At 70.9% G+C, this 780,028-nt stretch carries 733 protein-coding genes, 16 tRNA genes, 1 other RNA gene, 8 pseudogenes, 1 CRISPR repeat array and 2 riboswitches; of the genes and pseudogenes, 444 read left to right on the forward strand and 314 right to left on the reverse strand.

Annotated elements, in window-relative coordinates; translation table 11 throughout:
* Window positions 1–142: 142 nt before the first annotated feature.
* The 3 genes from FHX53_RS00535 (at window position 143) to FHX53_RS00545 (ending at window position 4,808) form a co-directional block, all read left to right on the forward strand.
* Complete coding sequence (locus FHX53_RS00535; protein WP_220476066.1) at window positions 143–1,957, forward strand: ABC transporter family substrate-binding protein; 1,815 nt, start codon at window positions 143–145, stop codon at window positions 1,955–1,957.
* Window positions 1,958–2,085: 128 nt separating this feature from the next.
* Window positions 2,086–3,609 (forward strand): ABC transporter permease, encoded by a 1,524-nt coding sequence (locus FHX53_RS00540; protein WP_182489210.1) that lies wholly within the window; start codon window positions 2,086–2,088, stop codon window positions 3,607–3,609.
* Window positions 3,609–4,808, forward strand: a complete 1,200-nt coding sequence (locus FHX53_RS00545) for an ABC transporter permease (protein WP_182489212.1) — start codon at window positions 3,609–3,611, stop codon at window positions 4,806–4,808. The genes FHX53_RS00540 and FHX53_RS00545 overlap by 1 nt, the downstream gene beginning before the upstream one ends.
* A gap of 23 nt (window positions 4,809–4,831) precedes the next feature.
* Here FHX53_RS00545 and FHX53_RS00550 read toward each other — a convergent pair whose 3' ends face one another.
* Window positions 4,832–5,437 carry a PH domain-containing protein gene (locus FHX53_RS00550; protein ID WP_182489214.1) on the reverse strand — a complete coding sequence of 202 codons (606 nt, stop codon included), beginning with the start codon at window positions 5,435–5,437 and terminating at the stop codon, window positions 4,832–4,834.
* 50 nt (window positions 5,438–5,487) lie between these two features.
* Between FHX53_RS00550 and FHX53_RS00555 the strand changes: the two genes are divergently transcribed.
* The 7 genes and pseudogenes from FHX53_RS00555 (at window position 5,488) to gltX (ending at window position 14,725) form a co-directional block, all read left to right on the forward strand.
* Complete coding sequence (locus FHX53_RS00555; protein ID WP_343050710.1) at window positions 5,488–7,161, forward strand: dipeptide ABC transporter ATP-binding protein; 1,674 nt, start codon at window positions 5,488–5,490, stop codon at window positions 7,159–7,161.
* Window positions 7,162–7,291: 130 nt separating this feature from the next.
* A complete protein-coding gene (gene typA, locus FHX53_RS00560; RefSeq protein WP_182489216.1) occupies window positions 7,292–9,199 on the forward strand; it encodes a translational GTPase TypA in 1,908 nt (635 codons plus the stop codon).
* A gap of 14 nt (window positions 9,200–9,213) precedes the next feature.
* Window positions 9,214–9,723: a hypothetical protein gene (locus tag FHX53_RS00565; RefSeq protein ID WP_182489218.1), complete on the forward strand. Its 510-nt coding sequence runs from the start codon at window positions 9,214–9,216 to the stop codon at window positions 9,721–9,723.
* 100 nt (window positions 9,724–9,823) lie between these two features.
* Entirely contained in the window at window positions 9,824–10,603 is a 780-nt protein-coding gene (locus FHX53_RS00570; protein ID WP_182489220.1) for a fumarylacetoacetate hydrolase family protein, read from the forward strand.
* A gap of 60 nt (window positions 10,604–10,663) precedes the next feature.
* Window positions 10,664–11,953 (forward strand): MFS transporter, encoded by a 1,290-nt coding sequence (locus FHX53_RS00575; protein WP_246335370.1) that lies wholly within the window; start codon window positions 10,664–10,666, stop codon window positions 11,951–11,953.
* 163 nt (window positions 11,954–12,116) lie between these two features.
* Window positions 12,117–12,893, forward strand: a pseudogene (locus tag FHX53_RS14125) (CAP domain-containing protein); the annotation flags it as partial.
* A gap of 332 nt (window positions 12,894–13,225) precedes the next feature.
* Window positions 13,226–14,725, forward strand: coding sequence for a glutamate--tRNA ligase (gene gltX / locus FHX53_RS00585; protein WP_182489224.1), 1,500 nt, complete (start codon window positions 13,226–13,228; stop codon window positions 14,723–14,725).
* Between the two features lie 160 nt (window positions 14,726–14,885).
* Here gltX and FHX53_RS00590 read toward each other — a convergent pair whose 3' ends face one another.
* Window positions 14,886–15,842: a cytochrome b/b6 domain-containing protein gene (locus FHX53_RS00590; RefSeq protein WP_182489226.1), complete on the reverse strand. Its 957-nt coding sequence runs from the start codon at window positions 15,840–15,842 to the stop codon at window positions 14,886–14,888.
* 85 nt (window positions 15,843–15,927) lie between these two features.
* On the opposite strand from FHX53_RS00590, the gene FHX53_RS00595 reads away from it, so the two are divergent.
* The 5 genes from FHX53_RS00595 (at window position 15,928) to FHX53_RS00615 (ending at window position 19,675) form a co-directional block, all read left to right on the forward strand.
* On the forward strand, window positions 15,928–16,599 hold the full coding sequence (locus tag FHX53_RS00595; protein ID WP_182489228.1) for a hypothetical protein: 672 nt from the start codon (window positions 15,928–15,930) through the stop codon (window positions 16,597–16,599).
* A 133-nt stretch (window positions 16,600–16,732) separates the two neighbouring features.
* Window positions 16,733–16,804, forward strand: a tRNA-Gln gene (locus FHX53_RS00600).
* Between the two features lie 92 nt (window positions 16,805–16,896).
* On the forward strand, window positions 16,897–17,853 hold the full coding sequence (locus tag FHX53_RS00605) for a Ppx/GppA phosphatase family protein (protein WP_182489230.1): 957 nt from the start codon (window positions 16,897–16,899) through the stop codon (window positions 17,851–17,853).
* A gap of 56 nt (window positions 17,854–17,909) precedes the next feature.
* Complete coding sequence (locus tag FHX53_RS00610; protein ID WP_246335371.1) at window positions 17,910–18,611, forward strand: MerR family transcriptional regulator; 702 nt, start codon at window positions 17,910–17,912, stop codon at window positions 18,609–18,611.
* Entirely contained in the window at window positions 18,605–19,675 is a 1,071-nt protein-coding gene (locus FHX53_RS00615) for a hypothetical protein (protein ID WP_220476067.1), read from the forward strand. Before FHX53_RS00610 ends, FHX53_RS00615 begins: the two co-directional genes overlap by 7 nt.
* On the opposite strand, the gene FHX53_RS00620 is transcribed toward FHX53_RS00615, so the two are convergent.
* Entirely contained in the window at window positions 19,672–20,304 is a 633-nt protein-coding gene (locus FHX53_RS00620) for an MBL fold metallo-hydrolase (RefSeq protein WP_182489234.1), read from the reverse strand. The two genes, FHX53_RS00615 and FHX53_RS00620, sit on opposite strands and share 4 nt — an antisense overlap.
* Window positions 20,305–20,388: 84 nt before the next feature.
* On the opposite strand from FHX53_RS00620, the gene FHX53_RS00625 reads away from it, so the two are divergent.
* The 20 genes from FHX53_RS00625 (at window position 20,389) to FHX53_RS00720 (ending at window position 39,252) form a co-directional block, all read left to right on the forward strand.
* The gene (locus FHX53_RS00625; RefSeq protein ID WP_182489235.1) at window positions 20,389–20,670 is read left to right on the forward strand and encodes a metal-sensitive transcriptional regulator; all 282 of its coding nucleotides are present in this window, start codon (window positions 20,389–20,391) and stop codon (window positions 20,668–20,670) included.
* Between the two features lie 385 nt (window positions 20,671–21,055).
* Window positions 21,056–21,976: a diacylglycerol/lipid kinase family protein gene (locus FHX53_RS00630; protein WP_182490081.1), complete on the forward strand. Its 921-nt coding sequence runs from the start codon at window positions 21,056–21,058 to the stop codon at window positions 21,974–21,976.
* Window positions 21,977–22,071: 95 nt separating this feature from the next.
* Window positions 22,072–22,144 (forward strand) — tRNA-Glu (locus FHX53_RS00635).
* Window positions 22,145–22,375: 231 nt separating this feature from the next.
* Window positions 22,376–23,458, forward strand: coding sequence for a TerC family protein (locus FHX53_RS00640; RefSeq protein ID WP_343050711.1), 1,083 nt, complete (start codon window positions 22,376–22,378; stop codon window positions 23,456–23,458).
* 137 nt (window positions 23,459–23,595) lie between these two features.
* Window positions 23,596–24,477, forward strand: coding sequence for a protein phosphatase 2C domain-containing protein (locus FHX53_RS00645; protein ID WP_182489237.1), 882 nt, complete (start codon window positions 23,596–23,598; stop codon window positions 24,475–24,477).
* A gap of 553 nt (window positions 24,478–25,030) precedes the next feature.
* Window positions 25,031–25,495 carry an FHA domain-containing protein gene (locus tag FHX53_RS00650; RefSeq protein WP_182489239.1) on the forward strand — a complete coding sequence of 155 codons (465 nt, stop codon included), beginning with the start codon at window positions 25,031–25,033 and terminating at the stop codon, window positions 25,493–25,495.
* Window positions 25,495–25,875, forward strand: coding sequence for a protein kinase domain-containing protein (locus FHX53_RS00655; protein WP_182489241.1), 381 nt, complete (start codon window positions 25,495–25,497; stop codon window positions 25,873–25,875). The genes FHX53_RS00650 and FHX53_RS00655 overlap by 1 nt, the downstream gene beginning before the upstream one ends.
* A 14-nt stretch (window positions 25,876–25,889) precedes the next feature.
* A complete protein-coding gene (locus FHX53_RS00660) occupies window positions 25,890–26,096 on the forward strand; it encodes a hypothetical protein (protein WP_343050712.1) in 207 nt (68 codons plus the stop codon).
* A gap of 68 nt (window positions 26,097–26,164) precedes the next feature.
* Window positions 26,165–26,989, forward strand: a complete 825-nt coding sequence (locus FHX53_RS00665; RefSeq protein WP_182489243.1) for a DUF58 domain-containing protein — start codon at window positions 26,165–26,167, stop codon at window positions 26,987–26,989.
* Entirely contained in the window at window positions 26,883–28,667 is a 1,785-nt protein-coding gene (locus tag FHX53_RS13945; RefSeq protein WP_182489245.1) for a transglutaminase domain-containing protein, read from the forward strand. Before FHX53_RS00665 ends, FHX53_RS13945 begins: the two co-directional genes overlap by 107 nt.
* Window positions 28,600–29,397 (forward strand): hypothetical protein, encoded by a 798-nt coding sequence (locus FHX53_RS00675; RefSeq protein WP_182489247.1) that lies wholly within the window; start codon window positions 28,600–28,602, stop codon window positions 29,395–29,397. The genes FHX53_RS13945 and FHX53_RS00675 overlap by 68 nt, the downstream gene beginning before the upstream one ends.
* A gap of 28 nt (window positions 29,398–29,425) precedes the next feature.
* The gene (locus FHX53_RS00680) at window positions 29,426–30,076 is read left to right on the forward strand and encodes an FHA domain-containing protein (protein WP_182489249.1); all 651 of its coding nucleotides are present in this window, start codon (window positions 29,426–29,428) and stop codon (window positions 30,074–30,076) included.
* 153 nt (window positions 30,077–30,229) lie between these two features.
* Window positions 30,230–31,729: a 3-isopropylmalate dehydratase large subunit gene (gene leuC, locus FHX53_RS00685; RefSeq protein WP_182489251.1), complete on the forward strand. Its 1,500-nt coding sequence runs from the start codon at window positions 30,230–30,232 to the stop codon at window positions 31,727–31,729.
* Window positions 31,729–32,325 (forward strand): 3-isopropylmalate dehydratase small subunit, encoded by a 597-nt coding sequence (gene leuD, locus FHX53_RS00690; protein ID WP_182489253.1) that lies wholly within the window; start codon window positions 31,729–31,731, stop codon window positions 32,323–32,325. Before leuC ends, leuD begins: the two co-directional genes overlap by 1 nt.
* A 26-nt stretch (window positions 32,326–32,351) precedes the next feature.
* A complete protein-coding gene (murA, locus tag FHX53_RS00695; RefSeq protein WP_425488288.1) occupies window positions 32,352–33,719 on the forward strand; it encodes a UDP-N-acetylglucosamine 1-carboxyvinyltransferase in 1,368 nt (455 codons plus the stop codon).
* A 44-nt stretch (window positions 33,720–33,763) separates the two neighbouring features.
* Window positions 33,764–34,558, forward strand: coding sequence for a lysophospholipid acyltransferase family protein (locus FHX53_RS00700; protein ID WP_343050714.1), 795 nt, complete (start codon window positions 33,764–33,766; stop codon window positions 34,556–34,558).
* Between the two features lie 46 nt (window positions 34,559–34,604).
* A complete protein-coding gene (locus tag FHX53_RS00705; protein ID WP_182490084.1) occupies window positions 34,605–35,633 on the forward strand; it encodes an NAD(P)H-dependent glycerol-3-phosphate dehydrogenase in 1,029 nt (342 codons plus the stop codon).
* Between the two features lie 79 nt (window positions 35,634–35,712).
* Window positions 35,713–36,453: an alpha/beta fold hydrolase gene (locus tag FHX53_RS00710; protein ID WP_182489257.1), complete on the forward strand. Its 741-nt coding sequence runs from the start codon at window positions 35,713–35,715 to the stop codon at window positions 36,451–36,453.
* The gene (locus FHX53_RS00715) at window positions 36,450–38,042 is read left to right on the forward strand and encodes a Mur ligase family protein (protein ID WP_182489259.1); all 1,593 of its coding nucleotides are present in this window, start codon (window positions 36,450–36,452) and stop codon (window positions 38,040–38,042) included. The genes FHX53_RS00710 and FHX53_RS00715 overlap by 4 nt, the downstream gene beginning before the upstream one ends.
* A gap of 52 nt (window positions 38,043–38,094) precedes the next feature.
* A complete protein-coding gene (locus FHX53_RS00720; RefSeq protein ID WP_182489261.1) occupies window positions 38,095–39,252 on the forward strand; it encodes a D-alanine--D-alanine ligase family protein in 1,158 nt (385 codons plus the stop codon).
* Window positions 39,253–39,421: 169 nt separating this feature from the next.
* On the opposite strand, the gene FHX53_RS00725 is transcribed toward FHX53_RS00720, so the two are convergent.
* Both FHX53_RS00725 and FHX53_RS00730 read right to left on the reverse strand, forming a co-directional pair.
* Window positions 39,422–39,958 carry a DUF3515 family protein gene (locus tag FHX53_RS00725; RefSeq protein WP_182489263.1) on the reverse strand — a complete coding sequence of 179 codons (537 nt, stop codon included), beginning with the start codon at window positions 39,956–39,958 and terminating at the stop codon, window positions 39,422–39,424.
* Window positions 39,959–40,253: 295 nt separating this feature from the next.
* Window positions 40,254–40,625 carry a hypothetical protein gene (locus FHX53_RS00730; protein WP_182489265.1) on the reverse strand — a complete coding sequence of 124 codons (372 nt, stop codon included), beginning with the start codon at window positions 40,623–40,625 and terminating at the stop codon, window positions 40,254–40,256.
* A gap of 80 nt (window positions 40,626–40,705) precedes the next feature.
* On the opposite strand from FHX53_RS00730, the gene thiL reads away from it, so the two are divergent.
* Both thiL and FHX53_RS00740 read left to right on the forward strand, forming a co-directional pair.
* A complete protein-coding gene (thiL, locus tag FHX53_RS00735; RefSeq protein ID WP_182489267.1) occupies window positions 40,706–41,749 on the forward strand; it encodes a thiamine-phosphate kinase in 1,044 nt (347 codons plus the stop codon).
* 101 nt (window positions 41,750–41,850) lie between these two features.
* Window positions 41,851–42,276: a putative immunity protein gene (locus tag FHX53_RS00740; protein ID WP_182489269.1), complete on the forward strand. Its 426-nt coding sequence runs from the start codon at window positions 41,851–41,853 to the stop codon at window positions 42,274–42,276.
* Here FHX53_RS00740 and rsmD read toward each other — a convergent pair.
* Window positions 42,273–42,932 (reverse strand): 16S rRNA (guanine(966)-N(2))-methyltransferase RsmD, encoded by a 660-nt coding sequence (gene rsmD, locus FHX53_RS00745; RefSeq protein ID WP_182489271.1) that lies wholly within the window; start codon window positions 42,930–42,932, stop codon window positions 42,273–42,275. The genes FHX53_RS00740 and rsmD overlap by 4 nt on opposite strands.
* Window positions 42,933–42,998: 66 nt before the next feature.
* On the opposite strand from rsmD, the gene FHX53_RS00750 reads away from it, so the two are divergent.
* From FHX53_RS00750 to coaD, 3 genes are all read left to right on the forward strand, one after another.
* Complete coding sequence (locus FHX53_RS00750; protein ID WP_182489273.1) at window positions 42,999–45,206, forward strand: DEAD/DEAH box helicase; 2,208 nt, start codon at window positions 42,999–43,001, stop codon at window positions 45,204–45,206.
* A 112-nt stretch (window positions 45,207–45,318) separates the two neighbouring features.
* A complete protein-coding gene (locus FHX53_RS00755; protein WP_182489275.1) occupies window positions 45,319–46,008 on the forward strand; it encodes an endonuclease/exonuclease/phosphatase family protein in 690 nt (229 codons plus the stop codon).
* Window positions 46,009–46,042: 34 nt separating this feature from the next.
* Window positions 46,043–46,531, forward strand: coding sequence for a pantetheine-phosphate adenylyltransferase (gene coaD / locus FHX53_RS00760; protein WP_182489277.1), 489 nt, complete (start codon window positions 46,043–46,045; stop codon window positions 46,529–46,531).
* A 131-nt stretch (window positions 46,532–46,662) separates the two neighbouring features.
* Here the strand turns inward: coaD and FHX53_RS00765 are convergent, their stop codons facing one another.
* Together FHX53_RS00765 and FHX53_RS00770 are read right to left on the reverse strand one after the other, a co-directional pair.
* Window positions 46,663–46,926, reverse strand: a complete 264-nt coding sequence (locus FHX53_RS00765; RefSeq protein ID WP_182489279.1) for a hypothetical protein — start codon at window positions 46,924–46,926, stop codon at window positions 46,663–46,665.
* Between the two features lie 404 nt (window positions 46,927–47,330).
* Window positions 47,331–48,110, reverse strand: coding sequence for a TetR/AcrR family transcriptional regulator (locus FHX53_RS00770; protein ID WP_182489281.1), 780 nt, complete (start codon window positions 48,108–48,110; stop codon window positions 47,331–47,333).
* 103 nt (window positions 48,111–48,213) lie between these two features.
* Here FHX53_RS00770 and FHX53_RS00775 point away from each other — a divergent pair, with 103 nt between their 5' ends.
* From FHX53_RS00775 to FHX53_RS00790, 4 genes are all read left to right on the forward strand, one after another.
* A complete protein-coding gene (locus tag FHX53_RS00775; RefSeq protein ID WP_182489283.1) occupies window positions 48,214–49,182 on the forward strand; it encodes an NAD(P)-dependent alcohol dehydrogenase in 969 nt (322 codons plus the stop codon).
* Between the two features lie 251 nt (window positions 49,183–49,433).
* Window positions 49,434–50,435, forward strand: a complete 1,002-nt coding sequence (locus FHX53_RS00780; RefSeq protein WP_182489285.1) for a TIGR03557 family F420-dependent LLM class oxidoreductase — start codon at window positions 49,434–49,436, stop codon at window positions 50,433–50,435.
* A 10-nt stretch (window positions 50,436–50,445) separates the two neighbouring features.
* Window positions 50,446–50,748 carry a DUF4287 domain-containing protein gene (locus FHX53_RS00785; protein WP_182489287.1) on the forward strand — a complete coding sequence of 101 codons (303 nt, stop codon included), beginning with the start codon at window positions 50,446–50,448 and terminating at the stop codon, window positions 50,746–50,748.
* Entirely contained in the window at window positions 50,745–51,173 is a 429-nt protein-coding gene (locus FHX53_RS00790; RefSeq protein WP_182489289.1) for a toxin-antitoxin system YwqK family antitoxin, read from the forward strand. Before FHX53_RS00785 ends, FHX53_RS00790 begins: the two co-directional genes overlap by 4 nt.
* A gap of 17 nt (window positions 51,174–51,190) precedes the next feature.
* On the opposite strand, the gene FHX53_RS00795 is transcribed toward FHX53_RS00790, so the two are convergent.
* Window positions 51,191–51,910 (reverse strand): hypothetical protein, encoded by a 720-nt coding sequence (locus tag FHX53_RS00795; RefSeq protein WP_182489291.1) that lies wholly within the window; start codon window positions 51,908–51,910, stop codon window positions 51,191–51,193.
* A 159-nt stretch (window positions 51,911–52,069) separates the two neighbouring features.
* Here FHX53_RS00795 and FHX53_RS00800 point away from each other — a divergent pair, with 159 nt between their 5' ends.
* The 5 genes from FHX53_RS00800 (at window position 52,070) to FHX53_RS00820 (ending at window position 58,265) form a co-directional block, all read left to right on the forward strand.
* Complete coding sequence (locus FHX53_RS00800; RefSeq protein ID WP_343050716.1) at window positions 52,070–52,543, forward strand: PLDc N-terminal domain-containing protein; 474 nt, start codon at window positions 52,070–52,072, stop codon at window positions 52,541–52,543.
* Between the two features lie 44 nt (window positions 52,544–52,587).
* Window positions 52,588–53,421, forward strand: coding sequence for a coenzyme F420-0:L-glutamate ligase (cofE, locus tag FHX53_RS00805; protein WP_182489293.1), 834 nt, complete (start codon window positions 52,588–52,590; stop codon window positions 53,419–53,421).
* A gap of 72 nt (window positions 53,422–53,493) precedes the next feature.
* Window positions 53,494–54,525 carry an AAA family ATPase gene (locus tag FHX53_RS00810; protein ID WP_182490086.1) on the forward strand — a complete coding sequence of 344 codons (1,032 nt, stop codon included), beginning with the start codon at window positions 53,494–53,496 and terminating at the stop codon, window positions 54,523–54,525.
* Between the two features lie 10 nt (window positions 54,526–54,535).
* On the forward strand, window positions 54,536–55,897 hold the full coding sequence (locus tag FHX53_RS00815; RefSeq protein WP_182489295.1) for a DUF58 domain-containing protein: 1,362 nt from the start codon (window positions 54,536–54,538) through the stop codon (window positions 55,895–55,897).
* Window positions 55,890–58,265, forward strand: coding sequence for a transglutaminaseTgpA domain-containing protein (locus FHX53_RS00820; RefSeq protein ID WP_182489297.1), 2,376 nt, complete (start codon window positions 55,890–55,892; stop codon window positions 58,263–58,265). The genes FHX53_RS00815 and FHX53_RS00820 overlap by 8 nt, the downstream gene beginning before the upstream one ends.
* Window positions 58,266–58,453: 188 nt before the next feature.
* On the opposite strand, the gene FHX53_RS14130 is transcribed toward FHX53_RS00820, so the two are convergent.
* The 3 genes from FHX53_RS14130 to glgX all read right to left on the reverse strand — a co-directional run bounded on the left by FHX53_RS14130 (window position 58,454) and on the right by glgX (window position 62,089).
* Window positions 58,454–59,092: an endonuclease domain-containing protein gene (locus tag FHX53_RS14130; RefSeq protein ID WP_425488289.1), complete on the reverse strand. Its 639-nt coding sequence runs from the start codon at window positions 59,090–59,092 to the stop codon at window positions 58,454–58,456.
* A gap of 362 nt (window positions 59,093–59,454) precedes the next feature.
* A complete protein-coding gene (gene ybaK / locus FHX53_RS00830; protein ID WP_182489301.1) occupies window positions 59,455–59,949 on the reverse strand; it encodes a Cys-tRNA(Pro) deacylase in 495 nt (164 codons plus the stop codon).
* On the reverse strand, window positions 59,942–62,089 hold the full coding sequence (gene glgX, locus FHX53_RS00835) for a glycogen debranching protein GlgX (RefSeq protein WP_182489303.1): 2,148 nt from the start codon (window positions 62,087–62,089) through the stop codon (window positions 59,942–59,944). Before glgX ends, ybaK begins: the two co-directional genes overlap by 8 nt.
* 111 nt (window positions 62,090–62,200) lie before the next feature.
* On the opposite strand from glgX, the gene FHX53_RS00840 reads away from it, so the two are divergent.
* The 5 genes from FHX53_RS00840 to FHX53_RS00860 all read left to right on the forward strand — a co-directional run bounded on the left by FHX53_RS00840 (window position 62,201) and on the right by FHX53_RS00860 (window position 69,571).
* On the forward strand, window positions 62,201–63,496 hold the full coding sequence (locus tag FHX53_RS00840) for an aminotransferase class V-fold PLP-dependent enzyme (protein ID WP_182489305.1): 1,296 nt from the start codon (window positions 62,201–62,203) through the stop codon (window positions 63,494–63,496).
* A gap of 193 nt (window positions 63,497–63,689) precedes the next feature.
* Window positions 63,690–64,886 carry a tRNA 2-thiouridine(34) synthase MnmA gene (mnmA, locus tag FHX53_RS00845; RefSeq protein WP_343050718.1) on the forward strand — a complete coding sequence of 399 codons (1,197 nt, stop codon included), beginning with the start codon at window positions 63,690–63,692 and terminating at the stop codon, window positions 64,884–64,886.
* Between the two features lie 105 nt (window positions 64,887–64,991).
* Entirely contained in the window at window positions 64,992–67,292 is a 2,301-nt protein-coding gene (gene ligA, locus FHX53_RS00850; RefSeq protein ID WP_182489307.1) for an NAD-dependent DNA ligase LigA, read from the forward strand.
* Between the two features lie 315 nt (window positions 67,293–67,607).
* Window positions 67,608–68,990, forward strand: a complete 1,383-nt coding sequence (locus FHX53_RS00855; protein ID WP_182489309.1) for an alpha/beta hydrolase — start codon at window positions 67,608–67,610, stop codon at window positions 68,988–68,990.
* A gap of 137 nt (window positions 68,991–69,127) precedes the next feature.
* Window positions 69,128–69,571: a hypothetical protein gene (locus tag FHX53_RS00860; RefSeq protein WP_182489311.1), complete on the forward strand. Its 444-nt coding sequence runs from the start codon at window positions 69,128–69,130 to the stop codon at window positions 69,569–69,571.
* 48 nt (window positions 69,572–69,619) lie between these two features.
* Here FHX53_RS00860 and FHX53_RS00865 read toward each other — a convergent pair whose 3' ends face one another.
* On the reverse strand, window positions 69,620–70,051 hold the full coding sequence (locus FHX53_RS00865; RefSeq protein ID WP_182489313.1) for an META domain-containing protein: 432 nt from the start codon (window positions 70,049–70,051) through the stop codon (window positions 69,620–69,622).
* Between the two features lie 133 nt (window positions 70,052–70,184).
* Here FHX53_RS00865 and gatC point away from each other — a divergent pair, with 133 nt between their 5' ends.
* Both gatC and gatA read left to right on the forward strand, forming a co-directional pair.
* On the forward strand, window positions 70,185–70,484 hold the full coding sequence (gene gatC, locus FHX53_RS00870) for an Asp-tRNA(Asn)/Glu-tRNA(Gln) amidotransferase subunit GatC (protein ID WP_182489315.1): 300 nt from the start codon (window positions 70,185–70,187) through the stop codon (window positions 70,482–70,484).
* Window positions 70,481–72,001: an Asp-tRNA(Asn)/Glu-tRNA(Gln) amidotransferase subunit GatA gene (gatA, locus tag FHX53_RS00875; protein ID WP_182489317.1), complete on the forward strand. Its 1,521-nt coding sequence runs from the start codon at window positions 70,481–70,483 to the stop codon at window positions 71,999–72,001. Before gatC ends, gatA begins: the two co-directional genes overlap by 4 nt.
* Before the next feature lie 294 nt (window positions 72,002–72,295).
* Here gatA and FHX53_RS00880 read toward each other — a convergent pair whose 3' ends face one another.
* Window positions 72,296–73,753 (reverse strand): HNH endonuclease signature motif containing protein, encoded by a 1,458-nt coding sequence (locus FHX53_RS00880; RefSeq protein WP_182489320.1) that lies wholly within the window; start codon window positions 73,751–73,753, stop codon window positions 72,296–72,298.
* A 197-nt stretch (window positions 73,754–73,950) separates the two neighbouring features.
* Here FHX53_RS00880 and FHX53_RS00885 point away from each other — a divergent pair, with 197 nt between their 5' ends.
* The 4 genes from FHX53_RS00885 (at window position 73,951) to FHX53_RS13950 (ending at window position 77,805) form a co-directional block, all read left to right on the forward strand.
* Window positions 73,951–74,610: a DUF6498-containing protein gene (locus FHX53_RS00885; protein WP_182489322.1), complete on the forward strand. Its 660-nt coding sequence runs from the start codon at window positions 73,951–73,953 to the stop codon at window positions 74,608–74,610.
* A 9-nt stretch (window positions 74,611–74,619) separates the two neighbouring features.
* On the forward strand, window positions 74,620–76,134 hold the full coding sequence (gene gatB / locus FHX53_RS00890) for an Asp-tRNA(Asn)/Glu-tRNA(Gln) amidotransferase subunit GatB (protein ID WP_182489324.1): 1,515 nt from the start codon (window positions 74,620–74,622) through the stop codon (window positions 76,132–76,134).
* A gap of 180 nt (window positions 76,135–76,314) precedes the next feature.
* A complete protein-coding gene (locus FHX53_RS00895; protein ID WP_182489326.1) occupies window positions 76,315–76,701 on the forward strand; it encodes a helix-turn-helix domain-containing protein in 387 nt (128 codons plus the stop codon).
* Between the two features lie 30 nt (window positions 76,702–76,731).
* Entirely contained in the window at window positions 76,732–77,805 is a 1,074-nt protein-coding gene (locus FHX53_RS13950) for a DUF3039 domain-containing protein (RefSeq protein ID WP_182489329.1), read from the forward strand.
* A 25-nt stretch (window positions 77,806–77,830) separates the two neighbouring features.
* Here FHX53_RS13950 and FHX53_RS00905 read toward each other — a convergent pair whose 3' ends face one another.
* Window positions 77,831–79,171: an MFS transporter gene (locus tag FHX53_RS00905; RefSeq protein ID WP_343050720.1), complete on the reverse strand. Its 1,341-nt coding sequence runs from the start codon at window positions 79,169–79,171 to the stop codon at window positions 77,831–77,833.
* Window positions 79,172–79,271: 100 nt separating this feature from the next.
* Between FHX53_RS00905 and FHX53_RS00910 the strand changes: the two genes are divergently transcribed.
* Complete coding sequence (locus tag FHX53_RS00910; protein WP_182489331.1) at window positions 79,272–79,580, forward strand: DUF1905 domain-containing protein; 309 nt, start codon at window positions 79,272–79,274, stop codon at window positions 79,578–79,580.
* Between the two features lie 3 nt (window positions 79,581–79,583).
* On the opposite strand, the gene FHX53_RS00915 is transcribed toward FHX53_RS00910, so the two are convergent.
* The 5 genes from FHX53_RS00915 to FHX53_RS00935 all read right to left on the reverse strand — a co-directional run bounded on the left by FHX53_RS00915 (window position 79,584) and on the right by FHX53_RS00935 (window position 84,366).
* Window positions 79,584–80,513 (reverse strand): SDR family oxidoreductase, encoded by a 930-nt coding sequence (locus tag FHX53_RS00915; protein ID WP_182489333.1) that lies wholly within the window; start codon window positions 80,511–80,513, stop codon window positions 79,584–79,586.
* A 50-nt stretch (window positions 80,514–80,563) separates the two neighbouring features.
* On the reverse strand, window positions 80,564–81,685 hold the full coding sequence (locus FHX53_RS00920; protein ID WP_182489335.1) for an AI-2E family transporter: 1,122 nt from the start codon (window positions 81,683–81,685) through the stop codon (window positions 80,564–80,566).
* A gap of 150 nt (window positions 81,686–81,835) precedes the next feature.
* Window positions 81,836–82,384: a type 1 glutamine amidotransferase domain-containing protein gene (locus FHX53_RS00925; RefSeq protein ID WP_182489337.1), complete on the reverse strand. Its 549-nt coding sequence runs from the start codon at window positions 82,382–82,384 to the stop codon at window positions 81,836–81,838.
* Between the two features lie 270 nt (window positions 82,385–82,654).
* On the reverse strand, window positions 82,655–83,614 hold the full coding sequence (locus FHX53_RS00930; RefSeq protein WP_182489339.1) for an NYN domain-containing protein: 960 nt from the start codon (window positions 83,612–83,614) through the stop codon (window positions 82,655–82,657).
* A 74-nt stretch (window positions 83,615–83,688) separates the two neighbouring features.
* Window positions 83,689–84,366, reverse strand: coding sequence for a DUF1294 domain-containing protein (locus tag FHX53_RS00935; protein ID WP_182489341.1), 678 nt, complete (start codon window positions 84,364–84,366; stop codon window positions 83,689–83,691).
* Between the two features lie 130 nt (window positions 84,367–84,496).
* On the opposite strand from FHX53_RS00935, the gene FHX53_RS00940 reads away from it, so the two are divergent.
* Complete coding sequence (locus FHX53_RS00940) at window positions 84,497–85,039, forward strand: hypothetical protein (RefSeq protein WP_182489343.1); 543 nt, start codon at window positions 84,497–84,499, stop codon at window positions 85,037–85,039.
* A complete protein-coding gene (locus FHX53_RS00945) occupies window positions 85,039–85,647 on the forward strand; it encodes a luciferase domain-containing protein (protein ID WP_484502638.1) in 609 nt (202 codons plus the stop codon). The genes FHX53_RS00940 and FHX53_RS00945 overlap by 1 nt, the downstream gene beginning before the upstream one ends.
* A gap of 6 nt (window positions 85,648–85,653) precedes the next feature.
* Here FHX53_RS00945 and FHX53_RS00950 read toward each other — a convergent pair whose 3' ends face one another.
* The gene (locus FHX53_RS00950; protein WP_182489347.1) at window positions 85,654–86,685 is read right to left on the reverse strand and encodes an NAD-dependent epimerase/dehydratase family protein; all 1,032 of its coding nucleotides are present in this window, start codon (window positions 86,683–86,685) and stop codon (window positions 85,654–85,656) included.
* A gap of 161 nt (window positions 86,686–86,846) precedes the next feature.
* Here FHX53_RS00950 and FHX53_RS00955 point away from each other — a divergent pair, with 161 nt between their 5' ends.
* Complete coding sequence (locus FHX53_RS00955) at window positions 86,847–87,371, forward strand: SRPBCC family protein (protein WP_182489349.1); 525 nt, start codon at window positions 86,847–86,849, stop codon at window positions 87,369–87,371.
* A gap of 76 nt (window positions 87,372–87,447) precedes the next feature.
* Here FHX53_RS00955 and FHX53_RS00960 read toward each other — a convergent pair.
* Both FHX53_RS00960 and FHX53_RS00965 read right to left on the reverse strand, forming a co-directional pair.
* Window positions 87,448–88,345 (reverse strand): IS5 family transposase gene (locus FHX53_RS00960; protein WP_425488290.1). Its coding sequence is split into 2 segments (ribosomal slippage): window positions 87,448–88,009 and window positions 88,008–88,345, totalling 900 coding nucleotides; the frame shifts between segments, so codons are not numbered across the junction.
* A gap of 45 nt (window positions 88,346–88,390) precedes the next feature.
* The gene (locus FHX53_RS00965) at window positions 88,391–88,753 is read right to left on the reverse strand and encodes a DUF7882 family protein (protein WP_246335373.1); all 363 of its coding nucleotides are present in this window, start codon (window positions 88,751–88,753) and stop codon (window positions 88,391–88,393) included.
* 194 nt (window positions 88,754–88,947) lie between these two features.
* Between FHX53_RS00965 and FHX53_RS00970 the strand changes: the two genes are divergently transcribed.
* Complete coding sequence (locus FHX53_RS00970; RefSeq protein ID WP_182489353.1) at window positions 88,948–89,121, forward strand: hypothetical protein; 174 nt, start codon at window positions 88,948–88,950, stop codon at window positions 89,119–89,121.
* 48 nt (window positions 89,122–89,169) lie between these two features.
* Here the strand turns inward: FHX53_RS00970 and FHX53_RS00975 are convergent, their stop codons facing one another.
* Complete coding sequence (locus tag FHX53_RS00975) at window positions 89,170–89,664, reverse strand: FBP domain-containing protein (RefSeq protein ID WP_182489355.1); 495 nt, start codon at window positions 89,662–89,664, stop codon at window positions 89,170–89,172.
* Between the two features lie 236 nt (window positions 89,665–89,900).
* On the opposite strand from FHX53_RS00975, the gene FHX53_RS00980 reads away from it, so the two are divergent.
* Window positions 89,901–90,299, forward strand: coding sequence for a fasciclin domain-containing protein (locus FHX53_RS00980; RefSeq protein ID WP_182489357.1), 399 nt, complete (start codon window positions 89,901–89,903; stop codon window positions 90,297–90,299).
* A gap of 73 nt (window positions 90,300–90,372) precedes the next feature.
* On the opposite strand, the gene FHX53_RS00985 is transcribed toward FHX53_RS00980, so the two are convergent.
* Window positions 90,373–90,930, reverse strand: coding sequence for a YceI family protein (locus FHX53_RS00985; RefSeq protein ID WP_182489359.1), 558 nt, complete (start codon window positions 90,928–90,930; stop codon window positions 90,373–90,375).
* A gap of 128 nt (window positions 90,931–91,058) precedes the next feature.
* On the opposite strand from FHX53_RS00985, the gene FHX53_RS00990 reads away from it, so the two are divergent.
* On the forward strand, window positions 91,059–92,609 hold the full coding sequence (locus FHX53_RS00990; RefSeq protein WP_343050723.1) for a DUF7059 domain-containing protein: 1,551 nt from the start codon (window positions 91,059–91,061) through the stop codon (window positions 92,607–92,609).
* On the opposite strand, the gene FHX53_RS00995 is transcribed toward FHX53_RS00990, so the two are convergent.
* A complete protein-coding gene (locus tag FHX53_RS00995; protein WP_182489363.1) occupies window positions 92,581–93,450 on the reverse strand; it encodes a hypothetical protein in 870 nt (289 codons plus the stop codon). The two genes, FHX53_RS00990 and FHX53_RS00995, sit on opposite strands and share 29 nt — an antisense overlap.
* Before the next feature lie 255 nt (window positions 93,451–93,705).
* Here FHX53_RS00995 and FHX53_RS01000 point away from each other — a divergent pair, with 255 nt between their 5' ends.
* Both FHX53_RS01000 and FHX53_RS01005 read left to right on the forward strand, forming a co-directional pair.
* Complete coding sequence (locus FHX53_RS01000; protein WP_182489365.1) at window positions 93,706–94,725, forward strand: aldo/keto reductase; 1,020 nt, start codon at window positions 93,706–93,708, stop codon at window positions 94,723–94,725.
* A gap of 16 nt (window positions 94,726–94,741) precedes the next feature.
* Window positions 94,742–95,620: a DUF3097 domain-containing protein gene (locus FHX53_RS01005; RefSeq protein WP_343050724.1), complete on the forward strand. Its 879-nt coding sequence runs from the start codon at window positions 94,742–94,744 to the stop codon at window positions 95,618–95,620.
* 112 nt (window positions 95,621–95,732) lie between these two features.
* Here the strand turns inward: FHX53_RS01005 and cspE are convergent, their stop codons facing one another.
* Entirely contained in the window at window positions 95,733–95,936 is a 204-nt protein-coding gene (gene cspE, locus FHX53_RS01010; protein WP_055860048.1) for a transcription antiterminator/RNA stability regulator CspE, read from the reverse strand.
* A gap of 283 nt (window positions 95,937–96,219) precedes the next feature.
* Here cspE and FHX53_RS01015 point away from each other — a divergent pair, with 283 nt between their 5' ends.
* From FHX53_RS01015 to FHX53_RS01035, 5 genes are all read left to right on the forward strand, one after another.
* Window positions 96,220–96,810 (forward strand): hypothetical protein, encoded by a 591-nt coding sequence (locus tag FHX53_RS01015; protein WP_182489367.1) that lies wholly within the window; start codon window positions 96,220–96,222, stop codon window positions 96,808–96,810.
* 1 nt (window position 96,811) lies between these two features.
* Window positions 96,812–97,324 (forward strand): DUF427 domain-containing protein, encoded by a 513-nt coding sequence (locus FHX53_RS01020; protein ID WP_343050726.1) that lies wholly within the window; start codon window positions 96,812–96,814, stop codon window positions 97,322–97,324.
* Window positions 97,325–97,448: 124 nt separating this feature from the next.
* Window positions 97,449–98,513 (forward strand): VIT1/CCC1 transporter family protein, encoded by a 1,065-nt coding sequence (locus FHX53_RS01025; RefSeq protein ID WP_182490090.1) that lies wholly within the window; start codon window positions 97,449–97,451, stop codon window positions 98,511–98,513.
* A 253-nt stretch (window positions 98,514–98,766) separates the two neighbouring features.
* Window positions 98,767–99,480: a M23 family metallopeptidase gene (locus tag FHX53_RS01030; protein WP_182489371.1), complete on the forward strand. Its 714-nt coding sequence runs from the start codon at window positions 98,767–98,769 to the stop codon at window positions 99,478–99,480.
* 108 nt (window positions 99,481–99,588) lie between these two features.
* The gene (locus tag FHX53_RS01035) at window positions 99,589–101,052 is read left to right on the forward strand and encodes a radical SAM domain-containing protein (RefSeq protein WP_182489373.1); all 1,464 of its coding nucleotides are present in this window, start codon (window positions 99,589–99,591) and stop codon (window positions 101,050–101,052) included.
* Between the two features lie 143 nt (window positions 101,053–101,195).
* Here FHX53_RS01035 and FHX53_RS01040 read toward each other — a convergent pair whose 3' ends face one another.
* The 4 genes from FHX53_RS01040 to FHX53_RS01055 are packed head-to-tail and all read right to left on the reverse strand — an operon-like array spanning window position 101,196 to window position 105,376.
* Window positions 101,196–102,290, reverse strand: a complete 1,095-nt coding sequence (locus FHX53_RS01040; protein ID WP_182489375.1) for an ABC transporter ATP-binding protein — start codon at window positions 102,288–102,290, stop codon at window positions 101,196–101,198.
* Entirely contained in the window at window positions 102,287–103,186 is a 900-nt protein-coding gene (locus FHX53_RS01045; protein ID WP_220476108.1) for an ABC transporter permease, read from the reverse strand. Before FHX53_RS01045 ends, FHX53_RS01040 begins: the two co-directional genes overlap by 4 nt.
* A gap of 28 nt (window positions 103,187–103,214) precedes the next feature.
* Window positions 103,215–104,114 (reverse strand): ABC transporter permease, encoded by a 900-nt coding sequence (locus FHX53_RS01050; RefSeq protein WP_246335374.1) that lies wholly within the window; start codon window positions 104,112–104,114, stop codon window positions 103,215–103,217.
* A 14-nt stretch (window positions 104,115–104,128) separates the two neighbouring features.
* A complete protein-coding gene (locus FHX53_RS01055) occupies window positions 104,129–105,376 on the reverse strand; it encodes an ABC transporter substrate-binding protein (RefSeq protein ID WP_182489377.1) in 1,248 nt (415 codons plus the stop codon).
* 161 nt (window positions 105,377–105,537) lie between these two features.
* Here FHX53_RS01055 and FHX53_RS01060 point away from each other — a divergent pair, with 161 nt between their 5' ends.
* Window positions 105,538–106,254, forward strand: a complete 717-nt coding sequence (locus FHX53_RS01060; protein WP_182489379.1) for a TVP38/TMEM64 family protein — start codon at window positions 105,538–105,540, stop codon at window positions 106,252–106,254.
* The gene (locus tag FHX53_RS01065) at window positions 106,254–106,883 is read left to right on the forward strand and encodes a CDP-alcohol phosphatidyltransferase family protein (protein ID WP_182489381.1); all 630 of its coding nucleotides are present in this window, start codon (window positions 106,254–106,256) and stop codon (window positions 106,881–106,883) included. Before FHX53_RS01060 ends, FHX53_RS01065 begins: the two co-directional genes overlap by 1 nt.
* Before the next feature lie 53 nt (window positions 106,884–106,936).
* Here the strand turns inward: FHX53_RS01065 and FHX53_RS01070 are convergent, their stop codons facing one another.
* Window positions 106,937–108,385: a dihydrolipoyl dehydrogenase family protein gene (locus tag FHX53_RS01070; protein WP_182489383.1), complete on the reverse strand. Its 1,449-nt coding sequence runs from the start codon at window positions 108,383–108,385 to the stop codon at window positions 106,937–106,939.
* 42 nt (window positions 108,386–108,427) lie between these two features.
* Between FHX53_RS01070 and FHX53_RS01075 the strand changes: the two genes are divergently transcribed.
* A complete protein-coding gene (locus FHX53_RS01075) occupies window positions 108,428–109,087 on the forward strand; it encodes a methyltransferase domain-containing protein (protein ID WP_182489385.1) in 660 nt (219 codons plus the stop codon).
* The gene (locus tag FHX53_RS01080) at window positions 109,084–109,587 is read left to right on the forward strand and encodes a GNAT family N-acetyltransferase (protein WP_343050727.1); all 504 of its coding nucleotides are present in this window, start codon (window positions 109,084–109,086) and stop codon (window positions 109,585–109,587) included. The genes FHX53_RS01075 and FHX53_RS01080 overlap by 4 nt, the downstream gene beginning before the upstream one ends.
* A 4-nt stretch (window positions 109,588–109,591) precedes the next feature.
* Here FHX53_RS01080 and FHX53_RS01085 read toward each other — a convergent pair whose 3' ends face one another.
* From FHX53_RS01085 to FHX53_RS01100, 4 genes are read right to left on the reverse strand one after another with little or no spacing between them, the layout of a single operon-like run.
* Window positions 109,592–110,245 (reverse strand): LuxR C-terminal-related transcriptional regulator, encoded by a 654-nt coding sequence (locus FHX53_RS01085; RefSeq protein ID WP_182489387.1) that lies wholly within the window; start codon window positions 110,243–110,245, stop codon window positions 109,592–109,594.
* Window positions 110,242–111,792 carry a GAF domain-containing protein gene (locus tag FHX53_RS01090; RefSeq protein WP_182489389.1) on the reverse strand — a complete coding sequence of 517 codons (1,551 nt, stop codon included), beginning with the start codon at window positions 111,790–111,792 and terminating at the stop codon, window positions 110,242–110,244. Before FHX53_RS01090 ends, FHX53_RS01085 begins: the two co-directional genes overlap by 4 nt.
* A 3-nt stretch (window positions 111,793–111,795) precedes the next feature.
* Window positions 111,796–112,596 carry a TerC family protein gene (locus tag FHX53_RS01095; RefSeq protein ID WP_182489391.1) on the reverse strand — a complete coding sequence of 267 codons (801 nt, stop codon included), beginning with the start codon at window positions 112,594–112,596 and terminating at the stop codon, window positions 111,796–111,798.
* Window positions 112,597–112,632: 36 nt separating this feature from the next.
* A complete protein-coding gene (locus FHX53_RS01100; protein ID WP_182489393.1) occupies window positions 112,633–113,436 on the reverse strand; it encodes a hypothetical protein in 804 nt (267 codons plus the stop codon).
* Window positions 113,437–113,471: 35 nt separating this feature from the next.
* Window positions 113,472–113,582, forward strand: a riboswitch (TPP riboswitch).
* Window positions 113,583–113,632: 50 nt separating this feature from the next.
* Between FHX53_RS01100 and FHX53_RS01105 the strand changes: the two genes are divergently transcribed.
* The 3 genes from FHX53_RS01105 to FHX53_RS01115 are packed head-to-tail and all read left to right on the forward strand — an operon-like array spanning window position 113,633 to window position 117,168.
* Window positions 113,633–114,268, forward strand: coding sequence for an ECF transporter S component (locus FHX53_RS01105; protein ID WP_182489395.1), 636 nt, complete (start codon window positions 113,633–113,635; stop codon window positions 114,266–114,268).
* Window positions 114,255–116,645 carry an ATP-binding cassette domain-containing protein gene (locus FHX53_RS13955; RefSeq protein ID WP_182489397.1) on the forward strand — a complete coding sequence of 797 codons (2,391 nt, stop codon included), beginning with the start codon at window positions 114,255–114,257 and terminating at the stop codon, window positions 116,643–116,645. The genes FHX53_RS01105 and FHX53_RS13955 overlap by 14 nt, the downstream gene beginning before the upstream one ends.
* 10 nt (window positions 116,646–116,655) lie before the next feature.
* The gene (locus FHX53_RS01115; protein WP_182489399.1) at window positions 116,656–117,168 is read left to right on the forward strand and encodes a nucleoside/nucleotide kinase family protein; all 513 of its coding nucleotides are present in this window, start codon (window positions 116,656–116,658) and stop codon (window positions 117,166–117,168) included.
* Here the strand turns inward: FHX53_RS01115 and FHX53_RS01120 are convergent.
* The 5 genes from FHX53_RS01120 to ku are packed head-to-tail and all read right to left on the reverse strand — an operon-like array spanning window position 117,165 to window position 120,644.
* Complete coding sequence (locus tag FHX53_RS01120; RefSeq protein ID WP_182489401.1) at window positions 117,165–118,379, reverse strand: serine hydrolase; 1,215 nt, start codon at window positions 118,377–118,379, stop codon at window positions 117,165–117,167. The genes FHX53_RS01115 and FHX53_RS01120 overlap by 4 nt on opposite strands.
* 58 nt (window positions 118,380–118,437) lie before the next feature.
* The gene (locus tag FHX53_RS01125; protein WP_425488291.1) at window positions 118,438–118,827 is read right to left on the reverse strand and encodes a metallopeptidase family protein; all 390 of its coding nucleotides are present in this window, start codon (window positions 118,825–118,827) and stop codon (window positions 118,438–118,440) included.
* On the reverse strand, window positions 118,824–119,315 hold the full coding sequence (locus FHX53_RS01130) for a DUF2017 family protein (RefSeq protein WP_182489403.1): 492 nt from the start codon (window positions 119,313–119,315) through the stop codon (window positions 118,824–118,826). Before FHX53_RS01130 ends, FHX53_RS01125 begins: the two co-directional genes overlap by 4 nt.
* Window positions 119,312–119,620: an ATP-dependent Clp protease adapter ClpS gene (gene clpS, locus FHX53_RS01135; protein ID WP_182489405.1), complete on the reverse strand. Its 309-nt coding sequence runs from the start codon at window positions 119,618–119,620 to the stop codon at window positions 119,312–119,314. Before clpS ends, FHX53_RS01130 begins: the two co-directional genes overlap by 4 nt.
* A 52-nt stretch (window positions 119,621–119,672) precedes the next feature.
* Window positions 119,673–120,644 carry a non-homologous end joining protein Ku gene (gene ku, locus FHX53_RS01140; protein WP_182489407.1) on the reverse strand — a complete coding sequence of 324 codons (972 nt, stop codon included), beginning with the start codon at window positions 120,642–120,644 and terminating at the stop codon, window positions 119,673–119,675.
* Window positions 120,645–120,733: 89 nt separating this feature from the next.
* On the opposite strand from ku, the gene FHX53_RS01145 reads away from it, so the two are divergent.
* Complete coding sequence (locus tag FHX53_RS01145; protein ID WP_182489410.1) at window positions 120,734–123,214, forward strand: ATP-dependent DNA ligase; 2,481 nt, start codon at window positions 120,734–120,736, stop codon at window positions 123,212–123,214.
* Between the two features lie 50 nt (window positions 123,215–123,264).
* On the opposite strand, the gene FHX53_RS01150 is transcribed toward FHX53_RS01145, so the two are convergent.
* Together FHX53_RS01150 and orn are read right to left on the reverse strand one after the other, a co-directional pair.
* Window positions 123,265–123,340 (reverse strand) — tRNA-His (locus FHX53_RS01150).
* 62 nt (window positions 123,341–123,402) lie between these two features.
* Window positions 123,403–124,026 carry an oligoribonuclease gene (gene orn / locus FHX53_RS01155; protein ID WP_182489412.1) on the reverse strand — a complete coding sequence of 208 codons (624 nt, stop codon included), beginning with the start codon at window positions 124,024–124,026 and terminating at the stop codon, window positions 123,403–123,405.
* Window positions 124,027–124,069: 43 nt separating this feature from the next.
* Between orn and FHX53_RS01160 the strand changes: the two genes are divergently transcribed.
* The 3 genes from FHX53_RS01160 (at window position 124,070) to FHX53_RS01170 (ending at window position 125,984) form a co-directional block, all read left to right on the forward strand.
* Complete coding sequence (locus FHX53_RS01160) at window positions 124,070–124,333, forward strand: glutaredoxin domain-containing protein (protein ID WP_182489414.1); 264 nt, start codon at window positions 124,070–124,072, stop codon at window positions 124,331–124,333.
* A gap of 31 nt (window positions 124,334–124,364) precedes the next feature.
* Window positions 124,365–124,437: transfer RNA gene (locus FHX53_RS01165), tRNA-Arg, on the forward strand.
* A gap of 110 nt (window positions 124,438–124,547) precedes the next feature.
* Window positions 124,548–125,984 carry an aminotransferase class V-fold PLP-dependent enzyme gene (locus FHX53_RS01170; RefSeq protein WP_182489416.1) on the forward strand — a complete coding sequence of 479 codons (1,437 nt, stop codon included), beginning with the start codon at window positions 124,548–124,550 and terminating at the stop codon, window positions 125,982–125,984.
* A gap of 31 nt (window positions 125,985–126,015) precedes the next feature.
* Here FHX53_RS01170 and FHX53_RS01175 read toward each other — a convergent pair whose 3' ends face one another.
* The 3 genes from FHX53_RS01175 to FHX53_RS01185 all read right to left on the reverse strand — a co-directional run bounded on the left by FHX53_RS01175 (window position 126,016) and on the right by FHX53_RS01185 (window position 128,952).
* Window positions 126,016–126,924, reverse strand: coding sequence for a hypothetical protein (locus FHX53_RS01175; RefSeq protein ID WP_182489417.1), 909 nt, complete (start codon window positions 126,922–126,924; stop codon window positions 126,016–126,018).
* 69 nt (window positions 126,925–126,993) lie between these two features.
* A complete protein-coding gene (locus FHX53_RS13960) occupies window positions 126,994–127,944 on the reverse strand; it encodes an EamA family transporter (protein WP_182489418.1) in 951 nt (316 codons plus the stop codon).
* Entirely contained in the window at window positions 127,945–128,952 is a 1,008-nt protein-coding gene (locus FHX53_RS01185) for an aldo/keto reductase (RefSeq protein WP_182489420.1), read from the reverse strand.
* Window positions 128,953–129,046: 94 nt separating this feature from the next.
* On the opposite strand from FHX53_RS01185, the gene msrA reads away from it, so the two are divergent.
* The 3 genes from msrA to FHX53_RS01200 all read left to right on the forward strand — a co-directional run bounded on the left by msrA (window position 129,047) and on the right by FHX53_RS01200 (window position 130,565).
* Window positions 129,047–129,574 (forward strand): peptide-methionine (S)-S-oxide reductase MsrA, encoded by a 528-nt coding sequence (gene msrA / locus FHX53_RS01190; RefSeq protein ID WP_182489422.1) that lies wholly within the window; start codon window positions 129,047–129,049, stop codon window positions 129,572–129,574.
* Between the two features lie 91 nt (window positions 129,575–129,665).
* Window positions 129,666–129,875: a methyltransferase gene (locus FHX53_RS01195; protein ID WP_246335376.1), complete on the forward strand. Its 210-nt coding sequence runs from the start codon at window positions 129,666–129,668 to the stop codon at window positions 129,873–129,875.
* A 213-nt stretch (window positions 129,876–130,088) separates the two neighbouring features.
* Window positions 130,089–130,565: a single-stranded DNA-binding protein gene (locus FHX53_RS01200; protein ID WP_182489424.1), complete on the forward strand. Its 477-nt coding sequence runs from the start codon at window positions 130,089–130,091 to the stop codon at window positions 130,563–130,565.
* Window positions 130,566–130,630: 65 nt separating this feature from the next.
* Here FHX53_RS01200 and FHX53_RS01205 read toward each other — a convergent pair whose 3' ends face one another.
* Genes FHX53_RS01205 through FHX53_RS01220 form a run of 4 tightly spaced genes read right to left on the reverse strand, consistent with a single transcriptional unit; the run spans window position 130,631 to window position 135,771 of the window.
* Entirely contained in the window at window positions 130,631–131,275 is a 645-nt protein-coding gene (locus tag FHX53_RS01205) for a response regulator (RefSeq protein ID WP_182489426.1), read from the reverse strand.
* On the reverse strand, window positions 131,272–133,974 hold the full coding sequence (locus tag FHX53_RS13965; protein ID WP_182489428.1) for a PAS domain-containing protein: 2,703 nt from the start codon (window positions 133,972–133,974) through the stop codon (window positions 131,272–131,274). Before FHX53_RS13965 ends, FHX53_RS01205 begins: the two co-directional genes overlap by 4 nt.
* Window positions 133,964–134,359: a response regulator gene (locus tag FHX53_RS01215; protein ID WP_182489430.1), complete on the reverse strand. Its 396-nt coding sequence runs from the start codon at window positions 134,357–134,359 to the stop codon at window positions 133,964–133,966. Before FHX53_RS01215 ends, FHX53_RS13965 begins: the two co-directional genes overlap by 11 nt.
* Before the next feature lie 29 nt (window positions 134,360–134,388).
* Window positions 134,389–135,771: a sensor histidine kinase gene (locus tag FHX53_RS01220; protein ID WP_182489432.1), complete on the reverse strand. Its 1,383-nt coding sequence runs from the start codon at window positions 135,769–135,771 to the stop codon at window positions 134,389–134,391.
* 379 nt (window positions 135,772–136,150) lie between these two features.
* On the opposite strand from FHX53_RS01220, the gene FHX53_RS01225 reads away from it, so the two are divergent.
* Genes FHX53_RS01225 through FHX53_RS01235 form a run of 3 tightly spaced genes read left to right on the forward strand, consistent with a single transcriptional unit; the run spans window position 136,151 to window position 138,826 of the window.
* Window positions 136,151–136,654 (forward strand): DUF6993 domain-containing protein, encoded by a 504-nt coding sequence (locus FHX53_RS01225; protein WP_182489434.1) that lies wholly within the window; start codon window positions 136,151–136,153, stop codon window positions 136,652–136,654.
* Window positions 136,655–136,658: 4 nt separating this feature from the next.
* Entirely contained in the window at window positions 136,659–138,341 is a 1,683-nt protein-coding gene (gene ettA, locus FHX53_RS01230; protein WP_182489436.1) for an energy-dependent translational throttle protein EttA, read from the forward strand.
* Between the two features lie 20 nt (window positions 138,342–138,361).
* Window positions 138,362–138,826, forward strand: coding sequence for an acyl-CoA thioesterase (locus tag FHX53_RS01235; protein ID WP_182489438.1), 465 nt, complete (start codon window positions 138,362–138,364; stop codon window positions 138,824–138,826).
* A 24-nt stretch (window positions 138,827–138,850) separates the two neighbouring features.
* Here the strand turns inward: FHX53_RS01235 and FHX53_RS01240 are convergent, their stop codons facing one another.
* Together FHX53_RS01240 and FHX53_RS01245 are read right to left on the reverse strand one after the other, a co-directional pair.
* Window positions 138,851–139,399 carry a helix-turn-helix domain-containing protein gene (locus FHX53_RS01240; protein ID WP_220476071.1) on the reverse strand — a complete coding sequence of 183 codons (549 nt, stop codon included), beginning with the start codon at window positions 139,397–139,399 and terminating at the stop codon, window positions 138,851–138,853.
* A 41-nt stretch (window positions 139,400–139,440) separates the two neighbouring features.
* Window positions 139,441–140,106 carry a cyclase family protein gene (locus tag FHX53_RS01245; RefSeq protein WP_182489442.1) on the reverse strand — a complete coding sequence of 222 codons (666 nt, stop codon included), beginning with the start codon at window positions 140,104–140,106 and terminating at the stop codon, window positions 139,441–139,443.
* A gap of 84 nt (window positions 140,107–140,190) precedes the next feature.
* Here FHX53_RS01245 and FHX53_RS01250 point away from each other — a divergent pair, with 84 nt between their 5' ends.
* From FHX53_RS01250 to FHX53_RS01260, 3 genes are all read left to right on the forward strand, one after another.
* Window positions 140,191–141,753 carry a purine-cytosine permease family protein gene (locus FHX53_RS01250; RefSeq protein ID WP_182489444.1) on the forward strand — a complete coding sequence of 521 codons (1,563 nt, stop codon included), beginning with the start codon at window positions 140,191–140,193 and terminating at the stop codon, window positions 141,751–141,753.
* Between the two features lie 90 nt (window positions 141,754–141,843).
* On the forward strand, window positions 141,844–142,821 hold the full coding sequence (gene speB, locus FHX53_RS01255) for an agmatinase (RefSeq protein WP_182489446.1): 978 nt from the start codon (window positions 141,844–141,846) through the stop codon (window positions 142,819–142,821).
* Window positions 142,818–143,228 (forward strand): nuclear transport factor 2 family protein, encoded by a 411-nt coding sequence (locus tag FHX53_RS01260; RefSeq protein WP_182489448.1) that lies wholly within the window; start codon window positions 142,818–142,820, stop codon window positions 143,226–143,228. Before speB ends, FHX53_RS01260 begins: the two co-directional genes overlap by 4 nt.
* Window positions 143,229–143,245: 17 nt before the next feature.
* On the opposite strand, the gene FHX53_RS01265 is transcribed toward FHX53_RS01260, so the two are convergent.
* Window positions 143,246–144,094, reverse strand: coding sequence for an acyl-CoA thioesterase (locus tag FHX53_RS01265; RefSeq protein ID WP_182490096.1), 849 nt, complete (start codon window positions 144,092–144,094; stop codon window positions 143,246–143,248).
* Between the two features lie 85 nt (window positions 144,095–144,179).
* Between FHX53_RS01265 and FHX53_RS01270 the strand changes: the two genes are divergently transcribed.
* From FHX53_RS01270 to FHX53_RS01285, 4 genes are all read left to right on the forward strand, one after another.
* Window positions 144,180–144,848 (forward strand): DUF8185 domain-containing protein, encoded by a 669-nt coding sequence (locus FHX53_RS01270; RefSeq protein WP_182489450.1) that lies wholly within the window; start codon window positions 144,180–144,182, stop codon window positions 144,846–144,848.
* A 171-nt stretch (window positions 144,849–145,019) separates the two neighbouring features.
* Window positions 145,020–146,156, forward strand: a complete 1,137-nt coding sequence (gene pdhA, locus FHX53_RS01275) for a pyruvate dehydrogenase (acetyl-transferring) E1 component subunit alpha (protein ID WP_182489452.1) — start codon at window positions 145,020–145,022, stop codon at window positions 146,154–146,156.
* Window positions 146,153–147,154, forward strand: a complete 1,002-nt coding sequence (locus tag FHX53_RS01280; RefSeq protein ID WP_182489454.1) for an alpha-ketoacid dehydrogenase subunit beta — start codon at window positions 146,153–146,155, stop codon at window positions 147,152–147,154. The genes pdhA and FHX53_RS01280 overlap by 4 nt, the downstream gene beginning before the upstream one ends.
* Window positions 147,151–148,584, forward strand: a complete 1,434-nt coding sequence (locus FHX53_RS01285; RefSeq protein ID WP_182489455.1) for a dihydrolipoamide acetyltransferase family protein — start codon at window positions 147,151–147,153, stop codon at window positions 148,582–148,584. The genes FHX53_RS01280 and FHX53_RS01285 overlap by 4 nt, the downstream gene beginning before the upstream one ends.
* A gap of 173 nt (window positions 148,585–148,757) precedes the next feature.
* Here the strand turns inward: FHX53_RS01285 and FHX53_RS01290 are convergent, their stop codons facing one another.
* Window positions 148,758–149,372, reverse strand: coding sequence for a TetR/AcrR family transcriptional regulator (locus FHX53_RS01290; protein WP_182489457.1), 615 nt, complete (start codon window positions 149,370–149,372; stop codon window positions 148,758–148,760).
* A gap of 197 nt (window positions 149,373–149,569) precedes the next feature.
* On the opposite strand from FHX53_RS01290, the gene FHX53_RS01295 reads away from it, so the two are divergent.
* From FHX53_RS01295 to FHX53_RS01315, 5 genes are read left to right on the forward strand one after another with little or no spacing between them, the layout of a single operon-like run.
* Window positions 149,570–151,108: a carboxyl transferase domain-containing protein gene (locus FHX53_RS01295; protein WP_246335420.1), complete on the forward strand. Its 1,539-nt coding sequence runs from the start codon at window positions 149,570–149,572 to the stop codon at window positions 151,106–151,108.
* A gap of 5 nt (window positions 151,109–151,113) precedes the next feature.
* On the forward strand, window positions 151,114–153,318 hold the full coding sequence (locus tag FHX53_RS01300) for an ATP-binding protein (RefSeq protein ID WP_182489461.1): 2,205 nt from the start codon (window positions 151,114–151,116) through the stop codon (window positions 153,316–153,318).
* Window positions 153,315–154,463 carry an acyl-CoA dehydrogenase family protein gene (locus FHX53_RS01305; protein ID WP_182489463.1) on the forward strand — a complete coding sequence of 383 codons (1,149 nt, stop codon included), beginning with the start codon at window positions 153,315–153,317 and terminating at the stop codon, window positions 154,461–154,463. The genes FHX53_RS01300 and FHX53_RS01305 overlap by 4 nt, the downstream gene beginning before the upstream one ends.
* Window positions 154,460–154,969: a MaoC/PaaZ C-terminal domain-containing protein gene (locus tag FHX53_RS01310; RefSeq protein WP_182489465.1), complete on the forward strand. Its 510-nt coding sequence runs from the start codon at window positions 154,460–154,462 to the stop codon at window positions 154,967–154,969. The genes FHX53_RS01305 and FHX53_RS01310 overlap by 4 nt, the downstream gene beginning before the upstream one ends.
* Window positions 154,970–154,971: 2 nt before the next feature.
* The gene (locus tag FHX53_RS01315; RefSeq protein ID WP_182490097.1) at window positions 154,972–155,805 is read left to right on the forward strand and encodes an HpcH/HpaI aldolase/citrate lyase family protein; all 834 of its coding nucleotides are present in this window, start codon (window positions 154,972–154,974) and stop codon (window positions 155,803–155,805) included.
* Between the two features lie 2 nt (window positions 155,806–155,807).
* Here FHX53_RS01315 and FHX53_RS01320 read toward each other — a convergent pair whose 3' ends face one another.
* From FHX53_RS01320 to FHX53_RS01345, 6 genes are all read right to left on the reverse strand, one after another.
* On the reverse strand, window positions 155,808–156,221 hold the full coding sequence (locus FHX53_RS01320) for a globin (RefSeq protein WP_182489467.1): 414 nt from the start codon (window positions 156,219–156,221) through the stop codon (window positions 155,808–155,810).
* On the reverse strand, window positions 156,221–157,228 hold the full coding sequence (locus tag FHX53_RS01325; RefSeq protein ID WP_182489469.1) for a mechanosensitive ion channel family protein: 1,008 nt from the start codon (window positions 157,226–157,228) through the stop codon (window positions 156,221–156,223). The genes FHX53_RS01320 and FHX53_RS01325 overlap by 1 nt, the downstream gene beginning before the upstream one ends.
* Before the next feature lie 115 nt (window positions 157,229–157,343).
* The gene (gene pepN / locus FHX53_RS01330) at window positions 157,344–159,887 is read right to left on the reverse strand and encodes an aminopeptidase N (RefSeq protein WP_182489471.1); all 2,544 of its coding nucleotides are present in this window, start codon (window positions 159,885–159,887) and stop codon (window positions 157,344–157,346) included.
* 104 nt (window positions 159,888–159,991) lie between these two features.
* Window positions 159,992–160,381: a type II toxin-antitoxin system VapC family toxin gene (locus FHX53_RS01335; RefSeq protein WP_182489473.1), complete on the reverse strand. Its 390-nt coding sequence runs from the start codon at window positions 160,379–160,381 to the stop codon at window positions 159,992–159,994.
* On the reverse strand, window positions 160,378–160,626 hold the full coding sequence (locus FHX53_RS01340; RefSeq protein ID WP_182489475.1) for a type II toxin-antitoxin system Phd/YefM family antitoxin: 249 nt from the start codon (window positions 160,624–160,626) through the stop codon (window positions 160,378–160,380). Before FHX53_RS01340 ends, FHX53_RS01335 begins: the two co-directional genes overlap by 4 nt.
* A gap of 48 nt (window positions 160,627–160,674) precedes the next feature.
* Window positions 160,675–162,573: an alpha-amylase family protein gene (locus FHX53_RS01345; protein WP_182489477.1), complete on the reverse strand. Its 1,899-nt coding sequence runs from the start codon at window positions 162,571–162,573 to the stop codon at window positions 160,675–160,677.
* Between the two features lie 77 nt (window positions 162,574–162,650).
* Here FHX53_RS01345 and FHX53_RS01350 point away from each other — a divergent pair, with 77 nt between their 5' ends.
* Both FHX53_RS01350 and FHX53_RS13970 read left to right on the forward strand, forming a co-directional pair.
* Window positions 162,651–164,072 (forward strand): NAD(P)/FAD-dependent oxidoreductase, encoded by a 1,422-nt coding sequence (locus tag FHX53_RS01350; RefSeq protein WP_182489479.1) that lies wholly within the window; start codon window positions 162,651–162,653, stop codon window positions 164,070–164,072.
* Window positions 164,069–164,416, forward strand: a complete 348-nt coding sequence (locus tag FHX53_RS13970; RefSeq protein ID WP_182489481.1) for a cupin domain-containing protein — start codon at window positions 164,069–164,071, stop codon at window positions 164,414–164,416. Before FHX53_RS01350 ends, FHX53_RS13970 begins: the two co-directional genes overlap by 4 nt.
* A 36-nt stretch (window positions 164,417–164,452) precedes the next feature.
* Here the strand turns inward: FHX53_RS13970 and FHX53_RS01360 are convergent, their stop codons facing one another.
* Entirely contained in the window at window positions 164,453–165,229 is a 777-nt protein-coding gene (locus FHX53_RS01360) for an SDR family NAD(P)-dependent oxidoreductase (RefSeq protein WP_182489483.1), read from the reverse strand.
* Window positions 165,230–165,333: 104 nt separating this feature from the next.
* On the opposite strand from FHX53_RS01360, the gene FHX53_RS01365 reads away from it, so the two are divergent.
* From FHX53_RS01365 to FHX53_RS01380, 4 genes are read left to right on the forward strand one after another with little or no spacing between them, the layout of a single operon-like run.
* Window positions 165,334–165,819 carry a ribose-5-phosphate isomerase gene (locus tag FHX53_RS01365; protein ID WP_182489485.1) on the forward strand — a complete coding sequence of 162 codons (486 nt, stop codon included), beginning with the start codon at window positions 165,334–165,336 and terminating at the stop codon, window positions 165,817–165,819.
* A 2-nt stretch (window positions 165,820–165,821) separates the two neighbouring features.
* Window positions 165,822–166,838 carry a DNA-formamidopyrimidine glycosylase family protein gene (locus FHX53_RS01370; protein ID WP_182489487.1) on the forward strand — a complete coding sequence of 339 codons (1,017 nt, stop codon included), beginning with the start codon at window positions 165,822–165,824 and terminating at the stop codon, window positions 166,836–166,838.
* An 8-nt stretch (window positions 166,839–166,846) separates the two neighbouring features.
* The gene (locus FHX53_RS01375) at window positions 166,847–167,482 is read left to right on the forward strand and encodes an FMN-binding negative transcriptional regulator (RefSeq protein WP_182489489.1); all 636 of its coding nucleotides are present in this window, start codon (window positions 166,847–166,849) and stop codon (window positions 167,480–167,482) included.
* A complete protein-coding gene (locus FHX53_RS01380) occupies window positions 167,463–168,950 on the forward strand; it encodes an amidohydrolase (protein ID WP_182489491.1) in 1,488 nt (495 codons plus the stop codon). The genes FHX53_RS01375 and FHX53_RS01380 overlap by 20 nt, the downstream gene beginning before the upstream one ends.
* A 68-nt stretch (window positions 168,951–169,018) precedes the next feature.
* Here the strand turns inward: FHX53_RS01380 and FHX53_RS01385 are convergent, their stop codons facing one another.
* Together FHX53_RS01385 and FHX53_RS01390 are read right to left on the reverse strand one after the other, a co-directional pair.
* Window positions 169,019–169,507, reverse strand: coding sequence for a Dps family protein (locus tag FHX53_RS01385; RefSeq protein WP_182489493.1), 489 nt, complete (start codon window positions 169,505–169,507; stop codon window positions 169,019–169,021).
* Window positions 169,508–169,646: 139 nt separating this feature from the next.
* Window positions 169,647–173,342 (reverse strand): SCO7613 C-terminal domain-containing membrane protein, encoded by a 3,696-nt coding sequence (locus FHX53_RS01390; RefSeq protein WP_182489494.1) that lies wholly within the window; start codon window positions 173,340–173,342, stop codon window positions 169,647–169,649.
* A gap of 114 nt (window positions 173,343–173,456) precedes the next feature.
* On the opposite strand from FHX53_RS01390, the gene FHX53_RS01395 reads away from it, so the two are divergent.
* Complete coding sequence (locus tag FHX53_RS01395) at window positions 173,457–173,984, forward strand: RNA polymerase sigma factor (RefSeq protein ID WP_182489496.1); 528 nt, start codon at window positions 173,457–173,459, stop codon at window positions 173,982–173,984.
* A gap of 76 nt (window positions 173,985–174,060) precedes the next feature.
* Window positions 174,061–175,629: a hypothetical protein gene (locus FHX53_RS01400; protein ID WP_182489498.1), complete on the forward strand. Its 1,569-nt coding sequence runs from the start codon at window positions 174,061–174,063 to the stop codon at window positions 175,627–175,629.
* Window positions 175,630–175,723: 94 nt separating this feature from the next.
* Here FHX53_RS01400 and FHX53_RS01405 read toward each other — a convergent pair.
* Window positions 175,724–175,794 (reverse strand) — tRNA-Gly (locus FHX53_RS01405).
* Window positions 175,795–175,943: 149 nt separating this feature from the next.
* On the opposite strand from FHX53_RS01405, the gene FHX53_RS01410 reads away from it, so the two are divergent.
* Window positions 175,944–176,021, forward strand: a tRNA-Pro gene (locus FHX53_RS01410).
* A gap of 37 nt (window positions 176,022–176,058) precedes the next feature.
* Window positions 176,059–177,417 (forward strand): trigger factor, encoded by a 1,359-nt coding sequence (gene tig, locus FHX53_RS01415; protein WP_182489500.1) that lies wholly within the window; start codon window positions 176,059–176,061, stop codon window positions 177,415–177,417.
* Window positions 177,418–177,476: 59 nt separating this feature from the next.
* Here tig and FHX53_RS01420 read toward each other — a convergent pair whose 3' ends face one another.
* Window positions 177,477–178,073, reverse strand: coding sequence for a GNAT family N-acetyltransferase (locus tag FHX53_RS01420; RefSeq protein WP_246335423.1), 597 nt, complete (start codon window positions 178,071–178,073; stop codon window positions 177,477–177,479).
* Window positions 178,074–178,188: 115 nt separating this feature from the next.
* On the opposite strand from FHX53_RS01420, the gene FHX53_RS01425 reads away from it, so the two are divergent.
* Together FHX53_RS01425 and FHX53_RS01430 are read left to right on the forward strand one after the other, a co-directional pair.
* Window positions 178,189–178,773, forward strand: a complete 585-nt coding sequence (locus tag FHX53_RS01425) for an ATP-dependent Clp protease proteolytic subunit (RefSeq protein ID WP_182489503.1) — start codon at window positions 178,189–178,191, stop codon at window positions 178,771–178,773.
* Window positions 178,774–178,802: 29 nt separating this feature from the next.
* Complete coding sequence (locus FHX53_RS01430) at window positions 178,803–179,465, forward strand: ATP-dependent Clp protease proteolytic subunit (protein WP_182489505.1); 663 nt, start codon at window positions 178,803–178,805, stop codon at window positions 179,463–179,465.
* Window positions 179,466–179,547: 82 nt separating this feature from the next.
* Here FHX53_RS01430 and FHX53_RS01435 read toward each other — a convergent pair whose 3' ends face one another.
* The 3 genes from FHX53_RS01435 to FHX53_RS01445 all read right to left on the reverse strand — a co-directional run bounded on the left by FHX53_RS01435 (window position 179,548) and on the right by FHX53_RS01445 (window position 181,659).
* The gene (locus tag FHX53_RS01435) at window positions 179,548–180,165 is read right to left on the reverse strand and encodes a copper resistance protein CopC (protein WP_182489507.1); all 618 of its coding nucleotides are present in this window, start codon (window positions 180,163–180,165) and stop codon (window positions 179,548–179,550) included.
* On the reverse strand, window positions 180,162–180,896 hold the full coding sequence (locus tag FHX53_RS01440; protein ID WP_182489509.1) for a DUF1775 domain-containing protein: 735 nt from the start codon (window positions 180,894–180,896) through the stop codon (window positions 180,162–180,164). Before FHX53_RS01440 ends, FHX53_RS01435 begins: the two co-directional genes overlap by 4 nt.
* An 88-nt stretch (window positions 180,897–180,984) precedes the next feature.
* Window positions 180,985–181,659 (reverse strand): hypothetical protein, encoded by a 675-nt coding sequence (locus FHX53_RS01445; protein WP_182489511.1) that lies wholly within the window; start codon window positions 181,657–181,659, stop codon window positions 180,985–180,987.
* A gap of 134 nt (window positions 181,660–181,793) precedes the next feature.
* Between FHX53_RS01445 and clpX the strand changes: the two genes are divergently transcribed.
* The 3 genes from clpX (at window position 181,794) to FHX53_RS01460 (ending at window position 185,103) form a co-directional block, all read left to right on the forward strand.
* Window positions 181,794–183,071: an ATP-dependent Clp protease ATP-binding subunit ClpX gene (gene clpX, locus FHX53_RS01450; protein WP_182489514.1), complete on the forward strand. Its 1,278-nt coding sequence runs from the start codon at window positions 181,794–181,796 to the stop codon at window positions 183,069–183,071.
* A 92-nt stretch (window positions 183,072–183,163) separates the two neighbouring features.
* On the forward strand, window positions 183,164–183,688 hold the full coding sequence (locus tag FHX53_RS01455; protein WP_182489515.1) for a pyridoxine/pyridoxamine 5'-phosphate oxidase: 525 nt from the start codon (window positions 183,164–183,166) through the stop codon (window positions 183,686–183,688).
* Window positions 183,689–183,921: 233 nt separating this feature from the next.
* Window positions 183,922–185,103 carry an MFS transporter gene (locus FHX53_RS01460; protein WP_343050804.1) on the forward strand — a complete coding sequence of 394 codons (1,182 nt, stop codon included), beginning with the start codon at window positions 183,922–183,924 and terminating at the stop codon, window positions 185,101–185,103.
* A gap of 25 nt (window positions 185,104–185,128) precedes the next feature.
* Here FHX53_RS01460 and FHX53_RS01465 read toward each other — a convergent pair whose 3' ends face one another.
* From FHX53_RS01465 to FHX53_RS01495, 7 genes are all read right to left on the reverse strand, one after another.
* Window positions 185,129–185,800, reverse strand: a complete 672-nt coding sequence (locus FHX53_RS01465; protein WP_182489517.1) for a response regulator — start codon at window positions 185,798–185,800, stop codon at window positions 185,129–185,131.
* Between the two features lie 85 nt (window positions 185,801–185,885).
* Complete coding sequence (locus FHX53_RS01470) at window positions 185,886–187,157, reverse strand: hypothetical protein (protein ID WP_182489519.1); 1,272 nt, start codon at window positions 187,155–187,157, stop codon at window positions 185,886–185,888.
* Window positions 187,154–188,320, reverse strand: coding sequence for a sensor histidine kinase (locus FHX53_RS01475; RefSeq protein WP_182489521.1), 1,167 nt, complete (start codon window positions 188,318–188,320; stop codon window positions 187,154–187,156). The genes FHX53_RS01470 and FHX53_RS01475 overlap by 4 nt, the downstream gene beginning before the upstream one ends.
* 59 nt (window positions 188,321–188,379) lie before the next feature.
* A complete protein-coding gene (locus tag FHX53_RS01480) occupies window positions 188,380–189,360 on the reverse strand; it encodes a hypothetical protein (protein ID WP_182489523.1) in 981 nt (326 codons plus the stop codon).
* A gap of 1 nt (window position 189,361) precedes the next feature.
* A complete protein-coding gene (gene metX / locus FHX53_RS01485; protein WP_182489525.1) occupies window positions 189,362–190,561 on the reverse strand; it encodes a homoserine O-acetyltransferase MetX in 1,200 nt (399 codons plus the stop codon).
* A gap of 81 nt (window positions 190,562–190,642) precedes the next feature.
* Entirely contained in the window at window positions 190,643–191,959 is a 1,317-nt protein-coding gene (locus FHX53_RS01490; RefSeq protein ID WP_182489527.1) for a bifunctional o-acetylhomoserine/o-acetylserine sulfhydrylase, read from the reverse strand.
* A gap of 111 nt (window positions 191,960–192,070) precedes the next feature.
* Window positions 192,071–193,204 (reverse strand): acyltransferase family protein, encoded by a 1,134-nt coding sequence (locus tag FHX53_RS01495; protein ID WP_182489529.1) that lies wholly within the window; start codon window positions 193,202–193,204, stop codon window positions 192,071–192,073.
* Window positions 193,205–193,251: 47 nt separating this feature from the next.
* On the opposite strand from FHX53_RS01495, the gene FHX53_RS01500 reads away from it, so the two are divergent.
* The 3 genes from FHX53_RS01500 to FHX53_RS01510 are packed head-to-tail and all read left to right on the forward strand — an operon-like array spanning window position 193,252 to window position 195,344.
* Entirely contained in the window at window positions 193,252–194,049 is a 798-nt protein-coding gene (locus tag FHX53_RS01500; protein ID WP_182489531.1) for an SDR family oxidoreductase, read from the forward strand.
* A gap of 5 nt (window positions 194,050–194,054) precedes the next feature.
* On the forward strand, window positions 194,055–194,750 hold the full coding sequence (locus tag FHX53_RS01505; protein WP_182489533.1) for a uracil-DNA glycosylase: 696 nt from the start codon (window positions 194,055–194,057) through the stop codon (window positions 194,748–194,750).
* A gap of 9 nt (window positions 194,751–194,759) precedes the next feature.
* Window positions 194,760–195,344: a GNAT family N-acetyltransferase gene (locus FHX53_RS01510; RefSeq protein ID WP_182489535.1), complete on the forward strand. Its 585-nt coding sequence runs from the start codon at window positions 194,760–194,762 to the stop codon at window positions 195,342–195,344.
* Between the two features lie 13 nt (window positions 195,345–195,357).
* Here the strand turns inward: FHX53_RS01510 and FHX53_RS01515 are convergent, their stop codons facing one another.
* Entirely contained in the window at window positions 195,358–195,984 is a 627-nt protein-coding gene (locus FHX53_RS01515; protein WP_182489536.1) for a hypothetical protein, read from the reverse strand.
* 140 nt (window positions 195,985–196,124) lie between these two features.
* Between FHX53_RS01515 and FHX53_RS01520 the strand changes: the two genes are divergently transcribed.
* Complete coding sequence (locus FHX53_RS01520) at window positions 196,125–197,555, forward strand: amidase family protein (RefSeq protein ID WP_182489538.1); 1,431 nt, start codon at window positions 196,125–196,127, stop codon at window positions 197,553–197,555.
* Window positions 197,556–197,591: 36 nt separating this feature from the next.
* Here FHX53_RS01520 and FHX53_RS01525 read toward each other — a convergent pair whose 3' ends face one another.
* The 9 genes from FHX53_RS01525 to FHX53_RS01565 form a co-directional block, all read right to left on the reverse strand.
* A complete protein-coding gene (locus FHX53_RS01525; RefSeq protein WP_182489539.1) occupies window positions 197,592–198,419 on the reverse strand; it encodes an SDR family NAD(P)-dependent oxidoreductase in 828 nt (275 codons plus the stop codon).
* The gene (locus tag FHX53_RS01530) at window positions 198,419–198,853 is read right to left on the reverse strand and encodes a hypothetical protein (RefSeq protein ID WP_246335378.1); all 435 of its coding nucleotides are present in this window, start codon (window positions 198,851–198,853) and stop codon (window positions 198,419–198,421) included. Before FHX53_RS01530 ends, FHX53_RS01525 begins: the two co-directional genes overlap by 1 nt.
* Before the next feature lie 50 nt (window positions 198,854–198,903).
* Window positions 198,904–200,385 (reverse strand): FAD-dependent oxidoreductase, encoded by a 1,482-nt coding sequence (locus FHX53_RS01535; RefSeq protein ID WP_182489541.1) that lies wholly within the window; start codon window positions 200,383–200,385, stop codon window positions 198,904–198,906.
* A gap of 10 nt (window positions 200,386–200,395) precedes the next feature.
* A complete protein-coding gene (locus FHX53_RS01540; RefSeq protein WP_182489543.1) occupies window positions 200,396–201,223 on the reverse strand; it encodes a crotonase/enoyl-CoA hydratase family protein in 828 nt (275 codons plus the stop codon).
* Window positions 201,224–201,280: 57 nt separating this feature from the next.
* Complete coding sequence (locus FHX53_RS01545; RefSeq protein WP_182489545.1) at window positions 201,281–202,132, reverse strand: arginase family protein; 852 nt, start codon at window positions 202,130–202,132, stop codon at window positions 201,281–201,283.
* Window positions 202,133–202,136: 4 nt separating this feature from the next.
* Window positions 202,137–203,279, reverse strand: coding sequence for a heparan-alpha-glucosaminide N-acetyltransferase domain-containing protein (locus tag FHX53_RS01550; RefSeq protein WP_343050805.1), 1,143 nt, complete (start codon window positions 203,277–203,279; stop codon window positions 202,137–202,139).
* A complete protein-coding gene (locus tag FHX53_RS01555) occupies window positions 203,249–203,998 on the reverse strand; it encodes a PspA/IM30 family protein (RefSeq protein WP_182489549.1) in 750 nt (249 codons plus the stop codon). Before FHX53_RS01555 ends, FHX53_RS01550 begins: the two co-directional genes overlap by 31 nt.
* 73 nt (window positions 203,999–204,071) lie before the next feature.
* Entirely contained in the window at window positions 204,072–206,168 is a 2,097-nt protein-coding gene (locus FHX53_RS01560; RefSeq protein ID WP_182489551.1) for a TPM domain-containing protein, read from the reverse strand.
* Between the two features lie 112 nt (window positions 206,169–206,280).
* The gene (locus tag FHX53_RS01565; RefSeq protein WP_182489552.1) at window positions 206,281–208,140 is read right to left on the reverse strand and encodes a phosphoenolpyruvate carboxykinase (GTP); all 1,860 of its coding nucleotides are present in this window, start codon (window positions 208,138–208,140) and stop codon (window positions 206,281–206,283) included.
* A gap of 116 nt (window positions 208,141–208,256) precedes the next feature.
* Here FHX53_RS01565 and FHX53_RS01570 point away from each other — a divergent pair, with 116 nt between their 5' ends.
* Window positions 208,257–209,696, forward strand: a complete 1,440-nt coding sequence (locus tag FHX53_RS01570) for an XRE family transcriptional regulator (RefSeq protein WP_182489554.1) — start codon at window positions 208,257–208,259, stop codon at window positions 209,694–209,696.
* A gap of 21 nt (window positions 209,697–209,717) precedes the next feature.
* On the opposite strand, the gene rimK is transcribed toward FHX53_RS01570, so the two are convergent.
* A complete protein-coding gene (gene rimK / locus FHX53_RS01575) occupies window positions 209,718–210,938 on the reverse strand; it encodes a 30S ribosomal protein S6--L-glutamate ligase (protein WP_182489556.1) in 1,221 nt (406 codons plus the stop codon).
* 25 nt (window positions 210,939–210,963) lie between these two features.
* Between rimK and FHX53_RS01580 the strand changes: the two genes are divergently transcribed.
* Window positions 210,964–211,440, forward strand: coding sequence for a putative ATP-dependent zinc protease (locus tag FHX53_RS01580; RefSeq protein ID WP_182489558.1), 477 nt, complete (start codon window positions 210,964–210,966; stop codon window positions 211,438–211,440).
* Between the two features lie 24 nt (window positions 211,441–211,464).
* Here the strand turns inward: FHX53_RS01580 and FHX53_RS01585 are convergent.
* A tRNA-Arg gene (locus FHX53_RS01585) sits at window positions 211,465–211,537 on the reverse strand.
* Window positions 211,538–211,591: 54 nt separating this feature from the next.
* Between FHX53_RS01585 and FHX53_RS01590 the strand changes: the two genes are divergently transcribed.
* Window positions 211,592–212,428, forward strand: coding sequence for a transglutaminase-like domain-containing protein (locus FHX53_RS01590; protein ID WP_182489560.1), 837 nt, complete (start codon window positions 211,592–211,594; stop codon window positions 212,426–212,428).
* 95 nt (window positions 212,429–212,523) lie between these two features.
* On the opposite strand, the pseudogene FHX53_RS01595 reads toward FHX53_RS01590, so the two are convergent.
* Window positions 212,524–212,664: pseudogene (locus FHX53_RS01595) on the reverse strand (helix-turn-helix domain-containing protein); the annotation flags it as partial.
* 148 nt (window positions 212,665–212,812) lie between these two features.
* Window positions 212,813–213,436 (reverse strand): hypothetical protein, encoded by a 624-nt coding sequence (locus tag FHX53_RS01600; RefSeq protein WP_182489562.1) that lies wholly within the window; start codon window positions 213,434–213,436, stop codon window positions 212,813–212,815.
* Window positions 213,437–213,500: 64 nt separating this feature from the next.
* On the opposite strand from FHX53_RS01600, the gene argS reads away from it, so the two are divergent.
* Window positions 213,501–215,162 (forward strand): arginine--tRNA ligase, encoded by a 1,662-nt coding sequence (argS, locus tag FHX53_RS01605; RefSeq protein WP_182489564.1) that lies wholly within the window; start codon window positions 213,501–213,503, stop codon window positions 215,160–215,162.
* A gap of 2 nt (window positions 215,163–215,164) precedes the next feature.
* On the forward strand, window positions 215,165–216,037 hold the full coding sequence (locus tag FHX53_RS01610; RefSeq protein ID WP_182489567.1) for an LmeA family phospholipid-binding protein: 873 nt from the start codon (window positions 215,165–215,167) through the stop codon (window positions 216,035–216,037).
* 4 nt (window positions 216,038–216,041) lie between these two features.
* Here the strand turns inward: FHX53_RS01610 and FHX53_RS01615 are convergent, their stop codons facing one another.
* The gene (locus FHX53_RS01615) at window positions 216,042–217,418 is read right to left on the reverse strand and encodes an MBL fold metallo-hydrolase RNA specificity domain-containing protein (RefSeq protein ID WP_182489568.1); all 1,377 of its coding nucleotides are present in this window, start codon (window positions 217,416–217,418) and stop codon (window positions 216,042–216,044) included.
* 192 nt (window positions 217,419–217,610) lie between these two features.
* On the opposite strand from FHX53_RS01615, the gene lysA reads away from it, so the two are divergent.
* The 7 genes from lysA (at window position 217,611) to prmC (ending at window position 226,725) form a co-directional block, all read left to right on the forward strand.
* Window positions 217,611–219,065, forward strand: a complete 1,455-nt coding sequence (gene lysA / locus FHX53_RS01620) for a diaminopimelate decarboxylase (RefSeq protein WP_182489570.1) — start codon at window positions 217,611–217,613, stop codon at window positions 219,063–219,065.
* Window positions 219,062–220,390: a homoserine dehydrogenase gene (locus FHX53_RS01625; RefSeq protein WP_182489572.1), complete on the forward strand. Its 1,329-nt coding sequence runs from the start codon at window positions 219,062–219,064 to the stop codon at window positions 220,388–220,390. The genes lysA and FHX53_RS01625 overlap by 4 nt, the downstream gene beginning before the upstream one ends.
* Window positions 220,391–221,473 (forward strand): threonine synthase, encoded by a 1,083-nt coding sequence (gene thrC, locus FHX53_RS01630; RefSeq protein ID WP_182489574.1) that lies wholly within the window; start codon window positions 220,391–220,393, stop codon window positions 221,471–221,473.
* Window positions 221,473–222,423 carry a homoserine kinase gene (gene thrB / locus FHX53_RS01635; RefSeq protein ID WP_182489576.1) on the forward strand — a complete coding sequence of 317 codons (951 nt, stop codon included), beginning with the start codon at window positions 221,473–221,475 and terminating at the stop codon, window positions 222,421–222,423. Before thrC ends, thrB begins: the two co-directional genes overlap by 1 nt.
* 170 nt (window positions 222,424–222,593) lie before the next feature.
* The gene (gene rho, locus FHX53_RS01640) at window positions 222,594–224,717 is read left to right on the forward strand and encodes a transcription termination factor Rho (RefSeq protein ID WP_182489578.1); all 2,124 of its coding nucleotides are present in this window, start codon (window positions 222,594–222,596) and stop codon (window positions 224,715–224,717) included.
* Between the two features lie 39 nt (window positions 224,718–224,756).
* On the forward strand, window positions 224,757–225,839 hold the full coding sequence (prfA, locus tag FHX53_RS01645) for a peptide chain release factor 1 (RefSeq protein ID WP_182489580.1): 1,083 nt from the start codon (window positions 224,757–224,759) through the stop codon (window positions 225,837–225,839).
* A gap of 22 nt (window positions 225,840–225,861) precedes the next feature.
* Window positions 225,862–226,725: a peptide chain release factor N(5)-glutamine methyltransferase gene (gene prmC, locus FHX53_RS01650; protein ID WP_182489582.1), complete on the forward strand. Its 864-nt coding sequence runs from the start codon at window positions 225,862–225,864 to the stop codon at window positions 226,723–226,725.
* Window positions 226,726–226,729: 4 nt separating this feature from the next.
* Here the strand turns inward: prmC and FHX53_RS01655 are convergent, their stop codons facing one another.
* Together FHX53_RS01655 and FHX53_RS01660 are read right to left on the reverse strand one after the other, a co-directional pair.
* The gene (locus FHX53_RS01655; RefSeq protein WP_182489584.1) at window positions 226,730–227,893 is read right to left on the reverse strand and encodes a N(5)-(carboxyethyl)ornithine synthase; all 1,164 of its coding nucleotides are present in this window, start codon (window positions 227,891–227,893) and stop codon (window positions 226,730–226,732) included.
* A 41-nt stretch (window positions 227,894–227,934) separates the two neighbouring features.
* On the reverse strand, window positions 227,935–228,558 hold the full coding sequence (locus FHX53_RS01660) for an HAD family hydrolase (protein ID WP_182489586.1): 624 nt from the start codon (window positions 228,556–228,558) through the stop codon (window positions 227,935–227,937).
* Window positions 228,559–228,645: 87 nt separating this feature from the next.
* Between FHX53_RS01660 and FHX53_RS01665 the strand changes: the two genes are divergently transcribed.
* The 12 genes from FHX53_RS01665 (at window position 228,646) to FHX53_RS01720 (ending at window position 238,895) form a co-directional block, all read left to right on the forward strand.
* Window positions 228,646–229,323, forward strand: a complete 678-nt coding sequence (locus FHX53_RS01665; protein WP_182489588.1) for an L-threonylcarbamoyladenylate synthase — start codon at window positions 228,646–228,648, stop codon at window positions 229,321–229,323.
* A complete protein-coding gene (locus FHX53_RS01670; protein ID WP_182489590.1) occupies window positions 229,320–230,576 on the forward strand; it encodes an MraY family glycosyltransferase in 1,257 nt (418 codons plus the stop codon). Before FHX53_RS01665 ends, FHX53_RS01670 begins: the two co-directional genes overlap by 4 nt.
* Window positions 230,573–231,031 (forward strand): Cg1360 family ATP-synthase-associated protein, encoded by a 459-nt coding sequence (locus FHX53_RS01675; RefSeq protein WP_182489592.1) that lies wholly within the window; start codon window positions 230,573–230,575, stop codon window positions 231,029–231,031. The genes FHX53_RS01670 and FHX53_RS01675 overlap by 4 nt, the downstream gene beginning before the upstream one ends.
* Before the next feature lie 160 nt (window positions 231,032–231,191).
* Window positions 231,192–231,998, forward strand: coding sequence for a F0F1 ATP synthase subunit A (atpB, locus tag FHX53_RS01680; RefSeq protein ID WP_182490100.1), 807 nt, complete (start codon window positions 231,192–231,194; stop codon window positions 231,996–231,998).
* A 46-nt stretch (window positions 231,999–232,044) separates the two neighbouring features.
* A complete protein-coding gene (gene atpE, locus FHX53_RS01685; RefSeq protein WP_182489594.1) occupies window positions 232,045–232,278 on the forward strand; it encodes an ATP synthase F0 subunit C in 234 nt (77 codons plus the stop codon).
* Window positions 232,279–232,288: 10 nt separating this feature from the next.
* A complete protein-coding gene (locus FHX53_RS01690) occupies window positions 232,289–232,834 on the forward strand; it encodes a F0F1 ATP synthase subunit B (RefSeq protein WP_182489596.1) in 546 nt (181 codons plus the stop codon).
* A 2-nt stretch (window positions 232,835–232,836) separates the two neighbouring features.
* Window positions 232,837–233,628, forward strand: coding sequence for a F0F1 ATP synthase subunit delta (locus FHX53_RS01695; RefSeq protein WP_182489598.1), 792 nt, complete (start codon window positions 232,837–232,839; stop codon window positions 233,626–233,628).
* Between the two features lie 57 nt (window positions 233,629–233,685).
* Window positions 233,686–235,320, forward strand: a complete 1,635-nt coding sequence (gene atpA / locus FHX53_RS01700; RefSeq protein ID WP_182489600.1) for a F0F1 ATP synthase subunit alpha — start codon at window positions 233,686–233,688, stop codon at window positions 235,318–235,320.
* A gap of 87 nt (window positions 235,321–235,407) precedes the next feature.
* Window positions 235,408–236,307 carry a F0F1 ATP synthase subunit gamma gene (locus FHX53_RS01705; protein WP_182489602.1) on the forward strand — a complete coding sequence of 300 codons (900 nt, stop codon included), beginning with the start codon at window positions 235,408–235,410 and terminating at the stop codon, window positions 236,305–236,307.
* Between the two features lie 24 nt (window positions 236,308–236,331).
* Complete coding sequence (atpD, locus tag FHX53_RS01710) at window positions 236,332–237,792, forward strand: F0F1 ATP synthase subunit beta (protein ID WP_182489604.1); 1,461 nt, start codon at window positions 236,332–236,334, stop codon at window positions 237,790–237,792.
* A gap of 2 nt (window positions 237,793–237,794) precedes the next feature.
* A complete protein-coding gene (locus FHX53_RS01715) occupies window positions 237,795–238,058 on the forward strand; it encodes a F0F1 ATP synthase subunit epsilon (protein WP_182489606.1) in 264 nt (87 codons plus the stop codon).
* A gap of 51 nt (window positions 238,059–238,109) precedes the next feature.
* Entirely contained in the window at window positions 238,110–238,895 is a 786-nt protein-coding gene (locus FHX53_RS01720; RefSeq protein ID WP_182489609.1) for a peroxide stress protein YaaA, read from the forward strand.
* 42 nt (window positions 238,896–238,937) lie between these two features.
* Here FHX53_RS01720 and FHX53_RS01725 read toward each other — a convergent pair whose 3' ends face one another.
* Together FHX53_RS01725 and FHX53_RS01730 are read right to left on the reverse strand one after the other, a co-directional pair.
* Window positions 238,938–239,531: a DNA-3-methyladenine glycosylase I gene (locus FHX53_RS01725; RefSeq protein ID WP_182489611.1), complete on the reverse strand. Its 594-nt coding sequence runs from the start codon at window positions 239,529–239,531 to the stop codon at window positions 238,938–238,940.
* Entirely contained in the window at window positions 239,531–240,118 is a 588-nt protein-coding gene (locus tag FHX53_RS01730) for a methylated-DNA--[protein]-cysteine S-methyltransferase (RefSeq protein WP_182489613.1), read from the reverse strand. The genes FHX53_RS01725 and FHX53_RS01730 overlap by 1 nt, the downstream gene beginning before the upstream one ends.
* Window positions 240,119–240,248: 130 nt before the next feature.
* Here FHX53_RS01730 and FHX53_RS01735 point away from each other — a divergent pair, with 130 nt between their 5' ends.
* The gene (locus FHX53_RS01735; protein WP_182489615.1) at window positions 240,249–241,235 is read left to right on the forward strand and encodes an aldo/keto reductase; all 987 of its coding nucleotides are present in this window, start codon (window positions 240,249–240,251) and stop codon (window positions 241,233–241,235) included.
* Between the two features lie 29 nt (window positions 241,236–241,264).
* Here the strand turns inward: FHX53_RS01735 and FHX53_RS01740 are convergent, their stop codons facing one another.
* From FHX53_RS01740 to FHX53_RS01755, 4 genes are all read right to left on the reverse strand, one after another.
* Window positions 241,265–242,341: a hypothetical protein gene (locus FHX53_RS01740; RefSeq protein ID WP_182489617.1), complete on the reverse strand. Its 1,077-nt coding sequence runs from the start codon at window positions 242,339–242,341 to the stop codon at window positions 241,265–241,267.
* Window positions 242,342–242,368: 27 nt separating this feature from the next.
* Complete coding sequence (locus FHX53_RS01745; RefSeq protein ID WP_220476072.1) at window positions 242,369–242,908, reverse strand: TspO/MBR family protein; 540 nt, start codon at window positions 242,906–242,908, stop codon at window positions 242,369–242,371.
* Between the two features lie 104 nt (window positions 242,909–243,012).
* Window positions 243,013–244,800, reverse strand: a complete 1,788-nt coding sequence (locus FHX53_RS01750) for a glycoside hydrolase family 2 protein (RefSeq protein ID WP_246335380.1) — start codon at window positions 244,798–244,800, stop codon at window positions 243,013–243,015.
* Window positions 244,801–244,840: 40 nt separating this feature from the next.
* Entirely contained in the window at window positions 244,841–245,872 is a 1,032-nt protein-coding gene (locus FHX53_RS01755) for a LacI family DNA-binding transcriptional regulator (protein WP_182489621.1), read from the reverse strand.
* A 165-nt stretch (window positions 245,873–246,037) separates the two neighbouring features.
* On the opposite strand from FHX53_RS01755, the gene FHX53_RS01760 reads away from it, so the two are divergent.
* The 4 genes from FHX53_RS01760 to FHX53_RS01775 all read left to right on the forward strand — a co-directional run bounded on the left by FHX53_RS01760 (window position 246,038) and on the right by FHX53_RS01775 (window position 250,333).
* The gene (locus tag FHX53_RS01760) at window positions 246,038–247,354 is read left to right on the forward strand and encodes an ABC transporter substrate-binding protein (RefSeq protein WP_182489623.1); all 1,317 of its coding nucleotides are present in this window, start codon (window positions 246,038–246,040) and stop codon (window positions 247,352–247,354) included.
* A 203-nt stretch (window positions 247,355–247,557) separates the two neighbouring features.
* Complete coding sequence (locus FHX53_RS01765; RefSeq protein ID WP_343050733.1) at window positions 247,558–248,457, forward strand: carbohydrate ABC transporter permease; 900 nt, start codon at window positions 247,558–247,560, stop codon at window positions 248,455–248,457.
* Window positions 248,454–249,368, forward strand: coding sequence for a carbohydrate ABC transporter permease (locus FHX53_RS01770; protein ID WP_182489626.1), 915 nt, complete (start codon window positions 248,454–248,456; stop codon window positions 249,366–249,368). Before FHX53_RS01765 ends, FHX53_RS01770 begins: the two co-directional genes overlap by 4 nt.
* Window positions 249,365–250,333 carry a family 43 glycosylhydrolase gene (locus FHX53_RS01775; protein WP_182489628.1) on the forward strand — a complete coding sequence of 323 codons (969 nt, stop codon included), beginning with the start codon at window positions 249,365–249,367 and terminating at the stop codon, window positions 250,331–250,333. Before FHX53_RS01770 ends, FHX53_RS01775 begins: the two co-directional genes overlap by 4 nt.
* Before the next feature lie 31 nt (window positions 250,334–250,364).
* On the opposite strand, the gene FHX53_RS01780 is transcribed toward FHX53_RS01775, so the two are convergent.
* The 3 genes from FHX53_RS01780 to FHX53_RS01790 all read right to left on the reverse strand — a co-directional run bounded on the left by FHX53_RS01780 (window position 250,365) and on the right by FHX53_RS01790 (window position 253,719).
* Complete coding sequence (locus FHX53_RS01780; protein WP_343050734.1) at window positions 250,365–251,774, reverse strand: NAD(P)/FAD-dependent oxidoreductase; 1,410 nt, start codon at window positions 251,772–251,774, stop codon at window positions 250,365–250,367.
* Window positions 251,759–253,108, reverse strand: coding sequence for an aspartate aminotransferase family protein (locus tag FHX53_RS01785; RefSeq protein WP_246335429.1), 1,350 nt, complete (start codon window positions 253,106–253,108; stop codon window positions 251,759–251,761). The genes FHX53_RS01780 and FHX53_RS01785 overlap by 16 nt, the downstream gene beginning before the upstream one ends.
* A gap of 143 nt (window positions 253,109–253,251) precedes the next feature.
* Window positions 253,252–253,719 (reverse strand): Lrp/AsnC family transcriptional regulator, encoded by a 468-nt coding sequence (locus FHX53_RS01790; protein WP_182489631.1) that lies wholly within the window; start codon window positions 253,717–253,719, stop codon window positions 253,252–253,254.
* A 122-nt stretch (window positions 253,720–253,841) separates the two neighbouring features.
* Here FHX53_RS01790 and FHX53_RS01795 point away from each other — a divergent pair, with 122 nt between their 5' ends.
* The 10 genes from FHX53_RS01795 (at window position 253,842) to FHX53_RS01840 (ending at window position 272,706) form a co-directional block, all read left to right on the forward strand.
* Window positions 253,842–255,278, forward strand: coding sequence for a gamma-aminobutyraldehyde dehydrogenase (locus FHX53_RS01795; protein ID WP_182489633.1), 1,437 nt, complete (start codon window positions 253,842–253,844; stop codon window positions 255,276–255,278).
* Between the two features lie 56 nt (window positions 255,279–255,334).
* Window positions 255,335–255,985, forward strand: coding sequence for an FHA domain-containing protein (locus FHX53_RS01800; protein ID WP_182489636.1), 651 nt, complete (start codon window positions 255,335–255,337; stop codon window positions 255,983–255,985).
* Entirely contained in the window at window positions 255,982–256,773 is a 792-nt protein-coding gene (locus FHX53_RS01805) for a protein phosphatase 2C domain-containing protein (protein WP_182489638.1), read from the forward strand. Before FHX53_RS01800 ends, FHX53_RS01805 begins: the two co-directional genes overlap by 4 nt.
* Before the next feature lie 100 nt (window positions 256,774–256,873).
* Window positions 256,874–258,283, forward strand: coding sequence for a protein kinase domain-containing protein (locus tag FHX53_RS01810; RefSeq protein ID WP_182489640.1), 1,410 nt, complete (start codon window positions 256,874–256,876; stop codon window positions 258,281–258,283).
* Window positions 258,284–258,290: 7 nt separating this feature from the next.
* Window positions 258,291–264,197, forward strand: a complete 5,907-nt coding sequence (locus FHX53_RS01815) for an Ig-like domain-containing protein (RefSeq protein ID WP_182489642.1) — start codon at window positions 258,291–258,293, stop codon at window positions 264,195–264,197.
* Window positions 264,198–264,246: 49 nt separating this feature from the next.
* Complete coding sequence (locus FHX53_RS01820; RefSeq protein ID WP_182489644.1) at window positions 264,247–265,215, forward strand: AAA family ATPase; 969 nt, start codon at window positions 264,247–264,249, stop codon at window positions 265,213–265,215.
* The gene (locus FHX53_RS01825; protein ID WP_343050735.1) at window positions 265,212–266,624 is read left to right on the forward strand and encodes a DUF58 domain-containing protein; all 1,413 of its coding nucleotides are present in this window, start codon (window positions 265,212–265,214) and stop codon (window positions 266,622–266,624) included. The genes FHX53_RS01820 and FHX53_RS01825 overlap by 4 nt, the downstream gene beginning before the upstream one ends.
* Window positions 266,618–268,981: a transglutaminaseTgpA domain-containing protein gene (locus FHX53_RS01830; RefSeq protein ID WP_182489646.1), complete on the forward strand. Its 2,364-nt coding sequence runs from the start codon at window positions 266,618–266,620 to the stop codon at window positions 268,979–268,981. The genes FHX53_RS01825 and FHX53_RS01830 overlap by 7 nt, the downstream gene beginning before the upstream one ends.
* Window positions 268,978–269,862: a zinc-ribbon domain-containing protein gene (locus tag FHX53_RS13975; RefSeq protein WP_182489647.1), complete on the forward strand. Its 885-nt coding sequence runs from the start codon at window positions 268,978–268,980 to the stop codon at window positions 269,860–269,862. The genes FHX53_RS01830 and FHX53_RS13975 overlap by 4 nt, the downstream gene beginning before the upstream one ends.
* A gap of 96 nt (window positions 269,863–269,958) precedes the next feature.
* Window positions 269,959–272,706 carry an FtsK/SpoIIIE domain-containing protein gene (locus FHX53_RS01840; protein WP_182489648.1) on the forward strand — a complete coding sequence of 916 codons (2,748 nt, stop codon included), beginning with the start codon at window positions 269,959–269,961 and terminating at the stop codon, window positions 272,704–272,706.
* Between the two features lie 23 nt (window positions 272,707–272,729).
* Here the strand turns inward: FHX53_RS01840 and ald are convergent, their stop codons facing one another.
* Window positions 272,730–273,845: an alanine dehydrogenase gene (ald, locus tag FHX53_RS01845; RefSeq protein ID WP_182489649.1), complete on the reverse strand. Its 1,116-nt coding sequence runs from the start codon at window positions 273,843–273,845 to the stop codon at window positions 272,730–272,732.
* Window positions 273,846–274,100: 255 nt separating this feature from the next.
* On the opposite strand from ald, the gene FHX53_RS01850 reads away from it, so the two are divergent.
* The 4 genes from FHX53_RS01850 to FHX53_RS01865 are packed head-to-tail and all read left to right on the forward strand — an operon-like array spanning window position 274,101 to window position 278,276.
* Entirely contained in the window at window positions 274,101–275,306 is a 1,206-nt protein-coding gene (locus FHX53_RS01850; RefSeq protein WP_182489650.1) for an ABC transporter substrate-binding protein, read from the forward strand.
* A gap of 46 nt (window positions 275,307–275,352) precedes the next feature.
* The gene (locus FHX53_RS01855) at window positions 275,353–276,567 is read left to right on the forward strand and encodes an ABC transporter ATP-binding protein (protein ID WP_182489651.1); all 1,215 of its coding nucleotides are present in this window, start codon (window positions 275,353–275,355) and stop codon (window positions 276,565–276,567) included.
* Window positions 276,568–276,570: 3 nt separating this feature from the next.
* A complete protein-coding gene (locus FHX53_RS01860) occupies window positions 276,571–277,482 on the forward strand; it encodes an ABC transporter permease (RefSeq protein WP_182489652.1) in 912 nt (303 codons plus the stop codon).
* Between the two features lie 38 nt (window positions 277,483–277,520).
* Window positions 277,521–278,276, forward strand: coding sequence for an ABC transporter permease (locus FHX53_RS01865; RefSeq protein WP_246335432.1), 756 nt, complete (start codon window positions 277,521–277,523; stop codon window positions 278,274–278,276).
* On the opposite strand, the gene FHX53_RS01870 is transcribed toward FHX53_RS01865, so the two are convergent.
* Together FHX53_RS01870 and gabT are read right to left on the reverse strand one after the other, a co-directional pair.
* On the reverse strand, window positions 278,273–279,274 hold the full coding sequence (locus tag FHX53_RS01870; RefSeq protein WP_343050738.1) for an asparaginase: 1,002 nt from the start codon (window positions 279,272–279,274) through the stop codon (window positions 278,273–278,275). The genes FHX53_RS01865 and FHX53_RS01870 overlap by 4 nt on opposite strands.
* Window positions 279,271–280,632: a 4-aminobutyrate--2-oxoglutarate transaminase gene (gene gabT / locus FHX53_RS01875; RefSeq protein WP_182489653.1), complete on the reverse strand. Its 1,362-nt coding sequence runs from the start codon at window positions 280,630–280,632 to the stop codon at window positions 279,271–279,273. Before gabT ends, FHX53_RS01870 begins: the two co-directional genes overlap by 4 nt.
* A 51-nt stretch (window positions 280,633–280,683) precedes the next feature.
* Between gabT and FHX53_RS01880 the strand changes: the two genes are divergently transcribed.
* From FHX53_RS01880 to dxr, 3 genes are read left to right on the forward strand one after another with little or no spacing between them, the layout of a single operon-like run.
* Window positions 280,684–281,169 (forward strand): OsmC family protein, encoded by a 486-nt coding sequence (locus tag FHX53_RS01880; RefSeq protein WP_182489654.1) that lies wholly within the window; start codon window positions 280,684–280,686, stop codon window positions 281,167–281,169.
* Between the two features lie 51 nt (window positions 281,170–281,220).
* Window positions 281,221–282,225 carry an FKBP-type peptidyl-prolyl cis-trans isomerase gene (locus tag FHX53_RS01885; RefSeq protein ID WP_343050739.1) on the forward strand — a complete coding sequence of 335 codons (1,005 nt, stop codon included), beginning with the start codon at window positions 281,221–281,223 and terminating at the stop codon, window positions 282,223–282,225.
* 40 nt (window positions 282,226–282,265) lie between these two features.
* Window positions 282,266–283,357, forward strand: a complete 1,092-nt coding sequence (dxr, locus tag FHX53_RS01890; RefSeq protein WP_182489655.1) for a 1-deoxy-D-xylulose-5-phosphate reductoisomerase — start codon at window positions 282,266–282,268, stop codon at window positions 283,355–283,357.
* Window positions 283,358–283,377: 20 nt separating this feature from the next.
* On the opposite strand, the gene FHX53_RS01895 is transcribed toward dxr, so the two are convergent.
* The 4 genes from FHX53_RS01895 to FHX53_RS01910 form a co-directional block, all read right to left on the reverse strand.
* Window positions 283,378–283,896, reverse strand: coding sequence for a hypothetical protein (locus tag FHX53_RS01895; protein ID WP_182489656.1), 519 nt, complete (start codon window positions 283,894–283,896; stop codon window positions 283,378–283,380).
* Entirely contained in the window at window positions 283,893–285,122 is a 1,230-nt protein-coding gene (locus tag FHX53_RS01900; RefSeq protein ID WP_182489657.1) for a serine/threonine-protein kinase, read from the reverse strand. Before FHX53_RS01900 ends, FHX53_RS01895 begins: the two co-directional genes overlap by 4 nt.
* Window positions 285,123–285,243: 121 nt before the next feature.
* Entirely contained in the window at window positions 285,244–285,645 is a 402-nt protein-coding gene (locus FHX53_RS01905; protein WP_182489658.1) for a mucin-associated surface protein, read from the reverse strand.
* Window positions 285,642–286,910, reverse strand: a complete 1,269-nt coding sequence (locus tag FHX53_RS01910) for a serine/threonine-protein kinase (protein ID WP_343050741.1) — start codon at window positions 286,908–286,910, stop codon at window positions 285,642–285,644. Before FHX53_RS01910 ends, FHX53_RS01905 begins: the two co-directional genes overlap by 4 nt.
* A 95-nt stretch (window positions 286,911–287,005) precedes the next feature.
* On the opposite strand from FHX53_RS01910, the gene FHX53_RS01915 reads away from it, so the two are divergent.
* Window positions 287,006–288,334 carry a site-2 protease family protein gene (locus tag FHX53_RS01915; protein WP_182489660.1) on the forward strand — a complete coding sequence of 443 codons (1,329 nt, stop codon included), beginning with the start codon at window positions 287,006–287,008 and terminating at the stop codon, window positions 288,332–288,334.
* A 28-nt stretch (window positions 288,335–288,362) separates the two neighbouring features.
* Here FHX53_RS01915 and FHX53_RS01920 read toward each other — a convergent pair whose 3' ends face one another.
* Window positions 288,363–289,544, reverse strand: a complete 1,182-nt coding sequence (locus tag FHX53_RS01920; protein ID WP_182489661.1) for an acetyl-CoA C-acyltransferase — start codon at window positions 289,542–289,544, stop codon at window positions 288,363–288,365.
* A 156-nt stretch (window positions 289,545–289,700) separates the two neighbouring features.
* Here FHX53_RS01920 and FHX53_RS01925 point away from each other — a divergent pair, with 156 nt between their 5' ends.
* The 8 genes from FHX53_RS01925 (at window position 289,701) to rbfA (ending at window position 299,194) form a co-directional block, all read left to right on the forward strand.
* On the forward strand, window positions 289,701–290,489 hold the full coding sequence (locus FHX53_RS01925) for a 3-oxoacid CoA-transferase subunit A (protein ID WP_182489662.1): 789 nt from the start codon (window positions 289,701–289,703) through the stop codon (window positions 290,487–290,489).
* A 1-nt stretch (window position 290,490) separates the two neighbouring features.
* On the forward strand, window positions 290,491–291,132 hold the full coding sequence (locus FHX53_RS01930) for a CoA transferase subunit B (RefSeq protein ID WP_182489663.1): 642 nt from the start codon (window positions 290,491–290,493) through the stop codon (window positions 291,130–291,132).
* 62 nt (window positions 291,133–291,194) lie between these two features.
* Window positions 291,195–292,343: a flavodoxin-dependent (E)-4-hydroxy-3-methylbut-2-enyl-diphosphate synthase gene (ispG, locus tag FHX53_RS01935; protein WP_182489664.1), complete on the forward strand. Its 1,149-nt coding sequence runs from the start codon at window positions 291,195–291,197 to the stop codon at window positions 292,341–292,343.
* A gap of 330 nt (window positions 292,344–292,673) precedes the next feature.
* The gene (locus FHX53_RS01940) at window positions 292,674–294,443 is read left to right on the forward strand and encodes a proline--tRNA ligase (RefSeq protein WP_182489665.1); all 1,770 of its coding nucleotides are present in this window, start codon (window positions 292,674–292,676) and stop codon (window positions 294,441–294,443) included.
* An 85-nt stretch (window positions 294,444–294,528) separates the two neighbouring features.
* Entirely contained in the window at window positions 294,529–295,524 is a 996-nt protein-coding gene (gene nusA / locus FHX53_RS01945) for a transcription termination factor NusA (RefSeq protein WP_182489666.1), read from the forward strand.
* A 51-nt stretch (window positions 295,525–295,575) separates the two neighbouring features.
* Entirely contained in the window at window positions 295,576–295,863 is a 288-nt protein-coding gene (locus tag FHX53_RS01950; protein ID WP_182489667.1) for a YlxR family protein, read from the forward strand.
* A gap of 76 nt (window positions 295,864–295,939) precedes the next feature.
* A complete protein-coding gene (infB, locus tag FHX53_RS01955) occupies window positions 295,940–298,657 on the forward strand; it encodes a translation initiation factor IF-2 (RefSeq protein WP_343050742.1) in 2,718 nt (905 codons plus the stop codon).
* Window positions 298,658–298,738: 81 nt separating this feature from the next.
* Complete coding sequence (gene rbfA / locus FHX53_RS01960) at window positions 298,739–299,194, forward strand: 30S ribosome-binding factor RbfA (protein WP_182489668.1); 456 nt, start codon at window positions 298,739–298,741, stop codon at window positions 299,192–299,194.
* 6 nt (window positions 299,195–299,200) lie between these two features.
* Here rbfA and FHX53_RS01965 read toward each other — a convergent pair whose 3' ends face one another.
* Both FHX53_RS01965 and FHX53_RS01970 read right to left on the reverse strand, forming a co-directional pair.
* Complete coding sequence (locus FHX53_RS01965) at window positions 299,201–299,470, reverse strand: hypothetical protein (RefSeq protein ID WP_182489669.1); 270 nt, start codon at window positions 299,468–299,470, stop codon at window positions 299,201–299,203.
* 32 nt (window positions 299,471–299,502) lie between these two features.
* Window positions 299,503–300,795, reverse strand: coding sequence for an MFS transporter (locus FHX53_RS01970; protein WP_182489670.1), 1,293 nt, complete (start codon window positions 300,793–300,795; stop codon window positions 299,503–299,505).
* Window positions 300,796–300,875: 80 nt separating this feature from the next.
* On the opposite strand from FHX53_RS01970, the gene FHX53_RS01975 reads away from it, so the two are divergent.
* Entirely contained in the window at window positions 300,876–301,406 is a 531-nt protein-coding gene (locus FHX53_RS01975) for an ArsR/SmtB family transcription factor (protein WP_182489671.1), read from the forward strand.
* 115 nt (window positions 301,407–301,521) lie between these two features.
* Here FHX53_RS01975 and FHX53_RS13505 read toward each other — a convergent pair.
* The 12 genes and pseudogenes from FHX53_RS13505 to FHX53_RS02035 all read right to left on the reverse strand — a co-directional run.
* Window positions 301,522–302,253: pseudogene (locus tag FHX53_RS13505) on the reverse strand (IS256 family transposase); the annotation flags it as partial.
* A 9-nt stretch (window positions 302,254–302,262) separates the two neighbouring features.
* Window positions 302,263–303,192 carry an integrase core domain-containing protein gene (locus FHX53_RS01985; RefSeq protein WP_220476075.1) on the reverse strand — a complete coding sequence of 310 codons (930 nt, stop codon included), beginning with the start codon at window positions 303,190–303,192 and terminating at the stop codon, window positions 302,263–302,265.
* A 17-nt stretch (window positions 303,193–303,209) separates the two neighbouring features.
* On the reverse strand, window positions 303,210–303,527 hold the full coding sequence (locus tag FHX53_RS01990; RefSeq protein WP_159502532.1) for a transposase: 318 nt from the start codon (window positions 303,525–303,527) through the stop codon (window positions 303,210–303,212).
* Window positions 303,528–303,639: 112 nt separating this feature from the next.
* Window positions 303,640–304,217: a CRISPR direct-repeat array (repeat unit 29 nt; unit sequence GGGATCACCCCCGCACGAGCGGGGAGCAC).
* Window positions 304,218–304,261: 44 nt separating this feature from the next.
* On the reverse strand, window positions 304,262–304,636 hold the full coding sequence (cas2e, locus tag FHX53_RS01995; RefSeq protein ID WP_182489673.1) for a type I-E CRISPR-associated endoribonuclease Cas2e: 375 nt from the start codon (window positions 304,634–304,636) through the stop codon (window positions 304,262–304,264).
* A 9-nt stretch (window positions 304,637–304,645) separates the two neighbouring features.
* A complete protein-coding gene (gene cas1e, locus FHX53_RS02000; protein WP_220476076.1) occupies window positions 304,646–305,536 on the reverse strand; it encodes a type I-E CRISPR-associated endonuclease Cas1e in 891 nt (296 codons plus the stop codon).
* 45 nt (window positions 305,537–305,581) lie between these two features.
* Entirely contained in the window at window positions 305,582–306,235 is a 654-nt protein-coding gene (gene cas6e / locus FHX53_RS02005; protein ID WP_182489675.1) for a type I-E CRISPR-associated protein Cas6/Cse3/CasE, read from the reverse strand.
* Entirely contained in the window at window positions 306,235–306,951 is a 717-nt protein-coding gene (cas5e, locus tag FHX53_RS02010; RefSeq protein WP_182489676.1) for a type I-E CRISPR-associated protein Cas5/CasD, read from the reverse strand. The genes cas6e and cas5e overlap by 1 nt, the downstream gene beginning before the upstream one ends.
* Window positions 306,948–308,078 carry a type I-E CRISPR-associated protein Cas7/Cse4/CasC gene (gene cas7e / locus FHX53_RS02015; RefSeq protein ID WP_182489677.1) on the reverse strand — a complete coding sequence of 377 codons (1,131 nt, stop codon included), beginning with the start codon at window positions 308,076–308,078 and terminating at the stop codon, window positions 306,948–306,950. Before cas7e ends, cas5e begins: the two co-directional genes overlap by 4 nt.
* The gene (gene casB / locus FHX53_RS02020; RefSeq protein ID WP_182489678.1) at window positions 308,075–308,701 is read right to left on the reverse strand and encodes a type I-E CRISPR-associated protein Cse2/CasB; all 627 of its coding nucleotides are present in this window, start codon (window positions 308,699–308,701) and stop codon (window positions 308,075–308,077) included. Before casB ends, cas7e begins: the two co-directional genes overlap by 4 nt.
* Before the next feature lie 35 nt (window positions 308,702–308,736).
* On the reverse strand, window positions 308,737–310,395 hold the full coding sequence (gene casA / locus FHX53_RS02025; protein WP_182489679.1) for a type I-E CRISPR-associated protein Cse1/CasA: 1,659 nt from the start codon (window positions 310,393–310,395) through the stop codon (window positions 308,737–308,739).
* Complete coding sequence (gene cas3, locus FHX53_RS02030; RefSeq protein ID WP_182489680.1) at window positions 310,395–313,334, reverse strand: CRISPR-associated helicase Cas3'; 2,940 nt, start codon at window positions 313,332–313,334, stop codon at window positions 310,395–310,397. Before cas3 ends, casA begins: the two co-directional genes overlap by 1 nt.
* Window positions 313,335–313,473: 139 nt before the next feature.
* Window positions 313,474–314,361 carry an HhH-GPD family protein gene (locus tag FHX53_RS02035; protein WP_343050745.1) on the reverse strand — a complete coding sequence of 296 codons (888 nt, stop codon included), beginning with the start codon at window positions 314,359–314,361 and terminating at the stop codon, window positions 313,474–313,476.
* A gap of 89 nt (window positions 314,362–314,450) precedes the next feature.
* On the opposite strand from FHX53_RS02035, the gene FHX53_RS02040 reads away from it, so the two are divergent.
* From FHX53_RS02040 to FHX53_RS02070, 7 genes are all read left to right on the forward strand, one after another.
* Window positions 314,451–315,920: an SDR family oxidoreductase gene (locus FHX53_RS02040; RefSeq protein ID WP_182489681.1), complete on the forward strand. Its 1,470-nt coding sequence runs from the start codon at window positions 314,451–314,453 to the stop codon at window positions 315,918–315,920.
* A gap of 22 nt (window positions 315,921–315,942) precedes the next feature.
* A complete protein-coding gene (locus FHX53_RS02045; protein WP_182489682.1) occupies window positions 315,943–316,542 on the forward strand; it encodes a hypothetical protein in 600 nt (199 codons plus the stop codon).
* Between the two features lie 121 nt (window positions 316,543–316,663).
* Window positions 316,664–317,038 (forward strand): hypothetical protein, encoded by a 375-nt coding sequence (locus FHX53_RS02050; protein ID WP_182489683.1) that lies wholly within the window; start codon window positions 316,664–316,666, stop codon window positions 317,036–317,038.
* A 176-nt stretch (window positions 317,039–317,214) separates the two neighbouring features.
* On the forward strand, window positions 317,215–318,123 hold the full coding sequence (locus tag FHX53_RS02055; RefSeq protein WP_182489684.1) for a glycerophosphodiester phosphodiesterase: 909 nt from the start codon (window positions 317,215–317,217) through the stop codon (window positions 318,121–318,123).
* Between the two features lie 119 nt (window positions 318,124–318,242).
* A complete protein-coding gene (locus tag FHX53_RS02060) occupies window positions 318,243–318,665 on the forward strand; it encodes a hypothetical protein (RefSeq protein WP_182489685.1) in 423 nt (140 codons plus the stop codon).
* Between the two features lie 117 nt (window positions 318,666–318,782).
* Entirely contained in the window at window positions 318,783–320,018 is a 1,236-nt protein-coding gene (locus FHX53_RS02065) for an IS256 family transposase (RefSeq protein ID WP_182489686.1), read from the forward strand.
* A 342-nt stretch (window positions 320,019–320,360) separates the two neighbouring features.
* Window positions 320,361–322,493 (forward strand): DEAD/DEAH box helicase, encoded by a 2,133-nt coding sequence (locus FHX53_RS02070; protein WP_182489687.1) that lies wholly within the window; start codon window positions 320,361–320,363, stop codon window positions 322,491–322,493.
* Here the strand turns inward: FHX53_RS02070 and FHX53_RS02075 are convergent.
* The 4 genes from FHX53_RS02075 to FHX53_RS02090 all read right to left on the reverse strand — a co-directional run bounded on the left by FHX53_RS02075 (window position 322,490) and on the right by FHX53_RS02090 (window position 326,335).
* Window positions 322,490–323,140 (reverse strand): type IV toxin-antitoxin system AbiEi family antitoxin domain-containing protein, encoded by a 651-nt coding sequence (locus FHX53_RS02075; protein ID WP_182489688.1) that lies wholly within the window; start codon window positions 323,138–323,140, stop codon window positions 322,490–322,492. The genes FHX53_RS02070 and FHX53_RS02075 overlap by 4 nt on opposite strands.
* Before the next feature lie 178 nt (window positions 323,141–323,318).
* On the reverse strand, window positions 323,319–324,644 hold the full coding sequence (locus FHX53_RS02080; protein ID WP_182489689.1) for a maltokinase N-terminal cap-like domain-containing protein: 1,326 nt from the start codon (window positions 324,642–324,644) through the stop codon (window positions 323,319–323,321).
* 70 nt (window positions 324,645–324,714) lie between these two features.
* Complete coding sequence (locus tag FHX53_RS02085; protein ID WP_182489690.1) at window positions 324,715–325,590, reverse strand: aminotransferase class IV; 876 nt, start codon at window positions 325,588–325,590, stop codon at window positions 324,715–324,717.
* Between the two features lies 1 nt (window position 325,591).
* On the reverse strand, window positions 325,592–326,335 hold the full coding sequence (locus FHX53_RS02090) for a Pr6Pr family membrane protein (RefSeq protein ID WP_182489691.1): 744 nt from the start codon (window positions 326,333–326,335) through the stop codon (window positions 325,592–325,594).
* A gap of 49 nt (window positions 326,336–326,384) precedes the next feature.
* Here FHX53_RS02090 and FHX53_RS02095 point away from each other — a divergent pair, with 49 nt between their 5' ends.
* Window positions 326,385–326,879: an 8-oxo-dGTP diphosphatase gene (locus FHX53_RS02095; protein ID WP_246335440.1), complete on the forward strand. Its 495-nt coding sequence runs from the start codon at window positions 326,385–326,387 to the stop codon at window positions 326,877–326,879.
* Window positions 326,880–326,929: 50 nt separating this feature from the next.
* A complete protein-coding gene (locus FHX53_RS02100) occupies window positions 326,930–327,856 on the forward strand; it encodes an aldo/keto reductase (protein WP_182489693.1) in 927 nt (308 codons plus the stop codon).
* Window positions 327,857–327,900: 44 nt separating this feature from the next.
* Here FHX53_RS02100 and FHX53_RS02105 read toward each other — a convergent pair whose 3' ends face one another.
* Window positions 327,901–330,171: a S9 family peptidase gene (locus FHX53_RS02105; RefSeq protein WP_425488292.1), complete on the reverse strand. Its 2,271-nt coding sequence runs from the start codon at window positions 330,169–330,171 to the stop codon at window positions 327,901–327,903.
* A 447-nt stretch (window positions 330,172–330,618) separates the two neighbouring features.
* Here FHX53_RS02105 and FHX53_RS02110 point away from each other — a divergent pair, with 447 nt between their 5' ends.
* The 3 genes from FHX53_RS02110 to FHX53_RS02120 all read left to right on the forward strand — a co-directional run bounded on the left by FHX53_RS02110 (window position 330,619) and on the right by FHX53_RS02120 (window position 332,662).
* The gene (locus FHX53_RS02110; RefSeq protein ID WP_182489694.1) at window positions 330,619–331,551 is read left to right on the forward strand and encodes a DnaJ domain-containing protein; all 933 of its coding nucleotides are present in this window, start codon (window positions 330,619–330,621) and stop codon (window positions 331,549–331,551) included.
* A 167-nt stretch (window positions 331,552–331,718) separates the two neighbouring features.
* A complete protein-coding gene (locus FHX53_RS02115) occupies window positions 331,719–332,156 on the forward strand; it encodes a hypothetical protein (RefSeq protein ID WP_182489695.1) in 438 nt (145 codons plus the stop codon).
* A 56-nt stretch (window positions 332,157–332,212) separates the two neighbouring features.
* Window positions 332,213–332,662 carry a hypothetical protein gene (locus FHX53_RS02120; protein WP_182489696.1) on the forward strand — a complete coding sequence of 150 codons (450 nt, stop codon included), beginning with the start codon at window positions 332,213–332,215 and terminating at the stop codon, window positions 332,660–332,662.
* Here the strand turns inward: FHX53_RS02120 and FHX53_RS02125 are convergent.
* The 4 genes from FHX53_RS02125 to FHX53_RS02140 form a co-directional block, all read right to left on the reverse strand.
* Window positions 332,575–333,540 carry a DUF429 domain-containing protein gene (locus FHX53_RS02125; protein ID WP_343050746.1) on the reverse strand — a complete coding sequence of 322 codons (966 nt, stop codon included), beginning with the start codon at window positions 333,538–333,540 and terminating at the stop codon, window positions 332,575–332,577. The genes FHX53_RS02120 and FHX53_RS02125 overlap by 88 nt on opposite strands.
* A 50-nt stretch (window positions 333,541–333,590) precedes the next feature.
* Window positions 333,591–334,586, reverse strand: coding sequence for a carbohydrate kinase family protein (locus FHX53_RS02130; RefSeq protein WP_182489697.1), 996 nt, complete (start codon window positions 334,584–334,586; stop codon window positions 333,591–333,593).
* Window positions 334,587–334,742: 156 nt separating this feature from the next.
* Window positions 334,743–335,468 (reverse strand): PKD domain-containing protein, encoded by a 726-nt coding sequence (locus FHX53_RS02135; RefSeq protein ID WP_182489698.1) that lies wholly within the window; start codon window positions 335,466–335,468, stop codon window positions 334,743–334,745.
* Window positions 335,469–335,566: 98 nt separating this feature from the next.
* The gene (locus tag FHX53_RS02140) at window positions 335,567–336,133 is read right to left on the reverse strand and encodes a hypothetical protein (RefSeq protein WP_182489699.1); all 567 of its coding nucleotides are present in this window, start codon (window positions 336,131–336,133) and stop codon (window positions 335,567–335,569) included.
* Between the two features lie 174 nt (window positions 336,134–336,307).
* Between FHX53_RS02140 and FHX53_RS02145 the strand changes: the two genes are divergently transcribed.
* Window positions 336,308–337,084 (forward strand): DarT ssDNA thymidine ADP-ribosyltransferase family protein, encoded by a 777-nt coding sequence (locus tag FHX53_RS02145; protein ID WP_182489700.1) that lies wholly within the window; start codon window positions 336,308–336,310, stop codon window positions 337,082–337,084.
* 213 nt (window positions 337,085–337,297) lie between these two features.
* Complete coding sequence (locus FHX53_RS02150; RefSeq protein ID WP_182489701.1) at window positions 337,298–338,119, forward strand: ParB N-terminal domain-containing protein; 822 nt, start codon at window positions 337,298–337,300, stop codon at window positions 338,117–338,119.
* Window positions 338,120–338,219: 100 nt separating this feature from the next.
* On the opposite strand, the gene FHX53_RS02155 is transcribed toward FHX53_RS02150, so the two are convergent.
* The 4 genes from FHX53_RS02155 to FHX53_RS02170 all read right to left on the reverse strand — a co-directional run bounded on the left by FHX53_RS02155 (window position 338,220) and on the right by FHX53_RS02170 (window position 340,506).
* A complete protein-coding gene (locus tag FHX53_RS02155; RefSeq protein ID WP_182489702.1) occupies window positions 338,220–338,426 on the reverse strand; it encodes a dodecin family protein in 207 nt (68 codons plus the stop codon).
* A 79-nt stretch (window positions 338,427–338,505) separates the two neighbouring features.
* Window positions 338,506–338,916: a DUF2510 domain-containing protein gene (locus FHX53_RS02160; RefSeq protein WP_182489703.1), complete on the reverse strand. Its 411-nt coding sequence runs from the start codon at window positions 338,914–338,916 to the stop codon at window positions 338,506–338,508.
* 106 nt (window positions 338,917–339,022) lie between these two features.
* Window positions 339,023–339,505 (reverse strand): DUF2510 domain-containing protein, encoded by a 483-nt coding sequence (locus tag FHX53_RS02165; protein ID WP_182489704.1) that lies wholly within the window; start codon window positions 339,503–339,505, stop codon window positions 339,023–339,025.
* A 104-nt stretch (window positions 339,506–339,609) separates the two neighbouring features.
* Entirely contained in the window at window positions 339,610–340,506 is an 897-nt protein-coding gene (locus FHX53_RS02170) for an HNH endonuclease (protein ID WP_182489705.1), read from the reverse strand.
* Window positions 340,507–340,620: 114 nt separating this feature from the next.
* Here FHX53_RS02170 and FHX53_RS02175 point away from each other — a divergent pair, with 114 nt between their 5' ends.
* From FHX53_RS02175 to FHX53_RS13980, 13 genes are all read left to right on the forward strand, one after another.
* Window positions 340,621–342,345, forward strand: coding sequence for a nuclease-related domain-containing DEAD/DEAH box helicase (locus FHX53_RS02175; RefSeq protein WP_182489706.1), 1,725 nt, complete (start codon window positions 340,621–340,623; stop codon window positions 342,343–342,345).
* Between the two features lie 541 nt (window positions 342,346–342,886).
* Window positions 342,887–343,204, forward strand: a complete 318-nt coding sequence (locus tag FHX53_RS02180; RefSeq protein ID WP_159502532.1) for a transposase — start codon at window positions 342,887–342,889, stop codon at window positions 343,202–343,204.
* A 50-nt stretch (window positions 343,205–343,254) separates the two neighbouring features.
* On the forward strand, window positions 343,255–344,151 hold the full coding sequence (locus tag FHX53_RS02185; RefSeq protein ID WP_246335436.1) for an integrase core domain-containing protein: 897 nt from the start codon (window positions 343,255–343,257) through the stop codon (window positions 344,149–344,151).
* Between the two features lie 8 nt (window positions 344,152–344,159).
* Window positions 344,160–345,680 (forward strand): PD-(D/E)XK nuclease family protein, encoded by a 1,521-nt coding sequence (locus FHX53_RS02190; protein ID WP_182489707.1) that lies wholly within the window; start codon window positions 344,160–344,162, stop codon window positions 345,678–345,680.
* A 287-nt stretch (window positions 345,681–345,967) separates the two neighbouring features.
* Window positions 345,968–347,089: a reverse transcriptase family protein gene (locus tag FHX53_RS02195; RefSeq protein WP_182489708.1), complete on the forward strand. Its 1,122-nt coding sequence runs from the start codon at window positions 345,968–345,970 to the stop codon at window positions 347,087–347,089.
* A gap of 155 nt (window positions 347,090–347,244) precedes the next feature.
* Window positions 347,245–347,535, forward strand: a complete 291-nt coding sequence (locus FHX53_RS02200; RefSeq protein ID WP_246335381.1) for a hypothetical protein — start codon at window positions 347,245–347,247, stop codon at window positions 347,533–347,535.
* Between the two features lie 66 nt (window positions 347,536–347,601).
* Window positions 347,602–348,648, forward strand: a complete 1,047-nt coding sequence (locus FHX53_RS02205) for a transposase (RefSeq protein WP_182489709.1) — start codon at window positions 347,602–347,604, stop codon at window positions 348,646–348,648.
* 29 nt (window positions 348,649–348,677) lie between these two features.
* Window positions 348,678–349,223 carry a DUF3800 domain-containing protein gene (locus tag FHX53_RS02210; RefSeq protein ID WP_425488293.1) on the forward strand — a complete coding sequence of 182 codons (546 nt, stop codon included), beginning with the start codon at window positions 348,678–348,680 and terminating at the stop codon, window positions 349,221–349,223.
* Window positions 349,224–349,403: 180 nt separating this feature from the next.
* A complete protein-coding gene (locus FHX53_RS02215; protein WP_182489711.1) occupies window positions 349,404–349,703 on the forward strand; it encodes a helix-turn-helix domain-containing protein in 300 nt (99 codons plus the stop codon).
* On the forward strand, window positions 349,700–350,974 hold the full coding sequence (locus tag FHX53_RS02220; RefSeq protein WP_182489712.1) for a HipA domain-containing protein: 1,275 nt from the start codon (window positions 349,700–349,702) through the stop codon (window positions 350,972–350,974). Before FHX53_RS02215 ends, FHX53_RS02220 begins: the two co-directional genes overlap by 4 nt.
* Window positions 350,975–351,034: 60 nt before the next feature.
* Window positions 351,035–352,363 (forward strand): plasmid pRiA4b ORF-3 family protein, encoded by a 1,329-nt coding sequence (locus tag FHX53_RS02225; protein WP_182489713.1) that lies wholly within the window; start codon window positions 351,035–351,037, stop codon window positions 352,361–352,363.
* A 51-nt stretch (window positions 352,364–352,414) separates the two neighbouring features.
* Window positions 352,415–352,723 (forward strand): helix-turn-helix domain-containing protein, encoded by a 309-nt coding sequence (locus tag FHX53_RS02230; protein ID WP_182489714.1) that lies wholly within the window; start codon window positions 352,415–352,417, stop codon window positions 352,721–352,723.
* A complete protein-coding gene (locus tag FHX53_RS13980; protein WP_182489715.1) occupies window positions 352,720–353,955 on the forward strand; it encodes a HipA domain-containing protein in 1,236 nt (411 codons plus the stop codon). Before FHX53_RS02230 ends, FHX53_RS13980 begins: the two co-directional genes overlap by 4 nt.
* On the opposite strand, the gene FHX53_RS02240 is transcribed toward FHX53_RS13980, so the two are convergent.
* The 4 genes from FHX53_RS02240 to FHX53_RS02255 all read right to left on the reverse strand — a co-directional run bounded on the left by FHX53_RS02240 (window position 353,952) and on the right by FHX53_RS02255 (window position 355,849).
* Entirely contained in the window at window positions 353,952–354,329 is a 378-nt protein-coding gene (locus tag FHX53_RS02240; RefSeq protein ID WP_182489716.1) for a M48 family metallopeptidase, read from the reverse strand. The two genes, FHX53_RS13980 and FHX53_RS02240, sit on opposite strands and share 4 nt — an antisense overlap.
* Before the next feature lie 73 nt (window positions 354,330–354,402).
* The gene (locus tag FHX53_RS02245; protein WP_182489717.1) at window positions 354,403–354,690 is read right to left on the reverse strand and encodes a nucleotidyltransferase domain-containing protein; all 288 of its coding nucleotides are present in this window, start codon (window positions 354,688–354,690) and stop codon (window positions 354,403–354,405) included.
* Window positions 354,687–355,247, reverse strand: a complete 561-nt coding sequence (locus FHX53_RS02250; RefSeq protein WP_182489718.1) for a DUF6036 family nucleotidyltransferase — start codon at window positions 355,245–355,247, stop codon at window positions 354,687–354,689. The genes FHX53_RS02245 and FHX53_RS02250 overlap by 4 nt, the downstream gene beginning before the upstream one ends.
* A complete protein-coding gene (locus tag FHX53_RS02255; RefSeq protein WP_182489719.1) occupies window positions 355,244–355,849 on the reverse strand; it encodes a helix-turn-helix domain-containing protein in 606 nt (201 codons plus the stop codon). Before FHX53_RS02255 ends, FHX53_RS02250 begins: the two co-directional genes overlap by 4 nt.
* 130 nt (window positions 355,850–355,979) lie before the next feature.
* Here FHX53_RS02255 and FHX53_RS02260 point away from each other — a divergent pair, with 130 nt between their 5' ends.
* Together FHX53_RS02260 and FHX53_RS02265 are read left to right on the forward strand one after the other, a co-directional pair.
* Window positions 355,980–359,678 (forward strand): TM0106 family RecB-like putative nuclease, encoded by a 3,699-nt coding sequence (locus FHX53_RS02260; protein WP_182489720.1) that lies wholly within the window; start codon window positions 355,980–355,982, stop codon window positions 359,676–359,678.
* A gap of 90 nt (window positions 359,679–359,768) precedes the next feature.
* Window positions 359,769–360,026, forward strand: a complete 258-nt coding sequence (locus tag FHX53_RS02265; protein ID WP_182489721.1) for a hypothetical protein — start codon at window positions 359,769–359,771, stop codon at window positions 360,024–360,026.
* Here the strand turns inward: FHX53_RS02265 and FHX53_RS02270 are convergent.
* Window positions 360,023–360,556, reverse strand: a complete 534-nt coding sequence (locus FHX53_RS02270; protein ID WP_343050751.1) for an SRPBCC family protein — start codon at window positions 360,554–360,556, stop codon at window positions 360,023–360,025. The genes FHX53_RS02265 and FHX53_RS02270 overlap by 4 nt on opposite strands.
* 20 nt (window positions 360,557–360,576) lie before the next feature.
* Window positions 360,577–362,088, reverse strand: coding sequence for a phytoene desaturase family protein (locus FHX53_RS02275; RefSeq protein ID WP_182489722.1), 1,512 nt, complete (start codon window positions 362,086–362,088; stop codon window positions 360,577–360,579).
* A gap of 78 nt (window positions 362,089–362,166) precedes the next feature.
* On the opposite strand from FHX53_RS02275, the gene FHX53_RS02280 reads away from it, so the two are divergent.
* The gene (locus FHX53_RS02280; protein ID WP_182489723.1) at window positions 362,167–362,835 is read left to right on the forward strand and encodes an esterase/lipase family protein; all 669 of its coding nucleotides are present in this window, start codon (window positions 362,167–362,169) and stop codon (window positions 362,833–362,835) included.
* Window positions 362,836–362,887: 52 nt separating this feature from the next.
* Here FHX53_RS02280 and FHX53_RS02285 read toward each other — a convergent pair whose 3' ends face one another.
* Window positions 362,888–364,936 carry a DUF2510 domain-containing protein gene (locus tag FHX53_RS02285; RefSeq protein WP_182489724.1) on the reverse strand — a complete coding sequence of 683 codons (2,049 nt, stop codon included), beginning with the start codon at window positions 364,934–364,936 and terminating at the stop codon, window positions 362,888–362,890.
* A gap of 165 nt (window positions 364,937–365,101) precedes the next feature.
* Here FHX53_RS02285 and FHX53_RS02290 point away from each other — a divergent pair, with 165 nt between their 5' ends.
* The gene (locus tag FHX53_RS02290) at window positions 365,102–365,596 is read left to right on the forward strand and encodes a GNAT family N-acetyltransferase (protein ID WP_182489725.1); all 495 of its coding nucleotides are present in this window, start codon (window positions 365,102–365,104) and stop codon (window positions 365,594–365,596) included.
* On the opposite strand, the gene FHX53_RS02295 is transcribed toward FHX53_RS02290, so the two are convergent.
* The 3 genes from FHX53_RS02295 to FHX53_RS02305 form a co-directional block, all read right to left on the reverse strand.
* Complete coding sequence (locus FHX53_RS02295) at window positions 365,593–366,021, reverse strand: hypothetical protein (protein WP_182489726.1); 429 nt, start codon at window positions 366,019–366,021, stop codon at window positions 365,593–365,595. The two genes, FHX53_RS02290 and FHX53_RS02295, sit on opposite strands and share 4 nt — an antisense overlap.
* 259 nt (window positions 366,022–366,280) lie before the next feature.
* Entirely contained in the window at window positions 366,281–366,649 is a 369-nt protein-coding gene (locus FHX53_RS02300) for a hypothetical protein (RefSeq protein WP_182489727.1), read from the reverse strand.
* Complete coding sequence (locus FHX53_RS02305; RefSeq protein ID WP_182489728.1) at window positions 366,646–367,026, reverse strand: hypothetical protein; 381 nt, start codon at window positions 367,024–367,026, stop codon at window positions 366,646–366,648. The genes FHX53_RS02300 and FHX53_RS02305 overlap by 4 nt, the downstream gene beginning before the upstream one ends.
* A 122-nt stretch (window positions 367,027–367,148) precedes the next feature.
* Here FHX53_RS02305 and FHX53_RS02310 point away from each other — a divergent pair, with 122 nt between their 5' ends.
* Together FHX53_RS02310 and FHX53_RS02315 are read left to right on the forward strand one after the other, a co-directional pair.
* A complete protein-coding gene (locus tag FHX53_RS02310) occupies window positions 367,149–367,991 on the forward strand; it encodes a CPBP family intramembrane glutamic endopeptidase (RefSeq protein WP_182489729.1) in 843 nt (280 codons plus the stop codon).
* 36 nt (window positions 367,992–368,027) lie between these two features.
* Window positions 368,028–370,658, forward strand: a complete 2,631-nt coding sequence (locus tag FHX53_RS02315; protein WP_182489730.1) for a DEAD/DEAH box helicase — start codon at window positions 368,028–368,030, stop codon at window positions 370,656–370,658.
* A 24-nt stretch (window positions 370,659–370,682) separates the two neighbouring features.
* On the opposite strand, the gene FHX53_RS02320 is transcribed toward FHX53_RS02315, so the two are convergent.
* The 4 genes from FHX53_RS02320 to FHX53_RS02335 all read right to left on the reverse strand — a co-directional run bounded on the left by FHX53_RS02320 (window position 370,683) and on the right by FHX53_RS02335 (window position 374,786).
* Complete coding sequence (locus FHX53_RS02320) at window positions 370,683–371,012, reverse strand: tryptophan synthase subunit alpha (protein WP_182489731.1); 330 nt, start codon at window positions 371,010–371,012, stop codon at window positions 370,683–370,685.
* A gap of 130 nt (window positions 371,013–371,142) precedes the next feature.
* Window positions 371,143–372,246: a DUF2510 domain-containing protein gene (locus FHX53_RS02325; protein ID WP_343050753.1), complete on the reverse strand. Its 1,104-nt coding sequence runs from the start codon at window positions 372,244–372,246 to the stop codon at window positions 371,143–371,145.
* A complete protein-coding gene (locus tag FHX53_RS13425) occupies window positions 372,149–373,741 on the reverse strand; it encodes a DUF2510 domain-containing protein (protein WP_343050754.1) in 1,593 nt (530 codons plus the stop codon). The genes FHX53_RS02325 and FHX53_RS13425 overlap by 98 nt, the downstream gene beginning before the upstream one ends.
* A gap of 136 nt (window positions 373,742–373,877) precedes the next feature.
* The gene (locus FHX53_RS02335; protein WP_182489733.1) at window positions 373,878–374,786 is read right to left on the reverse strand and encodes an aminotransferase class IV; all 909 of its coding nucleotides are present in this window, start codon (window positions 374,784–374,786) and stop codon (window positions 373,878–373,880) included.
* Between the two features lie 11 nt (window positions 374,787–374,797).
* Between FHX53_RS02335 and FHX53_RS02340 the strand changes: the two genes are divergently transcribed.
* The 5 genes from FHX53_RS02340 to holA all read left to right on the forward strand — a co-directional run bounded on the left by FHX53_RS02340 (window position 374,798) and on the right by holA (window position 383,273).
* The gene (locus FHX53_RS02340; RefSeq protein ID WP_182489734.1) at window positions 374,798–376,234 is read left to right on the forward strand and encodes an anthranilate synthase component I family protein; all 1,437 of its coding nucleotides are present in this window, start codon (window positions 374,798–374,800) and stop codon (window positions 376,232–376,234) included.
* Entirely contained in the window at window positions 376,200–378,890 is a 2,691-nt protein-coding gene (gene leuS, locus FHX53_RS02345; RefSeq protein WP_425488294.1) for a leucine--tRNA ligase, read from the forward strand. The genes FHX53_RS02340 and leuS overlap by 35 nt, the downstream gene beginning before the upstream one ends.
* Window positions 378,891–378,951: 61 nt before the next feature.
* Complete coding sequence (locus FHX53_RS02350; protein ID WP_182489736.1) at window positions 378,952–379,683, forward strand: helix-hairpin-helix domain-containing protein; 732 nt, start codon at window positions 378,952–378,954, stop codon at window positions 379,681–379,683.
* Window positions 379,680–382,127, forward strand: coding sequence for a ComEC/Rec2 family competence protein (locus FHX53_RS02355; protein WP_182489737.1), 2,448 nt, complete (start codon window positions 379,680–379,682; stop codon window positions 382,125–382,127). Before FHX53_RS02350 ends, FHX53_RS02355 begins: the two co-directional genes overlap by 4 nt.
* Window positions 382,128–382,220: 93 nt before the next feature.
* The gene (gene holA, locus FHX53_RS02360; RefSeq protein WP_182489738.1) at window positions 382,221–383,273 is read left to right on the forward strand and encodes a DNA polymerase III subunit delta; all 1,053 of its coding nucleotides are present in this window, start codon (window positions 382,221–382,223) and stop codon (window positions 383,271–383,273) included.
* A gap of 487 nt (window positions 383,274–383,760) precedes the next feature.
* Here the strand turns inward: holA and rpsT are convergent, their stop codons facing one another.
* Window positions 383,761–384,021, reverse strand: coding sequence for a 30S ribosomal protein S20 (gene rpsT, locus FHX53_RS02365; RefSeq protein WP_182489739.1), 261 nt, complete (start codon window positions 384,019–384,021; stop codon window positions 383,761–383,763).
* A 299-nt stretch (window positions 384,022–384,320) separates the two neighbouring features.
* Here rpsT and lepA point away from each other — a divergent pair, with 299 nt between their 5' ends.
* From lepA to FHX53_RS02390, 5 genes are read left to right on the forward strand one after another with little or no spacing between them, the layout of a single operon-like run.
* Complete coding sequence (gene lepA / locus FHX53_RS02370) at window positions 384,321–386,192, forward strand: translation elongation factor 4 (RefSeq protein ID WP_182489740.1); 1,872 nt, start codon at window positions 384,321–384,323, stop codon at window positions 386,190–386,192.
* 2 nt (window positions 386,193–386,194) lie between these two features.
* Window positions 386,195–387,025, forward strand: coding sequence for a DUF1990 family protein (locus tag FHX53_RS02375; RefSeq protein WP_182489741.1), 831 nt, complete (start codon window positions 386,195–386,197; stop codon window positions 387,023–387,025).
* A 14-nt stretch (window positions 387,026–387,039) separates the two neighbouring features.
* The gene (locus tag FHX53_RS02380; protein ID WP_182489742.1) at window positions 387,040–387,480 is read left to right on the forward strand and encodes a hypothetical protein; all 441 of its coding nucleotides are present in this window, start codon (window positions 387,040–387,042) and stop codon (window positions 387,478–387,480) included.
* Complete coding sequence (locus tag FHX53_RS02385) at window positions 387,477–388,460, forward strand: bifunctional riboflavin kinase/FAD synthetase (protein ID WP_343050757.1); 984 nt, start codon at window positions 387,477–387,479, stop codon at window positions 388,458–388,460. Before FHX53_RS02380 ends, FHX53_RS02385 begins: the two co-directional genes overlap by 4 nt.
* A gap of 30 nt (window positions 388,461–388,490) precedes the next feature.
* A complete protein-coding gene (locus FHX53_RS02390; RefSeq protein ID WP_182489743.1) occupies window positions 388,491–389,771 on the forward strand; it encodes an MFS transporter in 1,281 nt (426 codons plus the stop codon).
* Window positions 389,772–389,807: 36 nt separating this feature from the next.
* On the opposite strand, the gene FHX53_RS02395 is transcribed toward FHX53_RS02390, so the two are convergent.
* On the reverse strand, window positions 389,808–390,743 hold the full coding sequence (locus FHX53_RS02395) for an ROK family protein (RefSeq protein ID WP_182489744.1): 936 nt from the start codon (window positions 390,741–390,743) through the stop codon (window positions 389,808–389,810).
* 207 nt (window positions 390,744–390,950) lie between these two features.
* Between FHX53_RS02395 and FHX53_RS02400 the strand changes: the two genes are divergently transcribed.
* The 4 genes from FHX53_RS02400 to FHX53_RS02415 are packed head-to-tail and all read left to right on the forward strand — an operon-like array spanning window position 390,951 to window position 395,355.
* On the forward strand, window positions 390,951–391,961 hold the full coding sequence (locus tag FHX53_RS02400) for a sugar-binding transcriptional regulator (protein WP_182489745.1): 1,011 nt from the start codon (window positions 390,951–390,953) through the stop codon (window positions 391,959–391,961).
* The gene (gene deoC / locus FHX53_RS02405) at window positions 391,958–392,971 is read left to right on the forward strand and encodes a deoxyribose-phosphate aldolase (protein WP_182489746.1); all 1,014 of its coding nucleotides are present in this window, start codon (window positions 391,958–391,960) and stop codon (window positions 392,969–392,971) included. Before FHX53_RS02400 ends, deoC begins: the two co-directional genes overlap by 4 nt.
* A 3-nt stretch (window positions 392,972–392,974) precedes the next feature.
* Window positions 392,975–394,486: an aldehyde dehydrogenase family protein gene (locus FHX53_RS02410; protein ID WP_182489747.1), complete on the forward strand. Its 1,512-nt coding sequence runs from the start codon at window positions 392,975–392,977 to the stop codon at window positions 394,484–394,486.
* Window positions 394,483–395,355, forward strand: a complete 873-nt coding sequence (locus FHX53_RS02415) for an aldehyde dehydrogenase family protein (RefSeq protein WP_182489748.1) — start codon at window positions 394,483–394,485, stop codon at window positions 395,353–395,355. The genes FHX53_RS02410 and FHX53_RS02415 overlap by 4 nt, the downstream gene beginning before the upstream one ends.
* 64 nt (window positions 395,356–395,419) lie before the next feature.
* Here the strand turns inward: FHX53_RS02415 and FHX53_RS02420 are convergent, their stop codons facing one another.
* Complete coding sequence (locus FHX53_RS02420) at window positions 395,420–396,430, reverse strand: 2-dehydropantoate 2-reductase (protein ID WP_182489749.1); 1,011 nt, start codon at window positions 396,428–396,430, stop codon at window positions 395,420–395,422.
* 33 nt (window positions 396,431–396,463) lie between these two features.
* Here FHX53_RS02420 and truB point away from each other — a divergent pair, with 33 nt between their 5' ends.
* Together truB and FHX53_RS02430 are read left to right on the forward strand one after the other, a co-directional pair.
* Window positions 396,464–397,381: a tRNA pseudouridine(55) synthase TruB gene (gene truB, locus FHX53_RS02425; protein WP_182489750.1), complete on the forward strand. Its 918-nt coding sequence runs from the start codon at window positions 396,464–396,466 to the stop codon at window positions 397,379–397,381.
* A 64-nt stretch (window positions 397,382–397,445) separates the two neighbouring features.
* Window positions 397,446–397,814 carry a hypothetical protein gene (locus FHX53_RS02430; RefSeq protein ID WP_182489751.1) on the forward strand — a complete coding sequence of 123 codons (369 nt, stop codon included), beginning with the start codon at window positions 397,446–397,448 and terminating at the stop codon, window positions 397,812–397,814.
* A gap of 43 nt (window positions 397,815–397,857) precedes the next feature.
* Here FHX53_RS02430 and FHX53_RS02435 read toward each other — a convergent pair whose 3' ends face one another.
* On the reverse strand, window positions 397,858–398,547 hold the full coding sequence (locus FHX53_RS02435) for an HAD family hydrolase (RefSeq protein ID WP_343050758.1): 690 nt from the start codon (window positions 398,545–398,547) through the stop codon (window positions 397,858–397,860).
* Between the two features lie 272 nt (window positions 398,548–398,819).
* On the opposite strand from FHX53_RS02435, the gene hemW reads away from it, so the two are divergent.
* Window positions 398,820–400,058, forward strand: a complete 1,239-nt coding sequence (hemW, locus tag FHX53_RS02440; RefSeq protein WP_182489753.1) for a radical SAM family heme chaperone HemW — start codon at window positions 398,820–398,822, stop codon at window positions 400,056–400,058.
* Between the two features lie 13 nt (window positions 400,059–400,071).
* Here hemW and FHX53_RS02445 read toward each other — a convergent pair whose 3' ends face one another.
* Together FHX53_RS02445 and FHX53_RS02450 are read right to left on the reverse strand one after the other, a co-directional pair.
* Window positions 400,072–400,443 carry a DUF4870 domain-containing protein gene (locus FHX53_RS02445; protein WP_246335382.1) on the reverse strand — a complete coding sequence of 124 codons (372 nt, stop codon included), beginning with the start codon at window positions 400,441–400,443 and terminating at the stop codon, window positions 400,072–400,074.
* Window positions 400,444–400,530: 87 nt separating this feature from the next.
* Complete coding sequence (locus FHX53_RS02450; RefSeq protein WP_182489754.1) at window positions 400,531–400,923, reverse strand: DUF4870 domain-containing protein; 393 nt, start codon at window positions 400,921–400,923, stop codon at window positions 400,531–400,533.
* Window positions 400,924–401,133: 210 nt separating this feature from the next.
* On the opposite strand from FHX53_RS02450, the gene hrcA reads away from it, so the two are divergent.
* From hrcA to leuA, 10 genes are all read left to right on the forward strand, one after another.
* On the forward strand, window positions 401,134–402,153 hold the full coding sequence (gene hrcA / locus FHX53_RS02455) for a heat-inducible transcriptional repressor HrcA (RefSeq protein ID WP_182489755.1): 1,020 nt from the start codon (window positions 401,134–401,136) through the stop codon (window positions 402,151–402,153).
* Window positions 402,154–403,257 carry a molecular chaperone DnaJ gene (dnaJ, locus tag FHX53_RS02460; protein WP_182489756.1) on the forward strand — a complete coding sequence of 368 codons (1,104 nt, stop codon included), beginning with the start codon at window positions 402,154–402,156 and terminating at the stop codon, window positions 403,255–403,257. It abuts the gene before it with no gap.
* 8 nt (window positions 403,258–403,265) lie between these two features.
* Window positions 403,266–404,021: a 16S rRNA (uracil(1498)-N(3))-methyltransferase gene (locus FHX53_RS02465; protein ID WP_182489757.1), complete on the forward strand. Its 756-nt coding sequence runs from the start codon at window positions 403,266–403,268 to the stop codon at window positions 404,019–404,021.
* Window positions 404,018–404,884, forward strand: a complete 867-nt coding sequence (locus FHX53_RS02470; RefSeq protein ID WP_220476077.1) for a phosphotransferase — start codon at window positions 404,018–404,020, stop codon at window positions 404,882–404,884. Before FHX53_RS02465 ends, FHX53_RS02470 begins: the two co-directional genes overlap by 4 nt.
* Window positions 404,881–405,246 (forward strand): histidine triad nucleotide-binding protein, encoded by a 366-nt coding sequence (locus FHX53_RS02475; RefSeq protein WP_182489758.1) that lies wholly within the window; start codon window positions 404,881–404,883, stop codon window positions 405,244–405,246. The genes FHX53_RS02470 and FHX53_RS02475 overlap by 4 nt, the downstream gene beginning before the upstream one ends.
* Window positions 405,236–406,351 carry a PhoH family protein gene (locus FHX53_RS02480; RefSeq protein ID WP_425488295.1) on the forward strand — a complete coding sequence of 372 codons (1,116 nt, stop codon included), beginning with the start codon at window positions 405,236–405,238 and terminating at the stop codon, window positions 406,349–406,351. Before FHX53_RS02475 ends, FHX53_RS02480 begins: the two co-directional genes overlap by 11 nt.
* Before the next feature lie 2 nt (window positions 406,352–406,353).
* Entirely contained in the window at window positions 406,354–406,821 is a 468-nt protein-coding gene (ybeY, locus tag FHX53_RS02485) for an rRNA maturation RNase YbeY (protein WP_182489759.1), read from the forward strand.
* A complete protein-coding gene (locus tag FHX53_RS02490; protein ID WP_182489760.1) occupies window positions 406,818–408,149 on the forward strand; it encodes a hemolysin family protein in 1,332 nt (443 codons plus the stop codon). Before ybeY ends, FHX53_RS02490 begins: the two co-directional genes overlap by 4 nt.
* A gap of 13 nt (window positions 408,150–408,162) precedes the next feature.
* A complete protein-coding gene (gene era, locus FHX53_RS02495; protein ID WP_182489761.1) occupies window positions 408,163–409,104 on the forward strand; it encodes a GTPase Era in 942 nt (313 codons plus the stop codon).
* Window positions 409,105–409,326: 222 nt separating this feature from the next.
* Entirely contained in the window at window positions 409,327–411,090 is a 1,764-nt protein-coding gene (gene leuA / locus FHX53_RS02500) for a 2-isopropylmalate synthase (RefSeq protein ID WP_182489762.1), read from the forward strand.
* Between the two features lie 190 nt (window positions 411,091–411,280).
* On the opposite strand, the gene FHX53_RS02505 is transcribed toward leuA, so the two are convergent.
* From FHX53_RS02505 to FHX53_RS02520, 5 genes and pseudogenes are all read right to left on the reverse strand, one after another.
* Window positions 411,281–412,178, reverse strand: a protein-coding gene (locus FHX53_RS02505) for an IS5 family transposase (protein WP_425488290.1) whose coding sequence is annotated in 2 segments (ribosomal slippage) — window positions 411,281–411,842 and window positions 411,841–412,178 — 900 coding nt in all. Because the reading frame shifts where the segments join, the coding sequence is not laid out codon by codon here.
* Window positions 412,179–412,326: 148 nt separating this feature from the next.
* Complete coding sequence (locus FHX53_RS02510) at window positions 412,327–412,950, reverse strand: SDR family oxidoreductase (RefSeq protein ID WP_182489763.1); 624 nt, start codon at window positions 412,948–412,950, stop codon at window positions 412,327–412,329.
* A 526-nt stretch (window positions 412,951–413,476) separates the two neighbouring features.
* Window positions 413,477–413,524 (reverse strand): annotated as a pseudogene (locus tag FHX53_RS13985) (hypothetical protein); the annotation flags it as partial.
* A 20-nt stretch (window positions 413,525–413,544) separates the two neighbouring features.
* Window positions 413,545–413,907 (reverse strand): sigma factor, encoded by a 363-nt coding sequence (locus FHX53_RS13520; RefSeq protein ID WP_343050759.1) that lies wholly within the window; start codon window positions 413,905–413,907, stop codon window positions 413,545–413,547.
* Window positions 413,904–414,590, reverse strand: coding sequence for a trimeric intracellular cation channel family protein (locus FHX53_RS02520; RefSeq protein ID WP_182489764.1), 687 nt, complete (start codon window positions 414,588–414,590; stop codon window positions 413,904–413,906). The genes FHX53_RS13520 and FHX53_RS02520 overlap by 4 nt, the downstream gene beginning before the upstream one ends.
* 170 nt (window positions 414,591–414,760) lie before the next feature.
* On the opposite strand from FHX53_RS02520, the gene FHX53_RS02525 reads away from it, so the two are divergent.
* From FHX53_RS02525 to FHX53_RS02570, 10 genes and pseudogenes are all read left to right on the forward strand, one after another.
* Window positions 414,761–415,519: an NUDIX hydrolase gene (locus tag FHX53_RS02525; protein ID WP_182489765.1), complete on the forward strand. Its 759-nt coding sequence runs from the start codon at window positions 414,761–414,763 to the stop codon at window positions 415,517–415,519.
* On the forward strand, window positions 415,516–416,787 hold the full coding sequence (nadA, locus tag FHX53_RS02530) for a quinolinate synthase NadA (RefSeq protein ID WP_182489766.1): 1,272 nt from the start codon (window positions 415,516–415,518) through the stop codon (window positions 416,785–416,787). The genes FHX53_RS02525 and nadA overlap by 4 nt, the downstream gene beginning before the upstream one ends.
* Before the next feature lie 15 nt (window positions 416,788–416,802).
* The gene (locus FHX53_RS02535) at window positions 416,803–418,437 is read left to right on the forward strand and encodes an L-aspartate oxidase (protein WP_182489767.1); all 1,635 of its coding nucleotides are present in this window, start codon (window positions 416,803–416,805) and stop codon (window positions 418,435–418,437) included.
* On the forward strand, window positions 418,434–419,294 hold the full coding sequence (gene nadC / locus FHX53_RS02540; RefSeq protein WP_182489768.1) for a carboxylating nicotinate-nucleotide diphosphorylase: 861 nt from the start codon (window positions 418,434–418,436) through the stop codon (window positions 419,292–419,294). The genes FHX53_RS02535 and nadC overlap by 4 nt, the downstream gene beginning before the upstream one ends.
* Window positions 419,295–419,300: 6 nt before the next feature.
* On the forward strand, window positions 419,301–420,482 hold the full coding sequence (locus FHX53_RS02545; RefSeq protein WP_220476078.1) for a cysteine desulfurase family protein: 1,182 nt from the start codon (window positions 419,301–419,303) through the stop codon (window positions 420,480–420,482).
* A 110-nt stretch (window positions 420,483–420,592) separates the two neighbouring features.
* Window positions 420,593–421,312: pseudogene (gene recO / locus FHX53_RS02550) on the forward strand (DNA repair protein RecO); the annotation flags it as partial.
* A gap of 197 nt (window positions 421,313–421,509) precedes the next feature.
* A complete protein-coding gene (locus FHX53_RS02555; protein ID WP_182490117.1) occupies window positions 421,510–422,325 on the forward strand; it encodes an isoprenyl transferase in 816 nt (271 codons plus the stop codon).
* Window positions 422,326–422,390: 65 nt separating this feature from the next.
* The gene (locus FHX53_RS02560; protein WP_182489770.1) at window positions 422,391–423,776 is read left to right on the forward strand and encodes a glycine--tRNA ligase; all 1,386 of its coding nucleotides are present in this window, start codon (window positions 422,391–422,393) and stop codon (window positions 423,774–423,776) included.
* A gap of 215 nt (window positions 423,777–423,991) precedes the next feature.
* A complete protein-coding gene (locus tag FHX53_RS02565; RefSeq protein ID WP_182489771.1) occupies window positions 423,992–425,011 on the forward strand; it encodes a glycyl-tRNA synthetase in 1,020 nt (339 codons plus the stop codon).
* Window positions 425,012–425,076: 65 nt separating this feature from the next.
* Window positions 425,077–425,748 carry a DsbA family oxidoreductase gene (locus tag FHX53_RS02570; RefSeq protein ID WP_182489772.1) on the forward strand — a complete coding sequence of 224 codons (672 nt, stop codon included), beginning with the start codon at window positions 425,077–425,079 and terminating at the stop codon, window positions 425,746–425,748.
* 213 nt (window positions 425,749–425,961) lie between these two features.
* Here FHX53_RS02570 and FHX53_RS02575 read toward each other — a convergent pair whose 3' ends face one another.
* A complete protein-coding gene (locus FHX53_RS02575) occupies window positions 425,962–426,468 on the reverse strand; it encodes an aminoacyl-tRNA deacylase (RefSeq protein WP_182489773.1) in 507 nt (168 codons plus the stop codon).
* 96 nt (window positions 426,469–426,564) lie between these two features.
* Here FHX53_RS02575 and FHX53_RS02580 point away from each other — a divergent pair, with 96 nt between their 5' ends.
* The 10 genes from FHX53_RS02580 to FHX53_RS02625 all read left to right on the forward strand — a co-directional run bounded on the left by FHX53_RS02580 (window position 426,565) and on the right by FHX53_RS02625 (window position 436,500).
* Window positions 426,565–427,662 (forward strand): Gfo/Idh/MocA family protein, encoded by a 1,098-nt coding sequence (locus FHX53_RS02580; protein WP_182489774.1) that lies wholly within the window; start codon window positions 426,565–426,567, stop codon window positions 427,660–427,662.
* A gap of 38 nt (window positions 427,663–427,700) precedes the next feature.
* Window positions 427,701–428,921, forward strand: coding sequence for a tRNA dihydrouridine synthase DusB (dusB, locus tag FHX53_RS02585; RefSeq protein ID WP_182489775.1), 1,221 nt, complete (start codon window positions 427,701–427,703; stop codon window positions 428,919–428,921).
* A 6-nt stretch (window positions 428,922–428,927) separates the two neighbouring features.
* Window positions 428,928–430,199, forward strand: a complete 1,272-nt coding sequence (locus FHX53_RS02590; RefSeq protein WP_182489776.1) for a deoxyguanosinetriphosphate triphosphohydrolase — start codon at window positions 428,928–428,930, stop codon at window positions 430,197–430,199.
* A gap of 10 nt (window positions 430,200–430,209) precedes the next feature.
* Window positions 430,210–432,156, forward strand: a complete 1,947-nt coding sequence (gene dnaG / locus FHX53_RS02595; protein WP_182489777.1) for a DNA primase — start codon at window positions 430,210–430,212, stop codon at window positions 432,154–432,156.
* Between the two features lie 159 nt (window positions 432,157–432,315).
* Complete coding sequence (locus tag FHX53_RS02600; RefSeq protein WP_182489778.1) at window positions 432,316–433,149, forward strand: ATP-binding cassette domain-containing protein; 834 nt, start codon at window positions 432,316–432,318, stop codon at window positions 433,147–433,149.
* 45 nt (window positions 433,150–433,194) lie between these two features.
* On the forward strand, window positions 433,195–434,256 hold the full coding sequence (locus FHX53_RS02605; RefSeq protein ID WP_182489779.1) for a D-isomer specific 2-hydroxyacid dehydrogenase family protein: 1,062 nt from the start codon (window positions 433,195–433,197) through the stop codon (window positions 434,254–434,256).
* A gap of 74 nt (window positions 434,257–434,330) precedes the next feature.
* Window positions 434,331–434,406 (forward strand) — tRNA-Asn (locus tag FHX53_RS02610).
* A 107-nt stretch (window positions 434,407–434,513) separates the two neighbouring features.
* Window positions 434,514–435,437 carry a histidine kinase gene (locus FHX53_RS02615; RefSeq protein WP_182489780.1) on the forward strand — a complete coding sequence of 308 codons (924 nt, stop codon included), beginning with the start codon at window positions 434,514–434,516 and terminating at the stop codon, window positions 435,435–435,437.
* On the forward strand, window positions 435,434–436,189 hold the full coding sequence (locus FHX53_RS02620; RefSeq protein WP_182489781.1) for an AzlC family ABC transporter permease: 756 nt from the start codon (window positions 435,434–435,436) through the stop codon (window positions 436,187–436,189). The genes FHX53_RS02615 and FHX53_RS02620 overlap by 4 nt, the downstream gene beginning before the upstream one ends.
* A complete protein-coding gene (locus FHX53_RS02625; protein ID WP_182489782.1) occupies window positions 436,186–436,500 on the forward strand; it encodes an AzlD domain-containing protein in 315 nt (104 codons plus the stop codon). Before FHX53_RS02620 ends, FHX53_RS02625 begins: the two co-directional genes overlap by 4 nt.
* 30 nt (window positions 436,501–436,530) lie before the next feature.
* Here FHX53_RS02625 and def read toward each other — a convergent pair whose 3' ends face one another.
* Complete coding sequence (gene def, locus FHX53_RS02630; protein ID WP_182489783.1) at window positions 436,531–437,097, reverse strand: peptide deformylase; 567 nt, start codon at window positions 437,095–437,097, stop codon at window positions 436,531–436,533.
* Window positions 437,098–437,137: 40 nt separating this feature from the next.
* Between def and FHX53_RS02635 the strand changes: the two genes are divergently transcribed.
* The 3 genes from FHX53_RS02635 to FHX53_RS02645 all read left to right on the forward strand — a co-directional run bounded on the left by FHX53_RS02635 (window position 437,138) and on the right by FHX53_RS02645 (window position 439,491).
* Window positions 437,138–438,058: a DMT family transporter gene (locus tag FHX53_RS02635; RefSeq protein WP_343050760.1), complete on the forward strand. Its 921-nt coding sequence runs from the start codon at window positions 437,138–437,140 to the stop codon at window positions 438,056–438,058.
* Between the two features lie 83 nt (window positions 438,059–438,141).
* On the forward strand, window positions 438,142–439,377 hold the full coding sequence (locus FHX53_RS02640; protein ID WP_343050761.1) for a glycosyltransferase: 1,236 nt from the start codon (window positions 438,142–438,144) through the stop codon (window positions 439,375–439,377).
* A 40-nt stretch (window positions 439,378–439,417) separates the two neighbouring features.
* Window positions 439,418–439,491: transfer RNA gene (locus tag FHX53_RS02645), tRNA-Ile, on the forward strand.
* 6 nt (window positions 439,492–439,497) lie between these two features.
* Here the strand turns inward: FHX53_RS02645 and FHX53_RS02650 are convergent.
* The gene (locus tag FHX53_RS02650) at window positions 439,498–439,821 is read right to left on the reverse strand and encodes a DMT family transporter (RefSeq protein ID WP_182489785.1); all 324 of its coding nucleotides are present in this window, start codon (window positions 439,819–439,821) and stop codon (window positions 439,498–439,500) included.
* 9 nt (window positions 439,822–439,830) lie between these two features.
* Window positions 439,831–439,896: riboswitch (guanidine-III (ykkC-III) riboswitch) on the reverse strand.
* Window positions 439,897–439,999: 103 nt separating this feature from the next.
* Between FHX53_RS02650 and FHX53_RS02655 the strand changes: the two genes are divergently transcribed.
* The 3 genes from FHX53_RS02655 to FHX53_RS02665 all read left to right on the forward strand — a co-directional run bounded on the left by FHX53_RS02655 (window position 440,000) and on the right by FHX53_RS02665 (window position 443,452).
* Window positions 440,000–440,737 (forward strand): hypothetical protein, encoded by a 738-nt coding sequence (locus FHX53_RS02655; RefSeq protein WP_182489786.1) that lies wholly within the window; start codon window positions 440,000–440,002, stop codon window positions 440,735–440,737.
* An 84-nt stretch (window positions 440,738–440,821) separates the two neighbouring features.
* Window positions 440,822–441,661: a DUF1684 domain-containing protein gene (locus FHX53_RS02660; RefSeq protein ID WP_182489787.1), complete on the forward strand. Its 840-nt coding sequence runs from the start codon at window positions 440,822–440,824 to the stop codon at window positions 441,659–441,661.
* A gap of 111 nt (window positions 441,662–441,772) precedes the next feature.
* A complete protein-coding gene (locus FHX53_RS02665) occupies window positions 441,773–443,452 on the forward strand; it encodes a bifunctional 3'-5' exonuclease/DNA polymerase (protein WP_182490119.1) in 1,680 nt (559 codons plus the stop codon).
* Between the two features lie 13 nt (window positions 443,453–443,465).
* Here the strand turns inward: FHX53_RS02665 and FHX53_RS02670 are convergent, their stop codons facing one another.
* Window positions 443,466–444,032 (reverse strand): PadR family transcriptional regulator, encoded by a 567-nt coding sequence (locus FHX53_RS02670; RefSeq protein ID WP_182489788.1) that lies wholly within the window; start codon window positions 444,030–444,032, stop codon window positions 443,466–443,468.
* Window positions 444,033–444,249: 217 nt separating this feature from the next.
* On the opposite strand from FHX53_RS02670, the gene FHX53_RS02675 reads away from it, so the two are divergent.
* Window positions 444,250–444,753, forward strand: coding sequence for a DUF3145 domain-containing protein (locus FHX53_RS02675; RefSeq protein WP_343050763.1), 504 nt, complete (start codon window positions 444,250–444,252; stop codon window positions 444,751–444,753).
* Between the two features lie 160 nt (window positions 444,754–444,913).
* On the opposite strand, the gene FHX53_RS02680 is transcribed toward FHX53_RS02675, so the two are convergent.
* From FHX53_RS02680 to aceE, 6 genes are all read right to left on the reverse strand, one after another.
* On the reverse strand, window positions 444,914–446,152 hold the full coding sequence (locus FHX53_RS02680; RefSeq protein WP_182489789.1) for a beta-ketoacyl-[acyl-carrier-protein] synthase family protein: 1,239 nt from the start codon (window positions 446,150–446,152) through the stop codon (window positions 444,914–444,916).
* A gap of 83 nt (window positions 446,153–446,235) precedes the next feature.
* Window positions 446,236–446,484 carry an acyl carrier protein gene (locus FHX53_RS02685; RefSeq protein WP_182489790.1) on the reverse strand — a complete coding sequence of 83 codons (249 nt, stop codon included), beginning with the start codon at window positions 446,482–446,484 and terminating at the stop codon, window positions 446,236–446,238.
* A 93-nt stretch (window positions 446,485–446,577) separates the two neighbouring features.
* Complete coding sequence (locus tag FHX53_RS02690) at window positions 446,578–447,582, reverse strand: beta-ketoacyl-ACP synthase III (RefSeq protein ID WP_182489791.1); 1,005 nt, start codon at window positions 447,580–447,582, stop codon at window positions 446,578–446,580.
* Complete coding sequence (locus tag FHX53_RS02695) at window positions 447,579–448,493, reverse strand: ACP S-malonyltransferase (protein WP_182489792.1); 915 nt, start codon at window positions 448,491–448,493, stop codon at window positions 447,579–447,581. The genes FHX53_RS02690 and FHX53_RS02695 overlap by 4 nt, the downstream gene beginning before the upstream one ends.
* A 120-nt stretch (window positions 448,494–448,613) precedes the next feature.
* Window positions 448,614–449,783 carry a PucR family transcriptional regulator gene (locus FHX53_RS02700; RefSeq protein ID WP_182490121.1) on the reverse strand — a complete coding sequence of 390 codons (1,170 nt, stop codon included), beginning with the start codon at window positions 449,781–449,783 and terminating at the stop codon, window positions 448,614–448,616.
* Between the two features lie 78 nt (window positions 449,784–449,861).
* A complete protein-coding gene (aceE, locus tag FHX53_RS02705; RefSeq protein ID WP_182489793.1) occupies window positions 449,862–452,588 on the reverse strand; it encodes a pyruvate dehydrogenase (acetyl-transferring), homodimeric type in 2,727 nt (908 codons plus the stop codon).
* A 136-nt stretch (window positions 452,589–452,724) separates the two neighbouring features.
* On the opposite strand from aceE, the gene FHX53_RS02710 reads away from it, so the two are divergent.
* The 3 genes from FHX53_RS02710 (at window position 452,725) to FHX53_RS02720 (ending at window position 454,304) form a co-directional block, all read left to right on the forward strand.
* Window positions 452,725–453,216: a redoxin domain-containing protein gene (locus FHX53_RS02710; protein WP_182489794.1), complete on the forward strand. Its 492-nt coding sequence runs from the start codon at window positions 452,725–452,727 to the stop codon at window positions 453,214–453,216.
* 11 nt (window positions 453,217–453,227) lie between these two features.
* A tRNA-Val gene (locus tag FHX53_RS02715) sits at window positions 453,228–453,300 on the forward strand.
* 107 nt (window positions 453,301–453,407) lie between these two features.
* Window positions 453,408–454,304, forward strand: coding sequence for a zinc-ribbon domain-containing protein (locus FHX53_RS02720; RefSeq protein ID WP_182489795.1), 897 nt, complete (start codon window positions 453,408–453,410; stop codon window positions 454,302–454,304).
* Between the two features lie 28 nt (window positions 454,305–454,332).
* Here FHX53_RS02720 and FHX53_RS02725 read toward each other — a convergent pair whose 3' ends face one another.
* The gene (locus FHX53_RS02725; RefSeq protein WP_182489796.1) at window positions 454,333–454,704 is read right to left on the reverse strand and encodes a hypothetical protein; all 372 of its coding nucleotides are present in this window, start codon (window positions 454,702–454,704) and stop codon (window positions 454,333–454,335) included.
* 97 nt (window positions 454,705–454,801) lie between these two features.
* Here FHX53_RS02725 and FHX53_RS02730 point away from each other — a divergent pair, with 97 nt between their 5' ends.
* The 6 genes from FHX53_RS02730 (at window position 454,802) to rnpB (ending at window position 460,928) form a co-directional block, all read left to right on the forward strand.
* The gene (locus tag FHX53_RS02730) at window positions 454,802–455,692 is read left to right on the forward strand and encodes a DMT family transporter (RefSeq protein ID WP_343050765.1); all 891 of its coding nucleotides are present in this window, start codon (window positions 454,802–454,804) and stop codon (window positions 455,690–455,692) included.
* 18 nt (window positions 455,693–455,710) lie between these two features.
* Window positions 455,711–458,491, forward strand: coding sequence for a cytosine permease (locus tag FHX53_RS02735; protein WP_182489798.1), 2,781 nt, complete (start codon window positions 455,711–455,713; stop codon window positions 458,489–458,491).
* Between the two features lie 9 nt (window positions 458,492–458,500).
* A complete protein-coding gene (locus FHX53_RS02740) occupies window positions 458,501–459,358 on the forward strand; it encodes a Nif3-like dinuclear metal center hexameric protein (RefSeq protein ID WP_182489799.1) in 858 nt (285 codons plus the stop codon).
* Complete coding sequence (locus FHX53_RS02745) at window positions 459,358–460,098, forward strand: zinc ribbon domain-containing protein (protein WP_182489800.1); 741 nt, start codon at window positions 459,358–459,360, stop codon at window positions 460,096–460,098. The genes FHX53_RS02740 and FHX53_RS02745 overlap by 1 nt, the downstream gene beginning before the upstream one ends.
* Entirely contained in the window at window positions 460,095–460,520 is a 426-nt protein-coding gene (locus FHX53_RS02750) for a reverse transcriptase-like protein (protein ID WP_182489801.1), read from the forward strand. Before FHX53_RS02745 ends, FHX53_RS02750 begins: the two co-directional genes overlap by 4 nt.
* Before the next feature lie 24 nt (window positions 460,521–460,544).
* Window positions 460,545–460,928: RNase P RNA component class A (gene rnpB, locus FHX53_RS02755), an RNA gene on the forward strand.
* Between the two features lie 8 nt (window positions 460,929–460,936).
* Here rnpB and FHX53_RS02760 read toward each other — a convergent pair.
* Complete coding sequence (locus tag FHX53_RS02760; RefSeq protein ID WP_182489802.1) at window positions 460,937–462,403, reverse strand: SDR family NAD(P)-dependent oxidoreductase; 1,467 nt, start codon at window positions 462,401–462,403, stop codon at window positions 460,937–460,939.
* Between the two features lie 110 nt (window positions 462,404–462,513).
* Entirely contained in the window at window positions 462,514–463,242 is a 729-nt protein-coding gene (locus FHX53_RS02765) for a VIT1/CCC1 transporter family protein (protein ID WP_182489803.1), read from the reverse strand.
* Between the two features lie 192 nt (window positions 463,243–463,434).
* On the opposite strand from FHX53_RS02765, the gene FHX53_RS02770 reads away from it, so the two are divergent.
* Window positions 463,435–464,538 (forward strand): fatty acid desaturase family protein, encoded by a 1,104-nt coding sequence (locus FHX53_RS02770; protein WP_182489804.1) that lies wholly within the window; start codon window positions 463,435–463,437, stop codon window positions 464,536–464,538.
* On the opposite strand, the gene ppgK is transcribed toward FHX53_RS02770, so the two are convergent.
* Together ppgK and map are read right to left on the reverse strand one after the other, a co-directional pair.
* Complete coding sequence (gene ppgK / locus FHX53_RS02775) at window positions 464,535–465,287, reverse strand: polyphosphate--glucose phosphotransferase (protein ID WP_182489805.1); 753 nt, start codon at window positions 465,285–465,287, stop codon at window positions 464,535–464,537. The genes FHX53_RS02770 and ppgK overlap by 4 nt on opposite strands.
* Before the next feature lie 34 nt (window positions 465,288–465,321).
* The gene (gene map, locus FHX53_RS02780) at window positions 465,322–466,188 is read right to left on the reverse strand and encodes a type I methionyl aminopeptidase (RefSeq protein WP_182489806.1); all 867 of its coding nucleotides are present in this window, start codon (window positions 466,186–466,188) and stop codon (window positions 465,322–465,324) included.
* 33 nt (window positions 466,189–466,221) lie between these two features.
* Between map and FHX53_RS02785 the strand changes: the two genes are divergently transcribed.
* Window positions 466,222–466,407, forward strand: coding sequence for a methionine aminopeptidase (locus FHX53_RS02785; protein ID WP_182489807.1), 186 nt, complete (start codon window positions 466,222–466,224; stop codon window positions 466,405–466,407).
* Window positions 466,408–466,426: 19 nt separating this feature from the next.
* Here the strand turns inward: FHX53_RS02785 and panB are convergent, their stop codons facing one another.
* Both panB and FHX53_RS02795 read right to left on the reverse strand, forming a co-directional pair.
* Window positions 466,427–467,278, reverse strand: coding sequence for a 3-methyl-2-oxobutanoate hydroxymethyltransferase (panB, locus tag FHX53_RS02790; protein ID WP_182489808.1), 852 nt, complete (start codon window positions 467,276–467,278; stop codon window positions 466,427–466,429).
* A 38-nt stretch (window positions 467,279–467,316) separates the two neighbouring features.
* Window positions 467,317–469,047: an NAD+ synthase gene (locus FHX53_RS02795; protein WP_182489809.1), complete on the reverse strand. Its 1,731-nt coding sequence runs from the start codon at window positions 469,045–469,047 to the stop codon at window positions 467,317–467,319.
* Window positions 469,048–469,103: 56 nt separating this feature from the next.
* On the opposite strand from FHX53_RS02795, the gene FHX53_RS02800 reads away from it, so the two are divergent.
* Together FHX53_RS02800 and FHX53_RS02805 are read left to right on the forward strand one after the other, a co-directional pair.
* Entirely contained in the window at window positions 469,104–470,441 is a 1,338-nt protein-coding gene (locus FHX53_RS02800) for a glutamine synthetase family protein (protein ID WP_182489810.1), read from the forward strand.
* A 30-nt stretch (window positions 470,442–470,471) separates the two neighbouring features.
* Entirely contained in the window at window positions 470,472–473,390 is a 2,919-nt protein-coding gene (locus tag FHX53_RS02805; protein WP_182489811.1) for a bifunctional [glutamine synthetase] adenylyltransferase/[glutamine synthetase]-adenylyl-L-tyrosine phosphorylase, read from the forward strand.
* 93 nt (window positions 473,391–473,483) lie between these two features.
* Here FHX53_RS02805 and glnA read toward each other — a convergent pair whose 3' ends face one another.
* The 3 genes from glnA to lipB all read right to left on the reverse strand — a co-directional run bounded on the left by glnA (window position 473,484) and on the right by lipB (window position 476,726).
* Entirely contained in the window at window positions 473,484–474,908 is a 1,425-nt protein-coding gene (gene glnA / locus FHX53_RS02810) for a type I glutamate--ammonia ligase (RefSeq protein ID WP_182489812.1), read from the reverse strand.
* 139 nt (window positions 474,909–475,047) lie between these two features.
* Window positions 475,048–476,064 (reverse strand): lipoyl synthase, encoded by a 1,017-nt coding sequence (lipA, locus tag FHX53_RS02815; protein WP_182489813.1) that lies wholly within the window; start codon window positions 476,062–476,064, stop codon window positions 475,048–475,050.
* Entirely contained in the window at window positions 476,061–476,726 is a 666-nt protein-coding gene (gene lipB, locus FHX53_RS02820) for a lipoyl(octanoyl) transferase LipB (RefSeq protein ID WP_182489814.1), read from the reverse strand. The genes lipA and lipB overlap by 4 nt, the downstream gene beginning before the upstream one ends.
* A gap of 99 nt (window positions 476,727–476,825) precedes the next feature.
* Here lipB and FHX53_RS02825 point away from each other — a divergent pair, with 99 nt between their 5' ends.
* Window positions 476,826–477,230, forward strand: a complete 405-nt coding sequence (locus FHX53_RS02825) for an RDD family protein (RefSeq protein ID WP_343050766.1) — start codon at window positions 476,826–476,828, stop codon at window positions 477,228–477,230.
* Between the two features lie 32 nt (window positions 477,231–477,262).
* Here the strand turns inward: FHX53_RS02825 and FHX53_RS02830 are convergent, their stop codons facing one another.
* Window positions 477,263–477,970, reverse strand: a complete 708-nt coding sequence (locus FHX53_RS02830; RefSeq protein WP_182489816.1) for a DUF4191 domain-containing protein — start codon at window positions 477,968–477,970, stop codon at window positions 477,263–477,265.
* 113 nt (window positions 477,971–478,083) lie between these two features.
* On the opposite strand from FHX53_RS02830, the gene FHX53_RS02835 reads away from it, so the two are divergent.
* Entirely contained in the window at window positions 478,084–479,661 is a 1,578-nt protein-coding gene (locus tag FHX53_RS02835; RefSeq protein ID WP_182489817.1) for a serine/threonine-protein kinase, read from the forward strand.
* Window positions 479,662–479,677: 16 nt separating this feature from the next.
* Here FHX53_RS02835 and sucB read toward each other — a convergent pair whose 3' ends face one another.
* The 3 genes from sucB to FHX53_RS02850 all read right to left on the reverse strand — a co-directional run bounded on the left by sucB (window position 479,678) and on the right by FHX53_RS02850 (window position 484,256).
* Complete coding sequence (gene sucB, locus FHX53_RS02840; protein WP_182489818.1) at window positions 479,678–481,246, reverse strand: 2-oxoglutarate dehydrogenase, E2 component, dihydrolipoamide succinyltransferase; 1,569 nt, start codon at window positions 481,244–481,246, stop codon at window positions 479,678–479,680.
* A gap of 47 nt (window positions 481,247–481,293) precedes the next feature.
* Window positions 481,294–482,667, reverse strand: a complete 1,374-nt coding sequence (gene lpdA / locus FHX53_RS02845) for a dihydrolipoyl dehydrogenase (RefSeq protein WP_182489819.1) — start codon at window positions 482,665–482,667, stop codon at window positions 481,294–481,296.
* A 95-nt stretch (window positions 482,668–482,762) separates the two neighbouring features.
* Window positions 482,763–484,256, reverse strand: a complete 1,494-nt coding sequence (locus tag FHX53_RS02850) for a leucyl aminopeptidase (protein ID WP_182489820.1) — start codon at window positions 484,254–484,256, stop codon at window positions 482,763–482,765.
* 113 nt (window positions 484,257–484,369) lie between these two features.
* Between FHX53_RS02850 and FHX53_RS02855 the strand changes: the two genes are divergently transcribed.
* From FHX53_RS02855 to FHX53_RS02870, 4 genes are all read left to right on the forward strand, one after another.
* Window positions 484,370–485,296, forward strand: a complete 927-nt coding sequence (locus FHX53_RS02855; protein ID WP_182489821.1) for a proteasome assembly chaperone family protein — start codon at window positions 484,370–484,372, stop codon at window positions 485,294–485,296.
* A 27-nt stretch (window positions 485,297–485,323) separates the two neighbouring features.
* A complete protein-coding gene (locus FHX53_RS02860) occupies window positions 485,324–486,649 on the forward strand; it encodes an MFS transporter (protein ID WP_182489822.1) in 1,326 nt (441 codons plus the stop codon).
* 120 nt (window positions 486,650–486,769) lie between these two features.
* Window positions 486,770–488,230, forward strand: a complete 1,461-nt coding sequence (locus FHX53_RS02865) for an RNA polymerase sigma factor (protein WP_182489823.1) — start codon at window positions 486,770–486,772, stop codon at window positions 488,228–488,230.
* A gap of 51 nt (window positions 488,231–488,281) precedes the next feature.
* Window positions 488,282–488,983 (forward strand): coenzyme F420-0:L-glutamate ligase, encoded by a 702-nt coding sequence (locus FHX53_RS02870; protein ID WP_182489824.1) that lies wholly within the window; start codon window positions 488,282–488,284, stop codon window positions 488,981–488,983.
* 24 nt (window positions 488,984–489,007) lie between these two features.
* On the opposite strand, the gene FHX53_RS02875 is transcribed toward FHX53_RS02870, so the two are convergent.
* The gene (locus FHX53_RS02875) at window positions 489,008–490,027 is read right to left on the reverse strand and encodes a sugar-transfer associated ATP-grasp domain-containing protein (RefSeq protein ID WP_182489825.1); all 1,020 of its coding nucleotides are present in this window, start codon (window positions 490,025–490,027) and stop codon (window positions 489,008–489,010) included.
* 6 nt (window positions 490,028–490,033) lie between these two features.
* Complete coding sequence (locus tag FHX53_RS02880; RefSeq protein WP_182489826.1) at window positions 490,034–490,255, reverse strand: DUF7455 domain-containing protein; 222 nt, start codon at window positions 490,253–490,255, stop codon at window positions 490,034–490,036.
* Window positions 490,256–490,508: 253 nt separating this feature from the next.
* Here FHX53_RS02880 and FHX53_RS02885 point away from each other — a divergent pair, with 253 nt between their 5' ends.
* Window positions 490,509–492,590, forward strand: a complete 2,082-nt coding sequence (locus FHX53_RS02885; protein WP_182489827.1) for a DNA gyrase subunit B — start codon at window positions 490,509–490,511, stop codon at window positions 492,588–492,590.
* Between the two features lie 65 nt (window positions 492,591–492,655).
* Here the strand turns inward: FHX53_RS02885 and FHX53_RS02890 are convergent, their stop codons facing one another.
* Entirely contained in the window at window positions 492,656–495,121 is a 2,466-nt protein-coding gene (locus FHX53_RS02890) for a DNA gyrase/topoisomerase IV subunit A (protein WP_182489828.1), read from the reverse strand.
* A 12-nt stretch (window positions 495,122–495,133) separates the two neighbouring features.
* Here FHX53_RS02890 and FHX53_RS02895 point away from each other — a divergent pair, with 12 nt between their 5' ends.
* Window positions 495,134–496,264, forward strand: coding sequence for an alkaline phosphatase family protein (locus FHX53_RS02895; protein ID WP_246335384.1), 1,131 nt, complete (start codon window positions 495,134–495,136; stop codon window positions 496,262–496,264).
* Between the two features lie 31 nt (window positions 496,265–496,295).
* On the opposite strand, the gene sepH is transcribed toward FHX53_RS02895, so the two are convergent.
* Window positions 496,296–497,396, reverse strand: a complete 1,101-nt coding sequence (sepH, locus tag FHX53_RS02900; protein ID WP_182489830.1) for a septation protein SepH — start codon at window positions 497,394–497,396, stop codon at window positions 496,296–496,298.
* 205 nt (window positions 497,397–497,601) lie between these two features.
* Between sepH and FHX53_RS02905 the strand changes: the two genes are divergently transcribed.
* Window positions 497,602–497,892 (forward strand): DUF4193 domain-containing protein, encoded by a 291-nt coding sequence (locus FHX53_RS02905; RefSeq protein ID WP_182489831.1) that lies wholly within the window; start codon window positions 497,602–497,604, stop codon window positions 497,890–497,892.
* A 92-nt stretch (window positions 497,893–497,984) separates the two neighbouring features.
* Here FHX53_RS02905 and FHX53_RS02910 read toward each other — a convergent pair whose 3' ends face one another.
* Window positions 497,985–498,443: a DUF3093 domain-containing protein gene (locus tag FHX53_RS02910; RefSeq protein WP_182489832.1), complete on the reverse strand. Its 459-nt coding sequence runs from the start codon at window positions 498,441–498,443 to the stop codon at window positions 497,985–497,987.
* A gap of 32 nt (window positions 498,444–498,475) precedes the next feature.
* On the opposite strand from FHX53_RS02910, the gene dut reads away from it, so the two are divergent.
* From dut to dxs, 5 genes are all read left to right on the forward strand, one after another.
* Window positions 498,476–498,943, forward strand: coding sequence for a dUTP diphosphatase (gene dut, locus FHX53_RS02915; protein WP_182489833.1), 468 nt, complete (start codon window positions 498,476–498,478; stop codon window positions 498,941–498,943).
* On the forward strand, window positions 498,940–499,575 hold the full coding sequence (locus FHX53_RS02920; protein WP_182489834.1) for a DUF3710 domain-containing protein: 636 nt from the start codon (window positions 498,940–498,942) through the stop codon (window positions 499,573–499,575). Before dut ends, FHX53_RS02920 begins: the two co-directional genes overlap by 4 nt.
* Window positions 499,572–500,312, forward strand: a complete 741-nt coding sequence (locus FHX53_RS02925; protein ID WP_182489835.1) for a DUF3159 domain-containing protein — start codon at window positions 499,572–499,574, stop codon at window positions 500,310–500,312. Before FHX53_RS02920 ends, FHX53_RS02925 begins: the two co-directional genes overlap by 4 nt.
* A 179-nt stretch (window positions 500,313–500,491) precedes the next feature.
* Window positions 500,492–503,305, forward strand: a complete 2,814-nt coding sequence (gene acnA, locus FHX53_RS02930; protein WP_343050769.1) for an aconitate hydratase AcnA — start codon at window positions 500,492–500,494, stop codon at window positions 503,303–503,305.
* 162 nt (window positions 503,306–503,467) lie between these two features.
* Complete coding sequence (dxs, locus tag FHX53_RS02935) at window positions 503,468–505,423, forward strand: 1-deoxy-D-xylulose-5-phosphate synthase (RefSeq protein WP_182489837.1); 1,956 nt, start codon at window positions 503,468–503,470, stop codon at window positions 505,421–505,423.
* Here dxs and FHX53_RS02940 read toward each other — a convergent pair.
* From FHX53_RS02940 to FHX53_RS02960, 5 genes are all read right to left on the reverse strand, one after another.
* The gene (locus FHX53_RS02940) at window positions 505,399–505,863 is read right to left on the reverse strand and encodes a dihydrofolate reductase family protein (protein ID WP_182489838.1); all 465 of its coding nucleotides are present in this window, start codon (window positions 505,861–505,863) and stop codon (window positions 505,399–505,401) included. The two genes, dxs and FHX53_RS02940, sit on opposite strands and share 25 nt — an antisense overlap.
* A gap of 180 nt (window positions 505,864–506,043) precedes the next feature.
* Complete coding sequence (locus tag FHX53_RS02945; RefSeq protein ID WP_182489839.1) at window positions 506,044–508,203, reverse strand: 3-hydroxyacyl-CoA dehydrogenase NAD-binding domain-containing protein; 2,160 nt, start codon at window positions 508,201–508,203, stop codon at window positions 506,044–506,046.
* A complete protein-coding gene (locus FHX53_RS02950; protein ID WP_425488298.1) occupies window positions 508,204–509,388 on the reverse strand; it encodes a thiolase family protein in 1,185 nt (394 codons plus the stop codon).
* Between the two features lie 97 nt (window positions 509,389–509,485).
* Window positions 509,486–510,667: an HRDC domain-containing protein gene (locus FHX53_RS02955; RefSeq protein WP_182490123.1), complete on the reverse strand. Its 1,182-nt coding sequence runs from the start codon at window positions 510,665–510,667 to the stop codon at window positions 509,486–509,488.
* 112 nt (window positions 510,668–510,779) lie between these two features.
* Window positions 510,780–511,370, reverse strand: coding sequence for a DUF3000 family protein (locus tag FHX53_RS02960; protein ID WP_182489840.1), 591 nt, complete (start codon window positions 511,368–511,370; stop codon window positions 510,780–510,782).
* Between the two features lie 35 nt (window positions 511,371–511,405).
* Here FHX53_RS02960 and FHX53_RS02965 point away from each other — a divergent pair, with 35 nt between their 5' ends.
* Entirely contained in the window at window positions 511,406–512,695 is a 1,290-nt protein-coding gene (locus tag FHX53_RS02965; RefSeq protein WP_343050771.1) for an alpha/beta hydrolase family protein, read from the forward strand.
* Here FHX53_RS02965 and FHX53_RS02970 read toward each other — a convergent pair.
* From FHX53_RS02970 to FHX53_RS02980, 3 genes are read right to left on the reverse strand one after another with little or no spacing between them, the layout of a single operon-like run.
* Entirely contained in the window at window positions 512,616–513,347 is a 732-nt protein-coding gene (locus tag FHX53_RS02970; protein WP_182489842.1) for a dihydrofolate reductase family protein, read from the reverse strand. The two genes, FHX53_RS02965 and FHX53_RS02970, sit on opposite strands and share 80 nt — an antisense overlap.
* Window positions 513,344–513,790, reverse strand: a complete 447-nt coding sequence (locus tag FHX53_RS02975; RefSeq protein ID WP_182489843.1) for a SufE family protein — start codon at window positions 513,788–513,790, stop codon at window positions 513,344–513,346. The genes FHX53_RS02970 and FHX53_RS02975 overlap by 4 nt, the downstream gene beginning before the upstream one ends.
* A gap of 10 nt (window positions 513,791–513,800) precedes the next feature.
* Window positions 513,801–514,700, reverse strand: coding sequence for a sulfurtransferase (locus tag FHX53_RS02980; protein WP_182489844.1), 900 nt, complete (start codon window positions 514,698–514,700; stop codon window positions 513,801–513,803).
* Window positions 514,701–514,911: 211 nt separating this feature from the next.
* Here FHX53_RS02980 and zapE point away from each other — a divergent pair, with 211 nt between their 5' ends.
* The 4 genes from zapE (at window position 514,912) to FHX53_RS03000 (ending at window position 520,038) form a co-directional block, all read left to right on the forward strand.
* On the forward strand, window positions 514,912–515,940 hold the full coding sequence (gene zapE, locus FHX53_RS02985; RefSeq protein WP_343050772.1) for a cell division protein ZapE: 1,029 nt from the start codon (window positions 514,912–514,914) through the stop codon (window positions 515,938–515,940).
* Window positions 515,941–516,048: 108 nt separating this feature from the next.
* Window positions 516,049–517,401, forward strand: a complete 1,353-nt coding sequence (gene nhaA / locus FHX53_RS02990; protein ID WP_182489846.1) for a Na+/H+ antiporter NhaA — start codon at window positions 516,049–516,051, stop codon at window positions 517,399–517,401.
* Between the two features lie 200 nt (window positions 517,402–517,601).
* Window positions 517,602–518,870: an ammonium transporter gene (locus FHX53_RS02995; protein ID WP_182489847.1), complete on the forward strand. Its 1,269-nt coding sequence runs from the start codon at window positions 517,602–517,604 to the stop codon at window positions 518,868–518,870.
* 103 nt (window positions 518,871–518,973) lie between these two features.
* On the forward strand, window positions 518,974–520,038 hold the full coding sequence (locus tag FHX53_RS03000) for a hypothetical protein (protein WP_182489848.1): 1,065 nt from the start codon (window positions 518,974–518,976) through the stop codon (window positions 520,036–520,038).
* A 10-nt stretch (window positions 520,039–520,048) separates the two neighbouring features.
* Here the strand turns inward: FHX53_RS03000 and FHX53_RS03005 are convergent.
* Window positions 520,049–520,124 (reverse strand) — tRNA-Val (locus FHX53_RS03005).
* A gap of 152 nt (window positions 520,125–520,276) precedes the next feature.
* On the opposite strand from FHX53_RS03005, the gene FHX53_RS03010 reads away from it, so the two are divergent.
* The 4 genes from FHX53_RS03010 to FHX53_RS03025 all read left to right on the forward strand — a co-directional run bounded on the left by FHX53_RS03010 (window position 520,277) and on the right by FHX53_RS03025 (window position 521,550).
* Window positions 520,277–520,348 (forward strand) — tRNA-Gly (locus tag FHX53_RS03010).
* Window positions 520,349–520,384: 36 nt separating this feature from the next.
* Window positions 520,385–520,455: transfer RNA gene (locus tag FHX53_RS03015), tRNA-Cys, on the forward strand.
* A gap of 52 nt (window positions 520,456–520,507) precedes the next feature.
* Window positions 520,508–520,579: transfer RNA gene (locus FHX53_RS03020), tRNA-Val, on the forward strand.
* Window positions 520,580–520,965: 386 nt separating this feature from the next.
* A complete protein-coding gene (locus FHX53_RS03025) occupies window positions 520,966–521,550 on the forward strand; it encodes a hypothetical protein (RefSeq protein WP_182489849.1) in 585 nt (194 codons plus the stop codon).
* Between the two features lie 112 nt (window positions 521,551–521,662).
* Here the strand turns inward: FHX53_RS03025 and FHX53_RS03030 are convergent, their stop codons facing one another.
* Window positions 521,663–522,121, reverse strand: a complete 459-nt coding sequence (locus FHX53_RS03030) for an SHOCT domain-containing protein (RefSeq protein ID WP_343050774.1) — start codon at window positions 522,119–522,121, stop codon at window positions 521,663–521,665.
* 43 nt (window positions 522,122–522,164) lie between these two features.
* Here FHX53_RS03030 and FHX53_RS13990 point away from each other — a divergent pair, with 43 nt between their 5' ends.
* The 4 genes from FHX53_RS13990 to FHX53_RS03050 are packed head-to-tail and all read left to right on the forward strand — an operon-like array spanning window position 522,165 to window position 523,816.
* Window positions 522,165–522,290, forward strand: a complete 126-nt coding sequence (locus FHX53_RS13990; RefSeq protein WP_425488299.1) for a hypothetical protein — start codon at window positions 522,165–522,167, stop codon at window positions 522,288–522,290.
* Between the two features lie 42 nt (window positions 522,291–522,332).
* Window positions 522,333–522,650 carry a transposase gene (locus FHX53_RS03040; protein ID WP_159502532.1) on the forward strand — a complete coding sequence of 106 codons (318 nt, stop codon included), beginning with the start codon at window positions 522,333–522,335 and terminating at the stop codon, window positions 522,648–522,650.
* A gap of 50 nt (window positions 522,651–522,700) precedes the next feature.
* Window positions 522,701–523,597 carry an integrase core domain-containing protein gene (locus FHX53_RS03045; protein ID WP_246335436.1) on the forward strand — a complete coding sequence of 299 codons (897 nt, stop codon included), beginning with the start codon at window positions 522,701–522,703 and terminating at the stop codon, window positions 523,595–523,597.
* Between the two features lie 27 nt (window positions 523,598–523,624).
* Window positions 523,625–523,816: a hypothetical protein gene (locus FHX53_RS03050; protein WP_182489850.1), complete on the forward strand. Its 192-nt coding sequence runs from the start codon at window positions 523,625–523,627 to the stop codon at window positions 523,814–523,816.
* Here the strand turns inward: FHX53_RS03050 and FHX53_RS03055 are convergent.
* The 10 genes from FHX53_RS03055 to FHX53_RS03100 all read right to left on the reverse strand — a co-directional run bounded on the left by FHX53_RS03055 (window position 523,801) and on the right by FHX53_RS03100 (window position 529,866).
* On the reverse strand, window positions 523,801–524,343 hold the full coding sequence (locus FHX53_RS03055) for a hypothetical protein (protein ID WP_182489851.1): 543 nt from the start codon (window positions 524,341–524,343) through the stop codon (window positions 523,801–523,803). The two genes, FHX53_RS03050 and FHX53_RS03055, sit on opposite strands and share 16 nt — an antisense overlap.
* Before the next feature lies 1 nt (window position 524,344).
* Window positions 524,345–524,743, reverse strand: a complete 399-nt coding sequence (locus FHX53_RS03060) for a helix-turn-helix domain-containing protein (RefSeq protein WP_182489852.1) — start codon at window positions 524,741–524,743, stop codon at window positions 524,345–524,347.
* Between the two features lie 314 nt (window positions 524,744–525,057).
* On the reverse strand, window positions 525,058–525,414 hold the full coding sequence (locus FHX53_RS03065; RefSeq protein WP_182489853.1) for a hypothetical protein: 357 nt from the start codon (window positions 525,412–525,414) through the stop codon (window positions 525,058–525,060).
* Window positions 525,401–525,607 (reverse strand): WhiB family transcriptional regulator, encoded by a 207-nt coding sequence (locus FHX53_RS14135; protein ID WP_425488300.1) that lies wholly within the window; start codon window positions 525,605–525,607, stop codon window positions 525,401–525,403. Before FHX53_RS14135 ends, FHX53_RS03065 begins: the two co-directional genes overlap by 14 nt.
* Window positions 525,608–525,642: 35 nt before the next feature.
* Entirely contained in the window at window positions 525,643–526,830 is a 1,188-nt protein-coding gene (locus FHX53_RS03075; RefSeq protein WP_182489855.1) for an AAA family ATPase, read from the reverse strand.
* An 11-nt stretch (window positions 526,831–526,841) separates the two neighbouring features.
* Complete coding sequence (locus tag FHX53_RS03080) at window positions 526,842–527,201, reverse strand: hypothetical protein (RefSeq protein ID WP_182489856.1); 360 nt, start codon at window positions 527,199–527,201, stop codon at window positions 526,842–526,844.
* Entirely contained in the window at window positions 527,198–527,515 is a 318-nt protein-coding gene (locus tag FHX53_RS03085; protein ID WP_182489857.1) for an NADPH-dependent FMN reductase family protein, read from the reverse strand. Before FHX53_RS03085 ends, FHX53_RS03080 begins: the two co-directional genes overlap by 4 nt.
* Window positions 527,512–527,724, reverse strand: coding sequence for a helix-turn-helix domain-containing protein (locus FHX53_RS03090; RefSeq protein ID WP_182490148.1), 213 nt, complete (start codon window positions 527,722–527,724; stop codon window positions 527,512–527,514). Before FHX53_RS03090 ends, FHX53_RS03085 begins: the two co-directional genes overlap by 4 nt.
* A gap of 341 nt (window positions 527,725–528,065) precedes the next feature.
* Complete coding sequence (locus tag FHX53_RS03095) at window positions 528,066–528,632, reverse strand: hypothetical protein (RefSeq protein ID WP_182489858.1); 567 nt, start codon at window positions 528,630–528,632, stop codon at window positions 528,066–528,068.
* A gap of 82 nt (window positions 528,633–528,714) precedes the next feature.
* Window positions 528,715–529,866 carry a tyrosine-type recombinase/integrase gene (locus FHX53_RS03100; RefSeq protein ID WP_182489859.1) on the reverse strand — a complete coding sequence of 384 codons (1,152 nt, stop codon included), beginning with the start codon at window positions 529,864–529,866 and terminating at the stop codon, window positions 528,715–528,717.
* A 406-nt stretch (window positions 529,867–530,272) separates the two neighbouring features.
* Between FHX53_RS03100 and thrS the strand changes: the two genes are divergently transcribed.
* The 13 genes from thrS (at window position 530,273) to FHX53_RS03165 (ending at window position 543,603) form a co-directional block, all read left to right on the forward strand.
* A complete protein-coding gene (thrS, locus tag FHX53_RS03105) occupies window positions 530,273–532,180 on the forward strand; it encodes a threonine--tRNA ligase (protein WP_220476160.1) in 1,908 nt (635 codons plus the stop codon).
* 14 nt (window positions 532,181–532,194) lie between these two features.
* Window positions 532,195–532,782 (forward strand): HIT family protein, encoded by a 588-nt coding sequence (locus FHX53_RS03110; protein WP_182489861.1) that lies wholly within the window; start codon window positions 532,195–532,197, stop codon window positions 532,780–532,782.
* A gap of 78 nt (window positions 532,783–532,860) precedes the next feature.
* On the forward strand, window positions 532,861–533,763 hold the full coding sequence (gene pdxS / locus FHX53_RS03115) for a pyridoxal 5'-phosphate synthase lyase subunit PdxS (protein ID WP_182489862.1): 903 nt from the start codon (window positions 532,861–532,863) through the stop codon (window positions 533,761–533,763).
* Window positions 533,753–534,367, forward strand: coding sequence for a pyridoxal 5'-phosphate synthase glutaminase subunit PdxT (pdxT, locus tag FHX53_RS03120; RefSeq protein WP_182489863.1), 615 nt, complete (start codon window positions 533,753–533,755; stop codon window positions 534,365–534,367). The genes pdxS and pdxT overlap by 11 nt, the downstream gene beginning before the upstream one ends.
* A 25-nt stretch (window positions 534,368–534,392) precedes the next feature.
* A complete protein-coding gene (locus FHX53_RS03125) occupies window positions 534,393–535,016 on the forward strand; it encodes a hypothetical protein (protein ID WP_182489864.1) in 624 nt (207 codons plus the stop codon).
* A gap of 36 nt (window positions 535,017–535,052) precedes the next feature.
* The gene (locus FHX53_RS03130; protein WP_182489865.1) at window positions 535,053–535,817 is read left to right on the forward strand and encodes a YebC/PmpR family DNA-binding transcriptional regulator; all 765 of its coding nucleotides are present in this window, start codon (window positions 535,053–535,055) and stop codon (window positions 535,815–535,817) included.
* 9 nt (window positions 535,818–535,826) lie between these two features.
* Complete coding sequence (gene ruvC / locus FHX53_RS03135) at window positions 535,827–536,405, forward strand: crossover junction endodeoxyribonuclease RuvC (RefSeq protein WP_182489866.1); 579 nt, start codon at window positions 535,827–535,829, stop codon at window positions 536,403–536,405.
* A complete protein-coding gene (gene ruvA / locus FHX53_RS03140; protein WP_182489867.1) occupies window positions 536,402–537,046 on the forward strand; it encodes a Holliday junction branch migration protein RuvA in 645 nt (214 codons plus the stop codon). The genes ruvC and ruvA overlap by 4 nt, the downstream gene beginning before the upstream one ends.
* The gene (ruvB, locus tag FHX53_RS03145) at window positions 537,043–538,059 is read left to right on the forward strand and encodes a Holliday junction branch migration DNA helicase RuvB (RefSeq protein WP_182489868.1); all 1,017 of its coding nucleotides are present in this window, start codon (window positions 537,043–537,045) and stop codon (window positions 538,057–538,059) included. The genes ruvA and ruvB overlap by 4 nt, the downstream gene beginning before the upstream one ends.
* Before the next feature lie 88 nt (window positions 538,060–538,147).
* Window positions 538,148–538,504, forward strand: a complete 357-nt coding sequence (yajC, locus tag FHX53_RS03150) for a preprotein translocase subunit YajC (RefSeq protein ID WP_182489869.1) — start codon at window positions 538,148–538,150, stop codon at window positions 538,502–538,504.
* 77 nt (window positions 538,505–538,581) lie between these two features.
* The gene (gene secD, locus FHX53_RS03155; RefSeq protein WP_182489870.1) at window positions 538,582–540,309 is read left to right on the forward strand and encodes a protein translocase subunit SecD; all 1,728 of its coding nucleotides are present in this window, start codon (window positions 538,582–538,584) and stop codon (window positions 540,307–540,309) included.
* Entirely contained in the window at window positions 540,306–541,316 is a 1,011-nt protein-coding gene (gene secF, locus FHX53_RS03160; RefSeq protein ID WP_182489871.1) for a protein translocase subunit SecF, read from the forward strand. Before secD ends, secF begins: the two co-directional genes overlap by 4 nt.
* 37 nt (window positions 541,317–541,353) lie before the next feature.
* On the forward strand, window positions 541,354–543,603 hold the full coding sequence (locus FHX53_RS03165) for a RelA/SpoT family protein (RefSeq protein ID WP_182489872.1): 2,250 nt from the start codon (window positions 541,354–541,356) through the stop codon (window positions 543,601–543,603).
* Here the strand turns inward: FHX53_RS03165 and FHX53_RS03170 are convergent.
* The 3 genes from FHX53_RS03170 to FHX53_RS03180 form a co-directional block, all read right to left on the reverse strand.
* Window positions 543,590–544,174, reverse strand: coding sequence for a hypothetical protein (locus tag FHX53_RS03170; protein ID WP_182489873.1), 585 nt, complete (start codon window positions 544,172–544,174; stop codon window positions 543,590–543,592). The two genes, FHX53_RS03165 and FHX53_RS03170, sit on opposite strands and share 14 nt — an antisense overlap.
* Window positions 544,175–544,264: 90 nt before the next feature.
* Window positions 544,265–545,500 (reverse strand): DUF349 domain-containing protein, encoded by a 1,236-nt coding sequence (locus FHX53_RS03175; RefSeq protein ID WP_182489874.1) that lies wholly within the window; start codon window positions 545,498–545,500, stop codon window positions 544,265–544,267.
* A gap of 111 nt (window positions 545,501–545,611) precedes the next feature.
* Window positions 545,612–546,397 (reverse strand): peptidylprolyl isomerase, encoded by a 786-nt coding sequence (locus FHX53_RS03180; RefSeq protein ID WP_343050776.1) that lies wholly within the window; start codon window positions 546,395–546,397, stop codon window positions 545,612–545,614.
* A gap of 97 nt (window positions 546,398–546,494) precedes the next feature.
* Between FHX53_RS03180 and FHX53_RS03185 the strand changes: the two genes are divergently transcribed.
* The 46 genes from FHX53_RS03185 (at window position 546,495) to pyk (ending at window position 596,340) form a co-directional block, all read left to right on the forward strand.
* Window positions 546,495–547,859, forward strand: coding sequence for a replication-associated recombination protein A (locus tag FHX53_RS03185; protein ID WP_182489876.1), 1,365 nt, complete (start codon window positions 546,495–546,497; stop codon window positions 547,857–547,859).
* A gap of 152 nt (window positions 547,860–548,011) precedes the next feature.
* The gene (gene rpsD / locus FHX53_RS03190) at window positions 548,012–548,641 is read left to right on the forward strand and encodes a 30S ribosomal protein S4 (protein WP_182489877.1); all 630 of its coding nucleotides are present in this window, start codon (window positions 548,012–548,014) and stop codon (window positions 548,639–548,641) included.
* Window positions 548,642–548,781: 140 nt separating this feature from the next.
* Window positions 548,782–549,009, forward strand: coding sequence for a hypothetical protein (locus FHX53_RS03195; protein WP_182489878.1), 228 nt, complete (start codon window positions 548,782–548,784; stop codon window positions 549,007–549,009).
* Between the two features lie 93 nt (window positions 549,010–549,102).
* On the forward strand, window positions 549,103–551,760 hold the full coding sequence (gene alaS / locus FHX53_RS03200; protein WP_182489879.1) for an alanine--tRNA ligase: 2,658 nt from the start codon (window positions 549,103–549,105) through the stop codon (window positions 551,758–551,760).
* A 2-nt stretch (window positions 551,761–551,762) separates the two neighbouring features.
* Window positions 551,763–552,236, forward strand: coding sequence for a Holliday junction resolvase RuvX (gene ruvX, locus FHX53_RS03205; protein WP_182489880.1), 474 nt, complete (start codon window positions 551,763–551,765; stop codon window positions 552,234–552,236).
* Entirely contained in the window at window positions 552,233–553,465 is a 1,233-nt protein-coding gene (mltG, locus tag FHX53_RS03210; protein WP_182489881.1) for an endolytic transglycosylase MltG, read from the forward strand. Before ruvX ends, mltG begins: the two co-directional genes overlap by 4 nt.
* Window positions 553,466–553,467: 2 nt before the next feature.
* Window positions 553,468–554,301, forward strand: a complete 834-nt coding sequence (locus tag FHX53_RS03215) for a shikimate dehydrogenase (RefSeq protein WP_182489882.1) — start codon at window positions 553,468–553,470, stop codon at window positions 554,299–554,301.
* 34 nt (window positions 554,302–554,335) lie between these two features.
* Entirely contained in the window at window positions 554,336–555,538 is a 1,203-nt protein-coding gene (aroC, locus tag FHX53_RS03220) for a chorismate synthase (RefSeq protein WP_182489883.1), read from the forward strand.
* Window positions 555,539–555,544: 6 nt separating this feature from the next.
* On the forward strand, window positions 555,545–556,099 hold the full coding sequence (locus tag FHX53_RS03225; RefSeq protein ID WP_343050778.1) for a shikimate kinase: 555 nt from the start codon (window positions 555,545–555,547) through the stop codon (window positions 556,097–556,099).
* Window positions 556,096–557,181 (forward strand): 3-dehydroquinate synthase, encoded by a 1,086-nt coding sequence (gene aroB / locus FHX53_RS03230; protein WP_182489884.1) that lies wholly within the window; start codon window positions 556,096–556,098, stop codon window positions 557,179–557,181. Before FHX53_RS03225 ends, aroB begins: the two co-directional genes overlap by 4 nt.
* A gap of 40 nt (window positions 557,182–557,221) precedes the next feature.
* The gene (locus FHX53_RS03235; RefSeq protein ID WP_182489885.1) at window positions 557,222–557,680 is read left to right on the forward strand and encodes a type II 3-dehydroquinate dehydratase; all 459 of its coding nucleotides are present in this window, start codon (window positions 557,222–557,224) and stop codon (window positions 557,678–557,680) included.
* Window positions 557,681–557,751: 71 nt separating this feature from the next.
* Complete coding sequence (gene efp / locus FHX53_RS03240) at window positions 557,752–558,315, forward strand: elongation factor P (protein ID WP_182489886.1); 564 nt, start codon at window positions 557,752–557,754, stop codon at window positions 558,313–558,315.
* Complete coding sequence (nusB, locus tag FHX53_RS03245) at window positions 558,316–558,741, forward strand: transcription antitermination factor NusB (protein ID WP_182489887.1); 426 nt, start codon at window positions 558,316–558,318, stop codon at window positions 558,739–558,741.
* 140 nt (window positions 558,742–558,881) lie between these two features.
* Window positions 558,882–559,697, forward strand: coding sequence for an ABC transporter ATP-binding protein (locus tag FHX53_RS03250; protein WP_182489888.1), 816 nt, complete (start codon window positions 558,882–558,884; stop codon window positions 559,695–559,697).
* An 84-nt stretch (window positions 559,698–559,781) separates the two neighbouring features.
* Window positions 559,782–560,810 (forward strand): aliphatic sulfonate ABC transporter substrate-binding protein, encoded by a 1,029-nt coding sequence (locus FHX53_RS03255; RefSeq protein WP_182489889.1) that lies wholly within the window; start codon window positions 559,782–559,784, stop codon window positions 560,808–560,810.
* Window positions 560,811–560,812: 2 nt separating this feature from the next.
* Window positions 560,813–561,694 carry an ABC transporter permease gene (locus FHX53_RS03260; RefSeq protein WP_182489890.1) on the forward strand — a complete coding sequence of 294 codons (882 nt, stop codon included), beginning with the start codon at window positions 560,813–560,815 and terminating at the stop codon, window positions 561,692–561,694.
* Between the two features lie 67 nt (window positions 561,695–561,761).
* Window positions 561,762–562,292, forward strand: coding sequence for a bifunctional pyr operon transcriptional regulator/uracil phosphoribosyltransferase PyrR (gene pyrR, locus FHX53_RS03265; RefSeq protein ID WP_182489891.1), 531 nt, complete (start codon window positions 561,762–561,764; stop codon window positions 562,290–562,292).
* Entirely contained in the window at window positions 562,289–563,242 is a 954-nt protein-coding gene (locus FHX53_RS03270; protein ID WP_182489892.1) for an aspartate carbamoyltransferase catalytic subunit, read from the forward strand. Before pyrR ends, FHX53_RS03270 begins: the two co-directional genes overlap by 4 nt.
* Complete coding sequence (locus FHX53_RS03275; RefSeq protein WP_182489893.1) at window positions 563,239–564,579, forward strand: dihydroorotase; 1,341 nt, start codon at window positions 563,239–563,241, stop codon at window positions 564,577–564,579. Before FHX53_RS03270 ends, FHX53_RS03275 begins: the two co-directional genes overlap by 4 nt.
* Entirely contained in the window at window positions 564,572–565,123 is a 552-nt protein-coding gene (locus tag FHX53_RS03280) for a PH-like domain-containing protein (protein ID WP_182489894.1), read from the forward strand. The genes FHX53_RS03275 and FHX53_RS03280 overlap by 8 nt, the downstream gene beginning before the upstream one ends.
* Window positions 565,120–566,283 carry a glutamine-hydrolyzing carbamoyl-phosphate synthase small subunit gene (gene carA / locus FHX53_RS03285; RefSeq protein WP_182489895.1) on the forward strand — a complete coding sequence of 388 codons (1,164 nt, stop codon included), beginning with the start codon at window positions 565,120–565,122 and terminating at the stop codon, window positions 566,281–566,283. Before FHX53_RS03280 ends, carA begins: the two co-directional genes overlap by 4 nt.
* Before the next feature lie 3 nt (window positions 566,284–566,286).
* The gene (gene carB, locus FHX53_RS03290; protein ID WP_182489896.1) at window positions 566,287–569,583 is read left to right on the forward strand and encodes a carbamoyl-phosphate synthase large subunit; all 3,297 of its coding nucleotides are present in this window, start codon (window positions 566,287–566,289) and stop codon (window positions 569,581–569,583) included.
* On the forward strand, window positions 569,580–570,413 hold the full coding sequence (pyrF, locus tag FHX53_RS03295; protein ID WP_182489897.1) for an orotidine-5'-phosphate decarboxylase: 834 nt from the start codon (window positions 569,580–569,582) through the stop codon (window positions 570,411–570,413). Before carB ends, pyrF begins: the two co-directional genes overlap by 4 nt.
* Window positions 570,410–571,315, forward strand: coding sequence for a guanylate kinase (gmk, locus tag FHX53_RS03300; protein WP_182489898.1), 906 nt, complete (start codon window positions 570,410–570,412; stop codon window positions 571,313–571,315). Before pyrF ends, gmk begins: the two co-directional genes overlap by 4 nt.
* A gap of 85 nt (window positions 571,316–571,400) precedes the next feature.
* Window positions 571,401–571,658 carry a DNA-directed RNA polymerase subunit omega gene (gene rpoZ / locus FHX53_RS03305; protein WP_182489899.1) on the forward strand — a complete coding sequence of 86 codons (258 nt, stop codon included), beginning with the start codon at window positions 571,401–571,403 and terminating at the stop codon, window positions 571,656–571,658.
* Between the two features lie 10 nt (window positions 571,659–571,668).
* The gene (gene coaBC, locus FHX53_RS03310; protein WP_182489900.1) at window positions 571,669–572,877 is read left to right on the forward strand and encodes a bifunctional phosphopantothenoylcysteine decarboxylase/phosphopantothenate--cysteine ligase CoaBC; all 1,209 of its coding nucleotides are present in this window, start codon (window positions 571,669–571,671) and stop codon (window positions 572,875–572,877) included.
* A 63-nt stretch (window positions 572,878–572,940) separates the two neighbouring features.
* Window positions 572,941–574,134 carry a methionine adenosyltransferase gene (gene metK, locus FHX53_RS03315; RefSeq protein WP_182489901.1) on the forward strand — a complete coding sequence of 398 codons (1,194 nt, stop codon included), beginning with the start codon at window positions 572,941–572,943 and terminating at the stop codon, window positions 574,132–574,134.
* A 46-nt stretch (window positions 574,135–574,180) separates the two neighbouring features.
* Window positions 574,181–576,340, forward strand: a complete 2,160-nt coding sequence (locus tag FHX53_RS03320; protein ID WP_182489902.1) for a primosomal protein N' family DNA-binding protein — start codon at window positions 574,181–574,183, stop codon at window positions 576,338–576,340.
* A 5-nt stretch (window positions 576,341–576,345) separates the two neighbouring features.
* A complete protein-coding gene (locus FHX53_RS03325; RefSeq protein ID WP_182490126.1) occupies window positions 576,346–577,266 on the forward strand; it encodes a methionyl-tRNA formyltransferase in 921 nt (306 codons plus the stop codon).
* 30 nt (window positions 577,267–577,296) lie between these two features.
* Entirely contained in the window at window positions 577,297–578,844 is a 1,548-nt protein-coding gene (locus FHX53_RS03330) for an RsmB/NOP family class I SAM-dependent RNA methyltransferase (protein ID WP_343050779.1), read from the forward strand.
* The gene (gene rpe, locus FHX53_RS03335) at window positions 578,841–579,503 is read left to right on the forward strand and encodes a ribulose-phosphate 3-epimerase (protein ID WP_182489903.1); all 663 of its coding nucleotides are present in this window, start codon (window positions 578,841–578,843) and stop codon (window positions 579,501–579,503) included. Before FHX53_RS03330 ends, rpe begins: the two co-directional genes overlap by 4 nt.
* A 46-nt stretch (window positions 579,504–579,549) precedes the next feature.
* Window positions 579,550–579,918, forward strand: a complete 369-nt coding sequence (locus FHX53_RS03340; RefSeq protein WP_182489904.1) for an FKBP-type peptidyl-prolyl cis-trans isomerase — start codon at window positions 579,550–579,552, stop codon at window positions 579,916–579,918.
* A gap of 52 nt (window positions 579,919–579,970) precedes the next feature.
* Window positions 579,971–580,234 (forward strand): phosphoribosyl-ATP diphosphatase, encoded by a 264-nt coding sequence (locus FHX53_RS03345; protein WP_182489905.1) that lies wholly within the window; start codon window positions 579,971–579,973, stop codon window positions 580,232–580,234.
* A gap of 82 nt (window positions 580,235–580,316) precedes the next feature.
* Window positions 580,317–581,156, forward strand: a complete 840-nt coding sequence (gene hisG / locus FHX53_RS03350; RefSeq protein WP_182489906.1) for an ATP phosphoribosyltransferase — start codon at window positions 580,317–580,319, stop codon at window positions 581,154–581,156.
* Window positions 581,156–581,917 carry an imidazole glycerol phosphate synthase subunit HisF gene (gene hisF, locus FHX53_RS03355; RefSeq protein ID WP_182489907.1) on the forward strand — a complete coding sequence of 254 codons (762 nt, stop codon included), beginning with the start codon at window positions 581,156–581,158 and terminating at the stop codon, window positions 581,915–581,917. The genes hisG and hisF overlap by 1 nt, the downstream gene beginning before the upstream one ends.
* Window positions 581,914–582,351 carry a phosphoribosyl-AMP cyclohydrolase gene (hisI, locus tag FHX53_RS03360; RefSeq protein WP_182489908.1) on the forward strand — a complete coding sequence of 146 codons (438 nt, stop codon included), beginning with the start codon at window positions 581,914–581,916 and terminating at the stop codon, window positions 582,349–582,351. Before hisF ends, hisI begins: the two co-directional genes overlap by 4 nt.
* Complete coding sequence (locus FHX53_RS03365; RefSeq protein ID WP_182489909.1) at window positions 582,348–583,868, forward strand: anthranilate synthase component I; 1,521 nt, start codon at window positions 582,348–582,350, stop codon at window positions 583,866–583,868. The genes hisI and FHX53_RS03365 overlap by 4 nt, the downstream gene beginning before the upstream one ends.
* Window positions 583,865–584,458, forward strand: coding sequence for a Trp biosynthesis-associated membrane protein (locus FHX53_RS03370; RefSeq protein WP_182489910.1), 594 nt, complete (start codon window positions 583,865–583,867; stop codon window positions 584,456–584,458). Before FHX53_RS03365 ends, FHX53_RS03370 begins: the two co-directional genes overlap by 4 nt.
* A 70-nt stretch (window positions 584,459–584,528) precedes the next feature.
* The gene (locus tag FHX53_RS03375) at window positions 584,529–584,759 is read left to right on the forward strand and encodes a DUF6704 family protein (protein WP_182489911.1); all 231 of its coding nucleotides are present in this window, start codon (window positions 584,529–584,531) and stop codon (window positions 584,757–584,759) included.
* A gap of 1 nt (window position 584,760) precedes the next feature.
* A complete protein-coding gene (gene trpC, locus FHX53_RS03380) occupies window positions 584,761–585,537 on the forward strand; it encodes an indole-3-glycerol phosphate synthase TrpC (RefSeq protein ID WP_182489912.1) in 777 nt (258 codons plus the stop codon).
* Window positions 585,534–586,793, forward strand: coding sequence for a tryptophan synthase subunit beta (gene trpB, locus FHX53_RS03385; RefSeq protein WP_182489913.1), 1,260 nt, complete (start codon window positions 585,534–585,536; stop codon window positions 586,791–586,793). The genes trpC and trpB overlap by 4 nt, the downstream gene beginning before the upstream one ends.
* Before the next feature lie 2 nt (window positions 586,794–586,795).
* Window positions 586,796–587,575, forward strand: coding sequence for a tryptophan synthase subunit alpha (gene trpA, locus FHX53_RS03390; RefSeq protein ID WP_182490128.1), 780 nt, complete (start codon window positions 586,796–586,798; stop codon window positions 587,573–587,575).
* 78 nt (window positions 587,576–587,653) lie between these two features.
* Complete coding sequence (gene lgt / locus FHX53_RS03395) at window positions 587,654–588,673, forward strand: prolipoprotein diacylglyceryl transferase (RefSeq protein ID WP_425488296.1); 1,020 nt, start codon at window positions 587,654–587,656, stop codon at window positions 588,671–588,673.
* A gap of 115 nt (window positions 588,674–588,788) precedes the next feature.
* The gene (gene gltB / locus FHX53_RS03400; RefSeq protein WP_182489914.1) at window positions 588,789–593,372 is read left to right on the forward strand and encodes a glutamate synthase large subunit; all 4,584 of its coding nucleotides are present in this window, start codon (window positions 588,789–588,791) and stop codon (window positions 593,370–593,372) included.
* Entirely contained in the window at window positions 593,365–594,822 is a 1,458-nt protein-coding gene (locus tag FHX53_RS03405) for a glutamate synthase small subunit (protein ID WP_182489915.1), read from the forward strand. The genes gltB and FHX53_RS03405 overlap by 8 nt, the downstream gene beginning before the upstream one ends.
* A gap of 60 nt (window positions 594,823–594,882) precedes the next feature.
* Window positions 594,883–596,340 carry a pyruvate kinase gene (gene pyk / locus FHX53_RS03410; protein ID WP_182489916.1) on the forward strand — a complete coding sequence of 486 codons (1,458 nt, stop codon included), beginning with the start codon at window positions 594,883–594,885 and terminating at the stop codon, window positions 596,338–596,340.
* A gap of 87 nt (window positions 596,341–596,427) precedes the next feature.
* Here the strand turns inward: pyk and FHX53_RS03415 are convergent, their stop codons facing one another.
* Window positions 596,428–597,249: a hypothetical protein gene (locus tag FHX53_RS03415; RefSeq protein WP_182489917.1), complete on the reverse strand. Its 822-nt coding sequence runs from the start codon at window positions 597,247–597,249 to the stop codon at window positions 596,428–596,430.
* A gap of 130 nt (window positions 597,250–597,379) precedes the next feature.
* A tRNA-Leu gene (locus FHX53_RS03420) sits at window positions 597,380–597,462 on the reverse strand.
* A gap of 46 nt (window positions 597,463–597,508) precedes the next feature.
* Here FHX53_RS03420 and FHX53_RS03425 point away from each other — a divergent pair.
* On the forward strand, window positions 597,509–598,144 hold the full coding sequence (locus tag FHX53_RS03425) for a response regulator (RefSeq protein WP_182489918.1): 636 nt from the start codon (window positions 597,509–597,511) through the stop codon (window positions 598,142–598,144).
* 44 nt (window positions 598,145–598,188) lie between these two features.
* Here FHX53_RS03425 and FHX53_RS03430 read toward each other — a convergent pair whose 3' ends face one another.
* The gene (locus tag FHX53_RS03430) at window positions 598,189–598,614 is read right to left on the reverse strand and encodes a hotdog fold thioesterase (RefSeq protein WP_182489919.1); all 426 of its coding nucleotides are present in this window, start codon (window positions 598,612–598,614) and stop codon (window positions 598,189–598,191) included.
* A 54-nt stretch (window positions 598,615–598,668) separates the two neighbouring features.
* Here FHX53_RS03430 and polA point away from each other — a divergent pair, with 54 nt between their 5' ends.
* From polA to rpsA, 3 genes are all read left to right on the forward strand, one after another.
* Window positions 598,669–601,332 carry a DNA polymerase I gene (polA, locus tag FHX53_RS03435; RefSeq protein ID WP_182489920.1) on the forward strand — a complete coding sequence of 888 codons (2,664 nt, stop codon included), beginning with the start codon at window positions 598,669–598,671 and terminating at the stop codon, window positions 601,330–601,332.
* Between the two features lie 10 nt (window positions 601,333–601,342).
* Window positions 601,343–603,007 carry a DUF885 domain-containing protein gene (locus FHX53_RS03440; RefSeq protein WP_182489921.1) on the forward strand — a complete coding sequence of 555 codons (1,665 nt, stop codon included), beginning with the start codon at window positions 601,343–601,345 and terminating at the stop codon, window positions 603,005–603,007.
* A gap of 189 nt (window positions 603,008–603,196) precedes the next feature.
* Window positions 603,197–604,639 carry a 30S ribosomal protein S1 gene (gene rpsA / locus FHX53_RS03445; RefSeq protein WP_182489922.1) on the forward strand — a complete coding sequence of 481 codons (1,443 nt, stop codon included), beginning with the start codon at window positions 603,197–603,199 and terminating at the stop codon, window positions 604,637–604,639.
* 90 nt (window positions 604,640–604,729) lie between these two features.
* On the opposite strand, the gene FHX53_RS03450 is transcribed toward rpsA, so the two are convergent.
* A complete protein-coding gene (locus FHX53_RS03450) occupies window positions 604,730–605,326 on the reverse strand; it encodes a DUF4126 family protein (protein WP_182489923.1) in 597 nt (198 codons plus the stop codon).
* Between the two features lie 90 nt (window positions 605,327–605,416).
* Between FHX53_RS03450 and coaE the strand changes: the two genes are divergently transcribed.
* The 18 genes from coaE to FHX53_RS03540 all read left to right on the forward strand — a co-directional run bounded on the left by coaE (window position 605,417) and on the right by FHX53_RS03540 (window position 627,388).
* Window positions 605,417–606,037, forward strand: coding sequence for a dephospho-CoA kinase (gene coaE, locus FHX53_RS03455; RefSeq protein ID WP_182489924.1), 621 nt, complete (start codon window positions 605,417–605,419; stop codon window positions 606,035–606,037).
* A gap of 9 nt (window positions 606,038–606,046) precedes the next feature.
* A complete protein-coding gene (gene uvrB, locus FHX53_RS03460) occupies window positions 606,047–608,119 on the forward strand; it encodes an excinuclease ABC subunit UvrB (RefSeq protein ID WP_182489925.1) in 2,073 nt (690 codons plus the stop codon).
* A gap of 65 nt (window positions 608,120–608,184) precedes the next feature.
* Entirely contained in the window at window positions 608,185–611,079 is a 2,895-nt protein-coding gene (gene uvrA, locus FHX53_RS03465; protein WP_182489926.1) for an excinuclease ABC subunit UvrA, read from the forward strand.
* Between the two features lie 14 nt (window positions 611,080–611,093).
* Window positions 611,094–613,091 (forward strand): excinuclease ABC subunit UvrC, encoded by a 1,998-nt coding sequence (uvrC, locus tag FHX53_RS03470; protein ID WP_182489927.1) that lies wholly within the window; start codon window positions 611,094–611,096, stop codon window positions 613,089–613,091.
* On the forward strand, window positions 613,088–613,960 hold the full coding sequence (gene rapZ, locus FHX53_RS03475; RefSeq protein WP_182489928.1) for an RNase adapter RapZ: 873 nt from the start codon (window positions 613,088–613,090) through the stop codon (window positions 613,958–613,960). The genes uvrC and rapZ overlap by 4 nt, the downstream gene beginning before the upstream one ends.
* Before the next feature lie 59 nt (window positions 613,961–614,019).
* A complete protein-coding gene (gene whiA / locus FHX53_RS03480) occupies window positions 614,020–614,997 on the forward strand; it encodes a DNA-binding protein WhiA (RefSeq protein WP_182489929.1) in 978 nt (325 codons plus the stop codon).
* 142 nt (window positions 614,998–615,139) lie between these two features.
* Entirely contained in the window at window positions 615,140–615,766 is a 627-nt protein-coding gene (locus FHX53_RS03485; RefSeq protein ID WP_182489930.1) for a superoxide dismutase, read from the forward strand.
* A gap of 126 nt (window positions 615,767–615,892) precedes the next feature.
* On the forward strand, window positions 615,893–616,903 hold the full coding sequence (gap, locus tag FHX53_RS03490) for a type I glyceraldehyde-3-phosphate dehydrogenase (protein WP_182489931.1): 1,011 nt from the start codon (window positions 615,893–615,895) through the stop codon (window positions 616,901–616,903).
* Between the two features lie 20 nt (window positions 616,904–616,923).
* Complete coding sequence (locus FHX53_RS03495) at window positions 616,924–618,138, forward strand: phosphoglycerate kinase (RefSeq protein WP_182489932.1); 1,215 nt, start codon at window positions 616,924–616,926, stop codon at window positions 618,136–618,138.
* Window positions 618,129–618,920 (forward strand): triose-phosphate isomerase, encoded by a 792-nt coding sequence (gene tpiA, locus FHX53_RS03500; protein ID WP_182489933.1) that lies wholly within the window; start codon window positions 618,129–618,131, stop codon window positions 618,918–618,920. The genes FHX53_RS03495 and tpiA overlap by 10 nt, the downstream gene beginning before the upstream one ends.
* A gap of 66 nt (window positions 618,921–618,986) precedes the next feature.
* Window positions 618,987–619,235 carry a preprotein translocase subunit SecG gene (gene secG, locus FHX53_RS03505; RefSeq protein WP_182489934.1) on the forward strand — a complete coding sequence of 83 codons (249 nt, stop codon included), beginning with the start codon at window positions 618,987–618,989 and terminating at the stop codon, window positions 619,233–619,235.
* 12 nt (window positions 619,236–619,247) lie between these two features.
* Window positions 619,248–619,607 (forward strand): RNA polymerase-binding protein RbpA, encoded by a 360-nt coding sequence (locus tag FHX53_RS03510; protein WP_182489935.1) that lies wholly within the window; start codon window positions 619,248–619,250, stop codon window positions 619,605–619,607.
* A gap of 235 nt (window positions 619,608–619,842) precedes the next feature.
* Window positions 619,843–621,198 carry an MFS transporter gene (locus FHX53_RS03515; RefSeq protein WP_182489936.1) on the forward strand — a complete coding sequence of 452 codons (1,356 nt, stop codon included), beginning with the start codon at window positions 619,843–619,845 and terminating at the stop codon, window positions 621,196–621,198.
* 72 nt (window positions 621,199–621,270) lie between these two features.
* Window positions 621,271–623,859, forward strand: coding sequence for a nitrite reductase large subunit NirB (gene nirB / locus FHX53_RS03520; RefSeq protein ID WP_182489937.1), 2,589 nt, complete (start codon window positions 621,271–621,273; stop codon window positions 623,857–623,859).
* A gap of 2 nt (window positions 623,860–623,861) precedes the next feature.
* Complete coding sequence (gene nirD / locus FHX53_RS03525) at window positions 623,862–624,257, forward strand: nitrite reductase small subunit NirD (protein ID WP_182489938.1); 396 nt, start codon at window positions 623,862–623,864, stop codon at window positions 624,255–624,257.
* A gap of 5 nt (window positions 624,258–624,262) precedes the next feature.
* Entirely contained in the window at window positions 624,263–625,510 is a 1,248-nt protein-coding gene (gene cobA, locus FHX53_RS03530) for a uroporphyrinogen-III C-methyltransferase (protein WP_220476178.1), read from the forward strand.
* Window positions 625,511–625,524: 14 nt separating this feature from the next.
* Window positions 625,525–626,652 (forward strand): uroporphyrinogen-III synthase, encoded by a 1,128-nt coding sequence (locus tag FHX53_RS03535; protein WP_246335385.1) that lies wholly within the window; start codon window positions 625,525–625,527, stop codon window positions 626,650–626,652.
* Complete coding sequence (locus FHX53_RS03540) at window positions 626,645–627,388, forward strand: sirohydrochlorin chelatase (protein ID WP_182489940.1); 744 nt, start codon at window positions 626,645–626,647, stop codon at window positions 627,386–627,388. Before FHX53_RS03535 ends, FHX53_RS03540 begins: the two co-directional genes overlap by 8 nt.
* A 28-nt stretch (window positions 627,389–627,416) precedes the next feature.
* Here the strand turns inward: FHX53_RS03540 and pgl are convergent, their stop codons facing one another.
* The 6 genes from pgl to tkt form a co-directional block, all read right to left on the reverse strand.
* On the reverse strand, window positions 627,417–628,235 hold the full coding sequence (pgl, locus tag FHX53_RS03545; RefSeq protein WP_182489941.1) for a 6-phosphogluconolactonase: 819 nt from the start codon (window positions 628,233–628,235) through the stop codon (window positions 627,417–627,419).
* Window positions 628,236–628,276: 41 nt separating this feature from the next.
* Window positions 628,277–629,200, reverse strand: coding sequence for a glucose-6-phosphate dehydrogenase assembly protein OpcA (locus tag FHX53_RS03550; protein WP_182489942.1), 924 nt, complete (start codon window positions 629,198–629,200; stop codon window positions 628,277–628,279).
* Window positions 629,197–630,738, reverse strand: coding sequence for a glucose-6-phosphate dehydrogenase (zwf, locus tag FHX53_RS03555; RefSeq protein ID WP_182489943.1), 1,542 nt, complete (start codon window positions 630,736–630,738; stop codon window positions 629,197–629,199). The genes FHX53_RS03550 and zwf overlap by 4 nt, the downstream gene beginning before the upstream one ends.
* Before the next feature lie 24 nt (window positions 630,739–630,762).
* Window positions 630,763–632,358 (reverse strand): glucose-6-phosphate isomerase, encoded by a 1,596-nt coding sequence (locus tag FHX53_RS03560; protein ID WP_182489944.1) that lies wholly within the window; start codon window positions 632,356–632,358, stop codon window positions 630,763–630,765.
* The gene (gene tal / locus FHX53_RS03565; protein ID WP_182489945.1) at window positions 632,355–633,470 is read right to left on the reverse strand and encodes a transaldolase; all 1,116 of its coding nucleotides are present in this window, start codon (window positions 633,468–633,470) and stop codon (window positions 632,355–632,357) included. The genes FHX53_RS03560 and tal overlap by 4 nt, the downstream gene beginning before the upstream one ends.
* Before the next feature lie 80 nt (window positions 633,471–633,550).
* Window positions 633,551–635,641: a transketolase gene (gene tkt / locus FHX53_RS03570; RefSeq protein ID WP_182489946.1), complete on the reverse strand. Its 2,091-nt coding sequence runs from the start codon at window positions 635,639–635,641 to the stop codon at window positions 633,551–633,553.
* A gap of 267 nt (window positions 635,642–635,908) precedes the next feature.
* Here tkt and FHX53_RS03575 point away from each other — a divergent pair, with 267 nt between their 5' ends.
* A complete protein-coding gene (locus FHX53_RS03575; RefSeq protein ID WP_182489947.1) occupies window positions 635,909–636,829 on the forward strand; it encodes a heme o synthase in 921 nt (306 codons plus the stop codon).
* A 15-nt stretch (window positions 636,830–636,844) separates the two neighbouring features.
* On the opposite strand, the gene FHX53_RS03580 is transcribed toward FHX53_RS03575, so the two are convergent.
* Window positions 636,845–637,813, reverse strand: coding sequence for a COX15/CtaA family protein (locus FHX53_RS03580; protein WP_246335386.1), 969 nt, complete (start codon window positions 637,811–637,813; stop codon window positions 636,845–636,847).
* 229 nt (window positions 637,814–638,042) lie between these two features.
* On the opposite strand from FHX53_RS03580, the gene sufB reads away from it, so the two are divergent.
* From sufB to FHX53_RS03605, 5 genes are read left to right on the forward strand one after another with little or no spacing between them, the layout of a single operon-like run.
* Window positions 638,043–639,461, forward strand: a complete 1,419-nt coding sequence (sufB, locus tag FHX53_RS03585) for a Fe-S cluster assembly protein SufB (RefSeq protein WP_182489949.1) — start codon at window positions 638,043–638,045, stop codon at window positions 639,459–639,461.
* A gap of 2 nt (window positions 639,462–639,463) precedes the next feature.
* Window positions 639,464–640,663: a Fe-S cluster assembly protein SufD gene (gene sufD, locus FHX53_RS03590; RefSeq protein WP_182489950.1), complete on the forward strand. Its 1,200-nt coding sequence runs from the start codon at window positions 639,464–639,466 to the stop codon at window positions 640,661–640,663.
* 2 nt (window positions 640,664–640,665) lie between these two features.
* Complete coding sequence (locus FHX53_RS03595) at window positions 640,666–640,992, forward strand: non-heme iron oxygenase ferredoxin subunit (protein ID WP_182489951.1); 327 nt, start codon at window positions 640,666–640,668, stop codon at window positions 640,990–640,992.
* 14 nt (window positions 640,993–641,006) lie between these two features.
* Complete coding sequence (gene sufC / locus FHX53_RS03600; protein WP_182489952.1) at window positions 641,007–641,771, forward strand: Fe-S cluster assembly ATPase SufC; 765 nt, start codon at window positions 641,007–641,009, stop codon at window positions 641,769–641,771.
* Between the two features lie 4 nt (window positions 641,772–641,775).
* Window positions 641,776–642,105, forward strand: coding sequence for a metal-sulfur cluster assembly factor (locus FHX53_RS03605; RefSeq protein ID WP_182489953.1), 330 nt, complete (start codon window positions 641,776–641,778; stop codon window positions 642,103–642,105).
* Between the two features lie 64 nt (window positions 642,106–642,169).
* On the opposite strand, the gene FHX53_RS03610 is transcribed toward FHX53_RS03605, so the two are convergent.
* On the reverse strand, window positions 642,170–642,784 hold the full coding sequence (locus FHX53_RS03610) for a biotin transporter BioY (RefSeq protein WP_182489954.1): 615 nt from the start codon (window positions 642,782–642,784) through the stop codon (window positions 642,170–642,172).
* Window positions 642,785–642,894: 110 nt separating this feature from the next.
* On the opposite strand from FHX53_RS03610, the gene FHX53_RS03615 reads away from it, so the two are divergent.
* Window positions 642,895–644,493 (forward strand): ATP-binding cassette domain-containing protein, encoded by a 1,599-nt coding sequence (locus tag FHX53_RS03615; protein WP_182489955.1) that lies wholly within the window; start codon window positions 642,895–642,897, stop codon window positions 644,491–644,493.
* Between the two features lie 15 nt (window positions 644,494–644,508).
* On the opposite strand, the gene FHX53_RS03620 is transcribed toward FHX53_RS03615, so the two are convergent.
* The 3 genes from FHX53_RS03620 to FHX53_RS03630 are packed head-to-tail and all read right to left on the reverse strand — an operon-like array spanning window position 644,509 to window position 645,862.
* On the reverse strand, window positions 644,509–645,333 hold the full coding sequence (locus FHX53_RS03620; protein WP_182489956.1) for an SURF1 family cytochrome oxidase biogenesis protein: 825 nt from the start codon (window positions 645,331–645,333) through the stop codon (window positions 644,509–644,511).
* Window positions 645,330–645,581, reverse strand: a complete 252-nt coding sequence (locus FHX53_RS03625; RefSeq protein WP_343050782.1) for a hypothetical protein — start codon at window positions 645,579–645,581, stop codon at window positions 645,330–645,332. The genes FHX53_RS03620 and FHX53_RS03625 overlap by 4 nt, the downstream gene beginning before the upstream one ends.
* A complete protein-coding gene (locus FHX53_RS03630) occupies window positions 645,578–645,862 on the reverse strand; it encodes a DUF3099 domain-containing protein (RefSeq protein ID WP_182489957.1) in 285 nt (94 codons plus the stop codon). Before FHX53_RS03630 ends, FHX53_RS03625 begins: the two co-directional genes overlap by 4 nt.
* A 68-nt stretch (window positions 645,863–645,930) precedes the next feature.
* Here FHX53_RS03630 and FHX53_RS03635 point away from each other — a divergent pair, with 68 nt between their 5' ends.
* A complete protein-coding gene (locus tag FHX53_RS03635) occupies window positions 645,931–646,641 on the forward strand; it encodes a beta-ketoacyl-ACP reductase (RefSeq protein ID WP_182489958.1) in 711 nt (236 codons plus the stop codon).
* Between the two features lie 26 nt (window positions 646,642–646,667).
* On the opposite strand, the gene serB is transcribed toward FHX53_RS03635, so the two are convergent.
* Window positions 646,668–647,306 carry a phosphoserine phosphatase SerB gene (gene serB / locus FHX53_RS03640; protein WP_182489959.1) on the reverse strand — a complete coding sequence of 213 codons (639 nt, stop codon included), beginning with the start codon at window positions 647,304–647,306 and terminating at the stop codon, window positions 646,668–646,670.
* A gap of 37 nt (window positions 647,307–647,343) precedes the next feature.
* Window positions 647,344–648,579, reverse strand: coding sequence for a glucose-1-phosphate adenylyltransferase (gene glgC, locus FHX53_RS03645; protein WP_182489960.1), 1,236 nt, complete (start codon window positions 648,577–648,579; stop codon window positions 647,344–647,346).
* 46 nt (window positions 648,580–648,625) lie between these two features.
* Between glgC and glgA the strand changes: the two genes are divergently transcribed.
* From glgA to FHX53_RS03660, 3 genes are all read left to right on the forward strand, one after another.
* Entirely contained in the window at window positions 648,626–649,813 is a 1,188-nt protein-coding gene (gene glgA / locus FHX53_RS03650) for a glycogen synthase (protein WP_182489961.1), read from the forward strand.
* 12 nt (window positions 649,814–649,825) lie between these two features.
* A complete protein-coding gene (locus FHX53_RS03655) occupies window positions 649,826–650,608 on the forward strand; it encodes an ABC transporter ATP-binding protein (protein WP_182489962.1) in 783 nt (260 codons plus the stop codon).
* A 128-nt stretch (window positions 650,609–650,736) separates the two neighbouring features.
* Window positions 650,737–650,985 (forward strand): type B 50S ribosomal protein L31, encoded by a 249-nt coding sequence (locus FHX53_RS03660; protein WP_182489963.1) that lies wholly within the window; start codon window positions 650,737–650,739, stop codon window positions 650,983–650,985.
* Window positions 650,986–651,055: 70 nt separating this feature from the next.
* Here the strand turns inward: FHX53_RS03660 and FHX53_RS03665 are convergent, their stop codons facing one another.
* Window positions 651,056–651,760 carry an exonuclease domain-containing protein gene (locus tag FHX53_RS03665; protein WP_182489964.1) on the reverse strand — a complete coding sequence of 235 codons (705 nt, stop codon included), beginning with the start codon at window positions 651,758–651,760 and terminating at the stop codon, window positions 651,056–651,058.
* 9 nt (window positions 651,761–651,769) lie between these two features.
* On the reverse strand, window positions 651,770–653,518 hold the full coding sequence (gene treS / locus FHX53_RS03670) for a maltose alpha-D-glucosyltransferase (protein ID WP_182489965.1): 1,749 nt from the start codon (window positions 653,516–653,518) through the stop codon (window positions 651,770–651,772).
* Window positions 653,519–653,635: 117 nt separating this feature from the next.
* Between treS and FHX53_RS03675 the strand changes: the two genes are divergently transcribed.
* Window positions 653,636–654,520 (forward strand): alpha/beta fold hydrolase, encoded by an 885-nt coding sequence (locus tag FHX53_RS03675; protein WP_182489966.1) that lies wholly within the window; start codon window positions 653,636–653,638, stop codon window positions 654,518–654,520.
* A 25-nt stretch (window positions 654,521–654,545) separates the two neighbouring features.
* Window positions 654,546–655,631: a glycosyltransferase family 4 protein gene (locus FHX53_RS03680; RefSeq protein WP_182489967.1), complete on the forward strand. Its 1,086-nt coding sequence runs from the start codon at window positions 654,546–654,548 to the stop codon at window positions 655,629–655,631.
* A gap of 4 nt (window positions 655,632–655,635) precedes the next feature.
* Here FHX53_RS03680 and FHX53_RS03685 read toward each other — a convergent pair whose 3' ends face one another.
* The 4 genes from FHX53_RS03685 to FHX53_RS03700 are packed head-to-tail and all read right to left on the reverse strand — an operon-like array spanning window position 655,636 to window position 658,196.
* Window positions 655,636–656,106, reverse strand: a complete 471-nt coding sequence (locus tag FHX53_RS03685; protein WP_182489968.1) for a hypothetical protein — start codon at window positions 656,104–656,106, stop codon at window positions 655,636–655,638.
* 49 nt (window positions 656,107–656,155) lie between these two features.
* Window positions 656,156–656,632, reverse strand: coding sequence for a YbaK/EbsC family protein (locus tag FHX53_RS03690; protein WP_182489969.1), 477 nt, complete (start codon window positions 656,630–656,632; stop codon window positions 656,156–656,158).
* Window positions 656,632–657,276: a histidine phosphatase family protein gene (locus FHX53_RS03695; protein WP_182489970.1), complete on the reverse strand. Its 645-nt coding sequence runs from the start codon at window positions 657,274–657,276 to the stop codon at window positions 656,632–656,634. Before FHX53_RS03695 ends, FHX53_RS03690 begins: the two co-directional genes overlap by 1 nt.
* Window positions 657,277–657,329: 53 nt before the next feature.
* Entirely contained in the window at window positions 657,330–658,196 is an 867-nt protein-coding gene (locus tag FHX53_RS03700; protein ID WP_182489971.1) for a Sir2 family NAD-dependent protein deacetylase, read from the reverse strand.
* A 118-nt stretch (window positions 658,197–658,314) separates the two neighbouring features.
* On the opposite strand from FHX53_RS03700, the gene FHX53_RS03705 reads away from it, so the two are divergent.
* Complete coding sequence (locus tag FHX53_RS03705; RefSeq protein ID WP_182489972.1) at window positions 658,315–659,115, forward strand: TrmH family RNA methyltransferase; 801 nt, start codon at window positions 658,315–658,317, stop codon at window positions 659,113–659,115.
* Window positions 659,116–659,119: 4 nt separating this feature from the next.
* Here FHX53_RS03705 and FHX53_RS03710 read toward each other — a convergent pair whose 3' ends face one another.
* The 6 genes from FHX53_RS03710 to FHX53_RS03735 form a co-directional block, all read right to left on the reverse strand.
* A complete protein-coding gene (locus tag FHX53_RS03710) occupies window positions 659,120–661,198 on the reverse strand; it encodes an alpha-galactosidase (RefSeq protein ID WP_343050783.1) in 2,079 nt (692 codons plus the stop codon).
* Between the two features lie 41 nt (window positions 661,199–661,239).
* A complete protein-coding gene (locus FHX53_RS03715; protein ID WP_182489973.1) occupies window positions 661,240–662,577 on the reverse strand; it encodes an ABC transporter substrate-binding protein in 1,338 nt (445 codons plus the stop codon).
* 92 nt (window positions 662,578–662,669) lie between these two features.
* A protein-coding gene (locus tag FHX53_RS03720) for an IS5 family transposase (RefSeq protein ID WP_425488297.1) occupies window positions 662,670–663,567 on the reverse strand; the annotation gives its coding sequence in 2 pieces (ribosomal slippage) (window positions 662,670–663,230 and window positions 663,232–663,567; 897 coding nt in all).
* A 59-nt stretch (window positions 663,568–663,626) separates the two neighbouring features.
* Window positions 663,627–664,550, reverse strand: a complete 924-nt coding sequence (locus tag FHX53_RS03725; RefSeq protein WP_220476081.1) for a carbohydrate ABC transporter permease — start codon at window positions 664,548–664,550, stop codon at window positions 663,627–663,629.
* Entirely contained in the window at window positions 664,547–665,440 is an 894-nt protein-coding gene (locus FHX53_RS03730; protein WP_343050785.1) for a carbohydrate ABC transporter permease, read from the reverse strand. Before FHX53_RS03730 ends, FHX53_RS03725 begins: the two co-directional genes overlap by 4 nt.
* Complete coding sequence (locus FHX53_RS03735) at window positions 665,437–667,485, reverse strand: beta-galactosidase (RefSeq protein ID WP_343050786.1); 2,049 nt, start codon at window positions 667,483–667,485, stop codon at window positions 665,437–665,439. Before FHX53_RS03735 ends, FHX53_RS03730 begins: the two co-directional genes overlap by 4 nt.
* Window positions 667,486–667,671: 186 nt before the next feature.
* On the opposite strand from FHX53_RS03735, the gene FHX53_RS03740 reads away from it, so the two are divergent.
* Both FHX53_RS03740 and FHX53_RS03745 read left to right on the forward strand, forming a co-directional pair.
* Window positions 667,672–668,697 (forward strand): LacI family DNA-binding transcriptional regulator, encoded by a 1,026-nt coding sequence (locus FHX53_RS03740; RefSeq protein ID WP_182489974.1) that lies wholly within the window; start codon window positions 667,672–667,674, stop codon window positions 668,695–668,697.
* A gap of 35 nt (window positions 668,698–668,732) precedes the next feature.
* Window positions 668,733–670,034, forward strand: coding sequence for a D-alanyl-D-alanine carboxypeptidase (locus FHX53_RS03745; protein ID WP_182489975.1), 1,302 nt, complete (start codon window positions 668,733–668,735; stop codon window positions 670,032–670,034).
* Here the strand turns inward: FHX53_RS03745 and FHX53_RS03750 are convergent.
* Window positions 669,994–670,770 (reverse strand): SGNH/GDSL hydrolase family protein, encoded by a 777-nt coding sequence (locus FHX53_RS03750; protein WP_182489976.1) that lies wholly within the window; start codon window positions 670,768–670,770, stop codon window positions 669,994–669,996. The genes FHX53_RS03745 and FHX53_RS03750 overlap by 41 nt on opposite strands.
* A gap of 213 nt (window positions 670,771–670,983) precedes the next feature.
* Between FHX53_RS03750 and FHX53_RS03755 the strand changes: the two genes are divergently transcribed.
* The 4 genes from FHX53_RS03755 (at window position 670,984) to FHX53_RS03770 (ending at window position 675,572) form a co-directional block, all read left to right on the forward strand.
* Window positions 670,984–671,253, forward strand: coding sequence for a GlsB/YeaQ/YmgE family stress response membrane protein (locus tag FHX53_RS03755; RefSeq protein WP_182489977.1), 270 nt, complete (start codon window positions 670,984–670,986; stop codon window positions 671,251–671,253).
* A 124-nt stretch (window positions 671,254–671,377) separates the two neighbouring features.
* On the forward strand, window positions 671,378–672,643 hold the full coding sequence (locus FHX53_RS03760; RefSeq protein WP_182489978.1) for a DNA polymerase IV: 1,266 nt from the start codon (window positions 671,378–671,380) through the stop codon (window positions 672,641–672,643).
* A gap of 11 nt (window positions 672,644–672,654) precedes the next feature.
* Window positions 672,655–674,436, forward strand: coding sequence for a DEAD/DEAH box helicase family protein (locus tag FHX53_RS03765; RefSeq protein WP_182490149.1), 1,782 nt, complete (start codon window positions 672,655–672,657; stop codon window positions 674,434–674,436).
* 35 nt (window positions 674,437–674,471) lie between these two features.
* Window positions 674,472–675,572 carry an alanine racemase gene (locus FHX53_RS03770; RefSeq protein WP_182489979.1) on the forward strand — a complete coding sequence of 367 codons (1,101 nt, stop codon included), beginning with the start codon at window positions 674,472–674,474 and terminating at the stop codon, window positions 675,570–675,572.
* 6 nt (window positions 675,573–675,578) lie between these two features.
* On the opposite strand, the gene FHX53_RS03775 is transcribed toward FHX53_RS03770, so the two are convergent.
* The 7 genes from FHX53_RS03775 to FHX53_RS03805 all read right to left on the reverse strand — a co-directional run bounded on the left by FHX53_RS03775 (window position 675,579) and on the right by FHX53_RS03805 (window position 684,669).
* The gene (locus tag FHX53_RS03775) at window positions 675,579–676,373 is read right to left on the reverse strand and encodes a DUF1206 domain-containing protein (protein WP_182489980.1); all 795 of its coding nucleotides are present in this window, start codon (window positions 676,371–676,373) and stop codon (window positions 675,579–675,581) included.
* Complete coding sequence (locus FHX53_RS03780; RefSeq protein WP_343050788.1) at window positions 676,370–677,167, reverse strand: DUF1206 domain-containing protein; 798 nt, start codon at window positions 677,165–677,167, stop codon at window positions 676,370–676,372. Before FHX53_RS03780 ends, FHX53_RS03775 begins: the two co-directional genes overlap by 4 nt.
* Window positions 677,164–677,976 carry a DUF1206 domain-containing protein gene (locus tag FHX53_RS03785; RefSeq protein WP_182489981.1) on the reverse strand — a complete coding sequence of 271 codons (813 nt, stop codon included), beginning with the start codon at window positions 677,974–677,976 and terminating at the stop codon, window positions 677,164–677,166. Before FHX53_RS03785 ends, FHX53_RS03780 begins: the two co-directional genes overlap by 4 nt.
* An 85-nt stretch (window positions 677,977–678,061) precedes the next feature.
* A complete protein-coding gene (locus FHX53_RS03790; RefSeq protein ID WP_182489982.1) occupies window positions 678,062–681,538 on the reverse strand; it encodes an error-prone DNA polymerase in 3,477 nt (1,158 codons plus the stop codon).
* A 45-nt stretch (window positions 681,539–681,583) separates the two neighbouring features.
* Window positions 681,584–683,152, reverse strand: coding sequence for a DNA polymerase Y family protein (locus tag FHX53_RS03795; RefSeq protein ID WP_182489983.1), 1,569 nt, complete (start codon window positions 683,150–683,152; stop codon window positions 681,584–681,586).
* Entirely contained in the window at window positions 683,152–683,943 is a 792-nt protein-coding gene (locus tag FHX53_RS03800) for a hypothetical protein (RefSeq protein WP_182489984.1), read from the reverse strand. The genes FHX53_RS03795 and FHX53_RS03800 overlap by 1 nt, the downstream gene beginning before the upstream one ends.
* 78 nt (window positions 683,944–684,021) lie before the next feature.
* On the reverse strand, window positions 684,022–684,669 hold the full coding sequence (locus FHX53_RS03805) for a TetR family transcriptional regulator C-terminal domain-containing protein (RefSeq protein WP_182489985.1): 648 nt from the start codon (window positions 684,667–684,669) through the stop codon (window positions 684,022–684,024).
* Here FHX53_RS03805 and FHX53_RS14140 point away from each other — a divergent pair.
* Window positions 684,638–685,138, forward strand: a pseudogene (locus tag FHX53_RS14140) (alpha/beta hydrolase); the annotation flags it as partial. The gene FHX53_RS03805 and the pseudogene FHX53_RS14140 overlap by 32 nt on opposite strands.
* The gene (locus FHX53_RS13525) at window positions 685,048–685,464 is read left to right on the forward strand and encodes a hypothetical protein (RefSeq protein ID WP_246335387.1); all 417 of its coding nucleotides are present in this window, start codon (window positions 685,048–685,050) and stop codon (window positions 685,462–685,464) included. The pseudogene FHX53_RS14140 and the gene FHX53_RS13525, both read left to right, overlap by 91 nt.
* Before the next feature lie 10 nt (window positions 685,465–685,474).
* On the opposite strand, the gene FHX53_RS03815 is transcribed toward FHX53_RS13525, so the two are convergent.
* From FHX53_RS03815 to FHX53_RS03825, 3 genes are all read right to left on the reverse strand, one after another.
* Window positions 685,475–685,750 carry a hypothetical protein gene (locus FHX53_RS03815; protein ID WP_182489986.1) on the reverse strand — a complete coding sequence of 92 codons (276 nt, stop codon included), beginning with the start codon at window positions 685,748–685,750 and terminating at the stop codon, window positions 685,475–685,477.
* Window positions 685,747–686,139: a DUF7882 family protein gene (locus tag FHX53_RS03820; RefSeq protein ID WP_343050789.1), complete on the reverse strand. Its 393-nt coding sequence runs from the start codon at window positions 686,137–686,139 to the stop codon at window positions 685,747–685,749. The genes FHX53_RS03815 and FHX53_RS03820 overlap by 4 nt, the downstream gene beginning before the upstream one ends.
* 78 nt (window positions 686,140–686,217) lie before the next feature.
* Window positions 686,218–687,123, reverse strand: coding sequence for a Cof-type HAD-IIB family hydrolase (locus FHX53_RS03825; protein ID WP_220476083.1), 906 nt, complete (start codon window positions 687,121–687,123; stop codon window positions 686,218–686,220).
* Here FHX53_RS03825 and FHX53_RS03830 point away from each other — a divergent pair.
* A complete protein-coding gene (locus tag FHX53_RS03830) occupies window positions 687,085–687,474 on the forward strand; it encodes a DUF2834 domain-containing protein (protein WP_182489987.1) in 390 nt (129 codons plus the stop codon). The two genes, FHX53_RS03825 and FHX53_RS03830, sit on opposite strands and share 39 nt — an antisense overlap.
* 2 nt (window positions 687,475–687,476) lie before the next feature.
* Window positions 687,477–688,184, forward strand: coding sequence for a Pr6Pr family membrane protein (locus tag FHX53_RS03835; protein WP_182489988.1), 708 nt, complete (start codon window positions 687,477–687,479; stop codon window positions 688,182–688,184).
* Here the strand turns inward: FHX53_RS03835 and FHX53_RS03840 are convergent.
* Window positions 688,123–689,559, reverse strand: coding sequence for an FAD-dependent oxidoreductase (locus FHX53_RS03840; protein WP_182489989.1), 1,437 nt, complete (start codon window positions 689,557–689,559; stop codon window positions 688,123–688,125). The genes FHX53_RS03835 and FHX53_RS03840 overlap by 62 nt on opposite strands.
* A 149-nt stretch (window positions 689,560–689,708) precedes the next feature.
* A tRNA-Leu gene (locus tag FHX53_RS03845) sits at window positions 689,709–689,792 on the reverse strand.
* Window positions 689,793–689,882: 90 nt separating this feature from the next.
* On the opposite strand from FHX53_RS03845, the gene FHX53_RS03850 reads away from it, so the two are divergent.
* Window positions 689,883–691,226, forward strand: a complete 1,344-nt coding sequence (locus FHX53_RS03850; protein ID WP_182489990.1) for a M20/M25/M40 family metallo-hydrolase — start codon at window positions 689,883–689,885, stop codon at window positions 691,224–691,226.
* A 7-nt stretch (window positions 691,227–691,233) separates the two neighbouring features.
* Complete coding sequence (locus tag FHX53_RS03855; RefSeq protein ID WP_182489991.1) at window positions 691,234–692,073, forward strand: undecaprenyl-diphosphate phosphatase; 840 nt, start codon at window positions 691,234–691,236, stop codon at window positions 692,071–692,073.
* Between the two features lie 238 nt (window positions 692,074–692,311).
* On the opposite strand, the gene FHX53_RS03860 is transcribed toward FHX53_RS03855, so the two are convergent.
* Window positions 692,312–693,250: a PAC2 family protein gene (locus FHX53_RS03860; protein WP_182489992.1), complete on the reverse strand. Its 939-nt coding sequence runs from the start codon at window positions 693,248–693,250 to the stop codon at window positions 692,312–692,314.
* An 81-nt stretch (window positions 693,251–693,331) separates the two neighbouring features.
* On the opposite strand from FHX53_RS03860, the gene FHX53_RS03865 reads away from it, so the two are divergent.
* The 10 genes from FHX53_RS03865 (at window position 693,332) to FHX53_RS03910 (ending at window position 704,054) form a co-directional block, all read left to right on the forward strand.
* On the forward strand, window positions 693,332–694,039 hold the full coding sequence (locus FHX53_RS03865; RefSeq protein ID WP_343050790.1) for an HAD family hydrolase: 708 nt from the start codon (window positions 693,332–693,334) through the stop codon (window positions 694,037–694,039).
* Window positions 694,036–695,037: a tRNA (adenine-N1)-methyltransferase gene (locus tag FHX53_RS03870; RefSeq protein ID WP_182489993.1), complete on the forward strand. Its 1,002-nt coding sequence runs from the start codon at window positions 694,036–694,038 to the stop codon at window positions 695,035–695,037. Before FHX53_RS03865 ends, FHX53_RS03870 begins: the two co-directional genes overlap by 4 nt.
* Before the next feature lie 29 nt (window positions 695,038–695,066).
* Window positions 695,067–696,035, forward strand: a complete 969-nt coding sequence (locus tag FHX53_RS03875) for an FKBP-type peptidyl-prolyl cis-trans isomerase (RefSeq protein WP_182489994.1) — start codon at window positions 695,067–695,069, stop codon at window positions 696,033–696,035.
* Between the two features lie 7 nt (window positions 696,036–696,042).
* Complete coding sequence (locus FHX53_RS03880) at window positions 696,043–697,059, forward strand: helix-turn-helix transcriptional regulator (RefSeq protein WP_182489995.1); 1,017 nt, start codon at window positions 696,043–696,045, stop codon at window positions 697,057–697,059.
* The gene (locus FHX53_RS03885) at window positions 697,052–698,044 is read left to right on the forward strand and encodes a helix-turn-helix transcriptional regulator (protein WP_182489996.1); all 993 of its coding nucleotides are present in this window, start codon (window positions 697,052–697,054) and stop codon (window positions 698,042–698,044) included. The genes FHX53_RS03880 and FHX53_RS03885 overlap by 8 nt, the downstream gene beginning before the upstream one ends.
* A gap of 74 nt (window positions 698,045–698,118) precedes the next feature.
* The gene (gene tatA, locus FHX53_RS03890) at window positions 698,119–698,331 is read left to right on the forward strand and encodes a twin-arginine translocase TatA/TatE family subunit (RefSeq protein ID WP_182489997.1); all 213 of its coding nucleotides are present in this window, start codon (window positions 698,119–698,121) and stop codon (window positions 698,329–698,331) included.
* A gap of 3 nt (window positions 698,332–698,334) precedes the next feature.
* Entirely contained in the window at window positions 698,335–699,144 is an 810-nt protein-coding gene (gene tatC / locus FHX53_RS03895) for a twin-arginine translocase subunit TatC (protein ID WP_343050791.1), read from the forward strand.
* Window positions 699,141–701,606 carry a DEAD/DEAH box helicase gene (locus FHX53_RS03900; RefSeq protein ID WP_182489998.1) on the forward strand — a complete coding sequence of 822 codons (2,466 nt, stop codon included), beginning with the start codon at window positions 699,141–699,143 and terminating at the stop codon, window positions 701,604–701,606. Before tatC ends, FHX53_RS03900 begins: the two co-directional genes overlap by 4 nt.
* Window positions 701,607–701,643: 37 nt before the next feature.
* The gene (gene lnt / locus FHX53_RS03905) at window positions 701,644–703,266 is read left to right on the forward strand and encodes an apolipoprotein N-acyltransferase (RefSeq protein WP_182490139.1); all 1,623 of its coding nucleotides are present in this window, start codon (window positions 701,644–701,646) and stop codon (window positions 703,264–703,266) included.
* The gene (locus FHX53_RS03910) at window positions 703,263–704,054 is read left to right on the forward strand and encodes a polyprenol monophosphomannose synthase (RefSeq protein ID WP_343050792.1); all 792 of its coding nucleotides are present in this window, start codon (window positions 703,263–703,265) and stop codon (window positions 704,052–704,054) included. Before lnt ends, FHX53_RS03910 begins: the two co-directional genes overlap by 4 nt.
* 36 nt (window positions 704,055–704,090) lie before the next feature.
* On the opposite strand, the gene FHX53_RS03915 is transcribed toward FHX53_RS03910, so the two are convergent.
* From FHX53_RS03915 to FHX53_RS03935, 5 genes are all read right to left on the reverse strand, one after another.
* Window positions 704,091–704,960, reverse strand: a complete 870-nt coding sequence (locus FHX53_RS03915) for an alanyl-tRNA editing protein (RefSeq protein ID WP_182489999.1) — start codon at window positions 704,958–704,960, stop codon at window positions 704,091–704,093.
* A gap of 54 nt (window positions 704,961–705,014) precedes the next feature.
* Window positions 705,015–705,383: an RNA polymerase-binding protein RbpA gene (locus tag FHX53_RS03920; protein ID WP_182490000.1), complete on the reverse strand. Its 369-nt coding sequence runs from the start codon at window positions 705,381–705,383 to the stop codon at window positions 705,015–705,017.
* 140 nt (window positions 705,384–705,523) lie between these two features.
* A complete protein-coding gene (locus FHX53_RS13995) occupies window positions 705,524–706,300 on the reverse strand; it encodes a glycerophosphodiester phosphodiesterase family protein (RefSeq protein ID WP_182490001.1) in 777 nt (258 codons plus the stop codon).
* Complete coding sequence (locus FHX53_RS03930) at window positions 706,301–707,257, reverse strand: SPFH domain-containing protein (RefSeq protein WP_182490002.1); 957 nt, start codon at window positions 707,255–707,257, stop codon at window positions 706,301–706,303.
* Window positions 707,254–707,736, reverse strand: coding sequence for an NfeD family protein (locus FHX53_RS03935; RefSeq protein WP_182490003.1), 483 nt, complete (start codon window positions 707,734–707,736; stop codon window positions 707,254–707,256). Before FHX53_RS03935 ends, FHX53_RS03930 begins: the two co-directional genes overlap by 4 nt.
* 135 nt (window positions 707,737–707,871) lie before the next feature.
* Between FHX53_RS03935 and FHX53_RS03940 the strand changes: the two genes are divergently transcribed.
* Window positions 707,872–708,618 (forward strand): SDR family oxidoreductase, encoded by a 747-nt coding sequence (locus FHX53_RS03940; RefSeq protein ID WP_220476190.1) that lies wholly within the window; start codon window positions 707,872–707,874, stop codon window positions 708,616–708,618.
* A gap of 12 nt (window positions 708,619–708,630) precedes the next feature.
* Window positions 708,631–709,077: an NUDIX hydrolase gene (locus tag FHX53_RS03945; RefSeq protein ID WP_182490141.1), complete on the forward strand. Its 447-nt coding sequence runs from the start codon at window positions 708,631–708,633 to the stop codon at window positions 709,075–709,077.
* On the opposite strand, the gene FHX53_RS03950 is transcribed toward FHX53_RS03945, so the two are convergent.
* Entirely contained in the window at window positions 709,035–710,090 is a 1,056-nt protein-coding gene (locus FHX53_RS03950) for a TerC family protein (RefSeq protein WP_182490005.1), read from the reverse strand. The two genes, FHX53_RS03945 and FHX53_RS03950, sit on opposite strands and share 43 nt — an antisense overlap.
* Window positions 710,091–710,373: 283 nt before the next feature.
* Here FHX53_RS03950 and FHX53_RS03955 point away from each other — a divergent pair, with 283 nt between their 5' ends.
* Window positions 710,374–710,676: a hypothetical protein gene (locus FHX53_RS03955; protein WP_182490006.1), complete on the forward strand. Its 303-nt coding sequence runs from the start codon at window positions 710,374–710,376 to the stop codon at window positions 710,674–710,676.
* 39 nt (window positions 710,677–710,715) lie between these two features.
* On the opposite strand, the gene FHX53_RS03960 is transcribed toward FHX53_RS03955, so the two are convergent.
* The 4 genes from FHX53_RS03960 to FHX53_RS03975 are packed head-to-tail and all read right to left on the reverse strand — an operon-like array spanning window position 710,716 to window position 712,009.
* On the reverse strand, window positions 710,716–711,045 hold the full coding sequence (locus FHX53_RS03960; protein ID WP_182490007.1) for a hypothetical protein: 330 nt from the start codon (window positions 711,043–711,045) through the stop codon (window positions 710,716–710,718).
* Window positions 711,046–711,057: 12 nt separating this feature from the next.
* Window positions 711,058–711,393 (reverse strand): YciI family protein, encoded by a 336-nt coding sequence (locus FHX53_RS03965; RefSeq protein ID WP_182490008.1) that lies wholly within the window; start codon window positions 711,391–711,393, stop codon window positions 711,058–711,060.
* 39 nt (window positions 711,394–711,432) lie between these two features.
* Window positions 711,433–711,759, reverse strand: coding sequence for a YciI family protein (locus tag FHX53_RS03970; RefSeq protein WP_182490142.1), 327 nt, complete (start codon window positions 711,757–711,759; stop codon window positions 711,433–711,435).
* Between the two features lie 10 nt (window positions 711,760–711,769).
* Window positions 711,770–712,009, reverse strand: a complete 240-nt coding sequence (locus FHX53_RS03975; RefSeq protein WP_182490009.1) for a helix-turn-helix domain-containing protein — start codon at window positions 712,007–712,009, stop codon at window positions 711,770–711,772.
* A gap of 162 nt (window positions 712,010–712,171) precedes the next feature.
* Here FHX53_RS03975 and FHX53_RS03980 point away from each other — a divergent pair, with 162 nt between their 5' ends.
* Together FHX53_RS03980 and FHX53_RS03985 are read left to right on the forward strand one after the other, a co-directional pair.
* The gene (locus tag FHX53_RS03980) at window positions 712,172–712,564 is read left to right on the forward strand and encodes a YchJ family metal-binding protein (RefSeq protein ID WP_182490010.1); all 393 of its coding nucleotides are present in this window, start codon (window positions 712,172–712,174) and stop codon (window positions 712,562–712,564) included.
* 74 nt (window positions 712,565–712,638) lie between these two features.
* On the forward strand, window positions 712,639–712,896 hold the full coding sequence (locus FHX53_RS03985; RefSeq protein WP_182490011.1) for a hypothetical protein: 258 nt from the start codon (window positions 712,639–712,641) through the stop codon (window positions 712,894–712,896).
* 121 nt (window positions 712,897–713,017) lie between these two features.
* Here the strand turns inward: FHX53_RS03985 and FHX53_RS03990 are convergent, their stop codons facing one another.
* Window positions 713,018–714,253 carry a trans-sulfuration enzyme family protein gene (locus FHX53_RS03990; RefSeq protein ID WP_182490012.1) on the reverse strand — a complete coding sequence of 412 codons (1,236 nt, stop codon included), beginning with the start codon at window positions 714,251–714,253 and terminating at the stop codon, window positions 713,018–713,020.
* Window positions 714,254–714,348: 95 nt separating this feature from the next.
* On the opposite strand from FHX53_RS03990, the gene FHX53_RS03995 reads away from it, so the two are divergent.
* Entirely contained in the window at window positions 714,349–714,846 is a 498-nt protein-coding gene (locus FHX53_RS03995) for an Lrp/AsnC family transcriptional regulator (RefSeq protein ID WP_182490013.1), read from the forward strand.
* A 17-nt stretch (window positions 714,847–714,863) separates the two neighbouring features.
* Here FHX53_RS03995 and FHX53_RS04000 read toward each other — a convergent pair whose 3' ends face one another.
* Window positions 714,864–715,076, reverse strand: a complete 213-nt coding sequence (locus tag FHX53_RS04000; RefSeq protein WP_182490014.1) for a hypervirulence associated TUDOR domain-containing protein — start codon at window positions 715,074–715,076, stop codon at window positions 714,864–714,866.
* 122 nt (window positions 715,077–715,198) lie between these two features.
* Between FHX53_RS04000 and FHX53_RS04005 the strand changes: the two genes are divergently transcribed.
* Window positions 715,199–715,531: a DUF3140 domain-containing protein gene (locus FHX53_RS04005; protein ID WP_182490015.1), complete on the forward strand. Its 333-nt coding sequence runs from the start codon at window positions 715,199–715,201 to the stop codon at window positions 715,529–715,531.
* 22 nt (window positions 715,532–715,553) lie between these two features.
* On the opposite strand, the gene trpD is transcribed toward FHX53_RS04005, so the two are convergent.
* Window positions 715,554–716,627 carry an anthranilate phosphoribosyltransferase gene (gene trpD / locus FHX53_RS04010; RefSeq protein ID WP_182490016.1) on the reverse strand — a complete coding sequence of 358 codons (1,074 nt, stop codon included), beginning with the start codon at window positions 716,625–716,627 and terminating at the stop codon, window positions 715,554–715,556.
* A gap of 78 nt (window positions 716,628–716,705) precedes the next feature.
* On the opposite strand from trpD, the gene ctaE reads away from it, so the two are divergent.
* The 5 genes from ctaE (at window position 716,706) to FHX53_RS04035 (ending at window position 721,657) form a co-directional block, all read left to right on the forward strand.
* A complete protein-coding gene (gene ctaE / locus FHX53_RS04015) occupies window positions 716,706–717,335 on the forward strand; it encodes an aa3-type cytochrome oxidase subunit III (protein ID WP_182490017.1) in 630 nt (209 codons plus the stop codon).
* Between the two features lie 26 nt (window positions 717,336–717,361).
* Window positions 717,362–718,162 (forward strand): cytochrome bc1 complex diheme cytochrome c subunit, encoded by an 801-nt coding sequence (gene qcrC / locus FHX53_RS04020; protein ID WP_182490018.1) that lies wholly within the window; start codon window positions 717,362–717,364, stop codon window positions 718,160–718,162.
* A gap of 32 nt (window positions 718,163–718,194) precedes the next feature.
* Window positions 718,195–719,271, forward strand: coding sequence for a cytochrome bc1 complex Rieske iron-sulfur subunit (gene qcrA, locus FHX53_RS04025; RefSeq protein WP_182490019.1), 1,077 nt, complete (start codon window positions 718,195–718,197; stop codon window positions 719,269–719,271).
* Between the two features lie 56 nt (window positions 719,272–719,327).
* Window positions 719,328–720,890 (forward strand): cytochrome bc1 complex cytochrome b subunit, encoded by a 1,563-nt coding sequence (gene qcrB, locus FHX53_RS04030; protein ID WP_182490143.1) that lies wholly within the window; start codon window positions 719,328–719,330, stop codon window positions 720,888–720,890.
* An 83-nt stretch (window positions 720,891–720,973) separates the two neighbouring features.
* Window positions 720,974–721,657: an HAD family hydrolase gene (locus FHX53_RS04035; RefSeq protein WP_182490020.1), complete on the forward strand. Its 684-nt coding sequence runs from the start codon at window positions 720,974–720,976 to the stop codon at window positions 721,655–721,657.
* A 6-nt stretch (window positions 721,658–721,663) separates the two neighbouring features.
* Here FHX53_RS04035 and FHX53_RS04040 read toward each other — a convergent pair whose 3' ends face one another.
* The 7 genes from FHX53_RS04040 to FHX53_RS04070 form a co-directional block, all read right to left on the reverse strand.
* On the reverse strand, window positions 721,664–721,837 hold the full coding sequence (locus FHX53_RS04040; RefSeq protein ID WP_182490021.1) for a GNAT family protein: 174 nt from the start codon (window positions 721,835–721,837) through the stop codon (window positions 721,664–721,666).
* A gap of 346 nt (window positions 721,838–722,183) precedes the next feature.
* The gene (locus FHX53_RS04045) at window positions 722,184–722,612 is read right to left on the reverse strand and encodes a GNAT family N-acetyltransferase (protein WP_182490022.1); all 429 of its coding nucleotides are present in this window, start codon (window positions 722,610–722,612) and stop codon (window positions 722,184–722,186) included.
* 1 nt (window position 722,613) lies between these two features.
* A complete protein-coding gene (locus FHX53_RS04050) occupies window positions 722,614–723,030 on the reverse strand; it encodes a cytochrome c oxidase subunit 4 (RefSeq protein WP_182490023.1) in 417 nt (138 codons plus the stop codon).
* Between the two features lie 7 nt (window positions 723,031–723,037).
* Window positions 723,038–724,774: an aa3-type cytochrome oxidase subunit I gene (gene ctaD / locus FHX53_RS04055; RefSeq protein WP_182490024.1), complete on the reverse strand. Its 1,737-nt coding sequence runs from the start codon at window positions 724,772–724,774 to the stop codon at window positions 723,038–723,040.
* An 8-nt stretch (window positions 724,775–724,782) separates the two neighbouring features.
* Entirely contained in the window at window positions 724,783–725,643 is an 861-nt protein-coding gene (ctaC, locus tag FHX53_RS04060) for an aa3-type cytochrome oxidase subunit II (RefSeq protein ID WP_182490025.1), read from the reverse strand.
* A 245-nt stretch (window positions 725,644–725,888) separates the two neighbouring features.
* Entirely contained in the window at window positions 725,889–726,236 is a 348-nt protein-coding gene (locus tag FHX53_RS04065; protein WP_182490026.1) for a HesB/IscA family protein, read from the reverse strand.
* Between the two features lie 94 nt (window positions 726,237–726,330).
* Window positions 726,331–727,764, reverse strand: coding sequence for a dipeptidase (locus tag FHX53_RS04070; protein ID WP_182490027.1), 1,434 nt, complete (start codon window positions 727,762–727,764; stop codon window positions 726,331–726,333).
* Between the two features lie 42 nt (window positions 727,765–727,806).
* Between FHX53_RS04070 and FHX53_RS04075 the strand changes: the two genes are divergently transcribed.
* Window positions 727,807–728,394 carry a DUF3043 domain-containing protein gene (locus FHX53_RS04075; protein ID WP_343050794.1) on the forward strand — a complete coding sequence of 196 codons (588 nt, stop codon included), beginning with the start codon at window positions 727,807–727,809 and terminating at the stop codon, window positions 728,392–728,394.
* Between the two features lie 12 nt (window positions 728,395–728,406).
* Here the strand turns inward: FHX53_RS04075 and FHX53_RS04080 are convergent, their stop codons facing one another.
* The 3 genes from FHX53_RS04080 to hisD are packed head-to-tail and all read right to left on the reverse strand — an operon-like array spanning window position 728,407 to window position 731,254.
* Complete coding sequence (locus FHX53_RS04080) at window positions 728,407–729,456, reverse strand: quinone-dependent dihydroorotate dehydrogenase (protein WP_182490029.1); 1,050 nt, start codon at window positions 729,454–729,456, stop codon at window positions 728,407–728,409.
* A gap of 2 nt (window positions 729,457–729,458) precedes the next feature.
* Window positions 729,459–729,926 carry a transcriptional regulator NrdR gene (gene nrdR / locus FHX53_RS04085; RefSeq protein WP_055861533.1) on the reverse strand — a complete coding sequence of 156 codons (468 nt, stop codon included), beginning with the start codon at window positions 729,924–729,926 and terminating at the stop codon, window positions 729,459–729,461.
* An 11-nt stretch (window positions 729,927–729,937) separates the two neighbouring features.
* Window positions 729,938–731,254 (reverse strand): histidinol dehydrogenase, encoded by a 1,317-nt coding sequence (hisD, locus tag FHX53_RS04090; RefSeq protein ID WP_182490030.1) that lies wholly within the window; start codon window positions 731,252–731,254, stop codon window positions 729,938–729,940.
* 68 nt (window positions 731,255–731,322) lie between these two features.
* Here hisD and FHX53_RS04095 point away from each other — a divergent pair, with 68 nt between their 5' ends.
* Entirely contained in the window at window positions 731,323–731,823 is a 501-nt protein-coding gene (locus tag FHX53_RS04095; protein ID WP_182490031.1) for a flavin reductase family protein, read from the forward strand.
* Between the two features lie 34 nt (window positions 731,824–731,857).
* Here FHX53_RS04095 and FHX53_RS04100 read toward each other — a convergent pair whose 3' ends face one another.
* The 21 genes from FHX53_RS04100 to FHX53_RS04200 form a co-directional block, all read right to left on the reverse strand.
* Window positions 731,858–732,073, reverse strand: coding sequence for an antitoxin (locus tag FHX53_RS04100; RefSeq protein ID WP_182490032.1), 216 nt, complete (start codon window positions 732,071–732,073; stop codon window positions 731,858–731,860).
* Window positions 732,074–732,183: 110 nt separating this feature from the next.
* Window positions 732,184–735,642, reverse strand: a complete 3,459-nt coding sequence (gene dnaE / locus FHX53_RS04105) for a DNA polymerase III subunit alpha (protein ID WP_220476195.1) — start codon at window positions 735,640–735,642, stop codon at window positions 732,184–732,186.
* Window positions 735,643–735,822: 180 nt separating this feature from the next.
* Window positions 735,823–736,746, reverse strand: a complete 924-nt coding sequence (locus FHX53_RS04110; protein ID WP_182490034.1) for an RluA family pseudouridine synthase — start codon at window positions 736,744–736,746, stop codon at window positions 735,823–735,825.
* Between the two features lie 34 nt (window positions 736,747–736,780).
* Entirely contained in the window at window positions 736,781–737,563 is a 783-nt protein-coding gene (locus FHX53_RS04115; RefSeq protein ID WP_182490035.1) for a DivIVA domain-containing protein, read from the reverse strand.
* 144 nt (window positions 737,564–737,707) lie between these two features.
* Window positions 737,708–738,004: a YggT family protein gene (locus tag FHX53_RS04120; protein ID WP_343050796.1), complete on the reverse strand. Its 297-nt coding sequence runs from the start codon at window positions 738,002–738,004 to the stop codon at window positions 737,708–737,710.
* 42 nt (window positions 738,005–738,046) lie between these two features.
* Entirely contained in the window at window positions 738,047–738,535 is a 489-nt protein-coding gene (locus FHX53_RS04125) for a cell division protein SepF (RefSeq protein ID WP_182490036.1), read from the reverse strand.
* A gap of 33 nt (window positions 738,536–738,568) precedes the next feature.
* Window positions 738,569–739,249: a YggS family pyridoxal phosphate-dependent enzyme gene (locus tag FHX53_RS04130; protein ID WP_182490037.1), complete on the reverse strand. Its 681-nt coding sequence runs from the start codon at window positions 739,247–739,249 to the stop codon at window positions 738,569–738,571.
* A gap of 4 nt (window positions 739,250–739,253) precedes the next feature.
* Window positions 739,254–740,396 carry a cell division protein FtsZ gene (ftsZ, locus tag FHX53_RS04135; RefSeq protein ID WP_182490038.1) on the reverse strand — a complete coding sequence of 381 codons (1,143 nt, stop codon included), beginning with the start codon at window positions 740,394–740,396 and terminating at the stop codon, window positions 739,254–739,256.
* Window positions 740,397–740,564: 168 nt separating this feature from the next.
* Entirely contained in the window at window positions 740,565–741,437 is an 873-nt protein-coding gene (locus tag FHX53_RS04140) for an FtsQ-type POTRA domain-containing protein (RefSeq protein ID WP_182490039.1), read from the reverse strand.
* Between the two features lie 206 nt (window positions 741,438–741,643).
* Window positions 741,644–743,101: a UDP-N-acetylmuramate--L-alanine ligase gene (gene murC, locus FHX53_RS04145; protein ID WP_182490040.1), complete on the reverse strand. Its 1,458-nt coding sequence runs from the start codon at window positions 743,099–743,101 to the stop codon at window positions 741,644–741,646.
* 13 nt (window positions 743,102–743,114) lie between these two features.
* Window positions 743,115–744,197, reverse strand: coding sequence for a glycosyltransferase (locus FHX53_RS04150; RefSeq protein WP_182490041.1), 1,083 nt, complete (start codon window positions 744,195–744,197; stop codon window positions 743,115–743,117).
* Entirely contained in the window at window positions 744,194–745,399 is a 1,206-nt protein-coding gene (gene ftsW / locus FHX53_RS04155; RefSeq protein WP_343050798.1) for a putative lipid II flippase FtsW, read from the reverse strand. Before ftsW ends, FHX53_RS04150 begins: the two co-directional genes overlap by 4 nt.
* A gap of 37 nt (window positions 745,400–745,436) precedes the next feature.
* Entirely contained in the window at window positions 745,437–746,939 is a 1,503-nt protein-coding gene (gene murD, locus FHX53_RS04160; RefSeq protein ID WP_182490043.1) for a UDP-N-acetylmuramoyl-L-alanine--D-glutamate ligase, read from the reverse strand.
* Window positions 746,924–748,021 carry a phospho-N-acetylmuramoyl-pentapeptide-transferase gene (gene mraY, locus FHX53_RS04165; RefSeq protein ID WP_182490044.1) on the reverse strand — a complete coding sequence of 366 codons (1,098 nt, stop codon included), beginning with the start codon at window positions 748,019–748,021 and terminating at the stop codon, window positions 746,924–746,926. The genes murD and mraY overlap by 16 nt, the downstream gene beginning before the upstream one ends.
* Window positions 748,018–748,668 (reverse strand): glutamate ligase domain-containing protein, encoded by a 651-nt coding sequence (locus FHX53_RS04170; protein ID WP_182490045.1) that lies wholly within the window; start codon window positions 748,666–748,668, stop codon window positions 748,018–748,020. Before FHX53_RS04170 ends, mraY begins: the two co-directional genes overlap by 4 nt.
* Entirely contained in the window at window positions 748,665–750,212 is a 1,548-nt protein-coding gene (locus FHX53_RS04175; RefSeq protein WP_182490145.1) for a Mur ligase family protein, read from the reverse strand. Before FHX53_RS04175 ends, FHX53_RS04170 begins: the two co-directional genes overlap by 4 nt.
* Window positions 750,213–750,235: 23 nt before the next feature.
* Window positions 750,236–752,008: a penicillin-binding transpeptidase domain-containing protein gene (locus tag FHX53_RS04180; RefSeq protein WP_182490046.1), complete on the reverse strand. Its 1,773-nt coding sequence runs from the start codon at window positions 752,006–752,008 to the stop codon at window positions 750,236–750,238.
* Between the two features lie 29 nt (window positions 752,009–752,037).
* Entirely contained in the window at window positions 752,038–752,685 is a 648-nt protein-coding gene (gene ftsL / locus FHX53_RS04185) for a cell division protein FtsL (RefSeq protein WP_182490047.1), read from the reverse strand.
* A complete protein-coding gene (gene rsmH, locus FHX53_RS04190) occupies window positions 752,682–753,632 on the reverse strand; it encodes a 16S rRNA (cytosine(1402)-N(4))-methyltransferase RsmH (protein ID WP_182490048.1) in 951 nt (316 codons plus the stop codon). The genes ftsL and rsmH overlap by 4 nt, the downstream gene beginning before the upstream one ends.
* Before the next feature lie 102 nt (window positions 753,633–753,734).
* Entirely contained in the window at window positions 753,735–754,166 is a 432-nt protein-coding gene (gene mraZ / locus FHX53_RS04195; RefSeq protein ID WP_182490049.1) for a division/cell wall cluster transcriptional repressor MraZ, read from the reverse strand.
* 385 nt (window positions 754,167–754,551) lie between these two features.
* Window positions 754,552–754,938 (reverse strand): DUF3040 domain-containing protein, encoded by a 387-nt coding sequence (locus tag FHX53_RS04200; RefSeq protein ID WP_182490050.1) that lies wholly within the window; start codon window positions 754,936–754,938, stop codon window positions 754,552–754,554.
* An 86-nt stretch (window positions 754,939–755,024) separates the two neighbouring features.
* On the opposite strand from FHX53_RS04200, the gene FHX53_RS04205 reads away from it, so the two are divergent.
* Window positions 755,025–756,146 (forward strand): polyprenyl synthetase family protein, encoded by a 1,122-nt coding sequence (locus FHX53_RS04205; RefSeq protein WP_182490051.1) that lies wholly within the window; start codon window positions 755,025–755,027, stop codon window positions 756,144–756,146.
* Window positions 756,147–756,198: 52 nt separating this feature from the next.
* On the opposite strand, the gene FHX53_RS04210 is transcribed toward FHX53_RS04205, so the two are convergent.
* Complete coding sequence (locus FHX53_RS04210) at window positions 756,199–756,537, reverse strand: Rv2175c family DNA-binding protein (protein WP_343050801.1); 339 nt, start codon at window positions 756,535–756,537, stop codon at window positions 756,199–756,201.
* A 380-nt stretch (window positions 756,538–756,917) separates the two neighbouring features.
* Between FHX53_RS04210 and FHX53_RS04215 the strand changes: the two genes are divergently transcribed.
* Window positions 756,918–758,036 (forward strand): LysM peptidoglycan-binding domain-containing protein, encoded by a 1,119-nt coding sequence (locus FHX53_RS04215; RefSeq protein ID WP_182490147.1) that lies wholly within the window; start codon window positions 756,918–756,920, stop codon window positions 758,034–758,036.
* Window positions 758,037–758,039: 3 nt separating this feature from the next.
* Here FHX53_RS04215 and FHX53_RS04220 read toward each other — a convergent pair whose 3' ends face one another.
* Window positions 758,040–759,383 (reverse strand): GNAT family N-acetyltransferase, encoded by a 1,344-nt coding sequence (locus tag FHX53_RS04220; RefSeq protein WP_182490052.1) that lies wholly within the window; start codon window positions 759,381–759,383, stop codon window positions 758,040–758,042.
* A gap of 98 nt (window positions 759,384–759,481) precedes the next feature.
* On the opposite strand from FHX53_RS04220, the gene pknB reads away from it, so the two are divergent.
* Window positions 759,482–761,449, forward strand: coding sequence for a Stk1 family PASTA domain-containing Ser/Thr kinase (pknB, locus tag FHX53_RS04225; RefSeq protein WP_182490053.1), 1,968 nt, complete (start codon window positions 759,482–759,484; stop codon window positions 761,447–761,449).
* Window positions 761,450–761,491: 42 nt separating this feature from the next.
* On the opposite strand, the gene FHX53_RS04230 is transcribed toward pknB, so the two are convergent.
* The 3 genes from FHX53_RS04230 to FHX53_RS04240 all read right to left on the reverse strand — a co-directional run bounded on the left by FHX53_RS04230 (window position 761,492) and on the right by FHX53_RS04240 (window position 764,691).
* On the reverse strand, window positions 761,492–762,871 hold the full coding sequence (locus tag FHX53_RS04230; RefSeq protein ID WP_182490054.1) for a class II 3-deoxy-7-phosphoheptulonate synthase: 1,380 nt from the start codon (window positions 762,869–762,871) through the stop codon (window positions 761,492–761,494).
* 121 nt (window positions 762,872–762,992) lie between these two features.
* A complete protein-coding gene (locus FHX53_RS04235; RefSeq protein ID WP_182490055.1) occupies window positions 762,993–763,682 on the reverse strand; it encodes a lysophospholipid acyltransferase family protein in 690 nt (229 codons plus the stop codon).
* Between the two features lie 43 nt (window positions 763,683–763,725).
* The gene (locus tag FHX53_RS04240; RefSeq protein WP_182490056.1) at window positions 763,726–764,691 is read right to left on the reverse strand and encodes an ROK family glucokinase; all 966 of its coding nucleotides are present in this window, start codon (window positions 764,689–764,691) and stop codon (window positions 763,726–763,728) included.
* A 103-nt stretch (window positions 764,692–764,794) separates the two neighbouring features.
* On the opposite strand from FHX53_RS04240, the gene FHX53_RS04245 reads away from it, so the two are divergent.
* A complete protein-coding gene (locus FHX53_RS04245) occupies window positions 764,795–766,621 on the forward strand; it encodes an AMP-binding protein (RefSeq protein WP_182490057.1) in 1,827 nt (608 codons plus the stop codon).
* Window positions 766,622–766,675: 54 nt separating this feature from the next.
* Here the strand turns inward: FHX53_RS04245 and FHX53_RS04250 are convergent, their stop codons facing one another.
* From FHX53_RS04250 to FHX53_RS04260, 3 genes are all read right to left on the reverse strand, one after another.
* Window positions 766,676–767,176, reverse strand: coding sequence for a peptide deformylase (locus tag FHX53_RS04250; RefSeq protein ID WP_182490058.1), 501 nt, complete (start codon window positions 767,174–767,176; stop codon window positions 766,676–766,678).
* Window positions 767,177–767,186: 10 nt separating this feature from the next.
* Entirely contained in the window at window positions 767,187–768,494 is a 1,308-nt protein-coding gene (locus FHX53_RS04255) for a MinD/ParA family ATP-binding protein (RefSeq protein ID WP_182490059.1), read from the reverse strand.
* Between the two features lie 80 nt (window positions 768,495–768,574).
* Window positions 768,575–771,973 carry a pyruvate carboxylase gene (locus tag FHX53_RS04260; protein ID WP_182490060.1) on the reverse strand — a complete coding sequence of 1,133 codons (3,399 nt, stop codon included), beginning with the start codon at window positions 771,971–771,973 and terminating at the stop codon, window positions 768,575–768,577.
* 119 nt (window positions 771,974–772,092) lie between these two features.
* On the opposite strand from FHX53_RS04260, the gene FHX53_RS04265 reads away from it, so the two are divergent.
* Window positions 772,093–772,896 (forward strand): AAA family ATPase, encoded by an 804-nt coding sequence (locus FHX53_RS04265; RefSeq protein WP_182490061.1) that lies wholly within the window; start codon window positions 772,093–772,095, stop codon window positions 772,894–772,896.
* 73 nt (window positions 772,897–772,969) lie between these two features.
* Here FHX53_RS04265 and FHX53_RS04270 read toward each other — a convergent pair whose 3' ends face one another.
* The 4 genes from FHX53_RS04270 to FHX53_RS04285 form a co-directional block, all read right to left on the reverse strand.
* Window positions 772,970–773,512, reverse strand: coding sequence for a MerR family transcriptional regulator (locus tag FHX53_RS04270; RefSeq protein WP_182490062.1), 543 nt, complete (start codon window positions 773,510–773,512; stop codon window positions 772,970–772,972).
* 117 nt (window positions 773,513–773,629) lie between these two features.
* Window positions 773,630–774,340: a transcriptional regulator FtsR gene (gene ftsR, locus FHX53_RS04275; RefSeq protein ID WP_182490063.1), complete on the reverse strand. Its 711-nt coding sequence runs from the start codon at window positions 774,338–774,340 to the stop codon at window positions 773,630–773,632.
* Complete coding sequence (locus FHX53_RS04280; protein WP_182490064.1) at window positions 774,340–774,831, reverse strand: FHA domain-containing protein; 492 nt, start codon at window positions 774,829–774,831, stop codon at window positions 774,340–774,342. The genes ftsR and FHX53_RS04280 overlap by 1 nt, the downstream gene beginning before the upstream one ends.
* Window positions 774,824–775,480 (reverse strand): CDP-alcohol phosphatidyltransferase family protein, encoded by a 657-nt coding sequence (locus FHX53_RS04285; protein WP_343050802.1) that lies wholly within the window; start codon window positions 775,478–775,480, stop codon window positions 774,824–774,826. The genes FHX53_RS04280 and FHX53_RS04285 overlap by 8 nt, the downstream gene beginning before the upstream one ends.
* Window positions 775,481–775,550: 70 nt before the next feature.
* Here FHX53_RS04285 and FHX53_RS04290 point away from each other — a divergent pair, with 70 nt between their 5' ends.
* On the forward strand, window positions 775,551–776,024 hold the full coding sequence (locus tag FHX53_RS04290) for a hypothetical protein (RefSeq protein ID WP_182490066.1): 474 nt from the start codon (window positions 775,551–775,553) through the stop codon (window positions 776,022–776,024).
* Here the strand turns inward: FHX53_RS04290 and FHX53_RS04295 are convergent.
* The gene (locus FHX53_RS04295) at window positions 776,021–776,797 is read right to left on the reverse strand and encodes an SDR family NAD(P)-dependent oxidoreductase (RefSeq protein ID WP_182490067.1); all 777 of its coding nucleotides are present in this window, start codon (window positions 776,795–776,797) and stop codon (window positions 776,021–776,023) included. The two genes, FHX53_RS04290 and FHX53_RS04295, sit on opposite strands and share 4 nt — an antisense overlap.
* A gap of 4 nt (window positions 776,798–776,801) precedes the next feature.
* On the reverse strand, window positions 776,802–778,175 hold the full coding sequence (locus FHX53_RS04300) for a glucose-6-phosphate dehydrogenase (RefSeq protein ID WP_246335391.1): 1,374 nt from the start codon (window positions 778,173–778,175) through the stop codon (window positions 776,802–776,804).
* A 79-nt stretch (window positions 778,176–778,254) separates the two neighbouring features.
* On the opposite strand from FHX53_RS04300, the pseudogene FHX53_RS14145 reads away from it, so the two are divergent.
* Window positions 778,255–778,572, forward strand: a pseudogene (locus FHX53_RS14145) (trehalase-like domain-containing protein); the annotation flags it as partial.
* A gap of 69 nt (window positions 778,573–778,641) precedes the next feature.
* Window positions 778,642–780,028: pseudogene (locus FHX53_RS04305) on the forward strand (glycoside hydrolase family 15 protein); the annotation flags it as partial.

Genomic DNA, 780,028 nt, shown 5'->3' on the forward strand with positions numbered 1-780,028 from the left:
TGCTCGAATGTCGTTACTGGTGTGTAACGAATGCGCCTATGGTTTGGCGGGGATGTGACCCTCTCTCTAGGGTCATACCCAATAGGCGTGACGGCGCGCTCAACCTGCGGCCGACGCGTGTCCATCTTGCACAGGAGGAAAATTGCGAATCAGCAGAATCGGGGCAGCTAGCGCAGCCACGGTCGCGGCGAGCGCCCTCGTCCTCTCGGCTTGCGCTGCACCGCAGCAGGAGTCCGAGGTCGTCGAAGGAAGCTCCATCACGGTCGCGTGGAACCAGCCGTTCTACTCGTACAACAGCAACACGTCGTTCGGCAACGCCACCGCGAACGCGAACATCGTCTACATGACGAGCGGCGGGTTCAACTACTACGACAACACGCCCGAGCTTCAGCAGGACGAGTCGTTCGGCTCCTACGAGGTCGTCTCCGAGGACCCGCTGGTCGTGGAGTACACGATCGCCGATGGCGTGCAGTGGTCCGACGGCACTCCCGTCGACGCCGCCGACATGCTCCTCGCGTGGGCCGCCAACTCGGGCGTGCCCAACACGCCCGACTTCGACCCCGGCGAGTTCACGGACCCGGAGACCGGTGAGTTCACCGAGGACTACCCGACCGACGTCGTCTTCTTCGATGGCTCGCTCGGTAGCGGCCTCGAGAACGTCTCCGAGGTTCCCGAGATCGATGGCAGCACCATCACGCTCTCCTACGACAACATCTTCGTCGACTGGGAGCTCGTGTTCGGCGTCGGCCTTCCCGCCCACGTCGTCGCGCAGCGCGCGCTCGGAATCGAGGACGCCCAAGAGGCGAAGGATGCCCTCGTCGAGGCCATCCAGAACAACGACGAGGAGGCGCTCGCCTCGATCTCGTCCGTCTGGAACTCCGACTGGAACTTCTCGGAGATGCCCTCCGAGGAGGACGCCAACCTGCTCGTCGTCAACGGGCCGTACGTGATCTCGGACTTCGTGGCCGACCAGTACATCACGCTGACCGCCAACGAGAACTACACCGGCCAGAACACCCCTCAGATCGAAGAGGTCACGGTCCGCTTCATCACCGACCCGCTCGCGGCCGTCCAGGCGCTCGCGAACGGCGAGGTCGACGTCATCAGCCCCCAGGCCACGGCCGATGTGGCTGACGCGCTGACCGAGCTCGACGGCGTGACCGTCCTGAGCGGTGTCGAGGCCGTCTACGAGCACATCGACCTTCAGTTCGACCAGTCGAAGAGCGGCACGTTCAACGACCCGATCGTCCGCGAGGCCTTCCTCAAGACGATCCCGCGCCAGCAGATCGTCGACACGCTCATCAAGCCGCTCAACCCTGAGGCCGAGGTGCGCAACTCGCAGCTCTTCGTCCCGGGCGCGCCGGGCTACGACGAGACCGTCGCGGGCAACGGCATGGCCGAGAAATACGGCGAGGTCGACATCGAGGGCGCCGCGGCGCTCCTCGCCGAGGCCGGCGTCACGAGCCCCGAGGTCTGCATCCTCTACGCCACGAACAACCCTCGCCGCGTGAACGAGTTCGCTCTCATCCAGGAGTCGGCCAACCAGGCAGGCTTCAACGTGACCGACTGCGGCAGCGACGACTGGGGTGGCCTCCTCGGCACCCCCGGTGCGTACGACGCCACGTTCTTCGGATGGCAGTCGACGAGCCTCGGTGTCACCAACAGCTCGGCGACCTTCCGCACCGGCGGCATCAACAACCTCAACTTCTACTCGAACACCGAGGTTGACGACCTGCTGACCGAGCTCGACACCGAGATCGACCCGGAGCGCCAGATCGAGATCCAGCTCGAGATCGACCGTCTTCTCATGGACGACGCCTACGGCCTCACGATCTTCCAGTTCCCCGGCGTCACGGCGTACAGCGACCGTGTGGAGGGTGTCGACCCCGGCCCCCTCTCGCCGACGATCTTCTGGAACATCTGGGACTGGACGCCTCTCGGCAGCGACAGCGAGTAGGTCCGAGGCTCTCGGGCTGAACACGTCAGTCAGCTGACCCAGCACCAGGGGCGCTGGAGCCGCCACCGCGGCTCCAGCGCCCCACCGCTGGGCGCTCCAGGATTCAGTTAGGTAGGGTGCCATTTCCGATGGCCACATTCGTTATCCGGCGACTCATCGCCTCCGTCTTCGTCCTCCTCGCCGCGACGTACATCATGTACAACCTCGTGGCGCTCTCGGGTGATCCCCTCGAGGACCTCCGTCAGAGCAGCGCTCCCAACAAGGAGCAGCTCATCGAGTCACGAATACGACTCCTCAACCTCGATGTCGCACCGCCGCTGCGGTACTTCATCTGGTTCGCCAACGTCATCACCGGCAATTTCGGCGTCACCGTCGAGGGCCGCAGCGTCAATGCACTTCTCGAGCAGGCGCTCGGGTCGACCGTCCAGCTCGTGACGATCTCGACGATCGTCGCGATCTTCCTCGGACTGATCGTCGGCATCACGACCGCCCTGCGCCAGTACTCGGGATACGACTACAGCGTCACCTTCATCTCGTTCCTCTTCTTCTCGCTCCCGATCTTCTGGGTCGCCGTGCTCCTCAAGCAGTTCGTGGCCATCGGCTTCAACGACTTCCTCGAAGACGACCCCCAGCTGCCGGTGCCCGCTGTCGTGATCATGGCTCTGATCTCCGGAGCTCTATGGGCCTCGATCATCCCCGGCAACCCCCGGCGCAAGGCGATCACCTTCGGGATCGCCGCCCTCGCCACGGCCGCCGTGCTGACCCTGATGAACGCCACCGACTGGTTCAGCTACCCGGCGCTCACGATCGCCGGGGTCGCGGTCATGGGCATCGGCGCCGCGTTCGGCTTCACCGCCATGATCACGGGACTCCAGAATCGCCGTGCGCTCGTCGCCGCCCTCATCGTCGCGGGCCTCGGGATCGCGCTCTACTACCCGTTCCAGTTCAACCTCTCATTCTACGTGACCGAGTGGTGGATGCTTCTGGCGCTCGCCGTGCTCACGGTGATCGTCAGCGGAACGATCGGGTACTTCGCCGGCGGTCACGACCGTGGGCCGGTCATCCGGATCGCGATCTTCACCGGCGTCACGACCGCGTTCGTGATCGCGCTCGACCGCTTCATGCTCGTGTGGGACGACTACGCCCAGTCCGGGAGGATCCGTGGTCGCCCGATCGCGACCATCGGCGCATCGACGCCGAATCTCGAGGGCTCCCTGTGGGTGCAGGGCGTCGACATCTACACGCACCTCCTTCTGCCGACCATGGCGCTGATCCTGATCTCGTTCGCGACCTACACGCGGTACTCCCGAGCGAGCCTCCTCGAAGTGCTCAACCAGGACTACATCCGCACCGCGCGCGCGAAGGGGCTCTCCGAGCGCACGGTCGTCGTCCGTCACGCCTTCCGCAACGCACTCATCCCGATCGCGACGATCGTGGCCTTCGACATCGGCGGCCTCATCGGCGGCGCGATCATCACTGAGCGCGTGTTCGGATGGACGGGAATGGGGTCGCTGTTCCAGAACGGCCTCCAGCGCGTCGATCCGAACCCCGTCATGGCCTTCTTCGTCATCGTCGGCGGGCTCGCGATTCTGTTCAACCTGATCGCCGACCTCGTCTACGCCGCCCTCGACCCGCGAATCCGAGTGAACTGATGACCAACGCACCCCTCCCCGAGCCCGGGCACACCGCGGGCAGCGTGACCGACGCGGAGAACAACCTCGAGCTCAAGGAGATCGAGGGCCTCAGCCAGGGTCAGATCGTCCGCCGGCGCTTCTTCCGCCACCGCGGCGCGCTCGTCTCGATGGTTGCGCTCGCGCTCATCATCATCACGGCGTTCTCCTCCGTCGGTCTCGCCTTCAGCTTCTTCGGGATCGACATCCGCACCCCCGGCTGGTGGCAGTGGACGTGGACGCAGATCCCGACCCCGCAGAACGGCGGCGCGCCGACGCTGAGGCTCGTCCCCGAGTTCCTCGGCGGCGACGGCATCCGATTCGGTGACCACCCGTTCGGTCAGGACGAGGTCGGCCGCGACATCTTCGCCGTCGTCATGCGCGGAACCCAGCAGTCGATCGTCATCATGTTCGTCGTCGGCATCATCGGCGTCACGATCGGCACCGTCATCGGCGCGATCTCCGGCTTCTTCCGCGGCTGGCGCGACTCGGTCCTCATGCGCTTCACCGACATCATCATCACGATCCCCGTGATCGTCGTCGGTGCGGTCGTCGGTCGAGCCGTCGGCAACCAGGGGGCGTTCGCTCTGGCGATCGTGCTCGGACTGTTCGCCTGGACGGGACTTGCCCGTCTCGTGCGCGCCGAGGTGCTGAGCCTGCGCGAGCGCGAGTTCGTCGACGCAGCCCGGGTCGCGGGCGCGAGCAACCGCCGGATCATCTTCAAGCACGTGCTGCCGAATGCGATCGGCGTGATCATCGTCAACGCGACGCTGCTCATGGCCGCGGCGATCCTGCTCGAGACGGCCCTGAGCTTCCTCGGCTTCGGCGTGCAGGCGCCCGACACCTCGCTCGGGAAAATCATCAGCGACAATCAGGCGGCCTTCGGAACGCGGCCGTGGCTGTTCTGGTGGCCCGGTGCGTTCATCATCGCGATCGCGCTGTGCATCAACTTCATCGGCGACGGCCTCCGCGACGCGTTCGACCCTCGCCAGAAGCGACTGCCCAGCTCGCGAGCCCTCGCCCGCGCGACGGCCAACCGCAACGACCTCGCGCGCGCCGAGGCACTCGTGGGAACGCGCGGTGCCGACAACCAGGTCGACGGATCGCGCGCACCCCGCAGTACGACGACCCTCGACGAGGGCGACGAGCGGCCGACGCACGGCTCGCGAGGCGACGCCTGATGCTCGTCCTGGCTATCGCCGGATCAGAGCACGAGGCCCGCGAGGCACAGCGCCACGAGGCCCACGACGACGCCGATCTCGAGAACGTGCACGGTGCGTCGTGGCTGCGCCTCCGGCGCCTCGGGGCGCAGCAGACCGTCGTCGCGGAGCTCCTCCCAGTGGCGCCGGATCACGTTCGCAGCGGCGCCGCTGTCCGTGTTGAGCGCGTCGCCGGGGCGGATCGACCCGGCCACGTGCGCCGACTCCGAGACGCGAAGGTCGTCGCGACCGAGCGTCATGGGCGTCCAGCGCGAGCCGGCGGGCGCCGCCCAGGCCTCGATGCGCCGGCCGCCCGCGCGCAGGGTGAGCGCCCACTTCGTGTCGATGAGCTGGATGCCCTCCCAGGGCAGGTGCCAGGACACGAAGGGGTTCCGCACCACCACGCCGTCCTCGCGGACATCGACCTTCGGCAGCCAGAAGAGCAGCGCAGTGCCGTAGGCCATCAGGCCGAGCCACCAGCCGTAGCGCACGAGGCCGTCGATGTCGCCCGTCACCACGAACCCACCGAGACCCGCGAACGCGAGAGCCGTCATGACGACGGTGAGCACGCGGCCGAAGAGCGGACGGAAGACGACGGGCTGGAATCGCATGATGCCAGCCTGTCAGACCGCCGCGAACTGAACGCAGGGAAGGACCTCCCGTGAGCACCACCACCCCCACCGCCGTCGAGACCGTGCTCGAGGTCGAGAACCTCGGCGTCGACTTCTGGGTCGACGGCGAGTACTACCCGGCCGCCGTCGGCCTCGACTACCGCGTCAAGCGCGGCGAGGTCCTCGCGATCGTCGGCGAGTCCGGCTCGGGCAAGAGCTCGAGCTCGATGGCCCTCCTCGGGCTGCTCCCGCCCACCGCGCGCGTCACCGGCTCCATCAAGCTCCTCGGGCGTGAGATCGCCGGCCTCGACAACCGCGAGCTGCGGAAGGTGCGCGGCAACCAGATCGCCGTGATCTTCCAGGAGCCCATGACGGCCCTCAACCCCGTCTACACGATCGGATTCCAGATCGTCGAGACGCTCCGCACGCACTACGACCTCACGCCCGCCGCGGCGAAGGAGCGCGCGATCGAGCTGCTCGAGAAGGTCGAGATGCCCGACCCGCAGACGGCGTTCAACAAGTACCCTCACCAGCTCTCCGGCGGCCAGCGCCAGCGCGCGATGATCGCCCAGTCGATCTCGTGCGACCCTGTGCTGCTCATCGCCGACGAGCCCACGACCGCCTTGGACGTGACCGTCCAGGCCGAGATCCTCGAGCTGCTGCGCAGCCTGCGCACGCGGCTCGACTCCGCGATCGTGCTCATCACGCACGACATGGGCGTGGTCGCCGACCTCGCGGACTCGATCATGGTCATGAAGAACGGCGAGGCCGTGGAGCAGGGTACGGCGCTGGACATCTTCCAGCGCCCGCAGCATCCCTACACGCAGTCGCTGCTCGCCTCGGTGCCGCACCTCGGCCTCGAGATCTCGGAGACCGGCACCTCGCGGGAGTCGCCGTCGACGACGGCGACTCCCGTGCTGTCATTCCAGGATGTCGCGATCGAGTACCCCAAGCGCGGTCGCGTGCCCGCGTTCCTCGCGGCGGACGAGATCAATCTCAATGTGTACCCCGGTGAGATCGTCGGCCTCGTCGGCGAGTCGGGGTCGGGCAAGACGACGCTCGGTCGCGCTGCGGTCGGCCTCCTCCCCATCAAGAGCGGCTCGCTCATCTCGGCCGGCGTCGACATCTCCCGCGGCGGCGTGAAGGAGCTCAAGTCGCTGCGCCGCAAGGCCGGCATCGTCTTCCAGGACCCGGGGTCGAGCCTCAACCCCCGCATGCCGATCGGCGAGTCGATCGGCGAGCCGCTGTTCCTCGCCGGCGAGGCGGAGGGGAAAGATCTCGACAAGCGCGTCCAGGAGCTCCTGAGCTCGGTCGAGCTGCCGACGAGTTACCGCAACCGCTACCCGCACGAGCTGTCGGGCGGGCAGCGTCAGCGCGTCGGCATCGCCCGCGCCCTCGCGCTGACGCCAGAACTGCTCATCGCGGATGAGCCGACGAGCGCGCTCGACGTCTCGGTGCAGGCCCGCTTCCTCGACCTGCTCCAGGATCTGCAGCAGAAGCTGCACTTCGCATGCCTGTTCATCAGCCACGACCTCGCCGTCGTCGACATCCTCGCTCACCGCATCGCGGTCATGCACCGCGGGCGGCTGGTCGAGCAGGGAACTCGCGACGAGATCCTCCGCAGCCCCAAGGAGTCGTACACACAGCGCCTCATCTCTGCCGTACCGCTGCCTGACCCGGTAGCGCAGCGCGAGCGCCGCGAGAGCCGCCGCGCCGGGCTGTAGCGCACCGCGCAGAGGGCCGAGCGAGGCCAGGCCCCTCGCCGAGAGGGCGGTGGGTAGACTGGTCGCATCGCTCGGCCCTTTCTGCGTGCCCTGAGCCCCGAAGCCTCCCCGAACTGAAAGCTGTTTCCGTATGGCGCTCGCCACCCGCTCCGACCTGCGCAACGTGGCGATCGTCGCCCATGTCGACCACGGCAAGACCACTCTCGTCGACGCCATGCTGCGCCAGACCGACTCCTTCGCCGCGCACGCCCACCTCGAGGACCGCGCGATGGACTCGAACGACCTCGAGCGCGAGAAGGGCATCACGATCCTCGCCAAGAACACGGCGGTGACCTACAAGGGCAAGCACGCCGGCGGGCAGGAGATCACGATCAACGTGATCGACACCCCCGGTCACGCCGACTTCGGCGGCGAGGTCGAGCGCGGCCTGAGCATGGTCGACGGCGTCGTCCTGCTCGTCGACGCGAGCGAGGGCCCGCTGCCCCAGACGCGATTCGTGCTGCGCAAGGCGCTCGCGGCGAAGCTCCCGGTCATCCTGCTCGTCAACAAGACCGACCGGCCGGATGCCCGCATCGAGGCCGTCGAGGAGGAGACCCATGACCTCCTCCTGGGTCTCGCGAGCGACCTGCAGGACGAGGTGCCCGACCTCGACGTGGACGCCATCCTCGACCTCCCCGTCATTTACGCCTCCGGCCGCGCCGGCGCTGCCAGCCGCACGCGCCCCGCCGACGGCGAGCTGCCCGACAACGACGACCTCGAGCCGCTGTTCGAGGCGATCCTGCAGCACATCCCGGCGCCGACCTACGACGACGAGCACCCGCTGCAGGCGCATGTCACCAACCTCGACGCGAGCCCCTTCCTCGGCCGCATCGCGCTGCTTCGCATCTTCAACGGCACGCTCAAGAAGGGCCAGACCGTCGCCTGGGTGCGCCACGACGGCACGCACACCAACATGCGCATCACCGAGCTGCTGAAGACCCGCGCGCTCGAGCGCTACCCGGCCGAGTCGGGCACCGCGGGCGACATCGTCGCGATCGCCGGCATCGAGGACATCACGATCGGCGAGACGATCGCCGACCCGGAGGACATCCGCCCGCTCCCGGCCATCACGGTCGACGAGCCCGCGATCTCGATGACGATCGGCACCAACACATCCCCGCTCGTCGGCAAGGTCAAGGGTCACAAGCTCACGGCGCGCATGGTCAAGGACCGCCTCGATCGCGAGCTCATCGGAAACGTCTCGATCCGCGTCGTCGACATCGGCCGCCCCGACGCGTGGGAGGTGCAGGGCCGCGGCGAGCTCGCGCTCGCGATCCTCGTCGAGAACATGCGCCGTGAGGGCTTCGAGCTCACGGTCGGCAAGCCGCAGGTCGTCACGAAGACGATCGACGGCAAGCTCCACGAGCCGTTCGAGCAGCTCACGATCGACGCGCCGGAGGAGTACTTGGGAGCGATCACGCAGCTGCTCGCCGCGCGCCGCGGGCGCATGGAGGGCATGTCGAACCACGGCACCGGCTGGGTGCGCATGGAGTTCCTGGTCCCGAGCCGCGGCCTCATCGGATTCCGCACCGAGTTCCTCACCACGACCCGAGGCACCGGCATCGCGAACGCCATCTCGCATGGCTACGAGCCGTGGGCCGGGTCCATTCAGTCGCGCAACAACGGCTCGATCGTTGCCGACCGCGCGGGCGTCGTCACAAGCAACGCGATGATGACCTTGCAGGAGCGCATGTCGTTCTTCGTGAACCCCACCGAGGAGGTCTACGAGGGCATGGTCGTCGGCGAGAACTCGCGGGCCGACGACATGGACGTCAACATCACCAAGGAGAAGAAGCTCAACAACATCCGCTCCTCCACCGCGGAGGAGCTGGAGCGACTCACACCTCCCCGTCAGCTCACGCTGGAGGAATGCCTCGAGTTCGCCCGCGAGGACGAGTGCGTCGAGGTCACGCCCGAGAAGGTGCGTATCCGCAAGGTCGAGCTCGACCAGACCCTGCGCGCCCGCGCGACCTCCCGCCTCAAGAAGCAGAACGCCTGACCCGAGGAGCACCCATGCGCCGACCTCCCCACCGTCTCGCCGCCACTCTCGCCGCCGCTCTCGTCGGTGCGCTCGCCCTCGGGGCGAGCGGCTGCGCGACGGGCACGCCGCTCGACGACATCGTCGAGGGGCTCGTCGACCAGGGCGTCGAGCAGATCACCTCCGGCATCGACGAGTCCGTCCGCGGTCTCGTCGATGACGTGCTCGGCGGCGTCGAGTTGTCGACCGACGGCGAGCCGCCCGCGAGCTTCCCGCGCGAGGTGCCGCTCGTCGGCGACGTCCTCGGCGGAGGAGCGGGCCCCGACAGCACCGGCTGGGTCGTCCGCACGCGCATCGACGACGCGGGCGCGTTCGCCGCGGCCGCCGCGGCCCTCGAGGGAGCGGGATTCGCCGCGAGCGGCGTCTCGAGCGACACCGATAGCGGGTACGGCGCGTTCACGTCGAGCGCGTACCGCGTCGACCTGTCGGTCGCGACGGATGCCCAGGGCGAGGTCACGGCGACGTACGTCGTCACGCCGGCCTGAGCATCCGCCCGATGGTCGGCGATCGCCGGTGCTCGCGTCCCCGACCGCGCACTCGATGCATTCGCATGAAGCTGGACTGCACAGAAGGTAGGCTCTCGCCGTGAAGATCGCCCGATTCAGCACCGACGGATCCCCCCGGTACGGCATCGTCGACGACGATGAGCTCGTCGTGCTCACGGGCGACCCGATGTACCACGGCTACGACACGTCGGGCGAGCGCGTGCCGCTGTCGGATGCGAGAATCCTCGCACCGGTCATCCCGCGCTCGAAGGTGGTGTGCGTGGGCATGAACTACGCGGCGCACCGACGCGAGATGGGCCACGAGGGCCCGGAGACCCCGCTCATCTTCCTCAAGCCCAACACCGCGGTCGTCGGCCCCGGCGACCCGATCGTCATTCCGCCCGTCGAGGGGCGCATCGTGCACGAGGGCGAGCTGGCGCTCGTGATCGGCTCGGTCGCCAAGCGGGTGAAGGCCGAGAACTGGCGCGACGTCGTCTTCGGAGTGACGATCGCCAACGACGTCTCGGCGCGTGACGTCATGTTCGCCGACGGCCAGTGGGCGCGCGCGAAGGGCTACGACACGTTCTGCCCGCTCGGCCCGTTCATCGACACCGAGCTCGACCCCACGAACCTCGAGATAGAGACGTTCGTCGACGGCGAGCTTCGCCGCAAGGGCAACACGGGCGACCTCCTTCACACCATTCCTCAGCTCATCGAGTTCATCAGCGACGTGTGGACCCTCCTGCCCGGCGACCTCATCCTCACGGGAACCCCCGACGGGCTCGGCGGCTTCGTCGACGGTCAGACGATCGACATCACGATCGAGGGTCTCGGCACGCTCAGCAACCCCGCGAAGAACCGCGACGACCGCGACTACTGATCGGGGCCTCCGGCCCATGCGGCCCATACGGCGGATGCGCGGCAGGAGCATGATGGAGCCATGAGCTCCGTCCCCCCGGTAACGGCGGACGCGCCCGCCGTCGCTCCAGTGATGGATGTCGCGGCCGTCCAGCGCCGGGTCCGCTCGACGCTCATGGTCGGGCAGGTGCTCGCCGGCCTCGGCATGGGATCGACGCTGAGCATCGGAGCGATCCTCGCCGCCGAGGTATCCGGGTCGCCCGCCTACAGCGGGCTCGCGGCGACCGCGGTCACCCTCGGCGCCGCGCTCGCGGCGATCCCGCTCGCCCGACTCGCCGGCCGGTTCGGCCGCGCGCCCGCGCTCGCCGTCGGCGCCCTCGCGGCCGCGACCGGCGCCGTGCTCGCGATCGTCGCTGCGGGCCTGCCGAGCTTCCCGCTGCTGCTCGGGGCGATCGTGCTCATCGGCGTCGGCACGGCCGTGAACCTGCAGTCGCGGTTCGCCGCCGCCGACCTCGCGGCTCCTGCGACGCGGGGCCGCGACCTCTCGCTCGTCGTGTGGGCGACTACCGTCGGCGCGGTGAGCGGCCCCAACCTCATCGGCCCGGGCGAGCAGCTCGGCGCCGCGATCGGGCTACCGCCGCTCTCGGGGCCGTTCCTCTTCACCGTCGTCGCCCAGGCGCTCGCTGCGGCCCTCTACCTCGTCGCGCTCCGCCCCGACCCCCTGCGGCTCGCGCTTCGACTCGCACGCGATGCCGCCGCCGCGGCGACAGCGGCGGGGGAGTCGGCAACGGGAGCGGCGCGCAGCGACCGCGCGGGCATCCGGCTCGCCCTCATCGCGCTCGCCCTCAGCCACGCGACGATGGTGAGCGTCATGGCGATGACGCCCGTGCACCTCACCGACCACGGGGCGAGCCTCGTAGTCGTCGGCTTCACGATCAGCCTTCACATCGCGGGCATGTACGCCCTCTCGCCCGTGTTCGGCATCCTCGCCGACCGGCTCGGCCGGTGGTGGACGATCCTCGTCGGGCAGGCGCTCCTCGTCGCGAGCCTGCTCTTCACTGCGCTCGGCGCCGAGAGCGAGGTAGCCGTCGTTACGGGGCTGATCCTCCTCGGCCTCGGCTGGAGCGCCGCGACCGTCGCGGGCAGCGCGTTGCTCACCGAGTCGACCGCGCCCCAGCGGCGCACGGTCATCCAGGGTCGCAGCGACCTGTTCATGAGCGGCAGCGGTGCGGTCGGGGGCCTGCTCGCCGGGCCGGTGCTCGCCACGTCGGGGTACGCGGGGCTGTCGCTCGCGGCGATGGCGCTCGTGGCGGCGGTCGTGGCGACGCTGGTCGCGAATCGCCGAGGCCGCGCTGGGCCGACCACCTCCTAGGTCAGCGCGCCGACGACCACGGGGGCCACGTTCGGGGGCGTGCCCGTCGCGCGGCGTCGACGCAGGCTGATCGCATGTCGCGACAGGGGGTCGCGGCGTGCAGCCAGGCTCGGGGGATCCCGTGAGACAGCAGTTCGGCCTTGCCACCGTCGGAGTGGTGCTCATGTCGGCGCTGGTCTCGACTCCGTCGGGGAGCGCGCAACCGGGCGGCGCGGCTGCCGAGGCGAGCCAGACGCGGTCGGTGCCTGCGGCTGTCGGCAGTGCGCTCGAGTCGACTGCGGCGTCCCTGCCGAGTGCCGGCATAGCTCTCAGCGAGCGAGCGCTGATCCTGCGGAATACGAACGAGCTCCGGGCCGCGAACGGGCTCTCACCCCTGCGCCTCAACCATGCGCTCAACGACGTCGCGCAGGATTGGGCCGAGAAGCAGGCGGCGAGCGGGGTCATGAAACATCGCGTCGGCCTCGCATCGCTGTACCCCGCCGGGTGGTCGCGGGCGGCCGAGAACGTGGCGATGGGCTACCAGCCCGGCTCTGTCCTGGATGCCTGGGCGGCATCGACCGGGCACCGCGCCAATCTTCTCTCCTCGAACACGGACACCGGCATCGGCGCGGCTAGAGACGCTCGGGGCCGCTGGTTCTACACGCAGAACTTCGGTCGATACGCCAGCGCGCCGCCGCCGGTGCCCGGGTCGATGAACCGGATCGCCGGTCCGGACCGATACGCCGTCTCCGCGCAGACGTCGGCTCGAACCTTTCCGGCAGGAGCGTCCACCGTGTATGTGGCCTCCGGTGCGAACTTCCCGGATGCGCTGAGCGCCTCGGCCCTCGCGGGAGCCGCACGCGGCCCGCTCCTCCTGGTCGCCCCGGATTCCGTCCCCCAGGCAGTGCTCACAGAGCTGCGGCGCCTGTCCCCTGCCCGGGTCGTCGTTGCCGGCGGACCGGGCTCGGTCAAGCGACTCCGTGGTCGCCGTCCTCCGAACGGTCGTCGCCCGCGTCGACCGCATCTCCGGAGCCGACCGCTACGAGGTCTCGCGCCGTCTCGCCGTCGATGCCTACGGCGTCACCGGGGCGCCGACGGTGTTCGTGGCGACCGGGTCGGGATTCGCCGACGCTCTCGTCGCGCTGCATCCCGGCGTCCGTGCACAGCGCGATCAGCGCGCAAGCACCGGCCGACATCGTGCTGCTCGGCGGGCATGCGACGCTCGCCCCGACGGTGGCCGGCTTCTACCGCTGCTGAGCGCCGGCTGCCTGCCCGCCGGTAGGATCGCAGGCGATGACCTCCCCCGCCTTCTCCACCGCCACGGGCAGCGATGTCCGCGTGCGCTTCTGCCCTTCCCCGACCGGGACGCCCCACGTCGGCCTCGTGCGCACCGCCCTGTTCAACTGGGCGTACGCGCGCCACACGGGCGGGAAGCTCATCTTCCGCATCGAGGACACCGACACGGCCCGCGACAGCGAGGAGAGTTATCACCAGCTCCTCGACGCCCTGCGATGGCTGGGCATCGACTGGGACGAGGGCGTCGAGGTCGGCGGACCGCACGCTCCTTATCGCCAATCGCAGCGCGGCGAGATCTATGGCGAAGTCATCGAGCGGCTGACGGATGCCGGGCACCTGTACGAGTCGTACCTCACGCCCGATGAGATCGAGGCCCGCAACATCGCCGCGGGCCGCGACCCGAAGATGGGCTACGACAACGCCGAGCGCGAGCTCACCGACGAGCAGCGCGAGGCGTACCGTTCCGAGGGTCGTCAGCCCGCGCTGCGCCTCCGCGTGCCGGACACGGCGCTGAGCTTCACCGATCTGGTGCGCGGCGACATCACCTTCCCCGAGGGCAGCTTCGTCGACTTCGTCGTCGTGCGGCCGAACGGCGCCCCGCTCTACACGTTCGTGAATCCCGTCGACGACGCGCTCATGGGTGTGACGCACGTCCTCCGCGGCGAGGATCTGCTGTCGTCCACACCGCGGCAGATCGCGCTCTACCACGCGCTCATCGACATCGGCGTTGCCGAGGCCATCCCGCAGTTCGGACACCTGCCCTTCGTCATGGGGGAGGGCAACAAGAAGCTCAGCAAGCGCGACCCGGAGTCGAACCTCTTCCACCACCGCGACCGCGGGTTCATCCCCGAGGGCCTGCTCAACTACCTGTCGCTCCTGGGCTGGTCGCTCAGCCACGACCGCGACGTCTTCACCCTCGAGGAGCTCATCGCCGCCTTCGACGTGCGCGACGTCAACCCGAACCCCGCGCGGTTCGACCAGAAGAAGGCCGAGGCCATCAACGGAGACCACGTGCGGCGGCTGCCCCTCGACGAGTTCGTCGAGCGGAGCATCCCCTACTGCAGCGGCGCCGGCCTGTTCAACGACGTCCCGCGCCCGAAGGAGCGCGACCTGCTCGCGAAGGCCGCGCCCCTCGTGCAGGAGCGCGTCGGACTTCTGGGCGAGGTGCCGAGAATGGTCGGCTTCCTGTTCACCGACGATGACGAACTCGAGATCGAGGCGGATGCTCGAGCCTCGCTCGATGCCGACGCGGCCGCCGTGCTCGACGCCGGCATCGGCGCGCTCGAGTGGCTCGAGGAGTTCACGCCGGAGGGCATCGAGGCCGCCCTGCGCGAGGCGCTCATCGACGGCCTCGGCCTCAAGCCGCGACTCGCGTTCGGCCCGCTGCGCGTCGCCGTCTCGGGTCGACGGGTGAGCCCGCCGCTGTTCGAGTCGATGGAGCTCCTCGGGCGCGACTCGACCCTCGCCCGCCTGAGGGCGCTCCGCGCGACGCTCTAGCCCGGCCATCCCGGCGCCCCCGGATCGAGCCGCGTCGACCAAATGAAGGGAGCGGCGGCCCTGGCGACGGCGTGTCGTGTGCGACACGCCGCTGCGCAGGGTGTCCCGCCCTTCATGTGGGACGACCCCGTCGCGTTGCGGCCGGAACGCCCGAGGTCGGCTACGGCCGGTGCGCCTCCTTCGGCGCGGCAGGGGGCGCGGGCATGACCCGCACGTCGGCGACCCTCTGCGCGATCGCGATCTGTGCGGGGGGCCGCAGGAGCACCCAGGCCGCCGCCATGACGCCGGTGGAGAGAGCGAAGAGCCCGACGCCGAGCCAGCTCTCGGCGTCGTCGATCCCTGCGTAGATGGCGTTGAGGTTGCCGCGCGCGCCCGTGAGGAGGACGAGCGCGACGTGCGCGACGGTGAACGCCAGGAAGTACCAGAGCACCAGGCCGTGGGTGCGCCGAGCCGCCCGGTCGGAGAGCGGCCCGCGGGCGCGCATCCACCGATCCGGCCACACGGGTGAGAGCCGCAGCCCGGTGAGAGTCGCGAGCGGTGCGGCGATGACGACCGTCGCGGCGTAGAAGAGCTGCTGCAGGCTGTTGTACCGGGCCCAGCTGTCGTGGGCGGGCCAGTCGAGGGCGAGGTACTGTACGGCCGCCGAGACCGCGTGGGGGATGACTGCGAGGTCGGTGGGAATGAGACGCTGCCAGTGTCCGCTGGCGAACAGGGCGACGAGGTAGATGAGTCCCGTGATCACCCACAGGGTGTCGACGACGAGATGCCACCACGTGTGGAGGCCGAGGCGCGATGGGCTCTTCGCCGCGAGTGGGCCCGTCGTGCGCCTCGTGACGAACGCGGGCGGTCGCCGACCGGTGCGCAGGTGCAGACCGGAGCTCACGATGAACAGCAGGAGGAAGGCACTGAGCCAGTGCGTCCAGCGCAGCCACGCGGGGAATCCGTCGGGTGTGCCGGGCGGCGGGTCGTACGAGCCGGGGTAGTCGGCGACGAAGGATGCCCCGCTAGGGCTCTCGAGGAACGCGCGCGCCGCGATCATCGCGGCCGCGAGCACGACCAGAGCCGCGACGACCGCGAGCACGACCGCACGGCGGCGGAGGGCGGTCGGGCGCGGCACGTGCTCCACCGTATCGCCCTGTCGGGGGGCAGGCGCTGGGGGAGGGGTGGGCGGGGGCTCGGCGCGACGCGGCTAGGGTGGTCCGGTGTCTGACTTCCCCTCGAGAGTGCCCGAGTGGGTGCGATGGATCCCCGCAGTCGTCCTGAGCGCGATCATCATCGCTGCGGTGGCCTTCGCCGCCTCGCAGGGGCCGCGCCTCGCGGCGGGACCGGGGCCCGCCGAGACGAACGAGGTCGACGACCTCAACTTCTCGGTGTTCACCGACGAGGGCCTCGCGTTCATCGAGGAGCAGCGCATCCCGCGCATCGATCTGCGCGAGATCCCCATCGAGGCGGAGTCGCTCGGGCTGCCCGCCAGCGGCGAGGTCGTCATCGGCCCCCACGAGCAGGATCTCGACTACCGGCTCGTGCTGCTCGCCTCCGGCGGCGACGGCGGCGCGCGATTCACGACGTGGACGTTCACGATCGCGACGGAGGCGGGGGAGGTGCGCGAGCTGCGCGTGGCGCCGCCCCGGGAGATCACGTTCGGCACTTTCCGCGACGTCGAGGCGTTCGCGGTCGAGTCGGCCGAGCGCTTCGGCTATGCACCGATCGCCGACGGCACGCTCCTCGAGCTCGTGCTCGCGGCGCAGGAGAGCGGCCAGCCCGAGACGACACGGACGGAGTCCGGCGATCGGATCGGGCTTCCGACGCACCTGGAGATCACGTGCACGGGCGAGGCGTTCTGCGAGTCGGTCTTCGTCATCGCCGTCGAATGAGCCGGTCGGGGCGGAGCGCGCGCCCGGTCGCAGGGCGCGTTCGTGCCCGCCCGACCGGTAGGGTAAACTCGCATCTCGGCCCGCCTAGCGGTGTCACGGAGTCACTGCAAGGCGCGAGCCCGCAGTACCCCGGTGGGGTATGGTGTAATTGGCAACACGGCTGATTCTGGTTCAGTTGTTCTTGGTTCGAGTCCAGGTACCCCAGCGCTCTGAAGCCCCCGGTGATCCCGGGGGTTTCGTCGTCTCAGTGGACGTCGGGCGCCCGCGGAGCGGAGGCGGCGCGCGTACGCTCGACCCATGCGATTAGGGGTCATCGACGTCGGCTCGAACACCGTTCACCTGCTCGTCGTCGACGCGCACCCCGGCGCGAGCCCGGTGCCGTACCACTCCGAGCGGTCGACGCTGAGGCTCATGCGCTTCATCGACGACGACGGCGCGATCGTCGAGGAAGGGCAGCGGCTCCTCATCGAGGCGATCGTCAGCGCCGCCGCCACGGTCGCCGAGATCGGCGTCGACGACGTCATCTCGACCGCGACCTCGGCCATCCGCGAGGCGGCCAACGGCGAGGACGTCCTCGCCCGCATCGTCCGCGAGACCGGCGTCGAGCTCCAGGTGCTCTCGGGCGACGATGAGGCCCGCATCACGATGCTCGCCGTGCGGCGCTGGTTCGGCTGGTCGGCCGGCGAGATCCTGCTCTTCGACATCGGGGGCGGCTCGTTCGAGATCGCCCAGGGCGCCGACGAGTATCCGGATGCGCAGGTCTCCCTGCCGCTCGGGGCCGCGAGAGCGACCGTGCGCTTCCTCCGGGGCGACCCCCCGAATCGCGACGCGGTCTCGGCGCTGCGCGCGCACGCCCGCGCCGCCTTCACCGAGGCGCGCGACACTCTCTTCGCCGACCGGCCGAAGCCCACGCGCGTCGTCGGCACCTCGAAGACCATCCGCTCGCTCGGGCGACTGGTCGGCGGTCCGGCCGACCCTGTCACGGGCGCCCCGGCTCCGATCTACTACACGGGCCTCCGCGAGTGGGAGCCGACGCTGCGCGAGATGCCCTCCGACGTCCGGCAGTACCTTCCCGGCATCACGCCCGAGCGGGGCCCGCAGATCCTCGCTGGCGCCATCCTGCTGCGCACGGCGATGAAGGTCTTCGACGTGCCGACCCTCATCGTGTCGCCGTGGGCGCTGCGCGAGGGCATCGTCCTGCGCTACATCGACGCCCTCGATGCGCCGGGTCGGGTGCTGCCCGCGACGCCCTGACCTCCGTGCCGATATGGACAACGGCGATATAGATAGTTACGCTATCCATCATGCGGATGAGCGAGTTGAGCACGACCACGGGCGTTCCCGTGCCGACGCTCAAGTACTACCTGCGTGAGGGCCTGCTGCACGGAGGTGAGCGGACGAGCCCCAACCAGGCTCGCTACGACTCCAGTCACGTCGCGCGTGTTCGCCTGATCCGTGCGCTCATCGACGTCGGCGACCTGCCCGTGGCACGCGCCGCCGAGGTGCTCGCCGCGATGGAGCGCCCCGAGCTCGAGCTCAGCCACATCTTCGGCATCGCGCAGCGCTCCGTGACTGAGCGGCCCGGTGCCGACCTCCCCACGACGCCGACCGAGGAGTCACGCGAGCCATCCCGCGGCGAGCGGCGCATCGCCGAGCTCTGCGCGCGCCGCGGCTGGCGGGTGCACGGCGACAACCCCGGCCTCGCGATGGCGACGCGCGTGCTCGATGCCTACGAGGCCCTTGACCAGCCGCACCTCATCGCCGCACTCGACGACTACGCCGAGGCTGCCGAGCGCATCGCCGCAGCCGACCTCGCGACCGTCGCGGCGGCGGGCGAGCGCACGAGGGGCGATCGTGCCGCCATGGCGAACGTCGTCGTCATCGGCACGGTGCTCGGCGACACGCTCGCGGCGGGCCTGCGCCGAATCGCCCAGGAGGTCGAGTCGTACCGGCTCTTTCCGGACGGCGGCACCGAGACCCGACGCGCCGACCGACAGGATCCCTCATGCTGACCGACCCCCGCGCATCCCACGCCCCGTCGTCGGCCGCGGCCAGCGGCTCCGACGGCCGGGCCATGACCCGCCCCGACATCGCCCCAGGGTGGAGACTCGACCTGCCTCGGCAGCACTGGCACCGGCCGCTGCTCGGTCTCGCGATCGCGCTCGCCGCCCTCACCTTCGTTGCACTCGTCGGCTTCGTCGTCGACGACCGCGAGCTGCTCGGCCGACCGCTGTGGGAGAAGCCGCTGAAGTTCGCGATCTCCGGCTCGATCTACGCGCTCACCTGGTCGTGGCTGCTCGGGCACGTCCTGGCGCCGCGCGGCCGCCGGATCGCCTGGTGGGCCGGCACCGTCATCACGGTCACGCTGGCGATCGAGCTCGTCGTCATCGTCGGCTTCGCCGCCGTCGGACTCCGCAGCCACTTCATGGTCGACACGCCTCTGGCGGTGACCGCGTGGTCGATCATGGCGGGCGCGATCACGACGCTCTGGGTCGCCACGATCGTCGCGGGGCTCGCGATGTGGTCCCTCCCCGGTGCCGACCCGGCCCGGCGCGCCGCGCTTCGGGCGGGCATCCTGATATCGCTCGTCGGTCTCGCCCTCGGTTTCCTGATGACAGGCTCGACGAGCGGTCAGCTCGCCGACTTCCAGGGCGTCGCGGGCGCCCACACCGTCGGCCTTCCCGACGGCGGCTCTGGCCTGCCGCTCGTCGGCTGGAGCACCGAGGCCGGCGACCTGCGCATCCCCCACTTCATCGGCATGCACGCGCTGCAGGCGCTGCCCTTGCTAGCGCTCCTGCTCGAGCTCGCGGCCCGCCGGATCGGCGCGCTGCGCGCCTCTTCGATCCGCCGTCGGCTTGTGCTCGTGGGCGCGGGCGCCTTCGCGGCGGTCGTCGCGATAGTCACGCAGCAGGCACTGCGCGGGCAATCGATCGTGGCCCCGGATGCTCTCACGCTGTCATTCGCGGCCGTCGTCGCCGTTCTCGTCGCGGTGGCGGCCATCGCCGTGCTCGCCGTTGCTCGGCGCCCGACTAGGAGCCCTGGCGCTCGTCCAGACTCGCGCGCGCTGCGCCACTAGATCTCGAGCGTGTCGCCCGCCACGAGCGCGAAGAATCGGCCGCCGTTCGACTCGACGACGTGCTTGATGCGACCGTTCGCCATCGCGTTGCCGGCGTCGGAGTTCGCGCGCTCGTGCGTCGGGAACGCCCGACGCGGCCGCACGGCGTCGAGGTAGTCCATGACCTCGCCGATCTTGAGCCACGGCGCGCTCGCGGGCACCGCGAGCACGCCGACGGGCACGCCGGGGTCGGTGTACGAGTCTCCGGGGTAGTAGAGAGTGCCGTCGACCATGACCCCGAGGTTGTCGACCACCGGGATGCTCGCGTGGATGACAGCGTGCCGACCGCCCGAGAAGGCGAGCGTGAACGGCGCGGCCTCGCGGACATCCCCTGCCGCGACGATCTGCCAGTCGTAGCCCGGGTGGGCAGCGGCGACGCCGGCCGGGGCGAACAGCCGCGCCTCGGGGGAGGAGGCGAGCAGGCGGTCGAGGTGCTCGGGGGCGGCGTGGTCGGCGTGCTCGTGCGTGACGACGATGGCGACGAGACCCGGGGCGTCGAAGGGGGCGGTGAAGCTACCAGGATCGATGACGAGGCTCGCGCCGTCGCGCTCGATGACCAGGCAGGCGTGCTCGCGCTTGGTGAGGATCATGCGGCCACTGTAGTCACCGACCTGGCTTGACGCGCCACCCGGGCACGGCTCGCCAATGGTACCCCTGGGGGGTACTATCGAACAATGATCGACGACATCAAGAAGCGCTCACTCCACCGCGCGCGCATTCTGCAGGGCCAGATGCGCGGAATCGAGCGCATGATCGAGGCGGACGAGTACTGCGTCGACATCATCACGCAGTCGCTCGCCATTCAGAAGAGCCTTCGCAGCCTCAACAAGCTACTCGTCGAGAACCACCTGCGCACGCACGTGACCGACATGTTCGACGCGGGCGGCGATGAGCGCGAGAAGGCCGTCGCCGAGCTGCTCTCGGTGTTCGAGCTGCAGAACAACCGCGGCAGCTGAGGCGCGCTGCGCCGGAGAGCGTCGGGTGCGTTGCGCCGTCAGCTCGTCTAGCGGTCAGTTGTTGCGGGGTCGGCCGAGCCGAGCCGCAATCGAGTGACCGATAGGCGCGCGTACCGTGCGAGGACGAGGGTCGACATCCGCTCCTGGGGCAACGCCCCGCGCGCCCGTGGCGGTGCACGCCGAGTCCGTTCATCGGTCAGCTGTCGGGTGTTCGGAGTGGTCGTCCCGTAACTGCTGACCGATAGACGCGATCGCGCCCCGCAGGCCGCGCCCCGCGTCGCGCGGGCCGCGCAGCGCAGGCGGCGGGCGGATCCCCGGCGCGCCGCACCCCGCCCGCCCCGCGAGCACGATCGTTCCGCCCCCATAATCAGCAACTGTGACGACGATGCGCACGTTCGCGGTGGCGATCAACCCGACCGCCTCCTTCGGGAAGGGCCGCGACGTGGGACCGCGAGTCGTCGCCCTCCTGCGCGAGCGGGGTCACCTCGTGCACGAACTGGTCGCTGAGAGTCTCGTCGTGCTCCGCGCCGAGGCGGCCGCGCGGCTCGACTCGGGCGTCGACGCCCTGGTCGTGGTCGGGGGCGACGGGATGGTCAACCTGGGCGTCGAGCTCACGGCCAGCACGGGCATCCCCCTCGGAATCATCCCGAGCGGGACGGGCAATGACATGGCGCGCGGCCTCGGCATCGCTTTCGACGACCCCGACGCGGCGGTGCAGGGGATGCTCGCCGCCCTCGAGCGCGGACCTCGCGTCATCGACGCGGCCCGCATCGATCACGGCGCCGCATCGGCGGCAGGCGCGGCGCTGCATCCCGGCTCTCGCCGCTTCGCCTGCGTGCTCTCGGCGGGCTTCGACGCGATCGTCAACGAGCGGGCGAACCGCATGAGCAGGCCGCGCGGGCGCAGCCGATACACGATCGCGCTGCTCGTCGAGCTCGCGCGACTTCGGCCGATCGACTACCGGCTCGTCGTCGACGGCGTCGAGCACCGCGAGCGGGCCCTGCTCGTCTCGGTCGGCAACAACACCTCACTCGGAGGCGGCATGAAGGTCACGCCCGCGGCGCTGCTCGATGACGGCCTGCTCGATGTAATGATCGTGCGGCCGCTCTCGCGGCTGGCGTTCCTGCGCATCTTCCCGCGCGTATTCGCGGGCACGCATGTGACCGACGCGCGCGTCGTTACGATGTGCGGGCGCCGCATCCGCATCGAGGCCGAGGGCATCGTCGCCTACGCCGACGGCGAGCGCATCGCCCCTCTCCCGATCGATGTGGAGGTCGAGCCGGGCGCGCTTCGCGTGCTCGCCTGACGCCCCTCGAATGCCCGCGCTCGCGCGGATCGGAAGCGGCCGCGGCCGGTTTGGATTCCGCCTCGGACGTATGCCATACTCGTCCAGTCGCAAACGGCCCCATCGTATAGCGGCCTAGTACGCCGCCCTCTCACGGCGGTAACGCGGGTTCGAATCCCGCTGGGGTCACACTTCACGAAACCCCCGGTCATGCCGGGGGTTTCGTCGTCTCAGCCGTCGCGGTCGGATGCTCTGCGAGCCCCCGCCGCGAGCGGCGCTAGACTCACCCGAGCGAAGGGGAGTATCCCGATTCGCCTGATCCGTCACCACGGGCTCCGTTGTCGAGGCCCCGGGCCAGGCGCCGCGATCCGCGGGGGAGAGACTTTCGTCCCTCACCGCACCCCTGAACGGAAGGTCCCCGTGGACTACGTCATTCCCGCCTGGTTCGAGATCGGTTCGTTCGTCGTCCTGACGCTAATCCTGATCGCCGACCTCCTGCTCGTCGTCCGTCGCCCTCACGTGCCCAGCCCGAAGGAGTCGGGGCTGTGGGTGGCGTTCTACGTGACGCTGGCGCTGATCTTCGCCGGGCTCATGTTCACGATCGTCGGGCCGGACGCGGGCGGCGAGTTCGTCGCCGGCTGGCTGACGGAGTACAGCCTCTCGATCGACAACCTCTTCGTGTTCGTCCTCATCATGGCCCAGTTCTCGGTGCCCAAGAAGATGCAGCAGGAGGTGCTCATGGTGGGCATCATCCTCGCGCTGCTGTTCCGCGGCGTCTTCATCCTGCTCGGCGCGACGCTCATCGAGAATTTCAGCTGGATCTTCTACATCTTCGGCGCGTTCCTGCTCATCACGGCGGCGCAGCAGGCCCTCTCGGGCCGCGAGGACGACGAGGAGCGCGAGTCGAAGCTCATCGGCTTCCTGCGCAAGCGCATCTCGATCACCGACGAGTTCCACGGCATGAAGATCCGCACGCGCGTGCACGGCAAGACCTCCTTCACGCCGCTGCTCATCGTCTTCATCGCGATCGGCACGACCGACCTCATCTTCGCGCTCGACTCGATCCCCGCGATCTTCGGCATCACGCAGAGCCCGTTCATCGTGTTCACGGCGAACGTCTTCGCCCTCATGGGGCTCCGCCAGCTCTACTTCCTGCTCGGCCACCTCGTCGACAAGCTCGAGTACCTCAAGTACGGCATCGCGTTCATCCTCGCCTTCATCGGCGTGAAGCTCGTCCTGCACGCCCTGCACGAGAACGAGGTGCCCTTCATCAACGGCGGTGAGCCGCTCGCCGTACCGGAGATCGACACGTGGACGTCGCTCATCGTGATCGTCCTCGCGATGGCCGTGTCGGTCGCCGCGAGCCTGCTGAAGCTGCGCCGCGAGAACCGGTACATCCCGAGCCTCACGGGCCCGAGCGACGATGACGAGCCGGCCGTCGTCGAGGCGACTGCGGAGAGCGAAGCGACCGTCCGCGGGGCGCGCGACGCCCGCGAGGGCTGACCCGGCCCGCCACTGGGCGCTCCGCTCCGAACATCGCAGGGGCGGATGCTCGACCGGAGTGAATCCGGCACTGAGTGCTCCTCAACCAGTCGCTAGGGTTGTGCACCGACAGGTCGGTGAGCGAAGGGGCGTTGTTCGTGCGCGATGAGACGGTCGTTCCCGTCGGTTCCGGGATCACCCGCATCGCCGTCTCAGCGCAGACCTCGGCGGGCGCTGTGCGCCCGCTCAACGAGGACAGCTTCCGCGCCGAGGTACCCCTCTTCGTCGTCGCCGACGGGATGGGCGGGCACGAGCGCGGAGACGTCGCGAGCCGGACTGCCATCGCCGCGCTCGCCGAGCGCGTCGCAGCCGACGCGGTGCCGACGGTCGATGAGCTCATCGAGGCCATCGCAGCAGCGAACGACGCGGTCCGCGCGCAGTCGGAGCGCGACGGGGTCGACGGAGTCTCCGGAACGACGCTCGTCGTCCTCTCCCTCGTGCGGGGCGGCGGGGATGCCGCCTACTGGCTCGCGGCGAACATCGGAGACTCGCGCCTCTACGAGTGGACGGGCAGAGAGCTGAAGCAGCTCACGGTGGACCACTCGTTCGTGCAGGAGCTGGTCGACACCGGGCGACTCACCGCGGAGGAGGCCCTGGTGCACCCCGAGCGCAACGTCATCACGCGCGCCGTGGGCGTCAGGCCCGATGTCGTCGCCGACGTGTGGCTGCTGCCGGTCTCGGGCGAGCAGGTGTTCCTGCTGTGCTCCGACGGCCTCACTCGTGAACTCAGCGACGACGCGATCGCCGAGGTGCTCATGCGGCACGGTGCTGCCGGCGAGCCGTGCTCCATCGCGGATGCTCTCGTGGCAGCCGCGGTCGACGCGGGCGGCTCCGACAACGTCACGGTGATCGTCGTCGAGTCCTCCAGCGCGACTGCGCTCGTCGACGCGGGCGCGCACGACCGGATCGCCTCGACGCGCGACCGCGTCGGCGCCGAGCTGGAGGACACCCTGCCCCGATCGGGCGGCGGAGCGGCATGAGCGTGGTGTACCGGCCCGGGGTCAGCGCGCTGCTCGCCGTCCGCGACGGCGTGACCGTCGTCATCCTCGATGCGAATGCTCCACCCGAACTGACGCCCGCCTCGCTGTGGGATGCGCTCGCGCTCGCCGAGCCCGTGACGCACGTCCTCGAGGTGCTCTCCGCCGATGGGCTATCCGCAATGCCGCCGTTCGCGATCATCGACACGCGCGGGGCCGTCGCCCGCGCCTTCGTCCGGGGCGTCGTCACGATCTCCGTCGAGTCGAGCGGCGCGCGCGGCACGCTCGACGGCGCTGATGTGTCGACGTGGCGCGAGTCGGTCGTGCCCTCTTTCGATCGGATCCGCGTCGAGGCCGGAACGAGCCGCGTCGACGACGGCCAGGCTCTCCCTCTCGTGTCCGGAGTGGTTCGAGCCGCCGCCGTCGAGATCGGCTCCGCCAGCGCGGCGGTCCAGGCGGAGCCGGCCCCGCAGCTCGCGGCGGTCGCCGAGCAGACTCTCACCGAGCCGTTCGACTCCGAGCCCTGGCGAGCGGCGACGGCCTCTTCGAGGAGACCGTGGTGCGCACGCCCGCGGAGGCGGCCCTCATCGGCGACCATGACGGCCTCACCGTCGTCAGCCGGGACATCGCCGGCTTCGCCGAGCGCGAGCGGGTCATCCCTCCCGTCGCGTCGACGGAGCCCGCCCCGCCCTCCTACGTCGTGGAGGTCGATTCCGGGCGGATCGAGCCGCTCTCCGGCGTGATCGTCGTCGGACGCGCGCCGACGGCGTCGAAGGTGTCGAGCGGGGCGGTGCCGCGCCTCATCGTCATCCCCGACAACCCCGACATGTCGAGGACGCACGTTCGCGTGGCGCTCGAGGGCGACACCGTCGTCGTGACCGACCTCAACTCGCGCAACGGCACGACCGTCCGCATGCCGGGCGCGGCCCCGCAGCTGCTGAGGGCGGGGGAGGCTACGCCCGTTCTCGACGGCACCGTCATCGATCTCGGCGGGACGACGCTCGCCGTCAGGAGCCGCTGATGCGGCGCGCTCCCAGCACCCCGCCCGAGCTACCGGTCTACGAGCACGTCCGACTGCTCGGCGCCGGCGGGTTCAGCGACGTCTTCCTGTATCAGCAGCTCCTGCCGCGCCGCCTCGTGGCCGTGAAGGTGCTCATCGCTGACGGGCTCGACTCGGGAGCGCGGGCCGCGTTCGTCGAGGAGGCGAACCTCATGGCGCGCCTGAGCGCGCATCCCTCGATCGTCACGATCTTCCACGCCGACATCGCCGTCGACGACCGCCCCTACTTCGTCATGGAGTACTGCGCGGGCCCGAGCCTCAGCGAGCTGGCCAAGGGCGCGCCCTTCACCGTCGTCGATGCGCTGCGACGCGCGAGCACAAGGACGTCGTGCTCGGCGTGAGCATACGCGGTGCGATGGCGCTCGCCCGTGCGATCAAGACGTGGGCGATCGCCTCGGGCCGCACCTACGCGACCCCCGACGACGTGCGGGCGCTCGCCGTGCCCGTCCTCGCGCACCGCCTCATCGTCGATCCCGAGAGCGACTTCGAGGGCGTCACGCCCGAGCAGATCGTCGAAGGCATCCTCGCCGACATCGAACCCCCGGTCTACCGCGCCGCATGACGTCGGTCATCCAGCCCGAAGCGCGACGGGCGCGGCGATCGCGGCCCCGCCGTCCTATCGGGGCGTGGATGCCCCGCCGACGCCGAGCTCAGCCGACGGTTCGGGGCCCGGGGCCCATCGCCGCGGCGCTCCTGCTCGTCGGGCGGGCGACGCGAGGCGCGCTCGCCCCCATCGTCGGCGTCGTCTCACCGCTCGGCTGGATCGTGCTCGGGGCGGCCGTCGTCAGCCTGCTCGTCGGAGCCCTGCTCGGCTGGCTCGAATTCGTCGCCCTCGGCGCGGTCCTGCTCGCCGCTCCTGTGGTCTCGATCGCCTTCCACGCGCTCCGCGCCTACGAGCCGGGCGACGACCGCCGATACGTTCACTGGCGCACCTCCGCGCGCACGGGGCAGCTCATGGTGCGGCGGTTCGAGGAGACCAGGCGCTCGCAGCTCGTGATCCTCTTCGACGCCGACCGCGACAAATACGCGAGCGACGACGAGTTCGAGCTCGCCGTCTCGATCGTCGCCTCGCTCGGCGTGCAGGTCATCCGCGACGGCACGCTGGTCGCCGTGGTGAGCGAGGCGACCGCGCTGCGCACGGGGACCGCCTCCACGCTCCTCGACGACTCGTGCCGCCTCGAGCCCGTCACGACGAGGCATGCGAGCGCGCGCGAGTTCCCCAGGGCGGCGACGCTGCGGCTACCGCCGCCGAGCCTCGTCGTCCTCGTCGGAGGCTCCGGGCTCGCCGTCACCGATGCGCGCGCGGTGCAGACGCTCTTCGGTCGCGATGCCGTCACGATCGGTCTGCGTGCGGACTCCGCCGCCTCGAGCCGGATCGCGACCGTCGATCGGCTCCGGGTCGCGACCGTCGGCTCGCTCGCCGACCTCCCGCGACTCGTGCGGGGGATGTCGTGACGCCCCGTACTATCGCCGACGTGCTCGTCCCGGTCGTGCTCACCCGGCGATCGGGCTCATCGGCTTCGCCGCCGCCTTCGACTCCAGCGCCTATGCGCTCGCCGGTGCCGGAGGGCTCCTCGTCGGCACGGCGACCGCTCTGCTCGCGGCGCGACTGCGTCTCGGGATCCTCCCGACCGCGGGCCTCGTGCTCGCCGCCTGTTTCCTGCTCGGGACGCCCTTCGTCGCGCCGTCGGACGGCATCCTCCTGCCGTCGATCGCATCCCTGGCAGCGCTCGCGATCGGCGCTGTGTACGGATGGGCCGACATCCTCACGCTGCAGGCACCGCTGAGCCTTCCCGATTACGTCATCGCCGTCCCGTACGCCGCCGCGCTGCTCGTGGCCTTCACCTCGACGACCCTGGCCGTGCGCTGGTTGCATCGTCGGCGCACGGCGCCGCGCGCAGCGCTCCTGCTCATCGGGCCCGCGGCCGTCTACGCGACGGGTGTGCTCCTCGGCACCGACGAACCCGTGCTCGCCGTCGCCCGCGGTGCGGCGTTCGCCGGCATCGCCCTCGTCTGGCTGGGTTGGCGGCGTCGGGCCACGGCGACGACCTCGAGCGAGGCCGCACAGCAGCTTCTGCGTCGCAAGCTCGCCGGCACGGCGATCGTCGTCGTCGCGGCCATCGGGCTGGGCTCGGCCGCGGCGGGGCTGCTCGCCCCGCAGCCCGACAACCGATTCGTTCTCCGCGAGGAGATCGAGCCGCCGTTCGAGCCCCTCGAGTACCCGAGCCCTCTCGCCGGCTTCCGCGAGTACACCAAGGATCTCGTCGACACCGAGCTGCTCGTCGTCGAGGGGCTCCAGCCGGGCGACCGCGTCCGGCTCACGGCGATGGACGTCTACGACGGGGTCACCTGGAACGTCGCGGGCGCGAGCGAGGCGCTCGAGGGCTCGGGGCGTTTCCGACTCGTCGGCCGCACGATCCCCGAGCCGCCGCTCGCGCGCACCGATGGGCCCGAGCCCGTCACCGTCGACGTCGCCGGCTACTCTGACGTCTGGCTGCCGAGTGCGGGCTACGCCGCCGACATCGCCTTCCTCGACGGCGCCGAGGAGGGCGACGGAAGCCCCGAGCGCGTCGACGTCCGCTACAACGCCGCGACAGGCGCGACGCTCGTGACCTCCGGAGCGGGCGAGGGGCTCCGCTACCGGATCGCGACCGAGCGCCAGGTGATCCCCGAGGACGCCGCGCTCCGGGATGCCCCGGTCGCGCCGTTCGCGCCGGCCCCTGTCGTCGGGGTCCCCGACACGGTCGTCGCGCTCGCGACCGAGCTCACCGCGACCGCTGAGTCGCCCGTGGAGAAGCTCCGAGCACTCGAGCAGCACCTCGCCACGATCGGCTACTACAGCCGCGGAACGGCGTCGGATCAGGTTCCGTCGCGCGCCGGTCACGCCGCCGACCGCATGAACGACATGGTGACGCTGCCCAGCATGGTCGGCGACGAGGAGCAGTACGCCTCGCTCTTCGCGCTGATGGCCCGCAGTCTCGATTACCCCACTCGCGTCGTCATGGGGTTTCGCACCCCAGGTCTCCGAGGACGGGGGACCCGTGGTGGTGGTGATGGGGGACGACGTGACGGCCTGGGTCGAGGTCGCGTTCGAGGGAGTCGGCTGGGTGCCGTTCTTCCCCGTCCCCGATGAGACCGACGTGCCGCAGGACCAGATCCCGGAGCCGCGAACCGAGCCGCAGCCGCAGGTGCGGCAGCCGCCGCGCACCGACTCCGAGCAGGACGACCTCGTGACGGCGGTCGAGATCGAGGACACGGACGACGAGGAGCGCGACGACGCCGGTCTGCCCGGCTGGCTGCTGGGCGCGCTGCTCGAGCTGAGCCTCGTGCTCGTGCTCGCTCCGATGCTCGTCATCGCCCTCCTCAAGCGCCGACGGGCCGATCGGCGCCGTCGCGCGGCGGAGGGTCACCGCGCCGTCGCGGGGGCGTGGGGCGAGCTCGTCGACCGGTATCCAGAACTCGGCGCGGACATCCCGCAGCGCACGACGCGCGTGCACGTCGCGGCCGGCCTCACCGCGGGGGCTGCGGGGTCGGACGACGGGGCGGGCGCGGAGGGAGCAGCCCAGTCGCTGCACGCCATCGCCGTGCGCACGGACGAGGCCGTGTTCTCGGGGCGCGACATCGATGCGGGCGAGGCGGACGACCTGTGGGCGGAGGCGCTCGCGGCCGCGGCCGCCGCGCACGAGAGCGCATCGCGCTCGGCGAGGCTCCGCAGCCGCTTCCGGCTCGGGAGCGTCCGCGCGGCGGGCCGTCGACTCGTCGCCAGAGCGGAGACGGCGAGCCCTCTCCATCGACCTCCGGCCTCGCCCCCGATCCCGCCGATCGCCACAACCCCCTCGGCAATGGGCCCGCGCGAAGACTAGGATCTCTCGCGACCCTCGAGGGAGCTCGATGACCGAACACGACGACGCCCGGCCCGCCCGGCCGCTCATCACCCCGCCGCCCGGTCTCGTGCCCGACGCCGAGCGGGCTCCGCGCACGCCCGTCGTCCAGTGCGCGACCGGCGGCCCGCTCATCGAGATGCCGCCCGGTCTCGCCGATTCCGGCACGGTGCGGATGCCCGCCCCTCGTCCCGCGGGCGTCGTCGCGCCCGCCGCGCCGCCGACACCGCCGGCTCCCGCCGCCCTCGCGCCGGCACCGGCGACCGAGCGGCCTCCGACCCCCCACCCGACCTCGGTCACCGAGCCGCCGGTCGTGTCACCCGATTCGGCATCGCTCGCGATCGAGCTGCCCGACGGTCGCCGTCTTCCCGTGACCGGGCGCATGCTCCTCGGTCGCGACCCCGCCGAGCTCGACGGCTGGAGGGGCGCGGAGCTCGTGCGCCTGGCCGACCCGCAGCGTTCGGTCTCGAAGACGCACGCGGCGATCGAACCCGATCAGGGCGCTCTGCTCGTCCACGACCTGGCCTCGACGAACGGCACCGAGCGCGCGACGCCGCGCGGTCAGGTGCTGCCCGTGGCTCCGGGCCACCCGCTGCGCGTCGAGGCGGGCGACGCCCTCCACCTCGGCTCGTTCACGATCCGCCTCCTCGAGGGCCCGTAGGCGGTCGGCCCGGGCGCCGATGGTAGTCTGGGCGGATGCTTCTCGGTCGACTCCTCCTTCGTCGCCGCGGCGAGTCCTGATCCTCCAGGCCACTCTCGTCGCGGAGTCCGCCGTCGGCCGGAACCCCTGAACGAAGAAGGACACGAACGCGTCATGACCGATCCCTCCGCAGACACCGTCCGTCCGCGCACGCTCGCCGAGAAGGTCTGGGAATCGCATCTCGTCGCCAAGGGCGAGAACGGCGAGCCCGACCTGCTCTACATCGACCTGCACCTCGTCCATGAGGTCACCAGCCCGCAGGCCTTCGACGGCCTCCGCATGGCGGGTCGACCCGTCCGCCGACCCGATCTGACGATTGCCACGGAGGACCACAACACTCCGACCCTCGCGATCGACAAGCCCATCGCCGAGCCCACGAGCCGCATCCAGATCGAGACGCTGCGCAAGAACTGCGCCGAGTTCGGGGTCCGTCTGCACTCGCTCGGCGACGTCGAGCAGGGCATCGTCCACGTCGTCGGCCCCCAGCTCGGGCTCACCATGCCGGGCATCACGGTCGTCTGCGGCGACTCCCACACCTCTACGCACGGCGCGTTCGGCGCGCTCGCGATGGGAATCGGCACCAGCGAGGTCGAGCACGTGCTCGCGACGCAGACGCTTCCCCTCACGCCGTTCAGGACGATGGCCATCACGGTCGAGGGGTCGCTCCGTCCCGGCGTCACCGCGAAGGACATCATCCTGGCCGTCATCGCGAAGATCGGCACCGGCGGCGGTCAGGGCTACGTGCTCGAGTACCGGGGCTCCGCGATCCGGGCGCTGTCGATGGATGGTCGCATGACGATCTGCAACATGTCGATCGAGGCGGGCGCGCGAGCCGGGATGGTCGCTCCCGACGAGACGACCTACGCCTATCTGAACGGGCGCCCGCACGCCCCAGAGGGCGCCGACTGGGATGCCGCCGTCGAGTACTGGTCGACGCTCCGCACCGACGACGACGCCGTGTTCGACGCCGAGGTCTTCATCGACGCCGACGAGCTCGAGCCCTTCGTCACGTGGGGCACGAACCCCGGTCAGGGCGTCAATCTCAACGACTCCGTGCCCGACCCCGCGACGATCATCGACCCGAGCGAGCGCGCCGCGGCCGAGCGCGCGCTCGAGTACATGGACCTGCGGGCGGGCACGCCGATGAAGCAGATCCCCGTCGACGCGGTCTTCATGGGCTCGTGCACCAACAGCCGGCTCGACGATCTGCGCGCGTTCACCTCGATCATCAAGGGCCAGAAGAAGGCCGACGGCGTCCGCGTCATGGTCGTGCCCGGCTCGGCGCGCGTGCGCCTCGAGGCCGAGGCCGAGGGCCTCGACCGCATCGTCACCGAGTTCGGCGGCGAGTGGCGCTTCGCCGGCTGCTCGATGTGCCTCGGCATGAATCCCGATCAGCTCGCGCCGGGCGAGCGCTGCGCCTCCACTTCTAACCGCAACTTCGAGGGGCGTCAGGGCAAGGGCGGGCGCACGCACCTCGTGAGCCCTCTCGTGGCCGCGGCCACGGCCATCCGCGGCACGCTCTCGAGCCCCGCCGACCTCGTCGCCGACGGCATCCCGGTCGACCCGGCGCTGCTGGACGCGAGCGCGACCGACGCGACGAAGGCGGGTGTGTGATGGAGAAGATCACGACGATCACCGGGGTCGCGGTGCCGCTGCGTCGCTCCAACGTCGACACCGACCAGATAATCCCCGCTGTGTACCTCAAGCGCGTGACGAAGACCGGCTACGACGACGGGCTGTTCTCGGCCTGGAGGCAGGATCCCGATTTCGTGCTCAACAAGCCGGCGTACGCGAACCCGCGCGTCCTCATCGCCGGCCCCGACTTCGGAACCGGATCGAGTCGCGAGCACGCCGTCTGGGCGCTGCGCGATTTCGGGTTCCGCGCCGTGATCAGTCCGCGCTTCGGCGACATCTTCCGCGGCAACGCCGGAAAACAGGGTCTGCTCGCCGGTACGGTCGACGAGTCGACGATCGAGCGGATGTGGGCGGCGATCGAGGCGGAGCCCGGCCTTCAGGCCACAGTCGATCTCGAGGCGAGGAATGTCCGGATCGGCGATATCGTTGCACCCTTCAACATCGATGACTACACGAGGTGGCGTCTGCTGGAGGGGCTCGACGACATCGGGCTCACCCTCCGGGATGAGCAGGCGATCACCGATTTCGAGGCCCGCCGCGAGGCATGGCGACCCCGCACGCTCCCCGCCCGGTGACCCCGGGCAGAACGGAAGAGGCTTCAGTGACCAGCACCCTCGACATCGACTCGCAGAAGGCTGCAGAACGCGTCGGGCTCACCTCCGACACCATCGTGATCCGCGGCGGCAAGCCGCTCACCGGTCGCATCGAGGTCCGCGGTGCGAAGAACCTCGTCACGAAGGCGATGGTCGCCGCACTCCTCGCCGACGACCCCAGCACGCTGAAGTCGGTTCCCGAGATCAGCGACGTCCACGTCGTCCGAGGCCTTCTCGAGGCGCACGGCGTCGTCGTGACCGAGCAGGCGCCCGGCGAGCTGCTGCTCGACACGACGAACGTCCAGAGCGCCCACATCGCCGAGATCAACGCGCACGCCGGATCGAGCCGCATCCCCATCCTGTTCTGCGGCCCTCTGCTGCACCAGCTCGGCGAAGCCTTCATCCCCGACCTCGGCGGGTGCAAGATCGGCGATCGCCCGATCGACTTCCACCTCAACGCTCTGCGCGCCCTCGGCGCGACCGTCGAGAAGCTCGCCGACGGCATCCGCCTCACCGCCCCGAACGGGCTGAGCGGCGCACGCATCGAGCTGCCGTACCCGAGCGTCGGTGCGACCGAGCAGGTTCTGCTCTCCGCCGTGCGCGCGACGGGCACGACCGAGCTCAAGAACGCCGCGATCGAACCCGAGATCATGGATCTCATCGCCATCCTGCAGAAGATGGGCGCGATCATCTCGGTCGAGCCCAACCGCGTCATCGTCATCGAGGGCGTCGAGAAGCTGCACGGGTACCTGCACTCGGCGATCTTCGACCGCAACGAGGCCGCGAGCTGGGCGTCCGCCGCGCTCGCGACCCGCGGCGACATCGTCGTCGGAGGAGCGCAGCAGCAGGAGCTCATGACCTTCCTCAACGTCTATCGCAAGGCCGGCGGCCTGTTCGACGTGCTGGAGGACGGCATCCGGTTCTGGCATCCGGGCACGCCGTTGCGGCCGGTCATGGTCGAGACCGACGTGCACCCCGGCTTCATGACCGACTGGCAGCAGCCGCTCATCGTCGCCCTCACGCAGGCCGAGGGCCAGTCGGTCGTGCACGAGACCGTCTACGAGAACCGCTTCGGCTTCACCGAGGCGCTCAACGAGATGGGTGCCGACATCGTCGTCTACAAGAGCGGCATCGCGTCGATCACCCGCCGAGTGCCCCGCCGACCGCTGGAGCAGGCAGCCGTCATCACCGGCCCGACGCCGCTCCACGGCGCCGACGTCCGGGTCCCCGACCTCCGCGGCGGCTTCAGCCACCTCATCGCGGCGCTCGCCGCCGAGGGCACCTCGACGATCAGCAACGTCGGCATCATCAGCCGCGGCTACGAGCTCTTCATCGACAAGCTCGATCAGCTCGGCGCCGACTTCGAGCTCGCCTGAGCGGGCATCCCGGCCGCGCTCGCAGCACCGACTAGCCTGGTGCCGTGAGCGACGACACCCCCTCGAGCACGACTGCGGCTCCGCCCCCCGGCGGCCGGCCCGCGAAGCAGCGGAGCGAGAAGACGGCGATCTGGTACTTCCTCGCGGCGCTGCTTCTGCCGATCCTCACGGTGATGGCGAAGTACGTCACGATCGACGGACACAAGCTGCCGAAGCGCGGCGCGTTCATCCTCTCGCCGAACCACTACAGCGAGTTCGACCCGGTCGTCATGGGCCGATTCGTCTGGGGGCTCGGGCGCGTGCCGCGCTTCCTCGCGAAGTCGAGCGTCTTCAAGAATCCCATCGTCGGCGCGATCCTGCGCGCCTCCGGGCAGATCCCCGTCGAGCGCGAGGGCGGCGGCCGCTCCGCCGACCCGCTCAAGGCCGCGAAGCAGCTCGTCGACAAGGAGCTCGCCGTGATCATCTACCCGGAGGGAACGCTCACGCGCGATCCCGACCTGTGGCCGATGCGCGGCAAGACGGGCGCGGTGCGGATGGCGCTCACCGCGGGCGTCCCCATCATCCCCGCCGCCCACTGGGGTACGCAGCAGATCATGGCCCGCTACTCGAAGAAGATCAGCTTCGTCCCGCGCAAGCGCATCGTGTGCAAGATCGGCGACCCCGTCGACCTGAGCGACCTCATGGGCCGCCCGATCGACCAGGCAGTCCTCGCCGAGGGCACCGAGCGCGTCATGAGCGCGATCGCCGCCCTCCTCGGCGATCTGCGCGGCGAGACGCCGCCGGCTGAGCGGTGGGATCCAGTGAAGAACAATCAGAAGGAGACCGGCCGTTTTGAGTGACGTGACGCCCGCGCGCGAGCATCCGCCGCTGACCGAGGCGCTGCGCCTGCCGCTCGCCCAGATCGAGCCGGATGCCCTCCGCATCGCCGTCCTCGGCGCCGGTTCCTGGGGCACGACGTTCGCGAAGCTGCTCGCCGACGGCGGCAGCGACGTCGTCCTGTGGGCCCGCCGACGCGAGGTCGCCCAGGAGATCACTGAGACGCACCGCAACAGCGACTACCTGCCCGGCATCAATCTGCCGCCGAACCTGCGCGCGCACGACTCGCTCGAGCGCGTGCTCGCCGGCGCCCAGCAGGTCTACCTTTCGGTGCCGAGCCAGTCCCTGCGCTCGAACCTGCACTCGATCCGCGACATCGTGCCGCCCGATGTGCCGATCGTGAGTCTCATGAAGGGCGTCGAGAGAGGCACGGGCCGTCGCATGAGCGAGGTCATCGCCTCCGAGCTTCAGGTCGACCCCGATCGCATCGCCGTCGTCAGCGGACCGAACCTCGCGCTCGAGATCGCGAAGAGGCAGCCGACTGCGGCCGTGGTCGCGAGCTCGAGTCGGGAGACGGCGGTCGCCGTGGCCGCCGCGTCGACCAACGAGTACTTCGCCTCGTTCGTCAACACCGACGTCATCGGCACCGAGTTCGGCGGTGTGCTGAAGAACCTCATCGCCGTCGCGGTGGGCATCGCCGACGGCGTGGGATACGGCGAGAACACGAAGGCGTCGATCATCACGCGCGGCCTCGTCGAGCTCACGCACTTCGCCGTCGCCTACGGCGCGCGGCCGGAGACGATGTCGGGGCTCGCGGGGCTCGGCGACCTCATCGCGACGTGCGAGTCGAAGCTCTCTCGTAACAACACCGCCGGCCGGCTGCTCGGCCAGGGCTACGCCTTCACCGAGGTGATCGCGCAGATGAACCAGACGGCCGAGGGTCTGTCGTCTGTCGGTCCGATTCTCGAGCTCGCCTGTCAGCGCGGCGTGCACATGCCGATCGTCGCGCAGGTGGCGCGGGTGCTCGACGGGACGCTTGACCCGCGCGAGCTGGCCCCGCATCTGGCGACCGACAGCGACGAGCCGCAGGGCGAGTGAGGCCCGTGGAACCGGACGGTGCGCGAGCGCGCCGCATCCTGACCCCTGTTCGGGGGATGCCTGACGGTAGGCTGAACGCGTGATCACCTCGCTGGCTGGCGGCCGCGTCCTCGCCGAGAAGACAGGAGCGACGCCTCCGCGCGTCGTCGCCCTCCACGGCTGGGGGCGCGACGGCACCGACTTCCAGACGATCGTCTCCGGTCTCGACGCCGTGAGCCTGCACCTGCCGGGCTTCGGCCCGGCCCCGGCACCTGACGAGGTGTGGGGAACCGAGGAGTACGCCGAACTCGTCGCCGAGGCGATCGCCGCGTATGCGCCCGTCGTGATCGTCGGCCACTCGTTCGGCGGCCGAGTGGCCGTGCGCCTCGCCGCGCGGCGCCCCGAGCTCGTGCGCGGGCTCCTGCTCACGGGCGCCCCGCTCGTCCGGCTCGCCGCGCCCGCAGCCCCGCCGCTCTCGTACCGCATCGCTCGCTGGGCCAACGGTGCCGGCCTCCTGAGCGACGAGCGCATGGATGCCCTGCGCAATCGGCGCGGATCCGCCGACTACCGCGCCGCCCAGGGCGTCATGCGCGGCGTCCTCGTGAAGACCGTCGGCGAGAACTACGACGACGACCTCGCCGCGGTGACGTGCCCCGTGCGCATGGTGTGGGGCGAGAACGACACCGCCGCCCCGACCGACGCCGGTCGCGTCGCCGCCCAGCGCTGCGACGCGAGCTTCCGGGTCGTCAGCGGCACCGAGCACCTGCTCACGGGCGACCTCGAGCTCGCCGTGCGCGAGGAGCTCCTGACCTTCCTCGACGAACTGGATCGCACCGCATGACCCTGCTGACCTCGCCGTTCACACTCGTGGCGCTCGGCCTGGCGGTCGTCGCCGCCGTGCCCGTCGCCGCCCGCTGGCTGCGCGTCGCGCAGCGCGAGCACTACGTGCCGACCTGGGTGTCGCGCATGGCCGGGCTGTGGCTCAGCCGAGAGCCGGTTACGCTGCTCGGCGCGGCCGTCGCAACCCTTCTGGTCGTCGTCGCCGCGATCGGCATCGCCTCGACCGGAGCCGGCTCGTCCTTCGCGATCGCGGCCCTCGTCGCGATCGTGCTGATCGCCCTCCTGCCGGTCGGTCTGAAGCCGCGCGGCACCTCCGCGAAGTTCGTGCTCACCGATCGGGTCAAGCGGCTTCTCGCCGCGTGGGTCGCCGTGCACCTCGTGCTCGCGATCGCCCTCGCCGCGCTCCTCGGCGCCGCGGGGCCCGCGCTCGTCCTGCTCCTGAGCGCCCCCCTCACCGATCTGGCGCTCGCGATCACGGCCCCGATCGAGAAGGCCGGCTCGAAGCGGTTCGTCGAGCAGGCGCGCAAGCGCCTCGATCAGGTCAAGCCGCGCGTGGTCGCGATCACCGGGTCGTACGGCAAGACGAGCACGAAGAACTACGTCGCCCACCTGCTGTCGGCCACGTACACGACCGTCGCGAGCCCGGCATCCTTCAACAACCGCCTGGGCCTCTCGCGCGCCGTCAACGACAAGCTCGTTCCCGGCACCGAGATCTTCGTCGCCGAGATGGGCATCTTCGGTGCGGGAGAGATCCGCCAGCTGTCGACGCACTTCCCGCCCGACATCGCCGCGATCACCGTCATCGGCGAGGCGCACCTGCAGCGGATGCGCTCGACCGACGTGATCTTCCGCGCCAAGGCAGAGATCACCGAGCGCGCGCGGACGGTCGTGCTCCCGATCGACGACCCGCGCCTCGCCCGCCTCGCCGAGGAGTGCGCGGCCGCCGGCAAGCGCGTCGTGACCGTGTCGCTGCTGCCCGGGGCCGACGCCGACGTCGTGCTCGACGCGACGGGAGCCGACGAGGCCTCCGCGAGCGGCGCGGCGACCATCCGCATCGGGCGCGACGCCGCGCCCGCGCCCGTCACGATCTCGAGCACCGGCCACGCGATCAACATCGCGGTCGCGGCGGGCATCGCCCTCGCGGCGGATGTCCCCGTCGCGACGATCGCCGGCCGACTTTCCGATCTTCCCGGCTCGCAGCACCGCGCCGAGGTGCAGCAGGCTCCGAGCGGCGCGCTCATCGTCGACGACACTTACAATTCCAACCCCGTCGGGGCGCATCGCGCTCTCGAGGGCGCTGCGGTCCTCGCCGCCGAGCGGGGCGGCGGACTCGTCGTCGTGACGCCCGGCATGGTCGAGCTCGGGCCCGTCCAGGCCGAGCGCAACCGCGCGTTCGGCGCGGCGATCAAGGCCGCAGGCGCGACGCTCTACGCCGTCGGCCGCACCAACCGCGCCGCCCTCCTCGAGGGCTACGGCGAGGGTGCCCACGCGGTCGACTCGCGCGACGCCGCGGTCGCCGACGCCGTCCGAGCCGCCGCCGACCGGGGCGTTATCCTCTACGAGAACGACCTCCCCGACCACTACCCGTGAGTCGCCGCCCGGGGAGGGGCCACGCCGCGGCGCACGACATGACAGGGGAATCATGAGCGCTGCCGCGCAGTCCGCACCGTGGGCCGTCGTCTTCGGAGGGCCCAGCCCCGAGCACGAGATCTCCATCCTCACCGGCCTGCAGGCCGAGCGCGTGCTCACCGCCGCGGGCCACGCCGTCGTGCCGATCTACTGGTCGCCCACGGGCGAGTGGTTCCGGGTGCCCGTCGCGACAGAGGCGAAGGACTATCTCGAGGGCGCGCCGCGCGACTCGGTCGCGCTCGAGGTGAGGCTCTCCGGCGAGCCTGGTCTGTACCGCCGCAAGAAGTTCGGCGCCGAGAGGCTCGAGCTCGAGGCGTCCCTCCTGTGCCTGCACGGCGGTGTCGGCGAGGGCGGCGGGGCCGCAGCGGTCTTCTCGCTGCTGGGCATCCCCGCCACCGGGTCGACGCTCTTCGCCGGGGCCGTGGGCATGGACAAGCTCGCGTTCGGGGGCCTCATGACGGCCGCGGGCATCCCCTCGCTGCCGCGCGAGGCCGTATCGACTCTGCGCGAGCCCGGCTTCGGCGGGCCGTACATCGTCAAGCCGCGTTTCGGCGGCTCGTCGATCGGCATCGAGATCGCCGACGACATCGAGGCCGCGCGCGCACTCGCTGGCGCGAGCGTCCACTTGCGCAACGGCGCCGTGCTCGAGCCCTATCGGCCCGAGCTCGTCGACCTCAACATCTCGTTCCGCACGCACCCCGAGCTCGAGATCACGCAGCTCGAGAAGCCGTTGCGCGGCGAGCGCCAGAGCGCGCTCTACTCGTACGCCGAGAAGTACCTCGCCGGCGGCACCGGAGCCGAGGCCGGCCTGTCGAGCGCACCGCGCGAGTTTCCCGCCGAGGTCGCGGAGAGCGTGCACGAGACGGCGCGCGACCTCGCGGCCCGCGTCGCCGACGTCACGCGCCTCACGGGCGTCGTGCGCGTCGACCTCCTGCTCGACGAGGCGACGGGCGAGCTGTTCGTGAACGAGGTGAACTCGATCCCCGGCGCGCTGTCTCTCTACCTGTGGGCGCCGCAGCGGCCGGCGGCCGAGGTGCTCGTCGACGCGATCGTCGAAGCGCGCGACAAGCGCGTCGTCTTCCCGCAGGCCGGCTTCGGCGGCGGGGCCGCGCTGCGTGCCGCGGGCGGCATCGCGGGCAAGCTCGTCGGGCTCGACGGGCCGCGCGCGTAGCGCCCGAGCCGAGGCCGGACGCGCCCTGCGCGGCGTGTCGTCGCGGGGGAGCAGTCCGCCAGACCGACAGGCCGGCACGACCCCCCGATGGTGGGCCGCACTTCGCCGCGTGTCGTCGACGGCAGTCGGTCGGGCAGACGCGCGACGGCACTCGCGCGCGTCGCCGGCGCTACTCGTCCGCGGGGTCGTCGGCGCCGTCGTCAGGAGCGACGGTGCCGCCGCCGAACACGTCGGTCGCGGCGAGGCACCGCGTGGTCGGCTCGGTCGACGCGACGGCGGTGCTCACCGGGCGCAGGGCATCCGGGCCCCTGACCACGTCGTTGTCGACGATGACCTCGGTCGCCGGCTCGCGGCCGTAGGTCGTGAAGACGTACCGGGGGGCGTCGGACTCGTCGAGCAGCCAGTCGACGCCGTCGACGGTGAAGCACGGCAGCTCGCTCGGGCCGGGCGCCGGCAGCCCGCAGCGGTAGATGACGGCCGCCGGGTCTCCCCACGCGGCGGTCGCCTGCGCGTTGGTGGCGCGGCGGTCGAGCCCGGCGATCTCGTCGGGCAGGCGCACCGAGATCTCGGCGCACCCGTAGGCGTTCGACTCCGGGGCCGCATCGAGGTTGACGGTTCCCGCGCACGCCGCGAGCACGAGCGGAGCGCTCGCGATCAGGGCGACGGATGCCCGCCTCGCGCGGGCAGGACGGCTGCGGGTCGACATCGGTCACCACGCTACCGCGGCGCGCCTCCGCGGCGGCCGCGAGCCGCGCGGCCGGTCCCGCGCCCGTGGGTCGCCGCCGCGTGCACCGTCGCCCGGACGCGGAGCGGCGACGCGCTGTCGGCGCGGGCGACACGCCGGATTGCACACGTCCGACTCCGAATGAGCGAACAGGGGCGGGCGCGCGGCGCGGGCGGCGCAGCGCGGGCGGCGCGGGCGGCACGGGCGGCATGGCGCGGCACGGCGCGGGCCGCACGGGCGGCATGGCGCGGGCCGCACGGCCCGGCGGCGCGCGCGACTACGGCAGGAGCGCCCCGGCCCTCAGCACGAGCGAGCTCCACAGGGCGCTCAGCACGCCGAGCCCCATGAGCACGAGAGCCGCCGCGATCAGCCCGCGGAAGATCACGTCGGCCCGCTCCCGCTCGGGAGCCGCTGCGCCGCCGCCGGTGCGGGCGCGGCGCTCGAGTCGGCGCGCCCGCAGCAGCGCGAGCAGTCCGAGCATGAGCGCGAGGGGCGGCCCGACGAACCGCACGCCGTCGATCGCGGTGCGCACGGGGGCGGTCACCGCAAGCGGGGGAGCCACGAGCTGCGCCCCGATCACGAGCACCGCGCCGATCGCGGCGAGGGTCAGCAGCACGCGCGCCGCCGATCGCAGACGCTCGGGGGTCACGGCAGGCGCTCCGTCGTCATGGGGTCCTCTCCCGCGCCGGCTCCGCTCCGACGCGCGCGGGCCAGGCTAGCGTGGACGCCATGCCCTCCGCCGAGCCTGCGCCCGACCCGCACGGTGGCGCCTCCGACACCCTCGGCTCCATCGGCGAGCTCGCCGCGCTCGCCCGCATCATCCCGCGCCTGCCCGCGAGCGCGGTCACCGAGCTCGGCCCGGGCGACGACGCCGCCGTTCTGAGGGCCCCCGACGGCCGCGTCGTGGTGACGACCGACATGATGATCCACGGCCCCGACTTCCGGCTCGCCTGGTCGTCGATGCACGACCTGGGCTGGAAGGCCGCCGCCACCAACCTGAGCGATGTCGCCGCCATGGGAGCCCGACCCACCGGCCTCGTCGTCGCCCTCGCCGCGCCCGCCGAGACGCCGGTCGCCGACCTCGAGGCCTTCGCCGGCGGGCTCGCCGAGGCGTGCGCGGCGCTCGCACCCGGCTGCGGCGTCGTCGGCGGCGACTTGAGCGTCTCGCACACCCTCACGATCGCGGTGACGGCGTTCGGCGACCTCGAGGGGCGCCCGCCCGTGCGGCGAGACGGCGCGCGGCCGGGTGACGTCGTCGCGGTCTCCGGCCCCCTGGGGCTCGCCGCTCAGGGTCTCGCGCTGCTGTTCGAGCGCGGCGTCGACGAGACGGGGGCGCCGGATGCCGCGGCGGCCGCTCGACTGCGCTCCGAGCATCCCGTGCCCATCGCCGCCCAGCTCGCGCCGCACCCGCCGATCGCGGACGGCGCCGCCGCCGCGATCGCGGGCGCGACCGCGATGCTCGACCTGAGCGACGGGCTCGCGCTCGACGCCCGACGCGTGGCGCGCGCGAGCGGTGTCGTGATCGACCTCGACGGTCGGGCGCTCGCCGCCCACGGCACGGGCGTGCTCGCGCTGACCGGCGGGGAGGACCACTCCCTGCTCGCGACCTTCCCGCCGAGCGTGACGCTGCCCGCGGGATTCTCGGCTGTCGGCATCGTCGTCGCGCTCGACGAGCACGCGGGTGGGCGACCGGCGGTGCTCGTCGACGGTCACGTGGTCGACGAGCGCGGCGGATGGGATCCGTTCACGGAGTGGAGCGGCGAGGCGGACTGAGGCGAATCGCCGCTCCGATGTAAGAACGGGCCGCGTTCCGACATAGACCAGGTGATGAGGCGCTCGCCACCGGGGGCGGAGCCGGAGCAGGGGGTCGAACCGTGATCAGTCCGCACGAGCACCGCGAGCTCGCTCGGTGGGCCGCCGCGTGCGCCGAGCGCGCTCTCCCCCTCTTCGAGGCCGAGCATCCCGACGACCCGCGGCCGCGTGCGGCGATCGCCGCCGCTCGCGCCTGGGCGAACGGGGCGATCACGGTGCAGGCGGCGCGCGAGATCTCGTTCCTCGCCCATGCCGCTGCCCGCGAGTCGGCGTGCGCGGCCGCGGCCGATGCCGCCGCGCGCGCCGCCGGGCACGCCGCGGCGACCGCCCACCTGCCGACGCACGCTCCGCACGCCGCCGACTACGCGGCGCGCGCGGCTGCGGACCCGTCCGATGAGCGGTGCTGGCAGCGCGCGGCGATCGAGGCCGAGCTGCTCGCCGCCGTCACGCGGCAGTCGCAGCGCGAGCTCGACCGGCAGACGGCCTAGGGTTCTACCCGGGCGTCGCGCTCGCCGTCGCCCGCGACCGTGCCGACGCCCTCGTGGGCGACCTCGGCCTCGCCCCCGCCGGCGACCTCCCTGGTCGCCGCGAGCCAGAAGATCGCGGTCTCGCCGTAGTCGGAGCGCCGCTCCAGCTCGAGCCCCGACGGCCAGGCCGGCACGGCAGTCCGCGACGAGCGTTCGAGGACGACCACGGCATCCGCCGCCAATCGGGGCACGAGCGCGGCGAGCACGTGGTCGAGCTCGAGCCCGCCGAGCTCGTACGGCGGGTCGATGAAGACGAGATCCCACTCGCCGGGCGTGGAGGTCAGGTACGACTGCACCGGCTTCCCGCTGACCTGGATGCTCGGGCTCGACCCGCGCGGAGCCCGCTGCTCCACGAGCGCGGCGTTGCGCCGACAGACCTGCACCGCTGCGTAGCTGCGCTCGACGAGCAGCACCGACGCGGCCCCGCGCGACGCGGCCTCGAGCCCGAGCGCCCCCGACCCGGCGTAGAGGTCGAGCACGCGCGACCCGTCGATGAGGTCGCGCGCCTGCAGCGAGCTGAAGATCGCCTCGCGCACGCGATCGGAGGTGGGGCGCGTGCCGGCGCTCGGCACCTTCAGGGTGAGAGACCCGGCGAACCCGGCGATGATGCGCGTCACGGCTCCACGGTAGCCTCCAGCACGGCGCGATCGGTGCCGTCGGCGCGCGCGGCTAGCGTAGTGACCGTGACCGGCCCCCTCGACGCGAAGCTCGTCTCGGTGCTGGGCGACCGCAGCGCGAAGTCGCTGAGCAAGGCGTTCGGCATGTCGACGGTCGGCGATCTGCTCGCGCACGTCCCGCGCCGCTACGCCCGGCGCGGCGAGCTCACCGCCCTGAGCGAGCTGCAGGTGAACGAGTCGGTGACGATCGTCGCCGAGATCCTGAGCGTCACCGAGCGGATGATGCGGGCGCGCCGGGGGAGCATTCTGGAGGTGACGATCGGCGACGGCCGGGGCATCCTCGCCCTGACGTTCTTCAACCAGGCCTGGCGCAAGGCCGACCTCGTGAAGGGCCGTCGCGGCATCTTCGCGGGAAAGGTCGGCGAGTACCGCGGCATCCGGCAGCTCGCCCACCCCGACTATGAGCTGTTCGAGGCGGGCGACGAGCGCGACTCCGGACCGACCGTGCAGAAGTGGGCGATGCAGCCGATCCCGATCTACCCGGCGACGTCGACCGTCGCGAGCTGGCAGCTGCAGAAGGCGATCGCCGTCGCGCTCGACACGCTCGGGCCGCTCGACGACCCCATCCCCGCCGAGGTGCGCGCCGAGCGCGAGCTGCTCGACCACGCGACCGCCCTCGAGTGGATCCACCGGCCGGAGGACGACCGGCAGTGGCGCCGCGCCCGCGACACCCTGCGCTTCCACGAGGCGTTCCTGCTGCAGGTGGCTCTCCTGCAGCGTCGCGCCCTGCTGCGGGAGCAGCCCGCGACGCCGCGCATCCCGGGCGCCGAGCTCGCCGAGTTCGACGCCGGGCTGCCGTTCACCCTCACCGCCGACCAGGAGCTCGTCGGCCAGGAGGTCGAGCGGGACCTCGCCTCGCCCGTGCCGATGAACCGGCTCGTGCAGGGAGAGGTGGGCTCGGGCAAGACGCTCGTCGCCGTGCGGGCGATGCTCACCGTCGCGGAGGATGGCGGGCAGAGCGCGCTGCTCGCCCCGACGGAGGTGCTCGCGGCCCAGCACCTGCGCTCCATCGTGAGCGTGCTCGGCCCCGACCGCGCGGCCAGGATGCGCCCGGTGCTCTTGACGGGGCAGCTGAGCGCAGGGGAGCGCCGCGCGACGCTCCTCGCGATCGCGAGCGGGGCATCCCGCATCGTCGTCGGCACGCACGCGCTCTTGGGCGACAAGGTCCAGTTCGCCGACCTCGGCCTCGTCGTCGTCGACGAGCAGCACCGCTTCGGAGTCGAGCAGCGCGAGACCCTGCGCCGCAAGGGCAGCGTGCCGCCGCACGTGCTCGTGCTCACCGCGACGCCGATTCCGCGCACGGTCGCGATGACAGTCTTCGGCGACCTCGACGTCTCGACGATCGCGACGCTGCCGGCCGGGCGCATCCCGATCGTGAGTCACGTCGTGCCGCTCGCCGAGCGCCGCGAGCTGTGGCACCGCGTCTGGCAACGACTCGGCGAGGAGCTCGCGCAGGGCCGCCAGGGCTTCGTCGTCGTGCCCGCGATCGACCCGACGACCCCGGAGGACGACCCCGACGCGCTCGAGCCCGACGCCGAGGCGGCCGGTTCGCGCGGCGCCGACGGCGACCCGGCGGCTGGGGCGGATGCCCCGCCCCGCCCGCCCGCATCGGTCGCCGAGCTGACGCCCCTGCTGCGATCACATCCCGCGCTCGCGGGGCGACGGGTCGAGCCCCTCCACGGCCGCATGTCGACCGACGAGAAGGATGCGACGATGCGCGCCTTCGCCGCCGGCGAGATCGACGTGCTCGTCGCGACGACCGTCATCGAGGTCGGCGTCGACGTGCCGAACGCCTCGACGATGGTCGTCGTCGAGGCCGACCGCTTCGGCGTGAGCCAGCTGCACCAGCTGCGCGGTCGCGTCGGCCGCGGCGGCGTGCCTGGCCTGTGCCTGTTCGTCACCGCCGCCGAGCAGGGCAGCCTCGCCCGCGAGCGCGTCGAGGCGGTCGCGTCGACCCTCGACGGGTTCGAGCTCGCCTCGATCGACCTCGAGCTACGCCGCGAGGGCGACGTGCTCGGCGCGACGCAGAGCGGCGGCCGGTCGAGCCTGCGGCTGCTTCGGGTGGCGAAGGACGGCGATGTGATCGGGGATGCGCGCGAGGCCGCGGCGCTCCTGCTCGAGCACGATCCGCAGCTGGTGAGCATGCCCGCGCTGCGCGACGCGCTCGACCGCCGGCTCGACGACGAGGCGCGCGCGTACCTCGAGAAGAACTGACGCGGCCGACTCGCGGCAAGAGCTGGGCATCCGCCGTCGTCGACGTCAAGGCGCTCATCAGGTTCGCGCGGTCGACTAGCGTTACCCACGGGGTTCCACTGGGGGAGGACGCATGAAGGTCATCAGCTACAACCTCCGCAAGCACGCGGCCATCGGCGAGCTCGTCGACCTCGTCGACGCGCACTCGCCGCACCTGGTGTGCCTGCAGGAGATCGACACCGCGCAACTACCCGCCGAGCTTGGCCCCCTCCACCTCGCCGACGCGACCAAGCGCAACCGCCTCGGCCTCGCCGTCTACTACGACCGCGAGCGCTTCGAATCGACCGCGACAGCCGCCTTCGCGCTCAAGAAGTCGCTGCACGACCGCATCGCCGCCCCGGCTCACGAGCGCGTGCTCGGAACGCATCTGCTCGACCACGAGACCGGGCGCGAGCTCGTCGTGGCCTCCTTCCACGCCGCGCCGCTCACGGCGCTCAACTCGCTGCGGCGCAAGCAGATCCACGCCGCTCACGAGGCGCTCCGCGGCTTCGGAGCCGACCTGCCGACCCTCATGGTGGGCGACTTCAACTACCCCGTGTTCAAGGACTTCCTCGGCGCCGACGTCCGCGGCACCGGCTACGACCTGACGCTGAGCGACGCGCGCACCTACACCCGCTACAAGTTCTTCCGCGGTCACTTCGACTTCGCGACATCCATGGGGCTCGAGATCGACTCGGTTCGCACCCTCCGGCAGGGCGAGAGCGATCACCTGCCGATCCTCGTCGCCGCCGACTACCGCGAGCGGGCGGAGGCGGCCGCTTAGCATCCGCCCGGTGCGGCCCCGGTAGGCTGGGTCCGTGAGCAGAGTCGCCGTCATCCCCGGGTCGTACGATCCCGTCACCCTGGGGCATCTCGACGTCATCGAGCGGGCTGCGCGCATCTTCGACGAGGTCCACGTCGTCGTCGTGCACAACCCCGGCAAGACGGCCATGCTGCCGATCGCCCAGCGGGTCTCGCTCATCGAGCAGGCGATCGCCGATCGGGCGCTCCCCTCGGGCATCGTCGTGACGGGCTGGAGCGTCGGCCTACTCGTCGACTACTGCACCGACGTCGGCGCGACCGTGCTCGTGAAGGGCATCCGCAGCCAGATCGACGTCGCGTACGAGACCCCCATGGCGATCGTGAACCGCAATCTCGCGGGTGTCGAGACGATCTTCATGCTCCCCGACCCCGCGCACGCCCACGTGTCGAGCTCACTCGTGCGACAGGTCGCCTCGCTCGGCGGCGACGTCGCGCCGTACGTGCCGCGCGCGGTCGCGGAGTTCCTGCACTCCTTCGACGACTGACCGGGCCCCTTTTCGCCCGCTCGCCCTGACCCCGCAACGCGGAAGGCCGCCACCGGGGCGAGCCTCCGGTGACGGCCTTCTGATCGAGCCCTCCGAGACGGGGGGCGGGGATGCGCGGCGCACGAGCGCGCTCAGCGCGGGATGAGCGTCAGCAGCATCGTGCGCTGCATCGCTCGCTCACGCTGCTCGCGGGCGAGCTCCTGGCTGACGCGCGTCGCGCGGCGGTCGTGCTGCACGGCGACGGTCGATCGGCGGCTCCACTGCACGAGGGCGACGCCGACGTGCAGGGCGATCCGGTCGATCGGGCTGATCCGGCGCGCGGGAACGCTCCGGCCGCGTGGGTGCGACGGACGCACCGACTGCGAGTGACTCGGGCGAGTCGTGGTGGTGTTCATGAGTGGTGGTGATCCTTCACTGCGCGTGGGTAGCCGCCCGAGCGCGCGGTCGCGCCCAGGCGGAGGCCCGAGGGCGCCGCTCGTGGCGGCGGATGGGGAGCGGCGGCGTCGGCGCATCCTCACCATGGAGGAGCGGAGCGACTCGCCGTAAACGGGGCGGTGACCCGCAGGTGCACATCGGTCGACGAGCGGCGGCGAGAGCCGACGACCGCGAGCGCGCGGTGCCCGGGTCGGGCTTCTTCAGCGCCGCCACCGTCGAACCGGCGGCGTTCTGACCGACGCGGTTAGGCGGTGACGACGCCGACGAAGCCGGCGCGGATACGGGAGATTCCCGTGAGAGTGGTGATCAACATGCTGGCCTCCTTTCGGCGTCTCGTGGGCCCTCGTGCAGGGCCCCGAGAAACCTAGCGGCCCTCGCGCGCTGAGCGCAAGCATTTCGGGGAGATCGGCGCGTCCGCCCCTGCGGCTCGTCGCGGATCAGTCGACCGGGCGGTCGCTTCCCGGCGGCGCATGCTCTCGAGTCCATCGACGACGAGATCGGTCATGAGGGCGAATTCGGCCGCGTGATCGTGGTCGGCGTCGGCGATCACGGCGGTGATCGCGGGGTACTCGTCCCGCCGCTCCCCGCGGGCGACGGCAGCGACCTCCTCGCCCATCTGCGTGAGCGTCGCCCGGCGAAGCTCCTGCAGCGTGAAGCCCGTGATCGTGCCGTCGATGATGTGGAGAGAATGGCGGGCCAGCTGCGGCGAGAAGCCCGCGCCGAGCATCCTGGCCTGCAGCGATTCGGCGAAGCGCAGGCGGTTGCGGCCGACGGCGGGCCGCGCGGCAATGAGCTCGCAGGCCCAGGGCCGCGCGAGCAGCACTTCGTGGGCGACCGACATCGTCGCGCGCACCACTGCCGCCCAGTCGTCGCTTCCCGGCAGGGGATCCGCCCAGTCTCCGACGACGACGTCCACGAGCCCGTCGAGCACGTCGTCCTTGCCCCGGACATGCCCGTACAGCGACATCGCCTCGACGCCCAGCTCGGCTCCGAGCCGGCGCATCGTGAGCGCAGCCAGGCCCTCGCGGTCGGCGAGGTCGCGAGCGGCGAGCAGGATGCGCTCGCGGGTCAGCGGCGGGCGGGATGCGCGGGTCGCGCCCGCGCGCTCGTCGCGCTCGGGGGTCGCCTCCGTCGATCTCGCCATCCTGCCTCCTCCGCAGTCGCAGGGGACGCCGCCGAACCGATCCTTGACACGCGACCGTCGCCACGGCACCCTTACGTCGTAAGCATACAACGTAAGGAACACGATGAGAGCGTTCACCGTTCGCGGGTACGGCGGGCCCGAGGTCCTGCGCGTCGACGACGTTCCCGATCTCGTCCCCGGCGAGGGCGAGGTCGTCGTGCGCCAGCAGGCGAGCTCGGTGAACCCGCTCGACTGGCACACCATGCGCGGCACGCCGTACATCGTTCGCGTCGGCCGCGGCCTGCGCCGCCCCGCGAAGCCGGTGCTCGGCAGCGACATCTCCGGCGTGGTCGACGCCGTCGGACCGGGCGTCACCCGGTGGAGCGTCGGCGACGCCGTGCTCGGCTTCGCGGCCGCTGCATGGGCCGAGCGCGTCCTCGTGAAGGCGGAGGTCGTCGTCGCGCGACCCGCCGGTCTCGACCCGATCGACGCGGGCGGCGTCGGCGTCGCCGGCATCACCGCGTTGCAGGCGCTCACGCGCGCCGGCGTCGAGCGGGGCCATCGCGTGCTCATCAACGGCGGCTCCGGCGGCGTCGGAACGTTCGCCGTGCAGATCGCGAAGCTCCTCGGCGCGCACGTCACCGCGACGACGAGCAACCGGAATCTCGCCCTCGTCGCGCGCATCGGCGCCGACGATGTGATCGACTACGCCGTCGACGATGTCGTGCGGGGGATCCCGCGCTTCGATGCCGTGATCGACTTCGTCGGAGACCGCGGCATCGGCGAACTGCGCCGCGTGCTCACGCCCGAGGGCGCGCTCGTTCTCTGCGGCGATCCGGGCGGGCTCTGGATCAGGCCCATCGCGACGATGGCCGGCGCGCTCGTCACCGACCGGCTCGTTGAGCACCGCGTCATCCCGCTGCTCGCGACGCGCGATCAGGCCGACCTGCAGCGACTCGCCGACTGGCTCGGGACGACGGCGCTGCGCGTCGTGGTCGACCGCGTCGTCCCGCTCGCCGACGTCGCCGAGGCGGTCGCTCACGTGGAGTCCCGCCGCGCGCGGGGGAAGGTGCTGCTCGCGGTCGAGCAGTAGATACCCCCGGGGGTATGCTGGGGTCGTCCGATCGACCGAAGGAGACCCCTCGATGTGCCAGCAGACCACGTGCCGAAAGTGCGGCAGGAAGACCTGGACCGGCTGCGGCCAGCACGTGACTAAGGTGATGCGCGGCGTCCCGCAGTCGCAGCGCTGCCAGGGCCACGAAGCCGAGCCCGGCTTCTTCGCACGGCTCTTCCGACGCTGATCCGGGCCGCACGCGCTCGCACCGCGTGCGCCAGACTGGGGGCATGACCGCCCCGCAGATCGGCTACGCCGCCGCGCTCGAGCAGTTCGCGCCGCTCGAGGCGATCGAGCTCGCGGCGCTCGCCGAGCAGCACGGCTTCGCCGGAACCGTCGCGACGGAGGGCTTCCAGCCCTGGACGCCGCAGCAGGGGCACTCGAGCTTCGTCTGGAACGTCGTCTCCGCGCTGGGAGCACGGACGAGCGGGGCGCTGGGAGTCGGGCCGGTGTCGCCGACCTTCCGGTGGCATCCCGCGATGGTGGCCCAGGCATCCGCGACGCTCGCCGCGATGTACCCGGGGCGGCACTGGCTCGCGCTCGGCAGCGGCGAGGCGATGAGCGACCACATCGTCGGCGAGCGCTGGCCCGAGCCCGCCGAGCGCATCGCGCGCATGTTCGAGGCGCTGTCGATCATCAAGAAGCTCTTCGCGGCCTCGCTCGCCGGCCGCGACACCAAGCACGACGGCGACTTCGTGCGCCTCGAGACCGCGCGGCTCTGGACGATGCCCGAGGTCGCGCCCGACATCCTCATCCAGACCGCCGGCCCCCTGACGGCCAAGCGGGCCGGGCGCAGCGCCGACGGTCTTCTCATCGAGGCCGCGCCGATCGACCGCATCGGGATGCTCTTCCAGCGCTTCGAGGAGGGCGCGCGCGAGGCGGGCCGCGACCTCGCCACCACGACCCGGGTTCTGCGCCTGCACCTGTCGTGGGCTCCGACCGACGAGGAGGCGATGGCGAACGCGCTCGCCGAGTGGCCCAACGGCGGCATGCGGTTCGCGAAGAGCGACATCCGCTCGCCGTTCGACCTCGAGCAGATCGCCAAGCTCGTGCGACCGGAGGACTTCGCCCGGCGCGTCGTCGTCTCGGCCGATCCCGACGTGCACCGCGCGAACATCCAGGCGCACCTCGACCTCGGCTTCGACGCGGTCTACCTTCACAATGTGGGGCGGAACCAGCGCGAGTTCCTCGACGTGTTCGGCCGCGAGGTTCTTCCGAAGCTCACGCGATAGGAGAGACGTCGTGTCGTTCCAGGCCTACCTCGACTCGGTCGAGAAGAAGACCGGCCGCACGCCGCGGCAGCTCCTCGACGAGGCGATCGACCGCGGCTACGACGATCCGGCGGTGAAGGCGAGCGTGATCGTCGAGTGGCTCGCCGACGGTTACGGGCTCGGCCGCGGGCACGCCATGGCGATGGTGCACGTCATCAAGAAGGGCCCGCGGATCTCGATCACGCACGTCGAAACCGACGGCGTGCACCGCGACGAGACCGACGTGCTCTGGCTCGACGGAGCGGCGACGAGGCCGTCGAGCACCGCGTCGTGAGCGGCGAGGCGACCGCGGCGCCGAACCCCGGCGAGGGCGACCTCGACGCCGAGGGCCGACGTCACGGCCCGTGGCGCGAGCCCGACCCGCACGGCGGCACGATCGCGGGCGAATACGTCCACGGCGAGCGGCAGGGCCCGTGGACGCACTTCTTCGCCGATGGCCGCGTGCGCGGCGAGATGACCTACGAGAACGGCGAGCTCGTCGGCCCCAGCACCTGGTACCGCGCAACCGGCGGACTGCTGCAGCGCGGCGGCTTCCTCGACGGCGAGAAGCACGGTGGCTGGACGCGCTGGGACAGCGCTGGCCGTCTCATCGACCAGGGCGAGTTCGACCGCGGCGCCAAAACGGGGGAGTGGAGGCAGTACGCGCCCGACGGCTCGGTGCGGAAGGTGACCCAGCATCGCAGCCGACCCGACCCCTGAGCGAGGGGGTGCGGCCCTCAGTCGGTCGTGCCCGCCTCCTCGAGCGCCGCGAGCCACTCGGCCCAGAACGCCTTCCAGTGGTCGCCCTCCTCGAGGGTCGGCAGCTTCGCGTGCGCGACCGTGAGCGTCGTGCGGCCTCCCGGCGCGGGGTCGAACGCGAACGTGACGCGACCGAGAAGCTCGCCGTCGCGGCGCAGCTCGAACCCGGGCGACCGCACGCCGGGCCTTGAGCGGAGCACCGTCTCGAACCCCGGAAGCAGCGCGGCTCGGGCGTCGTCGTCGTGGATCATCGCGCGCGCCTCCTCCGGCGCCATGGCGACGATGCGCGAGCGCGAGACCGTGAACGTCCCGTCGGGCATCTGGCCGGGCAGCCGCAGCCCCGTGATCCGCTCGTACCCGACGGTCACGCCCTGCGCCCACCAGTCGTCGACGCCCTGCGCGACGAGCCAGGCCGCGATCGCGGGGTGACCGGCAGCGCGACCGGGCCCGGCGTCGATCGCGTCGACCCAGGCATCCCACCCGCGACCCGTCTTCTCGCGCACGAGCTCATCGGAGTGCTGCGGCTGCGCGACCCAGACGCGGGCTGGGGATGCCGTGGTCGCGCCGTCCGCGGCGCTCGCGGCAGCGTCGCGCGCCCTCGCCGCCTCGATCAGGGCTCGGCGGGCGGCTCCGTAGCGCTCGCCGGTCTTCTGCATGCGCTCGCGCACGCGCTTCTTGAAGGCTTCCTGCGTGGTCATCTCGACCCTCTCGTGCTCGCTCGACGCGCTGCCTCCGGCTCGCGCCCGGCGACCCGCGTCGGAACACGACGGTCGTCCTCGTCGAGCGCTCACGGCCCCCTCTGCCTCCTGCCGCGGGCGCGGCGGCCGGCAGCGCGAGCGCCGGCGGGGAGGTCGGGCGTGACGAACCGCCCGCGCCCACGGTACCGCCGCCGTCGTCGCGGGGGCAAGAAGCCCTTCTGGCGCAACCTGCGGAACCCTCACTATGGTGAGCGCGTGTACATCCTGCTGAGCGCGATCCCCGTCCTCGTGATGATCGCGTCGCTCGCCGACATCATCACGCGAGGCGAGCACGAGGTGAAGAACCTCAACCGCACCCTCTTGATCATCATCGTGATCCTCCTGCCGCTCGTCGGCAGCCTGCTGTGGTGGGCGGTCGGCCGCGAGTACCGGCGCAGCGAGCCGGCCGTCGGGTTCGGCGATCCGCTGCGCACCGAGGCGATCGAGCGGCGCCTCGCCGACCGCGCGACCTCGAGCACGGAGGCGGAGCTCGCTCGCCTCGAGGCCGAGATCGCGCAGGCCGAGAGCGAGGCGCGCATCCGTCGCCTGGAGGACGAGCTGCGGCAACGTCGAGGCGAGCCGACGCCCTCCTGAGACCGACCCGCCGCCGCCCCCGCTGCCCCTGCGATGATGGGCCCGTGACCTCTCCGCCCCTCGTCGTCTTCGGCATCCCCGGCCTGCCCGAGATCGCGGCAGGCGACGACTTGCCGCGCCTCATCGCCGACGCCGCGCGCCGGGCCGACGTGCAGCCCGGCGACATCCTCGCCGTCACGAGCAAGATCGTGAGCAAGGCCGAGGGGCGCATCGCCGCCGCCGAGACTCGAGAGCAGGCGATCACCGACGAGACCGTTCGCATCGTCGCGACCCGCGAGCACCCGGGCGGCGTCACGCGCATCGTCGAGAACCGCCTCGGACTCGTCATGGCCGCCGCGGGCGTCGACGCGAGCAACACCGCCGACGGCACCGTCCTCCTCCTGCCGCTCGACCCGGACGAGAGCGCGCGCCGCATCCGCGTCGCCGTCGAGGGGCGCGTCGGCGCCCCGATCGGCGTCGTCATCACCGACACCGCGGGCCGCGCCTGGCGCGAGGGCCAGACGGACATCACGATCGGCGCGAGCGGCGTTCGCCTGCTCGACGACCTCCGCGGAGCCCACGACGCGAGCGGCAAGCTGCTCGCCGTCACCGCTCCCGCCGTGGGCGACGAGATCGCCGCCGCCGCCGACCTCGTCAAGGGCAAGACGAGCGGGATGCCCGTGGCCGTCGTCCGCGGACTCGACCGCCATCTCGACCCGGCCGCGCCCGGCGGCCGCAGCCTCGTCCGCCCCGCAGCCGACGACATGTTCTACATCGGGCACCGCGAGGCTCACGAGGCCGGTCGGGCCGAGGGCCGGGAGGCGGGCTTCGCGCAGGGCTACGCCGAGGGGTTCGCCGAGGGGCAGGCGGAGGAGCGCGGCGCGAGCGGAGCATCCTGACGATTCATCACTCGAAACGGTTCTCTCGGCCGCTTTCCCGCGTCGGCGTGGAAGAGTGAGCGAGTGAGCACGATGACGAGCCCGATCCCCGATTCGCACCCGCACGCCGATCAGCCCCGAACCGCCCAGCCACTCGACGCGGATGCGTTCGCCGGGTACGGCGACGCGATCCGCCGCGCGATGAACGGCGTGCTCGACGGCAAGCCCGAGGCCGTCGACACTGCGCTCACCGTGCTGCTCGCCGAGGGCCACCTGCTCATCGAGGACGTCCCCGGCGTCGGCAAGACCGTGCTCGCTCGCGCGCTCGCGCGCTGCATCGCCGGCAGCGTCAGCCGCATCCAGTTCACTCCCGACCTGCTGCCCGCCGACATCACGGGCGTGAGCGTCTACCGCCAGCAGCAGGGCGTCTTCGAGTTCACGCCCGGCCCCGTCTTCGCCCACATCGTCATCGGCGACGAGATCAACCGCGCGAGCCCGAAGACCCAGTCGGCGCTACTCGAGTGCATGGAGGAGGGGCAGGTCACCGTCGACGGCCGCACCCACCGCCTCGAGGCGCCGTTCCTCGTCGTCGCGACGCAGAACCCCGTCGAGATGGAGGGCACCTATCCGCTCCCCGAGGCGCAGCGCGACCGCTTCATGGCCCGCATCTCGATCGGGTACCCGGATGCCGAGAGCGAGCAGCGCATGCTGCGCGACCGCGAGCACGGGTCGCCCCTCGATCGCCTCGACCCGATCGTCGACGTGGCGGGCCTGCGCCGCATGATCGCGACGGTCCGCGAGGTCTACGTGAGCCCCTCGGTCGAGGCGTACGCCGTGGCGATCGTGCAGGCCACGCGCGACGACACCGCGCTGCGCCTCGGGGCGAGCCCGCGCTCGACCCTGCAGCTCGTGCGCGCCGCCCGAGCCCGGGCCGCCCTCGACGGCCGCGACTTCGTCGTGCCCGACGACGTGGACGCGCTCGCGACGACGGTGCTCGCGCACCGGATGATCCTCGTGCCCCGGGCGCAGCATCCCGACGGCCGGCCCGTGCGCGGCGTCGAGGAGGTCGTCCAGCGCATCGTCGCCGCGACCCCCGTGCCGGTGCCGCAGGCGCCCCGCGCGTAGGGCGCGGCTCATGCGGGCACGGCGCGAGCGCGCGAGCGGAGGCCTCCCGAGGCTCACCGGACGCGGCTGGGGCTTCCTCGTCGTCGCCGCGAACCTGTTCGCGCTCGCGTACGGGCTGCAGCGCCCCGAGCTCGTGCCCGCCGCCGTCATCGCCGCCGCCGCGCCGCTCATCGCCCTGCTCGTCGTCGGCGCCTCCCGCCCGCGGGTGCGCGTCACCCGCCACCTCGACCCGGTCGTCGCGACCGAGGGCGAGCCCGTGCGCGTCGGCGTGCAGGTCTCCGGCCGCGCCCGCTCGGCCGAGTGGATCGAGCGCGTCCCCATGCGCCCCGGCTACGCCGGCCCCGGCCAGCTGCTCGAGGTGCGCGCCGGCCGCCCGCGCTCGCTCGGCTACCGCTACTGGCCAGCGCATCGCGGCCTCGTGAGCGTCGGGCCGCTGCTCATCGAGGATCGCGACCCGTTCGCCCTCGCGGTGCGCGTCACCGACACGATCGCCGTCGCGACGCAGCTCGTCGTGCCCGAGGTCGTGCCGCTCTCGCCCGGACCGGTCCCGGATCCCTCCGCCGAGAGCGGCCCGCGCACGACGCGCTCGCGCGAGCGAACCGCCGACGACGTCGTGACGCGCGAGTACCGGCAGGGCGACGCGCTGCGCCGCGTCCACTGGAGGGTCTCGGCGCGCCAGGGCGAGCTCATGGTGCGGCAGGACGAGCCGCAGGCCGGGCCGCGAGCGCGCGTGCTCCTCGATTCGCAGCGGGCCGGGCATCCCGATCTCGCCCGCGTCGCGGCGGCCCCGCCGACCGGGTCGCGCACCTTCGAGTGGAGCGTGCGCATGACCGCCGCCGTTGCCTCGCACCTCGCCGAGCGCGGGTACGCCGTCGACCTGCAGACCCCGGCGGCGCGACCGGCGGAGGCTCCGCGCGGCGACGGACCGATCGGCGAGCTTCTCGGCGAGCTCGCCATCCTCCCGCTCGCCGACCGCGGGCCGCTGCCGCCCGCGACGGCCGCGCCCGGCTCGGTGCCGATCGTCGCGATCGCGAGCAGCCCCGACGATGCGACGCTGCGGTGGATGCTCGCCCAGCGCTCCGCGGGAGCCCTCGGCGTCGCCCTGCTCGTGCGATCGGCGTCGACCGCGGCCGACGACCCGGGCGCTCTCGCGATCGAGGCCGCCTTCGCCGCCGCCGACTGGAACGTCGTGACGGTGCCGGTGGGGACGCCGCCCGATGCCGCGTGGCTCGCGCTCGTCGGGCAGCAGCCCGAGCTCACGGGGGCCGAGGCGCTCGCGGCGCGGGTCGCGGGGTCGGGCGGCGGGGCCGCTATGTCGGCCTCGGTCGCCTCGTCTTCCGCCGCCGGGGCTTCAGGGGGCGCGCGTGGCTGAGACCGAGGGCCCGGGCCTGCGCCGGGCGGGGGCGCGCGCCGGCCGTGCGGCCCTCCTCGTCGCCCTCGCCGCCCTGCTCATGCTCGCCGCAGCGCTCACCGCCTTCACGGTCGTGCTCGACGAGGGGCCGTGGTTCGCGACCACGATGGTCGTCGTCGCGGTCGTCGTCGGGGCCGGGCTGATCGCACGCCTGCGCGTGCGGCGCTGGCGTCCTCTGTGGTCGGTCGTCGTGTCGAGCGCCGCGCTCGTCGTCGCGCTCACCGCCGTGTTCGCGGCAGAGGTGTCGTTTGCCGTGGTGATCCCTACCCGCGAGACGTTCGAGCGCTTCGCCGAGCTCGTGGCGCTCGGGGAGCAGTCGATCGCGGAGCAGTCGATTCCCGCGGAGGCCGACACGGGCATCCGCTTTCTGCTCGCCCTCGGCGTCGGAGCGATCGCGATCGCGACCGACGCGCTCGCCGCGCTCAGCCGACGGCCGGCGCTCGCCGCCGTGCCGGCGACGGGGATCCTCGCCGTGCCCGTCGTGCTCGACCCCGGGGCTCTGCCGCTGGCGACCGTCGCCGGGACGGCAGCCGCGTACCTCCTGCTGCTCGCGCTGCATCGTCCCGCCGCGAGCGGCGGCGGCCGCGGACTCACGCGCGCCGTCGCCGCGACCGCGGCCGTGATCGTCGCCGCGCTCGTCGTGCCGCCCGCCCTGCCGTCGGTGCTCGCCGGCGACCGGCTGCCCGGCTCGGGTCCTGCGGGGCTCGTCACAGGCATCAACCCCGTCGTCGAGCTCGGCAACGACCTGCGCAGGCAGAACCCGATCACGGTGCTCACCTACACGACCGCTCTCGCGGGCGGGCAGTACCTGACGCTGTCGCACCTCGCCGAGTTCTCCGGCCAAGAGGTGTTGCCGGTGCTGTTCGACGCGCCCGTCGAGGACGCCGGAACGATCGGCCCTCCCGCCTGGTTCGACGACGACGTCGCGTTCACGAGCGTCGAGACGACCATCACGCTGCGCAGCGTGCGTTCGCGCTGGGTGCCGCTGCCGTCGGCGCCCGTGCAGGCCGACGGGCTCTCGGGCGGGTGGGTCATCGACCCCGACGGCGTCACGATGCGCACTGCCGAGGGGTCGATCCGGAACGGGACGTACACGGTCGAGAACCGGGTAGCGCGGCCGGCGCCCGAGCAGCTGCGTGCGACGACCGTGGACGCGGACGGGCTCGAACAGTACCGGGCGCTGCCAGAGGACCTCGACCCGGTCGTCGAGGCCACGGCGCGCGAGGTCGTCGCGGGAATCTCGAATCCGTACGAGCAGGCCGTCGCGCTGCAGCGCTTCTTCACCGACGGCGGCTTCACCTACTCGGAGGACGCCCCCGTCGCGGGCGGGTTCGACGGATCCGGTGCGGCGATCGTCGCGGCGTTCCTCGAGGCGCGGGCCGGGTACTGCGTGCACTTCGGCTCGGCGATGACGCTCATGGCGCGCACGCTCGGCATCCCCACGCGCATGGCCGTGGGATTCCTGCCGGGGTCGCGGAATCCGGTGATCCCGAGCGAGTACACCGTGTCGTCGGACGACCTGCACACATGGCCCGAGCTGCACTTCGACGGCATCGGGTGGGTGCGCTTCGAGCCGACCCCCTCGCGCGGCGTGACCCCCGACTACGCGACCGAGGAGGCCCTCACCCCCAGCGGCGCGCCCTCGCCCGACCCGTTCAGCCCGGAGCCGACCGAGCCGACCGCGACGGCCGCGCCGGGCGCGCCCTCGCCGGGGTCGTCCGGCGGGCCCGACCTCCCCGACGAGGAGATCGACGCGGGCGGGACCGGTTCGGGCGGCCTGCTCGGGGGTCGTTCGACGATCGGCGGCGTGGATGCCCGGCTCGTGCTCGGCCTCGCGCTCCTGCTGCTCGTCGCGCTACTCGCCGCGCCCGGAGTCTGGCGCGCCGTGCTGCGCGCGCGTCGACTGCGCTCGCCGGATCCGCTCGACGCCTGGCGCGAGCTGCGCGACACGGCCCGCGACCTGGGGCTCCCCGCCGAGGCGACCCGCACGCCGCGCGAGCTCGCCCGCGCATGGGCTGCGGCCGGCGGCGCCGCCAGCGGTGCGACGGGCGCTGGCGCCGCTCGAGCCCCCATCGCGGAGGCCCCCGTCGTCCCAGGCCCGACGGCCGAGGAGCTCGAGGTCTTCGAGGCCGTGCGCCGCGCACTGGAGGCGCGGGCCTACGGAGCGCCGGCGCCGGTGTCGGGCGCCTCGGACATCCGCCCCGCCCTGCGCGCCCTGCGCGCGCGGACGCCGTGGTGGCGTCAGGTGCTCGCGACAGCCTGGCCGCGCTCGCTCGCGTCGCTCGAGCCGCGCGACCCCGCCCTCGAGCTTCCCGCCACCCCCGCCTGACGCCCGGCCTGCTGCCCGTCAACCTCGCTAGGACCCCTTGCCAATTGCAGGCACAACTGCACGCTGCCACCACGGCCGCCCGGCAGCGGGGGCCCCGGCCCTGGTTTGTGCCTGCACCTGGCAATGACAGTCGCACGACGAACAGTCGACCGGAGGTACGGATCAGGCGGTCCCCGCCGAAAGGCGACTCAGCGGTGATGATCGCCGCGACTGATCGCCGCGAGCACAGCGGCTTCGACAGCCGGCCAGTCGTGCATGACCTGCGCGTAGCTGAACCTGAGAACGCGATACCCGCGACGCGAGAGCTCGGCATCGCGGCGTCGATCGTTCTCGAAAGCGCTCGCCGTGTCGTGGAACTCTCGCCGATCGACTTCCACGACGAGCGCCGCCCCGATCAGGAAGTCGACCCGGCCAACGCCGGCGATGAGCACCTGGCACTGCAGCTTCGGCGTTCGACCCGCCATGCGCAACCGGAAGAGCGTTTCTGTTCCTGACTCGCAAACGCCGTCGATGCCATCGCGCCCGACTGGGTGTCCTCGGGCCGCCAGTTCCACGTGAAGTGAGGGCGCGACATGAAGGGCCGAGTCGAGCGACGCGAGATACAACTCGCGCGGCTGGCATTCACGCAGAGCAGTCAGAGCGTCGACCGGCGCCGCGCATCGCCGGGGGTTCGGAGTCGGGATGCTCCGTGCCCGACGAGGACATGGAGTCGGTGATCGTCGACGGCCCAGATCCCGTGAGTGCGAAGCGCCGTCGCGCAACTGATGACGCCGCCGATACGCGTCGCGTGCACCGCCTCCCTCGCGAGGTCGGGCCGGGCGAACCATCCCTGGCGAACGCGTCTGAGCACCCCGCGCCGCACCAAAGCGGCCACTCCGCCTCGGGTGAACCCGTGCGCATACAGCTCGTGCGTTGCCAGGAGACCGCCATGTTCCTCGAGAAGTCGGTGAAGATCGAGCACGGTGTCACCGTGCGCCACCGCCACCGTCGACTGTCGCGCGATCGGAACTCTGGTGGTGGCGACGGCGGCCCGGAGAGCTGTGGAGGGACTGCGTTGCCAGATGCAGGCGCAGCAGGCGGATCCGCGGGCACAGGCCTGAGCCATCGTGAACAAACGGTGACGGTGCCTGCATTTGGCAACGACACCACGGGCTGGGAGCTCCGAGGGGGACGGCCGTCGGGTCGGCCGCTACTGCGCGATGTCGCCGAGCACCCCGCCGGTCGCGCGCAGCAGGTCGGCGGGCGCGAGCTCGAGGTCGAAGCCGCGCCGACCCCCCGACACGAGCACGGTCTCCCACAGTGCCGCGCTCTCGTCGATGACCGTCGGCAGAGCCGTCTTCTGCCCGATGGGCGAGATGCCGCCGACGACGTACCCGGTCTTGCGCTCGGCGAGCTCGGGCGCCGCCATTGCCGCCCGCTTCGCTCCGACGGCCGATGCGAGCGCCTTCAGGTCGAGCTTCGCGCTCACCGGCACGACTCCGACCACGAGCCGCCCGTCGGCTTCAGCGAGCAGCGTCTTGAACACGCGCACCGGCTCGACGCCGAGCGCCGCCGCCGCTTCGAGCCCGTACGCGGTGACCGATGCGTCGTGCGCGTACGCCCGCGGCGTGAACGGGATGCCCGCGGCCGTCAGCGCGACCGTCGCCGGAGTCCCCGGCGCGGCCTGCGATCGCGGCCTAGCCATCCCCGTGGTCCGAGTACTCGGGGCCGTCCGCCGACACGACCCCCGGCCCACCGCTGCCCGGCCCCGCGACGGGCCCGCCGTGCGCCCGGAACAGCAGCATCGACGCCGGTTCGACGCACAGCCGCTCGCCCGGAACATGCGACGGCTGGAGCCCGGAGATGTCGTCGTGCGAGCTGTCCCACAGCAGCGTGTACCCGGTGACGCCGACGTGCGAGGGCAGCGTGACCTCGACCGATTCCTCGAGCCCGTGCACGATGAGCAGCACGCGGTTGAACGCCTCGAACTCGGGGGTCGAGGCGGCGAGGTACTGCAGGGTGCGCTCCTGCGGAGAGTCCCAGTCGAGCATCGTCATCGACCGGCCCTCCTTGTTGTACCAGTCCATCTGGGTGGCGCTCGGCACGGTCTCGCCCCACTTGCCGTACCGCACGGGTCGCAGCGCGGGGTTCTCCCGCCGCAGCGCGAGCAGTCGCGCCGTCACGCGCTGCAGGTCCTCCTGCCACCCGGCGCGATCCCACGAGTGCCAGGTGAGCTCGCTGTCGTGACAGTAGGCGTTGTTGTTGCCGCGCTGGCTGCGGCCCCATTCGTCTCCCGCGGTGATCATGGGGATGCCCGCGCTGAGCAGCAGGGTCCCCATGAGGTTCCGCATGGCCTTGCGCCGGTCGGCGATCACGCGCTGATCGTCGGTGGGGCCTTCGATGCCGAAGCTGTACGACCGGTTGCTGTCGGTGCCGTCGCGGTTGCCCTCACCGTTGCCGAGGTTGTGCTTGCGGTCGTAGGCGGTCAGGTCAGCGAGGGTGAATCCGTCGTGGGCGGTGATGAAGTTGACGCTCGCGAGGGGCCCGCGCTCGGCGGCGAACACGTGGGCGGAGCCGGTCATGCGTCGGGCGAGCGAGCCGATTCCTTCGGGCGCGGAGCCGGCGTGACGGGCGGCCGCGGCATCCGTCAGCCAGAAGTTGCGGGCGCGGTCGCGGAATCCGTCGTTCCACTCCGAGTACCCGGCGGGGAAGTTGCCGACCTGCCAGCCGCCGAGCCCGACATCCCACGGCTCGGCGATCATCTTGACGCCCTGCAGCGTCGGGTCGTCGAGGATCGCTCTCAGCAGAGGGTGGTCGGGGTCGTAGTGGGCGCGCCGGTCGCGGCCGAGGGTGGCCATGAGGTCGAAGCGGAACCCGTCGACCTGCACCTCGTCGGCCCAGTACCGCAGCGAGTCGAGGACGAGCCGCTGCGCGGCGGGGAGGGAGAAGTCGACGGTGTTGCCGCACCCGGTCGTGTCGATGTACGCGCCGTCGGGGGTGTGCCGGTAGTAGGAGGCGTTGTCGATGCCGCGGAGGCTCGAGGTGGGGCCATCGAGTCCCTCCTCGGAGGTGTGGTTGTAGACGACGTCGAGGACGACTTCGAGCCCGGCCTCGTGCAGCAGGCGCACCATGCCCTTGAACTCGCGGAGGACGGCTCCGGTGCCGCCGAACTGCGCCTGTCGGGTGGCGTACGCGGCGTGCGGGGTGAAGAAGTTGAGGGTGTTGTAGCCCCAGTAGTTGGTGAGGCCCTGCTTGATGAGGCGCTGCTCGCTGATGCTCTGGTGCACGGGCAGCAGCTGCACGGTCGTGACGCCGAGGTCTTTCAGGTACGCGATCGTCGTGGGATGGGCGAGGCCGGCGTAGGTGCCGCGCAGCTCCTCGGGCATGGCCGGGTTGAGCTTCGTGAGTCCTCTGACGTGCGTCTCGTAGAGCACCGTGTGGTCGAGGGGGATGCCCGGCTTGACCACTCCGCCCCAGTCGAAGTCGTCGTCCTGCACGTACGAGCGCCACTCACCGCTCGTCGTGCGGGCGAGGCCGCGCGCGTACGGGTCGATGAGGTGCCGGTGCGGGCCGAAGTCGTGGATCGGCCCGTCCGGCCCGTCGACGCGGATCGAGTAACGCGCGCCGACCCGCAGGTCGGGGTGCTCGGCGCTCCAGACGTGGTGGCGGTTGGGCCGCATCTCGACGGTCTGGGCGACCCAGTTGGCGTCGTCGGGGTCGAAGAGGCAGAGCTCCATGCGGGTGGCGTGTCGGCTGTAGACCCGCAGTCGGCCGCCGTGGGCCGTGGGGGTCACGCCGAGGTGGCCCAGGTGGCCGTGGGGGCCCGGGGCGTCGGCGCGAATCATGGACTTAGGCTAGGCGACAGCAGCCCGCGCACCCTGCCCGCACGCCGTGCGACGGGTGCGGGCGACGCGCCGTCGCCGCCGTCGCCGTCGTCGCAGCAGAGAGGGGATGCCGTGGTCGTCTATCTCGATCACGCCGCCGGTTCTCCGATGCCGGCCTCCATCCGCGGCGCTTACCTGTCGGCGCTCGAGCACGTCGGCAACCCGTCGTCGATCCACTCGGCGGGGCAGGCCGCGCGCGGCATGCTCGAGGATGCCCGCGAGCGCCTCGCCGCGACCCTCGGCGTCGACGCGGTCGAGGTGGTGCTCACGGGCGGCGGCACCGAGGCCGTGAACCTCGGGGTGAAGGGGCTGTTCTGGCAGCGGCAGGGCGGGGCGCTGACCGGCCTCGCCGCGTCACCCGCCGCTGGCGCCGCGCCCGACCGCGACGCCCGCCCACGCCCGCGCATCCTCGTCCCGCGCGCCGAGCACCACGCGACGCTCGACGCCGTCGAGTGGCTCGCCGCCCACGAGGGCGCCGAGCTGCGCTGGCTCGAGGTCGACGAGGTCGGCGCGCTGCGGCTCGACGACCTCGAAGCGGCACTGGGGGAGGCCGACAACGTCGCCCTCCTCACGATGCTCGCCGCCAACAACGAGGTCGGAACCCTCCAGCCCGTCGCGGAGGCCGCGGCGCTCGCCGCCGTCCACGGCATTCCCGTGCACGTCGACGCGATCGCCGCCTACGGGCAGATCCCGCTCGAACCGCTGCCACCGGGGGTGTCGGCCGTGTCGCTCTCGGCCCACAAGATCGGCGGACCCGTCGGCGTCGGGGCTCTCGTGCTGCGCCGCGGCGCCGACGTCGTTCCGCTGCTGCACGGCGGCTCGCAGCAGCGCGGCCGCTCCGGAACGATGGATGCCGCGGGAGCGGCCGTCTTCGCCGCAGCCTCCGATGAGGCCCACGCCGCGATCGCGGAGCGCGCCGCCCGCAAGGCGCAGCTGCGCGACCGCCTGGCGGCGGGCATCCTGGCTGCTCTGCCGCAGGTCGGGCTGCGCGGCGCCGCGGGCCGCGCAGCCGCTGCGCGCGCGGCCGGCCGCGATGCCGAGGCCGCGCCGTGGGCCGCGCGCGCCCTGCCCGGAACGCTGCACCTGACCGTGCCGGGGGCCGAGGGCGACTCACTGCTGATGCTGCTCGACCTCGCGGGATTCGCGGTCTCCACGGGCTCGGCGTGCCAGGCCGGGGTGCCGGAGCCGAGCCACGTGCTGCTCGCGATGGGCCTCGACGAGCAGACCGCGCGCGGTGCGCTGCGCGTGTCGCTCGGGCCCGAGACGACCGAGGTGGAGGTCGATGCTCTGCTCGCGGCCCTCCCGGCGGCGGTCGAGCGCGCCACGTCGGCGGGTCTTGCGGCGCGCATGCCGACCCTCGGGCGCTAGTCACGCGGCGGCGCCCGCACCGCCGATCTCCCGCTGCCCGGTTCTGCGTCGACACCATTGCCAAATGCAGGCACCGGCCGCGGCGTCGCCCGGATTCGCGCGGGACGACCCTTTGTCTATGCGTCCACTGCCTGCATTTGGCATCGACCCTGCGCGACCAGTCAGCCCCGACGACCGCGCGTACCCTTGACGGGTGCGAGTTCTGGCAGCGATGAGCGGTGGCGTCGACAGCGCCGTCGCCGCGGCGCGCGCGGTCGACGCGGGCCACGACGTCGTCGGCGTGCACCTCGCGCTGAGCCGCATGCCCGGCACGCTGCGCACTGGCAGCCGCGGCTGCTGCACGATCGAGGACAGCCTCGATGCCCGTCGCGCGGCTGATCTGCTGGGCATCCCGTTCTACGTGTGGGATTTCTCCGAGCGCTTCCGCGCCGACGTCGTCGACGACTTCATCGCCGAGTACGCCGCCGGCCGCACCCCGAACCCGTGCATGCGCTGCAACGAGCGCATCAAGTTCGCCGCCGTGCTCGAGAAGGCCCTCGCCCTCGGCTTCGACGCCGTGGCGACGGGCCACTACGCGCACATCGTCACCGACGAGCAGGGCAATCGCGAGCTCCACCGCGCGAGTGACGAGGCCAAGGACCAGTCGTACGTCCTCGGCGTCCTCACGACCGAGCAGCTCGCGCACGCGATGTTCCCGCTCGGCACGACCCCGTCGAAGGCGGTCGTGCGCGCCGAGGCGGCCGCGCGCGGGCTCACGGTCGCCCAGAAGCCCGACAGCCACGACATCTGCTTCATCCCCGACGGCGACACGCGCGGCTGGCTCGCCGGCCGCATCGAGCCGCAGCACGGCAGCATCGTCGACCGCGCCGGCATCCCCGTCGGCGAGCACGACGGAGCCACGAGCTTCACGGTCGGCCAGCGCCGCGGCCTCAACCTCGGAGTCCCCGCCCCCGACGGACGCCCGCGCTTCGTCCTCGAGGTGCGCCCGCGCACGAACGAGGTCGTCGTCGGGCCGAAGGAAGCCCTCGCGATCCGCGAGCTCGCCGGCGCCCGCGTCTCGTGGGCGGGCCTCGACCCGGTCGCGAGCGGGCTCACCCGCGTGACCGCTGAGGGGGATGCCTGGGCCCCGTTCCCGTGCGAGGTGCAGGTGCGCGCGCACGCCGACCCGGTCGCGGCGACGGCCCGGCTGGCGCCGAGCGCCCCGCCCGCCCCCGGGGCCGCCCCGGGCGCCGCCGGAGCAGCGGGCGCCGCCGAGCTCGTCGTCGAGGTCGACGAGCCCCTGTTCGGGGTGGCTCCCGGGCAGACCGCCGTGCTCTACTCGGGAACGCGCGTGCTGGGTCAGTGCACGATCGACCGCACCGTGAGCGCCGTCCCGGCCACAGCATCCTGACCGGACCTGTCCGGACCGGACCGGACCTGTCCGGAGCGGACCGCGCCCGAGCCCCGCGCCGCAACCCCCGGTCGCCCGTCAGTGGTCGCTCCTAGACTCTGAGCCGTGACTGACGCGCAGCCTGACGAGCACACTGCCGAGCACCCCGTTGAGCACCCTGCCGAGCACCCCGTCGACGAGCTCACCCGCGATGCGGCGCGCGCCGAGGTCGAGGCGCTCACGACGCGCATCCTCGAGCTGCGCGACGCGTACTACGCGCGCGACGAGCTGCTCGAGGACGACGCCACGTACGACGCGCTCGTGCGCCGCCTCGAGCTCATCGAGCACGCCTTCCCCGAGCTGCAGAGCCAGGATTCCCCGACCCAGACGGTCGGCGGCCGCGCCGAGACGACCCTCTTCGCCCCGGTCGAGCACGCCGAGCGCATGCTGAGCCTCGACAACGTCTTCAGCGCCGACGAGTTCGCCGAGTGGGCGGCGAAGGTCGAGCGCGACGCGAACCGCCCGGTCGCCTACCTGTGCGAGCTCAAGATCGACGGCCTCGCCCTCAACCTCCGCTACGAGCGCGGCGTGCTCGTGACGGCGGCGACGCGCGGCGACGGCCGCGTGGGGGAGGACGTGACGCAGAACGTCCTGCAGGTCGCGGGCATCCCGACCCGGCTCGCGGCCGATGCGGTCGAGTTGCCCGAGCTCGTCGAGGTGCGCGGCGAGGTGTTCATCCCGAAGGCGGCGTTCGATGAGCTCAACGCCCTGCAGCGCGAGGCGGGTGAGCGCGAGTTCGCGAACCCGCGCAACGCCGCGAGCGGCAGCCTGCGTCAGAAGAGCGAGGGCAAGAACGCCGCGCAGCTCGCGCGCATGCAGGACCGTCTGAGCCGGTTGCGGATGCTCGTCCACGGCATCGGCGCCTGGCCGAACCCGCCCGTCGCAGCCCAGAGCGAGGTCTACGGCCTCCTCGAGCGCTGGGGCCTGCCGACGAGCCCGTACGTCGAGGTGCACGACTCGGTGGAGGGCGCCGCGGGCTTCATCGCCCGGTACGGTGCCGATCGGCACAGCGTCGAGCACGAGATCGACGGCGTGGTCGTCAAGGTCGACGAGCTCGAGCTGCACGACGAGCTCGGTGCGACGAGCCGCGCACCCCGCTGGGCGATCGCCTACAAGTACCCTCCCGAGCAGGTCAACACCAAGCTGCTCGACATCGTCGTGAGCGTCGGCCGCACGGGCCGCGCGACGCCGTTCGCGGTCATGGAGAAGGTGCGCGTCGCGGGCAGCGAGGTGCGGCAGGCGACACTCCACAATCAGGATGTCGTGAAGCTCAAGGGCGTTCTCATCGGCGACACCGTCGTCCTGCGCAAGGCCGGCGACGTCATCCCCGAGGTGCTCGGGCCGGTCGTCGAGCTGCGAGACGGCTCCGAGCGCGAGTTCGTCATGCCGACGAACTGCCCCGAGTGCGGCACCCCGCTCGCCCCGGCGAAGGAGGGCGACATCGACCTGCGCTGCCCGAACGCGCGCAGTTGCCCCGCCCAGGTGCGCGGCCGGGTCGAGCACATCGGCAGCCGCGGAGCCCTCGACATCGAGGCCCTGGGCGAGGTGAGCGCGGCCGCTCTCACGCAGCCCCTCGTGCCGAGCATCCCGCCTCTTGAGACCGAGGCGGGCCTGTTCGCGCTGACCATCGAGCAGCTGCTGCCGATCGAGGTCGTGGTGACGGATGCCGAGACCGGGCTCCCCAAGCTCGAAGCCGACGGCTCCGCTCGTCGCCGCTCGCCGTTCCGTCGCAACACCACGGGCGCCGAGAAGAAGCGGGGGCTGGAGGGCCCGCAGCCGAGCTCGGCCGCCCTCACCCTGCTGGCTGAGCTCGAGAAGGCGAAGTCGAAGCCGCTGTGGCGACTGCTCGTGAGCCTCAACATCCGCCACGTCGGGCCGGTCGCGGCGCGAGCGCTCGCCGACTGGTTCGGCTCGCTCGATGCGATCCGCGCCGCGAGCGCGGAGGAGCTCGCGGCCGTCGACGGCGTCGGCGCGATCATCGCCGAAGCAGTGCAGGACTGGTTCGCAATCGACTGGCACGTCGAGATCGTCGACCGCTGGGCCGACGCGGGCGTGCAGTTCTCGACCCCCGGCCACCCCGGCCCGGGCGCGGCCGACGCTGCCGGGGGAGTCCTCGCCGGGCTCACGGTCGTCGCGACGGGCACGCTCGAGGGCTTCACGCGCGAGGGGGCGCAGGAGGCGATCATCGCCGCCGGCGGGAAGGCCGCGTCGGGCGTCAGCAGGAAGACGGACTTCGTCGCGGCGGGCCCAGGCGCGGGGTCGAAACTCGCGAAGGCCGAGCAGCTCGGGGTGCGCATCATCGACGCCGCGCAGTTCGCGATTCTGGTCTCCGAGGGCCCCGACGCGCTCCCCGCACCGACCGAATAGGCGCGCGGCGTCGTAGAACGTTCTGTTTCGGCACCAACTCCGACCCTCGCGAACCCCTTTGACCACTCCAGTCACACGGGCAACAACCCTGGATTTCCGCGGATTCTCGGCCCGCGTGTCCTCCTTTTTGTGGACACGCATACGGCACAGGTGGTGAACATTGCGGACGAATCCCAATGAGACCCCCCGATCAGAGGGCATTTCCCCTAGCATGAAAACGCGTCAGTCGACCCCGGTTCGGGGTTGTCCCCCACTGATGCCCTAGAGGGGAACCCGACCTTGCTGCTTGAGGCAACGGCAGTTCTGCTGGCCTCGTTGACCGTCGCGACGGTCACGGGGCCCGCCAGCATGCCCCGCTCGAGCGCCGTCCCGCACTCCGTCACGATCGAGGCGCCCAACTCGATGCGCGTCGTCGACACCGTGATCGGAGGCGTCGATCCCTCGTCCCCGCAGATCGTCGACGCCGCAGCTGTGAGCGTTCCCGCACTGCGCACGGCCCGCCCGCTCGCCGAGCTGGCCTCCCTCGGCGGCACGAGCCTCCTGCGCGAGCTCGCCGCGACCTCGCCCGCGACCGTCGCGACGCTCGCCGACCGCCACCCCGATACCGTTCGGCAACTGCTCTCGTCGCCGCCTGCACCGAGACTCGTCGAGAGCTGGTGGCGCAACCTCGATTCGCGCGCGCAGCTCTCGCTCGCAGCATCCGCACCGGAGCTCGTCGGCAACCTCGACGGCGTTCCCTTCGCCACCCGTAACCACGCGAACCGCAGCGTGCTGCGCGACACCATCCGCGATCTGGAGCTGAGCCTCGTCGGCGAGACGAGCCGCGCGCTCGCGACGCAGAGCAACGAGCGCCTGCAGATGCTCTACTCCGTCGCCGACGCGCTCGGCCCGTCGACCGCGAACCCGCAGCGCCAGCTCATCACCCTCGACACCGAGGGGGCGGGCAAGGCCGCGATCGTGCTCGGCGACCTGCAGACCGCCGACTACGTCAGCTACCTCGTCCCCGGGATGTTCATCAGCGTCGGCGGCAACATCGTCGAGTGGACGGACACCGCCGCCCGCCTCTACGACGAGCAGGTGGCCTGGCTCAACCTCCTCGCCGACGTCGGCGCCGAGCCCGAGACCCGGACCGTCGCGACCGTGGCGTGGATCGGCTACCAGACCCCGCACCTTCTCAACGTCGGCAGCCTCGACCTCGCCTACGAGGGCCGCGACGCGATCAGCGACGCCCTCATCGGACTCGAGACGCTGCGCCGCAACGACCAGCCGCACGTGAGCCTGCTCGCCCACTCGTACGGCTCCACCGCGGCGATGCTAGCCCTGACCGAGACCGAGGCCTCGGTCGACTCGCTCGCGATGATCGGCTCGCCCGGCTCGCCCGTCACGACGGCCGAGGAGCTGCACGTGCGCGGCGCGGTCTTCGTCGGCGAGGCGGCGTGGGATCCGATCTCGAACAGCTCCTTCTTCGGCGGCGACCCCGGATCGAGCGACTTCGGCGCGGCCGCGATGAGCGTGCGCGGCGGCATCGACGTCGTCACCAACCAGGTCCTCGTCGGCTCGACCGGCCACAACGAGTACTTCAGCCCCGGCACCGAGGCGATGCGCAACATGGCGCTCGTCGGCATCGACAAGGCCGAACTCGTCACCGACGGCACCGAGCGCGACAGCGGTCGCACCCTCGCCCTCGCGCTCGACTGAGCCACGACCACCGCCGTCAGCGGCGCCTCGACCGCCGCCGACCGCCGACGCGCAGAACGATCCGTGCACGCTCCGCACGGCGGGCGCGTCCGAGCGCGGTGCTACTGTGCCCTGGCACCCCGCGCGAACGGATGAGAATGCTGAGACCGTCGTTCCTCGGGCCCGTGGCGGCGATGATGCTCCTGGGCCTCAGCGGGTGCGCCCTCGAGAGCGCGAGCGAGGTCTCCGACACCGAGGCCCGCGACCGCTTCATCGCGGTCATCGACGACACGCAGCGCACGGTCGGCGGCGACTGGCAGGTCGACGACGACCCCACCTCGCGCGAGTGCACCATTCCGCTGTGGGTGAGCGGCCATCGCTACCCGGCCCTCCGCATCGGCGAGGCCCCGGCCTCGGTCGAGCGCACCGCCGACGCCGTCGAGCAGGCGTGGCGCGACGACGGGATGTCCGTGGAGCGCCAGCTCGTCGGCGACGTCGTCGAGGTCTCCGCGACGAGCGAGTTCGGCGAACTGTTCATCCTCCGGGTCAGCGAGAGCGCCGCGACGCTCCAGGGCGAGAGCGAGTGCCGCCCGGCGGCCTGAGCCCCCGGCCGCCCGTCCGCGACGCAGCCCGCCCGCCCCGCAGCCCGCTCAGTCGGCCGCGAACACGAGCTCGACGCCCGGGCCGGTGAGCACGAGCTCGCCCGCGCTGCGCTCCGCCCGCTCGACTTCGCCGAGGGCGGCGTAGTAGCGGCCCTCGAGCTCCATCTGCTCCGGGTCGGCGCACGCCGCCTCGGTCGTCGCGAATGAGCCGAGCCCGAGGCCGCCCATCGACGGGTCGAGGGTGCCGCTGTAGCTGTTGCACGTGCTGCGGCCCGAGAAGTCGCGGCCCTCGACCTCGAGGGTGATGGGGCTCGCCGCGTCGATGAACGCGCCTCGAGCATCCGCCCCGCTCGTGAGCACCCACGCGCCCTGCAGGGGCTCCGCGGCGACGGTCGCGTCGGCGCAGCCGGTCAGGAGCGCCGCGAGCGCGAGCGGAGCGAGCAGCGCGAGGGCGCGCATCCGTCGTCTGATCGTGGTCATCGTCGACCGCCTCTCGGGAGGTTCCGCAGCGGATCAGGGTCGTGCTGCGCCCAGTATGGCCGCCCGCGGAACGCCCCGCGAGCCCTCACTAGACTGGGGGAATCCCCCCACTGACGGCCCTCGAGGGAGCTGCATGTCTGAGATCACGCCCGAGCGCGTCGCCCATCTGGCGATGCTCGCGCGCATCGCCCTGACCGACGACGAGATCGGGAAGCTCACGGGTGAGCTCGGCGCGATCGTCGACTCCGTGGCGAAGGTGCAGGAGGTCGCGACGCCCGAGGTCGCCGCGACGAGCCACCCGATCCCGCTCACGGGCGGCATGCGCCCCGACGTGCCCGGCCAGACGCTCACCACCGAGCAGGCTCTCGCGGGCGCGCCCGACCACGACGGCAGCCGCTTCCGCGTCACCGCGATCCTGGGGGAGGAGCAGTGAGCGACCACAGCGCCGATCAGATCATTCGCTCCACCGCCGCCGACCTCGCGCACCGCCTCAGCACGGGCGAGGTCTCGAGCGTCGAGGTCACGCAGGCCCACCTCGACCGCATCGCCGCCGTCGACGGCGACGTGCACGCCTTCCTCCACGTCTCCGAGAGCGCGCTCGAGACCGCCCGCCAGGTCGACGCCGACCGCGCCGCCGGTGTCGCGCTGCCCGAGCTCGCGGGCGTGCCGATCGCCATCAAGGACGTGCTCTGCACGCTCGACATGCCGTCGACGTCAGGGTCGAAGATCCTCGAGGGGTGGGTGCCGCCGTACGACGCGACCGTTGTCGCGCGCCTCCGCGCCGCCCGCATGGTGCCGCTCGGCAAGACCAACATGGACGAGTTCGCGATGGGCTCCTCCACCGAGCACTCGGCCTACGGCCCGACGAAGAACCCGTGGGATCTCGAGCGGATCCCCGGCGGCTCGGGCGGCGGCTCGGCCGCGGCCGTCGCCGCATTCGAGGCGCCCGTCGCGCTCGGCTCCGACACGGGCGGCTCGATCCGCCAGCCCGGCGCCGTCACCGGGACGGTCGGCGTCAAGCCGACCTACGGCGGCGTGAGCCGCTACGGCGCGATCGCCCTTGCGAGCAGCCTCGACCAGGTGGGCCCCGTGTCGCGCACGGTGCTGGATGCTGCGCTCGTGCACGACGTCATCGGCGGGCACGACCCCCGTGACGCGACGAGCATCCCCGACCAGTGGCCCTCGATGGCGGCGGCCGCGCGGCGCGGGCTGACGGGCGACGTGCTGAAGGGCATCCGCGTCGGGGTCGTGACGGAGCTCGAGGGCGAGGGCTTCCAGTCCGGTGTGAAGCAGCGGTACCACGAGACCCTCGACCTGCTGGCCGCGGCCGGCGCCGAGATCGTCGAGGTGAGCTGCCCGCACTTCGAGTACGCGGTCGCCGCCTACTACCTGATCCTTCCGGCGGAGGCGTCGAGCAACCTCGCGAAGTTCGACTCGGTGCGCTTCGGCATGCGCGCGGACGTCACCGGAACGGTCGAGGACGTCATGGCAGCGACCCGCGAGGCGGGCTTCGGGCCGGAGGTGAAGCGTCGCATCATCCTCGGCACCTATGCGCTGAGCGCCGGCTACTACGACGCCTACTACGGCAGCGCGCAGAAGGTGCGCACGCTCATCCAGCAGGATTTCGACGCCGCGTTCGAGAAGGCGGACATCCTCGTCTCGCCCTCGGCGCCGACGACGGCGTTCAGGTTCGGCGAGAAGCTCGCCGACCCGCTCGCCATGTACCTCAACGACGTCACGACGATTCCCGCGAACCTCGCCGGGGTGCCCGGCATGGGCCTGCCGATGGGCCTCGCGCCCGAAGACGGCCTGCCGACGGGTCTGCAGCTCATGGCGCCCGCGCGCCACGATGCGCGTCTCTACGAGGCCGGTGCAGCGATCGAGCGGTTGCTCGAGGTGCAGTGGGGCGGCCCGCTGTGGGCGATGGCCCCGGAGCTGCGGCAGGCGTAGCGCGTTCGGCCCGCTTCGGGCGCGACCGGGGCTCGGTTCCGGCGCGACTGCGGCGAGGTTCAAGCGCGATTGCGGCGAGGTTCAATCGCGATTGCGGCGCGATTCAAGCGCGACTGCAGCGAGGTTCGGGCGCGGTTTGAGCATGGTTGGGAACGCTGTTCAGCCTCGGCCCGCGCAGCCTGGCACCTGCGGCCGCACACCCACCGCGAGGCCGACCCGTTGTGGTTCACGCGGCCAGGTCGACGCTGGTTATCCCGAACCCGCTTGAGCGTGCGCGTGCGCGTACGCGTACTCTCATGCGGGCTGTCGGTCGCGTTCGCGCGGGCGCTCGCGGTCGCGTTCGAGTTCTATGATGGGGTTCTTGCTCCTGGCGGGCATCGGTCTCTGCTCGGAATCGACCGATCTGGGCGGGATCAGTACGAGCTCTCCGCTCGATCGTTCGAGTCGCCAGCCGTTGTTGTGAAGCAGTAGGTGATGGTGACGGCAGAGCAGCACGCCGTGAGCGAGGTCGGTCGTTCCGCCTTCGGACCAGGGCACGATGTGGTGCGCCTCCGTCCACGATGGCGGGCGGTCGCATCCGGGGAACCGGCAACCGCCATCTCGAGCGGCGAGGGCGATGCGCTGGCGGCGCGTGTACAGCCGCGTCTCGCGGCCGAGAGCGACGACGTCGCCCCGCGCATCGATGACGATCGGCACGGCACCGGACGAGCAGCGGTGCCGGTCAGCAGTCTCGATGCTCACGGGCTCGGACTGGCCCTCGATGCGAGCAATGCCGCGCCCGGCGCGGAGGTCCCGCTCGGCGACGATGACCTGCACGGCGGGGGAGCGGGTTCCGATGATCTCGGTGGGCGCCACGTCGCCGCCGAGGCGCACGAGGTCGACCAGCGCATCGAGGGCGAGCTGCTCGGTCGTGCGGAGGTCTGCTGCGATTCGCTCCGCACGGTCACGCTCGCCGGGGCTGACGAACCGCGGACCGCCGCGTCGCGGCGAGGTCGCGCCGTCGACCGCGTCGCGCACGAGTGCGGCCGACTCGGGGTCGAGCAGCCCGTTCAGGCGGGTCATTCCGTCGGGTTGGCGGCTCAGGAAGAGGTATCGGCGATCACGCATCGCCTGCTCGCGCTCGGCGACCTGCTCGGGCTGGCCTTCGAGGTCAAGAAGTGCGCGGGCGTCTCGCGCGTGCACGGCGAGCTGCTCGAGCGTGAGCAGTGCGGCCTGCGCGACGAGCTGCCGAGCTGCGGCGGCCAGCTGGAGGGCTGTCACGTGGTCGTCGGGCTGGCCGAGCGCGCGAGCGATCGCGTCGCCCGCCTCGACGCTCACCCGGGCCTCCGCGACCGCAGCGGCGACCGGCGCGAGCCACGCCTGCGTGCGAGCAGAGATGTCGGCTGCGGAGTGCGGATCGGCTGCGATCGCTGTCCGCTCGAGGAGCGACCCCATGCGCACGAGGGCGGCGGCGTCGCGGGCGCTGGTCGCGGTCAGCTGCTGGATGAGGTGCTGCGGGGTGCGACTGCCGAGCCGTTGCGCCAGGCCGTCGTGGCCGAGGGAGTGGTGCGAACGTCGGGCGATCTCATCCGCGAGGATCGCCAGATTGGTCTCGGTGCGGCGACGCAACTCAGCCAGCCGTGACTGCACCGCGAGCAGGGCATCGTCGGTGAGCTGCCCCACGGCCGACCCCGCGAAGAGCATGAGCGACGGCACGTCGAAGGTCGCGTCGGCAGCCGGGAGGCCGCTCGTCACGATGTTCGAGTAGGGCATGGCAAATTCTCTCGCAGTCTCGAACTGATGTACAGCCGCTGAGCCGACCTCGTGGACAAGATGCCAGCTTGCTCGCTGTGGAGGAGCGGCAGAGTCGAGTGGGCTGGTGAAAGTGGCTCCACCTCGCCCCGAAACCGCCCCTACCCCCGCCCACCGCACTCCCCAGCATCCCGCTTCGCCTGCAAGAATCGCCCCCGATGACCACTCGCCTCGCCAGCCTCGCCGCCTATACGGTGCTGCCGCTCGTCGGCGTGCTGCTGCTCGGCTGGGACTGGCGCGAGATCGTGCTGCTGTACTGGCTCGAGAACGTGAGCCTCGGCATCGCGATGCTCGTGAAGCTCATCAGGTCGGCTGACGCGCCGGGAGGCCACGACCCCGAGGTCGTCGGCACCCTGACCGTCAACGGCAATCGCGTGACGGGCCCCGTGTCAGGCCTCATCCTGGCCGGATTCTTCGCCCTGCACTACGGCATCTTCACCCTCGTGCACGGCGTCTTCGTGCTCCTCCTCATCAGCGGAATGTTCTTGCCCGGCGGCACCCCCGACGGCCCCATGAACGGGGGTGGCGCGCTCCTCGTCTGGGTCATCGCCGGCGCGATTCAGGTGATGGCGGCAATCATCGGCCCGCTACCCGCCCGACGCGGCTCGGCCCTCATGTTCAGCGCCTACCCGCGCATCATCGTGCTGCATGTCTCGGTCATCCTGGGCATCTTCGCCATCAGTGCGCTCGATTGGGATGCCGCGGCCGCCCTCCTCCTCATCGCCCTTCATGGGCTCGTCGACGGTGCGGGGTGGATGCTCTCCGCCGCCCGCGACCGCCGTGCGAGCAGCACGGTCGCATCCCCGCCCCCCGCCTAGGATTGGGGCATGGCGCGCGCAGAACTCATGGATTTCGACCAGGCCCTCGAACTGTTCGAGCCCGTGCTCGGCTTCGAGGTGCACGTCGAGCTGTCGACGCAGACGAAGATGTTCTCCGACGCCCCGAACCCGGCGTTCGGCGGCCACGAGATCACCGAGCCGAACACGGCGATCACGCCCGTCTGCCTCGGGCTTCCTGGCTCGCTGCCGGTCGTGAACGAGACGGCAGTGCGCTACTCGATCTCGCTCGGGCTCGCGCTCGGCTGCCAGATCGCGCCGACGAGCCGCTTCGCGCGCAAGAACTACTTCTACCCCGACCTCGCGAAGAACTATCAGATCAGCCAGTACGACGAGCCGATCGCCTTCGAGGGGATGCTCGAGGTCGAACTCGAGGACGGCACGCTCGTGCAGGTTCCCATCGAGCGCGCCCACATGGAGGAGGACGCCGGCAAGCTCACGCACGTCGGCGGCTCGACCGGCCGCATCCAGGGCGCCGAGTACTCGCTCGTCGACTACAACCGCGCCGGTGTGCCGCTCGTCGAGATCGTGACGAAGCCGATCTACGGCGCCGAGCACCGCGCGCCGGAGCTCGCGAAGGCCTACGTGTCGACGATCCGCGACATCGTGCGCGCGCTCGGCATCTCGGAGGCCCGCATGGAGCGCGGCAACCTGCGCTGCGACGCGAACGTCTCGCTGCGCCCGCGCGGGCAGGCTGCGCTCGGCACCCGCACCGAGACGAAGAACGTCAACTCGCTGCGGAGCGTCGAGCGGGCCGTGCGGTACGAGATCCAGCGCCAGGCGGCGATCCTCGCTGCAGGGGGGACCATCACGCAGGAGACCCGTCACTGGCACGAGGACACCGGCGCGACCTCGCCCGGCCGCCCCAAGAGCGACGCCGACGACTACCGCTACTTCCCCGAGCCCGACCTGCTGCCCGTCGCGCCGACGCCGCAGCTGATCGCCGAGCTGCGCGCCGCGCTCCCCGAGGCGCCGGCCGCTCGCCGTCGTCGCCTGAAGGAGGAGTGGGGATTCAGCGACCTGGAGTTCCGCGACGTCGTGAACTCGGGCCTGCTCGTCGAGGTGACCGACACGGTCGCCGCGGGCGCCTCACCCCAGCAGGCGCGCAAGTGGTGGACGGGCGAGATCGCCCGCATCGCCAACGCGCAGAACGCCGAGCCGGCCGCGCTCATCTCGCCGCAGCATGTGGCCGAGATCGTGGCGCTCGTCGAGTCGGGTGCCCTGACCGACCGCCTTGCTCGTCAGGTCGTCGAGGGCGTCATCGCGGGGGAGGGTTCACCCGCTGTTGTCGTGTCGGCTCGTGGGCTCGAGGTCGTCTCGGACGACGGCGCGCTCATCGCCGCGGTCGACGCGGCGCTCGCGCAGCAGCCCGACGTGCTCGAGAAAATCCGCGACGGCAAGGTGCAGGCCGCCGGAGCGGTGATTGGCGCCGTCATGAAGGCGATGGGCGGCAAGGCTGACGCGGCTCGTGTGCGCGAGCTGGTGCTGGAGCGCGCTGCGCAGTAACGAGACTCAGCGCCGGCCGGCGTCGAGACTTGTACACACTTCGTCAACTCAAGTTGACATCACAGGAGTCACCGTTACACTTGTGACACTTACCGACGCGACGTCAACGCTAGACGGCGCTAACGTCAATCAACGCTCAGACCATTGATGTCAACTCTTTGAGCCCAAGACAGGTCTATTATGCCCACCCTGAATCACTCCGATTTTGATACCGAATCTTTGCGCATCCTCGAGGCGGCCGAAAGTGCCCTTCCGGAGGGCAAAGTCCGAGATGCAATTTCCGCCATCAGAGAGGCTTCTAACGGCTCCACTGCCGTGGTTCTCGCCGCGACTGAGGAGTTCAGCACCACCGAGGCTGCATCCATTCTTGGAATCAGTAGACCTCATCTCTACAAAATTCTTGACTCTGGAGCGCTTCCATTTAAGACTGTTGGAAAGAACACTCGACGCGTGAGCGGTGAAGACCTTTATCGATATCTCGATCAATTCGCAGCAGCGCGTAAGTTTGCAGCTCAGGCTGTATTTGATGGCCAGCGCCTTGAGGACCGAGCTCTCAACGACATGTAGCCTTGCGGTTCGGCAGGTAAGGTTGGACTCGTGGTCTTTCATCGACGAGTCACTTTCCGTTGTCTACTGGAAGATCTCACGGGTTGGAGCGACGCCAGCCACGCTAGTTTTGCAACTCGCCTGGCTGGCGTCACGCGCGATTGCGCTGCCGGTCGTCAACCGCGAGATGTTGTCGCCCAGACGCTGAGGTCGGGCCCTCATCTGTCCAAGCTGGACCATTCGGTCATTCGCTACTTCGACCGGATCTTCGCAGTTGATGAGCCTGAAATAAAGCGCGAATCAATCAGCGCTGTGACGGACCGTCTTTGGTGGAAGTTGAAAACGGCGCGCTGGCGTGGGGCGGCGCTTCCTGACCTGAACTCTGAAGTGGTCTGGTTGTGCGTTGCAGGACTGAGGTCTGCCGGATCAAGGGAGGACTTTTACGAGCGATTCGAACGTGAATGCTCGACAGATTCAAGTATGTTCCTTCCCGAAGAAGCTGATGAGCTACTGCGAGAAATCGAACAGGACCAAGTCAGACTTAGTGCGTGGCGGCTACAGCTTCAAGTGTCGATTCTGGTGATGATTGGTCATGCTGTGGCGGGCGCTCCACCGTCCGCGGCGTTGTCGGTGCGTCACCCGAAGAGAGATGACACACTTGCAAGTGTCTCCGTCTCGATTGACGAGTTGACAATCGACGGGGACACATTGACCGAGGCGCTAGTCGTGCTGGAGATAGCTCCGGGTGCTGACGAAGCTTGGCGGCCGCTTCTCTCGCAAATCGTGGTGGGCACGCTATCGTCCACGGTCGAGGACGTCAGGATTGCGCCCCTCGGTAGTCCGGGTGAGTTTGCGTTGTCGTACGGCGTCTACGTCGATCAGGAATTAAGCGACGAGGTCGAGCGCGCGCTAGAAAATCGGCGTCCATTGCGTCTGTCTGGGGACATCCATCAGGGAGCCATTGCACATTTCTCGCCACGCGAACACTTGACTGAGGCCACCGTCGAAGGTTTCCCAGTGGAGGCGCTGTGCGGGCACTGGTTCGTGCCATCTGCGGACTTCCTCGGGAAGCCAACATGCTCGGTGTGCAGCGAAAGGTACGACAGCCTGACGCCTGAGGCCTGACGGTGCATTAACCGCTACCGATGACCTAAGGCCGCGGGTCCTCCGCGTCGTACTCGCGCAGCGTCCGCTGCACGCGCAGGATGACCGCCGCAGCGACCACGATCACGAGCCCGCCCAGCAGCGGCGGGAACCACAGCAGCGCCGTGATGCTCAGCACCCCCACGTAGAGGTCGCCGACGCGCGGCCCTCCCGTGACGACGACGGTGAAGAGGCCCTGCAGGCGCCCGCGCATCGCATCCGGAACCGACGCCTGCAGCATCGTGTTCCGGTAGATCATGCTCACGCTGTCGGCCGCGCCCGAGAGCGCGAGCAGCACACTCGCCGCGATGAGCGCCGGCCAGTTCACCGACGACCAGGACTCCGATACCGGCTCACCGGAGAGCGCCGCGAGCAGCAACACGACCCCGAACCCGATGATCGTCGCCCCGTAGGCCACGACTCCCGCGATCACGCCGAGCCCCTGCCGACGCACCGCGCCGAGCCGGCCCGACAGCAGTCCGAGCCCGAGCACCCCGACCGCGATCGCCGACGTCAGCACGCCGACCGTGATCGCCCCGCCGCCGATGAGCAGCGCCCCGATCGCCGGAAACAGTACGCGCGGGTTGCCGAACGTCATGGCGAAGATGTCGAGCAGGAACGACGCGCGAATGTTCGGCGCCACCCGCATGAACCGGATCCCCTCCACGACCGACCGCAGCCCCGGCTTGAGCACCTCGCCCTCCGGCTTCACCGACGGCAGCGTGTAGAGGCCGAAGAAGGCTGCGATGAACAAGAACGTGTCGATCGTGTACGTCCACGAGATGCCCACCGACGCCACGAGCACGCCCGCGAGCGCCGGACCGACCGTCAGCATGAGACCGCCGCTGATCCCGCCGAGCGCCCCCGCCGCCGGCAGCAGCTCGCGCCGGATCAGCCGCGGCACGATCGCCTGCCTCGCCACCCCCACCATCGTCGCCGCGACCGTGTTGACCGTGATGAGCAGATACAGCGGCAGGACCGGTTCCGCCCCCGACCACGAGTACACCGCGAGCCCCGCCGTCGACCCCCACGCGACGATCGCCGACAGCAGCGCGACGATGCGCCGATCGAACGAGTCGGCCAGCACGCCGCCGTAGAGCCCGAACACGACCATCGGAACGAGGGCGAACGCCGCCACGTACGAGACGGCCAACGTCGACTGCGTGCGGTCGTAGACATCCAGGCCCACCGCCAGGATCGTCATCTGGCTGCCGATGCCCGTGATCGTGCCGCCCACCCACATGCGGGCGAACGCGGGGCTCTCCCGCAGCGGAGCGAGGTCGACGAGATGGCCGCGGGTGAGCGACGCGCGAGGAGCGGTGATGGTGGCCTCCGAAGAAAAACGCACCGGCGAGGGATGTCCGCGGTGCGACCCTCCATGCAATCACGACCGCGCCGCCCGCATTCCCCGCGCGGCCCCCGTCGCCCGTCGGTGCAACACTGTCGGAATGCCCGTCGCCTTCGACTTCGACGCCGCCCTCTTCGAGTGGAGCGGCAACGCCGCCTGGCACTTCGTCGCCGTGCCCGAGCCGATCAGCGACGAGATCGCCGCCCGCATGGAGGGCTTCACCCGCGGGTTCGGGAGCGTGCGCGTGAAGGTGCGCATCGGCGGAACCGAGTGGGCGACGAGCGTCTTCCCCGACTCCACGACGGGCTGCTACCTCCTGCCCGTGAAGAAGGCCGTCCGCCAGGCCGAGGGGCTCGCCGCCGGCTCGACCGCGCGCGTGCACCTCGAGCTCGCCGACATGCGCCCGTAAGCCTTAGGCGTACGTGACGCCCGTCATGCGCTCCGACTCGCTCCACAGCAGCTCGCCGATGCCCGGCTCGAGCGCCCCATCCGGTACCGCCGCGTGCGTCGTGCCGCCGCGCAGCTCGCGGCGCCCGTTCGGGCCGTAGTAGCCGCCCGGCTCGACGTCGGGGGCGGTCGCGACATAGATGGAGGGGCGCGCTCCGGCGGCTCCCGACTGACCGACGAGCAGCGACAGCGTCATCGCCCACTTCGGGATCGGCTTCTTGCCGAAGCGCGGCCCGTTCGAGGCGAGGTTCGTCGTGCTGAAGCCGGGGTGCGCGGTGACCGACGTGAGTCCCCAGCCCGTGGCGTCCGACCGCGCCTGCAGCTCGCGGCCGAACACGAGGTTCGCGAGCTTCGTCATCGCGTACACGCGCCACGCGTCGTACGCAGCCTCGCCGACGAGCGCCTCGCGCGTGATGCGCCCGGGCCGCGCGGCGATGCTCGCGGTCGACACCACGCGCGGAGCTTCCGCCGCCCGCAGCGCCGGCAGCAGCAGCCCCGTGAGGGCGAACGGCCCGAGGTGGTTCGTGCCGAACTGGAGCTCGAACCCGTCGGCGGTCTCGAGGCGCTCGGGCACCGCCATGACTCCGGCATTGTTGACGAGGATGTCGAGGGGGCGCGACTCCGCCACGACCTGCGCCGCGAAGGCGCGCACGCTGTCGAGCGACGCGAGATCGAGCGACCGCACCTCGAGCGAGCCGCGAGGCGAGCGGGCGAGGAGCTCGCGGCGAGCATCCGCCCCCTTCGACGCGTCGCGCGAGGTCATGATCACGTCAGCGCCGGCGGCGGCGAGAGCGCCGGAGATATCCAGGCCGAGACCGCTGTTCGCCCCCGTCACGATGGCGAGACGACCCGTCAGGTCGGGCAGCGGGCGGTCGAGGGCGGGTCGGCGAGGCATGCGTCATTCCTATTCGACGGCCGCTGGGAGAAGGTCGGCGCCGGCGGGGCTCACTCCGTCAACGGAGGCGCGGCGGGGTCTGCGGCGTGGTCGGGCACCCGGTCCGGCTCATTCCACGACCGGACGACGCCCCACGCGACGGCCGCGATCGGCACCGCGAGGATCGCCCCGATCACCCCGCCGAGGATGGTGCCGACGGCGAGGGCGAGGAGGATCACGAGCGGGTGCAGCTTGACCGCCTGCGACAGGACGATCGGCTGCAGGAAGTCGCCCTCGAGCTGGTTGACGGCGATCACCACGATCACCACGATGAGCGCGATGATCGGGCCGTTCGCGACCAGTGCGACGAGCGCGGCGAGGATGCCCGCCGCCGTCGCGCCCACGATCGGGATGAAGGCGGCCAGGAACACGATCGCGGCCAGAGGCAGCGCGAGCGGGACACCCAGCAGAGCCAGCGCGGCGCCGATCGCGACCGCGTCGACGAGCGCGACGATCGCCGTGCCGCGCACGTAGCCGCCGAGCGTCGTCACCGTCATGCGGCCCAGGCGCCGGCCGCGGGTGCGCGAGCTCGGCGAGACGGGCTTCAGCAGGAACTCCCACATGCGATCGCCGTCCTTCAGGAAGAAGAACAGAATCACGAGCAGCAGCGCGAACCCGGCGAGGAGCTCGCCCGCGAAGCTGACGCCCGCGAGCGCGCCCGAGCCGAACTGGCTGCTGCTGACGAAGTCGGTGACCTGCTCGCCGATCGAGTCGGGGTCGACGTCGTCGATGAGATCGCCGATCGGCAGCGGTCCCGTGCGGATGAGCTCGAGCAGCTCGTCGAAGCCCTGCGACGCCGACTCGACGAGTTCGGGCCACTGGCGGCGCACCGCGAAGGTGATGAGCGTGATGACTCCGGCGAGCAGCGACAGCGCCAGCAGCAGCACGAGCCACGCCGCCGCGAGCGCGGGCACTCCGCGCCGCCTCGCCCACCCGACGAGCGGCGCGAACGCCGACCCGAGCACGAGCGCCAGCAGCAGCGGGATCACCACGAGCCGCAGCTGCACGAGCCCGTAGATCACGGCGATCGCGGCGATGCCGATCACGATGATCTGCGCGCTCCGCACGGCGACGCGCCCGAGGCGGTCGGTCATCAGGGCGCTCAGAGCGGGGCGGGGTCTGATCTCCGTCATCGCCCCAGCCTGGCACGCCGGTCGATTCGAGGCAGGGGATGCGCACTGCCTGCGTTCAGATCCCGTCCCCACGCAGCGCGAAGGGCCCGGCGCCACCGCACCGAGCCCTCCGCCGTCTGTGCCCCGACTGCCGCGCCGGGGGAGCAGCGTCTACGCGTGCTGGCCCGCGTGGACGCCCTCGCTGATCTCCTCCAGGACCTTCGCGCAGAACGCAGGCAGATCGGCCGGCGTGCGGCTCGAGACGAGACCCTGATCGGTCACGACCTCCTCGTCGACCCAACGCGCGCCAGCGTTGACGAGGTCGGTGCGCAGGGACGGGTAGCTCGTGTTCTCGCGGTCGCGCACGACGTCCGCCTCGGTGAGGATCCACGCACCGTGGCAGATGACACCGACGGGCTTGCCCTGCTCGAAGAAGCGCTTCGTGAAGGCGACGGAGTCGGCGTCCATGCGCAGGTGGTCGGCGTTGACGACGCCGCCGGGGAGCACGAGCGCGTCGAAGTCGTCGGCCGAGACGTTCGCGACGGCCGCGTCGACCGCCTGCGAGTGGCCCTTCTTGCCCTCGACCGAGCCGTCCTTCGGCGATACGAGCGTCGGCGTCGCGCCGGCGTCGCTCACGGCATCCCACGGCGCCGTGAGCTCGCTGTCCTCGTATCCGTCGGTGAGCAGGAAGGCGACGGTGCGTCCGGTTATGTCTGCCATCAGATCTTCTCCTTCGGTTCGATGCGTCGGCCACGCTAACGACGTCGACGATCCACCGGGGCGCATTGCCAGGTGGCACCAAGCCGGCGGACACGCGGCGTCCAGGCGCGGTTTTTCGTAAGGTGGTGCACATGTCGGCGGCCCTGGTGCCATCAGACTGACGCGCTGCTGCTGACCGCGCGCGTCACGGGCGGTCCGTCTCGATTCGGGTTCGAGGCGGGCCGCTCTGCTTCATGCTGGAGGGCGGCACCGGCTCGCCTCCCGACCCGGCTACCGCTGCCGCAGCCGGATCAGCCGCGTCTGCGTCGACTCGTCGAGCGCCGCGATCGAGTTGCGCGACTTCACGAACTCCGAGAACGACCCGAAGCCGAGCGCCTTCTCGTTGAACGAGGGGTCGAGCCGCACCATGAGGTTCTTGACCTCCGAGGCGTGCACCCACTCGCTGTCGACCTCGCGCTCGTGCGCCTGCTGCAGGGCCCGCATGAGCAGCTTCGTCCACGTCTTCTGCGATGCGCTCGAGACCGACGCGCTCGCGGCCGACCCGCCTGACGACGCACGCCGCGCGGTCGACTTCTTCGGGGCATCCTTCGTCGGGGTCTCGGTCGCCGCGGGCACCTCGACGGCGTCGTCGAGCTCGGCGGCGATGTGCTTCGCGGGGCGGATGCCCGGCATCGAGTCGTAGTCGGCGAACTCGTTGCACGCAGCGGCGAGCGACTTGCTCGTGCCGCCGGCGACGCCGACGCCGACGACGTACCGCCCGAGCCGCTTGGCGCGCTGGGCGAGCGGGATGTAGTCGCTGTCGCCCGCCGCGATCACGACGTGCGTGATGTCGGGCAGGCGGAAGAGGTCCTCGATGACGTCGACGGCGAGGCGGATGTCCGCCCCGTTCTTCATCTGCGCCGTGGCGGGGAAGAGCTGGGTGAGGTCGACGGCGCGCTCCATGAGCTGCCCCTGGTAGCTCGCGTTGACCCCGACGGACCAGTCGGCGTACGCGCGGCTCACGACGACGTCGCCGAAGGAGGTCGCGTAGTCGAGGATGGCGCTGATGTCGACGGTCGCGGCGCGGATCTTCGCGAGCTGCTCCTCGCTCGCGCCCGTGAGGCCGGGGCCGAGGCGGTAGACGTTGTCCTTGCGCCACGCGCCGCGGCCGTGCACCTGGTCGTAGCGCGAGATGACGATGTTGTCGAAGTCGATGTAGACCGCGACGCGGTTCTCCGGATTCCCGGCCATGCGGCTCCCTCTCGATGGGGTCGGTGGAGCCGACCCGCTGCCCTCATCCTGTCAGTCGGCGGTGCCGCAGGCGCTCAGAACGGCGCCGGAAGGTCGAGCAGGGGCACGCCGTCGAGCGGCACGACGAGCACGGCGAGGGCGAGCAGGTTGAGCGCGACGATGCTCCAGAACACGGCGCGGAAGCCGGGCTTGACGGTCTTGTGCCGCCAGATGTTCTGCGCGACGATCGCGCCGGGCCAGCCGCCCGCGAACGCGACGAGGTGCAGGGTCGACTCGGGGGTGCGCCAGCCGCCCGTCGCGGCGTTGCGCTTGTCGCTCCAGTACAGGAGCGCCGAGGCGAGGCTCAGGCCGCCGTAGAGCGCGACGACCCAGGCGGGCATTTCCCACACGAGGAGCCCGAGCGCGAGCACGGTCACGAGCGTGCCGACGCTCAGCACGTCGACGAAGACGCGGGCCGCGGAGGCGGCGCCCCGCTGTCGCCCGCGGGCGAGGCCGTCGCTGCGCGGCATCGCGACCGCGCGGGCCACGCCCTCGATGCCGGCGTCGACGGCCTGCGCCCGCCCCGTCGCATCGACCTCGATGACGAAGTGCACCCGATCGCCGTTCGCGGGCCTGCGCTCGAGGGGGCCGAACGCCGAGACGTGAACGAAGACCTTCGGGCCGAGCACGTCTCGGCGGATGAACCCGAAGCCCCGGTCGTCGTTCCAGCGCGTGAGGACGCCGGAGTGCCTGGCGGTCGACGGCGGAGTCATGCGGCCACCTTCCCACACCTGAGGCACACCCCGCCCTGCGGAGCAAGCCTCTCCCCGTGCTGATCGATCCTCTGTACAGTGAGGCCATCGACGTTCCGTGAGCGATCGTCACACACAGCGCGGGGGCACCATGCACGGCACGGTACGGCACGGCTCGGCACGACACGACGGCACGCGCGACCACGGGGTGACGGATGCCCGCGAGCGCTCCCGGCATCGCGAACGCCCGATCGCCGCTGCGCTCGCCGTCGCGGGGCTGGCGATGCTCGCCGGCTGCGCCCCGAGCGTCGCGGACCAGCAGGCTCCCGTGTTCGCCTCGACCGAGTCCCGCTCGGACGAGGCCGTCACCGCGGCGTGCTGGCGCGTCGCCAACGCCATGAGCCTCGCCACCAACGCTCAGCGCGGTGCGGCGGAGGGGCGCTGGGCCGAGGCGGAGGCCGACGGCGCCTATCGCGCCGCCGCGCGCATCCTCAACTACATCCCCGTCCCGTCGAGCTCGCCCGTCGCACTGCCGCTCATCGTGCTGCAGGAGCTCGTAGACGCGCCCGCGGCCGGCGAGAGCGACCCCGGCCTAGACCCCGCCGACCCCGTGTGGCAGCGCACCGTCGACCGGGTCATGACGACGTGCATCGACGAGGGCGTCCCCGTCGTGATCGACGAGTGGACGTCGTGATGGGCGCCCTGCTCGTCCAGCGCACCGGTCGACCGCCGATGATGGCCCTCGACGGCCCCGCGTGGCAGCTCGATCAGCGCTCCGTGCCGACCACGTGGGTCGCCGTGTGGGATGCCCTGCGCTCCGGTCCCGGCGTCATCGCCGGCCCGTCCGCGCTCGGGGCGCCCGGCTCGCGCGCGGTGCTCGTCCCCTCGGTCATCAACCCCGAGCCCGGCACCTCGCTCGCCCCCGGCGGTCACGCCCTCGAGCCGGCGCACCTGCACAGCCCCGCCGACACGAGCATGCACGTCGTGCTGCCCGCCGAGCGCGCCGCTCTCGTCGTCGCGCAGGGCTGGGGCATCGCGTGCCCGCGGGCGGTCCACGGCACGGAGGTCATCCTGTTCGGCCCGCGCGACGAGGCCGAGCTCGACGTCGTGAGCGCGCTCGCGCGCGAGAGCGTGCGCTGGTCGCTCGCCCGCAACGGCGTGACGGTCTTCCAGCGCCGCGCGCCCGCGCCCGACGGGAGCGTCGCCGAGGTGGGCGCCGCCGTCCTCGCGACGGCAGCGCTGCTCGCGGCCTCGGTCGTCGGCGACGAGCTCGCCGACGCGGAGGAGCAGCGCGCGGGCTGACCGGCGTCAGCGCGCGAGGAGTCGATCCTCGGCGTCGTAGTCGAACCAGCACGCGGCGCCGTAGCGGGTGGCGAGGGCCGGGAACCGCTCGCGCCAGTCGGCGTCGCGGACGGCGTCGAGCATCCAGTCGACGGCGGAGCCGATCGTCGCGCGGTGCGAACCCACCGGCTCGTAGCCGAGCTCGACGCGCGCTGCCTCCATCGACAGCACGACGGGCCTCGGCACCGCCCACGGGTGCGCCCCGACGCCGTCGACGGGGCCGCCGTCGAGAAGGACGAACTCGGCGGTCCGGCCGAGGTGGGCGAGCACCGCGTGGCCGATCTCGAGCGCCGTCGGCGCCGGATCGTCGACGGCGTTGAGCACGCGCCGACCCGGCCGCTCGCCCGCGAGCCGCACGAGCTCGGCGACGTTGACGCTCGCGCTCGTGCTGAAGCGGCTCTCGCCGCGGTGCGCGAGCGGGATGCGCTCGCGGCCGTCGAGCGCGCGCTTGATGAAGAACCACTCCCGCAGCGCGGGGGAGTGCGGGCCGTGGATGGCCCCCGGCCGCAGGATCGTGACGGGAAGCCCGTCGATCGCGAGAAGGGCGCGCTCGAGCGCGGCCTTCTGCGCCGAGTAGCCCGGGTCGCCATCCGCGTCGACCGTCGCGTGCGACTCGGCGACCGGCACGGGAAGGACGGGGAAGTCGTCCTCGCCCGTCGCCGTGTCGAGCCAGGTCCCGCTCTCTCCGCGATAGACGGATGCCGTGGAGACTACGACGACGGAGCCCACGTCTCCGACGAGGCGGCCGTGCACCGCGGCATCGTCCGGCGCGAAGGCGAGGCAGTCCAGCACGAGGTCGGCGCCGCGGCAGAGGTCGACGAGCGCGTCGACGTCGGACCGCTCGACGAGCAACGTGCGGGCCTCCTGGAGGGCGCCGGCGGGAGTCGTGCGCTCACCGCGGTGCGCGAGCGTGACCGACCAGCCGTCGTCGAGGAGGGTGCGCGCGGTCGCGACCCCGAGTTGACCGGTACCTCCCAGGATCACCGCTCGTCGGCTCATGGTCCCGAGCCTATGGGGAAGTCGGGCCTCCTTCGCGGCTTCGCGCGCCGCTCGTGGGCTGTCAACCCCCTTCTCGTGGGTCGGGGCCGTGCCTACCGTGGCTGGCGCATCACACGACCCGAACGGCGCGACCGCGCCACCCGGGCATGAGGGAGGTCATCATGACGAGCACCATCCATGCAGATGTCGTTGTCGACGTTCCCGTCGGCGTCGCGTACGACCAGTGGACCCAGTTCGAGTCCTTCCCGGACTTCCTGAGCGGCGTCGACAGCGTCACCCAGCTGGACGATACGAAGCTCCACTGGGTCGTCTCGGTCGGCGGCGTCGAGCGCGAGTTCGATGCGGAGATCACCGAGCAGCGCCCCGACGAGGTCATCGCCTGGCGCAGCACGGAGGGCGAGCTCCACTCCGGTCGCGTCGTCTTCACGCCGGAGAGCGCGGAGTCGACCCGCATCGACGTCGAGATGGCCTGGGAGCCGAGCGGCTTCGTCGAGAAGGTCGGAGCGGCCCTCAACATCGACCAGGCGCAGGTCAGCAGCGACCTCCGCGACTTCAAGCGCCTGATCGAGGAGCTCGGAACGCCCGAGGGCGCCTGGCGCGGCGAGGTTCACGGCGGGACGGTCACCGACCGCGACAGCGACCTCGCGCGCGAGACGGGCTTCGACGAGCGCCCCAGCATGCTCTAGGGATCGCACGATAAAGCCCCCGGGCATGACGAAGGGCCCCGCCTAGGCGGGGCCCTTCGTGGTTCGTGCTCGACGACTAGGGCGTGTCTCCTAAGCGTTTGAGCCAGAGTGTAATGGCTCGCAGGACCGCGCCGCCGCGGTAGGTGAGCGCGAGTTTGTCGTATCTGGTGGCGAGCCCACGCCATTGCTTGTCTTCGTTGAAGCCGCGTTCGACAACGTTGCGACCCTTGTAGTCCTCGACGTCGTAGCTGACTGGTCGCCCGCCACGGGAGCCGCGACGCTGCCGGTGTCCCTGCTGGTCGGAGGGCTCGGGGATCACGGCGACGATCCCGCGTTCGCGCAGGCGGGTGCGGATGGCACGCGAGGAATACGCCTTGTCGCCGCGGACGCGGTCCGGTCTCGAGCGGGGCCTGCCCGGGCCACGCCGGCCAACTTTGAGGTGGTCCATGAGCACGGGGAACATCGGGGCATCGCCGGCCTGCCCGGGGCCGACCAGCACGACCAGCGGTAGCCCGCGGCCGTCGACGAGGTGGTGGATCTTCGTGCTCAACCCTCCGCGTGACCTGCCAATCGCGTGGTCAGGCGGCTCCTCCCGCAAATTCTTGTAACTCGATAGAGCCCCCTGTGTCGCGCGGGAGGTTCGTTGCGTGCTGATGCGCACGGTTGATGGTGGAGTCCACGCTGACGGCCCATTCGATCTCGCCCGCTGCGTCCGCGTCAGCGAGGATCTCGGCGTAGATACGATCCCAAGTGCCGTCTCCGCTGAACCGGCGATGACGCTTCCACGCGGTCTGCCACGGCCCGAACTCGGCGGGCAGATCACGCCACGGCGAACCCGTCCGATACCGCCACACGATCCCCTCCAGCACCCGACGATGCTCCTGAAACGGTCGCCCGCCCTTGCGGGAAGCGATCGGCATCAAAGGCTCGATCCGAGCCCAAGCAGAATCCGACAAAGTACGAGTACGCGTCACGCTCCCAGCCTGCCGCAACATCCCGCAGAGGTTACGAGACACGCCCTAGTCGTCGAGCGGGCGGTCCTTGCGCTTCACGCTCGAGTGGCGGGCGTGGTGCATGCCCGCGAGCCGCGAGTCCTCCGTGAGGTCGAGACCGTGGGTGCTCGCCGCGGCGATCGCCATCTGCTCGAGCCACTCGCGATCGATCTCGGGGTGGCGGCTTCCGCTGTAGCGGAAGTACATGGGGATGGAGGCGTCGATCCAGATGGCGCTGCGGCCATCGCCGACGGCGGGGGAGTCGCGCCAGCTGAAGAAGAAGTTCTCTCCGCGGCGAAGCTTCGCTGACATGACGATCTGCACGTGTGCGAGGACGCGGTCGTCGAACTGGATCTCCATCGAAGGCGATCCGTAAATGAGTGCACCCATGATGGTGCTCCTTCCGCTGCGCGGTGTGGTCGTGCGCAAGAAGTGAAAACCTGCCGCCGCTCGTTCGCAAGGGTAACGACCCGCGACCCCCTTGTGGGGGGTGGAACGGCTTTATTGCACCGATGAGACAGATCGGAACGTTCCGTCAACCCTGAGCAGGGGATCCGGCGGCGACCTGGCACAATGGGAGCACCATGAAGATCTTCGCCGTCGTCATCGCGCTCGTACTCTTCCTCGCGTCGTTCCCGCTGTTCGCGTACGCCTTCTGGGTTCCGGAGGAGTGGGCGGCGCTGACGTTCTTCCTCGGCATCATGTCGGTGACGCTGTCGCTCGCGATCCCGTTCAACCTCCTCGGTCGCCGCGACTGACCCCGGCGCCTCGCCACCGAGCGGCGAGCAGCGGTCGATCCGGGCGGCTCAGACGGTCTCGAGGATGCGCGCGGTGAACGCCCCGACCCGCTGAGCGAGCCCCGCGCTGCGCCGCGCGATGAGCTCGTCGCGCATGAGCCGCATCTCGCTCATGCCGGGAAAGATCCGGATCATGATCGAGCACGCGAGATCGGCGCAGATGTAGGTTCCGATCGAATTGCCGTCGCGACCGGCGCGACCGCCGCGGCGGGCGCTGAACATGAGCACCTGCGTCGCCGGCTGCGGCGTGTGGCACAGCGAGCACATCGCGCCGATCCCGGGACGCAGGGTGCTCGAGGCCGCACGGAGCACGACGCCGACCGGGCGGTCGTCCACCCAGTGCACGAGGTAGCCTCGCAGCGATCCCTGCGGGTCTCGCCAGCCGAGGAACTCGCGATCCTCCCAGACGACCTCGTGCAGACCGGGGAGCTCCATGCGGTCGATCTCGGCCGGGTCGGCATTGATGATCGAGGCGGCGATCTGATCGGCGGTGAGCGGCTTCATCCCCGCCAGGGTACGACAGCCGCCTGCGCCGGAGCGCATGATCACGCGGTCAGGTGTCCGCACGGAGAACTCCCGCTGTGAATGCGTCGGTGCCGGGCGCATGCGCGGCCAGTGGTCGGATGATGCGCGGCCCCCGCACAGCGGCGCGCCACTCGTGCGGCATAGCGTCAGCGGAGCACGGTCAATCGACCGCCGCGGGCGCCTCGGCGCCGCCAGCCCCGTCCAAGGAGTGCCTCATGGCCACTATCGTCGAAACCGCCGTCTCGGCCGGCTCGTTCACCACACTCGTCGCCGCCGTCACCGCGGCCGACCTCGTCGACACCCTCAACGGCGAGGGCCCGTTCACGGTCTTCGCCCCGACCGACGACGCCTTCGCCGCGCTGCCCGAGGGCACCGTCGAGGCGCTCCTCGCGGACATCCCGAAGCTCACCGAAATCCTCACCTTCCACTTGGTGCCCGGCGCGGTCCACGCCGCCGACGTCGCCGACGGCCTCGCCGCAGCGACCGTCAACGGCGCCGAGCTCCACTTCTCGACGACCGACGGCGTCACCGTCAACGGCGCGAAGGTCGTCACGGCCGACATCGTCTGCGACAACGGCGTCATCCACGTCATCGACGCGGTGCTGCTGCCGTAGGACTGCAGGAACGACGAAGGGGGCGGCTCCGAGATCATCGGAGCCGCCCCCTTCGGTGCGTCGTGCGGCGTCGTTACGCCTGCAGCGCGAACTGCGCGTCGATCGTGATCGTGACCTGGTCGCCCAGCAGGAAGCCGCCGGCCTCGAGCGGAGCGTTCCAGCTCACGCCGAAGTCGTGGCGGTTGATGGCGGTCGAGCCGCTCGCGGCCGCCTTGAGGTTGCCCCACGGGTCCTTCGCGATGCCGCCGAACTCGCCCGTGATCGTCACGGGCTTGGTGACTCCGCGGAGGGTCAGCTCGCCGTCGAGGAGGACGGCCTCGCCCTCGGCACGGATGCCCGTCGACCGGAAGGTCATCGTCGGGAACTGCTCGGGCGCGAAGAAGTCGTTGGTGCGCAGGTGCGCGTCGCGGTCGGCGTTGTTGGTGTTGATCGACGCGACGTCGACCGAGACCTCGAGGGTCGAATCGAGCGGGTTCTGCGCGGCGTGCACGGTGGCGTCGAAGGTCTCGAAGGTGCCGCGGACCTTGCTGATGGCGAGGTGGCGCACCGAGAATCCGATGACGGTGTGGGTGGGGTCGACGACCCAGGTGCCGGCGACGTAGCCGGGAACGCTCTCAGCGGTGATGGTCATATCTGTCTCCTCAGTTATGCAGTGACGGCGCGGTGGCGCACAGGTCAATGCAACTGAATGGAGTGATCGATCTATTCCCCGGCTCGGTGAATTTTTCGGGAACCGCCGCCGCATGCTCGAATAGGGCCGTGCTCGAAGCCTCTCGCGACCGACTCGTCGGCGCTCTCCGCGCCGATCTGGCCGCCGCCGACTACACGGTCGACGCCGTCCGCCGACTCTGGGGCGACGAGGCCGACGCCGCCCTGCTCCGCGCTGACCGCGTCGTCGCGCGCCGCGCGCTGCGAACCGCGCCTCGGTCGCCGCTCGCGACGCTCGCCCGCGCCTTCCTGCTGGCCGACCCCGTCGACTCCAACGCGCTCGCCGAGGCGCTGCCCTCTCTCGGCCTCGGCGGAGCCCGAGAGCTCGGCATCGCCGGGCCACATGCGGAGGGCGCGTGGCGCGCGCTTCTCGACCTGCGCCCGTATTCCGCGATCGACGCCACGGGCGCCGTGTCGTGGTGGATCGTCTCCGACCTCGGCGAGCTCGCGACGGGGGGTGCGCTCGACGCGGGCCACGTGCTCGGCGTGGGCGGAGCATCCACGACCCTCTCCTCGCTCATCCCCACGAGCCCGGGGCGACGCGTCCTCGATCTCGGCACGGGATGCGGCATCCAGTCCCTGCACGCATTCCGCCATGCGGGCGCGATCGTCGCGACCGACATCTCGCGCCGCGCGCTCGAGCTCGCCGCCCTCACCCTCCGGCTCAACGGCATCCCGCTCGGCGCGGAGGGCGTCGACCTGCGGCTCGGCGACCTCTTCGCGCCCGTCGCGGGGGAGCGCTTCGACCGCATCGTCTCCAACCCGCCGTTCGTCATCACGCCGCGCCGCGCCGGGGTGCCGCTCTACGAGTACCGCGACGGCGGTCGCGTCGGAGACGGAATCGTCGAGGAGGTCGTGCGCGGCGTCGTCGAGCACCTCGAGCCGGGCGGCACCGCCCACCTGCTCGGCAACTGGGAGTACCGCGACGCGATGGGCGGCGACGGACTCGCACGCGTGCGCCGCTGGGTCGAGGAGGCCGGGCTCGACGCGTGGATCATCGAGCGCGAGCGGCAGAGCCCCGCGCAGTACGCCGAGACCTGGATCCGCGACGGAGGAACGCGCGTCGGCTCGCCCGAGTTCGAGGCGCTCGCCGAGGAGTGGCTCGCCGACTTCGAGGCCAGAGGCGTCACCGGCGTCGGCTTCGGCTACATGGTGCTGCGCCGGCCGAGCGACCCCGCCGCACCGCGCCTCGTACGCACCGAGCGCCTGCTCGAAGAGCTCGGAAGCACGCCGACCGGCATCGGCGACCACCTCATGGCCGGGTTCGCCGCCCACGACGCCATCGCGCGCCTCGACGACGTCGCTCTCGCCGGCCTGCGCCTGCGTGTGGCGCCCGACATCACGGAGGAGCGCCACCAGTGGCCGGGCGCCGACGGACCGACCGTCATACGGCTGCGGCAGGGCGGCGGCTTCGCGCGCAGCATCGACGCGGATGCTGCGCTCGCCGGCCTCGTGGGCGCGAGCGACGGCGAGCTCTCGGTCGCTCAGCTGATCGGGGCGCTCGCGCAGCTTCTCGAGATCGACGAGGCCGCGCTCGCCGACGACCTACTGCCGCGCGTGCGCGAGCTCGTGCTCACGGGTTACCTGACACTCGACGTCTGAGGGCGCCCGACCAACGGGGCACCGTCGCGAGGATCGCGAGCGTGCTGAAGGCGGTGCCCCACTGCGCGACGTGCCAGCTGCCCGCGCTCCAGCCGCCGCTGAGCGGCTCACCCGTCGCGGCCGCGAGGTCATCGACGAGTCCGATCCCCAGCGTGAGCAGCGCGGGCTGCGCCGCGACCGCCAGCGCGCTCGCGAGGATGGCCGTGAGCGCGACGAAGCGCTGAGGAGCCAGCACGCGGTCGAGACCTGCGCGGGGCATCCGGCCCAGGAGGAAGACGGCGACGGCCGCGGCGACCGCGAGCACCGCCCACACCACTACGGCGACGACGAACCCGGCGAGGCCGGCGGGCTCCCACGCGTCGTAGACGGCGCCGAGGGGCAGCGCGCCGCCAGCGAGTGCGAGCGGGTGCTCGACCGTCAGGACCCACGCGATGACGGCCGCCCAGGCGAGCAGCGCGCCGGAGAGCAGCGTGCCGAGCGTGCGCCGCGAGACTCGGCGGCGCGACGCGGGGGTGGGGTGCTCCGACTCCCAGCCCTCGGGGAGGATGATGCGGGGCCCGCCGGGCAGGCGCGGGGCATCCCAATCGCCGCTCGCCAGCCGGTCGACGCCGCGAACCCCGCGACGGATCGCGAGCACGTTGAGAACCGCGCCGGTGACCACGAGCAGGAGCGCCACGATCGGCGCGAGCACGCCCCACGCGGTCGCCACCGCGACGACGACGTCGGGGGTCGCCGGCAGGAGGCGCACGAGCGCGCCGGGCGACAGCAGCCACGACAGGAACGCGAGCGGCGCGAGCAGGAAGCACGTGATGCCCCAGCGGGCGAGGGCGGTGGCGCGCATGCGACTCCTCGAGTGATCGGCTGCGGCCACCCTAGCGAGGCCCGCCCTGACCGGGGAGGCCGCCGCGGCCGGGTTCGCTGACGGCGTGCGGCGCTCTCCGTACTGATTCGGTCAACGTGGACGCCCGGGGGCGCGCGACGTGTCCGGACGAGGACGATGTGCAGGCTTCGGGCGAGCAAGTGGCGCCCGTCGGTCGATCCCGTCTCTGTCGAATCGATTCGACGGCGAGCGCGAGGCGCGGCTACAGTGGCGCGCATGAAGCTGCGCACCCTCGGGAACTCCGGAACCGCCGTCAGCGCCGTCGCGCTCGGCACCATGACCTTCGGCGCCGAGGCGGACGAGTCGGCGAGCCACGAGATGCTCGACGCGTTCGCCGAAGCCGGCGGCACGCTCATCGACGCCGCCGACGTCTACGCCGGCGGGCTCAGCGAGGAGATCATCGGGCGCTGGATGGCGGGCAACCCCACGACGGCCCAGCGCATGGTCATCGCGACGAAGGGCCGCTTCCCCATGGGGCCCGACGCGAACGACCACGGCACTTCGCGCCGCCACCTCCGCCGGGCGCTCGAGGCCTCGCTGCGTCGACTGGGCGTCGACCACGTCGACCTCTATCAGCTGCACGCGTGGGATCCGATCACGCCGCTCGACGAGACGCTCGGGTTCCTGGACGACGCCGTGCGCTCGGGTCTCATCTCGTACTGGGGTCTGTCGAACTTCACGGGCTGGCAACTCACCAAGGCCGTCCATCGCGCGGCCGCGGTCGGGATGTCGGCGCCCGTCACCCTGCAGCCGCAGTACAGCCTGCTCTCTCGGGAGATCGAGTTCGAGATCGTGCCGGCGGCGCTCGATGCGGGCCTCGGCCTTCTGCCGTGGGGGCCGCTCGCCGGCGGCTGGCTCACCGGCAAGTACCGCCGAGACACCGCCCCAACCGGCGCGACTCGGCTCGGGGAGGACCCGAACCGCGGAGTGGAGGCGTACGACCGCCGCTCGGCGGAGGAGCGCACGTGGGTGGTGCTGGATGTTCTGCACGCGATCGCCGACGACAACGGCGTGCCGCCCTCGCGCGTCGCGCTCGCCTGGCTGCAGTCACGCCCCGGCATGACGAGCGTCATACTGGGCGCGCGCACGGTCGACCAGCTGCGCGACAACCTCGCCGCGGGTGACCTCGAGCTCAGCGCGGAGCAGCTCGGCCGACTCGACGCCGCGAGCGCCCCGCGCGTGCCCGACTACCCGTACGGCGTGCTCGGCGTGGAGCAGCGGGCCCGTCGACTCTGACCGGTACCGTCGCCGGGTGACCGCCTCACCCCTCGGCCCCGGCTCCTCCGATTCCTTCGTCGACCCGTACGGCGGCGACGTGCTCGGCGGGGACTGGCGGGCGCGCGGGCGCGTCGTGGTGCCCGAGGTGCCGGCTGAGCGCGACCTCGTCGTCGAGCTGCCCGACTCCGGATTCGTCGGGGCGGTCCTGCGCGTCGAGCTCGGTACCGTGCACCTCGAGGATCGCGTCGGGAGGGTCAGGGTCTTCCCGCTGGGGGCCGGGTTCCTCGTCGAGGGCGCGCCGGTCATCCTCACCGCCCCCGCCGCGGCGAAGCCGGAGGGTCGCCAGCGCACCGCGAGCGGCTCGTTCGCCGTCGAGCAGCAGCGCGCGCGTGTGGCGCGCGGCAGCCGCATCTGGGTCGAGGGCAGCCACGACGCCGAGCTCGTCGAGCAGGTGTGGGGCGACGACCTCCGGGTCGAGGGCGTCGTCGTCGAGTACCTCGAGGGCGTCGACGACCTCGCCGAGCGGCTGCGCGAGTTCTCGCCGGGCCCCGGTCGCCGCGTCGGCGTGCTGGTCGACCACCTGGTCGCCGGCTCGAAGGAGGAGCGCATCGCGCGCGAGGCGCTGCGGGGCGCGGATGCCGGGCACGTGCTCATCGTCGGCCACCCGTTCATCGACATCTGGCAGGCAGTGAAGCCCGCGCGCGTCGGCATCGCGGCCTGGCCCGACGTGCCGCGCGGGGAGGACTGGAAGACCGGGGTGCTGCGTCGTATCGGCTGGCCGCACGGCTCGCAGGCGGAGACCGCGGCGGCCTGGCGCAGAATCCGCGGCTCGGTGCGCAGCTACGCCGACCTCGACCCCGTGCTGCTCGGGCGGGTGGAGGAGCTCATCGATTTCGTGACGGCCGATGGCTGACGATTGGCGCGCGAACGCGCCCTGACATGACGAAAGCCGCCCCACATCATCGGGGGGCGGCTGTCGTGAGGTTCGCGCGATCTCTCACGCGAAGCGCTTCAGTCGGTGAGGACTAGAGCGGGCGGATGTTCTCGGCCTGGAGGCCCTTGGGGCCCTGGGCCACGTCGAACTCGACCTTCTGGTTCTCATCGAGCGAACGGTAGCCGTTGCTCTGGATGGCCGAGAAGTGCGCGAACACGTCGGCGCTTCCGTCATCGGGGGTGATGAATCCGAAGCCCTTTTCGGCGTTGAACCACTTAACGGTGCCTGTCGTCATTTCTGACTCCCTTGTTTCCTACTTCACGGAGTTTCGACTGTCGAAACCACCAGTCGAACCAACTCGTGAACCGTATCCATCGGGGAGTAGCGACCTGCTTGGTGTTCCAGGACGCCCGGCGCAGCGAGGCGTATCAACTTCTCTGCTCACAGTAGTGCACACCCCGGCATCCAGCACCATCGTCACCGAGTTGTTACCGACGATGCACACAGCCCGCTGCGAGGAGAACGGCATAGCGTCGGGCGCGACCGACACTCTTGCTCCCGATCCAGGAGACGAAACCATGAGCCTCTTCGACCGAATCTTCGGCAGCCGCACCCCCGAGCCCGACGCCGCCCCGCCGCCCCGCGCCCCGCGCGGAGACGACGAGCGAGCCGTCGAGCGCTACCGCTACCTGCTCGAGACCGCGCCGCCGGAGGCGATCGAGCGCGTTCACGCGGAGGCCTTCGCGAAGCTCACCCCGGAGCAGCGCCGCATGGTGTTCGACCGGCTGTCCGAGTCCGCGCCCGAGGGCGAGGCGCCCCGCGACGACCAGCCGGCGACGCTCGCGCAGGCGGCGACCCGCTCCGAGCTGCGGCAGCCCGGCACGATGGAGCGCTCGTTCGCCGGGCCCTCCTTCGGCAGCATGATGGGCGCGTCCCTTCTCGGAACTGTTGCGGGCTACGTGGTGGCCTCCGCTCTCGTCAGCGCCTTCCTCCCGCCGATGGAGGGCGGCGGAGCGGAGGCCGACGGCGGTGGCGACGGCGATGCCGGCGAGGCCGGCGCCGGTGACGCGGTCTCGGGCGACGCGGGCATGGACGGCGGCGACGGCGGCGGCTTCTTCGATGCCGGCGGATTCGACGACGGCGGCGGCTTCGGCGACTTCGGGTTCTGAGGTGCCCCGCGCGCGCGACCCCCGGGCCGGACGCATCGAGCCCGGCCCCGGCCAGGAGTCGGTGTGGGACTATCCGCGCCCGCCCCGCGTCGAGCCCGTGGCCGCGCGAGTGACGATCGAGCTCGGCGGCACTGTGATCGCCGACACGACGCGCGCCATGCGGGTGCTCGAGACGAGCCACCCGCCCGCCTATTACCTGCCGCCTGATGACTTCGCGCCCGGCGCGTTGCGCTCAGCTGACGGGTCGAGCTTCTGCGAGTTCAAGGGTCGGGCGGCCTACGCGGACGTGCTCGGCGGCGACCGGCTCGCCCCGCGGGCGGCCTGGTTCTACCCCGAGCCGAGCAGGGGCTTCGAGCAGATCGCGGGCTGCGTCTCCGTCTACCCCGGGCGCATGGATCGGTGCACGGTCGACGGCGAGGTCGTGACGCCGCAGGAGGGAGACTTCTACGGCGGCTGGATCACCGCCAACGTCGTCGGCCCCTTCAAGGGCGCAGCGGGCACCCGGGGCTGGTGACGGCGAGCGGGTGACGCGCGGCCGCTGATCGTTTCGGGCGGCCGAACTGCGGCCCGGGCATCCGCCCTGGCACACTGACCGCGTGAGCCAGGCGACGCGCCCCGATGAGCCGAGCCGCGCCGAGATGCGGCGCTGGCGGCGCTACCTCGCCGACGAGCGCGCCGAGGCCGCCGTCTACCGCGACCTCGCCCGTCGGCGCACGGGCGAGGAGCGCGCGATCCTGCTCGCCCTCGCCGACGCCGAGGGCCGTCATGAGGCGCACTGGATGTCGCTCCTGGGGGAGCACGCGGCGCGCGTTCCCGCCGTCTCGCTCCGCACGCGCATCCTGGGCTTCTTCGCCAGGCGCTTCGGAAGCGTCTTCGTTCTCGCCCTCGCGCAGCGAGCCGAGTCCCGCTCGCCGTACGAGTCGGACGCGCACGCGACGCCCGCGATGGCCGCCGACGAGCGGATCCACCAGGAGGTGGTCCGCGGGCTCGCCGCGCGGGGTCGCGTGCGGCTGGCGGGCACGTTCCGGGCCGCGGTGTTCGGCGCGAACGATGGGCTCGTCTCGAACCTCGCCCTCGTGCTCGGGATCGGCGCGACCGGCGTCTCGGCGACGACCGTGCTGTTCACCGGGATCGCGGGCCTTCTCGCGGGCGCCCTGTCGATGGGAGCGGGGGAGTACGTGTCGGTGCGCTCGCAGCGGGAGCTGCTCGCCGCATCCTCGCCCGACCCCGATGCGCACACGGCTGTGCCGCACCTCGACGTCGATGCCAACGAGCTCGCTCTCGTCTATAGGGCGAGGGGGATGACCGAGGAGGAGGCGCTCGATCACGCGCGCGCGGTCGTCGCCGAGTACGATCCCGCCGTAGCGTCTGCGCGCGCCGCCGAGCTCCGCGAGCTCGGGGCCGCGGCCGAGGGCCACGAGGAGATCGGCTCGGCGTGGGGGGCAGCGGCGTCGAGCTTCAGCTTCTTCGCCAGCGGCGCGATCATCCCCGTCATCCCTTACCTGCTGGGGCTCACGGGGCTTGCGGCGGTCGTGACTGCGGCGGTTCTGGTCGGCATCGCGCTGCTCGTGACCGGCACGATCGTGGGCGTGCTCTCGGGCGCCTCGCCGTGGCGGAGGGCTTTCCGTCAACTCGCGATCGGCTACGGAGCCGCTGCCGCGACCTACGCTCTGGGCCTCGCCTTCGGAACGACTATCGCCTGATCAGGGCCGGTTTCGGGTCACAGCTAGCCACGCGGCTCCCAGGGGTTCTCCAGGTTCGCACGCGCACTCTGGTATAGCGGCTCCGACAGCCGTAGGGGAGAGCATCCCCGGTCCGATGACATCGACCGGGTGCGGTGCGATGACCTCCTGCCGCCGGCTCAACTGATCTGGTGCGAATGCGCAACGACGTGCACAGCCCGTATTCGATCAGCGCCACCTTCCGGCCGCTGCCACGAGAAAAGCCCCACGCTCCATGCCCCCTTCGTTCCACCGTTCCCGCCTGCGCGCCGTCGTGCGCCCCTCGCCCTTCCTCCCCGCTCGCGCGATCGATCCCGTCCACCTGCGCGAGCAGGTGCTCGCGATCGCCGTCGCGGTCGCCGCCGCGTCTGTGCTCGCCGGCAACGGCGTCGCCGCCATCGGCTCGACGCTCGACGAGGAGCAGCGCACCGCTGCACTCCCGCGCCCGCAGTCGTATTCCGTGAGCGCTGCCGCGCCGATCGCCCCAGCCCTGCGCGAGGACTTCACCGTCACGTGGACGCCCCCCGTCGTCTACCCGCTCGGCCCCGGGGCGGAGCAGACGGACGGCTTCGGCCACCGCATCGCCCCCTGCCCCGGATGCTCGACCGACCACAAGGGCGTCGACTGGACCCCGGGCGAAGGCACGCCCGTCGGCAGCATCGCCGACGGCGTCGTCACCGCGGTCGGCTACGACGGCACCTTCGGGCTCCGGGTCGAGATCGAGCACGTCATCGATGGGCAGGCCGTGACCACGCTCTCCGCCCACCTGCAGGACGGCTCGGTCCCGGTTTCCGTCGATCAGACGGTCGAGGTCGGTCAGCTCATCGGTGCGGTGGGGTCCACCGGCCAGAGCACGGGGCCCCACCTGCACTTCGAGATTCACGTGGGCGGGGCGCCGATCAACCCGGTGCCGTGGCTTGCGGAGAACGTTCGCACCGAGCCCCGCTGAGGCGACGACCGAACCGAAGTACGGTCGACTCCGAATCTCAGGTGCTTAGACTGACGCTCAGCCGCGATGCCGCGGCGCGCGTCAACCGGATCACCGAGGAGACAACCAGTGTCGATCGCCGCTTTCGCCCGACGGATCGAGCTGCAGACGCGGCCCATCCACCCCGAGACGCAGGCCGCGCTCGACAAGCGCTGGGCCGAGCTCCCCGAGCACGCGAAGACGCCCGAGCAGCTGCTCGGCAAGTGCGCCGTCGGCTGCGAGGGCACGCATGGCGTGTTCCCGAAGTGCAACCTGACGTGCTCACCCTGCTACCACTCGGCCGACGCCAACAAGGTGCGCATCGACGGCGACCACACCGTGACCGAGGTCACCAAGCAGATGGCCCTGCTGCGGCAGGTCCGCGGCCCGCGCGCGCACGCCCAGCTCATCGGCGGCGAGGTCAGCCTCCTGCCGCCCAAGGCGCACCGCGACACGCTCAAGGCCATGCGCGCGGTCGGCCGCGAGCCGATGTCGATGACGCACGGCGACTTCGACTACGACTACCTGCTGGATGTCGTGCTCGACGACGACGGGAAGCCTGCTTTCCAGAAGGTGTCGTTCGCCGCGCACTTCGACTCGCTCATGCGCGGTCGTCGCGGCGCCGTCCGCCCCCGCAGCGAGGCCGAGCTCAACCCGTTCCGCGAGAAGTTCGTCGACATGTTCATCGACCTCGAGAAGCAGACGGGCGTGAAGTCGTACCTCGCGCACAACATGACTGTGACGCCGACCAACCTCGACGAGGTCGAGCAGGTGACGCGCGACGTGCTCGGCATGCGCTACGACATGATGTCGTTCCAGCCTGCGGCCTTCATCGGCGACGACCGCCGCTGGAAGGAGAACTTCGAAGAGGTCACGATCGACGCGGTGTGGGATCGCATCGAAGCCGGCGCGGGGCAGACGCTCCCGCATAAGGCCGTGCAGTTCGGTGACCCGCGCTGCAATCGTCACACGGTCGGCGTCATGGTCGACGGTCGCTTCGCTTCGGTGCTCGATGCCGACGAGCCGAAGGACATCGCGGCCCGCGACCGCTTCCTCAAGCACTACGGCGGCATGATCTTCGGCGACATCCCGCGGTGGGCGCTCACCGTGAAGGTCATCCGAGCGATCCTCAGCCACCCGCAGGACCTCCCGCCGCTCATCGGACTCATGAGCCGCATCGTCAAGCGCGGCGGCGGCGTGCGCCAGGTCATCCGGGCCGCCCGCACGGGCAAGGTGAGCTTCAAGACCTTCGTCGTGCACAACTTCATGGACGCCGAGCAGGTCAAGCCCGCGTGGGACATGATGAAGAAGGGCATCGTCGCCGGTGACCCGAAGCTCAAGGAGACCCAGGAGCGCCTCGGGGCATGCATGTACGCGATGAGCCACCCGGAGACGGGCGAGCTCGTCCCGGCGTGCGCTCAGCACTCCGTGCTCGACCCGATCGAGAACATCGGCCTGCGCACGCTGCTTCCGCTCGAGCCGAAGAGCGAGCGCCGCACGGGCATCTCGAACGGCAAGGCCGACGAGCTCGTCTCCGACGGCTCGCGCTGGTAGGTCGCTCGTCGCTGCCCCGCGCGACGCCCGCGGCCCCGCACCGCAGCGCCGAGGCGCCGCACGAATGCACGGGTTTGTGGCGAGTGTTCGGAAAAGTTCGGGCTCACCCGCCACAAACCCGCGCACTCGCGAGGGGAGCAGGGTCAGCCTGCGACGACCGTGCAGGCCGACCGCGGGATGAGCGCCGTCGCGCGCTCGCCGATCGCAAGCGGACGGCTCGCAGGAACCTCGGCGGTCAAGCGGGGGCCGTCGACTGACCCGGCCGGAGCATCCGCTGCCTGATCGGTGAGCGCGAGCGCGAGCTCGGCCCGCGGTCCGCGCGCGCGTCGTTCAGCGACCACGACGTCGACCGCGACGAACCCCTCGGGGGCGGATGCTCCCGCCGCGGCCACCTGGACGGCCTCCTGCCGGACGACGAGCACGCCCGCACCATCGGCCCACGTCTCGCCCGCGGGAGCAGCGACCCGGCCGATCGCGGACTCGTGCACCCCGTCGCGGACGACCCCGGCGAGCTCGATGCGCCCGCCCATGAGGCGCGACACGTCTAGCGACACGGGCCGCGTGTAGAGCCGCTCGACGACATCGTGCTGCAGCAGGCGCCCGCGCTTCAGCAGCGCGACGCGATCGGCGACGATCGCCGCCTCGTCGCGGTCGTGCGTGACCATGACGACGGTCGGGGCGACCTGGGCGCGGATGGCCGCGAGCAGCGCGTGCATGTCGGAGCGCAGCTCCGGGTCGAGGGCGCTGAACGGCTCGTCGAGCAGCAGCACGCGGGGCCGGGCAGCGAGGGCCCGCGCGAGCGCGACACGCTGCTCCTGCCCGCCCGAGAGGGCGGTGACGGGGCGCGACCCGAAGCCCGCGAGCTGCACGAGCTCGAGGAACTGGGTCGCATCCGCCCGCGCCTCGCGCTTGGACTGCCCGGCGACGGTCGCGGCGAACGCGACGTTGTCGAGCACGCTCAGGTGCGGGAAGAGCAGGGGCCGCTGGAAGACCATCGCCATGCCGCGGCGCTCGGGGGCGAGGCCGGCGACGTCGGCTCCGTCGACGAGGATGCGGCCCGAGCTCGGAACGTCGAGCCCCGCGATCGAGCGCAGCACGGTCGACTTGCCCGAGCCGGACGGCCCGAGGATGGCGAGGCACTCGCCGGGCGCGACGGAGAAGGAGACGGCGTCGACTGCGGCGTGATCCGCCCCGTCGAAGGTCTTCGTCAGGGCGTCGAGGGCGAGGGAGGCGCTCATGGCGAGCCTTTCGGGGATCGGCTGGGCGTCGGAGCGGCGAGGCGCCCGCCCGCGTAGCGGCGGCCGAATCGGCCGAGGGCGAGCAGGAGCAGCAGGGGCGGGATGATCGCGCTCACCGAGAGCACCGCGACGACGGCGTCGTTGCCGACTCCCGCCGCGAACGCGCCCACGAGCAGCGGCAGCGTGACGAGCGTGCCGCCGCCGACGAGGACGGTAACGACGTAGTCGCTCCAGCCGACGAGGAAGGCGAGGAATGCGGCGCGCGCGAGCCCTGGGGCGACGAGCGGCAGGTGCACGCGAGCGAGCACGTGAGCGCGCGAGGCGCCGAGCGTGCGGGCCTCCTCCTCGAAGGCGATGTCGTGGGCGGCGTAGGCGACGCGCATCGTGTAGACGGTGTACGGCAGCGCGGCCGCGACGAGCAGCAGGAGCACCGCGATCGTCGCCGGCACGCGCGCCCGCAGCAGCACGATCGTGAGCCCCATCACGGCGACGAAGGCGGGGAGGGCGAGCGGTGCCAGCAGGATGCCGCTCACGAGCCGCGGCGCGGGCACGCGTCCGAACGTCAGTGCGCGCGCCGCGAGGGCCCCGAGAGGCGTCGCGATGGCCGCGACAGCGAGCCCGAGCAGGATCGACCGGCCGAACGCCGGTACGCCGCCCTGAGCGAGGGCCTGGGCGAGCCCGTCGAATCCCCACTCGGTCGGCAGCGGCGAGGGGAAGGACCACCGGTTCGCGACCGACCAGATGAGCAGCGGCACGACCGGGAGCGCGAACCACAGCGCGAGCAGCGCCGCGACGCCGATGCGCACGATCCGCCCGACCGGGCGCGGGCGCATGAGTCCGCGCGAGCGCGTCGTGCGGGGATCGGGCGTGATCCGCTGCCCGTACGGGATCATCATCGCCACGGGCAGCTCACCACCACGGTGATCACTTCCACAGCGGCGTGCGCCGCAGCATGGCCATGCCGATCGCGACGACGAGCAGCGAGACGAGCGTCGTCACGACCGCGACCGCGGCCGCTTCGGGCCGCGAGGTGAGCGTGATCGAGGTGAACAGCCGGAAGGCGAGCACGGGAAGCGGCTCGGGGTACGGCCGGCCGAGCAGCCAGGCGACCTCGTACGAGCCGAGCGTGTAGACGAAGATGATGATCGCGCTGACGATGACCGCGGGCGTCGCGAGTGGGATGACGACGTGCCGCAGGCGGCGGGCGCGGGATGCGCCGAGCAGGGCCGCGGTCTCGTCGTAGCGGGCGACGCGCGTGGCGAGCACGCCGGCGACGACGAGCGCGACGAACGCCGATTCCTTCCACGTGTACTCGAGGACGACCGCGACCCACCACGGCCCGCCCACGAGGTCGGGCCACACCGCGGACGGAATGCCGAACAGTCGCGGGATGAGCCCAGAGTCGGCGATGAGCAACCCGATCGACGCCGCCCCCACGAGGTGCGGAATGGGGATCGTCAGCGCGCTCAGCGCCGCGACCACGCGACCCGTCGTGCGCCCCTGCGTGATGATGATCGCCGCCGCGAGCCCGATGACGCACGACAGCACGGTCGACGCCGTCGCGATGCCGAGGGACAGCGCGAGGCCCGTGAGCAGCTCGTCGCCGTTGGCGACGTAGGCGTCGAGAGAGAATTCGGCCTCGCCGACCAGCGGAAGCAGGCCGACGCTCTGGATCACGGACATCCCGATGCCGCCGACGACGACGAACCCCGCGATCAGGAGGGCGGGCGCGACGAAGGCGAGCGCCATCCAGCGGTCACGAGCGGCGGATGCCCGGGGCCGGGCGCGCGCGATCGCGGCGCCCGGCCCCGGGATCGGCAGCATTCTTCCCGGCTCGCCTACTGCGTGAGCACGAGTCGGCGCCACTCCTCGTCGATCGGCGTCACCCACGCCGATGCGAGCTCGGGGTTGGCGTTCTCGCTCAGCACGTCGTACGTCGGGACGACCGGCGACTCGGGCAGCGCGTCGAACAGCGCGCGGTCGTCGGCCTCGAGGCGGTCGAGGTCGAGCACCGTGAACTGGCCCCACACGTCGGGCTCGGCCTTCGCCGCCTGCTGCTCGGGCGAGAGCGACAGGTTCGCGACGACCATCGCGCCGGCCTTGCTGCCGGAGGTCGAGGCGAGACCGAGGAAGCTCGCGTTGCCGACCGTGCCCTCGTCGAGCGTCAGCACCTTCGTGCCTGCGGGGTAGGTGCCGTCCGCGACGAGCTGCGTGAGCGTCGCGGGGCCGTAGGTCATCGTGAAGTCGACCTCGCCGTTCGCGAACAGCTCGTTGAGCTCGTTCGAGTTCTGCGGGTAGGTCGTGCCCTCGCGCCAGAGGAACGGCCCGAGATCCTGCAGCTCCTCGAAGAGGGCCGGGGTCAGCTCGGCGAAGTCGTCCTCGCTGTAGGCGAGAGGAACGTTCTCGTAGCCGCCGTTGACGCTGTAGAGCACCTCGCGCACGAAGACGGAGCCCGTGAAGTCCGGCGGTGCCGGGTAGGTGAATCGGCCCGGGTTCGCGCGCGCCCAGTCGAGCAGCTCGTCGAGGCTCGACGGCACGTCGGTCACGGTGTCGCTGTTGTATACGAACGTGAACTGAGCCTTGTGCCAGGGGGCCTCGCAGCCGTCGACGGGCGTGCCGAAGTCGTCCAGGAGCAGCGGGTCGTCGGGGTCGGTGAGCTCCATGTTGGGCAGCAGGTCCGTCCAGCCGCACTCCCACGCGCCGGCCTCCTTGCCGGTGCCGAAGTTGTTGCCGTTGACCCAGACGAGGTCGACCTCGCCGTCGGTCTCGCCGGCCTGCACCTCGCTGAGGATGCGGTTGAGGGCGTCGGGCGTGTCGACGATCGGGACCTGCTCGAGCGTGACGCCGAGCTCGGCGGCGGCCGGGATGAGCACGGTGTTGACGTAGTCGTTGCCCTGCTCGTCGCCGCCGTACATCCAGAGCTTGACGGTCTGGCCCTCAGCGGCCTCCAGCACCTCCTCCCACGAGTCGTACTGCTGGTCGTCGCTGCCGGCGGCGGGCTCGGCCGAGCAGGCGGCGAGCGAGGCGACGAGGCCGAGCGCGAGGGCGCCGGCGACGGCTCCTCGACGCAGGGGGATGCGGTGCATGGGAACTCCAGGAGGCTCGGGACCCCGACCGCGGCGGCGGGGTCGTCTGCGTGAGTGACGCGGTGGTGGGTGGTGGTGCGGTGGATGCAGCGATGATCGGCCCCGCGGCCGTGATGCCGTTGCCGGGGTAGTCGCCTACGGCCGACTCTAGACTGACCGCGATGACACCCCGCTCAGGCTTCCCCGCCGCGAGTCGAGCCCGGCCCGCTCGCCGCGGTGTCGTGGTGCGCGCCGTCGCTCTCGGGTTATTCGTCGCCGTCGCCGTCGCGGTTGGGGTGCTCGTGCCGCTTCCCTCGGTCGACGAGATCAGAGAGGCAGTCGCCGAGCTCGGCGCATGGGGCGGCTTCGCCCTGGCGCTCGCCTACGCGCTCGTGACCCTCACACCGGCTCCGAAGAACGTCTTCTCGATCGCGGCCGGCCTCGCCTTCGGATTCTGGACGGCGCTGCTCTGGGTCTACCTGGGCGCGCTGCTCGGCGCGGCGGTCGCCTTCGCGCTCGGACGCGCGCTCGGCCGCGACGCCGTGGAGCGCTTCACCGGCGCTCGCGTCGCCCGCCTCGACGATCTTCTCGCCCGCCGCGGACTGCTCGCCGTCCTCGGCGCTCGCCTCGTCCCCGTCGTTCCGTTCACGGTGATCAACTACACCGCGGGTCTCACAGCCGTCCGTCGTCGCGACTACGCGCTCGGCACGGCGCTCGGCATCATCCCGGGAACGGTCGCCTACGTCGCCCTCGGAGCCTTCGGCCTCGAGCTCGGCTGGCCAGTATGGGCTGCGCTCGGCGTGCTCGGCGCGCTCACGCTCGCGGGCGCCGTCGTCGCGTGGCGCGGTCGCGGCGGCGGCATGGATGCCCGTCGCGCCACCCGCGAGGAGCGCGCCTGATGCTCGACCGCCCCGTCCGCGCCCTGCTCGAGCGGCCCGTCGGTGCCCTCGCCGCGGCGCTCGACCGCCCCGGCATCACGCCCGACGGCCTCACCCTCGTCGGCCTCGCGCTCGGTGTCGCCTCCGCCGTCGCCGCGGCCACCCAGCTCTGGGCGCTCGCGCTCGTGCTGTGGCTCGTATCGCGCGTGCTCGACGGCCTCGACGGAGCGCTCGCGCGACGGCGCCGGGCCGACGGGCGGGTCTCCGGCGACAGCCAGGCAGGCGGATTCCTCGACATCACGGCCGACTTCCTCGTGTACGGCGCGACCGTGCTCGGAGTCGCCCTCGGCGCGACGGCGGCGTTCGACGCGCCGTGGCAGCCCTTCGCTGCCGTCCTGCTCGCCTACTACGTCAACGGTGCGGCGTTCCTCGCGTTCAGCTCGATCGCCGAGCGCACCGGGCGCCAGCTCGACGACGGGCGCTCGCTGTCGTTCCTCGGGCGGCTCGCCGAGGGCACCGAGACGATCGTCGTGCACAGCCTCTGGCTCATCCTCCCGTTCTGGTCATGGCAGCTCGCCACGGCGTGGGCGGTCTTCGTCGGCATCAGCGCCGTGCAGCGCATGGTGGCCGGGTACCGCGCGCTGCGCTGACCCGCGCGCGGGCTCGTGCGCTCGACCGCGCGGGGCGCTCGGGGCTAGCGGGGCTAGCGCATCCGCCAGGCGGTGATGCGCGCGAGCACGGCGATCGCGCGGGCGAGCGCGCCGGAGCGCAGTCGGCCTCGGACATCCGCCACCGCCGCGTTCCACAGCGCGTCGCTGTAGGTCGGGTAGGCGTGGGTCGTGCTCGCGATGTCGCTCGTGCGGAGGCCCTGGCGAACGGCGAGGGAGGCCTCGCCGAGCGATTCGCCGGCGCGGGGCCCGACGATCGTCGCCCCGAGCACGCGCCCGCGGCCGTCGATGACGAGCCGCGTGAATCCTGAAGTGCGGCCGTCGGCGATCGCGCGATCGGTGTGGCGGTGGCGCACCTCGCTCACGGTGCACCCGTTCTCCTCCGCCTCGGACGGCAGCAGCCCGACTGCGCCGACCTCGGGGTGAGTGAAGGTCACCCGGGGCACGGCGTCGCGATCGATGCGTCGGCGCAGGCCGAGGATGGCGTTCGTCGCGGCGATGCTGCCGTTGACGCCCGCCGTGTGCGTGAACTGCGGCAGCCCGCTCACGTCGCCCGCGGCGAGGATGCGGCGGTTGCTCGTGCGCAGCGATTCGTCGACGGTCACGTGGCCGCGCTCGTCGGTGCGCACGCCGGCGGCGTCGAGCCCGAGGCCGGCCGTGCGGGGGCGGCGTCCGAGCGCCACGAGGAGGCGATCGAAGGGCACGCGGTCGCCTGTCGACAGGTGCAGGATGCCCGAGAGGCGGTCATCCGCCCCCTCGACCCGCTCCACCGTCGTCGCGACCCGCACGTCGACGCCGTCGGCGACGAGCGCCTCGGCCACGATCGCGCTCGCGTCCGGATCCTCCTTGGGCAGCAGGCGCGCGTTCCGCTGCACGAGGGTCACCTGCGCGCCGAGACGCGCGAACGCCTGCCCGAGCTCGCACCCGATCGCGCCGCCGCCGAGGACCACGAGCCGCTCGGGGCGCGAGGTCAGCTCCCACACCGAGTCGCTCGTGAGCACCTCGACGCCCTCGATCCCGGGGAGGTCGGGCACGTCGGGGGAGGAGCCGGTCGCGATCACGGCCTGCCGGAAGGCGATCGCGCGACCGTCGATCTCGGCGGCGCGGGGGCCGGTGAAGCGCGCGCGGCCCATGACGACGAGCGCCCCGGCGGCCTCCGTGGCCTCGACCGAGTCGACCGGCTCGATCTCGTGGATCGCGCCGTGCACGTGGGCGAGAACGGCCGCGAAGTCGACGTCGACGGCCCCGGTGGCGACGCCGAGCGCGCGGGGATCGACCGCCGAGTGGGCGGCCTCCGCGGCGGCGATGAGCGACTTCGAGGGCACGCACCCCGTCCAGAGGCAGTCGCCGCCCATGCGGTGCGCCTCGACCAGCAGGGCCGTCGCGCCGAAGCCCGCGGCGGTCTTCGCGGCGACCAGTCCGGCGGTTCCGCCGCCGATCACGAGGAGGTCGACGTCGGCGGGCAGGTCGGCGAGCGCGGTCATGGCCCGAGGCTACTTCGGGCGAGGGCGGGTTATGCTCCAAACGTGGCGCGCGAACGATATTCCTCCGGCGCGCGCCTGTACGACGCGCTGTCGGCCGAGTGGCCGGTGTACCGCGTCGGCAGGACGACCGCGATCGCGCAGCTCGATCCGCGGCCGGGCGAGCGCGTGCTCGATCTCGGGTGCGGAACGGGCCTCAACCACGCGCTCCTCGACGCGGCCGTCGGGCCGGACGGCGCCGTGCTCGGCGTCGACCGAAGCGCTCAGATGCTCGCGGCCGCCCGCCGCAGAGCCGAACGGTACGGCCTGCGCACCGTGCGCCTGCTCGAGGCCGATGCGACCGAGCTCGACGTCGATGCCGCGCGCGAGGCCCTCGGCGGGCCCGCCGACGTGGTCATCGCGACCTACACCCTGTCGATCATGAGCGACCCGGCCGAGGCGTGGCGCCGCGCTCTCGCCGTCGCCCGCCCCGGCGCGCGCGTCGCGATCGTCGACATGCAGGAGCCCCACGGATCCGCGCGGATCGTCTCCCCGCTCGCGCGCGCCTTCGCCGGCTTCGGCGGAGCCGATCTGAACGCGCGGACCTGGCGGATGATCGAGACCGGAGCGCGCGGAGTGAGCGCGCGCGGTCTGCGCGGCGGCCACATCCAGGTGCGCGTCGGCACCCTGCCCGACACCAGCCCGACCCAGGAGGCTCGCCCGTGACCGACCGCGCCGCCCTGCGCCACCTCGAGAGTGCGGATGCGCCCGCCCTCGTGACGCTCAACGATGCGGCGCATCCGGCCGTCCCGATCACGAGCGCCGACGAAATGCGCGCGCTGCTCGAGCTCGCGGGCCTAGCCCTGGGGCTGGAGCGCGACGGCGCGCTCGTCGGCTTCGTCATCGCGATGCACCCTGGGGCCGCGTACGCGAGCGAGAACTTCCGCTGGTTCGAGGCGCGCGGCACGGGCCATGTCTACGTCGACCGCATCGTCGTCGCCGAGAGCGAGCGAGGCAGGGGCCTCGGACCGGTGCTCTACGACGCGGTGTTCACCGAGGCGCGCAGGCTGGGCCACCCGGAGGTCACCTGCGAGGTCAACCTCGACCCGCCGAACCCGGGCAGTCTGGCCTTCCACTCGCGGCTCGGTTTCGTGCAGGTCGGCACGCAGGCGACGAAGGGCGGCAGCATCACGGTCGCGCTCATGGCGGCGCCCGTCGAGCGCTGATCGGCTACGGCCTGCGCATCCACTCGGTCGCGAGCACGGCGGCCTGGGTGCGGCGCTGCAGCCCCAGCTTCGACAGGATGCCGCTGACGTAGTTCTTCACCGTCTTCTCGGCGAGGAACAGCCGCCCGGCGATCTCGCGGTTCGAGAGCCCCTCGGCGATGAGCGCGATGATCTCGCGCTCGCGGGGTGTGAGGTCGGCGAGCGGCGAGCCCGCTCGGGTGTCGGCGCTCGCCGCGGTCATGCGCGAGCGCACGCGCGCGACGACCTCGGGGTCGAGCAGCGACTCGCCTCGGGCGACCCGGCGGATCCCCTCCACGAGCCGCGTCGCCCGCACCTCCTTCAGGAGGTACCCGTCCGCGCCCGCGAGCACGGCGCCGAGCACGGCCTCGTCGTCGTCGTACGAGGTGAGGATGACGCACCCGATGGACGGGTCGGCCGACTTCACGTCGCGGCAGACGTCGATGCCGCTGCCGTCGGGCAGCCGCCCGTCGAGAACCGCGACCGTGGTGCCCGCCGCGATGATGGCCTCGGCGGCGCCGGCGACCTCGCCGGCCTCGCCCACGACGACGATGCCGTCCTCTTCCGCGAGGAGGTCGGCGAGGCCTCGACGCACGATCTCGTGATCGTCGAGGAGGAAGACGCGCACCGGGTCGCTCATGACGCCTTCCAGGGTACGACCCAGCGAAGCTGCGTGCCGCGCGGAGATGCGGGGCCGATCGCGAAGGTGCCGCCGAGCTCGACGGCGCGAGCGCGCAGGTTCTCGAGCCCGCTGCGCCTGCCCGAGACGGGCATCCCGATGCCGTCATCGGTGATCGTGATGACCACCTGGGCGCCCCGCACCGCCATGCTGACGGTGACGGCGCGCGCGCGGGCGTGGCGGACGGCGTTCGACAGCGCCTCCCGGACGACGGCCGCGACCTCGTCTCCGAGAGAGGTGTCGACGAGAGTGTCGACGGGGCCGCTGAACTCCAGTCGCGAATCGAGGTCCTCGCCCTCGAGGGTCTGGCGCACGAGGGTGTTTATGCGAGCGCGCAGGCTGTACGCCTCGGCGGCAGGGGCAGCGGAGAGCCGGTAGATCGCCTGCCGGATCTGGCGGATCGTCGCGTCGATCGCGTCGACCTGAGCGGCGATCTTCGCACCCATCGGGGAGGTCGGGTCGCCCACGGTGCTCTGCAGAGTGAGCCCGATCGCGAACAGCGACTGGATGACGTGGTCGTGCAGGTCGCGCGCGATCCGCTCGCGCTCGTCGGCGAGGGCGAGGCGCTGCTCGTCGATCCGCGACAGGGCGAGCTCGCGGGCGATCGCGACGGACCGGGCGAATCGCTCGGCCGTCTCGCGCTCGCCCTCCTCGAAGGGATGCCCGTCGGGCCCTCTGACGATCTCGAGCGTCCCGAGGCGTCGCTCCTCCGCTCCCAGCAGGGGCACGTCGAGGCGCGGGCCGTCGCCGAGCGCGTCGCCAGCCGTCGCCGCGAGCTCCGCGTCGCCCTCGCCGATGCGGAGGACGACGCCGCGCGCCTCGGACACCGCGAGGACCGTCTCGGCGACCTCGGCGGCGTCGTCGGGACTCAGCTGACCCGCGAGGAGCCGCTGGATGACGCGCTCGGAGGCCTCGAGCCAGCGACGCTCGGCCTGCGCGCGCTCGTAGAGCCGGGAGTTCGCGATCGCCGTTCCCGCCATGGCGGCGAGGGTCGTGATGAGCGCCTCATCGACCTCGTCGAATGGATCGCCCCCCGCTCGCTCGGTCAGGTAGAGGTTGCCGAACACGGCGCCGCCGACGCGAATGGGGACGCCGAGGAAGGAGCCCATGGGCGGGTGGTGCGCGGGGAATCCGGCCGAGCGTGGATCGTCGGCGAGCCGATCGAGCCGGATAGTGCGGGCGTCCGTCACGACGGCGCCGAGGATCCCGTGCCCGGTGGGGAGGCTGCCGATCCGCTCCGCCCGCTCGACCGTCAGACCGGAGTGCAGGAACCGCTCGAGACTGCCGTCGGGGGCGATGACGCCGAGGGCGCCGTAGCGCGCGCCGACGAGCTCGCGCCCCACCTCGACGATCCGCTGCAGCGCGTGCGTGAGGTCCAGCTCGCGCGTGACGGTCTGCGCGGCGGAGACCAGCAGCGCGAGGCGGTCGCGACCCGCCGCCGAGTCGTCGGTGCGGTCGAGGATCCGCGAGACGAGGGCGGTGAGGTCGCCGTGCCCCTCGATCTCCACGCGCTAGGGCTTCGTCGGAGTGGAGGCCGTCTCGATGGTCTCCTTCACCATGAACGGGCGCAGCTGCACGGGCTCGATCTTCTTCTCGTGCTTCTTCGCCGCACGACCGCGGGCGATCAGGTTGAGAACCTCGACGCCGATCGCGAACGCGATCGGGCCGTAGATGAGCGCCTTGTCGACCTTGACATCGAAGCCCTCGGCGATCAGCATCGCGCCGATGAGCACGAGGAATGCCAGCGCGAGCATCTTGACCGTGGGGTGGCGGTTGACGAAGTCGCTCACGGCCTTGGCGGTGAAGAGCATGATCAGCACGGCGATGACGACGGCGGAGACCATGACCCAGAGCTCATCGACCATGCCGACGGCGGTGATCACCGAGTCGATCGAGAAGACCATGTCGATGAGGATGATCTGAACGATCACGGCGCCGAAGGTTGCGGCCTTGCCGCCGCCTGCGGCGTGCGCCTCCTCGCCCTCCAGCCGCTCGTGGATCTCGGTCGTCGCCTTGTAGAGCAGGAAGAGGCCGCCGACGATGAGGATCAGGTCCTTGCCGGAGAAGCCCATGCCGAACAGCTCGAAGAGGTCGGCGGTGAGGGTGATGACCCATGAAGCCGCGAAGAGAAGCGCGATCCGCATGAACATCGCGAGCGTGAGGCCGATGATGCGGGCCTTGTTCTGCTGCTCGGGCGGGAGCTTCGCGGCGAGGATCGAGATGAATACGACGTTGTCGATGCCGAGCACGATCTCGAGCAGGAGGAGCGAGGCGAAGGCGATGAGCAGCTCTGGCGTGAAGACGATGTCCATGCCGAGGATCCTAGTGAGCCGCTCGGTCGGCGGGGCTCAGGGCGTCGCGTCCTCCCAGCCGAGCCTCCTCTTGACGACCGCTGCCGCCTCGGCCGGCCAGTCGCTCCAGCGAGCGATCGCGGTCGCCTCGGCGACGTAGAGGAGGCCGCGCGCGGCGGTCTCCGGGTCGCGCTCGAGGGCGCGCTCGATGACGGCGGAGAGATCGGGATGCACCTGCTCGAGCCGCCGATAGACGTCCAGATCGTCGAGCCGCGGGTCGTTGGCCCCCGGGACGACGCGCCGATGGAGCGCGAGGAGGTGGGCGAGTGCGTGCGTGCGTATGAACTGGCCGGCCGTCAGGGTCTCCCCGCGGCGCGACCGGCCGACCCCGATGAGCAGAAGCGAGAGGAACAGCTGGGCGTGCTCGAGCGGTGAGCGCTCGGAGCCCGGCTTCGGCTTCGCCGCGACATCCTTCATCGTCGCGTAGACGCCGCCGCGGTCGAGCGGGACCTCGAAGGCGTTCGCGTGGGCCAGCGTCAGCTCGTCGGGGGCGAACACGGCGAACTCGAGAACGTGGCCGTCTCGGTAGACGCACTTGAGGCCGTGCGCGGTCTCGCGCGCGGCGATCACGAGCTGGTCGTGGTCGGGCAGCCATCGCAGATCGGTGCGCATCGCCTCGGCGTCGTGGTGGCTGGAGCACACGACGAGGAAGTCGTGGTCGCTCCACTCGTCGACGCGCGAGCGGTCGGCGGTCGATCCGGCGAGGACGAGGCCCGTGACCTCGGGGCGGGATTCGAGGGATTCGATGAGCCGGTCGAGGTAGGCGGAAAACGCGCGGCGGACGCCGCTGATGTCGAGCATGCGCACCACCCTAGGGGCGGAAGAGGCGTACACTGAGCGCTGTACACGGGAGTCCGGTGAGCCGGGCTGAGAGGAAGCTTCTCCAAGCTTCGACCGTCGAACCTGATCCGGATCATGCCGGCGAAGGGAGGACTTCTCGCACCCGTGCCGAACCGTTCGGCGTCCTCCGACGCCCTTCTAGAAAGGCACGAACATCATGGTCTCGACCGCACCCTCGACCACTTCCGCGGCCCGCGCGCCGCGCCCCTCGATGCGGTGGCGCGTCGTCGACATCGTCATCGCGAGCGTCCTCGGCGTCGCGGGCGGCCTCGTCATGGTGGTGTGGAACCTCACCTACCAGCCGATCACGGCCCCGATCGAGGCGGCGCTGCCCGGCCTGCAGGCGCTGCTCTACGGCGTCTGGCTCTTTCCCGCGGTGCTCGTCGGACTCGTCGTGCGGAAGCCCGGCGCTGCTCTCTACGGCGAGCTCGTGGCGGCGGCCACCTCGGCGCTGCTCGGCGGGTTCTGGGGCTGGACGGCGATCCAGTGGGGTCTCGTGCAGGGCCTGGGCGCCGAGCTCGTCTTCGCGCTCCTGCTCTACCGCGCGTGGGGTCTCGTCCCCGCGATCCTCGCCGGCCTCGGCGCGGGGGTCGGCATGGCGATCATGGACCTCACGTTCTACTACGCCGACTCGCGCCCCGAGTTCGTCGTGATCTACGCCGCGAGCGCGATGACCTCCGGCGCCATCCTCGCGGGCGGCGGGTCGTGGCTGCTGACGCGCGCCCTCGCGCGCACGGGCGCTCTCAGCCGGTTCGCGGCAGGTCGCGAGCACGCGGCGCGTGCCGATTCCTGACACCGGTCGGCCTCCAGGCGGGGATGAAGCTCTCGCGCCGACCACGGGCGCGGCATCCCTCGCCGCCGAGGCCTGGAGCTGGACCCCCGCGGGCCGCGCCGCGCCCGTGCTCGCCGGCCTCGACCTCGCGATCGAGCCCGGCGAGCGCGTGCTGCTCCTCGGCGCCTCCGGCAGCGGTAAGTCGACGCTGCTGCAGGCCTTCGCCGGCGTGCTCGGCGGAGACGACGAGGGCGAGCGCGCGGGAGTTCTGACGGTCGACGGCCGCGACCCCGCGCACGCGCGCGGCCGCATCGGCCTGCTCCTGCAGGATCCGGACGCCCAGCTCGTCCTGGCTCGCGCGGGAGACGACATCGCGTTCGGCCCGGAGAACCTCGGCGTTCCCGCGGACGAGATCCGCCGGCGCGTGCCGCTCGCGCTCGCTGCGGTCGGGCTCGACCTCCCGCTCGACGCCGATACGACTCGCCTGTCGGGAGGGCAGAAGCAACGGCTCGCACTCGCGGGCGTGCTCGCACTGCGACCGGGGGCGGTCCTGCTCGACGAGCCGACCGCGCAGCTCGACCCGGCGGGCGTCCGCGAGGTCGCCGCGGCGGTCGCCGCGCTCATCGCCGACCGCTCGATGACCCTTCTCGTCGTCGAGCACCGCGTCGACGTGTGGGCGCCGCTCGTCGATCGCGTCATCGTGCTCGAGCAGGGGCGGGTCGCGGCCGACGGACCGGTCGCCGACGTCATGCGCGCGCAGGGCGAGGAGCTCGCCGCGCGCGGGGTGTGGGTTCCCGGGCGCGCGCCGGAGCATCCGGCGCCGGCGTCGCGCGCTCCGGGCGAGACTCTGCTGAGAGCGCGGGGCCTCGCAGTGCGACCGCGCGGCGGAGCGGTCGTGCAGGTCGGCATCGACCTCGACGTGCGCGCGGGCGAGGTCATCGCGCTCACCGGCGTGAACGGGGCGGGCAAGACGACGCTCGCCCTCACGCTCGCGGGCCTTCTCGATCCGGCCTCCGGCGATGTCGTGGCCGGGGATGCCCTGCGCGCCGTCGATCCTCCCGTCGAGGAGCCCTCGCCCTCGCGGTGGAGCTCGCGCGCCCTCGTCGCGCGCCTCGGCGTCGTGTTCCAGAACCCCGAGCACCAGTTCGTCGCGCCGACCGTCCGCGAGGAGCTCGCGGTCGGCCCGCGCGCGCTCGGCCGCACCGAGGAGGAGGCCGCGGCGATCGTGGAGCCGCTGCTCGACCGGCTGCGGCTGCGCGCGCTCGCCGGATCGAGCCCGTTCACGCTCAGCGGTGGCGAGCAGCGGCGGCTCTCCGTCGCGACGGCCCTCGCGACGGCGCCGCCCGTGCTCGTGCTCGACGAGCCGAGCTTCGGGCAGGATTCCCGCACGTGGGCCGAGCTCGCGGCGCTGCTCGCCGCGCATCGAGACGCCGGCGGCGCGATCGTCATGGCGACGCACGATCGCGAGCTCGTCGCGGCGCTCGGCGCGCGCGAAGTGGTGCTGCCCGCCGCCGGTGTCGCTTCACCCCTCACCGCCACCCGCGGCGTCTATCGCTCAGTCGTTGCGGACGACCTCTCGGACGCCCGCAGCGAGCGACCGATAAACGGTGGGGAAGCATCACGCGCACCGCGCCCGCGGCGCACCGCGCTCGTCGAGCGCCTCAACCCCGTCGCCGCGATCGCCGCGAGCCTCATCCCGGCCCTCATCCTCATCGTGACGCTCGACATCGTCTCGGCCGGCGTCGCCCTCGCGCTCCAGCTCGCGCTCCTGCCGCTGCTCGGAGCACCGCCGCGCCTGCTCCTCCTGCGGCTGTCTCCCGTGCTCATCGCGGCGCCGCTCACCGCGTTCACCCTCCTGCTCTACGGCGAGGAGGGCGGCCGCGTCTACGCGGAGTTCCTGCTCGTGCGCATCAGCGACAACTCGATCGAGCTCGCCGGCGCGACCTTCCTGCGGGTGCTCGCCATCGGCATCCCCGCGATCGCGCTCTTCGCCCGCCCCGACGCGACGCGCCTGGGCGACGCGCTCGGGCAGAATCTGCGCCTCCCCGCACGGTTCGTGCTGGGCGCGGTCGCGGCGCTGCGGCTCGTGAGCCTCATGCGGGATGACGCTCGCATGCTCGAGCGCGCCCGACGCGCCCGCGGCGTCGGCGACCGCGGCGCCGCCCGCCGGGTCGCCGGACTCGTGCTGTCGCTGCTCGTGCTCGCCGTCCGGCGCGGGTCGAGCCTCGCGATCGCGATGGAGGCGCGCGGGTTCGGCGCGCCCCTTCCCCGCACGTGGCTGCGACCCTCGCCGTGGCGAGGCATCGACTCCGCGGCCGTCCTCATCGGCATCCTGATCTCCGCCGCCGCTCTTGCCGCGGCGCTGCTGACGGGCGAGTTCAATGCGATCCTCGACTGAGCGCCCGCGTGTGACACTCGTCGACGGGCGATCGGGTTCGGGGAAGACGACGTGGGCGACGGCTCTCGCGCGCCGCTCGGGTGCGCGGCTCCTGAGCCTCGACGAGGTGTACCCGGGGTGGGACGGCCTCGAGGCGGCCGAGGCGCACGTCATCGCGCACGTTCTGGTCCCGTTCGCCGAGGGTCGCCACGGTCGTTACCGCACGTGGGACTGGGCGCGCGCCCGCCCGGGCGAGTGGCGAACGGTGGATTCCCGACTCCCGCTCGTCGTCGAGGGCTGCGGCGCGCTGAGTCCCGCCTCGCGATCGCTCGCCGATCACGGCGTTTGGATCGAGCTCGACGACGCTGCGCGGCGCGAGCGAGCCGTCGCCCGCGATGGCGAGAGCTTCGCGCGCGAGTGGGAGCGCTGGGCGCGCCAGGAGGAGTGGCACGCGCGGCTGCACGACCCGCGCGGGTGCGCCGACGAGATCGTCTTCGGGGCACGTCCCCCTGAGCTCGACAGCTCGAGCAGCGAGCAGCGCTAGTCGAGCCAGCGGTCGAGCACCGTCAGCGGGTCGGCGAAGCGCCAGGCGATGCCCGGCTCGGTGATCGCGCCCGCCGTCTCGACGCGCACCGACTGCGTGCGCCCCGGGGTCTCGATCTCGAGCCGCCCGACGCTCTGCCCGCGCAGCACGGTCCGCCGCTCATCCAGCACGAGCCGAGACTCGACCTCGCCGGCGTCGAAGGCGAGCACGCTCGCAGGCTCGACCGCGACGAGGTCGACCGTGCGCCCCCAGTCGGAGGTCAGCTCACCCACGATGTCGCCCACCTCGACGACGGCGAGCGGCCTCACGCCCGATTGTATGGAGGGCACGAGCGTCTGCAGGGCAGAGTTCGCCGCCTCGTAGCCGGGCTGGCCGATCATGACGGCCCCGACGAGCTCCTCGCCGACCGGCACGAGCATCACGAAGCAGACGCCCGCGGCGTCGGTGTAGCTGTTCGCGGCACCGAGAACGCCGAGCGAGGGCGCGACCGCGGCGTTGTCGTTGAAGCCGGCCGTGTTGGCGCGCAGCGGCCGCTCGCGCAGGAGATCCACGAGCACCGGGTCGGCCGCTGCGAGCTGGGCCAGTACCCCGAGATCGCGGACGGGGGCGACGGAGGCGCGATTGAGGCCGGTGGCGTCGACGACGACGGTGTCGGGCATCCCGTTCTCGGTCAGCCAGTCGGATGCCCGCTCGAGGTACGCGTCCGTGCTGCCGAACACCGCGTCGGCGAGGAGCTCGGCGGTGTTGTTGCCCGAGCCGATGACCGTCGCGATGAGGAGATCGCGCACCGTCCAGCTCTCGGAGATGCCGACGGGGACGATGCGGATGCCTCCGGCCTGCAGACCGCGCTGCCGTTGCAGGTCCGCCTGGTCGATGACGATCGTGGTTCCGGTTCGGCCGGCCTCGAGCTCCGCTTCGTCGATCGCGACGAGGGCCAGCACGAGCTTGGCGATGCCCGCGATCGGCAGCTGCTCGGCCGAGCCTCCCGTGATCGGCTCGCCCTCCGGCAGCGCGACGGCCGTCGCCCCGCCCTCCGGGAGGACGATCGAGGCGGCGCCGGCGTCGAGCGCGGCCGTGTCGAGCTCGCGCTCGACGGGAGTGAGCGACGGGATGGGGCTCAGCAGGGCGCCGGCGGCGTACACCGTCGCGAGGACGAGCAGGAGCGCGAAGAGGCTGCTGATGGTGCGCGCGACGCGCCTCGCCGGTTCCATGCGGTCAGGGTAGGCGGCTCTGCGCCGCGCCGTGCGAGGGGCGCGCCGGGCTCAGGGATCAGCCCCAGCCGAGGCGGTGCAGCTCGTCGTCGTCGATTCCGTAGAAGTGCGCGATCTCGTGCACGAGCGTGATGTGGATCTGGTCCTTCAGCTCCTCCAGGTCGCCGTCGGCCACGGCGAGCAGAGGCTCGCGGAACAGGACGATGCGGTCGGGCAGCTCGCCGAAGCCGTACTGCCCTCGGTCGGTGAGCGCGACGCCCTGGTACTCGCCGAGGAGGTCGAGCGAGCCGTCCTCCGGGCGGTCCTCGACGACGAAGACGAGGTTCTCAAGGCCGTCGACCATATCGTCAGGCAGGTCGTCGAGCTCATCGACGACGAGGGCCTCGAACGCTTCCACGTCCAGGTCGAGCGGGGGGAGGTCGAGCGGCGGGCGGTCGTCGTCGCTCACGCGCGCCGCTCCTCGGCGAGATCGAGGACGCGCACGAGGTCGTCCTGCATCCAGGCGAGCCAGTCGTAGAGGTCGCGCATGCCCTCGCGGTCGTCGCCGACCTCCATGCGCTCGGCGAGCACGAGGCGCAGGTCGCCGATCGCTCGCACCCAGTCGAGCGCACCGGCCTCATCGAGGCGGATGCGTGTCGACTCCGACGCGGCCGACGCGTCGGCGAGAGCCGCCGCGAACCGCGAGGCGAAGGAGCCCTTGCGCTCGGCGAGCGCGCGGCGGCTCAGGCGGCGCCACTCGGCGGCGGCCTCCTCATCGTCGCGGTAGGCGTCGGGCAGCAGACGGGCGACTGCCGGGTCCGAGCCGGAGAGCGACTCGTCGTCGGCGGCCTCGCCAAGCAGCGCGGACAGCTGCGCGGCGAGCGAGGCGAGGATGCGCGCCTCCTCCGGCTCCACGACGGCCTCGAAGCCGCCGTCGACGAGCACGAAGCCCCTCATCGGGGCGCCCTCTCGAGCGTCGCCCAGAGCCCGTACTCGTGCATCGCCTCGACGTGCCGCTCCATCGCCTCGCGATTGCCCTCGGCGACGATCGCCCGACCCTCGGTGTGCACCTGCATCATCCGCTGCTCGGCGGTCGGGGCATCCATGCCGAAGTGACGGCGGAAGACCCACGCGACGTAGCTCATGAGGTTGACCGGGTCGTTCCAAACCACCGTGCTCCATGGCACCTCGCTCGCGTGGAGCTCGCGCCGCTCGACGTCGACGACCTCGTCGATGAGGGGAACAGCGGGGAGGGCGACCATGCGTCCATTCTCCCGCACCGCTCCGACGGGCCTCGACGCGGTTCGCTGCGGATCAGGCCGACTTCTTCGCCGGGGAGGCCTTCGTGCTCGCGGTGCTCTTCTTCGCCGAAGCGTTCTTCACCGGCGCCTTCGCGGCCGAAGCAGCCTCCTTCGGAGCCGCTGTCTTCGGAGCAGCCTTCTTCGGAGCAGCCTTCTTCGAAGCAGTCTTCTTCGACGTCCCGCCGCCCTTCTTCTTCGCCCGGTTCGCGTCGATGCTGCGCTGCAGCGCATCCATGAGGCTCAGCACCTCGCCGCCCGAGTCCTCATCGTCCTCGGTCTCGCCGAACGTCTCCTCCGTCGACATCGCATCGCCCTGCGCGAGCTTCGCCTCGACGAGCTTCCGCAGCTCGTCCTGGTACTCGTCGCTGAACTGCTCGGGCGCGAAGTCGGAGGCGAACGATTCGACGAGCGACCGGCTCATCCGCAGCTCCTTCGCGCCGATCCGCACTGCGGCGTCGAGGGAGGGGAACCGCGCCTCGCGCACCTCGTCGTCCCACAGCAGCGTCTGCAGCATGAGCACGTCGCCGCGGACGCGCAGCGCCGCGAGCCGCGTCTTCTGCCGCAGCGAGAACAGCACGATCGCCGTCCGATCGGCCTCCTCGAGCGTGCGCCGCAGCAGCACGTACGCCTTGGGGGAGGAGCCGTCGGGCTCGAGGAAGTAGCTGCGGTCGAACATGATCGGATCGATCTGCTCGGTCGGCACGAACTCGACGACGTCGATCTCCTTGCTGCGCTCGCTCGGCAGCGTCGCGAGATCGTCGTCGGTGAGCACGACCGTGCGCTCGCCGTCGTCGTAGGCCTTGTCGATGTCGCCGTACGAGACGATCCTCCCGCACACCTCGCATCGACGCTGATACCGGATGCGCCCGCCGTCGGCGTCGTGCACCTGATGCAGCGGCAGGTCGTGGTCCTCGGTGGCGCTGTAGACCTTGACGGGGACGTTGACGAGCCCGAACGTGATCGCGCCCTTCCAGATCGATCGCATGCTCCCAGCGTGCGCGCGGTGCGAGCACACGCCAACCCCCTTGCGCAAAGGGGTGGCGAGCGCGGATGCCTCGGCGCGAGCATGGCGGAATGGCGAGCTCAGACACCCGGGTGACCATCGAGGGCCGCGAGCTCAAGCTCACGAGCCTGGACAAGGTCATGTACCCCGAGACCGGCACGACCAAGGCCGACGTGCTCGCGTACTACGCGACCGTCGCGCCCGCCCTGCTGCCGCACGTGCGGAACCGCCCGGCGACGCGCAAGCGCTGGGTCGACGGCGTGGGAACGACGGAGAAGCCCGGTCAGGTGTTCTTCCAGAAGAACCTCGACGCATCCACGCCGCAGTGGGTCGAGCGGGCCGAGATCCAGCACTCCGACCACGTCAACGAGTACCCGCTCGTCAACGACGCCGCGACGCTCGCCTGGCTCGCGCAGATCGGCTCGCTCGAGATCCACGTTCCGCAGTGGCGCATCGGCAGGGCCGGGAAGCCCAAGAGGCCCGACCGGCTCGTGCTCGACCTCGACCCGGGGCCCGGCGTCGGACTGCTCGAGTGCGCCGAGGTCGCGCGGCTCGCACGGAGCATCCTGAAGGACATCGGGCTCGACCCGCTGCCGGTGACCAGCGGGAGCAAGGGCATCCACCTCTACAGCGCGCTCGACGGTGCGCAGACCTCCGACGAGGTACGAGCGGTAGCGCGAGAACTGGCGCTTGCCCTCGAGGCCGATCACCCCGACCTCATCGTCAGCGACATGAAGAAGAGCAAGCGCGAGGGGCGCGTGCTCCTCGACTGGAGCCAGAACAGCGGCGCGAAGACGACCGTCGCGCCGTACTCGCTGCGCGGGCGCTCGCGGCCCATGGTCGCCGCCCCGCGCACGTGGCGCGAGCTGTCGTCGCCGACCCTCGCCCACCTCGACCATCAGGAGGTCATGCGGCGCGTCCGCAAGCGCGGCGACCTGCTCGCGCCGCTCGAGGAGGCCTACACCGACGACGACGAGGAGGACGACCGCCTCGCGACCTATCGCTCGATGCGGGATGCCCGGCGCACGCCCGAGCCCGTGCCCGAATCGGTGCCGCCCCCGACCGACGGCCGCCGCTTCGTCATCCAGGAGCACCACGCGCGGCGCCTGCACTTCGACGTGCGGCTCGAGCGCGACGGCGTGCTCGTCAGCTGGGCCGTGCCGAAGGGGCCACCCGACGACCCGGCCGTGAACCGCCTCGCGGTGCCGACCGAGGACCACCCCATCGAGTACCTCGACTTCGAGGGCACGATCCCCGCCGGCGAGTACGGCGCGGGCGAGATGACGATCTGGGACTCCGGAACGTACGACCTCGAGAAGTGGCGCGACGGCGAGGAGGTCATCGCGACGCTCCACGGGCTGCGCGGCTCGCACCGCTACGCGCTCATCCGCACGGGAGAGAGAGCGCCGGCGGGCGTCGCGGGGCCCGGCCGGGCGCAGTGGATCATGCACCTCATGGATGACGCGCGCGGGAAGGCGTCGTCGCCGACCGCTCCCGCCGCCCCCTCCCGGCTCGCCGAGCGCACCGGAAGGCGCGTGCTCCGCGGCAGCGCCCGAGCCGCCCCTGCGGGCGACTCGGCGGGCGCCGCTCTCGCCCCCATGCTCGCCACGGCGGGCGACGTCGCCGACATCGCCGAGCCCGAGGAGTGGGCATTCGAGATGAAATGGGACGGCATCCGCGCCCTCGCAGCCTTGGACGACGGCGCGCTCGGGCTGCGCAGCCGCAACGGCGTCGACCTCACCGCCGCCTACCCCGAGCTCGCGGCGCTCGCCGACCTCATCGAGACCTCGGTGCGCAGCGCGGGCCCCGTCGTCCTCGACGGCGAGATCGTCGTCCTCGACGACCGCGGGCGACCCGATTTCGGTCTCCTGCAGCGCCGCATGGGCCTCACGAAGCCGCGGGAGATCGCCGCGCTCGCCTCGGCTGTGCCCGTGCGGGTCATGCTCTTCGACGTCCTCATCGCCGGCGGGGCGGATGCCACAGGGCTCGACTATGACGCCCGCCGCGAGCTCCTCGCCTCCGTCGTAACCGAGCAGGGCCCGGTGCTCGCCCCTCCCGCATTCGCCGGCGACCTCGACGACGCCCTCACCACGAGCCGCGAGCTCGACCTCGAGGGCATAATGGCCAAGCGCCGCGACAGCGTCTACCGCCCCGGCAGGCGGTCGAGCGCGTGGATCAAGCTCAAGCACGTCCGCACGCAGTCGGTCGTCGTCGGCGGCTGGCGGCCGGGGTCCGGCCGGCGGGCCGACGGCGTCGGGTCGCTGCTCGTCGGGGTTCCGGAGGGGCGCGGGCTCGCGTACGCGGGCCGGGTCGGCTCGGGGTTCGGCGAGCGCGAGCTCGGAGGGCTGCGCGACCGCCTGCAGGCGCTGGAGACCTCGCGGTGCCCATTCGCGGGCATCCCGAGCGCGGAAGCCGCCGACGCCGTGTGGGTGCGCCCCGAGCTCGTGGGGGAGGTCGCGTTCACCGAGTGGACGGCGACCGGGCGCCTGCGGCACCCCGTGTGGCGCGGCTGGCGGAGCGACGTCGCGCCCGACGACGTGACGCGCGAGTGAGGGCGGAACGACGAAGCCCCGGTCCGCAGTGCGGAACCGGGGCTTCGAGCTGGGGTGAGTAACGGGACTTGAACCCGCGGCCCCCTGGACCACAACCAGGTGCTCTACCGACTGAGCTATACCCACCAGGCGTCGGCGCCGAGGCGCGACCGCTCAATGGTAGTACAGCCGAGCGGGTGCTCGCGCACTCAGCCGATGCGCGGTGCCCAGTGCTCGACGACGCTCGCGGCGACCGCCTGGGCCTCCTCGCTCGTGGGACCGGGCTCGGCGATGAAGCCGACGCGGCGGTAGTACTCCAGCTCGCGGATCGACTCGAGAATGTCGGCGAGCGCGCGGTGCCCGCCGTTCTTCGCGGGGGAGTTGAAGTAAACGCGCGGGAACCAGCGGCGCACGAGCTCCTTGATGCTCGAGACGTCGACCGAGCGGTAGTGCAGGTGCGCGTCGACGCGGGGCATGTCGCGGGCGAGGAAGGCGCGGTCGGTGCCGATCGTATTGCCCGCGAGCGGTGCCTGCCCGGCGGTCGGCACGTGCTCGGAGATGTAGGCGAGGACGGCCTCCTCGGCCTCCTCGAGCTTCGCGCCGTGCTCGAGCTCGGTCAGCAGCCCCGACGACTCGTGCATCTGGCGCACGAAGTCGCCCATGCTGACGAGCGCGCTCTCCGAGGGCCTGATGACGACCGCGAAGCCCGGATGCACGGGCTCGAGGTCGTAGTCGGTGATGACGACGGCGACCTCCACGAGCTCGTCCCTCGACATATCGAGACCCGTCATCTCGCAGTCGATCCAGACGAGACGATCGGTCGCAGCACTCACCCCGGGAGTCTAACCGTCAGCTCCGACGGCCTACGCTGGGCGGGTGCTGCTCGAGCTCTACACCTCCGCCTTCTGCGACCCGTGCCACCGGGCGCGCGAGGTCGTCGCCGAGGCGCAGCGGCTCGTGCCCGCGCTCGTCGTGGACGAACGGGATGTCGCGGCCCATGCCGAGCGAGCCGAGGAGCTCGGGATCACGACGACGCCGACGACGATCATCCGTCGCACGGACGGCACCGAGGTCGTGCGCGCCGCCGGAGCGCCAACGCTCGCGCGACTGCTGACGGCTCTCGCGCAGGCCGCCGAGTGAACGAGGCCCTCCGCTACCCTGGAGACCGCCAGCCCTCGTAGCTCAATGGATAGAGCATCGGCCTTCTAATCCGGTGGTTGCAGGTTCGAGTCCTGCCGGGGGCACACCCTATTGTTCGCTACCGAACGGCCGTTCCTCCGTAGACTCGCAATCACCTATCCGGGGAGGCCCACCAGGCCGAGCCGGTAACCCATCCACACGAAGGAGTGCGGTCGTGAGCGCCAAGCGTCCCGTCGAGCTGAACGAGCTGCTGCCGCAGGTGATGGCCGGCATCGAAGGTCTGAAGGCGACGTACGGGTCATGGGATCAGCATCCCTCGCTGCACGCCGACCCGGACGAGGTGCACGCCGTCCTGGGGGAGCTCATCGAGCGGCTCGATGACAACTATCCGTACTTCCACCCGCAGTACGCGGGCCAGATGCTCAAGCCGCCGCACCCCGTCGCGACCGCCGCGTACCTCGCGACGATGCAGCTCAACCCCAACAACCACTCGATCGACGCGAGCCGCGCGACGACCGCGATGGAGCACGAGGTGCTCGACCAGCTCGCGGCGATGTTCGACTACCCGAGCGACTTCATGGGCCACCTCACCTGGAGCGGCACGACCGCGAACCTCGAGGCGCTCTGGATCAGCCGCGAGATCGCGCCCGGCAAGGCGATCGCCCACAGCGCGGATGCTCACTACACGCACTCCCGCATGGGCGAGGTCCTCGGCATCGACACGGTGGGCATCCCGACCGACGCGATCGGGCGCATGGAGCTCGAGGAGCTCGAACGCGAACTCGCCACCGGGCGCATCGGCGTCGTCGTCGCGACCCTCGGCACGACGGGCCTCGGCGCGGTCGACCCGCTCGCCGACATCATCCCGCTCGCGCGGCGGTACGGCGCGCGCATCCACGTCGACACCGCCTACGGCGGGTTCTTCGCGATCATCGCCGACGAGCTCGATCCCGAGACCGCCCGTCACTTCCGGGCCGTCAAGGACGCCGACTCGGTCGTCGTCGACCCGCACAAGCACGGCCTGCAGCCCTACGGGTGCGGAGCGGTGCTCTTCAACGACCAGTCGATCCTGCGGTACTACCACCACGAGTCGCCGTACACGTACTTCGCGAGCACCGAGAGGCACTTCGGAGAGATCCAGCTCGAGTGCTCGCGCGCGGGAGCGAGCGCGGCGGCGCTGTGGGCGACTCTGCGGGTCTTCCCGCTCACGAAGGAGGGGCTCGGCGGCGTCGTGCTGCCCGGCTATCGCGCGGCGCAGCAGTGGCACTCCCTCATCAGCGAGTCGGACATCCTGCAGCCCTACCAGCGGCCCGAGATCGACATCATCACCTACCTGCCGCGCGTGCGCACGATGACCGAGCTCGACCGCACGAGCCACGCGATATTCGAGATGGCCGCCGACACGGCGCGACCGCAGCAGACGCATCTCGCCACGTACGTCGTGAAGCCCGACCAGCTGCGCGTGCGCGGCATCGACCTCGTCGAGGATGCCCCGACCGGGCGCATCATGCGCAGCGTGCTCATGAAGCCCGAGCATGAGCCGCTCATCCCCGAGATGCACTATCACGTGTCGATGTGGTCGCGGCGCGCGTACGCCGCGACGCACGACGGCGCGGTGCCCGCCGAGAGCGCCGAGGCGCCCGTCGGCTGAGCCGGCGGACGCCTCGAGGAGCCGCTGAGCGCTAGTTCTCGTCCTGCGGGTTGATGCGATCGCGGACGTTCTGCGCGGGCATGGGCGGCGGCGCGCTGTCGTCGCCCGGCGTCGACGGGCTCTCACCCCGGTGCTCGACCACGAACGCCTGCGTCGGCACGGGGTCGCTCTCGCGCGCGTCGATCTCGCCTCCGGGGCTCGACGTCGACGTCGTGAGCTGCGGGGCGAACGGCGTCGAGACCACGAGGGGCGTTCCGGCGTTCGGGGGAGTCACGGGGGGCTCGTCGCTCGACATCGGGCCGACGGCCGAGCGACTCGGGGTCTCGGCTCGGGCGACGGTCGCCGTCGTCGAGGTCGCGGGGGTCACGGCGGCCGACTCGCGCTCGGGCGTGCGCTCGGCCTCCCAGTGGGCCTGCTCGGCTACGAGCTGCTGCTCGGCCGGGTCGGCCTCGTACTTCCAGCGCTCGAGGTCGGCGCCGAAGAGCTTCTTCGCGTGGCGGGGCTTCTCGCTCCAGGCGATCAGGCGATCGCGGTACTCGGCGAGGGTCTGCTGCGCCTGGAAGGAGAAGCCGGCGGAATTACGCTTCATGTCCTCCAGCTGGTGCGCCGCCCAGTTCGCCGCGAGAGCGGCACCGGGCACGGGCAGCAGGCGGATGCGCGTCTCGGCCTCGCCGATGAGGTGGTCGACCTGCACGCGCTCGATCGTCCCGATCGCGTTCCAGCCGGCGGCCTTGCGGCCGGCGAGGACGAGCGCCTGCACGGCGGCGGTGAGGGCGTCGCGGTTGTACTGAGCGATCACCCGCTTGGTCGAGCCTCGCCCGATGAGCCCGGCGATGATGCCGGAGACGATGATCGCGATCGCCGGGATGATCGTGCTCGCGGTCACGCGCCGGCCCTCCGGCGAGCCGAGCCAGTCGAGGATGCCGTTAACCCATTCCATGTTCGCAGGCTACTCCCGGGGCGGTGCGGGCCCCGGATACGCCACACCTGAGCCGAGCATCCGGACCATTCAGCGAACGGTCGTGATGGGTCCCGTCGTCAGAGCGAGATCGGCGTCCACGACCTTACCGACGCGAGCGGTCTGGGCGAGGATGATTCCCGCGAGCACGACGGCCGCCCCGACGATCTGGACGAGGTCGAGGGTCTCGCCGAGCCACGCCCAGGCGACGGCGAAGGCGAAGATGACCTCGGAGGAGGCGACGATGCCCGCCGCGGTCGCCGGAAGGTGACGGAGCGCGGCGAGGCTCAGCAGGAACGGCGCGAAGGTGCCGAGGACGACGTTCCACAGCAGCGGCAGCCACATCGGGACCTCGAGCGAGCCGTGGACACCGCCGAGGTCGACGGGCGTCGTGAAGACGCCGCTGTCGAGCTCCCACCAGCCGCTCACGAACGACCAGAAGACCGTCGCGATGAGCATCGTCCAGAACGACACCGCGAGGGCCGACGTCTTCGCGACCTGTCGTTCGCCGATCAGGAAGTACAGGGCTAGGCAGATCGCGGCGGCGATCGCGAGCAGCACCCCGAGGGCGTCGAGGGTGCTCGCCCACACGCGCGCGACGACGGCGAGGCCCGCGAGCACGAGGACGATCGCGATCCACAGCCGCGTCTTCACCTGCTCCTTGAAGAAGAAGTAGGCCACGAGCGCGACCATGAGCACGGCCGTGTACTCGAGCAGCAGGGCGATGCCGACGGGCAGGCGCTGGACTGCGGCGGCGTAGGTCGCCTGCAGCAGTGCGACGCCGACGATGCCGAGCACGATCATGATCGGCCACTGACGGCGGGGGAGGCGGAAGGCGGCCCGGTCGATCGCGAGCAGTACGAGGCCGGCGACGATCGCCGTCCCGAGAAGTCGGAACTGCGTGACCTGGGCGGGGCTGAGCCCGGCCTCCATGGTGATCTTGGTGACGCTCCCGTTCGCGCCGAACAGCACGGCCGCCGCGAGGGCGAGGATGTAGCCCACTCAGCTCCTCGAACCCGTGCCGTGCACGGCGTGCGGCTCGATCGCGGCGATCTCGTCGGCGGTCAGGGCGGCGCCGTTCAGCGCGTCGAGGCTGTCGTCGAGCTGACGCACGCTGCTGGCGCCGATGAGGGCGCTCGTGACCTGGGGGTGGCGCAGCACCCAGAGCAGGGCGAGCTGCGCGAGCGACTGCCCGCGCGTCTCCGCGATCGCGTTGAGGGCGCGCGCCCGACCGAGGTAGGCGTCATCGATGTTGTCCTCGCTGATCCAGCGCCCTTCCGACGCGCGAGAACCCGCGGGCACGCCGTCGAGGTACCGGTTCGTCAGCAGGCCCTGGGCGAGCGGCGAGAAGACGATGCTGCCGATGCCGGTCTCGGTGAGGGCGTCCAGCAGACCCTCCTCCATACGGCGGTCGAACATGTTGTAGCGGGGCTGGTGGATGAGCAGCGGCACGCCGAGCTCCCCGAGGATCCGCTGCGCCTCGCGGGTCTGCGCCGCGTCGTAGTTCGAGATGCCCGCATAGAGCGCCTTGCCGCTCTGCACCGCGGTCGCGAGCGCGCCCATGGTCTCCTCGAGCGGCGTCTCGGGGTCCGGGCGGTGGCTGTAGAAGATGTCGACGTAGTCGAGCCCCGTGCGCGTCAGACTCTGATCGAGCGAGCTCAGCAGGTACTTGCGCGAGCCCCACTCGCCGTAGGGGCCGGGCCACATGTGGTACCCGGCCTTGGTCGAGATGACGAGCTCGTCGCGGTAGGGCAGGAAGTCGTCGTGCAGGATGCGCCCGAAGTTCGTCTCGGCGGCGCCGTCGGGCGGGCCGTAGTTGTTGGCGAGGTCGAAGTGCGTGACGCCGCGATCGAACGCGCGGCGCAGGATGGCGCGCTGCGTCTCGATCGGACGGTCGTCGCCGAAGTTGTTCCAGAGCCCGAGCGAGATGCGGGGCAGCTTCAGCCCGCTGCGGCCCACGCGGGCGTACTCGAGCTGCTCGTAGCGGTCGTCGGCGGCGATGTGCGGCATGCGGCCAGCCTATCCGCCGAGTGCGAAGCATCGAACCGATTCGATCGGGGCGGATGCTCGGCTCGCGCCCCGCGCGCCCGCCTACGATGGCGGCATGCGAACCTTCCATCTCGCCGGCGGATGCTTCTGGTGCCTCGACGCCGTCTACCGCGTCCTCGACGGCGTTCATGACGTCGTCTCCGGCTACACCGGCGGCACCGTCGCGAACCCGTCCTATGAGGCGGTCTGCACGGGGACGACCGGTCATGCCGAGGCCGTCAAGGTCGTCTTCGATCCCGAGGTCATCCCCGCCGACGTCATCCTCGACGTCTTCTTCACCCTGCACGACCCGCGACAGCTCAACCGGCAGGGCGCCGATGTCGGCACCCAGTACCGCTCGGCGATGTTCTACGCGGTCGACGAGGAGAAGGCCATCTTCGAGGCCGCCCGCGACCGCGCCGGCGGCTACTGGGAGGGCGGCATCGTCACAGAGATCACGCCCCTGCCCGAGTGGTACGACGCCGAGGAGTACCACCAGGACTTCTTCGCGAAGAACCCTGGCCAGGGGTACTGCCTCGCCGTCGCGCTGCCGAAGGTCAACAAGATCCGCTCGTCGTACGCGCCGTACATCCGGGCCTCCTGAGAGCTCGCCCACGAGGGCTCGACACCGGCCCTCGCGAGGCGTAGCGTCGGCGGCGCACGGCGCGAGCGCGCCGCTCGGAAGGAGCTCGACGATGAGCATGACCACCGGAACGCAGACCTGGGTCGCCGCGGGCCCCGCCGGCACCGTCGGATCGATCCACCGCGACGGGGAAGGCTTCCTCGTGCGGGTGCGAGTGCAGAGCGAGGCCCGCGGGCCGTACCCCACGCTCGAGGCTGCCAAGCGCGCGCTGCACGCGGCGCTCGGCCCCGGTGCGGAGCGGCCCGACTTCCGCGAGCACTGACCGGCAGCGCCCACCGCCACCGCGCCCGCCGCCACCGCGCACGCGCTCGCTGACCTCCGCTCGTCCACACGACGGGCGGTGAACCCGGTCATGCACCGGTAGCGCCCTCCGCCGGTCGGCCGACCTCCTGTCGCGCATCCTCGTCGCGGGCGCCGGCGTTCTCCGGCACGAACCGCCGGCGCCCACCCGACACCGATACGTCTGGAGGACGCCATGACCGACACCATCACCCTCACGGGGCTCGTCGCCACGACCCCCCGCCACATCGTCACGAGCGACGGGCTCGCGATCACCTCGTTCCGGCTCGCGAGCAATCAGCGCCGCTACGACCGAGCGAAAGCCGCCTGGGTCGACGGCGACACCAACTGGTACACCGTGACGAGCTTCCGCCAGCTTGGAACCCACGTCGCGAGCTCGGTGCACAAGGGCGAGCGCGTGATCGTCTCCGGGCGCGTTCGTATCCGGGACTGGGAGAGCGGGGAGCGGAACGGCACGACCATCGAGATCGACGCCGATGCCGTCGGCCACGACCTGACGTGGGGCCGCTCGAGCTTCACGCGCAGCATCATCGTCGGGCGGGGCGGCGAGGATCGGGCGGCGGATGCTCAGCACGAGCAGCCCGATCCCGTCGAGGTGCCCGACGACGCGTCGTCGCTCGAGCCGCGCGAGTCGGCCGACGTTCCCTTCTGACGCTCGGAGTCGCGCCTCGGTTCTCGGGCAGAACGCTCGCGCCCACCCTCGGGCGGTGCGGCGGCTCAGCGGACCCGGATGCCGCCGCGCTGCCAGAGAGTGACCGCGGCGACGCGGGGGTTCGCGTTCTCGCTCGTGTCGAGACCGAGAGCGGTGAAGAGCCGCGCGAGCATCGTCTCGACGGCGCGCACGGTCGTTCCGCGGTGCTCTGCGAGCGCGCGCGTGGACGCCCCCTCGGCCAGCAGCCGGAGCACATCGGCCTGCGCGGCCGTCACCGTGGGCACATCGTCGTCGCCGATGCGCACGTCGTCGTCCGGCTGTCCGCTGATCGAGCGGTGCACCGCGTCGATGAGGTCGTCGATCGCGCCGAGCTGCGACTTCACGAGGTAGACCACGCCGGGCGGGATGCGCCCGGGGTTCGGCACCGCGAGTTCCGGTGAGCGGTGCGAGGTGAGCACCACGAGGCCGACCCACGGGTAGTCCTCGGAGACGGCGCTCAGAAGGTCGGCGCCGGACTCGGCTGAGCCGAAGTTCAGGTCAGTGATGAGCGCGTGCGGATCGGTGTCGCCGACGGCCGTGAGCGCGTCAGCGACCGAGGTGGCCGTCGCGACCGCGAAGCCGCGCGCACTCATCCCCCCTGACACCAGCGAGACAGTGAAGGCGTCATCGTCGGCGACGACGATACGCATCGCTCGTGTCTCGGTCGTCATCGCGACTCCTCGCTCGGGTGGGACGAACCGTTCTGTCCATCGTGCTCGTGGCCGCCGACGCCGTCAAGCACATCGCGGATCGTGGTCAGCAGCAGGCTCGTCGTGTACGGCTTCGGCAGGAAGGCGGCGACTCCCATTCCCGCGCTCCGGGCGGCGCCGCCTGCGGACGTTAATCCGCTCGCCGCGATCACCGGGATGTCCGGGTGATGCTCCTCGAGATAGGCAGTCGTGGCCGCCCCGTCCATGAGGGGCATCATCATGTCGGTCAGCACGAGGTCCACGGCGGTGCCCGGCGCCTCGACGAGATCGATCGCGTCACGCCCGTTCTCCGCCACCAGCGTCCGGTAGTCGTAGCGCTGGAGCGTGCGCGAGGTGATGAGGCGGATGGTGGGGTCGTCGTCGACCACGACGATGAGCTCGCCTCGTCCGCGGGGCAGCGCGCGCGTCGGTATGCGGGGTTCCGACGACGCTCGGGCGTCACCGCTCGCCGTGGGCAGGATCACGGAGAAGCGCGTGCCGCGCTCGGGCTCGCTGTACACCCGGATGGTGCCGCCGTGGCTCTGCGCGATCGCGAGCGAGCTCGCGAGCCCGAGCCCCGTCCCCTTGCCCATCGACTTCGTCGTGTAGAACGGCTCGAAGATCTTCTCCGTCATCTCGAGGGTCATGCCGTGCCCGGTGTCGACGACATCGATGATGATGTGCGCTCCCGGCTCGACCTGGAACGCCTCGGTCGAGAAGGAGTCCTCGAGGACGATCGTCGATGCCGTCACCCTCAGCTCGCCGCCGTCGGGCATGGCATCGCGGGCGTTCGTGACGAGGTTCATGAGCACCTGGATGAGCTGCGTCGGGTCGCCGAGAGCACAGGGCAGGCCGTCGTCGATCTCCGCGGTGAAGCGGATCGCCGCGGGAAGAGCGTCCGCGGCGAAGCGCTGCAGTTCGACGAGAAGCGAGTCGATGGCCACGCGATCGCGTCGGCCCTCGACGCCGCGGGCGAAGGCGAGCACCTGGCGGATCATGTCCGCGCCGCGCTTGGACGCGGACTCCATCGTGCTCAGCAGCTCCAGCCGGTCCGGATCCGTCTCCGTGGACTCCAGCAGCTGGATGGACATGAGGATGGGCGTGAGCACGTTGTTCAGGTCGTGAGCGATGCCGCCGGCGAAAGTCCCGAGGCTCTCCATCCGCCTGGCGCGCGTGCGGAGGTTCTCCTCGCGCCGCCATGCCGTCACGTCGGTGTCGACGGAGAAGATCCGGTCGGGCGCCCCGTCGTCTCCTCGAAGGAGCTGCCAACGGCTGTCGATGATGAGCGACCGGCCGTCGCGCGTCGTGCACGGCAGCTCGTCCGACCAATACCCCTCGCGCAGCGTCACCTCGAGCGCCTCGTCGAAGACGTCGTCGGCGACGCAGATCAGCTCGCGCAGCGGGCGTCCGACCGCGTCGTCGGCGGCGGCCCCGTAGAGCGACTCGGCGGAGCTGTTCCAGTAGTGGACGACGCCGTCGAGGGCCCGCACGACGATCGCATCACGCGTGGCATCGATGAGCTCGGCCTGGTCCGCGATCCGCCGTTGAGCCTTCACCATCTCGTGGCTCGCCCGCTCGTCCTCGGTGACGTCGCGGATGTAGAGGGCGATCCCGGTCGCGGTGGGGTACGCGGTCACGTCGAACCAGCGCCCGAAGGCGTCAGGAGTCCTGACCGTCGTCCTGATCTGCTCGCGCGCCGTTCGCTGGTAGGCGACCTCGAGCTCGGTGTCGGCGAGCTCAGGGAAGCTCTCCCAGAGACTGTGGCCCTCGATCTCCGAGAAGGTGCGGCCAACGAGTTCCTCGGCCCGATCATTGGCGTACAAGAGACGCCACTCGTCGTCCAGGAAGATCAGCCCGTCGCTGAGCGAGTTGAGCGTGAGGTCCAGCCGCTGCTGGAGGATCGCCGCTCGCTCGTGGGCCGCTGTCGCCTCCGTGACATCCCAGATCGCCCCGTGCGCAGCGACGACGACGCCGTCCGGGCCCGTCGTCGGTCGCCCGAGGACCTTGACGATCCGCGACCGGCCGTCGGTGGTCGTGACGATGAGCTCGAGGTCGATCGTCTCGCCCTGCTCGAAGCACGCGCCCACCGTGCGCGCGATCGCCTCGGCGTTCGCAGGGGCGAAGAGCTGCGCCGCACGATCGAGGGGGAGGACGGACTCGTCCTCTGATCCGAGGATGCGCTCCGCCTCAGGGCTCAGCGTGAGCAGGGTCGTCTCTCGATCGAGGGACCACCCGCCGAACGCGGCGAGCTCGCCGGCGATCCGCAGCAGTTCGTCCGCCCGCGCCTTCGCGCGCTCCCGTTCCTCGACCTCCGCGATCGCGGAGGCGTGGACGAGGACGGCGATGACCTCGCCGTCGACGGTGACCGGACTGTACGTCACCTCGGCGTGACCCGCTCCGTCCGGTCGTCCGACCGTCCGGAAGCGGCAGGTCTCCCCCTCGAGAGCGCGCGCGAAGCGATCGTCGATGATCGCGCGATCCGCCTCCGCCGCCCACTGCGTGTGGAGGGAGCCGATGAACGCGCTGCGGGGGATCGCTCCGCGCGCCTCGAGCGCCGCGGTCGCCCCGAGCACCGTCCCGGAGGGGCCGACGAGGAGGATGGGATCCGGATACCCGGCAGCGAGGGTCTCGAGAGCTGTCGCGAGACCGAGCGCCCGGTCGTCGATGTGGTCATCCCGCACGATCGGAGCTCCCGCCTGAGCCGTCGGGGAGCAGCGAGCGGACGATGCGGGTGAAGTCCGCGAGCTCGATCGGCTTGCGTGCGAACCCGTCGACGCGGTCGAGCAGGGCGGGGGCATCCTCGTCGCTCAGAAGCAGGACGCGGGGGGCGGACACGCGCGCGGACAGCGCGTCGAGGCTCTCGACGGCGGTGCCACCCGGCATGTTCAGGTCGAGGATGACGAGATCCACGGAGACCGCGGGATCCAGATGGATGACCTCGCTCGTCGTGCGCGCATCGATGACGGCGCACCCCATGCCCGTGAGCGCCATGCGCAGCACGGTCCGGACGAGAGGATCGTCATCGGCGACGAGGACCGTGGCAGTGGAACCTCCGGGGGCTGCCATGTGCTCAGTGTATGGCGAGGGCTCTTCGCCTAGGCCCCTCCGTCCGGGGGACGGCCCTCGGCGAGAAGAGACAGATCGTGCGACGCGGCGGCCAGATGGTCGAGGACCTGATCGGTGACGGAGGCGAGCGCGCCCGGCGCCGCGTCGGCGTCGGAGAAGAAGGTCAGGGCCATGACGCACGCGGCGATCCGCCCCTGAACGGGGCCGTGCATGAGTTCGCTCAATCGGTGTCTCTCGCGCTCGACGGCGGCCTCGTGCTCCTCCTCGAGCCGATCGACCTCGCTCCGAATCCGCCTGAGCTCCCGCTCGTCGTCCTCGTTCGCGCGGACGATGACGAGACACGCGACCACGGTGGCGCACGACCCGATCAGCGTGCCTCCCAGGCTGGGGAGGATCGCCGCTCCTTGCCAGGTGATGGGGTCGATACCGCTGTGCAGCATCACCCAGGAGGAGACCAGGACGGCCGCGCCGATCGCGGCGAGGGTGACGTGCAGGGCGCGAGCCCGTCGCAGGGCGGGCGATCGTCGAGACACTTGAATCGTCGCCGCGAGCGCGACGCCGCCGCCGAGCGCGGCGATGACGATCTCCGTCGCGGCCAGAGGGCCGAACAGACGGGCTCCGTCGGGAAGCACGATGGCGACCGTCTGCCCTGAGACGCCCGCGGCCAGCAGCCAGGGACGGCCGACGGGGAAGTCGAACGCTTCACGGAGCGATGCGCGCCGCGATCTCGACTCGCCCGGGCCGTGCGCGGGCTTCGCCGAATCGACAAGGTCTGCCGTCTCGTCGTGGAGTCGGGAGAGCCTCAGGCTGATCTCGAGGAACGCGTCGCGGTCGAGACTCTGCTGCACCGTCAGGAGCCGACCCTGGAGGTCATCGAGAACCGGAGCGACGGTGCGACGGATGGTCTGCGCGAGTTGCCTCCGCATCTGCATGCCCGATTCCGCGGTGTGGGCGGTCGCCTCCTCCAGAGCGCGGCGCGCGGCCTCCAGCTCGCCGATCACGGACTGTCGGCGCCCGATCTGGGCGAACCCGTACACGATCGCCGGCCCCCAGGCCGCGGTCATCACGATCCAGGCGGCTGCTCGGAACAGGAGCTCGCCGGGAACGCCGGCCACGACCTCCGCGATGGCACTGCCCACGACGGCCCGGACGAGGCAGGACAAGACCCAGAGGGCGGCCACCGTCCAGATCGACAGGATCGCTCGGCGTCGTCGAGCGAGATGACCGCCGCCGACGAGGATCACCCCGGCGACAAGATGTTGAACGACGCCCGACAGCAGCGGCCACCACCACTGCGGGTACGGCGTGGCGGACTCGCGCAGCAGCACGATCGACAGGGTGCCGGGGAATAACGCGAGCCAGAGCATCCAGTGGGTGGCCCAGGGGCCGCCGAGCGCCTCCCGCAGAGTCACGCGGTCTCCGATTCGTCGGGTACTCAGCGCAACGGCCACGTTGCCATCCTGCACCAGTCGTAGAGATGAGAAGCGGCCGCCCCAGCTCAACCCGAATGAGCCGGGGACGGCCGCAGTGTCACTCGGCTCTCTCACCCGACCCGAACGGGCGAGTGAACCGGTTGCGGTCGGCGGCCCCGGGAGTCCCCCGACTCCCAACCGCTGTCCTTGCACTGATAGTGCTCCGTCCTCGACGGGGGCGCAAACATGGCGATCGCGCGGTGTTCGGATTTCGAACGCTCGGTCTACCGTGGCCGGATCCGACTGCGAGCCGGTCACCGCGGCAGCCCACGTAGACTCGTCGCGGTCGGCCGTCTGGCCGCCGGGAAGGGCGGTTCGGATGCGAGCGAGCGCGAGGCGGGCATCCGCCCTCATCGTCGCAGCCGCTGCGATCTCTGCGATCGTCGTGGGCTGCACCGCGGCCCCCGAGCCTCCCGTCGCGACGCCCTCGGGCGCGGCACTCACCCCCTCGTCATCCGCCTCCGCGTCGCCCGAACCCGAGCCAGTGGAGCCGGAGGTCCCTCCGTTCGACCCCGCGGCGGAGGCTGAGGCGAACCTCCCAGTCGTCGAACAGGCGCTCGCGCCAGTTGCGTCGGCAGGGGGGATCCCGGCCGGCCGCAGTGTCGTCGAGGCGCTCACCGCCGCAGGGATCCCGCTCGACGCGATCCAGATCACGCCCGACCGCACCGCGATCGGCCTCCCGGTCGACGCGCTGCTGCTCTCGGTGCGCTCGGGGGGATCGTGCGTGCTCGGGCAGTTCGACGGCGACGCTCTCACGACGACGACGGAGCCCGCGCTGGCCTCCGGGGCGTGCCTGTTGGGGGCGACGGCCTCTCTAGACTGAGAGCATGGCCGAATTCATCTACTCCATGGTCCGCGCCCGCAAGGCGGTCGGTGACAAGCTCATCCTCGATGACGTCACGATGTCGTTCTTCCCGGGCGCGAAGATCGGCATGGTCGGCCCGAACGGCGCCGGCAAGTCGACGATCATCAAGATCATGGCCGGCCTCGACCAGCCCTCCAACGGCGAGGCCCGCCTGAGCCCCGGCTACACGGTCGGCATCCTCATGCAGGAGCCCGAGCTCGACGAGTCGAAGACCGTTCTCGAGAACGTCCAGGACGGGGTGCGCGAGCTGCACGACAAGATCACGCGCTTCAACGAGATCTCCCTCGCCATGGCCGATCCCGACGCCGATTTCGATGCGCTGCTCGCCGAGATGGGAACGCTGCAGGAGGACATCGACGCCGCGAACGGGTGGGATCTCGACTCGCAGCTCGAGCAGGCGATGGATGCCCTGCGCTGCCCGCCGGGCGACGAGGTGATCACCCACCTCTCCGGAGGCGAGAAGCGCCGCGTCGCGCTCTGCAAGCTCCTTCTCGAGAAGCCGGACCTGCTGCTCCTCGACGAGCCCACGAACCACCTCGACGCCGAGAGCGTGCAGTGGCTCGAGCAGCACCTCCAGAAGTATCCGGGCGCCGTCATCGCCATCACGCACGACCGGTACTTCCTCGACCACGTCGCCGAATGGATCGCCGAGGTGGACCGCGGTCGCCTGTACCCGTACGAGGGCAACTACTCCACGTACCTCGAGAAGAAGGCCGCGCGCCTCCAGGTGCAGGGCAAGAAGGATGCCAAGCTCGCCAAGCGCCTCGAGAGCGAGCTCGAGTGGGTGCGCAGCAACGCCAAGGGCCGCCAGGCCAAATCGAAGGCCCGCCTCGCCCGCTACGAGGAGATGGCGGCGGAGGCGGAGAAGACGCGGAAGCTCGACTTCGAGGAGATCGTCATCCCCGTCGGCCCGCGTCTCGGCGCCCAGGTCATCGAGGCCTCGAAGCTCACGAAGGGCTTCGGCGACCGCGTGCTCATCGACGGGTTGAGCTTCACGCTGCCGCGAAACGGCATCGTCGGCATCATCGGCCCCAACGGCGTCGGCAAGACCACGTTGTTCAAGACCATCGTGGGCCTCGAGCCGCTGGACGGCGGCACGCTCAAGATCGGTGAGACGGTCGACATCTCGTACGTCGATCAGAGCCGCGGCGGCATCGACCCGAACAAGACGCTGTGGGAGGTCGTGAGCGACGGCCTCGACTACATCCAGGTCGGCAGGACCGAAATTCCCTCGCGCGCCTACGTCTCGCAGTTCGGCTTCAAGGGCCCCGACCAGCAGAAGAAGGCCGGGGTTCTGTCTGGCGGCGAGCGCAACCGCCTCAACCTCGCGCTCACGCTCAAGCAGGGCGGCAATCTGCTGCTGCTCGACGAGCCCACGAACGACCTCGACGTCGAGACGCTCGGCAGCCTCGAGAACGCGCTGCTGGAGTTCCCCGGCTGCGCCGTGGTCATCACCCACGACCGGTGGTTCCTCGACCGCATCGCCACGCACATCCTCGCCTGGGAGGGCACGGACGAGGACCCGAGCTACTGGCACTGGTTCGAGGGCAACTTCGAGTCGTACGAGGAGAATAAGATCGAGCGCCTCGGCCCGGACGCGGCCAAGCCGCACCGCTCGACGTACCGCAAGCTCACGCGCGACTAGGGCGGGGCGGCGACCAGCGCATGACGCGCATCCACGTTCCCATCGCTCTGCGCTGGAGCGACCTCGACGCCTACGGGCACGTCAACAACGCCCGCATGCTGACGCTCCTCGAGGAGGCGCGCATCGAGGTGTTCTGGCGCGGGCGCGGTGCCTCGGCGACGCCGTTGCCCGAGCTGCACATCGACGAGGGCGCGCAGAGCCTCATCGCGCGGCAGGAGGTCGAGTACCTCGCGCAGATCCCGCATCTGCGCGACCCGCTCGACGTGCAGCTCTGGATCGGCGCCCTCGGGGGAGCGAGCCTCGACGTCTGCTACGAGGTGTGCTCGCCCGAGGGGGCGGAGCCGCACGTCGTCTTCGCCCGCGCGATGTCGACGCTCGTCCTCGTCGACGAGCAGACCGGGCGGCCGCGTCGCATCAGCGACCGCGAGCGCGCGCTGTGGGGGCCGTACCTCGAGGAGCCCGTCGCCTTCCGGCGCCGGAGCTGACGCCGCGCCAGGCGCGCAGCGCCGCTAGGTCGCCGGCGCGAGCACCCAGAGCACCTCGCACCCCTCGGTCGTCGAGGCGTTCCGCCAGGTGTGCGGGTCGCGGCCGCGGAAGGTCATCGAGTCGCCCGTGCCGAGCTCGTGCTCGTCGTCCCCGAGAACGATCGTGAGCCGACCCGCGAGCACGTACACGAACTCGACGTCGCAGTCGAGGCTGTAGAGGTCGTCGCCGGCCGTGCCACCCGGTTCGATGATCGACCGGATCACCTCGACATCGGTCTGCGTGCCGGGCGTGAGGAGGACCTCCTGTGCCCCCTCGCCGCCGAAGTTGATGGGCGCGCCGTGGCCGGCGCGCACGATCTGCGAGGGCGGCGGCTCGAACAGCTCGCCGACCTTGAGGCCGACGGCCTCGCAGATGGCGACGAGTGAAGCCACGGAGGGCGAGACCTGGTCGCGCTCGAGCTTGCTCACGAACCCCTGGCTGATGCCGGCCGCCGTGGCCACCGCGTCGAGGGTGAGTCCGCGCGCGAGGCGAGCGGCTCGCAGGCGGGCGCCGATCTTCACGTCGCTCGTCATGTCTCTATCCTGGGCCATTTCCCCCTCGTCCGCCGTCGGTCTCAGTCGTGCTCGATCGCGACCGCCCGCACGGGAGCCCCGTCAGCGGCCTCGAGCTTGAGCGGCAGGACCGAGATCAGGGGATGCCCGCTCGCGATCGCGCCGAGATTGGTCAGGTTCTCGATGATGACGCCTCCGACCTCGGCGATGAGGTGATGGCAGGGGAACCCGACGCCCGGGTGCTCGGCGTCGGGCGTCTCGTCGAGGTTGACGGCGTCGATCCCGATCGTTCGGATGCCGCGCTCGAGCAGCAGCGCGCACGCCTCGGCGTCGAGGTAGGGGTGGTCGAAGTAGGCGGCCGTGCCATAGTGGTCGCTCCATCCTGTGCGGAGGAGCACGATGCGTCCGGGCTGCAGGCGCTCGACGACCGGAGCGATGTGCGCGGGGGTGATGCGTCCGCGGGGGCCCGCGTCCCGGGCATCCACGATCACGCCCTCGCCGACGAAGCGGTCGAGGGGCAGCTCGTCGATGCGGGGGGTGGCGTCGTCGAAGTGGAAGGGCGCGTCGACGTGCGTCCCGCTCTGCGACCCCATTGTGACGGCGAGCAGGTTGAAGCCGTCGCGCGCGATCGTGCTGTGCGGAGTGAGCGAGACGACGGGGTCGCCGGGGTACACCTGCGTCGCGCTCGACAGCGCGACCGAGAGATCAACGACACGATTTATCTTCATAGGCAAGAACTTTTGCACATCAGGCATATCCGGGTCTATATTCGGGCCAACCCCGCACGTCCACCCCGATGAGAAGGAACCTTCATGACGGACAACAGAGTCGTTGTCGATCATTCCGACGTCGCCCTCAACGCCCGACCGCGCGCGACCGAGATCGAGCAGCGCGGCATCGACACCGTTCCCGATGCCGATCGCACTTCGACGTGGGTCGACCTCATGCGCATCCAGTTCGGCGGCGCGAACACCTTCGCCACGGTCCTGCTCGGCACCTTCCCGATCGTGCTCGGCCTGTCGTTCTGGGAGGCGGTCGGCGCGACCGTGCTCGGCCTCGCCGTCGGCATCCTCGTCCTCATGCCGATGGGCCTCTTCGGCCCGAAGACGGGCACCAACAACGCCGTGTCCTCCGGCGCGTTCTTCGGGGTCCGGGGCCGCGTCGTCGGCTCGTTCCTCTCGCTCCTCACGGCCGTCGCGTTCTACTCGATCTCGGTGTGGGTCGGCGGCGACGCCCTCGTCGGCGCGCTCAACCGACTGCTCGGCGTGCCCGACTCGGTCGGCCTGCGCACGCTCATCTACGGCGTCATCGGGCTGATCGTGATCATCGTCGTCGTGTACGGCTACCAGTTCATGCTGCTCATCAACAAGACCGCGGTCATCGCGAACTCGGTGCTCTTCCTGCTCGCGATCGTCGCGTTCTCGGGCACGTTCGACGCCGGCTACGACCCGGGCCCCGAGGCTTACGCGCTCGGCAGCTTCTGGCCGACGTTCGTGCTCTCGGCGCTCATCGTCATGTCGAACCCCGTGTCGTTCGGCGCGTTCCTCGGTGACTGGTCGCGGTACATCCCCGCCACGACGCCCGCGCGCAAGCTCTTCGGCGCGACTGCGCTCGGGCAGGGCCTCACGATCATCCCGTTCCTGTTCGGCGTCGCGACCGCGACCCTCGTCGCCGGCGAGGCCGACTACGTCTTCGCGCTCATCCAGGAGTCGCCTCTCTGGTACGCCGTGCTGCTCATGGTCGTCGCCTTCATCGGCGGTCTCTCCACGGGCTCGACCTCGCTCTACGGCACGGGCCTGGACTTCTCGTCGGTCTTCCCGCGCTTCAGCCGCGTGCAGGCGACGATCTTCATCGGCGTCATCGCGTTCCTGTTCATCCTGCTCGGTCGCCTCTTCTTCGACCTGCTGGGCGCCGTCAACGCGTTCGTCGGCGCCATCATCGTCACCACGGTTCCGTGGATGATCATCATGGCGATCGGCTACTTCGTCCGTCGCGGATCGTTCGACCGCTCCGACCTCCAGGTCTTCAACCGCGGCGAGACCGGCGGCCGGTACTGGTTCTCGAACGGCGTCAACTGGCGCGGCATGGTCGCGTGGGTCGTCTCCGCCGTGCTCGGCCTGCTCTTCGCGTACTTCCCGCCCGTCATCGAGGGCCCGCTGAGCGGGGTCGCCGGCGGCGTCGACCTGAGCCTCATCGTCGCGATCGTCTCGGCGGCGGTGCTCTACATCGGCGCCCTCATGCTCTTCCCGGAGCCGACGTACGTGTTCCCGCCCGACGGGCCGCGCGTCGTCCGCGAGCAGAGCGCGCCGCTCACGCCCATCGAGACCGACCACCGGTCGGGGGCGGCGAAGGCCGCGGCGCGCCGCGCCGGCTGAGCGGATGCCCGGGGCGGCCCCGCAGACCGCTCCGGGCTCCCCGCCCGCTCGCCCCGGGCATCCCGACCCGACGCATACCAGGAGGACCCCGTGGAGCAGCGCACGCCCCGCGTCACCGAGAACGGCAACATCGGCCAGGTAGACGCGACCCAGGTGCCCCGCTACGGCGGCGCCGCTACGTTCGCGCGGTTGCCGAGGTGGGACGAGGTCGACCGCGCCGACGTCGTCGTGCTCGGCGTGCCCTTCGACACCGGGGTGAGCTACCGGCCGGGGGCGCGCTTCGGGCCGTCGCACATCCGCGAGTCGTCGCGCCTGCTGCGGCCCTACAACCCTGCGCAGGATGCGAAGCCGTTCGCGATGCAGCAGGTCGTCGACGCCGGCGATATCGGCGTGAACCCCTTCGACATCGCCGAAGCGCTCGCGACGATCGAGGCCGAGGCGACGCGCGTGCTCGACTCGGGAGCGCAGCTGCTCACTCTCGGAGGCGACCACACGATCGCGCTGCCGCTGCTGCGCGCGATGCACGCGAAGCACGGGCCCATCGCGGTCGTGCACTTCGACGCCCACCTCGATACGTGGGACACCTACTTCGGCGCCGACTACACGCACGGCACGCCGTTCCGCCGCGCGTCGGAGGAGGGGCTGCTCGCGCACGACTCCTGCCTGCACGTCGGGATCCGCGGGCCGCTGTACACGGCCGACGACCTCACGGAGGACGGCGACCTGGGCTTCCAGATCGTGCACTCGACCGAGATGGATGCCCTCGGGGCTCCCGGCGTCATCGAGCGCATGAGGGCGCGCGTCGGCGATCGCCCCGTCTACGTCTCGATCGACATCGACGTGCTCGACCCCGCGTTCGCGCCCGGGACCGGCACGCCCGAGGCGGGCGGATTCACGAGCCGGGAGCTGCTCGCGATGCTGCGGGGCTTCGCCGACGTGAACCTCGTCGGCGCCGACATCGTCGAGGTCGCGCCCGCCTACGACCACGCGCAGATCACGGGCATCGCCGCAGCGCACGTCGCGTACGAGCTGCTCACCGTCATGGCGCGACGCCGGAGCGCGTCGTGAGCGCGGCGGCTGCGCCCGACGCGTCCGTCGTCGCGGCCGTGCTCGCGGCCGCCGACGCGATCGTCGACGACTTCGCCCACCACCGCACCGAGGCGTACTTCGCCGGCTTCGCCGAGGACGCGACCTTCGTCTTCCACACTGCCGACCGCCGGCTCCAGAGCCGGGCGGAGTACGAGGCGCTGTGGGCGCAGTGGGAGCGCGAGGACGGCTTCCGCGTGCACGCCTGCCGATCGAGCGACCGCTGCGTGCAGCTGCTCGGCGACATCGCGATCTTCACGCACTCCGTCGATTCGCGCATCGAGCTCGGTGGCTCGGTCGACGACGTGACCGAGCGCGAGACGATCGTCTTCGCGCTGCGCGACGGCCGGTGGGTCGCCGTGCACGAGCATCTCTCGCCGCGCGCCTAGCGCTCCACGGCGCACGATCACTCCTGCGGAATGCGGACCATGCCCTCTTGCGCGACGCTCGCGACGAGCACGCCCTCGCGCGTGAAGATGCGGCCCATCGACAGCCCGCGGCCGCCGATCGCGTTCGGCGACTCCTGCACGTAGCAGAGCCACTCGTCGACGCGCGCGGGGCGGTGCCACCACATCGCGTGGTCGAGGCTCGCCATCTTCAGACCCGGCGTCGCCCACGACTGGCCGTGGCGGCGGAGGATCGGTTCGAGGATGGAGTAGTCGCTCGCGTAGGCGAGCGCGGCGCGATGCAGGTTCTCGTCCTCGGGCAACGGGCTCAGGGCGCGCAGCCACACCGCCTGGTGCGCCACTCGTTCGCTGCCACCACCGAAGTAGAGGTGGCCGGGCGCGTGCCGCAGGTCGAAGGGTCGCGCCGTCGCCCAGAAGCGCGCGACGGGGTGGTCGAACTGCTCGAGCACCTCCCGCGTGCTCGGGAGATCCTCCGGCTGCGGGATCCCCTCGGGCATCGCCGCCTGGTGCTCGAGCCCGGGGTCGTCGTCCTGGAAGGAGGCGATCATCGACAGGATCGGCACGCCCTTCTGGAACGCCTGGGTGCGCCGCGTCGAGAACGAGCGGCCGTCGTGGATGCGGTCGACGGAGAACGTGATCGGCTCGTTCACGTCGCCCGGGCGCAGGAAGTAGCCGTGCATCGAGTGGATGAGCCGGTCGCCCTCCACGGTTCGCGTCGCTGCGAGCACCGACTGCGCCATCACCTGCCCGCCGAAGACGCGGCCCTGCGGCATCCACTGGCTGGGGGCGGTGAAGATGTCCTCCGTGGTGCGCGCGCCGGTGTCGGCGAGGTCGAGCGCCTTCAGCATCGCGGCGACGGGGTCGGGGGCGGCGTCGGCGTAGGGGGAGGTGTCGGGGGGCGGGGCGTCGGTCACGCCCGTAGTCTAGGGAGCGATGTCGAGCATCCTCTCCCTCCCCGACGCGGCTGCGGCGCACGATCTGCAGGTGCTCCTCGGGCGCGCGGCGAGGCTTGACGAGAACGCCGCCGTGCGGCTCATCCTCGACTCGGGCGTGCTCGCCGTGTACGTCGCGGTGCTCGCCCCCCGCGGCCTGCTCGATCGCGGACCGACCGTGCTCGGGCTGCGCACGCTCGACGCCGAGGGAGAGCCGTTCGACGAGGTCGTCCCGATCCGGTCCCTTCTGGCGAAGACGGATGCGGCGGTCGCCTCTGCGACGGACGGCCCCGTCGCGCTGACCCTGCCCACGAGCGTCAACACGGTGGTCTGGGCGGCGATCTCGCCGCCCCGCGGCGGGTGGCAGCGCATGCAGCCGATCGAGGCATCCGTCTTCGATGGCGCGGCCCGCGCGGGTATCGACGAGGTCGCGGCGGCGGTGCCGGACGCGCTCGGCTCTGATCTCGTGCATCGCGTTCGCACCGAGGTGTGGGGGAGGCCGATCGAGGGCCTCGACCACGTGCCGGCGGGCGCGGCGTTCGCGGCGTTCTCTCTCGGATTCCTCGGCGAGGACGCCGTCGAGCAGTTCGCGTCGGGCTCGTGGCTGCGGTTCTCGACGCAGCGCGGGCATGTGCTCGTCAAGCAGGCCGGCTGGACGCTCGGGCGCTGAGGCCCGCCCGCTCATCGGCGGGTCGCCCTTGTCTTCCCAGCCCGGTCTGGCTACGGTCGAGGCAACTCGGGGCAACGGTGCCCCGGTCAGTCATGCGGCCCACCGGCCGACGGCTGTGAGGATCGACCGCCCTCGGCTCACCCGCACGAGGAGCGGCGGATCGGAGATGCGATGCGAACCACTGTGCCCGAAACGCGAATCGAGGCGGAGCTTCCGAGCCCGCCCGAGGAGCTCGTGCAGCTGCTCGACCACGAGGGTCGGCGCGTGGGGGATCCGCTCTACGATCCGTACGTCTCCGACGTCTCGGGCGAGGCTCTCGTCCGCCTCTACGAGGATCTCGTCGTCGTGCGCCGCATCGACGTCGAGGCGACGGCCCTCCAGCGCCAGGGTCAGCTCGGGCTCTGGCCGCCGCTGCTCGGGCAGGAGGCCGCCCAGGTCGGCTCGGCCCGGGCCCTTCGCGCCGACGACTTCGTCTTCTCGAGCTACCGCGAGAACGCCGTCGCCTACTGCCGGGGCGTCGAGCTGCCGCAGCTCGTCGAGGTCTGGCGCGGCACCGCCCAGTCGGGCTGGAACCCGTTCGCCGTCAACATGGCGACGCCGCAGATCGTCATCGGCGCGCAGACCCTCCACGCCGTGGGCTACGCGGTCGGCTGCCGGCACGACGGCGTCGACACCGCGACCATCACCTACTTCGGCGACGGCGCCACGACGCAGGGCGACGTCAACGAGGCCATGGTCTTCGCCGCGTCCTTCGGCGCGCCAGTCGTGTTCTTCTGCCAGAACAACCAGTGGGCGATCTCCGAGCCGGTCGGGCTGCAGGCCAAGCGCCCGATCGCCGAGCGCGCTCCCGGCTTCGGCATCCCGAGCATCCGCGTCGACGGCAACGACGTCCTCGCCGTGCTCGCCGCGACGCGCCGCGCCCTCGAGCGGGCCCACCGCGGGGATGGCCCCACCTTCATCGAGGCCGTGACGTACCGCATGGGACCGCACACGACCTCGGACGACCCGAGCCGCTACGTCGATCCGCTGCAGCGCGAGGAGTGGGCGGCGAAGGACCCGATCGCGCGGGTGGAGGCGCACCTGCGCGAGTCGGGCATCCTGACCGACGCGGTCGCCGCATCCGTCGCCGCGACGGCCGACGAGGTAGCCGCCGCCTTCCGAGCCGGCTGCCTCACCCTGCCGAACCCCGCGCCGCTGTCGGTGTTCGACCACGTGTACGCCGAGCCGCATGCGGGGCTCGCGCGCCAGCGCTCGCAGCAGGAGGCCTACCTTCGCAGCGTCGGCGAGCTCGAGGGAGGCGCGGAATGACCGAGCTCACTCTCGCGAAGGCCGTCAACTCGGGCCTGCGCCGCGCGCTCTCGGACGACGACCGCGTCGTGCTGCTGGGTGAGGACATCGGCCAGCTGGGCGGCGTCTTCCGCGTGACCGACGGCCTCCAGCGCGACTTCGGCACAGATCGCGTGATGGATATGCCGCTCGCGGAATCCGGCATCATCGGCATGGCCATCGGTCTCGCCTACCGCGGCTTCCGGCCCGTGTGCGAGATCCAGTTCGACGGCTTCATCTACCCGGCGTTCGACCAGATCGTCGCGCAGGTGGCGAAGCTGCACTACCGGACGCGCGGCGCCGTGCGCATGCCGATCACGATCCGCGTGCCGTTCGGCGGCGGCATCGGCGCGGTCGAGCACCACTCCGAGTCGCCGGAGGCGTACTTCGCGCACACCGCGGGGCTGCGCGTCGTGACGTGCTCGACGCCGCAGGACGCGCACACGATGATCCGCCAGGCGATCGCGTGCGACGACCCCGTGCTGTTCTTCGAGCCCAAGCGCCGCTACTGGACGAAGGGCGAGGTCGAAGAGGACGCCGAGTTCCCGTTCGACCGGGCGCGCGTCGTGCTCGAGGGCGCCGACGTCACGATCGTCGCCTACGGGCCGCTCGTCGCGACCGCGATCGACGCCGCGATCGCCGCGAGCGACGACGGCATCTCGATCGAGGTCATCGACCTCCGCTCGCTCTCCCCGCTCGATCTCGACACGGTCGAGGCGAGCGTGCGGAAGACCGGGCGGCTCGTCATCACCCACGAGGCCGCGCAGTTCGGCGGGCTCGGCGCGGAGATCGCCGCGAGCATCACCGACCGCTGCTTCCTGCACCTCGAGGCGGCGCCCGCGCGCGTCACGGGCTTCGACACTCCCTACCCCAGCGCCAGGGCGGAAGAGCACTTCCTGCCCGATCTCGACCGCATCCTCGACGGCGTCGACCGCGTGCTCGGCCGCCAGAACGCCCTCACCGGCTGGAGCGCCTCATGACCGTCCACGACTTCCGCCTCCCCGACCTCGGCGAGGGCCTCACCGAGAGCGAGATCGTCGAGTGGCACGTCGCGGTCGGCGACCGCGTGACGCTCAACCAGACGCTCGCCGACGTCGAGACGGCGAAGGCGATCGTGCAGCTGCCGTCGCCGTTCGCGGGCATCGTCGCGGCCATCCACGCCGAGCCGGGAACGACCGTCCAGGTGGGCGCTCCGATCGTCTCGATCGAGGTCGCGGCGGATGTTGCGCTCGCGTCGAGCGCCGGCGACGCGTCGCCCGCCGCCGAGGTGCCCCCGGCGTGGGCGGGATCCGCGCCCCCCGTCTCGACCCTCGCGGCCCCCGAGTCGGAGGCGCCCTCCGCTGCCGAGGTCGCCGAGCCCGCCGCCGAGCGGCAGTCGGTACTCGTCGGCTACGGCCCCGCCGTCGAGACCGGCCGGCGCCCCAGGCGCAAGGCTCGCAGCCTGCCCGAGCGATCGGCTGACCGGTCGACCGTCGGCGGCCCGGCCGGCAGCGGCGGGGGAGCGGGCCGCGGCCCGAACGCGCCCCGGGGCGCCGCGCTCGCCACCCCGCCCGTGCGGAAGCTCGCGCACGACCTCGGCGTCGACCTCTCCGAGGTCGATGGAACGGGCGACAGCGGCCAGGTCACGCGCGCCGATGTGACCCGCTTCGCCGGGAGCGGTCGAGCCGCGGCATCCGCCCCGTCGACGACCGGGGCGCCCGGCGCTCGCGCTGACGGCCGCCCCGCCGAGGTGCGCCACCCGATCAAGGGCGTGCGCAAGGCGACGGCCGAGGCGATGGTGCGCAGCGCGTTCACGGCGCCGCACGTGACCGAGTTCCTCACGGTCGACGTCACGGCGTCGAGCGAGCTCCTCGCGCGGCTCAAGGCGCGCGGGAAGAGCGCGTCGATGCTCGCGCTCGTGAGCAAGGCGTTGTGCATCGCCGTCGAGCGGAATCCGAGCCTCAACGCGCGCTGGGACGAGTCGAGCAACGAGATCGTCGAGCTGCGCGACGTCGGCCTCGGGATCGCCGTCGCGACGCCGCGCGGGCTGCTCGTGCCGAGCATCCCCGACGCGGGGTCGATGACGGTGCCGCAGCTGGCCGACGCGATCCGCGAGCTCGCGGCGACCGCGCGCGACGGCCGCACTCCGCCGTCGTCGCTCAGCGGCGGCACGATCACGATCACCAACATCGGCGTCTTCGGCGTTGACGCGGGAACGCCGATCATCGTGCCCGGCGAGGCGGCGATCCTCGCGATGGGCGCCGTGCGGCGCACGCCCTGGGAGTTCGAGGGGGGCATCGCGCTGCGCGACGTCATGACGCTGAGCGTGTCGTTCGACCACCGCATGGTCGACGGCGAGCAGGGGTCGCGGTTCCTTACCGACATCGGCGGGATCCTGAACGACCCGGCGAGCGTGCTCGCGCTCGTCTGAGCCTCGCGCGGGGCGTGGCGCCGCCCCGCGCCGCCCGCTCGCCTCGCGGCAGCGATCTCGCCCGGGTGAGCCCGAAAGTTGCAACTGAGCCCGAACTTTCGCACTCATGTGCGACTTTCGGGCACAAGAGGAGCGGATGTGGAGGGGCCGACTCGCCGCTGGTCGCGGCGCGGCTACGCAGCCAGCGCCGCGAGCGCCATGCTCTCGAGGATGCTCCGCGCCGCCCGCGCCCCGCCGCGCGAGCTGTGCGGTGTCGAGTTGATGAGCCCGAAGCACGCGTGCGCACGGGTGCGCAGTGCGACCCGCGCGTCCGCCGGACGCAGCCGCGCCAGCACGTCGACCCACAGCTCGACGTACTCCCGCTGCAGCGTGCGCACGGTGTGCCGATCGTCGCCGGCGAGCGAGTCGAGGTCGTGATCCTGCACGCGGATGATGTCGGCGTTCGCGAGGGCGAAGTCGACGTGGAAGGCGACGAGGCCGGCGAGCGCGGCGGCATCCGACGTCGCGCCGGCCACGACGGCCCGCCCGCCCTCGAGCAGCCCCTCGCTCGCGCCGACGAGGATCGCCGCGAGCACCGCCTGCTTGCTCGCGAAGTGCTTGTAGACGGCGGGCCCGCTGACCCCCGCCGCGGCGCCGAGCTCGTCGAGCGAGACGCGCGGGAATCCGCGCTCGGCGAAGAGCTGCGCGGCCGCCCGCAGCAGGGCCGCCCGCCGCTCGGCCTTGGCCCTGTCGCGCGCCGTCGCGAGGCCGGGGGAGGCCCCGGCACGCGCATCCGTCGTCGCCGTCATGCGGCCAGTGTAGACATCCCGGTGAACGATGACTAACCTGAACTGGTGAGCGACCGTTAACCGAACGGTCGCCCGGCACCCAGATCGCAGCAGGGCCAGAAGCCCTCGACGAGAAGGAGCGGTCGATGGCGACCCTCGGCACGAGCATCCCCGCCGCATCGGCGGCGGGCGGCGCGTCGAGTGCGAACGCCGCCGCCATGCACGCCCTCGTCGACGACCTCAGGGCACGCCTCGCCGCCGCGGCCCTCGGCGGCCCCGAGCGCAGCCGCGAGCGGCACGTCGCGCGTGGCAAGCTCCTCCCGCGCGACCGCATCGACGCGCTGCTCGACGACGGCAGCCCCTTCCTCGAGCTCGCCCCGCTCGCCGCGCACGGACTCTACGACGACGAGGCGCCCGGTGCGGGCGTCATCGCGGGCGTCGGGCTCGTGCACGGCCGCCACGTGCTCGTCATCAGCAACGACGCGACCGTCAAGGGCGGCACCTACTTCCCCATGACGGTCAAGAAGCACCTGCGGGCGCAGGAGGTCGCGCTCGAGAACCGGCTGCCGTGCGTGTACCTCGTCGACTCGGGCGGCGCGTTCCTGCCGCTGCAGGCCGAGGTCTTCCCCGACCGCGACCACTTCGGGCGCATCTTCTTCAACCAGGCGCGGATGTCCGCGGCCGGCATCCCGCAGATCGCCTCCGTCATGGGGTCGTGCACCGCGGGCGGCGCGTACGTGCCCGCGATGAGCGACGAGACCGTCATCGTGCGCAACCAGGGCACGATCTTCCTCGGCGGGCCGCCGCTCGTGAAGGCCGCGATCGGCGAGGTCGTGAGCGCCGAGGAGCTCGGCGGCGGCGACACGCACGCGCGCATCTCGGGCGTCGTCGACCACCTCGCCGATGACGACCGGCACGCCCTCGACATCGTCCGCGACATCATCGCGACCGTGCCGCCGCCCGCCGCGCCCGCGTGGGAGGTCGGCGAGAGCATCCCGCCCGCGGTCGACGAGAGCACTCTCTACGACGTCATCCCGCCCGACGTGCAGTCGCCGTACGACGTGCGCGAGGTCATCGCGCGGCTCGTCGACGGCGGAGGCACCTGGCACGAGTTCAAGCGCGAGTACGGCGAGACCCTCGTGACGGGCTTCGCGCGCATCCACGGCCACCCCGTCGGCATCGTCGCCAACAACGGCGTGCTGTTCAGCGAGTCGGCGGCGAAGGGCGCGCACTTCATCGAGCTGTGCGACCAGCGCGGCGTGCCGCTGCTGTTCCTGCAGAACATCTCGGGCTTCATGGTCGGGCGCGACGCGGAGGCGGGCGGCATCGCCAAGCACGGCGCGAAGATGGTGACGGCGGTCGCGACGACGCGCGTGCCGAAGCTCACGGTCGTCATCGGCGGCTCATTCGGCGCCGGCAACTACTCGATGTGCGGCCGGGCCTACTCGCCGCGCTTCCTCTGGATGTGGCCGAACGCGCGCATCTCGGTCATGGGCGGGCAGCAGGCCGCCGCCGTACTCGGCACCGTAAGGCGCGACCAGCTCGGCGACGCGTGGAGCGCCGACGAGCAGGAGGAGTTCGAGCGCCCCATCCGCGAGCTCTACGAGAGCCAAGGCAGCCCCTACTTCTCGACCGGTCGCCTGTGGGACGACGGCATCATCGACCCCGCCGACACCCGCACCGTGCTCGGTCTCGCCCTCGACGTCTGCAGCCGCGCCCCGCTGCCCGACCCGGCCTTCGGCCTCTTCCGGATGTGACGGCGATGACCAGCCACGACCTGCCACGCCCCTTCGGCTCCGTGCTCGTCGCGAATCGCGGCGAGATCGCGTGCCGCATCATCCGCACGCTGCGCGAGCTGGGCATCCGCTCGATCGCGGTCTGCAGCGACGCCGATGCGGATGCCCGCCACGTCGCGCTCGCGGATCTCGCCCTGCGCATCGGCCCGGCCTCCGCCGCCGAGAGCTACTTGAGCGTCGAGGCCGTCGTCGACGCCGCCCGCCGCAGCGGTGCCGAGGCGATCCATCCGGGCTACGGGTTCCTCAGCGAGAACGCCGAGCTCGCCGCCGCGTGCGCCGAGGCCGGCATCGTGTTCGTCGGGCCGAGCCCGCGCGCGCTCGAGGTCATGGGCGACAAGATCCGCGCGAAGGCGCACGTCGCCGAGCGCGGCGTCCCGACCATCCCCGGTTTCGGGGAGGTGGGGACGACTGACGCCGACCTCGTCGCGGCGGCCGACCGCGTCGGCTTCCCGCTCATCATCAAGCCGTCGGCGGGCGGCGGCGGCAAGGGCATGACGGTCGTGCACAAGGCGGATGCCCTGCCCGACGCGCTCGCCGGTGCGCGCCGCGTCGCCCTCAAGGCCTTCGGCGACGACACGCTCCTGCTCGAGCGCTTCATCGCAGCCCCCCGCCACATCGAGGTGCAGGTGCTCGCCGACACGCACGGCACGACCGTGCACCTGGGCGAGCGCGAGTGCTCGCTGCAGCGCCGCCACCAGAAGATCATCGAAGAGGCTCCCTCTCCCTTGCTCGACGAGGCGACGCGCGCCGCGATCGGCGAGGCCGCGTGCGAGGTCGCCCGCAGCGTCGACTACGCGGGAGCCGGCACCGTCGAATTCCTCGTCGCCGATGCCCGCCGCGACGAGTTCTTCTTCATGGAGATGAACACGCGCCTCCAGGTCGAGCACCCCGTGACCGAGCTCGTCACGGGCGTCGACCTCGTCGAGCAGCAGCTGCGCATCGCCGCGGGGCACCGACTCGACCTTCCGCCGCTGCGACTCGACGGCCATGCGATCGAGGCGCGGCTCTACGCGGAGGACCCGGCGAGCGGGTTCCTGCCCTCGACCGGCACCGTGCGGGGGCTCGCCGAGGCGAGCGGGCCCGGCGTGCGCGTCGACTCGGCGCTCGTCGAGGGGCTCGTCGTCGGCGCCGACTACGACCCCATGCTCGCCAAGGTCATCGCGCACGGTCCTGATCGCGCGACGGCTCTCGCTCGACTGGATGCCGCTCTCGCGTCGACGCGCGTGCTCGGCCTGCGCACCAACCGCGCCTACCTGCGGCAGGTGCTCGCCGACCCCGACGTGCAGGCAGGTCGCCTCGAGACCTCGCTCATCGAGCGCATCGTGCCCGCGTCGGCCTCGTTCGACCCCGCGTCATCGGCGACGGATGCCGCGGCCGCCGCGGCCGCGGCCCTGCTCGAGCACGCGCGTCGGCTCGAGCGGGCCGCCGTGGGCCCGGCAGCCCGAGCCGCGAGCGCTGCCCGCGCGGCGAGCCCGCTCTGGCGCGCGCCGAGCGGCTTTCGTCTGGGCGAGCACCGCCCGGCCCGGTATGAGCTCGTCGACGTCGCTGCAGGCCCCGAGGCCGAGCCCGTGATCGTGCTCGTCAGCGGCTCGCCCGAGGATGCGACCGTGCGTCTCGGCGCGTCCGAGCCCGCTGCGGCCCGGGTCTCCGAGCGCGACGGTCTCGTGACCGTGCACCTCGACGGCACCGCGCAGACCTTCGCCGCGGCCCGCGACGGCGACGTGCTGTGGTTGCAGCCGACCGCCGCGGATGCCGGCGCCGCGATCGCGTTGCGCGTGCTCGACCGCGCCGCTCGCGCCGCCGCGCACGCCGACCGCCGCCGTGCCAGCGGCTCGGGCATCGCGCCCGGCGCCGCGAGCCCCGAGCTGCGCGCGACGATGCCCGGCGCGGTCGTCGCGCTCGGCGCCGCCGACGGCGACCGCGTCGAGGCCGGCCAGCCGATTGTGACCGTCGAGGCGATGAAGATGGAGCACGCCGTGCTCGCTCCGCACGCCGGCGTCCTCCGGCTCGGCGCCGCCGTCGGCGACCAGGTGCGGCAGGGCCAGGTCGTCGCGCGCATCGAGCCCGACGCCGAGCCCGAGTCCGCAGTCGCGGGCCCGCACGAGACCACCGCGGCCGGCGAACCCGACGCGACCGCCGCATCCGCCCCCCACGAAGGAGCCCCCGCATGATCGAGTTCACCGAGGAGCAGCTCGAGCTGCAGAGCATGGTGCGCGAGTTCGCGAACGAGGTCGTCGACCCCGCCGCGTACGAGGCCGACCGCACGAAGACGCTGCCGATGGCGGTCGTGAAGCAGATGGGCGAGATGGGGCTGTTCGGGCTGCCGTTCCCCGAGGAGTACGGCGGTCAGGGCGGCACCTACGTCGAGCTGTGCCTCGCGATCGAGGAGCTCGCGCGCGTCGATCAGTCGATCGCCGTGACCCTCGAGGCCGGGGTCGGGCTCGGGGCGATGCCGATCTTCCGCAGCGGGACGGAGGAGCAGAAGCAGCACTGGCTGCCGCGGCTCACCTCGGGCGAGGCCCTCGCGGGCTTCGGACTCACCGAGGCCGAGGCCGGCTCCGACGCGGGCGCGACCCGCACGACCGCGCGGCTCGAGGGCGGCGAGTGGGTCATCGACGGGTCGAAGCAGTTCATCACCAACTCGGGCACGCCCATCACCGAGCTCGTCACGGTCACGGCGGTCACGGGGCGCGATGACAGCAACAAGGCCGAGCTCAGCGCGATCCTCGTGCCGTCCGGAACGCCGGGCTTCACCGTCGAGCCCGCCTACGACAAGGTGGGCTGGCACGCCTCCGACACCCACCCACTGACCTTCCAGGGCGCGCGCGTGCCCGAGGAGAACCTGCTCGGGGAGCGCGGGCGCGGGTTCGCCAACTTCATCCAGACGCTCGACGAGGGCCGCGTCGCGTTCGCCGCCCTCGGCACGGGAGCCGCGCAGGGCTGCCTCGACGAGGCGATCGCCTACGCGAAGAGCCGCAAGGTCTTCGGCCGCCCGATCGGCGCGAACCAGCACATCGCCTTCACGCTCGCGCGCATGGAGGCGCGCGTGCACCAGGCGCGGCTCGCGACCTACGACGCGGCGTTCCGGCTCGTGTCGGGCCAGCCTTTCAAGAAGCAGGCGAGCATCGCCAAGATGGTGGCGAGCGAGGCGGCGATGGACAACGCCCGCGACGCGACCCAGATCTTCGGAGGCTACGGATTCATGAACGAGTACCGCGTCGCCCGGCACTACCGCGACTCGAAGGTGATCGAGATCGGCGAGGGAACGACCGAGGTGCAGCTGATGATCATCGCGCGCGAGCTGGGGTTCTCGTGAGCACCGATGCGCCCGCCGCGGGCGAGGGCGAGGGCCGCCGCATCGTGCAGCGCGGCCTCTGGTTCGAGGAGTTCGACGTCGGCACGACGTACGTCCACGCCCCGGGCCGCACGCTCACCGAGGCCGACAACGTGCTCTTCACGACCCTGACGATGAACACGCAGTCACTGCACCTCGACGCGGCGTGGTCGGCCGCGCAGCCGTTCGGCGAGCGCCTGGTGAACTCGATGCTCACGCTCTCGACCCTCGTCGGGGCATCCGTCGCCCAGCTCACGCAGGGCACGATCGTCGCGAACCTCGGATTCACCGAGGCCTCCTTCCCGCACCCGATGCGCCACGGCGACACCCTCTACAGCGAGACGCTCGTCGAGGCGAAGCGTCTCTCAGGCTCGCGGCCGGGGCAGGGGATCGTGACGCTGCGCCACACGGGCCGCAATCACGACGGCGTCGTCGTCGCGACCGCGACGCGCTCGACGCTCGTCTGGTGCGAAGGCGCGGCGCCGTGAACATGCCCGGTGCCGCGGGCTTCGCGCTCGGCCCGGCGATCCTGTTCGTCCCGGCGGACCGCCCCGAGCGCTTCGCAAAGGCCGCCGAGCGCGCCGACGCGGTCATCATCGATCTCGAGGATGCCGTGGCGCCGGCCGGCAAGCAGCGCGCGCGCGAGGCGCTGCGGGCCTCCGATCTGGACCCGACCCGCACGATCGTGCGCGTGAACGCGCGCGGCACGGCCGACCACGCGCTCGACGTAGCCGCCGTGGCGGACACCGAGTACCGCATCCTCATGCTGCCGAAGGCGGAGCGGTCGGCGGATGCCGCCGCGCTCGCCGCGGAGACGGGGTGCGCGATCGTCGCGCTCGTCGAGACCGCCGCGGGGGTGCTCGCGGCCGAGGAGCTCGCCGCGGAGCCCTCGGTCGTCGCGCTCATGTGGGGCGCGGAGGACCTCGTCGCCTCGCTCGGCGGATCTTCGAGCCGCGGCCCCGACAGCCGCTATCGCGACGTCGCGCGCCACGCCCGAGCGCGCGTCCTGCTCGTAGCGGGCGGGCACGGGAAGGCAGCGATCGACGCCGTGCACCTCGACATCGCCGACCTCGCTGGCCTCGAGGAGGAGGCCCGCGACGCGGTGGCCCAGGGATTCGCGGCGACCGCGTGCATCCACCCCGGGCAAGTCGAGACGATCAGGGCCGCATACAGGCCCAGCGCCGACGAGATCGCCTGGGCGCATCGAGTGCTCGAGGCGGCGTCGGCCGCGGGTGCCTATGGCGTCTTCGCGCACGAGGGCCGGATGGTCGACGAGCCGGTGCTGCGTCACGCGCGTCGGGTGGTGCAGCGCGCGGGGGAGTAGCCCTACTCCTCGAACGTGTTCACCATCGCGTGCGCCGCGCGCAGCATGTGATCCCAGATCGCTTCCTCGTGCAGGGGCGGCAGCGCCAGTGAGTCGAGCGCCGCGCGCATGTGCGTGAGCCAGCGGTCGCGCGCATCCGGGCTGACCTTGAAGGGCATGTGCCGCATGCGCAGTCGCGGGTGCCCGCGCTGCTCGCTGTAGGTCGTCGGGCCGCCCCAGTACTGCTCGAGGAAGGCGGTCAGCCGCCAGACGGCGCCCTCCATGTCGTCGTCGGGGTACATCGGGCGCAGCACGGGGTCCGACTCGATGCCCTCGTAGAACTTCCGCACGAGGCGCTCGAAGGTCGCGTGCCCGCCGACCTGCGCGAACATCGGGTCGGTCGGTCCGCCCGTGGGGCCGAGCGTGAGGTCGGCCATCAGTCGCGACCCGTCGCGGCGTCGTCGTCGGCCGCGCGCGCGACCGGCTTTGCCGACGTCGCCGGCTTCCGCCCCGCGCCGGCCTTCGCGTCGAGCCCGTCGAGCACGAGGCGGTTGAGCGCCGGAAGGGCGACGCCGAGCTCGTCGAGGGCGTCCTTCATGCGTCGGCGGAGCTCGCGCGCGATGTCGAACTGGTCGCCCGAGCGCACCTTCACCACCAGCCGGATGACGAGCGCCTCGGCCGAGATCGACTCGATGCCCCACACCTCCGGCTTCTCGAGGATCTTCCGCTTCCAGGTCGGGTCGTCGGCCATCGCCTGCGCCGTGTCGAGCATCGTCCTCTCGACGGAGTCGATGTCGGCCGTGTACGGAGCGGGGATGTCCAGGATGACCCGCGCCCAGCCCTGCGACTTGTTGCCGACGTTCGTGATCTCGCCGTTGCGCACGTACCAGAGGGTGCCGTTGACGTCGCGAACCTGTGACACGCGCACGCCCACCGTCTCCACGACGCCCGAGACTGCTCCCTGGGTCGTGACGAGATCGACGATGTCCCCGACGCCGAGCTGGTCCTCGAAGACCATGAACAGGCCGTTGAGCATGTCCTTGACGACGTTCTGCGCGCCGAAGCCGAGGGCGGCGCCGAGGATGCCCGCCGAGGCGATGAGCGCGGTGACCGAGAACTGCAGCTCGCTCAGCACGAGCACGATCGTGACCGACACGATCGCCCAGGTCACGAGGTTGTTGAGCACCGAGCCGATCGTGCGGGTGCGCTGCACGACGCGCACCGCCATGAGCGGCGAGGCGCTCAGCTCGACCGTGTGCTCGACGGCCTGCGCCCTCTTCACGCCGTTGACGACGCGATCGACGACGCGCCGGATCGACACCCGCAGCAGCGCCCGCAGCACGATCGCGCCGACGACGACGCCGAGGATGCGCAGCGGAACGCGCCACGCCAGGTACCAGGCGTAGACGCCGTCGCCGAGGGCCGACCAGTCGAAGGTGTCCATCGCCTTCAGCTTAGTGACGGGCGCGCCGGAGAACGGCCCGAGGGCCCCGTCGTTCGACGAGGCCCTCGGGGTGCTCCGGCCGAGCATCCGCCGCAGGATGCCCGGGGCGATTCGTCTACGCGCGGTCGCGATCCTGAGCGGCGAGCGCCCGCTCGACGCCCGCGAGGTTCTCCGAGACCATCCGACGCAGCGCGGCCGGCTGGTCGGGGTTCGCGTCGAGCCAGGCGCGCGTCGCGTCGACGAGCCGCAGCGACGCGAGGGGCGCCGGGTAGAGGCCGAGGATGAGGTACTCGGCGATCTTGTAGCTGCGGCTCTCCCACACCTCGACGAGCGCGTCGAAGTAGCGGCCGACGAGACCCTCGAGCCCAGCGGGGTCGTTGACGTGCTGGAAGCCCATCGTCGTCATCCGCACGATCGCGTTCGGCACCGAGTCGTCGGTGAGCAGGTGCTCCATGACGGCGGCCTTTCTCGCCGCGTCCGGGAAGGCCGCGTTGGCGCGCGACGCCGCCTGCTGCCCGTTCGATGTGTTGTCCTTCGCGAGGGCCGCGTCGATGTCGCCCGGCGTGATCGCGCCGACGAGGGCGAGGCCCTCCAGGAGCTCCCACTCGAGGTCGGTGTCGACGCCGAGCCCATCGAGCGCGATCGAGCCATCGCGGAGGCCTGCGAGGATCTCGCCGTGGGCGGGCGTCGCGACCATGTTCGCGAAGAACTTCACGAACTGGAACTGCGCGTCGCTGCCGGCCTCCGCGCTCTGCGCGAGTGCCCACAGCGCGTCGGCGACCTCGGCGATCGTCGCGTCGCGCCGCGAGGGGTCGACGTAGAGGCGGGCGACGGTCGTGAGCTGCGTGAGCGTCGTGCGGATCGTCGTCGACTCGGTCTCGGTCGCGATGTTGTTGAGCACGAGCCGCACGTAGTCGCGCGGTGCCGCTTCGGCGTCGCGCGTGGCGTCCCACACGGCGCCCCACACGATCGCGCGGGCCAGCGGGCTCTCGATCGCCGCGAGGTGCTCGATCGCGACGGCGAGCGAGGCCTCGTCGAGGCGGATCTTGGCGTACGCGAGGTCGTCGTCGTTCAGCAGGATGAGCGCGGGGCGGCTCCGGCCCACGAGCTCGGGCACGTCGGTGCGCTCGCCGTCGACGTCGAGCTCGAGGCGGTGGGTGCGCGTGAGCGCGCCATCCACGAGGTCGTAGAAGCCGATCGCCATGCGGTGCGGGCGGATCGTCGGGTAGTCGGGCGCCGCGCTCTGCAGCACCGCGAACGCGGTGATCGTGCCCGACTCGTCGACCGAGAGCTCGGGGCGCAGCGTGTTGACGCCCGCCGTCTCGAGCCACTTCTCGCTCCACGAGGTGAGCTCGCGTCCGCTTGCGGCCTCGAGCTCGACGAGCAGGTCGCGCAGCTCGGTGTTGCCCCACGCGTGCTTGCGGAAGTAGGCGGAGACCCCCGCGAAGAACGCCTCCTGGCCGACCCACGCGACGAGCTGCTTGAGCACGCTGCCGCCCTTGGCGTACGTGATGCCGTCGAAGTTGACCTGCACGTCCTCCAGGTCGTTGATCGTCGCGACGACGGGGTGGGTCGACGGCAGCTGGTCCTGGCGGTACGCCCAGCTCTTCTCCATCGCCTGGAAGGTCGTCCACGCCTCGTGCCACTCGGTGGCCTCGGCGGTGGCGATCGTCGACGCCCACTCGGCGAACGACTCGTTGAGCCACAGGTCGTTCCACCACTTCATGGTCACGAGGTCGCCGAACCACATGTGGGCGAGCTCGTGCAGGATCGTGACGACGCGGCGCTCCTTGATCGCGTCGGTGACTTTCGAGCGGAAGACGTAGGTCTCGGTGAACGTCACCGCTCCCGCGTTCTCCATGGCGCCGGCGTTGAACTCGGGCACGAAGAGCTGGTCGTACTTCTCGAACGGGTACGCGACGCCGAACCTCGACTCGAAGTACTCGAAGCCCTTGCGGGTGATGTCGAAGATGTAGTCGGCGTCGAGGTACTCGAACAGCGAGGCGCGCGCGAAGATCCCGAGCGGGATCGTGCGGCCGTCGGAGCTCGTCAACTCGCTCGTGACGCTCTGGTACGGGCCCGCGATGATCGCCGTGATGTAGCTCGAGATGCGCTTGGTCGTCGCGAAGACGGACGTGGCGCTGTCGCCCGACTCCTCGCGCGACTCGGCCGGCGCGTTCGAGACGACGACCCACGACTGGGGCGCGGTCACCGTGAAGCGGAACGTCGCCTTGAGGTCGGGCTGCTCGAAGACCGCGAAGACGCGGCGGCTGTCGGGCACCTCGAACTGCGAGTACAGGTAGACCTCGCCGTCGACCGGGTCGACGAAGCGGTGCAGGCCCTCACCGGTGTTGGTGTACTGGTGGTCGGCGACGACCGTGAGCTCGTTGCGCTCGGCGAGGCTCTCGAGGCGGATGCGCGTGCCGTCGGCGATGGCGGCCGCGTCGAGCTCGACGCCGTTGAGCGTGACGCTGTGCACCGTGCGGGTGATCGCGTCGATGAACGTGCTCGCGCCGGGGATCGCGGTGAAGACGACGGTCGACGTCGACCGGAACACCTCGGCTCCCGTGGTCAGGTCGAGCGCGATGTCGTAGCTCTCGGTCTGGACGAGCGACGCGCGCTCCTGGGCTTCGGCGCGGGTCAGATTCTCTCCGGGCACAGCGGGGCCTCCTTCGGCACACAGGGGAAATGCTCGGCTCGTGGCGGAGCGCCTCCACCTTATTCGGCGAGACAGGGCAGAGGGGGGGAACGCGGCCCGTGCGCTCAGGCGGGGGAGCCGGTCGCGAGGCCCAGGGCCTGCGCCGCGTCGAGCAGACGGGTGTCGTAGGCGACCAGAACATCGGCCTCGGTGCGAAGTGCCGTGGCCAGATGCAGGGCGTCGAGGCTGCGAAGGTTCGGGCCGGGAAGCACACCTGCCTCATGGAAGATCGACCGCGTCGGTTCGACCAGATCGATGCGTGCGAGGAGCTCGGAGACCGACGACTGCGCAAGATCCACGCGAGCAGCGAGTCGACGCAGCTCGGTCTCGAGCAGGGCGCTCGACACGATCTCGCGACCGGGGTCGGCGCGATCGAGATACGCAGTCAATGCATCCGATTCGCTCTCGTCGACCAGCACCTTGGCGGCGGCCGACGTGTCGAGGTAGATCCTCATCGCTCGTCGCGGAGAGCCTCGAGTGCAGATGCCGTGCTCTCGCTCGTGCGTGAGCGCGAGATCTCGGCGAAGGGGCGTGCGCTGGTCGCGCGGCGGATGCGCAGAGATCCGTCGGGCGCCGGGGGGCTCAGTAGCGCGACCACTTTGCCGTGGTTCGTGATCTCGTAGGTGCCCCCTGCGGAGACATTGCGGAGGATCTCTGAACTGCGATTGCGCAGATCGCGGTGTGCAAGTCGTTCAGCCATGTCGCCTCCCTCAGTGTAGCAACTGTAGCATTTTGGTGGATCCGAGCTCTATGCGGCCACGCGCATCCACACGATGCCGTGCGCGGGGATCACGAGGTCGCGCCGCAGGTCGATCGTGCCGCCGACGATCAGGTCCTGTCCGGTCGCGGGCAGCCCCGAGAGCGTGAGCGCGGTGACGGTCTGCGGGTCGTCAGCGACGTTGGCGAAGCAGACCACGCGCGTGCCGGCCCCCGGCCGCTGGTACCCGATGACGTGCGGGTTGCGGGCGTCGAAGGCGATGAGGGTGCCGCCGGCGAACTCCGGCGTCGTGCGACGCACGGCCAGCAGGCGCGTGAGGCGCGAGTAGAGCATCCCCGCCGCCGTCGTCACGTCGTGGCGCTGCGCGTACAGGTCGGCCGGGTACGGCGGCCGGTTGACCCAGCGGCTGTCGTCGCGGTGGGCGGGGTCGGCGATGTACGTGTAGTCGTTCAGCTGGCCGACCTCGTCGCCGAGGTACAGCAGCGGCACCCCGCCGGTCGAGAGGGGGATGCTGTGCGCGAGCACGATGCGATCGATCGCCCCCGCATCGCCCGCTTCGAGCCCGGCCAGAGACGCGGTCGTGCCCGAGATGCGGCAGTCGCCCGTCTTCGGGTTGTCCTGGAAGGGCACGCCGCGCGCGAACGAGCCGGGGAACCGGTCGACGAAGAAGCTGTTCAGGAAGCGTCGGTGGCTGTAGCCGTCGATGCCGAGCTCGGCGGCGTCCTCGTCGGCGAAGGTCCATCCGATGTCGTCGTGGCTGCGCACGTAGTTGACCCACGCCGTGCCGGCCGGCAGCGCGTGGCGGCGCTCGAGGGCCTGCTGCAGCAGGCGGCCATCGCGCGTCGCGAGCGAGTTCCAGATGAGCGCCATCTGGAGCGGGTTGTAGCTGAGCTGGCACTCCTCGGGCGAGATGTACTGGATGACCTCGTCGGGGTGCACGATCGCCTCCGACTTGAACAGCACGGCCGGGGCGGCGATGCGCAGGGCCGCGTTGAAGGCCCTGATCAGAAGGTGCGCCTCGGGCAGCGACTCGCACTGCGTGCCGAGCTGCTTCCAGATGAACGCGACGGCGTCCATGCGCAGGATGTCGACGCCCTGGTTGGCGAGGAACAGCATCTCGCCGGCCATCGCGCGGAAGACCGCGGGGTTGGAGTAGTTGAGATCCCACTGGAAGGTGTGGAACGTCGCCCAGATCCAGCGCCCCGTGCGCGTGCCGTCGGGGGAGTCGGGCATCGGCACGAACGAGCGGGGGTGGTCGTCGGGGAAGATCTCGCGCACCGTGCGCTCGAAGGCGTCGGGCATCTCCCGGTCATCGAAAACCCAGTAGTAGTCCTCGAACTCGCGCTCGCCGTTCAGGGCCCGCTGCGCCCACTCGTGCTCGTTCGAGGTGTGGTTGAAGATGAAGTCGACGACGAGCGCGATGCCCGCCTCGCGCAGCTCGGCCGCGAGCGCCGTGAGCTGGGCCATGTCGCCGAGCGCGGGGCTCACCTCGCGGTAGCTCGACACGGCGTAGCCGCCGTCGCTGTTCTCCTCCGGGGCGAGGAAGAGCGGCATGAGGTGCAGGTACGTGAGCCCGAGCTCCTGGAAGTAGGGGATGCGCGGGCTCACGCCGCGCAGATCGGTCGCGTACCGGTCGACGTAGATGACGCCGCCGAGCATCCGGTTCGAGGTGAACCAGTCGGGGTCGGCCTCACGGGCGGCGTCGAGCGCCCGCAGCTCGGCGGGGCGGGTCTGCCAGCTCGTCGCGAGCTGAGCCACGAGCAGCTCGAGCTCGCGGTCGGTGCGCTCGCTGTCTCCGTACACCGCCCGGAAGAGGTCGGTGAGTCGGGGCAGCTCGCGCGCGGCGCGCTCGTGCAGTCGGGCCCAGTCGTCATCGGTCGTGCTCGAGAGCCGAGCGCCCTCGATCGCGGCCTGCAGCGCCTGCTCCATCGCGGCATCCCTTCGTCGGTGCTCGTGCCTCGCGCGAGACTGTTGTCCAGATGGACAACGTGTGCCATCCTTGCGTTATGGCGTCCACCGTATTCGAACGCGACCGTCCTGACCTGCGTGTCGTCGAGGCGTCGCTCGCCGACACGCGCCTCTCGGTCTTCTGGCTCGACGACCTGCCTGCCCGCGCGCCGCATCCGGCGCTCACGACCCGCGAGCGCGCCGATCTCGCGGTCGTCGGCGGCGGCTACGCCGGGCTCTGGACGGCGCTGCTCGCGAAGGAGCGCGACCCCGGCGCGCGCGTCATCCTGCTCGAGGCCAAGCGCATCGGGTGGGCGGCCTCCGGTCGCAACGGCGGGTTCGTCGAGGCCACCCTGACCCACGGCGCGAAGAACGGTGAGCAGCGCTTCGTCGACGAGCTCGAGACGCTCGATCGGCTCGGCATGCAGAACCTCGACGACATCGAGGCGACCGTGCGCGATCGCGACTGGAGCTGCGACTTCGAGCGCGTCGGCTCGTTCGCCGTAGCGACCGAGCAGTACCAGGTGCGCGAACTCGCCGAGGCGCACGACGGTCGCACCGAGCACTTCTACGACGACGCCGCGATGCAGCGCGAGATCGCCTCGCCCACCTACCAGGGCGGGCTGCTCTCGACGCGCGACACCGCCCTCGCGCACCCCGGCAAGCTCGGGCGCGACCTGCTGCGGGCGTGCCTCGAGGCCGGCGTCGAGGTGTTCGAGCACGCGCCCGTGACCGCGCTGCGCGCCGAGACGGATGCCGTGGAGCTGTCGACGAAGGCCGGCGGCGTCGTGCGCGCCGATCGCGTCGCCCTCGCGACCAACGCCTTCCCGTCGCTTCTCAAGCGCTACCGCCTGCACACCGTGCCGGTATACGACTACGTGCTCATGACCGAGCCGCTGTCGACCGATCAGCTCGCCTCGATCGGCTGGAGCGGCCGCCAGGGCGTCGCCGACTCGGCCAATCAGTTCCACTACTACCGACTGAGCGCCGACAACCGCATCCTGTGGGGCGGGTACGACGCGATCTACCACTACGGCGGGCGCATCCGCGCCGAGTACGACGACCGCCGCGAGAGCTTCGAGACGCTCGCGAGCCACTTCCTCACGACCTTCCCGCAGCTCGAGGGCATCCGGTTCACGCACCGCTGGGCGGGCGTCATCGACACATCGAGCCGCTTCTGCGCCTTCCACGCGACCGCGCACGGCGGTCGCGTCGCCTACTCGGCCGGTTTTACCGGGCTCGGCGTCGCCGCGACCCGCTTCGCCGCGAACGTCATGCTCGACCAGCTCGCGGGGCTCGAGAGCGAGCGCACGGCCCTGGCGATGGTGAACCAGCTCCCGCTGCCGTTCCCGCCCGAACCGGCCACGTATCCGGCCGTGCAGTCGGTGCGCAGGGCGCTGGATCGCGCCGACCACCGCGAGGGCCGTCGCAATCTGTTCCTTCGCACGCTCGACGCGGTGGGGCTAGGGTTCGACTCGTGACCTCTCTTCCGCTCGACGCGCCCACGATCGTCCAGGCCCTCGAGCTCGAGCTCGAGCTCGAGCGGGTCGACCCCGAGCAGGTCGTCGACGGCGACCCGCACGTCGGGTCGGTGGCCCTCACCGAGCTCGACGACTGGGAGGTCGGCGTCTGGGAGATCACACCTGGCATCGTCACCGATGTCGAGGTCGAGGAGGTCTTCATCGTGCTGCGCGGCCGGGCGATCCTTCGCCGCGAGGACGGCTCCGAGACCGAGCTCGTCCCCGGCTCGGTCGGTCGTCTCGAGGACGGCGAGGAGACCGAGTGGGAAGTGCTCGAGACGCTGCGGAAGATCTACATCGCCTGAGCCCCGCCCGCGCGGCGCATCCGGCCGTAGCGATCGCTACCAGGTCGATTCGCCGCGGATGACGACGTCGCTGCCGCCGTCGATGAAGACGACCTGACCGCACAGGTGGGTGTTCTCGACGCTCGTGAGGTAGGCGATGAGGTGCGCGACGGTCTCGGCCTCGGCGATGCCGTTGAGCGGCATCGGCACCATGTCGAGGACGGCCTTCCTGGACTCCTCCGTCGCCGTGTACGTCGCCGTCATGGGCGTGCGGATGATGCCGGGGGCGACGCCGTTGAGAGGGATGCCCGAACCGGCCCATTCGTCGGTCGCCGCGCTGCGGCGGATCCACCGCACGAGGGCCCGCTTCGTCGAGCTGTAGATGAGCCCGCCGGCGCCCTCGTCGAGGAGCTCCTTCGCACGGTGGAGCGCCGCCGGTTCGTCGTGGGCGAGGCACGCGTCGACGAGCTCGTCGTCGACGGGGAAGAGCGACGCCATCGACGCCGTCGCGACCGCGCGCGGGGCCGACGACCCGGCGAGGAGCGGGCGGAGGCAGTCGAGGGTCGCGAGCGCGCCGAAGTAGTTCACCGCGACGGTCGCCGTCGACTCGGTCGCGAGGCCGGCGTTCGCGATGACCGCGTCGATCGTGCCGCCGCTGAGGTCGCGGGCGTGCTCGACGAGGGCGGCGCGGCCCTCGTGCGTCGTGAGGTCGGCGACGATGTCGGCGTCGTGCATGTCGACGCCGATGACGCGGTGGCCCTGGGCGGCGAGCAGGTCGGCGGTCGCGGCGCCGATGCCGCTCGCCGAGCCCGTGACGAGGTAGGTGCGGGTCATGGTGACGACTCCTTCGTCGATCGGATGCAGCCTCAGCTTTCCACCGGGCGCGAGCCGTCGCCAGGGACCTTTGACCCGCATCCCGCGGCCCTAGAATCGAGGTCATGCGCATCCACGTGGCCACCGATCACGCCGGTCTCGACTTCAGCCGCACGGTGCGCGAGCACGTCGCGAGCCTCGGTCACGAGGTCCACGATCACGGGCCCGTCGACTACGACCCGCTCGACGACTACCCGGCGTTCTGCATCAATGCCGCTCGCGCCGTCGCTTGCGACCTCGAGCAGGGCGTCGAGGCGCTCGGCATCGTGTTCGGCGGCTCGGGCAACGGCGAGCAGATCGCCGCCAACAAGGTCCGCGGCATTCGCGCCGCCCTCGTCTGGAGCGACGCGACCGCGATCCTCGCCCGCGAGCACAACGACGCGAACGTCATCGCGATCGGCGCCCGCCAGCACTCCGTCGAGGAGGTGCTGCGGTTCATCGACGTCTTCGTCTCCACGCCGTTCCCCGGCGACGAGAGGCACGCGCGCCGCATCGCGCAGGTCGGCGAGTACGAGTCGACGGGCGCCATCGTCGGCCACGGCATCGTCTGATCGTGCCCGAGGGTCACTCCGTCCATCGCATCGCCCGCCAGTTCGGGCGCCACTTCGTCGGCCGCCACGTCAGCGCGAGCTCGCCGCAGGGGCGATTCGCCGACGGGGCCGCGATCCTCGACGGCCGGACGATGAGCGATGCGCGCGCCGTCGGCAAGCAGATGTTCCTCGAGTTCGACGATGCGGTGTGGCTTCGCGTCCACCTCGGCATCTACGGCGCGTGGGACTTCGCCGGCGACGTGCGGGGCGATCCGACCACGCGGGCGGCGAACGGCCGCATGGGGCAGACGGGGATGCGCGGAGCATCCGACGACGACGCCGCAGCGGCCCCGACCACGGTCGTCGGCGCGCACGAGGAGTCGCTCGCCTCGATCGGCGCCCCGCGCCGCACCCGACTGCGGATGGCCGAGCAGGAGACCGAGAGCGCCGTCGACGACCTCGCGCTCGAGGGCTTCCCGCCCGACCCGATCGGCGCGGTGAGGGTGCGCCTCCTCACTGACTCGGCCGTCGCCGACCTGAGGGGCCCGACCGCGTGCGAGGTGCTCGACGCGGCCGGTGTGCAGCAGGTGATCGACAGGCTCGGGCCCGATCCGCTCATCGACGACGCCGAGGCGGGGGAGGATCGCATGCTCGCGCGCATCCGCCGCCGTCGTGTGCCGATCGGGCTGCTGCTCATGGACCAGTCGGTGGTGAGCGGCATCGGCAACGTCTACCGGGCGGAGATCCTCTTCCGCGCACGGCTCGACCCGCACGCGCTCGGTGCGGACCTGCCTGAGGAGGTGATCCGCGGCCTGTGGCGCGACTGGCGCTACCTTCTCGGCGTGGGCGTCGACACCGGGCAGATGCTGACGATGGACGGCCTCGACGAGGAGGCCCGTCGCCTCGCCCTGCGCAACCGCGCCGACCGGCACTGGGTCTACAAGCGGGAGGGCCTGCCATGCCGCTTGTGCGGAACGCACATCGTCATGGAGCTCGCCGCCGCTCGCAAGCTCTACCACTGCCCGAGCTGTCAGGTCTGAGGCCCGCCATGCGACACACCCCCCACTTCCTGCTGACCGACACCGCCGAGGTGCGCCGCCTCGTGCGCGACAACCCGTGGGCGACGATCGTGTCGCACGTGCCCGAGCGCGGCATCGTCGCCTCGCACTACCCGTTCCTCCTCGATGAGCAGGCCTCGACGGGCGACGACATCGTGCTCGTGAGCCACGTCGGTCGCCCCGACGAGCAGCTGCACGGGCTCGGCGAGCGCGAGGTGCTCGTCATCGTGCAGGGTCCGCACGGCTACATCTCGTCGTCCTGGTACGCGGAGGGCGACATCGTCCCGACCTGGAACCACGTGACCGCGCACCTCTACGGCACGCCGGAGATCCTCAGCGACGAGGAGAACCTGCGCGTTCTCGCGCACCTGACCGACCACTTCGAGAGGGAGGTCGCCGAGCCGCGCGGCCTCCACCTCGACCCCGAGAAGAGCGCGCGCATCGCGAAGGGCACGGTGGGCATCCGCCTGCGCGTCACCCGCTTCGACGCGCGCGCGAAGCTCAGCCAGAACAAGACCCCCGAGGTCATCGACCGCATCCTCGGCGAGCTCGAGGGCGACGGCCCGTACGCCAGCACGGGCCTCGCCCGCGAGATGAGGAGACTCCATGATCCGCGCCATCCGTGACGCTCGACCGCTCGGAGGCCACGCGCCGATCGACGTGACGATCGCCGACGGCGTCATCACGGGCATCCACCCCGCCGGCACGATCGCCGCGGGCGAGGGCGTCGTCGATCTCGACGGTCGCTTCCTGCTGCCGGGGCTGTGGGACGAGCACGTGCACCTCACCCAGTGGGCGCAGCACCGCCGCCGGCTCGATGTGTCGGGCGCGTCGAGCGCGCGCGACGTCGCCGATCGGGTCGCGGATGCTCGTGCGCACGCGGCGCCGGGCGACACGATCGTGGGCGGAGGCTTCCGCGACGCGCTCTGGCCCGATGCGCCGAGCGCCGCCCTGCTCGACGCCGCTGCGCCGGATCACCCGGTCGTGCTCGTGAGCGCCGATGTACACTGCGCCTGGCTGAACTCCGCGGCCCTCGACCGATTCGGAGCCGAGCTCCCGGTCGCCGAGCTCGCGGCGGCGCGCGCGACGGGGCTGCTGCGCGAGGAGGCCGCGTTCGCGGTGACCCGCCAGCTCGACGCGGCGCCGGATGACGTCCTGGACGAGTGGGTCACCGAGGCGGCGCGCGAAGCGGCCGCGCGCGGCGTGGTCGGGGTCGTCGACCTCGAGATGCGCTGGAGCCTCGACGACTGGCGCCGCCGCACCGCCGCCGGATTCGACGGCCTCCGGGTCGAGTTCGGCGTCTACCCCCAGCACCTCGACCGCGCGATCGAGGCGGGCCTGCGCTCGGGCGCCGTCATAAGCGAGACGGTCTCGGTCGGCCCGCTCAAGGTCATCACCGACGGCTCGCTCAACACGCGCACCGCCTACTGCTGCGACCCGTACCCCGAGGAGGCCGAGCACCCCTACGGCCTGCTCACGGTGCCGCCGTGCGACCTGCACCCGCTCCTCGCGCGCGCCTCGGAGGCGGGCTTCGCGCTCGCCGTGCACGCGATCGGCGACGGCGCGAACAGGGTCGCCCTCGACGTCTTCCACAAGCTCGGTCGCGGCGGCCGCATCGAGCACGCCCAGCTGCTGCACGACTCGGATCTCGCCCGCTTCGCCGCTCTCGGCGTGATCGCGAGCGTCCAGCCCGAGCACGCGATGGACGACCGCGACGTCGCGGAGCGCTTCTGGCCGGGCAGGACACGCCGCGCGTTCGCGCTGCGGTCGCTGCTGGATGCGGGAGCGACGATCGTGCTCGGCTCGGATGCTCCCGTGGCGCCGCTCGACCCGTGGGTCGCGATCGCGGCCGCGACGACGCGATCGCGCGACGGGCGTGATCCGTTCCACGGGGAGCAGGCGATCACGCCCGCCGAGGCTCTCGCGGCGTCGACCCGATCACTCGTCGCGGTGGGCGAGCGCGCGGATCTGGTCGCGGTCGAGACCGATCCGCTGACGGCATCGGGAGATGCTCTGCGCACGATGCCCGTCGCCCTCACGCTGCTGGGCGGGCGCGTGACGCACGCCGCGCTGCCGCAGCTCGCGCGCTCCTAGTCGCGGCGACGGCCGCGACCCCGAGGGGGCCGCGGCCGTCGCACGCGCAGGTCGGGGGTGGATCTGCCTCAGGCCTCGGCGATGTGCGAGAACAGGAACCAGCGATCCTTCTCGAGGTCGGCGGTGATCGCGATCGCCAGATCCTGGCTCACGGGGTCGATCTCCTCGAGACCCTCGATCGCGGCGCGGAGGCTCACGAGCGCAGCGTCGATGCCGGCGATGACGTCGGCGATGAACTCGTCGCTCTGCGCGAAGCCGGCGCGCACGGGCGGCACCGACGTCTTCTTCGCGATCGTCTCGGTGCGCGCGTCGAGCGGGAGGCCCAGCGCGACGATCCGTTCGGCGGCGGTGTCGCCGTACTCGCGGGCGTGCTCCACGAGCGTGTCGAGAAGCTCGTGGACGCCGATGAAGTTGCGGCCGCGCACGTGCCAGTGCGCCTGCTTGCCCTCCAGGGCGAGGGCGTTGAGGTCGATGACGACGGGCTCGAGGTACTGGGAGACGCCCGAGATCATGTCGGCATCGGTCGTCGCTTCGGGGGCGGAGGTCACATCCGTCATGGCGTGGTCCTTTCAAGTCGTCGATCGTGGGCGAGCGGCGCTCGTGGCGCGCGCTCCTCGTCCACGCTAGATCGGGCAGGCACCCCGTGGAGCCGACTCCCACCCCGCTCCCAGGGCGGGCGCGAGTCGTCGGGCGGAGTCAGCGCAGGTCGCGGATGCGTCGCGCGAGGTCGCGCGCGTTCTGCAGACGCCGCTCGTACCGGGCGGCGATCGCGACGACGATGACGCCGGCGAGCCCGAGCCACAGCCACCACTCGACGGAGCGGCCGATGTCCTCCAGGAGCGGCCAGCTCTGCACGATCAGGTGGACGAGCAGGACGATCGCGCCTATGAGCAGGGGCGCCTGCAGGCGGCGGATCGCGCCCCCGACGGCGACGGCGGTGGCGACGACACCCAAGGCGACGACGCGCCAGAGAGCGGGGTCCTGATCGACGGCGACGAGCGAGGGCACGAGGAGGAGGACGAGACCGGGGGTGAGCCACACGGCGCTGCGGGCGGGCTCGTCCCGCTCGAGGCGGAGCGTGCCGATCGCGAGGAGCGCGAGCGCGATCGGGAGGCTCACGAGCTCCACGGGGTCGACCGCGCCGCCCGCACCGAGGATGCCCGCCGCGAGCGCTCCGAGACCCGTTGACCCCGCCGACACCATGTCGCGCTCACGCCGCTCCGGCGCGAGCCAGGCTCCGACGGCGACGGCCGCGAGCACGATCACGAGGAGGATCCCGCGCATCTGCTCCGCGATCGGAAGGCCGCCCGCGCCGGCTGAGGCGGCCAGGTCGACGGACTGGACCACGGCGAGCACCCCCAGCACGACGAGCGCGGCCGACGAGAGGCTCGAGGCCAGCCCGGGAATGCGCGCGTCGAACTCACGGGCGCGCCACGAGACGGCAAGGGCGACGACGCTCGCGATCACGCCGACCGCGAGGGCTCGAAGGAGCGAGTCCTCCGCGCTCGCCAGCGCGAGGGGAGCGCCGGCGAGCAGCGCGGCGAGGGCGATGAGCGGTGCGACCGCACGGCTCGGCGCCCTCTCGTCGCCGCGTCGGACGACGGCGAGACGCGCCGCGACCAGGAGCACGATGCCGGCGACGGGCAGGACGAACGGCTCCGGTGCGGTCTCTCCGGTGGCCTCCAGCTGGGTCCAGAGCGCGAGCGAACCGAGCGCCAGAGCGCCCCAGCCCAGGTGGCGGCGGCGCGAGCGCGACCCGACGAGCCCATCCCGGTCGATCGCCAGTAGCAGGAGGAGCATCGCGCCCGCCAGCAGCAGGAGCGCCCCGTCGCCACCGGCGAGCGCTGCCGTCGAGCCGCTCGCGGCCGAGCCGAGCACCACGATCGCGCCGAGAGCCGAGGTGACGGAGTCCGTCACCGCTCGACGCCGGGAGTCGGGCGCCCGGAGCGCGTGCGCGGCGAGGCTCGTCGTCGCGACGACGATGAGCGCGAGCAGCGCGACGGCTCCGCTCACGTCGGATGGCACCGAGCTCGGGGTCGCGTCGAGCAGCGTCGCGCCGGCGAGGACGACCGCGAGGCCGGGGATCAGCCCCGCGGAGATGAGCCCCTCCAGGTGACGGTCGTCGGGAGAGGCCGCCGAGTCGTGGGCGCCGCGCCGCGATCGGACGAGGACGATCACGAGAGCGCCGAGGCCGATGGTGGCCGCGAGCGCCGCACCGAGGGCAGGGGCGCGCAGGTCGAGCGCGGCGAGCGCGCCCAGCAGGACGGCGACCGCGGAGGCAGCCCGACGCTCCGTGCGGTGCATCCGACCGAGCTGGGCCGCCAGGAGGACGATGCCCGACAGGGCGAGGGCGAGGGCGGAGGGCGCGATCGTCGGCGACGATCCATCGCCGACGGTCGTGCCGTCGAGGAGCCCCGCTCGTGCGACGTCGTCGGCGAGTGGGATGCTCGCGAGGATGACGATCGCCGAGGCGGTCGCGACGGCGATCGCGGTGACGACCGGATGAGCCGGGAGCGACCGGCAGATGGCGACTGCGGTGACGGCGACCGCCGTGCCGATGATCCATCCGCCTGTGACGGCGGGCGCGACCAGCAGCACGAGCACGGCGGAGCCCACGGCGAGCGGCGCCAGGAGCGCCTGCACGGCGCGGCGATCGTCGGGAGAGTCGATCCGCCCGGAGGCGTGGAGGAGCAGGCTCGCGCCGATCGCGAGAACGGAGAGGACGACGACGATCGCGATCCACGTCCCGAGCAGCGGCACGGCGGCGACCGCGAGGACGCCGACGACGGCCGTCAGCGCGCGTGCCCGCGCGCGGAGGACGCCGCGCGCCGCCCAGCCGGCGACGACGAAGCCGAGTGCCAGGAGCAGGCCCGCGAGCGCGGCCGGGATGACCGGCTCGGGGTCGACGATCGTGCTCGTGGTCAGCGTGCCGAGCGACGACGTCGGGGCGAGCGCCGCCTCCGCCGCGGCGCCGAGACCGACGATCGCCGCGACTCCCGCGAGTGCGGCGGCGAGCGCGGCGGCCGTGATCAGAGCGGTGCGCAGCGCGACGGTGCCGGGGGAGGGCTCTCGTCGCGCGACGCCGAGCTCCAGGACGACGGCGATGGCCGTCGCGACCAGGAGCGGCAGCCACACGGCCGTATCACCCGCGGGGAGTCGTGCGGCGCCGATCGCCGACCCCGCAACCGCGGCGAGGACCGCGAGCGCGCCCGTGGCCGCGGCGAGCCACCGCTCGAGCGCGTGCCCGGCGTCGGCGACTCGGGCGACCAGTGCCGCGTGGGCCAGGGCGACGAGGGCGAGCGCGATGCTCAGCACGAGCGTCGCGGTCGCATCGTCGAGCCCGAGAGTGATCGCGCTCCCCGCGACCGTGCCGAGGCCGATCGCCGTCAGCACGGCGATGAGCCGCGCGCCGCGGGCGATCCCGGGCGTCTCGCGGCTCGTCAGCACCGGGTGCGCGAGCGCGGCCGCCGCTCCGACGATGCCGCCGACGGCGGTGCTCGCCCCGGCGAGGATCGTCGACCCCCACTGCGCGTCGAGTGGCGCGGCGAGGTGGGTCGCGAGCATGGCCGCGCCGAGCGGCACGAGCAGTGCGGCGCCGAGGGCAGGAGAGTGCAGGCGCCCGAGCCGCGACCACGCGACGCACACGAGCCCGACGACGACGAGCGCCGCCCCCCAGTAGGCGAGCTCCGGCTGCGCACCGATGCCGAGCGGTTCATTCTCGCGCAGGGCCCACGCGTCGAGGACGAGCACGACGGTCCCGAGAGTTGCGAGACCCTCGGCGGTGGCGCTGAGCCCGCGCCGCGAGAGGGCGGCCGCGGCCGCGAGGGTCGCGAGGGTCCCCGCGGCGACGATGAGCATCCGCACCGTCTGGCCGTAGGTGAGGAACGCGTACACGAGCCCGAAGACCGCGAAGACCGACAGGAGGCTGATGCCGATGATGATGAGCGCGATCTGGATGCTCGAGCGCCCCGATCGCGGAGAGGCAGGGGATGACGCGGCGGGCAGCGCGGACTGCGAGGGCGGCGCGGCGGCGGTCGCCGCGTGAGCGAGCGTCGCGGCTGCGACGCCCACCGGCGCGCTGGCGGCGGTCGCGGCGGCCGCGCCCTCGCGCCGGATGCGCCCGATGAGGGCGACCCGGGCATCCAGGAGATCGGCGGCCTGCTGCGAGACGCGCGCGAGCTCGATCGCGGACGGCTGAGTGAGGTCGAGTCCGCAGCGGGCGCAGCGTGCTGCGCGCAGGGGCGTGAGGCAGACGGGGCACACCGAGGTCGAGCGCAGCTCGAGCGGCGACCGAGGGAAGGCCACGGGGCCGGCGAGGGCGACGTCGGCGGCGGTCGAGGCGCCACTGCTCTCGGGGTCGGCGGGCGGGCTGAGGGGCGGCACGACGCTCATGCGGCACAACCTATCGGCCGGTGCTCGCCGCAGCGCGTCTCCGCGCGCGTCAGGTGTGCGAACACGCGCCGCCGGGTGCGGTGAGGACGAGCCGCGGCGCGGCAGACTGTCGCCATGCCGCCCGTGACGCCCGACGAGTTCGCGGCCGTCTACGCCCGGCACCTGCCCGCCGTGAGCGCGTACCTCGCCCGACGCGTCGAGCGCGACGCCGTCGACGACCTCGCCGCGGACGTTTTCGCAGTCGCCTGGCGCAAGCGCGAGACGGTCACCGAGGGCGAGGAGCTCCCGTGGCTCTACCGGATCGCCTCGTACATGGTCGCGAATCACCGCCGTCGCCACGTCGCCCGCGCGAACGCTCTCGCGATCCTGGCGGCCCCCGACTCCGCGCCGAGCACGGAGGACATCGTCCTCGGCGACCTCGCCCTCGCCCGCGCGTGGGAGGAGCTCCGCCCGCGCGACCGCGAGGTGCTCGCCCTCGCCGTGCTGGAGGACATCCCGGTGAGCGCGATCGCCGTCGCCCTGGCGATCACGCCCAACGCGGTGAGCGTGCGCCTGCACCGAGCGAAGAAGGCGCTCGCCGAAGCGCTCGAGCGCGCCAGGGCGCGCGACGCGGGGGATGCCCCCGCCGCCGGCCGCGACTGATCGCCCCGACCGGCCCTGCGCGAACCGATCCACGATCGCGCTGAAAGATCCGCCCGCGCGCCGACATATACCGGGTATGAGCAGCGAACAGCACGACGACGCAGCCGCCCGCCTCCGCCGGGCGATCGACCACGGCGACGTCCCGGTCCTCTCCTCCGACATCGTCACGGGAGCCCCGGGCCGCCGCGCCCCTCGCCTCATCAACCACGGCCGGGTCAGTCGCGCCGCCGGTGGCGCCGTTCTCGCGGTCGCCGCCGTCACGGCCGGGTCGCTCGTGATCGCCCAGCCGTTCACGTCGCGCGCTCCCCTCTTCACGGCCGCAGCCGGTTCTGCCGAGCAGTCGGCGTTCGGCGCCGCCGCCGAGTCGAGCGACATGCGCATCGGCATCTGGAAGCAGTACGAGTACGTCGCCGGCGACGGTCTCTCGACCGCCGGCGGATCGGGCGCCGTCTACGCCCTCGAACGCAGCGGCACGCCCGAGGCGACGCTCGACGACCTCGCCGGCGTCTTCGACCTCGTGGGCGACGCGATGCGCTCGAGCTACTACGACGACAGCTACCCCTCGTACGTCGTCGGCCCGGAGGATGGCTCGGCGCCTGCGCTCACGATCACGTGGGCGGGCACGGCGAGCTGGTGGTACAGCGACCCGTCAGGGAGCGGGTGGACGACGTGCGCGTCGCCGGGCGACGCCGGCTCGTCCGACTCCTCCGACGGCGGCGCCGCCGAGGCTCCCGCCGATGAACCGCTGCCCGAGATCGCGCCCGACGTCTGCGAGCCTGTGCCGCCCGCCGATGGCGACATGCCGAGCGAGGCCGAGGCGCGCGACGAGGCCGCCGCGATCCTGACCGCGACCGGCCTCGATGTCGACGCGGCGGACATCCGTATCACCGCCGACGCGTGGCAGACCGTCGCGAGCGCCAACCTCGTGGTCGACGGCGTCGCCACCGCGCTCGACTGGGCTGTCGCGTGGGGGCCCGGCGGCGAGATCGCGTGGGCCTACGGGCACGCGGCGGACGTCGTGAGCAAGGGGACCTTCGGCACGGTGTCGGAGCGCGACGCCGTCCCGCGCCTCGCCGACGGCCGCTGGTTCGGAGCCGCCGGCCCCGAGTTCCAGGGCGCAGTCCGCATCGCCGAGATGTCGGCCGACGGCGTCATCGAGCAGCGGATGTCCGGCACCGACGGCGATGGAGCCACCGGATCGAGCGGCACGGCCGTCGACCCCGGCATCGAGCCCGCGCCGGCTCCGACCCAGCCCGCGCCGGCTCCGACCGACCCCGCCGCGCCCGCCGAGCCCGAGCCCATCCAGCCGAGCCCGATCGATCCGATCGCGCCCGAGCCGACCGAGCCGACCGAGCCCGCCCCCGTCGAGCCGTCCCCGGTCGACCCGAGCGAGCCCCCCGTCGTGGAGCCCGAGCCGCTGCCCGAGCCGACCCCGGAGATCGAGGTCGTCACTCTCGACGAGGCTCGGTCGACGCTCCTGCTCATGTGGGACTCCGAGGGCGACGCCTGGCTCGTGCCCGGCTACGCCTTCCAGCAGTCCGAGGGCTGGTGGAGCTCGGTCGCCTCGCTCGTGGACGGCGTGATCGCCCTTCCCGAGCCGGTCGAGTACCGCATCGAGCCGATGCCGCTCCCCGCGGAGGAGTAGCGGTTCGCGGTGCCTCCGGCGGCGTGGGCGCAGCTCGCCCGGCGGGCGAGCCCGCGCGTCAGCTGCGAGCGATGCGGCGCAACCAGCGATACAGAGGGGATGACGGGAATCGAACCCGCACCATCAGTTTGGAAGACTGAGGCTCTACCATTGAGCTACATCCCCACGAGGCCGAACGGGCCGCGTGCGAGAGCCAGCGTAACGCATCATCACGAGCGCTCGGCGGCAGTGCCGCAAGGCTCGGCTAGACTTACCGAGGCCGTTTTGCAGAGACCTCGTGTCTTCCGCCCAACTGGTCGATGGTCGCCAGTCATCGGGGCGTAGCTCAGCTTGGCTAGAGCGCCCGCTTTGGGAGCGGGAGGCCGCAGGTTCAAATCCTGTCGCCCCGACCAGACCCATCAGCCCCGAAAACCTCAGGAGAATCCCCAATTGGTCCAGTCCACGGTTGAGAAGCTCAGCGCCACGCGCGTCAAGATCGCCATCACGGTGACGCCCGACGAGCTCAAGCCCAGCATCGATCACGCGTACAAGCACATCGCCCAGTCGGTGAACATCCCGGGCTTCCGCAAGGGCAAGGTGCCTCCGCCCATCATCGACCAGCGCGTCGGCCGCGGCGAGGTCATCAACCACGCGGTGAGCGAGGGCCTCGACAAGTTCTTCAGAGACGCGGTGCAGGAGCAGAAGCTCCGCACGCTCGGACGCCCGTCGGCCGACGTCACCGAGTGGCCGAGCGAGAAGGACTTCTCCGGCGACCTCAAGGTCGAGATCGAGGTGGATGTCCGTCCCGAGTTCGAGATCCCGGCGTACGAGGGCGTCGAGATCACGGTCGACGCGGCCGAGGTCTCCGATGAGGAGGTCCAGTCGGAGCTCCAAAGCCTGCGCGGCCGCTTCGGCACGCTCGTGACCGTCGACCGCCCCGCGACGACGGGCGACTTCGTGCAGATCGACCTCGTCGCGACCGTCGGCGGCTCGACCGTCGACACCGCGACCTCGATCTCCTACGAGGTCGGCTCGGGCGAGCTCATCGAGGGCATCGACGAGGCGCTCGACTCGCTCAGCGCGGGCGAGACCACGACCTTCGAGTCGGTGCTGCTCGGCGGAGACCACGAGGGCGAGACGGCCCACATCGAGGTCACCCTCCAGTCGGTGAAGGAGCGCGAGCTCCCCGAGGCCGACGACGACTTCGCGCAGATCGCGAGCCAGTTCGACACGATCGGCGAGCTGACCGACGACATCCGCGAGCAGGTCAAGCGTCAGAAGGCGTTCGGCCAGGGCGCTCAGGCCCGCGACCTTCTCCTCGAGAAGCTGCTCGAGCAGGTCGAGATCCCTGTGCCCGAGGCTCTCGTCGAGACCGAGGTGCGCCGCCACCTCGAGAACGAGAACCGCCTCGAGGACGACGAGCACCGCGCCGAGGTCACCGAGTCGACCGAGAAGACGTTCACGAGCCAGATCTTCCTCGACGCCCTCGCAGAGAAGGAGGAGGTCAAGGTCAGCCAGCAGGAGCTCACTCAGTACCTCATCCAGGGCGCCGCGCAGTACAACATGGAGCCGGGCGAGTTCATCAAGGTCCTCGACCAGAACGGCCAGATCCCGCAGATGGTCGGTGAGGTTGCCCGCTCGAAGGCGCTCTCGATCGCCCTCAGCAAGGCGAAGGTCGTCGACAGCAGCGGCGAGACCGTCGACCTGTCGGCGTTCACGGCCGCCGCGACGGCTCCCGTCGCCGACTCGGTCGTCACCGACGACGAGGACGACCACGAGGGTCACGACCACGAGGGCCGCGACCACTAGTCGAACCCGCAGTCACGCCGACGGGCCCGGAGCATCTCGCTCCGGGCCCGTCGTCCGTCTCACCCGAGCCGCTGGCCGAGGATGAGCCCGCCGTCGTCCTCGACGGCGACCTCCGTCAATCCGAGGTGCCGGTAGAACCCCATCGCCCGGGCGTTCGATGCGTCAACCCCGAGGTGTACGCCGGTCGCGCCGCGCTGCTCGAGGCGCTCGAGGAGCCGCTCGATGAGCATCCGCCCGATGCCCTGCCCCTGCGTGCGGGGCTGGAGGTTCACGTGGAAGTGGGCGGGGAACGGCCCGGTGATCGTCGGCGGCGTGCGATCGGGGCGGTGGATGCTCCGCACGAGCTCCGCGTCGGCCTCCCGCCGCTCCACCCCGAGCCGGTACCGCTCGCGCCGCGCGGGCCACCACTCGCCCTCGCACCACTCCTCGAAGTCGGATGTCGACGCGACCCCCACGAGGTAGCCGACGACCCCCGCGTCGTCCTCGTCGACCTCGCGCATGGCCGGGTCGTGCACGGCCTGCGGCCCCGCCCAGTGGTGCCCGAGGAGGTCCGGGTCGTCGTGCCGCGCCGTGGCATCCGAGCCCGCGTCGCCGGTCTGCAGGCACACGCGGTAGAGGGCCGGGAGGTCGGCGGGGGAGGGCTGCCGGAATCGCATCACGGGGCCACGGTAGCGACCCGCGCGACGCGTGCTCTGCCCACGGCGAACACGGCCGGGCTCGCGGGTTGGCTTCTGTAGATTCGAACCACGAGACGAACAGGAGCTCAACCCCATGGCCGAACCGGCAATGCCCACCAGCGTTTTCGATCGACTCCTCAAAGACCGGATCATCTGGCTCGGTTCCGAGGTGCGCGACGACAACGCCAACGAGATCGCGGCGAAGCTGCTGCTCCTCGCTGCGGAGGACCCGCACAAGGACATCTACCTGTACATCAACTCGCCTGGCGGCTCGATCACGGCGGGCATGGCGATCTACGACACCATGCAGTTCGTGCCGAACGACATCGTCACGGTCGGCATCGGTATGGCGGCCTCGATGGGCCAGCTTCTGCTGACGGCCGGGACGAAGGGCAAGCGCTACATCACGCCCAACGCGCGCGTGCTGCTGCACCAGCCCCACGGCGGCTTCGGCGGCACGGCGAGCGACATCCAGACGCAGGCCCAGCTGATCTCCGACATGAAGCAGCGTCTCGCGGCCATCACCGCCGAGGCGACGGGCAAGTCAGTCGAGCAGGTCAACGCCGACGGCGACCGTGACCGCTGGTTCAACGCCGAGGAGGCCCTCGCGTACGGCTTCGTCGACCACATCCGCTCCTCGGCCACCGACATCGTCGGCGGCGGCGGAACCCAGGCCTAGGCATCCGCGAGTACGAGAGAGAGACCCCAATGGAGACCCCGAACCTCGGCGGCACCCCGCTCGCGATGCCGAGCAGCCGCTACATCCTGCCCAGCTTCGAGGAGCGCACGGCCTACGGCTACAAGCGCCAGGATCCGTATGCGAAGCTCTTCGAGGACCGCATCATCTTCCTCGGCGTGCAGGTCGACGACGCGTCGGCAGACGATGTCATGGCCCAGCTGCTCGTACTCGAGTCGCAGGACCCAGACCGCGACGTCGTCATGTACATCAACAGCCCCGGCGGCTCGTTCACGGCCATGACGGCGATCTACGACACCATGCAGTACATCCGCCCGCAGATCCAGACGGTCGTGCTCGGCCAGGCAGCCTCGGCCGCGGCGGTGTTGCTCGCGGCGGGCTCGCCCGGCAAGCGCCTCGCGCTGCCGAACGCGCGCGTGCTCATCCACCAGCCGGCGACGGGCGACGCGGGCCGCGGGCAGGCGTCCGACATCGAGATCCAGGCGAAGGAGATCGCCCGCCTGCGCGAGTGGCTCGAGCACACGCTGTCGAGGCACTCGAACCGCACCGTTGAGCAGGTCAACAAGGACATCGATCGCGACAAGATCCTCATCGCCTCCGAGGCCCTCGAGTACGGCCTCATCGACCAGGTCCTCACGAGCCGCAAGACGATCCCGGCGCTCACCGCGAGTTGATGACCGCCGTGCCGACAGGCGAACGGCCGCGGGCCCCGCATCCGATCACCGGATGCGGGGCCCGCGGTCGTCTCCGTGCGCGTCAGTCGCCGGCCGGGCGGCGTCGATTCGCGAGCACGATGATCGTCGTGATGGCGGCCGCGGCAAGCAGCCCGCCGCCGATCCATGCCACGGCGGCGAGCACCGCGCCGGTCTCGTCGGGCACCGCACCGTCGCCGGCGGCGCCGTCAGCGCCGTCAGCGGCCGGGGTCTCTCCGCCGCACGCGGGTGCCGCGGTGGATCCCTCGGTGACGGGCTCCTCCGCCTCGGGAGCGTAGGTGAACGCGTACGTCTCCGACAGCGTGTGGCCGTCGCTCGAGACGTACTGGAACGTCATCGCGTACTCGCCGGGTTCGCCGGCCGCGGCCGGAGCCGTCATCGACGCTCCCGACACCTCGACGCATCCGTCGCCGTAGTAGAGCCCGTCGGCGTCGGTGACGACGATGGCGAAGGCGTTCCCGTTTCCCTCGAGCGTGAGAAGAGGAGCGTTCGCCGTGATCATCCAGTTCTCGGGCAGCTCGGTGAGCGTGGCACCTTCGGAGGGGGTCGACTCGACGACGTAATCGTGCGCCGCGGCCGGGGCCACGAGCCCGCAGACGACCATCACGGCGCCGGCGAGACTTGCACTGGCCAGTCGCGCCGCCCGTCTCGCCGCGCTCACGAGGACGCACCTCGGCGGCGGATGAGCGCGAGCGCGAGTGCGACGGCTCCCGCGACGAGGCCGAGAGCGCCGAGGATGCGCGCGATCACGTCGCCCCCGACGATGGCAGCGGACCCGCTGGTGAGCTCGGTCGAGCCGGCCTCGTCTGAGGGCTCCTCGCCGTGCTCGGAACCCTCCTCGTCTCCGTGCTCATCGCTCTCGTCCGAGGCACCTGCGGCGCCGTGACCGCCCCCGTGTCCGTCGCCGCCCTCGATGGCTTCCGTGGTCGTGAACGCCGGCACAAGATCGCCGTCCCAGGTGACATCGCCGACGGTGCAGTCCTGTCGGACGGGGAACTCGAGAGTCTCGCCCTCCGTCTCGGGCAGGGTCATGGTCAGGTCGAAGGAGTCGCGGACCTCGCTCGGCAGCGGCTCGTCCTTCGCCGTGTAGACCACTTGCGCGACCCGCTCGGCGCCGCTGTCGCCAGCCTCGAGCACGCGCTCGACAGTCCAGTTGGCGTTAGCGGAAGGAGTGACGGTCGGGATGCTCTGCGGGATCGTGATGGTGACGATCTCGGTCGGGGAGGCCTCGCAGCCGTGCGGGATCGTGAATGTCACGGTCGCGCGAGAACCGGCGGCGCTGGAGTCGGGCTTCGCCGTCGCGTCCGCGTGGGCGGGAGCGGCGATGACGAGAGGAAGCAGGAGGCCGGCGGCGAGAGCGGCGGCGGCGGTGGTGCGGGTGCGTGCAGTCATGGGAGTGTCCTTCAACGTTCGAGTGCGCGGGGCGCTCAGGGGCGCCGCGATTCGCGCGGATGGCTGTGTGGTCGTGGGATTGGCGCGATCAGCGCGCGCGAGCGACGACCGGCGGCCCGCGCCGGCCCGACCCGCCGAGGACCAGGACGGAGTGGAGGGCGGACCGTTCGACGCTGCGCTCACCGGCGCGACCCGCGAAGACAACCTGCGGGGTGAGAAGCGGCTCGAGCAGTCGAGCCAGGGCGAGCCCGAGAGCGTCGAGCGCAGTGGCAACGGCCGACGATCCCCGGCGGAGGAGGACGTACGAGGCGACGGCCGCGACGGCGTGATGCAGCCCCATGAGCGCGGTCGCTCCCGCGAGGGGTGCGGCCGCCTCGATCGGGATGCCCGCGGGCGCGATCGCGGCGCTCGCCGCGTCGAGCCCGCCGTGCGTCGCGTGGCCGACCGGGGCATCCCCGCCTGTCGCGACGGCGGATCCGCCCGCCGGGCCCAGCAGCGAGAAGACGAGGTGGAAGACGGCCTGGTCGAGAGCGACGACGCCCGCGAGGCCGAACCGGGACAGGCGGCCGGTGCGGAGCGCGGAGAGCGCAGCCATGCCGACGAAGCCGGAGACGCCGACGCCGACGATCAGGGAGAGGGGGTGGGGCGCCGCGCCGCCCGCGAGAGTGTGGGCGGAGGCCGCGATGGCCGTGGCGACGAGGGCGACGATCCACGACGCTGCGACGCGCGAGCGTCGGGCGGCTAGGTCGGCGTGCATCCTCATGTCCCTTCCAGGGTACGCCCGCGGAGGCGGGTCGAGCTGTGTTCGGAGCGGAGCCCGCAGCCGACGGGCGCGCGGCGCGTCACGAACGTCGGCTGGTCGGGCTAGGCTCGGGGGCAACCAGGGAGGAGGGCGCCATGGCCCGCATCGGAGAAAGCGCCGACCTGCTCAAGTGCTCGTTCTGCGGCAAGAGCCAGAAGCAGGTCCAGCAGCTCATCGCCGGCCCCGGCGTCTACATCTGCGACGAGTGCGTCGAGCTCTGCAATGAGATCATCGAGGAGCGCCTGGCCGAGTCGAACGAGCAGGCCACGGCCGAGTTCGACCTTCCGAAGCCGAAGGAGATCTACGCCTTCCTGGAGGAGTACGTCATCGGTCAGGTCGCGGCGAAGAAGTCGCTCTCCGTCGCCGTCTACAACCACTACAAGCGCATCCGCGCCCGACAGACCCTCACCGCGGCCGATCAGCTCGCCGACGATGTCGAGATCGCCAAGAGCAACATCCTCCTGATCGGCCCGACCGGCTGCGGCAAGACCTATCTCGCTCAGACCCTCGCGAAGCGCCTCAACGTGCCCTTCGCGGTCGCCGACGCGACCGCCCTCACCGAGGCGGGCTACGTGGGGGAGGACGTCGAGAACATCCTCCTCAAGCTCATCCAGGCCGCAGACTACGACGTCAAGCGCGCCGAGACGGGCATCATCTACATCGATGAGGTCGACAAGATCGCCCGCAAGGCAGAGAACCCGTCGATCACGCGCGACGTCTCGGGAGAGGGGGTTCAGCAGGCCCTCCTGAAGATCCTCGAGGGCACCGTCGCGAGCGTGCCTCCGCAGGGCGGCCGCAAGCACCCGCACCAGGAGTTCATTCAGATCGACACGACGAACGTCCTGTTCATCGTCGCCGGCGCCTTCGCGGGCCTGGAGGACATCATCAGCCAGCGTGCGGGCAAGCGCGGCATCGGCTTCGGCGCCCCCTTGCACGACAAGACTCAGGAGCTCGACATCTTCAGCGAGGTCCTCCCCGAGGATCTCCACAAGTTCGGGCTCATCCCCGAGTTCATCGGCCGCCTGCCCGTCGTCACGACCGTTTCGCCGCTCGACCGCTCGGCGCTCATCGACATCCTCACGACGCCGCGCAATGCGCTCGTGCGCCAGTACCAGCGCATGTTCGAGATCGACGGCGTCGAGCTGGAGTTCGAGCAGGACGCCCTCGACTCGATCGCCGACCTCGCGGTGCTGCGCCAGACCGGCGCTCGCGGCCTGCGCGCGATCCTGGAGGAGGTGCTCGGGCCCATCATGTTCGAGGTGCCCTCGAACGATCAGGTCGCGCGGGTCGTCGTGACGCGCGCCGCGGTTCTCGAGAACGCCGCGCCCACGATCGTTCCGCGCCGCCCTGTGCGCCGCGAGAAGAGCGCGTAGCCCAGCGACGTCCCTCCGCGGCGCGTCCTCGACCGGCTCGGGGCGGACATCCGCTCTCGCCGAGCACCGGATGCCCGGTCTACGCTGACGCCATGATCGAGTCCCAGCGCGACCGCCTGCGAGCACTGCCCGACTTCCCCGCCGAGCTCCCGTCCTTCGACCCGGATTCCGCGCACGCCGACCCGCAGCAGCTCTTCGTCGGCTGGCTCGACGACGCCCTCGCGCACGGCGTCCTCCAGCCGCACGCCTTCACGCTCTCCACCGCGGGCCCGACCGGCCACGTCACCGCACGAACGCTCATCCTCAAGGATCTCGTCGACGGCCTCTGGGTCTTCGCGGGCGCGCGCTCGACCCGCAAAGGCGTCGACCTCGCCGCGAACCCCTTCGCGTCGATGACGTTCTACTGGCCGGCTCGCGGCCGCCAGGTGCGGGTCACGGGCGAGGTGGAGGAGCTCTCGAGCGAGGTCGCCGCCGCTGACTGGCGCGCCCGCCCGGCGAGCACGGGCGACTCGAACCCCGACTGGGCGGCGTGGGCGCTGAGCCCGACCGAGGTCGAGTTCTGGCAGGCGCGCCACGACCGCGACCACGTGCGCCACTGGTACCGCTTCGGCTCCTGACGCACGCGCCCGACGCGCGCACTTAGCCTGCGCAACCGGCGCGCGCGCCTGATGCCGCTGCCCGGCGCTCGGGAATGACCGAGCAGGTCGAATCGTTTCGATAGGATGTCCGCGTCCCCGATCGTCGAAGAGGTCCCGTGAGCTTCCCCACCGCGCCCGTGCCCGTTCTCGACCCCGAGGAGGGATTCGTCGCCCGCGACCGGCACGGCAGTCCGCTGAGCCGGCGCCGCGTCATCGCGGCCCTGCTCGCCCTGAGTCTCGGTGGGTTCGGCATCGGCTCGACCGAGTTCGTGGCGATGGGCCTGCTGCCCGAGCTCGCGATCGACCTCCTGCCGGGCATCCACGCTCAGAACACCGACGTGGCGATCGCGCAGGCCGGCTGGCTCATCACCGCGTACGCGCTCGGCGTCGTCGTGGGCGCGCCCACGATCGCGGCGTTCGCGGCGCGCGTGCCGCGCCGCACCCTGCTGCTGTGGCTCGCCGCCGCGTTCACCCTCGGCACGATCGCCTCGGCGACCCTCCCGACCTTCGAGACGGTCCTCGCGGCGCGGTTCGTCGCGGCCCTGCCGCACGGCGCTTACTTCGGCGTCGCCGCGCTCGTCGCCGCCGACCTCATGGGCCCGGGGAAGCGCGGTCAGGGCGTCGCGCTCGTGCTCTCGGGACTCACTGTCGCGGCCGTCATCGGCGTGCCGGTCATCACCTGGGTGGGACAGAACCACGGATGGCGCCCCGCGTACCTGCTCGTCGCCGCGCTCTTCGCCGCGACGTTCGTCGCCATCCGCGTGCTCGTGCCCTGGCAGGCGGGCGACCCGACCTCGACCGTGCGCTCCGAGCTGAGCGCCTTCGCCAGGCCCCAGGTGTGGATCTCGCTCGGCGTCGGGGCGATCGGCTTCGGCGGCTTCTTCGCCATGTACACCTACATCGCGCCCATGGTGACCGAGCTCAACGGGCTCGCAGCCGGCGTCGTGCCGATCATCCTCATCACGACGGGTGTTGCGATGACGATCGGCAACCTCGTCGGCGGCCGCCTCGCCGATGGCGGAACGGTGCGGGCGATCTTCCAGGGCTTCGCCGCCCTCATCGGGTCGCTCCTGCTCCTCGCGCTCGTCGGCGGCACGGTCGCCGGGCTGTTCGTCGCGACGTTCATCGTCGGCTTCGCCGCCGCCACCGTGAGCCCGATCATCCAGACCCGGCTGATGGATGTCGCCGGCCGCTCGCAGACGCTCGCAGCGGCCCTCAACCACTCGGCCCTCAATCTCGGCAACGCGATCGGCGCGTTCCTCGGCGGGCTCGTCGTGGCAGCGGGCTGGGGCTATCTCGCGCCCGCCTGGGTCGGACTCGCGCTCGCGCTCGGCGGAGCGGCGCTGGCGGTCGTGAGCGTCGCCATGGAGGGCAGAGGCGTCACGACGACCTGAGTCGGCGCAGGCGGCCGGCAGGCTCCTAGGCGGTGAAGGTGCCCGGCGCGTCGACGAGGATGCCGTCGGTGATCGCCTGCTTGCGCAGACCCACCTTTGTGCCGACGTCGATGCCCGCGATGCGGTACTTCTCACGGATGCGCTTGAGGTAGCTCTTCGCAGTCTCCTCGGAGATGCCGAGCTGGTAGGCGACGGCCTTGACGGGCTCGCCCGCGCCGTAGAGGGCCATCACGCGGCGCTCCTGGGCGCTCAGTCGCGGTGATCCGCCCACGTCGGCGGCGTTGAGGGCGAGGTCGAGCTCGGCCGAGATGAACGACTCTCCGGCCTTCGCGGCGCGGATCGCCTCGACGATCATGCCCGCGTCCTCGCTCTTGACGAGGTAGCCGAGCGCGCCGGCGTTGAGCGCCTCGCGCACGACGTTCGGCTCGGAGTACGTACTCATGAGCACGACCGCGACGCCCGTGGCGCGCAGGGTCTGGATCTTGAGCGAGACGGGGATGTTGTCCTTGAGGTCGAGATCGAGCAGCACGACCTCGACGGGGAACTCGGGGTGCGCGAGCAGCTCGGGCCAGCTCGCGACCGCGGCGACCATCGAGATGTCGTCGGCCGCCTGCCTGATCCACTCGGTGAGGGCCCCGAGGAGCATGCGGTGATCGTCGACGAGGGCTAGACGGATGGGGTCGCTTCCTGGTGCCATGTTTCCAGTCCTCCGACTTGGTGAGCAGGTGCTCCGGTGCTTCTGCTGCTGGCTCGCGCGCTTCGGGTGCGCGGCTCGCCCTGGATCAGGTCGTGCGGCCCGCGTCGACGGGGTTCTCGACGGGGCAGTCGATCTCGATGCGGACGATGCTCGATGCCGTGCTGTCACTGTAGCGGCCGACCCGGTCCAGAGCCTCCCACACACCCGGGTCGACACGATTCCGTCGGAGTCCCGCGATCTCGAGGCGGATGGGGATGATCGAGCGGCCGTCGGAGTCGACGCGTCCGCTCGACATCGGGCCGAGCTCGACTGTGACGGACTCGGCCGGCGTGGATCCGAGCGGATCGGCGCCGAGCATCCACAGCGCCGCGAGCAGGGCGTCGCGCTGGACGTCGTCGAGGAGGCCCGCGAGCGTTCCCGGGTCGCTGATCGTGACGCGGCGGCCGAGCTGCTCCGACTCGGCGACGGCGTGGAAGAGCCAAGTCTCGCGGCGGCCCTCGAGCAGGTGCAGGCGCAGCTCGGTCGCGAGCGTCGCGGCGCGCGACGAGTACTCCGGCGGCAGCGGGAGGGGAGTGCCGCCGACCGCGACCGCGTCGAGGAGCTCCTCCGCGGCGAGGTCGAGCCGCGCGAGCTCCTCGGAGGCGAGCATGCCCACGGCGAGGCGCGGCGCGGTGACGGTCGACTGGACGAGGACGCGGTCGAGCTCGCGCTTGAGCATCCTCTCGAAGCCCGCGACGAGGAGGACGCCCGTGATGCCGGGAGCGACCGCGAGGGCGAGCGTGACGAGCTGGTGGGGGATCGTGACGGGCGTGAGCGGGGTCGTGAGCATGATCGCGACGACGAACGCGAGGCCGAGGGCACCCGTCGCCACGAGGACCTCCCAGCCCGCCCGGAGCGTCACGACGATGAGCAGCACGAAGCCAGCGCTCACCGAGGCCGTCGCGTAGCGGCCGATGTCGCCGAGCGGGGCGATCGTCATGAAGTCGAGCCAGACCACGGCGGCGAGCGCGGCGAGGAAGAAGGCGTAGAGCCAGTCGGGCAGGCGCTCGCCCGTCGCAGAGATCGTGACGATGAGACCCAGGAAGGTCACGAGCAGCAGGAGCCACGCGCCGAGTCCGGGCAGCAGGCTCGGGTACTCCTCGGCGCGGAGGAAGAACAGGCCCACGCCGATGATCGACTGCAGGGCCGCGATGATCGCCATGCCGATCCCGAGGAAGCCGGAGCCGAGCGCAGAGGCGTGCGTCGAGGTCGCCGTGCCGCGGCGCACCGATGAGCGCGCGCCCGCGCGGCGGAGGCTCCCGCCGAGGGTGCTCTCCTCCGGGATGGTGTAGCGCATTCCGGTGCGCGAGCTGCTCATCGGCGCGGCACCTCCAGCATCACGGTCGTGCCGGCGCCGGGCGTCGAGAAGACGCGCGCGCTGCCGCCGACGTTGCCGAGCCGCCCGACGACGGACTCGCGGAAGCCGAGCCGGTCGGAGCTGATCGACTCGGGCGAGAACCCGACGCCGGCGTCGGTGACGACGGCGCGGACGATGTCGGCGCTCTCGGTGATCGTCACGTCGGCCTCCTCGACGCCCGCGTGCCTTCGGACATTCTCGAGGCACTCGGCGAGGGCGAGCAGGAACGCGTCGAGCACGTCGTTCGGCAGGAGCACGTGGCCCGTGCCGTGCCAGCGGACCGTGAGCCCCATGCGGAGGAATCGCTGCTTGACCGACTCGAGCGTCGTGCCGAGCGTCGTCTCGCCGACGGGCTCGAGACTGTACGAGCCCGAGAAGCGCGGCATGGGCGTCGAGCCGAGCCGCAGCTGCCGCAGCAGCCGGGCGTCCTCCTCCGCCTGCTGACGCAGGGCGTCCTCACTCACCCCCACGCCGGAGTGGGCGAGAAGGGTGAGGGTCGCGAGCACCGTGTCGTGCAGGAGGCGGGCACCCTGGCGGCGCTGGGCCTCGAGCTCGCTCGCCTGGCGCTCGGCCTGATGCGAGCGCCCGATCTGCTCGATGCGCCGCAGCGCGCGCTGCACGCCGGCCGTGACCCAGATGCCGATGATGAGGGTGATGACCCAGCCGGCGAGCGTCGCGATGGCCGGGACGGAGATGAGCCCGCGCGTGGGCCCCGCGGTGGCGACGAGGATGCTCGAGCCGAGCGCCCCGAGCGCCCAGACGATCCAGCGACCGGTGCGCTCGCTCAGCACCATGCCGACGGCGCCGAGACCCGCGGCGCCGAGCGGCGCGAGCGAGATGGGCAGCGCGACGTTCGCCGATTCCCCCCACGGCAGCTGCGCGAGGGCGAGCGCCCCGCAGCCGAGCACGATCGACAGGATGACCCAGCCGAGGTTGCCCGATCGCCCCACCATGACGAGCGCTGCGGCCTGGCCGGCGAGCACGATGATCACGGACGGCAGCACGTCGGGGTCGACGATGCCGGGGAGGGCGACGCAGATCGCGGTCACGGCGACGCCCGCGAGCCCGAAGGCTCGAGCGGCGCGCTGGAGGAGCGCGCGGCGCTCCTTCGCGATCAGGTCCATGCTTCTCCGTCGGGGAGCGTCGGGTCGCTCCAGTGTCAGTCTGTCACTTGCACTGCGCTTCAGTCATCAGCAGCGCAGGCCGCGGTGATCGCCGCGTAGACGGCCTCCTTCGTCGCCTCGTCGGAGACGACCGTGACGATTCCCCTCCGCTCGCCGATCGCGGCGCCGACGCGGAAGAGCGTGCCCTGCTTGTCGTCGGCGATCGCGTGGGCGTCGCAGCGATTGGGCGAGAACCGCAGGGGCACGACGATCGGGGCGTTCGGAGGGTCGGACGTGTCGATGGCGATCGAGAGCGGGATGCCCTCCGCGCGATCGCCGTCCGCATCGAGCGCCCCGAGAAGAACGGTGCCGCCCACGCTCTCGAGGCGCACGACGTCGGCGCCGCCGTCGTCGCCGACCGGACCAGGCAGGGCCGTCACGATCAGCTCGACCGCGATCGTCCCGTCGGCGCCTCCTGCACCCGTGCCGACGGCGCTCACCGTCAGCCCGACGCGCTCGCCGAAGGCCTCCGCGAAGCACGCCGACTCGACCCACGCCGCCCACTGGCCGATCCGGTCGGTCGTCGGCACGCGCAGCTCGGCGGTCGACCCGTCGGCGAGCGGCACGAGGAGAACGGCCTCGGGAGAGGGGGCGGTGGCGGCCGGTGCGGCCCGCGCGTCGAATCCCGGGCACCGCGGGTCGACGAGCGTCATCGGGAGATCCAGGGTCGCGCCGGCCGGGATGAGCACCTCGTCGCGGCGCTCGAGAGGCGCGCTCAGGAGGGGCGAGTCGAGTCGGGCTCCGTCGAGGGCGAGCGGGGCATCCCCCTGGTTCGTCACCGAGAGCTGGATACCCCCGCGAGCAGGGTCCACCCGCGTCCTGTAGACGTCGGCGACGACCCCGATCGCATCGGTCGAGGAGGGGAGGCTCGATGAGGGCGTCGGGCGCGGTCCGCCGTCGTCCGCGGAGGACGCGGCGCATCCGGCGAGCACGAGTCCGACCGTCGCGAGCGCCGCGAGCCCGACCGCGCGCACGGTGCGACGGAGCGGGCGCGCGCGCACGTCAGCTCGCGAGCAGTGCGGCCAGCTGGGGCCCGACGAGGTCGTTCTCGATGAGGAACGCGTCGTGACCGAACGGGGAGGAGACCACGACGGCCTCCCTGCCGTGGATGGTCGAGGGGAGCGCCGCGGCGATCGCCTGCTGCTGCTCGACCGGGAAGAGACGGTCGGTGTCGATCCCGAGGACGAGCGAGCGCGCGGTCACCGCAGCCAGCGCCTCGGCGAGCGAGCCCCGCCCGCGCGTGACGTCGTGCGAGTTCATCGCCTCGACCAGGCGCACGTAGCTGTTGGCGTCGAAGCGGCGCGTGAACTTGTTGCCGTGGAAGTCGAGGTAGCTCTCGACGGCGAATCGCCCGCCGCCGCCGAGCGGGTCGAGCACACCCTGCCACGACCGCTCGAAGCGCTCGTTGAGCTCGTCCGGCGAGCGGTAGTTGAGCAGCGCCATGCGCCGCGCGAGCGCGAGCCCGCGATACGGGCCCTCGGCCTCGTCGTAGTAGTCGCCGCCGCGGAAGGCCGGGTCCATCCGGATCGCCTCGAGCTGCACCGAGTTGAGTGCGATCTGGTCGGCGCTCGAGATCGCGGGAGCAGCGAGCACCGCGAGGCGCTCGACGCGCTCGGGGTGTGTGACGGCCCACTCGATCGCGTGCATCCCGCCCATCGAGCCGCCCACGACGGCGAAGAAGCGCTCGAGGCCGAGCCGATCGGCGAGCAGCCGCTGCGCCCCGACCTGGTCGCGGATCGTCACGTACGGGAACCGCGACCCCCACTCCGCGCCCTCGGGCGAGAACGAGGCGGGTCCTGTCGAGCCCTGGCAGCCGCCGAGCATGTTGGGGGCGATGACGAAGAATCGCTCGGTGTCGATCGCGAGACCGGGGCCGACGACGCCGCTCCACCAGCCTGAGGTCGGATGCCCGGGGCCGGGCTTGCCGGCGAGGTGGCTGTCGCCCGTGAGCGCGTGGCAGACGAGCACGGCGTTGCTCGCTTCGGCGTTCAGCTCGCCCCACGTCTCGTACGCGAGGCGCACGTGCGGCAGCCGAGCGCCTGATTCGAGCTCGAGGGGCCCGAGGTTCGCGAAGAGGCGGTCGCCCGCCTCGTCGCCCTCGCGCCAGGCGCCCGTGACGGGCGGCGTGCCGCGCAGGGCGCGACGGTTCGCCTCAGTGATGAACGCCGAGGGGACGGTGTCTTCGGAGGTCTGCCAGTCCATGTCGACTCTCATTCTGACGCAGACGACGACGGGCCCTCGCCAGCGGCTGGCGAGGGCCCGTCGTGGGAGCGGATTCCGGTGTCAGTCCTCGCGGTTCGCCGCCACGACAGCGCGGGCGGCCGCGAACCCCGCCTCGAGATCGGCGATGATGTCGTCGACGTGCTCGAGCCCGACCGAGAGCCGCACGAGACCCGGCGTGACACCCGCCGTGAGCTGCTGCTCGGGGGTCAGCTGCGAGTGCGTGGTGGACGCCGGGTGGATGATGAGGCTGCGCACGTCGCCGATGTTCGCGACGTGGCTGAACAGCTCGACCGAGTCCACGAGCGTGCGGCCGGCGTCGACACCGCCTTTGAGCTCGAACGACAGCACGGCGCCGACGCCGCGGGGTGCGTACTTCTGGGCCGCCGCATGCCACGGGCTCGAGTCGAGCCCGGAGTAGTCGACTGTCGCGACGTCCGGATGCGCCTCGAGCCAGCGGGCGACCGAGAGCGCGTTCTGCACGTGGCGCTCAATGCGCAGGCTGAGGGTCTCGATGCCCTGGATGAGGGCGAACGCGTTGTCGGGCGAGACGGCGGCGCCGATGTCGCGGAGCAGCTGCACACGCGCCTTGATGATGTAGGCGATGCCGTCGCCGAGCACGCCCGTGTAGCTCGCGCCGTGATACGACGGGTCGGGCTCGGTGAGGCCGGGGAACGTCGAGGCGTGCTGTGACCACGCGAACTTCCCTCCGTCGACGATGACGCCGCCGAGAACCGTGCCGTGACCGCCGAGGAACTTCGTCGCTGAGTGGACGACGATGTCCGCTCCGTGCTCGAAGGGGCGAATGAGGTACGGGGTCGCGATCGTGTTGTCGACGATGAGCGGCAGGCCGTGCTCGTGAGCGACCGCAGCGACGATCTCGATGTCGAGGATGTTGACCTTCGGGTTTCCGACCGTCTCGCCGAAGAACAGCTTCGTGTTCGGGCGGACGGCGGCGGCCCACGCGGCCGGGTCGTCCTGGTCCTCGACGAAGGTGGTCTCGATGCCGAGCTTCGCGAGCGTGTACTTGAAGAGGTTGTAGGTGCCGCCGTAGATGCTCGACGACGACACGATGTGGTCGCCCGCTTGGGCGATGTTGAGCACGGCGTACGTGGTGGCCGCCTGCCCGGAGGCGAGGAGCAGGGCGGCGGTGCCGCCCTCGAGCGCCGCGACTCGCTGCTCGACGACATCCTGCGTGGGGTTCTGGATGCGCGTGTAGATGTTTCCGAACTCGGCGAGCGCGAACAGGTTCTTGGCGTGCTGCGCGTCGTTGAACACGTACGCCGTCGAGCGGTAGATCGGCGTCGCGCGCGCGTTGGTGGCGGGGTCGGGCTGGGCGCCTGCGTGGATCTGCAGCGTCTCGAACTGGTAGTCGCTCATCGGGAAGGCTCCTCGTGGGGTCGCTGGCCGGGCGGTCGACGGCCGGCGCACGCCCACGCTACGGAGGCGGGCATCCGGCGGTCAATGGCGCCGACACACGCCGTAACGCGCTCAGCGCCTGCGCGCGCCCGTCGGGTCGGTGCGCGACGGCCCGATGCGCAGTGGACCGGTCTTCGTCTCCTGCGCCGGTCGGAAGATCCACGACGGCTTCGGCTCGATGAGCGGGCGCGTGACGCGGCGCACCACCGGGCTCGCGAGCAGGACGGTGATCGCGACGCTCGCGAACAGCAGACCGAGCAGCCACGTGAACGACGAGTTGTCGCCGCCGATCACGCCGGACTCGCGGATCGGCCACAGGACGAAGGAGTGCAGCAGGTAGACGTACATCGTCGACTGGCCGAACGCGGTCATCCACGTCTCGTGGCGAGGGACGAGGACGAAGACCGCGGCGGTCAGGAGGATGGCGAGGGCGATGAGGAGCAGCCGCACGGCGCCCGCCCACCACTGATCCTCTCCGAGCCCCTCGTAGGAGTCGTCGTAGAAGAACCAGAAGCGCAGATCCATCTCGCGCCACACGTCGATGAACGCGACGAGCACGGAGCCCCAGCCGACGAGCACCGCGGCGCCCGCAGCCCGCACCGGCACGGTCTGCCGGTCGACGAGGCGCCAGCGATCGACGATTCCCCACTCCTTGAGCTTCCAGCCGAGGACGAAGAATGGCAGGATGCCGATCGCGCGCGACAGCGAGAAGGTCGAGTCGACGTTCGAGAGGTATCCCACGCCGACCGAGAAGACGATCGCCCACAGGAGCGGCCAGCGCACGAGCGCCAGGTAGGGCAGCACGAGCCGGAAGATCCCTAGCGCGAGCAGGAACCACAGCGTCCACGACGGCGTCGTCGGATTCACGGCGAGCGTGCCGGAGGCGGCGAACTGCAGGAGCGTCCAGATCGTCTCCATGATCACGTACGGCAGCAGGATGTCGGTGATCACGCGCTGCATCTGCCGTGCGGTGGGGGGCCCCGACTTGGAGAAGTACCCGCTGATGATCGCGAACGCCGGCATGTGAAAGGCGTAGATGAACAGGTAGACCACGAGCGCGTTGTCGCTCTCGTACGTCAGGCGCTGGATGGCATGGCCCGCGACGACGAGTGCGATGCAGACGAACCGGGCGTTGTCCCAGAACGGCACGCGCTCGCGCTGCGGTCGCGTTCGGCTCGGCGAGGTCGGGGTCGCGGTCGTGCTCATCCGCCCAGGCTAGGCCAGGGTCCCGAGTGCCGGAGTAGCGTTGCCCCATGGCCGACTCGACTGCTGCCCCGACCCTGCGCGCCGTCGTGACGGGCGCGAGCTCCGGCATCGGCGCCGCCACCGTGCGCCTGTTGCGCGCGCACGGCTGGCAGGTGACCGCCGTGGCCAGACGCGCCGACCGGCTCGCGGCGCTCGCCGACGAGACCGGGTGCGCCGTCGTCGTCGCCGACCTGACGAGCGCCGATGATGTGGATGCTCTGGCCGAGCGGGTGCGCGCCGCCGGCCCCCTGCACGCCCTCGTCGCCAATGCCGGCGGAGCCATCGGCACCGACCCGGTCGCGACCGTCGCGGCCGACACCCTCGCGGGGATGTTCGAGCTGAACGTGCTCACGGCCCAGCGCGCGATCGCCGCCCTGCTGCCGTCGCTGCGGCTCGGTGCCGTCGATCGCGGGTCGGGCGACATCGTCGCCGTCACCTCCACCGCCGGGCAGGTCGCGTACGAGGGCGGAGGCGGCTACAACGCCGCGAAGTTCGCCCTCCGCGGGCTCCTCGGGGCGCTGCGCCTGGAGCTCGCCGGCGAGCCGCTGCGCGTCGTGCAGATCGCCCCTGGCATGGTGCGCACGGAGGAGTTCGCCGCGAAGCGGTTCGGGGGCGACCAGGAGAAGGTCGACGCCCTCTACGCGGGAGTCGAGCATCCTCTGCTCGCGGAGGACGTCGCCGAGGCGATCGTGCACGCGATCGAGCTTCCGAGTCACGTGAACCTCGACGAGGTGATCATCCGGCCGGTCGCCCAGGCTGCGCAGCACAAGCTCGTGCGCGAGCCGCTGCGCGTGCGCGAGAGCTGACCGGCGTGGCAGGAGCACCAGGGCCGGCCGACGGGCTCGACGGGCTCGTCGCTGCGGACTGGGCGGCCGCCCTCGCACCCGTCGCCGACCAGACCATCGGGCTCCTCGCCGCACTCGAGGCGGAGGCCTCGTCGGGATCGCCATTCCTGCCGGAGGCCTCGCTCGTGCTGCGCGCTTTCCGCACGCCGCTCGCGGACGTCCGCGTGCTCATCCTCGGCCAGGACCCGTACCCCACGCCCGGTCATCCCGTCGGCCTGAGCTTCGCCGTCGACCCGGGCGTGCGCCCGCTGCCGCGGAGCCTCGCCAACATCCATCGCGAGCTGCGCGACGACCTCGGCGTCGAGTCGCCGCCGCATGGCGACCTGTCGGCCTGGGAACGCCAGGGAGTGCTGCTGCTCAACCGCGTCCTCACCGTGCGGCCCGGTGCGCCCGGCTCGCATCGGGGGAGGGGCTGGGAGGAGGTGACGGGATGCGCGGTGCGCGCGCTCGCGGAGCGGGGCGGCCCGCTCGTGGCCATCCTGTGGGGCCGCGTCGCGCAGTCGGCGCAGCCCTTGCTCGGCGAGGTCCCCGTCGTCGCGAGTGCTCATCCCAGCCCCCTGTCGGCTCGCTCGGGCTTCTTCGGCTCGCGCGTGTTCTCGCGGGCGAACGCGCTCCTGGAGCGACAGGGCGGCACCGCCGTCGACTGGTCGCTGCCCGCCTAGACTGGGCGCGTGCTGGAGGAGGAGTACCAACCGCGACGCGTGCTGCCGCCGCACCTGCGCAAGCATCCGGAGCCGGAGGCGCCGTTCGCGTACACGATCCGCGACGCGACCGAGGCGGATCTGCCGTGGGTGCGCGAGATCTACAACCACTATGTCGCCAACTCAACCGTCACCTTCGACGAGAAGCCATGGACCCTCCGGGCGCTCAAGACGAAGTTCGCCAAGGTCCGCGCGCTCGGCCACCCCTTCCTCGTGGCCGAGTCGCCCACCGGCGTGATCCTCGGCTTCGCGTACGTGTACCCGTGGAAGGAGAAGGCGGCCTACCGGTTCACGGTCGAGAACTCGATCTACCTGGGGCCCGCGTCGACGGGGAAGGGCCTCGGGCGGGCGCTCCTCGGCGAGCTCCTCGAGCGATCGCGCGTCGCGGGGATCAAGGAGGTCATCGCGATCATCGCCGATCGCGGAGCGGAGGCCTCGATCGCCCTGCACGAGCAGTTCGGCTTCCGGAAGACGGGCGAGATGGCCCGCGTCGGCTTCAAGTTCGAGCGCTGGCTCGGCATCGTCATGCTGCAGAAGTCGCTCAAGAAGCGCTGACGCGCCGAGGCACTCAGTTGTAGACGACGTCGAGGATGTCCGCGGCGATCACGACGGCCTCCTCGTAGAAGACCTCGCCGCCGAGCAGCGTGACGACCGAGACCCACGCGTCATCGGTGATGACGTGGTGCACGGCGCCCGGCCCCTCCTCGTCGCCGAGGACCCAGAACGTCGCGTCGCCGTTCACCGTCTCACCGGTGTTGAGCCCCTGCGCGGCCAGGTCGGTGACGATCTGCGCACGGTTCGCCGTCGACACCGGGGCGACGCTGAGCGTGAACGCGGCGATGTTCGGCCGGGCGGAGTCCTCGTAGAAGCAGCTGATGCCGCCGGCCGCCTCCTCGCGCGTCGGCTCGGGCAGGTAGGTCGCTCCGATGTCGGTTCCCGGGCCGCCCACGAGCGAGATCCCCTGGGCCAGGAAGAACTCGACGCGCGCCTCGGGGATGATGACGGTGCAGTCGGCCGGCATCGCGAAGGTCTGCTCGACCGGCGCCGGCTCGGTTGTCTCGACCGGAGTCGGCTCGGTCGGAGCCGGCTCGACCGTGTCGACCGCTGCGGGCTCCTCCGGCTCGCTCGCGCAGCCGGCGAGGCCAAGGGCGAGCATGAGGGCCGTGGCGCTCGAGAGCAGACGGATCGGGGTCATGTCACTCCTAGGCTGCGAGATCGTCGGCGCGAATCTAACAGCCGTCGAGACGCCGTCACTCCGCTCAGAGACCCGGGGGCCGCCCGGCCGGGCCTTCGTTGCGGAATCGTTGCACGGGGCCGGTCGCTAGGCTCGCGAGAGTGTTCGAACTCCACCACCTGAGCGCCCTCGAGCAGTGGGAATGGCTGCACTCGAAGCGGATCTCGCCGAGCGAGCTCCTCGAGCACTACCTGACGCGCATCGATCGGATCAACAGCGAGGTCGGCGCTCTCACGGTCGTCGACGCCGATCGGGCGCGGCGTCGCGCCCGCGAGGTCGAGACGTCGGTTCCGCGCACGGCGCCGCTGTGGGGAATCCCCGTCGCCGACAAGGAGCTCGTGCCACGCGTCGGCCAGCGGACGACGTTCGGCTCTCGACTGCACGCGGACGCCGTCGCGACCGAGTCGCACGAGCTCGTCCGACAGCTCGACGCGGCCGGCGCCATGAGCGTCGGTGCGACCGCCGCCCCGGAATACGGGCTCGCGTCGTACACCGAGTCGCTCGTCGCGCCGCCAGCGAGGAACCCCTACGACCTCGCGCGAGGCGCGGGAGGCTCGAGCGGCGGGGCGGCCGCGGCCGTCGCCGCCGGTCTGCTTCCGCTCGCGCCCGGGAGTGACGGGGGTGGGAGCATCCGCATCCCCGCCGCCGCATGCGGGCTCGTGGGGCTCAAGCCGTCCCGCGGTCGTATTCCGGGCGGCAGCGGGCTCGACCGTCTTGCGGGGCTCGTCGTCCCCGGTCCGATCGCGAGAACCGTGGCGGATGCTGCGCTCATGCTCGATGCCCTCGTGGCCGCCGCGCCCTGGGAGTTCGCGACCCGCGCCCCCAGTCCCCACGACGGGCCGTTCCTCGGCGCGGCGGTGCGGGGCGAGGGCCGATTCCAGCTCGGCGTGATGACCGCATCCCCGTGGGACGAGTGGACGGACATCCGCATCGCCCCCGAGGCTCGCGCGGCGCTCGACGAGGCGATCGCCGAGTTCGCGGCGATGGGTCACTGCATCGGGGAGGTCGCGCTCGACGCGGAGCCCGACTACGGCACGCACTTCCGCACCGTGTGGATGGCGGGTGCCGCGGGGATCCCCGCGCGGACGCAAGCCGAGCTCGCGCTGCTCGAGCCGCTCACCGCGTGGCTCGTCGCGCAGGGGAGAGCCATGCCCGCCGAGCGGCTCGTCGAGGCTCTCGCGTGGCTCACGGGCTTCGAGCGCCGCGTCATCCGTCGGTTCTCGAGCGTCGACGTCGTCGTCACGCCCGCGGTGGCGATGACTCCGCGGCCGCTCGGCTGGTACGACCAGTCGGATGCGGAGCGGAACTTCGACCAGCAGGTCCGGTACACGCCGTGGACGAGCTTCGTGAACGTCAGCGGGCTCCCCGCCCTGACCCTGCCCGTCGGACTCACGCCCCCTGACTCGGCCGAGCCGGGGCTCCCGATGGGCGTCCAGCTTATCGGCCGGCCCGGCGGCGAGGCCGACCTGCTCGCGCTCGGCGCGCAGTGGGAGCGGCGCCGTCGCGCGCGGCTCCACCCGCCCCAGTGGTGACGTCGGGCGCGCTCCGTCGCGGGTGATCGGCGCGCGTCAGCGCTCGACGGCGGTCGGCACGCCGATGCGCTGCGCGACCGCCTGCCACAGCTCGTCGGCCAGACGCGCGTCGCTCGCGCTCGGATGCGTCGCGCCGAGCGGGTCGAGCCCGTCGAAGTACGTTCCGTTCGGCACGCCCAGCTCAGGGGTGTCGACGAGGTGGACGAGCGGCGCGGCGCCGGCCTCCGGCGAGATCTGCATCGATCCCGCCACCAGCTGGATCAGCCGCGCGGTTCGCGACTCAGCGCCGAAGCCGCTGCGCACGTACCCGGGATGGAAGGGGTAGGCCTCGAGCCCGGTGCGCGCTGCGAGCGATCGCGCGTAGAGGATCGTCGCGAGCTTGCTCGCTCCGTAGGCGCGCCATCCCGCACCGTAGCGGCGATCGGCGAAGTCGAGATCGTCGAGGCGCAGGCCGCCGAGCCGGTTCAGCACGCTCGACGTGAGCACCACGCGCCCGGTGTCGCGAGCCGCTCGCAGTCGTGGCACGAGCAGCTCGGTGAGCAGGGCGGGTGCGAGCACATTGCGCTGGAGCGTCGCCTCGTTGCCGTCCGGGGTCGTTGTCCGTCGGCTCACGATGCCCCCGGCGTTGTTGACGAGCGCGTCGATCCGCGGGAAGCGCGAGAGCAGCTCGCTCGCGAGAGCGCGCACCTGGTCGAGCTCGTCGAAGTCGGCGGTCAAGGGGATGCCTCCCGCTCGCGCGGCGACGGCGGCCGTCCGGTCCGCGTCCCGACCGACGACCGCGACCTGCCACTCGCGCCGTGCGAGCTCGACCACCGCAGCGGCGCCGAGGCCCGAGCTCGCTCCCGTGACGACGACCGTGCGCATCAGAGGTAGCCGCCCGATTCCAGGCCAGCGGCGATCTCGAAGCGGTTGCGCAGCGGATCCCGGCCCGCCGCGAGGTACAGGGGGATCATCGCGAGGCCGTACCGGCGCCACTGCGCGCGGTGCGCGGCCTCGTGCGCCAGCACGCGAGGGCTGAGAGCATCATGGGTCAGGTAGACGGCTCCGAGGGTCGTCCCCCCGCGGCCGAACGCCCAGCGCGGCATCCCCGCGCAGACGATGACCCCGCCGCGACGGGAGACGCGGAATCCGCTGAGCACGGCGCCCCATGCGAGAGCGAGCGCGGTGACCAGCGCGTACCCGGGCAGGGCGACCACCGGATGCAGCCCGAGCCGGCGCAGCCACCGCACGCGCGCCAGCGCGCCGACCGCTCGCGCCGCGCGCGCGGTGGCGGCGGGTCGAGAGCGGACCGCGGTCATGCCCCATTCCTAGCAGTTGTGCGCGACGCGGGTGGGAGGCCGTCCCGGGCTCAGGCGCGACGCTGCGCGCGATCCGTCTCCAGCAGCCGCAACCAGATCTCGCTCATCGTGGGATACGAGGGGACCGCGTGCTGCAGCCGGGCGATCGGGACCTCGCCCACGATCGCGATCGTGGCGGCGTGCACGAGCTCGGCGACGTCGTCTCCGACGGCGGTGAACCCGATCACGACATCGCGCGCGTCGTCGATGACGAGGCGCGCCCGGCCTCGATAGCCCTCCGCGTGCAGGCTCGCGCCCGCGACGTGCCCGATCTCGTAGTCGGAGACGCGGATCGCGAGCCCTCGCCCCGCGGCGCCTGCGGCGGTCATCCCGACGGAGGCGACCTCGGGCGAGGTGAACGCGACCGACGGGACGGCGTCGTGGTCGGCGGTCGCGGAGTGGGCGCCCCAGCGGCTCGCGTCGACCTCCTCGCCGCGAGCTCGTGCGGCGATGACGTCGCCCGCGGCGCGCGCCTGATACTTGCCCTGATGCGTGAGCAGTGCCCGGTGGTTGACGTCGCCGACGGCGTAGAGCCAGTCGTGCCCGTCGACGCGCAGCGAGTCGTCCACGTGCAGCCACGCGCCGGGTTCGAGACCGATCGTCTCGAGACCGAGACGATCGGTGCGAGGCCGCCGGCCGGTCGCGACGAGCACCTCGTCCGCCTCCACGCTCGCGGCGCCGCCCTCGAGCCCGATCATCACTGTGCCGTCGGCGCGGCGGTCGACGCGCGTCGGCGAGGCGCCCGTGAACACCGTGACGCCCTCGTCGCGGAGCCGCCGGCTCACGAGCTCGCTCGCGAACTCCTCGAGGTTCGACAGCAGTCGGCCTCGGCTGATGAGCGTCACCGTCGAGCCCAGGCCGGCGAACGCGGTCGCCATCTCGCAGCCGACCACGCCTCCGCCGATGATGGCGAGCCGCTCGGAGACGCGCTCCGCACTCGTCGCCTCGCGCGATGTCCACGGGGCGGCCTCCGCGAGGCCGGGGATGCCCGGGATCGCCGCGTCGGAGCCGGTGCAGATCGCGACGGCGCTGCGCGCGATGATCACGCGCTCTTCCCCGTCGGGCGTCGTCACGACGACCCGCCTCGCGCCGTCCAGCCGCGCCTCGCCGCGCACTAGCGCGATACCGGCGCTGTCGAGCCAGCGCACCTGCCCCGAGTCGTCCCAGTGGCTTGCGACCGCGTCGCGGCGCGCGAGCACCGCCTCGACATCGAGCCGACCGGTCGCAGCCTCGCGCGAGCCGGGGAGGGCGCGGGCGGCGCGCAGGGCGGACACCGATCGGACGAGCGCCTTCGACGGCATGCAGGCCCAGTACGAGCATTCGCCGCCGACGAGCTCGCTCTCGATGACGACCGCCGTGAGGCCGCCCTGCACGGCGCGGTCGGCTACGTTCTCGCCAACGGCGCCCGCGCCGATGACGACGAGGTCGTACGCCTCCTCGAGCGGGGCGGTCGTCGCCGCGGTGGCGCGGAGCGGGCGGGGCGGCTGGGTCACGGCGCGGCTCCTATCGGCTCACGAAGCGGGGAGTCTCGCGACGGAGGAAGGCCTCCATGCCGATGCGGGCATCCTCGGTCTGCATGAGCCGCACGAGCTCGCCCTGCAGGCGGGCGGCCGCCGCCGCGGGGCCCTCCGCGACGGCGAGGCGGGCGTTCTCGAGGGTCGCCTGCACGGCGAGCGGCGCCTGCACCGAGATGCGGTGGGCGAGCTCGACGGCGCGCGCGAGCTGCTCGCCCGGCTCGACGATCTCGGAGACGATACCCATGCGGGCGGCCTCGACGGCGTCGAAGCGGTCGCCGGTGAGCATCCACCGCATTGCGCTGCTCCACCCGGCCACCGCGGGGAAGCGGAGGGTCGCGCCGCCGAACGGCAGAATCGCGCGGGCCACCTCGAGCTGCGAGAACGAGGTGTCGCTCGCGGCGACCACGACGTCGCTCGCGAGCGCGAGCTCGATGCCGAGCGTCAGGCACGTTCCCTGCACGGCGAGCACGACGGGCTTTCTCACGCGCGGCCCCTGCACGCCCCAGGGGTCGATGCCGCCCTCGGGAACCATCGCGAGCCCCTCGGGGCCCACGCGAGGAGCGATGTCGCCGAGATCCAGGCCGCCCGTGAAGTGGTCGCCGTGGGCGAAGACGACGCCGACGCGGGCCTCCTCGGCGCGGTCGAGCTCGCCGTACGCGAGCGCGAGCTGCTGGAGCATCGCGAGGTCGGCGGCGTTGCGCTTGTCGACGCGATCGAGGCCGATGAGCAGAAGATGGCCGTCGCGCTCGACGGTGACGCGGCGCGGAGCGGCGACGGCGGTCGGGGCGGCGGGGGCAGCGGGGGAGTCGGACATGCGCGCCACTCTAGCCACCGCCGTCGGCGACCAGCCGATGCGGTCGACAGAGCGTCGTCAGGCCGCGGGAGGGGCCTCGGGTGCGCTCCAGCCGGCCGAGGCCGACACCGCCCCGGGAACGGGGCGCGTGAGCGCGGAGATGATGCGGAGGATGCTCGGCAGGTCGTCGCCCGCAGCCTCCGCGCTCGCCGGGGCGAACTCGGTGACGCCCGCGCCGGAGAGCGGGAGGGCGGCGCGCGCCGCGCCGATCGCGGCGACCAGCTCGGAGACCGTCGTGCCGAACGGCGTGGGGAAGCCCACGCCGCCGAACTCGGCCGGGTCGATGACGTCGAGGTCGACGTGGATGTAGAGCTCGGTCGCGCCCTCGGACGCTCGTTCGGCGACGGCGGCTCCGACATCGACGACCGCGACATGGGCGATCCCGAGGCTCTCAGCGGCGTGCTCCTCGGCCGGGTCGAGGTCGCGGGCGCCGACGAGCAGCACATCGGCGGGGGCCACGAGTCCCTGGTCGATGATCGACCGCAGCACCATGCCGTGGAAGGCGCCGGAGGGCGAGCTCGTCGGCGTGTTGAGGTCGGCGTGCGCGTCCGCCCAGACGAGCGCGGTGCGGCCTCGCCTGGCGACATGCTCGATGGCGGCGAGCTCGACTCCGCAATCCCCGCCGATGGTGATCGCGGGCCCGTCGATCTCGGCGAGAGCCGTCGCCTGCCGTTCGCGCACGATGCGCAGCGAGCTCCAGCGGTGGATGCCGGTCTGCTCGGCGTCTCCGGCCTCGAGAGGCACCTCGATCACCGTCGTGGCGCTCGTCGGCAGGTCGCCGCGGATCGCCTCCGCCCCGTCGACGAGCCGCATCGCGCGCTCTGCTCCCGAGCCCTGCCATTGGGGTACCACGACGAAGTGCGCTGCCATGGGGTCAGTCTCGCACCCGTGCCGGGCGGAAGGGGAGGACCGAGAGTCCCGAGAGCGCCGCCTCGAGCGGCCCGCGTCGCCCGAGCGCCTCGCACGCGAGACCCACGGCGACCCCCGCGACCGAGAGCACGATGAGGATGCCCCAGCCGACTGCGCCCTCGAACCTGCCTGCGCCGCCGAGCGGCGCGAGCGCGGCGACGACGAGCACGTGCCCGACGTACACCGTGAGCGCGACGCGACCGAGGGCGCGCAGCGGTTCGAGGACGAGCCGCGCGGTTCGCGGGGCGGCGGCGGCCTGGCTCTCCGGAGTCGCGGGGTCGAGAAGGACGAGCAGGAGCCCGAGAGCGGCCGCGGCGAGGCCTCCCGAGCCGAGCAACTCGGCGATCGTGCCGGAGTGCGCCTCCGCCGTGATTTCCTCGATCCCGAGCGATGCGCCGCCGGTGATCTGCGGCAGCAGCATCGCGGCCCCGTAGCCGACGATGCTCGCCGAGGCCCCGCCGAGCACGAGCGCCAGCCGCACGCGCCGCCGTCCGAGGCCCGAGCGGGCGGCGAGAAGGCCAGCCGCGAGCACCGGAACCCAGAGCAGCGCCGGGTACCAGCCGGTGAGCAGGTATTCAACCGCCGTCGCGGCCGGCTCCTGCTCGGGAACGCCCGCGCGCTCGACGGCGTCGCGGAGCGCGGGCCCGATGACGAGCACGGCAGCGCCCACCGCGGCGAGGGCCAAGCGCGGGAGGAACAGGAGCGGCACCATGAGCAGGAACATCACGCCGTAGTAGTCCAGGATCACCGCAATCCCGTGGGGCAGAAGCCACAGGAGCACGCCGGCGAGCACGAGCGCGAGAGCGCGGATGAGGAGGCGCAGCTGCCGCTCGGAGCGCTCGCCGGCGGGAGAGGGAGCATCCTGCCCCGTCATCAGACCGAGCGAGACGCCCGCGACGAGCGCGAACAGCAGGGATGGGCGGCCGTCGACGACGAGCTCCGTCGCCCCCAGCCCGCCCGAGCGAGGGACGGTGTGCGCCGCGATCATGCCGAGCACCGCCAGCCCGCGCGCGGCATCGACCCCCGCCCAGCGCGGACGGGGGTCGATGGCGGTGCGATCGGCAGCGGCCAGGCGCGTCAGCCCTGGATTGCCGAGGGAGGCGTCGATCCGGAGGACGAGCCGAGCTTGAGCGCGGCGAGGCGCGCCTCGATCTCCGCGGACTCGCTCGCGTCCTCCAGGCTCTCGAACTGAGCGTCGAGGCTCGAGGAGGCGAGCTCCTGCTGGCCCATGACCCGAGCCTCCTCGCGGCGCACCTTCTCCTCGAAGCGGCCGAGCTCGCTCGTTGGGTCGAGGATGTCGATGCTCTTCACGGCGTCGAGCACCTGCGACTGCGCGTCGGCGATCTTCGAGCGGGCGACGAGCTCGTCGCGCTTCGCCCCCAGCTCGCCCAGCTTGCCGCGCATCTGCTCGAGGCCCGTCTTGAGCTTCGCGACGATCTCGGTCTGCGCCTCGATCGTGGGCTCGGCGCCCTTCGCCTCGTTCTCGGCGCCGAGCTGACGGCCGAGCGCGACCTTCGCGAGAGTGTCGAACCTGTCGGCGTCGGCGGCGTTGCCGCTCGCGCGCAGCTCATCGGCCTTCGCACTCGCGGCCGCGGCCTTGCGACCCCAGTCCTGCGCCGCTGCGACGTCCTCCGCGTGATCCTGCTCGAGCAGCCGCAGGTTGCCGATCGTCTGGGCGATCGCGGCCTCCGCCTCCTGGATGCTCGCGGAGTAGTCGCGCACCATCTGGTCGAGCATCTTCTGCGGGTCCTCCGCCGAATCGAGCAGAGCGTTGATGTTCGCTCGGGCGAGCTGGGCGATGCGTCCGAAGATCGATTGCTTCGTCATGTGCGTGCTGCCTTTCTGTCGGGGATGCCCGTGATCGTGCGATCGGGGCGGGGGATGCCGTGAGGGGAGCGGGTCAGAAGCGACCGCCTCCGCTGCGTCGCCCGCCCGAGCGCACACCGCCGAAGCTGCCGCCTCCCGAGCGCCGGGACGAGCCGAACGTCGGGGAGCCGCCGCCGAATCCACCGGGGAACCCGCCGCGGGAGGGCCCGCCGAAGCCGCCGCGCGAGACGCCTCCGCTGAGGAGTCCGCCCAGGAGCCCGCCGATGATCGCCTCCCCGAGGCCGCCCCCCGATCGTCCTCCGCCCAGCAGCCCGCCAGGGAAGCCGGGAAGGCCGACGGGCGCACCGCCGGTCATGGTGGACGAGACGTCGGCCTCGGCCTGGCGCAGCGCCTGCGCCGCGAGCTCCGCCGCGCGCTGCGCGGCCTGCAGCGACTGCTCCGGCTGGTCGGCGGGAGAGCGCACCGCGGCATCGAGCTGCGCCTGCGCCTCCGCAAGGGCGGAGCGCGCGCTCGCGCCGACACCGCCGCGATGCGCTGTGATGTACTCGGCCGCGCTCAGGATGCGGCTGCGGGCGGCGGCTAGGGTTCGGTCGAGGGCCCCGGCCGCGGCCTGACGGCGCTCGCCGATCTCCCGCGCCGATGCGAGCGCCTCATCGAGTCGGCGGTCGGCGACGACGAGGGCCTGAAGAGCGTCGACGGGGTCGGACTCGCCGCCTTCGCTGGCGGCCAGTGCCGCCTCGGCGCTCGACGCGGCCGAGCGCACCGTCGGGTCGTCGGGCAGAGCGGAAGCCGCCTGGAGTCCGGAGCGCAGGTCGTCGCGCTGGGCCTGGAGATCCGTGCGCGCCTCGACGAGCTCGGCAGCGAGGCGGTCGATCGCGTCGAGGGAGCCGCGCAGCTGCGCGACGGCGAGCTGGCCGGCGCGGACGGCGACCGCGGCCTCGCCCGTCGCGCCGGCTGTCGACTTCGCCTCGGCGTCCAGGATTTCCTCGCGGATGAGGGCGAGCAGTCGGGCGGTCTGCGCAGGAGTGTCGGCGATCGCCGCGATGGCGTCGCGCGCGTACTCGTCCTGCAGTCGGCCCACCGTCGTGGTCGCCATCGCTGCGCGCGCCTCGAGCTCTTCCTCGGTCGCGGTGAGCGCGGCGAGCGCGTCGGGCAGCGACTGCTCGACATCGCGAAGGGCGTCGAAAGCCTCCTCCTGCTCCTCGAGCAGGTCGTCTGCCTCGTCCAGGAGCGCACCGATCTGCTCGAGTGCGGCACGGCGATCGGGCTCGGCGTCGGGCTGGGCATCGCCCAGAGTGCGTCGAAGGCGGAATGCCTCGGCGACGCGTTCCCGAGCGGCGTCGAGCGCGGCACGGAAGCCCGCAACCGTCTCGCCCCCGAACTGGGCCTCGGCGAACCCGAGCTCCTGCTCGCTCGTCGTGAGCGCGTCGTCGAGCTGCACGAGCCGGCGAGCGGCATCGCGATCGAGCTCGTCGATCGAGGGCTCGGGCGGGCCCGCGATATCGGGGCGCTCGCCGCCGCCGCCGCTGCGGGAGCCGCGTCGCGCTCGCATCACGATCCACACGAGGAGCGCGATGACGGCCAGTCCCGCGATGATCGCGATGAACGGGATGCCGCCGCTCGAGGCGTCCTCGCCTCCCGCGCTCTCGCCGCCGGAGCCGCCGCCCGCCGGGCTCTCGCCGCCGAGAGCGTCGGCGTAGGCGACGATCGCGTCGGCGAATCGGTCGTCGCGAAGAGCCGGGATGAGTCGATCGACCTCGGCGCGCTCGGCGACCGAGGGGTCGACCGGCCAGTCGGGCCCGTAGGAGAACGCGTAGGCGCGTTCGTCGACCGAGATCGCGAGCAGGGTGTCGCGGTCGCCGAGGGAGGAGAGCACGGCCGACTGCTCCGCCCAGTCGAAGCTGTCGGCAGCGCCGTCGAACCGGTCGGTGACGACGACGAAGAGACCGGCGCCGGTCTGATCGAATAGCTCGTCGAGCGCGCGCTCGACCCGGGCGGTGTCGCCGCTCAGAGCGCCCGCCGCGTCAAGCACGTAGGCGCCGTCGAGATCGAGGGGCTCGGATGCCGCCGCCGGCACCGCGACGCCGATCGCCACGGCGATGCCGGCGGTCGCGATCGCGGCTCCCGTCACGAGCCGTGCACGCCTGAGCGACCGGCCGATCGCACTCATGGTTCTCCTCCGACTCGCCCTCGCGGCCCCGTTCCTCCGGGGCGCCGATGGTGCCGGAGAGTCTAGCGATGCTCGACGTCGCGGCGTCGAGAGCGCTCAGCGTCCTGACGGCTCAGTCGGCGAGTCGGCGGCGCAGCAGGTCCAGCTGTCGGTCGAGCTCCGCGGGCAGCCGGTCGCCGAAGGTCGCGAAGAACCCCTCGATGTCGTCGGCCTCTGCGAGCAGGGCGCCCTTGTCCTGGGCGAAGAGCTCGCGCACGCGGTCCTCGCTCAGGTCGAGGCCGTCGAGGTTGAGTCCGTCGGCGGTCGGGATGGATCCGAGCGGGGAGTCCTCGGCGCACGCGGTGCCGTCGAGCCGTTCGACCATCCACTGGAGGACGCGCGCGTTCTCGCCGAAGCCCGGCCAGAGGAAGGAGCCGTCGGCTCCCTTGCGGAACCAGTTGACCTGGAATACGCGCGGCACGCGGGCGGAGCGGCGCAGGCGACGACCGAAGTCGAGCCAGTGAGCGAAGTAGTCGCCCATGTTGTAGCCGCAGAAGGGCAGCATCGCGAACGGGTCGCGACGCAGCTCGCCCACAGTGCCTTCGGCGGCCGCCGTCTGCTCGGATGCGATCGTGGCGCCCAGGAAAACGCCATGATCCCAGTCGCGCGCCTCTACCACCAAGGGCACGTTCGTCGCTCGGCGGCCGCCGAAGATGATGGCGTCGATGACGACGCCCTCCGGGTCCTCCCATGTGCTCGCGATGGACGGGCACTGACGGGCGGACACGGTGAATCGGGAGTTGGGGTGCGCGGCCGGGACACCGGACTCGGGGGTCCAGGCGTTGCCGCGCCAGTCGATCAGGCGCGCGGGCGGCGCGGAGGTCATGCCCTCCCACCACACATCGCCGTCCTCGGTCTTGGCGACGTTCGTGAAGACGGTGTTCCCCCAGAGGGTGTCCATCGCCGTCGGGTTGGTCGTCGCACTCGTGCCGGGCGCGACGCCGAAGAAGCCCGCCTCCGGGTTGATCGCGCGCAGGCGGCCATCGGCACCGATGCGCAGCCAGGCGATGTCATCGCCGATCGTCTCGACGGTCCAGCCCGGGATGCTCGGCGAGAGCATCGCGAGGTTGGTCTTGCCGCACGCGCTCGGGAAGGCGGCGGCCAGGTGGTAGGCGCGGCCGGTGGGCGCGGTCACCTTGATGATCAGCATGTGCTCGGCGAGCCAGCCCTCGTCGCGCGCCTGGACGGAGGCGATGCGGAGCGCGAAGGCCTTCTTGGCGAGGATCGCATTGCCGCCGTAGGCCGAGCCGTAGGAGAAGATCTCGCGCGTCTCGGGGAAGTGCACGATGTACTTCGTGTCGTTGCAGGGCCAGGCGGCGTCCTTCTCGCCCGGGGCGAGCGGGGCGCCCACGCTGTGGATCGCGGGTACCCACTCGGCTCCCGCCGCGATCGCGTCAAGGGCCGCGGTGCCCATCCGGGTCATCGTCCCGGTGCTGACGACGACGTAGGGGGAGTCGGTGACCTGCACGCCGAGCTTCGCCATGGGCGAGCCGATCGGGCCCATCGAGAAGGGCATGACGTACATCGTGCGCCCGCGCATCGAGCCGCGGAGGAGGTCGGTGACCTCGGCGCGCATGCGCACCGGGTCCGCCCAGTTGTTGGTCGGGCCGGCGTCGATCTGCTCCGCCGAGCAGATGAAGGTGCGCGACTCGAGACGGGCGACGTCCGCCTCGTGCGAGCGGGCGAGGAAGGAGTAGGGGCGCAGTTCGGGGTTCAGCTGCTCGATCGTGCCGTTGGAGACGAGGAGCTGCAGAAGCTCGTGGCGCTCGCGCGTCGACCCGTCGCACCAGTGGATGTCCGCGGGCTGCATCAGCTCCGCGAGCTCGGCGACCCAGGCGGAGACGTCGGCGGGGCGCTCGGCGTCGGCGCCGGGGGAGACTGACTGAGCCGCCTCGAGGGTTGAATCGGTGCGCGGGTGGTCGAGCAGCGTCATGATCGTCTCTCCGTCCTGGGAAGAAATCCCTGTTACGCCAATGATGTCGCTCCGTAGACGGCGATTATCCGAAGCCCTGCGTTAAAGAACCGCCGATCTTTCGCTATTGTCAAGGCATGAGCGACCTTGTCACCCTCGGCCAGCGCATCCGTCACTTCCGCTCGGCCACCGGGCTCACCCTCGACCAGCTGGGCGAGCTCGTTGGCGTCGCAGGTAGCCAGCTCTCCCTCATGGAGAACGGTCGCCGCGAGCCGCGCATCACCCTGCTCACGGCGATCGCCGACGCGCTCGGCGTCGCGCTCTCGGATCTCCTGGAGGAGACGCCGCCCTCCCATCGCGCGGCGCTCGAGATCGAGCTCGAGCGGGCGCAGCGCTCGGCCCTCTACGCATCGCTCGGCCTTCCCGCCGTGCGCGCATCACGGTCGATGAGCGATGAGGTGCTCGAGGCGCTCGTCGGCCTGCATCGCGAGCTCGTCGAGCGCGAGCGCCAGACGATCGCGACGCCGGAGGAGGCCCGCCGCGCCAACACCGAGCTGAGGCACCGCATGCGCACGCTCGACAACTACCTGCCGGACATCGAGGAGCTCGCGGAGCGCACGGTGCGCGACACGGGCCACACCACCGGAGCGCTCACGCACCGCGAGGTCGGCCTCATGGCGAAGAAGCTCGGCTTCGAGCTCGTGCACGTCGGCGACCTCCCGCATTCGGCGCGCTCGGTCATCGACCTCGAGAACGGCCGCATCTACCTCCCTCCCGCCTCCATCCCCGGCGGCCACGGCCTCCGCTCGATGGCCCTGCAGGCGATCGCGCACCGGCTCCTCAGCCACGAGGTGCCGAGCACCTATGCCGAGTTCCTCCGCCAGAGGCTCGAGATCAACTACTTCGCCGCAGCGTGCCTCATGCCCCGCGAGCAGTCGGTGGCCTTCCTCGCGCAGGCCAAGGCCGACCGCAACATCGCGGTCGAGGACTTCCGGGACGCCTTTGGCGTGACGCACGAGGCGGCCGCGCTGCGGCTGACGAATCTCGCTACCTCGCACCTCGATCTCACGCTGCACTTCCTGCGCGTGGGCGACGACGGCGCCGTCTACAAGGCCTACGAGAACGATGGGCTCCGCCTGCCCGTCGACGTCACCGGCTCGGTCGAGGGTCAGCTCGTGTGCCGGCACTGGAGCGCCCGCGTCGCCTTCACGCGGACCAACAGGACGACCGAGTTCTACCAGTACACAGACACTCCCGAGGGCACGTACTGGGAGTCGACGCAGACCGGCACGAGCGCGAGCGACGAGTTCTCGATAACCGTCGGCGTGCCGTTCGCGCAGTCGAAGTGGTTCCGCGGACGGGAGACGACCAACCGCAGCGTGTCGACCTGCCCCGACCCTGCCTGCTGCAGGCGGCCCTCCGGCGACCTCGCGAGCCGGTGGCGGGGCAAGGCGTGGACGAGCGCGAAGCTCCACGCGCACATCCTCTCGCCTCTGCCCAGCGGCACCTTCCCCGGCGTCGACGATCAGGAGCTCTACCGCTTCCTCGAGACGCACGCCGAGCGCGTCGACGACTGAGCTCAGAGTCGGCGGGCGCCGTCAGCGCTCGAGAGTCGGGGCGGACGTCACGCCCTGCGCCGCGTCGGCGGCGCCCTTGGGAAGACGGCGGACGGACGCGCGCCGACGGCGCCGCAGCGTCATCGAGCGCATCTCGTCCATCTTCCCGAAGCACAGGAGGCGGTCCTCCGCCTGCAGATCCTGCCGAGCGCGAGGGTTGGGGATGACGGTCGTTCCGCGATTCAGGGTCAGCACCGTGATGTCGCGATCGAGGATGCCCGACTCGCCGAGGGTCTTGCCGACGATGTCAGCACCGGCGTGCACGACGAGCTCCGCGACGCCGTAGCCCGTCGACACGGCGAGCCTCTGGCGCACGTCGATGTCCGGGAACGCGACCTCGTGCGCGATGTAGTCGATGATCGCGCCGGCGACGTCGAGCGTCGTCGCCCGTTCGATGCCCTCGAGGCCGGGGGAGGAGTTGACTTCCATGACGAGGGGTCCGTCGTTGCCCTCCAGCATGTCGACGCCCGCGACGCGCAGCCCCATGATCTGCGCGGATCGAACGGCCGCGCGCTCGTACTCCGGAGTCAGCGACACCGCCTCGACCGACCCGCCGCGGTGGACGTTCGATCGGAACTCGTCGCCCTCGGCCGTGCGTCGCATGGCCGCGACGACGCGGTCACCGACGACGAGGGCGCGGATGTCGCGCCCTCGGCTCTCGGAGATGAACTGCTGGATGAGGACGTTCTGGTTCGTCGAGTGCAGCGTCTCGATGATGGCCTCGGCGACCTTCGCCTGGGGGGCGAGGATCACGCCGATGCCCTGCGTGCCCTCGAGGAGCTTGATGACGACGGGAGCACCACCGACGCGCTCGATCGCGGGGCGCACGTCGGCGCGGTTGCGCACGAACGCGGTCGCGGGCATCCCGATGCCGTGTCGGCTGAGGATCTGCGTGGCCCGCAGCTTGTCGCGGGCGTTGCTGATTCCGTTGGAGGTGTTGGGCGTGAAGACGTCCATCTGCTCGAACTGGCGCACGACGGCCGTGCCGAAGTAGGTGATCGAATTGCCGATGCGCGGCAGAATCGCGTCGTACGTCGACAGCGGGCGGCCGCGGTAGTTCAGGTCGGGCTCCGGCCCCGTGAGGTCGACGGCGAAGCGGAGAGTGTTGAGGACCTTCACGCGGTGGCCGCGCTGCTCGGCGGCGGCGCGGAGCCGCTGCGTCGAATACGAGTGCGGGGCACGCGAGAGGATGGCGATTTTCATGGAGCGCCCCTGACAAGATGAGGGTGTGACGGAGTCCGCCCATTCAATCACCATCGTCGGATGGCGAGAGTGGATCGCCCTGCCCGGCGCCGGCATCCCCTGGATCAAGGCGAAGCTCGATACGGGAGCCCGCACGTCCTCGGTGCACGCCTACGACGTCGAGCTCGTCGGCGAGGGCGATGACGAGCGGGTGCGATTCCGGATCCGCCCCTGGCAGGAGTCCGCCGACGACGCCGTGGTCGTCGAGTGCCCCGTGCACGATCGGCGGAGCGTGCGCAGCTCCTCCGGGCACGTGGAGGAGCGGCTCGTCGTCCTCATGGACATCGCGATCATGGGCCGGCCCGTGACGACCGAGGTCACGCTCAGCAATCGCGACACGATGGGATTCAGGATGCTCATCGGCCGTCAGGCGCTGCGCCACGGCTTCGTGGTCGACTCGGCCCGGTCGTTCCTCGGCGGCCGCGCGCCCAGAGAGGTGCGCCGCGCCAACCGCGGTCGCTGACCGCCGAACAGAAGAGATTGCTCGCGCCCCCGACAGGATTCGAACCTGCGGCCCTCAGTACCGGAAACTGATGCTCTATCCCCTGAGCTACGGAGGCGAGAGTCAGCCTAGCGGGTTCCCCGCGGTGGTCGCGCCGTGCCAGCATGTGCCCATGACGCCGGTGACGGTCCGCACCGCGCTCGTCCGCGAGGTCGGATGCGCGGTCGACGGGGTGCTCGGAGAGCCCGCGGCGCTCGTGCTGGCGATCGCCGTCGCCGACGGGGAGGGGCTGTCGCGATCGGAGCGCCTCCGCGTCGCGGTCGATGGCCGCGCGCTCGACGTGGCCGAGCATCCCGGGCCCGTCGGGACCCGATGGCACACGGTCGACGCGCCCGCGGGGGTGCTCCGAGTCGAGTACGAGGCGATGGTTCGCGGGCGTGCTCGGCCGGCGACCGTGACGCCGCTCGAGCGGATACTCGACGTGCGCCCGAGCCGCTTCGTGCAGAGCGACATCCTTCCCGCGCTCGTTGACAGCGAGGTCGTGCGGGCCTTCGCCGATCTTCCGCCGCTCGACCGCCTCGGAGCGGTCAGGGAGGCGGTGAGCGGCGCTCTGGAGTACTCCTGGGGCTCCACGCGGCCGACCGACGGCCTCGCCGAGCCGCTCGAGGCGGGGGCGGGCGTGTGCCGTGACTTCGCGCATGTCGTCGCGGGTCTGCTGCGCGCGACCGACCTGCCGGCGCGCGTCGTGTCCGTCTACGCGCCCGGCCTCGATCCCATGGACTTCCACGCAGCCGTCGAGGTCGCGGTCGGCGATGAGTGGCTGCTCGTGGATGCGACCGGCCGAGCGCCGAGGAGGACGATGGTTCGCATCGCGACGGGGCGGGATGCCGCGGACACCGCGTTCCTCGCGAGCGACGGCTCGGCACTCGCCTTGACCGCTGTGCGGGTGCGGGCCGAGGCGAACGACCCGTCGCCGGAGCGGCCCTCCGAGCTCGTCGCGCTCGGCTAGGTGTTCTTCCTCGTGAGGTTGTGAACGCGATCCGAGGGCACGAGCCCGCCCAGGCCGCTGTGGGGTCGGTGGTGATTGTAGTGATGCAACCATCCCGGCGACGATGCCGGCCGTGAACTGCGGTCCGTCAACGCCAGCCCGGCCCGATATCGACGCGACCAGCGCGACGCCGTCGCCGGCGAGCACTGGAAGTGTTCCGCAGCGACCCGAACGGGCCAGCCGTCATCAACGATCAACTACGCCAGTCGGCGGCGTCCCTCCGGCGTCAAGGGAGCATTAGCGTGAGTCACGAAGACCTCCGGTGATGATGCGAGTGCGGTTACCCACGTCGTCCCGGAGGTCTTCGCCTACCCCAGACGTTCGCAACGGGCCGGGGAAGAACAGCTAGGAGAGCGCCGCTCGCATCGGCTCGGCGAACGAGCTCGCCTCGCCGGGGTCGGTGAGCACCGGGGAATCGATGACGATCCAGTAGTCCTCGCCGGTGATCTCCGTGTGCCCGCTTCCGCCACTCACCCGGAAGAACCCGTCGGGGATCACCGGACTCGGCTCCGCGCGGTCGGGAGCTGTCGACCGGACGGCGGCGAGCGAGTCGGGGGTGAGCCGGATGACGCCGGCCGAGATGCGTGCTCCGCTCGTCTGGTTGAGCCAGCCGCAGGCGATCCCGCCGGAGGCGACGATCGTCTCGACGAGCTCGCTGTGCCGGGGCGCGGGGTCGGAGCCGATGTTGGGGTTGAATTCGTAGAGCGCGTCCGGGGTCATGAGCTCGTCGCAGGAGATGCCGAGGGGGAGCGCCTCGAGACCGCTCGCAGGAGGCGTCGCGGATGCCGAGGGCTGCGGGGTCGGCTCCGACGGGCTCGGACTGGGCGCGCTCGAAGGCGACGCGGTCGCGCTCGGCTCGGAGGTCGCCGAGGGCGTCGGGGCCTCAGCCTCGGTCGACGGAGCGCATCCGGCCGCCAGTGCGGCGAGGACGACGGCGAGAGCGGTGGCGACGACGCGGGACGGAGTCATGCCGACAGTGTGACGCGCCCCCGGCCGGATCGGCCGGAGCGACTGACAGTTAGGATCAGACTTCGTGAATCCCGACCTCCTCGCCTCGTCTCTGCTCGCCGCCGTCACCGCCGCGGTCCAGGGACGCGACGGCGAGGCGGCGGACTCGCTCTCGGTCGGCGACATCGCGCTCGAGCGTCCTCGCAATCGCGATCACGGCGACTGGGCGACGAGCGTCGCCCTCAAGCTCGCCAAGCGCATCGGGCTCACTCCTCGCGCTCTCGCCGAAGAGCTCGCGACCGCGTTCGGCGCGATCGAGGGAGTCGCGAGCGTCGAGGTCGCGGGGCCCGGCTTCCTCAACATCCGCCTCGAGGCGGGAGCGGCCGGCGCACTCGCAGCGGCCATCGTCGCCATGGGTGGCGCGTACGGCGGCAACGACGCGCTCGCCGGCCAGTCGATCAACCTCGAGTTCGTCTCCGCGAACCCGACCGGGCCCATCCACCTCGGCGGAACGCGGTGGGCGGCAGTGGGGGACTCACTAGCGCGTCTGCTCTCGATCAGCGGTGCCGCGGTGATCCGCGAGTACTACTTCAACGATCACGGAGTCCAGATCGATCGCTTCGCGCGGAGCCTCGTCGCCGCCTATCGGGGCGAGCCCACTCCGGAGGACGGCTACGGCGGGCAGTACATCTCCGACATCGCCGACCGGGTGGTGGCGACCCGCTCCAACCTCGGAAGCCTCGACGGCGCCGAGCTCCAGGAGGCATTCCGGGCGAGCGGCGTCAACCTCATGTTCGACGACATCAAGAAGAGCCTGTCCGATTTCGGAGTGCACTTCGACGTCTACTTCCACGAGAACAACCTGCACGAGAGCGGCGCGGTCGACCGAGCGATCAGCCGCCTTCGCGAGCTCGGCCACATCTTCGAAGAGGATGGCGCCGTCTGGCTGCGGACGACGGCGTTCGGAGACGACAAGGATCGCGTCGTCGTCAAGTCGAACGGCGAGGCCGCGTACATCTCCGGCGATCTCGCGTACTACCTCGACAAGCGCGAACGCGGATTCGACCGCTGCATCATCATGCTCGGGGCCGACCATCACGGATACGTCCAGCGGATGATGGCGATGTGCGCCGCGTTCGGCGACACTCCGAACGAGAACCTGCAGATCCTCATCGGGCAGATGGTCAATCTCGTCCAGAGCGGCAAGCCGGTGCGCATGTCGAAGCGTGCGGGCACGGTCGTGACGATGGAGGACCTGGTCGACGCGGTGGGGGTGGACGCCGCCAGGTACGCGCTCGTGCGCAGTTCGAGCGACTCCAACCTCGACATCGACCTGGACGTGCTGCAGAAGCGCAGCAACGACAACCCCGTCTTCTACGTGCAGTACGCCCACGCGCGCACCCACCAGGTGGCGCGGAACGCGGACGCGGCCGGAGTGGACGGCTCGCAGTTCGCCGCCGAGCTGCTGACCGACGAGACCGAGAGCATCCTGCTCGGTGCCCTGGCCGAGTTCCCGCGCATCGTCGCCCAGGCCGCGAGCCTGCGCGAGCCGCATCGGGTCGCGCGCTTCCTCGAGGAGCTCGCCGCCGCCTTCCATCGCTGGTACGACGCGTGCCGCGTCACCCCCGTCGGGGACGACCCGGTCCAGCCCGTCCACCACTCCCGCCGGGTGCTCGCCGATGCGACGGGACAGGTGCTCCGCAACGGGCTCGACCTCCTCGGCGTGTCCGCACCCGAGAGGATGTGACGATGTCCTCCGCGAGCACGCCCGACCGTCGCTCCGATCGCGTCGACCCTGCCGTCGCCGCGACCCTCTCCGACGCGCGCGCCTCCGACGCGGCGTCGCCGCCCGCCTCCGCGCGACGCCGGGGCGGGCGCCGCGCCGCGATCGTCCTCGGGGTGACCGCGGCCGTCCTCGGCGTCCTCGTGATCGGGGCGGCGGTCGCCGACGGCGCCGTGCGCGGTGCGATCCGCGACGAGGTGGCCGATCGGGTTCGCGCCTCCCTCGAGCTCGACCCCGAGCATCCCGTCGAGGTCGACATCGCGGGACGATCGGTGCTCTGGCAGATCGTGACGGGGCGATTCGAGCGCGTCGACGTCGACGCGGGCGAGATCTCGGCCGGAGACCTGGCCGGGGCGCTGACGATGTCGGCCACGGGCATCCCGACCGACAGCACGCAGCCCACCGACCGCGTCGACGCGCAGTTCGTCGTCGCCGAGGGAGACATCGCCGCGATCGCGGGAGCCCTGTCCGGCGCCTCGATCGACGAGGTCGCGCTCGACGACGGCCAGATCCGGTTCCGGTCGACGCTCGACCTGCTGGGGTTCCAGCTCGAGGTCGGCGTCGGGCTCCTTCCCGCGGCGGTCGACGGAGCGCTCAGCTTCACTCCCGCCTCGCTCGTCGTCGGCGAGGAGGAGATCGATCTCGAGAGCTTCGCCGAGCAGTTCGGCGGCCTCGGCGGCGGGCTGCTCACGGCGCAGTCGGTGTGCGTCGCCGAGCACCTCCCGAGCGGTCTGCTGCTCGAGGAGGTCGTCGTGGAGGACGACGCTCTCGTCATCGCCCTCGGCGCGGACGACGTGGCTCTCGACGGCCCTGCGCTGTCGCAGCGCGGAACCTGCTGACGATCTAGACCTCCACCTGCTCGCCCTGCTCCGGCACTCGAGCGCGAACACCGAGCTCGCGCTCGATGCGGCCCCGCAGCACGTCGGCGGCATCCGGCTCGCCGTGCACGATGTAGGCGCGCTCGACGCTCGCGCCGCGCATCCAGTCGAGGATCTGCTCGGCATCGGCGTGCGCGGACATGCTCTGCAGCTGGACGACCTCGGCGGCGATCGGCACCTCCCGACCGAAGATCCGCACCGAGTCCGCCCCCGCGGCCAGCGCGGCCCCTCGCGTGCCGCCCGCCTGGTACCCGGTGAGCACGATCGCGTTGCGGGGGTCGCCCCCGTACGCGGCGAGGTGGTGGAGGATCCGTCCGCCGGTGAGCATGCCGCTCGCGGCGACGATGACCATGGGCCCGCCCCGCAGGTTGAGCAGCTTGGAGTCATCGACGGAGTGCACCATCGTGGCGAGCTCGTACAGGTCGGCCAGATCGTCACCGGCCACGCGGTGCTCGTCAGGGTGCGCGCGGTACATGGCCGTCGCATCCACCGCCATGGGGCTGTTGAGGTAGATCGGCACCCGGGGGATCCTGCCTGCGCGGCGCAGTCTTGACAGGTGCAGCAGGAGCGCCTGGGCGCGGCCGACGGCGAACGCCGGGATCATGACGACGCCGCCACGGCCGAGAACGCGCTCGAGAACAGGAGCGAGCTCCTCCGCCGGGTCCGTGACGGGGTGCGCACGATTGCCGTAGGTTGACTCGACGAGCAGCGCGTTCGTCGGGGGCAGCGCGGCGAGCGGCTCCGGCGGGATCATGAGCGCGTCGTCCGCCCGCCCGAGGTCGCCGCTCACGTGCAGGGAGCGCCCTGCCGACCGGAGGCGGATGTGCGCTGCGCCGAGGATGTGCCCGGCGTGGTGGAGCTCGGCCTCGACGCGACCGGGGAGCGCGATCGTCTCGCCGAACCGGCGCACGCTCACGCGCTCGAGCGCTCGTTCGGCATCGGCCGTGGTGTAGAGCGGCGCCGGCGCGGCGTGCTTGGAGTAGCCCTTCCTGGCCGCGAACCTCGCCTCCTCCTCCAGCAGGTACGCCGAATCCGGCCACAGCAGCCCGACGAGGGAGGCCGTTCCGGCCGAGCACACGATCGGCCCGGCGAAGCCGTCGCGGACGAGGGCGGGGAGGTACCCGGAATGGTCGAGATGCGCGTGCGTGAGCACGACGGCGTCGATGGACGACGGCGGAATGGGGAACGGGGCGCGATTTCGCAGACGAAGCTGCTTGTAGCCCTGGAACAGCCCGCAGTCGATCAGGATCCGTGATCCGCCGGCTTCCAGCAGGAACCGCGATCCGGTGACGGTTCCCGTCCCTCCGAGGAACCGCAGAGTCGGGCGGTCGTCGTCGGCCATCGTCGCTCCTTCCGCGACGGATGACGTCGTCTCGTCGCACGCCCAGTGTGCTCTCGTACTCGCGCGTCGCCCAGGGGCGAAAGGCCCAGGTCCGTGCACGATAGAATTTCCCTGGCTTCAGGGACCAATCCGGGTTCGCTCGCCTCACTCCCGTGCAGAGACTTCCGTGCAGATCCCCGTGAGGTGCGTTCCGTGTCCGTCAACCCGCTCGCTCCGTCGTGGCTCCGCCACCCCGATGACGCGAACGCGCTGCCCGCGCACGTCTGGCCGTCCTCGGCCGCGCGCGGCGCCGACGGCTCCCTCGTGATCGGCGGCGTCCGCACCCCGGCGCTCGCCGCCGAGTTCGGCACGCCCCTGTACGTGATCGACGAGGCGGATGCGCGTGCGCGCGCCGCTCGGACGCTCGAAGCGTTCCGCACCGCCTTCGCAGGCCTCGGCGCCGAAGCCGTCGTGTACTACGCCGGGAAGGCGTTCCTCTGCACGGAGGTCGTGCGCTGGATGCTCGACGCCGGCCTCAACATCGACGTCGCGAGCGGTGGCGAGCTCGCGGTCGCGCTCGCGGCGGGAGCCGACCCGACCAGACTCGGCCTGCACGGCAACAACAAGTCGCTCGCCGAGATCGACCGCGCCGTCGGCGTCGGCCTCGGGGCGGTCGTCATCGACTCGCTCGTGGAGGTCGAGCGCGTCGCCGAGGCGGCCGCGCGGCACGGTCGCACGCAGGCGGTGCGCGTCCGCATCAACTCCGGCGTCCACGCCCACACGCACGAGTACCTCGCGACGGCCAGGGAGGACCAGAAGTTCGGCATCCCGCTCTCCGAGGCCGCTGAGGCCGTGCAGCGGATCCGCGCGCACGAGCCGCACCTGCGCTTCCTGGGCCTCCACTCCCACATCGGCTCGCAGATCTTCGTCGTGGACGGCTTCCTCGAGGCCGCGCGCCGCCTTCTCGCCGTCCACGCTGAGCTTCTCGCCGACGGCGATGTCCCCGAGCTCAACCTCGGCGGGGGCTTCGGCATCGCCTACCTCGACGGAGACGAGGCGCCCGTCATCGAGAGCATCGCTTCCGGCCTCGCCGAGGCGATCGGGTCCGTGTGTGCCGAGCTGGGCATCCCGGTGCCGCGCATCGCGGTCGAGCCGGGCCGCACGATCATCGGCCCGGCGGGCGTGACGCTCTACGAGGTCGGCACCACGAAGGACGTCGTCGTGCCGACCGACGGCGGCACGACGGCTGTCCGGCGCTACGTCAGCGTCGACGGCGGCATGAGCGACAACGCCCGCCCCGCGCTCTACGGCGCCGACTACGGCGTGCGCCTCGCCGGGCGCGCGTCGGGCGCCGACCCCGCTCTCGTGCGCGTCGCCGGCAAGCACTGCGAGAGCGGCGACATCGTCGTGCAGGCCGACTACCTGCCGGGCGACGTCGCCCCCGGAGACCTCGTCGCCGTGCCCGCGACCGGGGCCTACTGCTTCTCGCTCGCGAGCAACTACAACTACCTCGCCCGCCCTGCCGTCGTCGCGGTGCGCGACGGCTCCGCGCGGGTCATCGTGCGCGGCGAGACCGAGACCGACCTCCTGCGCCGCGATGCCGGAATCGCCGACCCCGCCGACCCGACGCACCCCGCTGCCCGACCCGAGAGGATCACCCAGCCGTGATCGAGTACCGCAACCTCCGCATCGCCCTGCTGGGGGCCGGCAGCGTCGGCGCCCAGGTCGCCGACCAGCTGCTGACCCACGCCGACGAGCTCGCCGCGCGCGTGGGCGCGCGCCTGGAGCTCGTCGGCGTCGCGGTGCGCGATGTGGATGCTCAGCGCACGACCGACATCCCGCGCGAGCTGCTCACGGCGGATGCCGAGTCGCTCATCCTGGGGTCCGACATCGTCGTGGAGCTCATGGGCGGCCTGGAGCCCGCGCGCACGCTCATCCTCCAGGCCCTGACCTCGGGCGCCGACGTCATCACCGCCAACAAGGCGCTGCTCGCCACGCACGGCCCCGAGCTGTTCGAGACGGCCGAGCAGGTCGGCGCGCAGCTCTACTACGAGGCCGCGGTCGGAGGGGCGATCCCGATCATCCGCCCGCTGCGCGATTCGCTCGCGGGCGATCGCGTCACGCGCATCCTCGGGATCGTCAACGGCACGACCAACTTCATCCTCGACCGCATGGACAAGCACGGCGAGACCATGGAGCAGGCGCTCGCCACCGCGACGGAGCTCGGGTACGCCGAGGCAGACCCGACCGCCGACATCGGCGGATACGACGCGGCGCAGAAGGCGGGGATCCTCGCGAGCCTCGCCTTCCACACCCTCGTGCCCGCCGAGGCCGTCTACCGCGAGGGCATCACCGAGGTCTCGCTCGACGACGTGCGCGCCGCGCGCAAGGCAGGCTACGTCGTCAAGCTGCTCGCGATCTGCGAGAAGATCGTCGACCCCCTCACGCTCGAGGCGGGCGTCTCGGCGCGGGTCTACCCCGCGCTCATCCCCGACGAGCACCCGCTCGCCGCGGTGCACGGCGCCAACAATGCCGTCTTCGTCGAGGCGGAGGCCGCCGGACCGCTCATGTTCTACGGCGCGGGCGCCGGCGGCATCCAGACCGCCTCGGCCGTCCTCGGTGACGTCGTCTCCGCTGCGCGCCGCCATGTCGTCGGCGGCCCCGGCGTCGCGGAGTCGACGCACGCGAATCTTCCGGTGCTGCCCATCAGCGCCGTCACCACCCGCTACCAGATCACCCTTCGGGTGGCGGACCAGCCCGGCGTGCTCGCGACGATCGCGACCCTGTTCAGCGAGCACGGGGTCTCCGTCGAGACGGTCGAGCAGTCCGTCGTGTCGATCAGCGAGCGCGAGGGAGCAGCCGAGCCCGCCGCTACTCTGGTGATCGGCACCCATGAGGCCTCGGATGCCGATCTCGCCGCAACGGTCGCGGCACTGACCACCAGCACGGTCGTTCACAGCGTGACCGGCGTGCTGCGAGTAGAAGGACTGTAGATGGCGAAGCAGTGGCGCGGTGTTCTGCACGAGTACGCCGACCGACTGGACATCAGCGACGCGACCCCGATCGTCACGCTCGGCGAGGGCGGCACGCCGCTCATCCCCGCGCGCTACCTCTCGGAGCGCACCGGCGCCGAGGTGTGGGTCAAGTACGAGGGCATGAACCCCACGGGCTCGTTCAAGGACCGCGGCATGACGATGGCGATCTCCAAAGCCGTGGAGCACGGCGCGAAGGCCGTCATCTGCGCCTCGACGGGCAACACCTCGGCGTCCGCCGCCGCCTATGCCACGCACGCCGGCATCACCGCGGCCGTGCTCGTGCCCGAGGGCAAGATCGCGATGGGGAAGCTCAGCCAGGCCGTCGCGCACAAGGCCGAGATCATCCAGATCCAGGGCAACTTCGACGACTGCCTCGACATCGCTCGCGAGCTCGCCGCGAACTACCCCGTCCACCTCGTCAACTCGGTCAATCCCGACCGGATCGAGGGCCAGAAGACCGCGGCGTACGAGGTCGTCGAGGTGCTCGGCGACGCGCCGGACTTCCACATCCTGCCCGTCGGCAACGCCGGAAACTACACGGCGTATCACCGCGGCTACCGCGAAGAGCTCGCGCGCGGCGCGGCCACCACGCTTCCCCGCATGTTCGGCTTCCAGGCCGCCGGCTCGGCGCCGCTCGTGACGGGGGCCGTCGTCCGCAAGCCCGACACGATCGCGAGCGCGATCCGCATCGGCAACCCGGCCTCGTGGGAGCTCGCGCTCGCCGCGCACGCCGACAGCGATGGCTACTTCGGGGCCATCGACGACGCCGGAATCCTCGAGGCGCACCGCCTCCTGTCGCAGGAGGTCGGGGTCTTCGTCGAGCCGGCCTCGGCGATCTCGGTCGCGGGTCTGCTCGAGCGAGCCGCGGTCGGGGCCATCCCGCGCGGCGCGCGCGTCGTGCTCACCGTCACCGGCCACGGCCTGAAGGACCCGCAGTGGGCGCTCAAGCGCGCCGACGGCAGCGAGGTCGCCCCGACCGTCGTGCCCGTCGACACCGCTGAAGTCGCCGACGTGCTCGGCCTCGTCCGGGGCGGGCACTGATGGCAGTCGACCCCCGCCTCGCCGGCCGCCGCGTGCACGTGAAGGTGCCCGCGACGACGGCGAACCTCGGCCCCGGCTTCGACACGCTCGGGCTCGCTCTCTCCGTCTACGACGAGCTCGACGTGGCGGTGCGCGAGGCGCCCGGCGCGACGGTGCGCGTCGAGGGCGTGGGGGAGGGGGAGGTCCCGACCGACGAGTCGAACCTCATCGTGCGGTCGATCAGGCACACCTTCGATCACTACGGGATCGAGATGCCGGGCCTCGAGCTCGTCGCGCACAACGTCATCCCTCACGGCCGAGGCATGGGCTCGTCGGGCGCGGCCATCGTCGGCGGCATCGTGGCGGCGAAGGGCCTGCTCGAGGGCATCGTGGACATCGACGCCGATGGGCTCCTCGCTAGGGCGACGGAGCTCGAGGGTCACCCCGACAACGTCGCACCGGCGCTCTTCGGCGGCCTCACGATCGCGTGGATGACGCCGCAGGGCCCGCAGCACAAGCGGCTCACCGTGCATCGCGGCGTCTCGCTGCTCGTGTGCGTTCCCGAGTCGACGACGATGTCCACCGCGCTCGCGCGGTCGCTGCAGCCGGCGTCCGTCCCGCACGAGGACGCGATCTTCAACGTCTCGCGGTCCGCTCTGCTGATCGCCGCACTGATCCAGAGCCCCGAGCTGCTGTTCGCCGCGACGGAGGACAAGCTGCACCAGAACTATCGCGCGAGCGCGATGCCCGAGACGGATGCCCTGATCCAGGCGCTCCGCGCGAAGGGTTTCGCGGCCGTCGTCTCGGGCGCCGGCCCGTCCATCCTCGTGCTCTGCGGCGATCCCGCGCAGCGCCTCGCCGCCGCGGAGATCGTGGCGGAGAACGCCGCCACACCGTGGCAGTCGCACATGCTCGCGGTCGATTTCAAGGGTGCTACAGTGGTGGCGCATCCGGTCGAGGCCGCGGCTTAGGCCCACCTCCCCGGGCATCCCCAAGCAGCTATCGCTTTTTCACCGGCTCGTACCGCGGCATCGCGTTGCGCCCGTTTCCCGGTTCATCATCACCGCCTCCCGTGCGGTCGGTCCGAAGCGATCAGCATCCTCCGCGGCACCATGCCCGGAGTCGAAAGGACACCACCTCCGTGACTGACATCACCGACCGCGACTCGAGCGCGGCCGCAATCGACCTGACCACCCTGAAGCTCCCGCAGCTGCAGCAGCTCGCCACCGAGCTCGGCATCACGGGGGTCTCCAAGCTCCGCAAGGGCGACCTGCTCGCGGCGATCGTCGCCGTGCAGGGAGGCGGGAGCGTCGGCGCCGACACCGACCTGTCGACCGACGCCGTGCCTGCCGTCGACGAGGCACCTGCCGAGGCCACGGGCGATGCGCCCGCCGCCTCGGCCGACGCGCCCGCCGCCGGTGCCGGAGCGCCCGCCCGTCGCGGCTCCCGCCGCGTCACGAGCGGCACAGTGACGGCCGCTCCGACGCAGGCCCCCGACGCCGCTGAGCCCACTGAGCTCTCCACTGACGCAGACGCCGCGACCGACGCCGCAGCCGAGACCGCCGACGAGGGCGACCGTTCGCCCGCCGAGCGCCGCGCGGGCCGCCGTTCCGCCCGCGAGCATGCGGCCGGCGCCTCCGCGGGCGTCGCCGTCACCCCGGCCGAGGACGCCTCCACGATCGACTCCGAGCGCTCGGCGGACGCCGAGGCGTCCGACGACGACTCCGAGAGCGGAGGCGGCCGCGGCCGCAACCGCAACCGCAACCGTCGCAACCGCGACCGCAGCCAGAACGGCCAGAACGGCCAGAACGCCGAGCAGGGCGACGCCGCCCCGAGCGGTCGACAGGGCGCGCGCGGTCAGGACGCGCAGCAGGCGCAGTCCGGTCAGCAGGCGCAGTCCGGTCAGCAGCCCCAGTCCGGCCAGCAGGCGCAGTCCGGCCAGCAGCCGCAGGGCGGCCAGCGCGGCCAGCAGAATCAGAACGGCCCGCAGAGCGAGCGCGCCGATCAGGACGCCGACGGCCGTGGCCGCGGTCGCGGTCGTGACCGCAAGCGCGGGCGCGGCCCCGCGGGCGACGACTTCGAGCCCGAGGTCGGCGAGGACGACGTCCTCATCCCCGTCGCGGGCATCCTCGACGTGCTCGACAACTACGCGTTCGTGCGCACGACCGGCTACCTCCCCGGCCCGAGCGACGTCTACGTCTCGCTCGGCCAGGTGAAGAAGTACCACCTGCGCAAGGGCGACGCCGTCGTCGGCGCCATCCGCCAGCCCCGCGAGGGCGAGAGCCAGGGCCGCCAGAAGTACAACGCGCTCGTCTCGATCGACTCGATCAACGGCCAGACGATCGAGGAGGCCGCCGCGCGCGTCGAGTTCGGCAAGCTCACGCCGCTCTACCCGCAGGAGCGCCTGCGCCTCGAGACCGAGCCGCAGAAGCTCTCGACCCGGATCATCGATCTCGTCGCCCCGATCGGCAAGGGCCAGCGCGGCCTCATCGTCTCGCCCCCCAAAGCGGGCAAGACCCTCGTGCTCCAGGCGATCGCCAACGCGATCGCCAAGAACAACCCCGAGGTCCACCTCATGGTCGTGCTCGTCGACGAGCGACCTGAAGAGGTCACCGACATGCAGCGCTCGGTCAAGGGCGAGGTCATCGCCTCGACCTTCGACCGCCCGGCCGAGGACCACACGACGGTCGCCGAGCTCGCCATCGAGCGCGCGAAGCGCCTCGTCGAACTCGGCCACGACGTCGTCGTGCTCCTCGACTCGATCACCCGCCTCGGCCGCGCGTACAACGTCACCGCGCCCACCAGCGGGCGCATCCTCTCGGGCGGCGTCGACTCGGCCGCTCTCTACCCGCCGAAGCGCTTCTTCGGCGCCGCGCGCAACATCGAGGACGGCGGCTCCCTCACCATCCTCGCCACCGCGCTCGTGGAGACCGGCTCGAAGATGGACGAGGTGATCTTCGAGGAGTTCAAGGGCACCGGCAACATGGAGCTCCGACTCTCGCGCCAGCTCGCCGACAAGCGCATCTTCCCCGCCGTCGACATCTCCGCCTCCGGCACCCGCCGGGAGGAGATGCTGCTCGGCTCGGAGGAGGTCAAGGTCACGTGGCGCCTGCGCCGCGCCCTCGCCGGCCACGACACGCAGCAGTCGCTCGAGGTCGTACTCGGCAAGCTCAAGGAGACGCAGTCGAACGTCGAGTTCCTCGTGCAGATCCAGAAGGCGCTGCCTCAGGCCGACCGCAGCCAGCCCGCCCACAAGGAGGACTGATCGCGGGGGCCGAGCGCCCCCGCCCACGAGGGAGTACCCATGTTCGACTCGGTCACCGCACTCATCGCCGAGCACGAGGCGCTGCAGGAGCAGCTCGCCGACCCCGCGGTGCACGCCGATGCGGCCCGCTCCAAGAAGCTCAACCGCCGCTACGCGGAGCTCAGCCGCATCGTTCACGCTCACGAGCTGTGGGTGCAGGCGCAGGATGACCTGGTCGCCGCGCGCGAGCTCGCCAAGGAGGACGAGGCCTTCGCCGAGGAGGTCCCGAGCCTCGAGGAGCGCGTCGCGACGACGCAGGAGAAGCTGCGTCGACTGCTGATCCCGCGCGACCCCGACGACGGGCGCGACGTGATCATGGAGATCAAGGGCGGCGAGGGCGGCGAGGAGTCGGCGCTCTTCGCGGCCGACCTGCTGCGCATGTACTCCTACTACGCCGAGTCGCGCGGCTGGAAGGTCGAGGTCCTCGACTCCACGCAGAGCGACATGGGCGGCTTCAAGAACGTCCAGGTGGCGATCAAGTCGAACGCGACCGACCCATCGCAGGGCGTCTGGGCGAGCATGAAATACGAGGGCGGCGTGCACCGCGTCCAGCGCGTGCCGGCCACCGAGTCGCAGGGGCGCATCCACACCTCGACGACCGGCGTCCTCGTCTTCCCCGAGGTGGACGAGCCGGAGGAGGTCGAGATCAGCCAGAACGACCTCAAGATCGACGTATTCCGCTCCTCCGGTCCGGGCGGTCAGAGCGTCAACACGACCGACTCGGCCGTGCGCATCACGCACCTGCCGACCGGCATCGTCGTGTCGATGCAGAACGAGAAGAGCCAGATCCAGAACCGGGAGGCCGCCATGCGCGTCCTCCGCGCGCGCATCCTCGCCAAGCAGCAGGAGGAGATCGACGCCGCGGCGAGCGACGCGCGCAAGAGTCAGATCCGCGGCATGGACCGCTCCGAGCGCATCCGCACCTACAACTTCCCCGAGAACCGCATCGCCGACCACCGGACCGGCTACAAGGCCTACAACCTCGACGCCGTCATGAACGGCGCGATCGGGCCGGTCATCGAGTCGTGCATCCAGGCCGACGAGGAGGCGCGACTCGCCTCCCTCGGCGAGACCGCGTCCTGACCTCGCGCAGGCGCGCTCCCGCATGACCTCCTCCGATCTCGAGTCGCTGCGACGCGACGCGATCGATGCGCTCGCCGTCGCGGGCATCCCCGCGCCGGAGGTCGACGCCGACCTCCTCATCGGGCACGTCCTCGGTCTGTCGCGCGGCGCGGTTCAGGCCCGCGCGCTCACCCGCAGCCCCATCGACGAGCAGGATGCGCGGGTCATCCGCGCCGCGATCGTCCGCCGCGCGACGCGCGAGCCGCTCCAGCACATCACGGGTCTCGCGCCCTTCCGCTCCCTCGAGCTCGCCGTCGGCCCCGGCGTGTTCACGCCCCGCGCCGAGACCGAGTTCGTCGTGCAGTTCGCGATCGACGCCCTCGCCCTCGTGCCGAACCCTGAGCCGCTCGCGGTCGATCTGGGCTCCGGCTCCGGCGCGATCGCCCTGGCGATGGCGACCGAGGTGCAGCACGCGCGCGTCGTTGCGGTCGAGAAGTCACCGGAGGCCCTTCCCTGGACGGCCCGCAACATCGAGCGCCACGGCGACGGCCGCGTGCGCCTCGTGGCGGGCGACCTCGCCGATGCGCTGCCCGAGCTCGACGGCCTCGTGGACGTCGTCGCCTCGAACCCTCCGTACATCCCGCTCGGCGCGGTGCCGCGCGACCCGGAGGTGCGCCTGTTCGATCCGGCCGCGGCGCTCTACTCCGGCGAGGACGGTCTGGATGCCGTGCGCGCCCTCTCGCGGACGGCCCGCCGCCTGCTCCGCCCCGGCGGCGCCCTCGTCATCGAGCACGGCGAGCTTCAGGCCGCCGAGCTCGCCGCGATCCTCCGCGCCGACGGCTTCTCAGCCGTCGCCTGCCACCGCGACCTGCTCGGCCGCGACCGCGCGACGACCGCGCGCCGCTGAGGGATCACACGACGGCGTGCGGGTACTCCGCCGACCGCCCCTGGAACGCCAGGATCGCTGCATTGCGCACGCGGCCATCCTCGATCTCGATCGCACGGCTGATGGTGTCGGAGCCGGCCCAGGATGATGGGCCCTCCATGACGGTGCGGAGGAACGGCATGAGCGCCTCGCTGATCTCCCACGTCGTCGAGTTCCAGAGTAGCGACGGGCTGTGGTCGACGGCGTAGTAGTTCGTGGAGTCGCCGACCGTGAACATCGGATCGGCGAACGAGGTCGGCCGCGCCCAGCTGAAGCCCATGCCCTCGTCGATCGAGACGTCGACGATGAGGCTGCCGGGGCGGAACGCGCCGAGGTCGTCCTCCCGCAGGTACGTCAGTGGGGCATTCGGGTCCTGCAGCGTGCAGTTGACGACGATGTCGTTCGCGGCGAGGAACTCCGGCAGGGCGACCGGGCCGTCATCGGTGTTGACGGTGCTCGCGAACGGCGACTCGGCATCGTGTTCGAACTGCACGATGTCGACCGAGGGGATGGGCGAGCCGACGGCCGCGATGTCGCGGTTCGTGAGCACGCGCACATCGTGGATGCCGTGCGCGTTGAGCGCGGTCACGGCCCCGCGCGCGGTCGCTCCGAACCCGATCACGACCGCGCTGAGGCGGCGGCCGTAGTCGCCCGTCGAGCCGCACAGCTCGAGCGCATGGATCACCGAGCAGTACCCGGCGAGCTCGTTGTTCTTGTGGAACACGTGCAGCCCGAACCCGCCGTCGGAGCGCCAGTGGTTCATCGCCTCCCACGCGATGAGGGTCAGGCGCTTGTCGATCGCGAGCTGGGTGATCGCGCGGTCCTGGACGCAGTGGGGCCAGCCCCAGAGCGTCTGGCCGTCGCGCAGCTCCTCGAGGTCGGCGGTCTGCGGCTTCGGCAGCAGGACGACGTCGGCGAGAGCGATGACCCCGGCGCGCTCGGCCATGCCGCCCACGAGAGGTTCGAGCTCCGCATCCGCGATGCCGAACCGCGACCCGTACCCGCGCTCGAGCGTCATGCGTGCGCGCAGATCGGCGTCGATGCGCTCGAGGTGCCCCGGGTGGATGGGCAGGCGTCGCTCGTCGGGCTTGCGAGAGGTCGCGATGACGCCGAGGCGCAGCGGGCCGGACGCGGGGGAGGGGGAGGTCATACCCCACTGTAGAGCGGGGCCCCGGGCGGCCCCGGGCGCGACTACGCGGCGCGAGCCTCCGCCGCGAACTCCTCGATCGCCGCGCGCAGCCCGGCCGCATCGCGGTAGAGGTGCGCGCTGATGCCGATCGACGCGGCGCCCTCGATGTTCTCGGGCCGGTCATCCGTGAAGAAGGCGCTGCCGGCGGTGACGCCGTAGTGCTCCAGGACGCGCGAGTACACGAGCGGGTCGGGCTTCCGCGCTCCGAAGGCCGCGCTCGCGTGCATGTGCTCGCGGCCCATGATCTCCACGAGCTCGGGCGCGACGACGTGCAGGTGCTCGTGGATGAGAATGCCGTTGTTCGTCAGCAGCGCGACGCGGCCGAGCTCGCTCGCGCGCCGCACCGCCTCGAGCGCAGCGGGCCGGGGCCGCGTCGCCTCCGAGCGGATCCGCACCCACTCCTCGACGGGGATGTCCGCCCCGATCGCGTCGTTCACCGCGGCCAGGTAAGCATCGGGCGTCGCGGGCGTGCCTGCCTCCGCCTGCCACTCCAGCCCGGAGATCCACCACCGGCGCCGCAGCTCGTGCAGGTCGTGCCCGGTGATCTCCGTGAGGTCGGCCATGCGCGTGCGCCAGTCGTAGTCGTAGAGGACGTCGTCCATGTCGAAGAGGAACAGCAGGCTCATGCGCGTAGGTATCCCGTTCGGTCGACCAGGGGGAGGAGGCCGCTCGGCGGCGGCCCGTCAAGCATGCCCCACTACGATGAACGCATCATGACCACCGTGTTCGACTGCTCCGTCGAGGCCGAGCTGCTGGCCGGTCTGCGCGCGGCTCGGGGCGCCATCGGGCGCGGCGAGCTCGTCGTCCTCCCGACCGACACCGTGTACGGCGTCGCCGCCGACGCCTTCCGTCCCGAGGCCGTCCAGCGGCTGCTCGAGGCCAAGGAGCGCGGGCGCGACGCCCCGCCTCCCGTGCTCATCCCGGGCATCCCGACGCTCGCCGCTCTCGCCGAGACGGTGCCGCCGGAGGTCGAGGCCCTCGTCGCCGAGTTCTGGCCGGGCGGGCTCACCGTGATCGTCGAGGCGCGCGAGTCGCTCGTGTGGGATCTCGGCGAGACCCGCGGCACGGTCGCACTGCGCATGCCGGACAACCGTCACGCGCTGCACCTTCTCGCCGACACCGGCCCCCTCGCCGTCTCGAGCGCCAATATCAGCGGGATGCCCGCCGCGCGCACCGCGCAGGAGGCCATCGACATGCTCGGCGACCGCATCGCCGTCTACCTGGACGGCGGCCCTGTGGGGGAGGGGAGCGACCCTGCGCGCGACCCCGGGTCGACGATCGTCGACGCGACGAGCCTCCACCTTCCCGAGGGGCGGCTGCGCATCGTCCGCCACGGCGTCATCCCCGACGACGAGATCGCCCGCGTCGTCGGAGCGGAGCGCCTCGCGTGACCTTCTACGCGCTCGTCGCGCTCATCGCCGCGATCGCGAGCTTCGCGGTCGGCGCGACGGTGCTCGCGCTGAGCCACCGCTTCAAGCTGTACCCGGGCATCCGCGACCGCGACGTGCACACGCGCCCGACTCCGCGACTGGGAGGCATCGGGATCGTGCTCGGCGTCGCGATCGCGCTCGCCGTGGCGTCGCAGATCAGCTGGTTCGAGCGGGTGTACTCCGACCCGTTCCCGATCCTCGCGATCGTAGCGGCCGCGGTCGTCATGCTCGTCGTGGGCGTCGCCGACGATCTGTGGGATCTCGACTGGATGACGAAGCTCGCCAGCCAGATCCTCATCGCGGGTTTCCTGGCGTGGGCGAGCCTGCAGATCGTCTCCCTGCCGATCGGCCCGGAGAACGGCATCACCGTCCTCTCGCCGACCCTCTCGCTCATCGTCACAGTGCTCGCGATCGTGCTCGTGATGAACGCCGTCAACTTCATCGACGGCCTCGACGGCCTCGTCGCCGGCGTCACCCTCATCGCGGGCGGCGTGTTCTTCATCTACAGCTACATCCTGTCGATCACGACGAACCAGTCGGCGTTCAACCTCGCCTCGCTCACCATGGCGGTGCTGCTGGGCGCGACCGCAGGCTTCCTGCCGCTGAACTGGCACCCGGCGAGGATGTTCATGGGCGATGGCGGAGCCCTCGTGGTCGGGATGCTCATGGCCATCTCGACGATCACCGTCACCTCGCAGATCAACCCCAGCTCGATCGATCGCAGTCAGCTCCTGCCGGCGTTCATCCCGCTTCTGCTGCCATTCGCGGTGCTCGTCGTCCCGCTGCTGGACTTCGGCCTCGCGGTGCTCCGCCGGCTGCGCGCGGGCAAGTCGCCGTTCAGCGCTGACCGCCTGCATCTGCACCACCGCCTGCTCGACATGGGGCACAGCCACTTCCATGCGGTGCTGATCTTCTACGCGTGGACCGCGGTCATCGCGGTCGGAACCCTGCTGTTCATGTTCGTGCCGTGGGAGTGGGCGCTCACGGCGGTCATCCTCGGGCTCATCGCATGCACGGTCGTCACGCTCGCCCCCCTCAGCGCGCGGAAGCGCGCGGAGGCCGCGGCGCAGTCGAGCCACGATGCCCACGGTCCTCTCGCGCGATTCGACCCGCTCGACGCCGCCGCACCGCCCATCGACACCGAGTTCGACGAGAACGACCCCGTGTTCGACACCCTGACCCGATCCCGTCGCCAGCCGGAGGAGACCCGATGACCGCCGCCGACCGCCCCCGCACCTCTGCGGCTCCCGCTCTGCGGCTGTCGCTGATCTACGGCGCCTCGCTGAGCGTCGCGATCGCCGTCGTCGGCAGCGTCGTCGGCGCTCTCGTCGCCGAGCTGCCCGGGCTTCTGAGCGGTCTCATCGGCGCCGGCATGGGGTTCGTGTTCCTCGCCGTGACCGCGGGCAGCATCCTGCTCGCCGACCGCGTGACGAAGGGAGATCTCCTGTCGCCCGCGTACTTCGGCATCGTGCTGGGCGCCTGGCTGCTCAAGTTCGCCTTGTTCCTCGCCCTCGTGTTCACGCTCCGCGACGCGACCTTCGTGGAGCCGACGGTCCTCTTCGTCACCCTCGTGATCGCCGTGCTCGGCGGTCTCGTCGTCGACCTGATCGCCGTCTCGCGGGCGCGCATCCCGTACGTCAGCGACGCCCGCCCGATCGCCCCCCAATAGCACGCCGAGCGGCCTCGTCGAGGTCGCCGCGCGGGCATCCGCGCACCCGATGCCGATTCGGTCGAGGCCCTTTTCCTTGATAGGGTGAGGTCAACTGCCGATCGCCGCGGCACACCTGTGTGCCGCCCCGATTCTGGAGACTCCCCTGAGCGCTGCCGCCCTGATCCCCCTGCTCCCGTTCGCGACCGAAGATGGTTCCGAGGGAGGCTTCTCGGGTCCGTCGATCCTCGATTTCTTCCCTCCCGCGGTGCTCTTCGAGGGCACGCCCTTCGAGCTCAACCGCATCATGATCCTGCGCCTCGTCGTGGTCGCGCTGCTGATCCTCCTGTTCTGGCTCGGCACCCGGAAGATGCAGCTCGTCCCCGGCCGCTTCCAGGGCACCGTCGAGATGGGTCTCGACCTCGTGCGCGTCAACATCGCGGAGGACCTGCTCGGCAAGAAGGACGGCCGCCGCTTCCTTCCCCTGCTGACGACGATCTTCTTCCTCGTGCTATTCATGAACCTCACGGGCATCATCCCGGGCATCAACATCGCGGGAACCTCGGTCATCGGCCTCCCGCTCGTGCTCGCGGTGGCCTCGTACGTCGCGTTCATCTACGCGGGTCTGCGCAAGCACCCCGGCGCGTTCCTCCGCAACGCGCTGTTCCCGCCCGGTGTGCCGTGGCCGCTCTACATCATCGTGACGCCGATCGAGTTCGTCTCGATGTTCATCCTGCGTCCGATCACCCTCACGCTCCGACTCCTCATGAACATGGTCGTCGGCCATCTGCTGCTCGTGCTGTTCTTCTCCGCCTCGGCCTTCTTCATGACCGACCTCGGCGGCGGCTGGATCCTCGCGGGCGTCGGCACGCAGCTCTTCGGCGTGGCCTTCACCTTCTTCGAGATTCTCGTCTCGGTTCTGCAGGCCTACGTCTTCACCCTCTTGACCGCTGTCTACCTCCAGCTCGCGCTGGCGGAAGAGCACTAGGCCGGGCTCCCGCCCGGTTCATCCAACACGGAAGGAAACACCCCTCGTGGACGCAAACACTGTTCTCGCTGAGCTCGAAGGCAACATCGCGACGGTCGGCTACGGCCTCGCCGCGATCGGCCCGGCCATCGGCGTGGGCATCGTTGTCGGCAAGACGATCGAGTCGGTCGCTCGCCAGCCCGAGCTCCAGGGCCGTCTGACGGTCCTCATGTACATCGGTATCGCGTTCACCGAGGCGCTCGCCTTCATCGGTATCGCGACCTACTTCATCTTCGTCTAAGGGATCGCTCGTGCTTGAGGCACTCACCATCGCGGCGGAGGAGACGGTCAACCCGCTCCTTCCGGCGTGGTACGACATCGTCTACTCGATCATCCCGTTCCTGCTGGTCCTGTTCGTGTTCTGGAAGGTCGTTCTTCCGCGCATGCAGGCGACGCTCGACGAGCGCAGCGCCAAGATCGAGGGCGGCATCAAGCAGGCCGAGTCGGCGCAGGCCGAGGCGAAGGCCGCGCTCGAGGAGTACAACAAGCTCCTCGCCGAGGCCCGCGCCGAGGCGTCGAAGATCCGCGAGCAGGCCCGCGTCGATGGCGGAGCCATCCTCGCCGACCTCAAGGAGCAGGCGAGCGCCGAGGCTGCGCGCATCACCGCCACGGCTCAGCAGCAGATCGAGGCCGAGCGTCAGGCGGCTCTCGTCTCGCTCCGCGCCGAGGTCGGCACGCTCGCTCTCGATCTCGCGAGCGGCGTCATCGGCGAGTCGCTCACCGACGACAAGAAGGCCACGGCCATCGTCGACCGCTTCCTCGCCGACCTCGAGGCCTCCGAGAAGGCGGCCAAGTAGGCATGGGCTCAGCTACGAGAAGCGCCCTCGAGTCGGCCCGCGCGCAGCTGGCCGCCTCGACGGGCATCGATCTCGCCGCCGGAGAGCAGCTGCTCGTCGCGGCTCGCACGATCGGCTCCTCGACCCAGCTCACGAGCGCTCTGACCGATTGTTCGGTCGAGCCCGAGGCGAAGGCCGAGCTCATCGGCTCGATCTTCGGCGGGTTCACGGCTCCGGCCCGCGCTCTGCTCGAGGGCATGGTCGCGAACCGCTGGTCGAGCGGCGACGAGCTGCTCGCCGGCATCGAGGAGATCGGTATCCGGGCCGTCGCCCAGTCGGCTCCGGCGTCGGTCGAGGTCGAGAGCGAGCTGTTCGCGTTCGGTCGCGCCGTCGCATCGGATGCTGAGCTCGAGCTCGCGATCGGCAGCAAGCGCGGCGAGGCCGAGGGCAAGCTGTCGCTCGTGCAGAGCCTGCTCGGCCGCGCGGCGAGCCCGCAGACCATCGCGATCGCCGGACATCTCGTCCAGCAGCCGCGCGGTCGTCGCATCGGCGCCCTCGTGCGCCACGGCGCCGCGCTCGTCGCCGATGTCGCCGGGAAGGGCGTCGCGACCGTCACGGTCGCGCAGCCGCTCACCGACGCTCAGCGCGACGCGATCAGCGCGAGCCTCGAGCGCCGCTACGGCCGCGCGTTCACGCTCGACCAGGTTATCGATCCCGCCGTCATCGGCGGCGCTCGCGTCCAGGTCGGCGATGAGGTCATCGACGGCAGCGTCGCGGCCCGACTGACCGAACTCAAGCTCCGGCTGGCCGGCTAGGCCTTCGCCGTCACACCAGAACGGGCCCTCGCCGGGCTCGAACGAAAAGGGAAGAACATGGCAGAACTGACGATCAGCCCGGACGAGATCCGCGACGCGCTGAAGAACTTCGCCAAGGGCTACGCTCCCGGCGCAGCGGTCGCGACCGAGGTCGGCCGCGTCACCGACGCCGGTGACGGCGTCGCGCACGTCGAGGGCCTCCCGGGCGTCATGGCGAACGAGCTCATCCGCTTCGCCGACGGCACCCTGGGCCTGGCGCAGAACCTCGACGAGAACGAGATCGGCGTCGTCATCCTCGGCGAGTTCACCGGCATCGTCGAGGGCATGGAGGTGACCCGCACCGGCGAGGTCCTCTCCGTCCCCGTGGGCGACGGCTACCTCGGCCGCGTGGTCGACCCGCTCGGCGCGCCCATCGACGGCCTCGGCGACATCGCGTCGGAGGGCCGCCGCGCTCTCGAGCTCCAGGCCCCCGGCGTCATGCAGCGCAAGAGCGTGCACGAGCCCCTTCAGACCGGCATCAAGGCGATCGACGCCATGATCCCCGTCGGGCGCGGCCAGCGTCAGCTCATCATCGGCGACCGCCAGACCGGCAAGACGGCGATCGCGATCGACACGATCATCAACCAGAAGTCCAACTGGGAGTCGGGCGACGTCTCGAAGCAGGTTCGCTGCATCTACGTCGCCATCGGCCAGAAGGGCTCGACGATCGCCGCGGTCAAGGGCGCGCTCGAAGAGGCCGGCGCGATGGAGTACACGACGATCGTCGCCGCTCCCGCGTCCGACCCCGCGGGCTTCAAGTACCTCGCCCCCTACACCGGTTCGGCCATCGGCCAGCACTGGATGTACGGCGGCAAGCACGTCCTCATCATCTTCGACGACCTGTCGAAGCAGGCCGAGGCCTACCGCGCCGTGTCGCTCATCCTCCGTCGTCCCCCGGGGCGCGAGGCCTACCCCGGCGACGTCTTCTACCTGCACTCCCGTCTGCTCGAGCGCTGCGCGAAGCTCTCGGACGAGCTCGGCGCGGGATCGATGACGGGCCTCCCGATCATCGAGACCAAGGCCAACGACGTCTCCGCGTACATCCCGACGAACGTGATCTCGATCACCGACGGCCAGATCTTCCTGCAGTCCGACCTCTTCAACGCCAACCAGCGCCCCGCGGTCGACGTCGGAATCTCGGTCTCGCGCGTCGGTGGTGACGCCCAGGTGAAGAGCATCAAGAAGGTCTCGGGAACGCTCAAGCTCGAGCTCGCGCAGTACCGCTCGCTCGAGGCGTTCGCGATGTTTGCCTCCGACCTCGACGCGGCCAGCCGTCGTCAGCTCGCTCGCGGCGCTCGCCTCACGGAGCTCCTGCGCCAGCCGCAGTACTCGCCCTACCCCGTCGAGGAGCAGGTCGTCTCGATCTGGGCAGGCACGAAGGGCAAGCTCGACAACCTCGAGGTCTCCGACGTGCTCCGCTTCGAGCGCGAGCTGCTCGACCACCTCCACCGCAACACCTCGATCCTCACGACGCTGCGCGACAGCAACGTGCTCGATGGCGACACCGAGGCCGAGCTCGAGAAGGCCGTCGACGCCTTCGTGCTCGAGTTCCAGGGCGGCGCGAACGGCGGCGTGCACGCGGGCCACGAGGAGTTCGACGAGACCGAGGCGGAAGACATCAACCAGGAGAAGATCGTCCGCCGCAAGCGCTAGGTCGCGACGGCGGGCCCGCACCGACACGGAGCAGGGCCCGCCGCCCACCGGCACCGAACATCCTCACCCCCCGACAGAAAGAGAGACATGGGAGCGCAGCTTCGGGTCTACCGGCAGAAGATCAGGTCTGCCCAGACGACCAAGAAGATCACGCGTGCGATGGAGCTCATCTCCGCCTCGCGGATCCAGAAGGCTCAGGCGCGCATGGCCGCGTCGGCGCCCTACGCACGTGCGGTGACCCGCGCCGTCTCGGCCGTGGCCACGTACTCGAACGTCGACCACGTCCTCACGACCGAGCGCGAGAACCCGCGCCGGGCGGCCGTCGTCGTGTTCTCCTCCGACCGCGGTCTCGCGGGCGGCTTCAGCTCGCAGGTCATCCGTGAGGCGAACGAGCTGCGCACGCGGCTCGAGGGCGAGGGCCTCGAGGTCGTCAACTACCTCGTCGGCCGCAAGGCCGTCCAGTACTACGCATTCCGTCGCCGCACTGCGGCGAAGGAGTGGATGGGCGGAACCGACCAGCCGACGTTCGAGACCGCGAAGGACATCGCCGACACTCTCGTCGACGCCTTCATCGCCAGCGGCGAGAACGAGGGCGTGGACGAGATCCACATCGTCTACAACCGCTTCGTGAGCCTCGTGACGCAGACGCCCGAGATCGTGCGCGTGCTGCCTCTCGAGATCGTCGATGGGGTCGAGGAGCCGGGCGAGAGCGACGTCCTGCCGCTGTACGAGTTCGAGCCGGAGGTCGACGATGTCCTCGGCGCCCTCCTGCCCGTCTACATCGAGAGCCGCATCTTCAACGCGATGCTGCAGTCGGCGGCATCCGAGCACGCCGCACGTCAGAAGGCCATGAAGTCGGCCACCGACAACGCGGACAAGCTCATCCGCGAGTACACCCGACTGGCGAACAACGCTCGCCAGGCCGAGATCACCCAGCAGATTTCCGAGATCGTGGGCGGCGCAGACGCCCTCGTCTCGGCGAAGTAAGCACCGAGAAAAAGGGACGAACCCATGACCACGACTGCTCCGGCCGAGAAGGCCCCCACCACGAGCGCCGGCGTCGGCCGCATCGCTCGCGTGACGGGCCCCGTTGTCGACATCGAGTTCCCGCACGACGCTATCCCGGGCATCTACAACGCCCTGCAGACGACGATCACGATCGGTGACGAGTCGACCGTGCTCACGCTCGAGGTCGCTCAGCACCTCGGCGATGACCTCGTCCGCGCGATCGCGCTCAAGCCGACCGACGGACTCGTCCGCGGCCAGGAGGTGCGCGACACGGGCGAGGCGATCACCGTCCCCGTTGGCGACGTCACCAAGGGCAAGGTCTTCAACGTCCTCGGCGAGGTCCTCAACGGCGAGCCCGGTGCGGCCGTCGAGGTCTCGGAGCGTTGGCCGATCCACCGCAAGCCGCCGTCGTTCGATCAGCTCGAGTCGAAGACGCAGCTCTTCGAGACCGGCATCAAGGTCATCGACCTCCTCACCCCGTACGTGCAGGGTGGCAAGATCGGCCTCTTCGGCGGTGCCGGTGTCGGCAAGACCGTCCTGATCCAGGAGATGATCCAGCGTGTCGCGCAGGATCACGGCGGTGTTTCGGTGTTCGCCGGTGTCGGCGAGCGCACCCGTGAGGGAAACGACCTCATCCACGAGATGGAGGAGGCGGGCGTCTTCGACAAGACCGCACTCGTCTTCGGCCAGATGGACGAGCCGCCGGGAACGCGTCTCCGCGTCGCCCTCTCGGCGCTCACGATGGCCGAGTACTTCCGCGACGTGCAGAAGCAGGACGTCCTGCTCTTCATCGACAACATCTTCCGCTTCACGCAGGCCGGCTCGGAGGTCTCGACCCTCCTCGGCCGCATGCCCTCCGCGGTGGGCTACCAGCCAAACCTCGCCGACGAGATGGGCATCCTGCAGGAGCGCATCACCTCCACGCGCGGTCACTCGATCACCTCGCTGCAGGCGATCTACGTCCCCGCCGACGACTACACCGACCCGGCCCCGGCCACGACGTTCGCGCACCTCGACGCCACGACCGAGCTCAGCCGCGAGATCGCGTCGAAGGGTCTGTACCCGGCCGTCGACCCGCTCACCTCGACGTCGCGCATCCTCGACCCCCGCTACTTGGGCGAGGACCACTACCGCGTCGCCACGACGGTAAAGGCGATCCTGCAGAAGAACAAGGAGCTGCAGGAGATCATCGCCATCCTCGGTGTCGACGAGCTCAGCGAGGAGGACAAGATCACGGTGTCGCGTGCGCGCCGGATCCAGCAGTTCCTCTCGCAGAACACCTACATGGCCAAGAAGTTCACGGGTGTGGAGGGCTCGACCGTTCCGCTCAAGGAGACGATCGAGTCGTTCGACGCGATCGCCAAGGGCGAGTTCGACCACGTGGCCGAGCAGGCCTTCTTCAACGTCGGCGCGATCAGCGACGTCGAGGAGAAGTGGGCTCAGATTCAGAAGGAGAACGGCTGATCATGGCCGAGCTCACCGTGAGCGTCGTCTCGGCTGACCGCGAGGTCTGGTCGGGGACCGCGAAGCAGATCGTCGCCCGTACGACCGAGGGTGAGATCGGCATCCTGCCCGGCCACGAGCCGATCCTCGGCATCCTGAGCGCGGGCGAGGTGCGGATCACGCCGGTGAGCGGCGCGCCGCTCACCGCGCGCGCGGAGGACGGCTTCCTCTCGGTCGAGAACGACACCGTGACGATCGTCGCGGGCCAGGCCGAGCTCGTCTCCTGACGTGTCGAGCTCCGGAGCCCCTCGGGGCGCCGGGCAGCGGGCGGACGCGTCGTGACGACGCTCATCCTCCCGCCCTCCGAGACCAAGCGTGACGGCGGAGCCGCGGGGTCGTGCTTGGATCTCACGGCTCTGTCGTTCCCTGATCTGACGGATGCCCGGCGCGACGTCCTCGACGCGCTCGCATCGCTTCTCTCCGACGATGAGGCCGCCGCGCGCGCTCTGAAGCTCTCGGCGCGAGCGGCCGACCGAGAGCTCGCTCGCGACCGGGCGGTTCGAGCGACCCCGACCATGGCCGCCATGGACCGCTACACGGGTGTCCTGTACGACGCTCTCGGCGCCTCGGTTCTGTCGCCCTCAGCACGAGCTCGCGCCCACCGGCACGTGCTCGTGCACTCGGCGCTGCTGGGTCTCGTCGGCGCAGGCGACCTGCTCCCCGCCTATCGGCTCTCCCACGACTCCCGTCTGCCGGGCCTGGCGCTCAAGCGGCATTGGAGCGCCGCGAACGCTGCGGTCCTCGCCTCTCTCGACGGGCCGATCCTCGATCTCCGGTCGGAGGGCTACGCCGCTCTGGGCCCGCTGCCCGAACGGGACGACGCGCTCTTCGTCCGTGTCGTCTCGATCGGGGAGGACGGGGCCGCCAGAGCGCTAAACCATTTCAACAAGAAGGGCAAGGGAGCCTTCGTGCGCGATCTGCTCGAGCACGGACCTCTGCCGGAGACGATCACGGACGTCATCGCGGCGGCAGGGGAGTGCGGGTGGCCGCTGCGTCCTGGTGCTCCCGGCGAGCTCGAGCTCGTCGTTCCCGCGACCCTGGAGGGATTCGCCGCCGCGAGCTGATGGCAGAGCCTTCGGGCGGCTGCCGCGCGGGCGCCGGCCGACTCATCCGCTGACGCGCCAGCAACCGGCGAGGTGATCGTCGACGAGACCCGACGACTGCATGAGCGCGTAGGCGGTCGTCGGGCCCACGAACCGGAGACCTCGTGCCTTGAGCACTCGGGCCAGCGCGATCGATTCGGGCGTGGTCGCCGGGATCTCGGAGAGTGATCGCGGTCGTGCGCGGCGGGAGGCGGGCGCATGCGACCAGATGAGCGCATCGAGAGCACCCGGCTCCTCGCGCACCCACGGCGCGATGACTCGAGCGTTGGCGATCGTGGCGGCGATCTTCGCGCGATTGCGGATGATGCCCGCGTCGGCCGTGAGTCGCTCGACGTCGCTCTCATCGAAGGAGGCGACGACCTCCGGATCGAAGCCGGCGAATGCAGAGCGGAAGGCGGCGCGGCGCTTCAGGATCGTGATCCAGGACAGCCCGGACTGGAAGGCCTCGAGGCTGAGCTTCTCGAACAGGGCGCGGTCGCCGCGGAGCTCGCGGCCCCACTCCTCATCGTGGTACCTCCGGTACTCGACATCATTGCCGACCCAGCCGCAGCGCTCGCGGCCGTCGTCGGCGGCGAAGAGGTCGGTTCGGATCGGCATCAGCGGTGCGCGATGCCCTCGTGATCGAGCAGCCACGCCTTCGTGGGGACCCCGCGGCCAGCGCTGTAGCCCGTGATGCGTCGGTCGCCGGCGAGGACCCGGTGGCAGGGGACGAGCAGCGGGACGGGGTTGGCTCCGACAGCTCCGCCGACGGCGCGACCTGCGGTCGCTCGGCCGGTCGCGCGGCCGAGCTCACCGTAGCTGCGCACCTCGCCGAACGGGATGGCGTCGAGCTCGGCCCAGATCGCGCGCTGAAAGGCGGTGCCGCCGAGTCGAATCGGCACGTCGAAGTCGTGACGATCTCCGGCGAAGTACTCGCGCAGCTGGGAGGCCGCGCGCTCCAGGACGGCCGTCGGCGCATCGGGCGCCTCGCCGCCGCGGAACCCCTGGGCCGTCTCGATCTCGAGCCGGGTGACCGCCTCGTCATCGCCGAGGAGGAGGATGCGGCCGAGCGGCGAGTCGACGACGAGTCGACCGGTCGTGGGCGGCGCCACCGCGGGCGCCACCGCGGGCGCTGCGGCGGCGGACTCCGGCGCGGTCGAGTCGGTGAGCGGGGCGGGGACGGCGGGGGCGGTGGTGCTCGTCATGTCCACAGGCTAATCGCCCCGTGGCATCCCCGACCGGCGGGAATCGGACGCGGGGGACGGACGCGCGGAGGAGCACAGCTCGGGAGGAGCGGCGCAGCCGGCTCCCGCTCGACTGCGCCAGGATGGAGGGATGAGCGAGATGACCCACCGCACCCTCGGCCGCTCCGGGCTCCGCGTGTCGACGATCGGCCTCGGCTGCAACAACTTCGGTCGCCCGGGCAGCGCGACCGAGACTCAGGAGGGCACGGCGCGCGTGCTGCACGCCGCCCTCGACGCGGGGATCACCCTCCTCGACGGCGCCGACATCTACGGCTACGCCTACGGCCGCAGCGAGACGATGATGGGCGAAGCGCTGAAGGGTCACCGCGACGAGGTCGTGCTCGCGACGAAGTTCGGTCACGCCGACTACGAGAGCCCGATCCCGCACTGGGGCGCGAAGGGCTCGCGCCGCTACATCCGCCTCGCCGTCGAGGGCAGCCTGCGGCGTCTGCAGACCGACTGGATCGACCTGTACCAGTTCCACACTCCCGACCCCGCGACGCCGATCGAGGAGACCATCGCCGCGCTCGACGAGCTCGTCGACGAGGGCAAGATCCGCTACTTCGGGCATTCCAACTTCGCCGCCTGGCAGCTCGTCGAGGCCGACCTCGTCGCCGAGTTGCACGGCCATGAACGCTTCATCTCCGCCCAGAACGAATACAGCCTGCTCACGCGCGGCGCCGACCGCGAGCTCCTGCCGGCCGCCGCGGCTCGCGGCGTCGGAGTCCTGCCCTACTTCCCGCTCTACAACGGCCTGTTCACGGGGAAGTTCACGCGCGACGGCGGGCCGGCCGACTCGCGCATCATGCGGCAGCGCCCGCATCTGGTCGAGAACGCGCCGTGGGACCGCGTCGAGGCCTACGCGGCCTTCTGCGAGAGCAGAGGGGTCGGGATGCTCGAGGCGACGGTCGGCTGGCTGCTGAGCCGCCCTGCCATCGCGAGCGTCATCGCGGGTGCCACGACGCCCGAGCAGGTCACGCAGAACGCGGCGGCAGCGGATGCGTGGACGCCCACGCCCGACGATCTTGCGGCCATCGACGAGATCCTGCCCACGAACGACGTGCTGACGAGCTACTGACGTGACGACGCGGCGGCGTCTCGGCGCTCTCAGCCGCCCGTCGGCTCGTCCACTGCGTCGCGCTCCTCGATGGGCACGAGCTCGACGTTGATCGAGCGGTTGAGCTCGTCGGCCTCGGCGTTGAGCGCCTCGAGCTGCTCGAGCAGGGCGTTGTACTCCGCGACGAGAGCGTTCGTTGCCTGCAGGCGCGCGTTGAGATCCTGCTGCCGCGCGACGAGCGCGTCGCGATCGCGGAGGAACACCGACTGGCTCGTGTAGCCGCCCGGCTCTGCTGCGCGCTGGTTGAACGCGGTGATCTCCGCCTCGAGCGCTGCGGCGTCCACGTCGTAGGCGGCCTGCTCAGCGTCGATCCGGGCGCCGAGCGCCTCGAGCTCGTCGCTCAGAGCCGTGAGCCGTGCTTCGAGATCGGCGAAGAGTGCCGTGATGCGCTCGCTGAGTGCGACCGACGCCGCTCGGTCGTCGAAGTAGCGCGCGTAGTGCACCTCGAGCGCTGCGGGCACGGCGGCGATCTCGCTGCCGATGATGGCGTAGAGCTCGGGGATCCGGGAGCTCGGATCCTGCGCCTCGTACGCGGCGATGCGCTCGACGAGCTCGTGATCGGGGCCGAGGGCGGCGAACGCCTCCTCGAGGAGGGGAGCGAGAGCATCCTGCTCGTCGGCCGTCAGGCGATCCCACGCGGCGTGCAGCATCTCGTGGGCGGCGACGATGGGCTCGAGCGCCGCGAGGTCGGGATTCTCGACGTCGTAGAGGTAGATGCGGCCGTCGTCGAGCGTGTAGCAGCCGAGCACCCCGATGCCGGGCTCGTCGGTCGAGCAGTAGTCGTCGAAGTCGTCGCCGGGCACGATTGCCGTGAGGCTCGCGTGCAGGAGGTCGACCCCCTCCTCGCTCATCCCTGCACTGACCGCGTACTCGGCGACGACCGGGTCGAGGTCGGTCGTCAGCACGGTCACGCGATCGGCGACGATGCGCGGGTTCGCGGCCGCCCACGCGGCTCCCGCGATGACGGCACCCTGGGCGCCGATCGCGAGCACGGCGAGCCCGATCAGGATGCCTCTTCCGCCGCGCGATCGCGCCCGGCGGCGATGCGCGGGCGGGGTCGGGGTCACGCCCCCACGCTACCGGCGCCTCCGAGCTCAGCCGGCGAGGACAGCGATCGCGGCGTTGAGTGTCGTGGCGTAGAGCACCCAGAGCCAGTACGGAACCATGAGTACGGCGGCGGTCCTGCTCACGTCGCCGAAGCGGATGATCGATGCGAGCACCGCGAAGTCGAGGGCGACGATGATCGCGAGCGCGATCCACAGGCCGGGGCCCCCGATGAGCGAGCCGAGGCCGAAGAATGCCGGGGTCCAGATGGCGTTGAGGGCCAGCTGCACGCCGTACACGGTGAGAGCGCGGGTCCGCTCCGGCGAGGCGGGCCGTCGCCAGACGAGCCACGCGGCGATCGACATCGCGCCGTACAGGACGGTCCACACCGGACCGAACACGGCGTTCGGGGGAGTCCACATGGGCTTGGCGGCGTCGGCGTACCAGCCGTCGATCGCGGGCTGCGAGATGAGCGAGCCCACGAGGCCGATGAGAAGAGAGAGGGAGAGGAATCCGAGGAGCGCGAGCCCGGAGCGGAGCCCGGAGCGGTCGGCGATGTGCGTCGTCGTCGCGGTGCGCATGTCGGTCATCCGGCCCTCCTTCCGCATCGCAGAGTAGGGGGGCTTGCTCCGAGCCTCCTGCGCGTGCGCTGGGCGGGAGCGGGTCAGCGACCGACGAGGGGCGCCATCGCGCGCTACCGTTCCTGCGCGATGATCCGGCGGAGCGTCTCCATCGGCAGCTTCGGCCGGCGCTGCTCATCGAGGAGTCCGTTCGCCTCCTGCATCGTGTCGGTCAGCTGCGTGTAGCACCAGCCCGCGAGATGCTCGCTCGAGTCGAGCGCCTGGATGAGCGCCGTCAGATGCCGTTCGAACTCCTCGGTCGAGTGCGCGACCGCATAGCCCCACGTGCCGTCTCCTTCGGCGCTGCCGGGAGCCCAGGTGACCCCGCCGAACTCCGAGACGATGATCGGGGCACCGGGCACCGGTGAGCTGCCGGGCGCGATGACCCGTCGGCCGGCCGGGCCGACTCCGACGACGGCCGCCTCGATGGCCGCGCTCGTTGCGTAGCTCTGAGCCAGGCGCTCCGGATCCATCGTGTAGTCGTGCAGAGTGAGCAGGTCGGAGGTCGCGTGCTCCCAGCCGTCGTTGGAGATGACGGGGCGAGTGGCGTCGAGGGCCTTGGTGAGCCGGTAGAGCGCCTCCGCGAAGTCGCGCTGGCGCTCGTCGTGCGCGATGTGCTGGATGCCCCAGCTCTCGTTGAGCGGCACCCACGCGACGACGCACGGGTGCGATCGGTCTCGTGCAACGGCTTCGATCCATTCCCGCGTGCTTCGGGCGACGGCGGTCGGACTGAAGTCGTAGGCGCTCGGCGCCTCCGCCCAGACCATGAGCCCGAGCCGGTCGGCCCAGTACAGGAACCGCGGGTCCTCGATCTTCTGGTGCACGCGCGCGGTCGTGAACCCGAGCTCGCGGATGAGCTCGACCTCGCGGCGGAGCGCCTCAGCGCTCGGAGCCGCGAGGTGGGACTCGGGCCAGTAGTTCTGGGCGAGCACGGCCCGCACGCGGTGAGGACGATCGTTGAGGAGGAATCGCCCGCCGTGCCAGCCGATGCGCCGCAGCCCGACGTACGAGAGCACGGCATCCGCTGCGCCGTCGGCGCGGAGCGTCACGGCCGCGTCGATCAGGCGCGGATGCTCGGGCGACCACAGGAGCGACTCGTAGGCCTGCCCGTTGCGCATCGCCGGGAGCTCGAGCGTCATCCGGATCTCGTCGCGGTCGGCTCGCACGCTCCCGCTCGCGAGAACGACGTCATCGTGTCGCAGCTCGATCGCGAGCTCGCCGGTCGACGCCGGTGTCCGGGTGAGACGGACGACGGCGGTGATGGTTCCCGCGCCGAGGTCCGAGTCGAGGTCGACCGACGCGATCGCGGTGCGCGGCGTGCGCTCGAGCCACACCGGCTGCCAGATGCCGGACGTCCTGCTGTACCAGATGACGTGCGCCTCGTCCTCCCAGTCCTGCTTGCCGCGGGGCTGCGCCGTGTCGCGCGCGTCGTCCTCGGCGCGCACGACGATCGCCGCGCCTGCGGCCAGCTCGGGGAGGCACCGGCTCAGATCGGCCGAGAACGGAGTGTGGCCCCCCTCGTGCTCGGCGACGAGCTGACCCTCGACCCACACGCTCGCCCGGTAGTCGACCGCGCCGAAGTGCAGCACGAGCCGCTCGCCCGCCCCGGCCAGGTCGTCGGACGTGAGCAGGCGGCGGTACCAGAGAACCCGATGGGGTCCGAGATCGCCGATGCCGGATGCTGGGCTCTCCGGCGGGAACGGCACGGTGATGCGGCCCTCCAGAGACACATCGCCACGCCACCAGCCGCCCTCGAGGCCGTCACCGCCGGGGTCGAGGGCGAACTCCCACTCGCCATCGAGCGAGACCCAGCGGGAGCGGATCAGGCGCGGTCGTGGGTGCGAATCTCGGGCGGACGTCATCGGCGACTCGGCGTGCATCCCGCCATCATGACGCACTATTTCAGCGCTGTAAAGCCGATATCCCTTCACGCGGGGCGGTGTCGCGCACGGCGAGCCGGTGCGGAGCGATGCGGTGCCGGCCCGGCCCGGCGAGCCCGTCGATGCGCTCGACGAGCATCGCGAGGGCGATCTCGGCGATCGCGCGCTTGTCGGGGGAGACGCTCGTGATCTGAGGGAACGAGTAGCGCGAGAGCGCCGTGTCGTCCCACCCGACGATCGCGATGCGCTCGGGCGTCTCGACTCCGCGCTCGTGGAGCGCGCGCAGCGCGCCCACCGCGAACTGGTCGTCGCGACAGACGATGCCGTCGATGCGGTCGCCCGCATCGAGTGCGGCGTGCACGGCGGCGGCACCGGCTTCCGGCGAGAAGTCGTCGGCCGTCAGAACGCGGTCGGCTCCCGGTCGGATCCCAGCCTCCTCGAGCGCGAGCTGGAAGCCTTCGAGGCGGCGATCGGTCGTGACCGTCACGTCCCCCCGGACGGCGCCGAGGAAGACGAGCTCCCGCCGACCGAGGAGCAGCAGGTGCCGCGTAGCCTCCGCCGCCGCCACGACGTTGTCGATCATCACGTGGTCGGTCGTGAGAGGAACAGCGGCCTCGCCGATGAGGACGAGCGGAGTGTCGCGATGGAAGCGCGAGATCTCGAGGCTCGTCATGCTCACCGGGTGGAAGATGACGCCGTCGACGAGTCCCGCCTCACGGTCGCGGAGGACGGCGTGCTCGCCCTCGGACGTCGAGAGAGTCTGCTCGAGGATCACGCGGAGGCCGCGCTCGAGCGCGACCTCCGCGACGTGGCGGGAGAGCTCGGAGAAGTAGGGGTGATCGATCTCCGGTACGGCGAGGGCGATCATCCCCGTTCGGCCCGTGGCGAGACGGCGCGCGGTGAGATTGGGGCGATAGCCGAGCTGATCGATCGCGTCCTGGACGCGCTTGCGCATCTCGGGCGTCACGTGGGGGTAGTCCCGCACTACGTTCGACACGGTCTTCATCGACACGCCTGCGAGGGCGGCGACATCGGCCAGTCGTACGCGTGCCATGTGGTGATCCTCTCCTCGTGCGTGGCCAGGATATGCGCGCAGGGTGGTTGACATCGCATTTACAGCGCTGTAAGTTGTGGCGCGTCGCGAGATTCCGCCGCCGCTGTCGGCGCGGGCGCTCGCAACCGGCCCGCACGCGGGCTCCCCAACGAAGAGGAGAATCCCATGACGCACCACCGTCCCCGCGGCCCCCGCCGCCCCATCGCGGCGCTGGGCGTCGCCACGGCATCGGCACTGGTCCTCGCGGCCTGCGCCGGCGGAGGCGCTGCCGAGGACTCGGCAACCGAGTACTCCGGCGAGTACACGGGCCCCGCCGTCGAACTGTCCTTCTGGAACGGCTTCACCGGCGGTGACGGCCCGTTCATGGAGCAGATGGTCGCCGACTTCAACGCCGAGCACGAGAACATCGAGGTCGTCTCCAACACGCAGCCGTGGGGCGACCTGTACCAGCGCATGCCCGCGGCCCTGACCGCGGGAGAGGGCCCGGACGTCGCGGTCATCCACCTCGATCAGATGGCGACCTTCGCCGCGCGCAACCTCCTGACTCCGCTCGACGGCCTCGCCGACGGCGTCGGACTCAGTGCCGACGACTTCACGGACGAGGTCTGGACGGCCGGAGAGTTCGGCGACGCACGGTACGGCATCCCGCTCGACGTCCACTCCCTCGCCATGTACTACAACACCGATCACTTCGAGCAGGCGGGGATCACGGAGGCGCCGACGGACGAGGCGTCTCTCATGGCCGCCCTCGACGCACTCCAGGAGGCCGGATTCGAGACCCCGTTCTGGATGCCCAACCGCTGGCCGGCGCACCTCATGAACCTCTCGCTCCAGTGGCAGTTCGGCGGCGAGCCGTACGCGGGCGACGGCAGCGCGGTCGAATTCGCCGAGGAGGCCGGAATCAGGGCTCTCGAGTGGCAGCGCGGGATCGTCGAGGCGGGCTACAGCCCCGCGGAGGTCGCCATCGACGCCCAGTACCTCGCGTTCAAGAACGGCGAGACGTCGATCACCTGGGACGGCATCTGGCAGATCAACGACCTCGAGGCGTCCGGCCTGCCGTACGCGGCCGCGCCGATCCCCGTGATCGGCGAGAACGCCGCCGTCTGGGCCAACTCGCACAACTTCGTGATCCCCCGGCAGTCGGGGGCGGACGACAACACCGTGGCTGCGGCGCAGGTCTTCGTGGCGTGGATGAGCGAGCAGTCGGGCACCTGGGCGGGCTCCGGGATGATCCCGGCGCGCCAGTCCGTCCGCGACAGCGGCGTTCTGGACGGCACCGCTCAGGGCATCGTCGCCGAGCAGATCGACGCGATGCGCTTCCTCCCGCCGGTCCCCGGCATCGGAACCGTGCAGGCGGAGACCCTCGAAGTCGCCGTCTCCGAGGGCATCCTCGGAACTGCGAGCCCCGAGGACGCCATGACGGCCGCCGCGAGCGACGCGGAGAAGCTCCTCGAGGAGAATCGCGCGGCGTTCGGCGACTGAGCCGACCGGGCCGGGGGCGCTGCGTCCCCGGCCCGGCGCTCCGCCACCGAGCGCGCGGGAACCCGTGCGCTCGAACCTCCCGATCCGTCTCATCCAGGAAGGCCCTCATGGCCGTCGTCGCCCCAAAAGAGTCCGCGAGCCCCCGCGCCGCAGGTGCGCGAATCGCTCCAGCCCGATCCGAGAGGAGCAGGGCCGCTCGGTCAGTGGCCGGCCGTCAGCAGGCGCCGTGGACGCCCTGGGCGTTCATGGCGCCCTATCTCGTCCTCTTCGGCGTCTTCGTGCTGGTCCCCGTGGTCCTCGGCGGCTGGATGAGCCTCCACCGGTGGGACTACACGCTGCCGAACAAGCCGTTCGTCGGCCTGGAGAATTACCGGCAGCTCTTCGATCCCACCAGCTCGTCGTCGCAGGTCTTCTGGGGTGCGATGCAGGCGACCGGCATCTTCACCGTCGCGAGTGTTCCGCTCCTGCTGGTCCTCCCGCTCCTCGTCGCGCTCCTCATGCGGCGGTCGTTCCCCGGCAGGAACCTCATGCGCGCGATCTACTTCGCCCCGTACGTCCTCGGCGTCGCCGTCGTCGCCGTGCTGTGGAGGTACCTGCTCGACAACAACATCGGCGTGGTGAACCAGACGCTCGGCGCACTCGGCCTGCCGGGCGATGTCGCCTGGACGACGTCCGTCCCGGCGGCGTGGGTGGCCCTCGTCGGCGTCACCGTGTGGTGGACCCTCGGATTCAACGCCGTCATCTATCTGGCCGCCCTGCAGGACATCCCCGGGGAGCTGTACGAGGCGGCGCGCGTCGACGGCGCGAGCCCATGGCAGCAGTTCCTCAACGTCACGCTCCCCGGTCTGCGGCCGATCTTCGCCTTCATCGTCGTCATCACTCTCATCGCCTCGGCGAACATGTTCGGGCAGTCATACCTCATGACGCAGGGCGGGCCCGGGCGCGAGACGCGCACGGCCATCTACCAGATCACCGAGACGGGGCTTCGCGGTTTCCGCATGGGGGAGGCGTCGGCGATGAGCTACGTGCTGACCGCCGTGCTGCTCCTGGCGAGCGCCGTCGTCTTCGCTCTCCTCCGCGAGAAGAAGGGAGCCGGCCGATGACCGCCGTGCGCACGACCGAGCAGTCGCCCACCAATGGGCAACGGCCCGCCGCTCCCGCGCGGCGACGAGCCCGGCGGTCGGCGGGCTCCCGCATCGGCGGGATCCTCCGGGGCATCGTCCTCGTCGCTCTCGCCCTCGCCTACATCAGCCCGCTCGTGTTCATGCTTGTCACGTCGTTCAAGACCCAGGGCGACGCGACCGCGGTGCCGCCGAGCCTCATCCCCGACCCCTTCACGCTCCAGGCGTACGAGGAGATCCTCGCCACGGGCGGCGGGACCCCGGTGCTCCGCTGGTTCGGAAACAGCATGCTCGCCGCCGCCGCGCACGCGCTGCTGGTGGTCGTGGTGTCCTCGCTCGCCGCGTACCCGCTCGCCCGCATGAGCTTCCGAGGCCGCGGGGCGGTGCTCACGATGATCGTCGTGACCCTCCTGGTGCCGCCGACGATCCTCATCATCCCGAGCTTCCTCATCGTGAGCGAGCTGGGCTGGCTGAACACGCTCTGGGCGATCGTCATCCCGACGGCAGCGGGCGCCTTCGGCGTCTTCTTCATGCGCCAGTTCTTCGTCTCGCTGCCCATCGAGCTCGAGGATGCCGCCGCGATCGACGGCGCCAACCGCTGGCAGGTCTTCACTCGGATCATCCTGCCGCTCGCGAGACCTGCTCTCGCCACGCTCGCGATGCTCGCCTTCCTCACCAACTGGAACGACTTCCTCTGGCCGGTGTATGTGCTCTTCAGCCCCGACCTCCAGACGCTGCCCGCCGGGCTTGCCACGCTGCAGTCCTCCAACGCGGTCCGATACGACCTGCTGATGGCGGGTGCCACGCTCGCGAGCATCCCCGTTCTCATCCTGTTCGTGTTCCTCCAACGATTCATCATCGAGGGCGTCGCCCGCTCGGGAGTGAAGGGGTGAGCCGGAGACGCCTCGCGACCGCGATCGCCGGAGCGCTCATTCTGAGCGGATGCGCGGTGGATTCGCCGGGCGAGCAGAGCACGCCGCCCGCGGCCGAGGCGGTCGAGCCCGCGATCGCCCGCGACTTCCCCGACCCCGACGTCCTGCGCGACGGAGACCGGTACTTCGCCTACGCGACGAACGCGAACCTGCGCAACGTCCAGGTCGCGATCTCGGACGACCTCGAGCAGTGGGAGCTCCAGAGCGAGGACGCCCTGCCGGAGCTGCCGACGTGGGTGATCCCCGGCAAGACCTGGGCGCCCGAGGTCACGTCGTTCGCGCCGGGGGAGTACACGATGTACTTCACCGCGACCGACGCCGAGAGCGGCCGGCAGTGCATCGGCCGCGCGGTCGCGACCGACCCGCTGGGGCCGTTCGCGAGCCCGGACACCGGCATGCTCGTCTGCCCGGTCGATGAGGGCGGCGCGATCGATGCGGGCGTCGCCGAGGTCGATGGCGCTCCTTACCTGCTGTGGAAGAACGACGGAAACTGCTGCGGACAGGACACGTGGCTGTACGCGTCGCCGCTCTCGCCGGACGGCTCGACCATCACCGGCGAGAGGATTCCGCTCATCAAGCAGACGGAGGACTGGGAGGGCGACCTCGTCGAGGCGCCCACGCTCGTCGAGCGAGGCGACTCGCTCGTGCTGCTGTACTCGGCGAACGGCTACGGAGGCGACGAGTATGCCGTCGGCCTGGCAACGGCCCCCGCCCTCGTGGGTCCGTGGACGAAGAACCCTGAGCCGCTCCTCGAGACCGATGGCTCGCCGTTCCGCGGACCGGGAGGGCAGGACCTCGTCAACGCACCGGACGGATCGCCTCACCTCGTCATCCACAGCTGGAATCGCTCGTACAGCGCCCGCGAGATGCACGTCGTTCCGGCGGAGTGGAGGAGTGACACGGAGCTGGTGCTGACCCTGCCCTGATCGGCATGCGCGCGTGCCGGGCAGGAGCGACTCAGTGCCCGATGAGCGACGCCATCGCACGCGCGATGAGCGAGGGGCGACGCGTGAGCCGCTCTTCCAGATCTGCGCCCGTCATGGCGAGGAGGCCGGCGTTCGCGCCGAGGAACCGCAGCGGCTCCGGCTCCCACGACGGCGAGCGGTGCCCGACCCACGGCAGGCGAGTCAGCTCGGTGTCTGCGCCCGTGACGAGGTCGGCGAGCGTCCGGCCCGCGATGTTCGTCGTCGACAGCCCGTCGCCGACGTAGCCGCCTGCCGAGCCGAGCCCCGTGCGCCGGTCGTAGATGACGCTCGCGTGCCAGTCGCGGGGAACCCCGAGCGGGCCGCCCCACGTGCTGCTGATCTCGAGCGGCGGCAACTGGGGGAACAGCTCGTGCAGAGTGCGCCGAAGGTGGTCGAAGACGCCGCTCACCCGGTCGTACTCCGGCCGAATGGCGCTGCCGAAGTGGTACCGCGCTCCGCGGCCGCCGAAGGCGATGCGGTCATCCGCGGTGCGCTGTCCGTAAATGACGAGGTGACGGCCGTCGGAGAAGGTCTGCCCGTGCGCGATCCCGATCTCGTCCCACGCCGTGGCCGGAAGGGGCTCGGTCGCGATCATGAGCGAGTAGAGCGGCAGGATGCGGCGGCGCGACTGCGCGACCGTCGCCCCGTATCCCTCCAGCGCCGCGATCACGTGCCGAGCGCGCACGCGCCCCCGAGTCGTCTCGACGGCACCCGGCGCCCACGAGGTGACCTCGGTGCCCTCGAAGATCGTGGCGCCGCGCCGCTCGACGATGCGGGCGAGCGAGCGCGTGAGCCGTGCAGGGTGCACGCGCGCGCACGCGGGGTCGTAGACGGCGCCGCGCGAGTTTGAGGCGCGCACGCGCTCGGGGCCCCAGAGCTCGAGGGCGTCGGCGCCGAAGGCGCGCGCCTGCTCGACCTCGGCCCGGGCATCCGCCCACTGGGTGTCGGAGCGCGCGAAGACGACGGTGCCGCCTTTGACGTAGTGCGCGTCGATGCCCTCGGCCGCGATGACGCGACCGACCTCGTCGACCGTGTCGATCATCGCGCGGCGCATCGCGATCGCTGCGGTGCGACCGTGGGCCTGGGCGAGCGACGCGGCCGACCGCGGGAAGAGCGCCGAGACCCAGCCGCCGTTGCGGCCGGAGGCGCCGAAGCCCGCGATGCGCTTCTCGAGCAGCGCGATCCGCAGCGTGGGGTCGCGCCTCTGCAGCTCGTACGCCGTCCAGAGGCCCGTGAGGCCTGCGCCGATGATCGCGACGTCGCTGTCGAGGTCGCCGGGCAGCGCCGGGCGCGGCGACAGGTCGTCGCCGGCCGTCGCGTGCCAGTGGCTCAGGCCCGCGTAGTGATGAGCCGAGTGCGCCGCCGAGTGCACGAGGGAGGCGCCGTCTAGAGCCGCGTCCACGCCTCGGTGAGCACCTTCCGCAGGATGCCCTCGATCTCGTCGAACTCGGCGGGGCCGATCGTGAGCGGGGGAGCGAGCTGGATGACGGGGTCGCCGCGGTCGTCGGCGCGGCAGTAGAGCCCGGCGTCGAACAGGGCCTTGGAGAGGAAGCCGCGCAGCAGGCGCTCGGCCTCGTCGTCGGAGAAGGTCTCCTTCGTCTCCTTGTTCTTCACGAGCTCGATGCCGAAGAAGTAGCCCTCGCCGCGCACGTCCCCGACGATCGGGAGGTCCTTGAGGCGCTCGAGCGCCGCGCGGAACTTCGGCGAGTTCTCGCGCACGTGCTCGAGGATTCCCTCCTCCTCCATGATGTTGAGGTTCTCGAGGGCGACGGCGGCTGAGACCGGATGCCCGGCGAAGGTGTAGCCGTGGTAGAACGCCGTCTGCCCGTGCGTGAAGGGCTCGTAGAGGCGATCGCTGACGATCATCGCGCCGAGGGGCGAGTAGCCGCTCGTGAGGCCCTTCGCGCTCGTGATGATGTCGGGGACGTAGCCGAGCGCGGTGCAGGCGAACATCTCGCCGATGCGGCCGTAGGCGCAGATGACCTCGTCGCTCACGAGCAGCACGTCGTACTTGTCGCAGATCTCGCGCACGCGGGTGAAGTAGCCGGGGGGCGGCGGGAAGCAGCCGCCGGAGTTCTGCACGGGCTCGAGGAACACAGCGGCGACGGTGTCGGGGCCCTCGAAGAGGATGGCCTCCTCGATGCGGTTGGCGGCCCACTGGCCGAACTCCTCGAGAGAGCCGTGGAAGCCCATCTCCTCCGCGCGGTAGTAGTTCGTGTTCGGCACGCGGAAGCCACCGGGGGTGAGGGGCTCGAACATCTCCTTCATGCCGGGGATGCCCGTGATCGCGAGCGCGCCCTGCGGCGTGCCGTGGTAGGCGATCGCCCGCGAGATGACCTTGTGCTTCATGGGCTTGCCGGTGAGCTTGAAGTACTGCTTCGCGAGCTTCCAGGCCGACTCGACGGCCTCGCCGCCGCCGGTGGTGAAGAACACGCGATTGAGGTCGCCCGGCGCGTAGTCGGCGAGGCGGTCGGCGAGCTCGATCGCCGTCGGGTGCGCGTACGACCACAGCGGGAAGAACGCGAGCTCCTCGGCTTGCTTGCGGGCCGCCTCGGCCAGGCGCTCGCGGCCGTGGCCGACCTGCACGACGAAGAGGCCCGAAAGGCCGTCGATGTACTTCCTGCCGTGCGAGTCGTAGACGTGGTGGCCCTCGCCGCGGACGATGATCGGCACGCCGGCGCCGGACTCCATGCCCGACTGGCGGGCGAAGTGCATCCAGAGGTGGTCGCGCGCCATCGTCTGCAGCTCGGCCTCGCGCGCGCCGCCGATCGAGCCGGGCAGCTCGACGCCCGGCAGCTCGCCGCCGGGCGTCGCTCCGTGCGCGCTGTGAGTGTCGTGGGCCGTCTCGGCCTTCTTCTTCTTGCTTCGAGTGAAGAGTGTCATCGTGTTCCCCAGTTGTAGAACTGCTTGAGCAGTCGCAGATAGACGAACGTCTCGGTCGTCTGAACGCCGTCGATGCCGCGGATCTGCTTGTTGAGCAGATCGATGAGGTCGTCGTCGTTCTCGCAGACGACCTCGGCCATGATGTCGAAGCTCCCCGCAGTCAGCACGACGTAGTCGACGGCCGGGATGCGCGCGAGCGCCTCCGCGACCGAGGTCGTGTCGCCGGCCACGCGGATGCCGATCATCGCCTGACGGTAGAAGCCCAGCTGCATGGGATCGGTGACGGCGACGACCTGCATGACGCCGGACTCGGTGAGCCTTTGGACCCGCTGGCGGACGGCCGCCTCGCTCAGGCCGACCGCCTTGCCGATCTCGGCGTAGGAGCGCCGACCGTCGTCCTGAAGCTGCTCGATGATCGCCTTCGAGACGTCGTCGAGCTGAACGGGCTTTGAGCGGGCTGCCATGAGCCGATTCTGTCAGTGGTTGCCGGCGAACTCAAGTGAATCCGCACCAGGAGCCGGATTCGCGCGACGGAATCCGTCGAATTCGCCTGGAATCCGCGCGAGTCGAGCGCTACAGTTCCCGCATGAGCGTTCCCACTCTGAGCAACATCGTCGACGGCCGCGCCGTCGCAAGCCGCGCCGACACCGGCATCGACCTCATCGACCCCGCGACGGAGGAGGTGTACGCGCGCGCCCCGATCAGCGCGCCGGAGGAGATCGACGAGGCGTACCGCGCCGCCGAGCGCGCGTTCGCGCACTGGGGGCGCACGACGCCGGCCGAGCGGCAGCTTGCGCTGTTCCGGCTCGCCGACGCCGTCGCCGAGCACGCGGAGGAGTTCGCCGATCTCGAGTCGCAGGACACCGGAAAGCCCCGCGCGACGCTCGTCGCCGACGAGATCGACCAGTCGGTCGACCAGCTGCGCTTCTTCGCCGGGGCCGCCCGCGACCTCGACGGCCGCTCGGCGGGCGAGTACCTCGCCGGTCACACCTCCTCCGTGCGCCGGGAACCCATCGGCGTCATCGGCCAGGTGACGCCGTGGAACTACCCGCTCAACATGGCGGTGTGGAAGATCGCGCCCGCCATCGCGGCCGGAAACACGGTCGTGCTCAAGCCGAGCGACACGACTCCGCTCTCGACGCTCAGGCTCGCCGAGCTCGCAGCCGAGCATCTGCCCGCTGGCGTGCTCAACGTCGTGCTGGGCGACCGGAGCACGGGCACGGCCCTGCTGCAGCATCCCACCCCCCAGATGGTCGCGATCACCGGCTCGGTGCGCGCCGGGATGGAGGTCGCGAAGTCGGCGGCGAGCGATCTCAAGCGCGTGCACCTCGAGCTCGGGGGCAAGGCTCCCGCGATCGTGTTCGCCGATGCCGACCCCGAGCGGGTCGCCGAGGGGCTCGTGCTCGCCGGCTACGTCAACGGCGGGCAGGACTGCACCGCCGCGACGCGCGTCATCGTCCACGAGTCCGTGCACGACGCGGTCGTCGAGGCCCTCGCCGCCCGAGCCCGCAGCCACGGCCGCACCGGCGGGCCGCGCGAGGAGGGCATCCTCTACGGAGCCCTCAACAGCGCCGCGCAGCTCGAGCGCGTCAGCGGCATCGTCGAGCGGCTGCCAGCGCACGCCGACATCGTCGCGGGAGGGCGCCGCCAGGGCGACCGGGGCTACTTCTACGAGGCGACGATCGTCACGGGCGTGCGGCAGGACGACGAAGCGGTGCAGGAGGAGATCTTCGGCCCGGTGCTCACCGTGCAGACGTTCCGGGACGAGGCCGAGGCGCTCGCTCTCGCCAACGGAGTGCGGTACGCGCTCGCGGCCTCGGTGTGGACGAACGACCACGCGCGCGCGATGCGCCTGAGCCGTGACCTCGACTTCGGCTGCGTGTGGATCAACACGCACATCCCGTTCGTCTCCGACATGCCCCACGGCGGGTTCAAGCACTCCGACTACGGCAAGGATCTGTCGCACTACGGCTTCGAGGACTACACGCGCATCAAGCACGTCATGACCTACCTCGGCGAGTGACGCGCGGTCGGGAGGCGCACCGGCCGCTCCCTCTCGAGAGCGGTAGCGTGGTGGCCATGGGGGAGATCGAGGGGGATGCCGCCGACACCGTGATCCGGCGCCGGGCTTCCGGCGAACCGCTTCAGGATGCCGCTCAGGTATCCGCCGCCCCGCAGCCGCACGGGGACGAGCCTCCGGGCGACGACACGGTCATCCGACTCGTCGAACCGTTTCTGCCGTCGCGCAGCCGGGCCGCGGACCGGCCGGTCCTGCTGCTCGACTCGCTCCTGCCGAAGCGACCGGGTGCCGGGCCGGACGGCGACGGCACCGGGGAGTCGCATCCGCTCGGCGAGCAGGCCGACTTCGCCCTCCGCGTGCCGGGGCTGGAGCATCCCGTGCTTCTCGACCTCCCCGTCGTGATCGGTCGGCGCCCCGGGGCGAGTCGCGTCCCCGAGGTGCCCGCTCCGCGCCGCATCGTGGTCCCGCCGGAGCGTCAGGGGGTCTCGGGCCGGCATGCGAGGATCGAGCAGCTCGGCGAATCGGTCGTCGTGACCGATCTAGGCTCCAGCAACGGGACCGTCGTACACTTGCCCACGGGTCCGCAGCTGCGGCTCCGACCGGGTGAGTCGTGCGTCGTGCTCCCCGACTCGATCATCGCCCTCGGCGACGAGATCGACATCGTCGTCATGGCGGTCGACCGTCCTCAGTCATCCCGGAGAACCACGTGACCGCGCTCGGCCGCAGCACCGTCCGCCATGTCGTCGGCTTGCCGCACCGCGGCGAGGTCATCGAGCTGTCGTGGCACGGCGTGACGCACACCGGCTACCGGCGCGCGGCGAACGAGGACAGCTACCTCGCCGACGTCCCGCTGTTCGCCGTGGCCGACGGCATGGGTGGTCACGCTAACGGCGATCGGGCCTCCGACTCGGTCGTCCGACGGTTGCAGGCTGCTGTCGACGGCGATTTCGTCACGAGCGACGCGATCGCCGAGGCCCTCCGGCTGGCGACGTGGGACATCCACGAGATCGACGAGGAGGATCGCGGCATCGGCACGACCGTGACCGGAGTGGCCCTCACGATGCACGGCGGTCGGCCCGTCCTCACCGTCTTCAACGTCGGTGATTCGCGCGTCTACAGTTTCATCGGCAACGAGCTGCGGCAGGTCACGACAGATCACTCGATGGTCCAGGAGCTCGTGGACTCCGGTCAGCTGGCGGCGGCAGAGGCAGACAACCACCCCGAGGCCAACGTGATCACGCGCGCGGTCGGTTTCTCGACCGAGCCGGAGATCGACTTCGCGAGGATCCCGCTCGAGCCGGGGATGCGTCTGCTCCTCTGCTCGGACGGGCTGACGAAGGAGGTGCCGCCCGAACGGCTGCGCCTGCACCTCGCCGCTCGGCTCAGCGCACGCGAGACGGCGAACGCCCTCGTCGACGCCGCGCTCGCCGAGGGCGGCCGCGACAACATCACGATCATCGTCGTCGACGTCGTGCGCGCCCCCGATTCGATCGACTGATCCCGGACGTTCTGAAGTCGCCACGCCCCGGTGCCGCGGAGACCCGGAGAGGCGGCCTCCTCGTACACTGAGGGTGACTCGAGCGGGGAGGGGGGATTCCGTGGCACGCCGCCGACCGTCAGAGCCGCCGATCCTTCCCGGATTCACGCATATCCGCCTGCTGGGCTCGGGCGGCTTCGCCGACGTCTTCCTCTACGAGCAGAACATGCCAAGGCGCCAGGTCGCCGTGAAGGTCATGCTCGCCGACGTCGTCACCGAGAACGTGCGGCAGATGTTCCAGGTCGAGGCGAACCTCATGGCCCAGCTCTCGGCACACCCCGGCATCCTCACCGTGTACCAAGCGAGCATCTCGGCGGACGGCAGGCCCTACCTCGTGATGGAGCTGTGCTCCGCACGACTGGCGGACCGCTACCGAAAGGAGCGTCTCCCGGTGGCGGAGGTGCTCCGAATCGCGGTGCAGATCGGCAGCGCGATCGAGACGGCCCACCGCGCCGGCGTGCTGCACCGCGACATCAAGCCATCGAACATTCTCACGACCGCGTACGGCCACCCCGTGCTCTCCGATTTCGGAATCGCTGCGACGCTGAGCGCGGCCGCGAGCCACGACACCGTCGGGATGTCCATCCCGTGGTCCGCGCCCGAGGTCCTCCTCGACCACACGCCGGGAACGGTGCAGAGCGAGGTCTGGTCGCTCGCGGCGACCACCTACTCACTTCTCGCGGGGCGCTCGCCCTTCGAGGTGGTCGACGCCCCGAACACCTCCGACGAGCTCATTGGCAGGATCGTGAAGGCGCGAGTTCCCGCGATCGGGCGTGACGACGTCCCCGAGGCTCTTGAAGCGGTCCTCCGACGCGCGATGTCGCGCGACACGGCTCGTCGGCAGCAGAGCGCGATGGAGCTCGTGCGCGAACTGCAGCGGGTCGAGCTCGAGATGGGGCTCGTCCCGACCCAGGCCGACGTGTCGGTCGAGGAATGGGCACTCGCGACCGTGTCCGACCCGGGCGACCGGACGATCGTCAAGGCCGTCGCCCACTCGACCTCCGACGGACGGCCCTCGCGTCGCCGCCGTCGTGCGACCGCGGTCGCCGTCACCGGCGCGGCGGAGTCCGCAGAAAGTTCCACTCAGGGCCGCGGCGGGCGCTCGAACAAGCGCGCCGCGGGGTCGCGCGCGACGGCCGCCGTCCTCGTGCTCGCGTCGCTCGTCGTGATCGGGCTCGGAGCGGTGGCGACGATGCTCGCCCTGCGCGGCGACGATGCGATCCCGCGCGTGACGGGAGTCCAGGCCGCCCAGGACGGCGGGACGATCGTGTTCACGTGGGACGACCCCGAGCTGGTCGAGGGCGACACTTTCCGCGTGCAGGTCACCGGTGGATCACCGACGGTGCAGCGTGCCGCCGAGTTCGTCGTCGCTGCGGCGCCCGGCGACAGGGTCTGCGTCACGGTGAGCGTCGTGCGAGAAGGGCGCGTCGGCGATGCGAGCGGCGAGAAATGCGCGAAGGCGGGGGAGTGAGGTTCTGATGCGCCGATTCCTCCGCGCTCGACGGTCGAGCGTCATCACCGGCACCAGCTCGGCCCTCGTGGCCGCAGTGATCGCGACGATCGCGATCGTGTCGCCGGGGTTCGAGGTCCAGCGTCTCGACCTCAACGACGGCTCCGTCTGGGTCGCCAATGGCGATCAGCGCTCGATCGGTCGCGCCAACCTGCAGATCTCGGCGCTCGACACCGTGATCGAGGCAGAGGGCTCTGACCTACGCATCATCCAGTCGGCGAACGACATCGTCGTCGTGGACAGCGTCAACGCAACCGCCGAGATCATCGACGCCGCTCGCTCGGAAGTGGTCGAGAGCGTCCCGCTGCCCCCTGACGAGCCGTCTCTCGACGTCGATGACGAGACCGCCGTCGTCCACAGTGCAGGTTCGGGGGAGACCTGGATCGTGCCGCGCCTGCTGCTCGGCGACTTCGACGCGGCGTCATCCGCGCCCCTGGTGTTCGGAGAGGGATCGGCGATCGCGCTCGACGCGCAGTTCGGAGTCGTCGCTGTGTCGCCCGCGGGCGGAGAGGTTCTGAAGATCGATCCCGAACGACCGGACGTCGTCGAGGCGCGATGGGCGATCCCGATCGAGTCGGATGACGCCGTCCAGATCTCCATCGCCTCCGACCGCTGGGTCGTCCTGGAGACCTCAGGCAGACAGGTGCACACGCCGAGCGGCGTCATCGACCTGAGCGAGCTGCTTCCGAACGGCTCGACGCCTGTCCTCGGAGCAGCCGACGCGGCATCGCCCACCGCGCTCGTCGCGCACCGCGGAGGCCTGCTCGCGGTCCCGCTCGACGGAGGCGAGCCGCGAGCCCTCGTCGAGGGGCGCGACGGTGTCCCGGCCCGGCCGGTCATCGTCGACGGCTGCGTCATCGCGGCGTGGAGCGACGGGTCGGCGTGGAAGGACTGCGCCGGGTCGTCCGACTTGCTCGCGCTGTCGGGCGTCGCACCCGGCGCTGACCTCGTGCTGGCCGTGCGTGACGATCGGGTCCTGCTCAATGACCGTCTCTCCGGTGCCGCATGGGCCGTGCAGTCCGACGGTGCGCTCATCGACAACTGGGACGAGCTCCTCCGCGAGGAGGAGGACGAGCAGGAGGCCGAGCTCGACCGTCTGGACACGCCGCCCGAGCTCGAGCTCGCGCAGCAGCCGCCCATCGCCGTCGACGACGAACTCGGCGCCCGCCCGGGCCGGTCGACTTCGCTGCCGGTTCTGCTCAACGACTCCGACCCGAACGGCGACGCGCTGCTCGTGAGTCAGGTCGAGGCGATCGACCCCGAGGTGGGCCGCCTCGACATCGTCGGGGAGGGGCAGTTCATCCAGCTCGCCCTGGAGCCGGAGGCGCGTGGTGAGCTCGAGTTCGCGTACTCCATAACCGACGGACGCGGCGGCACCGCGACGGCGATGGTGCGGGTGGATATCCGCGAACCCTTCGAGAACGGCGCTCCCGTGCAGGCTCGGCCATCGAAGACCCTCGTGTCGGAGGGCGGCAGCGTCACCGCAGGCGTCCTGGGCGACTGGGTCGACCCGGACGGCGATCCGCTCTACCTCGCCGACGCGACCATAGCGTCGCCGGATCGCGCGAGCTTCCGACCGGACGGCCGAGTCACCGTGCAGGAGCTCGGCGGGGTCGGTGGGCTGCGGCCGGTGGCTCTGACGGTCTCCGACGGCACCGCGACCGGGGCTGGAACCCTGTCGGTGACGGTCCAGCCGAGTGGCCAGACCCCGATCATCGCCGACCCCTTCGTCGTTCTCGCCTACGCGGGTCAGGAGGTGAGGATCGAACCGCTCGTGCACGTGAGAGGAGGCACCGGACCGATCCGGCTCAGCGCCGTCCCCGCGAAGCCGGGAGCGACGATCACCTCGAGCCTGGATCGCGGCATCGTCCGCTTCGTGAGCGACGAGGTCCGCACGCACTACCTCGAGTACGTCGTCACCGATGGCGAGCAGACCGCGACCGGCCTCATCCGGGTCGAGGTCGCATCGCCGCCCGCAGCCGGTACGGCGCCGATCGCCATCCCCAAGACGGCGTTCGTGCGCACGCTCAGCAGCGCGACCATCGCGGTGGCGACGACCGACATCGACCCGGGAGGCGGAGTCCTCGTCGTCACGGGCGTCACCGATGTGCCGAGCGAGAGCGGCATCCGAGCCGAGATCCTCGAGCAGCGCGACGTCCGCGTGACTCTGACGCGTCCGCTCGCGGGCCCGACCGAGATCGCGTACGTCATCAGCAACGGCGCAGCGCAGGCGACCGGCACCATCACCGTCATCGAGATCCCACCGCTCGATCGGATCCAGCCGCCCATCGCGCGCGACGATTCGATCATCGTGCGGGTCGGCGACGCCGTGACGATCCCCGTCCTCGACAACGACGAGCACCCGGACGACGAGCCCATCACGCTCGGCCAGGAGCTGCCGCTCGGGCTCGAGGGGGAGTCGGGGCTGCTGTTCGTCTCCGGGGACGCCCTTCGCTACCTCGCGCCCGACGCACCCGGCGAGTTCACCGCGGTCTACGAGGTCCTCGGGCCGCTGGGGCTCGAGCGCGCCCAGGCGACCGTGCGCATCAGCGTCCGCGAGGTCGACGAGTCCACCAACACCCCGCCGGTGCCGAGGACGCTCACGGCCCGAGTCATCGCGGGAGAGACCGTCCGCATCCGGATCCCAGTCGAGGGGATGGATCCCGACGGCGACAGCGTGCAGCTCATCGGCCAGGAGACCGCGCCGGAGAAGGGCACGGTCGTCGAGACGGGGCAGGACTACCTCGAGTACGAGGCCGGCGTCTACAGCTCCGGCACCGACACCTTCCTCTACACCGTGGTCGACGCGATCGGCGCGCGAGCGACGGGAGTCATCCGCGTCGGAATCAGCCAGCGTCTCGAGGGCGCCCGGAACCCCGTCGCCAACGACGACCAGGTCACCGTGCGCACCGGTGTGAGCGTGCTCGTTCCGGTGCTGGAGAACGACACAGACCCGGACGGCTCACCGCTGCAGGTCGTGGCCGTGGAGTCGACCGACGCGGAAGCCGAGGCCGAGGTCGTCGACGGCCAGTACGTCCGGATCACGCCGCCCGAAATGGAGGGCCGCTACGGATTCGTCTACGCGATCGAGAACGGGCTGGGCGGGGCATCCCAGGCGTTCGTCTCGGTCGTCGTACTGGAGGACGCTCCGCTCACGCCGCCGGTCGCCCGCGACACGGTTCTCGAGCTCTCCGACATCCTGGGCGTCGACTCCGTCGACGTCGACGTGCTCGCCCGGGTGTTCTTCGCCGAGGGCGAGGTCGACGAGCTCGGGCTCGAGCTCGTCGACGGGTACGAGGGAGGGGCGCGCATACTCGCCGACGGCAGGGTGCGCGTCGATGTGGCCGAGCAGCGCCAGATCATCCCCTTCGTCGTGCGCCACCCCGTCGACCCCTCGGTGCGCGCCTACGCCTTCATCTGGGTCCCCGGAACCGACGACGCATTCCCCCAGCTGGACCGACGCGCTCCGCGGATCGAGGTCGAGAGCGAGGAGACGGTCACGATCGACATCAACGACTACGTCCTCGCGGTCGGCGACCACGGGGTCCGCATCACCGACAGCGCCACCGTCCAGGCCACCAACGCGAACGGGGACGAACTGGTCGTCGACGACGACACGCTGCGGTTCACCTCGGCCGACCTGTACTTCGGGCCGGCGTCGGTCTCGTTCGAGGTGACGGACGGCACGAGCGCGGACGATCCCGAGGGTCGCGTCTCCACGATCGTCCTTCCCATCACCGTGACGCCGCGCGAGAACCAGCCGCCCGCCCTCCTGGGCGCCTCGCTCGAGCTCGAGCCCGGACAGCAGCGCGAGTTGGATCTCGTTCGGATCACCTCATACCCGTACCCGGACGACCTCGACGAGCTCGCGTACGCGATCACCGGCGGCCCCGGCGACGGCCTGGCCGCGCGCGTCGAGGGACAGCGTCTCATCATTCGCGTCGACGACGACGCGATCAAGGGCACCACGAGCTCGGTCTCGCTGTCCGTGCGCGACGACGCGGTCGAGGGGACGGGCGGACGCATCCAGGTACTCGTCGTCCCATCGACCCGACCGCTCGCCCGGCCGGCGGATGACGTCGCAATCGTGCCCCGCGGCAAGACCACCATCGTCGATGTGCTCGCGAACGACCTCGCCGGCAATCCCTTCCCCGATGAGCCGTTGCGTGTCGTCGCGATCCGCGGGATCGATGGCGCTGATCTTCCCGCGGGGGTCTCCGTCGCCCCGACGAACGGAGGGCAGAGCCTGGGCGTCACGGTGACGGTGGACGCCGCACCCGCAGACGCCTCGATCCAGTACCAGGTCGCCGACGCGACGGACGACCCCGACCGCTACGTCTTCGCGAGCGTCCGGATCTCGGTCCAGGACGTCCCTGACCCGGTCACCGATGTGCGCGTGCAGTCGTACGGCGACCGCTCGCTCGACATCGCATGGGCGCCCGGCAGCGCGAACAATTCGCCGATCGAGGGCTTCGAGGCGATCGTGACGCGCGCCGACAATGGCTCGGTGTTCACGACCGTCGATTGCGCCTTCTCACCGTGCTCCGTCCCGACGCCGGGCAACGGACCGGACAACCGCGTGCGCATCGCTGTCGTCGCGATCAACGCGCAGGGCGCCTCCGATCCGGCGTCGCTGCCGGAAGCGGTCTGGTCGGATCTCGTTCCCCCCGCACCCCCGATCGTCGGGATCGAGCCGCTCGATCGCGGGCTCCGGGTCGGCTGGAGCAAGCCGGCGCAGGGTGCTGACGCCTCGCCGATCCGCTCCTACCGCGTCGTCGTGGGCACCGTCGTGCGCCAGCTGCCCGTCGGGGCGGGCGATGCGGCGGGAACCGTGTACTGGCTCAACGTCCTCGACGCCTCGCTCGAGAACGGCACCTCCTACGCGGTCTCTGTCAGCGCGCGCAACGATTCCTTCGACCCCCTGACCGTCTGGAACAGCTCGACCGGTTCGGGGACGCCGGCGGGGCCGCCTCTGCTCGTCGGCGCTCCCAGCGCGAGCGGATCGACGACGGGGACGGGCGCTGCCGACCACAGCGTGAGCGTGTCATGGGCTGGCGTCTTCAGCCCCAACGGCCGCTCCGTCCAGAACCACTACGTGTGGATCAGCGACTCGGGGTCGGCGCCGGACTGCACGGTCACCGGTGTCGACGTCGGCGATCGTTCGCACTCGCCCCCGTCCGGCACGCGAACGGTGAGCGGGGAGACGACTGCGCTCACGATCGACGGGCTGTCCGCTGACGTGCAGTACCGCGTCGTGGTCTACGCATACAACGGCCAGGGCTGCGCTGCGAGCGCCGAGGTGCGCGCGACCCCGCGCGCGACGCCGGGAACCGTCACGAGCATCGTCGCGAGCGCGCCGCAGGCGAACGGGGACGGCCGCTGGGATGTCGTGCTGCAATCCGCCGCGACATCGACAGGCGCCGCCAAGCTCGTCCGCTACCGTCTCGTCGTCGACGGCACGGCCGTCGCGGACTCCTCCGTGGTGTCGATGCCGACGGTGCTCACGACGCCCGACGGCGCTCACTACGGCCGCGGCCTGCAGGTGCAGGTGCAGGCGTGCGAGCAGAACGAGACGCTGCTGTGCGGCGGGTGGTCGGGGCTGTTCCCGATCGACACGGCGATCAGGATCGATGCCAAGCCGGCCTTCACCGAGAGCGCCCCGGCCCCTGCGGAGCGGGAGGTCACGATCAACTGGACTCCGGTGACGGGCACCGCCTACGACGCGGTCGAGACACGATGCCTCGGCGGCGAGGTCGTCGCGGAGGACCAGGTCGCCGGCACGTGCACGCTCCGGATGCCGCCCGCCGGGAGGCCGCAGCTGAGCATCAGGGTGACCGACGCCGGGGTCGCCTACACGAGAACCTACGAGCCGTGAGGCAGGGTGGGAGCCGAACGGGCATCCGTCGACGAGAGGCAGCATCGCAATGACCATGACCCCCGACCAGGCGCGCTGGTTCGCCGACATCGCCGGCCGCATCGTCGCCAACGTCGAGCAGGTCCTCCTCGGCAAGAGCTACGTGATTCGCCTGAGCCTCGCGGCGATGCTGAGCGAGGGGCATCTGCTGCTCGAAGACGTGCCGGGCACGGGCAAGACCTCACTCGCTCGCGCGCTCGCGCAGAGCATCCGCGGCACCACGACTCGCGTGCAGTTCACGCCCGACTTGCTTCCGGGCGATATCACAGGGATCACGGTCTACGACCAGCGCTCGGGGGAGTTCTCGTTCCACAAAGGGCCGGTATTCGCGACCATCGTTCTCGCCGACGAGATCAACCGCGCCTCGCCGAAGACGCAGTCAGCGCTCCTCGAGGTCATGGAGGAGGGGCACGTCACGATCGACGGCGTCGAGCACGAGGTCGAGGCGCCGTTCCTCGTCATCGCGACGCAGAACCCGATCGAGCAGGCCGGAACGTACCGGCTCCCCGAGGCGCAGCTCGACCGCTTCCTGATGAAGACGGCGATCGGATACCCGGATCACGCCGCCACCGTCCGCATCCTCGACGGCGCGGGCGGACCCCGAGCCTCCAAGCTCGAGCCCGTGGTCGGCCTGGACGTCGTCCGTGATCTCATCGGCGCGGCCCGCACGGTGCACGTCGACCCGGTCATCACCGACTACGTCGCGCGGCTCGTCGAGGCGACGCGCACGCACGAGGATGTCCGGCTCGGCGCCAGCGTGCGCGGCGCGCTCGCCCTCGTGCGCTGCGCGAAGACCTACGCCGCCCTCGAGGGCAGGCACTACGTGATCCCCGACGACGTCAAGGCTCTCGTCGAGCCCGTGCTCGGCCACCGGCTCATCCTCGACCCCGAGTCGGAGTTCGACGGCGTGACCGCGTCCTCCGTGATGGGCCAGGTGCTGCTCGAGACCCCGCCGCCGAGCGATCGGGTCGCCGTGTGAGCTCGCGCACCGTCGAGGGTTCCAAGCGAACCGCCACGCGCGGCCGCACTGAGGAGCGCGCTCATCGTGGCGTCGATGAGAGCACGCTCGCGTCGACCGTGACGACGGCGAGGACGCGGATCGTCGGCACCCGGACGGGGCTGACGGCGGATGCCCTCGTCACCGTCGTCCGCGTCGGCCGTGCCCTCGGGGCGGGGCTCGATCACGCCAGACGCGCCGCGTCGTCGGTCGTCACCCCCGTGGGCTGGACCCTCGCTGCCGTGGCCCCGCTGTCGCTCCTCGCCGGCTACCTGTGGGGGTGGAGCGAGCTCGTCGTCGTCGGCACCGCTGCCGCGACGCTCGCCCTCGTTGCGCTCCTGTACCTGATCGGCCGCACGCCCCTGTCGGTCGAGCTCGTCACGCCGCCGAGCCGCGTCGCGGTCGGCGACCCGGCGGTCGCGCGGCTCGCGGTCGCGAACTCGTCGCGCCGCCGCGCTTTCGGCGTCTCACTGGACGTGCCGGTCGGGCAGGGCATCGTGCCCGTGGCCCTGCCCGGCCTGGCGCACGGCGCGCGAGTCGACCGCGACATCCCCGTGCCGACGACGCGGCGCGGCCGGCTCGTGCTCGGCCCGGTGCGGACCGTGCGCGCCGATCCGATCGGGCTCGTGCGCCGCGAGGTGACCTTCACGGAGGCAGTGGAGATCATCGTGCACCCACGGACGACCGACATCCCCTCGACCTCGAGCGGGCTCGTGCGCGATCTCGAAGGGCAGGCGACCCGCGACCTGACTCCGAGCGATCTAGCCTTCCATGCGCTACGCGAGTACACTCCCGGCGACGACCGGCGTCACATCCACTGGAAGTCGACCGCCAAGACCGGCACCTTCATGGTGCGACAGTTCGAGGAGACCAGGCGCAGCCACCTCGTCGTGGCTCTGAGCATCGCGAGCATCGACTTCGCCTCGGACGCGGAGTTCGAGCTGGCCGTGAGCGCCGCGGGCAGCCTCGGTGCGCGCGCGATCCGCGACGCGCGCGAAGTCTCCGTCCTCGTCTCGGCTCTCACGCCCGAGTTCGCCAAGCGCACCGTCGTGGCCACGCGCGACCTGTCGACCATCGCACCGGGGCGCCTCCTCGACGACCTCGCACTCGTCGAGCTGAGCCCTTCGGCGCTGGGCGTCGTGGACGTCAGCAGGCTCGCCGGCGGCGGCGCTCGCGGCGTGTCCGTCGCCTTCCTCGTGATCGGCTCGAGCGTCAGGCCCTCGCGACTGCGCACGGCGGCTGCCGCTTTCCCCCCGTCCGTCGAGGTCGTCGCGATCCAGTGCGACCCCGAGCACGTTCCCGGTCGCCGACGGCTGAGCGGTCTGAGCGTCATCACGATCGGCTCGCTGTCGGACCTACGACGTGCGATGAGGGGCGCCGAGCAGTGGTGAACGCGGCTCCCGGCGGCCGCGTCAACCCTGGGCGACCGTCGGCCCGGCGATCGGCGCGGCGCCCTGCCGCGCTCGCGGCCCCGCCGCGGCCGGCGGTCCTCGCATCATCGCTCGCATTCACCCTCCTGTCGTGGGCGTTCGTCTCTGCGGCGCTCTGGCCCGTCTACCGCGCGGTTCCCTTCGTGGTGCTCGCCGTCGTGGCCATCGCCGCAGGCACGGCGATCGCGGCTGCCGGGGCCCTGCTGCGTTGGCCGGCATGGGGCGGGATCCTCGCATCGGTCGCCGTCCTGACAATCATCGGCGTGCCCCTCGCCGTGCCTGAGCGGACGGTCTACGGCATCCTCCCCGAGCCGGCCGGTCTGCTCGAGCTCACCTCCGGCATCGTCCTCGGGTGGCGGCAGTTGCTCACGATCGACCTCCCGGTTGGGTCCTATCAGGCCCTGCTCGTCCCGGCGCTCGTCCTGCTGTACGTCGGATCTCTTCTGACGGCCTCGATCGCTCTGCGTACCAGAAGGCCCGCCCTCGCCGGCGCGGTTCCCGGGCTCGGATTCCTGCTGGCGGTCGCCCTCGGTCGCGACGATCGTGCGGTCCCCCTCGTCACGGCCGTCGCGCTCGTCGTCGTCCTCATGCTGTGGGTCGCCGTGCTTCGACGTCACCGCCGGACCGACTCTCTCCGCGCGGGCGGCGCCGACAACCCGCTGGATGCGCGTGGCGCCGTCGTACGCTCATTCGCCTCGGCGACGGCACTCCTCCTCGTCGCGGGCGGGGCGGGTGTCGCCGCAGGGGTCACCGCGTCACCCTCGACGGACCGCGTGGTGTTGCGCTCGATCGTCGAGAGGCCATTCGACCCGCGCGAGCTGCCGAGCCCGCTGGCCGCGTTCCGTGCCGCGTTCGACCCCCCTCGGGCATCCGAGATCGCCCTGCGGGTCTCCGGCGCTCCCGAGGGTTCGCGCGTGCGCATCGCGACCCTCGACAGCTATGACGGCGTGGTTTTCGCCGTCGGCAGCGCCGAGGTCTCCGCCGCGTCGGGGAGCTTCGTGCGGATCGCCACCGAGCGGGAGGTTGAGTCTCCCGGTGAGCGCGCCGCGATCGAGATCGAGGTGGTCGAGGGCACAGGCAGCTGGCTGCCGACCGTCGGCGAGTTCCGCGGAGTGCGCTTCGCGGGCGACGACGCCGCTGATCTGCGAGATCGGGTGAGGCTCAACGCCACGACGGGGACGGCGGCTCTCATCGGTGGAACGGAGGCAGGAACCACCTACGTCCTCGACGCCGTCGTCCCGGAGGAGCCTGGCGTCCGGCTCGCAGAGAGCTCGCCTGGCGCCACCGCCGTCCCGGGGATCGCTGCGGCCTCCGACGAGCTGCGCGCCTGGCTCGACGGGGTCACGGCCGGCGTCGACGGCGCAGGACCAGGTCTGGCCGCTGCTCTCGAGGCCATCAGGGAGCAGGGGTACGTCTCCCACGGGGTCGACCCGGCGCAGCCGGCGAGCCGGTCCGGCCACTCGCTCGACAGGATCGGGGAGCTGCTCACGCGCCGCCCGATGGTCGGCGACGCCGAGCAGTACTCGGTGCTCGCCGCTCTCATCGCGCGCGAGCTCGGGTTCCCCTCCCGCATCGTCCTCGGGTACGGCCCGATCGCCGGCGCGCAGGAGTCGCTGCGATCGGACGACCTGACAGCCTGGATCGAGGTCGATGTGGCGGGGGAGGGCTGGGTGCCCGTCGATGTCATGCCGCCGGAGCGGGAGATCCCTCCGGCCGAGCCCCAGGAGCCGGTCCCGGTGTCGCGGCCGCAGAACGCGGTTCAGCCACCGGCGGAGGTTCCGCCCGTCGCCGACGAGCAGTCCCCGCCCGAGATCGAGCCGGGCGAGCGTCCCGAGCAGGACGACCTGCTCACCCTCCTGCTCACGATCGCGAGGTTCGTCGGCATCGTCCTCGCCGTCGCTGCACTCATCGCCGCGCCGTTCGTCGGCGTGGTGGCGGCGAAGGCGCGGCGTCGTCGGCGGCGTCGTCGCGCCGCCGACCCGACCACGCGCATCCTCGGTGGGTGGCGCGAGGTCACCGACGCGGCCGCCGATCACGGGCTCGAGATCCCGGTGGGCGCGACTCGGCGCGAGGTGGCCAGGATCATCGGTCAACCGCAGGCCGGCGTTCTCGCGCGCGTCGCGGACCGCGTCGACTACGCACCCGAGCCCCCGCAAGCCGGCGAGGCCGATCGCGTCTGGACGGCCGTCGACGCCGTGCGCGCAGCGCTCGTCGCCGGCAGGCGCCGGCGCGAGCGGTGGCGCGCCGCGCTCTCGGTGCGCTCCCTGCGCCGGTATCCTGGCCGCTCCAGGACCGAGCGGGGGAGGCGAGCACCGTGATCTGCCAGCACTGCGGTGCCACCCTGCCGCCCATCGCCATGTTCTGCGGCGAGTGCGGTCGATCGGTCGCAGCCCGCAGCCCGGTCGTCCCCCCTGTGCCCCTGACTTCGGCGGCGATGCCGTTCTCCGCCAGCGATCCGCTCTCCATCACGCCCGCGACTCCGCCGGAGCCCGACGACCCGCCCCTGGCGCAGCCCGCCGCGCCGATCTCGCCGCCCGCGCCCGCCGCCGCACCGCGACCTGCGGAGCGAGGCTGCCCGCGCTGCGCGGCATCGCCCGAGCCCGAGGACGTCTACTGCGGGACGTGCGGGGAGCAACTCGATCGACCCGCCGTCGAGGAGACCGTCGCGAGCCCGGCGTCCTCCGTGTCCAGCCCGATCCCCGAGTCCGCCCCGGCTCCGACGGCGATCGTCGCGCCGAGGCCGGCGCTCGCTCCGGGATCGGTTCCCGCGGTCGCTCTCGCGCCGGCGCCGTCTGCGGTCGCCTCGACTCCGCCCGAGCCGACTCTCGAGCCGGACACCGAGAACACCCGGCTGGTCCCGCGCGGGTCACCGGGCGCGCGCTTCGTCCTGCAGTTCTCGACAGGCGAGAGCTACACCGTCCTCGGCTCCGGGATCATCGGCCGGAACCCCAGCCCCGAGCCGGGAGAGGCCGTCGACCACATCGTCACGATCGTGGATCCGGGCCGCTCCGTCTCGAAGTCGCACCTGGAGTTCGGGCAGGACAACGGCGTCTTCTGGGTCAGCGACCGACATTCCGGCAACGGCTCCGTCATCCGCGAGCCGGGCTCTGAGGCCCGCTACTGCGAGCCGGGTCGCCGCTACCGCGTCGTGCGAGGGACGCGCATCGACATCGGCGAGCAGTTCGTCGTCGTCAGCTAGGACGGCTTCTCCTCCTCAGGGTCGCTGGCAAGCTCGCGATCCACGAGCGAGCGGGCACGGCACCGGCCTGCGAGATCCGCGCGGTTGACTGCCCGCATGACCGCGCTCGTCATGCCGCCTCTCCCGACTCCGCCCACGCCTCCTCCGCACACGCCGTTCCCCGTCATCGCCGTCATCGCCCCCGCGGTCGGCGCCGTCGTCATCCTCCTGATCACCGGCTCGGTGTTCGTGCTGGTCTTTGCCGCGCTCACGCCGCTCATCGCCATCGCGACGACTCTGGATGCGCGCCGCACCGCCCGCCGCCACGTGCGCGAGGAGGCGGCGCGCTTCGATCGCGACTGCGCCGCGTGGCTCGCCCGAGTGCCCGAGCTACACGCGCTCGAGCGCGCGCGAGCCGACGCGGCGCGACCGCCGCTGCACGAGCTGCTGCGCGCCGGTGACCCGCAGTGCCCTGCTGATGCACCCGTCCGCGTCGGCGTCGCGCCCGGTCCGAGCGCGATCGCCCCTGAGCGACCGGCGGTTCTGGACGACGGACCGGTCGCGCGACGTCTCGCCGAGCTCGTCTCCCGCGCGTCGCTGCACCCCGCGCTGCCCGTGGCCGTCCCCGCGGGCCCGATCCGGATCGTCGGGCGAGGGCGCGCCGCCGACTCGGTCGCCCGTCTGGTGGGCCTCCATCCCGCGTGCGTGGTCGATCGGGTGCGCACGGCGCGCGTCCCGCACGGAGATGCCGGTGCTGCGCTCGTTCCGGTCGAGCTCGTCGTGGAGTCGCCGACGCGCATGCGCGTGCGGCTGCCGGACGGCGTCGAGCACTTCGTGCAGCCGGAAGGGGCGACGCTGCGGGAGCAGGAGCTCGTACTGCGGCGTCGTTCGCCCGGCGTGGCAGCGCTTCCGCCGTCGGTCGCGTGGTCCACGATCCGAGCGGAAGCGATCGCGGGTTCCGTCGGAAGCGAAGCGGCTCCCGGCGTCATCGGCGTCGATGCGGCCGGTCCGGTCGGGATCGACCTCCTCGGCGACGCTCCGCACGCCCTCGTCGGCGGTACGACAGGAAGCGGCAAGAGCGAGTTCCTCCGGACGGTCGCCCTCGCGTGGGTCGAAGGAGCATCCCCCGCTGATCGATCGATCCTCCTCGTCGACTTCAAGGGCGGTTCGGCGTTCGCCGAGCTCGCGATCCTCCCGCACGTCGCCGGCCTCCTGACGGATCTCGATGCGGTGGCCGCAGAACGCGCGCTGCGGAGCCTGCGTGCTGAGATTCGACGCCGCGAGCGCGTCCTCCTGACGAACGGCGCCAGGGAGATCGGCGACATGCCATCAGGGGTTCTGGCACGGCTGCTGATCCTCGTCGACGAGTACGCCGTGCTCGTCGAGAGCTTCCCCGAGCTACAGCCGCTCATCGCCGACATCGCGGCGAGGGGGCGCTCGCTGGGCATGCACCTCGTGCTGTGCACGCAGAGACCCGCGGGGGTGGTGCGCGACGCGGTCGCCGCCAACTGCGGCATCCGTGTCGCATTCCGGATGGCGAGCACCGCGGAGTCGAAGGGTTTCCTCCCCGGCCCGCCCCCGCCGGATGACTCACCGGCGGGGCGTGCCGCGCTCGCCGTCGCTGGCCGCTCGAGCAGCGTGCAGATCGCGACGATCGGGATGAGCGACATCCGCGCCGTCGCCGATCGGTGGAGGGCGGCGGAGCCTGCGCCGCGACCATGGCTTCCGCCGCTACCCGACCACGTGAGGCGAGCGCACACTGCCGCGATGGAGGCCGAGCCCGAGAGCGAGAGCGAGACCGCGAGCGGCCCCGCGGACGGTCTCCGCCTGACGATCGGCATCGTCGATGATCCAGATCGACAGCGTCGACTCCGCGGCGAGTGGTCGCCGCAGCGGGATGGCGCTCTGCTCATCGTCGGCGGCCGGGGGAGCGGAGCGGAGGACGCCCTCGCCGTGCTCGGCGAGAGCGCCGTCGCCGCGGGATGCGATGCGGTGGTGCTCCCGCGGCGGCCGGCGGACGCCGTCGGCGCGCTCCTGGAACTGCGCGAGGAGCTCGAGAGCGGTCCGCGCGCACCGGACGGTCCGCGCCGACTGCTCCTCCTGCTGATCCCGGAGATCGATGTCCTCGTCGCAGAAGCCGGCGATCGGGCCATCGACGTGCTCGAGGCGCTCGACGCTGCTGACCGCCGGATCCGCCGCCGAGGCGGAGCCATCGCCGCGAGCTGCTCCTCGGTGCTCCGTGCCCGGGCGGGGGTCGTGGGCCGCTTCGACTCCGTGCTCCTGCTGCGCGCGGCGTCGCTCGATGATCATCGGGCCGCGGGCGGGTCACCGGCCGGTTTCGACCCGTCCGCCCCTCGCGGGCGCGGCCTATGGCGCGGCCGGGCGATCCAGGTGCTCGAGCGGGAGCAGGAGCCGATCGCTGCGCGCATACCCGTCATCCCCGTCTGGAGCCCTCCCGCCGGGCTTCCCATCGCTGTCGTGTCGCCTCGACCCACGGTGACAGCGGACCGGCTGCGACGCCGAGGCATCGAGGTCGGGAGCGACCCGATGGTGCTCGCCGGTGTCGGTGCGATCGTCGCGGACGGCTTGCGCGGCGGACCCGCGCACGGTGTCGTCGTCGCCGACGCCGAGACGTGGCAGGCGACGTGGTCCGCCCTCGCACTCGCCCGCCGCGAGGGAGTCGTGGTGCTCGTGGACGCGAGCGAGAGCGACGCGCGCGCGGTGCTCGGCGCGCGCGCGAGGATCCCTCTTCGCGACGACGACGCACCCGACGAGGTCATCGTCGTCGACTCGCGCGGGCCGTTCCGAGCCCGGTGGGCAGAGCTCGAACCCGACCTAGGCAGCGCCGCGGACCGCATCGGATGATGAGGCCCGCGGCGATCGGGGGATCAGCTGATCGCGCTCGCGAGATCGATCGAGCTCAGCCCGTGGGCCGCACCGACGGGCTCGTTGGTGACGTTCCCGTCGTGAGTGTTGAGTCCGAGCGCGAGAGCAGCGTCGGCCCGGAGCGCGTCGCGCCAGCCTCGGTTCGCGATCGCGCGAACGTAGGGCATCGTCGCGTTCGTGAGGGCGTGGGTCGAGGTCGACGGTACAGCGCCCGGCATGTTGGCGACGCAGTAGAAGATGCTGTCGTGCACCGAGAAGGTCGGCTCGGCGTGCGTGGTCGGCCGCGAATCGGCGAAGCACCCGCCCTGGTCGACCGCGATGTCCACGAGAACGCTGCCCGGCTTCATGCGTGAGACGAGCTCGTTGCTCACGAGCTTGGGGGCTCTGGCGCCGGGGATCAGGACCGAGCCGATGAGCATGTCGGCTCGCACGGCCGCCCGCTCGATCTCGTAGCCGTTCGACGCGATCGTCTGGACCCGCCCGGCGTACAGCGCGTCGAGTTCGCGCAGACGCTGGATGTTGGTGTCCAGAACGGTCACGCGGGCCCCGAGGCCCACGGCCATCGCGACCGCGTTCGTGCCGGCGACGCCGCCTCCGAGCACCACGACATCGGCCGGGTGCGTGCCGGGGACGCCGGGGACGAGGAGTCCCGGACCGCCGTTGGGTCGCATCATCGCGTTGGCGCCGACGATCGGCGCGAGCCGCCCGGCCACCTCGCTCATGGGGGCGAGGAGGGGGAGAGCGCGGGAGGGGAGCTGCACCGTCTCGTAGGCGATCGCCGTCACGCGAGCGTCGAGGAGGGCCTGGGTAAGCTCCTTCTCGGCGGCGAGGTGCAGGTAGGTGAACATCACCATGCCTGGCCGGAAGTGGGCGTACTCAGAGGCGATCGGCTCCTTGACCTTGAGCAGGAGCTCTGCCTCGCCCCACACCTCTCCGGCATCGTCGACGATGCGCGCGCCCTGACCGGCGTACTCGTCGTCCGTGATCGACGAGCCGAGGCCTGCGCCCGCCTGCACGATGACCTCGTGCCCGTTGGCGACGAGATCGTGCACGCCGGCAGGCGTGATCGCCACCCGGTACTCGTTGTTCTTGACCTCCGCGGGGACCGCGATTCTCATGTTGTCTCTCCTGTGTCGGCGCGCGTCAACCCGGGTGCCATCGCCACGGTGCGCTGCGGCATCAGCGTAGCGCTCCACAGCGATGGAATCCGCACCTTTTCTCGCCCGGATGTGCTGATTTCGTGAAGATTGTGTTTCAGAATGGACGAATCGGGCCGCACATGGTGCGATGCCTGGGGCGGTGTGCCAGTATCGAGCCACCGTCACAGCACCCGCGTACACCGTCGTACCTGATTCGCGTTAGGAGCAGCGCCCATGCACCGTCCGCTTCCCGAAGACCCGATGATCCGCAGCCTGATCGCCCAGGCCAAGCGAGCCCAGATCAGCCGCCGTGCCATGCTCGCCGGAACCGGCGCCGGCGCTACGGCTCTCGCGCTCGCCGCGTGCTCCACCGGCTCCGAGGAGCTCTCGCCCGCTGAGGACCAGTCCGAGAGCGACAAGACGCTCAACTGGGCGAACTGGCCCTTGTACATCGACGAGGACGAAGAGGGCAACTACCCGACCCTGGAGCGCTTCCAGGAGGAGCTCGGCATCGAGGTCAACTACCTCATCGACGTTGACGACAACAACTCCTACTTCGCGAAGGTCCGCGACCAGCTCGCTCTCGGCCAGGACATCGGGGCCGACACCGTCTGCCTCACCGACTGGATGGTCAACCGCTGGATCCAGCTCGGGTACACGCAGGAGCTCAACAAGGACAACATCCCCAACGCGTCGAACCTCGTCGCAAGCCTCCAGGACCCGGCGTTCGACCCCGGTCGCGCGCACTCGCTGCCCTGGCAGGGCGGATTCGCCGGCATCGCCTACAACGTCGAGGAGACCGGCGAGGTGCGCTCCGTGAGCGACCTCTGGCGCTCCGACCTCTCCGGTCGCGTCGGAGTGCTCTCGGAGATGCGCGACACCATCGGCGTCATCATGCTCGAGAACGGGGTCGACATCTCGGGCGACTTCAGCGCCGACGAGTTCAACGCCGCGCTCGACGTCTTCCGCGAGCAGGTCGAGTCCGGCCAGATCCGCAACGTCCGCGGCAACGCGTACACCGAGGATCTCGTCAACGGCGACACGCTCGCCGCGATCTGCTGGTCGGGCGACATCACGCTGCTCAACTTCGAGGCCGGCTACGAGAAGTGGAAGTTCGTGCTCCCCGAGGGCGGCGCGACGCTCTGGAACGACAACTTCCTGATCCCGATCGGCTCGCCGCGCAAGACGAACGCCGAGACGCTCATCAACTACTACTACGAGCCCGAGGTGGCTGCCGAGGTGGCCGCCTGGGTGAACTACATCACCCCCGTCGAGGGCGCCTACGAGGCCGCCATCGCGATCGACCCCGAGCTCGCCGAGAACCAGCTCATCTTCCCCAACGCCGACACCCTGGCCCAGGCGAAGATCTTCCGCGGGCTCACCGCCCAGGAGGAGAACGAGTTCCAGTCGGCGTTCCAGAGCATCCTGCTCGGCTCGTAGTCCGATCTCCATCCCTCTCATCCGAAGGAGCGACACCGAGGTGTCCATGAGCGCTGTCCCGCACTCGGGCTTCGCCGAAGCGGGTGCCGACCTCGAACTGGTCGGCATCACGAAGCGGTTCCCCGGCTTCACCGCCATCGAGGATCTCGACCTGCGGATCCCCGCAGGGTCGTTCTTCGCGCTGCTCGGCCCGTCCGGCTGCGGCAAGACGACGACCCTGCGGCTCATCGCAGGCCTCGAGGAGCCCACGGCGGGCCGCATCCTCATCGGCGGCAAGGACGTCACGGCGACCAAGGCCTTCCAGCGCCCCGTCAACACGGTGTTCCAGAGCTACGCGCTCTTCCCGCACATGACGATCATCGAGAACGTCGCGTTCGGCCTGAAGAGACGCAAGATGGACAACGCGGATGCTCTGGCTCACGAGGCGCTGCGTCTCGTCGAGCTCGACCACGTGTCGTCCCGAAAGCCCTCCCAGCTCTCCGGCGGGCAGCAGCAGCGCGTGGCGCTCGCGCGAGCGATCGTGAACCGACCGGCGCTCCTGCTGCTGGATGAGCCGCTCGGCGCGCTCGACCTCAAGCTGCGGCGGCAGATGCAGATCGAGCTCAAGGCCATCCAGGACACCGTCGGGCTGACGTTCCTCCACGTGACGCACGACCAGGAGGAGGCCATGACCATGGCCGACACGGTCGCGGTCATGAACAAGGGCGTCATCGAGCAGATGGGTCCGCCGCAGGAGCTGTACGAGCTCCCGCACACCGCGTTCGTGGCGACCTTCCTCGGCCAGTCCAACCTGATGACCGGTCACGTCGTCAGCTCGAGCGGGAACTCGATGGTCGTCGACGTCGCGGGCAACCGCGTCGAGGTCCCGCGAGAGCGGGCTCAGCGGCACGCCGGCGAGGTCGTGGTCGGCGTCCGACCCGAGAAGGTGACCCTGCACGGTAGCGATCCCGCACGGCAGTCCGGGCGGAATCTCGTGGGCCCTGGTCGGATCACCGATGTCTCCTTCAGCGGCGTGAGCACGCAATACGAGGTGACCTCCCCTGACTTCGGAGTGTTCACCGTCTTCGCGCAGAACACGAGCATCTCTCGCATGCATCGCGACGGCGACGAGGTCTGGATGAGCTGGGACGTCGGGCACACCTTCGGCCTCGCCGACGAGCCCTCGATGGTTCCCGTCAACCGGTTCGACGAGGACACCGACACGAGCATGATCGCGACGCAGCGCCGCGAGCAGCTCGAGGCGGAGCTGGAGGGGGCCTGACCCATGGCCTTCGGCGCCTTTGCGACCTCCACGACGGCGGCTGAGCCGGCAGCCCGCAGGAAGAGCCCCATCGCTCTGCTCCTGTTGCTGCCCGGACTCCTCTACCTCGGGCTCTTCTTCCTCGTCCCACTCGTCTCCCTCGTGATCACGAGCCTCCAACAGCCGGACCCGGTCGTCTTCGGCCAGTACGAGAACGCATTCCGATGGGAGAACTACGTCACGGTGCTGCAGCAGTACTGGCCGCAGACTCTGCGCGCGTTCGGCTACGCGGCGCTCGCGACGCTCTTCGCCCTGCTGATCGGGTTCCCTCTGGCGTACTTCATCGGCATCACGCTTCGGCGCTGGCCCCTCCTTCAGGCGCTCGCGCTCGTCCTCGTCATCGCGCCCTTCTTCATCTCCTTCCTCCTGCGCACGATCGCGTGGAAGCAGCTGTTCTCAGACGAGGGCCCTATCGTCGGCTTCCTGCAGGCTCTCGCGATCCTGCCGGGGGATGCGGCGATCACCGGGTCGGCATTCGCCGTCGTCTTCGGACTCACCTACAACTTCATCCCCTTCATGACCCTGCCGATCTACACTTCGCTCGAACGCCTCGATCTGCGCTACGTCGAGGCGGGTGGCGATCTCTACGCGAGTCCGCCCTCGACGTTCCTCCGCGTGACGCTGCCGCTCGCCGCTCCCGGCATCATGGCGGGCACGCTGCTGACCTTCATCCCCGCTGCGGGCGACTACGTGAACGCGAGCCGTGAGTTCCTCGGCTCGACCGACACCGCCATGATCGGCAACGTGATCGAGGCCAACTTCCTCGTGCTGCAGAACTTCCCCGCGGCCGCCGCGCTCTCGCTCGTGCTCATGGCGGCGATCTTGATCCTGGTCAGCGTCTACGTGAAGCGCAGTGGAACGGAGGATCTGCTGTGAGAGGCTTCGGCAAGTACGCCATCTGGGTGTACTCGGGCATGGCGCTCGTGTTCCTGATGGTTCCGATCATCTACACGATCGTGTTCTCCTTCAACGACTCCCGTCGCACGAACATCGTCTGGCGCGGCTTCACGTTCGACAACTGGCTCAACGTCTGCAGCGCGCAGGGTGTCTGCCAGGCGTTCGCGAACAGCATCCTCATCGGTCTCGTCGCGACGGTTCTCGCGACGACGCTCGGGACGATGATCGCGATCGCGCTCGTGCGCTACCGCTTCCGCTTCCGCTCGGCGACGACGCTCCTGCTCTTCCTGCCCATGGCCACTCCCGAGGTCGTCCTGGGCGCGGGCCTTGCCGCTCAGTTCCTGCAGGCGGGCGTCGGCAAGGGAATCGGCACGATCATCCTCGCTCATACGATGTTCTGCATCAGCTTCGTCGTTGTGACCGTCCGAGCGCGCGTCGCGAGCCTCGACCCCGCTCTCGAGGAGGCGGGTCGAGACCTCTACGCGTCGCCGCGCGAGGTCTTCTGGCGCATCACGTTCCCCCTCCTGCTGCCGGGCATCACGGCGGCCGCGCTCCTGTCCTTCGCCTTGAGCTTCGACGACTTCATCATCACGAACTTCAACCGCGGTGCCGACGTCACGTTCCCGTCGTACATCTACACGGCGGCCGCACGGGGGATCCCCGCGGAGGCGAACGTCATCGCCTCCGGCGTCTTCCTGCTCGCGATCGCACTCGTGCTCATCTCGCAGTTCTCGGCCGCCGCCCGGCGCCGGAAGCTCGCCTTGACGCCCTAGCCGAGAGTCACGCGGAGAGCCCCGACCGGCTCTTCGCCGCCGAGAACGGGTTCGGCGATGTCGTCGAGGAGTTCAGCGACGGCATCGGGGTCTACGAGCCCCTCCGCGAGGAGCAGCGCGAGGGCGACGGGAGTCGTCGCGCGCATGGAGCCGTCCAGCACCTTCACGGCGACTGCCGCGCCCGAGGGCGAACCGATGACGACGAGACCCTCCGCACCGATCTTCGCCAGGACACCGAGGCGCTCGATCGCGAGGGTGTTGGCGCGGCCGTGTCCGTCGATCGCCCACGGCTCGGCGGCGACGGCCTGCATGAGCCGGGCCGCGTCCGGGGTGCGGCCGCTCGCAACTCGGGCGATGCCGCGCGCGAGGGCAGCGAGCGAGGTCGCGTGCAGCGGGGCCCCGCACCCGTCGATGCTCGTGCGTCGACCGGCATCCCCCGTCCATTCCTCGATCGTCGACCTGATGCGCTGCTGCACGGGATGCTCGGGATCCAGGTACGTCGCCGGGTCCGCGCCCAGCGCGTCGCTCGCGCGGAGGAACCCCGCGTGCTTGCCCGAGCAGTTCATGGCTTCGCGCGCTGGGCCGAGATCGGAGGCGAGTCGTTCAGCCCGTTCGCGGGTGCCGAGGGGCCACTGGGCCGGGCACTGCAGGGCGGAGGCATCGCGCCCGTCGGCTGCGAGCATCCGCTCGACGACCGCGATGTGCGCGAGCGAGCCGCAGTGCGAAGCGGTCGCGAGCGCGAGCTCGTCATCGGCGAAGAGGGCTCCGGTGCCCAGCACGGCGATCGACTGGAGGGGCTTGAGGGTCGAGCGGGGATAGATCGTCGCGTGCACGTCGCCGATCGCTCGCAGCACGCGACCGTCGGCATTCACAACCGCCGCGGCACCGAGGTGTCGCGACTCGATGAGCCCTGACCGCTCGATGACCGCGAGCTCGACAGAGCCCGCTGCGGTCAGCGGGCCATCGCCGCGAACGCCTCGGTCGCTGTGAGCGCTCACGCCTCCGAGAGCACGGTGTCGAGCACGGCGACCGCCTCGCGGAGGAGCTCGTCGGTGATGACGAGCGGAGGCAGGAAGCGGATGACATTGCCGTAGGTGCCCGCGGTGAGCACGAGCACGCCGTGCTGTGCCGCGGCCGCTGCCACGCGCGAGACCGTCGCCGCGTCGGGCTCGTGGGTCTCCGGGTCGACGAACTCGATCGCGATCATCGCGCCGATGCCGCGCACGTCTCCGATGGCGGGGTGCTTGGCCTGCAGCTCGCGCAGCAGGGGCACGAGCGTGCCCTCGATCCGAGCGGCCTCGTGAAGAAGCCCGCGCTGCTCGATCTGCTCGAACACGGCGATCGCAGCGGCGCACGCGACAGGGTTGCCTCCGTAGGTGCCGCCGAGTCCGCCGGCGTGTGCGGAGTCCATGATCTCCGCGCGGCCGACGACGCCGGCGAGCACCATGCCGCCTGCGATGCCCTTGGCGGTCGTGATCATGTCGGGCACGAGGCCGAAGTGCTCGCTCGCGTACCAGGCCCCAGTGCGGGCGACGCCCGACTGCACCTCGTCCGCGACGAACACGATGCCGTTCGCGGTGCACCACTCCTGCAGCGCGAGGAGGTAGCCCTCCGCGGGAACGATGAACCCGCCCTCGCCCTGGATCGGCTCGGCGACGAGGCACGCGAGATCCTGCGCGCCGACGCGCTTCTCGAGGTAGGAGATCGTCCGCTTGGCCGCCTCGGCCCCCGTGAGGCCGTCATGGAAGGGGTACGAGTTCGGTGCGTGGTAGACGTCGCCCGCGAAGGGACCGAAGCCGAGGTTGTACGGCATGGCCTTGAAGTTCATCGCCATGGTCAGGTTCGTGCGGCCGTGGTAGCCGTGGTCGAGAACGGCCACGCCGTTGCGGCCCGTGTGCTTGCGCGCGATCTTGACGGCGTTCTCGAGCGCCTCGGCGCCGGAGTTGACCAGCACGACCTTCTTCGCGTGATCGCCGGGCGTGTGCTTCACGAGCAGCTCGGCGACGCGCACGTACGGCTCGTACGGGGTCACGGTGAAAAGGGTGTGGGTGACCTTCGCCACCTGCTCCTGAACCGCGGCGACGACGGCGTCGTTGGTGTGGCCGACGCCCATGACGCCGATTCCGCCGCCGAGATCGATGAACTGATTGCCGTCGACGTCGACGACGATCGCGTCGTGCGCGCGGTCGATGTAGATGGGCAGGGTCGTGCCGACGCCGCCCGAGACGACCTCGAGGCGGCGAGCGTGCAGAGCCTCGGACTTCGGGCCGGGCACGGCGGTGACGATGCGGCGCTCCTGGGCGATCTCGTGGTCGCCGACAGCGCTCGGGACGGAGGCGGAGAGGGTGTCAGTCATGGTGGGATTAGTCTACTCCCGGGTGCTCCGCCCGGGCCGGGAAGGAGCACCGTGAGCGCGCACCACAGCTACGCCATCCGGATCGAGTGGACGGGCGACCGGGGCGAGGGCACTGCGTCGTACCGTGCGTACGGTCGCGACCATCGCATCCTCGCCGACGGCAAGAGCCACGCCATCGACGGGTCGAGCGATCGGACCTTCCACGGCGACGCCGAGCGCTGGAATCCCGAGGAGCTCGTGATCTCCGCGCTCGCCCAGTGCCACATGCTGAGCTACCTGCACATCGCCTCGACGAACGGACTCGTCGTCGTCGACTACACGGACGACGCGACCGGCACGCTCGAGACCGTCGGCGACGGCGGTCGGCTCACCGAGGCCACGCTGCGGCCGATCGTCACGCTCGCGGCGCATCACACGGCGGAGGATGCGGACCGGGCCGGCGAGCTCCATGAGCGGGCGAGCGAGCTGTGCTTCATCGCCAACTCGGTGAGCTTCCCGGTGCACCATGAGGTGCGCATCGTCATCGCGCGAGTGTAGGGATCCGCTCGGAGCCGCCGTCAAGGCGGAGCGTGGGAGAATGGGGATTTCGTGCCCGCTGACGCAAAGGACTCTCTCGTGCGCCGCACCTCCGCTCTTCTGCTCTCGCTCGGCCTCGTGGCGACGCTCGCCGCCTGCTCGCCCGGAACGGAGGACAACGCCGCCGACGGCGCGAACGACGCCTGCCCGCTCACGGGTTCGGGAGGGTCGTCCGAGGCCGTCACGGTCGGCGGCGACATCGATGCACAGCCTGAGATCTCGTTCGTGGGCCCTCTCGAGCCGGAGGAGACCGAGCGCACGGTCGTCATCGAGGGCGAGGGAGCCGCCGTCGCCGAGGGCGACACGGTCAATGTGGACTACACGATCCTGAACGGCGGCACCGCCGAGCAGATCGAGTCCACGTACGAGGCAGGCCCGACCGTGCAGGTGCTGATCGACAGCGAGTCGCAGCTTCTCTCGGGCCTGTCGAAGTCGCTCGTCTGCGCGACCGAGGGCTCACGCGTTGTGGGCGTCATCCCGCCCGCCGAGGCGTTCGGTGCGGAGGGGCAGCCGCAGTTCGGGCTCGAGGCCGAGCAGTCGCTCGTGTTCGTCGCCGACGTCGTGTCGATCGCAGCGCAGCCGCTCGAGCGGGCTGAGGGCACCGAGGAGGACGCGCCGGAGGACTTCCCGGCGGTCGAGCTGGCGGAGGACGGCGCGCCGACGGTCACGATCCCGGACGAGGAGCCGCCGGCGGACTTCCAGCTCGCGACGCTCATCCAGGGCGATGGCGAGGAGGTCGGCGCCGACGACACCGTGACCGTCCACTACACCGGCATCAACTGGAACACCGGCGAGATCTTCGACTCCAGCTGGGAGCGCGGCCAGCCCGCGTCGTTCCCGACCGGCGGCGTCATCCCCGGCTTCCGCGACGCGCTCGTCGGCCAGCTCGTCGGGTCGCAGGTCATCGCGATCATCCCGCCCGAGTTGGGCTACGGCCCCCAGGGCGGCACCCCCGACGGCTCGATCGGCGCGGAGGACACGATCGTCTTCGTCGTCGACATCCTCGCCACGAGCTAGGGTCGGGGATGCCCGGCGCGCGTCGGGCAGGATGGTGAGCATGCGCGATGTCATCATCCTCGGCTCCACCGGCTCGATCGGCGTCCAGGCGCTCGAGGTGATCGCCGCCAACCCCGACCGCTTCCGCGTGGTCGGGCTCGCGGCCGGTCGCAACCGCGAGCTCGTCGAAGCTCAGGCGCGCGCCCATTCCGTGGAGCACATCGCCCTCGGCGCCGACGCGGCGGCCGAGCTGGTGCGGGATGTCGCCTGCGACGTCGTGCTGAACGGCATCACGGGCTCGGTCGGTCTCGCGCCCACGCTCGCGGCGCTGCGCGCGGGGCGCATCCTGGCGCTCGCCAACAAGGAGAGCCTGATCGTCGGTGGGTCCCTGGTGACGGGTCTCGCCGCCCCCGGGCAGATCGTGCCGGTCGACAGCGAACACTCCGCGATCGCCCAGGCGCTGCTCGCGGGAGACCGCCACGAGGTGCGGCGGCTCGTGCTCACGGCCAGCGGTGGGCCCTTTCGCGGACGCTCCCGCGCCGAGCTCGCCGAGGTCACGCCGGCCGATGCGCTGGCGCACCCGACCTGGGACATGGGAAAGGTCATCACGACCAACTCGGCCACGCTCGTGAACAAGGGGCTCGAGGTCATCGAGGCGCACCTGCTCTTCGATGTGCCGTACGACCGCATCGATGTGACCGTGCACCCGCAGTCGATCGTGCACTCGATGGCGGAGTTCGTCGACGGCTCGACCATCGCGCAGTGCTCGCCGCCCGACATGCGCCTCCCGATCTCGCTCGGGCTCGACTGGCCGCATCGGGTGGCCGGCGTCGGCGTGCCGCTCGACTGGACGTCGGCCAGCACATGGGAGTTCGCGCCGCTCGACGAGGAGGCCTTCCCCGCGGTCGCCCTCGCGAAGAGTGTGGGCGTCGCCGGGGCCACGTTCCCCGCGGTGTTCAACGCGGCGAACGAGCAGGCGGTGATCGCCTTCCACGATCGCGCCGTGAGCTACCTCGGAATCCTCGACGTCGTGCGCGCGGTCGTCGACCGTCACGACGCCCTGCCGATGACGCTCGACGGCGTGCTGGAGGCCGAACGCTGGGCGCGCGCGGAGGCCGATGCCCTCATCGGGAGCGGGGCTTTCGCAGGCTAGTGACTGCGGACCTCGGGGGCTCAGCCGCCCGGCTTGCCGCGATCGTCTGGGGGTCCGGGCTCACCGCCGTTGCCTCGGCCGTTGCCGTTGCCCGGCTCGGCCTCGCCGCCGGATGAGCCGCTCGTCCCTGTCGAACCGCCCGTCGAGCCGCCTGTGCCGGTCGAGCCGCTGCTCGTGCCCGCACCGCTGTCGGTCGGGCTCGGGCTCGGTGCCGGCTCGCGCGTCGCTTCCGCCTCCCGGGCGAGAGCCGTCTCGAGGTCGTCGCGCACGAGCGCGATGGCGGCCATGATCGCGTCGAAGCGAGCGTCGCTGAGCTCGCCGCGCGAGAACGCGGCGATCGTCGCGGCCTCGAGCTGGTCGAGCGAGCCTGCGGCGGCCGCATGATCGCCCACGCTCGCCGCCTCCGAGAGGGAGAGCACGACCGACTGGAGCTCGCTGGCGGCCGTCGGCGAATAGGTGCGGGCGGGCGAGCTCGGCGCGCACCCGGCGAGGGTCAGCGCGAACGCTAGAACAAGACCAGACGTCAGCCGTGCGATCATGGCGCGACCAGTCGCTGCAGCAGTTCGAGGTGGTAGCCGAGGATGCCGTCCACGACCGGATAATCGGGGACCACGGCCTCGACGGGGGCGGTCGGCTGCGCGGTCAGCAGGAGCGGGAGCCCGACCGAGAGCGCGGCTACCATCACTCCGACCGCTGTGTACAGCGCGAGCGCACGTCTGCCGCGGCGAGGGGTTCCCCGATACTCGTCGCGGCCGCGGAGACGCACGCGACGCGATTCCGCCGTCGAGACGACGGGATCGACGGCGATGGCTCGCTCGATGGTGAGGCTGGGCTCGACGGGGGAGGCGGCCATGGCGGCAGCGGCCTCGCAGGCGGAGCTCGTCACCGATTCCGCGGTCGGTGCCGAGCTCCCAGCGGTCACCCGTCCCAGACGGCGGAGCCGGCGGAGGAGGTCATCGGCCGCCGGGCGGTCGCCGGGCTCTCGTGCGACGCAATCGGCGATGATGTCGCGCCACGCATCCGGAATGCTGTCGGGGATGGCGGGAGGTCGATGCAATCGGGCGGCGAGGGCCTCGATCCCCGTGCCGGGGAACGCCCGCTCGCCGGTCATCGACTCGAGCATGACGAGCCCGAGCGAGTACACGTCGCTCGCCGGTCCGACGTCTGCCCCGATTGCCTGCTCGGGGCTGAGGTAGTGCGCCGTGCCGATGACCGAGCCCTCGCTCGTCTGCCGCGTGCTGTCGATGATCCGGGCGATTCCGAAGTCGGTGAGCTTCGCGACGGGCAGGCTCCCGTGCGTCCGCTCGCCGGGGAGGAGGATGTTGGCCGGTGTGACGTCACGGTGCACGATCCCGAGGGCGTGCACGTAGGCCAGGGCGTCGGCGATCGATCGGCCCATCAGCCGCACGGCCGCCGGTGCGAGGGGGCCCTGGCGCAGGCGCTGGCGGAGATCCGGGCCGTCGACGTACTCGAGCACGATGACGCCCTCGCCATCCTCGCTCTCGAACGCGTCGTACAGCGTGACCAGACCGGGGTGGCTCAGGCCGGCGAGCACGCCGATCTCGGCACTCTGCCGATCGAAGTCCCCGCGGTTGGTCCCGGAGAAGAGCTTGAGTGCGACGGAGCGCCCGAGAGCGGTGTCGGTCGCGGCGAACACCGTCGACATGCCGCCGCGGCCGATGAGTCGCTCGATGCGGTAGCGCTCGCCGATGAAGCGCCCGACCCGGGGGTTGAGCGCACCGCCGTGGACCGCCTCGATCGTCATCGCCCTCACGGTATCCCCGGATGAGCGCGAGGCCTCATCTCGGAGTGGGGGTTGCGATGGGGGTCAAAGACGGGTAAAAGGGCTCCCGCCCACATCTTGGTGGGTCAGAGCCGACGCGCGCTCAGTCGTCGTCGTCGTCGTCCTCGTCGCGATCCCGCTTGTCCTCTGCCGCTCGCCGTGCGGCTTCCTCGGCGGCGGCCTGCTCAGCCGCGGCCTGCTCCGCAGCGGCGATGGCGGCATCGACGTCGGCCCGGACGAGCGCGAGAGCGGACATGATCGCGTCGAACCGCTGCTGCGTGATCTCACCGCGCGCGAGCGCGGTCGACGCCGACGCCTCCAGCTCGAGAAGCCGCGTCCGCGTCGTCGCCCAGTCGCCGGCCGCCGAGGCGTCACTCACGGCCAGGACGTGCTGCTGCAGTTGCGCCGCGGTGTCCGCGTCGTAGCTCGAGCCGGGCACGCAGCCCGCAAGAAGACCGACGACGAGAGCACCGCCCGTCAACGCCGCGCTGATCCTGCGCGTCACGGCGCCACGCTCCGCTGAAGCTGCTCGAGGTGCTCGCCGAGGACGCCCTCGACCGCAGGGTACGCGGGCTCAGCCGGAGGGGCATCCGCGAAGACGAGCGAGGCAATCGCCGTGGACGCTCCGTAGCCGACGAGTACGAGGGCGATGGCCGCGAGGATCGTGACCGCGACAGCGATCGGCCTTGTCTTGAGCACCTCAATGCGAGCGTCGATCCGGCTTCGGCGGTCCGACGGGATGCCCGCGGCTCGATCCGGGGCGCGCGTCGCGTCGCCCGCGCCGGGCCTCGACATCGCAGCCGTGGGTTCGTCGGCATTCATGACCTCGGTCGCCGCGGTCGCCAGAGCGGGGAGGACGCGCGTCGCGTCGAGCGACTCGTCAACGGGTCGGAAGGCCGGGATGCTCGCGATGGACCGCAGCCGCTCGGCCGCCTCCCGCGCCGTCGGGCGGTCTCCCGGTTCCCGAGCCGTCAGCGCGCGGATGAGGCCGTTCCACTCCGGGCTCATGTCGGGAGGCAGGAAAGGATCGCGGGCAAGGCGGGCGGCTGCCGACTCCACGCCCGTACCGGGGAATGTGCGCTCGCCGGTGAGGGCCTCCAGCAGGACGAGGCCGAGGGAGTACATGTCACTCGCGGCGCCGACCTCGCCTCCCACAGCCTGCTCGGGGCTCAAGTAGTGGGCGGTGCCGAGAACGGCGCCCGTCGCAGTGACGCGCGTCTCGTCAACGAGACGCGCGATGCCGAAGTCGGCGAGCTTCGCCCGCGGAGCGGTGTCGGTGCCGTCGTGCGCGGGGACGAGGATGTTGCCTGGCTTGACGTCGCGGTGCACGATGCCGCGATCGTGGCTGTAGGAGAGCGCGTCGGCGACGGCGGCGCCGATGACGGCGACCTCCTCGCCGGGCAAAGGCCTGTCGTCCATCGTCTGCCGGAGGTCATCCCCCTGGACGAGCTCGAGGATGAGGACCGCGCCGCCGTCCTCCGTCGTCGACGCGTCGTACAGCGTCACGAGCCCGGGGTGGTTGAGCGAGGCGAGAAGGGCGACCTCCGCCTCGTGGCGGCGCATGTCGTCGCCGTCCGCGAGCTCCGGCTTGAAGATCTTCAACGCGACGCGGCGCGGGAGCTGCTGGTCGGCGGCCTCGTAGACGGTCGCCATGCCGCCTCGGCCGATGAGCCGCTCGACGAGGTAGCGGCCGGCGACGAGGCTGCCGACGCGCTCGTCGACGGGCTGCACCCTCTGCTCGGCCTGCGCGGCCTGTTCTACCCCCGTCACGGGGACTGATCGTACCCTGCGCATCGGGCACCCGTCAGGCCCCCGCTCAGCCGCGGCTCAGGGCCGCCGTCGGGCGACGGCGATACAGTGGCGCCGTGGAGCCCGTTCTGCTGTACATCCTCGGCGTGCTCGTCGTCGTCGTCGGGCTCGTCGTCTCGATCGCGCTGCACGAGCTCGGTCACTTCGTTCCCGCCAAGCTCTTCGGCGTGCGCGTCGGCCAGTTCATGATCGGCTTCGGTCGCACGATCGTCTCCTGGCGACGCGGAGAGACCGAGTACGGGTTCAAGTGGATCCCTCTCGGCGGCTACATCTCGATGGCGGGGATGTACCCGCCGGTCGAGTCGGGAGGCCGCGCGCGCACCGCCTCCACGGGTTTCTTCCAGACCCTCGTGCAGGACGCCCGATCCGCTTCGGCCGACACGATCGTCGACGGCGAAGAGCACCGCACCTTCTACCGCCTCCCCGTCTGGCAGCGTGTCATCGTCATGCTCGGCGGGCCGCTCATGAATCTCGTCATCGCGATCGTGCTCTACGCGGTCCTGCTCATCGGCTTCGGCCTCCCGCAGCCTTCCACGACCCTCGGCAGCGTGTCCGAGTGCGTGCTGCCGGCTACAAGCGAACGGCAGGAGTGCGAGCCTGGCGACCCCGCAGCCCCCGGCGCGGAGGCGGGGCTGCTGCCGGGGGACCGCATCATCGCGATCGACGGGACGAGCATCCGCGAGTGGGGCGATGTGACGGGCGTCGTCCGCCCCTCCGCCGGCCGCTCCCTCCCGGTGATCGTAGAGCGCGACGGTGCTGCGCGCACCCTCACGATCATCCCGCTGCAGATCGAGCGCTACGCGATCGACGCCGAGGGCGAGCCCGTCGAGGGTCCCGACGGCGAGCTCCTGACGGAGGAGGTCGGCTTCGTCGGTATCGCGCCGGCCTTCGAGACGGTGCAGCAGCCCGTCGGCGAGGTGCTTCCGGCCGTCGGCGACAACGTCGACGCCGTCGTCGGCATCATCCTGAATCTCCCGCAGCGCATGATCGACGTCGCCGAGGCCGCTTTCGGCCCGGACGAGCGCGATCCGAACGGCCCCATCAGCGTCGTCGGCGTCGGACGCATCGCGGGTGAGATAGCGAGCCTCGACTCGGCGCCCGTCGCCGACCGCGTCGCGAGCCTCGTGGGCCTGCTCGCCTCGCTCAACGTCGCGCTGTTCGTGTTCAACCTCATCCCGCTCATGCCCCTCGACGGCGGCCACATCGCGGGGGCCCTCTGGGAGGGGCTGCGGCGCGCTGTCGCCAAGCTCACCCGTCGCGCCGATCCCGGGCCGATCGACACGGCGAAGCTCGTGCCGTTCACTCTCGCGGTGGTCGTCGTGCTCGGAGCGATGAGCGCTCTGCTCATCTACGCCGACATCGTGAAGCCCGTCTCGCTCTTCTAGACCCGGCGTCGGATGCTCGCCCCCGGGCTCACGCCCGCTCGAGCAGGATCGCCTCGCCCTGACCGCCCCCGCCGCACAGGGCGATCGCGGCCCGGCGGGCCCGCCCCGCCGCGACCGAGTGCGCGGCGTGAACGGTCAGTCGAGCCCCGGACGCTCCGATCGGGTGCCCCAGGGCGATCGCCCCGCCGTCGGGGTTCACGTGCGCGAGGTCGAGGTCGAGATCGCGCGCCGACTGCAGCGACACGGCGGCGAAGGCCTCGTTGATCTCGACGTGGTCGAGCTCGTCGGCTCGCCATCCGGCGCGCTCGAGCGCGCGCGCGATGGCGCGGGCGGGCTGCCCGTGCAGCGAGTTGTCCGGCCCCGCGACCTGCCCGTAGTCCACGACGCGCGCGAGGACGGTCGCCCCCTGCTCGCGCGCCCACGACTCGCGGGCGAGCACGAGCGCGGCGGCGCCGTCGCTGAGCGGGGACGCGTTGCCCGCGGTGATGGTGCCGTCGGCGGCGAAGGCGGGCCGCAGGCGGGCGAGCGAGTCGACCGTGCTGTCCGCCCGCACGCCCTCGTCGTCGATGACGGTCGTCGACCCGCCCCGAGCGGGCACCTCGACCGGAGCGAGCTCGGCGGCGAACCGGCCCGCCTCGTGCGCCGCCGCGGCGCGCTGATGCGACGCGGCCGCGACCTCGTCCTGCTCGACGCGCGTGATGCTGAGCGAGCTCACGTGACGCTCGGTGCTCTCGCCCATCGAGATGCCGTCCGTCGTGTCGGTGAGCCCGTCATGCGCGACCGAGTCGAGAGCGCTCACCGTCCCGTACGCCCAGCCCAGGCGGCTGCCGGGCAGCAGGTGAGGCGCGTTGGTCATCGACTCCTGGCCGCCGGCGACGACGACGTCCGCGTCGCCGAGGCGGAGCATCCGCACCGCGTCGACGACGGCGACCGCGCCCGACAGACAGACCTTGTTGAGCGTCATGGCGGGGACGGACCTCGGGATGCCCGCCGCGCGCGCCGCCTGGTGAGCCGGGTTCTGACCCGACCCGGCCTGCAGCACCTGCCCCATGAGCACGTGGCTGACCGCCTCGGGCGAGAGACCGGACTCGGCGAGTGCAGCGGCGATCGCGGTCGTTCCGAGCTGCACGGCCGTGAGCGGGGCGAGGGCGCCGCGCGCGCGACCCTGGGGGGTGCGGGCGGCGCCGATGATGACGATGTCGTCGGACATGGGAGGGCTCCTTCGCGCTCGTCCGCGCGCGTCGTGAGCGCTCGTGCGGATACGAACGACAGTACCCCCGTCGGGTCGGTAGGGTGCAGGTGCCGAGTCGACCTGTGAGCGGCAACGGGGCCGCACCGTCCGTCGACTCGGGAAGGGACGAAGGTCGTGTCCATCGACAAGACGGTCGGCTCGGCTCACGAGGCCGTCGCCGACATTCCGAGCGGGGCCAGCATCGCCGTCGGCGGGTTCGGACTCTGCGGCATCCCGATGGTGCTCATCAAGGCGCTGCTCGACCAGGGCGCCGACGAGCTCAGCATCGTGAGCAACAACTGCGGCGTCGACGACTGGGGGCTCGGGGTGCTGCTCGCGGCGCGCCGCATCCGGAAGATGACATCGTCGTACGTGGGCGAGAACAAGGAGTTCGAGCGTCAGTTCCTCTCCGGTGAGCTCGAGGTCGAGCTCACCCCGCAGGGCACGCTCGCCGAGAAGCTCCGCGCCGGAGGCTCGGGCGTCGCGGCGTTCTTCACCCAGACCGGCGTGGGCACTCCCGTCGCCGAGGGCGGCCTGCCGCAGCGCTACGCGGCCGACGGCGGCGTCGCTCTCGCCTCCGCGCCGAAGGAGGTCCGGCGCATGACCTATCGCGGCGCCGAGCGCGAGTTCGTGCTCGAGCCGGCGATCACGACCGACTTCGCCCTCGTCCACGCCGCCGTCGCCGACCGCCACGGCAACCTCGTCTTCGAGAAGTCCGCGCGCAACTTCTCGCCGCTCGCCGCGATGGCTGGCGGCATCTGCATCGCGCAGGTCGAGCGGCTCGTGGAGCCCGGCGATCTCGACCCCGACGCCGTGCACCTGCCCGGCGTCTTCGTCGACCGCGTCATCGTCGTCGGCCTCGACATCGAGAAGCGCATCGAGCGCCGCACCGTGCGAGCGACGGCCGCGACGGAGGGGGAGTGACATGGTGCTCACGAGAGAGCAGATGGCCGCGCGCGCCGCGCGAGAGCTCGCCGACGGCTCGTACGTCAACCTCGGCATCGGCCTGCCGACGCTCATCCCGAACGTCATGCCGGAGGGCGTGAGCGTCGTCCTGCAGTCGGAGAACGGCATCCTCGGCGTCGGCCCGTACCCGGCCGAGGACGCCGTGGATCCGGACCTCATCAACGCCGGGAAGGAGACGGTCACGATCGATCCCGGAGCGGCGTTCTTCGACTCGGCGCTGAGCTTCGGGATGATCCGCAGCGGCAAGATCGACGCGGCCGTGCTCGGCGCCATGCAGGTCTCGCAGTCGGGCGACCTCGCGAACTGGATGATCCCCGGGAAGATGGTCAAGGGCCCGGGCGGCGCGATGGATCTCGTCCACGGCGCTCGCCGCGTGATCGTCCTGATGGAGCACGTCGCGAAGGACGGCTCGGCGAAGATCGTGCGCGAGTGCTCGCTCCCGCTCACCGGGCGGGGAGTGGTCGACCGGATCATCACCGACCTCGCCGTGATCGACGTCACGCCCGACGGTCTCGTGCTCGTGGAGTGCGCGCCGGGCGTGAGCGTCGAGGAGGTGCGCGCCGCGACCGAGCCCGGGCTCCTGCTCAGCCCGGTGCTCTAGTCTGGGCTAGTCCCTGAGGGGCGCTCGCCGCGCCCGTGCTCCGCCCGAAAGTCGAGTCGTAAGTGCCTGCTGTCAATCTCGGAATGCCCAAGGTGCCCGAGGTGCTTGCTCCTCGCCGCAAGACCCGCCAGATCAGGGTCGGCAAGGTCATGGTGGGCAGCGAGCACCAGGTGAGCGTGCAGTCGATGACGACGACGCCGACGACCGACATCAACGGCACCCTGCAGCAGATCGCCGAGCTGACCGCGACGGGCTGCGACATCGTGCGCGTTGCCGTGCCCAGCCAGGACGACGCGGATGTCCTGCACATCATCGCGAAGAAGAGCCAGATCCCGGTCATCGCCGACATCCATTTCCAGCCGAAGTACGTCTACCAGGCGATCGACGCCGGCTGCGCCGCGGTGCGTGTGAACCCCGGCAACATCCGCAAGTTCGACGATCAGGTCGCCGAGATCGCGAAGCGGGCGAAGGACGCCGGGGTGAGCATCCGCATCGGCGTGAACGCCGGCTCGCTCGACCCGCGCCTGCTGCAGAAGTACGGCAAGCCGACCGCCGAGGCCCTCGTCGAGAGCGCCGTGTGGGAGGCCGGTCTGTTCGAGGAGCACGACTTCCACGACTTCAAGATCTCGGTCAAGCACAACGACCCGATCGTCATGGTCAAGGCCTACCGTCAGCTCGCCGAGCGCGGCGACTGGCCGCTGCACCTGGGCGTCACGGAGGCCGGCCCCGCCTTCCAGGGCACGATCAAGAGCGCGACGGCTTTCGGCATCCTGCTCGGCGAGGGCATCGGCGACACGATCCGCGTCTCGCTCTCCGCCCCGCCGGCGGAGGAGGTCAAGGTCGGGCTCAAGATCCTCGAGAGCCTGAACCTGCGCGAGCGGAAGCTCGAGATCGTCTCCTGCCCGTCGTGCGGCCGAGCGCAGGTCGACGTCTACACGCTCGCGGAGGACGTCACGAAGGGCCTCGAGGGCATGACCGTGCCGTTGCGCGTTGCCGTCATGGGCTGCGTCGTGAACGGCCCGGGCGAGGCCCGTGAGGCCGACCTCGGCGTCGCCTCGGGCAACGGCAAGGGTCAGATCTTCGTCAAGGGCGAGGTCATCAAGACCGTCCCCGAGTCGGAGATCGTCGCGACGCTCATCGAGGAGGCCAATCGCCTCGCCGCATCGATGCCGGCGGGTGCCGTCGGCGAGCCCGAGGTCGTGACCGTCTAGCGACTGCCGCGTCGCGGCGCGCTGTCCCCTCGATGGGGGACTGAACCGCGCACCCGACGAGTCACTACAGTGGGGGCATCGGCAGGGGGCCGTTCTGACTACTTCGCCGGGGGGCGGCGGTAGGACTCGCGAGGGTCATCAGGGGGATCCTCCGTCGTGCAGGTTTCCCGCTGCGCGCACTCTCGCGCGACGGGAAGGGCCTGCGAGCGACCCAAGCCCCCCTTGCCGTCGCTCGCAGGCCTGTTTCATTGTGCACTGCGATCGCGGGATCCCCTCGAACGGGGGGTGCCGTGTCGGATGCCGCTCTCCGCCACGAACTAGGCTGAACGGGTGCCCACCCGCCTCTCCCAGCTCTTCGTCCGCACGCTCCGCGACGACCCCTCCGACGCCGAGGTCGCGAGCCACCGGCTTCTCGTCCGCGCCGGGTACATCCGCCGTCAGGCGCCCGGCGTCTTCGCCTGGCTGCCGCTCGGCCTGAGGGTCCGGCGCAAGATCGAGGAGGTCATCCGCGAGGAGATGGCCGCGATCGGCGCGCAGGAGGTCCTGTTCCCCGCGCTGCTGCCCCGTGAGCCCTACGAGAGGACGGGACGATGGACGGCCTACGGCGACGGCATCTTCCGACTGCAGGATCGCCGAGGGGCCGATTACCTTCTCGCGCCCACGCATGAGGAGGCCTTCACCCTGCTGGTGAAGGACCTGTACTCGAGCTACAAGGATCTGCCTCTGTCGATCTACCAGATCCAGGACAAGTACCGCGACGAGGCGCGGCCCCGCGCCGGCCTCCTGCGCGGCCGCGAGTTCTCGATGAAGGACGCCTACTCGTTCGACTACACCGACGCGGGGCTCGACGCCTCGTACCAGGCCCAGCGCGACGCCTACGAGCGCATCTTCACCCGGCTGGGAATGGAGTACGTCATCGTCGCGGCCGACAACGGTCTCATGGGCGGGGCGCGCAGCGAGGAGTTCCTGCATCCCACGCCCATCGGCGAGGACACCTACGTGCGCTCGGCGGACGGGTACGCCGCGAACGTCGAGGCCTACCGCTCCGCCTCGCCGGAGCCGCGTCCGATCGAGGGCCAGCCCGCCGCGCTCGTGTTCGACTCGCCCGGCACGCCCACGATCGCCACGCTCGTCGCGCTCCTGGAGGAGCGCCACGCCCGTGCGGAGGAGCCCTGGACCGCCGCTGACACCCTCAAGAACGTCGTCCTGCGCCTCACGCACCTCTCGGGCGAGACCGAGCTCGTCATCGTCGGGCTGCCCGGCGATCGCGAGGTCGACATGAAGCGCGCCGAGGTGGCCTTCGCCCCCGCGGCCGCCGATGCGGCGACCGATGAGGACTTCGCGAAGCACCCCGGGCTCGTGAAGGGCTACATCGGCCCGTGGTCGGCGGAGGGGCCGGTGCTCGGCGAGGCCTCGAGCACGGGCATCCGGTACCTGGTCGACCCGCGCGTCGTCGACGGCACGGCGTGGGTGACGGGCGCGAACGAGCCGGAGAAGCACGTGCTCTCGCTCGTCGCGGGTCGTGACTTCGTCGCCGACGGCATCGCCGACATCGCCGAGGTGCGCGAGGGCGACCCCGCGCCCGACGGTTCGGGGCCTGTCGAGCTCGCGCGGGGCATGGAGATCGGTCATGTGTTCCAGCTCGGTCGGTACTTCGCCGAGATCCTCGACCTCACGGTGCTCGACGAGAACGGCAAGCGCGTGACCGTCACGATGGGCTCTTACGGCATCGGCGTGACGCGCATCCTCGCCGCGATCGCCGAGGCCAATCATGACGAGCGCGGTCTCATCTGGCCCCGCGAGGTCGCGCCGTTCGACGTGCACGTCGTCGCGACGGGCAAGGACCCGGTGGTCTTCGAGATCGCGGAGACGCTCACGAGCGAGCTCGAGGGGCAGGGCGTCGACGTGCTGCTGGATGACCGCCCGAAGGTCTCGCCCGGCGTCAAGTTCGGCGATGCCGAGCTGCTCGGCGTGCCGCTCGTCGTCATCGTCGGCCGGACGGCCGCCGAGGGCACCGTCGAGTTCTGGGACCGCCGCTCGGGCGAGCGCCGCGACCTCGCGATCGCCGAGGTGCCCGAGGCCATCCGCTCCGCCGGGTGACGCCCGTCCGGTACCGTGGGAGCACCGACCCCGCTCGAGGAACGCGCGCGGGGAGTCGACCAATCGAATAGCGGAGGTACCCCACGTGGACATCGACCTGGCAGTCCTGAGGATGATGGAGCGCGAGCGGGAGATCCCGTTCGACGAGCTCGTCCAGATCATCGAGCAGGCGATCCTCACGGCCTACCTCAAGCACACCGAGCAGCCGGACCAGCGCGGCTCCGACCAGCCGCAGCCGCGCGTCGAGCTCGACCGCAAGACCGGCCACGTCACGGTGTACGCCCCCGAGTTGGACGAGGAGGGCGCGCTCGTCGGCGAGGCGCCGGACAGCCCGGACGACTTCGGCCGCATCGCTGCGTTCGCCGCCAAGCAGGTCATCAACCAGCGCCTGCGCGACATCGGCGACGACAAGGTGCTCGGCGAATTCAAGGGCCGCGAAGGCGACATCATCGCGGGCGTCATCCAGCAGGGCCCGAACCCCCGCATGGTGCACATCGATCTCGGAGCGATCGAGGCGATCCTCCCGCCCGAGGAGCAGGTTCCCGGCGAGGAGTACCCGCATGGCCAGCGCATCCGCGTCTACGTCACGAGCGTCTCGCGCGGCCTCAAGGGCCCGTCGATCACCGTGAGCCGCACGCACCCCTCCCTCGTGCGCCGCCTGTTCGCGCTCGAGGTGCCGGAGATCGCGAGCGGTGTCGTGGAGATCACGGCGCTCGCGCGCGAAGCGGGCCACCGCACGAAGATCGCCGTCCGTGCGACCGAGCCCGGCGTGAACGCCAAGGGCGCATGCATCGGCGAGCTCGGTCAGCGCGTCCGGGCCGTGACCGCCGAGCTCGGGAACGAGAAGATCGACATCGTCGACCACTCCGACGACCTCGCGACGTTCGTGAAGAACGCGCTGTCGCCCGCGAAGGTCACCGACGCCTTCGTCATCGACCCGGCGACGAAGGCCGTGCGGGCGCTGGTTCCCGACTACCAGCTCTCTCTCGCTATCGGCAAGGAGGGCCAGAACGCGCGCCTCGCCGCGAAGCTCACGGGCGCCAAGATCGACATCCAGCCCGACTCGGTGATGGAGGACTGATCCTTCCGCACGACACGCCCGGCTCGGGCGATGGGGAGGGGAGGGGGTAGTATGGAACCCGTCAGAACGTGCATCGGCTGCCGTCGGCGCGCCTCCCGCTCCTCGCTACTGAGGGTGGTGGCTCGCGATGGAGCGGTCGAGCCGGATGTCCTGAGCCGCTTGCCGGGTCGGGGCGCGTGGGTGCATCGCACCCGCGACTGCGTCGAAACCGCGACTGCGCGGCGAGCATGGGCTCGCGCGCTCCGTGTCGCTGGTCCGCTCGACGCGGGGCCGGTTCTGACGCACATCGGATCCGACGGATCCACGAGAGAACAGGCTGATCGGCTCTTGGACAACTAATGAGCGACTCGAAATGAGTTTCGTCAACCCCTAACGGTCCGCCCCTGCCTGGGAGCGGACCCCAGACAGGAGAATTGTGGCTGGAAAACCACGCGTGCACGAGATCGCGAGCGAACTCGGCATCGAAAGCAAGGTCGCCCTCGAGAAGCTCAAGGAGCTCGGCGAATTCGTCAAGGGACCGTCGTCGACGATCGAGCCTCCTGTGGCGCGCAAGCTGCGCCAGGCGCTCGAAGCGGCCGGCGTGACCGCGACCAAGGCGGCCGCAGCGCCGGCCCCGAAGGCCGCGCCCCCGGCCAGGCCGGCGGCGCCCGCCGCGCCGAAGGCCCCCGAGGCCGAGGCGCCGGTAGCGCCCGCCCCCGCCGCCCCCGCCGCCCCCGCCGCCCCCGCCGCTCCTGCGGCTCCTGCGCCGCAGGCTGACGCGGCACCGACGGAGCAGAAGCCCGCCGAGTCGAAGCCCGCAGACGGCAAGCACCCCGGCCCCGCCGCCCCCGGCGCGCCGCGACCCGGCAACAATCCCTTCGCCTCGCAGCAGGGAATGGCCCGCCCCGGCCAGCCCCGCCCGGGGAACAACCCCTTCTCCTCGACGCAGGGCATGCCGCGTCCCGGCGGCGGGGCGATTCCGCGCCCGACCGCTCCGCGTCCGGGCGCCCCGCGTCCCGGCGCTCCTCGACCCGGTTCGCCGCGTCCCGGCGCTCCGCGCACCAACGCGCCGTTCCAGGCCCGCACCGGCGGCCCCGGTCGTCCCGGCGGAGCCGGCGGCGCTGGGTTCCAGCGTCCCGGCGGCGCTCCCGGTGGTGGCTTCAGCGGTCCGCGCCCCGGCGGTGGCGGTCGCGGTCGCGGCCCCGGCGGCGGCACGGCTGGTGCGTTCGGCCGCGGCGGCGGCAAGAGCAAGGCGCGCAAGTCGAAGCGGACGAAGCGGCAGGAGTTCGAGATGCGGGAGGCTCCGTCGGTCGGCGGAGTCAGCGTTCCCCGCGGCGACGGCAAGACGGTCGTCCGTCTGCGCCAGGGTGCTTCGATCACCGACTTCGCCGACAAGCTCGAGACGATCAGCGGCATGAACTGCCCTCCCGGCAACCTCGTGACCGTGCTGTTCCACCTCGGTGAGATGGCCACGGCGACCGAGTCGCTGGACGGCGCGACCTTCGAGGTCCTCGGTGCCGAGCTCGGCTGGCGCATCGAGATCGTGTCGCCCGAGGACGAGGACAAGGAGCTCCTGGAGGGCTTCGACATCGACCTCGACGAGGTCGACGACGAGGAGGACCTCGTCATCCGCCCGCCCGTCGTCACGGTCATGGGTCACGTCGACCACGGAAAGACCAAGCTGCTCGACGCGATCCGCGAGGCGAACGTCGTCGCGGGCGAGGCCGGCGGCATCACCCAGCACATCGGCGCGTACCAGGTCTGGACGGAGCATGAGGAGATCGAGCGCGCGATCACCTTCATCGACACCCCGGGTCACGAGGCGTTCACGGCCATGCGCGCCCGTGGTGCGCAGGTGACCGACGTCGCGATCCTCGTGGTCGCGGCCGACGACGGCATCATGCCGCAGACGGTCGAGGCGCTCAACCACGCCCAGGCCGCCGGTGTGCCGATCGTCGTCGCGGTCAACAAGGTCGACAAGGAGGGGGCCAACCCCGCCAAGGTGCGCCAGCAGCTCACCGAGTTCGGTCTCGTGGCCGAGGAGTACGGCGGCGACACGATGTTCGTCGACGTCTCGGCGCTGCAGAAGAAGGGCATCACCGAGCTTCTCGATGCCGTTCTGCTGACGGCGGATGCTGGACTCGACCTGCGCGCCAACCCGAACCGCGACGCCCGCGGTGTCGCGATCGAAGCGCGCCTCGACAAGGGCCGCGGCTCGGTCGCCACGGTGCTCATCCAGGCGGGAACGCTGCGCGTCGGCGACCCGATCGTCGCGGGCACGGCCTACGGCCGCGTGCGTGCGATGACCGACGAGAACGGCGAGAAGGTCGAAGAGGCCTACCCGTCGCGTCCCGTGCAGGTGCAGGGTCTGTCGAGCGTCCCGCGCGCCGGTGACACGTTCATCGTCACCGACGACGACCGCACCGCCCGCCAGATCGCCGAGAAGCGCGAGGCCGCTGAGCGCAATGCGTCGCTCGCGAAGGCGCGCAAGCGCATCAGCCTCGAGGACTTCACGAAGGCCCTGGAGGATGGCAAGGTCGAGTCGCTCAACCTCATCATCAAGGGCGACGTGTCGGGTGCCGTCGAGGCGCTCGAGGAGTCGCTCATGAAGATCGAGGTCGACGACAGCGTGCAGCTGCGCATCATCCACCGCGGCGTGGGCGCCGTCACCGAGAGCGACGTCAACCTCGCGACGATCGACAACGCGATCATCGTCGGGTTCAACGTGCGCCCCGACACGAAGGCGCGCGAGCGCGCTCAGCGCGAGGGCGTCGACATCCGCTTCTACTCGGTGATCTACGCCGCGCTGGAGGAGATCGAGAGCTCGCTCAAGGGCATGCTCAAGCCGGAGTTCGAAGAGGTCCAGTCGGGCGTCGCCGAGATCCGCGAGATCTTCCGCTCGTCGAAGTTCGGCAACATCGCCGGTGTCATCGTCCGCTCCGGCACGATCACGCGCAACGCCAAGGCGCGCGTCATCCGTGACGGCGTCGTGGTCGGCGACAGCCTGGCGATCGAGTCGCTGCGACGGTTCAAGGACGACGTCACCGAGGTCCGCACGGACTTCGAGGCGGGCATCGGCCTGGGCAAGTTCAACGACATCCAGATCGGCGACGAGATCGAGACGATCGAGATGAAGGAGAAGCCGCGCGTCTGATGACGCCGGCCACGGGCCCCCGCCTCCTCACGAGGCGGGGGCCCGTCCCACTACCCGCACCACCAGCAAGGGGAAGAAGTCATGGGTGAGAGCCCCCGCGTCCGCAAGGTCGCCGATCGCATTCACGAGGTCATCGCCAAGCGGCTCGAGCGCGGCATCCGCGACCCCCGCATGGGCTTCGCGACCATCACGGCCGTGCAGGTGACGGGCGACCTCCAGCATGCGAGCGTCTTCTACACCGTGTACGGCACCGACGAGGAGCGCGCCGACACGGCCGCGGCCCTCAAGGCGGCGACGGGGATGCTCCGCACCGAGGTCGGGCGCAACCTCAACACGCGGCTCACGCCGTCGCTCGAGTTCATCCTCGACGGGGTCCCCGAGAACGCCGCCGCCATCGAGGCGCTGCTGCGCGAGGCGCGGGAGCGGGATGCCCGCACCGAGGCGGAGGCCGCCTCTGCCGAGTACGCCGGCGACCCGGACCCCTACGTCAAGCCGCGCGAGTTCGACGAGGACGAGGACGAGCCCAGCGAGCGCTGAACGCGTCTACTCGGGAAGAGCCAGAGCGTTCCCGCCCAGCAGGACCATGGCGGCCATCACCACGAGCGAGCCGCCGACGATGAGTGCTCCCATGACGCCGAGCACGCCGAGCAGAGCGCCCTCGAGCTTGCCGAGCTTCTCCGTCGACTCGGACGGGGTGGGGTTGCCGGGCAGCGTCATCGCGGGCTCCTCGTGCGGTGCGGCCCTCGAGCGCGAGGGCGGGGTGGTCGGGGGAGCGGCGAGCCGCTCACGAGCATCCTGATCATTGTCGCTCATGATCCCCTGCGCGCGGTGCGCAGGGCGCGCCCTCAGCGGGCGATGGTCGTGCACTCGTCGGCCGAGTCGGGGAGTCGGCGCATCCGCAGGAGCGGCGAGAGGACGACGAAGCCCGAGCCCAGGAGCATGCCGACGAGCGCGATCTGCAGCGTCGTCGCGATGCCGAGCTGCGCGGCGAGAAGCCCGGAGAGCACTCCCGCGATCGGCATGACGCCCCACACGACGAAGCGGATCGACGCGTTCATGCGCCCGAGCAGCGGCAGCGGGCAGATGCGCTGCCGGAAGCTCACCTGCGCGATGTTGTAGACGAGCACGGCGATCGCGCTGAGCGCCTGCCCGAGCATGAGGAGCGGGATCGCCGCGGCCGGCAGGAGCGGCATGAGCACGATCGGGATGAGCCCGACGACGCCGAGGAGGGCCGCGACGGGGATGATCGTGCCCTCGCCGACGATCGCGCTCAGCCGCGCAGCGACGATCGCGCCGACGATGCCGCCGATCGCGCCGACCGCCGTGGCGATGCCGAAGATCTCCGGGCCGAGACCGAGGTCGCGCAGCACGAGCAGCGGCAGCATCGTGAGCCCGATCGTGGCGAAGAAATTGGTCGAGGCGGTGCAGAGCGTGATGGCGCGCAGCAGCCGGTTGCCGAACACGAAGCGCAGGCCCTCGGCGATCTCGACGCGCAGCGGTCGGCGATCCTCCTTGGGGCGGGCGACCTCGTCGTCGCGCACGGTCGCGAGCATGACGAACGAGCCGAGGTACGTCGCGGCGGTGGCGACGAGCAGTACGGGCGCCTGCACGATCGTGAGCAGCAGGCCGCCCAGTGCGGGGCCGCCGACGCCCGCGAGCTGCGCGGTGGACTCGAGCTTGCCGTTGGCGTCGGCGATGCGGGCGCGCGGAACGAGCACCGGGATGTAGCTCTGGTAGGCGACGTCGAAGAAGACCGTCGCGACGCCGACGACGACGGCGAAGAGGATGAGGTGCCAGACCTCGAGCACGCCCGCCCACCACAGCAGCGGAACGGCGGCGAGGGCGAGAACGCGCACGGCGTTCGCCCGCATCATGATGGGACGCTTGCGGGCGCGGTCGATCCACGCGCCGGCGGGCAGTCCGACGATGAGGAAGGCGAGCGTGCCGGCGGCGCCGAGCAGCCCGACCTCGATCTCATCGGCGCCGAGGAGGATGATCGCGAGCACGGGCATCGCGAGGAACCCGAGCTCGCTGCCGAGCTGCGCGCCCGCCTCGCCGCCCCAGAAGCGCAGGAAGTTCGGGCGGCGCCACAGCGATGGGCCCGAGGAGGGGGCGGCGGCGGTCGGCTCGGTGGTCACGGCTGCCAGTCTGCCGTCACCGATTGAGAAGTGTCAATCGCTTCTTCCGGCGCGCTCTCACAGCGACTACGGTGGTCGGCATGAGCAGCGAGGATGCCCGCGAGCGTGCGGCGAGGCGCGCCCTGTCATCGCCGCTGCGGCTGCGAATCCTCCGCTACTGCCTGTACGAGTCCCACTCGAACCGCGAGATCGCCGTGCAGTTCGGCCTCAATCCCGGCACGAGCCTCCATCACGTGCGCACGCTCGTCGACACGGGCTTCCTCTCGGCGGAGGATGCGCGCCCCGGGCGGCGCGGGAGCGTGGAGATCCCGTACCGCGCGACGGGCAAGTCGTGGGACTCGCCCACGGAGGGCGGGGGAGACCTGCTGATCCGCACCTTCCTGGAGGAGATCGAGGGGCGCGACCTCGACGAGCTCTTCATGGTCCGCATGGGCTTCAAGCTTCGCCCCGACAGGCTCGAGGAGCTTCAGCGCAGGCTCGTCGACCTCGTGCTCGAGTTCCACGGGTCGCCCGACGACGACGGCGAGCTGTCGAGCCTGTTCATCGCCGGGCACCCGGAGGATCGGCCCGAAGCGCGGCCCGCGCCCCGTCAGGGGCCGGGCAGCTCGTAGCCCTGCTCGTGCGGCGGTGATCCCTGGGCGAGCGGGGAGCACATGACCTCGCGGCCGGTGTCGTCCCGCTGAGTGGTGGAGTTTCTCAACACCGTGCGGGATCAGCTTCTGGTGATCATGCCGCAGTGAGGTCGGGGATGGCTTCCTCCTCGGTTTCAGCGTCGAGGAGTTTCATGGAGTGCTCGGAGAAGTAGCGGCGGTCGGCGCCGTCCCATTCGTCGTGCTGCTCGATCAGGACGTGCCCAGCCAGGCGCAGCAGCGCGGCCGGGTTCGGGAACGTGCCCACCACATCGGTGCGACGTTTGATCTCCTTGTTGACCCGCTTCAGCGGGTTCGTCGACCGAATCTGCCGCCAACGCGCAGGCGGGAACCCGGTGAACGCGAGTAAGTCGTTGCGGGCTGATCCGAGCATGTCAGCGACCTTCGGATGCGAGCGGCTGAGCATGCGAACCACTTCGTCGAACTGGGTGCTCACATGCTCGGCGTCGGGTTAGGCGAAGATCGTGCGGATGATCGAGGCGACCATCGGGCCGGCGGTCTTCTGCACGTTCGCGAGCACGTTGCGCATGAAGTGAACTCGACATCGTTGCCAGCTGGAGCCTTGGAAGACGGTGTCGATAGCGGCGATCAGACCGACGTGAGCGTCGGAGATCACCAGTTTCACCCCGGTAAGCCCGCGGGCCTTCACAGAGCGCAGGAACGTGGTCCAGAAAGGCTGCGATTCGGTGTCTCCCACCTCGAAGCCGAGCACTTCCCTGCGGCCGACCGCGGCGACACCGACCGCGAACACGACCGCTTGTGAAACCACCCGTCGACCGACCCGGGCTTTGCAATAGGTCGCGTCGAGTGTCCCGCGTCAAGTAGTTGGCAGGGTTTCTTCGATTTCGAAGTTGGGGATGGTGGGGTCGGCCAGGCCGAGGTGCACGTCGATCGGCCGGTTCCAGGCGATCGCTTCGTGAGGACGTTCGGTGTTGTACTCGATGCGGTAGTCCTCTGCGCGTTCGACGAGGGTGAGCGCGTCGGGGATGTCGTCGAGGAACAGCCGCTCGTATTTCAATGTTCCGAATCCGCGTTCGCGTGACCCGTTCTGACCCGGTGATCTCACTCGGGTGCGGACGTGACGTAGCTCGGGGTGGCGCATGATGAACAGCTCGAAATTCAGCGACCGGAACGGGCCGCCGTTGTCCGTCACGATCGTCACCACCGGCAGCAGCTCACCGGTCTCGGGATCGATAGGGCAGGTGTCGACGAGCGGGTGCCCGAACATCGCTTCGTAATCGACCAAGGCGAGCTCTATCGCCGCGATCGCGTCGTGCTGATTCGCTGTCGGCGACACGTGGAACGGATGCTCGACCTTGGAGAACCAGTCCCGGCACCCGGCGATCCGCCAGGTGCCACCGGTCGTGGTCTCGAACTCGCTGAAGTCCAGCTGCCACACCTGATTGGGCCCCGTCGGGTTCCTCGCGAACGCGGCCTTGCGATCCGCCGCGAGCTGGCGGCGCTGCCTCTGGTACTCGGACGGCAGGATCAGCCCGTCATCGCGCAGCAGCCGCAGCACAGTCGCCTGCGACACCTTATGACCGTCATGCCGCGTCATCGCCCAGATCTTCCGATGACCCCACGCCGGATGCGCCAAGGCGTGTTTCGTGGCGAGCTCGCGGGCCGCCTCCCTCGCCGGCTGCGGCCACGGGCCCTTCGGCGGTCGGGACTGCTTCGCTTTGGCCTGCCAGCGCCGCCAGGTGCGTTCGGGCATGTCGATCAGCTGGCAGAACCTCGAAGTCGACATGCCCGCCTCGACGCGGATCACCTCGAGGTCCTCGAAGGGCCCAAGCGGCCCTCGGCGCTCTTCTTCCAGACGCGGATCTCAACCGCTGCCTCACCCAGAGCCTGGGTGAGCTCGGCGACCTCGTCCTCGAGTTGCTGCTCCCGGGTCGAGGGCTTGGACTTGCCCGCCTCGATCCCAGCCTTGCCGCCCTCGAGGAACTGGCGCTTCCAGTTCCCGATCGCTTGCTCGGAGACCTTCTCACGGCGGGCTGCCTCGGCGATCGTGATCTCGCCCTGCAGCACGGACAACACGATGCGGAGCTTCTTCTCCGCGGGGATCGTGGGGGGACGACTCATGACATTCAGACCTTTCAGCTGGGGCGTTGCATCAGCAACTAACTACCCCTGCCAAACATTCTGACGCGCGACAGGAGCACAACTCGGCCTCCGCACGAATCGCCACAAGGTTGGGATCACCCCCGCACGAGCGGGGAGCACGCGCCACCCTCTGCGGCGAGCTTCCGCGCTCTGGGATCACCCCCGCACGAGCGGGGAGCACACATGCGACTCATTGTGCATCTCGGTACTGGGGGGATCACCCCCGCACGAGCGGGGAGCACTCGTCGATCAGCTGCTGCCATTCCGGCCAGTCGGGATCACCCCCGCACGAGCGGGGAGCACGCCCACTATTCGGGGCCGGACGCTACTCGCCAGGGATCACCCCCGCACGAGCGGGGAGCACGACATCATCCACAGCTGGCCCTGACTGCCACCAGGATCACCCCCGCACGAGCGGGGAGCACGACATCATCCACAGCTGGCCCTGACTGCCACCAGGATCACCCCCGCACGAGCGGGGAGCACCCTTGGCTGAGCGGATTGCTGCGCGGCCAATTGGGATCACCCCCGCACGAGCGGGGAGCACGATCTTGCTTCGGTGGGGCAGCGGTTGCGGGAGGGATCACCCCCGCACGAGCGGGGAGCACGTCCGGGTGACAACACAACATACGAGTCGCCAGGGATCACCCCCGCACGAGCGGGGAGCACTCTACCTGATCAGCGATTTTACCAACGAGTGCGTGTTTGCCGTTTCATTTCTCGTGTGACTCAGGTTTCGCGTGGCGAGCCAGCATTCTGCTCTTGCTCGCGTTGCTCCAGCCGGGCCTGAGCTGTGGTGGTGGGTTCCGATGCCCTGCCGCGGGCCGAAGTATGAGTTGTATTCCGTCCAGGTCGACGGGTATCCAATCGTGCCGATGGACCGTGAACGCGAGCCGCTGCTCACCCCGAACCGAGTGAATCATGATCGCTCTGCCGTCCTTGGCCAGTTCGACTACGCGTTCCCACAGGAGATCGCGCACTCGCGCCGTCACATGACCGACGAATACGCCTGCACTGATCTCAAGTAGCCACCGTGTCAGGTGCCCGCGCAGTCCTGCGGGGCACGCGGTAACGACGATCACGACCATGGCACCCCCCTATCCATAGTCCACTCCGGCAGCAACACTGCGTTCCGCGCCGTCCCACAGCCTCACGACGTTGAGTTCGCTCATCTCGTCGTCACGATCGTCGGGGAGAAGAAGTGTGTGGAGGTCGCGAGTGCACTGCTTCAGGATTGAACCGTCGAACACCGCGTCTCGCACCGCGTGGCGGGTTTCCGCGGCGATGTCGACGGGGCCGGCAGCGACGACATTGAAGGCGGCGGGGATGCTCACCTCCGCCTTGTAGAGGTCGGCAATGTCGTATACGAAAGACCTGATGTGCCCAGTGTGCACGAACCCGAGCCCGGGTGAGCAACCGAGCGCAACGATGACGGCATGCACGATGCCATAGAGGCAGGTGTGGGCGGCTGACAGTGCCATGTTGATTGCGTCGGAGGCCTCAAACTCGTCGGGATCGTAATCCCGCCGATCCCACTTGACACCGGTTCGTCGCGCTTCTTGACGATAAACCTGGCGCACGCGTGCACCTTCGCGACCACGAAGCTGCTGCATCGTGAAAGTACGGACATCCTCATCCGGAAACCTCATGCAGTACATCGCCCGTGCTACTCGAAGTCTGCTCGACTGATTGGCGAAGGCGCGTGCCTGAGCTTCGAGTAGACGTGAACTTCGAGCGAGCGAGCGACCGTGCGCGTAGTACCGCACGCCCCGCTCTCCGACCCAAACAACCGTGGAACCGCACTCGGCGAGTACCACCATGGCCTGGTGGCTGACGGTCGTACCGGGGCCGAGCAGCAGCGCACCGAGAGATGCGGCAGGGATGTGGATGGTGCCGCGCTCGTCTGTCGCCGTGACGGCGTTGTGCTCCCGATGGATCACCGCTCGTTCGACGTAGACGAATGAGAGGCGGTCCTCCGCGCGGACCAACTCGGGAAGGTCGGGCGGTGGAGAGCCAGGTATCTTCGCCACGGGCTATCTCGCCGCCACCGTAAGAAGTCCGCAGCCATAGCCCTTGGCGCGGCCGACGCCGTGCGTAAGCGCGTGACGGAACCGGTCCGCGTCGGTCACTTCGAGGCGCCCGTCGTAACGAGCCGTCACAAGGGTGACGGTGTTACCGTTTCGACGGAAGCTCCGCTTGATTCTCTCACTGACGATAACGTTCGGTTCGCCCGAGGTTGGCTCAGGTATGCGAAAGCCATGGTTATCAGTCCGGCCAAGCAACCAATCTCGCTGCTGATCGGCCGTGACGTGCCCGAGTCGTTTGCCTGCGTGATCCGGTTCGCGGCTCTGCTTCACCGGGTTCGCGGTCAGGCGGAACGCATAATGCTGGCCGGCCGCGACTCGCCCCAGGAGTGGCGTGTAGTCGCGGGTGTCCCAGGTGGCGGTTGTCGGCCATCCTGCCTGTTCTATGAGGTGGGTGAGGTCAGGGCGTTCGGGGCTGACGACATAGAGCCACAGGTGCGGATGCTCACGATCGATTCTCCAGAGGACGCGTCCGTCGGTCGTCGGGCCGCTGGAGTCCGGCGGGAAACCCGCGAGCACAGCGGCATGGAGGGCTTGCGGAGAGGCGAGCAGACGTCCGGTCCCGCGCCGCGCCGGGTTCAGTGCCGCCTGGGTCAGGAACACTATCGAGCCTCCAGCAGCGTCATCGGTTCGTGCGCCGAACCCGGTGGAGGAGCGTCGGTCACGCCGAAAGGATTGTCGACCACGACCGCGGGTTCGTGCACCATGGTCCGCCAGTCGTACTCTCGTCGTTCCGGGTCGAAGCTGAGCGGCAGGTCGCGGATGATGTCGCCGCGTTCGCCAGCATTAACGGCGTCGCGCACGAACGGCAACTCGACGCGCTTGACCCGTGTCCGTCTCTGGTGGTGCTCGGAAGCATGCCATTTCTCCTGTCGCAGAACATCCGCGAGCGTGCCAGGTCGGATGCCGAGCGAGACGATCCCGGTCGGCGGGCACGAGCGCCGTCCGAGATAGAGCGGGAACGCCGGGCTGTTCACGGCCTCGTGGATGCCGTCCAGCAGGGTGGCGTCCGCTTCGAGCCCGGCAACGAACACCGCGTCGGCGAGGTAGTAGCGGTAGGACAACGCCGAGTGCTTCCAACTAGGGTGGCGTGCAGTCTGGAAGTCGCGGATCAGGCGACCGGGTTGCTCGGTTCGCACCCCGTATAGGAGGTGCGTGAGATCCTCGATCGGATCGGTGCGTCTGCGCCCCTGAGCCGCAGCGATGAGCCCGATGACTCCGCTCTTGGTCGGTTCGGTTCCGGTCTGCCGACGCGTGAAGCGGCTCGAGTCGCCCCAGGACTGCAGCGGGCCGGCGAGCCGGAGAAGTAGCACGGTCACCGTGTCGCCCCGAGCCGCTCCGCGACCGCGCTCTCGACCGCCTTCACGAGCTCGTCGAGGGTGACGGGGTTGCCCAACCCGCTCAGCGGCTCTGTCTGGGTTCCGGTGCGCAGCACGAAACTAGCCACCGGCTTCTGCGAGTAGGCCGTGTCGACCTCGCGAGCGTAGTCGGCGAGCCGGGTGCTCGCCCGATGCAGGCGGGTTTCGTCTTCGTTCGCGACGACGGCATCCTCGAACGCCCCCGCCAGGTTGACCGGTTGCCGATCGCGTATGGTGACCAGAGCCGCCTCGGGCAGGCTGCGGTTGGCGAAGGTGTTCTGCTTGCCGGTGGGCATGCTCGTGATGAAGGCGCGGAGGAATGCTCCGACAGCTGCTGCACTCGCCCCGGGCGAGCCGAGTGTGGTGTCGAGGGCGTTGCTGTCAACCGTGGCGTAGCGGTAGAGCGTGGACGAGTTGAACTCGACGGTACCGATCATCCCGGCTCCGGCGTTGTCCTCTGGCGACTTGTCATCGACGGCGGTGAAGTAGTCGTATTCGTTGTCGACGGCGTGCACACTGATGGCGTGGGAGACTTGCGCTGCAGCATCCACATTGATGTCAGGGGCATCGGCCACCATCCGCCCGAAGAGCGCCATGTCGATGCTGTGGTCGCGATTGGCTGCCTCCTTCACGGCTTTCTTGTCGAGAACGGTGCCGCTTCGTTCGGACTGGACGGCGAGGGTGGCGAGGTGGCCGAGTTGGCGGGCGCTGAGGAAAATCAAGTAGCTGACCTCGGCGGTCGGCTCAGCCTCCTCGTTCTTGCCCTTCTTCGGCTTTTCGACCTTGATGCCCGCCGTCGTGAGCACTTTCTCCGCGAGAGACTCGGATTGCTCCGCGAGCTCGGGGGCTTGCTCGGCGATCCGTTGTGCGATCAGTTCGACGACCTTCTTGGTGCGGACTCCGAGCTCGGCCGGATCGAGCGTTTCGTTGAAGGCGGTCCGCGTAGCGCGTTTCCACGCCTGGCTGGAGACCCGGGCGCGGCGAGTCCCGCCATAGATCGCGGTCTTGGGGCTGCCCGTGTCGTCGCGGTTGAGGTTGCTCGGCGGCACGGTGTGGAGGATGTGGATGTCGACGATAGTACGGCTCATGATTGCTCCCTCTGAGGATCGGTGTTCTGTGCAGTGGTTTCATCGGTTGCCGTGGTGGTTTTGGGTTCTGCCCGGTAATAGTCCCGCCCCCAACGCAGGCGTACACCGTTGCGATGGGCGGGACTCTGGAGGTCGAAAAGGTCCGCGGCGAACTGCCCATAATCGAGCGGGATTCGTGCCGCGCGGAATTGCGTGACCAGCCCACGGGCGTGCACGAGTGCTTCTTCGAGAGCCTCCGCTGTGGCAAGGGCCTGGAACCGTCGGAGCACGGCCTGCTCGCTCGATGTCTCCCGTCGGCTCAGCTGGCGGGCTGCCGTGCCGAATCCCACTCCGGACCGATGCATGGACTCGCTCACCGACTGCTGGTGGGCGGCGAAGAGTGAAAGGGCAATGTGGACGGAGCGTTCGGCCGCGGTGGGTTTGTCATCGCGACCGCTGTACTGCGCGGGGAGGCCGAGGGTCTCCTCCCAGAGCAGAGGATTGCTCCCTGGCTCCGCCCCACTTCCTCGCCTCAGCCTCGCCAGGGTCGCGGTAGCTTCTCCCCGACCGCCTTCGGAGCTGCGATGCAGGTCGATGACTCGTTTTCTCACGAACTCCTTCAGGTCGTCGGTGTGGGCGCTCATCGGGGTCCTCCTTCCGTGCTTGCTGTTCCGGTCGGTTAGGTGTTTTCGGCCGAGGTCGACAGCGCCCTGGCGAGCGCTCCCAAGAACCAGCCGTGTGCTTCAGATGCGTTGATGTGCTTGCCGTCCTTCTCGCGCCCAATCCACGACGCGGGTCCGGCATCCTCCACCCTCTGGTCACCGAGCTCGCGCAGGACTCGGTACGCCTCCGCATACCAGTCCTCGCGGGCCTCCGTGGGAGAAGTGCCCGCGGCGAGTTCGCTGAGCCATCGGCGGAACGGGGCGTCGAGGGCGAAATAGCCGAGTTCTCGGGCACGGTCGCGGGCGCCCTCCGCCTCGCCGCCCGCGGCGACCGCGAGATTGCCGGCGAGGTTGACGAGGGCGGTGACGGCGCTGTCGGTGTTCTCGACAGCGGTCACCGCGGCGGCGGCGAGCGCGGTGCCCCGCTCGGCGAGCAGCACCGAATGGATGGTCAGGGCATCGTCGATGAGTTCGTCAACGACGGAGCTATTCGAGCCGTACGCGACGCCGATTGCTCGTGTGCGCAGCACATAATCCTCATCGAGGATCCCTTCGACCTGCAATTTTGCGATCCAGGAGAGGTTTCCCGGAGGTAGTGAACGCGATCCTTCGGTGCCGAGCTTGTCCTGGGTGGCTTGCGGAAGTAGAGCAGCAAGGCCTCGCCACAACGCGCGTTCCGGGGCGTGAGTGCGCGCCATGTAGACGCGTGGCAGGCCCAGCTTCTTCTCCTGTGGCTCGCTGCGCCGCCAGGCTGTCATATTTTCGGCCGGGTGCCGGTTCTGCGACCAAAGCTGATCCCCGTTGGAAAGCAGGACACCGGTGACCTCGTCACCCTCGGCTGCGAGCTGGATTCTGCGACTCTGCCATGTCAACAGGTCGAGTTGGCCGGTCGGGAGCCAGTCCTCGCCATCGTCGCCGGTCCTAACACCGGCGCCAGGCAGGTTCTCACGTTCCCAGATCGGGACGTCGTTGGGCGAGTCCACCCGTGCTCCAGTGCTGATGTCGCCGAGCACGAGATTGAGGAGCAGGGTTTCGCGCAGCGTGGCACCCTCGATCACCAGGCCGCCGATCGATCCGGCCCAGGCTGTTCCGATGGGGTAACCCTTGCCTCCCTTCACGCGATCGTCACCCACAACTCCAGACTTGATTCCGGACGGGTCGAAAGCCTGTGCGTGGATCAGCCAGCGCGCAGCCTCGGCGAGGCCGATCCGTTCGACCCCTCGTCCGCGCCGAGTGGTGAAGTATGGCTCGCCGTTGGGAACATCCGCGATGATCCGTTCGAGTCCGGTGACCTCGCCCGTCGCGGTGTGCAGCCCGGCCACCTGGTAGAACGGTTCGCTCGGGTGCAGCAGGTCGAAACGATGCCGCCACTGGTCGAGGTAGCCGTCGGTCACTTCGCTCAAGGGTTCGGGGCTCGACCAGAGACGGCCCCAGAGCTCGACGGGGGTCATCCCGCCTGAGTCGATGATCGGGCGAACCGCGGAATGCAGGATCGCGAGTAGCAGCCTCACGAGCGCGAACGTTTGTGTGGGCAGCTCACCGACGACCGAGCGGATGTCATGCGCTTGCGCGAAGGCCTCGCGCAGCGACACCTCGCGCACGCCGCCGTCGAAGCGCACGAGTAGCCACGGCTCGCGGGTGAGGTCGAAGGTCGGAGGAGACACGTCGGGAGACATCAGGGGGCTTCCTTTTTGGCTGCGGCGGAATCCGTCACTTCGAGGCCGCGCTCGCGGCTGTATTGCAAGTCCCACTTGCCGACTCGCCCACGCAGTTGGTCGTCGAGAACGACGACCAACTGTCCGCTGAGCCAGCGGGACTGCTGCCAACCGGGGTAGGCGTTGCGCTCGAGTTCCCGGATGACCGCGTCGATGTTCCACGGCTTGCTCATGATCCCGGGCAGCCGGGTGCTCGAGTTCGCGGCGGCGACGGCTGAGGCGTAAGGCGGTTCCGTATCTATGGGCAGGCTGCGCCCGCCGCCTTCGGGCAGGCTGTCCAGCGTCCGGAGTTCTTCCTCGTTGCCCTGCACGAGGATCACCTCGAGGGTGTCTTCGCTGTCGCGGACCTGGGCACGCCCTCGTTCCTCGTTGGCATCGCCGATGCCGCGGTCCAGCCATCCGAGTAGTGAGCCGTTCTGGGTCTCGATGTCCCGAAGGAGAAACGTCTTCGCACGCTCCTCTTTCTCGGCGCGCTCAATCTTCCATATCCGGCGGGCCGCATCCATCGCCTCCGACCACGCGGCTGGGGTCGCGGCGCGCTTCTCGAAGGCGGCTTCCACGAGGCGGGGAATGTCACTGGGGAGCGCAATGGGTTGCCCGGCGAGGTGACTGTCGAGGGCGACCAGACTGCGGAGCAGGGTGTAGTCGCCATACACGAAAGCGGAGCGCTTCTCCAGTTCGGGTGGCGCCGTAGCCCAGTTCTCGACGCCGGTGATGAGACAGCGTGGTTCGGCGACCGCGGCAGGGCGGTGAGATCGGGGATGCCGATGCAACCGCCCGATCCGCTGCAGCAGGAGGTCTGTGGGGGCGAGGTCGGTGACCATAAGGTCGAAGTCGATGTCGAGAGACTGTTCGACGACCTGGGTCGCGACGATCACCGCGCGGTGCGGCCGGCGTTCGCCGAACTGTTCCGGCAACCCCGGTGGCCCAAAGTGCGTGCGCAACCATTCGTCGTTGCGGGCACGGTCGGCGGCGACGAACCGCGAGTGCATGAGACGCAAGTCGACCTCGAGATCCAATTCGTTCTCCAGCAGTCGCATGGTTTCCTGCGCCCGTCCCACCGTGTTGCGGATCACAACAGCGCACCCACCGTCGGCGAGGCGTTCGCGCAGCAGCACCAGCAGGCTCGCATCGTCATCAGCGAGGCGTTCGAGGGTCACGTTCGTGGCACGCCCGGACGCCGGAACGGCGTGGACGAGCGGATCAGGATCCCTGGTGGCGGTGATGAGCGGGTAGCCGGCGAGTTCTAACGGGCTCGCGGAGTCCTCGACCGGCTGCACCGAGCTGGGTGACTGGCTGGCCTTGAGCAATGCGGCGAGGCTCGAACCATCCGCCTCCTGAACCCTGGGCAAGGAAGCCGCTTTCTCGCGTACTCGTTCAGCAGCCGAGGTGCCACCGCGATAAGCCTCGAGAAGAGCCTTCCGTTGCGCCGACGGGAGCGTCGCCGACAGCAGGACGGTCGGCACGCCGTAGGCTCCGAGCCAGTGCAGCACCCGCTCCAGATAGGTGCTCATGTAGACATCGACGGCGTGGACCTCGTCGATGATGACGACCTTGCCGACGAGGGCGAGGTGGCGCAGCATGAGGTGTCGCGTCCTTAGTGCGGCGAACAGGATCTGGTCGATCGTGCCGACGACGAAGTTCGACAGCGGGCCCTTCTTGCGGCCCGACAGCCACTGGTGCGCGATCACCACTTCGGATGGCATCGATCGGTTGCGCCTTGGTTCGTAGGCATCGTCCCCGATCGCTCCAAGCCGACTGTCACGGCGAAGCTCGGTGAACTCCTTGTTGAGTGAAGCCTTGCTATGGGCGAGGAAGAGGCTGCGGGCATCTCCCTGCGCCGGCAGGTGGTCGATCCAGGCGCGGACACGAGAGAACATGGCATCGCTCGTGGCCATCGTCGGCAGGGCGACGAAGCATCCGCCCGCCCCGCTGCGCTCGGCGAAGATCTCGGCGGCGGCAAGGGCTGCTTCGGTTTTCCCCTCGCCCATGGGCGCCTCGATGATCATGAGCCCCGGCCGGTCGACCGCCCACGCGACCTCGACCGCGGCGAGTTGCACCGGCCGCGGTGTGGCGCCCGCGGGCAGGTCGAACCGTTCGGCATACAGGGTGGCGGCATCCTGGGGTGGCGCGAGCGGATGCCAGGCCGGGGTGAGCATGACGTCCTGCCAGGCGTCGGCGGCACGATCCAGCGAATCGCGATGGTCGTCATAGCGGAATCGTTCGGAATCACTCGCCAGCCAGTCCGCGACGATCACTGTCGCGGTGATCAAGATCTGGGCGTCCAGGCCCAGCGGCTTCCGGGACCAGTCGGCAAAATCAGCCGAGGTCACCCCGGCGAGAGCCGCAGCAAAGCCGGCCAAGCCGTCCTGCGCCAGGCGCCAGGTCGGCGCCTCACCAATAAGCGTCGGGCGCCAAGGAACACCCAGGAGTTCGCCGTTGGTCGGCGTGACTCCGTGGTGACTCCCCGGCACGACGGCGTAGCTTCGGGCGACTTCCCTGTTCCAGCCGTGGCACTCCTCGAGCCAGCGGCCGAGCAGGTGCATGCTCGCAAGCGAGTGGGGAAGGAGCGCACGTTCGCTGGCGAAGGCGTGGAAATCGAATCCGGCACCCCGCATCCCTTCGCAGAGTTCGGGCACCTGCATCTGGAACGCAGCGGTGGCCTTTCCGAGGTCGTGGGAGGCGGCCAGCCAGACCAATCGACGCCGGGCCTGCGCTTCATCGTGGAGATCGGCACTCAGGCGTCGGATGACGCCGCGTGGCAGCCACTCGTCCCAGAGCAGTCCGGCGACCGCTGCACTGTCCGCCATATGCCGCCAGAGCAGGAGAGACGAATTGGTGGTGCGATCGGATTTCGCCCACGGCAAAGCGGCGGGACCAACCGGACGCGTCGCCGCCACATCCCCTCCTTTCGTCAGTGTTTCCTGCTCAACACCCCAACCATTTCGGAGGGATCGTCAGGGTCAGGGTAGGGGCACGCGCCGACATTGGGTAGGCTGACGAGCCTCACTTCCCCTCTGCGGAGCGGCCCGCGCCCCGTCAGGGGCCGGGCAGCTCGTAGCCCGACTCGCGCGAGCCGGTTGCGAGGCCGTCAGCCAGAAGGCCGGCCAGGGCGCGCTCGCGCTGCACGGCATCCGCCCACAGGCCGTCGATGATCTCGGCGGGGACCGGCCCCTCCGCGTGGCGCAGCTCGCGCATGATGAGGCCGCGCACCTGCCGGTCGCTGCCCTCGAAGCGCGCCTGACGCGGGGCGCGGGGGCCGTCGTAGTCGGGGTAGCCCGCGGCGCGCCAGGCGCACAGCGCGGCGAGCGGGCACGCGTCGCAACGGGGGGTGCGGGCGTCGCACACGACCTGGCCGAGCTCCATGAGCCCCGCGTTCATCAGGCGGGCATCCGCAGCATCGTCAGGGAGGAGCGCTTCCATGTCCGCGAGATCCGCGCGCGTGCGGGCCGGGCCCGCCGCCCCGCGGCCATGGATCGCGCGCGCGATCACGCGGCGCGTGTTGACGTCGACGACCGGCGCGCGCACGCCGAACGCGAAGCTCGCGACCGCGCGCGCGGTGTAGTCGCCGATGCCGGGGAGGGCGAGCAGGGCATCCACGTCGCTCGGCACCTCGCCGCCGTGCCGCTCGCTGATCGCGACCGCCGCGGCGTGCAGGTTGAGCGCGCGACGCGGGTAGCCCAGGCTATCCCACGCGCGCACCGCCTCGGCGGGGGAGTCGGCGGCGAGCGCTTCGGGCGACGGCCAGCGCGCGAGCCACTGCTCGAGCCGCGGGATCACCCGGGCGACCGGGGTCTGCTGCAGCATGATCTCGCTCACGAGCACGCCCCACGGAGAGAACCCCGGTGCGCGCCACGGCAGCGGCCGTGCGTTCGCGAGGAACCAGGGGATGACGCGCCCGCTGGGGGAGGACTCGGCGGCCGTCACGCCGCAAGCCTAGGCTGGCGCGATGAGCGTTGTCCGCTGAGGGCTCGTACGGGCCCGAAGCACTCAGCCTCGCCGCCTAGCGTTGCGGCATGCGCGTACTCGTCACCGGAGCGACCGGCTACATCGGCGGGCGGCTCGTGCCCCGACTGCTGGAGGCCGGCCACGACGTTCGCGTCTTCGTCCGCGACCCCGAGCGGCTGCGCGAGGTGCCGTGGGGCGACGAGGTCGAGGTCGCCTCGGGCGACCTGCAGCACGCTGCAGACGTGCGCGCGGCCGCTCAGGGCGTCGACGTCCTCTACTACCTCGTGCACTCGATGGCGAGCTCGGGCGACTTCGAGGAGACCGAGAAGCGCATCGCCCGAACCGTCGCGACCGAGGCGAGGGCCGCGGGCGTCGGGCGCATCGTCTATCTGGGCGGCCTGCACCCCGACGGCCCGCTCTCACGGCACCTGCGCAGCCGCAAGGAGGTCGGCGACATCCTGCTCGCGAGCGGCGTGCCGACGATCGCACTGCAGGCCGGCGTCGTCATCGGGTCGGGGTCGGCGAGCTTCGAGATGATCCGCCACCTCACCGAGGTGCTGCCGTACATGCCGGCGCCGAAGTGGGTGCGCAACTTCATCCAGCCGATCGCCGTGCGCGACGTGCTGCACTACCTGATCGAGTCGGCGACGCTGCCGGCGAGCGTGAACCGCGCCTTCGACATCGGCGGGCCCGACGTGCTGCGCTACGGCCAGATGATGAACGGCTACGCGGTCGAGGCGGGCCTCAAGCAGCGGCCGATCGCGAGCCTGCCCGTGCTTACGCCGTACCTCGCGAGTCAGTGGGTCAACCTCGTCACGCCCATCCCGCGATCGCTCGCCGTGCCGATCATCTCGAGCCTGCAGTACGACGCGGTCATGCGCGAGCACGACATTGACGGCGTCATCCCGCCGCCGCCCGGCGGGCTCACGGGGTACCGCCTCGCCGTGCGCTACGCGCTCGCGAAGATGCGCGAGGGTGAGGTCGAGACGAGCTGGCGCAACTCGGCGGTGCAGGGCGCCCCGAGCGATCTGCTGCCGAGCGACCCCGACTGGAGCGGCCACACCGTCTACACCGACCTGCGCGAGCTCGACACGCTCGCACCGCCGGAGGCTCTCTGGGCTGTCGTCGAGGGCATCGGCGGCGACAACGGCTGGTACTCGCTGCCCGTCGCGTGGGCCGCGCGCGGCTGGCTCGACAAGCTCGTTGGAGGAGTGGGGCTGCGTCGTGGGCGCCGCGACCCCGATCGTCTCGCCCCGGGCGATGCGCTCGACTTCTGGCGCGTGGAGCAGATCGACCGCGGCCGATTCCTCCGGTTGCGCGCCGAGATGAAGGTGCCGGGGAGGGCCTGGCTCGAGTTCACCGTCCTCCCGCGTCCGGGCGGAGGTTCGACGCTGCGTCAGCGGGCGATCTTCTTCCCCTCGGGCCTCGGTGGGCGCCTGTACTGGTTCGCGATCGCGCCGTTCCACGACGTGATCTTCGCCGGCATGGCATCCTCGATGGCGAAGACCGCCGTCTCGGGCCGCCCGGTTCGACGCTGAGGCGATCGCGAGGGGGCTCGCTGTGCGGCATGCGACGGTCTCGAGGGCGGATGCGGCGCGCACGCGCCTCGTCGCGCTCGTCGCACTCGCCCTGCTGCTGGGCCTGCTCGGCTCGGTGATCTCGGCGCCGCAGCCCGCTCGCGCCGACGAGAGCGAGGGGCTCTTCTCGCTTCTGGATCAGGCGCGCAACGGCGAGGGCCGATCCTCGTTCGAGCGAGTGGCCGCGCTCGACGCCGTCGCTCTCGAGTGGGCTGCCTCGATGGCCGCGTCGGGGGCGAACGGCTCGACCTGGGGGGTGCAGCCGCCAGAATCCGTCGCCGCGCAGCCCGCCCCGGCACCCGAGGCCGCGACGTCGCCCGACCCCCAGCCCAGCGTGATCGACCGGGAGCCCTCACGCGCACCGACGCCGCTCCCCTCGCCGAGCGCGACCCCGAGCCTGTCGGCGACCGTCGAGCCGAGCGCCTCCGCGACACCCGACCCCGCTCCCTCGCCGTCCGACCCGGCCTCCGTTGTGTCCGGGTCGACGGCAGGCGCTCTCGTCGCGCTCGCGGTGCTCGCCGCCCTCGTCGCGGTCGCCGGGGCGCTCGTGCTTCGCCGTCGGGGCAGTCGCGCACGGCACTAGCGGCGCCGTTCAGCGCTGTCAACCGTGTTCCCGACGGGGCGTCCGTGCGCGAGCATCACTCGCAGGCCGCCCTACCGGAGCGGCTCTCGATCCGGAGACGACGGCGTCCAAGGAGGACGACATGATGCGCACCGTTTCACACCGAGAACTGTCCACCGGCGTTCGCGCCCTGATCCTCGCCGGCCTGCTCGGGCTGCTCCTCGCCTTCGCGAGTATCGTCGCGAGCGGGGCCGCGGCAGCCGCCGCGAGCGGCTCGCCCGCCGGGGTCGCTCCGCTGTCGGCCACCGCAGAGCCGACCGAGGAGCCGACCGAGGAGGAGCCACCCGCAGAAGAGGCCCCCGACGAGCCCGTCGAGCAGGACAACGACATCGTCGTGACCGACGACGACGGCTTCCCGCTGTGGGCGACCGTGCTGCTCGTGGTGCTGGGCATCGCCCTCGTCGCCGCGATCGCGTACGCCGCGACGCGCGACCGCGACCGACGCGATCGCATCTAGCGAGCATCCGGCACCGAACCGACGCGGCCCGCTGCACCTCCCACAGGGTGCGGCGGGCCCCGTCATGTCCGGGCGGATGAGACGGCCCCGATTCAGGTCACGAAACGGTAACGCGATGGGATAGGGTGGCGGAACCCTGCACCGAGGCAGGCTCCCCGACCCACGGAGCGACGTCGATGGCGACAGCGCGAAGGCACGAGAGCGGCGCCCCGCGTCCGTACTCGGTGCGACGGATGTCCGTCTCGGCCGCCGCCTGCATCGCGCTCGTGCTCGTCATGGTCGTCGACCACGACGCGGCCACCGTCCACGCCGCGAACATGTGGGGCACCTTGCGCGAGCCGGGTCAGCCCGCGTTCATCGCCGGCCACCGAGGCGACCGCGCCACCGCGCCGGAGAACACCATCCCGGCCATCCAGGCCGCGCTGGACTCGAGCATGGAGTTCGTCGAGATCGACGTGCGCACGACACTCGACGGCGAGCCCGTGCTGATCCACGACGAGACCCTCGAGCGCACGACGACCGGCACGGGGCTCGTCGAGGAACGCCTCTGGGCGGAGCTGCGGGAGCTCGACGCGGGCACCTGGTACGCGCCGGAGTGGGCCGGCACGCGCATCCCGCACTTCGACGACTTCATCGACGTCTTCACGATCTCGCGAAAGAAAGCACTCGTCGAGCTCAAGGACATCTGGAGCGAGGACGAGCTCGAGTCCATCGTGAGCGCGATCTACGTCGCGGGCGTGCAGGACAGGATCGTGTTCGCGAGCTTCGAGATCGGCACCCTCCACAACCTCGCACGGGCGGCACCGAATCTGCCGCGGGTCGTCCTGAGGCGGACGCTCCCGGCTGATCCGGTGCGGCTCGCCCAGTACTACGGGGCCGCGGCCGTCATGACGCGGCTCGCGGAGGTGCGCGCTCGTCCGGAGGTCGTCGGCGCGATGCACGAGGCGGGCCTCGGCATCATGCTGTACACGCTGAACTCCGAGGAGAGCTGGAGCGAGGCGCTCGCCTACGGTGTCGATGGCGTCGTCACCGACGAGCCGAGCGCGCTCGACGACTGGCTCGCCGCCACCGCACCGGGTACGTGAGGCCCCGACGGCGCTCGAACCGCGTGGGTCCAGCTCGCCGCTCTGCTCGTCGCGCTCGTGGCCGCGATGCGCGCGGTGATGCTCCGAGCGACGCGCACCGTCGCGGCTGGCGCACGGCGGTGCCCGCTCGGCATTCGGTCGGCCTGCCCGCCCTCACGCTGCTCGCGGTGGTCACGGTGTTCGTCACGGGGATCATCGTGAGCGAGGAGGGGCGAGGCGGAGCCCTTCCCGGCATCCTCATCCCGGTCGCGATCGCTCTGCTCATCCGCATCGGCATCTGCGTGTGGAGGTCGCCGCTCACGGTGGAGGGCTCCGAGCTGCCGGACCACATCCGCGGTCTCGAGCAGTACATCGAGCTCGCCGAGGCAGAGCGGATGCGCGTGCTGCAGTTGCCGCAGGGCGCACTGCGCGACCAGGCGGAGGTGGAGGATCGCGACGAGGCGCTGCGCGTCACCGAGCGCCTCCTGCCGCGGGTCATCCGGCGGGGGCGGGGGAGGCGGAGGCGGCGGAGGGGTCTGAGCGCGGCCATCTCGGCCGGGTGACGTCCCCTGGGTTGGTGTAGTTTCCCGGCTCGAGTGTCACGTCAACGACGTGGTGAGCCATCGTGCGATGGTCAGTGAGAACTGTCTAGGAATCTCACGGAAGGACACACACGCACGATGGCTCTTGACCAGTCTGCCCTCCTGGAGCTGCTCGGGGAACTGAAACTCACCGATGTCACCGACCGGATCCGCATCGCGACCGAGACGCTCTACCAGGAACTGATCGACGCGGAAGCGACCGCGGTGATCGGCGCGAACCCGTTCGAGCGATCCGCGGCCCGAACCACGCAGAGGAACGGCTCCCGGCCGAGGACGCTCTCCACGACCGCCGGGGATCTGGAGTTGCGGATCCCGGAGCTGCGGCAGGGATCGTTCTTCCCGTCGCTGCTGGAGCGGCGCCGCCGGGTCGATCAGGCACTGTTCGCGGTGGTGATGGAGGCCTACCTGCACGGCGTCTCCACCCGCAAGGTCGATGATCTGGTCAAGGCGCTGGGCGCTGACACCGGGATCTCGAAGTCCGAGGTGTCCAGGATCTGCACCGACCTGGACGCTGAGGTCGCAGCGTTCCGCGACCGCGATCTCGCGGCGATGCCCTACCCGTATGTGTTCCTCGACGCGACCTACTGCAAAGCCCGGGTGAACCACCGGGTCGTGTCGCAGGCGATCGTCGTGGCCGTCGGTGTTGCCGCTGACGGACGTCGCGAAGTCCTCGGCTTCGACGTCGGCGACACCGAGAACGAAGCGTTCTGGACCAGCTTCCTCCGCTCACTCAAGGCCCGCGGACTCGGCGGGGTGAAGCTGGTGATCTCCGACGCCCACACTGGGCTGAAGAAGGCGATCAGCACCGTCCTGCAGGGTGCTGCCTGGCAACGCTGCCGGGTGCATTTCATGCGCAACGTGCTGTCCATCGTCCCCAAAGCCAGCAGTGAAATGGTCGCCTCGATCATCCGCACGATCTTCGCCCAACCCGACAAGGAGCATGTTCAGGCCCAGTTCGACGAGGTCGTGCGCATGCTCGAGCGTTCCCACCCGAAGGTCGCCGGCATGCTCTCCGACGCCCGAGACGACCTGCTTGCCTTCACCGGGTTCCCGCAGAAGCACTGGCGGCAGATCTGGTCCACCAACCCGCTCGAGCGGGTGAACAAGGAGATCAAGCGCCGCACCGACGTCGTCGGCGTGTTCCCCAACCCGGCCGCGCTCCTGCGGCTGGCCGGCGCCGTGCTGGTCGAGCAGCACGACGAGTGGGAAGCCGGCGACCGCCGCTACTTCTCCGAGCACTCCATGCGGCAACTCGAAGCCCATAAACCCACCCAAGTCGAGGAGGTGGTCATCCCCGAAATCGCTGCGGCATAATCAAACCCAGCTGACCGCACGGTATCGAGAAACTCCACCACTCAGCGGGACGTCACCCTCGGCCGAATCCCGATCTTCCACTGCGGATTTCTCGGGTCGCGCCACCAACGGGACCGAAGGAGGCGTAGACTGCTGTCAGCTTCCCGAGCCCACCGCGTCGTTCTCGACCGGGTCAGGGCGCGGAGGCACCGACTCCGAGCACACCGGCGGGGTCACTGCACACCGGTTCATCACGGGTGCCGATGGCGGTTCCGCAGACGGATGCTCCTTCGAGGTCCGGATGCCCCGCCCACGCACCACAGCATTCCCGCGGTCATCGGCCGCGCGTTCCCGAGGAGGGGCATGGCCCAGTCCGGCCAGCGTGTCAAGTCGTCCCAGCGCAAGGGCGGTTCGCCGACCCGTCGTCGTCGCCCGCTCGACGAGCAGGGGATCATCCCGATCCTCGCCCGCGCGGTGCGCGAGGTGGAGAACGCCGCCGAGCGAGGCGGCAAGGTGAGCCCGTCGAACCGCACCAAGTTCCAGGTCGCCGCGCTGCTCGTGCGCGAGGAGCGCGCGCGCGTGAAGGAGGACCGCGAGGTTCCCGAGGGCGAGCGCGCCGAAGTGCTCAAGCGCCTCGACGGCCTCGCCGGCATCATGGCGAAGACCGCTGCGCGCGACACGACGCTCATCCAGCTGCTCGCCCCCGATGCGAAGGTGTCGGATGCGGCGAAGCTCATGCGCCGCGACATGCTGCTGGCGTCGGGCGCCGAGCTCGAGCCGGACGACCTCATCATCGTCACCGAGCCCGCGCCCGTGAAACCGGAGGTCGCGAAGCAGGTGATGCCGACGTCGGTGAAGCGCGCGCAGCTCGCGAACCCGTTCCTCGCGCCCGACTTCTCGGCCCTCGCTTCGCTGCCGAAGCCGCAGACGGCACGCCTGTCGAACTGGGAGCTCATCGAACCGCTCTTCCGCTCGTTCGAGTACGGGGCAGGTGGCCAGGCGGCGTCGATGGATCTTCCGGAGGCGGGCTCGCTCGTGACCCCCGGCGGCATGGAGCTCATGCGCCACCAGGCGCGACTCATCGAGGCGGTGCGCGCGGGGCATCGCTCGTTCCTGCTCGCCGACGAGCCGGGCCTCGGCAAGACGGCGCAAGCGCTCATGGCGGCGAACGTCGCGCAGGCGTTCCCGCTGCTGGTCGTGGTGCCCAATGTCGTGAAGACGAACTGGGCGCGCGAGGTGCAGCGGTGGATCCCGCAGCGCTCGTCGACGGTCGTGCACGGGGATGGCGACGACCTCGACGCCTTCGCCGACGTGATCATCGTCAACTACGAGATCCTCGACCGCCACGTCGGCTGGCTCGGCCGCTTCGGTTTCAAGGGCGTGGTCGTCGACGAGGCGCACTTCATCAAGAACGCCACCTCGCAGCGTTCGCGCCATGTGCAGGCGCTCGCCACGAGCATTCGTGCGGTGACGCCGAAGGCGCTCATGATGGCGCTCACGGGTACGCCGCTCATCAACCAGATCGAGGACTTCCGGATGATCTGGAAGTTCCTCGGCTGGATCGACGACAAGAAGCCGCTGGGCGAGCTCATGGTGAAGCTCGAGGAGACGGGTCTCACGCCCGTCGACCCCGGCTTCTTCGCCGAGGCGCGTCGCTGCGTGATCGACATGGGCATCGTTAGGCGCAAGAAGGTGGATGTCGCTGCCGACATTCCCGCCCGTCGCATCGCCGACATCCCGGTCGAGCTCGACGACGAGTACGGTCGCTCGATCCGCGACTCGGAGCGCGCCCTCATCTCGCGTCTCGTGGAGCGCTACCGCCGCGTGGCGGCGGCGCGCGAGGTGCCGCCGGTCGGAGTGGACGCCGAGCTCGTGCGCCTCGTCGCGCAGTCGGAGCTCGAGGAGTCGAAGGGCTCGACGAACGGCGACAACGTGTTCACGCTCGTGCGCCGCATCGGCACGGCGAAGGCCGTGCTCGCGGCGGACTACACGACGCAGCTGGCGCGCAACGTCGGCAAGGTCGTCTTCTTCGCCAAGCACATCGACGTCATGGATGCTGCGGAAGCGCACTTCGCCGCAGCGGGCCTGAAGTCGGTGAGCGTGCGCGGGGACCAGTCGACGAAGACGCGCCAGGAGGCGATCGACGCGTTCACGAACGATGAGGATGTCGCGGTCATCGTGTGCTCGTTGTCTGCTGCCGGCGTGGGCCTGAATCTGCAGGCGGCGTCCAACGTCGTCCTGGCTGAGCTGTCGTGGACGTCGGCGGAGCAGACGCAGGCGATCGATCGCGTGCACCGCATCGGTCAGGAGCTTCCGGTCACCGCGTGGCGCATCCTCGCGGCGCAGACGATCGACGCGCGCATCGCCGACCTCATCGACTCGAAGGCGGGCCTCGCGGCGCGCGCTCTCGACGGATCGGACGAGGTGCTCTCGCAGGAGGGCACGGTGCAGCTGCAGGCGCTCGTGGCGATGCTGACGGAGGCGCTCGGCCGCTAGGGCGTCGTCGCCGTTCGCTGCTGGTGCTCGCGACGCGATCCCGCTCGCGCAGCGAGAAGTGGGCGGCAGTGCCGGGCCTGCTCGAGCGCGACCTCGACGCTCACCGCGATCCGCGTGCCGCTGCGGATGTCGCGCGAGCTCCAGTGGAGCACGGGCGGTGGGGACGTTTCGTCCTCGAAGGGCCACGTCGCGATCGTGAGCTCGCTCGGTCGACGCGAGGTGTTCTGGCGCACGACGACATGCAGGCCGTCGTCGACCCGAAGAGCCGCGCGGTCGACGATGTCGTGATGCACGAGGGCGCTCACGCAACCGAGCGGACCACCGATCCGCCACGCCCGGGCGCCGTCCCGCGGGAGGTCGGGCCGGCCGTACCAGCCCTTGCGCAGCCTCACTAGTCGCTTCCTGCGGAGGAGGAACCGGATGCTCATCTCATCCACGCCGGCACTCAGCAGCTCCGCCGTCGCGACGATCCCACCGTGGTCGTCGAGCACCCGCTCGTGGGGGAGTCGCGCGTCGCGGGGAGCCGCCATCCCCTCGAATGGCGAGAAGTCGAGTAGGCAATCCTCCTCGATGACAGATACGGCGGCGAACCAGTCGGCCATCACGCTGCGAACGCCCGGGGGCGCGACCCAGTGGGTGGGATCCATGACCGGCACAATGGCCCAGCCGCCGGCGCGTTGACGCGAGCGCCTGCGAAAACAGCAATCCCGTGGGCTTCACTCACGATGTGGAGGAGTGACGAAAACGGATTACGTCACTCCTCCACATCGTGAGGGTGCCGAAGTCGACGGCGAGGTGCGGCCGCGCAGGTGGGCGCAGGCGCGCTCAGGCGGGGCGGGCGCTCGCGCGGTCCGAGCTGACCAGGTGCTCGACCGCCGCGAGGGGGATCGGCAGCCACGTCGGGCGGTTGCGTGCCTCGTACATCGCCTCGTAGACGGCCTTGTCGAGCTCGAAGGCGTCGAGGAGGGCGCGGTGGGCTCGGAGATCCGTGCCGGACTGGGCGATGTACCCGTCGAGGAAGGCGCGGCGGCAGCGGTGCGCCCACTCGGGGTCGACCGCGTCGCGAGCCGCGGCATCCGCCGCCGTGTTGCGACGCGCGCCGACGACGTAGTCGAACGACCGCAGCATCCCGGCGACGTCGCGCAGCGGCGAGTCGACGCGGTTGCGCTCATCGAGCGGGCGCAGCGGCTCGCCCTCGAAGTCGACGAGCACCCACTCGCCCGTCGATCGGCGCAGCACTTGCCCGAGATGGAAATCGCCGTGGATGCGTTGCAGCTGCGGCCACGGAGCATCCTGCGCCGCGTCGTACACCGCCTCGATCGCCGGGCGCAGCGCGCGCAGCGCCGGCACGTCGGAGGTCGCGACCGACAGGCGGTGGTGCCAGTTCGCGACGAACCCCACGATGTCGCCGAGCGTCGCGTCGCGCGTCGGCATGGCCTGCGCGAGACCCGTGTGCACCTCGGCGGTCGTTCGGCCCAGACGCTCGGCCTCGGCGCTGAAGTCCTCGTTGGCCGCCGCGGACGCGAGCGCGAGCTCCCACCCGTCGGTCGCATCCGTCACGAACTCCTGCGCGAACGCCAGATGACCCATCGCCGTGCGGTCGCCGTGGTAGGGGTCGTTCCAGTAGCCCGTGACTGAGCCCAGCATGCGCGGCACCTGCCGGTACCCTCGCGAGGTGAGCGCCGAGGGCAGCGTCACATCCGGGTTCTCGCCCGTGTGCACGAGCCGGAAGACCTTCGCCACGAGCGGCGCCTCGCCGCCTTCGTCGAAGATGACCGACGTGTTCGACTGCTCGCCCCCGTGCACCCGCGCGCGCCGGTCGCTGCGATGGATGTGCATGCGCTTCAGCAGCGCCGAGGTGTATGCGGGGTCGTGCGCGCCGTCGAAAAGGTAGTCGTCGTCGGAGTTGCGGCCGATCAGGTGCGGCCCCGCACCCTTCGGGATGGTGCGGCGGGCGACGAGAGGCACGTGGTAGAGCGAGGGCGGGTTGTTCGCGAGATCACGCAGGATCAGCACCACGACGCGGGCGTCGGGTTCCTCCGTCGGCCACTCCTCGCGCGTCACCTCGAGAAGGTTCGGAACGCGGCCCTTGCCGGCGTACCAGCGCTGCCGGCTCATCCAGTCGGTCAGGCACTCCAGACTGCTGCTCATGTCTGCCACCCTACGCGCGTGCGTTCCGGGCTGCCGAGGAACGTCCCGAGGACTCCCAGGCCCAGCCTGATCAGCGGAGCCGCCGGCGCAGGAAACCGTTCATCGCGGCGCTCAGTTCCGAGTCGATCGATCGCTCCGCTCCATCGACCGATCGGACGGGTGCAGCGTGCCGCACGCTCGACACGAGCCACGCCGCATCCGCCTCCTCCAGATCGGCAGGGCGCAGGGTCGCGACGCGACCCTGCAGCCCCCAGTCGGGCGCCGCGGCGAAGAGATCCACCTGCGTCGTGCCGGGGAGGATGCCGAGGTCCGTCGGCGGTGTGAGCAGTTCGGCGCCGCGACGAAGGACGAGTGTCGACGTCGGCCCCTCCAGCAGCAGCCCGTCGCTGGAGACGAAGAGCGCGTCGTCCGCGCCGCGCCGTGCAGCCTCGCGGACCGCCGCGCGATTGACCGCGTACGACAGCGACTTCGCGCCGGCGAGCAGCCAGGGGGATGTCGCGGCCGCGTCGCTGCGCAGCCCCCGATCGAGCAGCACGACGTCGATCCCCTCCGTCCGCTCGCGTCGGAAATCGCCGGAGACCGTCCCGTACGCCCAGCCGGTCGGCATCGATTGCCCCTCGACGCCGCGGGTGAGCACGGTCTTGACCCAGGCCTCCTCATGATCGGCGAGGAGCTCAGCGAGGGCGCGCACCGCATCCGCCCACAGTGACGGGTCGGGCTCGGGCAGGTCGAGCATGCGCGCCGACCGTGCGAAGCGCTCCAGGTGCGCGTCCAGGGCCTGCGGGTGACCGCTCCCGATGCTGATCGTCTCGAAGACGCCGTCGCCACGAGTCGCCGCGACGTCGGTCACGCGCAGCTGCGAACTCTGCGGGTCGGCGTCGACCCAGCCGGTCGCGTGCCCCTCGACATCGTGCTCGACGAGGAGAAGATGCTCGGGCGCCGACATGTCAGCGCCTCGCCACGCGGTGGTGGAGGCGCGTGATCGCGACGGCGAGCGCCGCGAGGGCGATGATGAGCACGGCGATGCCGACGACGTACAGGACGACGCCCGGCACGCCCGCCGGGCCGAACGGCTCGAGGAACGGGTACGGGTACCAGCCGGTGAGGGCGCCGTGCACCATCGTCACACCGACCCAGATGAGCGGGAAGCTCACCGCGAGCCCCATCGTGCTCCAGCGCAGGCGCGGCCTCGTGGGGTTGAGCAGCCAGTCGAGGGCGATGTAGATCGGGATCCACACGTGCAGGTTCTCGTTCGGCCACGGCGGTGCGACGTAGCCGTCGTCGTTCGGGATGCCGCGCAGCAGCAGGTTGTAGACGACCCCCGTCACGACCGCGTAGGCGAAGACGCTCGCGCGGATCGCCCCGTACAGGGGCGGGTCGATCGGCGTGCGGAAGGCGAGGATGCCGCCGACGATGAGGACGACGATGTCGATGAGCGCCGTCTGGATCGTGAAGTACGCGAAGTACTCGGTCGGCTCGAAGCGGCCGACGGCGACCTGGTCGCTCACCTGCCAGACGATGCTCGCGAGCACGCTCACCCCCGCGACGAGGCTCAGGATGCCCGCCGTGCGCCGCAGACGCAGGATCACCACGCTCGGTGTGGGCTCGGCGATTCCGAGCTGCGGTTCGCGGGAGGCCGTCCCGTCGGCGGGCGGCTGGGCGGAGGGCGCGGAGGAAGACGTCGTCGTCACGCCGACACGCTATCAACCCGCACCGCCCGCCTAGGCTGGCGCCGTGCCGATGTTCGAGGTCGCCGCCGTCTACCTGACGCGCGAGCGGTCGACCCCGGACGGGCCGCGCACCGAGGTGCTCCTCGGTCGCAAGCGCACGGGGCTCGGGCTCGGTCGGCTCGTCGCGCCCGGAGGCAAGCTCGAACCGGGCGAGACCGCGGTGGATGCCGCCGTCCGCGAGGTGCGCGAGGAGGTCGGTCTCGACGTTGCGGCCGGCGACCTCGTGCCGATCGCCGAGATCGCGTACCCGTTCCTCGACCGGCCGCACCTCTCGCAGTTCCATCGCGTGTTCACCGCGAGCGTCGTCACGGGGGAGGCCGCCGCGAGCGCCGAGCTCGAGCCCGCGTGGTACCCGCTCGCGGGCATCCCCTTCGATCGGATGTGGGCCGACGCGGGCCGGTGGGTCGCGCGCGCGATCGCGGGGGAGTACGTCGCCGCGACCCTGACCTTCGCCGAGGGTGACGCGCTCGTGGCGGAGGACTGGACGGCCGCTCGCCGCTCGTGAGCGCTCGAGCCTGAGCGGCGTCGCCAGGTGCGCTGGGTAGCGTCGAGCGCATGACTGCACACGACTTCGGGCCGCTCGTCCTCGGCGGCAACACCTTCGGCTGGACCAGCTCGCGCGACGAGAGCTTCGCGGTGCTCGACGCGTTCGTCGCCGCCGGCGGTCGCGCGATCGACACCGCCGACGTCTACTCGTCGTGGGTGCCGGGGAACTCCGGCGGCGAGTCGGAGACCGTGCTCGGCGAGTGGCTCGCCCGCCGCGGGCGCCGCGACGACGTCGAGATACACACCAAGGTCTTCGCGCTCGATGCCCGCCCCGGCCTCTCGGCCGTGAACCTGCGCGCGGCCGTCGACGACTCGCTGCGCCGCCTGCAGACCGATCACCTCGACCTCTACTACGCGCACCGCGACGACGACGCCGTTTCCCAGGAGGAGTACGTCGCCGCATTCGGCGAGCTCGTGGCCGCGGGCAAGATCCGAGCGGTCGGCGCCTCGAACTTCACCGCAGAGCGCCTCCGCAGCGCCGTGTCGATCGCCGCCGACCTCGGCGTGACGGCTTTCACCGTCGCGCAGGACGGCTACAGCCTCGTTCGACGCGACTATGAGACGACGCTGCGCGACACGATCGCCGAGCTCGGCCTCGTCGAGCTGCCGTACGGAGCGCTGCAGGGCGGGTTCCTCACCGGCAAGTACCGCCCGGGCGTCGAGGTCGACTCGGCCCGCGCCGGCAACGCGACGAAGCTGCTCGACGACCCGCGCACCCTCGCCCTCCTCGACGCCCTCGACCGGGTGGCGGATGCCCGCGGCGTCTCGGTCGCGGCCGTCGCGCTCGCGTGGCTCCGCCAGCAGCCCACCATCGGGGCGCCGATCGCGTCGGCGCGCACGGTCGAGCAGCTGTCGCACCTGATCGAGTCATTCACGCTCGAGCTGTCGGCCGAGGAGCTCGCGCTGGTCGGCTCGCCGACCGCGCCCTCCGCGTAGCGGTCGGCGCAGCGCGGGAGCCGCGATCGCGGGCCGGCCGCGCCCTACGGGGCCGTGTCGGCCCGCCCGAGGACGTCGAGCATCCACGCGAGCTCGATCGCGCGCTGATTCCAGGCCGAGTACCGGCCCGAGACCCCGCCGTGGCCGGCCTCCATCTCGCAGCGCAGCAGCACGTCGGCGCCGACCTCGCGCAGCCGTGCGACCCACTTCGCGGGCTCGACGTAGAGCACGCGCGTGTCGTTGAGCGAGGTGACGGCGAGGATGCGCGGGTAGGGCTGCTCGGTCACGTTCTCGTACGGCGCGTACTGCTTCATGTATGCGTACACGGCCGGGTCGTGCAGGGGGTCGCCCCACTCGTCCCACTCGATGACGGTGAGCGGCAGCTCGGGCTTGAGGATCGACGTGAGCGGGTCGACGAACGGCACGTCGGCGAGGATGCCCGCGAAGAGCTCCGGGGCGATGTTCGCGACGGCGCCCATGAGCAACCCGCCCGCGCTGCCGCCCTCGGCGACGAGGCGGTCGGGCGCCGTGACGCCGGAGTCGACGAGGTGCCGGGCGGTCGCGACGAAGTCGGCGAACGTGGTGGTCTTCGACAGCGTCTTCCCGTTCTCGTACCAGGCGCGGCCGAGCTCGCCGCCGCCGCGCACGTGCGCGATCGCGAACACGACGCCGCGATCGAGCAGCGATAGGCGGGGGATCGAGAAGCCCGGATCCATGCTCGCCTCGTACGAGCCGTAGCCGTAGAGCAGCAGCGGGCTCGGCTCGGTGGTCTCGGCCGCACTGCTGCCGTTCTCGCCGCGATCGCCGTCGAGGGAGGGCACGAGCCCGCGCTTCCACACGAGAGAGACGGGGATGCGCGTGCCGTCGGCCGCGACCGCCCAGTCGCGCCGCTCGCCGTAGTCGGCCGAGTCGTACCCGCCGAGGACGGGCTGGCGCTTGAGGATGATCCACTCGCCGGTCGCGACTACGTGGTTGGCGACGGTCGCGGGCTCGATGAAGCTCGTGTACCCGACGCGCAGCATCGGCTGACCCCACTCGGGGTTGCCGCTCGCGCCGATCGAGACGAGCCCGTCGCCGACCGTCAGGTCGACGAAGTCGAGCTCCTGCTCGCGGATGCCCGGCGCGAGGGTCGCGACGCCCGTGCGCGGCAGGCCGTCGCGACGCGAGTCGAGCACGAGGAAGCCCGCGAAGGCGTCGACGCCTTCGACCCGCCGGCCGGGGATGTGCGGCACGAGCGCCACGATCGGGTCGAGCCCAGCATCCGCCGCCGCATCGCCCGTCACCGCATGGCCCGTCGCGATCGGGACGGAGTCGACCTGGAAGTCGGGAGCTCCGTCGTTGTGGGTGATGAGCCAGCGATCGCGGCCGTCGATGATCGCGTGCTCGACGTCGTACTCGACGCCGTCGACGCGGGGGCGGATGACCGCGAATTCCCCTTCCGGGGTCGCGGCGTCGAGGTAGCGCACCTCGCTCGTGATCGAGCTCGAGGCCTCGATGAGCAGGAAGCGCTGCGAGCGGGTGAGGCCCGCGCCGACCCAGTAGGCGTCGTCGGGCTCGTGGAAGACCGGCACGTCGCCGCTCGCCTCGCCGCCGACGGTGCCGACGGCGTGCCGCCAGACGGTGTCCGGGCGCCAGCTGTCGTCGACGGTGCAGTAGAAGACGAAGCGGCCGTCGGGGGTGAAGAACGCGCCCGCCGCCGTGTGGGCGATCTCGTCGGGGAGGTTCTCGCCGGTCTCGAGGTCGCGGATCCGCAGCGTGTATCGCTCGTCGCCCTCGGTGTCGGTCGCGTAGAGCATGAACCGGCCGTCGAGTGTGATGTCGAGCGAGCCGAGACTGAAGAACTCGTGCCCTTCGGCCTCGGCGTTGGCGTCGAGGATGACCTGCTCGCCTTCGCGCGGCTGCGAGGGGTCGTCGAGCGGGGGCGGGGGCGTCCACGCCGCCGGGTCGAATGGGTTCGACGGGTCGATCGGCGCGGCTGGCACGCGGCACTGGATCGCGTACTGCAGCCCTTCGACCGTGCGCCCGTAGTACCACCAGTCGCCCTCGCGGACGGGGATGCCCATGTCGGTCTCGCGGACGCGATTCTTGATCTCAGCGACGATGCGCTCGCGCAGCGGTTCGAGGTGCGCCATGCGGGCCTCGCTGTAGGCGTTCTCGGCGCGCAGGTGGTCGAGCACCGTCGGGCTCTCCTTGTCGCGCAGCCACTCGTAGTGGTCGACGACGACGTCGCCGTGGTGCTCGCGGTGCTGGGGGATTCGCTCGGCGATCGGGGGGGTCGGGATGCTCGGGACGGGCTGCGCGGTCGACTCAGTCACCTCGCCAGCGTAGGTGGCGCCGCTGGGTGGGGGTCGACTTCGGCGCGCGGGCGCGGGCGCGGGGGCGCTGTGCGCGGTGTGCTGTCGCTGGGGTGCGGCTCTCTCTTTTTTGAATGTGCCTCCAGCAGCACATGCCTCCCGTGGCAGGTGATCGTCCCGAATCCGCAACTCGGCTGCGCTCGGCCGCGCTCGACGGCACGTGCCGCGAGAGGCACACTCGCCCAGCAGAAAATCTCTTCCTGCTCCGAGCCGATGCCGTCGCGCCGCCGCGGACGGGCAGGACTCACGAGGTCCGTCCCGCCGACCCCAGACCCGCCGACCCCAGACCCGCCGACCCCAGACCCGCCGACCCCAGACCCGCCGACCCCAGACCCGCCGCACCCTTCCTCAGTCCGACCCGATCCACCTGGTCCTCTCGCAGGGCGCGCTCGCTAGGCTCAGAGCACCATGTCCGAGTCACCCCTCGCCGCGAACCCGTACGAGGTTCTCGGCGTCGCCCCGACCGCGAGCGAGGACGACCTCAAGCGGGCCTACCGCCGCCGCCTCCGTCAGGCGCACCCCGACACGGGCGGGTCGAGCGCCGAGTTCGATCGCGTGCAGCAGGCGTGGCAGCGCGTCGGCACGCCGTCGGCGCGCTACGCCTACGACTCGGGCGCCGACGTCGGCGCGGGCGGCTCCGCGGCCTGGACGTCGGGGAGCGCCGGCGGAGCAGGAGGCGCGCGTCGCGGCGACTCGCGCCCGAACGCGAAGTCGCACGGGCATCCCGGCGGCATGTACCGCGAGCGGTACCTTGCGATGATGCGCGAGTGGGTGGGGCGGGGGGCCGCGCTCGACGACCCGTACGACCCGCAGCTCGTGCGGAGCGCGCCGCGCGAGATCCGGCACACGCTCGCCGCGGCGGTCGCCGAGGAGAAGACCGCGACGGCGCTCGCGACGCTCGGCATCGGCTTCACGATCTGGCACGACGTCGTCGCCGGCCCCGGCCCCGACGACAAGGTCGACCACGTCGTGCTCGGCCCGACCGGCCTCTGGGCGGTGCTCAGCGAGGACTGGGGCGGCCCCGTCAAAGTGAAGCGGGGCGACCTCATCGGCGAGGGCCTCGCGGCGGCGGAGAAGCCCCTGCACCAGCTCGGCATGCGTGCGAAGACGATCGCGCGGTCGGCGAGAGTCAAGTTCTCGGGCCTCGTCATCGTCGTGGAGGACTCGCAGGCGCCCGCGTCGCTCACCGAACTCGGCAGCGTGCGCGGCGCCCAGGGGATGCTCGTGGAGCGCTCGCGCCTCGTCAACCTGCTCCGCACGGGGCTGCCGGGCGTCGGCGTCGGCGGCACCGACCTGTTCGAAGTCCGCACGCGCCTGCAGGCGAGCATCCGCTTCGTCTGACGAACGCGTCGCCGACGCGCACGGCGTATTCGCCACCCACTGACAGAGAACACGCGGTCTCGCTCCAGCGTCCTCCCCGTCTCGCGGCGCACTATTGCCCGCACGCGCAGTCCGCCGTCTGCATGATCGGGTGGCCGGCGGGCTGCGCGCTGACGAAAGGGACGACGATGACCTGGAAGTCGAAGTCGAGCGGGCCGGTGCGCCGGCTGTGGGCGACGGATGCTCCGCGCGAGCCGCAGTTCGCCACGAAGTCGCTCAAGCAGGGGCCGTGGGCCTTGCAGCCGAAGCCGAAGCGCGAGCCCACGACGCAGGAGATCCCGGTTCTCGACGGCGCCCTCGGCGCGCGCGAGCGCGACAAGCTCGCCGGCCTCATGGATCAGATGCGGTTCGACCTCGGTCGCGGGCACCACCTCGAGGCGGATGCTCTGCTGCGTGAGCGGCTCAAGGCGAGCCGCATGTCGCTCAGCGACGGGGAGATCGACGATCTCATCGAGTCGCTCAGGGACGTCGACCGAGCGCGGCGCCTCCGCGAAGAGCGCGAGGAGCGGGAAGCGGCGGAGGAGGCCGAGGCGGCCGCGTCGGCCGGCCCGGCCCCCGCGGCCTGAGAGTTCGCCGAGCAGGCGTTCAGGTAACGTCCCGGTAGCGGGGCCAGGGTCGTCGCATGACTTGGCAGCCGAACGAGAACTCCCCGTCCCGCCTCGACCCGCGCGATGTCGAAGGCACGCCCCCTCCCGGAAGCGGCTCCGGCGAGCTCGTCGAGAACGGCGAAGCCGACCGCTCCGTGCAGGACGGCGGCCCCGTCGTCGCCGCCGACCACCCTGGTCGCCTCACCGAGTCCGCGAGCGGTGCCGAGCGCGACGCGGCCGTCCGCTACCCCTCCGACCCCGACACCCCGCAGCAGAGCGGACCGATCGAGGATGGCGCGCTCGACGCGACCGACGAGCAGAAGATCGACGGCATCCTCGCCCAGACGCGGCAGGATCTCGAGCAGGGCCACGGCCGATCCGCTCACGAGCTCCTCGCTCAGCGGTTCGAGCAGTCGCGCATCCCCGTGTCGGAGGAGCGCCTCGCCGAGCTCGCGGCCTCGCTGCAGCAGCATGAGAAGCACTGACCGCTGATCGAGGGCGCCCCGGTCTGCCGCGAATCCGCGGTCGGGCCGCGCTGCTCGGGGCGCGCGGGGGCGACGATCGTCGCCCGACGGCCCCGGGCATCCACCTCGCCCGTCTCGGCCCCGAGCACCTGCGTGCGCTCGGGGCCGTTCGCGTGCCAGAGGGCGGCCGTCCAGGCGCAGATCGCCGCATCGAGGAGGTCCTCCCGATGCTTGTAGGCGCGGTCGACGAGCGGCGAGGGCTCGTCGACGAGTGCGCGTGTCGCGGGGTGGCTGCGCAGGTCGAGTGGCGGCGAGCTCGAGGCGAGGCGTGCGAGCCGCGCGATGAGGTCATCGCACGCGTCTGCGCGGAGGCGGCGGGCATCCGCCCGGTCGATTCCGGGGATGAGCCGCTTGTAGCGCGGACGCTCGATGTCGTAGCCGAGCTCGGCGACGCCGACGAGCGTCGTGTACGGGTAGCACTCGAAGGCGACGGTCGTGCCGGCGGGCGGCGGCCATGTGCCGTCGGTGTAGCGGATGCCGCGGGGCTCGAGGGCGGCGAGGAGCAGCTCCCCGGCGCGTGCCGCCGCGCCCGCGTTCGACGCGTTCGCGGCGACCTTCCATCGGCCGTAGCGGGAGGAGACCTCGCGCTCCGCGGCGCGCATGCCGGTGGGGTTGGGCACGATCAGGGGCGCGTCGATCGCGATGACGTCGCCCCGCTGCTCGTGCGCGGCGATGAAGTCGTGGACGGCGTCGACTCCGCGGGCCCAGCCGGCGTCGAGGATGGCGCCATCGTCGTCGAGGAGGCAGAGGCCGGTCTCGTTGGGCGGGCGGACGCGGCCGGTGCGCGGGTCGGGCCTGCGGAGACCCCAGGCGAGGTCGATGCCGAAGTAGCGCGCCACGCGGCGAGCCTAGGCGGACGTGCTGGACGCGGTCGGCGCGCTGGTCGTCGTCAGGCGGCGACGGTGCGGGCGACGTGGCGGAGGATCGCGTCGCGGGTCTCGGCGGAGGTGGGCGGTTCGGCGCCGGGGCGCGCGATCGTCAGGGCCGCGGTCTGCTGGGCCCATTCGCCGACGGCGCGCAGGGTGCGCTCGTCGATGCGACGCAGCTGTTCGCGGCGGTCGGCTCCGAGGAGGCCGACGATACCGAGGCCGGCGATGAGGCCCGCGGTCATCGCGTCGCCGGCGCCGATCGTGTCTTCGACGGCGCCGTCGTAGCCGGGCAGGTCGATGATGTGCTCGGCGGTGACGAGCAGGGCTCCGTCGGCGGCGCGGGTGATGATCGCGAGGCAGGCGCCGCGTCGGATCCAGCGCTGGGCGATGGCGATGTGCGTCTCGTCGCCGTAGAGGTAGGCGACGTCCTCGTCGCTGGCCTTGACGATGTCGCTCAGGCCGGCCTGGCGCTCGACGCGGATGCGGGCGGTGACGGGGTCGGTGTCGTGGGCGGGGCGGATGTTGGGGTCGTAGCTGATCGTCGCGGTCGCGCGGGCGTCGCGGACGGTGTTCTCCAGGTCGTCGCAGCACGTGTGCATGGCGGCGGCGAGTGAGCCGAAGTGGAGAACGTCGACAGGGCGGTGGTCGGGCATGCCGCAGCCGAGGCTCCAGTCGAGGTCGAAGGAGTACTCGGCGGAGCCGTCGGCGCGCAAGTGGGCGATCGCGGTGGAGGTCGTGCCGGCGCGCATGGGCACCAGCAGGTCCACGCCTTCGCGGACGAGTCGCTCCTCGAGGAGGTCGCCGCGCTGGTCGGCCCCGAGCTCGGTGACGAACTGAACGTCGATCCCCTGGCGGGCGAGGCCGATGCTGGCGTTCATCGGGCTTCCGCCGGGATGCTCGCGCGTCTGCGGCTGGTCGCCGTCTCGGTCGTCGTGGACGATGTCGATCAGCGATTCGCCGATCACGAGTGCTCGTGTGCGCGTCGGTGGCGTCGTGAGACGTCGGGTGTCCACCATTGCACCTCCCCTTGGATGTGCCGACCACCCCCAGTGGTCGTTCTAGTGCGACGTTATCTCGTGAACAGCAGGTAAACGAGAGGTTGAGACCATTTCACCCTCGCTTTGGGGGTGTCCACCTTAAGGGGGACACTCTGGGGGACTTCATGTTGTCGGTCAGCAGCCGGGGCCGCGTGGGTTGGAGACGCAGTCTCGGTCGACGAGGGCGGTAGCGGCGCTGTCAGCGACGACGATCTCGATCGGGGGGGAGGGGATGGCGAGGGTGCCGGGTATGGCGGTGAAGGGGCCGGAGCCGCCGACGCGGTACTCGGCGGCGTAGTCGACGAGGAGGGTGATGGTGTAGGTGCCGGAGGCGGTGTAGACGTGGCTCGTGGGGGTGGGGTCGAACTCGTCGAGGCCGAGAGCTTCCCACGTGGCGCCGGGGGTGGAGGTGCTGAGCGGGGCGGATCCGTCGCCGTAGTCGAAGAGGTAGGCGACGGGGGTGAAGCGCACCTCGGCGACGGTGCCGAAGAGCTCGCCGGTGCGGACGCTGCTGCCGCCGGTGGCAAGGATGTTCGCGTCTAGCCCCCGGACGGCCCAGCCGCTCGGCTCGGAGGTGAGGGTCGCGAGCTCGGGTCGGAAGGAGGCGACGTCGCGGATCGTGATGCCGGGGGTGCCCGGCGCGGCGTCAGCGGGCGGGGGAGCGGTGTGGGCGCCGGGGCGGGCGGCGCTGCAGTCGGCGGCGACGTCGCCCTGCGCGACGCACCGCTCGACGGGGACGACCCAGGGCGGGATGCCGGGGGGCGGGGTCCATGCCGACGCTGACTGCTGCCCGCGCGCGTCGTTTCCGGCCGACCTTGACTCAGTCCCGTCGCTTCCTTGCCGCTCTTGTGAACCGGTCAACGTAGCGGTGTCACCATCTGTCGTTGAGTCGAGCTGGTTCTCCCATACGTTCGCCGATGCCGGAACTGAAAACCCCACTGCGAGAGCGAGTGCGACTACTAGGACTGCCAGGCAGCGCACGACTCAACCTCCTCGACCTCCGAGTACTCCTCCAGCGTCCAGTCCTCTGGAGCAGTGAAAGACACAACGGACTCGATGACGTACGCCGTGGGGCGATCGGCACTTACGACAGACTCGCCGGCCTCGTTCAAGACATCAACGCCTGTGTTGCTTAGGCAGTTGTAGGTGACGACTTCGGTCGACGACTCCGTCGAGATGACCTGCTGCAGGACGGACTTTTCGAGCCTGGTCTCACCGATGGAGATGAGACCTTCTTGCTGCCAGCGCTCGGCTCCCTGTAGGTCGTCGGTCCAAACCTCGTTGGAGACCAGGGGTCGAATGCGCTCTGGATCAGTTCCGCCCTCCTGAAGCACCGTGTTCACAACGGCCAGGTACTCGGCATAAGCCGCCTCGGCGGCCGCGAGCGCTTCCTCGTCGCTCGCGAACAACGGCTCGGCCTCGGCCGCGGGCGGCGCGCTGGGCACGGCGGCTTCGGGCGAGCATCCGGCGAGAGCGAATGCGGATGCGGCGATCAAGAGCGCGAGGGGCAGGCGAGGCGACGTCACCCGCACAGGGTAGACAGAGCATTCGTCGCCCTCGGACGTTCTCCACACTCTCGAAGTACCGCTCAAGAACTGACGATTGGGGAGGAGCGGCACCGCGGTCAGCGTTCCCGTGAAACCCGCGTACCGTTAACTGGTGGGCCACGAGCCCGCAACGGAGTGAGGGAGCAGCAGTACATGGACGAGTGCATTCACGGTTTCGAGCCCGGCATGTGCGCGTCGTGCTTCCCTCCGCCCGAGCCGGAGAAGGTCGCGATCCGTCGTGCGCCGAAGGCTCCGAAGACGAATCTGCGCACTCCCGCCCCCGGAACGACGGCCGCGAAGGCTCCTGAGCCGCGCGCGAGCAACCTCCCGAAGCGCATCTTCCACGTCACGCACGTGCGCAATCTGCCCGCGATCATCGCGAGCGGCGAGCTGAAGCCGAGCTCCCTGAGCGCCGAGCAGGCCGAGGTCGTGCTTGCGAGCCCGATCACGCACGAGCTGCGGGCGACCGCGCAGGCGACGGCAGACGCATCCGTGCTCGAGTGCATCGCGTTCTCGCTCACGCCGCGCGCGACCTGGTGGTCGCTCGTGCAGGACGGCGCCGCCGGCCCCACCTGGAGCGACGACGCCCGCCGCGCCCTCGCCGTCGACTTCATCGTGCTCGGCGTCGACATTCCGGCCGTCGCCGACCGCCTCATCGTCACCGACGGCGACGCGGCCGCGATGACGACCGCCGTCGGCAGCACCCCCGACGCGGCGAAGCGGATGCTCGCCCGCGCCGCCATGGACGAGGCCGTCATGCAGGCTGCCGAGGCCCTCGTTCCCGGCACGGTGCCGCTCGCGAGTGTCGCGCTCGTCGCCGTCGCCAACGACAAGCGCCGCGATGAGGTCAAGCGCGCGCTCGCCGACGCGGGCCTCAAGGCGAAGGTCGCGGTCTACCCGCCGTGGTTCGTGCCGACGCCGATCGCCTAGCGCGAGCGCACACCACGTCACGAGAACAGTGAATCCGTTTCGGCGTGTCCCCCGCATGCGGGGTCCCGTTCGGCGTGCCCAGGGTGCACAATGACGAGAAGCCTTCGTGTCCCCGCACGACCGGCCGTTCACCCGAACACCCGCACCCAGTCCCGCGCGTGGCACCCGAACCACCCATCCTCGCGCTCGACGGACCCCCCGATGGGATGCATCATGACCGATATCGCCCCCGCGCGCTCGAGCTTCGCCTACGCGGGCCTCGCCCGCCCGAACCTCCCCGCCGCCGGAGCCCCCGCCTCCGTGCCGCCTCTCTTCAGCGTCGTGACGGTCGAACCGCGACCGGATGACGCCGAGCTGCTCCACGACTCCAACGGCCGCGCCGAGTGGATCGCCGCCGAGCTCGTGAAGGCCGGCGCCGTGTTCGACGGCAAAGTGCACGTGCCGCAGGCGAAGAAGCTCGCCAAGAATGCCGGAGCCGTCGAGCCCATCACCCTCAGCGCCCTGAAGGCGATCGTCTCGATCACGCTGCGCGAGATGCCGCGCGTCGAGGCGCAGTGCTTCCCGCCGGGGGTCGTGCTCGCCGCGATCGAGTGCGGCCCGCACTCGGCGTCGCAGCTGCAGCTCGAGCAGGGCGCCCGCCTGATCACGCGCATGGTCTCGTACTACTGGTCGGCCGTCGCGAAGGCCTACCCCGAGGCATGGGATGACCGGCACGGGTTCATCCTGTGGCAGAGCTTCGGCCTGACCGCCCTGAGCAAGTTCGGCGGACGCATCATCCAGGAGCGCGTCGACGAGCGCGAGATCATGCAGCAGTACTTCGACACGGCCCTCGCCGCGGTCGCCGCGCGCATGCCGCTCGACGTCGCCGACTTCGCGGGCGTCAGCTCGCAGGCCGGAGCCAAACAGGTCTACTCGATGCTGCTCGAGGCCAACAGCGAGCACGGTGCGGCGTTCACCAAGCTCGTCGACTCGCTCGCGCAGACCATCGACTGGGGCAAGGCGGCGTCGGCGCGGTCGCCGTTGCCGTTCGGCTAGGTCCTCCACAGCTCGAGAGCCCGGCGGTGTCGTACGCACCCGCCGGGCTCTCGTCTGCGCTCGGGAGCCCTCACGGGCATCCGGTGCGGTGTTTTCGTTTCTAGTCGTCGAGGACGAACGTGACCTCGAGCGTCACGTGCCACGTGCGCACCGTGCCGTTGTCGACGTCGACCTTCTGCTCTTTGACCCAGGCTCCTTCGACGTTGCGCAGCGTGGCGCTCGCGCGCTCGATGCCGGTGCGGATCGCGTCCTCGAAGCTCGTCTCGGATCGTGCGGTGATGGTGGTGACGCGGGCGACTGATGACATGGCGTTCCTCCTTCGTGCGGTTGCGGGTGAAGGGGCCAGTCAAGGTGCGCGGCCGTTGCGCCGCAAGGGGGTGCGCCTGCTAGAAGGGAAGCGCTACTGTGCCCGACTGCACGAGGCCGGTGGTGATCACGGCGGTGGCGGCGATGAGGGCCGAGCCGAGCATCCCGACGGCGATCGCGGCGGCGTAGCCGGCTCGCGCCGACGGCTGTCGGGCGGCGTCGGCGAGCTCGGCGGCGTCGACGCGGGTGACGAGGCGGTCGTCGATGCGCGGGGGAGCGAGGCCGACGAGCTCGGTATAGGCCTCGGCGCTCTCGATCGCGGTCTCGATCTGGTCGGGGCTCGCGGGCTGCTCGGGGCCGACGGGGGCGGTGCGGGCGGCGGGGCGGGTGCGGCTGGTCCACTCGGCGCCATCCCACCAGCGCTCCTGGCCGGGGATGGTGGGGTCGGCGAACCATCCCTCGCGCGGCTGGATGATCACGATGTCAGTCACGTGAGAATGCTCCGGGATGCCCCTGGCATTTTTCGGAGCGCCCCCCGAATGGGGGGTGTGAATCTGCGATCGCGGCTCGGGTTGCTAGTTGGTGCTCGTTCGGAGGTCAGCGGCGCGTGCGGATCGCCCCGACGAGGATGCCGGCGAAGAAGACGACGGCTCCGGCGACGGCGAGCAGGATCGCCGCGGTGGTCTGCAGTGCAAGCACGCCGACGAGGCCGTACACACCCACGATGACGGCGATGACTCCGGCGAAGACGAGCAGCAGTGATAACCCGCCGACGAGTCGGCGCGTCTTGCGGTCGCGCTTGGGTGCGGTGGCGACCGACAGCAGCGGCACGGATGCGGGCGACGTCGGGGGAGCGAGGTCGACGAGCTCGCTGTAGGCCTCGGCGCTGAGGATGGCGGCGTTGAGCTGGTCGGGGCTTGCGAGCGCGGTCGGCTCGACGAGCTGTGACTTGGCGGATTCGCGCGTCTCGTTCGTCCAGGACGTGCCGTCCCAGCGGCGCTCATGGCCGGGGGAGGTCGGGTCGGGGAACCAGCCCTCGGCGGGCGGTGCCTGGCCGTAGTCGGCGGGGTTAAGGGTCATGGCGGGTTCCTCGGGGCTCGGGTGGGCGCGCGTGGGTGAGGCGCGCGGTGAGGTGAGTTCATTATGCGGCGCGGTGGGCGCCGTGGCGAGCAGGTGGGCTCGCGCTACGAGGTGAATGTCGCGAACCGCTCGGCGAGGAAGTCGCGATCGGGGCGGTCGTCGCGACGGGCCGGCAGCTCGAGCGGCTTGCCGTTCATCGCCTGGAGGCCGTACTGCAGCATGGGCCCGTCACGATCGGCGAGCAGACGTTCGTTGATATGCACGACGTAGTCGGGGCTGACCCCGAGGAAGTTCTGGTCGTAGGCGGCGTGATGAATCTTGCACATCGCCATGCCGTTCGTAACGACGGGCAACCCCCGCTCGTCGGTGTCGGCGATGATGTGCGCGGCGTCGAGGAGCTCGGCGTACTTCAGAGTGCAGACCGCACACCGCTTGTTGTAAGCGCTGAGCACGCGCGCCCGAAACACAGGCTGGTGCACGCGCTGTTTGACGAGGCGTTCGACGTAACGCTTGTCGAGCGTGGTCGCCGTGGTGGCGCGCACGCCGCTCTCGTCGATGTCGATGACGAACTGGCGGCGCTCGGGCAACACGTCGATGACGCGCACCGGAAAGACGGGAACGTAGAGGTTCGGCAGCGGCTTCTCGAACAGGATGATCGGCACCTGCTGCTCGAACGCGACGTGCAGCTTGCGGTTGTCGCCGGCGTTGAGGGGGCCCTGCGCCCACGAGTAATAGAGCAACCCACTCGAGCGGTCGATGGCGTCGTCATAGACGTTGTAGCGGCCTTTATCGCCGGCCGAGACGATCGCCAGGGTGGCATCGAACTCGGCCGGGTTGCGGATGCCCTTGTTGCGGTCGATGAGCGGGATGCGCAGGCCGCCTCGCAGCGTGAACGCGGTCAGCTCGTCCCGGCTGGCAAAGCCACCTCGCGCGTCGATGAAGAGCTCAAGCTCGGCGAAGATCTCCAACCGCAGACGTGCCTGTTCCTCGCTCGACAGCATCCGCACTCCTTGCCCTATTTCACCGCAGCCTATTGGTAAGCCCAGACTTTGCCACCGATTCGGGGGTGTCGACTGCGATAACCAATCGACCTACGCTCAACTCCAATGGCACGGATGATCCCTCCGACGATCGGCGATGACGCCCCACCGGGGGAGCACGCCGTCTTCGCGGCGCTCCGCGACGCGCCTCGCACCGACGACTGGGTCGTCTTCCACTCGCTCGAGATCGCGCGGCACGTCAGTCAGGTGCAGGGCGAAGCCGACTTTGTGGTCGTGGCGCCAGGGCAGGGCATCCTGGTCATCGAAGTGAAGTCGCACGAGAGCATCGAGGCTGACGGCGAAGGGCGCTGGCGCTACGGCAGCCGCGACTGGGTCACACGCAGCCCCTTCGAACAGGCCTCGGGCGCGCAGCACTCCATCATCGAATACCTGCAGTCGAAAGGATCTGGACCCGTCGGCTACCCGGTCTTTCACGCCGCGTGGCTCACGCAGCTGAGCAAGACCAAGATCGCCCACAGCATCAGCTGGCACGACTGGCAATTGCTGGATGCCGCAGACCTCGCGAATGGCAACGCCGCCGCCGCGGTGATCCGCACGCTGACCCACGCGAACACACACCTCGCCGAGAACGTCAGCGGATACCGCCGCGTCGCGGGACAACCCGACGCTGCGCACACCGCCAGAATCACAGAACTCCTCATCCCACGATTCGTCGCCGAGCTCAGCGCGAAAGAGCTCGCGCGGCGCCGCGAGGCCGAGCAAGCCCAGTTCACGGCCGAGCAAGTGAAGGTGCTCGACGTGGTCGGAACCAACCCGCGGCTGCTGGTCGAGGGGCCCGCCGGCTCGGGAAAGACGTGGGTTGCGGCGGAGGCCGCGCGCCGAGCCTGCGTTGCCGGAAAGCGCACCCTCGTCGTCGTCTTCAACCGCCTCATCGAAGCCCGGCTCGCCGAGCTGTGCGGTGAGGGGGTGGAGGTGCGGCGCATCCACTCGCTGATGGCGCAGGTCGTCGACCGGCATGCAGGGCGCAACGAGGCGCGGCGCAAACTCGAGAGCGGGCGCGTCGAGCCGGAGTGGTACGACCAGACCCTGCCCGAGCAGGCGCTCGAGGCGGCGCTCGAGCTGGGTCCGCAGTTCGATTACCTCGTCGTCGACGAGGCGCAAGATGTGGCGCTCGAGCAGTACCTCGACGTGCTCGACGCGCTGCTCGTGGGCGGGCTCGAGCGCGCCTCGGTCTTCATCACCGGAGACTTCGACCACCAGGTCATCTACCGCCGGCACGCTGAGGACGGCACCGACGATGCACCGGATGCCCGCGCCACCGTGCTGCGCCGCATCCCGGGTCTCGTGACGCTGCAGCTGCGGTCGAACGTGCGCATGACCCCCGAGGTGGCGCGCTTCGTGGCCGAGCTCATCGGCGAGCCGACCCTGTACAGCAACCACCGCCGCAGTGACGACGACCAGGTCGCCGTCGAGCGCCACCCCTTCACCACCATGGATGAGCAGCAGCACCTGCTCGCTGACGCCATCGAGCGAATCCTGTCGGAGCCGTTCACGGTTCGCGAGCTGGTCATTCTGTCGCCCTACGCACGCGACCGGTCGGCTGCAGGCCATGCTCGGGCAGGTCAGGCCATCGATAATCACCTCACCTCACGGCTCGGCATGAATATCCAAGACCCGATGCTCATCAGGTGGGGGAGCATCCACGAGTTCAAAGGTCTGGAAGCAGCCGCGGTGATCTTAACCGATGTCAACCTGTCGAAGGGCTACCACCGCGACCTGCTTTACGTGGGGGCGTCCCGCGCGACCGACCGGCTTGTGGTCCTGGAGCAAATCAGCTGAACAGATTGTCTGGACGCTTTACCCTCGGAGTGCCATTCGACTGACGGTCCCCACCCCGGCATTACCGTTGTCCCTCCAATTGGGGCCATCGACCGTTCCGACACGCCCGTTGCCGCGCTTCCCAAGTTGACGACCCCTCGATAACGTCGAGGGGTGTCGCCAGCTCACCTCACCCGTTCCGAAGCCGGGTCGCGCGGCAACATCCAACCTTCCGTGAGGCGCCACAACTTTTCAGCGACCGCTACGGGCCCAGTAATTGTCGACGTTTGCGGGCCGGCTTGAGGGCGCCCCGCTACATACGCTGCCCGGTGTGCGGTCAGCGGGCCGCGCTCAAAGGAGGTTCGATCATTGGTGCCCACGCAAGCGCAAAGCACGAGAGCTGTGCAGGCCCACGCGAACTTCGCCACGAAGTAGGGGACCCGACTCGTCGCGACCAGTTTGTGCTCGTCCATCGACTTGAGGAGTTTTTGTCGCGCGTCAGAATGTTTGGCAGGGGTAGTTAGTTGCTGATGCAACGCCCCAGCTGAAAGGTCTGAATGTCATGAGTCGTCCCCCCACGATCCCCGCGGAGAAGAAGCTCCGCATCGTGTTGTCCGTGCTGCAGGGCGAGATCACGATCGCCGAGGCAGCCCGCCGCGAGAAGGTCTCCGAGCAAGCGATCGGGAACTGGAAGCGCCAGTTCCTCGAGGGCGGCAAGGCTGGGATCGAGGCGGGCAAGTCCAAGCCCTCGACCCGGGAGCAGCAACTCGAGGACGAGGTCGCCGAGCTCACCCAGGCTCTGGGTGAGGCAGCGGTTGAGATCCGCGTCTGGAAGAAGAGCGCCGAGGGCCGCTTGGGCCCTTCGAGGACCTCGAGGTGATCCGCGTCGAGGCGGGCATGTCGACTTCGAGGTTCTGCCAGCTGATCGACATGCCCGAACGCACCTGGCGGCGCTGGCAGGCCAAAGCGAAGCAGTCCCGACCGCCGAAGGGCCCGTGGCCGCAGCCGGCGAGGGAGGCGGCCCGCGAGCTCGCCACGAAACACGCCTTGGCGCATCCGGCGTGGGGTCATCGGAAGATCTGGGCGATGACGCGGCATGACGGTCATAAGGTGTCGCAGGCGACTGTGCTGCGGCTGCTGCGCGATGACGGGCTGATCCTGCCGTCCGAGTACCAGAGGCAGCGCCGCCAGCTCGCGGCGGATCGCAAGGCCGCGTTCGCGAGAAACCCGACGGGGCCCAATCAGGTGTGGCAGCTGGACTTCAGCGAGTTCGAGACCACGACCGGTGGCACCTGGCGGATCGCCGGGTGCCGGGACTGGTTCTCCAAGGTCGAGCATCCGTTCCACGTGTCGCCGACAGCGAATCAGCACGACGCGATCGCGGCGATAGAGCTCGCCTTGGTCGATTACGAAGCGATGTTCGGGCACCCGCTCGTCGACACCTGCCCTATCGATCCCGAGACCGGTGAGCTGCTGCCGGTGGTGACGATCGTGACGGACAACGGCGGCCCGTTCCGGTCGCTGAATTTCGAGCTGTTCATCATGCGCCACCCCGAGCTACGTCACGTCCGCACCCGAGTGAGATCACCGGGTCAGAACGGGTCACGCGAACGCGGATTCGGAACATTGAAATACGAGCGGCTGTTCCTCGACGACATCCCCGACGCGCTCACCCTCGTCGAACGCGCAGAGGACTACCGCATCGAGTACAACACCGAACGTCCTCACGAAGCGATCGCCTGGAACCGGCCGATCGACGTGCACCTCGGCCTGGCCGACCCCACCATCCCCAACTTCGAAATCGAAGAAACCCTGCCAACTACTTGACGCGGGACATGTTCCGCTTCATGGTGGGCGAGGTCGACGCGGGGGAGTTGCGCAGCCTTTTCGTGGCCGCCGATCTGCTCGCGCGCCCCGAGTTGATCGAGCGCGGCATTCGCGTACTCGAAGAGGGTGCCGACTTCGAGCGGGGCGAGCGGTGGGGCGTGTACAACATCCAGCGTCTCTACCTGACCGTGTTGGAGGCGCTCGATATTCGCGAGAGCACCATCCCTGGAACCCCCGCGCGAGCAGAGCTCGTCATGTACCAGCTCGGCAAGTTCTCGCAGGTAATCTCAGACTTCGAGGCCATCAACTTCGCCTCAGACCCTGAGCGCAAGTACCAGGGCTTCGTGCGCTTTCTCACCGACGACCGCCAAGCGCCGAGCTACTACGAAGAGAGTGACGGCGACGCCGGATACGCGACCCCCGACGCGGTCACCATCACGACGGTGCACCGCGCGAAGGGCATGCAGTGGCCGGCTGTCTTCGTGCCGTGCCTGCGCAAGAACCGCTTTCCGATCCGATCCTCCGGCGGAATCAACCTCTTCCACGTCATCCCCGTCGAGGCAGTGCCCAACGGAGCCCGCTACCGCGGCGGTCGCTCAGAAGAGACGCGCCTGTTCTACGTCGCCGTGACGCGAGCGCAAAAGTACCTCTACCTGACCTGGGCCCCCATCGCGAGCAACCAACAGGCTCGCGCCCGCTCTGACTTCTTCCGAGACGCGGCCGCCTCCGACTGGATGCTCACCGCCGACCCCGGCTTGCCCGACGTGCCCCGGCTCACCCCGACCCCCAAGGTCGAGACGCCGGCCGTCACCATCTCGTTCTCAGAGCTCAAGTATCTGCTCGAGTGCCCGTACCAGTTCAAGCTGCGCTTCATGTACGGCTTCAACCCGCCGATTCACGAGGCGCTCGGTTACGGTAAGGGCCTGCACAACGCATTGGCCGAGATGCACAAGCGCGCGTTGGCGGGCGATGTGCCATCGCGTGACGAGACGAAGAACCTCGTCGACCGGCACCTCCTGACGCCCTACGCTTACCCGACGCTGCGCGAGAACCTGCGGGCAGCCGCGATTCGGGCGCTCGAGCACTACTTCGACGCTCACGGAGACGATCTCACCCGAACCGAGCACAGCGAGAAGCAGATCGAAGTGGTCGTGTCGCCCGGCGTCACGGTGAACGGCCGCATCGACCTCATCAAGCGACTCGAGAGCGACGAGGTCGCGATCGTCGACTTCAAGTCGACCGAAGATGCCCAGGACTCCGACATGACGCGCGACCAGCTCAGCGTTTACGCGCTCGGGTACCGCGAGTTGACCGGGGCCTCCGCTGACCGCATCCAGGTGTTGAACCTCGACGAGCGCGGCGACCCGTTCAACGTTCCGATCGATGACGCGCTGCTCGCCGACATCCGAACAAAGATCGAGGCGGTGGCCAAGGACATTCGCTCCGAGTGGTTCCCGTGCGGGCACGACCACAGTGCTGACACTGCGTTCAACGACTTGGCGTGGTTGGCGGAGGGATCACCCGGATAGTCCAGATCGTGTCTGCAAAGCGGCACAGCCTCGCCAGGTGTCGGAGATCCGAATTACGACCCTTTTGCGCCGTCGTCGGTCGCCTGTACTCTCTGATGAGCGAAGGTCGGTGATCTAGTAGTCGCTGAGGAATCATCCTCGGCCTCGTCGAAGCGCTGCAGAGCTGAGGCGCGGACGGCCCAGTGTCGTCTGCGGCAGGTCGATTGCGACCCGCCGTGAATCACCGTGAAGAACCCAATAGCAACAAAGGTAGACGCCGACCTTCGCTTCACCAAGGAGTCACTTAGATGGTCGAACGGCTTGATCCGAACCTTCGATCGTACTTCGACCTGTCCAGCTTGGTGCAAGTCTCCGGAGCTGACTCGGGCTTCATCGAAGATGTGGTTGACCGTCGACTAAGTCCGTACTACGTGAGTGCAGTCCCTAAGCGCACTGGTGGGAAGCGCCACATCGAAAAGCCCAACGCCGAGATCCTCGCGATTCAGCAGCCGATCCTGCGTGACATATTGATGACCAGATCGCCGAGCGAAAAGGTCTTCTCGTATGTGAAGGGTCGTTCGCCGGTTCAATGCGCGCGTCAGCATCTCGGTGCTCGGTGGCTCCTGAGGGTAGACCTGAAGGCATTCTTCTACTCCATCTCAGAAGTGGACATTTATTACCTGTTCCTCAAAGAGTTCGGCTTCAAACAGCTCACTGCCTTTCAGCTCGCGAGACTGGTTACTGTCGTGTCTGACGACTCACTCGAAGTGAGCGAAGTCGACCTACTGAAGGCGCACCCCCACGTGTCCAAGTACCGTTCCCGCTATGTTGCCGGTTACACGCCGCAGGTGCTCGGCCATCTGCCTCATGGCGCCCCGACCTCTGGGGCTTTGTCCAATCTCGTATCGCGTCAGCTGGATCACGCCATCGCAGCTCTTGCCGTCCAACACGAACTGGTGTTCGCACGGTACTCCGACGACATCTATCTCTCGGCGCGGCGGCCGATCACTCGAACTCAATCCACCAAGGTGCTCTCCGATCTCTCAGGCGTCATTCGCGGCAACGGCTTCGTCGTGAACCAAACGAAGACGCGCATGTCATTCGAAGATGACAAGAAGCTTGTCCTCGGAATCCACGTTGACGGTGATCGGCTGCGACTTCGGCGAGAGTACCGAGACCGAATCGACTACGAACTCCACATGATCGAAACACACGGAGCGGAATCTCATGCTCAGAAACGGGGCGATAAGGGGGTCGCATTCCTGCTCGGCCGAGTCTCTGGGCTGATCGCCCATGCCCAAGATGTCGACCCCGAATGGGGCCGCGGGAGAAGAGCACGTTTCCGCGCGATCCTGATGGACGGCAAGAGCACTGAGGCGCTGCTGCACAAGCATTTGACTGAGCGACGAGAACGCCTGAGATCCACCTAAATCGTACTCTTGGATCGCGGTTGCCGCTGATCGGGGTGAAGTTCCTTTTCATCGTCGACCACCTGCTCAGGCAATCGCGAATCCCCTCCGAGTCGGTGCGCTCGCGACCATGTGTTGCCGTAACCCGGCACAGGGCTTTAAAAAGGTTCAACCACGTGAAAGAGATCATCTGCCCCAACTGTGGCAAGGCCTTCACGATCGACGAAGCCGGATACGCCGACATCCTCAAGCAGGTGCGCGACACCGACTTCGAGAAGCAGCTGCACGAGCGGCTCGAGCTTGCCGACCAGGAGAAGCAGCGGGCGATCGAACTCGCCGAGACGAAAGCTGCCGGCGAGCTGCAGAAGGCTGCGGCCGCGAAAGACTCCGAGATTCAGGCGCTGAAGGCCAAGCTCGACGCGGGGGAGAGCGCCAACAAGGTCGCCGTCGAGTGGAGTCCCGCATAGTGGATGCTCCTATTGCTGTCAAGCGGCTCGCGTTGGGCGGAGCCGAGCCAGCGCGAGGGTGGCACGTTGCTCGAGTTCGGGGTCGGCGCGGGTGCCGATCTCGAGTCGGCGGAGCCGCTGGTAGGGGACTCCGAGAGGCAGGATCGGCGAGCTCGCAGGCTCCGGGGCAAGTCCGACCCTTTGGACGCGCACCAGGCAGCAGTGACGGTTTTGGCCGACACGAACACTGCGATTCCGAAGACCGGTGATGGCGCTGTCGAGTCCATACGGATCCTTCTCGGGGAGCGGCGCTCCGCGGCAAAGGCGCGGGCGCAGGCGATGAACCAGATCCACGCGCTGCTGATCACCGCACCCGAGCTGGTCCGGCAGGCGTTCCGCGCCCTCAGCGGGCAACGGCTCATCCGCGCGCTCGCAAAGACCCGCCCCGGCACGAGCGCGTCGGCTGCTGCGGAAGTCGTTGCCCGTCAGACGTTGCGGAGGCTGGCCGTCCGTCACCTCACTATGCAGGCGGAGATCGACCTGATCGAGCAACAACTGGATGCCCTGATTCGGCAGGTGAACCCCGCTCTGCTGTCGCTCAGCGGGGTCGGCCCGGTCACCGCCGCGACGTTGCTGGTCGCCGCTGGCGACAACCCCGAACGTCTCGCCACCCGGGCCAGCTTCGCCGCTCTGGCCGGCGTCGCCCCGATCCCCGCCTCGTCCGGGCAACGCACCCGGCACCGACTCTCGCGGGGCGGGAATCGGCACGCGAACGCAGCACTGCACCGGATCGTGCTGCTGCGCATGCGCCACCGGGAGCCGCGCACCATGGCCTACTTCGAACGGCGCCGCGCCGAGGGCCTCACCGACCGGGACATCATGCGCTGCCTGAAACGCCACATCGCGAACCAGATCTACGCAATCCTGCTCCACCCCGCCACCGACAATCCGGTCGGAAGCGAACTGCGAGCCAGACGACAGCAGATCGGCGTTTCGATCAGCGTGCTCGCCGCCTCTCTCGGAGTCCCCTACCAGCGGCTCCGCCGACTCGAGATCGGCACCCGCGCCGACCCCGAACTCGAGCAACGTGCCACCCTCGCGCTGGCTCGGCTCCGCCCAACGCGAGCCGCTTGACAGCAATAGGAGCATCCACTTCCAGGGACTTGACCCTCAACACAGTAGAACGAGAGTCCGCAGCTATGAAGGAGAGCCTGAACCGCCTCGCCCGCCACGCGAAGACTCGCGAGAGTCATCTGCTTGTTCTCATGGACCAAGTGAATGAGAAGCAACGCGTCGATCGCATGCCGAGGCTCTATGCCCACATGTTCAGCCGCTCGAGCGAGTTCGAAGAGATGAAGCGCCTCGTCGAACCACCCATGCACATCGACAGTGCGGTCAGCGCGAACATTCAGTTTGCTGACTGGGTTGCTGCCTGCGTTTCGCGGGCTGTCGATTACCAGCTCGTCGAGCGTTCCGAACATGCCTGGGCCACCGGTGGGGTCTTCGATGCGGTGCGCGGTGCATTCACCCACAAGTCGAAAGTGCATCTCTGGAATCGGAGCGTGAACGACATTTTCCACTCGAATGTCTTCCTCCGTGAGCGCGCTCTGTATCCGAGCGTGAAAGGGCATCGAGTGTCGGCGGGCATGCCGGAAGAGGCGCTGCGGAAGCTTCGAGCTGCAGCCGAGAAAAGTCAACGCCGCAAGTGACCCCTCTCCTCGTCGCGAACGATGACTTCGTGAGGTGCTCACAGTGCAGGCAATCGGGGTCGCGCTGGCGTGCACTGATCCCCATGGAGCGTCGAGAGAGATGCAAAACACTGATTCAATGGTGATCGCTAAACCTGCCATAAGCGGATATAATGGCAGGTATACCTGTCAGGGGGCGTCATGGTTCAGCGAGCATCCGCACGGCAGCAGCGCCTGCTGCGCGAGTTCGGGGCGCATATCCGAACGTGGCGGAAGCTCAACGGGGTGTCGGCCACCGACCTCGCCGCGCGTGCCTTCGTCACGCGCGAGACCCTTCGGCACATCGAGAACGGCACCGGCTCACCGCGGCTCGACTCGGTGGTCGCCGTTCTGACGGCGCTGGGCATCGCCGACACGGTCGTGACGGCGGCTGACCCGTATCGGTCAGAGGCAGCGCGCGCTCGACTCGACGCCATCATCGGTGCAGGCGGCACGCCGTGAACCGAGTCGAGGTCTATCTCGACGGCCTTGAGGCAGGGCCTGTGCACGTCGGAGCGCTCGAGGCCTCATTCACTGGCGGTCGCGCACTCGCGTCATCGTCGTTTCAGTACGCGCCGAGCTATCTGGCGCATCCGGGCCGATACGCCCTCTCGCCCGACCTCCCGCTCGCGACCGGGCGCCTCTACACCGACGAGACTCGGCCGCAGTTCGGGGCGTTCGCCGACGCGGCGCCCGACGAGTGGGGCCGCAAGATCGTCGAGGCCGACCACGCCCGGCGCCGCACGCTCGACCCGACGATGCCCGCGCAGCTGGGGCCGTTCGACCTGCTTCTCGGGGTCGCCGACCGCACGCGCATGGGGGCGTTGAGGTTTCGCGCGGGCGACTCGAGCGAGCATCCATGGCTCTCGGAGGACAGCGGCGTCGCGCGCCTGCACGAGCTCGACCACGTCGTCGAGGTGGCGCGTCGCTACGACGCCAACGAGGCAACCGATGACGACCTTGCCTATCTGTCTGACATCGCCACGAGCGCCGGCGGCGCACGCTCCAAAGCGAACGTGCTGATCGCCAACGGCCAGCTCGCCATCGCGAAACTGCCTCACTCGAAAGACGGCGTCTTCGACGTCGAAGCCTGGGAGGCCCTCGCGCTCACCATCGCCGGCCGCGCGGGGCTGGCGGTGCCGCGCTTCAACCGGGTGCCGGCCGGGGCGTCGACGTCGGTGCTCCTCGCTCACCGCTTCGACAGAACGATCGACGGCTCGCGCATCGGCTACATCTCGGCCGCGACGGCCATGAGCATCGGCGAGCACGAGGGTCGCAGCGTGACCTACGTCGATTTCGCGGATGCTCTCGCCGAGCTCAGCGAGAACCCTGCGGCCGACCTGCGCGAGCTGTACGGCCGCGTCGCCCTCACCGTGCTCATCAACAACGTCGACGACCACTGGCGCAATCACGGGCTGCTGCGAGGGCGCACCGGCTGGCGACTTGCTCCCGTGTTCGACCTGAACCCGTCGCGCTCGCGCGGAGTCATCACCTCGCGGCCCATCAGCGCCGACGACGACCCGCGCCGCCGTGATCTGCGCAGCCTCATCGCGGTGGCCGACGCCTTTGGCCTGTCTGGCGCGTCGGCAGCTGCAGTCGTTCGGGGAGTCGGCGAGCAGGTGGCGCACTGGCGCGACGTCGCCCGCGAACGGCAGATCGACTCAGGCCAGATCGAGGCGATGGCTGTCGCGTTCGACGAGCAGCAGCTCGACTACGCGCTCGGGCTCGTCTAGAGCCCCCACCGGACGTGCCGCAGCCGCTCGACCCGCTCCACCTCAACTACCGTGGTCGCCATGCACGTGCGCCTCTCGCTGATCGACTCGGTGCCACCCGTCACTCGCGACATCGCGATCGACCCCGGCACGACGCTCGACGTCGTGCACCTCGTCATTCAGCGGCTGTTCGACTGGCAGAACGTGCACCTGCACCGCTTCGACTCGGTCGACACGTACGAGCGGTGGCGCGCGGATGTGCCTGAACCCCGCTCGTGGCTGTTGCCGTCACTACTCGACGAGTTCGACGGCGAGCCTGACGCTGACGCCACACTCGCCGAGGCCCTCACGGTGGGCGGCGGCACGCTCTGGTACGAATACGACTTCGGCGACAGTTGGCGGCTCACGATCACCGCGATCGACGGCGACGACACCCCGCGGTGCGTGCTCGCGGCGGTCGGGCAGCCGCCGCACGACGACTCCGGCGGAGTCCACACCTTCAACGAGCGCCGCGCGAAACGGGTCACCGCCTCCGAGCCGGTCGACATTGCCGCGCTCGACACTGTCGCGCTCAACATTGCCGCGCTCGACGCGAGCGTGCAGACCTTGCTCGCCACCACGCGCACCCTGCCGCTTGTGCGCCCCCTGCTCACACGCGTCACGACCGACGTCGGCTCAGACTGGTGCGCGCGCATCGCGGCCGCGGCGGAGCATCCGCCGATCGTCGACGACGCAGCGATCGCCGCCAGCATCAGACCCATCGAATGGATGCTCCGCCGCATCGGCCCCGACGGCACAGCTCTCACGGCCGCGGGCTGGCTGCCGCCCGCGATCGTGCGCGACGCCATGCGCGAGCTCGACTGGGAGCATCGCGACGTCGGCATGATGAATCGCGAGGACCGCACCTTCGCCATCGCCGACCTACGGGCGCTCATGCGGCAGCTCGGGCTGCTGCGCGTCGCGAAGGGTCGCATCGTGCCGACCGCGGTCGCGCGGCGTCTGCTCGATGACTCGCGGGCGCTGTGGGGTCACGTCGCCGAGCAACTCGTCGAGCGCCAGCCGAAGCCGGTCGGTCGCGACCTCATGCTGATGCTCGCGCTGCAGCTGGTCTCGGGGGAGGCGCTCGACGAGCAACCGCTCGCTGACCGCATGGCGCGCGACCTCACCGAGCTGGGATGGCGAGACCCGCGCGGCAGTCGGCTCGAAGAGCTGCTCGACGGCCGCGTGACGCCGGCGACGGCGGCGAGCATGCTGTCGTGGGCGCAGCAGCCGCTGCGCGACCTCGGCGCCTACCCCGAGAGCGGGCGGCGGCGGTGGGAGTGGGGCAGCGAGCCGACCGAGATCGGTCGGGCGCTGGGGTGGGCGATGCTCGGCGGCACGCTGGTGCAAGGTCAAGACCAGATTACTTAACGTATGTATTCATGGACATTAAAGTGGTTTAGGTCTACTATTAGCTACATTATGAGCAACTCAGGGCGTCCCGTTCCCTACGCTGTCGACTCCGCAGCGCGGGAGATCGGCGCCCATCTCGCCACCTGGCGCAAGCTCCAGCGGCTCACCGCGCAGCAGCTCGCCGAGCGCGCCGGAATCGCACGTTCGACGCTCTCCAAACTCGAGAACGGCGACAGCAGCGTCGGGTTCGACGTGGTCCTCCGCGTCGCCCGGGCGCTCGGTGTGCTGCAGCAGTTGGAGGACGCGCTCGATCCGCTCGAGACCGACCTGGGTCGCGCGCGAGCCGACGAGCGCTTGCCGCAACGGGTGCGCTCGTGACGTCGATCACCGCCGCGCTGCAGCTGGATGAGAGCGCGCCGCCTATCGACGTCGCAACCCTGTACTCGCAGGTTCGTCGACGCACGGTCACGTCGACGCTGGCCTACACCGCCCCATTCGTCGAAGCGAGCGAGGCCTACGCGCTCGAGCCCGCACTTCCCCTGACGCTCGCCGCGCAGCCCATCGACGGGGTGCTGCCGCGCAGTTGGGCCGACGCGGCTCCCGACCGGTGGGGGCGAACCCTGATCGAGCGCCGATGGCGGGGCGGGGCATCCGCTGCGGGCGATCGCGCGCACGATGACCGCGACTACCTGCTGGCCGTCTCAGATCTCACGCGGCAGGGGGCGCTGAGGTTCCGCCGCGACGGTGAGGCGGAGTTCGCGGCCGCGACGACCGAGGTCCCGCCGCTCGTCGAGCTGCCCCGACTGCTGCGGGCTTCCGACGCCGTCGTGCGCGACAACGACGACTTCGCCGCGGTGAAGGCTCTGCTGGATGCGGGCACGGCGTCGCTCGGCGGTGCCCGACCCAAAGCATCGGTGCGCGACGGCGTCACGCTGCACATCGCGAAGTTTCCGAGGCCGGGCGACGAGTGGAACGTCATGCTGTGGGAATCAGTGGCGCTTGAGCTCGCCTCGCGATGCGGCGTGCACGTGCCGGCGTGGAAGGTGCTGCCGATCGACGGACGGCAGGTGCTCGTGCTGCAGCGATTCGATCGAATGGGCTCCCGGCGCATCAACTACATCAGCGCCCTCACGCTGACGCAGGGTCGTGACGGCGACCTCGGCGACTACCTCACCATCGCCGACGAGCTCGCCGCACACGGGGCGCGGGTGGCGAGCGATCTGCGTCAGCTCTGGCTGCGCATCGCCGTCGGGGTCGCCCTGCACAACACCGATGACCACTTGCGCAACCACGGCTTCGTGCGCGCACGGTCCGGGTGGGCTCTCGCCCCCGCGTTCGACATCAACCCCGAGCCCCTCGCGGCGAACCGGCACGCCACGGCGCTGGCCGGTCGCGACGACGCGAAGGGAATGGCTCAGGCGCTGGTCGAGCACGCGGCGATGTTCGGCCTCGCACCCGACGAGGCTCGTGCGGGCTGCAGCCGCGTTGTCGGCCAGGTGAGCCAGTGGCGCGAGGTCGCCCGGGCGGCTGGCGCGCCGGCGCGCGAGATCGAGCGGTTTGCTGACGCGATCAACGCAGGGCTCGAGTCGCTGCGAGCGGCGGCGAGCTAGAACTCGCGCGTCACGGCGAGCACCGCGTCGCCCGGCTTCAGCGAGGCGGCGAACGCGTTGGGGGCATCCTCATCGATGACGCCGATGCGGGGCGTCGGGATGCCGGCACGGATCGCCGTCGTCTCGACGATGCGGTGCAGGCACCGCTCCTCCTCGGCGGTCACCGTGCGCAGGCCCGCCGTCTCGGCCGCGGACTTGGTCGCGTTGGTGAGCGCCTGCCACACGTAGAGCGGGCACGCGATCACGATCAGCACCAGTGGCCACAGCTCGGCGAACACCCACGACGCGAAAAGGCCCAGGCCGATCACCGCGAGGCAGAACAGGGCGATGAGCAGGATGCTCCACCGCTTGTTGCGGGCGATCTGCCGGTACACGGGGTGAATCTACTGCCGCGCGGGGCGGAGTGGCACGCGGTGCCGAAGTGAGTTGCGGCTGGGAAGGGCAGGCTCAGAGCTCGACTGCCCCAACCAGGAATGAGCGGTCGCGGTCGTTATCAAGAGCACGAACGCTGAGAGCGGTGACCCGTACCCCGAGAAGCTCCTCGAGGCAGGCTTCGAACGCACCGAGGCTGAGCAGCGCGGCCGACGGAAGTGGGTTTACGAGAAGGTCAAGGTCGCTGGACTCGCTTGCCGTCCCGCGAGCCACGGAGCCGATGACGGTGACCGCATCGAAACCGTGCTCTCCGGCGAGACGGAGAATCTCGCGACGATGCGCAAGCACGTCGTCGAGTGTCACTGCAGGCGACCCGCCCGGCGCAGTGCCTCGAAGGCCAGGAGCTCAAGATCCTCCCGCCCGTCGACGAGCGCGGGGGAGTCCTCGCCCAGCACCTCAACGGTCAGTTCGACGATCTCCGACGGCGCCGCGAGATCCAGATGGCGGATCAACGCGGTGATGTCTGCGTAGTCCTTGCGCGCGTATCTCGCCATCTTCATCGCCAGGAGCGCCCGGGGCGATGCGAGCCGAAGCGCGCGGCCCCTGAGCGCGACGGTGACGAAGTGGCGCGGGTCGTCGGTGTCGAAAGCGATGAAGGGGCGAGCGTTCTCGTTGATCCACTGCGGACTCAGCCCGTGCTCGTCCGCCATCGCCTGCGCGATCGCTTGGATCCGGTCGAATGGGCGGAAGAGCCCGTCGACGTCGGGAGTGAGCTGATCACGGCCCAGCTGCAGCGCCATGGCGGCCCCGCCCACGACGAAGATGTCGGCGTCGACACCTGCATCGTCGGCACGCTCCAGCAGTTCGGCGAGGAGGCCCTCGATCTCCTCGCCAGTGAGCTGGCGGTAGCCGTCGTTCACGCGATCCTCCAGTCTTCAGCGCGCGACAAGAGGTTCTTCTGACGGAACACCTCCGGCGTGCGCGCGCGAAGCCACTCGCGGAATCGTTCACTGGGTTCGTCGCCCAGAGCGGTCTCGTCAGGCAGCGCGGGCACGGCGAGCATCCACGGAGAAACCGCGCGCCCGGTGCTCTGAAGCGCGTACGCGAACGCCGTGGCCAGGAACGTCGACCACATCATCGGGAGGTCCGCCGTCTTCGGAGCGGCGACCGCCCACGCCGGCGGCTCCACGCCCGGATGCTCGTCGAGGTAGCGGATCAGTCGACCCACCGATTCGGTGAGGTCTCGGGCCGCGGCATCAATGTTGCCGTGACCGAGCTGCGTCGCGATCGAGCGGGCCGCAGTCTCTGGCGCTATCAGGTCAGACTCGGGCCCGGCGGCGGCGTTCACCTCCCAGCCCGTCGCCTCGAGAAGTGCTTGCATCGTCGACCACGTCGGGTCGAGTGCTCCGCTCTCGATCCGGCTGATCGTCGACTGCGCGATGGCGGAACGCCGGGCGAGGGCGGCCTGGCTGAGCCCGGCGGATCGTCGAGCGCGAAGAAGCGTCCGTGCGGGCTGAATCATCGGGACCTCCTATGCGTATACGCATAACAGTCTAGGCGGGTCCCAGGACTGAGGCAATGCCGCGCTCATCATGCACTCGTCGCGGACGCGCTGACCGGTTATTGTCGGTGGTCGCCGTTAGCGTGAGCCCATGTTCCTCCTCGACAGGCCCGATGGTGGGCGGATGCTCGTCACCTCGGCGAGCGACCTGACGAGCGCCGCGGGCTGCGAGTTCGGGTTCGGCCGCACGGTCGACGCGCTGCTCGGCCGCATCGCGAAGGTCGAGGAGGCCACCGACGCGATGATGCAGCGCACGATCGAGATGGGCCACGCCCACGAGGCGCGGCTCGTCGATCGCTACCGGGAATCGGGCACGCTCGTCGACATCCCGCGCACCGACGCCCCGAGCGTCGAGGCGTACCTCGACCTTCAGGCCGAGACCGCCGCCGCCCTCCGCGCGCGCACCGACATGGTCACGCAGGGCACCTTCTTCGACCCCGAGCACGGCCCCGACCTCGCCGACGGCCTCGGGCTCGCCTTCATCGGGTTCGCCGACTTCCTCGAGCACCGCGGCGGCGGCGTCTACCGCGTGCTCGACAGCAAGCTCGCCCGCAAGGCGAAGGTCACCGCCCTGCTGCAGCTCGCCGCCTACGCCGACCAGCTGCAGCGGCTCGGCGTGCCCGTCGACGACGAGACCGGGCTGATCCTCGGAACCGGCGCCACGAGCATCCACCGCCTCGTCGACATCGCCCCCGTGCACCGCCGCCAGCGCGCCCGCATGCACGCCCTGCTGCGCGAGCGCATGAGTGCCAGCTCGGTGCTGCCGTGGCGGGCCGACAGCGTCGCCCACTGCGGGAAGTGCGCATGGTGCGAAGCCGCGATCGTCGAGCACGACGACGTCTGGCAGGTCGCCGGCCTGCGCGGCCAGCAGTGGAGCCGCCTCGGCGCCGCCGGCATCACGACGGTGCGCGGGTTGGCCGACTCGACCGGCCCCATCGACGGGATGCCCGCTCGCACGCTCGAAGGCCTCCGACTCCAGGCGCGCCTGCAGGCCGCCGCAGCCGCGAAGGGCGCAGGCGCCCCGCCCCCCGTCGAGCTCGTGGACGCCGCCGCTCTCGCCGCGCTGCCCCCGCCGAGCGCCGGCGACCTCTACTTCGACTTCGAAGGCGACCCGCTCTACACCGAGGGCGACCCCGCGCGCTGGAACCTCGACTACCTCTTCGGCATGGTCGACGCTGACGATGAGTTCACCGCCTACTGGGCGCACAGCTTCGCAGAAGAGCGGGATGCCCTCATCGCCTTCCTCGACGACGTGCAGCAGCGACGCGCCGCCCACCCCGACCTGCACATCTACCACTACGCCGCCTACGAGCGCACCCACCTGCGCCAGCTCGCCGCCCGCCACGGAGTCGGCGAGCTGATCGTCGACGAGCTCCTCCGCGACGGCGTGCTCGTCGACCTGTACATGGTCGTCAAGCGCGCCTTCCGCATCGGGTCGGCCAGCTACTCGATCAAGAAGCTCGAGCCGCTCTACTGGCCCGAGTCGCGCGTGGGTGCAGCAGTCGCCGCCGGAGGAGACTCGGTCGCCGAGTACGTGCGCGCCCGCGAGCTGCGCGAGAACGGCGACCACGTCGCCGCCCAGCAGATCATCGACGACATCGCCGACTACAACCGCGTCGACTGCGTCAGCACGCGCAAGCTCGCCGACTGGCTGCGTGCGTACCCGCGCGGAAGCGGAGGGGAAGGCGACGACCGCGGCGGAGACGGCGACGGCGACGGTGACGGACCGGGCGACGGCGACGGACCCGGCGACGGTGGCCTCGGCGGCGGCGACTCGGCGCTCGACGACGCATCGCCCGAGCGCGAGATCGAGGCCTCGCCGCTCCACGACGACCTCATCGCCCTCGCCGCCCGCCCCGACGGCACGCACGGCGTCGAGCCCGACCGCACCCCCGAAGAGCGGCTCTACCACTACGCCGCCGCCGCGATCGACTACCACCGGCGCGAGCACAAGACCTTCTGGTGGGAGCACTACGACCGCCTCGCCAGCGCCGTTGACGAATGGGCCGACACGCGCGACGTCTTCCTCGTCGACCCCGACGGCACCCACACCCAGACCGACTGGGGAAAGAGCGGCAAGCAGCGCTCCCTCCGCCGGCACGTGCGGCTCGTCGGCGAGTGGGCGCCCGGCTCGCGCGTGAGCGTCAGCACGCGCACCGGCCCGTACGCCGTGTATGAGCATCCCGCCCCGCTGCCGCCCAACCGACGCGACCCGCGATCGCGCCCCGCCCGCCGCATCGCCCTCACCGGCGCCGACGACGACAGCATCGCCCTCACCGGCGCCGACGACGACAGCATCGTCATCACCGAGACCCTCCCGACCGACCCCGCCACCGGCGGGCCCGTCAGCCCGTACGACGACCTGCCCATCGCCCTCACACCCGGCCCGCCCCCCGACCCGGGCAAGCAGAGGCCCGCCATCGAAGAATGGGGCGCCGAACTCGTCACCGCCGCACCCGCGCTGCCGCGCGACGCCGTCGTCGACCTGCTCCTGCGCCGCCCGCCCGTCACCGTCAGCGGCGGGCCGCTCGCTGTCGTCGAGAACGACGCCGACGGCGAACCCGACCGCATCAGCGCCGTCATCGCGAGCCTGCTCGACCTCCACGACTCCTACCTCGCCGTGCAAGGACCGCCCGGCACCGGCAAGACCTACCTCGGCTCGCGCGTCATCGCCCGACTCGCCGCCGACCACGGCTGGCGCATCGGCGTCGTCGCGCAAGGCCACGCCACCGTCGAGCACATGCTCGACACCGTCGTCGCTGCCGGGCTCCCGCCCGCGCAGGTCGCCAAAGCCGCGCGCGCCGGCGACGACCACGCCGAGAGCACCGCGCTACGGCGCTACACCGTGCTGCCCAACGGCACCCGCTCGCTCGGCACCTACGCCGCCGGCCAGACCGGCGGCTACGTCATCGGCGGGACGGCGTGGGACTTCAGCGACCCGGGCCGTGTCGGCCGCCGCGAGCTCGACCTCCTCGTCGTCGACGAAGCCGGCCAGTACTCCCTCGCCGCCACCATCGCCGCCTCCATGAGCGCCCGCCGCCTGCTCCTCCTCGGCGACCCCCAGCAGCTGCCCCAGGTCAGCCAGGGCACCCACCCCGAACCCATCGACGGCAGCGCCCTCGGCTACCTCAGCGACGGCCACGACGTCCTCCCTCCCGAACTCGGCTACTTCCTCGCCGAGACCCGCCGCGTCCACCCCGCCCTCGCCGCCGTCGTCAGCGACCTCTCCTACGAAGGCCGCCTCCACGCCCACCCCGCCGCCTCCCGACGCCACCTCGGCGGCGTCCCGCCCGGCCTCCACCCCGTGCCCGTCGAGCACCGCGGCAACGACACAGAATCGGTCGAAGAAGCCGTCGCCGTCGTCGACATCATCGACCGGCTGCTCGGCACCGCGTGGAGCCCCGACGACCACGACACCCCCGCCGGCAAGAGCCGCCCGCTCGACGCCCGCGACGTCATCGTCGTCACCCCCTACAACGCGCACGTCCACACCCTGCGGCTCGCGCTCGACGCCGCCGGGCACCGCGAGACGCGCGTCGGGACCGTCGACAAGTTCCAGGGCCAGGAAGCCGCCATCGCCATCGTCAGCCTCGCCGCCTCCAACCCCGGCGACGCGCCGCGCGGCATGGAGTTCCTCCTCAACCGCAACCGGCTCAACGTCGCCATCTCACGCGCCCAGTGGGCCGCCTACGTCGTCCACTCGCCCGCCCTCACCGAGCACCTGCCGCACACTCCCGCCGGGGTCGCCGAGCTCAGCGCCTTCCTCCGCGTCCTCGACGCCGGCAGCTGACGCACCCGGCACGCTCCCGCTGACACCGACCGAACCGCACAGCCCGCGCGCCTCCACGCCCGCACCACACAGGCGACAGAGAATCACCCCATGTACAGCCCCGACTTCGGACTCATGACCGGCCTGCTCCTGCCCGTCATCCTCGTCGCCGTCGGCACCGCCACCACGCTCCTGCTGCTCTACGGCATCATCCGCGTCGGCGTCTCCCGCGGCATGCGCGACTACCACCGCTGGGCCCAGAACCAGCCGCCCCGCGGCGGCGCCACCGGCTACTACGGCCCCATCACCCCGCAGCCCCCCGACTCCCCGCGTTCAGCACCGCAGCCCCCCGTCGGCTCCGCCGGCTAACGCGCCGGGCCCGAACCCGGTCCCGACGCCGTCGCGTCGACCTCCGCCCCGCCCTCGCCGTCGACCTGCTCCGGCAGGGCCTCCTCGCCCTGACCCGTGATGAGCGCCTCATGGTTGCCCTCGCGACCCTCCGCGATGTGGGCGAGGCGGCTCAGGGTCTCCCGATTGCGCACCGAGAGCAGAGCATCCGCCACCGGAGACGGCACCAGCCGCCCCGGCCCGCGCACCGCGAACTCCACCAGCCGCACCACGCAGCCCGAGCCGCGCGGCTTCACATCGATCTCGACCCGCGCCTCGCCGAGCGGCCACCCCGCCGGCTGCATGACCGCGCGCCGCGGGGGATCCCACTCGACCATGAGCGTGCGGTCATCGATCACGAGCGGCCACAGCCCGAACGAGTGATGCAGCGTCGCGCCCGCCTCCGGCCAGTCGCCGTCGACATCGCGCATCCGCGACGCGCCGACCACCCAGGTCGGGAACACCCACGCATCCGCGAGCACCGCGAACACCGCCTCCGGCGTGCAGTCCATCTCCCGCACGTTCACCGACATCACGCACCCCCCGTCGCTGGCGCCGCCGCACCCGGCTCGCCCGTGCCCAGATACGGGTGCATCCGGTAGCCGAACTCGTGCTTGAGCGCCGAGCGCGCCGCGTAGTAGCCCGCGAGCCCGTGCACGCCCGGCCCCGGCGGCGTCGCCGACGAGCACAGGTAGACGCCCTTCGCCGGAGTGCGCCACGGGTCGGTCGAGAGCACCGGCCGGGCGACGAGCTGCGCGAGCGTCGGCTCGCCGACCGCGATGTCGCCGCCGAGGTAGTTCGCGTTCTGCTGCTGCATCTGCGCGGCCGTCCGGCTCGAGGATGCCCGGATCAACTCCCTGAACCCCGGCGCGAACCGCTCGATCTGGGCGATGATCGCCTCCTCGCGGTCGACCGTCGACCCGTGCGGCACGTGCGTGTACGCCCACAGGGTGTGCTGACCCTCCGGGGCGCGGCTCGAGTCGATGACGCTCGGCTGCGCGACGAGAACGTACGGGCTCTCGGGGTGGCCGCCCGCCGCGACCTCCGCCTCGCCCGCCGCGATCTCCTCGCGCGAGCCGCCCACGTGCAGGGTCGGGGTGGTGCGCAGCTCCTCGTTCGTCCACGGCACGGGCCCGCTGAGCGCGAAGTCGACCTTCGCGACGCCGTTGCCGTACTCGTAGCCCTCGAGCCGCTCGCGGTACCGCGCAGGCAGCCGCTCGCCGACGATGCGCGAGAGGGCGCGCGGGCTCGTGTCGAACAGCACCGCGCGGGCGGCGGGCAGCTCGCGGATGTCGCCGACCTCCGCACCCGTGACGATCGAGCCGCCGTGCGCGCGCAGATCGTCGGCGAGGGCATCCGTGATCGCCTGCGACCCGCCCGCTGGGATCGGCCAGCCGCGCGCGTGCGCCGTCGTGCCGAGCGACAGGGCCGCGGCGGCCGTCGACAGGCTCGGCATCGGCTGGATCGAGTGCGCCGCGAGACCCGAGAGCATCGCCGGGGCGAGATCCTCCGAGAAGCGCAGGTTCCACGACGGCAGCCCCTGCTCGAGAGCGCGCAGCCCGAACCGCAGCGTCGTGAGCGGGTGGCGGGGCAGCTGCAGCAGCGGCGAGCCGGTCAGCTGCGCGATGCGGTGGGCGTTCTCCACGAGCGGGCCGAACAGCTGCCGCCACGCGGGGCCGTCGGCGCCGAGCGCTTCGGCGGTGCGCTCGAGGTCGCGGTAGGCGAGCCCCGCGGCTCCGCCGTCGAGCGGATGCCCGTACGAGATCGCGGGAACGAGCATCCGGATGCGCTTGGCGAGCTCGAACCGCCGGAAGAAGCCCGACGACAGCGCGAGCGGATGCACCGCCGAACCGAGGTCGTGCGTGAAGCCGGGGATGGTCAGCGCGCCGCTGCGGGCGCCGCCGCCGATCGTCGACGAGCGCTCGAGCACCATCACCTCGAGACCCGCTCGCGCGAGGGTCACCGCCGCGGCGAGACCGTTCGGCCCCGAGCCGACGACGATCGCGTCAGGAGTGCCGGGGCCGGTCGCGCGCGCTTCTTCCATGCATCGACCCTAGGGCGGGCCGGGAGGTGCGGCGCAAGCCCCTGCACGGCTGTCAGGGGTTCGGGCCAGAATGTCGGGATGCTCGAGAGAACCGGTGGGGTGATCCGCGACTACGGGTTCGTCGCGCGCAGCCGCTGGCGCTCGATCCGTATCGGGTCGACGCCGCCCGACCCGGGCACGGGCGTCGCCGCGCCCGTGCTGCTGATCCCGGGCGTGTTCGAGACCTGGCACTACCTCGAGGCGATCGGCGACCGGCTCACCGCCGAGGGCCACCCCGTGCATTTCATCCAGAGGCTCGGCCTCAACCGGCACCCGATCGAGGAGACCGCGGCGCTCGTGCGCGAGCACCTGGAGGAGCTCGACCTGCGCGATGTCGTCGTGGTCGGGCACTCCAAGGGCGGGCTCGTCGGCAAGCAGCTGCTCACGGTGGAGGATCGCGCCGAGCGCATCTCGCGGCTCGTCGCGATCAACACGCCCTTCCCGGGCGCCCCGCTCGCACGCTTCGCGGTCTCGGCGTGGCGTGAATTCGCCCCTGATCGGCCGGTGATCCGCTCGCTCGCGCAGGCGACCGAGGTGAACGGGCGCATCGTGTCGATCTTCAGCGCGTTCGACCAGTACATCCCCGGCTCGAGCCGACTCGAGGGCGCGACGAACGTGCAGCTACCGGTCGTCGGTCACTTTCGCGTGCTCGAGCACCCGCTCGTGCTCGACGAGGTCGCGCGCTGGGCGGCCGAGCCGCGGCACTGAGCCGTGCGCCGCGCCGCGCGCCGCGCCCCGGCACCGAGCCGCGCGCCGCGCCCTACTCGGTCGGAGCGGCGGCGAGCTGCGTCGTCCACTCCACCGTCGCCGGGCCCGTCACCATCACCGTCGCCAGGCCGACGACGCCGAGGTCGTCGCGCGCCTCGCACGTGAACGACTGGCCGGGGCCGAAGAGGACCCCGTCGGGGCACGCAACCGTTGCGGCGACGCCGCGCGCTGCGAGATCCTCAGCGATGAGCGCCTCGACCGTGCGCAGCTGGTCGCCGGTGGCGACCGAGGGCAGCAGCACGACGGCCGCGGCGGTGGCGGTTCCGACGACGATCGAGAGCGCGAGATTGACCCAGGCGGGAGCCGCGGCTCCCGGTGCACGACGCAGCACGATCGCGCGCGCTGCGAGGTAGACGAGCGGGCCGAGCAGCGCCCATACCGGCGAGGGGGGCTTCGCGTGCCCGGCGGCCGAGAGGGCGCGCGAGTCGGCGATCGCGAGGGGGAGCGTCAGCAGCACGCCCGCGACGCCGAGCGCGAGCGGCGCCAACGGGGCGACGACGGCGGGCAGCAGCGCGAGCGCTTGGGCGATGAGGCCGCCGACGGGTGCGAGCACGGGAGCGAGAACGGGCACCGCGAGCGCGATCGAGTCGGCGAGCACGAGGGCGGTGACGACGAGGCCGACGAGCGGCAGGAGCGCGAGCATCCACGCAGCCCCCGACGAGGCGCGCGCTGCGCGCTGCGGAGGGGTCGCGACCGAACCGGGCCAGGAGCGACCCATGGGGCCGAAGTCGGCGGACCCGGGCTCGCCCGAGGCGGGCTGGGCGAACGAGCGGCCGCGCGCAGGAGCACTGACGTCGGATGCGGGACCTGCGAACGGCGGAGCGACGCGCGAACCCGCCGTCACGGGAGCGGCGGAGGTTCCGGGCTCGGGCGGCGGAGCCATCGCGAGCAGCGAGTCGAAGCCGGTCGCGCCGACCGTCGTGGATGCGGAGATCGGAGCGGGCGCAGCGGGCGATGCGTCGACCCCGGCAGCGGACGCGGCGAGCTCGGGATGCCCCGGTGCGGCCGAGCGCGCGGCCTGCGGCGCGATGCGCTGCGGCCCGGTGAGGCCGGCCAGAGGCGAGCGGGCGGGCTCGACGAACCCGGCCGTGCTCGGCGCCGAGGACGCGAGCGCGTCGAGCTCTGGCGCGACGGTCGGAGCGGAGGGGGTCGAGACTGAGAGCTCGATCTGCAGGACGGTGGCCGACATCGGGTAGTCGGCGGGCACGCGAAGGGGCGCCGCGTCAGCGGGGTCGCCCGCGAGCGAGGTCTGGGCGGTCGACGTGCCGAACGCGCTCGACGGCGTCGTGACGACGACGGGCGGCTGCGCGGCGACGGCGGCGGCGACGAGCGGAGCGACGACGGGCGCCGGCGTTGCAGTCGCCGTCGCCGCGCGGGCGATCGCGCGCGCGCCACGCGGGCGGGCCGCGATGGCTGCGGCGAGCTCCTCGGCGGCGGCGGCGGCGGTCTCGGCTCCGGGCGGCGGGATCGTCGGCGCTGGCGACGGCGGGACGACGGAAGCGCGCGGCGCGGCGGCGGCGGACCCGGACTCGGCGAGACGCTCGGCGACGGTCGCTTCGGGTGCGACCGTGGCCGGCTCGACGAGCACGGTGCCGGCGGCTTCGAGCTCGCGGCGCTGACGGCGACTGAGGACGAGCTCGCCGCCGGAGGAGCCTCCCGAACCGGCCGACGAGCCGGCCGACGAGCCGCCGAAGCCGGAGGGCCGAGAGCCGCTGGGCCCCCCATCGAGGAAGACCGAGGTCGAATGCTGTCCGGTGACGAAGTCGACCGGGGAGACGGGGGCGGGCTCGTCCGCATCCTGAAGGCGCCGGACGATGTCGACCGGATCCATGCCCACGCCGATCGGGCCGCGCTGGCCGAGCGAGACGGGCGTCACAGGGCGCGACATGTCCTGAGCGGCGGGTTCGGCGTGGGCAGGGCCGAGCGCCTGGACGTGCTCCGTCCACGATGCGCCGTCCCACCAGCGAGCGAACCCGGGGCCCCCGGCGTCCGGATACCACCCGGCGGGCGGCAGACCGCTCCCCGTCGTCGACTCAGTCATCGTGTTCCCCCCGGGATCACCTGCGCGCGAAGCACAGCTTCTGTTGAGTTTAGATCGGCGATTTCGCTGGTCAAACCCCCGTAAGCGGGGGGCAGAGCGGCCCTAAGCTCGAACCCGTCGAGCGAGGCGATCAGCCCTCGACGCACCTCGGAAACGGAGTCGGCCATGTCGGAGGAACTGCAGCTCGAGCACCACCCGGATGTCGCCCTCATCGGGCGGCGCCCGACCGTCGCCGAGCTGGAGGAGCTCGCGCGCGCGGTCGACTGGATCGACCACTACGACTGGTCGAGCATCGGTGCCGCCCTCGACGGAACGCTGCACGGCGTCGTCGCCGTCCGCGACGGCGCGGTCGTCGGCGCGGCGCGACTGCTGGGAGACGGCGTGAAGTATTTCACCATCCACGACGTGATCGTTCACCCCGACCACCAGGGCGACGGGCTCGCGAGCCGGATCATCGACCACCTTCTCGCTCACATCGCCGGGGTCGCACCCGCGCGGGCCTGGGTCGGCCTCTTCGCGAGCCCCGATGCAGAGAGCCTGTACAACGCGCACGGCTTCGGCTCGGAGGAGATGCGCGGGATGTGGCGGTGGGTGCAGCCGAGCGGCTCCGCACCGGAATCGATGCGGGGCCGTTCCGCGACGGGGGATCGGGGGGACTAGCCCGGCGGCTCCTGCGCGGGGGGCGCGGCAGGGTCGGTGCGCTCGTCGGCGCCGTCGCGGCGCTCCTCGGTGGATTCGGGCTCGCCCTCCGGCGCGCCCTCGATGGGGCCGCCATCGCCCGAACCGAGACCGCCGTCCGGCGTGTTCGTCGGCACGGAGGCCGCCTCGCGGTCCACGGCGAGGTCGGTGTCCTCGCGTGACTGCACGACGCCGCCAGCGCCGACGTCGAAGCGTGTCACCTCGGGGTCGTTGGTCTCGGTGAACTGCTGCTCGTCCTCCGCGCGCTCGGCGTCCTGATCGGGCGCGATGTGTCCCTCGTCGAGCACCTGCTCACCGGCGACGATGTCGCCGCTGTCGGGGTTGCGGCTCTCGATGTCGTGGGCGACGGGGTCGTCGCCGTCGTGGTCGTCGTTCTGAGCATCCATGTCAGGCACCTTCTTCTGGCTCGTAGGAATGGGATGGGCGGGGAACGAGACGTGGGCGCCCCTCGCCGATCGGAGGAAGGGGCGCCCACAGCCGCAACGCTGTCAGCCCTGATGTCGTCGCGGCTCGTCGACCCGGCGGGCCATCAGCCTCCGCCGAGCCGGGTCGTTGATCGCCGACCGCGCATCCGTCACAGATGTGCGCCTGTCGGATGGGGATGCACCGCCCCCACCGCCCGCCTCACGGCCGGCGATCGTCTCCTCAACGGTCGGCGTTGCCGCCGTCGAGATCGTTCGCGTCCTCGCCCGGGTCGCGGTCATCGGCCGTGACCGTGCCGTCGGCGCTACCCGCCTGATCGGAGAGACCGGTGGATTCGTCGCCGTAACCGCCCGTCGCATTCGAGCCGTCGAGCGGGTCGGCGGAGACGCCGCCGTCGCTCAACACCTGGTCGGCAGGGACGCTCTCCTCGGCCGTCTGCGAACGCTCGTCGGTGTGCAGCTCGTCGCCGACGACCTGCTCGGGCATCCCGTAGCCCTCGGTGCCGGTCGAGCCGAGCGTGCCGCCGACGGGCTCGTCCGGGCTCGGGTGCTGCGCGTTCTCGTGCTCGGCCTCGTTCCCGTGGTGCGTCATGAGCGCACTCCCTCGTGTCCATCGTGGTCGGGGCTGTTTCCGGGGACCCCGCCGCCGGCCTGGCCTTCGTCGAAGTTGTTCTCGATGCCGTCGTCGGCCTGACCGGTGAGTGTCTGGCCCTCGTCGTAGTCATTGGGCGTCGAGAGCAGGCCGGCCTGCGACGAGTCGTCGATGCCCGGGATGGGCTCGTCCTCGCCCGCGGCGTCCATGTCGTCCTCGATCACCTCGTCGGCACGGGGCTGATCGGTGCCGGTCGGATGCCCGGTCGCGAAGTCGGCGGACTGGCCCTCGTGGCCCTGCCCTGCGCCGAAGTCGCCCTCCGCACCCGGGTTCTGGCCCATCGTCGTGTCGTCCTGGTTGATGTCGTGCTCGCTCATAGCGGTCTCCTTACATCTCGGTGGAACGTCCCCACTCAACCCCTCAGGAGCCTCACGGGTAAGGGGGTAGACATCGGCCGAGGAAGCGCTCTACGGCCGAGCGCGTGAGAGAGGATGGAGGCATGCCCGCTCCCGTCGCCGCCCCCGCCGATCTCGATCCGCCCAGCGGGGTGGTGAGCGCGAAGCTCCCTCCCGCGCTCGGCGTCGCGATCTCCGCCGTCGTGCTCTACGGATTCTTCGACGCACCGTTCCGCCCGCTCGGCTACGTCGTGCTCGTCGTCTCGCTCGTCGCGGCGTTCTTCGTCGACCGGCCGCTCTTCAAGGACCTGCTGCTCATAGGCATCGGAATCACGATCGTGAGCCTCGTGAGCGTCGAGGCCGATATCAGCTGGCTGAACATCCTCGTGCTCGGAACCGTCTTCACCGCCGCGGTGCTCGTTCCGTTCCTCATCGACCGGTTCGTCTACAAGCGGAAGGCGATTCGATTCCCGTGGCGCAGCGGGCGGAAGTGGACGCGCGGCGAGAAGGTGTACCTCTTCGCGACGCCCGCGCTCGGCTGGCTAATCCTGCCCTTCTACTTCATCACGAGCGGCGTGTACCTCAACTGGCCGGACGTCGAGACGCCGAGCGAGATCGGCCGCCTCTTCGTCGGCGTGAACGCCGTCGGCACGTGGGACGAGCTGTTCTTCATCTGCACCTGCTACGCCCTGCTGCTCCGCCACTTCCGGCCGTGGCTCGCGAACATCCTCCAGGCGATCATCTTCGTCAGCTTCCTCTGGGAGCTCGGCTACCAGGCCTGGGGCCCGCTTCTGACGATCCCCTTCGCGCTCGTGCAGGGCATGCTGTTCCACCGCACCAAGAGCCTCACCTTCGTGCTCATCGTGCATCTGCTGTTCGACCTCGTCGTGTTCCTCGTGATCGTCCACGCCCACGACCCCGCGGCGCTGCCGATCTTCCTGTACTGACCGGGCGGCTCGCGACCGCCTGACAGACTGGGGGCGATGACCTCCCTGATGGATGCGATGCCCCGACCCTTCGAGGCGGGCGCCGCGTTCGACGCGATCGCCGCATGGTCGGCCGAGGGCGGGCGACCGCTCTACGAGGCGCAGGAGGAGGCGATCTTCGAGCTCGTCGCCGGAGCCCACGTCATCCTCGCCACCCCCACCGGGTCGGGCAAGAGCCTCGTCGCGGTCGCTGCCCACGCGATCGCGCTAGCGCAGGGGCACAGATCGTACTACACGGCGCCGATCAAGGCGCTCGTGAGCGAGAAGTTCTTCCAGCTCGTGGAGATCTTCGGCGCCGAGAACGTCGGCATGGTCACGGGCGACTCGGCGGTCAACGGCGATGCGCTGATCATCTGCTGCACCGCCGAGATCGTCGCGAACCTCACCCTGCGCCAGGGCGCTGAGCTCGAGGCGGGCGTCGTCATCATGGACGAGTTCCACTTCTACGCCGAGCCCGAGCGCGGGTGGGCGTGGCAGGTGCCGCTGCTCACGCTCACGGGCGCGCAGTTCCTGCTCATGAGCGCCACGCTCGGCGACATGAGCGCGATCGCCGCGGACCTGCAGCGGCGCACCGAGCGTCCCGTGAGCGAGGTGACGCACACCGAGCGACCCATCCCGCTGACCTTCGAGTACGTGCGCACCCCCGTGCACGAGACCGTCGAGCGGCTGCTCGACGAGAAGCAGGCGCCGGTGTACGTGGTCCACTTCAGCCAGGCCGCCGCGATGGAGCGCGCTCAGGCTCTGTCGAGCATCCGCATCGTCAGTCGGGAGCAGCGGGAGGAGATCGCCGCCGCGATCGGCGACTTCCGGTTCTCGACGGGCTTCGGCTCGACGCTCAGCCGCCTCGTGCGCTCAGGGATCGGCGTGCACCACGCCGGCATGCTGCCGAAGTACCGGCGGCTCGTCGAGGTGCTCGCCCAGCGCGGGCTGCTGCGCGTGATCTGCGGCACCGACACGCTCGGGGTCGGCATCAACGTGCCCATCCGCACCGTGCTCATCACCGCGCTCAGCAAGTACGACGGCGTCAAGATGCGGCAGCTGAGCGCGCGGGAGTTCCACCAGATCGCCGGGCGCGCGGGTAGGGCGGGCTACGACACGGCCGGGCTCGTCGTCGTGCAGGCGCCCGACCACGAGGTCGAGAATCACCTCGCCACGACGAAGGCGGGCGACGACCCCAAGAAGAGGAAGAAGATCGTGCGGAAGTCGGCCCCCGCCGGCTTCGTCACGTGGAGCGAGACGAGCTTCGAGCGCCTCGTCGGCGGCGCGCCCGAACCGCTCGAGAGCCGAATGCAGGTGAGCGCCGCGATGCTCATCAACCTCATCGCGCGCGGCGGAGACGTCTTCGGGAACGCCCGGGCGCTGCTGACCGACAACCACGAGCCGCCGCATCGCCAGCGGCAGCTCGTGAAGCGCGCGCTCGGCATCGCGAAGACCCTGGTGCGCGCGGCCGTCGTGGTCGTCGACCGCGCGCCTGTCAACAACTCAGGACAAACGGGCGCGCAGACCCCCGCCGGCGCTCGTGAGGGTGCGCCGCGGAGCGGTAGTCCTGAATTGTTGACGCCGCGCATCCGGCTCACCGTCGATCTGCAGCCCAACTTCGCGCTCAACCAGCCGCTCAGCCCGTTCGCGCTCGCCGTCATCGAGCTGCTCGACCCCGACGAGACGCAGTCCGCGGGCCGCGACGGCACGGGCTCGCACACGGGCGGCGTCGGCACGGGCCACTACGCCCTCGACGTCGTGAGCGTCATCGAGTCGACGCTCGAGAACCCGCGGCCGGTGCTCAGCCAGCAGCAGTTCAGGGCCCGCGGCGAGGCGATCGCGGGCATGAAGGTCGAGGGCATCGAGTATGACGAGCGTATGGAGCTCCTCGATCAGGTCGAGCACCCGCAGCCCCTCGGCGAGCTGCTGCGCGAGGCGTTCGAGACTTTCGCGGCGAGCCAGCCGTGGATCCGCGATGTCGAGCTCAAGCCCAAGAGCGTCGTGCGCGACATGTTCGAGCGTGCCATGACGTTCAGCGAGTACGTGTCGTTCTACGGCATCGCCCGCAGCGAGGGCCTGCTGCTGCGCTACCTCTCCGACGCCGATAGGGCCATCCGCCAGACGGTGCCCGATGAGGCGAAGACGGAGGAGCTGCGCGACATCATCGCCTGGCTCGGCGAGCTCGTCCGGCAGGTCGACTCGAGCCTGCTCGACGAGTGGGAGGCGCTGTCGAACCCGCAGCCCGACGACGGCGAGCCGGTCATCCCGCCCCCGCCGCCCTCGGTGCTCACCAATCGCCGCGCGTTCATGGTGCTCGTGCGCAACGAGCTCTTCCGCCGCGTGCAGCTCGCCGCGCTCGAGCGGGATGAGGAGCTCGAGAACCTCGATCCGCAGGCAGGCTGGCCGGACGCGCTCGACGCCTACTACGCCGATCACGAGTCGATCGGCGCGGGCGGGGCGGCGCGGAGCCCGTCACTGCTTCAGATCGACGAGAGTCCGGCGGATGCTCCGGGCACGTGGCGCGTGCGTCAGGTCATCGACGACCCGGCCGGCGATCACGACTGGGGCATCGACGCGATCGTGCACCTCGGCGAGAGCGCGGAGCAGGGAGTCGCGGTCGTGCGCGTGGAGGGGCTGAACCGGCTCTAGTGGGCGCCAGCGCCCGGGCCGGCTCTAGCCGGCCTCTGCCTCGAGGCGCCCGAGCATCGTCCAGACGGTGCTCGTGAGCGGCGGATGGTCGAGTGCGATCTGGCGCAGCATGCGGTAGTCGCGGGCGGCGCTCGGGCGGCGCTCGTCGTCCTCGCGGATGAGCTCGGCGCGGAGCATCCACACCACGAGCTCGTCGACCGTCGGGAGCTCCTCCATGAAGTCCCACGGGTCCTCGCCGTCGCGCAGTCGCTCCATGACGACGGTCTGCAGCTCGTCGTGGGCCTCCGCGCGCAGGACCTCGAGGCTCGCGCCGCGACGGCGCTCGTGCCGGGAGGGCCAGGAGGAACGACTCACCCCTCGAGCCTAAGACGGCTCGAGGGGTGAGTTCGAAGCGGGGGATGCGCCGGGCGCGTCGGGGGGACGCGCGCTTGCGCGTTCGTTGGGGGAGTGGTCGGGCGCGTCGGGGGTCGGCGCGCCCGGGGCTTCAGCCGAGCAGACTCGGCAGCGAGATGAGGGCTGGGAGGGCGGCGAGGGTCTCGGGCGTGACGAGCCACCACGTGCCGACCACGGCGGCCTGCACGAGCACCCAGCTGAAGAGCGGCCACGGTGCGGAGCCCGTCGCGCGCGACACCTGCACGCCGCGGACGGCGAGATACACGGGGGGAGCGATGAGAGCGAGTCCCCACGGCGCAGTCGAGAGGTGCCCGTCGTCGCCGAGCGCCCGCGCGTCGCGCGCGGCGAGTGCCGCGTACAGCACGAAGGGCAGAGCGAGGAGCATGAGCATGCTCGCGAGCGGCGCATCCTGCGGCAGACCCGTCACGGCGTAGTAGAGCGATGCGGCGTGCATGACCGGCAGCAGGACGAACAGCCACACGGCGCTCGTGTTGACGCGCGAGGCGAAGGTGTCGGCCATGCGCGGGCGGGCGACCGGCGCGACATAGGCGTCCTGGAACGCGGCGGGCACGACGTCGGAGAGCACGATGTCGGGCGAGAACACGGTGGCGGCCGAGACGCGGGGCAGATCGTCCCAGGTGGGGCTCGAGGCCGTCACGATCGTGTGCAGCGGCATCGACTCGGCGATGCGCGCCGACTCGCGAGCGGTGGGCGTCGCGGCGGAGCCGTGGATCGTGACCGGGCCGGTCGGCGACTGCACGACGGTCTCGAAGGCCTCAGCGGTCTCGCTGAGAACGGCGACGGGCGCGGTGTACTCGGTCCACTTCTCGCCGTCCCACCAGCGACGCTCTGCGCCGGTGCGGCTCAACGGATCCGGATACCAGCCCGCGGGTACTCGGGACGGTGCTGTGATGCTCATGACTTCCCCCAGGTGTCTCCCGGTCCCCCGACCGGTGTGGAACCCGTCCAAGCACGGGTGTGCGAGGCGCTGTCGCGATGTTTCGGGTCCCACGCGACGTGTGCTGCAGTTGTTCGGTTGTGGGCTGCGGTTGCGGTGGGCCTCGGATGCGTCTGCAGCGGAACGCGGCCCGGTCTCATCAATCGGTGAGGCTGTACACGCCCCAGTCGTCGATCTGCCAGGTGATCCAGCCGTTGGCGCGCTGGAGGCTGACGGTGACCACGAAGGTCGTCCCATCGGAGTTGACCGCGGGGCAGCGGTACTGCTGACCGATGAAGAGCGGCGGAGTGCCCGAGCAGGTGACCTCGGCGGCTGTGCCGATGCTGCGGGCGCTGAGCTCGATCGAGTTGGCTGCCTCAGCGGCGAACAACTGGGGCACGGCCGAGATGAGCAGACCGGGCACGGCGATGACCGCGCCGACCTGAAGGCCGACGAGCAGGAGGAAGACGGCGGCAGGTGCGAAGCCCGCGCCGGAGTACCGGGCGAGGCTCACGGCGCGCATCACGAGGTACACCGGAGCGCCGAGGATCGACCACCACCAGCCGGCGGGCCGGTCGATGCCGCGCCGCTTGAGGGCGCGCTGGTCGAAGTAGGCGAGCGCGACGACGACGGGGATCGGCGCGAGCCAGATGGCCGTGATGATGGGCAGATCGAGTCCGCTCGTGAACGCGGCGACGACGAGGAGGCTGAGAAGCAGCTGCACCATCGGCAGCAGCGCGATCGCCCACGCGGCCCCCGTGTGCACGTGCGGCACGGGGCCGGCGGCGCCGGGCATCATCGCCCCGCGCCGCATCGCGGCGACGGGCGACTCGGGCACGTAGGGCACGTACTGCGGCGCACCAGGGGCCGAGCCCCAGCCGGCGGCGCTGCCGGCGCCGGGCGCCGAGCCGTAGCGGGCGGCCGAGGGATGCTGCGGTGCGGAATCCTGGAAGAGCGCGTGCTGCGCGTAGTACGAGCTCGCACCCCACTGCTCCTGCGGGTGCGGCGCGGAGTTTTGCGCGGCCGAGTAGTGGCCGGCGGACTCAGCGGAGCGCGGGTCGGCGCCGTACGGCTGCCATCCACCGTGCATGGGAGCGCCGGGGACGGATCCGGGCGTGGAGTGGTTGGCGGCGCTCGCGGTCGGGACCGGCCCTGGCGCGTTCGCGGGCTGCTGCTCTCGAGCCTCCTGCATCGGGATCCACTGCGCGTCGCGCATCGCCGACTCGCTCGTCGGGATGTCGAAGCCGGGGTTCGCGGCGGCCCGCGGGGCCTCGGGGGCGGCGGTGCGAGGCACCACCTGCTCCGGAGCCGCCTGCTGCGCCGCCGCCTGCGCCGCCTCGGTCTGCTCCGTCGCGAAGGGCGGAGGCGTCGTCGCGGCGGGCTGCGGAGTGAACGGAGCGGGGTCGGGCGCAGCGACGGGCTCGGCGGTGAACGAGGGCGCCGCCGCCTCGGGCTCGATGAGCGCGGGCATCGACTCGGTCGTGGGCGCCGGCAGCGCCTTGAGGACGTGGGCCAGCGGTCGGTCGGTGGCAGTGTCACCGGCGTCGGTGGCCGATTCGGCGCTGCGGCGCGCGCGGCGCGTGGGCAGCTCGTCGTCGGCGAAGGTCGTCGGTGCGGGCTTGGCCACCATGGGCTGACGTGCATCGGAGACGTGCTCGGTCCAGGCGTGGTTGTCCCACCACCGCAGCTGCGGCAGACCGAGCGGGTCGGGGTACCACCCCGCGGGCACCCGCCCGTATTCGTCCTCCGACACCGTTCTGCCCCCTCATCAGGCCGGGCCCCTCGACCGGCTGGGTTCAGTGTATGGGTGCGTCGTGCTGGAAAGGGAGTGCCAGTCAGCCCCCAGAGTGGGTGTACCCCTGTTGGGGGACACCCGGTGTCAGCACTGTTTACGGCACTGCGGGCAGCTCTACGAGCGCTTCGGTGAGCCAACGGCGCGCTCCCTCGGCGCGGCCCGGCTCGTGCACGAGCCGCGGTCCGTCGACCCAGGCAGTCGCCACGCGGAGCCCGTGCAGAGCGCTGAGCACCCACAGCTCGCAGCCGTCGAGGTCGTCCGGTCGGGCATCCGACGCCTCGATCGCGACCCCGTGCGCGGCCGCCGCCTTGAGCAGGACGCTCACGGTGACGCTCGGGATCCGCGCGCGACCGTCGTCCGGATGCACCATGGCGTCGTCGCTCCGCACCCAGACGAGACCCGAGTACGCGCCCTCGACGACGAGCCCATCGGGCGACAGGATGATCGCCTCGCCGGCGCCGAGCGGCTGCACAGCCGTTCTCAGCCGCTGCAGCGCCTCGAGGTCGGGCCCCTTCGTGAGCGGATGCGCGCGCGGATCGTACGGCGCGGTCGCGACGACGACCTCCTCCGTCGTCGTCGGGGTGGGCCGCAATCGCAGGCTGAGGACGGTGCCGGTTCCGGTGCCGGCACCGGCGGCGGACGGCCCATCGCCGACCGCGGGGACGGGGATGCCGCGAGCGCGCAGCTCGACCCGGGGGAACCAGTCGCCCGCGCGTGGAAGAGCCGCGACGACCTCGTCGAAGAACGCCCCGCCGTCGTCGCGGAACGGTGCGACCGCGGAGAGGAACCGCGCACGGTGCTGATCGAGCCCGCGCACCCGTCCGTCGACGACGCGCCAGGAGTCAGCGGCGAGCAGCGCGCCCGCGTGCGCGTCGCACCAGTCGACGCTCGTCCAGGGCTCATCGGCGTCGGAGCTGCGCCAGTGCCGCAACCCCTCACGGTGAGCGTCGCCCGAGCCCCCGAGCGGGGCCATCCCGCTCGGGGGCTCGTCGCTCGCGCTCATAGGATCAGGGTATGCGTCTCGGGCTCCTGCGGCACCGGCTCGCGCCCGCGACCGACGCCGCGACGGCGCCCGAGCTCGCCGAGCGCATCGTCGTGGCGCTCGTCGCCACGCACCCCGACGCCGACCTCGTCTGGCTCGACTCGGGCGTCGGAGCCCGCACCGGTCGCTCCTTCCTCTCCGTGGACGGAGCGCGCGTCCCGCTCGACGCCGCCGCGCCGGTGCTGCCGCAGCTGCGCGCCGCGCTCTCGGCGATGCCGGCGCTCCGCCCCGTCGCCGACTCGGCCGATCCCGCGCCGCCGCTCGGTCTCGTCGGCTGGTTCGGGTACGAGCTGCGGGACGAGACGATGGGGATGCCCGCCCCGGCGACGCCGCCCGCGCACCGCGCGTCGTGGCTGGCCGTCGATCGCGGACTCGTGCTCGACCACGAGTCGGGTTCGCTCGAGCTCGTCGCCCTCGACGCCGCGGGCAGCGGCTGGAGCGGCGAGCTCGACGGGTGGCGGCAGCGCATGCTCGCGCTCGTCGAGGGCGCGCGCCGGGCATCCCCCCCGCCGCCCGCCGACCCGGCGCCCCGCACCGCCCGCTGGCGCGACGACGACGCGCGCTACGCCGCCCTCGTGCGGCGGTGCCAGGAGGCGATCCGCGAGGGGGAGGCCTACCAGCTGTGTTTGACCTCGGCCGCGACGGTCGACGCACCGGGCGACGCGATCGCGCTCTACCGCCGTGTCCGCCGATCGAGCCCCGCTCATCACGGCGCGCTGCTGCGCATCGGTGGGGCGACCCTCGTGAGCGCGAGCCCCGAGACCTTCCTTCGCGTCGAGCCCGAGCCGGGCGGTGGCCTGCGAGTGCGCACCCGCCCCATCAAGGGAACCCGTCCGCGAGGAGCCGACCTCGACGCCGACGCCGCGCTCGTCGCCGAGCTCGAGGCGAGCGACAAGGAACGCGCCGAGAACCTCATGATCGTCGACCTCATGCGCAATGACCTCTCGCGCGTGAGCGAGCTCGGCACGGTCGTCGTCACGGGGCTCCTGGAGGTCGAGTCGTACGCCCAGGTGCACCAGCTCGTCTCGACGGTCGAGGGGCGGCTCCGGGGCGCGCTCGACGCGATCGACGCCGTCGCCGCGTGCTTCCCCGCCGGATCGATGACCGGCGCGCCGAAGCGCCGCGCGATCGAGCTGCTCGCCGTGTGGGAGGGGGCGCCGCGCGGGGTGTACTCGGGCGCGTTCGGGTACCTCGCCGTCGACGGCTCGGCCGACCTCGCGATGGTGATCCGCAGCATCCTCGTCGCCGACGGCGTCGCGACGATCGGCGCTGGCGGTGGCGTCACCGCGCTGAGCGACCCCGAGGCGGAGGTCGCCGAGATGCGACTCAAGGCGCGGTCGTTGCTGACCGCGCTCGGCGTGCGCGATGAGGCGGATGCCCGACCGGACCTCCCCGCCGAGCCCCAGTAAGCTCGGACGAGTGACCGAGAATCGCCCGAACGACGACCGCGCCGACAACGGCTACGACTTCCGGCGCATCGAGGCGCACTGGACGCCCATCTGGGACGACCTCGAGCCCTTCTCGGTGAACGACCCGAGCGACGCGCGGCCGCGCAAGTACGTGCTCGACATGTTCCCGTATCCCTCGGGCGACCTGCACATGGGCCACGCGGAGGTTTACGCGCTCGGCGACGTCGTCGCTCGGTACTGGCGCCAGCAGGGCTTCCAGGTGCTGCACCCCATCGGGTGGGACAGCTTCGGTCTTCCCGCCGAGAACGCCGCCATCAAGCGCGGCGCGGACCCCCGCATCTGGACCTACGAGAACATCGCGCAGCAGCGGGCATCGATGAAGCGATACGCGGCGAGCTTCGACTGGACCCGCGTGCTGCACACGAGCGACCCGAACTTCTACCGCTGGAACCAGTGGCTGTTCCTGAAGATGTACGAGAAGGGCCTCGCGTACCGCAAGGACAGCTGGGTCAACTGGGATCCGGTCGACCAGACCGTGCTCGCCAACGAGCAGGTGCTGCCCGACGGCACCTCCGAGCGCTCGGGCGCCGTCGTGGTGAAGAAGAAGCTCACCCAGTGGTACTTCAAGATCACCGACTACGCCGACCGCCTGCTCGACGACCTCAATCAGCTCGAGGGCTCGTGGCCCGCGAAGGTCCTCACGATGCAGCGAAACTGGATCGGCCGCTCGACGGGCGCCGACGTCGACTTCGTGATCGAGGGCCACCACAGCCCCGTCACGGTGTTCACCACGCGCCCCGACACGCTCTTCGGTGCGACCTTCATGGTCGTCGCCCCCGACAGCGACCTCGCCGCCGAGCTCGCCGCGGGTTCGAGCCCCGAGGTTCGGATGCGGTTCCAGGACTACCTGGAGCAGGTGCAGAAGAAGTCGGAGATCGACCGGCAGGACGCGACTCGCGAGAAGACCGGGATCCCGCTCGACCGCTGGGCGATCAACCCCGTGAGCGGCGAGCGAATCCCCGTCTGGACGGCCGACTACGTGCTCGCCGACTACGGCCACGGAGCCGTGATGGGCGTTCCCGCGCACGATCAGCGCGACCTCGACTTCGCGCGGCGCTTCGCCCTGCCCGTTCGCGTGGTCGTCGACACCCTCGCGCCCGTCACGGGCGCCATCCCCGTCATCACACCGGAGATGCTGGAATCCGGCGACATCCCCGAGCTCGACCCCTCGGTGACGGGCGAGGCCCTGACGGGCGACGGCCGCATGATCAACTCGGGGCCGCTGGATGGGCTGTCGAAGTCCAACGCCATCCGGCGCGCGATCGAGCTGCTCGAGGAGCGCGGCACCGGCCGCGCCGCGAAGACCTATCGACTGCGCGACTGGCTCATCAGCCGCCAACGGTACTGGGGGACGCCCATCCCCATCATGTACACGGAGGACGGCACCGAGGTGCCGATGGGGCTCGATGAGCTGCCGTTGCTCCTGCCGTACGAGGAGGGCATGGATCTCAAGCCGAAGGGCACCTCCCCGCTCGGCGGCCTCGACGGCTGGGTGTCGACGACGACGCCCGACGGTCGGCCCGCCCGCCGCGACACCGACACGATGGACACCTTCGTGGACTCGTCGTGGTACTTCCTCCGCTTCCTCTCGCCGACTGACGACACGCAGGCCTTCGACCCGCGCGAGGCCGAGAAGTGGGCGCCCGTCGACCAGTACGTCGGCGGCATCGAGCACGCGATCCTGCATCTGCTCTACGCGCGTTTCATCACCAAGGTGCTCTTCGACATGGGATACGTGAGCTTCACCGAGCCCTTCAGCGCACTGCTGAACCAGGGCATGGTCATCCTCGACGGCGCCAAGATGTCGAAGTCGAAGGGGAACCTCGTCTACTTCACCGAGGAGCTCGACAGCTTCGGCGTCGACGCCGTGCGCCTCACGATGGCGTTCGCCGGCCCGCCGGAGGACGACATCGACTGGCGCGATGTGTCGGTCACAGGGTCGCAGAAGTTCCTCGCCCGGGCCTGGCGTCTTGCCGGCGAGGTCACTGCGCCCGTCGGAGTCGACTTCGCACTCGGCAACGTCGCGCTGCGCCGCGTCACGCACCGCTTCCTCGCCGAGGTGCCGCCGCTCGTCGAGGCGTTCAAGTTCAACGTCGCCGTCGCGCGCACGATGGAGCTCGTCAACGCGATCCGCAAGGCCGTCGACTCGGGGCCCGGAGCCGGCGACCCCGCCGTTCGCGAGGCCGTCGAAGCGGTCGCGATCGCGCTGTCTCTCTTCGCGCCGTACACGGCGGAGGACATGTGGGCCCGGCTCGGGCACGGCGTCGCTCCGGCGGCCGACGGCACCGGCGGGCGCGCGCGCTCGGGCTCGAGCCTCGGCTCCACCTTGGGCTCGGCGTCGCGCGACGACCTCGTGGCCTTCGCCGGCTGGCGCAGGCCCGACCCGCTGCTGCTCGTCGCCGACTCGGTGACGGCGGTCGTGCAGGTCGACGGGAAGGTGCGGGATCGCCTGGAGGTGTCGCCGCACATCGGCGGCGCCGAGCTCGAGGCGCTCGCGCGCGCGTCCGAGGCCGTGGTCCGCTCGATCGGCGATCGCGAGATCGTCAAGGTCATCGTCCGCGCCCCGCGCGTCGTCAACATCGCCACGCGCGGCTGACGACTCCCCGGAAGCCGGTCGATCGCCGCCACCGGCATCGGAGGGTCCTTAGCCTTCCCGCGTGAGCGGACACCGCGAGGCGCCAGAGCATCCCTCCTCCGGCCCGCCGAGGCGCAGTCCGCGCGTGCGGGCGGCGGTGGGCGCGATCGTCGTGCTCGCGCTCGTCGGCGTCGGAGCCTCGGTGGTCGGAGCTCTACTCGTGCCCGGCGGGTCGATGAGCGTCGTCGGCGGCGCGGATGCGTCGGACGGCGGGGACGGGACAGGGTCTGTGCCCGGCGACGCCGCGCCCGGTGACGCCCGGAGCGGCGATGACGGCGCGGATGCCCCGCTCGCTCCGTCAGAGGCGTCCGTCATCGTCCACGTGCTGGGCTCCGTGCGTGAGCCGGGCATCGTCGAGGTGCGACTCGGCGACCGCGTCGTCGACGCGATCGCCGCGGCCGGCGGCGCGACCGACGCCGCCGACCTCGGCGGAGTCAATCTCGCTCGCGAGCTCGTGGACGGCGAGCAGGTCTACGTGCCGGCCATCGGCGAGGTGCCGCCGGGAGGGCCTGCGCCGCCCGGTGGGGCGACGGGAGCAGGAGGCTCAGGGGGAGCGCCCGGTGCGCTCGTCGACCTCAACACCGCAGACGCGGCCGCGCTCGACGCGCTCCCGGGCATCGGGCCGGCGATCGCCGGCCGCATCATCGAATGGCGCGAGCAGAACGGGCCGTTCCGCGCGGTCGACGAGCTGCTCGCGGTCTCGGGCATCGGCGAGAAGACCCTCTCCGAGTTCCGCGACCGTGTGACCGTGTGACCGGCGCCGACCTGCGGCTCGCACTGCCCGCCGCCTGCGCGTGGCTCGCCGCGATCATGCTCGTCGGCCTTCCCTGGGCCTCCGGGCTCGCCGCGGGCACGGCCCTCGCCGCCGCGGTCGGCGGGCTGGTGGTGGTGCGGCGCGCGGCCGGGGAACGAGGCGATGGCCGGCCGGGCTCGGGCGGGCGGGTGCTCGAGGCGAGCATCCTGCCCCTCGTCGCGATCGGGGTGGTCGCGCTCGCGATCGCGCTGCAGCAGCCCGTCCGCGAGCCGCCGGCCCTGCGAGCCGCTCTCGACTCGGGAGCGCCGGTCGAGGTGCTGCTCGCACTCGATGAGACCATCGGGACGACGGAGGGCGGGTCGGACGCGCTCGGAACCGGCGGCGGCGCCGTCGACGCGACGATCGTCGCCCTTCGGCCGAGGATCGCCCCCGGCGAGGCGCCGGAGGCCGCGAGGAGCGACGGTGCCGAGCTGGTCGAGCTGCGCGCGCCCGTCGTGCTGCTCGCGTTCGAGACCGACGCGCGCTCACCGCTCGGCTCGCGGTGGCACGGGCTCGTGCGCCTCGCGCCGCTCGAGCCGGGCGACGACCGCGTCGCACTCGCACGCCCGCTCGGCGATCTGGACGCCGTCGGGCGTCCGCCGCCGATGATCGAGGGGGCGGATGCTCTGCGCGAGCGCTTCCTCGACGTCGCGGTCGCCTTTCCCGGCCCGGGGGCCGCGCTCCTCCCGGGCCTGGCGATCGGCGACACCTCCGCCGTCGATGCAGAGCTCGACGAGGCGATGAAGCGCTCGTCGCTCAGCCACCTCACGGCGGTCTCGGGAGCCAACTGCGCGATCGTCGTCGGGCTCGTCCTCGGACTGGGCGCGCTCGCGCGCTGGCCCCGCGGAGTGCGGATCGGAATCGCCCTCGCCGCCCTCGGCGGATTCGTCGTGCTCGTCACCCCGCAGGCGAGCGTGGTGCGGGCATCCGTCATGGCCGCCGTCGTGCTCCTCGCCCTTGCGAGCGGTCGGTCCGGCCGCGGCCTTCCCGTGCTCGGCGCCGCCGTGCTGGGAATCCTCGCGCTCGATCCGTGGATCGCGCGCGACTACGGCTTCGCGCTGTCGGTGCTCGCGACCGGCGCGCTGCTCGTCCTGGCCGGGCCGCTCGCCGGGCGGCTCGCGATCGTCATGCCGCGGGCGATCGCCCTGTGGGTCGCCGTTCCGCTCGCCGCGCAGCTCGCATGCCAGCCGGTGCTCATCCTCCTCGCCCCCGAGCTGCCGCTCATCGGCGTCGTCGCCAACATCTTGGCCGCGCCGGCCGCCCCCGTCGCGACGATCGTCGGCATGGCGGCGTGCCTCGCCGCACCAGTGCTGCCGTGGCTCGCGACGGCCCTCGCGGCCGTTGCATGGGTGCCGGCGAGCTGGATCGCCGGGATCGCCGTCGTGACGAGCGGGCTCCCAGGCTCGACGGCGCCGTGGCCCGAGGGCGCGATCGGAGCCCTCCTCCTCGCGGGGCTCACGGTGGGCGCGCTCGTGGCCGCGGGCATCCCGGCCCTCGACGGCGGCAGGCGACTCCGCGCGCGGGCGGCGCTCGCGACCGCGAGCGCGCTGCTCGCCGTCATCGGAGCGACCGCCGGCGCCGACGCGCTCGGCCGGCTCGGACGCCCCGCGGACTGGATCATCGCGCAGTGCGACGTGGGCCAGGGCGACGCGGTGATCGTGCGATCGGAGGGGCGCATCGCCCTGACCGACACCGGAATTGAGCCCGAGCTGCTGGCAGAGTGCCTCGACGATCTCGGCATCGATCGCATCGACCTGCTCGTGCTCACGCACTTCGACGCCGACCATGTCGGCGGGGTCGATGCCATCGTGGGTCGGGTGGACGCCGTGATCGCCGGCCCCGCCGATGCTGCTCGCGACCGCGACGTGCTCGAGTCGCTCGCCGCGGGCGGCGCGACCGTCGATCACGTGTCGGCGGGAGAGGCGGGTCGCCACGGCGAGTATCGGTGGCGCGCGCTGTGGCCCCCCGACCACCGAGGAGTCCCACCCGGCAACGATGCGAGCCTCGTGCTCGAGTGGCGCGGCGCGGAAGGGTGCCGATGCCCGAGCCTTCTCGCACTCGGCGACCTCGGGCGCGGCGCCCAGGAGTCGCTGCGCGAGGCGGTGCGACTCGCGCCGGTCGACGTCGTCAAGGTCGGGCACCACGGCTCGGCCGATCAGGATCCCGCCGTCTACTCGACAGCGCACGCCGCGCTCGGACTCATCGGAGTGGGGGAGGAGAACACCTACGGGCACCCCGCGGCCGAGGCGCTCGCGATGCTCGCCGACAGCGGGGGAGCCGCGCTGCGCAGCGACCTGCACGGTCTCGTGCTCGTCGCCCCGGCGAACGGACGGGGCGACGGGTGGCGGGTGTGGACGGAGCGGGGAGCCCTCGCCGGCCCCGAGGAGGTCGGTGCTGACGACTAGGCTGAGGAGCGCTGCTGACGGGGCCGACCGCCCGGCCGGATGGCCGCGGGGGGCGCACCCGCGGCATCCGCCCACCCGCCCTCGAGGAGGATCATGCCCGCACCTCGCCCGCGCGGCGCCTCGAGCGCGAAGGCGCCTTCGGCGAAGGCGAAAGCGTCGATCCCGCAGCTCGCGTGGCACGAGATCCGGCCGGCGCCGGTCATCCTCGTCACAGGCCCCGAGGCGTTCCTCGCCGACCGGGCGAGCCGCGTGCTGCGGGATGCCCTGCGCGAGCGGGACGCGAGCCTCGAGGTGCACGACCTGCGCGCCGACGGCTACGCGCCCGGCGAGCTGCTGACCCTCGCGAGCCCGTCGCTCTTCGGCGAGCCGCGGCTCATCCGCGTCGAGAACGTCGAAAAGTGCAGCGACGCGTTCCTGGAGGACGTTCTCGACTACCTCGCGTCGCCCGCGGACGACACGGTCGTGCTGCTGCGGCACGGCGGGGGGATGCGCGGCAAGAAGATGCTCGACGCCATCAGGTCGGGCCAGGGTTCGGGCATCGAGATCGTCTGCACCGAGCTCAAGCGCGACTCAGACCGGGCCGACTTCGCGGCAGCCGAGTTTCGGCACGCCGGTCGCGCGATCGCGCCGTCGGCCCTGCGCGCGCTCGTCAACGCATTCTCAGACGACCTCGCCGAGCTCGCGAGCGCCTGTCAGCAGCTCGTCGCCGACACCGACGGCGACATCACGCCGCAGACGGTCGAGAAGTACTACGGCGGGCGCGTCGAGACGAACGCGTTCGCCGTCGCCGACGCCGCGATCGCAGGGCAGCACGGTCAGGCGCTCGGGCTCCTGCGGCATGCGATCGCGACGGGAGCCGACCCCGTTCCGATGGTCGCCGCGTTCGCCATGAAGCTGCGCACCATGGCGAAGGTCGGCGGCTCGCGCGGATCGGGCGGGCAGCTCGCCGGGCAGCTCGGGCTCGCGCCCTGGCAGATCGATCGCGCGCGCCGCGACCTGCAGGGCTGGACGGAGGAGGGGCTCGGCCGTGCCATTCTCGCAGTCGCCGACGCTGACGCTCAGGTGAAGGGCGCGGCCCGCGACCCGATCTACTCGCTCGAGACCCTCGTGCGCACGGTCGCGGCGCGGGGCCTCCCGCCCGCCTGACGCGCGGCGCCTCTGCCCGCCATCCGTCCCGCGCGCCCGCCTCGCGTCACCCGTACCGCCCCCCGCGCCCGCCGGGAGTCACCCGTACCGCGCCGCCCCGCCCGCGTCACCCGTCCACCCTGCGCGTCAACAACTCAGGACTAGCGAGTCCCCTGTCTTCTCCCTGTCCCCGGAGCCGTGCGGTTCTGCGCTGCTGCCGAGTCGTGTCGTCCTGAGTTGTTGACGCGGGCCGCGCGAGACCTGCGCCCGTCAACAATTCAGGACGAGCGCGCGAGCGGGGGAGCGCATCCCGCTCCCGTTCGTGGCAGCTCTCGTGCCGGGGTGCGCTTGTCCTGAATCGTTGACGGACACGCGGCATCGACTCCGGCAGCGCTTGTCCTGAATTGTTGACGCACCGGCCGCGCACGACGAAGCCCCGCTCGCCGGGAGGCGGAGCGGGGCTTCGAGCGGGGCGCGCGCGGCGCCCGACGTGCGGGAGCGGGTGCGGCTAGAGCGCGCCGACCTGCTTGGCGATGGCCGACTTGCGGTTCGCCGCCTGGTTCTTGTGGATGACGCCCTTGCTCGCGGCCTTGTCGAGCTTCTTCGTCGCGACGACGAGAGCCTCGGCAGCGGCTGCCTTGTCGCCCGCGGCGACGGCCTCGCGCGTGCGACGCACGGCGGTCTTGAGCTCGCTCTTGACCGCCTTGTTGCGCTCCTGCGCCTTGAGGTTGGTCTTGATGCGCTTGATCTGCGACTTGATGTTCGCCATGACTGTCTTTCTCGAGTTGAACGGTGTGTGTGAAGCGGCCGGGGGTGGGGTGCCGTGAGCGCGTGCTCTGTGACGAGCGCTGTCTCGGTGGCGAAATCCCAGCCGCAATCCGTGTCGGAAGAGAGAGGGCTTCCTGACACGCAAGCCAACAGGCGACATTACCAGCAGGCGAGCGCCCGCGACAATCGCGAGCGGGGCGCGTCGCGCGGGGCGCGCGCAGAGCGAGTGGCGCGGATGCTCGGCCCCGGGCATCCCGTGCGTGACCGCGCCGAGCGACGAGCGTGGGAGAATGGCGCGACATGTCTCCTCGCGCCCTCACGCCGCTCGCCCCCGCGGCCACCGACCCGACGCTGATCCGCAACTTCTGCATCATCGCGCACATCGACCACGGCAAGTCGACGCTCGCCGACCGCATGCTGCAGATCACCGGGGTCGTGAGCGACCGCGACATGCGCGCGCAGTACCTCGATCGCATGGACATCGAGCGCGAGCGCGGCATCACGATCAAGAGCCAGGCGGTGCGGATGCCCTGGGCACTGCCTCAGGAGGGCGGCAAGCCGCAGACCTACGCCCTGAACATGATCGACACCCCCGGGCACGTCGACTTCACGTACGAGGTGAGCCGCAGCCTCGCCGCGTGCGAGGGCGCGATCCTGCTCGTCGACGCCGCGCAGGGCATCGAGGCCCAGACGCTCGCGAACCTGTACCTCGCGCTCGAGAACGACCTCACGATCATCCCGGTGCTCAACAAGATCGACCTGCCGGCCGCCGACCCGGAGAAGTACTCGCGCGAGCTCGCCCAGCTCATCGGCGGCGACCCGGCCGACGTCCTGCGCGTGAGCGGCAAGACGGGCGAGGGAGTCGAGGCGCTGCTCGACCGCGTCGTCGAGCTCATCCCCGCCCCCGTCGGCGACCCGACGGCGCCGGCGCGCGCCATGATCTTCGACTCCGTCTACGACGCCTACCGCGGCGTCGTGACCTACGTCCGCATGATCGACGGCTCGCTGAGCCCGCGCGAGCGCATCCAGATGATGTCGACGCGCGCGACGCACGAGCTGCTCGAGATCGGCGTCTCGAGCCCCGAGCCGAGTCCGAGCAAGGGCCTCGGGGTCGGCGAGGTCGGCTACCTCATCACCGGCGTGAAGGATGTCCGCCAGTCGAAGGTCGGCGACACCGTCACCAACGCTCAGAAGCCTGCTGCGAAGGCCCTCCCGGGCTACACCGACCCCAAGCCGATGGTGTTCTCCGGGCTGTACCCGATCGACGGCAGCGACTACCCCGTCCTGCGCGAGGCGCTCGACAAGCTCAAGCTCTCCGACGCCGCGCTCAACTACGAGCCCGAGACCTCGGTCGCGCTCGGCTTCGGATTCCGCTGCGGGTTCCTCGGCCTTCTGCACCTCGAGATCGTCACCGAGCGCCTCGAGCGCGAGTTCGGCCTCGACCTCATCTCGACCGCGCCGAGCGTGACGTACGAGGTCACGACCGACGACAAGAAGCACTTCACCGTCACGAACCCGAGCGAGTTCCCGACGGGCGCGAAGATCGCGAGCGTGAGCGAGCCCATGGTGAAAGCCGCCATCCTCGCCCCGAAGGACTACGTCGGCACGATCATGGAGCTGTGCCAGAGCCGCCGCGGCAGCCTCATCGGCATGGACTACCTCGGCGAGGACCGCGTCGAGATCAAGTACACGATCCCGCTCGGCGAGATCGTCTTCGACTTCTTCGACCATCTGAAGAGCAAGACGGCCGGGTACGCGAGCCTCGACTACGAGCCGACCGGCGATCAGGAGGCCGACCTCGTGAAGGTCGACATCCTCCTGCAGGGCGAGGCGGTCGACGCGTTCAGCGCGATCGTGCACCGTGAGAAGGCCTACGCGTACGGCGTGCTCATGACCGAGCGCCTCAAGAAGCTCATCCCGCGCCAGCAGTTCGAGGTGCCCATCCAGGCCGCGATCGGCGCCCGCATCATCGCTCGCGAGTCGATCAGCGCGATGCGCAAGGACGTCCTCGCGAAGTGCTACGGCGGTGACATCACCCGCAAGCGCAAGCTCCTCGAGAAGCAGAAGGAGGGCAAGAAGCGCATGAAGATGGTGGGTCGCGTCGAGGTTCCGCAAGAGGCCTTCATCGCCGCGCTCTCAGGCGACGTCGAGAAGGCCAAGGAGAAGAAGTAGCCGTGGCCCGCCGACCGCTCGAGCAGCGCGCCGTCACCTACGGGTCGGTGGGCGGCACGCAGGCCGTCGACCTGCTGCAGTACCCGCCGAAGGGCTACCGCCCGCTCGAGGTGCGCGGCCGCGTCGGCCACGGCGACGCCCGCTGGGAGCACGCCGTCGAGCAGCTCCTCACCGGCGGCGTCTACCGCGGTGCGGGTCTCGCGGTCCGCATCATCCCCGCATCCGGCGAGCAGGATGCCGCTCACTACCTCCCCGTGAGCTATGACGAATCCGGCCAGCCCGTGAGCGCCGCGACGCTCGAGGTTCCCGACGACGAGTTCTCGGCGTCCGGCGAGCGGTACGTGCGCCCCGGCGACACCGTCATCGTCGGCCCGTCGGTCGGCGGACGCATGCTCTATCCGCTCCCGGGTCGCGTGGTGCTGCGCGAGGAGAGCGACGACCGCGTCCTGTACGCCGTCGGGACTCTGCCGGGGCATCCGCTCTCGGGTGAGGAGTCCTTCCTCCTCGAGCGCGTCGCCGACGGCGGCATCTGGCTCACCGTCCGCAGCTTCGCGCGCGCCGCCGGCCCCGGCTGGGCGCTCGCGAATCCCGCGCTCGGGGTGGCGCGGCGCCGGATCGCGCAGCGCTTCCTCCGCGCGCTGTCGGCGCCCATCCCCGGCGCAGGGCCGCTGCCGTCGCAGCGGCTCGCCGTCGAGGGCGCGCCGAGCGGCTCGAGCCCCGAGCCGAGCCCCGATGAGCCGGTCGAGTCGAGGGCGGCACGGGAGGTCGCCGCGACCGACGACGCCCCTGCGATCGAGCGCGGCGAGCGCGACGTCGACCCACAGGATTCCTGACCTACGCTGAACCCGTGAGCGAGGATCCCCGCCCGACCGCGTCCGGCATCGGCCGCGTTCTCGTCGTCGTCTACGCCGTGCTCGCGCTCGCCGCGACCGGCCGCTCCGGCTACCAGATCGCGACGAAGTTCGCCGAGGCCCCGGTCGCGTACTCGCTCTCCGCGATCGCTGCGATCGTCTACGTCGTGGCGACCGTCGCGCTCGTCGCCCGCGGCACCGCCGCCTTACGCGTCGCCGTCGTCGCGATCGTCTTCGAGCTCGTCGGGGTACTCGCCGTCGGCGCCGCGAGCCTACTCGATCCCGCGCTCTTCCCCGATGAAACGGTGTGGTCGCGCTTCGGGCAGGGGTACCTGTTCATCCCCCTCGTGCTGCCCGTCCTCGGGCTCCTGTGGCTGCGCCGCGTGCATCGCGCCCGCCGCGCCTCGACCGTCGCCGCGACCGAGGCGCCGTCGTGACCGACGCGCGCATCCTCGACGGCCTCGACGGGGTCCCCGTCGACGACCGGCGCGCGATCGTGACGATCGGGAAGTTCGACGGCGTCCATCGCGGTCACCGCGCCGTGATCGCGGGCATGCGCGAGCGCGCGGGCGAGGCCCGTGTCGCGGTCGTGACGTTCGACCGGCACCCCGCCTCCGTGCTCGCGCCCGATCGAGCGCCCTCTCCGCTGCTGAGCGTGGCCCAGAAGACCGAGGCGCTCGTCGAGGCCGGCGCCGACCTCGTCGTCGTGCTGCCGTTCACGCGCGAGCTCGCGAGCTGGGGCCCGGATGAATTCGTTCAGCGCGTGCTCGTCGATGCTCTGCGCGCGAGCGAGGTCGTCGTCGGCTCCGACTTCCGGTACGGCGCGCGCGGTGCGGGCTCGGTCGAGACGCTCCGCGAGGAGGGGGAGCGCTTCGGCTTCACCGTCTCGCTCATCGACGACGTGTGCGAGCAGGACGGGCGGCGCGTGTCGTCGACGGGCATCCGCGAGGCGCTCGATGCCGGCCGCCTGGAGGACGCGACGGAGGCCCTCGGCCGCTATCCGCGCATCCGCTCGCTCGTCGTGCCCGGCCACCAGCGAGGGCGCGAACTCGGCTACCCGACCGCGAACCTCGGCCACAACGCCGAGGGGTACATCCCCGCCGACGGCGTGTACGCGACCTGGCTGCACGTCGAGGGCGAGCGCTACCCGGCGGCGACGAGCGTCGGCAACAATCCGACCTTCGGCGACGTCGCCGACAAGACCGTCGAGGCGCACGCGATGGATGTCGCGCTCGACCTGTACGGCAAGACGGTCGAGCTCGAGTTCGTGCGGTGGATGCGCGGCATGAGGAAGTTCGAGTCCGCCCGAGCCCTCGCGATCCAAATGGGGCGCGACGAGGAGGAGATCCGCGGCGTACTCGGCATCGGAGGCGCCACCGGGCCCGCGGGCGCGGCCGACGCCGCCGTCTCGGGCTGAGCGCGGCTCGCGCCGCACTAGAGTCTGATCGTGCCCGACCGCCTGCTCTCGCCGCGCGGGGGCAGGCTCCTCGGCGTGCTGGGCATCGTGCTCATCGCCCTCAACATCCGCACCGCGGTCGCGGGCCTCGCGCCGCTCGCGGGCCTCATCGACGCCGAGATCCCCCTCGACGCGACCGCGATCGGCCTGCTCGGCGTGGTGCCGCCCGTCGCGTTCGCCGTCTCCGGGCTCCTCGCGCCCTGGGTCGCGCACCGCATCGGCCTCGAGCGGGCGCTCCTCTTCGCGGTCGTCACCATGATCGCCGGTCATCTGCTGCGCGGCGCCGCGCTCGACTACCCCGGGCTCCTCGCGAGCACGCTCGTCGTGCTCATGGGCGCCGGCTTCGGCAACATACTGCTGCCGCCGGCGGTCAAACGGTACGCGCCCGGGCGCATCGGCGCGGTCACCGCCGCCTACGCGACCATGATGTCGATCTCGACCGCGCTGCCCCCGCTCATCGCCGTGCCGATCGCCGATGCGGCGAGCTGGCGACTGTCGCTCGCGGTGTGGGGCGCGGTCGGGGTTCTCGCGCTCATCCCGTGGGTCGTCCTCGCGGCGCGACCGCCGCATCCCGTCGTCACCGAGCCGGTGACCGTCATCGAGGTCGATGCTCCCTCGACGAGCGCGGACGCGGACGTCGCCGACCCGGTCGACGAGCCCGACACGCGCCAGTTCGGCCGCCTCGCTCGCTCGCGCGTCGTGTGGGGCATCACGATCCCCTTCGCGGTCTCGGGCGTCACGGCCTACTCGACCTTCGCCCTCATGCCGCTGCTGCTCGAGGATCTCGCGGGCGTCGATGCGGCCCGTGCCGGCGCGCTCGTCGGCCTGTTCGCGATCGTGGGTCTTCCGCTCTCGCTCGCGACCCCGGTGATCACTGCACGGCTGCGATCGCCCGCGCCGATCATGATCGTCTCTGTCGTGGCGTTCTCCGTCGGGTTCCTCGGGCTCCTGCTCGCGCCGACGCTCGCGACGCCGCTGTGGATGATCGCGCTCGGCGCGGGCCAGGTGCTCTTCCCGATGTGCCTCGCCCTCATCGGGCTCCGCAGTCGCACCTCGCACCGCGCCGTCACGGTCAGCGGATTCGTCCAGGCCATCGGCTACGGCGTCGCCGCCGTCGCCCCGCTCGCTCTCGGCGTGCTGCGCTCGGTCACGGGCAGCTGGATGCCCGCGATCGTGATCCTGCTACTCGCGGCGCTCTCGACGCTCGTCGCGATCCCGCTCCTGCGCTCGGGCGAGATGATCGACGACGAGCTGGAGCGGCGCAGGCTCTGATCGCGCTCGAGCGCCGCGGCTCGGGCCGCGACCGGCTCAGGCGACGCGTTCGGCCTGATGGATGAGCGCCGCGGCGCCGATGAGCGGCCCCTCTCCGCTCAGCGCCGATGCGACGACGCGCGTGCTGGTGACGAACGCGAAGTCGCTGTGGTGCGCGACGGCGGCCTGCACGAGGTCGATGTAGTCGTCGGCGACGTGGCTGAAGCCGCCGCCGATCGCGACGAGGTCGAGGTCGACGAGGGCGCTGGCCGAGGCGATCGCCGCGCCCACGGCGCCGGCCGAGCGCTCGATGGCGGCGCGCGCCGTCGCATCCCCCTGCCCGGCTGAGGCGGCGAGCTCCTCCCCGGTCGTGCCCGTCCAGCCCTGCGTGCGCGCCCAGGCGACGGTGCGCGGGCCCGAGGCGACCGCCTCGAGGCAGCCTCGCGCACCGCACGCGCACACGTCGTCGAAGCCGGCGACCTGCAGGTGGCCGATGTGCCCGGCGTTGCCGCTGCGCCCGGTGATGACGCGACCGTCGAGGATGACGCCGCCGCCGACTCCGGTCGACACGATCATGCCCATGACGCTCGACTCGGTCTGCGCGGCGCCGACCCACACCTCGGCGAGGGCGATGCAGATGCCGTCCATGCGCAGCGTGACCGGCAGTGCCGCGGGCAGGAGATCGCCGACGAGCTCGCCGAGCGGGTAATCGCGCCACGCGGCCAGGTTGAGAGGTGAGACGTTGCCGGTGCGACCTGCGATCGGTCCGGCCGATCCGATGCCCGCGCCGATCAGCTCGATCTCCGGTTCGGTCGCCGACTCGAGCGCGCTCTCGACCGCTTCGGTCACGGATGCCGCGAGCGCCTCGGCTGTGGACGTCGCGCCCGTGGTGCGGCGGTGCCGCGATCCCGGCAGGACCCGGCCCGTGACGTCGACGAGAGCGGCCTCGACCTTGGTGCCTCCGAGGTCGACGGCGAGGGCGTAGTCGGTCACGGGGAGTCCTCTCTGCGGTGCCGCATCGCGCGGGCCGTCGATGGACAGCGTAACGAGCGGGGGTCGCCGGCTCGAACGCCCCTCTGCTCATCTGAGCAGGCTCGCACCATATGTTGGTGGGCGACCCCCCGGCCCGCCTAGCCTGGAGCGGGGCCGCCGACGCGACGGCCCCGCCCGAACGAGGCCTCGAATCGACGACGGAGAACCATGGTGTCCACGGAGAGCGCGTCAGCCAACGAGCTGCTCGCCGTCCGAGCTGCCGAGCTCTACTACGAGGAGAACAAGACGCAGGACGAGATCGGGGCGATCCTTCGCGTCACGCGCTGGAAGGTCGGCCGACTCCTCGCCCAGGCCCGTGAGCGCGGCATCATCCGCATCGAGATCGTGCACCCGCGCGCTCGGCGGCTCGCGCTCGAGCGCGAGCTCGGCGCTCGGTTCGGGCTGCGCGACGCGATCGTCGTGCCCGCTCCGGTCGACGAGGTCGAGCTGCAGGCCCGCGTAGCCGAGGCCGCTGCCGACTATCTCGTGAGCGTGCGGCCCGTACCGCGACTGCTCGGCGTGAGCTGGGGCCGGACTCTGCACCAGGTCGCCGAGTCGCTGCCCGTGGGCTGGTCGACGGGCGTCAACGTCGTTCAGATCAACGGCGGCGTGAGCCTCTCCAAGCGCCCGGGTACGGCCGCGAGCACCGCGGTGATGATCGCGCAGAAGGCCGGAGGGCAGGCGACTCTGCTGCCGAGCCCCGCCATCCTCGAGCGACTCGAGACGAAGAGGGCGATCGAGGGCGATCGCACCGTCGGCGGCGTGGTGCAGATGGCGCGCGGCGCGGCCGCCTACCTCTTCAGCGCCGGAGTCGCCGACACATCCTCGGTGCATGTCGACAGCGGCTACCTGACGGCCGACGACATCGCCGAGCTGCGGGAGCGCGGCGCGGTCGGCGATGTGATCGGCCGCTACATCACCGCCGATGGCACGATCGCCGATCCGGAGCTCGACGCCCGCACCCTCGGTCTCGGGCTCGAAGAGCTGCGCGGCGCGACGACCGCCGTCCTCGTCATCGGCGGCGAGGCCAAGCACCCGATCGCTCGCGCGATCGTCACGCACGGGCTGTGCTCGGTGATCGTCACCGATGAGCACACCGCCCACGCGCTCCTCGACGACATCGATGAGCCCATCGCCGCCCGCCACCACGACTCGATCTCCGAAGGAACCTCGTCATGACCATCGAGCATCCGGTCGCTCTCGCTCCCGCCGATCGTGCCGTGCGCCTTCTCGGCAGCGACCTCACCGAGAAGGCCCTCCGACTGCACCTGGAGGGGCTCTCCGGCGTCGACGCCGTCGGGCTCGAGGCCCGCGCGGCCGGCCTCTCGACGCGCTCGATCAAGGCGAGCTCGAAGGCCTGGGCGCTCGACACCATCATCCGCACGTGCGACCTCACGACTCTCGAGGGCGCCGACACCCCCGGCAAGGTGCGCTCGCTCGTCGCCAAGGCCGTCACGCCCGACGCGACCGACCCGTCGACGCCCCGCGTCGCGGCGGTCTGTGTCTACGGCGACATGGTGCCGTACGCCGTCGAGGCGCTCGGCGCGCTGCACGGCGACCCCGAGCTCGGCCTCGTGTCGATCGCGGCCGTCGCGACCGCGTTCCCTTCGGGGCGCGCGAGCCTCGCGATCAAGCTCGCCGACACGCGTGAGGCGGTCGCCGCCGGCGCCGACGAGATCGACATGGTCATCGACCGCGGCGCATTCCTCTCCGGTCGCTTCGGGCTCGTCTTCGATCAGATCGTCGCCGTCAAGGAGGCCTGCCGGCGCGCCGACGGCAGCTTCGCCCAGCTCAAGGTCATCCTCGAGACCGGCGAGCTCGCCACGTACGACAACGTGCGCCGGGCATCCTGGCTCGCGATCCTCGCCGGGGCCGACTTCATCAAGACATCGACGGGCAAGGTGAGCCCCGCGGCCACGCTGCCCGTCACGCTGCTCATGCTCGAGGTGATCCGCGACTGGCACCGCCTCACGGGCGAGAGGGTCGGCATGAAGCCGGCCGGCGGCATCCGCGCCTCGAAGGATGCCGTGCGCTACCTCGTCACCGTGGCCGAGACCGTGGGCGAGGAGTGGCTGACGCCGCACCTGTGGCGCTTCGGCGCCTCGAGCCTCGTCAACGACGTGCTGCTGCAGCGACAGAAACTGCGAACCGGTCACTACAGTGGCCCCGACTACGTGACGGTGGACTGACCCATGAGCTTCCTCGAGTACGCCCCCGCGCCGGAATCGACGGCGATCCTGAACCTCAAGGCGCAGTACGGCCTCTTCATCGACGGCGAGTTCGTCGACGGCTCCGGCGAGGTGTTCGACACGATCTCGCCCGCGACGGAGGAGGTCATCGCGCGGATCGCGCAGGCCGACGCCTCAGACGTCGACCGCGCCGTCGCGGCCGCGCGCCGCTCGTACGAGAAGGTCTGGTCGCGCATGTCGGGAAGCGACCGCGGCAAGTACCTCTTCCGCATCGCCCGCCTGGTGCAGGAGCGCGCGCGCGAGCTCGCCGTCGCCGAGAGCCTCGACAACGGCAAGCCCATCCGCGAGACGCGCGACGTCGACGTGCCGCTCGTCGCCGCGTGGTTCTTCTACTACGCCGGCTGGGCGGACAAGCTCGAGTACGCGGGCCTCGGCCCTAAACCGCGCTCGCTCGGCGTCGCCGCGCAGGTGATCCCGTGGAACTTCCCGCTGCTCATGCTCGCGTGGAAGATCGCCCCCGCCCTCGCGGCCGGCAACACCGTCGTCATCAAGCCCGCTGAGACCACGTCGCTCACGGCGATGCTCTTCGCCGAGATCCTGCAGCAGGCAGACCTGCCGCCCGGCGTCGTGAACATCGTCACGGGCCCCGGCGCGACCGGTCAGGCGCTCGTCACGCACGCCGACGTCAACAAGGTCGCCTTCACGGGCTCGACCGATGTGGGCCGAACGATCGCCCGTCAGGTCGCCGGCACCTCCAAGAAGCTGACCCTCGAGCTCGGCGGCAAGGCGGCGAACATCGTCTTCGACGACGCCGCGATCGACCAGGCCGTCGAGGGCGTCGTCAACGGCATCTTCTTCAACCAGGGCCACGTCTGCTGCGCCGGTTCGCGCCTGCTCGTGCAGGAGAACGTGCACGACGAGGTCGTCGACCGCCTCAAGCAGCGCCTGTCGACGCTGCGCCTGGGCGACCCGCTCGACAAGAACACCGACATCGGTGCGATCAACTCGGCCGCTCAGCTCGAGCGCATCCGCACGCTCAGCGACACGGGCGAGAACGAGGGCGCCGAGCGCTGGCAGCTCGACTGCACGGTGCCCGACAAGGGGTTCTGGTTCCGACCGACGATCTTCACGCGCGTCTCGGCCGCGCACTCGATCGCGCGCGAGGAGATCTTCGGCCCCGTCCTGTCGGTGCTGACCTTCCGCACGCCGGAGGAGGCCGTCGCGAAGGCGAACAACACCCCGTACGGCCTCTCGGCCGGCATCTGGACGGAGAAGGCGTCGCGCATGCTCGCCCTCGCCGACCGTCTGCGCGCCGGCGTCATCTGGGCCAACACCTTCAACAAGTTCGACCCGGCGTCGCCGTTCGGCGGGTACAAGGAGTCGGGCTACGGCCGCGAGGGTGGCCGCCAAGGGCTCACCGCGTACCTCGAGTCGAGCGGCTGGCAGGCTCCGATCGAGTCGAGCGCGGCATCCTCTCGATCTGGCCGCAAGGCCCGGAAGGCGGTGGCCAAGTGAGCCGGCTCAGCGTGCCTAAGACCTACAAGCTCGCGATCGGCGGCGCGTTCCCGCGCAGCGAGAGCGGCCGCACCTACGTCGTGACGGCGCCCTCGGGCGAATTCATCGCGAACGCCTCGCTCGCCTCGCGGAAGGACGCGCGGGATGCCGTCGTCGCGGCCCGCGGCGCGCAGCCCAAGTGGGCGGGCGCGACGGCCTACAACCGCGGCCAGGTGCTCTACCGCATCGCCGAGCTGCTCGAGGGGCGTCGCGCGCAGTTCGTCGACGAGATCGTGCAGTCGGAGGGCGTCACGGCCACCGCCGCGGGCGCCCAGGTCGACGCGACGATCGACCTCTGGGTCTGGTACGCCGGCTGGGCCGACAAGTACGCGCAGCTCGCGGGCAACGGCAACCCCGTCTCCGGCCCGTACTTCAACCTCTCGGTGCCCGACGCGACGGGCGTCGTCGCGGCGATCGCGCCGCAGGATTCCACCGGCGTCTCGCTGCTCGGCCTCGCGGCGGTCGTCGCACCCATCGTGCTCTCGGGCAACACGGTCGTCGTCGTCGCGAACGAGGCGGCGCCCCTCTCGGCCATCTCGCTCGCGGAAGTGCTTGCGACGTCGGACGTGCCGGGCGGAGTCGTCAACGTGCTCACCGGCTCGCCCGCCGAGCTCGCGCCGTGGCTCGCGTCGCACGCTGACGTCAACGCGCTCGACCTCGCCGGGGCCGGCTCGCTCGCCGACGGCGCGTGGGTCGACCTGCAGATCTCTGCGGCCGAGACGCTCAAGCGCGTCCTCCCGCCCGTCGAGGGGGCCCCGGCGCCCTCCCTCGAGCGGATCACCGCCTTCGTCGAGACGAAGACGGTCTGGCACACGAAGGCGATGCTCTAGCGCTCGCCCTCGTGCCCGGCGGGCCGGTCCTTGTGGTGGGGGCCGGCCCGCCCTTCCTCGCGCGTCAGTCGGTGCGAGCCGGGTCGTTCCCGCGCGGCACGCGCACGAGCACCTCGGCCGGGGGGAGGAACTCGCCCGTGCGCTCGACCTCGTGGACGAGCGCGACCATCGCGGCGTTCACCGGCGTGGGGATGTGCAGTCGAGCCGCGGCATCCGCGACCGCCCCGTTGAGGGCGTCGATCTCGGTGCTCCGACCCCGACGGATGCTTTGCAGCGTCGACGCGGGGTTCGGCACGTCTCCCATGCGCGCGGCGAGCGATCGCGGCAGCCGCTCGGCGTGCGCCGAGTCGTCCGCGAGCAGCTCCTCGACCTGCGCGGCGCCCACGGAGCCCAGCTGCGCCCACTTCACCCCGAGCGCCCGGCCGACGACCGCCGTCTCGACCATGCCGCGCGCGAGGACGCGCCGGAGCCCGTCGTGGGCGACGACCTGCTGCACGCTGAGCCCGGTGATCGCGGGGAGAGCGTTGACCTGGTTGACGAGCAGCTTCGTCCACTGGGCCCCGCGCACGTCGTCGGTCACCGTCACCTCCTCGGGAAGCGCGGCGCGCAGGGCGGGCAGGGCAACGGCGATGGCGGCCGCGTCGCCGGCGAGCGTGAGAGGCGCGGGCCCCGTCACCGACACATGCCCCGGCACGACGAGGCTCGCGGCGAAGAGCGCGAAACCGATGGCGACGGGGGAGTGCGGCAGGGCATCGCGCGCCGCGTCGGCGCCGCCGAGGCCGTTCTGCACGACGAGCACCGGGGTTCCGTCGCAGCCCGTGATCGCGCTCAGCGCCGCCGCCGAGTCGTGCGCCTTCGTCGCGAGCACGATGAGATCGACGGGCGGCTCGACGCGCTCGACGACCGGCACGCGGGCGAGGAACGAGCCCCAGCCGCCGGAGAGCTCCAGTCCGTCGCGCGCGATCGCTGCGCCGTGCTCGCCCCGGGCGGTCACGACGACGTCGTCGCCCGCGCGCGACAGGAGCGCGGCGAGCACGCCGCCGATAGCCCCCGCCCCTACGACCGCGATCCGCACCTGGGCATCCTACGACCGCGCTAGCGTGGGGCGGTGCCCACCGGACTCCTCCTCGTCGACAAGCCCGCCGGACTCACGAGCCACGACGTCGTCGCCCGCGCCCGTCGTGCGCTCGGCACTCGCAAGGTCGGCCACGCCGGCACGCTCGACCCGCTCGCGACGGGGCTCCTGACGCTCGGCGTCGGGTCGGCGACGCGCCTGCTCACCTACCTCGTCGGGCTCGACAAGACGTACGAGACGACGATCGTGCTGGGGCGCGCGACGACGACCGACGACTCGGAGGGCGAGTTCGTCGGCGAGCAGGCGGCTGCTGGCGCGCTCGACGCCCTCACCGACGAGCGCTTCGCCGCCGCGGTCTCCGCGCTCACGGGCCTGATCGAGCAGGTGCCGAGCGCCGTGAGCGCGATCAAGGTCGACGGTCGCCGCGCCTACGATCGCGTCCGCGCCGGCGAACAGGTCGAACTGAAGGCCCGCGCCGTCACGATCGCAGCCTTCGACGTGCTCGCCGTGCGCCGCCTGCCCGGTCGCGTGGACGAGGCGCCGACGATTGAGGTGGATGCCCGCATCGACTGCTCGTCCGGCACCTACATCCGAGCGCTGGCCCGCGATCTCGGCGCGGGCCTCGGCGTCGGCGGCCACCTGCGCGCCCTGCGGCGCACGCGCGTCGGACCGTTCGACGTCGCCCATGCCGTGAGCCTCGAGCAGCTCGCCGAGAACGGACCGGCGGGCCTGACGTCGTCGGCCACGGTCGCCGAGCGGCTCTTCCCCGTCCTGCACGTCACCGACGAGCAGGCGCGCGATCTCGGCCACGGCAAGAAGCTCGCCCTGCCCGAGCTCGACGACACGGAGACGCTCGCCGCGATCGACGGCGCGGGCCGGCTCGTCGGGCTCGTGAGCGCGCGTGCGGGCGTCGGCCGTACGCTGGTGGGGTTCCCGATCGACGCGGAGTGAGCATCCGCCACTCTCGTCGCGACGCACCGGCACGCGCGACGCGTCCGTCACCCAGGAGTCAGCAGTGATCGAGTGGTTCACGACCGCGCAGGTCGCCGTCGCCGTCGTCGTCGGCATCGTGTGCCTCATCGCCGGCGGAATCGGCCGGGCGCCGAGCGACCTCACCCACGGGCTCACCGCGTTCGTCGCCGTCCTGCTGCTCGCGCAGATCGTCGTGTCTATCGTCGCGCCGTTCGTCGGCAATGATCCGACCGGCGACCCCGTCGAGTACTGGGTGTACCTGATCTCGGCGCTGCTGCTTCCGCTGCTCGCGATCGTGTGGGGGCTCGTCGACCGCTCGCGCTGGTCGACCATCGTGCTCGGCGTCGTGAGCCTCGCCGTCGCCGTCATGGTCTACCGCATGGGGCAGATCTGGTTCGTGCAGGTCGCGTAGCGCCTGGCTCTCGCGCGGTTCGCGCTCGCGCCCGCAATGCCTGTCAGGCCGCCGCGACCCCCGGCAGTGACTCGATGACGTCGAGCACCGCGTCGAGCCCCTCGGCGATCGTGGGCACGACGATGAGAGCGCCCGTCTGGCGCAGAGCATCCACCGTGTAGACGCCCGTGGCGACCGCGATGAAGGGGATGCCCGCCGCGACCGCCGCGATGTCGTCGCGCGGGGTGTCGCCGATGATGACGAGCCTCTCGTCGGGCAGGGCCGAGCGGGCGGCGAGGGTGATGTCGCGGCGCTCGCGGGAGCGGTCGCCGAAGAACGAGCGGCTCCAGTCGAAGAGATCGGGCTCGAGGCCGGCCCCGGCGAGCTTCACGCGCGAGCGCGTGGCCGAGTTGCCCGTGAGGAGGGCGTTGATCCAGCCGCGGTCGGCGGCTGCGGCGATCGCCTGGGGGATGCCCGGGGCGATCGCGCGACGATCGCCCGCCTTCGCGCGTTCGACCGAGAGCGCATCGAGCGCCGCGACGGCGTCGTCGTGCAGCTCGGCGTCGAGGTCGAACGCCTCGAGGATCTCGAACAGGATCTGCCCGTCCGTCTTGCCGTGCGCCCGAGGGAGCGGCGGATGAAGCGCGCGGCCCGCCGCGGCCTCGACGGCGGCGTGGTACAGCTCGCCGCCGCCCGACGCCGCGTTGAACAGGAGGGTGCCGTCGACATCCCAGAGGATCGTGGTGGTGGTCACCTCCCCATCCAACCAGCACGGGCCGCGCGCCCCGCCCGCGCGAGTGTCGACAACTCAGGACTAGTCCGCGCGCGGCTCGCGTCGACAACTCAGGACTAGCGGTGCTCGCGCCTCGATCTGCCGCGGCCGAGCATCCCGCGCCGCATGCTGCAGGGCGATAGTCCTGAGTTCTCGACGGGCTCCTTGTCCTGAGTTCTGCACGCGCCGGTAGTCCTGAGTTTTCGACGGCCGCGGCGGGCGGGCGCCCTGCTGCGCCCTGCGAGAATCGAGTCGTGCCCAGCGCTCTGCCCCTCGCCGACCCGGCTCCCGCCGACGGGTCGCTCCCGGCGACGGTGCGCGACGGCGCCGAGCAGCGCGACTTCGGCGTGTACCTGCACGTACCGTTCTGCCGGGTGCGGTGCGGATACTGCGACTTCAACACGTACACCGCGAGCGAGATCCGCGGCGTGAAGCAGAGCGACTTCGCCGATCAGGCGATCGCCGAGCTCGAGCTGGCCGCGCGCGTCCTCGATGACGCGGGCTTCCCGCCGCGCCCCGCGAGCACGGTGTTCTTCGGCGGCGGCACTCCGACGCTTCTGCCCGCGACCGACCTCGCCCGCATGCTCGCCGCCGTCGAGCGGCTCTTCACCCTCGCACCCGGCGCCGAGATCACGACCGAGGCCAACCCCGACTCGATCGACGCCGCGGGCCTGCAGACCCTCACCGAGGCCGGCTTCACGCGCGTGAGCATCGGCATGCAGTCCGCGGTCCCGCGCGTGCTCGCGACGCTCGAGCGCACGCACGACCCCGCGAACGTGACCCGCCGCGTCGCAGAGGCGCGCGCCGCAGGCCTCGCCGTGAGCCTCGACCTCATCTACGGAACTCCCGGCGAATCCGAGTCTGACTGGCACGCGAGCCTCGACGCCGCGCTCGAGCAGCGCCCCGACCACATCAGCGCCTACGCACTCATCGTCGAGGAGGGAACGAAGCTCGCCCGTCAGATCGCCCGCGGCGAGGTGCCGCCCGTCGACGACGACCTGCACGCGACGATGTACGAGGCGGCGGATGCCCGGCTGAGTCAGGCGGGCTACTCCTGGTACGAGGTCAGCAACTGGGCGCTCGCGACCACCGATGGCGGAGCGAGCCGTCGCTCGCGCCACAACCGCGCCTACTGGACGGGGCAGGACTGGTGGGGAGTAGGCCCAGGGGCGCACAGCCACATCGGCGGCGTGCGGTTCTGGAACGTCAAGCACCCCGCCGCGTACGCCCAGCGCCTCACCGCGGGGGAGTCACCGGCTGCCGGTCGGGAGACCCTCGACGACGAGACCCGCCGCATCGAGCGCGTGCTGCTCGAGACGCGCCTCGCCAGGGGGCTGCCGGCGAGCCTGCTCGAGCCCGCGGGCCGCCGCGAGGTCGCCGGGCTCATCGCGGACGGCCTGGTCGACCCGGCCGCCGCGCTCGCGGGCCGCGTCGTGCTCACCCTCCGAGGGCGGCTGCTCGCCGACGCGGTCGTGCGTCGGCTGCTCGACTGACGACGCCGGTCGGCTACCGCAGGAAGGCGATGGTCAGCGGGTAGCTGTAGAACTCCCCGCGCCCGGCGGAGATCGCAGCCATGATGCTGAGCACGAAGAAGACGATGGCCACGGCGGCCATGATGAAGAAGCCGACGATGAGCCAGGAGGTCGCGAGACCCACGAGGTAGGCGATCGTGACCGTGAGGTGGAAGTTGAGTGCCGTCGCGCTGTGGTGCCGGATGAACGGCCCGCGGTCGCGCAGGACGAGGTAGATCACGAGCGGTGCGATGACCGGGATGAACAGCCCGCCGACGTGCGTCAGGATCGCCCACGTCTTCTCGTCCTCGGGGCGCATCGGGTTCGGCGTCGAGGCGTGGGGGCTGGCGGGCGGCTGCTGGGTCATGCTCGACACTATGCCCCTGCGGGCCTGCGCTCGAACGAGGAACGGGGCCAGGCCTCCGGCCGGACCCCGTTCACGATCGCCGTGCGCCTACTTGATGAAGCGCACCGAGACCGGGTAGCGGTAGTGGTTGCCGTCCTTGGCCTGAACGAAACCGAGGATCGAGAAGATCACCGAGGCGATCCAGATGAGCGGGGCGAGGAAGCCGAGCAGCCCGCCGAGTCCGAAGGTCACCGCAGCGAGGATCGCGGCGACGATCTGCAGCGCGATGTACGCGATGCCGACGGTGATCTGGAAGTTCAGGGCCTCCTTGGACTCCACTCGCGTGAAGCTCCCGCGGTCCTTGAAGACGAGGTAGATGATGAGAGACGGCAGGATCCAGAGGATGCCGCCGAGGTGGGCGAAGGACGCCCACTGGCGGTCCTCCGCCTCGCTGAGCGGAGCCGCGGATGCCGCGGCGGGGGGTGTCGTGGAATCGGTCATGGGCGTGCTGCCTTTCGATGCGTCCGATTGAGTGGGTGGAACTCAGGCACAAAATAGCGCTCGACCGCCGCGCGGGCAATCACCGCCGCTCGGTGCGCCGGGGTAGAATTGGCAGTCAGCCGAGGCGAGTGCTAGCACTAGCCATCCGCCCCGCCCTCCCGCGGCGCGAACGGCTGGATGCCCGGACGGGCCGAGCGGAGAGGAGCGCACATGGTCTCGGAGCGCGCTCTCCACGTCCTGCGGGCGATCGTGCAGGACTACGTCGCCTCCCGTGAGCCCGTGGGCTCGAAGGCGATCGTCGAGCGCCACCAGTTCGGCGTGAGCGCCGCGACGATCCGCAACGACATGGCGCAGCTCGAGGAGGAGGAGCTCATCGCGGCTCCCCACACCTCCTCCGGCCGCGTGCCGACCGACAAGGGCTACCGGCTCTTCGTCGACCAGCTGCAGGATCTCCGGCCGCTGAGCGCCGGCCAGCGCCAAGCGATCGCCGCCTTCCTCGACCAGTCGGTCGACCTCGACGACGTCTTCGCCCGCACGGTGCGACTGCTCGCGAGCCTCACGAACCAGGTCGCCCTCGTTCAGTACCCGACCCTCGGGCATGCGCGGGTTCGGCACGTCGAGCTCGTGCCCCTGTCGACCACCCGCGTCATGACCGTCTTCATCACGGATGGCGGACGCGTCGACCAGCGCATCATCGAGCTGCCCGCCGAGGCCGACGAGGTCTTCCTCGGCGAGCTGCGCGCGAAGATCAACTCGGCTCTCGCCGGTCGGTCGCTCAGCGACGTCACAGATCTCGCCCCGAAGCTCGACGAGCAGTTCGCCCCCGATCGCCGCCCGGCCGTCTCAGTCGTCGCCGAGGCCCTGCTCGGGCACGTGGATGCGCATCGCAGCGACCGCCTCGTCATGGCCGGGGCGGCGAACCTGGTGCGCACGGAGTCCGACTTCGCCGGCAGCGTCTACCCGGTGCTCGAGGCCATCGAGGAGCAGGTGACCCTCCTGAAGCTCTTCCGCGAGATGGAGCTCGACCAGCACGGTCTCTCGGCCCGCATCGGCCGCGAGAACGACGACGTGCTGCGCGAGACGGCCGTCGTCACGAGCGCGTATCGAGTCGGATCAGATCTCTCGGCCAAACTCGGGGTCCTCGGCCCCACCCGGATGGACTACTCGAACAACATGGCAGCCGTTCGCGCCGTCGCGCGCTACGTGTCCCGGCTGCTCGGTGAGGAATAAGTGGCAGATCATTACGAGGTTCTCGGCATCGCCCGCGACGCGAGCGCCGATGACATCAAGAAGGCGTATCGGAGGCTCGCGCGCGAGCTGCACCCCGACGTCAACCCGAGCGGAGAGGCGGCCGAGCGCTTCAAGCTCGTGACACACGCCTACGACGTTCTGAGCGACCCGACCCAGCGCCAGCAGTACGACCTGGGAGGCTCCGGAGGCTTCGGCGGCGGCGCGGGGTTCAACGGCTTCGGTGACATCTTCGAGACCTTCTTCGGCGGGTCGCAGCAGCAGCGCGGCCCCCGCTCCCGGCGCGAGCGCGGCCAGGATGCCCTGCTGCGCGTCGAGGTGGAGCTCGAGGAGATCGTCTTCGGCACGACCCGCCAGCTAGAGGTCGACACGGCCGTGCTCTGCGAGACCTGCGCGGGTTCGTGCTGCTCGCCGGGCACGAGCCCGCAGACGTGCGACATCTGCCGCGGCTCCGGGCAGATCCAGCGCACCGTCCGCAGCCTGCTCGGCAATGTCATGACGTCTAGCCCCTGCGGCTCGTGCCGCGGCTTCGGCACGGTGATCCCGAGCCCGTGCCCGACGTGCGCCGGCCAGGGGCGCGTCCGGGCCCGCCGCACGATGCCCGTCGACATCCCCGCGGGCGTCGATACGGGCCTGCGCATCCAGCTCCCCGGCCAGGGCGAGGTCGGTCCCGCCGGCGGCCCCAATGGCGATCTGTACCTCGAGATCAAGGTCAAGACGCACGAGACCTTCAGCCGCTCGGGCGACGACCTCCTGGCGACGCTCGAGGTGCAGATGACCGACGCCATCCTCGGCACGACGGCGACGCTGCGCTCTCTCGACGGCGACGTGCGCATCGACATCAAGCCGGGCACGCAGAGCGCCGAGGTCATCACGATCAAAGAGCGCGGCATCACGCGCCTGCGCGGCGCCGGTCGCGGCGACCTCAAGATCGGCATCCAGGTCGTCACCCCCGTGCGCCTGAACAGCAAGGAGACCAAGCTCATCCAGGAGTTCGCGGGCTCCCGCCGCCCCCTGCCCCCCGAGTTCTCGACCTTCCAGCAGGGCATCTTCTCCAAGCTCCGCGACCGGTTCCTCAACCTGTAGGCCCGCGCGTGGCGCACTTCTACCTCGACGACTCGCTCGCGGCGCAGCTCGCGGGGGCGGATGCCCCGCTCGGCGCGATCGTGCGGCTGACGGGCCCCGACGCCCGGCACGCGAGCACGGTCTCGCGCGTGCGGCCAGGCGAGCACCTGCGCCTCGGCGACGGGGCAGGGACGATCGTCGAGGGAGAGGTCGTCGAGGCGAGCCCGCAGGAGGTCGCCGTTCGCGTCGAGCACGTCGAGCGCGCGCCCGAGCCCCGCCCGCGCATCGTCCTCGTGCAGGCGCTCGCGAAGGGGGATCGCGACGAGCTCGCGATCCAGGCGGCGACCGAGCTCGGGGTCGACGCGATCGTGCCGTGGCAGGCGGCGCGGAGCATCTCGCGGTGGGACGCGGCGAAGGCCGAGAAGGGTCGCGCGCGCTGGGCGACGATCGTGCGCGAGGCGAGCAAGCAGGCGATCCGGCCATGGGTGCCCGAGGTCGCGCCGCTCGCGACGACGGCCGCGATCGCGGGGCTCGCAACCTCGGCGACCGTCTTCGTCCTCGATCCGCTCGCCGAGCATCCGCTCACCGCTCTCGATCGGGACGCGCTCGGCGACCGCGATGTCGTCCTCGTCGTCGGGCCCGAGGGCGGGATCGCGCCGGAGGAGCTCGCCGCGCTCGCGGCAGCGGGCGCGCGCGGCGTGCGCCTCGGGCAGACGGTGCTGCGCACCTCGACCGCGGGCCCCGCCGCGATCGCCGTGCTCTCCGCCGCGCTCGGCCGCTGGTGACGGCACCCGACCTCGACCGCCAGCTCGCGCCCGACGTGCGCGAGAGCCCCGAGTCGCTGCTCGCTCTCGCCGCCCGACTGCGACCGGGAGCGACACCGCGGCCGCTCTGGCGCAACGACCTCGGCGGATGGACGGTTCGGCTCCGCGCCAGCGATGGCGCCGCCGTCGCGCGCAGCGCGGACGACGCGGTGCTGAAGCGGGTGCCCGCCGCGACCCTCGCCGCGCACCCGCTCGAGCCGACTCCGCACGCGGAGTCGGATCGACTCCGGTGGCTCGCCGGGCGGCATCCCGCGCCCGAGGCGCTCGATGCAGGCGACGACGACGGAGGCCAGTGGCTGCTGACGCGCACGATCACCGCCGAGACCGCCGTCTCCCGGCGGTGGTGCGGGGAGCCGGAGACGGCCGTCCGGGCGCTCGGGGAGGGACTGCGGACTCTCCACGACTCGCTCGACGTCGCCGCGTGCCCGTGGCGCTACGAGGGCGCATCGCCCGCACCCGTCCCGGCGGAGCTGCGCGAGCCGTTCGCCGTCGACCGCGTCGTGGTGCACGGCGACGCGTGCGCGCCGAACACTCTGCTGGATGCCTGCGGCCGGTGGGTCGCGCACGTCGACCCGGGCGCGCTCGGGATCGGCGATCGCTCGCTCGACCTCGCGGTCGGCGCCCAGTCGCTGAGCTGGAACTACGGCCCGGGCTGGGAGGCCGAGAACTTCGCCGCCTACGGCGTGCGGCCCGACGACGGGCGACTCCGCGCGTGGCGCGACTGGTGGAACGCCGAGTCACGCACGCTGGGAGCGAACCCGGCGGCGAACCGGCGCGCAACCCCGTCCCGGGTGCCGAGCGGCGCTCTAGAATGGTCGTCATGACCCCGACCGAGCCGGCCTCCGAGCCCACGATCTTCGAGCGCATCATCGCGCGCGAGATCCCGGCCGACATCCTGCTCGAGAACGAGCGGCTCATCGCGATCCGCGACATCGCCCCGCAGGCCCCCGTGCACCTGCTCGTGATCCCGAAGACCGCGCAGCACCGCACCGTCGCCGAGCTCGCCGCCGCCGACCCCGAGCTCCTCACCGAGCTCGTCGCCACGGCGCAGCGGCTCGCCGACGAGTACGCCGACGGCGACTTCCGGCTCGTCTTCAACTCGGGAGCCGGTGCCGGGCAGACCGTCTTCCACGTGCACGCGCACGTCCTCGCCGGCTCGCTCGCCGAGGGGTCACTTGCCCACTGACGATTCCACCCCTGCCGTGCCCGGGCACGTCGAGATCGAGGTCGACGGGGTCGCCATGGTTCGGCTCCTCGGCCCGCAGGACCGCCTGCTGCGCACGCTCGAGCAGCAGTACGCGAACGTCGACGTGCACGTGCGCGGCAATCAGATCACCCTCGACGGAGACCCCGCCGAGGTACAAGCGGCCAGCGCGCTGGTCGGGGAGCTCATCACCATGACCCGTAACGGACACGACCTCGGCGAAGTCGACGTGGCCAGTTCGGCACGCATTCTCGAGCAGGGCGCCGGGAGCCCCGCCGACGTGCTCAGCCAGGCCATCCTCACGAGCCGCGGCAAGAGCATCCGCCCGAAGACCCTCGGGCAGAAGGCCTACGTCGACGCGATCGACCTGAACACGATCGTCTTCGGCATCGGCCCCGCAGGCACAGGCAAGACGTACCTCGCGATGGCGAAGGCCGTGCAGGCCCTCCAGCGCAAAGAGGTCGACCGGATCATCCTCACGCGGCCCGCCGTTGAGGCGGGGGAGCGACTGGGCTTCCTGCCCGGCACCCTCACCGACAAGATCGACCCGTACCTCCGGCCGCTCTACGATGCGCTCAACGAGATGATGGATCCGGAGCTCGTGCCGAAGCTCCTCGCGACCGGTGTCGTCGAGGTCGCTCCGCTCGCCTACATGCGCGGGCGCACGCTCAACAGCTCGTTCATCGTGCTCGACGAGGCGCAGAACACGAGCCCCGAGCAGATGAAGATGTTCCTCACGCGCCTCGGCTTCGGCTCGAAGATGGTCATCACGGGCGACATCACGCAGGTCGATCTCCCGATGGGCGCGAGCGGACTCCAGCTCGTGACGCGCGTGCTCGACGACATCGACGACATCCACTTCGCCCGCCTCACGAGCGACGACGTCGTGCGCCACACCCTCGTCGGCCGCATCGTCGATGCGTACACGACCTACGACGCCGAGCGGATGGCGCAGAAGCACGAGCGGGAGAGCGCGCGCGAGGGCGAGCCCGGTGCCGAGGGCGAGAATCGGGCGGCGCGCCGATCGGGGCTGCAGCGTGATCGCAGCACGGGCCTCCGTCGCAACCCCCGACGAGGGAGCTGGTAGTCGTGGCCGTCGAGATCAACAACGAATCCGGCGTGGAGGTCGACGACGAGGCGCTGCAGCGTCTCGCCCTCCACGCCTTCGACTTCCTCAACGTGCACCGCGACGCCGAGCTCGCGATCGTGCTCGTCGACGAGGGTGCGATGGAGCAGCTGCACCTGCAGTGGATGGACGAGCCCGGCCCCACCGACGTGCTGAGCTTCCCGATGGACGAGCTGCGGCCCGGCTCGGACGACGAGCCCACCCCGCCCGGCCTCCTCGGCGACATCGTGCTGTGCCCGCAGGTCGCGATCGCCCAGGCCGAGGCCGCCGGCCACTCGACGCTCGACGAGCTGCTGCTGCTCACCACGCACGGGCTCCTGCATCTGCTCGGCTTCGACCACGCCGAGCCCGAGGACGAGAAGGAGATGTTCGGCGTGCAGCGCGATGTCCTCGTGGGCTTCGCGCTCGCCGAACGCAAGCGCACCACATGATCACCGTCGTCTTCTTCGTCGTCGCCGGCATCCTCGTCGCCTTCGGCGGGCTCCTCGCCGCGATCGACGCGGCGCTCGGAGTCGTCAGCCGCACCGACCTCATCGATCTCGCCTCCCGCAAGAAGAGCCCGCGGACCCTCCTCGCGGTCTCCTCCGACGTCGGCGCGCACGTCAACGCCGTCAACTTCCTCCGCATCGTCGCCGAGACGATCGCCGCGGTGCTCATCACGCTCGCCTTCGCCGCGATCCTCGACGAGTGGTGGCTCGTCCTCACGGTGAGCGCGCTCATCATGATCGGGGTCTCGTTCGTGCTCGTCGGCTCGAGCCCGCGCAGCGTCGGGCGCGCGCACCCGCGCGAGCTCCTGGGTCTCACCGGCGGCCTCGTACGGGGAGTGCGCGTCATGCTCGGCCCACTCGCCGACCTCCTCGTCTACCTCGGCAATCGCGTGACGCCCGGCCGACCGCGCAGCGCGACCTTCTCGAGCGAGGAGCAGCTGCTCAGCATGGTCGACGAGGCCACCGACCTCGACGTGCTCGAGGTCGAGGACCGCGAGCTCATCCACTCGATCTTCGAGTTCAACGACACGATCGTGCGCGAGGTGATGGTGCCGCGCACCGACATGGTCACGCTGGAGCGCGAGCTCACCGTCACCGACGCCATGAGCCTCTTCCTCGCGCGGGGGGTCTCGCGCATCCCCGTCGTCGGCGAGGACTCGGACGACGTCCTCGGCGTCGTGTACCTGCGCGACGCTGCGCGCATGGCCTACGAGACGCCCGAGGCGTGCGCGACCACGACCGTCGAGGAGCTCGCGAAGACCGCTCTCTTCCTGCCCGAGTCGAAGAAGGCCGACGACGCCCTGCGCCAGATGCAGGTCGAGTCGAACCACCTCGCCCTCGTCGTCGACGAGTACGGCGGAATCGCCGGGCTCGTGACGATGGAGGACCTCATCGAGGAGCTCGTCGGCGAGATCAGCGACGAGTACGACCGCGAGATCTCGACCTCCGAGCAGCTGGATGAGGACCGTTTCCGAGTGAGCGCGCGCATGCCCGTCGACGAGCTCGGCGACCTCTTCGGCATCGAGCTCGACGACGATGACGTCGACTCCGTCGGCGGCCTGCTGACGAAGCACCTCGGCCGGCTGCCCGTCGCCGGGTCGACCACGATCGTCGATGGGATCATCCTCACCGCCGAGCGCACAGAGGGGCGCCGCAAGCGTGTCGTGACCGTCCTCGTCGAGGCCGGTGAGGCCCTCAAGGATGCCCGCCGCGCCTTCTCGGCCGCGTCACCGCCGTCTCCGGCTTCCGCCCCCGCTCCCGACCTCGGCTGAGCGAGGCCCCGACATGACCGATCGCCCCCGCAAGCCCCGCTCCGGCGGCGCCGACTCCGATCCGCTGCCCGAGCACCGCGCCGGATTCGTGACCTTCGTCGGCCGGCCCAACGTCGGCAAGTCGACCCTCACGAACGCGCTCGTCGGCGAGAAGGTCGCGATCACCAGCTCGAAGCCGCAGACCACCAGGCGAGCGATCCGGGGGATCGTGCATCGGGCATCCGGCCAGTTGATCGTCGTGGACACGCCCGGCATGCACCGTCCGCGCACGCTGCTCGGCGAGCGCCTCAACGCCGTCGTGCAGGACACGCTCGGCGACGTCGACGTCATCGGCTTCTGCGTGCCCGCGAACGAGCCCATCGGGCCGGGCGACCGCTACATCAACGAGCAGCTCGACTCCTTCCCGCGCACGCGCAAGGTCGCGATCGTCACCAAGACCGACGTCGCGGGCCCGACGAGGGTCGCCGAGCAGCTGCACGCCGTGTCGCAGCTGCGCGAGTGGGACGAGATCATCCCGCTCTCGGCGCTCACGGGCGACCAGGTCGAGCTCCTCGCCGATGAGCTCATCGGTCTCATGCCCGTGTCCCCGCCGCTGTACGGCGAGGAGGCCGTCACGGACGAGACCGAGGACGACCGGGTCGCCGAGCTCATCCGCGAGGCCGCGCTCGAAGGGGTGAGCGACGAGCTGCCGCACTCTCTCGCCGTCACGATCGACGAGATGGCCGAGCGCGCGCCGGGCGGCGTCATCGACATCTACGCCAACGTCTGGGTCGAGCGCGACAGCCAGAAGGGCATCATCATCGGGCACAAGGGCTCGCGCCTGACCGAGGTCGGCACGCGCGCGCGGCTCGAGATCGAGAAGATGCTCGGCCGGCGCGTGTTCCTCAAGCTGCACGTCAAGGTCGCCAAGGAATGGCAGCGCGACCCGAAGCAGCTCGGGCGACTCGGGTTCTGACACCCGTTGTTGCGGGCGGCGGATGCTCTGCGCCCGCCGGGCGTGGCTCGAGCATCCCGCCCTCTGCTCGTTCGCGCACCCGCGCGGCCCGGGTGTACCCTGAGACCGTGTTCGGCCAGCTCCTTCTTCGCTGCCGCGACGAGGCTTAGACCCTTAGCCTCCCTCGTCGCGGAGTTCGTCGTCGGCTGAAACCCCAGACCTACGAACCGCCAGGAGCACTTCATGCAGAACCGTCAGCAGCCCTCGGGCATGCCGATCCACAAGTACGAGCCGTACCAGTCGGCCCTCCCCGTCTCATTGCCCGATCGCACGTGGCCGAGCGCGACGATCACGCAGGCGCCGCGCTGGTGCGCCGTCGACCTCCGCGACGGCAACCAGGCCCTCATCGACCCGATGAGCCCCGAGCGCAAGCGCATCATGTTCGACCTGCTCGTGCGGATGGGCTTCAAGGAGATCGAGGTCGGGTTCCCGTCGGCGAGCCAGACCGACTTCGACTTCGTGCGCCACCTCATCGAGGACGACCTGATCCCCGACGACGTCACGATCCAGGTGCTGACGCAGTCGCGCGAGCACCTCATCGCCCGCACCTACGAGTCGATCCGGGGCGCCAAGCGCGCGATCGTGCACTTCTACAACTCGACCTCGGCGCTGCAGCGCGAGGTCGTCTTCCGCACCGACGTCGAGGGCGTGAGAGAGATCGCGCTGCAGGGCGCCCGCTGGTGCCAGCAGTACGAGTCGACCGTGCCCGGCACCGAGGTCTTCTACGAGTACAGCCCCGAGAGCTACACGGGCACCGAGCTCGAGACCGCGCTCGAGATCTGCAACGCCGTCATCGAGCAGCTGCAGCCGACGCCCGAGCGCCAGCTGATCATCAACCTGCCGGCCACGGTCGAGATGGCGACGCCGAACGTGTACGCCGACTCCATCGAGTGGATGCACCGGCGCCTCGCGCGGCGCGACTCGATCATCCTGAGCCTGCACCCGCACAACGACCGCGGCACGGCCGTCGCAGCCGCCGAACTCGGCTACATGGCCGGCGCCGACCGCATCGAGGGGTGCCTGTTCGGCAACGGTGAGCGCACCGGCAACGTCGACCTCGTCGCTCTCGGCATCAACCTGTTCACGCAGGGCATCGACCCGCAGCTCGACTTCAGCGACCTCGACGAGATCAAGCGCACCGCCGAGTACTGCAACCAGCTCAAGGTGCACGAGCGCAGCCCCTGGGCCGGCGACCTCGTCTACACGGCCTTCAGCGGATCGCACCAGGACGCCATCAAGAAGGGCTTCGAGGCGATGGATGCTCGTGCCGCCGCCTCGGGGGTGAGCGTCGACGACCTCATCTGGGGTGTTCCCTACCTGCCCGTCGACCCGAAGGACCTCGGCCGCACCTACGAGGCTGTCATCCGCGTCAACTCGCAGTCGGGCAAGGGCGGCGTCGCCTACCTGCTCAAGGCCGACCACAAACTCGACCTGCCGCGCAAGCTGCAGATCGAGTTCAGCGGGGTCGTGCAGGCGAAGACCGACGCCGAGGGCGGCGAGGTCACGTCGGAGCAGATCTGGGAGATCTTCCAGGACGAGTACCTGCCAGCCGCTGTCGCCGACGAGAAGTGGGGCCGGTTCGAGCTGCTCTCGACCCGCACGGCCTCGGACATGACCGGCGAGGTGCGCCTCGACGCGACGCTGCGCGACGGCCAGGCGATCGACGGCGTCTCGGCGACGGGCAACGGGCCGATCGCTGCGTTCCTGTCGATCATGGAGTCGGAGGGCATCGCGATCCGCCTGTTCGACTACGTCGAGCACGCGCTCTCGGCCGGCGGGGATGCCCTCGCCGCCGCCTACGTCGAGCTCGAGGTGAACGGACGCACGCTCTGGGGCGTGGGCATCGACGCCGACATCTCCACCGCCTCACTCAAGGCGGTCGTCTCGGCGGTCAACCGCGCGATCCGGCTCGAGTCGCCCGATCGCGAGCTCGTCGGCGCCTCCTAGCCGCCCCCGCGCGAGTCAACAACTCAGGACTAACGAGAGCCGCGCGTGCGCGGGCGCCCGAGTTAGCGCTCGCTGGACGAGAACCTCACGCTCGTGGTCCTGAGTTGTCGACGCGCGCCGCCGCTCGGCGCGCGCTGGCGTGCGACTCCCTCCCGTGTCGCGCTGAGCCCCGGGTGTCAACAACTCAGGACTAGGGCGTGTCTCCTAAGCGTTTGAGCCAGAGTGTGATGGCTCGCAGGACCGCGCCGCCGCGGTAGGTGAGCGCGAGTTTGTCGTATCTGGTGGCGAGCCCACGCCATTGCTTGTCTTCGTTGAAGCCGCGTTCGACAACGTTGCGACCCTTGTAGTCCTCGACGTCGTAGCTGACTGGTCGCCCGCCACGGGAGCCGCGACGCTGCCGGTGTCCCTGCTGGTCGGAGGGCTCGGGGATCACGGCGACGATCCCGCGTTCGCGCAGGCGGGTGCGGATGGCACGCGAGGAATACGCCTTGTCGCCGCGGACGCGGTCCGGTCTCGAGCGGGGCCTGCCCGGGCCACGCCGGCCAACTTTGAGGTGGTCCATGAGCACGGGGAACATCGGGGCATCGCCGGCCTGCCCGGGGCCGACCAGCACGACCAGCGGTAGCCCGCGGCCGTCGACGAGGTGGTGGATCTTCGTGCTCAACCCTCCGCGTGACCTGCCAATCGCGTGGTCAGGCGGCTCCTCCCGCAAATTCTTGTAACTCGATAGAGCCCCCTGTGTCGCGCGGGAGGTTCGTTGCGTGCTGATGCGCACGGTTGATGGTGGAGTCCACGCTGACGGCCCATTCGATCTCGCCCGCTGCGTCCGCGTCAGCGAGGATCTCGGCGTAGATACGATCCCAAGTGCCGTCTCCGCTGAACCGGCGATGACGCTTCCACGCGGTCTGCCACGGCCCGAACTCGGCGGGCAGATCACGCCACGGCGAACCCGTCCGATACCGCCACACGATCCCCTCCAGCACCCGACGATGCTCCTGAAACGGTCGCCCGCCCTTGCGGGAAGCGATCGGCATCAAAGGCTCGATCCGAGCCCAAGCAGAATCCGACAAAGTACGAGTACGCGTCACGCTCCCAGCCTGCCGCAACATCCCGCAGAGGTTACGAGACACGCCCTAGCCGCTTCGGCCGGCGAGCAGTACGGCGCAACTCCAAGCCTGCGCGGCTCGCGTCGTGCACCCGAGCCGCACTAGTCCTGAGTTGTTGACACGGCGCGGGTCAGCGCGCGGCCCGCGCCGCCCACTCCGCGAACGGGATGCCCGGCCCGGGCTGCCCGGGCGTGTGCAGCCCGGCGCGGTAGGCCGCCGCGAGCCGCCCCGGCGCACGCCACTCGACGACCCGGCGCCGCGCATCCGCCCCGGAGGCGCCCCCCGCGACGAGCCACTGCTCGGCGAGCTCGCGCATCGGCAGCACCTCGGGCCCGCCGAGGTCATCGACCCGGCCGCCGGCGGGAGCCGCACCCATGAACGACTCCAGACGCGCCGCCACCGCTCTCGTGTCGATCGGCTGGAACGGCACGTCGAGCGTCAGCACCAGCGGCAGCCGTCGCTGCGCCGCGAACGCCCCGCCCACGAAGTCGTGGAACCGCGTCGCCCGCAGAACCGTGAACCCGAGCCCCGATGCGGCGATGTGCCGCTCGCACTCGAGCTTCGACCGGTAGTACCCGAGCGGCACGGCGTCGACGCCGACGATAGACAGGTACACGAGGTGCTCCACTCCAGCGGAACGCGCGACCTCCAGCAGCCGGGCGGTGGCTCGAGCATCCGACCGCCGATTCGTCGCGAGGTGCAGCACCGTGGGGCGGCCGACCGTGCCGGTGCCGCCGGTGACGAGAAGGGTCATGGTGTCCTCTCCGAAGTGCGCGGTGCACTCCCTTTGAGAGTTGACCGGAAGGCGCCGACCGTTGTGACAGCGCCCGCGCCGCGATGCGCGCGATCTTGACCGGCGTCCGCACGATGTGTACGCCGCGCACGCCCTCCGCGACGATGTCGAGCGACCACAGCGCAACCGGCTGGGCATCGTCGGAGACCGCGAGGAACGCGGTCATTCCGTTCGCCTCGACGGGGATGCTGCGCACGCCCTGCCCGAACTTCTCGAGAACTCCCAGCACGAAGCGCGCGACCTGCTCGGCGCCGTGCACGGGCCGACGAGCCGCGCTCACGACGCCGCCGCCGTCGCTGATCGCCACGGCGTCGGGCACGAGCAGGGCCTCGAGCGCGGCGAGGTCGCCACCCTGCGCCGCCGCCACGAACGCTCCGAGGAGGTGCTCGCGCTCCTCGCGCGAGACCGTCCGGCGTCGGTGTCCGCCGAGCGCGCGGCGCCCGCGCGAGACGAGCTGCCTCGCCGCGGCCTCGGTCGTGCCGAGAACGTCGGCGAGGCTCGCGCAGTCGTAGGCGAACGCCTCGCGCAGCACCACAGCGGCGCGCTCGGCGCCGCTCAACCGCTCGAGAAGGAGCAGGGTCGCAAGGTCGAGCGCCTCGGCGCGTTCCGCGCCGAGCGTGGGGTCGTCGCCCGTGTCGACCGGCTCGGGCAGCCACGGGCCCACGTATCGTTCACGGCGCACGCGAGCGGAGTCGAGGGCGGCGCGAGGCGCGTCACCATCGTCGTCAGGTAGGCCGCCGGTTCGGCGATGCCCGAGCCGGCCACGGCCGTTCGTCGCGGCCATGCATCCTGCACGACGTCCTCCGCCTCCGCCCACGAGCCGAGCAGCCGGTAGGCGAGCCCCGTCAGGCGGGCGCGCGTCGCCTCGAACTCGGTGAGACCGGCGCTCGACGCGGCCCTTTCGTGAACCCCCGTCACGGCCGGGGCCGTCGGCGCAGGGCTCGCGAGGGCCGGGGGATCCGCGGCAGGCGGCCGATCGAGCGCTGCTCAGGCAGGCTCCAACCGAAGAGGACGGACGCGACGCGCACCGCGAACGTAACGACGACGCCGATCGTCGCGGCCACGAGGACGGGCACCCCGAGAGACAGGAGCACGGCGATCGCCCCCGACCCGGCGGCCGCGGCGACGGCGTAGAGCGACCCGACGTGCATGAGCGCGATGGGCAGGGTGAGCAGCATGTCGCGCAGGATCGACCCGCCGACCGCCGCGAGCACGCCGACGAAGACGGCGGCGACCTCGGGGATCCCGAGCGCAAGGGCCTTCGTCGTCCCGATCGCTCCGAACAGTCCGATCGTCAGCGCGTCGAGGGCCGTGATGAGTCGACCGAGCCGCGAGAACACGCGCTCGAGCAGCATGCCGAGCAGCGCCGCGCCCGTCGCGACGACGACGTACCAGTTGGTCTGCAGGGGAGCGAGCGGCACGTCGAGCAGCAGGTCGCGCAGGAGTCCGCCGCCGAAGCCGACGACGATGCCGATGATTGCCACGCCCAGCCAGTCGAGCCGTCGGTCTCGGAATTGAGCAGCGAACAGCGCGCCCTGCAGGGCTCCGATGCCGACCGCGAGCAGGTCGGCCCAGAGCGGGATCACGAACGCTTCGGCCATGCGCCCATTCTGGCGGTCGCCGCGGGTGTGCGGGCGCCGCATCGCCACGTGGCGGCGATCGAGAGGAGTCTCGGTTCGTGTCGCCCTGACCCGAAGTGCTAGACTCTGTTCGGGTCAAGATGACTCTAACCGCGATCACGGTCGGCATGCAGAGACGAGAGGGGGCGCGGATGCCCGCAGCCGCAGCCGCAGCCGGCATCTGCCTCGCCGTGTCTACTGTCATCTTCGCGCTCCGTCCCAACGCCGCGGGAGAGCCCAGCGTCTGGCTGCCGCTCGTCCGGCGCATCCGTGAGCCGTTCCTCGACCGGTGGGCGCTGCCCGGCGGCCCCGTGGCCCTCTCCGAGAGCCTCGAGGCGTCCGCGCGCCGGAACCTGCTCGAGACCACGAGCCTCCAGCCGACCTATCTCGAGCAGCTCTACGCGTTCGGCGACGTCGACCGCTCGCCCGACAGCCGTTTCGTGTCGATCGTGTACTGGGCGCTCGTGCGGCCGGAGGAGGCCGAGCGCGTGAGCCTCGGCGAGAACGTGCGCTGGTTCCCCGCCGACGAGCTGCCCGATCTCGCCTTCGACCACAACCTCATCGTCGAGTACGCCCTCTGGCGACTGCGCACGAAGATGGAGTACTCGCGCATCGCCCACGCCTTCCTCGGCGAGCAGTTCACCCTCGCCGAGCTGCGCGGAGTGCACGAGGCGGTGCTGCGGAAGCCCCTCGACCCGGCGAACTTCCGCCGCCAGATGGAGTCGTCCGGCGCGATCGAGCCCACGGGCGACGTCGTCGTCGGCGGCCGGCACCGCCCCCCGAAGCTCTACCGCTACGCCGGGGGAGTCGAGCTCGCCGACGCCGGCCCGCTCACCGCGCGCGTGGTCGTGGCGGCGGCGCAGCATCCGAGCACTCCCATCGCCGCGCCCACCCAGGAGGATCACCGATGACCGCTCTCGACACCGTGATCCGCGGGATCACCAACGGCGCAGCCGGCGAGGTCTGCACGCCCGACCTCGCGAAGGGGCCGTGGGAGTTCGACACGATGCCCGGCTACGGCCCTGGCTCGTCGATGCTCGACGTGATCCCGACCGGGTCGCCGCGGCAGGGCGCGCTCCCGGCCGAGTACCGCGACGCGCCCGACGCCGAGCTGCATGAGCGCATCCGCGCTGCGAAGGCCGCGCTCGGCGACCGCCTCGTCATCCTCGGCCACTTCTACCAGCGCGACGAGGTCGTCGAGCACGCCGACTTCCTCGGCGACTCGTTCCAGCTCGCGAACGCCGCGCTCACCAAGCCCGACACCGAGTACATCGTCTTCTGCGGCGTGCACTTCATGGCCGAGACGGCCGACATCCTTGCCCGCGACGAGCAGCGGGTGATCCTCCCCAATCTGGCGGCCGGATGCTCGATGGCCGACATGGCCGACATCGACTCGGTCGAAGCGGCGTGGGAGGAGCTCACCGCCCTCTACGGGTCCTCACCCGACGCAGACGGCCGGGCCCCGGTCATCCCCGTCACATACATGAACTCCTCCGCCGCGCTCAAGGCGTTCTGCGGGCGCAACGGCGGCATCGTGTGCACCTCATCCAACGCCGCGGCCGTGCTGGAGTGGGCGTTCGAGCGCGGGCAGCGCGTGCTGTTCTTCCCGGACCAGCACCTCGGGCGCAACACCGCGAAGGCGATGGGCGTGCCCGTCTCGCGCATGCCGATGTGGAACCCGCGGAAGGCCCTCGGCGGGTCGACCGCCGCCGAGCTGCTCGACGCGCAGGTGATCCTGTGGCACGGATTCTGCAGCGTCCACAAGCGGTTCACACCGCAGCAGATCGAGGCGGCCAGGGCATCCCACCCGGGGGTTCGCGTGATCGTGCACCCCGAGTGCCCGATGGAGGTCGTCGATGCGGCCGACGAGGCGGGGTCGACCGACCACATCCGACGGGCGGTGGCCGGGGCGACCGAACCGAGTGTCTTCGCGATCGGCACCGAGATCAACATGGTCAACCGGCTCGCCGCCGAGCACCCGCAGCACACGATCTTCTGCCTCGACCCGGTCATCTGCCCGTGCTCGACGATGTACCGTATTCACCCCGGGTACCTCGCGTGGGTGCTCGAGGAGCTCGTCGCGGGGCGCATCGTCAACGAGATCGTCGTCGACGCGTCGGTGCAGGCCGACGCGCGCGTGGCCCTCGAGCGGATGCTCGCCGCGAAGCCGCGCGGCTGACCGGGCGCACCGCTCATGCACGTCGTCGTCGTCGGCTCGGGCCTCGCGGGCCTGCTCACGGCCCTGCGCGTTGCCGCCGGCGCGGGCGCGGGCGCGTCGACAATTCAGGACATCACGCTCGTGACGGCGGGCCCGCTGGGCTCCGGGTCCAGTCCCTGGGCGCAGGGCGGCGTCGCCGCCGCGACCGGCCGCGACGACAGTCCTGAATTGCACACCGCCGACACCATCGAGGCCGGTGCCGGCCTCGTCGACGCGGATGCCGCGCTCGCCCTCTGCCGGGAGGCTCCCGCCGCGATCGCCGAGCTCCTCGATCTCGGCGTCGCCTTCGACCGCGATGCGACGGGCGACCTCGCACGCGGTCTCGAGGCCGCGCACTCGCGAGCGCGCATCCTGCACGCCGGCGGCGACGCCACCGGCGCGCGTATCGTCGACGCCCTCGCGCGGGTCGTCAGGGCGAGCCGGGTGACGGTGCTCGAGCGCGTGCGTGCGTCGAGCATCCTGACCCGCGACGGGGCGGCGGTCGGCGTCGCCCTCACCGACGCGACTGGCGCGCGTCGTGATGTCGCCGCCGAGGCCGTCGTGCTCGCGACCGGTGGCTACGGCGGACTCTACCCCCGCACCACCAACCCGGCGAGCGCGATCGGCAGCGGCATCGTGCTCGCGCACGCCGCGGGGGCGATGGTCGCCGACCTGGAGTTCGTGCAGTTCCACCCGACGGTTCTGGTCGGCGGAGGGCTGGTCTCCGAGGCCGTGCGCGGCGAGGGGGCGGTGCTGCGCGACGCGCGCGGGCGCCGCTTCATGACCGAGGTGGATGCTCGAGCCGAGCTCGCTGCCCGTGACATCGTCGCCCGCGCGATCGCCCGCACGATGCGCGAGCAGGGCGGAGCGCCAGTGCTGCTCGACGCACGCGACGTGGCCGCCCGGCTCGGGGGAGCCGTCGCGCTCGCACGGCGCTTCCCGACGATCGACCGGCTCGTCCGAGCGCAGGGCGCGGACTGGTCGCGCGAGCCGGTGCCCGTGACTCCCGCGGCGCACTACGCCATGGGCGGGGTGCTCGCCGACCTCGATGGCCGAACGACCGTTCCCGGGCTGTTCGCTGTGGGCGAAACCGCCGCGACGGGGGTTCATGGGGCGAACCGCCTCGCCTCGAACTCGCTCCTGGAGGCCGCCGTCATGGCGCGGCGTTTGTCGACGCGCCTGCTCGCCGACCCGCTGTCGACAATTCAGGACAACCTGATCCCGACGGGCCTCGAGGTCGTTCCCGCACCCGCCCCCGATTCGCAAACGGATGTTCGCCCCGAGGTGCTTCGATCACTCGACTCCGACCGACTCCGCGACCGGGCGTGGGCGGTGCTCGGGCTCGAGCGCGATGGCGACTCGATGGCCGCCCTCGCCCGAGAACTGGCGGGATCCTGGCCCGGCGATACCTCCGTCGAGACGCTGCTGCCCCTCGCCCAACTCGTTACGGAGGCCGCGCAGGCCCGGGTCGAATCGCGCGGCGCCCACTGGCGAGCGGACGCACCTCGCCCTCTCGACACCCAGCGGGTTCGGCGCGCTTGGACCCGGTCGGCGATCGCTCGTCCTGAATTGTTGACGGTGCCCGCCGCCGCGGCACCCGCCCCTGCCCCCGCCGACCGAGGAGCCGCATGACCGCCTTCGACCCGCCCACCCCCGCCGTCGAGGCCGTCGTCGCCCTCGCCCTCGCCGAGGACGCGCCCTGGGGCGACGTCAGCTCGGAGGCCGCGATCCCGGCCGAGGCGACGGCGACCGCGCGCGTGATCAGTCGCTCCACGGGCATCCTCGCCGGCGGTCTCGCCCTCGAGACCGCGTTCCGCCGCGCCGACCCGGCCATCCGCGTCGAGCGCCGACTCGACGACGGCGCCCCCCTCGCGCCCGGCGCCGTGGTCGCGGAGATCAGCGGCCCCGCCCGCGGCATCCTGCTCGGCGAGCGCGTCGGCCTCAACCTCGTCCAGCGCCTCTCCGGCGTCGCGACCCTCACGCGCGCTTACGTCGAGGCGGTCGCCGGCACGGGCGACCGCATCGTCGACACCCGCAAGACCACACCGGGGCTGCGGATGCTCGAGAAGGCCGCCGTCCGCGCCGGCGGCGCCCGCAATCACCGCTTCTCGCTCTCCGACGCGGTCATGCTGAAGGACAATCACCTCGCCGTCCTGACGGCGCAGGGGCTAGACCTCACCGAGGCGATCCGCACGGTGCGCGCGCGCATCCCGCACACGATGCACTTCGAGGTCGAGGTCGATCGGCTCGACCAGCTTCCCGCGGTCATCGCCGCCGAGCCGGACACGATCATGCTCGACAACTTCGCCCTCGCCGATCTGCGCGAGGCCGTCGCGCTCATCGGCGGCCGCGCCATCACCGAGGCGAGCGGGGGAGTCGCCCTCGACACGATCCGCGCGATCGCGGAGACGGGCGTCGACGTGATCTCGGTCGGAGCGCTCACCCACTCGGCGCCCGCGCTCGACCTCGGCCTCGACATCGAGCTGTAGGCGCTCATGACGATCATCGACCTCGACCAGGCGGCGACAGCATCCGTGCGCCGTCGCGTGCTCGAGGCGATGTGGCCGCACCTGACGGCCGACTACGGCAACCCGTCGAGCACGCACGCGTTCGGGCGGCGCGCCGCCGACGCCCTCGAGGAGGCCCGCGCCCGCATCGCGCGCCTCCTCGGCGTGCGGGCGGGTCAGATCGTGTTCACGTCGGGAGGCACCGAGGCCGACAACCTGGGAGTCATCGGGCTGACGCTCGCCGCGATCGCCGCCGGGCGCGACCGACACGTCGTGGTCGGGGCCGTCGAGCACGAGGCGGTCCTCGCCGCGGCCGAGCACCTCGCGCGCTGGCACGGGGTTGAGGTCTCCCGGCTCGGTGTCGACGAGTTCGGGCGGTACTCGGCATCCGAGCTCGAGGCGCTGCTGCGGCCGGGCACGGCGCTCGTCGCCGTGCAGCACGCCAACAACGAGGTCGGGACGATCCAGCCCGTCGACGATCTCGTGCGCGCGGCACGGGCCGCGGGGGCGCGCGTTCACGTCGACGCCGTGCAAATGGCGGGGTGGATGCCCGTGGTGCCGGCCGCGACCGGCCGCGCATCGACCGGAACGGTCGTCGATGCCCGCCCCGACGGCGTCGCGATCAGCGGGCACAAGCTGGGGGCGCCGAAGGGGGTCGGGGCGCTGATCCTCCCGACCGGAGCTGCCGTCGAGCCTCTCATCCACGGCGGAGGCCAGGAGCGCGAGCGCCGCTCGGGCACCGAGAACGTGGCGGGGGCCGTGGGGCTCTCGGTCGCGCTCGAGCTCGCCGAGCAGGAGCGCCGCGAGGTCGTGGCCGCGGTCACCGTGCGCCGCGATCGCTTCATCGCCGACGTGGTCGCGAGCGTTCCGGGGGCGGCGCTCACCGGGCATCCGACCGAGCGTCTGCCGGCGCACGCGTCGTTCGTCGTCCCGGGAGTCGGCGGCGAGTCGCTGCTCATCGCCCTCGACGAGCGTGGCGTGATCGCCTCGAGCGGGTCGTCCTGCGCCGCCGGCCGAGACGACCCGTCGCCCGTGCTGCTCGCGATGGCGTGGCCGGCCGAGGTGGCCCGCACGGCGCTGCGCTTCAGCTGGGGCGCGTCAACAACTCAGGACGAACTGCAGGCGGCCGTCGGGATGCTCGCGCGCTCGGCCGCCGCGCTGCGAGTCTGAGAGTGCCGCTTCCGCGGTAGTCCTGAATTGTTGACGAGCGCCGCCGGCTCGAGCCGCCCGACCCCGGCGCGGGCGCTCCGCGTGCCCCGCCCCGCGCGCGATACTGGAGCGTGCCCACCTACCGTGACGAAGCCGTCGTGCTGCGCACCCACAAGCTGGGCGAGGCCGACCGCATCGTGACGATGCTCAGCCGGCACCACGGCAAGATCCGCGCGGTGGCGAAGGGCGTGCGGCGCACCGGCAGCCGCTTCGGCAGCCGCCTCGAGCCCTTCATGGTCGCCGACGTGCAGCTCTACGTCGGGCGCAGCCTCGACATCGTGCAGCAGGCCGAATCGCTCGGCAGCTACGGCGCCGAGATCAGCGACGACTACGGCAGCTACACCGCCGCGAGCGTCATGGTCGAGACCGCCGACAAGGTCACCGACGACGACGGCGGAGGAGTCCAGCAGTACCTCCTCCTCGTCGGCGCCCTCCGCTCGCTTGCCCGTCGCGAGCACGTCCCGAGCCTGACCCTCGACTCGTACCTGCTGCGGGCGCTGTCGATCGCCGGATGGGCGCCGAGCTTCGGCGACTGCGCCGTCACCGGCGCGCCCGGCCCCCACAGCCACTTCGTGGTGCAGTTCGGAGGCATGGTCGCCGCCGACGTCGCACCGCCCGGGTCTCCGCGCGTGAGCCGGGAGGCTCTCGCGCTGCTCACGGCCCTCCTCACGGGCGACTGGGCGACAGCGGATGCGTCCGACGAGCGCACGCGCAACCAGGCGAGCGGCATCATTGCCGCGTACACGCAGTTCCACCTCGAGCGCGGGCTGCGCAGCTTGCCGCACGTCGACCGCGGCGCGCCGAGCGCCCCCGCCTCGCGTCGCGCGGCCGCGGCCCCCGCCGAGACGTCGGCCGGGCATCCGCCCCCCGGGGCCCGCTCCGAGGCCGCGCCCGTGTCGACAACTCAGGACGACCCGCACGACGGCGTCGCGCACGACACCCCGACGATCGGAGTCCCCGCGTGAGCCGAGAGCCCCGCAGCCCCGGAATTCCGCGCCAGAGCAGGGCGGCCCGCCGCGCCGCCGAGGCCGAGCCGCTGCGCCCGATCGACTGGACGGGCGAGCGCAGTCCTGAGTTGTCGACGGCAGCCGTCCCGAAGCACGTCGCGATCGTCATGGACGGCAACGGCCGCTGGGCCAACCGGCAGGGCCTCACGCGCATCGAGGGTCACCGCGCTGGCGAGGCGAGCCTCCTCGATGTCGTCGCCGGTGCCATCCAGATCGGCGTGACGCACCTCAGCGTCTACGCGTTCAGCACCGAGAACTGGAGCCGCAGCCCCGACGAGGTCCGCTTCCTCATGGGATTCAACCGCGAGGTGCTCCGCCGCCGCCGCGACCAGCTCGACGCCTGGAACGTTCGCATCCGCTGGGCAGGACGCCGCCCGAAGCTGTGGCGCAGCGTGATCTCCGAGCTTGAGCAGGCCGAGCGCCGCACTGCCGCCAACACCGGCCTCACGCTCACCATGTGCGTCAACTACGGCGGTCGCGTCGAACTGGTGGATGCCGTGCGCGCCATCGCGGCGGACGTCGCCGCCGGCCGCCTCGCCCCCGATCGCGTCACCGAGCGCACGATCGCCCAGCACCTCTACCTCCCGGGGATGCCCGACGTCGACCTCTTCGTGCGCTCGAGCGGCGAGCAGCGCACGAGCAACTTCCTGCTCTGGCAGAGCGCGTACGCCGAGATGGTGTTCCTCGACACGCTGTGGCCCGACTTCCGGAGACGTCACCTCTGGGGCGCGATTGAGGCGTACGCAGGGCGCGACCGCCGCTTCGGCGGCGCGGTCGACCGGCCAGCCGCTCAGTAGACTGGGCATTTCGCGCGACAGCCGCCGGGCATCCAGCTCGGCGCGATCTCTAGGAGACCCCCACCGTGGCAGCCCCCACCCGTCTGGATTCCGTCATCTCCCTCGCCAAGCGGCGCGGATTCGTGTTCCAGGCCGGTGAGATCTACGGCGGGTCGCGCTCGGCGTGGGACTACGGCCCCCTCGGCGTGGAGCTCAAGGAGAACATCAAGCGCCAGTGGTGGAAGACCATGGTGCAGAGCCGGCACGACGTCGTCGGGCTCGACTCGAGCGTCATCCTGCCCAAGCGCGTGTGGGAGGCCTCCGGTCACGTCGAGGTCTTCAGCGACCCGCTGGTCGAGTGCCTCAGCTGCCACAAGCGCTACCGCGCCGACCACCTCGAGGAGGAGTTCGAGGCGAAGAAGGGCCGCAAACCCGAGAACGGCCTCGCCGACATCGTGTGCGTGAACTGCGGAAACCGCGGGCAGTGGAGTGAGCCGCGCGAGTTCTCCGGCCTGCTGAAGACCTTCCTCGGACCGGTCGACGACGAGAGCGGCCTGCATTACCTGCGCCCCGAGACCGCGCAGGGCATCTTCGTCAACTTCGTCAACGTGCTGAACGCCGCGCGCATGAAGCCCCCGTTCGGCATCGGCCAGATCGGCAAGAGCTTCCGCAACGAGATCACGCCGGGCAACTTCATCTTCCGCACGCGCGAGTTCGAGCAGATGGAGCTCGAGTTCTTCGTCGAGCCGGGCACCGACGAGGAGTGGCACCAGTACTGGATCGACCTGTCGGAGGCCTGGTTCACCGGCCTCGGCATCAGCCCCGAGAACATCCGGCAGTACGAGCACCCGGCCGAGAAGCTCTCGCACTACTCCAAGCGCACGGTCGATCTCGAGTACCGCTTCGGCTTCACCGGTGGGGAGTGGGGCGAGCTCATGGGCGTCGCGAACCGCACCGACTTCGACCTGTCGACGCACGCCGCCGCCTCGGGCACCGACCTTTCGTACTTCGACCAGGGCAAGAACGAGCGCTGGACGCCCTACGTCATCGAGCCCGCGTTCGGTCTCACCCGCGCCCTCATGGCGTTCCTCCTCGACGCCTATGCCGAGGATGAGGCGCCCAATACCAAGGGCGGGGTCGACAAGCGCACGGTGCTGCGCCTCGACCGCCGGCTCGCGCCCGTCAAGGCGGCGGTTCTTCCGCTCAGTCGCAACGAGCAGCTGTCGCCCGTCGCGCGCGAGCTCGCCGACCGCCTGCGCCAGCACTGGAACGTCGACTTCGACGACGCCGGCGCGATCGGACGCCGCTACCGCCGTCAGGACGAGATTGGCACGCCCTTCTGCATCACGGTCGACTTCGGCACCCTCGACGACCAGGCCGTGACCGTACGCGAGCGCGACACCATGGCGCAGGAGCGCATCCCGCTCGAGCGGCTCGCGGCCTACCTGGCCGGCGAGCTCCTCGGAGCCTAAAGCCCGCGGTTCGTCAACAATTCAGGACTAGTCGGGACGCTCGGTGCGCGAAAAGCTTTCTGAGACGTCTGGGCGCGCGTTCGTCCTGAGTTGTTGACGCGCCATGCCGCGCGACCGGCGCGGGCCGCTCCTCCCCAGCGAGCAACCTACGCACCCCGTCCCGCGCGGCCCCGCTCGCGCGCGGCACGAGCACGACCGCGCTGCACACTCGTCGCGTGTTCGAGGCTCTGGTCGAGGAGGTCCGCCGCGCGGGCGGGGCGGCCGGGCGCGCCCACTTGGTCGCAGCCGGACATCCCGACCGCGTTCTCGCGGCCGCCGTGCGCGGGGGCGTGCTCACGCGCGCCCGCCGGGGCTGGTACTCGACATGGGCCAGCGACGACCCGCGCATCCACGCGCTCCGGCTGGGTGGGCGGCTGACGGGGCTCAGCGCCGTTCGGGCTTGGGGCGGCTGGGTGCGACGCCCGGGGCGGATGCACGTCGCCACGCCCGTCAACGCCTCGCGCCTGCGCTGCCCGCGCCGACGGAGGGTCGCCTTCGCCGATTCGCCCGTCCGCACCGAGGTCGTCCTGCACTGGACCCGTCGCCACCACGACCGCGACACCTCGACGGGCGTGGTGCCGCTCATCGAGGCGCTCGAGCTCGTCTGCCTCGTCGAGGCTGATGAGGACGCGATCGCGGCGATCGACTGGGCGCGTCGCTCCGGGCGGGCGGATGCTCTGGACTTAGCAGAGCTCCAGCGTCGACTCCCGCCACGCCGACGCCGACTGGTCGTCGCGTCGAGCGGGTCGTGCCACTCCCTGCCGGAGAGCCTCGTGCGCACGAGACTGACGGATGCCGGTCTGCGCGTGCGCGAACAGGTTCTGCTGCCCGACGATCCGAGCCCGATCGATCTCCTGATTGAGGAGTCCGTCGCGCTCGAGGTCGACGGCGAAGCCTTCCACCGCGAGCGCTTCTACCCGGACCGCTCGAAGGATCTCGCCGCGACCCGGTCGGGCTTCCATGCGCTCCGGCCGGCGGCGAGGCACGTGTTCGACGAGTGGCCCGCAGTGCTGGAGGCGATCCGTGTGGCCCTCGCGGCCCGGGGCGTTCCGCCCCCGCGCCCGAGCAACCCGGGCCGAGCATCCCGCGTCGACAATTCAGGACGACCGCGACGATGCCGCAGGCGCACCCGCGCGAATCCGCGGTCGGCGAGCCTGCGTCCGCGCCGACCGCCCCCGATCGTCCTGAGTTGTTGACGTCGGCCCGGCGCGCGCGTCACTGACCGCGGGAATACCGCCCCGCCCCACGCGTTGCCCTCAACATGAGCCGCCCTATCGACGTGCAGATCTGGTCCGACGTGCAGTGCCCGTGGTGCTACATCGGGAAGCGGAAGTTCGAGGCGGCGGTCGCCGAGTTCGAGGCCTCAGGCGGCGAGGTCGAGGTCACCTACCGCAGCTTCGAGCTCGCACCCGACACTCCCGTCGACTTCGAGGGCACTCCCATCGACTACCTCAGCCAGCGAAAGCGCATCAGTCCCGAGCAGGCGCAGCAGATGGTCGATCGCGTCTCCCGCATCGCCGAGAGCGTGGGCCTTGCGTACCACTACGACCGCATCCACCAGACGAACACAGTCCTCGCCCATGAACTGCTGCACTTCGCGAAGGCGCACGGCGCGCAGGTCGAGCTCAAGGAGCGTCTGCTTCGCGCGTACTTCACCGAGGGCCGCCACATCGGTCGCGCCGATGACCTCGCCGACCTTGCCGCCGACGTCGGGCTCGCCCGCGCCGCCGCCGCAGCAGCCCTCGCCGAGCACACATATCTGCCCGACGTGAAGGCAGACATGGCGCAGGCGGTCGCCTACGGCATCCAGGGTGTGCCGTTCTTCGTGATCGACTCGCGCTACGGCATCTCGGGCGCGCAGGAGTCGGCCACGTTCCTCTCCGCCCTGCGTCAGGCGGCCGATGAGCGCGACACCACCGAGGTGGCCTCATGACGGCGGATGCTGCCCCGAAGCCCTTCGCGATGCTCGGCGATCCCGCCGCCGAGGCGTGCGAGGGCGACGCCTGCCCGCTCCCGCCCCGCCCCGCGTCAACAACTCAGGACTACCGCCGCACGGCTCCGCCCCGAGCCGCGTCGCAGCGCGGGCACGCGACGGTCAGCGCGCCGCTCGTCCTGAGTTCTCGACACCGCTCGCGCGGCGCGGGCCTCAGCCCGCGGCCTGCGGCTCGCTGATGTCGGCGACCGTCGCGTCGAGCGCCGCCACGAGCTCCGAGGCGTCCACGATCAGCGAGCATCCGTGCTCGCCTGCGCCCATCGACACGCGCCGCCCCGGCGACGCGACCACCGCGGCATCGACGAACACCGGCCACGCCGTGGTCGACCCGAGCGGAGTGATCGTCCCGCGCTCGTAGCCGGTCGCCGCGAGCGCGACCTCGGGCGCCGGCAGCTGCAGCTTGTTGACGCCGACGACGGCGCGCAGCTTGGGCCACGAGATCTGCCGGTCGCCCGGCACGAGCGCGAACAGGAACGTGTCGTCGCTCCGCTTCACGACGAGCGACTTCAGGATGTCCGCGGGCGCGATCCCGAGGATCGTCGCGGCCTCCTCGAGAGACCCCGCTCGCATCCGCTCCACGAATTCCACCTGAAGCCCGCGCGCTGCGGCATCCGCGGCCACGCGCTCGCGCCCCGGACGCGCGTCCTCTCCGCTCGCCATCCACGCCCCCATCCCGATCGTTCTGCTCTGAAGAAGGGCCGCCGTAGACGCTCCGCCTGCCGACCCATCTCGCTCAACCGCGCCTAGGCTCGTCGCATGCCCGAGACGATCGACCTCACCGAGTCATCCGCCCCCATCCGCGCCGGCATCGTCGGCTTCGGGCCCTCCGGCCGAGTCTTCCACGCGCCTTTCCTCGCCACGAACCCCGCGTTCGCGCTCACCGCGATCGCGACGAGCAGCCCCGAGCGCTCCGCTGAGGCCCGCGCCGCGCATCCGACCGCCACGATCGTGCCCACTCCCGAGGCGCTCATCGACCTGGCCAGCGCTGGCGAGCTCGACCTCGTGATCCTCGCCTCGCCCCCGCACGTCCACCGCGAGCAGGCGATCGCCGCGCTCGAGGCAGGCGCCGCCGTCGTCATCGACAAGCCCTTCGCCCCGAGCGTCGCCGACGCCGAGGCGATCATCGCGGCGGCCGACGCCGCAGCGTCGAGGCGCACACACCCCACCAGCCCTCTCACGGTCTTCCAGAACCGCCGCTTCGACGGCGACTTCCTCACCGTCCGCCGCCTGATCGAGAACGGCGCTCTGGGCCGCGTCCACCGCTTCGTCTCGACCTTCGAGCGCTTCGGTGCCCCCAAGCATGACCTCTGGCAGGGCCGAATCACGCCCGCCGAGGGCGGTGGGATCCTCTTCGACCTCGGCAGCCACCTCATCGATCAGGCGCTCGAGCTCTTCGGCCCGGCGACCCTCGAGCACGCCGAGTTCACGGCCGTCCGCGGTGGCCTCGGCAGCGAGGACGACGCGTTCGTCTCCCTGCGGCACGAGTCCGGCGTCCGCAGCCACCTGACGATGAGCCGCGTCGCCGCCCAGAGCGGGCCGCGGTTGCGCGTGCTGGGCGATGCCAGCGCCTACAGCGTGCATGGCCTCGACGGCCAGGAGCCCGCCCTCAAAGAGGGCATCCGGCCCGGAGACCCGGCGTACGGCACGACGCCCGAGAGAGAGTGGGGGCTCCTCGGCGTCGACGGCGGCGCCGAGCCTCTGATGCGCGTCCCCACCGAGGCGGGCCGCTACCCGGAGTTCTACGAGCAGGTCGCCACGAGCATCCGCATCGGCGCCCCCATGCCGGTGGATGCCCGGAGCGCCCTCGAGACGGTCCGTCTCATCGAGCGTGCCCACGCCCTCACCTCCGGCTGACGCCGCGCACGAGCGCGACCTGGGAGAATGGAGGCCTCATGTCGACCGCCACCCTGCCCGCTCCGCTCAGCATCGGCCCAATCCCGCTGAGCGTTCCCGTCGTGCTCGCACCCATGGCGGGGATCACGAACACGGCCTTCCGGCGCCTGTGCCGCGAGTACGGCGCGGGCCTGTACGTGAGCGAGATGATCACGAGTCGCGCGCTCGTCGAGCGCACCCCCGAGAGCATGCGGCTCATCCGGCATCACGAGTCGGAGACGATCCGCAGCGTCCAGCTCTACAGCGTCGACCCGGTCACGGCAGGGGAGGCCGCGCGCTTCCTCGTCGGAGAGGGCCTCGCGGACCACATCGACATGAACTTCGGATGCCCCGTTCCGAAGGTGACCCGCAAAGGAGGGGGCGCGGCGCTCCCCTGGAAGCTCGAGCACTTCCGCCGCATCGTCGAGCAGACCGTGCAGGCCGCCCGCGACATCCCGGTGACGGTGAAGATGCGCAAGGGCATCGACTCCGACCACCTCACCTACCTCGAGGCGGCGAGGGCCGCCGAGGGTGCGGGCGTCGCGGCGATCGCGCTGCACGCGCGCACGGCGGCCGAGTTCTACTCGGGCAACGCTGACTGGTCGGCGATCGGAAAGCTCAAGGAGACGATCACGAGCGTGCCCGTGCTCGGCAACGGCGACATCTGGTCGGCGGAGGACGCCCTGCGCATGGTCGACGAGACCGGGTGCGACGGCATCGTCGTCGGCCGCGGCTGCCTCGGCCGGCCGTGGCTCTTCGGCGATCTCGCCGCTGCGTTCGGGCGCGCTGGAGCTCAGAGCGACGCATCGCGTCGCCGCGGCGCGAGCGCCGACGAGGCTCTGCCTCGTCGGTCGAATGAGCACCGCATACAGCCCTCGCTCGGCGAGGTCGGTGACGCCTTCCGCCGTCACGCCGAGCTCCTCGTCGACTTCTTCGACGACGAGGGGCGGGCGTGCCGCGACATCCGCAAGCATGTCGCCTGGTACTTCAAGGGCTACCCGGTCGGCGGCGAGCTGCGGGCGCGGCTCGCGAGCGTCGAGAGCCTGCAGCAGATGGACGACCTCCTCGGCGAGCTCGACCGCGATCAGCCGTACCCCGGCGCCCCGGCCGAGGGTCAGCGCGGTCGCGCCGGCACCCCGAAGAAGCCCGCGCTTCCCGAGAACTGGCTGGCGAGTCGCGAGATGTCGACCGCGCAGAGCGCCGACGTCGCGGCAGCCGAGCTGCACAACAGCGGAGGATAGGCCCGCGTGACCTCTCACTCCCACGAGCTCGACGCGCCGTCGCCGGGCTACGAGCCGCGCGACGCCGACCGCTGGCTGCCTGAGGAGCACTCCACCCGCCGCAGCGACTTCGCGCGCGACCGCGGCCGGCTGTTGCACTCGAGCGCGCTGCGTCGGCTCGCCGCGAAGACGCAGGTGCTGAGCCCCACCACGGGTCTCGACTTCGCCCGCAATCGCCTCACCCATTCGCTCGAGGTCGCGCAGGTGGGTCGCGAGCTCGCGACGAGCCTCGGGCTCGACCCGGATGTCGTCGACACGGCCTGCCTCGCGCACGACCTCGGGCATCCGCCGTTCGGCCACAACGGCGAGCGCGCCCTCAACAGCTGGGCCGCGGGCATCGGGGGATTCGAGGGCAACGCGCAGACGCTGCGCCTGCTGACGCGCATCGAGCCGAAGGTCTTCGGGCGGGATGGGCGCAGCTACGGCCTCAACCTCACGCGCGCGAGCCTCGACGCGAGCACGAAGTACCCGTGGCCGCAGTCCCACGGCATCCCTGACCCGAGCGGGCGCAGCAAGTTCGGCTTCTACGACGACGACGCCGCGGCCTTCGAGTGGATGCGCGACGGCGCTCCCGATCGCGTGCGCTGCATCGAGGCGGAGGTCATGGACCTCAGCGACGACATCGCCTACAGCGTGCACGACTTCGAGGACGCGATCGTGGGCGGCTACCTCGACGTTCCCGCGCTGAGCGCGCGTGCCGACCACGACGCCCTCGTCGACTCGATGTTCGAGTGGATCGGCGGAGAGATCGGCCACGACGAGCTCATCGCCGCGTTCGACCGGCTCGACCACCTCGACTTCTGGATCGATTCGTGGGACGGCTCGCGGCGCGACCTCGCCCGGCTGAAGAACCTCACGAGCCAGCTCATCGGACGCTTCGCGCACGAGGCCGTGCACGTGACGCGCGAGGCGCATCCCGGCCGCTCGCTCGCCCGATTCGGCGCGAACGTCGTCGTCCCCCGCGAGACTCAGGCCGAGATCGCCGTGCTCAAGGGCATCGTCGCGGCGAACGTCATGTCCACCAACTCCCGGCAGCCCATCTACGCCCGGCAGCGCGCGCTGCTGACCGAGCTCGCCGACGCCCTGTGGCAGGCGGGGGATGCCCTGCTCGACCCGGGCTTCGCCGACGACTTCCGCGCCGCCGACGACGACGCCGCCCGTCGGCGCGTGGTTGTGGATCAGGTGGCGAGCCTCACCGACCAGTCGGCCATGAGCTGGCACGAACGCATCGTCTCCTAGAATCGGGCGCGTGGCAGGGCTCATCAGACGCAGCGACATCGATGAGGTCAGGTCGCGCACGAACATCGGCGAGATCGTCGGCGAGTACGTCACTCTCAAGAGCGCGGGAATCGGCTCGATGAAGGGCCTGTGCCCCTTCCACGACGAGCGCAGCCCGAGCTTCCACGTGCGCCCCCAGGTCGGCTTCTACCACTGCTTCGGGTGCGGCGAGGGCGGAGACGTCTTCTCCTTCCTCCAGAAGATGGATCACGTCACCTTCTCCGAGGCCGTCGAGCGCCTCGCGCAGCGGCTCAACTACACCCTCACCTACGAGGACGGCGGGCAGGCCCGCGAGGACGGCGGCAGCCGCCGCCGCATCCTCGCCGCGAACGAGGCCGCCGAGACATTCTTCCGCGAGCAGCTGCAGTCGCCTGCGGCGGAGCCAGCGCGAGCCTTCCTCGGCGAGCGCGGCTTCGACCCGGCCGCCGCCGCACGCTTCTCGATCGGCTTCGCCCCGAACTCGTACGACGCTCTCTCCGGGCATCTGGTGAAGCAGGGCTTCACCATCGAGGAGCTGCTCGCCGCGGGGCTCGTCGGTCAGGGCGATCGCTCTGCGTACGACCGGTTCCGCGGCCGCCTCATCTGGCCCATCAAGGACGTCACCGGCCAGACGCTCGGCTTCGGCGCGCGCAAGCTGCTCGAGTCGGACCAGGGGCCCAAGTACCTCAACACCCCCGAGACCGCGGTGTACCGCAAGAGCCAGGTGCTCTACGGCCTCGATCTCGCCAAGCGCGACATCGCGAGGGGCAAGCAGGTCGTCGTCGTGGAGGGCTACACCGATGTGATGGCGTGCCACCTCGCGGGGGTCACGACGGCGGTCGCGACGTCCGGCACGGCGTTCGGGGTCGAGCACATCAAGGTCATCCGCCGCGTCATGGGCGATACCGACAACGCCGACACCACGCAGCTCGGGGAGGTCATCTTCACCTTCGACCCCGACGAGGCCGGCCAGAAGGCCGCGAGTCGTGCGTTCGCGGAGGAGCAGCGCTTCGCAGCCCAGACGTTCGTCGCGGTCGCTCCTGACGGCCTCGACCCGTGCGACCTCCGTCTCAAGAAGGGCGATGACGCGATCCGGATGCTCGTCTCCGGCCGCAAGCCGATGTACGAGTTCATGGTCCGCCGGCGACTCGACCAGTTCGACCTCGAGACCGTCGAGGGCCGCGTCGGCGCTCTCCGGGCCGCAGCTCCCGTCGTGGCGGGGATCCGCGATCAGTCGATGCAGTCGGGGTACGCCCGAACGCTCGCCGGCTGGATCGGCCTGGAGCCGGGGGAGGTCTCCCGCGCCGTGCAGACGGCGCGACGGCAGTCGAGCGCGCGACCGTCCCCCGATCGCGCTCCGTCGGATCAGGGCGCGGCTGCGGCCGCACCGGCACGTATGGGGGAGCGGGACCCACGCTCTCCGGCGGATTCCCCGCAGCCCGATCAGGAGGGCTCGAGCGCTCCTTCGATCACGATGAGCGATCTTCCGAGCGACCCCGTGACGCGTCTCGAGCGCGAGCTGCTGATGGCCGTGCTCCAGCACCCGGGCGAGATCGATCGCGAGATCGCGCTGCGGGCGCTCCATACGTCCTTCACCGTCCCGGCGCTCAGCACCGTGCGGGATGCACTCGTCGGAGCCTTCGAGCACTACGGGACCGCCCAGTGGGTCGCGCGCGCCGCGGAGGAGGCGCCGAGCGCGTTCGCGCCGCTCGTGACCCAGCTCGCGATCGCGCCTCTGCCCATCCGCGGAGACCATGTGCGCGAGTACTGCACCGGGGTGACGACCTCGCTCATCGAGCGCGACCTGCTCCGGCGCAAGACCGAGCTGCTCGGTGCCCTGCAGCGCTCCGACGCCGCCGCCGATCCGCAGCGCTATCGGACGCTCCAGCGCCAGCTCGTGGATCTCGAGGCCGAACGGCGGCGGATCCGAGCGGAGTGAGCCGCGGGCATCCTTCGCAGATCCTCAGCGGTCGCCGCAAGCCCCCTCCAGGGATACTCCGCCGGTCTAGAGTGGTCGTCAGGTTCGTCGGAGTCGCGGATCTCGTCCGTCGCCGCCCGGCGGGCGCGCTGCGGCTCCGGCCGCTGGGAGGGGAACCCCATGACGGCAGTCGACCACGTGCCAGGCACGGTCGGTCTCGACGATCTGGCCGTGAGCGCCCGCGACCTCAGCGTGCGCTACCGCGGCGGCGAGGGGCACGCGGCCGTCCAGGCGCTCACGGGCATCACCCTCGACATCCCCGCGGGCGAGACGCTCGCGGTCATGGGCGAAGCCGGCAGCGGCAAGAGCACACTCGCGGCGGTCATGGCCGGGCTCACGTCGAGGGCCGTCCCGCGCGGGCCCGAGGTCATCGGCGGATCGCTCGATGTCCTCGGGATCGATGTGCGCCGCGTGCGCCGTCGTGACGACGACGAGCTCGAGCTGCGCATCGGCTACGTGCCGCAGGATTCCTCCACCGTGCTCGACCCCCACCTCACAGCGGGGGAGAACGTCGCGCTCCCGCTCTTCCAGCGGAACCCCAAGCTCGCCAAGAAGGTCGCGGGCGGCATCGTCGCCGAGGCGATCGATGCGATGCACCTCACCCTCGCGACGATTCCGCTGTACCCGCACGAGCTCTCCCGCGGCCAGCGCCAGCGCCTCGCCCTCGCGCGGGCGCTCGTCCTCGAGCCAGACCTGCTCATCGCCGATGAGCCGACGGCCGGGGTGGATGCGACGATCCGGGCGAGCATCCTCGACCACCTCGCGGAGGTCCAGCGGCGTCGCCGCTTCGCCGCCTTCATCATCTCGAGCGAGGTCGGCGAGATCCGCCGCCTGTCGGATCGACTGGCCGTGCTGCATCGTGGGAGCATCGTGGGGATGGGTCGTATCGACGACGTGCTCGACGACCCGACTCACCCCTACGTCGAACAGCTCGCGGCGCTCGCGCGCGGATAGCCTCCGCACGTCTCGCGCCGAGCACCCCCTTGGAGGCTCCGCGCCATGACCGCGCCCCCGTCGGACCCCGACCCCCGCCCTCTCGCGCCGCTCGCCTCGGTGACCCGTGTGGGGCCGACGCAGCACGAGGACCCGCTCGCGGGGCGCAGCGCCGCACCGCCGACGGGGCGACGGATCGCACCAGGGCCCATCGCGGTCCTCCCACGTCCGACGGCGCTCTTCGTCGATGCGGCGAGGGCGGGGGGAGCCGAGGTCGTCGAGATATCGGCGGCGACGCGAGGCCTCATCTGGTTGAGCGAGCAGCGCGCCGAGGAGCTCGCCGAGCTGCTGGACGCCCATCCGGGCATCCAGTGGGTGCAGCTGCCGTGGGCGGGAGTCGACGGCTTCTCGAGCATCCTGCCGCGCTACGCCGATGGACGCGGGCCGCTGTTCACGAGCGCTAAGGGGGCGTACTCCGAGCCCGTCGCCGAGCACGCCGTCGCCCTGCTGCACGCCGTCCTCCGCGAGTTGGCGCCGAAGGTCCGCGCGGCGCGGTGGGCACCGGTGCGCACTGGGCTCTCGCTCTACGGCCGTCACGTCGTCATCGTGGGCGCCGGCGGCATCGCGGCGGAGATCATCCGGCTGCTCACGCCGTGGCGCGTGCGGATCACGGTCGTGCGCAGATCGCCGGGCGACGTCCCTGGCGCCCATCGCACGGTCACCGTCGACGAGCTGCACGGCGTCCTCCCCGAGGCGGACGCGCTCATCCTCGCAGCGGCATCCACCGAGCGCACTCGGCACCTCATCGGCTCGGCCGAGCTCGCGCTCCTCCCCGAGCACGCCGCACTCGTGAACATCGCCCGCGGCGCCCTCATCGACACCGGGGCGCTCGTGGAGGCGCTCCGAGAGAAGCGGATCCTCGGCGCCGGTCTCGACGTCACCGACCCCGAGCCGCTCGGGGACGACCACGCACTGTGGAGCGAGCCCCGCTGCATCATTACGTCGCACTCCGCCGATACACCGGAGATGACCGCTCCGCTACTGGCGGGACGCATCACCGAGAACGTCCGGGGCTTCCTCGGCGACGGCCGTTTCGTCGGCATCGTCGACCCTGCCGCGGGGTACTGACGGCCGCGCGAGGGTCGGCCGGTGCGAGTGGCGCTCGCGAGTTCTGGTAACGTGTTCCTCGCTGTTCGCAGCGATCCTCGATAGCTCAATTGGCAGAGCAGCCGGCTGTTAACCGGCAGGTTCTTGGTTCGAGTCCAAGTCGGGGAGCCACCTCCTCCCATCCCCGTCGCGATCGCGGCCTGGGCATCCGCGCCTCCGCCTCCGGTGGTCGGATCCCGCGATCGACGGGCTCTGGAGCGGTAGGAGAGGATGATGACGTGATCACCTGGCTCACCGCCAACGCGGCCGATATCCTCCTGGTCTCCGTCGCGATCGGAGCGACCCTCCTCGCCCTCGCCGTCGCCCTGCTCGTGGCGTGGCTGCGCACCCGCAGCCACCTCGCCGGCCTCGCCGCGGGTCGCGCGAGCGCCGATCGCGCACGGCTCGACGCGGAGGTCGCCCTCGCCGAGCAGACGAATCGGCTGCGCATCATTCGCGAGCTCCACGAGGTCGCCGCGCACTCGCTCTCCGTCGTGATCAGTCAGGCCGACGGAGCGCGCTACGCGGCGCAGCGCGACCCCTCGGCAGCCGGTCGCAGCGCCGCCGTCATCGCCGAGACGACGCGGTCGACTCTCGCCGACCTCCGACGAGTGATGAGCCTCGTCGGGGAGGGCGAGTCGACCGGGGCGCAGGGCGCTCGCCTGGACTCGGCGCACGAGCTCATCGATGTCATGCGCGTCCAGGGGCTCGACATCGTCGTCGAGGAGTTCGGGGAGGCCTTCTCGCTCAAGCCCGGTGCGGAGATCGCGATCTACCGCATCATGCAGGAGGCGCTCGCGAATGCTCTCGCCTACGGGGGCCCGGGCACGGAGGCTCGCGTCACGCTCACGTGGTCCGGTCAGGGCCTCCAGCTGCGCGTGGAGGACGACGGCATCCGCGCCCAGCACCGCAGAGCCGCGGAGGCGAGCGGAGGCTCGGCCGATGGGGGCGCAGCGCCGACGACATCGATCGACGACGATCTCGCCGCGCTCACGCGCACGGTCGACGGCCGCGGGATCGCAGAGATGCGCGCGCGGGCCGAGCTCTACGGCGGCATCCTGAGCGCGACGACGCAGCCGGGTGTCGGATTCACCCTCGCGGTGGTGTTCCCCGCGCTGCGTCACCACAACGGCGTGCACGGAGTGGATCTGCGCCGCCCATGAGCGCGGCATCCGAGCGTCGAGAGGCCTGGCGCGCCTCATGGGCCGTGGGCCTCGCGGTCGCCGCGTACGGCATCTCGTTCGGCGCTCTCGCCGTCGCCTCGGGCCTCGACGTGTGGCAGGCGTCCGTGCTGAGCGCCGTGATGTTCTCCGGCGGGTCGCAGTTCGCGCTCATCGGCGTCCTTGCGGCAGGCGGAGCGGCCTCCGGGCCCGCGGCGATCGCCGGTGCGACGCTCCTGGGCCTGCGCAACGGCCTGTACGCCGTCCGCGTCTCGCCCATCGTCGGGCCCGGCTGGGCCAAGCGCCTCCTCGCCGGCCACCTCACGATCGATGAGTCGACGGCGGTCGCCACCGCGCAGCCCACGCTCGAGAGCCAACGCATCGGCTTCTGGGCGACGGGAGCGATCATCTGGGTCGGCTGGAATCTCATGACGCTCGCCGGTGCGCTGCTGGGCGACCTGCTCGGCGACGTGAGCGCCTACGGGCTGGATGCGGCCGCCGCGGCGGCCTTCCTCGGGCTCGTGTGGCCGCGACTGCGAGCCCTGCAGCCCATCGCCGTCGCTGTCGGAGCGGCGGTCGTCACGACGCTCACTATCCCTCTGCTGCCGCCCGGGCTCCCGGTGCTCGTCGCGGCGGTCGTGGCCCTCGTGGTCGGGATCCCCGATCTCCTCGGGCGCCCCGGCGGCCCCGAGCCGCAGCTCGTCCACCACGACGACGTGCCGCCCGCGCCCGATTCGGGGGAGTCGGAGCGGTGAGCATCTGGCAGATCATCATCGTCGCGTCGATCGCCGTCCTCGCGATCAAGCTCGCGGGCTACCTCGTCCCGGAACAGGTGCTGCAGACCCCGACGGCCGCCCGCACTGCGAACCTCGTGACGGTCGCGCTGCTCTCGGCGCTCATCGTCGTGCAGACGATCGGCTCGGGGCAGGGCATCCTCGTGGATGCCCGCCTGCCCGCGATCGTCGTCGCGGCGGGTCTGTTCGCGCTTCGAGTGCCGTTCATCCTCGTCATCGTCGCCGCCGCGGCCACCGCTGCGGCGCTGCGCGCTCTCGGCTGGGCGGCGTAGCGGGCCCGCGGTCGAGCGCGACCGGAACGGCTAGTCCTCGAGATGGTCGCGGCCGGGGAGCCACGACTGTCCGGGCGAGCCCCAGGAGTTGCGCTTGATCGCCTTCACGGAGGCCTTGCCGTACGGGTGGGCGAGCCGATCGACGTAGAGAACGCCGTCGAGGTGGTCATACTCGTGCTGGAAGATGCGCGCGAGCCACCCCCGCGCATCGATCTCGAACCGGTTCCCCTCCAGGTCGGCCGCCCGCAGCAGCGCTCGCTCTGCGCGTCGCAGCGGGAACCGCTCGCCCGGGACGGACAGACAGCCCTCTGACTCGCACTCCTCATCCAGCTCATCGAGATCGAGCGGACTGACGAGGAGCTCCGGGTTGACGGCGACGCCGCGCCAGTGCACGTCGTCGTCGTCCGTCCAGTCGTAGACGAAGAGACGCAGACCCACTCCGACCTGAGGAGCGGCGAGACCGACCCCGGGAGCGGCTGCCATGGTGTCGAACATGTCGGCGACGAGAGCGCGGACCGAGTCGTCGATGGACTGGACGGGCGCGGCCCGGAGGTGGAGCACCGGCTCGCCGGTGATGCGGATCGGGAGCACGGCCATTCGTCCAGGATATCGGCGCACTCGTCGGTACAGTGTCGGGGTGCTGCCCCCCGAGCTGAGCGATCTGACCGACGAGCTCATCCGAAGTCCCTTCATCGTCATCGGCATCCCTCTCGCTCTCGTCGGCGCCGTCTTCCTGTCGCTGGGTGCGCAGTTCCAGCACCGCGGCGTCTCCACGGTCGAGGCGAATCTCGGCGATGGTTCGAAAGCAGGGCTGAGCCCGCGGCAGCTCGCGCACCTCCTGCGCCGACCGTCCTGGCTCCTCGGCACGCTCATGCTCGCGCTCGCGATCGTCTTCCAGCTCACGAGCCTCGGGTTCGCACCGCTGATCGTCGTTCAACCCATCGGCGTCGTCGCGCTCGTGATCACTGCCATCCTCAACGCCCGGCTCTCCCGGATCCGGCTCGATCGCAAGGCCATCGGAGCGATCGCGATGAGCGTCGGCGGCGTGGGCGTGTTCGTCGTCGTCGCGGCGACCTTCGCGGTCGAGCAGCGGATCGATGAAGGACAGCTCCTGACCGTTCTCGGGATCCTCGGTGTGGTCACCGCGGTCTTCGGCGTGCTCTTCGCCGTACGACGCAAGAGCGCCGGCGCGATGTTCTACATCGTCGGCGCCGGTGTGCTCTACGGCTTCGTCGCGACGCTCGCGAAGGTCGTGATCAACCGCATCGTCAACGGCAACTTCGAGTGGCTGACCGTGCTCGCCATCGTCGCGCTCCTCGCGAGCGCCGCCCTCGGCGGCTACTTCGTGCAGACGGCGTACTCGGTCGGCTCGCCCGACCTCGTGATCGCCGGTCTCACGGTCGTCGACCCGCTCGTCGCGGTGCTCATCGGCGTGATCGTCCTCGGCGAGGCGACGCTCATTCCGCTCCCCGCCGCGATCCTGTCGGTCGTCGCCGGCGCGATCGCGATCGTCGGCGTGATTCGGCTCGCCAAGCACCACCCTCAGACCCATCGCTGAGGTAGCGTAGACTCCGCTGGTCTTCCTCCCCCGACCGCGGCGCCGATCGCGCCTGCCCCCGAGACGCAAGGATCATCCAGATCGTGCCAGACGCCCCGCATCCGCACGCGGTCAGCCCGACGCCGATGCGCATCCTGATCGGCGCCGACACCTTCGCCCCCGACGTGAACGGGGCGGCGAAGTTCGCCGAGCGGCTCGCCGCCGGCCTCGTCGAGCGCGGTCACGAGGTGCACGTCGTCGGCCCCCGTCCGGAGGACGGCCCGAACGTCACGCGCGTGGAGCAGCACGAGGGTCAGTCGATGACGGTCCACCGACTGCGCTCATGGCGCTGGAAGCCCCATCCCTGGCTGCGCTATGCGCTGCCCTGGCGCATCGAGCAGAACGCCGCGCGCATCCTCGACGAGGTCAAGCCTGATGTCGTCCACTTCCAGTCGCACATCGTGGTCGGTCGCGGCCTCGCCAGACAGGCGGCTGCGCGCGGCATCCGGATCATCGGCACCAACCACTTCATGCCGGACAACGCGATGCAGTTCACTCCGTTCTTCGGCTCTCTGAAGGATTCAGCGATCCGCGGGATGTGGAAGGCCGCGGGTCGCACCTTCGGTCTCGCCGAGTCGGTCACGACTCCGACCCGTAAAGCGGCCGACTACCTCGAGGAGTACGCGGGACTCGAGGGCGTGCATGCCATCTCCTGCGGGCTCCACATCGATCACTACACGCCCGACTTCGCGCCGCGCACCGAGAATGTCGCCCTCTTCCTGGGTCGAGTCGAGGCAGAGAAGCACATCGATGAGCTGCTGCGGGCGGTCGCGATGCTCGACGCATCGCTCGACGTGAAGGTCGAGATCATCGGCGACGGCGAGCAGCGCGCTTCGCTCGAGCGGCTCGCGGTCGAACTCGGCGTCGCCGATCGGGTGCACTTCGCCGGCTACGCGCCCGAGGAGTACCTGAAGCAGCAACTGACGCGGGCATCCGTCTTCGTGATGCCGAGCCGCGCCGAGCTGCAGTCCATCGCGACGATGGAGGCGATGGCCTCGGGCCTTCCCGTGGTCGGCGCGAACGCGATGGCGCTGCCGCACCTCATCCACGATGGCGAGAACGGCTTTCTCTACGAGCCCGGCGACATCCGCGGGTTCGCCGATCGTCTGCAGCGCATCTTCACGATGCCCCACGACGATCTTCTCGAGCTCAAGCGCGAGAGCCTTCGCATCGTCTCCGGCCACGACATCACCCGCACCCTCGAGACCTTCGAGGCGCTGTACCGCGGCGAGGAGGTCGACGACCCGATCGTGGACGGCGTGGGCTCGGCGACCCCGTAACAGGCTCGATATCATGGAGCAGGGCCGCTCAGCGGCCCGCGGGGCGGTAGCTCAGCTGGTCAGAGCAGCGGACTCATAATCCGTCGGTCACGGGTTCAAGTCCCGTCCGCCCTACGCGCGTCAGTGGGCGTCGCTCACGAGCTTGAGCCCGATTACGCACCCGACGATCCCGAGCACGAGCAGCATCTTCACGACCGATAGTGCCTCGGCTCCGGTCAGCATCGCCCACAGCACGGTCAGACTCACACCGATGCCGACCCACACGGCGTAGGCGGTGCCGGTGGGGATGTCACGCATGGCCCACGCGAGGCCCGCCATGCTCGCCGCGAGCGCCACGACGAACACGATCGATGGCCCGAGTCGAGTGAAACCCTTCGACGCGCCGAGGGCGGTCGCCCAGACGGCTTCGAGAACTCCGGAGACGATGAGCACGATCCACGACATGACAGTCCTCCTGGCCAGTCTTGTCGCGTTCCGGGTACTGAACCGTCGTCCGGGAGCGCGGTCGCCGCGCTCACCCTCCATGTTGCCCGAGCTTCGTGAGCACCGCCTGTGCAGCGGCGTCCGCGCAGGTCGATACCATGCGAGCGTGGGCCGGCGGTCGGCTCGGAGGGAGCGCCGCATGAGCATCAGGACGCACCGGATGCCCCGCCTCACGCCACTCTCGCTGACCTCCGCCGCGCTGCACCTCGTGGCCGCGCTCGCACTCCTCGCCGGCGCCGCGACGCTCGAAACCGAGCTGCCCGTGCGTCTCTCCGCGCCCGGCGTCCCGCCGGTGCCATTCGCCGCCGTGGATCTTGCGGTCGCCACCTCGGTCGTGCTGCTGGTGAGCGCGGTCGTGCGGCTCGCCGTGAGCATCCGCCCACTGTGTGATCGTCACGTCGCGGGGCTCGCGAGCGGTCGGGCGGGCTGGCGCTGGCTCGAGCTGTCGCAGACCGCGAGCATCACGGTCGTGCTCGTCGCGCTGCTCAACGGTGTCGCCGAGTCGGGTGTGCTCGTCGCGCTGTACGCCCTCGCCGCGGGAGCCGTCGTCCTGCTGTGGTTGCAGGATCGCCAGACGACGCCCGGCCTGGCCGGCCTCGGCGCCTTCAGCGCGGGAGCGGCGATCGGCATCGTGCCGTGGGGGGTCATCGCGATTTATCAGGTCACTCGGCTCGTCCTGGGCGAGCCTGTGGGCGATGTGGTGGGTATCGGGACGATCGCGCTGCTCGCGCTGTCGGCCGCGCAGTGGTTCTCGGTCTGGTGGCATCGTGAACGCAGTCGGGCGGCGCTGCACGCGCCTGCGGCCGAGCGGGTCTTCATCGAGCTGACGCTCGCGCACTCGCTCGTTCTCGTCCTCGTCGCGGTGCTCGCCGGCTGAGCCACCCGACGGCGACGCCGCCGCAGGCGCAACACCGGCGCGCCGATTGGCGTTGCGCTGAGCATCCCCGTCAGGATGGAGCCCATGTCGAACGCCGCCCCCTCTCAGCCCGCCGTTCCCGCGACGCCGGAGGAGCGCTACCGCGTGTTCCGCGAGCGCCGCGATCTCGCCGCGGTGCAGCCGCAGGGCCCGCTCGCGCTCGTCAACACGCAGTGGGTGGATGCCGAGCAGGCGATTTGGGGGGTGCCGGGTCGATGGGCGCCGGCGCCGGAGGGCGGACTGCTCGTGACCGCTGAGGCGACGGACGGGATCGTCGTCGACGGCGAGACCGTCGACGGCACCGTGCGCGTGCGAGGCAAGGACGACCCGCTGCCCTCGAGCATCGTGTTCGACGACCACACGACGGGGTTCGTCATCGCCGGCGAAGGCGGCGCGTACGCGCTGCGTGTGTGGGATTCGCGCAGCGAGGCGATCGAGAGCTTCGGCGGCATCGACGCCTTCCCCTACGACGCCGCGTGGGTCGTGACCGGCACATTCCGCGAGATCGAGGGCGGCACGACCGTCGGCTTCGAGCACCTCAAGGACGACGGCGCGACGCGCGACGAGGTCGTGCCGGGGGAGATCCGCTTCACGCACGACGGCGTCGAGTACGACATCGCGGCCTTCAAGTCGGGGCGCGCGCTGCAGCTCGTCTTCAGCGACGCGACCGCTGGCGACAGCACCTACTCGGTGGGGCGCTTCCTGTTCCTCGCTCCGAACGCCGACGGGTCGATCACCCTCGACTTCAACACGGCGATCCTGCCCCCGTGCGCCTTCAGCTACAACTTCAACTGCCCGCTGCCGCCGAAGCAGAACCGCTTCCCCTTCCCGATCGAGGCCGGCGAGAAGAACGTGCTCGCGAAGGACGGCTCGCTGCTGCTCTAGCGCGCGTGCTCCCGTCGCGCTGCGTGCGAGGCGAGTGCGTTCGGCGACGTCGGCGGTGAACGGCAGACTGAGGGAGTGCTCATCGTCGTCGACCGTCGTCCCGGTGGGGGGATGCTCCTGACCGACGAGCGCGGTACGACCGAGGTGCTTGCCGCCGAGCTCGCCGCGGCCGTCGCCGCCCGCGAGCACGAGGCAGGCGAGCCGCCCCGCTGGGTCTGGAGCGACACCGCGGCGCTCTACCCCGAGCTCCTCGCCGCCGGCGTGCGGGTCGAACGCTGCCACGACCTGCGGCTCGTCGATACCATCCTCGCCGGTGTCGACGGCCGTCCCCCCGAGCCCGCGCTCGCCCGCATCGTCGAGTTCGTGAGGCCCGCGATGCCCCGGCCGCAGGCCGATGCCCTCTTCGACCTGGAGGACGACGACTCCTCGCGGCGGCGCTCGCCTGCCCGAACGCAGCCCCCCGCCGTCTCGGCCCCGGTGCCGGCGTCGTCGATCGCTCGCGCTCAGCGCGACGAGCTCGCTCGCGATCGTGGTCCGGGAGCGCCCACGCCCCGCGATCTCGCCCTCCTCGCCGCCGCCGAGTCGGCGGGCGCTCTCACGGCGATCGAGATGCAGCGGACGGGCCTGCCGTGGAGCGCCACGACCCATGAGGCGCTGCTGACGGATCTCCTCGGTCCTCGACCCGACTCGCCGGGCGCGCGGCCGGCCCGTCTCGCCGCGCTCGGTGCCGAGGTCGAGCGACTCCTCGGCGCGAGCCCCGGCACCGTCCCGCTCGACTCGCCCCCTGAGCTCGTGAAGGCCCTGCGCCGCGCGGGCCTCGAGGTCTCCAGCGCCCGCTCATGGGAGCTCAGCCGCATCGACCACCCCGCGATCGAGCCTCTCCTGCGCTACAAGAAACTCAGCCGACTGCTGACGGCCAATGGCTGGAACTGGCTCGACACCCACGTGCACGACGGGCGCTTCCGCCCGAGCTACGTCCCCGGCGCGGTGGTCACAGGCCGTTGGGGCTCCGCCGGCGGTGGGGCGCTGCAGCTGCCGAAGCTGATCCGGGGGGCCGTGCAGGCCGACCCGGGCTGGGTTCTCGTGGTCGCCGACGCGGCGCAACTCGAGCCGCGCATCCTCGCCGCCCTCTCGAACGATGCCGCCATGGCGCGCGCCGGCGCGGGGGAGGACCTGTACGCGGGCATCGTCGCGAGCGGCGCCGTCGAGTCCCGCGAGCACGCCAAGCTCGGGATGCTCGGGGCGATGTACGGCGGCACGACCGGGCAGAGCGCACGGGTGCTTCCTCGCCTGCAGCGGGCGTTCCCCGACGCGATCCGGTTCGTCGAGGAGGCGGCGCGCGCGGGCGAGCGCGGCGAGCGCGTGCGCACGCGACTGGGTCGCACCTCGCCCGCTCCCAGCGAGGCGTGGCGCGAGCGCCAGCTCATCGCCGTCTCCGATGCGGCATCGGCCGCTCAGCGCGAGGAGGCCCGCTCCGATGCTCGATCGTGGGGCCGCTTCACGCGCAATTTCGTCGTGCAGGGCAGCGCCGCCGAATGGGCGCTGTCGTGGATGGCCGGCGTCCGCCGCCGGCTGTGGTCGCCGCTGGGCGGGCCGCTGGCCTCGCAGCCCCACCTCGTGCTCTTCCTCCACGACGAGCTCATCGTGCACGCTCCGCGCGAGCGCGCGCTCGAGGTGGAGGAGGTCATGCGCGCCGCAGCGGCAGACGCCGGGCGGCTGCTCTTCCCCGGCAGCGCAGTGAGCTTCCCCGTCACTGTCGCGACTGTCGACCGTTACAGCGACACGAAGTAGCGCGCGGCCGTGCTCAGTGCGCCGAGCCCTGCTGCGTCACGCCGGCCTCGGCCGCGCGGCGCCCGCGCCGCCGGCGATCGGTGCGCAGCGGCCACGGGTCGATGGTCGGGAGCGAGTCGAGCCACGCGAGCGCCGCGGAGCGGAGCAGGCGCTGCGCGTGGGAGGCGGAGGCCTGCGCCGCGCCGCCGGACGGGTCCGCGATCTCGGCGGACGCGCCGTCGCGAGGTGCCCACAGCATCCGGTAGTTCGCCAGGAGCGCCTCGACGTGGTTGCCGGGCAGCGACATCGCGAGCAGGACGCGCTCGACCATTTCGTGCCAGTCGGCGAGGTCGGGCTCGGTCAGGTGCATGCGCGCCTCGATCGTCCCCGCATCGGTGAGCTGGTAGAGCGGAAGGTTGTCGGGCGTGGATCCCGCGTGCTCCACGAGACCGTCCCGGCGGAGCCGGTCGAGCGTCGAGTAGACCTGCCCGACGTTGAGCGGCGCGTCGCGTCGTGTTCGCTCGACCACCTCGGCGTGCAGCTGATAGCCGTACGCGGGGCCGAGGGTCAGGACGGAGAGGAGGGAATGACGAAGCGTCATGCCTCCACACTATGCGGCGTATGCATTGCGCGGGAAATCGTGCGGTTCTTCGTGAGTGGGTTCCGGCCGACACGCGATCACATCGAACGACACGCTTGTCATTCGTGGCTCTCGTGGACGATAATGCGTAGACGGCGAGGAATCGCCACAACTGAACACGCTGTCACACCGCGAACAGGTCGATGGGGAAGTCGTACCTGAGGAAACGGAGTGAACAGTGGCTACAGCAACGGCTCGCGGAGTGCTCTACGTGCACTCCGCTCCGCGCGCGCTCTGCCCGCACATCGAGTGGGCGGCAGGTCGCGCCATCGATCGTGCCGTGAGCTTCGACTGGATCGATCAGCCGGTCATGCGGGGCTCCCAGCGCACCGAGTTCGTCTGGGAGGGCGAGCGCGGTTCCGGCGCGCGCATCGCGAGCGCCCTGCGCGGCTGGGAGCACTTGCGCTTCGAGGTCACCGAGGAGGCCGGCTTCGGCACGGACGGCGGCCGCTGGATGCACACCCCTGACCTCGGCATCTTCTACGCGCAGACCGACGTTGCCGGGAACATGGTCATCCCGGAGGACCGCGTCCGGTACGCGATGGAGGTCGCCGGGTCGAATACCCTCGAGCTGCACCGCGAGCTGCGGCTCGCGCTCGGCCAGGCCTGGGACGACGAGCTCGAGGCCTTCCGTCATGCGGGAGACGGCCAGCGCGTCGTCTGGCTGCACCGCGCCGGTTGACCGCTCCCCGTCAACAATTCAGGACTAACCGCACCGCGCACTCGTCGACAACTCAGGACTGCAGGCGCCACGAGCACCGGGTGACCGCCCCCCGGGCCCGCGAGGCACCGCTTGTCCTGAGTTGTTGACGCGGGAGCGCGGGCGCCGCAGCGCGAGCGGCCTACGCGTCGGTGGAGCGGAACGCGATGACCGAGTTGTGCCCGCCGAAGCCGAACGAGTTCGAGATCGCGAGCTGGGGCCCGTCGCCGAGCGGCCGCGGCGACGTCACGACGTCGAGCGGGATGCGTTCGTCCTGGTTGTCGAGGTTGATGGTCGGCGGCGCGGTGCGCTCGTGCAGCGCGAGGATCGTGAAGACGGCCTCGAGCGCGCCCGTGCCGCCGAGCAGGTGACCGGTCGACGCCTTGGTCGCCGACACGGGGATCGCTCCGACGCGGTCGCCGAACACGCGCTTGAGCGCCTCGAACTCGGCGACGTCGCCGACCGGCGTCGAGGTCGCGTGCGCGTTGATGTGGGTGACCTCGTCGGGGGTCGCGCCGGCCTGATCGAGGGCGGCGAGCACCGCCCGAGCGGCGCCCGAGCCCTCGGGGTCGGGCGCGGTGATGTGGTACGAGTCGGAGGTCACCGAGCCGCCGGCGAGCTCGGCGTAGATGCGGGCGCCTCGGGCGAGGGCGTGCTCCTTCGTCTCGAGCACGATCGCCGCCGCGCCCTCGCCGAGCACGAACCCGTCGCGGTCGACATCGTAGGGGCGCGAGGCGGCGGCGGGGTCGTCGTTGCGCTTGGAGAGCGCCTGCATCGACGCGAAGGCGGCGATGGGCAGCGGATGCACGACAGCCTCGGTGCCGCCGGCGACGACGATGTCGGCGAGGCCCTGCTGGAGGTGCTCGTAGGCGTTGGCGATCGCCTCGGTGCCGGAGGCGCAGGCCGAGACCACCGTGCGGGCGCCGGCGCGCGCGCCGAGGCCCATGCTGATCGCGGCGGCGGCGGCGTTGGGCATGAGCATCGGGATCGTCATGGGGAGGACGCGACGGGGCCCCTTCTCCTTCAGGATGTCCCACGCGTCGAGGAGCGTCCAGAGGCCGCCGATGCCGGTCGCGTAGTCGACGAGGATGCGCTCCGGCGCGACGTCCGGTGCGCCGGCGTCCGCCCATGCCTCGCGCGCGGCGATGAGCGCGAACTGGGCCGACGGGTCGAGGCGCTTGATCTCCTGGCGCTCGAGCACCTCCTCGGGGCGGACCTTGGCCTGCGCGGCGAACGTCACGGGCAGCTCGTGCTCGGCGACCCAGGGCTGCTCGAGCGTGCGTGCGCCGGATTCTCCGGCGAGGAGGGCGGTCCAGCTCTCGCGGGCGGTTCCGCCGATGGGCGAGGTGGCACCGATTCCGGTGACGACGATCGTGGTCATAGCGTGAGCTCTTCTCTCAGGGTGGGAGGCGTCTCGGGGGCCGGGGCCGCGCTCGCGCATCGGCCCCGGCATCCGCGCGGGGTCTAGCCCTGCGCGTTGACGATGAAGGTGACGGCGTCGCCGACGGTCTTGAGGTTCTTGACCTCTTCGTCGGGGATCTTCACGTCGAACTTCTCCTCGGCGTTGACGACGATCGTCATCATCGAGATCGAGTCGATGTCGAGGTCGTCCGTGAACGACTTGTCGAGAGCGACCGAGTCGGTCGCGATGCCGGTCTCGTCGTTGATGAGCTCGGCCAGGCCGGCGAGAACTTCTTCGGTGGACAGTGCCATTGTTCTTCTCCTCAGGGGTGTCGGTATGACCGTCCTCAATCCTAGGGCGGCGGTGCGTCGGATCGGGGAGGTCACGGCGTCGGTGGTCGCGCCCTAGGGCAGCCGCACCACCTGGGCGCCGAACACGAGTCCGGCGCCGAAGCCGATCTGCAGGGCGAGTCCGCCGCTGAGCTCGGGATGCTCAGCGAGCAGTCGGTGCGTCGCGAGCGGGATCGAGGCGGCCGAGGTGTTCCCGGTCGTCGCGATGTCGCGCGCGATGACGACGCTCTCGGGCAGTTTGAGCTGCTTGGCGAACTCGTCGATGATTCGCATGTTCGCCTGGTGGGGGATGAACGCGGCGAGCTGATCGGCCGTCACGCCCGCGGCGGTGAGAGCGCGCTGAGCGACCTTCGCCATCTCCCACACAGCCCACCGGAAGACCGTCTGGCCCTCCTGTCGGAGGGTCGGGAAGACGCCAGCCGCCACGCCCTCGGCGATCGTGTGGTCCATGCCGATGGTCTCCCACTTCGAGCCGTCGGAGCCCCACACGCTCGCGCCGATGCCGGGGGAGTCGGCGGGGCCGACGATCGCGGCTCCCGCGCCGTCGCCGAGAAGGAACGAGATCGTCCGATCGGTCGGCTTGGCGAAGTCGCTGAGCTTCTCTGCGCCGACGACGAGCACGAACTCGGCGGCACCGGCCCGCACGAGGGCGTCCGCCTGCGCGATGCCGTAGGTGTAGCCGGCGCACGCGGCCGAGACGTCGTACGCCGGAGCAGGGTTCGCGCCGATGCGCTCGGCGAGGAGCGCCGCAAGCGACGGCGTCTGCACCGGGTTGGAGATCGTGGAGACGATGACCGCGCCGATGCGGCCGGGGTCGATGCCGGCCTTCGCGATGGCCTCCTTCGAGGCAGCTTCAGCGAGGTGGAGCGCGGTCACCGACTCGGAAGCGCGCATGCGCGTGATGACGCCCGTGCGCTGGCGGATCCACTCATCGGACGAATCGATCGGCCCGACGATGTCGTCGTTGGGCACGGTCAGGTCGCCGCGGGCGGCGCCCACGGACCAGATGCGGGTGTACGGCACCCCGACGGACTGCCTCAGGACGGGCTGTTCGCTCATGCGGACTCCAGCATCTCGATCGCGGCGGGCAGGTCGTCAGGGGTCCTGATCGCAACCGACGGCACGCCCCTGAGCCCGCGCTTGGCGAGCCCGACGAGCGCGCCGGCCGGAAGAAGCTCGATCACTCCCGTGACGCCGTCGGCGGCCATCGACTCCATGCACAGATCCCAGCGCACGGGCGAGGAGATCTGCCCGACGAGCAGCTCGACGAAGCCCGCCCCGGACGTCACGACCGCACCGTCGCGGTTCGTGTAGAGGCGGATGACCGGGTCGGCGACGCGGACCGTCGCGGCCCCCGCACGCACGCGCTCGACCGCCGAGCCCATGTAGCTCGTGTGGAATGCGCCCGCGACCTGCAGCGGGACGACCCGCGTGCCGGGCACGGGGTCGCTCGCGAGAGCATCGAGGTTGCGCAGCTCGCCCGCGACGACGGTCTGCCCGCCGCCGTTGACGTTGGCAGCCTCAAGGCCTAGCTCGACGAGGCGCTCGGCGAGAGCATCCGCATCGCCGCCGAGGACGGCGCTCATTCCCGTCGGCACGGCGCCCGCGGCCTCGGCCATCGCGAGCCCGCGCTCGCGGACGAGACGCATCGCGTCGTTCTCGTCGAGCACGCCCGCGATCGCGGCGGCCGCGAACTCACCCACCGAGTGCCCGGCGACGGCGCCGACGCGGTCGCGCCGACCATCGAGCAGGGCGGCCGCGCTGAGCAGGGAGGCGGCGACGATGAGCGGCTGAGCGACCGCGGTGTCGCGGATGGTGTCGGCGTCCGACACCATGCCATGCGCCACGAGGTCGATTCCGGCGGCCTCGCCGAGCGCCTCGAGGCGCGCCCGGTGCGCGGGGTCGGCGAGCCACGGCTCGAGGAAGCCCGGGGTCTGGGACCCCTGTCCGGGGGCGACGACGACGATCATTGGTTCATCCTCCCAGGGGCGGGCGACGGGGGTGGTGGTGGTCAGGGCGCAAGAAAGCCACGAGACCTTGTGAGGACCGTACAGGCAGAGGGATGCCCGTGGCGGCATGCGCGTGCCGCCTCACCGTCGCGGCGCCTCCGGCTCCGAGATCGAGCCGACGATGAGCGCGCACTGCAGGATGATCGCCTCGCGGGCGCCCGTGGCATCCCACCCGATGACCTCGCTGATGCGCTTGAGGCGATAGCGGACGGTGTTGGGGTGCACGTAGAGCTCGCGGGCGGTCGCCTCGAGGCTTCGCCCGTTGTCGAGATAGGCCCAGAGGGTGGTGAGCAGCTCGGTGTTGTGCTGCTTGAGCGGCTTGTAGATGCGGTTGATGAGCGTCGAGCGCGCGATGGGGTCGCCCGCGAGCGCCCGCTCGGGCAGCAGGTCGTCGGCGAGCGTGGGCCGAGGCGCGTTGCGCCACGACCGCGCGACCGCGAAGCCCGCGAGCGCCGCCTTGGCGCTCTTGCCCGCGTCGACGACGTCGGGCACCTCCGGCCCGAGCACGAGGTGCCCGGTGCCGAAGAAGGGCTCGAGAGCCTGCGCGATCTCCGGGAAGGTCGCCGGCTGGGGCGAGGGCTCATCGGCCTTCGGCAGAGCGCGGCCGATGACGACGACGAGCCGGTTGCCCTGCACGCCGATGAGCACGTCGGCGTCGACGTGGCGCGCGGTGCGGCGGATCTGGTCGACGTCGACGATGCGCGGCGTCGTCCCGACGAGCACGCACACCTCGCCGTGCCCGTTCCAGCCGAGCGCGGCGATCCGGCTGGGGAGCTCGTTATCGTACTCCCCGCTGAGGATCGAGTCGACGACGAGAGCTTCGAGCCGGGCATCCCACAGCCCTCTCGCCTCGGCGGCGCGCGCGTAGACGTCGGCGGCGGCGAAGGCGATCTCGCGGCTGTAGAGCAGGATGGCCTCGCGCAAGCTCTGGTCTCCGCTCGTCACGCGATCCTCGACGACCTCGACCGTCACCCGGATCAGTTGCAGCGTCTGCTGCAGGCTCACCGAGCGCAGCAGCTCCCGGGGCGCGGCCCCGAAGACGTCGGCGGCGATCCACGGTTGGGACGTCGGGTCCTCGTACCAGCTGATGAGCGAGCTGATGCCGGCCTGGGCGACGAGCCCGACCGCCGATCGGCGGCTCGGCGGCATCTCGCGGTACCAGGGCAGAGTGTCGTCGAGACGCTTGAGCGTCGCGGTCGCGAGCTCGCCCGAGATATTGCGCAGGTACTGCAAGGTCTGGGCCTTCGTCATCGACGCCACGACTCGTCCCTTCCTCGGACCGGGTCGGGGCCCCGCGAGTCGCGAGGCCCCGGATGGTGCTCGTGCCTCTTACGCCTCGCCGCCGGCGGACCCGGTGGTCCCCGCGGTCACGTCGTGCAGGCGGTACTGCTCGATCGCCTTCGCCACGACCGAGGGGTCGAGCTCGCCGCGACGGACGAGCTGCTGAAGCGTCCGCACGACGACCGACGGGCCGTCGATGTGGAAGAACCGGCGCGCCGCCGGCCGCGTGTCGCTGAACCCGAAGCCGTCCGCTCCGAGCGTCGCGAAGTCGCCGGGCACGAACTGACGGATCTGGTCGGGCACGGCGTGCATGAAGTCGGTCACTGCGACGAACGGACCCTCGGCACCGCTCAGCTTCTCTGTGACATACGGGGTGCGCGGCGCCTCGGAGGGGTTGAGGAAGTTGTGCTCGTCGGCGGCGAGACCGTCGCGCCGCAGCTCGGTCCACGATGTGACGCTCCAGACATCGGCGGAGACGCCCCAGTCCTTCGCAAGCAGCTCCTGCGCCTCGAGCGCCCACGGCACCGCCACGCCGGAGGAGAGGATCTGCGCCTTCCGGCCCTCCGCCTGCCCCCGCCTGAGCAGGTAGATGCCCTTGAGTAGACCGTCCACGTCGAGGCCCTCGGGCTCGGTCGGCTGGACGTGCGGCTCGTTGTAGACCGTCAGGTAGTACATGACGTTCGGGTCCGGATGCTGGCCGCCGTACATGCGGTCGAGGCCCGCGCGCACGATGTGACCGATCTCGTAGCCGAACGCCGGGTCGTAGGTGACGACCGCAGGGTTCGTGCTCGCGAGCAGCGGCGAGTGGCCATCGGCGTGCTGGAGGCCCTCGCCGGTCAGGGTCGTGCGGCCGGCGGTCGCGCCGATGATGAAGCCGCGCGCCATCTGATCGCCCGCCGCCCACATCGCGTCGCCCGTGCGCTGGAACCCGAACATCGAGTAGAAGACGTAGACGGGGATGAGCGGCTCGCCGTGCGTCGCGTAACTCGTGCCGACGGCGGTGAAGGAGGCGAACGCGCCCGCTTCGTTGATGCCCGTGTGGATGATCTGGCCCTGCGGGCTCTCCTTGTAGGCGAGGAGCAGCTCCCGGTCGACGCTCGTGTAGTGCTGGCCGTTGGGGTTGTAGATCTTGGACGTCGGGAAGTAGGCGTCCATTCCGAAGGTGCGCGCCTCATCCGGAATGATCGGGACGATCCGGTGGCCGAACTCCTTGTCGCGCAGGAGGTCCTTCAGCAGGCGCGCGAACGCCATGGTCGTCGCCACCTCCTGCTTGCCCGAGCCCTTGCGCGCCACCTCATACGCTGACGCACCAGGAAGCGCAACGGCGACGTGCTTCGAGCGCCGTTCGGGCAGGTAGCCGCCGAGCGCGCGGCGACGCTCGTGCATGTACTGGATCGCCGGGTCGTCGTTGCCGGGGTGATAGTACGGCGGGCGGTACGGGTCGGCTTCGAGCTGCGCGTCGGTGATCGGAATGCGCATCTCGTCACGGAACTGCTTGAGGTTGTCGAGCGTGAGCTTCTTCATCTGGTGGGTCGCGTTGCGGCCCTCGAAGCTCGGGCCGAGTCCGTAGCCCTTGACTGTCTTGGCGAGGATGACCGTCGGCTGGCCCTTGTGCTCCTGCGCGGCCTTGAACGCGGCGTACACCTTGCGGTAGTCGTGCCCGCCGCGCTTGAGCTTCCAGATCTGGTCGTCGGTGTAGTCGGCGACCATCGCCGCGGTCCGCGGGTCGCGCCCGAAGAAGTGCTCGCGGACGAAGGCGCCGGACTCGGCCTTGTAGGTCTGATAGTCGCCGTCGGGGGTCACGTTCATGAGGTCTCGCAGCGCGCCCTCATGATCCTGGTCGAGCAGAGCATCCCACTCGCGACCCCAGATGACCTTGATGACGTTCCATCCGGCACCGCGGAAGAAGCTCTCGAGCTCTTGGATGATCTTGCCGTTGCCGCGCACCGGGCCATCGAGGCGCTGGAGGTTGCAGTTGATGACGAAGTTGAGGTTGTCGAGACCGTCGTTCGCGGCGAGCTGCAGCGCGCCGCGGCTCTCGACCTCGTCCATCTCGCCGTCGCCGAGGAACGCCCAGACCTGCGAGTCGTCGCCGTCGACGATGCCGCGGTTGGTGACGTACTTGTTGAGCTGCGCCTGGTAGATGGCGTTGATCGGCCCGAGGCCCATCGACACGGTCGGGAACTGCCAGTAGTGCGGCATGAGGCGCGGGTGCGGGTAGCTCGAGAGACCGCCCGTGGGGTGCGACTTCTCCTGACGGAACCCGTCGAGCTGGTCGGGGCTCAGCCGGCCCTCGAGGAAGGACCGGGCGTACATGCCGGGGGAGGCGTGGCCCTGGTAGAAGATCGCATCGCCGCCATTGGGGTGGTCGGCGCCGCGGAAGAAGTGGTTGTGGCCCACCTCGTAGAGCGCGGCGCTCGAGGCGTAGGTCGAAATGTGGCCGCCGACGGCGATGCCTGGGCGCTGCGCGCGGTGCACTGTGATCGCGGCGTTCCAGCGGATCCACGCGCGGTAGCGGCGCTCGAGCTCCTCATCGCCGGGGAACTCCGGCTCGTTCTCCGGAGCGATCGTGTTGAGGTAGTCCGTCGTGGGCACCATCGGGACGCCGAGGTGCAGCTCCTTCGAGCGCTTCAGCAGGCTGAGCATGATCTCGCGCCCGCGCTGCGGCCCGTGCTGATGCACGAGGGCGTCGAGCGACTCGTTCCATTCGGCGGTTTCCTCCGGATCCGCATCCATGGTGTGCACCGAGTACGGATCCTGGTCGTTGACCGTCACCCTGAACCTCTTCCTGGTGGTGATTAGGGGAGTGTGTCGGCGCCGCGGACCGGGTCACGGCCGCGCGGACCGGCGAACCCTCCCACTCTAGACCCGCGCGCAGCCCCGCTCGCCGAGGCGGCGGTACCCTGCACGAGTGCCCATCGCCGTCGGCTCACCCGCCCCTCCATTCGCGCTGCGCGACCAGTTCGGGCGCACGATCGCGGTGCCGGATGCCCGGCTCGGGCGCGCCGTCCTCCTCGTGTTCTTCCCGCAGGCGTTCACCCCCACGTGCACGGACGAGCTGCGGTCGCTCGCGGCCGAGCGCCCGGCACTGGAGGCCGCCGACGTCGCCGTGCTCGCCGTCTCCGTCGACTCGATGGCGACGCTGCGCGCGTTCGACGACGCCGAGGGTCTCGGGCTGACGCTGCTCTCCGACTTCTGGCCGCACGGGGTGGTGGCGGAGGCCTATGGAGCCTTCCTTCCGGAGCGCGGCTGGTCCGATCGCGTCTCGGTGCTCGTCGATCCCAGCGGGATCGTGCGTGCCGTCGCCACCGGCTCCGATGAGGCGCCGCGCGACGCCGCGACGCATCGGGGGATCCTCCCGGCCCTCGACGCGTCGGCTGACGAGCGCGCGGCCCGCGGCTAGGCTGACCGCGCGGGCTCTTAGCTCAGCTGGTAGAGCGCCTCGTTTACACCGAGGATGCCGGGGGTTCGAGTCCCTCAGGGCCCACCGCACTCCTCTCCTCACACCCCGCGACGTCTCCGGTGTCGCTGGTGTCGGCGGTCGCCGCTAGCGTCGGCGCCGGGGCGCGCCGCGCCCGGAAGGGGAGCAGCGCCGTGCCTGAGAGCGTCGAGCAGTGGTGGGCGCGCCGGCAGTGGACGACCGGCCGCGAGGTGCCCTATCCGATCGGGCGCTATCGGGATGCCTGGGCCCCGTTCGCGATGCTCGTCGAGCAGTTCCGTCCCGACCGCAATCGCGATCTCCTGCTCTCGCAGGTGCCGCCCGCCGCCGAGGTGTGGCTCGTGTGGATGTGCGCCATCGGGCACGAGTTCGTCTCGACTCCCGCCGAGCAGCGACGCAGGCCCGGTCGCTCGCGCTCGAACCGCTCGTGGTGCCCGGTGTGCTCCGTGGCCGGCGCGCTGCCCTCGGGCGGCAAGTGGCCGCGCCCCGCTGCCGCACCCGCGCCGCCAGAGCCGGCCGCACTCCCCGCACCGCGTCTCGCACGCCGTCGGCCGCGCCACGTGCCCGCGGGCGCGGCCGCCCTGACGACCGTCCGGGCCGCCGACGTCGCCGTCGGCCGCGCCTTCCGCAGCGCGATCGCGCCGCGCGCGACGTCGGCGACCGAGGGCGCCGTGCGCGCCGCGATCGAGGCCCGCCTCGCCGTCGACCTGACCCCGAACGCGGTGCGCATCCGTACGCCGTTCTTCGAACGTCTCGAGGTGTGGCCCGACATCGTCATCCCCGAGCTCGCGGTCGCGATCGAGCTCGACACGATCGGGCGCAATGCCGACGAGCACATCGGGCGGCGAGAGGCCGTGGATCGCCGGAAGGACCGCCTGCTGCGAGAGGTCGGCTGGGAGGTCGTCCGGCTGCGAGTGCGACCGCTGCGACCGCTAGGCCCGTTCGACCTCGTCGTTCCCGGGATGTCGCAGCGCGCGATCGACGCACTCGTCGAACGGGTCGGCGAGGCGCGCAGCCCGCTCTTCGTCGACGCGTATCGACGGCAGGCGTGACCCGCGGAGGCGGGGAGGTCGGCGCCGTCTAGAGGAACAGCGCCCAGAGCAGCGCGGTGAACGTGATCACGAAGATCACCGGCGTCACGAAGCGCACGATCTCGACGCCGCGCCCCATCGCGACGATGCGCCGCGAGAGCGTGCTGGAGGAGGGGAGCGAGCGCAGCGACTCGATGACCGCCCGCCCCTCGCTCGCGGCCGCGAACTGCGTGATGGCCCCGAGCACGCCCGAGGCGAGAAGGATGCCCGCCGCCGCCAGGCGCACGGGAAGCACGGTCTCGGCGAGCCCGTCGACGAGCATCCACACCGTCAGGGCGAGGAGGAAGGTCGGGGCGAGCTGCGACACGATGATGTGCCAGCGGGCGGTGTTCCACTGCGCGATGAGCTCGGACTCGGTCAACGGCTGCTCCCTGGGTCGTGCCGACTGTCGATCGAGCCCTCGCTACGATCGGGTCAACCGCGATCGCGGCGATGGAATCAGAGTAGGGGAGCGAGCCGTGCGATCAGCGCTGTGGGCGCTCGTGGCGGCGAGCATCCTGTGGGGCACGACCGGCACGGCCGCGAGCTTCGTCGACGACGCCGTCAGCCCGATCGCGACCGGCGCCGCGACGATGGCGGTCGGCGGCGCCCTGCTCCTCGCGATCAGCGCCCGCGGCGCGATCGCGGCCGTGCGCCGACCGGATGCCCGCCGATGGCTGCTGATCGGGGCGGTCGGCGTCGTGGTGTACCCGCTGGCGTTCTACTCGGCAATGGATCTCGCGGGCGTCGCGATCGGCAACGTCGTCGCGCTCGGCTCCGGTCCGCTCTTCGCCGCGATCCTGGAGCGGGTCGTCGACGGCCGGCGCCTCACCCGGCGGTGGATGCTCGGCGCGAGCACGGGCGTCGTCGGCGTCGCCCTGCTCGTCGCTGGCGGGCACGGCGGCACGGGCTCCGCGGACCCTGCCGCCGTGCCGCTCGGCGTCGCGCTCGGTCTGCTCGCGGGCGCGGCCTACGCGCTGTACACCTTCGCCTCCGGCCGCGTGATCGGTCTCGGGGTGTCGAGCCGATCGACGATGGGCGCCGTCTTCGGGCTCGGGGCCGTGCCGCTCACCGCCGTCCTCGTGGCGACCGGGGCGCCCCTCCTGCAGTCGCCGCCGAGCCTCGCGATCATCGGCTACCTCGCGGTCGGGCCGATGTTCCTCGCCTACGTCCTCTTCGGTTGGGGGCTGAGGTCGATCCGCAGCTCGACCGTGACCGTCGTGACCCTCCTCGAGCCCGTCGTCGCGACGCTCCTCGCCGTCGTCATTGTGGGCGAGCGCCTCGACGCCCTCGGGTGGGTCGGGCTCGCGCTCATCCTCGTCGCCGTGACCGTCGTCTCCACGGCCCGTCGCCCAGGTCCGGGGCCGTAGCGCCCCTATCATCGGGGCATGGTCGACCCCCTCGAACCCGACGACGGAGGACCGGAGCTTCCGCCCGGCCCCCGCCGATCGACCTACACCCCGCCTCCCGCCGGCGCCCGATACGTCCCCGGGTCCCTCACCGGAGACGCCGTGCCCCTTCCGGCCGAGCCCCCTACGGTCGAGGCGATGACCACGCAGCCGCCACCACCACCGCCCGCCGCGAGCGATCGCGTCGTCTGGGAGGTACGGACTCCCGAGTCGGCGGGCATCCTCGATGAGGGCTCCCGACTCGAGGACTCGGTGCCGTTCGGGTCGTCGACTGCGGGCTCCGATGCGCTCGCGGACGTCGCCGGGCGAACCGCCCCGGTGTCTGCGATCGATCTCGCGGAGATCCCGCCCCCACCATCCCGGTTGTCGCTGTCGGATGCGGAGCTCGCCTCCGTCGTCGATCCCGCCTCCGCGGCCCCCGGCAGCACCGCCGAGCTCATCGATCTCTTCGAGGAGCAGTTGAGCCTCCGCGCCGAGGAGGCGCAGCGGCTGTCGCTCTGGGAGCAGGCTGTCCGCGAGTCGGGCCTGCCGCAGGCCGACGAGATCGTCGAGTCGGTGCGAAGCGCCTTCACCGGCATCATCGACGTGATCCCCCCGAGCGCGCCGTCCGACGATCCCTGGGCCCGGTACCCCGGTGAGGTCGCGCCCCCTGTGCCCTCCGCCGACGACCGGCAACCGCTCGTGATCCCGTCGATCGATCACCCGATCGAACAGCCGATCGATCAGCCGATCGACGAGCCGATCGTCGAGCCGGTGCCCGACCCGTCCCCGAGCGAGACCGTCGAGCCCGCCCCGACGCTTGCCGGCATCCTCGCCGACGCGCCGCCCCCGTTCGGTCTCGTGCCGTCCGAGGTCGTCCCGCCCCCCGTCGACGGATCGGCCGTCGCACCGTCCCCCGAGCCGCCCCTCGACGAGGCGTCCCTCGGTCGTGATCCGGAGTCTCCCGCGATTCCCGACCGCGACGCCACGAGCGAACCGCCCGCGCTCGTCGAGCCGGCCGTCGAGCCGGCGGCGCGTCCGACCGCGCTTCCGGACGAGTCCACGGCCGGTTCCCTGGCCGACGCACCGCCGGTCGCGGGGTCCGTCCCCCGCCCGATGCCCTCGGCCCCCGTCGGAGCGCCGACGGGGCCGATCCTGATGAGCCCCGCGGCGGTCGCCGCAGCAGCCCTGGGCTTCGACGACCTCCTCCGCGTCTCGACCCCCGAGCCGCCACTGGCTGCCGCCGCCCCCATCCCGTCGCCCTCCACCGGCTCGGTGCCCTCCGGACCCCTGCAGGCAGTCCCGGCCGCCGACACGGGCGCCCGCTCGAACCCGCCCGCGCTGCGCGTCGAAGCCTCCGCGCTCGAGCCCACGCCGGTGGCCCTCCGCGCTGGCCGCTCGATTCGTCTGTTCTGGCTCTGGTTCGCCGTCAACTCGAGCGTCGTGAGCGTCGGCCTCGGCGGGATCCTCGTCGGCCTCGGCATGAGTCTGCGGCAGGCGATCCTCTCCGCGCTCGTCGGCGTCGCCGTGTCCTTCCTTCCGCTGGGTCTCGGCACGCTCGCGGGCAAGTGGAGCGGCCAGCCGACCATGGTCATCTCGCGCGCGACCTTCGGCATCGTCGGCAACCTGCTTCCCGCCGCGCTCGCGGTCGTCACGCGATTGCTGTGGGCGGCGGTCCTGCTCGGGATGCTGGGCGCGGGCGTCGCCGAGGCGCTCGTCTCGACGGGCATCGCAGCGGGCGCCGATCCGCTCGGGCTCGCGAGCGCGATCGCGACGGTCGGGCTCGTGCTCGCCGCGGCCGTGGCCGGTTTCGGATACGGGATGATCGCGGTCGTCGCCGCGGCCGCGAGCGTCGTGTCCGGCATCCTCGTCGTCCTCGTCATCGCCCTCACGACTCCCGCCGTCGACATGACCGCCGCGCTCGCGATCCCGGACGGCGACTGGGTGCTCGTCGTGACCGGCGCCGTGCTCGTGTTCAGCGTCGTCGGTCTCGCGTGGGCCAACTCGAGCGGCGATCTCGCCCGCTATCAGGCCAAGAGCACGATCGGCGGAGGAGCCGTTCTCTTCGCCTCCTTCGGCGCGACCATCCCCGCCTTCTCGCTCATCGCCTGGGGCTCGACGCTCGCGAGCTCGGATCCGACGCTGCGCGAGGCCCTCGCGTCGAACCCCGTCGGCGCGCTCGCGGATATCCTCCCCATCGGGCTCGGGATCCCACTCGTGATCGCGATCGCCCTGAGCCTCACGGCGGCTGCGGCGCTCGCGCTCTACTCGGGCGGCTTCGCCCTGCTCGCGACCGGTCTGCGGACCTCGCGCCCGATGAGCGTTCTGATCGCCGTGGTGCTCACGGGAGCGATCGCGGCACCCCTCGTGGCCATGGCGCCGTCGCTCGACGTGCTCGTGCGCGACGTGCTCACGACGCTCGCCGTCCCCGTCGCGGCCTGGGCCGGCATCTTCGGCGCCGAGACGATGATCCGCACGAGGCGCGTCCACTCGCCCTCGCTCCTGCAGTCAGGCGGCGTCTACCCGCCGGTGCGGTGGGTGAACACCGTGATGCTCGTCGTGGCGAGCCTGCTCGGGTGGGGCTTCACGAGCGCGGGCGTCGGCGGTCTCGACTGGCAGGGGTACCTGTGGGCAGCGACGGGCGGCACCGGCGCTCTCGCCGAGTCTGATGCGGGCGTCGCGGTCGCTCTCCTCGTCGGGCTGCTCACGCCGATCGCCGCGGGCATCCCGGCCGTCCGCCGGCTGCAGGCGGCCGAGTACCGGGCGTCGCTCGACTCCTAGACTGGGGGCATGCTCCGAACCGTCGCCGATGTCGTCTCCGCGGCGGAGCGGCTCTGGCCCCTGCGGGGCGCGGAGGAGTGGGATGCCCCTGGCCTCGTTAGCGGCGACCCGCTCGCGCCCGTCGAGCGCGTGCTGCTCGCCGTCGACGCGGTGGCCACGACCGTCGACGAGGCCGTCGAGCGCGATGCGCAGCTGCTCCTCGTCCACCACCCGCTGCTCATGCGCGGCGTCACGACGGTGGCCGAGTCGACGGCGAAGGGCGCGCTGCTGTCACGGCTCATCCGCGGCGGCTGCGCCCTGTACGCCGCGCACACTAACGCCGACGTCGTCGAGTCGGGCACGAGCGCGCGGCTCGCCGAGCTCCTCCAGGTGGCGGGTTCGCGTCCCATCGCGCCGTCGAGCGAGCACTCCGAGCGCGGCCTCGGCCGCGCGGGCCGACTGGCCGAGCCGATGACGCTCGAGGCCTTCGCGCGGCGCGTCGCGAGCATCCTGCCTGCGACGGTCGGGGGAGTCCGCGTCGCGGGCGATCCCGACCGCATCGTGCGCACGGTCGCCGTGTGCGGCGGTGCGGGCGACTCGCTGCTCGGCGCCCGGCTCGTGCGCGAGGCCGATGTCTACGTCACGGCCGACCTGCGGCACCACCCAGCGAGCGAGGCGGTCGAGTCGGCGCTCGTCGCCGGCGGGCCCGCCCTCGTCGACGTCTCGCACTGGGCCAGCGAGTCGCTCTGGCTCGCGACGGCGGCCGACGAGCTGCGCGCCGCCCTCCCCGGTCTCGAGGTCGTCGTGAGCGACCGCCGAACCGACCCCTGGAGCTTCCTGATCGTCCACGAATCGCCGGAGACCCCGGCGCGAGAGAGGCACCCCTGATGGCACTCACCGCCAGCTCCGAGACCCAGGCGCGACTGCTCGACCTGCAGAAGCTCGACACCGCCCTCCATCAGCTCGCGCACCGCTCGCGCACCCTGCCCGAGTGCGCCGCCGTCACGGCCCTGCAGGAGGACGCAGAGCGCATCAAGGCCGCGGTCGTCGAGACGAGCGGCCACCTCGAGGACGCCCGGCTCGAGCTCGGCCGCGCGGAGTCCGACGTCGAGCTCGTCGAGAAGCGCATCGCCCGCGACGCCGAGCGCCTGCAGTCGAGCTCGTCCGTGAAGGACATCCAAGGTCTCGAGCACGAGCTCGCCTCGCTGCGCACTCGCCTCGGCGATCTCGAGGAGATCGAGCTCGCCATCATGGAGCGCATCGAGCTGCTCGAGCGCGCCGCGACCGGCGCCCGCGAGACGCTCGAGGCGCACACCGCCCGCCGCACGGTCGCCGAGGAGGCCCTCGCCGCCGCTCTCGCCGAGATCGACCGCGAGCGCGCCGACCTCGACGCGCAGCGCTCGGCTCTGGTCGCCGAACTGCCGGCCGACCTCGTCGCCCTCTACGAGAAGCAGCGCGAGCGCTACGGCACCGGTGCCTCGCACCTGCGCGCGCGGGTCTCGAGCGCGAGCGGCGTGACGCTCACGGGCTCCGACCTCGAGATGGTGCGCCGCGCCTCGCCCGACGAGGTCATCCTCTGCCCCGATTCCAACGCGATCCTCGTCCGCACGGCGGAGTCCGGCCTGTGACGGCTCGCGAACTGCTCATCGAGGCCGACGGCGGCTCGCGCGGCAACCCGGGACCGGCCGCGGGCGGCGCCGTCGTCATCGACCCGTCCACGGGCGAGGTCATCGCCGAGGTCGGTGTGTGGGTGGGCACGGCGACGAACAACGTGGCCGAGTACTCGGGGATGCTCGCGGGCGTCCGGCGCGCGCTCGAGATCGACCCGGATGCCGCTCTCACGATCCGCATGGACTCCAAGCTCGTCGTCGAGCAGATGATGGGCCGCTGGAAGATCAAGCACCCGGCGATGGCCGAGCTCGCCGCCGAGGCCCGCCAGGCGCTCACGGGCACGCCCGTCCGCTTCGAGTGGGTGCCGCGACTGCAGAACTCGCGCGCCGACAAGTGCGCGAACGATGCAATGGACTCCCGGGCATCCTTCTCGCGCTGAGAGCGTTAGCCTGGGGGACGCAAGTGGGTCGGCCAGACGGTCGCGTCGGAGACACGCCCCCTCGAGGGGGAACGGCTCCGCCGAGGAACGTCCGGGCTCCGCAGAGCAGGGCGGTGGGTAACACCCACCCGGAGCAATCCGCGAGAAAGTGCAACAGAGAGCAGACCGCCACCGGCCTCGGCCGGGGGTAAGGGTGAAACGGTGGTGTAAGAGACCACCAGGGGCCCGAGTGATCGGGCTCGCTGGGTAAACCTCGCCCGGAGCAAGGTCAGACAGACACCGTCGAGGCGGCTCGCTGAGGTGTCGGGTAGACCGCTAGAACGTGCCGGCAACGTCACGTCGAGAGAGATGGCCGTCGATCGGGCGCAAGCCCGGGAACAGAACCCGGCGTATCGGCCGGCCCACTTGCCTCGCTCTCACCACTGAGAAGGCCGGTAGTCCTTCAGGAAGACGCCGAAGAGGTCCTCGCCCGACTCGCCGCGCACGATCGGGTCGTACACGCGCGCGGCGCCGTCGACGAGGTCGAGCGGCGCGTGGAAGCCCTCCTCGGCGAGGCGCAGCTTCGTGGCGTGCGGCCGCTCGTCGGTGATCCACCCCGTGTCGACGCTCGTCATGAGGATGCCGTCGGTCTCGAACATCTCGCGCGCGCTCGTGCGCGTGAGCATGTTCATCGCGGCCTTCGCCATGTTGGTGTGCGGGTGGCCCGGGCCCTTGTAGCCGCGGCCGAACACGCCCTCCATCGCCGAGACGTTGACGACGTAGCGACGGGGGAACGGCGACGCCGCCATCGACGGACGTAGCCGGTCGACGAGGATGAACGGCGCCACGGAGTTCGCGAGCTGGACCTCGAGCATCTCGAGCGGCTCGACCGCTCCGACAGCCTGCGTCCAGCTGTTGACGTCGTGCAGGTCGGGCACGAGGCCGCCCGCGTCGATCGCCGTGCCGTCGCGGTGCTTGGCGAGGGATGCGCTTCCCGCGGTCATCGCTGCCTGGGTGAGTCGCTCGGCCTTCGCGGCGGCCGCCGACAGGATCGGGTGGGCGCCGACCGACTCGGCGAGGGAGAGCGGGTGGGGATCCATCGTGTGGCCGAACGTCACGAGCTCCGGGAGCGGCCCCTCCGGCAGGGGCGCGAGCTCGGCCTCGATGAGCGGCTGGTACGCGCCGGGGGAGCGGCGGACGGTCTGGGCGGCGTTGTTGATGAGGATGTCGAGGGGCCCCTGGTCGGCGACCGACTCCGCGAGCCCGATCACCTGGGCGGGGTCGCGCAGATCGATTCCGACGATGCGGAGGCGGCCGATCCAGTCCGCGGAGTCGGGCAGCGCCGAGAACCGACGCATGGCGTCGCGCGGGAAGCGTGTCGTGATCGTCGTGTGGGCGCCGTCGCGCAGCAGGCGCAGCGCGATGTACATGCCGATCTTCGCGCGGCCGCCGGTGAGCAGCGCGCGACGCCCGGTGAGGTCGGCGCGCGCGTCGCGCTTCGCGTGGTTCGCGCGCGCGCACTCGGGGCAGAGCTGGTGGTAGAAAGCGTCGACGAGCGTGTACGGCTGCTTGCAGACGTAGCAGGCCTGCGCTCGCGCGAGCTCGCCGGCGAATGGAGCATCGGTCGCTGAGCTGATGTCGACGCCACGGGTCTCGTCGTCGATGCGATCGGGCGAGCCCGTCGCGGTCGCGGCGATGACCGCGCGGTCGGCCTCGGCGATCTCGGTGCGCTTGTCGACGCGACGGCGCACCTTGACCGCCCGGATCATGTGGGCGGTCGCCCGGCGGACGGCGACGAAGTCGGGGTCGTCCTCGTCGAGTCCATGGAGCGATTGGAGCACTCGCAGAGTGGCGGCGAGGTCGTCGGGGTCGATGCGCGTCGGCGTGGCGGCGAGGGTGGGCACACGGAATCGTACCCGCCGACCGGGGCGCGGCTCGACCGCATCCGCCACGCCCGGGATTCAGCGATTCCGGAAGCGCATAGGAACTGCTCAGGTTAGGTCGACAGCGCCCGCTACAGGATCGTCGCGCCGAGCAACGCGCCGGCGGCGAAGGTGACCGCGAGAGCGAGCGCTCCGCCGACGAGCACACGGACCGTGGGGCGCACCCAGTCGCTGTCTCCCAGCCGAGCGCCGGCGGCGCCCGTGACGCCGAGCGCGATGAGCACGGCGACGAAGGTGACGGGGATCCGCAGCTCGGCGGGCGGCAGGAGGATCGCGAGCATCGGGAGCACGGCGCCCAGGAGGAAGGCGAAGCCGGACGCCCGTGCAGCCTGCCACGGCTTCAGCACCTCGTGCTCGTCGATGTGCAGCTCCGCCTCGAGGTGCGCGCCGAGCGCGTCGTGCTCGGTCAGCTCCTCCGCGACGCGGAGCGCCGTCGCCCCGCTCAGGCCCTTCGAGCGGTAGATGGCCGCGAGCTCCGCCAATTCCTGCTCGGGCTGCTCCTGCAGCTCGCGCTTCTCCTTCTCGATGAGGGCGTGCTGGCTGTCGCGCGCGCTCGAGACGGAGACGTACTCGCCGAGCGCCATCGAGATGGCGCCTCCGATCACGGCGGCGAGGCCTGCAGCGAGGATCGTCTGCGCGTCCGAGGTCGCTCCGGCGACGCCGACGACGACAGCCGCCACCGAGACGATCCCGTCGTTGGCTCCGAGCACCCCGGCCCTGATCCGGTTGACACGGTCGGCGAACTCGCCGCGATCGTGCGGCTCATCCCGGTGGGGGTCGAGCACGGGGGAGTCGTCCATGCCGGCAGTCAAGCACTCGCGACCGCCGCGCTCAACGAAGGCGAGGCTATGCACACTCCCAGGGAGCGCGTCGACCCCCGACGCGTATTCCCCGCCCTGCATGGGTCGCGTCGTAGTGTGGAATGCATCCACCGGGTGAGCCCGGGTGAACATGGCGACTGGGAAGTCGGCGACTCGATTCCGGAAGGCCCCATGACCTCCACCACCCTCTCCACGCTCGGTGCAGTGCGTCCGACGACGCCGCGCGACCCGGCTGCTCCGCACCCCACGAGCACTTACTCGGCGCTCATGCGTACGGTGCGCGACGCCGGCCTCCTGCGCCGCCGCCGCGGCTTCTACTTCGCGGTCTTCGCCGCTCTCGTCGTCGCCCTCGGCGGCGCGATCACCGGCTTCTTCCTCCTCGGCGACTCCTGGTACCAGCTGCTCATCGCGGCCGCGCTCGGCATCATCCTCACGCAGATCGCCTTCGTGACCCACGAGGCCTCTCACCGACAGGTCTTCGAGTCGGGCAAGGCCAACGATCGGGCCGGCCGGTGGCTCGCGGCCGGCGTCGTCGGCATCAGCTACCACTGGTGGATGCACAAGCACTCGCGTCACCACTCCAAGCCCAACCAGGTCGGTGCCGACCCCGACATCGCACCGGACACGATCCGATTCACGGAGTCCGATGCGGCCGAGGTCCGCGGCCCGCTCGCGTTCATCACGCGCCGTCAGGGCTGGTTGTTCTTCCCCCTGCTCACGCTCGAGGGCATCAACCTCCACATCCGCTCGATCATGAGCCTCTTCGAGAAGGGCAAGATCGAGGGTCGTGCGCTCGAGCTCACCCTCATCGGGCTCCGCCTCGGCCTCTACGTCGCCGTGATCTTCTGGGCGCTGCCGGTTGGCATGGCCTTCGCCTTCATCGGCGTGCAGATGGCCGTCTTCGGCGTGTACATGGGCGCCTCCTTCGCACCCAACCACAAGGGGATGCCCATCCTCCCGCACGACTCGAAGCTCGACTTCCTCAGCCGTCAGATCATCACGTCGCGCAACATCAAGGGCGGCTGGTGGTCGACGGCCCTGTTCGGCGGGCTCAACCACCAGGTCGAGCACCACCTCTTCCCGAACATGCCGCGCCCCTCGCTCGCGAAGGCGCGCGAGATCACGCGGGAGTACGCCCGAGACCTCGGGATCCCCTATACCGAGGCCGGCGTCGGCGAGTCGTACCGCATCGTGATCCGCTACCTCAACGAGGTCGGCCTGCAGGCACGCGACCCGTTCGACTGCCCGATGGTCAACCGCTTCCGCCGCACCTAGGTCGACTCGGGGCGATGGGCGAGCGCCGCCGCCCCCAGGATGCCCGCGTTGTTGCGCAGCACCGCCGGAACGATCGGCGTGCGCAGTCTCAGCAGCGGCAGGAACTGATCGTGGTGCTTCGAGACGCCGCCGCCGACGACCAGCAGCTCGGGGGAGAACAGGAACTCCACGTGCGCGTAGAAGCGCTGGAGCCGTTCCGCCCAGTCCTCGAACGACAGCTCCTCGCGCTCGCGCACGACGTTGGACGCCCACGACTCGACATCGGCGCCGTCGAGCTCGAGATGGCCGAGCTCGCTGTTTGGGATGAGCGCCCCGTCGAAGAGGAAGGCGCTGCCGATCCCCGTGCCGAGCGTCGTCATGATCACCAGCCCTCCCTGGCCGGCGGCCGCGCCGTAACGCGCCTCGGCGACGCCCGCGGCGTCCGCATCGTTCACGAAGTGGATGTCGCGACCGAGCCCGGCCTCGAAGAGCGACTCCGCCTCCAGGCCGATCCACTCATCGGAGACGTTCGCGGCCGACATCGTGCGGCCGGCGAGCACGATCGCGGGGAAGCAGACGCCGACGGGGGCGCCGGCAGGAGCATCCAGCTCGGCGAGGATGTCGGCCGCCGTCTCCACGATCGCCGCGGGCGCGCCGCCCGCGGGCGTGGCGCGCTTGACGCGCTCGCTGCGCAGCTCGCCTGAGCCGAGATCGACGAGGGCCCCCTTGATGCCCGTGCCTCCGATGTCGATGCCGACGGCGATCGTCATATCGGGTGTCCTTCCTTCGGTCGGTCGGTCGGCCTCACGGCAGTGTGAGGATCTCCGCGCCGCGCTCGGTGACGACGAGCGTGTGCTCGAACTGCGCGCTGAGCGCGCGGTCCTTCGTCGTGACGGTCCAGTCGTCGGGCCAGAGATCCCACTCGATCGTGCCGAGCGTGAGCATGGGCTCGATCGTGAACACCATCCCGGGCTCCATGACGGTCGAGTGATCGGGGGCCGCGTCGTAGTGCGGCACGATGAGCCCGCTGTGGAAGGAGCGGCCGACGCCGTGCCCCGTGAAGTCGCGCACGACGCCGTAGTCGAAGCGCTTCGCGTACGCCTCGATCGCACGGCCGATCACGTTGATCTGCCGTCCCGGCGCGACCGCCTTGATGCCGCGGTTGAGGGCTTCCTGCGTCCTCTCGACGAGGAGCCGGGCATCCTCGCTCGGGGTGCCGGCGATGAAGGTCTTGTTGAGGTCGCCGTGGACCCCGTTCCTGAACGCCGTGATGTCGATGTTGACGATGTCGCCGTCGACGATGACGGTGTCGTCGGGGATCCCGTGGCAGATGACCTCGTTGACGCTCGTGCAGCACGACTTCGGGAAGCCGCGGTAGCCGAGGGTCGAGGGGTAGGCGCCGTGGTCGAGGAGGAACTCGTGCGCGATGCGGTCGAGCTCGTCGGTCGTGACACCCGGTCGGATGGCGGCGCCGACGGCCTCGACGGCCTGCGCGGCGATGCGCCCGGAGCGGCGGATCAGCTCGATCGTCTCCGCGTCGTACACGTCGCCGCCGACGTGCGCGGCGGGCGCGGCCTTCCCGACGTACTCGGGGCGCGGGATGCCCGCCGGAACCTGACGCTGCGGTGAGAGCCGCCCGGCAATGAGGTGTCCGGACGCGTCGCGAGGCATAGGGTCGAGTCTACCGAGCGAGAGGAGAGCCTCATGGCCGACGACCGCGAGCAGCAGTGGTGGTACAACCACAGGACGGGCGAGGTGGAGGAAGGGCCGCAGTCTCTGGGCTCCGACCGCGACGGGCCCTACGCGAGCCGCGAGGAGGCCGAGCGCGCCCCCGAGATCGCCCGCGAGCGGGCCCGCGCGTGGGCTGCGGAGGACGCCGCAGAGAAGTAGCGTCCGCGGCGAGCGTTCGCTAGTTGGCGCGCTCCTGCAGCGCCTGCTCTGCCGTGTCGTCCTCGTAGGAGTGATCGGCGTCGGGGTACGCGCCCGACTCGACGTCCGCGCGGTAGGCGAGCGCGGCATCCATGAGGACACTGCGCAGGTCGGCGTACTGCTTGACGAACTTCGGGATGCGCCCGCTCGAGAGCCCGGCCCAGTCGGTCCAGACGACGAGCTGGCCGTCGCAGTGCGGGCCCCCGCCGACCGAGATCGTGGGGATGCTCAGGGCCTCGGTGACGCGGCGCGCGGCCTCCGCTGGCACCATCTCGAGCACGACCGCGAAGGCGCCCGCCTCCTCGACGGCCTTCGCGTCGGCGAGCAGCGCGTCGGCGGACTCGCCGCGGCCCTGGATGACGTGACCGCCGAGGCCGTGCTCGCTCTGCGGGGTGAAGCCGATGTGACCCATGACGGGGATGCCCGCGGCGACGATGCGACGGATCTGCTCGGCCGAGCGCACCCCGCCCTCGAGCTTGACGGCGTGGGCGCCCGTCTCCTTCATGAAGCGGAACGCCGTGTGCAGCGCCTCGTCGGGCCCGGTCTCGTACGAGCCGAAGGGCATGTCGGCGACGACGAGCGCGCGCTTGACGCCGTGGACGACGCCGCGCGTGAGCGGGATGAGGTCGTCGACCGTGACCGGCAGCGTCGTGTCGTAGCCGAGCACCGTGTTGCCGGCAGAGTCGCCGACGAGGAGGAAGTCGATGCCCGCCTCGTCGAAGATCTGGGCCGTGAGCACGTCGTACGACGTGAGGCCGGTGATCTTGATGCCCTGCTCTTTCGCTCGAGCGAAGTGACGGGTGCGGACGCGCTTGAGTGCCTGCTCAGCCATGCGTTCCACCCTAGACCCGAGCGATCGGCCGGGGCCGACTACTCGGTCGGGCGGTAGGTGATCGGCAGGCGCCGGTCGCGACCGAACGCCATCCCCGAGATCTTCGGCCCGATCGCGCCCTGGCGCCGCTTCCACTCGGCGCGATCGACGAGCCCGGTGATGCGGTGCACGATGTCGTGGTCGTACCCGAGGCCGACGATGTCGTCCTTGCCGAGGTGACGCGTGATGTACGCCTCGAGGACGGCGTCGAGCAGCTCGTACGGCGGCAGGGTGTCCTGGTCGACCTGGTCGGGGCGCAGCTCGGCGCTCGGCGGCTTCGCGATCGAGTTCTCGGGGATCGGCGGGGTCTCGCCCCGTGCGACGGCGTGCTCGTTCCGCCAGCGCGCGAGCTCCCAGACGAGCGTCTTCGGGACGTCCTTGATGGGCGCGAATCCGCCGACCGAGTCGCCGTAGATCGTCGAGTACCCGACGGCGAGCTCGGTCTTGTTGCCGGTCGTGAGCACGAGGTGGCCGTGCATGTTCGACAGCCCCATGAGAATGATGGCCCGGATGCGCGCCTGCAGGTTCTCGGCGGCGATGCCGTCGAGCGCGAGCTGGGTCTCGACCGGCGCCACGAGGTCGGCGATGGGCTCGACCGAGTAGTGCAGCCCCAGCCGATCGGCGAGCTCGTCGGCGTCGGATCGGCTGTGGTCGCTGCTCCAGCGGCTCGGCATGCTCACGCCGTGCACGGCGTCGGCCCCGAGCGCGTCGACGGCGATCGCGGTGCACACCGCCGAGTCGATGCCGCCGGAGAGCCCGAGGATCACCGTGCGGAACCCGTTCTTGCCGACGTAGTCGCGCACGCCGAGCACGAGCGCGTTCCAGATCTGCTCGCGGTCGTCGGGCAGCTCGGCCACGTCGCGGGGTAGCTCGGGCTTCGCGGAGTCGGCGGTCGCGATCGCGACGCGGGCGACCGCGGGCGGGAGGGGCGTGTCGGTCGCGGCCGCGGCATCCACGTCGACGACGAGCAGGTGCTCGGCGAACTGGGGCGCGCGGGCGAGGATGACGCCGTCGCCGTCGACGACGACGCTGTCGCCGTCGAACACGAGGTCGTCCTGCCCGCCGACGATGTTGACGTAGGCGACGACGGTGTCGGTCTCGACCGCGCGACGCGTGACGAGCGGCAGGCGCACCTCGTCCTTATCGCGCTCGAAGGGCGAGGCGTTGATGACGACGAGGAGGCCCGCGTCGGCCTTGAGCACGCGGCCGACGGGGCCGCCGTCGCGCCAGAGGTCCTCGCAGACGATGAGCGCGACGTCGACGTCGCGGATGCGCAGCACGAGCAGCTCGTCCCCCGGGATGAACACGCGGTACTCGTCGAACACCGAGTAGTTGGGCAGGTGGTGCTTGGCGTAGCGGGCGACGATGCCGCCGCGGTGGAGGACGCTCACGACGTTCTGCGCGATCGCCGTCGGAGCGTTCGAGGTGCCGAGCTCGCGCGGCGGGTGCGGGCCGTCGGGGTGGCCGACGATGACGACGAGCTCTCCGAGCCCTTCGGCCCCGAGTCGGGCCGCGAGCTCGTGTGCGGCGCGCGTCGCGGCGGCGAGGAAGGAGGGCCGCGAGGCGAGGTCCTCGATGGGGTAGCCGGTGAGCGCCATCTCGCCCATCGCGAGCAGATCGGCGCCCGCGGCATGAGCCTCGCGGGCCGCTGCGAGCACCTGCTCGGCATTGCCCCGGAGGTCCCCGACGACGGGGTTGGACTGGCCGAGTGCCAAGCGGAGACGGGGCATAGCCGGTAGCCTAACGCTGGGTCCTGGTGGCCCATCCGCCGTCGAGGAAGGGCCCCATGGACAAGCAGCGCGACTTCGTTCTCCGCACGATCGAGGAGCGCGGCGTGAAGTTCGTCCGGCTGTGGTTCACCGACGTCGTGGGCACCCTCAAGATGGTCGCGATCGCTCCCGCCGAGGTAGAGGGCGCGTTCGCCGAGGGCCTCGGATTCGACGGCTCGGCGATCGAGGGCTTCACGCGCGCCTTCGAGGCCGACGTGCTCGCGCACCCCGACCCGACGACGTTCCAGATCCTCCCGTGGCGCGGCGAGGTCGACCCGACCGCGCGCATGTTCTGCGACATCACGACGCCCGACGGTCAGCCCGCCGCCGCCGACCCGCGGCACGTGCTCAAGCGCGCGCTCGCGAAGGCCGCCGACCGCGGCTTCACCTTCTACACGCACCCCGAGATCGAGTTCTACCTGCTCAAGAGCAGCAAGTACGGGCCCGAGGGCCCCGAGCCCGTCGACTCGGCCGGCTACTTCGACAACGTGCCCGGCGGCACGGCGCACGACTTCCGCCGCCGCGCGGTGCGCATGCTGGAGGACCTGGGCATCTCGGTCGAGTTCAGCCACCACGAGGCGGGCCCCGGCCAGAACGAGATCGACCTGCGCTACGCCGACGCGCTCACGACGGCCGACAACATCATGACCTTCCGCACGGTCATCAAGGAGGTCGCGATCGAGCAGGGCGTCTACGCGACGTTCATGCCCAAGCCCCTCGCGAAGCACCCCGGCTCGGGCATGCACACGCACCTGTCGCTCTTCGAGGGCGACTCCAACGCATTCTTCGACCCGGCCGGCCAGTACCAGCTCTCGCAGATCGGCCGCCAGTTCGTCGCGGGCATCCTCACGCACGCGCCCGAGATCACCGCGGTGACCAACCAGTTCGTCAACTCGTACAAGCGGCTGTGGAGCGGCGACGAGGCCCCGAGCTACGTCACGTGGGGCCACAACAACCGCTCGGCGCTCGTCCGCGTGCCGCTCTACAAGCCCGGCAAGGGGCAGAGCGCGCGCATCGAGTACCGCGGCGTCGACTCGGCTGCGAACCCGTACCTCGCCTACTCGCTGCTGCTCGCCGCGGGGCTCAAGGGCATCGAGGAGGGCTACGAGCTCCCGCCTGAGGCAGAGAACACCGTGTGGGCGCTCACCGAGGCCGAGCGCCGCGCACTGGGCTACCAGCCGCTGCCGGCGAGCCTCGACCGCGCGCTCAGCCTCATGGAGAACAGCGAGCTCGTCGCCGAGACGCTGGGCGAACAGGTCTTCAACTACGTGCTGCTGAACAAGCGCGCGGAGTGGAAGGAGTACCGCGAGCAGGTCACGCCGTACGAGCTCAAGAGCAACCTCGAGATCCTCTAGCTCACCGCGCGCTCCGCGCTCCCGCACCCCATGACGCGCTCACCGCTGACGCTCTCGGCCATCGCCCGGCTCGGGTTCACCGAGCTGAGCGAGGCGCGCGACGGCCTCGACGGCTACGAGGAGCACCTCGAGGCCTTCGGGCTCGCCGCCGACCCCGACCGCGCGCTGCGGTCGCTGCGACGCCTGCACGAGCAGCACGGGGATGCCGTGGCCGCCGCTCTCGGCGACGCCGACTGGGCGAGGCGCCTGATCCGCGCGCTCGGCGCGAGCGACGGGTTGTTCGACTTCCTCCGCCGCCGTCCCGGCCAGCTGAGCGCGCTGCGCGATCCGCTGCCCGAGCCCCTGACGGCCCTCGGGTACCGCGATGACCTGCGCGCAGCGGTCGTCCCGCACGCCGGCGACGCCGCGGTCGTGGCCCTGCGCGTCCGCTACCGGCACCACCTGCTGCGCCTCGCGGTGTGGGATCTCGAGCACCCCGACCCCCTCTCGGCGATGCCGCGCGTCGGCGCGGCCCTCGCCGACCTCGCGGGCGCGGTTCTCGACGCGGCCCTCGACGTCGCTCGGCGCGAGATCGCCTTCCCCGCCGATGACGTCGCGCGCACGCGGCTCGCGATCATCGGCATGGGCAAGTGCGGGGCGAGCGAGCTCAACTACCTCAGCGACGTCGACGTCATCTACGTCGCGGAGGGCTCCTCCGGCCTGGAGACCTCGCGGGCCGTGGAGATCGCGACGCGACTCGCGCAGGGGACGGCCCGGGGCATCCAGGAGCCGGCGATCGAGCCGCCGCTGTGGGAGGTCGACGCGAACCTGCGGCCCGAGGGCAAGGACGGCGCGCTCGTCCGCTCGCTCGACTCGCACCGCGCCTACTACGGGCGCTGGGCCAAGAACTGGGAGTTCCAGGCGCTCCTCAAAGCCCGCCCGATCGCGGGGGACGCGGAGCTCGGCGAGGAGTACCTCGGGGTCGTGTCGCCACTCGTCTGGCAGAGCTCGCAGCGCGAGGGCTTCGTGGAGTCGGTGCAGGCGATGCGAGAGCGCGTGACCGCGCACATCCCCGCCGATGAGGTCGATGTGCAGCTCAAGCTCGGCCCTGGCGGTCTGCGCGACGTCGAGTTCACGATCCAGCTGCTGCAGCTCGTGCACGGGCACCTCGACGACTCGGTGCGCGAGCGGTCGACGATCGATGCGCTCGCGGCTCTCGCCGAGCGCGGCTACATCGGTCGCGCGGAGGCCGCCGAGTTCTCGAGCGACTACCGCCTGCTGCGCGTCATCGAGCACCGACTGCAGCTCGACGGCCTGCGGCGCACGCACCTCATGCCGCGCGAACCCGAGAAGCTGCGCGTCCTCGCCCGCGCGACGGGCTTCCTCGCGACCGCCGAGGAGCTCACTGTGCGGTGGCAGCGAACGAGGCTCGCGGTGCGCTCGCTGCATGAGCGGCTCTTCTACCGGCCGCTCCTGTCGGCGGTCGCCGCGCTTCCCGAGGAGGGCTTCGCTCTCACGAGCGAGCAGGCCGAGGCGCGCCTGCGCGCGATCGGCTTCGTCGACCCGCGCGGCGCTCTGCACCACATCGCCGCGCTCACGACCGGCGTCTCGCGCAGCGCGCAGATCCAGCGCACGCTCCTCCCGGTCATCCTGAAGTGGCTCGCCGACGGCGCCGACCCCGACTACGGCCTGCTCGCCTTCCGCCGCCTGAGCGACGACCTCGGCGAGGCGTACTGGTTCCTGCGGATGCTGCGCGACTCGAGCGGCGCCGCCCAGCGGCTCACGAACGTGCTTGCGGCCTCGCGCTACGTGGGCGGGCTCTTCGAGCGCATCCCGGAGGGTGCCGCGTGGCTCGAGAACGAGGAGGAGCTGCGCCCTCGTCCGCTCGAGGCCCTCCTGGACGAGATGCGGGCGACGCTCGCTCGTCACGCCGACGACGTCGAGGGCGCGGCGAAGGCGCTTCGCACCGCGCGCCGCAGGGAGATCCTTCGCACGGCCCTCGCGGGCATCCTCGACGTCATCACCGTCGAGGAGCTCGGGGTCGCGCTGAGCGACATCACGACGACCCTCCTGACCGGAGCGCTGTCGCTCGCGCACCGCTACGGCGACGGCATCGAGTTCGCGATCGTCGGCATGGGCCGCTACGGCGGGCGCGAGCTGGGCTTCGGGTCCGACGCCGACGTCATGTACGTCTACCGCGACGCGGGCGCGGGGGAGGACGCGCAGAAGCGCGCCGAGCAGGTCGTGCGCGATCTCGTCCGCCTGACGGAGGACATCCGCCTGCCGTTCGACCTCGACGCCGGCCTGCGTCCCGAGGGACGCAACGGCGTGATCGTGCGCTCGCTCGACTCGTACCGCGCGTACTACGAGCGCTGGTCGCTCGCCTGGGAGGCCCAGGCCCTCCTGCGGGCGGAGGTCGTCGCCGGCGACGAGGGGCTCTCCACCGCGTTCACGGAGCTCGCCGACACGGTGCGGTACCCGGCCTCCTTCAGCGAGGCGGATGCCCGTGAGGTGCGCCGCATCAAGGCCCGCGTCGAGTCGGAGCGGCTTCCGCAGGCAGCCGACCCCGCGCGCCACCTCAAGCTCGGCCGCGGATCGCTCAGCGATGTCGAGTGGTTCGTCCAGCTCGTGCAGCTCCAGCACGCGGCCGCGACGCCCGGCCTTCGCACGACCTCGACGCTCGGTGCTCTCGCGGCAGGGGTGGAGGCCGGTCTCATCCCGCAGCGCGACGCGGACCGACTGCGCGACGCATGGATCATCGCCTCCCGGGCCCGCTCGGCGATGACGCTGTGGACGGCGAAAACCGCCGACGTCCTGCCGACCGATCGGCGTCAGCTCGACGGCGTCGCGCGTCTCATGGGGTACGGTCCCGGCGGAGCCGCGCCACTCGAGGAGGACTACCTGCGCACGACGCGCCTCGCCCGCCAGGTGTTCGAGCGCGGCTTCTACGCCGCGCCGCCGACCGCCTGATCGTCGGGACGGCGCCGCGAACGCCACGAGGGCCGCACCCGCGCGATGCGGATGCGGCCCTCGGACGCTGTGTTGCGGGTGGTGCAGGAGCGACTAGACCGAGAAGTACAGCTCGTACTCGAACGGGTGCGGGCGCTGCGCGAAGGGGAGGAGCTCCTTCTCGCGCTTGTAGTCGATCCAGGTCTCGATGAGGTCCTTCGTGAACACGCCGCCCGCGAGCAGGAAGTCGTGGTCGGCCTCGAGCGCCGTGAGCGCCGCCTCGAGCGAGGCGGGAGCCTGCGGGATCGTCTTGGCCTCCTCGGGCGGGAGCTCGTAGAGGTCCTTGTCGACGGGCTCGTGCGGCTCGATCTTGTTGATGATGCCGTCGATGCCGGCCATCATCTGCGCGGCGAACGCGAGGTACGGGTTGCTCGCCGCGTCGGGGGCGCGGAACTCGATGCGCTTGGCCTTCGGGTTCGTGCCCGTGATCGGGATGCGGATCGCGGCCGAGCGGTTGCCCGCCGAGTACACGAGGTTGACGGGCGCCTCGAAGCCGGGGATCAGACGGCGGTACGAGTTGACCGAGGGGTTCGTGAACGCCATGACTGCGGGGGCGTGCTTGAGCAGCCCGCCGATGTACCAGCGCGCGGTGTCCGACAGGCCGCCGTAGCCGGCCTCGTCGTAGAACAGCGGCTTGCCGTCGTTCCAGAGCGACTGGTGGGTGTGCATGCCCGAGCCGTTGTCGCCCATGAGCGGCTTCGGCATGAAGGTCGCGACCTTGCCCCACTCGGAGGCAGTGTTCTTGACGATGTACTTGAACTTCAGGATGTCGTCCGCGGCCGAGACCATCGTGTCGAACTTGTAGTTGATCTCGCCCTGGCCCGCGGTGCCTACCTCGTGGTGGCTGCGCTCGACCTCGAGGCCCGCCTCCATGAGCTTGACGACGATGTCGTCGCGCATGTCGGCGTGCTGGTCGACGGGGGAGACGGGGAAGTAGCCGCCCTTGTACGGGGTCTTGTTGGCGAGGTTGCCGCCCTCCTCGACGCGGCCGGAGTTCCAGGCGGCCTCGCTCGAGTCGACCTCGTAGAAGCTCTTGTTCTGCTTCACCTCGTAGCGCACGTCGTCGAAGATGTAGAACTCGGCCTCGGGGGCGAAGAACGCGGTGTCGGCGATGCCGGTCGAGGCGAGGAACTTCTCGGCCTTCTGGGCCACCTGGCGCGGGTCGCGGCCGTAGATCTCGCCGTTGCGGGGGTTGTAGATGTCGAAGACCATGATGAGCGTGCGCTCGGCCCGGAAGGGGTCGACGTACGCCGTCGACACGTCGGGGATGAGCTGCAGGTCCGACTCGTGGATCGACTGGAAGCCGCGGATGGACGAGCCATCGAACAGCTGCCCGACGGTGAAGAAGTCCTCGTCGACGCTGGCAGCAGGGATGTTGAAGTGCTGCTGCACGCCGGGGAGGTCGGTGAAGCGGATGTCGAGGAACTTGACGTCCGTGTCCTTGATGAACTTCAGGACCTCGGAAGAATCACTGAACATGTGATGGTCTCCTGGGTAGGTACCGGTCGGCTGCGAGCGCAACCGAGGATGACGTTACGGGGCGGGCATTTCCCCGCGGTGTCCCGATTGTTTCGGGGATGTTACGCGCCTTCGGGGCGCGCCGGTCGGGCCAGGATGCTCAGCCGACGGCCTGCGCGAAGCCCGCGCTCGGCTCCGCGAGCCCGCGCAGAGCATCCGGGATCTCGCGTCCCTTCGCGACCATCGACTGCGCCCACAGGCGCCCGGCCCGGTAGCTCGAGCGCACGAGCGGCCCGGCGAGGACGCCGAGGAATCCGATCTCATCCGCCTCGGCCTTGATCTCGACGAACTCCTGCGGCTTCACCCAGCGGTCGATGGGGTGGTGGCGCGGCGTCGGGCGCAGGTACTGCGTGATCGTGACGATGTCGGTGCCCGCGTGGTGCAGGTCGCGCAACGCCTGGCTGACCTCCTCGCGCGTCTCGCCCATGCCGAGGATGAGGTTCGACTTGGTGATGAGGCCGAAGTCGCGCGCCTGCGTGATGACATCGAGCGAGCGGTCGTACCGGAAGGCCGGTCGGATGCGCTTGAAGATGCGCGGCACCGTTTCGACGTTGTGCGCGAAGACCTCGGGCCGCGACTCGAACACGACGCGCAGCAGCTCCGGGTTGCCGCTGAAGTCGGTCGCGAGGATCTCCACGCCCGTGCCGGGGTTTAGCTCGTGGATCATCCGGACCGTCTCTGCATGCAGCCATGCGCCCTCATCGGGCAGGTCGTCGCGCGCGACGCCCGTGACGGTCGCGTAGCGGAGGTTCATCTCGCGCACGCTCTCGGCGACGCGTCGCGGCTCGTCGCGGTCGTAGTCGGCGGGCTTGCCGGTGTCGATCTGGCAGAAGTCGCAACGGCGGGTGCACTGGCTGCCGCCGATGAGGAAGGTGGCCTCGCGGTCCTCCCAGCACTCGTAGATGTTGGGGCAGCCCGCCTCCTGGCACACCGTGTGGAGCTGCTTCTCTCCGACGAGGGCGCGCAGCTCGGTGTACTCCGGGCCCATCTTCGCCCGCGTCTTGATCCACTCCGGCTTCTTCTCGATCGGGGTCTGCGCGTTGCGCACCTCGAGGCGCAGCATCTTGCGGCCCTCGCCGGGGTGGGTGGGGCTTGTGGTCGCGTCGAGGGCGGTCATGCGGGGACTCCTTGGTCCTGGAGGGCGGGCACGCCGACGCGCGCGTGGACGAGCGGCCCGAAGCGCCGCTGGATGAGGGGGGCGACGTCCGCCGGGGTGACGGTACGACCGAGTTCGCGGGAGACGCTCGTGACGTTCGCGTCGGCGAGACCGCACGCGACGATGCGCTCGTAGGCCTCGAAGCCGTTGGAGCAGTTGAGCGCGAATCCGTGCATCGTCACGGCGCTCGCGACGCGGATTCCGATCGCCGCGATCTTGTCGGTGCCGCGCAGCCAGACTCCGGATCGGCCGGCGACGCGCTCGGCGCCGACGACGCCCAGGTCCTCGAGGACGGCGATGAGCATCCCCTCGAGGGCGCGCACGTAGGCGACGACGTCGACCGGCTCGGCGAGGCGGATGATCGGATACCCGACGAGCTGGCCGGGGCCGTGCCAGGTGATCTTGCCGCCGCGGTCGACGTCGATGACGGGGGAGCCGTCGACGGGCCGCTCGTGCGGCTCGGTGCGCTTGCCGGCGGTGTACACGCTCTCGTGCTCGAGCAGGAGGACGGAATCGGGCGCCCGGCCCTCGACGACGGCGGCGTGCAGAGCACGCTGCTGCTCGAGAACCGACAGATACGGCACGGAGTTGGCGCTTAGCCCCGTGTCGACGTAGTCGATCACGTCGCCAGTGTACGCCGCCGTCACCTGCTGTCAGACGAACGGATGCTCCGCGCCGGCTGTGCGTGTTCGCCCAGCCGCACCCCGCCTAGGATCGGAGCCGTGCCCGAGACCCCGCCCGCCTTCCCGCAGTGGCCCGGCCAGCACCTCGGTCTCCCCGAGTCCGGGCCGCGCTCGATCGCCCGCTACGGCCGCCGCCTCGCCGCAGTCGCGATCGACTGGGGACTCGCGGTCCTGATCGCCGTCGCGTTCTTCGACTACGACGCGCTCGTCCTCCAGGGGCTCTTCGTCGCGCTGCAGATCCTGCCGCTCGTGCTCGTCAACGCGAGCATCGGGCACCTGCTCCTCGGGTTGCGCCTGCAGCGCATCGAGGGGGGCCGGCTGGGAGTCTGGAGGCCCATAGTGCGGTCTCTGCTGCTCGGGCTCGTGATCCCCGCGCTCATCGTGGACAACGACCAGCGCGGTCTGCACGATCGCGCGGTTCGCACGATCCTTCTGCGCCGCTGACGAGGAGCGACCCTCGCCGCGGGGGCGGCGCGTCAGCGAGGCTTCGGCGCGCGCACCTTCGTCGGGTCGATCCCCTTCGGGATGGGCAGGCTGCTGGTGCGGCTGAGGGAGACCAGCCGGTTGTTCACCGCGTACACCTCCGCCTTGCTGATCGCCTTCTTGAGGCGGTTCAGGGTCTTCGGCAGGCGCTCGAGCGGGATGCTCTCGGCGTCGGGGCCGACGTGCAGCAGATGGATGGGGACGTTGGGGATGATGCGCGCGACGTTGCGGCGCTCCTCCTCGAGCATCCGGCGGGTCCGCGACTGCGGCCCCTCGCCGATGAGGACGACGCCCGGCTTGCCCACCGCGCGGTAGACGGCGTCCTGCGACTTCGTGACGGCGACGGGCATCTCGCTCGCCTGCCACGCCCGGCGCAGCGAGCTCTTCAGCACGGCGCCGACGGCACCGGGCTGCCCGGCGATCTGCCGGTAGGCGACCCGCTCGGCGCGGCGGCCGAGCACGATGAGGAAACCGAGGATGCCGCCCAGGACGCCGGTGATGACATACAGCACGATGCCGATGATGTTGTCGCCCGACAGCGTGATCGCGAGCACGATGCCGGCGGCGAGCGGCAGTAGGAGCCCGGCGAGCATCATCCAGAGCGCGGCGCGGTCGTTCCTGATCGTCATCCGGAACACCTGCCACAGCTGCTTCATGCGACCGGGTTCCTTGGCGGGCTTGGGTGCGGTGGGGCGGGCCATGGTTCCAGAATAGGGCCCGTCGCGCGTCGTCCCCCGCCGGTGTCCGAGGTCGCCCGTCCCCAGGACGGATCGGCACCGCCCGCGGGTGCGGGATGCTGGGCACTCTGTCGGTCATGACCCGCTTCGTGCCCGCCGGTGACCGTGCCGATCGACCGTCCCGGTGGGCTCCGACCGTCTCGACCGAGCACCATCAGGACGGCGCCGCCGTCATCGGCGGCTATCGACTGGTCAGGCGTCTCGGGAAGGACGAGGAGGTGGTGACCTGGCTCGCGCGCGGAGGCGACGAGACCGTCGTGCTCCGGTCCTTCCGCGGTTCCGCGTCGGATCTGCGCATCGACGCCGAGATCGGCGCGCGCGAGCGACTGTCAGGGCGGCACGTCCCCGAGCTCCTGGATGTCGCGACCTCCCGCTCCGGCCGGCCCGTCGCCGTCGTCGGCGCCGTCGTGGGGCCGCTCCTGAGCGACCTCCTGGCTCGATCCTCGGGGGAGCTTCGTGCCGGCCACGTCACGACGATCCTCGCTCCGATCGCCGCACTCCTCGATGCCGCTCACGAGGTCGGCGCCACAGTCGGCCGCCTGGATGCCTCGGGAATCCGAATCGACAGGAGCGGTGCGCCGGTGCTCGTGGCGCTCGGAGCGGCCTCCGTCGCGGCCCCTCTGCCCGCGCGCTTCCGCGACCGCGAGCCGTCGATCCGTGCGGACCGCGACGCTCTTCTCGCCTTCGGCGCGTCGCTCGTCGAGCTCGTCGACGCGCGCGAGCGCGACGCCGTCATGGCCGCGCTCTCCTCGGCATCCGAACCTGGCGCGGTCGAGCTCGCACTCTTCGACTGCGCGGCTCCTCTGCCGCTCGATCTCCTGACTGACCCGCCCCGACCGCAGGCGTCGCCGCTCGAGCACCCATCCGCCATGCCGATCGCCGCGACGACGGCTGTCCGGGAGGTGGGGGCCGCCACGGCGGATGGGACGCGCAGCGGTGCCGTCGGTCCGGTCGGGCGGATCTCGACCGCCCTCGGCCTTCCCGTCGGCCTGGCTGCACCTGTCGACACCGCGGCGGCCGTACTCGGTGGAGCGCTGCGAGATCGGTGGGCGCGGGCTTCGCGCGGTCGTTCCCGGGCGTCGCTCGTGAGCCGGCCACGACGCGGCGTGGTGATCGCCGGCGCTCTCGGCGCACTCGCGCTCTTCGCAGCCGCCGTCCTCGCGGCGGCGGAGACGCCCCCCGTCACCACCGCTCGCGCCGAGCCCCCAGCGGCATCGAGCGGCGGCAGTGATGCGCCGCTTCCGGATCAGCCGGCCCAGGTCGCGCCGCCGGACGCTCCGGAGGGGACCGAGCAGAGCATGCCCGAAGCGCTCGCGTCGCCCGAAGCGGAGCAGTGGCGGCCGTTGGTCGGGGCCCTCGTCGATCGCTGGCTCGCGTGCGCGGATGCGCCGTCGGAGGACTGCATCGCCCGCGTGGCCCACCCCGGATCCTCCGCGGAGGAGACGCTCGCAAGCGGGGAATCAGCGCTGTCGACGACCGGGCCCGGATCAGGATCCGGCATGCGCACCTGGGCGGCACGCGATGGGGAACTCGTCGTCGTCGACCGGATGGGAGCGGCCGCGCTCGTCGATCTGCTGGACGGCGAGACGGCGACGGCCTCGCTCCTCGTGGTGAGGAGCGAGGCCGGATGGCGCGTTCGGGCAGTGATGCCCTGAGCGGTTCGGAGCCCGGCTAGATGCCGAGGTCGCCGTCGAAGTCGGCGTCCTCGAGGCGCGCCTTCACCGCGCTGAGGAAACGCGCGGCATCGGCACCGTCGACGATGCGGTGGTCGTACGACAGAGCCAGGTACACCGTGGAGCGGATCGCGATGGCATCGGCGCCGTCGACGGTCACGACCGCCGGCTTCTTCACGACGACTCCGGTGCCGAGGATGGCGACCTGCGGCAGGAAGACGACGGGCGTGTCGAACAGAGCGCCGCGCGAGCCGGTGTTGGTGAGCGTGAAGGTGCCGCCCGCCAGTTCGTCCGGCTTGAGCTGGTTGTCGCGCGTGCGAGCGGCGAGGTCGGCGATGTCCTTGGCGAGGTCGGCGATCGACTTGTCTCCGGCGTTGCGCACGACCGGGGTCAGCAGCCCGCGCTCGGTGTCCACCGCGATGGAGAGGTTCTCCGTCTCGGGGTAGACGATGGAGTCGCCGTCCACTGTGGCGTTGATGATCGGGAACGATCGGAGCGCCTCGGTCGCAGCCTTGGCGAAGAAGGGGAGGAACGAGAGCTTGACGCCCGTCGCCTTCTGGAACTCATCCTTCACCGCGGTGCGCAGGGTGGCGACCTTCGTGACATCGACCTCGACGACCGTGGTGAGCTGAGCGGTCGACTGCATCGATGCCACCGCGCGCTCGGCGATGACCTTGCGCAGTCGCGACATCTGCACCGTGGTGCCCCGGAGGGGGGAGACCTCGGCCGGCGCTCGCGGCGCGGCGGCGGGGGCCGTGCCGGACGCGGCAGGGGCGGCCTCCGCCGCGGCGATCACGTCCTGGCGGCGGATCCGGCCGCCGACGCCCGTGCCGGTCACGCTCGAGAGGTCGACGCCCTTCTCCTGCGCGAGCTTGCGCACGATGGGCGTGATGTACCCCGACGTGCCGGTCGCGTCGCCGGCGTCCTGAGCATCGGCGCTGTCGGCCTGTGCGGGAGCTGCGGCGGGCGCCTCCTCCGCGGGCTGCGCCGCAGGCGCGGCCACGGCAGGGGGAGCAGCGGCAGGGGGAGCGGCTGCAGGCGGCGCGGCGGGAGCGGGCGCCTCGGTCGACGGCTGCGCCGCCGGAGCCTCCGTGGCAGCGGGCTCGGGAGTCTCGGTCGAGGGCCGAGCGGCGCTCTCGGCGGGGGCCTCCGCCTGCTGCGCGGGGGCCTCGGGCGCCGCCGCAGGCTCGGCGGCGGGGGTCGGCGCGTGAGCGGGCTCCGCCGCGGGCTCTGCGGCGGGAGCCGCCTCGGGCTCAGGAGCAGCGTCAACGGGTGCGGGCTCCGCAGGGGCCTCGGCGGCCTCCGCGGGAGCGGCATCTCCGCCGCCGCTGCCGTCGCCGATCCGCACCAGCGGGGTGCCGACCTCGACGGTCTCGTCCTCCGCGACGAGGATCTCCTCGATCACCCCGGCCACGGGGGACGGGATCTCGGTGTCGACCTTGTCGGTCGACACCTCGAGCAGCGGCTCGTCGACCTCGACGCGGTCGCCCACGTTCTTCAGCCAGCGGGTGACCGTGCCCTCGGTGACGCTCTCGCCGAGCGCCGGGAGGTTGACGGATTCGCTCATCAGTGATGCTCCTTTGGAAACCGGTGGTTGTTCAGCTTATGGGCGGATCAGATGCCGTGCAGGGGCTTGCCGGCGAGGGCGAGGAAGGCCTCGCCGAGCGCCTCGTTCTGCGTCGGGTGCGCGTGGAGCAGGGGAGCGATGTCCTCGGGGTGCGCGTCCCAGTTCACCGCGAGCTGCGCCTCGCCGATGAGCTCGCCGACGCGGGCGCCGATCATGTGGACGCCGACGACCGGTCCGTCGACGACGCGGATGACCTTGATGATGCCGGCGGTCTCGAGTATGTGGCTCTTGCCGTTGCCGGCGAGGTTGTAGTCGTACGACGCGATCTGAGCCTCGCCGTACTGCTCCTTGGCCTTCGCCTCGGTGAGGCCGACGGACGCGACCTCGGGCTCGGAGTAGGTCACCTTGGGGACGTTCACGTCGCTGATGACGACGGGCTGGAGGCCAGCGATCTCCTCGGCCACGAAGATTCCGTGCTGGAACCCGCGGTGCGCGAGTTGCAGGCCCGGCACGATGTCGCCGACGGCGTACACGCCCGGGACGTTCGTCCGCAGGCGCTCGTCGGTCAGGACGAAGCCGCGGTCCATCGCGACGCCGACCTCCTCGAACCCGAGATTCGCGGTCATCGGCCCGCGGCCGACGGCGACGAGGAGGAGGTCCGCCTCGATGGTCTCACCGCTCTCGAGCGTCACCACGACGCCGTTGTCGTCCTGAGTCACTCCCTGGAAGCGGACGCCGAGCTTGAAGTCGATGCCGCGCTTGCGGTAGGCGCGCTCGAACTGCTTGGAGATCGCCTCGTCCTCGTTGGGGACGAGGTGGGGCAGCGCCTCGATGATGACGACCTCGGCGCCCCACGAGCGCCAGACGCTCGAGAACTCGACGCCGATGACGCCGCCGCCGAGGACGGCGACCTTCTTGGGCACGTAGTCGAGCTGGAGCGCCTGCTCCGACGTGATCACGCGTCCGCCGATCTCGAGACCGGGGAGGCTCCGGGAGTAGGAGCCGGTCGCCAGGATGACGTTCTTGCCCGTGATCGTCTGCTCGCCGACCTGAACGGTCGTCGGCGACGTCAGTCGGCCCTCTCCCTCGATCGTCGTGATGCCGCGCGCCTTGATGAGCCCCTGGAGCCCCTTGTACTTGCTCGCGATGATCCCCTCGCGGTACGCGGTGACGGCGGGAACGTCAATGCCCTCGAGCGTCGCGCGGACTCCGAACTTCGCGGAGTCGCGGGCCGCGTCCGCGACCTCGGCCGCGTGCAGCAGCGCCTTCGTGGGGATGCAGCCGACGTGGAGGCAGGTGCCCCCCACCTTGTGCTTCTCGATCAGGCCGACGGTCATGCCGAGCTGGCTGGCGCGGAGGGCGGCCGCGTAGCCGCCACTGCCGGCACCGAGGATGACGAGATCAAAAGTGTGTTCCGACACCGAGGAGACTCCCTTGAGGATTCGTGCGGAGGCCGATCTAGACGGTGGCAGTCGACCTGGAGGGCGGCACGCATCACGCACCGCCGACGAGCCTACTACTGACCGGCCTGCCGCTCCGCGAGCTTCACGAGCAGTCTCACGGTCACGCCCGACGGCCCCTTGGGAGTCCAGCCGTAGCCGGATCCTCCGTTGCTGGCGGGGCCGGCGATGTCGAGGTGCGCCCAGGGGATGCGCGGCGCATCCTGGTCGTCGCCTGTGCGTCCGACGAACTCCTGCAGAAAGATGCCCGCGAGAAGCATGCCCGCCGACGTGTTCCCCGGCTTGGCGTTGGCGATGTCCGCCACATCGCTCTGCAGGATCGTCCGCAGGTCGGCGGGCAGCGGCATCGGCCAGACGAGCTCGCCCGTCTCGGCCGCGGCCTCCTGCACCTCGCGCACGAGATCGTCGGACCCCATGAGGGCGGCGTAGCGGTCGCCGAGCGCGACGCGCGCGGCACCGGTGAGCGTCGCGACGTCGATGATCGCGTCGGGGTGCTCCTCGCTCGCAGCGACGAGCCCGTCCGCGAGCACGAGGCGGCCCTCGGCGTCGGTGTTGAGCACCTCGACCGTCGTCCCGCCGCGGATCGTCAGCACGTCGTTGGGGCGCATCGCCGTGGACGACGGCAGGTTCTCGGCGAGGCAGAGCCAGGCGGTCACGCGGATCGGCAGCCCGAGCTTCGCGATCGCGATCGTCGCGGCGAGCACGGTCGCAGCGCCCGTCATGTCGTACTTCATGCCGACCATCGCGGCGGCGGGCTTGAGGGAGAGCCCACCCGAGTCGAACGTGATGCCCTTTCCGACGAGAGCGAGGTGCTGAGACGCGCCATCGGGGGCGTATCGGACGGCGACGAGCCGCGGCGGCCGAGACGAGCCCTGCCCCACGCCCAGGATGCCGCCGAAGCGACCCTCCTGGAGCGCAGGCACATCCCACTCCTGGATCTCCACAGGCGCCTCGACTGCCAGCTCGCGAGCCCGGGCCGCGAAGCTCTCCGGGTAGAGGTCGTTCGGAGGGGTGTTCACGAGATCGCGGACGACAACGACCGCCTCAGCGACGATGCGCGCCCGCTCGAGGGCGGCATCCGCCCCGTCGACGTCCGTCGCGGCCAGGATCTCGGAGACGGCAGCGGGTGCGTCTCCGGAGCGGTACTCCGAGTATCGGTACGCGCCGAGCGCGGCGCCCTCGAGCACGGCCTGGACGTCAGCCGCGTCGGACATCGGCAGAGCGAATGCGAGACGGGATGCCCCGCTCAGCGCTCGCGCGGCGGTGCCGGCCGCGCTGCGGAGCGAGTCCGGCGTCGCGGGGGACGCACCGAGCCCGACCAGGAGAAGGCTCGACGCCACTACGCCCTCCGGTGCGATCTGTCGAGAGGTCTCGTCGATCGCGCCCGTCAGCCCCAGCGCGGCGAGGCCGGAGCCGAGTCCGGAGAGGGCCTCGGCGAGCGGCCCCTCGATCCGCGGACCCTCCGGCGACTTCACGATGCCGACGACGAGAACGTCGGTCTGGAGGTCGTGGGCGGGCACGGCGGAAACGGAGAGTGCAGGAGCGGTCATGCGGCCATCCTATTCGCGGCGATTCCGGCCGATTCGGGGCGTGGCGCGCCCTGTTCGCTCTCGGCAGGTCCCGCGCGTCGGCTCCGTCGGGACGCCCCGCGTACCCTGGAACCATGCGCGAACCCTCGTCTCTGTACTCCGTCGTCATGGCGGATCACGAGGTGCCGCGCGGGCTTCCGCTCGTCGCCGGACTGACCGGCTTCTCCGACGCGGGAACAGCCGTCGGCCAGGTCACGGAGTATCTGGTGTCGGAGCTGGAGCACCGCGACGTCGTCGTGTTCGACAACGACGAGCTTCTCGACTGGCGCGCTCGCAGGCCCGTCCTCTACTTCGATGAGACCCGGATCGCGGAGTACACGATGCCGTCGCTCGCCGTGCGCCTCGTCACGGACGAGCTGGGCTCTCCCTTCCTCCTGCTCAGCGGCTACGAGCCCGACTTCCAGTGGGAGGGCTTCACGCAGGCGGTCATGGACATCATCGAGCGCTTCGAGGTGACGTCCACGACCTGGGTCAACGCGATCCCGATGCCCGTCCCGCACACCCGCCCCATTGGCGTCACTGTGAGCGGGAACCGGGAGGACCTCATCGAGTCCCTCTCCATCTGGCGTCCGCGCACTCAGGTGCCGGGCAACGCGCTGCACCTGCTCGAGTTCCGGCTCCAGCAGCGCGGGCTTCCCGTCGTCGGGTTCGTGTTGCTCGTCCCGCACTATCTCGCCGACACCGAGTTCCCCTCCGCCGCGGTTACAGCTCTCGAGAGCATCACGGCGGCGACGGGCCTGCTCTTCCCGACGGATCGCCTCCGCGAGGAGGGCCGCGACTTCCTCGCGAAGATCGCGTCGCAGGTCGAGGGCAACACCGAGCTCGCGCGCCTCGTAGGCACGCTCGAGGAGCGTCACGACAGCTATATGGAGGACAACCCGTTGCGGTCGCCTCTGACGGACGAGGACGGCGAGCTGCCGAGCGCAGACGCGATCGCGGCCGAGCTCGAGAAGTTCCTGGCGTTCCGCCGGTCGAGCGACGACGACCCCGCCTCCGACTGATCACCGGTCTCCGCCTACGCTGAGAGCGTGGACTCCCGCCGCGCGATCGTCGTGCTCGTCATCGGCGGGCTCGCGTACATCGTCGCCGTCCTGCAGCGCACCTCTCTCGGCGTCGCCGGTGTCGACGCGACAGAGCGATTCGTCCTCGATGCGACCGCGCTCTCATCTCTTGCCGTTCTGCAGCTGCTGGTCTACGCCGCCCTCCAGATCCCGGTCGGCGTGCTCGTCGACCGCTTCGGGCCGCGCGCGCTGATCGGCGTCGGCGCGACGGTCATGGCGATCGGGCAGCTCGTCCTCGCGCTCGCGCCCGGCATCGAGCTCGCCGTCGTCGGGCGGGTCCTCGTCGGCGCGGGCGATGCGATGACGTTCATCTCCGTCCTCCGCCTCCTCGGGGCGTGGTTCTCCCCGCGCCGTCTTCCTCTTCTCTCCCAGTGGGTCGGAACGCTCGGGCAGACCGGGCAGCTGCTGTCGGCCATCCCGCTCGCCCTCGCGCTCCGCGACCTCGGCTGGTCGTCGTCGTTCATCGCGCTCGCCGCGATCTCCACCGTCGCGAGCGTCGCGGTCTGGCTCGGCGTGCGCGACACGCCCGATGGAGCCGAGAGGCTCCGCGCCGCGACCTTCCGCATCGCGATCTCGCAGCTCGGCGAGAGTCTCAAGCGGCCCGGCACCCGCCTGGGGTTCTGGGCGCACGCGTCCAGTCAGGCGAGTGCGACAATGTTCGTGATCCTCTGGGGGTTCCCGGCGCTGTCGGTCGGGCTGGGGTACGGCACCGCGAGCGCCGCCGCCCTGCTCAGCATCGTCGTCGTCGCCGGCGCGATCGGCGGGCCGATCATCGGCCTTCTGTCCGCCCGATATCCCTATCGCCGATCGAACGTCGTCCTGCTGATCGTCGCTCTGACCGCCGCGGCGTGGGCCGTGGTCCTGCTCTGGCCGGACAAGCCACCCCTGGCGGCCGTCGTCGCGCTGCTCGTCGTGCTCGCAGTGGGGGGTCCGGGCGGGCTGATCGGCTTCGACTTCGCCCGAACCTTCAACCCTCCGACGAGTCAGGGCGGGGCGTCCGGGTTCGTCAACGTGGGCGGGTTCGCGACCGCGGTCATCCTGCTCCTGCTTGTCGGTCTCATCCTGGATCGATTGAGCGACAGCGCCGATCCTGAGCAGCTCTATTCATGGGAGAGCTTCCGGCTCGCGTTCGCCGTGCAGTACCCGGTGGTCGCCGGGACGGTCATCGCCATGCTCGTCGCTCGGGGGCGCGCTCGTCGTCTGCTCGTCGAGGAGGAGGGGATCGCCGTGGCCCCGCTCTGGCTCGCCATCGCCCGTCGCCGACGTGGCCGCCGGGAGAAGCGCGGCGGTTGAGGGGCACTTCGCTCCCGTGCACGGTCGAACCCCGGAGTTGTGCGATACTTGACGCTCACGACCCGGTAGGTCGCCCATTCTCATCCGCTCCTCCGGAGCGCGCGGGATCAGCGACTTGACATGGGTCGTTGTACTGCCCGGAGAACGGAAAAGAGGGTCCGAATGGCAACCCGAACGACCACCGCCTCGAAGACGACTGCCGCGAAGACCGCTGCCGCCCCGACGACCGCTGCGAAGAAGGCCCCCGCGGCGAGGAAGACCACCGCGGCGAAGCCCGCGGCCGGTGCCGTGGAGAGCGAGGCTCTCGAGGTCGCCGACGTCGCAACCGCTCCGGCGGTCGCGAAGCCTGCCGCCAAGAAGACGGCCGCCAAGAAGCCCGCCGCGCCGCGCAAGACCCCGGCGAGCAAGGCCGCAGTGACGAAGGCAGCGAAGTCCGGCGACGACGACGAGCCCGCTCAGATCGACGAGAGCGCCGATGTCGAGGTCGCGGACGTGGAGGTCGTCGTGGCGCCGACCGATGACTCGAGCGATGACGCGGCTGATTCGGATGACTCCGATGAGAACGGTGAGGACACCGCTCCGGTCGCCGTGCATCCGACGGACGCCATCGTCCTCTCGATGAAGGACGACGACGAGGTGCCGGTCTACTCCTCGACCATCACCGGCGCGACCGCCGACCCGGTCAAGGACTACCTGAAGCAGATCGGCAAGGTTCCCCTCCTCAACGCCGCTGAGGAGGTCGAGCTCGCGATGCGCATCGAGGCCGGCCTGTTCGCCGAGGAGAAGCTCGGTCAGATGAGCGACAAGGAGAAGCGCACCCAATTGGGCCGCGAGCTCGCCTGGGTCGCGAAGGACGGCCAGCGCGCGAAGAACCACCTCCTGGGTGCGAATCTCCGTCTCGTGGTCTCGCTCGCCAAGCGATACACCGGTCGCGGGATGCAGTTCCTCGACCTGATCCAGGAGGGCAACCTCGGTCTCATCCGCGCCGTGGAGAAGTTCGACTACACCAAGGGCTTCAAGTTCTCGACGTACGCCACGTGGTGGATCCGTCAGGCGATCACCCGCGCGATGGCCGACCAGGCCCGCACGATCCGCATCCCCGTGCACATGGTCGAGGTCATCAACAAGCTTGCCCGCGTCCAGCGGCAGATGCTCCAGGACCTGGGCCGCGAGCCCACGCCCGAGGAGCTCAGCCGCGAGCTCGACATGACGCCCGAGAAGGTCATCGAGGTGCAGAAGTACGGCCGCGAGCCGATCTCGCTGCACACGCCGCTCGGCGAGGACGGCGACAGCGAGTTCGGTGATCTCATCGAGGACACCGAGGCGGTCGTGCCGGCCGACGCAGTGGGCTTCACGATGCTGCAGAAGCAGCTCGAGAGTCTTCTCGACTCGCTCTCCGAGCGCGAGGCTGGCGTGATCCGCATGCGCTTCGGCCTCGGCGACGGAATGCCCAAGACTCTCGACCAGATTGGCGACACCTTCGGTGTCACGCGCGAGCGGATCCGCCAGATCGAGTCGAAGACCATGGCGAAGCTGCGGCACCCGTCGCGCTCGCAGGCGCTGCGTGACTACCTCGAGTAGGCAGCACGAGCCCCACGACATCCGACACGCGCATCGCGAGGGAGAACCGGCATGACCGCTCAGGCGAACGAGGGCAAGGCGCTCGAAGTCGATATCGACGGGCAGCGCTGGCAGCGCATCCCCATCAGAACGCACGTCGTCGTCGCGGGGGAGGACATCATCGAGGTCGTCACGCGCTACGCCTCCGATGTCGTCCAGCCGGGGGACGTGCTCTTCGTGACCGAGAAGATCGTCGCGATCACGCAGGGCAGGTCGTACCCCGTCAGCGACATCCAGGCGCGTCCGCTCGCGCACACGCTGTCGAAGTACGTGACGAAGACGTCGCACGGGATCGGTCTCGGCATGCCGGAGACCATGGAGATGGCGCTCCGTGAGGTCGGGACCCCGCGCATCCTCTTCGCGGCCGCAGTGGCCGCGGTGTCGAAGGCGCTCGGGCGCAAGGGCGACTTCTACCGGATCGCCGGCCCCAAGGCGCGCGGCATCGACGGCCCGACTCAGCACACGATCCCGCCGTACAACACGCAGGTCGTGCTGGTGCCCGACCAGCCGGATGCCGTGGCCGCGGAGATCAAGGCTGCTCTCGGCGACATCGCCGACGTGGCGATCGTCGACATCAACGACTTCGGGGGCAACATCCTCGGCGCGACCGTTCCGAAGGCCGGTCACGCGCGACTGGCGCGCATCCTGTCCGACAACCCGCTCGGTCAGGGTCACCAGTCGACCCCGCTGGGCGTGATCCGACCCGTCGACTAGCTCGCGGCGGACGTGGTCGGGTCGTCAGAACCCGATCGCGCGCTGGTAGACCGGCAGCAGGCCTTCACGCACGCCCGTCACGCTCGGCTTGAGCTGGAAAACGCCCGTGTTGTAGTTGCCCTCGATGACGGCGGGGCCGCCCGGTGTGATCGCGATGTCCCATCCCACGTAGGGGATCTCAGGCACTTCGCGCGCGAGCCGCTCGACGAGCGCGCAGACCGCCTCCCACAGGGGCACCTGGAAGCCGACGATCGACGTCCCGGACAGCGGATGGACGGCGAACACCCGGCCGTCCCCGTCGAAAGCGGGGTGGTGGGCGACGCCGTGCTCGTCGAGCATCGTGTACATGCCGCCATCGCTGAAGTTGTCGACGTCGCCGCCGTTGCCCATCTTGAGCGTGCGCGCGAGGGTGTGCACGCCGTCCTGGTCATCGCGGAAGGTGATGATGCGCAGGGTGTTGACGGACGAGTGGTTGAGCGACGCCATGACCGGGTGCTGACTAAGGAACTCCTCCAGCAGGACCTGTCTGGCGGCCAGTCGGTCGGCGCGCCAGGCCTCCGGGTCGCGGATGTCCGCGGTCGAGAACGCCCGGATCCCGTCGCCCCCGAGGCTGTCCGCCACCTTCGCCATCACGCGATCGTGGCGCGCGAGGAACTCGGCGAGCTCACCGGCGGTCGCCGTGCGCAGGTCTAGCCACTCACGGCGCAGCGCAAAGGCGAATCGCGCATTGAACCGCGACTTGTCGGCGAACAGCGAGCGATGCTGGGGACTGTTGAGCTTCTGGGCGAGATGGTTCGACTTCGGGTGCGTCATGAAGGTGCGACGCTCGCGACGGCTCAGCAGATGGAAGTCCCAGTCGTAGTAGTCCTGGAAGCCCGTCTCGTGCCGAACCGACGACCACAGCATGTCGCCGAGGATGACCGGCTTCGGCCGCCCGGTCGATGACGCGATGCGACCGGCGAGCCGGGAGAGGTTCGCGGTGTCGATCGCCGCGGCGCGCCTGGCGAGGTACCGGAATCGCCGGCTCCAGCCGAGCCCTGCCACGCGGGCCTAGGCGTCGGCCGTCAGGCGGTCGGTCTCGTCGTGCCAGGCGAGCGCCGCCGTGCTCAGCTTCTCCTTGAAGCGCGCGGCGTGGTGGGCGCAGAACAGGAGCTCGCCCGTGGCCAGGGTCACGCGTACGTAGGCCTGAGCACCGCAACTGTCGCAGCGGTCGGCGACGGTGAGCGGCTGCGCGACGACGATCCCGGGGCTCTCGGTGGTGAGCTGCGTCATGGGGTGTCCCTCACTTCCTTGATTCGTCGTGGTGCCTGGTGATCCCTATTCGAACACACGCGACCAGTGGATCGGTGCCATTCGGCCGCCATTTCGCTGAACGCGTAGGGGAGGGCGAACATGCAAGCGGCCGGTGCGGCGCGGCAGGGCGTGGGAGGCAGGCCGCGACGGCATGGCGGTTTAGGCTGTCGTGGGCTCGTCGCCGGGCGCGCCCGAGGCATCCTGATTCACGAGCATCGCGAGGCACCCACCCGTGGCCCAGTCCGATTACACCGCCCACCACCTCTCCGTCCTGGAGGGTCTCGAGGCCGTGCGGAAGCGCCCCGGCATGTACATCGGCTCGACCGACTCGCGCGGGCTCATGCACTGCCTGTGGGAGATCATCGACAACTCCGTCGACGAGGCGCTCGGCGGCCATGGCGACACGATCGACGTGCACCTGCACCGCGACGGCAGCGTCGAGGTGCGCGACCGGGCTCGCGGCATCCCCGTCGACATCGAGCCGAAGACCGGCCTGTCGGGCGTCGAGGTCGTGTTCACGAAGCTGCACGCGGGCGGCAAGTTCGGGTCGGGTTCCTACGCGGCGTCGGGTGGGCTCCACGGCGTCGGCGCATCGGTCGTCAACGCGCTCTCCGAGCGCCTCGACGTCGAGGTCGATCGCGGGGGCAAGACCTGGGCGATGTCGTTCCATCGCGGCGAGCCGGGCGTGTTCGCCGACGGGCCGGACGGCCCTCGCCCCGATGCCCCATTCACCCCTTTCACCGACAACAGCGAGCTCCGCGTCGTCGGCAAGGTGGGGAAGAACGTCACGGGGACGCGCATCCGCTACTGGGCCGACTCGCAGATCTTCAGCCGCGGAGCGGCCTTCCAGACGGATGACCTCGTGGGGCGCGCGCGCCAGACCGCCTTCCTCGTCCCCGGCCTCGCGATCTCGATCACCGACGAGCGCGGTGACGAGCCGGTGACCGAGGCGTTCCGGTACGACGGCGGCATCAGCGAGTTCGCCGAGTTCCTCGCCCCCGACGCGGGCGTGACCGACACGTGGCGCATCCAGGGAACCGGGACCTTCACCGAGACCGTGCCCGTTCTGCAGGCCAACGGCCACATGGCCCCCACCGAGCTCGAGCGCGAGTGCGTCGTCGACATCGCGCTGCGGTGGGGGACGGGCTACGAGACCGTGCTTCGCAGCTTCGTCAACATCATCGCCACGCCCAAGGGCGGCACCCACCAGGCCGGGTTCGAGCAGGGGCTGCTGAAGACCCTGCGCGCGGAGGTCGAGAAGAACGCGCGCCGCCTGAAGGCCGGCAGCGACAAGCTCGAGAAGGACGACGTGCTGGCGGGGCTCACCGCGGTGCTCACCGTGCGCGTTCCTGAGCCGCAGTTCGAGGGCCAGACCAAGGAGGTGCTCGGCACGCCCGCCGCGCGCGCGATCGTCGCCTCGGTGCTGCAGTCGGCGCTCAAGGAGCGGTTCGCCTCGACTAAGCGCGACGACAAGGCGCAGACCGCCCTCCTGCTCGACAAGGTGGTCGCGGAGATGAAGAGCCGCATCTCGGCGCGCGCGCACAAGGAGACCCAGCGCCGCAAGAATGCGCTCGAGAGCTCGTCGCTCCCGGCCAAGCTCGTCGACTGCCGATCGAACGACGTCGAGGCGAGCGAGCTCTTCATCGTCGAGGGAGACAGCGCGCTCGGCACCGCGAAGCTCGCGCGCGACAGCGAGTTCCAGGCGCTCCTGCCGATCCGCGGCAAGATCCTCAACGTCCAGAAGGCCTCGGTGAGCGACATGCTCTCGAACGCCGAGTGCGCCTCGATCATCCAGGTGATCGGCGCCGGGTCGGGCCGCTCGTTCGACCTCGCGCAGGCCCGGTACGGCAAGGTCATCATCATGAGCGACGCCGACGTCGACGGCGCGCACATCCGCACGCTCCTGCTGACGCTGTTCTTCCGCTACATGCGGCCGATGATCGACGAGGGCCGCGTGTTCGCCGCCGTGCCTCCGCTGCACCGCGTCGTCGTCATGAACCCCGGCACCAAGCCCAACGAGACGATCTACACGTACAGCGAGGCCGAGCTGCAGGGCGTGCTCGCGGCGCTCAAGAAGTCGGGGCGCCGCTACCAGGACCCGATCCAGCGCTACAAGGGCCTCGGTGAGATGGACGCCGATCAGCTCGCCGACACGACCATGAGCCGCAAGCACCGCACCCTGCGCCGCGTGCGCGTCACCGACGCGGAGATGTCCTCGAGCGTCTTCGAGCTCCTGATGGGCAACGACGTCGCGCCGCGCAAGGATTTCATCATCGCCGGCCAGGGTCTCAACCGCGACCGCATCGACGTCTAGCTCCATCGCTCGCCGCCGATCCGTCAGCGGGCGGATCGCCGGCTCGGCCGGGCGCGCCCGTCGCGTCAGGAGAGCCGGGCGCCGATCGATCCGACCACGGTGTCGAGCGGAGCGCCCGAGCCGTCGCGCTTCGCGCCGCCCGCAGGCAGCGTGCGCGCTGAGCCGTCGGCCCCGACGGCGAGAGGGTCGGTGCCGACCCAGGCGAGCTGCAGGGCATCCTCGCCCTTGAGGAGGGCATGCGCGCGGACGCCGCTGGTGGCGCGACCCTTCCTGGGGAATTCGGAGAACGCGGACACCTTCGCGCGGCCCGGGTCGGTGCCGGCGATCGTCTGCGTCGAGCCGCTCACCGTGACGACCTCCGCCGTCGCGGGGTCGACCACGCCGAAGCAGATCACGCCGGCGCCGGCGCCGAGCTTGATTCCCGCCATGCCGCCGGCCGGCAGGCCCTGCGGGCGCACCTGATCGGCCCCGAAATGCAGGAGCTGGGCATCCGACGTCACGAAGACGAGCTCGGCGTCGTCGGGGGCGGGAGACGCGGCGACCACCTCATCGCCTGCCCTCAGCCCGATGACCTCGCCATCGGGGCGCGCGGGCCAGCCGCCGGGGGAGACGCGCTTGACGGTGCCGTCCCGCGTGCCGAGCGCCAGCGGGGTCGACGATGCGGGATCGACGATCGCGATGATGCGCTCGCGCGCGTCGGTGAGGCCGATGTAGTCGCGCAGCCTCGCTCCCGCCCCGAGCTGGAGCGAGTTGGCCGGAACCCCGGGGAGCCCGACGGGCGTGAAACGGACGAAGCGGCCGCGCGAGGTGATCGCGGCGAGGTCGCCGCGCGCGGTCGAGTCGACGGCGGAGAGGATCGCGTCGTGCTTGCTGCGGCGGGCGGGTGCGACGAGGGGCGACTCGTCCGAGAGCTCGACGCGGACTGCCCGACCCGTGGTGGACAGCAGCACCCGGCAGGGCGTGTCGGCGATCTCGAGCACCGGGGCCGCCCCGCGCGAGCGGGGCGCGGCGATGGACGGGTTCGCCTCGGTCAGGAGCGTCCGTCGAGGCGTTCCGAATCGGTCGGCCACGGCATCCAGCTCATCGCCCACGACGGTGCGCACGCGGCTCGGGTCGGCGAGCAGCGTCTCGAGCGTCGCGATTTCCGCGAGCAGCTGGTCGCGCTCCGCCTCGAGCTCGATGCGGCTGAACTTCGTGAGGCGGCGCAGGCGCAGCTCGAGGATGTAGTCGCTCTGGAGCTGGCTGAGATCGAAGACGTCCATGAGGCGCGCGCGCGCCTGCTCGGCGTCGTCGGAGGCGCGGATGACCTGGATGACCTCGTCGATGTCGAGGATCGCGATGAGCAGGCCCTCCACGAGGTGGAGGCGCTCGCGGCGGCGGGCGAGCCGGTAGCGGCTGCGGCGCGTCACGACCTCGATGCGATGGTCGACGTAGACCTGGAGGAGCTCGCGCAGCCCGAGCGTCTGCGGGCGCCCCTCGACGAGGGCGACGGCGTTGATCGAGAAGCCGTCCTCCAGCGGTGTGTAGCGGTAGAGCTGCTCGAGCACCGCCTCGGGGCTGAAGCCGGTCTTGACCCCGATGACGAGTCGCAGGCCGTTCTTGCGGTCGGTGAGATCGGTGACGTCGCTGATGCCCGCGAGCTTCTTCGACTGGACGCCGTCCTTGATCTTCTCGATGACCTTCTCGGGGCCGACGAGGTAGGGAAGTTCGGTGACGACGATGCCGGTCTTGCGCGCCGTGACGGGCTCGATCGAGACCTTCGCGCGAGTCTTGAACGAGCCGCGTCCGGTCGCGTAGGCGTCCTTGATGCCGTCGAGCCCGATGATCGTCCCGCCCGTCGGAAGGTCGGGCCCCGGCACGAAGGCCATGAGCTCCTCGAGTGTTGCCTGCGGGTTCTCGATCAGGTGGCGCGCGGCGCTGGCGACCTCGATGAGGTTGTGCGGGGCCATGTTCGTGGCCATGCCGACGGCGATGCCGCTCGCGCCGTTGACGAGCAGGCTCGGGAATGCGGCCGGGAGCACGGCCGGCTGCACGAGCTGGTTGTCGTAGTTCGGGATGAAGTCGACGACGTCCTCATCCAGGTCGTCGACCATCGCGAGAGCTGCGGCGCGCATCCTGGCCTCGGTGTAGCGCGAGGCCGCGGGGCCGTCATCGAGCGAGCCGAAGTTCCCGTGCCCGTCGATGAGCGGCACGCGGAGCGTGAAGTCCTGGGCCATGCGGACGAGCGCGTCGTAGATCGCGCCGTCTCCGTGCGGGTGGAGCTTGCCCATGACCTCGCCCACGACGCGCGCCGACTTCACGTGGCCGCGGTCTGGCCGGAGCCCCATCTCGCTCATCATGTAGAGGATGCGTCGCTGGACCGGCTTGAGGCCGTCCCTGGCATCGGGCAGCGCGCGCGAGTAGATCACCGAGTACGCGTACTCGAGGAACGACCCTTGCATCTCGTCGGCGAGGTCGACGTCGTCGATGCGTTCGCCGGGGGTCTCGTCGAGGTCGGGCTGGGGCGAGCGGGGGGCAGGAGGGGGAGTCATAGGATGGCCCCCATGCTACCGGCGCCCCGACGCGACACCCCGTCACTCGGGCACGTGTTGACCGGCTCTCTCGCGGCCATCCGCGGGGAGGAGAACGGCCTTGCGACGCCTCCCGTGCGCAGCGCGGCCGTCATCCTCGTCGACGGCCTCGGGATGTCCGCGCTGCGCGCCCGGTCCGGTCACGCCCGCAGACTCATGGCCGCGATCGCCGGCAAGCGGGGCACGATCGACGCGGGCTTCCCGACCACGACCGCTGCCGCGCTCGCCACGCTCACGACCGGTCTCCAGCCGGGCGAACACGGGCTGGTGGGGTACTCGGCCCTGGATCGTGCCGGTGACCGCGTCGTCAATCAGCTGACCGGATGGGACGAGGGGATGCGGCCGGCGGAGTGGCAGCCGCACCTGACGCTGTTCCAGTCGGCCGCGGCATCCGGGATCGACGCGGTGGTGGTGGGTTCGGAGCGCTACCGCGACACGGGCTTCACGGATGCCGTGCTGAGGGGCGCCCGCTTCGTCGCCGAGTCGTCGATCGCCGACCGCATCCGCACGACGGTCGCGCTCCTCGAGGCGCCCGGTTCGACGCTCGTGTACTGCTACGTCCCGGAGCTCGACATGGTCGGGCACGCAGAGGGCAGCGAATCGGTCGGATGGATGGAGCGCCTCGAGGAGCTCGACGCGGCTCTCGAGCCGCTCGCGAGGCGCGTGCCGCGTGATGCCGGCGTGCTGCTCACCGCGGATCACGGCATGCTGGACGTCCCGGAGCACGCGCGGCTCGTGATCGACGCGCGCAGCCCGCTCTGGAGCGGCGTCCGCCATGTGGCGGGGGAGCCGCGGTGCCTGCACCTGGCCCTCCAGCCGGACGCCGATGCGGCGGGCGCGCTTGCTCGCTGGCGCGCCGCCGAGGGCTCGCGTTCGTGGATCGTGAGCCGCGACGAGGCGATCGCCGCGGACTGGTTCGGGCACGTCGCCCCCGAAGTCGCGCCTCGGATCGGTGACGTACTCGTCGCAGCGCGAAGCCGCGTGGCCTACTACGACGAACGGACGGCGACCCCCCGCGCTCTCGCCATGGTCGGCCAGCACGGATCGTTCTCCCCGGAGGAGACCCGCATCCCGCTCGCGCGGTGGGGTGCCTTCGCGCTCTGAGCGCGAGGCCGGGCCGTACCGAGGTCGTCGGTCAGGCGGGGTCGTCGTCCGGACGGGCGCCGAAGACGATCTCGTCCCAGCTGGGCATCGCAGCGCGCCCGCGTCGAGCGCTCTTCACCGGACCGGTGTCGTTCGCGCCGCCGATGGTCGGTGCGGTGGCTCGGGGAGCGTCCTCTGGCTCGGGAGCGGAGTCGCTCGAGAAGTCCAGCGACACGTCCACGATCCGGATGCTGCCGGTCGACGGGTGCGCGGCCTTCGCAGCCTCGATGTCGTCGCGCGGAGCCGCTTCGCGCTCGCCCCGCCGCCGCCGCAGCGCCTCCAGCAGATCGGCGGTCTGGCTGACGTCGGCGGTGTCGCCGTCGTCGCCGGCCGTGCGCACGCCCATCCTGCTGTGCGGCAGGGCGGCGGGGGCCGGAGGGGCGCTCGGGATGCTCACCGACGAGCTCGAGGCGGGGGCCTCGGGAGATCCGATGCTCGTGATGTCATCGTCGAGCAGGAAGGCGCCGCTGTCGAAACGCGTGCGCTCCTCCGCCTGCTGGATCGGGACGGCGCGCAGTCGCGGGATGAGCGTCGGGGGCGCTTCCCCCTGCTGCGACAGCGATTGCGCCTCGTGGTTGGAGGGGATGAGCGTCGCCTTCTTCGGATCGAAGGTCCAGCGCGCCTCCCGCTCCACCCCGGCGTCGAGGAACGAGACCGTCACGATCCAGTGGAGATCGGTCTTCCAGCTCGACCAGCGGACGTCGGTGGCGGAGAGCTCGGAGAGGCGCGTGTCGATGACACCGCCGAACGTGTGGGAGGCGACGCCGGACTCCGTCTCGGCCGCGACGGCGACGGGCACGCTGCGCGCGGCCGTCACGACGTACTCGCGCTCGGCGACGACAGGGCCCTCGAAGCGCTGCACGTACTCCGCAGGCTCGCCCGTCTCCGTCACGACCTCGGCCGCCGACTTGCCGGCGCGGATCATGGCCTGGATCTCGCGCGGGCTCACGCGGTGGGCGACGGGTGCGGCCGGTCGGTTCTGCCGCAGTGCGGTGTGCAGGGCCTCCGTGATGGGCACGCGATAGCGGTTCCCGTCCTCGGAGACCACGATCAGGGCGCCGTTCTCGGCGCCGATGACGGTGAGTTCGTCCATGACGTGGCCCTCTCGTTCGCGTCTCGGTGGCGACAGCATCCCACGACGATCGGCGACAGCACGGGAATAGACCGGGCGGGTCGGAAGTTGCGCGGGAAGCACCGCCGATCGACCCCGCTCGGAGTGGTTTGCGTTTCGGTCGGGGTTCCTGCAAACTATCGCCGCCGACCGCGGCCCCGAAGCACCATTCGACGAGACGAGCAGCATGGCCACCGATTACGACGCCCCCCGCAAGACCGACGAGGACACCGACTCGATCCAGGCCTTGCAGGAGCGCGTTCCCGACAAGATGTCGGGTGTCGTCGACGTCGATGACGCCGACAACCCGGGCTTCGAGCTCGCCGGTCAGGACCTCGCCGACCTCGACCTCGACGTCGTCGTCCTGCCGCCTCAGGCCGATGAGTTCACGTGCGTGAGCTGCTTCCTCGTGAAGCACCGCTCGCAGCTCGACCACGAGGTCAAGCTCGGTCCGGTCTGCAAGGAGTGCGCCGCGTAGTCCGCGCGCCCGCAGTCCGCGCGCCCAACGGCATCGAGACCGTCGCATCCGATTCGGGATGCGGCGGTCCTGTCGTTAACGCAGATCTCGCCTCACGACGCATCCGCGCCGGACGCCCTGCCCGCCTCGATCGCCGCGGCGAGCTCCTCCGGCCGCCTCGTCGACACGAGCCAGTACGGTGCCGGGTCGTCGGGATCCAGGATCGGCACTCGGAGCACCGGGTCGACCCAGCCTCGCAGAAGGAGGTGGGCGCGGGCGTCGAGGCCGGGGCCCCGTTCATGGCGGGCCTCCTCGGTTCGCGCGGGCACGCCGTCCCCGACCATCTCCAGGGGGATGCTCGCGCGCCCGGCCCGCAGCGCACCGCCCTCAACGGCGATCGTCGGCGCCGATGCGAGGAGCAGGCCGACGCCAGCACCCACGAGCACGATCGCGGTGATGACCCCCGCGACGAGACTGATCGGGGTGAACACGAGCAGCGTCGCGGGGACGATGAGAGCGATTACCACATACATCCAGGCGGCGGGCCAGAGTCGCTCGCGATAGGTCGGCATGGGTCCATTCGACCATGCACTAGCCTCGACGCGTGCCCGACTCCGCCGACGTCCTGATCACGGGAGGGCACCTGCCCGTCTACGCGCACCCGGGCGACGCGGGCGCCGATCTCGTCTCGGCCGAGCGCGTCGTCATCGCACCCGGAGAGCGGGCGACGGTCGGCACGGGAACCGCGATCGCGCTTCCCGACGGCTATGCGGCCTTCGTGATGCCGCGCAGCGGTCTCGCCGCCCGCCACGGCATCACGATCGTCAACGCGCCGGGCACGGTCGACGCCGGGTACCGGGGCGAGATCCGCGTGACGCTGCTCAACACCGATCGGGCTGAGGCCTTCGAGATCGAACCGGGCGACCGGATCGCGCAGCTCGTGGTGCAACGGGTCGTGCGTGCGCGCTTCGTCCCCGTCGAGGCGCTCCCGGGCTCGCACAGGGGTGAGCAGGGGTTCGGCTCGACGGGCTACCGTGGAGCGACCGCGACCAGCGAAGGAGTGACCGCGTGAGCGATCCGATCACGACCGACGGGCCTCTGCCCGACGACGAGAAGTCCGCCCCGGAGGACCGACCCACCGCCGGACCGCTCGACGAGAGCGAGGCGAACGCCGTCAGGCCGTACGTCGATCTCGGAGGAGTGAAGATCGTTCCGCGCCCGGAGCTGCAGCTGCGGCTCGAGGTGGAGGACGGCTCCAAGCGGGTCATCGCCGTCGGCATCGACTTCGCCGGCTCGACGCTGCAGGTGCAGCCGTTCGCCGCACCGCGGTCGAGCGGTCTCTGGCACGAGGTCCGCGCGCAGATCGTCGAGCAGATCAAGAAGCAGGGCGGCGAGACGACCGAGCGCGACGGCGCGTTCGGTCCTGAGATCCTCGCCCGCATCCCCGTCGTCGGCGATGTCGGCGCGACGCGCATCGCGCGCTTCATCGGCGTCGACGGCCCGCGCTGGTTCCTGCGCGGCGTGGTCGCCGGGCAGGGCGCGGTCGACGCCGCGGCCGCTGAGCAGATCGATGACGTCTTCCGCAGCATCGTCGTGGTCCGCGGCTCGACGCCGATGCCGCCGCGCGACCTCATCCCGCTCCACGTTCCGACGGGTGCGACTGCGACCGGCCCGGCCGCCGTCCCGCCGACCGCGTCGGTATGACCAGCGCCCCGACGGGACCAGGCAGCGCAGACGAGCGCGACGCCGGCTCGGAGGAGCCGGACGAGCGCGAGCAGGTTCGCGAGGCCCTCGCGGCAGCGGCTCGGCAGTCGGGCTTCGGGCTCGTACGACCGGGAGAGCGCCCGACCGCCAAGGCCCTGTGGGCGGCCGTCGGAGGCGTGCGCGGCCTCGTCGAGTCGCTCCTGCCCGGGTTCCTCTTCCTCGTCGTCTTCACGATCACGGGGGAGGTCGCCCCATCGGTTCTGATCCCCGCGGCCGTCGCCGTCATATTCGTCATCGTCCGAGCGGTGACTCGGTCACCGATCGTGCCCGCCGTCGTCGGCCTCGTCGGCATAGCCCTCTCCGCCGGCCTCGCCCTGTTCACGGGACGCGCCGAGGAGAACTTCGTCCTCGGCTTCATCATCAACGCGGTGTGGCTCATCGCCCTGCTCGTCAGTCTGGTGATCCGCCGCCCGCTCGTGGGCGTGATCGCGGGTCTCCTCACCGGAGATCACGCGTGGCGAGAGGACCCTGCGAAGCGCACGGTCCTCACCGTGACGACCTGGCTGTGGGTCGCCATGTTCGCACTGCGGCTCGGGGTGCAGGTGCCGCTGTACCTCGCCTCGCAGGCCGCAGCGCTCGCGGCCACCAAGCTCGTGATGGGTGTGCCGCTCTACGCCGCCCTGCTGTGGGTCACGTGGCTCATGGTGCGATCGGTGTACGCGCGCCGCGCCGCCTGAACCTCGCCCCGATGCGCCTGCCGGTGCTAGCATCAAGTATCTCGACATCAAGATAAATAGCGTCGCATCCGCACCGTCGTCGAGGTCGATCGAGTCGGTGCCGCGCGACCCGGCGACGGCTAGGCTGGCCGACGTGCGAGCGCCGGATGCGCCCGGCAGATTCAAGAGGAGGCGGCGAAGTGTCCGCAGTGAACAGTTTCGATTCCCTCGACACCCTCACGGTCGGTGACGAGGGGTACCAGGTCTTCCGCATCGATCAGGTGCCCGGCTACGAGAAGCTCCCGTTCAGCCTCAAGGTGCTGCTCGAGAACCTGCTCCGCACCGAGGACGGCGCGAACGTCACGGCCGAGCAGATCAGAGCGCTCGGCGCCTGGCAGCCCTCGGCCGAGCCGGACACCGAGATCCAGTTCACCCCGGCCCGCGTGGTCATGCAGGACTTCACGGGTGTGCCCTGCATCGTCGACCTGGCCACGATGCGCGAGGCGGTCGCGGCCCTCGGCGGCGACCCGAACAAGATCAATCCGCTCGCACCGGCCGAGCTGGTCATCGACCACTCGGTCATCGCCGACCTCTTCGGCACGGCCGACGCGCTCGAGCGCAACGTCGAGATCGAGTACGAGCGTAACGGCGAGCGGTACCAGTTCCTCCGCTGGGGCCAGACCGCGTTCGACGACTTCAAGGTCGTCCCGCCCGGGACGGGCATCGTCCACCAGGTCAACATCGAGCACCTCGCCAAGGTGACGTACACGCGCACGGTCGACGGTGTCCTGCGGGCCTACCCCGACACCTGCGTGGGCACCGATTCGCACACGACGATGGTCAACGGGCTCGGCGTGCTCGGGTGGGGCGTCGGAGGCATCGAGGCCGAGGCCGCGATGCTCGGCCAGCCCGTCTCGATGCTCATCCCGAAGGTCGTCGGCTTCAAGCTCTCCGGTGCCATCCCGACCGGCGTCACGGCGACCGACGTCGTCCTCACGATCACCGACATGCTCCGCAAGCACGGCGTCGTGGGCAAGTTCGTGGAGTTCTACGGTGAGGGCGTCGCCTCGGTGCCGCTCGCCAACCGCGCCACGATCGGGAACATGAGCCCCGAGTTCGGCTCGACGGCGGCGATGTTCCCTATCGACGACGTCACGCTCGACTACCTGCGGCTCACCGGTCGCAGCGAGCAGCAGGTCGCCCTCGTGGAGGCCTACTCGAAGCTCCAGAGCCTCTGGCACGACCCGAGCGTCGAGCCCGTGTTCAGCGAGTACATCGAGCTCGACCTCTCGACAGTCGTCCCCTCGATCGCCGGCCCGCGTCGGCCGCAGGACCGCATTGAGCTCACGCAGGCGAAGTCGGCCTTCGAGACCGCTCTGGTCGACTACACGAACCACGTCCACTCGAAGGTCGACGCCGCTGTCGAGGGCACCTTCCCGGCCTCCGACCCCGTCGGCTTCACGCCGGAGGACGAGGACTCGGCGCACGAGCTCTCGCACCGTCACCGCTCGAGCGCGCCCACGACGGCCTCGGCGCCGATCGATGTGACGGTCGACGGCAAGGAATTCACGATCGACCACGGGGCTGTCACGATCGCGGCGATCACCTCGTGCACGAACACCTCGAACCCCTCGGTGATGCTCGCGGCCGGCCTCCTCGCGCGCAACGCCGTGAGGAAGGGTCTGACCGCGAAGCCGTGGGTCAAGACCACCCTGGCTCCGGGCTCGAAGGTCGTCACCGACTACTACGAGAAGGCGGGGCTGACCGACGACCTCGAAGCGCTCGGCTTCTACACCGTCGGCTACGGCTGCACGACCTGCATCGGCAACTCCGGCCCGCTCGCGGAGGAGATCTCCGCCGCGATCGCCGAGAAGGATCTCGCCGTCACGGCCGTCCTCTCGGGCAACCGCAACTTCGAGGGCCGCATCAACCCCGACGTGAAGATGAACTACCTCGCGAGCCCGCCGCTCGTGATCGCGTACGCTCTCGCCGGCTCCATGAACTTCGATTTCGAGAAGGATCCCCTGGGCACCGATCGCGAGGGTAACGAGGTCTTCCTCCGCGACATCTGGCCCGATGCCGCGGAGGTCCAGGCGACGATCGACTCGTCGATCGACACGGCCATGTTCGACACGCAGTACGCCTCGGTCTTCGAGGGCGATGACCGCTGGCGCTCGCTGCCGACGCCGGACGGCGCGACCTTCGAGTGGGATGAGAAGTCGACCTACGTCAGGAAGCCCCCGTACTTCGACGGCATGACCATCGAGACGAGCCCCGTCACCGACATCGACGGCGCCCGCGTTCTGGCGAAGCTCGGCGACTCGGTCACGACCGATCACATCAGCCCTGCCGGCTCCATCAAGGCGGACTCGCCCGCGGGCGCCTACCTGATGGAGAACGGCGTCGACCGCAAGGACTTCAACTCCTACGGCTCGCGCCGCGGCAACCACGAGGTGATGATCCGTGGCACGTTCGCGAACATCCGCCTGCGCAACCAGCTGCTCGACGGAGTGGAGGGCGGCTTCACGCGCGACTTCACCCAGCCCGACGGCCCGCAGTCGTTCATCTACGACGCGAGCCGGAACTACCAGGCCGCGGGCATCCCGCTCGTCGTCTTCGCCGGCAAGGAGTACGGCTCCGGCTCGAGCCGCGACTGGGCGGCCAAGGGCACGAGCCTCCTGGGCGTCCGCGCTGTCATCGCCGAGAGCTTCGAGCGCATCCACCGCTCGAACCTCATCGGAATGGGTGTCGTGCCGCTGCAGTTCCGGGCAGGCGAGACGGCGGAGAGCCTGGGCCTTGATGGGACCGAGACTGTGTCGATCTCCGGCATCACCGAGCTCAACGAGGGCAGGACCCCGAAGACCGTGCGCGTGACGGCCGCGCCGAGCGCGCAGTCGCCCGAGGGCAAGAGCACGATCCAGTTCGACGCCGTCGTGCGGATCGACACCCCCGGCGAGGCCGACTACTACCGCAACGGCGGGATCCTGCAGTACGTGCTGCGCAGCCTCGTCTAGACCACTCCACCCCGGGAACGGGCCCGATCGCCTCGCGCGATCGGGTCCGTTCCGCATCTGGGGACGCTCATCCTGCGCTCTCGGCCGACGCACAGTGAACGACCAGGAATCGGGCGGCACGGCACCAGGGCGCCCGAGGTCGGCCTCGCGTAGAGTGCTGGAATGGCATTGCTCGAGACGATCCACGGCCCGCGCGATCTCGATCGCCTGACCGAGCCCGAGCTCGCCGAACTCGCCGACGAGATCCGCCGATTCCTCGTCGCGAAGGTCTCGAAGACGGGCGGTCATCTGGGCCCCAATCTCGGGGTCGTCGAGATGACGATCGCCATCCACCGCGTCTTCGACTCCCCGCGCGATTCGATCGTCTGGGACACCGGGCATCAGTCGTACGTCCACAAGCTCCTCACCGGTCGCCAGGACTTCTCCCGCCTGCGGCGCAAGGGCGGGCTCGCCGGTTACCCGCAGCGCTCGGAGTCACCGCACGACATCGTCGAGAGCTCTCATGCGTCGAGCTCCCTGAGCTGGGCGGACGGGATCTCTCGCGCGTTCGAGATGACGGGCCAGAGCGACCGGCACGTCGTCGCCGTCGTCGGCGACGGTGCGCTCACGGGCGGGATGACGTGGGAGGCCCTCAACAACATCAGCGACGACAACTCGCGCAACCTCGTCCTCATCGTCAATGACAACGGGCGTTCCTACGCGCCGACCATCGGAGGCATGGCCCGCTTCCTCTCGGACGTGCGCACTCGTCGCGGCTACCGACGCTTCCGCCGCTCGAGCGAGAGCTTCTTCGCGCACTTCGGCGCCCCCGGCCGCGCCTTCTACCGCGGGGTCCGCGGCGGCCTCCACGGCTTCCTCTCGCGCTTCACCAACAACGAGGCGCTGTACTCGAACCTCGACATCAAGTACGTCGGGCCGGTCGACGGTCATGATCTCAAGGCCATGGAGCGTGCGCTGCAGCAGGCGAAGGACTACGGCGCGCCCGTGATCGTGCACGCGATCACTCAGAAGGGAAAGGGGTACGAGCCCGCCCTCGCCGACGTCGCCGACCAGTTCCACGCAGTCGGCCAGATCGATCCGGAGACGGGCGAGTCGATGGAGGTGGCGACGCGCCCCTCCTGGACGAGCGTCTTCGCCGACGAGCTCGTCTCGCTCGCAGATCGCGATGATCGCATCGTCGGCATCACCGCGGCGATGCTGCGCCCGACAGGCCTTCACAAGCTCGCCGAGAAGCACCCGGGCCGCGTGCTGGACGTCGGCATCGCCGAGCAGCACGCCGTCGCCTCCGCCGCCGGTCTCGCTTTCGGCGGAATGCACCCCGTCGTCGCCGTCTACGCGACGTTCATCAACCGCGCCTTCGACCAGGTGCTCATGGATGTCGCCCTCCACCGGGCGGGCGTCACGTTCGTGCTCGACCGCGCGGGCGTCACGGGGCCCGACGGCCCGAGCCATCACGGCATCTGGGATCTCGCGATCCTGCAGGTCGTTCCGAACATCCGTCTCGCCGCGCCGCGCGACGCCACGCGCCTGCGTGAGGAGCTAGCCGAGGCCGTCGCGGTGCAGGACGCCCCCACCGTGCTCCGCTTCTCGAAGGGCTCGGTCGGCACGGAGTTCGACGCCGTCCGGCGCACCCACGACGGCGTCGACGTCCTTCGCGAGGCGCCCCACAAGGACGTGCTCATCGTCACGGTCGGCCCGATGGCCAAGCTGGGTCTCGAGGTCGCGGACAGGCTCGCGGCGCAGGGCATCGGCGCGACCGTCGTCGACCCACGCTGGGTCGTTCCGGTCGCCGGCAGCATCATCGACCTCGCCCGCGACCACCGCATCGTCGTCTCGATCGAGGACGGCATCCGGGTCGGTGGCATCGGCACGCGCATCCGTCAGGAGCTGCGTGCCGCCGGCGTCGACACGGCCGTCGACGAGCTCGGCCTTCCCGATCAGTTCCTCGACCACGCGTCTCGCGACGAGATCCTGGACGAGGTGGGGCTCACGCCTCAGGCGATCGCCCGCGATCTGGTCGCTCAGGTGCTGGGACGACGCATCCCCGTCGCCCGGCCTTTGCCGGAGGACGCGGTCGTCGATGCCTCAGCCGATCAGCCCTCCGACCGCCGCCGGTAGCGCAGTTCCACCGCGCCGTTCTCGAAGGCAGTCGTGCCCGTCATCTCCCGGACGAGCGGCTCGCCGGTCGTGGGCAGCAGGCGGGTCTCCGCGCCGAGCGTGAGCGGCATCGCCGTCATGCCCAGCTCGTCGATCTCGCCGATGGCCGCGAGCTGAGCGGCGGTCGAACCGCCGCCGACGAGCCATACCGATCGTTCGCCCGCGGCTGGCCGCGCCTCGCGCACCGCTCGTGAGGCGTCCCGGCTCACGACGCGGAGGTCTGCGCCCTCGATCTGCGGGACCTCGCCGTGCGTGAGGACCCACACCGGGAGACCGGGGTAGGCCCACTGGCCGCCCTCCTCGAGCAGGAACCGCAGGGTGCCCGCGCCCATGACGACCGCACCGACATCGGCGAAGAAGCCATCGAGGCTCTGGGCGACGTAGTACTGCACGGTGCTCATGCGCTCACGCTCGAGCGGACCGCCGTCATCGGGCGCGCGGGAGGGCGGTCGCCCGGAGCGGAACGGAGACGGCGACGGGCATCCGTCGAGGGAGCCCGGGGTCGTGACCGGTGAATCGGTGCCGGCGGTCGGTGCCGGCGGTCGGTGCCGGCGGTCAGTGCCGGCGGTCAGTGCCGGCGGTCAGTGCGAGCCGCGGATGGCCGGCGTGTGGAACGTGCCGCCGAACACGCGCTCGGAGGCGCCCACCCGGTCGAGGAACGGCGTGACGCCGCCCATCTGGAACGGCCAGCCGGCACCGAGGATCATGCAGAGGTCGATGTCCTCCGGCGCCGAGACCACGCCCTCCTCGAGCATGCGGTGGATCTCGTCGGCGAGGCCATCCTCGAGGCGCCGCGTGAGCTCCTCGACGGTCGAGGGCGTGGAGCCCGCGGGGCGGTGCTTCGCGACGATCGCGACGGCCTTCTTGTCGATGCCCTTCGGGTTGCCCTTCGCATCCTTCTCCAGGAGCACGCCCGCCTCAGCGAGCTCATGCAGCGCGGGCGACTCGAAGAAGCGCTCGGGGAAGGCCGCGTGGTGCGTGTCGAGCACGTGCGCGCCGACCTTGAGCCCCACGAGGTCCAGCAGCACGAACGGATCCATCGGCAGGCCGAAGTGGCGCTGGGCGGCGACGACGTCCTCGAACGGCGTTCCCGTCTCGACCGCGTGCATCGCCTCTCCGAGGAGCTTGGCGAGGATGCGGTTGACGACGAAGCCGGGGGAGTCGGCCGTGATGACGGCGTTCTTCTTCAGCGCAGCCGCCGTGACCATCGCGGTGGCGAGGGTTGCCTCGTTCGTCGCGGGCGCGTTCACGACCTCGATGAGCGGCATGACGGCGACCGGGTTGAAGAAGTGGAAGCCCACGACGCGCTCGGGATGCTCGAGCTTCTCGGCGATCCGCTCGACCGAGAGCGACGAGGTGTTGGTCGCGAGGACCGCGGTCGGCGAGACGTGCTTCTCGATCTCGGCGAACACCGACTGCTTGATGGCGAGCTCCTCGAAGACCGCCTCGATGACCCAGTCGCAGCCCGCGAAGTCGGCCTTGTCGGTCGTGCCCGTCACGAGCGAGCGCAGCCGGTTCGCGTCGTCGGCGTGCAGGCGGCCCTTCTGCTCGAGCGCGGAGATCTCGCCGTGGATGTAGGCGATCCCCTTGTCGACGCGCTCCTGGTCGAGGTCGGTGATGATGACCGGCACCTGCAGGCGCCGCACGAACAGCAGCGCGAACTGGCTGGCCATGAGACCGGCGCCGAGGACGCCGATGCGGGTGACCGGCGTGGCGAGGCGCTTGTCGGGCGCCCCCGCCGGCTTCTTCGCGCGCTTCTGCACGAGGTTGAAGGCGTAGATCGAGGCCCGGAACTGATCGCCCGAGATCAGGTCGGCGAGCGCGTCGTCCTCCGCCGCGAAGCCCGCCGCCTTGTCCGAGCTCTTGGCCGCCTTGAGGAGGTCGAGAGCGACGTAGGGGGAGCGGGCGACGGAGCCGATGCGCTTCTCGAGCATGCTGCGCGCGATGCCGATCGCGGCATCCCACTTCACGGCCCGCTCGATCTTGCCCGGCTGGCTCGGGCGCTTGACCTTGGTCCGCCCGGCGATGACGCCGTCCGCCCAGCGGATCGAGCTCTCGAGGAACGTCGCCGAGTCGAAGATCGCATCCGCCATGCCGAGCTCGAAGGCCTGCTCGGCCGTGAGCATGCGGTTGTTCTTCAGCGGGTTCTCGACGACGACCTTGAGTGCGTTCTCGATCCCGATGAGGTTCGGCAGCAGCCACGCGCCGCCCCAGCCGGGGATGATGCCGAGGAAGACCTCGGGCAGCGCGATGCCGGCGGCGCTGCGGTCGATCGTGCGGTAGTCGGCGTTGAGGGCGACCTCGACGCCGCCGCCGAGGGCGAGGCCGTTGATGAAGACGAACGACGGGACGCCGAGCTCGCCGAGCTTTCCGAGCGCGTAGTGCCCGAGCTGGGCCATGAGCTTGCCCGATGCGCGGTCGGGGATGCTCTCGACCTTGGACAAGTCGGCGCCGGCCGCGAGGATGAACGGTTTGCCGGTGACGGCGACGCCGCCGATCTCGCCGCGCGAGGCGCGAGCGGCCTGCGCGTCCATGACACGCGCGAACTCCAGGAGCCCCTGAGGGCCGAGCGTGCTCGGGCGGGTGTGATCGCGACCGTTGTCGATCGTCACGAGCGCGAGCGTGCCGCCACTCGGGAGGGTCACGTCGCGCACGAACGAGTGCGTGACGACCTCGTCCTCCGCGAGCGCGAGGAGCGGCTCGAACTGCTCCGCCGAGTACTGTGCGATGGCGCTGGTCATCTACTTGCCCTTCCGTCCGCCGCGGTAGTGCGGGTTCTCCCAGATCATCGAGCCGCCCTGGCCGAGGCCGACGCACATCGCCGTGAGGCCGTAGCGCACCTCGGGGTGCTGCTCGAACTGGCGGGCGAGCTGGATCATGAGGCGCACGCCGGAGCTCGCGAGCGGATGCCCGATCGCGATCGCGCCGCCCCACGGGTTCACCCGCGGGTCGTCGTCGTCGAGGCCGAAGTGGTCGAGCAGGCTCAGGACCTGAACGGCGAAGGCCTCGTTGAGCTCGAAGAGACCGATGTCCTCGATCGAGAGACCCGCCTTCTTGAGCGCCTTCTCCGTCGACGGGATGGGCCCGATGCCCATGACCTCGGGCTGCACGCCGGCGAAGGCGAAGCTCACGAGTCGCATCTTGGTCGTCAGGCCGAGCTCCTTCGCGGCGTCCGCGCTCGCGAGGAGGCTCACGGTGGCGCCGTCGGTGAGCGGCGAGGCGTTGCCGGCCGTCACGCGCCCGTGCGGGCGGAAGGGGGTTTTGAGCGCGGCGAGGCCCTCCATCGTGGTCTCGGGGCGCATGCCCTCGTCCGCGGTCGCGAGGCCGTAGCCCTGCTCGCTGCGGAGGGCGACGGGGACGAGGTCGGGCTGGATATGGCCGGCGGCGTAGGCGGCGGCGACCTTCTGCTGGCTGCGCATGCCGAAGCGGTCGGCGCGCTCCTTCGTCAGCGAGGGGAAGCGGTCGTGCAGTCGCTCGGCGGTCATGCCCATGTTGAGGGCGTCGCCGCTCACGAGCTTCTCGGCGAGGAAGCGCGGGTTGGGGTCGGCGCTGCCGCCCATCGGGTGGCGGCCCATGTGCTCCACGCCGCCCGCGATGGCCACGTCGTACGCGCCGAAGGCGATGCCGCCCGCGGTCGTCGCGACGGCGGTCATGGCGCCGGCGCACATGCGGTCGATCGCGTATCCGGGAACGGACATCGGGAGACCTGCGAGGATCGCCGCAGTCCGGCCCAGGGTGAGCCCCTGGTCGCCCTCCTGCGTCGTCGCCGCGATCGCGACGTCGTCGACGCGCTCCTTCGGCAGCGACGGGTTCCGCTCCAGGAGCCCGATCATCGCCTTGACGATCAGATCGTCGGCTCGCGTGCCCCAGTACATCCCTTTTTCGCCCCCTCGTCCGAACGGAGTGCGAACTCCGTCGACGAACACGACTTCGGCTCGATCGGCCACAGTGCCTCCCTTGTCGGTGGTCAACTCCACCAACCTAGGAGCCCCGTGGCGAGCGCGGTGCTTCGACTGCGTGTTCCTACGAACCGCTCTCGTCGGCCTCGACCGGGCCTTGGCTGGCATCGACAAAGGCCTGGGCGATCGTCTGTGCTGTTGCGTCAATCTGCCAGGGCCGGGCGCCGAGCGCGCGCAGGGCATCCCCGATCGATTCGGGGGTCGTCTCGGCGGGAGGATTCCAGGCCAGCCGGCGCAGGTGCTCGGGGATCACGACGTTCTCGAGCGGGATGCGGCGCTCCTCCGCGATGCGCTGCACCGCGGGCTTCGCGGCCCTGAGACGTCGGTCGGCCTCCGGATTGCGATCCGCCCAGGAGCGGGGCGGCGGGATGACATCCTCCGTCGAGCGCAGGACGGGGAGATCCTCCGTCGTGCGCCCCGCCTCGATAGCCGCCCACCAGCGGTCGATCTGCGAGCGGCTCGCTCGGCCGTGGAAGCCCTGCAGCGCCGCGAGCTCTCGCTTGGATGCCGGCAACGCGCGCGCGGCGACGATGAGGGAGGAGTCGGGCAGGAGGCGGCCAGGAGCGCTGTCGATCTCGCGCGCGTAGGCGTCTCTCGCCAGCCAGAGCTCGCGGGCGACGGCGAGCGAGCGCTGCCCGCGCACGGAGTGGAGGCCGGACAGTCGGCGCCACGGATCGGTGCGGGGCTCGGGGGTCTCCCGCTTCAGCACGGCGGCGAATTCCTGCTCGGCGAGCTCGAGCTTGTCGTCGGCGGCGAGGAGCGCGGCGATCTCGTCGCGGACGTCGACGAGCAGCTCGACGTCGAGCGCCGCGTAGGTGAGCCACGAGGCCGGCAGCGGTCTCGTCGACCAGTCGGCCGCCGAGTGCTCCTTCGCAAGATGCAGGCCGAGCGTGGACTCCACGACGGCGCCGAGACCCACGCGCGGCAGCCCGGCCAGTCGCGCGCCAAGCTCGGTGTCGAAGATCGTCACGGGGTCGAGGCCGACCTCGCGCAGGCAGAGGAGATCCTGACTCGCGGCGTGGAGAACCCACTCGACCTCGCCGATCGCCTCCTGCAGCTCGGCGAACGAGCCGACGGCGGGCGGATCGAAGAGGAAGGTGCCAGCCCCACGGCGGAAGACCTGGATGAGATACGCGCGCTGCGAGTACCGGAAGCCGCTTGCGCGCTCGGCGTCGACGGCGACCGGGCCCTCGCCGCCGGCGAGCGCCTCCACGGCGGCGAGGTAGCGCTCGCGGTCGCCGATCACGACGGGGGTGACGACGGGGACGGCGGTCGGAAGCGGATCGGGCGCCGCCGGGACGGCCGTGCCCTGCGCCGTCTCGAGCGCGGGCTCCTCCTCGGGCTGCGCCGGCGTCGGATCAGACACGGGGCAGCCGTCGAGTGGGAAGGACGGCGACGCCCTCGGGAGCCGGGGGAAAGCCCGCGATCATGCAGAGGAGCTCGGACCAGCCCTCCACGTGCGCGGCGAGGTCGTCGTCGAGCGGCGTCCACGACGCCCGCAGCTCGAGCTGCGCACCGCTGCCCTGCGCGGCGAGCTCGCCGTACCCGGTCGAGAGCACCTTCGTCGCCGTGCCGCTCGCAGCGGTGTAGGAGGCGCCGCGCGCCTCGAGCGCGTCGACGAGCCAGGCCCAGGTGACGTCAGCCACGAAGGGGTCGAGTCCGATGTCGACCTCGAGAGGAGCCTGCACGAAGCACACGACGCGCACCGTCCCGTTCCAGCCGGCGGGTGCCTCCGGGTCGAAGAGCACCAGAATCCGACCCGTGCCGAGGTCGAAGTCGTCGACGTGACGCGCGGGGTTCACATCGGCCGTGAGCGCGTACGAGAAGGGTGCGAGCCCGCTCGGCGCCGCAATGCTGCGCACGTCGAGCTCGGGGCGGAGGACGGCCCGGTCGACGGAGGCGATCAGCGCGTCGAACACCTCCTGCGGCGATGCGGGAGAGAGGGGCACCCCTGCAGACTAGAAGCTGTTGCTACGTTCGTCGCGTGAGACGCGCCGACCTGGCGGGAGCGCCCCGCCCCCGAACGCGGGGGAGGGGCGCCCGTCGACGGCGCGGTCTCGTCCTCTCGATCGCGGGCGGCGCCGCCGGGGCGGGCATCGCGCTGGCGATCGCATCGGCGGCTGCGGTCATCACGATGGCACGACGGGTGGTGATGCCCGTGCGCGACCGCCCTGAGGATGTCGACTTGCTGGCAGTGGACGAGCGTCGCTCGGTCATCCGCCTGGGTCGCACCCCCGATTCCGTCGTCCCCGGCCGCTACGGCTTCTGGTTCGCCGACGGACGCGGCCACGCCAGGATCGGCCGGATCCTGTTCGAGGATGCGCACTCGGTCACGCGCGTCCTCGATTCCGTGCAGCGCGGCACGATCGGCTCGGCCAGGACAGGTCGCTGGGGCGGGTGGTACTGGCTCGAGCCGCAGGACCTGGGCGTCGCCGCGGTCGAGACGAGCATCCGCACCCCCGTCGGAGACGCTCCCGCATGGTTCGTGCCCTCCGTCGACGGCGGCAGCGGCGCGGGCGACGACTGGATCATCCACGTGCACGGTCGGGGCGCCACGCGAGCGGAAGGGCTCCGTGCCGTCCCGCTCGCGCGGGAGCTCGGCTGGGCGAGCCTTCTCATCAGCTACCGCAACGACGGCGTCGCCCCGGCGAGCGCCGACGGCCGCTATGCGCTCGGCGCGGCCGAGTGGCGCGACCTCGAGGCGGCCATCACCCACGCGCACGATGCCGGCGCGCGCCGCATCGTGATCATGGGGTGGTCCATGGGAGGCGCCGTCGCCATGCAGCTGCTCGTTCGATCAGACGCCGCCTCGCTCGTCAGCGGGGTCGTCCTCGACTCGCCGGTCATCGACTGGGTGACGGTGCTGCGATTCCATGCGGCGCTCTCCGGGCTGCCGAGGGCGGTCGGCGAAGTCGCGATGGGTCTGCTCGGCACGCCGGCGGTCACGCCGCTCGTGGGCAGCGCAGGGCCGATCGATCTCTCGTCGCTCGACCTCGTCGCGCGCGCGGACGAGCTCGCGGTGCCGGTGCTCGTCCTGCACAGCGACGACGACGGCTACGTGCCGATCGACGCGTCTCTCGCCCTCGCCGACGCTCGCCCGGAGCTCGTCACTCTCGAGCGGTTCGCTCAGGCCCGCCACACGCGGCTCTGGAACCTCGACTCCGAACGGTGGAACGGCGTGATCCGCGCGTGGATCAGTCGACTCGACGCGCCCACCGGGCGTAGTGAACTCCATCGCCATCGAGGAGCAGCTGGCGAGGCGCCCACCGTGTGATCGCGCCGTCATCATCGGGCAGCAGGCTGATGCCCGACCCTCCCAGGCGCGGAACGGTCGTCAGGCACACCTCGTCGACGAGCCCGGCCGCGAGCAGCCGGCCGGCGAGGCCGGGGCCGCCCTCGCAGACCATCCGCTCGGCGCCGTGCGCGCGGAGCGCGCCGAGGATCTCGAGCGCCGTCGCCGGCTCGCTGCGATCGGGGAGGGGGAGGATCGTGTGCCGGATGCCGCGCAGGGAGCGGCGCACGGCATCCGTTGCCGATCCTGGCGCGAGAACGAGGACGTCGGGCGCGTCCTCGCGGGGCTCGAATTCGTGCCCGCTCAGGTCGCCCGAGCTCGTCACGATCGCGAGCGGCGTCCGGCGCGGGAGTCGATATGACTCGGCCCGCACCGTGCTCGCCCCGACGAGGATCACGTCGGCGTGCTCGCGGATCACCCCGAGGATCATGCGGTCGGCCCCCGCCGTGAGCGAACCGGACGTGCCGTCCTCACCCGTCACGCGGCCGTCGAGCGTCGTCACGAAATTGAGGCGGATGCTCTCGCCCTCGCCCGGCGCGTACCACTTCAGCAGTCGTTCGCGGGCTCCGGCGCCGTCGACGTCGAGCACGGCACCCTCGGCCGGCGCCGCGGGGTGGACGCGGCGGAGGATCACGCCGCGTCCGCCTCGCGCACCTGACGCTTGATGCGCGCGAGCATCCCCGTCATGCCGCGCAGGCGCAGCGGGCTCACCGCGCGGGTGAGCCCGAGCGCGAACGGGAAGTCGTCGGGCGTCGCGAGCACCGTCGCGACCTCCAGGCCGCTCAGCCCCTGCGCGAGGATGGATGCGAACCCGCGGGTCGTGGGCGACTCGGCGGGCGCGGTCGCGTGCACGGCGACCGCGCCGCCGTCGACCTCCACGAGGATGAAGACGGGGGACTGGCACTCCTCGACGCGCTCGAGAAGCTCCGGGTGGTCGCGGAAGCGCTCCGGGAGCTCGGGGAGCGCCTCGGAGAACTCGAGCAGCAGCTGCAGCCGGTCGGACTCGCCGAGCTCGAGGAACTCGTCGCGGATCTCCGCGAGCGAGGGCGGGAGCGCGGAGGCGGCGGCGTCGGTCATCGCCGGCACGCTAGCGGACGGGCGCGTCGCCGGGTTCGGCGCCGGTCTGGATGGGGACTCGGACGGCGCTGCCCCACTCCGTCCACGACCCGTCGTAGTTGCGCACGCGCGGTACCCCGAGCAGGTGGGTCAGCACGAACCACGTGTGGCTCGATCGCTCGCCGATGCGGCAGTAGGCGACGACGTCGTCCGCGTCGCCGATCGCGGCATCCTCGCGGTAGATGGTCGCGAGCTCGTCGGCGCCGCGGAAGGTGCTGTCCTCGTTCGCCGCTCGCGCCCACGGCACGCTGCGGGCGGAGGGGATGTGCCCTCCGCGGAGCGCGCCCTCCTCGGGGTAGGCGGGCATGCTGGTGCGCTCGCCCGTGTACTCCTCGGGGGAGCGCACGTCGATGATGGGCTTGCCGAAGTGGGCGATCACGTCCTCCTTGAAGGCGCGGATGGCGCTGTCGTCGCGTGCGACGACGGGGTACTCGCCGGCCGGGCGGCTCGGCCGCTCCTTCGTCATCGCACGGCCCTCGGCGACCCAGCGGTCGCGGCCGCCGTCCAGCAGCCGGACGTCCTCGTGACCGAACAGAGTGAAGACCCAGAGGGCGTACGCGGCCCACCAGTTGCTCTTGTCGCCGTAGAGGACGATCGTGGTGTCGCGGGCGATGCCGTTGCGGCCCATGAGCTCGGCGAAAGCCTCGCCCTCGATGTAGTCGCGTACGACGGGGTCGTTGAGGTCGGTGTGCCAGTCGATCTTCACGGCGCCCGGGATGTGCCCGGTCTCGTAGAGCAGCACGTCCTCGTCGGACTCGACGACCACGAGGCCCGGGTCGTCGAGGTGCTCCTCGAGCCACGCGGTCGAGACGAGCCGCTCGGGGTGGGCGTAGGTCTGGAACTTCTCGGACGGATCGGGGGAGACGGGCATGGCGACCTCTCGGTGGGACGGGGCGGTTCCTGACGCGGCGTCGTGCGCCGCACTCCGGCTTAACGCGCGCCGGGCCGCCGGTATTCTGGGACACGCCGCGCGCGCTCGAATCTACGCACTCCGAGCGCGCCGCGCCCGTCGCTCTGCCCAGAGGCGCGATCGCGGGAGCGCCGCCGCGGCGAGTGCGACCATCGCGAGCGAACGGCCCCACGTGAATCCTGCGCCGACGACACTGCGCCTGACCGAGCGTCAGCCCACCCTCGCGGCCTCCGAGCTGCTCGGACACCTGGCCCCGCCTCCGCAGTTCGCGCACGCGAGCCTCCAGAACTATGTGCCCGACCCGGCGCACCCGTCGCAGGCCGAGGCGGTCGAGGCGATCCGGCGGTTCGCCGAGGGCGCCCCCGACGCCGCGCCGACCGGTCTCCGCGGACTCTTCGCGCGCCGCACGCCCGTCGTCGTGGAGAAGGCCGGTATCTATCTCGACGGCGGATTCGGCGTCGGCAAGACCCACCTGCTCGCCGCTCTCTGGCATCGCGTCGGCGGCCGCAAGTACTTCGGCACGTTCATCGAGTACACAGCACTCGTGGGCGCGCTCGGCTATCAGCAGGCGGTGCAGCAGTTCCGGGGTGCGCGCCTCATCGCGATCGACGAGTTCGAGCTCGACGACCCGGGCGACACCATGGTGATGTCGCGGCTGCTCGGCGAGCTCGTCGCGAGCGGATCGCGCATCGCCGCGACCTCGAACACTCCGCCGCACGCCCTGGGCGAGGGGCGCTTCGCCGCGCAGGACTTCCTCCGCGAGATCAACGCCCTCGCCGACCGCTTCGACATCAGACGCATCGACGGCGAGGACTACCGCAAGCGCGACATCGAGGGCCACGCCGTCGCGCTCACCCCCGAGGAGCTCGACGCGCGCCTCGCCGCCGAGACCGGGCAGGTCACCGTCGACCGCTTCGACGAGGTCCTCACGCACCTCTCGACCGTCCACCCGAGCCGCTACATCGGCCTCATCGAGGGACTCTCCGCGATCGCGCTCACCGAGGTGGCGCCGCTGCGCAATCAGACGGATGCCCTCCGCCTCGTCGCGCTCGTCGACCGGCTCTACGACGCGCAGATCCGCATCCTCGCCACGGGCACCCCCCTCGATCGGGTCTTCACCGACGACATGCTCGCGGGCGGATACCGCAAGAAGTACCTGCGGGCCACGTCGCGCATGATCGCGCTGACCACGGCATCCTGATCACCACCGACCGGTAGGATCGTCAGCGGGAGTGCCGGGAAGTCTGGTCGGCCCGCGAGCCCCACGACGGCCGCGGAGTACACGATCGACGACCCGGACGGAGCACTCATGAACGCTGGCACGCCCAGGCCCACGACGACCGACGCCGAGCGCTACCGGGAAAGCCTCTGGATCGGGCAGATCCTCCGCAAGGAGACCGTCGGCGGCATCCTGCTGCTCATCGCGACCGTGATCGCTGTCACGCTCGCGAACACAGCGGCCGCTGACGGCTACTTCGCGCTTCGGAACACATACCTCAGCCTCGGTTTCGGAGAGGCGGTCTTCGAAATCTCGGTCGGCAAGTTCGCCGCGGACGGGCTCCTCGCGATCTTCTTCTTCCTCGCCGGCCTGGAGCTCAAGCGCGAGTTCGTCGCGGGCGAGCTGCGCGACCCGAGGCGCGCCCTGGTTCCGGTGGCGGCGGCGTTCGGGGGGGCTGCTCTGCCCGCCGTGATCTTCGCCCTCGTGAACCTGACCCAGGGCCCCGAGGTGCTGCGGGGCTGGGCGATCCCTCTCGCGACGGACATCGCCTTCGCGCTCGCGGTACTCGCGGTCGTCGGCACCTCGCTGCCGATCGCGATGCGCACCTTCCTGCTGACGCTCGCCGTCGTCGACGACTTGCTCGGCATCACCGTCATCGCGTTCTTCTACACCGACGACCTCCAGCCGGTGTACCTCCTGCTCGCAGGCCTCGCTCTCGCCGTGTTCGGGCTCATCGCGCAGAAGTATCAAGAGCTCTTCCGGCTGCGTTCGACGGCGGCACTGGTCATCCTCCTGCCGATCGGCATCATCGTCTGGTTCCTGATGTACTCCTCCGGCGTGCACGCGACCGTCGCGGGCGTCCTGCTCGCGTTCACGGTTCCCGTCCTCGCCAGCGGCGGCGAGGAGGACGGATTCGGTGGCCAGGAGGGCCTCGCCGAGAAGTTCGAGCACGGCCTGCGACCCATCTCGGCCGGCTTCGCCGTGCCGGTCTTCGCGTTCTTCTCCTCCGGGGTCGCCGTCGGCGGCATCGACGGGCTCGTCGAGGCGGTCACCTCGCCCGTGTCGATCGGCATCGTGCTCGGTCTCGTGGTCGGCAAGACGGTCGGCATCACCCTGGCCTCCTGGCTCGTCACGCGTCTACCGGGAGTCACGCTCCCGCGCGGCGTGCGCTGGGTCGACGTCATCGGCCTGGCGATCCTCTCCGGCATGGGCTTCACGGTCTCGCTGCTCATCAGCGAGCTCAGCTACGGCCAGGGCGACCCGCTCGATGACGTCGCCAAGGTCGGCATCCTGCTCGGATCCCTCATCTCGGCGGTCGCCGCGAGCATCCTCCTCGGATCGCGCAACCGCCACTACAAGCGGCGCCGCGAGGAGGAGAAGCGCGATTCTGACGGTGACGGGATCCCCGACGCCTTCGACGACTCGGTACCCGCTCAGCCCTGACCGGGCGAACTCCATCGCCCGCGTAACGCGATGTTTACATCACGGGGTGGCGTGTAACGCGCTGGAAACTCGGCGACACCTCCTGCGAAACCTCGCGCGCCGACACTTCAAGAGCGCCCGGTCCTCGCCGGGGGGCCGGTGACCCTACATCCGAGCCCTCGAGTCGGGCGCCTCCTTCATCACGGCAAGAGAGGTTCCACATGGATCAGGGAAACACCACCTTCATCCTGGTCGCCGCCGCACTCGTCCTGCTCATGACTCCCGGCCTGGCGTTCTTCTACGGAGGACTCGTCAAGGCCAAGAGCGTCATCAGCATGATGATGCTGAGCTTCGGCGCGATCGGGCTCATCGGCGTCCTCTGGGTGCTCTACGGCTACGCGATCGCGTTCGCCAACAACGTCGGCATCGACGGCGTCATCGGCATCGACACGGGCGCGATCGGTCTCATGAGCCTCCTCGAGGTTCCCGAGGGTGCCGCGTTCCCGCCGCTCGCCTTCGCCGCCTTCCAGGCGACCTTCGCGATCATCACCGTCGCGCTCATCTCGGGCGCGATCGCCGACCGCGCGAAGTTCGGCGCGTGGATGGTCTTCGCCGGAATCTGGGCGACGGTGGTCTACTTCCCCGTCGCGAGCTGGGTGTTCAACTTCACCCTCGACCCCGAGACGCTCGCCTTCACCGACGGCGGCTGGATCACGTACGGCATGCAGCAGACCTTCGGCGTCGGCGCGATCGACTTCGCCGGCGGCACGGCGGTCCACATCAACGCCGGCGCTGCGGCACTCGCCCTCGCGCTGGTCCTCGGCAAGCGCATCGGCTTCGCCAAGGGCGCCCACGTGCCTCACAACCCGCCGTTCGTGCTCCTGGGTGCTGGCCTGCTGTGGTTCGGCTGGTTCGGCTTCAACGCCGGATCGGAGCTCGCCGCCGACGGCGTGGCCGCTCTCGCCTTCATCAACACGATCGCCGCTCCGGCCGCAGCCCTGCTCGCCTGGCTCGTCGTCGAGAAGATCAAGGACGGCAAGCCGACCTCGGTCGGTGCCGCCTCGGGCGCCGTCTCCGGCCTCGTCGCCATCACCCCCGCGTGCGCCTCGCTCACGCCGGTCTGGGCGATCGTGCTGGGCATCGTGGCTGGCGCGGTCTGCGCCCTCGCGGTCGACCTGAAGTTCCGCCTCGGCTTCGACGACTCTCTCGACGTCGTGGGAATCCACCTCGTCGGCGGTCTCGTCGGAACCCTCTACCTGGGCTTCTTCGCCAACGGCACCGGCCTCATCTACAGCGGTGAGCTCACGCAACTCATGGTGCAGGCCATCGCCGCCTTCGCGGTCATGATCTACTCGTTCACCCTCGCCTTCATCATCGGCCTGGCGATCGAGAAGACCATGGGCTTCCGCGTCACGGAGGAGGACGAGCTCGCGGGCATCGATCCGATCGTGCACGGCGAGGAGGGCTACGTCCTCGAGGCCACGCGCTGATCGACTGAACCATCGCCTCCGGGCGCGCGCGGGGCGCTACTCTTCCATCGAGTAGCGCCCCGTCGTCGTTCCCGCGGGGGGATCCGACGCGAGGAGGCGGCACGTGACGAGCGACCCCCTGCTGCAGCTCGCCGCCGCGCTCCTCGTGCTCGCAACCCCGGTCGGAGTGCTTCTCGGCACCGGGCGCCTCGATCGCGGTCGCGTGCTCGCGGCGCTCGTCGCCGGCGCGGGCGGCGCCGTCGCATCGATCGCGGGGGATGCCCTGACCGGGCCGATCACGGATGTCCCCGCGCGCATCCTCGACGCCGCGATCGCGGCCACCGTCACCGCGATCGTGGCGACCCTCGCCGCCCGCCGGCTCGGATCCGTCGGCGGTGTCGTCTTCGCCGGCTCGTGGTCGGCGCTCGTCTTCCAGCCCGTCGTGGGAGCCGTAGTGGGGGAGTTCCCCCCGCTCATGCAGTCGCTCATCGGCGCGGTCGACTTCGCCGGAGTGCTCGCGACGCACGTCGCCGCCGGGGCCGCTCTGCTCGTCGTGCACCTGCTCCCTGCACCGCGCCGCGCCCGCTCGTTCGCCCTCGTGGCGGGGTCGGTGGGCTGGCCGCGGGCCGTGATCGCCGCCGTGCTCGTCACCCTCGGCGGCACCGCCTGGCTCGTGGGCGTCGAGCGGGTCGTCGACGAGGCGACCGGGCGGATCGTCGCGAACGCGGTCGTCGGCATCGCCGTCGCGGCGGTCACGTGGTCGCTCATCGAGAAGGTCGGCTGGAACCGACTGACACCCGCGGTGCTCGTGGCCGGGGCCTGGGGCGGCTGGGCGGCGATCGGAATCGGGGCGCCCTTCCTCGCGCCGCCCGCGCTCGGGGCTGCGGCCGTGATCGGCGGCGCCGTCGGTTCAGCTCTGAGCGGCGCGGGAGCCCGCGACGACGACGAATCGGCGCCCAGACGATCGTGGACTCTCGGTGCCATCGGCGCGACCGCGACGGGCGGGATCATCGTCGCGCTCCTGGCCGACGGGTTCGGCCTCGCCGCAACGGGCACGCTCGTCCTCGCGGCCGCGCAGCTCGGGGCCGTGCTCGCCGTCGTCGTCATCGCTGCGCTCGGCGGGCTCGTCTGCTGGGCGATCGCGTGGGTCGCCCAGACGGGGGCAGCGGGAGGCTCGCGGAGCCGCTGAGAGGGGGGAGTGGTGGGCGATACCAGACTCGAACTGATGACCTCTTCCGTGTGAAGGAAGCGCGCTACCAACTGCGCCAATCGCCCGTGCGCGTCCATCTTGCCACAACTCATATGGCCGTTGCGCACCGCTCAAGGTCGCCGATCGCGCGGGGTGACACGCCCGGTCCGCCCGGTTTGGCATCCCCCCGAGAGGTCGGCTATGGTTTCCATGCACGCCGGAAGCGGTGGGCGAAAATGCGGATGTGGCGCAGTGGTAGCGCATCACCTTGCCAAGGTGAGGGTCGCGAGTTCGAATCTCGTCATCCGCTCGAGTACGACCCCTCGGTAGTGGGGGGAAGCACCACGGTGGCGTGGCCGAGAGGCGAGGCAGCGGCCTGCAAAGCCGTGCACACGGGTTCGAATCCCGTCGCCACCTCGCAACTACCACCGGAGAATCGAGGCGGTAGCACCACCAGCAGCACGACCTTGGGCGATTGGCGCAGCGGTAGCGCGCTTCCCTGACACGGAAGAGGTCACTGGTTCGATCCCAGTATCGCCCACGAAGAAACCCCCGGAAATCCGGGGGTTTTCTGCTTGAACGGGGGCGGCGTGCAACATCCGTGCAATACCGGATGAGGACTCACCGCACTCCCATGCCAAGTAGGGGAACTTGGTCGTATAGTTAGTAACGGTTACAGCAAGGGTTTGAGCATGGGGGAAGGTGAAGACAATGGCATCGGAAGCACTCGGAGGCTCTTATGTCCTCACCAATGAGGGCGCAGAGCAGCTAGCAGCGCTGGCCGCAGAGTCGAGCGCGCCTGTCTCTTCCCCCGGTTTCGCTTCTCGGAGCTATGACTCACTTTCGGTGGGCACCCGGTTGAGCGTGCTTGAGTCCCTGGTTCGTCACCGCACCGCTTCCTGATCCTTGGCAGAGGACCGAAGCGGGTTGCTTCCGTATGAAGTGTTCGCGCTCGGTGACATTGACCCGGAACAGTTTCCGGTCACTCGCGGGCTGATCGATCAGAGCCTCGCCAACTTCGCATGCGAACGGTCAGAGCACCTTCAACGCTTCGCGCGCGAAACCGTGACCCGATTCGAGAAGCATGGGCACAGCAGAACTTACGTCCTGTCAACTCCGACAGAGGACGGCGGGCTCGACGTCGCCGGGTTCTTCACAATCGGCATGACTTCGCTCGACCTTTCCCAGGCAAGTAAGTCGACGAGGGCGAAGCTGATGGGCGATGTGACTATGGACGTTACGGGCGCCTACTGCATCGCGGAGCTCGCACGTTCGGATAAGTACGACTCCGCTCAATTGCCTGGGTCGATCATCCTGGACGAGGCAAAGCAGGTCATTCGACGAGCTCGTGCCCTGGTTGCCGGAAGGTTCCTAGTCGTGGACGCGCAAGAGGTCGTGTTCACGCAGCTTTACGAACCGAACGGCTTCAGACGAATCGCTGTTGCTCAGCCGCCGCGCGGCATGGAGGATCGTGACTTCGTCACGGCCTGCGCAGTGATCCGCGACTGGTAACGCAGAAAAGCGGGCGAGCTGATCCGAAAACCGACCCGAACCGGCGCTTCCGCCCCCTTTCGCTGCGAGCACCACTCGCGACCATGGAGGTCAACCGGATGTAGACAGCCACCTACATCCGCGCAAGAAGCTCGGTCTTCTTCGCGGCGAACTCCTCTTCCGTGAGGACACCAGCATCCCGAAGACTCGCAAGCTTTTCTAGTTGAGCTGCCACGTCGACGAGCGGCGCAGCTACCGCAGCTACCACTGGCTCCGCCGGCGCAAGCTGGCCGTCCAAGGGCCGACCCAAAATCAGCCGAGTGAGAGTGTCCTGCACGGTCTTCGCTTCAGCGTGCGAAACGCGGAAATCGACTGTGTTGCCCGCCGTGATGACCGACACACGAGAATTGAGCATCCCATCCCGCGCGGTCGTCACCGACGTAATCGACTTGATTGGGATCATCTCGGAGCCCGCCTTGCCGTTCTTCACGCCGGTGGCAAGCATTGAGAGCCCCACGGTGTCGACGACGCTCGAAAACTGGACAGTAACGACGCTCGAAAAGTGAACACTCAACGATTGGAGAGTGATCACTTTGGAAGACTGGGCATTGATCAGGAGGCTCGCTGCGGAGGGCGTGCCTAAGGCGCGGATTGCCGAGCGGTTGGCGGTGTCGCGGACGACGGTGGTGAAGGCGGTGAACTCGGACGCGCCGCCACGGTATGTTCGGGCTGTCGCGCGTCAGAATGTTTGGCAGGGGTAGTTAGTTGCTGATGCAACGCCCCAGCTGAAAGGTCTGAATGTCATGAGTCGTCCCCCCACGATCCCCGCGGAGAAGAAGCTCCGCATCGTGTTGTCCGTGCTGCAGGGCGAGATCACGATCGCCGAGGCAGCCCGCCGCGAGAAGGTCTCCGAGCAAGCGATCGGGAACTGGAAGCGCCAGTTCCTCGAGGGCGGCAAGGCTGGGATCGAGGCGGGCAAGTCCAAGCCCTCGACCCGGGAGCAGCAACTCGAGGACGAGGTCGCCGAGCTCACCCAGGCTCTGGGTGAGGCAGCGGTTGAGATCCGCGTCTGGAAGAAGAGCGCCGAGGGCCGCTTGGGCCCTTCGAGGACCTCGAGGTGATCCGCGTCGAGGCGGGCATGTCGACTTCGAGGTTCTGCCAGCTGATCGACATGCCCGAACGCACCTGGCGGCGCTGGCAGGCCAAAGCGAAGCAGTCCCGACCGCCGAAGGGCCCGTGGCCGCAGCCGGCGAGGGAGGCGGCCCGCGAGCTCGCCACGAAACACGCCTTGGCGCATCCGGCGTGGGGTCATCGGAAGATCTGGGCGATGACGCGGCATGACGGTCATAAGGTGTCGCAGGCGACTGTGCTGCGGCTGCTGCGCGATGACGGGCTGATCCTGCCGTCCGAGTACCAGAGGCAGCGCCGCCAGCTCGCGGCGGATCGCAAGGCCGCGTTCGCGAGGAACCCGACGGGGCCCAATCAGGTGTGGCAGCTGGACTTCAGCGAGTTCGAGACCACGACCGGTGGCACCTGGCGGATCGCCGGGTGCCGGGACTGGTTCTCCAAGGTCGAGCATCCGTTCCACGTGTCGCCGACAGCGAATCAGCACGACGCGATCGCGGCGATAGAGCTCGCCTTGGTCGATTACGAAGCGATGTTCGGGCACCCGCTCGTCGACACCTGCCCTATCGATCCCGAGACCGGTGAGCTGCTGCCGGTGGTGACGATCGTGACGGACAACGGCGGCCCGTTCCGGTCGCTGAATTTCGAGCTGTTCATCATGCGCCACCCCGAGCTACGTCACGTCCGCACCCGAGTGAGATCACCGGGTCAGAACGGGTCACGCGAACGCGGATTCGGAACATTGAAATACGAGCGGCTGTTCCTCGACGACATCCCCGACGCGCTCACCCTCGTCGAACGCGCAGAGGACTACCGCATCGAGTACAACACCGAACGTCCTCACGAAGCGATCGCCTGGAACCGGCCGATCGACGTGCACCTCGGCCTGGCCGACCCCACCATCCCCAACTTCGAAATCGAAGAAACCCTGCCAACTACTTGACGCGGGACAACGCAGTGCGATCGCCAAATGCGTTTGATAGCCGAGCGCGTAGCTGAGGATCGCGACCGCATCGGGTCGGTTCGTCAGGTGAAATACGGCGATGTTCTCGGCGTCCTCGGGATGCTCGAGGAGCTGCACGACCATCGCGGCGGCAATCGCGTATGCGTCGCGCGCATCCGGTTTCCGGTGGAACAGGTGCCGGATCACTGCGGCGGCTGATACGCGAGCTCGCGCGTCAGATCGAACGGGGTATCCCGGAACGCCGTCAGCGCGGTGAGGTCCCGCAACGCTTCCGCCTTGCTCGGATCGGACTTCTCGAACGCCTCGAGAGTTCCGAGGAACCGCATCGCCACTGCTCGACGCACCACCGCTGTTGCGAGCCCCTCATCGCGGGTCACCTTCGCCCGCTCGAACAAGCGCAGAGCCTCAGCATCCGACTCGAGCTGTTCGGCACGGTCCGCAGCGTCGCGAATCGCGATCACATCACTGCTGGAGGACACTTCACCGAACACGCGTCGCTCCAGCGACAGGATCCGTTCGTCGACGATCTTCTCCTCCTGGGCGCGGAGAGCTTTGATCGCGGCTATCGCCTTCTCGCGGTCGCCGCGAATCTGGTCATCCTGCCCCTCGACGCTCAGCAGAGCATTCGCGCGAACCGCGTTCAACAGCGTCCAAACGTTGTCTCGATGTTTCTGCGCCTGACTCCGCAACGCGTCGAGCTGCTTATCAATATCTGTGAGTGCCATATCATTGTCTCCTTGACCGCCAGTGGGCGAGTTGTTCCCGCGAAATCCGATAACGTCCGTCCGGGCATTCCGCAACCAGATCGCCGCGCCCAATTGCTGCGCGGACTCCTCGGTCTGTGATTCCCGTTATGGCTGCCACTTGTGTGGTTGACAGCCGGTTCAATTGTGGGTCGAGTTCCGGTTTAGCCGCTTCACTGGTTCCTGTTACGGAAACACGCCACTGTAAATCTGCTCTCCGCATGGCAAGCAGCACCGCGTCAACCTCGGGGTCAAATCCGCGATGCGCTAAACGGAATTCGTCCAATTTGGCGTGACGGTTCAGCACGGCGGCGACTCTCGCCGGCATGATGACGACCATCCCGTCGGCGTGCACGTAATGCTCCGGGGTGCGGTTCACCATGAGCGCACCGCATACGTTGCGCGGAACTGGTCGATCTTTCGAGCCTGCTCACGCTCCCGCCTACGCTCCTCGTCCCGGTTGCGCCACTTCGCCCACTGCTGGTGAAGATCCGCCGCCATCGCATCGAACGAGCTCCGCTCGAACCTCACTGCCCGCGTTTGTTCCGAATGGGTTCTACGAGGCATTGGGCGGCTCCTCAATGTGCAGGAGGCTGTATTCACGATTCAATCCCTCACAAGCAACACAGCGCGGCAAGAAAACTTCGCCATAATGCCGATAACAGAGAGCACCTTTGTCATTGTGTCCACCAAGCATCAGTGCCCTCCTCTCATGCGAAACTCGATACTCCGTAAATGGATGTCCAATAGGCGCGCCTGCGTTTGCAGGTTGCTTTGTTGCGCCTCTAAATCGCGTCCGCGTTGTTTCACGTAGGCGACTTCGATAGCGGCGCGTTCCTTTGCCGCTCTGAAACGAGACGAGTCGATAACGGCTTGCTGTTTGCGTTCCTCGATTGATCCAGTTGCGCGCTTGTATGCGTTCGCGTACTCCGTGGCGAATGACTCCGCTTCGGTGACTGCCCGTAGCTCGAGCTCGCGAACCTCGGTCGCGTTCCGAGCAATCTGCACCCGTATGGCGTCGAGCTCAGTTATCAGGGCGTCAGGCGTCTTCATTCCCGCCCCTTCCGTTGCTCCGTTTCCCCGCCCACACACCCGCAGCAGGGCGCGCAACCTTCCGGTACTGCTGGCACTCCACGAACAGTGGGCACGGCTCGCACACGGCAGCACAGGCCCGCACGTCAGCGGGTGACAGATCATCAGCGGTAAACAAATCGAGCCCTTCACATGCGGGCCGATGCATCTCCATCGCCTCGACGAGCAGCTCCCACGCTTCCGAGGCCCTCACGCGGCATCACATCCGGGATGCACGAACCCATGAGGCTCGTTCGACGGATGAGACTCGAGCTTGCAGACCGGGCAGATACCCGAACGCAACGCCTTCGCAACAGCTACAGGGGGTGTTGTGTCTGTTATGTGTGTTGCAAACTCCGGAAACGCAACAGTCGCAACACTTGCCACAGGGGGTGTGCGCGTTGCGTTGCTGTTGCGAACTGGCCCATAGCGGCCACGCTCGAGCCGTTCCACCCGTCCGCTGCTCGCCAGACGGCTCAGATACGTGCGCGCCTGGTTGATCGGCAGTTCGAGAGCGTCGGACACTTCCTCCGCGCGAACGCCTTCCGGGTGCCCCTTGATGAACTCGACGAGCTCCGCCGACCGTTCCCCGAGCACCGTCTGATCGCGCCGCAGCAGATCTTGAACCGTCACGCTCGAGTCGCCCAGCATGATCGCCCGTCCGACGAGGGTGGACTCACCGTCAGTAGTCGGCATCTCGACCGAATCCACCTGAAACGCCACAGACGGCTTCACGGCGGAGTAGTTCGACTTCTCGACCGTCAGGATGCGTTCGTCCGTCTCGTCGTCCACAGCGAGCAGCAGCAGGCTCCGAGTGATATCGCGGAATGCATGCGAACCCGACACCTTGTCTGACGCGTTGCCGCCGCCCTTGTTGAAGTGGGCCACGCACACCACAGCGACGCCGAGCTCTGCCGCCATCGATGCGAGCGGGTCAAGGTTCTTCCGCACGTCATCTAGCCGGTGCGAGTCACCCCGCATAAGACTGATGATCGGATCGACGATGAGCACCTTCGCGCCCGTCTCGATGAGCTGTTCACGGATCGCCTGCAAGTCATCCGCCAGCGACGGCGACGTGATCCAGTCGGAGTCCTCGTCGCTCACCGCAACGGACGACATGGAGACGACGTAATCGAGATTCGCGCCCGCAGCTTTCAGCCGTGGAACGAGGACCGTGGAAGTGTCGTCCTCACCATTGATGAGCGCGACCACGACGGGCTTCCCGAATAGGTCGCCCTCGAGCGTCCCCTGAGTCCACCGTGCGATGAACCAAGCGAGAATCGTTGACTTCGCGATGCCGGCCATTCCGGCGAGCATCGTGATCGTTCCGAGCGGCACCTGATTGCGTGCCGCCCAGAGTTGCCGTCGCACTTCCACGGTGGACAGCGGCGTGACCAATAGACGCCGACTCATGAGGCCACCGCCAAACGCCACAGCGCGAGCTCGGCCTCTGTATGCCACGGCGCGCGCGGATTGTTAGCCCGGTGATACCAGTAGTCCGCGAGGAACTCCGCGCGTGCCTGAGCGCTCGAGGGCGACTTCTCGCCGTGCGCATAGCCGAGCAGATAAAGGGACGCGATTGGGAAAGGAAGCTGCCAGAGATCCAACCGCCCGGATGCGATACCGTCGCAAACACTGTCGAGGTACTTACCGGCGCGTTCGCCCAATTCCAGGCGGCGACGGGTGTTCTCTGCGATATCATTGAGAGAACTCAGGCTGCCAGGCCGTTCGATTGCCCCGTCTCGTACGGGGTTTTCGTATGTCGTCATCGAGCGCTCACCCGCTTATGGGCGTTGTCAATGCGCACGGCGGCGAGGGCAGCTGTCGGGTCGGCGTATCCACAGTGCGCAAACAGCTCGAACCCCTCCCAGGTTGCGGAGGCGTCCGCCCGGTCGACCCATGCGTCAATGACGCGTCGCACGTCTACATCGCCCGGGCGGAGTTCATTGCGGATGATCCGCGTCATCTTGTTGTGACGGAAAGGCAGGCGAGCCCGCTCGAACTGCGTTGCGGCATAGCGGAGTAGCTCTTCGACCGATTGCTTGGTGTTTCCGGTCTGCGTGGAGTAGGTCGAGGCATTCAAGCGGCATCACCGCCCGTATAGCGCAGCGGCGTGCCGAGGCTGTCGAGGCTGTCGAGGTTCACGCGGATCGCGCGGGGTCCTACGCGTCGCGCTTCGATCTGACCGGCTGCGATGTAGCGGCGGATCGTCTTGACCGACAGATCCCAGTGCTCGGCGGCGTCCTGGAGCGATCCCCAGGATGCTCGGGCGATGGACTGATGTTCGGGCATCGTCTTTCCGTTCCCTGCTATTCAATGCAGAGACTTCGGGTAGGACGTACTAGCCTGAACGTGTCTGCATCTTGCTTGGTTGGTAGGGCGTGGACTCTGCCCGCAGGTCGCGCCAACGGCCTGCGGGCTTTCTTTCTGGAAATGGCTTTCGCTGTTTCCACTTATGAGTATGCCTGTCCCTAGCGACACGAAACACGCGACACGTGTGGATAACGTTGTGGATAACGGAATCCGGTACATAATGTCCAGAAATCTGTGCAGAAGTCGGCGGTAGAAGCCATTGCACGGGGGTACGCGAAAGGGGGCACCCATTACGGATGCCCCCTGAACGGTGCGGTTAGTTAGTTGACGGGCCGCAGGGTCGGTCGTGCCGTCAGCGTCGCGTGGAACGCCTCAGCCGCCCGCAGCGCTCGCACAATCCGCGTCACGTCACCAGGCGTGAGGTTGCTCTGCTCGGCGTTCACGGCCAAGTCGGGCGCCTCCCCGGTGTTGTGCCACACGTACACGCTCGCGCTTCCGGTCGGCATGGCGAAACGGTGGCAGTCGTGGTTGTCCTCGTCGAACTTCGCGACGAGCGTGTCGGACTCGTCCGGCGTGACCGGGGTTCCCTGCTCCGCGTCGACGACGTAGGACAGCTGGTACAGCTCGTCCGCGAGATCGCGCATCTCACTGCCGGTGGTGGGCTTCACGTCCGTCTGCACGGAGTCACCGCCGAAGCAGACGACTACCTCGAGCGGGCCGATCTGCACGCCTTCGGGCGTGATTGAGTCCGCTCGAACGAGGTACACATCGTCTCCGGCACCGAAGTAGTAGACGATCGGGTTGCCGTCCTTGTCGATGCTCGAGTCGTCGTCGACCTTGACGGCCCACGAGGGCATGTTCGGGCGCGTAGTCTGGATCTCGTTCATGATGTGCCTTCCTTGGTTTTTCATGGACTGCCCTCGAGCCGTTACAGCGACTCGGGGGCGTTTTCGTGCCGCCAGTTGACGGCTACGTGTTCGCCAGCTCGCTCATTCGCTTCGCTAGCTCCGCATCACGGCCAGCCGTGTGCTGATACTTCATCGCCGCAGCGACAGTCGAGTGCCCCATGCGTTCCTGCAACTCGCGCAGCGTCGCGCCCGCCAGAGCCGCTTTTGTGGCCCCGTAGTGGCGGAGTGCGTGCCAGGGCATGTCGGGTCGCCCAGCCGCCTCACGTGCCGGGTAGAACGACTTTGCGAGGGTGGACTGCGCCAGGTGCGTAACCCCGTCAGATGCGGGGAACAGCAGAGCGCTGGGGGAGTCGGGAACGAACTTCGCCAGGTGAGCCATGACAGCCGCGTTCACGTGGGGAGGTAGGACAATCTGGCGTACGCCCGCGAGGGACTTGGTGCCGCCGACGACGAACCCCTGACCGGGCACATGCGTCACCGCGCGTGAGATGTTGACGATGATCGTTTCGCCGTCCTCGAGGATCGTCAGATCCTTCCGGCGCAGCTCTGTCAGTTCCCCGTACCGGCATCCCGCCCACGCCGCGATCAGAACCGCGGCTCGGTACTTCTCAGCGATCCGCTCCACGATCGTCGCAAGCTCGAGGGCGGTCGGGGGGTCAACTTTCTTCCCCGTCGACGCCATGTGCCCGCCGCGTATCTGGCACGGGTTCAAACCGATCCGCCCGTCCTCTACCGCGGTCGCCATGATCGCCTTGAGTAGTCCATAGGAGCGCGCGGCCTGAGTCTTCGTCCCGGCTTCTATCTGCTCGGAGTACCAGTCGCGAACCTTGGCGGGAGTGAGGGCACTCAACCGCATGTCTGTGAGCGGCGCGAGGGTGGTTCGGAGAAGCCGTTCGTACTCGGAGCGTGTGCGGGGGCGCAGGTGGTCGCCGTGACGGTTCGTGCGGGTGTTCAGCCATGTAGTCGCGTAGTCGCCGAGCGTGCCCTTGGACTTGCCCGCGACGATGCGGGCGGCTTCGTGTGACTGCCACTTGCCCTCAACGATCTTGGAGCGCTGCGTCGACAGCCAGCCTCGAGCGTCCGTGAGGTTGTCGAACGTGTGGGGAGCCGTGTGACGTACTCCGTCCGGGCCGACGTAGGAGGCTTGCACGCGGCCGGAGGGGAGCCGGCGAACAGCACCGAACGACTCGCGCGCCTTCCGCTTCGCAGCCATGTCGCTCCCGTCCGTGCAATATCGTGCAATATCTGGTGTCCACTTGCGTCCATTCCTGAACAACAGTGACACTAGAGCACGCAGGCAGTTTCCGCTAGATGTAGGCTCACATCCGTACAGAACGTGCGGAATCGTGGACACCTACCAGTGACGCGAATACAGTTTCGATCCCAGTATCGCCCACCACCAGATCCACGCGAACGACCAGATACACGAGAACAGCCCCCGCCCCGGCGGGGGTTGTCGCGTTTTCGCCGCCGGTAGGCTGGTGCGGTCCCACACACCCCACCTGAGGAGCATCGTGTCCGAGCACGCCGCCGAGTCGTCCACCGCCGTTCCCGAGGCGGTCGTGGCCGAGACGACGACCGACGGATTCGGGCTCTTCACCGACCGCTCCGTCGTCGCGATGCGCGTCGACGGCGAGCTGCGCGACCTCGCCCGCCGCGTCGAGGCCGGCACGCGCGTCGAGCCCGTCACGATCGGCAGCCCCGACGGCCTCGCGATCCTCCGGCACTCGGCCGCGCACGTCCTCGCGCAGGCCGTGCAGTCGATCAACCCCGAGGCGAAGCTCGGAATCGGCCCGCCCGTGACCGACGGCTTCTACTACGACTTCGACGTCGCATCCCCGTTCACGACCGACGACTTCGCCGCGTTAGCCAAGGCGATGGAGCGCATCGTCCGCCAGGGGCAGCGGTTCATCCGCCGCGTCGTCACCGAGGACGAGGCGCGCGCCGAGCTCGCGAACGAGCCGTACAAGCTCGAGCTCATCGGGCTCAAGGGCGCGGCCGCTGACGGTGCCGACGGCGAGAGCGTCGAGGTCGGCGGCGCCGAGCTCACGATCTACGACAACGTCGACTCCAAGACTGGCGAGGTGCACTGGAAGGACCTCTGCCGCGGCCCGCACCTGCCCAACACGCGCATGATCGGCAACGGCTGGGCGCTCATGCGCGTCGCCGCCGCCTACTGGCGAGGGTCGGAGAAGAACCCGCAGCTGCAGCGCATCTACGGCACCGCGTGGCCGAGCAAGGACGAGCTGCGCGAGCACCGATCGCGCCTGGAGGAGGCCGCCAAGCGCGACCACCGCAAGCTCGGCGTCGAGCTCGACCTGTTCTCCTTCCCCGACGAGATCGGATCCGGGCTCTCGGTCTTCCACCCCAAGGGCGGCGTCATCCGCGCCGAGATCGAGAACTACATGCGCCAGCGCCTGCTTCAGAACGGCTACGAGCTCGTCTACTCGCCCCACATCACCAAGGGGCAGCTGTTCGAGACGAGCGGCCACCTGCAGTGGTACGAGGAGGGCATGTTCCCGGCGATGCACCTCGACGAGGAGCGCGACTCCGAGGGCACCATCACCAAGCAGGGGCAGAACTACTACCTCAAGCCCATGAACTGCCCCTTCCACAACCTGATCTTCCGCGCGCGCGGCCGCAGCTACCGCGAGCTGCCGCTTCGCCTCGCCGAGTTCGGCACCGTCTACCGCTATGAGAAGAGCGGCACGCTCTCGGGCCTCACGCGCGTGCGCGGCCTCACGCAGGACGACGCGCACATCTACGTCACGCCCGACCAGGTGAAGGCCGAGGTCGCGAGCCAGCTCGAATTCGTGCTCGAGACCCTGCGCGGGTACGGCCTCGACGACTTCTACGTCGAGCTGTCGACCAAGAACCCCGACAAGTACGTCGGCAGCGACGACGTCTGGGAGCAGGCGACCGAGACGCTCCGCGAGGTCGCCTCCGAGTCGGGCCTCGAGCTCGTCGCCGACCCGGGAGGCGCCGCGTTCTACGGGCCAAAGATTTCCGTTCAGGCGCGCGACGCGATCGGCCGCACCTGGCAGCTCTCGACCGTGCAGCTGGACTTCAATCAGCCCGAGCGCTTCGATCTCGAGTACGCCGCCTCCGACGGCTCCCGCCAACGCCCGATCATGATCCACCGCGCGTTGCTGGGCTCCATCGAGCGCTTCTTCGCCATCCTCCTCGAGCACTACGCGGGCGCGTTCCCCGCCTGGCTCTCTCCCGTGCAGGTCGTCGGCATCCCCGTCGCGGAGGACTTCGCGCCCTACCTGCAGGAGGTCATCGATCGGTTGCGGGCGCAGGGAGTGCGCGCCGATCTCGACCGCACCGATGACCGAATGCAGAAGAAGATCCGCACGCACACGATGCAGAAGGTCCCGTACCTGCTCATCGCGGGCGAGGAGGACCGCGCGAAGGGTGCCGTGAGCTTCCGCTTCCGCGACGGCACGCAGGTCAACGGCGTCCCCGTCGACGAGGTCGTCGCGCGCATCACGGGCGCAATCAGCTCGCGATCGGCCGAGCTGTAGGCGAGCATCCTGTCATGATCGGGAACGCAGGGGATGCCGTGGCCCCGTCGATCGACGGAGTCGCGGCCGAGTCATCGGCCGGGTTCGCCGCCGTGCCGGACTCGTTCCAGCGGCTCTGGACGCCGCACCGCCTCGTCTACATCGAGAACGGCCAGCAGCCCGACGGCGACGCGTGCCCGTTCTGCCGCGCTCCCGAGCTCGACGACGAGCAGGCGCTCATCGTCGCCCGGGGACGGACCGCCTACGTGCTGCTCAATTTGTACCCCTACAACAGCGGCCACCTGCTCGTCTGCCCGTACCGCCACATCGCGACGTACGACGAGGCGAGCCCCCAGGAGGTCGCCGAGATCGGCGAGCTCACGCAGACGGCGATGCGCGTGCTCACCTCGACGAGCGGCTGCCACGGCTTCAACATCGGCATGAACCAGGGCCGCATCGCGGGCGCCGGCATCGCCGCGCACCTGCACCAGCACGTCGTGCCGCGGTGGGCGCTGGACTCGAACTTCTTCCCGATCGTCGCGCAGACGAAGGCAGTCCCTCGGCTGCTGGGAGAGGTCCGCGACGAGATCGCTCGCGCGTGGCCCGCAGGTTCGCCCGAGTAGACTCGACCCGCCGCCCACCACGACACCTTCGCGCGGTATCGCGCGCCTTCGATACGTTTCCAGAAAGGGAACACAGCAATGAGCGAGACCTCTTCGACGAGCATCCACGGCACGAGCCGCGTCAAGCGCGGACTGGCCGAGATGCTCAAGGGCGGCGTCATCATGGACGTCATCGACGCCGAGCAGGCGCGCATCGCGGAGGACGCGGGCGCTGTCGCCGTCATGGCCCTCGAGCGCGTCCCCGCGGACATCCGCGCCCAGGGCGGCGTCGCGCGCATGAGCGACCCCGACCTCATCGAGGAGATCATGGCGACGGTCTCGATCCCCGTCATGGCGAAAGCGCGCATCGGCCACTTCGTCGAGGCGCAGATCCTCCAGTCGCTCGGCGTCGACTACATCGACGAGTCCGAGGTCCTGAGCCCGGCCGACTACGTCAATCACATCGACAAGTTGCCCTTCACGGTGCCGTTCGTCTGCGGCGCGACCAACCTCGGCGAGGCGCTGCGCCGCATCAACGAGGGCGCGGCGATGATCCGCTCGAAGGGCGAGGCCGGCACGGGCGATGTCTCCGAGGCCACCAAGCACATCCGCACCATCTCGGCCGAGATCAACCGCCTGAAGTCGATGACGAAGGACGAGCTCTACGTCGCCGCGAAGGATCTCCAGGCCCCCTACGACCTCGTCGTCGAGATCGCCGAGACCGGCAAGCTCCCCGTCGTGCTCTTCACCGCCGGCGGCGTCGCGACGCCCGCCGACGCCGCGCTCATGATGCAGCTCGGTGCCGACGGCGTGTTCGTCGGCTCGGGCGTGTTCAAGTCGGGCAACCCCGCCGCGCGTGCCGCCGCGATCGTCAAGGCGACGACCTTCTACGACGACCCCGCGGTCGTCGCAGAGGCCTCGCGCGGTCTCGGCGAGGCCATGGTCGGCATCAACGTCGCCGACTTGCCCGCGCCGCACCGCCTCGCCGAGCGTGGCTGGTAGCGCACCGGTCGTCGGCGTCCTCGCCCTTCAGGGCGACGTCCGCGAGCACCTCGCGGTGCTGCGCGCACTGGGTGCCGACGCGCGCCCGGTGCGCCGGCCGGAGGAGATCTCCGCGATCGATGGTCTCGTGATCCCCGGCGGCGAGTCGAGCGTCATCGACAAGCTCGCCCGCGCCTTCGGCGTCCAGCAGTCGTTGCGCGACCGCATCGCCGACGGGATGCCCGTGTACGGCACGTGCGCCGGCCTCATCATGCTCGCCGACGAGATCCGCGACGCGATCGCCGGGCAGCAGTCGCTCGGCGGGCTCGACGTCGTCGTGCGCCGGAACGCCTTCGGCACGCAGCTCGACTCGTTCGAGACCGACATCGCGATGCCCGAGCTCGGCGACGAGCCCGTGCACGCGGTCTTCATCCGCGCTCCCGTGGTCGAGTCGGTCGGCGAGGGCGTGGAGGTGATCGGGCGCCTCGACGACGGCCGCATCGTCGCCGTCGAGCAGGGGCCGCTCATGGGCACGAGCTTCCACCCGGAGGTAACGGGCGAGCACCGCTTCCACGCCCGATTCCTGCAGAAGGTCGCCGACTCGGTCGCGTCGCACGCCCGGTAGGGCTCCCGCCCGGCACCATGGGGGCATGAACTGGTACTCGAGCTACCCGGCCCAGCGCACGCGGCAGATCATCGCCGACCTCGCCGGGCTCGCGGCGGTCATCCTCGTCATCGTCGCCGCGGCGAGCGTGACGACCGCGATCCGAGCGCTCAGCACCTTCGGGCGCGACCTCGAGGCGGCGGGGGAGTCCTTCGCGACGGGCCTGGGCGATGCGGGCGATCAGCTCGGGGCGATCCCGCTCGTGGGCGAGGGCATCCGCGCCCCGCTCGATGCGGCGGCCGGAGCGGGCGGCGCCGTCGCCGACGCCGGACGCGGTCAGCAGGAGCTCGTCGAGACGATCGCCGTCGGGGCGGGGTGGGCCGTCGCACTCGTGCCGCTGCTCGTGATCGGTCTCTTCTGGGTGCTGCCGCGGGTGCTGTTCGCGCGCAGATCCGGCCTCGTAAGACGGATGCTCCGCCAGGGTCTCACCGCAGAGACGCTCGCCGCGCGCGCCCTCGCGCGGCAGCCCCTGAGTGCACTCGAAAGCATCCACCCAGACCCGGGCGCCGCCTGGCGCGCGGGCGAGCCCGATGTCGTCCGCGCTCTCGCCGGTCTCGAGCTGCGCCGCGCGGGCGTCCTCCCGACCGCCCTCCCTGACGCCCTGCCCTAGACTGGAGTGCTGTCCCCGAGAGCGACGAGGAGCGAGATGTCCGGCCATTCCAAGTGGGCGACGACCAAGCACAAGAAGGCGATCATCGACAGTCGCCGTGCCAAGTCGTTCGCGAAGCTCATCAAGAACATCGAGGTCGCAGCCAAGATCGGCGGGGCCGACATGAGCGGCAACCCGACCCTCGTCGACGCCGTGCAGAAGGCTAAGAAGACCTCCGTCCCCAACGACAACATCGACCGCGCCATCAAGCGCGGCGCCGGGCTCACGGGCGACGCCGTCGACTACCAGACGATCATGTACGAGGGCTACGGCGCCGGCGGCATCGCGCTGCTCATCGAGTGCCTCACCGACAACCGCAACCGCGCCGCCGCCGAGGTGCGCACCGGAATGACCCGCAACGGCGGCCAGATGGCCGACCCCGGCAGCGTCGCCTACAACTTCCACCGCAAGGGCGTCATCTCGATCACGAAGACCGACGGGCTCACGGAGGACGACATCCTCATGGCCGTGCTCGACGCGGGCGCCGAGGAGGTCATCGACCAGGGCGGCGGCTTCGAGGTCATCACCGACCCCTCTCAGCTGCTCGCCGCGCGTACCGCGCTCACCGAGGCCGGCATCGAGTACGACTCAGCCGAGGCCGAGTTCGTAGCGGGCGTGCAGATCGAGACCGACGCCGAGACGGCGCGGAAGGTCTTCCGCCTCGTCGACGCGCTCGACGAGCTCGACGACGTGCAGAACGTGTACACGAACATCTCGCTCACCGACGAGGTCCGCGCCGCGCTCGACGCCGACGACGAGTAGCGCGCGCTCGTGCTGCGCGTGCTCGGCGTCGACCCCGGCCTCACGCGCTGCGGCATCGGCGTCGTCGACATCGACCCCACGCGCCGGGCGAGCCTCGTGCACGTCTCGGTCGTGCGCACGAATCCGGCGACGCCGCTCGAGCAGCGCGTCCTCGCGATCGCCGAGGGGGTCGCAGCGCTCCTCGACGAGCACCGGCCCGATGTCGTCGCCCTCGAGCGCGTGTTCGCGCAGCACAACGTGCGCACCGTCATGGGAACGGCGCAGGCGAGCGGCGTCGTGCTGCACGCCGCGGCGGCGCGCGGGCTCGGGGTCGCCCTCCACACTCCGAGCGAGGTCAAGGCGGCCGTCACCGGGCACGGCGCCGCCGACAAGAAGCAGGTCACCGCGATGGTGCAGCGCATCCTGCGGCTGGATGCCCCTCCCACTCCCGCGGACGCCGCCGACGCCCTCGCCCTCGCCATCTGCCACGGCTGGCGAAGGGGCGCGGTCTCGGCGCTGGAGCTCGGCGGGGGAGACGCGCTCACGCCGGCGCAGCGCGCGTGGCGCGCGGCCGAGAAGTCGGCGGCCACCCCTAGGCTCGACGGGTGATCGCCTCTCTGCGCGGAACCGTCATCGCGCTCGGCCTCGGCCGTGCCGTGCTCGAGGTCTCCGGGGTCGGCTACGCGGTCGCCGTGACCGAGAGGTGCGCGCGCGAGCTGCGCGTCGATGACCGCGTGCTCCTGCATACCGCGATGGTCGTCCGCGAGGACGACGTGAGCCTCTTCGGCTTCGTCGACGAGGCCGAGCTGCACCTGTTCGATTTGCTGCGCACGGTCTCCGGCGTCGGCCCCAAGTCGGCGCTCGGCGTGCTCGGGCAGATGGAGCCCGTCGCGATCGCGCGCGCCATCCACGACGACGACGACGCGCCGTTCCGGAAGGTGAGCGGCATCGGACCGAAGACCGCCAAGCTCATCGTCGTCTCGCTCGCGGGGAAGATCACGGCGCCCACGGGCGCGCCGGCCACCCGTGGGGCGACCGCGCCGACGGGCGACGACGCGACGACGCTCGCGCTCGTCGAGGCGCTCACGGGGCTCGGCTGGCCCGAGCGCTCCGCCGTCGAGGCCGCCGAGGCCGTCATCGCGGCCGAGCCGTCGACCGAGCGCAGCCCCCTGCCCGTGCTGCTGCGCCGCGCGCTCGCGCAGCTCGGCCCGCGCGCCGCCCGGCCGGATGAGCGGGGGAGGAGCGCGTGAGCGACGACATCCTGCGCGCCACGCCCGAGAGCGAATCCGAGCTCGCCTTCGAGGGCGCCCTGCGCCCGCAGAGCCTCGACGAGTTCGTCGGGCAGCAGAAGGTGCGTCGGCAGCTGCAGCTGCTGCTCGAGGCCGCGACCCTGCAGAACCGGGCGCCCGACCACATCCTGCTCGCCGGCCCTCCCGGGCTCGGCAAGACGACGCTCGCGATGATCGTCGCGCACGAGGGCCAGCGCCCGCTTCGCATGACGAGCGGCCCTGCCATCCAGCACGCGGGCGATCTCGCCGCGGTGCTGTCGTCGCTGGTCCCCGGCGAGGTGCTGTTCATCGACGAGATCCACCGCATGGCCCGCTCGGCGGAGGAGATGCTCTATCTCGCGATGGAGGACTACCGCGTCGATATCATGGTCGGCAAGGGCGCAGGCGCCACGAGCATCCCGCTCGAGCTCGCCCCGTTCACGCTCGTGGGCGCGACGACCCGCTCGGGCCTGCTTCCCAACCCGCTGCGCGACCGCTTCGGCTTCACCGCCCACCTCGAGTTCTACGAGCCCGCCGAGCTGCACCTCGTGCTGGAGCGCGCGGCCGTCCTCATCCGCCTCGATATCGACACGGATGCCCTGCGCGAGATCTCCGGGCGCAGCCGAGGCACCCCGCGCATCGCCAACCGGCTCCTGCGTCGCGTGCGCGACTTCGCCCTCGTCCACGGCGGACGGGCGGACACGACCGCCGTGCGCGCTGCCCTCGACCTCTACGACGTCGACGAGCAGGGTCTCGACCGCCTCGACCGCGCCGTCCTCCAGGCGATCGTCGAGCGCTTCGACGGGGGACCCGTCGGGCTCTCGACGCTCGCCGTCTCCGTGGGAGAGGAGGCCGAGACGATCGAGGCCGTCGTCGAGCCGTTCCTCGTCAGGACGGGGCTCATCGCGCGTACTCCGCGGGGGCGCGTCGCCACGGCTGAGGCCTGGCGGCACCTCGGGCGCCAGCCCCGGTCGGCCCCCGCGGATGACCTATAGTTGTGCGAGGCTGCGCGGGAGCATCCTCTCGCCGCCGCATCTCTGACTCCGCGCTCGCGGCAGACGTCCCCGAAAGGCTCGACACCCCATGGACCCGTTGACTCTCGTCATGCTGGCCGTTCTGGCCATGCTCATCTTCTTCATGTGGCGCAACTCGAAGAAGCGCAAGGAAGACCTCGCGAAGCTCCAGGAGTCGATGGTGCCGGGCGCGGAGGTCATGACGAACTTCGGGCTCTTCGGCACCCTCGTGTCGATCGACGAGGAGAACAACATCGCCGTCATCGAGACGAGCCCGGGCAACACCGTCAAGGTGCACCGCCAGACGCTCGCACGAGTCGTCGACGAGACCGAGGAGTCGACCGACGACGAGGTCGAGGCCGAGCAGGGGGTCGTCGCCGACGCCGACAGCACGCCAGACGCGCCCGGCACCGCGAAGAACGACTGACCCGAACTCCCGCGTCGCATGCGCACCGCCCCATCGGGCGGTTGCGAGCGTGCGGCCAGCAGAAATGAGTACTTGAGGTGGCACGAAGCACACCCGAGCGCAAAGCGCTGCGCTCCCTCGCCTGGCTGCTCGTCATCATCGTCGCCCTCATCGGCGGCAATGCGGCGAGCGTGCTGTGGGACGAGGGCTCCTGGACCCCGCGACTGGCCCTCGACCTCGAAGGAGGCACGCAGCTCACCCTGACGCCCCAGCTCTCCTCGGGCCAGAGCGTGTCGCAGGAGCAGCTCGACCAGGCGGTCGGCATCATCCGCCAGCGCGTCGATGCCGCGGGCGTCAGCGAGTCGGAGATCAACACCCAGGGCGGCCAGAACATCGTCGTGTCGATCCCCGGCACGCCCGACGAGGCGACTCTCGAGCGCATCCGTTCCTCGGCGAAACTCGAGTTCCGTGCCGTCCTCACGGCCGATCTCGCGTCCTCGAGCACGATCGGCGAAGAGGGCGCGGAGGTCGACCCGAGCGCCAGCCCCAGCCCGAGCGCTCCCTCGGACGAGCCGAGCGCCGCCCCGAGTCCGTCCGCCTCGCCGACCGACGCGAGCGACCCCAACTGGATCACTCCCGACGTGCAGGAGGCGTTCGACGAGTTCGACTGCGCGACGGTCTCCGACAGCGGCGCGAACGTCGCGCCGGAGGACGAGCCCCTCATCACGTGCGAGGCCGACTCCTCCCTGAAGTACATCCTCGGGCCGGTCGAGGTCACCGGTGCCCGAATCTCGGACGCGACCTCCGGGCTGATCCAGTCGGCGACGGGCGTGAGCACGAACGAGTGGGGTGTCTTCCTCGAGTTCGACGGCGAGGGCACCGCGCAGTTCCGCGAGGTCACGGAGCGGCTCGTCTCGCTGCAGGGAGTCCGCAACCAGTTCGCGATCGTCCTCGACGGTCAGGTCATCAGCGCCCCGCGCACCATCAGCGCGATCACCGACGGCCAGCCGCAGATCTCCGGCAACTTCACGCAGGAGAGCGCGGCGACGCTCGCCGATCAGTTGAAGTTCGGCGCCCTGCCGATCGGTTTCGAGCTGCAGTCGCAGGACCAGATCAGCGCAACTCTCGGCGTCTCGCAGCTGCAGAGCGGCATCATCGCCGGCCTCATCGGCCTCGTGCTCGTCGTTCTGTATTCGTTGCTGCAGTACCGCGCGCTCGGCGGCGTTGTCATCGCATCGCTCATCATCGCGGGCATCGTCACCTATCTGCTCATCACCTACCTCTCCAACCAGCAGGGCTACCGGCTCTCGCTCGCCGGTGTCGCGGGCCTCATCATCGCGGTCGGTGTGATCGCCGACTCGTTCATCGTGTACTTCGAGCGCGTTCGCGATGAGCTCCGAGACGGCCGCAGCGTGACGGGCGCGGTCGAGGCGGGCTGGCGGCGAGCGTTCCGCACGATCGTGATCTCCGACGTCATCAACGTCATCGCGGCGGTCGTGCTCTTCGTGCTCGCGATCGGCAACGTGCGCGGCTTCGCGTTCACGCTCGGTCTCACGACGGTCGTCGACCTCCTGGTCGTCGCGCTGTTCACGCACCCGATGATGCAGTTGCTCGGTCGCACGTCGTTCTTCTCCGGCGGGCACCGCCTCAGCGGACTCGACCCGAAGGCGCTCGGCGCGGTCTACCGCGGTCGCGCGCAGTTCCGCCCCTCGGCGGCGGTGACGGCGAGCAAGCGCGCCTCATCGAGTCGCGAGGCCCAGCGCCGCCAGACCATCGCCGAGCGAAAGGCCGCCGAGCAGAGCGGCGAGGGGAAGGACGCCCGATGAGCAACTTCACTGCGTTCGGCAACGATCTCTACACGGGCGCCCGCTCGTTCGACTTCGTAGGCCGCCGACGCACCTGGTACATCATCGCGGCCGTCGCCGTGATCATCGCGATCGGCCTCACGGCCCTGCGCGGCGGGTTCGTCTTCGGGATCGAGTTCCGCGGCGGCTCCGAGTTCCGGGTATCGCAGGTCGCGGAGGCGTCGGAGGACACCGCGGCGACGACCGAGACCGCCTCGGCGGCGGTCGGCGAGGTGGTGGCGGGCTCGAACCCCCGCGTGTCCGTCGTCGGCGGCGACTCTGTTCGCGTGCAGACCGAGCAGCTCACGCCCGAGGAGACGAACGACGTCGCCGAGCAGCTCGCTGAGGCCTTCGACGTCGAACCCGCGCAGATCAGCACGAGCTTCATCGGTGCCACCTGGGGCGGGGACATCACGCGCCAGGCGATCGTCGCGCTCGTTGTCTTCCTCGTGCTCGCGAGCCTTGTCATGGCGCTGTACTTCCGCACCTGGAAGATGGCTGTCGCGGCGATGGTGGCCCTCGTGCACGACCTCGTGATCACGGCGGGCATCTACGGCATCTTCGGCTTCGAGATCACGCCGGCGGCCGTCATCGGCTTCCTCACGATCCTCGGGTACTCGCTCTACGACACCGTCGTCGTCTTCGACAAGGTGCGTGAGAACACGGGGGAGGACGGTTTGGAGTCACGGCGCACCTTCGCCCAGTCGGTCAACCTCGCGGTCAACCAGACACTCGTGCGCTCGATCAACACCTCGATCGTCGCGACCCTCCCCGTGGCGTCGATCCTCCTCATCGGCGCGCTGCTCCTCGGTGCTGGCACCCTCTTCGACATCGCGCTCGCGCTCTTCGTGGGAACGATCGTCGGCACCTACTCCTCGATCTTCCTCGCCGCTCCGCTCTACGTGCACCTGCGGGAGAACGAGCCGGAGGTCAAGAAGCAGGGCGGCCGCGAGAAGCGCGTCGTGCCGGAGTCCGGCGCCGTCCGCTGAGCCGCGCCCGCGTAGAATCGGCACGGGGAGGCCGCCGATGACGGACACGACGCAGAACACCGCGACGCTCCGCGCACTCCTCCCCCGGATCTTCTCCCGCGCGCAGCCCGTCGGCGGGTTCGAAGGGCTCGTCAAGACGGTCAGAGCCCAGCATCCGAAAGCCGACATCGCGCTGCTCGAGCGCGCGTACCAGAAGGCCGAGCAGGCGCACCGCGGGCAGACTCGCAAGAGCGGCGAGCCCTACATCACTCATCCCGTCGCGGTCACGCAGATCCTTGCCGACCTCGGCATCGGAGTGAAGACGCTCGCCGCGTCTCTGCTTCACGACACGGTGGAGGACACCCCCTACACGCTCGATCAGCTGCGCGCCGATTTCGGCGATGAGATCGCGATGCTCGTCGACGGCGTGACCAAGCTCGACAAGGTCAAGTACGGCGACAGCGCGCAGGCCGAGACGGTGCGCAAGATGATCGTCGCGATGTCCAAAGACATCCGAGTGCTCATCATCAAGCTCGCCGACCGGCTGCACAATGCGCGCACCTGGGGCTTCGTGGAGAGCGACTCCGCTCGCCGGAAGGCGCAGGAGACCCTCGAGATCTACGCGCCGCTCGCGCACCGGCTCGGCATCTCGACGATCAAGTGGGAGCTGGAGGACCTCTCGTTCGCCGTGCTCCACCCGAAGATCTACGTAGAGATCGAGAGCCTGGTCAAGAATCGCACTCCCGAGCGCGAGGCGTTCGTGCAGCAGGTGATCGACGCCATCACGAGCGACCTGCGGCAGTCGAAGATCAAGTCGCAGATCATCGGGCGGCCGAAGCAGTACTACTCGATCTACCAGAAGATGGTGAACCGGGGGCGCGACTTCGAGGAGATCTACGACCTCACCGGAATCCGGATCCTGGTCAACTCCATCCGCGACTGCTACGCCGTCCTCGGTGCCGTGCACGCACGGTGGAACCCCATGCCCGGACGGTTCAAGGACTACATCGCGACGCCGAAGTTCAATCTCTACCAGTCGCTGCACACGACTGTCTTCGGCCCGGGCGGGCGCCCGGTCGAGATCCAGATCCGCACGCATGAGATGCACCAGCGCGCCGAGTTCGGCGTCGCCGCGCACTGGAAGTACAAGGAGCGCATGAACTCCGGCCGCGGCGCGGTCGAGCAGGGGCGCAGCGACACCGACATGGCGTGGCTCGCGCACATCTCCGACTGGCAGGCGGAGACGAGCGATCCCGGCGAGTTCCTTGACAACCTCCGTTACGAGATCGGCGCGAAGGAGGTCTACGTCTTCACGCCCCAGGGCAAGGTCATCGGCCTCCCTGCCGGCGCGACGCCCGTCGACTTCGCCTACGCCGTGCACACCGAGATCGGCCACCGCACGATGGGCGCGAAGGTGAACGGCCGTCTCGTGCCGCTCGAGAGCGTACTGAGCTCGGGCGACTCCGTCGAGGTGTTCACCTCCAAGAACCCCGACGCGGGGCCGAGCCAGGACTGGCTCAACTTCGTCACGAGCACGCGCGCGCGCTCGAAGATCCGGCAGTGGTTCACGAAGGAGCGCCGCGACGAGGCGATCGAGCAGGGCCGAGACGCCATCGCGCGGGCGATGCGCAAGCAGAACCTGCCGCTGCAGCGGCTCATGACGCAGGATTCCGTCGCCGAGGTCGCATCCCAGCTCCGATACGAGACGGTCGACGCGCTGTACGCCGCGGTCGGCGAGGGGCACGTCTCGACGCAATCGGTGCTCGAGAAGATCGTCGCGGGCCTCCACGTCGACGCGGAGAGCGACGACGAGCCGTTCGTCGTCCCAACCCGAGGTCGCACGCCCGTGCGCACGAGCGACTCGGGCGTCCTCGTCCGCGGCGCCCCTGACATCCTCGTCAAGCTCGCCAAGTGCTGCACGCCCGTTCCCGGCGACGAGATAGTGGGCTTCGTCACGCGTGGAACGGGAGTGAGCGTGCACCGCGGCGACTGCACCAACGTGCGGTCGCTGCTCGCCGAGCCCGATCGCATGATCGACGTCGAGTGGGCGCCGACCTCCAAGAGCCTCTTCCTCGTCCAGATCCAGGTCGAGGCCCTCGACCGCAGTGGTCTGCTGTCCGACGTCACTCGCGTGCTCTCCGAGCATCACGTGAACATCCTGTCGGCGAGCGTCAACACCTCCCGCGACCGGCTCGCCCTCAGCCGCTTCGTGTTCGAGATGGGCGACGTCACGCATCTCGATCGTGTGCTCAACGCCGTCAGACGCATCGACGCCGTGTACGACGTGTACCGCGTCAGTAACGGCTGACCGGGTCGGCGGAGGCGCTTCCTGGATCGAGCGCCTCCCGCGCGGCGCGGAGCCGCTGCCGCGCACGCCGTCGCCCCGCCGAGGCGGGTCGACGATCGAGAGCGGTCGAGACGACATCGTCGGTCATCCCCCCGACGGTGATGCCGGAGGCGAGCAGCGCGACGATGTCGGAGCGCTCGTCGAGCCGGGCGAGATCGATGAGAGTGCGTTCCGGGCTCGTGATCGACAGGCCCGCGATGAGCTGGATCTCGTCCGGCTCGATCGAGACCTCCCGCACGCTCAGGGATCGACGCAGCTCCGAGCCGATGCGGGCCCGGAGCGGGACGCAGAGCCGGAGGGCTCCGCACTCATGCGTCCACCCCCACACCCATGCTGCGCTGCGCCCCTCGAGGATCGTGCGAGCGGGGACGCGACACGCGAGGCTCGCCGCTCGTGCGGCTGGCGTGTCGGGGGAGTCGGTGACGAGGAACGCGTCACCGAGGGCCCCGAGCTCGCCGTCGAGCTGAGCTGCGCGCAGCTCGACGGAGGGCAGGTGGCGGTCATCGAGGACGAGAGGGAGGCGAGGAGTCATGCCGGGGAGCATGCGCCGCTCTCGCCCTCGGCGAGCCTCGCAGCCGGAGACCGGTGGAGAACGCCGCGAACCGCTCAGCCTGGGGACAACTCAGCGGTCGACGGCGGCGAGCCACGCCTTGCGCGCCTGAAGCGACTCCTCGAGCTCGGCGACCCGACCGGCATCCTTGCCGCTGCGCGCCTCAGCGAGCTCCGACTCGAGCGCGGCGATCGCGTCGTGCAGCTGGGCCGCGAGGCCCTGCGAGCGCGCCTTCTTCTCGGGGTCGTTCTTGTGCCAGTGCTCCTCCTCGAGCGCCTTGACAGCCTGCTCGATGCGGCGGAGGCGGTCCTCGACGACCTTGACCTGATCGCGCGGCACCTTGCCGATCGCATCCCACCGGCGCTGGATGTTCGTGAGCGTGTTGCGCGCGATGACCCGATCGGTCGCCTTCAGGAGCGGCTCCGCCTCGGTGAGAAGGGCGAGCTTGGCCTCGAGGTTCCCGGCGAACTCCTCGTTCTCCCGGGCGTCGACCTCGGCCTTCGCGGCGTAGAGGACATCGCCTGCGGCCTTGAACGACGCCCAGAGCGCATCGTCGACCTTCTTTCCGGCGCGGCCGGCGAGCTTCCACTCATCGAGAAGGCGCCGGTAGGCGGGGATGCCCGCCGTGCCCTGGCCCGCGAGCGCCTCCGCCTGCGCGACGAGCTGCTGCTTGCGGGTCTTCGCCTCCTTGTGCTCGGCGTCGAGACCGGCGAAGAACGCCCGTCGGTGGCTCTCGACCGTGCTCCGTGCCGTGCGGAAGCGCTTCCAGAGCTCGTCCGCCTCCTTCTTCGGCAGCCGAGGGCCGTTCTGCTGGTGGTCCTTCCACTGCGCGAACAGGTCGTCGAGCGTGGCGGACACCTGCTTCCACTGCAGCGTCGACGGGTCCTTCGCGGCGATGGCCTCGGCCGCGGTGACGATCGCGGTGCGCTGCTCGACGGCTGCGGCCACGGCCGCGCGCTGCTCGGCCTGCTGCTCCTCCGTGAGCTTCTCGACGGCGCCGCTGAGGGCGGCCAGTCTCGTGCGGAGAGCCTCGAGGTCGCCGACGGCGGCCGCATCCTCGAGGGTCTGGCTGAGGTGAGTGACGGTCTTGGCGACATCGGCAGCCGGTGCGCCGCCCTTCGCGCGCTGCTCGACGAGCCGGACCTGGCCCTCGAGCTCGGAGAACTTGCGCGTGAAGTAGGCCAGAGCCTCCTCTGCCGACCCGTCGGGATACTGACCCACGGCGCGCTCGACGCCCCGATCGGTCACGAACACGGTGCCGGTCTCATCGACCCGACCCCACACGGTCGTCTGCTCATTCACTGCCACGGTGCATCATCCTCATCGACTGCGTCCGACGGCCTCGGAGGTCGGACGGCTGTTCAGCATATTGCACCGGGCCGACCGGCCATCAGGCGGGCCGACGCGGGCCCGTGATCCTTACTCGATCGTGATCGAGGTGATCGTCGCGGGGGTCGCGGGGGGGCCATCCGCCGCCCCGCCTTCGACGCCGCCCGAGACGACGCCCTCCACGAGAGCGTCGAGGCCGCCGATGATCTCGCCGAGCACGGTGTAGCCGCCGGCCGCGTCCGAGGGAATCGTCGACTCTTCGTACACGATGAAGAACTGGCTGCCCATGCTCGAGCCGTCGCCGCCCTGGCGCGCCATCGCGAGCGTGCCCGCCGGGTAGACGTCGTCGGCCGGCGCGTTCTCGATCGGTCCGTAGCGGTAGTCGGGCCCGCCCGTGCCGTCGCCGGCGGGGTCGCCGCACTGGAGCACGAAGATCCCGTCGGTCGTGAGCCTGTGGCAGGTCAGGCCGTCGTAGAAGCCGTCCTGCGTGAGCTGCACGAACGAGGCGACCGCCTGCGGCGCCGCCATGCCGTCGAGCGTGAGCTCGAGCGGGATGCTCTCGTTGATGGTCATCGTGCCCGACCACTCGCGGAACTCGCTCACCTCGGTCGACGGCGGCTGCGCGCCCTCCGTGTCGGCGCTCGCGCTGGGGGAGGGTGACGCGCTCGCGACGGGCTCGGGAGCACCGGGCCCGGCCGAGAAGTACGCGATCTGGGCGATCGTGGCGACCGCCGCGACCACCACGAGGGCGATGACGGCGCCGACGTTGTCGCGCACGCGCCGAGCGGTCCGGGATTCGTGCAGGGTCTGCCGCGCCTGGTACCGGCGCAGGCGCTCGCGCGCCTCGCGCTCGCTCGTCGACGAACTGCGTGCCACGCGGGCCTCCTCGAGGTCGATTTCCGTGGGGAACTCTAGTCGAGCGCGACCCGCTCCCCGGAGGCCGTCGTCGGTGGGCGGCGCTAGTCTCCTTCGCATGGATGCTCGCCCCGGGCTCGGCTCTGCCGCCGTCCCCCTCGCGGTGCGCATGCGCCCGACGCGCCTCGACGAGGTCGCGGGGCAGTCGCACCTCCTCGGGGCCGGGTCACCGCTCGTGAGCCTCGCGCGCGACGACGGCCGAGGTCCGAGCGCCGTCTCCGTGATCCTCTGGGGCCCGCCCGGCACCGGGAAGACGACGCTCGCCCAGGCGATCGCCCGGCAATCGGGCCGTCGCTTCGTGGAGCTGTCTGCGATCACCGCCGGCGTGCGCGACGTTCGCGAGGTCATGGAGCGCGCCCTGGCCGACCGCGACCTCTACGGCTCCTCGACGGTGCTCTTCCTCGATGAGATCCACCGCTTCACCAAGGCCCAGCAGGACGCCCTGCTCCCCGGCGTCGAGAACGGGTGGGTCATCCTCATCGCCGCGACGACCGAGAACCCGTCCTTCTCGGTCATCGCACCGCTGCTTAGCCGCTCGCTCCTGCTGACCCTCGAGCAGCTCTCGGACGACGACCTCGGCACGCTCGTCGACCGCGCCGTCGCCGATCAGCGCGGGCTCAAGGGCGCGGTCGTGCTCGATCCGACGGCGCGCGAGGCGATCATCCGACTGGCCTCGGGGGACGCCCGTCGAGCCCTCACCGCGCTCGAGGCCGCCGCGCAGTCGGCCGCGATCGAGCGCGACTCGAGCGACGACGACACCGCGGCGGAGCATCCCGTCATCACAGCGGAGATCGTCGCCGCGGCCGTCGACCGGGCCCTCCTGCGGTACGACAAGAACGGCGACGAGCACTACGACGTCATCAGCGCCTTCATCAAGTCGATCCGCGGCAGCGACCCCGACGCCGCGCTGCACTACCTCGCGCGCATGATCGAGGCGGGGGAGGATCCGCGCTTCATCGCCCGCCGCGTCATCATCTCGGCCTCGGAGGACATCGGGCTCGCCGACCCCCAGGCGCTGCCGATCGCTGTCGCCGCCGCTCAGGCGGTCCAGCTCATCGGCATGCCGGAGGGTCGCATCCCTCTCGCCGAAGCGGTCGTCTACCTCGCGACCGCGCCGAAGTCGAACGCCGCGTACCGAGGCATCGACGAGGCGATCGCGGATGTCCGATCCGGCCGAATCGGACGCGTGCCGAAGCCCTTGCGCGACGCCCACTATCCCGGCGCGAAGCGCCTCGGCCACGGAAAGGGCTACGTCTACCCGCACGACGAGCCCGTCGGGGTCGTCGAGCAGCAGCATCTGCCCGACCCGCTCGTCAGCACCGAGTACTACCGGCCGACCGAGCGGGGGCACGAGCGCGAGATCTCGGCGCGACTGGAGAAGCTGCGCGCGATCGTGCGCGGGCGCCGCGGCTCGGGCGGCTGAGCCCTCGTCTGCTAGGCTCTACCGGCCCGTCAGATATGGGCACACCCTCCCTCGCAGTCTCCACCGGAACGTCTCGACGTACGTCCGGAACGGACGGAGAGGTGTACGTCCGTGAGCCGTGAGAGTCGCGGCCACGAGCATGGAAGGAAATCGTGTCCACCAAGTCACGTACCCGCAGCAAGACCCGCCTCTCCCGAGCGCTCGGCATCGCCCTCACCCCGAAGGCCGCCAAGTACCTCGAGAAGCGCCCCTACGCTCCGGGCGAGCACGGCCGCACCAAGCGCAAGGCGGACAGCGACTACGCCGTCCGCCTGCGTGAGAAGCAACGCCTCCGCGCGCAGTACGGCATCCGCGAGGCCCAGCTCCGCATCATCTTCCAGGAGGCCCGCCGCACGGCAGGACTGACCGGTGAGAACCTCGTCGAGCTGCTCGAGATGCGTCTCGACGCTCTCGTCGTGCGCGCCGGCTTCGCCCGCACGACCGCGCAGGCCCGTCAGATGGTCGTGCACCGCCACATCCTCGTCGACGGCAAGATCGTCGACCGCCCGTCCTTCCGCGTGAAGCCCGAGCAGCTCATCCACGTCAAGCCCAAGAGCGAGTCGATGGAGCCCTTCCAGGTCGCCGCGGCCGGCGGTCACGTCGACGTGCTCCCGAAGGTCCCGGCATACCTGGACGTCGAGCTCGACAAGCTGCAGGCCCGCCTCGTGCGACGCCCCAAGCGCGCCGAGGTCCCCGTGACCTGCGAGGTCCAGCTTGTCGTCGAGTACTACGCGGCTCGATAGAACCGTTCGCTCTCACGAGAGCAGAGGAACGGGGGTCCGGCGCATGCCGGGCCCCCGTTCGGCGTTCCGGCACCGGCGCTAAGGTGGAAGCACGTCCGGCACCCCGGGCATCGCCGCCGCCGCAGTTGAGGGAGACCCCCATGAGAAACGCCGTCTGGCTCGTCATCGGCATCACCATCGGATTCTTCGCAGCGCACCGGGTCGAGAAGTCGCCCCAGGGCCGTCAGTTCCTCGACGACGTCGACGCGAAGGCCCGCGGCTTCGGTGAGGCCGTTCTCGACGGCTACCGGCAGCGCGAAGCCGAGCTCCGCGCGGCCGTCGCCGAGGCAGAGGCGACGATCGCCGACCTCACCGAGCGCCGCTCCTAGACCCGCGCCGGGCATCCGCGCCCCCGAGATCGGGGCCGACGACCGTGCCCGCCGCTTCGACGCACCACTGATCACAGGACTCCTCGAACCTCCATGCAGACCGCCGACATCCAGCGCCGGTGGCTCGACTTCTTCGGAACTCGCGGCCACACCGTCGTCCCCTCCGCATCCCTCGTCAGCGACGACCCGACGCTGCTGTTCACGGTCGCGGGCATGGTGCCGTTCGTCCCGTACCTCACCGGTGTCGTCCCCGCGCCGTACCCCCGCGCGACGAGCGTGCAGAAGTGCATCCGCACGAACGACATCGAGGAGGTCGGCAAGACCCCCCGTCACGGCACGTTCTTCCAGATGAACGGCAACTTCTCGTTCGGCGACTACTTCAAGGAGGGGGCGATCGGCTACGCCTGGGAGCTCCTGACGACCTCGCAGGGCGACGGCGGACTCGGCTTCGACGAGAAGGACCTCTGGGTCACAGTCTACAAGGACGACGACGAGGCGATCGCGCTATGGAAGAAGATCGCGGGCCTGCCGGAGGGTCGCATCCAGCGCCTCGACATGGACACCAACTACTGGTCGACCGGCCAGCCGGGCCCAGCCGGCCCGTGCTCGGAGATCTTTTTCGACCGCGGCCCCGCCTACGGCGCCGACGGCGGTCCGGCGACCGACGACGACCGGTACGTCGAGATCTGGAATCTCGTCTTCATGCAGTACCTCCGCGGCGAGGGCACGGGGAAGAACGACTTCGAGATCCTCGGCGAGCTGCCGGACAAGAACATCGACACCGGCATGGGCATGGAGCGAGTCGCATTCCTCACCCAGGACGTCGAGAACATGTACGAGATCGACCAGGTCAGGCCCGTCCTCGATGCCGCGTCCGCGATGTCCGGTCGCCGCTACGGCGCCGATCACGATGACGATGTGCGGATGCGCGTGATCGCCGACCACGTGCGCTCGAGCCTCATGCTCATGACCGACGGCGTCGCACCCGGCAACGAGGGCCGGGGGTACATCCTGCGCCGCCTGCTGCGGCGGAGCATCCGCGCCATGCGCCTCCTGGGCGTCGACGCGCCGAGCTTCGACGTGCTCTTCGCCGCCTCGCGCGACGCGATGAGCTCCGCCTACCCGGAGATCACCGAGCACTACGACCGCGTCTCGCGCCTCGCCCTCGGTGAGGAGGAGGCCTTCCTCCGCACGCTCGCGGCGGGCACGACGATCCTCGACCTCGCCGTCGCGCAGACGACCGTGACGGGCGGTCGCACCCTTCCGGGCGACACCGTCTTCCAGCTCCACGACACCTTCGGGTTCCCGCTCGACCTCACGCTCGAGATGGCGCAGGAGAACGGCCTCACGGTCGATCGGGCCGAATTCGATCGGCTCATGACCGAGCAGCGCACGCGCGCGAAGCTCGACGCGAAGTCGAAGAAGGGCGCGCTGGCCGACCTCAGCGTGTACGGTGCGTTCCGCGCCGCGGGCGAGACCGAGTTCCTCGGCTACGACGCCCTCGAGACCGAGACCACCGTCCTCGGACTCCTCGTCGACGGCCGGAGCGTGCCCGTCGCGCAGGCGGGCGACATCGCCGAGGTCATCCTCGCCGAGACGACGCTATATGCCGAGTCGGGCGGCCAGGACAGCGACGAGGGGGCGATCGTCGGCAACGGCTTCGACCTCGAGGTGCTCGACGTGCAGAAGCCCGTGAAGGGCCTCATCAGCCACACCGTTCAGGTGCGCGCGGGGGAGGTGCACGTCGGCGATGCCGCGCGCACCCAGGTCGACCCCGTCTACCGGCGCTCCGCGACGCAGGCGCACTCGGCGACTCACGTCATCCACGCCGCCCTGCGTCAGACGCTCGGGCACGACGCGCACCAGTCCGGCTCGTACAACAAGGCCGGCTACATGCGCCTCGACTTCAGCTGGAACCAGGCGCTCAGCCCCGCGACGCGCAGCGAGATCGAGGAGATCAGCAATCTCGCCGTGCGCGACAACCTGCCCGTTGACACCCGCATCATGGGGCTCGACGAGGCGAAGTCCCTCGGCGCGATGGCCCTGTTCGGCGAGAAGTACGGCGACACAGTGCGCGTCGTCGACATCGGCGGCCCGTGGTCGCGCGAGCTGTGCGCGGGAACCCACGTTGGCTCGTCTGCTGAGATCGGCCTGATCAGCGTCGTGAGCGAGTCGTCGGTGGGCTCGACCAACCGTCGGGTCGAGGCGCTCGTTGGCCTCGAGGCGTTCCGCGAGCTCGCCGCCGAGCGCGCGCTCGTGCAGCAGCTCACGAGCAGCCTCAAGACCCCGCGCGACCAGCTCGCCGACCGCATCGCCGACCTCAGCGCGCAGCTCAAGGCCGCCGAGAAGAAGGTCGCCCGGTTCGAGGCGAGCCGCCTCAGCGAGCGCGTCCCCTTTCTCGCGCAATCGGCCACGACCGTCGGCGACTTCACGGTCGTCGCCGAGCATCTCGGCGCGCTCGGCTCGGCTGACGACGTCCGCTCGCTCGCGACGAGTGTGCGCGAGCGGCTCGCGGCGCAGCCCGCCGTCGTCGTGCTCGCGGCGGAGGTGGGGGGCAAGGCGACCGTCATCGTCGCGACCACGCCCGCCGCTCGGGACGCCGGTGCGAAGGCCGGCGCCCTCGCGCGCACCGCCTCCGGTGTGCTCGGTGGCGGAGGCGGCGGCAAGGACGACCTCGCTCAGGGCGGCGGCCCCGACCCGACCGCGATCCCGGCCGCGCTCGATGCCGTGCTGCGCGAGCTCCTCGACTGATCGTGCGAACGGGGGTGCGCCTCGGCGTCGACGTCGGGAAGGCGCGAGTGGGCGTCGCGCGAAGCGATCACCACGGGGTCCTTGCGACGCCGATCGAGACGCTCGCGCGCCGCGACGGCGTCGTGGAGGGAATCCGCCGCCTCGTCCAGGAGCACGAGGCGATCGAGATCGTCGTCGGCCTCCCGCTGTCGCTCAGCGGAGCGGACACGGCGTCGACTGAGGACTCGCGCCACGTCGCGGCGCAGCTCGCGACCGAGATGCCCGACATCCCCGTACGACTCGTCGACGAACGCCTCACGACCGTCACGGCCGCACGAGCGCTCCGCGATTCGGGCAGGAACGCGAAGAGCTCGCGGTCCGTCGTCGACCAGGTCGCCGCTGTTATCCTGCTCCAGCACGCGCTCGACCACGAGAAGTCGCGGGGCGAGGCTCCCGGCGTCATCGTGGATCCCGACGGAGGTACCCCCGCACCGTGACGAACAACGACGACGACACCTGGGCAGAGATCTTCGCCACCCAGCCGGATCCCCATCGCCCACGCGACCGCTCGGGTAGCGCGCCCGAACCCGACGCCGCCGCCTCGCGCCGCGCCAGACGATCCGGCTTCGATCGTCCTGCACGACGCCGCGGCGGACGCGCTCCCGTCGTGATCGGCGTGATCGCACTCCTGCTCGGCCTCGGTGCCGGTGCCGCATGGTTCGCGTGGACGAACTTCGAGCCGCAGATCCGAGAGGTGCTCGGCATCGAGCTGCCCAACGACTACGAGGGCGACGGCAATGGCGAAGAGGTCCTCGTCACGATCGTGCCGGGCGACATCGGCGAGGACGTCGCGCTCACCCTCCAGCAATCGGGCGTCACGATGAGCTTCAGCGCCTTCTACGACCTCCTGCTCGCCGACTCGTCGCTGTCGTTCCAGCCGGGCACGTACGCGCTCCAGGGCGAGATGTCGGCGCGCGCGGCGCTCGACGCTCTCCTCGACCCGGCCAACCGCGTCGAGAGCCGCGTCACCATTCCCGAGGGCACGGTGCTGAGCGACACGCTCGAGCTCCTCGCGCTCGGAACCGACCTGCCCATCGAGGACTTCCAGGCGGCCATCGCCGACCCGACGCGCTACGGGGTTCCCGCCGAGGCCCCCTCGATCGAGGGCTACCTCTTCCCCGCCACGTACACCTTCGAGCCGGGCACGACCGCCGAGCAGGTCATCGAGCGCCTCGCGTCCGAGATGATCTCGCGCCTGGACGCGCTCGGCGTGGCTCCGGAGGACCGCTACCGCGTGCTCACGCTCGCCTCGCTCGTGCAGCGCGAGGCCGGCAGCGACCTGGAGGACTTCGGGCGGGTCGCGCGCGTGTTCGTCAACCGCATCGACGAGGGGATGCTCCTCCAGAGCGATGCGACCGTCCACTACGGCACCGGGAAGTTCGACTCCGTCTTCACGACCGATGCCGAGCGAGGCGACGCCTCGAACCCCTACAACACGTACGCGAATCCCGGTCTGCCGGTCGGCCCGATCGGACTGCCTGGGCAGGTGGCCATCGAGGCCGCCGTCGCTCCGCCCGAGGGCGAGTGGCTCTACTTCGTGACCGTGAACCTCGCCACCGGCGAGACCGTGTTCTCCGAGACGCTCGCGCAGCATGAGGCCGGCGTGCGGCAGCTGCAGGAGTGGTGCAACGCCTCGGAGGAGAACCGCACCGTGTACTGCGGCTGACCATGAGCATCCGCCGTCTCGCGGTCGTCGGCTCGCCGATCGCGCACTCGCTGTCGCCGACTCTGCACGCCGCCGCCTACGTCGCGCTCGGCCTGGACTGGGTCTACGAGCGTCACGAGGTGCGCGAGCACGAGCTGCGCGCCTTCGTCGATGGTCTCGACCGCTCCTGGCGCGGACTGTCGGCGACGATGCCACTCAAGGAGGAGCTCCTCCGCCTCGCCGATGACTCCGATCGGACGGTGGCGCTGACAGGCGCGGCGAACACCCTCCTGCTCGCCGACGATGGCCGGCGAGTGGTGCGCAACACCGACGTGGCCGGGGTGGAGCGGGCACTGAGGGACGCGGGCCTCGACCGCGCCGATCACGCAGTGCTCGCGGGGGCGGGCGCGACAGCGCGATCCGTGCTCGTCGCGCTCGACGGCCTCGGACTGCGCTCGGTCATCGTCGCCGTCAGGGACAGCACGCGCACGGCAGGCCTGGTCGCGCTCGCCGACGAGCTGCTGCTCGAGGTCGATCTCGTCTCGCTCGACGACCTCGCCGACGTCGTCGACGGCGCGGACGTCGTTGCCTGGACGCTTCCGAACGGAGTCGAGCTCGATCGCGAGATCCCGGCGGATGCCCGGCGCGCGTCCGTCGCGCTCGACGTGACCTACCACCCGTGGCCAGGACCGCTCGCGGCACAGTGGCTCGCGGTCGGCGGCCGCGTCGCCTCCGGGCGAGACATGCTGCTGCACCAGGCCGTTCGGCAGGTGCGGTTCTTCGTCTCCGGTCAGACCGATCAGCCGCTCGACCGTGAGGCGGAGGTCGAGGCCGCCATGGCGGCCGCGCTCGCGTGACCGAACCCCATCCGCTGCGTGGGAGGATGGAGCCATGCTGCGCTGGTTGACCGCCGGAGAATCCCACGGACCCGAGCTCATCGCCGTCATCGAGGGCATGCCCGCCGACGTCCCGGTGACGCGTGAGGCCATTCAGGCCGACCTTCAGCGCCGCAAGCTCGGCTACGGCCGCGGCGCGCGCATGAAGTTCGAGCAGGACGAGCTCTCGATCTCCGGCGGCGTGCGCCACGGGCGCACGATGGGGAGCCCTGTCGCGCTCCGCATCGGCAACACGGAATGGCCCAAGTGGACGACCGTCATGAGTCCCGACCCCGTCGACCCCGCCGAGCTCTCCGGCGGGCGCGGCGCGCCGCTCACCCGGCCGCGCCCCGGTCACGCGGACCTCGTCGGGATGCAGAAGTACGGCTTCGACGAGGCGCGTCCCGTCCTCGAGCGCGCGAGCGCTCGCGAGACCGCGGCGCGCGTCGCGCTCGGCGCCGTCGCCCGGGCCTTCCTCGGCGAGCTCGGCATCCGGCTCGTGAGCCACACCCTCTCGATCGGCCCCGTACGCGTCCCGGAGGATGCGCCGCTGCCGCGCCCCGACGACGTCGAGCGCCTGGACGCCGACCCGTTGCGCTGCCTCCACGCCGAGACGAGTGAGCGGATGGTCGCGGAGGTGGATGACGCGCACAAGACCGGAGACACGCTCGGCGGCGTCGTCGAGGTGCTCGCCTACGGTATCCCGCCGGGGCTCGGCTCTTACGTGCACTCGGATCGCCGTCTCGACGCCAAGCTCGCCGCCGCGCTCATGGGCATCCAGGCGATCAAGGGCGTCGAGGTCGGTGACGGCTTCGAGACGACCCGCCGCCGCGGATCGGCCGCGCACGACGAGCTCGTCGTCGACGACGGGGTCATCGAGCGCGTGAGCGACCGCGCGGGCGGCACCGAGGGCGGGATGTCGACGGGCACCGTCCTGCGCGTCCGGGCCGGGATGAAGCCCATCGCGACGGTGCCCCACGCGCTGCGTACGATCGACGTCGCGACGGGCGACGCCGCTCCCGCCCACCACCAGCGCTCGGACGTGTGCGCCGTCCCCGCCGCGGGCGTCGTCGCCGAGGCCATGGTCGCGCTCGTGGTCGCCGAGGCGATGCTCGAGAAGTTCGGCGGCGACTCGGTCGCCGAGACGCGCCGCAACCTCGAGGGCTACCTCGCCGCGATGCCCGCGAACCTCGCGACCGCGGTAAGCACGGGTGAGTGAGCACGAGTGAGTGAGATCGACGGCGGGGCCTCCGGCACGCCCGCCGTCGTCCTCATCGGTCCGCCGGCCGCCGGGAAGTCGCGCGTCGGCCGGCGCGTCGCGCGCATTCTCGATCTGCCCGTGATCGACACCGACAAGGTCGTCGCCGCTGAGCACGGTCCCATCCCCGAGATCTTCGCCTTTCACGGCGAGCCGCACTTCCGCGCTCTCGAGCGGGCCGCCGTGGCCGACGCGCTTCGGCATCGGGCCGTCGTGTCGCTCGGGGGAGGAGCGGTGCTCGACCCCGAGACGCAGCAGCAACTCGCCGGAATGCCCGTGGTGCTCCTGACCGCGAGCGCCGACGCCGTCGCCGAGCGGCTCGAGAAGGGCGCACGCCCACTGAGCGCGAGCGTCGACGCCTGGGTGGCGCTCGTCGCGCAGCGGCGACCGGTCTACGAGCGGCTCGCCGCCGCGGTCTGGGACACCTCCGCCCGCCCCATCGACCGCATCGCCGCCGAGATCGCCGAATGGGCGACCGACCGCGAGGCCCCCGCCAGCCCCACCGAAGGAGACCGCGCATGAGCGACTCGACCGCCCCGACCGTCATCGAGGTCACGGGCGCCGACCCCTACGCGATCACCGTCGGCCGCGGCCTGATCGCGTCGATCGACGCTCACCTGCCGCCGACCGTCGCGAAGATGCTCGTCGTGCACGCTCCTCCGCTCGCGCCCGTCGCCGAGCGCCTGCGCGAGCAGCTCGCCGGTCGCATCGAGGTCCTGCTCGCCGAGGTCCCCGATGCCGAGGGCGCCAAGCGCGTCGAGGTCGCCGCCTTCTGCTGGCAGATCATGGGCCAGACCGACTTCACGAGAACGGATGCCGTGCTCGGGCTCGGCGGCGGCGCGACGACCGACCTCGCCGGGTTCGTCGCCGCCACCTGGCTGCGCGGCATCCCGCTCATCCAGGTCCCGACGACCGTGCTCGGCATGGTCGACGCCGCGGTCGGCGGAAAGACCGGCATCAACACCGCCGAGGGCAAGAACCTCGTTGGCGCCTTCTACGCGCCGAAGGCGGTCATCGTCGACCTCGACCTGCTCGACGGGCTCCCGCAGAACGAGATCCTCGCCGGATTCGCCGAGGTCGTGAAGGCCGGCTTCATCGCCGATCCCGTCATCCTCGATCTGCTCGAGGCCGACGTCACGATCGCGACCGACCCGACGACGCCCGTGTTCCGCGAGCTCATCGAGCGCAGCATCCGCGTCAAGGCGCACGTCGTGAGCGACGACTTCACCGAGCAGGGCCTGCGCGAGATCCTCAACTATGGCCACACGCTCGGCCACGCGATCGAGCACGCCGAGCGCTACCGCTGGCGCCATGGGGCCGCGATCTCGATCGGCATGGTTTTCGCCGCCGAGCTCTCGCACCTCGCCGGCTCCCTCCCGGCCGATGCGGTCGACCGCACCCGCCGCATCCTCGCCTCGCTCACCCTGCCGACCGGGTACCCGCTCGGGCGCTGGAAGACGCTGCTCGCGACCATGCAGCGCGACAAGAAGGCGCGCGCCGGCATGCTGCGATTCATCATCCTCGACGGCATCGGGCGGCCGCGCGTGCTCAACGGCACCGACGAGTCGATGCTCTTCGCCGCCTACCAGGAGGTGGGGGAGTGACCTCCGTCTGCGGGCGCGAATGCCTCGCTACAGTGAGCGCATGACCGACTCCGCCCCCCGCCCCGGTCGCGTGCTCGTGCTCAACGGCCCGAACCTCAACCGGCTCGGCACGCGCGAGCCCGACGTGTACGGGACAGGAACCCTCGACGACCTGCGCGCCGAGCTCGCGACGGCCGCGCCCGCTGGGGTCGTGCTCGAGCTGCGCCAGACGAACGACGAGGCCGAGCTCATCGCCTGGCTGCACGAGGCGGTCGACACCGGCAGCGCCGTCATCCTCAACCCCGCCGCCTTCACGCACTACTCGTACGCCCTGCGCGATGCCGCCGCGCTGGTGACCACGGTGGGGCTGACGCTCATCGAGGTGCACCTGTCGAACCCGCACTCCCGCGAGGAGTTCCGGCACACGAGCGTGATCTCGGGGATCGCGACGGGCGTCATCGCCGGCTTCGGCTTCGGGTCGTACCGTCTCGCGCTCGCCCGCATCACCGGCGCCCTCTAGCTCTCGACTAGACTTCCACGTCGGCGTGCACCCACGTCGAGACCAGCACGGAAACGGATACCCCAACGCTCATGGCCACGACGAACGACATCAAGAACGGCAGCGTTCTCAGCATCGACGGGCAGCTCTGGAACGTGGTCGAGTTCCAGCACGTCAAGCCGGGCAAGGGCGGTGCGTTCGTGCGCACCAAGATCCGCAACGTGCGCTCGGGCAAGCTCGTGGACAAGACGTTCAACGCCGGTCTCAAGATCGACTTCGCGACCGTCGACCGCGGCGACTACCAGTACCTGTACCAGGACGGCGCCGACTTCGTGTTCATGGACACCACCGACTACGACCAGGTGACCGTGCCTGCCGCGGTCGTCGGCGACGCCAAGAACTTCATGCTCGAGAACCAGATGGTCACGATCGCGATGCACGAGGGCGAGGCGCTCTACGTCGAGCTCCCCGCCTCGGTCGTGCTCGAGGTGACCTACACCGAGCCGGGCCTCCAGGGCGACCGCTCGACCGGCGGCACCAAACCCGCGACCGTCGAGACCGGCTATGAGATCCAGGTGCCGCTCTTCCTCGAGACCGGCACCAGGGTCAAGGTCGACACGCGCTCCGGGGACTACCTCGGCCGCGTCACCGAGTAGGTGGGCGCCCGCACGAAGGCCCGCAAGCGGGCCCTCGACATGCTCTTCATCGCCGACGTGCGGCAGTCCGTGCTCGACGAGATCCTCCGCGAGGAGGGCGAGCGCGCCGCCGCGCAGCCGCAACGCTCCTCGAGCTGGCCGTACGCGCACGACATCGTCCGCGGCGTCGCCGACAACGCGGGCGCGATCGACCGGCTGATCGAGTCGCACGCCGTCGGCTGGAGCCTCGCCCGCATGCCCGCTGTTGACCGCGCCATCCTCCGCGTCGCGGTGTGGGAGCTCGTCCACAACCCCGACGTTCCCGCCGCCGTCGCGATCGACGAGGCTGTCGAGTTCGCGACCGTCCTCTCGACCGACGAGTCCTCGGGCTTCGTCAACGGCGTGCTCGGCGCGATCGCCGACGACCTGCACCGCTCCGCCCCGTAGAAGCCGCGCCGCCCTCGGCTCGATCCCTCTGGGAGATGCCGCGGGTGGGCGCACGATCCAATATGACGACATGTGTCGTCGCGTTTCGTCGCGTTGCGCGGACTTTTGGCACTGCTCCAATCGTTCCGTACCGTCGGAGCATGACCTCGAACGCGACGGCTCCGACGCAGACGACCTCGGCGCTGCCGGTGTCGCTCAATGGCGTCGGGCGCGCCTTCCCCGGGGCTCCCCGCGAACTCGAGCGCCTCGTCCTCCGCGACGTGGAGCTCAAGATCGCCCCGGGCGAGATCGTCGCCCTGCTCGGCCCCTCAGGGTGCGGCAAGTCGACGCTCCTGCGTCAGATCTCGGGCCTCGATCGCCCGACCTCCGGTAGCCTGACGATCGACGGCACGCGCATCGCAGCCGCCGATCAGCGCTGCGCTGTCGCCTTCCAGGAGCCGCGTCTCCTGCCGTGGCGCACAGTGGCCCGCAACATCGAGCTCGGCCTCCCGCGCGGCACCGACCGCGCCGCGGGGCGTGTGCGCGTCGGAGAGTTGCTCGAACTCGTGCAGCTGACCCACGCGGCCGACCTCAAGCCGCGCCAGATCTCCGGCGGGATGGCCCAGCGCGTATCTCTTGCACGCGCCCTCGCTCGCGGGCCGGGCGTGCTCCTGCTCGACGAGCCGTTCGGCGCCCTCGACGCTCTCACGCGGCTGACGATGCAGGACCTCCTCGTTGACATCCACCGCGCCGAGCCGGCCACGATCGTGCTCGTCACGCACGACGTCGACGAGGCTCTCGCCCTCGCCGACCGGATCGTGCTGCTCGGCACGAGATTCGACCGCCCCGGCGCGACCATCAGCCGCATCCTGGAGGTGCCGGGGACGCGCCCGCGCGACCGCGCCTCGACCGTCCTCGCCCGCCTCCGCGCTCAGCTGCTGGACGCCCTCGGGGTTCCGAGCCACCACGGCCGCTAGACCGCTCCACCAGCACGACCGCCACCGCACCATCTCCACCCCACTACAGCCGGTCGCTCCGACCGACAACCGAAAGGCACCACGATGACCTCCCGCCCCCGTCTGACCCTGCTCACCGCGACGCTCGCCGCGGCGGCCATGGCCATGACCGGCTGCGTCGCGGGAGAGGGCGCCGCCGCTCCTGAGCCCACCGACGGCGCCGAGTGGTCGTCGACCGACCTCACGCTCGACTTCGCCACCTACAACCCGCTCAGCCTGATCATCAAGGAGCAGGGCTGGCTGGAGGATGAGCTCGGCGACGACGTCACCGTCACCTGGGTGCAGTCGGCCGGCTCGAACAAGGCCAACGAGGCGCTTCGTGCCGGGGCGATCGACGTCGGCTCGACGGCCGGCTCGGCCGCGCTCCTCGCGCGCTCCAACGGCAGCCCCATCCAGGTGATCGACATCTACACGCAGCCCAACTGGGCCGCGATCCTCGTCCCGACCGGCTCCGACATCGACTCCGTGGAGGACCTCAAGGGCCGCACGGTCGCCGCGACCAAGGGCACCGATCCCTACTTCTTCCTCCTCCAGGCGCTGCAGGAGGCCGGGCTCTCGCTCTCCGACATCAACCTGCAGAACCTGCAGCACGCCGACGGCAAGACGGCCCTCGAGACGGGCGCCGTCGAGGCGTGGTCGGGCCTCGACCCGCTGCTGTCGACGTCGGTCGCGAACGGCGCCGCGGAGATCATCTACGACAACGTCGACTTCAACTCGTACGGCTTCCTCAACGCCACCGAGGACTTCATCGAGAACCACCCCGACCTCGCGCAGCTCGTCGTGAACGCATACGAGAAGGCTCGTGCGTGGGCCCTGGAGAATCCGGAGGAGACCGCGGCCATCCTCGCCGAAGTTGCGGGCATCGACATCGCGGTCGCCGAGGCCACGATCGAGCGCACCGTCATCGACATCGACAATGTGCCGGGAGATGCGCAGCGCGACGTGCTCGAGATCATCGGCCCGATCTTCGTCGAGAGCGGCGACGTGCCCGGCCAGGAGCAGATCGACGCAGCGCTCGACTCGCTCTTCAACGACGAGTTCGCCACGGCAGCCGACCCGGATGAGGTCGGCTGAGCATGAGTTTCGACGAGCGCGGCGGCGCTCCGGTCCTGCGCCCCTCCGACACCACGGAGGGGCGCAGTCCCGCGTCGCGGAACGGTCGGAGGGACCCGTCGACGGTCGAGCGGTCCGGCCGCGGACGACGGCGGCTCACCGGCAGCACCGTGCTTCTCGGCGCCGTCGTTCCCGCGCTTCTGCTGACGATCTGGCTCGTCGCGTCGGAGGCGACGCAGATTCCCGACTACCTCCTGCCCTCACCGGCGCAGGTCGTCGGCGCGGGCGTCGAGCTCGCGAACCAGGGGCTGCTGGGCACGTACATCCTGATCTCGCTCCAGCGCGTGCTCACCGGTTTCGCCATCGGCGCCGCCATCGGCCTCGTGCTCGGTGCCGTCGTCGGGCTGTCGGACGTCGGGTCGAAGCTGCTCTCGCCCATCCTCGGCGCCATTCGCGCGGTGCCCTCGCTCGCCTGGGTGCCCCTGCTCACGATCTACCTCGGCATCTACGAGGTCCCCAAGATCACGCTCATCGCTATCGGCGCGGCGTTCCCGGTGTTCACCACCGTGGCCGGCGCCCTCCGGCACGTCGACCCCCAGCTCGTCGAGGCCGGGAGGGCGTTCGGGCTCGGCCGACTGCCGCTGCTGACGACGGTCCAGCTGCCCGCCGTCGTGCCCGCGGTGGTCTCGGGGCTCCGCCTCGCTCTCGCGCAGGCCTGGCTGTTCCTCGTCGCCGCCGAGCTCATCGCGTCCTCGATGGGTCTCGGGTTCCTGCTGGTCGACTCGCAGAACAACGGCAGAACGGATCGCCTGTTCCTCGCGATCCTCCTGCTCGGCGTCCTCGGCAAGGCCACCGACGCCCTCGTCGGCGTGGGGGAGAGAGCCCTGCTCAAGCGCTGGAGCTGACCCGCTAGACTGACTTCGTTCGACGTCCTTTAAGCACCGTCCTGTGAGGCGGGGAAGGAGGTCAGAAGTGTCAGCACGCACCGTGCTCCACGACTCTGACATCACGCGCGCTCTGCGCCGCATCGCCCACGAAGTGCTGGAATCCCGGCGCGGCGATGGCCGACTCGTCTTCCTCGGGATCCCGACCAGGGGAACCGTCCTGGCCGAGCGGATCCAGCGGGTCGTCGACGAGATCGAGCCCGGCACCTCGAGCGTCGGCTCGCTCGACATCACGCTCTACCGCGATGACCTCGCCCGCACGCCGACACGCGCGCCGGCACCGACGCGCATCCCTGACGAGGGAATCGACGACGCGATCGTCGTGCTCGTCGATGACGTCCTGTACTCGGGCCGCACCGTGCGCGCGGCCCTCGACGCCCTCGCCGACCACGGCCGGCCCCGTGCGGTGCGCCTCGCGGTGCTCGTCGACCGCGGCCACCGCGAGCTGCCCATCCGCGCCGACTTCGTCGGCAAGAACCTGCCGAGCTCGACGAGCGAGCGCGTGAGCGTGCGGCTCGCGGACGTCGACGGCGTCGAGGAGGTGACGATCGAGCCGTGAAGCACCTTCTCAGCACGCGCGACCTCGACCGCGCAACGGCCGTGGGCATCCTCGACATCGCAGAAGACATGGCGCGGACCGCCGATCGCGAGGTCCGGAAGCTCCCGACCCTGCGCGGCAGGACCGTCGTCAACCTGTTCTTCGAGGACTCCACGCGCACGCGTCTGTCCTTCGAGTCGGCAGCCAAACGGCTGAGCGCCGACGTCATCACCTTCAGCGCGAAGGGCTCTAGCGTCTCCAAGGGCGAGAGCCTCAAGGACACCGCCCAGACGCTGCAGGCGATGGGCGCCGACGCGATCGTCGTCCGCCACCACGGCTCGGGCGCCGCCCACATGCTCGCGCACGCGGGCTGGATCGACGCGCACGTGCTCAACGCCGGCGACGGCACGCACGAGCACCCGACGCAGGCCCTCCTCGACGCCTTCACGATGCGGCAGCGGCGCTACGGGGCCGACTCCCGCGGGCGCGACCTCGAGGGGATGCGCGTCGTCATCGTCGGCGACGTCGTGCACTCGCGGGTCGCGCGCTCGAACGTGTGGCTGCTGTCGACGCTCGGTGCGGACGTGCACCTCGTCGCCCCGCGCACGCTCCTGCCGAGCGGCGTCGAGACGTGGCCGGTGACCGTGCACGAGCACCTGGAGCCCGCGCTCGCGCTCGACCCGGACGTCGTCATGATGCTGCGCATCCAGCAGGAGCGCATGCACGCCGCCTTCTTCCCCTCCGCGCGCGAGTACGCGCGCGAGTGGGGCCTCACGGCCGAGAGGTTCGCCGCGCTCGGCCCCGATACGATGGTCATGCACCCCGGCCCGATGAATCGGGGGCTGGAGATCTCGTCCGCGGCCGCCGACTCTTCGGCGTCGACGGTGCTCGCTCAAGTCACGAACGGGGTGTTCATCCGCATGGCAGTGCTCTACCTCCTCGTCGCCGGATCGTCGGAGGAGAGCGCGTGACCGGCGTGCTCATCCGCGGCGCGACCCTCCTCGGAGAGACGCGCGAGGACATCCGGATCCGCGGCGGGCGCATCGCCGCGACCGGGCGGCTGACCGCCGAGCTCGACGAGCGCGTCATCGATGCCGACGGCCTCGTCGCCCTCCCCGGCCTCGTCGACCTCCACACCCACCTCCGCGAGCCGGGCGCCGAGGCCAGTGAGACCGTGCTCACGGGCACGCGCGCCGCCGCGTCCGGCGGCTACACGACCGTGTTCGCGATGGCGAACACCTCGCCCGTCGCCGACACCGCGGGCGTCGTCGAGCAGGTCCACGCGCTCGGCATCCAGCACGGCTACGCGACCGTCCGTCCGATCGGCGCCGTCACCGTGGGTCTCGACGGCGAGCGGCTGAGCGAGATCGGCGCGATGGCGAGGTCGCGCGCGAACGTGCGCGTCTTCAGCGACGACGGCACGTGCATCCACGACGCGCTGCTCATGCGCCGCGCCCTCGAGTACGTCGCGACCTTCGACGGCGTGATCGCGCAGCATGCGCAGGAGCCCCGCCTCACCGAGGGCGCCCAGATGAACGAGGGCGCGCTCTCCGGCGAGCTCGGGCTCTCGGGCTGGCCCGCCGTCGCCGAGGAGGCGATCATCGCCCGCGACGTCCTCCTCGCCCAGCACACCGGGGCGCGCCTGCACGTCTGCCACGTCTCCACCGCCGGCAGCGTCGAGGTCATCCGCTGGGCGAAGGCCCGCGGCATCGCCGTCACGGCCGAGGTCACGCCCCACCACCTGCTGCTGACGGAGGAGCTCGTGCGCGGCTACGACGCCCGCTTCAAAGTCAACCCGCCCCTGCGCCGCGACGACGACGTGCGCGCCCTGCGCGAAGCCCTCGCCGACGGGACGATCGACATCGTCGCGACGGACCACGCCCCGCACCCCGCCGAGGCGAAGGAGTGCACGTGGGCCGAGGCGGCCTTCGGCATGGTCGGCCTCGAGTCGGCTCTGCCCGTCCTGCAGACGACGATGATCGAGACCGGGATGCTCGACTGGGAGGATCTCGCGCGCGTCATGTCGAGCGCGCCCGCGGCCATCGGGCGACTCGACGGCTACGCCGACCCGCTCACCGAGGGCGCTCCGGCCAACGTGACTCTCGTCGACCCGGCCGCGCGCCGCTTCTGGTCGAGGAACGACCTGCGCGGCCGCTCGACCAACACCCCGTACACGGGAGTCGAGCTCACCGGGGCCATTATCGCGACCGTTCACGGGGGAGTCCCCACCGTTCTGGACGGCGAGCTCCGCCCCGCAGACGAGGTCGCCGCTGCCGCCGCACGACTCCGGGAGGCCGCTCGTGGATAGGACCGTCTCGACGACGATCATCATCGCCGTCATCCTCCTGTCGCTGTCGCTCATGCTCGTGGGCTGGCGGCGCCGCGTAGGCAGGCAGTCCGACATCGGCGCACCGCAGCCCGTTCCCGTCTCGATGGGCGAGGCGAGCATCCGCGTGCCCGTCCTCTACGTCGCGACGACGCGCGCCGGGGCTCCGCTCGACCGCGTCGCCGTCCACGGCCTCGGGTTCCGCGCCCGGGGGGAGATCGCCGTGCACCCGGAGGGTGCCGTCATCGCGGTCGACGGACGCGAGCCGTGGCTCGTGGCGCGCGAGCACGTCCGCGGCTCCGGCCGCGCCACCTGGACCATCGACCGCGTCGTGGAGGAGGGCGGGCTCATCATGCTCGCCTGGACCCTCGACGGAGCCGAGGTCGACAGCTACTTCCGCGTCACCGACGCCTCGGCCATCGATGCGACGGCCGAGCTGCTCGCCGCCCTCGCGACGCTCGCTCCGAGCATCCCGACCGGTGACGAGCCGGCGACGCCCGCCCCGACAGAAAGGGACCCCTCGTGACACACGCCCCCGCATACCTCGTACTCGAGGACGGCACCCGCTACCGGGGCCGCGCGTACGGCGCTCGAGGCCGCGCACTCGGCGAGGCCGTCTTCGCGACGGCCATGAGCGGGTACCAGGAGACCCTGACCGACCCGAGCTACGCCGGTCAGATCGTCGTGCAGACCGCCCCGCACATCGGCAACACCGGCATGAACGACGAGGACCCGGAGAGCCGCCGCATCTGGGTCGACGGCTACGTCGTGCGCGACCCCTCTCGCATCGTCTCGAACCACCGCGCCGTGCGGAGCCTCGACGACGAGCTCGAGGCCCAGGGCATCATCGGCATCAGCAACATCGACACGCGCGCGCTCACGCGCCGGCTGCGGGATGCGGGCGTCATGCGCGCCGGAATCTTCTCGGGCGACGACGCGGCCCTCGATCCCGACACGCAGCTCGCGGAGGTCCGCGCGAGCGCGGGGATGAGCGGCCGCAACCTGTCCGCCGAGGTCTCGGTCTCCGAGACCCAGGTGGTCCCGGCCGTCGGCGAGAGCATCGGGCGCCTCGCGGTCCTCGACCTCGGCGTGAAGGCATCGACGCTGCGCCACCTCGCCGAGCGGGGCTTCGAGGTGCACGTGCTGCCCCAGTCGACAACGATCGACGAGCTGCGCGCGCTCGACCCGGTCGCGGTGTTCTACTCCAACGGTCCGGGCGACCCGGCCGCGAGCGACGCCCACGTCAGCCTGCTCCAGGACGTCCTGAAGGACGGCACGCCCTTCTTCGGCATCTGCTTCGGCAACCAGCTCCTGGGGCGCGCGCTCGGCTTCGGCACCTACAAGCTGCCCTTCGGCCACCGCGGGATCAACCAGCCGGTGCTCGACAAGCTGACGGGTCGCGTCGAGATCACCGCCCAGAACCACGGTTTCGCCGTCGACGCGCCCGTCGAGGGAGTCATCGACAGCCCCGCGGGGTTCGGCCGTGTCGAGGTCAGCCACGTCGGCCTCAACGACCAGGTCGTCGAGGGCCTGCGAGCGCTCGACATCCCCGCCTTCTCGGTGCAGTACCACCCCGAGGCGGCCGCCGGCCCGCACGACTCCACCTACCTCTTCGACCGCTTCCGCGAGGTCGTGCTCGAGCACGTCGGCCGCACGGCGGAGCGCGACGACCAGAAGGACGCCTGACCCATGCCCAAGCGCGACGACATCAACTCCGTGCTCGTGATCGGCTCAGGGCCGATCGTCATCGGCCAGGCGGCCGAGTTCGACTACTCCGGAACCCAGGCCTGCCGCGTGCTGCGCGCCGAGGGCATCCGCGTCATCCTCGTCAACTCCAACCCGGCGACGATCATGACCGATCCGGACTTCGCCGACGCGACCTACATCGAGCCGATCACGCCCGAGGTCATCGAGGCGATCATCGTGAAGGAGAAGCCCGATGCGGTGTTGCCGACCCTCGGCGGCCAGACGGCCCTCAACGCCGCGATCGCTCTCCACGACCGCGGGATCCTGGAGAAGTACGGCGTCGAACTCATCGGCGCCTCGTTCGACGCCATCCACAAGGCGGAGGACCGCCAGCTCTTCAAGCAGCTCGTCCTCGACGCGGGGGCGGATGTCGCCCGCAGCCACATCGCGCACACCGTCCAGGAGGCCGTCGGCTTCGCCGAGGACCTAGGCTACCCGCTCGTGATCCGCCCCTCCTTCACGATGGGCGGGCTCGGCTCGGGCTTCGCATACGACCGCGAGCAGCTCGAGCGGATGGTCGCCGACGGGCTCCACCAGTCGCCGACGACCGAGGTCCTCCTCGAGGAGTCGATCCTGGGCTGGAAGGAGTACGAGCTCGAGCTCATGCGCGACCATGCCGACAACACCGTCGTCGTCTGCTCGATCGAGAACGTCGACCCGGTCGGGGTGCACACGGGCGACTCGATCACCGTCGCCCCCGCGCTGACGCTCACCGACCGCGAGTACCAGAAGCTCCGCGACATCGGCATCCGCATCATCCGCGACGTCGGCGTCGACACCGGCGGCTGCAACGTGCAGTTCGCCGTCGACCCCGCGACCGGGCGGGTCATCGTCATCGAGATGAACCCGCGCGTGTCGCGGTCGAGCGCGCTCGCCTCGAAGGCGACGGGGTTCCCGATCGCGAAGATCGCCGCGAAGCTCGCGATCGGCTACCGCCTCGACGAGATCCCCAACGACATCACGAAGGTCACCCCGGCGAGCTTCGAGCCGACGCTCGACTACGTCGTGGTGAAGGTTCCGCGCTTCGCGTTCGAGAAGTTCCCGGGCGCCGATGCGGGCCTCACGACGACCATGAAGTCGGTCGGCGAGGCCATGGCGATCGGCCGCAACTACGCGACCGCCCTCCAAAAGGCGCTCCGCTCGCTCGAGAAGCGCGGAAGCAGCTTCCACTGGGCGGGCGAGCCCGGAGACAAGGACGAGCTGCTCGCGATCGCCGCGACGCCGACCGATGGCCGAATCGTCACGGTTCAGCAGGCGCTACGCGCCGGAGCGACCATCGACGAGGTGTTCCAGGCGACCGGCATCGACCCGTGGTTCGTCGACCAGATCGTCGCGATCAACGAGCTCGCCGACGTGGTCCGCACCGCCGACGCCCTCGACCCCGAGCTCATGCGCGAGGCCAAGGAGCAGGGCTTCAGCGACGCCCAGCTCGCCGAGCTGCGCGGGCTGACGGAGCGCGACATCCGCGCCATCCGGCACGCGAGCGGGCTGCGCCCCGTGTTCAAGACGGTCGACACCTGCGCGGGCGAGTTTCCCGCCCTCACGCCGTACCACTACTCGAGCTACGACGAGGAGACCGAGGTCGCGCCGAGCGACGCCCGCAAGGTCGTCATCCTCGGCTCAGGCCCAAACCGCATCGGTCAGGGCATCGAGTTCGACTACTCGTGCGTGCACGCGAGCTTCGCGCTGCGCGACGCGGGCTTCGAGACGATCATGATCAACTGCAACCCCGAGACCGTCTCGACCGACTACGACACCTCCGACCGCCTCTACTTCGAGCCGCTCGCGCTCGAGGACGTCCTCGAGGTCATCCACGCGGAATCGCAGAGCGGCGAGCTCGTCGGCGTCATCGTCCAGCTCGGGGGCCAGACGGCTCTCGGCCTCGCGCACGGCCTCGCCGACGCGGGCATCCCGATCCTCGGCACGAGCCCCGACGCGATCGACCTCGCGGAGGAGCGCGGAGCCTTCTCGCGCATCCTCGACGAGGCGGGGCTCATCGCGCCCCGCAACGGCACGGCGATCGACGTCGACTCCGCCGTCGCGGTCGCCGAGCAGATCGGCTACCCCGTGCTCGTCCGCCCGAGCTTCGTGCTGGGAGGCCGCGGCATGGAGATCGTGTACGACAGCGGGTCGCTCGTCGACTACTTCGATCGCGTGAGGGATCAGGCCATCATCGGCCCCGGGATGCCCCTGCTCGTCGACCGCTTCCTGGACGACGCAGTCGAGATCGACGTCGACGCGATCTTCGACGGCGAGCGGCTCTACGTGGGCGGGGTCATGGAGCACATCGAGGAGGCCGGCGTGCACTCCGGCGACTCCGCATGCACCCTGCCGCCCGTCACTCTCGGGCGCGGGATCATCGACCGCGTCCGCGCGGCGACGCAGGCCATCGCCGAAGGCATCGGCGTGCGCGGCCTTCTCAACGTGCAGTTCGCGATCGGCGCGGGAGTCCTCTACGTCCTCGAGGCCAACCCGCGCGCCTCGCGCACCGTGCCCTTCGTGTCGAAGGCGCTCGGGATCCCTCTGGCCAAGGCTGCGAGCCTCGTGATGGCGGGGTCGAGCATCCGCTCGCTCGTCGAGAGCGGACTGCTGCCCGAGACCGATGGATCGATCGTCCCGCTCGACTCGCCCGTCGCCGTCAAGGAGGCCGTGCTGCCGTTCAAGCGCTTCCGCACGGCGGAGGGCCGCATCGTCGACAGCGTCCTCGGCCCCGAGATGCGCTCCACCGGCGAGGTCATGGGCATCGACCGGGACTTCCCCCGCGCGTTCGCGAAGAGCCAGATCGCGGCGTACGGCGGTCTGCCCGACTCCGGCGTCGTGTTCGTCTCGGTCGCCGACCGCGACAAGCGCGCGATCGTGCTGCCCGTGCTGCGGCTCGCCCAGCGCGGTTTCTCGATCTGGGCGACGGAGGGCACAGCCGAAGTGCTCGCCCGGTACGGCATCACCACGCGCGTTGTGCGCAAGCACTTCGAGGGCCAGCAGGCGCCCGAGGGCGCTGAGCCGTCGGTCGTCGACCTCATCAACGCCGGCGAGGTCGACATCGTGATCAACACGCCCAGCGGCCGCAGCGCGCGCGCCGACGGTTTCGAGATCCGCACCGCGACGGTGGCCGCCGACCGCCCGCTGTTCACGACGATCGCGCAGGTCGGCGCGGCCGTCGCCTCGCTCGAGGGCGGCGATGAGCCCGTCACGGTCACGAGCCTGCAGGACTACGCGATCGCTCGGGCCGCCCGCGCATGACCGGTCTCGGCGCGCGCCTGCGGGCGGCGACGGATGCTCGGGGCCCGCTGTGCGTGGGCATCGACCCGCACGCCGCTCTGCTCCGCACCTGGGGACTGCCGGACACGGCAGCCGGCGCGCGCGAGTTCGCCCTCGCGGTCGTGGAGGCCGCAGCGCCGCGCGTCGGGATCATCAAGCCGCAGGCGGCGTTCTTCGAGCGCTTCGGCTCTGCGGGCATCGCCGTGCTCGAGGAGGTCATCCTGGCTGCGCGCTCGGCTGGCCTGCTCGTGATCGCCGACGCCAAGCGGGGCGACATCGGCTCCACTGCGGAGGGCTACGCGGCGGCGTGGCTCGCGAGCGGCGCTCCGCTCGAGAGCGACGCTCTGACGGTCGCCCCGTATCTCGGGCTCGGTGCGCTCGATCCGCTCATCCGCATCGCACAGGAATCCGGCAACGGCGTCTTCGCCCTCGCCTCCACCTCCAACCCGGAGGGGGTCGCGCTTCAGTCTGCCCGGTCGACCGACGGCACCACCGTGGCCGCGACGATCGCGCGCGAGGCCGCCGAGCGGAACGCCGCGGCGGCCGAGGCGGGGGAGTGGGGCGACGTCGGCGTCGTGATCGGCGCGACCCGGTCGCTCGCCGTGTCGGGCATCGCCACCGCCTGCCTCGCCGCGACACCGATCCTCGCCCCGGGGTTCGGGGCGCAGGGAGCGCAGCTCGGCGACATCGCCGCGATCTTCGGCGAGGCGGCCGCCACGGTCATCCCGAGCGTCTCCCGCAGCGTCCTCGAGGCAGGCCGGGCCGGGCTCGCCGCAGCGATCGACGCTCACCGCGCGGAGGTGGTCGCATGACCGCCGATGGCATGCCCGAGGTCGACCGCGCCGCCGCCTCCCGCGCCGCCATCGCCGCGCGCCGCGCCCGTGCCGAGGTCAAGGAGGCTGTCCGCACCGGCCGCCGATCGGCTCTCGACGTCGCCGAGACGGCATGGCGGGATCCGAGCGGCATCGAGGGCGGGATGCGCGTGCGCGACCTGCTCACCACGCTCAAGGGCCTCGGCCCCGCGCGAACGCTCACCGTTCTCGACAGGCTGGGCATCGCGCCAGTCAAGCGCCTGGGCGGACTCGGGCACCGCCAGCGCGCCGTCCTGCGCGACTGGCTCAAGCGGCGGTCGGCCGTTCCCGGCCACGGGCGTCTCGTCGTCCTCGCCGGCCCGACCGCGGTCGGCAAGGGCACCGTGTCCGCGTTCATCCGCGAGAACTTCCCCGACGTCATGCTGAGCGTTTCGGCGACGACGCGACGCCCCCGACCGGGCGAGATCGACGGCCTCCACTACTTCTTCGTCGATGACGCAGGATTCGACCGGATGATCGACTCCGGCGAGTTCCTCGAGTGGGCCGTCGTCCACAACCTCTCGCGCTACGGCACGCCTCGCGGGCCCGTCCAGGAGGCTCTCGCGAGCGGTCGCAGCGTCCTCCTCGAGATCGATCTCGACGGCGCGAGGCAGGTTCGCGCGGCGATGCCCGAGGCCACGCTCGTCTTCCTGCTGCCTCCGACGTGGGAGGAGCTGGTGCGTCGACTGGTCGGACGCGGCACCGAGAGCCCGGAGGAGCAGGCCCGGCGGCTGGAGACCGCGCGCGTCGAGCTCGCCGCCCAGGACGAGTTCGACGCGCTCGTCGTGAACGACGATGTGCGCCGTACGGCCGCGGAGGTCGTAGACTTGCTGGCAGTGCCCGGAGCGCCTTCGCGCGCCTGAGCGCGCGAACCTCTCGCCTCGGCACCCGCCGACCGGCCCACGAGGCCATCGGCACGACACAGAACGAACGACCTACGGAGCAGACATGGCTGACAAGTCCAAGGGAATCATCGACCCGCCCATCGACGAGCTCCTCTCGAAGGTCGACTCGAAGTACCAGCTCGTGATCTTCGCCTCCAAGCGCGCCCGCCAGATCAACGACTACTACGCCGACCTGCACGAGGGCAGCCTGTTCGACAACGTCGGCCCGCTCGTCGACTCGACCGTCGACGACAAGCCGCTCTCCGTCGCGCTGCACGAGATCAACGAGGACAAGCTCGTCCTCACCCGCCTGGCCGACTGAGGCTGATCGCGTGACCGCGGTCGAGGGCGCCGGTCGGCGCCTCACGATCGTCGTCGGCATCACCGGCGGCATCGCGGCGTACAAGGCCGTCGGCGTCGCCCGCGGGCTCGTCCTCGCCGGGCACGACGTGCACGTCGTGGCCACCGAGGGCGCGCTGCGCTTCGTCGGCCGTCCGACGCTCGAGGCGATCAGCCGCAACCCCGTGCACACCGACCTCTACGAAGGGGTCGCCGAGGTGCGCCATGTCGCGCTCGGCCAGCGCGCCGACCTGATCGTGATCGCCCCGGCGACCGCGCACGCGCTCGCGTCCCTTGCCGCCGGTCTCGCGGGCGACCTGCTCGGCACGACAGTCCTCGCCTCCCGCGCCCCGCTCGTCGTCGCACCCGCGATGCACACCGAGATGTGGGAGAACGCGGCGACGCGCGCGAACATCGAGACGCTCCGCGGACGCGGCGTGGTCGTCGTCGGCCCCGCCTCGGGCCAGCTGACCGGCGAGGACTCGGGCGCGGGCCGCATGAGCGAGCCGGATGAGATCGTGGCCGTCGCCCTGCGCGTGGTGGGCCCGCGCGATCTCGCCGGGCGCCGCATCCTCATCTCGGCCGGGGGCACGCGCGAGCCCCTCGACCCCGTGCGCTTCCTCGGCAACCGCTCGAGCGGCCGGCAGGGCGTCGCGCTCGCCCGGGCGGCGCTGGACCGCGGCGCCGAGGTCACCCTCGTGGCCGCGAACCTCGAGGTCGAGGCGCCCCACGGCGCCGCGGTCGAGGAGGTCGGCACGACGGACGAGCTGCTCGCGGCCATGCGGCGTCTCTCGAGCGCGCACGACACGATCATCATGGCCGCCGCGGTCGCCGACTTCCGGCCCCGCGAGGTGGCCCAGGGCAAGATCAAGAAGGACGACATCGGCGAGACGCTCTCCATCGAGCTCGAGCGGACTCCCGACGTGCTGCAGTCGCTCTGCGCCGAGCGCGCGCCCGGCCAGCGCATCGTCGGCTTCGCGGCCGAGACGGAGCAGGATGCCGAGGCCCTGCGGGCCCTCGGTGCGGTGAAGGCCGCGCGCAAGGGCGTGGACCTCCTCGTCGTGAACCGGGTCGGCTGGAGCGAGGGCTTCGGCTCCTCGACCAACGACGTGATGATCCTCGACGCGGCCGGTACCGTGGTCTCCACAGCCTCGGGCGACAAGCTGTCGGTGGCCGACCGTATCCTCGACGCGCTCGACTGACACCGCCGCGAAGCGCGCGTCACCCTCCAACCGCCTCCTCGATCACGACGGGATCCGATCGGTATGTCCGACCTCCGCCTCTTCACCTCCGAATCGGTCACGGAGGGTCACCCCGACAAGATCTGCGACCAGGTCTCCGACTCGATCCTGGACGCCCTGCTCGCCGTCGACCCGACCGCGCGCGTCGCCGTCGAGACGCTCGTGACGACGGGCCTCGTGCACGTCGCGGGGGAGGTGACGACCTCGGGCTACGTCGACATCCCCGGCATCGTGCGCAAGCGCGTGACCGACATCGGCTACACATCATCCGACGTCTGGTTCGACGGCCGCTCGTGCGGCGTCTCGATCTCGATCGGCGGCCAGTCGCCCGATATCGCGCAGGGGGTCGACGACGCGTTCGAGCGCCGCGAGCAGTCCAGCCCCGACGCTGGCGACGCGCAGGGGGCGGGCGACCAGGGCATCATGTTCGGCTACGCCGTGAACGAGACCGCCCAGCTCATGCCGCTGCCGATCTGGCTCGCCCACCGGCTCGCCGAGCGCCTCGCCCTCGTGCGCAGGACGGGCGAGCTCGACTACCTGGCCCCCGACGGCAAGACGCAGGTCACGGTCGGGTACGACGGCCGGACGCCGCGCACGATCGAGACGATCGTCCTGTCGACGCAGCACGCTGAGCGCGTCTCGACCGCGCAGCTGCGCGACGAGGTCGAGAGCCACGTGATCCGCCCCGTGCTCGAGGAGCACGGCTTCGGCGAACACGCCCCGCGCGTGCTCATCAACCCGACCGGTCGCTTCGTCATCGGCGGCCCGCAGGGCGACGCCGGACTCACCGGCCGCAAGATCATCGTCGACACCTACGGCGGCGCGGCTCGCCACGGCGGCGGCGCCTTCTCGGGCAAGGACCCGTCGAAGGTCGACCGCTCGGCCGCGTACGCCATGCGCTGGGTCGCGAAGAACGCCGTCGCCGCGGGCCTCGCCGACCGGCTCGAGGTGCAGGTGGCCTACGCGATCGGAACGGCGTCGCCGGTCGGGCTCTACGTCGAGACCTTCGGCACGCACCACGTTCCCGAGAGTCGCATCATCGGCGCCATCCGCGAGGTCTTCGACCTCCGCCCCGGCGCGATCGTCCGCGACCTCGACCTGCTCCGGCCGGTGTACGCCCAGACGGCCACCTACGGGCACTTCGGTCGCGAGCTGCCCGGCTTCACGTGGGAGCGCACCGACCGCGTCGACGACCTGCGAACCGCAGCCGGGCTCTGAGCCCTCGATCGGCATCGACGACGGTCCGAGCGGAAGGGGCGAGGGCATGAGCGCTGAGCTCGACGGCCTCGGGCTCGAGAGCGCGCCCAGCCGGCCGACCGGGTCGAGCCCGACCGTTCCCTCGCCCGCCTCGCCGACGGCTCCGCGCGGTCAGCAGCGCATCGCCCGCGTCCTGCTCGACTCGCCGCTGCCCCAGCTCGACCGGCTCTTCGACTACCGCGTCCCCGAGTCGCTGATGGAGGCGGCCGTCCCCGGGGTCCGGGTCACGGTGCCGCTGCGAGCGGCGGGCCGCCAGGCGTCGGGCTACATCGTCGAGATCGCGGATGCGCAGTCGTTCGAGGGCGTGCTGAGCGAGCTCGGCGATGTCGTCTCCGCCGCGCGCGTCCTCGACCCGGCCGTGTACCGTCTCATCCGCCGCGCTGCCGACCGAGCGGCCGGCACGGCGAGCGACCTCGCCAGACTCGTCGTTCCCACCAGGCAGGTCCGCGTCGAGAAGGCCTGGCTCGCGGCGCAGGAGGCCGTCTCGACCTCCGCGGAGGATCACGCGCCTCCGCAGGTCGAGCCTCCCGCCCTCACTGGCTACGCCCCCGATGCATTCGGGCGCCTGCTCGACACCGACGCGCCGGAGCACGAGCGACGCATCGCGCTCACCGCGATCGCCCACCCCGTCGAGGTCGCGGGGCGCTGGATGCCCGCGGCGGCCCGCACCCTCGCCGAGCTCGCCTCCTCGACCATCGCCGCCGGGCGCTCGGCCATCATCGCCGTGCCCGACTACCGCGACGTCGAGCACGTCGCGCATGCACTCGCGGCGCTCATTCCGGTGGAGAGCATCGCGCGGGTGGACGCCGGCCAGTCGAGCGCCGACCGCTACCGCGGCTTCCTCCGCACTCTCGAGCCCCGCCCGCTCGCGATCCTCGGAACGCGCGCCGCGCCCGCGGCGCCCGCGCACGAGCTCGGCCTCATCGCCCTGTGGGACGACGGCGACACGCTCATGGCCGAGCAGCACGCACCCGGCGTGCACGCTCGTGATCTCGCCCTGCTCCGGCAGTCCGACGCGGGCTGCGCGCTCGTGCTCGCGGCGCACGCCCGCAGCACCGAGGTGCAGCGGCTCGTCGAGGTGGGGTACGTTCGCCCGGTCGCTCCGGCCGGCCGGCGTCGGCGGCGGATCACTCCGACCGCCCAGCAGGTCGGCGCCGACGGGCCTGCCGCGCAGGCCCGCATCCCCTCGACCGCGTGGAGGGCGGTGCGGGAGGCCCTCGATGCGGGGCCCGTGCTCGTGCAGGTCTCGCGCCCCGGCTACGCGCCCCGGCTCGCGTGCACCGAGTGCAGCGAGACGGCCCGCTGCCGGTCGTGCCGCGGCCCTCTCGCGCTGCGCCGCAACGGCACGGCACCGTCGTGCCAGTGGTGCGGGGCTCTCGCGATCGACTGGGCGTGCGCCACGTGCGAGTCCACCCGCTGGCGCACGGTCGGCCGCGGGTCCGCTCGCACGGCCGACGAGCTCGGTCGCGCCTTCCCCGGTGCCCGCATCGTGGTCTCCGACGGCGACACGCCCGTGCGGAGCGTCGCCGCGGGCCGCACGGTCGTCGTCGCGACGCGCGGTGCCGAGCCCGTCGCGGAGGGCGGCTACCGCGCGGTGCTGCTTCTCGATGGCGAGCGGATGCTCGCACGCGAGTCCCTGCGCGTCGTCGAGGACTGCGTCCGCTGGTGGTGCACCGCCGCCGCCCTCGCCGCACCCGATGCTCACGTTCTGCTCGTGGGCGTCGGCGGAGCCGTCGCCCAGGCGCTCGCGCTCGGTGAGCCCGAGCGCGTCGCGGCCGCCGAGCTCGCCGACCGGCGCGCCCTCCGCTTCCCGCCGTCGGTGCGTGTCGCGGCCATCGCGGGAGAGCCCGCGGCGGTCGCCCGCGCCTCGGCCGAGGTCGCGGCGCTCGAGGGCGTCGACGTCCTCGGACCGGTCGAGCTGGGCGATGAGCGCGTGCGCGCGATCGTGCGCTTCGACTACGGCCGCGGCGACGAGGTCGCCCGAATGCTCAAGGCCGCTCTCGTCAAGGCCGCCACGAGCCGCGTGCCACGCATCCCTGGCTCGCCCCCGCGTCGGCGCAGCGTCCCGTTGCGCGTGCGCTTCGACGACCAGGAGCCCTTCGACGATCCGGGCGGCGCCCCGCCCGGCGCTCGTACCGCCGCGTCATCCGGGAGGATGGAGGGATGACCGCACTGCGCCTCGTCGTCGCCGGCAGCCCCGCGCCCGCCGTCCCCACCCTCGACGCCCTCGCCGCCAGCGAGCACGAGATCGTGCGCGTCATCTCACGCCCTCCCGCCCCCCTCGGCCGCAGGCGCATCCTGACCCCGACGCCCGTCGCCGCGCGCGCCGTCGAGCTCGGGATCCCGGTGCTCGAGACGACGAGGCTCGCCGATCTGGAGCCCGAGCTCCTGCCGCTCGAGATCGACCTCGGCATCATCGTCGCCTACGGAGGTCTCGTGCGCGAGCCGCTCCTGAGCTGGCCGCGACTCGGCTGGATCAATCTGCACTTCTCGCTGCTGCCGCGCTGGCGCGGAGCAGCACCGGTGCAGCACGCGATCATCGCGGGCGACGAGGTGACGGGCGCGACGGTCTTCCAGCTCACGCCGGGTCTCGACGAGGGTGACTGGTTCGCCCAGGAGCGGGAGATGATCGGCGCCCACCGAACGGCCGGGGCGCTCCTCGAGGCGCTGAGCGTCTCCGGCGCGGCGCTCACGCGCCGCGTCGTCGACGGACTCGCCGCCGGCGCGATCGCCGCGCGTCGGCAGGAGGGCGAGCCGACCTTCGCGCCGAAGCTCACCCGCGACGACGCGCGCATCCGCTGGACCGAGCCTGTCGAGGCGGTCCACTCGCGCGTCAGGGGAGTCACGCCAGAGCCCGGCGCGTTCAGCATGCTCCCGGATGGCACGGCGCTCAAGATCCTGGAGGCGGCGCCCGCCCGCGACCTGCGACCGCTCGACCCGGGGGTGTGCGCCGTCGAGGGGCGCCGAGTGCTGGTCGGGACGGCCACGGCTCCGCTCGAGCTCGTGCGGGTGCAGCCGGCCGGCCGATCGGCGATGAGCGCGGGCGACTGGGTGCGCGGCCTCGACGCAGACTCGCTGCCGGTGCTCTCGTGATGGCGGTGCTCTCGTGAGGGCGATGCTGTCGTGAAAAACGTGCGCGGCGGGGGAGGCCCCCGCAGCGGCGGTGCGGCTCGCGGAGGCGAGCCCGGGGGGAGCGGAGCTCAGAAGCCGAGCCCGAGCCGCACCGGCGCGCCCGTCGAGCGCCCGGCGCGACGATCCCGCCCGCCCGCCACCGCGCGGGGCGTCGCGCTCGAGGTTGTCCGCGCCGTCGCCCGCGACGACGCCTACGCGAACCTCCTGCTCCCCGTCGCGATCCGTCGCGCCCGGCTCGGCTCCGCCGATGCGGGACTCGCGACCGAGCTCGCGTACGGCACGTTGCGACGCCGAGGTCTCTACGACGCGATCATCGTGGAAGCCTCCGGGCGCGGCCTCGACCGTATCGACGCCGACGCGCTCGACGTCCTCCGCCTCGGCGCGCACCAGCTCCTGGCGATGCGCGTCCCCGCCCACGCCGCCGTCGGAGAGACCGTCGAGCTCAGCCGCGCGATCGGCGCCCATCGGGCGACGGGCTTCATCAACGCCGTGCTGCGACGGATCGCCCAGCGGAGCGAGCGAGAGTGGGTCGACGTGCTCCTGGCGCACGAGACCGATCCGGATGCCCGCCTCGCGATCGAGACCGCGCATCCGGCCTGGGTGGTCTCCGCGCTCCGATCCGCGCTCGAGCGCGAGGGCCGCGGCGGCGAGCTGCCCGTGCTCCTGGCGGCCGACAACGTCTCGCCGCGCGTGACGCTCGTCGCCCTCCCCGGCATCGCGGACATCCCGCCGGAGCTCGAGACCGCGCGCACGCGTCACTCGCCGCTCGGCTACCTCTCGCCGAGCGGCGACCCGGCCGCCGACCCAGAGGTCGCCGCGGGCCGCGTGCGCGTGCAGGACGAGGGCAGCCAGCTCGCCGCACTCGCGCTCAGCCGGGCGCGTCCCGTCGCTGCGGGGGAGCACTGGCTCGACCTGTGCGCCGGCCCCGGCGGGAAGGCCGCGCTCCTCGCCGCCGAGGCGATCGCCGGAGGCGCGACGCTCGTCGCCAACGAGGTCGTCCCCGCGCGCGCCGAGCTCGTCAGGAAGGCTCTCGCGCCGCTCGGCGACGGCATCGAGGTGCGCACGAGCGACGGTCGCACGGTCGGCGCGACCGACCCCGGCCGATTCGATCGCATCCTGCTCGATGCGCCGTGCACCGGGCTCGGCGCCCTGCGGCGCCGCCCCGAGGCCCGCTGGCGGAAGACCGAGGCCGACGTGCCGAGTCTCGCGGCCCTGCAGGCAGAGCTCCTCGAGGCCGCGATCGGTGCGCTGCGCCCCGGAGGCCTGCTCGCCTACGTGACGTGCTCGCCGCATCCCGCCGAGACGACCGAGGTCGTCGACCGCGTGCTCGCGGGGGATGCGGCGACGGCGGCCGGGGTCCGCCGCGTCGACACCGCGGGCGTGCTCGCGGACGTCGTGCGCGAGGCTCTCGATCTCGGCGAGCTCGACGGCGCCGTCCAGCTGTGGCCGCATCGCCACGGCGGCGACGCGATGTTCATCCAGCTCCTCGAGCGTTCGGCCACCGACGAGGCGCACCCGCTCGATACGCTTCCGGAGTGACCGTGCGCATCAACCCGAGCATCCTGTCGGCCGACTTCGTCAACATGCAGCGTGACCTCGAGCGCATCGGCACCGCCGACCTCGTGCACGTCGACGTCATGGACAACCACTTCGTGCCGAACCTCACCTTCGGCCCGCAGATGGTGAGGCGCATCCAGGAGGTCTCGCCGATCCCGCTCGACGTGCACCTCATGATCAGCGACGCCGACCGCTGGGCGCCGGGCTACGCCGAGATCGGCGCGTACTCCGTGACCTTCCACGTCGAGGCGGCGGCGGATGCCGTGGCGACCGCGCGCGCGATCCGCGATCGCGGGGCGCGGGCCGGCATCGCGGTCAAGCCGGGCACGCCCGTGGAGGGGTACCTCGACCTCCTCCCGGAGTTCGACCAGGTGCTCGTGATGACCGTCGAGCCCGGCTTCGGCGGCCAGTCGTTCATGGCCCAGACCATGCCGAAGCTCCGAGCGCTGCGCCAGGTCGTCGAGGCCGACGGGCTCGATGTGTGGCTGCAGGTCGACGGCGGCATCGCGGTCGACACGATCGGCATCGCCGCCGAGGCGGGCGCCGACACCTTCGTCGCCGGGTCGAGCGTGTACGGGGCGGACGACGTCGAGCGCGCGATCGCCGAGCTGCGGGCCGCGGCGGCCGCGCACGCGCACTGACCCCGCCCCGGGAATCCGCCCCCTGACCGTCTGCTTGGATGGAGTCATGAGCGAACTCACCAAGCCCGAAATCGACTTCTTCGAGGGCCCTGCGCCGCAGGAGCTCGTCATCACCGACCTCATCGTCGGCGACGGCCAGGAGGCCGCGCCCGGCTCGACCGTCGACGTCCACTACGTCGGCGTCGAGTTCGCATCCGGCGAGGAGTTCGATGCGTCGTGGAACCGCGGCTCGTCCATCAACTTCCCCCTCGGCAGCCTCATCGCCGGCTGGCAGCAGGGCATCCCCGGCATGAAGGTCGGCGGCCGACGTCAGCTCGTCTGCCCCCCGCACCTCGCCTACGGCCCCGCCGGCGGAGGCCACCGGTTGTCCGGCAAGGCCCTCGTCTTCGTGATCGACCTGCTCGGCGTCAGCTGAGTCGCACCGGGCGGCGCGGAAAGCCCAGCGCCGCCCGGTAGCCTGGTCGATCGTGAAGACCTTCGACGCCCTCTTCGCCGAGCTCGGCGACACCGCCCGCACGCGCCCCGCCGGGAGCAGCACCGTGGAGCGACTGGACGCGGGCGTGCATGCGATCGGCAAGAAGATCGTCGAGGAGGCAGCCGAGGTCTGGATGGCGGCCGAGTACGAGAGCGACGAGGCGACCGCGGAGGAGATCTCGCAGCTGCTCTACCACCTCCAAGTGCTCATGCTCGCGAAGGGGCTGAGCCTCGACGACGTCTACAAGCACCTATAGGCGTGATGACCGTCGTGCCCGCCCCCCAGCCCGTCACCACGCCCACCCCGCCGTGCGCCCCGCGGCCGACGAAGAGAACCCCATGCTGAGAATCGCGGTGCCCAACAAGGGCTCCCTCTCCGAGACCGCTGTCGAGATGCTCGCCGAGGCCGGCTACGCCGGTCGCCGCGACCCGCGCGCGCTCACCGTCGCCGACCCGCGCAACGGGGTCGAGTTCTTCTACCTGCGCCCGCGCGACATCGCGACCTACGTGGGCTCGGGCGCGCTCGACGTCGGCATCACCGGCCGCGACCTGCTGCTCGACTCCGGCTCGGAGGCCGTGGAAATCCAGCCGCTCGAATTCGGCGACTCGACGTTCCGCTTCGCCGCCGTGCCCGGGACGGTGCACGAGCTCGCCGACCTCGAGGGCCGTCGCATCGCCACGAGCTACCCGGGCCTCGTCGGAGCGTTCCTCGCCGAGCGCGGCGTCACCGCGCAGCTCATCCGCCTGGACGGCGCCGTCGAGTCGGCCGTCCGCCTCGGCGTCGCCGATGCCGTGGCCGACGTCGTCTCGACCGGCTCCACGCTCCGCGCCCAGGGTCTCGAGATCGTCGGCCCCGTGATCCTCGAGTCGACCGCCGTGCTCATCTCGGCGAAGCCTGAGCTCTTGGGCACTGCGACCCTCCAGCGACGCCTGCAGGGCGTTCTCGTCGCCCGTCAGTACGTGCTCATCGACTACGACCTCCCGCGCGAGCTCCTCTCGTTGGCGCAGGCGGTGACTCCCGGTCTCGAGTCGCCCACGGTGAGCCCGCTCGCCGACCCCGACTGGGTCGCGGTGCGGGCCATGGTCCCGCGCCACGAGACCAACCACGTCATGGACGCGCTGTACGACATCGGCGCGCGCGCCATCCTCGTCACGCCGATCCACGCCGCCCGCATCTGATGAGCGTCGCCGTCCGGGTCATCCCGTGCCTCGATGTGGCGGCCGGCCGCGTCGTCAAGGGCGTGAACTTCCTGAACCTCCGCGATGCGGGCGACCCCATCGAGCTCGCGCGCACCTACTACGAGCAGGGTGCCGACGAGATCACCTTCCTCGACGTGAAGGCGACCGTCGACAACCGCGACACGATGTACGACGTCGTGAAGGCCACCGCCGAGCAGGTGTTCATCCCGCTCACGGTCGGCGGGGGAGTCCGCTCGACCGAGGACGTCGCGCGCCTGCTCGCGCACGGCGCCGACAAGATCGGCGTCAACAGCGCCGCGATCGCCCGCCCCGCCCTGATCGACGAGATCGCCGACCGCTTCGGGGCGCAGGTGTGCGTGCTCTCCCTCGACGTCACTCGCGACGAGGCGGTCGAGAGCGGTTTCGTCGTCACGACCCACGGCGGTCGCACGCGCACGATCATCGACGCCCTCGTCTGGGCGCGCGAGGCTATGGAGCGCGGCGCCGGCGAGCTCCTCGTCAACTCCATCGACGCCGACGGCACGAAGGCCGGTTTCGACACCGAGCTCGTCGCCGCGATTCACGAGATCGCAATCGTCCCCGTCATCGCCTCGGGCGGCGCAGGTGCTCTCGATCACTTCGCTCCCGCGATCACCGCGGGCGCCGACGCCGTTCTCGCCGCGAGCGTCTTCCACAGCGCCGAGCTCACGGTCGGCCAGGTCAAAGACGCCCTGCGCGCCGAAGGAGTGATGGTGCGATGACCGGGGCGGCCCACCGCGACCACGCCGCACCTGTCACGATCGACGAGGATGCCGCGGCCGCCGTCGTGGCGCGAGCGCACTTCGACGACCGAGGCCTCCTGCCCTCGGTCATCCAGCAGTGGGACTCGCGCGAGGTGCTCATGCTCGGCTACATGGACGCCGAGGCCCTGCGCCGAACGCTGACCTCCGGCCGCGTCACCTACTGGAGCCGCTCCCGCCAGGAGTACTGGCGCAAGGGTGACACGAGCGGCAACATCCAGCTCCTGCGCGGCGCCGAACTCGACTGCGACGCCGACACCCTGCTCGTGCAGGTCGAGCAGATCGGCCCCGCCTGCCACACCGGCGCGCGCCGCTGCTTCGACGTCGACCCGTTCCTGCCGCTCGCGCCCGGGGCGAGCCCGACCGATCAGCGCCCGGAAGAGGACGCCCGATGACCACGACGACGCGCGCCGACTTCGACCGCCAGCTGAGCGGCGCCCGCGTCGTGCCCGTCGTGCGCGAGCTCTTCGCCGACGCACTCACCCCCGTCGGCCTCTATCGCGCGCTCGCGGAGGACCGCCCCGGCGGCTTCCTGCTCGAATCGGCCGAGCAGGGCGGCATCTGGTCGCGCTACTCGTTCATCGGCGTGCGCTCCTTCGGCGTCCTGACGGAGCACGACGGCCGCACGGCCTGGCTCGACTACGGCGTCCCCGCCGAGCGGGCGTTCGGCGGCACGCCTCCCGGACGCACCCTCGACGCACTCGATCTCCTCTTCGCCCGGTGGGCCTCGCCCCGCGACGCGAGTCATCCGCCGCTCACGGGCGGCCTCGTCGGCTTCATCGGGTGGGACGCCGTGCGGCAGGTCGAGAATCTGCCGGATGCCCCGCCGAGCGACTTCCCCTGCCCCGAGCTCGCCTTCGCCTTCGTGAGCGAGCTGCTCGTGATGGACCACCGCCAGGGCACCGTCTCGCTCGTGGTGTCGGTGCTCGCCGACGGCGCCGACGAGCCCGACGCGATGTGGGCGCACGCCCAGCAGCGCCTCGACGCGCTCGAGGCCGAGCTCGGCCGCCCGGCGCGGCCGGAGCCCGCGCACATCGACCTCACGACCGCGCCCGAGCCGCAGCCGCGCTCGACCCCCGAGGAGTACCGTGCCTCGGTCGAGGCCTCCAAGCAGTTCATCCGCGACGGCGACGTCTTCCAGGTCGTGATCGCGCAGCGCTTCGATCACCCGCTCGCGGCATCCGCCCTCGACGTCTACCGGGTGCTGCGCGCCCTGAACCCGTCGCCGTACATGTACGCGCTCACCCTCACGACCGCCACGGGCGAGCCGTACGCGATCGTGGGCTCATCGCCCGAAGCGCTCGTGAAGGTCACCGACGGGCGCGTGTACTCGCACCCGATTGCCGGCTCGCGTCCGCGCGGCACGACGCCAGAGGCCGACCAGGAGCTCGCCGACGAGCTGCTCGCCGACGCGAAGGAGCAGGCCGAGCACCTGATGCTCGTGGACCTCGCCCGCAACGACCTCTCGAAGGTGTGCCGCGCCGGCACGATCGAGGTGACGGAGTTCATGCAGGTCGAGCGATTCAGCCACATCATGCACCTCGTCTCGAGCGTCGAAGGCGACATCCGGCCGACCGCGACGCCGATCGACGTGTTCCGCGCGACGTTCCCCGCCGGCACGCTGAGCGGCGCGCCGAAACCACGGGCCCTTCAGATCATCGACGAGCTCGAACCCGCGCGCCGCGGCGTCTACGGCGGCGTCGTCGGCTACTTCTCGTTCTCGGGCGACGTCGACCTAGCGATCGCCATCCGCACCGCCTTCCTGCGCGACGGCGTCGCCCGCGTGCAGGCCGGCGCCGGGCTCGTGGCGGACTCCGATCCGGCGAGCGAGCACCGGGAAGCCGTCAACAAGGCGGCCGCGCCGCTGCGGGCCGTCGCGATCGCCAACGCGCTGCGGGCGGCGACCTCGTGACGTCGCGCCGCGTCCGCACGCTCGCCCTCCTCGCGCCGCTCGCCGTCGCGGCACTCTCGCTCCTCGCCTGGACCCAGCCCTGGGTCGAAATCGCGCTCGATGACGGCAGGCCCGTGACTGCGGCGGGGGATGTCGCGGCGCCCGCGCTGCCCGCCCTGGCCCTCGCCGCGCTCGCCCTCGTCGCCGCGCTCGCGCTCGCGGGCCCGGTGTTCCGGGTCGTGCTCGGCATCCTGCTGACTCTGCTCTCCTCCGCGATCGTGACGTCGGCCGCGCTCGCCCTCGGCGATGCCGTCGGCGCGGCCTCGGCCGCGGTCACGGAGCTGAGCGGTGTGGACGGCGACGAATCGGTCAGGCAGATCGTCGCGACCGCCGCGGTCGCGGCGTGGCCGTCGGTCGCGCTCGTCGCGGGCATCCTGGGGTGCCTCGCCGGGGTCGGGATCGCCGCGACCGCCCGTCGCTGGCCCGAGCGGGTGCGCAGGTACGACGCCGTCGGGACGGCTCCTGCAGACGAGCCCGCGGCGCAGGGGCGAGCCGATCGGCTCGACGCATGGGACGCTCTGAGCGACGGTCGCGACCCGACGGCAGGGTAGACTCAGGGGGCTCCCGTAGCGTGATCCGGAGGGAGCGACCCCCGCCGAAACTCGACTCTCGAGGAGAACCATGAACGCGCAGTCCGACCCCGGCCACGGACACTCGCCCGCCGCCTGGACGGCCGTCACGATCATCCTCATCGCGTTCACGATCGGCACTTTCGCCTTCTGGTTCGACGCGCCCCTGCTCGTCTGGGCGAGCGCCGGTCTCGTCGTCGTCGGCGTCATCGTCGGCGCCCTCATGGCCCGCGCGGGCTACGGAGCCAACGGCCCGCGCTACTCGCCGAAGGCGCACCTCTAACGTGCTCGGCGACCTCGTCGCCGGAGCCCTCGCCGACGCCGCTCGCCGGCGCGAGCAGCGACCGCTCGCCGCCGTCGAGGCGGATGCGCTTGCGGCGCCCGCGGCGCTCGACGCCCTCGAGGCGCTCGCCCCTTCCGACCGCATCAAGGTCATCGCCGAGGTCAAGCGCGCGAGCCCCTCGCGCGGAGCGCTCGCTGCGATCCCCGACCCCGCCGCCCTCGCGGCCGAGTACGCCGCGGGCGGCGCGAGCGCAATCAGCGTCCTCACCGAGGAGCGGCGCTTCGGCGGCAGTCTCGATGATCTCGTCGCCGTGCGCGCCGCAGTGTCCATCCCGCTGCTGCGGAAGGACTTCATCGCCGAGCCGTACCAGGTGCTCGAGGCGCGCGCCGCGGGCGCCGACCTCGTGCTACTCATCGTCGCGGCGCTCGACGACGCGACGCTCGCGAGCCTGCACGCGCTCATCGTCGAGCTCGGGATGACCCCGCTCGTCGAGACGCACGACGCCGACGAGGTGCGCCGCGCCGTCGACCTCGGCGCCTCGCTCATCGGCGTGAACGCCCGCAACCTGTCGACATTCGAGCTCGACCGCGACCTGTTCGGCCGCATCGCGCCGCTCATCCCCGATGGCACCATCCGCGTTGCCGAGTCGGCCGTTCTCGGCGTCGACGACGTCATCCACTACCGCCGATCCGGCGCTGACGCCGTGCTCGTCGGCGAAGCACTCGTGACGGGCGGGAACCCCCGCGCCGCACTCGAACGATTCCGGGAGGTCTCATGAGCCTGCGCAGCATGACAGGGCCGTACTTCGGCAGCTTCGGCGGCCGCTTCGTGCCTGAGTCCCTCATCGCCGCCCTCGACGAGCTGGACGAGGCGTACACCGCCGCGAAGGACGACCGGTCGTTCGCCGAGGAGCTCGCCGAGCTGCACCGCACGTACACCGGCCGCCCGTCGATCCTCACCGAGGCGAAGCGCTTCGCCGAGCACGCAGGCGGCGCGCGCATCCTCCTCAAGCGCGAGGACCTCAACCACACGGGCTCGCACAAGATCAACAACGTCCTCGGCCAGGCCCTGCTCGCCAAGCGCCTCGGCAAGACGCGCATCATCGCCGAGACCGGCGCGGGCCAGCACGGGGTGGCGAGCGCGACCGCGGCGGCCCTCTTCGGCCTCGAGTGCGTCGTCTACATGGGCGAGGTCGACACGGAGCGCCAGGCCCTCAACGTCGCGCGCATGAAGCTCCTCGGCGCGGAGGTCGTTCCCGTCACGACGGGCTCGCGCACGCTCAAGGATGCCATCAACGAGGCGCTGCGCGACTGGGTCGCCAACGTCGAGCACACGCATTACTTGCTCGGCACGGTCGCCGGTCCGCATCCCTTCCCCGCCATGGTGCGCGACTTCCACTCCGTCATCGGCGCCGAGGCGCGCGAGCAGGTCCTCGCCCTCACCGGTCGCCTGCCCGACGTCATCGCCGCGTGCGTCGGCGGCGGCAGCAACGCCATGGGCATCTTCCACCCCTTCCTCGACGACGAGGGCGTCCGCCTGGTCGGCCTCGAGGCGGCGGGCGACGGCATCGACACGCTCTTCCACGCCGCGACCATCTCCAAGGGCCGCCCCGGCGTCCTGCACGGCGCCCGCAGCCTCATGCTCCAGGACGAAGACGGCCAGACGCTCGAGTCCCACTCGATCTCCGCGGGCCTCGACTACCCGGGCGTCGGCCCCGAGCACGCGTGGCTCGACGAGATCGGTCGTGCCGAGTACCGCGGCGTGACCGACGCCGAGGCGATGGATGCCCTGCGCCTGCTGAGCCGCACCGAGGGCATCATCCCCGCCATCGAGACGGCCCACGCTCTGCACGGCGCGCTCGTTCTCGGCCGAGAGCTCGGCCCGGACGCGATCATCCTCGTCAACCTCTCCGGCCGCGGCGACAAGGACATGGAGACCGCCGCGCGCTACTTCGGCCTGCTCGATGCCCAGGCCGCCGAGCGCGCAGCCGAGCAGGACGCCCACCCCACCGCCGCGGAGGACGCCCAGTCATGACCATGAGCCCCGTCGAGACCGCCATCCGCACTCGAGTCGACGCCGGGTCGGGCGCGCTCATCGGTTACCTCCCCGTCGGCTTCCCCGACCTCGACACGAGCATCGATGCGGCGGTCGCCCTCGTCGAGAACGGCGTCGACATCGTGGAGCTCGGCCTGCCGTACAGCGACCCCGTGATGGACGGCCTCGTGATCCAGCGCGCGACGCAGACCGCGCTCAAGAACGGCTTCACCCTCAAGCAGGGCTTCAAGGCGGTCGAGCGGATCCGCGACCGCGTCAATGCTCCGCTGCTCGTTATGACCTACTGGAACCCCGTCATCCAGTACGGAGTCGAGCGCTTCGCCGCCGACCTCGAGAACGCCGGGGGAGCAGGCCTCATCACGCCCGACCTCATCCCCGACGAGGCCGGCGAGTGGATGTCCGCATCCGACGCCCACGAACTCGATCGCGTCTTCCTCGCTGCACCATCCTCGAGCCCCGCCCGCATGCGGCAGGCGGTCGAGTCCAGCCGCGGTTTCGTATACGCGGTCTCGACGATGGGGATCACCGGCGCGCGCGCCGACGTCGACGCCGCCGCGCGCAGCGTGATCGCGCGCCTGCGCGAGGCCGGGGCGACGAGCGCGTGCGTCGGCGTGGGCATCTCCACTCCCGAGCAGGTCGCCGACGTCCTCACCTACGCCGACGGCGCGATCGTCGGCTCCCGCCTCGTGTCGGGCCTCGCCGAGGGCGGCGTGCCCGCCGTCGCCGCGATCGCGGCGGAACTCGCGACCGGCAAGGATTAGCCCTTCCCGTCGCCGAACCCCCGCGGAGCCCGCCGCTAGGCTGATGCGCGTCCTCCCCCCTGGAAAGGTCCTCCCACCGTGATCCACCCCCTGAGCATCCCCAGCCCCGGCGACGAGTGGCAGGTCTTCAACCTCGGCCAGTGGCTGCGCGATCTGGGCCTCACCTGGTTCTCGTTCGATGTCAACATCTACGCGTACGCGCTGTGCATCCTCGCGGGCATCGTCGCCGCCACCGTGCTCACGAACCACCGACTGACGCGCCGCGGCGCCGAGCCCTGGATCACGCTCGACATCGCGCTCTTCGCCGTTCCGCTCGGCATCCTCGGCGGCCGGATCTACCACGTGCTCACGCACCCGAACGACTACTTCTTCGAGGGAGCCGATCTCTGGGCGACGCTGCGCATCTGGGAGGGCGGAATGGCCATCTTCGGGGCCCTGATCGGCGGCGCGATCGGCGTCTGGATCGGGTGCCGTGTCACGGGCATCCGGTTCTGGTCCTTCGCCGACGCCCTCGCGCCCGGTCTGCTGCTCGCGCAGGCATTCGGACGCCTCGGAAACTGGTTCAACCAGGAGCTCTTCGGTCTTCCCACCGACCTGCCGTGGGGCCTCGAGATCGACCGCCCGAACGACGCCATCCCGATCGGCCTGCCCGAGTCGACGCTCTTCCACCCGACCTTCCTGTACGAGATCATCTGGAACCTCGCGGGCGTGGCCCTCCTGCTGCTGCTGGATGCCCGGCTCCGGGTGCAGTGGGGCAAGCTCCTCGGCGGCTACCTCATCTGGTACGGCGTCGGTCGCAGCGTCTTCGAGTCGATCCGCCTCGACCCGAGCGAGCTCTTCCTCGGCATCCGCGTCAACGTCTGGGCGGCCTGGCTCGCAGTGCTCGTCGGCATCGTGATCGTGCTCGTGCAGCGCCGACGGCACACCGGCGCGGAACCGGGCCCCTACGTCGCCGGTCGCGAGTGGACGGACGAGGCTGGGGTAGACTCCGAAGACGTCTACACAGAGACCGACGACGACGATGGCAACGACGCCGCGCTCGTCTCCGCCACCACCGGATCGCCACGCGCCACAAGCGAAGCCACCACTCGGTCGTAGGAGCCCGCACCCCCACGACCCTCGGCTCCTGCAGCCGCGCAGCGCGACAGCGCGCACCTCTTCCATCGGGCCGACGACGTCCCCCCTCTCCAGCACCACGTGAGGACGGTTCCCCATGGATCGCACCCAGCAGCATCCTTACCAGCGGTTCTCCGGCGTTCCCGAGGCCCAGGGCCTCTACGACCCCGAGCGCGAGCGCGATGCCTGCGGGCTCGCCATGGTGGCGACCCTGCGCGGAACCGCAGGGCACGACATCATCGAGGCCGCGCTCGACGCCCTGCGCAATCTCGAGCACCGCGGTGCGGTCGGATCGGACGCGGGCACCGGAGACGGCGCCGGGATCATCACGCAGATCCCCGACGCCTTCTTGCGCGCCGTCGCGCCGTTCGAGCTGCCCACGGTCGGCCGCTACGCCGTCGGCACGGCCTTCCTGCCGACCGACGGCGCCGAGCGCGCTCGCGAGAAGCAGGGCATCGAGCAGATCGCCGAGCATGAGGGTCTCGCGGTCATCGGCTGGCGCGAGGTGCCCATCGACGCCTCGCACATCGGCACGCTCGCGCGAACCGCGATGCCCGCGTTCGAGCAGCTCTTCGTGCGATCCACACGGTCGACGGCCGACGGTCAGCCCTTCTCCGGCGCGCAGCTCGACCTGCAGACCTTCCGTCTGCGCAAGCGAGCCGAGCGCGAGCTCGGCTCGTACTTCCCCTCGCTGTCGAGCCGGACGCTCGTCTACAAGGGCATGGTCACGACCCTGCAGCTCGAGCCGTTCTACCCCGACCTGAGCGACGAGCGCTTCACCTCGAGGCTCGCGCTCGTGCACTCGCGCTACTCGACGAACACCTTCCCCTCCTGGCCGCTCGCGCAGCCCTTCCGGATGATCGCGCACAACGGCGAGATCAACACCGTCCAGGGCAACCGCAACTGGATGCGCGCCCGCCAGTCGCAGCTCGAGAGCGAGGTCTTCGGCGACCTCCGCGACGTCTTCCCCATCGTGACCCCGGGCGCGAGCGACTCCGCCTCCTTCGATGAGGTCGTCGAGCTCCTGACGCTCGGCGGCCGCAGCCTCCCGCACGCGATCATGATGATGGTGCCGGAGGCCTGGGAGAACCAGACCGACATCGACCCGGCTCTGCGCGACTTCTACGAGTACCACGGCATGCTCATGGAGCCGTGGGACGGCCCGGCCGCCCTCGTGTTCACCGACGGCTCGCTCGTCGGAGCCACGCTCGACCGCAACGGCCTGCGCCCCGGGCGCTTCCTCGTCACCGACGACGGCCTCGTGGTTCTCGCCTCCGAGATTGGCGTGCTCGACATCGAGCCGAGCCGGATCGTCCGCAAGGGGCGGCTCCGCCCCGGGAAGATGTTCCTCGTCGACACCGCCGAGGGCCGCCTGATCGAGGACGACGAGATCAAGGCCCAGCTCGCGGCCGCCGAGCCGTGGGGGGAATGGCTCGAGGCCCAGCGCATCAACCTGCGCGACCTGCCCGAGCGCGAGCACATCGTGCACACGCCCGCCTCCATCGTGCGCCGCCAGCGCACGTTCGGCTACACGGAGGAGGAGGTGCGCGTCCTCCTCACGCCGATGGCCCAGGCGGGGGCCGAGCCGCTCGGCGCGATGGGCTCAGACACGCCGATCGCGGTGCTCTCCGAGCGACCCCGTCTGATCTTCGACTACTTCACGCAGCAGTTCGCGCAGGTCACGAACCCGCCCCTCGACTCGATCCGCGAGGAGGTCGTCACCTCGATGCGTCTCGGGCTCGGGCCCGAGCGCAACCTGCTCAGCGCGACGGCGCGCCACGCGCGCCAGGTGGTGCTCGACTTCCCGATCATCGACAACGACGAACTCGCGAAGATCCAGCACATCGACTCGCGCCCCGGCAGTTCGCTCACGACCACGATCAAGGGCCTGTACCGCGTAGACAAGGGCCCGAAGGCTCTCGAGAAGCGCATCGCCGCGATGTGCGAGGAGGTCGACGAGGCGATCGCCGACGGCGCCGAGTTCATCGTCCTGAGCGACCGCGACTCGACCGCCGATCTCGCGCCGGTGCCCTCCCTGCTCATGCTCGCCGCGGTGCACCATCACCTCATCCGCACCGAGAAGCGCATGCAGGTCGGCCTCATCGTCGAGGCCGGCGACGTGCGCGAGGTGCACCACTGCGCCGTCCTCATCGGCTACGGCGCCTCGGCGATCAACCCGTACCTCGCGATGGAGAGCGTCGAGAACCTCGTCCGCAGCGGCATGATCACGGGGATCACCCCGGAGAAGGCCGTCCGCAACGTCATCAAGGCGCTCGGCAAGGGCGTGCTGAAGATCATGTCGAAGATGGGGATCTCGACGGTCGGCTCGTACGCCGGCGCTCAGGCCTTCGAGGCCGTCGGTCTCAGCCAGGAGTTCGTCGACCGCTACTTCACCGGCACCTCGAGCGTGCTCGGCGGGGTCGGGATCGAGACGATCGCGGAGGAGAACGCGCGTCGACACGCCCTCGCGTACCCCGCATCCGCCCCCGTCAACCCGCACGAGCGGCTGCAGACGGGCGGCGAGTACCAGTGGCGCCGTGAAGGGCCTCCGCACCTGTTCAACCCGGAGACGGTCTTCCGGCTGCAGCACGCGACGCGCGAGAAGCGGTACGACATCTTCCGGGATTACACCCGCGCCGTCGACGAGCAGGCCGAGAACCTCATGACCCTGCGCGGCCTCTTCCGCCTGAAGACGGAGGACCGCCGCCCGGTGCCGATCGACGAGGTCGAGTCGGTCGAATCGATCATCTCCCGCTTCACGACGGGCGCGATGAGCATGGGCGCGATCAGCCCGGAGATGCACGAGACGCTCGCGGTGGCGATGAACCGCATCGGCGGCCGCAGCAACACCGGTGAGGGAGGGGAGAGCCCCGAGCGCCTCCTCGACCCCGAGAAGCGCAGCGCGATCAAGCAGGTCGCCTCGGGCCGCTTCGGCGTCACGAGCCTGTACCTGAGCCACGCCGACGACATCCAGATCAAGATGGCGCAGGGAGCCAAGCCCGGCGAGGGCGGGCAGCTGCCCGCCAACAAGGTGTATCCGTGGATCGCGCGCCTGCGCCACGGCACGGCCGGGGTCGGCCTCATCTCGCCGCCGCCGCACCACGACATCTACTCCATCGAAGACCTCAAGCAGCTCATCTTCGATCTCAAGCGCTCCAACCCGAGCGCGCGCATCCACGTGAAGCTCGTCAGCCAGTCGGGGATTGGCGCGGTCGCGGCGGGCGTCGCGAAGGCGAAGGCCGACGTGATCCTGATCTCCGGCCACGACGGCGGCACCGGGGCGAGCCCGCTCAACTCGCTCAAGCACGCGGGCACCCCGTGGGAGCTCGGCCTCGCCGAGGCGCAGCAGACGCTCATGCTCAACAACATGCGCGGGCGCGTGACCGTGCAGGCCGACGGCCAGATGAAGACCGGCCGCGACGTCATCATCGCGACGCTGCTGGGTGCGGAGGAGTTCGGCTTCGCGACGGCCCCCATGGTCGTCTCCGGCTGCATCCTCATGCGCGTGTGCCACCTCGACACGTGCCCCGTCGGCGTCGCGACGCAGAACCCCGAGCTGCGCAAGCGCTTCACGGGGACCCCCGAGTTCGTGATCACCTTCTTCGAGTTCCTCGCCCAGGAGGTCCGCGAGTACCTCGCGGCGCTCGGATTCCGCAGCCTCGAGGAGGCGGTCGGGCACACCGAGCTCCTCGACGTCGACCGCGCCATCCGTCACTGGAAGGCCGACGGCCTCGACCTCTCGCCGATCCTCACCGGCCCCGTGCTCGACGAGAGCGCTCCGCGCACCAAGCGCGAGGAGCAGGACCACGAGCTCGACGAGCACTTCGACAACGAGCTGATCCGCCTGAGCGCCGACGCGCTCGAGCACGGGCATCCCGTCCGCATCGACCTGCCGATCCGCAACACCGAGCGCGCGGTCGGCACCATGCTCGGCCACCACGTCACGATGAAGCACGGCGAGATGGGTCTCGCACCCGACACGATCGACGTCACGCTCTCCGGCTCGGCCGGTCAGAGCCTCGGCGCCTTCATGCCGCGCGGAATCACGCTGCGCCTCTACGGCGACAGCAACGACTACGTCGGCAAGGGGCTCTCGGGCGGGCGCGTCATCGTGCGCCCCGCGCGCGACGCGGTCTTCCACGCCGAGCGGAACGTCATCGCCGGCAATGTCATCGGCTATGGCGCGACGAGCGGCGAGATGTTCATCCGCGGCATCGTCGGCGAGCGGTTCCTCGTCCGCAACTCCGGTGCGACGGCCGTCGTCGAGGGCGTGGGCGACCACGCGCTGGAGTACATGACCGGTGGTCTCGCCGTCATCCTCGGATCCACCGGACGCAACCTCGGCGCCGGCATGTCTGGAGGTATCGCCTACGTGCACGATCTGCGACGCGAGCGCATCAATCGCGATGCCCTCGAGGGCGGAGAGCTCTCGCTCTCGCCGCTCGACATCGACGACCGCGCCGAGCTGACCGCGCTGCTGCGCCGCCACCACGACGAGACGGAGTCGGCTCTCGCGGCGCGCCTCCTCGCCGAGGGCGACGCCGCACTCGACCGCTTCGTGAAGGTTCTCCCGCGCGACTACGCCGCCGTCCTCGCGACGCGACAGACCGCGCTCGACGAAGGCCTCGACCCCGACGGCGACGTCGTGTGGGGCCGCATCCTGGAGGTGACCGGTGGCTGACCCCCGCGGTTTTCTGAACGTGCCCGAGCGTGAGCTCCCGCCGCGCCGCCCCGTCCCGATTCGCCTCATGGACTGGAAGGAGGTGTACGAGGCCGGCGACTCCGCCGTCCTCAAGCGCCAGGCCGGCCGGTGCATGGACTGCGGCATCCCGTTCTGCCACGAGGGCTGCCCGCTCGGCAACCTCATCCCCGAGTGGAACGACCTGACGTGGCGCGGCGAGGGTCGGCAGTCCATCGAGCGCCTGCACGCGACCAACAACTTCCCGGAGTTCACCGGCAAGCTCTGCCCCGCCCCGTGCGAGTCCTCGTGCGTGCTCGGCATCAACCAGCCGCCCGTCACGATCAAGCAGGTCGAGGCCTCAATCATCGAGCAGGCCTGGCAGAACGGGTGGGTGCAGCCCGCTCCTCCTGAGCGCCTCACGGGCAAGACCGTCGCCGTGGTCGGCTCCGGCCCCGCCGGGCTCGCGGCCGCGCAGCAGCTGACGCGCGCCGGCCACACCGTCGCCGTCTTCGAGAAGGATGACCGGATCGGCGGCCTGCTGCGGTACGGCATCCCCGATTTCAAGATGGAGAAGCGTCACCTCGATGCCCGTCTGACGCAGATGCAGGCCGAGGGCACGCGATTCCGTGCGGGCGTCGAGATCGGGCGCGACATCAGCTGGAGCGACCTGCGCACCCGCTACGACGCCGTCGTCATCGCCACGGGCGCGCCCGTGCCGCGCGACCTCCCGATCCCCGGGCGCGACGCGCTCGGCGTGCACTTCGCGATGGAGTACCTCGCGCAGTCCAACCGCGTGCAGGCCGGCGACCGCGTCTCCGAGCCGATCACGGCGGAGGGCCGGCACGTCGTCGTGCTCGGCGGTGGCGACACGGGAGCCGACTGCATCGGGACCGCGCACCGCCAGGGCGCGCTCTCGGTCACCAACCTCGCGATCGGCGTCCAGCCACCCGCCGAGCGTCCCGCCGATCAGCCGTGGCCGATGCAGCCGACGCTGTTCGAGGTGCAGACCGCTCACGAAGAGGGCGGCGACCGCATGTACCTCGCGTCGACCGTCGAGTTCCTGAGCAACGGCGCTGGCGAGGTGCGCGCGCTGCGCGTCGCCGAGACCGAGTACGTGGACGGCCGTCGCATCCCCAAGGCCGGCACCGAGCGCGAGATCCCCGCCGACCTCGTCCTGCTCGCCCTCGGCTTCACGGGCGTCGAGCGCTCGACGCTCGACGAGCAGCTCGCTCTCCCCATCGACGAGCGCGGCACCGTCGCGCGCGCCGCCGACTACACGACGAGCGAATCGGGCGTCTTCGTGGCGGGGGATGCCGGGCGCGGCGCCTCTCTCATCGTCTGGGCGATCGCGGAGGGCCGCGCCGTCGCCGCCGAGATCGACCGCTTCCTGCAGGGCGAGACCGACCTGCCGGCACCCGTCAAGGCCACCGACCGCGCTCTGGCCGTCTGAGACGACCGCCCTTCGGGGCGGCAGCACCACATCTACCACCACCCCACGAATAAGGAAGTCATGAGACGAGCAAAGATCGTCGCGACCCTCGGGCCGGCGACCTCGAGCTACGAGAACATCCGATCCATCATCGAGGCGGGCGTCGACGTAGCCCGCATGAACCTCAGCCACGGCAGCTACGCCGTGCACGAGGAGGTCTACCGCAACGTCCGGCAGGCGGCCCAGGACTCCGCCCGCCCCGTCGCGATCCTCGTCGACCTGCAGGGCCCGAAGATCCGTCTCGGCAAGTTCGAGAACGGCCCTCACGAGCTCGCCGAGGGCGACATCTTCACCATCACGACCGAGGACGTGCTCGGCACCAAGGAGCTCGTCGGCACGACGTTCAAGGGCCTGCCCGCTGACGTCAACCCCGGCGACTTCCTCCTCATCGACGACGGCAAGGTCAAGGTCCGCGTGCTCGACACCGACGGCGTGCGCGTGCGCACCGAGGTCGTCGTCGCGGGCCCCGTCTCGAACAACAAGGGCATCAATCTCCCGGGCGTCGCGGTGAACGTGCCCGCGCTCGCGGAGAAGGACGAGGACGACCTGCGCTGGGGCCTGAAGCTCGGCGCCGACTACATCGCCCTGTCGTTCGTGCGCGACGCCTCCGACGTCGTGCGCGTCCACGAGATCATGGCCGAGGAGGGGCGCACCATCCCCGTCATCGCGAAGATCGAGAAGCCGCAGGCCGTCGATGCTCTCGAGGAGATCGTCGACGCGTTCGACGGCATCATGGTCGCCCGCGGCGACCTCGGCGTCGAGCTGCCGCTCGAGGCCGTGCCGATCGTGCAGAAGCGCGCCGTCGAGCTCGCGCGCCGCATGGCCAAGCCCGTCATCGTGGCGACGCAGATGCTCGAGTCGATGATCTCGAGCCCCATCCCGACGCGCGCCGAGACCTCCGACGTCGCGAACGCCGTCCTCGACGGCGCCGACGCCGTCATGCTCTCGGGCGAGACGAGCGTGGGGGAGTTCCCCGTCATCACCGTCTCCACCATGGCGCGAATCGTCGAGTCGACCGAGGAGCACGGCCTCGAACGCATCCCGCCCCTCGGCACGAAGCCCCGCACGCAGGGAGGCGCGATCACGCTCGCGGCGGCCGAGGTCGCCGACTTCGTCGACGCGAAGTACGTGTGCGTGTTCACCGAGTCGGGCGACTCAGCACGCCGCATGTCGCGCCTGCGGTTCCGAATCCCGATGAAGGCGTTCACGCCCGACGCCGCCATCCAGCGCCGCATGTCGCTCACGTGGGGCATCCAGTCGTTCCTCGTCGACCGCGTGACCCACACCGACGCGATGTATCACCAGGTCGATGTCGCGCTGCTCGACGCGGGTCTCGCCGAGATCGGCGACAAGGTCGTCGTGATCTCCGGTTCCCCTCCCGGGATCCCCGGCTCGACCAACGACATCCGCGTGCACACGGTGGGGGACGCCATCCACGCCAAGGCTCCGGTCTGGGAGAGCGGCGACCACGCCGACTGATCCCGGTCCGTCCGCGAACGACGATCGGGGTGCGACCTGCTGGTCGCACCCCGATCGTCGTTCCGGGCCGCTGATGCGGCCGCGCGGCTAGCGGCGGGTGATGCCGAGGCCCGCGCGGTCCACGCGACGGTGGAACCGCATGCCGGCAAGCCCGCCGAGGATCGCTCCGCCGAGGCTGACGAGCGCGACGACGACGGCCGTGACGATGCCGATCGTCGTGAGCTCGCCCTCACCGATGGGCAGGCGGGGGAACCCGTTGAGGTTGGCGAGGACGTTGAACTCCGAGCCCCCGATGGCGCCGATGATCGCCACGACGATAGCGATCACGAGAGCCCACAGCCAGACGGCGAGTCCCTGCTTGGCCCCGTCGAGTCGCGCCATGCGCCCTGCGACGTAGCCTCCGGCGTAGTAGGCGATGAAGATCACGAGCGCGAGCAGCACGGCGCCGATGATGCCGACGGTGTCCGCGCCCTGTGTGGCGCCCTCCACCGCCTCCTCAGCCGTCGTGTCGGTCGCGAGGCCGAGCGCGGTGCCGGTGCCAGCCACGAGCGCGGTGAGGAGAACGCCGGTGCCGACGGCGGCGAGCCAGCCGAAGAAGGCCGAGCCCCACTTGATCCCGCCGAACTCCTCCTTCTCGCGCGCGATCATCTCGCGCTGAACGAGTCGCGGGTCCTCGACGTGGTCGGGGTCGCCGTGTCGGCCGGTGTCGGAGACCACGGCCGCCTGGCGCCGGTCATCGACGCCGTCGTGGTCGCGGTCGATGCGACCATGGTCGTCGCGTCCGTCGGCGTTGCGGTGGAGAACCTCGGTTCGGTCGTCGCGTCCGTCGTGGTCTCGGTCGATGCGGGGGCCGTCGTGGTCGTTCTGGCGGGGGCCGTCGATGCGGTCCCGGTCGTTGGATGACGTCATGGTGGACCTCCTTCTCCAGTCCACTCAAGAGCATCCGATGTCATGGCGCACCGGGGTTGATTTCCCAGCGTCCCATCGGATCGCATCCGGACTACCATCAGCCGCGGAGACACGCGGCGAGAAGGGGCCGTACCGGCTGTGGGGCTCGAACCCACACGTCCTCTCGGACAACGCATTTTGAGTGCGCCGCGTCTGCCATTCCGCCAAGCCGGCGCGGGCCCAGGGCCCGACGGCTCGACCATACCGTAGGCTCGTTTCCGTGAGTGACCAGGAACAGAGCACCGTCGCCCCCCGTCGTGTCGTCGTCGCCGAGGATGAGTCGCTGATCCGCATGGACATCGTGGAGATCCTCCGCGACAACGGGTACGACGTGGTCGGCGAGGCCGGCGACGGCGAGACCGCCGTCGCGCTCGCCACCGAGCTGCGCCCCGACCTCGTCGTCATGGACATCCGCATGCCGCAGATGGACGGCATCGAGGCCGCCAAGCGCCTGAGCGAGAACCACATCGCCCCCGTCGTCCTGCTGACTGCGTTCTCGCAGAAGGAGCTCGTCGAGCAGGCGAGCGAGGCCGGCGCACTGGCCTACGTCGTGAAGCCGTTCACCCCCAACGACCTGCTGCCCGCGATCGAGATCGCTCTCAGCCGGTATCAGCAGATCCTCACGCTCGAGGCCGAGGTCGCCGACCTCGTCGAGCGCTTCGAGACCCGTAAGCTCGTCGACCGCGCCAAGGGCCTGCTCAACGAGCGCATGGGCCTCACCGAGCCCGAGGCGTTCCGCTGGATCCAGAAGGCGTCGATGGATCGTCGCACGACGATGCACGCGGTCGCGCAGGCCGTCATCGAGCAGCTCTCGCCGAAGAAGGACGCCGCGAAGAAGGCCCCCGCCCCCGAGTAGTCAGCGGCTCACGCCGTCGGCAGCCGCCATCGCTCGGCCCGCGGTCAGCGGTCGCGCAGCATGTTCGTCATGCGCACGGTGGAGAGGCGGCGCCCCTCCTCGTCGCGGATGACGATCTCGTGCGTCGCGAGCGTACGACCGAGAGACAGCGCGGTGCAGGTGCCGGTCACCCAGCCCGCAGTCGTCGACCGCGAGTGCGTCGCGTTGATCTCAATGCCGACCGCGTAGCGTCCCGGCCCGGCGTGGATCGCCGACGAGATCGAGCCGAGGCTCTCGCCGAGGACGACGTGGGCCCCTCCGTGGAGAAGGCCGATGACTTGCGTGTTGCCGTCGACGGGCATCCGCGCCACCGATCGCTCGGCACCGAGCTCGAGGAACTCGATGCCCATCTTGCGCGTCAGTGCGCCGCCGCCGGATGCGACGAGCCGCTCGTGGAGCTCGGGGTCGAGATCGGCGGGAATCTGCGGCATCGCGGGCCTTCTCCCCTTCCCTGAGGTGTCGGAGCGCCCCGTTAGGCTGGCCCCGTGACGGACTCCGGAAAGCCTACCCTCCTCATCGTCGACGGCCATTCGCTCGCGTTCCGCGCCTTCTACGCGCTGCCGATCGACAGCTTCGTCACCCACGACGGCCAGCACACAAACGCCATCCACGGCTTCATCTCGATGTTCCTGGGGCTCCTCGCGAAGGAGAAGCCGACGCACGTCGCCGTCGCCTTCGATATCTCCCGCTACTCCTTCCGCACCCGCGATTACGCCGAGTACAAGGGCACGCGCGCCGAGACGCCTCCGGAGTTCGTCGGCCAGGTGCCGCTCCTCCAGGAGGCCCTGGCCGCCATGAACGTCACGACGATCACGAAAGAGGACTTCGAGGCCGACGACATCCTCGCGACGCTCGCAGCGCAGGGCGCGTCGAAGGGCTACGACGTGCTCGTCGTCTCCGGCGATCGCGACACCATCCAGCTCGTGAACGACCGGGTCACGCTGCTCTACCCGAACGCTCGCGGCGTCAGCGAGCTCAAGCGATACGACGCGGACGCGGTGCGCGAGAGGTACGGGGTCGACCCCGGGCAGTATCCCGAGATCGCGGCGCTCGTCGGCGAGACGAGCGACAATCTGTCCGGCGTCGACAAGGTCGGCGAGAAGACCGCCGTGAAGTGGCTCACCCAGTACGGCTCGCTCGATAACCTCCTCGCGCACGCCGATGAGATCGGGGGAGTGGTCGGCAACAATCTGCGCGAGCAGCGCGATCGCGTCGAGCGCAATCGGCGGCTCAACCACCTCGTGACCGATGTGGAGCTGCCGGTCGGGCCCGACGATCTGGAGCGCGGCCCCATGGACGTCGCAGCGGTCAAGCGGGTCTTCGAGCGCCTGCAGTTCCGCGCGCTCACCGAGCGCGTGCTGAAGATCGCGGCCGCCGAGGGCGCCGACATGAGCGGCGAGGGCGCGGCCCGGTCCGCCGCGGCCGACGCTCCCGCCGTCCGCACGCTCGTCGACGAAGAGCTCGCCGCGTGGCTGCGCGCCGCCGTCGCGACGGGCGATCCGATCGCCCTGGTGGTGGATGCTCCGCTCGGCTCGCTCGACGGGTTCGGTCTCGCCGCCGGCGCCGACACGGTGCACGTGAACTGGGCGGCCGGTCGCCCCGACTACACCGCGCTCGAGGCATGGCTGGCCTCGGACGACCCGAAGCTCGTCGTCGACGGCAAGCGCGCCACGAGCATCCTCGCCACCCAGGACCTCACGCTCTCGGGCATCGCGTGGGATGCCTCCCTCGCGGCGTGGCTCGAGCGTCCGGGGTCGAGCACCCAGTCCCTCGGGGAGCTCGTCGGGAGCATCCTCGGCGAGAGCCTGCCCGAGCCCGACCCGAACCAGCTCGTCCCCGACACCGCGGCGCTCTCGCCCGCGACGGGCGCCTGGTATCTCGCCCGCATCGTGGCGGCGCAGCGCGAGCGGCTCGCGCCGTCGAGCGCGAGGGTGCTCACGACCATCGAGCTCCCGGTGACGCCCGTCATCGCCGCGATGGAGCGCGCCGGCATCGCGGTCGACCGCGCCGGGCTCACGGCGCTCAACGCCGAGCTGGGCGAGACCGCGGCGGGCCTCGCCGTGAGGGCCTACGCCGAGATCGGCCGCGAGGTGAACCTCGGCTCTCCGAAGCAGCTGCAGCAGGTGCTGTTCGACGAGCTGGGCATGCCGAAGACCCGAGCGACGAAGACCGGGTACTCGACCGACGCCGCCGCTCTCGCCGATCTGCAGGAGGCGCATCCCCACCCCTTCCTCGGCCTCCTCCTCCAGCACCGCGATGCGACGAAGCTGCGGCAGATGGTCGAGACGCTCGAGCGGGCGACGGCCGCGGACGGCCGCATCCACACGACTTACGACCAGACGGGCACGACGACCGGTCGCATCTCCTCGACCGACCCGAACCTACAGAACATCCCCGTGCGCACCGAGGCGGGGCATCGCATCCGTGCGGCGTTCGTCGCGGGCGAGGGGTACGAGGGGCTGCTGACCGCCGACTACTCGCAGATCGAGATGCGCATCATGGCTCACCTCTCGGGCGACCCGGGGCTCATCGAGGCGTTCACGACGGGGGAGGACCTCCACCGCTTCGTCGGCTCCCGGATCTTCGGCGTGCCCCCCGAGGAGGTCACCGCCGAGATGCGCACGAAGGTCAAGGCGATGAGCTACGGCCTCGCCTACGGGCTGAGCGCCTTCGGGCTCTCCAAGCAGCTGCGCATCTCGAGCGCCGAGGCGAAGCAGCTCATGACCGACTACTTCGCGCGCTTCGGTGCCGTGCGCGACTATCTGCGCTCGGTCGTCGTGCAGGCGAAGGAGGACGGCTATACCGAGACGATCCTCGGCCGCCGGCGCCCCTTCGCCGATCTCAACTCGCCCAATCGGGTGCTGCGCGAGAACGCGGAGCGCGCGGCGCTCAACGCGCCCATCCAGGGCACAGCGGCCGACATCATGAAGATCGCGATGATCGGCGTCGACGCCGACCTGCGCGAGCAGGGCCTCGGCTCGAGGATGCTTCTGCAGGTGCACGACGAGCTCGTGTTCGAGGTCGCGCCCGGCGAGCGGGAGGCCCTCGAGACGCTCGTGCGCTCGCGCATGGGCTCGGCGGCCGAGCTCGCCGTGCCGCTCGACGTGCAGGTGGGAACGGGCCCGAACTGGGACGCCGCGGCCCATTAGGCTCGCAACCATGACTGACAACGCCGCCAGCCGCCAGCCCACCGAGGTCGACACGATCGCCGAGGAATGGGTTGCCACGCTCGTAACCCTGAGCCCCGAGCTCGCCACCTACATCGGTGCCGAGGGGAAGCTCGACGAGTACCAGGACTACTCGCCCGCCGGCCGTGCGCAGCTGCACGCCGCGGGGCGCGAGGTACTCGCGAAGCTCGATGCTGCGACTCCCGTCGACGACACCGACCGCGTCACGATCGCCGACATGTCGGCCGAGATCCGCCTGCAGCTCGAGCTCGCCGACGCCGGGTGGGAGGCGCGCGATCTCAACGTCCTCGCCTCGCCCTCGCAGGGCATCCGCGAGATCTACGACCTCATGCCGACTGCGACGGAGGAGGACTGGTCGGTCATCGCCCGCAAGCTCACCCGCGTCGGCGATGCGCTCGAGGGGTACACCGAGACGCTGCGCGAGGGCATCGCGAACCAGAACACGCCCGCCGTCCGGCAGGTGCGCGAGGTGCTCGCCCAGGTGCGCACGAACGCCGCGCGCGACGGCTTCTTCGCGGAGTTCACCGGAGGCGCGGACGTCTCCGAGGGCCTGAGGAAGGAGCTCGCCTCCGCCGCCGAGCAGGCGGCCGACGCCTACGGCCGCTTCGGCGACTTCCTGGAGAACGAGCTCGCGCCGGTCGCGCGTCAGGAGGACGCGGTTGGCCGCGAGCTGTACGGGCTCCTGTCGCGCAGCTTCCTCGGCGCCACGATCGACCTCGACGAGACCTACGAGTGGGGCATCCAGGAGCTCGCTCGCATGGTCGAGGAGCAGACCCGCATCGCGAACGAGATCCTCCCCGGCGCGACGGTCGAGGAGGCCATCGCGCACCTCGAGAAGGACGAGTCGCGCAAGCTGCACGGCCGCAAGGCCCTGCAGGAGTGGATGCAGAAGCTCAGCGACACGGCCGTCGAGGAGCTCGCGCGCACCCACTTCGACATCCCCGAGCCGGTCAAGGCGCTGGAGTGCATGATCGCCCCCACGCCGGGCGGCGCGATCTACTACACGGGCCCCACCGACGACTTCTCGCGACCCGGGCGCATGTGGTGGTCGATCCCCGAGGGCGTCGACTCCTTCGACACGTGGCGCGAGACGACGACGGTGTACCACGAGGGCGTCCCGGGCCACCACCTGCAGATCGGCCAGGCCGTCTACAACCGCGCCGAGCTGAACTCGTGGCGGCGACTTCTCGCCGGCACGAGCGGCCACGCGGAGGGCTGGGCCCTCTACGCGGAGCGCCTGATGGAGGAGCTCGGCTACCTCGACGACCCGGCTGACCGTCTCGGCATGCTCGACGGGCAGCGCATGCGCGCCGCTCGCGTCGTGCTCGACATCGGCGTGCACCTCGGCAAGATCCACCCCGCGACGGGAGAGGTCTGGACGAGCGAGGACGCCTTCGCGTTCATGCGCAGGAACGTCAACATGAACGACGGCTTCGTGCAGTTCGAGGTCAACCGCTACCTCGGCTGGCCGGGCCAGGCACCGTCGTACAAGGTGGGTCAGCGCATCTGGGAGCAGATCCGCGACGAGTACAAGGTCCGCGAGGGGGCAGAGTTCTCCAACAAGGTCTTCCACAAGAAGGCCCTCGACATCGGCGGCGTCGGTCTCGACACGCTGAAGTCGGCCCTGCTCGGCTGAGCGTCTCCGGTCGCACTCGACCCCGGACGCCGCACGGCTCCGGGGTCGAGTCGTGTTGCCGCGCCCTTCGCGGGACGATAGGGTGGAGGGTCGCCAGTCCGGCGTCATTCTGTCCGCTCGCCCGGACGACATCTGCCAGCATCACGTCGCTCCGGGCCCGATCCATGTCCGCATCGGAGCAACCACTACATGACCACCGTAACGACCAAGGCCCCCAAGCAGGTCGCCATCAACGACATCGGCTCTGCTGAAGACTTCCTGGCCGCGGTCGAGAAGACCCTGAAGTTCTTCAACGACGGCGACCTCATCGAAGGCACCGTCGTCAAGATCGATCGCGACGAGGTCCTCCTCGACGTCGGCTACAAGACCGAGGGCGTCATCCCCTCGCGCGAGCTCTCGATCAAGCACGACGTCGACCCCACCGAGGTCGTCAGCGTCGGCGACACCGTCGAGGCCCTCGTTCTCCAGAAGGAGGACAAGGAAGGCCGCCTCATCCTGTCGAAGAAGCGCGCTCAGTACGAGCGCGCATGGGGCGACGTCGAGAAGATCAAGGACGCCGACGGCGTCGTGACCGGTCAGGTCATCGAGGTCGTCAAGGGCGGCCTCATCGTCGACATCGGCCTCCGCGGCTTCCTCCCCGCCTCGCTCATCGAGCTGCGTCGCGTCCGCGACCTCACGCCGTACCTCGGCCAGGAGCTCGAGGCGAAGATCCTCGAGCTGGACAAAAACCGCAACAACGTCGTCCTCTCGCGTCGCGCGCTGCTCGAGCAGACGCAGTCCGAGAGCCGCACCACCTTCCTCAACAACCTCGCCAAGGGCCAGGTCCGCAAGGGCGTCGTCTCCTCGATCGTCAACTTCGGCGCATTCGTCGACCTCGGCGGCGTGGACGGCCTCGTGCACGTCTCCGAGCTGTCGTGGAAGCACATCGAGCACGCGAGCGAGGTCGTCGAGGTCGGCCAGGAGGTCACCGTCGAGATCCTCGAGGTCGACCTCGAGCGCGAGCGCGTGTCGCTCTCGCTCAAGGCGACGCAGGAGGACCCGTGGCAGGTCTTCGCCCGCACGCACGCGATCGGTCAGGTCGCTCCGGGCAAGGTCACCAAGCTCGTTCCCTTCGGTGCGTTCGTGCGCGTCGCGGACGGCATCGAGGGCCTCGTTCACATCTCGGAGCTTTCGGGCAAGCACGTCGAGCTCGCCGAGCAGATCGTCTCGGTCGGCGACGAGGTGTTCGTCAAGGTCATCGACATCGACCTCGACCGCCGTCGCATCTCGCTGAGCCTCAAGCAGGCCAACGAGGGCGTCGACCCCGAGGGCACCGAGTTCGACCCCGCGGTGTACGGCATGCCGACCGAGTACGACGAGGCCGGCAACTACAAGTACCCCGAGGGCTTCGACCCCGAGTCGGGCGAGTGGAAGGACGGCTTCGAGGAGCAGCGCGGCAAGTGGGAGCAGGACTACGCTGCCGCCCAGGCCCGCTGGGAGGCCCACAAGAAGCAGGTCGCCACGGCCCTCACCGAGGAGTCCACGCTCGACCTGCCGAGCGGCTCGACCTTCAGCTCGGAGACCGCGGGTGCCGGCACCCTCGCCGACGACGAGTCCCTCGCCGCTCTGCGCGAGAAGCTCTCCGGCAACTGAGTCACCCGGGTCATTCGACCCGACCGCGAACGGGCCGTCCTCCCTCAGGGGAGGACGGCCCGTTCCGCGTTCCCGCCTCGCGTCGGCGGTTCAGACCTGCTCGACCGACAGCCGTCGGCGGCGAGCGCGGGCGAACATCAGCGGAACCGCGATCACGAGCGCGAGAAGCGCGACGACCACCATGACGGGCAGCACGAGAGCGAGAACGCTGAAGCCCACCGCGCCGATGTCCTCAGCGGTCGACAGCACCGGGGCCGCGGCCCCCGCGGTCAGCGCGTTGGCGGCCGGTCGAGCCGCCATCTTGGCCAGATGGACGAGCAGGGCGATCACGACGCCCGCGGCGATCGGGACCCACTGCTGCGATGCGACGAACTCGCCGGGGTCCGTGACCGCGACGGTCTGCGCACCGCTTCCCGAGCCGAACACGATGCCGCCCGCCGCAGGCCGGATGATCGTCTGGAGCCAGTCGTTGATCGTGTCGACGGCGGGCACCTTGTCGGCGATGAGCTCGATGACGAGCAGGACGGCGAGGCCCCCGAGCACCCACTCGTTCTCGAGCCACGTCCAGCCCGCCGGGAGCGCGACGACGTCGAGGAAGCGCCCGGCGAGACCCAGGAGCAGAAGGGGGATGTAGGCGTTGAGCCCGGCCGCGATCGCCAGGCCGGTGCCGGTCAGGACTTCGAGCACGGGGCGCCTCCTCGGGGTGTGAGGTCATGGTACTCGCCGCGACGGCACGCGTCTGCGGGAGCGCTCACGCCCAGTGGGTAGGGTCGAGGGGTGGAGGTCATCGGGCTCACGGGCGGCATCGCAGCGGGCAAGTCGGCGGTCGCCGCGCGGCTAGCCGAGCTCGGCGCCGTCGTGATCGACGCCGACCGGCTCGCACGAGAGGTCGTGGAGCCCGGCACCCCCGGTCTCGCCGCGATCGCCCATCGCTTCGGGGATGCCGTCCTCGCCCCCGACGGCTCTCTCGATCGCGCGCGGCTGGGCGCGATCGTCTTCACCGACGACGCGGCGAGGCGCGACCTCAACGCGATCGTGCACCCCGAGGTGCAGCGGCGGTACACCGATCTCGTCGCCGAGGCCTTCGACCAGGACGCGGACGCGATCGTCGTGTACGACGTGCCCCTGCTCGCCGAGGCGCGCGCGGCATCCGAGTTCGCTCTCGTGGTCGTCGTCGACGCCCCGCCCAAGGTTCGCCTCGATCGGCTCGTGTCGCTGCGCGGCATGGATCGTGCCGATGCGCGCGCCCGCATCGAGGCGCAGATCCCGGACGCGGCGCGACGGGCGATGGCGGGTGTCGTGATCGACTCGAGCGGGACGCTCGAGCACACCCTCGAGCAGGTGGACGCCCTGTGGGAGCGCCTGGTCGCCCAGCGCGCTGTCGGTGGTCGCTCCTAGGCTGGAGGGATGCAGCCCACGAGGTCCGTCCGCCCCTTCGAGGTCGTCAGCGACTACTCGCCGAGCGGCGATCAGCCGCAGGCGATCGCCGAGCTCGCGGCCCGCATCAACGCCGGTGAGACCGATGTCGTCCTTCTCGGCGCGACCGGGACGGGCAAGTCGGCGACGACGGCATGGCTCATCGAGCAGGTGCAGCGGCCCACTCTCGTCCTCGCGCACAACAAGACCCTCGCGGCCCAGCTGGCCACCGAGTTCCGCGACCTCCTGCCGCACAACGCCGTCGAGTACTTCGTCTCGTACTACGACTACTACCAGCCCGAGGCGTACGTGCCCCAGACCGACACCTTCATCGAGAAGGACAGCTCGGTCAACGCCGAGGTCGAGCGACTGCGCCACTCGACGACGAACTCTCTCCTGAGCAGGCGCGACGTCGTCGTCGTCTCCACCGTCTCGTGCATCTACGGCCTCGGCGCGGCGGAGGAGTACCTCGACGCCATGGTCGCCCTCCAGGTGGGCGAGCGCATCTCGAGGGATGCCCTCATCCGCCGCTTCGTCGGCATGCAGTACCAGCGCAACGACATCGACTTCTCCCGAGGCAAGTTCCGCGTGCGCGGCGACACGATCGAGATCATCCCCATGTACGAGGAACTCGCGATCCGCATCGAGATGTTCGGCGACGAGATCGAGGCGCTCTACGCGCTGCACCCGCTCACGGGCGACGTCATGAAGACGCTCGACGCGGTCTCGGTCTTCCCGGCGACCCACTACGCGGCCTCGCCGGACACGATGCAGCGCGCCATCGTCACGATCAAGGACGAGCTCGAGCTCCGACTCTCCGAGCTCGAGCGGCAGGGGAAGCTCCTCGAGGCGCAGCGGCTGCGCATGCGGACGACGTACGACATCGAGATGATGGAGCAGATCGGCTTCTGCAACGGCATCGAGAACTACTCCAGGCACATCGACGGCCGTCAGCCGGGCGAGCCGCCCAACTGCCTCCTCGACTACTTCCCCGAGGACTTCCTCGTCGTGATCGACGAGAGCCACGTCACCGTGCCGCAGATCGGAGCGATGTACGAGGGCGACGCCTCGCGCAAGCGCACGCTCGTCGAGCACGGCTTCCGGCTGCCGAGTGCGCTCGACAACCGGCCGCTCCGATGGGAGGAGTTCCTCGACCGCACGGGCCAGAAGGTCTACCTCTCGGCGACCCCTGGCCGGTACGAGCTCGGCATCACCGACTCGATCGTCGAGCAGATCATCCGCCCCACGGGTCTCGTCGACCCCGAGATCGTCGTCAAGCCGAGCAAGGGCCAGATCGACGACCTCCTCGAGCAGATCCGGCTGCGCGTCGAGCGCGACGAGCGCGTCCTCGTCACGACGCTCACCAAGAAGATGGCTGAGGAGCTCACCGACTTCCTCACCGAGGCGGGCGTGCGCGTGCGCTACCTGCACTCCGACGTCGACACCCTGCGCCGGGTCGAGCTGCTGAGCGAGCTGCGACAGGGCGTCTACGACGTCCTCGTCGGAATCAATCTGCTGCGCGAGGGGCTCGACCTCCCCGAGGTGTCGCTCGTCGCCATCCTCGACGCCGACAAGGAGGGCTTCCTCCGCTCGGCGACCTCGCTCATCCAGACGATCGGTCGTGCGGCGCGCAACGTCTCCGGCTCCGTCCACATGTACGCGGACGTCGTCACCCCGTCGATGGCGCAGGCGATCGACGAGACCACACGGCGCCGCGAGAAGCAGGTCGCCTACAACCTCGCCAACGGCATCGACCCGACGCCGCTACGCAAGAAGATCGCCGACATCACCGATCAGCTCGCCCGCGAGGGCGCCGACACCGCCGAGCTCCTCGCCCAGCGCGGCAGAAGCGGGGGCAGGTCCGCCCCGACGCCGCGCCGCCCGCGCGAGGGTAAGGCGGCCGAGGGCGCGACGGAGCTCGAGTCGATCATCGGCGACCTGACCGCGCAGATGCTCACGGCGGCGGCCGAGCTCAAGTTCGAGCTCGCAGCGCGCCTGCGCGACGAGGTCCAGGAGATGAAGCGCGAGCTGCGGCAGATGGTCGAGGCCGGCCACGTCCGCTGAGCCCACCCTGTGCGCGCTTGCCGCACGAGGGGCCGCACGGACGATTGTCGGGGGTGCCGCCTAGAATGACGCGAGTGTCGGCATCCCCTCTCGACCTCCATTCGCACCTGAGCGTGCGCGGCGCGCGCGTGCACAATCTGCGCGATGTCGACCTCGTGATCCCGCGCGATTCCCTCGTCGTCTTCACGGGCCTGTCGGGCTCCGGCAAGAGCTCGCTCGCGTTCGACACGATCTTCGCCGAGGGGCAGCGCCGCTACGTCGAGTCGCTCTCGGCCTACGCCAGGCAGTTCCTCGGGCAGGTCGATCGCCCCGACGTCGACTTCATCGAAGGGCTCAGCCCGGCTGTCTCGATCGACCAGAAGTCCACGAACCGCAACCCGCGATCGACGGTCGGCACGATCACCGAGATCTACGACTACATGCGCCTGCTCTGGGCGCGCGTCGGAATCCCGCACTGCCCCGTCTGCGGCGAGAAGATCCAGCGCCAGACCGTGCAGCAGATCGCCGACGAGCTCATGGAGCTCCCGGAGGGCCGCCGCTTCCAGATCCTCGCCCCCGTCGTGAGCCAGAAGAAGGGCGAGTTCGTCGACCTGTTCGCCGAGCTCGCGGCGAGCGGCTACTCCCGAGCCGTCGTCGACGGCGAGCTCATCCAGCTCTCCGAGCCGCCGACGCTCAAGAAGCAGAACAAGCACGACATCTCCGTCGTCGTCGACCGGCTCGTAGCCAACGCGGACGTCCTCACGCGCCTCACCGACTCGCTCGAGACGGCCCTCGGTCTCACCGACGGCATCGTCACGATCGACTTCGTCGACGAGGAGGCAGGAGCAGCGGCGCGCACGCGCACGTTCAGCGAGAAGCTCTCGTGCCCGAATCGCCACCCGCTACAGCTCACCGAGATCGAGCCGCGCACCTTCTCCTTCAACTCCCCGTTCGGCGCCTGCCCCGTCTGTTCGGGCCTCGGCACGCGGATGGCCGTGGATGTGGAGCTACTCGTCGGCGACCCGAGCCTGACGCTCAACGACGGCGTCATCCTGCCCTGGAACCAGCAGGGCAAGGGGCTCTACAGCTACTTCCAGAAGCTGCTCGCCGGTCTCGGCCGCGATCTCGACTTCTCGCTCGACACCGCATGGGGCGACCTGGAGGAGAGCACGCAGCAGGCGATCCTGTACGGCAATGACTTCGAGGTGCGGGTGAAGTGGCGCAACCGCTACGGGCGCGACGTCACCTACTCGACCGGCTTCGAGGGGGTCATCCCGTACATCGAGCGCAAGTACGCCGAGGCCGAGAGCGACTGGTCGCAGCAGCGCTTCGCCGAGTACCTGCGCGAGGTGCCCTGCCCCGAGTGCGAGGGTGCGCGGCTGAAGCCGGAGGTGCTCTCCGTCCTCGTGGACGAGCGCTCGATCTCCTCCGTCGCCGAGCTGAGCATCCACGACGCGTACGAGTTCATGCGGAGCATCCACCTCACCGAGCGCGAGGCCTCGATCGCCGCGGCGGTCCTGCGCGAGATCCGCGCGCGCCTTGAGTTCCTGCTCGAGGTCGGGCTCGGCTACCTGAGCATGGCCCGAGCCGCCGGAACCCTGTCGGGCGGCGAGGCGCAGCGCATCCGGCTCGCGACGCAGATCGGCTCAGGACTCACGGGTGTTCTCTACGTGCTCGACGAGCCGTCGATCGGCCTGCACCAGCGCGACAACCGTCGCCTCATCGACACCCTCGTCAAGCTCAAGGGCCTCGGCAACACGCTCATCGTCGTCGAGCACGACGAGGACACCATCCGAACCGCCGACTGGATCGTCGACATCGGGCCCGGCGCGGGGGAGCACGGCGGTCGCGTGGTGCACTCGGGCTCCTACGCCGACCTGCTGAAGAACCCTGAGTCGATCACGGGCGACTACCTCGCCGGGCGCCGGCAGGTGGTCGAGTCGCTCCCGCGGCGCTCGATCGACCAGGGCAGGCGATTGCGGATCGAGGGCGCCCGCGCCAACAACCTGCAGAACGTCTCGGTGGACATCCCCCTCGGCGTGTTCGTCGCCGTCACGGGCGTGAGCGGCTCGGGCAAGTCGTCGCTCGTGAACGACATCCTGTACAAGGTGCTCGCCAACAAGCTCAACGGCGCCCGCCAGGTGCCGGGGAAGCACACCAGGATCACCGGGCTCGAGCACCTCGACAAGGTCGTCCACGTCGATCAGGCGCCGATCGGCCGCACCCCGCGCTCCAACCCCGCGACCTACACCGGCGTCTTCGATCGCATCCGGGCGCTGTTCGCCGAGACCGTCGAGGCCAAGTCGCGCGGGTACCTGCCCGGCCGATTCAGCTTCAACGTCAAGGGTGGACGTTGCGAGAACTGCGCGGGCGACGGCACGATCAAGATCGAGATGAACTTCCTGCCCGACGTCTACGTCGCGTGCGAGGTCTGCGCCGGCGCCAGGTACAACCGCGACACCCTCGCCGTCCACTACAAGGGCAAGAGCATCGCCGAGGTGCTCGACATGCCGATCGAGGAGGCGGCGGAGTTCTTCGCCCCCATCACGGCGATCCACCGGTTCCTGAAGACGCTCGTCGACGTCGGTCTCGGCTACGTGCGTCTCGGCCAGAGCGCGACAACGCTCTCCGGAGGCGAGGCGCAGCGGGTGAAGCTCGCGACCGAGCTGCAGAAGCGCTCCAACGGGCGCAGCATCTACGTCCTCGACGAGCCGACCACCGGGCTGCACTTCGAGGACGTCCGCAAGCTGCTCGCCGTCCTCGGCGGTCTCGTCGACAAGGGCAACACCGTCGTCGTCATCGAGCACAACCTCGACGTGATCCGCGCCGCCGACTGGCTCATCGACCTCGGCCCCGAGGGCGGCTCGGGCGGCGGCACGATCCTCGCCACCGGCACGCCGGAGGAGCTCGCCCGCGTCGAGGGCAGCCACACCGGGCACTTCCTCGCCGAGCTCCTTCCCGCCGCCCGAGCGGCCAGCTGAGCCGCCGCACGATCGTGGCGACCGCGAGCGAGACCCGGGAGGCGTGGCGCCCGCGCCGGGGCGAGATCCCGACCGAGCCAGGCGTCTACCGCTTCCGCGACGACGCCGGGCGCGTCCTCTACGTCGGTAAAGCGAAGAACCTCCGCTCGCGCCTGAGCAACTACTTCCAGCCGCTGCACGCCCTGCACGAGCGGACCCGTCGGATGGTCACGACCGCGCGCGGCGTCGAGTGGACGGTCGTCGGGAGCGAGCTCGAGGCTCTCGAGCTCGAGTACACCTGGATCAAGGAGTTCTCGCCGCCCTTCAACGTCAAGTTCCGCGACGACAAGACGTACCCGTACCTCGCCATCACGCTCGGCGATCGCGTGCCGCGCGTCATGGTGACGCGCACCCGCGGCATACCGGGCGCGCGCTACTTCGGGCCGTACACGAAGGTCTGGGCGGTTCGCGAGACCGTCGACATCATGCTCAAGGCGTTCCCGGTGCGCTCGTGCACCGAGAGCACTTACAAGCGCGCGCATGACCGCAACAGGCCGTGCCTGCTGGGCGACATCGGCAAGTGCGCGGCGCCGTGCGTCGGCCGCGTGACCCCGGAGGAGCACAAGTCGCTCGCGCTCGATTTCGCCTCGTTCATGGCGGGCAACGACGCGAGCTACGTGCGCGACCTGCGCACCAGGATGGCGGAGGCCGCCGCCGAGCTCGACTACGAGGCGGCAGCCCGCTACCGCGACCAGATCGGCGCGCTTGAGACGGCGCTGTCCAAGAGCACGCTCGTGCTCGCGGACGACGTCGACGCCGACGTCTTCGGCATCGCCTACGACGAGCTCGCCGCCGCCGTGCAGCTGTTCATCGTCCGCGGCGGGCGGATCCGCGGAGTCCGCGGGTGGGTCGTCGACACCGAGCTCGACGTGACGCTCGCCGAGCTCGTCGACTCAGTGCTGCAGAACGCCTACGACGGCGGCGAGCCGCCCGCGCGCGAGATCCTCGTGCCGGCCATTCCCGATGACGCCTTCGCCCTACAGCAGGTGCTGAGCGAGCGCCGCCGTGCGGCGGGGGAGCGGGGCGTCGTCGTCGTGCGCTCCGCTCGCCGCGGCGACAAGGCGGCTCTGAGCGAGACCGCGCTGTCCAACGCGCGCGGCGCACTGCAGGTGTACAAGACGCGCCGCAGCGGCGACTTCACCGCGCGCTCGCAAGCGCTCGCGGACATCCAGGAGGCCCTGGGCCTCGCCGAGGCGCCCCTGCGGCTCGAGTGCTTCGACGTCTCGCACCTCGGAGGGACGAACCAAGTCGCCTCGATGGTCGTCTTCGAGGACGGTCTGCCGCGCAAGGATCAGTACCGGTCGTTCTCGATCGCGAGCGCCCGCGACGACACCGACGCCGTGTACCAGGTGCTCTCGCGGCGGCTCGCGTACTTGAGGCCGGGCGTCGACGGCGCCGAGGTGCCGGCCGACACTAGCACCGACCCCGCCGCCGTCGCGAGCGACTCGGCCTCGGCGCCCTCGCCGGCGGCCGGCGCCAAGAAATCGTTCCACTACCGGCCCGGTCTGCTCGTGATCGACGGCGGCCAGCCGCAGGTGCAGGCGGCGGCGCGGGCGATCTCCGACGCCGGCATCACCGATCTCGCGGTGTGCGGCATCGCGAAGAGGCTCGAGGAGATCTGGCTGCCGGACAGCGACTTCCCCGTGATCCTGCCGCGGACATCCGATGCCCTGTTCCTGCTGCAGAGGCTGCGCGACGAGGCGCATCGATTCGCGCTCAAGCATCAGCGCACGAAGCGGAAGCAGAGCATCTCGACCGAGCTCTCGAGCGTGCCGGGGCTCGGCCCCGCCCGCGTGCGCGAGCTGCTGTCGCGATTCGGATCGGTCGCCCGGCTCCGCACGGCGACGCTCGACGAGCTCATGGCGATCGCCGGGATCGGCCGCAAGACCGCCGAGGCCGTGCAGCGTGCCATCAGCGCGCCCGCGACTAGGCTGGAAGCACACGACCCGAGCGCAGTGAGGCCACCCGAATGACCGACCGTCCCGCCCACGACGTGGTGATCGTCACCGGGATGTCCGGTGCGGGTCGATCGACGGTCGCGAACGCCCTCGAGGACCTGGGCTGGTACGTCGTCGACAACCTCCCGCCGCAGATGCTGCGACCGCTCGTCGATCTCGCCGTGCACCCGGGGAACCACCTGCCCAAGATGGCCGCCGTCGTCGATGTTCGCGGCGGGCGGCTCTTCGCCGATCTCCGGCTCATCGTCGAAGAGCTCCGCGACCGCGCCACCGTGCGCGTGCTCTTCCTCGAGGCGACGGACGCGGCTCTCGTGCGACGATTCGAGCAGGTCCGCCGACCGCATCCGCTCCAGGAGGACGGCACGCTGCTCGACGGCATCGGGCGCGAGCGCGAGCGCATGCGCGAGGTGCGCGAGCTCAGCGACATCATCATCGACACGAGCGAGTTCAACATACATCAGCTCGCGACGACGGTGTCGGAGCTCTTCTCGCCCGAGGGAGCGTCGACGGTGCGGGTCACGCTCGAGAGCTTCGGCTTCAAGTACGGCCTCCCGAGCGACGCCGACTTGGTCGCGGACGCGCGCTTCCTGCCCAATCCATTCTGGAAGGAGCCGCTGCGCGCGCTTACGGGCATGGACGACCGGGTAAGCGACTACGTGCTCTCGCAGGAGGGCGCGCGCGAGTTCGTCGACCGCTACGTCGCCGTGCTGCAGACGATCCTTCGCGGGTACGCGCGCGAGAACAAGCGGACGGCGACGATCGCCATCGGCTGCACCGGGGGCAAGCATCGTTCCGTCGCCGTCGTCGAAGACATCGCCGCGCACCTTCGGGGGATGCCCGGGGTCTCCGTCGCCGTGAAGCATCGCGACCTCGGACGCGAGTAGGCTCGACTGTCGCCCCACGAGGGCGCCGTTCACCCCCCGCTTCACCGAGAGGACGACCCGTGGCACTGACCGCCGACGTGAAAGAGGAACTCGCGCAGCTGGCGGTCACCAAGACCACGGAGCGCGCCGCGGAGCTCGCGACCATCCTCCGTTTCGCCGGCGGGCTGCACCTGATCTCGGGCCGCGTCGCCGTCGAGGTCGAGCTCGACGCCCCGACGATCGCCCGCCGCGTGCGGCGCGATCTCGCCGAGCTCTACGGCATGCGCAGCGACGCAGCGATGATGTCGCCTGGCGGAATCCGCCGGACCCCGACGTACGTCGTGCGGGTCGTCGACGGCGGCGAGACGCTCGCTCGGCAGACGGGCCTGCTGGATGCCCGGCGCCGGCCCGTCCGCGGACTCCCGAACAAGCTCACGACGGGGTCGAAGGAGGAGCTCGCCGCGGTGTGGCGCGGAGCCTTCCTCGCCCACGGCTCGCTCACCGACCCGGGCCGGTCGGCGTCGCTCGAGATCACGTGCCCCGGGAACGAGTCGGCCATGGCGCTCGTCGGCGCAGCGGGTCGACTCGGCATCCCGACGAAAGCGCGCGAAGTGCGCGGCGTGCACCGCGTCGTCATCCGCGACGGCGAGAAGATCAGCCAGATGCTGAGGCTCATGGGGGCGGCCCGGACCGTCTCCGAGTGGGAGGAGCTGCGCCAGCGCCGCGAGGTGCGCGCGACGGCGAACCGCCTGGTCAACTTCGACGACGCGAACCTCCGTCGCTCGGCGCAGGCGGCCGTCGCGGCGTGCGCCCGTGTCGCCCGCGCGATGGAGATCCTCGGCGACGACATCCCCGAGCACCTCCGCTACGCGGGCCAGCTCCGTCTCGACCACCGCGATGCGAGCCTCGACGAGCTCGGTCACCACGCCGACCCGCCCCTGACGAAGGATGCCGTCGCCGGCCGCATCCGCCGCCTCCTCGCGATGGCGGACAAGCGCGCCGAGCAGCTCGGGATCCCCGGCACGGACGCCGACCTGCCGGGCGAAGACGACGACTGAAGCGGGGCGCGGCGAAGGCTGAACGTCCGGTGCGCATCGGGAAGAGGCCCGGGGGCTGAACGGTTGCCGTCAGTAGACTGACAGCCGTCAGCGGGGCCGCCGCCACCGCGGTCTCGGACCATCTGCGACAAGAAAGCACGTGATGTCCGTATACAGCCTTCCCGACCTTCCGTACGACTACGCGGCGCTCGAGCCTCACATCAGCGCGCGCATCATGGAGCTCCACCACTCCAAGCACCACGCGGCCTACGTGACCGGTGCGAACACCGCGCTCGAGAAGATGGCCGAGGCCCGCGAGTCCGGCGATTTCGCCAACATCAACCGCCTCGAGAAGGACCTCGCCTTCCACCTCGGCGGCCACGTGAACCACTCGATCTTCTGGACGAACCTCTCGCCCGAGGGCGGCGACAAGCCCGAGGGCGAGCTCGCATCGGCGATCGACGAGTTCTTCGGCTCCTTCGGCAAGTTCGTCGCCCACTTCACCGCCGCCTCCATGGGGATCCAGGGCTCCGGCTGGGGCGTGTTGTCGTGGGACCCGATCGGACGCCGCCTGGTCATCCAGCAGCTCTTCGACCAGCAGGGCAACACGGCCCAGGCGACCGTTCCTCTGCTGCAGCTCGACATGTGGGAGCACGCCTTCTACCTCGACTACGTGAACGTGAAGGCCGACTACGTCAAGGCCTTCTGGAACATCGTGAACTGGCGCAACGTCGACGAGCGCTTCCGGGCGGCCCGCTCGGGCACTGACGCGCTCCTGCTACTGTCGTAAAGGGTCTCGCGGTCGGGGCCTCGCGCCCCGGCCGCCCCTGAACCCCCTCGAGTCACCACCCTCGAGCCGCCACCCCACCACCCCCGCCGGCGCGCTCTGCGCCGTCCGAACCACCAGGAGTCTGCAGTGAGCGTGAAGATCGGCATCAACGGCTTCGGCCGCATTGGTCGCAACTACCTCCGGGCAGCGCTTGCCCAGGGAAGCGACCTCGAGATCGTGGCCGTGAACGACCTGACGGACAATGCCGCTCTGGCGCACCTGCTCAAGTACGACTCGGTGGGCGGCCCGCTCACTCACGACGTCTCGCACGACGGCGACTCGATCACCGTCGGCGGCAAGCGCATCCGCGTCTTCGCCGAGCGCGAGCCCGCGAACCTGCCGTGGGGCGACCTCGGCGTCGACATCGTCATCGAGTCGACCGGTCGCTTCACCAAGGCGGAGGACGCCAGGAAGCACATCGCCGGCGGCGCCAAGAAGGTCCTCATCTCCGCTCCCGCGACGGGCGACGACGCCACGATCGTCATGGGTGTCAACGAGGAGAACTACGACCCCGCAACGGACGTCATCATCTCCAACGCCTCCTGCACCACGAACTGCCTCGCGCCGCTCGCCAAGGTTTTCAACGACGCCTTCGGCATCGAGCGCGGCTTCATGATGACGGCGCACGCCTACACCGCGGACCAGAACCTCCAGGACGGTCCCCACAGCGACCTCCGCCGCGCGCGCGGCGCCGCGATCAACATCGTCCCGGCCTCCACGGGCGCGGCGAAGGCGATCGGCCTCGTGCTCCCCGAGCTCAACGGCAAGCTCAGCGGATCGTCCTACCGCGTGCCCGTGCCCACCGGCTCGATCGTCGACCTCACGATCATCACGCCCACCGAGGGCCTCACCGTCGACCAGATCAACGCCGCCTACCAGGCCGCCGCGTCGGAGGGTCGCCTCGCCGGCTACCTCCAGTACACCGCCGACCCGATCGTGTCGAGCGACATCCAGCTCAACCCGCACTCGTCGATCTTCGACTCGGGCCTGACGAACGTCAGCGGCAACCTCGTCAAGGTCTCGGCGTGGTACGACAACGAGTGGGGCTACTCCAACCGTCTCGTCGACCTCACCGAGTACGTCGCCGAGCGCCTCTAGGCACGAAGGGCGACCTCACCGTGGCACTGAGAACCATCGAGTCCCTCGGCGAGCTCGCCGGGAAGCGCGTCATCGTGCGCTGCGACCTCAACGTCCCCCTCAAGGACGGAGTCGTGACGGACGACGGACGCATCCGAGCGTCCCTCCCGACGATCAACGCCCTCGTCCACCGCGGAGCGAAGGTCATCGTCGTCTCCCACCTCGGGCGTCCTGACGGCGCCCCGGACGCGAAGTACAGGCTCGGTCCCGTCGCGCAGCGACTGAGCGAGCTCCTCGGCGCCCCCGTCGCCGTCGCCGCTGACACCGTCGGCGACGGCGCGGAGCGCGCGGTCGCGCAGCTGGACAACGGCGCCGTCGCGGTGCTCGAGAACCTTCGCTTCAACCCCGGTGAGACGAGCAAGGACACGGAGGAGCGTCGCGCCTTCGCGGAGAGCCTCGCGCGATTCGGCGACGCCATGGTCTCCGACGGCTTCGGGGTCGTGCACCGCAAGCAGGCGAGCGTCTTCGAGCTCGCGGAGCTGCTGCCGAGCGCGGCCGGCTCGCTCATCTCCACCGAGACCGACGTGCTCGACCGCCTCACCGAGCGTCCCGAGCGCCCGTACACGGTCGTCCTCGGCGGCTCCAAGGTGAGCGACAAGCTCGGCGTCATCGCGCACCTGCTCCCGCGCGTCGACCGGCTCCTGATCGGTGGCGGCATGCTCTTCACCTTCCTCAAGGCGCAGGGTCACGCCGTCGGCGGGAGCCTGCTCGAGGAGGACCAGCTCGAGACGGTTCGCGGCTACCTCGCCGAGGCGAAGGAGCGCGGTGTCGAGATCGTGCTGCCGACCGACGTGGTCGTGGCCGAGCGGTTCGCCGCGGATGCCGACCACGCCGTTCTCGCGGCGGACGCGATCGAGACGGGGCCGGCCGGAGCATCCGGCATCGGCCTCGACATCGGCCCCGAGACCGCGGCGCGCTTCGCGGAGCTCGTGGCCTCGTCGACCACGGTGTTCTGGAACGGCCCGATGGGCGTGTTCGAGTTCCCCGCGTTCGCGAACGGCACGCGCGCGGTCGCGGAGGCGCTGACGCGCGTCCCCGGCCTCGGCGTCGTCGGGGGAGGCGACTCGGCTGCGGCCGTGCGCGCACTCGGCTTCACCGACGAGCAGTTCGGCCACGTCTCCACCGGAGGCGGCGCCAGCCTCGAGTTCCTCGAGGGAAAGAAGCTTCCCGGACTGGAGGTCCTCGGATGGGCGTAGCCCGCATCCCGCTCATCGCGGGCAACTGGAAGATGAATCTCGACCACCTGCAGTCGATCGCGTTCGTGCAGAAGCTCGCATGGGCTCTGAAGGACGCGAAGCACGCCTTCGGCGACGTGGAGGTCGCGGTCTTCCCGCCCTTCACCGATCTGCGAAGCGTGCAGACCCTCATCGCGGCGGACAAGCTCGAGCTCGCGCACGGCGCGCAGGACGTCTCGATGCACGACAGCGGCGCGTACACGGGCGAGATCTCGGGGGCCTTCCTCTCCGCCCTTGCCTGCCGGTACGTGATCATCGGGCACTCCGAGCGCCGCCAGTACCACCACGAGGACGACGAGATCGTCGCGAAGAAGACGGTCGCCGCGCTGCGGCACGGCGTGACGCCCGTCGTCTGCGTGGGGGAGACGGCCGAGGATCTCGAGACCCACGGTCCCTCCGCCGTCCCGATGGCCCAGCTTCGCGTGGTGCTCGACGCGCTCGAGGCGGACGCCGATATCGTCGTCGCCTACGAGCCCGTGTGGGCCATCGGCTCCGGCCAGGCGGCGACGCCTGAGCAGGCGCAGCAGGTCTGCGCCGCTCTGCGCACGACGATCGCCGAGGTGCTCAGCGAGGATGCCGCGGCTCGGACGCGCATCATCTACGGAGGAAGCGTCAAGTCCAGCAACATCGCGGGATTCATGAACCAGAAGGACGTCGACGGGGCCCTCGTCGGCGGCGCGAGCCTCGACGTCGACGAGTTCGCCGCCATCGCGAGATTCCGTCAGCACGTCGGCACCGCGTGACCCGACCGGCCCCTGCCGGTGCGTTAGAGTAGGACGCTGTTCTACACCCCGAGAGGCCCCTATCCCGTGGAAATCCTTCAGGTCGTGCTCCAGGTCATCCTGGGCATCACGAGCCTTCTGCTGACCCTCATGATCCTGCTGCACCGCGGTCGCGGCGGCGGGCTCTCCGACATGTTCGGGGGCGGCGTCACCTCCAACCTCGGGGCATCCGGCGTGGCCGAGCGCAACCTCAACCGCATCACGATCATCCTCGCCCTCGTCTGGGTGACCTCGATCGTGATCCTCGGTCTCATTACCCGCTTCGACGCGGTCTAAGGCAGGAGCATCATGGTTTCCGGAGGCAGCGCAATCCGCGGGTCCCGCGTCGGATCCGGCCCGATGGGGGAGCAGGACCGCGGGGTCCACGCCGACCGCATCGCGGTCTCGTACTGGGACGCTCACGGCAATGAGACCGTCCGCCACTTCGCGGCCAACCTCCCCGACGAGGAGATCCCCGAGGTCATCGACTCGCCGACCTCCGGGCTCCCCGCCGGTCGCGACAAAGACAACCCGCCGCAGCTGGCGAAGAACGAACCGTACAAGACGCACCTCGCCTACGTGAAGGAGCGCCGCAGCGAGGACGAGGCGAAGCAGATCCTCGAGGATGCGCTGACGAAGCTGCGCGAACGCCGCGGCACCTCGGCCTGACGCCGACCCGAACACCGCTCGACGAGAGAAGGGCCCCGACATCCGTCGGGGCCCTTCTCGCATCCCGCCCGTTCTTCCAGCGCATCGCGTCGTGATCTCACAGCGGCCGACGGCCGCTCGTGCGGAAAGCGTTCGCGCGCGGTAACGCGACGACACGACGAGGAAACACCGCCTGTCTAGCGTCGGTCCCATCGTCGCCGGCACCTCGGCCCGGCGCCCCGGGAAAGGACCGCCCATGACCGTGATCTCCGACCGCCCGAACTCTGCGGGGGACGACGCCCTCGACGTCTCCGCCGCCCCGCTCTCCCGTCGTCCTGGACGGTGGATCGACGGATGGGACCCTGAGGATCACGGGCAGTGGGCGTCCGAGGGCCGCCCCATCGCGCGCCGCAACCTGATCTTCTCGATGACGGCCGAGTTCCTCGGCTTCGCGATGCTCGCCCTCTGGGGCATCGTCACCCCGCAGCTGCCCGCGGCGGGCTTCGGCTACTCCGCCGACGAGCTCTTCTGGCTCATCGCCCTCCCCGGGCTCACGGGCGCCGTCATGCGCTTCGCCTACACGTTCACGGTGCCCGTCTTCGGCGGTCGCAACTGGACGATCGTCTCGGCTCTCCTGCTGCTGATCCCCTCCATCGGACTGGCGATCGCGGTCGCCGACCCCACGACGCCGTTCCCCGTCATGCTCGCGATCGCCGCGACCGCGGGCCTCGGAGGCGGCAACTTCACGAGCTCCATGGTCAACATCTCGTTCTTCTACCCCGAGAGGGAGAAGGGCAAGGCCCTCGGCCTCAATGCCGCGGGCGGCAACCTCGGGACGGCGTGGGTGCAGCTCGTCGTCCCGATCGTCATCATCGGCGGCGCGGGCATCGCCCTCGAGCGCGCGGGACTCATATTCGTGCCCCTGTGCATCCTCGCCGCCCTTCTGGCCTGGCGGTACATGGACAACCTGGCGTGCGCGAAGTCCGATCTCCGCAGCTTCCTCCTGGCCTCGCGCAACGGACACACGTGGTTCATCTCCTTCCTGTACATCGGCACCTTCGGCTCCTTCATCGGCTACGCCAACACGTTCCCGACGCTCATGAAGACCGAGTTCCCCGAGGTCACCGCGAACATCGTCTTCCTGGGCGCCCTCCTCGGGGCCCTCGCGCGTCCGATCGGCGGGATGCTCTCCGATCGCTTCGGGGGAGCCCGCGTCACGATCGCCGCATTCGCCACCATGGCGCTCGGGGTCCTTTCCGTGATCACCTCGGTGCGAGCGGAGTCCTTCGCCGGATTCCTCGGAAGCTTCCTCGTTCTCTTCATCGCCGCGGGGATGGGCAACGGCTCCACCTACCGGATGATCCCCGCCGTGTTCCAGCTCGGCGTGACGTCGCACGAGGCGAGCCTCGCCGGTCGTCGCGCCGCTGCGGGGTGCATCGGCATCGCGGGGGCGATCGGCTCGCTCGGCGGGTTCTTCATCCCGCGCGTCTTCGCCGGCCTCGGCATCGAGGGCGGCTTCATCGCCTTCCTCGCCGCGTACGTGGTCATGTCAGCCGCAGTGTGGGCGGTGTACCAGCGCCGGGGCTCCGCGCTCGCGCAGTCCCGAATCTGACCGGGATCCATCGACGCACAAGGGAAACACATGGCACACATCCGCGAAACGCCCGTTCCCTACGGTGGCGGCATGACCCCGGCCGAACCGATGCACCTCGTGGTCATCGGCGCGGGAATGGTGGCCCACCGGCTCGTCGAGTCGCTGCGGGGCCGCGACGCTGACCGCCGCTGGCGAGTCACGGTGCTCGGCGACGAGGGGCGCCGACCCTACGACCGGATCGCGCTCTCCACCGTCGTCGACGGAGGGGACCCCGACGCGCTCCAGCTCGGAGCGCCGCTGCTGTGGAGCGATCCGCGCATCGAGCTCCGGGCGGACGACGCCGCGGTCGCGATCGATCGCGACGAGCACGTCGTCCGCACGCGATCGGGCGCGCGCATCCCCTACGACCGCGTGGTGCTCGCGACGGGGTCGACCGCGCGGCGACCGACCGTGCCTGGCACCGACCTGCGGGGCGTCTTCGTTGTCCGCACGGTCGATGATGCTCTCGCACTACGAGCCTGGGTCGAGGAGCGTCGCGCTCGTCTCGGCACCGTCCGCGGCGCTGTGCTCGGCGGAGGCCTTCTCGGGCTCGAGGCGGCGGGCTCGCTCCGATCGATGGGCGTGCTGACGTCGGTCGTGCAGTCGTCCGGGCGGCTCATGTCCGCTCAGCTCGACGAGGGCGGCGCGGCGGTCCTGCGCCGACTCATCGAGCAGCGGGGCATCCGGGTCCTCACCGAGCGCCGCACGCGCGCTCTGAGCGGCACACCCTCGGGCGAGGTCGGCGGGCTCGTCTTCGCGGATGGCGAGCGCCTCGATGCGGACGTGGTCGTCATCGCGGTCGGCATCGAGCCCCGCGACGAGCTGGCGGTCGCGGCGGGTCTCGCGATCGGCCCTGCGGGCGGCGTCGTCATCGACGAGGGATGCGCGACCTCCGACCCCCGGATCTCCGCCGTCGGCGAGGTGGCGTTCATCGCCGGCGCCTGCCACGGCCTCGTCGCCCCCGGCTACGCCATGGCCGAGGTCCTCGTCGATCGCCTCCTGGGCGGGCCGGCCACCGTGCCCGAGGCGGACACCGCGACCAGGCTCAAGCTCAGCGGCGTCGATGTCGCGAGCTTCGGCGACGCCGGTGGCATATCTCCCGGTGCGCTCGAGGTCGTCTACGCGGATCCCGTCGCGGGCGTGTACCAGAAGCTCGTGATGAGCGACGACGCCCGGGTCCTGCTCGGCGGGATCCTCGTCGGCGATGCGAGCGCGTACGCGAGCCTGCGTCCGATGCTGGGTCGCCAGCTCGGTGCCGACCCCGCCGCCTACCTCGGCCCCGCGGGCGGAACGGCGTCGTCGGGCGAGCTGCCGGACGACGCCGTTGCCTGTTCCTGCAACTCGGTCGGCGTCGGTGCCGTCCGCGCCGCCGTCACCGACCACGGGTGCACCGATCTCGCTGGGGTGAAGGCGTGCAGCTCGGCGGGCACGAGCTGCGGCTCGTGCATCCCGCTCGTGAAGAAGATCATGACGACGGAGCTCGCGCGCGCCGGGGTCGAGACGAGCACCGCGCTGTGCGAGCACGTCGCTCTCTCGCGCCCGCAGCTGTTCGAGGCGGTGAGGATCGGGCGCCTCACCTCGTTCTCCGAGGTCATCGCGAAGCACGGGACCGGACGCGGTTGCGACATCTGCAAGCCGGCGATCGCGTCGATCCTGAGCTCTCTGCACGGCGGGCACCCGCTCGACGGCGAGCACTCGACCCTTCAGGACACGAACGACCACGTGATGGCGAACCTGCAGAAGGATGGAAGCTACTCGGTCGTCCCGCGGATTCCCGCGGGGGAGATCACGCCCGAGGGTCTGCTCGCTATCGGCGAGGTGGCCCGCGACTTCGGTCTGTACACGAAGATCACCGGCGCGCAGCGAATCGACCTCTTCGGCGCGCGGCTCGAGCAGCTGCCCGACATCTGGCGGCGGCTCGTGGACGCAGGCTTCGAGTCGGGGCACGCCTACGGCAAGTCTTTGCGTGCGGTGAAGAGCTGCGTCGGCTCGACCTGGTGCCGGTACGGCGTGCAGGACTCGGTCCGCCTCGCGATCGAGCTCGAGCTGCGCTATCGCGGACTCCGCTCGCCGCACAAGCTCAAGATGGGGGTCTCGGGCTGCGCGCGCGAGTGCGCGGAGGCGCGCGGGAAGGACATCGGCGTGATCGCGACGGAGAAGGGCTGGAACCTCTACGTCGGCGGGAACGGCGGCTTCACGCCACGCCACGCCACGCTGTTCGCGGAGGACCTCGACACCGAGACCCTCGTCCGCACGATCGACCGGATCCTCATCTACTACATCCGCAGCGCCGACCGGCTCCAACGCACCGCCTCCTGGCTCGAGGAGGTCGAGGGCGGCGTGGAGGCCGTGCGCGCGATCGTCGTGGACGACGTGCTCGGCCTCGGCGCGGAGCTCGACGCCGCGATCGCGGAGCATCTGGAGCGCTACGAGGACGAGTGGCGAACGACGCTCGATGATCCGCAGAAGCTCGAGCGATTCGCCTCGTTCATCAACGCCCCGCGCGAGCCCGACCCGTCGTTGGGCTACGTCGCCGAGCGCGGGCAGGGCCGGCCGGCGCGGCAGGACGAGCGCGATGCGGTCGCGAGAGGCGATAGCGCAGTGCTCATCGCGGGGACGATGCTGGAGGTACGGCGATGACGATGGAGATCACCCGAGCGGCCCCCGAGCGCGAGGGCGAGCGCTCCGAGGAGCCCGAGCGCTGGGAGCCGGTGTGCCATCTGGCCGAGCTGCCTCTCGAGCGCGGCGCCGCAGCTCTCGTCGCCGGCCGGCAGGTCGCGCTGTTCCGCCTCGACGACGGGGCCGTCGTCGCCGTCTGCCAGCGCGACCCGTACAGCGGCGCATACGTCGTAGCGCGCGGGATCGTGGGCAGCCGCGCGGGACGGCCGACCGTCGCCTCACCCATGTACAAGCACGTCTTCGATCTCCGCACGGGCGAGTGCGTCGAGACGCACGGCGGGGAGGCGCGTCCCCTTCGCACCTACGCCACGCGCGTCATCGACGGCGTCGTCCACATCGCCCGGGCGGTCACCGCGTGACCGCGATGCTCGGCGTCGAGCTCGCCGGTCGGCGCGTCGTCCTCGTCGGCGGAGGCGACGTCTCGGCGAGGCGCGCGCGTCGGCTCGTCGACGAGGGGGCGCTCCTCCACGTCGTGGCTCGGGAGATCGCCCCCGTCCTCAGCGAGCTCGTCGAGAGCGGCCTCGCCACCTGGAGCCAGCGGGACGTCGTCGCCGGCGACCTCGACGAGGCATGGCTCGTCCACGCCGCGACCGGCGATCCCGCTGTCGACGGCGCCGTCGCCTCCTGGGCGGAGACCAGGCGGATCTGGTGCGTCGTCGCGAGCGCCGTGCAGACCGGAAGCGCCCGCCTTCCGGCTCAGGAGCGCGCCGAGGGCGTGGTCATCGGTGTCGCCTCCGACGGCGCGGCGGATCCGCGCCGCTGCGCCTCCGTCGCCCGCGAGCTCTCGCTGACCGTGAGGTCGGGCGCTGTCGACCTCCGTCGTCGTCGTGCCTCAGTCTCCGGCTCAGTCGTCCTCGTGGGCGGCGGGCCGGGCGCCGCCGATCTCCTCACCGTCCGCGGCGCCCGCGCACTCGCCGCGGCCGACGTCGTGGTCACCGATCGTCTCGGAGCGGTGGATGCTCTCGCCGAGCTGCCCGCGGGCGTCGAGATCGTCGACGTCGGCAAGCGGCCGGGCCATCACCCGGTGCCGCAGGAGGAGATCAACGCACTGCTGATCCGGCTCGCGGGGGAGGGCCGCCGCGTCGTGCGCCTGAAGGGAGGGGACCCGTTCGTGTACGGCCGAGGGGGCGAGGAGGTCGCCGCCTGCCGCGCGGCGGGCGTGGCGATCGAGGTCGTGCCCGGCATCTCGAGTGCGATCGCCGTCCCGGCGGCCGCGGGCATCCCGATCACGCACCGCGGCGTCGCGGACGGCGTGCGCATCGCGACCGGGCACGAGGCGCTCGACTCGCGAGTGCTCGGCGCGCTTCTGGACGAGCGCACGACGCTCGTCGTGCTCATGGGGGTCGGCACGCTCCCGGTGCTCGTGTCGCGGGCTCTCGCGCTCGGCGTCGACCCTCGGCTGCCCGTCGCCATCGTCGAGCGCGGGTGCACTCCCGAGCAGCGAACGACCCGAGCGGTGCTCGCCGAGATTCTCGCGTCGGCCGCTCACGCCGGGGTGCGCAACCCGGCCGTCATCGTGATGGGGCGCGTCGCCGCGCCCGATCTCCTCGACGCCGCTCCCGTCGCGCCTCAAGGGTCGGCGCCTCACGCGATGGCTCGGCCCGCCGGATGACGGGCGGCGGCGGGATGACGGTGACACCGATGCAGCAGCAGCACCTCGCGGGCTGCCGCATCCTGATCACCGCCGACCGCCGATCGACGGAGCTCGCCGTCGCGCTCGGCCGGCACGGGGCCCAGGTCAGCACGGCGGCCGCGATCTCGGTCGTGCCCGTGCTCGACGACGACGAGCTCATCGCGGCGACGCGCCGGGTGATCGCCGAACCGCCGGACGCGATCGTGGTGACCACGGGCATCGGGTTCCGAGGCTGGGTCGAGGCCGCCGACGCGCACGGTCTCGCCGACGACCTCGTCGGAGCCCTGCGCTCGGGCCGCATCGTCGCGCGCGGGCCGAAGGCGCGAGGCGCCATCCAGCAGGCCGGTCTCGTGCCCGACTGGGTGTCGGAGAGCGAGACCTCGGCGGAGCTCGGCGCCTACCTGCTCGACGAGGGCGTCGAGGGACTGCGCATCGTCGTCCAGCACCACGGATCCGGGTCCGACGGCCTCGACGAGGCCTTCGTCGCCGCGGGGGCCCGCGTCGACCCGATCGTGGTGTACCGCTGGGGCCCGCCGAAGGATCCTGGTGCTCTGCGCGACTCCGTGCGGGAGTGCGCGGCGGGGCGACTCGACGGCGTCGTCTTCACCTCCGCCCCCGGCGCGCAGGCGTGGCTCGACGCCGCGACGCGCGCGGGCGTCGACCAGGATGTCCGCGCCGCCTTCGTCGACGGCCCGACTCTCGCCGCCGCGGTCGGCCCGGTCACGGCCATGCCGCTTCTCGCGCTCGGCGTGGATCCGCTCGTGCCCGACCGCGGTCGACTCGGGTCGCTCGTCCGGGCCGTCGTCACGCACTACGCCGTGAAGCGCGCGACCGCAATCCGCACGGTCGCGGGTCCGCTGCAGGTGCGCGCGACCGCCGCGCTGCTCGACGATCGCGATCTCGAGCTCACGCCCACCGTGCTCGCGATCCTGCGCGCGCTCGCTCGAGCGAACGGAGACGTCGTGGTCCGCGACGAGCTGCTGACGTCGCTGCCGGGGGATTCTCGCGACCCGCACGCGGTCGAGGTCGCGATCGCGCGTCTCCGGCAGGCCGCCCGGGACCCGAGGGTGGTTCGCACGGTCGTCAAGCGCGGATACCGATTGGAGCTCGCCGATGCCTGACACGCTGGTCGAGGCCGAGAGCGATCCGCACATCCTGATCGCCTGCGCGCACGGCACAGACGACGTCACGGGGCGCAGGGTCGTGCGCTCGATCGTCGACGACATCCGCCGTCGCCGCCCGGATCTGGATGTGCGGGAGGCGTTCGTCGACGTGCAGGAGCCGTCCCTGCCCGACGTCGTCGACGCGCTGCCTCCCGGGGCGAGTGCCGTCATCGTTCCTCTCCTGCTCTCGGTCGGCTTCCACACGGCCGTCGACATCGCCGAGGCGGCGCAGTCGGGCGGCGGACGCGTGATGGCCGCCCCGCCCCTCGGTCCGGACTGCCGTCTCGCGGCGATCATCGCCGAACGCCTCCGCGCCGCGGGCGCCACCCCGCGCGACAGGGTCGTGCTCGCCGCGGCCGGATCCAGCAGGCCCGAGGCCGCGGCAGCCGTCACGCGACTCGCCGACTCCGTTCGCGACCGCTGGCCCGGCTCGATCTCGATTGGGTACGGCGCGGGGGCGCACCCCCGTGTTCCGGCGGCGGTGGAGACCGCTCGCGGCGACGCCGCGACGTGCGGGGCCGTCGAGCGCGTGGTCATCGCCTCGTACCTGCTCGCCCCCGGATACTTCCACGATCGACTGCTCGAGGCCGGTGCGGATCGGGTCACGGCACCGCTCGGGCCGGATCCTCGCCTCGCTGCGATCGCGCTCGACCGATACGCGGAAGCGCTCGCGCGGCGATCCGTGCTGGTCTGACGCGCCGCGTAGCGCGGGCCGCGGCCGGTCAGCTCCCGCCGGGCATCCAATCCTTCTGGTCCATCGCGCCCGTCCAGTACGACGTCGGCATGACGAGAGCCTCGGGCACCTCGGCCGAGGCCGCCTGGTCGATGAAGAAGACGGTGCGCTTCCTGCCGAGGACTCCCGCGACCGGGACATCCGCCGGCGAGGCGCCCGCGAGCGCGAGACCCAGCGCCGGGGCCTTGTCGCCGCCGGCGAGGACGAGCCAGATCCGCTCGGAGGTGTTGATGAGCGGGAGTGTCAGGCTCAGTCGCTCCGGCGGCGGCTTGGGGGAGTCGTGAACGGCGATCACTCCGATCGTCGTGACGGTCGGACCATCGCGCTCGGGGAAGAGCGAAGCGATGTGGCCGTCGGGGCCCACGCCGAGGAAGGTGATCGCGAAGACCGGGTGCTTCTCGCCCTCGCGGGCGGCGGCGCGCAGCTCGGCCTCGTAGGCGGCGGCGGCCTCTTCGAGCGAGAGCCCGGCGTCGCTCGCCGGGAACGGGTGGACCTTCGCCTCGTCGACCGGGACGTGGTCGAGGAGGGCCTCTCGGGCCTGCTTCTCGTTGCGCTCGTCATCGTCGCGCGGCAGCCAGCGCTCATCGCCCCACCACACGTGCACGCGCGACCAGTCGATGCTGTTGCGCGCCGGTGAACCCGCGATCGCGTCGAGCACCTCGATGCCGACGGAGCCGCCGGTCAGGACGATGTGGGCCTCCCCCTCGTCCTCGATCAGGTCGATGACCTTGGTGAGGAAGCGCGCGGCGACGGACGCCGCGAGGGCCGCCCGATCGGGGTGGACGAGGACACGACGGTCGGTGGTCACTGGAGCCTTTCGGGGTGGAGCGGCGGGGGGACCCGTGGGGGTCAGACCCGGGCGTCAAGCCCCGAGCGGAGCACGTCGCCGTAGACGTCATCAGGGTCGAGCCTACGCAATTCCTCGGCGAGGCACTCGCGCAGCCCACGGCGGGGGAGGGAGAGCTCGTGGGTCGGCTGGCCCGCCTGCGAGAGCTGGGCGACGGCAGGCTGCACGCGCTCGAGGCGCACCGCTCCGGTCGCGCGGTGCAGGACTACGCGGTGGATGCCCGCCGTCGGGTTCCCGTCGGCGACATCGACCGTGACGGGCACCTGCAGCTGGCGGCGCAGCCACGCCGCGAGCAGGAGGGTCGAGGGGGAGTCGGGGGCGCCCGCAACCTCAGCGCTCGTAATGGGCTCGTACGGCGGCTGGTCGAGGGCCGCGGCGAGCTGTCCGCGCCACAGGGTCAGGCGGGTCCAGGCGAAGTCGGTGTCGCCGGGCTTGTAGTCCTCGGCGAGACGAGCGAGCATCCCCACCGGGTCATCGGAGGCGCCGCTGTCGGTGATGCGACGCTGAGCGATCCGGCCGAGCGGAGTCTCGCACGCGCGCTGGCTGGGGCACTCGCCCGGCCACCAGGTGACGACGGGCGCATCGGGCAGCAGCAGGCCGGTCACGAGACCCTGCTGATCGCGTGCGGTTTCGCCGTGGGCGCGCAGGACGATGACCTCGCTCGCGCCGGCGTCTCCGCCCACGCGGATCTCCGCGTCGAGACGGGGCTCTTCGCCCGCGCCGTTCGTCGACACCACGATGATGCGCATGGGATGCTCGCGCGAGGCCTCGTTGGCGGCCTCGATGGCCTCCTCCTCGGCTCCGATCGCGGTCGCGATGACGAGCGTGAGAACGCGGCCGAGGGCGACCGCGCCGCCCTCCTCGCGGAGGGTGACGAGCTTCTTCGACACCTGGCTCGTGGTCGTGTCGGGCAGGTCGATGATCACGGGCGCCTCCAGACGCGGCCGTCGCGGGCGAGCAGGTCGTCCGCGGACTTCGGGCCCCAGGTTCCGGGGGCGTACTGCTCGGGGCGGCCCTGCGTCGCCCAGAACTCCTCGATGGGGTCGAGGATCTTCCAGCTGAGCTCGACCTCCTCGTGGCGCGGGAAGAGCGGAGGCTCGCCTAGCAGCACGTCGAGGATGAGGCGCTCGTAAGCCTCCGGGCTCTGCTCGGTGAATGCGTGGCCGTAGCCGAAGTCCATCGTCACGTCGCGCACCTGCATGCCCGCGCCCGGCACCTTCGACCCGAACCGCATCGTCACGCCCTCGTCGGGCTGCACGCGGATCACGAGGGCGTTCTGCCCGAGCGCCGAGGTCTGGCTCTCGGCGAAGAGGTACTGCGGCGCGCGCTTGAACACCACGGCGATCTCGGTGACGCGGCGACCGAGGCGCTTGCCCGCCCGTAGGTAGAACGGCACGCCCGCCCAGCGCCGAGTGGAGATGTCCAGGCGCATGGCCGCGTAGGTCTCCGTGACCGACTCGGGGTTCATGCCCTCCTCCTCCAGGAACCCGGGCACGAGCTCGCCGCCCTGCCACCCGCTCGCGTACTGGCCGCGCGCCGTGGCCGTCGAGAGGTCCTTCGGCAGGCGCACCGCCGAGAGAACCTTCTCCTTCTCGGCGCGCAGGTCGGCGGCGTCGAACGAGACGGGCTCCTCCATCGCCGTGAGGGCGAGCAGCTGCAGCAGGTGGTTCTGGATGACGTCGCGCGCCGCGCCGATGCCGTCGTAGTAGCCGGCCCGGCCGCCCACGCCGATGTCCTCCGCCATTGTGATCTGCACGTGGTCGACGTAGTTCGCGTTCCAGATCGGCTCGTACATCATGTTGGCGAACCGCAGAGCCAGGAGGTTCTGGACGGTCTCCTTGCCGAGGTAGTGATCGATGCGGAAGACCGAGTCCGGCGGGAACACCGACTCGACGACGGCGTTGAGCTCGCGCGCGGTCGTCAGGTCGTTGCCGAACGGCTTCTCGATGACGACGCGACGCCACTCGCCGTCCTTCGCCTCGGCGAGCCCGCTGCGGCGAAGCTGCTCGGTCACGACCGGGAACGACTTCGGCGGGATCGACAGGTAGAACGCGTGGTTGCCCATCGTCCCGCGCTCTCTGTCGAGCTCCGCGATCGTCTCCGACAGCCGTTCGAATGCGCCGTCGTCGTCGAAATCGCCCGACACGAAGCGGATGCCCGCCGCGAGCTGCTTCCAGGTGGCCTCGTCGAACGGCGTGCGCGCGTGCTGCTTCACGGCGTCGTGCACAACCTTCTCGAAGTCCTGGTCCTCCCAGTCGCGTCTGGCGAACCCGACCAGGGCGAATCCCGGGGGCAGCAGCCCGCGATTGGCGAGGTCGTACACCGCGGGCATGAGCTTCTTGCGCGACAGGTCGCCCGTCACGCCGAAGATGATCAGCCCGCTCGGTCCCGCGATGCGGGCGAGCCGGCGATCCTCGACGGAGCGCAGGGGATTGTTCTCCGGCGAGATCTCGACCGGTGCCATGGTTCTCCTCTTCGGCCGTGCCGGTCAGTCGATCGCCGCGATGAGCGCGGCGATCGCGTCCTCGTCCGCGACGGCGAGCGTCACGACGGGGCGGCCGTGCTCGGCGAGCACGCGCGCATCGCCCGCGGCCTGCGCGGCGATGAGCTGGCCGAAGGTGAACGGCCGGTCGGCGATCTCGAGGTCGTCGGAGGTGCCCCCCACAATCTGGAGGAACACCCCGTGCGCGGGCCCGCCCTTGTGGTACTGACCCGTCGAGTGCAGGAACCGCGGGCCCCAGCCGAAGGTGACGGGGCGCCCGCTCGCGGCCGCGAGCCGGTGACGCACTGCCTCGAGCTCGGGGTGCGCGGTGCGGTCGAGGTAGGCCTGGACGGCGATGTAGCCGTCCGCCGGCACGGCGTCGCGCAGTCGGGCGACGGCCTGCGCGGCGGTCGTCGCACCGGCGAGCAGCTCGGCGGGGCCGGTGACGGCGATGCCGCCGTCGACGAAGACGGGCGCGACCGGCTCGGGGCGGGCATCCAGCAGTCCGCGCGCGGCGATCTTCGCCGACTCGACGTCGGGCTGATCGAACGGATTGATGCCGAGCAGGATGCCCGCGACGGCCGTGGCGTACTTCCACGTCATGAGCAGCCCGCCGAGCGATCCCGACACCTCGATCTCACCGGGAGCGACCTCCTCGGTGGCGCGCGCGTTCGCGACGAGACGGACCACCTGGATGTCCGGTGCGCCGGAGTGGAGCTCGGGAGCATCCGAGCCGACGACGACGGGGAGGATGCCGGTGCCGTCCTTGCCGGTCGACTCGGCGATCAGCTGCTCGACCCAGTCGCCGAAGCCGACGATGTGCGTGCCATCGGCGACGATGACAAGCTTGTCGCGGCGCGGCTCGGTGCCCGCGATCGCCGCGCCGAGCTGCAGCCCGGGGTTCGACGCGCTGTCGATGGCGAGCGGGGCGAGCGCAGCCTCCGCCTCGTCGAGGATCTCCTCGATGTCGGCGCCCGCGAGTCCGGAGGGCACGAGGCCGAAGGCCGTGAGCGCCGAGTAGCGTCCGCCGACGGTGGGATCGGCGCGGAAGACGCGGTAGCCGGCGGCGAGCGACGCCTGCTCGAGGGGGGAGTCGGGGTCGGTGACGATGACGATGCGCTCGGCCGGATCGATGCCCGCGGCGCGGAAGGCAGCCTCGAATGCCCGCTTCTGGCTGTCGGTCTCGACCGTCGACCCCGACTTCGACGAGACGACGACGACCGTTTCGGCGAGCCGGTGCTCGACGACGGCGCGGACCTGGCCGGGATCGGTCGAGTCGAGCACGACGAGGTCGGCGCCGAGCGTTCGCGTGATGACCTCGGGGGCGAGCGACGAACCGCCCATGCCGCAGAGCACGACCCGGGTGACGCCGCGCGCCGCGAGGTCGTCGCGCAGCGCGATGATCGCGGGCACGAGCGGGCGCGAGACCGAGACGGCCTGCGTCCAGCCGAGGCGCTTCTCGGCCTCGTCCTCCGCAGCAGGGCCCCAGAGCGTGGCGTCCCCGTTCGTCATGCGGCTCGCGACGAGTTGTTCGACGAGCTGCGGCACGTGCCGTGCGATGGCGTCCGCTGCGGGGCCGCGGGCTCCGATGGTCGCCGTCATCGGGCGGCCTCGAGAGCGGCCGTGACAGTGTCGAGGAGCTCGTTCCAGCTCACGATGAACTTCTCGACGCCCTCCTTTTCGAGCAGGGCCGTGACTTCCGCAACCGAGATGCCCAAGCTCTCGAGCGCGGCGAGGACCTCGCGCGAGGCCTCGTAGCCACCGGTCACCTGGTCGCCGGTGATCACGCCGTGGTCGAAGGTCGCCTCGAGCGTCTTCTCGGGCATCGTGTTGACGGTCTGGCCGACAGCGAGCTCGGTCACGTAGAGGGTGTCGGGGAGCGCCGGGTCCTTGACCCCGGTCGAGGCCCACAGCGGGCGCTGGACGTTCGCCCCGCCGCCGATGAGCTCCTGGGCCCGCGCGCCGGCGAACTCCTGCTCGAACAGCTCGTAGGCGAGGCGCGCGTTGGCGATGCCGGCCTTGCTCTTGAGCGCCAGCGCCTCCGGGCTCCCGATGGCGACGAGCCGCTTGTCGATCTCGGTGTCGACGCGCGAGACGAAGAACGACGCCACCGAGTGGATCGTCGCGAGGTCGATACCCGCATCGCGCGCCTTCTCGAGGCCCGCGAGGTAGGCCTCGATGACCTCGCGGTAGCGCTCGAGGCTGAAGATGAGGGTGACGTTGACGCTGATGCCCGCGCCGATCGTTTCGGTGATGGCCTCGAGACCCTCGCGGGTCGCGGGGATCTTGATCATCGCGTTGGGGCGGTCGACCTTCGCCCACAGTTGCCGGGCCTGCTCGATGGTGCCGGCCGCGTCGTGCGCGAGGCCGGGCTCGACCTCGATCGAGACGCGGCCGTCCTGTCCTGCGGAGCTCGCGTAGATCGGGGCGAAGATGTCGCACGCCGCAGCGACGTCGTCCGTCGTGATCTCGAAGACCGCATCGGTGACGTCGACGCCCGCGCCCGCGAGGTCTCGCACCTGCGCGTCGTACGTCGTGCCGGTCGCGAGCGCGGCGGCGAAGATCGTCGGGTTCGTGGTGACGCCGACGACGCCGCGATTCTCGATGAGCGAGGCGAGCGCGCCGGAGCCGATGCGGTCGCGCGACAGGTCGTCGAGCCAGATGCTCACGCCGAGGGCGCTCAGCTGGGCGGTGGGGGTGGGGGTGGGGCTCATGGTGTCCTCTTTTGTCTCGTGCCCGGCGCGTGCGTCGCGCGTGCGGCGGATCCGGTGGTGGCGGGGAGGGGGACGGTCGTCTAGGAGGCGATCGACTCGAGCGCGGCGGCGACGGCGGCCTCCGCCGTGATACCGAACTCGCGGAACAGCGTCTGGTAGTCGGCGGAGGCGCCGAAGTGCTCGATCGACACCGCACGCCCGCGGGAGCCGAGATAGCGGCGCCACGACAGGGCGACTCCCGCCTCGATCGAGACGCGCGTGGTCACAGTGCTCGGGAGCACCGACTCGCGGTACTCCGCGCTCTGCTCCTCGAACCACTCCAGGCACGGTGCAGACACCACGCGGGCGTGCACCCCCTGGGCAGCGAGCTGCTCGCGCGCGGCAAGGGCGACCTGGACCTCGGACCCGGTGGCGATGAGCACGACGTCGGGCGAGCCGTTCGCCGCCTCGGCGAGCACGTAGGCGCCGCGGGCGACGTGGTGCGCGGCGGCCAGGACGTCGCCGGAGGCGGCGTCATCCCCCCGCTCGAACACCGGGATGTTCTGACGCGTCAGAGCGATGCCCGTCGGGCGGTCGTTGCGCTCGAGAACGGTCTTCCAGGCCCATGCCGTCTCGTTCGCGTCGGCGGGGCGCACGATGTCGAGCCCCGGAATCGCGCGGAGCGCGGCGAGCTGCTCGATCGGCTGGTGCGTCGGGCCGTCCTCGCCGAGCGCGACCGAGTCGTGCGTCCAGACGTAGGTGACGGGCACGCGCATGAGAGCGGCGAGGCGCACGGCGGGGCGCATGTAATCGCTGAAGATCAGGAACGTGCCGCCGAACACGCGAGTGCGGCCGTGCAGGGCGATGCCGTTGAGGATCGCGCCCATCGCGTGCTCGCGGATGCCGAAGTGGAGGATGCGGCCGTAGGGGTTCGCCTGCCACTCGTGCGTCGAGTGCTCGGAGGGCGCGAACGAGCCGCCGTTCGCGATCGTCGTGAGGTTGGACTCGGCGAGGTCGGCCGAGCCGCCCCAGAACTCGGGCAGGACGCCCGCGATCGCGTTGATGACCTTGCCGCTCGCGGCACGAGTGGACACGCTCGTCCCGCCCTCGAAGACGGGCAGAGCCGCATCGAGGCCCTCGGGCAGCTCTCCTGCGAGCATGCGATCGAGCAGCGCCTTCCGCTCGGGGTTCGCGGCGGCCCAGGCGTCAAAGCGCTCCTGCCAGGCGGCGTGACGCTCGGCCCCGCGGACGACGGCGCCGCGCGTGTGGGCGATGACCTCGTCGGAGACGACGAACGACTGCTCGGGGTCGAAGCCCATGATGGTCTTGGTGGCCGCGAGCTCCTCGGCGCCGAGCGCCGAGCCGTGGATCTTGCCGGTGTTCTGCTTCGTCGGCGCCGGCCACCCGATGATCGTGCGCAGGATGATGATGCTCGGCTTCGAGGACTCGGCCTTGGCCTCCTCGATCGCGGCGTGAAGCGCGTGGACATCCTCCACGTACTCGCCGGTCTTCTTCCAGTCGACCGTCTGGACGTGCCAGCCGTAGGCGGAGTAGCGCGCGGCGACGTCTTCGGTGAAGGCGATGTCGGTGTCGTCCTCGATGGAGATCTGGTTCGAGTCGTAGATCACGACGAGGTTGCCGAGCTGCTGGTGCCCGGCGAGCGAGCCTGCCTCGCTCGTCACGCCCTCCTGCAGGTCGCCGTCGCCGGCGATCACGTAGACGTGGTGGTCGAAGACGCTCTCGCCCGCGGGGGTATCGGGGTCGAGCAGCCCGCGCTCGAAGCGCGCCGCGTAGGCGAAGCCGACGGCGGAGGCCAGCCCCTGACCGAGGGGGCCTGTGGTGATCTCGACGCCGTCCGTGTGACCGTACTCGGGGTGGCCGGGCGTCTTGGAGCCCCACGTGCGCAGCGCCTTGAGATCGTCGAGCTCGAGTCCGTAGCCGCCCAGGTAGAGCTGCACGTACTGGGTGAGCGAGCTGTGACCGGCGGAGAGGATGAACCGGTCGCGGCCGAGCCACTGCGGGTCGCTCGGGTCGTGCTCCATGACCTTCTGGTGCAGCAGGTACGCGACGGGCGCGAGGCTCATGGCGGTGCCCGGATGCCCGTTCCCCACCTTCTCGACGGCGTCGGCCGCCAGCAGTCGTGCAGTGTCAACCGCGGCGGAGTCGATCTCGTCCCAGGTCAGGTGGGTCATTAGGGGGTACAGCCCTTTCTCGAATCGAGCCCGGTGGTGGTCGGGCGGAAGACTCTTGCCCAGATCACCGTTGATCGAGACCGCGGCCTGCTCGGGCTCCCGAGCGCGAGGCGATCGGGGCGCCCCCGTTTCGAGAGACGGACGTGGCGGCGGACAAGCCTCCCCAGTATATGAGTCCGCTGGGAGGCGAGGAGCCTCCCCTCCTCCCGGCGGGGCATCGGAACGGCTCGCGTAGACTGGGCCGTGCACGCCGTACGAAGAGGAGTCATGGATACAGCGCTGGATCAGCCCGCCGTCGCCCGGCGCCCGACCCTCCGCCGAACCCTCGTCGCGTACGTCGCACTCATGAAGCTACGCGTGGTCGAGCTGCTGCTCGTCACGACCGCTCCCGTGATGGTTCTCGCTCAGGACGGCCTGCCCGACGCGTGGCTCGTCATCGCGACGCTCATCGGCGGCACGCTCTCGGCCGGCTCGGCCAATGCGTTCAACATGTACCTCGATCGCGACATCGACCGGCTCATGAACCGCACCAGGAACCGTCCGCTCGTGACGGGCGAGCTCACCGACCGGCAGGCGCTCGCCTTCGCGTACGCATCCGGCGCGGTCTCGATCGTCTGGCTCGGCCTCTTCGCGAACTGGCTCGCCGCATCCCTCTCGCTCGCCGCGATCCTCTTCTACGTGATCCTCTACACGATGGTGCTGAAGCGGCGCACCGAGCAGAACATCATCTGGGGCGGCATCGCGGGCTGCTTCCCGGTGCTAATCGGCTGGAGCGCCGTCACCGGCTCGCTCGACTGGGCCCCGGTCATCCTCTTCCTCGTCGTCTTCCTCTGGACCCCCCCGCACTACTGGCCGCTCTCGATGCGCTACCGCGACGACTACGCGTCCGCCTCGGTGCCGATGCTCGCGGTCGTCCGTGGGGGCACGGTCGTCGGCGTTCAGATCATCCTCTACGCATGGGCGACGGTTGCCATGTCGCTCATCCTCATCCCGGTCGCGGAGATGGGTGCGGTCTACACGCTCGCCGCGCTCGGTGCCGGCGCGTGGTTCATCATCGAGAGCCACCAGCTGTACGGCCGTCTGCTCCGCGACGAGACGCCCGCCCCGATGCGGGTGTTCCACTCGAGCATCACCTATCTGACGCTGCTGTTCGTCGCGGTCGGCATCGATCCGCTCCTGCCGTTCTAGCCGGGCGGTTGCCCGCTAGGCGGTGACCTCGTCGCGCACGGCGGGCGCGCCCTCCGCCGCGATCGCGGCCCGCGGTGCCCGCAGGCTCAGCAGCACGAGCGTCATGACGGCCACGAGCACGCAGGCGAGAACCATGTGCACGCCCACGAGGACGACGGGCAGTCCGAGCCGGGCCTGGGCGAGACCGACCGCGATCTGGATGAGCTCGACGGCGACGAGCGCGAGCGAGGCCGTCCGAAGGAGGTCGGGTCCTGTTCTCACGGCGAAGAGCAGGAGCAGGATGCTCCCGGCGAACGACGCGTAGGCGGGCCACGAGTGGACGTGCTGCCAGAACTCGGAGTCGAGCCCGTTGCGGGCTGCGCCGCCGTCACCGGCGTGCGGGCCGGATCCTGTGACGACGATGCCGACGAGCACCGTGATCCAGACGATGACCGCCGTGGCGATCGCGAGGGGCCGCACCGCGCGAGGGAGCGGCTCGAGGGCCCCGGCGGGCCCGCGGTAGACGCGGACGACGAAGGCCGTCGCGAGGGCCACGAGCACGGCCGAGACGATGAAGTGGAAGCCGACGATCCAGGGGTTGAGGTTGGTGAGCACCGTGATGCCGCCGATGATCGCCTGCGCCGGGATTCCGAGCCCGAGCGCGACCGACAGGCGCAGGAGCTCCGGGCGCTCGCGCCGCATCCGCACCACGAACGTGAACGCGACGATCGCGATGATCACGAGGACGAAGGTCAGCAGGCGATTGCCGAACTCGACGAGGCCGTGGATGCCCATCTCGGGCGTCGCCACGAACGAGTCGACCGTGCAGCGCGGCCAGGTCGGGCACCCGAGCCCGGAGCCCGTGAGCCGCACGGCGCCTCCGGTGCCGACGATGAGGGTCTGGCTCACGAGCGAGGCCCACGCGATGAACCGCACGCGGCGGTCCGTCGTCGTCGGGAGCCACTGCCACACCCTCGACCGCCACAGACGATTCACGGCTCGCATCCTCCGATTCCCGGTGAGGCCCTGTAGAATCACGGAGCTCACCATCAGTGTCGATCACGGGCGTCGATGCGGCGCAGAATCGCCGGTCGGCCCGTCCGTGGCCAGTCTAGATCTGGCTCCTTGAGCATCCGCCCTCAGCCCGGCGCACCGTGCAATCAGGTGAACAGGTCGGTTCGAGGGAATGCGTCGACATCGCGACCGGTTGGGTTCGGCAAGAGAGAGGAACAGCATGTCCGACGTGCTCATCGACCGACCCGAGCTGGAGGGCCTGGGGCAGTACGAGTTCGGCTGGGCCGACTCCGACACCGCAGGCGCCACCGCTCGCCGCGGGATCTCCGCCGAGGTCGTCACCGACATCTCGAACCTGAAGAACGAGCCCGAATGGATGCTCAAGCGGCGTCTTCGCGGCTACGACCTCTTCGGCAAGAAGCCGATGCCCCTGTGGGGCGCCGACCTCTCCGGCATCGACTTCGACAACATCAAGTACTTCGTGCGCTCGACGGAGAAGCAGGCGACCTCCTGGGAGGAGTTGCCCGACGACATCAAGGCGACGTACGAAAAGCTCGGCATCCCGGAGGCCGAGCGCCAGCGCCTCGTCGCCGGCGTCGCGGCGCAGTACGAGTCCGAGGTGGTCTACCACCAGATCCGCGAGGACCTCGAGGCCCAGGGCGTCATCTTCATGGACACCGACACGGCTCTGCGCGAGCACCCCGAGTACTTCGAGGAGTACTTCGGCACGGTCATCCCCGCCGGCGACAACAAGTTCGCGGCCCTCAACACGGCCGTCTGGTCGGGCGGATCGTTCGTCTACGTGCCCCCCGGCGTGCAGGTGGAGATCCCGCTGCAGGCGTACTTCCGGATCAACACCGAGAACATGGGGCAGTTCGAGCGGACGCTCATCATCGCCGACGAGGGCTCGTACGTGCACTACATCGAGGGCTGCACCGCCCCGATCTACAAGAGCGACTCGCTGCACTCGGCCGTCGTGGAGATCATCGTGAAGAAGAACGCGCGCGTTCGCTACACGACGATCCAGAACTGGTCGAACAACGTCTACAACCTCGTCACCAAGCGCGCGATCGCGCACGAGGGCGCGACGATGGAATGGATCGACGGCAACATCGGCTCCAAGGTCACGATGAAGTACCCGTCGATCTTCCTCATGGGCGAGCACGCCAAGGGCGAGACGCTCTCGGTCGCCTTCGCGGGCCCCGGTCAGCACCAGGACGCCGGCGCGAAGATGATCCACATGGCGCCGTACACGACGTCGTCGATCGTCTCGAAGTCGATCGCGCGCGGCGGCGGCCGTGCCGGCTACCGCGGCGAGGTTCGGGTCGATGCCAACGCGCACCACTCGGCCAACACCGTGCGCTGCGATGCGCTCCTCGTCGACACGATCTCGCGCTCCGACACGTACCCGGCGATCGACATCCGTGTCGACGACGTGCAGCTCGGGCACGAGGCCACGGTCTCGCGCGTGAGCGAGGAGCAGCTGTTCTACCTCCAGTCACGCGGCCTCCCGGAGGACGAAGCCATGGCGATGATCGTGCGCGGGTTCATCGAGCCCATCGCGCGCGAGCTCCCCATGGAGTACGCACTCGAACTCAACAAGCTCATCGAGATGAGCATGGAAGGCAGCGTCGGCTAGGAATGAGCTCCACCATCGAGACTGAGAAGCCCGATACCGATAAGACCCTCGCCCCGGGCGCCGGCGCCCACTCCCACGGAGCGGATGACGTCCCCGTGCAGACCCGCTCCGAGCGCTTCGCCTCCGCGGTCCACGGCGACTTCCCCGAGGTGACCGGTCGCGAGCTCGAATGGCGGCTGACGCCGGTCGAGAAGATCCGCGACCTCATCGACGGCGAGCTCGACGGCGGCCGCTTCCCGGCCGTGGTGAGCGAGGCCGCGGGCGTCACGACGGAGTGGATCGGGCGCGACGACGCCCGCATCGGCTCCGCCGGCCTCGCGGAGGAGCGCGCCGCGGCGAACGCCTGGTCGAGCTTCCAGGAGGCCCTCGCGGTCACCCTGACCGCCGAGGAGTTTACCGAGGTCGTCATCGATCGGACGGGGGAGGACCGCGCTCCGCGCGCCGCCCACACGATCCTCACGGCCGGAGCGAACGCACGCGGCATCGTCGTGATCGACAACCGCGGCAGCGCGCGACTGAGCGAGAACGTCGAGGTCGTCCTCGGCGACGGCGCGCATCTCACGGTCGTGAGCCTGCAGGAGTGGGACGACGAGAGTGTTCACCTCTCGAGCCAGTTCGCGCGCATCGGCCGCGACGCCGTGCTCAAGCACGTCGTCGTCTCTCTCGGCGGCGCGATCGTGCGGGTCAACCCCTCGGCGCACCTCGCCGAGCAAGGTGCGACGGGCGAGCTGCTCGGCCTGTACTTCTCCGACGCCGGCCAGCACCTGGAGCAGCGCGTCTACGTCAACCACGATGCTCCCAACACCGTGAGCCGGGTCACCTACAAGGGCGCGCTGAACGGCGAGGGCGCGCGCACCGTCTGGGTGGGGGATGTCCTCATCGGCCGCACCGCGCCCGGCACCGACTCGTACGAGCAGAACCGCAATCTGGTCCTGAGCGACGGGACCCGCGCCGACTCGATCCCGAACCTCGAGATCGAGACGGGCGACATCGCCGGCGCCGGTCACGCGAGCGCGACGGGCCGCTTCGACGACGAGCAGCTGTTCTACCTGCGCTCGCGCGGGATCCCCGAGCAGGAGGCGCGCCGCCTGGTCGTGCTCGGCTTCCTGCTCGAGGTCGTTCAGAAGATCGGTCAGCCCGAGCTCGAGACGCGGCTCCTGGCGGCGATCGAGGCCGAGCTCGCCGCCGTTGCGGTGGTGTGAGCATGACCGCGACGCGCGTCTGCGCCGACGCCGACCTCGCTCCGGCGACGGCGATGAAGGTCGTCATCGACGGCAAGCCCATCGCGGTCGTCAAGGAGTCCTCCGGTGCGGTGCACGCCCTCGGCGACACCTGCACCCACGGCGACATCTCCCTCAGCGAGGGCTTCGTCGAGGACGACAGCCTCGAGTGCTGGGCGCACGGATCGAAGTTCGATCTGGCGACCGGCAAGCCGAAGAACTTCCCGGCCTACGAGCCGGTCCCCGTCTACGCGGTCACCGTCGAGAACGGCGAGATCTTCGTCGACGCCGACCACACCCTCACCACGTAAGGAAGAGACACGACATGTCCACTCTCGAGATCCGCGATCTCCACGTCAGCATCGAGACCGATCAGGGCGTCAAGCAGATCCTGCGCGGCGTCGACCTGACCATCAAGCAGGGCGAGATCCACGCCATCATGGGCCCCAACGGCTCCGGCAAGTCGACCCTCGCGTACACGATCGCGGGGCACCCCCGCTACACCGTCGACTCGGGCTCGATCACGCTCGACGGTGAGGACGTGCTCGAGATGAGCATCGACGAGCGCGCGAAGGCCGGTCTCTTCCTCGCCATGCAGTACCCCGTCGAGATCCCCGGCGTCACGGTGTCGAACTTCCTGCGCACCGCCAAGACCGCCATCGACGGCGAGGCGCCCGCGCTCCGCGGCTGGATCAAGGAGCTCCGCGGCTCGATGGAGGCCATGCGCATGGACACCTCCTTCGCCGAGCGCAACGTCAACGAGGGCTTCTCCGGCGGCGAGAAGAAGCGCCACGAGATCGTGCAGCTCGAGCTGCTCAAGCCGAGGATCGCCGTCCTCGACGAGACCGACTCCGGTCTCGACGTCGACGCGCTCAAGGTCGTCTCGGAGGGCGTCAACCGCGTCAAGGAGCAGACCGGCCTCGGCGTGCTCCTCATCACGCATTACACGCGCATCCTCCGGTACATCCACCCCGACTTCGTCCACGTCTTCGTCGACGGCCGCGTCGCCGAGGAGGGCGGCGCCGAGCTGGCCGAGCGCTTGGAGAACGAGGGCTACGATCGCTATCTGACCGGGTCGACCGTAGGCTAGTCGCATGCCCACCGCACTCGAGCCGCAACTCTTCGACCAGGTCGAGGAGGGGCTGAAGGACGTCGTTGACCCCGAGCTCGGGGTCAACATCGTCGACCTCGGCCTCGTCTACGACCTCGCGTGGGATGACGAGACCGATGCCCTCATCATCTCCATGACGCTGACCTCCGCCGGCTGCCCGCTGACCGACGTCATCGAGGAGTCGATCGGGAACTCCCTCGACGGCATTGTCGAGCGCTTCCGCATCAACTGGGTGTGGATGCCGCCGTGGGGCCCCGAGCGCATCACCGACGACGGTCGCGACATGATGCGCGCACTGGGCTTCAGCATCTAGCCGAGGCGCCGCGACGAGAAAGACCCCCTCCCGCGGGAGGGGGCCTTCTTCGTGCGGGGGCCGTCTACGCGGCGTCCGTGCGATCGTTGCGCTCTACGGCCTTCCACAGCGCCGGCAGGAGCGCCGCGGCGATCGCGGCCTTTATGAGCCCGCCGATGATGAAGGGGTAGAAGCCCGCGACGAGCGTCGACTGCAGGTCGTTGGGCAGACCGAACCCGCCGAGCGAGTACGAGAGCCACGGGAGTCCGACGGCGAACACGACGAGCGAGCCGCCGATGAAGGTCACAGCGGCCTTGAGCCAGCCGCGATCCCAGCGGCGCTCGGCCGCCCAGCCGACGATAGCAGCCGAGAGCACGAAACCGATGATGTAGCCGCCGGTCGGACCGACGAGAACGCTCCAGCCGGAGGCGGCGTCGCTGTAGATCGGGAGCCCGATCGCACCGAGGAGCGCGTACAGCGCGAGCGAGGAGGCCCCGCGCACGGCGCCGAGCGAGGCGCCGACGAGCAGCACCGCGAGGGTCTGCCCGGTCACCGGGACGGGCCAGAGCGGGATGGCGACCTGAGCGAGCACCGCGACGAGCGCCGTGCCGGCGATGACGAGCGCGGAATCGGTCAGGAGCGTGCGGGGGATGACGCGATCGACGAGAGTCGGGCGCGGGAGAGCGGTGGCAAGCGTCACGGGGATGCGTTCCTCACGGGAATCGGGGACCAGGGGACTGCGGTTAGACTATCGGGCTGGCCCCCCATGGCCCTCCCTGACGAAACCTACGAAAGAAACGGACGTTCGCTGTGCTCGCTGTGCAGGATCTCGAGATCCGCGTCGGAGCGCGCCTGCTCATGGAGAACGTCTCCTTCCGCGTCGACAAGGGGGACAAGGTCGGGCTCGTCGGCCGCAACGGCGCCGGCAAGACGACGCTCACGAAGGTTCTCGCGGGCGACGAGCTCCCCGCGGCCGGTCACGTGCAACGCGTCGGCGAGCTCGGGTACCTCCCGCAGGATCCGCGCTCGGGCGACCCCGAGCAGCTCGCCCGCACGCGCATCCTCGACGCTCGGGGCCTCGGGCAGATCGTCATCGACATGCAGCAGGCGACGCTCGACATGGCGAGTCCCGACCCGGCCGTGAGCGAGAAGGCCATGAACCGCTACGGCCGGCTCACCGACCGGTTCCTCGCGCTCGGCGGCTACGCGGCGGAGGCCGAGGCCGCCTCGATCGCGAGCAACCTGAACCTGCCCGACCGCATCCTCAGCCAGCCGCTCAAGACCCTCTCGGGCGGGCAGCGGCGACGCATCGAGCTCGCCCGCATCCTCTTCAGCGATGCCGAGTCGATGATCCTCGACGAGCCGACGAACCACCTCGACGCCGACTCGGTGGTGTGGCTGCGCGAGTTCCTGAGCTCCTACCAGGGCGGCTTCATCGTCATCAGCCACGACATCCACCTCGTGGAGGAGACCGTCAACAAGGTCTTCTACCTCGATGCGAACCGTCAGGTCATCGACGTCTACAACATGGGCTGGAAGAACTACCTGCGCCAGCGCGAATCCGACGAGGAGCGCCGGAAGAAGGAGCGCGCCAACGTCGAGAAGAAGGCCACGGCCCTGCAGCTCCAGGCGGCCCGATTCGGGGCGAAGGCGTCGAAGGCGGCCGCGGCCCACCAGATGGTCGCGCGGGCCGAGAGAATGCTCGCGGGCCTCGACGAGGTGCGCGCGGTCGACCGCGTCGCGAAGCTGCGGTTCCCCGAGCCCGCCCCCGTCGGCAAGACCCCGCTGCAGGCGAAGAACCTCTCGAAGAGCTACGGCTCTCTCGAGATCTTCACCGCCGTCGACCTCGCCGTCGACCGCGGTTCGAAGGTCGTCATCCTCGGCCTCAACGGAGCGGGCAAGACGACCCTCCTGCGCATCCTCGCCGGCGTCGATCAGCCCGACACCGGGCAGCTCGAACCCGGCCACGGCCTCAAGGTTGGCTACTACGCGCAGGAGCACGAGACGCTCGACGTGAGGCGCAGCGTGCTGCAGAACATGATGTCGGCCTCGCCCGCGATCACCGAGCTCGAGGCGCGCAAGGTGCTCGGCTCGTTCCTCTTCACGGGCGATGACACCGCGAAGCCTGCCGGCGTGCTCTCCGGCGGCGAGAAGACGCGCCTCTCGCTCGCGATGCTCGTCGTGTCGAAGGCGAACCTGCTGCTGCTCGACGAGCCGACGAACAACCTCGACCCGGCGAGCCGCGAGGAGATCCTCGGCGCGCTCGCGAACTACTCGGGCGCGGTCATCCTCGTCAGCCACGACGAGGGCGCGGTCGAGGCGCTCAACCCCGAGCGAGTGCTCATCATGCCCGACGGCGTCGAGGATCTCTGGACCAAGGACTACGCCGAGCTCATCTCGCTCGCCTGAGCGCGTGCGCCGCGCTCAGCGGCGCTCAAGCAGGGCATCCTCTTCATCGGCGTCGCTCGCCCGCGTGCGCGCGCGCACCGGGATCGGCACGCCGGTCTCCTCCGACACGATGCGCTGGCGCTCCTTGCGCAGCGCCCAGCCGTAGCCGATGAATCCCATGAGGGCGAAGACGTACCACTGGAACGTGTAGCTCAGGTGGGGCCCCTCGTCGGGCACGGGGCGCGTGGCGGTCACGGGGCGGGTGCCCGGCTCTGGCGACTCGCTGTCGAGCAGGCCGTACGCACCCGTCACGACCGCGCCCGCCTCGACGCGCTCGGCGACGTCGGGCAGGTTGATCGTCGCGATCTGCCCCTCGGGAGCGCCGCGGCCCCGCAGCTCGGGCTCGCCGGGCTTGAGGCGCACGAGAACCTCCACGCGCCCGCTCGGGGGAGCTGGCACGACATCGGGGGAGTCCTGCGCCGACCCGACGGGGAGCCAGCCGCGATCGACGACGAAAACCGAGCCGTCGTCGAGCATCAGGGGCGTCAGCACCTCGAAACCGGGCCGGCCGTTGAGCGGCCGGGCACGCACGAGCAGCTGCTCGTCGACGAGGTACTTTCCCGCGAGTTCGACGGGCTGCCACTCGAGCTCCGGGTCGAGAGCCTCGATGTCGGGCAGCGCCTCGGAGAGGGCGACCGGGGCCGCATCCCAGTTCTGAGCGACGACGCGGATCTCGGCCACCGTCTCGACGCGCCGCTGCCACTGCCACTGGGCGAGCCCGACGCAGACGACCGCGAACAGCGTCGTGAGGCCGAGCCAGCCGAGCCAGCGGCGCTGCAGGGCCAGGCTCAGGATGCTCACGCCGTCGATTCTCCCGGATCAGGCAGCGATTCGACGACGACGCCCGCCGGCGTGATCGACACGGGGAAGGAGCGCTGGGCGACGAAGTCGTACAGGAAGTCGCGATGCTCGTCGCACGCGAGCCACACCTTGACCCTCTCGGGGCCGTGGATTCGGGGGTTCCGCCAGTTGACGGCCCATGTCGCCTCGGCGCGGCAGCCGCTCCGGGAGCACCGCGTTCCGGAGATCTCCCCGGGGAGCGAGATCACGCCGCGGAGCCCGGCGGCGTGTACGGGAGGAGCTGACCGGGGCGCTCGACCGCACGCCCGTCGTTGGGGGCGACCTGGTTGGCGACGACGACAGCGAAGTAGGGTAGGACGATCGCGCCGAGAGCGGGGATCAGCAGCCACCAGCCGGGCGTGACGAAGCACGCGCCGATGCAGACCAGACGCACGGCCATCGCGACCGAGTACTTGATCATGCGAGAGCGCCGCTCGTCGGTGGGGGAGGACGGGAGGCTGGTGATGGCGGCGCCGGTCGGCTGCTTCATGAGGTCTCGATTCTAGGTTCGCCGCCTGCGAGAAGACTGGTTCGAAGCCTGCCAATAGGCTTGACGCCATGACCACTCAGCGCACCGTTCTCGTCACCGGAGGCAACCGCGGCATCGGCTTCGCGATCGCCGAGGAGTTCCTCGCTCAGGGCCACCGCGTCGCCGTCACGGCCCGCTCGGGCACCGGCCCCGAGGGCGCGCTGACGGTCGTCGCCGACGTCACCGACGCCGCCTCGCTCGACGCCGCATACAGCGAGGTCGAGGCCGCGTACGGCCCGATCGAGGTCGTCGTCGCCAACGCCGGGATCACGCGCGACACCCTGCTGCTCCGAATGTCGGACGAGGACTTCCAGTCGGTCGTCGACACGAACCTCACGGGCGCCTTCCGGTCGGTCAAGAGGGCGATGAAGGGGATGCTCAAGGCGCGCTTCGGCCGCATCATCCTCATCTCCTCTGTCGTCGGGCTGTACGGCTCGCCCGGGCAGGTCAACTACTCCTCGTCGAAGGCCGCCCTCGTCGGCATGGCGCGCTCGATCACGCGCGAGCTCGGCGGCCGGGGCATCACCGCGAACGTCGTCGCCCCGGGCTTCATCGAGACAGACATGACGGCCGAGCTGCCGGAGGAGCAGCAGAAGGCGTACAAGGACTCCATCCCCGCCGGCCGCTTCGCGAGCCCGCAGGAGGTCGCGCGCGTCGTGACCTGGATCGCGAGCGACGACGCCGCCTACATCTCCGGCGCGGTCATCCCCGTCGACGGCGGTCTCGGGATGGGGCACTAGGGGCCCTCGCCGGGCTCCGCCCGATCTCAGCCGCGCAGGCCGAGCAGCGGGAGCACGTCGCGCAAGTCGCGGCGCGCAATGCTCACGTGGGCGCGCTCGCGCACGATCGGCTTCGCGATGAAGGCGACGCCGAGCCCCGCCGCCGCGAGCATGCGCAGGTCGTTCGCGCCGTCGCCGATCGCGACGGTGCGGGCGAGCGGCACGCCCCGGTCGGCGGCCCACTCGCGCAGAGCGACCTCCTTGGCCTCGGCATCGATCACGGGGCCGAGCGTGCGGCCCGTGAAGCGGCCCTCCGCGACCTCGAGCCGGTTCGCCCGGTGATGATCGAGCCCGAGCTCGGCGGCGATCGGGTCGAGCAGCTCGTGGAACCCGCCGGACACGACGCCGACGGCACCGCCGGCGGCGTGGACGGCCTCGACGAGCTCGCGCGCACCGGCGGTGAGGGTGATGCGGGCGCCGACGCGCGCGCAGCATCCCTCATCGAGGCCCGCGAGCGTCGCGACGCGCTCGGTGAGCGACGCGGCGAAATCGAGCTCGCCCGCCATCGCGCGATCGGTGATCGCCGCGACGGCAGGGCCGGAGCCGGCCTCGTCGGCGAGCAGCTCGATCGCCTCCTGCTCGATGAGGGTCGAGTCGACGTCGAGCACGACGAGGAAGCGGGTCATCAGGCGGGCACTCCTCGTCGGGGGCGCACGCGCCCGATCACTCGATGCGGATGCCCTTGCCGACGACCGTGATACCGGTGTCGGTGACGGTGAAGCCGCGGGCTCGATCGGCGGCGTGGTCGACGCCGACCTGCGCGCCGGGGGAGACCACGACCTCCTTGTCGAGAATAGCCCGCCGAACGACGGCGCCCGCGCCGATCGTGGTGCGCTCGAAGACGACCGAGTCGGTCACCTCGGCCGACTCGACCGTGACCCACGTGCCGAGGACGCTGCGCTCGATGCGGGCGCCCGAGAGCACCGAGCCGAGCGAGACGATCGAATCGACGACGTGGCCCGTCGCGCCCGCGCCGTCGCGCACGAACTTCGCCGGCGGCATGTTGAGCTGCTGCGTGTAGATCGGCCAGGCGGTGTTGTACAGGTTGAAGACCGGGAGGGCGGCGATGAGATCCTGGTGGGCGTCGAAGAACGACTCGATCGTCCCCACGTCACGCCAGTAGAAGCGGTCGCGCTCGGTCGCGCCGGGAACGTCGTTGTGGTTGAGGTCGTAGACGAAGGCCTCGCCGCGATCGACGAAGTAGGGAACGATGTCGCCGCCCATGTCGTGCGCGGAGTTGTCGATGTCGGCGTCGCGCGTCACGGCATCCATGAGCACGTCGGCGTCGAAGACGTAGTTTCCCATCGAGGCGAGAACCTGATCGGGGGCATCGGCGAGGCCGATCGCCTCCGTCGGCTTCTCGTGGAAGGCGGCGATGCGCGAAGGGTTCGCCGGGTCGGTCTCGATGATGCCGAACTGATCGGCGAGCTCGATCGGCTGCCGGATGCCCGCGACCGTGACGCCCGCGCCCGAGGCGATGTGGGCGTCGATCATCTGCGTGAAGTCCATGCGGTAGACGTGGTCCGCGCCGACCACGACAACGATGTCGGGCTTCTCGTCGCGGATCAGGTTCAGGCTCTGGAAGATCGCGTCGGCGCTGCCGGAGAACCAGCGCTTGCCCAGGCGCTGCTGCGCCGGAACGGAGGCGACGTAGGCGTTGAGCATGCCGCTCAGGCGCCACGTCTGCGACACGTGCCGGTCGAGCGAGTGGCTCTTGTACTGCGTGAGCACGACGATCTGACGCAGCCCCGAGTTGATGAGGTTCGACAGCGCGAAGTCGATGAGGCGGTAGCCGCCAGCGAAGGGCACGGCGGGCTTCGCCCGGTCCGCCGTGAGGGGCATGAGCCGCTTCCCCTCGCCGCCAGCGAGCACGATTCCGAACACCTTAGGGGTCGCCATGCCCCCACAGTAGGCGACGCACAGGCGCTGTACTAGCGTCATCACCATGCGCGTCGACGTCATCTCCCGTGAGTATCCGCCCGAGGTCTACGGAGGGGCGGGAGTCCACGTCGCTGAGCTCGTGCGGGCCCTCCGCCACGATTCGATGGATGTCCGCGTGCGCTGCTTCGGCGCGCCGCGCAACGAGGCTGACACGCACGCGTACCTCGTCCCCGGCGCCCTCTCCTCGGCGAATCCCGCCCTCGCGACGCTCGGCGTCGACCTCGCGATCGCCGACGACGTCGACGGCGCCGACATCGTGCACTCGCACACCTGGTACGCCAACGCCGCGGGCCAGCTCGCGCAGATGCTGCATGGGATCCCGCACGTCGTCACCGCCCACAGCCTCGAGCCGCTGCGGCCGTGGAAGGCCGAGCAGCTCGGCGGCGGCTACCGGATCTCCAGCTGGATCGAGCGCGAAGCCTTCGAGACGGCGGATGCCGTGATCGCCGTGAGCGACGGCATGCGCCGAGACATCCTGCGCTGCTATCCCCAGCTCGACGAGCAGAAGGTCGGCGTGATCCACAACGGCATCGACCTCGAGGGCTGGCAGAGGACGATCGACCACGAGTTCGTCCGCACGCTCGGCATCGATCCCGACCGCCCGACGATCGTCTTCGTCGGCCGCATCACCCGCCAGAAGGGACTGCCCTATCTGCTCGAGGCCGTGCGGGCGCTGCCGAAGGACGTCCAGCTCGTACTGTGCGCGGGCGCTCCGGACACGCCCGAGATCCTCCGCGAGGTGCAGAGCGGCGTCGCCGCGCTCCAGGCCGAGCGCACCGGGGTCGTCTGGATCGAGCGGATGCTCTCGCAGCGCGAGCTCGCGGCCGTCCTGTCGCACGCCACGACGTTCGTGTGCCCGAGCGTCTACGAGCCGCTCGGCATCGTCAACCTCGAGGCCATGGCATGCGGTGTCGCCGTCGTCGGCACTGCCACGGGAGGCATCCCGGAGGTCGTCGCGGACGGCGAGACCGGCCGGCTCGTGCCGATCGAGCAGGTGCAGGACGGCACCGGCATCCCCGTCGACCCCGCGAAATTCGTCGCCGATCTCGCGGCCATCCTCGCAGAGGTCGTGAGCGACCCGGAGCGCGCCGCAGCCATGGGCCGAGCGGGCCGTGCGCGCGCGGAGGAGCACTTCGCGTGGGGAGCGATCGCGGAACGGACACGCGCGCTCTACGCGAGCCTGCTCGTCTAGGCTGGAGCGATCATGGCCAGCGTTCTCGAGTTCGACGATGTCTCCCTCAGCCGCGATGGCGCCGCCATCCTCGATGGCATCCGCTGGAACGTCGAGGACACCGATCGCTGGGTCGTCCTCGGCCCCAACGGCGCGGGCAAGACCACACTCCTGCAGCTCGCCGCGGCGAACCTGCACCCCACGAGCGGCCGCGTGACGGTGCTCGAGGAGGAGATCGGGCACTCCGACCTCGCCTCGCTGCGCCCGCGCATCGGCTTCGCGTCGACCGCGATGGCCCGCCGCGTGCCCGCCGACGAGCGCGTGCTCGACGTCGTCATGACCGCGGCGCACTCCGTGACGGGTCGGTGGAATGAGGAGTACGAGGACGTCGACGAACGCCGCGCCCGTCGAGTGCTACGCGAGTGGCACCTCGAGCGCTTCGCCGACCGCCGCTTCGGCAGCCTGAGCGACGGCGAGCAGAAGCGCGTGCAGATCGCACGCTCGATCATGACCGACCCCGAGCTGCTTCTGCTCGACGAGCCCGCCGCGAGCCTCGACCTCGGCGCGCGCGAGGAGCTCGTCCTGCTGCTCGGCAGCTACGCGAGCTCGCCCGACTCGCCCGCGATGGTCATGGTCACCCACCACGTCGAGGAGATCCCGGCCGGCTTCACCCACGCGCTCCTCCTCGCGGAGGGTCGGGTCTCGGCCGCCGGGCCGATCGACGAGGTCATCACGGCCGAGCGCCTGACGGAGGCCTTCGGGATCCCCCTCCAGGTCAGCCGCGACGGCGACCGGTTCGCCGCGCGCGGCGCCTGAGCCGACGCGGCTCCCGGCCGCCGCTCTGCTAGTCTTGAGAGTCGGCCTCGAAGGCTCGCCCTTCGCCTGCCCATCAACCTGCCCGCAGCGGGGGCACCCCGCTGAACAGAGAATCCAAGGAACCGTTCATGAAGACTGACATTCACCCCGAGTACAAGGCGATCGTGTTCCGCGACCTCGCGTCGGGTGAGACCTTCCTCACGCGCTCGACCGTGTCGAGCGACAAGACGATCGAGCTCGACGGCGTGGAGTACCCCGTCATCGACGTCGAGATCTCGTCGGCCTCGCACCCGTTCTACACGGGCAAGCAGCGCATCATGGACTCGGCCGGTCGCGTCGAGAAGTTCAACCAGCGCTTCAAGAACTTCGGCCAGTAGGTCGCATCATCATCGATGAAGGGCCCCGTCCTCGGACGGGGCCCTTCATCGTGCGCGGTGCGGCGCGCGGTCAGAGACGGACGGGCCAGCCGCGGTCGGCCGTGAAGCGGTGGTCGCGCTCACGACGCATGTAGTCCTCGAACGAGTCGCACTGCTGGTCATGCCAGCTCACCTGCGCGCCGTGCAGCGCCGCGATGTCGTCGGGTAGCGCCGCCTCGTGCTTCCGCGCGAGCGCCTGTGCGACCCGGCCCGCGGCGATCGCGTCGGCCGCCGCATCGTGCGCGCCCGTGAGGGCGACGCCGTAGTGGGCTGCCGCGGCCTCGAGCGTGCGTTTGCCACGACGGTAGCGGTCGACGGCCTTGTCGATCACGAGCGGGTCGACGACGGGGGCGGGGGAGGCGAGCGGCTCCACGCCATGACGCAGGGCCTCGTGCTCGAGCAGGCTCAGATCGTAGGCGGCGTTGTAGACGACGAGCGGCAGGGGGCGGGCGAGGAGCGCGCGCAGGGCATCCGCGATCTCGGCGACGACCTCACGGGCGGGACGGCCCTCCGCGCGGGCGCGCTCGGTCGTGATGCCGTGCACGGCGGTCGCGCCGGCCGGGATCTCGACGCCCGGGTCGGCGAGCCATGACCAGGACTCGAGCTGCTCGCCTTCGGGACCGATCACGCCGATGTGGGCGGTCACGATGCGCGACGTCGTGACGTCGACGCCCGTCGTCTCGAGGTCGAAGACGGCGAGACGATCGCTCCAGTGGGTTGCTCCTGGCTGGCTCATGCCGCGAGCCTAGGCGTGAGCACCGACGCCGAAGCTCCCGCCGTGGGGGTGAGGGTCGCGATCGCCGACGTGGAGCCAGTAGAAGCTCTGCGTCGCCATCGTGAGCGTGACGTGCCCGTTCTCGTCGACCGAGGGGAAGTCCGCGCCGCCGAAGAGATCCCACAGCGGCGCGCCCTCGAAGCCCGACATGTCGATCGTCGCAGCGACCGGGTTGTGGGCGAACGAGAACACGCACAGGATGCGCTCTGGCGCGTCGCCCAGGTGGGTGCCGCTCCCGGCGTACTCGCGCACGAACGCGAGCACCGACTCGTGGTTGGTCTTGAGTATGCGGATCGAGCCGAGACCGAACGTCGGGTGCGCCTTGCGCACGTGGATGACGTTGCGGATCCAGTGCAGGAGCGAGCGCGACTGCGCGAGCTGGCTCTCGACGTTGATCTGGTTGTAGTGGTAGACGAGCGACTGCACGACCGGGAGGTAGAGCTTGCCCGGATCGGCGTGCGAGAAGCCCGCGTTGCGGTCGGGCGTCCACTGCATGGGCGTGCGCGAGCTGTCGCGATCCGGCAGCCAGATGTTGTCGCCCATGCCGATCTCGTCGCCGTAGTACAGGAACGGGCTGCCGGGCAGCGAGAACAGCAGCGCGTGCGCGAGCTCGAGCTCGGCGCGCGAGTTGTCGAGCAGCGGCGCCAGGCGACGACGGATTCCGATGTTGGCGCGCATGCGCGGGTCGTAGGCGTACCAGCCGTACATCGCCTGCCGGTACTCCTCGCTCACCATCTCGAGCGTGAGCTCGTCGTGGTTGCGGAGGAACACGCCCCACGCGGCGCCGTCGGGGGCGTTGATCTCCTCGCTCAGCTGGCGCTCGAGCTCGGTCGCCTGCTGCGAGCGGAGGGCGTAGAAGATGCGGGGCATGACGGGGAAGTCGAACGCCATGTGGCACTCGGGCTTCTCCTCCGAGCCGAAGAACTCGACGACCTCGTGCGGCCACTGGTTCGCCTCGGCGATGAGCACGCGGCCGGGGTACTCCTTGTCGACCATGGCGCGCATCTTGGCGATGAACTCGTGCGTCGCCGGCTCGCCCTCGCCGTTGCCCCCGTCGGTCTCGTAGAGGTACGGGATGGCGTCGAGACGGAAGCCGTCGACGCCGAGGTCGAGCCAGAACCGGACGACGTCGAAGAGCGCCTCGTGCACGGCGGGGTTCTCGAAGTTGAGGTCGGGCTGGTGCGAGAAGAAGCGGTGCCAGTAGAACTGCCGGCGCACGGGGTCGAACGCCCAGTTCGACTCCTCCGTGTCGACGAAGATGATGCGCACGTTCTCGTACTTCTCGTCGGTGTCGCTCCAGACGTAGAAGTCGCCGTACGGGCCCTCCGGGTCCTCCCGGGACGCCTGGAACCAGGGGTGCTGGTCGGAGGTGTGGTTCACGACGAGGTCGATGACGATGCGCATGTTGCGCTCGTGCGCCTTCGTGACGAGCTCGCGGAACTCCTCGATCGTGCCGAACTCCGGCAGGATCGCCGTGTAGTCGCTCACGTCGTAGCCGCCGTCGCGCAGCGGGCTCTGGAAGAACGGCGGCAGCCACAGCGCGTCGATGCCGAGCCACTGCAGGTAGTCGAGCTTGCCGATGAGACCGCCCAGGTCGCCCGTGCCGTCGCCGTTCGAGTCCATGAACGAGCGCACCATGACCTCGTAGAAGACGCTGCGCCGATACCACTGCGGGTCGAGCGCGAGTCCGGGCAGGGTGATGGGTGCGGTGAAGTTCACGAGGCTCCTCGGCGACGGAGGGGAGAGAGGGCTGGCGTCGCGCGCACGCGATCGCGTTCCACTGTAGACCGGGTGCCGCCGCCGGTCGTGCGGGTGCCCCGACCTAGACTGTGCGGGATGCCCGCGCCCTCTCCCTACGCCGCCGCCCTGAGCGCGATCCCGCGTCGCGATCGCGACCTCACGATCCTCGGCGCGCGGACGCACGTCGCCGAGTACGGGCCGGCGGATGCCCCGCGCACGCTCGTCGTCGTGCACGGGTTCCGCGGCGATCACCACGGCCTCGAGCCCGTCATCGCCCACCTTCCCGACCTGCGCATCATCGCTCCGGATCTGCCGGGCTTCGGCGCGTCGGCCCCGCTGCCCGACCGGGAGCACGACATCGCCGGGTACGCCGAGTGGCTCGACGCCCTGCTGACGACCCTCGGCGTGCGCGGCACCGCGGTGCTGCTCGGCCACAGCTTCGGCTCGATCGTGGTGGCAGGGGCGCTCGCGGCGGGCGTGCCCGCGCCGCGGGCGGTGTTCGTGAACCCCATCGGCCAGCCCGCCCTCGCAGGCCCCCGGGGCATCCTCACTCGCGGAGCGGTCGCGTTCTACCGGCTCGGCGCCATCCTGCCCGAGCGCGCCGGCTTCGCCCTGCTGCGCAGCCGCGCCATCACGCGCGTGATGAGTGTCTCGATGGCGAAGACGCGCGAGAAGAGCCTGCGGCGGTGGATCCACGAGGAGCACGACCGCTTCTTCTCCGGCTTCGCCGAGCGCGACACCCTGCTGCAGGCGTTCCGCGCCTCGGTCTCGCACGACGTCTCCGACTACGCCGAGGAGGTGCGCGTGCCGACGCTGCTGATCGCCGCCGAGCAGGACGACATCACGCCGCTCGAGGCCCAGCACCGGCTCGTGCGGCGCTTCCCCGACTCCCGGCTCGTCGTCGTGCCCGACGTCGGCCACCTCGTGCACTACGAGGCGCCGGCGGCGGCGGCTCGGGCGATCCGCGAGTTCCTCGCGTGAGCGCCGCGGGCGCGGGGATGCGGGCATGAGGATCGCGATCGACTGCCGCTACGTGCGCATCGGCCGGCACGACGGCATCAGCCGCTTCACGGCGGGCCTCGTCGAGCACCTCCTGCCGCTTCTGGGCACCGACGACGAGCTCGTCGCGCTCATCCACGACGACCGCCAGCTCGAGATGCTGCCCGCGGGGCTCAGCGCGCACCGGGTGAGCTCGCCGACGAGCGCGCGCGAGCCGTGGGTCGCGAGTCAGGTCAACCTCATCCGGCCCGACGTCGTCTTCAGCCCCATGCAGACCATGGGAACGGTCGGCCGCCGTTATCCGCTCGCGCTCACGCTCCACGACCTCATCTACTACGCCCATCCCACGCCGCCGCGCGACATGCCCGCGCCCGTGAGAGCGGGGTGGCGGCTCTTCCATCTCGCGTGGTGGCCGCAGCGGCTCCTGCTGAATCGGGCGGATGCGGTGGTCACCGTGAGCGAGACCTCGCGCGCCCTCATCGAGACGCATCGCCTCACCACCCGGCGCGTCGTCGTGGTGCCCAACGGCACCGATCGGCCCGCTCCGCGCCCGCGCAAGCGCCCCGAGGGCGTCGAGCTCGTCTACATGGGCTCGTTCATGCCGTACAAGAACGTGCAGACGGTCTGCCGCGCGCTTCACGAGCTGCCGGGCGCGCGCCTGCACCTGCTCAGCAGGATCCGCCCGGATGACCGCGCGCGGCTGGTGTCGATCGCACCCGCCGGCGCGCTCGTGATCTACGACGGAGTCAGCGACGAGGAGTACGCGTCGATCCTCGATGGAGCGACCGCACTCGTGCACGCCTCCCGCGAGGAGGGGTTCGGCATCCCGCTCGTCGAGGCGATGGGGCGCGGCACGCCCATCGTGGTCGCCGACACGACGATCTTCCGCGAGATCGGAGGCTCTGCGGCGCTGTACGCGGATCCCGACGACGCGGCCGGGTTCGCGCAGCGGGTGCGCGAGCTGCTGCATCCGGGGGAGTGGGAGGCGCGATCGCGGGCCGGATACGCGCAGGCCGCGCGGTTCGACTGGGAGCGCAGCGCGGGCATCCTGCTCGAGCTGCTGCGCGAGCTCGCGGCGACTCCGCCGCGTTGAGCGGTCAGTCGAGCAGTTGCGCCGCGTCGAGCACGAGCACCCTGTCGTCGTCGCCGATGCAGAAGCCGGCGACGCTCGCCCAGTGGCCGTCGGGGCCCTCAATCGCGAGAAGTGCGTCGTAGGGCATCTCGACGCCCTCGACCGACAGGACGGCGCCGTCGGCGATGATCACGCCGTCGGCGTCGACGACCGCGTCGCCGCCCGTCGTGAACCCGTCTGGCCAGATCACGAACCGATCGCCCTCCTGGGTGCCGAGTCGGAAGCAACCCTCCGACCCCACGACGAGGGGTGCCTCGAGGGCGACGGTCTCGCCCGCGTAGCTCTCGCCCGGCAGCTGGACCGGCAGACCGGGGCCGCCCTGATCGGTCCCGGGCGCCTCGGCCGGGGGAGCCCCGACCACGAGGAGGACGATCACGGCGATGACCGTCGCGACGGCGACCGCGATGATCGCGGCGAGCATCCGGCGGGAGGGCATGACCGCACTGTACGCCCGCGTCCACCCGTCGCGGCGGAGGCGAACGCGCTCAGCCGGGCGTGGCGATGCGGGCGACGCGGCCGCCCGACCACTCGACGAGCCTCTCGGGGTCGGCGGGGAAGACGCTCTGCGCGTCGCCCGCGGCCGACCACACCTCGTCGAAGCGAAGGAGGCTGTCGTCGACGAGCGTGCGCACGGGGCTCGGATGCCCGATCGGGGGCACGCCGCCGATCGAGTAGCCCGTCGCCGCCTTCACGGTCGTCGCGTCCGCCTTCTCGACCGGCAGCCCGACGGCGTCGGCGAGCAGCTCGAGATCAGCGCGCCGGTCACCGGCGACGAGGGCGAGCAGAGGCGTGCGCTCATCGCCGTCGAGGACGACGAAGACGAGCGACTTCACGATCGCGCCGACCTCGCAGCCGACGGCGGCGGCGGCCGCGGGGGCCGTGTGGGTCGAGTCGGGCATCCGCACAGGGCTCAGGCCCAGCTCGGCGGTCGCGGCGGCGAAGCGCTCAGCGCCCGTCGCCATCAGCGGCCCACCTCGCGGTGCTCTTCCCGACGGGCCAGGGGGTTCTGCTCCTCGAAGTCCTCCGCGAGGGGGAAGATCGACCGCTCGTCGATCGGGTCGTCGAAGCGCGAGAGCGACAGCCCGCCGTCGGCGTGCAGGAACGAGTGCACCGAGCCGTTCGTGATGGGCTCCCGGTGCCGGCCGGGCACGACCGACTCGAGAACGCTGCGGATCACGCCGCCGTGCGCGACGACGACGATCGACTCGCCCGGGTGCTCGGCGGCGAGGCGGTGCAGCCCCTCGACGACGCGCGCCGCGACGGCCTCGCGGGTCTCGCGGCCCGGAACCTCGGCGCCCTCGGGGTAGCGGGCGTCGAGCTCGGCACCCGTGAGGCCCTCGGCGTCGCCGTAGTTGCGCTCGACGAAGGCGGCGTCGAGCTCGGGGGCGGGCATCCCCACCGCGGCGGCGATGATCGCGGCGGTCTCGGCTGCGCGGCCGAGCGGCGAGGCGATGATGCGCGACCACTGGCGGCCGCGCAGCAGCTCGCCTGTCGCGGCCGCCTGGGCGCGACCCGTGTCGTTGAGCGGGATGTCGGTCGAGCCCTGGATGCGGCGATCGCGATTCCAGGCGGTCTCACCGTGTCGGACGAGCGCGAACGCGGTCATGGGGGCCTTTCCGGAGTCGGGGCGGGCGACCGAGCCGGACTGCGGCGGGAGCGCTAGTCGGCGATGAGCGCGTCGCGGAGGGCCGCGAGCGTCTCGGTGGTGCCCGCGTCGATCTTAACGGCGGCGCGCGCGTCGGCTTTCGTCTCTCCCCGGTTGACGATGATCGTCGGGATGCGCCGCTTCGCGGCGAGGCCCACGAGGCGCACGCCCGAGTTGACCACGAGAGAGGAGCCGAGGACGAGCAGAGCGTCGGCGCGGGCCACGATGCCGCGGGCCTCCTCGAACTTCACGGGAGGAACGAACTCGCCGAAGAAGACGATGTCGGGCTTGAGGGTGCCGCCGCACACGGTGCACTCGGGGATGGCGAAGCGCGAGACGTCGTCGACCTCGGCGTCGCCGTCGGGGTTGACGCGGTGCTCTGCGTCGACGTCGAGCCAGGGGTTCAGAGCGGTGATGCGGTCGGCGATCGACTCGCGCGCGAAGGCCTGGCCGCAGTGCAGGCACACGACGCGATCCATCGAGCCGTGCAGGTCGACGACGCGGCGGCTGCCAGCCCGCACGTGCAGCCCGTCGACGTTCTGCGTGACGACGCCCGCGATGCTGCCGTGATCCTCGAGCTCGGCGAGGGCGCGGTGGCCGTCGTTCGGGCGGGCGGAGGCGAAGCGGCTCCACCCGAGGTGACTGCCGGCCCAGTAGCGCTTGCGATAGGGCTCGTCGGCGAGGAACTGGCTGAAGGTCATGGGGGTGCGAACGGGAGCGCCCGCGCCCCGGTAGTCGGGGATGCCCGAGTCGGTGCTGACGCCCGCCCCGGTGAGCACCGCGATGCGGCGGCCCATCAGGAGCCCGATCGCCTCGTCGAGGCTCGCCCGTGCGGAATCGCCGAGCGGCAGCGGCTGAGCCGGAGCCGACGAGTGCGCCATGGGGCCTCCCTGGGGGGTCTCTCGCAGAGTAAACGTGCCGGGTTTCGGATATGTTTCCGGAGGCTGTGCGACCGGGGAGCGCCCTCGGCGAACGCCCCGAATGGAAGGCGGGATCTCGATGCGGATCGTGCGGATCGAGGGTCTGAAGCATCCCGACCTCGCCGACTACGCGCGCCTCACGGACGTCGCGCTGCGCCGGCTGACGGAGCCCGAGGGCGGGCTGTACCTCGCCGAGTCGCTCACCGTCATCGGGCGCGCTCTGCGGGCCGGGCACGAGCCGCGCTCGGTGCTCACGAGCGAGAAGTGGCTGCCCGACGTCGAGGCGCTCCTGGATGGTCGCGACGTGCCCGTGTACGTCGGCGCGGCGGGCGCGCTCGAGGAGCTCACGGGCTTCCATCTGCACCGCGGGGCGCTCGCGAGCATGCATCGGCCCGCGCCGATCGACCCTCGCGAGCTGCTGCGGGATGCCCGGCGCGTCGTCATCGTCGAGGACGTCGTCGATCACACCAACGTCGGAGCGATCTTCCGCTCGGTCGCCGGGCTCGGCGCGGACGCCGTGCTCGTCACTCCTCGCTGCGCCGACCCGCTCTACCGCCGCAGCGTACGCGTGTCGATGGGCACGGTGCTGCAGGTGCCGTGGACGCGCCTGCCCGAGTGGGATGAGGCCGCGCCCCTGCTGCACGAGGCGGGGTTCACGATCGCCGCGCTCGCCCTCGCGGACGACGCGGTGCCGCTGCGACAGTTCGCCGCGGACGCCCCCGAGCGCGTGGCTGTGCTCGTCGGCGCCGAGGGGGACGGGCTCTCGCGCCCGGCGCTCGCGGCGGCCGACGTCGTCGTGACGATCCCCATGGCGCACGGCGTCGACTCGCTCAACGTCGCGGCCGCGAGCGCGGTCGCGCTGTACGCGCTGCAGGGCTAGCGGCTCAGTCGAGCGCGATCGCGTGCAGCACGATCGCCTGCTCGGGAGCGAGGAGCGGCACGGGCAGGCCCGCCTCGGCGAGCACGCGGCCCGACGCGATGACCTCGCCGGTCGCGAACCACGCGGGAGGGGCATCCTGCACCGCACGCGGAGGCGTGCCGAGCGGGACGAGCGCGACGCGATAGCGGCGATCGGGGTCGAGACCGGGCAGGCGCAGCGGCGGAGGCACCGACACGCGCGAGGCGGCCGTGGTCGCGAGGCTGAAGAGCGCCTCGCCGCGATCGGGCGCGACGACGCCGTGCACGAGACGGCTCGCGTCGTCGTCGGGATCGACGCGCACGGTGCGTCCCGAGTGGAGGAGCGGCCGGAAGCGCTGCACCGTCGCGACCCACTCGCGAAGCAGGGCGCGATCGTCGTCGCTCGCGCGCGTGACATCCCACTCGATGCCCGCGTGGCCGAACAGGGCCGTTGCGAGGCGCAGCGAGAGGTCGTGCGTGCGGCCCGTGATGTGGGCGCGCGGAGCGCCGACGTGGCCGCCGAGCAGCTCGAGCGGCACGAGGATGCTCGACCAGCGCTGGATGCTCTGCCGCTCGAGGGCGTCGTTCGTGTCGCTCGTCCAGAAGCGGTGCGTGCGGCGGGCGATGCCGAGGTCGATGCGGCCGCCGCCGGATGCGCACGACTCGATCGCGACATCGGGGTGCCGGGCGCGCAGCTCGTCGAGCAGGGCGTAGAGGGCGCGGGTCTGCGCCGCGGAGCCGCCTGCCATGAGCGCGCGGTTGTGATCCCACTTGAGGAACCGGATCGGGTACTCGTCGAGCAGCGCTCCGAGGGCGGAGAGCAGGTGCTCGCGCACCGCCGGGTTCGTGAGGTCGAGCGCGTGCTGCCAGCGCCACGTCGGCGGCACCGCACCGTCGGAGGAGGCGAGCAGCCAGTCGGGGTGCTCGCGCGCGAGCCGCGACTCGGGGCTCACCATCTCGGGCTCGACCCACAGGCCGAAATCCATGCCGCGCTGCTCGACCAGCCCGACGAGCGGGTGCAGGCCCGCGGGCCAGCGGTCGGAGTCGACGATCCAGTCGCCGAGAGCGCGGCGGTCGTCGGTGCGGCCGGCGAACCACCCGTCGTCGAGCACGAAGCGCTCGACCCCGAGGTCGGCGGCCGCGTCGACGAGCGGCACGAGCGCGGCGAGCGACTGGTCGAAGTAGACGGCCTCCCACGTGTTGAGCACGACGGGGCGGTGCGTGGGAGGCGAGATGCGGCGCACGTAGGGGTGGAAGCGGTCGGAGAGGCCGTCGAGACCCTGGCCGGAGAACGCGAAGAGCGCGAGGGGCGCGTCATAGTGCTCGCCGGGAGCGAGCACGATCTCACCGGGCTGCAGAAGCTCCTCGGCACCGAGGTGCCGATGACCGGTCGCGAGGGATTCGAGCGCGATGCGGCTGTCGCCGCTCCAGGCGTGGTGCAGGCTCCAGACCTCGCCCGCGGCGAAGCCGAAGCCGGGCGTGCCGGCGACCGTCAGGAAGGGCGCGTCGTGGCCGGGGCGCCCCTGGCGCTGCTCGCGCAAGTGGACGCCGTCGCGCACGGGGCCGCGCTGCGGGCGGCGTTCACCGGCCCACAGGCCGGAGAAGTCGAGCAGGTCGCTCGCGCGGGCGGGAACGGGCAGGCGCGCGGCGAGCCGACCGAGAGCGACGGGATGCTCGCCCGCGGCGGTCGCGGCGACCGAGACCTCGACGATTCCCTCGTCGGTGAGCTCCGCGCTCCAGTCGAGGTCGAGGAGGAGGCCGTGCTCGTCGTGCGCGCGCAGCGCGACCACGAGGCCGGCGGGGGCGGAGCGGTGCACGGCCGTGGGGGTGAGGCGGAGAGGAGAGCGAGAGGCGGGCATCCCCACTCGATGCGCCTCGATGCCGGGGAGCCCGGTCCAGCCCTCGGCGGGCGTCGGGAGGACGGACGGCACGAGCGGGATGTCGGGCGAGCTCGGCGCGATCGCGGGGGCGACGGCGACGACCGCGAGGTCGGCCTCGTCGAGGGGGCCGAGATCGGGGCCCCAGTAGCGGACGGCGGGCACGGCCGCGCCGCGGGCGTCGAGCACGAGGCTGACACCCGCGGCGCGGAGGTGGTGCAGGGAGATGGTTACTCCTTGACGGGGATCGACGCCGCCTCGAGGGCGGAGATCGTTGAGGCCTGGCCGGACTCCAGAGCGTCCATGAGCGTACCGCTGCCCGAGAGGGCGCCGGAGAAGCCGTCAGCGACGTCGTTGTAGACCTGCGTCATGGTCGGGCCCCACGTGAAGCTGGGGTCGACCTCGGCGCCGGCCGCCGCGAAGACCTCGTAGATCTTCTGGCCGCCGTAGAACTCCACGCCCTCGGCGAAGACCGGGAGGTTCGCACCCTCGACCGTCGCCGGGTAGATCTGCGCGGTGCGGTTCATCGCCGTGAGCGCGTCGTCGTCGATGTTGAGCCAGAGCGCGAACTGCGCCGCCTCGTACGGGTGGTCGGAGCCCTTGAGCACCGCCGTGGTCGAGCCGCCCCAGTTACCGGCGGCCGACTGGCCGGCCTCCCACTGCGGCATGGGCGCGACGGCCCAGTTGCCCGCGGTGTCGGGTGCGCCGCTGAGGATCGTGTTGGCGCCCCAGACCGCGGAGACCCAGGTCCAGATCTCGCTGGAGTTGTACGCGGCGTTCCACTCGTCCGTCCACGGCGGGTACTTCGCGACGAGGTCGTTCTCGATCATGCCCTGCCAGTACTCGGCGACCTCGAGCGACTCGTCACCCGTCAGCGAGACCTCCCAGGCCTCGCCGTCGTTCGCGAACCACTGACCGCCGGTCTGCCAGACCAGTCCGGCGAAGGCGTTGATGTCGCTCTGCGAGAAGTTGTTGATGTAGCCGCCCTCCTCGCGGATCTGCGCGGCAGCGGCCTCGTACTCTTCCCACGTCTCGGGGATCTCGATGCCGGCGGCCTCGAAGAGGTCGGCGCGGTAGAACATGGCCATGGGGCCGGTGTCCTGCGGGATCGCGTAGACCGCGTCTTCCTCGCCGAACGTCACCTGGCTCCAGGTCCAGTCAACGAACTGGCTCTCGGCATCCAGGATGCCGTCGCACGCGGCGATGTTCTCGAGGCCGTCCTGCACGCGGAAGTTGGGGAGGGCGTCGAACTCGATCTGACCGAGGTCCGGAGCATTGCCGGCCTCGAGCTGGTTGAAGAAGTTCTGGTAGGTGCCGCCGTTGCCGTTAGGACCGGTCTGGACGGTGACCTGGATGTCCGGGTTCTGGTCGTTCCAGATCGCGACGGCCTCGTCGATTCCGGGGAGCCAGCTTGTGAACGTGAGCTCGACGGGTCCGTCGGAGGGGGCGCAGTCGCCTCCGGGGGCTCCGGCTCCGGGGGCGTCGGTGCCTCCGGTCGAGCAGGCGGTGAGTGCGAGCGCTGCGAGAGCCGCCATGGCTCCGGCGCGTGCGACGGTGGAGATCGCCATGCGTGTGGTCCTTTCTCTTTGTGGTGGTTCGGGTGATTCCGGTGGTGCGGGTGGTGCGCCCGATCGGGTCGCGATCGGGAGTCGGGGGCGGCCTAGGGCGTGTCTCCTAAGCGTTTGAGCCAGAGTGTGATGGCTCGCAGGACCGCGCCGCCGCGGTAGGTGAGCGCGAGTTTGTCGTATCTGGTGGCGAGCCCACGCCATTGCTTGTCTTCGTTGAAGCCGCGTTCGACAACGTTGCGACCCTTGTAGTCCTCGACGTCGTAGCTGACTGGTCGCCCGCCACGGGAGCCGCGACGCTGCCGGTGTCCCTGCTGGTCGGAGGGCTCGGGGATCACGGCGACGATCCCGCGTTCGCGCAGGCGGGTGCGGATGGCACGCGAGGAATACGCCTTGTCGCCGCGGACGCGGTCCGGTCTCGAGCGGGGCCTGCCCGGGCCACGCCGGCCAACTTTGAGGTGGTCCATGAGCACGGGGAACATCGGGGCATCGCCGGCCTGCCCGGGGCCGACCAGCACGACCAGCGGTAGCCCGCGGCCGTCGACGAGGTGGTGGATCTTCGTGCTCAACCCTCCGCGTGACCTGCCAATCGCGTGGTCAGGCGGCTCCTCCCGCAAATTCTTGTAACTCGATAGAGCCCCCCGTGTCGCGCGGGAGGTTCGTTGCGTGCTGATGCGCACGGTTGATGGTGGAGTCCACGCTGACGGCCCATTCGATCTCGCCCGCTGCGTCCGCGTCAGCGAGGATCTCGGCGTAGATACGATCCCAAGTGCCGTCTCCGCTGAACCGGCGATGACGCTTCCACGCGGTCTGCCACGGCCCGAACTCGGCGGGCAGATCACGCCACGGCGAACCCGTCCGATACCGCCACACGATCCCCTCCAGCACCCGACGATGCTCCTGAAACGGTCGCCCGCCCTTGCGGGAAGCGATCGGCATCAAAGGCTCGATCCGAGCCCAAGCAGAATCCGACAAAGTACGAGTACGCGTCACGCTCCCAGCCTGCCGCAACATCCCGCAGAGGTTACGAGACACGCCCTAGGGGGCCGGGGTCACTTGAGCCCGCCGCTCGCGAGCCCGGACTGCCAGAAGCGCTGCAGGCCGAGGAAGGTGAGGATGAGCGGGATGATCGACAGGAGCGAGCCGACGATGACGAGGGCGCGGATGTCGGGGATCTGGCTCACCTGCGTGTTCCAGACGTAGAGGCCGAGCGTCACGGGGAACAGGCTCTCGTCGCGCAGCATGATGAGCGGGAGGAAGAAGTTGTTCCAGATCGCGACGAACTGGAACAGGAAGATCGTCACGAGCGCCGGGGCCATGAGCCGCGTGGCGACCGTGAAGAACGTGCGGAGCTCGCCCGCGCCGTCGATGCGCGCGGCCTCGACGATCTCATCCGGCACGCTCGCCGCGGCGTAGATGCGCGAGAGGTAGACGCCGAAGGGGCTCACGAGGCTCGGCAGGAAGACGGCCCAGATGGTGTTCGTCGCGCCGACCTGGCTGAAGAGCAGGAACAGCGGCAGCGCGAGCGCCGTCGCGGGGACGAGCACGCCGCCGAGGATGATGTTGAACAGCAGCTCGCGGCCGCGGAAGCTGTACTTCGCGATCGCGTAGCCCGCCATCGCCGCGATGATCGTCGCGAGCAGGGCACCGACGCCGGCGTAGAGTGCGCTGTTGCCGAGCCAGCGGAGGAAGACAGCGTTGCGGTAGTCGAAGAGCGCGGCGATGTTGTCGAACAGGGCGAAGTCGGCGAACCAGAGCGGTGCGGTCGTCGTGAAGTCGGCGCGCGTCTTGCTCGAGGCGACGAGCAGCCACCAGATCGGCGTGAGGAAGTACAGCGTGGCGACGACCATGACGGCCATCGCGATCGTGCGGGATGCCGCGCTCTCGCGGATTCCGCTGCGCCCGTTCTCGCGGCCGGGCTTCGGCGCTTTCGCGGTCTTCTGGGCCTTCTCGAGGCGAGGGGATGTCGCGGTCATGCTGCCGTCCTCCGCTGCGTGAGCTTGAGCACCGTGAACGAGAGCACGAACGTGGCGAGCGCGAGCACGACGCTCATGGCCGCCGCGAGGCTGATGTTCGGCACCGATGCGGTGGAGTAGATGGTGAGGTTCGGGGTGAACGTGCTCGTCACCGCCGAGGTGAACGACTGGAACACCTGCGGCTCGGCGAGCAGCTGGAGCGTGCCGATGATCGAGAAGATTCCCGTGAGCACGAGCGCCGGCACGACGAGCGGGATCTTGATCGACCACGCGATGCGCAGCTGGCTCGCGCCGTCGAGGCGCGCGGCCTCGTAGATCTCGCTCGGGATCGCCAGGAGCGCCGAGTAGATGATGAGCATGTTGTAGCCGACGTAGACCCAGGTCACGACGTTCGCGATCGACCACAGCACGTTGCCGGCCGAGAGGAAGTCCACGGCCTGCGTCACCCCGGTGAAGGGCGAGAGGTTGGGGGAGTACAGGAAGCCCCACATGATCGCGGCGATGACGCTCGGCACCGCGTAGGGGGCGAAGAACGCGAGCCTGAAGAACTTCGAGCCCCGCACGAGGGGCGAGTCGAGCAGCAGCGCCAGCACGAGCGCGATGCCGAGCATGATCGGCACCTGCACGACACCGAACAGCAGCACGCGGCCGATCGACGACCAGAACGCCTGGTTCTCGAACACGGCGATGTACTGCGTGAGACCGCCGAAGACCTGCACGGCGGGCCCGAAGGTGCCATCGCGCTCGACGACGAGCAGCGACTGGTAGACGGCGTAGCCGATCGGCACGATGTAGAAGAGCGCGAAGAGCATTCCGAACGGCGCCAGGAAGATCGCGATGGACCCTCGGTGGCGCACGGCGCGCGGGCGGCGCACGGCGGTGTCGGTCACGAGTGACTCCTCTCGGTCAGCACGGCGATGATGCCGCCCGCGGCGACGGCGGCGGGGCCGGACACGCTCTCGCCGGTGACGAGGTCAACGCCGTGGAGCGCAAGATCGGCGAGCGTCAGCTCGGCGTCGCGGTGGTTGATGACGATCGTCACCGTGCGGCCGTCGCCGCTGCGGACGACGAGGTCGACGTCGTCGCCGACGTCGATGACGGGGATGCCCGCCTCGGCGCACGCGCGCCGCATCACCGCTCGCAGCGCGTCGGCCTCGAGCACCGTCGCGAGGTACCACGCGGCGCCCGAGCCGTGCGTCGCCCGAGTGATCGCGGGCGAGCCCGCGGCCGGTCCGCTCGCGAAGCGGTCGAGCACCTCGGCCCGCTCGGCGCGCAGCGCCTCGCTCCAGATGGTCGCCGTCGCCCCGCTCTCGAGCACGACCGCGTCCCCGGCCGCGAGCGGCCGCAGCTCGTCGATGACGATGCCGAGCAGGTCGCGGAAGGCGCCGGGGTGGCCGCCGAGGCGGATGGCGGCGTCCTCGTCGGCGAGTCCGCTGAAGGGGGTGATGAGGACGGTCGCGCCGGAGGCCGCGGCGTGCGCGATCGTGTCGGCCGCGGCATCCGTCACCGAGTAGAGCGTCGGGACGACGACGAGGTCGTACCCGGCGAGAGAGTCGCCCGGCCGCACCATGTCGACGGTGACGCCGAGCGAGCGCAGGGCGCGGTGGTAGCGGCGGGCCTCGGGCAGGTACTGCAGCAGCTGCGAGGGATGCGTGTCGACCTCGGCGGCCCACCGGGGCTCCCAGCCGACGACCATGGCGGCACGCGCCTCGACGCGCATCCCGACGACGGGCTCGAGCCGATCGAGGAGGGCCGAGAGCTCGACGGTCTGCCGCCAGGCCGGCCCGGTCGCGCCGGCGTGGGGGAGGAGCGCGGAGTGGAACTTCTCGGCGCCGCGCTGCGATGCGCGCCACTGGAAGAAGCAGATCGAGTCGGCACCCCTGGCGACGTGCCCGAGCACGGTGCGGGCGAGCTCGCCCTCGCGCTTGGCGTGGTTCACGGGCTGCCAGCTGACGGCGCTCGTGGAGGTCTCCATGAGCATCCACGGTGCGCCGTTCGCGAGTCCGCGCGTGAGATCGGCGCTGAAGGCGAGCTCGCCGAGCGGCTCGGCGAGGCGGTGGTCGAGGTAGTGGTCGTTGGCGATGACATCGAGGTCGCCGGCCCAGCTCCAGTAGTCGAGGGCGCTGATGTGGTCGGTAACCATGAGGTTGGTCGTGACGGGCGCGGAGGAGCGACGGCGGATCACCTCGGCCTCGGCTCGGTAGTGCGCGAGCAGCTCGTCGGAGGAGAAGCGCTGGAAGTCGAGCTGCTGGGCCGGGTTCCCGGCCGACAGCGTCGCGCGCGGCGGGAGGACGTCGGCCCACTCGCTGTAGCGCTGGCTCCAGAAGGCCGTGCCCCACGCCGCGTTGAGCGCCTCGATCGAGCCGTACCGGCGCGCGAGCCAGTCACGGAAGGCGGCGGCGGAGACGTCGCAGTAGCAGAGGGCGTTGTGGCAGCCGAGCTCGTTGGAGACGTGCCAGAGAGCGACAGCGGGGTGCTCGCCGTAGCGGTCGGCGACGCGCTCCACGAGGGCGAGCGCCCGCTCGCGGAAGACGGGCGAGCTGGGGCACCATGCCTGACGGCCGCCGGGGTAGGCGATGACGCCGGCGCGATCGCGCGGAAGGATCTCGGGGTGTAGCCGCGACAGCCACGGCGGCGGCGAGGAGGTGCCGGTCCCGAGATTGATGCGGATGCCCGCCTCGTGCAGGAGCGCGATGATCGCGTCGAGCCCGCTGAAGTCGAACTCGCCGTCGCGGGGTTCGAGGTGCGCCCAGCCGAAGATGTTGATCGCGACGAGGTCGACGCCGAGCTCGCGCATGAGGCCGACGTCCTCGCGCCACACCTCGGGGCGCCACTGCTCGGGGTTGTAGTCGCAGCCGAGGAGGACCGACGCCGTCGGCCAGCCGGGCACGAGCGGCTCGGCGGTCGTGCGGGGGAGGGCGGGGGTGAGGCTCACGGTGCGGTCCTGGATTCCTTCGGTCAACGTCGTTGTCGCTCGAGGATTCTGGGAGCGTGCACAGACCGAGCTGCGACGAACGCCCTGACGAATTCTGGGAGCGTGCACAGACTAGGCGTGCCCCCGTCCGGGTGTCAACGATCGGGCGTGCCTTCCGGCGTGTCGCGCGTCGATACACTGACCACCATGACCCCGCCAGCACCGCGCCCGAAGCGCGCCACGATCTTCGACGTGGCCGCGGAGGCGGGCGTCTCGAGGGGCACCGTCTCGCGCGTGCTCAACGGCGAACCGTACGTCTCCGAGACCGCGCGCACCGCCATCGAGGCGGCGATCGCCAAGGTCGGCTACGTGCGCAACACCGCGGCGCGCAACCTCGCGAGGCAGTCCTCCGGGGCCATCGCGCTCATCGTGCACGAGCCGCACTCGGTCTTCGTGGACGACCCCAACATCGGCAACATCCTGCTCGGCACCAACAGCGCCCTCTCGGCCGCCGACTACCAGCTCGTGACGCTCGTGATCGAGACCGACCGCGACTCCGAGCGCGTGAGCGGCTACCTCGGCGGAGGCTTCGTCGACGGCGCGATCATCGTCTCGGCGCGCGAGGGCGACCCGATCTCGCAGGCGATCGCGGAGCTGCGGCTGCCCGCGGTGATGATCGGGCGACCGGACAACCAGCCCCGTCTGGCCTGGGTGGGCATCGACAACCGGGGGGCCGCGCAGCAGATCTCCGAGCGGCTCGCCGCGACCGGTCGCCACCGCGTCGGCATGATCGCTGCCGGGCTCGACCGCGACTCCGGCCGCGATCGGCTCGCCGGCTTCCAGGACGCCCTGGGCGCGCGCTACGACGCCGATCTCGTCTCCCGCCAGCCCTTCTACACCTTCGACGCCGGTGTCGCGGGCATGACCGAGCTGCTCGAGCGCGATCCGGCGATCGACGGCGTCTTCGCTGCCTCCGACGCGGTCGCGGCCGGCGCGATCGACGTCCTGCGCGCGCGCGGCCGCCGTGTGCCGGAGGACGTCGGTGTGGTCGGCTTCGACGACTCCGCGTGGGCGCTGCGGAGCCAGCCGCTCCTGTCGACCGTGCGGCAGCCCGCGGCCTCCCTCGGCGCGCGCGCCGCCGAGCTCGTCCTCGAGCAGATCCGGTCGGGAGGCACGAGCGGCGACGGGGGAGTCGTGCTCGACACCGAGGTGGTCTGGCGCGCCTCGGCCTGAGCCGGGCATCAGCTCGCGCTTCGTAGACTGAGCGGGTGCACCGCCGATCCCTCGCCCTCGTCGCCGGGATCACCGCCGGCTCTCTCGCGACCGGCGCGGGTCTGTACTCGAGCTATGCGCTCATGACGCCCGTCCCCGCCGTGGCCGGGCACGTGATCGAGAGAGCGATCATCGCCACGCCCGTCGAGACCGTCGCCCTCCCGGGCTACGGAGCGAGCGCGATCGGGCCGGTCGACGAGCGCGGCGCCGTCTACGCGGGCGTCGATGTCGACACCGCACGACCCATCGCGTCGATCACCAAGCTCGTGACGGCGCTCGTCGTGCTCGACCGCTCGCCGATCGCCGCCGGCGAGAGCGGACCGACGATCACCCTCGACGCCGCCGCCGGCGCGCTCGACGAGGAATACATCGCGCGCAACGGCTCGTACGCTCCGGCTCGCGAGGGTCTGCAGCTGACCCAGCGTCAGATGATCGATCTCATGCTCGTGTGGTCGGCGAACAACTACGCGGACACGCTCGCGATCTGGGCGTTCGGCTCGATCGAGGCCTACGTCGAGGCCGCAGCCGAGTGGATCGATCGGGAGGGCCTCGAGGAGCTCAGGGTCGCCGACGCGACCGGGTTCTCGCCGCAGAGCTCGGGCACGCCGCGAGCACTGCTCGACCTCGCCCGCCTCGCGGTCGCGAACCCCGTCGTCGCCGACTCGGCCGGACTCGAGCGCATCGACGTGCCGGGCGTGGGCGTGTTCGAGAATCGCAACACCGCGCTCGGCCTCGACGGCGTCACCGGCCTCAAGACCGGCACGACCCAGGAGGCGGGCGCCTGCCTGCTGTTCTCGGGACGTACCGAGGTCGACGGCGAGCTCGTCGAGACCGTCGGAGTCGTGCTCGACGCCGACGTGCACGCACGGGCCGCCGCCGATTCGCGCACGCTGCTGACGAGCGTCGTGGACGACTACCGCTCGGTGGAGCTCGGCACGGCAGGAGAGGTCGTCGCCCGATGGCGGGCGGCCTGGGGGGACGAGGTCGAGCTGCGCATCGCCGACGACGCGCGCGAGCTCGTCTGGGGCGAGGCGACGAGCCAGACGTTCGTGCCGACGCCCGCGCTCGCGCCCGGTGGCAGGGCGCCGGAGGATCCGCTTATGATCGTGCAGCTCGGCGACGAGCAGCTGGATGTCCCGCTCGAGTGGAGCGGACGGATGGGCGGCCCTGACGTGTGGTGGCGGCTCATGCGGCCGCTGCGGGAGTGGGGCATCCTCGAGGAGCAGGTCGCGCGGCGCCCGATCGCCCTCCGCGCGGTCAGCGTCGCGGCGAGCCCGCCTCCGGCCGCTTCGCGGTGATGAGATCGCCCGACGACTGGTGTCGGATGCGCCGCACGACCCACGGCACGAGGTGCTCGCGGGCCCAGCCCAGATCCTCGGTGCGCGCCTGACGCCACGTGCGGCCGGGCAGCGGCTCGGGGCGCATGGGCTGCAGGTCGTGCTCGATGCCGAGAGCGCCGAGCGTCGCTCGCGCGATCGTGTGATGCCCGAGGGACGAGAAGTGCAGGCGGTCGGGGTGCCACATGCGGGAGTCCTGCAGCTCGCGCAGCGCCCACATGTCGATGACGATTGCATCGCGCTTCGCGGCGACGTAGCGGAGGTTCTCGTTGTAGATCGCGACCTTGCCGCGCACGCGCCGCAGCACGGGCGTCATGCCGATGTCGGGGCCGGTGAAGATCACCACGGTCGCTCCGTCGGAGCGCAGGCGCGCGATGGCGTCGTCGAATCGCTGGGCGACCTCGTCGGGGTCGGTGCCGGGCCGGAGGATGTCGTTGCCCCCGGCGGAGATCGAGATGAGGTCGGGGCGCAGGGCGAGGGCCGGGTCGATCTGCTCGTCGGCGATCTGCTGCAGCAGCCGCCCGCGGACGGCGAGGTTGGCGTAGGCGAAGTCGTCGGTGCGCTCGGCGAGCTGCTCGGCGACGCGATCGGCCCATCCGCGGTGTCCGCCGGGGGACTCGGGCTCGGGGTCCCCGATGCCCTCCGTGAACGAGTCGCCGATCGCGACGTACCGTGACCAGGGGTGCAGCTGAGACATGCTCCTATCGTCGCAGAGGTTCACGGGTGGCAGGCACAAGTCGAGGCGACTCCCGGGCGCCTCCGGTCCGCGCTTCGGAACCTGGGAGGATTCTGAGACCCTCGCACCCCTCGATCGGGGGGTGTGCTTGACTATCGGCCGAGCGATTCCACCGAGTCGTTCGAACGAAGGCTGAGAGTCCGCTGGCTCTCGCCACAACGAAAGGACAATCCCATGGGTTTCCTCGCTTTCCTCCTTCTCGGGCTCATCGCCGGCGCGATCGCGAAGCTCATCATCCCCGGCAAGCAGGGCATCGGCTGGCTGATGACCCTCGTCCTCGGCGTCCTCGGTGCGCTGCTCGGCGGATGGCTCGGCAGCGTGCTGTTCGGCCGCGGCCTCGAGGAGTTCTTCGACCTCGGCACCTGGCTGCTCGCCATCGGCGGCGCGATCATCGTGATCCTCATCTACGCCGCCGTCACCGGCCGCAAGGGCCGTCGCGCGTAATCGCGACCAGTACCGCTCACGGGGGCGGATCGCTTCGGCGATCCGCCCCCGTTCGCGTGTCCGTTCGATCGCGGCGGTCGGCGGTCGGCGGTCGGCGGTCGGCGGTCGATGCCAGGATGTCCGCGTGAGCAAGCAGGACGGCAGCGGGCGGCAGGTCACCGTCGCACCGACCGACGACACGAGCGCGAGCATCCTGCACCTCGACATGGACGCGTTCTTCGCGTCGGTCGAGCTCCTCGAACGGCCGGAGCTGCAGGGGAAGCCGGTGATCGTGGGCCATCGCGGCGCGCGCTCGGTCGTGACGGCGGCGACCTACGAGGCACGCCGCTACGGGGTCAACTCGGCCATGCCGATGGCCATCGCCCTGCGCCGCTGTCCGAACGCGATCGTGCTCGAGCCGCACTACGACCGCTATCAGCACTTCTCGCGTGAGGTCATGCGGATCCTCGGCGACACGACGCCACTCGTGGAGCCGCTCTCGATCGACGAGGCGTTCCTCGATGTGCGCGGCGCCATTCCGCTCTTCGGGCCGCCGTTCGCGATCGCGACCGCGCTGCGCGACCGCATCCGGCGCGAGACGGGCCTCACCGCCTCGGTCGGCGCCGCCGCGACGAAGTTCGTCGCCAAGCTCGCCTCCAGCAGGGCCAAGCCCGACGGCCTGCTCGTCGTGCCCGAGGCCGACACGCTCGCCTTCCTCCATCCGCAGCCGATCTCCGCGCTGTGGGGCGTGGGCGCCTCGACGGAGGAGCGCCTCTCCCGCCTCGGGCTTCGGACGATCGGCGACCTCGCCACCACGCCGCTCGACTCGCTGCGCGCCGCGATCGGCGACGCAGGCACGATGCGGCTGCACGAGCTCGCCTGGGGCCGCGATCCCCGGTCGGTCACGCCCGGACGGGACGAGAAGTCCATCGGCCACGAGGTGACGTTCGAGCGCGACGTGAGCGATGCCGTCGCGCTCGACCGCGAGCTGCTGCGCCTGTCGACGCGCGTCGCCGAGCGCCTGCGCCGTGGCGGCTGGGTCGCGCGCACCGTCGCGGTCAAGATCCGCTTCGGCGACTTCCGCACCATCACGCGGTCGCGCACGCTCACCGAGCCGAGCGATGTGGCCGAGCGGCTGTCGCGCGAGGCGCGCGCGCTGCTCGCGGAGGCGCGCCCGGTCGGCACGGGCATCCGCCTCATCGGTGTGCGCGCCGAGAACCTGCTGCCTGCCGGATCGGTGGCTCGAGGTCTCTGGGATGACGACGAGCCATGGCGCGAGACCGAGACGACTCTCGACGCGGTCACCGAGCGGTTCGGGCGCGGAGCGATCCAGCGAGCATCCCTGCTCTCGCCGGGGGAGCGGCGCCGGCGCTCGGCGCTGTCGACCGACGATGTCGGGAGCCTCGACTAGCATCGGGTCGAGTGAGCACCTCCGACCGCAGCGCCCCCCACGTGGGCACCTTCGCGGCCGAGCATCTCTCTCCGTCGTTCCCGGAAAGGGCGGCGCGCGGCACCGCGAGCCGGCTCCGCGCCTGGCAGGCCGCGGCGCTCGACAAGTACTTCGCGACCGAGCCGCGCGACTTCCTCGCCGCCGCGACGCCCGGTGCCGGCAAGACGACTTTCGCCCTCCGACTCGCGACCGAGCTGCTCGCGCGCCGCGCCGTCGATCGGGTGATCGTCGTCGCGCCGACCGAGCACCTCAAGCGCCAGTGGGCCGACGCGGCGCACCGCGTGGGAATCCGCCTCGATCCCGCCTTCCGCAACAGTCAGCGCATCATCCCGCGCGCCTTCCACGGCATCGCCGTCACCTACGCGCAGGTCGCCGCGAAGCCGTACCTCCACCGCACGCTCACCGAGACGGCGTCGACGCTCGTCATCCTCGACGAGGTGCACCACGGCGGCGACGCGCTCAGCTGGGGAGACGCCATCCGCGAGGCCTACGAGGGAGCCGCGAGGCGCCTGTCGCTCACGGGCACGCCCTTCCGCTCCGACACCGCGCCGATCCCGTTCGTGTCGTACGTGCCCGATGAGCAGGGCATCCGAGTCTCGCAGACCGATTACGCGTACGGGTACGGGCGCGCCCTCGCTGACGGCGTCGTCCGGCCCGTGCTCTTCATGGCCTACGCGGGGAAGGTGCGCTGGCGGACCACGACCGGCGACGAGATGGAGGCCCACCTCGGCCAGGGCGACACGCAGGACGTCACCTCCCAGGCCTGGCGCACCGCGCTCGACCCCGAGGGGCAGTGGATGCCCGGGGTGCTGTCCGCCGCTGACCGCCGGCTGACCGAGGTGCGCCACTCCGTGCCCGACGCCGGAGGTCTCGTCATCGCGACGGACCAGACCGCCGCACGCGCCTACGGGGCGCTGCTGCACCGGCTGACGGGGGAGGAGCCGACGGTCGTGCTCTCCGACGACAAGGGCGCGAGCGGGCGGATCCAGCAGTACGCCGATGGCGACGGTCGCTGGCTCGTCGCCGTCCGGATGGTCTCCGAGGGGGTGGACGTGCCGCGGCTCGCGGTCGGCGTCTACGCGACGAGCTCGTCGACCCCGCTGTTCTTCGCGCAGGCGATCGGGCGCTTCGTGCGCGCGCGGCGCCGAGGCGAGACGGCGTCGATCTTCATCCCGAGCGTCCCGCCCATCATGGGTCTCGCCAACGAGCTCGAGCGCGAGCGCGATCACGCGCTCGACCGCGAGGGCTCAGGAGACGAGCTGCTGGCCGACGATCTGATGCGCGAGGCCGAGACGGGCGAGAGCGCGAGCGACGCGCTCACGGAGACCTACGCCTTCGCGGCGCTGGAGTCGCACGCGCAGTTCGACAAGGTGCTCTACGAGGGCGTCGAGTTCGGCCAGCAGGCCGAGGTCGGCAGTCTCGAGGAGCTCGACTTCCTCGGCCTCCCCGGCATCCTCGAGCCCGACCAGGTGCACGAGCTGCTGCGATCGCGCTATCAGCGCCAGATGCGCCGCGTCGCCGAGCGCCCGCCCTCCGAGCGCCAGCCCGCCCCGCTCTATCGCACGCTCAAGGAGCAGCGCACGCTGCTCAACAACCTCGTCGGTCTGCGCGCCAAGCTCACCGGTCAGCCGCACGGCCACGTGCACGCCGAACTGCGCCGCGTCTGCGGCGGTCCCGCGGTCGGGCAGGCGAGCGTCGCGCAGCTGCAGTCGCGCATCGACTTCCTGCGCAGGCAGATGGCCGCCGGCGGCTGAGACCGCGCGCGCCCGCGGCGCGGCAGGATGGTCGCATGCGCGACACACCCTGCCTCGTCGTCGACGCCGACGTGCTCGAGGCGAACCTCTCCGCGATGGCCGAGCACGCCCGAGCACGGGGCCTGGCCCTCCGGCCGCACGCGAAGACGCACAAGTCGCTCGACATCGCGCGGCACCAGCTCGCCCACGGGGCCGTCGGGCTCACCGTGGCGACGGTCGCCGAGGCGGAGGTCTTCGCGGCAGGGGGGTTCGACGATCTCTTCATCGCCTATCCGATCTGGGCGGAAGGGCCGCGCGCGGAGCGTCTCCGCGCGCTCACGACCCTCGCGCGCGTGCGCGTCGGGGCCGATTCCGTCGAGAGCGTGCGGATGCTCGCCGCCGCTGTGCACGCCGGTCGCCGCGCTGCCGGCTCGGCCTCCGACCGCGCCGACAGCACCCCGCTCGCGATCGCAGTCGAGGTCGACAGCGGGCACCACCGCTCCGGCTGCGCGCCCGACCGGGCCGCGGAGGTCGCCGCCGCCGCGCGCGACGCCCGGCTCGCGGTCGACGGAGTGTTCACCTTCCCCGGGCACTCCTACGGGCTCGGGGCGGGCGACGACGCTGCGCGGGACGAGGCCGCGGCCCTCACGATCGCGCGCGACGCGCTCACGGCCGCCGGCATCCCGTGCCCCATCGTGAGCGGCGGGTCGACGCCGAGCGCGCACGCGGCCGATCAGGGCGTGCTGACCGAGCTGCGGCCGGGCGTCTACGCCCTCGGCGACGCGCAGCAGTGGGAGCTCGGATCATGCGACCCGGCATCGATCGCCCTGTGGGCGCTCGCGACGGTCGTGAGCCGGCGCGAGGGCATCGTGGTGCTCGATGCGGGCAGCAAGATGCTCGGGGCCGATCGTCCCGGCTGGACGACGGGCTTCGGACGCGTGCTCGACGCGCCGGAGGCGCGCATCGTGGCGCTCTCGGAGCATCACGCGACCATCTCGCTACCGGTGGGAATGGACGCGCCGGCTGTGGGGACGCGGATGCGCGTCGCACCGAACCACGTCTGCTCGGCCGTCAACCTCGCCGATGCGCTCGTCATCGAGCGCGCGGGCGTCGAGACGGGCACGTGGTCGGTGTCGGCACGCGGTGCGAACACCTAGCGCGCGTCAGAGTCGCGCGAATCGCGCGCGGGCGAAACCGTAGACGCCGTAGATCACAAGCCCCGCGCCGATCGACGCGAGCCAGAACTCGCCGAGGAATCCGCGACGGACGGCGCCGAGCGCTCCGGCGAGACCGGTGACGTCGTTCGGGTCGACCTCGATGGCCTCGACGATGATGAGCCCGGCGAGGAGGAGGAACGCGATGCCGCGAGCGACGTAGCCGACGGCGCCGAGCGCGCGCACGGCGCGGCCCCGCCGCTCCGCCATCGGCCGGAGCTCCCAGGAGAAGCGCCGACGGAGGCCCTTGACGACGAAGTACCCGCCGACGATCGCGATCCCGACGCCGATGAGCACGAGGACCACGGCGCCGGCGGTGGAGTCGAGGAGGAAGGCGCTGAGGGCGCGCGAGGTGCGACCCGATTGCAGGTCTCCGCCGAAGAGCAGGATGCCGGGAGGCACCGCCAGGGCGAGGTAGACGAGGCCCTGGGCGGCGCTGGAGACGCCGGAGGTCCAGCGGTGCATCGGGCCGCCGTTGAGGATCGCGTCGGCGAGCATCCACAGCCCGAGACCGACGAGGCTCACGATCACGGCGACGAGGAGGACGGCGCCGAGCGGAGCGGCGGCGATGGCCTCGAACGCGCCCACCTCGTCGGGCCGAGCACGTCGATCACCGAACGCGACCGCGATCGCGAGAGCCCCGATGATGACGTGGAGCAGCCCCGTGACGACCCACCCGAATCGGGCGACGAGGGTGAAGATCCGACTCTCGTGCACCTGCTGAACGGCCTCGGAACCGTTCACAGACGCGACCAGCGAGCCCGCGCGCCGCAGTAGACGCCGTAGGCGACGAGGCCGACGCCGACGATGCTCAGGAGCGCGACGCCGAACGGAAGCTCCGCGATCGCGCGGAGCGCGCCGTCGAGCCCCGTCACGCCGCTCGAATCGGCGGTGACGGCCGCCACGATCACGAGCACGCCGAGCGCGAGGAGGGCGACGCCCTTCGCGACGTAGCCGATGACCCCGAGCGTGACGACCGTGCGGCCGGTCTTGCCGTCGGGGACGCGCAGGTCGTCGCGGAAGCCTCGACGGGCGCCCTTCACGATGAAGTACGCACCGATGCCCCCGATCACGGCACCGAGCAAGCCGAGGACGAAGACCCCGCCTGGCGTGCCGATGAGGAAGGCGCTGACCTCGCGGGCGTCCTCGACGGAGTCCGAGCGCCCACCCATAGCGATCGTCACGGCGGATGCGGCGAGAGCGCCGTAGACGAGCCCCTTGAGCGCGGACACAAGACCCCTGCCGATCTCGCCGGCCGGCAGGAGCAGCAGGAGCCCTTCGATGAGCAGCCACAGAGCGAGCGCGGCGAGCCCCGCGGCAAGAGCCCACGTGAGGATCATGCCTCCGGGAGTCGCCGCGATCGCGCTCAGCGCACCCGAGGGGTCGGCGTCCTGACCGCCCGTTCCCGCGCCGGTTGCGACGCCGAGCGCGAGGAGGCCCATGAGCACGTGCAGGAGCCCGTTCGTGGCGAAGCCCGTTCGCGCCGCGATCTGGAACGGCCTGCTGCTCCGGGCCTCACTGACGGCGCGGGCTCTCACAGCCGGGCCAGCCGTGCACGCGCTGCTGTGTAGAACCCATGGGAGATGAGCCCGAGCCCGACGATCGCGAGCAGCAGGGGGCCGGCGGGGGAAAGAGCGAGACCCGCGAGCTGCCCGTCGAGTCCGGCGGGTCCGGCAGGGAGGAAGGCCGCGACAAGGGTGAACGCGCCCAGGATGCCGAGAGCGATCGCCTTGCCGACGTAGGCGACGCGACCGGCGATGAGTGTGGGGCGCCGACCCGAGGACTCCGCGGGGACGCGTATGTCGTCGAGGAATCCGCGTCGCCATCCCTTGAGCGCGAAGTAGGCCGCGACCGTGAGGATGAGGAGGGCGAAGATCGCGAGGACGACAGGGCCCACGGGAAGCTGCATGACGGAGCTGGAGAGGCTGCCTGGATCCTCCTGGGGATTGCTGCGGCCGGCGGCGGCGATGCTTCCGCTGCTGAGGCCGAGCAGGAGGTACGCGACGCCGCGGCCGATCATGACGGCGCGATCTCGGGTGGGGTGATCGCGGTGGCGTCCGAGGAAGGGGTTGGCGAGCATCCATGCGCCCAGGAGGACGTAGCCGATCGCGATGACCCAGAACAGCACGGCGCCGCCGGGGTTGGCTGCGACCACGCGGAGGGCGCCGACGCTCTCGGCGCCGGGGGTGACGAGCACGGCGATCGGGATGGACAGCACGATGACGCCGAGCAGGACGTGGAGGACGCCGTTCACGGCGAAGCCGGTGCGGCTGACGACGCGGTATGTGCGGGTGGAAACGGCGACGCCGTGCGGGCGCGCGGCATCGCCCTCGGTGCGGGAGGTCATCCGCCCAGGCTAGAGGGCGACGGGGATTCGCGTCGCGGGGTTGCCGCTGATCTCCGCGCGCGCTAGGTCGGGCACGGCTCCCGGTTCAGCGGAAGTCGCGGCTCGCGATGGTCGCTCTCAGCGGCAGGTTCTCGACCCGGTCGGCTACGATCGCGATGACGCCCTCGCGCGAGCGCTCGAGCGTGCCGCGGACGATCAGCGCCCGGCTCTCCCGGACGACCCGGCGGTAGCGGCCCCACAGCCCGACCGAGCAGACGACGTTGACGAGCCCGGTCTCGTCCTCGATGTTGAGGAAGGTGATGCCGCTCGCGGTCGCCGGCCGCTGCCGGTGCGTGACCACCCCGGCGATCTCGACGCGGCGCCCCGGCTCGGCGGTGCGGAGGTCGAGAGCGGTGAGCACGCCCCGCCGGTCGAGCGCGGGGCGTGCGTAGCGCACGGGGTGGTCGCCCGGCGTGATCCCCGTCGAGACGAGGTCGGCGACCATCGTCTCGGCGTCATCGAGATCCGTGAACAGCGGCGGCTGCACGGCGACGATCGTCCCGGGCAGATACTCGGGGCGGGCCTGCGCTGCCGCGCCCGCCGCCCACAGCGCGGCGCGTCGCGAGAGGCCGAGCACGTCGAAGGCTCCGGCTGTCGCGAGCGCCTCGAGCTGCGCCGCCGTGAGCCCCGTGCGGTAGGCGAGCTCGGTGAGGTCGCGGTACGGACGGCCGCGCTCACGCTCGGCGACGATGCGCTCCGCGGTCGGGCGGCCGATGCCCGACACCGCGGCGAGCCCCTGCCGGACGGCGAGGTCGGAGTCGCGGCGGTGCCTGACGCAGTCGGCGAGGTCGCCGTCGGTGGAGTCGGGACGGAACTCGGGCACGGGGGGCTGGATGCGGCAGGCGCAGTCGGCGAGACCCGTCGGGGCCGCGCGGCGGGCATCCGCCCCGACCGCGGCGAAGGGGTCGTCGACCGTCAGGTCGACGCGCTCGAGCCCCGCCTCGACGCCGGAGCGCAGGATGCAGGGCGTGCGCACCTCGACGCCGTGCCGCTCGGCGTCGGCGGCGAGGGAGGCAGGGGAGTAGAAGCCCATCGGCTGGGCGCGCAGGAGGGCGGCGAGGAAGACGCCCGGGTAGTGCAGCTTGAGCCACGAGCTCGCGTAGACGAGCAGGCCGAAGCTGATCGAGTGGCTCTCGGCGAAGCCGAAGTTCGCGAAGGCCTGGATGCGCCCGTAGATCTCGTCGGCGAGGCGCCCGGTGATGCCGTTGCCCGCCATGCCGGCGTAGAGGGTCTCGCGCAGCGACTCGATGCGCTCGAGGCCGCGCTTGCTGCCCATCGCGCGGCGCAGCAGGTCGGCGTCGTCGCCCGTGCAGCCGCCGACCGCCATGGCGATCTGCATGAGCTGTTCCTGGAAGACGGGCACGCCGAGGGTGCGCTCGAGCGGCTCGACGAGCTTCGGGTGGTCGTACGTGATGGGCTCCTCGCCGAGCTTGCGGCGCACGAACGGGTGCACGGCGCCGCCCTGGATGGGCCCGGGGCGCACGAGAGCGATCTGCACGACGAGGTCGTAGAAGCGGCGCGGCTGCAGGCGCGGCAGGAGGCTCATCTGCGCGCGGCTCTCGACCTGGAAGACGCCCACCGAGTCGGCGCGGCACAGCATGTCGTAGGTCGCCTGCTCCTCCTTCGGCAGAGTGGCGAGCTCCCACCGCTCGCCGAGGTGCTCGTCGACGAGATCGAAGGCGTACTGCAGCGCCGCGAGCATGCCGAGGCCCAGCAGGTCGAACTTGACGAGGCCCATCCAGGCGCAGTCGTCCTTGTCCCACTGCAGGACGGTGCGGCCCTCCATGCGCGCGTGCTCGATCGGCACGATCTCGCCGACGGGGCGATCGGTGAGCACCATGCCGCCGGAGTGGATGCCGAGGTGCCGGGGGTAGGTGAGCACCTGCTGGGCGAGTGCGACGACGGGCTCGGGGATGTCGTGGTCGTCGCTCGAGAGGACGGCGCCCCAGCGCTCCACCTGCTTGCTCCACGCATCCTGCTGCCCCACGGAGTACCCGAGCGCGCGCGCCATGTCGCGCACGGCGTTCTTCGGCCGGTACGAGATGACGTTCGCGACCTGGGCGGCGTTGCGCCGGCCGTATCTCTCGTAGACGTACTGGATGACCTCCTCGCGCCGGTCGGAGTCGAAGTCGACGTCGATGTCGGGCTCCTCGTCGCGCAGCGCCGAGAGGAAGCGCTCGAAGGGCAGCCGGTAGCCGATGGAGTCGACGGCGGTGATGTCGAGCAGGTAGCAGACGGCCGAGTTCGCGGCCGAGCCCCGCCCCTGGCAGAGGATGCCCCTCCCGCGCGCGAACTGCACGATGTCGTGGACGATGAGGAAGTAGCCGGGGAAGTTCTTCTGCTCGATGACGTCGAGCTCGCGGGCGATGCGCGCGCGATCGGGGTCGCTCGCGTCGGGGTACTTGCGCGGCACGGCGGCCCAGACGAGCTCGCGCAGCCAGCTCATCGGCGTGTGGCCGGCCGGCACCTCCTGCGCGGGCAGCTGCGGCTTCGCCTGCCGCAGCGGGAACCCGAGCGCGTCGGCGAGCTCGACGCTGCGCGCGACCGCGCCGGGGTGGCGGGCGAAGCGCTCGGCCATCTCGGCGCCGCTGCGCAGGTGGGCGGTGCCCGCGGCGGGCAGCCATCCCTCCATGTCGTCGAGGCTGCGTCGCGCGCGCAACGCGGCGAACGCGGTGGCGAGGGGATGCCGGGCGGGCGTCGCGTAGTGCACGCCGCCGGTCGCGACGACGGGCAGGCCGCGATCGCGGGCGAGGGCCGCGAGGGCGTCGTTGTGCACGGAGTCGAGCGGCCGCCCGTGGTCCATCAGCTCGACGACGACGCCCTCGCGGCCGAAGCGCGCGACGAGGGCGTCGAGCGCGGAGCCCGCCGCCTCGACCTGCGCGCTCGTCGGCACGGCCCGCTGGCCGAGGGCGGCGCGCACGGCGCCCTTGCGGCAGCCGGTGAGCACGACCCACTCGCCGGCCGCCTGCGCGGCGAGCTCGTCGAGGTCGTAGACGGGGCGGCCCTTCTCGCCGCCGGCGAGCTGGCTCTCGGTGATCGCGGCGGCGAGCCGGTGGTACCCCGCCTGCCCCCGCGCGAGCACGAGCAGGTGGGTGCCCTCGGGGTCGGCGACGCCCTGCTGCGAGCCGGTGAGCCCGAGGCTCAGCTCAGCGCCGAACACGGTCGTGAGGCCGTAGGGCTCGGCGGCCTCGGCCATGCGGACGACGCCGTAGAGCCCGTCGTGGTCGGTGAGCGCGAGGCCGTGCAGTCCGAGCCGCGCAGCCTCCTCCAGAAGCTCCTCCGGGCTCGAGGCGCCGTCGAGGAAGGAGAACGACGAGTGGGCGTGCAACTCGGCGTACGGGACGATCGTCTCGGGGTCGGGGCGGTCGAGCTCGGCTGCGCGGTACGGGGCGCGCTTGTGCGACCAGGCGGGCGAGTCGCCGCCGTCGGCGCCGGGCGGCGGCGCGGTGCCGGGGCGAGTGCCGTCGCGCAGAGCGCGCTCGAACTCGCTCCAGGGGATGGGCGGGTTGTGCCAGCCGGCCATCAGCGGCGCCGCCCCGCGCGCACCGGCCGCGGCGCCGCCGCGCGCTCAGTCATACTTCGCCTCGGCCCACCAGCTCGCACCCTCGAGCACGAGCAGCCACGCGACGCCCCCGGAGTCGACGACCTGCAGCCGGTGGGCGCGGCGGGCGCGCGCGGGATCCCACCAGCGCTCCTCGAGCGGCCACGGACCCGCCCACGACACGATGGGCCGCACGGCGCCGCCGGCGCTCGGAGCGAATCCCGCGGGAGACCCGCTCAGTCGCAGCCGCTCGTCGACGCGCACGGTCTCGCCGCGCTCGTCGACCACCGCGACGGGGTGGCGGGAGGCGTAGACGGTCGCGGGTGCGGGCTGCGGGAGCGCTCCTGGCCAGGGCCGGTCGAGCGGCCGGGTGAGGACGGCGCGGTCGCCCCAGGGCACGAGCACTCTGCGCTCGGCGAGAGAGCGGCCGCCCGAGCGCTGCGCGGTGAGGACGGCCTCGTGCCCGAGCAGGCTCTGCACGCGCGCGAGGGCGTGGTGCACGCGCTCGTCGGGCCCCGCGCCCCACAGCCCCGGCTCGTGGTGGGCGAGCGCGTCGAGGCTCTCGGGAACGATCCGAACGCGCGACACGGCGGCGCGCAGGTCGGGCCCGGTCGGCGCGCCCGTCGCCGCGCCCGCCGTGCGCGTCGCGCCGCTCAGCTGCCAGCGCACGCGGTCGACGATCTCGCTCGGCCGGAAGGAGCGCGGGTGCAACCAGGCCCGCTCGTGCTCGCCGCCGAGCTCGTCGCGGAAGCCGATCCGGATCGCCGTCGCCACGAGCCGGTGCCCCGAGAGGGTCTCGACGACCTCGTCAGCGAGGCGCCGCACGGCGAAGGCGACCTGATCGACGCGATCGAGGGGAGGCTCGAGCTCGAGCACGCGCTCGAGGTCGAGGGGCGGGATGCGCGGCACGAGCCCGCGCGGATCCCGAGCGCTCGCGAGCGCATGCCGGTGAGCCCCCCGCTCGCCGAAGCGGTCGCGCACGGCCTCGGCGGGCAGCTGCGCGAACTCGCCGAGCGTGCGCACCCCGAGGCGACCGAGCAGGGTCGCGAGGTCGGGGTCGTCGAGCGCCGCGACCGGCTGCGGGGCGAGGAACGCCGCCGCCGCGCCGGGCGGCACGATGCGGACGGGGGCGTCGGCGGGGGCATCCCGCGCCGCGAGATCGGCCGTGAACGCGCCGTCGGCGATGCCGACGCGCGCGTCGGACACCCCCTCCTCCGCGAGGGCGGAGCGCAGCGCGAGCGCCGCGGCCCGCTCGCCGCCGTAGTAGCGGGCGGGGCCGCCCGCGCCGACCATGACAAGGCCGGGGCGCACGACCTGCACCCCGGCGACGAGCGCTTCGAGCGCGTCGACGAGGGGCGAGAACAGCCGGTGATCGCGGTCGTCGTCGTGGGGGAGCACGACGAGCGCGGGGCACAGCGACTGCGCCTCGCGCCGCCGATGACCCCGCCGCACCCCCTGGGCGCGCGCGGCGGACGAGCACGCGACGACGCGATTCGCGGCGACGACCGCGAGCGGCACCCCGACGCGCGCGGCACCGTCGCGCACCGCCGCGAGCACCGGCCAGTCGGGCACCCACAGGCACAGCGCGCGCAGCATCAGCCGACCTCGCGCCAGGCCTCGCGGGCCCGCTCGGTCGCCGTGCGCGCCGCGGCGCGCGGCATCGCGCGCGGGTCGAGACGACGGATGCCCTGCTCGGGGTCGGGCATGAGCAGCCGCCCGCTCACGGGTCGCGGCGAGCGCCTGCTCGTCACCGTCACGGTCACCTCCCGGCTCGTGAGGCAGCCGGAGCCGGAGCCGAGGCCCGACCAGCGGCTCTCGGTGAGGCTGATCATCGCCTCGGTCTGGGGCCACGCGCCGACGACGAGCAGCGTCGACCCGCGCTCGCGCAGCCGGCTCGCGAGCCGCGCCACCGCCGCGTCGCCCGCGGCGCGGCCGGGCTTCACGACGACGACGCCGAGCGCGTCGGCGATCGAGGCCGTGACGGTGAGCCACTGGTCGCCGGGATGCGGCACGAGGACGAGGCGGTCGAGGTCGAGCCCCATGGCCTCCGCCGCCTCGACCCCGAACTCGGGCATGCCGACGACGCCGCACCACGACCCCGCGGCCGACGGTCCGGCGAGGAGCGCCATGACGAGCGCGCTCGACGGAGTCACCGAGTAGGCGGCCCCCTCCTTGAGCCCGCCGTCGGGCAGCAGGTCGGCGAGGGCCTCGTGCGTCGGCATGAGCATCGGCATGAGCGCCGAGTCGAGCGTCGTGCGCTGCAGCGCGTCGATGCGGGCCTGAAGGGCCTGCACGGTGTCTACCGTCTGGAGGCGCGCACCCGCAGCGGGCCCCGCGCCCGGGCCCGCGTCGGGCGACGCGAGGGGGGAGAGGGCGAGAGCGGGCATGCCTCCATGGTCGAACATAGGTTCGAATATCGCAACCGCCACCGACATTGGCCGGCGTGTCGGAGCGCGCGCCTCCCGCTACGGCGCGCCCGCGCTCCTCAGCACCGCCTCGATCGCGATGCGCGTGCGTCGGTGAGGCTCGGCGGTGCCGAGTCGCAGGGCATCGGTGCTGGCGGCCTCGAGCAGCGCTCGCAACTGGTACGCCAGCTGCTCCGCGTCCGTGTCGGGGTCGAGATCGCCCTTCCCGATCGCCCGCTCGACGATGCGCAGCAGAACGGCGTCCCACTCCGCCCGCGCGGCGAGGATCGCGTCGCGCACGGAGCTCGGACGCCCGGCGAACTCGCTGCTCGTCGCGGCGAAGAAGCAGCCGCCCGACTCGCGCCGCGCCTCGCTGTAGCGCACATGGCTCTCGAGCAGCGCGCGCAGGCGATCGAGACCGCCGGCGACGGACAGGACCGGCGCGACGACCTCCTCGACGAAGACATCCCGAGCGATCGAGACGGTCGCGAGCTGGAGAGCCTCCTTCGAGCCGAACAGGGCGACCACGCCGCTCTTGCTCATCCCGAGATCGTGCGCCAGCCGTGCGAGCGAGAGCCCGTCCAGGCCCTCGACGGCCGCGAGGCGGCGGGCGCGGTCGACGATCGCCGCGCGCGACGGTGAAGACGCCCCCGGCTGGTTCCGAAGGCTCATGACCATGCTGAGCACGATCGCGCCGCCTCTGGCCACTGCGATCGCCCTGCGACTGTTCTGGACGCTCGGCGCGCCCGCGCCCGCGCCCGTACGGCCCGCCGACCGGGCGACCCATGAGCGAGCGACGAGGGGCGCCATCGAGGTTAGGGGCGACCAGGAGCGCCCCGTCGTCATCCTCGTCCACGGCTGGCGCAGCCGCGCGTCGCGCTTCGCGGTGCTCGTCGACGCGCTGGTCGACCGCGGCTACGCCGTCGTCGCCTTCGACGCGCCGGGCAACGGCGACTCGGCCGGGACGCGCACCGTCATCTACGACTACGTGGAGGCGATCCGCCGGCTCGCCGAGAACGAGCGCGTCACCGCCCTGATCGGCCAATCGTTCGGGGCGATCGCCGCGGCGATGCCGTGCGCCGCGGCGTGCATGCGCCCCTCGTCGTCACCGTCGCCGGGGCGCACGACTTCGATTTCATCGTCGACCACTTCGTCGCGCAGATGGGCCTGCGCGGCGCGGCGGCCCGCGCGCTTCGACGGCGCACCGAGCGCGTCGCCGACGAGCCGGGCATCCGCGAGCTCGTCGAGGGCGACCTCTGGAGCGACATCGTCGCCCGATTCGACGACCCCGAGCAGCGCGTGCTCGTCATCCACGACGAGGGGGATGCCTCGGTTCCGACCGCGCAGTCGCGCGCGACCGCGGCGGGGCAGGGCCGGTCGGTCCGGCTCGTCACCACCGCGGGTCTCGGTCATTCGGCTCTGCTCGCCGACTCCGGGGTCGTCGGACTCCTCGCCGATGAGGTTGCGGCCGCCGAGAAGCAGGGCGAGCGGCGCGACGCGTGACCGGCGCGGGCTACTCGACCCAGTAGTCGCCGTCGAAGTGAAGGCGACCGTTCTCGGAGATCTCGTCGTCGAGGAACTCCTCCTCCTCGACGTCCCTCTCCTCGAAGGAGACGGGAGTTGTCGTGGTGATGAGGACGCTCAGGACGCGGTCGCCCGAGAGCCGGACATCCACGAAGGCACCGCCGACCGCGCAGGCGCGGACGATCTCCGTCTTGAGCGCGGCCAGATCCTCGTTGTCGGCGAGGTAGTTGCGGCTGTCACCGATGCTGGCCTGCACGACTCTCATGTGCGTCCTCCGTCGTCGAGTGCGGTGTCGTCGTTCGGGATGGTGAGGGTCGGATCGATGCGCATGACCGCGGGAGCGGCGCCGGTCGGCTCGGGGACGATGCGCAGGCCGCCCGAGCTGTTGGCAGAGGCCATGAGCGCCTCGACCCAGGCGCGGCTGATGGTGGGGGTACGGCCGCCGTGGAAGGTGAACACGAGCGGGATGGCCGGGTGGAGCCACAGGCTCGCCCGCCCGCTGCCCTCCTCGCGCGGCTTCGACCACGAGAACGCGAACGACTCCTGGCGCCGGAGCTTGGCGACGATGACGATCTGCAGATGTGCGAGAACCCGATCGTCGAAGCGCGCTTCGAACGTGGACGCGTAGATCAGCTGGCCCATGCGGCCCTTCACGTTCGAGACGCTGCTCGCGCACCGCGAGCAGGACGTGCACCGGCAGGTTCGTTCGAGTCGGCCCCTCCAGGGTAACCGCTATCGGAGCGCGGCGACTCGCTCGCGGAGGAAGTCGGCGCCTGCCGCATCGTGCACGAGGTCGCCGCGCACGTCGATCGGGTAGGGGCGGTCGAGCACCCCATCGGCCGGGCGCACGTCGACGTGCACCGCCTCGAGGCCCACCGCATGCACGTGATCGGCCATGAGGTAGTCCGATCGGGAGTCGCCGACCGAGTACCAGCGCGGTGCCGTCACCCCACGGGAGGCGAACCAGTGGATGGCGCGCTCGGCCCCATGGTCCTTGTCGAGCCGAACCGACTCGATGTCGGTCGAGATGATCGTGGGGTCGATGCGGAAAGGCACGGCGCCGTCGGAGTCTGCGGAGACCCGATCGCCGTGGCGGATGCCGAGGCCGCGGTCGGCGAGCGCCGCGAACGCCGCCTCCTCGAACTTCTCCTGGGCGCCCCGGTAGATCTCCGACGACACGTCGACGCGCTGCTCGAGCGAGACCATCACGCGCTTGCCCTCGTCGACGAACATCGCGTGGTCGAACCGGTCACGGGCGATCGTCTCGACCTCCGCCCGCGCCTCGGCAGGAATGGCGACGGAGGGGTCGAGCTGCACCTCGCCGAGACCTGCGGCCGTGATCGGGGCCCACGCTCCGCCCTTCTCGAAGACGCCGAAGAGGGCGGCGTCGTCCCGCATCCCGTGCTCGAGAAGGCGCGAGACGACCTGCTCGCGCATGAACGCGTCGCTGCGACCGGTCACGAACGCGACGGGCACGCCCGCGTGCGCGAGCGTCAGCAGGTCGGCGACGATCGAGGGGTGCGCGATCGTGCGCGACTCGGGGCTCGCGATCGGCCCATCGACGTCGAGAAGGAGGCCGAACGGGGCGATGATGGCGGCATGACCCGATCCACCCGACCGAGCAGCCTGACCCGTCACTGGACTCCTCGCGCCATCGTGTTCCTCGTTCTCGCGATCATCGGCCTCGTCGGCACGTGGACGTACAACGTCATCGCGATTCTTCAGCGCAACGACTTCCTGGGGGACTGGTTCAATAATGGCCCGGCCGTGAGCTCGCTCACGACCGACCTCCTCATCATGGCCGTCGCCGGCTGCGCGTTCATCGTCATCGAGGGGCGGCGACTGGGCATGAGGCACCTGTGGGCGTACATCGTCTTCTCGGGACTCACGGCGATCGCGTTCACGTTCCCGCTGTTCCTCGCGAACCGCGAGCGGCGCCTCGCCGAGCTCGCCATCGCCGACCGCGCGGAGGGCATGGCACCCTCGTAACGGTGAGCGAGCGCGCGACGGCACGGCGGGTCGTCGGCGGCCTGCGCCTGCTCGCCGCCCTCGTGGGGGTCATCGCGCTCGTCGCCCGCTTCCAGTACGGGCTCGGCTTCAGCGTCTTCATCGCGTCGAACTTCTTCGGCTACCTCACCGTGCAGTCGAACATCGCGGCGATCGCTCTCGGCATCGTCTCGGGCACGATCGCGCTGCGCCGCTCGCGCGATCCGGCGTGGATGCCCGTGGCCCGCGTCGCGGTCCTCAGCCTGATGCTCGTGGCCGGCATCGTCTTCGCCCTCCTGGCCTCGCAGGCGGCGACCCGCGGCTACCGGCTCGACGTGCCGTTCAGCGACCAGTTGCTCCACTTCGTGCTGCCCGCCTGGCTGCTCCTGGACTGGCTGCTCTCGCCGGGAGAGCGCCGCACGGATCCGCGCGTCCTGCTCATCGTCGTCGGCTACCCGCTCGGCTGGGGCCTCGTGACGCTCATCCGCGGCGCGATCGTCGGCTGGTACCCGTACTTCTTCCTCGATCCCGACCAGGTGAGCGGCGTGATCGAGCTGCTCGCGTACGGGGCGGCGGCGCTGGGTCTGTTCGCGCTCGTCGCGGCCGTCGTGCGCCTCCTGCCGCGCATCCCCCTCGAGCGGATGCTGTCCCTCAGTCGCCCGAGGGCTCTCGTGCCCCCACGAGGGGAGCCAGCCCCGCGAGCGCAGCGGTGACCGCATCCTCCTCGCCGAGCGCGCCGAAGCCGATCGCCCGCGCGCCCGCGACGACGCCGACGATCACGGGTTCCCCTGTCACGGCCTGGAGGTTGAGCCACAGGGGCACGGCCGCCTCCGGGTCGGCGAGCACCCAGAGCGCCGCCTCCTCGTCCCAGAACGGCTCGGCGTACCGCAGCCAGATCGTCTCGATCGCGCCGACCCCGAGACGCGCGATCGCGGAGTCCTTCACCGCAGGCAGCTCGAGGTCGATGCCCCCCTGCTGCAGCACGCCGAGCGGCGCCGTCAGCACGACGCGGTCGGCCGAGAACGAGTCGCCCACCCCGAGGCGGACGCTCACCGAGTCCTCACCGACGGCGACGCCCGTCACGGGGCTCGACAGCTGCACATCGACGTCGTCGAGCAGGGCGTCGACGAGCCTGGCCCAGCCCCCCGTCACGAGGTTCTCGGCGCCGAGCGCGAGCTCGTCGAGCCCCGGACCGGCGGAGAGCACGCCACTCGCAGCGCCGAGCCGCGGCTCGACCAGCGCGGCGAGAGCGAGCGCGATCGTCTGCCGCTCGCTCGGACCGCCGTCGGGGCCCGGATCCTCCGACCACGGGCGCAGCAGCGCGAGCGCGGTCGCGAGGGCGACGTCGGGCTCGACCGTCTCGGCGGCGGCGCGGGCGCGCGCGATGACGGGCAGCAGCGCCGCTTCGAGCGATGGCGGCTGGCCGGCCGGGGGGATCGGCCGCGTCGCCCCCTCGTCATCGAGCGCGAGCGCGGCATCCGCGATCGCGATCTCGACGCCGACGCGCACGAGCCGCTCGAGCAGGTCGTGGTCGGCGATCGAGCGGACCCACTGGGCGCCCAGCTCGACGGGCCCGGGCCACGCGCCGCTCTCGATCGTGTGGATGCGGCCCCCCGTGCGGCCCCGCGCCTCGAGGACGATGACCTCGAGGCCCTCCGGGCCGTCGTCGACGAGCAGGCGAGCGGCGGCCGCGCCGGCGATGCCCGCCCCGACGATCACGACGCGCTCTCCGGGCGCGGCGACCCCGAGGATCTCGGCGGCGGCGCGCTCGCCCGACGCGAGGGCCCCGTGAACGGTGGAGGGGGCATCCGTCGACGTCGCCTCGCCGGCGAAGAACAGCCGATCGCGCCAGGGGGCGGCGAGATCCTCGCGCAGTCGCGGCGACTCGCCCACCGGCAGGTAGCTCGACGATCCGCGCGAGAACGAGTCTCCGAGCCAGTCGCTGCGGGCGACGCCCGAGGGTCGGGGCGCGCCGACCGGCGGAGCGGGCGTCGGCTCGGGGGAGGGCTGCGGGCGCTCATCGGAGCACGCGGCGAGCACGGCGGCTGTGAGGCCCGTGGCCCCGATCAGGAAGGTTCGCCGTGTCACGCCCATCGCGGGCGAGCCTACCCGCGGACGACGAGGCCCGCGGAAAGCAGAACGGCCCCGGGCCGGAGCCTCGGGGCCGTTCACCGCATCCTGCGATGCGGACTGTCTCAACCAGTTCTGGTTGGTTGGTGATCGCTCACCGACCAGCGTGCGCGAGGGGGGACTTGAACCCCCACGCCCTTTCGGGCACTAGCACCTCAAGCTAGCGCGTCTGCCATTTCCGCCACCCGCGCTGGTCAGGTTCCTCCGCCGTGGCGGGGCAACCGAGAGACGACGATAGCACGTTCCGAGACGCCGCCAGCACCCGGGGTAGCGTGGTCGGCATGGCAGGCCAGGAGCAGCTCGGCGAGACCGCTCGCATCGCCCGCGACCTCATCCGATTCGACACCACGAACCACGGCGAGGGGCGCAGCAACGGCGAGACCGAGGCGGCCGAGTACGTCGCCGCGTTCCTCTCCGAGATGGGGCTCAAGCCCGAGCTCATCGACGCGGCGCCCGGCCGCACGAGCGTCGTCGCGCGCGTCGAGGGCAGCTACGCGAACCCCGTCGACACGACCCGCGGCGAGCGCCCCGCCCTCGTCGTCCACGGGCACCTCGACGTCGTCCCCGCCGACCCCGCGAACTGGTCGGTCGATCCGTTCGGCGGCGAGATCCGCGACGGGATGCTGTGGGGGCGCGGCGCCGTCGACATGAAGAACATGGACGCGATGATCCTCACCTCCCTGCGCGAGATCCTCGCCGCTGGAGGTCGCCCGAACCGCGATCTCGTGGTCGCGTTCTTCGCCGACGAGGAGAACGGCGGCGCCTTCGGCTCGCACCACCTCGTCGAGCACCGCCCCGAGCTCTTCACGGGAGCCACCGAGGCGATCAGCGAGGTCGGCGGGTACTCGGTCGACATCGAGGGCCAGCGCGCGTACCTGCTGCAGACGGGCGAGAAGGCCCTCGTATGGATCCGTCTGCGCACGCGAGGCACGGCGGCGCACGGCTCGCGCGTCATTCGCGAGAACGCCGTGACGAAGCTCGCCGAGTCGGTGGCGCTGCTCGGCCGGCGCGAGTGGCCCGTGCGGCTCACCGGGACGACGACGCAGCTGCTCGCCGAGCTCTCGCGCATCATAGGCACCGACCCCGAGGCGGTGGGGCCCGACGGCGCCGGCGCCGACGAGCTGCTGCTGCGCACCGGCACTGCCGCGGGGTTCCTCACGGCGACCCTGCGCACGACGAGCAACCCGACGCTCCTGAAGGCCGGATACAAGCACAACGTCATTCCCGACTCCGCGGAGGCCCTCATCGACATCCGCACGCTCCCCGGCGAGGAGGACGCCGTGCTCGCCGAGATCCGAGCGATGCTCCCCGACGAGGTCGAGATCGAGGTCGTCACGCGCGACGTCGGGCTCGAGAATCCGTTCTCGGGCGCCCTCGTGGAGGCGATGGTCGCAACGCTGATGCGCCACGACCCCGAGGCCCAGGTCATCCCGTACCTGCTGAGCGGCGGCACCGACAACAAGGCGCTCAGCGAGCTCGGCATCACCGGCTACGGCTTCGCTCCCCTGAAGCTCACTCCCGACCTCGACTTCCCGGCGATGTTCCACGGCGTCGACGAGCGCGTACCGCTCAGCGCGCTCGACTTCGGCCACCGCGCCCTCACCGACCTGCTCTCGACCTACTAGGAGCCGCGTGTCCCTCCTCGAAGCGATCATCCTCGGGCTCATCCAGGGCCTGACGGAGTTCCTGCCGATCTCCTCGAGCGCTCACCTGCGCATCGCGGGCGAGATCCTCCCGAGCGCCACCGACCCGGGCGCGACCTTCACCGCGATCACGCAGATCGGCACCGAGCTCGCGGTGCTCCTCTACTTCTGGAGGGACATCACACGCATCATCGGCCGCTGGTTCCGGCACTTCTCGCCGACCTCCGGCGTGCCGCGCACCGACCCGGATGTGCGGATGGGGTGGCTCATCATCATCGGCACGATCCCGATCGTGCTCGTCGGCTTCTTCGCGCAGGAGTACATCCGCTCGACCTTCCGCTCGCTCTGGCTCGTCGCGATCGTGCTCATCGTGTTCGGGCTCATCCTCGGTCTCGCCGACTGGCTCGGTCGGCGCACGCGCGAGCTCGACGAGCTCACCTATCCGCACGGCCTGCTCTACGGCGCCGCGCAGATGCTCGCCCTCGTGCCGGGAGTCTCGCGCTCGGGCGCCACGACGACCATGGGCCTCGCGCTCGGCTACTCGCGACCGGCGGCGGCGCGCTACGCCTTCCTGCTCGCCGTGCCCGCCGTGTTCGGCAGCGGCTTCTACGAGCTGATCACGGCCTTCCGCGAGCCGAGCACAAGCCCCTTCGGCCCGCTCGACATCCTCGCCGCGACGCTCGTCGCCTTCGGCGTCGGGTACCTCGTGATCGCGGGGCTCATGCGCTACATCTCGACGCGCTCGTTCCTGCCCTTCGTGATCTACCGCGTCGTGCTCGGCACGGTCCTGCTGATCCTCCTCGGCCTGGGCGTCATCAACCCGCTCTAGGGGTGCGGGCGCGCCGGGGTGGAGGTCGATCGCGCGCGAGCCGCGCATCCGCCCCTCGCGCTCGCCGCGACGGCGACGGCGACGGCGACGACGGATGTCCGCCAGACCGACATCGCGGTCCGACCCGCCGCGCGGCAGGCGCCTCCGCCGGTGCGTCCGCCGGCGGAGTCGGGATCGCGGACGCGCGCGGGAACGGCACGTGCGCCACCCCTGAACCCGCGGCGAGCGGATGCCCGCCCTACGCGGGAGGCTCGGTGGCCGACTGCGGCGGCTCGTCGTCGCCGCGCTTGCGCAGGTAGCGCTCGAACTCCTGCGCGATCGCCTCACCGCTCGCCTCGGGCGCCTCGACCGCGTCGCGCGCGCGCTCGAGCGAGACGATGTACGACTTCATGTCGTCGTCGTCGTCGGCGAGCGCGTCGATGCCGTCCTCCCACGCGCGCGCCTCGTCGACGAGATCGCCGCGGGGGATCGTCACGTCGACGAACTCCTCGAGCTTGTCGAGTAGCGCGAGCGTCGCCTTGGGGGAGGGGGCGTTGTGCACGTAGTGCGGCACGGACGCCCAGAGCGACACGACTGGGATCCCGACCTCCTCGGCCGCGGCGGCGATGATGCTGAGGATCCCGACCGGGCCCTCGTAGCTGGAGCGCTCGACGCCGAGCTCCTCGCGCACCTGGGCGTTCTCGCTCGAGGCGTGCACCGTGATGGGTCGCGAGTGCGGTACGTCGGCGAGCAGCGCGCCGAGGATCACGATGCCCGTGATGTCCGCGGTGAGCGCCTGGTCGATCGTCTCCGTCGCGAAGGTGCGCCACCCGCGGGAGGGCTCGGTGCCCAGCAGCAGGTAGATGTTGTCGTGGTTCGTGCCGCTCACGTCGAGGATGCGCTCGCCCGCTGAGCGATCGGGCGAGATCTCGCGCGGGAGGCCGTCGTTGTTGACGGGGCCGTAGAAGGTGACGCCCGGCCAGCGGACCCGCCGCTTGCCGTCCTCGTCGAACTCGACGGTCGGCCGGTTGAGCTGGAAGTCGTAGTAGTCCTCCGGGTCGACGTCGGCGATGGGCACGACGTCGAGCACCTCCTTGAGCGCCTTGACCGCTCCGCTCGCCGCCTCGCCCGCGTCGTTCCAGCCCTCGAAGGCGACGACGAGCAGTCGGCCGCCTCGGAACAGGTCGCTCTGGGTCACATCGCTCGCTCTCGGTCGCGCGCCGCCGGCCCTTCGCCGCAGCGCGGTTCCCACAATAGAACGCAACTAGACTGGCCCGTCGTGACCGCACCGAGTGGAACCCCTGCCGTACCGGCCGCAGTCCTGTGGGACATGGATGGCACGATCGTCGACACCGAGCCGTACTGGCTCGCCGCGGAGACCGAGCTCGTCGGCTCGTTCGGCGGGGTCTGGACGCAGGAGGACGGCCTCCGGCTCGTCGGCTCTGGCCTCCCCGACGCCGCCGGCGTCCTGCAGGAGGCGGGCGTCGCGCTTCCCCGTGAGGAGATCATCGAGCGCCTCACCGATCACGTCATGGCGCAGATCGAGATCGCCATCCCCTGGCGGCCGGGCGCGCGCGAGCTGCTCGCCGCACTGCGCGAGGCGAGCATCCCGAGCGCCCTCGTCACCATGTCGCTGCGGCGCATGGCGCTGCGCGTGGCCGCCGCGATCGGCGACGACGCCTTCGCCGTCGTCATCGCGGGCGACGATGTGACGAACCCGAAGCCCCACCCCGAGCCCTATCTGACGGCCGCCGACCGGCTGGGGGTGGGCATCCGCGACTGCGTCGCCATCGAGGACAGCGAGTTCGGTCTCGTCTCGGCGGTCTCCTCGGGCGCCGCGACGATCGGCGTGCCGTGCCACGTCACGCTGCACGAGGCGCCGACCCACGAGCTGTGGACGACGCTCGACGGGCGCGGCGTCGCCGACCTGTCGGCCGCGCTCGAGCGCCACCGTCACCTCCACCCCACGACGGGAGCCCCCGCATGACCCTCCGCCGCCAGTCCGGCCCGTTCGTCGAGGGCGACCAGGTTCAGCTCACCGACCCGAAGGGCCGACTGAACACCGTCACGCTCGAGCGCGGCAAGGCCTTTCACAGCCATCGGGGGGTCCTCCCGCACGAGTCGCTCATCGGACTGCCCGACGGCAGCGTGGTCGAGAACTCCAGCGGCGTGCCGTACCTCGCGCTGCGCCCGCTGCTGAACGACTTCGTCATGTCGATGCCGCGCGGCGCCGCGATCGTCTACCCGAAGGATGCCGGTCAGATCGTCGCGATGGGCGACGTCTTCCCCGGCGCGACCGTCGTCGAGGCGGGCGTCGGCTCGGGCGCGCTCTCGCTCTCGCTCCTGCGGGCGATCGGCCCCACCGGCCGACTGCTGAGCTTCGAGCGGCGCGAGGAGTTCGCTGACATCGCCCGCGGCAACGCCTCCGCCTTCCTCGGCGAGGCTCCCGAGAACTGGACGATCACGATCGGCGACCTGCAGGTCGCCCTGCCCGAGACCTGCGCCGACGGCACCGTCGACCGCGTCGTCCTCGACATGCTCGCACCCTGGGAGTGCCTCGAGGCCGTCGGCGACGCGCTCACCCCCGGCGGCGTGCTCGTCGTCTACGTCGCGACCGCCACCCAGCTGAGCCGCGTCGCCGAGGCGATCCGCGCCGCCGATCGCTTCACCGAGCCGCTGTCGAGCGAGACGATGGTGCGCGGCTGGAACGTCGACGGCCTCTCCGTCCGTCCCGACCACCGCATGGTCGCCCACACGGGATTCCTTCTCACTGCGCGGCGCCTCGCCGACGGCACCGCGCGCTTCGTCAAGGCCAAGCGCGGGTCGAAGACCGAGCACGGCGATGAGGATGTCGAGATCTGGACCCCTGGCGCCCTCGGCGACCGCGTCGCCAGTCCCAAGCGCCTGCGCAAGGCCGTCCGCGAGGCCCAGTCGCTCGCCGAGCGCTCGGCGAAGCGGGCGGGCGACGCCCCGGTAGAGTTCTGACGGCCGCACCCGATCCGAGAAGAGGTTCCGTGCGCACTTCCGCACCCGCCATCATCCTGACCGCCGTCATGCTGGGCACGCTGACCGCCTGTGCTCCCTCGGGCGCCGCGGCCTGCGCTCCCGCCGTGCCGACGGGCACGCAGCCGGGCTTCGTCGACGCTACGGGCGCGCTCCTCTCGCCGCCGGATGTGGAGTTCCCGACCCCGCTGTCGAGCGACGGCCCCCAGCAGGCGGTCCTCGTGCCCGGCGACGGCGAGGTTGCGGATGCCGGTCAGATCGTCGACCTGCAGGTGAGCCTCTTCGACGGCGAGACCGGCGAGCTCATCACGGCCTCCGCGTACGACCCCGAGGCCGCGCCGCTGCGCCGGACGGCGGGCGCCGAGATCGACATCATCGCCGAGGCGGTCCAGTGCGCGGAGGTCGGTTCGCGCATCGCCGCGACCGCGACGATCGCCGACGTCTTCGGGGCGGCCGCGCTCGACCCGCAGACGGGGCTTGAGGACGACGATCCGGTCGTGCTCGTCATCGACATCCAGGCGGCGTACCTCGCGAAGGCCGACGGCGCTCCGCAGCTCGGCGCCTCCAGCGTCCCCGCCGTCGTCACGACCCCCGAGGGCGTGCCCGGCATCACCATCCCCGACGAGGATCCGTCGGAGGAGCTCATCGACCACGTCCTCCTCCTCGGCGACGGCGCCGCTCTCGAGGCGGGCGATCGTGCGGTGCTCCACTACACCGGCGTCGTGTGGCAGTCGGGCGAGGTGTTCGACTCCAGCTGGGACCGCGGGGCGGCGTCGACCTTCCCCGTCACGAGTTTCGAGGACGACCCGGGGGGAATCGTCCCCGGCCTCGCCGAGGCGCTCGAGGGCAAGACGGTCGGCTCGCAGCTCGTCGTCGTGATCCCGCCCGAGCTCGGCTATCCCGAAGGCCAGGCGCCCGCGTCGATCCCGCCCGGGTCGACGATGGTGTTCGTCGTCGACCTCCTCGGCATCGAGGAGTAGTCCTCGCATGGCTGGGCGACGCGCGACCGGCGATGCGGCCGGGCCGGCGCATCGGCGCGTGCCCCCCGAGCAGCGGCAGTTCAACCTCATCCTCGCCCTCATGGCGACCGAGCACGGCCTGACGAAGCAGGACATCCTCTCGACCGTGGCCGGCTACGCCGAGCGCTTCGACGATGAGGCCGACCGGGCGAGCCTCGAGCGGCAGTTCGAGCGCGACAAGGAGGACGTTCGCGAGCTCGGCGTCCCGCTCGAGACCGTCGACCAGCTGGGCGCCGAGGGCGACACGAGGCTGCAGCGCTATCGCATCCCCAAATCGCTCTACCAGCTGCCGGACGACATCGAGTTCTCGGCCGAAGAGGTCGCCCTGCTCGGCCTCGCCGCTCAGGTCTGGCGCGAGAGCTCGCTCTCCGAGCAGTCGCGCCGCGCGCTCACGAAGCTCAAGTCGTTCGGCCACGCAGTCGAGCAGAGCGTCATCGGCTTCGCTCCGTCGATCCGCGCGCGCGAGTCGGCGCACGACCCGCTCGCGGAGGCGATCGACCGCCGCCGCCGCGTCTCCTTCCCGTACCTCAAGCCCGGCGCCGCCGAGCCCGAGCTGCGTAGCGTCTCGCCGCTCGCGCTCGTCAACCACGAGGGCCGCTGGCATCTGCACGCCCATGACGAAGGGGTGGATGCTCCGCGCACGTTCCTGCTGCGCCGCATCGTCGGCGCCGTCCGCATCGACGATGTCGAGGCACGCGCCCCTCGCCCGGACGAGGCCGCGCGAGTGCAGCGCGAGCTTCAGGACGTCTTCGAGCGGACAACAGCGACCGTCGCGGCCAGGCCGGGCAGCGAGGCGGATGTCGTGCTCCGCAATCGTGCGGGCACCGTCGTCGAGGGCGAGACCCTCATCGTCCGCACGACCGACCTCGCGGTACTCGCCGAGGAGCTCGCCGCCTTCGGCGCCGACATCCGCGTCGTCGGCCCCGACCCGGTGCGCGAGGCCATGCTCGATCGCTGGCGCCAAGTGGTGAACACTCATGGCTGAGCGGCGGCCGCCCCAACGCGCGGGCGACAAGCTCGCGCTCCTGCTCGGCCTCGTGCCGTACCTCATCGACGAGGTGCGGGTGAGCGTCACCGACGCCGCCGCCCAGTTCGACGTCACTCCCGATCAGATGCGCGCCCTGGTCGGCTACCTCACCGGGACGGGCGACCCGGGGCCCGACGGACTGTATCTGCCGCAGGGTCTGTTCGACATCGACTGGGACGACTTCGAGGAGCGCGACATCATCCGCTTCCGCAGCGCGCCCCTCGATCAGAGGCCCCGCCTGTCCTCCCGGGAGGCGGCGGCCCTGCTCGCCGGGCTCCAGGCCGTGTCGGCGATGCCCGGCTTCAGCGAGCGCGCCGACGTCGAGCGCCTCATGACCAAGCTCGCCAGGGGCGCGAGTGGCGAAGTCGCCCCTGTCTCGGTGCAGTCGCGGTCCTCCGACGCCCTCCGCGAGACCGTCGCGGCGGCCGTCACTGCGGGAGACCGCCTGCGCATCGACTACGTCACGACGCGCGGGGACCGCGAGGAGCGCGACGTCGACCCGATCCGTCTCGAATCGGTCGACGACGTCTGGTACCTGCGGGGCTGGTGCCTGACGCGCGACGCCGAGCGCACCTTTCGGCTCGACCGGATGGCGAGCGCCGAGGCGATCGGCCCGGCCGAGTCGCACGCGCCGAGCACGACCGACGCGGGGGAGCTGTTCCGAAGCGACGCCGATGACCTGCTCGTCACGGTCGAGCTCCCCGCGAGCGCGCTCCCGCTCCTGTCCGACTACCTCGGAGCCGACGACTCCGTCGAGTACGCGGGCAATCGCGCGATCGCGCGCATCCCGCTCGCCCACGAGGGCGTGATCGGCCGACTGGCGGCGCGCATCGCCGGGGTCGGTGCGATCACGGCGCCGCCGGAGGCGCGCCGCGCGGCGGCCGCGTGGGCGCGCGCCGCTCTCGGCGAACCGGTCGATGAGGCGGACACGAGATCGTCTTAGCGAGAGCTCGGCGCTCGCACGGCACCGACGGGTAGACTCGGGACTCTTCATCCGCACCCGTAAGGACGATCACCATGTTGGGTAACCTGACCGGCTGGCACGCGCTGATTCTGCTCGTCGTCATCCTGCTCCTGTTCGGGGCGCCGAAGCTTCCCGCGCTCGCGCGCAGCCTCGGGCAGTCGATGAAGATCTTCCGCAGCGAGGTGAAGAATCCCGACGCTCCCGCCGAACCGGCGCCGTCGGCCGCGCCGACCGCGGAGGGGACCGACACCGCGCCCAAGTCCTGAGCCGTGGCGGTCCGTTCCGCCCGCCCTCGCGACGCCGAGGGCCGTATGTCGCTCGGTGAGCATCTCGTCGAGCTCAGGAAGCGCCTGACGATCACGACGGTCGCGATCCTCGTGGCCGCCGTGGGCGGATGGTTCCTGGCCGACCCTGTCTGGGCGGCCCTCAGCCAGCCGCTGCGCGTGGTGGCCGAGGCGCAGGGGCGCGAGGCGACGATCAACTACACCGCGGTGACGGAGGCGTTCGACACCAAGCTCGTCATCGCTCTCGTGCTCGGCGTGGTGATCGCGTCCCCGGTCTGGCTCTACCAGTTGTGGGCCTTCATCGTCCCGGCACTCCATCGCCGTGAGAAACAGTACGCGGTGGGCTTCCTCGCCGCGGCGCTTCCGCTCTTCCTCGGCGGCTGCGCGGCGGGCTGGTTCGTACTGCCGCACATCGTCGAGCTTCTCACCGGCTTCGCCGCGGAGGGCACGGCGACGCTCCTGACCGCGAAGGTGTACCTCGACTTCTCGCTCAAGCTCATCCTGGCCATCGGCATCGGGTTCGTGCTCCCGGTCGTGCTCGTGATGCTCAACTTCGCGCGGGTGATGACCGGCGCGAGCATCCTGAAGGGGTGGAGGTGGGCGATCCTGGCGATCACCGTCTTCACCGCCCTCGCCACACCCGCCGCCGACATCATGTCGATGTTCATCCTGGCGCTTCCCATGATCGGGCTGTACTACCTGGCGGCGGCCATCGCCGTCATCAACGACAAGCGCTACGCCAGGAAAGAGGCCGCGCTCGCCGCCGAGTACGGCATCGACGCGGCCCCGGCATGAGCCCCGCGCCCTCCACGCCGCCGTCGGGCCGCGACGCCCCCGAGCCCAGCCCCGCCGAGCGCTTCGCCGCCGCGCGGGCTCTGCGCGACCATCCGCGCCTGAAGGCGTTCCGCGACCAGCTCGCCTTCGACCTCGACCCCTTCCAGCAGGCCGCGTGCGCCGTCCTGGAGGAGGGGCGCAGCGTGCTCGTCGCGGCCCCGACCGGCGCGGGCAAGACGATCGTCGCCGAGTTCGCGGTCTTCCTCGCGATGTTCGATCCGCGCGCGAAGATCTTCTACACCGCGCCGATGAAGGCGCTCAGCAACCAGAAGTACAACGAGCTCGTCGCTCAGTACGGCGCGAGCGAGGTCGGCCTGCTCACGGGCGACACGAACATCAACGCGACCGCGCGCATAGTCGTCATGACGACGGAGGTGCTGCGAAACATGCTCTACGCCGACTCGGCGCTCCTGACCGATCTGCGGTACGTCGTCATGGACGAGGTGCACTACCTCGCCGACCGATTCCGCGGGGCGGTGTGGGAGGAGGTCATCATCCACCTGCCTCTGCCGGTGCGGCTCATCTCGCTCAGCGCGACCGTGTCGAACGCCGAGGAGTTCGGCGACTGGCTGCAGGCGGTGCGCGGCGACACCGACGTCATCGTCTCCGAGACCCGGCCCGTGCCGCTCGAGCAGCACGTGCTCGTGCGCTCCAAGCTCGTCGACCTGTTCGACTCGAGCGGGCAGGCGGCGACGAATCGCGTGAACCCCGAGCTCGTGCAGCTCGCGAAGGCCGGAGGGCACGCGCCTCACCGCGGTCGGCAGCACCACCCCCGTCGCTGGGAGAAGCGCCCGGGCGGCGACGGGAAGGCCGATCGCGCCGAGATCGCCGCGATCCTCGCTCAGCGGAACTTGCTTCCCGCGATCTTCTTCATCTTCTCCCGCGCGGGCTGCGACGGCGCCGTGCGCCAGCTGCTGCGGGCCGGCCTCAAGCTCACCGAGTCGTGGGAGCGCGAGGAGATCCGTCAGATCGTCGAGGAGCGCTGCCGCACCCTGCGTGACGACGACCTCGCCGTGCTCGGCTACTGGGAGTGGCTCGACGGCCTGCAGCGCGGCGTCGCCGCCCATCACGCAGGCCTCCTGCCCGCCTTCAAGGAGGTCGTCGAGGAACTCTTCCAGAAGAAGCTGCTCAAGGTCGTCTTCGCGACCGAGACCCTCGCTCTGGGCATCAACATGCCAGCCCGCACGGTCGTCCTCGAGAAGCTCGAGAAGTTCAACGGCGAGGCGCGCGTGCCCATCTCGCCGGGGGAGTACACCCAGCTCACCGGGCGCGCCGGGCGCCGCGGCATCGACACCGAGGGCCACTCGGTCATCCAGTGGACGGGCGGTCTCGACCCGCAGGCCGTCGCCTCGCTCGCCTCCCGTCGCACCTATCCGCTCAACTCGAGCTTCCGCCCGACGTACAACATGGCCGTCAACCTCATCGAGCAGTTCGGCCGCCAGCGCACGCGCGAGATCCTCGAGAGCTCCTTCGCGCAGTTCCAGGCCGATCGGGCCGTCGTCGACCTCGCCCGCACCGTCCGGAAGCAACAGGAGTCGCTCGCCGGATACGCGCAGAGCATGCAGTGCCATCTCGGCGACTTCGGTGAGTACGCGGCCCTGCGCCGTGAGCTCAGCGACCTCGAGCGCGAGCGCGCCCGGACGGGCGAGCAGGGCGGCAGGGGCGAGCGCGATCGCCGCCAGCGGCAGATCGAGGGCGTGCGCTCCCGCATGCGCAAGCACCCGTGCCATGGTTGCGCCGACCGCGAGGCGCACGCCCGCTGGGCCGAGCGCTGGTGGCGTCTGAAGCGCGACAGCGACAAGGTGAGCCGGCAGATCCGCGGACGCACCGGCGCCGTCGCGCAGGTGTTCGACCGCGTCACCGAGGTGCTCGGCGAGCTCGGCTACCTCGTCAAGGACGAGCACGGCCGGCTCGGCCTCAGCGCCGACGGGCGCGCGCTCCGCCGCATCTACGGCGAGCGCGACCTCCTCGTCGCCGAGAGCCTGCGTCGGGGCCTGTGGGACGACCTCGACGCTCCCGCCCTCGCCGCGATGGCGTGCGCGATCGTCTTCGAGGCCCGTCGGGACGACGGCCAGGCACCCGAGTACGCCCTCCCGCGCGGCACCTTCCGCGTCGCTCTCGAGCGAACGCAGCTGCTCTGGGCCGAGCTCGACGATCTCGAGCACGACCACAGGCTGCCCGGCTCGAACCCGCTCGCCACCACGCTCGCGCTGCCCATGCACAAGTGGGCGACCGGCGCGCAGCTCGAGGTCGTCCTGCGCGATGCTGACCTCGCCGCCGGCGACTTCGTGCGCTGGTGCAAGCAGACGATCGACCTGCTCGATCAGATCTCCCTCGTCGCCGACGGCCAGGTCGGGAGCACCGCGCGCGCGGCCCTCGACAGAGTGCGGCGCGGCATCGTCGCCTACAGCTCGGTGGCGTGAGCATCCGCCCCTCGACGCTCTCTAGGATCGAATCGTGATGGATGCTACCGACGGCCCGCGCGCCGCCGCATCGTCCCTCACCGCTCCGCCGCTCGCGCAGGCCGCGCCCGCTCCTGGCACCCCGCGCCTCGGCGTCGCCGTGCTCGCCGCCGCCCTCGGCGGCTGGACGATGGATCTCGGCTTCCCCGATCTCGGCTGGTGGCCGTTCACGATCCTCGGCACGGCTCTGGTGCTCTGGAGCCTCCGCGGTCGCTCCGTCGGCGGCTCGCTCCTCGTCGGCGCCGTCGCGGGCTTCGTCTACTACGGCGTGCTCATCGAGTGGCTCACCGTCTACCTCGGCGTCGTGCCGTGGCTCGCCCTCACGCTCGCTCAGGTGTTCTTCGTCGCGCTCGGCGCGATCCCGATCGCGCTCGCCTGGCGATGGATGCCCGTGGCATTCCCCGGCGTCGCCGGCCGTCTGCTGCTCCTCCCGATCGTCCTCGCCGGGCTGTGGACGGCGCGTGAGGGCATCTCGAACGTGTGGCCGTGGGGCGGCTTCGCGTGGGGCAGGCTCGCGATCTCCCACTCCGAGGGCCCGCTCGCGCACTGGGTCACCTGGATCGGGATGTCCGGGCTCAGCTTCCTCCTCGCCCTTCTCGCGGCGGTGCTCGCCGCCGTCGCGATCGAGCGGAGCACGACCGTCGTGTCGCGCGCCGTCCTCGTGAGCGGGCTAGCGGCGACCCTGCTCGTCTGGCCCGCCTTCCCGACGATGACGAGCGGCAGCGTGCGGGTCGGCGCGGTGCAGGGCAACTCCGAGACCGGGCTGTTCGCGCAGTACGAGCCGGGCGACATCCTTCAGGACCACCTCGACGCGACCCTGCCGCTCTACGAGCTCGACGAGCCGCTGGACGTCGTCGTCTGGCCGGAGAACGGCTCGGACCTCGACCCGCTGCGCTCCGATTACGCGGCCGCGGCGCTGGACTCGGTCTCGGCACGGCTCGACGCCCCCGTCGTCGTCGGCACGATCACCGCCGTCGGCGACGAGACCTTCAATTCGATGCTGCTGTGGCAGGGGGGCGAGGGCGCGGTCGACCAGTACGACAAGATCCATCCCGTGCCGTTCGCCGAGTACCTGCCCGAGCGTGAGTTCTTCTATCCGCTCGCCCCCGATCTGTTCGACCTCGTGCCGCGCGACTACTCGATCGGCAAGCGCGACACCGTGCTCGAGCTCGACGGAGTCATCGCGGGCGTCGCTATCTGCTACGACATCGTCGACGACGATCTGCTCGCTCGCATGATCGACGAGCGGGCGAACGTGCTCTTCGCGCCGACCAACAACGCCGACTTCGGTCCCACCGATCAGAGCGTGCAGCAGCTCGCGATCGCTCGCCTGCGTGCGATCGAGTCCGGACGCAGCGTCGTGCAGGCCTCGACGGTCGGCGCGAGCGCGATCATCGCGCCCGACGGCTCGACGATCGACGACCTGCCGCTCTTCACGCCAGGAGTCATGGTGCAGGAGGTGCCGCTGAGCGATGTGATCACGCCGGCGCACGCCCTGGGTCGCACGCTCGAGTGGTTCGTCTGCCTGCTGGCCGCCGCGGCGCTTCTGCTCGCCGGGATCGGGGCCCGGAGCGATCGGCGAGCTCTCCGCTCGGACGGACGACCGGGAGCCGCCGCGTGAGCGCCGAGCATCCTCCGGTCGAGCGCATCCAGGGCGGAGCCAGTCGCTCGGGGGCGGGCACCCTGATCGTGCTTCCCACCTACAACGAGGCCGAGAGCATCCGCGGGGTGCTCGCGCGCATCCGCGCCGCGGTGCCGGATGCCGACGTCCTCATCGTCGACGACGCTTCGCCAGATGGCACCGGCCGTATCGCGGACGAGCTCGCGGCGGACGACCCCGGCGTGCGCGTGGTCCACCGTCCGGGGAAGGCCGGCCTCGGGTCCGCCTACCTCGCCGGCTTCGCGCTCGCCGCGCGCGAGGGCTACCGCGTCGTCGTCGAGATCGACGCAGATGGCTCGCACGACCCCGCGGAGCTCCCGACCATGATCGCCCTCGCCGACGCCGACGCGGTCGACCTCGTGATCGGCTCGCGGTGGGTGCCGGGCGGCTCGGTCGTCAACTGGCCGTGGGCGCGGAGGGCGATCTCGCGCGGCGGCAACCGCTACGCGCGGGGGATGCTGCGCTCGCGCATCCAGGACCTCACGGCCGGATTCCGCGTCTACCGCACCGCCGCGCTCTCTGGTCTCGACGACTCCGTGGTGTCGTCGCACGGCTACTGCTTCCAGGTCGAGCTCGCGTGGCGCATCGAGCGTCGGGGCGGGCGCGTCGTCGAGCACCCCATCGCCTTCGTCGAGCGCGCGACCGGTCGCTCGAAGATGCACGCCGGGATCGTGGGCGAGGCGCTGTGGCGCGTGACCGCCTGGGGCGTCGCCCTCCGCCTCGGTCGAGGCCCGCTGCCGGGCGCCTGAGCCCGCCCCTGCAACCGTCAGCGCGGGGCGGGGAGGTCAGGCCATGCGGGCGGTCGTCGTCATCACGAGCTGCAGCCCGCCCTCGATCTCGGTGCGCTCGAGCGCGACCTCGAGACCCGCGAACGCCGAGAGGTCGTCCACGTGGGTTCCTCCGCAGGGGATGCGCACCTCGCCGTCGGGTAGCGCGCAGACCCAGGTGCGCCGTGCGGTGATCGCGTCGTCGTCGCGCTCGACGCGCACGGCGCCGCCCGCCTCGACCCATCCGGCGAGCAGAGCGTTCGCACGCGCCGCGACCGCGTCCGGGTCGTCGAGCGATGCCGGCACGAAGCCCTTCCGACGCAGCGACTTGCCGATGCGGTACGTGTCGGCCGAGCCGTGCTCGTGGATGCGCGAGGTCACGATCGCGAGCTGGTCGAAGGCGGGATGCCCGAGCGCATCGGTCGGCGTCTCCTTCGACCAGGCGTCCGAGAGCGCGCCGTCGAGCGCGAGCGAGGCGAGATGGCAGGCCGTGTGCCCCGCGCTCAGAGCGGATCGCAGCTCGGCATCGACGACGACCTCGACGGTATCGCCCTCGGCGGGCGTCTCTCCATCGACGATGTGCCCAACGACGAAGGTCCAGCCGTCCGTGCCGGTTCGCACGGGCAGCTCACGTCCCAGGTGCAGTCGGCCGTCGCTGACGCCGCCCATGACGGCGTCGACGATCTGCGCGTCACCGGCTGCACCGCGCATGAGTCCGCGGTCGGCGGGCTGATCGGGCCACGCCGTGTCGGCGGGGTGGCACGCGGTCGAGTCGAGGATGACGGCCGCGAGACCCTCCTCGAGCTGTTCGACGTGCAGCACGACACCGGTCGATGCGGTCACGCCGTCGGGGTAGCTGACGAGGGTGTCGCGGTGGGGGAGCGCCATGACGATCGAGCCTAGGGGCTCGCTTCCGGCGGAGGGATCGGGGAGACGGAGCGGCTACGCGCCCAGGCGCTCGTCCGTGCCGCGCCGCTCGCGCAGGAGCTGGAGGCGCTCCTCGAGGAGCTCCTCGAGCTCGGCGATCGAGCGGCGCTCGAGCAGCATGTCCCAGTGCGTGCGCGCGGCCTTCACGTCGGCCTGGACGATGTCAACGGGGGTGCCGTCGGGGGCGAGGAGGATGCCCTCGCGGCCGGATTTGGGCGACTCCCACGTGTCGGGGAGCTCGGCGTCCGAGGAGAAGACGACCTCGAACAGCTCGCCATCGGTGGTGCGGTACTGAGCGCGCTGGCGGGAGGCGAACTCCACGCCCTCCTCGCTCTGCATGCTCTGCGAACCGAGGCGCATGCCGCGCAGAGTCCGATCGGCCATCGTGCTCTCCTGTCTCGTCGCGTACCCGAATCCATGTAAAGGTATAGACCCGTCGGGGGTGCGCGGTCGAGCCGGGCGCCGCCTTTCCCAGACCATTGCCAGTGTCACGGGCGGCCGCGAGGTCGATCGGGGGAGCGGGGTCAGCGGTCGGGGTCGCGCTCTCTGACGAGCGTCATCGCGAGGTCGGCGCGGTCGGTCACGATGCCGTCCACCCCGCGATCCAGCAGGGCCGCCATGACCGCCGGGTCGTTGATCGTCCACACGTGGACCTCCACCCCCGCGGCGTGGAAGGCGCGCAGCAGCGGGGAAGCGGTGGTCTCGAGCCCGGCGGCGCGGAGCGGGATCTGCACCGCGTGGATGCCGTCGAGTGCGCGACGCACGAGGGGGACGACGCCGAGCCGGGCGGCGAGAAGGGCGGCGGCGAGGCGCGGGCCCGAGGCGCTCGTCGCGACGTCGGGCAGGAGCTTCAGGGCGGCCGCCCGTCGCCGCTCGCTGAACGAGGTGAGGAGGACGCGATCTTGGGCGCGCGTCTGCCGGACGGCGTCGACCGCGGGCGCCACGGTATCCATGCTCTTCAGGTCGATGTTGAACCGAGCATCGGGGAACGCCTCGAGAGCCTCGGCGAGCGTCGCGAAGCCCTGCCCCTCACCGAGATCGATGCCCTGGAGCTGCGCGGCCGTGAGCTCGGAGACCCGACCCGCGAGCCCCGCGACCCGGTCGAGGTCGGGGTCGTGCGAGACGATCGCGACGCCATCGCGCGAAGCGTGGACGTCCGTCTCGACGTGGTCGACGCCGAGCGCGAGAGCGTGGGCGAACGCCAGGAGGGTGTTCTCGGGCGCCTCGACCGCGAGCCCCCGGTGCGCGAGCACTCGGGGGCGCGCGGACGAGAAGTACGCCTCAGCCGACTCCGACCGCACCTACGAGGTCGCCCCCGGGGGAACGGGATCCACACGCGGGCCGTCCGCCCGCGCTGCGCCGCCGCCCATTCCGAAGCCGTTCGAGACGCCCTTGAGCGCCTCGGTGAGCTCGCTCGGGATGATCCACATCTTGTTCGAGGCGCCCTCGGCGAGCCTCGGGAGGGTCTGCAGGTACTGGTACGCGAGGAGCTTCGGGTCGGGGTCGCCCACGTGGATCGCCGCGAAGACCGTCTTGATCGCCTCGGCCTCGGCCTCGGCACGGAGGATCTGCGCCTTGGCGTCGCCCTCGGCCTTGAGGATGGCCGACTGCCGAGCGCCCTCCGCCTCGAGGATCTGCGACTGCTTCGTCCCCTCCGCGGTGAGGATGACGGCGCGGCGGTCGCGCTCGGCGCGCATCTGCTTCTCCATCGAGTCCTGGATGCTCAGGGGCGGGTCGATGGCCTTGAGCTCGACGCGGTTGACGCGCAGGCCCCACTTGCCGGTCGCCTCGTCGAGGACCACGCGCAGCTGACCGTTGATGTTGTCGCGGCTGGTCAGCGCCTCCTCGAGGTTGAGGCCGCCGACTACGTTGCGCAGGGTCGTGACCGTGAGCTGCTCGACGCCGGCGAGGTAATTGGCGATCTCATAGGTCGCCGCGCGCGCGTCCGTCACCTGGAAGTAGATGACCGTGTCGATGGAGACGACGAGGTTGTCCTCGGTGATGACGGGCTGCGGTGGGAAGGAGACGACCTGCTCGCGCATGTCGACGAGAGGCCGGAGCCGGTCGATGAAGGGGATGAGCAGATTGAGGCCCGGCTGGAGCGTCTTGTGATAGCGGCCCAGGCGCTCCACGACACCCGCGTACGCCTGCGGCACGATGCGGATCGACCGCAGCAGCACGACGACGACGAAGATGCCGAGGACGACCAGGAGGGCGACCACGAAGAGCTGCCCGACGAACTCGGAGGGACTGATCACGCGGTGGTGCTCCTTTCCTCGGGCGCGACCTCGGCGGTCGCCCCGTCGATCCGGGTGACGACCACGCGGTCGCCCTCGGTGAGGGTGATGGTCTCGTGCGCGGCGTCGAGCCGGGAGGTCCAGGTCTCGCCGTTGCTGAGGCGGACGTAGCCCATGCCGTCGCGGAAGTCGGTCGTGACGCGTCCGCGCATCCCGCGCAGGGCATCCACGTTGGTGAGCGCCCCGCGCTCATCGCCGCCCCGCCGGAGGGTCTTCAACAGCAGCGGTCTGATCGTGAACAGCAGCAGCGCCGAGATGATCGCGGCGAGACCGATCTGCAGCCACCACTCGCCGCCGGCGAGGTTCGTGCCGAGACCGCCGATGAGGCTGCCGGCGGCGATCATGAGGAAGGTGAACTCGAGCGTCAGCAGCTCGATGATCACGCAGACGAGCGCGAAGACGATCCAGATGATCCAGAGGTACTGAACGATGTCGGGCAACGGCGCCTCTCCCACGGTCGATTGTTCCTCACGCTATCACCGCCCTTCGACGCTCCTCCGGCCCGCCACGGCGCGGGAAGACCGGTAGTGTCGAGACTCGTGAACAGCCCTCTCGCCGCCGGCTCGCTCGCCGGCATGACCGCTCTCGTCACCGGATCCTCGCGCGGCATCGGAGCAGACACCGTGCGCCACTTCGCCGCGGCGGGCGCGAACATCGTCATCAACTACCGCTCCAAGGCGCCGCGCGCCGAGAAGCTGCTCGCCGAGCTCCAGGCCGGCGGCACGGAGGGGCTGGCGGTCGGCGCCGACCTCACCGACCCGGCCTCGGTCGAGTCCATGATGCAGCAGGTGCAGGATCGCTTCGGTCGCATCGACATCCTCGTGCTCAACGCCTCCGGCGGCATGGAGGCCGGCATGGGCGAGGACTACGCCCTGCGCCTCAACCGCGACGCCCAGATCAACGTGCTCACCAAGGCGCTGCCGCTGCTTCACGAGGGCTCTCGCGTCGTGTTCGTGACGAGCCACCAGGCGCACTTCATCCGCACCGTGCCGACGATGCCCGAGTACGGGCCCGTCGCACTGTCCAAGCGTGCAGGTGAGGATGCTCTTCGCGAATTCATCCCGCAGCTCGAGGCCGCCGGAATCGGCTTCACGGTCGTCTCGGGCGACATGATCGAGGGCACCGTCACTGCGACACTCCTCGACCGCGCCAACCCCGGCGCGATCGAGGCCCGCAAGGAGGCCGTCGGCCGGCTCTACAACGTGAGCGAGTTCGCCGCCGAGGTCGCCCAGGCCGCCGTCGACCCGGTTCCCGCGGACAACACCCGGCTCGTCGGCGACGTCGCCTACTTCACCGAGTACGCGTCGACCGCGGGGGAGTAGTACGTGGCCCCGATGCCGGGCCTGCGCCGGACATCCCGCATTCTGCTCGTCGACCCGTCGGGAGCCGCGCTCCTGTTCTTCACCGCCTCACCCGACTCGACGCGCTTCGCCCGCTGGATCACGCCGGGCGGGGGAGTGGATCCGGGAGAGTCGCACGCCGAGGCCGCGATCCGCGAGCTGTTCGAGGAGACCGGTCTCGTTGTCGAGAGCGTCGGCGACCCCGTCTGGACCCTCGACTTCGAGGTGGCGTGGGATGCCGCGGATCACGACCGCGGTCACGCCGAGTACTATCTCGTGCGCTGCGAGAACTTCGAACCGGTGTCGACGAACTGGACCGATGACGAGCACGTCGACGTGACCGCCCACGGATGGTTCACCGCGGACGACCTGCTCGCCACCGGCCAGCCCTTCGAGCCCTACGACCTGCCCCGGCTGCTGCGCTCGATCTCCTCGTCCTGAGCGACGCGGCGCGACCGGCCCCACACCGGCTCCGCCGCGGCCAGCTCCTCCTCGGTCGCGAGACGGAACGGGGGCGCGTTATCGATGACGATCTCGTGCCGGCTCTGGCCGCGGGTGGCCCGCAGGCTCGCGATGATCGAGACCGCGATGATGACCGCGACGACAGCGAGCGACACGCTCGTCGGGATCTTGTACACGTCGAGCAGCAGCATCTTCACGCCGACCCAGATGAGCACGAAGGCGAGTCCGAGCTTCAGGTAGATGAAGCGGTGCATCATGTCGGCGAGCAGGAAGTACATCGCACGCAGCCCCAGGATCGCGAAGGCATTGGCGGTGAAGACGATGAACGGCTCGCTCGTGACGCCGAAGATCGCCGGGATCGAGTCGACCGCGAAGATGATGTCCGTCACCTCCACGAGCACGAGCACGGCCAGCAGGGGAGTGGCGACGATGACGCCCGCCTTGCGGATGAGGAACTTCTGCCCGTGATAGGCGTCCGTCATCGGCACGACTCGACGGAACAGGCGGAGGATCTTCGAGTTGGCGACATCCATGTGCACGTTGCGCGTGCGTATCATCATCCATCCCGTGTAGAGCAGGAACGCCGCGAATACGTAGAGGATCCAGGAGTAGTTGTTGATGAGGACGGCGCCCAGTGCGATGAAGATGCCGCGGAACACGAGCGCGCCGAGCACGCCGAGGAAGAGGACGCGGTGCTGGTACTCGCGCGGCACGTGGAAGAAGGCGAAGATGATCGCCCACACGAAGACGTTGTCGACGGCGAGTGACTTCTCGATGAGGTAGCCGGCGTAGTACTGCTGGCCGAACTCGGCGCCGTACTCCCACCAGATGTATCCGCCGAAGGCGACGCCGAGCGAGACCCAGACGACGGACCAGGCGGCGGCCTCGCGCACGCCGATGATGTGGGCCTTGCGATGAGCGACGAGGTCGATCGTGAGCATGACGAGGATGACGCCGAGTACGGCGAACCACAGCCAGAGGGGAACGTCCATGACGGAACTCCTGAATAGTCGGTGAGGCGATTCAGGAGGTCTTTCCCGGCCGGAACGGTCAGATTCGGCCCGTGGCGCCGGATCCGTGCGGACGGAACGTAGTGACGACGCGACGCGGGTCGGGGATACTCCCCTCCACCGATCAGTAGATCACATGTAGCTATACGTCGTGCACCCGGCCGGAGCGCTCTCGGCGAATTCTCGCGCTCGATCCGGCTCTCGCCGCTCGTCTGGAAGTGAAGTTCTGCTCGCCTTTTCGGGGGAGCTGCGCTAGTCTCGGCCTATGCCCGGTGGTGAACTCGTGAATCCGGTCCTGCCGGCCTTCTTCGACGCCCTGTTCGCGCTCGTTCCGCTGCTCGTCGTCCTGCCGCTCGCGCTGCTGTTCGTCGGCGCGCTCGTGTCGATCAACCGACGCAGGGCTGCCATGACCGGCCTGGAGGAACTCGGCTGGTACGCCTTCGTCGCGTTCGCGCAGCTCATCGGTCCGCTCGTCTGGTTCCTGCTCGCGCGCGAGCGCTACGACGCCGTCAGCGCGCCGAGCGTGCCGGCGGCGTCCTCGGCGTTGCACGAGAGTAGTATCCGATAATCAGTATTATGTCACATTGCAGAACGGCCCGAAGAGGCCTCACCCCGCGATCGTGACGTGGATGACGCCGCTCTCGGCGATCTCGGTCGTCACCGTGCGGCCCTCTTCCAGCCGAGGCAGGTCGTCCCCGAGCCGACAACCGCGACCGAGCACGATCGGCGCCTCGAAGTAGGCGGCGGCGTAGCGATCGTCGACGCCCGTCGGTCCCTCGTCTGATGCATCGTGCAGGACGCGCTCGCGGAAGGTCCGCGTGGCGGCGTAGGCGACGACGAGCCTCCCCCAGTCCTCACCCATCGGGTGTTCCGGGCTCGGGTCCGCGGGCATCGCGACGCCGTCGAGAGAGACGTTGAGGTCGAGGCGGACGACCATAAGAGCTCCCCCTCAGCCCTCGAAGGGCCAGAGCGCACGGACCTCGACGCACCCGAAGCGCGCCATCGGGTGCCGCGAGGCTATCTCGACGGCGGCATCGCGGTCCTCCGCCTCGATGACGTCGAAGCCGGCGACGGTCGCCTCGCTTCTCGTGAACGGGCCCGCGTCGACGTGTCGCTCCCCTGACCGGACGCGCACCGTCCGTGCGTCGGCGGCGGGCCGGAGTCGATCACCGATCACGTACGCGCCCGCGTCCTGGAGCGAGCCGACCCACTCCTCGATGTTGTCGCCCGCCGGGTCGTACGCCTCGGCGGTCGGGTCGTCGCAGATCAGCAGAAGGAACCGCATGGATGCTCCTCGGTCGTGTGAGGCAGGGTCGGTGCTCGGTCAGCGGGCGAGGCCGAGAAGCGGCCGCAGCTCCACGCGTCGATTGCATGCTCGCGACCCCCGCGTCGCGAGCTCGAGAGCCGTTTCCCTATCGGATGCCTCGATGAGCCAGAAGCCGGCCACGTAGTCCTCGGTGTCGTGCAGGGGGCCGGGTCGGACGATGGGCTCCTCGCCGCGAGCGTCGACGACGACCGCGTCCTCCGGCGAGGAGATGCCGCCGGCGACGACCCAGTGGCCGTCGGCCTTCAGCTCATCGTTGAAGGCGTCGATCGCCTCCGTCTCGTCCGCGCTCGCGGAGCCGCTCGTGTCGTCGATGACCGAGATCATGAAGTGCACGTCAGACTCCTTCGTCGTCGCTCTCCTCGGGCACCCAGCGAAGCAGATCCCCCGGCTGGCACTCGAGGACCGCGCACAGGGCGTCCCGGGTGCTGAAGCGCACGGCCTTCGCGCGCCCGTTCTTGAGCACCGCGAGATCCGCGGGCGTGATCCCGACGCGCTCGGCGAGCACGCCGACGGGCATCTTCCGGCGAGCGAGCATGACGTCGACGTCGACGTCGACGTCGACGATGATCGGCATCAGATGACCTCGTCGAGCTCCGAGCGCAACTCGCGCGCTTCGCGATCCCGCGCGCCGCTCGGACGAGCAGCGCCCTCATGACGACCACAACGAGCGTCGCTGAGCCCCGGTTCGCTCCACTCCCCCGTCGGCGTCATCCACGTGTGCTTCTAGGCTCGAGGCGTGCCCGCCGACCCGACTGCTCCGCGCCGCTGCCCCTGCGCCTCGGGTCTCCCTTATGACGAGTGCTGCGGACCAATCCATCGGAGCGAGCGCGCCGCGCCGACCGCCGAGCAGCTCATGCGGTCACGGTTCTCCGCATTCGCGGTCGGCGACGCCTCCTACCTGCTCGCCACGTGGCATCCGTCGACCCGGCCGGCGGAGCTCGAGCTCGACGAATCGACCCGCTGGTACCGGCTCGACGTCCTGCGCACCGAGCGCGGCGGGCCGCTCGACCGCGACGGCGTCGTATCCTTCGACGCCCACTACCGCTCCCCTGACGGCGCGGGCGTGCAGCACGAGATCAGCGCCTTTCTCCGGGAGGGCGGGCGCTGGTTCTACGTCGCCGAGAACTGACCCCCAACCGGGGGTCGCGCGGCTCCGAAGAGAAGAAGCCAGCACCATCCGCTCCCCCGCTCTCGGAGGATTCAATGAAGAAGGTCCTCTCCACCGCGTTCGCGACGGCCCTCGTCGCGACCGGGCTCGTCCTCGGAGGCGCGAGCGCCGCATCCGCCGCCCACTGCATCGATTCGACCGGCACGTCGCCCGGCTTCTCCTGGTTCGGCGACCACGCCCGAGCCTCGACCGACGCCGAAGGCAGCAAGGCCGGCCCGCACATGGTCGCCTCGGGCGCCTCGAACTGCCTCGAGACGACAGGCAACCCGTCCGAGCGGTCCTCGAACCGCTAGCGCCACCGACTGCTCGCGCGGCCTCGACGACCGGCGCGAGCTGAGCGACGCCCCGACCGTCCGGTGGCCGGGGCGTCGTCGCGTCCGGGCGCGACCAGGGCCGCGCGTCGGAGCGCAGCGGTCAGCGGGCACCGGCTCCGACCGAGGCGTCGACGCGGATGCCCGCGGCAGACGACCGCGCCCCGTGCGACGTCGAGAGCGCGCGATCGAGGTCGAGCCAGAGGTCCTCGACGTTCTCGAGCCCGATCGACAGGCGGAGGATGCCCGCGCCAGGCCGGGCCTCCGGCGCGACGGGACGGTGGGTGAGCGAGGCCGGGTGCTGCACGAGCGAGTCGACGCCGCCGAGCGAGACGGCGTGGGTGAACAGCCCGAGGCCCGCGATGGTCGACTCCGCCGCGGCGAGGCCGCCGGCGAGCTCGATCGCGAGCATCGCGCCGGGGCCGCGCATCTGGCGGCCGATGAGGCCGCTCGGGTCGCTGTCGCCGAGCCCCGGATAGTGCACGCGGCCGACGGCACCGTGGTCGGCGAGCCGGTCGGCGAGGATTCGAGCCGACTCCTGCTGCGCGCGCACGCGCAGCGCGAGGGTCGGCAGCCCGCGGTGCAGGAGGTACGCGCCGAGCGGGTGCAGCAGCCCGCCCGTGATCGCGCGCACGGGGCGGATCGCCGTGGCCCACTCCTCCGAGCACGCGACGACGCCGCCGATGACGTCGCCGTGCCCGCCGAGGTACTTCGTCGCGCTGTGGAGCACGAGCGCGGCGCCCTGCTCGGAGGGGTTCTGGAGCACGGGGGTCGCGAAGGTGTTGTCGACGAGCACGGGAGAGTCGCCCGCGGCCGCGACGACCGCGGCGATGTCGACGAGCTCGAGAGTGGGGTTCGCGGGAGTCTCGACGACGACGAGGCAAGTGTCGGGGCGCAGCGCGGCGGCGACCCCGTCGGCGGTCGTGAAGGTCGTCTCCACGCTCAGCATCCCCGAGGCGAGGAGGTGATCGGTGCCGCCGTAGAGGGGACGCACGGCCACGACGTGCCGACCCCGCCCGCGGTTGGCGGCGGCCATGACGGCAGCGGTGAACGCCGCCATCCCCGAGGCGAACGCGACCGAGGCCTCCGTGCGCTCGAGCTGCGCGAGCGCCTTCTCGAAGCGCGCGACCGTGGGGTTCCACAGTCTGGCGTAGACGTTGCCGCCCTCGGTCGGGTGATGCCCGGTCGCCATCGACTCGTATGACCCGCCGCCGAGCTCGACACCGGGTAACGGATTCGTGGTCGACAGGTCGATCGGCAGGGCGTGGACGCCCAGCGCGGCGAGGTCCTCCCGCCCGGAGTGCACGGCAAGGGTCTCGAATGCGACGGCGTCGTCCATGGACCCAGCGTTCACGCTTCTGCGGGCAAAGGCAAGATCGCCAGAATCTTCCGCGGGATCTCCGAATCTGATCGAATCTCCTCCATTATGGGGGCATGGATGCTCACTCTGCGTCGAAGATCCCGCGAGCCACCCGCCTCGACGCCGTCGACCTCGCCATGCTCACCGAGCTCGACGCCAACGGGCGGCTCACCAACGCCGCGCTCGCCGAGCGCGTCGGAGTCGCCGAGTCGACGTGCAGCCAGCGCCTGCGCGCCCTGCGCGAGTCGGGGGTCATCCGTCGGTTCCGCGCCGAGATCGACCCGACGTCCCTCGGACTCGGCCTCGAGGCAGTCATCACCGTCCGGCTCGCGAGCCACAGCCGCGACCAGGTGCAGGCGTTCCAGTCTCGGCTGCGCGACATCCCGAACGTCGTCCGCATCTTCCACGTCGCCGGAGCCGACGACTACCTCCTGCACGTCGCCGTCGAGTCGGCCGCGGCGCTGCGCGACCTCGTGCTCGAGCACTTGCAGGTGCACCCGGGCGTGCGTCACACCGAGACGCAGCTGGTGTTCGAGGTCATCGACGGAGCGGGGCTCCTCCCCCGCGCCTGAGGTCTGCGGGCACGACCTCAAAGCCGCCGGAGCGCCTCCGGCCGATGCACCGCCTCGCCGCCGCTCTTCTCGCTGCGCACGAGGTACTGCGGGTCGTCGGCGGATGCCCGGACGGTCCGCCCCGCCGCCTCGCCATCGCTCGTGATCCTCCGCACGACCTCGCCCACGGCCTCGCCGCCGTGCGAGTTCCACGCGACGCGATCCCCTGCTCGGAATGTCTTCTCGCCCATGCCCGGCGAGCGTAGACGCCGCGAGGAGGCTGCGCCGAGCATCCCGGGGAACGCCCTCCGAACGGCCTGGGAGCTGTCAGGAACTCTTCATGCCGCGCGACCGACCGGAGAATCGTGGAGTCATGAGCGACGAGAGAGACGACGCGTACGGCGGATTCCACGAGGCCGTGAACATGACTCCCGCCGAGCTCGAGCGCTGGCTCGAGACCGAGGAGTCACGAGCGGTTGGCGACTCGTCCTCCGGCGGCGAATCGGCCGGCCACCGCAGCGGCCGCCGCGTCGTGCAGATCCTCCGGACGCGCAAGGGCGAGCTGAGGAGCGCCGATCACGGGCACATGAGGGAGGTGGTCGGTTACATCCGGCGGCATCTCGCCCAGCGACCGGACGGCGACGTCACGACGACGCCCTGGCGCTACTCCCACATGAACTGGGGCCACGACCCGCTGGTCCGCTGACCCAGCCGGGCCTGCCGCGGCGTCAGGCGGTGCGACCCGCCGCGGCCTGCGTGGCTGCGGCCCACTCCTCGAGCTTGCGCGCCGCTCGCCCTGAGTCGATGAGGTCGGCCGCGACCTCGAGCTGCTCGCCGAGTCGCTCGACGATCGGTCGCGTGATCTGGGCGGGGTTCTGAGCGAGCCGGAAGGCCACGAGCCCGGCTGCGGCGTTGAGCAGCACGATGTCGCGCACCGGGCCCTCCTCGCCGGCGAGAACGCCTCGCGCGAGACTCGCGTTGTGCTCGGGCCCCGCACCGAGGATGCCCTCGATCGGGCTGTAGGAGATGCCCAGTTCCCGCGGATCGATATCGTGCTCGGTCACCGAGCCGCGCGAGACCTCCCACATGTGGGAGTGGCCCGTCGTCGTGAGCTTGTCGATGCCGTCGTCGCCTCGATACACGAGGGCCGTCGCTCCGCGCGTGCGGAAGACGCCCACGACGAGCGGCACACGGTCGAGATTCGCGACGCCGACGGCGGACGCCTCGGGTCGCGCCGGATTCACGAGCGGACCGAGGATGTTGAACAGCGTCGCGACGCCGAGCTCTCGCCTGACCGGTCCCGCGTGGCGGAACCCCGGATGGAAGGCCTGCGCGTGGAGGAAGGTGAGACCGACCTCCCGGAAGACGTGCGCCACCTCGTCGGGCTCCAGGTCGAGGCGGATCCCGAGCTCGCTCAGCACGTCGGACGCTCCGGACGCGCTGCTCGCTCCGCGATTGCCGTGCTTCGCCACGGGAACATCGCCCGAGGCCACGACGATCGATGCGATCGACGAGACGTTCACGACGGCGCCGAACGGGTCGCCGCCCGTGCCGACGATGTCCAGCGCCATGGGATCGATGTCGATCGGACGAGCATGCGCGAGCGCGGCGTCGCGGAAGCCGACGAACTCGTCGACGGTCTCGCCCTTGGCCCGCAGCGCCATCAGGAAGCCCGCGAGCTGGGCGGGCGTCGCCTCCCCCGCCATCACCTGCTCCATGCTCCAGGCGGCCTCCGCGATGCTCAGATCCTGCCTCTCGAGCAGGCGCGTGAGCAGGGCTGGCCAGGTGATGGTCGCGGACATGGGTAAAGGCTAGTGAATCGCCGCGAGAAGGCATGTCGGCGGGCAGGACTCACACTTCGCATCAGTCATAATGAACGGGTGACCAGCACCTCTCTGTCGAGATCTCTCACCGCTCCCACGATCAACCGGCCCAACATCGTTGCCGTCGGCACGATCGTCTGGCTCGGCAGCGAGGTCATGTTCTTCGCCGGCCTCTTCGCGATCTACTTCACGCTCCGATCGACCTCCCCGGAACTGTGGGAATCGGGCACCGAGGTGTTCAACGTGCCGTTCGCCGCCGTCAACACCACGATCCTCGTGCTCTCGAGCGTCACGGCTCAGTTCGGCGTCTTCGCCGCCGAGCGACTGCAGGCCAGGCGCACCGGCTGGAAGCCGACCCAGTGGGGCATGATCGAGTGGTTCTTCCTCACCTACGCGATGGGTGCAATCTTCGTCGTGGGCCAGGTCTACGAGTACGCGATCCTCGTGAGCGAGTACGTCACCCTCACCTCCGACGCTTTCGGGTCGGCGTTCTACCTCACGACGGGCTTCCACGGCCTCCACGTCACGGGCGGCCTCATCGCCTTCCTCCTCGTCATCGGGCGCGCATACGCGGTGAAGGTGTTCACTCACCGCGATGCCACGAGCGCGATCGTCGTGTCGTACTACTGGCACTTCGTCGACGTGGTCTGGATCGGCCTCTTCCTCGTCATCTACGTCCTCCAATGAGCAATCGAATCGAGACGCAGCACACCATGTCATCCACCTCCCCCGCCCCCGTACGTCGCTCCGGCCGCCGGCACCCGCTGGCGACGGCCGCTCTGCTCGTCGTCGGCCTGCTCGCGACCGGTGGCGCGTACGCGCTCGCCACGACCTCGGCCACGGCCGAGACGACGGCGGCGAGCGAGCAGATGGTCGAGGACGGCGGCAAGCTGTTCGCCGCGAACTGCGCGAGCTGCCACGGACTGCAGGGTGCCGGCACGGATGCGGGCCCGTCGGTGATCGGCGTCGGCGCGCTCGCCGTCGACTTCCAGGTCGGCACCGGGCGCATGCCCATGGCTGCCTCGGGTCCTCAGGCCGAGGAGAAGCCCGTTCAGTTCACGCAGGAGCAGATCGATGCCATGGGCGCCTGGGTCGCCTCGCTGGCTCCCGGCCCCGCTGTGCCGCCCGACCGCTACCTCGCCGGCGACGGCGACGCCGCCATCGGTGCCGAGCTGTTCCGCATCAACTGCGCGATGTGCCACAACGTGGCCGGTGCCGGCGGCGCGCTCACCGAGGGCAAGTACGCCCCCGGGCTCGCGGGCGTCGACCCGGTGCACGTCTACGGAGCGATGTCGACCGGGCCGCAGAACATGCCCGTCTTCAGCGACCTGAACCTCACTCCCGAAGAGAAGAACGACATCATCACGTACCTGAAGTACGTCGAGGAGACCCCGTCCGTCGGCGGTTTCGAGCTCGGCTCGCTCGGTCCGGTGTCTGAGGGCCTCTTCATCTGGATCTTCGGCCTCGGCGGACTCGTCGCGGTGACCATCTGGCTCACCGCGAAGTCCAACTGACGGCCAGTGCAGCAGCTTAGGAAAGGACGATAATGGCGCACGATCACGACGGCGCGGCGAGCGGCGAGACCGCGGAGACGGCTGTCGAGAAGCACGCGAGCAGCGCCTCCCCCGGAGTCGCCGTCGAGCGCGCCGATCGCATCCCCAACCCGGGCTTCCCGCCGGAGCGCCTGCGCGTCACCGACGTCGACCCGGCGAAGGAACGCGCCGCGGAGCGCACGGTCTCCGGCCTCTTCCTGCTGTCGGTCGTCGGCAGCGTGCTGGCCGTCGTCGCCTACTTCGCCTTCCCGATCGTCGAGGGCGACCCCAGCACAATCCGCCTCAACAACCTCTTCCTCGGCCTCGGCATCACGCTGGGCCTGCTCGGCATCGGCATCGGCGCCGTCCACTGGTCCAAGGCCCTCATGCACGGCCATGAGCTCGTCGAGGAGCGCCACCCGACCCGTGGCTCCGACGACACGCGCGCCAAGGCGATCGAGATCTTCCAGGCGGGCAACGCGGAGTCCGGGTTCACCCGTCGCAGCCTTGTGCGCAACACCCTCATCGGTGCGCTCGTGGCGACGCCCATCCCCGCGATCGCGATCTTCCGCGACCTGGCACCGGCGGAGGACCCGATCGCGCTCCTCAAGCACACGATGTGGGAAGAGGGCGTGCGGCTCACTCGCGACCCCTCCGGAACCCCGATCAAGGCCTCTGAGGTGACGATCGGCTCGGCGTTCCACGTCATCCCCGACGGGCTCGTCGACCTCGAGTCGCACAAGCTCGAGGAGAAGGCCAAGGCCGCCGTGCTCCTCATGCGCCTTCCCGTAGAGCGACTGAACGAGCGCGAGGACCGCAAGGACTGGTCCTACGACGGCATCGTCGCCTACTCCAAGATCTGCACGCACGTCGGGTGTCCCGTCGCGCTGTACGAGCAGCAGACCCACCACCTGCTGTGCCCCTGCCACCAGTCCGAGTTCGACGTGGCCAACCACGCCGAAGTCATCTTCGGACCGGCGGCGCGCCCCCTTCCCCAGCTCCCGATCACTGTGGATGAAGAGGGTTACCTCGTCGCGAAGAGCGACTTCACCGAACCTGTGGGTCCGAGCTTCTGGGAGCGTGCACTGTGAGTACCGCAACTGAGCCCGCCGCACCGGCCACTGTCGCAGCCGCGCCGTCGCGCGGCATGCGCTTCACCGGGTGGGCGGCGAACTACATCGACGAGCGCACGAGCGCTTCGACGGCCGTCAAGAGCCTGGGTCGCAAGATCTTCCCCGACCACTGGTCGTTCATGCTCGGCGAGGTCGCGCTCTACAGCTTCGTCGTCATCCTGCTCAGCGGCACGTTCCTGACCTTCTTCTTCGACCCGTCGATGACCGAGGTCGAGTACGAGGGCTCCTACGTCCCGCTCCAGGGCATCCCGATGTCGGTCGCGTACCACTCCTCCCTCGACATTTCGTTCGAGATCCGCGGCGGTCTGCTGATGCGCCAGGTCCACCACTGGGCCGCTCTGCTCTTCGTCGCCGCGATCGGTCTGCACATGCTCCGCGTGTTCTTCACCGGCGCGTTCCGCAAGCCGCGCGAGCTCAACTGGGTCATCGGCTTCCTGCTCTTCGTCCTCGCCATGGCGCTCGGCTTCACGGGCTACTCGCTCCCGGACGACCTGCTCTCGGGCAACGGCCTCCGCATCATCGACGGCATGATCAAGGCCGTCCCGCTCGCGGGCGGCTGGATCTCCTACCTGCTGTTCGGCGACGAGTTCCCCGGGCTCGACATCATCCCGCGCCTGTACGTGCTGCACATCCTGCTGCTCCCGGCGATCCTCGTCGCCCTCATCGGCGCGCACATGGTGCTGCTGATCGTCAACAAGCACACGCAGTTCGCCGGCCCCGGCCGCACGAACGACAACGTCGTCGGCGCCCCGGTGATGCCGGTGTTCGCGGCGAAGGCCGGTGGCTTCTTCTTCATCGTGTTCGGCGTCATCGTCCTCATCGCGTCGCTGTTCACGATCAACCCGATCTGGAACTACGGCCCGTACGACCCGTCGCCGGTGTCGGCCGGTACGCAGCCCGACTGGTACATCGGCTTCGCAGATGGCGCGTTACGACTCATCCCGCCGCACCTCGAGTCGGTCATCTTCGGCTATACCTGGTCGTGGAACGTCCTGATCCCGCTCGTCGGTCTCCTGGTGTTCCTCGCCGCGGCCGCTCTCTACCCGTTCCTCGAGGCGTGGGTGACGGGCGACAAGCGCGAGCACCACATCGCCGAGCGCCCCCGCAACAACCCGACCCGCACCGCGATCGGCGCGGCCGGCGTGACGTTCTACGCGGGCCTCTGGGCCGCGGCGAGCTCCGACCTCATCGCGACGCACTTCCGTCTCTCAATCGAGGGCGTCATCCACGCCCTGCAGTTCGTGACCGTGGTCGGTCCGTTCATCGCGTACTTCGTCACCAAGCGCGTCTGCCTCGCGCTCATGAGGAAGGACCGCGAGATCGCGCTCCACGGCTTCGAGTCGGGGCGCATCGTCCGACTTCCGGGCGGCGAGTACATCGAAGTGCACGAGCAGCTCGATGACTACGAGCGCTGGAAGCTTGTGAGCTACGAGGAGTACCAGCCGCTCATGGTCCGCCCGGATGCCCGCGGCCGCATCTCGGCCAGCCAGCGTGTGCGAGCCGGCCTGTCGCGCTGGTTCTTCGAGGACCGCATCTCGCCCGTGACGCAGCGCGAGCTCGAGTCGCAGCGCCACTAGAACCGAACGATCGACGGCCCCGCATCTCCCCAGGGAGGGCGGGGCCGTCGCCGTGCGGGCGGTCGACCGCGTAGCGTGTGAGCATGACCGGCGCCCCCATCACCACCGTCCTTCTCGACGTCAACGAGACGCTCACCGACCTCGGCCCCCTCGAGGGATGGATGCGCGAGCACGGTCTGCCCGCCGGTTCCGCGAGTGCGTGGCTCTCCGCGGTGCTCCGCGACGGCTTCGCCGCCTCGCTCGCCGGCCTGCCGATCGGATTCGGCGCTCTCGGCGGCACCGCGCTACGGGACATCGCCGCGAATCTCGACGACGAGCGCAGGCTCGACGATGCCGCGATCGAGGCCATGCTCGAGGATCTCCCCGCCGCGGTCGGCGCACTTCCCGCCCATCAGGACGTCGAGCCGGGCATCCGCCGCATGATCGATGCAGGGTGGGGCGTCTCGACCCTCACGAACGGGTCCTCCCGCGTCGCTCAGGGCCTTCTCGAGCGACTGGGCCTGGCCCACGAGGGAATCGCCACGCTGAGCGTCGACGGCACCCGAACGTGGAAGCCCCACTCGGAGTCCTACCTCGGCGCCTGCGATCGACTGGGGAGCATGCCCGACCAGACGGCGCTCGTCGCGTGCCACCCGTGGGACATCCTCGGCGCCCAGCGCGCCAGCCTCGTCGGCGTGTGGATCCCGCGCGGCCGCCACTGGCCGGCAGGCTACCCCGCACCCGACCGCACGATCGCGACGCTCACCGACATCGTCGACGTGCTCTGACCATCGTCAGCGCGCTCGCCACTCGCGATCGAAGATGACGAAGCGCTCGAGGGTGGTCCACTCCCCCTTGAACCAGTCGCCCTCGACGAGCGAGCCCTCGTGCCGGAGCCCCAGCTGACGCATGAGCACGAGCACGGGCTCATTGCGGGCGTCGCCCTGCATCACGACAGCGGTGGGCACCGTGCTCCTCGATGAGCCAGGCGAGGACGACCTCGAGCGCCTCGAACGCGAATCCGCAACGTCCGAATCCGCACCGCCCGAGCCCGCACCGCCCGTCCGATAGAAGAGGACCAGCTGCACCCACTCCCCTGGCCCGGGCAGCCCGCTCTGCGGCTACCCGGCGACGAGCTCGTCGGCATCCTCGCGGGAGTGTTCGACGTCGACTGAAAGCGCGCGACGTCCGGCTCGCGGCGGTACGCGACGAACGCGGGGATGTCCGCGACGGCGACAGGACGGATGTCCAGGCGCGCGCTCCGCAGCTCCGGCATCGTCGGCTCCCGTTCGTGCCCGCTTCGAGCGGCTCGGGTCAGAAGACCCGACGCATGTACTCGGCGTTCTGGCTGTAGCCGAGTCGGTCGTAGAAGCCGCCGGCGCGGCGACTCGCGACCGTGATCTGACGCACGCCGCGGCGGATGCATTCGCGCTCCACGGCGTGGACGAGCTCGGTCCCGAGATCCTGCCCGCGCGCGGCCTCGTCGACCGCGATCTCCTGGAGCTGCGCCGATGCGCCGTTGGTCGAGAGCAGTCGCGCGATCGTCGTGAATGCGTACCCGCGGACCGCGCCCGCCTCGTCCTCCGCCACCAGGAGCAGCAGCCCGGAATCCTCGTCGGCCTCGACGGCTTCCGAGAAGCTCACGTCGAAGGCGGCGCGCACGGGGATGAAGGCGGCACCTAGCTGCAGCACGAGCTCGAAGACCGCGTCGGCATCCTCCGCGCGAGCCCGACGTACGGTCACGTCAGCGCCCGAAGTTGCCGCGGTAGTACTCGTACACCCAGCCGACCAGGCCGAGCAGGGCGAGCGGCACCGCGTAGTACATGATCCAGATGCCGGCCGCGAGGCCGAGGAAGGTGAACGTCACCGCGGCGGCGAGGAACACCGGCCACCAGCTCCACGGCGAGAAGTGACCGAGCTCCGGGTCGCCGTCATCGATGTCCGCATCGAGCCGGTCCTCCGGGAGCACGCCACCCGTCGAGCGATTCACGAGCTGCAGGTAGAAGGCGATGAAGGCCGAGAGGATGGCGCACAGGCCGAGGCCCACCGAACCGACCCACTCGACCTCTCCCGTGTCGATGATCGCCCAGCCGACGTAGATGCCGGTGAGCAGGATGAAGAAGGCGACGAGGATCCAGAAGATGTTGATGTTGGTCTTCATGCGCGGACTACTTCACCTTCTCGTCGCCGAGGTCGTACGTGGGAGCGTCGGGGGCGTCCTTCGCCGGGCCGATGCCGACCGGGATTCCCGCCTCGGGGTGGTTGAGGTCGAACGCCGGCGACTCCGAGCGGATGCGCGGGATCGAGGTGAAGTTGTGACGGGGCGGCGGGCACGAGGTCGCCCACTCGAGCGAGCGTCCGTAGCCCCACGGGTCGTTGACGGTGACCTTCGGCGCCCGGCGCGCGGTGATGTACACGTTGAGCAGGAACGGGATCATCGACGCGGCCAGGAGGAACGACCCGATGGTCGACAGCTGGTTCATCCAGGTGAAGCCGTCCTCCACGAGGTACGTGGCGTAGCGGCGGGGCATGCCCACCACGCCGAGCCAGTGCTGCACGAGGAAGGTCGTGTGGAAGCCGACGAAGAGGGTCCAGAAGTGGATCTGGCCGAGGCTCTCATTGAGCATCTTGCCCGTCCACTTCGGCCACCAGAAGTAGAAGCCGGCGAACATCGCGAACACGACCGTGCCGAAGACGACGTAGTGGAAGTGGGCCACGACGAAGTACGAGTCGGAGACGTGGAAGTCGAGCGGGGGCGAGGCGAGGATGACGCCCGTGAGACCACCGAACACGAACGTCATCAGGAATCCGATAGACCACATCATCGGCGACTCGAACGTCACCGAGCCACGCCACATCGTGCCGATCCAGTTGAAGATCTTCACGCCCGTCGGGACGGCGATGAGCATCGTCATCAGGGCGAAGAACGGCAGCAGCACCGAGCCGGTGACGTACATGTGGTGGGCCCACACCGTCATGGAGAGCGCCGCGATCGCGATGGTCGCGTAGACCAGCGTCTTGTAGCCGAAGATCGGCTTGCGACTGAAGACCGGGAAGATCTCGGAGACGATCCCGAAGAACGGGAGGGCGATGATGTACACCTCGGGATGCCCGAAGAACCAGAACAGGTGCTGCCAGAGGATGGCGCCGCCGTTCGCCGCGTCGAAGAAGTGCGAACCGAAGACTCGATCGGACCCGAGTGCGAAGAGCGCGGCGGCGAGCACCGGGAACGCCATGAGGACGAGCAGCGAGGTCACGAGGGTGTTCCACGTGAAGATCGGCATGCGCCACATCGTCATGCCGGGGGCGCGCATCGTGATGATCGTGGTGATGAAGTTGACGGCGCCGAGGATGGTGCCGAAGCCGCTCATCGCGAGGCCGAAGACCCAGAGGTTGCCGCCGACGCCGGGCGAGAAGGTCTGGCTCGACAGCGGCGCGTAGGCGAACCAGCCGAACGAGGCCGCGCCCTGGGGGGTGAAGAAACCGGCGACCGCCATGAGCGAGCCGAAGGAGTAGAGCCAGTAGGCGAACGCGTTCAGTCGCGGGAAGGCGACGTCGGGAGCACCGATCTGCAGGGGCATGATGACGTTCGCGAAGCCGGCGAAGAGAGGCGTCGCGAACATGAGCAGCATGATCGTGCCGTGCATGGTGAACAGCTGGTTGTATTGCTCGTTGGTCGCGACGACCTCGAGGCCCGGTGCGTAGAGCTGGGCGCGGATCACGAGCGCCATCACGCCGCCGACGAGGAAGTAGATGAACGACGTGATCAGGTACATGTACCCGATCGTCTTGTGGTCGGTCGAGGTGACCCAGCCCACGAAGACGTTGCCCTTGCGGGCGATTCCCGGATTGCTGTAGCCGGGCTCGGCGGTGCCGATGGAGGGACGCGGTGCGGTCGTCGTCATGATGCCGCCTACTCCTCTTCGCTGGAGCCGGTCGTTCCCGGCAGGTTGGAGTTCGTGTTGAAGGTCTCGTCGACCTGGCCCTCGAAGCCGGCCGCGCGGAGGGAGTCGGTGTACGCCTCGTACTCCTCCTGCGACACCACCTCGACGTTGAAGAGCATGAGCGCGTGGTACTCGCCGCAGAGCTCGGCGCACTTGCCGACGTACGAGCCCTCCTTCTCCGGGATGAAGTACCAGTAATTGGACTTCGCGGGGATCATGTCCTTCTTGTAGAGGAAGTCGACGATCCAGAAGGAGTGCAGCACGTCGCGCGACTCGATCTTCACCTCGACCTTCTGCCCCACGGGGAGGTAGAGGGTCGGGAGGGAGGAGGCGTCGATCTGACCGTCCTCGGTCTTCTGGGCCTGGATGCCCTGGTAGTAGACGTCCTCGTTCACGTAGTTGAAGTCCCACGCCCAGCGCTTGCCGTACACCTCGATCGTCACATCGGGGTCGGCGAGGGGCTCCTCGATGGCGGTCTGGTCGCGCGCCGTGAAGGCGAAGAAGCCGAGGACGAGGATGAGCGGCACGACCGTGTAGAGGATCTCGATCGGCATGTTGTAGCGCAACTGGACGGGAAGACCGGTCTGGCCCTTCCGACGGCGGTACACGACCGCCGCCCAGATGATGAGGCCCCACGTGATGACGCCCACGCCGAGGAGGACGATCCACGACGTCACCCACAGACCGATGACGCGGTCGACCTGATTGGTCGTTCCGGGCTCGGTCGGCAGCCAGCCCAGCTGCTGCTGGGGGGTGCATGCCGCGAGGACGAGCGAGGTGACGACGGCGAGGGGGATCGCCGCCAATCGAAGACGTCGGTTGGAACGCACCGGTGGCCTCTCGAAAGGAGTGAAGGAAGGACGTGGAACGGTTGTCAGTCTACGTCACCGCCACCTGCCGGAACGCCCCCCGACGCTCCGAGAACCCGGCGAGAACACTGCTGAGCAGCCGGTCGCGACGACCGATCGGGCGGGTACGACGACGGCGCGGGCATCCATGCTGATGGATGCCCGCGCCGTCGATCACGCGGGTGCGGGAAGCGGGCGGCAGCCCGTCCTCCCGGCTCCTGCTCGGCTCAGTGGAAGCTGTCGCCGCACGCGCAGGAGCCCTGCGCCTGGGGGTTGTCGATCGTGAAGCCCTGCTTCTGGATCGTGTCCTCGAAATCGATCGAGGCCCCGGCGAGGTAGGGGACGCTCATCTTGTCGACGACGACCTCGACGCCCTCGAAGTCGCGCGTGACGTCGCCGTCGAGGAGGCGCTCGTCGAAGTAGAGCTGGTAGATCAGGCCCGAGCAGCCGCCCGGCTGCACCGCGAGCCGGAGGCGCAGATCGTCGCGGCCCTCCTGCTCGAGGAGCGACTTGACCTTGGCTGCGGCGGCATCGGTCAGGGCGACGCCGTGCGTCTCGAGAGCGGTGTCGGTCATGGGGTTCCTCCCGGAATCGATGGGGCTGGTGCCAGTGTACGTCGCGATGCCGGGTGCCCGGCCTGCGTGAGGGTCAACCGCGAGCGCGTCGTATCTATTCGCGTGCCGGGAGCTCGACCGCTCCCGCGAGGCGCGCGAGCAGCACTGCCTCGGTGAGGATCGCGCGGTGGAGCACGCCGAGGTGCAGCGATTCGTTTGGACTGTGCGCGCGGGTGTCGGGATCCTCCACCCCGGTGACGAGCACATGCGCGTCGGGGAAGCTCTCCTTCAGCTCCGCGATGAAGGGGATCGAGCCTCCCACGCCGACCATGACCGGGTCGGCGCCCCAGGCCTCGCGCATGGAGGTCAGCGCCTCGTCGACCGCCCACGCGGTCGTGTCGACGAGGAAGGGGTCGCCGAGGTCGACGGCGCCGAAGGTCAGCTGCGCGCCGAACGGCGCGTGCGCCTCCAGATGCGCCCGCACCGCGTCGAAGGCCTCCGCCGCCGACTGCCCGGGCGCGACGCGCGCGCTGATCTTCACCGACACGCTCGGCAGGAGCGTGTTGGACGCGTTCTGCACGCTCGGGGCGTCGATGCCGGTGACCGTGATCGCGGGTTGCGCCCACAGGCGGTGCAGCACCGGTCCTCGCCCGATCGGGGTGACGCCGTCGAGCAGAGCGGCCTCCTCGCGGAGCCGCTCGTCGGGGAAGTCCGGCACCTCCTGATCGTGGGAGCGGAGTCCGTCGACGGCGACCGATCCGTCGGCGTCGTGCAGCGTCGACAGGAGACGGATCGTCGCGAGCATCGCGTCGGGCGCGGCGCCGCCGAACATGCCGGAGTGGGAGGCATGGCCGAGCGTCGAGACGGTGAGGGTGAAGGCGGCGTTGCCACGGAGTCCGACCGTGAGCGACGGCGTGCGGACATCCCAGTTGTCGGAATCGGCGACGACGATGACGTCGGCGGCGAGCAGATCGCGGTGCTTCTCGAGGAGAGCGCCGAAAGAGCGCGAGCCGAACTCCTCCTCGCCCTCGATGAAGATCACGATGCCGAGCTCGGGGTCGCCGACGGACTCGACGAGAGCGCGGATGGCGGCGACGTGCGCGATGACGCCCGCCTTGTCGTCCGCGGAACCGCGGCCGTAGAGGCGATCGCCGATGGCCGTCGGCTCGAACGGAGGGGTCTCCCAGTCCTCGTCACGGCCGGGGGGCTGCACATCGTGGTGCGCGTAGAGCAGCACGGTGGGTCGACCCGCGCGGGGCTCGCGGCGCGCGAGCACCGCCGGCTGACCGAGCCCGCCCGACCCCGGGATCTCGACACGGTCGACGAGGACCTCGTCGAAGACGCCGAGCTCGCGGACGAGACGGGCGACCTCGTCCGCTGAGGCCTGCACGTGGGCGGGATCGAAGCCGTCCCACGAGACCGAGGGGATGCGGACGAGCGTCGACAGGTCTGCGATCGCCGCGGGCAGGCCGTCTCTCACGCTCCCCCGCAGCTGCTCGATCAGATCGGTCGGGGTGGCGGGCCTCGTGGGCCGTTCATGGAGCGTCATGCCGGTAATCTAGTGGCGACTCCACCGGAAGGATGTGCCGCCGTGGCCCCCCGAGACAACGCTGACTCCGCCGCGCGGACGAGCGCGACCGCCGCTTCGAGCGAGGAGGCCGCCGTGATCGCCGGCAAGGGTCGTCCGACGCCGACGCGCAAGGAGCGCGAGGCCGCGCGCAAGCGCCCCCTCGTCTCCAACGACCGCAAGGAGGCCGCGAAGGCCGCCCGCGCGAGGATGAACGAGGCGCGCGACCGCGCCCGCATCGGCATGGCCAACGGAGAGGAGCGCTACCTCCCCACGCGCGACCGGGGCCCGCAGAAGCGGTTCGTGCGCGACTACGTCGACGCGCGCTGGGGCGTCGGCGAGTTCATGATCCCGGTGATGTTCGTCGTCATCATCCTGAGCTTCGTGCCGACGCTCGACGTGTACGCGATCCTCGCGCTGTGGGCGTTCTTCCTCATCGCCATCATGGATGCGACGATCCTCGGCTTCCTCGTCAAGCGGCGCCTCGCCGAGAAGTTCGGCACCGAACGCGTCGAGAAGGGCGTCAAGTGGTACGCGGCGATGCGATCGCTGCAGCTGCGCGCTCTGCGCCTGCCGAAGCCGCAGGTGCGTCGCGGGCAGTTCCCCGCCTGACCGGCGCCCGCGTCAGCGCGCGGCCGCGGTCGTGCGCAGCCGGGCCAGCCCTCGGGTGACCTGCCGCGCCCAGCCGGGACCTCGGTACAGGAACGCCGTGTAGCCCTGCACGAGCGTCGCGCCGGCGGCGAGTCGCTCGGCCGCGTCCTGGGCGGTGTCGATGCCGCCGACGGCGATGACGCAGTAGTCGTCCGGCACCGCGGCGCGGACGCGCCGCAGCACCTCGAGCGAGCGCTCCTTCAACGGCGCTCCGCTCAGCCCCCCCGCCCCGGCGGCCTCGACGACGGACGGGTCGGTTGCGAGACCCGCGCGCCCGATGGTCGTGTTGGTCGCGATGATGCCGCGTAGGCCCTTCCCGACCGCGAGGCGCGCGACCGCCTCGATCGACTCGTCGTCGAGATCGGGGGCGATCTTCACGAGGACCGGCGTGGACCCCGCCTCCTCGAGCACTGCATCCAGCAGCGGGCCCAGGAGCGCCTCGTCCTGAAGGCCTCGCAGCCCAGGGGTGTTGGGCGATGAGACGTTGACGGCGAGATAGTCGGCGACGGGCGCGAGGAGGCGAGCCGAGGCGCGGTAGTCGACCACGGCGTCCTCGACGGCGACGACGCGGCTCTTGCCGATGTTCGCCCCGATGATCGGGCGCGGAGCGCGCGCCGCCTCGCGTCGCACGTTCTCAGCTGCGTGCGCCGCCCCGCGGTTGTTGAAGCCCATCCGGTTGATGACGGCACGGTCGGCGACGAGGCGGAAGAGGCGGGGGCGCGGGTTGCCCTCCTGCGCGATAGCGGTGACGGTGCCGATCTCGACGTGGCCGAACCCGAGAGCCCAGAGCCCGCGGATGCTCTCCGCATCCTTGTCGAACCCCGCCGCCATGCCGAACGGGGACTCGAAGCGCAGCCCCATGGCCTCGACGGCGAGGCTGGGGTCGGGCGCGGTGAACCGCCGCACGACGCGCGTGAGCCCGAGCCTCGGGATCACCCTGATGACGGAGACCGCGAGATGGTGGGCCCGCTCCGGATCCATCCGTGCGAAGACCTGCCGGAAGACGATGTCGTACGCGCCCACACTCAGGCCTCGGTCGCGCGCTGCGCGTCCTCGATGCGCAGCTGGCGGATCGCCGACTCGAAGTCGTCAAGATTCTCGAACGCCTGGTAGACGCTCGCGAACCGGAGGAAGGCGACCTCGTCGAGCTGACGCAGCTCGGGCAGGATCGCCAGGCCGATGTCGTTCGCCTCGAGCTGCGAGGCGCCCGTGGCGCGCAGGTTCTCTTCCACCTTCTGAGCGAGGAGGGCGAGGTCGGTGTCGGTCACCGGTCGGCCCTGGCAGGCCTTGCGGACGCCCGCGACGATCTTCTCGCGCGAGAACGGCTCGACGACGCCGTTGCGCTTGATGACCGAGAGGCTCGCCGTCTCGGTCGTGGAGAAGCGGCGACCGCACTCGGGGCACTGCCGACGTCGCCGGATCGAGAGCCCGTCATCGCTCGTGCGGGAGTCGATGACGCGGCTGTCGGGGTACCGGCAGAAGGGGCAGTGCATGGTGACTGAGCCTAGTCGTCGGCGGCGCGGAAGCGCGCGCGGACGGCCTCTCCGTGCGCGGGGAGCTGCTCGGCGTCGCTGAGGACGACGACGCGATCGGCGACCTCGCGCAGGGCGGCGCGGTCGTACTCGACGATCTGCTGCGGGCGCAGGAAGCTGTACGCCCCGAGACCCGAGGCGAAGCGCGCCTGCCCGCCGGTGGGCAGCACGTGGTTGGAGCCGGCGATGTAGTCGCCGAGGCTCACGGGGGTGTGGTCTCCGACGAAGATCGCGCCGGCGCTCGTGAGGCTCGGCACGAGGTCGTGCGGGTCACGCACCTGGACCTCGAGGTGCTCGGGGGCGTAGGCGTTGCTGAAGCGGGCCGCGTCGGCGAGATTGTCGACGAGCACGAGCGCGGACTGCGGGCCGGCGAGAGCGACCTCGATGCGCTCGCGGTGCCGGGTCGCCGCGATCGCGGCCGGGAGGGCCGCCTCGACGGCGGCGGCGAGCTCGGGCGAGTCGGTGACCAGCACGGCACCGGCGAGCTCGTCGTGCTCGGCCTGGCTGACGAGGTCGGCGACGATGAGCTCGGGCGATGCCGAGTCATCGGCGATCACGAGGATCTCCGTCGGCCCGGCCTCGGAGTCGATGCCGACGACGCCCTTCACCGCACGCTTCGCCGTGGCGACGAACAGGTTGCCAGGGCCGGTGATGACCTGCACCGGCTCTAGCCCGAGCTCTGCGACCCCGTACGCGAGAGCGCCGATCGCGCCGGCGCCGCCCATCGCGTAGACCTCGTCGACCCCGAGCAGGTGGGCGGCGCCGAGGATCGTCGGGTGCACGCTGCCGCCGAACTCGGCCTGCGCGGGACTCGCGAGCGCGATCGACGGCACGCCGGCGACCTGAGCGGCGACGACGTTCATGACGACGCTCGACGGGTAGACGGCCTTCCCCCCAGGCACGTAGAGCCCGACGCGATCGACCGGCTGCCAGCGCTGCACGATGCGGGCGCCCGGAGCGATCTCGGTCGAGATCGTCGGCGGCACCTGCGCGGCCGTTCCGCGGCGGACGCGGTCGATCGCCTCGACGAGGGCCTCGCGCACCGCCGGCTCGAGTGCGACCTCGGCCTCGCGCAGCGCGTCGAGCGGCACGCGGACGTGCGGGGGTCGGACGCGATCGAAGCGCTCGGCCTGATCGAGGAGGGCGGCGGCGCCGCGGGCGCGGACATCCGCGATCAGGGCGGCGACGGCGTCGACGGAGGAGCCGACGTCGCTCGCCGAGCGCGGGACGACAGCGAGGAGCTCGGCCGTCGACAGGACGCGGCCGCGGAGATCAAGGGTCTGGATCATGGCGCGATCAGCCTAATCGCGGCCAGCCTCGGGAATACCCGGTGCGCGCGGGTGTTGGATCGAGCGTGATGACCACGACAGCCGACGCCACCGGATTCGACGCCTTCGCGCAGGCGTTCCGCCGCCACGCCGCGGGCGTCGCGGTCATCACGGCTCGCACGGCGGCCGGCGCCCCTGTAGGGTTCACGGCGACCTCGCTCGCGTCGCTCGCCGCGGCTCCACCGCTCGCGACCTTCAACATGGCGCGCACGGCGAGCAGTTGGCCGGCGATCGCCGAGACCGATCACGTCGCCATCCACATGCTCGGTCTCGACGACTTCGCGGTCGCGCAGATCATGGCGGGCGACCACGACCGCCGCTTCGTCGGGGACCACTGGGAGCCGGGGCCGCACGGCCTGCCGATCCTGAAGGGCGTCACGGCGTGGATGGTGGGGCGCATAGTCGCGCGCACGCACGTGGCGGAGAACGCGATGGTCGCGGTGCAGATCGAGGAGGGCGCCCTCGGCGAGCCGGACGAGCCGCTGCTATACCACGAACGCCGCTACCGCGCGCTCGGCGCCGAGCTCTAGCGCATCCGCCCTACCCGCCGATCCCGATCCCGCACTAGTCGCGGTCGGTTCCGATCGCCCCGTCGATGTTCGACTTGACGTCCTCGATCTGGTCGGAGAACTTCCCGCCGGTGACCTTGTCAGCGGCCTCCGCCACGGCCTCGAGCACCTTGTCGCTGATGTCCTCGGCCTGCTCGCTGTCGAGCATGCCCTTGACCTGGTCGCTCTCGAGGAACTCCTTGGCCTTGCTCGTGATGTCGTCGATGCCCATGACGGCCTCCCTCTCGCGCCGCTGGCGCGGTCGTGCGCGCCGGTGAGCGCGTCGCGTCGATTCTGCTCGCCCGGGCGATACCGCGGACGATCTCCCAGCGGATGCCCGGCTCAGGTCAGCGCGCGAGGACCGAGCAGGCTCTTCACCTCGCCGAAGAAGCCCGCTGTGGGCTCGATGCGATGCGGCAGCTCGAACACGCGAGCGGCCTCGTCGCGGACGAGTCGGAGCCGGACCTCGGTCGAGCCGCGGTGACGACGCAGGACCGCCTCGAGCTCGGTCACGACATCGACCGTCGCGCGCTGCTCGCGCACCGAGAGCACGAGCGGACCGGTGTCTGTCGCGACTCCGAAGTCGGGCATCTGCAGGGTCATGGCCTGGAGGGTGATGCCGTCGTCCCGGTGATTGACCCGGCCCCGCAGGACGACGATCGAGTCGGCCTGCAGCCGAGGGCCGAATTCCTGATAGGTCTTCCCTAGGAACATGACGGTCAGCTCGCCGCCGAAGTCCTCGATCGTGACCATGCCGTAGGGGTTGCCCGAGTTGCGCGCGACGCGGTGCTGGACGCTCGTGATGAGGCCCGCGACCGTGACCTGCTCTCCGTCGTCGGGAGGGTTGTCGTTGAGCTCGGCGATCGGCGCTCCCGCATGCTTGGCGAGGGCGATCTCCAGACCGGCGAGCGGATGATCGCTGACGTAGAGGCCGAGCATCTCGCGCTCGAATGCGAGCTTGTCCTTCTTGGCCCACTCCGGACGATCCGGCACCTGCGCCGACTCGCCCAGCTCGTCAAAGAGGCTGTCGAAGTCGAATCCGAAGTCGCCGTTGTCCTCGGCGCGCTTCTCCTTCACCGCCGACTCCACCGCGCCCTCGTGGATCTCCATTAGCGCACGCCGCGTCGCGCCGAGCGAGTCGAAGGCACCGGCCTTGATGAGCGACTCGATCGCGCGCTTGTTGGCGACCGGCGTCGGCACCTTCTTCAGGAAGTCGTGGAACCCGGTGAAGCGGCCCTTCACCTCGCGCGCCCCCTTGATGCCCTCGACGACGTTCGTGCCGACGTTGCGCACGGCGCCGAGCCCGAACCGGATGTCATCGCCCACGGCGGCGAAGAAGCCGATCGACTCGTTGACATCGGGCGGCAGAACCGTGATGCCCATGCGGCGGCACTCATTGAGGTACACCGCCATCTTGTCCTTCGAGTCGCCGACGCTCGTCAGCAGAGCGGCCATGTACTCGGCCGGGTAGTGCGCCTTGAGGTACGCCGTCCAGTACGACACGACGCCGTAGGCGGCCGAGTGGGCCTTGTTGAAGGCGTAGTCGGAGAACGGAAGCAGGATGTCCCAGAGCGTCTTCACCGCCGCGGCCGAATAGCCGTTGGCCTGCATGCCGGCGCTGAAGTTCTCGAACTGCTTGTCGAGCTCGCTCTTCTTCTTCTTGCCCATCGCGCGCCGCAGCAGGTCGGCCTGCGCGAGCGTGTACCCCGCGAGCTTCTGCGCGATCGCCATGACCTGCTCCTGATAGACGATCAGGCCGTAGGTCGTGCCGAGCACCTCTTCGAGCGGTTCGGCGAGCTCGGGGTGGATGGGCGTGATCGGCTGCCGCTTGTTCTTGCGCAGCGCGTAGTTCGTGTGCGATTCCGCGCCCATGGGGCCGGGCCGGTAGAGGGCGAGGACGGCGGAGATGTCCTCGAAGTTGTCGGGCTTCATCATGCGCAGCAGCGAGCGCATGGGGCCGCCGTCGAGCTGGAAGACGCCCAGGGTGTCGCCGCGCGCCATGAGCTCGTACGCGGCCGGGTCGTCGAGCGTCAGGTCCTCGAGCACGAGCTCTGTGCCGCGGTTGGCGCGGATGTTGTCGAGCGCGTCGTCGATGATCGTGAGGTTGCGCAGCCCCAGGAAGTCCATCTTGATGAGGCCGAGCGATTCGCACGCGGGGTAGTCGAACTGCGTGACGATCTGTCCGTCCTGCTCCCGCTTCATGATCGGGATGATGTCGATGAGCGGCTCGCTCGACATGATGACGCCGGCGGCGTGGACGCCCCACTGCCGCTTCAGATTCTCGAGGCCGAGAGCGGTGTCGAACACGCGCCGGGCATCCGGATCGAACTCGATGACCGCGCGGAAATCGCCGGCCTCCTTGTGACGGGGATGCGCGGGGTCCAGGATGCCCGACAGCGGCATGTCCTTCCCCATGATCGCCGGGGGCATCGCCTTCGTGAGCTTCTCGCCCATCCCGAAGGGGAAGCCGAGGACCCGCGAGCTGTCCTTGAGCGCCTGCTTGGCCTTGATCGTTCCGTAGGTGACGATCTGCGCGACGCGCTCATCGCCGTACTTCTCGGTGACGTAGCGGATGACCTCGCCGCGGCGCCGGTCGTCGAAGTCGACGTCGAAGTCGGGCATCGAGACGCGGTCGGGGTTGAGGAAGCGCTCGAAGAGAAGGCCGTGCTCGATCGGGTCGAGGTCGGTGATGCGCATCGCGTAGGCGGCCATGGAGCCCGCGCCCGATCCGCGGCCCGGGCCGACGCGGATGCCGTTGCGCTTGGACCAGTTGATGAAGTCGGCGACGACGAGGAAGTAGCCCGAGAAGCCCATCTGCGTGATGACGCCGATCTCGTACTCGGCCCGCGCGCGCACGTCGGCCGAGATGCCGCCCGGGTAGCGCTGCTCGAGGCCCTTCTCGACCTCCGTGATGAACCAGCTGTTCTCGGTCTCGCCCTCGGGCACCGGGAAGCGCGGCATGTAGTTGGCGCTCGTGTCGAAGGCGACGTCGACGCGCTCGGCGATGAGGAGGGTCGAGTCGCAGGCCTCGGGGTGATCGCGGAACAGGTCGCGCATCTGCGCAGGGGTCTTGAGGTAGAACTCGTCGGCGTCGAACTTGAAGCGGTTCGGGTCGTCGAGGGTCGAGCCCGACTGCACGCACAGCAGCGCGGCATGCGAGCTCGCGTCGCCCGCGTGCGTGTAGTGGAGGTCGTTGGTGGCGACGAGCGGCAGCCCGAGGTCTTTCGCGAGTCGGATGAGGTCGCTCATGATGCGGCGCTCGATGCCCAGACCGTGGTCCATGATCTCGGCGAAGTAGTTCTCGCGACCGAAGATGTCGCGGAACTCGGCCGCCGCCTCGACGGCCTTGTCGTACTGCCCGAGGCGCAGGCGCGTCTGCACCTCGCCGCTCGGGCAGCCGGTCGTGGCGATGATGCCCTCGCTGTAGCGGCTGAGCAGCTCGCGATCCATGCGGGGCTTGAAGTAGTAGCCCTCGATCGAGGCGAGCGACGACATGCGGAACAGGTTGTGCATGCCCGTCGTGGTCTCGGCGAGCATCGTGATGTGCGTGTATGACCCGGCGCCGGATACGTCGTCCTCGCCGCCCGTGCCCCACTTCACGCGCGTCTTGTCGGTGCGATGCGTGCCGGGGGTCAGGTAGGCCTCGGTGCCGATGATGGGCTTGATGCCGGCCTCGGTCGCGGTGCGCCAGAAGTCGAATGCGCCGAACATGTTGCCGTGGTCGGTCACCGCGATCGCGGGCATCCCCTGGGCGACCGCCTCCTCGATGAGCGGCTTGACGCGGGCCGCCCCGTCGAGCATGGAGTACTCGCTGTGCACGTGGAGGTGGACGAACGAGTCGGTGGTCACGGCACCTCCGGGTGCGGTTCTCGGGCGGTTCCCGCGGCGTGCGGGGTCACCAGTCTAGGTCGCGGCGGAGGGCCGATCGGCGTGTCACGGGCGCGTCGCGCGAGGCGCGCATCCGTCGCCGTGAACCGCCGGTCAGGATGCTCGGAGCACGTCGAGCGCGTGCTGAAGATCATCGGGGTACACCGACGAGAACTCGACCTCGGCACCCGTGGCGGGGTGCCGGAAACCGAGGCGCATCGCATGCAGCCACTGCCGGGAGAGACCGAGGCGCGCGCTGAGGGTCGGGTCGGCCCCGTACATCGCGTCGCCGACGCACGGGTGCCGCTGCGCCGCCATGTGCACGCGGATCTGGTGGGTGCGGCCGGTCTCGAGGTGGATCTCCAGGAGCGTCGCGGACGGGAAGGCCTCGAGCGTGTCGTAGTGGGTGACCGACGGCTTGCCGTCGGCGACGACGGCGAACTTCCACGCCGAGCCGGGGTGACGGCCGATCGGCGCATCGATCGTCCCCGAGAACGGGTCCGGGTGACCCTGGACGATCGCGTGGTAGACCTTGCTGACCTCGCGGTCATGGAAGAGCCGCTTGAGCTCGCGGTACGCGGACTCGGTCTTGGCGACCACCATGAGCCCGCTCGTGCCCGCGTCGAGCCGGTGGACGACGCCGGCGCGCTCCGCCGGGCCCGAGGTCGCGATGCGGAACCCTGCGGCGGCGAGAGCCCCGAGAACGGTCGGGCCATCCCAGCCCACGCTCGGATGCGCGGCGACGCCGACCGGCTTGTCGATCACGACGAGCTCGTCGTCGTCGTGGACGATGCGAAGGTTCTCGACCGCGATCGACTCGATCCTGGCCTCGCGGCGGGGCTCCCACGACACCTCGAGCCACGCGTCGCGCGGCAGACGGTCGGACTTCCCGAGCGTACGGCCGTCGACCGTCACTCCCCCGGCCTCGGCGACCTCGGCGGCGAACGTGCGCGAGAAGCCGAGGAGCTTCGCGAGGGCGGCGTCGACGCGCTCGCCGGAAAGCCCGTCGGGGACGGGGAGGGCGCGCGACTCGGTCACGACGCCCCTCCCCGTCCCCGACGGAGGGTGATGCTCAGGAGCTGTAGCCCGGGTACTGGCCCGGAGTCTGCTGCGGCTGACCGAAGCTCGGCGCGGAACCCGGGAACTGCGCGGACCCGGGCGCGCCGACCGGTGCCGAGCCGACGGGGCCCGCGGCCGTGCCGGGAGCGGCGCTCGGCTCGGGCTGCCCGGACGACGCGCTCGAGCCCTCGAGCTCGCGTAGCTGCCCCTGGATGTAGGTGCGGAGCTGGTTGCGGTACTCGCGCTCGAAGACGCGCAGCTCCTCGACGCGGGCCTCGAGCGTGGTCTTCTCGGCCTGGAGCTGGTCGACGATCTGACGCTGCTGGCCCTCGGCCTCGGAGACGAGACGCGCTGCGGTGGCCTGACCCTCGGCGATGAGCTCGTCGCGCTTGGCGATGCCCTCGCGCACGTGCTCCTCGTGCAGACGACGAGCGAGCTGCAGGAGGTTGTTCGTGCTCGTCGTCTCGAGCGAGGTGTCCTGAGCGGCGGGCGCCGAGGCCGGCGCGGGCGCGGCAGGAGCCGAGTACGCGGGGGCCGACGCGGCTGGGACGGAGGCGACCGGCTGCGGCACAGCCTGCTCGGCGGCCGGGGCCGCGCCGCCGCTGCGCTGGAGCTCGGCGATGCGGGCGTCGGCGGCCGTGAGGCGCTGCTTGAGCTCGTCGTTCTCCTGGTTCAGGCGACGGAACTCGACGACGATCTCGTCGAGGAAGTCATCGACCTCGTCCTGGTCGTATCCCTCGCGGAACTTGGTCGACTGGAAGCGCTTGTTGACGACGTCTTCGGGGGTGAGGGCCATTCCGTGCTACCTCGGAACTTTCTGGAGAGCGGTCGGATAACGATGGGATAACGCTAGCAACAGCGAATCACACGCGTCACATCGGTTACCCCACCCTACCCACTCGAGGCTCCGAGCGTCAGGGCAGTATCGAGGCCGATCGCGTCAGCGCGGACCGACGATCGACATCAGGATGAAGATGCCGATCATGACGATCGTCCACGCCAGATCGAGCTGCACCATACCCAGTCGGATCGGCGGGATAACGCGGCGCACGGCCCGGATGGGAGGGTCGGTGAGCGTGTAGCTGACCTCCGCGGCGACGACCACGGCGCCCGTCGGGCGCCATCCGCGATTGAGCGCCTGGATCCAATCGAAGACGAATCGCGCCCACATGGCGATGAAGACGATGAGCAGCGCGAAATAGATCACGCCGAACACGATGGAGAGGACTGCCTGCACGACGATCAGTCTGTCAGGTCACGCTGGGAGCGCCGGCACCCGTCAGGAGAGGAATGAGGCGTCGACGTCCGGCTCCGCCTCGGCCTGCTCGCCGCTCACCGCGACGTGCGATGGCGAGAGGAGGAAGACTTTGCTCGTGACGCGCTCGATCTTGCCGTACAGGCCCTGCGAGAGGCCGCTGGCGAAGTCAACGAGGCGGCGGGCCTCCGACTCGGTCATCTGCGAGAGATTGATTATGACCGGGATTCCCTCGCGGAAGCTCTCGGCGATGACCTGCGCGTCCTTGTAGTGGCGCGGGTGGACGGTGAGGATCTCGTTCATGTCGGAGGGCGCGGCATTCCGTGTCGGGGCGGAGCGACGCAGGGGCGTCACGGGGGCGCGCTGCGGACCCGGAGCGGGCACCGCGGCGACGGAGGGCGCAGGCTGCGAGCGGTGATCGCGCTGCTCGCGCGGCTCGGCGGGAGCGTCGTACTCGACCTCTTCATCGGCGAGGCCGAGGTAGACCATTGTCTTGCGAAGCGGGTTCGTCATGAGGCGTCCTTCGAGTCGTGGTGCTCTTGCAGGCTATTGCGGGGCCGGACGTTTTCCGGTGATTGCCGTTCCGATCCGAAGGTGTGTCGCCCCCTCCGCGATGGCCTCGGCGTAGTCCCCCGACATGCCGGCCGAGAGGTCGGTCGCCTCCGGAGCGAGGGAGCGCACCCGCTCGCCGATCGCGCGAAGCCGCGCGAAAGCCGAACGGGCATCCTCATCGAGGGGCGCGACGCCCATGACGCCGCGCAGCCGAAGCCTCTCGGTCGCGACAACGGCCTCGGCGAGCTCCTCGACCCGGTCGGGCGAGACTCCCCCGCGGCCAGGATCGTCGGTCAGATTGACCTCGAGGAAGACGTCGGGCGCGCGCTCGGCGCTCGCGAGCGCGGTGACGAGGGATTCGCGGTCGACGGAGTGGATCACGTCCGCGTAGCGGGCCGCGGCTTTCGCCTTGTTCGACTGCAGCTGACCGACGAAATGCCAGGTGAGTGGCAGATCGGCGAGCTCGGCCGCCTTCGGCGCCGCATCCTGGTGACGGTTCTCGCCAACGTGACGCACGCCGAGCTCGACGAGGTCGCGGACGAGTTGCGCAGGATGGAACTTCGTCACGACGACGAGAGTGAGCTCGTCGGGCGACCGGCCGGCGCCCGCGCACGCGTCTGCGATGCCAGCCGTGACCGCGGCGTAGCGGTCGGCGAGCTCGGGCGAGGCGGTCACCGGCTCAGCGGAGGAACTCGGGGATGTCGAGGTCGTCGTCGCTGCCGGCCTCGACCTCGAGCGGGTCGATCGGCGCGGTCGCGGCGAGCGTCGGCGCGTGCGCGGGCTCGGCGGCCGAGTCGCCCGGCTGAGCCGTGACGCGCTCGCCGGGGGCGGCCGGCACGAAGCTCGAGCGACGGTCTTTGTGGACCGTCGTCGGCTCCCCGCCGTCGAAGCCCGCGGCGATGACCGTGACGCGCACCTCGTCGCCCAGGGTGTCGTCGATGACGGCGCCGAAGATGATGTTGGCTTCCGGGTGCACGGCCTCCTGGACGAGCTTCGCCGCGTCGTTGATCTCGAAGATGCCGAGATTCGACCCGCCCTGGATCGACAGCAGCACTCCGTGGGCGCCGTCGATGCTCGCCTCGAGCAGCGGGCTCGCGACGGCGAGCTCTGCGGCCTTGATGGCGCGATCCGCTCCCCTGCTCGATCCGATGCCCATGAGGGCGCTGCCCGCGCCCTGCATGACGCTCTTGACGTCGGCGAAGTCGAGGTTGATGAGGCCGGGGGTCGTGATGAGGTCGGTGATGCCCTGGACGCCCGCGAGGAGCACCTGGTCGGCGGTCGCGAAGGCCTCGAGCATGCTGATGCCGCGGTCGCTGATCTCGAGCAGACGGTCGTTGGGGACGACGATGAGCGTGTCGACCTCGTTCTTGAGCGCGGCGACGCCGTCCTCGGCCTGCGCCTGGCGGCGCTTGCCCTCGAAGCTGAACGGCTTCGTGACGACGCCGATCGTGAGCGCGCCGATCGACTTGGCGATGCGGGCGACGACGGGCGCGCCGCCCGTGCCGGTTCCGCCGCCCTCGCCCGCGGTGACGAAGACCATGTCGGCGCCCGCGAGGGCCTCCTCGATCTCCTCCGCGTGGTCCTCCGCCGCCCGACGGCCGACCTCGGGGTCGGCGCCGGCACCGAGGCCGCGGGTGAGCTCGCGCCCGACGTCGAGCTTGACGTCGGCGTCGCTCATCAGCAGCGCCTGCGCGTCGGTGTTGATCGCGATGAACTCGACGCCGCGCAGGCCCAGCTCGATCATGCGGTTGACGGCGTTGACACCGCCGCCGCCGATGCCCACGACCTTGATCACGGCGAGGTAGTTCTGGTTGCTGGTCACGTCCGGCCTCCGCGTCTAACCCTAAACCTCCAGTTGAGGTCTAAAGTTATGCTCAGTATGTACTCCTGAGTGATGACGGTATGGGCGCGAGGGGCCCGGGCCGCTCAAGCGCGCCGCGTGTCGGAGCGATTGCGGTTGAGACCGGCGCGCGGAGCAGCGGACGGCGACTCAGCGACGCCGGACGATGACGCTGTCCGGCGCGGAGACGTCGAACTGCCACGACACGGCCGGATCGTTGACGGCGATCGCCGCCTCGAGCACGCGCGCCTTGAACGCCGATCGCTCCGCGCTCCCCCACACCACGCGGTGCCCCAGGTCGCGGATCGTGAAGGCGACATCGTCGCGCGTCGAGGCGGTGACGACGTCGACGCGCGTCGCGAGCTCGTCCGGCAGCGCGTCGAGCACCTCCGCGACGGAGCGGAAGGCGGCCTCGTCCGGGTCCGCCTCCCCAGCACGGATCAGCGGCACGCCCGTCGGCCGTTCGCGAGTCGACTCGACGACGACGCCCGCGGCGTCCACGAGGTCGAACAGCGATCCGCGCTCGACGGCGCCGATCGGGGCGCGCTCGACGACCCGCACGACGAGCGAGTGAGGCGGGACGACCTCGAGCGAGTACGAGCGGATGAGAGCGAACTCCTCGAGATCCGAGCGGATGCCGCCCTCGTCGAGGAGCGCGAGCGGGGTGTCGCGGTGCCGATCCAGAGCGCCGCTGATCGCCGACGGGTCGAGGCGAACGGTGCCGGTGACGCGGATGTCCGTGAGCGCCATGAGCGGAGAGAGCGTGACGGCGACGACCGTCGCCAGGAGCGCCGTGAGCGTCGCGACCGATCCCCACGTGATCATCCGGCGTCGGCGCGTCCGTCGCGTGAAGCGCCTGGCCTCGGCCCGCTCCGCCCGCCGTGCGGCGCGCGCGGCCGCGCGCTCGAGATGGTCGGTGCGACGGCGCGCCTGCTCGGCCGGGTCGATCGCGCGCGCGGGCAGCAGACGCGGCCGGCGCCCCTCGCGGGGGACGGGGACGGCGCCGGGCCCGACCGCGGGCATCTCCTGCGGGCCCGGCTCAGGAGCCGAGGCACGGGACTGCGGTCGAGCGGGCCGCGTCGAACGCGCAGCGGGTGCGGTCGAGGGACTCGGCGGGGCCGCAGGACCCGACGACCCTGCGCGACCGGCCGGCCGGGAGCGCGCGGAGCCGGAGCCCGAGGGCGAGCCCGACCCGGGCTGGCGCCCGCGATCGAAGCCCTCGGGGCGCTTCACCGGGCGGACTCCTCGGCGAGGTCGGCGGGGGCATCCCTTGCGAGCGCGCCTGCCGCGACGATCGCGTCGTGCACGCTCGGAAGGATGCGGTAGACGTCGCCGCAGGACAGCGTCATGACGATGTCGCCCGGTCGGGCGATCTCGGCGACGCGAGCGGCGGCATCGCTCCAGTCGGGGCGGTAGTCCACACGCGCCGCGTCGTGGAAGGCGCCGCTCACGAGCTCGCCCGTGACACCCGGGATGGGGTCCTCCCGCGCGCCGTACACATCGAGCACGACGGTGTGGTCGGCGAGGCGCTCGTACACGGCGGCGAAGTCACCCGCCATCTCCTGCGTGCGGCTGAACAGGTGCGGCTGATGGATCGCGATCACGCGATGGTCGCCGACCACCGAGCGGGCCGTCTGCAGGGCGGCGGCGACCTCGGTCGGGTGGTGCGCGTAGTCGTCGTAGAGGCGCACGCCCGCGGCCTCCCCGTGCGACTCGAAGCGGCGGAGCGTTCCCGCGAAGCCGTCGAGCGCGGCGACCGCGTCGGCGAGCGGGAAGCCGATGCCGACGAGCACCGCGACCGCGCCGGCGGCATTGAGCGCGTTGTGCCGACCAGGAACGCCGAGCTGACCGCGGGCCTCGACCTCATCGGCGACGAGGGTGAAGGCGATCGGCCCGATCTCGCTCACGTCCGTGAGCCGGACGTCGGCGTCGGCGGCCTCGCCGAAGGTCAGGATGCGCGGGGCGCCGTCCCGCGATCGGAGCGCGTCACCGAGCGCACGGGTGCCGACGTCGTCCGCCGAGAGCACCACGAGCTCGGTCGCCGCCTCGGCGAACCGCTCGAACGCGCCCGCGATGGCCTCCGCCGATCCGTAGTGGTCGAGGTGATCGGTGTCGATGTTGGTGACGAGCGCGATGGACGTGTCGTAGAGGAGGAACGATCCGTCGGACTCGTCAGCCTCGACCACGAAGAGATCCCCCTCGCCCCAGGCCGAGGAGGTACCGGCGCCCTGGATGACCGCGCCGTTGACGAAGGACGGGTCGCGGTCGAGGGCGCGCAGGGCCGTGACGAGCATCCCCGTCGAGGTCGACTTGCCGTGCGCGCCCGCGACGGCCAGCAGTCGCTCGCCGCGCACGAGCCAGGCGAGGGCCTGCGAGCGGTGCAGGACGGGAAGGCCGCGGCGCAGGGCCTCCTGGTACTCGGGGTTCTCGACCCAGAGCGCCCCGGTCACGACGAGCGTGTCGGCGTCGCCCACGTGGGCGGCGTCGTGGCCGATCGAGACGGGGATGCCCAGCTCGACGAGCGCCTGGACGGTCGCGGAATCGGAGCGGTCGCTCCCCGTCACGGCGAAGCCGCGCTCATGGAACAGGCGCGCGATGCCGCTCATGCCGGAGCCGCCGATGCCCACGAAGTGGAGACGGCCGAGGTCATCGGGAAGGACGAGGGTGGGGTCGGGCTTGATCGTCATATCGCCGTTCACCCTACGGGGTCGCTGCGGCCATGGCCTCGCGCACGAGGGCGAGGAGCGCGGCGCTGCCGTCGCGTCGGCCGACCGACTGCGCGGCTGCCGCCATGCGGGCGATCTCGGCGCGCCCGGTCAGAAGCGGGACGAGCTCGGCGGTCACGAATGCGGGCGTGAAGGCGGCGTCGTCGACGAGGCGCGCCCCGCCAGCGCCGACGAGCTCGCGCGCGTTGAGGCGCTGCTCGCCGTTGCCGACGGGGTACGGCACGAGGATCGACGGCAGACCGACGGCGGCGAGCTCGCTCACGGTCGCCGAGCCCGAGCGGCACACGACGAGGTCGGCCGCGGCGAACGCGAGGTCCATCCGATCGCAGTACTCCATGACGCGGTAGCCGGGAAGACCGGGGTCTTCGCCGCCGCGATCGCGGCCCGTGATGTGGAGCACGTTCCAGCCCGAGCCGAGGAGGTGGGCGATCGAGTCGCCGATCGTCTCGTTGAGCCTCTTGGCCCCAGTCGAGCCGCCCGTGACGAGCAGGGTCGGCTTCTCGGCGTCGAGGCCGAACACGGCGACGGCCTCGCCGCGCAGCGCCGGTCGGTCGAGCTCGAGGATCTCGCGGCGCAGGGGCATGCCGACGACGCGCGCGCCGCGCAGCGGAGTGCCGGGGAAGGTCGTGCCGACGCGGCCGCCGAGCCATCCGGCGAGCCGGTTGGCGATGCCGGGGCGGGCGTTCGCCTCGTGGGCGACGAGCGGCACGCGCTCGAGGCGAGCGGCGACGTACGCCGGGGCCGAGGCGTACCCGCCGAAGCCGACCACGACGTCCGCCCCCCGCTCGCGGATGATCGCGCGCGTACGGTCGACCGCGTCGCGGAAGTCGCGAGGGAAGCGCACGGCGGCGGAGTTCGGGCGGCGCGGGAAGGGCGCGCGCGGGATGGTCAGCAGCTCGTAGCCGCGGGCGGGAACGAGGCGCTCCTCGAGGCCGCCGGCCGTGCCGAGAGCGAGGATGCCCACCTCGGGCTCGACCGCGCGCCAGTGGTCGGCGAGGGCGAGCAGAGGGTTCACGTGGCCGGCGGTGCCGCCGCCGGCGAGCAGCGCGGTCGTCACGGGCGCGGCTCTGGGCGGACGTCGCGAGCGAGCGAGAGGACCACGCCGATCGCGATGAGGGTCGCGACGAGGGCGGTGCCGCCCGCCGACATGAGGGGAAGCGGGACGCCGAGGACCGGGAGCATGCCGAGGACGACGGCGACGTTCACGAAGGCCTGGCCGACGATCCAGACGAGCACCGCACCGGTGGCGATGCGCCGGAACGGATCGGTGTGCGCCCGCATCAGCCGGACCATGCCGATCGCGAGGACCGCGAAGAGCGCGAGCACGACCATCGCGCCGATGAGCCCGAGCTCCTCGCCGACGATCGCGAAGATGTAGTCGCTCTCCGCGTGCGGCAGCCACGACCACTTGAGCGCCGAGTTGCCGAGCCCGACGCCGAAGACGCCGCCCGAGCCGAGAGCCCACATGCCGTGCATGGGTTGCCAGCAGACGTCCTCGAGCTGCTCAGGGGTGCACCCGTTGAGCCAGGCGTTGATGCGATCCGACCGAGAGGCCCCCGAGAGCGCGAAGATCACGGCGCCGCCCACGCCGAGGGCCACGAGGCCGAGGAGGTGACGCATGGGAGCGCCGGCGAAGAACAGCGCGGCGAGCACGATCGAGGCCATGATCGTGACCGTCCCCAGGTCCTGGCCGAGGAGGACGAGGCCGATCGCGGCCGCCGACACCGGGAGCGCGGGGATCGCGACGCTGCGCCAATCGTTGAAGCGGTCGGCGCGCTCGGCGAGCACCGTCGCGAGCCACACCACGAGTGCGAGCTTGAGGAACTCGCTCGGCTGCGCGCTCACGCCTCCGATGTTGATCCAGTTCTGGTTGCCGCCGTAGCCCCAGCCGATGCCCGGGACGAACACGAGAAGCTGCAGACCGAGCCCGAGCAGAACGGCGTTTCGGGCCCAGCGCCTCCAGAACACCGCGGGCAGCTGCGAGACCAGGAGCATGAGCGGGATGCCCATGAGGGCGAACAGCCCCTGGCGCAGGAAGATGCCGAAGAAGTCGCCGTCGCCCTTGCCCGATTGGACGAAGGAGCTCGAGAGGACCATGACGAGGCCGAGCAGAACGAGGAAGATCGTCGTGCCGAGCACGAGCATCCAGTCGGCGCTCTGCGCGGTGAACAGTCGGCGGACGGCGACGATCGCAGCGCCGCCGTGGGCGGGCGGCACGGTCTCGGCAGCAGCGCCGTGCGGTGGTCGCGTCGCGGTCACGCGATCCCCCTTCCCCCAGTCGTCGCCTCTGTCGGATTCAGCTCGGGCCGTGATGCTCGCGCACCGCGGCCTGGAACCGACGGCCGCGATCGGCGTAGTCGGCGAACTGGTCCATCGATGCCGCGGCGGGCGCGAGGAGCACGGTGTCGCCATCGTGCGCCGCTGCGGCCGCCAGTCGCACGGCGACCTGCATCACCTGCTCAGTGTCGTCGGCGTCGACCTCGAAGACGGGGAGCCCGGGCGCGTGTCGCCGGAACGCCGCGACGACGGCGGCGCGATCGACGCCGATGACGATCGCGGCGCGCAGTCGCTCGCGGTGGGTCTCGACGAGCGCGTCGATCTCGACGCCCTTGAGCAGCCCTCCGACGATCCAGACAACCGAGCGGAAGGCGCTGAGCGCCGAGTTCGCCGCGTGCGGATTGGTGGCCTTGGAGTCGTCGACCCACATGATGCCGCCTTCGTCGCGGACGATCTCGGTGCGGTGGTGGTCGACGCGGAAAGCGCGCAGCCCGTCGCGGACGGCGAGCGGCGGAGCACCTGCGGCGCGCGCGAGCGCGGCGGCGGCGAGGGCGTTAGCGAGGCCGTGGGGGGTCGCGAGGCCTGCGAGCCTCACATCGGCGAGCGTGCCGAGCTCGAGCGCCGAGCGGTGGCGGTCGTCGAGGAAGGCCCGGTCGACGAGGATGTCGTCGACGACGCCGACGTCGCTCGGGCCGGGGGAGTCGGTGCCGAAGCCGATCGCGCGAGCGCCGTCGACGACGTCCGCCTCCTCGACCATCCGCACGGTCGCCTGGTCGGCGCGGTTGTAGACGCACGCGAGGAGCGTGTTGGCGTAGACCTTCGCCTTGGCGTCGCGATACGCCTCGGCCGAGCCGTGCCAGTCGTAGTGGTCCTCCGCGAGGTTGAGGCACGCGGAGGCGATCGGGCTGAGCGCGCCGGGCCCCTCGCTCGGCAGCTGGTGCAGCTGGAAGCTCGACAGCTCGACGACGAGGACGTCGAAGCCCGCCGGGTCGCGCACGGCATCGAGGACGGGGATGCCGATGTTGCCGCAGGGAGCGGCGCGGATGCCCGCCTCCTGCAGCATCGTCGCCGTCAGTTGGGTCGTGGTCGTCTTGCCGTTCGTGCCGGTGATGAGCACCCACTGCGCCGCCGGGGCGACCTTGTCGCGCACGCGCCAGGCGAGCTCGATGTCTCCCCACAGGGCGATACCCTGCTCGGCCGCCCAGCGGAGTATGGCGTTGTCCGGCCGGAACCCCGGCGACACGATGACGAGCTCCGGCTCGAGGGCGGCGAGCTGCGGCAGGGCATCCTCGTCCCGCCCGTCGATCTCGATCAGCTCGACGCCGATGACCGGCAGGATGCGCGCGGGCTCCGCATCGGGGTTGCGAGCGACGACCGTGACATCCGCTCCGAGCTCGGCCAGGGTGTCGGCGGCGGCGAACCCCGTCACGCCGAGGCCGAGCACGACGACGCGGAGCCCCGACCAGTCGGCGTTCCAGCTGTTCAGCTCATCGAGGCGATCCACGATTACTGGCTCACCCATTCGAGGTAGAACAGCCCGACTCCGACCGCGACGAAGAGACCGGCGATGAGCCAGAAGCGCACGACGACCGTGACCTCGGCCCAGCCCTTGAGCTCGAAGTGGTGGTGGAGAGGGCTCATCAGGAAGATGCGCTTGCCCCTGGTGAGCTTGAAATAGACGCGCTGCACGATGACCGAGCCAGTGACGATGAGGAAGAGGCCGCCGATGAGGACGAGAAGGAGCTCGGTTCGCGTGACGATCGCGAGTCCTGCGATGGCCCCGCCAATGGCGAGCGAGCCCGTGTCGCCCATGAACACCTGCGCGGGCGATGTGTTCCACCACAGGAAGCCGATGAGAGCGGCGGCGATGGCGGCCGAGACGATCGCCACGTCGAGCGAGTCGGCGCGCACCTCGTAGCACTTGTACTCGAGCTCGGGGTCGAGGTTGGGGTTGTAGCAGTTCTGGTTGAACTGCCAGAACGCGATGATGATGTACGACGCCACGGCGAGGATCGCGGAGCCCGTCGCGAGGCCGTCGAGACCGTCGGCGACGTTCACTGCGTTGGAGGTGCTCACGACGATGACGTTGATCCAGATGACGAACAGGACGATGCCGACGGCGCCGAGCGCCGCGAAGTCGAGCGCCTCGATGTCGCGGACGCCCGAGATCATCGTCGACGCGGCCGTCTCGCCCTGGGCGTTGGGGTAAGAGATCGCGAGGATCGCGAACACGGAGGCGACGATCACCTGGCCGACGACCTTCGCCCAGCCGGTCAGCCCGAGGCTGCGCTGGTTGCGCACCTTCATGAAGTCGTCGATGAAGCCGACGAGTCCGAGGCCGACCATGAGGAGCAGCACGAGCATCGCGCTCTGCGTGGGCGCCGTCTGGTCGACGAGATGCCCGAAGAAGTAGCCGAGCACTGAGCCGAGGATGACGATGATCCCGCCCATCGTGGGCGTGCCGCGCTTGGTGTGATGCGTCTGCGGACCGTCGTCCCGGATGAACTGCCCCCACTCGAGGCGACGGAACAGCCGGATGAACAGCGGAGTGAGCAGGAGCGTGAATGCCAGGGAGAACGCGCCGGACAGGAGCAGGGCTCTCATGCGGTCTCCTCCGTCAGGCGGGTTATCAGGCGGTCGAGCGGAATGATTCCTGCGGCGCTCACGAGCACCGCATCGCCAGGCTCGAGTCCGGCTCGGAGTTCATCGTAGGCCGCGTCGAGGTCGTCGACGAGGAGCGACTCCCCGTCCCACGAGCCCTCGAGGCCGGCCGCGGTGCTGATGTGGCGCGCGCCGTGCCCCACGACGATCAGCTGACCGATGTCGAGGCGCACGACGAGCCTGCCGAGCTGATCGTGATCCTCGAACCGGTCAACCGGTTCACTCACGAGCTCGCCGAGCACCGCGAACGAGCGCGTCACACCCCGCGTCGCGTCGGCCAGCACCTTGAGCGAGCGGCGCACCTCGGTCGCCGTGGTCGCGGCGGTGTCGTCGATGATCGTGACTCCCCCGGGGGTGATGACGCGACGGCAGCGGCCGTGGATCTCCGGCTGCTGCTCGCCGGCGCGCACGGCGTCGGACAGCGACGCGCCCGACGCGAGCGCGGCGCGCACGCGGGCGAGCGCCGCGTCCACGGCGGCATCGCCGATCGCATCGATCCGCACGACCGCCCGCTCGTCGCCGAGACGGAGCTGCACCCGCGCCCCGTCGAGCGCGTGCGTGACGTCGTCGATCTGGAGAGAGGTCGTCATCGGGCAGGCCACCCTGCATCGCGCAGCGCGGCGCGCGCCTCGTCGCGGGCCGAGTGCGGGTGCTTCACTCCGCCGACCTCGCGGTAGTCCTGATGCCCCGGGCCCGCCCACAGGATCGAGTCGCCGAAAGCGGCGCGGCGAACGGCGAGGCGGATCGCCTCCTCAGGCGAGGCGACCTCGATGATCTCCGCCCCGTCGACCGCCGTTCGAGCGCCATCGAGAAGGGCGCGGCGGATGGCCGCAGGATCCTCGGTGCGGGAGTCGAAGTCGGTGATGATGAGGAGGTCCGAGCCCTCGGCTGCGACGCGCCCCATGTCCGCGCGCTTCGTCGTATCGCGGTCGCCGTCCGCGCCGAACATCATGATGATCCGGCCCGGAGTGACTCGTCGCAGAGCGGCGAGAGTCGAGACGAAGGCATCGGGACTGTGCGCGAAGTCGACGAAGACGCTCGGCCCCTCATCGCCGGAGACGCGCTCGAGGCGTCCGGGCAGATACGCGTCGATCGACCGCTCGTGAAGCGAGTGCGCGAGCCGCTCGACCTCGACTCCCGCCTCGACGATCATGGCGATCGCAAGGCCCGCGTTCATCGCCATGTGCCGTCCGATGACCGGGATGCCCGTCCGGAGCTCGATGCCGTTCGGGCCGGTCACGGCGAAGGTCGTGCTCGCCTGCGTCTCCTCCAGGATCTCCACGCGCCAGTCGGCGGCGCCATCGAGCGAGCCGATCGTCGTGACCGGGATCTCGCTCTCGGCGGCCAGCCGCTCGCCCCACGAGGTGTCGGTGCAGACGACCCCGCGGCGCGCGCGCGTCGGCGAGAAGAGAGCGGCCTTCGCCTGGAAGTACTCCTCCATGTCTGCGTAATCGTCGAGGTGGTCGTGGCTGAGATTGGTGAAACCGGCGACGTCGAAGACGATGCCGTCGACCCGGTGGCGCGTGAGCGCCTGAGCACTCACCTCGATCGTCATGGCCTGCACGCCGAGCTCGCGCGCCCGAGCGAGGAGCGCGTGCGTCTCGCTCGCCTCCGGCGTGGTGAGGCTGCTGGAGACGGTGAGCTCGCCGAGCCGGCGCTCGGCCGTGGTCGACAGGCCGCACACGAGCCCGAGCTGTCGGAGGACCGCATCGAGCAGGTACGCGGTCGACGTCTTTCCGTTGGTGCCCGTGACGCCGATCAGGAGCGGAGGCTGCTCGTCGCTGCGGTGGACCCAGGCCGAGACCTCTCCGAGCGCGGCCCGAGGATCCTCGACGAGGAGGAGGGGGACGTCGACCTCGCCCGCGAGGTCCGCCCCGGCGGCATCCGTCAGCACTGCGGCGGCGCCGGAGCCGATCGCCGCGGCCGCGAACTCGGCGCCGTGGCGGTGGCGTCCCGGCACTCCGACGTAGAGGTCGCCTGCCCGCACATCGTCCGTGGAGAGAGTGACGCCCGACACGTTCACATCGGCCGGATCGCCCCGGACGACGGAGATCGGGAAGACCGCGAGGAGCTCGGCCAGCGGACGAGGAACGGGATGCTCGGGCCGCAGGACTGCAGGAGCGCGACCGGACACCACGACCTCTTTCTGAACGGGGCCTACCACGTCAGGGGCAGGCTGGGGGCGGGTTGCGTCGAGGGCGGCACCCGGAAGGTCTTCAGCACTTGCGTCATGATCGACCGGAAGGTGGGCGCCGCAGCAGCCGACGTCCTCATCGTATCGGGACGCGCGAGCGTGACGACGACCACGAACTGCGGATCGTCAGCGGGGGCCATCCCGGCGAGCGACACGATGCGCTGGCCGCCGTAGCGTCCATTCTCCGCGACCTCCGCGGTTCCCGTCTTCGCGGCGACGCGGTAGCCGGGGATCGTCAGCTGCGACGAGAGGAACCCGTCGGTGACGACCGACTCGAGGATCGACACGGTCGTGTGCGCGGCCTCCTCCGAGAGGATACGCTCGCCCTCGCCGCTGGGCTGCATGCCCACCGTGCCATCCGGCAGACGGCACCCGGCGACGAGGGTGAGAGGCATGTGGACTCCCCCGTTCGCGATCGCCTGGTAGGCGCTCGCGACCTGTGCGCTCGTCGCCGTCATGCCTTGCCCGAACATCTGCGTGAAGGCGCTGTGACCGTCGATCGAGGCCGGGTCCTGGATGTCGCCGCCCTCCTCGCCGAGGAAGCCGACAGCGGTGGGCTCGTCGAGGCCGAAGCGCTGCAGCATCTCCGCACGCTGCTCCGCGCTCGTGCGCTCGACCACCATGGAGGTGCCCACGTTCGAGGAGTTCATGAGGATGCCCGCGGTCGTGAGAGGCAGGTCGCCGTGCGCCCAGGCATCCCCGATCGTGTAGTTCAGGATCGTCGCGTAGCGGCCGGGAACCGTGAACCTCTCGAGCGGCGTCGTCACCCCCTCATCCAGGAGCGCGGCGAAGGTCAGTGCCTTGATGGTGGACCCCGGCTCGTAGGGAGCGGTGAAGCTGCGAGCACCGAGGTTGTCGACGGAGGTGCTGTTGACGTCGTTGGGATCGACCGTGGGCCAGTCGGCGGCGGCGATGACGGCGCCATCCGCGACCCGCACGACGAACGCCGTCGCCCAGTCCGCGCCGATCGCTGTCCCCTGCTCCGCGATCGCCTGCTGCGCGAACCACTGCACGTCGGAGTCGATCGTGAGCTCCAGCGTCCCGCCGTTCACCGGCTCCTGCTCGACGACCGTCGTGCCCGGCAGGCGCACGCCGTCGGCCCCGCGCTCGTACGTCGAGGTGCCGTCGGTCGCCGCGAGGCACTCGTCGGCCGCGAGCTCGAGCCCCGTCTGCGGGCCGTCGGTTCCAAGGAACCCCACGAGGTTGCCCGCGACCTGGCCGTTCGGGTAGGCGCGAGCCGGCTGCCGCTCGAAGTACACCCAGGGGATCCGCAGGTCTCGCACCGCCTGGTACACCTCGGTCTCGACCCCGCGCACGAGGTAGGCGAAGTCGTCGTCGGGGTCGACCGCGAGCTCGGAGTCGATGATGGACTGCAGCGCGGCCGGATCCTGATCGGTCAGCGCTGCCAGCTGGCCGAGCGCCTCCCACACCGTCCGCGTCGTCCGCTGCCCGGTCTCCTCGTCGAGGATCGTTGACGGCGCGACGAAGCGCGGCGAGACGGTGATGTCGTAGCGGTAGACGGTGTCGGCGAGCACGACGCCGTTCCGGTCGACGATGTCGCCGCGCGCGCCCTGGAGCACCTGCGGGATGGATCTGCGCGCCTCCGACTGCTCGGCGAGCTCGCCGGCCCGCACGACCTGGATGTCGATGAGCCTGACGAGGAACGCGAGAAGCACGGCCGCCACGATGACGACGGTGAGAGCCAGCCTGCGGCGGGTACGGCGAACGGCGATCACGGTGTCTGCCTCCCCCTTCGAGCGCTGGATCAGTTGGTCACGGGCGACGGGATCGTCGTGGGGGCGGCCGGTGCCGCCGGCTGTCCGGCGGCCGGAGCCGCGGGAGCGGTGGGACCCGTCGCCGCGATTCCGCCCGAGGCTACCGACCCCGGCGTCGACGGCCCGGGTGAAACGCCCGCGACCTCCCCTGTCGACGCCGGAGTCACCAGCGGCACATCGGCAAGCAGCACATTGCCGATCATGCTGTCGCGCCCGTCGAGCACACCGGCTCCGGCGCCCGCCGCGACCGGTGCGCCGAGCACCGTCGCGTCGGCCAGCCGCAGATAGGCGGGGCTGGCGTTGGCGACCATGCCGAGCGTCTCGGCATTCGCCGCGAGGTTCTGCGGGGATCGCAGGGTGTCGAGGCTCTCGGTGAGCACCTGCGCGTTGCGGTCGAGCTCGACCGCCATGGACTGCAGGGCGGCGATCCGGTAGGCGCCGTCGGAGAGCGCGATCGAGAGCAGGAGCTGGGCGAGCAGGATGGCGAAGGCTCCGGCGGTCGACACGACCGCGTACACGGCGCGCGGGCGAGCCCGTCGCTGGTCCAGGGTGGTGACGACCTCCACGGGCCGCGGCGCCCGGCGGGGGCTCGGGGCCGCGGCCCGCCGGGGAGTCGTGGGGGCGAGGAGGGCGCTCATGCGGCGGCCGCGAGTCGCTCGGCCGCGCGGAGGCGGACGGGGATTGCGCGCGGGTTCTCAGCGCGCTCCTGCTCGGTCGCGAGCTCGGCGCCGCGGACGAGCAGGCGGAACCGCGGGGCGTGCTCGGGAAGCTCCATGGGGAGCCCCGCCGGGGCCGTCGAGCGGACGCGGGAGGCGAGCTCGCGCTTCACGATGCGGTCCTCGAGCGACTGGTACGCGAGCACGACGATGCGGCCGCCGACTCGAAGCGCCTCGAGCGCGGCGGGGAGAGCCGCCTCGAGGGCGGCCAGCTCGGCGTTGACCTCGATGCGGAGGGCCTGGTAGACGCGCTTGGCCGGGTGACCGGTGCGCTGAGCGGAGCGCGGGGTCGCGTCGAAGATGATCTGGTTGAGCTCGGTGCTGCGCGCGATGGGCCGCGAAGCGCGGGCCTCGACGATCCGGCGGGCGTAGCGCGGAGCCAGCTTCTCCTCGCCGTAGGCGTAGAAGATGCGGCGCAGCTCCTCCTCCGGGTAGGTCGCGAGCACGTCGGCCGCGGTCATGCCGGTCGTGCGGTCCATGCGCATGTCGAGCGGGGCATCCTGCGCGTAGGCGAAGCCGCGCTCCGCCTCGTCGAGCTGCATCGACGAGACGCCGAGGTCGAACAGCACGGCGTCGACCTCGTCGATGCCGAGAGCCGCGAGTGCCCGCTCGATGCCGTCGTAGACCGTGTGCACGGGCCGGAATCGGTCGCCGAACGGTGCGAGGCGCGCGATCGACGCGGCCAGGGCATCCGTGTCGCGATCGAGGCCGACGACGGTGAGGGCGGGGAATCGCGTGAGCGCGGCCTCGGTGTGCCCGCCGAGGCCGAGCGTCGCGTCGACCAGGACGGCCCCCTCGCGCTCCAGCGCGGGGCCGAGGAGCTCGAGCGTGCGCTCGAGGAGGACGGGGGTGTGTCGGTTCTCTGCCATGTCGTTCCGGTTGTCGAGCGCGGGGCCCGGATCCCCATCCGTCGACCTGGCACCGGGGAAGTGATGTCAGGGCGATGACGGCTGGGAGTCCGATCCTCGCGATCAGAAGAGGCCCGGGATCACCTCCTCCTCGGTGTTCGAGAACGCCTCTTCCTTCTCGGCGTAGTAGGCGTTCCAGGCCTCGGTGGACCAGATCTCGGCACGGTCGCCCGCGCCGATGACGGTGAGATCGCGATCGAGGCCCGCGTAGTCGCGGAGCGCGGGAGGGATCGTCACGCGGTGCTGCTTGTCGGGGCGCTCGTCGCTCGCGCCCGACAGGAAGATGCGCACGTAGTCGCGGGCGAGCTTGCTCGTGAGCGGCGCCTGGCGGATCTTCTCGACCTGCTCGGCGAAGCCGGTGGCGCTGAAGACGTAGATGCACCGCTCCTGACCGCGAGCGAGGACGAGGCCAGAGGCGAGCTCGTCCCGGAACTTCGCCGGAAGGATGATGCGCCCCTTCTCGTCGAGCTTGGGGGTGTGCGTGCCGAGGAACATCGTCCGCTCCCCCTTCTTCTCCGGCCGGAAGTTCTAGGTGAGCTCCACTTTACTCCACATTGCTCCACTAAGCCATCAACCTGCGCCACTGTAGCCCGAATCGGGGGCGCATCGTTCCCGGAATCTGGCCGGAGGCAGGCGGGGAGCGCGGTGGAGGGCCATCGACAGGAGGTGAGACGTTGACGACGGCCCGGCCGCGCCCGGACGGCGGCGAGCCCTCCGGAAGTCCCGGATTCATGCGGATCATCGACCACGCGGGTGCGACGGATGAATGTACGTGGAGGACGGTGGAGGGCAGGGAGGGCAGTGGAGCGACCGGGGTGCGGGCGCACGAAAAAGGGGCCGATCTCTCGATCGGCCCCTGGAGGAGTGTGCGAACGGCGGGCTAGCGGCCCTGATCGCCGTCCTGCCGGCGCTCCCAGCGCTCGTTGATGGTGTCCATGAACGAGGATCGCGGCTTCGACGCGGCGGCGGGTCGAGAGGTCGACCCGGGTCGTGGCTCGTCGGCCGAGGCCCTGCCGGGCGAGAGGACGAGCAGCACGCCGCCGAGCATCAGGGCGAACCCCACGACGCCGACGATGGGGAGCTGCACGATCACGCCGGCGACGAGCGTGGCGACGCCCGCGATCGCGAGAAGAGAGCCCAGGACGATCTGGGTGTAGTTCGGTCGACCGCGGCGACCCGAGACGGTCGCCACGAAGTCGGCGTCGTTCTGATAGAGACTGCGCTCCATCTCTTCGAGGAGGCGCTGCTCCTGCTCCGACAGCGGCATGTGTGGACCCCTTGGTGCGTATGACGGGTTGGGCGGCTCCCACCGTCTCCCCATTCTAGGCTCGCGCCGCTGGATAGGCTAGGCGAGTGCCTGAGAGATTGCGGTTAGTCGACCTGGTCAACGCCCGGCTCGACGCCTTCCTGGTCGATCGATCGACCCACCTCGCGACGATCGCCGACGAGCTCGACGTGTTCATCGACGCGTCCCGCGACCTCCTCCGCGGCGGCAAGCGCTTCCGCGCGCTGTTCGCCTACTGGGGCTGGCACGCCGTCGCCGGCACCGTGCGACCCGACGACCCGCTCGCCGAGATGGACGACCACGCCGAGCTGGATGCCGTCATCGCGCTCGCGGCGGCGCTCGAGATCTTCCACGCCGCGGCGCTCGTCCACGACGACATCATGGACAACTCCGACACCCGCCGGGGCATGCCGTCGATGCACCGGCGCTTCCAGGCCGATCATGCACACCGCGAGTGGGTCGGCTCCGCCGCCTCCTACGGCACGTCGTCCGCGCTCATGCTCGGCGACCTCCTCCTCGGCTGGAGCGACGAGCTCCTCGCCGAGGGCCTCTCGATCGTCGCCGATCGCTCGGCAGCCCGACGGGCCCGCCGAGAGTTCCACGTCATGCGCACCGAAGTGACGATGGGCCAGTACCTCGACATCCTCGAGGAGGTCGCCTGGCGCGACGCGCCGGAGGAGGATCTCCTCCCCCGGGCCCACCGGGTCGTCACCTACAAGTCGGCCAAGTACTCGATCGAGGCGCCGCTCGCACTGGGCGGCCTGATGGCGGGCGGAACGCCTGACCAGGTCGACGCGCTCCGGGCGTTCGGTCTCCCGCTCGGCGTCGCCTTCCAGCTGCGCGACGATCTGCTCGGCGTCTTCGGCGACCCGGGAGTGACGGGCAAGCCGGCCGGCGACGACCTCCGGGAGGGGAAGCGCACGGTGCTCATCGCGCTCGCTCGCCGGGCCCTCCCCGCGTCGGCGGTTCGCCTCATCGACGAGCTCCTCGGCGATCCGGGCCTCTCGGAGCACCAGATCGCGACGCTCCAGGCGACGATCCGCGACAGCGGCGCCGTCGAGACCGTCGAGACGATGATCGCCCGGTCCGTGCGCGAGGCGACGACCGCGATCGAGGATGCCCCGCTCAGCCGGGCGGCGCGCTCCGAGCTCATCGGTCTCGCCGATCTGGTCACGCGACGCGCGCACTGAGCGGGCTCGGCGCCGGGTCGAGTCGGCGCCGCGTCAGCGCCTTGTCAGGGCGTCAGAACGCCATCGCCTGCGCGACGCGCCTGACCTCGGCCTTGCGCCCCTGGCGCAGGGCGTCGATCGGCGATGTGCCGAGCATGTCGTCGACCGAGAGCATCCACTCCATGGCCTCGTCGTCGCTGAATCCGTTGTCGGCGAGAAGGATGAGCGTGCCACGCAGCTCGTGGAGGGGCTCGCCATCCCGCAGGAACTCCTCCGGCACCACCAGGACCTTGTCTCGGCGCACGCCCAGGAGGGAATGATCCTCCAGGAGCCGATGAATGCGGCCGGGCGAGACGCCCAGGAGCTCGACGAGGTCGGGGACGGTCAGCCAGCGGCTGGAGTCAGCGGTCACCCCTCCAGCGTGCCATGAACCCGACACGAGCGTTCGTTCCGTCTAATGTTTCGAGCGTGTTAATTGAAGCAACATCCGCCACTTTGGTTCACACCGGTGTTAATGTGTAACAGCGGACGGGGATCCGCACGCGACCGCACTGGGCCGCACCGCGCATCACGAGGGGACGTTTGATGATCGAGCTCGACCGCACCGAGGCGGTGTCGATGGCCGACGACGAGTCGATCCACCGCGATCAGGACGAGGCCAGGGCGCGCGCGCGCGCCGTCTTCGGCGGGCTCGCTCCGCGCACGCCGTCCCGCCCCGCACCCGCAGCGCCCGCCGCCGACCCTGCCCTCACGCGAGCGGCGGCGCGGGCCCGCAGCGCCGCGCTCTCGACGATGCCCCTCGTCCTCACCGGCGCCCTGACACTCGGGCTCGGGCTCACGAGTGCGACGGAACCGGTCCACGCCGCACCGCGCAAACCGCTCAGCCCCAAGCCCCAGCAGTCCACGGGCCCTTCCACCCTGCGCGCCGCCCTCGCCCACGTGGGCGCCGCCATCACCCCGGGCGCCATGAGCACCGTCGCGCTCACGACGAGCGCCGCGCCCGCGCTCTACACGGTCGAGGCCGGCGACACCGTCTCTGCGATCGCCGCGCGCTTCGGCCTGTCGACCGCGGGAGTCCTCGCGCTCAACGGCCTCAGCTGGAAGTCGGTGATCTTCCCCGGCCAGGTGCTCAAGCTCACAAGCGCTCCCACGAAGGGGGCCACGGCCTCGGCTCCCGTCTCCCCCGGCGGCGCGTATCAGGTCCGCAGCGGCGACACGGTCTCCGCGATCGCGGCGCGCTTCGGCGTGTCGACGAAGTCGATCCTCGACGTCAACGGCCTCGGCTGGTCCAGCATCATCTACCCCGGGCAGACGCTGCTCATCCCCGGCACATCGAGCACCCCCGCTCCCGTCGGCGCTCCCGCGACGGAGACCGTCTCCGCGGTCGCGGCGATGCCGATCGCGGAGCGGCCCGTACTGCCGGGCGGACCGGCACCCGCGGCTCCCGCTGCCGCTCCGGCGCAGCCGGCCCCGAGCGCAGCAGCGCCGAGCCCGCCCGTGAGCGGGAGCATCCAGCCCCTCAGCGCGGACGGGCGCGCGCACGCCGCGACCATCATCCAGGTCGGCCGCTCGCTCGGCGTTCCGGACTACGGCATCGTGACCGCCCTCGCGACCGCGATGCAGGAGTCGTCGATGCGCAACCTCTCGTGGGGCGATCGCGACTCGGTCGGCCTGTTCCAGCAGCGCCCGAGCCAGGGCTGGGGCACGCCGGAGCAGCTGCAGAATCCTGCCCACGCCGCACGCCTCTTCTACGTCGGCAACGAGGGCTACACGCGAGGCCTGCTGGATATCCGAGGCTGGCAGTCGATGACCGTCACGCAAGCGGCCCAGGCCGTCCAGATCTCGGCCTACCCCGACCATTACGCCAAGTGGGAGGCCTCCGCGTGGGCCTGGCTCTACGAGCTGACGTAGGGTTCAGAACACCGAGCTGAGCCGCGGCGGTCGCTCACCGCCGATCATGCGGTCGAGCCGAGCCGGCGCCTCGCGGTGGTCGAAAAGGACTCGGCGCGCGCGAGCGAGCGTCTCGGCGCGCGCGCCCCCGAGGAGCAGCGCCCCGAGCTCCGCGATCCCCAGTCGGAGACCTGCATCGGCGGCCTCGCCGCCGGGACGGTCGAGACGTGCGACCTCCGCGCGGCCCTCTGCGTCCGTGGACAGTCGGAACGATCCCTCGGCAATACCCAGCGGGTCGTGCACGTGCAGCGTGAGCGCATCGGCCGCCGCCCAGCCCCTGGCCGTCAGCGCCTCAGGAACGTCGAGCACGCGCGCCCAGAGCAGCTCGCGCTCGTTCGACTTCGTCACCGCGGCAGGATCCTCCACCATCCAGGCGATCGGCTCGTCCACGTCGCGCAGGCGCACCTGCACGCGGGCGACCAGGTCGAGGTCGGCGAGGAAGCGCCAGAGGGCCGCATACGCGTCGGGCGTCGCCGCGACGAGCTCGATGACCGAGGCGTCCTTCTCCCGCGGGTCCGTCGCGCTCGCGCCCACCCGGTACAGGGCGTACCCGCGCGGCCTGCCCGACTCGTCGTCGTAGCGGACGGCGCGCAGGCTCGCCGCCGCGCCGCGTCGATCGGGCGTGAGGCCGAGCATCCGGTCGTAGAAGTTCGGCCAGCGGAGGATCTCACCCGCGACCTGCGCGTGAGCCTCCGCGTCGATCTCGGGCGCGACGCTGCGGAGCTCCTCGCGCGGCACGAGACGAACACGGCCAGCAGGGGCACCGGCCATCCAGCGGGCGCGACGTGTGTCGAGGGCGTAGTCGGCGCCTCGCGTCGCCGGTCCGAAGCCGAAGCGGCCGTAGATCGCCGACTCGGTCGCGGTCAGAACGGCCAGGTACAGCCCCTGATCGCGGGCATCCCGCAGCTCGCGCGTGATGAGGGAGCGGGCGATGCCGCGACGGCGGTGCGTGGGTGCGACCGACACGGCGCTGATCGCACGAGCCGCGACAGGACGGGAGGCACTGCCGAGAGCACCGGGGAGGCGCACGGCGGTCTCCCACGCGCTCAGGGTTCCGACGGGGATCTCTGAGTGTTCCTCGCTGTCGTCGAAGACGGCGCGGAGAGTGCGATCGCGCGAGGATGCGAAGCGCTCCAGATCGGCATCCGTCTCGATCTCGGCCTCGTGGAATCCGCGCACTCGTGCACGGAGCCACCGCGTGAGCGCCTCCGAGTCCGTCGGGTCGACGTCGCCGAACCGCAGCGCCGGGAGGGAGGAGCCGTCGGCTGTCTGGTCAGGGCTTCCGCTTGGGCGGTCCGCGTCGCGCATGCGCCCCATGCTAACGACGACCGAGCGGGCCATCGCCGACCCGGCACGTCCCGTGTGGCGCGGGCTCGCGACTGGGGCGCGGATCTAGACTGGGGCGGGTGAGCACCTCGACGTCCGACCCCATGATCGGGCGGCTCATCGACGGTCGCTACCACGTGCGCTCGCGCATCGCACGGGGCGGGATGGCGACGGTCTACCTCGCCACCGACCAGCGGCTCGAGCGGCTCGTCGCCGTGAAGATCATGCACGGCCACCTCGCCGACGACAGCCAGTTCACGGCGCGATTCATCCAGGAGGCCCGTTCGGCCGCCCGGCTCGCTCACCCCAACGTCGTCAACGTCTTCGATCAGGGGCAGGACGCCGAATCTGCGTACCTCGTCATGGAGTATTTGCCCGGCATCACCCTGCGCGAGCTCCTGCAGGAGTACGGCGCGCTGACGCCGCAGCAGACGCTCGACATCGTCGAGGCGATCGTCTCCGGGCTCTCCGCCGCGCACAAGGCCGGCATCGTTCACCGGGACCTCAAGCCGGAGAACGTCCTGCTCGCCGATGACGGCCGAATCAAGATCGGCGACTTCGGACTCGCGCGCGCGGCATCCGCCGCGACCGCGGCCGGAGCCGCCCTCCTCGGCACGATCGCCTACCTGTCGCCGGAGCTCGTTACGCGCGGCATCGCTGACACGCGCAGCGACATCTACGCCGTCGGCATCATGATGTTCGAGATGCTCACCGGGGAGCAGCCCTTCAAGGGCGAGCAGCCCATGCAGATCGCGTTCCAGCACGCCAACGACACCGTGCCCGCGCCGAGCACCGCCAATCCCAGCGTGCCCGCGGAGCTCGACGAGCTCGTGCTGTGGGCGACCGCGCGCGACCCCGAGCACCGTCCGGCGGATGCCCGCGTCCTGCTCGAGCAGGTCGTCGAGACGGCCCGCTCGCTCGAGACCTCACTCTCGGCGACGGGCCCGCAGAAGACCATGGTGTTCACGACCCCGCTCGTCCCGCCGACGATCACCGCCGAGACCCAGGTAATCGGCGCGCTCGCGACGAGCGGCGGAGCGGGAGGGGCCGGCGCTGCGGCTCTGGCATCGAGATCCGCGACGGGCGAGCTCGCGCGCGCGACCGGTCGCCGGCGCAAGCGCGGCTGGATCGCCTTCGCCCTCGTCCTGCTGATCGCCCTCGCGGCGGGCGGCGCCGGCTGGTGGTTCGGGGCCGGTCCCGGCGCTCAGGTCACGATCGCGGACGTACGAGGGCAGTCCCCCGACGCGGCCGGCGCTGCCCTGCTCGAGCAAGGACTCCTCGTCGGCGCCGAGCCGATGACCGCCCACGACCTGGAGATCCCCTCCGGGGCCGTGCTCGGCACCGATCCGCCCGCGGGCGAGATCGTCCCGCGCGACTCGACCGTCACGCTCGTCGTCTCCCTCGGACCCGAGCCGACGACCGTGCCGGCGGTCGCGGGAGCGCCGGAGGCGGACGCGCGCGCGCTCCTCGACGACGCGGGCTTCGTCGTCGCCGATGAGTCCATCAGACAGGTGGACGCGGACATCGCCCAGGGCTCGGCGATCGGCGTCGTGTCGATCGGCGAGGACGGCGCGGAGACCGGGCTCCCCGAGGGCGCGGACTCCCTCAAGGGCACACCCGTGACTCTCCTCGTCTCGCTCGGGCCGCTGCCGGACGTCGTCGGCGTGGAGCCGGCGACCGCGAGCGCGGCCTTCGAGGCGCTCGGCCTCGCGGCGACCGTTGGCGGCGACTCGGAGTTCAACAACGACATCGCGGAAGGACTCGTCCTGCGCGCCGTGACCGCCGCGGATGGGCCGTTCCGCCCGGGCGACGCCTTCACTCTCATCGTCTCGCGAGGGCCCGATCTCGTCGAGGTGCCCTGGGTGGCGGGCTCGACCATCCGGCAGGCGGTTGACGCGCTGCAGGCGGCGGAGTTCGGCGTCGAGGTGCGGACCGTCATCCCGGAGGATCAGTGGGACAACGGTCTCGCGATCGTCACGGGCACCGATCCCGACGGGGGCTCGTTCCAGATCCGCGGCACGACGATCGTCGTCTTCGCGATCTTCTGATCGATCAGCCGCACCGCCTCGCCCAGTGATCGCTCGCTCGCGTCAGGCGCGTGAGGCCTTACTGAGCTCCTCGGCGACGAGGAACGCGAGCTCTAGCGACTGCATGTGGTTCAGGCGCGGGTCGCACAGCGACTCGTAGCGCGTCGCGAGCGTCGCCTCGTCGATCATCTCCGAGCCGCCGAGGCACTCCGTGACGTCGTCGCCCGTGAGCTCCACATGGATCCCGCCGGGGTGCGTGCCGACCTGTCGATGCGCCTCGAAGAAGCCCGTCACCTCGTCGACGACGTCATCGAAGCGGCGCGTCTTGTATCCGGTCGGGGTCGTGAGCCCGTTCCCGTGCATCGGGTCGGTCACCCACAGCGGCGTCGCGTCCATGCTCGTGATCGCCTCGAGCAGCGGAGGCAGGGCATCCCTGATCTTCCCGGCGCCCATGCGCGTGATGAAGGTGAGGCGACCGGGCTCGCGATCGGGGTCGAGGACGTCGATGAGCCGCTCCATCGTCTCGGGCGTGGTCGAGGGACCGAGCTTGACTCCGATGGGGTTGCGGATGCGGCGGAAGAAGTCGACGTGCGCGCCGTCGAGCTCGCGCGTGCGCTCGCCGATCCAGAGGAAGTGGGCGCTCGTGTTGTACGGCAATCCGGTGCGCGAGTCGATGCGCGTCATGGGCCGCTCGTAGTCCATCAGGAGGCCCTCGTGGCTGGAGTAGAACTCGACGCGCTTGAGCTCATCGAAGTCGGCACCCGCCGCCTCCATGAAGCGGATGGCGCGGTCGATCTCGCTCGCCAGGCCCTCGTAGCGCTGGTTCGCGGGGTTCGAGGCGAAGCCCTTGTTCCAGCTGTGGACCATGCGCAGATCCGCGAAACCGCCCTGCGTGAATGCGCGGATGAGATTCAGCGTCGATGCGCTTGTGTGGTACCCCTTCACGAGGCGCCCCGGGTCGGCCTCGCGCGACTCGGGCGTGAAGTCGTAGCCGTTGACGATGTCGCCGCGATACGCCGGAAGCGTGACGTCGCCGCGCGTCTCGGTGTCGCTCGAGCGGGGCTTCGCGAACTGACCGGCCATGCGGCCCATCTTGATGACCGGCATCGAGGCGCCGTAGGTGAGAACGACGGCCATCTGCAGGATGGTCTTCACGCGATTGCGGATCTGATCGGCCGTCGCACCCGCGAAGGTCTCGGCGCAGTCGCCCCCCTGAAGCAGGAATGCGTCGCCCCGGGCGGCTCGAGCGAGTCGCTCGCGCAACTGGTCGACCTCGCCGGCGAACACGAGCGGCGGCATCGAGGCGATCTCGGCCGAGGCCGCGGCGACAGCCGTCGGATCGGGCCACGCCGGCTGCTGCTTGATGGAGAGGGTGCGCCAGTGGTCGAGCCCCGCGATGACGGCGGGATCGGCGAAGATGACGGGTTCGGTCGCATCGACCACGGTGGAACATCCTTCACAGCGGCAGGAACAGGGCGGAGGGCTGCGGCTCCCTTGCCGCGAGAACGAGCCTAGCCGAGCGGGGACACCGCTCGGAGCGGCGGCGACGGCGAACGCAGGCCGGTCAGCGCACGTGCGGCGGGCGCTTGTCCTTGACGGTCGTCGCGTAGACGTCGTGATACTCCTGGCCGCTCAGTCGATTGAGCTCGTACATGATCTCGTCGGTGATCGAGCGGAGCACGAACCGATCGGACTCGAGGCCCGCGAAGCGCGAGAAGTCGAGCGGCTCGCCGAAGACGAGGCCCGGGCGCTTGACCTTGGGGATCCGCACGCCGATCGGCATGACCTTCTCCGTGTCGATCATCGCGACGGGCACGACCGTGGCGCCGGACTCGAGGATCATGCGCGCGACGCCCGTGCGGCCTCGGTACATGACGCCGTCCGGGCTGCGCGTGCCCTCGGGGTAGATGCCGAGCGCGAAGCCCTCGGAGAGCACGCGGAGACCGGTGTTGAGAGAGGCCTCGCTCGCCTTGCCGCCGGACCGGTCGATCGGCAGCTGCCCGCTCGCTTCGAAGAAGACGCGCGTGAGCCAGCCCTTGATCCCCCTGCCCGTGAAGTAGTCGCTCTTGGCGAGGAAGACGACCCGGCGGTCGAGCACGAGCGGCAGGAAGATGGAGTCGACGAACGAGAGGTGGTTGCTCGCGAGGATCACGGGGCCCGTGCGTGGCACGTTCTCGATTCCTCGCACCCACGGGCGGAAGACCGTGAGGAGGATGGGGCCGATGACGAGGTTCTTCATGAGCCAGTAGAACATCGTCGTCCCTCCCCGATCGTGGTCGCGGTCGTATCCGTCAACCCTAGTCCGCGGGCGAGGAGCCGATGCTCGCGGCATGGATGCGGGCGAGATCGGCGGCGCCGACGACGCCGGCGTCGTTCACGAGCTCGGCCGTGACGAACACGGGCTCCGGGTGATAGCCGCGCGCCGGCAGGTGGGTGAGATAGGCCTCGCGGACGGGGTCGAGCAGCAGGTCGCCCGCGATCGAGACTCCCCCGCCGAAGACGAACATCTCGGGATCGAGGACGGCGGAGAGGCTCGCGCACGCCTGTCCGAGCCAGCGGCCGAGCTGCGACAGCGCGTGCAGGGCCCCCGGGTCGCGCTCGGTGATGAAGCCGGCGAGGATGCCGCCGTCGAGCTTCCCGTGCTGCTCGCGAGCGTCCGCGAGGGCAAGGCCGATGCCGCCGGCATCGGCGATCTCGTTCGCCATGCGCAGCAGTGCGCGCCCCGAGCCGTACTGCTCGATGCAGCCATGGGCACCGCAGCCGCAGGGAAGCCCATCCGGCACGACGCGCAGGTGCCCCAGCTCCCCCGCGGTGCCGAAGCCGCCGCGCAGGAGGCGATCTCCCGTGACGATCGCACCGCCGACGCCGGTGCCGATCGTGAGCATCGTCATGTCGCGCACGTCGCGCGCGGCGCCGAAGCGGAACTCCGCCCAGCCGGCCGCGTTGGCGTCGTTGTCGATCGTGACGTCGATGCCGAGGCGGTCGCGGAGGCGATCGCGGAACGGCTCGTTGCGCCAGTTGATGTTGGGGGCGTAGTACACGGTCGACTGCGCCGAGTCGATGAAGCCCGCCGCGGCGACGCCCGCGGCGATGACCTGCTGGCCCGCGCTCAGGCGCTCGACCATCTCGACGACGACGTCGACGATCGCGTGAGGGTCGCCCGCGGGGGTCGGATGACGGTCCTCCGCGAGGATCGATCCGTCATCGCCGACAAGAGCGCCGGCGATTTTCGTTCCACCGATGTCGATTCCCACAGCATGCACGAGGAGTGAGTCTAGTGAGCCCCGTGTCCCGTCATCGGCCCCCGACCGCGGACTAGAGTGGTCGTCACTGAACCCACCCGTTGACGGTGCCAAAGGAGTCCCCGTGCAAGAATTCGTCGTCCCGGCCGTCGTGTCGCCCGATCCCGGAGCGAACGCGAGCGACCTGCTCGTCGACCGCGTCGCGATCGATCGCGATGCGCCTCTGTTCGCACTGCCCACCGCCGATGGCGGCTGGACGGATGTCACGGCGGGCGAGTTCCACGCCCAGGTCGTCGCGCTGGCCAAGGGCCTCATGTCGGCGGGCGTGCAGCCGGGCGACAAGATCGGCTTCATGTGCAAGACGCGCTACGAGTGGACCCTCGTCGACTTCGCCACGTGGTTCGCCGGCGCCGTGCTCGTCCCCATCTACGAGACGAGCTCGCCGAGCCAGATCCAGTACATCCTTGAAGACTCGGGGGCCCGGGAGCTCATCGTCGAGACGGCTGAGCACTTCGCGCGCTACGACGAGGTGGCCGGCGACCTGCCCCACGTCAGCCGCGTCTGGCAGATGCACCTCGGCGACCTCGAGAAGCTCGCAGCCGACCCCGGCTCGGTCACCGACGAGCAGCTCGAGGAGCGACGGAACCTCGCGCAGGGCTCCGACCTGGCGACGCTCATCTACACCTCGGGATCGACGGGCACGCCGAAGGGCTGCATCCTCACCCACTCCAACTTCGTCGAGCTCTGCCGCAACGCCGCCGTGGCGATGAAGGAGGTCGTGACCCCCGGGTCGTCCACGCTCCTCTTCATCACGACCGCGCACGTCTTCGCGCGGTTCATCTCCATCCTCGCCGTGCACGCGGGCGCCAAGGTGGGCCACCAGGCCGACACCAAGCAGCTTCTCGCAGCGCTCGGCTCCTTCAAGCCGAGCTTCCTCCTCGCGGTGCCCCGCGTGTTCGAGAAGGTGTACAACTCGGCCGAGCAGAAGGCGGAGGCCGGCGGCAAAGGCAAGATCTTCCGTCGTGCCGCCGATGTCGCCGTCGCCCACTCGAAGGCGCTCGACGCCGGCCACGTCCCGTTCGGTCTCAAGGTGCAGTTCGCCGTGTTCGACAAGCTCGTGTATTCGAAGCTCAAGACGGCGATGGGCGGCCGCGTCCAGTACGCCGTCTCCGGCTCCGCGCCGCTCGGCCCGCGTCTCGGGCACTTCTTCCGCAGCCTCGGAATCCGGATCCTCGAGGGGTACGGCCTCACTGAGACCACCGCCCCCGCGACCGTGAACCTCGTGAACAAGTTCAAGATCGGCACGACGGGCCCCGCGCTTCCCGGCATCGGCGTGAGGATCGACGACGACGGCGAGATCCTCGTCAAGGGCGTCAACGTCTTCGGCGGCTACTGGAACAAGCCCGAGGCGACCGCCGAGGTCATGGACGGCGAGTGGTTCCGCACCGGCGACATCGGCTCGCTCGACGCCGATGGCTACCTGACGATCACGGGCCGGAAGAAGGAGATCCTCGTCACGGCCGGCGGCAAGAACGTCGCCCCCGCCGCCCTGGAGGACCCGATCCGCGCGAACCCTATCGTCGGTCAGGTCGTCGTCGTCGGCGACCAGAAGCCGTTCGTCTCGGCCCTCGTGACGCTCGACCCCGAGATGCTCCCGGTCTGGCTCAACAACAACGGCGAGGACGCGACGATGCCGCTCACCGACGCGGTCAAGCACCCGAAGGTGCTCGCCGAGGTCCAGCGCTCGATCGATGCGGCGAACAGCCGTGTCTCGCGCGCGGAGTCGATCCGCAAGTTCACCGTCCTGCCCGTGGAGTTCACGGAGGCCAGCGGCCACCTGACCCCCAAGATGAGCATCAAGCGCAACGTCATCGTCAACGACTTCGCCACGGCGATCGAGGCCATGTACACGGGTGCTCCCGCTACGCAGGGCATCTCGCTGCAGCAGTAACAGAAGCGCTGGGCGCGGGACGTCGGACGCGGTCCGGCGCCCCGCTCTCGTCCGCTAGGGGCGACCGAACCACTCCGCCTGGCGGATGCCTCGCATCGCCTCGCGCTTGAGCTCCGGATCGAGTCCCTCGATGTAGAGGCGCCCGTCGAGATGATCCGTCTCGTGCTGGAGCGCCTGCGCGAGCAGCCCGTCTCCCGCGATCTCGATCGGTTCCCCCGCCACGTCGACGCCGGTCACACGAGCCCACGGGTGCCGTCTGCGCGGGAACCCGAAGCCCGGCACTGAGAGGCAGCCTTCTTCGACTGGCTCCGCGCTGCCGCGCACCTCGGCGAGCACCGGGTTCACGACGTAGCTGAGCGTGCCATCGATGTTGAGGCTGAAGACGCGGAGCCCGACACCGATCTGCGGCGCGGCGACTCCCGCTCGGCCGGGCACTTGGACGGTGTCGAGGAGGTCGTCGACGAGTATCCGCAGGGACGGATCGAAGCGGACGACCTCATCGGCGCGCGATCGGAGCACCGGATCGCCGAAGAGGCGGATGGGGCGGACGGTCATCGTGCGGCGCTCACGCCTCCCGGTCGGGCATGCCGCCGATGACGATGCCGGCCAGCTCGCGCGCCGACTGACGCGTGAGCGGCCGCAGGTCGCTCCAGTGGATGACGGAGCCGGCGGCGAGCTGCTCGTCGTACGGGATCCGCACGATCGCGCGAACGCGCGAGGCGAAGTGCGCCTCGATCTCCTCGAGCTTGACGAGGTTCGTGCCCTGGGTCGCGGTGTTGATCGCGACGACCGCGTTGCGCACGAGCTCGCCGTACCCGTTCGCCTCGAGCCAGGTGAGGGTCTCGGAGGCGAGCCTGGCCTCGTCGACGCTGCCGCCGGAGACGATGACGATCGAGTCGGCGCGCTGCAGGGTCGCGCGCATGACGGAGTGCACGATGCCCGTTCCGCAGTCGGTCAGCACGATCGAGTAGTAGCGGGCGGCGAGGTCCGCGACCACGTTGTAGTCGTTCTCGTCGAAGGCCTCGGAGAGCATCGGGTCGGTGTCGGAGGCGAGGATGTCGAGGCGCGTCGCGTCACGGGAGACGAGCCGCGTGAAGTCGGTGAATCCCTGGATGCTCGCGGCCTTGTTGACGACATCGCGCACGGTCGCGCGCGTCTGCTTCGTCACGCGCTCCGACAGCGTTCCGCGGTCCGGGTTCGCGTCGATCGCGATGATGCGGTCCTCCCGCACGGACGCGAGCGCCATGCCGAGGAGCGTCGTGATCGTCGTCTTGCCGACGCCGCCCTTGCGGGTCAGCACAGGTACGAAGCGCGCGCCTCCCTCGAGCACCGCGTCGATGCGCGCGTCGAGCTCCTTGCGGGCGCGGACGCGGGCCGAGTCGCCGAGGTTCACGCGCTTGAAGGTCGTGCGGTAGACGAAACGCTGCCACGCGCCCTCGGGCGCCGAGCGGGGCCCGCGTCGCGGGTCGATCAGCCGATCGGCGGTCAGCATCGCGGCCGACTCGGGGCCGACATCCGTTCCCGCCATGCGCTCGCGCCGCGAGTAGTCGGCGATCGCGATGGAGCCCGTGTCCGCCGGGCTCGCCGGCGTGGTCGCGGCCGCGAGCGCCGGTTCGGAGAGCGAGATCGAGGTCGTGTTGGTCTCCAGCACCGCGACCACGGAGGGGTCGACCCCGGTGCCGACGAGGGCGACGGCTGCCTCCTCCTCCGGCGCTTCGTGGACGGGAGCCGGAAGGGCGACCTCGATCGTCAGACTCTCGGGCAGCGTCGTGGCCAGATCGTCGCCACCGGCGGGCTCGAGGCCGTCGGCCACCGAGCGGGCGCGCCCGAGGCCGCCGTCTCCCTCATCGCCGGAGGCGCGGTCGGTCACCATTCACGAACCCTTCGTCGTTCTCGTGGACGGCTCAGTCTATCGTCCGGGAATCCCCCGCCCGGCAGTGGAATGAATCGCCCTCAGTCGACGACGACGAGAAGATCGCCCGCCTCGACCTGCTGCGTGGCGGGGATCGCGAGGCGCCGCACCGTGCCGGCGACCGGACTCGTGATCGCGGCTTCCATCTTCATCGCCTCGATCGTCGCGACGGGCGCACCCGCCTCGACCGCGTCGCCCTCCGCCACCTGCAGCGTCACGACGCCCATGAAGGGCGCGGCGATCTGACCGGGATGCGCGGGGTCGGCCTTCTCCGCCTGCACGGTGTCGACGGCGATGGCGCGATCTCGGATCGTCACAGGACGCATCTGACCATTGAGCGTCGCCATGACGCTGCGCATGCCCTTCTCGTCAGGCTCGCCGATGGCCTCGAGGCTCACGAACAGGCTCACGCCCCGCTCGATCTCGATGACGTGCTCGACACCCGGCTTGAGGCCGTAGAGGTAGTCGGGCGTGCTGAGGACGGAGAGGTCGCCGAACTGCTCGCGCACCTGCAGGAACTGCTGCGTGGGCTGCGGGAACAGGAGCTGGTTGAGAGTGAGCCGGCGCTCGTCCGTCGAGCCGTCGAGCTTCGCCCGCTGATCATCGGTGATGGCTGTCGTCCCGATCTTGACTGTGCGACCTGCGAGCACCTTTGAGCGGAACGGCTCGGGCCAGCCGCCGGGCAGATCGCCGAGCTCGCCGGCCATGAAGCCGATGACGGAGTCGGGGATGTCGTACTTCTCGGGATTCGCCTCGAAGTCCGCCGGGTCGGCTCCCGCGGCCGCCATCTGCAGGGCGAGGTCGCCGACGACCTTCGACGACGGGGTGACCTTCGTCGGACGGCCGAGGATCCGGTTGGCCTCTGCGTACCAGTCCTCGATGAGCTCGAAGCGGTCGCCGAGACCGAGCGCGATCGCCTGCTGACGCAGGTTCGAGAGCTGCCCGCCGGGGATCTCGTGGTGGTAGACGCGACCCGTCGGGCCCGAGAGCCCCGATTCGAATGGCGCGTACACGCGGCGCACTGCCTCCCAGTACGGCTCGAGGTCGCTCACGGCCTGCAAACTCAGGCCCGTGTCGCGCTCGGTGTGAGCGAGAGCGGCGACGAGCGCCGAGAACGGCGGCTGGGAGGTCGTGCCCGCCATGGGCGCGCTCGCGACATCGACGGCGTCGACCCCGGCTCGTGACGCGGCTAGGAGCGTCGCGAGCTGCCCGCCCGCGGTGTCGTGGGTGTGCAGGTGCACGGGCAGGTCGAATCTGTCACGGAGCGTCGCGACGAGCTTCTCGGCGGCCCCGGCCCGCAGGAGCCCGGCCATGTCCTTGATGGCGATGATGTGCGCGCCCGCGTCGACGACCTGCTCGGCAAGACGCAGGTAGTAGTCGAGCGTGTAGAGATCCTCCGCCGGGTCGAGCAGGTCGCCCGAGTAGCAGAGACCGACCTCGGCGACCGTCGAGCCGGTCTGGAGGACGGCGTCGATCGCGGGGCGCATCTGATCGACGTCGTTGAGCGCGTCGAAGATGCGGAAGACGTCGATGCCCGTCGCAGCCGCCTCGCGCACGAAGGCTTCGGTGACCTCGGTCGGATACGGCGTGTATCCGACGGTGTTCCGGCCGCGCAGCAGCATCTGGATGGCGACGTTCGGCAGAGCCTCGCGCATCGCCGCGAGTCGCTGCCACGGGTCCTCGCCGAGGAAGCGCAGCGCGACGTCGTACGTCGCGCCACCCCACGCCTCGACGCTCAGAAGCCCGGGCGTCATGCGCGCGACGTACGGCATGACCTCGACGAGGTCCTTGGTGCGGACGCGCGTCGCGAGGAGCGACTGGTGCGCGTCGCGGAAGGTCGTGTCGGTCACGGCGAGCGGGGTCTGCTCGCGCAGAGCGCGGGCGAATCCCACGGGGCCGAGCTCGAGCAGGCGCTGGCGCGAGCCAGCCGGGGCCTCCGCCTCGAGGTCGATCGTCGGGAGCTTCGTCGCGGGGTCGATCGCGGCGGCGCCCGCGCCGTTCGGCTGGTTGACCGTGATGTCGGCGAGCCAGTTGAGCACCTTCGTGCCGCGATCCTTCGAGATGTTCGCCCGCACGAGCTCGGGTCGTTCGTCGATGAAGGAGGTGCTCAGATCGCCCGCCTGGAACTGCGGGTCGTCGAGCACCGCCTGGAGGAACGGGATGTTCGTGGTGACGCCGCGGATGCGGAACTCGGCGAGACCGCGCCTCGCGCGCGCGACCGCGGCGCCGAAGTCGCGCCCGCGGCAGGTCATCTTCGCGAGCATCGAGTCGAAGTGGGGCGAGATCTGCGCACCGGAGGCGATCGTGCCGCCGTCCAGGCGGACCCCGGCACCACCCGGCGAGCGGTAGGTCGTGATCTTGCCCGTGTCGGGACGGAACCCGCTCGCCGGGTCCTCCGTCGTGATGCGGCACTGCAGCGCCGCCCCCCGAAGGTGGATCTGCTCCTGCTTAAGGCCGAGTTCAGCGAGCGACTGCCCGTAGGCGATGCGCATCTGCGATTGCACCAGATCGACGTCGGTGATCTCCTCGGTCACCGTGTGCTCGACCTGGATGCGCGGGTTCATCTCGATGAACACGTGCTCGCCCTCGCGCTCCCCCGCCGTGTCGAGCAGGAACTCGACCGTTCCGGCGTTGACGTAGCCGATGGACCGGGCGAAGGCGACCGCGTCGCGGTACATCGCCTGGCGGACATCCTCATTGAGGTTCGGGGCCGGAGCGATCTCCACCACCTTCTGATGGCGGCGCTGCACCGAGCAGTCTCGCTCGAACAGGTGCACCGTCTCGCCGTGGGAGTCCGCGAGGATCTGCACCTCGATGTGGCGAGGGCGCACGACCGCCTGCTCGACGAACATCGTCGGGTCGCCGAAGGCGCTGTCCGCCTCGCGCATGGCGGCCTCGAGCGCGGACCGCAGGTCGTCGCGGCTCTCGACCCGTCGCATCCCCCGCCCGCCGCCGCCGGCGACGGCCTTCGCGAAGATGGGGAAGCCGATGTCGTCCGCGGCCGCGACGAGGACTTCGATGTCGGTCGTCGCGGGACTCGACTTCAGAACCGGGACGCCCGCTGCGATCGCGTGCTCCTTCGCGGTGACCTTGTTCCCCGCCATCTCGAGAACTGCGCGCGGCGGGCCGATGAAGGCGATGCCCGCGTCGGCAGCGGCCTGCGCGAGGTCCGGATTCTCGCTCAGGAAGCCGTAGCCGGGGTAGATGGCGTCGGCACCGCTCTCCTTCGCGACGCGGATGATCTCCGCGACATCCAGGTAGGCGCGCACGGGATGGCCGGGCTCGCCGATCTGGTACGCCTCGTCGGCCTTGAGCCGATGCATGGAATTGCGATCCTCGTAGGGGAAGACGGCGACCGTTCTCGCGCCAAGCTCGTATGCGGCTCGGAAGGCGCGGATCGCGATCTCGCCGCGGTTGGCTACAAGGATCTTCCGGAACATCGATTCCTCTCAGGGTGACCCGGGCAGGCCGAGGGGAGGCCCGCGATGGATCGTGGTGGCATACCGAGGTCGGCGCGTGGGCGCGCACTTCAAGACTAGTGAAGGTAGGGTCGTTCATCGTGCACGTACTGAGCATCAGCTCCCTCAAGGGAGGCGTGGGAAAGACCACGGTGACGCTCGGGCTGGCATCCGCGGCCTTCTCCCGCGGTTTGCGAACGCTCGTCGTCGACCTGGACCCGCAATCCGACGCCTCGACCGGGATGGACATCTCCGTCGCCGGGCGGCTCAACGTCGCCGACGTCCTCGCCTCGCCGAAGGAGAAGGTCGTCCGTCAGGCGATCGCGCCCTCGGGCTGGACGAAGGGCCGCTCCGGAACGGTCGACGTGCTCATCGGCAGCCCCAGCGCGATCAATTTCGACGGGCCGCACCCGAGCATCCGCGAGATCTGGAAGCTCGAGGAGGCCCTCGCGCACGTCGAGAACGACTACGACCTCGTGCTCGTGGACTGCGCGCCCTCGCTCAACGCCCTCACCCGCACGGCTTGGGCGGCGAGTGACCGCGTCGTCGTCGTGACCGAGCCGGGGCTCTTCTCCGTCGCCGCCGCCGATCGCGCGCTGCGCGCGATCGAGGAGATCCGTCGCGGACTGTCGCCGCGCCTGCAGCCGCTCGGGATCATCGTCAACCGCGCCCGCGTGCAGAGCCTCGAGCACCAGTTCCGCATCAAGGAGCTGCGCGACATGTTCGGGCCCCTCGTGCTCGCTCCCCAGCTTCCCGAGCGCACCTCGCTGCAGCAGGCGCAGGGCGCGGCGAAGCCGCTGCACATCTGGCCGGGCGAGAGCGCTCAGGAAATGGCGCGCAACTTCGACCAGTTGCTCGAGCGCGTCATGCGCACCGCCCGCATGGGCGAGTACGCCCAGCGCTAGCCGCGAGCCCGCGCGAGGATCGCGCGATCACCGTGCGCCGAGCGCACGAGGGATGCCCGTGGAGCGGGCGAGGTCAGCTCGCGCGCGTGGCGCGGCGCTGAGCGAGCTCGTCCGCCGGGTCGGCGGCGGTCGAGTCGAGATCGACGAGCGAGCTCTCGACCTCCCGCAGGACCTTGCCGACGGCGATGCCGAAGACGCCCTGCCCGCGGCTCACGAGGTCGATGACCTCGTCGTCGGAGGTGCAGAGGTAGACGCTGGCGCCGTCGCTCATGAGGGTGGTCTGGGCGAGGTCGTTGACGCCCGCCTCACGGAGCTGGTTCACGGCGGTGCGGATCTGCTGGAGCGAGATGCCCGTGTCGAGAAGTCGCTTGACGAGCTTGAGGACGAGGATGTCGCGGAAGCCGTAGAGGCGCTGGGTGCCCGAGCCGGAGGCGCCGCGCACGGTCGGCTCGACGAGCTGCGTTCGGGCCCAGTAGTCGAGCTGGCGATAGGAGATGCCGGCGGCGCGAGCGGCGACGGCGCCGCGGTAGCCGGCCTGGGCGTCGAGCTCGGGAAGGCCATCGGTGAAGAGCAGGCCGAGGTCGTACCGATCGTCGCGGCGGCTGACGTCGCTCATGGCCTCTACCTAACCTTCATCGTTAACGTGATACTTCGCATCACGTCATCCAGACTAGCGAGCCACCCGACCCCCGCCGGAGACATTCGCATCGTCGGCGCGGCGTGTCGGGCCCGACTACGACTGTAGCCTGCCGAGGGCCGATCTGATCAGGCTCGAGCGCACGATCTCGAGCTGGCCGGCGATCTCGACGGCGAGTTCTGCGGCGCGCGCCCGCGACGAGGGATCGTTGCGGCGCGAGACCGGGATGAGCGCGCTCTCGATGAGGCCGAGCTCGCGCTCGGCCGCCGCCCGGAAGCCGCGCAGGTGACGCGGCTCGATGCCCGATCGCTGTAGCTCGACGAGCGAGCGGAGCACCTGGAGCGCGTCGTCGCCGTACGTCTCGCTCGGCGCGATGAGCGAGGCCGTGACCGCGTCGCCGAGCAGCGCCGACGTGGCACCGGCTTCGCGCACGAGTTCGTCGCGGCTGTACCGGCGCTCCGTGGCGAGCATCGAGGGCGCGGGGACAGCGCCGCCGAGCGGCAGGCTCGGGGTGCGCCCGGCGTCGAGCTCGTCGAGGTAGCCGCGGATGACCTTGAGCGGCAGGTAGTGGTCGCGCTGCATCGTGAGCACGAAGCGCAGACGATCGACATCGGTCGGCGAGAACTTGCGGTAGCCGGATTCGGTGCGCGACGGCGCGATGAGCTGACGCTCCTCCAGGAAACGGAGCTTCGACGGCGTCAGATCGGGGAACTCGGGGCTGAGCTTGGCGAGCACCTGGCCGATGCTCAGGAGGGATGCCGCGGCTGTCGCGGGACGACGAGCAGCGGCGGCGGACCGCTCCGCCACTACGCGACCGGGCGTCGGTCGGCGCGCGAGGCGTAGAAGGTCAGACGGAACTTGCCCACCTGCACCTCCGAGCCGTCGATGAGCGCGGCAGTACCGTCGATGCGCTCGCCGTTGAAGAAGAGGCCATTGAGCGAGCCGAGGTCGCGGACGGTGAAGGAGGTGCCGTCGCGGTGGAACTCGGCGTGCTTGCGCGACACGGTGACGTCGTCGAGGAAGATGTCGGCGTCTGGGTGCCGGCCGGCGACGGTGACGTCGGCGTCCAGGAGGAAGCGGGCGCCCGTGTTGGGGCCGCGTCGGACGATGAGGAGGGCCGACCCGGAGGGCAGCGCGGCGATCGCCTCCTGCTCCTCGACTGTGACCCCGGCCTCCATGGCGGCGAGCTGCGCGACGAAGTCCGGACCGTAGTGGACCGTCGTCTCCGACGAGTTGTACGCCGGCGCGGCGCTGCTCTGCTCATCCCCCGTGGGGCGGGCAGACACGTTCTCAGCCATCAGTGGACCTCCTCAGGGGATTCAGCGTATCCGATGCGGCGGCCGGTGCTCCTGGCCGATTCCCCACGAGCTCGAGGGTCTGACGCAGGTAGAGCGCACCGGCCCACCAGTAGAGGAACGCGCCCCACAGGGCGAAGGCCCAGCCGATGGGATCGGAGACCGCGCGCGCATCGGGGAACGCCTGCCCGAGCACGAGGATCGGCAGCGCGTAGAAGAGGGCGAACGTCGCGAGCTTGCCCAGGTGGTGCACGGGCAGCGGGCCGTACCGATGCTGCGCGAGGACGATGCCGAGCACCACGAGCATGACGTCGCGGCCTACGATCACGACCACGAGCCACCACGGCACGACCTCGCGCACCGCGAGCGCGATCACCGCGGCGAAGATGAAGAGACGGTCGGCGGCCGGGTCGAGGAGCTGGCCGAGGCGGGTGATCTGGTCGTACCGTCGCGCGATGATGCCGTCGACGTAGTCGGAGACGCTCGAGAAGACGATCACGAGGAGCGCGGCGACATCCTGACCGGTCAGCACCAGGACGAGGAACACGGGCACGAGCGCGAGCCGGATGGCGCTCAGCAGATTCGGGATCGTGAGGACGCGCGTGCTGACGGGGGGGCGGCTCGCCGGGGGCACTGCGTCGGCTTCGCTCACGCTGTCAGTGTAGTGAGGCGCGGCGCGCCCGAGCCGACCGATATCGCGAGCCCGGGTTATTCTTCCGCGCATGTCGTGCATCCGCTTCAACACCCCCGCCCAGCGCCGGCAGCTCGCCGCGAGCGCTCCCGTGCGCGCGACCTCCCCCGACCCGGTGGCGCAGTTCCTCTCGCCCTCCGTGACGGCGTCCAAGATCGCGCGCATCCGTCGCCTCGCGGGCGATGCGAACCCGAAGATCCGCGAGAGCGCGGCGCTGTCGTACCACGCTCCTGACGAGGTCTACGCGGCTCTCGCGAAGGACCCCGTCGCGAGCGTGCGCGCGTGCGTCGCCAAGAACGAGCACACGCCATGCGACGTCCTCCGTGCGCTCGCGTCGGATGCCGACGAGACCGTCCGCGCGTGGGTGGCGATCAACTACGCCGTTCCCGCCGACGCCATGGAGCGTCTCGCCGAGGACGAGAGCGCCACCGTCCGCGGCCTCGTCGCCTGGAAGGCTCAGCTCGCCGCCGAGAGCGCGGCCTCCGCCGAGCCGGCGCGCGTCTAGCGCCGTCGCGCGGCGCGGTCGGCCGGTGCGAGGCTCCCCGCCGCGGCCATCCGCGCCGGCACGACGCGCGCGAGCCCGGCGATGACCTTGTAGCGCAGCGTCGGGATCGACACCGAGCGGCCCCGGTCGATGTCACGCAGGGCGAGCCGCACGAGGTCGCGCACATCGAGCCAGAGCGGCCCGGGCACGCCCGTCGTCGCGACCCCCATCCGCTCGTGGAACTCGGTGCGCGTGAAACCTGGGGCAACCGCCGTGACGCTCACTCCGAGACCGCGGTACCGGAGGTTCGCCCACCGCGCGAACGAGACCCCCCAGGCCTTGGCTGCGCCGTAGCTCCCGCGAGGGGTGAAGGCCGCGACGCTCGAGATCAGGACGATCCGGCCCTCGCCGCGCGCGAGCATCCCCTGCATCGCCGCGTGGGTCAAGCGCAGCGGCACGCCGACGTGCAGGTCGAGGTGGCGGACCTCGTCGTCGAGCGGCGACGCGGCGAAGTCGGTCACGAGACCGTGACCGGCGTTGTTGACGAGCAGGTCGACCGGATCCGCCTCGTCGCGCACGCGGCGCTCGACCGCCGCGACTCCTGGCTCCTCGAAGAGGTCGGCCGCGATCGTCTCGACCCCGACGCCGTGGCGCGAACGCAGCTCGGCCGCGACCTCCTCGAGCCGGTCGGCGGTGCGCGCGACGAGCACGAGATCGGTGCCGCGGGCGGCGAGCTGGCGGGCGAACTCAGCGCCGATGCCGGCCGTCGCTCCCGTGATGAGAGCCGTCGTCATAGCGCTACGGTAGCGGCGCCCAGCTGGACGGACCGCTCGAGCCCGCCGGGTACTCCTCGAGCGGGACCCGGTCGGCGCGCCACGCCTCGAGGACGGGCTCCACGATGCGCCAGCACTCCTCCGCGACGTCGCCGCGGACGGTGAAGGCCGCGTCGCCCTCGAGAACGTCGCCGAGCACCTCGCCGTACGCGGTCAGCTCTCCGGCCGTGAACTCGGCGTCGAGGCTCACCCGATCGAGCTCGCCCGGGTCGCCCGCCCCGTTGATGTCGAGCTCGATCGCCAGTCGCTCGGGGCTCAGCGCGATCGTGATCGCCGGGGCGCCGCCGGCGGGCTCGAGGCCGTGCGGAAGATGCGGTGCCGGGCGCATGCTCGCGCGCACGTGCGTCGAGGGGGCGCCGAGGGCCTTGCCGCTGCGCAGCACGATCGGCACGCCGGCCCAGCGCGGCGTGCCGATCTCGACGACGACCTCGGCGAGCGTCTCGGTCGATCGGCTCGCGTCGACGCCATCTTCGGAGGCGTAGTCGGGCACGGTCTCGCCGTCGATCGCTCCGGCGGTGTACCGGGCTCGTCGGCTCGCGGCCTCGGCATCGCCGTCGCGCACGGTCGTCGCGCGCAGCACCTGCATCATCGCGCCGTGGAGGTCGTCGGCCTCGAGGCTCGACGGGAGCTCCATCGCGGCGAGCGCGAGCACGAGAAGCAGGTGGCTCTGGATCATGTCGACGAGCGCCCCGGCCGTGTCGTAGTACCCGGCGCGCCCTTCCAGCGCGAGCGACTCGTCGTAGACGATCTCGATGCGATCGATGCCGTCGCGGTTCCACACGGCCTCGATCACGCGGTTGGCGGCGCGCAGTCCGATGAGGTTCGCGACCGTCGACTTGCCGAGGAAGTGGTCGATGCGGAAGACGCGGTCCTCCGGCAGCAGCTCGGCGAGCCGGGCGTTGAGCTGCGCGGCGCTCGCGCGGTCGACCCCGAACGGCTTCTCGAGGGCGAGCACCGTGCCGTCGGGGAGGTCGACGGCCGCGAGCGCCTCGACGGTCGCGCGCGCGGTCGAGGGCGGGATGGCCAGGTACAGCAGCGGGTCGCGGGTCGCGGCGGCGAGGAGCGCGCGCAGGGCATCCGCGTCGGTCGCATCGGTGCGCACGTATCGCGCCCGCTCGAGGATGCCCGGCAGCGCGTCGCCCGCCGACTCCCCGAGCGTCGCCCGCAGCAGGTCGCGCCAGCGCTCGTCGCTCCAGTCGCTGCCGCCTGCGCCGATGAGCTCGAGCTTGGCGCAGCGGCCGACGGCGAGGAGGCTCGCGAGCCCGGGGAGCAGGAGCCTCTCGGCGAGGTCGCCGGTGGCGCCGAGGATGATGAGGGAGCGGTCGCGGGAGGAGGGCATCATTCCACGCTAAGCGCGAGAGGGTGCGAGACGGCGGCTCGTGCACGGAGTTCGGAGGAAGCTCCGATTGGCTGGGAGGATGCCCGCCCCCATCGAGGACTACGCCGTCATCGGCGACTGCCACACGGCCGCGCTCATCAGTCGGCAGGGGGCGATCGACTGGCTGTGCCTGCCGCGGTTCGACTCGGCCTCGATGTTCGGCGCCCTGCTCGGCACCGAGGAGCACGGGCAATGGCTGCTGCGACCCATCGGAGCCGTCGAGTGCGCGGAGCGCCACTACGAGGAGGACACCCTCGTGCTCGTCACGCGCTGGCGGTCGCCGACCGGCGAGATCGAGGTGATCGACGCCATGCCCCACGGAGACCGCCGAGCCGACCTCGTGCGCCGCGTGCGGGGCATCAGCGGCGAGGTCGCCGTCGAGCAGTTGCTGCGGATCAGGTTCGACTACGCGAGCGCGATGCCGTGGATGCGGCAGGGGGGCACGGACGAGCATCCCGCTCTCGTCGCGATCGCGGGGCCGGACGCGGTCGTCGTCCGAGGGCCTCGCTTCCGTGCGGTCGATCACGCGCACCGCGCCGAGTTCGTCGTGCGGGAGGGAGAGACGGTGGACACCGTGCTCACCTGGTTCCCCGCCCACCGGGTCGCGCCGGAGCCCCTCGACATCGACGGGCAGCTCGATCGCACCCGCGAATGGTGGCGCGACTGGGCGAGCACGTGCGCGGCGCCCGGCGCCTACGACGAGCACGTGCGGCGGTCGCTGCTCGTGCTGCGCGCGCTCACGCACGAGGACACCGGCGGCATCGTCGCCGCGCCGACGACGAGCCTGCCGGAGGACATGGGAGGCAGCCGCAACTGGGACTACCGCTACGTGTGGCTGCGCGACGCCGCGCTCACGCTCGAGGCGCTCATGCTGCACGGATATCAGACCGGCGCCGCCGAGTGGCGGGCGTGGCTGCTGCGCGCGATCGCAGGCGACCCGCAGGACCTGCAGATCATGTACGGCCTCTCGGGCGAGCGGCGGCTGACCGAGTACGAGCTCGACTCGCTGCCCGGCTATCGGGGGTCGGCGCCCGTGCGCATCGGGAACGGCGCGTACACGCAGTTCCAGGGCGACATCTTCGGCGAGGTGCTCATCGCCCTCGATCGCGCGCGCGACCTCGGCATCGAGGAGGACGAGTTCTCGTGGGCGCTGCAGACCGAGCTGCTGAAGCACGCGGAGAAGCACCTCGACCGCCGCGACAACGGCATCTGGGAGATCCGCGGACCGCACCGCACCTTCACGCACTCGCGCGCGATGCTGTGGGCGGCCTTCGACCGGGGCGCGCACGCCGTGCGCGTGCACGGCCTCTCCGGCGACGCCGAGCGCTGGGAGGCGCTCCGCGACGGGCTCCGCGAGGAGATCATGCGCAACGGCGTGAGCGAGGGCGGATGGTTCGTGCAGCACTACGAGACCGAGGAGGTCGACGCCTCGCTGCTGCAGCTCGCGCACATCGGCTTCGTCGCCTACGACGACCCGCGGATGCTCGCGACCGTCGCGCGCATCGAGGAGACCCTCCTGCGCGGCGGCCTGCCGCTGCGCTACCGCACCGAGTCGGGGATCGACGGGCTGCCCGGGGACGAGCACCCGTTCCTCGCGTGCGCGTTCTGGCTCGTCGAGAACTACGCGCGGGGCGGACGCCTCGACGACGGCGTGGCGCTCATGGACCGCCTCGTCGGGCTCGCGAACGACGTCCGGGCTCCTCGCCGAGGAGTACGACGTCGACGACGAGCGCCACATGGGCAATACGCCGCAAGCCCTCTCGCACCTCGCCCTCGTGCGCGCAGCGGATGCGATCGCGACCGAGCGCAAGCGG

It is taken from the genome of Microcella alkalica (assembly GCF_014137945.1).
In the GTDB taxonomy this organism is placed as follows: domain Bacteria; phylum Actinomycetota; class Actinomycetes; order Actinomycetales; family Microbacteriaceae; genus Microcella; species Microcella alkalica.

What these genes read in the sequence shown, in the direction of transcription:
- FHX53_RS00540 (WP_182489210.1), top strand. Translation starts at nt 2,086, where the DNA reads ATGGCCACATTCGTTATCCGGCGACTCATCGCCTCCGTCTTCGTCCTC.
- FHX53_RS00545 (WP_182489212.1), top strand. Translation starts at nt 3,609, where the DNA reads ATGACCAACGCACCCCTCCCCGAGCCCGGGCACACCGCGGGCAGCGTG.
- FHX53_RS00550 (WP_182489214.1), bottom strand. Translation starts at nt 5,437, where the DNA reads ATGCGATTCCAGCCCGTCGTCTTCCGTCCGCTCTTCGGCCGCGTGCTC.
- typA (WP_182489216.1), top strand. Translation starts at nt 7,292, where the DNA reads ATGGCGCTCGCCACCCGCTCCGACCTGCGCAACGTGGCGATCGTCGCC.
- FHX53_RS00565 (WP_182489218.1), top strand. Translation starts at nt 9,214, where the DNA reads ATGCGCCGACCTCCCCACCGTCTCGCCGCCACTCTCGCCGCCGCTCTC.
- FHX53_RS00575 (WP_246335370.1), top strand. Translation starts at nt 10,664, where the DNA reads ATGAGCTCCGTCCCCCCGGTAACGGCGGACGCGCCCGCCGTCGCTCCA.
- gltX (WP_182489224.1), top strand. Translation starts at nt 13,226, where the DNA reads ATGACCTCCCCCGCCTTCTCCACCGCCACGGGCAGCGATGTCCGCGTG.
- FHX53_RS00605 (WP_182489230.1), top strand. Translation starts at nt 16,897, where the DNA reads ATGCGATTAGGGGTCATCGACGTCGGCTCGAACACCGTTCACCTGCTC.
- FHX53_RS00610 (WP_246335371.1), top strand. Translation starts at nt 17,910, where the DNA reads ATGAGCGAGTTGAGCACGACCACGGGCGTTCCCGTGCCGACGCTCAAG.
- FHX53_RS00615 (WP_220476067.1), top strand. Translation starts at nt 18,605, where the DNA reads ATGCTGACCGACCCCCGCGCATCCCACGCCCCGTCGTCGGCCGCGGCC.
- FHX53_RS00620 (WP_182489234.1), bottom strand. Translation starts at nt 20,304, where the DNA reads ATGATCCTCACCAAGCGCGAGCACGCCTGCCTGGTCATCGAGCGCGAC.
- FHX53_RS00625 (WP_182489235.1), top strand. Translation starts at nt 20,389, where the DNA reads ATGATCGACGACATCAAGAAGCGCTCACTCCACCGCGCGCGCATTCTG.
- FHX53_RS00630 (WP_182490081.1), top strand. Translation starts at nt 21,056, where the DNA reads ATGCGCACGTTCGCGGTGGCGATCAACCCGACCGCCTCCTTCGGGAAG.
- FHX53_RS00655 (WP_182489241.1), top strand. Translation starts at nt 25,495, where the DNA reads ATGCGGCGCGCTCCCAGCACCCCGCCCGAGCTACCGGTCTACGAGCAC.
- FHX53_RS00660 (WP_343050712.1), top strand. Translation starts at nt 25,890, where the DNA reads ATGGCGCTCGCCCGTGCGATCAAGACGTGGGCGATCGCCTCGGGCCGC.
- FHX53_RS00665 (WP_182489243.1), top strand. Translation starts at nt 26,165, where the DNA reads ATGCCCCGCCGACGCCGAGCTCAGCCGACGGTTCGGGGCCCGGGGCCC.
- FHX53_RS00680 (WP_182489249.1), top strand. Translation starts at nt 29,426, where the DNA reads ATGACCGAACACGACGACGCCCGGCCCGCCCGGCCGCTCATCACCCCG.
- leuC (WP_182489251.1), top strand. Translation starts at nt 30,230, where the DNA reads ATGACCGATCCCTCCGCAGACACCGTCCGTCCGCGCACGCTCGCCGAG.
- leuD (WP_182489253.1), top strand. Translation starts at nt 31,729, where the DNA reads ATGGAGAAGATCACGACGATCACCGGGGTCGCGGTGCCGCTGCGTCGC.
- FHX53_RS00715 (WP_182489259.1), top strand. Translation starts at nt 36,450, where the DNA reads ATGACCCTGCTGACCTCGCCGTTCACACTCGTGGCGCTCGGCCTGGCG.
- FHX53_RS00720 (WP_182489261.1), top strand. Translation starts at nt 38,095, where the DNA reads ATGAGCGCTGCCGCGCAGTCCGCACCGTGGGCCGTCGTCTTCGGAGGG.
- FHX53_RS00725 (WP_182489263.1), bottom strand. Translation starts at nt 39,958, where the DNA reads ATGTCGACCCGCAGCCGTCCTGCCCGCGCGAGGCGGGCATCCGTCGCC.
- thiL (WP_182489267.1), top strand. Translation starts at nt 40,706, where the DNA reads ATGCCCTCCGCCGAGCCTGCGCCCGACCCGCACGGTGGCGCCTCCGAC.
- FHX53_RS00755 (WP_182489275.1), top strand. Translation starts at nt 45,319, where the DNA reads ATGAAGGTCATCAGCTACAACCTCCGCAAGCACGCGGCCATCGGCGAG.
- FHX53_RS00765 (WP_182489279.1), bottom strand. Translation starts at nt 46,926, where the DNA reads ATGAACACCACCACGACTCGCCCGAGTCACTCGCAGTCGGTGCGTCCG.
- FHX53_RS00770 (WP_182489281.1), bottom strand. Translation starts at nt 48,110, where the DNA reads ATGGCGAGATCGACGGAGGCGACCCCCGAGCGCGACGAGCGCGCGGGC.
- FHX53_RS00775 (WP_182489283.1), top strand. Translation starts at nt 48,214, where the DNA reads ATGAGAGCGTTCACCGTTCGCGGGTACGGCGGGCCCGAGGTCCTGCGC.
- FHX53_RS00780 (WP_182489285.1), top strand. Translation starts at nt 49,434, where the DNA reads ATGACCGCCCCGCAGATCGGCTACGCCGCCGCGCTCGAGCAGTTCGCG.
- FHX53_RS00795 (WP_182489291.1), bottom strand. Translation starts at nt 51,910, where the DNA reads ATGACCACGCAGGAAGCCTTCAAGAAGCGCGTGCGCGAGCGCATGCAG.
- FHX53_RS00810 (WP_182490086.1), top strand. Translation starts at nt 53,494, where the DNA reads ATGACGAGCCCGATCCCCGATTCGCACCCGCACGCCGATCAGCCCCGA.
- FHX53_RS00815 (WP_182489295.1), top strand. Translation starts at nt 54,536, where the DNA reads ATGCGGGCACGGCGCGAGCGCGCGAGCGGAGGCCTCCCGAGGCTCACC.
- FHX53_RS14130 (WP_425488289.1), bottom strand. Translation starts at nt 59,092, where the DNA reads ATGGTTCGCCCGGCCCGACCTCGCGAGGGAGGCGGTGCACGCGACGCG.
- ybaK (WP_182489301.1), bottom strand. Translation starts at nt 59,949, where the DNA reads ATGGCTAGGCCGCGATCGCAGGCCGCGCCGGGGACTCCGGCGACGGTC.
- glgX (WP_182489303.1), bottom strand. Translation starts at nt 62,089, where the DNA reads ATGATTCGCGCCGACGCCCCGGGCCCCCACGGCCACCTGGGCCACCTC.
- FHX53_RS00860 (WP_182489311.1), top strand. Translation starts at nt 69,128, where the DNA reads ATGCTGAGACCGTCGTTCCTCGGGCCCGTGGCGGCGATGATGCTCCTG.
- FHX53_RS00865 (WP_182489313.1), bottom strand. Translation starts at nt 70,051, where the DNA reads ATGACCACGATCAGACGACGGATGCGCGCCCTCGCGCTGCTCGCTCCG.
- gatC (WP_182489315.1), top strand. Translation starts at nt 70,185, where the DNA reads ATGTCTGAGATCACGCCCGAGCGCGTCGCCCATCTGGCGATGCTCGCG.
- FHX53_RS00880 (WP_182489320.1), bottom strand. Translation starts at nt 73,753, where the DNA reads ATGCCCTACTCGAACATCGTGACGAGCGGCCTCCCGGCTGCCGACGCG.
- FHX53_RS00885 (WP_182489322.1), top strand. Translation starts at nt 73,951, where the DNA reads ATGACCACTCGCCTCGCCAGCCTCGCCGCCTATACGGTGCTGCCGCTC.
- gatB (WP_182489324.1), top strand. Translation starts at nt 74,620, where the DNA reads ATGGCGCGCGCAGAACTCATGGATTTCGACCAGGCCCTCGAACTGTTC.
- FHX53_RS00895 (WP_182489326.1), top strand. Translation starts at nt 76,315, where the DNA reads ATGCCCACCCTGAATCACTCCGATTTTGATACCGAATCTTTGCGCATC.
- FHX53_RS00910 (WP_182489331.1), top strand. Translation starts at nt 79,272, where the DNA reads ATGCCCGTCGCCTTCGACTTCGACGCCGCCCTCTTCGAGTGGAGCGGC.
- FHX53_RS00915 (WP_182489333.1), bottom strand. Translation starts at nt 80,513, where the DNA reads ATGCCTCGCCGACCCGCCCTCGACCGCCCGCTGCCCGACCTGACGGGT.
- FHX53_RS00920 (WP_182489335.1), bottom strand. Translation starts at nt 81,685, where the DNA reads ATGACGGAGATCAGACCCCGCCCCGCTCTGAGCGCCCTGATGACCGAC.
- FHX53_RS00925 (WP_182489337.1), bottom strand. Translation starts at nt 82,384, where the DNA reads ATGGCAGACATAACCGGACGCACCGTCGCCTTCCTGCTCACCGACGGA.
- FHX53_RS00930 (WP_182489339.1), bottom strand. Translation starts at nt 83,614, where the DNA reads ATGGCCGGGAATCCGGAGAACCGCGTCGCGGTCTACATCGACTTCGAC.
- FHX53_RS00935 (WP_182489341.1), bottom strand. Translation starts at nt 84,366, where the DNA reads ATGACTCCGCCGTCGACCGCCAGGCACTCCGGCGTCCTCACGCGCTGG.
- FHX53_RS00940 (WP_182489343.1), top strand. Translation starts at nt 84,497, where the DNA reads ATGCACGGCACGGTACGGCACGGCTCGGCACGACACGACGGCACGCGC.
- FHX53_RS00945 (WP_484502638.1), top strand. Translation starts at nt 85,039, where the DNA reads ATGGGCGCCCTGCTCGTCCAGCGCACCGGTCGACCGCCGATGATGGCC.
- FHX53_RS00950 (WP_182489347.1), bottom strand. Translation starts at nt 86,685, where the DNA reads ATGAGCCGACGAGCGGTGATCCTGGGAGGTACCGGTCAACTCGGGGTC.
- FHX53_RS00955 (WP_182489349.1), top strand. Translation starts at nt 86,847, where the DNA reads ATGACGAGCACCATCCATGCAGATGTCGTTGTCGACGTTCCCGTCGGC.
- FHX53_RS00965 (WP_246335373.1), bottom strand. Translation starts at nt 88,753, where the DNA reads ATGGGTGCACTCATTTACGGATCGCCTTCGATGGAGATCCAGTTCGAC.
- FHX53_RS00970 (WP_182489353.1), top strand. Translation starts at nt 88,948, where the DNA reads ATGAAGATCTTCGCCGTCGTCATCGCGCTCGTACTCTTCCTCGCGTCG.
- FHX53_RS00975 (WP_182489355.1), bottom strand. Translation starts at nt 89,664, where the DNA reads ATGAAGCCGCTCACCGCCGATCAGATCGCCGCCTCGATCATCAATGCC.
- FHX53_RS00980 (WP_182489357.1), top strand. Translation starts at nt 89,901, where the DNA reads ATGGCCACTATCGTCGAAACCGCCGTCTCGGCCGGCTCGTTCACCACA.
- FHX53_RS00985 (WP_182489359.1), bottom strand. Translation starts at nt 90,930, where the DNA reads ATGACCATCACCGCTGAGAGCGTTCCCGGCTACGTCGCCGGCACCTGG.
- FHX53_RS00995 (WP_182489363.1), bottom strand. Translation starts at nt 93,450, where the DNA reads ATGCGCGCCACCGCCCTCGCCCGCTGGGGCATCACGTGCTTCCTGCTC.
- FHX53_RS01000 (WP_182489365.1), top strand. Translation starts at nt 93,706, where the DNA reads ATGAAGCTGCGCACCCTCGGGAACTCCGGAACCGCCGTCAGCGCCGTC.
- cspE (WP_055860048.1), bottom strand. Translation starts at nt 95,936, where the DNA reads ATGACGACAGGCACCGTTAAGTGGTTCAACGCCGAAAAGGGCTTCGGA.
- FHX53_RS01015 (WP_182489367.1), top strand. Translation starts at nt 96,220, where the DNA reads ATGAGCCTCTTCGACCGAATCTTCGGCAGCCGCACCCCCGAGCCCGAC.
- FHX53_RS01025 (WP_182490090.1), top strand. Translation starts at nt 97,449, where the DNA reads ATGCGGCGCTGGCGGCGCTACCTCGCCGACGAGCGCGCCGAGGCCGCC.
- FHX53_RS01030 (WP_182489371.1), top strand. Translation starts at nt 98,767, where the DNA reads ATGCCCCCTTCGTTCCACCGTTCCCGCCTGCGCGCCGTCGTGCGCCCC.
- FHX53_RS01040 (WP_182489375.1), bottom strand. Translation starts at nt 102,290, where the DNA reads ATGAGCGCCTCCCTCGCCCTCGACGCCCTGACGAAGACCTTCGACGGG.
- FHX53_RS01045 (WP_220476108.1), bottom strand. Translation starts at nt 103,186, where the DNA reads ATGATGATCCCGTACGGGCAGCGGATCACGCCCGATCCCCGCACGACG.
- FHX53_RS01050 (WP_246335374.1), bottom strand. Translation starts at nt 104,114, where the DNA reads ATGCTGCCGATCCCGGGGCCGGGCGCCGCGATCGCGCGCGCCCGGCCC.
- FHX53_RS01055 (WP_182489377.1), bottom strand. Translation starts at nt 105,376, where the DNA reads ATGCACCGCATCCCCCTGCGTCGAGGAGCCGTCGCCGGCGCCCTCGCG.
- FHX53_RS01060 (WP_182489379.1), top strand. Translation starts at nt 105,538, where the DNA reads ATGACACCCCGCTCAGGCTTCCCCGCCGCGAGTCGAGCCCGGCCCGCT.
- FHX53_RS01065 (WP_182489381.1), top strand. Translation starts at nt 106,254, where the DNA reads ATGCTCGACCGCCCCGTCCGCGCCCTGCTCGAGCGGCCCGTCGGTGCC.
- FHX53_RS01070 (WP_182489383.1), bottom strand. Translation starts at nt 108,385, where the DNA reads ATGACCGCGCTCGCCGACCTGCCCGCCGACGTCGACCTCCTCGTGATC.
- FHX53_RS01085 (WP_182489387.1), bottom strand. Translation starts at nt 110,245, where the DNA reads ATGAGCGACCCGGTGCGCGTCTTCCTCCTCGACGATCACGAGATCGTG.
- FHX53_RS01095 (WP_182489391.1), bottom strand. Translation starts at nt 112,596, where the DNA reads ATGGACATCGTCTTCACGCCAGAGCTGCTCATCGCCTTCGCCTCGCTC.
- FHX53_RS01100 (WP_182489393.1), bottom strand. Translation starts at nt 113,436, where the DNA reads ATGCTCGACATCAGCGGCGTCCGCCGCGCGTTTTCCGCCTACCTCGAC.
- FHX53_RS01105 (WP_182489395.1), top strand. Translation starts at nt 113,633, where the DNA reads ATGGTCTCGACCGCACCCTCGACCACTTCCGCGGCCCGCGCGCCGCGC.
- FHX53_RS01120 (WP_182489401.1), bottom strand. Translation starts at nt 118,379, where the DNA reads ATGGAACCGGCGAGGCGCGTCGCGCGCACCATCAGCAGCCTCTTCGCG.
- FHX53_RS01130 (WP_182489403.1), bottom strand. Translation starts at nt 119,315, where the DNA reads ATGAGGGGCTTCGTGCTCGTCGACGGCGGCTTCGAGGCCGTCGTGGAG.
- clpS (WP_182489405.1), bottom strand. Translation starts at nt 119,620, where the DNA reads ATGGTCGCCCTCCCCGCTGTTCCCCTCATCGACGAGGTCGTCGACGTC.
- ku (WP_182489407.1), bottom strand. Translation starts at nt 120,644, where the DNA reads ATGCGATCGATCTGGAAGGGCGCGATCACGTTCGGGCTCGTCAACGTC.
- FHX53_RS01145 (WP_182489410.1), top strand. Translation starts at nt 120,734, where the DNA reads ATGGCGAGCTCAGACACCCGGGTGACCATCGAGGGCCGCGAGCTCAAG.
- FHX53_RS01175 (WP_182489417.1), bottom strand. Translation starts at nt 126,924, where the DNA reads ATGGAATGGGTTAACGGCATCCTCGACTGGCTCGGCTCGCCGGAGGGC.
- FHX53_RS01185 (WP_182489420.1), bottom strand. Translation starts at nt 128,952, where the DNA reads ATGCCGCACATCGCCGCCGACGACCGCTACGAGCAGCTCGAGTACGCC.
- msrA (WP_182489422.1), top strand. Translation starts at nt 129,047, where the DNA reads ATGCGAACCTTCCATCTCGCCGGCGGATGCTTCTGGTGCCTCGACGCC.
- FHX53_RS01195 (WP_246335376.1), top strand. Translation starts at nt 129,666, where the DNA reads ATGAGCATGACCACCGGAACGCAGACCTGGGTCGCCGCGGGCCCCGCC.
- FHX53_RS01200 (WP_182489424.1), top strand. Translation starts at nt 130,089, where the DNA reads ATGACCGACACCATCACCCTCACGGGGCTCGTCGCCACGACCCCCCGC.
- FHX53_RS01205 (WP_182489426.1), bottom strand. Translation starts at nt 131,275, where the DNA reads ATGACGACCGAGACACGAGCGATGCGTATCGTCGTCGCCGACGATGAC.
- FHX53_RS01215 (WP_182489430.1), bottom strand. Translation starts at nt 134,359, where the DNA reads ATGGCAGCCCCCGGAGGTTCCACTGCCACGGTCCTCGTCGCCGATGAC.
- FHX53_RS01225 (WP_182489434.1), top strand. Translation starts at nt 136,151, where the DNA reads ATGCGAGCGAGCGCGAGGCGGGCATCCGCCCTCATCGTCGCAGCCGCT.
- ettA (WP_182489436.1), top strand. Translation starts at nt 136,659, where the DNA reads ATGGCCGAATTCATCTACTCCATGGTCCGCGCCCGCAAGGCGGTCGGT.
- FHX53_RS01235 (WP_182489438.1), top strand. Translation starts at nt 138,362, where the DNA reads ATGACGCGCATCCACGTTCCCATCGCTCTGCGCTGGAGCGACCTCGAC.
- FHX53_RS01240 (WP_220476071.1), bottom strand. Translation starts at nt 139,399, where the DNA reads ATGACGAGCGACGTGAAGATCGGCGCCCGCCTGCGAGCCGCTCGCCTC.
- FHX53_RS01245 (WP_182489442.1), bottom strand. Translation starts at nt 140,106, where the DNA reads ATGAAGATAAATCGTGTCGTTGATCTCTCGGTCGCGCTGTCGAGCGCG.
- FHX53_RS01250 (WP_182489444.1), top strand. Translation starts at nt 140,191, where the DNA reads ATGACGGACAACAGAGTCGTTGTCGATCATTCCGACGTCGCCCTCAAC.
- FHX53_RS01265 (WP_182490096.1), bottom strand. Translation starts at nt 144,094, where the DNA reads ATGCTGAAGGCGCTCGACCTCGCCGACACCGGCGCGCGCACCACGGAG.
- FHX53_RS01270 (WP_182489450.1), top strand. Translation starts at nt 144,180, where the DNA reads ATGTCGAGCATCCTCTCCCTCCCCGACGCGGCTGCGGCGCACGATCTG.
- pdhA (WP_182489452.1), top strand. Translation starts at nt 145,020, where the DNA reads ATGCGAACCACTGTGCCCGAAACGCGAATCGAGGCGGAGCTTCCGAGC.
- FHX53_RS01280 (WP_182489454.1), top strand. Translation starts at nt 146,153, where the DNA reads ATGACCGAGCTCACTCTCGCGAAGGCCGTCAACTCGGGCCTGCGCCGC.
- FHX53_RS01285 (WP_182489455.1), top strand. Translation starts at nt 147,151, where the DNA reads ATGACCGTCCACGACTTCCGCCTCCCCGACCTCGGCGAGGGCCTCACC.
- FHX53_RS01290 (WP_182489457.1), bottom strand. Translation starts at nt 149,372, where the DNA reads ATGACGGCGACGACGGATGCGCGTGCCGGGGCCTCCCCCGGCCTCGCG.
- FHX53_RS01295 (WP_246335420.1), top strand. Translation starts at nt 149,570, where the DNA reads ATGCACGCCCTCGTCGACGACCTCAGGGCACGCCTCGCCGCCGCGGCC.
- FHX53_RS01300 (WP_182489461.1), top strand. Translation starts at nt 151,114, where the DNA reads ATGACCAGCCACGACCTGCCACGCCCCTTCGGCTCCGTGCTCGTCGCG.
- FHX53_RS01305 (WP_182489463.1), top strand. Translation starts at nt 153,315, where the DNA reads ATGATCGAGTTCACCGAGGAGCAGCTCGAGCTGCAGAGCATGGTGCGC.
- FHX53_RS01315 (WP_182490097.1), top strand. Translation starts at nt 154,972, where the DNA reads ATGCCCGGTGCCGCGGGCTTCGCGCTCGGCCCGGCGATCCTGTTCGTC.
- FHX53_RS01320 (WP_182489467.1), bottom strand. Translation starts at nt 156,221, where the DNA reads ATGGCCGACCTCACGCTCGGCCCCACGGGCGGACCGACCGACCCGATG.
- FHX53_RS01325 (WP_182489469.1), bottom strand. Translation starts at nt 157,228, where the DNA reads ATGGACACCTTCGACTGGTCGGCCCTCGGCGACGGCGTCTACGCCTGG.
- FHX53_RS01335 (WP_182489473.1), bottom strand. Translation starts at nt 160,381, where the DNA reads ATGAGGATCTACCTCGACACGTCGGCCGCCGCCAAGGTGCTGGTCGAC.
- FHX53_RS01340 (WP_182489475.1), bottom strand. Translation starts at nt 160,626, where the DNA reads ATGGCTGAACGACTTGCACACCGCGATCTGCGCAATCGCAGTTCAGAG.
- FHX53_RS01345 (WP_182489477.1), bottom strand. Translation starts at nt 162,573, where the DNA reads ATGGAGCAGGCGCTGCAGGCCGCGATCGAGGGCGCTCGGCTCTCGAGC.
- FHX53_RS01350 (WP_182489479.1), top strand. Translation starts at nt 162,651, where the DNA reads ATGGCGTCCACCGTATTCGAACGCGACCGTCCTGACCTGCGTGTCGTC.
- FHX53_RS01360 (WP_182489483.1), bottom strand. Translation starts at nt 165,229, where the DNA reads ATGACCCGCACCTACCTCGTCACGGGCTCGGCGAGCGGCATCGGCGCC.
- FHX53_RS01365 (WP_182489485.1), top strand. Translation starts at nt 165,334, where the DNA reads ATGCGCATCCACGTGGCCACCGATCACGCCGGTCTCGACTTCAGCCGC.
- FHX53_RS01375 (WP_182489489.1), top strand. Translation starts at nt 166,847, where the DNA reads ATGCGACACACCCCCCACTTCCTGCTGACCGACACCGCCGAGGTGCGC.
- FHX53_RS01380 (WP_182489491.1), top strand. Translation starts at nt 167,463, where the DNA reads ATGATCCGCGCCATCCGTGACGCTCGACCGCTCGGAGGCCACGCGCCG.
- FHX53_RS01385 (WP_182489493.1), bottom strand. Translation starts at nt 169,507, where the DNA reads ATGACGGATGTGACCTCCGCCCCCGAAGCGACGACCGATGCCGACATG.
- FHX53_RS01390 (WP_182489494.1), bottom strand. Translation starts at nt 173,342, where the DNA reads ATGAGCGTCGTGCCGCCCCTCAGCCCGCCCGCCGACCCCGAGAGCAGT.
- FHX53_RS01395 (WP_182489496.1), top strand. Translation starts at nt 173,457, where the DNA reads ATGCCGCCCGTGACGCCCGACGAGTTCGCGGCCGTCTACGCCCGGCAC.
- FHX53_RS01400 (WP_182489498.1), top strand. Translation starts at nt 174,061, where the DNA reads ATGAGCAGCGAACAGCACGACGACGCAGCCGCCCGCCTCCGCCGGGCG.
- FHX53_RS01420 (WP_246335423.1), bottom strand. Translation starts at nt 178,073, where the DNA reads ATGCGATTCCGGCAGCCCTCCCCCGCCGACCTCCCGGCCCTCTACCGC.
- FHX53_RS01425 (WP_182489503.1), top strand. Translation starts at nt 178,189, where the DNA reads ATGGCCGAACCGGCAATGCCCACCAGCGTTTTCGATCGACTCCTCAAA.
- FHX53_RS01430 (WP_182489505.1), top strand. Translation starts at nt 178,803, where the DNA reads ATGGAGACCCCGAACCTCGGCGGCACCCCGCTCGCGATGCCGAGCAGC.
- FHX53_RS01440 (WP_182489509.1), bottom strand. Translation starts at nt 180,896, where the DNA reads ATGACTGCACGCACCCGCACCACCGCCGCCGCCGCTCTCGCCGCCGGC.
- FHX53_RS01445 (WP_182489511.1), bottom strand. Translation starts at nt 181,659, where the DNA reads ATGAGGATGCACGCCGACCTAGCCGCCCGACGCTCGCGCGTCGCAGCG.
- clpX (WP_182489514.1), top strand. Translation starts at nt 181,794, where the DNA reads ATGGCCCGCATCGGAGAAAGCGCCGACCTGCTCAAGTGCTCGTTCTGC.
- FHX53_RS01455 (WP_182489515.1), top strand. Translation starts at nt 183,164, where the DNA reads ATGATCGAGTCCCAGCGCGACCGCCTGCGAGCACTGCCCGACTTCCCC.
- FHX53_RS01465 (WP_182489517.1), bottom strand. Translation starts at nt 185,800, where the DNA reads ATGGCACCAGGAAGCGACCCCATCCGTCTAGCCCTCGTCGACGATCAC.
- FHX53_RS01470 (WP_182489519.1), bottom strand. Translation starts at nt 187,157, where the DNA reads ATGAGCAGCTCGCGCACCGGAATGCGCTACACCATCCCGGAGGAGAGC.
- FHX53_RS01475 (WP_182489521.1), bottom strand. Translation starts at nt 188,320, where the DNA reads ATGGACCTGATCGCGAAGGAGCGCCGCGCGCTCCTCCAGCGCGCCGCT.
- metX (WP_182489525.1), bottom strand. Translation starts at nt 190,561, where the DNA reads ATGGACTGGCAGACCTCCGAAGACACCGTCCCCTCGGCGTTCATCACT.
- FHX53_RS01490 (WP_182489527.1), bottom strand. Translation starts at nt 191,959, where the DNA reads ATGAGCGACTACCAGTTCGAGACGCTGCAGATCCACGCAGGCGCCCAG.
- FHX53_RS01495 (WP_182489529.1), bottom strand. Translation starts at nt 193,204, where the DNA reads ATGAGCACGACCGCGACCCCGACCTCGCCGAGCCGAACGCGACCGCAG.
- FHX53_RS01500 (WP_182489531.1), top strand. Translation starts at nt 193,252, where the DNA reads ATGGCCGACTCGACTGCTGCCCCGACCCTGCGCGCCGTCGTGACGGGC.
- FHX53_RS01515 (WP_182489536.1), bottom strand. Translation starts at nt 195,984, where the DNA reads ATGACCCCGATCCGTCTGCTCTCGAGCGCCACGGCCCTCATGCTCGCC.
- FHX53_RS01525 (WP_182489539.1), bottom strand. Translation starts at nt 198,419, where the DNA reads ATGCGCACGGTCGTCGTCACGGGAGCGAGCTCGGGCCTCGGCGCCGCT.
- FHX53_RS01530 (WP_246335378.1), bottom strand. Translation starts at nt 198,853, where the DNA reads ATGACCGCGGTCCGCTCTCGACCCGCCGCCACCGCGCGCGCGGCGCGA.
- FHX53_RS01540 (WP_182489543.1), bottom strand. Translation starts at nt 201,223, where the DNA reads ATGTCCGACTCCCCCGCTGCCCCCGCCGCCCCGACCGCCGTCGCCGCT.
- FHX53_RS01545 (WP_182489545.1), bottom strand. Translation starts at nt 202,132, where the DNA reads ATGGCAGCGCACTTCGTCGTGGTACCCCAATGGCAGGGCTCGGGAGCA.
- FHX53_RS01555 (WP_182489549.1), bottom strand. Translation starts at nt 203,998, where the DNA reads ATGACGAAGCAATCGATCTTCGGACGCATCGCCCAGCTCGCCCGAGCG.
- FHX53_RS01560 (WP_182489551.1), bottom strand. Translation starts at nt 206,168, where the DNA reads ATGAGTGCGATCGGCCGGTCGCTCAGGCGTGCACGGCTCGTGACGGGA.
- FHX53_RS01565 (WP_182489552.1), bottom strand. Translation starts at nt 208,140, where the DNA reads ATGACGCTGCTCGACCACCCGCGCACCGATTCAACCCTCGAGGCGGCT.
- FHX53_RS01570 (WP_182489554.1), top strand. Translation starts at nt 208,257, where the DNA reads ATGAGCGACCTTGTCACCCTCGGCCAGCGCATCCGTCACTTCCGCTCG.
- rimK (WP_182489556.1), bottom strand. Translation starts at nt 210,938, where the DNA reads ATGAAAATCGCCATCCTCTCGCGTGCCCCGCACTCGTATTCGACGCAG.
- FHX53_RS01590 (WP_182489560.1), top strand. Translation starts at nt 211,592, where the DNA reads ATGACGCCGGTGACGGTCCGCACCGCGCTCGTCCGCGAGGTCGGATGC.
- FHX53_RS01600 (WP_182489562.1), bottom strand. Translation starts at nt 213,436, where the DNA reads ATGACTCCGTCCCGCGTCGTCGCCACCGCTCTCGCCGTCGTCCTCGCC.
- FHX53_RS01610 (WP_182489567.1), top strand. Translation starts at nt 215,165, where the DNA reads ATGTCCTCCGCGAGCACGCCCGACCGTCGCTCCGATCGCGTCGACCCT.
- FHX53_RS01615 (WP_182489568.1), bottom strand. Translation starts at nt 217,418, where the DNA reads ATGGCCGACGACGACCGCCCGACTCTGCGGTTCCTCGGAGGGACGGGA.
- thrC (WP_182489574.1), top strand. Translation starts at nt 220,391, where the DNA reads ATGGCGAAGCAGTGGCGCGGTGTTCTGCACGAGTACGCCGACCGACTG.
- thrB (WP_182489576.1), top strand. Translation starts at nt 221,473, where the DNA reads ATGGCAGTCGACCCCCGCCTCGCCGGCCGCCGCGTGCACGTGAAGGTG.
- prfA (WP_182489580.1), top strand. Translation starts at nt 224,757, where the DNA reads ATGTTCGACTCGGTCACCGCACTCATCGCCGAGCACGAGGCGCTGCAG.
- prmC (WP_182489582.1), top strand. Translation starts at nt 225,862, where the DNA reads ATGACCTCCTCCGATCTCGAGTCGCTGCGACGCGACGCGATCGATGCG.
- FHX53_RS01655 (WP_182489584.1), bottom strand. Translation starts at nt 227,893, where the DNA reads ATGACCTCCCCCTCCCCCGCGTCCGGCCCGCTGCGCCTCGGCGTCATC.
- FHX53_RS01660 (WP_182489586.1), bottom strand. Translation starts at nt 228,558, where the DNA reads ATGAGCCTGCTGTTCCTCTTCGACATGGACGACGTCCTCTACGACTAC.
- FHX53_RS01665 (WP_182489588.1), top strand. Translation starts at nt 228,646, where the DNA reads ATGACCACCGTGTTCGACTGCTCCGTCGAGGCCGAGCTGCTGGCCGGT.
- FHX53_RS01675 (WP_182489592.1), top strand. Translation starts at nt 230,573, where the DNA reads ATGACCGCCGCCGACCGCCCCCGCACCTCTGCGGCTCCCGCTCTGCGG.
- FHX53_RS01695 (WP_182489598.1), top strand. Translation starts at nt 232,837, where the DNA reads ATGGGCTCAGCTACGAGAAGCGCCCTCGAGTCGGCCCGCGCGCAGCTG.
- atpA (WP_182489600.1), top strand. Translation starts at nt 233,686, where the DNA reads ATGGCAGAACTGACGATCAGCCCGGACGAGATCCGCGACGCGCTGAAG.
- FHX53_RS01705 (WP_182489602.1), top strand. Translation starts at nt 235,408, where the DNA reads ATGGGAGCGCAGCTTCGGGTCTACCGGCAGAAGATCAGGTCTGCCCAG.
- atpD (WP_182489604.1), top strand. Translation starts at nt 236,332, where the DNA reads ATGACCACGACTGCTCCGGCCGAGAAGGCCCCCACCACGAGCGCCGGC.
- FHX53_RS01715 (WP_182489606.1), top strand. Translation starts at nt 237,795, where the DNA reads ATGGCCGAGCTCACCGTGAGCGTCGTCTCGGCTGACCGCGAGGTCTGG.
- FHX53_RS01725 (WP_182489611.1), bottom strand. Translation starts at nt 239,531, where the DNA reads ATGCCGATCCGAACCGACCTCTTCGCCGCCGACGACGGCCGCGAGCGC.
- FHX53_RS01730 (WP_182489613.1), bottom strand. Translation starts at nt 240,118, where the DNA reads ATGACGAGCACCACCGCCCCCGCCGTCCCCGCCCCGCTCACCGACTCG.
- FHX53_RS01735 (WP_182489615.1), top strand. Translation starts at nt 240,249, where the DNA reads ATGAGCGAGATGACCCACCGCACCCTCGGCCGCTCCGGGCTCCGCGTG.
- FHX53_RS01745 (WP_220476072.1), bottom strand. Translation starts at nt 242,908, where the DNA reads ATGACCGACATGCGCACCGCGACGACGACGCACATCGCCGACCGCTCC.
- FHX53_RS01750 (WP_246335380.1), bottom strand. Translation starts at nt 244,800, where the DNA reads ATGACGTCCGCCCGAGATTCGCACCCACGACCGCGCCTGATCCGCTCC.
- FHX53_RS01755 (WP_182489621.1), bottom strand. Translation starts at nt 245,872, where the DNA reads ATGGCACGCGTACGACTGGCCGATGTCGCCGCCCTCGCAGGCGTGTCG.
- FHX53_RS01760 (WP_182489623.1), top strand. Translation starts at nt 246,038, where the DNA reads ATGACGCACCACCGTCCCCGCGGCCCCCGCCGCCCCATCGCGGCGCTG.
- FHX53_RS01770 (WP_182489626.1), top strand. Translation starts at nt 248,454, where the DNA reads ATGACCGCCGTGCGCACGACCGAGCAGTCGCCCACCAATGGGCAACGG.
- FHX53_RS01785 (WP_246335429.1), bottom strand. Translation starts at nt 253,108, where the DNA reads ATGGCGCGCGACCACCTCTGGATGCACTTCGCCCGCCAGTCGGGCATG.
- FHX53_RS01790 (WP_182489631.1), bottom strand. Translation starts at nt 253,719, where the DNA reads ATGGCAGCCCGCTCAAAGCCCGTTCAGCTCGACGACGTCTCGAAGGCG.
- FHX53_RS01795 (WP_182489633.1), top strand. Translation starts at nt 253,842, where the DNA reads ATGAGCGTTCCCACTCTGAGCAACATCGTCGACGGCCGCGCCGTCGCA.
- FHX53_RS01800 (WP_182489636.1), top strand. Translation starts at nt 255,335, where the DNA reads ATGGGGGAGATCGAGGGGGATGCCGCCGACACCGTGATCCGGCGCCGG.
- FHX53_RS01815 (WP_182489642.1), top strand. Translation starts at nt 258,291, where the DNA reads ATGCGCCGATTCCTCCGCGCTCGACGGTCGAGCGTCATCACCGGCACC.
- FHX53_RS01820 (WP_182489644.1), top strand. Translation starts at nt 264,247, where the DNA reads ATGACCATGACCCCCGACCAGGCGCGCTGGTTCGCCGACATCGCCGGC.
- FHX53_RS01840 (WP_182489648.1), top strand. Translation starts at nt 269,959, where the DNA reads ATGACCGCGCTCGTCATGCCGCCTCTCCCGACTCCGCCCACGCCTCCT.
- ald (WP_182489649.1), bottom strand. Translation starts at nt 273,845, where the DNA reads ATGAGAATCGCGGTCCCCGCGGAGGTCAAGAACAACGAGTACCGGGTG.
- FHX53_RS01850 (WP_182489650.1), top strand. Translation starts at nt 274,101, where the DNA reads ATGCACCGTCCGCTTCCCGAAGACCCGATGATCCGCAGCCTGATCGCC.
- FHX53_RS01855 (WP_182489651.1), top strand. Translation starts at nt 275,353, where the DNA reads ATGAGCGCTGTCCCGCACTCGGGCTTCGCCGAAGCGGGTGCCGACCTC.
- FHX53_RS01860 (WP_182489652.1), top strand. Translation starts at nt 276,571, where the DNA reads ATGGCCTTCGGCGCCTTTGCGACCTCCACGACGGCGGCTGAGCCGGCA.
- FHX53_RS01865 (WP_246335432.1), top strand. Translation starts at nt 277,521, where the DNA reads ATGGCGCTCGTGTTCCTGATGGTTCCGATCATCTACACGATCGTGTTC.
- gabT (WP_182489653.1), bottom strand. Translation starts at nt 280,632, where the DNA reads ATGACTGACACCCTCTCCGCCTCCGTCCCGAGCGCTGTCGGCGACCAC.
- dxr (WP_182489655.1), top strand. Translation starts at nt 282,266, where the DNA reads ATGCGCGATGTCATCATCCTCGGCTCCACCGGCTCGATCGGCGTCCAG.
- FHX53_RS01895 (WP_182489656.1), bottom strand. Translation starts at nt 283,896, where the DNA reads ATGATCGCACGGCTGACGTCTGGTCTTGTTCTAGCGTTCGCGCTGACC.
- FHX53_RS01900 (WP_182489657.1), bottom strand. Translation starts at nt 285,122, where the DNA reads ATGACGATCGAGGCGGTCCACGGCGGTGCGCTCAACCCCCGGGTCGGG.
- FHX53_RS01920 (WP_182489661.1), bottom strand. Translation starts at nt 289,544, where the DNA reads ATGTCCGACGACATCGTCATCATCGGCGCCGCCCGCACCCCCCAGGGT.
- FHX53_RS01930 (WP_182489663.1), top strand. Translation starts at nt 290,491, where the DNA reads ATGGTGCTCACGAGAGAGCAGATGGCCGCGCGCGCCGCGCGAGAGCTC.
- FHX53_RS01950 (WP_182489667.1), top strand. Translation starts at nt 295,576, where the DNA reads ATGGAACCCGTCAGAACGTGCATCGGCTGCCGTCGGCGCGCCTCCCGC.
- rbfA (WP_182489668.1), top strand. Translation starts at nt 298,739, where the DNA reads ATGGGTGAGAGCCCCCGCGTCCGCAAGGTCGCCGATCGCATTCACGAG.
- FHX53_RS01965 (WP_182489669.1), bottom strand. Translation starts at nt 299,470, where the DNA reads ATGAGCGACAATGATCAGGATGCTCGTGAGCGGCTCGCCGCTCCCCCG.
- FHX53_RS01975 (WP_182489671.1), top strand. Translation starts at nt 300,876, where the DNA reads ATGAGCAGCGAGGATGCCCGCGAGCGTGCGGCGAGGCGCGCCCTGTCA.
- FHX53_RS01985 (WP_220476075.1), bottom strand. Translation starts at nt 303,192, where the DNA reads ATGTCGACTTCGAGGTTCTGCCAGCTGATCGACATGCCCGAACGCACC.
- FHX53_RS01990 (WP_159502532.1), bottom strand. Translation starts at nt 303,527, where the DNA reads ATGAGTCGTCCCCCCACGATCCCCGCGGAGAAGAAGCTCCGCATCGTG.
- cas2e (WP_182489673.1), bottom strand. Translation starts at nt 304,636, where the DNA reads ATGGTCGTGATCGTCGTTACCGCGTGCCCCGCAGGACTGCGCGGGCAC.
- cas7e (WP_182489677.1), bottom strand. Translation starts at nt 308,078, where the DNA reads ATGAGCCGTACTATCGTCGACATCCACATCCTCCACACCGTGCCGCCG.
- casB (WP_182489678.1), bottom strand. Translation starts at nt 308,701, where the DNA reads ATGAGCGCCCACACCGACGACCTGAAGGAGTTCGTGAGAAAACGAGTC.
- casA (WP_182489679.1), bottom strand. Translation starts at nt 310,395, where the DNA reads ATGTCTCCCGACGTGTCTCCTCCGACCTTCGACCTCACCCGCGAGCCG.
- FHX53_RS02040 (WP_182489681.1), top strand. Translation starts at nt 314,451, where the DNA reads ATGCGCGTACTCGTCACCGGAGCGACCGGCTACATCGGCGGGCGGCTC.
- FHX53_RS02050 (WP_182489683.1), top strand. Translation starts at nt 316,664, where the DNA reads ATGATGCGCACCGTTTCACACCGAGAACTGTCCACCGGCGTTCGCGCC.
- FHX53_RS02055 (WP_182489684.1), top strand. Translation starts at nt 317,215, where the DNA reads ATGGCGACAGCGCGAAGGCACGAGAGCGGCGCCCCGCGTCCGTACTCG.
- FHX53_RS02065 (WP_182489686.1), top strand. Translation starts at nt 318,783, where the DNA reads ATGGCTCTTGACCAGTCTGCCCTCCTGGAGCTGCTCGGGGAACTGAAA.
- FHX53_RS02070 (WP_182489687.1), top strand. Translation starts at nt 320,361, where the DNA reads ATGGCCCAGTCCGGCCAGCGTGTCAAGTCGTCCCAGCGCAAGGGCGGT.
- FHX53_RS02075 (WP_182489688.1), bottom strand. Translation starts at nt 323,140, where the DNA reads ATGGATCCCACCCACTGGGTCGCGCCCCCGGGCGTTCGCAGCGTGATG.
- FHX53_RS02080 (WP_182489689.1), bottom strand. Translation starts at nt 324,644, where the DNA reads ATGAGCAGCAGTCTGGAGTGCCTGACCGACTGGATGAGCCGGCAGCGC.
- FHX53_RS02085 (WP_182489690.1), bottom strand. Translation starts at nt 325,590, where the DNA reads ATGTCGGCGCCCGAGCATCTTCTCCTCGTCGAGCACGATGTCGAGGGG.
- FHX53_RS02095 (WP_246335440.1), top strand. Translation starts at nt 326,385, where the DNA reads ATGTTCGAGGTCGCCGCCGTCTACCTGACGCGCGAGCGGTCGACCCCG.
- FHX53_RS02100 (WP_182489693.1), top strand. Translation starts at nt 326,930, where the DNA reads ATGACTGCACACGACTTCGGGCCGCTCGTCCTCGGCGGCAACACCTTC.
- FHX53_RS02110 (WP_182489694.1), top strand. Translation starts at nt 330,619, where the DNA reads ATGTCCGAGTCACCCCTCGCCGCGAACCCGTACGAGGTTCTCGGCGTC.
- FHX53_RS02115 (WP_182489695.1), top strand. Translation starts at nt 331,719, where the DNA reads ATGACCTGGAAGTCGAAGTCGAGCGGGCCGGTGCGCCGGCTGTGGGCG.
- FHX53_RS02120 (WP_182489696.1), top strand. Translation starts at nt 332,213, where the DNA reads ATGACTTGGCAGCCGAACGAGAACTCCCCGTCCCGCCTCGACCCGCGC.
- FHX53_RS02130 (WP_182489697.1), bottom strand. Translation starts at nt 334,586, where the DNA reads ATGGTGGACACCCGACGTCTCACGACGCCACCGACGCGCACACGAGCA.
- FHX53_RS02145 (WP_182489700.1), top strand. Translation starts at nt 336,308, where the DNA reads ATGGACGAGTGCATTCACGGTTTCGAGCCCGGCATGTGCGCGTCGTGC.
- FHX53_RS02150 (WP_182489701.1), top strand. Translation starts at nt 337,298, where the DNA reads ATGACCGATATCGCCCCCGCGCGCTCGAGCTTCGCCTACGCGGGCCTC.
- FHX53_RS02155 (WP_182489702.1), bottom strand. Translation starts at nt 338,426, where the DNA reads ATGTCATCAGTCGCCCGCGTCACCACCATCACCGCACGATCCGAGACG.
- FHX53_RS02165 (WP_182489704.1), bottom strand. Translation starts at nt 339,505, where the DNA reads ATGACCCTTAACCCCGCCGACTACGGCCAGGCACCGCCCGCCGAGGGC.
- FHX53_RS02170 (WP_182489705.1), bottom strand. Translation starts at nt 340,506, where the DNA reads ATGCTGTCGAGCGAGGAACAGGCACGTCTGCGGTTGGAGATCTTCGCC.
- FHX53_RS02175 (WP_182489706.1), top strand. Translation starts at nt 340,621, where the DNA reads ATGATCCCTCCGACGATCGGCGATGACGCCCCACCGGGGGAGCACGCC.
- FHX53_RS02180 (WP_159502532.1), top strand. Translation starts at nt 342,887, where the DNA reads ATGAGTCGTCCCCCCACGATCCCCGCGGAGAAGAAGCTCCGCATCGTG.
- FHX53_RS02185 (WP_246335436.1), top strand. Translation starts at nt 343,255, where the DNA reads ATGCCCGAACGCACCTGGCGGCGCTGGCAGGCCAAAGCGAAGCAGTCC.
- FHX53_RS02190 (WP_182489707.1), top strand. Translation starts at nt 344,160, where the DNA reads ATGTTCCGCTTCATGGTGGGCGAGGTCGACGCGGGGGAGTTGCGCAGC.
- FHX53_RS02195 (WP_182489708.1), top strand. Translation starts at nt 345,968, where the DNA reads ATGGTCGAACGGCTTGATCCGAACCTTCGATCGTACTTCGACCTGTCC.
- FHX53_RS02215 (WP_182489711.1), top strand. Translation starts at nt 349,404, where the DNA reads ATGGTTCAGCGAGCATCCGCACGGCAGCAGCGCCTGCTGCGCGAGTTC.
- FHX53_RS02225 (WP_182489713.1), top strand. Translation starts at nt 351,035, where the DNA reads ATGCACGTGCGCCTCTCGCTGATCGACTCGGTGCCACCCGTCACTCGC.
- FHX53_RS02230 (WP_182489714.1), top strand. Translation starts at nt 352,415, where the DNA reads ATGAGCAACTCAGGGCGTCCCGTTCCCTACGCTGTCGACTCCGCAGCG.
- FHX53_RS02255 (WP_182489719.1), bottom strand. Translation starts at nt 355,849, where the DNA reads ATGATTCAGCCCGCACGGACGCTTCTTCGCGCTCGACGATCCGCCGGG.
- FHX53_RS02260 (WP_182489720.1), top strand. Translation starts at nt 355,980, where the DNA reads ATGTTCCTCCTCGACAGGCCCGATGGTGGGCGGATGCTCGTCACCTCG.
- FHX53_RS02265 (WP_182489721.1), top strand. Translation starts at nt 359,769, where the DNA reads ATGTACAGCCCCGACTTCGGACTCATGACCGGCCTGCTCCTGCCCGTC.
- FHX53_RS02270 (WP_343050751.1), bottom strand. Translation starts at nt 360,556, where the DNA reads ATGGACTGCACGCCGGAGGCGGTGTTCGCGGTGCTCGCGGATGCGTGG.
- FHX53_RS02275 (WP_182489722.1), bottom strand. Translation starts at nt 362,088, where the DNA reads ATGGAAGAAGCGCGCGCGACCGGCCCCGGCACTCCTGACGCGATCGTC.
- FHX53_RS02280 (WP_182489723.1), top strand. Translation starts at nt 362,167, where the DNA reads ATGCTCGAGAGAACCGGTGGGGTGATCCGCGACTACGGGTTCGTCGCG.
- FHX53_RS02285 (WP_182489724.1), bottom strand. Translation starts at nt 364,936, where the DNA reads ATGACTGAGTCGACGACGGGGAGCGGTCTGCCGCCCGCCGGGTGGTAT.
- FHX53_RS02290 (WP_182489725.1), top strand. Translation starts at nt 365,102, where the DNA reads ATGTCGGAGGAACTGCAGCTCGAGCACCACCCGGATGTCGCCCTCATC.
- FHX53_RS02295 (WP_182489726.1), bottom strand. Translation starts at nt 366,021, where the DNA reads ATGGATGCTCAGAACGACGACCACGACGGCGACGACCCCGTCGCCCAC.
- FHX53_RS02300 (WP_182489727.1), bottom strand. Translation starts at nt 366,649, where the DNA reads ATGACGCACCACGGGAACGAGGCCGAGCACGAGAACGCGCAGCACCCG.
- FHX53_RS02305 (WP_182489728.1), bottom strand. Translation starts at nt 367,026, where the DNA reads ATGAGCGAGCACGACATCAACCAGGACGACACGACGATGGGCCAGAAC.
- FHX53_RS02310 (WP_182489729.1), top strand. Translation starts at nt 367,149, where the DNA reads ATGCCCGCTCCCGTCGCCGCCCCCGCCGATCTCGATCCGCCCAGCGGG.
- FHX53_RS02315 (WP_182489730.1), top strand. Translation starts at nt 368,028, where the DNA reads ATGACCTCCCTGATGGATGCGATGCCCCGACCCTTCGAGGCGGGCGCC.
- FHX53_RS02325 (WP_343050753.1), bottom strand. Translation starts at nt 372,246, where the DNA reads ATGGGACGACCTTCGTGGTCACCGTCAGCCTCCAGCGCGCCAACGGCT.
- FHX53_RS02335 (WP_182489733.1), bottom strand. Translation starts at nt 374,786, where the DNA reads ATGAGCGCGAGCGACGAGCCCCCGAGCGGGATGGCCCCGCTCGGGGGC.
- FHX53_RS02340 (WP_182489734.1), top strand. Translation starts at nt 374,798, where the DNA reads ATGCGTCTCGGGCTCCTGCGGCACCGGCTCGCGCCCGCGACCGACGCC.
- leuS (WP_425488294.1), top strand. Translation starts at nt 376,200, where the DNA reads ATGCCCGACCGGACCTCCCCGCCGAGCCCCAGTAAGCTCGGACGAGTG.
- holA (WP_182489738.1), top strand. Translation starts at nt 382,221, where the DNA reads ATGCCCGCACCTCGCCCGCGCGGCGCCTCGAGCGCGAAGGCGCCTTCG.
- rpsT (WP_182489739.1), bottom strand. Translation starts at nt 384,021, where the DNA reads ATGGCGAACATCAAGTCGCAGATCAAGCGCATCAAGACCAACCTCAAG.
- lepA (WP_182489740.1), top strand. Translation starts at nt 384,321, where the DNA reads ATGTCTCCTCGCGCCCTCACGCCGCTCGCCCCCGCGGCCACCGACCCG.
- FHX53_RS02400 (WP_182489745.1), top strand. Translation starts at nt 390,951, where the DNA reads ATGGTGTCCACGGAGAGCGCGTCAGCCAACGAGCTGCTCGCCGTCCGA.
- deoC (WP_182489746.1), top strand. Translation starts at nt 391,958, where the DNA reads ATGACCATCGAGCATCCGGTCGCTCTCGCTCCCGCCGATCGTGCCGTG.
- FHX53_RS02410 (WP_182489747.1), top strand. Translation starts at nt 392,975, where the DNA reads ATGAGCTTCCTCGAGTACGCCCCCGCGCCGGAATCGACGGCGATCCTG.
- FHX53_RS02445 (WP_246335382.1), bottom strand. Translation starts at nt 400,443, where the DNA reads ATGACCCAGCAGCCGCCCGCCAGCCCCCACGCCTCGACGCCGAACCCG.
- FHX53_RS02450 (WP_182489754.1), bottom strand. Translation starts at nt 400,923, where the DNA reads ATGACCGATTCCACGACACCCCCCGCCGCGGCATCCGCGGCTCCGCTC.
- hrcA (WP_182489755.1), top strand. Translation starts at nt 401,134, where the DNA reads ATGGTCTCGGAGCGCGCTCTCCACGTCCTGCGGGCGATCGTGCAGGAC.
- FHX53_RS02475 (WP_182489758.1), top strand. Translation starts at nt 404,881, where the DNA reads ATGACCCCGACCGAGCCGGCCTCCGAGCCCACGATCTTCGAGCGCATC.
- FHX53_RS02490 (WP_182489760.1), top strand. Translation starts at nt 406,818, where the DNA reads ATGATCACCGTCGTCTTCTTCGTCGTCGCCGGCATCCTCGTCGCCTTC.
- era (WP_182489761.1), top strand. Translation starts at nt 408,163, where the DNA reads ATGACCGATCGCCCCCGCAAGCCCCGCTCCGGCGGCGCCGACTCCGAT.
- leuA (WP_182489762.1), top strand. Translation starts at nt 409,327, where the DNA reads ATGCAGAACCGTCAGCAGCCCTCGGGCATGCCGATCCACAAGTACGAG.
- FHX53_RS02510 (WP_182489763.1), bottom strand. Translation starts at nt 412,950, where the DNA reads ATGACCCTTCTCGTCACCGGCGGCACCGGCACGGTCGGCCGCCCCACG.
- FHX53_RS02520 (WP_182489764.1), bottom strand. Translation starts at nt 414,590, where the DNA reads ATGGCCGAAGCGTTCGTGATCCCGCTCTGGGCCGACCTGCTCGCGGTC.
- FHX53_RS02525 (WP_182489765.1), top strand. Translation starts at nt 414,761, where the DNA reads ATGCCCGCAGCCGCAGCCGCAGCCGGCATCTGCCTCGCCGTGTCTACT.
- nadA (WP_182489766.1), top strand. Translation starts at nt 415,516, where the DNA reads ATGACCGCTCTCGACACCGTGATCCGCGGGATCACCAACGGCGCAGCC.
- FHX53_RS02535 (WP_182489767.1), top strand. Translation starts at nt 416,803, where the DNA reads ATGCACGTCGTCGTCGTCGGCTCGGGCCTCGCGGGCCTGCTCACGGCC.
- nadC (WP_182489768.1), top strand. Translation starts at nt 418,434, where the DNA reads ATGACCGCCTTCGACCCGCCCACCCCCGCCGTCGAGGCCGTCGTCGCC.
- FHX53_RS02545 (WP_220476078.1), top strand. Translation starts at nt 419,301, where the DNA reads ATGACGATCATCGACCTCGACCAGGCGGCGACAGCATCCGTGCGCCGT.
- FHX53_RS02570 (WP_182489772.1), top strand. Translation starts at nt 425,077, where the DNA reads ATGAGCCGCCCTATCGACGTGCAGATCTGGTCCGACGTGCAGTGCCCG.
- FHX53_RS02575 (WP_182489773.1), bottom strand. Translation starts at nt 426,468, where the DNA reads ATGGCGAGCGGAGAGGACGCGCGTCCGGGGCGCGAGCGCGTGGCCGCG.
- FHX53_RS02580 (WP_182489774.1), top strand. Translation starts at nt 426,565, where the DNA reads ATGCCCGAGACGATCGACCTCACCGAGTCATCCGCCCCCATCCGCGCC.
- dusB (WP_182489775.1), top strand. Translation starts at nt 427,701, where the DNA reads ATGTCGACCGCCACCCTGCCCGCTCCGCTCAGCATCGGCCCAATCCCG.
- FHX53_RS02600 (WP_182489778.1), top strand. Translation starts at nt 432,316, where the DNA reads ATGACGGCAGTCGACCACGTGCCAGGCACGGTCGGTCTCGACGATCTG.
- FHX53_RS02605 (WP_182489779.1), top strand. Translation starts at nt 433,195, where the DNA reads ATGACCGCGCCCCCGTCGGACCCCGACCCCCGCCCTCTCGCGCCGCTC.
- FHX53_RS02620 (WP_182489781.1), top strand. Translation starts at nt 435,434, where the DNA reads ATGAGCGCGGCATCCGAGCGTCGAGAGGCCTGGCGCGCCTCATGGGCC.
- def (WP_182489783.1), bottom strand. Translation starts at nt 437,097, where the DNA reads ATGGCCGTGCTCCCGATCCGCATCACCGGCGAGCCGGTGCTCCACCTC.
- FHX53_RS02650 (WP_182489785.1), bottom strand. Translation starts at nt 439,821, where the DNA reads ATGTCGTGGATCGTGCTCATCGTCTCCGGAGTTCTCGAAGCCGTCTGG.
- FHX53_RS02655 (WP_182489786.1), top strand. Translation starts at nt 440,000, where the DNA reads ATGAGCATCAGGACGCACCGGATGCCCCGCCTCACGCCACTCTCGCTG.
- FHX53_RS02660 (WP_182489787.1), top strand. Translation starts at nt 440,822, where the DNA reads ATGTCGAACGCCGCCCCCTCTCAGCCCGCCGTTCCCGCGACGCCGGAG.
- FHX53_RS02665 (WP_182490119.1), top strand. Translation starts at nt 441,773, where the DNA reads ATGCTCCTGACCGACGAGCGCGGTACGACCGAGGTGCTTGCCGCCGAG.
- FHX53_RS02670 (WP_182489788.1), bottom strand. Translation starts at nt 444,032, where the DNA reads ATGACGCTTCGTCATTCCCTCCTCTCCGTCCTGACCCTCGGCCCCGCG.
- FHX53_RS02680 (WP_182489789.1), bottom strand. Translation starts at nt 446,152, where the DNA reads ATGACCACGATCGTCGTCACCGGAATCGGTGCCACCTCGCCCATCGGC.
- FHX53_RS02685 (WP_182489790.1), bottom strand. Translation starts at nt 446,484, where the DNA reads ATGGCACTGTCCACCGAAGAAGTTCTCGCCGGCCTGGCCGAGCTCATC.
- FHX53_RS02690 (WP_182489791.1), bottom strand. Translation starts at nt 447,582, where the DNA reads ATGAGCGAACAGCCCGTCCTGAGGCAGTCCGTCGGGGTGCCGTACACC.
- FHX53_RS02695 (WP_182489792.1), bottom strand. Translation starts at nt 448,493, where the DNA reads ATGATCGTCGTCGTCGCCCCCGGACAGGGGTCCCAGACCCCGGGCTTC.
- FHX53_RS02700 (WP_182490121.1), bottom strand. Translation starts at nt 449,783, where the DNA reads ATGACGAAGGCCCAGACCTTGCAGTACCTGCGCAATATCTCGGGCGAG.
- FHX53_RS02735 (WP_182489798.1), top strand. Translation starts at nt 455,711, where the DNA reads ATGGTCGACCCCCTCGAACCCGACGACGGAGGACCGGAGCTTCCGCCC.
- FHX53_RS02740 (WP_182489799.1), top strand. Translation starts at nt 458,501, where the DNA reads ATGCTCCGAACCGTCGCCGATGTCGTCTCCGCGGCGGAGCGGCTCTGG.
- FHX53_RS02745 (WP_182489800.1), top strand. Translation starts at nt 459,358, where the DNA reads ATGGCACTCACCGCCAGCTCCGAGACCCAGGCGCGACTGCTCGACCTG.
- FHX53_RS02765 (WP_182489803.1), bottom strand. Translation starts at nt 463,242, where the DNA reads ATGGACGACTCCCCCGTGCTCGACCCCCACCGGGATGAGCCGCACGAT.
- FHX53_RS02770 (WP_182489804.1), top strand. Translation starts at nt 463,435, where the DNA reads ATGACCTCCACCACCCTCTCCACGCTCGGTGCAGTGCGTCCGACGACG.
- ppgK (WP_182489805.1), bottom strand. Translation starts at nt 465,287, where the DNA reads ATGACGATCGCCGTCGGCATCGACATCGGAGGCACGGGCATCAAGGGG.
- map (WP_182489806.1), bottom strand. Translation starts at nt 466,188, where the DNA reads ATGCCTCGCGACGCGTCCGGACACCTCATTGCCGGGCGGCTCTCACCG.
- FHX53_RS02785 (WP_182489807.1), top strand. Translation starts at nt 466,222, where the DNA reads ATGGCCGACGACCGCGAGCAGCAGTGGTGGTACAACCACAGGACGGGC.
- panB (WP_182489808.1), bottom strand. Translation starts at nt 467,278, where the DNA reads ATGGCTGAGCAGGCACTCAAGCGCGTCCGCACCCGTCACTTCGCTCGA.
- FHX53_RS02795 (WP_182489809.1), bottom strand. Translation starts at nt 469,047, where the DNA reads ATGCCCCGTCTCCGCTTGGCACTCGGCCAGTCCAACCCCGTCGTCGGG.
- FHX53_RS02800 (WP_182489810.1), top strand. Translation starts at nt 469,104, where the DNA reads ATGGACAAGCAGCGCGACTTCGTTCTCCGCACGATCGAGGAGCGCGGC.
- FHX53_RS02805 (WP_182489811.1), top strand. Translation starts at nt 470,472, where the DNA reads ATGACGCGCTCACCGCTGACGCTCTCGGCCATCGCCCGGCTCGGGTTC.
- glnA (WP_182489812.1), bottom strand. Translation starts at nt 474,908, where the DNA reads ATGTTCAGTGATTCTTCCGAGGTCCTGAAGTTCATCAAGGACACGGAC.
- lipA (WP_182489813.1), bottom strand. Translation starts at nt 476,064, where the DNA reads ATGACCGCCCTCGACGCGACCACAAGCCCCACCCACCCCGGCGAGGGC.
- FHX53_RS02830 (WP_182489816.1), bottom strand. Translation starts at nt 477,970, where the DNA reads ATGGCCCGCCCCACCGCACCCAAGCCCGCCAAGGAACCCGGTCGCATG.
- FHX53_RS02835 (WP_182489817.1), top strand. Translation starts at nt 478,084, where the DNA reads ATGACCCGCTTCGTGCCCGCCGGTGACCGTGCCGATCGACCGTCCCGG.
- sucB (WP_182489818.1), bottom strand. Translation starts at nt 481,246, where the DNA reads ATGAGCGAATCCGTCAACCTCCCGGCGCTCGGCGAGAGCGTCACCGAG.
- FHX53_RS02850 (WP_182489820.1), bottom strand. Translation starts at nt 484,256, where the DNA reads ATGACCGCTCCTGCACTCTCCGTTTCCGCCGTGCCCGCCCACGACCTC.
- FHX53_RS02855 (WP_182489821.1), top strand. Translation starts at nt 484,370, where the DNA reads ATGCGCGAACCCTCGTCTCTGTACTCCGTCGTCATGGCGGATCACGAG.
- FHX53_RS02865 (WP_182489823.1), top strand. Translation starts at nt 486,770, where the DNA reads ATGGGTCGTTGTACTGCCCGGAGAACGGAAAAGAGGGTCCGAATGGCA.
- FHX53_RS02870 (WP_182489824.1), top strand. Translation starts at nt 488,282, where the DNA reads ATGACCGCTCAGGCGAACGAGGGCAAGGCGCTCGAAGTCGATATCGAC.
- FHX53_RS02880 (WP_182489826.1), bottom strand. Translation starts at nt 490,255, where the DNA reads ATGACGCAGCTCACCACCGAGAGCCCCGGGATCGTCGTCGCGCAGCCG.
- FHX53_RS02890 (WP_182489828.1), bottom strand. Translation starts at nt 495,121, where the DNA reads ATGACTCCCCCTCCTGCCCCCCGCTCGCCCCAGCCCGACCTCGACGAG.
- FHX53_RS02895 (WP_246335384.1), top strand. Translation starts at nt 495,134, where the DNA reads ATGCTACCGGCGCCCCGACGCGACACCCCGTCACTCGGGCACGTGTTG.
- sepH (WP_182489830.1), bottom strand. Translation starts at nt 497,396, where the DNA reads ATGGACGAACTCACCGTCATCGGCGCCGAGAACGGCGCCCTGATCGTG.
- FHX53_RS02905 (WP_182489831.1), top strand. Translation starts at nt 497,602, where the DNA reads ATGGCCACCGATTACGACGCCCCCCGCAAGACCGACGAGGACACCGAC.
- FHX53_RS02910 (WP_182489832.1), bottom strand. Translation starts at nt 498,443, where the DNA reads ATGCCGACCTATCGCGAGCGACTCTGGCCCGCCGCCTGGATGTATGTG.
- FHX53_RS02925 (WP_182489835.1), top strand. Translation starts at nt 499,572, where the DNA reads ATGACCAGCGCCCCGACGGGACCAGGCAGCGCAGACGAGCGCGACGCC.
- dxs (WP_182489837.1), top strand. Translation starts at nt 503,468, where the DNA reads ATGGCATTGCTCGAGACGATCCACGGCCCGCGCGATCTCGATCGCCTG.
- FHX53_RS02940 (WP_182489838.1), bottom strand. Translation starts at nt 505,863, where the DNA reads ATGAGCACCGTGCAGTACTACGTCGCCCAGAGCCTCGATGGCTTCTTC.
- FHX53_RS02945 (WP_182489839.1), bottom strand. Translation starts at nt 508,203, where the DNA reads ATGACCAGCGCCATCGCACAGTACTCGGCGGAGCAGTTCGAGCCGCTC.
- FHX53_RS02975 (WP_182489843.1), bottom strand. Translation starts at nt 513,790, where the DNA reads ATGACCGACGCCGCCGCCTCCGCGCTCCCGCCCTCGCTCGCGGAGATC.
- FHX53_RS02980 (WP_182489844.1), bottom strand. Translation starts at nt 514,700, where the DNA reads ATGCCCGTCTCCCCCGATCCGTCCGAGAAGTTCCAGACCTACGCCCAC.
- nhaA (WP_182489846.1), top strand. Translation starts at nt 516,049, where the DNA reads ATGAACGCTGGCACGCCCAGGCCCACGACGACCGACGCCGAGCGCTAC.
- FHX53_RS02995 (WP_182489847.1), top strand. Translation starts at nt 517,602, where the DNA reads ATGGATCAGGGAAACACCACCTTCATCCTGGTCGCCGCCGCACTCGTC.
- FHX53_RS03040 (WP_159502532.1), top strand. Translation starts at nt 522,333, where the DNA reads ATGAGTCGTCCCCCCACGATCCCCGCGGAGAAGAAGCTCCGCATCGTG.
- FHX53_RS03045 (WP_246335436.1), top strand. Translation starts at nt 522,701, where the DNA reads ATGCCCGAACGCACCTGGCGGCGCTGGCAGGCCAAAGCGAAGCAGTCC.
- FHX53_RS03050 (WP_182489850.1), top strand. Translation starts at nt 523,625, where the DNA reads ATGCGTTTGATAGCCGAGCGCGTAGCTGAGGATCGCGACCGCATCGGG.
- FHX53_RS03055 (WP_182489851.1), bottom strand. Translation starts at nt 524,343, where the DNA reads ATGGCACTCACAGATATTGATAAGCAGCTCGACGCGTTGCGGAGTCAG.
- FHX53_RS03060 (WP_182489852.1), bottom strand. Translation starts at nt 524,743, where the DNA reads ATGGTGAACCGCACCCCGGAGCATTACGTGCACGCCGACGGGATGGTC.
- FHX53_RS03065 (WP_182489853.1), bottom strand. Translation starts at nt 525,414, where the DNA reads ATGAAGACGCCTGACGCCCTGATAACTGAGCTCGACGCCATACGGGTG.
- FHX53_RS14135 (WP_425488300.1), bottom strand. Translation starts at nt 525,607, where the DNA reads ATGGAGATGCATCGGCCCGCATGTGAAGGGCTCGATTTGTTTACCGCT.
- FHX53_RS03080 (WP_182489856.1), bottom strand. Translation starts at nt 527,201, where the DNA reads ATGACGACATACGAAAACCCCGTACGAGACGGGGCAATCGAACGGCCT.
- FHX53_RS03090 (WP_182490148.1), bottom strand. Translation starts at nt 527,724, where the DNA reads ATGCCCGAACATCAGTCCATCGCCCGAGCATCCTGGGGATCGCTCCAG.
- FHX53_RS03095 (WP_182489858.1), bottom strand. Translation starts at nt 528,632, where the DNA reads ATGAACGAGATCCAGACTACGCGCCCGAACATGCCCTCGTGGGCCGTC.
- FHX53_RS03100 (WP_182489859.1), bottom strand. Translation starts at nt 529,866, where the DNA reads ATGGCTGCGAAGCGGAAGGCGCGCGAGTCGTTCGGTGCTGTTCGCCGG.
- thrS (WP_220476160.1), top strand. Translation starts at nt 530,273, where the DNA reads ATGCGCGTCGACGGCGAGCTGCGCGACCTCGCCCGCCGCGTCGAGGCC.
- FHX53_RS03110 (WP_182489861.1), top strand. Translation starts at nt 532,195, where the DNA reads ATGATCGGGAACGCAGGGGATGCCGTGGCCCCGTCGATCGACGGAGTC.
- pdxS (WP_182489862.1), top strand. Translation starts at nt 532,861, where the DNA reads ATGAGCGAGACCTCTTCGACGAGCATCCACGGCACGAGCCGCGTCAAG.
- FHX53_RS03125 (WP_182489864.1), top strand. Translation starts at nt 534,393, where the DNA reads ATGAACTGGTACTCGAGCTACCCGGCCCAGCGCACGCGGCAGATCATC.
- FHX53_RS03130 (WP_182489865.1), top strand. Translation starts at nt 535,053, where the DNA reads ATGTCCGGCCATTCCAAGTGGGCGACGACCAAGCACAAGAAGGCGATC.
- yajC (WP_182489869.1), top strand. Translation starts at nt 538,148, where the DNA reads ATGGACCCGTTGACTCTCGTCATGCTGGCCGTTCTGGCCATGCTCATC.
- secF (WP_182489871.1), top strand. Translation starts at nt 540,306, where the DNA reads ATGAGCAACTTCACTGCGTTCGGCAACGATCTCTACACGGGCGCCCGC.
- FHX53_RS03165 (WP_182489872.1), top strand. Translation starts at nt 541,354, where the DNA reads ATGACGGACACGACGCAGAACACCGCGACGCTCCGCGCACTCCTCCCC.
- FHX53_RS03170 (WP_182489873.1), bottom strand. Translation starts at nt 544,174, where the DNA reads ATGACTCCTCGCCTCCCTCTCGTCCTCGATGACCGCCACCTGCCCTCC.
- FHX53_RS03185 (WP_182489876.1), top strand. Translation starts at nt 546,495, where the DNA reads ATGGATGCTCGCCCCGGGCTCGGCTCTGCCGCCGTCCCCCTCGCGGTG.
- FHX53_RS03195 (WP_182489878.1), top strand. Translation starts at nt 548,782, where the DNA reads ATGAGAAACGCCGTCTGGCTCGTCATCGGCATCACCATCGGATTCTTC.
- alaS (WP_182489879.1), top strand. Translation starts at nt 549,103, where the DNA reads ATGCAGACCGCCGACATCCAGCGCCGGTGGCTCGACTTCTTCGGAACT.
- FHX53_RS03215 (WP_182489882.1), top strand. Translation starts at nt 553,468, where the DNA reads ATGAGCATCCGCCGTCTCGCGGTCGTCGGCTCGCCGATCGCGCACTCG.
- aroC (WP_182489883.1), top strand. Translation starts at nt 554,336, where the DNA reads ATGCTGCGCTGGTTGACCGCCGGAGAATCCCACGGACCCGAGCTCATC.
- aroB (WP_182489884.1), top strand. Translation starts at nt 556,096, where the DNA reads ATGAGCGACTCGACCGCCCCGACCGTCATCGAGGTCACGGGCGCCGAC.
- FHX53_RS03235 (WP_182489885.1), top strand. Translation starts at nt 557,222, where the DNA reads ATGACCGACTCCGCCCCCCGCCCCGGTCGCGTGCTCGTGCTCAACGGC.
- efp (WP_182489886.1), top strand. Translation starts at nt 557,752, where the DNA reads ATGGCCACGACGAACGACATCAAGAACGGCAGCGTTCTCAGCATCGAC.
- FHX53_RS03250 (WP_182489888.1), top strand. Translation starts at nt 558,882, where the DNA reads ATGACCTCGAACGCGACGGCTCCGACGCAGACGACCTCGGCGCTGCCG.
- FHX53_RS03255 (WP_182489889.1), top strand. Translation starts at nt 559,782, where the DNA reads ATGACCTCCCGCCCCCGTCTGACCCTGCTCACCGCGACGCTCGCCGCG.
- FHX53_RS03260 (WP_182489890.1), top strand. Translation starts at nt 560,813, where the DNA reads ATGAGTTTCGACGAGCGCGGCGGCGCTCCGGTCCTGCGCCCCTCCGAC.
- carB (WP_182489896.1), top strand. Translation starts at nt 566,287, where the DNA reads ATGCCCAAGCGCGACGACATCAACTCCGTGCTCGTGATCGGCTCAGGG.
- pyrF (WP_182489897.1), top strand. Translation starts at nt 569,580, where the DNA reads ATGACCGGTCTCGGCGCGCGCCTGCGGGCGGCGACGGATGCTCGGGGC.
- gmk (WP_182489898.1), top strand. Translation starts at nt 570,410, where the DNA reads ATGACCGCCGATGGCATGCCCGAGGTCGACCGCGCCGCCGCCTCCCGC.
- rpoZ (WP_182489899.1), top strand. Translation starts at nt 571,401, where the DNA reads ATGGCTGACAAGTCCAAGGGAATCATCGACCCGCCCATCGACGAGCTC.
- metK (WP_182489901.1), top strand. Translation starts at nt 572,941, where the DNA reads ATGTCCGACCTCCGCCTCTTCACCTCCGAATCGGTCACGGAGGGTCAC.
- FHX53_RS03320 (WP_182489902.1), top strand. Translation starts at nt 574,181, where the DNA reads ATGAGCGCTGAGCTCGACGGCCTCGGGCTCGAGAGCGCGCCCAGCCGG.
- FHX53_RS03340 (WP_182489904.1), top strand. Translation starts at nt 579,550, where the DNA reads ATGAGCGAACTCACCAAGCCCGAAATCGACTTCTTCGAGGGCCCTGCG.
- hisG (WP_182489906.1), top strand. Translation starts at nt 580,317, where the DNA reads ATGCTGAGAATCGCGGTGCCCAACAAGGGCTCCCTCTCCGAGACCGCT.
- hisF (WP_182489907.1), top strand. Translation starts at nt 581,156, where the DNA reads ATGAGCGTCGCCGTCCGGGTCATCCCGTGCCTCGATGTGGCGGCCGGC.
- hisI (WP_182489908.1), top strand. Translation starts at nt 581,914, where the DNA reads ATGACCGGGGCGGCCCACCGCGACCACGCCGCACCTGTCACGATCGAC.
- FHX53_RS03365 (WP_182489909.1), top strand. Translation starts at nt 582,348, where the DNA reads ATGACCACGACGACGCGCGCCGACTTCGACCGCCAGCTGAGCGGCGCC.
- FHX53_RS03375 (WP_182489911.1), top strand. Translation starts at nt 584,529, where the DNA reads ATGAACGCGCAGTCCGACCCCGGCCACGGACACTCGCCCGCCGCCTGG.
- trpB (WP_182489913.1), top strand. Translation starts at nt 585,534, where the DNA reads ATGAGCCTGCGCAGCATGACAGGGCCGTACTTCGGCAGCTTCGGCGGC.
- trpA (WP_182490128.1), top strand. Translation starts at nt 586,796, where the DNA reads ATGAGCCCCGTCGAGACCGCCATCCGCACTCGAGTCGACGCCGGGTCG.
- gltB (WP_182489914.1), top strand. Translation starts at nt 588,789, where the DNA reads ATGGATCGCACCCAGCAGCATCCTTACCAGCGGTTCTCCGGCGTTCCC.
- pyk (WP_182489916.1), top strand. Translation starts at nt 594,883, where the DNA reads ATGAGACGAGCAAAGATCGTCGCGACCCTCGGGCCGGCGACCTCGAGC.
- FHX53_RS03415 (WP_182489917.1), bottom strand. Translation starts at nt 597,249, where the DNA reads ATGACGTCATCCAACGACCGGGACCGCATCGACGGCCCCCGCCAGAAC.
- FHX53_RS03430 (WP_182489919.1), bottom strand. Translation starts at nt 598,614, where the DNA reads ATGCCGCAGATTCCCGCCGATCTCGACCCCGAGCTCCACGAGCGGCTC.
- FHX53_RS03440 (WP_182489921.1), top strand. Translation starts at nt 601,343, where the DNA reads ATGACTGACAACGCCGCCAGCCGCCAGCCCACCGAGGTCGACACGATC.
- rpsA (WP_182489922.1), top strand. Translation starts at nt 603,197, where the DNA reads ATGACCACCGTAACGACCAAGGCCCCCAAGCAGGTCGCCATCAACGAC.
- uvrB (WP_182489925.1), top strand. Translation starts at nt 606,047, where the DNA reads ATGCAGCCCACGAGGTCCGTCCGCCCCTTCGAGGTCGTCAGCGACTAC.
- uvrA (WP_182489926.1), top strand. Translation starts at nt 608,185, where the DNA reads ATGACGCGAGTGTCGGCATCCCCTCTCGACCTCCATTCGCACCTGAGC.
- rapZ (WP_182489928.1), top strand. Translation starts at nt 613,088, where the DNA reads ATGACCGACCGTCCCGCCCACGACGTGGTGATCGTCACCGGGATGTCC.
- FHX53_RS03485 (WP_182489930.1), top strand. Translation starts at nt 615,140, where the DNA reads ATGTCCGTATACAGCCTTCCCGACCTTCCGTACGACTACGCGGCGCTC.
- tpiA (WP_182489933.1), top strand. Translation starts at nt 618,129, where the DNA reads ATGGGCGTAGCCCGCATCCCGCTCATCGCGGGCAACTGGAAGATGAAT.
- FHX53_RS03510 (WP_182489935.1), top strand. Translation starts at nt 619,248, where the DNA reads ATGGTTTCCGGAGGCAGCGCAATCCGCGGGTCCCGCGTCGGATCCGGC.
- FHX53_RS03515 (WP_182489936.1), top strand. Translation starts at nt 619,843, where the DNA reads ATGACCGTGATCTCCGACCGCCCGAACTCTGCGGGGGACGACGCCCTC.
- nirB (WP_182489937.1), top strand. Translation starts at nt 621,271, where the DNA reads ATGACCCCGGCCGAACCGATGCACCTCGTGGTCATCGGCGCGGGAATG.
- nirD (WP_182489938.1), top strand. Translation starts at nt 623,862, where the DNA reads ATGGAGATCACCCGAGCGGCCCCCGAGCGCGAGGGCGAGCGCTCCGAG.
- cobA (WP_220476178.1), top strand. Translation starts at nt 624,263, where the DNA reads ATGCTCGGCGTCGAGCTCGCCGGTCGGCGCGTCGTCCTCGTCGGCGGA.
- FHX53_RS03535 (WP_246335385.1), top strand. Translation starts at nt 625,525, where the DNA reads ATGACGGTGACACCGATGCAGCAGCAGCACCTCGCGGGCTGCCGCATC.
- FHX53_RS03540 (WP_182489940.1), top strand. Translation starts at nt 626,645, where the DNA reads ATGCCTGACACGCTGGTCGAGGCCGAGAGCGATCCGCACATCCTGATC.
- zwf (WP_182489943.1), bottom strand. Translation starts at nt 630,738, where the DNA reads ATGGCACCGGTCGAGATCTCGCCGGAGAACAATCCCCTGCGCTCCGTC.
- FHX53_RS03560 (WP_182489944.1), bottom strand. Translation starts at nt 632,358, where the DNA reads ATGACGGCGACCATCGGAGCCCGCGGCCCCGCAGCGGACGCCATCGCA.
- tal (WP_182489945.1), bottom strand. Translation starts at nt 633,470, where the DNA reads ATGAGCCCCACCCCCACCCCCACCGCCCAGCTGAGCGCCCTCGGCGTG.
- tkt (WP_182489946.1), bottom strand. Translation starts at nt 635,641, where the DNA reads ATGACCCACCTGACCTGGGACGAGATCGACTCCGCCGCGGTTGACACT.
- FHX53_RS03575 (WP_182489947.1), top strand. Translation starts at nt 635,909, where the DNA reads ATGGATACAGCGCTGGATCAGCCCGCCGTCGCCCGGCGCCCGACCCTC.
- FHX53_RS03580 (WP_246335386.1), bottom strand. Translation starts at nt 637,813, where the DNA reads ATGCGAGCCGTGAATCGTCTGTGGCGGTCGAGGGTGTGGCAGTGGCTC.
- sufB (WP_182489949.1), top strand. Translation starts at nt 638,043, where the DNA reads ATGTCCGACGTGCTCATCGACCGACCCGAGCTGGAGGGCCTGGGGCAG.
- sufD (WP_182489950.1), top strand. Translation starts at nt 639,464, where the DNA reads ATGAGCTCCACCATCGAGACTGAGAAGCCCGATACCGATAAGACCCTC.
- FHX53_RS03595 (WP_182489951.1), top strand. Translation starts at nt 640,666, where the DNA reads ATGACCGCGACGCGCGTCTGCGCCGACGCCGACCTCGCTCCGGCGACG.
- sufC (WP_182489952.1), top strand. Translation starts at nt 641,007, where the DNA reads ATGTCCACTCTCGAGATCCGCGATCTCCACGTCAGCATCGAGACCGAT.
- FHX53_RS03605 (WP_182489953.1), top strand. Translation starts at nt 641,776, where the DNA reads ATGCCCACCGCACTCGAGCCGCAACTCTTCGACCAGGTCGAGGAGGGG.
- FHX53_RS03630 (WP_182489957.1), bottom strand. Translation starts at nt 645,862, where the DNA reads ATGAAGCAGCCGACCGGCGCCGCCATCACCAGCCTCCCGTCCTCCCCC.
- FHX53_RS03635 (WP_182489958.1), top strand. Translation starts at nt 645,931, where the DNA reads ATGACCACTCAGCGCACCGTTCTCGTCACCGGAGGCAACCGCGGCATC.
- serB (WP_182489959.1), bottom strand. Translation starts at nt 647,306, where the DNA reads ATGACCCGCTTCCTCGTCGTGCTCGACGTCGACTCGACCCTCATCGAG.
- glgC (WP_182489960.1), bottom strand. Translation starts at nt 648,579, where the DNA reads ATGGCGACCCCTAAGGTGTTCGGAATCGTGCTCGCTGGCGGCGAGGGG.
- glgA (WP_182489961.1), top strand. Translation starts at nt 648,626, where the DNA reads ATGCGCGTCGACGTCATCTCCCGTGAGTATCCGCCCGAGGTCTACGGA.
- FHX53_RS03655 (WP_182489962.1), top strand. Translation starts at nt 649,826, where the DNA reads ATGGCCAGCGTTCTCGAGTTCGACGATGTCTCCCTCAGCCGCGATGGC.
- FHX53_RS03660 (WP_182489963.1), top strand. Translation starts at nt 650,737, where the DNA reads ATGAAGACTGACATTCACCCCGAGTACAAGGCGATCGTGTTCCGCGAC.
- FHX53_RS03665 (WP_182489964.1), bottom strand. Translation starts at nt 651,760, where the DNA reads ATGAGCCAGCCAGGAGCAACCCACTGGAGCGATCGTCTCGCCGTCTTC.
- FHX53_RS03675 (WP_182489966.1), top strand. Translation starts at nt 653,636, where the DNA reads ATGCCCGCGCCCTCTCCCTACGCCGCCGCCCTGAGCGCGATCCCGCGT.
- FHX53_RS03680 (WP_182489967.1), top strand. Translation starts at nt 654,546, where the DNA reads ATGAGGATCGCGATCGACTGCCGCTACGTGCGCATCGGCCGGCACGAC.
- FHX53_RS03685 (WP_182489968.1), bottom strand. Translation starts at nt 656,106, where the DNA reads ATGCCCTCCCGCCGGATGCTCGCCGCGATCATCGCGGTCGCCGTCGCG.
- FHX53_RS03690 (WP_182489969.1), bottom strand. Translation starts at nt 656,632, where the DNA reads ATGGCGACGGGCGCTGAGCGCTTCGCCGCCGCGACCGCCGAGCTGGGC.
- FHX53_RS03695 (WP_182489970.1), bottom strand. Translation starts at nt 657,276, where the DNA reads ATGACCGCGTTCGCGCTCGTCCGACACGGTGAGACCGCCTGGAATCGC.
- FHX53_RS03700 (WP_182489971.1), bottom strand. Translation starts at nt 658,196, where the DNA reads ATGGCGCACTCGTCGGCTCCGGCTCAGCCGCTGCCGCTCGGCGATTCC.
- FHX53_RS03705 (WP_182489972.1), top strand. Translation starts at nt 658,315, where the DNA reads ATGCGGATCGTGCGGATCGAGGGTCTGAAGCATCCCGACCTCGCCGAC.
- FHX53_RS03715 (WP_182489973.1), bottom strand. Translation starts at nt 662,577, where the DNA reads ATGGCGATCTCCACCGTCGCACGCGCCGGAGCCATGGCGGCTCTCGCA.
- FHX53_RS03725 (WP_220476081.1), bottom strand. Translation starts at nt 664,550, where the DNA reads ATGACCGCGACATCCCCTCGCCTCGAGAAGGCCCAGAAGACCGCGAAA.
- FHX53_RS03740 (WP_182489974.1), top strand. Translation starts at nt 667,672, where the DNA reads ATGACCCCGCCAGCACCGCGCCCGAAGCGCGCCACGATCTTCGACGTG.
- FHX53_RS03750 (WP_182489976.1), bottom strand. Translation starts at nt 670,770, where the DNA reads ATGTCTCAGCTGCACCCCTGGTCACGGTACGTCGCGATCGGCGACTCG.
- FHX53_RS03755 (WP_182489977.1), top strand. Translation starts at nt 670,984, where the DNA reads ATGGGTTTCCTCGCTTTCCTCCTTCTCGGGCTCATCGCCGGCGCGATC.
- FHX53_RS03770 (WP_182489979.1), top strand. Translation starts at nt 674,472, where the DNA reads ATGCGCGACACACCCTGCCTCGTCGTCGACGCCGACGTGCTCGAGGCG.
- FHX53_RS03785 (WP_182489981.1), bottom strand. Translation starts at nt 677,976, where the DNA reads ATGACCTCCCGCACCGAGGGCGATGCCGCGCGCCCGCACGGCGTCGCC.
- FHX53_RS03790 (WP_182489982.1), bottom strand. Translation starts at nt 681,538, where the DNA reads ATGGCCGGCTGGCACAACCCGCCCATCCCCTGGAGCGAGTTCGAGCGC.
- FHX53_RS03795 (WP_182489983.1), bottom strand. Translation starts at nt 683,152, where the DNA reads ATGCTGCGCGCGCTGTGCCTGTGGGTGCCCGACTGGCCGGTGCTCGCG.
- FHX53_RS03800 (WP_182489984.1), bottom strand. Translation starts at nt 683,943, where the DNA reads ATGCCCGCTCTCGCCCTCTCCCCCCTCGCGTCGCCCGACGCGGGCCCG.
- FHX53_RS03815 (WP_182489986.1), bottom strand. Translation starts at nt 685,750, where the DNA reads ATGAGAGTCGTGCAGGCCAGCATCGGTGACAGCCGCAACTACCTCGCC.
- FHX53_RS03830 (WP_182489987.1), top strand. Translation starts at nt 687,085, where the DNA reads ATGACCCGATCCACCCGACCGAGCAGCCTGACCCGTCACTGGACTCCT.
- FHX53_RS03850 (WP_182489990.1), top strand. Translation starts at nt 689,883, where the DNA reads ATGGCAGGCCAGGAGCAGCTCGGCGAGACCGCTCGCATCGCCCGCGAC.
- FHX53_RS03870 (WP_182489993.1), top strand. Translation starts at nt 694,036, where the DNA reads ATGACCCTCCGCCGCCAGTCCGGCCCGTTCGTCGAGGGCGACCAGGTT.
- FHX53_RS03880 (WP_182489995.1), top strand. Translation starts at nt 696,043, where the DNA reads ATGGCTGGGCGACGCGCGACCGGCGATGCGGCCGGGCCGGCGCATCGG.
- FHX53_RS03885 (WP_182489996.1), top strand. Translation starts at nt 697,052, where the DNA reads ATGGCTGAGCGGCGGCCGCCCCAACGCGCGGGCGACAAGCTCGCGCTC.
- tatA (WP_182489997.1), top strand. Translation starts at nt 698,119, where the DNA reads ATGTTGGGTAACCTGACCGGCTGGCACGCGCTGATTCTGCTCGTCGTC.
- FHX53_RS03900 (WP_182489998.1), top strand. Translation starts at nt 699,141, where the DNA reads ATGAGCCCCGCGCCCTCCACGCCGCCGTCGGGCCGCGACGCCCCCGAG.
- lnt (WP_182490139.1), top strand. Translation starts at nt 701,644, where the DNA reads ATGGATGCTACCGACGGCCCGCGCGCCGCCGCATCGTCCCTCACCGCT.
- FHX53_RS03915 (WP_182489999.1), bottom strand. Translation starts at nt 704,960, where the DNA reads ATGGCGCTCCCCCACCGCGACACCCTCGTCAGCTACCCCGACGGCGTG.
- FHX53_RS03920 (WP_182490000.1), bottom strand. Translation starts at nt 705,383, where the DNA reads ATGGCCGATCGGACTCTGCGCGGCATGCGCCTCGGTTCGCAGAGCATG.
- FHX53_RS03940 (WP_220476190.1), top strand. Translation starts at nt 707,872, where the DNA reads ATGACCGCTCTCGTCACCGGATCCTCGCGCGGCATCGGAGCAGACACC.
- FHX53_RS03945 (WP_182490141.1), top strand. Translation starts at nt 708,631, where the DNA reads ATGCCGGGCCTGCGCCGGACATCCCGCATTCTGCTCGTCGACCCGTCG.
- FHX53_RS03950 (WP_182490005.1), bottom strand. Translation starts at nt 710,090, where the DNA reads ATGGACGTTCCCCTCTGGCTGTGGTTCGCCGTACTCGGCGTCATCCTC.
- FHX53_RS03955 (WP_182490006.1), top strand. Translation starts at nt 710,374, where the DNA reads ATGCCCGGTGGTGAACTCGTGAATCCGGTCCTGCCGGCCTTCTTCGAC.
- FHX53_RS03960 (WP_182490007.1), bottom strand. Translation starts at nt 711,045, where the DNA reads ATGGTCGTCCGCCTCGACCTCAACGTCTCTCTCGACGGCGTCGCGATG.
- FHX53_RS03965 (WP_182490008.1), bottom strand. Translation starts at nt 711,393, where the DNA reads ATGCGGTTCCTTCTGCTGATCTGCGACGACCCGACCGCCGAGGCGTAC.
- FHX53_RS03970 (WP_182490142.1), bottom strand. Translation starts at nt 711,759, where the DNA reads ATGATCTCGGTCATCGACGACACGAGCGGCTCCGCGAGCGCGGACGAG.
- FHX53_RS03975 (WP_182490009.1), bottom strand. Translation starts at nt 712,009, where the DNA reads ATGCCGATCATCGTCGACGTCGACGTCGACGTCGACGTCATGCTCGCT.
- FHX53_RS03985 (WP_182490011.1), top strand. Translation starts at nt 712,639, where the DNA reads ATGAAGAAGGTCCTCTCCACCGCGTTCGCGACGGCCCTCGTCGCGACC.
- FHX53_RS03990 (WP_182490012.1), bottom strand. Translation starts at nt 714,253, where the DNA reads ATGGACGACGCCGTCGCATTCGAGACCCTTGCCGTGCACTCCGGGCGG.
- FHX53_RS03995 (WP_182490013.1), top strand. Translation starts at nt 714,349, where the DNA reads ATGGATGCTCACTCTGCGTCGAAGATCCCGCGAGCCACCCGCCTCGAC.
- FHX53_RS04000 (WP_182490014.1), bottom strand. Translation starts at nt 715,076, where the DNA reads ATGGGCGAGAAGACATTCCGAGCAGGGGATCGCGTCGCGTGGAACTCG.
- FHX53_RS04005 (WP_182490015.1), top strand. Translation starts at nt 715,199, where the DNA reads ATGAGCGACGAGAGAGACGACGCGTACGGCGGATTCCACGAGGCCGTG.
- trpD (WP_182490016.1), bottom strand. Translation starts at nt 716,627, where the DNA reads ATGTCCGCGACCATCACCTGGCCAGCCCTGCTCACGCGCCTGCTCGAG.
- qcrC (WP_182490018.1), top strand. Translation starts at nt 717,362, where the DNA reads ATGTCATCCACCTCCCCCGCCCCCGTACGTCGCTCCGGCCGCCGGCAC.
- qcrA (WP_182490019.1), top strand. Translation starts at nt 718,195, where the DNA reads ATGGCGCACGATCACGACGGCGCGGCGAGCGGCGAGACCGCGGAGACG.
- qcrB (WP_182490143.1), top strand. Translation starts at nt 719,328, where the DNA reads ATGCGCTTCACCGGGTGGGCGGCGAACTACATCGACGAGCGCACGAGC.
- FHX53_RS04035 (WP_182490020.1), top strand. Translation starts at nt 720,974, where the DNA reads ATGACCGGCGCCCCCATCACCACCGTCCTTCTCGACGTCAACGAGACG.
- FHX53_RS04050 (WP_182490023.1), bottom strand. Translation starts at nt 723,030, where the DNA reads ATGAAGACCAACATCAACATCTTCTGGATCCTCGTCGCCTTCTTCATC.
- ctaD (WP_182490024.1), bottom strand. Translation starts at nt 724,774, where the DNA reads ATGACGACGACCGCACCGCGTCCCTCCATCGGCACCGCCGAGCCCGGC.
- FHX53_RS04065 (WP_182490026.1), bottom strand. Translation starts at nt 726,236, where the DNA reads ATGACCGACACCGCTCTCGAGACGCACGGCGTCGCCCTGACCGATGCC.
- FHX53_RS04070 (WP_182490027.1), bottom strand. Translation starts at nt 727,764, where the DNA reads ATGACGCTCCATGAACGGCCCACGAGGCCCGCCACCCCGACCGATCTG.
- nrdR (WP_055861533.1), bottom strand. Translation starts at nt 729,926, where the DNA reads ATGCACTGCCCCTTCTGCCGGTACCCCGACAGCCGCGTCATCGACTCC.
- hisD (WP_182490030.1), bottom strand. Translation starts at nt 731,254, where the DNA reads ATGATCCAGACCCTTGATCTCCGCGGCCGCGTCCTGTCGACGGCCGAG.
- FHX53_RS04095 (WP_182490031.1), top strand. Translation starts at nt 731,323, where the DNA reads ATGACCACGACAGCCGACGCCACCGGATTCGACGCCTTCGCGCAGGCG.
- FHX53_RS04100 (WP_182490032.1), bottom strand. Translation starts at nt 732,073, where the DNA reads ATGGGCATCGACGACATCACGAGCAAGGCCAAGGAGTTCCTCGAGAGC.
- dnaE (WP_220476195.1), bottom strand. Translation starts at nt 735,642, where the DNA reads ATGCTCGACGGGGCGGCCCGCGTCAAGCCGCTCATCGAGGAGGCGGTC.
- FHX53_RS04115 (WP_182490035.1), bottom strand. Translation starts at nt 737,563, where the DNA reads ATGGCCCTCACCCCCGAAGACGTCGTCAACAAGCGCTTCCAGTCGACC.
- FHX53_RS04125 (WP_182490036.1), bottom strand. Translation starts at nt 738,535, where the DNA reads ATGACGAACCCGCTTCGCAAGACAATGGTCTACCTCGGCCTCGCCGAT.
- FHX53_RS04140 (WP_182490039.1), bottom strand. Translation starts at nt 741,437, where the DNA reads ATGCCCGCGGTCGGGCCCGGCGCCGTCCCCGTCCCCCGCGAGGGGCGC.
- murC (WP_182490040.1), bottom strand. Translation starts at nt 743,101, where the DNA reads ATGACGATCAAGCCCGACCCCACCCTCGTCCTTCCCGATGACCTCGGC.
- murD (WP_182490043.1), bottom strand. Translation starts at nt 746,939, where the DNA reads ATGGGTGAGCCAGTAATCGTGGATCGCCTCGATGAGCTGAACAGCTGG.
- mraY (WP_182490044.1), bottom strand. Translation starts at nt 748,021, where the DNA reads ATGAGAGCCCTGCTCCTGTCCGGCGCGTTCTCCCTGGCATTCACGCTC.
- FHX53_RS04170 (WP_182490045.1), bottom strand. Translation starts at nt 748,668, where the DNA reads ATGACGACCTCTCTCCAGATCGACGACGTCACGCACGCGCTCGACGGG.
- ftsL (WP_182490047.1), bottom strand. Translation starts at nt 752,685, where the DNA reads ATGAGCGCCCTCCTCGCCCCCACGACTCCCCGGCGGGCCGCGGCCCCG.
- rsmH (WP_182490048.1), bottom strand. Translation starts at nt 753,632, where the DNA reads ATGGCAGAGAACCGACACACCCCCGTCCTCCTCGAGCGCACGCTCGAG.
- mraZ (WP_182490049.1), bottom strand. Translation starts at nt 754,166, where the DNA reads ATGTTCCTCGGCACGCACACCCCCAAGCTCGACGAGAAGGGGCGCATC.
- FHX53_RS04200 (WP_182490050.1), bottom strand. Translation starts at nt 754,938, where the DNA reads ATGCCGCTGTCGGAGCAGGAGCAGCGCCTCCTCGAAGAGATGGAGCGC.
- FHX53_RS04215 (WP_182490147.1), top strand. Translation starts at nt 756,918, where the DNA reads ATGCCCCTCGTCCTCACCGGCGCCCTGACACTCGGGCTCGGGCTCACG.
- FHX53_RS04220 (WP_182490052.1), bottom strand. Translation starts at nt 759,383, where the DNA reads ATGCGCGACGCGGACCGCCCAAGCGGAAGCCCTGACCAGACAGCCGAC.
- FHX53_RS04235 (WP_182490055.1), bottom strand. Translation starts at nt 763,682, where the DNA reads ATGTTCTACTGGCTCATGAAGAACCTCGTCATCGGCCCCATCCTCCTC.
- FHX53_RS04250 (WP_182490058.1), bottom strand. Translation starts at nt 767,176, where the DNA reads ATGACCGTCCGCCCCATCCGCCTCTTCGGCGATCCGGTGCTCCGATCG.
- FHX53_RS04255 (WP_182490059.1), bottom strand. Translation starts at nt 768,494, where the DNA reads ATGGTGACCGACCGCGCCTCCGGCGATGAGGGAGACGGCGGCCTCGGG.
- FHX53_RS04260 (WP_182490060.1), bottom strand. Translation starts at nt 771,973, where the DNA reads ATGTTCCGGAAGATCCTTGTAGCCAACCGCGGCGAGATCGCGATCCGC.
- FHX53_RS04270 (WP_182490062.1), bottom strand. Translation starts at nt 773,512, where the DNA reads ATGAGCGACGTCAGCCGCCGCGACGATCGGTACGACCTCGGCCTGCTC.
- FHX53_RS04280 (WP_182490064.1), bottom strand. Translation starts at nt 774,831, where the DNA reads ATGGCTGAGAACGTGTCTGCCCGCCCCACGGGGGATGAGCAGAGCAGC.
- FHX53_RS04290 (WP_182490066.1), top strand. Translation starts at nt 775,551, where the DNA reads ATGTCGTGCATCCGCTTCAACACCCCCGCCCAGCGCCGGCAGCTCGCC.
- FHX53_RS04295 (WP_182490067.1), bottom strand. Translation starts at nt 776,797, where the DNA reads ATGACGACGGCTCTCATCACGGGAGCGACGGCCGGCATCGGCGCTGAG.
- FHX53_RS04300 (WP_246335391.1), bottom strand. Translation starts at nt 778,175, where the DNA reads ATGCCCTCCTCCCGCGACCGCTCCCTCATCATCCTCGGCGCCACCGGC.